Genomic DNA, 900878 nt, shown 5'->3' on the forward strand with positions numbered 1-900878 from the left:
TTCGCGAGAGCGTTGATGATCCGGTCTGACGCATCGCCTCGCCGGTCGGTGAGATTACCAAGGAGTTTGAGAGCGAAGCGCATCAGCCTGGGGTGGTGCAGCCCATGCCGTGTGCCGAAGCTCATCACGCCAGGCTTCCCAATTGCTTCGACAAACCACCTGCCAAGCGTGAAATATCCGCCGTAGGCGTCCTTGAGCACCTGCGGATAGCTTCGCAGGATTCGCTCCTGCTGGGCGGCGGTGGTGCCGCGCAGCGCCTTGGCGATCACCTCGGCGGCGACCTCGCCCGTCTCCATCGCGTAGGCGATGCCCTCACCGTTGAACGGGTTGATCGCGCCACCCGAGTCGCCCACGAGCACCAGGGCCCCGGGTGTAGTGCGGCTGCCTGTTGAACGCCATCGGCAGCGCGGCGCCCCTGATCGGGGTCGTCATGTTCTCCGCGGTGAAGCCCCACTCCCCCGGCATGTTCCTCGTCCACCGCTTCAGCAGGTCGCGGTAGTCGATGTTCTTGAACGCGTCGCTGGTGTTGAGCAGTCCGAGGCCCACGTTGGAGGTGCCGTCGCCCACGCCGAACACCCACCCGTACCCGGGCAGCAGCGTCTCCTCGTCCCAGAGCTCCAGCCAGATCTCCAGGTAGTCGTCGTCGTGACGAGGAGACTCGAAGTAGGTCCTCACGGCCACGCCCATCGGACGGTCTTCCCGCTTGTACAGCCCCATCGCCAGGGCGAGCCTGGTGGAGTTGCCGTCGGCGGCCACCACCACGCGGCTGCGGTAGGAGGCGCCGTCCTTGGTCGTGACGCCGACGATGTGCCCGCTGCGGTCGTCGAGGATCGCGCCGGTGACGTTGACGCCCTCCATCAGGCGGGCGCCGGCCTTGACCGCGGTGGCGGCGACGACCTGGTCGAAGTCCTGCCTGGTACGCACCAGCCCGAAGTCGGGGAAGCTGTCGAGCTGCGGCCAGTCGAGGTCGTAGCGACCACCGCCGCCCACGACGCGCAGGCCCTTGTTCCTGACCCATCCAGGCGCGTCGATGTCGACGCCCATGTTCATGAGCTGCTTGACCGCCCGCGGGGTCAGCCCGTCACCGCAGACCTTCTCGCGGGGGAAGCGGGTCTTCTCGAGAAGCAGCACGTCGAGCCCGGCCTGGGCGAGATAGAACGCCGTCGCCGATCCGGCGGGACCTGCGCCGACGACGATGACGTCGGCGTCAACCGCGTTCATGGTCGCGCCCGCCTCGCCGCTGGTTGGCTGGTTCCTCGCGCGCTCACGGCGAGCTCCTGCGCTTGCCTGCTGTCAGCTGGCACGGTCACGGACCTGTCCTGTCCTACACGCTTGTTGGCCGCGGAGTGTGGGCCTTCGTTCCTTTGTGAAGCTCTTCACAAACTTTGTCGGCTGGAAGTCTAGCGCTTTTCCGGCACCAGGTGGCAGGCGGGTACACGGTTGGCCCATACGGAAGGCCCCCCGTCAGCGACAGAGGGCCTTGACTCGAGCATCAAATGGGGGGTCAGAGGTCGAACTCGGCGTTGCGGACCCCTGCCAGGAAGGCCCGCCACTCGCCGGTGGTGAACGCCAGGACGGCACCACCGGGGTTCTTGGAGTCCCGCACCATCACCCCACCATCGGCGGCGGGAGCGACCTCCACGCACTCGCCAGTGGGGCCGCTGAAGGTGCTTTTCCGCCACGCAGCGATCGCTCGCGACTCGGCGCCCGCGTCGCCGGAGGAATCACTCGGGAGAAACTCCCCCACCACCACACTGTTCACGTCTCATCCAATGGCAAGTAGGCGCGGCGATGCGTCGGCGGATCGCCCGCGGCTGACAATGACGCCAATCCTGGTGGATTGAATCCCAGTGATCACAGAAGCTGCAGGCGAAGTTACCAGATCGGCACTCCGAGGTTAGACGAATGTTGCCATTGAGCTATGGTACTGGCGGGTTTTTGGCCCAACTGTCCCCATTGCGCGACTAGAGCATCGGCGTCCTGAAGGAGGGGGCATTGTGCTCCTTCGTGGCTGTTATGCCGCCGTTCGCCAACCTAAGGTGACAAGATCACCTTTGGGCCAACATATCGCCTTCAGGGGCATCGAACTCGCCGTGCCTGACCCTGGCGAGGAAGGCGGCCCATTCGGCGCGCGTGAAGCTCAGGACGTGGCCTTCTGGCTGCTTGGAGTCACGCACCAGCACGCCGCCGTCGGTCCATGCCACTTCCACGCACTCGCCGCTGATATTGCTGAAGCTGCTCTTGCGCCACACGATCTCGTCTGAGGTCGTTGACTCCATGGGCATATCCTCACTATCGGGGGCCAAAGTGGGCATACCCCGGCAGTGAGCCGGAAATTCACCGTGCGTGCTCGCCGATGAGCTTCAGCGAGTCCTCCTCGGACAGGGCCGCGCTGGACACCTGGAAGAAGACGCGCTCGTAGGCGAAGGTGTGCTCCTCGTTCTCGTCGAATATGGCTCCCGTGGCGTTCTCGATGTAGACCAGATCGTCGTGCATGTCGCCAAGCCCCTTGCGCTGCGGAAACTTCAGCAGCACGAAACTGTGGAAAGGCGAGGAACGCTCCAGCGGCACAACCCGCACCGAGACATTGGGGCGGGTGGCGACATCGAGGATGTGGCGGAGCTGGTCACGCATCACCTCCGGTGAACCGAACCTGCGCATCAGAACCGACTCCTCGAGAAGAACGGTGAGTTGCGGCGGATTCGCCTCCTCGAGCACACGCGCTCGCCGCGCCCTGACACGCACCAGCCGCTCGGTCTGCGCGGGAGAAAGAGCGCTCCACGCGTCGCCGAACCCGATCAGCGCACGGGCGTAGTCGGACGTCTGAAGCAGGCCGGGGAAGATCACGTTCTGCCAGGTGAAGATGGCCTCGGCGCCGGATTCCAGGCCGATGAAGTTCGCGTAGGACTCCGAGATGGAGTCCAGGGCGTCCCACCACCCCTTGCCCTCGGCCTCCTCGGCCAGGGCCAGGAGTTCCGCGCGGGCGGCTGGGGAGACGTGGTAGAAGTCGGCCAGCAGGGCCACGTCGTCCTTGTGGGCGATGACCTGGGCCTTTTCCATGCGGGACACCTTGGAGGACGACCCGTCGAGCACCTGGGCGACCTGGGTTCCCGTTACCTGGGCATCCTCGCGGAGTCGACGCAGCTCTGCGGCGAGTCGGCGTCGGCTGACGGTGGGGCTCGGCTCCCGCGCCACTCAGCTCTCCTCACAAGCGTGTCGAAGTACTACCCACCACTCGGAAGGGTTGAACCCTTCACAAGGCGGGCATCTCTCCAATAATCCCAGCGGGAATTGCACGACACTTCCCGGAGGGAAATCTCCATCCTAGCCTCTGCAGCGCGAAAAGCGGTGAATCGGATGAAGACGCGAGCGCCTCCTCACGGGTCCATCGAGCCGGATGTCCACGCAGACGACGCGGGCGGATGGTCGCGACCCATCCGCCCGTAAGGTCCCGCAGCACCCGCGCACCCACGACAGGACATCGGAGCCTTGAGACATGACCAGAGTCACCCCCAGGCGCGTGTCGCGCAAGGGGAGCTTCCTCCTCTGGAGCTCTTCGGACCACCACTTAACAGCAGGCGGGCCGCCCAGTGAGGGGCACCCGCGAAACCACCCGCACATACCGCAGGCACGGGACCTGCCGGCCTTCCTCGGAGCGCTGTTCAGGTGGCGATCGGAGGTGGCGGCCTTCGGGCTGACCGCGATGGCCACCGCGCAGGTGGCGATGTGGACGAACGCGGTCACCGCGGGGATGGCGCTGGTCGGCGTCGCCCTCGCGTGCGCGGGGACGCCGCAGGCCAGACGGGAGATCGTCGGCTACGCCGTCTCGGTGATCGTGCGCCACCGCTTCCAGGGACTGGCCAGAAGGACCTCGATGCGGACGACGAGAGGCCGCCTCCCACTCGTGCTCAGGATGAGCGTGGAGGGCGCCAGCGTGCTGCTGCTCCTCGGGCTGCGGTCGGGGCTGAGCCTCGAACTGCTCGAGGACTACGCGGCCGAGATCAGGACCGCCTGCCTGGCACAGGCGGTCGTCTTCTATCAGCACCCTGCCAACGGCGGCCTGGTGACGATGGAAGTGGTTCAACCCTGGGGCTTGTAGCCCCTGTGCAGGGCGACGATGCCCAGGTTGAGGTTGCGCCACGCCACCCGCTCCCAGCCGGCCCTCTGGATGATCCTGGCCAGGGCCGGCTGGTCGTGCCAGTCTCTGATGGACTCGGCGAGGTACTCGTAGGAGCCGTCGTTGGAGCCGAAGACCTTGGCCACCTTGGGCAGCATCTTCATCAGGTACTCGCGGTAGACCAGGTCGAACGACTTGACCGTCACGTGGGAGAACTCGAGGATCACCAGCTTGCCGCCCGGCTTGGTGACGCGCAGCATCTCGCGCAGGGCCTGCTCGGTGTCGTGCACGTTGCGCAGCGCCACCGAGATCGTCACGGCGTCGAAGGCGTTGTCGGCGAACGGCAGGTTCAGCGCGTCACCCGCGATGAACGGCAGACCGGGGCCGGTGAGCGCGTTGCGCCCCCTGCGCCTGACCCCGGTGCTCAGCATGCCGAAGGAGAAGTCGGAGGCGATCGCGCGAGCGCCCAGCCCGGTGAAGGCGTCGGTGGAGGTTCCCGTGCCCGCTCCGAGGTCGAGCACGATCTCACCGGGACCCGCGTCGACGGCCTCGGCCACGGCCTTGCGCCACAATCGCACCTGGCCGAGCGAGATGACGTCGTTCACGAGGTCGTATCGCCGGGCCGTGCGATCGAACATCGCGGCGACCTCATGCGGCTGCTTGTCCAACTGTGCGCGGGTCATGGGACAAGCCTAGGGCTTTAGCGGCAATAAACCGGAAGTAGTCGCTCGATTACTCACAGTATGCTAAGACTTGGCGAATGCTTGCCCGGACCACCCTCGCGGCGCTCGTCGCCGTCTCCCCCATCGCGCACGCGCGCGTGGTGTCGGCCAACCCCGTCGACACCACACCCCACGTGCTCGACGGCATCGTCAACGCCATCGCGCTGGTCGGCGACACGGTCGTCGTCGGCGGCTCCTTCAGCGAGGTGAGTGACGCGCACGGCTCCACGACGCTGGAGCGCGCCAATCTCTTCGCCTACGACCTGCGCACCGGCGAGATCCTCCCCCACTTCGCCCCCGACATGTCCTCGCCCGTCTACGCGCTGGCCGAGGGCGCGGGCGGCACCGTCTACGTCGGCGGCGCGGGGCTCGTACGGCTGCGCCTGTCCGACGGCTCGGCCGTACGGAGCTTCAATCCCAGGGTGAGCGGTGGCACGGTCTCCACGCTCGCCAGGAAGGGGTCGAAGCTCTACGTGGGCGGCGACTTCACCCAGCCGAGGCTCGCGCTGGCCAGGCTCAGCGCCACGACAGGTGTGGCCGACGCGAGCTTCGCGATCACGCCGGGCCACCCGCGCACCCCGAGGGTGAAGGTCCACGCGCTCGCGGTGAGCCGCGACCGCCTGGTCGTCGACGGCACCTTCACGACGCTGAACGGGCTGTCGAGGCCGCAGCTCGGCCTGATCGACGTCGGCGGGGTGAGCGCGAAGGTCGCCGACTGGCGCACCGACGCCTACGCCGCCGACTGCATGGCCGTCTTCCCCTCGTACGTGCGCGGGCTCGACTTCGCCCCCGACGGCAGCTACTTCGCCGTCGTCACGACGGGCGGGCCAGGCGGCAGGAGGAAGCTCTGCGACACCGCGGCCAGATTCGAGACCTACGCCCGTGGCGAGCGCGTCAGGCCCACCTGGGTCAACCACACGGGTGGCGATTCGCTCTACTCGGTGTCAGTGACGGGGTCAGCCGTCTACGTGGGCGGACACCAGCGCTGGATGGACAATCCGAGCGGGCGCGACTCCGCCGGCCCCGGAGCGGTGCCACGGGAGGGGATCGCCGCCATTCATCCCGTCACGGGAAAGGCGCTCAGCTGGAATCCGGGACGCGAGCGTGGCATCGGAGTCAAGGCATTTCTGGCGCACGCGGGCGGACTACTCGTTGGTAGTGACACAACGCGACTCGGACGGGAGTACCATGCCCGGATTGGCATGTTCCCCCTGCCCTAGTCGTCCTCCGGCTTCGGCCGGTCGACCTTGTCACTGATGCGTGCGCTCACGGCGTCACGCTGCTTGGACAGCAGGACATAGCTGGCAATCCCGCTGATCACGAACGCCACCGCGATCAGCAGCAGCGGGTCGCGAAGGTTCAGCAGGTAGAGCACACCCAGGGTCACGAGAAACAGCCCGATCCGCGACGCGGTGTAAACGAGTACAGGACGCACAACGTCGAGGTTACTCGGCCCCTCGGGCGGTCGCTCTACGCACTGGGCACGAGCGCTGCTACTGTTCCCAGTTAGGCGCTTTCGTAAAGAAACACCCACGAGAGCCCCAAAGAGGCTCTATCATATAACAATCGGGCAGTCAGCTGATAACAACCCGTGATCTTTGTAGAAAAGCACGGATAAATCAGGGTTCGCTCGACACACTGGGTACCTGTCCGCCCGCTGGCAGGAAGCGGGATGCGAGGGGGAGAGATTGGTGGAGAGTAGCAGCGAGCGTCTGCTGACGCCGGGAGAGGTAGCCGCCCTCTTCCGGGTAGACCCAAAGACGGTGACGCGCTGGGCCGCGGCAGGCCGCATCAGTAGCATCCGTACCCCCGGAGGGCACCGTCGCTTCCGCGAATCGGAAGTGCACGCCCTTCTGCGTGGCGAGGACGTTCTTACGGCCGACCGGCCTGGTGAGTCCCCGCGCGTCTGACGTTCCGTCAGCCGGTGATCCTGCTAGTCACAACCCGCAGGGTCACCGGTGCGGATGATCAGCGCTTACGGCACGCGCGCCCAGGCCCACCCGCCGTCCGTGGCCGAGGCCCGTCCCCCACGCCGCTCCAGCGGGCTCCGGCCGGCCGCCGCCACGTCGCATGGCCGGCACGACGAGCCGTCATGCCCCCGCCTCCCTCCATGAGGGTTCAGGTCTCTTCCTGCTGTGACTTGAACGCGAGGAACGCCCGCTCCAGCTCGTCGTTCTCCTCCTCCCAGCGCCGCCTCCGCTCGGCCAGCTCCTCCTCGGTCAGCGCCTCGGGCAGCCACCGCTCGTAGTCCGGATCGCCGGGCTCCACCTCGACGTACGCGTTGCCGATGAGCCGCCCGTCTTCGCTGGTCAGGCTCTGCGGCACGCGCAGAGTCCCGTCAGCGAGCCGGATCACGTACATGGCTGATCACCTAGATTCCGTAGCGCCGGTTGAAGAACAACATGACATCGAGCGCCATCCGCGTGTCACCGCCCAGCATGTCGACCAGGGCGGGACGCTGGCGCGAGGCGATCGCCGCGAAGGCGTCCGCGAAGAACTCCTTGCGGCCCAGTCCGTCGCCCTGGCGGTGGAAGGAGGAGGCCAGCAGGGGTTGGGCCTGCTCGTAGAGTGCCATGAACTCCGGCGAGTCCGACACCCAATCCCCGTGAGGGGAGTCGACGTCGTCGATCGCGTGACCGACCTCGTGCATCATCACGTCGGGCGTGGGCGAGGGACGGTCACCCACGACGATCTTGCGGTCGCCGTACGCGCCCGCGCAGATGTCCCAGGAGGCCCGCCCCGAGGGCAGGGGCGCGCCCCTCAGGTAGCCCATGTCGTCGAGGTCGGGCACGCCGCCCTCACCGACGTAGATGCCCTCGAGCCCCTCGGCGAGCAACTCCTTGAGCCGCTCAGGGAGCCTGGCCAGGCTCTCCACGGCGCGCACGGCGTCGGCGGAGGGCGGTCCCTGCCTCGCGTCCCACTGCCGGTGCAGGATGCCCTCGAGGCGCCCGCAGTGGGCCAGGCCGTCGCCCTGGGCGGGCGTGTCGGGCCTGTTGGGCTGCGCCCTGGGGCGCGCGTCGATCCGCTCGAAGTCCTGCCAGGTGTACTGCGGCCTGTCGACGACCGAGGCCGCGTAGCGCGAACCCTTCTCCTCCTTCGGGGGAGCGTCGCGGCTGCCGCTCGGGCCCCTGTCCCATGCGCCGCCCGCGGGCTGCCCCTGCGTGCCCGCCGTCCACGAACGCCTCGGCTCCTCCCACGGCCGCTCCTGGACGCTCTCCCGCTCGGCGTCCGGCCGGTCCTGCCCCCGCCGCCGCCCGCCCTTGTCGCGGTTCCTGTCCTGACGGCCGCCGAACAGCCCCCACAGGGAGCCTGGCTCGTCGTCGCGCTCGGGCCTGTCTCCGGCCCAGAACGACTCGCGCGGCGCGTCGGAACGGCGGGAGGAGAGATAGGAACCCCGCCGCCACCAACGACTCCCCCGCCGATGACGGCCCCTGTCGCCTGACCGCCTATCGTCAGAAAAGGCCATCGCACCTCTCCACGACCCTGGAGCCCGCCGCCCGAGACCCGCGGTCGCCGGCCGGCGACTCCTTGATCGGACTGCCGGGAACCAGACTCCACCGTACGACGTCGATCTTCCCGAGTCATCCGAAATGGGGCAGCTCGGCGACACGATCACGCGTTCCATGGCCTACAGTGCGGGCATGCCTAGCGTGCTTCTCGGCCTGGCGGTGCTGGCCTTCTGGCTCTACTCCTTGTTCGACGTCATCACGACCCCGGAGAAGGAGACCAGGAACCTGCCGAAGATTCTCTGGGTCCTCGTCATCGTCCTCGTGCCCCTGGTCGGCAGCGTCTTCTGGCTGCTGCTCGGCCGTCCTCTGCGCTCGCGTCCGCTGCGCATGCCCGGCCGTTCGATCATGGACGTGGGCGAGCCGCCACGCGGCCCCGACGACGACCCCGACTTCCTGCGCGACCTCGACCGGCGCATGCGCGACGACGACTAGCCTCCACGTGACGGCGGGGCGCGAAGTCCCGCTGGAGCACGCGTGGAGGACGGACGGCAAGCGGTGACCGGGGTGGCCCCTGCACCGCCTGCCGTACTCGATGGAGAGCGGGCGCTCAGCCGCCGACGTCGGCGTAGCTGTGCAGGCCGCCGAGGAAGATGTTGACGCCCACCAGGTTGAACAGCAGGCAGGCGAAGGCCACCAGCTGGACGATGGTCGCGGCGCGGCCCTTCCATCCCGCCGTGGCGCGGGCGTGGAGGTAGCCGGCGTAGACGATCCAGGTGATGAACGCCCAGATCTCCTTGGGGTCCCAGCCCCAGTAGCGGCCCCACGCCTTGTCGGCCCACAGGGCGCCGGCGATGACGGCGAAGGTCCACACCGGGAAGGCCAGCACGATCGCCCTGTGGGCGACCCTCTCCAGGTCGGTCCTGGTGGGCAGGCGCGAGAAGCCTTCACCGCGGACCAGGTAGAGGATGCCCGAGACGCCCCCCACCGTGAACAGGCCGCTGGCGATGACGGCGGCCGAGACGTGGATGGCGATCCAGTACGAGTTCAGCGCGGGCACGACGGGCCCGGCCTGCACGTGGAGCCAGATGACGGCGAAGCCGAGACCGAGCGCGGCCGTCACCATGACGAAAGCGCCGAGGAAGCGGACGTTGCTGCGCAGCTGCGTGATGAGGAAGGCCGCCACCGCCGCGAGGCAGATGGCCACCACGAACTCGTACATGTTGCCCCACGGCCAGCGGCCGACGGCCAGCCCGCGGGTGACGACGGAGCCGAGGTTGGCCGCCAGGCCCACCCAGCCGAACACGAGGCCGACCGTGCCGGCCTTCGGGGCCCACGACGGCGGCTCCGGCGGGCTGACGGCCACGGTGGCCCCCGCCTCGGCCCCTTCGCCGCTCTCTCCTGACGAGCGGGCGGCCACGGAGGATCCCGCGGCCATGGAGGAGCCCGCGGCGACGCTCTCCTTGACGCCCGGCTCGGTGACGGTGAGCGCGGTGGCGCCGGTGTTCGTGCGGGCGCGGCCGAAGGCCAGCTCCAGCGCGAACCCGATCATCGCGGCCAGGTACAGCAGGACGGCTCCGAGGACGAGGTCGTCGCTCAGTCCTGCGAGTTGCTCAGCGGACATCCTTCTCTCCTGCGGATAGGGCCTTGACGATGTCGGCGAACTCTTCGCCGAAGCCCGTGCCCGACCCCTCGGTGCGCGTCAGACCGCCCACGTCGACCGCGCCGTCCTTGATCCGGACGAACACGCGGCGGCGGCGGATCATGAGCGACATCACCAGGGCGACGGTCGCGAGCGCAGAGGCCAGCAGCGCCGGCATGCGTCCAGGGTCGTGAGCGATCTGGAGCGTCATCCACTCCTTCACACCGGTGAACTCGATCTTCCCCAGCTTGTCCGGCAGGTCGAAGGACTGCCCGACCGCCAGGGGCGGCGGTGCCTTCGACCCCATGGCCAGGGGCTTCAGCTTCTTCATGACGTCGTCGGGCGCCAGCTGGTAGACCGACTGCGGCTTGCCCGAGCGCACCCCGAGATCGCCGGAGAAGGCCCCGACGATCTTCGCCTGCGGGTTCAGCTGGCCGGGGAAGGCCGAGACGTGGCTGCCGTCGGTGAGCCGCACGCTGGTCGGCAGGAACTGCAGCAGGAAGCCCAGCTGCTCGGGCTGGGCGTCGGGCACCTTGACGACGCAGCCGGAGGTGAGCGTCGGCTTGCTCTCGATGAGGCACGGCACAGGGCCGTCGAAGGCGATCTGCCCCTTGCCGTCGGTCACCCTGAACACCGGCGCGTAGCCGTGGCCGATCAGGTAGGTCTGGGTGCCGTCGATCTCCAGCGGCTCGTTGACCTTGAGGTCGTAGTCGCGGGCGGGCGACTCTGGCGAGTCGTTGACCGAGAGCTTGGCGGTGTAGTCGAGCTCCTGGCCCCGCTTGTCCCCGCCGAGCTGGTAGCTGGCCTGGAAGTCCTTCAGCGTGAAGGAGAACGGCTCGAGCGACTCGGCCGAGACCCTGCTGCCGGGCATGTAGCGGTCGTAGGCGGCGACGGTGTTGGCGAACCCGTCGCCCTCGACGACCAGCACGTTGCCGCGGTAGCCGAACAGGGAGCCCATGCCGACCGCCACCAGCAGCCCGAGCAGCGCCACGTGGAAGAGCAGGTTGCCGGTCTCGCGCAGGTAGCCCTTCTCCGCCGACACCCAGCCAGGCCCCGTGGCCACCCTGAAGCGCAGCCTGCGCAGCCTGCGGGCCGCCTCCTCCACGTCGAGCTCACCTTCGGCCCTCGCGTGGTACGGCAGGCGCGAAAGGTTCTTCGGCGCCGTGGGCGGCTTGCGGCGCAGCTCCTTCAGGTAGGTGCTGGTGCGAGGCAGGACGCAGCCGATCAGCGAGACGAACAGCAGCAGGTAGATGGCCGCGAACCAGGGGGCGGTGAAGACGTCGAAGAGGTAGAAGCGGTCGTACCACTCGGCCAGCGCCGGGTCGTTCTGGTAGATCAGCGCGACCTTGTCGGGCTCGACCGAGCGCTGCGGCACCAGCGAGCCGGGGATGGAGGCCAGCGCGAACAGGAACAGCAGCACCAGCGCGGTCTTCATCGAGGTGAGCGTGCGCCAGAACCAGCGCAGCCAGCCCACGAGGCCGAGCTTCGCGGGCTGGGGCGTCTCCTTCTGGAGCTCGTCGACCGTCATCAGATCACCGGCTCGAATCCGCCGATCCACGTCTGCATGCCAGCGATGATCTGCCCCCAGACTCCGGTGACGAGCAGCACGCCGACGGCGACCAGCATGCCGCCCCCGATCCTGGTGATGAGCTGCGAATGCTTGCGGATGGCGCGGAAGGTGCGCAGCGCCTTGCTGTAGGCGAGGGCTGCGATCACGAACGGCAGGCCGAGCCCCGCGGCGTAGGCGACGGCCAGGAAGGCGCCCCTGGCGGCGCTGCCCTCGTTGTAGCCGAGCGAGAGCACGACGGCGAGGGTGGGGCCGATGCAGGGGGTCCAGCCGAGGCCGAACACCACGCCGAGCAGGGGCGCGCCCGCCAGGCCCGCGTTGGGGACCCTGTGGATGCGCACGTCGCGCATGAGCATGGGGATCACGCCCATGAAGGACAGGCCGAGGACGATCGTCAGGACGCCGACGATCCTGGTGATCAGGTCGGCGCTGCCGTACAGGGCCGAACCGAGGCCGCCGAACAGCGCGCCTCCAGCGACGAACACCACCGCGAAGCCGAGGACGAACAGGCCGGTGCCGAGCACGAGCCTGCCGCGCTTGGGGTCGGCGCTCATGCCTGTCACGTACGACAGGTAGCCGGGGACCAGCGGGAGCACGCAGGGGGACAGGAACGACACCAGCCCCGCCAACACCGCGATCGGGACGGCGAGCAGCAGCGACCCCGAGGCGACGACGTCACTCATCGCGCACCTGGGTCACGGCCTTGAGCAGGTCGTTGTACTTGACGGCGCCGAGCGCCCTGGCCGCCACCCTGCCCTGCTCGTCGATGATCAACGTGGAGGGGATCGCGGCGGGCGGCACCGTGCCCTGGAAGGAGAGCGCCACCTTGCCCGGCTGGTCGAAGATGCTGGGGTAGCCGGGCTGCTCGGTGCGCTCGAAGGCCAGCGCATCGGCCTGGCGGTCCTTGAAGTCGATGCCGATGAACTCCACGCCGCTGGCCTTGGTCTTGGCGTAGATGTCCTTGAGCACCGGCGCCTCCGCCCTGCAGGGACCACACCACGAGGCCCAGAAGTTGAGGACGACGACCTTGCCCTTGTGCGCGGCGACGGAGGCTCTGGCGCCGTCGAGCGTCGTGCCCTCGACCACCGGCGCGGCCTTGCGGTCGGCGGCGGGGAAGACGGTGACCTTGCCGTCGCCCGCGACGAACCTGGTGTCGCCCGCCTGCGGCTGGCCACCGACGTTACCCGCGCATCCGGAGACGGCGAGCAGGGCCACGAGGGCGAGGGCGTGTGGTTTCGCGCGCACGGGAGAAGGATCTCCTTGTACTACAGCCGGTAGAGCTTGTCACTCTACCCGCGGGGTCACGCGCCCGGGACGCTGGGGCCGCCCTTGAGTAGCGCCGAGGCGGGCTCGCTGTAGCCGATGCTGACCAGCCGGTCGCCCTCGAAGGTGAAGGTGGTCAGGCTGGCGAGCGCGCACTGACGGCGACGCGGATCGTGCCAGAGCCTGCGGCCCTCGGCCGCCACCCTGATCATCCAGATCGGCAGCTGGTGGCTGACCAGCACCGCCTCGTGCCCTCGGCTCGCCGCCCTGGCGGTGTCGACCATGGACCGCATGCGCGCCACCACCTCGGTGTACGGCTCACCCCACGACGGCCGCCCTGGATGCCAGAAGTGGCGGTAGTTGCGCGGGCTCCTGACCAGGCGCGCGATGGGCCTGCCCTCCAGGATGTTGCCCGCCTCGATCAGCCGCTCGTCGATCGCGACCTCGAGGCCGAGCTTGGCGGCCAGCGGCGCGGCGGTCTCCTTGGCGCGCTCGAGAGGTGAGCTGTAGAGGCCGACGATGTCACGGTCGGCCACGGCCTTGGCGACCGTCTCGGCCATCTGGAGGCCCGTCTCGGACAGGTGGTATCCGGGCAGCCTGCCGTAGAGGATGCCCTTCGGGTTGTGCACTTCTCCGTGCCGCAGGAGGTGAACGACGGTGGTCTCAGCCATGGTGGCCCCACCCTATCCGCTGGCGTCGGGCGGCCTGCGAAAGTGGACGTGTGAACCCCCTCGCACTCGCCCTGGTCCTGGTCGCGGCGTTCTCCCACGCAGGATGGAACCTGTTGAGCAAGCAGGCGGCCAAGGCCGACGGCGTGGTGTTCCTGTGGCTGGTCGCCGCCGCCTCGACCGTGTTGTGGACGCCCGCCGCTCTGGTCTCCGGCGCCATGCCGTCGTGGCGGGCGGTGCCGCTGATCTGCGTGAGCGCGTCGCTGCACCTGGCCTACTTCGTGCTGCTCCAGCGCGGCTACCGCCACGGCGACCTGTCAGTGGTCTACCCCGTGGCGAGGGGCACGGGCCCGATGCTGGCCAGCGCCGTGGCGGTGCTGTTCCTCGGCGAGCACCCCACGCATCTCGGCGTCGCGGGGATCCTGCTGGTGGGCGTCGGGGTGTTCCTGCTCAGCGGTGGCGGCGCGGGAGACGTCAAGGGGCTGCTGTTCGGGCTGGTGACGGGCCTGTTCATCGCCGGGTACACCGTCTGGGACGCCCAGATGGTGAAGGAGTTCGCGGTCGCGCCGATGGCGCTGATCTATCTCGGCGAGATGTTCAGGATGCTGGCGATCACGCCGTTCGTGGGCGGCGGCAGGCGGCGCCTGGTCGCCGAGGTGTGGCGTGAGCACTGGCCGAGGGTGCTCGGGGCGGCCGTGCTGGTGCCGCTGTCGTACCTGCTGGCGCTGTTCGCCTTCAGGCTGGCGCCGGTGAGCGTGGTCGCGCCCATGCGGGAGGTGAGCGTCCTGATCGCGGTGGTGATGGGAGGGCGGTTGCTGGCCGAGGGCGACCTGCGGCGCAGGCTGCTGGCCGCCGGTGTCATCCTCGGCGGGATGGTCGCGATCGCGATCAGCTGATCCAGCCCGTCTCCAACTCCTTGCTGCCGTGCACCAGGGCCTCGACCGCGGCGCGGATGGCCGGCCTGCGGGCGGCGTCGGTGCGCCACAGCGCGTAGATGCGCCGGGTCTGTCGAGGCATGATCGGCACCATCCGCACGCCCTCGGGGACGTGGGCCCTGCCGAGCCTCGGCACGATCGCGCAGCCCAGCCCCGCCGCGACCAGCGCGAGCTGGGTCGGGTACTCGTCGGCCATGCAGGTGATCTCGGGCTCCAGCTCGGCGCTGCGCAGGGTGAAGACCAGCCAGTCGTGGCAGATCGTGCCCGGCGAGGAGCTGACCCACCTGTCGCCGCTGAGCTCGGCCAGCGCGACCTCCTTGCGCCCGGCCAGATGGTGCGTCGAGGGCAGCGCGACATCGGCGATGTCGTCGAGCAGCGTCGCCCTGGACAGCCCCTCGGGCACCGCGATGGGCCTGTTGAGCCAGTCCTGGACGACGACCAGGTCGAGCTCGCCGCGTGAGACCTCCCTGATCTGGCGCTCCGGCTCCCGCTCGCTCAGATGCACCTCGAGGTCGGGGTGGCGCTGGTTGAGCAGCGTCAGCGCCTGCGGCATCAGCCCCCTGGCGGCGGTGGGGAACGCGCCGACGTTGAGCCTGCCGACGACGGCCCCTCGCAGCGCCTCGAAGTCGGCCTCGGCGGTCTCCACCAGCGCGAGGATCTTCTCCGCGTGCTCGGCGAGCAGACCCGCCGCGTCGGTGAGCTTCACGCCCCTGCCGTTACGTTCGAGCAGCGTGGCGCCGGTCTCGCGTTCGAGCTTGGCGAGCTGCTGGGAGACCGCCGAAGGCGTGACCATGAGCGCGTCGGCGGCGGCGCCCACCGACCCGTAGACGTGGACGGCGTGCAGCGCCTTCAGCCGGTTCAGGTCGAGCATGTAGCCATACTAAACCTTTGGCGTAAGAAAGTATTGCTTGTGCTCAAGTGTCTTGTCTGGTGAGCATGGTCGGATGCGTCTCAAGCACGTCCTGCTCGCCATCGGACTGGCCGCGGTCTGGGGGTTCAACTTCGTCGTCATGGAGATCGGGCTCCGGCACTTCCCTCCCCTGCTCTACGCGGCGCTCCGCTTCGCCCTCGCCGCCTTCCCCGCGCTGCTGTTCGTCGGGCGGCCCGGCGTGGCATGGCGATGGATCGTCGGCGTGGCCGCGGCCGTGGGGGTGGGACAGTTCGGCCTGCTCCTGGTCGGCATGCGCGCGGGCATGCCGCCGGGGCTCTCCTCGCTGGTGCTGCAGACCCAGGCGCTGTTCGTCGTGGTCTTCGCGGCGGTGGTGCTCGGCGAGCGGCCGGGGACGCGCAGGATCGTGGGGCTCGCCGTCGCCTTCGCGGGCCTGGCCATCGTGGCCCTCGACTTCGGCGCGGGCGGTCCCGTCGGCGCGTTCCTGCTGTGCGTCGGCGCGGCGGCCTCCTGGGGCCTCGGCACCGTCATCCAGCGCAAGGCCGCGCCGCCCGACTCGCTGCGCTTCATGGTGTGGGTGAGCGCGCTGTCGGCCCCACCCCTCCTGCTGCTGTCACTGGCAGTGGAGGGCGTGCCGCACCTGACCTTCGCGTGGGAGGGGGTGGCCTCGCTGGTCTACGTGGCGTTCATCTCGACGCTGGGCGGCTTCGGGGTGTGGGGATGGCTGCTGAAGCGGTACGACGCGTCGACGGTCGCGCCGTACACGCTGCTCATCCCCGTTTTCGGCCTGTCGTCGGCGGCGTTGGTGACGGGCGAGAGCATCTCCCCCGTGAAACTGCTGGCCGGAGTCCTCATCGTCGCCGGAGCCCTCTGGGCGGGCACCAGGCCCCGGGCCGCCCGAGCCTACGCGGCCGAGGCGGCTGCCTTGGCCGCGGCGGGCAGGGCCTCGACGATCAGCCCGACGGCCTCCTCGTCGTGCGAGGCCGACAGGAACCACGCCTCGTACGCCGAGGGCGGCAGGTAGACGCCCTGGTCCAGCATCGCGTGGAAGAAGGCGGTGTAGGCCTTGGTGTTCTGCGTCTGCGCGGCGGCGAAGTCGGTCACCTCCCGATCGGTGAAGAAGATCGAGAAGAGGCTGCCCGCACTCTGCAGCCGGTGCGGGACGCCCTCCGCGGCCAGCGCCTGCGAGGCCGCGACCGAGACGGCCGAGGCCGCCGCGTCGACCCTGGCGTAGGCGTCCTGGTCGAGACCGCGCAGCGTCGCCAGCCCCGCCGCCGTGGCCAGCGGGTTGCCCGACAGCGTTCCCGCCTGGTAGACGGGGCCCTCGGGGGCCAGGCTCGCCATCACGGCGGCCCGTCCACCGAAGGCCGCGGCGGGCAGCCCGCCGCCCATGACCTTGCCGAACGTCATGAGGTCGGCCTCCACGGGGTCGAGGCCGTACCAGCCCGCGCTCGACACCCTGAAGCCCGTGAGCACCTCGTCGACGATGAGCAGGGCGCCGTTGGCCGCGCACAGCTCCTTCAGCCGCTGGTTGAAGCCGGGCAGCGGCGGCACCACGCCCATGTTGGCGGGGCACGCCTCGGTGATCACGCAGGCGACCTCGGCGGTGCGGAAGGCCTCCTCCACCGCCGCCAGGTCGTTGTACGGCAGGACGATGGTGTCGGCGGCGGCCGCTCCCGTGACGCCCGGCGTGTCGGGCAGCCCGAAGGTCACCACGCCCGAGCCGGCCGAGGCCAACAGTGCGTCGACGTGGCCGTGGTAGCAGCCGGCGAACTTGATGATCTTGGAGCGGCCCGTGAAGCCGCGGGCCAGCCGTACGGCGCTCATCGTCGCCTCGGTGCCCGAGCTGACCAGGCGCACCTTCTCCACGGGGGCGATCCTGGCCACGATCTCCTCGGCCAGCTCGACCTCGCCGGGGGTGGCGGTGCCGTACGACAGGCCGTGGGACAGCGCCTCGGACACGGCCGCCACGACGGAGGGGTGGCGGTGGCCCAGGATCATCGGGCCCCAGGAGCAGACCAGGTCCACGTAGCGGTTGCCGTCGACGTCGGTGATGTAGGGGCCCAGGCCCTCGGCCATGAAGCGGGGCGTCCCCCCTACGGCGCCGAAGGCCCTGACGGGAGAGTTGACACCGCCGGGGACGATCGCGCGGGCGCGCTCGAAAAGTTCCTCTGAGTTCTGTGTACGGCTCACGCCTTCCAGCCTAAGGGCCGCACGGGGCGCCCCCTCGGGAGGCCGCGCGCTCCTCAGACCAGCCAGTCGAGCAGACGCAGCGGGTCAGGCAGCGGGCGGCCGTCAGGGGGCCGCAGCCATGAGACCGGCTGACCGGTCGGCAGCGTGGACGGCGGAGCCAGGACGAAGCTGTCGCGGCAGTGCCAGCGCAGCCCGGGCGTGTCGTCGATCGTGGTGGGGGCGACGTCGAGGCTGCAGGACCACCACTCGTCCTCGTCCTCGGGATTGCCCCTGGTGGCCACATAAAACAGCACCCGGTCACCGTTGGAGGCGACCGGGCCTGAGGGGAAGTCTGCGGCGTCCATGCGGGCCAGCGCGCTGAGGCCCGCCGTCAGCGGTACGTCGAAGACGTCGAAGACCCGCCCCGTGGGGAGAATCACGTTGGCCTCCGGCTCGCGCTGCCACCAGCGCGTGAGCTGGGCGGTGTCCGTCGTGGCCTGCAGGCTCCACGCGGGCGAGAGGGGATGCGCTCCGGGGTCGGGACAGCCGATGCGGTCACAGGAACAGGCGCGCGCCCCTCGGCGCAGCGGATGGGCGCCGGGCACGCTGGCCCACCCCAGGGCGGCGTACTGCAGGACGGTGTCGATGCGCGTCGGGCGCGTCCTCTTTTTGGTACGCCGAGCGAGTGGTACCCCCACCATTGGTGTCTCCCGTTCGAGTCCCGTGCCTAAGAAGGGTCCCCGGGCACAAGACAAGGCTTCACAAGGGACACACCAGCACTTGTCCTCGCACTCTAACGCATAGGTCCCATGACCCGACGGTAAACCCCCCACGCTCAGATGCGGCGGGCCACTTCCGTCGCCCAGTACGTGAGAATCAGGTCCGCCCCGGCGCGCCGGATCGCGACCAGCGACTCCATGATCGCCCTGTCGCGGTCGATCCAGCCGTTGGCGGCCGCCGCCTCGATCATCGCGTACTCGCCGCTGACCTGGTAGGCCGCCACCGGCACCTCGACCGTGTCGCGGACCTCGCGCAGGATGTCGAGGTAGGCCAGCGCGGGCTTGACCATGACGATGTCGGCGCCCTCGGCGAGGTCAAGCCGTACCTCGCGCAGGGCCTCACCGCGCGGACCCGCGGGGTCCTGCTGGTAGGCCTTGCGGTCGCCGAAGTCCTTGGGCGTCTCGACCGCCTCGCGGAAGGGGCCGAAGAAGGCGGAGGCGTACTTCGCCGCGTAGGCCATGATCGGCACCTGCGAGAAGCCGGCCGCGTCGAGACCGGCCCTGATCGCGCCGACCTGGCCGTCCATCATGCCGCTCGGCGAGATCATCTGGGAGCCCGCGCGGGCCTGAGCGACGGCCATGGAGACGTAGCGCTCGAGCGTGGCGTCGTTGTCGACCTCCCCTTCGGGGGTGAGGATGCCGCAGTGTCCGTGGTCGGTGACCTCGTCGAGGCAGGTGTCCGCCATGACCACCAGCGCGTCGCCCACCTCGGCCACCACGTCGCGCAGCGCCCGCTGGGTGATGCCCTCGGGGTCGTCGGCCGCGCTGCCGCGGGAGTCCTTGACCGCGGGGATGCCGAACAGCATGACGCCGCCCACCCCGGCCTCCGCGGCCTCGTGGACGGCCTTGCGCAGCGAGTCGCGGGTGTGCTGGACGACACCCGGCATCGAGCCGACCTGCTGCGGCTCGGCGATGCCCTCCTTGACGAACGCCGGCATGATCAGCTCAGCCGGGTGCAGCCGCGTGCTCGTCACCATCCGCCGCATGGCGGGCGTGCGGCGAAGCCGCCGCGGACGGGCGGCAGGAAACTCAGCGGTCATGGGGGTCCCCCTACTTGGTGCGCCTGCGCGCGCCCCTGCGGTTCTGTGACGGCCTGCGCGGGATGTCGCCCGCCTCCAGCGCCGCCTGCCTCTGCTTACGACCGTACTCGGCCAGCGCGGCGGCCAAGGCGGAAGCGGAAGGTTTGTCGGCCATGACGTCGACGCGCAGCCCGAACTCCTCGGCCGTCTTGGCGGTCTGCGGGCCGATGACCGCGATCACCGTGACGTTGTGCGGCTTGCCCGCGATGCCGACCAGGTTGCGGACCGTGGAGGACGAGGTGAACAGCACCGCGTCGAAGCCGCCGCCCTTGATCGCCTCACGGATCGGCGCGGGCGGAGGAGCGGCGCGCACGGTCCTGTAGGCCGTGACGTCGTCGCACTCCCAGCCCAGCTCGGTCAGGCCCGCGACCAGCGTGTCGGTGGAGATGTCGGCGCGCGGGAGCAGCACCCTGTTGATCGGGTCGAGCATCGAGTCGTAGGGCGGCCACTCGGCGACCAGCCCCTCGGACGACTGCTCGCCGGTGGGCAGCAGGTCGGGCTTCACGCCGAACTCGACGAGCGCCTGCGAGGTGGCGTCGCCCACCGCCGCGACCTTCAGCCCCGCGAAGGCGCGGGCGTCGAGACCGTACTCCTCGAACTTCTCCCGCACCGCCTTGACGGCGTTGGCGCTGGTGAAGGCGACCCACTCGTAGCGCCCTGTGACCAGGCCCTTGATGGCGCGGTCCATCTGCTGGGGAGTGCGCGGAGGCTCGACCGAGATGGTCGGGACCTCCTCGGGCACCGCTCCGTAGGAGCGCAGCTGCTCCGACAGGCCCGCGGCCTGCTCCTTGGTGCGCGGCACGAGCACCCGCCAGCCGAACAGCGGCTTGGTCTCGAACCACGACAGCTGGTCGCGCAGGCCGACCGCCTCGCCGACCACCATCAGCGCGGGCTCGGTGAACCCCGCGTGCTTGAGGTCGGGCTGCAGCCTGGCGAGGGTGGTGGCGACCGTGTACTGCTCGGTCGTGGTGCCCGCGCCGCTGACGGCGACGGGCGTGGCGTCGGGCTTGCCGTGCGAGATCAGCGCCTTGCCGATGGCGACGGCCTGCTCGATGCCGTTGTAGATGACCAGCGTGCCGGGGCAGGCGGCGTGGGAGGCCCAGTCCTGCTCCTGCGCGGCGTCGACGATCCTGAACTCGGGCACGTCGGAGGCGGGAGGGATGCCGGCGTACGTGAGCACGGCCGTGGCGGGCGGCACGCCCGGCACGATCTCGAAGTCCACCTCCGCGGCGGTGCAGGCCGCCACCTCCTCGGTGATCGAGGAGAACAGCATCGGGTCGCCCTCGCACAGGCGCACGACGAGCTGGCCGGCCTTGGCACGCCTGACGAAGTCGCCCTGGACGACCTCGACGCCCTCCTTGCAGTGCTTGAGCAGCGGCTCGAAGGCCTCCTGGTCGAGCACGACGGCGTCGGCCCTGCCCAGCAGCTCGGCGCCGCGCAGCGTGAGGAGGCCCGCGTCGCCTGGACCCGCGCCCACGAAGGCGACGAAAGCGGAGGTTGGACTATCGGAGCTCAATGGGAATGCTCCCCCATCAATCTGTCGGCCCCATCGGCGATCATGGCGGCCGCGAGATCGCGGCCCAGCTCCATGGCCTCCGAAGGAGAACCGGCGGCGGACTTGCGCACCGCTTCGCGGCCGTCGAGCGAGACGACCACTGCGGTCAGGTTCAGCGTGTGGCCGTCATCGAGGGCGAAGGCGCCGACCGGGGCCGAGCATCCCGCCTCGAGAGCGGACAGCACCGCGCGCTCGGCCGTCACCGCGGAACGGGTCCGCGGATCGTCGAGCACGCTGAGGAAGTCGACCAGGTCAGACCGGGTCGAAAGGCACTCTACGGCCAAAGCGCCCTGCCCAGGTGCGGGCAGCAGCTCTTCGACTTCGAAGATTTGGGAGATTTCTCCCTGCCTGCCGATGCGGGTGAGGCCGGCGGCGGCCAGGACGACGGCGTCGAGCTCGCCCGAGGTGACCTTGCCGATGCGGGTGTCGGCGTTGCCGCGGATCGGCACGTAGTCGAGGTCCTGGCGCAGCGCGCGCAGCATCGCGATGCGGCGCGGCGAGCCCGTGCCCACCTTCGCGCCGGGGGCGAGGTCGGCGAACTTCGTCCTGCCCACCAGCGCGTCGCGCACGTCGTGGCGCTCGGGAAGCGCGGCCAGCGTGAAGCGAGGATCCTGCTTGGTCGGCAGGTCCTTCAGCGAGTGGACGGCGAAGTCGATCTCGCCCTCGACCAGCTTGTCGCGCAGCGCGCTGACGAACACGCCCGTGCCGCCGAGCTGCGACAGCTGGGCCTTGGTCACGTCGCCGAACGTCGTGATGCCGACCAGCTCGATCTCCCTGCCGGTCCTCGCCGTGTAGAGATCGGCGATCATCTGCGACTGGGTCGTCGCCATGAGGCTTCGACGGGTTCCCAGCTTCACAGGTCCACCCTCCTCACGGCCTCAGGCTTCTTCGGATCCAGATCGAACAGCTCACGCAGCGCTTCCGCATAATGATCGCCCGCCGGCGAGGTGGCGAGCCGCTTGACACGCACAGTCGGCTCGTGGAGCAGTTTGTCCACCACGCGCCTCACTGTCTGCTCCACCTCGTCGCGGGCCCTGCCCTCGAGCTCGGGCAGGCGCATCGTCAGCCTGCCGAGCTCGGCCTCGACCACCTCGGCGGCCTTGCTTCGCAGCGCCACGACGGTCGGGGTGACACGCGCCGCGCGCTCGGCCGAAAGGAACGTCTCGAGCTCCTCGGCCACCAGCGCCCTCACGGCGTCCACGGGGCCGCTCTCGGCCGCCCCCACGCCCGACTCCCTGATGGTCTCCAGGTCGACGAGGGTGACGCCGGGCAGCTCCCTGACCGAGGGGTCGATGTCGTGAGGGAGGGCCAGGTCGAGCAGGTAGACGGGGCCGCCCAGCATCTCCGGCGTGATCGTGTGGTGGCCCGCGCCCGTGCAGGAGATGACCAGCTCGGCGTCCTGCAGCTCTCGCTGGACCTCGGACAGCTCGACCGCCCTGCCGCCGACGGTCTCGGCCAGCCGTACGGCCTTGTCGAAGGTGCGGTTGGCGACCACGACGTCGGTGACGCCCGCGCGCGCCAGCGTGGCGACGGCCAGGCCGCTCATCGCGCCCGCGCCCACCACCAGCGCCCGCCTGCCGGTCAGCTCGCCGGCGAACGAGAGGCCCGCGGTGACCAGCGACGCGCCCGCGCGGTCGATGCCGGTCTCGGCGTGTGCCCGCTTGCCGACCCTCAGCGCCTGCTGGGCCAGCTCGTTCAGGGTCGCGCCGAGGGTGCCGTGCTCCTGCGCCAGCCTGAGCGCCTGCCGGGTCTGCCCGAGAATCTGGCCCTCACCGACGACCATGGACTCCAGGCCCGCGGCGACGGAGAACAGGTGCTCGACCGCGCGGTCCTCGTAGTGCACGTACAGGTGCGGCGTCAGCTCCTCCACCGGCACGCCCGAGTGCACGGCGAGGAGGTTGGTGACCGAGGTCAGCGCCGGGTGGAAGCGGTCGACCGCGGTGTAGACCTCGACCCTGTTGCAGGTCGAGACCACCATGGCCTCGGCGACGTTCACCTCGGTGTGCACGTCTTGCAGCAGCTTGACCAGCGCGTCTCCGGAGACCGACACGCGCTCCAACAGGGCCACCGGAGCACTCCGGTGGCTGAGCCCGACAACAAGAACGCTCACTGGCTGTCCACGGCCATAAGTGGCCCCCCACTCATCCGATCCGTTTTGCGCTGCTCGTGGAACGCAAGGATCTGCAGCTCGATCGATAGGTCGACCTTACGGACATCGACAGTGTCAGGCACCGAAAGCACGACGGGGGCGAAGTTCAGGATGCTCGTCACTCCGGCCGCGATCACCCGGTCGCACAACTCCTGCGCCGCGGCCGCTGGGGTGGCCAGCACGACGATCGAGACCCCGCGCCTCTTGATGACGGCTTCCAGCTCGTCGATGTGCTCAACATTCAACCCCGCTATGTCGTCGCCCACGATTTCGGGGTCGGCGTCGAGCAGCGCGGCGACCCTGAACCCGCGGGAGACGAAGCCGCCGTAGTTGGCCAGGGCGCGGCCGAGGTTACCGACTCCGACGATGGCGACCGCCCAGTCCTGGGTCAGGCCGAGCTCGCGGGAGATCTGGTAGACGAGGTACTCCACGTCATACCCTACGCCGCGGGTGCCGTACGAGCCGAGGTGCGACAGGTCCTTGCGGAGCTTGGCGGAGTTGACGCCCGCCGCGGTCGCCAGGTCCTCCGAGCTCACCGTGGCGACGCCTCGCTCGGCCATCCCGTTGAGCGCCCGCAGGTACAACGGCAGCCTGGCCACCGTCGCCTCAGGGATGCCGCGGTCACGCGGTTGGGACTGACGCATCACGTGCCGGGGCTCCTTGGGACTTGCGCGATCGGTGTTGGGGCCGTCTTTCAGACTAATCCCTTTGTGAACCGACGCACAAAGTCGTGGCTATCGTGGGGGCATGCACCAGATCACATTGCTGGGCAAGCCCGGCTGCCATCTCTGCGACGACGCCCGCGCCATCATCTCCAGAGTGGCGGGCGAGCTGGGGGTGCCGTGGGAGGAGATCGACATCAACTCCTCGCCCGAACTGACCGAGAAGTACTGGGAGATGATTCCCGTCACACTGGTCGACGGCGTGCAGCACGACTTCTGGAAGGTCTCCGAGGCGCGCCTGCGCGCGGCCCTGACCGGCTGACCTCGCGTACGGCGAGCCCGCTCAGAGCTGGAAGGCCGTCGGGAGCGGCACCACCTTCGCGGCGTTGACGTTGAGCTCGATGACGTTGGTGGCGAGCACCATCGACTGGCGTTCGGTGAGGAAGCGCTCCACATGCGGCTGGCGCTGGTGGTCGACGTAGGCGACCTCGTCGCGGTAGAGCTCGTAGACGATGCGCTGCAGCGGGGCCGACTTCACCGCGTGGCAGGCGTAGATCAGCGTGTCGGGCTCGCCTCGCCGTACGGCGTCGACGGTCTCCTCCGCCAGCCTGTCGAAGGCGTCGCCGGAGCCGTCCATGATCGTGAAGACGGTCAGCAGGCCGTAGATGTTCGGCGAGGGGCGGGAGGAGCCGACGGGGGCGGGCACGGTCTGGGCCCCCGTGTTGCCGCCGAAGAGGGGGTGCTCCGCGCCGGGGCGGTTGTCGGCGCCCGGGTAGATCTCCGCGCCGGGGTAGAGGGAGCCGGTGCCCGGCATGCCGTACTCGGGCTCCCTCGCGGCATCTCTGGGGCCTCTGCCGTAGCCGTGGGAGGTCGCCAGGCCCTCGGGCACGCCGAACATGCCGGTCTCGGGCGCCACCTGGGGAGCCTGCGGCTGCGGGATGCCGTGGGGGCCGGTCTGCGGGCCCATGGCCTGGTGGGCACCCGTGTGGAAGCCGTTGCTCTGGGGCCCGCCGTGCTGGCTCTGGGCCGGGCTGTTGTGGGGCAGGGGCGCGTCTGCGCCGTTGGCGGACATGACGTAGCCGGTGGCGGGGCCGGCGGAGAAGGCGTCGGAGGGTGGCGACATGCGGGCGGCGTAGTCGATCTCCTGCTCGCCGGCTCGGTACTCGGCCACCAGATCACCCAGACCCGACCTGCGGGGCTGGACGGCGGGCGCCTGGGCAGGCGCCTGGGCGGGCTCCTGAACGGCCCTGCGCCCCGACGGGCGCGTGTCCCACTGCTCGTCCTCGATCTCGTCCTCGTCGTCGTAGGGCGCGAGCGGGCGCAGCACGGTGTACCAGACAGCGGCGGCGGCGACCAGGAGCAGCGCGACGGTGAAGACCGCCGGCACGCTGAAGCGCACGGCGCCCACGAGCGCGATGCCGCTGGGCGCGATCACCAGGGCGGCGTGCATGTTGTCGGTGTCGTACTCGTCGCCGCTGCGCCAGCGCAGGCCCGCCACGACCAGGCAGCCCAGCATGGCAAGCCCCACCAGGGCGTGCACGCCCGTCAGGACGGACCTCGCCACCAGGCCCCAGTGGCCGGCCGAGGGCAGCGTCTCCTGCGCGAACTTCGCCTCGTCGAGGATCGGGTCGAGGATGATGATGTAGGTGGCGACGATGGTGACGGCGCTGCCGAGCAGCCAGGTGGCGAAGCTCGTCCTGCCCTTCTCGGCGAGCAGCTGGATCAGGCCGATGGCCAGCCAGAGCGGGGCGAGCAGGGCGCCGAACAGCTGGTAGAGCCTGAAGGTGAGAGCGCCGAACGACGTGACGCCACCCAGGCCGATCACAGCCAGTGACACGCACAGCGCGACCGCCGCGACCGTCCAGGCGATCAACCAGCCTTCGCGCTCTTCCTGGAGGCGGCGCACCAGGGCGTACGCGGCGATCCCTGCGAGCAGAGCGCCGGCGAACGCGATCACTGCGACGAGGAGTTCCATGGTGCCCCCAATGCTGCCGGACATCACCTCCCAACCGGTAGCCGAAGAGGGAAGCTGGTTGGTCCACACGGTATCCGCCGGTTACAGGTAGTCATGCCGCGCCCAGTGTGGATTGTGGAATTTCCAGTTGATTTCTAGAGTGTTCGAGCACGCCGCACCCCTTACCCCTAGGGATACCGGATGCCTGAATCGTGGTCGTTCGCCGGGCTACTTCCTCCAGCGGCCGTTGGAGGAGCACGGACGAGCGAGCTTGCCGTGCGCGAAGACGCCCAGGAGGCGGAGTGCGGTGAGCTGCGCGCGCTGGTCCTGCGGGCGAAAGCCGGCGACAGCGACGCCTTCGGAACGCTCTACGACCGCTATCTGGACCTCGTCTACCGCTACATCTACTTCAGGGTCGGTTCTCATCCCCTCGCCGAGGATCTCACCAGCGAGACCTTCCTCCGCGCTCTTCGCCGGATCGGCGACTTCACCTGGCAGGGCCGTGACTTCGGCGCGTGGCTCGTGACCATCGCGCGGAACCTGGTCGCCGACCATTTCAAGTCAGGCCGGTACCGCCTGGAGGTCTCGACCGCCGAGGTGCTGGACGTGCCGCTCGAAGGGGCGCACATCCCGGAGAACGCCGTCGTCACGGCGATCATCAACGACCGCGTGCTGCGAGCCGTCAGGGATCTCAATCCCGAGCAGCAGGAGTGCGTGGTGCTGAGGTTCCTGCACGGCCTGTCACTCGCGGAGACCGCACTGATCATGGGGAAGAAGAGTGGAGCGATCAAAGCGCTGCAGTTCCGTGCGATTCGATCGCTGGCCAGGGCCCTCAAGCCCGATCTGGCGTAACCTCACCCGGCGGCAGGTCGTTAGGCAAGTATCACCAACAGATCATCATCCGGGGGCGGCAGGGAGCGTTCATGGGTAGGTCGCGGCAACGGCGCCATGATGACCTTCTGCGCCAACTCACCGACCTGGGGGACAACCTCCCGCTGGGCCCGGGTCCCGATCCGGCGTTCAGAGCGAGGCTGCGCGAGACCCTCATGGCCGAGTCCTTCGCCGCGCCCGTCCCGGAACGGCGTGGGCAACGGCGCAGGCAGGGGCGATGGCAGCGGCAATGGCAGGGGCGATGGCTGGCCCCCGCCCTGTCGGCGGGCATGGCGCTGGTGATGGTGCTGTCCGTCATGGTGACCTCCAGAGCGGTGCCTGGCGACATGCTCTACCCGCTCAAGCGGGCCGCCGAGGGCGCGATCAGCGAGCTCAACCCCGACAAGGCCGGGGGCGAGCTGGAGGCCGCCGCGCAGCGGGCGGAGGAGCTCAGGGCGCTGCTCGACGCGGGCGGGGGCGGCCCGCACGTCGGCGCCACCCTCCAGGAGATGGAGGCGAGCACGCGCTCGGCCATGGAGCGGCTGGACAGAGCGGCCCCTCGCGACCAGGAGAAGATCAACCAGTTCGTCGAGGAGCAGCACAAGGCGGTCGATCCCATGCTGGAGCGGCTCAACGACGTGGATCAGGAGCAGGCCAGCGGCTACCTCGACTACATCGACGGCCTCAGGCTGCCGCCTGGCTAGCCGCGCGTACGACGCGGAGCGCGGGCTTCGGTAACGTGTGCCGGTTAAGCTGTCAGGCTATGAGGCGGCTACTTCGACGGCAACGTGCGACCGAGGCGGAGATGGCCGGAGAGGTGGCGGCAGCCGCCGCCGTGGCCACGCTCCCCGCCGATCCCGACCTCCAGGCCGCCGCCTTCTTCGACGTGGACAACACGATGATGCGCGGCGCCTCCATCTACCACTTCGCGAGGGGCCTTGCCACCCGCGGCATGTTCACCTCGTCCGACCTGATGAAGTTCGCCGTCGGCCAGGCGGTCTTCCGCCTGCGCGGCAACGAGAACCCCGAGCACATCGCGGTGGCGAGGGAGACGGCTCTCGCGTTCGTCGCCGGCAGCAAGGTCGAGGACGTCGTACGGCTCGGCGAGGAGATCTACGACGAGGAGATGTCCGACCGCATCTGGTCCGGCACCCGCGCCCTCGCCCAGTCCCACCTCGACGCGGGGCAGCGCGTCTGGCTGGTCACCGCCACCCCCGTCGAGCTGGCGAGGGTCATCGCGCAGCGGCTCGGGCTGACCGGCGCGCTCGGCACCGTCGCCGAGTCACGCGACGGGGTCTACACCGGCAGCCTGGTCGGCGACCTGCTGCACGGCCCCGCCAAGGCGGAGGCGGTGCGCGCGCTGGCCCGGCGTGAGGGCCTCGACCTCACCCGTTGCACCGCCTACAGCGACTCGGCCAACGACTTGCCGATGCTCTCGCTCGTCGGGCACGCGGTGGCGATCAATCCCGATTCGGAGCTGCGCGAGCACGCGAAGAAGCACGGGTGGCCGATCCGCGACTACCGCACGGGGCGCAAGGCCACGCTGACCGCGCTGCCGATCGCGGCGGGGCTGGGCGCGGTGGCGGGCGGCATCGCCGCCGGCATCGCCCTCCGCCGCCACTACCGCTCCACCTGACGGCCGGGGTTCCGCCGTCGGGCCACGGCTCCAGGCTCTCAGCTTGCCTGCCCGCACCGCTCCAGCAGCGCGGACAGCTCGGCGCTGACCACCGAGGGGCGCTCCAGCGCCAGCATGTGCCCCGCCCCCCGCACCACGACAAGCCGGGCGGACGGCAGCGCCTCGGCGATCCTGTGGCTGTGGACGAGCGGGGTGAGACGGTCGTGCTCGCCGACCATGACCAGTGTGGGCACCTCGCCGAGCGCGGACAGCGCCGCGAGCTTGTCGTGGACGGCCATGCCGTGGAAGAAGCCCGCCATCACCGCGGCGGGCGTGGCCGCGACCATGCGGTTGACGAAGCGGAGGTGCTCGGCGCTGGGGCCGAAGGCCATGTAGCGGGTCAGGGGCAGCGTGGTGACCGGAGTGATCAGCGGGTCTCTGAGCGCGCCCATGACGCGCGGGGTCACCCTCGGCGCGAGCCTGCCGAACAGCCCCGGCAGGCCGTAGGTGCTCTCGGCCAGCCGCCCGGACGACGTGCTGACCAGCGCCGCGCCGGCGATGCGCGAGCCGAACAGCTCAGGACGGGCGGCGGCCAGCCCCATCACCGTCATCCCGCCCATCGAGTGCCCGACCACAACCACGGGCAACCCTGGCGGCACCACGGAGGAGATCACGGCGTGCAGGTCCTCGCCGAGCTGCTCGATCGTGCAGCAGTCGGGAGGACCGGCGGTCGAGTCGCCGTGGCCCCGCTGGTCGTATGAGACGAGCATGGCCCTGCCCGCCAGCGCCTCGCGCTGGAAGTGCCACGAGTGGCGGTTGAGCGCCCAGCCGTGGGCGAACACCACGGCGCAGGTGAGCGACTCGGGCTCGTCCACCTCGACGGCCAGCCGTAGGCCGTCGGGGGTGGTGACGGTCAGGGCGCGCCCGCGCAGCGGCTGGGGCACGGGGGCCCTCCGCACGCGGGCCGCGGCCCCGACGGCCACACCTGCCAGCACCCCCGCGGCGACCTTCCACGCTGTCATGTCGCCGACGATAACTCTTGCTGGACTTATCGTCCAATAGGCTGGTCGTCGGCGAGCTTCCCGAACAGCCGATCGGCGTCGGGCTGTTTCCACGCGAGCCGGTTGTGGTCGCGGGGGTACGGGATCGCCGGCACGGTGTGGAAGGAGACCTTGGCGTCCGCCATGCCCCTCGCGATGGCGGACATCTCCCTCACCCCCAGCCCTTCGTCGGTGATGACCGACTTGTTCGCGGCCTCGATGAAGGCGCCGATGCGCGTGGGATCGCTCCTGACCTTCCGCACGAGGGAGGTGAGCAGTTCCTGCTGTCGCTCGATGCGCTGCAGGTCGCTGCCGTGACCGTAGGCGCGCAGCCTGAAGTAGCCGAGCGCCTGCTCCCCGTCGAGCTCGTGGACGCCCGCGGGAAGCTTCAGCTTCGACTTGGGGTCGTCGATCGGTTTCGGCACCTCCACGCGGACTGTCCCGACCGCGTCGACGAGCTCCTTGAACCCGGCGAAGTCGACCTGGACGGCGTGGTCGATCCTGAGGCGGGTGAGGCTCTCCATGGCCTTCCACGTGCACTGGAGACCGCCCTTGTTGAGCGTGGCATTGATCATCATCACCCCGCCCTGCTGTCCGCCGCAGGCCGGGACCTTCACCATGGAGTCGCGCGGGACGTTCACGGCCGCCGCCGACTTCCCGTCGGCCGACAGGTGCAGCAGGATCAGCGTGTCCGCCCTGGCTCCCGCGTTGTACCTCGCTTCGGCCGGGCCGTACTTGGCGTTGCCCTCCCCGTGGCGGGTGTCGGAGCCGATGAGCAGCACGTTGAGCGCCTGGTTCGCCTTGGCGGGGCGTGCCCCCGCCGGTGCGGGCACCGTACGGCCCGACAGCGTCTGCTGGCCGCCGACCAGCACGATCGGCACGGCGACCGCGGCCGCCGTGGCGGCGGCGGCCAGGCCCAGCATCGGCCAGCCGCCCAGCCTGAGCCTGCGGCGCGGCGAGTCCTGGTAGCGGTGGCGCTGGCGGGCCAGCGACGCGGGCGGCTCGTGCTCCAGCTCGTGCCCGAGGTCGCGGAGCATCCTCAGATCGTCCATGGTCACTCCTCCTCGTTCATCGGGTTGGTGTCGCCGAGGGCCGCGCGCACCTTCTTGCGGGCCCTGTTCAGCCGGGAGCGCACGGTCCCGACGGGGATGGACAGCGCCCGCGCGACCTCCTCGTAGGACAGGTCGCCCCAGGCGACCAGCAGCAGCACGTCCCTGTCTCTCGCGGGCAGCGCGGCGAGGGCGGCTGCCAGCTGCGGCCTGGCGGCCCGCGCCGTCATGCCCGTCACGACGCGCTCCACGTGTGACTCCGACACCCCGTCGTGCGGGGCGCGCAGCAGCGCCCTGTACCGGGCCGCCTCACTGCGGTGATGGCGAGACAGGAGCTTGGTGACGATCCCGAACAGCCACGGCCTCGCGTCCGTGTAGGCGGGGTCGTAGCTCTTGCGCTTCGCGAACGCGATCAGGAACGTCTCACCGACCAGGTCCTCGGCCGGTTCGGGTCCCAGACGTTTGGAGACGTAGCGGTAGAGCATCGCCGAATAGCGGTCGAACAGCTCGGCGAACTGCTCGGGGTCGATCAGGGAACTTCGGATCAGCTCGTCGTCCCTGACTCGGACGTGGGTTGGCGCGGTCAACAGGCCGCCCCCTTCGAAGGCATCAACGTGGTCCCCCACATCTCTCCCTCAGCGGGGATCCGGGTTCACGCTGTGCCGTACGGCAGGTCAGAAGAAGGCGTGCCCGCGCCGCAGGCGAAGGGAGGTGAGCAGCTGCTGGACCGACTCGCGCACGTGGTCGGTGAGCTCGAAGACGAGCATCGGGTCGTCGGCCGCGGAGGCGTCGTAGCTGTCGGTGCGGATCGGCTCACCGAACTCGATCATCCACTTGGACGGCAGCGGCACCAGGCCGAGCGGCCCCAGCCACGGGAAGAACGGCGTGATCGGCAGGTACGGCAGGCCGAGCACGCGCGCCAGATGGCGCAGGTCGCCGATCTTCGGGTAGATCTCCTCGGCCCCGACGATGGCCGTCGGCACGATGGGCACGCCCGCGCGGATGGCCGAGGCGACGAAGCCGCCCCTGCCGAAGCGCTGCAGCCGGTACCGCTCGGAGAACGGCTTGCCGACCCCCTTGAACCCCTCGGGGAAGACGCCGACGAGCTCACCCTTGCGCAGCAGCCTGTCGGCGTCGTCGCGGCAGGCCAGCGTGTGCCCCGTCTTGCGCGAAAGGTGGCCGAGGACCGGCAGCTTGTAGACCAGGTCGGCGCCGAGCAGGCGCAGCGCGCGGCCCGCCTCGTCGTGCACGGCCACCTGCATCATCAGCGCGTCGACAGGCAGCGTGCCCGAGTGGTTGGCGACGATCAGGGCGCCGCTGTCGGAGGGGATGTTGCCTAGGGCGAGGGTCTCGACGCGGAACCAGTGCCTGTAGAGAGGCCTGATGAGCTCGAGCAGCACCTTGTCGGTGAGCTCGGCGTCGTAGCCGAACTCGTCGACCTCGTACTCGCCGGCGATGCGGCGACGGAGGAAGGCCAGCAGGGTCGCGAGGGAGTCTTCGGGCGCGGAGTAGGAGGGCGCCTCGGTGATGGGAATCACTCTGCGCTCTTCGGGAGAGGCGCTCATGTCCTGACACCTTTCCTCGAACGCAGGAAGTCGTCGAAGGCCGCCGCGGTGGTGAACTTCGGCTTCCAGCCCAGCTCGGCGAAGAGCTTGGAGCAGTCGACCGCCCTGCCGTGGCACAGCAGGCGCAGTTGCTCGGGCGAGAAGTCGACCAGGCCCGCGCTGCGGGCCGCCTCACCGAGCAGGCGGAAGGCAGGCGAGAACAGCGGAAGGGCCAGGGCTCCCGCTCTCCTGGCGCACTGCGACAGCAGCAGCACGCCGTCCCCGGCCACGTTGTACGTGCCGGGGTGGTCCTCCAACGCCATCCGCCGCAGCACCTCGACCGCGTCGTCCTCGTGGACGTACTGCAGGCGAGGGTCGAAACCGAACACCGTCGGCAGGACGGGCTGGCTGAAGTAGCGCGTCAGCGGTGAGTCGACGCCGGGGCCCATGAAGTTGGCGAAGCGCAGCATCGACACCGTCAAGTCGGGGCGGCGGCGCGCGAAGCCCCGGACATAGCCTTCGACCTCGGCCGCGTCCTTGGCATAGCCGTGGGACGGGCTGTCGTGAGGTTCGACGTCCTCGGTGAACACCGCGGGATCCATCGGCGACGAACCGTAGATCGCGGTGGTGGAACGAACCACCACGCGACGAACCGTCGCCGACCGCTGACAGGCACCGAGCAACTGCATGGTGCCGATCACGTTGTGCTCTTTCATGGAGGCCCTGCCCGCGCTCCGGGAGGGAGCGCTGACGAGACTCATGTGCACAACGATGTCGATGTCCGCAGCCGCGATCACCTGAGCGATGTCGGGGCTGCGTAGATCCACCCGGACGAACTCCGTCCGGCCGAGGGAGATGCCGCCTTCTCTGGTCAGAGAGGGGGGCGGCACGGTGTCCACTCCGATGACGCGGCTGATGCCCGGGTCTGCCGCGAGAACGCTCGCCACCCGGGCGCCGATGTGGCGCGAGACCCCGGTGACAAGCACGGTGTGGGTCATCGGCGCCTCACAGACTGCGTCTACTTCTTGTTACGCCGCTGGATGCGGGTCTTCTTCAGCAGCTTGCGGTGCTTCTTCTTGGCCATCCGCTTGCGGCGCTTTTTGATGACAGAGCCCACGGGACCCCCAGGTTACTGATAGCAAGGCTGAACCGATGTGCGAGCGCACACCGGGTCAACAGACTACCGGCGATCCACGGTAGATCGCCCCCTGGGGGTGACCCGCGCCAGCATTCGCGATGTGACCACCGATCACACCGCTACCTCGAATGGACCCTGCGGCCCGCCCGCCCGCCTGGACGGCAGGCGGGTGTCTCACCGCAGAGGGACCGGCATCAGGGCTTATCCAGCCTCGATGTAGGCCTCCCTCAGGTAGTCGTGCACCGCCTGCTCGGGCACTCGGAACGACCGGCCGACTCGGATGGCCGGCAACTCGCCCGAGTGCACCAGTCGGTACACCGTCATCTTGGACACCCGCATGACCGTGGCCACTTCCGCCACCGTCAGGAACTTCACCTCGCTGAGAGGTCTTTCGCCTGCACCCATCGGACGCCTCTTCCGCACGTGTTTCCGGGTTATCCCCACTGGTGCCATTGCTCACGCACGTGTACTGCCGTCAGCGTAAGTCGGGACTCCGAGTGCGCAAACCCCCTATTTTCTCAGTTATCGGAGCCACCTGTCAGCCGAACCAGCGAACTTGCTGGCCAGCAGCCGGGCAGCGCCCCTCGCCTGGACGTTGGAACCGTCCAACTTCGTACACATAAGAGTCGCCCAGCACCCCTCAAAAGTTGGCAAAGGGACGACGAGCCTCTTGGAATGCAGGCGCGAAAAGACGGTATAGGGAGGGCCGAATTCGACTCAAAGGGCACGTGAGACACGTGTGACGAGCCGCTCCGTCAACGGTGCGTAATAGCGTGGTAGCACGTTGTCATCGAGAGGAACCACCACATCGATCTTGCCCTCGGCCTCGCCGAGGAAGAGCGCGGGGTCGTTGCTGTCGGCGAATCCGACGGTCGGGATGCCCGCCTCTCCTGCCGCGCCGGCCCCAGCCGTGGTCGGCGACGACGAGGTCGGGGCGATCGTCACCGAGCTCGGCGAGCATCGCCTCCATGGGCGCGGAGTCGTGGGTGTGGACGAAGCCGCCCCTGTCGTCGAGCATCGCCACGTCGCCGAGATAGCGGATCTTGCGCTTCCTGCCGAATCCGGCGCCCCAGTAGGTCCAGTCCTCGGCGGGCGTCAGCAGCGTCGCGCCCCTCGCCACCACCGCCGCCGCGAGCGGCAGGTGGACGGCGAGCAGCCCGGTGGGGTGTCCGGTGGCGAAGAGGATGCGGGGCGAGGGCTTGGTCAGAGCGGAGGCGATCCTGTCGGCCATGAGGTCGAGCGCGTCGATCGTCCTGTCGGGGTCGATGGTGTCCTGGCCGTCACGGTGACCCGGATCGGCGACGACGCCGACCGACTTGGCCATCTGGGCCAGGACGTCGCGGTAGGACCAGTTCTGGAGGCTGGTCAGGCCGAAGAGGAAGTAGGGATCGCGGTTGGCGACCGACCGGTAGTGATCGAGGTTGTTCTCGCGACTGGTCGCGACATCTCCGGCGATGCGCGTGCGGATCAGGTGCTCGCGGAGTTCGTCGCGGCTCAGCACTTACCTCTCCTTTTCACTCACCGGAGCCTACGCGCTCCTTGAATGGTCCAAACCACCTCTCATACCGTGAAATTCCTGAACCGCCCTCCTGGGGCTCCTACACCGAGGCCCCTTCCGCGCCCCGTCACCCAGGGCCTGCGCGGGCCGGACGGAGCCGAACGGCCGGCCACATTTCCCTCGCCCGCTTTCTCCGGTCCGCCCCGGCCTTTCCTTCGGATGACGGTTTCCCTCTTTCTTCGCGGCCATGAAAAAAGGGCGGAGCGAGGATCGAAAGCTCTCGCGGCTACGGCAGCGGGTCCAGGCCGTGCGAGGGAAAGACCGCGTTCCTGGTCGCCATGATCGCGCGGTCGACGGCGTCGGCGGGGTCGTAGCCGCCCGACAGGTCGCTGACCTGGGGCGTGCGGCCATCGGTCATGGTGAGCGGCGGCGCCTCTCCCATGCGCTCGCGCACCAGCGCCTGCCAGGCGGGGCCCGTCGGCGTCGAAGGGGCGATCGGGTGGCCCGACGCCTCCGCGATGAGGTGCGTCCACGCCCTGGGAACCACCTGGACGAGCTCGTAGCCGCCGCCCCCTGTGGCGATCCATCGGCCGCCCGAAGTCTCGTGAGCGAGGCGGTGCAGAGCCTCGTAGGCGGTGCGCTGGCCGTCGAGGCTGAGCATGAGGTGGGCCAGCGGGTCGAGCGCGTGGCTGTCGCAGCCGTGCTGGGTGACCAGGATCTGCGGCTCGAACTCCCTCAGCAGCGGCGGCACGATCGCGCCGAAGGCGCGCAGCCAGCCCTCGTCGCCGCATCCGGCGGGCAGCGCCACGTTGACCGCGCTGCCGTCGGCGCCGGTCTCCTCTGGCCAGCCCGTGCCGGGGAACAGCGTGCGGGGGCTCTCGTGGAGGCTGATCGTCAGCACCCGCGGATCGTCGTAGAAGAGGGCCTGGACGCCGTCGCCGTGGTGGACGTCCACGTCGACGTAGGCGATCTTCGAGGCGCCCTGGGCCAGCAGCCAGGCGATCGCCACGGCGGGATCGTTGTAGACGCAGAAGCCGCTGGCCGTGTTGGCCATGGCGTGGTGCAGGCCGCCCGCGACGTTGACGGCGTGCTCGGCCGTACCCTCCCAGACCGAGCGGGCGGCGGCCAGCGACGCCCCCGCGATCAGCGCGGAGGCCTCGTGGACGCCCGCGAAGGCGGGGTTGTCGGAGGTGCCGAGCCCCGCGGCCAGGTCGGGCCTGCCGTCGGCGGAGACCCGCTTGACGGCCTCGATGTAGTCGCGCTTGTGGACCAGCGCCAGCTCGTCGTCCGTGGCGGGCGTGCAACCGACCACCTCGGTCCTGTCGAGAACGCCCAGCTCGCGCGCGAGCGCCATGGTCAGCTCGACCCTGACGGGAGCGAGGGGATGTCCTGGGCCGAAGTCATAGGCAGTGAGGGCGTCGTCCCAGACGACTCGCACCGACTCGCTCATGGGCCGACGTTACCGCAGCGCCGGTGACAGGGGCGAAACACCCGCGCATCATCCGGCCCCGACGACCACGCCACCCCCGCCCGCAGGACGGTCACCTCACCTACTCCGCGCGCAGGGCGACGACGGGGTCGAGACGGCCGGCCCTGCGGGCGGGGGCGACGCCGAAGAAGACGCCGACGGCCACCGAGACGCCGAAGGCCAGCGCGATCGACCACCAGGTGATGGCGGCGGGCACAGGGGTGGCCGCCTGGATGGCCAGCGCGCCCCCCACGCCCAGCAGGATGCCGAGGAGGCCGCCGATGGTGGTCAGCAGCACGGCCTCGATGAGGAACTGGGTCAGGACGTCGCGCTGTCGGGCGCCGAGCGCCTTGCGCAGGCCGATCTCCCGCGTGCGCTCGCGCACGCTGACGAGCATGATGTTGGAGACGCCGACGCCGCCGACCAGCAGGGAGATGCCCGCGATGGCGGCGAGCACGCCGGTGAGCATGCCGAGGACGCTGCCGATCGTGCCCAGCAGCTGGGTCTGGGTGACGGCGGAGAAGCGCTCGCCCGGATAGCGCTCGCCCAGCGCGGCGACCACCTTCTGCTGGAGCGGCTCGATCTCGTCGGGGCCCGAGGCGCCGACCGCGATGCCGTTGATCCTGTCGGCGCCGATCAGCCGCTGAGCGGTGGTGACGGGGACGTGGACCTCCTTGTCGCGGGCCACGCCGAAGGTCGCGCCGACCGTCGTGTAGACGCCGACCACGCGGAAGCGCGCCCCCGAGACGGTGATCTGCCTGCCGACGGGGTCGACGTCGCCGAAGAGCTGGTCGGCCACCTCCGCGCCGAGCACCGTCACCCTGCGGCGGGTGTCGACGTCGGTCTCGGTCAGGTAGCGGCCCCTGTCGAGGGGGCGCTGGAAGATGTTGGGCAGGTTCTCGTCGGTCCCGACGATCGTGACGAACGCCTCCTGCCTGCCCACTCGCACGGTCTCGCCCGACTGGACGGAGACGGTCACCTTGGAGGGGTCGCCCACCACGCGGCGGACGAACGCGGCGTCGGACAGGCTCAACCTGCTCTGGGTCGGGGCCGCGCCGACGCTGAGCTGGCCGGGGACGACGAGGATGATGTTGCTGCCCAGGCCGGAGATCTCGCGTTCGATGGCGTTCTTCGCGCCCGATCCGATCGCCACGAGGATCACCACGGCCAGGACGCCGATGATCACGCCCAGCATGGTGAGCACGCTGCGCAGGCGGTTGACCCGCAGGGCCTCCAGCGCCATGAAGAACGCCTCGCGCGCCCTCACCTGGCCCCTCCCTCGTCCCGCGCGCGCTCCGCGAGCGCGGTGTCGAGCTCGATCAGGCCGTCACGCACGTGGATCTGGCGGCGCGCGTGGGCGGCGACCTCCGGCTCGTGGGTGACCAGGACGATCGCCACCCCGCTGTCGGCGTTCAGCCTGTCGAGGATGGCCATCACCTCGTCGCCGTTACGGGTGTCGAGGTTCCCCGTCGGCTCGTCGGCCAGCAGCACCGAGGGCTCGCCCACCAGCGCCCTGGCGATCGCCACCCGCTGCTGCTCGCCGCCCGACATCTGCGAGGGCCTGTGGTCCAGCCTGTGGCCGAGCCCGACCGCCTCCAGCGCCCTGCGCGCCCTGTCGCGCCGCTCGGCCTTGCCCGTGCCCCTGTAGACCAGCGGCAGCGCCACGTTGTCCAGCGCCGACGTACGGCCCAGCAGGTGGAAGGACTGGAAGACGAAGCCGATCGTCCTGTTGCGCAGCTCGGCCAGCGAGGTGTCGGACAGCCCAGACATCTCCACCCCGTTGACGCGCAGCGCTCCCGACGTGGGACGGTCGAGGCAGCCGAGCAGGTGCATCAACGTCGACTTGCCCGAACCCGAAGGCCCGATGATCGCCACGAACTCACCGGGCTCGATCCGCAGGCTCACCCCGCGCAGCGCCTCGACCGACACGCCTTCGAGCTGGTAGGAGCGCTTGAGGTCGACCGCCTCGAGGGCCGCGCTCATGACAGCCGCTGGCCCTGCCGTACGGCGTCGGCGCCCTTGACCACGACGCGCTCGCCCACCGTCAGCCCGCTCACCACCTCGACCACGGCCTCGCCCTGGGCGCCGAGCTTGACCACGCGGCGCTGGGCCGTACCGTCGGCCGAGACCCAGACCACGCTCTCTCGCCCGCTGGAGACGACCGCGGAGGCGGGCACCGCGACGGCGTCCGGCGATTCGCGGACGGTGAGCCTGGTGACCGCGCTCATGCCCGGCTTGGGGGTGGGCGCCTTGGATCCGTCGTCGTAGGCGCCGGAGCCGAGCGCGAGCTGCACCGGATAGCTGACGCCTCCGGTGCTGGCCTGCATGGGCTGGACGCCGACGCCGGTCACCCTGGCTGTGTAGGTGGCGCCTGGCACGGCGTCGAGCTCGACCTCCGCGCGGGTCTCCGGCTTCACCAGCAGCACGTCGGTCTCGTCGACGTCGGCGGAGAGCGTCAGCCTGGAGACGTCGGTGACGGTGACGATCGCGTCGCCCGCCGACACCGGCACCCCGGTCGCCACGGGAGAGCCGCCGCCCGACGAGCCTCCCGACGGTGCGGCGGGCAGCTGCGCGGCGGAGGCGCCGGGGATCTGCCCGAGCAGCCCGCTCAGCCCGCTGGACCCGCCGCCGCCAGAGGGACGGCCGAGCGTGACCACGCCGCCGAAGGGCGCCTTGATCGTGAGCCCCTTCACTGTCGACTCCGCCGCCTTGACCGCGGCCCTGGCCTGCGTGCGCGAGGCCGCCTGCAGCGACGACATGGACGAGGTGAGCCCGCTGGTCAGCTGGCTGGTGAAGCCGCTGATCGTGCGGTTGAGCGAGGCCGTGATCTGGGAGAGCGCCTGCTTCTGCGCCCTGTGCTGGGTCTCGGCCAGCGAGATGGCCGACAGCAGCTGCCTGCGCGCGGCCTTGTCCTTGACCTTGCGCGCCTCGGACCTGGCCCTGGCGAAGTGTCCGAGCACCTTGCGGTCGAAGGCGCTGGTGTCGAAGGCCGCCACGCTGAGCCTCGGGGCGGCCGGCGTGGCGGGGGGCCTGGCCGCGCCGCGCGCCTGGCTCAGCTGGCTGACCGCCTGCGGGGAGCGGATCCTGGCCAGGATCTGCCCCTTGGCGACCTTCTCGCCGTCGCGCACGTAGAGCTTGCCCACCGTGCCCTGGGCGGAGGCGCGCAGGGTCGCGGTGGCTCGGGCGCCGATCGTGGCAGGCGCCTCGACGACCTCGGTGACCGGGGCGCGCTTCACCTCGGCGAGTTGGTAGGCGGGCGGCTCGTCGGCCGTGCAGCCGGTCACCGCCAACAGGACGAGCAGCGGGGGTAACCCGCGACGAACCGTCACCCGGCCTAGGGTAAAGGCAGGGTCAGGCGCCCGCCTGGCGGACCCCTCTCGCCGCCGGTGGGGCGCTGGGAACCGGGTCAGCCGGAGGCGAGCTCGCGTCCCCTGTCGCGGGCGGCCTCGATGGCGGCCAGGAAGGCCGCGCGCACGCTGTGACGCTCCAGCTCGGCGATCGCCGCGATCGTCGTGCCGCCCGGCGAGGTGACCGCCTCGCGGAGGATCACCGGGTGCTCCCCCGAGTCGCGCAGCATGATCGCCGCGCCCACGATGGACTGCGTCACCATGTCCAGCGCCGCCGCGCGCGGCATGCCGAGCAGGATGCCCGCGTCGACCATCGCCTCGACGAGGTAGAAGAAGTAGGCAGGCCCGCTGCCCGACAGCGCCGTCGCGGCGTCCTGCTGCGACTCGGGGATGCGCAGCACCTTGCCCACCGGCTTCAGCAGGTTCTCGGTGAGCTGGAGGTGCTCCTCGCCCGCGTGCGCGCCGGCCGAGATGACGCTCATCGCCTCGTCGAACCTGATCGGCGTGTTCGACATGACCCTGACCACCGGCACGTCCACACCGAGCCGCTGCTCGACGAAGGCGGTCGTGATGCCGGCCGCCGCCGAGATGACCAGGCGGTCGGCGGGCACGTAGGGGGCGATCTCGGCCAGCAGGGCGGCCATGTCCTGCGGCTTCACCGCCAGGATCAGCGTGTCGGCGGTTTTGGCCGCCTCCGAGTTGGACACCGTCCGCACCCCGTAGGTCTCGCGCAGCGCCTGGGCCCGCTCGCCCCTGCGCGCGGTGGCCAGGATGTCGCCCGGCTTGAACCCGGCTCGCAGCAGCCCCGACAGAAGGGCCTCGCCCATCTTGCCGGTTCCCAGAATCGCAATCATGCGGGAAGCCTACCCAGGCTGCCGAAACGACCGCGCGGGGATCCCGCAGGCCGGCTAGCCGCGTGACACGAGAGAGCGCAGGAAGAAGGCCAGATTGGCGGGGCGTTCGGCCAGGCGGCGCATGAGGTAGGCGTACCAGTCGTCGCCGTAGGGCACGTACACCCTCATCCTGGCGCCGAGCCCGGCCAGGCGCTCCTGCTCGGCGGGGCGCACGCCGTACAGCATCTGGTACTCGAAGGCCGTGGAGTCGCGTCCGTGCAGCACCGCCAGGGCCGAGGCGATCTCGATCAGGCGGGGATCGTGCGTGGCGACCATCGGGTAGCCGGCGCCCTCCATGAGCACCTTGAGGCAACGAACGTAACTGCGGTCGATCTCCCTGGCCGAGGAGTGGGCCAGCGCCTCCGGCGCGCTGTACGCGCCCTTGCACAGCCGCACCCTGGAGCCTTCGAGCTTCTTGCAGCGCTCGACGGCGTCGCGCAGATAGGCCTGCACGACCACGCCGACCTCCGCGTGCTCCTTGCGCAGCGTGGAGTGGATCGACATCTGGGCCTCGACGGTGTCGTACTCCTCGGCGTCGAGGGTGACCGTGAGGCCCCTGCCCGCCGCCGCCTCGCAGACCGACGCGGCGTTGTCGAGGGCCAGCTGCTCCGACAGGCGCAGGCCCAGCGCGGTCAGCTTGACCGAGAGGTCGGCCCCCTCGGGCAGACGTTCCAGCATCGCGAGGCAGGCGCGCACCTCGTGGTCGGCCTGGGTCCTGTCGGCGACCTCCTCGCCCAGGTGGTCGACCGTGACGAGCAGGCCCCTGTCGGTCAGGTCGCGCATCACGGCGTCGACGTCGTCGGCCACGTAGCGTCTGACCACCTGTCTGGTCAGAGGCGAGGAGGACACGAGGCGCTCGGCGCGCTTACTTCGCGAGGCGGCAAGAAGGACGTGACGCAGCACATATCCAGCCTAGACCTCCGAAGCTCCTCGATCACCGACCCCGCGCCGATGCGGCCACGGCATGGCGTGAACCCGGCCGTCCCCGGATCCGTCTTAGGGATATGCGCAGAACAGCCCTGCTGGCCGGATGCCTGATGCTGACCGCGAGCTGTGGCGCGGCCGCCACCGGCGCCGCCAGCCACACGGTCCCCCACAAGTCCGTCACCGCCCAGCCGGTGATCACCACTCCCTCACAGTCTCCGACACCGCCGCCCAAGGCGGTCAAGCCTGTGGGCGACACCGTCAACACACGCAAGGTGCCCTTCACCGGCGCCAAGGCCTTCGACCGTGGCCGCAAGGTCAAGCTCGTCTGGTGGTCGGGCGTCGAGCCGTGCACGGTGCTCGACAGGGTCAGGGTGAAGGAGACGTCCCGGCGGGTGACCATCACCCTCTACGAGGGCACGGCCGCCAAGGCCAAGGACGTCTCCTGCATCATGATGGCCGTTCAGAAGACGACGACGGTCAAGCTGAAGGCCCCGATCGGCAAGCGCAAGATCGTCGACGGGGCCAAGCCGCGCTAGGAGGTCTTCTTGCAGCCCCGGGGCTCCTCGGGGCGCAGGTCGGTCCACTGCGCGATTTCCATCGCCTCGTAGCCTGCGATCCGTCCCGTGGGGTCGACGTCGAGGTCGGCGAGCGGCATCCCGGTCGTGAGGTCGAGGACGGTGCGGTTCTGGACCGGCGTCTCCTCCTTCCCCGACACCAGCACCGTGCCCTTCTCGCCGAACGACACGGAGAGCCCCGGCCGCCCCAGCGGGTCCACCGTCTCGCCGTGCACCTTGGTCTCGGGCAGGGTCGCGAGCAGCCGCAGCAGGGCCGCCCTGGTTCCCGGCTCGATCGGCAGCTCGAGCAGGCCCGACGCGGTGGGCAGGAACTCCTCGAAGCTCTGCTCGAACCCCCTGTCGTACCAGATCTGGTGGTACGGCTTCAGCGCCTCGCGCAACCGCTCGGGGTCGTCGGGCAGCTTGCGCAGGTCTTCGACGGTGAACTCGCCGACGCCACGCTGGGGCAGGTAGCCGTCCTCGACCTTCCACTCGTAGGAGCAGTCAGACGGCACGTCGGTGATCCTGATCGGCTCGCAGTCATCTCCCTCCATGCAGACCGGCCGTACCTTCTCCGGCGCGCCCGCCGCCCGCCAAGCCTGCTCGTCCTGCGGTGAGGCGGGTCTCACGAAGCGGGTCCAGTTCTCGGTCAGGGCGTGGTCCGCCAGATCGCGGGGCTGCCACACCTCCCTCGTGGACTGAGCCTCGAAGGTGTACGGGGGCTCTCCCGTGCGGAAGGATCCTCCGTCCACGGCCTTGGTGTGCCAGTAGGCCCCCTCCGTCGCCGGCTGCCTCGCCGCGCTGTCCGCGATCTGCAGCAGGAGGTCGATGCCCGTCGGGCGTACCAGGACGGGAGCGGTGACCGTGGCCATGCTGGACACGAGCGCCACCACGGCCGTGACGACCGTCGCCGTGGCCATGGCGGCTCCCACCGTCCAGCCCCAGGTCCATCGGGCCCCACGGCGGACGCGCGCCGGCTTGGGCCGCGGCCCCGCCTCCCGCTCCGCCGCCAGGACGCTCGCCCTGGCCCTGGCGGTCGCCTCCGCCGACGGCGGCGGCGCGTCAGGCAACGACTGCGAGAGCAGCGTGATCTCATCCATCGTGGTCCTCCAGGTCGCCGAGCGTCTTCCGCAGTTGCTTGCGCGCCCTGTTCAGCCGGGACGCGACGGTTCCGTAGGGGATGCCGAGGGCTTCGGCCACCTCCGCGTGGGTGAGGCCGGCCAGGGCGATCAGCAGGACCACGTCGCGGTCGCCGCGCTTGAGCCCGGCCAGCGCCCCCGCCAGCCTGCCCGTCAGCGCCCCTGCCGCGACGCGCGCGAGCGTCGTCTCCTCATGGCTCTCCGCTCTCGGCTCGGCGGTACGGCCGAGCGCCTTCCATCTCCTGACCTCGGCACGGCGGTGCTTGGCCACCAGGTTGGTGGCGATGCCGTACAGCCAGGGCCTGATCTCGCCTCTGGACGGGTCGTAGCCGCCGCGGACGGCCACCAGGAACACCTCGGCCGCCAGGTCGTCGGCGACGTCGGAGGAGAGCCTGCGGGCGATGTACCGGTGCACCTCGGGCCAGTGTGCGTCGAAGGTCCGTTCCAGCCAGGTGGTCGCGTCCTGCGCGGTCGAAGGGGGAACTGTCATGGCACCACGCCTCGTTCGGGATGTGAGTCACCCGTTTTTTCCCGAAAGCCCGGAATGCTTTCACGAGGATCGGGGTTGAGTCGAGTAGGCTCAACTCGTTTGACAAACCATCCGGGCCGTTCATAGGTTGAGCCTCATCAGCTCAACTTTGACTACAAGGACGTACTCATGGCACGTGCGGTAGGTATCGACCTGGGGACGACCAACTCCGTCGTCTCGATCCTCGAGGGCGGTGAGCCCACTGTCATCGCGAACGCGCAGGGCTCCAGGACCACGCCGTCCGTGGTCGCCTTCGCGAAGAACGGCGAGGTCCTGGTGGGCGAAGTGGCCAAGCGCCAGGCCGTCACCAACGTGGACCGGACGATTCGCTCGGTCAAGCGCGAGATGGGCACCAACTGGTCCCAGGAGATCGACGGCAAGAAGTTCTCCCCGCAGCAGATCAGCGCCTTCGTCCTGCAGAAGCTCAAGCAGGACGCCGAGGCCTACCTGGGCGAGAAGATCACCGACGCGGTGATCACCGTCCCGGCCTACTTCAACGACTCCCAGCGCCAGGCCACCAAGGAGGCCGGCACGATCGCGGGCCTCAACGTGCTCCGCATCATCAACGAGCCGACCGCGGCGGCGCTGGCCTACGGTCTCGACAAGGACCAGGACCAGACGATCCTCGTCTTCGACCTCGGCGGCGGCACCTTCGACGTGTCCCTGCTCGACGTCGGCCAGGAGGACGGGCACGGCTTCGTCGAGGTGAAGGCGACCTCGGGCGACAACCACCTCGGTGGCGACGACTGGGACCAGCGCATCGTCGACGAGCTCGTCAAGCGCTTCCAGAACGCCCACGGCGTCGACCTGGCCAAGGACAAGATGGCTCTCCAGCGCCTGCGTGAGGCCGCGGAGAAGGCCAAGATCGAGCTGTCCAGCCAGTCCGAGACCAACATCAACCTGCCCTACATCACGGCCTCCTCCGAGGGCCCGCTGCACCTGGACGAGAAGCTCACCCGTTCGGAGTTCCAGCGCCTGACGGCCGACCTGCTCGAGCGGACCAAGGGCCCGTTCCACCAGGTCATCAAGGACGCCGGCATCAAGGTCTCCGACATCGCGCACGTCGTGCTCGTCGGCGGCTCGACCCGTATGCCCGCCGTCTCCGAGCTGGTCAAGGAGCTCACCGGCGGCAAGGAGCCCAACAAGGGCGTCAACCCCGACGAGGTCGTCGCCATCGGCGCCGCCCTGCAGGCGGGCGTGCTCAAGGGTGAGGTCAAGGACGTCCTGCTGCTCGACGTGACCCCGCTGTCGCTGGGCATCGAGACCAAGGGCGGCATCTTCACCAAGATCATCGAGCGCAACACCACGATCCCGACCAAGCGCTCGGAGGTCTTCACCACGGCCGAGGACAACCAGCCGTCGGTGCAGATCCAGGTCTACCAGGGCGAGCGCGAGATCGCTTCGTACAACAAGAAGCTGGCCACGTTCGAGCTGACCGGCATCGCCCCGGCTCCGCGCGGCATCCCGCAGATCGAGGTCACCTTCGACATCGACGCCAACGGCATCGTCAACGTCTCCGCCAAGGACCTCGGCACCGGCAAGGAGCAGACGATGACGATCACCGGCGGCTCCGCGCTGCCGAAGGACGACATCGAGCGCATGATGCGCGAGGCCGAGTCGTACGCCGAGGAGGACAAGAAGCGCCGTGAGGAGGCGGAGGTCCGCAACAACGCGGACGGTCTCGCCTACCAGACGGAGAAGTTCCTCCGCGAGAACGACGACAAGGTTCCCGGCGAGATCAAGACTGAGGTGAACGACGCGCTCGCGGAGCTGAAGAAGGCTCTGGAGGGCACCGACACCGACACGATCCGCAACTCGGCCGAGAAGCTCGCCACCGTCAGCCAGAAGATGGGCTCGGCGATCTACGCCCAGAACCAGCAGGCGGGCGCCGCCCCCGAGGGTGACGACACCACCGCGCAGGCCAAGGCCGACGGCGACGACGACGTCGTCGAAGCCGAGATCGTGGACGAAGACCAGCCCAAGAAGGACCAGTGACGATGTCTGACCCGCGCGATAACGGGCCCGAGACGGAGCCAGTGATCCGCGACAACCGCAAGATCGACCCCGAGACGGGTCAGGCGAGGTCCGCCGCGGACGAGCAGCAGCCCAAGGCCGCTGCTCCCGTGGCGGAGGGTGGTGACGCTCAGCTGCTGGCCGAGCGCACCGCCGACCTCCAGCGCCTGCAGGCGGAGTACACCAACTACCGCAGGCGGGTCGAGCGGGACAGGATCGCGGTACGCGAGCAGGCCGTCGCAGGCGCCCTCTCCGAGCTGCTACCGGTCCTCGACGACATCGGCAGGGCCCGCGACCACGGCGAGCTGAACGGCGGTTTCGCCAAGGTCGCCGAGTCGCTGGAGGCCGCGGTCACCAAGCTGGGGCTGACCTCGTTCGGGCAGAAGGGCGACCCCTTCGACCCGACGGTGCACGAGGCGCTGATGCACAGCTACTCCTCGGAGGTGACCGAGCCGACCGCCATCGAGGTGCTGCAGCCCGGCTACCGCATCGGCGATCGGGTGCTGCGTCCCGCACGGGTCGCGGTGGCCGAGCCCGAGGACGCCCCTGCCGCGTCTGACGAAGACTAAGAACATCCCCCGAAAGGACGCATAGATGAGCACCAAGGACTACTTGGAAAAGGACTACTACGCCGTCCTTGGTGTGCCCAAGACCGCCACCGCCGACGAGATCAAGAAGGCCTACCGGAAGCTGGCCAGGCAGTACCACCCCGACGCCAATCAGGGTGACGCCGCCAAGGAGGCCAGGTTCAAGGAGATCTCCGAGGCCAACGACGTGCTCTCCGACTCCAAGCGGCGCAAGGAGTACGACGAGGCGCGCACGCTGTTCGGCTCGGGCGTGGGCGCGCCGAGACCGGGTGGCGGCAGCGGCGGCTTTCCTTTCGACTTCGGCGACCTGTTCGGCGGCACGGGCCAGCAGGGCGGGAGCACGAGCGACCGCATCGGCGACCTGTTCGGGGGACTGTTCAACAGGGGCGGCGGCGCGGGCGCCCGCACCACGGGCGCGACGACCAGGCCGAGGCGCGGCCAGGACATCGAGTCCGAGGTCACGCTGTCCTTCACCGAGGCCGTCGAGGGTCACACCGTCTCGCTCAGGCTGACCACGTCGTCGGCGTGCAAGGCCTGTAGCGGCACGGGCGCCAAGGCGGGCACGACCCCGAGGGTCTGCCCCACCTGTGAGGGCACCGGCGCGGCCAGCCGCAACCTGGGCAACTTCGCCTTCTCCGAGCCGTGCCGCGACTGCAAGGGCCGCGGTCTCCTCGTCGACGACCCCTGCCCCGTCTGCGACGGAAGCGGCAGGGCCAAGAGCACCCGCACGATCCAGGCGCGCATCCCCGCGGGGGTGGCCGACGGCCAGCGGGTCAAGCTCAAGGGCAAGGGAGCGCCCGGCGAGAACGGCGGTCCCGCGGGAGACCTCTACATCCAGACCCATGTGAAGCCGCACGCGGTGTTCGGGCGGTCGGGCGACAACCTGACCATCACCGTGCCCGTCACCTTCACCGAGGCGGCGCTCGGCGCGGAGATCAAGGTTCCTGTCCTCAAGGGCCTTCCCGTCACTCTGCGCATCCCCGCGGGCACGCCCAACGGCCGCACCTTCAGGGTTCGCGGCAGGGGGGCCGCGCGCAAGGACGGCACCAAGGGCGACCTGCTCGCCACGGTGGAGGTGCTCGTCCCCAAGCAGCTCGACGACAAGTCACGCGAGTTGCTCACGGAGTTCCGCACCGCCACCGCGAGTGAGGACCCGAGGGCCGACCTCATCCAACGGGCCAGAAGCGAGTAGGCCGATGGACGCCAACTACTTCAACCTTTCCGATGAAACACCCGTCTACGTCATCTCCGTGGCCGCCCAGCTGTCCGGTCTGCACCCGCAGACCCTCAGGCAGTACGACCGCCTCGGGCTGGTGTGCCCAGGCCGTACGGCGGGGCGCGGCCGCCTCTACTCGATGCGAGACATCATCCAGCTGCGCGAGGTGCAGCGCCTCTCCCAGGAGGAGGGCATCAACCTCGCCGGCATCAAGCGGATCCTTGAGCTGGAGAACGAGGCGCTGAGGCTGCGTGAGGAGGTTCACCGCCTCAGGGCCGAGATGTCCATGGTCAAAGCTCTGATCCGATACGAGCTGCCACCGGGGGCCTGAACATATGGACTACAAGCTCACCCAGAAGAGCCAGGAAGCGCTGTCGGTCGCGATGCGGCGGGCCGCCGCTGAGGGAAATCCCGAGATCGCGACCGCGCACCTGCTCTCCGCCCTCCTCTCCCAGACCGGCGGCACCGCCGTACCCCTGCTCGAAGCGGTGGGAGCCGACTGGAAGGCGCTGCGCGCGAAGGTCGAGACCACGCTGGCCGGGCTGCCCAAGGCGCAGGGCGCCACGGTGAGCGCGCCGTCCAGTTCGCGCCAGCTCCTCACCGTGATCAACACCGCCGCGCAGCGAGCCAAGCGGCTCGAGGACGAGTACGTCTCGACCGAGCACCTGCTGGTCGGTCTCGCGACCGACGGCGGCGAGATGGCGAGCCTGCTGAAGGACGCCGGGGCCACGCCACAGGCGCTGCTCGACGCCTTCGAGCAGGTGCGCGGGCACGCCCGCGTCACCAGCGAGACACCCGAGGACACCTACCAGGCGCTGGAGAAGTACGGCGTCGACCTGACCGAGCACGCCCGCAGCGGCAAGCTCGACCCCGTCATCGGGCGCGACTCCGAGATCAGGCGCGTGGTGCAGGTGCTCTCGCGCCGTACCAAGAACAACCCGGTGCTGATCGGCGAGCCTGGCGTGGGCAAGACCGCCGTCGTCGAGGGCCTGGCCCAGCGCATCGTGGCCGGCGACGTGCCCGAGTCGCTGCGCAACAAGAAGCTGATCTCCCTCGACCTCAGCGCGATGGTGGCGGGCGCCAAGTACCGCGGCGAGTTCGAGGAGCGGCTCAAGGCCGTGCTCTCCGAGATCAAGGAGAGCAACGGGCAGATCGTCACCTTCATCGACGAGCTGCACACCATGGTCGGCGCGGGCGCCGCCGAGGGCGCGATGGACGCGGGCAACATGCTCAAGCCCATGCTGGCCCGCGGCGAGCTGCGCATGATCGGCGCGACGACGCTCGACGAGTACCGCGAGCGCATCGAGAAGGACCCCGCGCTGGAGCGGCGCTTCCAGCAGGTCTACGTGGGCGAGCCCTCGGTCGAGGACACGATCGCGATCCTGCGCGGGCTGAAGGGCCGCTACGAGGCCCACCACCAGGTGCAGATCGCCGACAGCGCGCTGGTCGCCGCCGCGGCTCTCTCAGACCGCTACATCACCAGCCGCTTCCTGCCCGACAAGGCCATCGACCTGGTCGACGAGGCCGCCTCCCGGCTGCGCATGGAGATCGACTCGCGCCCCGTCGAGATCGACCAGCTCCAGCGCAACGTCGACAGGATGAAGATGGAGGAGCTGGCGCTGGCCAAGGAGACCGACGAGGCCTCCGTCCAGCGTCTCGGGCGGCTGCGCGCCGAGCTGGCCGACCGCCAGGAGGAGCTCAACGCCCTCGTGGCCAGGTGGCAGAAGGAGAAGGCGGGCCTCAACAGGGTCGGCGACCTGAAGAAGCAGCTCGACGAGGTGCGCGGGTCGGCCGAGCGCTTCCAGCGCGACGGCAACTACGCCGAGGCCTCCAGGCTGCTCTACGACGAGGTGCCGCGGCTGGAGAAGGAGCTCGAGGCCGCCGCCCAGGAGACCCCCGAGCAGCAGATGGTCAAGGAGGAGGTCGGCTCCGACGACATCGCCGAGGTCATCTCCTCGTGGACGGGCATCCCCGCGGGGCGCCTGCTCGAGGCCGAGACCGCCAAGCTGCTGCGCATGGAGGAGGAGCTGGGCACGCGCCTCATCGGTCAGCGCGAGGCCGTCCAGGCGGTCTCCGACGCCGTACGGCGCAGCCGCGCCGGCATCTCCGACCCCGACAGGCCGACGGGCAGCTTCCTGTTCCTCGGGCCGACCGGCGTCGGCAAGACCGAGCTGGCCAAGGCGCTGGCGGAGTTCCTGTTCGACGACGAGCGGGCGATGACCCGCATCGACATGTCCGAGTACTCCGAGAAGCACAGCGTCGCCCGTCTGGTCGGCGCGCCTCCCGGTTACATCGGCTACGAGGAGGGCGGCCAGCTCACCGAGGCCGTGCGGCGCCGTCCCTACACCGTCGTGCTGCTCGACGAGGTCGAGAAGGCCCACCCCGAGGTCTTCGACATCCTGCTCCAGGTGCTCGACGACGGCAGGCTGACCGACGGCCAGGGCCGCACGGTCGACTTCCGCAACACGATCCTGATCCTCACCTCCAACATCGGCTCGCAGTATCTCGTCGACCCGAAGCTGGAGAACGGCGCCAAGCGCGACGCGGTGATGGCGGCGGTCCGCTCGTCGTTCAAGCCCGAGTTCCTCAACAGGCTCGACGACGTCATTCTCTTCGACGCCCTCGGCACCGAGGAGCTGACCAGGATCGTCGATCTGCAGGTGGACCGGCTGGCCCAGCGCCTGGCCGACCGGCGGCTGACGCTCGACGTCACCCCTGCCGCGCGCGACTGGCTGGCGATCACCGGCTACGACCCGATGTACGGCGCCCGCCCGCTGCGCCGTCTGGTGCAGTCGGCCATCGGCGACCAGCTCGCCAAGGCGGTCCTGTCGGGCGCGGTGGTCGACGGCGACACCGTCCTGGTCGACCTCGGCGACGACCAGCTGACGGTCGGCCGCGCCTGACCCCCGCGAAGCCCCGGGCTCCCGTCCGGGGCTTCAGCGTCTGCCGTTGGCGAGCGCCAGCACCTCTTCGGCGGTGGGGGCGGAGTCGGGGTGGTGGGTGAGGCACATCGGCACCCTGATCTGGTGCAGGCCCCGTCCCCTCGGCCGCCAGGTAGAACTGGCCGGCCCTCAGCCGTCCGATGTCCGACACGTGGCCGCCCTTCACCCTGGCCATGTCCGTGGCCGCGGCGATCTGGATCGGGGCGTTCAGCAGGCCGAAGAACTGCGTGGCCGCGTTGCCCGGGATGTGGTTGTGCAGGCCCTTCGGCGCCTGGGTGGCGAAGACCAGGCCCAGGCCGTACTTCCTGGCCTGGGAGGCGAGCATCAGCGTGCTCGCCGTGGCGGCGGTGTTCCTGCCGTTGGGGGCGAACGTCTGCGCCTCGTCCATGACCAGGAGCCCGCCGAGCGGCCTGTCCCCCGCGGGGTGGCGCCTGATCCAGGAGAACAGGCCGAGCTGGAGCTGGTTGACGAAGCTCTGGCGCTGCTCCTCGGAGGGCAGCCCCGCCAGGTTGATCACCGACACTCTGGCCCTTCGCCCAGGCTCGGGCGTGAGCAGCACGCCGGGGTCCACAGGCGTGCCGCTCCCGCCGAACAGCGGATCCATGATCGCGGCGGCTCGCAGGTTCTGCGCGACGTCGGCGGCCAGCTTGGCGGCGTTGGCCAGGTCGCTGACGCCGTCGGGCAGGTCCGACAGCAGCGCGATCAACCCGCCCAGCCCCGTGCCGCCGCGCCTGGCGTGGTGCCTGGCCGCCTCCCGGAGCACCGCCTGGGACTGCAGCGCCTTGGCGGTCGCGCCGTCGATCTTGGCCTTCGGCGCGAGCGCGGCCACGGCGGCGTCCAGGGCCTGGCCGAACTCGTCGGGATCGTCCACGAGAGCGCCGAGGTCGGGCAGCGGCTGGAAGGCGAGAGGACGGCCCGCCTGCTTGCCCGGCGTCCAGACCACGACGTCGGTGCCGGCCAGGTACTCCTCGGCCCGCTCCCTGTCGCCCTCCTCCCAGGTGGACGGAGCCTCGGGCCAGGGCGTGCCCAGCCTGGACAGGTCGTTGTTCGGGTCGAGGACGATCGAGGAGACGCCCTGCAGCGCGCACTCCTCGACCAGCCTGCGGATCAGCACCGTCTTGCCCGACCCCGAACCCGCGAAGATCGCCGTGTGCTTCCTCAGCGCCGCCACCGCGATCCGCACCTGCTCGCCTTCGTGCGCCGTCCTGCCCAGCACCAGGTACGGCCTGAGGTCACCGTCCACGGGCCGGGCCGGCGCCTCCTCCACGGGCCGGGCCGGCGCCTCCTCCACGGGCCGGGCCGGCGCCTCCTCCACGGGCCGGGCCGGCGCCTCCTCCACGCTCTGCTCGGGGACGGAGGTCGCGGCCGAGGGGAGGGCGATGGGTCCCGTGACGTCGGGATCGTCGGCGGCGCCGACCCCACCGGCGTCCTCGATGCTCCGGGCGGGCTCGGCGAGCCCTGCGCTCTCCGGGATCTCGTCGGCCTCCGGGCCTGGCGCCTGTCCCCCGGCGAGCCCGGGCGGCCGGCTCAGCGCCTCGACCAGCACCTTCACGTCCTCGGCCGGCCGGCGTGACGCCAGCCACTCCTGCAGGTGGGCGGGCTCCTCCTCGAGCAGCACCCGCAGTGCGGCCAGGACCTTCAGGTCCGACTCCTCCACGCGCAGCACCCTGCCGCCCGCCGCCTCGAACGCGGCCAGCGCCTCGGTGGTCCTGGGCCCGTTCGACCACGCCTGGTTCCTCAGCACGTACAGCCGCCGCTTCGGCACCTCGGCCCGCAGTCCCGCCGAGACGCACGCCGCCCTGAGCCTGTGGAGCGCCGCGACGGCGTTGGCGCTGGCGATGCCCCTGAAGCACCAGTGCACCTCGTCCTCGGTCGCCTCGTCCAGCGTCAGCCGGAGGCGGGCGTGCAGGGGCGGCTTGCTGCTCGGCGGAGGGTCCTGGGCGTAGCGGTGCGCCGCGTCCCCTCTGCCCGCCATCCACGCCGAGAGCCCCGCCGACAGCAGACCCGGCATGACGGCGTCCTCGGTCTCGGGCTCGGTGGCGGGTCCCACGTCGGCGCCGTCCCTCAGGAACGCGAAGCGGGCGTCGAGAGCGGCCAGCCCCGTGGGCCCTGACCCCGGCGGCGGGGGTTCGGCCTCACCCTCGCCGCCGCCGGGTTCGTCCAGCCGGTCGAGCTCCCTGATCTCGCCGTCCGCGAGGCAGGCGCGCACGTGATTGTCGATCTTGATGAGGATCTGCCGCGGTGTCAGGCCCACCGCGCTGTCGAAGGCGTCCTCCCTCACCGGCCACGTCGGGTACGGCGGCTCGAAGTCCACCCGCCCGAACCCCGCCGCGAAGCGCCGCTCCACGATGGCCCGCGCGGTCTGCGCGTCCTTCAGCACCCTGAGCGTGGCAGGCTCCCTGAACCTGTCACGGACGGTGGCGGTCGCCTGCTCGCGGATCATCATCCAGGTGTGCGGCAGGCACGACAGGACGGTCACCGTCCGCCTGGTGACGTCGCGCAGGGCCATCAGCCCTCCTGCGACCTGCTCGATCACCGCGCCCTGCCCGTCGTCGAGCCTCGACGTCGACTGCGCCACCAGCGCGTCGACCTGGTCGACGGCGATCACCGAGGGCCCGGTCAGCGCGAGCAGCCTCGACAGGTCGCGCACCACCTCCTGTGGCGACCTGTACCCCTTGGTCAGCCCCCACTCCCTGCCCTGTCCCTCGTCGGGGATCGACGACAGGTAGGCCTGCCCGACGTCCTGGGCCGCCAGGTCGTCGGAGGCCAGCAGCACGAGCGCCCTCGCCGTGTCGTGCGCGTCCCTGAGGACCACGCCGCCCTTGCGGCGCAGCGCGCCCACGAACAGGTCCAGCGCCTCGCCGTCCAGCGGGCGCCTGCCGTCGACGGCCCTGCGTACCATCCTCGGCACGTCCGCCAGCGCCGCCAGCCTGTTGAGCAGCAGCCGCAGCTGCGACTGGCCGTCCTCGGCCGGACGCCACAGGCTGTCGAGCATCGCGATCACGATGCTGTCCCAGAAGTTCCTGGCGTCCAGCAGGCCGACCAGGAAGAAGTAGCCGCCCTCACGCTGGGCGTGCTCGCGGGCCCAGCCCAGCAGGTGGGTCTTGCCCGTGCCCCGCTGCCCCTGGATCACCACGCCGATCGGGCTGGCGTCCACGCTCTCCTTGGCCTCCGCCAGCCCTCTGCGGATGTCCAGCGCGGCCGTCGAGTGCAGACTCTCCACGTGGTACGGCGAGGGCCGCCACACGTCGTCGGGAGCGTGGACGGCGTTGAGCCTGAGCGCGCCGAGCGCTTCCCACTCCTTCATCGCACGCCGATCGCGAGGTAGTGCTTGTGCTGGTCGCTGATGACCAGCGCGGCCTCGCGATCCTCCGCCCTCAGCGCCTTCTGGTTGTCCTCGGGCACCATGACGACGTCGGGCTGCCTGTTGAGGCTGCGCAGCGCGTCGTCCATCACGTCCCTGGGCAGCTCGCTCAGGCGCCTGCGCAGGTCGGTCAGGCTCACCCAGCCGCCCGGCTCGCGAGCCAGCTCGGCATAGGCCCCGCGCACCCGGCTCTCGACACCTCCCAGGGCTTCGGTGGCCTCCGGCCGCTCGGCGGTCTCGACGGGCGGCTCAGGCTCGAACAGGTCGCCCAGGCGGTGGTCGGTGCGCTCCATGAAGCGCGCGACACCCGAGGCCAGAGACCGCAGCGCGCCACCCGTCGCCCCTGGCGAGGCGGCCACCCCCTCGCGGAACTCGTCGGCCAGCCGCGCCCATCCCCTGTCGGTCAGCACGTGGATCATGGTCCTGCCATGCGGACGGGTCTCCACCAGCTTCAGCTCGTTCAGGTTCGCCCGGTGCTTGGGAGTCAGCTTGATCCCGTGCTGCTTGGCGAGGTCGGAGTTGAGCACCTCGTCACCCTCGACCATGAGCACGATCAGGGCCGCCGTCTCTACGGCTGACAGTTTCATCGCTTGCCTCTCTTGACGAAGTCCTCGATCTCGCGGGCCACGGACCAGGGGTCCGACAGGACGGCGTGGCTGGTGAAGCGCAGCACCACGAAACCGTCCCGCTGCAGCCGTACGTCGCGCTGCCGGTCGGCCGCGAACTTCTCCGGTCGCAGGTGGCTGTCGTCGTCGATCTCCACGATCACGCGGGCCTCGCGCCAGAGCAGGTCCGGCCTGATGGGGTTGGTGAGGGGATGGGCGTGGTAACCCTGGTTCCACTCCCTGTCGGCCGCCCACGCGCATCCCGCCAGCACGCTCTCCAGGCGCTGCTCCGCCCTGCTCGCGTGATGCGGCCTCCCCCGGGCCACCCGCGCCTCCGGCAGCCCGGGAGACGCCCCCGCCAGCGCCACGCGTGTCCCCCGGGACACGACCGACGGCTCCGGATGGCCGGCCGGCGGGTTCGGTGGCGCGGGGGGCGGCGGTTCCTGGAGGCGGCACTGGACGTGGAGGCCGCTCCACCGTTCCAGCCACCGGCACCCGGCCGCGAGCACCTCGGCCTCGCTCCCGCTCATCCCCCGTGGCGGGGTCACCGCGATCGTCGATCCCGTGCCGAGCACCCTGCCCAGCCCCGCCGCGCGTACCTCGGCGGGCAGGCGGGCCGTACAGGGGCGGCCGCTGAGCGCCGCCTCGGCGAGGTCGGCGAGGAACGGCCCGAAGTGCCTGTCACCCGCCGCCAGCCGTACGGCCAGCATCCGCACGGCGCGCACGCCTGCGCCCCCGGGCCCCGCGATCTGCTCGGCTCCCGGTAACCACTGGGGGAAGCGGCGCACGGCGAGATCCTCCATGTCGCGCAGCACCGCCGCCACCAGATCGCTCATCCGGCGCGGAGCGGCAGCGGCATGCGTGAGGACGACCGGCGACACTGCGGAATCCCCCCGATTACGGACCATCCACTCTTTGCTGAAGCTATACGTAATCGGCCTCGCCGCACGTGAGTGTTACGAGATGTTCTGGACGCGCGTCGCGATCCCTAAGGACTTCGCCACCGTTGCCCCAAGCCACGCCGACCGCCGCGCCCCCGTGACTAGCTTCGTCATTCGTCGGATCACCGAACACGATCAAGGGGGAACGTGCATGTACAACGCATCACGGGGCATTCGGAGCGTCCTTGCGGTGGCCGTGCTGGCGACGGGGGCGAGCTGGCTTGCAGCGGCGCCCGCGTCGGCCGAGATCTGTGACGAGAAGGTCGTTCTGCTCGACAGCACGACCGTGGCGGCGGTCTGCGAGGAGACGGCCGGGCTGCGCGCGAGGGCCACCAGGACGGCCATGACCGCGCCCAGGGGCTCGGAGCTGTCGATGTCGGCCGAGCGCCTGGCCAAGACGGCGGGACTGCCCGGACTGTCGCGCACCACCGCGGTGCTGAGCCTCGCCGACACGGGCGGCGTCGCCGCGGGAGCGGGACTGCCCTCCCTCCCCTCGGGCGTACCGGGGAAGAAGGGGATCGTGGAGGCTTCCAAGCTGTCGATGACGCCCGACCTGCCGGGGCTGCCGACGCTGCCGAGCACAGAGGCCGTGGACGACGGGTTCAGGCTGGGCGAGCTGGGCGGGCGGGCCGAGGTGGCCCAGGTCGCCGAGGTGGCCGAGGTGAACGAGGTCTCAGAGGTGTCAGGGGCCGTCGCGCCCGAGATGGCCATGCCCGACGCGGCAGGGGTGACGGGCATGACGGCCCCCATCAACCTGACCCCGCCGATCAACGAGGTGACGGCGAAGGTCGGGGAGCTGGTGGAGAAGCGCGGCGCGCAGGTGCTGCCGCCCCTGTCAGTGACGAACGGCGAAGGGGCCGACGGGCTGGCGGAGGAACTCGACCTGGGCTGAGGGCCCAGCACATCCGCGGGACGCGGCGCGCCTCCGTCCCGTGGATCCACATAGCTGAAGGGCCGTGCCCCCTGGGGGCCCGGCCCTTCAGGTGTCAGGAGATCAGCGAGTCGAGCTCGTCCTCCGGCAGGCCGAGGTCGAGCCTGATGCGGTAACGCGTGCGCAGCAGGGCGACGTGCTCCGGATCGTCCTCGGCGCAGGCGAGCACCGCCTGGGTGGCCCACTCGAGCCCGCCCTGCAGATCGCCGTAGGCCACGAGGGTCTCGGCGATGTTGTGGGCCGTCGCCGGGGTGGCGGTGCCCTCGACTCTGAGCGTCTCGATGATCTCTCTGGCCTCGCCTGGCCTGTCGAGCTCGAAGAGCGTGTCGGCGATGCCCGCTCTGGGGTCGATGCCGGACTCGCCTCCGTCGTCGACCGCGCGCTGGAAGCACTCCAACGCCCGGGCCGGTTGGCCGGCCTGCCTCCACTCGTCGGCGGCCAGCACGAGGATGGCCGCGCGGGAGACGTCGCCCGACGAATAGGCGACGGCGAGCTCGTCGAGCTGCCTGGCCAGCGATCCGTGGTCGTCCGCCAGTAGGGCCTGCTCAAGCAAGCGATCAAGGTGCTCACGGGTCACATGCGCCACACCGCGAGACTATCGAGCCGCACCGGCTTTTGCCTGGACAATGCGCATCACCGACCGGGCACGACTTCGGCAACGATTCGTGCAAACCCCATTACTCTCCGCGTATCCGCACAGGACCTTGGGCATATACGGCACACGTCATCAGGGGCGGAAGGGGCTCGGCATGTCCAAGCAATTGACCTTCACGATCGCCTGTGCCGCGGTGTTGTCCGCCGTGATCCCGGGCGCCGCCGGATATTTCTCCGCGAGACTCGATGCCGTGGAGGCGGCCGAACAACGGGTCTCGGCGCTCCATCAGCGGCTGGCGACCAAGGTGGCCAAGATCTCGCTACCCCGCCCGTGCGGGCCCGGTGGGGAGACCAGGACGAAGCCCGAGCGAGAACCCGTGCCGGCGGCCTTCGTGCCCGCGCCCGAGACACCCACCTCGCCCAGGAACCGCTGGCCCAGGCAGGACCAGCCGGTGGTGCCCGCGCCGGAGTGGAATCCGACGCCGATCACGCCTGCTGACGCTGCCGGCGAGGATTGAGCCTGCGCGACAGGAACGACCTGATCAGCTGCTTGGCCGCCGCCACGATCTCGGGCTCGCCCTTCGGGTCGCGGCGGAAGGCCAGCTTGAGCACGGCGTCGCCCGCCTCGACGGCGACCAGCACGGCCACGTCGAGCTCCTCGCTGTCGGCCAGGCCGTACTCCTCGAGCAGCAGGCCGCGCAGCCGGCCGGCGATCACCATGTTGTTCTCGGAGTCGGAGTCGAGCAGGTTGAGGTCGACGACGTCGCCGAAGTGGAGGCTCTTGAAGCCCGGCACGCTCCTGTGCATGTCGACGTACTCGTCGATGATCGCGTCGACCGCCTCCCACCACCCGCGATAGTCCTCGTCGAGGAAGCGGGCGCCCACCCTGGAGACGAACAGCTCCACGTTGCGCCTGGTCACCTCCTGGGTGATGGCGCGTTTGTCGGGGAAGAACTGGTAGACCGACCCGATGGCCACCCCTGCCCGCTCGGCGATGCGCGTGGTGGACAGCGCCTCGTAACCGACGTCGTCGAGCAGGTGGGCACACGCGTCGAGCATGCGCTCGACCCTGCGGGCGCTACGGCGCTGCGTGGGCTGACGGCGGAGCGGGGTGGGCTCGGTGCCGTCTTCGTCAACCGGCAAGGAGGACACGGTCTTCATCTTGCCTCCAATCGGCCGCCCCGTCCCTGGAAAAGGCTGATTGTAGAAAGACGTGCAATGCGGCTCACCCGCCGGTCGTCCACTCGGCGAACTCGGCGATCAGTGCGGCGACCGTCTCCGGCCGCGAGCGCTGCGCCCAGTGGTCGGCGACGATCCTCCTGTGCCTGAACTTCGGCGCCCACTGGCCGAGGGAGGCGAGCAGCCAGGGGGAGACGTAGTGGTCGCGCGTGCTCTCGATCAGCTGGACGGGCACGTTCACGTGCGGGTCACCAGGACGGCGCAGCCCGCCGGCCATGTTGGCCCGGTAGAGCTTGAGCCCGTTGCGGGCGTCGGCGGCGGTGGCGCCCAGCGCGCGGGCCAGGGGCGCCATGACCAGTTCGGGCAGCACCGGCAGCTGGAAGGCGGCGATGTACCACGAGCGCATCAGCTGCCCTGCCGCCCTGAGGGGACCCGCCTGGCGGAAGAAGGCGGCGGCCTGGTCGAGCCCAGGACCTCCGAGCGAGGTGAAGGAGGCGAGCCTGTCGCTCCTGCCGGCGAAGTACCACCCCTGGATGGAGCCCCAGTCGTGGGCGGCGAGGTGGACCTTGGGCTTGCCGACGGCGTCGAGCACGGCGTCCATGTCGGCCGCCAGCCTGTCGAGCCGGTAGGCGCCGACCGCGCGCGGCGCCGACGACCCGCCCGCCCCTCTCACGTCGTAGCGGACGACGTGGAAGCGGTCCTGGAGCAGGTCGGCGACCTGATCCCACACGCGGTGGTCGTCGGGGTAGCCGTGCAGCAGCACGATCGTCGGGCTGGCGGGGTCGCCCTGCTCGTAGACCGCCAGCCGTACCTCACCCGAGGCTATTAGACGCACAGTCCAAAGATTAGCTGTCCTCGGGGCTGGCGGCCAGGCCCGTGCAGGAACGCAGGCTCTTCCAGTTGGTGATGGCCTGGGTCCTGGCCGCGCCGGTGAGCGGGATCGGGACGCCGCCCTGGATCGTGGCGGGGGTCCACTTGTTCTTCAGCACCTTGCGGCCGTCGATGGTCAGCGTGAGCACGCCTGTCCTGCCTGTCTCGGGCCCCCAGTTGTAGAAGACGAAGTTGCCCATGCCGTAGTTGACGTAGGCGTTGCCCAGGTAGCCGCTGCCGAGCAGGATGTGCGCGTGGCCGCCGACGATGACGTCCGCGCCCGCCTTGACCAGCTTGGGGGCGAGGGAGCGCTGGGCGGGGTTGGGGCACTTCTGCATCTCCGTGCCCCAGTGCAGGTGCACGATCACCGTGTCGGAGGACTTGCGGGCCTGCCGTACCGCCCTGATGAGCCTGTCCTCGTTCTTGGCGGAGGCCAGCCCGCCCTTGGAACCGGCGGCGCTCCACGACTGGATGAACTCCGCGTCGAGCACCTGGGTGGCCCCGATGATCGACACGCGGTTGCCGTTGACCGTGACGCGGTAGGGCTTGTACGCCTCTGTCTCGTTCCTGCCGATGCCCACGACGGGGAACCTCGAGCGCTTGATCGCGGCCATGGAATCGGCCAGCCCGCTCTCCATGTAGTCCATGCCGTGGTTGTTGGCCATGGAGACCACGTCGACGCCCGCCGCCTTGAGCGCGGTGAAGGCCGTGGCGGGGGCGCGGAAGGTGTACTGCTTGCCGGGCGCCGGCGTGCCGCCCGTCGTGATCGCGGTCTCCAGGTTGATCATCGCGAGGTCCGACGCCTTCAGCACCTTGGCGATCGGGCCGAGCGCGGTGCGCGGGTTGGCGAGCCTGCTGCGCAGCACGCCCTCGAAGTGCACGTCACCGCCGAAGGAGATGGTGTACGGCCGGCGCTCCGGCTCCTCGGGGAGGCTCGGAGCGATCGTCGGCTTCTCGGCCACGTCTGCCGCCTGATCCGATTTCGCCGCCGAACAAGCGGTCAGCGCTATCGCGACCCCCACGGCGATGACGGCGTGGCTCGGTCTCATCTGCCCTCCTGATCTTCAGGCACCGAGCATGCCATGGGCACGCTCACTGTGCGCGGTGAGCCACACCACGGCCGAGCGTGTCGCCTCGTCGACGGGGGTGTAGACAGTCATGCGGGTCTCCGGCGCCGAGGCGCAGTTGAACATCGCGCTCGTGAAGCGCAGCTCCCCCACGACCTCGTTGTTGAAGGTCTTGGCGCGCGAGCGGGGATCGGCCACGTCGTGGGTGGCCCACAGCGCGGCGAACTCGGGGCTGGCCGCCGACAGCCGTTTCACGAAGTCGCGCCAGCAGGGGTCGTCGGCGTGACGGGTGTAGGCGCCGCGGAAGACGGCGACACTGCCGTGGAGCTCCTGCTCCCTGTTGACCAGCGCGGTACGCCACTCGCGGTGGACGAAGCACTGCCAGAGCGAGTTGCGCTCCTCGACCGGCGCGCTGACCAGTTCGGGGAAGAGCGCGGCGTAGGCGGGGTTCCATGCCAGGACGTCGTGGCGGCTGTTGCTGTAGGCGGCGGGCAACGGGCTGAGCTGATCGATGATCACCTGCATCGACGGGGTGACGAGACCGCCATCGGGCGTGGGGGCCGCCTCGGCGTGCCCGGCCAGCAGGTGGAGCTGGTGACGCTCGGCGGCGTCGAGCATGAGGGTGCGGGCGATGGAGTCGAGCACCTGGAGGCTGACGTTGATCGGCCGTCCCTGCTCCAGCCAGGTGTACCAGGTCACCCCGACCCCGGCGAGCTGGGCGACCTCCTCCCTGCGCAGCCCCGGCGTACGCCTGCGGGTGCCGGGCGGCAGCCCCACCATCTCGGGCGTGACCCGCTCACGCCTGGTGCGGAGGAATGCCGCCAGGTCGTCACGCCTTTTACTCATCCTGGTGCCGCCAATACCGGGATAAAGGGACTCTTTTTACTAGTATCTACTTTCTACCACTGTGGAAGCATGATCCAAGCTCCGCCCGTCGAGAAGTCCACGACCAGGAGCGGCGGCCTGCTCCTTGCGATCGTCCTTCTCGGCCAGTTCCTCGCCGTCCTGAACGTCAACATCGTGAACGTCGCCACTCCGACGATCGAGGCCGACCTGCACTCCTCGGGCGCGGGACTGCAGATGATCGTCGCCGGCTACACCATCACCTATGCCGTTCTGTTGATCACCGGTGCCCGTGTCGGCGACCTGTTCGGCTATCGCAACGCCTTCCTGACCGGCCTGGCCCTCTTCACGCTCACCACGCTCGGCTGCGGACTCGCCCCCTCCACGGGCTGGCTGGTCGCCTTCCGCTTCGCTCAGGGCGCGGGAGCCGCCCTGATGATGCCGCAGGTGCTGACCCTGATCCAGCACAACTACCAGGGTGAGGCCCGAGGCAGGGCGCTCGGCCTCTGGTCGGCCGTCGTGAGCGGCGGCATCGTGGTCGGGCAGGCGCTCGGCGGCATCCTGCTCGGCTTCGGGGCAGGCTGGCGGATCGTCTTCCTGGTGCTCGTGCCCGTTGGAGCGCTCCTTCTTCTCGCGGGGCTGAAGGTGCTGCCCGCCGACCAGGGCGGCGGCAGGGCCGGCCTCGACCCGCTGGGGCTGGTCACGCTGTCGGCGGCGGTCCTGCTGTTCATCGTGCCGCTGGTGCTCGGCCGCGATCTCGGCTGGCCGTTGTGGGGCTGGGCCTCGATGGCGCTCAGCCTGGTGATGTTCGCCGTCTTCGTCCAGGTGGAGCGATGGGTGACGGCGCGGGGCGGCAGGCCGCTGGTGGACGCGAGGGTGCTGCGGGCGCCCGGCATGCGGCCGGGTCTCGCGGTGCTGCTGTTCGGCCCGGCCACCTGGGGCGCCTTCCTGTTCACCTCGGCGCTGCACCTGCAGGGGGAGTTGCACCTGAGCCCGCTGATGTCCGGACTGATGCTGGTGCCGTGCGCGGTGGCCTTCGCGTTGGTCGGGCTGGCCTGGCCCAAGCTCCCCCAGCGCTTCCAGCGCTCGCTGGTGCCCGTCGGGTACGTCGTGGCCGCGCCGGCCTACCTCGGACTGGCGGCCGCTTCGGGGGGCGGCGTGCCGTACGCGGTCCTGAGCGCGCTGATCGGCGCGGGGCTCGGCGTGCAGATCGCCGTGACCAACCTGGCCACCCAGCAGGTCGAGAGCGCCTACGCCGCCGACGCGAGCGGCGCGCTGCTCACGGTGATGCAACTCGGCCAGGTGATCGGCGTGGCCACGGTCGGCACGCTGTTCATCTCCCTCATGCACGGCCAGACGGGCCAGGCCTCCTTCGGAACGGCTGTCGCGTTGGCGGCGCTCGCCGTACTGGCCGGCCTGAGCTCACTCTTCCTCGTCAAGGCAAAGGTCTCCCCCGCCCGGACGTGAATGATTCGAGTCTCAGGGTGCGGTGGCCCATGGGGAGAACGAAGTGTTCACGACGGAGGCGGGGCGTCGCTTCTGGGAGCGGACTCGCGAGCACCGAATGAGCGTGGCGAAGAACAAGCGCCATGCCAGGTTCGCCACGATCCTCGACAGTGTCGGGAAGGCCACGGCGCCACCCGCGCGGAGTGCGCCAAGACCGCGGGCGATCGCGCAGGTCGGCGTGTTGATGTGGGTCAGGAGGCGCCGCTCCAGGCGTGTGCCATGATGTGCGCAGCTTCCGCGGTGCTCTGACGGGGCCGGCTGAGGTGGAGCGGCCCTGTGGGTTGTGTCAGCAACCTGCCAGGGCCGTTCTTCACGCGCTCGCGGTGAGCGTGGCGAGGTCGAACTCGCCATCACGAACCCCGGCCGTGAAAGCGGCCCACTCGCCCGGGGTGAAGACCAGGACGGGACCGTCCTGCACCTTGCTGTCCCTGAGCGCGACGCTGCCGTCGGCGAGGTTGGCGACCTCGACGCAGGTGGAAGCGCCGTTGCAGAAGCTGCTCTTCTGCCAGGCCGCCCTGGTGGTGTCGATGTGCATTTTCTCCCCAAATGGGTAAAAGGGGCGCCTTTGCCCCTTTGAAGGCTGCGTCGTCACCTTCCCCACATCATTGCCTTTCGCTGGATGAGCACGCGGGACTCGTTCTCGTCAAGCGCTTCGGACCTGATGTGGTCGAAGGCTGTTTCGTATCCAGCCACCATCTCGGGGTCTTCGACGAAGCGTGGGTTGTACAACTGCTCCAGATATACGACATCGTCGAAAGCCGCGAACTTCAGGTGGATGAAGGCGCCGGTGTTGACCGGATGGAGTGATTCCAGCGGCAACACCTGCACAGAGACGTGCGGCAGCACGGAGAGCTGAATCAGATGCTCCATCTGCGCACGCATGACCGAGGGCTCGCCGAAACGCCGCATCAACGCCGACTCGTCCAGGATGATGTGCAGGATGCATGGATCCGCTCGATGCAGGACACGCTGCTGCCTGTCGAGCCGGGCTTCGACCCGGCTTCGGACACCGCTGTGCGTGATACGCACGATGCCACGGGAGGCCAGGATCACTTCCCGCGCATAGTCCTCGGTCTGCAAAAGGCCAGGCACAACCTGGGGTTCCCAGTTCTGTTGGGACGTGGCCTCCGCCTCCAGCCCGAGAAGTCTGGTGTATCCCCCGGGCAGGGTGCCTTCGTAATCCTCCCACCAGCCCCGCTGATATGCATCCACCACAAGGCCGAGCAGTTCGTCGAGTTTTTGGTCATCGCACTTGTAGAGCTTCGCGAAGGCCTGGACGTCGTCGTGGCTCGGTTTGGTCTTGGCGGCTTCTATGCGGCTCACCTTGCTGGGTGACCAGCCGAGCTCCTTGGCCGCTCTCGCGCCCGTCAGGCCTCTGCGCTCGCGCAGTTGGCGGAGCTCCTGACCGAGCTTGAGCCTGCGCACCGTGGGGCTGGCCTGCTCTGGTGGCACCGTCCACTCTCCTCACCGGAAATGAAGGTGTAACGGAGAAGAACCGTTTGAGCCCCGAATTTCTGGGCCGTTCGGCCAATCTTACACTGCAAGTTGCACGGACATTCGCACGAAGGCTTGCCTCAAGGCTGACATGGAGAGACGGTGGTGGCAAGCAAAAGCCCAGCGGTCAGGGGGTGGGCTCGCGATGGTTTACCGGGAGCCCCGGCAGCCTCTGACATTTCGCGTGCAAGTTGCAGGCACTCATGCGGCGCATGTCCCAGCGGGAATTGCGAAGAAATTTGATTTTTCTCCCGCCAGACTATTGCCGGGGCCAGGTCACGGAGGGACGATCAGGCTCAGGAAGGCGAGATGACGATGCGCACTCGGGCCTTTCGCAGACGCTCAAGCGCGGCCGTCTGGGCCGCTCCCTTCCGGCAACGGCGCCGTTCAGATATGCAGGTCCGCCGAAAGGAAGTCAGCACAAAGCCGGACCGACGCTGGTCTCCCACCGTCACGCGATCGGGCTGCCACCCGGTGACGGCCGAGCTCTTCAGCGCCCGGTCCGGCCCAGAAGTCCACCTCAGAAATGCCGCGAAAGGGGTCTTCTATGTTGTACTCACAAGGTACCAAGGGACTCGGCCGAATCAAGCCCCGGATCCGGGAACTCATCGCGTGGACGGATCGCGAGATCTGCATGGAGTACGACGAGTTCGCGCACCGGCGCGGCTGGACCGTCGCCCGCACGGGGTTCGGCTCCCGCTCCTACCGGGACCCACGGTTCGACCAGCTCAGGGTGTTGCGCGCCTCCCTCATCCCAGAGGAGGTGTCGTGAGATGTCCCGCAATCCTCGGCATCAGATCTACCCGGCGGTCGGCGACCTGCCGGCGGCCGAGCGCTCCGGCTCTCTCGTCAGGCTCTGGCGGATGCGCACCGAGCTCCTGCTGACCGCGGGACTGGCGCTGGTGCTGCTCGCCGCCGTCGGCGGCGGGCGATGGGTGCCCTTCCTCGCGCTCACCAGCGCGGTCTCGGTGCCCGCCGTCACCCGCGTCGGACGCAACTGGATCGTCGCGCACGCCTGGTGCGTAGCCTCCAGGCATCGGCTGCAGCGGCTCTGCCTGGAGACGACCATGCACACCAGGGCGGGCAGGATCCCGCTCATCCTGTGGATCACGCCGACGGCCCGTGGGGAGAAGGCGCTGGTTCTCACCAGAGCGGGCATCTGCGCGGAGGACTTCGAGGCCTTCGCCGGGGAGATCGAGGCGGCCTGCTTCGCGCGGGACGTCAGGATCCACAAGCACCGCAGATGGGCCCACCTGGTGATCGTCGAAATCATCCGCAGGGACCAGAGCGAGGGCGCGGTCGCGCCGGGCGTCGAACGGCTGTACGGCAGGAGCGGCTGGGTCTCGCTGAAGTCCACCCGCGCCGAGACCGAGGAGCCACCCGGCAGAGCGCCCGCGCTGCTCATCCCGGTCTGACCTCCTTCAGGCCACGCACCGGGGACGCTCCACGGCGGACGGGCGTCCCCTGACCCGTGGTGGAGAAAGCCAGACATTGGGGCCTTCCCACCCGCCGCCGTACGGGACAAGATGAGTTCGGATGACGAACTCAGGAGCAGCGATGACGACCGTGCACCGCACCTGCCCTCTCTGCGAGGCCGTCTGCGGCCTGACGCTCACGCTCGACGACGGCGGCCACGTCACCGGCGTCAGAGGCGACAAGGACGACCCTTTCAGCAAGGGCTTCATCTGTCCCAAGGGCGCCAGCCTCGGCCATCTCGACGAGGACCCCGACCGGCTGAGCAAGCCGCTGGTCAGGGAGGGTGACCAGTGGCGGGAGGTGTCGTGGGACGAGGCGTTCGCCACGGTCGCCCGCGCGCTCGAAGGGGTCAGGGACAGGCAGACGATCGCCGTCTACCTGGGCAACCCTGGGGCGCACACGATGGCGGGGGCGCTCTACACCGCGCCGCTGATCAGGGCGCTCGGCACCCGCAACGTCTTCTCGGCCAGCACCGCCGACCAGATGCCGAAGCACGTGGCCAGCGGGCTGATGTTCGGCCACCCGTTGCACATCCCCGTCCCCGATCTCGACAGGACCGACTACCTGCTGATGCTCGGCGCCAACCCGCTGGAGTCCAACGGCTCGCTGTGCACCGCCCCCGACTTCCCCGGCAGGCTGAAGGCGATCAGGAGACGCGGAGGGAAGGTCGTCGTGGTGGACCCGCGGCGCACCAGGACCGCCGCCCAGGCCGACGAACACGTGTTCGTCCGGCCGGGCAGCGACGCCTACCTGCTCTTCGGCCTGGTGCACACGCTCTTCGCCGAGCAGCTCACCAGCGTCTCTGTCGAGGTCAACGGCCTCGAGGAGGTCAGGGAGGCGGCCAAGCACTTCCCGCCTGAGGTGGTCGCCCGCCGTACGGGGGTGCCGGAGGAGACGATCGTCAGGCTGGCCCGCGAGCTGGCGGCGGCGCCCACGGCGGCGGTGTACGCCAGGATCGGCACCTGCACGCAGGAGTTCGGGACGCTGGCCCAGTGGCTGGTCGACGTGCTCAACACGCTCACCGGCAACCTCGACAGGCCGGGCGGCGCGATGTTCCCCATGCCGGCCACCGAACCGCCGAGGAGCCGCAGGCCGTACACGACCGGCAGGTGGAAGAGCCGCGTGCGCGGTCTGCCCGAGGCCAACGGCGAGCTGCCCGTGGCGACGCTGGCCGACGAGATCGAGACGCCGGGCGAGGGGCAGGTGCGCTTCCTGGTGACGGTGGCGGGCAACCCCGTGCTGTCGGCGCCGAACGGGTCCAGGCTGGACGAGGCGTTCGGGCAGCTCGACTTCATGGTCAGCGTCGATCCCTACCTCAACGAGACGACCAGGCACGCGAACGTGATCCTGCCGCCGCCGAGGGTGCTGCAGTCGGGCCACTACGACTTCGCGCTGCTGGGCTTCGCGGTGCGCAACTACACGCGCTACTCGCCTCCCGCCCTGCCTCTCGGCGAGCGGCCGTCGGAGTCAGAGATCATGGCGCGGCTCGCGATGATCGCCTCGGGGCTCGAAGGCGATCTGGACGAGTTCATCATCGACCAGACGCTCCAGAAGGCCGGAGTGGAGCTCCAGCTCACCGGAGAGACGGGGGCCGAGCGCAGGCTCGACATGATGTTGAAGCTCGGGCCGTACGGGCTGTCGCTGGAGAAGCTGCGTGAGAACCCGCACGGACTCGACCTCGGTGCGCTGGAACCACGGCTGCCGGGGATCCTGCGTACCGCCTCCGGGCTGGTCGAGCTGGCGCCCCCGCAGCTCATGGAGGACGTCGAACGGCTGAGAGAGCGGCTCGATCAGGCGCCGCCCGAGATGGTGCTGATCGGCAGGCGCCACCTGCGCTCGAACAACAGCTGGATGCACAACGTCGGCACGCTGGTCGGCGGAAGCAACAGGTGCACGCTGCAGATCAACCCCGCCGACGTCGCCAGGCTGGGCCTGGAGCAGCAGGCGGTGATCACGTCGGCGACCGGACGGCTCACGGTGACGCTGGAGCCGACGGACACGATCATGGCGGGCGTGGTGAGCCTGCCGCACGGATGGGGCCACGCGGGCAGCGCGCAGGCCGTCGCGGCCGAGCACGCGGGAGTCAGCGCGAACGTCCTGACCGATGACTCAGCGATCGACATACCTTCCGGCAACGCCGTGTTCAACGGCGTTCCGGTGACGATTGCCTCCCTGTGATCGTTGCGGTCGACCGGACACGTCGGACATTAATAGGGTGTCGCGCGTGACTACCACGCAAGAAGAGGACCGACTGAACGCCCAGATCGCCTTCGCAGTGGAGATCGACAAGCTGAAGCGGGTGATCCGCCGCAACAGCCTCATGGACGGATCACGCCGTGAGAACGACGCCGAGCACTCGTGGTACGTCGGCCTGCTGGCGATGATCCTCGCCGAGCACGCCCCGCAGGGGACCGACATCCAGCGGGTGGTCGCCATGCTGCTCGTCCACGACCTCGTCGAGATCGACGCGGGCGACACCTTCGTCTACGACCCTGTCGCGGTGGCCGCGCAGATCGACGCCGAGCGCGCCGCCGCCGACCGGATCTTCGCCCTGCTCCCCTCCGACCAGGCCGTGCTCTTCAGGGAGCTGTGGGAGGAGTTCGAGGCCCGCGAGACGGTCGAGGCGCGCTTCGCCAAGGCCCTCGACAGGTTCGCCCCGATCCTGGCCAACCACCACACCGAGGGCGGCACCTGGCCGCTGTTCAAGGTGACGGCCGGCCAGGTGCGCGAGAAGGTGAAGATCATCGAGGATGGCTCGGAGTCGCTCGGCGTCTACGCCAACGAGTTGATCGACCTCTCGGTCAGCCGGGGGCATCTGTCCGAGTGATCCCCTTACCGCCGGGGTAGGGGTTTGGTCGTGAAGGAGAAAGTCAGGCTGGCAGGGCCGGTCGACCTCGCCGACAAGCTCGAGAAGAGCAGGGCGATGGATCGGCCGATCAGAGTGCTGGCCAAAGCCGTACGGGAGAAGATCGGGCCGGGCAGGCTCCGCGACTGGTTGCACGGGGTGCCCACCGGCAAACCGCTGCATCCGCCACTGGCCACGGTCACACTCGGCTGCTGGGTGTCGGTCGCCGTGCTCGACCTCATGAACACCGACCCGAAGGCGTCGAAGGCGCTCCTGGCCGCAGGGGTGGCGGGCGCCGTGCCGACGGCGGCAGCGGGGCTCACCGACTGGTCGTCACTCCACCGCGAGCAACAGCGGGTGGGCTTCGTCCACATGGTCACCAACCTCACCGCCCTCAGCCTGTTCTCCGGCTCGTTGCTGCTCCGCATGGCCGGACGGCAGGGCGGCGGCAAGGCGCTGTCCATGCTGGGCCTCGGCGCCGCGGCGGTCGGCGGCTACCTCGGCGGCCACATGGCCTACCGGCAGGCGGCGGGTGCCAACCACGCCGAGCAGGTCGCCCACCTGGTGCCGCTCGGCTGGCACGATCTGTGCCCGATCAAGGACCTGCCCGAGGGACGTCCCGTGACCCGCAGGCTCGGTTACATCCAGCTCTTCGTGCTCAGGCACGGCGGCGGCGTGAGCGTGCTCGCCGACCGCTGCTCGCACCTGGCCGGCCCCCTGCACCAGGGACGACTGGTGATCGAGAACGGCGAGCCCTGCGTGGTCTGCCCGTGGCACGGCAGCACGTTCAGGATCGCCGACGGCAGCGTCAAGCACGGCCCCGCCACCGCGCCGGCCCCCACCTTCGAGACCCGCGTACGACGCGACGGCACCATCCAGGTGCGGCCTTTGACCTGACCTCGGCCCGACTTCCGCGATCGTTTAACGGACGATGTGGGCAGCCACGCCGTTCCCGGCTCGTCGCCGAGGGCGTCCAGGTCAGGGCGCTGGTCCGCGACCCCGGTCACCTGAGTCGGAAGCTCGGATTCTGGGGTGACCCGGAGATCGTGGAGGAGGAGCTCGACGGGCGGGCTTCGTTCCGGACCGGACACAAGGTGGTCACCGACACCGTCGAGCGGCTTCGTTCCGGACCGGACACAAGGTGGTCACCGACACCGTCGAGCGGCTTCGTTCCGGACCGGGCACAAGGTGGTCACCGACACCGTCGAGCGGCTTCGTTCCGGAGGGGGTCACCGACACCGTCGATTGGCTGACAGGACGGCCCGCGAGGTCACCGCGGGAGTGCGAGGCCGATCAGGCGGCGGACTTCCGCTGACCCGCGGGGCGGGGCTGATCGGCCGGGTGTTCGACCAGAGCGAGGATCCGGCTGGACATGAAGCGCGCGGTGCGCACGGCCGTGCCGCTTCGTGTCACCTCGCTGACTTCTACCAGGCCGCGCCGGTTGGCCACTTCGACCCGCCGTCCGGCTTTCGTGGCGATCACTTCGTAGGTTCGCGGAGTGCCTCCCGCGTCGATCACGATCTCGACCCGATCACCCTTCATAGCATGATTTATACCCATTGAGCTGTGGATTTATCCGTACACCAGTTTGATTATCGCGGCGATCCCGACGCAGACGATGAAGCCGCGCAGGATCGGAGCGGGCAGCCTGCGTCCCACCTTCGCGCCCAGGAAACCGCCCAGCGTGGCGCCGAGCGCCACCATCAGCACCGCCCACCAGTCGATGGGCGCGATGATCACGAACAGCACGGCGGCGGTGGCGTTGACGATGAGCGACAGCACGTTCTTGGCGGCGTTGACGCGCTGCAGGCCGTCGTCGAGGAAGCTGCCGAGCAGGCCGATGAGCAGCACACCCTGGGCGGCGCCGAAGTAGCCGCCGTAGATACCCGCGCCGAACACGCCGAGCCACAGCCAGGGGCCGCCGTCGGGGTGGGCGTCCTGCCTGCGCGCGGCCAGCCAGCCGTTCAGCTTCGGCTGGACCACGACCAGCACACAGGCGACCGCGATCAGGATCGGCACCACGATCTGGAACACGTCGGGGTCGAGCACCAGCAGGAGCAGTCCGCCCAGCAGGGAGCCGAGCGCCGACCCCATGCCCATCCTGACGAGGCGGTCACGCTGGCCCTTGAGCTCGGCGCGGTAGCCGTACGCGCCGGTGAAGGAGCCGGGGACCAGGCCGATGTTGTTGGAGACGTTGGCGGTCACGGGGTCGACGCCTACGGCCACCAGAGTGGGGAAGGTGATCAGCGAGCCCGACCCGACGACCGCGTTGATGGCCCCTGCTGCGACTCCGGCCGCGCAGACCGCGACCGCCTCCCACGGCGTCAAGACCCGCCCCTTTCGTATTCCGTATGCACTGTGGCCCGAGCCTAGAGCCAGCTCCTACCCTGCTCGTCCCCGGGGTGGCCGCGGAGCGCTCGGAAGGAAGCACAGACGGCGGAGCTCCCCAAGAGGGCGGGGGAGGCCTGGAGGGGAGGCGTGCCGGGCCTCCCGGAAGCGCACGAAGGGAGCGTGAGCCGGCGGGAGACGCTCCGGGGACTCTCCCCGGAAGCGCGCGAAGAAAGGCGAGTTGGCGGGAGACGCTCCGGGGACTCCCGGAAGCGCGTGGAGGGAGCGTGAGCCGGGTGGAGGACGCGGCCGGGGGAAGGCGGGCCGGGGAGTCAGGTGGGCGCGGGCGGGGGAAGGCGGGCCGGGGAGTCAGGTGGGCGCGGGCGGGGGAAGGCGGGCCGGGGAGTCAGGTGGGCGAGGACGCCGGGAGGGGGTCAGCTCTCCTTGCCGCCGCCGTCCTTGTCGCCTCCGAACAGCCCGCCGAGGGTCTCCAGCACCCGCCCCATCTCCGACGGCACGATCCACAGCTTGTTCGCGTCGCCCTTGGCCAGCTCGGGCAGCATCTGCAGGTACTGGTAGGCCAGCAGCCGCTGGTCGGGGTTGCCCTCGTGGATGGCCTTGAACACCATCCCGATCGCGTCGGCCTGCCCCTTGGCCCGCATGGCCGCCGCCTCCGCCTCGGCCTGGGCGCGCAGCACCGCCGCCTCGGCCTCTCCCCTCGCCCGCAGCACCGCCGCCGTCTTCTCCCCCTCGGCGGTCAGGATCGCCGCCTGCTTCTGCCCCTCGGCCGTGAGCACGGCGGCGCGCTTGTCGCGGTCGGCCCGCATCTGCTTCTCCATCGAGTCCTGGATGGAGGCGGGCGGGTCGATGGCCTTCAGCTCGACGCGGTTGACCCTGATCCCCCACTTGCCGGTGGCCTCGTCCAGCACGCCGCGCAGCTCGGTGTTGATCTCCTCGCGCGAGGTCAGCGTGCGCTCCAGGTCCATGCCGCCGACCACGTTGCGCAGGGTGGTCACCGTCAGCTGCTCGACGCCGACCAGGAAGTTGGCGATCTCGTAGGTGGCCGCCTTCGGATTGGTCACCTGGAAGTAGATGACGGTGTCGATGGAGACCACCAGGTTGTCGGAGGTGATGACCGGCTGAGGGGGGAACGACACGACCTGCTCACGCAGGTCGATCATCTCTTTGATGCGGTCGATGAACGGCACGACGAGGTTCAGCCCCGGCGTCAGCGTGCGGTGGTAGCGCCCGAGCCGCTCGATGATGGCCGCGGTGGCCTGAGGGATGATCCGGATGGTCCTCGCCAGGGCGAACCCCACCACAGCGACCACGACAAGAGCGACGATCAGCTGTTCGGTGCCCATGGCAACACTCCGCGAGTCGAAAGGTCCCGACCACGAAGATGATATTTGGTTTTACCTTTTGAGAGCCGTGAATCGCTATTGAGGCCTGGCGTACCAGCGTCCCTGACCGTTGCGTTCGAGGAGCAGCGGCATCCCGAACGTGCGCGAGAGGTTGTCAGCCGTCATCACGTCCTCGATCGGCCCCTGGGCGACGGCCGAGCCGTGGCGCAGCAGCAGGGCGTGGGTGAAGCCGTTGGGGACCTCCTCCACGTGGTGCGTGACCAGCACCATGGTGGGCGAGCGGTGGTCGTAGGCGAGCGTCGACAGCCGCCGCACCAGGTCTTCCCGCCCGCCGAGGTCGAGGCCCGCCGCGGGCTCGTCGAGCAGGAGCAGCTCCGGGTCGGGCATGAGCGCCCTGGCGATCTGCACCCGCTTGCGCTCGCCCTCGGACAGGGTGCCGAAGCGCCGCCTGATCAGGTGGGCGACGCCCATCATGTCGATCAGCTCGACCGCCCTGGTGACGTCGTGGGAGTCGTACTCCTCGGTCCAGCGGCCGAGGATCGCGTAGGACGCGGTCAGCACCAGGTCGATGACCTTCTCGTCCTGCGGCACCTTCTCGGCCAGCGCCGAGCTGGCCAGGCCGATGCGCGGACGCAGGTCGAACACGTCGGTCTGGCCTATCCGTTCGCCGAGCACCTCGACCACGCCCTCGCTGGGGAACAGCAACGTGGCGGCGACCTGCAGCAGCGTCGTCTTTCCCGCGCCGTTGGGCCCGATCACGACCCAGCGCTCGTCCTCGTTGACCTCCCAGTCGATGCCGCGTATCAGGGCCGCCCCATCACGCCGGACGCCGACGTCCTGGAGCCGCAGCACCTGACCACCCATCGCTGATCCCTCCCTATGGAACGCTCGGGACAAACCTATTGCAGGGCGAGCGCATATCGTGGACCGGTGCGCGCTGAATCGCCTATCTCACCGCCGCTCGTCGCGTGGGGCAACGCCTGGCTGTCAGGTCACGTCGGCCTGGACGAGGCAGTCGACCAGGTCGAGAAGCTGTCGGGCCCCGCTCTTGTGGGGTCGCTACCGCTGCGGAGGTACCTCGCCGAACTCAGGGTCGACGGGCTCAGCGAGTTGCGCCTCGCGCTGCCCGCTCCAGGAGATCCGCTCGGCCTGTCGGGTCCGCCCGCGTTCAACGCGGCCGCGCTGGAAGCGGGGGAGGCGGTGATCGCGGTGCTCGGCGATCGGGCTCTCGGGCTGCTGCCCTCCCCCGATGTGCGGGGCTCGTCCTACGCGGGGGTGCTGTTCGCGGTGCACGAGTCGGGGCCGCCGAGGGCCGACCTGCCGTCGCTGGCGGAGGCCGAGCGCGAGCTGACCACCTCGATGCTGGCGGCCACCGAGGCGCTGGCCGAGGTCGGAGGGCCGCTGCAGGGCCATCCAGGACGGCTCGAGCGCGTGAACGGCGCGCTGGCTCCCGGCTATCCGGCGCGCGCGCACCGCGTGTCGGCGCTGGCCTCCAGGCTGTCGGCGGCGCTGCTGGCGGCCGACGACCGCGGTCTCACCGCGAGCCAGATCGCGACCAGGTCGGTCGCGCTGCGCACCCTCGACTCCGCCGTCCGCCGCGCGCTGGTCTCCGCCCACCACGCGATCTTCGAGCCGCGCTGAGCCGTACGGCAGGCCCCCACGGCCCCACCCCCGTCACCGGCCGCCCTCCCTCCAGGGAGACGCTCCTCGAGCGCGCGCGGCCGGGCGCCGTGACGCGGCACGCGTCACGGCGAGGGCGAGTCGAAGCGCCAGATCCTGATGCGCCTGTCCTTGCCCGCCGACACCAGGGCGGGCGAGTCCCCCACCGTGGCGACGGCGACCGAGTACACCCCGCCCTTGTGCGCCTTGACCTTGCCGCCGAGGGCCTTCCTGGTCTCGGGGTCCCACAGGCGGATCGTGCCGTCGGTGCTGCCCGAGGCCAGCACCGCCTTCCCGCCGACCGACCCGAACGACAGCGAGTAGACGTTGCCGGTGTGCCCCGACATGGCCTTGCCGACCGACCGCCCGGTCTTCGGGTCCCAGAGACGGACCTTCTCGTCCTTGCCGCCCGACGCCACCACGGCCTTGCCGTCGACCTGCCCGACCGCGACCGAGAACACCGCCTTGCTGTGCCCCTTGTAGGGCTTGCCGTACGCCTTGCGCTTGGACAGGTCCCACACTCGAAGCGTCTCGTCCTCGCTGGCCGAGACCACCACGGGACGGTCGCCGACGCGGCCGACGCTCAGCCAGTTGATGTCCCTGCCGTGCGCCTTGACCGAGCCGAGCTGCCTGCGCTTCTTCAGGTCCCAGAAGCGCAGCATGCCGTCGCCGTCGCCGGTCACCGCGACGTATTTGCCGCCCACCTTGCCGACGGCGACGGCGAAGACCGCGATCGGGTGCCTGCCGAGGACCGTCCCCTTGCGGGTCTTCAGGTTCCACAGGCGCACGGTGTGGTCGTAGCCGCCGGTCACGGCCATCGGCGTGCTGCCGACGGTCACGCAGGCGACCGCGTAGACGTCGTTGTCGTGGCCGCGCAGCTTGGCGACCGTGGTGCGCTTGACCGGGTCCCAGATCCGCAGCACGCCGTCCTGACCACCGGACACGAACCGCTGAGCGCCGCCGATCCTGATCCCGGACAGCGACTGGATCGCCTTGCTGTGACCGGCCATCGACTTGCCTTCCTGCTCGCCCAGGACCGGTAGCACGGCCTCCTGTGGCGGGGCGGTCGGCGTGACCGTCGGGGAGGGAGACCCGCTCGGCTGTGGCGAGCCGGAGACCGAGGGGGAGACAGAGGCCGAGACTGACGGGGAGACGGGGGCCGAGGGCGTGGCCGTCGGCGAGAGCGAGGTGGCGTCGCCCGCGAGCGTGGTCGGCGTGGGGTCCTGCCCGCCCTCGAAGGCTCTCGGGGCGAAGATCAGCACACCCGCCGCGAGGGCCAGGGCCAGCAGCAGCGCGCTGCCGACCATGCCGGCTCTGCGCCGCCGCGCCTTGTCCTCCGCCCGCTTCTCCTCGGGCCTGGTCTCCCTGAAGAACGCGTCGTTGTCGTTGTCGCGCGGCGCCCTCGGGGGCGGGTAGGCGCCCAGCGGGTACTGGCCCTGCCCGCCGTACGGACGGCCCACACCCGCGTCGGACCGCCCCGCCCCGTCAGGGGAGGCGGACGGGAGAGGCGCCGCCCCCAGGGGCACGGCCCCCTGCGCGCCCGGGCCGTGCGGGGCCGAGGCGTGCGGGGCCGAGGCGTGCGGGAGTGGCGACTGGGAGGGCTGAGACTGCGGAGACGGCTGGTGAGGCGGCACGTGGCCCTGCGGCGACCGGTACGGCTGCGCGGGGGCCTGCGGCGGGATGTAGGCGTTCGCGGGCATCCCCGAGGGGCTGACCCACCCGCTCGGCTGCGACTCCGAAGGACTCGCCCATCCCCCCGGGTTCGACCTGCCGGGGTTCGGGTGGGGCGGCGAGGAGGGTCCTGCCCAGCGGTTCTGGCCGGAGTCGGCGGGGTCGGCCCAGCCGTCCGGCAGCGAGTCGAGCACGCCCGGCGGCCGCTCGTCGACCGACGCCACCTGCGAGCCCGTGCTCATCGCCACCTCGGCGTCGAGCTCGGCCACCGCGCCCTGGTTCTCCAGCAGCGAGAACAGCGCCTCGGCCGCCGAGGGCCGCTCCTCTGCCCGCTTGCTCAGGCAGGCCTGCACGAGCGGCCGCAGGCTGTCGGGGAAGGCCGACAGGTCGGGTTCGTCGTTGATGACCCTGTAGATGACCGCGGGGAGGCTGTCCTGGCCGAACGCGGGCGCCCCTGTGGCCGCGAACGTCATGGTCAGCGCCCAGCTGAACAGGTCGCTCGCGGGGCCGACGCGCTCGCCCGAGATCTGCTCGGGCGACATGTAGGCGGGTGTCCCCACGACTCCGCTGCTGAGCGTCATCGAGGAGTCGAGCGCCCTGGCGATGCCGAAGTCGATCACGCGGGGGCCGTCGGGGCCCAGCAGCACGTTGCTCGGCTTGAAGTCGCGGTGCACGATGCCGGCGCGGTGGATGGCGGCCAGTGCGGTGACCGTGCCCACGGCCAGCCGGTAGAGGGCCCCGCCCGAGCGGGGGCCGTCGGTCTGCACCACGCGCTGGAGCGAGACGCCCTCGACCAGCTCGCTGACGATGTACGGCAGCTCGCCGTCCATGTTGGCGCCGAGCACCTGCGCGGTGCAGAACTGCGCGACCCGCCGTGCGGCCGCCACCTCCCGCATGAAGCGTTCGGCGTCGATGCCCGGCCTGTCCAGCCTGGTGTTCAGCAGCTTGATCGCGACCAGTTCCCCGTCAGGGCCCTGGGCCTTGTAGACGATCCCCTGCGCGCCTTTGCCCAGCCGTCCGAGCAACCGGTACTGGCCCAGCTCAGCCGGGTCCCCGGGCTGTAACGGGTGCTTGTCCGGCACCTGCAGTCTCCCCCTCGTGCGATTCCCCCGCCGCAAGAGTGACCGGCCCAGCGCAAGGCACGCAAGCAACGCGATATCACGATAGATCATCACTCTTTGCGGAATCTTTACCCTAGGCATAATCGACTAGAGAATGGGGGATTTCCAGTTCCGTTAGGGGGAGCCGCACCATGCGCCGACAGTTCGGCATGTTCTTGGGCCTTGGCCTGATCACACCACTGGTCCCGCTGGCCGCCGCAGCGCCGGCCGTGGCGGCGGTCGCACCCGCGACGACCAGCCCCGTGGTGGCCGCCGCCACGAAGGACCCGTTCTCCAAGTTCAAGGTGAGCGTCAAGTACACGAAGGCCACCAAGCGCGGCGGCAAGATCACGTATTACATCAAGGCCAAGAATCTCGGGCCCTATGACGCCGATTACTTCGGGGTGGGCGGCTTCCTGCCCAAGGGCGTCGTGCCGACGCTGAAGTGGGGCGGACCCAAGGGCACCAAGTGCGTGTGGCAGGGCCAGATCTTCCTGTGCATGCCGAGGTACCAGGTGCCCGTCGGCGGCACCACCTGGCTGAACTTCCAGCTGACGCTGAAGAAGAACACCAAGGGCCTGGCCAAGGCCAAGGTCGGTGTGGTCGCCTACGACCTGCCCACCGGTGCGGAGAACCTCGACCAGGAGGAGCTCGGCCGCCTCGGGCTCAAGGGCCACCTGTTCATGAAGAACACCGCGACGAAGATCGTCTGGCCGCAGAAGCGCCGTACGGGCAGCACCTACACGCCCCCGCCGCCCCCTCCGCAGCCCAAGTGGAACCCGCCGTCGAACACCTACGTCGAGCGGAACGAGAAGAAGGACACCTGATCGGCACCGCCTGACCCTCAGCCCCGGCACCACCCGGTGCGGGGCTGAGGTGGGTACAGCCTCTCACCTGCGGGCTTCGCCGCGTGCGGCTTCGAGAAAGCGGGTGACCAGCGGGTTCCCCTCGCCCTCACGCCAGCACATCGCGACGGCGGTGCGCGCGGTGTCCGGGTCGATCCTGCGGTGGACCACGCCGCTGAGCCTGATCCTGCGAATGCTCGCGGGAGCGAGGGAGACGCCGAGCCCTGCCTCGACGAGCGCCGAGACCGTCTGCCACTCCACCGCGTGCTGGCCGACGCGCGGCTCGAACCCCGCCTCGCGGCACACCTCCATGATGCGATCGTGGACGGTCGGCCCCGCGGCGCGGGGCAGCAGCACGAACGGCTCCTCCGCCAGCGCGGCGACGGGCACGACGCGCTGAGCCGCGAGCCGATGACCGGCAGGCAGCACGGCGACGAACCGCTCGGCCAGGATCGGCTCCATCACCAGGCCCTGTTCGCCCGGCGGCTCCCGCAGGAGCCCCACGTCTATCGCGCGCTCGCGCAGCGCGACCACCTGCGGCGCCGTCGTCATCTCGCGGATCTCCATCTCCACCTCGGGATGGCGCTCGCGGTAGGCCCGCAGGATCCCAGGCAGGACGGTCAGCGCGAGCGAGGCCGCGAACCCGATCCTGATGCGACCTGCCAGCCCGTCGCCGATGCGCCGTGCCGCTCGCAGCCCGCCCGCGACCTCGTCCAGCGCGTGCAGGGCGGCGGGCAGGAGCTCCTGCCCCGCGGGCGTCAGGACGACGCCGCCCGATCCCCGGTCGAACAGGGCGTGCCCGACCTTCTGCTCCAGCCGCCTGATCTGCTGGCTGAGCGGAGGCTGGGCGATGCCCAGCCGTTCGGCGGCCCTTCCGAAGTGCAGCTCCTCTGCCAGGACGGCGAAGGCGTACAGCTGTTGGAGTGCGAGTTCGGGCCGATCCATACGCCTAGAGATATCACGCCATACGGAATTGTGTATTAGACGTATAACCACAGGCCGTCTAGCTTCGCCTCATGACAGAGCGACGTGCGATCCTGAGCGGCTCCACCTTCGAGGAGGAGATCGGCTACGCCAGGGCGGTCGTGGACGGTGACTGGGTCCACGTGTCGGGAACCACCGGCTTCGACTACGCGACGATGACGATCTCCGACGACGTGGTCGAGCAGGCCGAGCAGTGCCTGCGCACCATCGGCGCGGCCCTGGCGGAGGCGGGCAGCTCGTTCGCCGACGTCGTGAGGGTGCGGTACCTGCTGCCTGACAGGGCGGACTTCGAGCCGTGCTGGCCTGTCCTGCGCCGCCGCTTCGGCGAGATCCGTCCGGCCGCCACGATGCTCGTGTGCGGCCTGGCCGACCCCCGCATGAAGATCGAGATCGAGGTGTACGCCCGCCGCCCCGCGACCGGCTGACGGCTCCCTCCGGTCCGCGCGGCCGTGCCCGCGGGGCGGGGCGACCCCGGAGGACGGGCTCAGCCCAGGCCGTGGCGGACCGCGTAGAGGGCGGCCTGGGTGCGGTCCTGGACGCCCAGCTTCATCAGCACGTTCGACACGTGGGTCTTCACGGTCTTCTCCGCCACGGAGAGGTCCCTGGCGATCTCCTTGTTCGACCGCCCCGCCGCGATCAGCCTCAGCACCTCCCGCTCCCTGTCCGTCAGCGGCACCGGCGGGGCCTCGGCGGTCAGCATCGCCGAGGCCGCCTCCTGCGCCAGCAGTACCTGCCCGCCGTGCACCGCACGCACCGCCTGCACCAGCGCGTTGGGGTCGACGTCCTTGTAGAGGAAGCCCGCGGCGCCTGCCCGCATCGCCGGCCCCACGTCGGACCTGTCGCTCACCGAGGTCAGCACCAGCACCCTGGTCGGGCCGCCGTTCAGCCGCTCCAGCGCGCCGAGCCCGTCGAGCACCGGCATCTTGAGGTCGAGCAGCAACACGTCGGGTCGCAGCTTCTCCACCAGCGCGACCGCCTCCGCGCCGTCCCCGGCCTCGCCGACGACCGTGATGTCGTCCTGCAGGTCGAGGAAGGTCCGCAAACCCTGCCGTACGACCGGGTGATCGTCGGCGATCAGCACCTGGATCACACGCCCACCTCCATGCGCACCGTCGTCCCCTTGCCCGGCTCGGAGGAGACGGTCACCGCGCCGCCGACCGTCTCGGCGCGGTCGGCCATCGACACCAGCCCGAGCCCCCGCCCCTGCCCCGCGTCGTCGAAACCGACGCCTTCGTCGCGCACCACGAGCACCAGCTTGCCCGACGTGTGCGTGAGCCGCACCGAGACGCGCTCCGCGTCGGAGTGGCGCAGCGCGTTGTGCAGCGCCTCCTGCGCCACCCGCAGGACCGCGACCTCCACCTCGGAGGGTACGGCCGGCAGCTCGTCGCCCTCGAAGACCACCTCGCACGGCTGCAGCCTGTCGAGCAGCCGCACGTGCTTGCGGAGCGTCTCGGCCAGCCCGTGCCTGTCGAGCTCGGCGGGACGGAGCTCCACGATCACCGCGCGCAGCTCGGCCAGCGCCTCCCCGGCCAGGCGCTGCACGCGTTCGAGCTCGACGGCGGCCCTGGCGGGGTCCACCTGCAGCAGCGAGTTGGCGGCCTGCGCGGTCAGCCGCAGCGAGAACAGCTTCTGGGTGACGGCGTCGTGCAGCTCGCGCGCCATCCTGTTGCGCTCCTCGAGCATGGCCAGCTCGCGCCCCCTCTCGTAGAGGCGGGCGTTGGTCAGCGCGAGCGCGGCGTGCGCGGCGAACATCGTCAGCAGCTTCTCGTCCTCCTCGGTGAACCCGCCAGGCACCTTCTTGTTGGCCAGGAAGATGATGCCGAGCACCTGCTCGCCGTCGAGGATGGGCACGCCGAGGAAGTCGTGCATGACGGGGTGCGCCTTCGGCCAGTACTCGAAGCGGGGGTCCTTCGGCAGGTCGGGCAGGCGGACGGGGACGCCCTCGCGGAGCATCGCGCCGAGCATGCCATGCTGGCGGGGCAGCGGCCCGATGGCGTCCCACTGCTTGTCGGTGATGCCCTCGGCGACGAACTCGCCGAACGAGCCGTCCTCGTCGGGCACGCCGAGCGCCGCGTATCTGGCGTTGAGCAGCTGCTGGGCCGAGCGGACGATGACCTGCAGGACCTCGCGCACCGACAGGTGACGCGTGACGGCCAGGACGGCCGAACTCACCGCGCGCAGGATGTCGGATTCGGGGCTCACGAGCCTCAGCCTACGGTCCTAGGCCGAAGTGCCCACCACGGCCTCGGTCGCCGGCCCGATGGCACGAGGCGCCGCCCTTTCTACCGTCGAGGCATGACGAACACCGCACTCATCACCGGCGCATCCCGTGGACTGGGCCTGGCATTGGCCCGATCACTGTCAGGCGCGGGCTGGGAGCTCGTCCTGACGGCCAGGGGCGCCGACGAGCTGGAGAAGGCCGCGGCCGAACTCGGCGCCACGGCCATCGCGGGTGACGTGGCGGACCCCGCGCACCGGGCCAGGCTGGCCCGCGCGGCGCCCGAGCTGGACCTGCTGGTCAACAACGCCAGCGACCTGGGCGCCACCCCGCTGCCGCCGCTGGCCGACTACCCGCTCGACACCTTCGCCGCCCTGCTCGCGACCAACGTGACCGCGCCGCTCGGGCTGACGCAGGAGACCCTGCCCGCGCTCCGCCGCCGCCGAGGGGCGGTGGTCAACATCACCTCGGACGCCGCCACCGGCGCCTACGAGGGCTGGGGAGGGTACGGCGCGACGAAGGCCGCCCTGGACCAGCTGTCGAAGGTCCTGGCCGTCGAGGAGCCCGACGTGGCGGTCTGGTGGGTCGATCCGGGCGAGATGAACACCCGCATGCTCGCCGACGCGGTAGGCGCCGCCGAGGCCGCTGAGGCGACCGACCCCGCCGCCGTCGCCACCGCACTGCACGACCTCATCAGGAGCCGCCCCGCGAGCGGGCGGGTGAGCCTGCAATGAGCGTGAGCACGTTCGTGCTGCCGGACTCGCTCTCGGCGCACGAGCCACCCGAGGCGAGGGGCGTGGCCCGCGACGCCGTACGGCTGCTGGTGTCCGACGCCGAGAGCGACTCCCACCGCACCTTCGCCGACCTGCCCTCGCTGCTGTCCCCCGGCGACCTGATCGTGGTCAACAACTCCGCCACTCTGCCCGCCGCCGTCAGGCTCGACAGGCTGTCGGTCCACTTCTCCACCGCCCGCGAGGACGGCACCTGGCTGGTGGAGCTGCGCCGTCCGACGCTGGAGCCGTACGCGGGCGGCGCCGAGGGCGAGTGGCTGCCCCTGCCGGGAGGCGCGACGCTGCGGCTGCTGTCGAGGGAGACGCCGCGTCTGTGGCGAGCCTCTCTCGACCGCGACGTGGAGAGCTACCTGATGAGGTACGGCGTGCCGATCCGCTACCCCTACGTCGACCGTGACTGGCCGCTGGCCGACTACCAGACGGTGTTCGCCACGGTGCGCGGCAGCGCGGAGATGCCGAGCGCGGGACGGCCCTTCACCGCCTCGCTGGTGACCGAGCTGGTCTCCCGCGGCATCAGGATCGCGCCGATCACCCTGCACACAGGGGTCGCCTCCCCCGAGAAGGACGAGCCTCCCTACGCGGAGCGCTTCGCCGTCCCCGAGGCGACCGCCCGGCTGGTCAACCTCACCCGCTCGGAGGGCGGCAGGGTCGTCGCCTCGGGCACGACCGTCGTCCGCGCACTGGAGACGGCGGTGGACGCCGAGGGCCAGGTACGTGCGGCCTCGGGCTGGACCACGCACATCGTGACGCCCGCGCTCGGGGTGAAGACGGTCACCGGGATCATCACGGGACTGCACGAGCCGCGCTCCAGCCACCTGATGATGCTCACGGCCATCGCGGGCGAGCGAACGGTGGCCAGGTCCTATGACGCGGCGTTGCGAGAGGGCTACCTATGGCATGAATTCGGTGACTCGCATCTCCTCATTTCCAATAAAAGGTAGATCTTTGCTGGTCAAACGTGATAAAAAGCTCCGGTCTTAAAACGGGGGCTCATTACTTTGGGCATCCTCGCTCCCCTTCCTCATCGGAGACGTGAATGCGCCGCATCGCTTCTTTCATGCTCGCTGCCCCGGTGGCGGGCGCCCTGGTCTTCAGTGCCGCCCCGGTCTCCGCCGCACCGGCCGCGCCGGTCGCCGCGGCGGCCGTGAAGAGCGCCGAAGACCCCTTCTCCGTCTTCGACGTCAAGCTCACCGCCACCAAGAAGGCCAAGGCCGGCGGCAAGGTGCGCTACTCGATCACGGCGGTCAACACCGGCCCCCACGAGGCGACCGGAGGCACCTGGTTCGTCGGCGGGCTCTTCCCCAAGGGCGTCGACCTGAAGAAGATCAGCTACAGGACCAGCGTCGAAGGCACCCAGTGCGAGCTGATCAAGCGTGACCTGTTCTGCGTGCTGCCCGCCACGGTGAAGAAGGGCGAGTCCGTCGCCATGGTCTTCGACGCGCGGCTGACCAAGAGCGCCAAGGGAACGCAGAAGGCCATCCTCGGCGTCGTGTCCTACAACGTCCAGACCGGCATGGAGAACCTCAGCAAGGAGGAGCTCGACAGGCTCGGCGTCCCCGGCTTCGGCTTCGTCAAGCAGGCCTCCACGAAGGTCGTCCGCTGACGCGGACTTCTTGAGGCGCCCGCTCTCGCGGTGACGAGAGCGGGCGTTTCGCCGTCTCGCCCCCTGTTCACGCGGAGGCGGCGAGGGCCGGGCGGAGCGCGGGAAGACGGCCGGTGGCGGAGGCGACCGCCGCCTCGGCCAGGTCGGCGAGCTCCCTGCGGCTCGAGGCGGTGACCGGCGGCAGCACGGTGACCTCGACCACCAGCCGCCGCACCGCGATCACCCTGAGAAGGGACGCCACGAGCGTGTCGTCCCCGACGTACGCGGGGGCGGTGGTGCGGGGTCCCGAGGACTCCCTGTAGACCAGGGCGACCGGAGTGACGCGCGCGCCCGCGTCCAGCGCGGCCTGGAACACGGCGGGCTTGAAGGTCCCGCTGCCGCGGCCGCACCAGGTCGTGCCCTCGGGGAAGGCGGCGACGCTCTCACCCGACCGCAGGACGTCGGCGATGCTCGCCACCGCGCCTGGCAGCCCGTGCAGCGAGTCACGGGCGATGGGAAGCGCCCCGGCTCCGCAGGCCAGGCCGCGCACGACCGGCCAGGAACCGACCTCGCGCTTGGCCACCAGCCTGCACGGCATCGTGGCGGCGACCACCAGCGGGTCGAGCCAGGAGATGTGGTTGGCGACGACCAGCCGCGCCTCGGGCTCAGGCGCTTCGGGACCGGGGGCTCCCGAAGAGGCGGCGCCCGCGGCGCCCGCGAAGAACGCGAACCCCTGCCGCACCTCCACCCTGACCCCGAGCGCCCTGAGCAGCGCCCTGGACCACAGCGCCGTGACGCGCCGCCGCGCCGTACCCCAGGTCAGACGGGCCACGAGGACGCCCGCCAGCACCACCAGCACGGCGGCCAGCGCCCGCAGCGCCCTGCGGAGCGGGCCCGCCGCGCGCATGGGCACGTCCACGCACCTGGCGGTGGTGCAGGGCGAGGAGGGGAACCACGGGCTCATGCGGACGCCCCGAGGAAGTGACGCAGGTAGCGCCGGTCGACCTGGGCCATCGACAGCAGCACCAGGAAGTCGGCGCAGCCGAAAGCCGCGTCGTGGGCGGGCTCGCCGCAGATCCACGCGCCCAGCCTGAGGTAGCCGCGCAACAGCGGCGGCATCACGAAAGCGTGGGAGGGGTCCGGTTCCACGTCCACCCACGGGGCCAGCGGCTTGACGCGGTACTCCGCCGGCCCGAACGGCACCCGCTCCACGATGTGCGCGGCGTCGGCCAGGGGCACCGAGCAGCAGCCCGCCAGCCAGCCGTACCCGCCCTCGCTCATGTACCTGGCGATGCCCGCCCACATCAGCCCGATGACCGCGCCCCTGCGGTGGTCGGGATGCACGCACGACCTGCCCACCTCGACGAGATCGGAGCGGAGGGGATCCAGCGCCGAGGCGTCGAACTCGGTGTCGGAGTAGAGCCGGTCCTTGCGCCCTGGGGGCAGCAGCCGGTAGGTGCCGACCACCTCATCACCCGCGCGGACGAGCAGGTGGTCGCAGTAGGCGTCGAAGGAGTCGGCGTCGAGTCCTGTGACGGGCGAGTCGAGCCGCGCGCCGAGCTCCTCGGCGAACACGCGGTAGCGCAGGCGCTGCGCGGCCTGCAGATCGGCGGGCGTGCGGGCCAGTCCCACGGTGTAGCGGTGCATGGTCCTATGAAGGCAGCCCATGATGGCCACACGCCCAAGGTCAGTCGTCCGAATGGTGAACCTCGACGCCGACCACCGTGCCGGTGCCAGTAGCGTGACCGGTGTGGACCAGCGCACGCTCCTGATCACCTTCACCGGGCCTGACCGCCCTGGCGTCACCTCGCGGCTCTTCTCCGTGCTGGCGACCTTCCCCGTGACCGTGGCCGACATCGAGCAGGTCGTCATCCGCGGCCGCCTCACGCTCGGCGTCCTCGTCGCCTACACCGGAGGCCCCTCCACGGGCACCGGAGGCACGATCGGCGCCCTGTGGACCGCCGTCGAGCGGGTGGCCGAAGACCTCGGCATGGAGGTCGACCTCGCCACCGGCTCCATGACCAAGGAGAAGCGCCGCCGCGGCCGCCTGTCCGTGAGCGTGCTGGGCACCGCCCTGTCGCCCGCCGCGATCGGCGGGATCGCCGGGCGCATCGCCGCGGCCGGAGCGAACATCGACCGCATCGACCGCATCGCCCAGTGGCCCGTGACCTGCATCGAGCTGTCGGTCTCCGGCGCGGACCCCGACGCGCTGAGGGTGGAGCTGGCCGCCGAGGCCGCCGCCCAGCAGGTCGACGTGGCCGTGCAGCGCACCGGCCTGTCGCGCAGGGCCAAGCGCCTGATCGTCATGGACGTCGACTCCACGCTGATCCAGGGCGAGGTCATCGAGCTGCTCGCGGCCCACGCCGGCTGCCTCGACGAGGTGGCCAAGGTCACCGAGGAGGCCATGCGCGGCGAGCTCGACTTCGCCGAGTCGCTGCGTCGCAGGGTCAAGCTGCTGGAAGGCCTCCCGCAGGAGATCTTCGCGAAGGTCCGCGACGAGGTCGTGCTCACCCCCGGCGCCCGCACGCTGGTGCGCACGCTCAAGCGCCTCGACTACAAGTTCGCGATCGTCAGCGGCGGCTTCACCCAGATCACCGACGCCCTGGTGAGCGACCTCGGCATCGACTACTCGGCCGCCAACACCCTGGAGGTCGTCGACGGCAAGCTGACCGGCAGGGTCGTCGGCGAGATCGTCGACCGTCCGGGCAAGGCCCGCGCCCTCGAAAGATTCGCCCGCGAGGCGGGCATCCCCATCAGCCAGACCGTCGCCATCGGCGACGGCGCCAACGACCTCGACATGATCGCCACCGCGGGCCTGGGCGTGGCCTTCAACGCCAAACCCGTCGTACGGCAGGCCGCCGACACCGCCGTCAACACCCCTTACCTCGACTCGATCCTCTACCTGCTCGGCATCTCCCGAGACGAGATCGAGGCCGCGGACGCCGAGGACTCCTTCATCGCGTGACGTCATCGGTCAGGCGCAGCGCGTCGGCGGTCAGCGTGCGCAGCGCGGGATGCGCGGCGACCGCGTGCCGCAGCTCGCGCCTGACCGAGGCCGCCTGCCCGCCTTCGGCCTCCTCGACGAGCGTGTCGACGCGGCTGGCCATGTCGGCCAGGCCCGCGTCGAGCTCGTCGGCCTCCGGCGGCGCCTTGTCCTGCCTGACGGCCTCGGCCACCGCCTCCATCCTGTCGGCCACGGCGTCGAGGATGGCCACGGTCGCGTCCGTCCCCTCGGGAGCCCCCCGCATGACGGCCGCCAGCAGGATCGTGTCGTCACGCAGCCTGCGGGCGTCGGTGACGGCCTGCCTCAGCTCCTCGGGCGCCTGACCCCCGGGCTCCTTCTCCAGCGTGTCGAGCGACTCCGACAGCTTCTCCGCCGCCTGCCCGGCCGCCTCCGTGCGGTCGGGCAGCCTGTCGAGGTCACGGTCCACGAGCGTCCGCACCATACGCGCGTGCTCGCGCAGCAGGTCGACCACCAGGTCGCACACCTTGCCCGCCTCGCCCCTCGGCCACAGCAGCCGCGCGGCCAGCACCGCGAGCACACCGCCCGCCACGGTGAGCGCCACCCTGGCGCCCGCCGCGTTCCAGTTCAGCTGGATGGAGAAGTCCATCAGCATGAGCGCGAGCGGCGTGGCGAAGGTGGACCAGTAGGCGTAGCTGACCTCGCGCAGCGCGAAACCCAGCATCGCGAAGATCCACACGACCGCCACCAGCGTGCCCTGTCCCGGCACCGCGGCCAGCAGGAACGCGGCCGCCGTGGAGCCGACGATGGTGCCCGCCACCCTGAGCACTACTCTGTCGAACGTGTCGCCGTAGGTGGGACGCAGGCCGATGAGCACCGTGAAGACCATCCACCTGCCGAAATGGTCGTGCACGTTGACCAGCAGCGCCATCGAGACGGCCACGGCGACGCCGACCCGCGCCGCGTGCGCGATCCCGCCCTCGAACGAGGGCGTCCGCCAGGTCAGCTGCGGCAGCCTGGCAGGCACCCGCACCCCCTCGGACGAGCGCAGCGCCACCGACCGCACCGCGACCGCGATCCTGTCCATGCACCTGCGCACCTGTCCGAGCAGCGCCATCTGCACGGGTGAGGCCCGACCGCGCAAGGCCGTCACGCGCTCGGCGAAGTCGGCCACCGCAGCCAGCGCGCCGGGCACCGCGACGACACTCTCCTGCTCTGCCGACTCGCGCAGCGCCCTGGACAGCTTGCCGACCGCCTCGTCCAGCCCCTGCTGCTCGACCCCCGCCTCGATCGTCTGCGCGCGCAGGGAGCGCAGAGCGACGCTCTCGTGGAAGATCCTGGCCAGCGTGTCGGCGTACCTGTCGGGGGAGCGGTCGCTCTCCTCCGAGCTGTTGAAGGCCGCGATGGCGGTGGTCGCCGCTTCGAGCGCCCGTGACCCCTCCTCGCGCAGTTCCGTCCACTCCTCCTCCGGTACGGCGAGGCCGTCCAGCATGTCGGCCATGGCCGCCGCGGCCTGCGACAGCGCCCGCTTGAGCGGGTGGAGCCGGCGCAACGGCCACAGCGCGAGGGCCAGCGCGCAGAACAGCACCCCGCCGAGCCCCATCTGCAGCGCGGGCCCGAGCCCGGGCGGCAGCCCCGCGTAGAACCCCGAGATCGCGGCGAGCACCGGCGGGGTCCCGATCACCTTCCACTGCGCGCCCATGGCCGCGACGAGCCCGATGCCCGCCACCGCGACCCACGGGCTCAGCGCCAGCACCGCGCCCACCCAGAAGCCCAGCATCACCAGCGGGACGGCGCGGAACAGCGTCTTGGCCCGCTCTCCGTACGGCTGGCCGTACGTGTCGCCGAACGCCGTGTAGTAGGCGCCCAGGGCGACGATCGCGCCCACGTGCGGAGCTCCTGCCAGCGCGCCGAGCCCGAGCGGGAGCGCCACCGCCGTGCCGCACAGCACGCCGTAGGACCACGGCGGCCTGGCCGGCAGCGAGAAGCCGTCGCGCAGCGCGGCGAAAGCCCCCCGCATCTGAATCCCCCCGGTTCAGCTGCTCCATACCGTGCCGATGGCCGCGCCCGCCGGAGCTCCTACGCGCGGTTCCCACGCCCGCGTCCGCTCCGGCTACGTCGGCTTCGACCCTCGCTCTCTCCGCCCGAGCCCCCACGCGCGGCTCCCACGCCCGCGCCCGCTCCGGCTACGTCGGCTTCGACCCTCGCTCTCTCCGCCCGAGCTCCTACGCTCCTTTGGGATCCCAGTGCGTGACCAGGCGTCCTTCCCCTGGCCAGAGGTCTACCCAAGGAGCGTCGACCTCCACCACCGCGAACGCGCCAGGGCGAAAGGACAGCTCGCCGCCCACCAGGCTGAGCGCCAGCTCCTGCACACCCGGGTTGTGCCCGCACAGCACCAGCGTCTCCACGTCGGGGTCGAGCCTGCGGACCAGCTCGTAGAGCTCTTCGGGGTAGGCCTCGTAGATGTCGCGCTCGTAGCTGGTCTCCACGGTGGGGAAGGCCAGCTCGGCCGTCCTGGTGGTGCGTCGCGCCGGCGAGCACAGGACCAGCTCGGGGGCGAGCCCGAGCGCCTTGATCTCCTCGCCCACGCGGACGGCGTCACGCTCTCCCCTGTCGGTGAGGGGACGCTCCTTGTCGGCGAGGCCGGGGACGTGGGCGGCTTTGGCGTGCCGCAGCACGATCAGCGTGCGCATCGCTCAGCCTCCGCTCGACGCCCAGATGGCCAGTCCGGCGATCAGCCCGAGGATCGCCAGCATGGCCACCAAGATGATCACCAGCGTCTTGGCGCCGGAGTTTTGAGGCTGCTCTCCCATGCCGTCCAGTCTCCCATCAGGACCCACCGGGCTCCTTCACGGGCGACGTTTCCGACAGCCGACACCCAGCCGGCCCCTGAGAGACCCCTCCCGGCCTTCCCGACGAACACGCCCACCCTGAGCCCCATCCGGGACCACCACCGCGCGAGGTCCACCAGGCCCGGCTTCCCGGGGACCGACTTCCTGAGGGACCGTCCCTGCCGACGAAACCGGCTACCTCACCATCGGCGCCTTCGAGAAGCCGCCCTCTTCGAGAACCCCGCGTTTCGAACGATCCTGCGCACCGGAGGACCCTGCACACGAAGAACCCTCCGCGTCGAAGACCCTGCACACCCAAAATCCCTCCGGCATCGGAGGACCCCGCACATCGAAGAACCCCGCACACCGCAGGACCCCGCACGCCTAAAAACTTTTAACAGAATGAGGTCGGCAGCATCCGAGAACATGATCGATTGTCGAACCGGTGCGAGGAAGAGCGAGCAGCCACCATGAGTCGTCCCCGATTAAGCCTGGCGATGCATCGAGTCGCGACCTCTCCGTCGGGCGGCGACAAGGAGTGCGAAAACGCTGATCGCATAGGCGACGGGAGCCAGAGCCCAGAGCCCTCCGTACGGAAGCGTACCGAAGTAGTAGTCCGGTTGGCCGCCGGCGAGCATGTCCGCGGTGGCGTCCGCTGGCGGAAGGGTTATCGGCAGCGCTCCCAGCACGAGCCACAGATGGAGCAGGGCCAGGACACCGCAGATTACGCTGGTGATGCCGATCAACCTGCGAGATCTTTTCATGGCGGCGACGCCTAGCAGAAGCGGCAGGACGCCGATGACCAAGACGTCCAGAGCTATGAACTCCCGGTTCGAGACCCCGGGGAAGAAAGTGGCGAACCTTGCCAAAGGCAAGGGAGCGAAGGACCATTCGTCCTCCGTCGTAGCGAGCAACGCCCACGGCACCAGCGAAGCGCCCATCGCCACTACGAACCACGCCCACGAACCACGGGCCGTTGACGGGTTCTTCCACGTCAGCATTGGAAGATCGTATAGGGCACTTCCGGAGTCGCCCCAGTTTGGGTAGACAGCCCACTCCAAAACCAATCATGTTCCCAGACGTGGCCGACCTCATTCTGTTGGGAGTTCTAAGGACCTTCAGCGTCGAAGACCCTGCGCACCCAACAGCCCCGGAGGGCCCTGCACGTCGAAGAACCCCGCACGTCGAAGGATCCTTCGCTTTGAAGGGCCTCCGCTTCTACGGCCAGGGTCCCGCGCGTCGAGATGCTCTTCGATTTCGAAAAATCTCGTCCGGGCGCGCGAACGGCCCGCGCCGGGTGGCGCGGGCCGTCACGTGGTGCGGGTACCGGTCAGGGTGCGACCGGCGCGTGCTCCCTGTCCTCGGCGGGCGTGATGCTCACCGAGCGACGCTTGGAGATGACGATCGCGACGACCACGACGCCCACCGCGACGGCGGTGATGCCGATGCGGAGCGGGGCGTTGCTCGCGTAGACCACCACGGCGGGCGCGATGAGCAGCGCGACCAGGTTCATCACCTTGATCAGCGGGTTGATGGCAGGACCGGCGGTGTCCTTGAACGGGTCACCCACGGTGTCGCCGATGACCGTGGCGGCGTGGGCCTCGGAGCCCTTGCCGCCGTGGTGACCGTCCTCGACCAGCTTCTTGGCGTTGTCCCACGCGCCACCGGAGTTGGCGAGGAAGACGGCCATCAGGGTGCCGCAGGCGATCGCGCCAGCAAGGAAGGCGCCCAGCGGCGCGTATCCCAGGGCGAACCCGACCGCGATCGGCGTCATGACCGCGAGCAGACCTGGAGTGGCCAGCTCGCGCAGCGAGTCGCGGGTGCAGATGTCGACCACGCGGCCGTACTCGGGCTTGACGGTGCCGTCCATGATGCCCGGGTTCTTGCGGAACTGGTCGCGGACCTCGAACACCACGCGCATGGCCGCCCTGCCGACCGCCATGATCGCCAGGCCGGAGAACAGGAACACCACCGCGGCGCCGATGATCAGGCCGACGAGCACGTTCGGCTGGTCGACGCCCAGGTTGAAGGTGCTGAACGCGCCCAGCGCGTCCTTCACCGACTGGCTGGCCGCCGCCAGTTCGGCTTCGACCGAGGTGCGGAAGGCGCCGAACAGCGCGGTCGCCGCCAGCACGGCCGTGGCGATCGCGATGCCCTTGGTGATGGCCTTGGTGGTGTTGCCGACCGCGTCGAGGCTCGTCAGAACCCTGGCGCCCTCGCCGTCGACGTCGCCTGACATCTCCGCGATGCCCTGCGCGTTGTCGGAGACCGGGCCGAAGGTGTCCATGGAGACGATGACACCGACGGTGGTCAGCAGGCCGGTGCCCGCCAGCGCGACCGCGAACAGCGCGATCGTCACGTTGCCGAAGCCGAGCAGGAACGCGCCGTAGACCGCGCCACCGATGATCAGCGCCGAGTAGACCGCCGACTCGAGGCCGACGCTGATGCCGGCCAGGATGACGGTCGCCGGGCCGGTGAGAGAGCTCTCGCCGATCTCCTTCACCGGGCGCCTGGTGGTCTCGGTGAAGTAGCCGGTGAGGATCTGGATCGCGCTGGCCAGCACCAGCCCGATCAGCACCGCCCCGATCGCGATGACCCGCGGGTTGGCGTCGGACTGCACGACCGCGCCCGACAGCTCGCCGAAGGTGGCGGGCAGGTACCAGAACGCCGCGCCCGCCACCAGGACCGCGGAGATCGCGGCCGAGATGAAGAAGCTGCGGTTGATGGCCGCCATGCCGTTGCGGTCCTTGTCGCGCAGGCCGGTGATGAAGATGCCGATGATGGCGGTGAGGACACCGATCATGGGGACGATGAGCGGGAAGATGAGCCCCTGCTCGCCGAAGGCGACCTTGCCCAGGATGAGGCTGGCCACCAGCATGACCGCGTAGGACTCGAACAGGTCGGCCGCCATGCCGGCGCAGTCGCCGACGTTGTCGCCCACGTTGTCGGCGATGGTGGCGGGGTTGCGCGGGTCATCCTCCGGGATGCCCTGCTCGACCTTTCCGACCAGGTCGGCGCCGACGTCGGCGGCCTTGGTGAAGATGCCGCCGCCCACTCGCATGAACATCGCGAGCAGAGCCGCGCCGAAGCCGAAGCCCTCGAGCACGCCCGGCGCGTCGCCCTGGTAGAGCAGGACGACGACCGCCGCGCCCAGCAGGCCGAGGCCGACGGTGAACATGCCTGCCACACCACCGGTGCGGAAGGCGATGCGCATCGCCTTCTTCTCACCTGATGTGCGGGCCGCGGCGGCCACGCGGACATTTCCGCGTACGGCAAGCCACATGCCCATGAAACCGGTCAGCGCCGAGAATCCCGCGCCGACGACGAAGAAGAGAGAACGCCCGATCTTCACATCGGTCGTTCCCGGAAGGAACCACAGCACGATCGGGATCAGGATCACGAATATCGCGAGAGTCCTGAATTGACGGGTGAGATAAGCCGCCGCGCCTTCCTGTACAGCGCGCGCGATGTTCTGCATGCGTTCGGTGCCCTGGTCGGCGGCAAGGACCTCGCGCACGAGACCACCGGCCACGGCCAGCGCGATGAGGGCCACGGCCGCGACCACGACCACGATGGTGAGATTGCTTCCGCTCAGGGACAGCGCAGAGGCTGGCTCGGCGGCCAGATAGAGCCTAGACATCCGTTCTCCTCGGCAAGACGGGTACGTCCTGCCCGGACGGCGCTGCGATGTTCGGCGGGCGGTGCCAGCGGCGTCCGGGTTATGGGCTGCCGCTTCCGGTTGAGTCCCGCTGTTGTGCCGGATCACCTTGGCCGGTGCCGGGAGTCTACGCAGGGGTTCCGCGGATATGAAGGCTCTGAGGGTGGGCAATTATCGGCGTGTCCACTAAGTCCCTGACAGTGGGCCGATTTGGTATTGACAGGGAAGTATTTCCCCTAAGTTTCGGGCATCGCTTGCGCGATTTATTGATGGACCGAAACTCCGGATCGATCCAATCGTCTCGCGCGTGACGGCGCCCGGCCCCGCGCGCTGGAGGGGCGTCTCCCTGGAGGGACGCCGGCCCAGCGCATCGGGTGGGGCCGGGTGCGCTTGCCGTACGTGATGGTGGGTGGACCCGCGGGAGCGGCTAGATGACGTGGCCGTTGGGAGCGGCCGGCCAGCTCATGCGGATGCGCATGCCCTTGGGGCTGGGGAACACCTCGACGTCGTCGGCCAGGCCGGCGATCACCGCTATTCCGAAGCCCGACATGAAGGAGTCGGACAGCGCCCCCAGATCGAGGGGCTGTTCCTGTTTGATCTCGTCACTCGGAGCCAGGTCGCTGACCGTGACCTCGAACCGCCCCGAATCGTCCTTGAGCTCGATGCGGATCGGCTCTCCCGGGCAGTGGGCGCGATGCGCCTCGACCGCCCGGGAGCAAGCCTCACCGACTGCGAGCCTGACCTCGTCCAGGAGCGACTCCTCCACGCCGGTGCGCCGCGCGATCGCCGTGGCGACCAGCCGCGCCGTGCGCACGTGCGCAGGGAGAGCGCTGAACGTCAGCTCGACGGTAGCCATGACTACTTGTCTCGGCCGTGAGCTTCCTTGGCCTCGTCGACCGAAGCGTAGATCCCGAAGACCTTGGTCAGTCCGGTGATCCGGAAGATCTTCAGAATGCGCTCCTGCGTGCACACCAGCTCGAGAGAGCCGTCGTGCGCGCGGACTCTCTTGAGCCCGCCGACCAGTACGCCCAGACCGGTCGAGTCGAGGAAGTCGACCTTCTCCATGTTGACGAGAAGGTGGTAGCTACCCTTGTTGACCAGGTCGATCAGAAGCTCACGCAACCTAGGCGCGGTGTAGACATCAATCTCACCCTCGACCTCAACGATGGTGAGTCGATCGTCCTGGTGGTGATCCAACTTCAGATCCACAGATCCTCCAGCGCCTCGCCTGCGAAAGTACCCTTGCGAGCCTGGCAGTCTGGAACTGCCCGACCCCGACGCGCGGCATTCAACCACGGTCGCTGCTTGTGTCTATACGAAATCACGATTCCCGGCCACTTTGCCCATGGATGTCAGACTGGAAACCAGTGAGTTCCTCCGCTTCCTCCCCGCACCGAGTCGGTCCACTCCTCCAGCACCTGCTCGGCGTTCCCGCACGCCACGAGCGCGTGACCCACGTGGAGCATGTTCCCGCACGTCAGGCGGGTCAGGTGCGATGGCCGGACTGGGTCAGCGAGCTTCTGATTACGCGCTTGGCGAACCGAGGAATCTCCGGACTGTGGTCGCACCAATACGAAGCGGCAGACCTGGCCAGACGTGGCCGAAACGTGATCATTTCCACAGGCACGGCGTCGGGGAAGTCGCTCGCCTACCTCGTTCCCGCCGTCACCTCCGCCCTCGAGGGGGGCACCGTCCTCTATCTCACGCCGACCAAGGCGCTGGCCGCCGACCAGCTGCGCGGACTGCGTGAGCTGCGCATCACCCAGGTGCGGGCGGCCACCTTCGACGGCGACACGCCCTTCGAGGAGCGCGCCTGGGTGCGGCAGCAGGCCAACTACGTCCTGACCAACCCCGACATGCTGCATCGCGCCCTGCTCCCCCAGCACGCGCGCTGGTCGTCGTTCTTCAGGCGGCTGCGGATCGTGGTCGTGGACGAGTGCCACGGCTACCGCGGAGTCTTCGGCTCCCACGTCGCCCAGATCCTGCGGCGGCTGCGCAGGGTCTGCTCGCGGTACGGCGCGGCGCCGGTCTTCGTCCTCGCCTCGGCCACGGCCAGCGAGCCCGCGGCGTTCGGCACGCGGCTGACCGGGCTTGAGATGGACGAGGTGACCTCGGACGCCTCTCCCAAGGGTTCTACCACCTTCGCGCTTTGGGAGCCTCCCCTCACGGATCTGCGGGGCGAGGGCGGGGCTCCTGTGCGGCGCACGGCCACCGCTGAGACGGCGGATCTGCTGGCTGACCTGGTACTGGCGGAGGTGCGCACGCTGGCGTTCGTCCGGTCCAGGCGGGGCGCGGAGACGGTGGCGCTGACGGCGCGGGCCAAGCTGGAGGACGTCGCCTTCGGCCTGCCCCGCCACTTCCCTCACCTCGACCCCCGGTCGAACCCGATGTCGCCTTCGGAGACCCTCCCCTCGCCCCACCCGGAGGCGCCCGCCGCCCAGGAACCCCTCGGCGCCTCCGAGACGCTGACCACCCGCCCGCCCTCGCTGGAATCACCGGATGACCTCGAGGCTGTCGATCTTCCAAGAGGTCCGAGCGGGTCCGTCGCCCTGGCCGACCTCCCGAGCAGGGTGGCCGCCTACCGGGCCGGATACCTCTCCGAGGACCGCAGGGGCCTGGAGAGGTCGCTGCGCAGCGGCGAACTGCTCGGCCTGGCCACCACCAACGCCCTGGAACTCGGCGTCGACGTCTCCGGCCTCGACGCCGTCCTCATCGCCGGATGGCCGGGCACCAGGGCCTCCCTGTGGCAGCAGGCGGGCAGGGCGGGCCGTTCGGGCAAGGACGCCCTCGCCGTCCTCGTCGCCCGCGACGACCCCCTCGACACCTACCTCGTCCACCATCCGGAGGCGCTGTTCGGGCGTCCGGTGGAGGCGATCGTGCTCGACCCCGACAACCCCTACGTCCTGGGCCCGCACCTCTGCGCGGCCGCCGCCGAGATCCCGCTCGCCGACGACGACCTGCCCCTGTTCGGCCCCACCGCCCATGCGCTCGCCGACGACCTCGTCGAGCAGGGCATGCTGCGCCGCCGTCCGACCGGCTACTTCTGGACCCGCCGCGAGCGCGCCACCGACCTGGCCGACATCCGCGGCTCGGGAGGCGCGCCCGTCCAGGTCGTCGAGTCGGCCACGGGACGCCTGCTCGGCACGGTCGACGAGCCGTCCGCCCACACCACCGTCCACACCGGCGCCGTCTACCTGCACCAGGGCGAGACCTTCCTCGTCGAGCTGCTCGACCTGGAGGCGGGCGTCGCTCTCGTCTCCGCCTCCGAGCCCGACTACAGCACCTTCGCCAGGGATGTCACGGAGATCTCCGTGCTGTCCTCGATCCGTTCCCACCAACTCGGTACGGCCTGCCTCACCTTCGGCGAGGTCGAGGTCACGCGCCAGGTCGTCTCCTACCTCAAGCGCCGCGTCCAGACCGGGGAGATGCTCGGCGACGAGCCCCTCGACCTGCCCCCGCGCACACTGCGCACCCGCGCGGTCTGGTGGACGCTGCCGGCCTCGGAGGTGGCCGCCCTGGCCGAGGACGGCATCGACCTCGGCGGGGCCGCGCACGCCGCCGAGCACGCCTCCATCGGCCTGCTCCCCCTGTTCGCCACCTGCGACCGCTGGGACATCGGCGGCGTCTCCACCGAGCTCCACGCCGACACGGGTCTGCTGACGGTCTTCGTCTACGACGGGCACGAGGGCGGGGCGGGGTTCGCCGAGCGCGGCTACGCACGCGCCACGGACTGGCTCACCGCCACCAGGGAGGCCATCGCGTCGTGCGAGTGCGAGCGCGGCTGCCCTTCGTGCATCCAGTCACCCAAGTGCGGCAACGGCAACGAGCCCCTCGACAAGGCAGGCGCCATCCGCCTCCTCGACACCCTCCTCGCCCCGGTACGCGTCGCCTAGAACCGCGCCCCTCCGCCCCCGGCCCGCGAGACCCCGGCCCACCGGGGTTTCGTGGCTTCCCCGTTCCTCCCGAGCTCCACGCCCTCGATGCTTACGGCCTTCCGGGGCGCTTGAGTTCCGGAGTCCCGCTCCTCAGGGGTGCCGGCCCCAAGGCCCTGAGCCTGTGACAGGCCCCGATCCTCCGAGATCGCCTGGGACCCACGCTCCTCCGGAGCCAACGTCCTCGGGGGCCCGGCCCCTCTGATGGTCCCCTGCATCTCCGCTCCTCCGGAGCTCCACCTCACCGGGGCTCACCACCCTCCAGAACGCCCCAGTTTCAGCGTCCCGCTCCTCAACGGTTTCCAGCACCCCCAGAGCCCTCGGCAATCCCAGATCCCATGGCATCCCCGCTCCTCCGGAACTCCACCTCGCCGGGGCTCACCACCCTCCAGAGCGCCCCAGTTTCAGCGTCCCGCTCCTCAGCGGTTCCGGCACCCCCAGACCCCTCGGGAATCCCAGCCCCTCCGAGATCCCATGGCATCCCTGCTCCTCCGGAGCCAACGTTCTCGAGGTCCCGCTCTTCTGCAGAGGTTCCGACCCTTCGGGTTTCACGCTCTTGGAGGCCAAGCACTCCCACTTCCGCCTTCCCGGCGTTCCGGCCGGCGTTCAGGCCGGCGTTCAGGCGTTCCGGCCGGCGTTCAGGCGTTCCGGCCGGCGTTCCGGCGGGCTGACCGGCCTTCCTGCGGGCTGCCCGGCCTTCCTGCGGGCTGCCCGGCGGAGGCTGGCTCTCGCTGTGCCGGGCGGCGCCGTCCCATCTGGCCCGTCGGGCTCGCCGGAGGAGACCGCTCGCCGAGCCCCGAGAGGTGGGCGCGCCCTGCCCCTGGGCCGCTGGAGGGGAGAGCGTCAGCTCTCGCCGCCCAGGTGCCGCCGTCCCACGTAGGCGGCGTCGTCATCGTCGGAGGCCCAGAAGTCGCCCGCGCCCGGCTGCGGACGCTCCCAGAACCCGCTGTCCTCCATGGAGCGTGGCGCGGGTGGCAGGTAGTCGTCCCAGCGGTCCTCGATCCTGACCGCCGGGGGCCGTACGGGGGCGGGACCGGGATCGGGCGCCACCGTGGTCACGGCCGAGCTGGGCAGCGCGAGCCTGATCGGCTCCGGCCGTACGGGGGCCTCGGCGACCTCCTGCGCGCTCATGTACATCGGCAGGCGCACACCCGCTGCCTCAGGGGCGGCCTGCTCGGGGACGTGCGGCTGAGACGGGGGCTGGGGCTGGGGCTGGGGTTTGCGCGTCTTCGCGACGGCCAGCACGACGGCGGGACGGCGAGGCGCGGCGGCCGTGGGCGGGATGCTGTCGCGAGGCTGCGGCGCTTCCTGCGGAGAGGGCGTGGAGGGCCCTGCCGTACCGCCCGCTGTGGCGAGCGCGCGCCGACGGGCCCATGCCCCGCCGTGCGCCGCCAGCAGCAGCAGGAGGAGTCCGCCCGCGACGTAGATGCCGTACTGCCCGATGTCGCCGATCGGCGACTCCGACGACTGCGCCTTGACGCTGGTGTCGACGGCCTCGGCCGTGTCGTCCTTCGTGTCGTTGCCGGAATCGCCCGAGGGAACGAGCGCCTCGTCGTCGGACTTCTTCGTCTCCGACTCCGTCCCTGTGTCCGTGCCTGGCTTGGCCTTGGGCAGGCGGTACTCGCCGTTGTCGTCCGTCGCCGACTCGGGGAGCGCAGGGAGCTTGCCCACGCTCTTCGGCGCGGACTGCGGCGGCTTGACCGTCGGGGTGACCCTCTTCTTCGGCGGGATCGACGGCAGCGGCTCCACCTTCTTCTGGGTGGCGGCGGTCTGTCCCTGCGGCTGCTTGCTCTGCGCCGCCTTGGGCTGCGTGGCCGCAGGAGGCGGGGCGGGGACCTTCACGTAGGCGACGTCCGAGTTGCCCGAGCCGAGCATCCCGCCCTCGCCGTCGCTCCTGAACGCCTTGACCGTGAAGCCGACCTGCTGCCCCGCCGCCTTGGCCGGTACAGCGAGCGTCGCCTTGCAGGAGCCACCCGAGCAGGCGCTACCCGCCGACACCTGACCGACCGAACCCGACTGGCTGGTCGAGATCTCGTACGACTGGAGATCGGGCTCTGAGCCCTTGCTCCACGTCACCACGATCTTGTCGCCGCCCTGCAGCGCGGCCGACACGCCGGAAGGCGGCTCCGCGGGGATGGCCTGGCGCAGCGTCGAGGTGCTCTCGTCCCACTTCGAGCCGAGCAGCTTGCCCTTCTGGACCAGCCGTACCTGGTAGCTGCCGTTGGCGTGCTCGGCGGGGTTCCACGTGTAGGTGACGCGCTGGTTGCCCTTCGCGACCTCGGCGCCGTCGACGTAGAGAATGGCGTCGAACGCGAAGTCGACCGTGCCCTGGATCGTGACCGGCGCGTTGGTGGTCACCCGCGCTGGCATGTCGATATCCGCTCGCGCATGCGCCGGGGTCGCCACGCCGAACACCGCGACCCCGATCACGATCGGCATCACCACGCCTGCGGCCATCAGCCTGCGAACTGCCGTCACGACGCTTCCCCTTCATCGAGAGCCTCGCACCGCCCGACCCCTCGCCCCCGACGAGCGACCGCACGGCGACCGGAAGTGCCAGTTCCTCGAATCCGACCCGTCAACCTCGACGGTGTCGTGCAGCCTAGCGACAAAGGTCCGCAGTATCCCAGACCTCCACACCAGACGGCATGGACCGAAGTAAGCGCGACCTTATGTGAGATTTCCTACTCTTGGACACGCAGTCCAAGAAGTCGTGACTCGATTGCGACCTAGCCTCACAAGCCCCATGAGCGCCACACCATCCCTCGCGCTGGCGACCATCGAACAGCGCCGGAAGTTCATACCGATCGACCGCCGGCGCCCCTTCCCCCAGCCCCGAACGAGCCTCGTCGATCGTCAGCGCGACGCCGGCGGCGGGGCGCCGAACCCGTCGTACAGCTCCCTCCTGAGCCGCCCGTCTCGACACCCACCCCCTTGGCGCCTCAACGCCTCCAGCCGTCGGGTGGTGTGGCAACGGGCTCACAACCGGGCGATCAGGTCGGCCACCGCGGCGAACCGTTCCGCCTCCGCCGGGGGAATCTCCCGCCCCTCCCGCCGGCAGAGCTCGTCCAACGTGGCCGACCTGAAGATGAGCGCACGCACGAGCAGCTGGGCGAAGTCGTCTCCTCGGCCGGCCAGCTCGACGACCTCCCGCCCCGCCTCCCACCACAGCAGCCCGTCCACCACCGCGACCGCCTCGCCGTACGCCGGGGGCCGCCAGTAGGGCGAGAAATCGATCACCACAGGATCGACGCCATCCGCGAACAGCACGTTGCCCGCAAGATCCCCGTGGATCACCTGAGATCGTGCGTGCAGCGGACGTCTCAGCGCGATCAACCTGTCCAACAACCCACGCAGTCCGGGCATCGGCTCGACCACCGTCGCCGCACCCCACGCCACCCGGTCGGCCACCGCCCACGGATGCGTACGCCGCTTGAGGAACCCTGGTCTCTCGACCCCGCCGAGGGCCTCATGAAAGCCCTTGGAAGCCGCGAACAACTCCGGCCACCGCCCGCCAGGGCCAGGCTTTCCCTCAACGAACTCGGCGGCCGCCCAGCCGTCCACCACAAAGCCACCCAGCTCGGACCGCAGCGGGCGCGGCACCCGCACCCCGTCCCCTTGAAACCCGGCCATGACGCTCGCGCACCATTCGGCTTCCTCAGGGTCGTCCACAGGCTTGAACACAGCCCCGCCCACCCGAACGCTCCGTCCCTCCCCACCGGGAAGCGGGACGGGTGTACCTGCGACGCCGAAGGCGTCGAGCACGGACTGAGGCGGCAACTCCCCATTCACGCCGCCATCCTGCTCACCCGTCAGACCCACCGCACCTCATTTCCACCCACCTCACGACAACCGCGCGGCGGCGCCGTCCCGGCCGCTGAGATCCGCTGGGCTCGCCCAGGTGCGCACAAAGATGTACGCCGGGTTGGGCCCCCGGAAGGAGGCAGCGTCTGTTCCCCGCCAGCAGGCTTGAATCATGACTATCGGCTTGTTGCTCACCCTCGCCGCCCTCGCGGTGGTCGACAGCACGAGCTTCGGCACCCTCGGAATCCCCATCTACCTCCTGCTCTCCTCCGAGCGGTCGCAGGTGTCCCGGTTCCTCATCTATCTCGCGACCGTGGCGATCTTCTATTTCCTCGTCGGTGTCGCGCTCATGCTGGGGTTGTCCACGCTGATGGAGAACTTCGGTGAGCTCCTGCAGAGCCGTACCGCCTACTGGGTCCAACTCGCGCTCGGCGTGGGGTTGTTCGCCCTGAGCTTCCGCTTCGACCCCAAGCGGAGACAGAAGCTCGGCAAGCCCGAGCGACGTTTCGAGCCTCGCCTGGGCGGTCCGCGAGTGATGGTGCTGCTGGGGCTGACCGCCGGGCTGCTCGAGGTGGCGACGATGGTTCCCTATCTCGCCGCGATCGGCATCATGACCACGTCGAACCTGTCCACGGCGCAGTGGCTCCCTCTGCTCGCGGCCTATGTCGCCATCATGATCATGCCTCCCCTCGTACTGCTCGGCCTGCGAACCGTCGCCAGAGGCTGGCTGGAGCCGAAGCTGGAACGGCTGCGAGCGTGGATGAGCAAGCACTCGGCATCGGCTGTGAGCTGGGCGCTGGGGATCGTCGGCTTCCTCCTGGCGCGCGATGCCGCGGCCTACCTGTTCTTCCTGTAAACGACAGCCAGCCGAACTTCTCCACCCCACGCGAATGGGGAGCTCTCCCCGAAATGACGAGCCTCTCCCCGATGTGAGTGACCGAGCCTTTCCATCCGACATGAGCGGCCGAGCCATATCCGCGGCCGAGCTTCTCCATCCCATGCGAGAGCCAGAGCCAAGTCAGCGGCCAAGCACCTCCACCCCATACGAGTGCCTAAGCCATATCAGTGGCCAAGCACCCCCACCTGATGCGAGTGCCTGAGCCTCTCCACCCGATATGAGTGGCCGCGCCATGTCAGTGGCCCAGCTTCTCCTTCCGACATAAGTGACCGAGCTTCTACGTCGGATGGGTGAAGCTCAGCAAGACTTTCGCTCTCGGCAACCCGTCGAACGCCACGATTCCGAGAGGACTCACTACGGCGCTGGCTCTCGCGGAACATCTGGGTTGCCGTTGGCCGGTCCGGCTCGGGCGCGGGCGAGAACCACTCGATCCCCCAGGGCGGGGAGTGAGAGGCCGACAGAGACCGTGAGGTCAGCCACGGCATCGGTGAGGGTGCAGCGGACGAGTTGGGCACCGTTCTCAGCCGCCAGACGGGATGCCCGTGCGCACGCCTCCGTTGGAGCGGCGAGGGCCCATCGGGCGGCGACGAGGACACTGAGGTCCGCGGCACTCTGCGCACGGTGATGCGCGACCCGTGCCGCTCCGACGATCGCGAAGGTCGTCGCGATCGCGAGCAGCAAGCCCGAGAGTGCCACGCACCAGAGCGTGGCCGAACCTCTGTCCGCTGCCATGGGGCCCTGCTGAGGGTGGGCCTTCTGGTTCATCGATGTCCAACTTTCGCGTGGGATGCGTGGCGTCGCATCTTGTGGGTGCATGACGCCCTGTCTCGCGGCGTGCATGGCTTCGCGTCTCGCGGCGTGCACAGCACTCCGTCTCGCCGCGTGCGTGGCGTCGTGTCTCGCCGTGTGCATGGCGCCCTGTCTTGTGGGGTCGAAACGCCGGCATGGCAGTGGGGGACGGCGCTAGTGGCTGTGGGGCGCCGCGGGTTGGGCTGTATCGAGGTCGAGGGGCGAGGAGGCGCCAGGGGGCGCGAGGGCGCCGGGTTCGGTTGCGGAGCTGGCTGCGGCTTTGACTTCAATGGGCGGTAGGGCGGAGGCCCATGAGGGCTTGATGTGAGTGGTCACTTGGACGCGGGTCATGTCTGCTCCTCGCCTGATCTCCACTTGGGCGCCTGGTGGGGCAACCGTTCTCGTGAGCTCTTGGACCTTGGCGATGGGTTCGCCTCGGGCTGCGGCCCGCGCACCTGCGCGTGCGGCGTCCACACACCGCAGATGGGCGTTGACCACCGTGACCGCCCACAGAGCCGCAGCGAGTACGACCATGAGGGCGGGCAGCACGGCGGCGGTCTCTGCCGTGACCGAGCCTCTCGAAGCCCGCGTCCCCTTGGGGCGTGGGCGGCGCGCAGGCGAGCGTGGCTTTGAGGCTTGCCGCGGAAGTGACATGTGATCATGCCGTTTCGTCATAGGGGACGCGTCGTCTCAGGGCTGCGCACAAGCAGAGGTCTCCGAGCCGGGCTGTGGGCTCGGAGACCGAGCTGTGAACCCGGGGTTCAGCTATGGATCTGGGTGCGGTGGGGTCTCCGAGTCGGCTGTGGGTCTCGGGAATGGGACTTGGGGCTCGGAGGCCGGGCTGTGGATTGGCTGCAGCGGTGGATTTGAGGGCTGTTGTGGTGCAAGTCGTCTGTGCGCCGCGGAGTCGGGCTGTGAGATCGGGATTCCGCTGTGGATGCGGGCTGCAGCTGTGGATGGGGTCTCGGAGTAGCAGAGCTGTAAATGCGGTCGGCTGTGTTTTGGGGTCGGGTGTATCGCTGCCTGGGAGCAACTTGGGCTTGGGGTTGGGCACCACGGGTGCTGCGAGCGGGCTGCGAGGGCCTCGGGGGAGCACGGGATCTCGGGGTCCGAACGGCGATCCGGGGCTTCGTGCGCGGCGGTCTGAGGTCGAGCCCGTACAGCGATCTCCAGGGCTCGGCCGTACAGCGATTTCGGGGCTGGGCCGTACGGAGGCGCGGGCGGGCGACGGACTCGGGGCTGGAGGTACGAGGGCTCGAGCGCCGGGATGTACGGCTGCCAGCCCGCGAGACCGCGCGACGAGTGCAAGGAACCGGATGTGTCGAAGGAGGTTCAGCCTGCGGTGTTCAAAGCGCGGTTGACCAACGTGGTGAGCATTTCCTGAACTTCGGAACTCGTGACGACCTTGAAGAGCAGCGCGGCGAACCCGCACGCGGCGATGGTGCCCACGGCGTACTCGGCGGTGGACATGCCGCGGTCGAGGCCCAGGCGGGCAGCCGCTGCGGTGCGGCTGGTCCACCAGGCCGCCACGGCACGCCGGAGCCGGACGACGGGCGTGATGAGGAACGGCTTGCGCATCAGTGCCTCCGAGGGTGGGACCGGACGGTGTCCGGGGTGGGGGTTCAGGTTCTCGGAGGGGGTGGGGTGGGGGCGGGTCCGAGCGGGGTTCTGTGGACGAAGGAGACGGGGTCGGCTGGGCTGTGGATAACTGGCTGTGGATGACTACATCAGGGCGCGGCGAGCCTCCGTGGCACGCCGTACCGCCCTACACGAGGCACGGCGAGCCTCCGGGACACGCCATATCGCCGTGCATGGGGCGCGGCGAGCTTCCATGGCACGCCGCACCGCCCCACACGAGGCGCGGCGCGGCCAGCCTCCAATGCCCGTCGTACCCCCAGCACAGGACGCGGCCGGCCTCCGAGCACGTCATATCGCGCTGCATGGGACGCGGCGAACCCCCGAGGCACGCCGTACCGCCTCGTACGAGGCGCGGCCACCCCGCGAGGAACGCCGTACCGCCCTACACGAGGCGCGGCCAACCCCCGAGGCACGCCGCACCGCCCTACAGGAGGCGCGACCAACCCCCGAGGCACGCCGCACCGCCCTACAGGAGGCGCGACCAACCCCCGAGAAACGCCGCACCGCCCCGCACGGGACGCGCCGTACCACCTCTGAGGCGCCTGGGAGCCTCCGAGGAACGCTGTACGCATAGCCAGGCCCTGTGCGTGGGAGGGAGGAGATGGCGAAGCTCGGCAGGCCGGCCGCGCTCATACCCGAGGGGCCGGGTAACGGCCGATGTCCCTCTCCCGAGGATGCGTCGGCCTCTAAGGGAGCAGGACGCCGCTGGCCAGGCCTGCCACCACAGGGATGATTCCCAGCAGCACGAACGCCGGCAGGAAGCACAGGCCCAGCGGTGCCACGGCCTGGACGCCCACCCGGCGGGCCGCTGCCAGCGACGCCATCCTGGACGCCTGGCGGGCGTCGTCGGCGAGGCGGGTGAGCACGTCCGCGACAGGAGCACCGCTCTGCGCGGCACGCGACATGGCCCGCGCCAGCGCCCCCATGGACGGCTCTCGCGCCAGCACCATCCACACCGGCTCGGGGTCGGCCCCCAGGCGGAGCTGGCCGCTGACCCAGGTGAGGCGCTGTCCGAGGGGTCCGCCGATCGCGACGGCGGCGATCTCGGTCGCCGCGCTGACGGGTTGCCCCGCCTGGAGGCAGGCGACCATGAGGTCCGTGGCGAAGGGCAGGTCGGCGGCGATGCGCTCACGGTCGCGGCGCAGGTGGGGCCCGACGGCCTTCCTGTGGACGAGTACGGTGACCACCACCCCGAACACGGGCCCCGCCACCATGCCGGCGACGCCGCCCACCAGCACGAACATGACGAGCGCCGCGCACAGGCCAGGCAGAAGCGCCCGCCGGTCGAGACGAGCCCCGTGGACGGCACGCGGAGGAAACCACTCCTCCGCACCGGCGGAAGGCGCCCGCGGCGGTCCTCCAGGTGGACGCAGGGCGGCGAGTCGTTCAGCGGGCCCACCCGAGGGGAACCACAGCCAGGTCGCCATGAAGGCGCAGGCGACGGCGGCCAACGTCATGATCATGCGGCCTCCGCCCTGGACGACATCCGATGGGTCCACCACAGCCCACAGGCGTCGAGAGCCACGCCGACGACCAGGCAGGCCAGCCCCGGCACGCTGCCGAACAGGAATCCGACGGGATTCATCCCCAGCCCCGCTGCCATGAGAAGGCCGAGGGCAGGAAGCGCCGCGAGCATCCTGGCCGTGGCTCTGGGCCCCGCGAGCTGGGCCGACACCTCACCTCTGTGCGCCTGTGCGGCACGCAGCGCGACGCCGACCCTGTCGACCAGGCCGGACAGTCCCGCGCCGACCGACACGCTGACCTCCCAGCACGCCGCCAGCCGCAGTAACCCCTCGCCGCCCTCGGCGGGCGCCACCTCACGGAGGGCAGCGGCCACATCGCCACCGTCTCGGGCCGCGGCCGCCAGGGGCCGTACAGGGTCGGGCAGCTCGACCGCGGCGAGGGCGCGGGTGAGCGCCTCCCCCGCCGTACGGCCGGCCGCCAGCTCGGCGGAGAGCGCCTGGCACAGCTCGATCGAGGCCACGCGCCACGCCTCCGCCCTGCGTGCGGCGGAGGGGCGTCTGACGCTCTCCCACAGGGAAGGCCACCGGCGTGGCGTCGGAGCGCCGAACAGGCGATCGAGGCGGAGGTCCGCGTGAGTGGGCCCGGTCCACAGCCAGAGGGCGAGCGCGGCGCACAGTGCGGCGATAACGGTCAACGACTTGCTTCCAATCTTCGACAAGGGTCTTGGCGGGCGCGGGAGGGACTGAGAACTAGGACGGCCCGCCGCACCAGCCCGACAGCGCGCCTCAACCAGCCCAGGCAGCCCGCCAAACCAGCCGAGCAACGCGCCTCAACCAGCTCGGGCAGCCCTGCCGGACAGCCGCCCCAGCAAGCCCAGCCAGCCCGCCGGCCCCGGTGGCCGAGCGGCGAAATCAGCGAGGCGAAGCCCTGGACGAGATCGAGGAACGCCGCCCGATCTCGTCGGAAGCCGTGGCCGGACGCAGCGGGGGGGCATCCTCAGGCGGCCTGCACGTCACCGCTCCGGCGACAGGGAGGTGCGGGCGAGGAGGGCCGTGTAGCCGGGGCCTCGCCGCGCCCGGCCGTCCGGGTCGAATGTCAGCGCCGACTCCGCCTCCACGAACCCCGAAGCGCTCCGTGACAGCAGGCACACCTCCGAGACCAGCCGCCTGCCGTCGGAGCGCCGCCGCGACAGATGGACCACCACGTCGAGCGCCGCGGCCAGCTGGCTGTGGACGGCCTCACGGCTGAGGCCCGCCGCGCACGCCAGCGCCTCGAGCCGGGGAGGCACGTCGGCCGCGGTATTGGCGTGGAGGGTGCCGCAGCCGCCCTCGTGCCCCGTGTTCAGGGCGGCCAGGAGGTCGACGACCTCCGCGCCTCGGACCTCTCCCACCACCAGCCGGTCGGGCCGCATGCGCAGCGCCTGCCGTACGAGGTCGCGGAGGCCGACACCACCGGCTCCCTCCAGGTTGGCGGGGCGGGTCTCCAGCCGGACCACGTGGGGGTGGAGCGGGCGCAGCTCGGCGGAGTCTTCGACGAGGAGGAGGCGTTCCCCCTGGTCGGACAGGGAGAGCAGGGCGCTCAGCAGGGTGGTCTTGCCGGTGCCCGTGCCGCCGGTGACCAGGAAGGCCAGTCTCGCCTCGACCACGGCGGACAGGACGGCGACCGCCTCGGGAGGAACGGTGCCTGCGGCGACCAGGTCGGGGAGGGTGAACGTACGGCGGGGCGGCAGCCGCAGCGACACGCACGTGCCCTCCGAGGCGATGGGCGGCAGGACGGCGTGCAGGCGCACCCCACCGGCCAGCCGCGCGTCGACGTGCGGGGAGGCGTCGTCGAGCCGGCGGCCCGCTGAGGCGGCGAGGCGCTGGGCCAGGCGGCGGACCGCGCCGTCGTCGGGAAAGGTGACCGTGGTGCGGCGCAGCCCTCGCCCGTCGTCGATCCACACCTCGCGCGGCCCGTTGACCAGGACGTCGGTGACGTCGGGCGCTGCCAGCAGAGGTTCGAGCGGGCCCGCGCCGATGAGGTCGGCGCACAGGGCGCGGGCGACGGCCAGGATCTCGGCGTCGCCGTACACCGATTTCTCCGCCCTGAGCGCGACCGCGACCTGGGCGGCGCTCGGCTCCACGCCCGCCCGCGCCAGCCTCACCCTGACCGCCTCGACCAGGTCCTTGGAGACGCCGTTCATGCGGCCATGAGGTCGGTCAGGAGCGTGGCGCAGAAGTGGCCGAGCACCGAGCGGCGGTCGATGAGGGTCAGGTCGCCCTTGTTGAGCGCGGCGGCCAGGCGCGGCTGGTCGGCGAGGTGACCGGCGCAGGGCAGGTCGAGCGAGGCGGCCACGACCGACTCCTCCAGCACCCCCGGCCTCAGGACCATGCCGACCGCGCTCGTGTGGCGGCGGATCTCGCCGAGCACCTGCGCCGCGGCCAGGACGCCGCGGACGTCGGCGGTGACCAGCAGGAGCGTGGACGAGGCGCGGCTCAGCGCCTCGGCCGCGGCGGCGTCGAGGTGACGGGGCAGATCGACGACCACGAGGTCGAAGCCGCGTCTGCCCGCCTCGAGCACCGAGCGCATCGCTCCGGATGGGATCGCCTCCACCTCACCCCTGTGGAAGGCGAGGACGGTCAGCTCGCCGAAGGCGGGAAGCGCGGCCTGCAGCGCCGCCGAGCTCACCCGCCCTTCGCGCGAGACGAAGTCGGCCCATCTGGCGCCTTTGGCCTCCTCCTGCCCGAGCAGGACGTCGATGCCGCCGCCGAGGGGGTCGGCGTCGACCAGCAGCGTGCGGAGCTTGCGCCGCGAGGCCGACAGCGCGAGGCAGGCCGACAGCAGGCTGGCACCCGCGCCTCCGTTGCCGCCCACGACACCGACCACGACCCCTGCCCGCGGGGACGGCTCCAGCGCGTCGGCGAACTCCTCGACCAGCCGCAACTCACCCTCGGGCAGTTCGACCACGCCCTGGGCGCCCACGGCGACGCATCGCCGCCAGCTGTCGGGATCGCCGCCCTGCCTGGTGGCCAGGAAGACCTTCGGCCTGCCCGGCGGCCCTGAGGCGGCCACGGCGTCGGCCAGGTCGTCGCCGACCACCACGATCGGCGCGTGCGACCAGTAGGGGCGTGCGAGAGCGGGTGCGTGGGCGACGTCGAGCTGGGAGCCTGCGGCCGCGGCGACGCGTACCAGATCGTCGAGCAGGTCGCCGTCGTCGGTGATGGCCAGAGGTCGGGTCATTGCTGCCTCCTCGGGATGGGAGGCACAGCATGGGGGAGGAGCCGACGGGCGCGAGCTACCGAACGAGGTTCTGTGGATAAAAAGCGGCGACCCCCGCCGGGGGGGAGAGCGGGGGTCGCCTGACCGGTCCGGCTCCGGGGGGGTAGAGCCGGGCCCGTTTCAGAAGAAAGCTTTCATCACTTAACCAGAGCATGGCAAGGGAGTTGCAAAGCTATCCCGTGCACAGTCACTCCAGTATCGGGAGATACCCCGTATGCTGCCCGATCAACTCGAGTTTCGTCGAGGAGTAATCTCCAATTTTCGCTAGTTTTTTTTGGGGCGTAGTTGCACGACTACTGACCGCGAGATCACTCAGCGTGATCACATGAGCGGGGTAAAGGTCTTGAACAGAGGGGTTCCCATGAGGCGGAAACAGACGTAGAAAGGTCTCACGGACCTCGTGTCCGGGTACGTCAGCCGGGCACCCACGCGCGACCAGCCGCGGGAGGCGCGTCGAGACGGGCTTGACCCGGTCCGACGAATACAGTTGCACGCTTGGTAACCCGGTGTGACGTGCCGGCAGACGGCGTCTCATTTGTGGGACGCCGTCCGCTATGCCCGCTGCATGGCCTCGCAGATGGCGGTCGTCTCCCTGACCCCGAGTGTCACCGCCGAGGCACACTGCCGTACCCAGGCCGCGACCCCCTCGCCTGTGCCCTGCAGATATGCCCGCAGCCCCTCGGCGTACGGAAGCTCCAGGTGGCCCACCTCGCTCGGGACCAGCGACTTGGGGTCGAGGCCGTACTCCACGAGCGTGAGACGCTCGGCCGCCCTCGCGACGACGCCGTCAGCGATCCCGAAGGGACGCAGCACGGCGAGTTCGGCGTGCACGACGGCGGCGAGCACCAGCGCGGGCGCCTTCGTCTGGCCGGTGACCAGCGCGAACAGCGCGTCCATGCGAGCGGCGGTCTGCTCGGCGCTGGGAGCGGGGCCGAGCGCGAGAGGGTCGGCCGCGGCGGCGCCCGTGCGAGGCCGTCCGATGTCGGCCTCGTCTGCCAGGCCCACGGCGGCCAGCGTGTGCACCCTCGCCAGCACCTGTCTGGGGGTGCTCCGCCACGTGGAGCCGAGTCTTCCCAGCTCGGCGGAGGCACGAAGGGCGCCCTGGACCACGGGCGAGGAGACCTCTCCCCTGCGCAGGGCGTCGAGCGGCACGTCGTCCCCCGCCAGCGCGGCCGACGCGCGCGCCCCGCGCAGCGCGGCCTCGGCCGACACCTCGGGGCTGCGGCGGCGCAGCACGCGATGCCGGTACAGGCGGTCGACGGCCTCACGCGCCTCTTCGACCGCTTCTGGCACTCCAGGAAGTCCGGCAATGACAGCCAATGGGTCACTCACAGGTTCCGACCTTACCGGCCGGTAGCCCTCTTTTAGGACGGGGCCCAATTGGTCCGTTCCATATTTGTGGGATTTCAGGATTACAACGGTTTAATAGCAGTTGTCAGCACTTCGGGTCATCAGGAGACGGTTGGTACAGACCTGTCTAGACCTCTTGTGGTGAGCCCTGGTGGCCTGGTGAAGTGGGACAGCAAGACTCAATCTGGCCATATGAAGGAGCATGAAGTGGCCCCGGAGACCCCTGGCACCGAGCCTCAGGCGCTGTCGAACCTGTTGCAGGAGAACCGCCGGTTCGAACCACCGGCGGCCCTGGCCGCGGCTGCGAACGTGACCGCCGCCGCCTACACCGAGGCCGAGGCGGACCGCCTGGCGTTCTGGGAGCGCGCGGCGGACCGGCTGACCTGGGCCAAGCGCTGGGACACCACTCTTGAGTGGAACCCGCCGTTCGCCAAGTGGTTCGTCGGCGGCCGACTCAACATCGCCTACAACTGCGTCGACAGGCACGTCGAGGCGGGCAACGGCGACAAGGTCGCCTACTTCTGGGAGGGCGAGCCCGAGGGCGACAGCCGTACGCTCACCTATGCCGACCTCCAGCGCGAGGTCAACAAGGCCGCCAACGCGCTCACCGAGCTGGGTGTCGGCAAGGGCGACCGCGTGGCGATCTACATGCCGATGATCCCCGAGCTGCCGATCTCGATGCTGGCCTGCGCCCGCCTCGGCGCGATCCACTCGGTGGTGTTCGGCGGCTTCTCCGCCGCCGCGCTGCAGAGCCGCATCGAGGACGCCGACGCCAAGCTGGTCATCACCGCCGACGGCGGCTACCGTCGCGGCGCGCCTTCCGCGCTCAAGCCCACGGTGGACGAGGCAGTCGCGCAGACCCCAGGCGTCGAGCACGTGCTCGTCGTCCGCAGGACCGGGCAGGAGGTCGCGGCCCAGGAGCGCGACGTGTGGTGGCACGACGTGGTCGAGCGCCAGAGCGACCAGCACGAGGCGCAGCCGCACGACGCCGAGGACCCGCTCTACATCCTCTACACCAGCGGCACCACGGGGAAGCCGAAGGGCATCCTGCACACCGGCGGCGGCTACCTGACGCAGACGGCGTGGACCCACGACGCGGTCTTCGACCTCAAGCCCGACAGCGACATCTACTGGTGCACCGCCGACATCGGCTGGGTGACGGGGCACTCCTACATCGTCTACGGCCCGCTCGCCAACGGCGCGACCAGCGTCATCTACGAGGGCACGCCCGACACCCCGCACCGCGGCCGGTTCTGGGAGATCGTCCAGAAGTACAAGGTCACGATCCTCTACACCGCGCCCACCGCGATCCGCACGTTCATGAAGTGGGGCGACGACATCCCCGCGAAGTTCGACATGTCGTCCCTGCGCATCCTCGGCTCGGTCGGCGAGCCGATCAACCCCGAGGCGTACGTCTGGTACCGCGAGCACATCGGCGGCGAGCGCTGCCCGGTCGTGGACACCTGGTGGCAGACCGAGACCGGCGCCATCATGATCAGCCCGCTGCCCGGCGTCACCGCGGCCAAGCCCGGCGCGGCGATGCGCCCGCTGCCGGGCATCACCGCGGACGTCGTCGACGACCAGGGCAACAGCGTGCCGAACGGCGGCGGCGGCTTCCTCGTGGTCCGCGACCCGTGGCCGTCGATGCTGCGCACGATCTGGGGCGACGATCAGCGCTACATCGACACCTACTGGTCCCGTTTCGAGGGGATGTACTTCCCCGGCGACGGCGCCAAGAAGGACGAGGACGGCGACCTGTGGCTGCTCGGCCGCGTCGACGACGTCATGCTCGTCTCCGGCCACAACATCTCGACCACCGAGGTGGAGTCGGCGCTCGTCTCGCACCCGAAGGTCGCCGAGGCGGCCGTCGTGGGCGCCACCGACCCGGTGACGGGACAGGCGATCGTGTCTTTCGTGATCCTGCGCGGCAGCGCGGAGGAGGGCGCGGACATCGCCACCGAGCTGCGCAACCACGTGGCCAAGGCGCTCGGTCCCATCGCGAAGCCGCGCCAGATCCTGGTCGTTCCCGAGCTGCCGAAGACGCGGTCGGGGAAGATCATGCGGCGGTTGCTGCGTGACGTGGCGGAGAACCGGAGCGTGGGCGACGTCACCACGCTGGCCGACAGCACGGTGATGAACCTCATCTCCGAGAAGCTGCCCAGCGCGAAGTCCGACGACTGACGAGCTCCATCCGAAGGGCCGGGGGTTTCCTCCGGCCCTTCGGCACGCCAGGAGGTGCGCACGGGGCCGGGCCCGCAGGCGGACCCCACCGGCGCGAACGTGGCTGAGGTCCTTCAAAACGCGGGGTACGGCAAGCGGGGCTGAGGTTCTTCGGAGACGCGAGGACGGCGGGGCAAGAAGGCCAAGGGGCCAAGGGGCCAAGGGGCCAGAAGATGTCGGAAATGGGGCGGTACGGGTGCGGTCGGTGGTGTCAGGAGGCGTCTGGGTAGGATCTCGCGCAGGTGTGCCGGGAAGTCTGGTCGGCGGGGAACGATCGACGTATCCGTACACCAAGGGAGATCACCGTGCGCCGAGCCGCCGAAGTATGGCCGCTCCGACCGACCGTCCGTTACGCCCGAACCCTGGCCGAGGCGCTGCGCACGGAGACCATCGGCGGCATCGTCATGCTGCTCGCCACCATGGCCGCCCTCGTCTGGGCCAACGTCTCGATCGACTCCTACGAGGCCCTCCGCACCGCCGGGTTCGGCCCCGAGAGCCTCCATCTGAACCTGGAGCTCTACAAGTGGGCCCAGAACGGCCTGCTGACGATCTTCTTCTTCGTCGCGGGTCTGGAGGTGAAGGAGGAGTTCGTCCACGGCGAGCTCGCCAACCTGCGCAAGGCCGCGCTCCCGATCATCGCCGCCATCGCGGGCATGGTCGTTCCCGCCCTGGTCTACCTGGCCGTCAGCTGGGGAGCCGAGGACGCGAGCAGGGGCTGGGCCATCCCGACGGCCACCGACATCGCCTTCGCCCTGGCCGTGCTGGCCGTGACCGCCAGCGCGATGCCCGCGGCGCTGAGGGCCTTCCTGCTCACCTGCGCCGTCGTCGACGACCTGGGCGCGATCACGATCATCGCGCTCTTCTACACCGATCATCTCGACGTGGTCATGCTGCTGGTGGGCGCGGCCCTGATCGCGCTCTACGGCCTGCTCCAGCGCAGGGGGGTCAGGAGCCTGTGGGCCTACCTGCCGCTCGCCGTACTCGCCTGGTACTTCGTCGAGGTCAGCGGCGTGCACGCGACGGTGGCGGGCGTCGCGCTCGGCCTGCTGACCAGGGTCACCACCAAGGCGGACGAGGACAGCTCCCCCGCCGAACGCGCCGACCACTACGTGAGGCCGATCTCAGCGGGTTTCGCGGTACCGGTCTTCGCGTTCCTGTCGGCCGGTGTGCGGCTCGACGGTGACAGCCTGAGCGTGATCTTCAGTGATCGGGTAGTCCTGGGAGTGATGGCCGGACTGGTCATCGGTAAGTTCCTGGGAGTGTTCGGCGGCGCGTGGCTCGCGGTACGGCTCGGCCTGGCCAGGCTGTCGGAGGAGTTGCACTGGAGGGACATGGCGGCGGTCTCGGCGCTCGGCGGCATCGGATTCACGGTGTCGTTGCTCATCGGCGACCTCGCGTTCGGCGCTGATCAGGAGAGAGCCACCGCCGTGACGACGGGAGTCCTCGCGGCCAGCCTCGCGGCCTCGATGCTGGCGGCGGTTCTCCTGCACGTCCGGGTGCGTAAGCGTCGCAATGGACTGGATGATGTTTGACACGGGCACCTGGCCCCGATAGGAGACGTTCATGCCGCAGACTTCTGAGGAAGAATCCCTTGGTGCGCTCGTCGCCCAGGCGAGCAACCACATCTCCACGCTGGTCCGCTCGGAGATCGAGCTGGCCAAGGCCGAGCTCAGGTTCGACGCCAAGCGGGTCGGCACCGCCGCGGGGCTGTTCGCGGCGGCGGCCTTCATGGCCCACCTGTGCCTGATCCTGGCCTCCTTCGCGATCGCGTACGTGCTCGTGGAGGTCGGCCTGCCCCAGTGGCTGGCGTTCACGATCGTGACAGTGTTCTACCTGCTGGTCGCGGCCCTGCTGGTCTTCCTGGGGACTCGCAGGTTGAAGGGGCTGGCGGCGATGAAGCGCACGACCAGGTCGCTGAAGGGCCTGAAGGAGATCGCCACACCAGAGGGCGAGCTGGTGAAACCCGATGCCTGACGAGAGCTTCGTCCACCTGGACGGGCCGTGGACGCATCGCAGCGTCCACGCCGGCGGCACCCGCTTCCACATCGTGGAAGCGGGTGAAGGGCCGCTCGTCCTGCTGCTGCACGGCTTCCCCCAGTTCTGGTGGACGTGGCGGCACCAGCTGGCGAGCCTGCCCGAGGCCGGCTACCGCGCCGTCGCCGTCGACCTGCGCGGTTACGGCGGCAGCGACAAGCCACCGCGCGGCTACGACCTGCCCACGCTGGCGGGCGACGCCACGGGCCTGATCCGCGCCCTCGGCGAGACGGGCGCGATCGTCGTCGGCCACGACTGGGGCGGGCTGCTGGCCTGGACGATGGCCGTGACCGACCCCAAGACCGTGCACCGCCTGGTCGCGGTGTCGGCACCGCACCCGCGGCGCCTGCGCGGCGCGCTGCTGACCGACCCGTTCGGCCAGCTCAGGGCCAGCGGCTACACCCTCGGCTTCCAGCTGCCGTTCCTGCCCGAGCGGCGCCTGACGCGCGACGACGGCAAGCTGGTCGGGCAGTTGCTCGACGACTGGTCGCGGCCCGGCTGGCCCGAGCAGGACACCGCGCGCGTCTACCGTGAGGCCTTCGGCATCCCCACCGTCGCCCACTGCGCGCTGGAGTATCACCGCTGGTTCGCCCGCTCCCAGGTGCGTCCCGACGGCCTGCGCTACGCCCGCGCCATGCGCACCGAGGTCGAGGCGCCCACCCTGCAGCTGCACGGCGCGCTCGACCGGTGCATCCTGCCGCGCACCGCGCAGGGCTCCAGCCGCTACGTGGCCGCGCCCTACCGGTGGCGGCTGCTCGAGGGCACGGGGCACTTCCCGCACGAGGAGGCCCCCGAGGTGTTCGACGCCGAGCTGCTGTCGTGGCTGGCCGACCCCGAGCCCGACCGATGAGGGACAGGGACCCCCAGGGCCGCCCGCGCAACGCCAGACCGCGCGACGAGTACGGCAGGCCGCTCCCGCACGGCGCCGAGGGCGTCGAGCGCGTCCCCGACGACTACGCGCCCAGCGCCGAGCAGGCCATGACCGACGCCATGGCCTTCCTGCGCGACCACAGGCCCTTCCACGCGCACGAAATCTTCGAGGGCAGGTGGAAGTGCGCCCCCGAGCAGGAGCGGGAGCTGTGGCAGGGGCTCGCCCAGATCTGCGTGGGCCTCACCCACCTGCAACGGGGCAACGGGCGAGGCGCGCTCACGCTGCTCGCCCGGGGCGCCGCCAGGATCCAGAGGTACGGCACGCCGTACGAGGAGGTGGCGGGGGTGGCGCTGGCGCTGCGCGAGGACAGCGACCCCGGGGCGGCGATCGACGCCGTCGCCGCCGCGCTGTAGCTAGTCGCAGTCCATGGTGTCGGCCGGGGTCGTGTCGTTCTTGCCCTTGACGGCGTCGGGCCTGACCTCGGCCGCCGTCAGCACGTAGCCGGTCTCGGCCTGGTTGGTGGCCGCGGCGAAGATGACGCCGAACACGTTGCCGTCGACGGTCAGCAGCGGACCGCCCGAGTTGCCGGGGAGCACCTTGCCGCGGATCGCGTAGACCTCGCGCTCGACCTCGCTGCTGCGGTAGATGTCGGGGCCCTTGGCGTTCTGCTTGACCCTGATGCGCGCGCCCTCGGCGGTGAAGCCCTGACCCTTGGGGAAGCCCGCGATGATCGCGTTGTCGTTCTTCTCCGCGGTGCCGTCGAAGGCGAGCGGCCTGATGCCGAGGTTCGGCACGTAGAGGATGGCGATGTCGCGCTTGGGGTTGTAGACCACGACCTCGGCCTCGAGCGACCTGTTGTCCTGGGTGGTGACGCGCAGGTCTCTGGTGACGCCCGCGACGACGTGCGCGTTGGTCATGATGCGGTCGACCTCGTAGACGAAGCCGGTGCCCTCGATGCGCTTGCTGCAGCTCGGCGCGGTGCCCTGGACCTTGACGATGGCCCGCTGGGCCCGCTGCAGCTTCGGCCCCTGCAGCTGGCTGCGCGGGGCGGGCGGCGGCACGTCGACGAAGGGCCCGTTGGCGATGGCGTCGAAGACGGGAGGGAACTCCGACCTGTCGATGAACTCCTTGAACGGCCGCTGCCACTCGCGCGTGGCGTCGGGCACCATCTCGTCGACGGCGTTGAGCAGCAGGGAGTCCTTGACCTGGGTGCTGAGCACGGGGAAGGGGGCCGAGACGACGAGCGAGCCGATGAGCCAGGCGATGACCAGCACCGACAGCGCGCTGGCGAACGTGCCGCCGACCGCGTCGGCGACCCTGGCGGGCTCCCACGTGACGTGGGAGCGGACCACCGCGCCGATGGTGGAGGAGGCGAACTGGCCGATGGTGGCGGCGAGGAAGACGATGACGATGGCCAGCAGCGCCTGCTCGGTCTCCCCCTCGACCACGGCCTTGGCGATCGGCGGCGCGATGACGACCCCGAGCAGGGCCCCGCCGATGAACCCGACGAAACTGAGGGCGCCGATGATGAAACCCTGGCGGTAGCCCGAGATGCCGAAGGCGATCACGAGGCCGATCAGTATGAGGTCGAGCAGATCACCGCGCACAGATTCAAAGGTATCCACCGGGACGGTCAAGCGTGCGCGTCTTCCGCTACGACCGGCCCGGAAGCGGAAATACCCTGTAAATGATGCGTGATCTCATCGAGGCGGCACTCGGCGACACCGATCCGGGCGGCCCTGTCCGCTGGCAGGTGATCTCCACGCTACAGGAGCGAGGCGATCTGGAGACCTTCACCGAGGCCAGACGGCTGTGCGCGGGCCGGCAGGTCTCCGAGCGCCTGCTGGGCATCGACATCATGGGCCAGCTGGCCACCTTCAAGGACAGGGCGCTGCCGGTGCTGCGCTTCCTGGCCGCCAGCGAGGACGACGCCATGGTGCTCTTCTCCGTGCTGATCGCCTTCGGCCATCTCGGCGACCCTCGCTCGCTGCCCTCGGTGATCGAGCTGTCGGCCCACCAGGACGCCAGGGTGAGGTACGGCGCCGCCTACGCGCTGCCCAACGTCTGCGGCCGGCCGCCCGACGCCGCCGGGCTCGCGGCCCTTCGCGCGCTCATGCGCGACAGCGACGACGACGTGGCCGACTGGGCGACGCTCGGGCTCGCGCTAGCCACGGGCAGCCAGGTCGAGGACGTCGGGCGGTAGGTCCTCCACCCTGTCTGTGTCCCAGGGGCGCTCCAGGCCGCCCTCACGCAGCACCGCGTCGAGCACCATCGCGGTGAACCCCCACACGAGGAGCCCGCGCACCTTGAAGGCTGGGCCCCTGTGTCCTGTCGGGGTGCGCAGGACGATCCTGTTGGCGGGGTCGACCAGCTCGGCGATCGGCACCCGCTCCACCGAATCGACCTCGTCGGGAGCCGCGGCGTAGACCGCGACAGGGGTGTGCCACCAGCCGATGACGGGGGTGACCCTGTTGTCGCTGTGCCAGACGAACAGCTCGGGGAGCGTGCAGAGCACCTTGACCCCCGCGGGGTCGATCCCCGTCTCCTCCGCCGCCTCCCTCAGAGCCGCGCCCACCGGCCCGTCGTCCTCGGGGTCGACGCCGCCACCGGGGAAGGCGGGCTGCCCCGCGTGCCTGCGGCCCCGGGAGCTGCGCTGGATGAGGAGCAGGTCGGGGCCGTCGGGTCCCTCGCCGAACAGCAGCAGCACCGCGGCTCGCCTGCCGCCGCGCGCGGGCGGGCGCAGGCCATGGGGGACGGGGGTGTGGACGGCTCGGGCGGCCAGCCTGTCCAGCCATTCGGGGACGTCGGTCACGTCAGACTCCAACACCTCGCGCCTCTCCGGGCTTCCCGCGCCCGGCCATGACACCTACGAGTATCACTACGAGAAGGGGCCCGGCCTGACGAGCTTGGCCGCCTTGGCCGCCTCGGTGGGGCCGGTGCCGTACGAGGGGCACAGCGCCGCCAGCGGGCACACACCGCAGGCGGGGGTGCGGGCGTGGCAGATGCGCCTGCCGTGCCAGATCACCCTGTGCGAGAAGACGGTCCACTCGCGCTTGGGTATCAGCTCACCCACCACCCGCTCGATCTTCACGGGGTCGGTCTCGTCGGTCCAGCCGAAGCGACGGACCAGACGCTGGAAGTGCGTGTCGACGGTGAGCCCCGGCACGCCGAAGGCGTTGCCGAGCACCACGTTGGCGGTCTTGCGGCCCACGCCCGGCAGGGCGACCAGGTCGGCGAGGCGGCGCGGCACCACGCCGCCGTGCTTGGCGGAGACCGCCTGGGCCATGCCGATGATGCTGTTGGTCTTGGCCCTGAAGAAGCCCGTGGACTTGATGATCCCCTCCATCTCGGAGGGGTCGGCCGCCGCGTAGTCCTCGACGGTGGGGTATTTCGCGAACAGCGTGGGGGTGACCATGTTGACGCGCTTGTCGGTGCACTGGGCCGACAGGATCGTGGCGACCAGCAACTCGAGGGGGTTGGTGAAGTCGAGTTCACAGTGCGCGTCGGGGTAGGTCTCGGCGAGGATCCTGTTCATCCGTCGCGCCCGCCGTACCAGCGCCAGCCGGGTCTCCATCCCGCAAGCGTATGGCCAGCGGCTTCGTGCCGGGGAAACGATCCGTTGAGTAACGCTTCAGTGGGTTCAGTCCGTAAACTCCCTCGAGGGAACTTCGTGGCGACCAGCAGGTGGCGTCCCCTTGAGCCTTTTCGCATGGGTCACTCCCGACCTCTGCAGTGGGGTAGGTCACAATGGCTGCTGAGGAGGCAGAGTGAACACCGAAGACGTGCTGGGCAAGGCCCCCCTGTTCGCCGCGCTCGACCGCGAGAGCGCCGCCGCGCTGCGCACGAGCATCACCGAGGTTCAGCTGTCCAAGGGACAGACCCTGTTCAGTGAGAACGAGACCGGTGACCGGCTCTACGTCGTTCTGGAAGGCAAGATCAAGCTGTCGCGCACAGCCCCTGACGGCCGCGAGAACCTGTTGAGCGTGCTCGGGCCGAGCGAGATGTTCGGCGAGCTGTCGCTGTTCGACCCACGTCCGCGTACGGCGACCGCCTCCGCGCTGACCGACGTCAGGCTGGCCGGGCTCGGCCACGACGACCTGCGGCCATGGCTGACCGGCCGCCCCGAGGTGGCGCTCCACCTGCTGCGCGCGCTGGCGCAGCGGCTGCGCCGCACCAACGACGTGCTGGCCGACCTGGTCTTCACCGACGTGCCCGGACGGGTGGCCAAGGCGCTGCTCGACCTGGCCGAGCGGTTCGGCACCAAGGCCGACGACGGCCTGCGCGTCCACCACGACCTGACCCAGGAGGAGCTGGCCCAGCTGGTCGGCGCCTCGAGGGAGACGGTCAACAAGGCGCTGGCCGACTTCGCTCAGCGCGGCTGGCTGCGCATCGAGGCCAAGGCCGTGGTCATCCTCGACATGGAGCGGCTCTACAACCGGTCCAGGTAGTCGAGCTGGGCGCGCACGGACATCTCGGCGGCGAACCACAGGGCCCTGTCGACGTCCGCGTAGACGATCTCCACGATCTCGCGCGGCGTCTGGGCGCCCGACGCCCTCGCCGCCCTGATCTGGTCGAGGCGCTCGCGCCTGTGCGCGATGTAGCCGTCGAGCGCGTGCAGGGGATCGGCGAGCGCGGGCCCGTGCCCTGGCAGCAGCGTCTCGGCGCCCAGCTCCTCGGCCGTGGCCCGCAGCAGGTCGAGCGTGCGCAGGTAGTCGGCCAGGTTCCCGTCGGGCGCGATGACCGTGGTGCCCCTGCCGAGGACGGTGTCGCCGGTGAGCATGGCCAGGTCGGCGGGCAGCCAGAAGCACAGGGAGTCGAAGGAGTGGCCCGGCGTGGCGTACACCCTCAGCTCCAGGCCGCCGACCTCGATCACGTCGCCGCCCGTCAGCCCTTCGCCGCCCAGCCTGTGCTCGGGGTCGAGCGCCCGCACGGGCGCCCCGACCAGCTCGGCGAAGCGCTTGGCGCCGCCGCTGTGGTCGTGGTGGCCGTGCGTGAGCAGGATCTGGGTGACCCTGCGCTGCCCCAGATGCCGGACGACCCGCTGGAGGTGCGCCTCGTCGTCGGGGCCGGGGTCGACCACGACCACCTCGTGCGTGCCGATCACCCAGGTGTTGGTCCCTTCGAGCGTCATCTCCGAAGGGTTGGGCGCCAGCAGGTTCTCCGCGTGGTCGGTGCGGATGCCGTCAGGACCCGCCAGCGGGATGTGAAGGCCGCTCATGCCATCAACCGCATCTCTCCGTCGATCTCCACCGCTCTGGGCATGATGCGGACGATCTCCCGCTCCGCCGCCATGACCTCGCCGACGCTTCCGTAGGCCGCGAGCTCGGTGAGCGTGCGGTGGGTCGGCGGCATCAGGAAGAACTGCCCGCCCAGGGCCTCGGCGGGACGCTGCCACACCACCTTGTCCGCCTCGCCGCCCACGTCACGGGTGCGCTGCCCCTCGGGGAGCACCGCGACGAAGAAGCGGGTGTCGAACCTCTTGTGCTCGATCTCGGGCGTGATCCAGTGCGCCCACGGCTTGAGCAGGTCGGAGCGGAGCACCAGGCCCCGCTTGCCGAGGAAGTCGGCGAAGGCCAGGCTCCTGTCGATCAACGCGACCCGGTCAGCCTCCCAGTCGTCGCCCGTGGTGTCGGCGACGACCGCGTCCTCTCCCTGCCCCGCCAGGAGCACCCCCGACTCCTCGAAGGTCTCCCGTACGGCGGCGCACACCAGGCCCCTGGCGGTCTTCTCGTCGGCGTTGAACACCTCGCCCCACTCCTTGGGCGAGGGTCCCGCCCACGCGACCGCCTGGTCGGTGTCGCGCGGGTCGACCAAGCCGCCGGGGAAGACGTACGCGCCGGCGGCGAAGGCCATGCTCGCCTTGCGTCTGAGGAGGTAGACCTGCGGTCCGCGAGCGCCGTCGCGCAGGATCACCACCGTGGCGGCGTCCCTCGCGGGGACCGGCTGGAGCCGTCCCGCCAGGATGTCTCGTGCTCGCTGGCCGAACTCGCCCGGCAGCGGGATGCCGTTGTCCACATGACCTCCTCTAGAACATCACTCGGTTATACCTCCGCGATCAGCTCGACCTCCACCGGGGCGTCCAGCGGGAGCACGCTGACGCCCACCGCGCTGCGGGCGTGCACGCCGAGGTCGCCCAGCACGTCCCTGAGCAGCTCGCTGGCGCCGTTGCCGACCTGGGGCTGGGCGGTGAAGTCGGGCGTGCTGGCGACGAAGACGACGACCTTGACGATCCTCTTGATCTTCGACAGGTCGCCGATCTGCGACTTGACCGCCGCCAGCGCGTTGAGCGCGCAGATCCTGGCCAGGTCGCGGGCCTCCTCGAGGCTGACCTCCGCGCCGACCTTGCCGGTCTGGGCCAGCTTGCCGTCGACCATCGGGACCTGGCCCGAGGTGTAGATGTAGTCACCGCTGCGCACGGCGGGGACGTAGGCCGCGAGAGGGGCCACGACCTCGGGCAGCGTCAGGCCGAGCTCGGCCAGCTTCTCCTCGGGGGTCATGCCTTCTCCCTCTTGAAGTAGGCGACCAGGCCCTGGCCGTCGGGCCCCTGCACGATCTGGACCAGCTCCCAGCCGTCGGCGCCGAAGTTGTCGAGGATCATCTTGGTGTTGTGGATCAGCACCGGAGCGGTGAGGTACTCCCATTTCTTCATGAGGGCCAGCGTAGTGACCCCCGCGCCGAAGCCGCCTCCGCACGCCGGACGACGTCCCGGCAGAAACGTCCGCCTCCTCACGCCCCTCGGGCACCGGCGCAGGCGGGCCCGCTGTGAGCAATCTCAAAGAGGCACACAAGTAACCGTTCGGTAGCCTGGCAGATGTGACGGCAAGGGACACCGATTGGGACGGCGTGCGGCTCCACGTCGTGACCGGTAAGGGCGGCACGGGCAAGACGACGGTGGCCGCCTCGCTCGCCCTCGCGTTGGCCTCGGGCGGTCGCAAGGTCCTCCTCGTCGAGGTGGAGGGCAGGCAGGGCATCGCGCAGATCTTCGACCTGCCGCCGCTGCCGTACGAGGAGCGCAAGATCGCCGTCGCTCCCGGAGGGGGCGACGTCTACGCGCTGGCCATCGATCCTGAAGAGGCGATGCTCGAGTACCTCGAGATGTTCTACGGCATGCGCCGCGCCGGTCGCACGCTCGCCAAGATGGGCATCGTCGACTTCGCCACCACCGTGGCGCCCGGCTTCCGCGACGTGCTGGTCACTGGCAAGACCACCGAGGCGGTACGGCGGCGCGGCAAGAACGGCCGGCGCGTCTACGACGCCGTCGTGCTCGACGCCCCTCCGACCGGCCGCGTCAGCCGCTTCCTCAACGTGACGCAGGAGGTGGCAGGCCTGGCGAGGGTCGGCCCGATCAAGAACCACTCGGATCTCGTGAGCGGGGTGGTGAAGTCGCCCGAAACGGCCGTCCACTTCGTGACGGTTCTGGAGGAGATGCCGGTTCAGGAAACGCTCGACGGCATTGCCGAATTGCGTTCGGCCGGTCTTCCCGCGGGCGGAATCTTCATCAACATGGTCCGTGAATCACTGCTTCCACAGGCGACACTTGACTCCGCTGTCAAGGGCGGATTCGACGCGGGCGAGATCGCGCTCGGCCTCAAGGCGGCGGGCCTGGCCGACGGCGCGGGCGACGCCTCGGCCGTGGCCGACGCCCTGGCGGCGGAGGTCGTGGAGCACGCCCGCCGTACCGAGCTCGAGAAGACCGAGCGGGCCGCGCTGATGACGGCGGCGCTGCCCCGCTACGAGCTTCCGCTGCTGGCCGACGGGGTCGACCTCACAGGGCTGTACGAACTGGCCGAGACCATCGGCGCCAAGGGAGCGGCATGACCAGGGTTCCGCCCGTCCTCGACGTCGACGCGATCCTCGACGACAGGGGCACCCGCATCGTGGTCTGCTGCGGCTCCGGGGGCGTGGGCAAGACCACGACCGCCGCGGCGCTCGGGCTGCGCGCGGCCGAGCGGGGGCGCAGCGCGGTCGTGCTGACCGTCGACCCGGCCCGCAGGCTGGCCCAGTCGATGGGCCTGACCGAGCTGGACAACACCCCCCGCCTGGTGCACTCCTCGGGCGACGGCCAGCTGTTCGCGATGATGCTCGACATGAAGCGGACCTTCGACGAGATCATCGAGGCGCACGCCGATCCCGAACGGGCCCGCCAGATCCTGACCAACCCCTTCTACCAGTCGCTCAGCTCCAGCTTCGCCGGCACGCAGGAGTACATGGCGATGGAGAAGCTCGGCCAGCTGCGCCGCTCGGACGAGTGGGACCTGATCATCGTCGACACGCCGCCCTCGCGCTCGGCCCTCGACTTCCTCGACGCCCCCGAACGGCTCGGCCGCTTCCTCGACGGTCGCTTCATCAGGCTGCTGATGGCTCCTGCCAAGGCAGGAGGGCGCAGCGCGTTCAAACTGCTCAACGCGGGGTTCGGGCTCGTCGCCGGCGCGATGACCAAGCTGCTCGGCGCGCAGGTGATCAAGGACCTGCAGACGTTCGTCTCCGCGCTCGACGCGGTCTTCGGCGGCTTCAGGCAGCGCGCCGAGATGACCTACAAGCTGCTGCAGGCGCCCGGCACGGCCTTCGTGGTCGTCGCGGCGCCCGAGCGCGACGCGATGCGCGAGGCCTCGTACTTCGTTGAGAGGCTCGCTGAGGAGCGCATGCCGCTGGCGGGGCTCGTGGTCAACAGAGTGCACCTGTCGCCCGCAGCGGCGCTCTCAGCGGCGCGCAGCGCCGCCGCAGCCGAGGAGCTGGAGACGAAGGGCGAGCACGAGCTGACCGCCGCCGTGTTGCGGCTGCACGCCGGACGGATGCAGCTCGCCGCCCGTGAGCACCGCGAGCAGGAGCACTTCGTCTCGGCCCACCCCACGGTGCCTGTCGTCCAGGTTCCGGCCATGCCGCAGGATGTCCACGACCTCGCGGGTCTGCGCGAGATCGGGGAGCTGCTGGCCAGGACGTGAGCACGACGGCACGGCCGGCGAGGTTCCGCCGGCCGTGCCGTCGCGACGTTCAGCCGGCGATCAGCTCGTTAGTCCGCTCGTACTCTTCCTTCGCGGACTCCAACAGCTCTCGCCATGAGTCCACATCGGGCCGCCGCCGTAGCAGCGCTCGCCGTTCCCGCTCCGTCATACCGCCCCACACCCCGAACTCGATGCGGTTGTCGAGCGCATCGGCGAGGCACTCGGTACGGACCGGGCATCCTCGGCAGATCAGCTTCGCCCTGTTCTGAGCGGCTCCCTGGACGAACAGCGCGTCCGGATCCGCACCCCGACAGGCGGCACGGGAGGTCCAATCCGTGATCCACATGTTTCGACCCCACTCCCCTTAGGTGGTCAGTCGTCATTTGGGGCCGACGGGCGCGGGCGCCGAGCCTCCGTATTCAGTTGCCGCAGTGGAGAAGTTACGCAACCAGACCTTCGGGCCGACAGACCCCGGCAGGACCAATTTCTCGGGAGATGCTTGACCGGGAATGACTAGTCACCCCTCCCAGTCAAGGCGAAATGGGCTCCGGTTACCGATTACGCCTCTCTTTCGACGTAGTCTTGGTTCCGTGCAAGCTCAGGGCAAAGACCGCTCGAACCCGTTCGTGAACGTCGTACGGCTGCTGGCCGCCGGCACCGCAGGCGGCGTGCTGACCGCTGCCATCGCCCTGCCCGCCGTGGGCGGCGTGGGCCTGACGGCCAAGTCGACGACGGAGTCGCTCTCCCTGCGACCCGAGCAGCTCGACGAGCCGCCGCTTCCTGAACGCACCGAGATCTTCGACTCCGAGGGCAAGCAGATCGCGCAGTTCTACTACCAGAACCGCGAATCTGTGAAGATCGAACAGATCGCCCCCGTGATGCTCACGGCGATCATCTCGATCGAGGACTTCCGCTTCTACGAGCACGGCGCCATCGACATCGAGGGCACCGCCCGCGCCCTCGCCAAGAACGTCACAGGCGGCGGCGTGGTCCAGGGTGGCTCCTCGATCACCCAGCAGTACGTCAAGCTGGTGCAGTTCAACAAGGCCAAGACGAAGAAGGAGGCGATGGCGGCCATCGCGCCGACCGTCTCCCGAAAGCTCGACGAGCTGCGCTACGCCATGGCGATCGAGGCGAAGTACACCAAGAACCAGATCCTCGAGAAGTACCTCAACATCTCCTACTTCGGCGCGGGCGCCTACGGCATCCAGGCCGCGGCCAAGCGCTTCTTCGGCAAGCCGGCCGCCAAGCTCGACCTGTCCGAGGCCGCCACGCTGGCCGGAGCCGTGCAGAACCCGGTCCGCACCGACCCCACCCTGGGCAAGACCGCGAGAGACCAGCTGATCAACCGGCGCAACACCGTCCTCGACAGGATGGCCGAGCTCAAGAAGATCACCGTGGCCGAGGCGGCGGCGGCCAAGAAGGAGAAGCTGGGCTTCAAGGGCACCCAGATCCCCGGTGGCTGCGAGGAGAGCAAGTTCCCGTACTTCTGCCTCTACGTGAAGCACGAGATCCTCACCAACCCCGAGTTCGGCGCCACGCCGGACGACCGCGAGAAGCTGCTCCAGCGCGGCGGCCTGCGCGTCAAGACCACGCTCGACCCGAAGATGCAGAAGGCCGCCGAGCAGGCGATCGCCAAGCGCGTCAGCACCAAGGACAAGCCGGTCGCGGCCCAGGCCATGGTCGTGCCCGGCACGGGCGAGATCAAGGCGATGGCCGCCAGCCGCAAGTTCGGCGACAACAAGAAGAAGAACGAGACCCTGATCAACCTGGCCGCCGACGGCAAGCACGGCGGCGGCGTCGGCTTCCAGCAGGGCTCGACCGCCAAGGCGTTCACGCTGGCCGCGGCGCTGGAGAACGGCTGGAAGATCGACGACGGCAACTCCACCGGCGCCTCCTACGACATCCCCACCAACGCGCTGTCGCCCTTCCGCGACTGCAAGGGCAACCGGGTCGGCGAGACGCACCAGGTCCGTAACTCCAGCGAGGGCGGCGGCGGCTTCAAGACGCTGCGCACCGGCACCGAGGGCTCGGTCAACACCTTCTTCATGAAGCTCGAGGAGGCCGTCGGCCTCTGCAAGGTCGTCAAGGTGGCCGAGAAGCTCGGCATCAAGCGCGCCGACGGCGGCAAGCTGCAGGAGGTCCCGACCTTCACGCTCGGCGTCAACGAGATGGACCCCGTGACCGTCTCCAACGCCTTCGCCGTCTTCGCCGCCCGCGGCGAGTACTGCAGGCCGATGGCCATCACCGAGATCCGCGACCGCAACGGCAAGGTCACCTCCTCCAAGCCCAAGTGCAAGCAGGTCATGGACGAGAAGGTCGCCGACGCGGTGAACGAGGTCATGTCCGGGGTCTTCACCAGGGGCACCATGACCGAGGTCGGCGGCATCGGCCGCGATGCGGCGGGCAAGACCGGCACCACCGACGGCTACACCGCCGCCTGGTTCGCCGGCTACACGCCCAACCTGGCCTCGGCCGTCAGCGTCGGCGACCCGCGCGGCGCCTTCGAGCACGACCTGACCAACGTCACCATCGGCGGCCAGTACTACAACTACGTCTACGGCGCCACCATCTCGGGCCGGATCTGGAAGGACTCGATGATCCAGGCGCTCAAGGGCGTCGAGGCCCCGTCCTTCACGCCGTACGACCGCGACCGCTTCGGCGGCTGCTCCAAGAGCTGCGCGCCCAAGCCGCCGAAGAAGGACAAGGACAGGGACAGGGACAGGGGCGACGGCCCGTGGGGCAACCCCGACGACGACGGCCCCCTGGACATCTGGGACACCGGCGAGGACAACGGCGGCCCGATCACCCCGGGACGCTGACCCTTCACACGCCGGAGGCCTGCGCGGGCCTCCGGCGTTGGTGTGTCACAGGGCCTGCCCGTCCACGTCACGGCGGGTCACCGTCGCCGCTGGAGTGCCGTGATGGACGGGCGGTCAGCGGTGACCGCGGTGGGGCCGGGAGGGCTTGCCGTACGGTCAGGAAAGGCGCGCGCGGACGATCTGGGCCACGCGGCCGCCCTCGGCGCGGCCTGCCACCTTCGGGTTGACGACCTTCATGACCTGGCCCATCGCCTGCGGGCCCGACACGCCGAGCTCGGCGACGGCCTCGTCGACGATGCGGCCGAGCTCCTCGTCCGACAGCTGCGCCGGCAGGTACTCCTCCAGCACGGCCTGCTCGTCGAGCTCCGCCTTGGCCTGCTCCTCGCGGCCGGCGCCGCCGAACGCCTCGGCGGCCTCGCGGCGCTTCTTGGCCTCCTTGGTGAGGACCTTGAGGATCTCGTCGTCGGACAGCTCCCTGGCCTGCTTGCCCGCGACCTCCTCCACGTTGATCGCGGCCAGCGCCATGCGGATGGTCCGCAGACGTACCTCGTCCCTGCTCTTCATCGAGGCCGACAGGTCGGCCTTCAGCTTGTCCTTCAATGCGCTCATGTGCTCCATCCTTTCAGGCATCATGAAGAGATGAGGAAAGCTGTCGCAGTCCCCCTGTCCCTGCTCGGTCTGGGCGTGGCCGGTCTCGGCTACGCCTCGGTCATCGAGCGCAACAGCTTCCGTCTGCGACGCTTCGACGTCCCCGTCCTCGAGCGGGGCCAGCGGCCGGTGCGCATCCTGCACCTGTCCGACCTGCACCTGACGCCCGGCCGTCGCATGCTCGTCAACTGGGTGCGCTCCCTCGGCTCCCTCGAGCCCGACCTCGTCGTCAACACCGGCGACTCCATCGCCCACGTCGACGCGGTCCCCGCGCTGCTGCACGCCCTCGAGCCGCTGCTGTCCCGTCCTGGCCTGTTCGTGTACGGCTCGAACGACCTCTACGCCCCCAAGCCCAAGAACCCGGTCCGCTACCTCTGGCGCACCTCCAAGGGCGAGCGCCGCCAGCACGTCCCCTCCCTGCCCTGGCGCGAGCTCGGCGAGGGCATGGCCGCCGAGGGCTGGCTCGACATGAACAACACCACGGCCCGCGTCAAGGTGGGCGACCTTGACATCGCCGTGGCGGGCATCCACGACTCCCACATCGACCGCGACCGCTACGACCTCGTGGCCGGATCCGCCCCCCGCGACGCCGACCTGCGCCTCGGCGTCATGCACTCCCCCGAGCCGCGCAACATGAGCCGCTTCGCCGCCGACGGATACCAGCTCCTGCTCGCCGGCCACACCCACGGCGGCCAGCTCTGCATCCCCTTCTACGGCGCCCTGGTGACCAACTGCGGCATCGACAAGGCCCGCGTGAAGGGACTTCACCGCCACGAATCGGCCTGGCTGCACGTGTCGGCAGGGCTCGGGACCTCCCCTTATGCGCCTGCCCGGTTTGCCTGCTTCCCCGAGGCCTCGCTGCTGACGTTGGTCCCGCGCCGCTGAGGCGTCACACGCACCCCCGAAGTCCGCTAGACTCGTGCAGGCACGTGCAAGACGGACGTGCACCGGGGTGTAGCGCAGCTTGGCAGCGCGCTTCGTTCGGGACGAAGAGGCCGTGGGTTCAAATCCCGCCACCCCGACCCAGTAAGACCAGCTCAAAGGCCAGTTCCGATCATCGGGACTGGCCTTTTGCTTAATACAAAGTCGTCGCACCTACCGAGGGACCAAAACGGTGTTCGAGCGCACCGGCCCGAACAGCGTCCGAACGAATGCCCCACCGACATGCTGGGGATGCGTTCCCAAGCCCCTGGCGGAGTGCCATGCTCCACGCCGACTTCGCCGTCTACACCGTGGCGGCCGTGGAAACTGCCGGAGTGTTGGCCGACCTGTACCGGCCGGGCGTCTTCCGTGAATCCATCCCCACTGCACAACGTCTTCGTCCCATGGGATGTGCACCGCTTCCATCCTCGCGCGCTGGCAGTCGCAGAAGTGATGGAACTGCACGGCATGGAACCCGTCGCCCTCAACCGATCCCGCCGCGTCCCCGGCGCCCCTCGTGTCCCTTGATCGGACTTGACCTGCGCTTACGCACGCATCACGAGGGACGCTCCGCATTATCAGATGTCCCTCAAGTCCCAGCACGCACAACTAGAGGCCTTTCTTGGCATGGCTGTCGCTTTGAAGGGAGTTTCGATCACCATTCGTAGGCGATGAGATGCTTGGGCGGGGCCGTGATCTTGACGGGGCTTCCCCATCCTCGGTAGATGATGTTCATCGTCATGGTCTCGGCGTTAGCGCCCTCCGGCCGGGTGAACCTCATGATGGCGTGGAAACGTCGCGGCAAGTTGTCCGGGCCCGCCCAGAGTTTCCAGGTGATCGGCCCGCTCCACGCGAAATCCTCCTCCTCAGTCCCGAAGTACATCCCAGCCTGCCGCTCATCCATCTTTGGAACCGCCACCGTGCCGCTGTGGAGGGTCGTCTTCACCCCCTCGAACGTTCCGCCGTCGGCACTGGTCGCACCGTGAGAGTCGACCAGCTTGAGGAAGCCCGGGTTGATCCCGTTGATCAGGTCATCTCCCCACATGACCCCGGCAAGGTTCCGCCCTCCGTAGACCCATTTCCCCACCGTCGATGGCGATTTCCAAACGTACTTGCCGTCCTTGGAGCGCACGTAGGCCTGTGAATAGAAGTCCTTGCCGACGCTGATCTCCCGAGACCGGCCTGTCCCGTTTCGCTCCTGGGAGATCGTCGTGGTGTCGGCGGCGTACACGCCTGAAGCCCTAAAGCGGTACGCGCCGGACGCCTTGATGTTCCAGGTGGCCGGGGGCCCGCCGCGTCGCTTGACGGAGAAGCGCACGCTGCTCTTCTTCACGAACTGCTGCTTGATCGCTTTGACGACGGAGTCGAGAGACTCCGATTCGGGAGAGGCGTGCACAGCGCCGCCGGGAATCGTGACGCTCAGCAGGCTGGCCATCACCAGCACGACGCTCATGCGTTTCATGCGCCGATCATCACGGAACTCGATATCGATCTCATCACGGCAAGTCCCTGCTCAGCCTGCTCGGCCAGCTCAGGGAGAGGCCGGTGACCCCAACCAGACGGGCTGCTGAAACATTGGGGGGCGGCCCCCCGAGTGTTACAGCGCTTGTCCGTGCGCAGCATGGTTAAGAAAGGCGTGCGAAGCACCTTCTTAGCCGAGCCAGGTGAGTGACCAACTGCGTGACAACCGCGCCGGACACCCACGGACGCAGGCGGACTCCCACAGACGGCGCGCACTGGTTAGAACTGCACCTCACGCCATGGGAACATATATTCGATTTCATCGGGACGAAGAGGCCGTGGGTGCAAAATCCCGCCACCCCGACCCAGTTAGTGCAGGTGAAAAGAGGCTTCGGAGAGATCCGGGGCCTCTTTTTCGTTCTCTGAAGGTCGTTGGGGAGCCACCTCAGCCGGACTGTTCCTGGCTGACGCCGAAGATGGCGTTCATGGTCTCGGCACCTGTGGTGATCACCGACTTCAGCTGATGCCGGTAGACCTCCTCCGTGACGCTGGCGCCGGAGTGCCCGACGAGATCGGCGATGGTCTCGATGGACACACCGCCATGCAGACCGCGATCTCTTCAACGAGGCTGGACGACCGAGTCGGGATCGAGCTCGCTCGCGTTGTCGAGCTGCCGCATTCTCCAAGCCTCGCCGGCTCCTATGCCGGCCTCCTCCAACGTGGCCGTCACAACGTCAGCCCGCGTCCCTGAAGCGTTCGTAGCGCTCCTCGAGCAGTTCTCGTTTCGGCATGTCTACCCGCCGTCGAGGGACCACCAGGCGTAGACCGTTCATCTCCTGCAGTCCGTGCTTGAGCATCGGCCCGTCGACCTCTTCCAGGATGTCGGAGCGCACCTCGATCACCAGGTCGGGGCGTACACCGAGGATGTGCTGGTCGTATGCGGCATGGTGGATCTTGCAGAGCGCCATCCCGTTGGAGATCGCCGGAACGCCGCGTTCCTCACGGTCGGGGATGATGTGGGCGGCGTCCAGCAGCGACAGATGCTTGAGACGGCACATCGCACAGCTCGTCTGGTACGCCTGGATGACCCGCTGCCTGAACACCGGCTGGTGAAGGCGGCGCCTGGTCATGCCAACGGAGTAGCGCCGCTCAATCTCGCTCGCCGCCCCATCAAGGGTGATGTGCCGCTGCGCCTCCTCCAGCGCCACGGCCACCTGCAGTTGATCGGTCTCGACGGCCCGGATCCACACCGGGAAGAACGGCAGGTACAGGCCCTGCTTCACGCCAAAGAACCAGATGAGGGGCAGGCCACGCTCGTGAGCGCGGCGGAGACCGACATTCGTGTACAGGTTGGGGTTGTCGCCCTGGAACTTGTAGCGCAGCAGCCCGTCCGGGCCCACCTCGTCTTCGTACGGCGCACGCGTGCCGTCGGAGGTGTAGGTGGTGAGGATGGACAGTGCGGCCGTCAACTCCTTGGGCTTGCGGATGCCCAACTGGTTGTCGACCAGCGGAAAGGTGCGCCCCTCGAACTGGAAGCCCAGGAGTTCCGCACGGGAGACCACAGGATTATCCGGGGTGCAGCGCCGCTGAAGCCAGGCCATGGCTGCTGCGCGAATCCGGCTATCAAGGACATCACCCAGCGGCGTGATCACATTCGAGTTCTACACCCACCGTCGAACAGTTCACCAGTAGCGACTCAAGGTCAGGTCGGCTTTGCCTCAAGAGATCGGCTCACGAGAGTCCCCCTCGCTACTGCGGGAGCATGACGATCGCCTCTGCCTTGATGGTCCAGGTACTCGCCGGCAGCTCCACTTCCTTCGAGAGCTCCTGGAGCGGCGTCACGCTCTCCGTCAACGCAGACCGTCGGGCTGAGGCCGAGTATCCGTTGGCGCGAACGACGGCATCCGCTCTGGTGATCGGGAGGGCCCACATTCTGAAGAAAAATTCCGCGGGTGTGTAGAGAACGGGTGGACGCCTCCGACCTCCTCCTGACAGCGGCGCCGGACGGGCGCCGGGGAAACGCAGGAGGTAGCGAGATGAGCAAGGTCACCTGTGACATGGGGATGTCCGTCGACGGCTTCGTGGCAGGGCCGCACCAGAGCCTGGAGAAGCCGATGGGCGAGGGCGTGGGCGAGCGCCTGCACCGGTGGATGTTCGACGAGCCCGAGCGGCACGCCGCGGTGATCGAGAACATCACCGCGGCAGGAGCCTTCATCATGGGCCGCAACATGTTCGGCCCCAGCCGCGGCGCGTGGGACCTGGACTGGAACGGCTGGTGGGGTGACGAGCCGCCGTACCACGCGCCGGTCTTCGTCCTCACCCACCACCCTCGTGAGCAGATCACGATGAAGGGTGGCACGACGTTCACCTTCGTCACCGACGGGATCGAGGCGGCGATGGCCCGGGCGCGCGAGGCCGCCGGCGATCACGACGTCGCCATCGCCGGCGGTGCCGAGACGGTGAACCAGTACCTGGCGGCAGGGCTCATCGACGAACTGCGCCTGCACATCGCGCCCGTGATCCTCGGCAGAGGCGAGCGGCTGCTCGACAACGTCGGGGACATCACCCTCGAGCCCCTCGGCGACCCCTCGGGCACCAGCCTCGTCACCCATCTGACCTACCGGGTGATCCGATAGAAGGGACGTGCTTGGGGTCGCAACCGACGCTCGCTACCGTTGGGTCGAGGAGCGACCGATGGTGGTGAAGACGATCGGCAGGCGAAGAAGTCCGCAGGAGAAGAAGCTGCTGAGCTATACGAAGGATCGTCGGAACGACTACGGCGAGAACGACAAGAGCTCCCGCACGGCCATCCGCAGGAACAAGAGCGCCCCTCATCGGGCCAACAGGCGGCATGTGAGCCAGACGCTCGATGCGATCACCGGCACGGTCGATGAGGCGGCAGAAGAGTCGGCCGTGCAGCGTCTTGAGAGCAGGCGGCCGAAGACGTGGAAGAAGTGGCGCGACGCGACACTCGGGGCGACCGTCCAGGACCGTCTGCAGCGAAGGGCGCGCCTGGGCATCGACGACCACGAGAGGAACGACGAACGCGTTCAGCGGGTCCGGCGGCGGCTACGGCTGCCGGCCGGCGAGACGCGGCGAAGGTGATCCGTGCGGCGACCGCGCCGCACGCCACCCACCACACGTGATCGACGTGGCGACCGCGCCGCACGCCACCCACCACACGTGATCGACGTGGCGACCGCGCCGCACGCCACCCACCACACGTGATCGGCGTGGCGACCGCGCCGCACGCCACCGACTTCAGGTGATCGGCCCCTTGACGCCCAGCGATGGCAGGGGCGGATCCCGCCGCCCCTGCCCGGTGGGGAAGGCCGGTTCCAACTGGGCTTTCGCCTTGCCTGGATCATTGCGCGGAGGGCCCTGTACACCAAACCAAGCGCTTGCTACGCTCCGCCCATGATGTCCACGGTTGTCTGGGGTACCGGCAACGTCGGCCGCGCGGCCATCCGCGCCGTCGAGGCCCATCCGACGCTGAAGCTCGTGGCCGTGCTCGTCCACAACCCCGGCAAGGTCGGCCGTGACGCGGGCGAGCTCGGCGGGCTCGGCCACCACCTGGGGGTGGCGGCGACCGACGACATCGACGCCGTTCTGGCCGCCGGCCCACGCGCCGTCGTGTACGCCGCGTCCGGCGACATCCGTCCCGACGAGGCACTCGCCGACATCATCAGGGCGATCCGAGCCGGGGCCGTGGTCGTCACCCCGTCGCTGTACGCGCTCTACGACCAGCGCAACGCCCCGCCGGAGCTGCGGGAGCCCGTGCTGGAGGCCATCAAGGACGGCGGCGGCTCGCTGTTCGTCTCAGGCGTCGATCCCGGATGGGGCAACGACGTGCTGCCGCTACTGATCAGCGGGCTCGCTACGACCGTGGACGTGATCCGCTGCCAGGAGATCTTCGACTACTCCACCTACGACCAGCAGGACTCTGTCAGGTACCTGGTCGGCATGGGCCAGCCGATGGACTACGAGCCGCCGATGCTCGCCCCCGCCGTCCCGACCATGGTGTGGGGCGGGCAGGTACGGCTGATGGCCAGGGCGCTCGGCGTCGAGCTCGACGAGATCAGGGAGACCCTGGACCGGCGGCCGCTCGACTCCACGGTGAGCACCATGACGATGGGCGAGTTCGAGGCGGGCACCCAGGGCGCGGTGCGGTTCGAGGTGCAGGGCATCGTCGAGGGCGAACCCCGCATCGTCATCGAGCACGTCACGCGCATTCACGCGTCCTGCGCACCGGACTGGCCGACACCGCCCGACGGCGAGGGTGCGCACCGGGTGATCATCGAGGGCCGCCCGCGCATCGAGGTCACGGTCGAGGCCACCGACGAGGACGGCAACCGTTCCGCGGGAGGGAACGCCACCGCGGTGGGCCGGCTCGTCAGCGCCATCGACTGGCTCACGGACGCGGAGCCGGGGCTCTACGACGCGCTCGACGTCCCGCTGCGCCCCGCGGTCGGCAAGCTCGGGAGGAGACAGCCGTGAACATCGACATCCCCGAGGGCAGGGACGCGATCGAGTACGTGTGGGGCGAGATGGTCCCCGGCATCGGGATCGCCGCCTCGAAGTTCTCGATGGCTGTGTACGCCCACACGACCCTCGGGCTCCGCGAGTTCGAGGCCGCGCGGCTGCGGATCGCGCAGATCAACGGGTGCGTCTTCTGCCTCGACTGGCGCACCGAGCGCGACGGGCAGAAGGTCGAGGAGGGCTTCGCCGACGCGGTGACGGAGTGGCGCACCACCGACGCCTTCGACGAGCGCACCCGACTGGCCGCCGAGTACGCCGAGCGGTACGCCCTCGACCACCATGGCCTCGACGAGGAGTTCTGGGCGCGGATGACCGCGCACTACAGCCAGCTCGAGATCGTGGAGCTGAGCATGAGCATCGGTTCCTGGCTGGCGTTCGGCCGGCTCAACCATGTGCTGGGCCTCGACACCGTGTGCAGGCTGCCCAGCGGTTCGTCCCCCTCGGCCAGGCGGGCGGACGCGCTGTGACCCATATGGAGAACGTGTTCTCGTTTCGTCGAGAGTGAGGCCCATCACGTGAGCGACAAGACCTTAGGCATCTCGCGCCGTGGATTCATCGCAGGAACCGGCTCCATGCTGGGTGTCGCAGCCCTCGCGGGTCGCGCGCCCTCGGCCCAGGCTTCGGCCGTCCGCTCGGCTGCTCCGATCGCCTCGGGGGCCCGCGTCCCGGCCCTGGTGATCGGCACCGGCTACGGCGGCTCCGTCGCCGCTCTACGCCTCGCCCAGGCGGGCGTCGACGTGCACATGATCGAGATGGGCATGGCCTGGGACACCCCCGGCCCCGACGGCAAGATCTTCTGCAGCACGCTCGAGCCCGACCACCGGTCCTACTGGCTGCGCACCAGGACCAAGGCCCCGCTCAACTACTTCCTCGGCTTCCCGATCGACAGGAACATCTCCCGCTACACCGGGATCCTGGACGCGGAGGACTTCAGCGGCATCACCGTCTACCAGGGGCGCGGCGTCGGCGGCGGCTCGCTCGTCAACGGGGGAATGGCGGTCACTCCCAAGCGCGAGAACTTCGCCGCCGTCCTCCCGTCGGTGAACGCCGACGAGATGTACAACGTCTACTACCCGCGCGCCAACGCCGGGCTCGGGGTCGGCACCATCGACCCGGCCTGGTTCGACTCCACCCCCTGCTACCAGTACTCCAGGGTCGGGCGGAAGCACGCCCAGCGCTCCGGGTTCCCTTTCGTCTTCGTGCCCGACGTCTACGACTGGGACTACATGAAGCAGGAGGCTGCGGGGACCGTCACCAAGTCGGCGCTGGCCGGCGAGATCCTCTACGGCAACAACCACGGCAAGAAGTCGCTGCAGAAGACCTACATCGCCCAGGCCAGGGCCACCGGCAAGGTCACCATCTCGCCGCTGCACAGGGTCACCTCGGTCGCTCCCGCGGCAGGTGGCGGCTACACGGTCGTCATCGACCAGCTCAACACCAACGGCGACACCACGGCCACCAAGACCGTGATCGCGGACAGGGTGTTCTTCGCCGCGGGAAGCGTCGGCACCAGCAAACTGCTGGTCAAGCTGAAGGCCACCGGCGCGCTGCCCCACCTGAACGACGAGGTCGGCAAGGGCTGGGGCGACAACGGCAACGTCATGTGCGGCCGCGCCAACCACATGTGGGACCCGACAGGCAAGCTCCAGTCGACCATCCCCTGCTCAGGCATCGACAACTGGGCCGCAGGCGGCGCGTTCGCCGAGGTCGCGCCGCTGCCCACCGGGATCGAGACCTACGCCTCGTTCTACCTGTCGATCACCAAGAACCCCCACCGCGCGCAGTTCTCCTGGAACGCCGCGACGGGCCAGGTCGACCTGAACTGGCAGACGGCATGGAAACAGCCGTCCATCGACATGGCGAAGACGATCTTCGACAAGATCAACGCAAAGGAGGGGACGATCTACAGGACCGACCTCTTCGGCGTCTACAAGGTCTGGGGCGACCACCTCACGTACCACCCGCTCGGCGGCGCGGTGCTGAACAAGGCGACCGACAACTACGGCCGCCTCACCGCCTACCCCGGCCTGTACGTCATCGACGGCTCGCTCATCCCCGGCAACACGAGCGTGAACCCGTTCGTCACCATCACCGCGCTCGCCGAGCGAAACATCGAGAAGATCATCGCCACCGACCTGTAGGCACCCCCGCCGCCACCGGCAAGGAGTCCTCGACGAGCGCTCAGGCCTGTCGTCCGCCGCTCGCGCCGGTGACGGCCTGATCGCCTCGCGGGCGGCGCTTCGCTCTGATCTGCTGCAGGTCCACGACCTCGACGAGGCTGGCCAGGTCCACGTGGAGGGCGACCTGCTCAGGGCTCCAGCAGTCGGCGACGTGGTAGCGCCTGCCGTCGACGCGGTGGGACACGCGGAGGCAGGGGCGTTCGTCCCTGACGATGTGCTCGACCTCGATCCCATCAGGAGAGAGCCAGCGCGTCATGTCCGCGAGCATATGCGATTCGGACATATGCCCTTATTCTGGACAGAAGGGCGCCCTGGTCAGGGGAAGCGGCCAGGGCGTTCGCCATGGGGCAGACTGGCCGTATGGATCTGGTCGTATGGGTCGATGACTGGCAGATGCAGTGCTGCGGCGACCCGTTCAGCGTGGGATCGCGGGTCTCGTGGAAGCTGGGGCCGCCCGACCTCGACTGGCTGGCCACGGTCCTGGGCCCGGTCCAGGTCGACAGGGCCGAAGACCATCATGATCTGTTCACCGCGGACACCCCGGCCACCGAGGCCGTGGTGAGAGCGATCAGCGCCGTCCGCTGCGCCTACGCCCCGAAGCCGGGCGAAGACCTTCCAGGCCTGTATCCCGTCCGGGGTTCGGGCGTGCTCACGCCGGTGGAGCGCGCTGACGGCCGGGAGAAGGATCAGGGCGACAAGAGGTTCTCCGGCTATCTGGTGCGACTGTCCACGGTCGAACGATCCTGACCGCTAGATCCAGGTGGCGGCGGGGTCCCAGTAGAACGGGCGGCACTCCAGCATGCGCCCGTTCCTCACCCTGATCAGCTGCAGGATCAGGGAGTCGACCTCCTTGCCTGTGGCGCGGGAGCGGAAGCGCACCACGCTGCGCACCACGACGGTGTCGGCGTCGCCCCAGTGTTCCTGCTCGAGGAAGTCCATCGACTCCCACACCTCGCTGAACCTGGCCAGGAACCGCTCCATGCCGTCACGACCCCGCCAGACCCCCGTTCCCGTGAAAGGCAGCCCTGGAGCCTGGTACAGGACGGCCTCGGGATCGAGGTACCTGGCCACCTCGTCGTAGCTGGACTTGCCGAAGCCGCCCGCCGCGACGTACGCGGCCTCGGCCGCGTAGAACCTCTCCATGACCGCCCAGGCGTCGGCCTGCTGCTCTGTCGTGCTCATGGCCCCCAGTGTCACCGGTAGGCCGAAGGCAGCGCTGGCGGCGATCGGACCTCGGACTCGCCGAAGCTCAGCGCGTACGGATCACGGACGCTCCCGTTGCGCGATCAGCCCGGCGATGCCGTCGAAGATGCGGTCGAGGCCGAACCTGCGCCCGTTGTCGTCAAGGAGGTCGCCGGTCTCGGCCATGGCGCGGGTGAGGTCGGGGAAGCGCGCGCCATGGGTGGCCATGAGCTCGCCGATGGTCACGGCCACGCTGCCCTCGGTGGTCCACGGCTGGGTGCCCGCGGAGGCCGTGGACTGGGTGTTGCGGACATGCGCGAACAGCAGGAACGCCGTGGCCATCCGCTCGCCCCCTGTCAGGCACGTGCCCGAGAACGCGCTGACCGCCGCGTCGATCCAGCCGATCTCGTTGGGCCCCATCACCCGGTTGCCCACCGTCACCGACGGCAGCCATGGGTGGCGCTCCCACGTCTCGGCCAGCAGCCTGATGAACTTTTCCATCTTGGGCCGCCAGCCACCGGGCACGCGGTCCAGCCTGGGTGGCTCGCCGACAGCCGTGTCGATCATCACGGCCATGAGCTCGGCCTTGTTGGCCACATAGCGGTAGAGCGACATCTTGGTGAAGCCCAGGTCGCCGGCGACGCGCTGCATGGACACCCAGGGATGCCGCGGTGTCCGCAGGAGGGCAGGCCTCCGGCGAGCCGCAGGACGAGGGCTTCATGTATTCCCGGAGCTTCCGCGACCTGGACGGACACCTGTGGAGCGTCCTGCACATGCCGGCGACAGCTTGAGCCAAACCGTAGGGAAGCCTTAAACACGCCGTAAGCGGGCCCCGGCAAGCTGAAGGCACACAACGACAGCCGCGACACTCTGAGAAGGAAGCACCCCATGCGCACGTTCAAGCTCCAGGTCCAGACCACCGTCGACGGCTACATGGCCGGCCCGAACGGCGAGATGGACTGGATGACGTTCCCGTGGACCGACGACATCAACGCCTACATCGACGCGCTCACCAAGCCGGTCGACTGCATCGTGCTGGGCCGCCACCTCGCCGAGGGGTTCATCCCGACGTGGGCGGCCCAGCCCGAGGGCGAGACCCAGGAGTCCATCGACTGGATGAACAACACGCCCAAGGTCGTGATCTCCAACAGCCTGACCGAGTCGCCCTGGGACAACGCCGTCGTCGCCGGCGGCGACCTCACCGAGACCGTGAACAAGCTCAAGGCCCAGCCGGGCGGGGACATCATCACCTACGGCGGCGGCACGCTCGTCTCGGACCTGATCGCCAAGGGCCTGCTCGACGAACTCCACCTGTTCGTCAACCCGACCGCGATCGGCGCCGGCATGCCGGTGTTCCCCGCAGGCGCCTACCAGCGGCTTCGCCTCGTCACCGCGCGCCCGTTCGACTGCGGGATCACCGCGCTGCACTTCGAGCCGAAGCGCCCCTGAACGCGGCCCTCAGCTCGCGGCGGTATCCGTCAGGAGGTCGCGGGCGCCTCTCCCAGCCGCGTGCGGGACAGCATCAGGCGCACCGTCTCCTCCAGCGAACTGTCCTGGCCGATGACCGTCTCGCAGCCGCCGGGCAGCAGGTCGCGCTCGATGTACCACTCCCGCATCTGCTCCGCGGTGAACTGCGTGCGCTGGGGCCTGGTGGCATGGCGTCGAACGGTCTCCTCGAACGGCACGTCGAGGTAGAAGAACGCGCTCCTGCCCGCGTAGTCGTGCCGAAGTGCCCGCAGCATCGGCCCGTATCTGTTGGCGAAGAGAATCCCCTCGAGGACGACGTGGTGGCCGTGCTCAAGGGCGTAGCGCGTCATGGTGTCGATGAGCCCGATGTTCACGCCGTCCTGCACGTCGGGTTCGCGGAGGATGTCGCGGCGGACCGTGTCCTGCGCGATGACGGCCAGGCCGCGCCTGCCGTACGCCGCTCGCAGGGCCAGGGCGACGCTGGTCTTGCCCGAGCCGGAGTTCCCTCGCAGGACGATCAGCTGTGGTGACACCGCTTCAGATTAGGGCCGCAGGCGGGTACGGCAGGGCCGCCATGAACGGCCGAGCCGTCCCGCGAGTGCAGGTTCGTCCGCGGCGCATGAGGGCAGCGGCCAGGTATCGACAGAGGTGTCTGGTGTACGCCGGAGGTGCGTCGTGCCCGAGTTCCCCTTCTACTGGTCGCTCATGGTGGCCCCGACCGACGAGGTGGCCGAGCGGTTCGCGCAGATGGACCCGCAGGACCGGATGCGACTGCTCGAGCAGCAGCCGACGGTGTACTGGCGAGCCCTCGACCTGTATACCGACCGGCTGTCCCGCAACCTCCACGAGCTGGCGGAGCGCATCAGGGCCGACAGATCGGACGGCCGTCCGCGCGAGGGTGTCCTGCGCTGGTGAGGCGCGCCCGTTTGGGCGCCCCCGCCTGGGGGAGGTCGCCGTCATGAGCGAAGCGCCGATCTCCCGCTCGGGCTACGAGCGCAAGGCGATCATCACGGGGGCCGACTCGGGCATCGGGCAGGCGAGCGCGGTGGCGCTGGCCGAGCGCGGGTTCGACGTCGGGATCACCTTCCATGCCGACCTGGACGGCGCGCGGGAGACCGAGCGCCTGGTCCGCGACAGAGGAAGGCGCGCGGCCGTGCGCGGGCACGACCTCACCGACCCCGAGCGGGCCGCGGCCGTGGTCGAGGAGCTGGCAGACGAACTCGGCGGGCTCGGCGTGCTGGTCAACAACGCGGGCACGGGCACCTCCGAGCCGCTGCTGGAGACCGACTACGCCCGATGGCGCTCGGTCCTGGCCGTCGACCTGGACGGCGCCTTCCTGTGCGCGCAGCGGGCGGCCCGCCGCATGGTGGCCGCGGGTCGTGGCGGCAGGATCATCAACGTCACCAGCGTGCACGAGGAGTATCCGAGGGTCGGGGCCGGCCCCTACTGCGCGGCCAAGGGCGGGCTGCGGATGCTCAGCAGGGTGCTGGCACTGGAGCTGGCGCCGTACGGCATCACGGTGAACACCATCGCGCCTGGCGAGATCGCCACCCCGATGACGGGCCAGGAGGACGAGCCGCCACAGCCCGGCAGCCGGCCAGGCTATCCCGTCGACAGGCCGGGCGACGCCAGGGAGGTGGCCGCCGCCGTCGCGTTCCTGGCCGACCAGGCCTCCTCCTACATCACCGGGGCGTCGCTGTTCGTGGACGGCGGCCTGTCGCTCATGGGCCCGCAGGCGGCAGGGGCCCTGACCTCGGACGAGTGGCGTAAGGGCTGAGCCCTCACACGCCCGCGCTGAGCTCGAACGTGTGGGCGCCAGGGTGGTCCTGGGGCAGCCCGCATCTCCATGACTCGCGAGGGAACTGCGGGTCGGATGTCTCGGCGGGGCACGGCTTCGGTGTGACGAACTCGCGGATGTCACCGCGAAAGCGGATCCACCACTCGTGGTCGAAGCCTGAGGTCTGCCCCAGCGCGAGGTGCGGCCCTTCGTGACCGGCCTCCAGCTCGCATACCGCCGCTGGTTCGAGCTCGTGTGCGGGGTCGGGGAGCGTGTCCAACCGAGCCAGCTCGTCGTCGGTGAAGACGATCAGCTCCGCACACGCTGCGCGTCGTGTGTTCATAGCGTCACCATAAGGTCACGCTCCGACGAAACCGTGGAGACCTACGGCCCTGACCGCCATCAACCTTCCCAGCCAAGGCCGATAGACCCGTTATCGGGCTGATCCTCCACGAATGTCCGCGCCCTGGTGCGACGGCGGAGCGTGAGGTCAGGGTGCCGCGTGCCGGTCGAGGCCGAGCGTGGCGATGAGGTCCTCGTGGAGCTCGAACCAGACACGATGGCAGGAGTCGACGTCGGTGCGGTCGACCCAGGCGCCCTCCCCGGCCAGGGCGCGCCCCAGGGCTTCGGCGAATCGCGTGTCGTATCCACGGAAGCGGGTGAGGACGCTCCCGAGCCGGTCCGCGAGTGGCGTGAGTGCGCGGTCGATGCCGGCGAGCTCGTGGAGGACTCGGCCGTCCCAGGCGGGATCGGAGTGGTCGTTGACGGCGAGCCGATCGCCGGCGGTGGGCCGGAGTTGCCAGTCGGTGCAGGCGCGTAGCAGGAGGGCGTTCAGCGGGAGGAACTCGCGGTAGACGTCACGGACCTCGTCGGCACCGCCGACGAGCGCGAGCTCGGCCCCGAGCTGGCGCTCGTTCTCCACCCGGCCGGGGCCCGGTCAACGACCAGCCTCCGGTGCCGGCGAAGGCGGTGTGCTCGACCCAGCCGCGCGCCTCGGCGTCACCCAGCGCCTCTCGCGTCGTGGCCACATCGAGTCCGTACCGACGAGCGATCAGCGGGGTGTCCGCGAACCCGGTGACGCGCACGGCGTGCAGGACCAGGAGACCGAGCGGAGAGTCCTGAGTCACGAGTCGTCGTCCTGTCGTGCCGCCAGGCGCATGTAGCGCTGCTGGCACGCCTGCGGGGAGTTGAACCCCATCGCGTGTGCCATCTGCGCCCAGGTGAGCCCCGCGCTACGGGCCGTGAACAGCAGGGCGGCCTCGAGTCCTTCGACCTCGGCGCGTGCGGCGGGCAGGAGGGCGAGCGCGCTCAGGATGTCCTCCGGGCCCAGGTCGGCGGAGCGCCAGACGGCGAACTGCACGAGGTCGACCGCCGACAGCGGGACGGGCGGGGGTCGCCACGGGCGGGCGTCGAGCGCGGCCGCGCCCAGGCTCAGAAGACGCTCACGCGCGTCCTGCTCACGGAAGGCCTGGGCGTGATCAGTCTGCGCGGCGTGAGCGATGTCCTGCTTGCGTGACATGCACCTCATGATGCAGAATCAACGAATTGTTGTCAATTATCCGTTGAAGGGGAGGGTGGATGTTCGTACCCCTCACGGAGGCCGTCGTCGATACCTGCGGCGGCAAGGCCGGCGCCCTCGGCGCGTTGCTCCGCGCGGGTCTGCCGGTTCCCGACGGCTTCGTCGTCTCGTTCGCCGCTTACCTCGCCGCCGTCCGCGACCTGGACCTGGGCGCCGGCGATCCTGACGCGACGCGGCGGACGATCGAGGCCCGCCCGCTCCACGCCACCGTGCTCGATGCGCTGGGACGCGCGCTCGACGAGCTCGGCGATCCGCCCGTGGCGGTGCGATCATCGGCGGCGAACGAGGACACCTGCCTGGCATCGGCGGCCGGCCAGCACGAGAGCTTTCTCGCCGTACACGGTGTCAGCGACGTCGCCGCCGCCGTACGTGCCTGCTGGGCCTCGCTGTTCTCTCCCCGTGCCATCGGCTACCGGGGTGCCTTCCGCGACGACCAGCAGTCCGACGATCCCGCGATGGCCGTCATCGTCCAACGCCATCTGGATGCCGAGGTATCCGGGGTCATGTTCACACCCGCGGACCCGGACGACGCCACCGGGATCGAGGCGTCCTGGGGCCTCGGCCCCAGCGTCGTCGAGGGCAAGGTCACCCCTGACGCCTACCGCGTCGCCAAGGACGGGTCGGTCGCGCGCACCGTCGCAGACAAACGGACCCGCCTCGACCGTCGCGGCACGCGGCTCGTCATCAGCGACGTGCCCACCCGTACCCGGAATCGACCGGCGATCGACGACGCGACCGCCACGCAGCTGGCCAGGCTGGGCACGGAGATCGCTGCCGTACTCGGGGGGCCGCAGGATGTCGAGTGGGCGATCGTCGACGGCCGCGTCTGTGTCCTGCAGGCCCGGCCGGTCACCGCCGCACCCCCGCCACCGGCATCGCCTTCCGTCGCCCCGGACACCCCGGCCGCCACACTCACCGGCACCCCGGGCAGCCGCGGGAGCGTGACCGGCACCGCGAGGATCGTCCGCGGTCCTGGCGACTTCGCCCGCGTGCGGCCTGGCGACATCCTCGTCTGCCCCTTCACCGACCCCGCCTGGACGCCGCTGCTGCGCATCGCCGCCGGCGTCGTCACCGAAACGGGAGGCGTGCTCTCCCACGCGGCGATCGTCGCTCGCGAGCACGCCATCCCCGCCGTCCTCGGCGTTCCGCACGCGACGAGCAGGCTCCACGACGACACCATCATCACCGTCGACGGCACCACCGGCACCGTCACGGCGGCAGACGCGTGACCGATCACTGACGTCCTCGGCCGGGAACCCGCACCTACGGGATCGAAAGGAGAGGGGGACGGGCCCGCACGGACGCCACGACCCCTGACTGATCATGACCACACGACACCTCTACCTGGCACGTCACGGCGCGGCCGACGCGTTCGGGGAGCTCACCGGCATCGGGCACCGGCAGGCGAGCCTGCTGGGCGAACGGCTCGCCGACGTACCTGTCGACGCCGTGTGGCACTCTCCGCTGCCACGCGCGGTGGCGAGCGCGCGCGAACTCGCCCGGCATCTGCCGAACGCGCCCGTGACCGAGGCCGCCGAACTCGTCGACCACGTGCCCTACGTTCCCGGCCCGGCCGAAACACCCCCGTCCTGGGCCGGCTTCTTCGACGGCTACGACGACGCCGAGGCGGCCTCGGGCCGACGGCTCGCCGAGGCCCTGGTCGCCCGGTTCGCGAAGGCCCCCGGCACGACCGTGGAAGAGACCCGGCGCGACACACACGAGGTCCTGGTGACGCACGCCTACCAGATCGCGTGGCTGGTACGGCACGCACTGGACGCGCCGCCGGCGCGGTGGCTCGGACTGAACAGCGCCAACACCGCACTGACGGTCATCGAGTACCGCGACGGCCTGCCGCCCACGATCGTGATGTTCAACGACATGAGCCACCTCCCGCCCGACCTGCGGTGGACCGGATTCCCCGAAGGCATGAGGCCGTGAGGCGGCTTCTTCAGATCCATGGCCGCCCGCGCCGCACCTCGGCAGGCAGCGCGGCGGTGATCCACCGGCGGGTGTCGGCGGGGTCGATGACGTCGTCGAGCTCGAAGACCGAAGCCGCGTTGACGGCCTTGCCGTGCTCGTAGGCGGCCCCGACCATCTGCTCGAACAGCGCGTCAGGATCCTTGGCCGCCTCCAGCTCCTTGCGGTAGCCCAGCCGTACCGCGCCCTCCAGGCCCATGCCGCCGATCTCGCCCGTCGGCCAGGCCACCGTGGCCATCGACGCCTTGAAGCTGCCTCCCGCCATGGCCTGCGCGCCGAGGCCGTACCCCTTGCGCAGCACGACGGTCACCAGCGGCACGGAGAGGTTCGCGCCGACGACGAACAGGTGGCTGAAGTGCCTGACCGTCGCGGTCCGCTCGGCCTCGGGACCGACCATGAAGCCCGGTGTGTCGCAGAGCGAGACGACGGGCAGGCCGTGGGCGTCGCACAGGCGCAGGAAGCGGGCCATCTTCTCGGCGGCGTCGCGGTCGATGGCGCCGCCCAGGTGGGCGGGGTTGTTGGCGATCAGGCCCATCGGCCTGCCCTCGATCCTCACGAGCGCGGTGATGATCCCCGCGCCGTAGGCGCGGCGCAGCTCGAGAACGGAGCCGGTGTCGGCGAGGGTCTCGACGGCCTGGCGCACGTCGTAGGGCCGCACCCTGTTCTCGGGGACGACGTGCCGCAGCAGCCGCTGGTCGGCGCAGGCCCACTCCCCCGCGGGCCCGTGGAAGTACGACAGGTACCGCCTGGCGACGGCCACCGCCTCCGCCTCGTCCTCGACGGGCAGGTCCACCACGCCGTTGGCGGTCTGCACCTCGATGGGGCCGATCTCCTCGGGAGCGTGGACGCCGAGCCCGCCGCCCTCGATCATGGCGGGCCCTCCCATGCCGATGGTCGAGTCGCGGGTGGCGATGATGACGTCGCAGCAGCCGAGCAGGGCGGCGTTGCCCGCGAAGCAGCGCCCTGAGGCGATGCCCACCAGCGGGACCCGCCCGCTGAGCCGTCCCATGGCGTGGAAGCTCATCACGTCGAGACCGGAGACGACGCTGGTGTCGGTGTCGCCAGGACGCCCGCCGCCGCCCTCGGCGAACAGCACGACGGGCAGCCGCCGCCGGTGGGCGAGGTCGAGCATCCTGTCGGTCTTGCGATGGTTCTGGTAGCCCTGGGTCCCCGCGAGCACGGTGTAGTCGTAGGACATCACCACGCACCGCACACCGCCGATCTCGCCGAGGCCGCAGACCAGGCCGTCGGCGGGGGTGCGCTCGATCAGGTCCTCGAGGGTACGGCGCTGCCGCTGCGCGGCGATGGCGAGCGGGCCGTACTCCACGAAGCTGTCGCACAGGTCGCCGATGTTCTCCCTCGCCGTACGGTGCCCGCTCGCGTGACGTCTGCGGACCGCCTCGGGCCTGGCCTGGTCGAGCCCCTTCGCGTGCCGCTCCATCACCGAGGCGAGGTCGGGCCTGACGCTCTCCAGATCGATCTCGGCGGCCTCGGAGACGACCTCGGCGGCGGCGGGGACCGGGTCGAGGTGGACGAGCAGCGCGCCCTCGGCGACCGTGTCGCCGGGGCCGACGGCCACCCGTCCGACGATGCCGGCATGCGGCGCCTCGACGACGTGCTCCATCTTCATGGACTCGACGATCGCGATCGGGGCGCCCTGTCGTACCAGGTCACCCTGGGCGACCTCGACGCTGACCACCGTGCCCCTGAGGGGTGAGAGCACCGACATGTTGGTAGCATGTCACGTCATGATCGCGATTTTCTGGTGGCCCGCCTCCTAGGCGGCACGTCGCGACATCCGATGACCGCCTCGGCGAGGTGGTCGGCTGCTCGGTCTCCTTGTCGAAACGACTGGAGGCAGCACCATGACGACCTGGCCCGCTCTTCTCACCACCCTGCTCGACGGCGGTTCGCTGCGCGCGGAGGAGACCGCGTGGGCGATGCGGCAGATCATGTCGGGGGCGGCGACCGACGCGCAGATCGCCGGGTTCGCGGTGGCGCTGCGCGCCAAGGGCGAGAGCGTCGCCGAGGTGTCGGGGCTCGCCGGCGCGCTGCTCGACGGGGCGGCCCCCTTCGACCTGCCGGGTGAGTCCGTCGATCTCGTGGGGACCGGAGGAGACCAGGCGCACACCGTGAACATCTCCACGATGGCCGCCGTCGTCGCCGCGGCGGCGGGCGCGAGAGTCGTCAAGCACGGAGGCAGGGCGGCGACGTCGTCGTCGGGCGCGGCCGACGTGCTGGAGGCGCTCGGCGTGGTGGTCGACCTGCCGCCCGCCCGGGCCGCGCGGGTCGCGGACGAGGTGGGGATCACCTTCCTGTTCGCGCCGATCTACCACCCCGCGTTCAGGCACACGGGGAGGCCGAGGAGAGAGCTCGGCACACCGACCGTCTTCAACTTCCTCGGCCCGCTGGTGAATCCGGCCAGGCCGAGGGCGCAGGCGGTCGGGGTCTTCGACGAGAGGATGGCGCCGGTGATCGCGGGCGTGCTGGCCGCTCGCGGGTGCACGTCGCTGGTGTTCAGGGGCGACGACGGGCTCGACGAGCTCACGACGACGGGCCCCTCCACGATCTGGGAGGTGCGCGAAGGGCAGGTGACCTCGGTCCGCTTCGACCCCGCGGCGCTGGGCATCCCCAGGGCCGCCGTCGGCGACCTCAGGGGCGGCGACGCGGCGCACAACGCTGGCGTGGCCAAGGAGGTGCTCGGCGGGGCCAGGGGTCCGGTACGCGACATCGTCTGCCTGAATGCCGCCGCCGCGCTGGCCGCCGCGAGCGGAGAGGGGGTCGCGGGGCTCGGGGCGGCGTACGAACGAGCGCTCACGGCGATCGACTCGGGCGCGGCGACAACCCTCCTGGAACGCTGGGCCACGGTGACGCGCACCGTGTAGGTGAGGAGTCGCGGCCAGGTCGGCGAAGGAGTGATTCCAACCATTTTTTCACGCCGATGTCAAGGGCAGGCAAGAGGATCATTACCTACAGCCTGCCCAAAACCTGACACCGCAGGTCATGCAGGAGCTCCAGGGCTGACGACATATGCCCGCAATGCGTAGATCTTCATCGCTTGCAAGAGGATGTCAAGCGAGTTGCAGGCGCGCAAGCGAACCTTGGAGTCATGAACAAAGGCCCGTTCGCCGCCACTGTCAGTGTGGTGGTCCCCGCACTGAACGAAGCCGACAATCTGCCACACGTCTTCGCGACCCTGCCCTCCTGGATCGACGAGGTGATCCTGGTGGACGGCAACTCGACCGACGACACCGTGGCCGTCGCCCTCAGCCTCCGTCCCGACCTGCGCGTCGTCACGCAGACCAGGCGCGGCAAGGGCAACGCGCTCACCGAAGGGTTCGCCGCTGCCAAGAGCGACATCATCGTCATGATCGACGCGGACGGCTCCACCGACGGCCGCGAGATCACTCTCTTCGTCCAGGCACTGGTCGAAGGCGCCGACTTCGCCAAGGGCTCGCGCTACGTCGAAGGCGGCGGCTCCGACGACATCAGCCCGACCCGCTCCTTCGGCAACAGGGTCCTGACCTTCATCACCAATCGGCTCTACGGCACGCGCTACACCGACCTCTGCTACGGCTACAACGCCTTCTGGTCACGCCACCTGGAGGCCATGGCGCTCGACTGCGACGGTTTCGAGATCGAGACGCTGATGAACGTCAGGGCGGCCCAGGCAGGCCTGGACATCCGCGAGGTCCCGAGCCACGAGCGCTGCCGCATCCACGGGGTGAGCAACCTGCACGCGGTACGGGACGGCTGGCGGGTGCTGAAGACGATCCTGCGCGAACGGGCGAACGGAAGCGCGTCCCCAAAAAATGACATCCTTACGACATGCGTTACATCATTATCGGGGCAGGAGCGATCGGCGGGACGATCGGCGGTCGCCTCCACCAGAGCGGGCACGATGTCGTCCTGATCGCGCGGGGAGCGCACTACGAGGCGCTCAGGACCACGGGGTTGCGCCTGGTCACACCCGACGTCGACGAGACGGTGAAGGTGCCCGTCGCCGACGGGCCCGTCGACGGCGACGTGCTGATCCTGGCGACCAAGTCGCAGGACACGCTCGCCGCGCTCGACCCGTGGCCGCGCCATCTTCCGGTGGTGTGCGCGCAGAACGGCGTGGCCAACGAGCGGATGGCGTTGCGCCGCTTCGAGCACGTCTACGGCATGTGCGTCTACCTGCCCGCCCTCCACCTGGAGCCGGGCCTGGTGGCCGCGTACGGCACGCCGCTGTCCGGCGCGCTGTACGTCGGGCGTTATCCACAGGGTGTGGATGACTTGTCGGAAACGATCGCCGCCGACCTGTCCAAGAGCGCGTTCGCCGCCCAGGCCGTGGCCGAGGTGATGCCGTGGAAGTACGGCAAGCTGCTCAGCAACCTCGGCAACGCCGTCGAGGCGCTGTGCGGCCGCGCTCCAGGCATCAACGAGCTGTCCGGCCAGGCCAGAGCCGAGGGCGCCGCCGTGCTCGCGGCGGCGGGCCTCGCCCACCAGGGCGGCGAGCAGGTCGCGACCGGCGACATCGAGGGCATCGAGCGCGGCGGCGGCTCGTCGTGGCAGAGCCTGGCCAAGGGCAGCGGCTCCATCGAGGCCGACTACCTCAACGGCGAGATCACGCTGCTCGGCAGGTTGCACGGCGTGCCGACCCCGGTCAACGAGGTGCTGCAGCGTGAGGCCGTCAGAGCCGCTCGCGAGCGCAGGCAGCCGGGGTCGATGACCGTGCGGCAGCTCAGTTCGTTGATCGCCGAGCGTTCCTCAGCCGTATCCCGCTGAACTCCATCGTGCTGGCCGTCACCTGGTTCCAGAACGGCCAGAGATTGTCCAGCACGCGCAGTTGGATCCCGGCCTCCTCGTGCAGCTCGATGAGGTCGGAGACGGGCTCGGGCGGGCCGAGCGGCACGACGGGCTCCTCGGCGACCACGGCGTGCGGCGGCTGCCCGATCGGGACGAACGGATCGGCGGGCAGCCTGTAGGCGTACAGCCGCACCTCCATCATGGCCTTGAGCCAGCCGTACTCGATGGCGTGCACGCGCTCTCCGCAGCCGGCGCCCACGAAACGCTCGACGTCCCACGGCCTGGTGTCCGGGCCCTTCCAGGCCATCGCCCGAGGACAGTGGCGAGGAAACCAGTAGTCGGGGCAGCGGTCGAAGCCGACGGCCCAGACGTAGGGCCTCGCCTGCCGCGAGGTTTTCGCCACGTGCGGGACGAACTTCTTGATCGTGGGGTCTTCCGAGAAGTGCAGCACCTGGCCCGTGTCTGGTCGCATGACTCCATCATTACTGGGCAGATGGGACCAGGCTCTGAAGAGAGGTGAGGTCAAATGATCGTGTTGGGCCTGATCCTGGTCCTGCTCGCGGCTGCGGCGATCTACGTGATCGCCATGGAGCCCGATACCACCTACACAGTTTTCGGCTATGTCTTCCAACCGTCGCACCTGGAGATGTTCCTCACCGGTGCGGTGACGGCGGGCGTGCTGCTCCTCGGCATTTCCATGATCGCTTCAGGTTCACGCAGGTCGGCCGTACGCCGGCGCAAGCTGCGCGAGGCCAGAGCCCAGGCCAACGACCGTGTGGCCAAGCTCGAGGACGAGAAGCGGCAGTTGGAGCGCAAGCTGCACGAGGACGACAGCCCGGCGACGACGACGGACACCGTCCCGCGGCAGGCCAGGCACACCGACGATCACCTGGTCGCCGGGTCGCCTACCGACGAACGCTCGCGCCACAACGCGTAACCGGTGATCAGGGCGCCGAGCCCTTCCCACAGCCCCACCCCGAGGAACTCCGAGGGAGCGGCGCCCGTGATCACCAGCGTGCTGAACACCGCGCACGTGACCAGCCTGAACGGCACGGTCCACAGGAAGAACGGCCGCCAGTCGGACGCCGCGGCCAGCATGTAGTACACGCCCATGTTGACCGCCGCCATCGACGAGGCGGCCATGTAGACCTTCGTGTAGTCACCGGGGCCCCGTGCTTCCACCACCTCGAAGCCCAGCAGTCCGAGCAGGCTGTCGGGGCTGAGAAGACCGAGAAGGCCGAGCGCGAAGGCCAGGAAGCCGAAGACGGCGATCGTCCATCCAGACATTGACCGGGGCAACCGCACGGGAAACCTCCCAAAAGGGGTGTGATCTGCGAGACGATCTCACCATGAAAAGGCGCCTCACCCGGCCCGGCCGCCCCATCGCGCTCAAGCTTCTGGTTCTGCTGTCCGTCCCGCTGATCTCGCTGGTCGGCCTGTGGGCGTTCGCGGCGAGCCTGACCGCCGGCGACGGACTGCGCCTCCTGGAGATCGACAACCTGGTCACCAACCTGGCCGACCCCTCTGAGCAGGTCAACATCCAGCTCCAGCGTGAACGGCTGACCTCGACCGAATTCCTGTCGTCGGCGGCGCCGTACAGGGAGCTCATCAACCAGCGCAGCAGGACCGACACCGCCGTGGCCGCCTTCCGCCGGCGCGCGAGCCTTCAGGAGAATGTGTCACCGGAGATGGCCGTCCAGCTCAAGGCGCTCAACGAGGAGCTGGACCGTATTCCGGAGCTGCGCAGAGGCGTCGACGCGCGAACGATCGACACGATCGAGATGATCACCACCTACAGCGACGTCGTCGACGCCTCCTTCCGCATGTACGACCAGATGATCCTGGTCCCCGACATGGCGCTCTACCGACTGGCCAGGTCGGTCAGCATGCTCGGCGAGGCCAAGGAGCTGCTGTCGAGGGAGCGGGCGATGATCGTGCACGTGCTCGCGACCGGCAGGGTCGGCCCCAGCGAGCGCGCGCTCTTCACCGAGATGTCGGCCACCCGCAGACTCCTGCACGCCCAGGCGCTCACCCATCTCGGACCCGGCCTCGACGCCGCCTACCGCCAGCTGACCGCGGCGCCCGTCTACCGTGACTTCGTCGCGATCGAGGACGCCATTCGCGGCCAGGCCACCGCCAACGGACTGCCCGCCACCTCCAGCACCTGGCGCTCCAGCAGCGAGAACCTGGCGGCAGCCGTCGAGCGCAACCAGTCGGAGGTGGTGCAGGGTCTCGTCGATCGCGTCAGCCCCACCGCGACGAACATCCTGGTCAAGATCGGCGTGGCAGGGGGCCTGGGCCTGCTCGCCGTCATCGCCTCGCTCCTGCTCTCCCTGCGCTTCAGGCACGTCCTGGTGCGCGAGCTGGCCGGGCTGCGCGACGCGGCCACCGAGCTGGCCGACGTACGGCTGGCCGGCCTCATCGACCGCCTGCGCAAGGGCGCCTCCGACCACCAGGTCGAACCGCTCGTCCTCGACGCGCAGACCACCGAGGTGCGCGACATCGTCCACGCGTTCAACACCGTGCAGTCCACCGCCGTCGAGGCGGCGGTCGACCAGGCCAAGCTGCGCGACGGCGTGCGGCACGTCTTCGTCAGCCTGGCCAGGCGCAACCAGTCGCTGCTGCACCGCCAGCTGCTGCACCTGGACGGCATGGAGCGGCGCGCCGAGGACGCCGAGACGCTCGAGGACCTGTTCAAGCTCGACCACCTCACCACCCGCATGCGCAGGCACGCCGAGAGCCTCATCATCCTGTCGGACCAGGCGCCCGGCAGGGGCTGGCGCAACGCCGTGCCCGCGGTCGACGTGCTGAGGGCGGCGGTCTCCGAGGTCGAGGAGTACGCCAGGGTCGAGGTGCCGCAGCCGCCGAAGACGGCCGTGGTGGGAGCGGCCGCGACGGACGTCGTGCACCTGCTGGCCGAGCTGGTGGAGAACGCCACCCTGTTCTCACCGCCGCGGACCAGGGTGGACGTGCGGGCGCTCACCGTGCCCGAGGGGCTGCTGATCGAGGTGGAGGACCGCGGGCTCGGGCTGCCGCCCGCCGAGCTCGACCAGCTCAACGCGCGCCTGGCCGAGCCGCCCGAGTTCGACCTGGCCGAGAGCGACAGGCTGGGCCTGTTCGTGGTGTCCAGGCTGGCGGCCAGGCACGGGATCGGCGTGCGGCTGCGGCCTTCGCCGTACGGGGGGATCACGGCGGCGGTGACGCTGCCGCCCGCCCTGCTGTCGGATCAGCCCGCGCTGACGGGGGGCAGGTAGCGGATGGCGCCGGCCGCGCGGGCCGCGGCGGCGGCGCACAGCCTGTCGTGCGCCCACGGCGGCAGCAGCGCCGCGGCCTCCTGCTCGGTGAAGAAGCCGTAGTCGTCGAGCTCCTCGGCCTGGAGCTTGACCGGGGTGTCGGCGTCGATGACGCCGCAGTCGAAGAGGAAGTGGATCAGCGGGTACGGCCTGTCCTCACGTATGCCCGCCCAGTGGACGACCAGGAGCTCGCCCACGGGTAGCGTGAGGCCGAGCTCCTCCTCGACCTCGCGGGCGCAGGCCTGGGCGGGGTGCTCCCCCTCGTCCACGGACCCGCCCGCGAAGCCCCAGTGCGGACGGTAGTTGGGGTTGACCAGCAGCGCCCTGCCCTGCCGGTCGGTGATGTAGGCGCCGGCGCCCACGACCACCCGGTGCAGTGACTCCCAGTACTCCATGTCCACGCTCACGTCGATCAACCTACAACGCGGAGGCGTCCACCCCCCGGCTCCGGTGACTTCCGAGTAAAAAGATAGGATATATCCCCATGACACGACGCGCGTTGATCTTCTGGGTGACGGGCGTCCTGGCCTACTTCGTCGCGGTCTTCCACCGGCAGTCGCTCGGCGTCGCCAGCCTGGAGGCCGCCGCCCGCCTCGATCTCGGCGCGTCGGGCCTGGCCACGCTGGCCATGCTGCAGCTTCTCGTCTACGCGGTCATGCAGATCCCCGTCGGCGTGCTGGTCGACAGGCTCGGCTCCAAGCGCATGCTGGTCATCGGAGCTCTGGTCATGTCGTGCGGCCAGGTCGTCTTCGCCTTCGCCGACGACCTCCTGCTCGGACTCACGGCCAGGATGCTGGTCGGCGCGGGCGACGCGATGACGTTCATCAGCGTGATCAGGCTGGTCAACCTCTCCTTCCCGCCGCGCCGCAACCCGGTGATGGTGCAGCTCACCGGGCTCATCGGCCAGTTCGGCGCGATCGCGTCCACCGTGCCGATCATCGGCTCGCTCCACGCGTACGGCTGGACGCCCACCTTCCTCGCGGCCGCCGCCCTGGGCCTGGTGGCGACCGTCCTCGTCGCGGCCGTCCTGCGCGACGGACGCCCGTCCGCCGTGCACCGCGCACCCGGGCTCAAGGCCGCGTGGATGCAGCCTGGCACCAGGCTGGGGATGTGGACCCACGCGGCCACCCAGTGCTCGGCCGCGGCGTTCATGCTGCTGTGGGGCTACCCGTACCTCGTCCAGGGCCAGGGGCTGGCCCCCGCGACCGCGGGCGTGCTGCTGTCCACGCTGACCGTGGTGGGCATGATCTGCGGGCCGATCCTCGGCTACCTGGCGGGCCGCTTCCCGCTGCGCAGGTCGTGGCTGGTGCTCGGCATCACCGGCGCCACGGCGCTGGTCTGGACGGCGGTGCTGCTGTGGCCGGGACGCGCGCCGCTGTGGCTGCTGGTGGCGCTGATCGTCGTCCTCGCCTCGAACGGGCCAGGCTCGATGATCGGTTTCGACTACGCCAGGACGTTCAACCCCGCGGGCCGCATCGGCGCGGCCACGGGCATCGTCAACGGCGGCGGCTTCCTGGCCTCCATGTCGGTGATCGCGCTGGTCGGCGTCGCCATGGACCTCACGGGCGACTACCACTGGGCGATGGCCGTGCAGTACCCGGTGTGGCTGCTCGGCGCGGTGCAGGTGCTGCGCTACCGCGCCAAGGCCCGCAGGCTGCTAGCCCAGCTCGACGAAGGGCTCGGGGAAGTGGGAGGTGCCCAGCAGGGCGCCCTGCGCGCGCAGCCTGCCGACTAGCTCCATGCGCGTCTTCACGGCCAGGTCGGAGTCGTCGTCGTAGACGTAGCGGACCGACGGATCGGCCAGCTGTACCGGATGGTGCAGGACGTCGCCGACCATGGTGAACTCGCCGACCTCGACCGACTGGTGCCCAGGTGTGTGGCCGGGCGTCAGCCTGACCACCACGCCGGGGGCGACCTCCTCGTCGCCGTCGACCACGTGCAGCAGCTCCTTGACCGGGTCGAGGAAGCCGTTGCCCACCAGCTCGGCGCGCTGGACGACGTGGCGGGCGTTGGCGAACACCGGCGCGCCGTCCAGGAACGTTCCGCCGGCGTGGTCGCTGTGCAGGTGCGTGATGATCACCGTGCCGACGTCCGCGGGGGCCACCCCTGCGGCGGCCAGCTCGCTCTGGAGCCTGCCGGGGGCAGGGGCCCAGGTGGAGGTGGGCCCGATGCCCGTGTCGACGAGCGTGACATGGCCCTTGCCGTCCCGGATCAGGAAGCAGTGGAAGTGCAGGATCCATTCGCCCTCGTCCACCTCCGCGCCGAGGAAGGTCTCGAGGAACGGCAGTCGGAGCGAGGGGCCCATCGGGCCGACGGCGTCACACAGCGGGGTGATCTCGACGTCGGCTACTTTTCTTGGCTTATGCGGCATCCGTCAACGCTAGCCGCGGCACGTACTCGGTCTCCACATCGGCCGCGAAGACCGCGCGCCTGCAGCGAGCGCAGCGGAACATGATCGGCCCCTCGTCGAGGGTGGTGTGGCACCTGGGGCAGTGGGTCTTGTTCATGTCATCCCCCTTGGAGTTCGCAGTTCCATGGAAGCCTCCGCTGATTGCAGAAGCCCTGCAGGGCGCTTGACAGATTGTGCTCCGGGAGATGGCGAGGCCGTGGGGAAAGCGGAATAGAAACCTTGCGCGCCGCGTTTGCCGTGATATCTTGCGAAACAGCGTTGAGCGTCTGAAGCTCCGCTGACTTCACCTGAAGGGCCCCACCTCTCTGAGGGCCCGACCTCTTTTTTCTTACTCACCGCCTGTCACCCAGGCGTGCCCTCGAGGAGGGTCTCTCATGTCTGTCCAAACCATCCCCCGTCCCCGTACCACCACGCCCACCCGGCAGGTCAGCGGCCTGCTGGACGGCACGTTCCTCCGCTCGTCCGGCTACCGGCACAGCTCCGACGACGTACGGCTGCCGCCCGAGCGGATCAAGCAGTTCGGCCTGCGCCCCGGCGACCACGTGGTCGCCACCGTCGCCGGCTCGAAGCTCGTCTCGATCGAGTCGGTCAACGGTCACACCTCGTGGCGCGACCGCCCGCACTTCGCCGACCTGACCCCCGTCCACCCCCGCGACCGGCTGAACATCGAGACCGACTCGCTGACCACCAGGGTCGTCGACCTGATCGCGCCCATCGGCAAGGGTCAGCGCGGACTCATCGTCGCCCCGCCCAAGGCCGGCAAGACGATGGTCCTGCAGGCGCTGGCCCAGGCCGTCTCCCGCAACCACCCCGAGGTCCACCTCATGGTGGTCCTGGTCGGCGAGCGTCCCGAGGAGGTCACCGACATCCGCAGGAACATCGCGGGCGAGGTGGTCGCCTCCACCTTCGACCGTCCCGACAAGGAGCACACCGCGCTCGCCGAGCTCGCTCTCGAGCGCGCCAAGCGCCTGGTCGAGCAGGGACACGACGTCGTCATGCTGCTCGACTCGCTCACCAGGCTCGGCCGCGCCTACAACAACCTCGCGCCCAGCGGGGGACGCATCCTGTCAGGCGGCATCGACACCGGCGCCATCTACCCGCCCAAGCGCTTCTTCGGCGCCGCGCGCAACGTCGAGGGCGGCGGCTCCCTCACCATCCTCGCCACCGCGCTCGTCGAGACCGGCTCGCGCATGGACGACTCCTTCTTCGAGGAGTTCAAGGGCACAGGCAACATGGAGCTGCGGCTCAGCCGCGCGCTCGCCGAGCGCAGGCTCTTCCCCGCCGTCGACCTCGAGACCTCGAGCACCAGGCGCGAAGAGGACCTGATGCACCCCGCCGAGCAGCAGGTCGTGTGGAAGCTGCGACGCATGCTCGCGGGACTCGACCGGCAGCAGGGCATGGAGCTGCTCATCGCCAAGCTCCGCGAGACGTCCTCCAACGCGGCCTTCCTCACGCTCGCCGCGACGACGACGCCCTGAGCCTCACCGCCCCTTCACGTACGTTCTGGGCTCCTTCTCCCGCCCCGGGTACACCATGATCAGCCATTCCTCGCTCGCCTGCGGCTCTTCCCTGTCATGGTCGACGCCAAGCTCGCGCTGATGAACCCTGACGCGGTAGTGGCCGGGCCCGCCGACCGCGAGGTCGGGAAGGGCACGGGAACCGTCGGAGATCTCCAGGACGCCCGTCGGGCTCCGGTAGCCGATCTCGGCGACCACGTCCCAGCCCTCGGTCTCGACCGGCGGCCTCCTGCGATACGACTCGCCTGTCACGCACAGGAGACCCATCTCGGTGAGGGTGTGGAAGGCGAGATTCCCCGGCACGGCGACCATCACCTCGTCGCCGCTCCCCAACTCCTCGGACACACCGCCGTCGAAGCCCTCCTCCGAGGTGTCGAGCGCGTAGAACTCCACGGACATATGTGTGGTCGCCTGCCGTACCGGCTTGGTCCTGGGTTTGTGGCGGGGCAGCGCGGCGCACTCAGCCCTGCGGCGCGCGTAGTACTCCTCTTCCTCGCGCTTCAGCTCCGCCTGATTCCGCTCGTTGACACGGGCGAGCGCGGGACAGTTCGCGGGAAGCGCCCTGGCGACGTCGAACTCGTCACCGTTCCGCGCGTCGGGCAGCCTGCCGCCTTTTTCGACCAGCCTGCACAGGTGCCGTCCATAGGCGAACAACCGGCCGTCGGGCATCCGGGTGCCCGGCTCGTCCATCAAGGAGTCACGCGCCTCGCAGAGGAAGCGCCAGTCCTCCTCCGAGTACCCCTGCCTGACCGCGCCGTGGCACTCCTCCCAGTCCGGCACCGTCACCTTGCCGCCTCGCGTCGCGTCGGCGGCGGGGGTCAGCGCCAGCACCACGACCAGCGCCGCCACCACCGGTCCGCGCGGCAGCCGCGGCGCGCTCGTCCGTACGGCCAGCAGTGCGAGTGTCGAAGCGACCAGTTCGAGCACGTCATGCCCGACGGTCCACCACACCACGTGCCAGCCGCCCCACCATTCGAGGCAACTCGGCTCGAGGACCATGTCCATGGCGAACAGCGGGGGCTGGTAGGCGTTGAGAAACATCTGGGGCAGCAGGAGCGTCCAGACGATCCACCGGCCGAGCCCGGGTCTGCGCCGGCGCGCGCATGCCAGCCATGCCAGCAGGCCCAGGCCGACGAACGGAAGCGCACCGTATCCGAAAGGCGGGACGTAATAGAGGGGGAAGACGAGATGGTAGATGTCGCTCGACAAGTCGTTGCCGACGCAGTTCTTGAACCCGAAGGCGCCCCAGCCGAGCCCTTCGGGAAGGAAGAGCCAAGGAAGAGCGAAGGCCATTATGGCGCCGGTCAGGGCGCAGGCCCACAGAGCTGCTGATAATCGGCGTGGCATGCCGGGAGTCTAGTGATCTTGAGGCGGGCGTCATGATGGGGGGATGCTGGCTGACATCGTCGACTACCTCGCCTGTCCCGTCTGCCGAGACGGCCTCCGCCTCACCGACGGATCGCTGCGCTGCGGCCAGGGGCACGGGTTCGACGTCGCCAGGCAGGGATACGTCAGCCTGCTCACCGGATCCCAGGCTCCCGGCACCGCCGACAGCCCCGCGATGGTGGCGGCGCGGGCGGACTTCCTCGCGGCAGGACATTACGCGCCGCTGGCCGACGCGCTGGCGAAGGCCGTCCAGGACCACTGCCCGCCCGCGGCCACGGGAGCGGGCGGAGCGGACGGCGAGCACCGCGGGCCTGTCGTGGTGGACGCGGGCGCAGGGACCGGGTACTACGGCGCCGCCGTGCTCGACGCGCTCCCCGAGGCCACCGGGCTGGCGTTCGACATCTCCAAGCACGCCGTGAAGCGAGCGGCCAGGGCGCACCCCAGGATGGGGGCGTTCGTGGCGGACGTGTGGAGGCCGCTGCCGATCGGCGACGCGGTCGCCGACGTCGTGATGGACGTGTTCGCGCCGCGCAACGGCCCTGAGTTTGCGAGGATCCTGCGGCCTGGCGGCAGGCTCGTGGTGGTGACCCCCGCGAAGGAGCATTTGAGCCCGCTGGTCGAGGAGCTGGACCTGCTCTCGGTGGACGAGGCGAAAGAGCACAGGGTCGCCGAAAGTCTGAGAGGGTTCGGAGAGGTCGACACTCGGGCCGTACGGTTCGAGATGCCCCTGTCGAGGGCGGATGTGGCGAAGGTGGTGAAGATGGGACCGAGCGCGTGGCACAAGGACTCCGACACCCTTCACCACCAAATCCAGAAATTTCCGGAATGGACCCCAGCGGTGGCCAGTTTTCGACTGTTTATCTTTGAATCACCTGCCGAATCAAGACCATCTTCTTGACGGACATCCGAGGCGCATGTTACTGATGGGGTATTTAGTCCGAAATTCCCTCACATTCCTCAGGTATTTCTGTGACCCAGACGCGATACTGGACGGCAACTGAGGAGGGGAGGGGCGGATGAAGGCGGAGGAGCGCTGGCAGGCCAGGTTCCGGGCGCCCAGCATGACGCTGCCCGTCTGGGCACGTCAGGCCCCCCACCGCGCTCTCTACCGTTCGAACGCCTCCGGCACCTGGGAGATCTACGCCTGGGACCGCACCACGGGCGTCACCCGCCAGGTCACCACACAGGCCCACGGCACCAGGCACGCCGCCCTCGACCCGACGGGCCAGTGGATCTACTGGTTCGCCGACACCGAGAGCGACGACCTCGGCATCTGGCTGCGCCAGCGCTTCACCGGCGGTCCCGACGAGCCCGTCGCCCCCGACCTGGAGCCTGGCCAGCCGGGCGGCCTGGCCCTGTCCACCACGGGCGTCGCCGCCGTCAGCCTCGCCCGCCCTGGCGGCTTCACCACCCACCTCGTACGGCCAGGCGAACCCAGCCACCTGCTGTACGAGCACACCGAGGCCTCCTGGGTCAGCGACATGTCGCTCGACGGCGAGTTCATCGCCATCAACCACAGCGAGCACGGCGACTTCAGGCACCCGGCGCTCCGCGTCGTCAAGCAGTGCGGCGAGGTGGTCGGCGAGCTGTACGACGGCCCCGGCAAGGGCGTCGTCGGCCTGCGCTTCGCGCCCAACCCCGGCGACCGCCGTCTGCTCACCCTGCACGAGCGCCGCCTGCGGCACGAGCCCCTGGTCTGGGACCCGAAGACGGGCGAGCAGCGCGAGATCTGGCTGAAGGACCCGGGCGAGCTGACCGCCGAGTGGTACGACGACGGCCGCGCGCTGCTGATCATCAGGGACGACCGCGCCCGCACCTACCTGCACCGCTACGACCTGGCGGGCGGCGGCCTCACGCTGATCGACACCCCTCACGGCGTCATCGACGAGGCGCGCCCGAGGCCTGGCGGCCACGTGGAGTACGCCTGGTCGAGCGCTTCGAGGCCGCCGGTGATCCGTTCGAGCACCGGCCACGTGGTGATGAACGCGGTCGGTCCCGCGTCCCCGACCAGTGTCCCCGTGGAGGACCTCGACGTCAGCGGCCCGGGCGGGCGCATCCACGCGCTGGTCTCCAGGCCCGAGACGGGCTCGGCGCCCTTCCCCGCGGTCTTCCTGCTGCACGGCGGCCCGAACCTGCACGACGCCGACGACTTCTCCCCCGAGGTCGCGGCCTGGGTCGACGCAGGGTTCGCCGTCGTCAGGGTCAACTACAGGGGCTCGACCGGCTACGGCACGGCCTGGCGCGACGCGCTGCGCGGCGAGATCGGCCACCTCGAGCTGGCCGACGTGGCGGCCGTCAGGGAGCAGGTGGTGGCGCAGGGCATCGTCGACCCCGACAGGATCGTGCTGGCCGGCACCTCGTGGGGCGGCTACCTCACGCTGCTCGGCCTCGGCGTCCAGCCGAAGCTGTGGGCGGCGGGCATCGCCGCGGCGCCCATCGCCTGCCACGAGACCTCCTACGAGGACGAGGCCGAGGGCCTGCGCGCCTACAAGCGCGCCCTGCTCGGCGGCTCGCCCTCCGAGCAGCCCGAGCGCTACCGCGACAGCTCCCCGATCACCTACGTCGAGCGGATCGAACGGCCGCTGCTGATCCTGGCCGGCATCAACGACTCGCGCTCGCCGCTGCGGCAGCTGGAGAAGTACGTGGACCGCCTGACGGAGCTGGGTCACGAGCACGAGGTCCACTACTACGACGCGGCCCGCGGCGCCCTGGTCGTCTCCGAACGGATCGACCAGATGGCGATAAAGCTGAATTTCACCCGTAAACACGTAGTAACAACTGACATAGCGTAATAGGTTGGCCGGCTCGGCCGACTTGTCTGTCAGCCTCGGCTGCTGTCACCATCGCGCCACCTCCCAGCCGAAGGGCGCGAAACAGTGACCATCACCAACGAATCGCCAGGCGTCAGCCGTCTGAAAAGGGACGCCGTCGGACTCGTCGGCGTCATCTTCATGGCCGTCGCGACCGCGGCCCCCATCACCGCCATGACGGGCAACGTGCCCATCGTCGTCGCGTTCGGCAACGGCCTCGGCGTCCCCGCGGGCTACCTGTTCGCCACCGTCGTCCTGACGATCTTCTCCGTGGGCTACACCGCGATGTCGAAGCACATCACCGCGGCCGGAGCCTTCTACGGCTACATCTCCCACGGCCTCGGCCAGGTCGTCGGCATGGTCTCCGGCCTGCTGGCCACCATGGCGTACGTGGTCTTCGAGGCCTCGATCATCGGCTTCTTCGCCTACTCCGCCAACGACACCTTCAAGTCGCTGGCGGGGGTGGACATCCACTGGCTGTGGTTCGCCTTCCTCGGCCTGGCGCTGAACATGATCCTCTCCTACTTCGACATCAACCTGACCGCCAAGGTCCTGGGCGTCTTCCTCATCACCGAGATCCTCATGCTCGGCCTGATCGCCCTCGTCACGCTCTTCAACGGCGGAGGCCCCGACGGCCTCATGGCCTACACGCTCAACCCGCTCAACGCCTTCCAGACCACGGGCGTGCAGGCGGGCGCGGTCGGCCTCGGCCTGTTCATGTGCTTCTGGTCGTGGGTGGGCTTCGAGTCGACCGCGATGTACGGCGAGGAGTCGCGCGAGCCGAAGAAGATCATTCCGATCGCCACGCTCGTCTCGGTGGTCGGCATCGGCCTGTTCTACACGTTCGTGTCGTGGATGACGGTGGCCGCCAACGGCGTCAAGGCGCCGGAGCTCGCCGCCGAGCAGTTCGCGGGGATCTTCTTCAACCCCACCGAGCAGTTCATCGGGACGTGGGCGGTCGGCCTGTTCAAGATCCTCATCCTGACCGGCTCGTTCGCCTGCTCGATGGCCTTCCACAACTGCGCCGCCCGCTACCTCTACGCGCTCGGCAGGGAGAACCTCATCCCGGGCACGGCCCGCACCCTCGGCGCCACCCACCCCACGCACGGCTCGCCGCACATCGCCGGGTTCGTCCAGACCGCCATCTCGGTGGTGCTGATCCTGGCCTTCGCCGTCGCGGGCATGGACCCCTACGTGCACATCTACACGCTGCTCGCGGTCCTGGGCACGCTGGCCATCCTCATCGTGCAGACACTGTGCTCGTTCTCGGTGATCGGCTACTTCCACGTCAAGAAGAAGCACCCCGAGACCGCCAACGTGTGGCGCACGCTGATCGCCCCGCTGGTGGGCGGCCTCTCGATGGCCTACGTGGTGCTGCTGCTGTTCCAGAACCAGGAGGCGGCGGCAGGCGACGCCTCGAAGAGCTCGTTCTTCACCGCGATCCCGTGGATCGTGGTGGCCCTCGCCGTGCTGGGCGCGGGCACCGCGCTCTACCTCAAGGCCCGCAACCCCGCCAAGTACGAGGTCATCGGCAGGATCGTGCTGGAGGACACGGTCGAGCGCGACTAGTCAGCGAGCGCGGAGGACCAGGATCGCCAGGTCGTCCGCGCTCGGCTCCGGCGCGAAGTCGGCCGCTCCCCTGCGGATGCGCTCGGCCACCGCCCTCGCCGACAGCCCCGCGCACTCGGCGAGCAGCTTGGACAGGCCGCCCTCGTCGTCGAGCAGGCGGCCTCCGCTGCGGCGCTCGGTCACGCCGTCGGTCACGGCGAGCAGCACGTCGCCGTGGTCGAGGTGGATGGTGTCGGCCTCGAACACGACCTCGGGGAAGACACCGAGCAGCGACTGCGGGGTGGTCACGCCCTCGACGACGCCGCTGGGCTTGAGCCGCAGCGCCTCGGGGTGGCCCGCCGAGACCATGCGCACCTCGAGGCCGCTCTCCACGGGCGTGATGTCGCCGTGGAGGAGCGTGAGGAACCTGGCGCGCTCGCCCTCCTCGAGGATGGCCTGGTTGAGGCGGCCGAGAACCGCGGCCACGCCGTACCCCTCCCTGGCCAGCAGGCGCAGGGTGTGGCGGGCCAACCCCGTGACGGCTGCCGCCTCGGGGCCCGTGCCGCAGACGTCGCCGATCGCGAAACGCCAGGACTCGTCGCCCGCCTTGAACAGGTCGTAGAAGTCGCCGCCGACCTCGTTGGCCTCGCCCGCGGGCTCGTAGACGACGCCGTAGTCGAGGCCGGGGACCTCGGGCTCGTTGGGAGGCAGCAGGCTGCGCTGCAGCGCCCTGTTGGCCGCCGCCTGCTGGGCGTAGAGGCGGGCGTTGTCCATCGCCAGGGCCGCGCGCCGCGCGATGTCCTCGGCGAACTGGATGCTCTCGTCGGGGAAGCGGTCGTGGCGGCCGAGGCACATCGCGCCGAGCGAGCGCCCCCTCGCGATCAGCGGCACCGCGAGGACCTGTGAGTCGGCCAGTTGCAGGGTGGCGGCGGCGCTGTCGGGCACGCTCAGCTCGGACAGCTGCTCGCGCAACCCGTCGATGCGCGCCTCGTCGGCGTGCCACAGATAGGCCAGACGGCGAGGGCCTGCCCCCGTGTCGGAGGTGTAGACGGCACACCAGGTGGACAGTCTCGGAACGACGATCTGGGCGATGATCGCCGGGACCATGTCAGGGTCGAGAGTGCCTGCCAGCAGGTCGCTCGCGTCGGCGAGGAAGCCCAGCCAGTGAGGTCCACGCGACGATTCCTCGGCCCACTCGGATGCCACTCTGTCCGTCGAGCCCGGTAGCGTGAGTCTTGCCCAATGGACACGGGAGTCGCCCGCGAAGGTGATTCCCCACTCCTCGACGTCGACCGAGGGGCCCTTGGGGTCACCATGAGGGGAGGTCCGCTGCCTGAGCTCGACTTGCACGGCGTCGCCGTAATGTTTCCAGACGATCTCGAAGGGCGCGTCGGCCACCTGCATGGCCAGCTCGCCTGCCAGCTGTTCGGCGGCAGGCAGCACCGAGGCGGCCGCCCATGCGGTCATCACCTCGCGCGTGAACCTCTTCGCAGAGGGAACGGCGGTCTCGCCTGGCGCGAAGGTTGCCGCCAGGACCGCGCGGGAAGAAGCAGTCATCGATCCGTGCCTACCACACTTCCCACTGACTTGGGGTAAATCCAAGGACAGGACTACGAGCTACTCATCGTGACAGACTTGCATCACTCACGGCGGCACCCCGGGAGTGGAGGAGACCCCATGACGACGGCCAAGACCGCGCCGACTGCGGAGGAAAGGACGTATACAGAGTCAGATCTGCTTCCCGTCCTAGAGACACTCTTCGCGTGGCGCGACGGCGACTTCCGCCGCCGGGTTCCGCACGCGCCCCCGGGCATCATGAGTGAGATCCGGCTGCTGCTCAACGAGGTGGCCGACCGCAGGGAGCACCTCAGCAACGAGCTGACGCGGGTGCGCAAGGAAGTCGTGAAGGAAGGGCGCTTCGGTGAGCGCCTCACCCCGGGGCCCGGCGTGGGTTCGTGGGCCGAGAGCGTCGAGTCCGTCAACGCGCTCATCGACGCGCTGGTCAGCCCGGTGACGGGAGCGGCCGACGTGATCGACGCGGTCGCCAAGGGCGACCTGACCCGCAGGATCGACCTCGACCGCTCGGCCAGAGGCGAGGTCAGGAGACTCGGCAAGGCCATCAACGGCATGGTCGAGCAGCTGTCGCTGTTCAACACCGAGGTGACCAGGGTGGCCCGCGAAGCCGGCACCGAGGGCCGTCTGGGGGGCAGCGCGAGCGTCAGGGGCATGTCAGGCAGCTGGCGCGACCTGACCGAGGCCGTCAACACCATGTCGTCCCGTGTGTCCGCGCAGGTGCGCGACATCGCCGAGGTGACCACCGCCGTGGCGAAGGGCGACCTGAGCCGCAAGGTGACCGTCGACGCGGTCGGCGAGATGTTCGAGCTGAAGAACACCGTCAACACGATGGTCGACCAGCTCTCCGCCTTCGCCGAAGAGGTGACCCGAGTCGCCCGAGAGGTCGGCACAGAGGGCCAGTTGGGCGGCCAGGCGCAGGTCAGCGGCGTGTCGGGGGTCTGGAAGGACCTCACCGACAACGTCAACTTCATGGCCAACAACCTCACCAACCAGGTCCGCCAGATCGCCGCCGTCTCCACCGCCGTCGCCCAGGGCAACCTGACCAAGAAGATCACCGTCGACGCCCAGGGCGAGATCCTCCAGCTCAAGGACACCCTCAACACGATGGTCGACCAGCTGTCGTCCTTCGCCGACGAGGTCACCCGAGTCGCCCGCGAGGTCGGCACCGAGGGCAAGCTGGGCGGCCGCGCCGAGGTGCGGGGCGTGTCCGGTGTGTGGAAGGACCTCACCGACAACGTCAACTCGATGGCCAACAACCTGACCTACCAGGTGCGCAACATCGCCCAGGTCACCACGGCCGTCGCCAACGGCGACCTGACCCGCAAGATCGACGTCGACGCCCAAGGCGAGATCCTCGAACTCAAGTCGACCATGAACACGATGGTCGACCAGCTCTCCTCCTTCGCCTCCGAGGTGACCCGAGTCGCCCGCGAGGTCGGCACGGAGGGCCAGTTGGGCGGCCAGGCGCAGGTGCGCGGCGTGTCGGGGGTCTGGAAGGACCTCACCGACAACGTCAACTTCATGGCCAACAACCTCACCAACCAGGTCCGCCAGATCGCCGCCGTCTCCACCGCCGTCGCCCAGGGCAACCTGACCAAGAAGATCACCGTCGACGCACAGGGCGAGATCCTCCAGCTCAAGGACACCCTCAACACGATGGTCGACCAGCTGTCGTCCTTCGCCGACGAGGTCACCCGAGTCGCCCGCGAGGTCGGCACCGAGGGTCAGCTGGGCGGCCAGGCGCGGGTGCAAGGCGTGTCCGGTGTGTGGAAGGACCTCACCGACAACGTCAACTTCATGGCCAACAACCTGACCTACCAGGTGCGCAACATCGCCGAGGTCACCACGGCCGTCGCCAACGGCGACCTGACCCGCAAGATCGACGTCGACGCCCAGGGCGAGATCCTGGCCCTGAAGACCACCATCAACAAGATGGTCGACCAGCTCTCCTCCTTCGCCTCCGAGGTCACCCGAGTCGCCCGCGAGGTCGGCTCCGAGGGCCGTCTCGGCGGCCAGGCCAGGGTCGAGGGCGTCGAGGGCACCTGGAAGCGCCTGACGGAGTCCGTCAACGAGCTGGCCGGCAACCTGACCACCCAGGTGCGCGCCATCGCCACGGTGACCAGCGCGGTCGCCCAGGGCGACCTCACCCGCTCCATCGCCGTCGAGGCGCAGGGCGAGCTGGCCGAGCTCAAGGACAACGTCAACTTCATGGTGGCCAACCTGCGCGAGACCACGCAGGCCAACCAGGAGCAGGACTGGCTGAAGTCCAACCTGGCCCGCATCTCCCGCCTGATGCAGGGCCACCGCGACCTCATGGAGGTCGCCAAGCTGATCATGAGCGAGCTGACCCCGCTCGTCTCCGCCCGCTACGGCGCCTTCTACGGCGTCGACACCAGCGGGGAGGAGCACGACCTGGTCCTCATCGGCGGCTACGGCGTACGGCCCGACCGCGCGCCACGCCAGCGCTTCGCCACCGGCGAGGGCATCGTCGGCCAGGCGGCCATGGAGGGCAGGTCGATCGTCCTCGACGACGTGCCTGCCGCCTTCATCACCATCGACAGCGGGCTCAGCCAGTCCACGCCCGCGCAGATCGTGGTGCTGCCGATCCTGTTCGAGAGCAGGGTCCTCGGCGTGCTGGAGCTGGCCTCCTTCACCGCCTTCGGCGAGGTGCACCTCGACTTCCTCACGCAGCTGGTCGAGACCATCGGCGTCACGATGAACACCATCATCGCCAACTCCCGCACCGAGGACCTGCTGAAGGAGTCGCAGCGCCTGACCCGCGAGCTGCAGGAGCGCTCCGACGAGCTGCAGCGCCAGCAGGAGGAGCTGCGCCGTTCCAACTCCGAGCTGGAGGAGAAGGCCGGGCTGCTCGCCAAGCAGAACCGCGCCATCGAGATCCAGAACTTCCAGATCGAGCAGGCCCGCCGCACCCTGGAGGAGCGCGCCGAGCAGCTGGCCGTCTCCTCGCGCTACAAGTCCGAGTTCCTCGCGAACATGTCGCACGAGCTGCGCACCCCGCTCAACAGCCTCCTCGTGCTGGCCAAGCTGCTGACTGAGAACGCCGAGGGCAACCTGACCTCCCAGCAGGTCGAGTTCGCCCGCACCATCCACGGCGCGGGCTCGGCGCTGCTGCAGCTGATCAACGACATGCTCGACCTGTCGAAGGTCGAGGCGGGGCGCATGGACATCCACCCCGCCCAGCTGTCGCTGCCCAAGTTGGTCGACTACGTCGAGGCGGCCTTCGCCCCGCTCGCCCAGGACAAGGGCCTGGCCTTCATCGTCGAGGTCGACCCACGGGTGCCGCAGGAGCTGCGCACCGACGAGCAGCGCCTGCAGCAGGTGCTGCGCAACCTGCTGTCCAACGCGGTCAAGTTCACCCCCAAGGGCGAGGTACGGCTACGCGTCGTGCCCGCTCCTCACGAGGTCGACTACGACGACGACACCCTGCGCGACAGCACCGACCTGCTCGCCTTCCAGGTGGTCGACACCGGCATCGGCATCGCGCCCGACAAGCTGGAGATCATCTTCGAGGCGTTCCGTCAGGCCGACGGCACCACCAGCCGCAAGTACGGCGGCACGGGGCTCGGCCTGTCGATCTGCCGCGAGATCGCGAGACTGCTCGGCGGCGAGATCCACGTCGACAGCGAGCTCGGCGCGGGCAGCACGTTCACCCTCTACCTCCCGACCAACTACGCGGGTCCGCTGGTCGCCCGCGACGGCGGCGCGGCCCGCAGGCAGGTACTGACGATGCAGGTCGAGGAGCAGAACGCGGTGCTCGTGCCCGAGCCACCGCTCCCGCTCGACCTGCCCCTGCCCGAGATGGTCCAGCAGAGCAACGCGCAGCAGTGGCAGGGCGACGACCCTCTCGACGGCGCCAAGATCCTCATCGTCGACGACGACATCCGCAACGTGTTCGCCCTGACCAGCGTGCTGGAGCGGCACGGCGCCACCGTCGTCTACGCCGAGAACGGCCGTGAGGGCATCGAACAGCTCGAACGCAACGAGGACGTGGCCCTCGTGCTCATGGACATCATGATGCCCGAGATGGACGGTTGGGCCACGACGTCGGCCATCAGGCGCATGCCGCAGTTCGCCGACCTGCCGATCATCGCGCTGACCGCCAAGGTCATGCGCGGAGACAGGGAGAAGAGCATCGCCTCCGGCGCCTCCGACTATGTGCCCAAGCCGGTCGACGTCGACCAGCTGCTCGAACGCCTGCGTGGCTGGCTCAGCCGCGGGCGGGCGTCCGACACCGCGGAAGAGGCGTGACCATGGCAGACCGAGCCAAGATCCTCCTGGTCGACGACCGTGAGGAGAACCTCATCGCCCTTGAGGCCATCCTCAGCTCTCTCGACCTGACCCCCGTCAGGGCCAGATCGGGAGAGGAGGCGCTGAAGGCGCTCCTCGGCACCGAGTTCGCGCTGATCCTGCTCGACGTCCGGATGCCGGGCATGGACGGGTTCGAGACCGCCGCGCACATCAAGCGGCGCGAACGCACCCGCAACATCCCCATCATCTTCCTGACCGTCGTCGACAGCGCCCCCGACTACGCCTTCCGCGGCTACGCGGCGGGCGCCGTCGACTACCTCACCAAGCCCTTCGACCCGTGGGTGCTCAGGGCGAAGGTGTCGGTGTTCGTCGAGCTCTACAACATGAACAAGCGGCTCACCGAGCAGGCGTCGCTGCTGCGCGAACGGCTGGCGGGCGAGCTGCCGCCCGGTAACAGCGCGGCCCAGCCCGCGGTGCTGCCCGAGCTGTCGCGCAGGTTGACGGCGGTGGAGGACGAACTCGAGAGGGTGCGCGAACTCGCCCGCAAGTCCTCCGATCCGGGGCTGACCTCGCCGCTGGCCGACCTGGCCGACCGGCTCGACCACCTCCGCGCCGGCTTCGACGCCCTGAGCTGACACCTTCGATGCGCGGGTAGGCCGGCCCCCTCCTGGCCTGCCCGCCTTCGCTGTCACGATGCTGTCACGCCCGCATCACTGGGGCAGGACCACGATGGGGGGAGACCGTCGAAGGGGGTCTCCCCATGCTCAAGGAGACATTCGCTGCCGGAGTGCTGGTAGCCGCGACCCTGGTGCCCTCGGCCTCCACGCAGGTTCAGCCTGCCGAGATCCGTGCCTTCAGCGCACCCGTCGCCTCCACGCTCACCACTTGCGCCTCCGTCGAAGGCAAGCCATGTGAATGGGTGAAGGGCAAGAAGAAGAGGTGCCTGTGGTGCAAGACGAAGAAGGGCGAATACAAGAAGAGGTACTGCGAGCCGAAGAAGCGAGGCGACACAGGCGACAAGCCCAAGGAGGAGCCCAAGAAACCCGAGGAGCCGAAGAAGCCCGAAGCGCCCAAGGGGCAGGTTTTCTGTGGCCCCGCGGTCGAGAAAGACGGGACCCCCTGCACGAGATGCCTGGATGCGGGTGGAAAGATCACCGAGACCACCTGCAAGGGGGAAAAGGTGGGAGACCCTCCCTGAAGCGGATAGACGGGCTGATCACCACAACCAGCACCGTCACCACCAGGGTTTCGCCTGCTGTCTCCAGTGCCGCGGTTCGCGGTCAGCGCCGACCTACGTGTTCAGCGGCGGGCGCGTTCGAGGGCGTCCCAGAAGCCGCGGCGTAGCGCGTGCCGTACCTCGTCGTGCAGGAGGAAGTCGATGGGCAGCGACGAGCCCTGCAGCAGCCGCGCCTCCAGGTCGGACGGCATGCGGGGCTTGCGGGCCAGCACCGCCTCCAGCCACAGCGCGGGCGCGTCCCTGGCGACGGACTCGCCGAAGTCGTGCCCCTCCTTGTGCGCGGCCTTCACCGCGTCGGCCAGGGTCGTGGCGGCTCCCGCGGTGGCGGGGGCGACGACGGGGGCGGGCTGCGGACCGGTGTAGGCGCCGAGCGGGGCGGGCTGGTAGGTGCCGCCGCTGGAGGGGGAGGGGAACTGGCCGGTGGTCTGCATGAGCCCTGTCGGGCTGTGCGTGACCTGCGGAGGCTGCTGGGACTGCGGCTGGGGAGCGGGGGGCGCGGGCTGCTGTTGCTGCGGAGCGGACGGCGGGTCGGCCTGGTAGCTCGGATAGGCCGGCAGCGCGGGCGGCGGAGAGCTCTGCCCGCGACCCTGTGAGGGCGAAAGCGGCTGGCCCTGCGAGGGCGAGAGCTGCTGGCCGTGCGAGGGCGAGAGCGGCTGGCTCTGTGAGGGGGGAAGGGGCTGGCCCTGCGAGGGCGGGAGCGGCTGGCCCTGTGAAGGGGGAAGCGGCTGGCCCTGCGTGGGCGCGTTGGCCAGGTGGGCGGCGGAGTGGCTGCCCGGCTGGACGACGGGAGAAGAGGACTGCTGGAGCGAGGGCTGCGGGCTCGGCGGCAGCGCGTGGGTGGCCTGGCCGTTGCTGACCGGCTGTGCGCCGTTGGAGGCGTCGGTGGAGCCGGTGACCAGGTTGACGTAGGGCCGCAGGTGCCCGCCGCCGATCTCGATGAGGTCGTCGGACTCCTGTCGCAGCGATCGCGACACCGCCCAGCCGCCGTCGGCGGCGATGTGCACCACGGTGACGCGGATGCCGAGGTCCTGCGCGTCGCAGACGACCTGGGCGAGGTCCTCGTCGCCGCTGACCACGACCGCGTCGCAGATGGCGCTGTTGCGCGCGAGGGTCATCAGGTCGCGGTGCACCTGGGCGTCGACGCCCTCGCGGCGACCCGGCCTGATGCGCGACAGGCGCAGCTTGAGCCCGGGGATGTCGGCGAGCACGTCGTGCTCGGGCGTGCGCCTGCCCTCGACGGTGGCCTCGTACCAGTAGCAGCGCAGCAGCGGCAGGCCCGTGCGCTCGCGCGACAGGTTGGACATCAGTTGCAGCAGCCCCGGGTAGTCCCAGGAGACGGCTTCTCGATGGCGGGTCCCATGTACAGCCATCGCGCCATCGGACAGCAGATAGCCAGCGTCGACGAACAGCGCGCAGCGATCCACTGACACCGCCCCTTTCTCGTGGCCCGACCCCTACCGGCTCTGCACCGCCAGAGCCGGACTCGGCGGCCCTCTCTCAGGGTAATGAAGCATCTGATCGTTCGAGGGTGAATCCCGGCGAAACGGCGATACGCCGTCGGATTCCCGCAGACCGTACCAGTTTGTCCTGTTCGGGGTCACGACCTGGCGCGGACGCTCACGGCAGCCACACCGAACAGCACGACATCTGTCTTCGTGGAGATTCTCAGCGTTGGTTCCTCCCCCAGTGTGGCGGTGAACGAGTCGACGTCGACCCCGAATGTCAATCCTGTGGCCCCGTTGGACGAACTGTCGAAGACGTTGCCCGCGTCGCGGTCGCCCCCGAGAGGGGTGCCGGCCGAGACCCTGTCGCCTCGGAGGTCGGCGTCGCCCTCCCAGGTGACCAGCTCGATGTCGGCGGGGCTCGCGGCCGGGATCAGCCCGCCCAGCGGCAGCTCGATGCGCGGATCGTCGCCGCCGACGACCGTGGCCGTGTCGAGGATGACCGCCTGGCTGTAGGGCCTGCGGGGGTCGGTCGCGATCACCACCAGGCTCCAGCCCGCGTGCTCGGAGATCCCCTCCTTCATCGGCGCGTCGGCCGCCCACCACAGCCCCTTGCCCCTGCTGTCGCTGACGTACTGCGTGACGTCGGCGAAGGCCTGGTAGCCGGGGCCGGCGGGAAGCTCCCTTCGCATGACCCTGTCGGGCATGATCGTGCGGTAGCGCCTGACGCCGGGGGCCCTGAACTTGATCGGCCCCGTCATCTTGGCTGTCGCCGACCAGTAGAGCCCCGCCCACACGACCCGTCCGCCGCTCGGCAGCTCCAGGCGGGCGCCGCTGGAGGACTTCGTGGCCAGGACCTTGTCGGCGTCGAGCGGCCGCATGGGCCACAGGTCGTTGTCGCGCCTGCCGCCGTCCCTCAGCGCGCCCGCCTCCCCGCAGCCGTTGCGGTCGCCTGGGCAGGTCAGCAGCGTGTTGCCGACCGCCTTGACGACCACCTTCCCGTCGGTGGCGAAGCGGGCGGGCGCGCCTTCCGCCTTCACGCCCGCGCTCGCGCTGGCCCTGACGCTGACCCCGCCCGAGGAGATCCGTACGGCGGGACCGGCTCCTTCCGGCGCGTGCGCGGCCACGACCACACGCAGGAAGACGGCTGTCGCCCCGCCCGCGGCGAGCGGCCCTCTGACACACCTGGCGCCGTCGCCCTCCGGTCGGCAGGACCAGCCGTCGACCGTGCCCACGGGCTCGGTCAGGCCCACGGAGCCGCCCTTCGTCTGCGCGGGGATCAGCGAGACGCCCTGCGGCAGGTCGACCGTCGCGACGAGCTCCTCGCTGGCAGCCCTGCCGCTGTTGCGCAGCCGTACCGCCACCATGCCGGGCTGCGCCTTCACCAGCGCGCCGAGGGGATGGATGGTGGCGCTCAGCCGGGCCTTGCCCTGCTTGCCGGCCTGGCTGGGCGGGGGCCGCTCGGTCGGCGGCGTCGGTCGCGGCTCGGGTTTCGGTCTGGGCGGCTCGGGGCGCGTCTCGGGCTGGGCGGGAGGCGGCTGCGCCACGACCGTGGGCAGCGCCTGGGGAGGTGGCAGCGGCTTCTGGTCGGAGACCAGCATGACCACCACGGCCGCGGCGATCGCCGCGGCCGTGCCTCCCGCCGCCGCGGCCTGCTGGCTCCTCGGCGCCCGCCTGATCCAGCCGAGCGCGTAAAGGATGCCGCCGCCCGTCGCGCCGCCCGCCTTGGCCAGGCCCGCGACGTAGGCGGCGAAGGCGGGCCCGACGAACAGCGGGCCGATGATGACGCGCAGGCCCTGGTTGACGTCGGCCAGTTCGAGGAAGACCGAGCGGCACTCGGCGCAGGCGTCGATGTGATCGTCGACGCTCTTGCTCTCGCGCCTGGCGAGCCCGCCCCGCACGTACGCGCCCATCCTGCCGAGCACCGGCCTGCACTCCTGGAGGGGCGCTCCGGCCAGGTGCATCTGCAGGTAGGCCTGGCGCAACCCCTCGCGGGCCCGGTAGGCCAGCGCCGCCACCCCGTTGGGCGACAGGCCGAGCATGGGCGCGACGTCGGCGGGCTTGGCGTTCTCGACCTCGGTGTGCCACAGCACCAGGCGCCATCGCTCGGGCAGGGAGAGGAAAGCCTTGGCGATCAGCGACTTCTCCAGCCCGGTCAGCGCGGGGTCGACGAACGGCACACCGGGGTCGAACACCTCGATCTCCCCCGTGGTCACCTGGCGGCTCTCGACCCTGCCCCTGTCGTAGATCGTGCGGCGCACCACGGTCAGCAGGTACGGCCTGAAGGCCGCCTCGGGGCCGCCGCCCCGCCCGACCAGCTCAATGATCTTGGTGAAGGACTCGGCGACCACGTCCTCCACCACCTCCTCACCCCTGACCAGCTGGCGGGCGAGCGAGCGGGCGGCACCGACGTGACGCTCCCAGAGCTCTCCGAACGCAGCGGCATTGCCTCTTCGCGCTGATTCGAGGAGATGCGCATCACTTTGCGGCAGTTCGACACTCATAGTGACCTCACGATTACCTGGAGTTGCCGCTCGAATCATTCCTCATTCCGCGTCATGACTAACCCCAAAGCCAGTCTTTGTATCGAGAGGAGGAGTGGCGCTCCCTTGCCGGCGCCGCGCAGCACATGGACGACGACACCCAGGATCTGCGCGCGCAGTGGCGCGAAGGGAGTTTGGCCACCGGGTGGGCGATGCCCGACGACTGGTGGACACCCGCTGTCGAGCAGGCGATCAAGGCCGTGAACAGGGGCCACGGCCTGACCCGCGCCTGCATGGCCCTCGGCGACGCCCGCGCCCGAGCGGGCGTGGGCATCGCCGAGGGCATGACCGACCTGGCCGCGCTCTTCCGCCTCCTCGGGGGCGCGGACCCGCCGCTGGCGGCGCTGCGCTCGTTCGCCACGGGCTGGGCCGAGGCAGGCTTCGCGCCGATCGGCGAACTGCGCTGCGAGGACCCGCTCACCGGCCTGGTCAGCGTGGCCTACCTGCGCACCAGGCTGGCCGAGATCTACCGTGAGGGCACCGCTCGCCTGCACTGCCTCGTCGTGGTCACCGTGACCGTCGCCGACACGTGGGAGCGCGTCGCCGCGCTGCTGCACGTGGCGGCCCTGCTGCGGGAGGTCTTCCCGCTGGGCGACACCCTCGTACGGCTGGGCCACGACCGGGCGGCGGCGCTGACGACCAGGCCGAGGACCAGGCGGCTGCGCGACGCGGGCGTCGTCGAGATCGTCGCGCTCCCCGACCGCTACCGCGACGCACTGGCGACTTTAAGCTTGTGGACATGACTGACCGCGAGAACCTGCTGGCCGAGATCCAGAAGAAGGCCGTCGTGCACGGCAGAGTCGTGCTCTCCTCGGGCCTCGAGGCCGACTTCTACCTCGACCTGCGGCGCATCACCCTCGACGGAGTGGCGGCGCCGATCGTCGGCAGGGTCATGCTCGACCTGACCTCCGACCTCGACTACGTTGCGGTCGGCGGGCTCACGCTGGGCGCCGACCCGGTGGCGGTGGCCATGGTGCACGCGGCAGCGGCGCGGGGCCGTACCCTCGACGCCTTCGTGGTGCGCAAGGCGCAGAAGGCGCACGGCATGCAGCGCAGGATCGAGGGCCCCGACATCAAGGGCCGCAGGGTGCTCGTCGTCGAGGACACCTCCACCACCGGCGGCTCTCCGCTGACCGCCGTCGCCGCCGCCCGCGAGGCGGGCGCCGAGGTGGTCGCCGTCGCCACGATCGTCGAGCGGGGCGCGGCGCCGAGAATGGCCGAGGAGGGCCTCGAGTACCGCAGCGCCTTCACCCTGCCGGACCTGGGGTTGCCCGGCTGACGGTGAAAGCCTCCTGCTGGCCTGGCCTGCCCCTTGGCCTGGGCGTGCCGTTCACCGTGACCTCGACCGTGCTCGTGTCGCCGATGGCGACGTCGAGCTCGGGCTCGTAGTAGACGATCTCCTCGCCCCTGGTCAGGTCACGGTCGTTGAGCACGTCCCCGCCGGGCACCCGCACCAGCACCACGGGGCAGATCTCCGCCACACACGTGATCCTGAGCGTCGCCGTCCTCTCCGTGGGCGCCGCGCTCGGGGTCGCGGACGCCGTGGGGGCCGGGGTCTCCGTCGAGAGGGTGCCGACCAGCGCGCGACCTCCGACGAAGACGAGCGCCAGCAGGAGGGCGGCCCCCAGCCCGATCAGCACCAGGCGGGCCGCCCCCATCGGGTCGGACCGATGGCGCCCCATAGTCGGAGGGTAGCCAACGCCGGCGGAGGTCTACGGGACGCGGTGGTGCTTGCCCTGCGGCACGGGAATCTGGTGACCGCCGTTCCTGCGGCTCTTGACGACCTCGACGATGATCGGGATGACCGAGATCAGCACGATGAGGAAGACGCCGGGCAGGATGTACTTGTCGATCTTGTCGGGGTCGACCTGGCTGCCCAGGAAGTGCCCGATGAACAGCATGCTCTCGACCCAGAACACACCGCCGATCACGTTCCACAGGAAGAACGTGCGCGCGGGCATCTCCAGCACGCCCGCGACCGGGTTCATGAACGTGCGGACGATCGGCACGAAGCGTGCGATCACCACGGCCTTGGCGGGGCCGAACTTCTCGAAGTAGTACTCGGCCTTGTCGACGTGCTCACGCTTGAACAACCGCGAGTCGGGCTTGTCGAAGAGTTTGCGGCCCACCTTCGCGCCGATCAGATGTCCCAGCTGCGCACCGGCGACGGCGCACAGCGGGGTGCCGATGACCAGCACGGGAAACGACAGCGCCTCGATGCCGATGCCCTTGGCCGCCGCGGCGGAGCTGAAGATGCCCGCGGCCACGAGCAGCGAGTCACCCGGCAGGAAGAAACCGATCAGCAGACCCGTCTCCGCGAAGATGATGGCGAGCACGCCGATCGTGGCGAAGGCGCCGAGCATGGTGAGCCACCACTGCGGGTCCACGAGGTCCAAGAGCGATTCCACGCGGAGAGCCTACCGGGACGGCAGGGTGCCGGTACGTGCCGTCGCCTGCATCAAGGGCGCGTTGTCACTACCACGGCGGGTAGTGAGCCGGAATACTGGGCTCCGCGAAAGCCGTACATACCCCAGGGAGATGAGCCATGCCTATCGCGACTCCAGAGGTCTACGCCGAGATGCTCGACAGGGCGAAAGCGGGCGGCTTCGCCTACCCGGCGATCAACGTGACCTCCTCGCAGACGTTGAACGCCGCCCTGCGCGGATTCGCCGAGGCTGAGAGCGACGGGATCGTCCAGATCTCCACCGGCGGCGCCGACTTCCTCTCCGGCACCACGGTGAAGGACATGGTGGCCGGCTCCGTGGCCCTTGCCGAGTACGCGAGGGTGGTGGCCAGGAACTACCCGGTGAACGTGGCCCTGCACACCGACCACTGTCCGAAGGACAAGCTCGACGGCTTCATGCGGCCGCTGATCGAGCTCTCCCTCGAGCGCGGCGGCGACCCCATCTTCAACTCCCACATGTGGGACGGCTCGGCCGTACCGCTGGACGAGAACCTCTCGATCGCGCGAGAGCTGCTCGAGAAGTGCCACCGCGCCAACATCATCATGGAGATGGAGATCGGCGTCGTCGGCGGCGAGGAGGACGGCGTCGTCGGCGAGATCAACGAGAAGCTCTACACGACGCCCGAGGACGCGCTGGCCACCGCCGAGGCCGTGGGCGTCGGCGAGCAGGGGAGGTACATGCTGGCCGCCACGTTCGGCAACGTGCACGGCGTCTACAAGCCGGGTCACGTGAAGCTGCGTCCGCCGGTGCTCAAGGACATCCAGGACGCCGTGGGCGCGAAGTACGGCAAGGACAAGCCGTTCGACCTGGTCTTCCACGGCGGCTCGGGCTCCCTCCTCGAGGAGATCCACGAGGCGATCTCCTACGGCGTGGTGAAGATGAACATCGACACCGACACGCAGTACGCCTTCACCAGGCCGATCGCGGACCACATGTTCCGCAACTACGACGGGGTGCTGAAGGTCGACGGGGACGTCGGGAACAAGAAGGTCTACGACCCCCGCTCGTACGGCAAGTCGGCGGAGACGGCGATGGCGGCCCGCATCGTCCAGGCCTGCCAGGACCTGAAGTCGGCGGGCACCAGGCTCGGCTGACCTCCAGGACCTCAGAGGGCGGCACGGGGAGCAGGGCTCTCCCGTGCCGCCCTCTGACGTGTGGCCGGCCTAGCCGGCGGTGCCGCGTGTTGCCGGCCGGGTTCGGAGGTCACTCACGGTGCCTCGTCTCCGGGAGTGGGGGTGAAGCGAGTCAGGAGCGGCGAACCAGGATGTCTCCGTAGCGGGTGCGGGCGCGCACCTCGACCGTCTCTTCGGCCTGGCGCGGGCCGTCGTGGGCGGCGGTCAGCGGGACGTCGATGGAGCCGAAGTGGGAGTCGAGGTCCAGCCAGGCGGCGGTGCCCTGCCTGACGCCGACCTCGAGGTCGCCTCTGCCCGAGTCGAGGACGACCGCGCCGCGCACCACCTCGCCGATGCTGACGCTGCCGTACGCCGTCTTGGCCGCCGCGCTCTCCAGCACCCTGCCGACCGTGATGTCGCCGTAGGCCGTGCGCAACCGCAGGCCCCCGCTGATCTGGCCGAGCCTGATGTTGCCGTTGGAGGTCTTGAGCACGGCCGTGCCGTCGATCTCGCGGATGTCGATCTCACCGTTGGAAGTGGTCACGTCGACATGGCCGACCGCCCTGCGCACGGAGATGTCGCCGTCGGCGGTGGACAGCCGCAGCTTGCCGGTCTCGTCGAGCATGATGTCGCCCGAGGCGGTGGTGAGGGAGCAGGCGCCCAGCCGGCCCTGGCAACGGAAGTCCGCGGCGGCGTCGGCGTCGACCTTGGAGCCCGTCGGCAGATCGAGCGTCACCTCGATCGAGCCACCCCACCCGAGGGGCGGACGGGGCCTGCTCCTTGGCGACTTCACCAGCAGTCTGCCTCCGGCGTACTCGACCCTTGTCTGCTCGGCCGCGCTGATGTCGGCGTCGTCGGCGGCATCGCGCGGCCGCACCTCCACGACGGTGTCGGTGCGGTCACCGGCCCTGATCCTGACCGTGCCGGCCCAGATCTCGATGACAGCGGAGATCGGTTCAGGGGTGTCGAAGGCAGGCATGGCGTCCCCTCCTGGTGGGCTCGGCGGCGTTCGCGCCGCCGGGGCGAAGGTCGAGCGATGGGTACGGCCCGCGCCGGACGGGCGCGGCGCCCCGATGGCGGCGCATCAGCGCACCCAGCCGGTGTAGCGCTGCCCTGTCGGCGTGCGTTCGCGGCGGCCCGGACGGCCCCCGCCCGCGCCGTCGAGCACGGACGACACCGCGCGCACCAGCCAGGAGTTGACCGAGATCCCCTCTCGGCCGGCCGCCTCGTCGATACGCGGCTTGAGCTGCTCGGGCACCCGCAGTGCCACCCTGATCACGGCCCCCTCCTCGGCTTCGGCCGAGGAGGCCGGTGCCGCCGCCTCCGAGGCGACCTCCGCCTGGGGCGTGGGCAGCGTCACGACGAACTGGGGATCGCGCCCGCGCAGCCGCACATCGACCGAGCCGGGAGCGAGTTCGCGGGTGATCTCGTCCGCCGCGGCGGAGAGCGCCTCCAGCAGGGCCAGCCTGGCTGCGGACTCGATCGTGGCGGACAGCCGCTCGGCGAGGGCACGGGTCTCCTCGCCGCCGGCCTCAGCGGCGAGGGCGAGTTCGCGTCGGAGGCCGTCGATGTACGGCGAAAGATGCATGGCACCACTATGACTCCATAATGGTGCCACGACAAGAATTCATGACTCCATTCGGGTGCCATAGACGGTTCGAAAGGACTGCGACGAAGATCTCCTAGCCACTTCCGCCGCTGGACGGGTATGACTTGTCCTATGGATAACCTTCTCGCCGGGCCGCCCCCGACCCACCTGCCGGACCTGCCCGAGGCCCGAGAGGCGCTGGAGTCCGGCGCTAAGGCGTCCGATGTGGCAGCGCGCTTCCCCGCCTACCCGGCGGCCTGGGCCACCCTCGCGGAGGAATACTTCGCCAAGGGCCACGCGGTCACCTCCTACGCCTTCGCCCGCACCGGCTACCACCGTGGCCTCGACCAGCTGAGAAGGAGCGGATGGAAGGGGCACGGGCCGATCCCGTGGGAGCACGAACCCAACCGCGGCTTCCTGCGCTGCCTCTACTCGCTGCACAGGGCCGCGCAATCGATCGGCGAGAAGGACGAGGCCGAGCGGTGCCTGCAGTTCCTCAAGGACAGCAGCAGCGAGGCCTACGACGCGCTGGCCAAGGGCTAGCTCTTGGGACGAAAGGGCATACTCGGGTAGTCTCTCCACGCAAGAGCCCCTGTCGCGCTTGCGTCAGGGGTTTTCGTTTTGCTCGGGAGAGATAACCATGCCGGCTGTCGTTGTCTTGGGTGCCCAGTGGGGCGATGAGGGCAAGGGGAAGGCGACCGACCTGCTCGGCGGCGCCGTCGACTACGTCGTTCGCTACCAGGGCGGTAACAACGCGGGTCACACCATCGTGATCGGCGACCAGAAGTACGCCCTGCACCTCGTGCCCACCGGCATCCTGTCGCCTGACGTGGTCCCGGTGATCGGCAACGGCGTGGTCATCGACCCTGGTGTGCTGCTGTCGGAGCTCGACGCGCTGGCCGAGCGGGGCATCTCCGCCGAACGGCTGCTGATCTCGGCGAACGCGCACCTGATCATGCCCCACCACAAGGCGCTCGACAAGGTGACCGAGCGCTACCTCGGCAAGGCGAAGATCGGCACGACCGGGCGCGGCATCGGCCCCGCGTACGGCGACAAGATCTACCGCATGGGCATCAGGGTCCAGGACCTGCTCGACCCCGGCATCCTCGCGCAGAAGATCGAGGCCGTGCTCGGCGAGAAGAACCAGGTGCTGACCAAGGTCTACAACAGGCGCGGCATCGACGGGCAGAAGGTGCTGGAGGAGTACCTCGGCTACGCCGAGCGGCTGACGCCGCACATCGCCGACACCTCGCTGGTGCTGAAGAGGGCGCTGGACGACGACAAGTTCGTGCTGCTCGAGGGCGGTCAGGGCACGCTGCTCGACATCGACCACGGCACCTACCCGTTCGTCACCTCCTCCTCGCCGACCAGCGGAGGGGCGTGCGCGGGCGCGGGCATCCCGCCCAACCGCCTCACCGGCGTCATCGCCATCCTGAAGGCGTACACGACGCGCGTCGGCTCGGGCCCGTTCCCGACGGAGCTGACCGACGAGATGGGCGACTGGCTGCGCACGACCGGCGGCGAGTACGGCGTGACCACCGGCCGCAACCGCCGCTGCGGCTGGTTCGACGCGGTCATCGCGCGCTACGCCACCAGGATCAACGGCGTCACGGACTTCTTCCTGACCAAGCTGGACGTCCTGTCGGGCCTCGAGCGCATCCCCGTGTGCGTCGCCTACGACGTCGACGGCGTACGGCACGACGAGATCCCGATGACGCAGACCGACTTCCACCACGCGAAGCCGATCTACGAGGAGTTCCCCGGCTGGGAGGGCGACATCTCCAAGGCCAGGAGCTTCGAGGACCTGCCCGCCAACGCCCAGGCGTACGTGCGGGCGCTGGAGGAGATGAGCGAGTCGCGCATCTCCGCGATCGGCGTCGGCCCCGGCCGCGACCAAACCATCCAGCTGCACTCCTTGGTCTGACGAGCGCCTCCTGCGACGGCCGGTGCGCGGCATCGGCCGTCGTCGCGACTGCACGCCACCAAACGGAAAGAGCAGGACAAACGACTCCCGGCGTGGCACGCGCGTCACCACCGCGCCATAGCGGTAAGGTCCCCGATGTGCATGTCGAAATTCACGGTCATCGGGGTGCGAGAGGGCTCTGGCCCGAGAACACCCTTCCCGGGTTGAGCCACGCCATGGAGATGGGCGTCCATGCGCTGGAGTTCGACGTCGCGCTCACCGCCGACCGGCGTCTCGTGCTCACGCACGACCTCACGGTCTCGGCCGTGACGAGCGCCGACACGCGGCCCGCGGCGGCGCAGGACCCGATGTTCCCCTACGTGGGTAAGCCCATCAACGCCCTCACCCTCGCCCAGCTGCGCACGCTGGACGTCGGAGTGCGGCTGCCGCGGCACCCCAACGATCCCTTCGCGCTCACGCAGAAGCCCATGCCCGAGACCCGCATGCCGACGCTCGGCGCGGTGCTCGGCCTGGTCAACGCCTACGACGCGGACTCGGTCAGGCTGCACGTCGAGCTGAAGTCGGATCCGACCAGGCCGGAGCTGACGCCCGATCCCCTGGAGTTCACCGAGGCCGTGGTGGCCGAGCTCGACAGGCACGGCAGGCTCGGCAACGCGGCGATCCTCAGCTTCGACTGGCGGATCATCGCTCACGCCGCCTCGCTCGCCCCCGGCGCCCAGCGCTTCGCCCTGATCGAGCGCGACACGCTGCACTGGCACGACGACCTGGGCGACGACATCCCCGCCGCGGCGCGGGCCGCGGGCGGCACCACGCTCTCGCCCGAACACGTGATGGTGGACGAGGCGCTGATGGCACAGGCGGCCGCGGCGGGCATGCCCGTCGCGGTGTGGACGGTGAACGACGCCGCCACGGCCGAGCGGATGCTCGACCTCGGAGTGGCGGGCGTCGTCACCGACTATCCCGACCTGATGAGAGAGCTGTGGGAGGAGCGCGATTTGGCGCTCCCCCGTCCCGTGGGACCGCTCAAACCCGTCGGGGTCTGAGCCGGCCTTGCGGTCAGTCCGTCGAACGGTTCTTGGTGACCGTGCCGTCCTTGGCGTCGACCCTGACCTCCTGCTTGGTGCCGTCGCTGCCCATCACGTCGGCCTCCCAGACCACCTTGCCCTGGTGCCTGTCGAGGCTCAGCTCGGTGATCTTGCCTCCGGGCACCGCGGTGGCGACCTTCTCCGCCGCCTCCTCATAGCTGAGCTCGGCGCCCTTGACCAGAGCCATGAGCCTGGCCTTGTCCCCCGCGTCGTCGTCCTCGGCCGTGGGGCCCGAGACCACGTCGCCTGACTCCGCGTCCACGTCCAGCTGCTGCTCGACGCCGTCGCTGCCGACGACATGGACCTCCCAGAGGCGCCCGTCGTCCTCTGCCTCGATCGAGATGATCGTGCCGCCCTCGACGGCCTCCGTCGCCGCCGAGCCCGCCTTCTGCAGGTCCCCCGCGCCGGCGCCGGGGCTCGCCTCACCGGGGCTCGGGTCGCCGGGGCTCGGGTCACCGGGCGAGGGATCACCCGTCGGGTAACCCGTAGGGTCGCCCGGGGGCATCCCCGTCGGAGACAGGAGGCCGGCGATCTTGTCAGCCGCCGCCCTCGAGTCATCCCGTTGAGCGGTGAAGGTGCCGGACTGTGTGTCGCTGGCGCAGGCCGAGGCCGCGAACAGCGCCGAACCGGCAAGAATCGTGCCGATGATGGTCTTGGTCCCTCTTCCCCCATACATACCGTGGACGCTGCCCGGAACGTCGTAAAGGCACGCCCGGCGGTCCGGCAATACGGTCAAATGAGACCTAAAGCCATCCATTACGGCGGAAGCCGCGATAGAGGAACGTGCAGGCAGTGATCATGACGGCCAGCACGACGGGGTAGCCCCACACCTGCTTGGTCTCGGGCATGAAGTCGAAGTTCATCCCGTAGATTCCGGCGATCATCGTGGGCACGCTGATGATCGCCACCCACGAGGAGATCTTCCGCATGTCCTCGTTTGCGAGGGTGTTGGAGCGGGCGAGCGCGGCCTGCAGGATCGAGTTGGCCAGCTCGTTGGACGACTCGACCTGCTCGCACACCCTGGCCAGGTGGTCGCCGACGTCGCGGAAGTACTCGCGCATCTCGCTCGGGATGACGCGGCGCTGCGGGAGCGAGGCCATGGGCGGCTGCAGCGGCGTGACCGCGCGCTTCATCTCCAGCATCTCCCGCTTGAGCTGGTAGATGCGGTTGATGTCGCGGGAGCTGACGTCGGCGAAGACCGTGGCCTCGACCTCTTCGAGCTCGAGCTGCATGAGGTCGGCGACCTGCAGGTAGCGGTCGACGACGTGGTCGGAGATCGCGTGCAGCACGCCCGTGGGCCCGCGGTTCATCAGCTTGGGCTTGTCCTCGAGCTTCTCGCGGACCTCGGTGAGCGGGCAGTGCCTGCCGTGCCGCACGGTCACCACGAAGTCGGCGCCGAGGAAGACCATGATCTCGCCGGTGGCGATGATCTCACTGGTCGCGGTCAGCTCGTTGTGGTCGAGGTAGGCGACGGTCTTCAGGACCATGAACAGGGAGTCGCCGTAGCGCTCGATCTTGGGCCGCTGATGGGCCTTGACCGCGTCCTCCACCGACAGCGGGTGCAGGCCGAACACCTCGGCCAGCCACTCGACCTCGGGCGCCTCCGGCTCGTGCAGGCCGACCCAGACGAAGGCCTTGGCGCCGTCGTGGGCGACGTTGTGGGCGCGCACCAGCTCGAGTGACTCGACGATGCCTTCGGAGCAGATCTTCTTGCCATTGATGTAGGCGCCGTACTCGACGATGGAGTCGACGGGCGGCACGCAGCTCTCACGTACGGGTGAGGCCGGCTGGCGTGCGGCGTGCACGGAAACGGGGTGACGGTTGATGCGACGGAAGATCGTGGACGAGCGCATGGCAGTCCCTTTCCGCCCGACCTGGCACGGTCCACGCAGGACGAAAGATCACCTCAATCTAGAGATGCGTGGATGCACGATCAGGCTGCCGAATTGGAGTGGTCGGGGGTGCGCACAATGATCGTGCGCGAGCACGTACTGCTGGGATCACCAGGTTTCATCCCGGACCACCTCCAATCACACGAGACGCCGCAAAGCCGACCCAACCTATCACAGGCCGAGGAACCCCCCACAGGTTACTCGCCGACGGGTCTGGCGATCACGTAGAACTGCACAAACTTTCCACCCCCTTCCCGCACATCGGCTTCTCGGACTCCGCACGCGGGTGAAAACGCAAAGCAGTGAACTGGGAGAATGGGCGCGTGCGCGTTCTAGTGATTGGATCCGGCGGGCGGGAACACGCCCTGTGCCGCTCGCTCAAACTCGACCCCCAGGTTTCCGAGCTCCACTGTGCGCCCGGCAACGCCGGCATCGCGGAGATCGCGACCCTCCACGACATCTCACCCACCGACCCCGCGCGGGTCGCCGAGCTGGCCGAGAGCCTGCGGGCCGACCTGGTCGTCGTCGGCCCCGAGGCGCCGCTCGTGGCGGGGGTGGCCGACGCGGTGCGCGCCAAGGGCATCCCCTGCTTCGGCCCGAGCGGGCGCGCGGCGATGATCGAGGGCTCCAAGGCCTTCGCCAAGGACGTCATGAACGCCGCGGGCGTTCCCACGGCGAGGTCGCGCACCTGCTCCACGCGCGAGGAGGCGGAGGCGGCGCTCGGGGAGTTCGGCGCGCCCTACGTGGTCAAGGACGACGGGCTGGCCGCGGGCAAGGGCGTGGTCGTCACCGACGACCTCGGCCAGGCGCTCGACCACGCGCAGGCGTGCGAGCGGGTGGTGATCGAGGAGTTCCTCGACGGCCCCGAGGTGTCGCTGTTCGCGCTGTGCGACGGGTCGACCGCCGTGGCGCTGCAGCCCGCCCAGGACTTCAAGCGCGCCTACGACGGCGACGAGGGGCCCAACACCGGCGGCATGGGCGCCTACACGCCGCTGCCGTGGGCGCCGAAGGAGCTGTCGGAGCAGGTGATGCGCGAGGTCGTGCACCCGACGGTGGCCGAGCTGGCCGGGCGCGGCCTGCCGTACAACGGGGTGCTGTACGTCGGTCTCGCGCTGACGTCGAAGGGGCCGAAGGTCATCGAGTTCAACGCCAGGTTCGGCGACCCCGAGACGCAGGTCGTGCTCGACAGGCTCGAGACGCCGCTGGCGGGGCTGCTGCTGGCGTGCGCGACGGGCGAGCTGGCCGACCAGCCTCCGCTGTCCTACCGCGAGGGCTCCGCCGTGGCGGTGGTGATCGCGGCGGAGAACTACCCCGCCGACCCGGTCAAGGGCGACGTGATCTCCGGGCTTGAGCCGACGGAGCACGCCTACGTGCTCCACGCGGGCACCTCCCTCGACGACGGCAGGATCGTCTCCTCGGGCGGGCGCGTGCTCGCGGTCGTCGGCTCCGGCCCCGACCAGGAGAGCGCCAGGACCCACGCCTACGAGCTCGTGGACAGGATCGAGCTGCGCGGCTCGCACCACAGGACGGACATCGCCCGATGAAGCATGTACACTCCGGCAAGGTTCGCGATCTCTTCGAGACCGACGAGGGCCTCCTGCTGATGGTCGCCTCCGACCGCATCTCCGCCTTCGACCACGTGCTCGAACCGGAGATCCCCGACAAGGGCGCGATCCTCACGCAGCTCTCGCTGTGGTGGTTCGACCAGCTCAGCGACATCGTCCCCCACCACCTGGCGGGCGCCGCGCCCGACGCGCGCAGCATGGTGTGCAAGCCGCTGACGATGGTGCCGGTGGAGTGCGTGGCGCGCGGGTACCTCGCGGGCTCGGGCCTGGCCGACTACCGCCGCGACGGCGCCGTCTCCGGCGTACGGCTGCCGCAGGGCCTGCAGGACGGCTCGCGCCTGCCCGAGCCCATCTTCACCCCCTCCACGAAGGCCCCCATCGGCGAGCACGACGAGCCGATCTCCTTCGACCAGGTGGTCGCCGAGGTGGGCAAGGAGACGGCCGAGGAACTGCGCAGGATCACTCTCGCCGTCTACACGCGAGGCGCCGAGATCGCCCACGAGCGCGGCATCATCCTCGCCGACACCAAGATCGAACTCGGTTGGGATTCCAACGGAGTTCTGACCCTCGGAGACGAGGCCCTCACCCCCGACTCCTCCCGTTTCTGGCCACTCGATCAATGGGAGCCGGGGCACGCGCAGCCCTCATTCGACAAGCAATATGTCCGCGACTGGCTTACTTCGCCGGAATCCGGATGGGACAAATCATCCGGAGAGGCTCCTCCTCGCCTTCCCGACGAGGTGGTCGAGCGCACCAGGCAGCGCTATGTCGAGGCATACGAGCGCCTCACAGGACACTCCTTTACCGGGTAGTCACGGGGCGAATCGGCCGGCTCAGCCGTTCACAGCGGCTACTGTGGGCGCGTCCCGAACACATTCTTCCGAGGAGAGCAGAAGCGAATGGTCCGTTACCGCGTGCGCGGTGGCAACGCACTGCGTGGAACCGCGTTCATCCAGGGCGCGAAGAACGCCGTGCTGCCCATGATCGGGGCCGCCCTGCTCGCGGCCAAGGGCCGTACGGTCCTGCGCAACGTCCCCATCATCGAGGACGTCCGCCGCGCGGTCGAACTCGCGCAGGCCATCGGGGCGCATGTGGAGCTGCACGAGGCCGAACGCACGCTGGTGATCGACGCCTCCAGGCTGACCAACCCCGTGCTGCCCGCCGAGATCGCCAGGCGCTTCCGCGGCTCGGTGCTGTTCACGCCCGCCCTGCTCCACCGGCTGGGCGAGGCCGTGGTCGAGGGCGTCGGCGGCTGCAATCTCGGCAGCCGCAACCTCGACTTCCACTACCTCGGCTACAAGCGCCTCGGCGCGATCGTGGACGAGAGCGAGACCGTCATCCACGTCAAGTCGTCCGGCCTGACCGGCGCGACGCTGTACCTCGACACCCCGAGCCACACCGGCACCGAGAACCTCATCATGGCCGCGGCCCTGGCCAGCGGCACCACCGTGATCGAGAACGCGGCGCTGGAGCCCGAGGTCCTCGACGTGATCGACATGCTCACCAAGATGGGCGCGAAGATCCGCGGCGGCGGCACCGGCTTCATCACCGTCGAGGGCGTCACCGAGCTGCACGCCGTCGAGCACACCGTGATGCCCGACAGGCTCGACGCGGGCGTGTTCGCCATGGCGGCGGCCATCACCGGCGGCGAGCTCAGCCTCGTCGGCACCGGCCTCGACCTGGGTGTCGTGCGCTACAAGCTGGAGCAGATGGGCGTCGAGTTCCGCACTCAGGGCGCGGTGCTCAACGTCCGCTGCCACAACAGCCCGCTCAAGCCGATCAACGTCATCACCGACACCTATCCCGGGTTCGCGACCGACCTGCAGTCGCCGATGATGACCGTGGCCTGCTTCGCCGACGGCATCAGCTACATCCACGAGCGCATCTTCGACGGCCGTTTCGCACTCGCGGGCGAGCTCAACAAGATGGGCGCCGATGTGCGGGTGAAGGACAACGCGGCCACCGTCCACGGCCACACCCCGCTCGTCGGCACCAGGGTGACGGCGCACGACCTCCGCTCAGGAATCGCACTCGTTCTGGCGGGGCTCGCCGCCGAAGGCGAGACCGTCATCGAGTCCGGCTATCTCATCGACCGCGGCCATGCGCATCTGGCCGAACGAATGCGGGCGTTGGGCGCGGATATTATTCGCGAGGTTTCGTAGCGCTGACCTGGTTAAACTCTTTCCAGGGCGACTTTCTGGAAAATTTGGGCGTGACATTATGGCCCTCGCGAGCGATCGTTCCAAAAGAGAGCACTGCAATGGACGGCAGGATGGGACGAACATTGGTCGAGCGGACCGAAGAGCCTCCCCGAGTGTCACGCCCGGGCGCCATGACACCGGACCTCACGATCGGCGTGGTCGGACCTCACGATCTGGTCGAACGCGTCATGTTGATGGGCCACGCCGCGGCGCCCCTGCCCTGCCGCCTCGTCGCCGCCGCCTACCGCGACGAGCAGGAGGCGGCGGACAAGGTCACGAGGCTCGGGCCAGGGGTTGACGCATGCCTTTTCGCCAGCCCTGTCCCCTACGATCTGGCGAGGCGTTCCGGCGTTCTGACGATGCCGGCGACGTACGTCCAGCTCGGCGGGGCGGCGTTGATCGCGGCGCTGGCCAAGGCGGCCATCGACCCGAGGCTCGACCCCCAGCGGGTGAGCATCGACGTGGTCGCCCGCGCCGACGTCGAGGAGGCCTACACCGATCTGGGGATACCCGCCACCGACGTGCACAGCCGCGACGAGCCGGGCGCCACCGGCACGATCGCGGCCTACCACGAACGGCTGGCGAGACAGGGGGCGACCACGGGGGCACTCACGTGCCTGCCCGCGGTCGCCGACCGGCTGCAGACGGCGGGGGTCCCCGTCGTCAGGATCAGGCCGACCTCGGCCGCCGTGCGGACCGCGCTGCATACCGCGGCGCTGCTCGGCGCCCACCACAGGCTTGAGGAGTCGCAGCTGACCGTGGTGCTGGTGGAGGTGCCGACGCTGCGCGAACCCGTGCGCAGGGCCGCGCCCCGCTACTGGCGCGACGAGCTGCGCCTGTCACTGCACCGCCTGCTGGTCCAGGAGGCCAACAGGATCAACGCCACGGTCTGGCCCATCGACGACCACAGCTACCTGGTCACCGCCACCCGCGGCTCGATCGCCTCGGCGACGGACGGCTTCAGGGTGCTGCCCTTCGCCGCCAGGATCCGCGACGAGCTGGGGCTGGCGGTCGAGGTGGGCGTGGGCATGGGCCGTACCACTCATGACGCCGAATCCCACGCACGCGCCGCGCTGGCCCGCTCGCAGGCGGGCAAGCAGGCGCAGGGGTTCGCGGTCGACCGCGAGGGGCGGGCGCTGATCCCAGCGCCCAGGATGCCGCCTCAGGGGTCGACGCCGCTCAAGCCGAAGGGCATCGAGGTGCTCGCGAGGCTGGCGGCGAAGCTGGAGGGCGGCGACACGGTCGTCGACGCCGAGGGCGCCGGGAAGATGCTCGGGGTCACCCCGCGCACCGCTCGGCGGTTGCTGCGCACGCTGGTTGACGAGGGACTCGCGTGGCCGCTTCCGCCGAACCGCACGCCCCAGCCCGGCCGTCCACGACAGCTCTACCGGTTGATCGTGGAGAAGCTGGGGTCCAGGTGATCCGGTCCGTCGCCCCCCTTCCCCTTTTCAGGGGCGACGGACCCCTTCGGCACGGCATGCCGCGAGGATGGAGGCATGAGCATCCGCAGGGTAGTGCCCGACATCAGCAGTGAGGCGATCGACGACAGCCGCGAGTTCTACGGCCTGCTCGGCTTCGAGGAGGTCATGAACCTCGGCTGGGTGGTGACCATGGCCGCGCCGGACAACCCGACGGCGCAGGTGACACTCATCGGCCACGACGCCTCCGCGCCGCTCCAGCCCGACTTCAGCGTCGAGGTGTCCGACGTGGACGCGGTGCACGCGGCCGTGGTGGCGGCCGGGGCCGAGATCGTCCACCCGCTCACCGACGAGGCATGGGGCGTGCGCCGCTTCTTCGTCCGCGACCCCAACGGGCGGATCGTCAACGTGCTGACCCACCGCTGACCCCCGAGAACCGGGTGCGGCTAAGGTAAGCACCTATGGGACAAAACGCCACTGACAGACGGCTCCTCGTCTGGATCGCGCTGGGGATCGTCTACGTGGTGTGGGGGTCGACGTATCTCGGCATCGCCGTCGCGGTCGAGACGATTCCGCCCATGTACAGCGGCGCCATGCGCTTCGTGGCCGCGGGGGTGCTGCTGGGCGCCTTCCTGGTGGCCCGCAGGGGCACGGCGGTGTTCAGGATGACGCGCAGGGAGTTCGTCGGGGCGGCCGTCGCCGGCCTGCTGCTGCTGACCTTCGGCAACGGGCTCCTGGCGGTCGCCGAGCAGCACATCTCGACCGGCCTCGCCGCGCTGCTCGTCGCCTCCGTGCCGCTCTGGCTGGTGGTGTTCAGGTTCGCGGTCAGGGACAGGCCCAAGGTCCTCACGCTGGCCGGGGTGCTGGTGGGGCTCGGCGGCGTCGCGGCGCTGTCCCTGACCGGCGACGGCGGCGCGAGCTCGACCATCGGCATCATGGTGGTCCTGTTCGGGTCGCTGTCGTGGGCCGTGGGGTCGTTCCTTTCGAGCCGCGTCTCGATGCCGTCCAACCCGTTCGCCGCCAGCACCGTGGAGATGCTGGTCGGCGGCGTGGGACTCCTGCTGCTCGGCACGGCGACAGGCGAGCACCTGGACCTCGCGCAGATCTCGGGGCGCTCGTGGGTGGGCCTGGTCTACCTGATCCTGGTGGGCTCCCTGGTGGGGTTCACCTCGTTCGTGTGGCTGCTGGGCAACGCGCCCATCTCGCTGGTGTCCACCTACGCGTACGTGAACCCCGCGGTGGCCGTGGCGCTGGGCGCGCTCGTGCTGAGCGAGCCGGTGACCCCGCGGATCCTCATCGGCGGGCTGGTCATCCTGGTCGGCGTGGCGCTGGTGATCTCAACCGAACGGAAGGGTCCGCAACGCGTCAGCGAAGACCTCGACGGTGGCGGCGACGTCCGCCTCGGTGTGGGCCGTGGACAGGAACCATAGGCCGCGCGGCACCATGTTGACGCCGCGCTCGAGCAGCGCGGCGTGCAGGAGCGCCATCCTGGCCCTGTCGGTGCGGGCGAAGTCGCGGTAGTTCCTGACCGACTCCTCCTCGGTGAAGTACGTCTGGAAGACCGGCCCGGGGCCGTCCACCAGCAAGGGGACGCTCGCCTTCGCCGCCGCCTCCCTCAGTCCCTCCATGAGCGCCCTGCCACGGGCGTACAGGGTGCCGTAGACCTCCTCCCGCTGCTCGTCGAGGATGCGCAGGGTGGCCTCCGCCGCGGCGATGCCGACGGGCTGGGAGTTGAACGTGCCCGCGTGCGCGACCTTGCCCGTGGAGATGGTGTCCATCACGTCGGCGCGTCCCGCCAGGGCCGAGACCTGCATGCCGCCGGCCATGGCCTTGCCGAAGATCGACAGGTCGGGGTGGACGCCGAGGTACTCCTGCGCGCCTCCGGGGGCCAGGCGGAAGCCGGTGATGATCTCGTCGAAGATCAGCAGGCTGCCGTTCCTGTCGCACAGCTCCCTCACGGCCCGCAGGTAGCCGGGATCGGGCTCGATGGCGCCGGTGTTGCACAGCACGGGCTCCATGACCACGGCGGCGATCTGGTCGTCCATGAGACGGGCGAGCGCCTCCAGGTCGTTCCACGGCGCCACGACCAGGTCGGCGGCGGGTGGCTGGCCCGCGGTGCCGGGGACGGCGAGCGGTGCCTCGGCCGGGCCCGCCGCCTCCAGCGAGGGATGGACGCTGTAGAGGACGGGGTCGAGCCAGCCGTGGTAGTGGCCCTCGAACTTGAGGATCTTCGGCCGCCCCGTGTGCCCCCGGGCCAGCCGCCAGGCGGCGTGCGCGGCCTCCGAGCCCACGGTGTTGAAGCGGACCCGCTCGGCGGAGGGCACCATCGCGCACAGGCGTTCGGCCACCCGCGCCTCGGCGGCGTGCTGGGCGGAGTAGACGATGCCGCGCGAGACCTGCGCGGTGACGGCCTCGACGACGGCGGGCGGGCAGTGGCCGAGCAGCGCGGGCCCCTGGCCCAGGACGTAGTCGAGATAGACGTTGCCGTCCACGTCCCACAGGCGCGATCCCGCGGCCCTGTCGACGTAGAGAGGCACGCCTGCGCTACGGCGGGCGTCGCTGGAGACGCCGCCCGCGATGAAGCGCTGGGCGGTGGCGTAGAGGTCGCGGCTGACGTCCAGAGAGCGGGTCATGGCGACCATCAAAGGGCCGCCTGTCGCCCGGCGACAAGCAGGAGGGCAAGAAGTGGGTCGTCAGCGCAAATTTCGGTGCTTGTGGCTCCTCGCACCCGCTGGTGGGCTTGCTGGCATGTTCCTTGGACGCATCCGGCGCACCCCCTCCGCCCCCGTCGAACTGGTCGCCCTGCGCGACGGCGGGCTGGTCAGCCTGGCCGATCTCGGCACCGACGACCCCGTGGCCCTGCTGGACTCCCACGGCCTGTCCCGTCTGAGCGAGGAGGTCGCCTCGCGCAGGCCCGTGCTCGACGAGGCGGCCGTCGTCTTCGAGCCGCCCGTGGCCACCTGCACGAAGATCTGCTGCCTGGCGCTGAACTACGTCGCGCACGCCGAGGAGAGCGGCATGGAGGTGCCGCCCGAGCCCGTCCTGTTCTTCAAGCCGCCGTCCGCGCTGACCGGACACAACCGGCCGGTCGTCGCCCCCGCGCGGACCAGCCACCTGGAGCACGAGGTGGAGCTGGCCGTCGTCATCGGCAAGGTCACCAGAGACCTGCCCGCCGAGCGGTGGAGGGAGGCGGTCGCCGGATACACCGTCGTCAACGACATGACGGCGCGCGACCTGCAACTGGTCAACATCGGGCGCAACGTGCCGTGGGACCAGTCCAAGGGGTTCGACACCTTCGCCCCCGCGGGGCCTTACCTGGCCACCGTGGACGAGGTGCCCGATCCGCAGGCGCTGGAGCTGACGCTGGAGGTGGACGGCGAGGTCAGGCAGCGGGCCAACACCAAGCAGATGGTGTTCGGCATCCCACGGCTCATCGCCGACCTGTCCGACGGGATGACGCTGATGCCGGGCGATCTCATCGCCACGGGGACCATCGCGGGGATCGCTCCGCTCAAGGACGGCGACACCATGCGGGCGACGGTCGAGGGAGTCGGCACGCTCGTGAATACGGTCAAATTTCGGTCCGCCTAAAGTGGAGGCATGAGCTATGCCGTCGCCGCGCTGGTGGACATCGATGACTTCATCGCCTCCTCGCAGGCCCAGGGGCAGGTGTGGGCTCGCCGCCAGCTCCGGAGAGCCGACCGCGCGGTGCACGCCGCGGCCTTCGGCCGTCCCGGTGTGACCTGCAGGCCGCAGCCGCCCGAGGAGTGGCTGGTGATGCTGACGGGGGCCGATCCCGAGGCGCTGATGTCGGAGGCGACGGCGCTGGCCGAGGAGGTGCGGGCCAGGATCGTCAGGGAGACGGCCTGGACCGCCACGGTCAGCCTCGGCGTCCCCCGCCTCGGCCACGAGGAGGCGCAGAGGGAGGCGGAGAGGGAGGCGCGCCTGGCCAACGACTACAAGCTGGTGCTCGGCGGCGACAGGGTGATCTCTTCGGAGGCTTCCGCGGCTCGCGGCGCGCTGTCACCTCCTGTGCGGATCGAGGAGGAGCTGACCAGGCGGGTGCGGGCCGGTGACCGCAACGGCGCGGCGGGGCTGCTGGCCGGATGGGTGGACAGGTGCGCGAGCGAACGCGACGTCGATCCCGGGACGCTGCGCAACTGGCTCATCGGGGAGTTGCTGTTCGTCGTGGACGTGGTCAACCGCTCGCGGCTGCCGGACGGTTCGACCGACTGGGTGGAGGCCTGCGCCCGGCTGCCGATCGAGGACATCGTGACGGTGGGCGACATCCACGAGCGCTCCTACCTGCACATCTGGCTGAGGGAGACGCTGGGACGGCTGATGCCGCCCCCCGCGCGCACCGACATCCTGGCGCTGGCGGAGACGTATCTGGCCGAGCACTACACCGATCCGGGGCTTCGGCTGTCGACCGTGGCCGAGGCGGTGTGCGCGAGCCCGTTCTACATCTCGCACCTGTTCGCCGAGGAGCGGCGGACGACCTTCCTGCGGCACCTCACAGGGCTGCGGCTGCGCCACGCCCGCCGGCTGCTCACCACCACGGCGCTGCCCGTGGACGTGATCGCCGCGCGCACCGGATACCCCAGCGCGAAGGCGCTGCGCGGCGCGTTCAGGCGGCACGTCGGCTGCTCCCCCACCGAGTACCGCAGGGCGGGGCTGCGGCCCTGACCGCGACCACCTCACCTCACCTCATCAGGACCACCTCATCAGGACCAAGGGAGGCCAGATGGACCTGGCGATCGACGGCGGGCAGACCGGCCTGCGCCTGGCGCTCTGCTCGCGCGGCCGCGTCGAGGAGATCAGGCGGGCGCCCGGCCTGTCGTACGCCGAGGGCTCCCCGGCGAAGGCCGTGCTGGAGCGGATCGGCTCCGGATGGAGGGGGCTCGGCACGATCTGCATGGGCCTGACAACGCTCCTCGACGACCACGACGCGCTCGCCGACGGCCTGCTCGCCATGGCCGAGCGCGTGATGATCACCACCGACGTGGTCACCTCGCACGCGGGCGCCTTCGCGGGAGGCAGAGGCGTGGTGCTCGCAGCGGGCACGGGGGCCATCGCGCTGGGCGTGGCCGACACGGTCAGGCAGGTGGACGGCTGGGGCTACCTCTACGGCGACGCGGGCGGCGGGTTCTGGATCGGACGCCGGGGGCTGGACGCGGCGTACAGGGGCTTCGACGGCAGGGCCGAGGCAGGAGCGCTCACCGAGCGCGCCCAGGCGGTCTGGGGCGATCTGGCGGAGCTGCCCGGCCTGCTCTACCTGTCGCCCGACGCGGTGGCGCGGATCGCGCGCTTCGCCGTCCACGTGTTCGAGCTGGCCGAGCGCGATGCCACTGCGCGGGCCATCGTCTCGGAGGCGGGCCGCGAGCTGGCCTCCACGGTGGCCGCCGCCGCCCGCTGCTTCTCGGAGGACGGGCAGGTGGTGCCGGTCGCCTGGACCGGCAGGCTGCTGCGGGACTCCCGGCTGCGGGCCGCGTTCGGGGCCGAGCTGGCCGCGCACCTGCCCCTGGCGCGCCTCCAGCCGCCCGCAGGGGACAGCCTGGCCGGCGCCGCCCTGCTGGCCGCCGCCGACGACCCCGGCGTCTACGACTCGATGATCAGGACGGTGACCCGATGAGCCGGGCGATGAACGTGGGATACGGCAGCGCCGGGCTGGCCGTGCCCGAGGGCACGCCGATGGGCGGCTACCTCGACAGGCAGGGGCCGTCGGTGGGGACGCTCGATCCGCTCGAGGTCAGTGCCGTCACCTGGTCCGACGGGGAGCGCCGCTTCGCACTGGCCGTCGCGGATCTCGTCTGCGTCAACGACGACCTGGCCGAGCGGGCCAGGGAAGCGGCCGGGTGCGAGCTGTGGCTGGCGGCCACCCACACGCACGCGGGGCCGGAGACGGGATGCGTGCCGGGGGGCGGGCCCACCCCCGAACCGTGGCTCGACCTGGTCGCCGAGGCGGTTCGCACCGCCGTCCACAGGGCTGTGGACAGTGAACGGCCGAGCGAAGGGGTGGCCCTCCGCGGCGACCTGCGGGGGGTCGGGGCCGACCGCAGCAGGCCGCAGGCCGAGGCGGTGGTGCCGCTGGACGTCATCGCGGTCCGCGACGGAGGGCTGGCAGGGGTCGTGGTGGTGCTGCCCGTCCACCCGACCGTGCTGCCCGCCACCAACCTGCTGGTCAGCGCGGATCTGGCGGGCGCCGTGCGGAGAGCGCTGAAGGAGCGGCTGGGGCCAGGTGTGTGGGTGGTGGTCGCCACGGGCGCGGCGGGTGACATCAGCACCAGGCACACCAGGCGCGGGCAGGATGCCGCTGAGTTGGACCGGCTGGGAGCGGTCGTCGCCGACCGCTGCCTCGACCTCCTGACCGACACGGCCCGGGCCGACTCGGGCGGGCCCGACAGGGGTGGGGCCGACTCGGGCGGGCCCGACAGGGGTGGGGCCGACTCGGGTGGGGGCGACTCGGGTGGGGTTCACTCCGGTGGCCCTGGCCGGGGCGGTGAGGGAGCGCGGCGCGCGGTTGGAGGGCGGGTGTGGGCCGCGGGGTCGCGGGTCGGCACCGCCAGGCGGCGGATCGCGCTCGCACGCGCCGCCGTGGCGGCCGACGCGGAGTCGCTCGCCGCCGATCTGGAGAGGGCCGAGGCCGCGGGCGACCCGGTCTCCGCCAGGCTGGCGCGCAGCCGGGTGGAAGGACTCCGGGCGCGCCACACGCCCGCGGCCGAGGCGGGCGCGATCGACGCCGAGGTGGGGGTCGCAAGGGTCGGCGGGCTCGCCCTCGTGGGGTTGCCAGGCGAGCCGTTCCTGGCCGTCGCCGACCAGATCGCCGAAGCGGCGCCGTGCCCCACCGTGGTGCTCGGCTACGTCAACGGCTATCCCGGCTACCTGCCGACCGCCGACGCCTACCGCAGGACCGAGTACGAGGTGCTGGCCAGCCAGGTGGCGGAGGGAAGCGCCGAGCAGCTCGCCGCGACGGCGCTCGCCCTGCTGGCCGGGAGCGGCCCCCGGACCTGACGGCGATGCCCGCTACCCCTTCACCAGCCGGTACGGCTGGCGGGGCCGTCCTGCCTGGGTGCCCTTCACCGGGGGCATCGGCCAGGCCAGCCCCTCCTCAGCCAGGCTCTGCAGCACCCGGCGCGCGCTGCGAGGCGCGATCTCCAGCACCTCTGCCACCGTCTCGGCGTCCACGACGAGCGGCCCGTCACCCAACGCCTCGACCAGCCGTTCGAGCAGTTTGGCCGCCTTGGTGGCGACCACGGGCTCGCTCTCGACCCGCCTGCGCTGGCGCAGCGGCAGCGACAGCACCACCCCGTCGCCGCCCACCAGGTAGGCGGCGGCCGCGCCCACCCCCCGCGCCTTCTCCACCGCGACCATCGCGTTGGAGTCGGCGTCGCGCGCGGTGGTGCCGAGACCGATGCCGACCTCGACCGCCACGCCCGCGTCCGCCCTGATCCTGTCCATGAACGGCGCGACCCTGAAGCCGTCCGTGGCCTGCGCGAGCGCGCCGACGGTCGCGGTCACCACGTAGCTGTTCTCGTCGCGCGCCGTCACCGTGGCCCCCATGAGCCGCGCGTCGGCCAGCAGCGACTGGTGCAGCGACAGCTTGAGCTCCTGCTGCCAGTAGTTGCCAGGACCCGAGTAGGTGGGCCTGGCCGAGGCGGCCAGCTCGACCACGACGATCGCGATCTGCGACTCCTCCAGCCTGCTGCCCGTGCCGAGCAGCGCGGCGGTGTTGAGCGCCAGCCGCAGCGTGTGGGAGGTGGGCAGCATGCGCAGCACGGGGACGCCCTCGGCGGCCAGCTTCCCCGCCACGCTCCTGATCGTGGTCAGCGCCGCGGTGGTGGCGCCCTGGCGGTAGAGCTGCTCGTGGAAGGCGGCGAATCCGCGGGCGGACTCGGGCTGGTCGTACTCCGACAGGTGCACGCCCTCGGTGCTCACCCCGATCTCGCCGTAGGCCTCGTCGACGTCCGCCGCGGGCAGGGAGTCGATGCTCACCCTGGCCGGGTCGATGCCCTGGGTGAGCACGCCGCGCAGCAGGCTGGCGTAGAGGCTGGCGCCGCTCATCGGCACGTGGGTGGCGGGGACGGGCAACTCGCCCGCCTGCCTGGCCAGGTCGTGCTGGAGCGGTCCTGTGAACAGCACGACGTCGATGCTGTCGGCGATCCTGGAGAACTTCTCGTAGGTCTCGTGCTCTCCGGCGTGCGGGGCGCCGACCAGGCGCCAGTCGGCGGCGCCCGGCAGGTCGGCACCGATCATCATGATCTCCTCGACCAGATCGCTCGGCCCCACGACCCCGATCGCCACCCTGGACCGCGCCTCTGAACGCAACCGATCCATGATCGTGATCACCCCAGTCCGGATCGCCACTGAAGCAGGCGGGTCATCGTTCCCCCGAGCACCGCCGCCCGATCCTCCTCAGGGAGGCCACTGAAGATTACCCGTCCCAGCGACATCCGCAGGTCGATGAAGGGGAAGTCGGAGCCGTAGACCACCCGGTCGGCGCCCACCTCTCTCACCATTGTGGCGATGTCGGCGCCGGTGTTGAAGGACCCGCACACCTCCAGCACCACGCCGGGCCGCCGCTGCGCCACCTCGATGGCGGCGTCGAAGCCGAGCGGCGTGGCCCCCGCGTGCCCCGCCAGGATCACCACGCCGGGGTGGCGCGCGGCCACCTCGTCGACCATCGGCAGGTCGTTGTACGGCGAGCCGTCGTAGGTGTGCGTCAGCACCGGGCACCCCGTCCGCTGAGCGAACTCCCACACCGGGGCGTACCGCCGGCCCGTGAGCGGGTAGTCGTGCAGGTCGGGATGGAGCTTGATCCCGCCGAAGCGCGTATCGCGCCCCCACTTGTCGAGCTCGCCCGCGGGGTCCTGCCAGGGGTTGACGGTCAGGTACCCGGTGAACCTGTCCGCCGCCTGCGCGACGATCTCGGCCGTCTGCGCGTTGCCCTCGGCCGCGTCGAGCTGGATCGCCAGGTGGCTGGAGATGACGGCGTGCGACACCCCGCACCTGTCCATCACCCTCACCAGCCCGCCCCTGCCCGCGTCGGGGATGAAGAACAGGCTGTACGGCCCCGCGTGCGCGTGCGCGTCCACGATCCGCAGGGCCCTTTGCGGCTCGCGCTTCCACACCGCCGCCGCCAGGGCGTTCACGCCGCCCTCGCTTCCTCGCGCAGCAGGCCGCGCAGATTGCCGGCCCCGATGGCGGCCACGGACTGGTCGTCGAGCTCCGACCACAGCAGCCTGGTCACCGACTCGGCCGGGTCCCTGACCGGCGCGCCGGTGCCGAAGACCACGCGGTGCGCGCCGTAGCGCTCGACGAGCCACTCGAGGCCGCAGTGGGAGGAGAGGTTGGCCAGCCCCAGGTGGACGTTGGCGGTGCGGGCCAGCACGCCCGCCGCCTGCCTGAGCACGCGGTAACCGAGCCCTCCGACCACGACGGGCAGCTCGGGGTGGGTCCGCGCGATCGCCTCGATGGACGGCCAGCCGACCTGCGCCGCGTCGAGCAGCAGCGGCAGCCGCGCCTCGGCGAGGGCGTGGAGCATCGAGGCGGCGTCGCGGCCCGCCAGGTCGTAGCCGTGGTCGGCGGGGTAGGCGCGCACGGCGCCGACCCCCGCCTCCAGCGCCGCGGCCGTGAACGCGGCGGCCGAGCCCGTCTCGCCGCAGGTGTCGGGCAGCAGCACCCAGCAGGGACGCAGCCTCGGCTCCCCCACGACCAGGTCGAGCAGCCTGAGGTTGCCGGTGTGCGGGTCGTGCAGCCAGGACAGGGTGTGGCTCACCACGGCCTCCGCGATGCCGAAGCGGTCCATCCTGTCCAGCGTCTCGGCGACCGTGCCCTCGCCGACGTGCCTGCGCGGGTAGCGGCCGAGCATCGCGTCAGCGTCGATCAGCATGGACCGTCCATCCGTCGGGGATCGTGGGAGGTTCGTCGGTGAAGGGGAAGAGCCCGACGGTGAACCTGCCGTCGCGGCGGCGCAGGCCCAGCGAGTGGATCTCGCCGTACTCCGCCGTCCTGGTCACGGGGTCGGGGATCCTGGCGGGACCGTTCCCGAGCACGACCTGCTCCGGTGGCTCCAGGGGCACCACGAGGAGCCCGGGGCCGCGCTCGCTGACGTAGCCGTCGCCGTGCCGTACCCAGGGGGACAGGCCGTGCACCTGCCAGATCGCCTCCGCCTCGATCCGGTCGGTGATCACCCAGTAGCCCTGGTCGCGGACGAAGACGATCGTCCTGTCGTGGCGGGAGGGGTAGCCGTGGTGGTGCCCCTTGAAGACATCCAGCTCGCGGGTGGTGCTGAACAGGTCGCAGGCGGCCCTGCGGTCCTCGGTGTAGTCGTGGCCGGGCACGAGCAGCGTGTTGTGCGCCCTGGTCGCCTGGTACCAGTCGTAGTAGCCGGGGTCGTCGTAGGACGGCGGGCCGCCCGCCTCCCACGCCAGCGGCACACCCCATCCTGAGATCACGAAGTCGAGCGCGGCGTGGTGGCTGTGCGGCTCGAGCTCGTGGCCGACGTACGGGCCGTAGTTGATCACGGTGTGGAAGATGTCCGAACGGAAGACCGCGTAGCCGCTGGCCTCCAGGTTCAGCGAGCCCTCGGCCGGTTCGACGCCCTCGGGCCAGACGATGCCGCTGTCCTGCAGGTGCGGCACCCAGCCGCCCGAGGTCATGAGGGCCGCGAGCCAGTCCTGCATGGCCAGGTAGCGCGGGTGGGCGGCCAGCTCGGGTTCCACGGCGGCGGCCCGCTTGAGGGCGTCGAGGCACATGCCGTGGTAGCCGGGCGAGCGCTCGTGGTGCCCGCCGTCGGCGCGCACGTCGCGCTCCAGGTGCTCGTGGATGCGGGCCTTCGCGATCTGCGCCCAGCCCTCGGCCTCCGGCAGTTCCTCGAAGACCCTCGCGGTGTGGAGCAGCTCGCAGACGGTGGCGAACTGCCAGTTGCCGTGCCTGAACTCGTCGTGCTCCTCAGCGGCCCAGCGGGCTCCGCCAAGGACGGTCTTCATCATCTCCTTCCAGCACTCCTCGCCGACCGCCTCACCGAGGACGGCCAGCGCCTGCGTCACGTACATCGACCTGGCGCACACGCCGAGGGAGTACCAGACCACGTCGAGACCGGGCCAGTCGCCCTCGACGAGGTCGCGGCTGGCGTACCACTGACGGAACAGGCGCTCCCACTCGTCGGCGTAGCGCTGGTCCCCGCTCTCGGCGTAGGCGGCGACCAGCGGGGTCATCCAGCGCAGGTAGTGGAAGCCGTACAGGCGGGAGCGGCCGTGGCCCTTGTCGAGAAAGTCCACCTCGGCGCCGAGCAGCGCGTCGGCCCCCGCCGCCGGGAGCCCCGCGGGGAAGGGCAGGCGCCTGCGCCACGCCCTGCTGTCGCCGCCCAGCGCGGCGAAGAGGTCGTCGTCGGGGATGTGCCGCATGCGCGTGGGATGCACGTGCGGGGCCTTCTCCACCGATATCGAGGAGGACATCAGAGCTTCACCGGCGCTCCCGTGCGGGCCGACTCGTGCGCGGCGGCGAGGACGGCGGTGACGTGGCGCGAGCTCTCCACGCTGATCAACGGCTCGGCCCCGGTGCGCACGCAGTCGACGAAGTGGTGGATGGCGTCGCGGTAGGCGCCCGCCGGCACCCCGTGGACGACGCGCTGGAGCATGTTGCGCGGGTAGGTGTAGGACTTCGAGGTGGCCAGCTGGATGTTCTCCTTCTGGCGGTCGAGCTGGATCACCCCGTCCTCGCCGACGACCGTGACGTAGCTGTCGACCATGGTCGGGAAGGTGTTGGGATAGATCCACGCCGACTCGAAGGTGGCGACCGCTCCCCTGCTGAAACGGGCCTGGATCTGCATCGCGTCCGGCGTGTCGATGCCCATGCCGCGCAGCTTGCCGTACCTCGCGGTGGCGAAGACCTCGACCACGTGATCGTCGTAGAGCCAGGTGACCAGGTCGATGTCGTGGCTGGAGAGGAACCAGGCGCTGGTGGTCCTGTCGGCCCAGCCGATCATCTCGGTGGGCACGTGGATGGTGTCGTCCTTGCGGGCGTAGCCGACGACGGGCTCGCCGACCAGCGCCATCTGCTCCTTGGCCTGCGCGTAGGCGGGCACCCAGCGGTGGTTGAACAGGCACATGGCGACCACGCCCGCCTGCCTGATCGCGGCCACCGCGCGGTCGGCGTCCTCCACGGTCGTGGTGAACGGCTTCTCGACCAGGATGTGCACGCCGGCCCGCGCCGCTGCCACCATCACGTCGGCGTGCAGGTGGTCGGGGGTGGTGATCGAGACGGCGTCGACCGTACCCGAGGCGAGCAGGTCGCGGTAGTCGGCGTGGACGGTCGCGGACTCCGCGTGTTCCAGGGGTCGTCTGGAGACCGCGGTGATCTCGACGTCGGGGTGGGCGGAGAGGACCTCGGCGTGGCCGCGGCCCATGATCCCGGCGCCCACGATCCCGACCCTGAGCTTAGGAGGCAAGTGCGTCATTCCATCGCTTCTCTGCTGTGTCGAGCGCCTCCTTGGCGCTCTTGGTTCCCGTGAGGTAGGCCCTGACCTCCTCGGAGAGGAGCTCGCCCAGCTCGGAGTCCTTGGCGGTGCCGATCGGGGTGTACTCCAGTTCGGGCAGGCCCTTCACGATCACGCTTCGCGCGACGGACATCGGGTCGTCGCCGTCGCTGCCGGAGAAGAAGGGGTCCTTGGTGGAGGAGACGGTCGAGGGGTAGATCGGCACGATCTTGCAGAAGGCCAGTTGGTTGGCGCCGTTGGTGAAGAACTTGATGAACTCGGCGGCGGCCTTCTTGTGCTTGGAGGCCTTGGGGATGGAGAAGGCCTGCTGGGCCAGGAGCAGGAAGCCGCCCGTGCTCATCCTGACCGGCGGGGTCACGACCAGGTCCTCGTACACCTCGGGCGCGTTCTTCTGGATGTTGAGCAGCTCGGCGGCGTTGGCCGTGGCCTTGAAGGCGATCTGGCCGTTCTCGAGCGTCTGCGGCAGGTTGCGGATGTCCTTGGAGACGGCGCCCGGCGCGATGCCCTTGGCGTCGTAGCTCTTCTTGAACTTCTCCAGGATCGCGACGGCCTCGGGGGTGTTGAACGCCGCGCTCTTCTTGTCGTCGGACAGCAGCTTGATCCCGTAGTAACGCAGCGCGTTGTGGTCGGGGATCGCGTTCATGCCGTAGACCTCGGTCTTGTCGTGGACCGAGTCGGCCAGGGCGAGCGCCTCGTCGTAGCTGGTCGGCGGCTTGCCGAGATCGGCTCCCGCCTTCTCCAGCACCGACTTGCGGTACATGGCGACGGGGGCGCCGCCGTTGTACCAGGGCACGGCGTAGAGCTTGCCGTCGATGCGCAGCGGCTCGACCAGGTTGGGCTGGAAGTCGGCCAGGTCGGCGGGCTTGAAGTAGTCCTCGAGCGGGCTGAGCGAGGGAGCGAACCTGCCCAGGTCGAGGGAGGAGATGTTGACGGCGTCGGGGACGTCGCCGCTGGCCACGGCGGCCAGCAGCTTGGTGGCGCTCTCCTGGCCCGGCACGTCGACCCAGTTGACCGTGACCTTCGGGTGCTGCTTGCGGTAGTCGTCGATGAGGCCGGTGATGAAGTCGCTGTAGTTCTTCTTCAGATTGATCGTCCAGAACTCGACCTCGCCCTCGAAGGGCTGGTCGTCGGCGACCGCGGCGCCCTCGGACGACGTTCCCGCCACACAGCCGGTGACGAGCAGGGACAGCGCGAGCGCGCCCGCCATGAAGACCCCTCTGGCCATCACGGAGCACCTCCTGAAATTATGGCCGTCCTCAACGGCAACTTTCGGCAGAATGACATCGCGTAAGCCGGCCGTCAATCCCACCCGCCCTCCTCACCGATCGGATGAGCGCGCTGCTGGGCTGGGGCTCCGCCGAAGAAGGTGTTGACGGCCTTCCCGGCTCCGCTTACGCTGCACAAAATTCCGGCCGCCGTTATACGGACTTTAGGACTCATATGCCAGGACAGCGGTGGTACACCCCCTACCTGTTCGCGCTGCCCGCGCTGGCGCTGTTCGGGGTGTTCTTCGTCTGGCCTGCCCTGACCGCGATCCAGCTCTCCTTCATGGAGTACGACGTGGTGTCCCCGCCCGAGTTCGTGGGCCTGGACAACTTCGTCAAGATGGTCGGCGACTCCACGTTCTGGACCGCCACGCTCAACTCCGTGCTGTTCCTGATCGGGCTCTTCCCCCTTCTGGTGGTGGCGCCGCTGTTGCTGGCCGTCCTGGTGAACCAGAAGCTGCCGGGGATCAGGACGTTCAGGATGCTCTACTACCTGCCGGTGGTGACCTCGATGGTCGCGGTGGCGGTGGCCTGGGAGTACGTCTTCCACCAGCAGGGCGTGCTCAACTGGATCCTCACCGGGGCAGGACTGCTCGACCAGCCCATCCAGTACCTGCTCGACCCGTTCTGGGCGCTGCCCGCGCTCATCCTGGTCGAGGGCTGGAAGAGCATGGGCTTCTACATGATGATCTATCTGGCCGGCCTGCAGACGATCGACAGCTCGCTCTACGAGGCGGCCAGGGTCGACGGCGCGTCGGCGTGGCAGCGGCTGTGGCGCATCACCGTGCCGCTCATGATCCCCTACATCGCGGTCGCGATCACGATGGAGATGCTCGACGCCATGCAGGCCTTCACCTCGGTCTACGTGATGACCAGAGGCGGCCCGCAGGACGCGACGCTGACGCTCGGCTACTACATCTGGTCGGCGGGGTTCGAGCACTACGCCATGGGCTACGCCAGCGCGGTCGGACTCGTGCTGTGGGTCGTGATGATCGCGATGGCGATGCTCAACTACCGCATCACCAAGGGGAGATCATGAGACGCGCGGGCATGTACGTCCTGCTGACCGCGATCGCGCTGGTCTTCGTCGGTCCGTTCCTGATCCTGCTGTCGGCGGGGCTGAAGCCGTCCGGCCAGGCGGTCTTCTCCTTCCCTCCCGACATCATCCCCCGCCCGCCGGTGCTGGACTGGGTGAAGGAGGCGTGGACGGCGATCCCCTACCCGCGCTACCTGCTCAACTCGGTCATCTACGTCGGCGCGACGGTGCCGTTCTACGTCCTGGTCTCCGCGCTGTGCGCCTACCCGCTGGCGCGGCTGCGCTTCCGCGGCAGGAACCTCATCTTCCTGGCGATCCTGTCGACGATGTTCCTGCCTGGCGAGGTCATGCTGATCCCCCGCTTCCTCGTGGTCTCGCAGCTCGGGATGGCCGACACGTTCGCGGGAGTGATCCTTCCCGGACTGCTGTCGGCCTTCGGGATCTTCCTGCTCCGCCAGACGTTCGCAGGGGTGCCGCGCGAGATCGTGGACGCCGCCCGCACCGACGGCTGCCACGAGCTGCGCATCTTCTGGCACGTCATGCTGCCTGCCGCCAGGCCGACGCTGGCGATCCTCGGCATCTTCGGCTTCATCTCCGTCTGGAACAGCTTCATCTGGCCCCTGGTGGTGCTGAAGGACTCGGCGAAGTACCCGATCGCGCTCGGGATCGCCTACCTGGCGGGGATCACCGGCACCGACGTCCGCACGCTCGCCGCAGGAACGATCATCTCGATCATCCCGGTGGTCGTCGTTTTCATGATCATGCAACGCCACGTCCTCGAAGGCATGCGAGGCGCAGTGAAAGGTTGACCGATGTTGACTCGACGGCAGTTCGGCTTGGGCACGCTGGCCATGGGCGCGCTCGGCTTCACCGGCGCGGCAGGCTACGACTACACCTCACGCGAGACCTTCGACCTGTTCGACAGGGCCTTCCACGACAGTGGGGCCACCGGCCAGCCCAGCCACACCAACGAGCTGGGCGCGCTGGGCTGGGGCCAGTCGTACGTGCTGGCCGCCTTCGTCAGGATGTACGAGGCCTACAAGGACCCCCACTACCTCGACAGGCTCATCACCAACATCGACCTGGTGCTCGCCGGCCGCGACTCGGTGCGAGGGGTGAGCGACTACCGCGGCCTGTCCCTGCCGTCCTGGCGCAACACCAGCTACTCGGCGGGCGGCGTGACCCTGCTCGGCGCCGACGGGCGGCCGGTGCTGGAGGTGCGCAGCGCCCTCACCAACGTCAGTGACGCCGTGGCGACCGTCACGGCGGTCAGCGCGGAGGGCCGCTTCACCCTCGTGGTGAACAACCCAAGGAAGAAACGGGTCTCCACCTTCACCGACCTGACGATGGACCAGACCAGCCCCGACTACGCCGTGCGGCGCGTCCTCGCCGCCTACCCCTCGCCGAACATGGTGACGGTCAAGGACCTCTCGGGCGGCTCGGCCCCGGCACCCGGCACCTTCCAACTGGCCGCCGCGCCGGTGCTCTTCTCCGTGCACACCGGCATGATCACCTACCCGATGGCCTCCTTCGTCAGGCTCGTGCACCACAGCCCCCGCCTGCGCGCCGACCCCCGCTACCGGGCCAAGGCCGCCGAGTACCTCACCGCCGTCAGGCAGGCGGTCGCCGTTCACGAACGCGAATGGAGGGACGGCGGCTACTTCGTCTGGCCCAAGCACATGCCCGTCCCCTACGACGGCACCGAGCAGCCCCACAACCAGACGCTCGGCCTGGGCCTGACCTACGCCGAACTGGCCGCGGCGACGGGCGAGCAGGTCTATCGCGACCGCACCAGGCGCCTGGCCGCCGCCTTCGCGCGCGACCTGACCGCCGACGCCAGCGACGCCTACGTCTGGCCGTACTGGCCCACGTCCGGGAAGATGTACACCGGCTACACGCAGGCCGACGACGTCTCCGAATGGACCCCGTCGTACGGCAGGCCGCCCGTCGGCGCGCAGCAGCGCGAAGACCTCAGCCACGCGGGCATCGACGTGGAGTTCGCCGCCGTCGCGCACCGCTGGGGCCTGGCCTTCCGAGGACACGACATGGTCCGCCTCGCCCGTACCTACACCAGGAACCTGGCCACCACCGACAACGGCGTGGCCACGACCTTCCTCTACGTCGACGGCGGCGGCGGGCTCGCCCCCGCGGGGCAGTACCTCCAGGCGCCCAGGTTCATGCCGGTCGCCCCGTGGGAGCCCGCCCTCTTCACCCACGCGCGGCAGGTCTACGACGACCACGCCGTCGAGTCGCAGATGGGCTCCAGCCTGCTCTGTGTCGCCTACCTCAACTGGTTCGCCAGGCGCTCCTAGCCCCCCGGAGGCACATCCATGCAGTTGTCCCGCAGGCAGTTCACCCTCGGCGCCCTGGCCATGGGCGCCCTCGGGTCCTTCGCAGGCACGGCCCACGCCTCGGCGGGGTACGACTACACCTCGCGCGAGACCTTCGACCTGTTCGACAAGCTCTTCCACGAGAGCGGCAACGGCGGCCAGCCGACCGACACCAACGAGCACGGCGGCCTCGCGTGGGGCCAGTCGTACGTCCTGCTCGGCTTCATCAGGATGTACGAGGCCTACAAGGACCCCCACTACCTCGACAGGCTCATCGCCAACATCGACCTGGTGCTGGCCAACCGCGACTCGGTGCGCGCGGTCAAGGACCACAGGGGGCTGTCGCTGCCCGCCTGGCGGGCCATGGCGCCCTACACGGCGGGCATCGTCACGCTGAAGAGCGCGGACGGCACGCCGCTGCTGGAGGTGCGCACCGCGCTGACCTACGCCGACAACGCGGTGGCCACCGTACGGGCGGGCAGCTCCGAGGGCCGCTTCACCCTGGAGGTGAAGAACCACAGGACCAACCTGGTGGCCACCTTCCCCGACCTGTCGCTCGACCCCGCGGCTGCCGACTACGCGGTGCGCAGGATCTTCGACGCCTATCCGACGCCGACGCTGGTCACGGCGAAGGAGCTCAGGCCCTCGCCCGAGGCCGGAGCGATGCCCGTCCTGGGGGCGACGCCCTTCACCTCGCAGCCCGTGGTCTTCACCGTGCACACCGGGATGATCACCTACCCGATGGCGTCGTTCGCGAAGATCGTCTTCAGGTCCCCGAAACTGCTGGCCGTACCGAAGTACCGGCACAAGGCGGTGGAGTACCTGAAGGCGGCGCGGGACGCGGCGGCGGTCCACGACGACGAGTGGCGCCAGACCGAGGACGGCCACGGCTACTTCGTGTGGAACAAGGGCACCCCGCTCGGCAACGACGGCACCGAGCAGCCCACCAACCAGAGCCTGGCGCTTGGCCAGACCTACGCCGAGCTGGCCGCGGCCACGGGCGACCCCTTCTACAGGGACAGGACGCAGCGGATGGCGCGCACGTTCGCCAGGGAGCTGCAGGTGGACGCCGACGACGCCTACGTCTGGACGTACTGGCCGACGTTCGGCAAGGTCCACAACGGCTTCGCCAAGACCGACGGCGTCTCCGAGTACACCCCGTCGAGCAACCCGGGACGCGGCGTCGAGGACCTCAGCCACGGCGCGATCGACGTGGAGTTCGCCGCGGCCGCCTTCCGCAACCACCTGTTCTACAAGGGCGAGGACATGGCCCGCTTCGCCCGCACCTACAGCAGGAACCTGATCGCTCCCACGGGCGCCGACGGCCATCCCACCGCCTACCAGCGTGTCAACGGCACGGGCAGCACCACCAGCGCGGGGCAGTACCTGCAGGCGCCGCGGTGGATGGCGGTGGCCCAGTGGGACGAGGCGGTGTTCACGCACGCGCGCTCGATCTACGAGGCGCGCGCGGTGCAGCCGCAGCTCGGCTCCTACCTGGGCTGCGTCGCCTACCTCAACTGGCACGCGCGCAGGGGGGCCTGATGTTACTCAAGCTGATCACGGCGGCCGCGCTGGTGCTGACGGCGACCCCCGCCCCCTCTCCCGCCGCGGCAGAGAGCGTGTGGCTGACGAAGTACAAGGCGCTCGAGGCGCAGATCGGGCACGCCGTCTACACCGACCCCAACAGTGCGAACCTGGCGTGGGGCGAGAGCTACATCATGCGCAGCTACCTCGACGCCTACGCCGTCACGCAGGACACCTCCTGGCTCGACAAGGTCGTCACCCACGCCGACACGGTCATCGGCAACGCCGACGACCTCGACGGCGACGGCTTCCACGGCTGGAGCACCGCGCAGTACTCGCCGGTCGAGCTGGCCAACCCGAGCTTCGAGAGCGCGACGACCGGCGACGCCACGCTCCCCGCGTCCTGGACCAGGTTCCAGGACACCGGCAGCCACGTCCACAGGACCACGGACACGCCAGGCGGCGGCACGGGCACCCAGTCCGTGCGGGTCGTCTCCGACCTGACCAGGTGGAAGAAGCTCAGGCAGAACGTCAACAGCGCCTACGAGGGCGGGTCGCGATACCTGCTTCGCGGCTGGGGCAAGAAGAGCGGCTCGGTGACGGGACGCGTCGTGCTGCGCAACGGCTCGGCGACGATCTGCTCGCTCGACTACACGACCACCACCTGGACGTTCAAGCAGACCACCTGCACGCTACCCACAGGTGGGCCCACGCTGACGGTCTGGCTGGAGCACGCGTCGTACACGGTCAGCGGCTCAGCGTCCTTCGACGACGTGAAGCTGAGCGGGATCTTCCCCTACATGGTGCACGACGCCATGATCGGCATCCCGATCGCGGAGTTCGTCCGGCTGGTCGCGAAGACCCCCGCCCTGTCGGCGTACGCGGCCAAGGCGGGGACCTACCGCGCCTTCCTCGAAACCGAGGTCGTCCCCCGCTGGGAGCAGAGCGCCTACCTGGGCAACACCTGGAACGGCACCACGTGGAGGCAGCCGCCCAACATCGACACCTTCAGCCATACGGGAACGGCCAACGACCTGCCGTTCAACATGCCGCTGGGCTTCGCCAACCTGCTGCTGGTCCTGAACGTGGTCAACGGCGACGCGACCTACCTGTCGCGAGCCGTGAAGGTCGGGCAGTGGGCCAAGGCCAACCTGACCAACTCGGGCGGGGCGTACGTCTGGAACTACGGGACATACACCACCAAGAAGGAGGACCTGTCACACGCGAACGTGGACCTGTCGGCCTTCGTGGAGTTCTACCGGCGCGGGCAGGTGTTCACCGGGACCGACATGACGGCCTTCAAGAACACGCTCAAGAGCAAGATGTGGAACGGGTCGACGACCGCGCCCGCCTTCAGCCTGTACGTCGACGGGACGTGGGCGGCCAACGGGGTCGACTACTTCCTGCACTCGTGGCTGGAGCTGACCGAGTTCGACCGGCAGGTGTGGACGCTGGCGTCCACCAAGTACACGAACTTCACCGGGACCAACGCCTCCCACCTCATCACCCTGTCGCGCCTGCTGCGCTGGGAGTGAGGTTCTCTCCTGCCTCACGGGGAGCGTCAGCGACCCTCCCCGTGAGGCACGGGACGGCTAGGCGCGGAAGTCGGCGGCCGCCTTGAGGAAGGCGTCGTTGGCCTCGGGGGTGCCGATCGAGATCCGTGCGCCCTCACCGGCGAACGGCCGCACCGCCACCCCCTCCACCGCGCAGGCGGCGGCGAAGTCGAGCGTGCGCTCCCCCAGCCTGAGCCAGACGAAGTTCGCCTCGGTCGGCGGCACCGTCCAGCCCTGCGCGATGAGCGCCTCGCGGACCCTGGTGCGCTCCTTCACGACCGTGTCCACCCGCTCGAGCAGCTCGGCCTCCGCCTCCAGCGAGGCGACGGCGGCCAGCTGGGCCAGGTGGTTCACGGCGAACGGGATGATCGTCTTGCGGACCGCCGAGGCCACGGGCTCGTGCCCGACCAGGTAGCCCACACGCAGCCCCGCCAGGCCGTACGCCTTGGAGAAGGTGCGCAGGACGCAGACGTTCGGCCTGTCGCGGTAGAGCTCGAGCCCGTCGGGGACGTCGGCGTCGCGGACGTACTCCCTGTAGGCCTCGTCCAGCACCACGAGCACGTCGGAGGGCACCCTGTCGAGGAAGGCCTCGAGCGCGGCCCTGCGGATCGAGGTGCCCGTGGGGTTGTTCGGGTTGCAGACGAAGATCATGCGGGTGCGGTCGGTGACGGCCGCCGCCATCGCGTCCAGGTCGTGGTTCTCCTCGACCAGCGGCACCCGCACCGAGGTCACGCCCGCCAGGTCGGCCAGCAGCGGGTAGGCCTCGAAGGAGCGCCACGCGTAGATGACCTCGGCGCCCGGCTCGCCGATCGTCTCGAAGAGCTGCTGGGCGACAGTGACGGAGCCCGCGCCCAGCGCCACATGCTCGGGCGGCACCCCGAACCTGGCCGCGATCGACTCGGTCAGCCTGACGGCGGCGGGGTCTGGGTAGCGGTTGATCTGCCTCGCGCCCTCGGCGATCGCCTCGACGACCGACGGCAGCGGGTCGTAGGGCGTCTCGTTGGAGGAGAGCTTGTACGACCGGCCGTCGGCGCTCACCACGGCCTTACCCGCCTTGTAGGGGGGCATAGTGTCAAGAATCGCGCGGAAACGAGGCATGGCCCCATGCTAGTCGGCGGCACGAACAGCAGACTTCCGACCGCTCCCACCCGAGCACCTCGGCCGCCGGTGCCCGGTCAGGTCGGCGACCTCGCAGGCCCTGAACCCGTACAACCACATCAGGTTCTCGGGGTCGGGGTCGGAGATGATCGTGGCCTGCGCGAGCGTGGTGACGGGCAGCAGCATGGTATGGCCTACCCGTTACGCCCATCCCTGTCCTCGCGGGCAGCCGAAGACGGGCCTCCTACATGACCCCCAAGGCGAGCCACTCGGCCGGCGGCCGTGACGTGGTTGTCGAGCTGGGCCGGCGGCGGCGTCCTGTCGCTGGTTGACCTCGAGGTGAGCCGTACCAGTTATCTGATCGCGGGCACGTCATCCACCGGCTATCCTGGCGATCTTCAGGGAGGCATGGTGAAGACCAGACTGCGGGCCTTGCGGATCGACGGCCGCACCTACGTATGGACCGCTCGGATCGGCCACACCGTCCACTCCGATGACTGCCGTCGCTTCGTCCGGTTGCGGGTCTGGGGCAGCGGTAAGAACGGACAGGCGCTTCAGGCCGACCTGGTGTCCACCTATGAGGGCGGGCCATGGGGCTACTGCGCGACGGACACGTCTTATCCGACACCGCGTGACGTTCGCACGGTCATCGAACGCGCCATCCAGCGGGGGTGGGATCCACTGACACGAGGAGGGACGTTCCTCCTCCGCACGGGAGATCCCTCCTCGGCGCCCGAACTGGCCGACTTCGTGATCGCCGACCCTCAGCTGCCGTAGAACGTCATTTGAAGGGGATGTTGAGCCAGGGACTGTTCGGGTCGGTCATGAGGATTCTGTGCGCGTTGAGCATGTCGCCGTACCAGTCGCCGAACTCCTCCTCGTCGAAGTGGAGGCAGCGTCCCAGGATGTAGGCGGCCGAGAAGTCCTCCCATGAGCGGTAGTTGATCCGGCTGACCCGTCCGGCCCGCAGGACCGCCTGTTCGGCCTCCGCCACGTCGCAGAAGCGGGCCCCCAGTCCCCAGCGGGCCATCTTCGAGGCGCGCCCGTAGTCCCACGCCTCCACCGTGTGGACGAAGCGGCCGTCGGCGAGCAGCCCGTCCGCGCGGAAGCGCGCCTCGTATCGTGTGATCCGCCCGATGAGCCGTTGCGCCCCTGCGACCTGGGCCTCGGTCTCGGAGTCGCTGCGGTGGGCGACCTCGGGAGTGATCTCCTGCGCCACGGCGCGGCTGCGGATGACCCGCGAGGTCACCTGGCGCCAGTGGTCCACCTCGACCATGCCGCCGAAGTCACGGGCGAGGGCGCTGCGGATGCCCAGCACGAGCCCCCAGAAAGGGCTGCTCATCCGGCCGCCGAGCAGCGCCTCCTCCGCGCTCAGCCACTCTTCTCGGCTGGTGATGTCCCACCACTCCCTGAGGCGTTTCCGCTCGCGGACGTAGCCGGTGCCGTGCCAGCCCATCGCGTTCCAGAGAGAGGCGTTGCTCACGCAGAGAAGGGCCCCGCAGGCGAGGCCGTGGGCCACGGGGCCGTGCAGCGGGCCCCCTGCCCACAGCGTGCGCAGCTGGTTCCGGCGGGGGTGGGGCGTCCGATCGGCGTGCCGGCGCCACACCTGGCGGTGGGCGGCTGTGGCGGGGAAGAACGCCTCGCAGGGGCTACCGGGATTGATCGCCAGCCACGGGTCCTCCTGAGGCCAGTCCTTGACGAGCTGGTCCAGGTCGACCTCGAAGAAGACCGGGTCGGGCACGGGCGCGGGGAGCATCCCGTCGGTGAAGAACGCGAGACACCTGGCGCGAGGCCCAGGGCCCCAGTACGTGGTCGTGTAGCTGACCCAGCCGGGCCTGGCGTCGGCCCTGGCGCGCGACATCGGGTGATAGAGGTCGGCGGCGGCCAGGACGTCGAAATACGCGGCCCAGTCACCACGCGTCTTGGCCTCGTACAGGCCGCGTTCGGTGTCGCCGGGCGCCTGCCACGAAGGAACGGGTGGCGCCACGTGCCCCTCGTCGGGGCCGCCCCGCTCCGCCGTGAGATCAGGGCTCATGCCGCTCCACGTCCCATGCGCCCATACCTTACAACTGCCGCACATCCCTCTCCGGAGCGGCCGTGGACGGTCTCGTCGGCCCCGGCCCGCGTTCACTCGAGCCAGTGAGACACCTCCGCGAACGTGCCCTGGGCCACCACCCTGCCGTCGTCGAGGACCACGACGTGGTCCGCGCGCCTGATCGTGGCCGGTCTGTGCGCGATGACCAAGGTCGTACGGCCGGCCGCCGCGACCTCCAGCGCGGAGGCGAGGCGCTCCTCTGTCGAGGTGTCGAGGTTGGCCACGGCCTCGTCCAGGACGAGCACGGGCGCCTCGGTGGCCAGCGCGCGGGCGATGGCGACCCTGGCCCGCTGCCCGCCCGAGAGGGCGACGCCCCGCTCGCCGACGACGGTGCGGGGGTCGATGGGCAGCTGCGCGGTGGCCAGCGGTCCCTCGACGTCGGCCGAGGGCGCGCCGAGCCTGACGTTGTCGGCCACGGTGCCCGCGAACAGGTGCACGTCCTGCGGCACGACCGTCACCAGCGAGGACGCCTGGGCCAGCGGGACGCCGCCGATCGTGATGCGCCCCGCGTCGGGGTCCCAGTAGCGCAGGAGCAGGGAGACGCAGGTGGACTTGCCCGCGCCCGAGGGACCGACCAGCGCCACGGTCCTGCCCTGAGGAATGGTGAAGGAGACACCCTTCAGCACCTCGGGACCTTCGGGCGTGTAGCGGAAGTGGACGTCCTCGAAGACCACGTCGCCAGGCTCGGCCCTGACCTCCCGTGAGGGGGTGACGTTCGCGGGGGCGGTGACCAGGGTGTGGACCCTGTCGGCTGAGGCGCGCAGCGAGCCGTACTCCTTGAGCAGCAGCGCCACCTGCGCGGCGGGGGCGAGCGAGCCCGCCGCGAGGACCATGGCGAGGGGGGCGTCGGCGGGCGAGCTCACGGTGAGGGCGACGACGGCCAGGGAGGCTGCGGCCGCCGTGGAGAGCAGCACGTCGGTGAGAGCCGCTTCGAGCCCGCCGCGCGCGGCGTTGGCCGTCTGCGCTCGGGCCAGTCGCCTGGTCTTGTCCGCCAGCAGCGCGCGGCGGCGGTCCACGGCGCCGAAGGCGAGGATCTCGCGCAGCCCCTGGACGGTGTCCACCACGTCGGCGTGCAGGTCGGCGGTGGCGGCGCGCATGGCCGAGCCGTGCCGCGAGGAGAAGCGCCGCAGCCACAGCGGGACCGTCAGGACGAGGCAGGCCAGCGGCAGCGTGACGAGCGGCAGCCACGGGTTGATCAGGAAGGCCGCGACGGTGCCCGCCGTCAGCACCACGAAGGAGGTGATGAGCTGGGCGAGGGTGTGGGCGAAGAGCCATTCGAGTGTCTCGATGTCCGACAGCACGACCGCGGACAGGTCGCCGCTGCGGCGGCCGAGCAGCCTGGCGGGGGCGATGCGGGCGATCGCCTCGTACGCCTGCCCGCGCAGCCGCGCCAGCACGAGGTAGGCCAGGTCGTGTGCCACGTAGCTCTCCCACCAGGCGGCCGCGGTGGCGAGCAGGACCAGCGCCGCCGGCACGCCGGCCGTCAGTGAACCGTGGCCTACCAGCCACGCGCAGGTGAGGGCGATGCCCCAGAGGGCGAGCTGGCTGGTCAGATTGGCGGCGAGGGTGGACAGGAAGGCCGTGCGGTGGCCGCCCACGGCCCCCGCCAGCCAGCGGATCGAGGGGTTCACGCGGCCCTGCCTTCGGTGATGGTGCCTTCGTCGATCGTGATGGTCTGGTCGGCGTCGCGCACCGTGGCCAGGCGGTGGGCGATGACGAGGCAGGTGCGGCCCTGCCGTACGAGGTTCATGGCCTGCTCGGTGTGGAGGTCGACGTGGGAGGTGGCCTCGTCGAGGACGAGGATGGGCGCGTCGGTCAGCAGGGCGCGGGCGATGGCCAGACGCTGGCGCTGGCCGCCGGAGAGTGTGGCGCCGCGCTCGCCGAGCCGCGTGCCGTACCCGTCGGGCAGGGCGCTGACGAAGTCGTGCGCTCCCGCTCTGCGGGCGGCGTCGACCAGGTCGTCGTCCGTGGCCTGCGGCCTGGCGAGGCGGAGGTTGTCGGCGATGGTGCCGTGGAAGAGGTAGGTGTCCTGCGCGACGACGGCGATGCCGCTCCTGAGCGCGTCGAGGGACAGGTCGCGCAGGTCGACGCCGCCGATCGTGATCCGTCCCTCCGAGGGATCGTGGTGGCGCTGGAGGAGCGCGGCGAGCGTGGACTTGCCCGCCCCCGACGGGCCGACCAGCGCGAGTGTCTGCCCCTCCTTCACGGTGAACGACACCTCGCTCACCGCCGGCCTCGGCGCGTCCGGATAGGTGAACCCCACCCCCTCGAACCTGATCTCGGGTGAGGAGGGGAACGCCCTGTCACCTTCGTCGGGTACGGCGGGTCGCGCCCGCAGCAGGCGCTCGATGCCGTCCACGGCCGTGATGCCGAGATAGCCCGCGTGCCAGGCCTCCGACAGCTGCCTGACCGGCCTGAAGCACTCGACGGAGACGAGCAGGATCAGGAACAGGCTCTCCCCTCCGACGAGAATCGCCCCGACCGTGCCCGCCTGGACAAGAAAGGCGCTGATGCCCGTCTCGACCAGGGAGATCCGCAGCTGGCGCATGGTGGTCAGGTAGAGGGAGTGGGCGCGGTCCGCGAGCCTCGTCCCCAGCCTGTGGACGGCGCCGAACGCGCGCAGCGTCGCCATCCCCTGCATGGCCTCCAGGTAGTCGGCGGCCAGCTCGGAGAAGGCGGTCCATCGGGCGCGTCCCCTGCGCAGCAGCGTCGCGTCCCACAGCCTGGGGATGGTCAGCACGCCCGCCACCGCCGCTCCCAGCACGGCGGCGGCCCTCGGCTCGACCGTGAACAGCCAGCCGACCAGCGCGACCGGCACGCAGAAGGTCACCGCGACCTGGGGCAGGTAGCGGCTGAAGTAGGGGTCGAGCCCCTCGACGCCGTCGACCAGCGTCGTCTGCACCTGTCCCGTACGCGTGCCCGCCAGGTGCGCGGGGCCCAGCTCGGCCAGCCGTCCGACCAGCCGGTCCCTCAGCCTCGCCCTGACGAGCGCCCCCGCCCGTACGGTGACCAGCTCCCTGGCCCACAGCAACGCGCCGCGCGCCGCGATGACCGCGAAGGCCCACGCCAGCAGCGGGAGCACGGGTTCGCCCGCGACCAGCGCGGCAAGGGCGGCGGCCAGGAGCAACGCCTGCGCGACGTAGGCCCCCGACACCAGGAGCCCCAACGCCACGCATGCGGCGATCGGGCCCTTCACGCTGCCCGCCAGATGGAACAGACGGCGATGAATCATCTCAAACGACTCCTCCGGTAAAGTCATCGCAAATGGTAACCATTTTCAGTGGAGGTGCAATGCGCCGCTGTGCGCTCTTCCTCGTCGCGCTGGCTCTCGCGGCAGGCTGTGGACAGCAGCCGCCGCCCGCGCCACAGGCGGCCCCCGCCGCGTCGGCAGGCCCCGTCAGCCCCGCCCTGTCGATCACCGACCCGCACGGCAGGACGGTGAAGCTCGAGCGGAAGCCCGAGCGCGTCGTCTGCCTCACGGGCCTCTGCGACGACATGCTGGTGGAGCTGGGCCTCACCCCCACCGCCACGGCCACGCCCAAACTGCTGTCGCGGCCCGACTACCTGGGCGCGCAGGGCGCCAAGGTTCCCGTGATCCCCGGCGGCTTCGGCGGTGAGGACGTCGCTGAGATCGCCGAGGCGCGCCCCGATCTGGTGATCGGCCTGGCAGGAGTCCACGACCAGCTCAGGGCCGCGGTGGAGAAGTTCGCCCCGCTGTGGCTGGTGGAGGTCAAGAGCTACGAGGAGTCCATCGGCTACCTGCGCGCCATGGCCGCGCTCACCGGCAGGGGCGCCGAGCAGGCCTCCGCCGAACAGCGCTTCAGGGCCAAGGTCGAACAGGGCCGCGCCCGCGCCGAGGCCGCGGGGCTGAAGGACAAGCCCGCCCTGGCGATGTACGGCGGGACCTCCATCGGCGTCAACACCACCGACGACGTGCTCGGCGACTTCCTCTCCGGCTTCTTCTCCTACCCGTGGCCCAGCAAGGGCGGCGGGTTCGAGACCGCGCAGGCCTACAGCATCGAGGAGATCCTCGCCAAGGCGCCGCAGATCATCTTCATCCAGTCGTTCACCTTCGGCCCCGACGCCAGGACGGTGACCGACACCTACAGGAACAACCCGGTGTGGAAGCAGGTGCCCGCCGTTGCCTCGGGCAAGGTCTTCGAGGTCCAGCCCGAGCTGTGGGCCTCGGGCAGGGGTACGAGGGCGTTCGGCCTCATCCTCGAAGAGGCGCTGGCCAAGGCGGCGGGGTGACGCACGCCCGGTTGGCGGTCCCCTTCGCGCTCGTGGCGCTCGTGGCCGCCGGGCTCTGTCTCGGCACCCCGCTCGTCTCGCCCCTGCGGGGGCTCAGCGAGCTGGAACAGGTCGTGCTGTGGGAGCTGCGGGTGCCGAGGACGCTGGTCGCCCTGCTGGGCGGCGCCGCCATCGGGGTCGCGGGGCTGCTGCTGCAGGAGTCGCTGCGCAACCCGCTGGCCGTACCGGAGATGATCGGGGTCTCGACGGGCGCCTCTCTCGCGGTGGGTGTCTGCGTGGTGTGGGCGCTGCCCGTGCCGTTCACGCTGTACCCGGTGGTGGGTCTGGCCGGAGCGGCGCTCGGCGGGGTGGTCACACTCGCGGTGGCGAGAACCGGCAGGAGCGCGGGCGCGGTGCTGCTCATCGGCGCGGCGGTGTCGACCGCCATCCAGGCGCTGCTGCTCGCGGTGATGTCGACGGCCGACCGCCTGCAGTACGACATGCTCTTCCGCTACCTCGTCGGCAGCCTCACCGGTGTGATGTGGGAGCAGGCGGGACGGATCCTGCCGTGGTTCGCCGCGGCCGTCCCCCTCGTGCTGCTGTGCCTGCCCGCTCTCGGACTGCTGCGCCTCGGCGACGAGGCCGCCGCCGCGCTCGGCGCGAGGGCGAACCTGGCCAGGCTCGGCGTGCTGGCGGTGGCCGCGCTGCTGATCGGCAGCGTCACCGGCCCCTGCGGGCCGCTGGCCTGGGTCGGGTTCGTGGCGCCGCTGCTGGCCAGGCGGCTGCGTCCGCGCTCCGACGCGCGCGGCTGGCTGCTGTGGGCCGCGGCGCTCGGCGCGGTCGTCACGCTGGCCGCCGACCTGGCGGCCCGCCTGGCGTTCGCGCCGGTGGAGACGCCACTGGGCGCGTGGACGGCCGTGGCGGGCGTACTGCTGGTGGCGTGGAGGTGGCGCGCGTGAAGGCGACCCATCGGTGGGGCGCCGTGCGGGGCGCGGCCTGGATCGCACTGCTGCCCGTCGTCGCGGCGGCCCACGTGCTGGCTCCAGGACGCCCGCTCACCGGGGCGCTCAACCAGCGCATCCTGTGGGAGCTCGGAGTGCCGCGCCTGCTGACCGCCCTGCTGGCGGGGGCGGCGCTCGGCGTCGCCGGATACGTCCTGCAGGCCGTGCTCCGCAACCCCATGGCCGCGCCCGAGTTCACCGGCGTCAACCCCGGCGCGGTGCTCGGCGTCCTCGCCGCGCTGACCCTCGGGGTGGTGCCCGCCGACTCGGCCGTGGGCGCTCTCCTGGCCGCCGTGGTCGGCGGCGCGCTCGGCGGAGCCGCCTTCGCCTCGATGCGCGACACCGCCAACCTCGTCGTGTACGGTCTGCTCGGCTCGGCGCTGCTGGCCGGCTTCACCACCATGCTGCTGGCCTACCAGCCCGGCAGGTTCGGCAACGCGCTGCGCTGGCTGATCGGCTCGGTCGAGGGCCGCGTGTGGGAGCACCTCTCGGTCGCGTGGTGGTGGATCGCCGGCTGGATCGCGCTGGCGTGGCTCAGCTCGGCGGTGCTCGCCGTGCTGTCGCCCGGCGACGACCACGCCGCCTCGCTCGGCCTGCCACCCGTCGCGGGACGGGCCGTCGCCTTGACCGTGGCCATCGCGCTGACCGCCGGGGCGGCCTCGCTGGCGGGGGCGATCGCGTTCGTCGGGCTCGTGGTGCCGCATGCCGTACGGCGGCTGCGTGGCGGGGTCCTCACCGCCACCCTGCTCGGCGGCCTCACGCTGGCGGGCGCTGACGCGCTCGCCCAGTTCGCGGGGCGGGCGCTGGCCGGCACCCAGCGCCTCGGCCTGCCGACGGGCGTGGTCACCGCGCTGGCCGGCGCCGCCGTCCTCGTCTACATCGCGCGCAAGGAGCCCGCATGAGCATCGCCATCGACTCACTCCACTTCTCGTACGGCTCGCAGCCCGTCCTGAACGGCGTCTCACTGACCGTGGAACAGGGCGAGTTCGTCGCGCTCGTCGGCATGAACGGCTGCGGAAAGAGCACCCTGCTCAGGCTGGTGGCCGGGCTGCTCACCCCCTCGTCGGGCTCCATCATGCTCGACGGCGACCCGCTCAGGTCGCTGTCGCGCCGCCAGGTCGCCCGCAGGATGGCGGTCCTCCACCAGACCCTGCCGCCCGTGCCCGGTCTGACCGTCCGGCAGCTGGTCCGCCAGGGCGGCTACGCGCACCGTGGCCCGCTCGGCATGCTCTGGGAGGCCTCCACAAGCGAGACCGACGAGGCGCTCGCCCTGACCGGCGTCGCGCACCTGGCCGACCGCGTGCTCGACACGCTGTCGGGCGGGGAGCGCCAGCGGGTGAGGCTGGCGCTGGCCGTCGCCCAGAACACCCGCGTGCTGCTGCTCGACGAGCCCGCCGCGCACCTGGACGTGCGCCACCAGCTGGAGGTGCTCACGCTGGTGAGAGAGCTGAGGCAGGCCCGCGACCTCACCGTGGTGAGCGTGCTGCACGAGCTCGACCACGCCGCCCGCTTCGCCGAACGCGTCGTCGCGCTGCGCGAAGGCGTCGTGTGGGCCGACGGCGACCCGCGCGAGGTGATGACGCCCGCGCTGCTGGCCGAGGTCTTCGGCGTCGCGGGCAGGGTGGTCGTCGACGAACTGCACGGCACCCCACGCTGCCTGCCCGACCACGCCCTCAGCGATCACTCCTTGAGCGACCTCAGCATGGGGGGATGAAGGAGTTCGGCCGGGCCCCTGCGGTAGAGCTTGGCCGGGCGGCCGCCGTCGCGGGTGGTGGTCCCGCCGGTCTCGACGAGAAAACCCTCGGCCTTGGTGACCTTGCGGTGGAAGTTCCGCGGGTCGAGGGCGCGGCCCCAGACGATCTCGTAGACGCGGCGCAGGTCGGCGACCGTGAACTCGGGCGGGCAGAAGGCCGCCCCCAGCGGGGTGTACTCCAGCTTGGCCCGCGCCCGCTCCACCCCGTCCATCATGATGCGCCGATGGTCGAAGGCCATCACCGTCAGCTCGGCGACCGGCACCCACGCCATGTGCGCCTTCTCCGAGGCGGGCAGGTCGGGCGCGAGGCCGAGGTAGGCGACCGACAGGACCCTCTGGCGAGGGTCGCGGTCGGGGTAGCCGTAGGTCTGCAGCTGCTCCAGGTGGACGGGCGCGCCCGGCAGGCCCGCGCGTTCGGCGAGGATGCGGCGGGCGGCGTCAGGCAGGTCCTCGTCGAGCTGGATGAAGCCGCCCGACAGCGACCACCTGCGAAGGAACGGGGGGTTGTCGCGCCGCCACACCAGAGCCGAGAGCGCCTGGCAACGGACGGTGAGCACGACGAGGTCCACGCTGACCGGGACGCTGGGGACCATGTCAGGCACGTTACACGCTGACGCGAACGTGCAGCGGCTCCGTCGCCTCCTTGCCCGCCGGTGAGCGCACCCCCACCTTCACCCAGACCCCGTACGGCACCTGCGACCAGTCGAAGGGCACCCACGCCGTCACGATGCCCTCGGCCATCGCCTCGTTGGGGACGTCGGAGACCGTGATCGGCAGTTCCGACGAGCCGCCGGGCCAGTTCAGCGTGATCGTGCCGCTGTCGAGGTGGTAACCGCGAACCTCGATGCCGTCCTGGCCGGCCGAGCTGGTCCTGATCGCGTCCACCGCGATCGGCCTGTCGACGTCACCCGCGACCTCATCCTTCAACGCGGGCTCGCCGCAGGTGAAGAAGTCGCTCCACATGTAACTGACGACCTTCTGGACGTAGCGCCCGGTCATGGCGATCGCGGCGTCCAAGCGCGCTTTGTCCGTCTTGCCCCTGGAGCCCTGTGGCTGGCAGGGCTGGGTGGCCGAGGGCTCGAAGGACTCGACGTTGGCCCAGAGCTCGACCTCGTAGCCCTCGTCCACGAGCTGGTCGCGGACGACGCTCATCTCCCGGTAGTAGTCGCGGGTCGAGCCATGGTAGGCCGTGCCGTACGTGGTCACGCCGACGAGCGGCTGCAGCCGCTTGTCCACCTCGTCGTCGCGCTGGTCGGGCCAGAACAGGCCGACCTTGCCGGTGCCCCTGCTGTCCTGGGGCGCGATGATGCCGACCCCGGATTTCGCCAGCGCCCTGAAGCCCTCGGCGACCTGCTTGGGCGTCTGGCCGAAGGGCACCCGCTTACGGGCGTCCAGGTAGGGGCTGACCAGGATGGGCTTGCCCGGCAGCTCCTGCTCCACGATGTCGTGCTGCTCGGCGTAGACCTGCAGGGTCGGGTTGTTGACCAGCGTGGCGCCCATCTGCAGCTCGAACGGCTGGTAGAAGCCGCCGAGCGAGGCCCTGTCCTTGAAGCGCGCGCCGTAGTCCTGCATGAGCCTGCGGGTCAGCGTGGTCAGCGTGCCGAGGTGCTCGGGGTTGGCCCTCGTGCTCGCCTTCGGGTCACGAGGGGCCACCGGCAGCGAGGGGAAGACCTGCACACCGAACGTGTCGCCCAGCTCCAGCAGCTTCTCGAGGCTGTCCTCGGCGGCCGCGGCGATGAGGATCAGGTCGTAGGTGCCGGCCTTGCCGGAGAAGTCACAGGTGGAGTCGTCGGAACCGTCGGGCGCGGTGATCAGCCGGTAGTAGACGCGCTTGCCCGCCTCGATGGTGCGTTCCATCCCCGGACAGCGGAAGAGGCCGGGGCCGAAGTGCTCGTCGGTCCTGTAGACGTAGGTGCGGCCGATCCTGTTGCCGGGGTTGGCCGCCTTCAAGTCCTGCTCGGCCTGGTTCCAGCAGTCCTCGCAGTCGGTGTAGCGGGGATCGACCTCACCATCCTTGGTCAGGATCCGGCCGTCGGTGACCGTGCGGTACTGCAGGCCGTAGCCGATCCTGATGACGGTGTCGCCACCGGCCTGGTGGATCTCCTCCAGCTGGTGGCGCCACGTGCACGGGTTGCTCGACGGCGTGATCCAGTAGCCGGTGATCGCGTACTTCTTGACGCCCTGCAGCTCGAAGGTGCCGCAGTCGTCGGTGTACTCCTTGGTCGTCGGCTGGGGCAGGCTCTTGGCCTGCGAGGCCGACGGCGTGGACGGCGTGTCGACCGCGGTCGGCCTGTTGTCGGGCAGGACCACGACCACGGCCGCGATGGCGGCCAGGATCGCCGCCCCCAGGAGCACGGTGAGCCAGCGCACGTTCAGGAACCTACCGCCCTAGTGATCTGCCGCGGATAAACCACTACTTCTTGACGCCCGCCCAGGACTCCAACTGCGAGACGAACCTCCGGGCCGAGTTCGGCCAGTGGTGGTTGGCGCGGGCCGCCGCGTAGCCGCGGGCGCCCATCGCGTGCCGCTCCCTCTGCTCGTCGCGCAGCGACAGGACGGCCTGCGCCACGGCCTTGGGGTCCTCCCAGGCCACGACGATGCCGCTCTCGTACCGCTCGACCAGCTCGACCGCGCGAGGCGAGGGAGTGGTGATCACCGGAATGCCGTGCGCCATGTACTCCACGATCTTCGTGGGCATGGAGTGCCGGTAGTTGGGCTCGTCGTGCAGCAGCGACAGCCCCGCAAGAGCGCCGTCGAGCCGCTTCAGCGCCTCGTCGTTCGGCATGAAGTCGCGCCACTCGAGCACGCCCTCGGCCACCGCCTGGTTGAGCGCGGGCCGCGACTGCGGGTCGGCGTAGCCGATCAGCTCCACCGCCACCCTGTACGGCTGCAGCAGCCTGCCGACCTCGATCGCCTCCTGGACGCCGCGCGCCCGGGAGAGCCAGCCGAGGTAGACCACCCTGTCGTCGCCGGGCGGCGTGACCGAGTCGGGCACCCACGTCTCGTTCGGCACGATGAGGTGGGCGTGCTTGAACCTGCCCGCGTAGGCGGTCTCGGCCAGCAGCAGGTGCAGGTGGCGCTCGGCCGTGCCCTCCAGCATGCGGGCCAGGAAGCGCACGGGCGGACGCAGCAGCGAAGGCAGCCACGGCTTGAGCGAGAGCGTCGCAGGGGTGTCCTCGTGCACGTCCCAGACCACCGGCGGCCTGCGGCGTACGCCCCAGATCGCGAACAGCAGCTCGGGGTCGTGGATGAGCACCAGGTCGACCTTGTCGCGCATGCGCTTGAAGACCTTGCGGGCCGCCCACACGGCCCTCATCCTCTTGCGCTGCGCCGCCCTCGGCAGGTCGACGCCGTTGACCCACGGCCTTGCGACCACGCCGTGGGCGGAGAAGGACGCCGCGTACGTGACCTCATGACCGGCATCCACGAGGGCGCGGATCTGCCGGTGCAGGATCCGGGCGTCCTCGGGGTTATGCACCACCGTCATGACGAGCACGTGCACTGCGCGCAGCCCCCTGTCGCTACAGCCGCTCGACGCGTTCACCCTCGGCGAGCACGCCTCGGGTGTCCAGCACGAGCCTGGCCTTGTCCTCGACCAGGTCGAGGTCGAACGCCGCGTGCTGCTGCAGCAGCAGCGTCACGTCCGCGTTCGACACGGCCTCGGCGAGATCCTCCTCACGCGGCACCGAAGTGCCGTCCACCGACCACTGCTTGACGTGCGGGTCCACGAACGAGAGCTCCGCGCCCAGCTCCAGCAGCGCACGGGCCACGGGCAGGGCGGGGGTCTCGCGCTCGTCGGCGATGTCGGGCTTGTAGGTGACGCCGAGCAGCACCACCTTCGAGCCGTTCACGGCCTTCCTGTGCCGGTTGAGCAGGCGCTGCACGCGGTTGACCACGTACGACGGCATCCGCTCGTTGATCTCCTGCGCCAGCTCGACGAATCTGAACGGGTAGCCGAGCTTGCGAACGGTGTAGGACAGGTAGCCGGGGTCGACGGGGATGCAGTGCCCGCCGACGCCAGGGCCGGGAAGGAACTTCTGGAAGCCGAACGGCTTGGTCGCCGCGGCCTCGATGGCCTCCCAGAGGTCCACGCCGAGCTCGTCGCAGAAGATCGCCATCTCGTTGACGAGGGCGATGTTGACGTGCCGGTAGGTGTTCTCGAGCAGCTTGGCCATCTCGGCCTCGCGGGTGCCGCTGACGGGCACGACCTGCTCGATGAACTGGCCGTAGAAGGCGGTGGCCCTGTCGCGGCAGGCGGTGGTGAAGCCGCCGACGACCTTGGGGGTGTTGCGCAGGCCGTACTTGGGGTTACCTGGGTCGATGCGCTCGGGCGAGAAGGCGAGCTGGAAATCGACCCCGGCCGTGAGACCCGAGCCCTCCAGCAGCGGCCTGGCCACTTCGTCGGTGGTGCCCGGGTACGTGGTCGACTCCAGGACGACGAGCGTGCCCTTTGTCAGGTTGCGCGCGACGGCCTTGGTGGCGCCCTCGACCGCGGACAGGTCGGGACGGTGGTCCTCGTCCAGCGGGGTCGGCACGCAGATGACGATCGTGTCGCAGGTGGCCAGCACCGACTCCTCGAGCGTCGCGCTGAAGCCGTTGGCCAGCATGTGCTCGAGGTCGGCGTCGGTCAGGTCGTCGATGTAGGACTGACCGGCGTTGAGCGCGTCGACCTTGCGGGGGTCGACGTCGACGCCGACGACCCGCAGACCAGCCGCCACGGCCTCCTTGGCCAGCGGCATGCCGACGTAACCCAGGCCGATTACCGCCAGGTCGAAATCCGTCACGACATCGCCTTAGAACACTTCATGGTCGCAAAGGTTATCTCAAGTCCACCTAGCTCACGCCTAATGCGACTGAACCCGTCAGAACAGACAGCTATCTCGTAGGTCATCGGTCGGCAATGGACTGGTAAAGGCCACGGTAGGTCTCCGCCACGCGACTCCACGTGCGCTTGGCCGCCACTTCAGCCCGTCCTGCCTCACCCATCTCAACGCGCCTGGCGGGGTCGTCCCGCAGGTCGGCCAGCGCCTTGGCGAGCGCCTCGGGATCGCCGGGCGGGACGAGCAGACCCGCGCCGTCGGAGCCGACGAGCTCGGAGAGAGCGGGCAGATCGCTGAGCACGACGGGCTTTCCGAGAGCCATGGCCTCGACGGGTTTCAATGGCGTAACGAGTCGGCAAACGCGCAGATCCTCACGCGGGCAGGCGAAGATGTCGATAGCCGACTGTGCCTGCAGGGCCTCCTCGGGGCCGACCCTGCCCGGCAGGATCGCCGACTTCAGCCCGAGCTCCTCGACCAGCGCGAGGAGGTTCTCCCTCTCGGTGCCGTCGCCGACGATGAGGACCCTGACCCCACGGGTCAGCGCGGCGGCCCTGAGCAGGGTCGCGAAGCCCTCGTAGGCCACGATGCTGGACACCGAGCCCACGACGATCTCGCCGGGCTCGATGCCGTAGGCGCGCCTGAACGCCTCGCCGTCGTAGTCGGCCGTCAGCAGCGAGTCGTCCACCGCGTTGGGCGCCAGGGTGATCTTCTCGCGCGGCACCCCGCGCTCGACGATCTCCTGGGCCATGGTCTCGGCCAGCGTGACGACCGCGTCCGCCTCGCGCATGAGGAAGGCCTCGCGCTCGCGCTGGAGCACGTGGCGCTCGCTGCCGATGCGGATCGGGTCGCGCGAGGCCCAGGTCTCCTCCAGGAAGCCGCGCACCTCGTAGACGAACGGCGTGCCGGTGCGCTCGCGCACGGCGTGGGAGATGGAGCCGTTGCGGTGGTCGGTGGCCGCGTGCAGCACCTGCGGCTTCAGCGTGGCGACCAGCTCGGTGACGCGCTCGGCGCCCAGGATGATCCGTCCACGCGTCTCGAACGGCATCTCCTGCTGTCCGTCGGGCAGCAGCCGGTGGTAGGGAATGCCCTCGAGCTCCTCGAAGGGCCCGGCGTCCACGTGACCCTGCAGCATCGGCCAGCCCCAGCTGGTCACGACGTGTGGGTCGAGCCCCTTCGCCTTCTGCGCGGTCACGATCCTGTGCGTGCGCACCGTGTAACCCGCCTGCGTGTACGGCAGGGCGTTGGTCACCACGTGCAGCACGCGGCCGGCCACCCGCTCGCCGATCGCCACCTTGGGGCCCGGCGGGATCGGCTCAGGGCTGATCGCGGCCAGCTCGCCTCGGTAGTAGGCGGCCCTGCGCTTCACGAACGGGTATTTGGTGTGCGGCTCCAGTGCCTCGGCCGCCTCGCTCACCCTGCCCGCGTTCCAGTACGCCTTCGCATCGTTCCACGGGGCCTTGACCACCCGCATGCTGACCTTGCGCACGGCGCGGCGCACCTTGCGGGCGGCCGGCCAGGCGACCCTGCCCACGACGGGACGCAGCCTCGGCGGAAGAGCGTCCGCCGCTGCCTGCGCGACCCTGACGGGGTCGGATTTCACCTTCGCCGCGACGACGCGGGAAACGATGATGGGGTGCTGGATGAAGCCCTTGAGAAGTCCACCGACTCCGGCCCTTGCCGACTTGGCGGAAACCTTTGGTCTGGCGTCGGATACCACGCGGTGACCGTACCATAGGCAACGTTTTTCCCCTTCCGCTATGAAAGGCGAGGTAGATGAGGGAGAACCCCCTGGTCCTCCATGTCCTCGGCGCCCGTCCCAACTTCGTGAAGGCCGCCCCCGTGGTGCGCGGCCTCGACGAACTGGGCGTGCGGCAGGGCATCATCCACACCGGCCAGCACTACGACGCGCTGATGTCCGACGTCTTCTTCGCCGACCTCGGACTGCCCGAGCCGGTGGCCAACCTCGGAGTCGGATCGGGGACGCACGCCAAGCAGACCGCGGCCCTGCTCGTGGGGCTCGAGGAGGTCGTCGAGGCGCAGGAGCCCGACCTCGTGGTCGTCTACGGCGACGTCAACTCCACGCTGGCGGCCATCCTCGTCTGCGCCAAGCTCGGCATCCCGACCGCCCACGTCGAGGCCGGCCTGCGCTCCTTCGACCGCGGCATGCCGGAGGAGATCAACAGGATCGTCACCGACTCGCTGTCGGACCTGCTCTTCGCCACCTCGCCGGAGGCGCTGTCCTACCTGGCGACCGAGGGCGTGCCCGCCGCCAAGATGCACCTCGTCGGCAACCCGATGATCGACAGCCTCTTCGCCGCGCTGCCCTCGCTCGACTCCTCCAGGCTCGAGGGCATACCCGCTCGCTATGGCGTGGCCACGCTGCACCGCCCCGCGAACGTCGACACGCCCGAGGCCGCCGCCGAGCTGGTCTCCGCGGTCCTCGAGGTCTCCCGTCAGATCCCGCTGGTGGTACCGATCCACCCCCGTGGGCGCGCCCGCCTGGCCGCGGCCGGCCTCGTGGACGGGCCGGGCGTCAAGGTCGTCGACCCGCTCGGCTACGTCGACTTCCTCTCCCTGGTGAAGGGCGCCGCGCTGGTCGTCACCGACTCGGGCGGCGTGCAGGAGGAGACCACCATGCTCGGCGTGCCGTGCCTCACGGTCAGGCCGAACACCGAGCGGCCCATCACGGTCACCCACGGCACCAACCGGCTCGTGACACCGGCCGCGCTTCCCGCCGCCGCCTCCAAGGCGCTGGCCGACGGGGCCTCGACCCCGGCGGGAGAGCTGCCCGTCCTGTGGGACGGCGCCTCGGGCCCCAGGATCGCGCGGGTGATCGCCGCGTGGTTGAAGGGCGAGAATCTGTCGCCTGCCTCACGAAACGGACGGCTGTAGCCGTACCATGACAGACCTCCTTTGACACGTTAGGGCGAGCGGATGTCTTCAGAAGAGCCGACCTTTCAGCGACTCGGGCCGATCAACTGGCTACCTGAGGATCGCAAGCTCGTCGAACGGTACGAATCGGAGATCAAGGAGCTGCGGCGGCGCCTGGAGATAGCCGAGGCGAAGGCCGAGTACGCCGCATGGAAGCTCCAGGCCACCCAGGCGAAGCGCTCGTTCAAACTGGGCGAGGCGCTGACCTCGAAGAAACCTGGCCGTGTGGTCGCCGCCGTGCGCTCACACGAGAAGGCGCCCAAGCCGCCGCAGCCGGTCTCGGAGGTGACCGAGCTCGCGGGCAAGCGGCCGCCGCTGGTCGAGGTGCCCGCGGTGAAGTGGCCGACGGGCCCGATCAACAGGCCCGACCTGAAGGTCGCGGTCATCCTGGACGACTTCTCCAGGATGGCCTTCCGCTACGAGTGGGACCAGATCGAGTTCGGGCTGCGCGACTGGCCGCAGATCTTCGCCGACAAGCGCCCCGACCTGCTGTTCTGCGAGTCGGCCTGGCACGGCAACCAGGGGCGCTGGCGCTACCAGATGACAGGTAGCAACGCGCCGAAGCAGGAGCTGCGCGACCTCGTCGAGTGGTGCCGCGCCGAGGGCATCCCCACGGTCTTCTGGAACAAGGAGGACCCGCCCAACTTCGACTTCTTCATCGACACCGCCAAGCTGTTCGACTTCGTCTTCACGTGCGACGGCGACATGGTGCCGAAATATCGTGAAGTTCTGGGACATGACCGGGTCGACGTGCTGCAGTTCGCCGCCCAGCCGCGCGTCCACAACCCCATCCAGCAGAAGCAGGGCCGCCTGCACGACGTCGTCTTCGCGGGCATGTACTTCCGCGACAAGCACCCCGAGCGGCGCGAGCAGATGGAGACCGTGATCGACCCGATCAGGGAGCTCGGCCTGCACATCTTCGCCCGCAACGGCTCCGTCGACGACAAGTACGCCTGGCCCGAGAAGTACGAGCCGCACATCGTCGGCGAGCTGCCCTACGACCAGATGCTCGCCGCGTACCGGATGTACAAGGTCTTCCTGAACGTCAACTCGGTGCTCGACTCGCCCACCATGTGCGCCCGCCGCGTCTTCGAGCTGTCGGCCTGCGCCACGCCGGTCGTCTCCGGCTGGTCACGCGCCATCGAGGAGACCTTCGGGCCGCTGGTTCCCATCGCCCGCGAGCCCCTCGAGTCCTACAACCAGGTGCTCCACCTGCTCAACAGCCCCGAGCTGCGCGCCCGCATGGGCCACCTCGCCATGCGCGAAGTCTTCGACAAGCACCTGTTCTCCCACCGCGTGGACCAGATCCTCGGTCTGCTCGGCCGTCCCGTCTCGCAGCGGACCCGTTCGATCTCGGTGGTTTTGCCCACCAACCGCGCCGCGCAGCTGGAGCACGCGATCTCCTCGGTCGCCAAGCAGATCCACAAACCGCTCCAGCTCGTCATGGTCCTGCACGGCCTCGACATCGACCCCGTGGTCGTCGCCGACAAGGCGCGCATGGCGGGCATCTCCGACGTCGTGGTCCTGCCCGCCGCCGCCGAGCTCTCGCTCGGCGCCTGCATGAACCTGGGCATCGCGGCCGCCGACGGCGAGCTCATCGCCAAGATGGACGACGACAACCTGTACGGCGAGCACTACCTGTCGGACCTGGCTCGCGCCTTCGACTACTCCGACGCCGAGCTCGTCGGCAAGGGCGCCCACTACACCTACTTCGAGGGCACCAACACCACGATGCTCCGCCTGCCCGGCCTGGAGCACCGCTACACGTGGCTGGTCCAGGGCGGCACGTTCCTCGGCAAGGCCGAGATGTTCACGTCGTACGGCTTCGCCGACATCACGCGCGGCGAGGACACCCACCTCGTCCGCCGCCTGAAGGAGGACAAGGTCAAGATCTACTCGACGGACCGGTTCAACTTCGTCTACTGGCGCAGCGCCGACTCGGCGATGCACACCTGGCAGGCCGACGACATCAAGCTGAACCGCGTCGCCCAGTTCTCCTTCGTCGGCCACCCGGCCGCCCACGTCATGCTCTGACGGCACGAGAGCCCTTCACCCGCAGCGGGCGGTCAGGCGAAGGACTCGCCGATGAGGTCCAGGTCGAGGGGGACGGGGGTGAGGCGGTAACCCTCGGGAGGTTCGACACCCAGGAGGTGGCGGACCAGACCGTGACGTCGAGCCGGGTGGTGTGGCTCATGAGGGGTCACGCCTTTCTTCAGTGGTGGACGAGCGCGTCGGCGATCGAGCGACGGGCCTGGTCGGAGGCCGATTCGGGCATGCCGTCCGGGTAACCGGCGGCCAGGACGCTGCCGAGGACGGCCACCCCGAGCGCGGCTCCCGCCTGCTGGATGGTGTCGTTGAGCGCGGATCCGACACCCGCCTGCTCGGCCGGCACCTCGCCCATCAGCGCCCCGGTCGCCGCGGGCATCGCCAGGCCGCTGCCCGCGCCGATGAGGACGAGCGCGGTGGCCGGCACCACGAAGCCGTCGGCGGGCGAGACGATCGCCAGCACACCGAATCCCGCGGCCATCACGACCAGCCCTGCGGCCGTCATGGGGCGGTTGCCGATCTTCTGTCCCAGGGTGGCGCCGAGGGCGTTGAACGCGAGCACGGCCACCGCCATCGAGATGAAGGCCAGGCTCTCGGTGCGCACACTGTACGCATCGTGGAATGATGTACGCAAGCGGCGCACGACGTGCACTATCGTGGAGGGGACAGAAGAGGAGACCCTCATGCCAGCCAAGAAGCAGCCGATCCCCTCGGTGTGGACGCGACCGCGCCCGCAGAAGCAACAACCCGCCCTGAGCAGGGCGCAGATCGTGTCGGAGGCCGTCAAGCTGCTCGACGCCGAGGGCATCGAGGCTCTGAGCATGCGGCGTCTGGGCACCCAGCTGGGGGCCGCGGCCACCTCGCTCTACCGGCACGTGGCCAACAAGGACGAGCTGCTCGAACTCGTCGTGGACGAGATCTACGGCGAGGTGGCGGTGCCCGAGGCCGAGGACCCCGCGCGGTGGCGGGCTTCCATCAGCGCCTGTGCCCACAGCCTGCGGACGACAGGCCTGCGTCACCCGTGGCTGACGGCCCTGCTCGGCCACGCGGGCCTCGTCTATCTGGGGCCGAACATGATGCGGGTCTCGGATCGGGTGCTGGCCATCCTGAGGAGCGCGGGCTTCCCTCCCGGCGAGGCCGACCAGGCCATCAGCAGCGTCATCGCCTACGTCATCGGCATGACCGGCAGCGAGGCGGCCTTCCTGTCCCTGCTCGCCCGCACCGGCTACACCGAGCAGGAGTGGATCGAGCAGCTGTGGCCCGCGGCCGAGCAGGCGGCGCAGGAGCACGACCGGCTGCGAGAGGAGTTCGCCGTGCAGCGCGGCCAGGATCCGGTGCGGGCCCGCGAGGAGAACTTCGTCTACGGCCTCGACCGGATCCTCGACGGCCTGCAGCTCCGGCTCGACCAGCTGAGCGGGTCCCGCTAGGGAGGAGCCCGCCGCCGAGCGAGATCGCCGGGCTCAGCCGGGCTTGCGGACCAGCAGGTAGCCCTGGGGCGTCTTCTCGACGGTCCCCACTTCGGGTTCACGCACCAGCCTGGCCCGCACCTCCAGGCCGGCCTTGGCGAGCAGCTCGGCCACCCGGTCGGGCTGCCGCCTGTGGAAGACGAGCGACATCGGACGGCCGAACCCCTCCGTCCTGCGCCCTGACTCGTCGCCGACCTGGAAGACGAGCAGCAGGTGGCCGCCTGGCGCCAGCACCCTGTGGAACTCGGCGAACACCTCGGGCAGCCGCTCGTCGGGGATGTGGATGATGGAGTACATGGCCACGACGCCGCCGAGGGAGCCGTCGTCCAGGTCGAGGGCGAGCATCGAACCCTCCTCGAACCGCAGCCCCGGATGGGCGGCCCTGGCCACCGCGACCATCTCGGGCGACAGGTCGACACCGAACGCGGTCAGGCCCAGGCCGTCCAGGTGTGCCGTCACGCGGCCAGGGCCCGACCCGACATCGGCGACGGGCCCTCCTCCTGCCGCCTTCACGAGCTCGGCGAAGGCGGCGAGCATGGCCCTGTCGAGCGGCTTGCTCGCCAGCTCGTCGTGGAAGAGCGCGGCATAGTCAGCCGCCACGGCGTCGTAGGACGCGCGCGTGTCGCGCAGGAAGTCCGGTTCGGTCACGGCGGAACACCCTAGCCTCACCCGAAGGCGCTGAAAACGACCTCGGGGCGGTCTCTGTCGGCGTACAGCCGCCAGGCCGCGTCGGCGATCTCGTCGGGGTCGAGCGAGGAGACGCCCGCGTCGCCGAACCGCTCGGGGTTCGACTTCACGAACCGGTGGATGTCGCCGCGTTCGATGAGCCCGCCGATGGTGAGGGTGCCCGCGTAGACACCCTGGTCGGCCAGCCCGGCGTGCAGCGTCAGGGCGTAGTTGCGCAGCGCCGCCGACGAGAGCGCCAGGTTGCCGAGGGGCGGCATCGGCACGACGGCGCTGAGGCCGCCTGCGAACAGCAGCGCGCCCTCACCCCGCTCGATCATGCCGGGCAGCACCTTGGCGACCACGTCGACGGCCGGGTAGACCCAGCTCATCGCCGTCCGCACGTCATCGGAGTCGATGCGGGTGATCGGGGTCGGGTGGGCGTCGGGGTCGAGCGCGCCGGGTCCGTAGTAGAGGAGGTCGATGCCCCCGTGCCGCTCGGCGATGGCGTCGAGGGTGGCGGAGATCAGCTCGCGGTCGCGCACGTCGGCGACGTGCGCCTCGGCCTCGATCCCGGCCTCCGCCAGCGACTCGACGTATCCGGCGTGGCGGACGTCGCTGCGGGAGACCAGGGCCACGGTGTAGCCCTCACGGCCGACGCGATGCGCGACGGACATGCCGAGCCCCGGTCCTGCTCCGATGACGACGGCGGTCCTGCGGGGTGAAACGGACATGGCACTGCCCTCCGAGTCGATAAGTCGAGATGACCCTCAAGTTATCGAGACGGTATCATGAAGCTGAGGCTTCCCTCGACTTAGGTGGAGTGACGACAGGGTGACAGGAACCAGGCCGTTGCGGGCCGACGCGGCGCGCAATCGCGACAAGCTGCTGGTCGCGGCCACCCAGGTGTTCGGCGAGCGCGGCATCGACGCGCCGCTCGAGGAGATCGCCCGCAGGGCGGGCGTCAGCATCGGCACGCTCTACAACCACTTCCCGACCAGGCAGGCGTTCTTCGACGCGATCTTCCCCGAGCGGCTGGCCGCCCTCGACAGGATGGCCGCGCAGGCCTTGGCCGACCCCGACCCCTGGAACGGGTTCGTCGGCTTCCTCCATGCGCTGTTCGCGCTCCAGGCGCAGGATCACGGGCTCAACGACGCGCTCGCCCGGCGCTTCCCCGTGACCGGCGAGGCGAACGACGCCTGCCACAGCGGGCTCACGCAGCTCGACCGGATCATCGAGCGGGCCAAGGAGAGCGGGCAGCTGCGCGACGACTTCGAGCCGCAGGACCTGGCCACCCTGGTATGGGCGATGTCCCAGGTCATCAGGGAGGCGATGGAGGCCGCGCCGCAGGCCTGGCGCCGGTGCCTGGCCTTCTTCCTCGACGGCCTGCGCGCGGGCGCCGCTCATCCCATCGCGGTGCCCGCCCTGACGACGGTCCAGCTCGCCGAGGTCACGCGGGCCTCGGCGAACCGGACGTGAAGCGGGCCCCTTCACCGCTCCCTGGTGTCGCTCCAGCCCGCCTCGACGACGGCGCTCGAGCTCGAGACCGTGCCGGGCGCCAGGCCGGCCCAGAGCCCGCCGGGCCTGACCACGACGCTCTCCCTGCCGAGCGCCCTGCCGCTCTCCTCATCGATGATCAGCCGGTCCCGCACGACGCCACGGCTGGTGTCGGCGTTGTTCACCTTCACGTCGGTCTCGATGGAGACGGCCGTGCCCTTCCTGCCCTGTGAGTCGATGACCGTGCCGACCGAGGTCACGGACGGCAGCGCGGCCAGCATCCTGAAAGCGGCCCCGCGCACCTTGGCGCTGACCGGCATGTCGGTGATCAGGCCCGCGCTCACCCTGAACAGCCAGGCGTCCTCGCCCATGGGCCGGTCACCCTCGGTGTCCTTGCCCTCGTAGTGCTCCAGCAGCCAGGCCTTGAGCCCCGCCTCGTCCTCGGGCAGGGAGGCGAGGTCGGCGAGGGTGACGTTGCGGCCGAGCCAGTAGGCGTACCTGCTCTTGTGGTGGCCGGTGTACGGCTTGCCCGCCTCCGTCGTGACGAGCCTCATCCCGCCCTTCTTGCCCGGCACCGGGATCTCGACCTCCTTGGGCGAGCCCGCCGCCTCCCACCTGGCCCTGTCCTCGTCCGTGGCCGGCTCCGCGGCGAGGGTCCTCATCTCGGACCACTGCTCGCCGGCGGTGACCCAGGTGCGGATGCGCTGCTCCTGCGCCATCACGTAGCCGGCGCTCGCGACGAACAGCATCCTGTCGACCGACTCGGTGTGCCAGAACCTGCCCGTCGTGGCCGGCTCCCGCTCCGCGCGGGAGGCCGCGACGAGCAGCACCTCCTGCGCCGACAGCTTGACCGTCTCGCCGGCCTTCGGCTGGGTGAGCGCCTGCGAGGGCGCGCGCGGCGCGGTGCCGCCGCCCGTCCCCGCCGTGAGCACGGCGAAGGCCGTGACGGCGGCCGCCGCGCCCGCGAGGCTCAGCCCCCACACCGGACGCAGGTTCCTGCGCCGCCTGGCGGGCCTGCCCTGCGCCATGGCGTGGGCCAGCTCGGCGCGCCTGGTCTCCTCGTCCACGGGACCGTCGCCCAGGTGGGCGGGGCGGGCGGCGCGCAGTTCGTCGATCGGGTTCATGACCACTCCTCCTTGAGTCCGATCCTGGACATGGCTGGGGCGGTGGGCTCCATCTCCTGCTGGAGGCGCTTGCGCGCCCGGTGCAGCCGCACCTTGAACGCGGGCACCGAACAGCCGACGACCCTGGCCGCGTCACGCGAGGAGAGCCCCTGCCAGGCGACCAGGATGAGCAGCTCGCGCTCGTCCTGGGTCAGCCTGGCCATGGCCCTGAGGACTCCCAGGCGCTCGGCCACCTGGTCGGCGACGTCGCCCACGACCCATTCGCGCAGCTCCCTGGCCAGACCCTCACGCCGCGCCTCCTCCCTGACGGAGTCGCGCAGCACGTTCCTGGCGATCCCCAGCAGGTACGGCAGGGCGTTGCCGGGCACCTGGTCGAGCTTGCGCCAGGCGATGGCGAACGTCTCGCTCACCACCTCGTCGGCGACCTGCCGTCCAGCGCGGGCGACCACGTAGGCCCACACTCGCTGACGGCATTCGTCGTACATGGTGGTGAATCGTTCTCGCTCATCCGTCACCGCCCCAACTCCTCATGTCCCGATGTTCGTTGACATAGAGAAGTGGTCCGAGACCCCAGAAAGTTACAGAGCCGCCCGACATGCTTTCTCACACCCTCGCGGGGAAGCGGTAGTCCTTGAGCTTGATGGAGTTGGCGGCCTTGGTGCTCAGCTTGTCGAGGACTCCGATGAGGAAGCTCGACGCGAGGATCTTGTAGACGCGGTTGCGGCGGCGCACGTTCTTCGGCGCGAAGAACCCGCCCGCGCCCTCGGCGACCCGCTGGCAGGCCTTGGCGTAGCCGCGGATCCGCTCCTCGTAGCGGGCGAAGGCGACCTCGTGGTCGCCTCCCGCCTCGGCGAGCTCTCCCGCCAGGACGTAGGCGGCGATGAGCGACATGCCCGCGCCCATGCCTCCCATGGTCGCCCCGTAACCCGCGTCGCCGATGAGGGCGACGCGGCCCCTGGTGTAGCCGTCCATGTGGATCTGGCTGATCGAGTCGAAGTAGAAGCTGCCCGAGCTCTCCAGGTGGGCGAGGAGCTCGGGCAGCTCCCAGCCCGCCCCCTCGTACGCCTCGGCGAGCAGCCGCTTCTGCGTGTCGAGGTCGCGGTGGTGGTAGTCGAGGGAGCCCGAGGCGAAGACGCACCCCACGGTGACGGAGCCGCTGTCGTGCTCCGAGGGGGAGACGAGCGCGCCCCGGCCGGGCTCGCTGTACATCAGCGCCCTGCTGCCGAGACCGAGGTGGTTGGGCGCGTCGAAGAGCCCGACGTAGTAGCCCGACGGCTTCAGGAACCGTGACTCCTCGCCGAAGGCGAGGCCGCGCACGTTGGAGTGCAGACCGTCGGCGCCGATCACCAGGTCGAACCCGCGCCTGGCGCCGCTGTCGAAGACGACGTCCACGCCGTCGGAGCTCTCGGTCATGGCGGCGATGGAGTCGCCGAAGACGTACTCGGCGCTCTCCCTGGTCAGGTCGTAGAGCAGACGGGAGAGGTCACCACGGGTGATCTCCACGGCGCCGCCGGTGAAGGAGGCCGGCAGGCGGACCTGCTCGGCGCCGTCGGCGTCGATGAGGACCAGCGGCCCTGGCTCGGTCCTGCGCCTGCGGACCTCCTCGAGGATCCCCATCCGCTCCAGCATCGTCAGGTGCGCCTCGCCCCGGAAGTCGACCGCCTGGCCGCCCTCCCGCAGCGCCGGGGCCCGCTCGACGACGGTGACGGCGTGGCCGGACCTGATGAGCCAGTATGCCATGGCGGGCCCCGCGAGACCGGCGCCGGAGATCAACACGTGCTTGGTGGTGGTCGTCATGGGGGAAGGTTCGCCCTGTCCGCTGACGGGCCACGCACCGCGCACGCACCCGGCGGGGTGAGCGTCATGCGCCGCGCGTCAACGCGGCGTCCTCGTCGCCCGTTCGAGCCGTTCGTAGGCCTTGCGGCTCTGCTCGGCCAGCCCGGCCTCCTTCACCTCTCGCGCCACCACGAGCAGGCTCATCACCACCCTTCCTCGCATGACCGCCACCGATCCGACCTCCAGGCGCTGTCCGCCGCCCGAGACCGCCGTGACGTAGGCGCGCGACCGGTCACCGAGCGGCGGCAGCTCGATCTGCCTGGTGGTGTAGGTGACCCGCTGGCCGTCCACCACCGCCCTGTACGACGCGCACCTGCCCGGCAGCTCGGCGGGGAATGCGGTGGGCAGCTCGACGAGGGCCTGGGTGACGGAGCCCGCGTCCGAGCTGTAGGCCACGACCGCCGCGGGGGCCAAGCGCACCTCGGGGGCCGCGGCGTCGAGCGCCGGGGTGGTGGCGCAGGAGGAAGAGCGGCGCATCGCCGCCGGCCCCGCCCCGGTGGCGCGGAGCGTGCCGTACGGGCCCGACTCGGGACCGTAGGCGACGCGCATGCCGGCAGGCGCGGGAAGGAGGGCGGCGCCGAGACCGGGAGCGGGCACAGGAGGGGAGGAAGGCGCGGCCTTTTCTGTCACCGCGCATCCTGAAATGAGCGCCACCACCGTACATATTCCGGAAAACGCCTTGAACATGCTCTCTCCCTTTCCCTGACTCCCCTCCTTTCTAGGGCAACGGGCCTGGTCATCCACGATGGTCAGCGGAACGTTCCCGTTCACGAATAGCGCGGCAAATGTTTATCGAAGCACTGCGCGCCACAAGGCGGCATTTCCGGCCGCTGGTGATGATCACGTCATGGAGATTGATCCGCGCCGTTCGCGCGAACTCGGCATGGGGCGCCCCATCTCCCGCCGTGACTTCTTCGACGGCGTCGCCATGGCCGCGGGAGCCGCCGCGCTCAGCGGTCTCGCCGGCTGCGGTCTGGGCGCGAACCTGGGAAGAATCGGCACCGACGACCTCGAGGTCCCCTACGCCGTGCGCTTCCCTCCCACGCTGACCGGCCTGCAGGGCAACACGCCCGCCGCTCTGAGCGTGCCCCACGCCCTGCGCGACGACAGGTTCTGGCAGTACGCGGGGACGCCGCGGGCCACGGGTGAGACGTACGACCTGGTGGTGGTCGGCGGCGGTATCAGCGGCGTGAGCGCGGCCTTCGAGTGGCAGAGGCTCAACCCCGGCGCACGGATCCTCATCCTCGACAACCACGACGAGATCGGCGGACACGCCCGGCGCAACGAGTTCACCCACAGAAGCCGCAGGGGCCCGCTGATCGGCTGCGGCGGCTCCCAGTCGATCGAGGCTCCCTCCGTCTGGACAGAGGAGGGCAAGGCCCTGCTCGACCAGCTCGGCGTCGAAGTGCACAGGTTCGAGGAGTACTACGACCAGGAGCTCTACTCCGGGCTCGACATGTCCGACAGCGTGATGTGCGACAGGGAGAGCTTCGCCGCCGAGAAGCTGGTCCGCCTCACCGACGACCTCACGCCCGAGCAGCTGGCCGACCAGCTCCCGATCGCCGACCAGGCGAAGACAGACCTGATCACGCTCTACGAGGACCCGCCCGACTACCTCGAGGGCATGTCGAGGAAGCAGAAGCAGGAGCAGCTCGCCTCGCTGACCTACTCGCGCTACCTGCTTGACGTCGCCAAGGTCCACCCCGACGTGGAGCGCTTCTGCAGGACCATGTCCAACGACGAGTGGGCCTACGACACCACCACCTTCGGCGCCATCGACGCGTGGGGCAGCGCGCGCGGCTGGAACTACCCGGGCTTCAAGGGGCTCGGGCTCGACAACGACAAGCCGTCCAGGTACAACTCGCCGACCATGATCAAGGAGTGGGGCGCGGAGGATCCGTACATCTACCACTTCCCCGAGGGCAACCAGGCGCTCGTGCGGATGATGGTCGGCAGGATGATCCCCGGCTTCGCCAGCGCCACCGACATGGACGCGATCACCACCGCCTCCTACGACTACGGCAGGCTCGACCTGAGCACCAACAAGGTGCGCTTCAGGCTGGCCAGCCCCGTGGTCTCCGTCGCCAACGACGGCGCGCCGGAGAGCGCGACCAGCGCCACGGTCGGCTACTTCGACGGCCACACGATCAGGACCGTCAGGGCGGGCGCGGTGATCATGGCCTGCTGGAACATGATGATCCCCTACCTCATGCCCGAACTGCCCTCCGAGCAGCGCGCCGCGCTGCGCCAGGCGGTCAAGATGCCGATGCTGTACGCCATGGTCCAGCTGCGCGACTGGAAGGCGTGGCACACGGCGGGCGTCGACCGCGTGCGGTGGACCGGCGCCTACTGGTGCGTCTCCAAGCTCGACCACCCGGTCAGCATGCCGGGCTACGACTTCCCCAGGAGCCCGGACGAACCGGCGACCGTCCACATGATCGCCACCCCCGCGAAGGGCGGCATGGCACCGGCCCAGGGCGCCGTCGCGGGCAGGCACGCGCTGATCAGGACGCCCTTCGCCCACATGGAGTACACGATCCGCGACCAGCTCACCAGGCTGCTCGGCTCGGCGGGGTTCGATCCCGAGCGGGACATCGAGGCGATCACCGTCAACCGGTGGGGCCACGGCTACGCGCCTGAGTACTGCAGGCCGTGGAACGCCTTCTATCCCGACGGGCCCTTCCCTGCCGAGACCGCCCGCAGGCAGTTCGGCAGGATCGCGATCGCCAATTCCGACTCGGTCCCCGCCGCCTCCGCCGACGCGGCGATCGCCGCGGGACACCGGGCGGTCTCGGAGCTGATGGCGCTGTGAGGCCCTGGCTGCGGATCTTCCTGATCGGGCTCGGCCTCTGGGTGGCGACGGTCGTCGTCACCACGGTGACGGCCAACTCCACCCTCATCCCGACGCTGGTGCTGCTGGGCAGCTTCCTGGTGCCCGTGACGTTCGTGGTCTGGGCCCACGGGCGGGACCGCTCGCCCGACATCACCGTCGAACTGCTGTTCAACTGCTTCGTCATCGGCGGCGTGCTCGGCGTCCTCGGGGCCTCGGCCCTGGAGACGTGGCTGCTCAAGCCGTCCCTGGTGATCTTCTTGGGCGTCGGGCTCATCGAGGAGGGCGTGAAGCTGGCCGCGCTGCTCTTCGTGACCAGGCACCTGCTCCGCCGTACCGCGCGGGACGGTCTGGTGCTCGGCGGGACGGTCGGCTTCGGTTTCGCGGCGTTCGAGAGCGCGGGCTACGCCTTCAACGCGCTGTTCACCGAGGACGGACTGTCACTGCGCCAGCTGGTGGAGACAGAGGTGCTGCGGGGCATCCTGGCGCCCGTCGGCCACGGACTGTGGACGGCGATCATCGGCGGCGTGCTGTTCGCGGCGCACGGGCGCCTGACGGGCAAGGTGATCATGGCCTATCTCGGCGTCGCGCTGCTGCACGCCCTCTGGGACTCGATGAACGCCATCGCCATCGGGCTCACCCTGGTGTTCACCGGCCAGTCGTGGCAGTTCAGCCAGCTGCGCATCGGCAGGGTCCCGCGGGTCACCGAGCAACAGGTGCACCTCTACACCGCGCTCGACTGGGGCGGGCTGCTGCTCATCTCGGTGATCGGGCTGCTGTGGCTGCGCTCCATCGCCCGCGCGCCTACCGTACGGGTCGTCGAAGGGCCGTGAACGCCCACGACAGCCTGGGCTCCACCGCCCAGTGGAAGGCCGCGCGCACCGGCGGGGTGCACAGCAGGGTCGCCACGACGACGCCGAGCGCGATCGACACGGGCACGCCGAGCTCGAAGCGCTCGGCCGCCTTCACCACGAACCCGTGGAGCAGATAGGCGTACATCGTCGCGGCGCCGAGCCCCGAGAACCACGTCCGCCGCGAGGGCGTCACCGCCATGAACGCCGCCACCAGCACCACGCCCGCGGCCAGCATCCCCAGCCTGGCCATGCTGCCGGTCAGGTCGTCCACCCCGATCGCCGCGTTCGCGTGCCGCCACCTGATCCACTCCGTGGCGATGCCGTCGTGCAGCAGCAGCGCGGCCACCAGCCCCGCCGCGAGCGTGACCGCCCCCACGACCTTCATGTACGGCCTGCGCAGCGCCTCGACGTGCTCGGGCCTCAGCATGAGCCCCAGGACGTAGAACGGCAGCAGGCCGAGCGTGCGGTTCATCGACAGCTCGTCGGGCAGCGCGCTCGTGCCCGACAGCAGCGACAGCCCCACCGCCACCACCAGTGGCCATCGCAGCTGCTGCCAGACCGGCGTGGAGAGCCGCCACAGGAACAGCGACATGAGGAACCACGTGAGGTAGTAGGGGTCGAGCAGGCTGATCTCGAGCTTGCCGTACAGCAGCAGCCTGGGCAGCGAGTAGGCCAGCTCGAAGAGCACGTACGGCACCGCGAGTGTGGCGATCAGCTTGCGCGCCTTGCCGCTGGAGAAGGTGAAGTTCCTCGACAGGTAGCCGCTCAGCGTGATGAAGAGCGGCATGTGGAAGACGTAGACGTAGAAGTAGAGCGCGTGGGCGATCGGGTCGTCACGCAGATCCTCGATCATGTGCCCGCACACGACGAGCACGATGGCCAGGAACTTGGCGTTGTCGAAGTAGGGATCCCTGTCGCTCACAGCCCACGGACCCTAGCCAGGGCACGGCGAACGCCGGGTGTCGCGCGGTCGAACCCTTGCGGGCGGATCGGCGCACTAATCATCACCTTCCTCCACTGCGCCACCACCACCATCGGTGCTAGTCTCCTGTGCGATCTTCCGAGGCGTATTTACACAAAGCGTGGAAATCGCCTCGGTACTCCGAGGTTGGGACATGCGCTCGAGAAACCGGTCGATTCGGTTCAAGATCTTTCTATTGCTGCTCCTGCCGCTCCTGTCCCTGAGCGCGCTCTGGGGCTTCGTCCTCAACCTGACCGTGGGCGACGGCCAGGCCCTGCTCCGTGCCGGCAGGCTGTACCAAACCCTCGGCGTCACCTCCACCGACCTCGGGCTCGCGTTGCAGGCCGAGCGGGCCGACTCCGCGCTGTCGCCCGCCAAGCGGGCCAGGAGCCTGGGCGCGCAGCGCGAGCGCACCGACGCCGCGCTCAGGGCCTTCACGGCCGCCGCCGCCGAGACCGACGACGCGCAGGTGCGCCAGACCCTGCGCGACACCACGCAGGAGCTCGCCAGGCTCGACACCATCCGAGCCTCCGTCGACACCGGCCTGGAAACCCGCCTGACCAACCTCAACGCCTACAACGGCCTCATGGACTCCCTGTTCCGCCTGTACGAGCAGCTGACCTCCGTACCCGACCTGCCGATCTTCCAGCAGGCGAGCGCGATGCAGGCGATGAGCAACGCCCGCGAGGTCATCTCCAGGGAGAGCGCGCTGATCGGCGGCGCGCTCAGCGAGGGCGAGCTGACCGAGGCCGAGACCGCGGCCTTCACCGAGTACGTCGCCGCCCGCAAGTTCCTGCACGCCCGCGCGCTGTCCACGCTCGACGCCGAGCTGCGGGGGCCTTACGACAGGTTCTTCGCGGGCCCGGCCTTCGCCGCCTTCACTCTGGCGGAGGCGCGCGTCGCCGTCACGGGCGAGCCGCCGCGGAGGTCCGAGCACTGGACCAAGCCGGTGGCCGACGTCACGGCGCAGCTGGACAGGCTCGGCGCGAGCTCGGCGAAGATCCTCGCCGAGCGCTCCGACGCGGTGTCCACGACCGTCATGGTCCGCATCGCGGTGGCGGGCGGGGTCGGCCTGCTGGCCGTCATCGCCTCGATCGTCATCTCCGTCAGGTTCGGCCGCCGCCTGTCCTCGGAGCTGGCCGGGCTGCGCTCGGCCGCCCTCGACCTGGCGGAGGTACGGCTCCCGCACCTGGTCACCAGGTTGCGCGGCGGCGAGCAGGTCAACGTCAGGAAGGAAGCGCCCCCGCTCAAGGTCAGCGGCGCGGCGGAGATCCTCGACGTGGCCAAGGCGTTCGGCTCGGTCCAGCGCACCGCCATCGAGGCCGCCGTCGGGCAGGCGAACCTGCGGCGCGGCATCAGCCAGGTCTTCCTCAACCTGGCCAGGCGCAAGCAGGGCCTGCTGCACCGCCAGCTCACCCTTCTGGACGGCATGCAGCGCCGCACCCACGAGCCCGACGCCCTTGACGACCTCTTCCGCCTCGACCACCTGACCACCCGCATGCGGCGGCACGCCGAGGGCCTGATCATCCTGTCCGGCTCAGCGCCCGGCCGGGTGTGGCGGCAGCCGGTGCCCGCCCTCGACGTCGTCAGGGCCGCGACCGCCGAGGTGGAGGACTACACCAGGATCAGCGTCGAGCCGATGCCCACGGCCGCCGTCGACGGCTCCGCGGCGGCCGACCTGGTCCACCTGGTGGCCGAGCTGCTGGAGAACGCCACCATCTACTCCCCGCCCAACACCACGGTCCAGGTGCGCGGCGACGCGGTCAGCAACGGCTACGTCATCGAGATCGAGGACCGGGGGCTCGGCCTGGCCCCCGAGGAGTACGACCGGCTCAACGCGCTGCTCGTGGACCCGCCGGAGTTCGATCTCGCCGACAGCGACAGGCTCGGACTGTTTGTCGTGGCCAAGCTCGCGGCCAGGCACGGCGTGAGTGTGACCGTCAGGGCCTCGCCGTTCGGCGGAACCACCGCTATCGTGCTGATCCCGCGTGGACTGCTGGTGGAACAGCCCGCGCTGCCGCCCGCCGACGCTCCCAGGCGCGAAAGGAAGCCGCTCGCGTTGGTCGGCGGCACGACCACGACCACGACCCACAAGGGCCTGCCAAGACGGGTACGGCAGGCCAATCTGGCCCCGCAGCTGAAGGCCCCCGAGCAGGAGCCGCGCCCTGAGAGATCGCCCGATGAGGTGCGCGACCTGTTCTCCGCCTTCCAGCGGGGCACGCAGCGCGGCAGAGAAGAAGAAGCCCAGGAGGGGGACCTATGACGACACCCACCACGAACAGCGGCGAGCTGAGCTGGCTCCTCGACGACCTCACGACCAGGGTGGGCGCCGTCAGGCAGGCGGTGATCCTGTCCACCGACGGCCTGGCCGTCGGCTACTCACGCGGGCTCAGCCGCGAGGACGCCGAGCACCTGTCGGCGGTCGCCGCCGGATTCCAGAGCCTTGCCCGCGGCGCGGGGCGGCACTTCGGCGGAGGTGACGTGCGCCAGACCATCGTGGAGATGGAGTCGGCGTTCCTGTTCGTCACGGCCGCGGGGCAGGGCACGTGCCTGGCCGTCCTGGCCAACTCGGACGCCGACGTCGGCCACGTCGCCTACGAGATGGCGATGCTGGTCAAGCGGGTCGGGCAGCACATCTCGACTAACCCTCGCGTGTCATGAACCAGTGGATGGACGAGGAGGCAGGACCCTTCGTCCGCCCGTATGCTCTCATCCGCGGGCGGACCCGCTCCTCGGGGGAGAATCTCGACCTCATCGCCATGGTGACCGCGACGGGCGAGCCGCCCGTCGCGGGGCTCGGGCCCGAGCAGGAGGCGATCCTGCGCGCGGCCAGCACCCCCATCTCGGTGGCCGACGTGGCCGTCGAGCTCGACCTGCCGGTCGGCGTCGTCAGAGTCTTACTCGGCGACCTGCGTGACAACGGCCTCGTCTCGGTCTCGTCCCCCTCCTCAGCAGGGCCGCGCCCGAACGAGCGCATTCTCAAGGAAGTGATCAATGGACTCCGGGCTCTCTGAGGATCCCGTCGCGCTGAAGATCCTCATCGCCGGCGGCTTCGGCGTGGGGAAGACCACGCTGGTCGGCGCGATCAGCGAGATCAAGCCACTGCGCACGGAAGAGGTGCTGTCCGACGTCGGCGTCGGCGTCGACGACCTCGACGGCGTGGAGGGCAAGACCACCACCACGGTGGCGATGGACTTCGGCAGGATCACCATCCGCGAGGGCTTGGTGGTCTACCTGTTCGGCACTCCCGGGCAGGAACGCTTCTGGTTCATGTGGGACGAGCTGTCCTACGGCGCGCTGGGCGCCGTCGTGATCGCCGACACCAGGCGCCTCACCGACTGCTTCCCCTCGATCGACTACTTCGAGCAGCGCGGCACACCGTTCGTGGTGGCGGTCAACTGCTTCGACGGCGCGGCCACCCACAGCGTCGAGGACGTGCGGATCGCGCTCGACCTGGACGACGACATCCCCGTGCTCCTCTGCGACGTGCGCAGGCGGACCTCCGCGAAGGAGGTCATGATCTCGCTGGTCGAGCACTCGCTCAGGACTCTCACAGGGCCCGGAGCCCGCTGATCACCTCGCGCAGCAGGCTCTCCGTGGGAGAGGCGGCCGCCGTCACCGGCGGCCGCACCAGGATCAGCCCGTGGTCGAGCAGGTCGCCCAGCAGCACCCGCACCACGCCGACCGGCAGCCCGGTCTCCGAGGCGACCTCCACGAGCGGTCCCGTACGGCCCTGCGTCACGTGATCGAGCAGCCGCCTGTGCTGCGAGCCCAGATCGGCCTGGGCTGGGACGGGCACGCCCGTCGAGGTGATCACTGCCAGCAGGTCGAGTGCGGTGGAGGAGGGTCTGGTACGGCCCCTGGTCATCGCGTACGGCCGGACGACGGGCCCGGCTTCCTCGTCCACCCACTCCATGTCGCTCATGCTCCCCCATCCTGTTCGCTGTCCTGACGCCCGCGCTGCCAGCCCGACTGCAGGGACGACAGCAGCGCCCTGGTCTCCTCGGGAGAGCGCTCGTCGGCCGAGCGCTGGTCAGCGGGCTCCTGTCGGGGGGACGAGGAGGCCAGGCGAGAAGGCAGGTTGGTCTGCCTGATCCTGCGGGGCAGCACCGCGGGAGCCTCCTCGACGACAGGGGCGTTCAGCGGCATGCTCGTGACCGCCTCGAACGGGCCCCTTGGCTTGGCGTCCTCGAACGGCCCCCTGACGACCACCGGTTCCTGCGTGTCGATGCGCTCGACCTTGACGTCCACCCTGCGGGAGGTGCGTGTCCTGCGCGGCAGGTCCGCCGCGCCCTCCCTCTTGATCGGGCTGACCACCCGCTCGGGCGGTCCCCCGATCGCCGCCAGCGACTCGGTGAGCGCGTTCGGCAGGAGCACGATCGCCGTCGTTCCCCCGTACGGCGACTGCTTGAGCGTCACCGTGACACCGTGCCTGGCGGCCAGCATGCCGACCACCGCGAAGCCGAGCCGCTCGGTCTGCGAGGGGTCGAACTCCTGCGGCCCCGACAGCCGCTCGTTGAGGGCCTGCCGCTCCTGCGCGGGCAGGCCGAGCCCCCGGTCCTCGATCTCGACCGCGTATCCCCTGCCGACCAGCTCGCCCCTGACCGAGACCTCGTTCTCCGGCGAGGAGAACTGCGCGGCGTTCTCGATGAGCTCGGCGAACAGGTGCATCAGGTCGGCGACGGCGGCGCCCGACACGCCGCACTCGGGCATCGGGTAGACGCGGACCCTGGTGTAGTCCTCGACCTGGGCGGCGGCGCCGTTCAGCACGTCCTCGACGGGGATGGTGCCGCGCCACTTGCGCCCTGCCGTACCGCCGGACAGCAGCACCAGGCCCTCGGCGTGGCGGCGCATGCGGGTCGTGAGGTGGTCGAGCTTGAACAGGCTCTCCAGCGCGTCGGGGTCCTCGGCCTCGCGCTGCATGCCGTCCAGGAGCTTGAGCTGGCGCTGGAGCAGACTCTGGCTGCGCCTGGCCAGGTTGCGCAGGGCCAGCGCGACGCCCTCCCTCAGCCTGGCCTGTTCGACGGCGGCCTCGACCGCCGTGCTCTGCACGCTGTCGAAGGCGGTGGCCAGGTCCCTGATCTCGCTGGTGGCCGCGGGGGCGACGACGATCGGCGGCGACTCCGCCGCCACGTCCACGCGCTCACCCGCGCGCAGCCGCGCCACCACCCCCGGCAGCCGGATCTCCGCCAGCTCCAGAGCGGTACGGCGCAGCGTGCCCAGCTCGCTGGTGACGACCCTGCCGACCCTGATGGAGATGAAGATCGAGAAGGCGACCGCGATGAGCCCGAGCACGCCCGCCACGACCGCGCGCGTCAGGATCGCCATGCCCGCGGGCTCCATCCTGGCCAGCAGGAGGTCGCCGGTGTCCCAGGTGCCCCTGGTGTAGTCCTTGAGGACGGGGTCGGCGGAGGCGCGCCACTCCGCCACGGCGACGCTGCCACCGGAGAGGACAGAGGTGATCGCGCCCTGCGTGGCGAGGAACTGGGGCGAGCCCGCCAGCGTGTCGAACGGCCTGCGCAGCTCGCCGTCGAGCTCGATCCTCGCCCTGTCGAACTGGAGCGTGCGAGCGCCCTCCAGCTTGGCCATGAGCTCGCGGTCGGCGGGGGCCAGGTCGCCGTCTGAGGCGATGACGAGGGTGTGCTGGCGGTGCAGCAGTTCGCGGGCCTGATCGGCGGCGATGAGCCCGTTGGCCTGCTGGTAGAGGACGACGTCGGTGCTGAGGGCGAAGGTTCCGTAGAGGCGGTAGATCGCGTCGGAGATCGCCGCGTAGTCGGCCACCAGGCGCGAGGGCGTCTGCCTGCCCTCGTCCACCAGCCGCCTGATCTCCCCCAGCCGGTCGGCCTGCGCGAAGACGACTCTGAGCTGCGCCTTCATGTCATGGCTGAGCGCCGCCTGGGTGTCATCCGAGTTCGCGTTCTGGGTGAGGGACCTGCGGACCTTGTCGGTGTTCGCCCGCGCCGCGGCCAGGGCGCCGAGCCCCGTCGCACCGCCGGCCATCCGCTCGGCGGAGGCCAGCCGTTCCTGCTGAAGGTTGTACACCAGGATGTCGGCGTCGTTGATCACGCCGGTCCAGATGGTGTCGACCTTCAACAGGTTGAAGGCCTCACCGGCGGTGGTGCTGGCCGCGAACCCCCATAGCGCCACCAGCGACACCAGGGGGACGACGAGCAGAGTGGCGATCTTGAATCGTATGGATCTGCCCGATGCCATGACACCCGCTCCCGTTGAGAGATCGCGGGAGAGAATAGCATTGGGGTCGGGAGATATCTTCTCTCATTCGTGAGAAATTTGTGACATGTCATGAAATTGGGGCAAGTGTGGCGGTGGTCGCCCTGACCCACTGGAGCCGCACCAGGCGCGCCGCCAGCACCGCGAGCAGCGCCACCTCCGCCGCCAGCAGCCCTCGTTCGACCAGCCCGATCATGACCCTGTCCCCCGGCAGTGCCACGTAGGTGATCGCCAGCAGGCCCAGCCCTCCGGCCAGCGCGACCCACTCGACCGGCCTGGAGACGGCCTTCCACCGCTCGTCAGCCGCCAGCCTGGGCACCAGCAGCGCCCCCGCGGCGGGGAGGCTGACGAACGCGGCCACCGACACCCACCTGTGGATCTCGGCGGTCAGCGTCATGTCCATGCCGATCGGCGTGGTGGGGATGATCGCCGCGACGATCAGCGCCCCGCTCCACACCATCAGCAGCCGCTCGGGCAGCCCCCTGATCGGCGCCCCCGCCGCCCGCAGCGCCGCCAGCAACACGAACGACCCCAGGGCCCATCGCCACCATCGCCACCTCCGTGACGCCCCCGCGGTCGGCCACGGCGTACTCGCTGATGGTCACGTTCATCGGGTCGAGGTAGGGGTCGGGGTCCAACTGACCGACCACGATGGCGACGACCGAGAACATGATCAACGAGCAGGAGATGAGTGGGTAGAACCTTTTCAGCGGGGCCATGGTTCGAGCATGGCCTTCCGCGCCCTCTCCGCCATCCGGCACCGCCCCTGAGGCGTCCCCGAGTCCGGCCCCTGAGAAGTCAGGGCATATCGCCCCCTGAGGGCCTGTCACGGGCGACGTGACGGCGGGCGGCCGAAGTCGTGCCGGAGGAGCGTGGAGGACGGGCGGTCAGCGGTGACCCCGGGTGGGCTCAGGTGGGCCGGCCGTACTCGGAGTGGGCCGCGCAGGCGGCGCACATCACCGCGCCCGACTCCGCCGCGCCCGTGCAGATGTCGGGCCTGTCCGGATGCCTGAAGCACAGGCACTGACAGGAGGTGGTGGCCTCCTCGACCTCCCAGAGCCCCTCCGACGGCGGCTCGTTGAACAGCTGGTTGTCGAGGAAGTCGGTGAGGGGCCGCAGCACCGCCTCACCCAGCGGGCGCAGGGCCTGCACGAAGGAGGCCGCCAGAGGGCCGAAGGTCTCCGACACCTCCCGCAGGATGTCGGGCGGCGTGCCTGGCTTCTCCTCCGGAGGGGCCCAGCGCATGGCGTCCGCGCTCAGGGTCTCCCAGTCCTCCACCACGCCGTCGATGGCGTCGAGTACGTGATCAGGGTCGCTTCGCATGGTCGCGCTCCAAACGCAGCGGTTCGGATACCACCAGATTACGCGAAGGAGACGCCCACGCCCCCGCGAGTCGTGGCGCCATAACGCTCGATCTCGGCGGCCAGGTTCAGCGGTCTGATGGACTCACGTCCCCTGAGCACGTCCTCGGTGATCAGCGCGGCCGGCACCAACCACGAGACCTCGAACTCCAGCCCGTCGGGGTCCTTGGCGTACAGGGCCTTGGTCGTCGAGTGGTCGGAGGCGCCCGCCAGCGAGCCGAGCCCGCTCAGCCGCGCCGCGATGCGCTGCAGCTCCTCCAGCGTGTCGACCTCCCACGCGAGGTGGTACAGGCCCACCGTGGAACGGCCCGCGGCCGAGGGCCCCGCCTGCTCGCCGATCTGGAAGAGCCCGAGGTCGTGGTCGTTGGTCGACCCTCCCGCCTGCAGGAAGGCGGCCCCCGGCATGCTCATGACCACCTCGAAGCCGAGGGCCTCGCGATAGAAGGCGACGCTGCGCTCGACGTCGCGCACGTAGAGAACGGCATGGTTCAGACGTTGCACTGGCATGCCACCAATGTATATGAGAGTTCAACTAAGCTGCGGAGCATGACGCGATGGCTGGACGACGACGAGCAGCGCACCTGGCGCAACTACCTAGCGGTGACACAGCTCGTCCAGGAGGCGCTCGACCGGCAGCTCCAGCGCGAGGCGGGCATGCCGCACACCTATTACATGATCCTCGTGGCGCTCTCCGAGGCGCCCGGCCGCTCGATGCGGATGCACGAGCTGGCGCGCAGGGCCCAGTCCTCGCAGAGCCGCCTCTCCCACGCGATCGCCCGGCTGGAGGAGCGCGGGTGGGTGTGCCGCAACCCGTGCGCGGCCGACCGGCGCGGCAACATCGCCGAGCTGACCGACGCGGGGTTCGCCGCCCTCGCAGCAGCCGCGCCCGGCCACGTCGAGGAGGTACGGCGCAGCCTGTTCGACGCCCTCACTCCTGAGCAGGTGACCCAGCTCGACGAGATCTGCGCGGCGGTGCGGAAAACGCTGGAGTCGTAGCGCGAATCTGTCGGCGGCAGGCCGTACCGTACCCCCGGGAATCGAGACGAGGGACGGGCATGCACGACGACACACAGCTCTTCAGGACGGTCCACATCATCGCGAGCAGGTTCGCGGGGCAGCCGGTGCCGGTGGTGATGGAGGCTCTGACCAGGTATCTCCCCCAGGCTCCCGGCATCTCGTCGCCGGAGATCCGCAGGATCGCCGAGGAGATCAGCGTCGGCCGCGACCCCTCAGGGCTGTGAACGCTTGACCCCCGGGGTGGTCTCGTCACAGGATTAGGCTGTAATCCAAACTAATTGGGAGACGCCATGTACGAGCCCACCCCTGAAGACCGCTTCACCTTCGGCCTGTGGACGGTCGGATGGCAGGCGCGCGATCCGTTCGGCGACGCCTCCAGGGCGCCGCTCGACCCGGTGGAGAGCGTGCACAGGCTGGCCGAGCTCGGGGCCTACGGCGTCACCTTCCACGACGACGACCTGCTGGCCACCGAGCCCGACAGGGACACCGCGATCGCCGCGTTCAAGAAGGCGCTCGGCGAGACCGGCATGAAGGTGCCGATGGCGACCACGAACCTGTTCACCCACCCGGTGTTCAAGGACGGCGCCTTCACCAGCAACGACCGCGACGTGCGTCGCCACGCCATCCGCAAGGTCATCCGCAACCTCGACCTGGCCGCCGAGCTGGGCGCGACCACCTACGTCTGCTGGGGAGGGCGCGAGGGCGCCGAGTCCGACGCGGCCAAGGACATCAGGTCCGCGCTGGCCCGCTACAAGGAGGCCATGGACATCCTGGCCTCCTACGTCCTCGACAAGGGCTACGACATCAGGTTCGCCATCGAGCCCAAGCCCAACGAGCCGCGCGGCGACATCCTGCTGCCGACCATCGGACACGCGCTGGCGTTCATCAACTCCCTCGAGCACCCCGAGATGGTGGGGCTCAACCCCGAGGTGGGGCACGAGCAGATGGCGGGGCTCAACTTCGTCCACGGCATCGCCCAGGCGCTGTGGCACGGCAAGCTCTTCCACATCGACCTCAACGGCCAGCACGGCCCCAAGTACGACCAGGACCTCGTCTTCGGCCACGGCGACGTGAAGAGCGCGTTCTTCCTGGTCGACCTGCTGGAGCACGGCGGCTACGACGGCCCCAGGCACTTCGACTACAAGCCGCTGCGCACCGAGGACGCCGACGACGTCTGGCACTCCGCCGCCGCCAACATGCGCACCTACCTGATCCTGCGCGAGAAGGCGCGGGCCTTCAGGGCCGACCCCGAGGTCCAGGAGGCGCTGGCCGCCTCGCGCGTGGACGAGCTGGCCCAGCCCACCATGGCGCCCGGCGAGACCCTCGCCGACCTGGCCGCCGACGACTTCGACCCCGAGGCCGCCGCCCTGCGCGGCTTCCACTTCACCCGCCTCAACCAGCTCGCCCTCGAGCACCTGCTGGGCGTGCGGGGGTGACCCTCGTCGCGGGGGTCGACTCCTCCACCCAGAGCTGCAAGGTCGTCATCAGGTCCCTCGAGACGGGCGAGCTGGTCAGGCAGGGCCGTGCCGCCCACCCCGACGGCACCTCGGTCGATCCCGCCCACTGGTGGGAGGCGCTGCTGTCGGCGATCGCCTCGGCGGGCGGGCTCGACGACGTGGCGGCCATCAGCGTCGCGGGCCAGCAGCACGGCATGGTCTGCCTCGACGCCGGCGGGCAGGTCGTGCGCGACGCGCTGCTCTGGAACGACACCCGCTCCGCCCAGTCGGCCACCGAGCTGGTGGCGTCGCTGGGCGCGCAGGCGTGGGCCGAGGCGGTCGGCAGCGTCCCCGTGGCCTCGTTCACGATCACCAAGCTGCGCTGGCTGGCCACGCACGAGCCCGCCAGCGCCGCCCGCACCGCCGCGGTCTGCCTGCCCCACGACTGGCTCACATGGCGGCTGAAGGGCTCGCGAGGGCTCGACGAGCTGACCACGGACAGAGGCGACGCCTCCGGCACCGGCTACTGGTCGCCGATCACCGGCGCCTACCGCGACGACCTCCTCAAGCTGGCCTTCGGCGCGGTGCCGGCGGTCCCGCGGGTGCTCGGCCCCACCGAGGAGGCAGGCGCCACCCCCGAGGGCGTCCTGCTGGCTCCGGGCACCGGCGACAACATGGCCGCCGCGCTCGGCGTGGGCGCGCGCCCCGGCGACGTGGTGGTCTCCATCGGCACCTCGGGTACGGCCTTCGCCGTCGCCGACACACCCAGCCGCGACGCCAGCGGCGCGGTGGCGGGGTTCGCCGACGCCACGGGTCGCTTCCTGCCGCTGGCCTGCACGCTCAACGCGGCCAGGGTGCTCGACGCCGCGGCCGCCATGATCGGCGTGGGGCTGGAACGGCTCGGCGAGCTGGCCCTCTCGGCGCCCGCGGGGGCCGAGGGGCTGACGCTGGTGCCGTACCTGGAGGGTGAGCGGACTCCCAACCTGCCCCATGCCACGGGCGCGATCCACGGCCTGCGCCTGTCCACCTCCACCCCCGCGCACCTGGCCAGGGCGGCGGTCGAGGGCATGCTGTGCGGTCTCGCCGACGCTCTCGACGCGCTCGGACTGTCGCCCGAGCGGGTGCTGCTGATCGGCGGCGGCGCCCGATCCGAGGCCGTACGGCGCATCGCCCCCACCGTCTTCGGACGTCCTGTCGTGGTGCCCCCTCCCGGCGAGTACGTCGCCGACGGAGCGGCCCGCCAGGCCGCCTGGCTGCTGAGCGGGGGCGCCGAGCCGCCCGAGTGGTCGGTCGGCTCCCCCTCGATCCACGAGGCCGAACCGACGCCCGGCCTTCGCGAGCGCTACGCTGAGGCCCGCACACGCTTCCTCGGCGGCGCCTAGGGGTCAGTTGACGGCGTCGAGCCTGGCCCGCTGGTCCTGCGTCAGCTCCAGATCCACCGCGGCCAGGTTCTCCTCGAGCTGCGCCACCGACGAGGCGCCCGCCAGCGGGATGATCGGCAGCCGCCCGCCGAGCTGCCACGACAGCACCACCTGGTTCACGCTCGCCCCGGTCTCCTTGGCGACCTCGCGCAGCACCGCCAGCCTGGCGGGCGTCCCCGGGTGGTCGTAGTCGCGCGGCAGCGGCCTGTCCTCGCGGACGTAGGCGCCACCGAGCAGCGGCGAGTAGGCGACCAGGGTCAGCCCCGGCTCGGCCCGCAGATAGGTCATCAGCTCGGCGCCCGCGTGACCCAGGCTGCCGTCCTCGAAGATCGACTCGGGAACGTCGAAGCGCGGACGCAGGTGGCTGTGCTGGTACTGCAGGACCTCGTAGCCAGGCAGCCCCGCCGCGGCGGCCAGGGCGCGGGCCCGCTCCACCCGCCAGATCGCGTGGTTGCTCACCCCGAGCAGCCCGACCGTCCCCTCCGCCACCAGCTCGGCGAAGCCCTCCACGGTCTCGCCCAGCGGGACGGCCCTGTCCTCGATGTGCGCGTAGAGCAGGTCGATCCTGTCCACACCGAGCAGCTCCCTGCTGCGCTCGGCCGACTCCCTGATCACCTTCGCCGACAGTCCCTCCGCGTTGTCGACGTAGCTGGTGCCCGGTGCGAGCGGACGCGCGCCGAGCTTGGTGGCGATGACGATCTCGTCACCGACGCCGCGGCTGCGCCGCCACCGTCCGAGCAGCTTCTCGCTCTGCCCGCCCTGACTGCCGTCGATCCAGAAGGCGTAGTTGTCCGAGGTGTCGATGAACGTCCCACCGGCTTCGACGTAGCGGTCGAGGATGGCGAACGAGGTCTTCTCGTCCGTCACCGAACCGAAGAGCATCGCGCCGAGGGCGAGCACACTCACCTCGCGGCGGGTCTTCGGGTCGGTGCCGATCGTGCGGTACTTCATGCTTTCCCTCCCGTCGGCCCGTCCTGTCAGGGCCCCGCACGGGAGTCTGGGCCGTGGAGCGCACTCCAGGTCAAGCCCCACACGCACAATGGGGAAGTGACGAGATACATCGATGACATGCGCGCGATCAGCGAGGAGCACCTTCAGGGCGGATTCTTCGCCGGCTGGCCCGCGGCCCCCTCGCCCGAGCAGCATCTGGCGGTCCTTCGAGGAAGCTACCGAGCGATCGTCGCCATGGACGAGTCGAGCGGCCAGGCCGTCGGGTTCGTCACCATGGTCAGCGACGGCGTGCTGACCGCCTTCGTCCCGTGGCTTGAAGTCCTGCCCGCCTACCAGTCGAGAGGGATCGGATCCGAGCTGATGCGCAGAGTCCTGGAGGGCTGCGAACGGTTCTACTCCGTCGACCTCATGTGCGACGAGCCCCTCCAGCCGTACTACGCGCGCCTGGGCATGTCCCCCCTGACCGGCATGACCCTCCGCAACCGAGCCGCCCTCAGCTGAACGGCCGGCGTGACCGACTTGGTCGACCCACCACCATCCGTCGCCGAGGCCGCGGGCCGGACGGTCTGGGACACCGACCCACGCCCCCGCGCAACCGGGACGTAGGCGGCTTTCCGGGGCTTTGCGGCTATCTCGGGATCCGGGCGCGTAGGGCAGGGATGAACCAGGCGTACACCGGGGCCAGGCTCTCTGGGTCCGGCCAGCCGTTGATCACCGCGAGCAGCCGGAGGTACCGCTCCCAGCGCGGGTCGTTCGCGGACTCCAGCCGGGTCAGCAGCCTGCGTCGAAGCTCGGCGTCGTCGGGGCGGTCGAAGACCTGGGCGTACTGAGCCATGACCGCCGCGACCACCGCGTCGGCCTCGGGAGAGGCCGGGTCGATGCCTGCCGCCAGGGCCGGGCCTACCTCGTCACGGACCATCGCGGCCGAGTCGCGGCGCAGCGTCGTGGCGTCGCCATGGGCGCGCTCGGCCGCGTATTGCTCGGCCATGCGCCGTACGCTGCCGCGAAAGTCCGGGTCCTGGGAGAGCTCCGCCAGCTCCACCCACGCCTCGACCTGTTCGATCTCGGGACTGTCGGGGAGTTCGGGGGTCATCGAGCTCCTGATCCCCGCGAACCCGGCGTCGGCGTCCAGACCGCCGAAGGCGGTGTCGAGGAAGTCGTCGATCAGCCGTCGGCGTTCGTCCTCGGAAAGCTTGGCGAGCTTGTGCATGAGATCCATCTCCTCAGGGGTGGAGCCGCGCCTGGCCACCGCCGTCAGCACCGCTCGCCGCAGGCGCAGCGTCCGGATCTGGACGGCCAGCGCCTCGGCGTGCGCCGCGGCGACCTCGGGCAGCGAGACCTCCCTGTCCAGGACCTTCCTGATCGTGGAAAGGTCCAGGCCGAGGTCGCGCAGCGTGCGTACGAGGTCGAGGCGTGCGACGGCGTCGATGCCGTAGCGACGGTAGCCCGCGGGGCTGCGGTCGGTGGGCGGCACGATCCCGCGATCGGCGTAGAACCGAATGGCCTTGACCGTCAGGCCGGTCCGCCTGGCCAGATCGCCGATCGAGTACAGCGTGTCGCCGTCCATGCCCCCACTCTCGTGTCTCCCCTTACTGGAGACTCAAGCCCATCTCAGCTGCCCGCGCGCGCTCGCCGTACGGCGGGCCGGCGCCAGGCGACGCTTGAGCGGTTCGTCGCCGACGGGTTCGTCAAGCTGCCGGCGGCCGCGCCCCCGTCGTCGGCGGTCGCTCAAGCGGTCAACCCCAGCGCCAGGGAGGCGATCACCGGCGCCGCGTACACCATCGGGAACGGGATGTGGGAGTACCAGCGCGCCCTGGTTACGGTGACGACGGCGCCGGCGAAGTAGAACACCAGCCCGATCCCGGCGACGGCGCCGACGACCGGGACGAACAGACCCGCCACCAGCCCTGCGGCACCGGCGGCCTTGGCCGCGCCGAGCCAGGGCCACAGCGCACGCGGAACGCGGTAGTCGGCCAGGGGCTGCACGACCCACTGGGCGTGGAAGAAGACGGAGCCGGCCGAGAAGCCCGCCATGGCTGCGGCCAGAAGGGTGATGACGACGTAGGTGGTGGACATCTCGGATGCTCCTCATCGGGGGGTGTTCGGGGTCTTTCACTGACGTGACCCCGCCCGGCGCATGAGTGTGACAGGACGAGCCGTTCCGATCGGATTCTCACGAGCGCGGCGCGCTGGCCGCTGCCCGCCCACTCTTCGTGCGAGTCAGGCGCCGGGGCCGTAGGGCCCGGGGTGGCGCATTCTCCAGACGGTGCCGCGGGTGATGGCCTCCTTGAACGTCGCGGAGGCGCGACCGGTCAGCACGGCGCCGAGCGGGCTGTCGTCGGCACGGGTGAACTGGGTGACGCCGTCATGACGGCCGAGGCTGATGTTCTGCCAGACGTAGCGGATCCTGGCCCTTCGCGGCTCCCTCCCCGCCAGGAGGTCGGCCACCGCGTCGCCCGCCTGCAGGCCCATGGGCAGGCCGGTCTGGCAGGACATGCGTGACTGCCCGCCGGCGGTCCTGGCCGCGGCGGCGTCCCCGATGCCGAACACCTCTGGATGGGACACCGAGCGAAGCGCCCCGTCGACCCGCATGCGGCCGTGTTCGTCAGTGGCCAGCCCGGAGGCGGCGGCCAGGCCCGGAACCCGGAATCCGGCCGTCCACACCACCGTCTCGGCGGGCAACTCGTGGCCGTCGTCCAGGAGCAGCCCGTCAGGACCGATCTTGGCGACCGTCGCGCGTTCGCGCACGGCGACGCCCAACCGGCCGAAGGCCCTGTGGAGGTGGCGGCGGGCCCTCGGGGAGAGCCAGCCGCCGATCGTCCCCCCTGAGACCAGTTCGACGCCCAGCCTCGGGTGGGTCGCCGCGAACTCGGTCGCGGCCTCGATCCCGGTCAGCCCGCCGCCCACCACGACGACCGAGCCGGTTTCGGCCAGCCGTGAGCGCAGCCTGGCCGCCTCGCCGGCCGAGGCCAGCGTGAACGCGTGCTCCCCGATGCCCGGCACGCCATCCCTGTCCGCGTCGCTGCCGAGGGCGTAGATCAGCACGTCATAACTCAGGCTGTACGGCGCCGCGTCGAGCCGTACGGCCCGCGCGTCGAGATCGAGGCCGGTCACCCTGGCCACCACCAGCTCCACGCCGGTGCCGTCGAGCAGGTCGAGAAGCGGCAGATCGGGAAGCGGCTGCCCGGCCGCGAGCTGGTGGAGCCTGACCCGCTCCACGAACCGGTCGCTCGCGTTGACCAGTGTCACCTGGGCGCCGGCGCCCTGCAGCCTCCTGGCGGCACGCTTGGCGGCACCCAGCCCCGCGTAACCGGCACCCAGCACCACGATGCGGTCTGTCATGGTTTCCTCCGTATCGAGTCCCCACTTGAACCGGCGAGCCAGCCGATCCATGACACGTCGCGGTGTGATCGTTCTCACACGGGGGAGCCGACGGCGAACGCGGGCGGGGTCGCGGCCCGGTTGCTCAGAGGTCCGCGCCGAGGTAGCGGACGACCGCCGCGACGCGTCGGTGCACGTCGGGAGCGCTCTCCAGGCCGAGCTTGTGGAAGATCGTGTTCACGTTCTTCTCGACGGCCGACACCGACAGGTGGAGCGACTGCGCGATGCCCGCGTTCGATCTGCCGAGGGACATCTCCCCGAGGACCTCGCGCTCCCTGGCGGTCAGCTGGCCTGCGGCCGGACGGCTGCGCCTGACACGGCGCCGCACCAGCGCGTCGACCACCTGCGGCTCGATGACCGACCCGCCCGACGTGACCGCGCTGATCGCGCCGAGCAGGTCGTCGAGGTTGCCGATCCTGTCCTTGAGAAGGTAGGCGAGCCCTTCGCTGCCGTGCCTGAACAGCTCGAAGGCGAACAGCGCGTCCCGGTACTGCGACAGCACCACCACCCCCGTGCCCGGGTGCTCGGCCCGGACCTGGTGGGCCGCGTCGATGCCCTCGAAGCCGGCCCTGAAGGAGGTGCCCGGCATGCGGATGTCAGTGACGATCACGTCAGGCTCGAACCTGCGGACCGCGTCGAGGAGCTCGTCGGCGTTGCTGACCGCCGCGACGACGCCGACCTCGCCGGAGGTCTCCAGCAGCTGCCGGAGCCCCTCCCTGACGAGGTAGTGGTCGTCGGCGAGTACCGCCCGCAGAGGATCAGCCATCGACCGGTATCCAGGCGTTCACCCTGGTCCCCTTCCTTGGAGCGCTGACCACCTCGAGGTTGCCGCCGAGCGCGCTGAGCCGGTCGGCCAGCGGCCCGAGCCCGCGAGGGGTCACAGCCTCGGGGTCGAACCCCGCGCCGTCGTCTGACACCTCGACCAGCAGACGGTCGTCGTGTCGCGCCAGCCGTATCTCGACCCGTGAGGCGGCGGCGTGCTTCAGCGTGTTGGCGAGGGCCTCGCCGATCGTGAAGTAGGCCGCGCCCTCGATGTCGTCGGGATAGCGCTGCCCGCGCAGCTCGTCGTCGACGCTGAACTCGACGTCGATGGGCAGCCGGTCGCATCGCTCCTCCACCGCTTCGACCAGGGCCGCCCTGGGTGAGCACCGTCGGGTGGATGCCCGCCGCCAGCTCCCTCAGGTCCTCGAGCGTGGCCCGCGCCTGTTCACGGAGGTGCGTCAGGGCTTCGGCGCGCGGGGCGGCCCTGGCCAGCTCGAGTCCCGCGATGAGCGCCACGAGCTGTTGCTGCACGCCGTCGTGGATGTTCCGCTCGATCCTGCGGCGCTCGGTCTCCTGGGCGTGGACCAGGCGCGCGGCCAGGCGTGTGCCGCGCAGGGCGAGACCTGCCTGGGCCGCCAGGGCGGTGAGCAGGGTGTGGTCCCGCTCGGTCAGCTTCCCTTCGATCTTGGGACCGCACGACAACCGGCCCACCACCCGCCCCTCGTTCCTGATCGGGACGGTCCACTCCGGCTCGCCCGTGACGGCGCCCGCGTTCGCCTCCGTGCCGTCGTCGAGCCTGACGGCGATCCACTGCGTCCCGAGGGCGGAGCGGGCGACGTGCGCGAGATGCCGCAGCTGGCCGCTCGACTCGGTCATGGAGTCCAGCGCCGCGCTGATCTGGGTCAGCACCTGCGCCGCCGTGGGGCGGACGCCGTACACGAGCCGGTCGGCGAGCGCCTCCAGCCGCGCCCTCACGGGCTGGAAGACGAGTGTGACGAGGACGGTCAGGACGATCGCGACCGAGACGGGCAACCGCTCGCCCGCGACGACGCCCAGCGCGGTCGCCACACCGGCGTACACCAGCGCGATGGCCGACCAGAGCAGGCCGTAGGCCAGCGACCTGCGAATCACCACGCGGATGTCGAGCAGGTTGTACCGCACGATCGCCACGCCGATGGCCGCGGGCACCGCGCCGAGCACGGGCAGGAGGGCGAGCCAGCTCAGGTCCGGCGCGACGAGCCGGTGTTCGATGCCGAGGACGAGCAGGAAGCCGGCCCCGTTCAGCAGGATTCCGGCCGTCATCCACCGCAGCTGGCGCCGCTCCGCCGGCGTCGCCCCGCGCCACCGCACGATCAGCGCGCCTATCGCCCCGGCGGCGATGACGGGCGTCAGCAGCGTCCCTGCCGTGACCGCTCCCACGGCCACGGAGCCCGCGGCTCCGGGCAGCGCGAGCGGGTTCGGCACGGGCACGTCCTCGTCCAGGAGGCCCGGGGCGAACAGGACACCGATCGTGTGGACGGCGACGCACACCCCGCCCGCCCAGGCGAGCGGGCGCCACCGCGGTGACGGCAGCCGGCCGTCGGGGAAGAGCAACGGGATGAATATCCACACGAGCCCGTAGTGGACGCCGTACAGCGCCGCCGCCGCGACCGCGACGCCGAGGCCGGGGCCGTCCACACCGGTTCGGGCATGGTGCAGGAGCGTGCCCACCCCCAACCCGCCGACGCCGAGGCACAGGGCCGTCGCGAGCACCAGCCAGCCGTACGGATTGGCGGGCCGACGGCTGGCTATCAGCCAGCCGAGGGCAGGCAGGAGCATCCCGCCCGCCACGAACAGCCACTGGGACGGAGGAACAGGAAGGCCGGTCTCGAGCACGGCGCCGGCCGTCATGCCCGAGGCGGCGGCCACGGCGATCACGCCGGCGAGGAGCCGCTTGCCGTTCATGCGCGGCGCCGCCGCCGGGATGCCGGCGGAACGAACGGCGCGCTTCCAGCTGCGCTGCCGATGACTGCCAGCACCCCCTCCAGCCTGTGGACACGACTCGCGGGCCAGGCTATCCCTGCCCCCGATCCAGCCGTGCCGCCGGTCGACCGCCCGGCCACGGCCTCGAAGCATGCCAGCTCCCGCCCTGCGGTTTCCTGTGGTTAACCGCACACTTTGTCCGGCTGGCCGCCGTCATGACGGACGGGGGCCTGCACCCTTCGACGCCGACGTCCGCCTGACTAGCTTCGACGGCCGGAGGTGGACTTCTTTGACAACCACGACCGGCAGGAGCCGCGGCAGGCGGCGCGCCCTCATCGTCGTCGCCGCCGTCGCGGTGGTGCTGTCCCTCGCCGGCCTGGCCGCGCCACACGGTCTGCGACTCGGCGGCGAGAGCACAGGCGACGCCGCGCTGGCCCAAGCCGTGCGGCAGGCGGCCTGGCCGTCGGCGGGCCACCACGCGCTCGCCGTCGCCCTCATCGACCACGGCACCGTCCGGACGGCAGGCCTGGGAACGACCCAGGTCTCGGGCGGCCGTCCCGTCGACCATCGCACACCGTTCGAGTTCGGCTCGATCGCCAAGCCCATGACCGGCATGATCCTCGCCGACATGGCGAAGAAGGGGGAGCTCGCGCCGCGGACGACGGTCGGCGAGATCTTCCCCGGCCGGACCTTCCGCGATCCCGGCATAGCGGCGGCCTCGCTGGAGGAACTTGCCAGCCACCGCTCGGGCATACCCAGCATCCCGGCTTCCTTCTCGAGCACCACCGTCCTCGGCAGCCTGGTCGGCGGCAACCCCTACCGGGGACGAAACGCACGGGACGTCGTCGACGACGCGGCACGTTCAGTGGCGACCGGCCGCGGCGAGATCGCCTATTCCAACCTCGGGTTCGCGCTGCTCGGACAGGCGCTCGCCGCCAAGGCGGGCACCACCTACGACGACCTGCTCAGACGGCGCATCCTCGACCCACTGGACCTGCGCGACACCGCCCTCGTCAGCGACCCGCGCGACCTGCCGTCAGGCCGCGCCCACGGCTATCTCACCTCGGGCCACGAGGCCGCGCCCTGGTCCAGCGACGGGTACACCCCGACAGGGGCCGGCGGCTGGACCACGAGCGCCGACCTGGCCCGCTTCGTCGCGGCCGTGCTCGACGGCACCGCACCGGGCGCGGAGGCGACCCGGCCTCGCTGGGACATCGCCGAGGGCGACACGATCGGCTACGGCTGGCGGACGACGAACGGCGTGACCTGGCACGACGGCCACACCGGAGGTTTCTCCAGCTACGTGGCGTTCGACCGGACCTCCGGCCGTGGCGTCGTCGTCCTGGGCAACACCTCCGCGTCGGTCGACTACATCGGGCTCCGGCTGCTGGGCAAGGAGGGGCCGACCGAGCGGGACCTGCTGACCGGCGAGCTTCCCGTGCTCGCGCTGGCCGTCCTGTGCCTTGTCGCGGCGGCGCGGACGCTGCAGGTGGCCGCCCGCAGGAGGGCGCGCCGCCTTCTCCCCGCACCGGACCGGCTGAAGCTCGTCTCGATGACGTGGCGCGCTGTCGTGCTGCTGGCGGTCGCCTGGTCCTTCGGCGCCTGGCACATCCTCTGGCCGCCGCTGTGGCCGGCCACCGCGGCTCTTGTCGCTGCAGCCGTCGCCGTCGGCGCTCTCCGCATGCGGGGGCTGCCCGTCGCCCGAGGCCCGCGCCCCCGCCTGCGCCGGGCGACCACCGCCACCTCCGTGCTGCTGTGGACCGCCGTCGCCGCGGCCGTCGTCATCGCATGGATCGCTCGCTGAGAGACCGCGTCTTCGGCGTGCGGCCGTGCCGATCGTTCGCCGCCCCCGGCTGCTCCGCTACGCGGGAAGCATGCCGAGCTGTCGCATCTGCGAGGCGACGTCGACCACCCCCCAGATCTCGGCGAACCGGCCGTCCGCGAAGCGGACGATGAAGATCTCGCTGTACGTGATGGACTTGCCGGTCGGCGGGAGGCCCATGTATTCGCCCTGATGGGTCCCCGTCACCGTGTTCCTGCACACGACTTTGTCCCCCTCGGCGATGACGTCCTCGACCGTGACGTGAATGTCGGGGAACGCCCGCAGGAGCATCGCCCATATGTGCTTGAGGGCCTGGGCTCCCCCCACACCAGTCGGCACCGGCGCGTGGAAGAGCACGTCCGGATCGACGACCTCGTCGATCGTCTTCCAGATGAGCTCCACATCGCCGCTGTTCGTGGCGTCGTGCAGACGGTTCAACACCGCCTGGTCGCCGGCTGGCTGGGCTGTTGACATGGTGTCTCCTTCCGGTCGACCCGACACTCGTCTGGTCGTCGCTGTGGTGTGCGGGACCCGGTACTCACTCCGTGGGCATCTGACGGCGGGGCCGGTTCTCCCTGACGCGGCTCATGTCGGCAGCCGGCGGGCCTGGTTCTTCTCGCGGATGACCGCGTGGGCGTCCGCGACGGGGCCCAGGTGCCCGAGCTTTTCCGGGTTGATCAACGAGCGGATGGTCTGGACGCGTCCGTCGAGGATGTCGAGCGTCCAGATGCTGATGACCCTGCCGTCGCGGTCGCGGAGGATCGCGCCAGGCTGGCCGTTGACCTCGTGTGCCTCCATCACGGCGCCGATCTGGCGGAACGGCGGCCCCGCGGCGGCCAGCACCCTGGCGACCCTCTCGACGCCGTGGACGGGGCTCCTGCCCCCGACCTGGCCGCCGCCGTCACTGACCAGCTGAGCGTCGGCGGCGAGGAGTTCGCGCAGCCCGTCGACGTCGCCCTCCCTGAGCGCGTCAAAGAACCGCTCGGCGAGTTCCTCGCGCTTCCTCCTGTCGGTCTCGAACCGGGGCTGTCCCTCCTGCATGTGGCGACGTGCCCGTGATGCGAGCTGGCGGCATGCCGCCTCCGAGCGGCCCACTGCCGAGGCGACCTCCGCGAACCCGAACCTGAACACCTCCCTGAGCACGAAGACGGCGCGTTCGAGCGGGCTCAGTCGCTCCAGCAGCAGCAGTGCCGCCATCGACACCGAGTCGGCCAGCTCCGCGGAGCGCTCCGGGTCCTGGTAGGGGTCGGTGAGCAGCGGTTCGGGGAACCACGGCCCGACGTACTCCTCCCTGCGAACCCGGGCGGAGCGCAGCACGTCGATCGAGATCCTGGTGACCGTCGCCGAGAGGAAGGTCTTGGTGGATCGCGGTTGCGTCGAGGTCGTCGCGTAGCGCAGCCACGTCTCCTGGACGGCGTCCTCGGCCTCGGTCACGCTGCCCACGATCCGGTAGGAGATCGAGAACAACAGCGGGCGCAGTGCCTCGAATTCGTCCTCTCGCGTCATCCCCGTCCTCCCTCGAAGCCCTGACGCCACGAGGGGTGGCCCGGCCCGCCGCGGTCCACGGTCACCCTCACCACCGGCACGTCCCCAGCCGGCCCTGAACGATGGCGTTCGCCGCGTCGTCGAGCCCGTCGCCGACGAGCGAGCGCGGCCGGCTGCGCACCACCTCGACCAGGGTCTCGGACGAGCCCGGCTTGCCCGGATTCCTTGTTGTCGGCTTCACCTGGCCGTCACGTGCCACGAGCGGCGACACCAGCCGCCGCCCGCCGACTCCGGACCCACCGGCCACGAACACCCGCACCGCCGCGTCACCCTTCTGACTCCCGGATCCCTGCATCCCGTACACGGGACGAGACAGCCGTCCGATCTGTGACATCGCAGCCATGGAGAGTGGTGAGCCCCGGACATCGCCGGCCATGTCACAGATCGCCGACGGCACTCGTCCCCCTGCGGACCCCGCCACAAGGAGGAACCGCATGAACGGCGCACTGTGGATCGTCGCCGGACTGCCGGCCATCGTCCTGCCGGGCAGCAGCGCCAAGATGTTCGTGCCCGTTGGCGACCCGTCGAGAGGGGTCGAAGACTTCAGCCCCGGGCACCCTCAGGGCCGCTCACCCCATGTCACAACCGAGCGGGGCACCTCGTCTCAGAGGGCATGACAAACTCGGAACAGACCACGGTGTTGATCACAGGAGCCAACAAGGGACTCGGCCTCGAGGCGGCCAGGCGGCTCGGGGAACAGGGTTGGACGATCTTCCTCGGCTCGCGTGACGAAGGCCGAGGGCGGGCGGCTGCCGACAAGCTGACCGCCGATGGCGCGAACGTGGTCATGGTCCCGCTGGACGTGACCTCGGACGAGTCGGTGGCCGACGCCGTACGGCTCGTGCGGGAGCACACCGACCGGCTGGACGTGCTGATCAACAACGCCGGCGCGCCAGGAAGGGGCATCGCGCCCGCCGACGCGACGGCTGAGGAGATCCATTCCGTCTACGACACCAACGTGTACGGGCCGATCCGCGTCACGCACGCGTTCCTGCCCCTGCTGCGGGCGGCGGAGCATCCGCGGGTGGTGATGGTGTCCAGTGCCGTCGGTTCCTTCGCGGTCGTGACCGATCCGCAGCAACCCTCCGCGAAGATGCACGAGCTCGCCTACAGCTCGTCGAAGGCGGCGCTGAACATGATCACCCTCCGGTACGCCCACGCGATCCCGGAGATCAAGTTCAACATCGCCACTCCCGGAGAGGTCGCGAACCGTAAATTCGCCGCCACCGACATGAACCATCACACCGGCGAGCTGACGGTCACCGAGGGCACCGACTCGATCGTCAGACTCGCGACGATCGACGCCGACGGGCCGAGCGGCATCTTCATCGACCGCCTCGGCCCCATCGCGTGGTGACCACCGCCCAACCAACCCGCCGTCGACACCGGAGACCCTGCCGTCACATCTCGTAGCCACCCTCCCCACGAAGGCGGTGGTCGGCGCAGCGTTCGTGCCCCCGACGGTTTCGCGTCTCGGGGGCCACGAACGACGTCAGGGGTACCGGGCGTGCCCGCCCGTCGCTCCGAGCCAGCTCAGTCGAGCTGCGCTGGTTGGGCAAGAGGATCCCACTCGATGGCGACGAGCCTGCCATATCGGCTGGCCAGCCTGCGGCGTAGGTCTTGGTCGAAGGTATTCGTTTGGAGGACGACCCGGTTGAGCTCTGGGCTGATCCCCATGCCGAAAACTTCGGGTTCGTCGATCGGCCTGCCTTCCATCTCCATCAGCGCTTGCAGCGCGGCCTGGCTGTTCTCCGCTGGCCGTACCTGAGGCATGACCGCATAAGGGGTGCTCACGCCATCCGGCGAGTCCACTCCTGAGATCAGGGGTGAGGCCAGTTCGCGTCCCCGCATGGTGACGTAGGGGGCGACCAGCCGGTACGGCTCATGCAGGATGTACGGTGGGGCGAGATCGTGCGGGTAGGCCTTGGCCCGCCGCTCGGCAGCTTCCAGGGCGCGATGGAACGGCCGAATGCCCTCGTATGACCTGAGCATCACAGGGGACACGGGTTGGTAGTAGACCTCGACCGCGTCCTCCGTAGCGGGCTGCACGATCACTCGCCACTGGCCAGGCAGGAACGCGGGCGCTGCCGTGATGGCGTAGACAGCGAACAGCGCGAAGATCGCCTTCAGTCGCATGCGCGATGAGTGTAAGGCACCGCTCGCAACATGATCAGCCACACGAGTCTTGGAGGTGGCACGAGCAGTTCGAGTGTCTGACTTCCTGCCGGCAACTCTCACAATCATGCTGAGCGCGGGGCCTGACCTGGTCGGGAAGCGCTCTGCAGGAGCAACCCTTGGCCGTGGTTGACCCCGGCATCGGATGGCCAAGGCCGAGGCCGAGGTTACGCAGAAGGTCGTCGCGGGCGCTCCAGTCGCACATCAGGATGTAACCGGCGATGTGCTCCACGGCCCTGCTCATCGAGCGCACCCAGAGCTGGAAGGCCATCCTGCGACAGGCGGGCATGCGTGTCGTCCTCGTCCACGACGCGCGCCATACCCCGCGACGCTCCTGATCGAGCAGGGTGTGAACATCCGGGTGGTTCAGGAGGTCCTCGGCCACACGCGAGTCACCACGACCGAGCGATACACACATGTGTCCACACCGCTCATGCGAGACGCCGGCGAACGGCTCGCCTCCGCGTTGTGGGACCAGGTCGTTGCAACCATATCTGCAACCACAACAATGCAGAAAATCAGAAAGGCCCTCATCCCGGTTTCGGGTGAGGGCCTTTGATCTGCGGAGGATCGGGGATTTGAACCCCGGATGGTGTTGCCACCAAACCGCATTAGCAGCTAGGGGCTTGGTCGTTTCAGGGCGTTCAACGTGGACCGATGTGTCTGGACGGTCGCCCTGGAACGGGCTGGTACGGCGCGGAACTGCAACCCAAACTGCAACCCGTGATGATCTCCACCCATGCCAGCGAGTCCCCGCCGCCTGATCACCCCGTCTGCCGTCGACTGGCCCGTCCGGGTCGATAGCGGGCGGGATGATCAGGTTCCACGTCAACCACCGACCACTCCAGCATTCACATGCACGTCGTCCACCCCATCCCGGAGCCGGAGTGCCCTTCGTAGGATTCGGCTCCTGATGTTTACAGGTGCAGGCGGACACACTAGATCACTTGTCGGTTACAGATGAGTGTTGAGCCGCTCCCTTCCGTCCCCTCCTGTGGTTTCGTGAAATTGCGACGCCAGTGTCGATCGTCGCTCTTCTCTGGGGTTTGGAAACGAGCAGACAGGGGCCCGGTGTGGGGGAGTCGCAAGGCACTCGACGCGCGAGTCGAGTGCAGGACGCTGTGCGGCTGCTGTTCATCCTGGACCGATGCGGGGAACCGGTCGACGCAAATCAGGACTCCGTCCCAAGTGGTGCCGTCTGCGTGTTGCGTGGACAGAAGAGGCTGCAGGCCCTGGATTTCTGGCTCCGCAATCCCGACTACTTAGCGGACGAGCTGTTGGCTCAGATAGAGAACGGCTCAGCTGAGGACGTTGAAGACGCACTCATCCGGGCGACCACGCTCATGGCGGGCGACGAGCCGGACCTCAGTAGATATCCGATGATCCGCTGGCGCTTCGGTGCCTGGGAACCGTTGGACGATGCGCTTTCACTGCTGGTGGCTCACGGTCTCATCTCCGTCGTCCCGATAGGCGCCCCGCCATCGCAGATCGATCGCTGGGATTACTACCTGCTGGAAGCTGGCCGTGATCTTGCTGCGGAGCTTCGCGCAGAAGCGCCTGACTTGAGGTGGTACGACGAGCGAGTGACCACGGTTGTGATGGTCGCGGGAGACCGCAGCGGTAATCAGCTCAAGGAGATCCAGTACAAACAGGCTGAGTATGAGCGCACAGCGTGGCGTACCAGCATCGACAGCATTACGGAGCGTGTACGAGGCCGCTTGGAACGATTGAAGGACCAGAGAGCGGGGCTAGTCAGATGAGCGACTTCACACAGGCCGTGGCCAAGCGAGCCGGAGTCAATGCTGATCAGGCCGCTGATGTTCTGGCGAGACATGGTGTACGCGAGAGCGGCATTCTGCCCAAACCGCATCGGCTGCTCATCACGAGCATCGCATTCACCGGGAAGAAGAGCGGCACTTCAACTGGCTCGATCAACTTCGAGTGGCACCTGGCCTCGGGGCTGTGGTGCCTGGCTGCCGACAACCTGCGGGGCAAGAGCAGCGTACTCGAGGTGATCTGGTGGTGCCTGCGAGGCGAGAGCAACTTGCAGGCGGACGTGCGTCGTTGGATCCATCGAGTTCGTCTGACGGGCCAAGTCGACGACGAGCCCTTCACGGTGGCTGTCGATGCCGTAGATGATCAGCTGATCGGAAGCCTTGAAATCGGAGCACAGGGCCAGGCCACGAATTTCACAGGTGAGCAGGAATTCAGTGCCACCATGGGCGCCTTCATGATGGATCGCCTTGGCCTGGAGCCTCTGCGCGGATGGCGCAGGGACACTGCGGGTAGCCCAGCGGAACCCGAGGAGGCAGACGGGCAGCTCACCGTAACGGGCTGGCCTGCCTATAGCCACGCGCTGATGTGCCGCAACCGTGAAAATGATGCTCTACTCGGAGAGACTGCGGCTGGCGGAACCATGATCAGCCTGCTCCAAATGTTCGTTGGCCTTCCATGGACCACTACGCGTCGGGACGCAAGCGCGGCCCTAGAAGTCCTACGCCAGGGCCTCCGAGGAGAGCGCCGCAGAGCTCAGCAAGATCTTGATGCTCGTGGCATCGGGGTGGAGGAACTGGAGAAGCGGCTCGCAGAAGCGAAGCGCGTGGCTGCTCAAATGGACGTCCGCAGTCTGGAAACGGCTGTCGGTGACGTGGAGACCCTTGGTGCCAAGTTGACCGAGATGACCGCTCGACATGCGGAGCTCGTGCAGCAGTCCAGTATCGCCCAGCAACAAGCGGATGACCTGCGGGAGACGCTGACCGCTGATCGGAGCCGCCTTAGAGACCTGCGTGAGACGGCTGTCGCTCAACGCTTCTTCGGCGCGCTGAAGCCGACTTGCTGTCCTCGATGTTCAACAACGCTCGACAAACTCGCTCATGCTGATCTTGGCGAGCTGCATTGCGGGCTATGTGGCTCCGAGCCCACCGCCCCGTTGGGGGACAACGGCGCAGCCGAGGAACTCGCCGCGGCAATCGACATCCTTCAAGGCGCCTATAGAGAAGCACGTCAAGCGGCCCAGCAGACAGCTGCTGCCGTTCAAGCGTCCTCGGCCACGCTTGAGGCGATCCGGACGGCCTTCCGCGATGCGCAGGCCGGGCTACCGCAAGAGGCTTCCTTGCGGGCACACCTGGCCGTCGCGAGGTTGGAAGGCGCTCTAGCCGAGCGCCATGATGCCCTCTCGCGAGCTCAGCCAAAGATGTCCACGGTCGAGGAGACCATCCTTGAGGCTGCAAGGAAGGAAGCAGACGTACGGGCGAAAGCGGCCTCTCAGCAGCTCCTGGAGCGGGTTAGTTCGGAGATCTGCCGGCTCGCCGTCCGTTTGGGCATGAGCGAACTTCAAGAGATCAAGCTGCTGGGCAACGGCACGCTCAACGTGACAAAGGGCAACAGTAGGACTGTCTTCACGAAAGTAACTCCCGGTGAACAACTTCGCCTCCGTATAGCTACGCTGCTTGCGCTACTGCGCGTCGGGCACGAGTTTGGTGTCGGTCGCCATCCGGGTCTCTTGCTGTTGGACTCGGCTGGGGCGCAGGAGACCAAAGCCTCCGATCTGGCTGAGGTCCTAAGCCAACTCCAGACCATCTGCCAGGAGACTGACGGACTGCAGATGATCACTGCCACTGCAAACCGAGAAGTAGCGGCCAACGTGGTTAGCTCTGATCGACTTAGGGTGTCGGCTCCGGGGGAAGCAGTGTGGTGATGCGGAACCCCAATTGATCATTTCCTGTCGACTCGCCTCGTGGAAAGGCGTACAGTGACCCCGCTTGAGATGCGCTTCGCTCAGCCAGGCGACCTGCCTACGCTTCAAATTCTTGGCGGGGAAGACGTTGTCTGGGACCACATGGAAGTCCTGGAAGGTTCACCCGTTTGGTTCCGTGTCGCAGAGACGCTTCTCGCAGAATGGGACACGCTCCGCCACCCTGAGAAGGCGGCCAAGCTCATCACGGAAGCTCTCCGTCGCACCAATAGCGCGGCAGCGGTCGATGATGTTCTCGACCAAGTTTGTGATCACTTCGGATACCTGCAACGTGCAGATAGCAGCCTCGCTTCTCTGGCGCTAGACCGCAGTCGGCAGCACGACAGCCCTCTCGTCGCAGAACTGGCGGGCATGTTTCTGGAAGCAGCCATGCGGTTAACGTTGGCAGGTGTCGGATCGCGCTACGGAGTCTTGGCTCGCCTTGTGGATCGCGATGCCGTAAGTGCTCCAGCGGCATATAGCCGTCGTGTCGTCCGGCTTCTTGGTATTGCGTACGAGCATTGGCGTGACACAGATCTACTCGAAGCGCTGCGTGGCTTTCTGGGTACTGCCGTACACGGTGATGCTTCTTATGAGCTGGCAATGTGCCACATATCGGACGCCTTCAATGCTTCCGAACGGCCTGAACTGATGAGATCCTTTGCTTGTGCGCATGGTCATCTGCGCGCCGCGATCGAGGGCGATGAAGACCGCCCAGACGCTAGCGCATACCTTGCTGCAATCGAAGCGGTACTGGCATTTGAAGCTGGTCGTACCGACGTGCTTAGCAACGCAAGCAAGAAGCTGCGCCGCCACATCACTGAGCACACCATGTGGCTTACGCGGGCTCGCAATCGATGGGCTGACGGACGATACGACATGGAGGCCGCCTGGTACGACTTGAGCATCGATCTCGAAGAGGCTAGCTTTTTCCTAGATCAGCCTCTCACCGTTTGGCCGACGCGAACAGTTCAACACATACTCGCGGTCTACACCGCGCACCGGGCCGTGCGGATTGGACCCGAGAGGGAAAGTGCCCCCGGACTCCAATTTCTCATCGCTCCACGAATCGAAGGCGCTTTCGTTCGTCGGGATGGGCTGCTGCTGCACCTTCGCGCCATGTTGGCCGAGCCTTCGCCTAACTGGAACGCCGATGCTGCAGAGGAATTACGGGCTGCTGTAGAAGCCCACCTCCATCTAGGTGTTCCGCCCCCGGGGGTGGATGACTCGGGAAAAGCCCACGTGGCGGCCCGGTTTCCCCGTTTGGCCGCCGCGATAGGTGACCCGCTCCTAGCTCCTTTTTCAGAGGCAATGCTAGGCGAAATGGAGCGTCAGCTGGCGGATCGCGAGGTGGAAATTGCGGCCGACCTTCCTGTGGCGCAACAGGCTATCTATAACGAGATTATCTCCGCTCTGGAGGAGTGTCCAGATTTTCAAGGAGTTGTGCGGCAAGGGTTTGTTCGTTTGACGACTCAGCTCATTAGATTCCTAGCCAATCGCACAAATCGTGGTCGCGCTCATCATGCTCCGCGTTTCGCATATCTATTCGCGCCAGCGCCTGGAGGTAAGCTGCCGCTGGAGAGCGAGCTACAAGAAGATCTCCAGGATTATCTAGACGGCAATTTGGAGGATGTTGACATTGAGGTCTGGGATCGCAGTGGAGGTCGAGCTGATATTGTTGTTAGATTTCCTGGTTTTGAGATAGTTATCGAATGCAAGCGGACGAAGGGGAAGACCACCCGTGAGGGCCTGCGTCGCTACCTTGGACAGACGGTTGCCTATCAAGCTGGCGGAGTCACGCTTGGGGTGCTTGCCATACTCGACTTGAGGCCAAAGCCGGACTGGATTCCCAACATCCGTGACAGTATGTGGGCTGACCGCATCCAGGCCCCAGAACCCTCTCAGCGAGATCGGTGGGCCGTTGTAGTCCGCGTCCCAGGCAACCGCGTAACTCCTCATGACATGTAGCTCACAGTTCTAGGTCAATATGCCGCTGAGTGACGGCGAACGGGCATCCCAAATTCACGGAACGGCCACTTAAGGCAAAGCTAGTTTCCGCCTGGAGCCAGCTGCTCGCTGAAACTCCGACCGTTCAGACCCGTCCGGCTCAACTCATGATTGTCTGTTCGGGTGGCTCCCCAGGTGGCTCCCCGAAACCGGATCGACGCCTTTCCCCCAACCAGGGAGCCCACCCACGTACTTACGAGGGGACCGACCCCAAACCCGCAGTCCTGAAACGATCTTCACCTCAGTGATGAGTACTCTGTCCCTGTGTGCACATACGCGATGGTCACCTACAAGGTTCACTACGTGTGCGTTCCTTGCCGTCAGAGCCACAAACTCTCCTGGGACGGCGCAGAGCACCTCTGCACGCGCTGCCAGAGGCCGATGCTCTTCGCCGGCCATGACTTCGCCGCACCGCGCAAGACCCAAGACCGCCATTGGTCGGCAGTCGCGGCTGTTCTCGGAGCAGGACTTCGCTACGACGGATTCGAGACCTGCGGCTGCGCCAGGGAGCCGAAATACCGTCCGCGCACGAGCTCACAGGTCAGGGCACGGCGCAGGGCGGCAGCGCGCAAAGGATTGACCGAAGCCGAAGCACTCGCACTACGCGACCCGGCCTACGCGTAGAACGCTTTCGGGCATCCGAACCAGCAGCCACCGGATTAAAAGATCCAGTTCGGCCCGTTCCGGATCGTTCAATGCAGGTCAGAGGGTGTGGGCGGTCCATCTGAACGGTTTTGAACCGTCTCGTATTGCAATCCGAACTGCAAGCCTGGCGGCTCGCTGATTCCAGCGATCACAGGGGAACTTGAGGGCTGTTGCAGCCTGCGGCGGCCCTGACAGAGTGGGCTGCATGATCGAGATTGACGGGCCTTTCTATCGCGTCAGCGACCCGGGCTTCGAGATGATGATCCCTGCATGGGAGGGGTACGCCCCCGAGACCGCTGATCAGGCCGACGCGACCATCACATTGCCAGATGGCACCCGTCGGTACGCGACGTTCATGACACTTGGCGTCGTCAGCGGGATCATGGATCGCTGGCAGGAGACAGGCGAGCACCTCAACGGTCGGTACTTCTCCTGCTCGGATCTGATCATCATCCGCCAGCCTGGCTTCGCCTCGATGGTCGCTGCCATACAAGACATGATCGCAAGCGGAGACATCGAGCATGCATGCGGCCTTCTTCCGCCCGATGACGAGGAGGATGCGGGTTAAAAGTGGATCTAGCCGTTGGTGGCGAGATGCTTCGTGACCTGCGGCCCGCCACGCTGGTGATCGGTTAGCCGATCAGCCATTCCGCGCATATTTCCGGATCTTCATGGAGCGGCGCGGTTACACGTAGGGGTAGAGATGTTCTGTTGAGCCGACCAGGGCAGTTCGTCCGTAACCGGCACGTGGCAAGTGAACGCCTGTAGCTCGTTCCGCGAGGGCCAGGGCGGCTGAGGTGGGCTCATCGAAACCTGGCTCGTCGCCGTCGATGACCATCCCTAACTCCACGACGTCGGCCGCGAGTCGGTCTGGATCGGTGCCCTCGCGATAGCGGTAGCCGTACAGGCCGAAGGTGGTGATCAGGCGGCCGCCCTCGTAGAAGGCGAAGTCGGCTCTATTGATCGTTACTTGTACGGCTGCAGCGGATGAACCCTCGGACAGGAGGTCGGATTTGTCGTAGACGATGCCTGCCCAGCCGTCTTCGATCAGGACTGTTCCTCCACGAGTTCGACACGCTGCGACACCGAACCCGTCCCCGACCAAGGGACTGCCGGGGATGACGCCGATCCGTCGCAAGGCTTCTTCGGGGGACATGTCCTGTACGAAGCTGACGCAGAGCCAGGTCTCTCCCACGCCATCTGTGAACTCCTGATAGAGCCATTCGTAGGTCGCCGCCATAGCCTTGCTCATAGACGCGAGCCTCCCGTAGCCGGACAATCTCGATGATCCTTCCAGGCAAGCCCGACAAGTTCCTCGCCCGCGTTCTATACGCACGTCCAGCAATAGATCATCTGGTCTTCTGCTTGCGCCCGTTGAGCGAGATCTCTCAGCTCTACTATCAGTGTCGTCAGGTAGCCCTCGTCGGGGCGGCCGAAGAACTCTTCGATCTGCCCCCACCGTTCGGCAAGATCGGCCAACCGGGCGTCAGGCACGCTGGCCAGCGAGTCGCGTATGTCGGCGGGGAGTTCCTCGATACAGGGCCCCTCCTTGTACGGCGAGTCCTCCGGCAGCGCTTCCCACTCCTCCAGAGAGTTAGGGCCGCCCTCGGGCGGTGGGTAGAGGGTGATCGTCCGGATGAGATCCAAGTCGTAGGGCACGTCCCTGATGAGGGCGACGAGCTGCCCAAGGATGACCCCCGGATCAATCCCCTTGGCGTCCACAGCGTCGAAAGCGGGACTCGTGGACACGGCGCGGGCCCTGTCCGGCTCGGCCATGGCGGCCTGCCTGTCAGCCGCCCTGTAGTAGTCGTACAAGACCCCCACTGATCCCCCGGTCAAGGTTGTTCTGCCTGCTATGTCTGGCGACAGATTAGGGGCCGTATGTATGTGCGAAAGAGGGTTTGCTGGTGATCCCCAAACACTCCCTGCCCTGATCGTCCCGTCACCGTCGTCCCACCCGTCAGGGAAGCGGGCCGGGGGCCAGTGGTGAAGGTGGAGCTCCCCACTGGAAGAACGACCTTCGCCACTGGCCCCTGGTCTGCTGGGCTTGTCCTGGGGCGATGGTGACGGGACGGTCAGGCTTCCACCTCAGCCACTGATCGCCTGGTGCTTGTCGCGATCATCCTTGATCCCGAGGGCCCCCGCCGGAGGCATTCGGTTGAATGCAGTACCGGGCTGAGAGACGAGAGCGTGTAGCGGTCGGCGTCAATGCGCAGCACCCGAAGGGCCGCGTAGCGGTTGAGGCCGGCGGCGGAACGCTCGACCTGGCCGTGAGTGCCTTTGGGTTCTGGTCGACTTCATATCCGTTGGCGCGGTCCGAGCACGGGCGCGCGCGAGAACGGCCCCGAGGCCGCACGCGCAGCGTGCGGCCCGAGCGCAGGGCCGCGCCTGGCGGTGCGTAGCGCCGCCCTTGATACCTATGAGAACAATTCGGCAGTGATCTGGATCAGCGTCTGAATCGATCGTTGTGCGGGTGGTAGAACGCTGGATGTGGACGATCGTCGGGACCGCCTGCGGGCGCTGGGTGAGTTGCTCCGACGACTGCGTAAGGACGCCGGCCTCACTGGGAAGGATCTGGCGTCGCGGGCTGGTGTGACTCAGCCGACGATCTCGCAGATCGAGACGGGCCAGCTGCTTCCGCTGCCTGAGACTGTCGAGCGTCTCGTTGAAGCTCTCGAGCTTTCCCGTGAGGCGCGAGTCGAGTTGGACGGTCTCCTCAAGCGCCTGCGGGACGAGGTCTCGCGGCTGAAGGGTGGCTTGGCGGGTCGGGAGTCGGCGAACGCGGCGCGCGTCCGAGCGGCGCATCAGGTGGCCTCGTTCCAATCGGCAATGATTCCGGCCCTGCTCCAGACGGCCGAGTATGCGCGGTTGGCGCTCTCGATCGGAAGGGACGTCGATGAAGAGGCCGTGTCACGGGCCGCGGCTGTACGTGTCGAGATGCAGAGCATCCTCTTCCAGCCGGGGCGGGAGTTCTCGTTCGTCCTCACCGAGGGGGCTGTGAGGACGTGGCCAGGGCCGGCGTCCCTGATGCAGGCGCAGCTTGATCGACTGGGGCAGGCGTCCACGCTGCCGCACGTGCGGGTCGGTGTGGTGCCCTGGTCGGTGCAGGTGCCGCGCTTCCCCCTCCACGGGTTCACGATCTTCGATGGCTCGGCCAGCATGGTGGAGAGCCTGACCGCTGAGCAGACCTTGACCGACGTCGATGACGTACGGGTTCACGTGGAGACTTTCGACGCGTTCGCGAGGGTCGCCGTCTACGGGGAGGAACTGCGAGCGCTGCTCGGTCGCATCGCCACAGAGTTCCGGCAACTCGACTCTCAGTCGAAGTAGCTTATTTATAAGTGGAATAACTTGAGTCTCGCCATGGGCACTCATACCCTGACGGCATGGATGTATAGCCCCCTAGACATCGGAGTCGTCCATGTCCTCCTGGCGCGTGACCCGAGTGTTCCTCGGCTCGGCCATCTCGGTGCTCGAAGCTCGCCGCTTCGTCACCGCCTTCCTCCCGACCTGGCCCGATCTCGACGACGCCGTCCTCATCGTGAGCGAGCTGGCGACCAACGCCGTACGGCACACCAACAGCGGTCGCCCTGGTGGCCGCTTCATCGTCTCCCTCGAAGTCATCGGCTCGACCTTGGGTCTGGCCGTGCAGGATGAGGGCGGCCCGCGCTCCCCTCGGCTCCTCCCCCTGTCTCCGACAGAGATGGGCGGGCGGGGCCTGGCGCTGGTCTCGGGACTGTCCGTGAAGTGGGGCGTGGCTGGCGACGAGAACGGACGAACCGTGTGGGCCGTCCTGGAAGCGACACCCTTGGCCATGGCGCGGTCCTGATGTGCTTCTCTCCGCACCCGGCACCCCTGTGGCCTCAGTACCAAGAGATCGACTGGCAACCTCCGCGGCGAGACGGGCGGGTTCGCGTGGTCGAGTGGACCTGCGACTGTCGGCGACCCGTGTACGAACTGTGCGGCTCGGGCGGTCTGTACTATCTCCGCAGAACCGCTCAAGGAGAACGCGCCGCCGAGTCCGTGCGGGCCGTCTGGGCGGAAACCCACAGGCTGTGGATAGCGCTCCTGACTGGTCGAGCCCGTTGACGCGCGGCGTCCCCAGACGGCGGTCAGCGATTCGGGCAGTAAGTCGAATAACCGGCGAAACCCTAAAGCCTGTGCTGTCAAGGGGGATAGACGGTGATTCGTCTAGGGGCCTAGACTCGGTGGAGCACCATGGAAAGGGAACCACCGTGCCACCGAGTGACCTTGAGCGGATCGCCGCGATCGACGATCCCTACTTGCTGATCCGCCAGGCCACCGAGCGACTGAGCGCGGCCCAACAGGAAGTGACCGAGCTGGCACGGCTTCGCCGCCGAGTGATCCAGGAGCTTCACGCGCAGGGCATCTCCTATGCCCAAATCGCGCAGCGGGCTGGCCTGTCCCGCGGGCGTATCCACCAGATCAAGCACACGGGGCCGGCACCGGAGGGTGTCTTCCTCGGTACTGGCACGATCACGCTGGCAACGCCTCTCAAGCGGGAGGCCAACAACGCTCGTCCCGTCGTCGCCATGGAGGACGTCACCGCCGCCAAGCGTCTGGAGGACCTGGCGCGCGGCTTCGATCTGTCCATCAACCTCGAACATGTCCCCCTCGATGGCGACTTCGACCTGAACCGGCCGAACCTCATCGTGATCTGCGGGCCGAGGCTCTCCCCCGTCATGGGGGCGCTGTACGAGTCGGACCCGGTGCTGGAGTGGGTCAAGGAAGGTGCCTGGACGCTTCGGGACCGGCGTACCGGCGAGACCTACCGGTCGGGAGAGGATTCCGACCCTGTGCGCCCGATCGACTATGCGTACCTCGGTCGGATGTCCCGTCCGGACGGCAGGGGGAACCTCCTGGTGTTCACCGGCATCCATCCTCAGGGCACCCTCGGCGTGGTCGACCTCATCACGTCCGAGATCGCCACGCTGTGGGGACAGGTCGGCGAGGAGCGGTTCTCCACCGTGGTCGAGGTGGAGTACGACCCGGCGACCGGGGAACCCGTCAGGGCGGAACTGGCAAGTCCGCTCTACCGCCACGACGAGGAGAGTTAACCGTGCGCGTCGCCCTCGCCACCCAAGCGGCCCCCGGCCGCCCCAACGAGGATTTCGCCGGTGCCACGCCCGGCGCTGCCGTCCTCCTCGACGGCGTGGGCACGCCGACCGGCTCGGACTCGGGATGCACGCATGGTGTCCCCTGGTATGTGCAGGCGCTCGGCTCGACACTGCTCGCCGGGATGAACCAGAGTGAGGGCTCGCTGACGGAGGTCCTGGCCGACGGAATCAAGGCCGTCGCCTCGATGCACGACTTCGTATGCGATCTCAGCCATCCTGGCTCGCCGTCCGGGACCGTGGTCATGCTGCGCCGTACGGCAAATGCAATCGACTGGCTCGTCCTGGCTGACTCGGTCCTTGTCTTGGACGTCATCGGCGCCGCCGAACCCATGGTGATCTGCGACGACCGCGAGGCCCAGGTCGGCGAACGCTATCGGAAGGCCATGGACGCCCTGGCGGCTGACACTGTCGAGCACGTCGCGGCGCACCGAGCTTACGTGGAGACCCTGCGCGATCATCGCAACCGGGACGGAGGGTTCTGGGTCGCGGCGGTTGATCCGTTGGCCGCCGACCAGGCGTTGACCGGGACCGTGCCCGCCGAGAGTGTGAGAGCCGCCGCGCTGCTCAGCGACGGCGCCTCCCGGCTGGTCGACCGCTTCGAGCTGATCACCTGGAGACAGGCCCTCGATCTCCTCGACGAGTCAGGACCGGACGAGCTGATCCGGCGCGTCCGTGAAGCGGAGGCCAGCGACCTGGACGGTGCCCGGTGGCCTCGCGGCAAGACGTTCGATGACGCGACCGCTATCCACTGGACGTTCTCCTAAGCAAATTCGTCCACCCCCCTAGACAGTTCCCGACCGTCGATTTACCTTCATTGCATAGCCCCCTAGACACCGAACCTCGGAAGCGGACCCGCCGCACTGTCTAGGGGGGTACACAGGAGGTAGAGAACGATGGCCATCCAAGGCCCCATCCCCATCGGCTTCGACCAGGTCTTCCCCCACGGCTGCTATCTCGTCGGCGAAGTCGAGCAGGTCAAGGACTTCGACGCCTCGGCCAACGGCCGCACCGTCTTCGCCAAGGACAAGGCCACGGGAGAGCTGGTCTGGCAGGTCGCCGTCATGGACGCCGACCCCGCCGCAAAGATCTCCCAGAAGACCATAGCCGTGAAGATCCTGGCCCCGACCCAGCCCGTTGCCCCGCCCGCGGCACCCGGACTCCCGATCATCCCCGTCGAGTTCGACGGCATGACCGTCACGCCGTACGTCGCCCAGAACACCGGCCGCCTCGCCTACTCGATCCGCGCGACCGGGATGCGGGCTCCTCGCACGCACGCCAAGCCCAAGGACCAGGCATGAAGCGCCCTCGCCCGGTCTCGGTGATCACCCTCAAGTCGAGCGGCCCGTCCAGCGCCAAGTCCCACCCGTACCCGCGCAGGACCCCGGTCCTCGCTCTCGACTTCGACGCCATCTCGGTCCTGGTCACCACGTCCCACAGCAACCAGATCACCCCCGCCGACGTCGCGTTCGCCCGCGAGCTGGCCAAGGAAGCCGCGGCCTTCGCCGTCGCGGTGGAGCGGATGTTCCGCTCCCTGCCTACCCCCACGGAGACACCGAAATGAGCCGCACGGTCAGCAGCCACTCCTTCAAGAGCGGCGAGAGGGCATGGGCGACCTGCCACACCTACAGCAACCGATCTCCGATCTTGGCCCTCTATATGGGCCCGTTCAACGTGTCGTTCTGTCCGGCCATCCCGGACGAGGTGACGGATACCGACCTCTCGTTCGCCAGAGATCTGGCCAGGAGCGCGGCCGCCTACCTCGCCGCGTGCGAGCGCTTCCACGCCAAGCAGGCGTGATCTGCAAGTGGGCCGCCAGAAGCGCCAACTTCCGGCGGCCCTGGTTCTCCCCTGGGTTCTCACATCAAGGAAGGCCCCAGCCTAATGTTGAAGAAACTGCCCGGCGATCCGGTCTCCGGCCTGGTCTCCACCACCCCCGACACCGCAGTCGTCTTCCGCCCCGCCATCGTCCAGACTCCAGCGATCGTCACCATCGTGATCTTCGCGGCTCGCCTGGTCATCGGCCTCGTCCGGTCCTTCTGGCGGCATCCCATCGCCTCGGCCGTGGCCGTCACCCCCAGCACGATCTTCAGTCTGTACGGCTGGCGCCTGGCGCTGGTCGTCGTCGCGGTCCCGATCGCCCTGGTCGGCCCATGGGCCATCACCTATCCCAAGGTCGTCCTTCCCTGGATCGGTTACCGCCTTCTCGCCTGGTGGCGGCTCGTCTGGATCTACCGGCGCCACTGGCAACCCGTCATGGTCGTCTCCGGCCTCGGCCGTCACATCAAGGGTCGCGACTACCTGCCCCGCCTGCTCCGCGTCACCTGCACGTCGTGGGCCGACGTGGTCACGGTGAAGATGCTCGACGGGCAGGCGGCGAAGGACTGGGCCGACCGCATCGAGCACCTGGCGCACGGCTTCGGCGCCCCTTCATGCCGGGTCAGCGTCGAACGAGCGGGCCGACTCCTGCTGACCTTCCCGCGTCGCGATCCGCTAGCCGAACCCCTGCCCGCCGTACCGCTGCCTGAGGCAGCCACGGTCGGACCGGTCGAGATCGGACAGACCGAGGACGGCAAGCCGTGGCTTCTCAAACTGCACGGCACACACGTCCTGGTCGCCGGCGCCACGGGAGCAGGAAAGGGCTCGATCCTCTGGTCAGCGATCCGCGGCCTCATCCCGGCCATCTGGACAGGGCTGGCTGAGATCTGGGCCTTGGATCCCAAGCTCATGGAGCTGTCATTCGGCCGCGCCATCTTCGGCAACCGCTACGCCGCCGACCCGGCCGACTGCGCCGACCTGCTCGACGAGGCGGTCATGGTCATGCAGGAGCGGGCCGGCCGCTTCGCCGGAGTGCAGCGCGACCATGTCCCGAGCGTGCAAGACCCCTTCGTCCTGGTCGTGGTCGACGAGATCGCGTTCCTGACCGCCTACCAGTCCGATCGAGCGCTACGGCAGCGCATCTCCGCCGCGCTGGCCACCCTCACCACGCAGGGGCGCGCGGTCGGCGTGGGCGTCCTGGCCGCTCTCCAGGACCCGCGCAAGGACGTCATCACCATCCGCAACCTGTTCCCCGACAAGATCGCACTGCGGCTCGACGAGTCCGAGCAGGTCGACATGGTCCTCGGCGACGGCGCCCGCGACAGGGGAGCGCTGGCCGATCACATCTCTCCTGTCCCGCACCAGGGAGCGGGCGTGGCGTACATACGACTGGAGTCGTCGCCCGACCCGATCAGGGCCCGCGCCGCCTACGTCTCCGACGAGGACATCCGCGACATGGCGGCCCTCTTCGAGGAGGCCATGTGACCAACGGAGCCGACCGCACCCTCCCCCGCCTCGTCCGCGACACCATGCCCCTCGTCCTGGACGTCGCCATCGAGATCGCCAAGTCCAACGGCGTGTGCATCCGCCCCATCGAAGTCCGCCGCCAGGACGTCGTCACCGGCAAGATCGAGCCCTTCGACCTCCCGTGCGGCACCACCCAGGAAGCCAAGTGCCCGCCGTGCGCCAAGCGCAACCAGTTGCTCCGCAAGGCCCAATGCCGGGAGGGCTGGCACCTCGACCACGAACCGACCCCCGACCCTGCCGCGGCCACCGATGAGCAACGCTGGCTTGTCGAGTTCCGCGCCGACGTCCAAGCCAAGCGCGACCATGCGGCGGAGGAGGAGACCGAAGACTGGGAAGCCGCGATCGTCGCCATCGATACGGAGATCAACGAGGCAGGCATGCGCGGCAACGTCCTCGGCCGTCGCCAGGTCGCCAAGCGCACCCGATCAACCAGACGCCGCCAGGACGCCCCCGACTTACCCAAGCGAACACGCAGGCCAACTACCCTCGGCCGCACCTTCACCAGCCCACAGGGCCAGGTCTACCGGCCGTCGATGTTCGTCACGCTGACTCTTCCGTCCTACGGCAAGATTCGCGATGGCGTACCTGCCGACCCCAGCAGCTACGACTACCGACGAGCTGCCCGCGACGCCCTGCACTTCTCCAAACTCGTCGACCGCTTCGTCCAGAACCTCCGCCGCGTGGCCGGCTACAACGTCCAGTACTTCGCCAGCGTCGAACCACAAAAGCGCCTCGCCCCACATCTCCACATGGCCATCCGCGGCACCCTGCCGCGCGCCGAGATGAAGCAGATCGCCGCGGCCACCTATCACCAGGTCTGGTGGCCTCCAGCCGACGAAGTGAAGTACGACCGCGAGGACCTCCCCGTCTGGAGCGACGAGGACGGCTACCTCGACCCGGCGACGGGGGAGATCTTGCCCGCCTGGGATCAGGCGCTCGACGACCTGGAGGAGCCGCAGCATGTCGTGCGCTTCGGAGAGCAGGCCGACGTGCAAGGCGTCCTCGCCGGAAGCCCCGCCGCAAACAAGGCCCTCGGCTACCTGACCAAGTACCTCACCAAGTCACTCGGCGACCCGCTCGACCCTGACGACGAAGGCGACCAGGCCCGCCGCGATCACGTCACCCGCATGGTCGACGCCCTGCGCTACGAACCGTGCTCGCCCACCTGCCCCAACTGGCTCCGCTACGGCGTTCAGCCCAAGGACGCCAAGCGGGGGATGACTCCCGGCCACTGCCGCGGCAAGGCACACCGACCCGAACACCTCGGCTACGCGGGCCGCCGCGTCCTGGTCTCCCGCAAGTGGTCCAACAAGACCCTCCGCGAACACAAGCAGGACCGCCGCGCCTGGGCCCTCGAACTTCTCGGCCTCGACGAACCGGCCGCCAACGACCGCCACCGCTACATCTGGCGCCCCGTCTCCAGCAGCGACCCGACCCGCACAACTCGCGCCGAGCAGCTCCTCCGTGGCATTGCCCGACGCCAGCAGTTCCGCGCCAGCCTCCTGGCCCTTGAAGCCAGAGCGACCGGCGAACCACCCCCAGAACTTTCGGCAACCGGAAAGGCGGCCTGACATGGATCCCCTGTTCTACCGCCCGAAGGACGCGGCCGTAATGCTCGGTATGAGCCGAACCGCCGTTTTCCGGCTGATCAAGTCGGGTGAACTCCGCTCGATCAAACACGATGGCTACCGCCTCATCCCCGCGGCTGCTCTGGTGGAATTCGCGCACTCCCTGGAATGCGAGGAGGTCGCGTGATGGCCGGCAGGAAACCCAACGGGCGCTCATCGATCTACCTCGGCAAGGACGGCATCTGGCACGGCTGGGTGACCGTGGGCATCAAGCCGGACGGCTCTCCCGACCGCCGCCATCGGAAGGGCGTGAGCGAGGCGGAGGTCACCCGCAAGGTTCGCGAGTTGGAGCGACAGCGGGAGTCAGGCAACGTCAACAAGCCGGGCCGCGTCCCCACGGTCGAAGAGTGGATGACGGAGTTCCTCGACGTGATCTGCGAGCGCCTCGTGCTGTCCGAGAAGCTGGCACCCCGGACGCTCGCCGACTACCACTCGAAGAACCGCCACTGGATCGTGCCGCTCCTGGGCAAGCATCGCCTCGACAAGCTCGCCCCTGAGCACTTGGACGCCGCGTACACGACCATGCTCGAACGGGGACTTGCGACGAGTACCGTCCTCAAGGTCCACCGCATCCTCTCGCGCGCCCTGACCATCGCCCTCAGGCGAGGCCGAGTCGCCCGGAACGTCGCTACCTTGATCGATGCTCCCTCGGCCACGGCCATAGAGATAGACCCGCTCACCCGCGAAGAGGCGCGAAGCATCCTCGAAGCAGCAAAGACGAGAAGGAATGCCGCTCGTTGGTCGGTCGCTCTCGCGCTCGGCATCCGTCAAGGCGAGGCGCTGGGTCTCCGCTGGTCATACATCGACCTCGACACAGGCGAGATCAGGGCCTGGTTCCAGATCCAGCGCTCCGAGTGGCGCCATGGGTGCGATGATCCGCACTCCTGCGGGAGGAAATGGCATCGCCTCCCTTGCAAGAAGAACTGCAAAATCCACAGCCATGACCGGAGCTGTGGATCGACCTGCGCCAAGCCGGGTCACAACTGCTACAAGCGACCATGCCTCAAGGACTGCACCGGCCACGCGGACAAGTGCCCGCGGCGCTCGGGCGGCGGTCTCGTCTTCCGGCCACGCAAGGGCAAGAGCAAGCTCACCCTCCAGTGCCCTCCCGCGCTGCTCGATCAACTGAAGGCCCACAAGAAGATTCAGGCCGCCGAGCGTCTGAAGGCGGGAGAGAAGTGGACGGATCACGACCTGGTCTTCACGACCCGCCTCGGCGGCCCGATCGAGCGAACCGAGGACTGGAAGGTGTGGAAGTCGATCCTCCGGCAGGCCGGCGTGCGGGATGCCAGGGTTCATGACGCCAGGCACACGGCCGCGACTCTCCTGATCGAGCAAGGCGTCCACATCCGCGTGGTGCAAGAGATCCTCGGCCACACCAGGGTGACCACCACGGAGCGATACACACACGTCGCCACCATGCAGATGAAGGACGCGAGTGGCCGCATGGACTCGGCCCTCTGGGGATAACTGCAACCCAAACTGCAACCCCGACAGCAGAAAGGCCCTCACCCGGTTTCGGGAGAGGGCCTTTGATCTGCGGAGGATCGGGGATTTGAACCCCGGATGGTGTTGCCACCAAACCGCATTAGCAGTGCGGCGCCATAGACCTGACTAGGCGAATCCTCCTGGTAGCCGTCTGGCTCAGGACAGAGTACCGGCCTTCTGGCGGTGCGGCAAAGTGGTTCGCTCCAGCGTCATCACCAAGAGTTATCCACTGCCTGTGGGTAACCTCGTCCACACCTGTGGATGACAGCCCGCCCAGGTCGAAGCGGGCTGTGGACAGTGTGTCAGGCGGCGGGGTTGGCCTCGCCCTCGATCTCAATCTTGATCTTCTTGCCCACCAGGACGCCACCGGTCTCCAGCGCGGCGTTCCAGGTCAGCCCGAACTGCTCGCGGTCGAACTCGGTGGTGATGGAGAAGCCCCATACCTGCTGGCCCCACGGGTTGGTGCCCACGCCGCCGTACTCGACGGTGAGCTCGACCTCCTTGGTGACCCCACGAATGGTGAGGTCGCCCGCGACGGTGAACTCGTCGCCCTTGTGGCCGACCACGCGGGTGCTCTTGAAGGTGATCTCGGGGTAGGTCTCGGTGTCCAGGAAGTCGCCGCTGCGCAGGTGGTTGTCGCGGTCGCCCGCGTTGGTGCTGATGCTGGAGGCGTCGATCGTCAGCTCGGCGGACGACTCGAGCGGGTTCTCGGCGATCGTGATCGAGCCGTTGAACTTCTCGAAGTGGCCGCGGACCTTGCTGACCATCATGTGCTTGGCGACGAAGCCGATGACCGTGTGGTTGACGTCGATGGCGTACGTGCCGGCGGCGGGGATGGAGAGGCCTTCCCAGGTACGAGTGCTCATGTCTGTTGCTCCCTCGAGAATGATGCTTGCGCTGCGGACGTTTGCTTCAACAGATTTCTACATGAGGAATATTCCGCGCGTCAACTATCGTCCTCTACGATGTGAACGTGATCCCCTTTGACGACCCGCGGCTGACGGCCATCGGCCTGCTCACGGAGGTCTACGCCGGCCTGATGGCGAAGATGACTCCGGCCCTCACTGCCGCCGGGCTGTCCGAAGTCGACTTCGGCACGCTGATCAGGCTGGCCCGATCACCGCACCACAGCCTGCGCATGGGCGACCTGGCCGCGCAGACGGGCCTGTCCACGAGCGGGGTGACGCGCGTGGTCGACCGCTTGGAACGTGACGGCCTCGTGGTCCGGCAAGCCTGTGCCACCGATCGCAGGGCCTCCTATGCGGCGCTGACCGACAAGGGCGTGGACAAGGTGCAGGAGGTGCTGCCCCAGCACCTCCACGACATCGAGGAGTCCTTCACAGGACTGCTCTCACCCGAGCAGCTCGAGACCTTCCTCGCGACCCTCCGGATCATCAGGGACGTGGTGCACCCCTGCGCTACCGCCGGCGCGGTTGAGCCGGGACAGATAGTTCGCCCCTGAGCTTGGCCATCGCGCGCGAAACGGTGCTCTTCACGGTGCCGACGCTGATGCCGAGCGCCCTGGCGATCTCCGGTTCGGACATGTCCTCGTAGTAGCGCAGCACGATCGCGGCGCGCATGCGGGCCGGCAGGCCGTTCAGCGCCTGTTCGAGGGATTCCTCCCACTCGCTCGGCGCTTCGAAGCTCACCGGGATCTCCGGCAGCTCGTCGGCGGGGAACTCCTCCAGCTTCCGCTGGCGCCACTGCGAGATGTTGATGTTGACCATCGTCCGCCTGACGTAGCCGTCGAGGGCGGCGCGATCTTTGATCCGGTCCCAGGCCAGGTAGGTCTTGGCGAGGGCTGTCTGCAGCAGGTCCTCGGCGTCACATGGGTGTCCGGTGAGCTGGTGCGCCACACGCAGAAGCGCTGGTCCGCGAGACCTGACGTACTCGCGGAACTCCTCATCCGTCCTGGCAGTGTGCATCGTGGCCAGAATCGCAGCCCGAGCCCCTATTGCGGCTGAACCGGAATCCAGGATTCGTTCCACCAACTGCAAAGTGCAGTCAAGGTCTGCCTCACATCGGTTGTCAATGCGTTCCACCGAGGATGCGTATTTTGCTCCCCTTCGCCGGGAGGAGCCGGGAGCTATGTGACTCTAGGGGTGTGAACAGCACGGAACGCCGCCGAATCCTCGCGGCGGCGGCGCTCGGCCGCACACCGGGGCATGCGGGGCCCGACCGCGAGAGCGGCGATCCCCTGCACGCGGTGACCGGGCAGATCGTCGACGTCAGCCCCCATCTGCTCATCGTCGAGACCGAGGAGGGCAGCGAGGAACGGCTCGTCATCGCGCCGTGGGCGACCGCCTGGCACGGCGCCGACGTCGCTCCCGGCGACCTCCCCCTCGGCTCCAGGGTCATCATCAGGGCCCTGCGTGACGGCAAGGTCGTCGAGCGGGTCTGGGCCGACCTCACCCGCATGACCGGCACCATCCTCTCGATCGAAGGACGCCGCGACCTCCACCTGGAGCTCGACTGCGGCCCGCATCGCGGGCGCCGCAGCGTGGTGATCCCTTACCGGACCACCGGACGCGTCCGCGTCCGGCACCCCCAGCTCGAACCGGGCTACCTCTTCGACGCCATCGGTGTCAGAGAGGACGGCGTGGGCCACGCTCTGTTGCCCGCGACGTCGCAGCCCGCCTATCCGGCGCGCGCCGTACCAACCCCTCCCCCCGCGTACGGCGGGCCACAGCAACGCATCTCAGGAACCGCCACCTGGTCCGACGCGTTCGACTGCGACGAGCGCGGCGCGGCCTATCCCATGGTGGAGCGCTCCGACGCGGCCTGCCCCGACGCCGAGGTGTCGTGCGTCGGCCTGCCGTACCTGGCTATGGGTTCTTTATTGAAAGTCCGTAATGTCTGCGCCGAGCGGGCGGCGAACCTGCCTGTCGTGGCGTGCGGCTGTATGGCCGGGCGCTTCTGCGACAGGTGCGTCGAATGCGGCACCTCGCCGAGAGGCCGCATCGTGGAGCTGTCACCCTCATCGTTCGTAGAACTGGGCGGGGAACTGACCAAGGGGTGCTTCAATGCCCGGGTCGGATAGGGGTATCACGCATGCTCGAATCGCAGCTGCCGATCTTAATCGTGCTGCTGGTCCTGGGAACCATCGCCAAGCTCGCCACCGTGCGCTCCAATCTGGAGCCCGGCGCCCTGGCCAGGCTCGGCCCGGCCGTGCTCGTGCCGGGCTCGCTCCGCACACCCGCGCTGATCTGCTGCTCCGTCGGCGAGCTGGTGCTCGCCGCCGGACTGCTGCTCACCACACATCCGCTGTTCCGATGGGGAACGGTCGTCTTCTTCGCGCTCTCGACCTACGTGCTGCTGGAACTGCGCAGGCGGCGGCCTGACGCCGGCTGCGGCTGCTTCGGCGAGGTCAGCTCGGCCCCCGTCGGGCTGCGCTCGATCGGCCGCACGGTCGTGCTGACCGGCATGGCGGTGATGTCGGTGTGGGCCCCCGCGCCCGGTCTGTCGTGGTGGACGCTGGCCGGTGTGGTGGTGCTGGCCGCGCTCTCGCCCGAGCTGGAGGAGGCCGTCGACCGGCTGCGCTATCGCGCTCCGTGCGAACAGCGCCCCGCGAGCGAGAGCGTGGGTCTGGCCAAGCTCAGGGCGAGCGCGACCTGGCGGTCGCATGCCGACCAGCTCGCCTCGGCCGAGCCGTACGACAGCTGGCGGGAGATGTGCTGGCGCTTCTTCGTCTTCGAGAACGTGAACGAGGACGACACCGTCTTCGCGGTCTACCTCACAGGACGGCATCCGGCGGTGCGCATGGCGGTGGTCGGCAGGGACGACAGCGGGTCGATGCCGGAATATACGGCTGTATCGGCCTGACGCTAGATAGCGTTATACGGCGGCATATTGGTCTCTCTAGCCGTGCCTAGCTTCCCCTCTAGACACGGCTAGAGAGAGTCAGATGGGCTGAGCGCGAAGGAACCTCCCGAAGTGCGGCACCGTGAACGCGATCAGACCGCGCTCGGCGGAGTAGATGAGCCCCTTCTTGATGAGGCTGTCGCGAGCGGGTGACAGGCTCGACGGCTTGCGGCCGAGGGAGTCGGCCACGTCGGAGGTGGCCACCGGCTCGTCGCCGATCGCGGCCATGGCGTGCATGTAGTCGCGCTCAGCAGGGGTGGCGCGCTCGTAGCGGCTGCCGAAGAAGCCCACGGCGAGCTCCTCCTCCGCCTCGGGCGCGGACACCTTGACGTCGTCGAGGGTGATGGGGGTGCGCGGCGCGTAGTCCCACGCGACCTTGCCGTAGGCCTGCACGAAGTAGGGGTAGCCGTCGGCGGCCTCGTAGAGCGCGTCGAGCGCCTCCTGCGTGAACTCCACGCCCTCCTCCCTCGCGGGGACGAGGAGCGCCATGTCGGCGGCTTCACGGTCGAGCTTGTCGAGGCGCGCGTAGCGGAACAGCCGCTCGGAGTAGCTCTTGCTGGCCGACAGCACGCTCGGCAGGTGCGGCAGGCCGGCGCCGACCACGATCAGCGGCCCGCCCGTCTGCGACAGCTCGTGGCAGGCGGCGCAGAGCGCCGAGATGTCGGCGGCCTGCACGTCCTGCATCTCGTCGATGAAGAGCGCGACGCCCACCCCGAGGTCGGTGGCCACGCTCGCCGCGTCGACGAACAGCTCGGTCAGGTCGATCTCGAGATCGCCGGAGTCGGCGCGGCCGCGGCTGGCGGGCACGTCGATGCCAGGCGACCAGTGGGAGGTGCCCTTGGCGGCGGCCGGGTCGCGCATCGCGAAGGCCTTGAGCACGCCGAGGAACTCCTCGATGCGCTCGGGCCCGCGGTGCCGGGGGGCCAGCTCGCGGATCGCCATGTGCAGGGCGGCGGCGACGGGACGGCGGATCGACTGGTCGGGCCTGGCCTCGATCTTGCCGGTGCCCCACAGCCGCTGCATCGCCATGGACTTGAAGGTGTTGAGCAGGACGGTCTTGCCCACGCCGCGCAGGCCGGTCACGACCATGCTGCGCTCGGGACGGCCACGGGCCACGCGCTCCAGGACGACCTCGAACTGCTGGAGCTCACGGTCGCGGCCGGCCAGCTCGGGCGGGCGCTGCCCGGCACCGGGGGCATAGGGGTTGCGCACAGGGTCCACGCTCTCGGACTTTATAGCGGGGTATAGCGGCCGTCTTAGAGTTGGGAAGAAACACCTACGGCGTGTCTGGACGAGCATGGCACCCCCTCCCACCTGGCCGAACCTCTGTTCGAGTCGTTACCCAGAACTGTAGCGCGCGATCGAACACGTGCGCGAGAGATTCGAGTAAAGATCTTTGCAACAGTCCACGCCTCCCGTGCGTCCCCTGTTCGTGGACTTCGAAGAGTTCGTCCGAGCGAGAGGTTCGGCGCTGTTGCGCTACGGCTACGTGCTTACCGGCACCTCACACGACGCCGCCGACCTGGTGCAGGAGATCCTGCTCAAGCTCGCCGACCGCTGGGACAAGGTCGACAGTCCCGAGGCGTACGCGCGCACGGCCATGGCCCGCCAGCACGTCAGCTGGTGGCGCAGACGCCGCAGAGAGGACCTCACGGAGGATCTGCCCGAGGGCTCACACCATGACAGCCACTCCTTCGGCGAGCTGTGGAACGAACTGCGGGCGCTGCCGCCGAAGCAGCGAGCCGTGGTCGTGCTGCGCTACTACGAGGACCTGCCGGACAAGGAGATCGCCGAGATTCTCGGCATCTCACGGGGCACCGTGCGCAGCCAGGGCCGCACGCGCGCTGGAGAAGCTCCGCGTCAGCCCTGGCGTGCTCGAAAAGGGGAGAGCGTCATGAGGACTGAGGAAGATCTGGTCCACGCGTTGCGGCAGGCGGCCGAGCGGGCGCCACAGCCCGACCTGTCCGCGGCGCTGGCCGCACGGCGGCGCCGCCGTACCAGAGGAAGGACGGCGAGCGCCGCCCTGGCGGTGGCGGCCATGATCGGGGTGGCGGGGGTGGGCACGACGATCGCCAGAGGTGTCTTCACCAGCGGGGGCGGAGACGGCGTGGCGGTGGCCCCTGTCGACGGACCGAGCGAGGTGATGGCGAGCATGCAGACTTCGGCCGAGGCCGAGTCCCGATCACAGGAGGGGACGCCGATCGAGAAGATCTGGCCGAAGGCGATCTTCACGATGCCGGCGAAGAACGCCGACGGATGGCGGTACCGCCCGATCACCGGCGTCAGCGCCACCGAGGTGATGGTGAACGCGGAGTCCGCATTCGAAAAGGCGGGCGCGATCGAGATCTACGACTCCGAGTCGGGAACGTTCCGCAAGGTCACCGACGTGCCGACGACCCCTGGCCTGAAGCGGGCCTACCCCCAGGACGCGGCCTTCGACGCGCGGAGCGTCGTCTGGTGGGTGCACGCGACCGGCGTGCGCGAGATCTGGATCGCGCCGCTGGCAGGGGGCGAGGCACGGCTGGTCGCCACGTACAAGGGCGAGCACCAGGGCATCGAGGCGATCGCCGTGAAGGGCGAGCACATCTACTGGTCAGAGCAGGACGGCACGGTCTGGCGGCTCCCCGCCGAAGGCGGCACGCCCGAGAAGATCGCCGACGGCCTGCACCTGATCGACTGGCCGTGGGCGAGCGATGTCTCCGAGCGCGAGCACCGCAAGAACCAGACGAAGGTCGTCAACCTGGAGACGGGCGAGACCCGCCAGATCACGGCTGCGGCCGAGGCCGTGGGTCTGCGCTGCGGGCCCACCTGGTGCGTGGCGGAGGGCCTGGTGCAGCGGGTGGACGGCACGGGCCTGCGGAAGGCGGACGTCTCCTTCCACATGTCGGGCTACCCGGCCCTCGACCGGTATGTCAGCACTGGGACGAGCGTGCTCGATCTCGAGACCGATTCGTGGGTGACCTTCCCCAAGAACCCCGACAACTGGATGGGCAGCGGCACCTCCTCGGCGCCCAGCACGATCACGTACTGGGGAGCCACCAAGGGGACCAAGCCGGACGAGTTCCGAATGGTCAACCTCGCGGCGGCGCAATAGGGTTCCACCCATGCGGAGCTTTGCGAACGTGCAGGAGTTGAAGGCGGCGGTCGGCGAGACGGTCGGCCCGACCGAGTGGCGCACGGTCACTCAGGACCAGGTCAACCTCTTCGCCGACGCCACCGACGACCACCAGTGGATCCACGTCGACCCCGAGCGGGCGAAGGAGACCCCCTTCGGCGGGACGATCGCCCACGGCTTCCTGACGCTGTCGCTGCTCCCCTCGTTCCTGACCGAGCTGATGAGCGTCGGCCAGATCCAGATGGCGGTCAACTTCGGCCTCAACAAGGTCCGCTTCCCCAAGCCGGTGCCCGTCGGCTCGCGGGTGCGGGCCAGCGGCGAGCTGGTCGACGTCAAGAACAGCCCTGCGGGCCAGCTGGCCACGATCAAGGTTTCGGTCGAGGTGGAGGGCGAGCGCCGTCCGGTGTGCGTCGCCGAGGCGCTGCTGCTCTACGTCCCGATCAGCGAGTAGACGATCGCCGCCAGCGCGGCGATCGCGATCAGCCCCAGATAGGCCAGCACGAGCCGGGTGTCCCTGAGCACGCACGTGCTCCGGGTCAGCCCGGCTCTGCGCGCTTTCCAGTAGCCCACGAACCCGAGCACGGCGAACCCGAGCACCGCCCACGGCCCGAGCAGCCAGGCGAGCAGCGCGACCGTGGCGTAGACGCACAGCCTCAGCGGATCGGTCATCGCAGCTCGGGCCATGCCTGCACGGCGCAGAACGGCGCGCACTGGTCGCGTTCGTCGCGGCGGGTGCCCACGTGCACGCAACACTGGGTGAGCCGCTCCTCGATCATGGTCGAGATGTCCATGAACGGCTTGACGGTCAGCCGTACCACCCGCTCCCCCAGCATCCGGCGCAGCTTCTTCCGCCTGCCCAGCACCGTGACCAGCGTCGACAGCCCCAAGTCGCAGTTCTCGCAGATGTTCTTCCACAGCTCGCCGATCTGCGGGTGCGACAGCGACGACTGCTCCGACAGCAACCCCAGCAGCGACTCCTGTACGGCCAGCCGCAGCTCGCGTGGGATCTCGCTGTCGGCGATCCTGTTCGACACCAGCCCCAGGTTCTCCTTCAGCCGGTCGTGCCCGATCAGCGCCACCAGCGACCGCCAGTCGCCCGAGTCGTCGCGGATCAGATAGCCCACCGAGCAGCAGTGCGGGTGCGAGCACGGCAACGCGGTGAGATCGCGCCAGGTCACCAGCCCGCCGGTCTGCGGCTCGAGCCTCTTGAGCACGCCGGTGTGGGTGAGCCTGTCCATCGGGTCGATGACCCCGCTCCTGCCCGAGCCGAACACCGGCTGGATCGACACCCCTCCGACGAACGGCGTGGCGAGCGCGAGCCTGACGACGTCGCCGATCTCACCGTCGTTGACCCCGAGCGCCGCCGTCATGACCAGCGTGGTGAAGATCTGCCGCTCCGACAGCCGTCGTACGGCCAGCGCCTTGAACCGCCGCAGGTCGCCGCCTCGATGGTGGCGGGAGGCGTGCTCGGAGATCCCGTCGTACTGCAGGTAGACCTCCACCCTGTCGCGATGCTCGGTGAGCAGGTCGAGCAGGCCGTCGTCCTGGGCCACGAGCAGGCCGTTGGTGTTGACGAGGATGCGGGTGATCGGCCTGGCGGTCAGCTCGGCCAGGAGCTTGGCGAGGTCGGGGTGGAGGGTCGGCTCACCGCCGCTGAGCATCAGGACGTCCAGCCTGCCCTCCTCGCGTTCGAGGCGCTGGTCGACGTTGGCGAGCACCCGCTCGACCGGCACGACGCCCTGGAGGTCGGGCGAGGAGCCCGCGAAGCAGGTCGGGCAGCGCAGGTTGCAGCTCTCCGTGATGTCCTCCAGCAGAATGCAGGTGTGCTGGGTCTGCATCTCGGGCAGCCCGTCGAGATAGGCCCCGGGGATCGGCGCGAAGTTTCCCGCCAGGTCGGGGATGTGCGCCTTGGTGGGCGCCGTCCACTCCTCCAGGTAGGACAGGATCTCGGGGTCCTCGTCGTAGAGCGTGCGGACCAGCCCGTGCGTGCGGCAGCCGCGTTCGAGCCACACCCTGCCATCGCGCTCGGCCAGGTAGCCGCTCAGCCTCGGCACCCGCTCGACGGGAAGATCGCCGTGACAGTGCGGGCAGAAGGCGTTGACGTACCGCAGGATGCGATCACCTCGGAGCCTCACGGGCTGCCCTCCTTCCGAACCGGATGCCCAGCAATATCAGACAGGGGATGAGGAACCACTGCGGTCTGGTCAGATCCAGCCAGACCGTCTCGTTCGCCCTGGTGAACTCCACGAGGAAGCGGAACACCGCGTAGGCGGCGACGTAGCGGGGGAAGAGGTCTCCCTTGTCACGCAGCCTCGCCAGGACGATGAAGGCGACGAGGTGGAAGACGATCTCGTAGACGAACGACGGGTGCATGGCCTGCCCCGTCAGGCAGCCGGGGCACTCGGGCGTGGTCGCGGGCGCGTGGACGCCCCACGGCAGGTCGGTCGGCCTGCCGGGCGCCTCGGTCAGGTGGCAGCCGATGCGGCCGATCGCCATGCCGAGCGCCACCGCGGGGGCGAACAGGTCGCCGGTGCTCTCCTTGTAGCCGATGATCCGCTTGGCGACGAGCACGCCGACGTAGGCCCCTGTCAGGCCGCCGAGGATGCTGCGCGAGCCGTACAGCCAGAAGCCTTCGAGGTGCTCGGCGAAGCCGGCCAGTCGCATGCCGATCGCGCCGCCGACCAGGGCACCGGTGACCGCCACCAGCGACTGCTCGTTCAGCGCGCCGCGACGGCGGGCCTCTCGCACGAAGACCACGGCGGCGGCCAGCACGCCGAGCCCGACGAAGAGCTCGTGCACGTCAGCGGTAGAGCTCGGGGTTGAGCCCTGTGCAGTAGCCGGCCGAGATGATCGAGGTGAGCGCCCAGCCGATCATCAGCCCCATGCCCAGCCCCTTGTTCTGCGGCTTCTTCGTCAGGATGAGCGCGAGGCCGCCGCCGAGGCTGCCCAGCGCGAGCAGCCCCGCCACGATCGCGATGCCCACGGGACTGCCGGTCCTCAGCGCGACGAGCCCGGCGATCACGTTGACGACCAGGTAGATGCCGACCCCTGCGAACGCCATGCCGACGACCACGTCAGCTCCCCTCGGAGTAGTAGATGGCGGCCTGCACCCGGCTTCTCAGCCCGAGCTTGTTGAGCACCCTGCTGACATGAGTCTTCGTCGTGGCCTCGGCCATGTCGAGCTCTTTGGCGATCTCCGCATTCGACAGGCCCCTGGCCACACAGGCCAGCACCTCGCGCTCCCTGGGGGTGAGCAGGTCCTTGGGCGGCTCACGCCGTACGGGCTGCTCGGCGAAGGCGGAGATCAACCGGCGGGTCACCGCCGGAGAGATCAGCCCGTCGCCCCTCGCCACCAGGCGCACCGCCTCCACCAGGGAATCGGCGTCGGTGTTCTTGAGCAGGAACCCCGCCGCGCCCGCCCGCAGCGCGCCGAAGACGTACTCGTCGACGTCGAACGTCGTCAGGATCAGCACTTCGGTCACGCCGGCCAGCTCCCTGGTGGCCGAGATGCCGTCCATCTTCGGCATCCTGACGTCCATCAGCACCACGTCGGGGCGGATCTCGCGGGCCATCGCGACGGCCTCCTCACCGTCGCCCGCCTCCCCCACCACCTCGATGTCGGCGGCGCCGCCGAGGACCAGCACGATGCCCGCCCTGACCGCCGCGTGGTCGTCGGCGACCAGCACCCTGATCGTCACAGTTCCTCCTCGGTCCGCACTCTGATGATCACAGCGCATGCTCCGTGGGCAGCGTGGCGCGCACGCGCCACCCCTTCTCCTCGTACGGCCCCGCCTCGAACGCGCCACCCACCAGCGCCGCCCGTTCCCTCATCCCGACCAACCCCGCGCCCGCCCCAGGCAGCTGGGTCCTCGTCTCGTTCAGCGGGTTGTCGACCACCACGCTCACCAGCCCCGGCGCATAGGTGATCACGACCTCCGCCCTGTCGTCGCCGTGCTTCATCGCGTTCGTCAGCGCCTCCTGCACGATCCGGTATCCGGCCAGATCGACCGACACCGGCAGGTCGTAGGGCGTGCCCTCGACCGTCATGACCGTCTCCATCCCCGCCTGCCTGGCCCGCTTCACCAGATCGGCGGCGTCGGCCAGCCGCGGCCTGGTCGTGGCGTCGTTGTCCTCGCCCTCCTGCCGCAGCAACCCGATCATGGTGCGCATCTCGGCCATCCCCTGAACGCTGTTCTCCCTGATGGAAGCCATGATCTGCTGGACGGCCCCCGCGTCGAGATCCTTGCGCGACAGCACGGCCGTCGACTGGATCGCGATGGCGCTGAAGTGATTGGCGATCATGTCATGCAGCTCCCTGGCCATCCTGGTGCGCTCGGCGACGATGGCCGCGCCGCGGTCGAGCTCGGCCAGGTGCGCCACCTGCTCGGCACGCGCCCGCTCGGCGGCGGCCTGGTCGCGCTGCTGCCGCAACACCATGGCGGTCGTCACGGGCACGACCAGCACGAGGCTCACCTGCACCCCGTAGATCGCCAACGCCAGCCAGCTCCGCTCCAGCATCCCGATGACCGCACCGATGATCACTGCCGCCGTGGTGGTGACACCCAGCAGCCAGCGCGAGGCCCTGGCGGGGCCGTACAGCGCGGCCGCGTAGAGGTTGTCGGTGAACACCAGCGTGGTCGGCAGCGAGGGGCCGCTGTAGGCGACGTCGATGGTCACCGCCGCCACGCCCAGCGCGAGGCAGACCAGCGGCGCGCTCCGCCGTACGGCCACGCCGGCGCACGCGAGCGCCAGCGGAACGGCGAGGAACCACGGGGGGACACCGATGCGGTCGAAGTAGGCCCGACCGACGAGCATGACGGCACCCACGGCGAACGCGGCCACGGCTGCCAGGATGTCTCGCCTCATCCCTCCATCTCACCATCGAGAACCGCGGAGTTGTTCACACCTGGGACCTGCCTGTGGATACACAGAAGGTTGTACACAGGCGAGCGGGATCCGGGGTCTCGCGACTCCCGGGACGAGGAATCGAAAATCTGGTTCGAGGCACGGCTTGAGGTCCGCTATGATTGCTTACGCAGCGAGCGGCCGTAGCTCAATGGATAGAGCATCTGACTACGGATCAGAAGGTTGGGGTTTCGAGTACCTCCGGCCGCACAGCAGGAGAAAGGCCCTTCGGGATGATCCCGGAGGGCCTTTTTCGATCTCGTTCCACGAGCCCGGATCGATCCTCACCAGGACCTGCCCACGCGCCCCGCCCACGCGAGGGCGCAAAAAGGCGTGGATCGAGCGTGCATTTGGCCACTGACCCACCCGCGCTGCCTGCCGCACCCTGAGGTGCCTGCGTTTCGGCCTGAAACGCAGGTCAACAGAGGGAGAAACGGCATGCGACCTCACAAGCTCATCCTCACGCTCGCGCTGACGGCGGGCCTGACCGTCTCGACGGCTGTGTCCTCGGCCTCGCCCGCAGGCGCGACGAGCACGGCCACCACGTGCCGGGTCAAGCTGAACTACGTCGACGCCTACGACGTGGAGGAGAACAACGGCGACGAGATCCGGATCGACCTCGCGGGGTACATGTACCCCAGCGGCAACCAGTACGTCGCCGTGAACAACGGTGATCGCGCCTATTCCGGCAACTTCGCCAACCCGACCACCACCATCGGCACCACCGGGTCAGCGCTGTTCAGCCTGCGCGAGGTCACCCCGCCAGCCGTCGGCCAAGGCGACGAGCTCGGCTCGGTCACCGCGAGGGGCTCCACCTGCGCCACGCTCGCCACCGGACAGGTCGCCAACATCTCCAAGCACATCTTCGGCACCGGCTACTGGTACTACATGAGCCTGGTGATGACCGGCCTGTAGCGTCCAGGGTTCGAAGGCCCTGCCGGGTCACCAGACGGGCCTTCACCAGCCCCCGACGCCAGTGGGGACTTCTGCCAGGCAAACGCGCGCACGCGCAAGACGACTGCGCGGCCGGGACGAGATCTGTCATCGAGACGATGACAGATCTCGTGACGACCTCGCGGCCACCCCCGAAGGTCCGCCTCGTCGAACTCACGCATCGCGGCGAACGCGGTAGCGCAGGTGGGTCACGGCCCCCGCGACGGGCGTCCCCTCCAGGATCAGCCCGGCCCGCTCCCCGGCGAACAGCGGCGTGCCCTCGCCCATCAGCAGGGGGACCAGGTGGATGCGCATCTCGTCGAGCAGGCCCGCGCCGAGCAGCTGCCGGGCGACGTCCGCGCCCAGCACCCAGACGTCCTTGTCCCCCGCGGCCTCCTTGGCACGTCGGGCTGCGGCCTGCAGTCCATCGAAGGCGAACGTCCCGCCGTTGTCGCCGAGGAGGTCCTCCCTGGTCCGGTGGGTGACCACGAAGCTCGGGATGCCGGGGAACGGTGTGCCGCCCCAAGGCCCCAGGCCGAGGTCGAAGGTACGCCGTCCGATGAGGGTGGCCCCCACCGCCTCCTCGGACTGCCGGAGGACGCCGAGGTCGATCTCGCCGTCCGGTCCGTTCCCGGCATGCCATTCGTGGAGCCGCTCGCCGCCGTCCCCCATGGGCTCCTCTTCCCTGACGTTCGGACCGGTGGTGAACCCGTCCAGGGACACCGACACGTCCAGCACGATCCCGCTCATCACACGCCTCCTTCGCTCCGTCGGCGGCGCCGTCCGGCGCCGTCAGGGAATAGTCGGAGCCGGCCGGGCCGTCTCGACATCGCCACGGAGCCAGCTTCTGAGCATGGGTGGTCACTCGCGCAACGGATCGCGAGGTGTGCCCGGCTGCGACGTTTGCCGCCGGACAGCCCGGTCGGATAGGAAGCTCGCATGCTAAGAGGTAACAAGGTCGGACTCAGGGCCCGGTACGAGGACGACATTCCGATCCTGCTGACCGAGCTTTACGACGACGTGGTGAACGGCTCACGGGCCGAAGGCCGGCCGTGGCGGCCGATCACGCCAGGCTCGAGGGACCCGCGGCTCGTGGTGGACGACACCGACCAGGGGCGCGTCCCGTTCTCCGTGGTGGAGCTGGACGGCGGCACACTGGTCGGCACCGCGGCGCTGTGGGGCATCGACAACCATCACCGGTCCGCGCACATCGGGCTGGGGCTGCTGCCGTCGGCCCGCGGCAAGGGCTACGGCACCGACGTGGTCGCGGTGCTGTGTCACTACGGTTTCGTCGTGCGCGGCCTGCAGCGGCTGCAGATCGAGACGCTGGCGGACAACGCCGCGATGCTGCGCTCCGCCGAGCGCAACGGCTTCGTCCGCGAGGGCGTGCTGCGCTCCTCGGCCTGGGTGCTGGGCGAGTTCTTGGACGAGGTGCTGCTCGGGCTCCTCGTCCAGGACTGGAAGCCGGCCTTCGGGACTTCGTGAACATGTCGGGGCTGTGACTGCGCGTAGCTGGCCAGGTGGCGCGGCGGGGTTCGGCGCCATCGCGATGACCAGGGCTCTTGCTGTCTGGACTGAGGCGATCACGGCCAGGCATTCCGGTCTTCGGCAAGGTTGTCCAGCTGAGAGCCAGAAACAGCACACCGCCCGATTTGTCTGTTGACAGGGACCGCGGCGTTCATGATGATCGACAATGTGGCTGGAATGTCACTATCCGTGACGACATGCTGGCCCATTTCCTCATGAGGTGTCATGGAGGGTGGCCGTGGTCGAGCAGGGGCGTGTGCGGTGGAAGCGATTCGCGCTGGTCTTCACACCGGTGGTGGCGTTGACCTTACTGCTGGTGGGCGCCACGACCGAGGGCGCGATCGGCGCCACCTTCGTGGTCTCGAGCTCCACGTTCAAGCTCTTCACCGGCGAGTTGCGCGCACAGGGCTTCACGCTGGCCGGCGGCGTCGACCACGACATCAAGGGCAGGGCGATCCCCGTGCTGTTGACCGGCATCCGTCGGGCCGAGGTGTTCGATCTGTGCCAGAGCGTCGTCCTGAAGACGCCCCTGGGAGCGGTGACCGCGCGGATCACCGGCGGCCGTGGTGACGCGCCGGTGGTCGCGGAGGACCTGGTGATCGACGCCGCGGCGGCGCGGGCCGCGGCGGCCTTCAAGGACATCCAACTGGGGCGCGACGCCGGCACACTGGACGCGCCCGCGGGGGCAAGGGGTCCGGCGGGGACGTTCGGCGCGCAGAGCAGGACGGTCGTTCTCCGGAACGTGAGGCTGACCGCGTGGGCCGTCACGGCCGGCACCTTCATCCTCCCCGACCTCGCGCTCAGCCTGCAGACCGGCGACCGTCCCTGCTTCTGACGGGTTCTGATGGGGTTCTGACGGTTCGGCGGACGGACAGATCATGAAATCGTGGCGGCGTTCGAGGCCGTTCTGGAGCGGGCTGCTCATCGTGCTGGCGGGGGCGGAGCTGCTGTCCATCCCGTTCACGCTCGACGCGCTGTCCGTGGCGATCCTGTTCGGCACGGTGGGGGCGACCTACCTGATCGCGCTGGTGATGATGATCGCAGGCGTGCTGGTATGGCTGCAGCCGGGCCAGCGGGTCTTCCTCGGCCTGGTGGCCATACTGCTGTCCATGGCGTCGTTCGTCTACTCCAACCTGGGCGGCTTCCTGATCGGCATGGGCCTGGGCCTGCTGGGCGGAACGCTGGCCATCGCCTGGACACCCGTCAGCCGACCGGCCAGCCGGCTCGACTCCCTCAGCCTCCGCGACCTCCCCGGCGCGGCGCGGAAACTCGTGTCGAGCGAAACGCTCAGCCGCGTCGGTCACTGGTCCCGCCGCGGGCCCGCCTCGAGCCGGATATCCGCCAGCCGGGAACCCGCGGATCCCGCGGCGGAGCCGCAGAGGTCGCCACAGTGAGCCGTGAGGCCGCCTTCACCGGATTCAGCGTGGGTGGCGGCTGTGGTTTCCCGCACCCCTGAACGGCCACATGCCTCATGGTGGCCACAGCCTGATCATTTCTAGTCTCAGAGGCATGACGGAATGGCTGATTGACCTGATGGAAATGCTGGGCGCGCCGGGAGCCGGGATCGCGATCGCGCTGGAGAACCTCTTCCCGCCTCTCCCCAGCGAGGTGATCCTGCCGCTGGCCGGTTTCGCCGCCTCCCGGGGAGCGATGGACCTGGTCGCCGTGCTGCTGTGGACCACCGCAGGTTCGGTGATCGGGGCGCTGGCGCTGTACTGGGTGGGCGCCCTGCTCGGCCGCGAGCGCACGCTGGCGCTGGCCGCCCGGATCCCGCTGCTGAAGCTCTCCGACATCGCCAAGACCGAGGCGTGGTTCCTCAAGCACGGGCGCAAGACGGTGTTCTTCGGCCGGATGATCCCGATCTTCCGCAGCCTGATCTCCGTCCCCGCCGGGGTGGAGCGCATGCCGCTGGGTGTCTTCACGCTCCTGACCACGGCCGGGAGCCTGCTCTGGAACACCGTCTTCGTGCTGACCGGCTGGACACTCGGCGAGAACTGGTCGCTGGTGGAGACCTACGTCGGCATGGGCACCAACGCGGTCATCGCCACGGTGCTGCTGGCCGTGCTGGTCTTCGTGGGCGTACGGCTGGTCGAGCGGCGCAAGGGACGGCATGCGGTCGGCGGCTGAGTCCTCGACCAGCAGCCTGTGATCACCAGCATCGGCACCGCGCCGACGACAAACCACGCCTGGCGATCGATGCGCACCGGTTACGCCCGCGGGTGTAACCGGTGCGGCCGCTCCTACCTCACCGGTTGTCGCAGGCCGCGATCGAGTGCCCCCCGAGGGCTGACGCGGCGGCGCCCGCTCGCTCACCAGGCTGTCGGCCATGCGCACACCGATGATTGCCGCCCTTGCCCTGGCCCTTGCCTTCGTCGCGGCCCCCGCCCAGGCCGGCACCTCTGAGACCCCCGCCGTCGACGTCCTGGTCGAGGACAGTGGCCTGAACAGCCCAGCGACGGTGACCGCCGGTGCCACGACGTTCAGGATCCGCTCGGCCGACCCGGAGGGCGCCTACGTGGGCCTGGTCCGGATCCGGCCGGGTCATGCGTTGCGCGACGTGCTCGCCGACGTGGAGCGGGCCTTCGACCACGCCGACCGTGAGGGCGCGCTCGCCGCAGCCCGGCGGCTGTCCGCCGAGATGGTGTTGTACGGCGGCGCCGCCGTACAAGCCGGCATGGTCGTCGACTACACCACCGTCCTGGCGCCCGGCGCGTACGTCGTCATCGACTTCAAGGAGGTGGGCAGACCGGGCCTGGCCGACAAGGTGCGGAGGCTGCGCGTCCTGCCCGGGCTCCCGCATCGCTCGCCCTCGGCCGCGGCCGAGATCGTGCTGTCCAGCACCGCCGCGGGCGCCACCCGTTTCACGGCGCCCGCCACGCTGCCGTCCGGCCGGCCGGTCCGCGTCGTCAACCGGTCGCGTCAGTACAACGAGGCCATCCTGCTCCCTGTACGGCCCGGCACCACGCGCGAGCAGGTGGGGGCGTACATCACGGCGGTCAGCGAGGGCGGTCAGGCGCCGTCTCCGTTCACCGGCGGACCCGTCGGCCTGGTCCCCATGTCGCCTGGGCGCGCCGCCGTCATCAGGGCCGATCTCGCGCCGGGCTCGTACGCCCTGGTCACGTGGCTGCGCGACTATCGGACCGGACGGATGCACGCCGACCAGGGCACGTACGAGCTGATCACCGTGGAGTGACGTCCGCGAGGGGCGCGCTCGGGAGAACCGGTCGTGTCCCTCGTCACGGAAACGCCGGAGCCCCGCCCGACCCGCGTGATCGGACGGGGCTCCGTCACCTCCGTGCCACCGGTCGCTGCCGTCTCTCGGCATGTCTCGCTAGCAGGGAATCTTGAGACGAGAAGCGTCGGGTGACGGCTCGGGCATCGCGTCGGCCGCCTCGACCCCGAGCAGGGCGGAGCCGGTGACGGTGCCCTTGGGCACGACGTAGGTGTGGCCGCCGGGCGATTGTGTCTTGTCCTTCGTGGTGACGTAGCGGGTGCCGAGGTAGTGGTAGGTCTGCTTGTCGAAGACCAGCTCGGAGCGCATGGTCTCGTCCTCGGCCATGCCGACGGCCATGCCCTGCCTGCCCGCGGCGTCGGTCACGTCGGGGATGAGAGTGATGCCCTCCAGCCCGGCCGCCACCTCGAACAGCGGCGAGGCAAGGCTGGGCCTGGCGGCCGACTTCTGGATCAGGTCGCTGATCGTCAGCCACAGGCGCAAGCGGCGAGGTCCTGCCTGTTGCGCGGCGACCTTCTCGATCCTGGCGCGCAGCGCGGTCACGTCGGTGGGCCAGTCGCCGAGCCGCAGGTAGGAGAGCTCGTCGCCGGGCGTCTTGTCGCAGGAGGACTCGTAGACGCTCTCATCGACGCCGGAGCCCCCCGGCACGAAGGGGGCGGGACCGCTGCCCGGGTTGGGGGTGGCGCCCTTCCGCTCCTCCCTGACGAGCCACGGCTTGCCCGGCTCCGCAGGCTCCCACCTGTCCTCAGCGGTCTTGACAGTCACGTGGTCGGCGCCGGTGCCGTCCTTGCGCTCGATCGCCATGTGTCGCGTGGCCATTGACCTCACGTGGAGGTACTGACCCGGCTTCAGCTGCAGGTCGCCCTGCTCCGCGGCGGCGCCGGCCGCCCTCGAGAGCAGTTCCTGGGCGCTCGCCGGAAGGGCGGTGCCAGGGACGAGTTGGACCGCCACGACCATGGCGGCCGCGGCGGCGACGACGGCCACACCCTTGAACATGGGGCCCGGCCTCCTGACCGCCCTGCCAAGGATCCGGCGCGGCCCCCGCGCGTGCCGGTCCTCCGCGTAGGCGCGTTCCATGAGAGCGCGGGACCCGGCGAGGTCCTGTGCCGACCCCTCGGGCGTGGCCGCCCACACGCGGCTCATCGCGTCCATCTCATCCATCGAGGGTGTCCTTCCATACGGTGTTCTCCAGTGCTTGACGGGCCTTCTTCCTGGCCCTGTTGAGTCGCGAGCGGACCGTGCCCACGGGGATGTCCAGCGCCCGGGCGACCTCCTCGTAGCTCAGCCCCGCCCACGCGATCAGCAGCAGCACGTCGCGGTCGCCGGACTTCAGCCCTGCCAGCGCGGCGACCAGCGGCCGGTTCACCGTCAGCGTCGTCACGTTGTCCTCGACGAGGCCGCCGGTGATCTCCACGGGGTCCACGCCCCCGCGCACGTAGGCCCGGTAGCGGGTGACCTCGTCCCTGCGCCGCTTGCCGATCACGTTGGAGGCGATGCCGTACAGCCATGGCCTGGCGTCGGTGTGCTCCAGGCCGTACCGATGGCGGTTCTGGAACGCGGCGAGGAAGGTGTCGGAGACGATGTCCTCCGCCGCGTCGCGTCCGAGCCGCCGCACCGCGTACCTGTGCAGCTGCGGGGCGTGGCGGTCGAACACCGCGGCGAACGCCTCGGGCTCCTGCCACGACCTCCGGATCAACTCGGCGTCGGCGACCTCGACGGTCGCAGCGGGCTGGGGCATAGGGTGCCTTTCGGTCCGGGTGGGCGAACACCCGTACTTACCGGACCTCGCGCAAAAGGTTCATGACGGGCGACCGCCGTCCTGCCAGGCGCTGCCCTGAGTACGTTGTCCTCGTGACGGAGACACGGGCCACGGGCTACGACGGCCTTTCCTCCCGCCTCGTCCCTGAGGCCGAGCTGCGGGAATTCCTGCTGGACTGCTTCGGCGTCGCCGAGCACGAGGTGTTCGTCGGCCACGCCGACCGGGTCGCCGAGGACCTGCGCGAGGTCCCGCAGGACGTGGTCTTCGCCGCCTTCTGCACCTACCAGCAGGTCCACGGCCATTTCGCGATGCGCTTCGACGTCGGCATCGAGGGACGTCTCGCCGACCGGGTGGGCCGGGGTGAGTTCGCCGCGAGGTTCGCCGCGCACTTCGGCGCCTACGTGCTGCACGGCACCACCGAACCGCCAGGGCTGTGGACGGTGACCCTGGCGGACGGCAGCCGTCTTCGCGCCGCGATGGAAGAGGAAGACGACCGGTCCGTGCTCCACACGGCCACAGCGCCGATCCCTGGCCTGCCCGAGATCCGCGTGGACGAGGGCCTCTGGCGGATCCGATGAGCCCTCGTCAGCGGCCACCTGCCACGGCTTATCGCCAGGTGTGGCTGCAGACCTCCCAGCGCACCACGTAGGCGCGAGCGAACGGTTCGTCGAGGGCGGGGTGGATCATCGACGCCTCAGGCCGTACATCGCCCTCATCGTGTGGAGCCGGTCTCGTGTGGCCTGGTCTTCGGGGCAGGGCGGGATGCCGACCTCGATCCGGTCCAGTACGGAGACCCCGTCCTCGGCGACCCTGGCCTCCACCCACGGGCGCCAGATGGGCTCCAGCTTCCGCCTACGGCGCCCGCACTTAGCGAAGAAGTCGTCCACAGCCTGTTCCATGCGTCTACTCCTCGTGTGGCGTTCGACATCATCATCGCGGCGAGAACTGCGAGTGACTCGACTCGCCGGTCAGAACGGCCAGTCGGCGTTGCGGCCCGCCTCCAGCAGGGGAATCAGCTTGAAGGTGGCGTCGGAGAAGCCGCCGAGTTCGTGCCTGTTCCCCGACCCGGCAGGCATGGCCGCGTGCTGGTAGCCGGCCAGGTTGAAGCCGTACATCGGGATGTGCTTCGGTGCCGCGTCGGTGACGTCGCCGCCGTAGCCGTTCATGGTCTGCATGTCCGACAGGATGATGACCCGGTCGTGGCCGTCGTAGGTACGGCGGACCGACTCGGCGATCTGCGTGCCGTGTCCGACCTCGCCGCTGCGCCCCACGAACCGGTTGAGCTCCTTCAGCACCGAGGCGCCCTTGCCGAGGTCGTGCTTGAACACTCTGTCGGCGAAGCCGTACAGGTCGGCTCCCCCCTTGGAGGCCAGGACGACGCCGAACAGGGCGGCGGCCTGCGCAGGCGTGACCGACGACCGGCCGGAGACGCGGCTGCCCGTCATCGAGGCGGAGGTGTCCACCAGGATGAGGGTGCGGCCCTCGAACGCCGGGACGTTGCCCGTGGCCAGGCTCAGCGCCTTGTCGAGGGCGTGGCCCCACCGCAGGGAGGGCGCGCTGAGGTAGGCGGAGTAGAACCGGAACGGCAGCTGCCGCGACCGCGCCACCTCCTCAGGGTTGCTCAGCTTGGCGGCGATCTGGCTCGCGACCTCGTCGGAGACCCCCGCTTCGTCGAAGTTGCGGAGGTTTTTGAGCAGCGCCATGAAGCCCATGGACGGGATGATCGCCTCCCACGCGCCCTTGCCCATCGGCCCCTGCAGCCACCCGGCGAGCGCCTCCCACGTCATGCCGGCAGCCGCGAGACGCTCGGTCTCGGCGGCGAGGACGGCGTGACGCGCCTCCACCGGCATCGCCATGAGCCGCTCGCGTTCGATCAGCGTCGACAGCTGCGTCGGGACGGGCTTGTCGCGGTCGTGACGGCGGTCCAGGGCGTGCTCGAACAGGGCGCCCTGCCACGGCTTACCGGCGTCGGGGGACGGGTGGACGAAGTCGATGACGTCGCCGAACCGCCAGCCGCGCGAGCTGGTGTCGTACTTGAGCAGGTTGCGCTCGTTGTACAGCCGCTGGACGGCGTCGGCGATGCCGCGCTTGACCGGCTTGGGTACGGCGCGGCCGTACCGCGAGGTCCAGTAGGCGAGCGCCTCGCCCGGCTCGTCGGCCCGCTGGAGGACGCCGCCGACGAGCTGACGGTTCAGGCCCTGCTCCCCCGCGCCGAGGCGCGCCTTGACCGCCTCCAGAGCCGCGACGAGCGGCGCGGAACGCATGTTGGCCTCCGAGCGCAGCCACGGCAGGAAGCGCGCCAGCCACTCCACGTCCTCGACCGCGACCTGGTGGACGAGACGGCGGAAGCGGTCATCGCGGTCGCCGGCCTTCTCGTAGAAGGTGTTCTCGCCGACCATGTTGGAGACCGCGAGAAGGAACAGTTCGCTCTTGACGTCGCGCACGTAGCCGGGAGCGCCCTCGTGGGTGCGTCCCGAGGGTGTCGCCTCGGTCGTGACCGGGCTGAACACCGCAGGCTTGCTGGTCGTGCTGTTGAACTTCGCCATGACGCGGCGAGGCCCCTCTCGTGGTTCGGTCGAGAGGGGCCTCGTTCGAAAGTCGCGCCCGAGATCGAAGTCGACGAAGGTGACTGTTCGTGCGCTCTGCCGACTGAGCTACACAAGCCCGAAGCCTGTGACGGGACTTGAACCCGCGACCTCACCCTCCCAAAGGAAGTAACCCTCATCTGCGCACCGGGCGCGCCCTGAAGTTGTATCCCTCCCGAGATCAAGGTCGGCGGCAGTGTTGCGGGTATCGAGCCCGCCACCCGCAGGGTGTTCGCCAAAGAAGTAACTGCTGCCATCGCACCGGGAAGGTGCATGTCAAGTTGTGAGCTTCAGAGATCGAGTGGCGCCGGGTCGTTTCATGTGGCAGATGAAGGAACCGGTGCTTTCGCGCCTGAAGCGATTCCCACGGTACAGATCAGCATGACGCGTCACACCTGAATATCGGCGTATGAGGGGCGATGCGTCGCGAAATCCACGACGACCTCCAATCCGCCCCCCGGATTGGGGCTCGCCCGTACCTCGGCCTCGTGTGCCTTCGCGATCGACGAGACGATCGACAACCCCAGCCCGGCGCCCTGCTCCCGTGTCGTATGGAGGCGTCTGAAGGGCTCGAAGAGGTCGCCGAACCGCTCCCTCGGCACCTCCGGGCCGGTGTTCGCGACCGTCAGAACGCCGTGGGTGAGCGTCATCTCGACGGTTCCGCCTGGATGGTTGTAGCGGACCGCGTTGTCGACAAGGTTGGTGACGAGCCGGTTCAGCAGGACGGGGTCCCCCTCGACGACGAACGGTTCGATCCGCGTGGTCAGGGTGACGTCGTCCGAGCCTGCCTCGGCCAGGACCAGCCGTACGACCTGGTCCAGGGCGACCGGAACCCTGTTCTCCAGGCCGTGTTCCGCCTGGGCCAGGACCAGCAGGGCGTCGATGAGGCTCTCCGTGCGGCGGTTGTGGAGCAGGAGCTTGTCGCGGATCTCGCCGACGTCCTCGGGCAGGCCGATCTCGATCGCCGCTCGTTGGACGGCCAGCGGGGTCCGCAGCTCGTGGGACGCGTTCGCGATGAACCGCCGCTGCCCCTCGACGGAGCGTTCGAGGCGGTCGAGCATCGCGTCGAAGGTGTCGGCCAGCTCCTTCAGCTCGTCCTTCGGCCCGACGAGCGCGATGCGTTCGTGCAAGGTCGAGAGGGACAGTCGCTGCGCGGTGGCGGTGATCCGGTGGATGGGCCGCAGGATCCGGCCGGCGACCAGCCAGCCGACGACCACCGACACCAGCGCGAGGATCCCGACCGTCAGCGCGGTCACCCCCCACTGGTAGCTGATCACCTCGTCGACCAGCTCGGGCAGCCGAGGCGGCCGATCGTTCGCCACCCCTGGCAGCGGCGCCACCGGCGCCACGGGGAGCCCCGCGATGCGCCTGTCCAGCGCCTGGCTCAGCAGCAGGTTGACCGTGACCAGCAGGATGACGGAGGTCAGCAGGAACAGTCCGGAGTAGATCAGCGTGAGCCGTACCCGGACCGTCGTCACAGCAGGTATCCCGCGCCGGGAACCGTCCGGATGCACGGCGGGTCGCCCAGCTTCGCCCGTAAGCGGCTGACCACGACCCGTACCACCGTCGTGAAGGGGTCGGCGTTCTCGTCCCATGCCTCTTCGAGCAGCCGTTCCGCGCTCACGACCGCGCCGTCCGCCCTCATCAGCACGTCGAGGACGGCGAACTCCTTGAGTGACAGGTGCAGATGCCGCCCGTCCCGCGACGCCTGCAGCCGGTGCGTGTCGAGCACGATGCCGTGCCGCCGCAGCTTCAGGGGGTATCCGCGACCGGCTGCGCCGCCCCAGCGCCTGCACGCGGGCGACCAGCTCGGCGTAGTCGAACGGTTTGGGCAGGTAGTCGTCGGCCCCCATCCCGAGGCCGGCGACCCGCTCAGGCACCGACGTCGCCGCCGTCATCATGAGGATCCGCGTACGGCTCCCGCGCGCCACCAGCTCACGGCACACATGGTCGCCGTGCATCTCGGGCAGGTCCCGATCCAGCACGAGAACGTCGTAGTCGTGCACCGCCAGCCGCTCCACCGCGGCGGCCCCGTCGTAGACCACGTCGACGGCCATGGCGTGGCGGCGCAGCCCCAGCGCCACGAGATCGGCCAGGTCGTGTTCGTCCTCCGCCACCAGAACCCGCATGCCGACGTTCGTACCCGAATCGCGGTAACAGCGGCGTTAACGGATCCGTTAACGACGGCGCAATCGCCTTCCGGCCACGCTGCGGTCATGATCAGAGCTCTCTGCGCCGCCGTCCTGCTGACGGCCTGCTCCCTGTCCGCGGCCGCGCCCACGCCCGCGCCGGCCCCGACCTCCCCGCCGAAGGCCGCGACCCTCCCGGGCGGGAACTGCACCGCCATGACGGCGCCACCGCCGCAGTCGGCGCCGCCGACATCGGTGAACACGCTCCGGCAGGCGTACTTCTGCGTGCTGGACAACTACTACAGCGGCCCCGCCATGGACCCCAAGGCGCTGCTGAAGAGCGCCCTCGCCGCCTACACCCAGGACCTGATGCGACGCGGCGCCGACCGGGCCGACCTCCAGCTGCCCGCCCTGACAGGCAACCGCGACACCGACTGGGCCGCCTTCGCGAAGGTCCTCGGCACCGGCGACCCCGCCGCGCTACGAGCCGCGATCACCGGCATGGTCGCGGGGCTGCACGACAACCACGCCCGCTGGGTCAGGCCGGCCCCGCCGCCGCAGGGCGGGCCAACCGGAACGGGCATCGTGGGCGTGTCGGCCGAGCAGGGACCGCAGCTCGACCCCGCGGCCCGGCCGCCGCTGTTCATCACCCGCGTTCTGCCCGGTAGCCCCGCCGCCAAGGCCGGCATCAGAGCCGGTGACATCATCGTCAAGGTCAACGGCGTGCCGGCGTTCATCGGGGACACAGTGAATCAGGGCATCCTCGACGCCTTCGCCTCCGGCACGGTACGGCTCACGCTCAAGCGCCCCACGACGGGACGGACCCGCACCGTCGAGCTCAAGGAGGGCCCCGTCACGCGGCCGCCCCAGGTGGCGACCTCGAAGAGGCTCGGCGACGGCGTCGCCTACGTCCAACTGCCCGGATTCTTCGAAGGCGCCGCCGACCAGGTCATCGCCAAGCTGCAGGGTAAGCCGAAGGCGGTGGTCCTCGACCTGCGCGGCAATGGCGGCGGATCGCCTCGCGAGGTGACGCGGCTGCTCGGCGCGTTCGCGCACGGCAAGGTCACCAGCTACTTCTGCCCGCTCGAAGGCGACTGCGCGCCCAACAGGACCGACGACAGCGTCCCGCTGCTCGGCCTGCGCCTGGTCGTCCTCACCGACCGCGGGTGCGCCTCGGCCTGCGAGGACTTCAGCGCGGCCGTCAAGGGCCACGGCCTGGGCACCCTCGTCGGGACCCGCACCGCCGGAGCCGTCTCAGGTCCGTCGGACGGGTACCTCCTCGACGACGGCAGCGTTCTGCTGCTGCCCAAGGTCCGGCACCTCGGGCCCGCCCGCGAGATCATCGACACGATCGGCGTCCCGGTCGACCACCACGCCCCCATGACCGCCCTCGACCTGGCCACCGGGCGCGATCCCGGCGTGGCCAAGGCGCTCTCTCTGCTGTAGCCCCGCCGTGATCCTTGAAGGCGACGGCGCGTGATGACACGCTGACGCCATGGCAGCATTCGGTGGCGGCAAGATCGAGGCCTTCGTCGGACCGACCGAGCTCGGTGCGGCTGACGACCTCGAGCAGGTGATCATCGACTTCATCGGCGGGGCGAAGCACTCGCTGGACATCGCGGTGCAGGAGCTCGACTCCGAACCCATCGCCCAGGCCATCCTGGACGCGCGCTTCCGGGGCGTGAGCGTCCGCATGGTGCTGGAGCAGGACTACCTGCAGTCGGCCAAGCTGCCGGTGGTCACCGTACGGGCGGGTGAGGACGAGGGCCGCCGCCCGCCGGCGCGTCCAGTGGGGCGAGGAGCCCGGCGCGCGGAGCCTGGAGCCGAATCGCAGGATCGTGGGCGCGCTGCTGCGCTGCAACGTCGATGTGAAGGCCGACTACAACCCGGCGATCTTCCACCAGAAGTTCATCATCCGCGACTACCGCGAGCGCACTCTGCCGAGGTCGGCGATCCTGACGGGGTCGGCGAACTTCACCCAGACCGACTGCCACCGCAACCTCAACCATGTCGTCGTCTTCCACGACGCCCGCATCTGCCGCGAGTACACCACCGAGTTCAACCAGATGCGCGCCGGACACTTCGGCCGCGGCGCCCACGGCAAGGTCCCCGCGGCCTACAACCTCAACGGCATCCCGGTCAAGGTGCTGTTCGCGCCCGACCACGCGCCCGAGCTGGAGATCATGAAGCAGATGCTCAAGGCCACCCAGCGGGTGGATTTCGCGATCTTCACCTTCTCCGGCTCCTCAGGCATCGACGACGCCATGATCGCCCTGGCGGCGGCCAGGCGTACCGTCACCGGCGCCATGGACCCGGGCCAGGGCGCACAGACCTGGGCCGCCACCCACGATCTGGACCGCGCCCACATCGAGCTGTACTTTCCCAAACGCAGCCCCGCCTTCGGCAAGCTGCACCACAAGCTCATGACCATCGACGACGCCGTCGTCATCGCCGGCTCCTTCAACTACACCGCACCGGCCAACAACTACAACGACGAGAACATCTTCGTCATCGGCAGCCCCTACCCCGACCTGCCCAAACGTGAAGGCGGCCCCGTCGACCCCGCCGCCTGCGCCGAGCTGACCCGCTTCTTCCGTGACGAGATCCACCGCATCGAGGCCGCCGGCGAACGCTTCATCGGCGAGGGCTGACGTCGTTCGCCCGACAATGAACGCATGACCCCCGCCCCCGAAGGACCGATCAGCCTCGTAGGCGAGGAGCTGAACACGGTCGCCTTCGTGATGGACTACGTCGAGTTCCACTTCAACGGGCCGAGGCTCCGAGCCCTGACCGACCCGCGTGTGCAGACAGGCCTCCGGACCTGGGTGTTTCCAGGTCCCGGATCAAGAGACGCCCTCTGCGCCCTCATCGGGCGAACGGTCCAGTCCGTCAGCCTTCACCTCGACGAGCACCTCGTCCTCCGCTTCCCCGAGGCCACCCTCACCGTCCCGCTGGACGAAGGCAGTCGTCACGGCCCCGAGGCCGCGCACTTCCACGCGCCCCGCGATGACGGGGCCGACAGCATGTGGATCTGGTAGCCGGCGGGGGACGGGGTCCGCAGGCGTCGGCCGCCTCCTCGCGTCTGGGCGTGTGAACCGTCACTCGCGCCCGCGAAGGCACGCTTCGAAGAGCCCGGTCAGCCGGTCCACGTCCTCCGGGGTGGGGTCGGAGGGCCCGAGCAGTCTGCGGACGGAGCCGACGCCGAGGAAGACCGCCGTGGCCATGCGGGCGCGCGCCATCGCGTCGTCGCCTTCCAGCCGCGCCGCCAGCGGGTTGACCACGGCCGTCCTGAGGCGCTCGCTCAGCAGGGCCTGGATCTCGGGATCGCCCGCCGATCGTTCCAGAGTGCGCAGGATCGGGCTGTCGGGCTCGGCGCGCATCCGCTGCGCCGTGTACTCCCCGAGCCTGCGGGCAAGGCCTTCGAGGTCGCCCTCGAGCACCTGACGGACCGTCGGCTCGCCCGCCAGCACCTCGCCGAACAGCCCCGCCTTGGAGCCGAAGTAGCGCCCGACCAGCGCGATGTTCGCCTCGGCCGCCGCGGCGATCATGCGGACGGTCACCCGTTCGTAGCCGTGCTCGGCGAACAGCGCCCGCGCCGCCGCGAGCAGGCGCTCCCTGGTCGCCTCGCGATCGCGCAGCCGCACCTCCATGGCTGAAGCCTAGCTTCACTTGCCGAGCGGCTAGTAAACGCACGTATACTTCACGGCATGGTACAAAGCAGGCAGTACTCCCACAGAGAGATCCTCGAGATCATGTCGGGGCTGATGCTGGCGATGCTCACCTCGATGATCTCGACCTCCGTGGTGGGTACGGCGCTGCCGACGATCGTGGGCGAGCTCGGCGGCCAGGAGCAGTACTCCTGGGTCGCCTCGGCCACGATGCTCACCATGACCGTGTCGACACCGCTGTGGGGCAAGCTCTCCGACCTGTACGGCAGGAAGCTGCTCTTCCAGGTCTCGCTCGGCCTCTTCGTCGCCGCCTCGCTCGCGGCCGGGCTCTCCCAGGACATGGGCCAGCTCATCGCCGCGCGTGCCGTACAGGGGCTGGGGGTGGGCGGACTGTCGGCGCTGTCGCAGGTGATCCTCGGCGACATCGTGCCCCCGCGCGAGCGGGGGCGCTACTCGGGCTACATGGGCGCGGTCTTCGGCATCTCCACCGTGGCGGGGCCGCTGCTCGGCGGGTTCATCGTCGACGCCGACTGGCTCGGCTGGCGCTGGTGCTTCTACGTGTGCATCCCGTTCGCCGTGCTGGCGTTCGCGGTGATCCAGCGGGTGCTCAAGCTGCCGAAGGTCAAGCGCGACACCTCGATCGACATCTGGGGTGCGACGACCATCACGGCCGGCGCCAGCGCGCTGATGCTGCTGCTGACCCTGGGCGGCCACGAGTTCGCATGGAACTCCTTCTGGAGCTACTTCCTCGGCGCCGTCGCGGTGGTGTCGCTGCTGCTGTCCGTCTTCGCCGAGCGCAGCGCGCGCGACCCGATCCTGCCGCCGAGGCTCTTCCGCAACAAGACGTTCGTGCTGACCAGCCTGGCCTCGCTGTTCGTGGGCGTGGCGATGTTCGGCGCGATGATCTACCTGCCGCAGTACCTGCAGATCGTGAAGGGGATGAGCCCCACCGCGTCGGGTCTGATGACGCTGCCGATGGTGTTCGCGCTGTTCCTGTCCGGCGTGATCTCGGGAAAGATCGTCACCAACACCGGCAAGTGGAAGATCTTCCCCGTGCTCGGCCTGCTGCTGGTGGCCGTCGGCCTGTTCCTGCTGTCGCGCCTGCACGTCGACTCGGAGAAGTGGCTGATCGGCCTGGACGTGGCGGTGCTCGGCGTCGGCCTCGGCCTGTCGATGCAGATGCTCATCCTGGCCGCGCAGAACGGCTCCGAACTGCGCGACATGGCCTCCACCACCTCAGGCGTGTCGTTCTTCAGGTCACTGGGCGGCGCGGTGGGCGTGGCGGCGTTCGGCGCGATCCTGTCCAACCGGCTCAAGGACGAGATGGCCGAGCTCATGAGGGCCGCGCACATCAGCCCCGCGGGCGGCGGAGGCTCGGTCACGCTGGGCAGCCCCACGGCCATCCAACAGCTGCCCGAGCCGATCAGGGGCATCGTGCTGGAGTCCTTCACGCGGGGGCTGGAGACCGTCTTCATGGTCGGCGTGCCGATCGCGCTGCTCGGTTTCGTCGCCGTGCTGTTCCTGAAGGAGTTGCCCCTGCGCGGGAACGTCGAGCCGCCCAAGCAGCCGAGCAAGGACGACCTGGTCCTCGCGGGACTGCTGCTCGAGCTCATCGCCCAGCGCGTCGAACGGGCGAACGGCGAGCCCTCGGCGCTGGTGTCGGCCGTGGCGCGGATGGCGCCCCCCGACGACCTGCCCGAACGCGACAGGGCGAGGGCCGTGGCCACCAGCGTGCTGCGCCCCACCTCGCGCGCCCTGCTGGCGCAGGCCACGCCGGCCGTCAACAGAGTCACCGAAGGAGTCACCCCATGATTCGCACGTTCGTGGGCGCCGTCGCCGCGGTCCTGGCGTTGCTCGCCGGGCTGTGGCTGATGATCGCGCCCTTCGCCCTGGGCACCCAGCCCGAGTCCGCGGACTGGTCCACCTCCACGATCACGGAGTTCTCCACCGGTCTCGGCGTGGCCGTGATCGGTCTGGCAGGCGCGGCGGCCTTCGCCGCCGCCATCTACGAGAACCTCGTCACCAGGGGCCTGGTCACCGTACGGCGGCGCGCGCCCGAGCCCGAGCCCGCCCCCGCGCCCGGACCCACGGGCGCCTCCTCCGCCGAGCTGGCCACCATGCTCGCCCCGCTGGTCGAGGCGTTGCGCGAGGACCTCACCACGACGAACGGACACAGGCGATGAAGACCAAGCTGGGCGTATCCGCCCTCATCCTGCTGTTCGTCGGCGGCCTCTGGCTGGTCGCCGCCCCCTTCGTGGTCGGCTACCAGCCGCGCGGCGAGGAGTGGACCGACGCCACGATCAACGACCTGTGGATCGGCGGCCTGCTCGCCGGAGGCGCCTTCGTCACGCTGGTCGTCTACGCGGCCGACGCGCTGCGCGAGCTGGCCCACCGGGGCCGCCACGCGGTGGACCCCTCCCACTGAGAGCATGCCGTGGAACCGTTGGCCAACCGGCTGCCCGAGGGCCGGTTCGAGACAGGCAAGGACGGCGCGAGCACGCCTCCGTGGCACGAGCGCTCGTACGGCGCGCACGCCGTACGGTTCTGGTGGTCCCATGAGCGTCGCCTTGAGCGTCGCCTTTTGTGCTTCGTCTCACGAACGTCGTCCCATGGGTGTCGCCTCACGAGCGTCGTCCCATGAGAACGGAGTAGGCTTGACCAGGTGAAACGCGCCATCGTAGCCGTGTTGTCGCTGGTCGTCGCCTGCGGCACCAGTCCTGCTCCGACCGCGTCGTCCGACCTCGAGCCGAGCGGCACGGCCACCCCGACGTCCAGCCAGACGCCGACGCCCGCCCCGACGCCGCCGACGCCGACCCCGACGGGCCCGCCCGCCTTCGAGTCGAAGGTGAGCACGCTCAAGCGCGACCAGCTGCCCTACTCGTGGCGGCCGGGCTGCCCCGTCCACTACAGAGACCTGCGCCTGATCACGATGACCTACTGGGGCTTCGACGACAAGGCGCACACCGGCGAGCTCGTGGTGCGCGAGAACGTCACCGACGACATCGTCAGCGTCTTCCAGCGGCTGTACCGCTGGCGTTACCCGATCAAGAGCATGAAGCTCGTGGACGTCTTCAAGGGCAGCGACTTCGACTCGATCGACGCCGACAACACCTCGGCCTTCAACTGCCGCCAGGCGACGGGCTCGGGCAGCTGGTCCAAGCACGCCTACGGCGAGGCCGTCGACCTCAACCCGCGCGAGAACCCGTACGTCACCGCCTCGGGCGACACCGCCCACACCAACGCCCGCAGGTTCACCGAACGCCCTCTCGACAGGCCGGGCGTCATCAATCCCGGGGACCGCGTGGTGAAGGCCTTCGCCGCCGTCGGCTGGGAATGGGGCGGCTCCTGGTCAGGCACCAAGGACTACCAGCACTTCAGCAAGGGCGGCGGCTGACACCCCCTCTGGAGCTGAGGATCACGGACCCCACGGTGACCACGTGACCGCCGTGCTCATTCGCGAGCCGCGCTCAGAGTTTCTGGCCGAACCGTGGGCACAGCTGGACCCCTGCCGCCTGCGACTCGTCTGGGGACACCGGGCGAGATCACAGGAACTGTCAGCCCGTCTGACTGACTGTCGGCGTGGCCTATCTGATCGCTAAGGTGACGTCGTGATCAGCAAGCCGCCCGGGTGGCCGTTAATCACGGCGTTCTCTCTCGCGGCGCTCGTGTGCCTGTGGTGGGCCAGTGGGCCGTCCTTGTACGTCGAGCTGTTCCTCTGGGCGTTCATCGCGGGTGGCTTGCTCTACCTGCTGTGGATCATGCGGGCCATCCCCGCGCTGATAGCTGACGTCAACGCGGTATCCGCGCATTTGCTCCGCTGGTTGATGCCATGGATCATCGCCGGCTCCACCGTCGCGGCGATCACCGCCGACGTCCCATTCCTCGTACGGTTCACGCTGTCGCACTCCGCCCTGACCGACCACGCCCAGACCGTGGCTCGAAGCGGCACCTACTCCCACGAATGCCGACTGGTCGGCCTCTACCCCGTCTGCTGGTCAGAGGCAACGCCTGGTGGCGGAGCGCGATTCAGCGTCGATGACTGGCTGGTACGCACATCGGCAGGTTTCGTATGGAGCCCGGCCGGCCAGATGCCCGAGGACGACGTGGAGCGGCTCGATCCGATCGTCGGCCCCTGGCACGCATGGTCGGGCTGGGACGAGTGGTGATCAACCGGCCTCGTCTCCGGCCCAGCCGCGCCTTGTCCACCAGGCACGCATGCTCGGCTCCGCTGCCACTTCTCCACCAGATCCCGTCGCTCCTCCCCTGACCGCCGCTCGAGGCCTGGCGTTGGGGGCTCCATCGCGCCGAAGACGGCGTCGGGGTCCCGTGAAGGGTCGCGTCCTTGCGAAGGGGCGATACAGCGACGTGGCCTCGACGCGGAGCAGCTCTGTGCCTCGCACGCTGACCGCCGTGCCGCCACCCTCCAAGACGACGACACCCCCGCCGTCTCCATCACGCGCCGCCCGCTGAGCGGTGGGCGGGGCGCCGACGCTCCGGGCACAAACCTCGTACTTGTCGCAGAGCCGTTGCAGCCTTACGAGTGTAAGGGTATTGTCCTTACAGGTGTAAGAGAGATGTCGCCATCTACGGGCAAGGCGTGATGAACACACACAGGCGAGCCACCGCAATCGCGGGCGCACTGGTCATCGTGGGCATGATCGCCGGCGTGCTGAGTGTTGTTCCCGTTATCGAGGACCCCCGCTATCTCGAGCTCATCTCTGCGCATGAGAGCCAGGTCATCGTCGGCGCAGTTTCGCAGTTCATCATGATCCCCGCCTATGTCGGGTTCGCGCTGTACCTGTATCCGCTACTACGGATGGAGAACGAAGCGCTCAGTCTGGGCTTCCTTGGGTTCAGACTGATCGCGGCGACGTTCCACCTCATAGGCGTGATCTCCCTGCCCTTGTTTCTGGTGCTGGGTCAGGAATTCACCCAGGCCGACGCCTTGGGCGCATCCCACCTGGAGACCTTGGGTGAGCTGCTGCGGACGGCACGCGACCTGGTCAATCATGTCGCATTGATCATCTCGCTGAGCCTCGGCGATCTGCTGTTCTTCCGCATTCTGTATCGGTCGAGATTCGTGCCTCGCTGGTTGTCCGCGTGGGGATTCATCGGGGCCGGAACAGCCATGCTGGCGAGCTTCCTGGTGCTGTTTCGTCTGGCTGATGTCGTCGCGCTTCCCTACCTGGCCCTCAACGCACCACTGGCCCTCCAGAGTTTGGTGCTGGCCATATGGCTGATCACAAGAGGTTTCGACACAAAGCCATCGCCTACGTGATCGCCACTCCAAGCCGCGAGGCCGCCACCGAAGGCGGCGGCTGAGCGCTGTTCACTCGCTGCCCGAGGGGAGTGTCCTGAGCGCGACGACCGCGCCCGCCGCGACGAGGGCCGCCAGCGCGCCGCCTGCCAGCAGGGTGGGCCCGTCCGGGTGGAGCAGCGGCTGGCCGCGCAGGGCCTGCCACAACGTGAGCCCCGTGAGGCCGGCGTACCCGGCCGAGGCGACCAGCACCAGGCGGGCGCGCGCGGACTCGGCACGCAGCACCGGGATCCACGCCGCCAGCAGCGCCAGCGCCAGCGCGAGCAGCGGCAGCGCCTGCAGGGCGTGGATGCCGACGAAGTGCGGGATGCGCAGGTCGCCGCCTGTGGTGCTCCATCCGGTGACGGGCATGATCGGCCCGCCGTCGACGACGCCCACGCTGTGCCTGCCGGCGATCCCCGCGAAGGTGCCGTCGCTCATGGACGTCCGCTGCTCCGGCGTCGGCCTGGCCATGAGGAACGCGATGGCCATGCCGGCCAGCGAGATGACCGTCCCCGCGCGAAGCGCCCAGGTGACCGCGGCGTCGCCGATCCGGCGGCGCATCACGAAGAAGGCCAGGACCAGGTTCCCGATCCACAGCAGCGTGATCGACACTGCCATGGCGCCCCACAGCACGGCGTCGAGCGGGGTGGCGATGTTGAAGTGGCTCTGGCGTCCGCGCAGCACCTGACCGACGATGATGACGTACTCGATCGCGAGGAGGATGGCGATGGCGGTGGCGGTCCAGCGGGCGAGCCGGGTGCGCGGCAGGTAGGTCATCAGCCAGGCCAGGGTCACCGCGTAGATCACGATGGACACGGCGAACTTGAGAGGCTTCAGCCAGATGGGCGCGCCGACCAGGACGCGGTCGTCGAACACGAGTCCGGCGAGGGAGAGCACGACGAAGGGCGCGGTCACCGCGGCGACGAGCATGAGCGGGCGATGCCACCGCATCGCCCTGCGCAGGGTGGCGTTCACGCTCCGATCATCGAAGTCGCCGCCTCGCGCGGCGAGAGCCAATCCGCCAGAATTGGTTTGCCTATGGAGCCAATCGATCTGCCCGAACGTCTGGGCCAGTGGGCTGCGGGACGTGGCCCGCTGTACCTGCTGCTCGCCTCCGCCCTGCGTCGGCTCATCGACGACGGCGAACTGCCGGGAGGCACGCTGCTGCCGCCCGACCGCGCTCTCGCGGCGACACTGGCCGTCGGGCGCACCACCGTCGTCAACGCCTACGAGCAGCTGCAGGCCGAGGGCAAGATCGTCAGGCGCCAGGGCAGCGGCACTCGCGTGGCCGGACCCACCTCACGACAGGACACGTCCGGCGCGACGCTGCTGAGCCTGGGCTACTCCGCCGACGAGATCATCCAGCTCGTCCTCTCCGCTCCGCCCACCCCGCCGACCGAAGTGATCGACGCGTACGAGCAGGTCGTGCGCCACCTTCCCCAGATCACCGACGATGTCGGTTACCACCCCGCGGGGCATGCCACGTTGCGGCGCGCCATCGCCGACCGATACGACCGGCGCGGGGTGCCCACCGATCCCGGCCAGATCATCGTGACCAACGGCGCCCAGCAGGCGTTGTCACTGCTCGCGCGCGCACTGCTCAAACCCGGCGACCGGGTCGTCGTCGAAGCGTCCACACACCCGGGGGCGCTGGAGGCCTTCCGTGAGGCGGCCGCCCGGCTGCATACGCTGCCGGTCGGACTGCCCGGCCTCGACGCCGCGGCGCGCGACGTCCGCCCGATCGCCGCGTACGCGATTCCGACCGTCCACAACCCGACCGGTACCGTCATGCCGACCCCGGCCCGCAGGCGACTCGTCGACACCGCGGTGGCCGCGGGCATCACGTTGATCGAGGACGAGGCCTTCGCCGACCTCCTGTTCGCGGGTCAGGACCGGCCACCGCCCCTGTGCTCGTACGCGGACTCGGTGATCGCGATCGGCTCGCTGAGCAAGACCGTGTGGGCGGGGCTTCGCACGGGCTGGCTACGCGCGCCGGCACCCGTGATCGCCCAGCTCGTCAGACTCCGCAACCTTCACGACCACGGCAGCAACGTACCGGCGCAGATCGCCGCCTCGTACCTGCTGCCGCGGCTCGACGCGTTGGTGGAACGCCGCGTCGCCGACCTGGAACGCGGACACGACCACCTGCGTGCGCAGGTGGCGCGGCTGATCCCCGACTGGGAGGTGCCGCCGGTCGCGGGCGGCCACACCCTGTGGGCGCGGTTGCCGAAAGGGAACGCCGTCACCTTCGCTCAGGTCGCGCTGCGACACGGCGTCGCGATCTATCCAGGACCGATCTCGGCGGCGCGCGGTGGTGCCGACGATCGCATCCGCATGCACTTCCTCCTCCATCCGGATCAGCTCACCGAAGCCGCGCGACGTCTCGCCGCCGCGTGGTACGCCTACCGCTGACGCCTCAAGCTGAGCCCGCTCAGGCCGACTCGGGGAGCGCCGGAGCCGGGCCGAAGGAGTCGGAGAAGGCGCGGAAGGTCGGGCACGGCCAGCGCCACATGCAACTGCGGCATCGCAGGATCGGATGGGCGTGATCGCTGGTGATGCCGCCCGCGTCGCGCGGCTGGTGCAGGTCCAGCAGTCGCAACCCGAGCTCGGTGAACGTGAGCAGGTCGTCGCGCGCGTCGGCGAGGAAGTCGAGGTCCTCGGTCGAGAGCCGCGTGCGGATGGGGACGAATCCGTCATGGTTGACCAGTCCGCGAAGGCGGCCGGTCTCCTCGCGCCACGAGGCGGCCTTGTCCGCGCGGATCAGCATGGCCTCCAGGTGCTCACGTAGTCGCTGGCGGATGGGGTCCTCGTACAGGTCATCGTTCATCGACTGCTCCCGCGGCGGCCCGGGGCTCGCAGGCCGGAGACGAGTCGTGAGCGAGTGGGTTGCATAGTGTCCTCTCCCTGAGATCAGGCACCGGGCGGGGTGCGGAGGACCTCCAAGCCGGGTATCCCTGCCGGTCAGAGCGACTGACGCGACAGGCATGGAAGCCGTTACCACCTCACCCCTCTCCGGGCCTTGCCGGTTTCACACTGTCAAGCTTCGCGTACTCTGCGTTTTCATGAGGCCGAAACGGGAGACAAAAACCAGACCGGCCCCTATCGGCGTGAGAACGTGACCCAGAGCCCCGACGCCGCTAGCCTGCCCATGTGGAGCTCAAGGTCTCGACTCGATCACATGCCGGCCAGGCCCTCGTGGCGATCGCCGGTGAAATCGACCTCTATACGGCGCCCCGCCTGCAGTCGGAGTTCACTCGACTGCTGCAGGACGGGCCCAGCCGTGTGGTCATAGACATGTCCCAGGTGGATTTCTGCGATTCCACCGGGATGAACGTGCTGCTCTCGGCGCTCAAGCGCGTCAGGGAGCGTGGAGGGCAGCTCGAGGTGGCCGCGCCGCGGCCCGCCGTCAGGAAGATCCTGCAGGTAACAGGCCTCGACTCGGTCTTCACCGTGCACGAGGAAGTGCCTGAGGAGCTGCTGATCTCAGAGGGCTCGTGACGGACACCGCGGTCATCGTCCCCGCCAAGGACGAGGCCGAACGCATCGGCGCCACCGTGACGGCGGCGCTCCAGCTGCCAGGCGTCGATCTCGTCGTGGTCGTCGACGACGGCTCGACCGACCAGACGGGCAGGGTCGCGCGCGCCGCGGGCGCCAGAGTGGTCCGCCACAGCCGCAACCGCGGCAAGGCGAGCGCCATGGAGAGCGGCGCGGAGGCGGTGCGGCTGCTCGACGCCGCCGTGCCCAGACACCTGCTCTTCCTCGACGCCGACCTGGGAGAGACCGCCCGCGCGGCCGCCGGCCTCGTGGAGCCGGTACGCGCAGGCGAGGCCGACATGACCATCGCGGTCTTCGCCACCAGGGTGAAGCTGGGCGGCCACGGCGTCGTGGTCCGTCTCTCGCGCGACGGGATCAGGCGGGCCTCAGGCTTCTCCGCCACCCAGCCCCTGAACGGCCAGCGCTGCCTGACGAGGGAGGCCTTCGAGGCCGCCAGACCCCTCGCTCACGGCTTCGGCGTGGAGACCGGGTTGACCATCGACCTGGTGCGCAAGGGGTTCAGGGTGGTCGAGGTCGAGGTGGAGATGGCCCACCGTGCGACGGGCACCGACTGGCACGCGCAGCTGCACAGAGCACGGCAGCTTCGTGACGTGGCACGGGCCCTGGCCACCCGCGAGCCGGTGATCCGCGACAACCTCGCCAAGCTCAGGTCGTAGTCCATCCGGCCTGGCCGTCGTCCTCTCGGGTGCGGCCTGTCCCCGTGATGTGCTGGAATCTGCAGGTGACATCGCAGGCAAGGACCGAGGCGGGGCCGGGGCTCGGCGCGCGCGCCGCGCCGGTGCTCATCGCCGGATCCGTGCTGCTGACGATCACCATAGGACTGCTGGGGCCCTCGGCGATGGTGCCGGGGCTCGAAGGGCCTGGCTGGCAGCCGCCGTACTCCCTCGACGCGCGGCCCTCATCGCATCTCGTGATCGCGCTCGCGGCGCTCGCCGTCGTCCTGGGCGGCCTGGGCCTTCTCTGCGGCCTGTGGCGCACCCGTGCCCTCGGCGAAGGCGCGGCGCGGGCGCTGGTGCTGGGAGGCTGCCTGGCCGCCGCCGCGCTGGCCTTCCTGCCGCCCTCCGGATCGGCCGACCACCTCAACTACGCCGCCTACGGGCGCATGGTCACGCTCGGGATCGACCCCTATGTCAGCGGCGCGGCCGACCTTCCGGGCGATCGCGTCGCGGCGGCCGTGGAGGCGCCGTGGCGGGAGGAGCCCAGCGTCTACGGGCCCGTGGCCACGGCGGTGCAGGCGCTGGCCAGCTGGGTGGGCGGCGACTCCGTCAGGCTGACCATCTTCGTGATGGCGCTGGTCAACGCGGCCGCGTTCATCGCCGCGGGGCTGCTGCTCGATCGCCTGACCCGCGACGATCCCGCCCTGCGGCTGAGGGCCGCCCTGCTGTGGACGGCCAACCCGCTGCTGCTCTACCAGCTCGTCGCGGGGCTGCACGTCGACACGCTGGCCATCGCCTTCATGGTGGCCGCGCTGGTGGTGAGCGCCCGCGGCCAGGCTATCCCGGAGGGAGCGGTGTCCAGAGGACGGCTGGCGGCGTCGGGAGCGCTGCTCGGCCTCGGCGTCGCGGTGAAGCTCAACGTGGGCCTGGTGGCGCTCGGGCCCGCGTGGGAGCTCAGGCGGCGGCCACGACGGCTCGCGCTGGTGGCGGGCGTGGCGCTCGGGGTGGCCGCGCTCGGCTACCTCTGGGCGGGGACGCACGCCTTCGACCAGGTGAGCAGGGCGGGCAAGGCGATCTCGCACGCCTCCTTCTGGAAGCTCGTCCAGGGATGGCTGCAGGCGGTCGTCGGAGAGGGCAGCGCCTACAGGGGCGAGATCCAGGTGGGCGCGGTGGTCGTGATGGCCCTGCTGGCGTGGGCGCTGTTCAGGCTCCAGCCGCCGCCCGCCGACGCGGCGAGGGTGGCGGCGGTGCTCGTCGTCGCGTACGTGTTCGCGACGCCGTACATCCTGCCCTGGTACGACGGGCTGGCCTTCGCGTTGGTCGCCATGGTGGCGGCCTCGAGGGTCGACCTCTTCCTCACCGCGCACCTGACCCTGCTGTCGCTGGCCTACCTGCCTGCCAGGGTGGACGGCCAGCCCGCCGACCTCGAGTGGCTCAGGACCGTCGTCAGGCAGCAGGTGGTGCCGTGGTCGCTGCTGGCGCTGACGGCGGGTCTTGCGTGGTGGGCGTGGCGAGCTGCAGCGCGCGCACGCACGCGGCCAGAGTGAGCGGCACGGCCACGGTGAGCGCCATGGCGGGGATCGCGATGCCCGAGTCGTTGACGAGGAAGCCGACGAAAGCACAGGTCAAAGCGCCGAACAGGCCCGCGCGCAGGGTCGGGGCGAAGCCGTAGGCGCGGCCGAGCGCCGAGGCTCCCCACCGCGAGGGCCGGTCCAGGACGAAGAACAGGAAGGCCAGCGCCACCAGGGACAGCAGGGTGAGCTGCCAGTTCCCGACGGTGATGCCGACCATCGAGCTGAACTTCCTCCACACCACCGTCCAGGCCTGTCCGTCGATGATCTGCTGGACGAAGGTGCCCAGGTGGGTGCGCTGGTCGGCGGCGCGCAGCCAGTCGGCGAAGGCGATGACCCCGATGAGCGCCGCGCCTGCCGCCCCGACCAGCAGCAGCTTGAGCAGCGAGACCCTGCGGCCCGACAGCAGGATGAGGAAGACCGCCAGGCCGATCACGAACGCGGGGACGCCGCCGAAGTCGGCGCCCCACGCAGGCCAGCCGTCGGCGAAGACCGCGAACGCCCCGTAGACCGCGCACACCAGCACGACCACGCTCCTGCGCAAGTGGCCGAGCAGCCACTGGGCCAGGCCCGCCAGCGCCAGGACGGTGCCGGTGGCGTAGACGGCGAAGGCGATGTTGCTGAAGCCGTAGAAGCGCCCTCCCGTGACGGGCTCGTAGCCGGTGACGGCGTTGACCTGGAGTCTGGAGCCGGTCATGACGTCCACGAGGAGGGCCAGCGAGGTGACGCCCGCGACCACGGTCAGCGGGCCGAGCACGTGCGCCCGCCACGGGCCGGCGAACGCCAGCGCGGTGATGAGCCCGGCGAAGGCGAGGATCGTGACGATCAGCGCGGGCATCGCGGCGGACAGGCTCCACCACGGCACCAGCTGGGCGAGGAAGGTGGAGACCGCGACGGCGCCGCTGACCACGGCCACCACCTGGACCGCGACCAGCACCCGCGACCTCGCGGCGTCCTCGACGGGCGCCTCGGCGCTCCGGGACGAACGACGCCTGCGCAGCACGAGCGCGGCGACGGCGTAGAAGAGCACCTGCACCGCCACGAAGACGGCGAAGAAGGGCCCTCTGACCTCTCTGAGCACCTGGCTGGCGAGGTCCTCGTCGGCGAGGCGGGTGACGCTCTCCGCGACGGTCGGGGGCGCCTCGCCGCCGTTCTCCCACCCTCGCCCGACCACGCCCGCGGGCACGGCGAGCCCCAGGTTCTTGATCGTGGTCGCGGTGAGGTCCGTGATCGTGACGAGCGCGTCCTGGCGGGTGGAGGTGGCGGTCAGGAACCCGTGGCGGTACGGCCCGCCGTACGCGAGGGCGACGTGCAGGTGCGCGGCGGCCGAGGTGTCGGAGACCCCGGCCACCAGGACCGTCGTGCCCGGGGGCAGCCTGTCGAGGAACGCGCCGATCCTGCGGTCGGCCTCTGCCGCGGCGCTCCGCCTGGCGGCCGCCGTGAGGTCGGGCGGCACGCCGTCGCTGTCGGGGGGCAGCGCCGTCCACGCGCGGGCGAGCTGGTCGGCCTCCATCACGATCAGGTCGTAGGAGGCGGGGTCGGCCAGGCCCTCGGGGGCGTCGGCGTAGGCGGCGACCTTTCCCGACCTGTCGGCGGCGCCGAGGGCCGCGCCCGGCCCGATGGCCGCGACCCTGCCCCCCGCGTCCACGACGGTCTGTCCCAGCGTGCCGAGCACCGCGTCGTAGCCGGTGCCGTCCTGGAAGGCGGTCAGCTCCGCCCAGCCGGGCACGGCCCCGCCCGTGGGCGCCTGCGGCATGACGCAGCCTGGCGCGCCCGCGCGCTGACCGGCCGACACCGTCAGCCACCCGGCCATCGGGCAGGAGGTACCCCTGTTCGGCGGCGGCACCACGCGCGTCGAGAGCGAGGCGGAGGCGCCCTGGCCGACGAGCTTCCACAGGTGCGGCGTGCGCGCCTGGTCGAGGTCGCTCCACTGCAGCCCTGGCACGCCGACGACCGCGACCCTGCTCTCGGCGGCGGCGCCCGCCGTGCCCGAGGCCGCCCCCACGAGGACGGGAAGCAGGGCGAGCAGGCCCAGGCAGAGGCGCGCCAGGGTGCGGTACGGCATGCGGGGACCCCCAGAGTCAACGCCCAAGAACGGCTAGAGCCACGGTAACGTGCCACATCGTGACAGGTGGTGGAGCGCCCTCGATCTGGCGGCGGTGGTGGCTGTGGCCGCTGGCCGCGGTGCTCGTCGTGCTGGCCGTGTGGCCGCTCGTCGAGACGTGGCTGACCAACGCGGACGACCAGCGCCTCGTCGACCTCGACGTCTACCGCACCGGCGGGCAGATGCTGCTGGAGGGGCGTCCGGTCTACGACTTCCTCACCCCCGCGCCGCAGCTGCTGCCCTTCACCTATCCGCCGGTCGCGGCGCTGCTGGCCGTACCGCTGGCCTGGATGTCGTGGGAGACGGCGCAGTGGGTGTGGACGGCCGGCGTCTTCGCCGCGCTGGCCGTCACCGTCGGCTTCGCGTTCAGGCAGGTGAACAGGAACCCGCTGGTGTTCGCGTTCCTGATGGTGGCGTGCGCCTACCTGATGCCGATCCGCGACCAGGTGCGTTTCGGGCAGGTCGACATCCTGCTCGTGGCGCTGTGCCTGGCCGACTGCGTGGCGAAGCGGCCGTGGTGGCCGCGCGGGTTCCTGATCGGCCTGGCCACGGCGGTGAAGCTCACGCCCGGCGTCTTCCTCATCTACCTGCTGGTCACCAGGCAGTGGAAGACGTTCTGGATGGCGGCCTTCTCCACCGCGGCGTTCACGCTGATGCCGTTCGCGGTCATCCCCCGAGACGCGGTCGACTTCTGGTTCAGGGCCCTGCTCGACCCCGAACGCCTGGGCGCGAACGCGGCCACCACCAACCAGTCGATGCGCGGCATGCTGATCAGGCTCTACCTGCCCGAGTGGCTGACGTCGGTGCTCTGGCTCGCGCTCGTGGCCGTCGTCGCCTGGTACGGCTTCCGCTACGCCCGTCATGCCTTCGAGAGGCTCGACACCATGACCGCGGTCGCGCTGACCGGGCTCATGGCCGTGCTGCTGTCGCCCGTCGCCTGGATCCACCACCTGGCCTGGGTGGTCGTCGTCCTCGGCGCGCTGGTCGGCGACGGACGCGACGTGGTGCGCCTGCGGGTGGCCGTGGGCGTGTGGCTCTTCTACGTGGTGCCGATCCCCTGGTGGGGGGTGGCGATCAAGGCGGCCGAGATCCCGGTCGTCAGCCCGGTCATCGGCAAGATCGTGCAGAACGCCTTCGGGCTGGGCGCGATAGCCCTCGTCTGGCTGCTTGGGGTCTGGTTGCCCGAACGACGCCAGATCTTGTGACACTCTTGGTGATGTGCTGATTACTCTCTGGATGATCGTGGGCGTGCTCGCGGGGGTCAGCGGCGTCGTCATCGGATATGTGGCGCTCAGGCAGGCGCGAGCGGCCGTCGACGACTGCCAGCGGATGATCACCAGGCAGACCGGCGAGAGCAGGGGCGACCTCAAGGCCATCCGCGACGTCGCGGTCTACCGCTACGACGCGCTGGCGGAGATGACGGGTCGGCTCTCCTTCTCCGTCGCGATGATCAACGGCCTCGGCGACGGCATCGTGCTCACCTCCATCAACGGCCGCTCCGAGACACGCACCTACGTGCGTCCCGTCGTGGGCGGGAAGGGGCAGCAGCAGCTGTCCCCAGAAGAGGAGGAGGCGGTGCGCGCGGCCAGGCTCGGCCTCGGTCCCGAGTTCGAGCCCCAGATGGCAAGACGTTGACTACCCTGTAGGTATGTCTCGCCTCGCCTACCTGGGGCCAGAGGGCACCTTCACCGAAGAGGCCCTGCGGCTCATGGAGCCAAACGCCGAGCGCCTGCCCTGCGCCACAGTCAGCGCCGCGCTCAACGCGTGCCGCTCAGGCGAGGCCGACGGCGCCGTCGTCCCGCTGGAGAACTCACTCGAAGGCGCCATCACCACCACGCTCGACGAGTTCGCCTGGGGTGAGCCGCTGCTCATCTCCGCCGAGCTCCTGCTGCCCGTGCGATTCTCCCTGCTGGCCAGGCCCGACACCTCGCTCTGGCACATCAAGCGCGTCTACACCCACCCCGCCGCTATCACCCAGTGCAGGGCCTTCCTCGCGCGCGAGCTGCCCGACGCCGTGGTCGTCGCCGCGCCGTCCACGGCCGCCGCCGCCCAGGAGGTGTCGCTGCCAGGCTCGCCGTACGACGCCGCCATCGCCGCGCGCATCGCGGGCGAGCACTACGGGCTGGTCGAGGTGGTGGCCGACATCGGCGACCGCTCCGACACCGAGACCCGGTTCGTCAGGGTGTCGCGCCCAGGGCCGCTGCCCGAGCCGACCGGCTCCGACCGCACCACGCTCGTGGTCTTCCTGGCCGACGACCATCCTGGCGCGCTGCTGGAGATGCTGACGGAGTTCTCGATGCGCGGGGTCAACCTGAGCCGCATCGAGTCGCGCCCCACGGGCGAGGGCATCGGCCGCTATTTCTTCCACTTCGACTTCGAGGGCCACGTGGCCGACGCCCGTGTCGGCGAGGCGATCTCGGGGCTGCACCGGGTCTGCGGCGAGGTCCGCTTCCTCGGCAGCTACCCGCGGGCCGACGGCGTGGCGCCCCAGATCAAGCGCGGCACGGCCGACAACGAGTTCGCCGAGGCGAGCGACTGGCTGGCGCGCGTGCGCGCCGGTCAGGTGTGAGCGAGCGCCTCGACGCCGTGCCGTACGGGATATCGGGTGTGGGAGCACTGCGCACCTAGGTAGCCTTGGGGGGTGATTGACCTGCGTACCCTTCGTGAGGACCCCGACCGGCTACGGGCGTCGCAGCGTGCCCGCGGTGAGGACGACACCGTCGTCGACACGCTGCTCGACCTCGACGAGCGCCGCCGCGCCGCGCTGACCTCCTTCGAGTCCCTGCGCGCCGAGCAGAAGTCCATGGGCAAGTCGGTCTCCAAGGCCTCAGGCGAGGAGAAGCAGGCGCTGCTCCAGCGGGCCAAGGAGCTCGCGGGGCAGGTCAAGTCGGCGGAGGCCGAGGCCGAGAAGCTTGCCGTCGAGCTCGAGGAGCTCATCGGCACGATCCCCAACATCGTCCAGCCCGAGGCGCCCCACGGCGGCGAGGACGACTACGTCGTGCTCGAGACCGTGGGCGAGCCCCGCGCGTTCGACTTCGAGCCGCGCGACCACCTGGAGCTGGGCGAGCTGCTCGGCGCCATCGACATGGAGCGCGGCGCGAAGGTCTCGGGCTCGCGCTTCTTCTTCCTGCGCGGCGCCGGGGCGAGGCTCCAGCTCGGCCTGCTCAACATGGCCATGCAGCAGGCGATCGAGTCGGGCTTCGTCCCGATGATCACCCCGGTGCTGGTCAAGCCGGAGACCATGGCGGGCACCGGTTTCCACGTCGCGCACGACAAGGAGATCTACCGCCTGCCCGAGGACGACCTCTACCTCGTCGGCACCTCCGAGGTCTCGCTGGCCGGCTACCACGCCGACGAGATCCTCGACGGCTCGCAGCTGCCGTTGCGCTACGCGGGCTGGTCGTCCTGCTTCCGCCGTGAGGCGGGCTCCTACGGCAAGGACACCCGCGGCATCATCCGCGTCCACCAGTTCGACAAGGTGGAGATGTTCTCCTACGTGCGTCCCGAGGAGGCGGCGGAGGAGCACCAGCGGCTGCTGGCGTGGGAGAAGGACATGCTGGCCAAGATCGAGGTGCCCTACCGCATCATCGACACGGCCGCCGGTGACCTGGGCATGTCCGCGGCCCGCAAGTTCGACTGCGAGGCGTGGATCCCCACCCAGGGGCGCTACCGCGAGCTGACCTCGACGTCCAACTGCACCGAGTTCCAGGCCCGCAGGCTCGGCGCCCGCTTCCGCGACAAGGACGGCAAGCCCCAGCACCTGGCCACGCTCAACGGCACGCTGGCCACGACGCGCTGGATCGTCGCCATCCTCGAGAACCACCAGCAGGCCGACGGCTCCGTCGTGGTTCCCAAGGCCCTGCGCCCCTACGTCGGGCTCGACGTCCTGGAGCCGGTCAAGTAGCGGTCCGCCTGGCGGCGACCAGCCCGGTCGCCGCTGTGGCCAGCCCGAGGACGACGGAGAGGCCGAGCGCCGTACCGTGGTCCTCGGGCCAGCCCGCGCTCCACCCGTGGAACGGCAGCGCGACCGCGAGCGCGGTGAAGACCCCGGCCCCGAACGCCGCGGTCAGTTCCCTCGCCATCAACCCCGCCATGCCTGTCATCACCAGCAAGGTGATCACCGTGACGACGACGGCCAGCAGGCCGAGCGGCCCTGCCAGCCGCGCCGTCGGCGACACGTCGGGCGCGATCGGGAGCAGCGCCGCGCACAGGCAGCCGACAAGGTTGACGATCACCACGATCGTCACGCGCCTGCGGGGGCGGCTGAGGCCCAGCGCGAGGGCGAACACTCCCAACCCCGCCAGGAGTGCGACCGTCGTCTCCGTCCAGACGTATGCGCCGAACCGGTTCACCGGCGTGGCATCGGCCTCGGACAGACCCCCGCTCTTCCCGAATCCCAGACGTCGCCACGTGCCCGCCGTGTCTCTCACCGCGACCCCGTCGAGACCGTTGGCGACCACCACCACGTGCTGTCCGCCTGGCCTCTGCTGCACGGCCAGCGTGAACGAGGCGAGAGGCTTGCGGTCGTAGTAGCCGGTGTACGGTTCGAGCGCTCGTTTCAGGAGCCGCACGCGGGTGGGCGAGACCTCCCATGACAGGCGCCAGGTCGATCCGCCGTCGTCGGACTCCTCGACCCTCATGAGGCCTTGGACGATCCGGTAGCAGCGTTGCCCCTGTCGTGGAACGCAGGCGGCGGACTGGCCCCTGCCCTCGCTCCCGGGACGGGCGGGCCCAGAACTCCAGGTGTTTCCTCCGTCCAGGGAGCTCACCTCGATCTCGCCTCTCCGCACCGTGGCGACGATCGCCGCGCCCTCCACCCAGACCTCCTCCGCGTCGGAGAGTGGCGCAATCGAGGTGGCGGTCACCGCCAGGACGGCGAGGGGCGTCGCGAGGAGGATCCTCGTTCTTGGCGGAACTGCGGTGGCGTGGCGGCGGACCCACCAGGCGAGGGCGAGGGCGGGCAGGGCCAGCAGGTCCGTGGGATCGGCCAGGACGCGCGAATGGCCCGCCACCAAGGTCCAGGCCTGGGATGCCGCCTCCGCGCCCGTTTCCGTGGTCTTGACGGCCGCGAAGAGAGCTCCCGTCAGCAGGACGGCCGCGGCGTCGGCCCTGCGGCGCAGGAGGAGGGCCAGGAGGGGCGGGGCGACGAGGAGGCCGGCGACGTCGCTCAGCTTGCCGGTGACGAACCCGGGCCAGGCCTGCTTGAGCAGATGGTCGTTGACGAGTAAGACGATCACCGAGACGAGGGTCACGGGGTGGCACAGCCAGGCGTACCTCATGCCCGGTTGGAGGACGGCGGCCTGGCAGAGGTTCGCGAGAGGGGACATTCGTGCCGTACCCGTGATCCTTCTGTCATTCGGTGAGATAGCGCTGGAGGGTCGGACCGAGCCAGGCGACGACCTCCTCGCGCGTCATGGCCATGACGGGTGGCAGGCGCAGGACGTAGCGGGTGAGCGCCAGGCCGAGGATCTGCGAGGCGGCCAGGCCCGCGCGGGTGGGCGCCGTGGCCGGGTCGGGGCAGAGGCGGGCGGCGAGCGGGCCGAGCTGCGTGGCGAAGATCTCGCGCATCCGCTCGGCGGCGGCCTCGTTGGTGACGCCGGTGCGCAGCAGCACCTGAAGGGCCTCGCTGGTCTCCCACAGGTCGAGGAAGTGGCCGACCATCGCCGTGCCGACCTGTTCGCGCGGCGTCGAGGCCAGATCAGGGAAGCGCAGGTCGAAGTGGGCGGCGGCGGCGAACAGCTTCTCCTTGTTGCCGAAGTAGCGCATCACCATGGCCGGGTCGACGCCCACGTCGCCGGCGATGGCCCTGATCGTGGCCTTCTCGTACCCGTCGGCGCCGAAGCGCTCGCGGGCGGCGGCCAGGATCGCGGATTTGGTGTCCTCGGACGATCTCCTCATGTCAACAACTGTAGGCCAACGGGTGTTGACATAGCTAGGCGGGCGGAGCGATAGTGATGCCAACAAGCGTTGACCAAGTGGAGGGCATCATGAACGTCACCACCGACGTGCTCGTCATCGGAGCGGGGCCCACGGGGCTCGCCGTCGCCGTCTCCCTCGTCCAACAGGGGTTCGACGTCACGATCGCCGACGACCAGGCCGAGGGGGACAACACCTCGAGGGCGGCCGTCGTGCACGCCCGCACGCTGGAAGTGCTGGAGCCGCTCGGCGTCACCAAGAAGATGACGGGGCTCGGCATCCACTCGCCCCGCTTCACGATCAGGGACAGGGACAGGGTGCTCGTCCCTGTGGACTTCTCGCGGCTGCCGACCCCTTATCCCTACACGCTGATGATCTCCCAGGCCGACACCGAGCGGATCCTCCTGGACAGGTTCGAGGAGCTCGGCGGGCGGGTCGCCAGGCCGTACAGGGTGGTGGCCGTGGAGCAGGACGCCGAGGGTGCGACGGCGACCTTCGCCGACGGCAGCCGGGTGCGGGCCGGCTACCTGGTCGGCGCGGACGGCATGCACAGCACCGTGCGCGAGCAGGTGGGGATCGGCTTCACCGGCGGCACCTACGCCGAGTCCTTCTCCCTGGCCGACGTACGGCTCAGCGGCGGCGTACCCGCCGACGAGGTCGAGCTGTTCTTCTCGCCCGACGGGCTCGTGGTGGTCGCGCCGCTGCCCGGGGGCACGTTCAGGATCGTGGCCACCGTCGAGAAGGCGCCCGAGCGGCCCGACGCGGCCTTCGTGCAGCGCCTGCTCGACGCGCGAGGCCCCGTGAAGGAGCGCGTGGTGGTCGAGGAGGTCGTCTGGGGCTCGCGCTTCAGGGTGCACCACAGGGTCGCCGACGCCTACCGCTCGGGCCGGGTGGTGCTCGCGGGCGACGCGGCCCACGTGCACAGCCCTGCGGGCGGGCAGGGGATGAACGCGGGGCTTCAGGACGCGGCGGCCCTGGGCGAGGCGCTGGGACAGGCGCTCCGCAGCGGCTCGGCGGCCCCGCTCGACGCCTACGCGGCGGCGCGGCGGCCGGTGGCCGAGCAGGTGGTGGCGTTCGCCGGAAGGCTCACGGCGCTGGCGACGGTGAACCGCAGGCTGCGTCCGCTGCGCAACCTCGCGCTGAGGTGCCTGGCGGTGCTGCCGCCCTTCCGCAGGAAGCTCGCGTGGCGGCTGTCGGGGCTGGTGTATCGGTGACGGCCCCTGGAGACGAAAAGAGCCGGGGATCCGAAGATCCTCGGCTCTTATCTCGTAGCTATCAGGTCAGATGGCACGGACCTGGGAGGCCTGCGGCCCCTTCTGTCCCTGCGTGATCTCGAACTCGACCCGCGCCCCGTCTTCAAGGCTGCGGTAGCCGTTGCCGACGATCTCGGAGAAGTGCACGAACACGTCCGGCGCACCGCCGTCCGGGGCGATGAAGCCGAAGCCCTTCTCAGCGTTGAACCACTTGACGGTTCCCTGAGCCATAAAAGCTCTCCCTCAGGATGTGTATCTATGGGACCCGCACCTCGCGAATCCCGGTGTGTCGTATACAGCAGGCACCCGGGGTGGCTCAGACAATCACATGCCGGTTTTCACTACGGGATCAGCTAATACAACGCCATCACATCTAACACCATTCCGCCGCCTTGGTGTTCCCTCTGCCACGAAGATTTCTGGACCGCGGCATCACAGGGCAAACTGGAAGCTGTTATGCCGAGCCTCTCCGCCGCCCCGCGACTGGTGGCCACCGACCTCGACGGAACCGCCCTGCGCGCCGACGGATCCGTCTCCTCCCGCACCGCCGCCGCCTTCGCCGACGTGGAGCGAGCTGGGGCGATGCTGGTATTCGTCACCGGCCGTCCGCCCAGGTGGATGAGTGTGGTCGCCGACGCCGTACGCCACCGCGGACTTGCCATCTGCGCCAATGGCGCCCTTGTCTACGACCTGCACACCGAACGGATAGTCGAGTCGCACCTCATCGAGCCCGACGTGCTTGGAGAGGTGGTCGCTCAGCTTCGAGCGAACGTGCCCGAACTGGCATTTTCGGTCGAGTACGAAGGTGGTTTTGCGCACGAGTCGGATTTCCGGCTGGGCGGCATGGACAGCAAGGCGGTGGCGGGGCTCAGAGTGGGCGCCTCGACGCTCACCTCGCGGCCGTGCGCCAAACTCCTGGCACTTCATCCCGAGATGGACCCCGACAGCCTGCACGAGGCCGTACAGGATCTCGTGGGGCATCTGGTGACCGCGACGCACTCGAGCGGCAGGGCGCTGATCGAGATGAGCGCGCAGGGCGTGACGAAGGCCTCCGCCCTGGCCGCGCTGTCGTCCAAGAACGGAATCAAGCCGGACGAGGTGATCGCGTTCGGGGACATGCCGAACGACCTGCCCATGCTCGCCTGGGCAGGCACCTCGTACGCGGTCGCCAACGCCCATCCCGACGTGCTCGCCGCGGTCGACCATGTGACCGCGGCGAACGACGAAGACGGCGTGGCCCTCGTGCTGGAGAACCTCTACAGGTAAGGACCCGTGCCGCTGGGCCGGTGGCTCTCCTGGGCCATCCCGCCGGGCAGCGCCTTGCGCATCTGCTCCAGCTGGGCCCTGGCGGCCATCTGCTGCGCGAACAGCGTGGTCTGGATCCCGTGGAACAGACCTTCGAGCCAGCCGACCAGCTGAGCGTGCGCGATGCGCAGCTCGGCGTCGCTCGGCGGCGTGCCGTTGTCGTCGGTGAAGGGCAGCGACAACCGTTCGAGCTCATCGACCAGTTCGGGCGCCAGACCGTCCTCGAGCTCCTTGATGGAGCTCTCGTGGATCTCCTTCAGCCGCTTGCGACTGGCTTCGTCCAGAGGCGCGGCTCTGACCTCCTCCAGCAGAGTGCGGATCATGCTGCCGATGCGCATCACCTTGGCGGGTTGCTCGACCAGGTTGGCGATCGACCGCTCCTCGTGCTCACCGTTCTCAGCGCTATCGCCCTGGGCGCTGAAGCCCTCGGGTCCCACCACCACGATGTGGGGAGCGTTCTCCTCAGCGTTCATAGCTCTCAACCTACTAGCAGGATCTTTCCGACGTGCTCTCCTGAATCGAGCATCTCGTGCGCCTTGGCGGCCTCGGCCATGGGCACCTGCGCGTGCACGACCGGCCTGACGGCGCCCGCCGACACCAGCGGCCAGACGTTGTCGGCGACACCGCGCACGACCACGCCCTTCTCGGCCGCCGGCCTGGATCGGAGCGTGGTGCCGTGCACCGCGGCCCGCTTCCTGGTCAGCATGTGGAGATCGAGCTCGCCCTTCACCCCGCCCTGGAGACCGATCACGACCAGCCGTCCGCCCGTCTTGAGAGCTTTGACGTTCCCTGGGAGATATTTGGCTCCCATGATGTCGAGGATCACGTCCGCCTCGACCCGCTCGGCGAAGTCCTCGGTCCTGTAGTTGATCGCCTCGTCGGCCCCCAGCTCCAGGCAGCGTTCGGCCTTCTCCTGAGAGCCGACGGTCACCACCACGCGCGAGCCGAACGCCTTGGCGATCTGGATCGCGGTCGTGCCGATGCCGCTCGCGCCGCCGTGCACCAGCAGCGTCTCCCCGCGCCGCAGCCTGGCCGTCATGAAGACGTTGGACCAGACGGTGCACACCGTCTCGGGCAGACCCGCCGCCTCGGTCAGCGACAGCCCCTCGGGCGCGGGCAGCACCTGCTCCCACGGGACGGCGACGCGCTCGGCGTACCCGCCCCCCGACAGCAGGGCGCAGACCCTGTCGCCCACCGCGAACCCGACGGCGTCGGGACCGACCTCGGAGATCACCCCGGAGCACTCGAGCCCCGGATACGGGGAGGCACCGGGCGGTGGGTCATAGAAACCTAGCCGTTGGATGACATCCGCCCTGTTGACCGCGGAGGCCGTGACATCGATCACGACTTCTCCCCGCTCAGGACGCGGATCCGGCACCTCCTGCCACTCCAGAACCTCGGGTCCGCCGGGCTTGGTGATGACAATCGCTCGCATGTGACCCAAGGTAGCGGGGCAGGGAAGTTGCGGGTTGCCTGCGTTCAACGGAACACGGGGCGTTAATGTGCAATGTGTTTGCTGCCCCTTTACGCCCATCCCGAGGGGGAACACGGTGGCACGACACGATCGTGAAGAGTCTCTCGAGGAACAGCTCGCCTGGCTCGACGCCATCAAGGAGACCGACGAGGAACCCGTCAAGGTCAGCGCCAAGACCGGCGCCGTGGCCACGGACGAGACCATCGTTTCGCCATACCCGAAGGACCCCTGGCTGTCGGTGCCCACCGAGCAGGACACTCCGACCCCGCCCCTGTTCAGGGCCGCGGTCGACTCCGTGTACGGCCAGGCCGCGGCGGAGGAGCTGCCCGCCGAGGAGGTGGAGGCGGCCGAGTGGTTCGAGTCCTCGGTCGAGGCCGAGCGGCCTCCCACGTTCGGCAGGGACGACGATGACGCCTTCCTCGCGCCGTTGAAGCCGCTTCCCCGCCCCGACGACACCGACTCCTACCGGATGGGCGCCTTCGACCCGCAGGCAGAGGAGCGTCCCGAGCCCCAGAGCAGCATGTTCGACCCGCTGCCGCCCGAGGAGCGCACCGACCCTTCGTGGCCGCGCCCGCCGTGGCCGCAGCCGGCGGCCGAGAGCTTCGAGGGCATCGCCGACGTCGAGACCGTCCAGGGCGAGCTGGTCCCCGACGACGACACTCCCGAGCCCGGCCTGCCGCGGCACGAGGAGCCGGAGCCGAGATTCGACGCCTTCCGCTTCGACGACCCCCTGCCGCGTGAACCGCGCGTCAGGGAGGAGCCGCGCAGGGAGGAGCCCCGGCACAGGGAGGAGCCGCCCTCGTTCGAGCGGGCGAGCTTCGCCGAGCCGCCGTCGGTGGAGGTGGCCGTGCAGGAAGAGCCGTTCCCCGTACGCCGCCGCCCGCAGCCGCCGGTTCCCGCCTTCGCCGTGCCGGCCCGTCCCGCCGCCGGCGACAGGCCCACCGCCGAGAGCCTCGACCCCGACTCACTGCTGCGCGGTCGCCGCAACGCCCCCTCCAAGGGCTGGCGCCGGCTGATCTACAAGGCCTCCGCCGGGTGGATCAAGCCGGGCGAGCCCGCCGAGGTGCGCCGCCGTCGCGCCCTGGTCGCCAGGGCCCGCACCCCCGTCGCGACCGGGCACCACCGCGTCGCCGTGCTCAGCCTCAAGGGCGGCGTCGGCAAGACCACCACCACGGTCGGTCTCGGCGCCACGCTCGCGCAGGTCCGCGGCGACAGGGTGATCGCGGTCGACGCCAACCCCGACCGCGGCACGCTCTCCGACAAGCTGGAGCTGGAGACCTCGGCGACGGTTCGCGACCTGCTGAACGAGCGCGCCCAGGTCAAGCGCTACGTCGACATCAGGGCCTTCACCTCGCAGGCTCCCTCACGCCTGGAGGTGCTCGCCTCCGACCGCGACCCCTCGGTCTCCGAGGCGTTCAGCGCCGCCGACTACCAGCAGGTCGCCCAGGTGCTGGAGAACTTCTACTCCATCTGCATCACCGACTGCGGCACGGGGCTGCTCCACTCGGCGATGTCGGGCGTGCTCGGGCTGGCCGACCAGATCGTGCTGGTCAGCTCGCCCTCCGTGGACGGCGCGCGGGCCGCCTCGGCGACGCTCGACTGGCTGGAGGCCCATCACTACGGCGACCTGGTGAGAGACGCCACGGTGGTGCTGTGCAGCGTGCGGCCGAGGTCGAAGTCGGCCGTGGACATCGCCAAGCTCGAGGCGCACTTCGCGGCGCGCTGCCGTACGGTCATCCGCGTGCCGTACGACCCGCATCTGGAAGAGGGCGCCGAGATCGACCTCGACCGGCTGCAGGAGCCGACGAGGGAGGCGTATCTGCAGCTCGCCGCGGCGGTCGGAGACGGCTTCGCGGGGATGTGAGGCGAGAGAACCCCTCCGCTCGCCTCACCCTGATGAGACAATCCCCGCATGCAACGCTTCGAGCGCCTCACTCTCGAGGAAGCGCGCACCCTGAGCCGCAACCAGCTGCTCCCCCGGATCGAGGACGAGCAGAAGTACTGGTACGAGCGCATCAACGGCGGGCAGATGCGGGTCGGCGACGACCGCGCGTTCAAGACCTTCAACGAGATCATGCACGTCGTCATCAACCCGGACACGCGGGCGCCGCAGGACCAGGACTACTGGACGAAGCCGCTCGGCGAGCTGGGCGACCTCTAGGCCGCAGGCGCGCGGCCTGGAGGTCGATGGCGGAGGGTAAGGGATTCGAACCCTTGAGGCCATCGCTGACCTGGCCGCTTTCAAGGCGGCTGCACTCGTCCACTATGCGAACCCTCCAGTGCGCACACCACCTTAGCGTCTAACGCTCGATGCGGCAGGGGTGTACCTTCGGAGAAGGCTCCTGAGCGGGAGGCATCTCGTTGGCGGAACTCACTGTGGCGGTGGAGCGCTCCCCTGGAGCAGCGATCGTGAGCCTCCACGGAGATCTCGACAAGGTCTCCGTGCCCGTGCTGCGGGAACAGCTCGTCCTCCTGCACGGCGAGAGGGTCCACACGATCGTCATCGACGCGGCGGGCCTGGCCTTCTGCGACTCCAGCGGCCTGTGGGTGCTGATCGAGCACCAGCGCCTGGTGCGCGAGCACGGCGGCAGTCTGCGGCTCACCGGCGTGCACGGCGTGCTGCGCAGGGTGCTCGACGTGACAGGGCTCAACGCCGCTTTCATCTGAGGAGATCTCCCCGCATGCACCGCGAGTCCCACCTGCTCCGCGCCCTGCTCGGCACCCATTCCGAGGCGATGTGGCTCGGCCTCGGCGGCGGCATCGGGTTCATGTGCTTCGTTTTCAGGTACAAGGGCCATCCGCCGATGCTGACCGTCGTCGCCCAGGCGCACCCCGAGCCGATGATCGGCAAGGCGCTCGTCCGTACGGGGGTACCGCACGAGGTCAGGCAGACCGGCTCGGCCAGGGTGGCCGAGCGGAACCTGCGGGCCGCGCTGGAGACCGGCGACAAGGTGATCTGCAGGATCGGGCAGGACCCCTACGACGTGGCCGTGCTCGGCGTCGAGGGTGACACGGTCGTGCTCCTCGACGGGCAGATGCCGCTGGCCGCGTTCATGAGCGAGTGGTCGGCCTCGAAGAAGAACAGGCACCACCTGACGGAGATCACCGGCCCGCCCTCCGCCGAGCCTGACCTCAAGGCGGCGATCAAGGACACCGCGGCCAAGCTGACGGGTCCCGTGCTGGGCAACGCCTTCGACGTCAACTTCGGGCTGTCCGGCATGCGGAGGCTCGCCGAGCACCTGGCCGACCCCGAGGTGCTGGAGAGCGCGAGGCGCCGGCTGCCCGAGTGCCTGGAGACGGAGTACACCGCTCCCGGCGCCACCAGGCCGCTCTACGCCGACTTCCTCGACGAGGCGGGCGGCCATCCTGCCGCCCCTCTCTACCGGACGGCAGGCGAGCTGTGGTCGCAGGTGGCTCTCGATCCCTCGCCGGAGCTGGCGCTGCGGGCCGCGGAGGTCGAGGAGAAGGCCGCCGACCTACTCGTAAGGTTCTGACGGGGCCTCGACCCTCTCCACCGCTGTGGCGTCGAGTTCGGCGTAGACGATGCCGGTGGCGTTGTCGTCCACCTCGGTGGGCACCCAGGTGCCCGTGACCATGACCCAGGAGTCGGGCGTGGGCTGCGGCACGCCGCGCACGATCACCTTGAGCGCGTAAGCGTCGGCGGCGCAGCAGGCCAGCTGCATCCTGGTGACGAACCACTGCCCCTTCTTCCTGGACGGCGTGACGAAGCCGGTCAGCTTGACCGTCCTGTCCTTGAGCGTCTGGTTGGAGTCGCTGAAGACCCTGCCGATGAACTCGCTCATCTTCATCTCGGTCGCCCCCGCGGCCTGCAGCGGCGCGTAGGCGTCGAGGACCTGCGGCGGAGGCGGCGCCTCTGACCTGGCGGCGGCGAACGACCCGAGCGCGGGCGGCGCGATCAGGAAGACGGCGAAGACCGGCAGGCACAGCAGCCAGGCCACCCTCGGCCCGTGATGGTGCTCGGCGGATCGGCGGACCAGCCCCAGCAGCCCGATCGCGAAGATCACCAGCCCGGCCGCGATGAGGAGGGGCCGAAAGCCCGGCTTGACGTAGTTGACGTAGGTGGTGGAGAAGGCCGAGATCCGCAGCAGCGCGCCGCCGAGCAGCATCAGCACCAGGTTCTGCGACATGCGGTTCACAGCAGGATCCATCCGACGACGACGCTGGCCACCACGGCGAACACCAGGGTGACGGGGACGAACCTGACCGCGAACGCCTTGCCGAACGTCCCGGTCTGGAGCGCGATCAGCTTGAGGTCGACCATCGGCCCGACCACCATGAACGTCAGCTTCGCCGTGGGAGAGAAGGCCGACATCGAGGCCGCCACGAACGCGTCCGCCTCCGAGCAGATCGACAGCAGCACGGCGAGCGCCGCGAGCACCAGCACCGACAGCCACGGCACCTCCGCCACCGCCGTCAGCCACTCGCGCGGCACCACGACGTTGAGCGTGGCGGCGGCCAGCCCGCCCACGATCAGGAAGCCGCCGGCGTGCAGGAGGTCGTGCCGCATCGCCTCGAGGAACGAGCCGTGGTGATGGGCGCGGTTGCGGATCCACTCGGTCTTCCCGAACCGCAGCCACAGCCAGCCCACCCCCACGGCCGCCACCAGCGAGGCGGCGAAGCGCGCGAGCACCATCAGCGGCTCGTTGGGAAAGGCCACGGCGGTGGCGACCAGCACGACCGGGTTGATCGCGGGAGAGGACAGCAGGAACGCCAGCGCCGCCGCCGGTGTGACGCCTCGCTTGATCAGCCCGGAGGCCACGGGGACCGAGGCGCACTCACACCCCGGCAGCACGGCTCCGGCCAGGCCCGCCACGGGCACCGCCACCGCGGGCCGCTTCGGCAGCGCCCTGGTCCAGAAGCCGGGAGGCACGAACGCCGCGATGGCCGCCGACAGCGCCACGCCGAACACGAGGAACGGCAGGGCCTGCACGCAGATCGCCACGAAGATCGTGGCCCACGTCTGCAGCGCGGGCGCGGTCAGGTGCGGTGCGAGCAGGAACCTGCCCGCGAGCAGTGCCGCGATGATCGCGAGGAACAGCCAGGGAACCTGGGCGGGGGAGCGCGGCCTGCCCCATTCGTCGGGTGGGATCTCGAGTGTCCGGGGGACAGACATGGACACATGCTGCCAGCTCAGAGCCGGTCGAGCAGCCATTTCGGACCGGCGACGAGCGCGCCGAGCCCTTTCACCAGCTCTCTCAGCGCCCTGTCCGCGGTGATGACGAGCACGCGCTCCCACGGCTTCGCCTGCCGTACGACCTCGACGATCGTGTCGTCGCCGCTGCCCGGCGCGTGGACGACGGAGATGCCCTCCACCTCGTCCACGCCGCGCGCCGCGCCCTCCACGACCGCGACCACGCGAGGGAACCACCGGGTCAGCACCTCGTGCGGCAGGCTCCTGCCCGCCGTGTCGGTCAGCAACCTGGAGGCCGCCCCCCTGCGGTCCTTCCACCAGCCGTGCTCGGCCCTCGCTCCGACGATGTTGGCGACGTCGAGCACCACGAGACCCGGCTCGAGCGCGGCCTGGACCGTCGGCCACGTGTGGGCGAAGCCCGGGTGCAGCCGCTTCTTCTCGATCTCCTGCAGGGTGAGCCAGCGCAGGTCGGCGCTCTCACTGTTGCCGGGTACGGCGTGCAGCAACGTCTCGGCCTCGGCGATCACGGTGTCGAACGCCCAGCCGCCGTGGTCGTCGTGGTAGACGCCGCGCACCTGCAGCTCGTCGAGCTTGAGCACGGCCTCCTCGCCCGCCTCGCGCAGCGCGGCGTCGACGGGGTCCTCGTGGCTGTCGCACGCCCCTCCGAGCAGGCCCCAGGTGCCGCCGTGGTGACTCCAGAAGGACCGCTTCTGCATCAGGACGTGGGCGACGCCCTCCTCATCGCGGTGGACGGCCAGCAGCCCCGCCGCGCCGTACGTGCCCCAGTGCCTGTGACCCTGCCGACAGATCGTCCACCCGTCGCCGTCCTTGGTCGCCACCCTCGCCTCCCGTCGCCGACCTTCAGTCTTCCCGATGGCGGCCGTATGACCATCGTCCGACGCGAAGATCATCTGTTTTCCCGCTCATGAACCGCCATACTGGCGATCACCTTGCCGCCGTCGAAGGATCCGTGGTGCCCCCTCCCTCCCTGCGCCCCGTCCGTCCGTTAGCCGTCCTCGTGGTCGTGATGATCGCCCTGGTCGTCGCCGCGTCCACGGCGATGTCGATCGCCCACCTGCTCCACGGGGAGCACTGGCGGCTCAGGTACCAGCTGATCCTCATCCCCGCCGGGTTCGCCTACGTGTGCTGGCTGGCTCGCGCCCGCGCCAACGCGCACGCGCTCTCTCCAGGGGTCGTCCACACCTACGCCGCGCCGTTCATGGTCCTCGGCTGGATCCTGCCCGTCGTCAACCTGTTCGTCCCGAAGGGGATCGTCGACGACATCCGAGCCACCTCGCAACCAGGCGGCCAGGCACCGGGCACGGACCTGTTCAGAGTCCGCCGCTCCCGGCTGGTCTGGGCCTGGTGGCTGAGCTGGCTGGGGATGCTCGCCGTCCACGCGTACTCGGTGCGGGTGGTCCCTGGCCCGGTCGTGTCGGTGCTCACGATCGCGCTGTCGCTCGCCGCGGGCTCCCTCGCGATCCTGATCGTATGGACGATCACACGCCGGCAGGAGGAGGCACGCACCAGTCACGGGTTCGTGCCCGCCCAGCGGCTCGGCCTCGTCCCTCTCGTCGTGCGCGACCACGACGAGGCTCTCGCCTTCTACGTCGGGACACTCGGCTTCGACCTGTGGGAGGACAGGCAGGGCGGCGAGGGCGAGCGGTGGGTGACCGTCCGCCCGCGCCACGCGAGGGAGACCGCGCTGCTGCTGACCCGCGGCGACACTCCGGCGAGAGAGGGCCGGCTGGTCCTCCACACCGACGACTTCGACCTCGACCACGGACGGATGCTGGCGGCGGGCGTCACCTTCGACGCCGCTCCTCGCAGGGAGTTCTACGGCACGGTCGCGCCCTTCACCGACCCCGACGGCAACCGCTGGGACCTCCTGTCCTCTCCCGCCCGCTGAGCCGTGCTCGTCACGCGGCGGCGACCACCGCGGTGAAGGTGACCAGTTGGAGGAGGAGCTGGGTGACGGCGAGCGCGGGGCGTAGCCACGTCATCGCCTGCCACCTGGCAGGCAGCACGATCGCGAGCAGGCCGGCGGCGGCGCTGCCCCAGAAGGCCCACCAGGCCAGTGACATCAGCCCGCTCGAGTCGGGATCGCACTGCTCCCCGTAGGTGAGGCAGCGGGAGAACGCGTAGGTGCTCAGGACGTAGACCCAGGCCAGCACGCTGGTGGGGACCAGCGTGACGGTGCCGATCACCGCACACCTGCGCCAGCCGTCCCACCGGGCCTGGCGCGGAGGGTTCGCGTTCACTGTCATGCGGCCACCCAACCAGATCCCGCACGCGCGCCGGCTAGGGGGCGAGGGGCAGGCGGATCTCGAAGCGGCATCCCGGGCCCTGGTTCGCGACGGAGACGCTGCCGCCGTGAGCGGCGACCAGGCCGTGGGTGATCGCCAGGCCCAGGCCCGCTCCCCCGTCCCTCGTCGGTGTGCGGGCCCTCTCCCCGATGAAGGCGACGTCGAACACCCTCTGCAGGTCCTCTTCGGGGATTCCGCCACAGGCGTCGGTCACCGTCAGGCAGGCCAGGCCGTCCTCCACGGAGACGCGCACAGCGACCGTTCCCCCCGCGGGGGTGTGCCTGATCGCGTTCACCACCAGGTTGCGCAGCGCTCTTCCCAGCGCTCCCGCGTCGGCCGACACGGGGGCGACCGCGGGCGTGGCGCACAGCCGTACCCCCTTGGCCAGGGCCAGGGCCTCCACTCCCGCCACGACGTCGGCCACCAGATCGCCCAGTCCTGTCCTGGTCCTGTTCAGGCGCAGCGATCCGGCGTGGATGCGGGAGAGCTCGAACAGGTCGTCAACCATCGCCGAGAGCCGCTCGACCTCCAGCCTGATCTGGGTGGGGTACCTGCGGGCGTCGCCGACCCCGTCCTCCAGCGCCTCGGCCATGGCTCTCATCCCGGCCAGCGGGGTGCGCAGGTCGTGGCTCACCCAGGCGACCAGCTCCCTGCGCGCCCCCTCGAGGGCGCGTTCGCGCGCGTACGACTCCTCCAGGGTGCTGGCGATGGCCCGCAGTTCCGCGGGCAGCCCAGGCGGCGCGACGAACGAGGGCTCGCGCACCGCGGCCGCCAGCCGCCTGCTCGCCGCCACGATCTGCCTGGCCACCACGAAGGCCACGGCGAGACCCACGAGGCCGCCCACAGCCACCACGCTGAGCACCAGGTCCCTCGCGGCGGCGTCGATGGCCATCCGCATCGTGATCGCGGCGACGCCCGCCACCGTGGCCAGCACCGCGACGGCCACGACGACGGCGAGCATGACGCCGATGGAGCGGGTGCGCAGCCGCCACATCAGCGCGAGACCGGCCGCCGCCACGACCACGCCGAGCCCGGCGGTGACGGCCACGATCTCCAAGAGGGTCATGACAGCGGCTCGTACCTGTAACCGACGCCCCAGACGGTGACGATCCTGCGCGGCACCGTGGGGTCGGGCTCGACCTTCTCGCGCAGCCGCCGCACATGGACGGTCACCGTGGAGGAGTCGCCGAAGGACCACCCCCACACCTGGTCGAGCAGGGCCGCCCTGCTGAAGGCCTGGCGCGGGTTGCGCATCAGGTAGGCCAGGAGGTCGAACTCGCGCGCGGTCAGGAGGATCTCCTTCTCGCCGAGCCGTACCTCGTGGGCGCCCACGTCCACGACCAGGTCGGCGTCGCGCAGGACGCCGCTGCCGCCGGTGACAGAGGCGCCGCGCGCCCTGCGCAGCACCGACTGCACGCGCAGCGCCAGCTCGCGCGGGCTGAACGGCTTGGTCACGTAGTCGTCGGCGCCGGTCTCGAGGCCGACCACGCGGTCGATCTCCTCGCCGAGCGCGGTGAGCATGATCACCGGCACCGGCCAGCGCTCCCTGAGCTTCTTGCAGACCTGAAGGCCGTCGACCTTCGGGAGCATGAGGTCGAGCACCATCAGGTCGGGCGGATCGGCCAGCGCCCTGCGCAGCGCCTCGGCCCCGTCGCCCACGCACTCGACCTGGTGACCGTCGCGCTCGAGGTAACGCGCCACCACCTCGGCGACGGTCGGGTCGTCATCGACGACCAGGATGCGGGTGCTCACCCAGTCACGGTACGGCTAACTGCCTCGCGCACGCATGGTCCAGGACGTACGGTGGCCCTATGGGTCGAATGGTCATGCTCGTCGTGGGCGCGCTTCTGGCGCTTTGGGTGCTTTTCACGTTCATCCTGCCCATGCTCATGGGCTTGCTGCAGCTCGCGCTGATCGTCGGCGTCATCGGCGTGATCGTCTTCATCGCCGTCTCCCTGGTGGGCAGGTCCAGGTAGGTGTTCCATTTCGCGCTGGCGGATCCCGCCGGCCTGGTGCTGATCGCCGGGCTGGTGCTGGTCCTGCTCGCCGTCTGGGCGAGCAGCGTGCTCGTCGCCCAGACGGGCGGCACGCCGACCTTCCCCATGGCCTATGCCAGGAAGTCGGCCTTTCCTCGCCAGTGCGATCCTGACGCGGCGGGCAGACCGCGTCCACGAGCTCCGTCATCGCGCTCCTTCTAGAAACCGAGACCTTTCTATGAGGAGTTGTGATGATCGATTCTTTTGTCATGTTCATCACCGGCTTCGGCGGTAACACCGCGCTGGTGATCGTGCTGTTCACGCTGGCCGTACGGCTGCTGCTGCTGCCGCTCAGCATCAAGCAGGCGCGCGCCGCCAGGATCCGGATGCGGCTCGCGCCGCGCATGCAGGAGCTGCAGAAACGCCACAGCCGCGATCCCGAGCGGCTCAGCAAGGAGATGTCGGCCCTCTACGCCAAGGAAGGCACCTCGCCCTTCGCGGGATTCGGTCCCGCGCTGGCGCAGATGCCGTTCCTGTGGCTGATGTATCAGGTCGCCACCCACCCCCTGATCGGTACGGACCTGCTCGGTCAGCACCTGGCGGTGGTGGTGGCGAAGTACGGCCTCATCAGCTGGCCCGTGCTGGCTTTCGCCGGCGTCATCGTCGCGATCGCGCTGATCGCCTGGTACACCTCCCGCAGGATGGAGGCAGGACAGTTCAAGATCCTCAAACTGCTGCCCTACGGCACGGTGATCGCCGCTGCCGTGCTGCCGCTGGCCGCGGGGATCTACCTGCTGGTCTCGACCGCATGGACGGCCGGCGAGCGCCGGGTGCTCTACCCGGCTTCCTTGAGCGCGGCGACCTGACCGTTGGCGTGCGGGGCGGGGAGCACGGCCCATACCGTGGTCGTCTCCCCGTCGTGCCGGACGCCCCAGCTCTCCGCGACATATTCGACAATGCCGAGGCCGCGCCCGCCGAGTGAGGACATCGTGGGACGGCCCGCGCGCGGCTCGGTCGCCGCGCCTCCGTCACTCACAGCCACCTCGACGTGATCGTCAGTCCACAGCCACGCCACCCTGACCATGCCAGAGGTCAACGGTCGCGCATGCCGTAGCGCGTTGCTCAGCAGCTCGCTCACCACCAGGACCGCATCATCGATCGCGGTGGCGTAGACCCCCCACTCCTGCAGGTCAGTGCAGAGACGCTGGCGCGCGACGGCGACGCTGGACAGTGCGTACGGCAACATCACGACGCTCGACACACCCACCTCCCCGCTCCCATGTCCCCCCAGGGAACGCCCCCGGATACGACCGAAATGCCCCGTTACTCGGTCCCAGAAACCGTGTCTCGATCACAGCTTGTACACATTGGACGATAGATCAGCGCATCCGTGACCGGCTCGTTACCGGCTCGGCGTGTCGGCCACGATAGTGAGAGCAAAACGCATGCGAGTGCCTCCACCTGGGCGTGGATGGGCCGTGACCTCGCCGCCCTGCGCCTTGACCAGGCTCCGCACGATGTAGAGCCCGAGGCCCACACCGCCGAATCTGCGCCGGTCACCGCTGTCGACCTGAACGAACCGCTCGAATATTCGGTCACGGTCATCAGGGGCGATGCCGACGCCCTCGTCGTCCACCACCACGACCACGTGTCGCCCCTCCGCCCACACCTCGACGCTGATCAGACCGCCGTCGGGTGAGTACTTGAAGGCGTTCTCCAGCAGCTGTCCGAGCACGATGTCCGTGGCCAGCGCGTCACCTCTCACGTCGGGCAGATCCTCGGGGATGACCACCTCGACCCTGTGCCTGTCGGACAGGACGGGCAGGCCCAGCGTGGCCGCCCGCACCCGCTCCGCCAGGTCGAAGGTCTCGACGCGGACCGCGAGCTCCTCGGCTCCCGCCCTGGCGCCGAGCAGCAGGTGGTCCATGAGCTGCCCGAGCGACCTGGCCCGCTCGGCGATGGTGTGGACGGCCGAGCGGCGCTCGGGATCGGTCATCTTGTCCCATCGGGCGTCGAGCGTGCTGGCGAACCCGCGCACGATCGTGATCGGGGTGCGCAGTTCGTGGCTGGTGGTGGCCAGGAACAGATCCTTGGCCTCCTCCAGCTCCTTGGCGGTGGTGATGTCGCGGAAGTCGACGACGATCTCCCCTGTCTCCTCGATCTTGGCGCTGACCACGTCGAGCCAGCGGCCGTTGGCCAGCTGGAAGGTGAGCTTCTCTCCCGGCTCCGGCAGGGGGAAGGGCGGCGGCTCGCCGATGACCTTCTCGACGGGGATGCCGGTCAGCTCACCGGCCGCGGGGTTCCACTGGACCACCCTGCCCGGCTCGTCGAGCACCGCGATGCCGTCGGCGCTGGCGTCGAAGACGGCCCGCTCGTGGGCCCGCTGCCGCAGCGCCTCCTGGTAGGCCATGGCGTTGCCCACCGCGATGCCCGCGTGGCCCGCCAGCAGCTCGAGCAGCTCGAGCTCCACATGGCCCGGCTTGCGCTTGGCGAACAGCGCGTAGAGCGCGCCGTAGGGACGGCCGCCCACCGCGGCCAGGCCCAGCGCGATCGTGTGCAGGCCGGGCAGCTCGGCCCAGACCAGGTCGTCGAGGCCCTCCGACTCGAGCATCACGGTCTTGCCCGTGCGCATCAGCTTGCCGACCAGGCTGCTGCGCAGGTCGGCGGTGACGTTCCTGAGCGACTCGGGCAGCTGGTAGGCGCTGACCAGCCTGAGCCGCTCGTTCTCGATGAGGACGAACCCGCCCGCGTCGGCCCCCGTGAGCTCCGTGAGGCTGGCCGCGATGCGGTCGAGCACGGCGGGCAGCTCCAGCTCGGCGTTGATGTCGCCGACGACGTCGGTGAGCCTGCGCACCAGCCTGGCCCTGTGCGCCCCTCTGTCCCTGGCGACGACGTCGTCCTCCGGCAGGTGGTGGACGTGCACGTAGCCGACGACGGCCGTGCCGTGGAGCAGCGCGCTGGTGTCGACCCGCACGTCGAGGACGGTGCCGTCTCTGCGGAAACGCTTGGTGCGCAGCGAGACCTGGCCGCCGGTGCGCACCCTTTCGAGAACCGCGTGGTGCTCGGCGGTCAGCTCGCCAGGGACGATCGGCGCGCGCCTGCCGACCATCTCCTCGGTGCTCCATCCGAACAACCGCTCCGCCGCTGGGTTCCAGACCAGCACGGTCTGGTCCCTGTCGAGCACGACGACCGCGTTGGGGGCGCTGGAGAGGACGGCAGCGGCGATCTCCTCGTCACCCACGCCTTCCATACTGCCGGTGGCGCGCCCGCTCCGTAGGCCGATCCGTCCGATACGCTGCGGGTTATGTCGGCCGGCGACCTCGAAGCCCTGCTGAGGGTCACCTCAGCCACCTACCGTGCTGGACGGCCGCCTGACGTGGCCGTCGGCACCTACGAAGGCGCCCTCGGCAGGCTGGTGCTCGCGGTCACCGCCAAGGGCGTGGTCGCCTGCAGCTTCGAGGACGAGCACACGATCTTCGAGCGGCTGACGCGGGTCGTGGGCGGCCTCGTCGGCCCCGACGCGCGCCGTCTCGACCCGGTGCGCCGCGAGCTCGACGCCTACTTCTCCAGGCGCCTACGCGCCTTCACCACCCCCGTCGACCTGCAGCTGGCCACGCCGTTCGCGCGCACGTTGCTGCAGATGACCATGGCCGTGCCGTACGGCACCAGCACCACCACCGCCGACCTCGGGGCGCGCATCGGACGGCCACAGGCGCTGCGCGCGGTGGGCAACGCGCTGAACGCGAACCCGGTGTGCGTGATCGTGCCATGCCACCGGGTCCGCGACCGCGAGAGCTATCCGGGCGGGACGACCGCCCTTGAGCGCCTGCTGAGGATCGAGGGTTAGCGCCTGCTTCGCCGTACGAGGCCGATGGCCAGGGTGACCAGGCCCGCCACCAGGAACGCGCCCACGGCCGCGCTCATCCACGGCTGCCTGGTGAAGCCCAGCGCCGTGCGCGCGCCGTCCCAGATCGCCGCCCACCAGCTGATCGTCGAGGGCGCGGCCAGCAGCCACCAGGTGACGAAGCCCAGCGCCCACGGCGCGACCATCGGCCAGCGCGAGGGGGCGTGCTCACTGGTGTCCCACGTGCTGGCGCGGCCGAGCAGGAAGTAGTCGACCACGAGGACGCCCAGCATCGGGACGAAGACGGCGCCGATGATGCTGAGGAAGGCGCTGTAGGAGTTGACGTCCACGAGCAGCGCCACGCCGATGGTCAGCACGCCGATCGCGATGGAGAAGATGCGCCTGTCCACGCGGGGCATGAGGTTCTGCAGCGACATGGCGGTGGAGTAGACGTTGGCGAAGGACTGGTCGGTCTCACGCAGCACCAGGATGCCGAAGAACAGCGCGCCCAGCGGGGCGGCCACGAACGGGCCGAACACCGTGGTCGGGTCGTTCAGCACGGCGTCGTGCCCGGCGATCGCGACCGCGTAGACGCCGATGGCCAGGCAGGCGACCTGCGCGACCGTGTAGCCGCCCACGACGCCGGTGAAGGCTGCGCGGCTGCTGCGCGAGTGCCTGGCGTAGTCGGCGGCCACCGGCACCCACGACACCGACAGCGCGATCACGAAGTCGACGGCGGGGGCGAAGGCGTCCCAGCTGCCGCCGGCCGGCGCCGGGGCCGAGCGCAGGAAGACGACAGCGAACCAGATGGTCGAGATGATCACGCCGATCGTGACGACGCGCCTGATCAGCCTGATGGCGCCGAGCGGGTAGATCGTCAGCCCGGTGGTGATCGCCCCCGCGAGCAGCACCCAGACCGCGTACGGCACGGCGTCGCCGAAGATGGCCTGCGCGCCCATCGAGATGACCCACAGCTCGAAGGCGCCCCACCCGAGCATCTGGATGATGTTCAGCACGGTCGGGACGTAGGAGAGCTTGGCCCCGAACAGCCCTCTGAGCAGGACCATCGCGGGCTGGCCCGTCTGCGCGCCGGGGATGGCGGCCAGGCCCACCATGGCGGTGCCGATGAGGCTGCCGACGACGGTCGCGGTGACCGCGGCCGTCATGGACAGCGGGTTGTCGTCGAGGAGGGGGTTGATGAGGAAGAGCGCGAAGGAGAAGCCGAGGAGGCTGACGCCCAGGTTGGCCCAGAACGCGCCCTGGTCGAGGATGCCGAGAGTCTTGGGGGGAGCCTCGTCGAGGGTCAGAGGGACTTCTGCATGCTTGGGGTCGATGACATGCGTCATCACACGCTCCCTACGCCGGCATTACCCGGACAGGTTCATGCGGTCGGCAACGGCAGTTGCCCTCTCAGCCCGGTTGCCCCGAGCTCCCGCGGTTTGGACTTGTGAGTGCGGCCGGGATATGCCCAGTTCGCGCCCCAATAATGCACCATTCCTCCGCGTTCAACCACCCCCACGTCTCCGCGCTCCGTTGAAGCCGGAGCATGCGTGATCACGGCGTCCAGCAGAGTCATCCAGCGCGGTGACGATCGCCACGACGGCTGTGGCTGAGCGTCCGCCCGGGTGCCGGTGGCCGGCGCAGTCGTCCCCGTCGAGGGGTGCCGTCCCCGTTCTCGTGTTTCGGCGGCGCGGGAGCCGGGGCCGCCGATCCCGTTCGTGTCGGCCTGGCGCTGGTGCGGCGCCAGGCCCACGTGCGTTGGTCATGGATCGCGCGAGGGATTATTCGGCCAGTGAGGCGAAGAACTCTCGGATGTCGCCGACCAGGAGATCCGGCGCCTCCAGGGCGGGGAAGTGGCCGCCGCGGTAGAACTCCGACCAGTGCGTGACGCGGTGCGCCTTCTCTGCGAAGCGGCGGATGGCGTAGTCACCGGCGGCGAAGACGGCGACCCCGGTGGGCACGGTCGCCGGCGCCTTGGGAGCCCACATGCTCGCGTCGTTGAAGCGCTCGAAGTAGGAGTTGGCCACGCTGCGGGCGGTGTCGGTGAACCAGTAGATGCTGATGGTGGCGAGCATCCGGTCCAGGTCCACCGCGTCCTCGGGCAGTTCCTTCGACGCGTCGGTCCACTCCTTGTACTTCTCGACGATCCAGGCGAGCTGGCCCACAGGGGAATCGGCGAGGGCATGCGCCAGCGTCTGAGGCCGGGTGCCCTGGAGCTTCATGTAGGCGGACATGTTGTCCTGGAAGTCCTTCATCGCCTTGAGCCGCAGGTGCTCGCCCTCGGTCAACGCGGCCATGTCGGCCGGGTCGCCGGTGGGGAAGGTGACCAGCGCGTTGGCGTGAACACCGATGACGTGCTCGGCGTCGGCACGCCCCAGCGCCGGGCCGATGAAGGCTCCGATGTCGCCGCCCTGCACGCCGTAGCGGTCGTAGCCCAGGCGGGCCATGAGGGCGGCGAACGCGGAGGCGACGCGGGTGTCGGTCCAGCCTGCCTCGGTGGTCGGGCCGGAGAACCCGAACCCGGGGATCGACGGGATGACCAGGTGGAAGGCGGTCTCTCCAGTCGTCAGCGGTTCGATCATGTCGAGGAAGTCGACGATCGAGCCCGGCCAGCCGTGGATGAGCAGGAGCGGTGTCGCATCCGGGCGCTCCGAACGTACATGGAGGAAATGCACGTTCTGCCCGTCGATGACGGTGGTGTATTGCGGGTACCGGTTGATCTCGGCCTCGGCGGCCCGCCAGTCGAACTCGTCGGCCCAGTAGGTGGCGAGCTTCTTGAGGTAGCTCGTGGGGACGCCGCGCTCCCAGCCGGCGCCGGGCAACTCGTCGGTCCAGCGGGCGCGGGCGAGCCGTGCCTTCAGGTCGTCCAGGTCGGACTGGGGGATCTCAACGCGGAAGGGCTTGATCTCGTTCATGCCTCGATCCTGCTGGTAAAGAGGTTTGTCGCGAATCATGAGATCTCGTTATCTTGGCCCGTGAGCATCTTCCGGAGCAGTAGCGCCTTTGTCGGCCGTGGTGCCGAGCTGGCCGCGCTTCGAGCCGCGTACCAGGACGAGATCGGCCGCACGGTGCTGATCTCGGGTGACGCCGGCATCGGCAAGTCCCGGCTGGTGCACGAGTTCACCACACGGCTGGGCTCAGGGCCGCGTGTGCTGACCGGCCGATGCCTGGAGTTCGGCAACGACGGGCTGCCGTTCGCGCCGTTCCTGTCGCCGCTGCGGAGCCTGGCGATCTCGTCGCCGGGCGACTGGGGTGCGGTCCTGCTCGCTATCGAGCGGTCCGCCGACGATCGGCCGCTGGTGCTCGTCCTGGAGGATCTCCACTGGGCCGACGTCTCCAGCCTGCAGTTGCTCACCTTCCTCGTGGCCAATCTCGCTCATGACGGTGTGTTCCTGATCGGCACCTGTCGGGCCCCCTCCGGCCCACTTCGGCAACTCGTCGCCGAGCTGGTCCGGTCGCCTGCCGTCCAGCTGATCACGCCCGCGCCGCTGAGCAGGCATGAGACAGGCCGCCAGTTGGCCGCGCTGCTGGCGCGGGAGCCGGAGCCCACCCTGGTCACCCGGGTGTTCGAACGCAGCCGTGGCAACCCGCTGTTCGTCGAGGCGCTCAGCGCCTGTCCTGAGGACATCCCCGCCGAGCTGCGTGAGCTGCTCCTGGCAGGGCTGCCCCCGCTCGCCGACGACGAGATCCAGGTCCTGACGCTGGCCTCGATCGCCGGCACCACGGTCGGTCATGAGGTCCTGGCGGTCGTGAGCGACCTGCCCGAGCCGAAGCTGCACCAAGCGCTCCGCCGACTCGTGGACAAGCACGTTCTGCTGGCGACCGGCACCGGCTATGCGTTCCGGCACGCGTTGGTCCGCGAGGCCGTCTACCACCGCCTGCTGCCGGTCGAGCGCACCGGCTTGCACGCGCGCTTCGTGGCCGCTCTGTCGGGCATGCCGGAACATGTCGCACAGGTGGCCGCGCACGCGTATGCGGCAGGGGATCACACCCGGGCCCTCCAGGCCGCCTGGGAAGCGGCCACGCAGGCCGCCCTGACCGGCGCGGAGCCGGAGCGGCTGCACCTGCTGGAAAGGGTGCTGCACCTGTGGGAAGAGGTAGGCGACACCGCCGGCATCGACCGGCTTACCGTCCTCGACCATGCGGTGGAAGCCAGCATCGCGGTCAACGCGGTCTCCAGCGGCCTGCGCTGGTCAGCTGAGGCGTTGGCCATCGCACCGGACCCGCAACGGTACTACCGGCAGGCGCGGCTGAAGAACCTGGGCCGCAGCGGCGGCCGTGACGACCTGCTCAGGGCTCTGGAGCTGCTCGCAGAGCCGTCCCGGCTGCGCGGCGAGGTCCTGGCGGAGCTGGCCCTCATCAGCGTCTTCGCCGGCGAGGCCGAACAGGGCGAGCGTTACGCCCGCGCCGCCCTCGACCTGGCCGAGCAGCTGGACTGCCCGTCGTTGACGGCACGGGCCCACGCCTTCCTGGGCCTGGCCGCCGCCTCCGATCCGGTGACGGCCTTCCGGCACTTCGCCGGCGCCCACGCCACGGCCGACCCACAAGCCATGATCGACATCGCCACCTGGGAGTCGGCCCTGCACGTGGCCATGGGTGCGTACACCACGGCGATCGAGGTGATACAGCTCGGCATCAAGCAAGCGCAGGAAACCTTCCAATACGCCAAACACGCCCCCATCCTGGTCGTCAAGTGGGTCCAGGCCTTGACGGCCCTCGGCCGCTGGCCGGAGGCGCTCGACCTCATCGACGAGATGCTGGGCGAGCCCGAGCTGCCGCAGTTGAGTCACGCCGCTCTGCTGATCAGCCAGGGCGAGATCCGTCTGGCACAGGGTGAGCCTGCCGACGCCCGTGCCGCCGCCGACCGCGCGGAGCACCTGCTCGGCGACGAGCCCTGGGTCCGGCCCTACCGCATCAGGCTGGCGACACTCCGGATCAGGCTCGACCCCGGCAACGCACAGGACATCTACCTCGCGGCTGCCCCGGATCTCGCCGCCCACCCGCATGAGGCGTGGGCCCTGGTCGCCGCCGCCGTCCCTGCGGACCTGCCGGAGCTACCTGTCATCGGGCCGGTCGACGAGGCGTACCGCGCGATGGCCGGCGGTGACCGGGCGACGGCCGCGCACACCTGGCGCACGCTCGGCAATCGCTACGAGCTGTCGTTCATCGAGGCGGACAGGCCGCGACCGGCACCTCGCAGGCAACCCCTTCTGGGGCTGACCCCGCGGGAGTCGGAGGTGCTCAAGCTGGTCGCCGAGGGCAAGAGCAACCGTCAGATCGCCGCCGACCTGTTCATCAGCGCCAACACCGCGGGTGTCCACGTGTCCCGGATCCTCACCAAGCTGGGCGCGGCCACCCGCACCGAAGCCGCCCGCCGGCTCTTCGACGCCACGCGCGCCCCCGCCGAGGAGCGCACAGACAACGCCACCGGTATGCGTCACTAGGAGGACGACCTCGGCGCCCGGCTGCGGCGCCACCGAGCTTCCGCGGCTTGTGATCTTCGCCTGGCAAGAGGCCGCTCATCGAAGCCTCACGCGTCGCTCCCTTCGGGCGTGGTCAGGGGTTCGGCTCCCCGAGAATGGAGGTATGAGCGTTCCTGAGATCGAAGTGACCGACGTGCCCGCGGGCGCCTACCTGCTCGACGTCCGTGAGCAGGACGAATGGGTCGCGGGCCACGCCCCCGAGGCGGTGCACATCCCGCTCGCCGAGTTGCAGGCGCGGGTCGAGGAGGTGCCTGCCGACCAGCAGGTGTACGTCGTGTGCAGGGTCGGCGGCCGCTCGGCGCACGCCGCCGCATGGCTGAACCACATCGGGCGCGACGCCGTCAACGTCGGCGGCGGCATGCAGTCGTGGGAGATGGCCCGCAAGCCCATGGTGAGCGAGACGGGTCAGCCGCCCTTCGTCGCCTGAGCGGGGCCCTACTTCAGCAGCTTGGACATCCGCCGGTCGGCAAGGATCTTGCCCTCGGTCTGGCAGGTGGGGCAGTACTGCAGCGAGGAGTCGGCGAACGACACCTCGCGGATCGTGTCACCGCACACGTCGCACGTCTGCCCCGCCCTGTTGTGCACGCGCAGCCCCGACTTCTTCTCCGCCTTGAGGTCCTTGGCGGCCAGGCCGTGGGCCCTTTCGACCGCGTCGCGCAGCGTGGTCACGATCGCCTCGTGCAGGTCGGCGATCTGCGTGTCGGTCAGCGTGGCCGAGATCTTGAAGGGCGACATCCTGGCCGCGTGCAGCACCTCGTCGGAGTAGGCGTTGCCGATGCCAGCGATGATCTTCTGGTCTCTCAGCAGGCCCTTGATCTGGGTGCGGTTGCCGCCCACGATCTGCTTGAGCGCGCTGGGCGTGAACTCGGGCGCGAGAGGGTCGGGGCCGAGCGAGGCGACGCCGGGGACCTCCTCGGGGTCCTTGACGACGTAGACGGCCAGGCGTTTCTGCGTGCCCGCCTCGGTCAGCTCGAAGCCCGGCGCCACGCCGTCGTCGTCGGGCGCCAGCCGTACCCTCACCGCCAGCGGCCCCTTGCCCGGGCGGACGGGTTTCGCGCCCGACAGGTCGTCGCGCCAGCGCAGCCACCCCGCTCGCGACAGGTGGAAGACCAGGTGGAGGCCGTCGCAGTCGAGGTCGAGGAACTTGCCGTGCCTCGCCACGCCCGTGACCGTCAGCCCGCCGAGCGCGGTGACGGGCGGGTCGAAGGTCTTGAGCGCCTGGAAGGCGACGACGTCGACGGCCAGCATGGTGCGCCCCACCGCCCGCTCGCGCAGGAACTCGGCGAGCGACTCCACTTCGGGAAGTTCCGGCATGCGTCCAGAATATGGTCCACAGGCTGTGGAAAGCAGCTCCGCCCTACGGGACGTCCCAGAAGGCCAGCTCGTGTCGCATTCCCTCGGCGAACAGCTCCTTCGCCCTCGAGAGATCGGGCGCCGCCTCGTCGATCATCTCGGCGATGCGCCCGGTCAGGGCGGCGAAACCGGGATCGGCGTAGGTGTCGACCCATGCGCGGTAGCGAGGCTCGGCGGGCCTGTTCTCCGCGAGGATCCGGCCGAGCGTGGAGTATCCCCACATGCACGGATAGAGGGCGGCCAGGCCCTCGGCGTAGGTGGCCGCCGACTCCAGCAGGAAGGTGGTGTACGCCTGGCACGCCGGGCCCTTCACCGCGCCGTCGAGGTCGGCGCCGAACTCGGCCGACAGGGACCTGTGCAGCGACAGCTCGTCGTGGAAGGTCGTGTGCGCCAGGTCGACGAGGTCTCCGAGGTGCGCGGCCGGAGCCTGCCAGGCCAGCCTGGCGAACACCCTCACGTAGTCGTGCAGGAACAGCCAGTCCTGCTCCAGCCACGATCTGAAGACCTTCTCCTCGAGGTCGCCCCTGCCGATGCCCGCCACGGTCGGGTGCGCGAGCTGTGCCTCGAGCAGCGGGCGGCCGATGGCGTGCAGTTCCGATGAAATCGACATACGGAGCAAGTTAACGCGTTCCGGCGGTGAGAGCGGCGGCGCCGAAGGAGACGCTGAACCGCTTGCACCAGATGGACACGCTGGTGAGGCTGTCGAGGTCCGCGTCGGCCGGAATCGGGTAGTTGGCGTCGCCCTTGTTGCCCTTGAGGTCGCCGAGCTCCAGGTACCTGCCGTCGTCGAAGGTGTGCCAGGAGTCGGTGACGGGCTGGTCGCTCAGCCACACGCGCAGGTCGGGGCCGTCGGAGGTGGCCAGGTCCTCGATGCGCAGGACGCGCCTGCCGTCGGCGAGCCTGAGCACCTTGGCGACGCCCGAGGTCCTGTGCTCGTGGGTCACGAACCTGCCTGACCGCAGCACCTCCGGTGCGGGAGCAGGGCTGGCGGCCCGCGGAACGGCCGTGGGCGCGGGCGCGGTGCCCGTCGAGGAGGCGACGACCGCCTCGGGCAGGGGCTCGTTCACCTCCACGGTGGTGAACAGCCGCCAGGGCTGGAACAGGTACATCGCGACCCCGAAGACCACCGCCACAGCGATCCAGGTCGCGGGATGACGCAGTACTCTCATGCCTCCACACCACCATGCGAACCGCTCCCCAACGCTTACGGAGCGCTTACGACGTACTGTCTGGATATGAGCGTCACCATCGCCGAAGAAGTCCTCCTCCTCGCGCACAGCGAGCAGGACGGCAAGCAGCTGATCGGCTCCACCGAACTGAACGCGGCGCTCGGCGGCGCCGTACTCGCCGAGCTGGCGGTCGACGGCAGGATCGCGCTGTCGGAGAAGAAGGTGGTCGTCAAGGACGCCGCCGGAGGCGGCGCGGAGCTCGACGCGGAGCTCGAGGCGACCATGACCCGCATCGTCGAGGACGGCAAGGAGCGCAAGCCCGCCTGGTGGGTCGCCAAGATCGGCAACAGCAAGCTCAGGACCCGACTGCTGACCAGGCTCGCCGACACGGGCGTGCTCACGCAGGAGCGCGGCAAGATCCTCGGCATCTTCCCCACCACGCGCTGGCCCGAGGCCGACGGCAGGGTGGAGGCGGAGATCCGCGCCAGGGTGGCGAGCGTGCTCGGCGGCTCCGAACCCGACGAGCGCACGGCCGTGCTGATCGCCGTCCTGCACGCCGCCAAGCTCGACCGCAAGGCCTTCCCAGGGGCGAGCAAGGAGCGGATCAAGGAGATCACCGAGGGCGCGTGGGCCGGTGAGGCCGTGGCCAAGACGATCGCCGAGATCAACGCCGTCATCATGATCGCCGCGACCAGCGCCGCCATCGGCGCCGCGACGAGCGCTTCCACGGGCTGACCACCGCCGCGGGCCGTCCTCTCGGCAGGGAGGCGGCCCGCGCCACGCGGCTCAGCCCTTGTCCAGCACGTCCTTGGGCACCGGCTTGTCCTCCTTGAGCGCGTCGAAGAGCTGGATCGCGCGCGTGGTTTCCCACTTGACCGCCTGGCCGCCGGCGACGCTCTCGTTGCCGCCGAACGGCACCACCGTCGTCACAGGGCTGCCGCCCATCGCCAGCCCCAGCGAGAGCAGGTCGAAGGCGCCGGTCCCTGTGTCGACCCGCACCGCGTCCGTGGCGCCCATCGCCAGCGGGATCGAGGTGAACGGGTTGATCAGCACCAGAGGGCTCGCCGCCTTCTTCACGACCGCGCTGAGGAACTGCCGCTGCCGCTTGGTGCGCTCGAAGTCGGGCAGCGCGCCGCCCTTGCGGGTGCGGACATAGCCGAGGGCGGTGCCGCCGTCCATCTCCTGGCAGCCCTTCTTGAGCTTGAGCCCCGCCTTCGGGTCGTTGATCGGGCTCTTCACGCAGATCTCGACGCCGCCCACCGCGTCGACGATGTCGACGAACCCGGCGAAGCCGACCTCCATGTAGTTGTCGATCCTGATGCCCGTGACGTTCTCGATCGTGCGGGTCAGCAGCTGAGGGCCGCCGATGGCGAAGGCGGCGTTGAGCTTGTTGCGACCCTGTCCAGGGATGCTGACCGCGGAGTCGCGGGGCAGGCTGACCAGTGTGGGCCTGTCGCCGCCCTCGGGGATGTGCAGCAGCATCATCGAGTCGGTGCGCCGGCCGACGGCCCTGCCGGTGGCCAGCTTCTTGCGCTCGGCGGCCGTCAGGCCCTCGCGGCTGTCGGAGCCGACGAGCAGCCAGTTGGTGCCGGGGGTGTCGGCGGGGCGGCCCTCGTACTCGTCGAGCACGCCGTCGATGGCCTGGATGCGCGAGTTGATCCAGAAGAAGCCGACCACGGCCAGCACCAGCAGAACGGCGAGCGCCCCGGCGATGATCTTCAGAATCGTCGCGCCCTTGATCCGGCCCCGCAGCCGAGGCTCACGCGGCTCCCGAGGCGGCTTCTTGAGGGGGCGTACGGGGCTGTTGCCCGAGCGGGCCTTGCCGTACACCCGAGCGCTGGAGCGGGGCTCCTCAGGAGCCCTCGGCTGCTCGTGCGCCCTGGTAGGCGCGCTGCCGGGAATCGGATGAGCGGGCGCACCGCCTGAGCGCGGCGGTCCCTCGTCCCTGCGCGGCAGCGGGCGTCCGTCGCCCGGTGAGCGCATGGCTCGCGTGCGGTCGTCCTCGGACACGTCGTTTACTCCCCCTCGGTTGCTTTCGACCGTACTTCGTGGCCTTCACCAGTGCAGACGTCTCGTCAAGGAATTCCCATGAAAAAGTACGCAGACCAGAGCGTGAGTCACTCGGGAAACATTTGACGTCCGCACGGTCGTTACGGTTGTGGACGACCTCTATCGAAGGGAAGATCGTGTCCGCTCCGGACCCATGGAGTACTAGCCCGTGCATCTGCACGGGACCCCCTGCGAGCTCGAAATGAGCGCCTATCTCGGCATTCTTGCCCTCTTCCTCCTCACCGCGGCGACCGGTTACTTCGTCGCCCAGGAGTTCGCCTTCGTCGCCGTCGACAGGGGCAACCTGCGGGAGCAGGCCAACGCGGGCGACGCCGCGGCGGAACGAGCGCTGCGAGTCACCTCACGCCTGTCGTTCATGCTCTCCGGCGCGCAGCTCGGCATCACCGTCACCGCCCTGCTCGTCGGCTTCCTCGCCGAACCCGCCATCGCGACGCTGGTCAGGCCCCTGCTGGGAGATCTTCCTGCGGCCTTCTCCGTGGCGATCGGCGTCTTCGTGGCCACCGTCATCCAGATGGTGCTCGGTGAGCTCGCCCCCAAGAACCTCGGTATCGCCAAGCCCGAGCCCGTGGCCAAGTTCCTGGCCCGCTCGACGCTGGTGTACCTGACGATCGCAGGACCCCTCATCAAGCTGTTCGACTCGGCCGCCACCGGCCTGCTCCGCCGTGTCGGCGTCGAGCCCGTGGAGGAGGTGGAGCACGGCGCGACCCCCGAGGAGCTTTCGAGGATCATCGCCGAGTCCACCAGGGCGGGCGAGCTGCCGCCGCGGCTGTCGGAGCTGCTGGAGCGGGCGCTGGAGTTCGGCGACCGCATCGCGGAGGAGGCCATGGTCCCGAGGCCGCGCGTGGTCGTGCTGCGCGTCGACAGGCCGATCTCCGACCTCATCGCGACGATGCGCGAGTGCGGCCACTCCCGCTACCCGGTCCTCGGCCCCGAGGGCGACGTCATCGGCGTGACAGGCGTGCGCGAGCTGCTGGCCGCGGGCGTGGAGGAGGGCCTCATCGGCGACGTCACCCAGCCCGCCGTGCTGGTCCCCGACTCGCTGCCCCTGCCGCTCGTGCTGGCGCAGATGCGCGCCGCCAGGGCCGACCTCGTCTGCGTCATCGACGAGTACGGCGGGCTGGCCGGCGTGGTGACCGTCGAGGACCTGGCGGAGGAGCTGGTCGGCGAGCTCGTCGACGAGAACGACCCCGAGCCCGTCGGCGCCGTCGAGCGCCCTGGCGGCGTCTGGGACGTGCCGGGCACCCTCAGGCTCGACGAGGTCGAGCGGGCCACCGGCATCTCGCTCCCCGAGAGCGACGACTATGACACCGTGGCGGGTCTGGTCCTGGCCAGGCTCGGCAGGATGGCCGAGCCCGGCGACATCATCACGGTGGAGCTCATCCCCGAGTCCGACCCGTTCGCTGAGGACTCCCAGGAGTCGCAGGCGGTCCTCACGGTGCTGTCCCTGCAGCGTCGCGTCCCCGAGTGGGTACGGCTCGCGCCCGTCCAGCACCCCGCCGAGGTGGCCAAGTGAACCCGCTCGCCCTGATCGCGCTCAGCCTCGGGCTGCTGGCCTTCAACGCGCTGTTCGTGGCCGCCGAGTTCGCCTTCGTCTCCTCGCGCAGGCACCGCCTGGAGGAGATGGCCTCGGGCGGCACCAAGCTGACCAGGTTCGTCGCCAAGTCCGCGGTGGAGGGCGGCAAGCAGCTGTCCCTCATGCTGGCAGGCGCCCAGCTGGGCATCACGCTGTGCACGCTCGGCCTCGGCATGGTGACCGAGCCCGCGATCGAGCACTACCTGGAGCCGGTCTTCGCCCTCGTCGGCCTGCCCGAGGGCCTGCGGGTGCCGATCGCGCTGACGATCGCGCTCGCCCTGGTGACCTTCCTCCACATGGTCATCGGCGAGATGGCGCCCAAGTCGTGGGCGCTGACCCACCCCGAGTCGGCCGCGATGCTGCTGACCGTGCCCTTCAGGGCCTTCACGTGGGTGGTACGTCCGCTGCTGTCGACGCTGAACGGCTTCACCAACCTGATCCTGCGCCTGTTCGGTGTGCACGCCCGCGACGAGCTGGCCACCACCAGGACACCGCGCCAGCTCGCCATGCTGGTCGGCGAGTCGGGCCGGATGGGCCTGCTCGACCGCGAGGAGCACGACCTGCTCACCCGCGCCCTTCGCCTCGAGGCGCAGGGCATCGAACGGCTCATGGTCCCCATCGACCAGGTCGTGATGGTGCCCGCCGACGCGAACGCCGACCGGATCAAGCGGGCGGCGGGCGGCAGCGGCCACCTCAGGCTGCTGGTCGGCACGCCCGGCGACATCAGGGGCGTGCTGCACGCGCGCGACGCCCTGCTGATGCCCGAGGCCTCGGCGGGTGAGCTGGCCAGGCCGCTGCCCAGGCTCGCCTGCGTCACCCAGGTCCCCGAGGCCGTGGCCGCGCTCCAGGACGCTCGCGCGCACCTGGGCCTGGTCACCGCGGCCGACCTGTCGGTCATCGGCATGGTGAGCCTGAGCGACCTGCTGGGCGAGCTCCTCGACACCAGGGCCGCCTGACCTGTTCCCCGGCCCTCACGGGCCGGGGAACTCACTGGTGCACCGGCCCCATGAAGTGGATCCTGCGCCGGTCCAGCGTCGTGGTGTCCTCGAGGAGGGTGGTCATCGTCACATGCGCGCCGTCGGCGGAGTGGAGCCTGGCGCTCAGCCTTCCACGGCCGAGGGCGTCGAGCGGGTAGGGGGCCGAGTCGCCCGCGCCGCCGTCCGAGGCCAGCTCGGCGACGGGCTCGCCGCTCTCCTCGTCGAGGGAGACGGTGAACGCCCGGCGCTCCCCCCGCGCCGCGCTCACCGGGATGCGGAACGTTCCAGGAGCAAGCGTGGTGTCGGAAGGATCGAGTAGCCGAGATGGAGGGGGACCTCAGGCACGACGGGACTCCTCACCGGTGCGGAAGGGGTGTGCGCCGATCTCGCCGGCCTCCCCGTCACACCGGGATGCCAGGCCGACGCAGCCGTGACGCTATACGCACAGGTATGACCCGCCAACGGAGAGTGTTGACTGTGTGACGTTGGCCAGAAAAGTGCTGATTGGGGCCCGGCCGGGTGCCCCGGGCACCAATCGCTCAGCTCTCAGCGAAACCCCGCAATCCGCTGAAACGTTGTCAGCGACTGGAAAGCGGTCTGCAAGTGATCTCAGGTAACGTTCCCCACGCAGGTGCAGCCCGTATCAAATAAAGAAGCCCCGGCTCTTGCGAACCGGGGCTCTGTTTCGTCACTGTGGGTCTGCCGATTTCATCGGCGACCGGAGTGGGCGAGGAGGGATTTGAACCCTCACGTCCTTTCGGACACACGGACCTGAACCGTGCGCGTCTGCCGTTCCGCCACCCGCCCTTTTGGGTGCGGAGAAACAGTAGCACGGATCAGACGCTGGTACCGAACCCGGATACGATCGCATCAAGACGCGGAGAGAAGAGCTGGGTGCAAGAGAGCGACTCAGGAGCCACGGGCACCCCAGCGGCCGCGACGATATGCACGGAGGAAGGGAGGTACCCGGTGGGAGTCCTTCAGCGCTTCGAGCGAAGGCTCGAAGGCTTGGTTGAGGGGGCCTTTGCGCGGGCGTTCAAATCTGACCTTCAGCCGGTCGAGGTCGCCAGCGCGGTGCAGCGAGAGATGGACGAGCGGGCCGCCATCGTGGCTCAGGGCCGGACGCTCGTACCCAACGACTTCGTGGTGGAGCTGTCGACGACCGACGCCGAGCGGCTCGAGGTCTACGCCGACAGCATCAGCCACGAGCTGGCCAACCTCGCCAGGGAGTACGCCAAGGAGCAGGGCTACTCCTTCGTGGGACCGGTCCGGGTCCGCTTCGAGACGGCCACCGACCTGGCGGTGGGCCTGTTCCGCATCCGTTCGGGCGTCATCAGGGGTGCGACGGTCGAGCAGGACGAGATCCGCCAGCCCAAGAGCGACCTGCCTGCCTCCAGGCCTGGCGCGTTCGGCGGCAGGCCCAGGCTGCTCGTCTCCACACAGGACGACCCGCAGGGCGACCGCTCCTACGAGCTCACCACTCCGGTGACCTTGCTCGGGAGGGGCACCGACTGCGATCTTCGTCTTGTCGATCCAGGCGTTTCCCGACACCATGCGGAGCTGCGGGTCGAGGGCCCTCAGGTCGTGCTCGTCGACCTGGGCTCCACGAACGGCACCTTCGTCAACGGCCAGCCGGTACGCAGGATCGAGCTCCAGAACGGCACTCGTGTCACCCTGGGGCGCACGACTCTGGTGTTCCGGCGCGATTAGGGGTAGACAAACGGTCCATGTCCGAGCTCACGCTGCTGCTGATCCGGCTCGCCTTCCTGGCGGTGCTGTGGTTCTTTGTCATTGCCGCAGTCGGGGTGATCCGGACCGACCTGTTCGGTTCGCGCACTTCTCCGGCGACCAGAGGCAAGCCGGCAAAGCCCGCGAAACCAGCGGCAAAACCCAAGAGTAAGAAGGGGGAGCCGCGCCAGCTGGTCGTCACGGGCGGCCCCCTGCAGGGCACCATCATCAATCTCTCGGAGACGCCCATCACCATCGGCAGGGCGAACGACGCCACGCTGGTCGTGACCGACGACTACGCTTCCAGCCGGCATGCCCGACTCTTCCCCCAGGACGGTCAGTGGATCGTGGAAGATCTTGGCTCCACCAACGGCACGTACCTCGACCGCTCAAAAGTCACCCGCCCGACCCCGGTGCCGCTCGGTGTTCCGATCCGCGTCGGCAAGACAGTCATTGAATTGCGCAAATGACCATCGCACTCCGCTACGCCGCCCGCTCGGACGTCGGCCTCCTCCGCGAAGGAAACGAGGACTCGGCGTACGCTAGCGGGCGCCTGCTCGCCGTCGCCGACGGCATGGGCGGGCACGCACACGGCGAGGTGGCGAGCTCCGTCGCCATCGCCGCAATGGCCTCTCTCGAAGAGAGCCACCAGGGGGGTGACCTGCTCAACGCCATCGAGGCGGCAGTGCGCGACGCCAACCGCAAACTGCACGAGATGGTCGGGCGGGATCCCAGCCTCAAGGGCATGGGCACCACTCTCACCGCCATGCTCTGGAACGGCACCCAGGTCGCACTGGTGCACGTCGGCGACTCGCGCGCCTACCTGCTCAGACGCGGGGAGCTCTACCAGATCACCCACGACCACACGCTCGTCCAGCAGCTCGTGGACGACGGGCGGATCACCCCGGAGGAAGCGGCGACGCACCCCCAGCGGTCGATCCTCCTGCGAGCGCTCGACGGCAGCGGCGAGGTCGACCCCGACCTCACGCTGCGCGAGGCCCAGCTCGGCGACCGCTACCTCCTCTGCTCCGACGGGTTGTCGGGGGTGGTGAGCGCCGAGACACTGCACGCGACGCTCACCAACGTCGACGACCCCGAAGAGGTCGTCCGCCAGCTCATCGACCTGGCCAACAGGGGCGGTGGCCCCGACAACATCACGTGCGTGCTCGCCGACGTGGTCGACGTCACCGACGGTCTCCCGGTCCCCACCGAGGCCGCCGTGGTCGGCGCGGCGGGAATGAGCCGCTCGCGTTCCAGCTCCCCGGGTGAGCCGGCGGGGCGAGTAAGCGCGGTGACCGCTCCCCAGCCGGTGTTCGCCGACGACGATGACGACTACCAGGACGCCGAGGCGTCCGGCCGTCGCAACAAGCGTCGTCGCGTGTGGCCCGTGCTGGTCTCCGTGCTGGCAGTGGCCGGGGTGGCTGCCGGAATCGGCGGCTACTTCGGCTGGCAGTGGGTTCAGGACCAGTACTTCGTCGGAGCTAGGGACGGCGAAGTGGTCGTTTTCAGGGGCTTGCAGCAGGAGGTGGGGCCGCTCCAGTTCTTCGAGGTCGCCAAGCAGACCGGTCGCAAGGTCGCCGACCTGTCGGCGCCCGACCAGGCCATGGTCAAGGACGGCATCAAGGTGGCCGACGAGACCGAGGGCATCACGAAGATCAACAGCTTGAAGTTCGACGCCACCGAGACGGACGCCTCGGCCACCCCTTCCCCTTCCCCGTCCCCGAGCAAGACGAGGTCTCAGTAGGTGAGCGAAGTGGTCGCGACCCCCGTCCCCATGCCGGCCAAGCGTCGCGCGGCGCAGCTGTTCATGCTGGCCGGCGCCGTGGCGATCGTCATGGCGGCCTACGCCAACGTCGGTCTGGCCGTCGACGGCGCCATCCCTTCGGGCATGCTGACGTACGGCCTGAGCCTGGGCGGCCTCATGCTGATCGCCTACCTGGTGCTGGCCAAGTTCGCCCCTTGGGCGGACCCGCTCATCCTGCCGCTGGTGACGCTGGTCAACGGGCTCGGCCTGGTGATGATCTACCGCCTGGAGGTAGGGGGCCAGGAGGAGGCCTCGGCCACCAACCAGATCGTCATGACCGGTGTCGGCGTAGTGCTCTTCACGGTGACGCTGATCGTGCTGCGCGACCACCGTGCCCTGCAACGCCTCACCTACACCGCGGGCTTCATCGGCCTGATCCTGCTGCTGTCCCCGCTCATCCCCGGCCTCGGCCGCGAGTTCTTCGGCGCGCGGATCTGGATCAGCATCTTCGGCTTCTCGATCCAGCCGTCAGAGTTCGCCAAGATCGCTCTCGTCGTCTTCTTCGCCGGTTACCTGGTGGCCAAGCGCGACGTCCTGGCACTGGCCGGGCGGCGGCTGCTCTTCATCGACCTGCCACGCGCCAGGGACCTCGGTCCGGTGATCATCACCTGGGTGGTCGCCATCGGCGTTCTGGTGCTCCAGCGCGACCTGGGCTCCTCGCTGCTGCTGTTCGGCGGCTTCATCGTGATGCTCTACATCGCCACCCAGCGGACCTCATGGGTGCTGATCGGGATCCTGCTGTTCGTCGGTGGCGCATTCATCGCGGGGCAGCTCTTCGACCACGTCGGTGACCGCTTCGAGGTGTGGCTCAATCCGAGCGCCCCCGAGTTCTACGATCGCGAGGTGGGCGGCAGCTACCAGCTCATGCAGGGGATGTTCGGCATGGGCGCGGGTGGCATCCTGGGCACCGGGCTCGGTCAGGGTTACCCCCAGAAGATCCCGCTGGCCTACTCCGACTTCATCTTCGCCGCGGTCGGCGAGGAACTGGGCCTCACCGGCCTGATGGCGCTGCTGCTGATCTACGCGCTGATCGTGGAGCGCGGGCTGCGCACCTCGATCGCGGCCCGCGACCCGTTCTCCAAGCTCCTGGCGGGCGGCCTGTCGTTCGTGCTCGCCTGGCAGCTCTTCATCATCGTCGGCGGCGTGACGAATCTGATCCCGTTGACCGGCCTGGTCACGCCGTTCATGTCACAGGGTGGTTCGGCGCTGCTCGCTAACTGGATCCTTATCGCCCTGCTGGTACGCATGTCTGATGCCGCCCGACGCCCCCCGCCCCAGGCGATCCAGGACGAAGGACTGACGCAGGTGTTCCAGCGATGAACGGCACTCTCAAGCGCGCGGCGGTGGCCTGTCTCGTCATGTTCGGCCTTCTCATGCTGAATGTGAACTACCTGCAGGCCCTGAAGGCCGAGGAGCTGCGCTCCGACGCCAGAAACATCCGCAACTACTACGATCGCTACGACGTGCAGCGCGGACGCATCACGGCCGGTGGCACGATCCTGGCCCAGTCGGTGGAGAAGAAGAAGGGCGACTTCCGTTTCGTACGGAACTATCCCGACGGCAAGGTCTTCGCGCATGTCACAGGGTTCTTCTCGCCGGAGAGCCAGTCGGCGATCGAGAACAGCGAGAACCGCTACCTCGACTCGACCCACCCCGACCTGCTGCTGCGCAGGGGCATCGACCTGTTCACCGGCGAGCCGACCCGCGGCGCCAACGTCGAGGTGACGATCAACCCCAGGGCGCAGAAGGCCGCCCACGAGGCGCTGTCGGCCAGCGGCAAGAGGGGCGCGGTCGTCGCCCTCAACCCGAAGACCGGGGCGATCCTGACCATGGTCTCGCTGCCCACCTACGACCCGAACGTGCTGTCTGGCACCGACAAGCCGACGGTGTTCGGCGCCTACAACAAGCTCGACAAGGACAAGACCAACGGTCCGCTGGTCAACAGGGCGATCAACCGCACCTATCCGCCCGGCTCCACCTACAAGGTGCTGACCGCGGCGGCCTTCCTCGAGGACGACACCAGCCGCGACGGGCAGACGATCGTCCCCGCGCCCCAGGTGCTCGACCTGCCCAACACCACCGCCGACCTGCCCAACTCGGGCGGCGCGGCCTGCGGTGGCGGCCAGGTGCCGCTGGTCTACGCGCTCGAGCGCTCCTGCAACACGCCGTTCGGCAAGATCGGCATGGACCTCGGCTACGACCGGATGGCCGAGCAGGCGGCGAAGTTCGGCGTCGGCCAGCCGCTGGCCGTCCCCATGAGCGTGTCCCAGAGCGACGTCGGCCCCAAGGAGGACCAGGCGGCGCTCGCGCAGGCCTCCATCGGCCAGCGCAGCAATCAGATGACGCCGCTCCAGATGGCCATGATCGCCGCCGGCATCGCCAATGACGGCAAGGTCATGAAGCCCCATCTGGTGCAGAAGATCACCGACGCGAAGAACGACACCATCGAGGAGGCCGAGCCCGAGGAGCTCTCCGAGGCCGTCAGCTCCGAGACCGCTGCCAAGCTCAGGCAGATGATGGTCAGCGTCGTCAACAACGGCACCGCAAGCCGCGCCCAGATCTCCGGCGTCGAGGTCGGCGGCAAGACGGGCACCGCGCAGACCGTCCAGGGCAAGGCGCCGCACGCCTGGTTCATCTCCTTCGCCCCCGCCCAGGACCCGCAGGTCGCTGTCGCGGTCATCGTCGAGTCCGGCAGCGCCGGCACCGACGCCTCCGGCGGCCAGACCGCGGCCCCGATCGCGAAGGCCGTGATGGAGGCGGTGCTCAACAAGTGACCTCTCCCAGCCGCAGGCTCGGCGAGCGCTACCTCCTGGTGTCGCGCATCGCCGCCGGTGGCATGGGCGAGGTCTGGCGGGCGAGGGACGAACTGCTCGGCCGCGAGGTCGCCGTCAAGATCATGCGGGGCGGCGTGGCCGCCGATCCGAGCTTCCTCGCCCGCTTCCGCAACGAGGCGCGCATCACCGCGGGGCTGTCCGACCCCGGCATCGCCCAGGTCTTCGACTACGGCGAGCAGAGCGACCTCGCCTATCTGGTGATGGAGCTGGTACCCGGCGAGCCGCTGTCGGCGATTCTCGCCCGCAACGGGGCGCTGGGCCCCGAGGTGGCGCTCGACGTGATCCACCAGACCGCCAAGGCGCTGCAGGCCGCGCACTCGGCGGGCATCATCCACCGCGACATCAAGCCGGGCAACCTGCTTGTCACCCGCGAGGGCACGATCAAGGTGACGGACTTCGGCATCGCCCGCTCCATGGAGGCCGCGCCCGTCACCCAGACGGGCACCGTGCTCGGCACCGCCCAGTACGTCAGCCCCGAGCAGGCGCAGGGCCTGGCGCTGACGCCCTCCACCGACCTCTACTCCCTGGGCGTGGTGGCCTACGAGTGCCTGACGGGCACCACCCCGTTCCACGCCGACAGCCAGGTGGCGATCGCGCTCCAGCACCTCAGCGCGCCGCCGCCGCCGCTGCCCGAGTCGATCCCCGCGCCGGTGCGCGGCCTGGTCATGGCGCTGCTCGCCAAGGAGCCCTCCATGCGGCCCGCGAGCGCGCGCGAGCTGGCCGACAGGGCGTTCGTGCTGCGCCAGTCGGTGCTGGGCGCCGAGGACCTCGGCACCGAACTGTCGATGCTCACCGACCCCGCGGGATTCCGGGTCGACCCTCCGTACGGCGGCGCGGGCACCAACCCCCCGCACGACCCCGGCACCAACCCGCCGCACGGCCCCGGCAGCGACCCGCCTTACGGCGCGGGCGCCCTTCCGCCGTTCGGCGCGCCCACCGAGCCACCGTACGGCGGCGCTCCCACCGACCCCAGGCCTGCGCCGACCGACCCCGAGCCGTGGACCGCGGATACCGCGGCCGGGACCGCCGCAGGGTCCGCGACCGGAGGTGCGGCCGGGAACGCGGCCCCTTCGAGCAGGCGGCGGCGCACCATCGTGATGGTCGCGACCGCGGGAGCGGCGGCCGCCGTGGGGCTTGGGACGTTCACTATCGCCAATTTCAGCACCAACGAAACGCCCAACGTGATACAGCCCACAAAAACGGCGGAAACGCGTCCTACCGTGAAGCCGAGCAGGACCAAGACGCCACCCCGACGGCCCGCGACGGTTCCACCTAAGACGTCACGGCCGGTACCCTCACGGTCAGCTACGGTAAGCACGTCGGCCACTCCCACGCAGCGGCCGACCAAGACGCCGAAGCCGACCCCGACCCCGACCCCGACGCCCACACCAACGCCAACCCCCACCCCGACGCCAACAGTGACACCAAGTGGCTCCCCAGACCCGGGTGAAACCATCCCGCCGAACGAGGAGACGTGATGCGTCGCGGGGTCGATGATGGACACTGGCGGCCTGCGAGCCGGCCGGTACCCAAGATGAACGGTAAGGGACAGTGCAGGAAATGACTCAGCCTCGGCGACTCGGAGGTCGCTACGAGCTCGACGGCGTCGTCGGGCGTGGCGGCATGGCCGAGGTGTATCGCGCCCGAGACATCCGGCTGGACCGCATCGTGGCGATCAAGACGCTCCGGGCCGATCTCGCGCGCGACCACACCTTCCAGGCCCGTTTCCGCCGCGAGGCCCAGTCCGCGGCGTCGCTGAACCACCCTGCGGTCGTCGCGGTCTACGACACTGGCGAGGACACCTCCGAAGGCGCGCCCGTGCCGTACATCGTGATGGAGTACGTCGACGGACGCACGCTGCGCGACCTGCTCAGGGCCGACAGGCGGCTGCTGCCCGAGCGCGCGGTCGAGCTGGTCGACGGCATCCTGAGGGCGCTCGACTACAGCCACCGCGGCGGCATCGTGCACCGCGACATCAAGCCGGCCAACGTGATGATCACCCGTAACGGCGACGTCAAGGTCATGGACTTCGGCATCGCCCGCGCGATGGCCGACTCCGCCGCCACGATGACGCAGACCGCGCAGGTGATAGGGACAGCGCAGTACCTCTCCCCCGAGCAGGCTCGGGGCGAGCGGGTCGACGCCCGCAGCGACATCTACTCCACCGGCTGCGTGCTGTACGAGCTGCTGACGGGGCAGCCGCCGTTCACCGGCGACTCTCCCGTCGCGATCGCCTACCAGCACGTGCGCGAGGAGCCCATCCCGCCGTCGCAGATCGACCCCGAGATCCCCAAGTGGGCCGACGCCATCGTGCTGAAGGCGATGGCCAAGGACCCCGCGCACCGCTACCAGGGCGCGGGCGAGATGCGCGCCGACATACAGCGTGCGATGTCCGGCATGCCGGTCGAAGCGCAGACGATGACGCTGTCCAACAACTACGGCTCGGGCACCCGCACCATGGCCGCCACCCAGGGCGCGGGCCACGCCACGCAGCGCACCAGCGCGATCCCGCCCTACGAGTACGGCGAGGGCGAGCCGCCCACCCGTGCGGGCAGGCGGCGCGCGGCAGCCGGTGGCGGCGGCGGGAACACCGCGATGAAGACCGCGGCGTGGGTCCTGATCCCGCTGCTGATCATCGGCGCGTTCATCTTCGTGGGCTACCAGTTCCTCGCCTCCGAGGGCACGCCCACCGCGACGCAGATCACGGTGCCGCCGCTGGCGACGCAGACCCAGAAGGACGCCGAGGCCAAGCTCGTCAGCCTCAAGCTGAAGCCGGCGATCACCGAGGAGCACAGCTCCGAGGTGGAGAAGGGCGTGGTCATCAGCTCCGACCCGCAGGCCGGCACCAAGGTGGACGAGGGCGCCACGGTCACGCTCAAGATCTCTCTGGGCGTCGAGAAGGTGAAGGTGCCCGACGGCCTGATCGGCATGTCTCCTGAGGACGCGCGCGCGGCGCTGGAGGCGGCCGGGCTCGAGGGTGTGGTCACCCCTGCGGTCTCCTCCAGGGAGCAGGACAAGGTCTTCGACACCAAGCCCAAGTCGGGCGATTCGGTGTCGAAGGGCACGTCGGTCAAGCTCTACGTGCCCAAGGCGCAGGTGCCGGTGCCCAGCGTGGTCGGCCAGACGCAGGAGGACGCCGAGCGGACCCTCAAGGCCGAGAACTTCAAGGTGAAGGTCGTCCCGCAGGCCAACGATCAGCCGCCTGGCACGGTCATCGCCCAGAGCCCCGAGGCGGGGACGAACCAGAACCAGAGGACGACGGTCACGATCGTGGTCTCCACGGGTCCTGAGGTCCAGCCGACCGAGGAGCCGACGTTCACGCCGACCGAGGAGCCGACGGACATCCCGACCGACGACGCGACGGAGGATCCTGGGGACGACACGGGCGAGCCCCCAGACCTCGGCCCGTGACCCTGACCTGACAGCGGCCCTCTCCCACCCCGGGAGAGGGCCGCTGCCTTGTCACCGAAGACCCGCGGCAAGCGGCCGCCACTCGGCGGCGGACCGGACGCCGGAAACGTTCACCCGGGAAGCCGAACCGGTTTCCTCACTGCTCGGGGACAGATCTCGCGCCGGGACGTCGCATGGAAACGCCCCCGCCACTCGGGGGCGGATCGGACGCCGGGGACGTTCACCCGGGAAGCCGAACCGGCTACCCCACCACCCGAAGACAGATCTCACGCCCGAACGTTTCGCACGGAAACGCCCCCGCCACTCGGCGGCGGACCGGACGCCGGAAACGTTCACCCGGGAAGCCGGACCGGTTTCCTCACTGCTCGGGGACAGATCTCGCGCCGGGACGTCGCATGGAAACGTCCCCGCCACTCGGGGGCGGATCGGACGCCGGGGAGGTTCACCCGGGAAGCCGGACCGGTTTCCTCACTGCTCGGGGACAGATCTCGCGCCCGAACGTCGCATGGAAACGTCCCCGCCACTCGGGGGCAATGGCGGGGACGTTCATTGAGTAGTCGTTCCGGAGGCCCGCGGTGTTACAGGATCGACTTGAGCCAGTTGCCCAGCAGCCAGTGCCCGTGCTCCGACAGCACCGACTCCGGATGGAACTGGACCCCCTCGATCGGCGCCGAGCGGTGTCTGAGGCCCATGATGACCCCCTCCGCCGTCCGAGCGCTCACCTCGAGCTCCTCAGGCACCGTCTCAGGCCGTACGGCGAGCGAGTGGTAGCGCGTCATCGTCACAGGCGACGGCAGCCCCTCGAAGACCCCTCTGCCGTCGTGCGTGACCGCACTCGTCCGGCCGTGCATGAGCTCGGGCGCCCTGGAGACCGCCGCGCCGTACGCCACGGCGATCGCCTGGTGCCCGAGGCAGACGCCGAGCAGCGGTGTGCCGCGCTCGGCCGCGTACCGCACCAGGGGGACGCTGACTCCCGCGGCCTCGGGTGTGCCGGGGCCGGGGCTCACCAGCACGCCGTCGTAGCGGTCGACGTCCTCGACCGCCACCACGTCTCGCGGCAGGACGTCGCACAGCGCGCCCAGCTCGCGCAGGTACTGCACGATGTTGTGGACGAAGCTGTCGTGGTTGTCCACCACAAGGATCATTTGCGGACAGTCACCTCATCCAGCGTCACAGCGGGCTCTAGTAGTGGAAACACCGCATACCAGAGTACGGTTCCCGCCCCGGCCACCAGGACCAGGGCGGTGAGGAGCCGCACCCCGAGGGAGCCGGGCAGATGACGCCAGATCCAGCCGTACACGTCAGACCTTTCTCGGCTCGGTGTCCTTCAGCACGCCGTACACGATGAGCCGCTGGGCGGCCGAGTACTCGGGATGGCAGCTGATGAGCGTGATCATCGCCCTGACGGGGGTGATGTCGGGCTTGCCCGGCACCGCGGCGAGGACCTCGACGTCCTCGGGCTGCACGATGTCCTGCGAGGTGACGCGGTAGGTGTAGCGGGCCTCACGGGCGTCCACGACGATCTCGTCGCCGCGCCTCAGCTCGTCGATGCGGTTGAACGGCGCCGCGTAGGTGGTGCGGTGGCCCGACAGGACGAAGTTGCCGACCCTTCCCGCCGCGGCCGAGCCCGGATAGTGGCCAGGCCCCTTCTTCAGGTGCTCGGCGTCGACGCCCTCGACCACGGCGTACTGCCAGTCCCTGCCCAGCCTGGGGATCCGCAGCAGCGCGACGGCCTTGCCGAGCGCGATCTTGCCCAACTTCGCCTGCGTGTCGCCCCGCTCCTCGGCGAGTTGGCTCTGCAGCAGGAGCTGCTGGCGCTGGGTGTAGGCGCCGGTGCCCCAGAGCAGGTAGCCGCAGAACAGGAGCATGACCAGACCCGCGGTGATGGTCAGTTCACCGGCCGTCCTCAGCAGCGCCCTCACGCTGGTCAGCGTATTCAGCGGGCTCGCGGATGTCGGGGATCGCCATGTTCCGCGCGTGGCGACTATCCTGGGCACACGATAGAGCCTGGGGAATGTCCGGATGGCCCAGGCCGCCAGCAGGAGTTATCCAGTGCCCAAGCCGAAGACACGCAAGAAGGCGGTTTACACGCCGCCGCAGAAGTCGCAAGAGGTCAAGCTCAGCCCGAGGTGGCTGGCACCGACCATGGTCGTGTCGTGGATCATCGGGATCCTGTGGATCGCGATCTACTATGTGGCCCCACAAGCGCCCCTGTTCGGGACGCTCGCCAACTGGAACCTGCTCATCGGGTTCGTTTTCATCATCTTCGGTGTGGTGCTTTCCACCCGCTGGCGTTAGTTCTTTCCACAGGTTTTCCACAGCCTGGGGAAAGTCAGGAGAGCAGCACTCCTGTCCTGATCACGACCAGGGCGACGAGCGCCAGAAAGACCCCCAGGAGCGCCAGTGTCTGGAACAGGACGCGGTGGCTTCTGGGGGCGTAAGCCATCGCCGCGGCGAGCACCGCGCCGGTGATCAGGCCGCCGATGTGACCGGTCCAGCTGATCCCGGGGAAGACGAACGTGATCACCAGGTTGATGACGATGAGGACGGCCACGCCGCGCACGTCGAACCTGAGCCGCCTGCCCACGACGAAGATCGCGGCGAACAGGCCGAAGATGGCGCCGGACGCGCCCACCGTCAGCGTGCGCGGGTCGTCGAACCAGTAGCCGAGCACCGAGCCGCCCAGCGCGCTGAGCAGGTAGAGGGCGATGAACTTCACGTGCCCGAAGGCGCGTTCTAGCTGTGGCCCCACCAGGTAGAGCGCGTAGCTGTTGAACAGGATGTGGAAGACGCTGCCGTGCAGGAACGCCGCGGTGATCATCCGGTAGTACTGGTCGTTGATCGCCACGCCGGCGACCCACATGCCGAAGTCGGTGGTGATCTGCTGCCCGGTGAGCCACTGCAGGGCGAAGGCGAGCAGGTTGATGCCGAGAACCGCCCACGTCACGTACGGCGTGCTGACCACGGCGCCGCCGAAGACCGACTGGGCGTGCCGTACCGTCTTGTTGCCCTCGGCCACGCACTCGGGGCACTGGAAGCCCACCGCGGCGTCGCGCATGCAGTCGGGGCAGATGGGCCGGTCGCAGCGTTGGCAGCGGACCCACGTCTCACGGCCCGGATGGCGGTAGCACGTCGGGACCTGCTCCGCGGGCTGCGAAGGAGGGCTGGGCGGCTGGCTGGTCATGAGGAGCCTTTCTCGTCCACTGACCGCCAGCCTACTCATGAGAAACGTGCCCGCTGGACCCAAATCGTGCTGGTGGTCCGTCGGGCACGTTTCTCCTGCGGCGAGCGGGCCCGCCCGCGCGTCAGGCCTCGACGCGGTCGATCGTCAGCGACTCGATGACGACGTCCTTGGCGGGACGGTCGTTGCGACCGGTCTCCACCCTGGCGATGGTGTCGACGACGTCCTGGCCCTCGATGACCTCACCGAAGATCGAGTGCTTGCGGTTGAGGTGCGGCTGCGGGCCCACGGTGATGAAGAACTGCGAGCCGTTGGTGCCCTTGCCGAAGCGGATGCCCGCGTTGGCCATGGCGAGCAGGTAGGGCTTGTTGAAGACGAGCTCGGGGTGGATCTCGTCGTCGAACTCGTAGCCGGGGCCGCCGATGCCCTGGCCGAGCGGGTCGCCACCCTGGATCATGAATCCGGAGATGACGCGGTGGAAGATGGTGCCGTCGTAGTAGCGATCGGTGCTCTTCTCACCGGTGCCCGGGTGCGTCCACTCCTTGGTGCCCTCGGCGAGCTCCACGAAGTTACGGACCGTCTTCGGCGCCTTGTTCGGGAAGAGTTCGATCTTGATCAGACCATAGTTGGTCTGCATGTTCGCGATCAGCTTCTCAGCCACGAGACAGCTGCCCCCCTCTGTGCACAGGGTTGTTCTGTGATGGTTTGGATGTCACGGCCGATGGGGCCGTTCAAGCATCCTCCCACGGCTCGTCATGATTGAGCCGCCTTGTACCGGGAAGGTCACGCTGCGGGGCCCCAAACGACTGGGGAGGTTGACGTGTCCCTGACACTCAGAAAGCGCCGCATCGTGGTCGAAATGCCCGCGACGGTGATGGGCCGAATGAAGGCCCAGGCTATGCGAGCCGGAGATCGGCTCGTGCCGGTGGCGGACCAGGCCAAGGTGGCGGCCGCGCACCGGATCGAGGACGCCCGTTACTGGGCGGCTCCCAAACTGGAGGGCGCCGCACACAGGGTCGAGGATCAGATCGCCCCTGCGGTCAGCGCGTTGCTGACCCAGGCGGCGAGCAGGATCGACCCGACACCGGCGAAGTCCCGCCGGTGGCCGACGCTCGTCCTTGTCACCGGTCTCGCGCTGGGCGCGGCCGGATACATGTTCTATCGGCGCAATGCCCAGCAGTGGACCGACCACATGAAGGACTCCGCCTCTGACGCCTCTCGCTGGGTCAGTGAACGAGCCGACCAGACAACGGACAAGGTCTCGTCGAACGCGGAGCAGGCGGCCGAAAAGGTCGACCAGGCCGCCAAGAAGATGTCCTGACGGTTCAACGCGGCCGTGCCCGAGGCACGGCCGCGTTGACCTATAACCAAGCGCTTGCTACAACCAGCGCATGACCCTGTCACCGCTGGACGACCTACCGATCCACCAGGCCCCCGAGGTCATGCGGCATGTCGCTACGTCAGATCGCAACTTCTACGATCGCTACTACTTCAACTGCCACCCTGGCTCCGACGAGCTCATGCTCATCGTCGGCATGGGGCAGTACCCCAACCTGGGCGTCACCGACGCCTTCGCCGTCGTACGGCACGCCCACCTGCACCGGGTCGTCCGAGCTTCGCGCGAGCTCGGACTCGACCGCATGGACACCGGGGTCGGCCCGTTCAGGATCGAGGTCCTCGAAGGGCTCAAACGGCTCAGGGTCGTGCTCGAACCGAACGAGCATGGCCTCTCCTTCGACCTGACCTGGACGGGCGCGATCCCGGCGACGCTCGAGCCTCGGCACTTCGTCCGCTGGCAGGAGCGCGTGATCTTCGACTCCGTGCGGATGGCGCAGACGGGCCACTGGTCGGGCAGCATCGTCCTCGACTCCCGGACCATCCCCGTCGACACCTGGATGGGAACCAGGGACCGCTCATGGGGCATCCGGCCGGTCGGCGAGCCCGAACCTCCCGGCATCCAGGTGAAGAACCCCGGCACCTTCTACTGGCTCTACGCCCCCATGCAGTTCGAGGACCACGCCATCCTCTGCATCGTCCAGGAGGACGAGAAGGGGCGCAGGGTGCTGGAGGAAGCTGTCAGGGTGTGGTCGGACGGCAGGGAGGAGGAGTATCTCGGCCGTCCTGAGTACCACCCCGTCTACGCCCCCGGCACCCGCGACGTCGTCGAGGCCACCATCACCATCGGGAAGATCGAGGTGCGCTGCACGCCGATCCTGCCCGTCCACCTGATGGTCGGCACCGGGTACGGCCTGGAGCCCGGCTGGAAGCACGGGATGTACCAGGGGAGCGAGCCCGTGGTCGAGGGGGTGACCTACACCTTGCCCGAGGACGCCGACCGCATGTGGGGCATGGTGGACGCGGTCGGACGCTTCGAGTATGACGGGCAGGTCGGCCACGGGCTCTTCGAGTACTGGGCGCTCGGCCCGCACCCGTCCTTCACCTGAAGCCTGCCGTACTGGACCCCCGTGCCCTGTGCGGCTACTTGGCGGTGCAGGTGATGGTGACGGCCTGGGCCAGCTCCTTGCCGCCGGGGCCGTCGGCGGAGGGCTCGCCAGGGGCGGGAGCCACGCTGATGACGGTCGGGACGTCCTCGCCGCCGCCCTCGGCGTTCGGCTTGGCGGGCTGCGCCGGCACGGCGGCGACGGCGTCGGTGGTCTCGCTCCAGCGCTCCACGCTCTCGACGCCCTCGGGCTTGGTCACCTCGACCCCGGCGTCGTCCACCTTGACCGCGACCATGCTGCCCTTGATCCGGTGCGCGGGCACCGCCTGGGTGAAGTCGAAGGTCTTGCCGTCGCTGGTCACGCAGGTGCCCGCCTTGACGGGCGGCTCGTCGGAGGCGTTGGCCGAGCCCACGAGGCCACCGGCGAGCAGAAGGGCGGTCACGGCGCCCAGAGCGGCGATACGTCGCTTGAACAATGTCATCTCCTTTGTTCGGGAAGGAACGCTCGCAGCCTGGCCCTCCGAACCTGAAGGCACCCTGAAGGCGCCCGAAACGATCTTCAGGTTGGCTTTAGGTGGCGTGAGGCACCCTGATGGACGTGCGAGTGCTACTGGTCGAAGACGAGAAGAGGCTGGCCGACCTGGTCAAGGGCGGCCTGACCGGCGAGGGCTTCGCCGTCGACGTCGCCTACGACGGCCGTGACGGGCTGTGGATGGCCAAGGAGAACGACTACGACGTGATCGTCCTCGACGTCATGCTGCCCAGGCTGAACGGCTACGCGATCTGCTCGAAGCTCCGCGAGGCGGGCAACTGGACGCCCATCATGATGCTGACCGCCAAGGACGGCGTCTACGACGAGGCGGAGGCTCTCGACAACGGCGCCGACGACTACCTGGCCAAGCCGTTCTCCTACGTCGTGCTGCTGGCCAGGCTGCGCGCGCTGGTCAGGCGAGGGGGCAAGGAGCGCCCCGTGTCGCTCACCGTCGGCGACCTCACGATCGACCCGGCCGGACTGCGCTGCCGCAGGGGCGAGACGGAGATCGCGCTGACCCCCAAGGAGTTCGCGGTCCTGCACGGCCTGGCCCGCAGGCCCGGCGAGGTGGTCTCCAAGAGCGAGCTGCTCGCGCAGGCATGGGACTTCAGCTACGAGGGCGACCCCAACATCGTCGAGGTGTACATCAGCGCGCTGCGTCGCAAGATCGACCTGCCGTTCGGCAGGACGACGCTGGTGACCGTACGCGGCGCGGGCTACCGGCTGGAGGCGGCATGAACGTACGGCTTCGCGCCACGATCGCGGCCACGATCGTCGTGGCCGTCGCGCTCGGCATCGCGGCGGCGGTCCTGGTCTCGTCGCTCAAGGGCAGCCTGGAACGCAGCGCGAACGCCGAGGCGGCCAGGAAGGTGGTCTCGGCGGTGCCGATAGCCGTCGAGGCGGTGCCCGCGCAGCAGGCCACGCGCACCACGGTCGCCACGGACCCCGACGTGCAGCTCGTCAACGCGGCCACCACACGCGCCGCGATCCCCTGGCAGACGACCGACGACTTCGCGGTGGCCACCATGGACGTCGCCACGAAGGCGGGCACGGTCACCGTGTGGGGTCGCGCCTCGCTGGCGGGGGCCGAGGAGGCGCTCGCCACGTTGAACGGCCTCCTGCTGCCGGGCGTGCCCCTCCTGCTCGCGGTGGTGGCAGGGATGACGTGGTTCTCCGTCGGCAGGGCGCTGGCCCCCGTGGCGGCCATCAGGACCAAGGTGGCCGACATCACCGCCCGCGACCTGCACCAGCGCGTGCCCGTCCCCGACTCGGGCGACGAGATCGCCAAGCTGGCCACCACCGTGAACGGCACGCTCGACCGGCTGGAGACGGCGGTCGAGCGGCACAAGAGGTTCGTCGCCGACGCCGCGCACGAGCTGCGCAGCCCGATCGCGACGCTCAGGGCGAGGCTGGAGCTGGCCCCTCCCACGGAGGACACCACCGAGGCGCTCGCCGACCTCGCGCGCCTCCAGGCGCTCGCGGGCGACCTGCTCCTGCTGGCCAGGCTCGACGCGGGCGAGCCGCTCAGGACAGAGGAGCTCGACCTCGGCCAGGTCGCGGCCGAGGAGTCGGCGCGGCCGGGCAAGTCCGTGGTGATGGACATCAGCCCCGACGTGGTGATCAGCGGCTCGCGCGGTCACCTCTCCCGCCTGGTCGTCAACCTCGTGGACAACGCCGTACGGCACGCCGCCACCACCGTCGAGGTCCGCGTGTACGAGAAGGACGGCGAGGCCGTCCTCGAGGTGCTCGACGACGGGCCAGGGATCCCTCACGAGCACAGGGAGGCGGTCTTCGACCGCTTCACCAGGCTGGACGAGGCGAGGGCGAGGGACGGCGGCGGCGTCGGCCTCGGCCTGCCGATCGCCAGGGACATCGCGACCCTGCACGGCGGGACGCTGGCCGTACAGGACGGGGGGCTCGTCGCGAGGTTCCCGATGAACCGGACGGCTCCCGCATACGTGAAGCCACTGTGAGGAGGCCAGCATGATCACACGTCGGGCACTGATCATCAGAGGTGGCGTCACGGGGGCGGGAGCGTTGTTCCTGTGGGCCAGTCCCGCGGAGGCGGCGGCGGGACCGGTCCTGAGCAAGACCAGGACGATCCCCGTCGGAGGCGGGAAGATCCTGAGGGGCAAGTACGTGGTGACCCAGCCGACCAAGGGCACGTTCAGGGCGTTCAGCGCCGTCTGCACGCATCAGGGGTGCACGGTGGCGAGCGTCAGCGGCGGCACGATCAACTGTCCCTGCCACGGCAGCAAGTTCAGCATCACGACGGGCGCGGTGGTCAACGGACCCGCCAAGCGGGCGCTGGCCCGCAGGAGGATCAGGGTCTCGAAGGGCGTGATCAGGCTGGCGTAGACGGCGGCAGGCGAAGGGAGGCCAGCCCCCTGTGGAAGGCCTCCCTCGTCGCCTCCTCGTAGCTGATGAAGAACTGGTTCGCCAGCGGTACGGCCCAGCGCATCCACTCGGCCACGTTGTAGACGCGGTGGACGACCAGGGCGCCCCTGGGATGCGGCTCGACGGACCACTCGCCCCTGTACCACCAGCCGCCCTGGTGTGCCAGCTCTCCGCCGAGAGTCTTCCTGAGCTCTCGCTCGACGTCATCGGCCGACGCCTCGACCACGGCGGAGACCTCGGTGATCAGTTTTCTCACGGTGCACTCATCCCGTCCAGGAGCGCCCTTCTGGTCGCAAGCGGCCAGTCGAGCATCCCCCCGTCGATTCTGTCGATCAGGCCGCGCACCCAGGCCAGTTCCGCCTCCTGGAGCGTCTGCGGGCAGTCCAGTTCCAGGGTGAGCACCTCGGGCAGGCCGCTCTCGGCCAGGGCCCTGCGGTGGCTCGCCAGCCCCGCGACGGACCCTTCGAGGGTGGCCGCCCTGGTGCGCAGCGCCCTCTTCGCCTCGGCCGGTGGAAGGCAGCCGATCAGCGACAGAGCGGCCACGAAGGCTCTCCTGTCCGCGTCGGGCTGCTCCAAGCAGCCTGCGCAGCCGGCTGGAGAGCTCGACACGACCCTCCTCGGTGATCTCGTTGACCGTGCGCTCGGGGTCTGCGGCCCTCGCGGGTGGTCTCGACCGGCACGATGAGCTCCTCCTTCGCCAGCCGTTCGACCGCGTGGTAGAGGCTTCTCGGCAGCCCCGTCACGTAGTCCTTGTGCGTGTCGACGATGAAGCGGTGGAGCTCGTAGGGGTGGCCGGCCCGCACCGCGAGCATGGCCAACACGGTCAGGCCGGCCAGATCGTGGCCTCGCGCCATGATGCTTCCTCCTATATTGCAGAATGCACTAAGGCTATGCCGCAGGCAACCCCCGTGTGTCTTCCGGCCGGGTCGGCGCGGAGAAGGTCGAACGGCTGGTTGGGCCGTGGCAGGACCGTCCTGCACGAGCGGGTCTGTCGTGGCGGCGCTGCGCACGCCGAGCAGGTCACCGATTCCGGTGAGGTCCGGCAGGGGCCGCACACCTGGGGTGACGCTCACCGACCCTCAGGGCAACCGCGTCAGCCGACCTCGTCGAGCTGGAGGAAGGCTCGTTCGAGCGCCTGCGGGTAGGGGATCTGTGAGATCAGGTCGCGCAGGCCCTCGACGTGCGCGCGTCGCGCCAGGTCGGCGGTCGTGGCCAGCTCGCCCAGCTGCGCGGTCACGAAGGCGCGGTCCACCACCGCGCCGTGCCCCGGGACGATCACCGGCTCGGGCAGGTCGGCCAGCATGGCCGTCAGCGTGCCTGGCCAGTCAAGGGGGTAGCCGTCGTCGAAGGCGGGCGGCGCGCCCTCCTCCACCAGGTCGCCCGCGAAGATCACTCCAGCGTCGGGGACGTGCACGACGATGTCGTTGTCGGTGTGCCCCCTGCCGAAGTAGCGCAGGTGCACGGGCCTGCCGCCGATGTCGAGGGTCGCCCTGTCGGTGAAGGTGTGGTCGGGGGCCACGATCTCCACGTCGGCGGCCTCAGGCTCCCTGCCCGCCGCCACCCTGTCGCGCACCGCCTCGCCGTCCTTCTCGATCTCCTCGGCGGCCCTCGCGTGGGCCCAGATCTCGGCGGGGACGAACATCGCGTTGCCGAAGTAGTGGTCGAAGTGGGCGTGGCTGTTGACGACCGTCCAGGGGTCGGGTGTGATCCTCCTGATCGCCGCGACCAGGTCGCTCGCCCTTCGCGCCGTCTCCCTGGTGTCGAGGACCAGGCAGTGACCGTCGCCCACGACCAGGCCGACGTTCAGGTCATAGGACTCGTGCCGCCTGACGAAGACCCGATCCCCCACCTCGTGCCACTGTTCGCTCATGCCCCCATTTTGACGGACCCCGACGCCAGGTAATCCGCTTGAGGGCCTTGCTGTGCTTTGCGACACTTGTCAGCCAGTTGCTCCCCTCCCGAGGGAATTGGACCGTGACTCGATCACCGACCGAGATCGCCTGCGACGAGTCCGGCTCCGAGGGCGAGAAGCTCATCGGCGGCAACACGACCGTCTTCGCGCACGCCAGCCTCAGGCTGACGGAGGAGTCGGCGGCGGAGTGCATCCAGGAGATCCGGAACAGGGCGCCTTCTCCGACTTTGGAGTACAAGTCCAGCATCATCCGCCGCAGCAAGCATCGGCACGCCCTCAAGTGGCTGCTCGGTTCGTCGAGCCCGCTTCACGGCGAGGCGCACGTGTTCCTCATCGACAAGACCTTCCACGTCGTGGGGAGGATCGTCGACCTGTTCGCCGAGGACGGCACGTCCATGGCTGCCGCTCTCTATCGCGACGGCGAGCAGGCGTTCGGACCCGAGCGGTGGACGGCCTTTCTCCAGGCGTTCAACGAGCTGCTGCGCGCCAGGAACGGCCGCGGTTCGAGCGTGTCAGTCGACATGGCCTTCGGGCTGGTCGACGCCCTGCGCCTGCACGGCGCGGGCGGGCTAGCCGGACACATCATGGAGCTGCTCTCGCAGGCCAGGCCGAGGATGGAGTCCTACAGGACACGCCTCGTGGCCGACCCGGCGATGATTCCCGCGCTCGACCTGCTGGTCCCCGCCATCGTCCAGGCCGTCCTCCACTGGGGTGAGGGCGTGCGGCCCGTCTCCGTCGTCCACGACCGGCAGACCCTGCTGACCGACGCCCGCATCGCCCAGCTGAAGGAGATCCTCTCCGCCACGCCCGAGGCCCGGCTGAGCGGGATGAGGCTCGTCGACTCCCGTCTGGACGCCCGGGTCCAGGTCGCCGACCTGCTCGCGGGGGCGGCGCGGCAGATAGCGGAGGACGAGCTCGACGGACGGGGCGACGAGGAGCTCATCGCGCTGCTGCGTCCGTATGTGGACGCGTCCTCCATCTGGGGGGACGAGCGGAGCTGGTCTTCGCTGGGCCCTGTGCCCTCCGCCCGTCCGTGAGGCGGGCCACCCCACGGCGCGATGATGGACACCCCCATCAGACGAAGGCGGCACAGTGGACTTCACGGTCACATACGAACCCACTCCCGACGAGGTGGCGCGCGCACTCGCCCAGGTCCTCAAGCGGCAGCTCAGACTCACCTCCCTGGTGCTGCCGTCGGTGCTGGCCGTGTCGGGCCTCGTCTGCCTCGCGGTCGGCAGCACCGGCCCCGGTGTGGGCATGCTCGCAGGGGCGGTCGTCTTCCCCCTGCTGCTGACCTGGTCGATCGCCACGCCCGCAGCCTCCGGACCGTGATCCCCGGTGAAGTACCGATCGAAGATCACCGAGAATCACTCGGACGCGTCGCGGAACCTCTCGGTGATCGGACGCGTCGGTCGTCCCCTCGGGCGTACGTAGGGGAGGGATGTGGGTCAGCGCCCTCGAGATGTGGTCCCGCACCTTCTTCACGCTCAGGGGAAGGACGGCCCCGCCCGGTGGGGCGGGGCCGTCCTCGGGTTCTATCGGGACGGCTGCTCGTCCGGCGCAGGGGCGTAGCCGGCGGGGCGGGTGGTGAAGGTCCCGCGGCCCTGCGTCCTGCTGCGCAGCCTCGTCGCGTAACCGAACACCTCGGCCAGCGGCACGGTCGCGGTGATCACCACCGTGCCGGCCCTCGCCGTCGTGTCCGAGATCCGGCCGCGCCGTGCGGCCAGGTCGCCGAGCACTCCGCCCGCGGCGTCCTCCGGCACGGTGACCGCGACCTCGACCACCGGCTCCAGCAGCGCCATCCGGCAGGCGCGCAGGGCCTCACGCAGCGCGAGGCGGCCCGCCGTACGGAACGCCAGCTCCGAGGAGTCCTTGGAGTGGGTGGCTCCGTCGGTCAGCGTGACGCGCAGGCCGGTCACAGGGTGACCGCCGAGGGGGCCCTCGGCGAGGGCGTCCCTGCAGCCGGCCTCCACCGCCCTGACGTACTCGCGCGGGACCCTTCCGCCGACGACGGCCGAGCGGAACGCGAAGCCGGTGGCGACGTCCAACGGCTCCACGTCGAGGACGACATGGGCGAACTGGCCCGCGCCGCCGTCCTGCTTGACGTGCCGGTACAGCAGGCCCGACACGCCGCGGGCGACCGTCTCCCGCAGGGCGACCTGCGGTCGCCCCACGGCGACGTCGAGGCCGTGGTCGCGACGGATCTTCTCCACCACCACCTCCAGGTGCAGCTCGCCCATCCCCGACAGCAGCGTCTGCCCGGTCTCGGCATCGGTCCGTACGGCCAGCGAAGGATCCTCCTCCACCAGCCGCGCCAGCGCCGTCGCCAACCGGTCGGAACCGGCGCTCCTGCGAGCCTCGACCGCCACGGAGACCACAGGGTCGGCCGCGGCCGGCGGTTCGAGGAGCAGCGGAGCCTCAGGCGCGGACAGGGTGGCCCCGGTGCGGGCCGACTTCAGCCCGATCACCGCGACGATGTCCCCTGCCACCGCCCTGTCCACCTCGGCGTGCCGGTCGGCCTGTACGCGCAGGATCCGACCGACTCGCTCGGTGCGCCCCGCGCCGACGTCCAGCACCGTGTCCCCCTTCCGCATCGTTCCCGAGTAGATCCGCAGGTAGGCCAGCCGCCCGGTAGCGGTGGAGCTCACCTTGAACACCAGCGCGGCCAGTGGCGTCGCCGGATCGGCGGTCCGCTCCCGTACCGCGCCGTCCTGGGCGCCGGTGATCGTCGGCACGTCCAGCGGCGACGGCAGGTAGGACACGACGGCGTCCAGCAGCGGCTCGATCCCGCGGTTGCGGTAGGCCGATCCGCACAGGACCACCACCGCCTCGCCGGTACGGGTCAGGTCGCGCAGCGCGGTCGTGAGAGTCGTCGCGGAGATCGCCGACTGCGCGAAGAACTCCTCGAACGCGACCGGATGCAGCTCGGCGACGGCCTCCTCCAGCACGCGGCGGCGCCGCCGCGCCTCTTCGCGCAGGTCGTCGGGTACCGGAACCTCCTCGGCCCGGTCCTGGCCCTCGGCCCAGACCAGCGCCCGCATGCGCAGGAGATCCACCACTCCGACGAACCCGCCCTCTCGCCCGATCGGCAGCTGGACCACCAGCGGGGACCCGTGCAACCGCTCGCGGATCGACTCGACCGCCGCGTCGAGGTCGGCGCCCGCGCGGTCGAGCTTGTTGACGAAGGCGATGCGCGGCACGCCGTGCCGATCGGCCCGCCTCCATACCGACTCGCTCTGCGGTTCGACCCCGGCGACACCGTCGAAGACCGCGACCGCACCGTCGAGCACCCGCAGCGAGCGCTCCACCTCGTCGGAGAAGTCGACGTGGCCGGGGGTGTCGATGAGGTTGATCCGGTGACCGTCCCAGGCGCAGCTCACGGCCGCGGCGAAGATGGTGATCCCACGGTCGCGCTCCTGGGAGTCGAAGTCGGTGACGGTCGTCCCCTCGTGCACCTCGCCCCTCTTGTAGGTGGCGCCGGTGACGTAGAGGATCCGTTCGGTGATGGTGGTCTTGCCGGCGTCGACATGGGCGAGGATGCCCAGGTTGCGGACGTCGTTCAGCTGGTCGGTGTGGTGGGGGTGCGGGTTGGCGCGCACAGCCTTGGGCCCTTCGTGAGGATCCGAAAAGGACAGCGCGATTCCCGACGGCCATGACAGGAATCAGGTGGTCGTCAGGGGAACATCCGGTAACGGCCGCGCAGCCGAGACCGGGCCGACGAAGACACCATGATCACCTCGTGACGAGAAGCGGGAATGACCGAAACGGTGCTGTAGCGCACGGCCGGCTCCCCTCCATCGTCAGATCACGCGCCGCGGTGTGGTGGCGGCGCGCCGTTCGTGGCGAGTGTACGAGAGCGGATGCGAACGGAGAATCGATTTTTTCGCCGCTCACTCTTCCTGGGCGCCGGCCCCACACGCTCGGACCAGGACGATGACCATACCGACAACCACCGTGAACACCCCGGAGAGGAGAGCCAGCACCGCCATGACGAACTCCCCGTCCGGATCCCCGAGCCCTCCAGGTCGTCCCTCGACCCAGGTCACCGTGGCCCAGCCCTGCGTCGCGACCAGCGCGCCGAACGCGATCGTGACCACGCCGAGGACGTAGCCAGGAGGACGTGTCCGCAACCGCCGGCCGGCTAACACGACGCTGATCAGGAGCCCGACCGGCACGGTGACGAACTGACCCGCTTCAAGCCCGATGAGAGCCGAAAGACGGGCGTGCTCGAAGCCGCTGCCTCGCGGGCCCCACAGCAGGGGGATCGCCATCACCCCGCCGAGAAGACCGAGCGCCAGGAACCGGAGGACTGTCACACCCTGCATGATCGCGGAACCGGCCGAGGATGCGCTGGGGTCTGTACCCTGCACCGGTGATCTCGCGGTTCCCCGATCCCCATGGAGTGTCCCCATGCGTGACTCCTACTCCCCCGTGCCAGAGCTGAACCAGCTCGAAGAGCTGCAGGAACAGCGCTAAACCAGCACGTCGGCCTGCCCCCTGCGGAGGATCCCAACGATCTGGTCGAGGCGGCGCAGAGGGAGCTGGGAGCCAGGTTCAGGAGCTGGGCCGGGCGTTTCGTGGACGGCCTCTGACCGCGACGTGCCGGCTCGAGTCCCCCGGTCGGATCCACGGTTTCTCGCGGGGCTACTGTTACGACACCCGCGAGGAAGGAATGTGACACGGTGGACGACGGCGAGTTGCTGGCCAGGCGTTTCGAGGAGCATCGGGGCCGTCTGCGAGCGGTGGCCTACCGGATGCTCGGCTCGGTGAGCGAGGCCGATGACGCCGTCCAGGAGGCCTGGCTACGTCTCAGCCGCGCCGACACCAGCGACGTGGAGAACCTCGGCGCTTGGCTGACCACCGTGGTGGGACGGCTGTGCCTGAACGCGTTGCGCTCGCGCGACAATCGGCGCGAGGACCCCCTCGAAATCCACATGCCCGATCCGATCATCAGCTTGGACGGCAAGGCCGCCGACCCCGAGCACGAAGCGCTGCTGGCCGACTCGGTCGGGCTGGCGCTGCTCGTGGTGCTCGAGACCCTGGCGCCGGCCGAACGGCTCGCGTTCGTGCTGCACGACATGTTCGCCGTGCCGTTCGACGAGATCGCCCCGCTGATCGAGCGGACCCCGGCCGCCACCAGGCAGCTCGCGAGCCGCGCCCGCCGCAGGGTCCAGGGCCAGGCCCCGGTTCCCGACTCCGACCTCACCCGCCAGCGTGACGTCGTCAACGCCTTCTTCGCCGCCGCCCGCGACGGCGACTTCGACGCGCTCGTCGCCGTACTCGACCCCGACGTCGTCCTCCGGTCCGACGGAGGTACGGCGCGCGCCCGCCACACCGTCACCTTCCACGGCGCGCGGACGGTGGCCGCACAGGCGGTCACGTTCGGAAGGCTCTCGCCGTTCGCGCGTCCTGCGCTGATCAACGGAGCCGCCGGAGTGGTGGTCGCCGCGGGCGGACGGCCGCTGTCCGTCATGGGCTTCATCGTCACGGACGGCAAGGTCACGGCCATCGACGTGATCGCCGACCCGGACCGCCTCAACCAGTTCGACCTCGGCCCGCTCGACGACCTCGACGCCTGACCCGACGCGCCGCCCCGGGAAGCCTGGGGCGGCGCGCTCTCCGAAAATCCCGTTGAGAGAACCTGGGCCGTCAGGTTTCCATGAGATCGACGAGAGGAAGGGAAGACCATGGCCAGTCATGCCGGAGCGTAAACGCCCCAGGCCGTCGAACACCTGCCAGGTGGGAGACCGCCTCAAGCTTCATCGCCACCGCCTGCGAGCCGACGGACGCGACTACAACGTCATCACGCTGCGTCCCGGCACCCGGGCGCGCTTTTCCACGAACTTCTTCCACCAGACCTGGCACGTCCTCTCTGATCCGCATGGCGCGCGCGTACTCAGCCGACTGCTGTGGGGCCTGTCCTTTCAACGGCGGCCCAACACCGTGGTCATCATCGACCGGCGATTCATCGACCCCAACCCGTTCGACGCCGAGCAAGGCGACCCCATCGCCCTCGTTCCCGCCCATCTGACGCATCTGCCGGCGCGAACCACCGGACAGCTCAGCCGCCGCGTTCCGGCTCCCGAAGCCGCCTGTTCGGGGACCGTCCGATGGCATACCTGGGGCCTCGACGCGGCGATGGACGCCTGGCGTGCCGACCGAGCCGACAGCGATCGGCTCCTGTGGCGTTCAGCGAACTTCGGCAGGGCCGCCGAGGTGGCGCGGCTGAACGGGGTGCTCAGTGTGCGGGCCGAGCCCTCCCTGCTCCGTTCGTGGGCCGTCCACGTGGCCGCCATGAACGACCACGCGTACGAGGGCATGGCGTACACCGAGCTGGAAGGCCCGCGGTGGGAACTGTGCCGCAGTGACGGTGAGGTACAGACCTTCCATGACTATCGCCGGCGCGTGTCCGTCGCCACGGTCTCCCGCAGAGAGGTGCTGTCGAGCGAGAACGTGCCGGGGGAGGCGGCCGAGCTCCAGCCGCTGATCTGGAACCACAGTGCCACCGTCCGAGACCGCCGGTTCTCGGTGTGATCTAGACAGGGGTCGGGAACGTGAACCGCACGTCGGTCAGGCGTTCCGACACCTCCCACAACCGGCGTCCCGTCTCGGCGTCGGCCGCCGCGGGTGACAGCGGTACCCGCGTCGGCCCGCCGCGCAGCTCGGCCATCCCCTCAGGGCCGATGAACTGGCCGCCTTCCACGTGCGGATCGGTCGCCGCGTACAGCTGCGGCAGCGCTCCACGCTCCGGCGTCTGCGCCAGCAGCGGATTGCCGATGCGACCGAACACCACCCGCAACCACCCGATCGGCGCGCTCAACTGCAGATTGGTGGCCGTGTAACCCGGGTGGGCGAGCAGGCTGCGCACCGGGCTTCCGGCCGCGGTCAGCCGCCGGTGGAGCTCCCAGCCGAAGACGGCATTGGCGAACTTCGACTGGTCGTAGAAGGCCATGGGCGAGTAGGTGCGCTCGCCGGTCAGGTCATCGAAGTGGATGCGCCCCTTCCTGTGCTTGATCGAGCTCACGGTGACCACCCGGGGATCACGCCCGACGGCGAGCAGGTCGAGCAGCAGGCCAGTGAGCGCGAAGTGGCCGAGATGGTTGCACGCGAACTGCAACTCGTGACCCTGTGCGCTCAGCGATCGAGGCGGCGCCATCACGCCGGCGTTGTTGACGAGCACGTCCAGCCGCGGATGGTCGGCGCGCAGCCGATCGGCGAAGGCGCGGACCGAGTCGAGATCGGCCAGGTCGAGATGGCGCACCTCGAGGCGGGCGTCCGGCTGCTCGGCGGTGATCCGCGCGACCGCCCGGTGGCCCTTTTCCTCGTCGCGCACCGCGAGGATCACGCGGCCGCCCCGACGGGCGAGCGCGCGGGTGGTCGCCAGGCCGAGTCCGCTGTTGGCTCCGGTGACGAGGAACACCCGCTGGGTCTGGTCCTGGATCTGATCCACGGTCCAGCGCTGCTGCTGCATCATGCGGCACATGCTGCCTCTCTTGGCACTGAGTGTCAAGATGAGCCTGAGTGCCATAGAGGGCATGGCGTATCGTGGTCAGGGTGACCTCCCGCCCCGAAGTCAGCCTGGCCCAGCGCAAACGCGAGCTCGTCTCGAACGAGCTCACCGAAGCGGCCCTGCACCTGCTGGCGCTGAAGGGGTTCGACGCGGTCACCGTCGACGAGATCGTGGCGGCCGCCGGCGTGTCCAGGCGTACGTTCTTCCGGTACTTCGCATCCAAGGAGGACGTGGTCGTCCAGTTCCTGGCCGACATGGGTACCGGCATTCGCGCGGAGTTGGCGGCCCGTCCCATCGAGGAGCAGCCCTCCGTGGCGCTGCGGCACGCCGTCTGGGTCTCCGTCGCTTCCTGCACCGACCACTCCGACAAGGCGCTGCGGGTGGTTCAGCTGATTCTGCGTATCCCCGCCCTGCGCGCACGCTTTGTGGAGCGCCAGGCGCAGTGGCGCGACGACCTGGCGGCGGAGTTGGCTCGCCGCCTGGAGCTCGACCCCGGCACCGATCTGTACCCGCAGTTGGCCGCCGGGATCGCGCTGACCGCCTTCGACGCCGTGCTGCGACGGTGGAGCGACAGCGACGGCACCGAGGACCCCGCCGAACTGATCGACCAGGCGTTCACCATCATCGCCCCGGCGTTGGACGGCGGCCCTCCCGTGCAGCTGTAGATGAGCGCAGGAGCCCGTCCGCCTCACGCCGGCGAATCGGGCTCCTGCGCGCATCGCGTCTCCGGGGCGGGAATGTCACGTCGGCCTTGATGCCGTCGGCAGTCGATCTCAGGCGCCGAACCGGAAACCGGGGGTCGTCCACGCCACTTCGCCCCGATAGGCCGCGCTTTAGATGTGTCTTTGCTATTGCCTGCGACCGCCCCGGGTACGTGCCTCGAGTAGCCGTGCATGCTGTCGGACATTCGCATGCTCAGCGATCTCGGCGGAAAACAGGAGAGGAGTGACTATGGCCGGTCAGGAACCATCCATGGTCGTCCGGATGGACGATGTGAGCGTCGACGAAGAGGGTAAGGTCACGATTCAGAATCCAGCCGTGGCCCAGGCCATGGCGGCCATCGTGAGTGGGATGCGGCTGACACCTCACCCTGGCCACAGCCCCGGCCACAGCGCCAACAACTGTTTCGGCGGCAACTGCACCTCGGGTTGTGCCAAAAAGTGAGCGTGAATCAACAAACGGCCCTGTCCACGTTCGACAGGGAAATGGTCACCTCATTCCGCAACGACCGGCTGCATCTGATTCTGTTGCCGACCGAGCAGTGTAATTTCCGGTGTACCTACTGTTACGAGGATTTCGCCATCGGGCGGATGCGACCCGAGGTCGTTCAGGGCGTCAAGAACCTCATCGACCGCCGCGCCGGTGAGCTGACGCATCTGCAGATCTCATGGTTCGGCGGGGAGCCGATGCTGGCGCGCTCGGTCGTCGAGGAGGTGGCGTCCCACGCGAGTGCGGTACAGCGCGCGTCGACAGATCTGCGGTACGACAGCGACATGACCACCAACGGATATCTGCTCGATGGTTCGGCCGCCGAACACCTGGCCGAACTGGGCATCCGTCGGTATCAGGTGTCGCTGGACGGGCCCAGCCACCACCACGATCGCACGCGTGTACGCGCGGACGGCAGAGGTTCGTTCGAACAGATCTGGCGCAATCTGCTGGCCATCCGCGACAGTTCGGTGAACGCGCGCATCCTGCTGCGCGTTCACCTGACCCCCGACAACCTGTCGGCGATGCCGTCGTTTCTCACCCGGCTCAGGGACGTGTTCCTCGCCGATCCGAGGTTCCTGGTGTACCTGAAGCGGGTGGTACGCCTGGGCGGCCCCAACGATTCGTCCATGGACGTGTGCGACCCCGACGACGAGCGGCTCGCCGCCCTGGAGGAGATCGTGCTCGGCGGCGACAGAAGCGATGGCCTGTTCGAGCCGGAGGAGGTGTGTTACGCCTCCCGCGCCAACTCGCTGCTGGTGCGCGCGGACGGCCGGCTGGGCAAATGCACGGTCGGCCTCTCGCACCCGGCCAACACGGTCGGGCGGCTGCGTCCCGACGGCTCGCTCCAGGTGGACAACCCGCAGTTCCGCAAGTGGCTGCAGGGCTGGGAGTCGCGTGATCAGGAGTTGATCACCTGCCCCTACGAGGCGTTCACCGGTCAGGACCGACCGCTGCTGCAGGTGACCACGCGTCCCGGCTCGTAAGCACACGTTCAGAGGGACGCGGCGCCGACAAGTGCCGTGGAAATGCGCACGACCATTCTCCCCCCGACATGTTCTCCTCCATACCGGAGCTCCCGCGTAGGCCCGGTCCCTTCGACCTGCGGATCGAGGGCTTGGTGTTCGCCCGCCACGCGACCGCCTCGCTGCCGATGTCCGGAATCCGTGTCCCGGCCTTCCCCTGCGCATCAGGAGAGGCGCGGGGAAGCCGTCGGACCCGGCCCTCCGGCGATTGATCTTCTGCGACGCCTGGGAGATTCTCGCGGAATGACCAACGATGCGATGAGGAGCCTGCCGCACCGCCTGCGGGAGGCGGCCGCCCGCGGTGTCCTCGTCGACCTGCGGACGGGCGATCCTGGCGCCGACGATGTCATGGGCTCCGACCGTTGGGACACCGATCGCACGGTACCGGCGGAGACGCTGCGGGCCGTGCTCCTCGGTGGAGTCGAGCGAGTGCCGGGCGAGGTGGCCGCGGTCCGCCTCGCCGGTGCGCGTATCAGCGGCGTGCTGGACCTCTCCCACGCCGACGTCGAGATCCCGCTGTTCCTGACCGCTTGCTCATTCACCCATACGCCTGATCTGACCTGGTCCCGCCTCCGTACGGTGGAACTCGACGGCTGCGCCGTACCCGGTCTCACCGCCCGATTCGCCCAAGTCGAGGGGAGCGTCACGCTGACGTCGTCTGTGATCAGGAAGAGGGCGGATCTCTCCGGTGCCCGCGTCGGCGGACAGCTCGACCTCTCAGGCAGTCGGCTGTCGCCGCCCGACGACGTGGCCTTCGACGGCTCGGGGCTCCTCGTGGAGGCGGACCTGATCGGGAGACAAGGGTTGGTGAGCACCGGGGAGGTCCGCCTGCAAGGAGCGAGAGTCGCGGGAAGCGTGCATCTGGAGGAAGCGACCTTCACGGGCGAGGTCCGGCTCAGGAACGCGAACGTCTCCGGCGATCTCGTCCTTTCCGATGCGTCCATGGACAACGCCGGAGGTACGGTCCTCGACGCCGAACACCTGAACGTCGGTGGCAGCATGCTGTGCTCGCGGGTCACCACGCACGGAGAGATCAAGCTGTACTCCGCCCACGTGACGGGCCAGCTCGTCTTCATCGGCGCCCGCCTGGACAACCCCGGCGGCAGCGCTGTGATCTCCGAGGACGGCCTCATCACAGGCGGAAGCGTCCTCTTCAATGACGCCGTGGTACGGGGCGCGATCGTGATGTACCGGGCGACCGTGGGCGGAATGCTGAGCTTCATGAACGCGCGGCTGGAGCATCCCGGCGCCACTGCTCTCGCGCTCGACGGCCTGAGGGTGGAGTCGCTGCTGCACTGCGGAGGCACGTTCACGGCCGAGGGGGGCATCCGGTTGGGCGGGGCGCGCATCGGGGCGGCCTTCACCCTCGACGGCGCGCTGCTGAGCAATCCGGACGGTCACGCGCTCAGGTGTGCCGACGCCACCATGGCCGTGCTCAGGCTCCGCACCCGCAAGCCCATCGTGGGGACCGTGGACGTGAGACACGCCCACGTCGGCAACCTGGACGATGATCTGAGCTCCTGGCCCGAACACCTTCGCCTGGACGGCTTCACCTACGACGCCCTCGTCTCGCCTGCCACCGTCGAGGAGCGCCTCGCCTGGATCGGCCGCGACACGAACGGGCACCGGCTGCGCCAGCCCTACGAGCATCTGTCCGCCGTCTACCGCCGTCTCGGCGATGACGCGGCGGCCCGCCAGGTCCTGCTGATCAAACACCGCCGGGGCCGCGTCGAGCTGCCCTGGTACGGCAGGGCGTGGGGCCGCCTCCAGGACGTGACCGTCGGGTACGGATTCCGGCCCCTGCGTGCGGCGGCGTGGCTGGTCGGCCTGCTCGTCGCGGGCACGGCGGTCTATGCGCTGAACCCGCCGAAACCGCTCGAGGCCGGGAAGGCGCCCGCGTTCAACCCGCCGTTCTACACGCTGGATCTGTTACTTCCCGTGATCGATTTCGGCCAGGAACGCGCCTTCAACCCGACCGGTCCGTGGCAGTGGCTCGCCTACGCCCTCGTCCTGTCGGGCTGGATCCTGGCGACCACGATCGTCGCCGCCGTCACACGGTCGCTGAACAGGCAATGAGGTGCGGGTGAGTGACACCGGCATCCGGTCCGTCGTGTCGCTACCCGTACGGCCGGCCAGCCATCGCCTGGTCGCGTCGATGTCGGCGGCCGGGCGACCTGGCTTGCCGGTCGCGAGCTGGTGCATGGCGCGCACCAGGCACCCGGCCCTGGTGCCATGGCTGTACAGATCAGGCAGGACCGCCGCGTACCCCTGCTCGGCGAACAGGTCCACCACATCCGTGCGCGAGCCGGCCGGGTCAGGCCACGGGGTGCGGGGCGGAGCGGGACCGGGCGGCCATCAGGTGGTCGATGAGCGCCAGCAGCACGTCGCGGCCCGCCGTCCGGTCGCGGGCGTCACAGAGCACCAGCGGCACCTGGGGATCGAGATCGAGTGCCCTGCGGATCTCCTCCTGTGTCCTGTCCCTGACGCCGTGGAAGCAGTTGACGCCGACGACGAAGGGGATGCCGCGGCTCTCGAAGAAGTCGATCGACGCGAAGCTCACATCCAGCCGGCGCGTGTCCACCAGGACAACCGCGCCCATGGCTCCGTTGACGAGGTCGTTCCACATGAACCAGAAGCGTTCCTGCCCCGGGGTGCCGAACAGGTAGAGCACGAGCTCGCTGCTGATGGTGATGCGGCCGAAGTCCAGTGCCACGGTAGTGGTGGACTTGCCGCTCACCCCTTCCAGATCGTCCACGCCGACGCTGGCATGGGTCAGGTACTCCTCGGTGCGCAGAGGGGCGACCTCACTCACCGCGCCGACCAGGGTCGTCTTCCCGACGCCGAATCCACCGGCGATAAGGATCTTCACTGCCAGGGGAGCAGCGTCCCCTTGGTCAGAGATTGCGTAGCCCATCCCTCACCGCCTCAAGGATCGTCATGCTGGGGAAGCCGCCTGCCTGCGCGAAGGCGAGCGGTGGCCGGGACCGCATCTGACCGGCCTCGATCAGATCGCCTATGAGGATCTTGGTCACCGACACCGGGAGGTTCAGCGCGGAGGCGACCTCGGCCACCGCCAGCGGCCGCGCGCACAGAGTCAGGATGGTGCGGTGCTCCGGCTGCATCCTCCTCAGCCCGTGTCCGGTGTCCGACGAGACCTCGGACATCGTCGTCACCAGGGTGATCAGTGTCAGGTCGTCCCGCTCGGGCGCGGTCCGTCCGCCGGTGATCGTGTAGGGACGGACAAGCGACTCGTCGGCGTCATCGTCGTCGAACCCCTCCGTCCAGTGCTTCATCCGTGTCTCCCCGCGTCATCGGGCTGCGGCGTGCGCGCGTCCGTTCCCAGCCGCTGGCCGACCTGCTGGACCAGGGTGTGCATCGCGACGGTCATCAGTTCGGCGTCGACCTCCTGGGACGCGACCACGGCCAGATGAGTGCCGCGGCCCGCAGCCGTGACGAACAACCACAGGTCGGCCATCTCGATGATGACCTGCTGGACCGGTCCGCCACTGAAGAGCTGCCCCACACCGCGAGCCAGGCTCTGCTGGCCGGTGGCGATCGCGGCGAGGCGTTCGGCGTCCGAGCGTTCGATGGTCTGGGATCGGCTGATCACCAGGCCGTCGTCGGACAGCACGACGGCGTGCCGGGTGCCCGCGACCTGATTGACCAGGCCGTCAAGGAGCCAGTCCAGGCCTGCGTCGGTGGCGGTGGTTCGCTGCGTCATCTTCAATCTTCCGTCGTAGGGGAGCCGGGCTCGGGGGATCCGTCCGGCCGGGACTCGAAGGCGTCGTCGCCGGTCCGGCGCCTGCGGGACTGCCTCTGGAACGCGCCGATCGTGGCACTGGATCGGGCGGGCCGGTCCCGTACCGCCCAGATGTCCTGGTCCGTCTGTTCGTCCCTGTCCGCCGGAACTCTGAGCTCGGTGACCAGGTTGGCCTGGCGGACCCGCTGGGGCAGCGGCTGGAGGTCGGGCGACGGAGGTGCCTCGTCCCGATCCGGCGATCCGGCGGCGGGTGCTGTCACGTAGGCCATCGCGCGTCCTCTGGAGCGAGTCGGCAACTGCGCGTCCTCGTACGGCGGGCGAGGACCGGCCGTACCTTCCTGCGGGCGGGGCTGCGGACCACTGGGGCCACCCTGGGGGACCTCCTCGGAGAGCTCGGCCGGTGGCGCGGGTACCGCGCGAGGGCGCTCCACCACCAGCGGTTCAGGGAGCAGCACGATGACACGGGTGCCGCCGAAGGCGGACGGCCGCAGCTCCACCTGGAGGCCAAGGCCCGCGGAGAGCCGGGCGACCACGTAGAGACCGAACCGCACGTCGTCGGCGTGGGTCATCACGTCGAGCTGCGGCGGCGAGTGCATCAGGGCGTTGGCGGCGGCGTACTGCTCGGGCTCCATGCCCAGGCCGCGGTCCTCGATCTCCACGGCGATGCCCCTGCTGACCGGTGCGGCCCGCACCTCGACGGGGGTCAGCGGCTTGGAGAAGGCGGTGGCGTTCTCCATCAGCTCCGCCAGGACGTGGACCAGCGGACCCACCGCGCGCTCGGCCACCCAGGGCTCGCCCTCGACCTCGATCGCGATCCTTCGGTAGTCCTGGACCTCGCCCTGCGCGGCGCGCAGCACGTCGAGCAGGCGTACCGGCTTGCGCCAGCGGCGCTGCGGCTGCCCGCCGCCGAGGATCACCAGGTTCTCCTCGTAGCGGCGCAGTCGAGCGGTGAGGTGGTCCAGGTCGAACAGGCCCTCCAGCACCTCGGGGTCCTCGTGCCTGCGTTCCAGTTCGTCCAGCTTCTTCAGCTGCAGGCCGATGAGGATCTGGGTACGGCGGGCGATGCGCTGAAGCATGCGCTGGAAGCCACGGTGCTGTTCGGCCTGCCGTACGGCGGTGAGCACCGCGCTGCGGCTGGCCAGGTTGAGGGCCTGCCCGAGCTCGCCGAGCTCGTCAGGTGTGGGCTCGATGACGCGCACTTCCGCGTCGACGTCGACGTCCTCGCCGCGCTCCAGCCGGGAGACCACGTCGGGCAGCCGCTCCTGGAGCTCGTGGGCGTTCTGACGCAGGTGGAGGATGCGCCGGCGAAGAATGGAGGTGAGGCGCCAGCTCGTGAAGATCACCAGGCCCAGGGCGAGCAGGCCGATGGAGGTGATGCTGATGAAAATCACGAAGATCTGGTAGGCGTGGGTGTAACCGACCCTGGCGACGTTCTCGAGCCGGAGGCTGAGGAGTTCCACCAGTTGCTTGGTGACGGTGTCCACCGAGGTGCGCCATGCGGGGCCGACGTCGCGGAGTGCCACCTGCTCGCCCTCGACGCCGGTCCCTGAGGTGACCAGCCGCCCCTCCAGGGCGGTCATGGCCTCCCACGCCTTGCTGGTCGTCAGCGTGGCGTACTTGGTCTCGTTGCCGGTGAGACTGGGGATCACCCTGGACCGCAGGAGGTGCTTCCTGGTGCCGATGGCGTCGGCGACGAGGCCGTACTCCTCCCTCGTCAGGTGCCCCTTCTCCCAGCCGCGGGCCAGAACGGCGTCCTGGCGGCCGATCATGTCGACGACCCAGAAGAGGTCGACCAGTGTCTGCGCCTTGCTGGTCACCTCGGCGTGATCGGTCTGGCTGAGGGCGCTCAACACGCTGAGATCCGACTCGAGGACGCCGCTGTAGTAGTCGAACGCCTTCTGCTCACTGGACCAACCGGCGTCCACCGCCTGGCGCTGCTGGTCGAGGAGGCCGAGGCCGCGTTCGGTCCTGGCGATGGCGTCGGTGAGCCCCTCCTGCGCGTAGGCGGGCTTCAGGGCGGCCAGCGGCCGGAAGGCGTTCACGGCCTGGTCGGTCTCCGCGCGCTGCTTGGCGAGCTTGTCGCGGGTGGTGCTGTGCGGGGTGGCCTGCACCTCCGCGGTGAGCCGTCGCTCCCGGTCAAGGCTGAAGAACAGGTTGGCCGCGGGTCCGCCGACGGTGGTGGTGGCCAGGTCCAGCTGGGCCTCCTCCGCCCGCCACTGGGAGGACAGCTGGTACATGCCCGAGGCCAACAGCGGGGCGAAGGTGACGCTCGGCACGAACACGACGATGATCAGCACGGTACGCAAGGGCAGGCGGCGGGAGCCACCCAGCCGGCGCGACCGGCCGCTGGTCGCCCCTGTTGACCCGTTCTCCTCGCCCACGGCTCCCTTTCGTCGTCGCCCGACCCTGCCCAATCCAGCCACGTGCAGGACACTCTCCTCATTGGTCGGTGCGTCCATGACGAAAAATCGCCAAAGTAGGCGATTGGTGCCTGATAGTAGCGATACGGCAGTCAAGGCGGAAAGCCCTCGTTTCATTGGGCTGCGGGGCGCTTCCGCATGTCACGGTCCATCACGCGGGCCCCCTGCCGAGGGCTTCGCCCGGTCAGTGCGCTGGAGGGCGGACCGTACGGTTCTCGGCTCTTGGCGGTGGCAGACCAGGCAGGTCGCCGCGTCGGCCACCAGGCACTCAGGCGAGCGCGTCAGCCTCGTCGAGCGACGCCGAAGCGGCGCATGTCCTCGACATCGCCGAAGAGGGCCGGTCCGGGCATTTGCCCACGTAGAAGGGTGTCGATCCGCCGCTCACCCCGTTACCGTAGGTTCTAATGGCCCTACGCGCCGGCCCGCCCGAAGAGGCCCCGGCCAGGCTCGGCCCTGGGATACGCGTCCCTTTTCATACCGCCACGGCACCCGCGGGGAGACCCTGGCGACCGCCCGGTTCTTCATCCGGAAAGAGTCAGCATGAACGCCTTGGAGACCGCCACCAACGCCGATGCCGAGCGCACCGACCGACTCGTCGAGCGCCTGTTCGAGAACACCTTGGGCGCCCTCGAACTGTTCTCTGTCTACCTGGGCGGCGAGCTCGGCCTCTACCGCGCCCTCCAGGAGCACGGCCCGTTGACGGCGGCGCAGTTGAGCGAGAAGGCCGGCATAGCACCCCGGTACGCCACCGAGTGGCTGGAGCAGCAGGCCGTCGCGGGACTGGTGGAGACCGATCCGGACGTCCCGGGCGAGGAGCGCCGCTACCGGCTCGACCCCGCGCACGCCCGGGTGCTGACCGACGCCGACGATCCCGCGCACGCCGCGCCGTTCGCGCACATGCTCGCCGGGATCGGCGGCGTCATCTCCCAGGTCGCGCAGGCCTACCGCACCGGCGCAGGCGTGCCGTACGAGGAGTACGGGAGGGCCTTCCGCCACGGCCAGGGGCACATCAACCGGCCCGCCTTCACCCACGAGCTGGCGGGCACCTGGATCGCCGCCATGCCCGACGTCCTGACCCGGCTGGAGGCGGCGCCTCACCCGCGCGTCGCCGACGTCGGCTGCGGGCAGGGCTGGTCGGCCATCGCGGTCGCTCGCGCCTTCCCCAACGCGGTGGTGGACGGCCTGGACGCGGACGCCTCCTCGATCGCCGACGCGCGCGCCCACGCCGAGCAGGCCGGTCTCGGTGACCGCGTCCGTCTGATGCACGCCGACGCGACGTCCCTGCGCGACACAGGACCGTACGACCTCGTGCTCCTCATGGAGGTCCTGCACGATCTGTCCAGGCCGGTGGAGACGCTAGGGGCGATACGCGACGCCCTGGCCGAGGACGGCGTGGTCCTCGTCGCCGACGAGCGGGTGGCCGACCGCTTCACCGCGCCGGGGGACGAGGTGGAGCGGATGATGTACGGCTGGAGCGTCACGCACTGCCTGCCCACCCAACTCGTCGAGAAGCCCTCGGCGGCCGTCGGCACCGTGCTGCGGACCGATACCGTCAATGGGTACGCCTCGGAGGCGGGCTTCGGACGGTGCACCGTGCTGCCGGTCGAGAACGACTTCTTCCGCCTCTACCGGCTCGACCGCTGAGGCCGGCGACCTGCTTGGCGCTCGTCGTCGCTCCCGATCCACCAGCACGCGACCCGCGACGTCGACCGCTCAGCATGCGCCGGCGGCGACCTGGAACTTGTTCACCGCGGCGTGCCGGCAAGCGTGCTGTGATCGCGAGCCGTCCCGGCCTCGGCCAGGCCGAACCCTCGTGCTCGATCAGGTGCGGAAAGCCCCCGTGACGGTGCCGCCGACGCCGTCTGCGGTCAGGTGGTCGCCCGTACCTCAGCCTCCCTTGACCGGGAGCCGGTGCGGGCGATGGATCAGCCCGTCGTTGGTCCAGCGCAGCGTCGACAAGTCCTCCTGGGGCCGGAGGGAGGGCAGCCGCGTCACCAAGGCGCGGAAGGCTTCCTGCAGTTCCATCCTGGCCAGATTCGCGCCCAGGCAGTAGTGGGGGCCGTGGCCGAACGCCAGGTGCGGGTTGGGCGGCGCCTTCCCCGCGAATCTCCGGATGTCGAACCGCAGCGGGTCGTCGAACACCGACGGGTCGTGGTTGGCGCCCGTGGGGTTGGGCAGCACGACCGTGCCCTTGGGAATCACGCCGCCGGACAGCTCGATGTCCTCGGTGACCAGCCTGAGCAGGCCGTTCCCTCCGGGACCTTCACAGCGCAGGATCTCCTCCACCGCCGGTCCCAGGAGTTCGGGACGGGCCGCCAGCTGCGCGTACTGGTCAGGGTGGCACAGAAGGCGGAACGCGCCTCGGATGATGATCGACGCGGTGGTCTCGTGCCCCGCCATGATCAGCGTGAACACCATGTGGGTCAGCTCCGACTCGCTGAGCCTGTCCCCCTCGTCGCGCGCCCCGATGAGCAGGTCGATGAGGTCGTCGCCCGGCGTGACCCGGTGCTCGGCGATCAGCTCCCCGGCGTACGCCATGAACGCGGCGAATCCCTCTCCCCTGGCCTCGGCGCTCGCCTCGGACGTGGACAGGAACATCTCCGTCCAGCCGCGGAACTGACCGAACCGGTCCATCGGGACGCCGAGCATCTCGCAGATCACTCGCGCGGGCAGCGGCAGGGCGAAATCGGTGACCAGGTCGAACTCCTGGCCGGCGGCGTCGATCAGCTCGTGGGCGATCGCCGCCGCGCGCGGCCGCCAGCGTTCGATATGTCTGGGTGTGAAGGTGCCCTGCATGATGCGGCGGTAACGCGTGTGCTCCGGCGGGTCCTGGTTGATCAGCGCCGAGGGGTCGTCCTCGAGGGAGGTGCCGCTGACCATGCGGGGAAGCCCGGGTGCCCGCAGGTTGCGGCTGCTGGCCGGCGAGGTGAGAACGGCACGAACGTCCTCATAACGGACAATCATGGGCACCCGGTCTCCACTCGGCATCGTGACGGGCTCCGTCGAAGCCTCGGCGAGCCTGCGGGCCAGGTCAGGGGAGGCAGTGCCGAGCGGACCGGGCGGAAGGTCGGGCCATGGCCATGCGGTGCTGGACAGTTCCGTCATGAGCGCCTCCTGGCGATGCCGTCCGACGAGCCCCATGAACGTACGAAACAGCCCGTGTCCGGTCAATGACTCAGCGGCCGCATCCCCCTTGAGAGAGTCTGAGACCCGAGAACGCTCGGTCATGGGCGCCCAGGAGATTCGAACGCCGCCGCGCTCTTCACCCGCCCAACCTCGACTCAGCCGAAGGGTTCAGCCCCCGGCGCCCTAGCCAGCTCGCGACGAGGTCGGCTACTACTTGGCCTGCCCGGTCGCTGAGGTGAATGTGGTCGGTGAGCATCGTGAGGCCGTTGCTACGGGCGATGTCGTCCAGTGAGGTCCGGAACAGGTAGTGCCGGACGGCGATCCGCAGAGCCAAGCCGAAGCTGAAGGCGAACTGCGGCGCGGTGGCTCCTTGGCCGAGGTGCCCGACGATCGCCTCGTGTACCGGCAGATAGCTGACGCCCATGCGTTCCGCGGTCTCCTTGATGGCGGCGTTGTACTCGGCGAGCGCCTGGTTGGCCGGGCCGGCCGGGTCCTCGCCAAGGGGCGTGGCGGACAGCAGGGCGATCCTCGCGGTGGTGCGGGCCTGGAGCCGGCTGATGATCGTGTCCAGGTTGGCGTGGAACTGCGCCAGCGGTATGCCGTTGCGGACGTCGTTGGTGCCGACCATGATCGTCACCGCGTCGGGACGGCAGGCGACGACCTCATCGATCCTCCGGAGCAGATCGGCGCTGGTGTGACCGTTGAGCCCGGCGTTGACGAACTCGTACCCTCCGGGGCCCAGACGGTTCCGCAAGGCGCCCACCCAGTCGGCGCTGAGGGTGGCGTGGGTGATGCTGTCGCCGAAGGCGACCATGACGGTGTGGGTTCCGGGTGCGCGGCCCTGGCGGAACTTCTTCGGCGGATTGGCGGGCTGGCGCTTGAAAGCGACATAGACAAGAAAGCCCAGCCCGCCGGCGAGCAGTAGCAGCAGGGTCAGCGCGACGGTAACGGTCAAGGTGTTCTCCGGTGTGGTGAGTAAACGGTGGGCTGTCTGGCTGACGCGGGTCAGCAAGCCGTTCAGGGAATCTGTAGGTCCTCAGTGCTCAGTCCGTTGACCGGACGGCATCCAGGTCAGCCATGCGGCGTGCCCCCTGGCCGCCTTGGAGGGAGGAGAGCCACGTGGAGGCGAGGTCGGCGACGATGGTGCCGCCCCGGTCGCTCAGATGGATGTGGTCGACGAAGAGTTCCATGCCGCCGCTGTGAGCGACCTGATCCCAACTCCGTCCGAGCAGATAGTGCTGAGCCGCCGAGGCGAAGGCGTGGACGAAGCTGAAGGCATAGTCGGGCCGGTTGCCGCGGCCCCGGCGGAGTACCTCGACCATCTGTTCGTGCACGGGGAGGTAGGCGACACCTGCGCTGGTCGCGATCTCCTTGATAGCGGCGTTGTAGCCGCGGAGACTGCGGTTGATCTCCGCGTCCAGGTTCTCACCGAGTGGCGGTAGGGACATCAGCGCGATGTGGGCGGTGGTCCGGGTCTTGACGCGGTCGACGATCGCTCGAAGATTGTCCCGGTACTGCTCCAGCGGCACGCCGTTGCGGACGTCGTTGGTGCCGATCAGGAGCGTGACCGCGGCCGGACGACACGCCACGACGTCAGTGTCGATCCGCCGCCGCAAGTCGGCCGTGGTGTTGCCGTTGACGCCCGCGTTGACGAGGTCGTAGCCCTGGTGTTGGGGGCGGGTACGCAGTGTGCCTATCCAGTCGGCACCCAGCGCACCCTGGGTCATGCTCGCGCCGGCCGCGACCACGATGGGACGCGTGCCCGGCTTGGCCCCTTCGGAACAGGCATCGGCAGGCGGGTTGTCGGCCGGGCGGAGAAAGGTGAGATAGCCGACCGTGCCGACGGCTCCGAGCGCGGCGGCCAGCAGCAGGCCCAGCATGAGAGTGATTCGTCTCTTCACGATCAGTACCCCAGCGCGAGGCTGTGGCCGACGGTGGCCGGATCGGACAGTGCGGCGAGGGTGGCGTGGGCGAGATCGGCACGGGCGATGGTGATGCCATGGCGGACGTTGCGGTCGATGGCGATGCGGTACATGCGGCGTGTGCCGTTGGTGAGCCGCGGCGGCCGCATGATCGTCCAGTCGAGACCGCTGGCGCGGACTGCCTCGTCGGCGCGGGCGAAGTCGGCGAAGCCGTCCCTCAGGAATCGTCGTAGCAGGGGCTTGACCAGGGCACGGTTGATCAGATCGTCGCCCTCGTCGACGATGTGTCCGCTGGCGGTGACGACGACCAGGCGGCGGGTTCCGGTGGTGCGCATCGCGGCGATGATCGCTCGGGCGCCGTCGGCGCATACCGACCCGCCTCCTCCGGGACGGGGGCCCAGGGCGGACACGATGGCGTCCTGGCCGGTCAGGCTCGCGCCGATCGCATCGGCGTCCATCACGTCAGCGATCACCACGCCGAACCGGGGGTGATCCGCGTGGCGCAGGCGAGCCGGGTCGCGGACGATCGCGGTGACGCGATGACCGGCGGCGAGCGCCTGGTCGACAAGGTGCTGCCCGGTACCACCGGTTGCCCCGAAGATGGCCAGCTTCATCTACACTCCTGGTTGGTAAACGCTCGCTAACTGGGTGATGTCGAGGCTAGCGAGCGTTTACTAACCTCGTCAAGCGCCCTTCGATCAGAGGAGTAGAGATGGGTACCAGAGATGTCATCCTTGACGCGGCGGCCGAGGTGATCGGCGAGCAAGGCCTCGCCAACGTGACCACGCGGCAGATCGCCCGGGCCGCGGGTTTCACCGAGGCGACCCTGTACAAACACTTCGCCAACAAGGCCGACCTGCTCGTCGCGGTGATGCGGGAGCGTTCACCCGGCTTCGGCTGGCTGGGCGAGGTGCTGCGCGACAAGGTCGGAACCGGGGATGTCGTGGGAAACCTCACCGCCGTGGCCGAGGCGGCCATCACCTTCTACGGCGGCGGCTTTCCGATGTTCGCCTCGATGTTCGCCGATCCGGAGACCTTGACCGCCCACAAGGAGGAGTTGCGGCGCCATGGCGTCGGACCGCACAAGGTCAACGAGGCTGTCGCCGCGTACCTGCGCGCCGAACAGCAACAGGGCCGCCTGCGACCGGAGGCCGACGTCCAGGCCGCCGCAGGACTGCTGCTCGGCGCCTGCTTTCAGCACGCATTCCTCGGCCACATGTCCACACCCGAACACCGCGACGACGACGACGCCGCTGCGGGCTTCGCCCGTGCCCTCGTCGAATCGCTCGCCCCTTAGGGTGCCGTTCCTCGAGATGCCGTGCCTTGTCGACAGCCCCTCGCGGTCAGACAGTGACGTTTTCTCGTTGAGGACGAGGGCCACGGCCTTGTACAGGGGCGGGCAGGGCGTGGATCCGGGCGGCGGTGATGTAGGGGGGAAGCCGGGCTCGACCGCGGAGACCCACAGCGGGGCCTCCGTGCTCTCTCAGCTGGTGTGGCGGATCCGCAAGCGGTCGGGTTCCGCCGGATCTCGATCAACGACCTGGATCGGCGGCCAAGCCCATTGCCAAACGTTGATGCCTGGCGTGCGGGAGAACTGGATCTGCCCGCGGGTGCCTTCGACCGCGACGCGCGGCCAGGATTCGGCGATGCGCGCCCGGTCCGCGCCGTGAGACCGCAGCGCCTCGGCGAGGACGGCGACCGTGTCGTAGCCCTCGAAGGCGACGAAGGACGGCGCTTCGGTCAGCCGCTCACGGAGGGCCGTCTCGACTCGTGCACCGAGTGGGCTGAGGCGCTCGGGCAGGTAGCGCAGGAACGGGATCGCGGCGCCGTCGTCGCCCAGCAACGTCGCCCATTCGGCGAACTCCGGTTGCCCGGCCGGAGCACCGATCAAGATCTCGGCGAGGCGCTCGTCGTGGCGGACGCACTTGACGATCGACACTGCCGGCTCCGGGTGGCCGACCAGAAGAAGGAGGGCTGTCGCGCGATTGTCGACGAGTTCGTCGCACACGGCCGTGGGGGCGAGCGCGCCCATGTCGAGTTCGATGACGGTGCCGCCGCGTGGAGCGAGGTAGTCCCGCAGAATGCGAGCCCCAGACGCCCAGTAGACACTCGACTGGGCTGCTACGGCGATCCGGGTGTGGCCCGCGCTGAGGAGGAAGTCCGCGTAGATCCGCCAACCGTGGGACTGCGCAGGGGCGAGGCGCGCGACCCATTTCGTCGGCTGTTCGGTGAGCGCGTCGAGAACCGCTGACGAGCAGAGGAACGGCAGGCCGAGGGCGTCGGCCCTGGCGGCAGCGGCGCGAGCGACGACGCTGTGATACTCCCCCGCCAAGGCAGCCACGCCCAGGCGAGCCAACTCGTCCACGGCCGCCGCGGCCCTCTCGGGATCAGCTGCGGTGTCTCGGACCACCAGCTCGAGTGGCCTTCCGACGATCCCGCCGGCGTCGTTGACCTCGCGAACGGCCAGCTCGAGTCCGGCGAGCAAGTGCCGGCCGGCCTGGACCCAGCCGGGCCGAGAGAGCGGAACCAGAGCGCCGATCTGGACGGCTGATTCGTCAGTCCGCTCCGCTCCAGGTGGCGATGGTGGCGTGTTCATGCGTCGGCGTCTCCCAAGTGGCGATTCGGCTGTCCGGATCGAAGAGTGATCGTCAGTGGCGCCGAGAGTAGCCGAGCCGAGAATGGCCAGCTGCGGCACCCCGTCCCTTGGCCGCCAGCCGGCCCTCGCGCCGCCGATCGAGCCTGAGGGGCTTCGGACGGCTCTGCCGTAACAGGCCCTCCAGGGGTTGCCAAGGTTCAGCAAGAGGCCCACGCCGAGAGACCTACAGTTGGTGGCGAGCGACGCAGCCGAGATGACTTCCCGCCCCGTCAAAAGCCGGCCTTGCCCCCTTTCCGGTCGCGCCGGAAGGAGTCTCGAAAAACACAGCGAGAGGGACAGCTTGATGACTTATGGGGGACGGACGTCGAAGCCGCCGACAGTTCTTCGACCATGGGCGCCCCTGGCGACCGCCCCATAACCGAGAGGCCGGCGCCCGTTAGTCGTGCGTCGGCTTCCGATGTCGCCGACCGGCTGCCCGGGCTCTTCGAGGATCATGACCGCGTCGGTCCGGAAGACGAGGCGGTCACAGAGCGGCACGCGTGGCCGTCGGGCTCGTGCAGCCTCACATCCGGGATCTCAGCACGTCGACCTCGCAGCCTGGCGAGGACGGGTCGAAGCCGTGCTCGACCAGCCAGCGGACCGCCAGCAGGCTTCGCAGCGACCACCACGCGCGGATCACGTCGAGGTCGACGTCGGTGCCGTAGCCGGCGACGACGTCGCCAAGGTGTTCCTCGTGTCCGAGCGTCAAGGTGGCGAGGTCGTACAGGGCATCGCCCTGGCTCGCCTCGGACCAGTCGATCACGCCGGTGATCTCGTCACCGTCGATGAACACGTGGGTGATCTGCAGGTCGCCGTGCGTGAACACCGGTGTCCACGGCCGGAGCGCAGCCTCGGCAACCCGGCGGTTGCGCGTGACCAGGTCGGCAGGAAGGACGCCGCTCGTGACCAGCCACTCACATTCGCCGTCGAGGAGCGATGCGATCTCGTCGAGGCTCCGACCGGGCCATGGCGGCAGTGGCGCGTCGTGCAGCATCCGTGCGGCGGCACCCGTCGCGGCCCACGCCGCCGGCGACGCGGTCGACGGCTCGCCGAGGCGGCCGAGTGCCGTTCCTGGGAGGGCGGCGAGCGCGAGCACGGGCGGCTTCCGCCACAGGACCTCCGGAGTCGGGATCGGCGCCATGGCCATCGCCTCGACCTCGACGTCGGTGCGCGTCTGGTCAGCGTCGATCTTCAGGAACACGTCGCCGACGCGCAAGGTCGCGCGCTCGTGATGGGCGACGACGACCTCGACCTCTTCCACGTCGGCCATTATCACGGGGATGCCCACCGACGTCGCCGGGTTTATCGCGTGCGCCTGCACGGCTGACCGCGTCCCGCTGCCTGGTGGCCTCATGCCCGCCTGGCCGTACTACTCGGGAAAGCAGCACCGGCACGGAGTGAACGTGCAGGTCCTGGCTGATCCGGCCGGGCGCCTGGTTTGTGGGCCTCGCCCGCACTGCCGGGCAACATCCACGACCTGACCGCCGCCCGCGCGTCCGGACAGATCAATGCGCGACCACGGCGAAGGCGGTGGTCTTCGCCGACCCGTTCAAGCCGCTCCGGCATCGCCTCCGCCTGTCGCGACAGTCACGGAACCTCATGGGCGTCCTCGCCCCGGCGGTGGCGTGTCAGCAGCCGCGTCAGGACGGCAACGGCCCGGTATCAGCGCGACCGGCGATGGTTGATTCATGAACGGTTCAGCGATTGCGGCCTGAACCACAGCAGGCCCGCACTCCGCCATCCGTCCTTTCCAGTGATCTCGTAACAGATTCAAAGGAGCACGCCATCATGTCCGTCACCCTGACCGACCAGGACAAGACCACCCTCCGCCTCGCCGCTTGGGGCGCCGTCTCGCTGATGTCCGCCGCCGGCATCGCCGAGTCGGCCCACAAGGTCGCCACCCACGGCTCCATCGCCCTGACCTCCGCGACCGGCGTGGTCGGGCACGTGCTCACCAAGGCGCCCAAGGGCGTGAAGTACGGCAAGACCGTGGCCGAACTCGCCGACCAGGTGCTGCCGGCGCTGACGGCATCCATGAGCCTGCTCAGGCAGCAGGATCCGGCGGAGGCCGCCAACTTCCGCGGCACCGTCATCGTCGCCATCGAGACAGCCGCCCGCACCCACCTGGGCCAGCCCAGCCCCACCATGGCCGAGATGGCCCGCAAGATCACCGCCGCGCTCGACGCCGCCTGACGGCCTGCCGCACTCCATCATCCGCCCGTTCGACTGAAGCAACAGAGCCAAAGGAGCACACCATGTCCACCACTGACCAGGGCCGCCCGGAGCTGCAGAAGGTCATCCAGGAGTTCGTCGATTCCGGTTTCGCCGGGGTGCAGCTGCGTGTGCACGATGAGCGGGGCGAGTGGGTCGGCAGCGCCGGGGTGCGCGAGCTGGGCGAGAGCGCGAAGCCGCCGACGAACGGCCACTTCCGGATCGGCAGCACCACCAAGACCTTCACCGCGACCCTGGTCCTGCAGCTGGTGGCCGACGGCGTGATCGGCCTGGACACTCCGGTCGACGACTACCTGCCCGCGTACGGCTTGGACCGGCGGATCACCGTGCGAATGCTGTTGCAGCACACCAGCGGGGTGTTCAACTTCACCGGCGAGTACTACGAGGACGGGACGTTCGCGCCGGGGATCCCCGGACTGGGCAAGGAGTGGGTGGTGGACAACCAGTTCCACACCTACCAGCCGGAGGAGTTGGTACGGCTGGCGCTGTCCAAGCCTGCGCGGTTCGAGCCGGGGACCGGCTGGAGCTACTCCAACACCAACTACGTGCTGGCCAGGCTGCTGGTCGAGAAGGTCACCGGCCGCGCGTTCGCCGAAGAGATGCAGGCGCGGATCCTGCGTCCGCTCGGCCTGTCGGGCACGGTGGTGCCGGACGCCTCACCGGACATCCCCGAGCCGCACGCCCACGGCTACTACCGCTACCAGGACGCCGACCAGTGGAGGACGGCCGACACCACGCGCTTCAACCCCACCTGGATCTCCGCCGCCGGTGACATGATCTCGACCACCCAGGACCTCCACACCTTCTTCTCCGCGCTGAACTCCGGCAGGCTCCTGCCGGCCCCGCTGCTGGCCGAGATGCGGAAGCCCGACCCCACGATGGGCTACGGCCTGGGGCTGTTCGTGGAGGACACCGACTGCGGTGGAACCGTCCTTCATCACAACGGCGGCTTCTGGGGCTGGGCGGCGCTGATGTACAGCACACCCGACGGCAGCAAGACCCTGACCGCCTCGATCACCACCGGGGAAGCCGAGCTCGACCTCGTCGCCATGTCCGCGACGTTCGAGAAGGTGAAGCAGGAACTCGTCAAGGCCGTGTTCTGCGACGAGCAGACCGGATCGGCTGACGAGACCCAGCCGGCTCAGTAGACAGGGCTGAGCACCGTGGCCGACGCCGCCGGGATGGACGACCTGGTCAGGCTCAGTCGGCAAGCGCGCCACGGTTCGGGGAGCGCGAGGGGCAGCGCCCCTCGCGGGGGGTTCGGGGGCCTGTCGTCACCGTGCGTTGCGCAGCTTGAGAACGTATGTCGCGGTAAGCGCAACGCCACGGTCTTGGTCATGTGACAGATCTGCGAGGGCTCGTGACGCTGTGGTTCCCGGGATGTCCGCGAGCGCCTGTGTCAGCCGTCGGCGTGCAGACGATTCCATGGTGCCGGAGGCGAGGCAGCCAATGAGCGTGGTAGCGATCCGATCCGCCAGCGCGGGATCACTCGCCAGCGCGCTCAGGGCGTCGGCTGCATCGGCGTCGTTCGCCCCCTCGACGATCATGTCGATGAGCGTCGGGATCGCGTCGGCCACTCCACGCGTCCCGAGCGCCAGAGCCGCATACCTGCGGACCACGATATCGGGGTTCGTGAGGGCGTCCTGCAGCAGTGTGGTCGCCTCAGGGTTCGGAATCTCGGCGATGGACTGGACGGCACGTTTGCGCACCTCGGCTGCTGGTGAGCCGAGGCCCTCCGCCAGCAGTGCCAATCCGCCATCACCCGATTGCGCCAGAGCCCATCGAAGGGCTCCGGCGACGTTCGGGTCCGTCTCGCTCAGCGCTGCCTCGACCAGTGCTTCCACTGGCATCGGAGCCTCTTCGACTGAGGACAAGGCCGCGCGCTGGCGCTTCCCGGCGCTCTCCGCCCCCAGGGCCTGGAGAAGCGCGACGATCTGGAGGACGTCCTCCCAGTTGGCGGGTTCCGCGGCACCAATCCGACGAAGTCGCGTGAGCAGCTCCGTCTCAGCCGCAATGCGTTCTCGCGTCTGGCGGATGAGGTCGTCGACGAGCTCGGAGGGCGTGAAGCCGGGATCATCCAGCGCGCGCCCGACTTCACGCAGCGACAGCCCCAACGACCGCAGGATCTCGATATGGAAGATTCGCCGGATGTCCTCGCTGGAGTACTCGCGATAGCCGGCCTCGGTACGGCCCGTTGGCCGCACCAGGCCGAGCGAGTCGTAATGCCGGAGCATGCGGGCGCTGACCCCGGACCGTCGTGCCACATCACCGATCAACACTGCCTGTCACCCCTCCTGGCTGTTTGTGCCCAGGGCTACGATGCGCTTCGCCTCCTCGATCGCGAACTCGAATCCGGCCTCGGGGTTGCGCAACAGCTGTTCCGTGGCGATCGCGTGCTGGCGCACCCGAGGGTCGAGATCCGTCATCGCGGCGCGCAGCGTCGGCATGATCACTTCGCCGAGCGCGATCAGCGCCCGGCTGAGGCTCAACTGCGTCTCCCGCTCGCCGCGCCCGAGCTGTGTCACCAAGACTCCGGCCAACTCGGGTTCTTCCCCTTCGGGCACGAGTACGACCGCTGCTCGCCAGGCGCTCCGCGCCACCTCGTCGTCGGCATCGGTCAGAAGCGCCCGCGTGATCGCCGGCCACGCCTGCCGATCCCCGATCTTGGACAGCGTGTGCAAGGCCTGGCTTCGTGCCTGCGCACGCGCCGAGCGGAGTTCATCGATGAGCTTGGGGACCGTCATTGATGATGAGTGGCGGGTGAGTGCCCACGTAAGCATGTCGCGCACGTAGAAATCAGGTTCGATGGCGCATCGTTCGATGAGCTTGTCGATGAACCGCGGGTCTGGGGTCGTGCCGGCCACCAGCGCTGCCTGCAGCCGCACTGACGAGCTGCTCTCCAGCCCCTGGAGAGCTCGCATCGTGTCCGTGTCCTCTTCCGGCCTGGTCATCGGGACCACCTCCTTGGCTGCAGTGAAGACCTTGTCACTGTGTCAAGGTCAAGCGGGGCCACGCGACCTCTTCCCATCGAGTCCGCGGCGGTGACGGCCGGGACCGGCCGAAGAGCCGCAGCCCTGAAAAACTTCGCTTCGGAGATGGCGTCAGCGGCGGGTAGATGCCGTCCTTGATGCGCTCGGCTACGACGTTGGCTATTTGCTCCCACTTGTAGAGCCTGGGGTTCTGCCCCAGGCTGGTCGCCGCCGCAAGTTGGGATCTATGCGGCGTGTGGCTGCACGGGGACGCGGCCCTGCTCGTGGGCGCGGACCGACAACACGATCAAGGCGATGAGGGGAGCGCTGCACCTGGGGGACTACACGGTGGGTACGCGGAATCGGTCGTACCTCGGCGGGCCAGCAGGACGAGGCCAATCGCCTGCAGCGTCGCGGCAACGAACAGGATGAGCGCCCCGAGAGGGAGCCAGCCGGCGAACCGATGGGGGACGCCGGTGGCGCCACCATCACCGACCATGTACGACCCCCACGCGCCTAGCGTTTCCAGCACAGTGAGCGGATACATCACCCACAAGACGCCCGACAGAACCAGCACGCCGAACCTGATTCGTCCTCGTAACCAGGGCAGCAGCAGGGCGACAAAGCTGAGGCAGAGTGTGACAGCACCTACCGGGAACGTCAGTCGGCGCACTGTACTTCGGATCCCGGCCAGATCCTCTGCCAGGCCCCCGGGATCCATGGTCAGGTCCGCGCCGAAACTGATGTTCATCTCCATCTCGTGCTGGATGGTCGCATCGACGGCGTACGGAATCGCCGCATGGAGGCCGACCGTGTAAACCACTGAAAGCACAAGCCCCGACGCCATCAGAACCGGGCCACGCCGGACAGTCGCGATCACGTGATGTCGCCGCGAGCTGTCACCACATGCCTCGCAGACCGAGACTCGATCGAGAAGCCGCAAAACTCGCTGGACACACCCACGGAACAACTGCCTCCTTCAAGGGTTGAGTGATTTTAGCGAGTTGGGCCGAGAACATGGATGCCGAGCGGTGGCACAACCTTGGCCGGTGTGCCGGTGGTCGGCGGTTCGAGCTTTTATACATGGAGGAGGCGGCGGAAATCGGAGGGCCTACACGTCCACGATCTCCGGCGCACCGGCAACACGCTCGACCTCAATCAGGCGCGAGCCTGGCCGTCCTCAAGGGGCGGATGACACGACAGCGACCGGGCCGCGCGCATCTATCAGACGCCCCACGCGCGATCTTCGGCACACCGGTAACACCCTCGCCGCACAGTCAGGTGCGAGCCTGGCCGACCTCAAGGCACGAATGGGCCACGACAGCGACCGGGCGGTGTTGATCTACCAGCACGCGACCAGGGACGCAGACCAGAGGATCGCCGAAGCGCTCAACGCTCGGGTGCGAGCTGAGCAGAAGAAAGCCGGGAAGTCCCGCAAAAGGAAGATCAATGACGGCTAATGGCCCGAACGCCCTGCACCATGATCGGTGATGGGGCGTACGTCGAGGTGGAGCCTAGGAGATTCGAACTCCTGACTTCCTGCTTGAAAACGGCAGCCGGTTCGTCCGGGACAGTACATCGGTCCACCGAAGTACGGCATGGTCCAGGATGGCTGCCACATGCGCTGGCTCCAAACAGGACGCGTTGACCTCTTCGGTGTGAAATCTCGGCAGCGAGATCACTACAGGTCGTTTGCGCTGCTCGCAGGGTCATTAACGGCCGCTCAAGGTCGCCCGAATATGGCGCGGTTGCTGCTGCGGTTACTGCCCCGACCCACCGCCGCGCCAGGAGCCACATTCTCGGAATCACGGCATATCTGTGCAAATCGGAATTTTCGGGAGCTACACGTCAGGATAATATGTATTTTAATGGTGGATATGCGGACATCAAGGACATTCTCTCTTTTCGCTCCTTGCTGATTATTTGCCGGCTTGTAAACGTATGTGCGTCTTTCGCGCTTGATGCTGGGGTATCTCCCTTATCGCGCTATCGCAGCGGTGCGGGCGGATACGAAAAAGAACAGCTCAGGCATCCGCGCTACCGCGACACCATTCATGAGCTCGATCTGACACAGGTCAACGAGCCTCAGGAAATTACCTGACGTTCTTGCTGGGAACGCTCACCACGAAAAGGAATGCTTTATGCCATTCATCATGCGCAACACACTCCCTAAGCTGGCCGCAGGTACATTCGCCGCCGCCGCCGTCCTCACCGCAGCAGTCATGACGCCCGCGGTCGCGGCATCCTCTGCCCCCAACCCGGCCGAGGCATACATCTCGAGCGTCAGTGCGAACGGAGACGGGTGCCCGCCCGGGACATGGGAGGCGGCGATCAGCCCTGACGGGAAGGCGTTCACCGTTACATTCAGCGCATACGAGACGCTCATCGAACCTGGTGATGATGCCTCGAGTAGGGAATGCACGCTCTCGCTGAACGTGCATACGCCGCCGGGGACCTCGCTTTCCACCGTCGAGTTCTCCTACCAGGGCTACGCGCTCCTGGACCAAGCAGGGATGAGCGCGACGCAGAGCGCAAGCTACGACTTCCGCGGTGCTCCCGTCCCGGCTCAGTCGGTTCGCTCGCAGATCTCGGGGCCACACGACAACTCGTACCTCTTCACCGACCGGATCTTGCTTCACGACAACGTGGCGTCGGCGGAGGGCGCAACCCGCGCGCTAACCGTGGAAACGGGCCTACTCCTCACCAACAACCCCGCAGAGACCGGCAGCGGCTTCGTCAACACCACCAGTGTCGACGGGACGATCCAGAACGGACCAGGCTGCACCATCGACCGGCGCACCGCCACCTCGGGGCAGGCCATCATCGGCACCTCTGGCGCCGATGTCATCTGCGGGTCACCGTTCGCCGACCGTATCACCGCGCTGGGCGGCGACGACGTCATCCTCCCCTTCGCGGGCAACGACCAGGTCGCCGCCGGTGCCGGCAACGACACCGTCTTCGGCGGCAACGGCGCCGACGACATCAGCGGCGACGCCGGAAACGACACCCTCGACGGCGAAGCCGGCAACGACCGGATCCTGGGCGGGCCGGGCACCGACACCGCTAACGGCGGGCCCGGCACCGATTCCTGCCTAGCCGAGACGACCACCTCCTGCTGAGTCAGGTCGACGCTCCGGTGATATGGCTTCGGGACGAAGTAGTCGAGGTCGGAGCGGGGCGACCTGCCTTACCCACCTTGGCCGCGCCGGGACCCGCCCTGGTGCTGCTCGGCACGTTCGCAAGCCTGCGATGGGGCGAGCTGGCCGGCCTTCAACGACGTGACGGCGACCTCGACGCCGGAGCCATCCGCGTGGAACGCCAGCTGATCCAGATCACGGGCAAAGGACTCGTCTTCACCGACCCCCAGCCTGAGGCAGGCAAACGAACGGTCGTGATCCCTGGGCTGATCATCGATGAGCCCATCTGAAGGACTTCAGCCAGGAGGGCAAGGAAGAGCTGGTTTTCGTCGGTCCCGACGACGGGCCGATTCGCAACAGCAACTTCAACCGCCGCATCTGGCCCAAGGCTCTGGAGGACGCGGGCCTACCGAAGATCCACTTTCACGATCTCCGGCACGCTGGAACAACCTCGCCGCCAACGCCGGAGCCTCGATCCGCGAGCTGATGGCCCGCATGGGCCACTCCAGCACCCGCGCCGCGATGATCTACCAGCACTCCACCGACGAACGCCAACGCGAGGTGGCACGCAAGCTGGACGACCTCGCAAGGGGAGCACTGGACAACCCATCGGGCACGCCTCCCAAATTCCTCCCAGACACAAAGAAGCCCAGGGCAGACGATCATGTCTGACCTGGGCTTTTTCACTGGTGAGGAGAGGTGGAGCCTAGGAGATTCGAACTCCTGACATCCTGCTTGCAAAGCAGGCGCTCTGCCAACTGAGCTAAGGCCCCGAAACACCATCTGACCTGCAAAACATCAGCACGGTCGCGCGCGTTCCGACTGTACACCGTAGCAACAGCATACGGTGTACCGCCACCCGATCCCCGCCCCACCAAGGGAAGGCGCGTCCTGATCAGCGAAAAGCGACAGGACCCCACGGCCCCAAGCCGAGGTACAGCCCGAACGGCCTGAAGAATTCGGAGGAGGCAGGATCCGCGCCTGCCTCGTTCGGGAGCGAGGGTGAAGAAGAGGGTGAGGGCGACGGCGAGGGGGCGAGCGAGAACGTGACGGAGGGCGTCTGCCCGGCTCCTTCCTGCCTGCACGACAGGCCGAGGACCGAGCTGGGGTATCCACCGGCGTATCCGGACACCGTCCGGCCCGGCGGGATGCGGCAGAGGTAGCCGGGCGACTCGGAGTCATTCGGAACGATCCTGAACTCGGTCAGGAGCTCACCGGTGGTGGGCGCTCCCTCGTAGGACTCGCAGTGCACCCCCATGATGGCGAAGGACACGTCCTCCTGCATGATCTCGAGGCACCCGTAGGTGGGAGTCGCGGCGTGGGCGGGGGTGGCGAACAGGCTGGCCGTGCCGAGGACAAGCACAGCGGAAACGTACGGAAGACGCATGAGGCACCTCTCACAGGTGAGTCCGTGGTGATCAGTGAGAGATCACGCAATGCGGCCTACCCGACTACAGAGAGTGATTAACCGCGCGCTTTCGCAATCTGTGGGTCATAGTTGCGCTCTCCGCCGAGGACCACCTCGGGGAGCTCGGTCAGCGAGTGGAGCAGGTGCGTGGCGCCGCCGTTCACCAGGCGGTCCCGGCTGTGGACGCCGGTCATCAGGCCGGCCACCACCGAGGCCCCTGACCTTCGCCCCGCCAGCATGTCGTTCTCGGAGTCGCCCACCACCGCGACCTGCCTGACGTCCTCGATCCCCAGGCGGAGCACCGCGTGGAGGATCATGTCGGGCCATGGACGCCCGCGTCCGGCGTCTTCGGGGCAGATGGCGAGGTCGACCTTGTCGTGCCAGCCCAGCACGCTCAGCACCCTGCTCAGGGTCGTTCTGCTGAAGCCTGTGACTAACGCGACGTGGAGCCCCGCGCCCCTGAGTTTGTCGAAGACCTCGACGACTCCGGGCATGGGGACGAGACCCGCCCGCTCGATGGCGCCCTCGTAGGAGCGTTCGAACGTCAGGTTCGCGGCCTGTGCCTGGGCCTCGTTCCCCGGGAAGATCCCGCGGAAGACTTCGATCTTCGGGCACCCTCGGGACCGGTGCACGTGGACCATGGCCCGCGCGTACGCACCGGTCCCTGGGACGATGCCCTGGGTGGCGATCGCCTCGGCGAAAGCTCGTTCGACCGTGGCGATGTCGCCGATCGTGGTGCCGGCGAGGTCGAGACAGACCAGCTTGATGGGGCCGATGTCGGTCATACCCTCGTCGCCACGATCGTTAGTTCTCGCTGCCGGTTGCCTCGGTCCAGAGGTCGAGCTCGGCGCGGTCGGCCTGAACCTTGCGCCAGATGAGCAGCCCCCCGAGGGCGAGCAGCGCCAGAACGAGCACCTTCTTCACGGTGTGACCCCACTTCTTCGACGGTCTCACCTGCCGGGGTGAGACAACGCCCGGTTGCAACGGTTGCAAGGCAGCCTAGCAAGGCTTGGCCGTGCTCCCCCGGGTGCGGACCTATCCAGTTCTACCCAATCTTCCGATACGACGGTGCACAGGGCCACGCCGAAAGGTTTGCAAACCCCCAGGGGGTATGTTACGTTCACCGCGTCAAAGATACCCCCTAGGGGTACCAAGCAGAGGAGTGGATATGCCGCAACACAACAGGTGGTGGGCGCTGGTCGTGCTCGCCGCCGCACAGTTCATGGTGATCATGGATACCTCGATCATCGGCGTCGCCCTTCCCGAGATGCAGCGTGACCTCGGGTTCAGCCAGGGCGGGCTGCAGTGGGTCTTCAACGCCTACGTGGTCGCCTTCGGCGGCCTGCTCCTGCTGGGCGGCAGGCTGTCCGACCTGTTCGGCGCCCGCAAGATCTTCACCATCGGCTGGGTCGTCCTGACCGCGGGCTCGGTCGTGGCGGCCTTCGCCACGACCGCGTGGGTGGAGATTCTCGGGCGCGCCGTCCAGGGTGTCGGCGGGGCGCTGATCGCGCCCGCCGCGATGACGCTGCTCATGATGCTGTTCGGGCACAACCCGCGCGAGCTGGGCAAGGCCATGGCCCTGTACGGCGCGGCCGCCCCCGCGGGCGGTACGGCGGGCGTCTTCCTCGGCGGCGTCATCACCGAGTACCTCAGCTGGCCATGGGTGTTCATCGTGTACATCCCGATCGGCCTGATCACCCTCGCGGCCATCCCGGCACTGCTGCCCGCCACGCAGGGCAAGCGGGGCTCGGTGGACGTGTTCGGTGCGGTTACCGTCACGGCGGGCATCGCCCTGACCGTCTACACGATCGTGAAGGCCCCCGAGCAGTCGCTGACCACGACGCTGATCGAGGCCGCGGGCGCGATCGTCCTGCTCGTCGCGTTCCTGCTGACCCAGCGCAGCGTGCGCGAGCCGCTCATGCCGCTGAAGATCTGGAAGACCCCCGGCCTGGCCCCCGCGAACCTGGCCATGGCGCTGCTCGGAGCCGCCTGGATCCCGATGTGGTACTTCCTCAACCTGTTCCTGCAGCAGGACCTCGGCTACGGCGCCTTCGCCAGCGGCGCGGCGCTGCTCCCGATGACGGTCGCGGTCATGATCTTCATGATCGGCATCACCGCGAGGCTGCTCGGCCGGTTCGGCGCCAAGCCGCTCATCGTGCTCGGGCTGGCCGTCCTGGCGGTCGGCGTCGGCGGGCTGGCCTTCAGCGGCTCGGCCTTCCTTCCTGCCAGCCTGGTCGCCGCGGTCGGGATGTCCCTGGCGTACATCCCCGCGATGATGTCGGCGCTGTCGGGGGTGCGGCCCGAGGAGAGCGGGCTGGCCTCGGGGATCGTCAACACCACCTACAACGTGGGGTCGGCGCTGGGACTGGCCGTCATGACCGCGATCGCCACCTCGCAGGAGAACGGATTCGACGCCGCCTTCGTCGGCGCGGGCGTGGTGGCCGCGGCGGGCGCGCTGCTCACCCTGGTCCTCATGCGGCGGCCCGCGCAGGTCCCGCAGGAGCAGCCCGCGCACGTCTAGATCCCCCGGTACGGCAAGCCGCCGAGAGCGCCACCCAAGGCGCGTGGCCGGCCTCCGTCCAGGGGCACGGCAAGCGAGCGCACGGGGCTGAGCCCCGTCACGGAAGGCGAATCATCAGGTCCGTGGAATACCCTAGGGGGGTAGGGTGTTATGCTGAAGGAAGAGAGAGGCGGGGACCATGGCTGGATACACCGGCACCAGGCAAGACCACCTCCGGCGGCTGCGCCGGATCGAGGGCCAGGCGAGAGGCCTTCAGCGCATGGTGGAGGACGACAAGTACTGCATCGACATTCTCACCCAGGTGTCGGCCACCACGAGCGCCCTCCAGTCCTTCGCCCTCTCCCTGCTCGAGGAGCACCTGGCCCACTGCGTCGCCGAGGCCACCCTGAAGGGCGGCCCCGAGGCCGACGCGAAGGTCAAGGAAGCAGCCGAAGCGATCGCCCGACTCGTCCGTTCCTAGCAGTCCGCACACCAAGCACCGAGGAGATATGACATGAGCACCGCCACCTACACCGTCAAGGGCATGACCTGCGGCCACTGCGTCAGCTCGGTCAAGGAGGAGGTCGGCGAGGTCTCCGGCGTCACCGGCGTCGAGGTCGACCTGGCCAGCGGCCTGCTGACCGTCGAGAGCGACAGCCCCGTCGAGACCGACCGGATCGTCGCCGCGGTCGAGGCCGCCGGATACGAAGTGGCGGACCGGTCGTGAACACCCCCGCCAAGCTCGTCACCTACGTCGCGGGTCTCGCCGTCGTCTTCGGCGCGGCCCTCGGCGTGGGCAGCGCGGTCGGCGAGGTCGGCGCCCCTCCCAAGACCACCGCCCCCAGCGAGAGCGCCGGCCCCGCCGGCGCGGGCCACGGCGAGAGCACGAGCCACGGCGACCAGAACAGCGACCAGAGCGGCGGCCAGAACAGCGCCACCGCGAAACCCGCACAAGCAGCTGCACAGGATACCCCCGGGGGGCTCCAAGTGTCTCAGAACGGCTACACCCTCACCCCGCTCACCGCGACGATCAAGCCCGGTGAGCCCACCGACTTCGCCTTCACCGTGACGGCCCCCGACGGAAGGCCCGTCACCGACTTCCAGGTCCAGCACGACAAGAAGGTCCACTTCATCGTCGTCTCGCGCGACCTCACCATCTTCCAGCACCTGCACCCAGAAGAGGGCGCCAACGGCGTCTGGACGGTCAAGCTGACCCTCCCCGAGGCCGGCGTCTACCGCGCCTACGCCGACATCTTCCCCACCGGCGCGAGCGCACTGACCCTGGGCGCCGACCTGTTCGCCGCCGGCGACTACGCGCCTAAGGCGTTGCCGCAGGTCAGCCGTACCGCCGAGGTCGACGGCTACACTGTGACCCTCGACGGAGACCTGACCCCAGGAAAGTCGAGCAAGCTGACGCTGAAGGTGAGCAAGGACGGCAAGCCGGTCACCGACCTGCAGCCCTACCTCGGGGCCTACGGCCACCTGGTGGCGCTGCGCGCGGGCGACCTGGCCTACCTCCACGTCCACCCCGACGGCGAACCCGGTGACGGCAAGACCAAGCCCGGTCCTGAGATCACCTTCTACGCCGAGGTGCCCAGCACCGGCGACTACCGCCTGTTCCTCGACTTCCAGCACGACGGAACCGTACGGACCGCGGACTTCACCGCCCGCGCGGGACAGGCGGCGGCGCCGGCGGCGAGCCCCGCGGCGACCCCGTCGGCCGACCCGTCGGGGAGCCCGGCCTCCGACCACGACTCCACCCCGCACGGCCACTGACGCAGGATCGCGACGTAAGAAAGGAGAGGTGATGTCTCCCCTCACCGACGACAAGCCCCACGGCGCCGTCGAACTGTCCATCGGCGGCATGACCTGCGCGTCCTGCGCCAACAGGATCGAGCGCAAGCTGAACAAGCTCGAGGGCGTGACCGCGACGGTCAACTACGCGACGGAGAAGGCGAAGGTCACCTTTCCCGAGGGAGTCGACCCGCAGGAGCTGATCGCCACCGTGGAGTCGGCGGGCTACACCGCGGAACTGCCCAAGCCGCCGCAGGCGGAGGGCGAGCAGCAGGAGCCGGAGGACGAGCTCAGGCCGCTGCGCAACAGGCTGGTCACCTCGCTGGTGCTGGCCGTTCCCGTGATCGCGATGGCGATGATCCCGCCGCTGCAGTTTACCAACTGGCAGTGGCTGTCGCTGACGCTGGCCGCGCCTGTCGTGGTCTACGCGGGCTGGCCGTTCCACAAGGCCGCGTGGACGAACCTGCGCCACGGCGCGGCGACCATGGACACGCTGGTCTCGATCGGCACCCTGGCCGCCTTCGCCTGGTCGCTGTGGGCGCTGTTCTTCGGCACGGCGGGCACGCCGGGCATGACGCACCCGTTCGAGTTCACGATCGCCAGGACGGACGGCTCGGGCAACATCTACCTCGAGGCCGCCGCGGGCGTCACCGCGTTCATCCTGGCGGGCCGCTACTTCGAGGCCAGGTCCAAGCGCAAGGCGGGCTCCGCGCTGCGGGCCCTGCTCGAGCTGGGCGCCAAGGACGTCGAACTGGCGGACGGCCGGCGCATCCCCACCGACCAGCTGAAGGTCGGCGACAGGTTCGTGGTGCGTCCCGGCGAGAAGATCGCCACGGACGGCGTGGTCGACGAGGGCACCAGCGCGGTCGACGCCTCGATGCTGACCGGCGAGTCGGTCCCGGTGGAGGTCCGCCCCGGCGACGCGGTGACCGGCGCGACGGTCAATGCCGGCGGCAGGCTGATCGTCCGCGCCACCAGGGTCGGCTCCGACACCCAGCTGGCCCAGATGGCCAAGCTCGTGGAGGACGCGCAGACCGGCAAGGCAGAGGTCCAGCGGCTGGCCGACAGGATCTCCGGCATCTTCGTCCCGATCGTCATCGCCCTGGCCATCGGCACGCTCGGCTTCTGGCTGGGCACCGGCGGCGGCGCGGGCGCGGCCTTCACCGCCGCGGTCGCGGTGCTGATCATCGCCTGCCCCTGCGCTCTGGGGCTGGCCACGCCGACCGCGCTGCTGGTCGGCACCGGCAGGGGCGCCCAGCTGGGCATCCTGATCAAGGGCCCGGAAGTGCTCGAGTCGACCAGGAAGATCGACACGGTGGTGCTGGACAAGACCGGCACGGTCACCGAGGGCAAGATGACGCTGACCGGCGTCCACCTGGCCGAGGGCGAGGAGCGCGAGGAGGTGCTGCGCCTCGCGGGAGCGCTGGAGCACGCCTCCGAGCACCCGATCGCGCAGGCCATCGCCCGCGCCGCCGATTCCGAGGCGACGGTCGAGGACTTCGCCAACGTCGAGGGCCTCGGTGTCCAGGGCATCGTCGACGGGCACGCCGTGCTCGTGGGCCGGCCCAGGCTGCTGGCCGAGTGGTCTCAGCACCTGCCCGAGGAGCTGACCGAGGCGCTGGAGCGCGAGCAGGCGGCCGGCCGTACCGCCGTGGCGGTCGGATGGGACGGCAAGGCGCGCGCGGTCCTCGTGGTGGCCGACGTCGTCAAGTCGACCTCCAAGGAGGCGATCCAGCAGCTGAGGGCGCTGGGTCTGACCCCCGTGCTGCTCACCGGCGACAACGAGAAGGTGGCGAGGTCGGTCGCGGCCGAGGTCGGCATCGACGAGGTCATCGCCGAGGTCCTGCCCGCCGACAAGGTGGACGTGGTCAAGCGGCTGCAGGCCGAGGGCAAGTCGGTCGCCATGGTGGGCGACGGCGTCAACGACGCCGCCGCGCTCGCCCAGGCCGACCTGGGCCTGGCGATGGGCACGGGCACCGACGCGGCGATCGAGGCCTCCGACCTCACGCTGGTGCGCGGTGACCTGCGGGTGGCCGCCGACGCGATCAGGCTCTCCCGCAGGACGCTGGCCACGATCAAGGGCAACCTGTTCTGGGCCTTCGCCTACAACGTGGCGGCGCTGCCGCTAGCCGCGCTCGGGCTGCTCAACCCGATGATCGCCGGTGCCGCGATGGCCTTCTCCAGCGTCTTCGTGGTCACCAACAGCCTGCGTCTTCGCGGCTTCAAGTAGGCCCCAGCGGACGGCCGGCGTCATGGCGGCGCCGGCCGCCGCGAACAACGCCCCGAGCACCACCCAGCCCGGTGTGCCCCAGCCGATGACGAGGCTGGTGAGCAGCACCGGGCCCGCCATTCTCGCGATCGCCGTGCCGGTGCCGAAGAAGCCCTGGTACTGCCCCTGCTTGCCGGCGGGAGCCAGCCCGAAGCTGATCTCCCAGGCGCCCGAGGAGAGCATCATCTCCCCCAGCACCAGCAGCAGCGCCGCCGCCAGCAGGACGAACACGGTGTGCCCCTGCGAGAACACCAGGCACGAGGCGAACAGCACCAGGCCCGCCAGCCGTACGAAACGGGAGGCGGAGGCCAGGTCGCGGACCCTGCGCGCGACACGCACCTGGAACAGCACGACGCACACGGTGTTGAGCACCAGCACGGCGGAGACGGTCCAGGCGGGCGCGTCGGTCCGCTGGACGATCCACAGCGGCAGCACCAGGCTGATCAGCGGCCTGTAGAGCAGCATGACCGTGTTGAGCAGGGTGATCGCGGCGTAGGGCCGGTCCCTGAGCACGGCGAGGCGCGGCTCCCCCTTCACCGCCGGTACGCCGGCCACGGCGGGCACCAGCGCGAGCACCCCCGCCGCCACCAGGTAGCTCGCCATGTCCACCGCGAAGACCGTGAGGTAGGCCGCCGAGGTGTCGAAGTGCAGCGCCAGGGCGCCGAGCCCGGCGCCGACCGCGATCCCCGCGTTGAGGGTGGACTGCAGCACCGCCCGCACCCTGGTGCGTTCGGCGGGCGGCACCAGCCCTGCCAGCAGCGCCTGCTGGGCGGCCGACAGCCCGCTCTGCGCGCCGGCGTAGAGGCAGACGGCTAGCACGAACAGCGGGAAGGAGCGCACCACGAGGAACGTGCCGACCCCCGCGCCCGTGGCCACCGCCAGCAGCACCGCGACGCCGCGCGGCCCCCGCCGGTCGGCCAGGTTCCCCAGCGGGACGCCCGCGACGGTGCCGAGCGCCCAGCCGATGGTCAGGCCGAGGCCGATCTCGAAGGGGGACAGGCCGACGATTCTGGTGAAGTACAGCGTCGAGGTGACGATGTAGGCCCCGTCGCCGATCGAGCTGGTGAGCTGGGCGACGGTGAGGACGCGGCGGGGATTCATCTACTTGAACGATTCCGGGGTCATGTGGGTGATCACGCCGATGCGGTTCCACGCGTTGATGGTGGCGATCTGGACCACCAGGGCGGCCAGGTCGTCCTCGGCGAACACCTCGGCCGCCGCCGCCCACGCCTCGTCGGACACGCCACCCTCGCTCAACCTGGTGCCCGCCTCGGTCAGCGCGAGCGCGGCCCGCTCCTGCTCGGTGAAGCAGGGCGCCTCCCGCCAGACGGCCACCGCGTTGATCCTGGCGTCGCTCTCCCCGCCCTGCTTGGCGTCGGCGCTGTGCATGTCCACGCAGTAGGCGCAGCCGTTGATCTGGCTGGCGCGCAGCCGTACCAGCTCGAGAAGGGGCTTGGGCAGCCCGCTCTTCCCGATGACCTTCTCCAGCCCGGCCATCGCCTTGTAGGCATCCGGGAGGATTGTGCCGATTTCCATCCTTTGCGTCATGAGGAGAGGTTAGAGGCGAGGGTTGGCCGAGTGTAAGCTCCAATTCTTAGCGATCTGATTGGGCCAAGATGGACTTCCACATCAGCCTGGCGGGCAGGGGTGAGCTCGCCGCACAGATCTACCGGCAGCTGCGCGACGCGATCCTCGACGGACGGCTCAGGCAGGGCGAGCGGCTGCCGCCCACGCGGGAGCTGGCCCGCGGCCTCGACGTCGCCCGCAACACCGTGGCCGTCGCCTACGAACGCCTCACCGCCGACGGCTTCCTCGAGGGCAGGGCGGGCGCGGGCACGTTCGTCAGCGCGCCGGTCAGGCCCTCGACGCGGCGCAGGGCGCCGCACGGAAGCGGCGTAAGGCCGCGTGGGGTGTGGGGCGAGATCGCCGCAACGGAGATGAGAAGGAGCCCGCCGGCGTTCGACTTCAGGGTGGGCACGCCCGACCTGACCCTGTTCCCGCTGGAGAGCTGGCGGCGCCTGGTCACGCGCGAGCTGCGGGTGACGGCGGCCGGCTATCTCGCCCCTGAGGGGCACGAAGGGCTGCGCGTCGCCATCGCCCGTTATTTCGGCGTCTCACGCTCGGTCCGGGCGGCGCCCGACGACGTGATCGTCACGCAGGGCGCCCAGCAGGCGCTCGACCTGGTGGGCAGGGTGCTGATCGAGCCGGGTGACTGCGTGGCGGTGGAGGAGCCGGGATACCCGCCCGCGCGGCGGCTGTTCCACTCGCTCGGCGCCCGCGTGGCGGGGGTGCCCGTCGACGCCGAGGGCCTGGACGTCACGGCCATCCCGCGCGCGGCGCGGCTGGTCTACGTCACGCCCTCGCACCAGTTCCCCCTGGGCACGCCAATGTCGCTGGCCCGCCGTACGGCGCTGCTGTCCTGGGCGCGGCAGCGCGACGCCGTGGTGATCGAGGACGACTACGACAGCGAGTTCCGCTTCGAGGACCGCCCGCTGGAGCCGCTGCAGAGCCTGGACCGCAGCGGCAGGGTGATCTACGTCGGCTCCTTCTCCAAGACCCTCGCCCCGATGCTGCGTCTCGGCTTCCTCGTCGCCCCCGCCTCGCTGCAGCCCGCGCTGCGCGTCGCCAAGCAGCTGACCGACTGGCACAGCGAGACGACCGCGCAGGCGGCTCTAGCCAGGTTCATCGACGAGGGCCTGCTGGCCAGGCACGTGCGCAGGGCGACCAGGCAGTACGCGGCCAGGCACGCGCTGATCGCCGCGTTCCTTCGCGAGCACCTCGACCTGGTGCCGTCGGCCGCAGGGCTGCACCTGTGCGCCAAGGGAGAGGTGGATCCCGCGCGGGCCCCCGAGGTCGCGGTCGAGAGCCTGCCGAGCTACTACGCGGGGCCGTCCGAGCAGGGCGTGGTGCTCGGCTACGGCGGCATCCCGCTGGAGCGGATCGGAGCGGGACTGCGGCGGCTCATTCCCGCGCTGCGGGTGAGACCATTGTCCCTTTGATACCTGGGGGGACTATGGCGGGCGATCTCGGCCTGCTTCGCGATCGCCGTTTCGCGTTGCTGTTCTCGGCCAGGACCGTCTCGGTCCTCGGCAGCTCCTTCGCGCCCGTCGCGCTGGCCTTCGGCATCCTCGAACTGCCCGGCGCCACGGCCACGACCCTGTCGGTCGTCCTCGCCGCCGAGGCGGTGCCGATGGTGGTCTTCATGCTGGTGGGTGGGGTGATCGCGGACCGGCTGCCCAGGAACAGGGTGATGTTCGCGGCGGACGCGATGAGCGCCCTGGCCTTCGCTGCCCTCGGCGTGATGCTGCTGACCCGCTGGACACCCATGCCCGCGCTGGTGATCGTCGCGGCGATCAGCGGCATCGCGGTGGCGATGATGTGGCCCGCGCTGGCCGGAATCATCCCCGACGTCGTGCCGCCCGAGCGGCTGCAGACCGGCAACGCGCTGCTCGGATTGGGCGCCAACTCCGCCCGCGTGCTGGGGCTGGTGCTGAGCGGGGCGACCGTGGCGCTGATCGGCGGTGGCTGGTCGCTGGTGGTCAGCGGGGTGATGTTCGCGGCGGGCGCCGGGCTCATCGCGGTGCTGCGGCTCAAGCCCGTGGAGCGGCTGGCGGAGGAGAGGCACTCGGTGCTGGCCGACCTGCGCGACGGCTGGAAGGAGTTCATCTCGCGGCAGTGGCTGTGGGTGGTCGTCGCCCAGTTCTCCGTGCTGGTGATGGCCATGCAGGCGGCGCACGGCGTGCTCGGCCCGCTGTTGGCCAAGCAGAGCCTCGGAGGGGCGCCCGCGTGGTCGGCCGTGCTGGCGGGCGAGGCGGTCGGGATGATCGGCGGCGTGGTGGTCGCGATGCGGCTGCGGCCCAGGCGGCCGATCTTCCTCGGAACGCTGCTGACGCTGCCCACGGCGCTGCCGTACCTGCTGCTGGGGGTGGGGGCGCCGCTGTGGACGGTGGTGCTCGGCGCGGTGATCATGGGCGTCAGCATGGACGTCTTCGGGGTGCTGTGGCAGACCACGATGCAGCGGGAGATCCCCGCCGAGTCGCTGTCGCGCGTCAGCTCCTACGACGCGCTCGGATCGCTGATGTTCGGCCCCATCGGCCTGCTGGTGGCGGGCCCCGTCGCCGTCGCGATCGGCCCTGGCCCCGCGCTGGTCGGCTGCGCGGCGATCGTGGTGGTCTGCGGGCTGGCCGCGTTGACGTCGCCGGGAGTGCGCGGCCTCACCTCGCCGTGAGGCCGCGCAGCGGCGTGCTGCTCGGCGCCTTCCCCTAGATCAGGGCCGCGACGGCGCCGGCTGCTTCGGGATGCGCATTCAGCAGGGCGGCGACCTCGGCGTGCCCCGGGCCGCCGCTGCCGGTGTCACCGGTCTGCCACTCGCCCGAGCAGCCGAGCAGCGCCGCGACGGCGTCGGTCGGCGCGGGGTGGGCCGCGAGCAGGCCGGTGACGGGCCCCGCCACCACGGGAGCCCGGCCCCTGGTGCCCTTCGCGGACTGCGCCGACCACGGCGGCACCCACGCGTCGACGGCGGCCAGGCTCGCGGGATAGGTCAGGCCCGCCTCCCGCACCAGCACGGGCACCAGCTCGGGCGCCTCCCTGCGGAGCGTCGTGATCAGGTTCGGCAGCCACGGCAGCAGCACGTCGTCGGGCAGCCTGCCGAAGGCGCCCGACAGCACCTCCACGACGAAAGGCGTCAGCACGGGGGCGGGCTCGAGCGCCTGGACGAACCCGGTGATGTACAGCGGCACCGAGGGCACGACGAGCGGGTTGTTCAGCAGGTCGTCGCAGCGCGACCGCAGGTCCGCCATGGTCAGCAGCCCCAGCTGGAACTGCGCCGCCCACACCAGCGCCACCTTGGCGGGAGCCTCGGGGTGCGACTGCCGTACCGCGAGCTCGAGCTGGGCCCTGTCGCAGCCGAGCGAGATCGCCAGGCTCTCCATGGAGAACAGGAACCCGAGCATCGCGCCGACCTGGCGGACGCCGGTGTCCTCATCGACGAAGGCGCTCGGCAGCAGCGTGCAGTAGTGCGCGTAGCCCGCCGTGACGAACGCCTCGCACCAGCCGGGCAGCGCGCCGCCTGACGACCGGTAGTGCGCGAGCAGCCGTCTGATCCTGCGCAGCACCTCGGGCGCGTCGTCCACGGTCCGCTCGGCCGAGAGCAGCTCCACCGCCCGCGCCCCGAGCTCGTCGGTGAACCTGCGGCTGCCGAGGAACAGGATGGAGTCCTCCACCGCGCCCAGCACCACGGCGGCCGTGGCCTTCGGGTCCCACGCGGCGCGGCGCAGCCGCTGCTCCATGACCTGCTCGATGGTCACGCCCTCGTAGCCGAGCTCGATCAGCTCGCGCTGGTGCTTGCCGAGCCAGAGGTCCCAGCTCTCCTGGATCGACCGCTCGCCCAGCCTGCGCGAGCCCATGATGGGCTTCACCGCCCCTTCGGGCAGCAGGTAGCGCAGCATCCACAGCAGGTCGGAGCAGGGCGCCAGCTCCGGGTTGAGGTCGAGGTTCATCAGCGCCCTGGACAGGGTGCGCTTCTGCAGGTCGAGCCCGAGCGGCTCCAGGCGGTCGAGCACGTCGCGGGCCAGCGGCGGCAGCGAGTCGTAGCCGACCTGGCCGATCCTGTCGCCGCCCAGCATGATCTCGCACAGGCGGCGCACGTCGCGCCTGCCGGGCACGACGTCCTTCTCGATGCAGGTGACCGCGGCGTCCTGGAAGTCGTAGGGCGTGGGCCGCTTCCTGTTGCGCATGCCCGCCAGCAGGATGGAGGTCTCGTAGATCGCGATGGCGTCGGCCGTGCTGGCCAGGTAGCCGTTGCGCCTGGCCAGCCTGACGATGTCGACGCACCAGCCGAGCAGCTCGGCCTCGTCGAAGCCGTCGAGGGCGGGAGGCTGGGTCAGGAAGCCCGACAGCCTGTCGTCCCGCTCCAAGGGCGTGGGCGGCGGCAGGGCGCGGGCCTTGCTCTTGCTTCCCAGCTGGTACGGCGTGACGCCGCTGCGCTTGACCGCCTTGCTCCAGGTCGCCGAGGCGATCGAGACCGAGCCCGGCGCCAGGCCGAACTGCTCCTCGATCGCCGAGTGGCTGGAGGGGATGAGGCCGTAGAGCCAGCGGGTCGCCGTACGCGGGGTGATGTCGAGGTGCTCGCCCATCACGGGGCTGGCGGCGTGGAAGGCGCCGCAGACGTAGAGGCAGGTGTCGGGGTCCGCGCCGGTGGCGGCGAGGTGCTCGCGCATCCGCGTCCACATGTAGCGCTCGCGGTCCTCGTCCATCTCGTTGCCCTGGGGCCTCAGCCGCCTGAACAGGCTGCCGATCAGCACCATGACCTGTCGGTAGGTGTCATAGTCGGCGCCGACGAGGGGCTGCTCGACGTACTGGTCCCACCACTCCGACCAGTGCCGCACCTTGCCGTGGTGCAGCAGGTGCTCCTCCAGCTCGGCGAAGCGCGGGCGCAGGTCGCCGATCTCGACGCCCACGGCCTCGCCCCGCTCGCGCGGCTCCCACTGGAAGACGTGGTCGACCGAGCGGTCCACGAGCACGATCTCGACGCCGGGGGTGTCGAGGGCGTAGGCGATGGCCTGGTACTCCGCCGACGACTCGGTGATCGGCGCGATCACGCTCAGCGGCGCCCACTCGGGAGGGAAGCCCTCGATGTCGGTGGCGAAGGCCTGCAGCGCCACGGGAAGGCGGCAGTTGCGCAGCTCGTCGAGGACGGGCCGCAGGTCCTCGCACAGCTCCAGGTAGATGACCTTGGGCTGCTTCTCCCTCAGCCTGCGCGCCATCGCCAGCGCGGAGGCGGGCGAGTGGTGGCAGACGGGGAAGATCTCCAGCTCGGCCTTCAGCGCCTGCTCGACGTCGTCGACCAGGCCGGTGCCGAAGGCCGCGGCCGCGCCTGCGAGCTGCTCGCGCAGCGGGTCGAAAGGGCTCATGAGAGCGTGGCGATCGCCTGACGGCCGCCTTCGAGGAACTCCGGCCACTCGCCGCCGTCCTTCTTGCTGCGCGGCTCGACGACGCCGTGCCAGTACTTGTTGAGGATCGCCAGGTCCTCAGGGGTGCGCCTGGCCAGCGAGCCGACCAGCGAGCTCGCCAGCGTCGCCGCCCGCAGCGTGCTGTCGCCGAAGAACTGGCTGTGCAGGATCGCGTCCTCCAGCACGCCGATCTGCTCGGCCGTGGACAGCGCGGACTCCAGCTTCTGGTCGTCGCTGGTGGCCGAGGCGGCGCCGGCGCGCAGGTCGGCGAAGCTCTGCAGCAGGATGTCGAGCAGCGTGGGCGGCACGTCCAGGTCGATCTGGTGCCTGCGCAGCAGCTCGGTGGTGCGGAAGCGGACGATCTCCGCCTCGCTCTTCTTGTTGGTCACCACCGGGATGCGGACGAAGTTGAAGCGCCGCTTCAGCGCCGAGGACAGGTCGTTGACACCCCTGTCACGGCTGTTGGCGGTGGCGATGATGGAGAAGCCGGGCTGCGCGAAGACGATGTTGTCCTCGCCCTCTCCCAGCTCGGGGATGGAGACGTACTTCTCCGAGAGGATGGAGATGAGCGCGTCCTGCACGTCGCTGGTGGACCTGGTCAGCTCCTCGAAGCGGCCGATCACGCCCTTCTCCATCGCCGTCATGATCGGCGAGGGGATCATCGACTCGCGCGACTGGCCCTTGGCGATGACCATCGAGACGTTCCACGAGTACTTGATGTGGTCCTCGGTGGTGCCGGCCGTACCCTGCACGACCATGGTCGAGTTGCGGCAGATCGCGGCGGCGAGCAGCTCGGCCAGCCAGCTCTTGCCGGTGCCGGGGTCGCCGATGAGCAGCAGGCCGCGGTCGGAGGCGAGCGTGACGATGCTGCGCTCGACGAAGCTGCGGTCACCGAACCACTTCTGCGGGATCTCGCGGTCGAGTCCGTCCGAGCGCTCGGAGCCCAGCACGAAGATCCGCACCATGCGGGGGCTGAGCCGCCACGAGAACGGCTTGTGTCCTTGGTCGATCGACTCCAGGTAGTCGAGCTCTTCGGCGTACTTGGATTCAGCGGGGGCGCGCAGCACAGGGGTCTCCTAGGCGAGGAAGCTCTTGAGCTCGAGAACGAGTTTGCGGATGTGGCCCGAGATCACGGGCGTGCCCAGGTCCTTGAGCCGCTGCCTGAACCATGGGTCCACGCTCGCGTTACCCGAGCTGTTCACCGAGCCGACCGGGATGAACCTCACGCCCGAGCGATGCAGCGACTCGAAGTCGGTGATCAGCGAGCGGTTGTCGTAGAAGTCCGAGATCCACACCATGACGGTGTTCCGCGGATCGGTGATCTTGGGCCTGGCCAGGGCCATCGCGACGGTGCCGTCGGTGCCGCCGCCGAGTGTCGTGCGCAGCAGCACCTCGAACGGGTCGTGCACCCAGGGGGTGAGGTCGAGCGCCCTGGTGTCGTAGGCGACCAGGTGCACGTCGACCTTCGGCAGGCCGGCGAAGATCGAGGCGAGGATCGTGCAGTTGACCATCGCGTCGACCATCGAGCCCGACTGGTCGACGACCACGATCAGCTTGGCGGGCGTGGTCCTCTTCGCCGTCTGCCGGTAGAAGAGCTTGTCCACGTAGAGCCGCTCGTCCTCGGGGCTCCAGTTGGTGAGGTTCTTCCAGATCGTCCGCTCGAGGTCGAGGTTGCGGTAGACACGCTTAGGCGGCACCGACCTGTCGATCACGCCCGAGCTGGTCTTCTCGACCTGGGTGCGCAGCACCTGGGCGACCTCGTCGACGAACCTGCGGATCAGCGCCTTGGCGTTGGCCAGCGCGATGCCCGACAGGTTGGCCTTGTCGCGCAGCAGCTGCTCGATGAGCGACATGCTGGGGGTGAGCTGGCCCGCCAGCTGCGGATCGGCCAGGACCTCGCGCAGGTGCATGCGCTTGACCAGGTCGGCCTCGATCTCCTTGAGGCCGTGGCCCTCGCCCATCACCTGCTGGAAGCAGGCGGCGTCGCGTTTCCAGGTGGCCAGCTGGGTGGCGGTGACCGTGCCCGACCCTGTGTTGAAGACGTTGAGCAGAAGCTTGGAGACCACGGCGGCCCTGCGGACGGGGTCGGGGTCCTCCAGGTCGATCTCGGGGAAGCGTTGCAGCAGGTTGTCCATCGACACCGAGGGGTCGAGCAGCGCCGCGGGAAGGCCGATGTCCTCCACGATGGCCACGCTGGCCGCCTCGAGCGCGGGCTGCTCGTCGGGCTCGAACAGCCGCGCCATGAGGCGCCAGTAGAGGACCTGCCGCCGGTTCTCGTCGCTCATTTGCGCAGCAACCGCCCTGCTCGCTCCTTGAGCACCGTCACCGCTTCGCCCGCCTTGGCCGCCTTGGGGCTGAGCGCCAGCTCGGCGTTGTGCGGCTTCTTCTTGCCCTTCTGCACGGCGAGCGGCTGCAGTGTCCACTGCCCGCCGTCCCACCTCATCAGCCCGACGCACGCGGAGGCGCCCTTGAGCACGTCCTCGGTGATCGGGCCCGAGGGGGTCAGCCTGTCGAAGGCGTAGCCGCTCAGATCGCCTTCGACCAGCACGGGCTCGGCGATGCGCACGGGGTGGCGCTCCAGCGGGGGCACGGCGGGCGCCACGGCCCCCGCGAGCGCCACCCTCGCCGTCACGAACGGGTCGACGGGGTCCTTGAGCATGACGCGGTCCTCGTGCCAGACCAGGTCGCCTCCGCCCAGCAGCGGCAGGTCCCTGACCTCGACGGCCCGCTGCTCGGCCAGCGCCCTGACCAACTTCGGATATCCGCTCAGCAGCGGCCACACGGCCAGCCCGACGATGGTGTCGACCTTCGCGACGGTCACGCTGGTGCGCACCAGCCGCTCGTCCAGCACCCCGTGCACCTGCACCTGTACGGCGGTGCCGTGCTCCTGCACGTCCACGCCGAGGATCAGCAGCGTCCCCGACACCTCTTCGACGGCGGGCTCTGGCCAGCCGCCCTGCGACAGCAGCAGCGCCCTCGTCCACAGGTCCGCCCACCTGCGCCTGGGCAGCCGCTCCATCGTCGCGACGGGACACGACGCGCTCAGCTCGGCGGCCAGCCCGTCGAGCAGGACGGCCAGCCTGCGCATGCCGGGATCGGCGAGCAGCGCCTCGATCGGCTGCGCCGAGGCGGAGACCAGGTCGTGATCGACACCCTTCCACCCCGTGATGGCCAGTTCGGCCAGCCACGACCGGCAGCCCGCGCCCGCGGCCGAGCGGCCCTCTCCCGCGACGTACTCCGCTCTCCGCCTGCCCATGGCCGTGTCGAGCTGGGACAGCAGCGCGTCGTGCACCGCGCCGAGCAGCGCGGCCCGGCCACCGGCCAGCACCGTCAGGTGCTCCTCCGCGACCGATCCCGCGGCGATCTTCTCCGCGGCCTCGGCCGCCCGCTGCCCGAGCGGTGTGCTCGCCAGCGCGCCCGCCAGGTCTCTCAGCTGGTCTCCCGCGAGCCTCGCGAAGCCATGCGTCAGGGCCTCGTCGAACCCTGCCACGACCTCAAGGGCCTCTTCGACTCCCTCCGAGGGAGCGTCCATTCGCATCAACGGAACCAATGCATCTCGGGGATGGGCACGGTGGACTCAGGCAGCTCCAGGTAGGCCAGGTGCCGCAGGAAGCGGCTGAACACCATGGCCGCGGGCGCCGCTTCGGGCTGACCGCTGAGAAGGGCGCCCTCCTCGGCCCTGAGGTAGCGCGCGACCCTGTCGACGCCGTACTGCAGCACCGCCTCGTCACGCAGGGCGTGCAGGTGCTTGCACGCCGATCCCCTCAGTCCGCCGCACGGGCGGTTGTTGTTCGTGCTGCAGTTGATGGTGAGCGTCCCCGCGGTGATCGAGGAGACGTACACCCGCTCGATGTCGGAACCGCTCGACACGACACCCTGCAGCCGCCCGTCCGCCAGTTCGACGAAGGGCACTTTCGCCAGTTTGCGGGGCTGGACAGGCGCGACGACTCTCTCCGCGCTGGCCTGTTCCCACGCGGGTCTGTCCGCGTTCACGACCTCGACCTCCAGCCCTGACGGCTCATGGATGATCAGTGACCCGGTAATTTACCCCAAAGCCCAGCAGGGTCAATTCGCGGTGCTTTTCGGGTGTGCCGACCGTGGCGGTCACCGTCCCAAGGGTGAGCTCTTCGCCGCGCTCGGCCACGTCGCGGGCCTCGGGTCGCGGCGACTCCACGAGCGGGTCAAGGTATCCCATAGCCGCGTGATCACCGCATATCCGCTGGGCACAGGCACGATATGGCATACAACGCACGGGTCACCGGCTGGGTCGGATGGGTCTGGTTCGCCGGCATGATGATGATCATGGTCGGCATGTTCAACATCCTGACCGGGTCGCTGGCGATCGTCGGCGACGACCTCTACGTCACCGCCGCCGGTCGGCTGCTGGCCTTCGACATCACCGGCTGGGGATGGATCCATCTGATCCTCGGCATCCTGGCGGTGATCACGGGTGTCGCGCTGTCGGTGGGCCAGACCTGGGCGAGGGTGGTCGCCGCGGTCCTGGTGATGCTCAACGCGCTGACCCAGATGGCCTGGATCAACGTCAACCCGTGGTGGTCGCTCATCGTCATCGCCCTGGACATCTTCGTCCTCTACGCGATCATCGTGCACGGCCGGGAGGCGGCGGCGCTGAACGACTGACACGTCAGGGGGCAGCACAGCAGGCCCGTCACCAGCGGGGTCCGGAGGGCCGATGAGAGGCCAGGGAGCATCCTTCCGCCGCCTCCACGCGCGGCTCTTCCGCTCGGTGCGCGGCAGAGCCACGCTCGTCGCCCTGGGCGCCGCCGCCACCGTGCTCCTGGTGTGCGCGATCCTGGTCAGGACGCTCCTCCAGCTGTCCACGGAGGACGTCGCCTCCGCCAGGGCGGCCCACGCGGCGCTGCACGTCGCCTTCCAGATCACCGTGACGCCGGTGAACGACCCCATCCCTGTGCTGCCGGGCGAGAGCGACATGCTCCAGGTCGTCGCGGACGACGGCAGGGTGCTCGGCGCCACGCCCCCGCTGCGCGGCCTTCCGCCGATCTCCCGCGCCCGCCCCCTCGAAGCGGACAGCAGGGTCGACACCACCGAGTGCCCCTCCTCCCTGCCCACCTGCGTGCGCGTCGTCGGCATCGCGGTGGGCCAGAGCGCGTACGGCACGCCCGTCCTGGTCTACGGCGCCGTGCCCTTCCCCTCGGGCGTCAGCGGATGGCAGGGGAACGTCCTGCTCGCCGTCATAGCGATCGTCCTGCTGACGCTGATCGGCCTGGCCACGTGGACCACGATCGGCACCGCGCTGCGACCCGTGGAGGCCATCACGAGGGAGATGGCCGAGATCAGCGGCACGGCCGCGCTCCACAGGCGGGTGCCCGTCCCCGAGACCTCGGGCGAGATCCAGCGGCTCGCGGAGACCGTCAACCACACGCTCGGGCGTCTCCAGCGGGCCACCGAGCAGCAGCGGCGATTCGTCTCCGACGCCTCCCACGACCTGCGCAACCCCATCACGGGACTGCTGACGCGGCTGGAGGTCGCGCTCGACGATCCTCAGGACTCCGACTGGAAGTCCACGGTGCGGGCGGCACTGCGCGACACCCAGCGGCTGAGCGACATCGTGGCCGACCTGCTCGAGCTGGCCCGCCTCGACGCGGGCGCCCTCCAACCCGCCGAGCGCCTTGACCTGGCCGAACTGGTCGTCTCCGAGGTGGAGCTGCACCGTCGGCGCGTGCCCATCGTCACCCGCCTGGCGGCGGGGACGATCGTGGAGGCCAACAGGCTCCGCCTGGCGCGGGTGCTCGGCAACCTGCTGGCCAACGCCGAGCGGCACGCGCACTCCGTGATCGAGGTGAGCGTCTGGACGGACCACTCCCAGGGGCAGGCGGTACTGGAGGTCCACGACGATGGGGAGGGCATTCCCGTCGAGGCCAGGGAGCGGGTCTTCGACAGGTTCGCCAGGCTCGACAGCGCACGCCGTCTCGACACCGGCGGCACCGGGCTCGGCCTGCCGATCGCCCGTGAGATCGCCCGCTCGTACGGCGGATCGCTCGTCGTGGCCGACAGCGAACGCGGCGCCCGCCTGGTGTTGAGACTCCCGGCGCTTTCGTAGGACGGCTCAGCCGGCGAAGCGGTGACGCCGCACGAGCCCTGCGCGCCCTGCCCGCCGGAGGTCAGCGGGAGGGCGACGGCGCGGCCGATCCCCCGGCCAGACCGAGCTCCTCCGTCGGGATCCTGTAGGTCTCGCGCGCCGTGGCCACGGCGATCGCGCTGATGGCGCAGAGGATCGCGGTGAAGATCCCGACGCCGGTCCAGCCCTGCAGGCCGAGCCAGCCCTCAGGAGAGACGATCCCCGCCGCGGAGGCGACGGCGAAGCCCGCGATCGCGAAGCCGATCTGCGTGCCGATCGCCATGCCGGAGAGCCTGACCCTGGTGCTGAACATCTCGCCGTAGAGAGAGGGCCAGATGCCGTTGGAGGCGCTGTAGACGACGCCGAGCGTGAGGATCCCGACGAGGAAGATCAGCGGGTAGTTCTTGGAGTTGATCGCCGCGAGATAGGCGAAGATCATGATCGGACTGCCGACGGCGCCGACGAGGAAGACCGGCCTGCGGCCGATGCGGTCCGACAGCCTGGCCCACAGCGGGATGGCGACGAGGGCGACCGCGTTGGCGGCCACGCCCACCCAGAGCATGGTGGCCCTGTCGAGCCCGATCGCGTCGCTCGTGGCGTAGTTGAGCGCCCACACGGTGAAGATCGTGCTCACGGTGGCGATGAGGGCGGCGCCCACCACGCGCAGCACGCTGCTCCAGTGGTCGCGGAAGAGTACGGCCAGCGGCATCTTCGGGACCGTCCCCTTGGCGACCTCCTGCTCGAAGGCCGGCGTCTCCTCCAGCTTCCTGCGGATGATCCAGCCGGCGACGGCGACGGCGACGCTGAGCCAGAAGGGCACGCGCCATCCCCAGCTGAGCAGCTGCTCCTCGGGCAGGGCCGCCACGGGGATGAAGACGAAGGTCGCGAGGATCTGGCCGAACTGGGTGCCGTTCAGTGTGAAGCTGGTGAAGTAGCCGCGACGGTCGGCCGGTGCGTGTTCGAGCGTCATGGAGTTGGCGCTGGCCTGCTCACCGGCGGCGGACAGGCCCTGCAGGACGCGCAGGAGGACCAGCAGCACGGGCGCCAGGCCGCCGATCTGGTCCCGCGTGGGCAGGCAGCCGATGAGGAACGTCGAGACGCCCATGAGGACGAGCGTGAAGACCATGATTTTCTTGCGGCCGAACCTGTCGCCGACGTGGCCGAGGAAGAAGGCGCCCACGGGCCTGGCGGCGTAGGCGACGCCGAAGCTGGCCAGCGACTGCAGGGTGGCGGTGGTGGGGTCGGAGTCGTCGAAGAAGACCTTGGAGAAGATGAGGGCCGCCGCGCTGCCGTAGATGAAGAAGTCGTAGTACTCCAGAGCGCTGCCGATCCACGCGGCGACGGCCGCCTTGCGCGGCGTTCCCTGCTGGGCGCCCGGTGAACTGTCGGTCACGGTTGCTCCTTCGGTGAGGCGGTCCCCCCGCGACCAGTGTTTACGAACTAGATAGTTAATTAATGCTGCCGCAATGCTGCAGGTGACGCTCGTCACATGTCAAGACGCTCTAGATAAGTAACGTACTAGTCCGTACATTAACTGCATGACGTCGTACCTGACCGGGCTGATCGGCTCCGGCATCGGCCCCTCGCTCAGCCCGCCGCTGCACGAGCGAGAGGCCGCGCACCACGGCCTGAACTACGTCTACCGGCTGCTCGACACCGACGTCCTCGGGCAGGACATCGGTGAGCTGGTCCGCACCGCCAGGCGTTTCGGTTACGACGGGCTCAACATCACCCATCCGTGCAAGCAGGCCGTCATCCCCCATCTGGACGAGCTGTCGGAGGACGCCCGCATGCTGGGGGCCGTCAACACGGTGGTCTTCGACGGCGAGCGCGCCATCGGCCACAACACCGACTGGACGGGCTTCGCCGAGTCGTTCGCCAGGGGCCTGCCCGACGCGCCCACCAGGCGGGTCGTCCAACTCGGCGCGGGAGGCGCGGGGGCGGCCGTGGCGCACGCGCTGCTCACCATGGGAGCCGACACGCTCACCGTCGTCGACGCCGATCCGGCGAGGGCGACGGCCCTGGCAGCCGAGCTGGAGACCCGGTTCGGGACCGGGCGGGCGCGCCCCGCCGTCCAGGCCGACCTGGCCGAGCTGCTCGCCGGCGCGGACGGCCTGGCGCACGCCACCCCCACCGGCATGGCACGCCACCCTGGACTGCCGCTGCCCGCCTCCCTGCTGCGTCCGGGCCTGTGGGTCGCCGACATCGTCTACCGGCCGCTGGAGACCGAGCTGCTGCGGCAGGCCCGCGCCCTGGGCTGCAGAACGCTGGACGGCGGCGGCATGGTCGTCTTCCAGGCCGCGCACGCCTTCCGCCTGTTCACCGGCCGCGTTCCCGACACCGAGCGGATGCTCACCCACCTGACCGATCTGGTCGCCGACTGAGGAGGAGCCATGCGCAAGTCCATCGCCACCGTGTCGGTGAGCGGCACGCTGACGGAGAAGCTGGCCGCGATCGCCGCCGCCGGCTTCGACGGCGTGGAGCTCTTCGAGAACGACCTGCTGACCTGCCCGCTCCCGCCGGAGGAGGTACGGCTGCGCGCCGCCGACCTGGGCCTGTCGATCGAGCTCTATCAGCCCTTCCGCGACTTCGAGGCCATGCCGTCGCCCGACCTGCGCAGGGCCGAGCGCAAGTTCCGCGTGATGGAGCGGCTCGGCGCCGACACGCTGCTGGTCTGCTCCAACGTCTCGCCCCAGGCGGTCGACGACGACGAGCTGGCCGCCTCCCAGCTGCGGCTCCTGGCCGAAAGGGCCGCCGAGCACGGCATCAGGATCGCCTACGAGGCGCTGGCATGGGGGCGGCACGTCAACGAGTACCTGCACGCCTGGCGGATCGTACGGCTGGCCGACCACCCCAACCTGGGCACCTGCCTCGACAGCTTCCACATCCTGTCGCGCGGCTCCGACCCCATCGGCATCGAGGCCATCCCCGGGGAGAAGATCTTCTTCCTCCAACTCGCCGACGCCCCGCTGCTGGCGATGGACGTGCTCCAGTGGAGCCGCCACTACCGCTGCTTCCCCGGCCAGGGCACCTTCGACCTGGCGGGCCTGGTGGGCCACGCGCTGAAGGCCGGATACGAGGGGCCGCTGTCGCTCGAGGTGTTCAACGACCATTTCCGGCAGGCCGACGCCGGCCGTACCTCCCACGACGGCATGCGCTCGCTCATCGCCCTGGAGCAGGCCCTGCGCGGCGCCGACCACCCCGCCGAGCCCACCGGCTTCGCGTTCGCCGAGCTCGCGGGGCCCGTCGGCGGCGTGCTGACCGCGCTCGGCTTCACCAGGACCGGCGCGCACCCTGACGAACCGGTCGAGCTGTGGGAGCAGGGCGAGGCCCGCCTCCTGGTCGACACCACGGCGGCCGACCCCTCGCTGCTCGCCGTCGGCCTGGAGACACCCGACCAGGCCGCGGCGACCGAGCACGCCGCTTCGCTGCTGTCGCCGACGATGGAAGCTCCCGACGGCACGAGACACTCCTTCCCCGACGCGGCATGGCGCGACGGCTTCGCCCCTTCCCTCCCTGCCCCTGGCGACATCACCCACATCGACCACGTGGCGCTCACCCAGCCATGGCACCACTTCGACGGGGCCACCCTCTTCTACCGCACCGTGCTCGGCCTCCGCCCCCAGGAGAGCCTGGAACTGCCCGACCCCTACGGCCTGCTCCGCAGCAAGGCGATGTCGAGCGCCGACGGCAGGGTCCGGGTGGTGCTCAACCTCGCCCAGGTCGGGGCCGAGAGCATGCCGCTGCAACACGTCGCGCTGGCCACCGACGATCTCCTGGCCACCGCTTGCAGGCTCCGCGCCGAGCATCCGGAGCTGCTGCTGCCGATCCCCTGCAACTACTACGACGACCTCGACGCCGACCCCTCGCTGAGAGAGCTGGGAGTCCTCCACGACCGCGACGAGCACGGCGAGTTCCTGCACCTCTACACCGTCACCGTCGGACGCGTCTTCTTCGAGATCGTCCAGCGCATCGGTGGCTACAGGGGATACGGGGCGGTCAACGCCCCGGTCCGCCTCGCCGTACAACACCTAAGATGGGCCAATGACCTCGCAGCCCGCCACCAGGGAGCGTCAGCGTGACGCCGACAGAACCAGGGCGGAGATCCTCGAGGTCGCCCAGCACGAGTTCGCGCGCCACGGGTACGCGGGGGCGAGGGTCGACGAGATCGCCGCCCTCATGCGCACGACCAAGCGCATGATCTACTACTACTTCGGCAGCAAGGAACAGCTCTACATCGCGGTCCTGGAGAAGGCCTACGCCGAGGTGCGCGAGGTCGAGCGCACGCTCGACGTGGAGCACCTGGCGCCCGTCGAGGCGATCCGCACGCTGGCCGAGCTCACCTTCGACCACCACGACGCGCACCGCGAGTTCATCAAGCTCGTCGCCATCGAGAACATCCACCAGGCCGAGCACATCCGCAAGTCCGAGGCGCTGGGCAACCTCGGCACGCCGGTGCTCGACCTCATCGAGCGCATCCTCGACGCGGGCACCGCGAGCGGCGACTTCGTCACCGAGGCCGACGCCATCGACGTGCACATGATGATCAGCGCGTTCTGCTTCTTCCGCGTGGCCAACCAGCACACGTTCGGGGCGCTGTTCGGCCGCGACATGACCGCGCCCGAGCACCGCGACAGGCAGCGCGGCATGGTCGGCGAGATGATCGTCGGGTACCTGCGCGGTGGCGGCGCGAGATCCTGAGGCTTTGAGGCCCCGCTCGGTCCGCGGACGGACGCGAGCGTCACCGATAGGAGTCGATGAGCCTGGCGAGGTGCCTTCCCGCGATCTCCAGCGGCTCCTCGCTCTGTGAGACCTGCGCGGACATCTCCGCGCCCTCCAACGTGTTGATCACCGTGTGGGCCAGCTCGCGCGCGACGTCCTCGGTGAGGCCCGACCTGAGCAGCTTGTCGCGCACCAGAGCGCGCCAGTTCTCGTAGGCCTCCTCCGCGGCCCGCTGAATGTCCGGCTCGTGCCCCGCGCTCTCGAGTGCCGCCGTGGTGATGGGGCAGCCGTCGAGCCAGCCCGACTCGCGCAGGCCCGCCGCCAGTTCGCGGGTGCAGGCGATGACGGCCGCGCCCGGGTCGTCCACGCGGTCGAACCAGGCGGCAAGGGCCTCGGCGAACTCCTTGTCGCCGTGGCGGATCGCCTCGACCGCAAGCTCCCGCTTCCCGCCGGGGAAGAAGTGGTAGACCGAGCCGAGTGTCGCCTCGGCCTCGCGGGAGATCTCCTTGAGGCCCGTCGCCCCGTAGCCCTGCCGTTGCAGCAGCCGGGAGGTCGTGCGGACGATCCGCTCCCGCGTGCCGATCTCGTGCTTGGTCACCATGGCTCCAGCGTACTGGATAGAGCGTTCGTTCTAGCGGCGTGCTAGTGTCCTCGTTCTAGATAGAGCGTTCGTTCTAGCGCACTGAGGAGACAGCCATGAACTCCGTGACCGTGATCGGCCTCGGCCCCATGGGGCAGGCGATGGCGCACACCTACCTGGACAGCGGCTACGACGTGACCGTGTGGAACCGTACGGCCGCCAAGGCAGACGACCTGGTCGCCCGCGGCGCCAGGCTCGCGCCGAGCGTCGAGGCCGCGGTGACCGCCAACGACCTGGTGGTGCTGAGCCTGACCGACTACGACGCCGTGTACGCCATCCTGGAGCAGGCGCCCGCTGCCGCGTTCGCCGGCCGTACGGTGGCCAACCTCACCTCCGACACCCCCGACAAGGCCAGGAAGGCGGCGGCGTGGCTGGCCGAGCGGGGCGCCGTGCAGATCACCGGCGGGGTCCAGGTCCCCCCTCCCCTCATCGGCAAGGAGGGCGCCGAGACGTACTACAGCGGCCCCGAAGACGCGATCGAGACCCATCGCGCCGCCCTCGAGGTGCTGACGCGGATCGACCACCTGGGCGAGGACCCCGGCCTGGCGGCGCTGTTCTACCAGATCGGGATGGACATGTTCTGGACCGGCCTCGTGAGCTACCTGCACGCCCAGGCGGTGGCGGAGGCCAACGGCATCTCGGCCGAGCGCTTCCTGCCCAACGCCGTGAAGACCATGGACTTCAGGTACTTCCTGGAGTACTACGCCCCTCGCATCGCGGCGGGCAACCACGAGGGGGAGGTGGAGAGGGTGGCGATGGGCGTGGCCAGCATGGAGCACGTCCTGCACACCGTGGAGGCCTCGGGCGTGGACGGCTCCCTGCCCGCGACCGTCCTCGACCTCTTCCGCCGCGCCGCCGCCAAGGGACACGGCGAGGACAGCCTCACCCGCCTGATCGAGGTGCTCAAGCGATAGCGGCCGTCGGGCACGGCGACGGCGTGGCCGGCCCACGACTGTGACGACCGAGCTGACGTTGTCGCCGCGGGTGACCCGTCGCGGCCGCTCGCGCTGCTCGCGGGCTGCTCGCGCTGCCTGCGGGCGAGCCGCGGACCGGGTGCGGCGCCGCTCGGGCCGGACGAGCGGCCCTGGCACCCGGTCAGCAGACTCAGGCGAGGGCCTCCACGATCGCCGCACCGAGCTCCGCGGGCTTCGTGAACTGCGGCCAGTGCCCGGTCGGCAGATCAACGATCTTCGCGTCACGGACCTTGGCGAGCTCCGCCGTGTACGGGTGGCCGTTCGCCGTCAACTCGCGCACCGTCTCGGCCGGGTACTCACAGGTGATCACCGTGATCGGCACGTCGTAGCGGCGCGGGTCGCGCAGCACCTGCTTGTCGGTCGCGACCCCCACCGGCTGGGGGATCGACGTCGCCCTGAACCGCTCCCGCAGCTCGTCGTCGAGGTCGGTGAGGTCCTCGGCCCCGAACACCGACCAGTCGGGCAGCGGGATCTCGCCGTCCACCACGGGCAGCTCGTCGTTGATCACACTGCCGTCGCCGAGCGGCACAGAGTCGACGTAGACGACATGGGTGACCCGATCCGGCCGCGCGTCGACCGCGGCGTGCGCGATCGCCCCGCCGCCGCTGTGCCCGACCAGTACCACGGACCCATCGAGGTCGTCGATGGCCTTGACGACGGCGGCGACGTGATCGGCGAGGCCGACGCCCGTCCGATCGTCGTCGACCGAGGCGAGCCCCGGCAGCGTCAGCGCGTGCACCCGGTGCCCCGCGGCCTCGAGCGCGGGTACGACGCCGTCCCACGAGGAGGCGTTCAACCAGAATCCGGCAATCAGAATGACATCCATGCGCCGACCCTACTCATCCCCACCGACAACGGAGGCTGCCCCCTGTCAGCCTCGGCAGGTCCTGAGCATGTTGAGCAGCGCCACCTTCTCCCTGCGGGTCACGAAGAGCCGGTAGTGGTGCTTCACGGTGATCCATGAGGTGGCGTAGCGGCACCAGTAGGCGCGCCGCTGCGGACGCCAGCTCTGCGGTCCCTGGCCGCTCTTGGCGATGTTGGCGGAGTGGCTGACCACGATCAGCTCGGGGCGGGTGAGGTCGTTGGCGAAGGCGCGCCGCCGTGCCTGACTCCATCTGCTCGCGCCGGAGCGCCAGGCGTACGCCAGCGGCACGACATGATCGACGTCGACCTGCTTCTCGCTTTTCAGCCACTTACCGTCATACGGGCTGTACCAGCGGCCCTTGACCGGGTGGCAGGCCGCGTTCCTGCGCACGCCTCGCCCGTCGCGGGCCAGGACCACCTCCCGCGCGTCGCACCTGCCCTTGTGGTGCGCCCATCGCGGCTGGAACCGCCGGTGACTGTATCCACGGATCGACAGTGGCCTGGCGACTTTCACCTTGGCCAGCATGCGGCGGGCCAGCGCCCCCGCCTCGGCCTGTGACCGCTTGCGCGGCTCAGCCGCCGCCTCCTGGGTATCGGTGACCGCGGTGATCGGAACGACCAACAGAGTGAGTACAGCGACTGCGACCACCCGCCTCGAGAAGATCATGCCTCCACCCATATCAGTCACTCCCCGCCCGCGGCAGCGATATTCGCGCTCTGCTTACCCGGGGAAACCCTCCGTACGCCGCCACATCGCTGCCGACTACGCTGCGCCTTCACCAGATCTCGCAGGCTGGAGGAGACGACGATGAGCCACGAAGCCACCCCATCGACCGATTACCAGGCCCGGCCGTTCCCGTTGGAGCCCGAGCCGATCCACGTGCCCGACGACGTGCTCGCCGACCTCAGGCAGCGCCTGGAGTTGACCCGCCTGCCGGACGACGCGGGCAACGAGGACGGGTACTACGGCGTGAAGCGGGCCTATCTGCGCGAGCTCGTCGACTACTGGCGCACCGGCTACGACTGGCGCGGGGCCGAGGCCGCGATCAACGCCTACGAGCACTACCGCGTCGAGGTGGAGGGCGTGCCTGTGCACTTCATGCGCAGGCCGGGAGTCGGGCCCGACCCGACGCCGCTGATCCTCACGCACGGCTGGCCCTGGACGTTCTGGCACTGGTCCAAGGTCGTCGACCCGCTGGCCGACCCGGGCGCGTACGGCGGCGACCCTGCCGAGGCGTTCGACGTGATCGTCCCCTCGTTTCCCGGCTTCGGGTTCTCCACCCCGCTGCCGAACCACCCGGACATGAACTTCTGGAAGGTCGCCGACCTCTGGCACTCCCTCATGACCCGCACCCTCGGCCACGAGAAGTACGCCGCAGCGGGCTGCGACGTCGGAGCCCTGGTCACCGGCCAGCTCGGGCACAAGTACGCCGACGAACTCCACGGCATCCACATCGGCTCAGGCCAGAAACTCACCCTGTTCAACGGCGACAGGGCCTGGGACCTCAGCGGCGGTCGTCCCATCCCCGACGGCCTGCCCGCCGACGTCCACGCCAGGATCGTCGAGCTGGACAGGCGGTTCGCCGTCCATCTCGCCGCGCACGTGCTCGGCCCGAGCACGCTCGCCCACGGGCTGTCCGACTCACCCGCGGGGATGCTCGCCTGGATACTCGAGCGCTGGATGGCCTGGAGCGACAACGGCGGCGACGTCGAGACCGTCTTCACCAAGGACGACCTGCTCACCCACGCCATGATCTACTGGGTCACCAACACGATCGGCACCTCGATCCGCACCTACGCCAACAACAACCGCTACCCGTGGACCCCCTCCCACCACCGGCAGCCGGCCATCGAGGCGCCCACGGGCATCACCTTCGTAGGCTACGAGAACCCGCCCGGCGTCAGCACCGACCAGCGCGTCCAGAGCTTCCTCGCCAGTGACCGCGCCGCCTGGTACAACCACGTCAACCTCACGGCCCACGACCACGGCGGCCACTTCATCCCGTGGGAGATCCCCGGCGAATGGATCGACGACCTCCGCCGAACCTTCCGCGGCCGCCGCTAGTGCGGTGTCCGTCAACGTGCACCGGCTCGGGGTTCGGCGAGCGCCGAGGTTGACGACCCACACCGACCCGGCGAAGGTTCGTGGACACCGCACTGGCGAGACGGCGGGAATCAGCCCGTCCCGAAGCCACGGCGCAACGTCAGGGACTGGAAGCGGAGCGTGCCCGACCCCACGACATGGAAGTCCACGATCTCGAAGGACTCGCGCGCGAACTCCTGGATCTGCTCATCGCTTCTGAACGAGAAGAAGCGAGGAGGCCGGTGGTCGTCTCCCTCGAAAGGACCCTCCCCGCTCAGGACGCCGCCGCCGTACACACCGAGATAGAACAGCCCGCCGGGCTTCATCAGCGCGTGGACGGCGTCCAGCACCGCGGAGAGATCACGGTCGGGCACGTGCAGCAGACAGTTCATCGCGTACACCGCGTCGAACGACTCCTGCGCGAAGCCGAGGTGCAGGAAGTCCATGACATGGGCGTCGACGCCCTTCTTCCTGCACAGCACCACCATGGCGGGTGACAGGTCGACGGCGACGACGTCCAGGCCGGCGGCCTGGAAGTATGCGCTGTCCTGGCCGGCACCTGCGCCGATCTCCAGCAGCCGCCCATGGTCGCCGTCCCGCAGCCGGTTGAGGAAGGCCTCCCGCTCGGCGAGCTTCCACGGCGTCTTCGCCGTCCCGTCACGCCACTCGGCACGGCCGTCGTAGGCCGTACGGAGAGAGTCGATCACCTCGTCGTAGCGCACACCCATCCGGCCATGATGAGCCATGACGGCCCGTCGCCACGCCTTCTTCCGGGTCAGGTCATGAAGAGGAGGAGCGCGACGATCACCGCGTCGAGGACGAGGCCGACGACGGTGGACAGCCAGCGGCTGCGTTGCCGCGCCGTGGGCAGCTCTCGCCAGCGGGCCACGTGCAGGGCCGTGCCCGCCGCGGTGGCCGCCGCGACGAGGATGAACACGGCGAAAGGCACCGTGCCCCAAGCCCCGGCCATCCAGGCCACCCAGAGCACCAGGGCGGCGTTGGCCGTCATGCTGACGATCCCGAGCCGGTCGGCCTGGGGGCGGTTACGGGTAGGCGTGCGGCGGGTCGCCATCTCCCACGCGGTCACGACCGCGGCCAGGAGCAGGCCGACGGTGATCACGAGGAGGAGCGGATCGCCGGACGCGGGCCGCGGCCCCTCGTGGCCGAGCAGCCGCAGGCCCACGTGGTCGACATCCCTGTCGGTGTTGCCCAGCACGACCACGCCGCGCCCGCCCGCGCGGTCGAATCCGACGTATGCGCGAAAGCCACCGGTACCGCCGTTGTGCCAGGTGACCTCGCCCTTCGCGGTCCTCGTCGTGTACCAACCGTAGCCGATGCGGCGGGTGTCGTCGTCGGTGAAGCGCGGCGTCGCGGCGTCGCTCCCCGGGGCGCCGCCCTTCAGCATCGCGTCTACGAGGAGGGCGAGGTCGGCGCTTGTGGACCAGATGCTCATGCCCGCCGGGGCGTAACCGTCGCTCGTCCATGGGTCCGCCTCGTGCCCGGCCTCCACGTACCCGTGTGCCCGGCCCGCCGGCGGGGTGGAGGTGGTCGTGGCCTTCATCCCGAGAGGTTCGAGCACCCGCCGCTTCAGCATGTCGGCGTAGGGCAGCTTCGCTCGCTCGCCGAGCGCGTGCCCGAGCACGGACATGCCGAGGTTGGAGTAGGCGACCGTGCCGCGCCCTGAGAGCTCGGCGGAGTTGGCCGCCTCGCGCACGTCTGAGACGTCCTGTCCGGCGTAGGGGTTGCCGTGGGTGTAGTTCGCGGTGGCCCCCCGTACCAGCGGGCCGAGACCACCGGCCAGCCGGGGCAGGCCGGAGCGGTGGCTGGCCAGTTCCTCGTAGGTGATCGAGCCCTGGAGGCCGGGCACAGGAGAACGCGGGTCGAGGCCGTCTTTGGCGACCATGTCGGCGAGGATCATGCCGGTGAGCGCCTTGCCGACCGAGCCGATCTCGAACGGGGTGGAGGCGTCGACCGAACGCGGCGCGGGGCCGCCCGTGTCGCCGACCCCCGCCGTGCGGACGACGCCGTTCTCGATCAGCGCCACGGACAGCGCGCGGTGACCGTCGGATCCGGCCGCTCGCCGTACGGCCTCGGCCAGCGCGTGGTCGCCGGTCGTCGCGGACCCCAGGCGCGGCGGCGTGGGCGCGACCACGAAGGCCACGACCGCGGCCAGCCCCGCCGCAACCAGGGCGGACGCCAGCCGGCCCGGTGTCGGCCAAAGGCCACTCCGCTGGAACATGGAACGCATCCCCTCTCAAGATCGGACAAATCGCTTCGGCCGCTGCGATCGGCCCCACGGGGAGCTGCGGCAACCATGGGGAACGCGTGAACCGTAGGACTGCGGGACCGCACGGACTGCGGGACCGCACGGGAACCGCACGGACCGCGAGAACCGCACTGACCGCGAGAACCGCACTGACCGCGAGAACCGCACAGACCGCACAGACCGCATGGAGCGCACAGACCGCACGGAGCGCACAGACGCACGGAGCGCACAGACCGCACGGAGCGCGCGGGAACCGCACAGACCGCACTGATCGCCGGAACCGCGGGACCGCACGGACTGCACGACTGCGGGAGCGCGGGAGCCGCACGGACGCGGGCTGATCGCGGGACCCACGCGGGCGTTGATCGCTGGCAACCATGGAGACCCGCGTCACGGGCACGACCCGCCACCGTGGGTCGGTCCGCGAACGACGGCACCGGGCCCTTCGCACGGGGCGGCGGGGACGCAGCGGCTCCTTCCGGTGGGCAGCGCATGGGAAACACGGCTGGGGGAGGCCGGCCATGGAGCAACGCCGGAGGTCGAGCGGGAGGTGGCGGCCGGGATGCGACGGGTCAGCTCCGATGATCAGCCGCGACGGGAGAAGTAGACGAGCGCGACCACATAGGCCACCCCTCCAACGGCTCCTAAGAGGGCGAACGGCATGGGATCCTCCCCGCGCCAGATCTGTACGAAGAACCCGCCGACCACCACCATGCTGAGCACGTTGGCTGTGGCGCCGCGGGCACGCAGCTCGTTGAGCCTGCGCCGCTCGTCGCCCAGCTCCCCGCTCAGCATCGCGGTGGTCTCGCTGCGCTTGCGCGTCAGCAACAGGAAGGTGGCGTAACCAGCCATGATCCCGACGAGCGCGAGCCCGAGGACGATCTCGCCGCGGGCCATGACCGGCACGCCCATCAGCAGGCCGAGCAGGAGGCAGAACACCGGGAAGAACCAGCGCTTAGTCGTCACAGTGGAAGATCTCCTCGACGGATCGGCCGAAGAAGCGGGCCAAGCGGATGGCGAGCGGAAGCGAAGGGTCGTATCGGCCCTGCTCTATGGCGTTGATCGTCTGCCGGGAGACACCGAGACGCTCCCCGAGGGCCTGCTGGGAAAGCCCGGCGCCGTTGCGCAACTGCCTGACGTCGTTGTCCACAACGTAAAGCTCCTTTTACCTTGACCCTCGAATGGAAAGTACCCTTGACACCGAAAAGTGTCAAGGGCGCTTTACTTCTCAGCCCTCGCGACACTAGGCCACCTGGACGCGCGAGGACCGCAGACAGACGATCACCGCGGCTCGCGGAGATCGTCGAGCGGACCGACCTCCGCGCGGATGAGTGGACACCGCGAAAGCCGCGCCATCGCTCATGTCGGATGCCGAGGTGGTGGTGGAGGACATCGCCCGGCTCGTCGGCCACAAGTGGACCGGGGCGACGGACCACCAACAAGCACCTGGGCCTGATCCCCTTGAGGGGTGGTCTTCCCTCGTGAAAGTAGGGAAGCGTAGTCACCGGGAAAACAAAAGGCCATTTCCCTTAATGGGAAATGGCCTTCGAACGAGGTGGGGCTACCAGGACTTGAACCTGGGACCTCTTCCTTATCAGGGAAGCGCTCTAACCGTCTGAGCTATAGCCCCGCGCACGAAGAACCGTATCGCATCTGCGGAGCAGAGGCGAACCGGTTGTTCCGACGGGGAAAAGCTTACCGTGTCCCGGCCCCTGCTCGCGCCGCCAGACCACAGACGCGAGCAGAGACGGGACTTCGGACTACTCGGCCTCGCTGAACGTCACCTCGACGCCGCCGACCAGGTCGGCCGCGATGTTGTAGATGACGGCGCCCAGCGTGGACAGCGCGGTGATCAGCACGACGTTCACGGCGCCGATCAGCGCGGTGTATCCCAGGATCCGCACAGGCTCGAACCAGCTGGACACGTCGAAGCTGCCCGTCGTCTGGCCGTCGGCCTGGGTCAGCTGGTTGACCGTCTGGACGATCGATTCGAAGACTCCGAGGGCCGACAGCACGCCGTACAGCACGGCGACCGCCACGAACAGCACCACGAAGCACACCAGGGAGACGACGAAGCTGAACTTCATCGCCGACCACGGCTCCACCCGCCGCAGCACCAGGTGCGCCTTGCGCGGCAGGCGGGCGGCTGCTGCGGCCTTCTTCTTCGGCAGCTCGACGACGGGCGGAGGCGCCTCGGAGGTCAGCGACGGACGGATGCGGACCGTCTCGTTCTGCTCCTCCACCTGCTCCTGCTCCGTATCCGTCTTGTCCCCGATCATGTCGAGAACCTCGGTCTCGGGTTTCTGCCCGTTCTCACGAGTCGACGTCGCTTTGGCGGGACCGCCCTGGGCGCTCATGGACTATTCTCCTCCCCCGTCTTCCTCAGCCTCCACCGACGTCTCCATCGACTCGGCGTTCCGAGCGAGGGCCACGACGCTGTCGCCTTCGGCGAGATTCATCAGGCGCACTCCCATGGTCTGGCGGCCGGACTGCTTGATCTGCCCGGCGCTCGTCCGGATCACCCCGCCGTTGGACGTGATCGCGAAAACCTCGTCCTCCGGGTTGACCATGACGGCTCCGACCAGCTTGCCACGAGAGGTGACAATCTTCGCAGTCAGCACGCCCTTTCCGCCACGTCCCTGCAACGGATACTGGTCGACGGGTGTCCGCTTTGCGTACCCGCCTTCCGTGGCGATAAGCACGTCCTCACCATCTGCCAAGCGATTCATGGCGAGAAGTTCGTCGCCGTCAAGGAATCTCATGCCGATGACACCGCTCGTGGCGCGTCCCATCGGGCGCAGCGCGTCGTCGGTGGCGGTGAAGCGGATGGACTGGGCGCCCTTGGAGACGAGCAGCAGATCGTCTTCCTCGGAGACCAGGCGGGCGGCGATGACCTCGTCGTCCTCCCTCAGGTTGATGGCGATCAGGCCGCCGGTCCTGGGGGAGTCGTACTCCGACAGCCTGGTCTTCTTGACCAGGCCACTGCGGGTGGCCAGCACGAGGTACGGCGCGACGAGGTAGTCGCGCAGGTCGAGGACCTCCATGACCGTCTCGTCGGGCTGCATGGCCAGGAGGTTGGCCAGGTGGAGACCGCGCGCGTCACGTCCGGACTCGGGCAGCTCGTAGGCCTTGACCCGGTAGACCCGTCCCTTGTTGGTGAAGAACAGCAGCCAGTGGTGGGTCGTGGTGACGAAGAAGTGGTCGACGATGTCGTCCTGGCGCAGCTGCGCCCCGCGCACGCCCTTGCCGCCGCGCTTCTGCGCCCGGTAAAGGTCGGTCTTGGTGCGCTTGGTGTAGCCGCCGCGGGTGATGGTGACGACGATCTCGTCCTCGGCGATGAGGTCCTCGATCGACATGTCGCCGTCGTAGGCGATGATCTCGGTGCGCCTGTCGTCGCCGAACTTGCCGACGATCTCGGCGAGCTCCTCGTTGATGATCTCGCGCTGCCTGACGGGGCTGTCGAGGATCGAGTTGTACTCGGCGATCAGCGTCATCAGGTGGTCGAACTCGTCCTGGATCGCCTGGCGCTCCAGGGCAGCGAGCTTGCGCAGCTGCATGTCGAGGATGGCCTGGGCCTGGATCTCGTCGATGTCGAGCAGCGTCATCAGGCCGCCCTGCGCCTCGGCGGCCGAGGGGGAGCGCCTGATGAGGGCGATGACCTCGTCCATCCGGTCGAGCGCCTTGAGCAGCCCGCGCAGGATGTGGGCGCGCTCCTCGGCCTTGCGCAGGAGGTAGCGCGTCCTGCGGACGATGACCTCGACCTGGTGGGCCACGTAGTGCCGGATGAACTGGTCGAGACGCAGCGTGCGCGGCACGCCGTCGACCAGCGCGAGCATGTTGGCGCCGAAGGTGTCCTGCAGCTGGGTGTGCTTGTAGAGGTTGTTGAGCACGACCTTGGCGACGGCGTCGCGCTTGAGCACGATCACCAGGCGCTGGCCGACCCTGGAGGAGCTCTCGTCGCGGACGTCGGCGATGCCGGTGAGCTTGCCCTCGCGGACCAGCTCGGCGATCTTGAGCGCCAGGTTGTCGGGGTTGACCTGGTAGGGAAGCTCGGTGACGACCAGCGACTGCCGGCCCTTGCCGTCCTCCTCGACCTCGACGACGGCCCGCATGGTGATCGAGCCGCGGCCCGTGCGGTAGGCGTCCTCGATGCCGCGCCTGCCGACGATCAGCGCCCTGGTCGGGAAGTCAGGGCCCTTGACCAGCCCGATCGACGCCTCGAGCAGCTCCTCGTCGGTGGCCTCGGGGTTCTCCAGGCACCACTTGACCGCCGAGGCGACCTCGCGCAGGTTGTGCGGGGGGATGTTGGTGGCCATGCCGACCGCGATGCCGCCCGAGCCGTTGACGAGCAGCTGCGGGATGCGCGCGGGCAGGACGTCGGGCTCCTGCGACTTGCCGTCGTAGTTGGGCCTGAAGTCGACGGTGTCCTTGTCGATGTCGCGCAGCATCTCCATGGCGATGGGCGCGAGCTTGCACTCGGTGTACCGCATCGCCGCCGCGGGGTCGTTGCCCGGCGAGCCGAAGTTGCCCTGGCCGTCGACCAGCGGGTAACGCAGCGACCACGGCTGCGCCAGCCGTACGAGCGCGTCGTAGATGGAGGTGTCGCCGTGCGGGTGGTAGGTGCCCATGACGTCACCGACGACGCGGGCGCACTTGAAGTAGCCGCGGTCGGGACGGTAGCCACCGTCGTACATGGCGTAGAGCACCCGCCGGTGCACGGGCTTGAGACCGTCGCGGACGTCAGGCAGCGCACGGGACACGATGACCGACATCGCGTAGTCCATGTAGCTGCGCTGCATCTCGGACTGAATGTCCACAGGCTCGATGCGGTCAGCCGGTGGTGGAGTTGTCACATCCGTCACAGGTGAAAATCCTTCTTCGTGGTACGGCTACCGCTAGACGTCGAGGAAGCGGACGTCGCGCGCGTTACGGATGATGAAGTCGCGCCTGGCTTCCACGTCCTCGCCCATGAGCACGCTGAACAGGTCGTCGGCCTGGGCCGCGTCGTCGAGCGTGACCTGGCGAAGGAGCCTCGTCTCCGGGTTCATCGTGGTCTCCCACAGCTGACCGGCGTTCATCTCGCCCAGACCCTTGAAGCGCTGGACGTTGTCGCGCGGGCGGGGGTCGGGCTTGCCGGCCGCGATGCCCTGGGCGATGACCGCGTCACGCTCGGGGTCGGAGTAGGCGTAGGAGGCGTCGTCGCCCTTACGGTCCCACTTGATCTTGTAGAGCGGCGGGCAGGAGAGGTAGACGTGGCCCGCCTCGATCAGCGGCCGCATGAAGCGGAACAGCAGCGTCAGCAGCAGGGTGTTGATGTGCTGGCCGTCGACGTCGGCGTCGGCCATCAGGATCACCTTGTGGTAGCGCAGCTTGGCGATGTCGAACTCGTCGTGCACGCCGGTGCCGAGCGCGGTGATCAGCGCCTGCACCTCGTTGTTCTTCAGGACCTTGTCGATCCTGGCCTTCTCGACGTTGAGGATCTTGCCGCGGATGGGCAGGATCGCCTGGAAGCGGGAGTCGCGGCCGCCCTTGGCCGAGCCGCCCGCCGAGTCGCCCTCCACGATGAACAGCTCGCACTTGTCGGGCTCGTTCCACTGGCAGTCGGCCAGCTTGCCCGGCAGGCCGCTGCCCGACTCGAGCAGGGACTTGCGCCTGGTCAGGTCGCGGGCCTGGCGAGCCGCTATGCGGGCCCGAGCGGCCTGCAGCGACTTGTTGATGATGTCCTTGGCCTCGCCGGGGTTGCGCTCGAACCAGTCGCGCACGTGGTCGTTGCAGGCCTTCTGGACGAACGACTTGGCCTCGGTGTTGCCGAGCTTGGTCTTGGTCTGGCCCTCGAACTGCGGGTCGGCCAGCTTCACCGAGACGATCGCGGTCAGTCCCTCGCGGACGTCCTCACCGGAGAGGTTGTCGTCCTTGCCCTCCTTGAGGAACTTCTGCTCGCGCGCGTAGCGGTTGACGATGGAGGTCAGCGCCGCGCGGAAGCCCTCCTCGTGGGTGCCGCCCTCGGCGGTGTTGATGGTGTTGGCGAAGGTGTAGACCGACTCCGAGTAGGAGTTGTTCCACTGCATGGCGATCTCGACGGAGATGCCCTCGCCATGCGCCTCGAAGTCGATGACCGACGCGTGCGCGGGCTCCTTCTTGGAGTTGAGGTGCGCGACGAAGTCGGACAGGCCGCCCTCGTAGAAGTACTCGACCTTGTGGACCTCGCCGTCGATGTGGTCGGGCCGCTCGTCGGTCAGAGTGATCGTCAGGCCCTTGTTGAGGAAGGCCATCTCCTGGAAGCGGCGCGAGAGCGTCTCGAAGTTCCACGTCGTGGTCTCGAAGATGCCGGGGTCGGCCCAGAAGGTGATCGAGGTGCCCGACTCCTCGGTGGCCTCGTCCTGCGACAGGGGAGCGACGGGCTTGGACATCTCGAAGCGCTGGCGCCACACGTGGCCGTTCTGCTTGACCACGACGTCCATGGCTGTGGACAGCGCGTTGACGACCGCCGAGCCGACGCCGTGCAGACCGCCGGAGACCGCGTACGACTTGCCGTCGAACTTGCCTCCCGCGTGCAGCGTCGTCAGCACGAGCTCGACCGCGGAGACCTTTTCCACAGGGTGGATGCCCGTGGGGATACCGCGACCGTTGTCGACGACCCGCACGCCGTTGTCGGCGAGCAGGGTGACGTCGATGCGGTCGGCGTGGCCGGCGAGGGCCTCGTCGACGGAGTTGTCCACAATCTCGTAGACAAGGTGGTGGAGACCGCGCTCGCCGGTCGATCCGATATACATACCCGGGCGCTTGCGGACCGCTTCAAGCCCTTCGAGTACGGTGATTGAGCTAGCGTCGTAGGACAACTGCGAAATCCTCCTGCCGCGGACACGCGGCGGGGGAGGCGACACCTGCCAGTAGCCCCTGCCGTGCCCGTCACCGTCGTGAGTGCCCCGATGCGCGGTCACCCAGGGGAGTCGGCTCGCATGCCGCGGGTGACACGCAAGCGGACGTGTCCGGAATCCGCTTTCATTCTACCGGCTCTGAGGGCTGTTAGTGGCATTGAACGCGCCTGTGATGCCCTGTAGCTCGTTCTCCCCCCGGTCGAGCATCCCCCCTCTGGGAGAGGTGCTCAGCGGCTCTGGGGCAATCTGATCGCCCGGTGTGGGATTTACCCGTAGGTGTCGCCCGGTCCGCGGCTGCCCGTGACACGTAGGCCACCCATCGGTCGAGGGGCGTTTTGTGGTCCTCTGACCTTGACCTTTTTGACCGTGCCCTCGCCCAGCTCCTCGTTGAGCCTGCGGATGAGCGTGCGGGCCAGCAGCCGCACCTGGGTCGCCCACGCCGTGGAGTCGGCCGCGATGACCACCTCGCCGTCCTCGAAGGCCTCAGGTTTGGTGTGGGCGGCCAGGTCAGGGCCCACGATCTCGGGCCACCTGCCGAAGACACCGCCGACCGCGGCCGAGCGCTCCCAGCCGCGGGTGGCGAGCAGATCCATGATCGCCTTGCCGAACAGCTGCGGGTCGCCGGCGTCCCTCTGGGCCTTCCTGCGCGGCTCGCGGCGGGGGAGTTGCCCGCGCTTGGCGGCGTCGGCCTTGGCCTGGGCGAGCTTCTCCCTGGCCAGCGCCGCCCCCCGGGCGGTCGGGTTCTCCTCAGCGGACACGGGTCACACTCCCCCCTGCGACATCGAAACGGGAGCCGATCAGCTCCGTGGGCACGTCGTCGGCGACCGCGGCGGTGATCAGCACCTGCTCCGCGGGAGCGACGATCTCGGCCAGGCGACGCCTGCGCTGGCTGTCGAGTTCGGCGAAGACGTCGTCGAGGATGAGCACGGGATCGCCGCCGTCGGCGCGCAGCAGATCGTAGGCGGCCAGCTTCAGTGACAGCGCGAACGACCACGACTCGCCATGGCTGGCGTAGCCCCGCGCGGGCAGATCGCCGAGGCCCAGGATCAGGTCGTCGCGGTGTGGACCGACCAGCGTGACGCCCCGCTCCAGCTCCGCCTGGCGGACCTCGAGCAGCCGCTCCCTCAACCTCGACTCAAGGGTTATCCCCAGGTCTGTGGATAACGTCTGTGCATCAGAAGATCCGCTCCCACCGGCCTGTTCGTCCTCCGCGTCGTCCCCACCTGTGGACAACGTGCTGCGATAGGACAGCTCGGCGGGGGCGCTCGTGGGCGCCAGCGAAGCATAGGCCGAGGCGACCAGCGGGCGCAGCGACTCGATCAGATCGAGCCTGGCTCTGAGGAGCTCCGCGCCGTGCCTGGCGAGGTGGGCGTCCCACACCTCCAGCGTGCTCAGCACGTCTCCCGCGCCCGCCGCGGCGAAGGCGGACTCACTCTCGGCCCTGCGTGATCCGCCGCGCCCACGACGAGCCTGGGCGGCCGTACGCAGCAGCGCGCCCCGCTGCTTCAGCACGCGGTCGTAGTCGGCCCTGACGGCCGCGAAGCGCGGCGCACGGGCCACCAGGAGGTCGTCGAGGAAGCGGCGGCGCTCGGCGGGGTCGCCCTTCACCAGCGCGAGGTCCTCGGGCGCGAACAGGACCGTGCGCAGCAGGCCGATCACGTCGCGGGGGCGGGAGACGGGAGAGCGATTGAGCCGCGCCCTGTTGGCCCTGCCCGGGTTGATCTCCAGCTCGATCAGCGCGCGCCTGTCGTCCCTGTGGACGGCGCAGCGCACGATCGCGCGGGCGGCGCCCTGCCGTACGAGAGGGGCGTCGTTGGCGACCCTGTGGCTGGAGTGCGTCGCCACGTACCCCATGGCCTCGACCAGGTTGGTCTTGCCCTGCCCGTTGGGCCCGACGAACGCCGTGACGCCAGGCTCGAGGCCTAGCTCCACGGCGGCGTAGGACCTGAAGTCGGTCAGCGAGAGATGGGCGACATGCACCCCACGAAGGTTAGTGGGCCACACCGACCACTGGGGTCAACGCCGGGCACCCCTGTGGAAAACGAGTATGGCCCGCGGGATCACTGTGCCTCTCGCGGCGGGGTCACGTCGGCCCCTGGGGAGTCCGCGCCCTTCTCGGTGGAGCCCGCCGCGGAGGTGACCGCGTGGCCGCCGAACTGGTTGCGCAGCGCCGCGACCATCTTCATCGCGGGCGAGTCGTCCTGGCGCGAGGCGAACCTGGCGTAGAGCGCGGCGGTGATCACCGGCAACGGGACCGCGTGGTCCACAGCCGCCTGCACGGTCCACCTGCCCTCGCCCGAGTCCTGTGCATAACCCTTGAGCTCGTCGAGGTGCTCGTCGTCGTCGAGCGCCCTGACCAGCAGGTCGAGCAGCCATGACCTGATCACCGTGCCGGTGCGCCAGCTCGAGAACGAGCCGCGGACGTCCTTGACGATGTCGGAGGCCTCGAGCAGCTCCCAGCCCTCGGCGTAGGCCTGCATCATGCCGTACTCGATGCCGTTGTGGACCATCTTCGCGAAGTGGCCCGCGCCGACGTCGCCCGCGTGGACGAAGCCGTCCTCGCCCTCGGGCTTGAGCGTCTCGAACACCGGCATCAGCCGCTCGACGCTGGCCTTGTCGCCGCCGCACATGAGCGCGTAGCCGTTCTGCAGGCCCCAGACGCCGCCGCTGACGCCGCAGTCGACGAAGCCGATGCCGTGCGCCTTGAGCTCCTCGGCGTGGCGCTGGTCGTCCACATAGTGTGAGTTGCCGCCGTCGATCACGAGATCGCCCTCGTCGAGGAGCTCGCCGAGCTCGTTGACCGTCAGCTGGGTGGGCTCGCCGGCGGGAACCATGACCCACACCGCGCGCGGTGCCTGGAGCCGGTCGACGAGCTCTCTGAGGCTGGAGACGTCGCTGACCGCCGGGTCGCGGTCGTATCCGACCACCTCGTGACCGCCGCGGCGCAACCGCTCGGCCATGTTGCCGCCCATCTTGCCGAGCCCGACCATGCCGATCTGCATGTTGATAACCCCCTTGTCAGGCTTCCATCATCGCCGATGGCTGTGTCAGCTGGACAAGCGGATGGGCATGATCAGGTAACGGTAGTCGGGAGCCCCACCGTCGTCCACAGGCTTGCCGCCAGTGAGGATAGCGGGCTTCGTCGAGGTGGTCATCTGCAGCCTGGCGACATCGGAGTCGATCGCGCCCAGACCCTCGAGAAGGAACTGGTGGTTGAAGGCGATGTTCATCTCCTCGCCCTCGTAATCCACAGGCAGCACCTCGACGGCCTGCGCCTCGTCGCCGCTGCCCGCCTCGAGGACGACCTCGCCGCCGCGGAAGGCCAGCCGTACGGGGGTGTTGCGCTCGGCGACCAGCGCCACACGCTTCACGGCCTCGACGAACGGGCCTGTGGACAGGTCGGCCTTGGCCGAGAACTCCGTCGGCAGCAGCGAGCGGTACTTGGGGAACTCGGGGTCGAGCAGGCGCGTGGTGGTGCGGCGCCCCGCGCTGGAGAAGCCGATCATGCCCTCGCCCGTTCCGCCGGCCGAGCTGAGCGCGATCTCGACCTCGGCGCCTGTGGATCCGAGCGCCTTGGCGGTGTCGGCGAGCGTCTTGCCGGGGATCATCGCGATCGCCGAGAAGTCAGGCTGGCCGGGCTGCCACTTCAGCTCCCGTACGGCCAGGCGGTACCTGTCGGTGGCCGCGAGCGTGACGGTGTCGCCCTCGATCTCCATGCGCACACCGGTGAGCATCGGCAGCGTGTCGTCCCTGCCCGCGGCGACGGCGACCTGGCCGACGGCCGAGGCGAACACGTCGCTGCCCACCTTGCCCGCGGCGGGTGGCATCGCGGGGAGCGACGGGTAGTCCTCCACAGGCATGGTCAGCAGTGTGAACCGCGCACTGCCGCAGGTGACGACCGCCTTGGCGCCGTCCACCACGAAATCCACAGGCTGTGCGGGAAGCGCGCGCGTGATCTCGGCGAGCAGCTTGCCCGAGACCAGCACCACACCCGGCTCACCGGTCTGCGGTTCGAGGGTCACCTCGGCGGAGACCTCGTAGTCGAAGCCCGAGAGCTTCAACTGGCCCGCGTCGGTGACTTCCATGCGCATGCCGGCCAGGACGGGCACGGACGGGCGCGCAGGGAGGCTGCGAGCCGTCCATGCGACCGCCTCAGCGAGCACGTCGCGCTCGATCCGGAACATCACGGGGATCAGCCTCCTGCTTTGGTCGTCGCTGCTTGTTCAGTGTTCACTCTCCCGCACCTGAGCTCCGGGAGAACCCCTCTATGGGTCTTTGAGTTTCTTAGTTAGAGATAGAGGAAGTCATCTTCATAGGGGCTGTGGATGTTGTGGACAGCCGACGTTTCCGCAGCTCAGCCCGGACGAATTCATCCACTGCCGGTGTGGGCGAAGCCTGGGGAGAACTTCGCCGCCTGGGGATGACGCCGCGTCACCCACAGGCCGTCCCCAGATCGGGGGGTCTTCGTCCACCGGTTATCCACTGGGTTTCAACAGGTTATCCACGGGGAAAAGAGGGTCACCTGGGGCTCCCGTTTCAGCTGTTCACAGGGCATCCACAAGTTGTCCACGAGTTGTCCCCAGGTTGTCCTCAAGATGTCCCCACCCTTATCCCCAGGCTCTGTGGGCGTCGTCGGCGCTTTTTGATCTTCGTCGAGGCCGGAAGAGGCCGTCTGAGCTGGTCCACAGAGTTATCCACAGGCTGTGTACAGTCAGGCCTTCGATGTCTGCTTGATGCGCATCGTCAGCTCGTTGACCTGGTTGTACATGGAGCGGCGTTCGGCGATGAGCGAGCGAATCTTGCGCTCGGCGTGCATCACGGTGGTGTGGTCACGTCCGCCGAACTGCTGCCCGATCTTGGGAAGTGAGAGGTCGGTCAGCTCTCTGGCCAGGTACATCGCGATCTGGCGAGCGTTGACCAGCGCCCTGCTGCGCGAGCTGCCGCACAGGTCGTCGATGGAGATGCCGAAGTACTCGGCGGTCTTGGCCATGATCGTGGCGATCGTGATCTCGGAGCTGGCGTCGGTGGTGATGAGGTCCTTCAGCACCACCTCGGCCAACTGCAGATCCACACCCTGCCTGTTGAGGCTGGCGAAGGCGGTGACCCTGATCAGCGCGCCCTCGAGCTCGCGGATGTTCGTCGAGATCCGGCTGGCGATGTACTCCAGCACCTCGGGCGGCGCGGCCAGGCCCCTCCTGGATCGCCTTCTTCCTGAGGATCGCGATGCGGGTCTCGAGCTCGGGCGGCTGGACGTCGGTGATCAACCCCCACTCGAACCGGTTGCGCAGCCGGTCCTCCAGGGTGATCAGCTGCTTGGGCGCCCGGTCGCTGGAGATGACGATCTGCTTGTTGGCGTTGTGGAGGGTGTTGAAGGTGTGGAAGAACTCCTCCTGCGTCTGCTCCTTGCCCTCAAGGAACTGGATGTCGTCCACAAGCAGGATGTCGATCGCGCGATAGCGGCTGCGGAAACCGTCGGCCTTGTGGTCGCGGATGCTGTTGATGAAGTCGTTGGTGAACTCCTCCGAGCTCACGTACCTCACCCTCGCGCCGTCGTAGAGCGACTGGGCGTAATGCCCGATCGCGTGCAGCAAGTGCGTTTTCCCCAGGCCCGAGTCGCCGTAGATGAACAGCGGGTTGTACGCCTTGGCCGGCGCCTCGGCCACCGCGACGGCCGCCGCGTGGGCGAAGCGGTTGCTGGCTCCGATGACGAATGTCTCGAATGTGTATTTCTGGTTCAGCCTCGCCGGCTCGCTCGGCTTGGTGCTCTTGGCTTCCCAGCGGTTCTGTGGAGGCTCGGGCTGCGCCTGTGGATATTCGGTGGATACCTGAGGCGGCTCGGGCGGCGGAGCGTAGAAGGGGGCGGCCTCCGGGGCCTGGTAGCTGGGCTGTGCATAACTCTGCACAGGCTCAGGCGCCTGGGGAAAACCCTGATTCACAGGCTGGGGATGAGACTCCACCATCGGCTGGTCCGGCGTGGTGGTGTCGATCATCACGGCCAGCCGTACGGGCCTTCCGAGCTCCTGGGAGAGCGCGTGGCCCACATGGGAGCGCAGCTTGCCCTCGATGAGGTCCTTGAGGAACTCGTTGGGGACGCCCAGCACGATCGTGTCGCCCGCCATGGCGATCGGCCTGACCATCGCCAGCCAGGTGCGCTGCTGGATCGGCAGGTTGTCGTTGAGGAAGTTGGCCAGCGCGCGCGCCCATACCGTGCCGAGGTCGTCCCCGTTCATGGTGTGGCTTCCCCTCCATTGTTATCCACACAGAGCAGCAGCCATGATCGCTGACTGCTCGAATATCCACAGGCGGTCCGATGTGCGATCTCCCCAGGTGTTCCACAGGAGATCCACAAGTTGTGCACAGAGTGATCCCTCCGTTACGGCTGGGGTCGGGGAGTTGTGCACACCTGTGTTCAAGTCGTTGTCCACAGACTAGTGGCACCTGAGTGCACAGACTGTGGACGCGCGAACCCCGGTGGAAAAGTTGCCTGTGGAAACGTGGAAAACTCCGCTGGTTTGACCTGGAGCATGCCTGGCCCGTAACGTACGACGGTCGGCTTGTCGCGTGACGGCTCTTTTGCATGCCCTCTCGACTTCGGCAGGCCAGCCATGTGTGTCACGCGCTCCCGCTCGAAGGCGGGGGTGCACTTTCAAGCCTGGAGCCCACTCGTGAGCAAGCGTACTTTCCAGCCGAACAACCGTCGCCGCGCGAAGACCCACGGCTTCCGGCTGCGTATGCGCACCCGGGCCGGCCGCGCGATCCTCGCCGCTCGTCGCCGCAAGGGCCGCGAGAAGCTGTCGGCCTGACGGTCGCCCTGTCCCAGCTTGATCGCCCGCCGGCGCTTCTCGTCGGCGGGCGATAGGCGTCTGATCTGACGTGTTGTCACAAGAGTCCCGCATGCGGCGGGGTGAGGATTTCTCCGTCGCGGTCAAGCGCGGAGCGCGCGCCGGTCGCCCCACCCTCGTCCTGCATTTGAAAGTCGCGGGGGACGGACCGCCACTGGTCGGTTTCGTGGTGAGCAAGGCCGTGGGCGGCGCAGTCGTGCGCAACAAGGTCAAGCGCCGGCTTCGACACCTGATGCGGGACCGTCTAGCAAGGCTGCCGCGAGGTAGCCTGCTTGTGGTACGCGCTAATCCACCTGCCGCGTCCGCGCGACACGAGCGCCTTGCCGCTGAACTCGATGCCGCGCTGGATCGTTTGTCAAGGCGAGAACAACGATGACGGAGCAGACCGGCCTGACTGCTCGGGCGCTCATGGCCCCGATCAGGTTCTATCGGGCGTTCATCAGCCCGATGTTGGGTCCACGCTGCCGTTTTTACCCCTCATGCAGTGCTTATGGGCTTGAGGCGATTGCCGTACATGGTGCTTTGCGCGGCATATGGCTGACTGTCCGGCGTATCGGGCGTTGCCACCCATTCCATCCCGGAGGTTTTGACCCGGTGCCCCCACGCCCGGTTCGGTCCCACGAAACGCAAGGGAGCTAGCTCGGTGGAGCTGTCCTGGCTTAACTGGCTCTACACGGCCATCGCCCAAGTCCTCACCTGGATTCACCAGGGCTACAGCACCTTCCTCGATCCCGATAGCGGGCTCACGTGGGCGCTGACCCTTATCACGATCACCGTCGCCATGCGGCTGCTGATCTTCCCGCTCTTCCTCAAGCAGATGAGCTCGTCGAAGAAGATGCAGGAACTCGCGCCGAAGGTGCAGGAGATCCGCAAGCGCTACGCGAAAGACAAGCAGCGCATGAACGAAGAGGTCATGAACCTCTATCGTGGCCAGGGCGCCAACCCCCTGGGCGGCTGCCTGCCGGTCCTCGCGCAGTTCCCCATCTTCATCTCGATGTTCACCGTGCTGAACGCGATGGCGCACGGCGAACTCAAGTTCGGGATGACGCAGCAGTTCGTCGACAGCGCGCGAGCCGCCCACATCTTCGGCGCGCCGCTGCCCGCCAACTTCTTCATGGGCAGCGAGCAGCTTGCGACCTTCGGCGCCGACGCCGTCCAGACCAAGATCGTACTGGGAATCTTCGTGGCGATCAGCTCGCTGACGACGTTCCTCACCGTCAGGCAGAGCGTCACCCGCTCCATGCAGCAGATGCCCGACAACCCCATGGCGTCGCAGCAGAAGATCCTGATGTACATCTCCCCGCTGTTCGCCTTCTTCAGCCTCAACTTCCCGCTCGGTCTGATCTTCTACTGGGTCACCACCAACGTGTGGACGCTCGGCCAGCAGCACTGGTTCTACTCCCGCAACCCTGCGCCCGAGTTCGACGCCAAGGGCAACGTGATCCCCGTCGCGCCCAAGAGCGGCCTGCTGTCCAAGGTGAGGAAGAGCGCGCCGGCCGCCGAGGAGGCGCCGCCGGAGAAGCCGGAACCGAAGATCATCCGGCAGCAGCCCAGCAAGCAGCCCCGCAGCAAGCGCACGGGCAGCAAGAAGTCTTGACCCACATCACGACGTCGATCCACAGCACGAAAGAGAGGCCCGACGTGACCGAGGCCGAGCAGGAGAAGGCTCCGGATCTTGCGGCGCTTGAGCAAGAAGGTGAGATCGCGGCGGACTACGTGGAGGGTCTGCTCGACATCGCCGACATCGACGGCGACATCGACATGGATGTCGAAGGGGACCGCGCGCTGGTCTCCGTCGTCGGCGTCAAGGGCACCGACCTGGTCGGCCAGAGTGGCGAGATCCTCGAGGCGCTCCAGGAGCTGACCCGGCTCGCCGTCCACAGGCAGACGGGGGAGCGCTCCAGGCTCATGCTCGACGTCGCCGGCTACCGCGAGAAGCGCAGGGCCGAGCTGAGCAAGCTGGGCACCGAGGTCGCCGAGACCGTCAGGCGCAACGGCGAGCCCAAGTCGCTGCACCCGATGACTCCGTTCGAGCGCAAGATCGTGCACGACGCTGTCGCCGCCGCGGGGCTGCGCAGCGAGTCGGAGGGCGAGGAGCCCCACCGTTTCGTGGTCGTCCTGCCCGTCTGATCCCGTCCATCGGGTACGGCAGGCACGCGCCAGGCCGTCGGCCCCTTCGGGGCTGGCGGCCTTTCTGCTGGCATCCATCCGCTCCTCGGTCGGCGTGGATGCGCGGACGGCTAGTCTTCGTTCCTGTAGGCACCCACCCCCGACCGCACATTCAGGAAAGGCCACCGGATCAGTGAGCGACGAGCTGACGGCTCCACCGCAGATAGCGCGCGAGGTGTTCACCGGCGACGCGTGGGACAGGGCGCAGGAGTTCGCACGGTTGCTGGCCGGTCCCGGGGTGGTCCGCGGGTTGCTCGGTCCGCGTGAGGTGCCCAGGATCTGGGACCGCCACCTGCTCAACTGCGCCGTGGTCGCCGAGGCCATTCCCGAGAGCGTCCGCCTGGTCGACATCGGCTCCGGTGCGGGTCTGCCCGGGCTGGTCCTGGCGATCGTACGGCAGGACCTCACGGTCACGCTGCTGGAGCCGCTGCTTCGCCGTACCGTGTTTCTCGAAGAGTGCGTCGCCGCGCTCAAGCTCGACAACGTCGAGGTGCTGCGTGGCAGGGCCGAGGAGTTGGCGGGCAAACGCGAGTTCGACGTCGCCAGCGCCCGAGCCGTCGCTCCGCTCGACCGTCTCCTGAAGTGGTCCCTTCCGCTCCTGCGCGAAGGCGGCGAGCTCATCGCCATGAAGGGGGAGCGGGCCGCGGAGGAACTCGCCGACGCCGACGCGCAATTGCGGGCCAGCGGGGTGCGGACGGCCGAGCTGATCTCGGTCGGGCACGGTAAGGTCGAGCCGCCTGCAACTTTGGTCCGAGTAGTCGCGGGTCGCGCGCCGGCGTCAGGACGGCGCCGGCGAAAGAGGTGACAGTTGTGCCGGACACGTCAAGCGGACTCGGGTGGCCGGGTAAAGCCCGCCCCGAGAGCCCGTCAGGTCTCGGCTGGCCGGAAATGGACGTGTCGCGGCACAGCATTGCGGGCAGCACCCGGCCGCTGGTTGAAAGGATGGCCATCGTGACCCAGACCCCCCTTAACCCCGGCGATTCGCCGCTGGTACGAGAGGCACTCAGCTCCGTGGTTTCACGTGAAACATCTGCGACCCAGACGGCGGACGCCCCCACGCAGGACATCTCCCCGTCGGAAGCCCCCTCGTCAGGTACCGCCGCGCCGGCCGACGGCTCCTGGCCGCGTCCCTCCAAGTGCCGCGTCATCGCCGTCGCCAACCAGAAGGGCGGCGTCGGCAAGACGACGACCTCTGTGAACCTCGCGGCCGCCCTGTCGATGAACGGCGAGCGCGTGCTCGTCGTCGACCTGGACCCCCAGGGAAACGCCTCGACGGCCCTGGCCACGGAGCACCGTGGCGATGTCCCCGACGTGTACCAGGTGCTCGTCGACGACCTTCCCATGGCCGACATCGTCAAGGCGGTTCCGGACATGCCGGGCCTCTTCTGCGCCCCCGCGACCATCGACCTGGCCGGCGCGGAGATCGAGCTGGTCTCGCTGGTGGCCCGCGAGGCGCGGCTTCGTCGCGCGCTGTCGGCGTACGAGGCCGAGCTCGACTACATCATCATCGACTGCCCGCCGTCGCTGGGGCTGCTGACCGTCAACGCTCTGGTCGCGGCTGACGAGGTGCTGATCCCGATTCAGTGTGAGTACTACGCGCTGGAGGGGTTGGGGCAGCTGCTGCGCAACGTCGATCTGATCAAGGCACACCTGAACCCGACGTTGAACCTGTCGACGATCGTGCTGACGATGTACGACGGGCGGACGAGGTTGGCGTCGCAGGTGGCGGACGAGGTGCGGGCGCACTTCGGGGACACGGTGCTGAACACGGTCATCCCGAGGAGCGTGCGACTGTCGGAGGCGCCCAGCTATGGGCAGTCGGTCATGACGTATGACCCGGGGTCCAGTGGGGCGATGGCTTACATGGATGCGGCCAGGGAGATCGCCTACCGGGCGGTGACGGTCTGAGCGGCTTGAGAGCGGGGGAGTCTTCACGATCAAGACTCTCCCCTTCCCGCCCCCCTCGCCCGTCACCCACCCAAGCCTCGACACTCATCCTTAGCCCTCCGACCCGCCCGGCCTCGACACTCGTCCTTAGCCCTCCGACCCGCCCGGCCTCGGCGCTCATCCGCAGCCGCCACCACCTGCCCGAGCCGCCACCCCCACCTGAGCCACCCCGCACCTGACCCGTGCCCGCTTGAGCCCCTGTTCCTGAGCTACCTCCCGCCTGAAGCCGCCCCGCGCCTGTCCGTCCCGCCTAAGCCGCACCCTGACCGGCCCGCGCGCACTCGCCCGAGCCATCACCCGCTCGAGCCACCTCTCGCCTGAGTCACCTCTCGCCTGAGTCACCTCTCGCGTGAGCTGCCGCGACTGAGGGGCGCCCGCCTTACCCAAGCCGCTGCCTTGCCTGCCAACGCACGTTCGCCTGGGCTGCCCCGCGCCTGAGTCATCCCGCGCCTGAGCCACTCCCGCTTGAGCTACTCCGCGTCTGGCCACCTCTCCCGCTTGAGCTACCTCCCGCGTAAGCTGCCCCGCGCCCGGCCACCCTGCTTGAGCTGCCCCGCGCCCGGCCACCCTGCTTGAGCTGCCCCGCGCCCGGCCACCCTGCTTGAGCTGCCCCGCGCCTCAACGGCGTCCGCCTACGCCGCATCACGCCGGCCCGGGCGCACCCGCCTGAGCAGCCTCCTCATCTCGCTCGCCTGGGTCTCGCCCTCGCGTCGTCCGCGCGGCGCACTCGCCCTGGCGTCTCCTTGTCTCGCCCCTCCGCCCGCCTTGAGCTGCCTTCGCCCCTGTCTCTGTCAGCTCTAGGGGCCACCCCCTCGCGGGACGCCCGATCCCGGTCACCCGCCTGGCCCGCTGCCTTGCCTCGCGTCGCGCTCACCGGCGTCGCGCTCACCCTTGCGGTGCTACCCCTGCGGTGCTCATCCGCGCTGCGTTCATCCGCGCTGCGTTCATCCGCGCTGCGTTCATCCGCGCTGCGTTCATCCGCGCTGCGTTCACCCGAGGCTGGCCCGCTCCCTCGCGCGTCGTTGAAGTCGCAGGCTCCAGGTACGGCTTGGGCGGGATGTGGCAAACCCGACCGAACTGCGTGTGGCGAGCGGGCACTCGGATGCGCCTGCGACGGTAACCTCTCCTGATGTGACCGGAAGCGGCCGGGTGGATGAGGAGACGCAGTGAGTCAGCAGCGGCGGGGACTGGGAAAGGGACTCGGGGCGCTCATCCCGACCGGCCCGATCGTTGACGGCACTGGGGCGGTGTCACCGTCTGGCGGCTCGACACAGGACAACGGCCCGCAACCGATCGCCGGGGCGTACTTCAGGGAGATCGCCCTCAAGGCCATCACCCCGAACCCTCGCCAGCCACGTGACTTTTTCGACGAGGAACGTCTCGAGGAACTGGCTGCCTCCATCAAGGAGGTGGGTCTGCTCCAGCCGATCGTGGTGCGTTCGATCGGTGGCGGGAGCTACGAGCTCATCATGGGGGAGCGCCGCTGGCGCGCCTGCCAGCTGGTCGGTCTTGACCCCGTTCCTGCGATCGTCCGCAACACCCAGGATGACGATCTCCTCCGCGACGCCCTGATCGAGAACCTTCAGCGCGAGCAGCTCAACCCGCTCGAAGAGGCCGCCGCCTACCAGCAGCTGCTCGACGACTTCGGCGCCACCCACGAGCAGCTCGCCCAGCGGGTTGGACGTTCGCGTCCGCACATCTCCAACACGCTCCGCCTCCTGAACCTCCCGCCCAATGTCCAGCTGACGGTTGCCGCAGGCGTCATCAGCGCCGGGCACGCCCGTGCTCTGCTCGCCCTGGACGACTCCCGGGCGCAGGAGTACCTCGCCAAGCGCATCGTTGCGGAGGGCCTTTCGGTGCGGACGGTTGAGGAGATCGTGGCAACAGGCGGCGCCAAGGCAGCGGGAGCGGCGCCCAAGGAGCGCTCGGCGAAACGTCCGTCCATGCCGGGCCTCGTCCACCTGGCCGACCGCCTCTCGGACCACTTCGAGACCAAGGTGAAGGTGGATTTGGGGCACAGGAAGGGCCGCATCGTCGTCGAGTTCGCCACGATCGACGACCTGGAACGCATCATCAGCACCATGGCCCCGGAAGCGGCACACGCCATGCGGGAGGGCGACGAGGTCGCCTAACGCCCGCCCTCACGCTCCACCTGCTGAGCCTGCCTTCCCCTCAGGCAGCGGAGTCCTGAGGCAGGCGGCACAGCCTAGACCGCGGATGCTTGATGTTGGGGGCGTTGTTTCACGTGAAACCACGCCCCTAACCTTTCGCCCGATCGCCATGGGGAAGCTTGTGCGGGCATCGCGTTTCACGTGAAACCACTCGAGATCCGAAGGCGGATTCCTCACCGGGCAGCTTTCACGGGATCGACAGGTCCCCTTCGCCGGTCGGATCGAGTCGTATGGTTCCGCCCTGCTCTCCTCGCCCCCCTTCCCCTTCTCCTGGTCCCTGCTTCCCTCCCTCCTCCTGGCCCGCTGCTCCTCGCTTAGGCTTCCTTTCTCCTGTCCGCCGCCCGCGCCTGCTGGCTGGGGCCGCGTCGCCTCCGGCCGCCCGTTGCTGCCGCCTGCGGTCCGGTCCCCGTAGCCCAGCGCCTGCGGCTTCCGTTTCACGTGAAACCGCGCCGTAGATAGAGGCGCCTGGCTGGTAGGCATGCCGTTTCACGTGAAACAGAGAGCCATGAGTTCGGCATGGCGGCAGCTGACATCCCTGTGCGTCGCGCCTTTCCGTGTGGCACGGTGGATCACGCTCTCTGCGTGGCGCCTGCCGCGTTCGTCGCCGTTCCGTTTCTGTAAGAGGTGCTCGGCTACAGCGCTCTGGCCACTGGGCGCGGGATCGTCCCGATAGGTCTCGCGCCTTCCGTGTGGTGCCGCGCCTCCCGCTCTCCGCGTGGTGCCGCTCTCCGTGTGGTGCCGCGCCTCGCGCCCTCCGCGCCTCGCGCCCTCCGCGCCTCGCGCCCTCCGCGCCTGCGCGTCCTCCGCTTTCCGTGTCCTCCGCTTTCCGTGCCCCGCGCTTTCCGCGTCCTCTGCTCTCCGCGCTCTCCGCGCGATGTGGTGCGTTGTGCTTCCCTGAGCGGCGTCATGCGTTGTGCGCTCCGCGTGGCGTTGGGCGCGCGTCTCGTCCGCGAGCGGTGACGTCTTGTTGCGTCGCCCTCCCCGTTGCGCTGCGTGGCGCTTAGGAAATGCGCGAGGGGAGGGTTGGCAGCTTCCTGGATCTAGGCGTTCAGGTGTCTCTCGATGTCTTCGATGAAGTCGTCAACCTGAGCCGGGCTGGTGTCGAAGGCGGTCATCCAGCGGACGACGCCGGTCCGCTCGTCCCAGACGTGGAACAGGTACCGCTCCTGCAATGAAGCCGTCGCCTTCTCCGGCAGGGAGACGAAGACGGCGTTGGATTCGACTGGATAGGTGATCTCGACACCGGGAAGCGCGGCTACTCCTTCAGCGAGGCGTCGCGCCATGGCGTTCGCGTGGGCCGCGTTCGTTCGCCAGAGCTCGTCCGTGAGAAGCGCCGAAAGCTGCGTCGAGATGAAGCGCATCTTCGAGGCCAGCTGGAGTGACTGGCGACGGAGGAACGGCACCCCACGGGCGAGAGACGTCTCCAGCACCACCACCGCCTCCGCGGCCAGTGCGCCGTTCTTCGTCCCTCCGAAGCTGAACACGTCGACACCCACGTCTGTCGTGATTTCACGAAGGGAGCAGTCGAGGAAGGCGGCCGCGTTGGCCAGGCGGGCGCCGTCCACATGGAGGTAGAGGCCGGCTTCGTGTGCCGTCTCAGCGAGGGCGGCGATCTCGCTGGGGGAGTAGCAGGTGCCGAGCTCGGTCACCTGGGAGATGGACACCACACGCGGCTGCGATTCGTGCGGGTTGCCGAGGCCTCCCAGGCGAGAGGAGATGTCCTGCGGCGTGAGTTTGCCGTCCTTCGTCGGGACGGTGATGAGCTTCACGCCGAGCATGCGTTCCGCGGCACCGGCCTCGTGGGTGGCGATGTGCGCGGTGTCCGCGCAGATGATGGCGTCGTAGCGGCCGAGCATGAGGGCCAGGCCCACCATGTTGGCGCCCGCGCCGTTGAGCACCGCGAACCCTTCCGCGTGGTCGCCGAACTCGTCCTTGATGTGTCGCTCGAAGATGGCGGTACAGGAGTCGCCACCGTAGGCGGGGGCGTCGCCTTCGTTGGCGATGGAGATGGCGGAGAGGATCGCCGGATGGACGCCTGCGTGGTTGTCGCTGGCGAAGCTCTTGGGATACAGCGAGTCGATGAGCACATCGCCAGGCTAATGAGCCGACGACGCCCGCGTTCTTGGCGGGGTCTGCTCCATGTGCCTCGGGGAGGGTAGAAGCGGCTCGTTGGGCCGAGGCGTGGGAGGGGCCTGAAGAGGTCTCCTTGGGGGACCGAGACGATCTCCTGGGGAGGGGGCGGCCCCGAGGGAAGGGCTGGAACGCCGCCCTGGGAGAGGGCGAGCCGCTGTGCTCTCAAGTGAGGGGCCGCATGACACGGTGGGCCAGCGTCTGGCGATGATCCCTGCGAGTGGAAGGTGATTACCGGTGGCGTCGTCCAGTGAGCGGGTGCACCGCCTCCAGTTGAGATCCCGATGAGCGGGTCCACCGCCTCCGGTTGAGATCCCATGGGGGGTGCACAGCCTGCGGTAGAGATCCCATGGGCGGGTGCTCGGCCGTAGGGGGGAGCTGATGGACGAGGCGGTGCCTCTGAACCGCCGGCCGTCGAGCGTTTGTCTCCAGAGGCTTGGACCCCGCAGCGGAGGAGGGGGGTCAGCGGTGGGCGGCTCGTTCGAGGAGGCCTCGGCACAGCGCGCCCAGGTCCTTGCCTGCCGCCTCCACAGCCATCGGCAGCAGCGACGTCTCCGTCATGCCGGGAGCGACGTTCACCTCGAGGAAGTGCGGTTGGCCCGCCGCGTCCACGATGAGGTCGGTACGTGAGACGTCCCTCAGTCCCAGCGCCGTGTGCGCCGTCACCGCCATCTGCGCGCAAGCCTCAGCAGCCTCAGGTGACAGGCGCGCGGGGGCGAAGAACTCCGTGTGCCCCGCGGTGTAGCGGGCGGCGTAGTCGTACACCCCCTCGTCCGGGACGATCTCCACGGGTGGCAGCGCCACGGGACCGTCGCCCAGGTCGACCACGGACATGGCCACCTCGACGCCCTCGATGTACCGCTCGACGAGCGCCGTGTCACCGTAGGCGAAGCAGCCCACCATCGCCGCGGGCAGTTCCTCCGCGGTGCGCACAATGGAGGCCCCCAGCGCCGACCCGCCGCGAGCGGGCTTGACGAACAACGGAAGCCCGAGGTGCTCGACGATGCGTGACAGCACGGCCGAGGCACCGAGGTCGTGGAAGGTCTCCTTGGGCAGCGTCACCGATTCAGGCGTCCGCAGCCCCACGGACCTCACCACCGCCTTGGCCGTCGGCTTGTCGAACGCCACCCGGCAGGCGTCCGGATCCGCACCGACGTAGGGCACTCCCAGCAGTTCAAGAACCGAACGGATCGCGCCGTCCTCGCCGGCCCCGCCGTGCAGCGTCACGAACACCGCGTCCGGCGGATCGGCGAGAACGGCCGGCACCAGGGAGGCGTCGGTGTCCCTGGTCTCGACGTCGATGCCGGCCGCGCGCAGCACCTCGCTCACCCGCCGACCGGACCGCAGCGAGACCTCGCGCTCGTAGGACAGTCCGCCGGCAAGCACGAGCACATGTCCCAGGTCGCTCATCAAAAACCCTCCGTAGATCGCCGGCGCCGCACGATGTTCCACCGTACCCGTCCAGCCGGTTGACCAGAGCCCCGCGGCGGTCCGTCCCCTCCATCTTTCTCCTGTACGGCAAGCCACCCAAGCGCCTCCCTAGTCACCGCTGACCGACCGTCCAAGGGACGCTCCCCGTGCGCGGTGGCCAACCGCCCCAACGGCGCCCCAACCCGGGTGCCACCGACCCCGCCGCCGGGGGAGGGGTGACGAGCGCGGAGGAACAGGAGACAGACCACGGGAACAGAGAACGCGGCTGCGGAGAACGAGAAGGGGACATGGCCGGAGAACAGGGGGCGAGAGACAGGGGACGGAGAGACGGAAACCAGGAGACAGGAGCGGAGACGTGGGATGGGGAGGGTGGGGCGGCAAAGCTAGGTCGAAGAGACGGCTGCGGTCGAGGTGCGAGGAACCGCGGGATGGAGATGGGCGATGAGACGGTAATCCGGCGGCGGCGTGGCGGGGAAGCATGGGGCGTAGGAACGACGGTGAGGCAGTGGCGAAGAGTCGGGGCTGTGAGATGGCGGGTCGGCGGCTGATGGGGGTGCGGGCAAACCGAACGACGCAGGGACGACGGTGAGGCGGTGGCCGATCGCGGTGACGGGGATCTGGGAGCACGGGGCATAGAGACGGGGCGAAGAGACGGCGGCCCCGGCGGTGCGGGGTGCGAGGAAACCGTGGGGCGTAGACATGGGGCGGTGAGATGGCCTCCCGGCGGTGCCGGGTGCGGGGAAACCTGGGGCGCAGGGACGGTGAGACGGTGGCCGATCGCGGTGCAGGGGACCCTGGGAGCACGGGGCGAAGAGACGGGGCGAAGAGACGGCGGCCCGGCGGTGCGGGTGCGAGGAAACCGTGGGGGCGAGAGATGGCTGAGACGGTGGCGATGACCCAGGGATGCGGAGAACCTTGGGGCGGGGAGCCGGCGGCGGTCAGGGCGGTGGCGGCGAAGAAGGGCGGAAATCGGGTTTCAGGAGCGCTCTTCGCCGGCTCCCACCCGCCGCCCCCCGAAAACCCCCGCCCCGCAGAATCGCTCTCACACAAAAAAACGTGAGCACGCCCGCAGCGGACGTGCTCACGTTTTCGATGGCTCTCAGGCCAGATCGGGCCCAGGTGTGTCCAGCCCGTGGTGCCCCAGGATCGACCCCGTCCCGAACGTGTCGCGCAGTTGGACCTCCTGCTCGATCACCCCCGCCAGCCTCCGCACCCCTTCGCGGATCCGGTCAGGCTCGGGGAAGCAGAACGACAGCCGCATGTGCCTGGCGCCGCTGCCGTCCGAGAAGAACCCGGTGCCGGGAACGAACGCCACCCGCTCGGCCACCGCCCGCGGCAGGATCGCCTTGGAGTCGAGCCCCTCGGGCAGGGACGCCCACACGAAGAACCCGCCGCCAGGACGCGTCCATGTGACGCCCGGCGGCATCAGGGCCTCGAGGGAGCTGAGCATCGCGTCCCGGCGCTCCCTGTAGAGCTCGCGGAAGGCCTTGATCTGCTCCCGCCACGGCTGCGTGGCGAGGTACTGGCCGACGGCCAGCTGCGTGAAGGTCGAGTGCGACAGCACGGCCGACTCCATGGCGAGCACGAGCTTGTCGCGGATGGCGTGGGGAGCGAGCGCCCAGCCGACGCGGAACCCCGGGGCCAGCGTCTTGGAGAACGAGCCCAGGTAGACCACGCCGTCGGAGTTGTCGGCGCGCAGCGCCCGCATGGGATCGCCGTCGAAGCCGAGCAGGCCGTACGGGTTGTCCTCGACGATCAGGATCCCGGCGCGCTGGCAGATGTCGAGGACCTGCTGGCGGCGGGCGACGTTCAGGGTGACGCCGCCGGGGTTGTGGAACGTCGGGATCGTGTAGAGGAACTTGATGCGGCTGCCCGCGGCGCGCAGCGCGTAGATGGTCTGCGCGAGCGACTCGGGGATGAGGCCCTGATCGTCCATAGCGATATGGACCACTTTGGCCTGGTATGCGGCGAATGTTCCGAGGGCGCCGACGTACGAGGGGCCCTCGGCGAGCACCACGTCGCCCGGATCGATGAAGATCCGCGTGATCAGGTCGAGCGCCTGCTGGGAGCCGACGGTGGCGACGACGTCGTCAGGGCTGGCGTCGATGCCCTCCATGCGCATGACCTCGCAGATCTGCTCACGTAGGTGCGGGTCTCCCTGCGCCGAGCCGTACTGCAGGGCCACGGGACCGCGGCGGGCGACCAGATCGGACACCAGCTCGCCCACGACATCGAGGGGAAGGGCCGTGACGTACGGCATGCCGCCGGCGAGCGAGACCACCTCGGGCCTCGACGCGACGGCGAAGAGAGCTCGGATCTCGGAGGCGACCATCCCGGTAGCTCGCGCGGCGTACCGATCGACGTAGGCGTCGATACGCGACCCTTGGGTCGCGGGCGTCCGACCGTGATCCGTCTCTTCTGTCACGGTCCACCTCCTAGGTGTGGCATTGAACCGAGATACCAGAGTACGTCAGAGCGTTGACCCGGCCGCGACCGGGACAGTCCGCTGCCGACTTCGTCCCTGAGTTACGATGCCAGCTGGGGACGCGGTATTCGCGCGCTTTTCCGCACAGCAACGATTGGGGCAATAGTTGTCGCGTCGGCTGGCCAACGTCACTCTGGACAACCTCGACGATCTGCCGCGACGGTGCCGGCAGTGCGTCTTCTGGGAGCTCGACCCCGTGAGCGGCGAGAGAGCCGTCAAGACGGGTGATCCAGGGCTGGAGAAGGAGGCCTGGATCTCGTCCACCCTGCTCGAGTGGGGGAGCTGCGGGAAGATCGTTTATGTCGACGGTGTGCCCGCCGGGTTCGTGCTGTACAGCCCGCCGCTCTACACGCCCCGCTCGGTGGCCTTCCCCACCTCGCCGGTCAGCGCCGACGCGGTCCTGCTGATGACCGCGCACATCATCCCCGAGTTCTCCGGCGGCGGGCTGGGCCGGATGCTCATCCAGGGCGTGGCCAAGGACCTCACCAGGCGCGGTGTGCGGGCGATCGAGGCCTTCGGCGACCTGAAGTGGGAGGAGCCGAGCTGCGTGGTGCCCGCCGAATACCTGCTTTCCGTGGGATTCAAGACGGTTCGGCCGCATCTGCGCTTCCCCCGGCTCAGGCTGGAGCTCAAGAGCGCCGTGTCGTGGCGTGAAGACGTCGAGGTGGCGCTGGAGCGGCTCCTGGGATCCATGAGTCCCGAACGCGCCCTGCGCCCCGTCTGAGCGATCTGGGGGCTCCGCGAGCCCCGGCGCATCCTGTGCGGCATCGGCCGACGCCGTACAGCCGAAAGGCCCCGAGGGGCGAACCCCCGGGGCCCGGTGCAGCGGGTCGGGCTAGATGATGCCGTCGAGCTCGCGCAGCAGCATGGCCTTCGGCTTGGCGCCGATGATCTGCTTGACGACCTCGCCGCCCTTGTAGACGTTCATCGTCGGGATCTGGAGCACACCGTAGTCGCGAGGGACGTTGGGGTTCTCGTCGATGTTGAGCTTGACGATCTCCAGCTTGTCCCCGTACTCCTTCGAGATCTCCTCGAGGATCGGGGCGACCTGGCGGCACGGGCCGCACCACTCGGCCCAAAAGTCGACAAGGACAGGCTTGTCGTTCTTGAGGACGTCCGCCTCGAACGAGGCGTCGGTGACTGCCTTCACAGTGGGCTCCTTCGTTAGTTCTCGTTGCTTGCGAGCCAGCGCTCGGAGTCGAGTGACGCCGAGCATCCCGTGCCCGCGGCGGTGATGGCCTGCCGGTAGGTGTGGTCGACGACGTCGCCGGCGGCGAACACACCGGGGATGTTGGTCGCGGTGGTGGGCGCGGCGACCTTGATGTATCCGTCGTCGTCGAGTTCGATCTGGCCCTTGACCAGGTCGGTGCGCGGGTCGTGGCCGATGGCGATGAACAGCCCGTCGGCGGCCAGCTCGCACTCCTCGCCCGTCTTGAGGTTGCGCAGTTGGACGGCGGTCACCTTGTCGTCGCCGAGGACGTCGACGACCTCGGAGTCCCAGACGAAGCGGATCTTCTCGTTGGCGAAGGCCCGCTCCTGCATGATCTTGCTGGCGCGCAGCTCGTCACGGCGGTGGACGACCGTCACCATGCGCGCGAAGCGGGTGAGGAAGGTCGCCTCCTCCATGGCGGTGTCGCCGCCGCCGACCACGACGATGTCCTTGTTGCGGAAGAAGAACCCGTCACACGTCGCGCACCACGAGACGCCGTGTCCTGACAGGCGCTTCTCGTTGACCAGGCCCAGCTCGCGATAGCCGGAGCCCATCGCGAGGATGACCGACTTGGCGTAGTAGGTGTCGGTGTGGGTCTTGACCACCTTGGGATTGGCTTCGAGGTCGACCTCGACCACGTCGTCGGCCACCAGCTCGGCGCCGAACCTCTCGGCCTGCTTGCGCAGGTTGTCCATGAGGTCGGGGCCCATGATGCCGTCGGGGAACCCAGGGAAGTTCTCCACGTCGGTGGTGTTCATCAGGGCTCCACCCGCGGTGACCGAACCCTCGAACACCAGCGGCTTGAGTTCGGCGCGGGCGGAGTAGACGGCCGAGGTGTACCCCGCGGGGCCCGAACCGATGATGATCACATTTCGGACGTCGCTCAACGCTCCACGCCTTCCTTCGCTGTTTGCCAGTGGCGTCAACAGATCCTAGGCGTCCGTGATTCCCAGCCCTACCCACATCGCCAGGGGCAAACGAAAGGAGCCCGCACAGGGCGGGCTCCTCGCGTCGGAAAGGGGATCTACTTCCAGTTGCCCAGTGTGGGCTTGACGATGTTCTTGCACTTGAACGGGTCGACCACATCGACCCTGACCCGCAGCGCGGTCTTGTCCTTCCACGAGGCGATGATCAGTGCCTCCTGGCCGTTGAACTCGCTCTGGTCCACCGTGAACGGCCTGAGCTTGCTCCGGGCGGCCACCCGCTCGACACACGCCGACACCTTGGGATCGACACCGCCGGCGTCCTTGGAGCCTGGAGCCGCACCCAGGAAGGTGCTCAGCGGCTGCTTGAGGTCCTGGGAGCTCCAGTTGTAGTCGGTGTCGGTCACCATGTAGCTCAGCGCCGGCTGCGACGCCGAGGGCTGGGGCTGGGCCAGCAGGCTTCTGCCTGGCGACGGATCGGATCCGTCCGCCAGCAGGCCGGTCGAGAGGCCCGCGGCGCCGACCACGACCGCTGCCGCGGCCGCCGCCACCAGCGGCATCCCCCATCTGCGCCGTCCAGGAGAACGCTGCGCAGGAGGTCGCTGCCCTGCTGGTCGCCGCGCGCCTGGGCGTCGCCCTGAACCGCTGTGCCCCGAGGCGCCGTGTCCGGAGTAGCCGTGTCCCGAGGCGGCGCGTCCCGAAGAGTAGGCAGGGACGAGGTCGCCGTCGTCGGCGGCCGTGCCGAGCCGTACGGGCTCGGGGGTCTGTCTGGTCAGTTCCTCCCAGTCAGGACCGTCGAGGAGGTCGAGACCTCCACCTGCGGCCTCACGAGCAAGGGCCTGGTCGATCCGCATCGCGACACCCATCGGCATGGCCGGTGTGGGAGTCGCCGCGAGCACCTCGCGAACCGCGGCCAGGTCCGCCAGGAGCTCCCCACAGGGGTCGCAAACCGCGAGATGCTCGCGGACCTGTTCGGCCGTGGCAGCGTCCAGGAGACCCTCGGCCAGCTCGGCCAAGATCTCCAGATCGTAGTGCGTGTCACCCGTCACGAAGTTCTGCTCCCTTCGCGGATGAGACGCGGGTCAGGTCTGTTCGGTTCCGCAGATGCGAAAGAATCGGGGCAAGTTTCGCGCGACCCCGTGCACAGCGGCTCTTCACGGTGCCACTGGGCACGGACAGCACTTGAGCTGCGTCTTCGACGGAATAGCCCATCATGTCCACGAGGACGAGCGCCGCCCTCTGGTCGGCTGGAAGCATTTTGAGGGCGGCCGAAACCTCCATGGAGACCTCGCGCTCGCCGGTCTGGTCGGGCATGGGCGTGTCACGCTCGGCCGCCTCGATGAGCTCGTCGTCGGCGACGGGCCTGACCGACTTGCGGCGCATCCTGTCGAGGCAGGCGTTGACCACGATGCGGTGCAGCCAGGTCGTGACGGCCGCCTCGCCGCGAAAGCTGTGCGCCTTCCTGTAAGCGGAGACGAACGCGTCCTGTACGGCATCAGCCGCCTCGTCGGGGTCGCCCAGCGTGCGCAGGGCGACCGCCCACATGCGGTCGCGGTGCCTCTTGACTATTTCACTGAACGCATGCTGATCCCCGTCGAGGTGCCGGGTGAGCAGCTCGGCGTCAGAGAGTGGCTCAGGTGGGGAATTCACAAGGTTTATGCCGTTCCGGGGGAATACACCACTACGTCATAGATGGTGCCACGAAACTTCCCGGCATCCGCAGGAAGACGAGTAAACCAGATCAAAACGTACTGACCGGTTGCGGCCTCGTCCGGCGTCAGGGTGACCTTTCCCGACGCGTCCTTCTGCTTGGCCACCGTCTTGAGAGAGGACAGGTCGGGGGAGTCTCCCACCTTGAGCTCGACGCTGGCCCCTGAGGCGCTGGACAGCGTCGCGATCACGTCGGCGATCTTGGTCGGCTTCCCCATGTCGAGCAGCAGCCCCACACCGGGCTTGAGGTTGCCGAGGGTCGCGTTGTTGTAGTTGGTGGTGTGCCAGAAGGTGTCGGGCTTGCCGTCGACGGCGTCGTCGGCCAGCTCGGGATGTTCGGCTCCATCGTCGCCGAGAGGGTCGAAGCCCGTGGCGTTCGACGGCTTGACGATCTGCGGCTCGGCGGTCGCCGAAGGGGGCGGCTGGCTCTGCGCGGCCTCGGGAGGCGCGGGATTGCCGAGCTTTCGGCCGAGAGTCCAGGCGCCGACGCCGACCGCGGCGATCACCAAAAGGACCACGAACGTCATCAGCACCCTGTTGAGGGTGCTGGGCTGCTTGGGGGGAAGAGGTTGGGAGACGTACGTCCGCTGCTGGGTGTCGAGACCCTCGGAGCGGGAGACGACGGCGGGGGCGGGCGGTGGCGAAGGCGGCGGCGTGTACTGGATCGTCAGCGGCCTCGCCACGTCGGCGAGCGCCTCGGCCACCTGCCCTGGGGTGGACAGCGCGCTGTGGCTCTTACGCGACTCGGGCAGCACGGCCCTGCAGGTGATGGTGTCGAGGTAGCCGGGCACACCCGCGGTCACCTGGCGGGGCGTGCAGAAGTGGCCGTCGCTCATCGGGGCGGCGGGCAGGCCGCCCTCCTCCTCGTCGCCAGGCCAGTGTCCTGTCAGGCCCGCGTAGAGCAGGCGGCCCAGGCCCTCGGCGTCGTCGAGCGCGGGATCGTCGGTGGTGAGCCCCTCCAGCGCGGCGTCGACGGCGACCCCGAGCACCTTGACCGTGTTGCCGGTGGTCCAGACGAGCTTGCCGGGGCGCAGGCACAGGTGGTGGAGGTTGTGCTCGTGCGCGTGGGCCAGCGCCTCCGCGGCCTCGGCCACCAGGACGGCGGCGCGCTCGGGCTCGAGGGGCCCGCCGGCCAGCAGGTCGGAGAGGGACTCGCCGGTGACCCACTCACTCACCACGTAGGCGAGCCCGTCGTCCTCGGCCGCGTCGAAGACCTGGGTCAGGCGCGGGTCGGTGAGCCTGCTCGCCGCGCGCGCGGCGGTGACGACCTCGGTGACGCGCGGGAAGTCGGGATCGAAGGTGTGCACCGCGACAGGGCGCGCGAGGATCTCGTCGATCGCCTTCCACAGGGTGGCGCCCTCGGACTCGCTGACGCGGTCCTCGAGCCTGAAGCGCTGGGCGAGGCGGGTGCCTGGTTCCACGGTGGAGGCGCTCATGCTTCGATCACCCACGCGGCCGAAGGCCACGCAGGTTCGCTATGCCGGGTGGATCCGCCCACGCCCCTCCTGCTCCATTCGCCGCCTCTAGTGCACCATGCTAGTGCCGCGCCAGTTCCCACCGGGTTCCTTAACGGCCTACCCGCCCGGCCACCATTCCAACGATCGAGGTGACCTCCGGGATACGCATCCTGTGGGCGACGAGCAGATACAGGGCTCCGCCGAGCCCGCCGCCGACGGCCAGAATGATCAGTGAGTTGACCAGGCTCAGGGCCCCGAACAGCTCCTGGACCCCCCAGACGGCCCCCAGAGCCACGACCGCCGTGGGCAGCGCGGCGATGTACATCCTGGTCAGCGCCGAGCCCACGGCCCAACCACCGAGACCCTGCACCCGGCGGCTGGCCAGCGTCCAGGCCACGATTGCGCCCAGGGCGTAAGCCACCGCGTAGGCGAAGGCCAGCCCCATGACCACGTACGCGGCGGGCAGCGTGTAGTAGGCCACCAGCATGAGCACCGCGTTGACCGCGGTCGTGCCCGCGCCGACGAAGACGGGGGTGCGGGTGTCGCCGAAGCTGTAGAAGACGCGCAGCAGCAGCTGGAAGATCGAGAACGGCACCAGCGCCAGGCCGAAGACCTGCAGCACGTTGCCGATGTAGACGGCGTTCTCCGGAGACGAGGCGCCGTGCCCGAAGATCAGCACGGTGATCGCAGGGCCGAGCACCATGAGCAGCAACGAGATCGGCACCATGACGGAGGTGACCAGCCGTACCCCTGAGCCGAACTCGGAGCGGACGTCGTCGAGCCTGCCCTCGCCCACGGCCCTGCTCATCCTGGGCAGCATGGCGGTGATGACGGAGACGCCGATGATGCCGTAGGGCAGCTGGAACAGCTGGAACGCGAAGTTGTACGGCGTGAGGCCGTGATCCTTGACCGCCGCTCCCGCCGCGGTGGCCAGGTTCGTGGTGAGGACGAGGCCGAGCTGTGTGACCACCACGTAGCCGATCGTCCAGATGCCCGCCCTCCCCATCTCGCCGAGCCTGGCGTTGCGCACGTCGAAGCGGAGCCTGAAGGAGAAGCCCGCCCGCTTGAGCGCCACGATGAGCACGAGGGCCTGGGCGACGATTCCCGCCGTCGTGCCGAGGCCGAGCAGCGCGAGTTCGGAGGTGGTGACCTTGGAGATGTCGCCGCGGCCCGCGCTGACGACGATGTAGGCCAGCAGCACGCCGATGACGACCAGGTTGTTGAGAACCGGCGCCCACATCGGGGCGGCGAACCTGTCGCGCGTGTTGAGGATCGCGCCGGCGATCGCGCCGACCCCGAAGAAGGCCAGCTGCGGCAGGATGAACCTGGCCAGGGAGACCGCGACGTCGAACTCCCGCGAGCCTGGCCGCCAGTTGGTGTACAGATCGATCAGCAGTGGGGCGGCCAGCACCGCGAGCACCGCCACGACGGTGAGGGCGACCGTCGCGATGGTGAGCAGGCGCTGCTCGTAGGCCCTGCCGCCGTCGGGGTCCTGCTGCTGGGCCCGCACGATCATCGGCACCACCACGCTGCTGAGCACGCCGAGGATCAGCAGGTCGAGGATGCTGTAGGGGATGGTGTAGGCGGCCTGGTAGGCGTCGCCCATCAGACCGGTGCCGATCGCGGCGGCCAGGATGATCGTGCGCACGAAACCCGTGACCCTGGACACCATCGTGCCCGCGGCCATGATCGCGCTTGCCCGCAGCATTCGGCTCATACGCGCTCGTTCTCCCTAACCTTCGCCGTCCTCGCCAGCCGCCGCTGCGACCTGCGCCGCAGGATGCGCATCACCACCGCGGCCAGCATGACGGACAGCGCCGCCCCGATGATCACCAGGGCGATTCCCGTGTAGCCGGTCGTCCTGATCGTGAGCTTCCGCGGTGCGTCGTAGGCCTTGCCGTCCAGCGTGCGCAGCCGGACCGTCACCGTGGAGTCGCCGCTGGTCTTCGATCGCATCTTGACCTGGATCGTGCCGCTCTGCCCAGGGTCGATGTCGAGCCGCTTGGGCTTGCCGTCGCTGACGATCGTCAGCACGTCGGGGTCGTTGGGGGAGACGTCCACCGTCAGGGAGATCGTCTCCTTCCGCTGGTTCTTCACGCTGATCGGGATCTGACCCTCTTCACCGGCCAGTTCCCGTGTCCAGTCGGCCGCCGCGCCGGTGATGGTGACAAGGCCGAGATCGTCCTCGACGGCCTGGTCGACCTGCTTGACCTCCCTGCTGCCCGTGCCGGTCTTGGTGCGCCACGCGGAGGAGGTCAGGCGCAGCACCGCCCTGTCGAAGTCGGAGGGCCGGAGATCGGCGGTGATCGAGGAGGTCAGCTGCGCCTTGCCCGCCACCCGCCTGACCGAGTCGAGGTATTTCTTGCTCAGCTCGGCCTTGCGGTCATCGTCGGTGTAGATCAGGCCCGAACGCGGGGTGGCGGCCTTGCCCGGCTTGATCGAGTCGAGCGGGACGCTGGTGAGCCAGGGCAGCCCTTCCGCGGTCTTCAGCAGGTTCATGACGTGCGTGGGGTTGGGGTTCCAGCGCCGCGCGGGCGCCACCACCAGCGAGCGGGGCGTCGTGACGCCGGGCTCGGCGGCGATGAGGGCGCTCTCCGCCACGAACCGCTGCTTCTGCAGCGTGGAGGAGCCGGCCACCCCTGGTTCGAGCTCGAGCGTACGGCTGAGCCCTGGCTCGGCCAGCAGGGCGGTGACGGGACCCGAGACGCTGTTGATCGTCGCCGCGGCGTCGGGGGTGGTGGTCACGGGAGGGTCGGGCGGCAGGTTGTCGGCGTTGAGCAGGACGGTCGACACCTTGCTGACCGTGAGCAGGTCGAGCCCGTCGTCGTCGATCTTGCCCGCGACAGGCCAGGCGATCGAGGTGGGCACGTCCTGCTTGAGCAGCTCCCTGGCGGTGGAGCTCGCGATCGTGACGGCCTTGTCGGTCATCCCGTCGAGCCCCTGGTGGGCCAGGGCCGCCACGTCGGGGTCGGCGTACGGCGTGGCCACCACCTTCTGACCGGCCAGCGCCGTGCGCAGCTGGTCGAGCCACTGGCGCGCGCTGGCGTCGGCGGGGCGGTGGGTCTTGTCGCCCGACTTGGGACGCACCTCGTGCGCCCTGGTCATCGCCAGCACGTCGTCGAGCAGCGCGGGATCGACGAACCAGGTGGCGTTCTTGGGCTTGGACTGGGCGATGCGCAGCAGGTCGGCGAGGCGGCCGTTGCCGAGCAGCGAGGTGCGCAGGGTCTCGTCGATGAAGATGGAGTCGTCGCTGCGGTGCGGCTGATCGATGATCGGCAGCGCGAACGCCACCTTGGTCTTCGGGATCGGGGGAGTGGTCGGCGGCGCGTAGGTCAGGAAGGTGCGCACCTTGGTGACCGGCTGCCAGTTGTTCAGCACCTCCACGCCCAGCGGGTAGACGCCGAACCGCCTCACCGTGAGCGCCGCGGGCGTCGTGACCAGTTCGAAAGGCGCCGACCCTCCCGCCGCGAGCGAGGGAATGGTGATCGTGGAGGTGAGCGAGGCGTACTCGGCGACGGGACCGCCCGCGAGGTAGGCCTCCATGGCCGCCCTGTCGGCGAACGGCTGCCTGGGGAGCCACAGCCTGATGACCACCGGGCCCATGGGCGTCGTGCCGGCGTTGGTGACCTTGCCGGAGACCTTGATCTCGTCGGTGAGCCGGCTCGGCACGTCCGGCGTGATCGACTCGAGGGTCAGCTTCGCCTGCTGCGCGTTGACAGGCGCGGCGGCAGCCGTGCTCGCCGTCGTCACGACCGAGGGGGTGAGCAACGCGGCGATGAGGACGGAGAGGAGCGTGGCCTTACGGATCACGCGTCTGCCCGAGGAGGAGTTCGACGCACGCCCGCCATGGTACGGGCTCAGTGCCGGACCGCGACCGCCTCCCGGGCTTCTGCGGGGAGTTCGATGGTCCTGCTGGGCAGGGATCGCAGCAGGTCGAGCGAGTGCAGACGCAGCGCGGTACGGCGCTCGCCCGTGGGGGTGAAAAGGAAGCCTTCGTCGCCTGTGAGCCGGTCGTCGACGAGGAGGGGAAGGTCGCGGGGGAGCAGCAGCGGGGAGACGAGCCCCGCCGCGTAGTCGGTGGTGGCGTTGACCACGAAGGCGGGGGCCGGCCGTACGCTCCTGACCCTGAGCAGCCTGCCGACCTGGCCAGGAGAGGGCGGGTGGGCGACGGTGGAGACGAAGGCGACCACCTCGCGGCCCAGTCTGGCGCGTGCCTCGAACACCGTCACCGCCACGCACCGCTCGGGCTCGGCGCCGATCGTCGCGGGCAGTTCCTCCGCGCACTTCATGGGGCGCGGAAGGCGTACGATCTCATGATGGACCTGGTGTGCGAGGAGCCAGCGGTGGATCGCGAGGGCGTCCTTCATAGATGAGCTCCTAGCCTCGTTCCATGGGCCCCCGACGGTCTCTGACCGACGGTAACCCGGACCCTGTGTGGCTCGGGGGATATGTTCCGCAATCAGAAGGACCTATGCAGCTTGTCCGACTCAATTGAGATCTCCCGCAAGATCGCGCCAGTGGCGAACGAGCTCGGCGAGCTGTTCGCCGCTCGAGGGCACGAGCTAGCCCTGGTGGGCGGGTCGGTGCGCGACATCCTGCTGGGCCGTATCGGCAACGACCTCGACCTGACCACCGAAGCCAGGCCCGAAAGGGTGCTGGAGCTGGTCAGAGACTGGGCCGACTCGGTCTGGACGATCGGCATCGACTTTGGCACCGTCGGCGTGCGCAAGGGCGGCTGGCTGCTGGAGATCACCACCTACCGCAGCGAGTCCTACGACCCCAAGTCGCGCAAGCCCGAGGTCATGTACGGCGAGACCCTCGAGGCCGACCTGGAGCGCCGAGACTTCGCGGTCAACGCGATGGCGGTGCGGCTGCCCACCCACGAGTTCGTCGATCCCTACGGCGGCATGCGCGACCTGGCGGCGGGGTTGCTGCGCACGCCGGGCACGCCCGAGCAGTCCTTCGACGACGATCCGCTGCGCATGCTGCGCGCCGCGCGCTTCGCCTCGCAGCTGGGCTTCACGGTCGCTCCTGAGGCGATCGCCGCGATGACCGCGATGGCCGAGCGCATCGAGATCGTCTCGGCCGAGCGGATCCGCGACGAGCTCGACAAGCTGATCTGCGGCGCGCACCCGCGTGAGGGCCTGCGCCTGCTCGTCGACACGGGCCTGGCCGCCCACGTCCTGCCCGAGCTGCCCAAGCTCAGGCTGGAGATCGACGAGCACCACCGGCACAAGGACGTCTACGAGCACACGCTGATCGTGCTGGAGCAGGCCATCGCCCAGGAGGAGGACGGCAAGCCCGACCGCATCCTGCGCTGGGCCTCGCTCATGCACGACGTGGGCAAGCCGAAGACGCGCCGCCACGAGGAGGGCGGCAGGGTCTCCTTCCACCACCACGAGGTGGTCGGCGCGCAGATGACAAAGAAGCGCATGTCTGAGCTGAAGTTCCCCAAGGACGTCGTCTCCGACGTCGCCCGCCTGGTCGAGCTGCACCTGCGCTTCCACGGCTACGGCACCGGCGAGTGGACCGACAGCGCGGTGCGCCGCTACGTGCGCGACGCGGGGCCGCTGCTCGACCGGCTGCACAAGCTGACCAGGGCCGACTGCACCACCCGCAACAAGCGCAAGGCGCAGGCGCTCTCCCGCACCTACGACCAGCTCGAGGAGCGCATCTCCAGGCTGGCCGACGAGGAGGAGCTGGCCAAGATCAGGCCCGAGCTCGACGGCAACGAGATCCAGCGGATCCTCGGCGTCGGCCCGGGGCCCGTGATCGGCAAGGCCTACAAGTTCCTGCTGGAGCTGCGCCTCGACAAGGGCCTCATCGGCAAGGACGCCGCTACTGAGGCTCTGCTGGCGTGGTCACGCGAGTCGGCGTGACCATCCGGTAGACCACCGCGCCGAGCAGGTAGCCGATCGTGATGATCGCGACGGCTACCAGCGACTTGCCGTTGGCGGGCAGGATCGCCGCGGCCAGCGCCGCCGCCAGCACGTACATGCCGTTGAACAGCATGTCGTAGATGGAGAAGGCCCTGCCGAGGTAGGCGTCCTCGACATCGCGCTGGACGCTGGTGTCAGCGCAGATCTTGACGCTCTGGCCGGTCACGCCGAGCACGAAGCCGGCGATCCACAGCCCCCACGGCTGGAAGGGGATGACCAGGATCGCGGTCAGCACGCCGGCCGTGACCAGCATGATCGGCACCCAGCGCTCGATGGTGAAGCGGTCGGTGGCCCACGGGGTGATGATCACCGCGAGGCCGTAGCCGACGGCGGAGGTCGCCACCACGACGCTGACGCCCGACAGCGCGGCCTCGGCGTCGCCGTTGGTGAAGTAGTAGCGGTAGAGGATGATCCCCATCGCCGTCGCCAAGCCGTACATGAAGCGGTGGGTCGCCATCGCGCCCATCGCGGCCGCGGCGGCGCGGTGGTGGATCAGGTGCCTGGCGCCGTCGGCGAGCCCGGTGACCACGTTGCGCATGGCCTCGCGGGCCTGTGGGCGGTCGGGGTCGTAGGAGGGGCCGAGCAGGTCGCGGTGCATCGTGCGGGCGATCAGCGCGCTCAGCCCGAACACCACGCCCGACGTGGCCAGCAGCAGCGCGGTGCCGGCCGCCTCGCTGCCGAACACCGAGCGCAGCAGCATGCCGAACCCGACGCCGACGAAGGTGACGACCGTGCCGGAGGTGGGAGTGACGGCGTTGGCCATCATGAGCTGGTCGCGCGGCACGACATGGGGGAGCGAGGCGCCGAGGGAGGCGAGGAAGAACCTGTTGACGCCGAGGACGGCGAGCGCGACCGCGTAGAAGAACTCGTCGGGCAGGCCCGTGGCCACGAAGGTCGCCGCGACCAGCAGCAGGGCGCCGCGCACGATCGGCGCGACGACGAGGATCTGCCGGCGCGACCATCTGTCGATGAAGACGCCGACGAAGGGGCCGAGGACGCTGTACGGCAGCAGCAGCACCGCCAGGCCGATCGCCACCTGGAGCGCGGTCGTCTGCTTCTCGGGGCTGAAGAAGGCGAAACCCACGACGCCGAACTGGAAGATCCCGTCGGAGAACTGCGAGACCAGCCGGGTGGAGAACAACCGTCTGAAGTCGCGCCCCTTCAGGACCGTGCGGAGATCGGCGGCATAAGACACGACGTCAGCCTAGCCGCCGTCCACGGTCCGAACATCGGGGTCAACCCTGAGATAGCTGGTGTGACAGGTAGGCAAAAGTGTTCCAGGGATACGTCATGATCACGTACGCTACGTTCTGTGACCTCTGACGAACACGTGGTGCTGGTCGACAGCGAGGGAAACGCGATCGGCACGGCGCCCAAGACGTCGGTGCACGGCCCGGACACCCCTCTCCACCTGGCGTTCTCGAGCTATGTCTTCGACCAGAACGGGCGGGTGCTGCTGTCCAGGCGGGCCTCCCACAAGATCACCTGGCCGGACGTGTGGACCAACAGCTGCTGCGGCCACCCGCTGCCGGGCGAGCCGCTCGGCGACGCCGTGCTGCGCAGGCTGTCCTACGAGCTCGGCCTGGTCGTGGAGAGCGTCGACCTGGTGCTGCCGCGCTTCTCCTACCGGGCGGTGATGGGCAACGGCATCGTGGAGCACGAGCTCTGCCCGGTCTACCGGGTGCTGACCACGGCCGCCGCCAGGCCGAACCCCGACGAGGTGGGGGAGGTGCTGTGGATGCCGTGGAAGGAGTTCACCTCGGGCGTGATGTCGGGCCTGCTCGCCATCTCGCCGTGGTGCCGCGACCAGGTGCCGCTCCTCGACGACCTCGGCGCCGACCCGCTCACGTGGCCGTCGGCCCCCGTCGCCGACCTGCCGCCTGCCGCCCGCGGCTGACCGCTCCCGGCTTCTTGCCGCGCCTGTGGGTCCGTCGGCGACGCGCGCGTTCTTCCGAGCCCCCTGTACGGCACGCCGACCAGAGCGCCACCCCAGGCGCGGGGCGGGCGTCCCTCCAGGGAAACGCTCCTCGAGCCGGCGTGGCGGGGCCCGTCACGGCGAGACGTCGGCCCCTGGGTGGTTCACACCATGGACGAACGCCGACGTCTCGCCGTTGGAGAGAGCACCCCGTGCCGCTGGAGTAGCGCACGGAGAGGGACCTCGACCACCGGGAGACGTCGGCGCTTACGCCGGCGTGCCGTACGGGATGTCTATCGAGAGACCTCGCCGCGGATGAACTTCTCGACGTAGTCGCGCGCCTCGTCGTCGGAGTACTGCTCCGGCGGCGACTTCATGAAGTAGGACGAAGCCGACAGGATCGGTCCTGCGATCCCACGGTCCATCGCGATCTTCGCGGCGCGCACGGCGTCGATGATGATGCCGGCCGAGTTCGGCGAGTCCCAGACCTCGAGCTTGTACTCCAGGTTCAGCGGGGTGTCGCCGAAGGAGCGGCCCTCGAGGCGGACGTAGGCCCACTTGCGGTCGTCCAGCCACGGCACGTGGTCGGAAGGGCCGATGTGCACGTCGGCCTTGGCCATCTCGTGCGGGATCTGCGAGGTGACCGACTGGGTCTTGGACACCTTCTTGGACTGGAGGCGCTTGCGCTCCAGCATGTTCATGAAGTCCATGTTGCCGCCGAAGTTGAGCTGGTACGTGCGCAGCAGCTCGACCCCGCGGTCCTCGAACAGCTTGGCCATGACGCGGTGCGTGATCGTGGCGCCGACCTGCGACTTGATGTCGTCACCGACGATCGGGACGCCGGCCTCCTCGAACTTCGCCGCCCACTCGGGGTCGGAGGCGATGAACACGGGAAGCGCGTTGACGAAGCCGACCTTCGCGTCGATCGCGCACTGCGCGTAGAAGCGGTCCGCCTCCTCCGAGCCCACAGGCAGGTAGGAGACCAGGACGTCCACCTTCGCGTCCTTCAGAACCTGGACGACGTCCACCGGCTGCTCGTCGGACTCCTCGATGATCTCGCGGTAGTACTCGCCGAGACCGTCGAAGGTGTGCCCGCGCTGGACGATGACACCGGTCGGCGGCACATCCGTGATCTTGATCGTGTTGTTCTCGCTCGCCACGATCGCCTCGGACAGGTCGCGCCCGACCTTCTTGGCGTCCACGTCGAAGGCGGCGACGAACTCGATGTCGCCGACGTGGTACTCACCGAACTTGACGTGCATCAGACCCGGCACTCGTGTGTCCGGGTCGGCGTCCTTGTAGTAGTGAACGCCCTGAATCAGCGACGTCGCGCAGTTGCCGACACCGACAACGGCTACGCGTACCGAACCCATCGCACTCGCTCCTTACTCATCTGATGACATATCTTTCGCGGGCTCTTGCGACGCCCTGCGTTCTGTGGCGATCAGCTCGTTCAGCCAACGCACCTCGCGTTCCACCGACTCCAGACCATGACGCTGCAGCTCGAGCGTGTAGCTGTCGAGCCGCTCCCTCGTTCGGGCGAGCGCGGTGCGGACGCCGTCGAGTCGTTCTTCCAGCCGGCTGCGACGTCCTTCGAGGATGCGCAGCCGTACCTCGGCCTCTGTGTGGCGGAAGAAGGCGAAGTGGACGCCGAAGCTCTCGTCCTCCCACGCGGAAGGGCCCGCCTGGGTCAGCAACTCCTGCAGCCGCTCCTTGCCCTCCGCGGTGAGCTTGTAGACGATCTTCGATCGCCCCGTGACCGCGGTGGGGTGCTCCTCCGCGATGAGCCCCTGCTCGAGCAGCGACTTCAGGCACGGGTAGAGCGAGCCGTAGGAGAAGGCCCTGAACATACCCAGCAGGGCGTTGAGCCGTTTGCGCAGCTCATAGCCGTGGAGCGGGGTTTCGTGCAGCGACCCGAGCACGGCCAGTTCCAGGACTCTGCCCTGCCCGCTGGCCAATGGAACCGCCCCCTCTCGCGTCGATGTATCGAGTCGATACATCCCGATGATACGTCGCCGCGCTATATCGCTGCAATTAATGGTTTTGCCAAGAGGTTGGGAGCAATCGGTAAAAAGCCGTAGTCTGGCGCGCATGTGGTCACAGAGGAGGGTGGTGGACTACGGGCTGGCGAAGCGCGCGGCACTGCGCCCACGCCCTTCAGGCCGTGCTTCCGCCCGGGGGATCTGTGACGCACAGCCCTGTCTCCTTCGCGCCGCCCGGCACTTCGGTGGATCGACCGAACGCCCCTGCCCGGTGTGCGAGAGGAAGAACGTCACCAACGTGACCTATGTCTACGGGGATTCCCCGGGGCGACATGCCGGTCGGGCAAAGCCCACGTCAGAGCCCCGCGAGATGGCCCATGATTACGTGGAGTTCCGGGTCTACGCGGTCGAGGTCTGTCAAGGTTGTTCCTGGAACCACCTGACCGTCTCCAACGTCCTCGGCAACGGACCGCCCGACACCGTCGGCACCACCTGAACCGAGGACGGCGCCCGCCGTGCACGACGACGACGATGCGAGGACGTGTTGAGTAACAGCAGCTATGGCTCCGAACCGAACGGACGCACACCGCGCCCCGAGGGGACGGCTCGCCAGGGAAGGCGCCGTCGCTCGAGTTCTGTGCCCGCCTCGCAGCCGCCGCAAACCGGCTGGGGCACCGCCCGCCGTCCCGAGGCCGCCTACGAGCAGACCGGGGCCATGGACGCGCAGCCGCCGGCCCCCTCAGGTCCTCAGCGATCGCCCGGCAGGCAGGGCCCCTCGGGTCCGCAGGGCCCGTCAGGGCCGCAGCCCGGGCGGCAGCCGTCGGGCCCGCAGCAGATGCCGCCTCAGCAGACCGCGCAGTACCCTACCGGTGGCCCGGCCACCCGCAGCCGCGCCATGGAGGAGACCATGGCGGGCGGCCCCGCCCCTCGCCGCTCCCGTGGGGGACGCGGACCGCGCGGCCCCGAGGGCCCGGGCCGCGGCGGTGGTGGCGGCGGCGGTGGTGAAGGCAAGGGCAGCCGCGGCTGGAAACGGTTCATCCCGAACTGGAAGATCGTCATGGCGGGCATGGTCGTGGTCGCGGCCGGCGTCTTCGCCATGATCTGGGTCGGCTACGCCAACACCCCCCTGCCCACGGCGGCGCAGGTGGAGGCGACGGCTCAGGAAAGCATCATCTACTACAACGACGGCAAGACCGAGATCGCCCGCTGGGGAACGCCCCGCAGGAACGTCGACATCAGCGACATCAACGACGCTGTGAAGGACGCCACGGTCGCGATCGAGAACAAGACCTTCTACGAGGACGCCGGCATCTCGCTCTCCGGCATGGCGCGCTCGGTGTGGAGCACCGCGACGGGCCAGCAGCTCCAGGGCGCCTCCACCATCACCCAGCAGATGGCCCGGAACTACTACCAAGGCCTCAGCCAGGAGCAGACCATCGAGCGGAAGATCAAGGAGATCTTCGTCGCGGTCAAGCTGAACAAGGAGCTCTCGAAGGAGCAGATCCTTCAGAACTACCTCAACACCGTCAACTTCGGACGTGCCTACGGCATCGAGGCGGCAGCCGAGGCATACTTCGGCAAGGGCAAGAAGGCCAGCAACGTCACACCCGCGGAGGCGGCCTATCTGGCGGCCCGCATCCAGCAGCCCAACTGGGAGATCAACGACCCGAGGCTCAAACACCGCTGGAAGACGGTCATCGACTACATGGCCCAGCAGTTCCCGCAGAAGTACGCCAGCCTGCCCACGACGGCCAAGTACCCCCAGGTCGATGCCGCCAGCAAGAAGAACGAGCTCGCCGGGGTCAAGGGATACATGGTCGAGGCGGCCCTGGCGGAGCTGAAGGAGAAGTACCAGATCTCCAGCGACGAGGTCGAGCGCAGTGGTTACAGGATCACCACGACGTTCGACAGAAAGCTCATGAAGGACGCCAAGGTCGCGGCCGAGGGCGTCCTGAAGAGAATGTCCAAGGAGTACCACGCGGGTCTGGCCGCCGTTGACAACAAGACGGGCCGGGTCCTCGCCTTCTACGGCGGCAGCAACTACCTGACCGACCCCTGGAACGACGCCTTCAAGTCCTACAAGCAGGCGGCCTCCGCCTTCAAGCCGTACGTGCTCGCCGCCTGGCTCGACGCCGGCTACAGCCTCAACAGCTACGTCCCCGGCAACGAGACCGTGCCCAAGGTGATCCCCGGCCAGCAGCCCGGCGGCTACCGCAACAGCCACAACGTGGGCCCCGCCGTCGACGTCGTGAAGGCCACCGCCGACTCCGTCAACACCGCCTACGTCTCCATGGCCTACAAGCTCCCCGGCCAGCTCGAGGACGTCAAGCGGATCGCCGTGGAGGCCGGTCTCGGCGAGAAGCGGATGGAACAGGACATCAAGGACCACACCTACGGCTTCTCGATCGGCTCCGCCCTGGTGTCGCCCGTCGAGCAGGCGGCGGGATACTCGATCTTCGCCAACGGCGGCAAGCACATCGACTACCACGTGATCCAGAAGGTCGACACCGCCGACAAGACTCCGGTCGTGCGCGAGAGGCAGACGCCCCGCAAGGTGATCTCGGCCGAGGCCGCAGCCGACGCCACCGTCGCGATGCAGGCGGTGCTGAAGAACGGCACCGCCGCCGGAAAGGGCCTGGGCTCCAGGCCCGCCGCGGGCAAGACGGGCACCAACAACGACGAGAAGGAAGCCTGGTTCGTCGGCTACACCCCGCAGATCTCCACCGCGGTCGGCTTCTACCGCGAGGAGTGCAGGACGAAGTCGGGCAAGGTCGTCCCGCCCCAGCACTCCAACTGCCCGTGGTCCGACGGCAAGAAGAACTCCAAGTACTCCATGCAGAAGCCCTACACCACGGCCTACGAGGTGAGCCTGGGCTTCGAGGGCGCGGGTCCGCCCACCGAGGTGTGGCGCGCGTTCATGCTCGCCGCGCACGAGGGCAAGGAGATCGAGCAGTTCCCGACCAAGGCGAGCATCGGCCAGCCCGAGAACATCGTCACCAAGCCCACGCCCACCCCGAAGCCGACGCCGAGCAACCCGTTCGGCACGCCCGAGGATCCGTGGGGCAACGACGACACCGACTGCGGCGTGCTCGGCTGCGGCGAGGGCGACAGCGACAGCGACGGGCTGCCCGAGGACGGCACCACCGACGCCGACAGGCTCGGTGACGTCGGCCAGGAGGAGGACCCGATGGGCGGCGGCTCCGTCGTTCCCGACCCCATGGCCGACCCCGCCAGGCGCGACCAGGAATGACGCGGCCCTTGCTGACGGCACGGCTGGTGCCGTACCTGCCCCTGGGGTTGTTCGCGGCCCTGGGGGCGGTTCTCGCCTACGTGTGGAAGCTGCCCTGCAGGACGGGTGGCTGGAACAACTCCATCCAGACGTACGCGAACTTCTGCTACACCGACATCTATCCGCTCTACTTCGACCGGAAGCTGGTCACGGAGAACCCCTACTTCGCCGACGTGCCGTTCGACAAGCAGGTGGAGTACCCGGTCGTGCTCGGCGAGGTCATGCAGGTCATCGCCTGGATAGCGCGCGGGCTGGCGCCGCCCCTCGAGGCGGGTCCGGCCGCCCTGGACAGGGCCGCGGCGGCGCAGGCCGTCTACTTCTACGACATCACCGTGGTCCTGCTCGGGCTCTGCCTGGTGGTGGGGGTGCTGCTGATGGCCGCGGTCGCGGGGCCCTCACGCCGGTGGGACGCGCTGTGGTACGCGCTGGCCCCGGCCGTGATCCTCGCCGCCTACGTCAACTGGGACCTCGTCGCGGGCGCGCTGTCCATGGGCTTCCTGCTGGCGTGGTCGCGGGGGCGTCAGGTGGCCGCGGGCGTGCTGCTCGGCCTGGCCATCGCCACGAAGTTCTACCCGCTGATGTTCGTGGGCGCGCTGTTCCTGCTCGCCCTGCGCACCTGGAAGTGGCGCTCGTTCCTGGTCTCGATGGCCGCGGCCGCGGCCGCGTGGCTCGTCGTCAACGTGCCGTTCATGCTGCTGGCATGGGACGGCTGGCGCCGCTTCTACGTCTTCTCCCAGGAGCGCGGCATCGACTGGGGCTCGCCGTGGCTGTTCTTCGAGCGCAAGGGCTGGCCGATCCTCGGCACCATGGACCCGAGTCTGCTCGGCATGCTCTCGCTTGGGCTGCTCTGCCTGGGCATCGCGGTGCTGACGATGCTCGCACCGCGGCGGCCACGCCTGGCGCAGATCTGCTTCCTGGCGCTGGCGGCGTTCATGATGACGAACAAGGTGTGGTCGCCGCAGTTCGTGCTGTGGCTGGTGCCGTTCGCCGTGCTGGCCAGGCCCAACTGGAAGCCGCTGGCGCTCTGGCAGGTCGCCGAGGTCTGGTACTTCTTCGCGATCTGGCTCTACCTGCTCTACCAGGACGAGTCGAGCAGGCATCTGGGCATCGGTGACGACGTCTACTTCACCGCCGTCTGGGGCCGCGTCATCACGATCCTGATCATGATGGCCTTCGTGGTGCGCGACATCCTCCGTCCCGACAAGGACGTCGTACGGCAGGCGGGCATCGACGACCAGGGTGGCGGCGTCTTCGACCGGGCACCCGACAGGTTCTCCCTCGCCTGATGCGGGCTCTGGGCGTCTGGACCGGCTCTCGCCTGGGGCTCCTGCTCGTCAGCCTGATGGCCGTGCCGTGGCTGGTCGGCGGGCGCGACTACCTGTCCAGGTGGAAGCAGTGGGACGCCAGCCTGTTCGTCACCATCGCCCAGTACGGCTACAGGGGCGATCCCGCGCAGGCGCGCGATCCAGGGCTCCCCGCGTTCTTCCCGGGGATGCCCGCCGTGCTCAGGCTCGTCCATCTGGTGGTGGACGACTGGGCGCTGTGCGGGCTGCTCATCTCGCTGGTGGCGGGCGGGGCGGCGGCGGTGGCGCTGGCCAGGCTGGCCGAGTTCGAGGGCGGCTCGGGCGAGCTGGCGGTCGTGGCGATGGTGCTGTTCCCCACCGCGGTCTTCCTCGCCGCGGGCTACAGCGAGTCCCTCTTCCTGGCGTTCGCCATCCCCGCGTGGCTGGCCGCCCGAAGGAGGCAGTGGCCGCTGGCCGTCCTGCTGGCGGCCGGGGCGTCGAGCATCCGCATCACCGGCCTGTTCCTGGCGGTCGCGCTGATCGTGGAGTTCGCGTTCAGCAGGCCCCACAAACGGGACCTACCGTGGCTGGTCATCCCGTTCGTGCCGCTGATCGCCTACTCCTGGTACCTGCGCGGTCTCACCGGCGACTGGCTGGCGTGGAAGCACGCCCAGGAGGCGGGCTGGGGCAGGGAGCTGGTCTGGCCGTGGCGGGCCCTGGCAGACGACGTGGGACTCGGCGATGACCGCGGGGGAGTCCGCCGTCGCCTTCAGGATGGAGATCGCGGGGGCGGTGGTGGCCGTCGCCGTCCTGGTCTGGCTGCTGGCCACGCGCAGGTGGAGCGAGTTCGTCTACTGCGGGCTGCAGGCGGGCGCGCTGCTGACCTCGGCCTACTACCTGTCCGTGCCGCGCTCGCTGCTGCTGTGGTTCCCGCTGTGGGTGCTGATCGCCAGGCTGCCCGCTCGATGGATCATCGGGTACGGCCTGCTTCTCGGCCCGCTGATGGTGCTGAACGCCCTGCGCTTCCTCACCGGCGCCTGGGCCGGCTGAGATCTTTACCCACTTTCGCCGCGAAGTAATCCATGGAAGTTATCCACAGGCTGTGTATTTCCCTTAGAGATTCTTCCTGAGGAAGGCGATGTCATCGGCTTGACCTGCGAATGGCGTCTCCACGATGATCGGCGCGCCCGCCCTGCGGCACACCTCGAGGATCAGCTCGGAGTCGATCTGGCCCTGGCCCAGGTTGGCGTGCCGGTCGGCGCCCGAGTCGAAGGCGTCGCGCGAGTCGTTGCAGTGGACCAGGTCGATGCGGCCGGTGATGGCCTTGACCCTGTCGACGACGTCCACGAGCTCCTCGCCGCCCGCGTGGGCGTGGCAGGTGTCGAGGCAGAACCCCACGTCGAACCCGTCGAGCGCGTCCCACAGCCTGGCGATCCTGTCGAGCCTGCGGGCCACGGCGTTGTCGCCGCCTGCGGTGTTCTCGATCAGGACGGGGATGGGGCAGTCCATCCGCTCGAACACCTTGCGCCAGTTGTCGAAGCCGATCTGCGGGTCCTCGTCCTTGTTGAGGTGGCCGCCGTGGACGATCAGGCCCTTGGCGCCGAGGCTCGCGGCCGCCTTGAGGTGCTGCTCCAGCAGCTTGCGGCTGGGAATCCTGATGCGGTTGTTGGTGGTGGCCACGTTGATGAGGTAGGGCGCGTGGATGTAGACGTCGACGCCCTCGACGGGCTTGTCCGGCAGGACGGGGGCCTTGTAGCCCTGCGGGTCGCCGAGGAAGAACTGCACGATCTCCGCGTCGCGGTCGGCCGCGTGGGCGGCGGGATCGTCCTGATCGACATGAGCTCCGATGCGCACCATGCGATCCACAGTATCCGTTTGCCGGGCACGCAAAAGGGCAGTCGAGGCGCAGCCCCCCGACGATAGGAGCGCGAGAGATGTCTCGCTATCGCATAGGTAGCTTCCTGTTCCTGATCTACATCCTGGTCGGCCTCTACGTGGCCTGGATCTACGACTACATCACCCCCGCCCTGCTCAAGGACGTGGCCGAAGCGCTGCTCGCCACCTTCCTGTGGTTCGTCATCCTCCTCGGCGGAGACCTCCACGTAGGCTAGAACGCTCATAAACGCTCATAATCCTCACTTACACACAAAAAGCTTCAGAAGACGTTCGTTTCCTCTCTAGCTAGCGGACATCGGGCTCCCGTATCCATGTCGTGGTCCAGAACGACAGAGGAGCCCGATGACCCCGCCCCCCATCTCCAGACGCGCCCTTCTCGGCGGTACGGCAGGCGCCGCGGCGCTGCTGGCCCTGCCACCGGGCATGCGCGCGGCGCTGGCCGCCCCGGTCCGGCCAGGCTCGCTGCAGGACGTCGAGCACGTGGTGATCTTCATGCAGGAGAACCGCGCCTTCGACCACTACTTCGGAACGCTCCAGGGCGTGCGCGGCTTCGGCGACAGGGCAGCCGTCAGAGGCGTCAACGGCCGCTCGATCTTCCACCAGCCCGACCCCACCAGGGCCGAGGGCTACACGCTGCCGTTCGCGATGAACGCCGCCCACACCAGGGCCTACCGGTCGGGCGCACCAGCCTTCGGCTACGTCGACACCCTGCCCCTGTGGAACGAGGGGCTCGGCGACGGCTACGTGACCAGACGTGGCAGCGGCTGGCTCGGCCAGGGCTTCTACGAGCCCGCCGACATGCCGTTCTACAACGCGCTCGCCTCGCTGTTCACGATCTGCGACCAGTACCACGCCTCGGTGCAGTGCAACACCAACACCAACCGCGACCACTTCATGACGGGCACCAGCGGCGGCACGGTCCGCGACCTGCCCGTCACCAACAACAGCTACATCCCGGGCGGGTACGAGTGGACCACCTACCCCGAACGGCTGCAGGCCGCGGGCGTCAGCTGGAAGACCTACCAGGCCAAGGACAACTACGACGACAACGCCCTCGCCTGGTTCGCCCCCTTCCAGAAGGCCAGGCCGGGCGAGCCGCTCCATGACAGGGGCATGGCCAGGGTCGGAACCACGGGCGACGGTCACGCGATGGGCGACGCGCTGGTGCGGGCCTTCGCCGCGGACGTCGCCTCGGGCGCGCTGCCGCAGGTGTCGTGGATCGTCGCCCCCGAGGCGCTGTCCGAGCACGCCAGCTGGGCGCCGCCGGACGGCGAGCACCTGACCGCCAGGCTCATGAACGCGGTCGCCGAACACCCCGAGGTGTGGGCCAGGACCGTCTTCATCCTCAACTACGACGAGCACGGCGGCTTCTTCGACCATTGCCTGCCGCCGGTGCCGCCGCCTGGCGCGGGGAGGGGAGCCAGCACGGTCTCCACGGACGGCGAGCTGGTCATGCGCGTGGCCAAGGGGTCGAGCGGCTACTTCAGGGTCGTCAACCACGAGGGCCGTTACAAGGTCGACGGCGCGTGGTCCGACACGCTGCCCGACGGCGAGAGCGTGATCTCAGGCCCCCACACCATGGGCCTGGGCGTAAGGGTGCCGATGATCGTGGTCTCGCCGTGGACCAGGGGCGGGGTGGTCGACTCGACCGTCTACGACCACACCTCGACGCTGCGCTTCCTCGAGCGGCGCTTCGGCGTCGCCGAACCCAACATCAGCCCGTGGCGCAGGGCCGTCACAGGCGACCTGATGTCGGTGTTCGACTTCTCGGGCCAGGATCCCGTGTGGCCGAGGGTCCCCGACACCTCGGGCAACAGGCAGAAGGTCGTCGACTCGGAGAAGCGGCCCTCACCTTCCGTGCCCAGCCCCCAGGTCTTCCCCCGGCAGCAGCGGGGGACGAGGACGCAGCGGCCGCTGCCGTACCGGCTGGCCGTGACGCCCGCCGTCGAGGCGGGGAAGGTCACGCTGACCTTCGCCAACTCGGGGACGCTCGCGGCGGTCTTCCACGTCTATCCCGAACCGGGCGTGCTGCCGCGCTTCTACACCGTCGAGCCCGGCAGGTCGCTGTCCGACGGCTGGGAGTTCGGCGAGAGCGGCTACGACCTGCGCGTCCACGGGCCCAACGGGTACCTGTGGCACTTCAGGGGCGGACGCTCGGAGGGCGTCGACGTCACCTTCGAAGGGCCACGGCGCATCGAGGTGCGCAACAGGGACAAGACGCGGCGCACCGTCCTCGTCGGAGACCTGGCGTACGGCGCGGGCGTGCACGAGGAGCGCGTCCAGGGGCACGCCAAGCGCACATTCCGGCTGGAGGAGCCCGCCGAAGGCTGGTACGACCTCGCGGTCGGCGTCTCCGACGACCCCTTCTTCCTGCGTCGCCACGCAGGCAAGGTGCCCGGCGACGGCCAGGGCGTCACCGACCCCGCGATGGGGCTGCCCGACGCGCTGACCGCCGCGCTCAGGCTCGCGCCGGCGTCCACGACGATCGACGAGCCAGGCGTACGGCCGGGCAGGCCCACCACCGTGACGCTCACCCTGACGGCCGTCGAGGCCGTCTCGCAGGTCGAGGCGCGGTTGCGGGTGCCGGAGGGATGGACGGCGACGCCCTCGCAGGCCGTACCAGAGACGCTGGAAGCGGGCGCGAGCGCGCAGGCGACCTGGGAGGTCACCGCCCCCGCGACCCTGACGGACACCACACCCCTGCGCCTGCTGGCGGTGATACGGGGACGCACGCCTTCCAGGTACGTCCTGGCCGAGGGCGAGGTGGCGGCCCGCGTGTTCACCTCGCCGACAGGCCACCTCCTCGGCGAGGACTTCGAGTCGCTGGAGCCCAGGCTCGGACCCTCGCTCGACAGGCCGGCCGCCGCCGGCCTGGTCGGCTGGACGGCCGCCGCACCCGAGGGCTGGAGCGTGGTGAACGCGCCGACCATGCCGCAGGGCACGCGCGACCTGCAGGGCTGGACGTTCATGACCAAGCGCATGTGGGCGACGGGCGGCCAGGAGCGCGCCGACTTCTCTCGCGGCCTCGGCGTCCTGGCCGTGGCCGACCCCGACGACTGGGACGACAAGGGATCCCCCTCGTCCAAGGGCAGGTTCGACTCCACGCTGGTCTCACCCCCTGTGCCGATCCCCTCGGGCGCGACGACCCTCTACCTGGGCTTCGAGTCGCACTACCGGCAGGAGAGCCCCCAGCAGGCCAGCGTCACGGCGCTCTTCAGCACGGGGGAGGAGGTGCGGCTGCTGCTGTACGGCAGCGCCGCCTCAGGCACCGACAACGCGGGCGCGGACGCCAAGAACCGCCTGGTGACGAAGGAGATCGCCGTTCCCTCGGGCGCCACCTCTGTCACCCTCAGGTTCCGCGTGTTCGACGCGGGCAACAACTGGTACTGGGCGATCGACAACGTCCGCCTGGACGTGAAGCCCATCCGCTGACCCCGGCGGGGGAGGCCATGGGCGGCCTCCCCACTCCGGCCCTGGCTACGGGATGAAACCGCCGCGCGCGATTCCCAGCGCGACCCCGACGAACGAGGCCACGATCCCGACGATGTTGAGTGTCCGCTCGGCCGTCGTCGCCGAGACGTACTGCGAATAGAGGCCGCCGCCGAATCCCAGCGCCCCCACCCACGAGGCGACCACATGGCCCCCGGGGAAGAAGGTGGCCGCGAAGGCGACCAGACCGCACAGCAGCGTTCCGATGGACAGCAGGTTCTCGACCGGATGCGAGCGGCCGTCGCTGTTGAGCGTCAGCCTGAACCTCTCGCGCTCGGCGGGACGAAGCACATGTGGCATGGCTTACCACCCCCTCATCACGTAGAGGAGTTCCCATCCATGAGCGGCTGGTAACCTGTACAGGCTGCGTTGTGCTGGGTCAACCCCGCCGCCGGGTCGCCGAAAGGGGCGCTTCGGCGAAAACGTCAGCGTCCTCCTGTCACGGCAGAGTGTCGTGACCGCAAAAGTCCAGAGGAGGTTGGAGTCCATCATGCGTCGTTACGAAGTAATGGTGATCCTGGACCCTTCGCTCGATGAGCGCACTGTGGCGCCGTCCCTCGACCAGTTCCTCGCCGTCGTCCGCAATGACGGTGGCACCGTGGAGAAGGTCGACGTGTGGGGCCGCCGCCGGCTCGCCTACGACATCGAGAAGAAGTCGGAAGGCATCTACGCCGTCATCGACCTGTCCGCCGAGCCGGCCACGGTCAAGGAACTCGACCGCCAGATGAACCTCAACGAGGGCATCATGCGGACCAAGGTTCTCCGCCCGGACGTGCACTAGGCGGCTCGTTCCCCCGGCTTTCTGTCGGGGGCGCGCCGTAGTCTGAGCCGTAACCAAGAGTCGAGGAAGGGCCCCAGCCATGGCAGCAGGCGACACCGTCATCACCATCGTCGGCAATCTTGTCAACGATCCTGAGCTGCGCTTCACCCCCACGGGGCAAGCTGTGGCCCAGTTCCGCGTCGCGTCCACTCCGCGGTTCATGGACCGCCAGACCAACGAGTGGAAAGACGGCGAAAGCCTCTTCCTGACCTGCAACGTGTGGCGGCAGGCGGCCGAGAACGTCGCCGAGTCGCTGACGCGCGGCATGCGCGTCATCGTGCAGGGACGGCTCAAGCAGCGGTCTTACGAGACCAAGGAAGGCGAGAAGCGCACGGTCTATGAGGTCGAGGTCGATGAGATCGGCCCGTCCCTGCGCAACGCCACGGCCAAGGTCAACCGCACCACCCGTCAGGGCGGCGGCGGTGGCGGCGGCTTCGGCGGCGGCCCCGCCGACGACCCGTGGGCCTCTGCCTCGCCCGCCCCGCCCCAGGGCGGCGGCTTCGGTGGCGGCGGCGGCGGTTACGGCGGCGGCAACCAGGGTGGCGGCTTCGGCGGCCAGCCCCAGGGCGGCGGCGGTTTCGGCGGCGGCGGCGGAGACTTCAGCGACGAGCCTCCCTTCTAGTCTGAAGGGCCCGTTCGCGGGCCCCTCACCGGTCAGGTCGCGAGGCCTGACCACCTGTCAACAAGCCCGAGTCCATTCCCGCTTCACGGCGGGGCTCTGAAAGGAGCACCACGATGGCTAAGCCGGCACTGCGCAAGCCCAAGAAGAAGGTTTGCCTGTTCTGCCACGACAAGATCTCCTACGTCGACTACAAGGACACGGCGCTGCTTCGGAAGTTCATCTCCGACCGCGGCAAGATCCGTGCGCGCCGGGTGACGGGCAACTGCACCCAGCACCAGCGCGACGTGGCGACCGCGATCAAGAACGCCCGTGAGGTGGCTCTGCTGCCCTACACGAGCACCGCGCGCTAAGGAGGACTTGCGACATGAAGCTCATCCTCACCACCGAGGTCTCCGGCCTCGGCGCCCCCGGCGACATCGTCGAGGTCAAGGACGGCTACGGCCGCAACTACCTCGTGCCCCGTGGCTACGCGATCCTCTGGACCCGTGGCGGCGAGAAGCAGATCGCTTCGATCAAGAAGGCGCGCGACGCCCGCGAGATCCGCGACCTGGGCACTGCCAAGGAAGTCGCCGGCCAGCTCGGCGCTCTGAAGGTGAAGCTGACCACGCGCGCCGGCGAGTCCGGCCGTCTGTTCGGCTCCATCACCACCGCTGACATCGCCGACGCGGTCAAGAAGGCCGGTGGCCCGGTCCTCGACCGTCGTCGCATCGAGATCGTCAACGCGATCAAGAGCGTCGGCTCCCACAAGGTCAGCGTCAAGCTGCACCCCGAGGTCTCCGCCAACGTCGACGTCGAAGTCGTCGCCGGCTGACGGTCCCCTTCGGGTCAGGCCCCCACGTCCCCAGGACGCGGGGGCCTTTCCCTTTACCTGGCCTTCGCGCCTTCGCGCCTTCGCGCCTTCGCGCCTTCGCGCCTTCGCGCCTTCGCGCCTTCGCGCCTTCGCGCCTTCGCGCCTTCGCGCCTTCGCGCCTTATCGATCTCTGGCCCTCTTCGGCGAACCCCGGCGCACGCAGGTCCCCGGCCTCCGCCGACCCCGTCGGCCCTCTCGACCCCGACTTCTCGACTCCCCGCCCTCTGGAGTCCGCGTCTCCATCGGCCTTTCCTCATTTCGGACCCGTCGCCCCCGGACCCGTCGCCCCCGGACCCGTCGCCCCCGGACCCGTCGCCCCCGGACCCGTCGCCCCCGGGCCTCGGCTCACTCGGCTTCCGGGGTCCACTGGCCTCTTGTCTCCTTCGTCCGGGGGTTTCGTCGCGCCTGCGTTCCCCTCGGTCCGGGCCTTCTCGCCCCGTCGATCTGGCCCCGTCGACCCGGTACGCCGTCGAGTCCGCGTTCTTCGATCGGCGTCTTCGGGGGCTTGGCTTGCTCGGTTTCTTGGTCTGCTCGGCGCTTGTCTCTTTGGTCCGGGGGTTTCCTGGCGCCTGCGTTCCTCTCGGTCCGGGGCTTCTTGGCCTGCCGATCTGGCCTCTGTCGATTCGGGACGTTGTCGAGTCCGCGTTCTTCGATCGGCGTCTTCGGGGGCTTGGCTTGCTCGGTTTCTGGGTCCGCTCGGCGCTTGTCTCTTTCGTTCGCGGGTTCCGTCGTGCCTGCGTCCCCCTTGGGTCGCTGCCTCGGTCCTGGCTCCATGGCTTCCGGGCCCGCTCGGCACCCAGCTTTCGCACCTCCCGCCTGTCCGTGGGGTCCTGTCTGACGTGACGGTGTGGGTGGGCGGCGGGAAGGGGTGTTCCGGGTATATGGGTCGGGGCTGTACCTCTATTTGAGGCGCGTACAATTTGCACGTTCATCTAGGTAAAACGTGGAGGCTCGCCCATGGTCCGCCCTTCGATGCTGCTCGCGCTTGGAGCGCTGGCTATGGCCGCCGTGGCGTGTGCGCCCGCCGACAACACCGCGAGCACCGCCGCGCCCAGCGCGGCCCCCTCCACCGCCTGCACCAAGGACCAGCTCAAGCTCGTCACCCAGGGCAAGCTGACCATCGGCACCGACAAGCCCGCCTACGCGCCGTGGTTCAAGGACGAGGACCCCTCCAACGGCCAGGGCTTCGAGAGCGCGGTCGCCTTCGCCGTGGCGGGGGAGATGGGCTTCGACCGCGACGAGGTGCAGTGGTCGACGGTGAAGTTCGACTCCGCCTACGCGCCGGGTCCCAAGCAGTTCGACTTCGACATCAACCAGGTCTCCATCACCCCGGCCCGCGCCAAGGCGGTGGACTTCAGCAAGGGCTACTACACGGTCAAGCAGGCCGTGGTGGCGGTCGAGGGGTCGAAGTTCGCCGGAGCCACCGACCTGGCCTCGCTGAAGGAGGCGAAGATCGGTGTCCAGGTGGGCACGACCTCGCTGACCGCCGTGAAGGAGGTCGTCAAGCCGTCGGTCGAGCCGAACGTCTACAACGAGCAGATCGACGCGGTCAACGCGCTGAAGAACAAGCAGGTCGACGCCGTCGTGGTGGACCTGCCGACGGCGTTCTACGTGACGGCCGCCCAGGTGGAGAACTCCAAGATCGTCGGTCAGTTCGCCGCCACGTCCGGAACCCCCGAGGAGTTCGGGCTGGTCATGGGCAAGGGCAGCGCGCTCAAGCCGTGTGTCGACAAGGCCGTCGAGACGCTGAAGTCCAAGGGTGAGCTGGCGAAGATCGAGCAGCAGTGGCTCGGTTCCGCCGCGGGCGCTCCCGAGCTCAAGTAACGGCCGCCGCTCCCGATCGTGCCGCGGCGAGTCGCAGCACGGTCGGGAGGCCGGGACCCGTCGGTGGAACCGACGGGTTCGGCCATGCACGGCATGGACACCGAAGGTGAAGTAGGCCGATGACGAGCCAAACCGCGACCGAGTGGGTCAAGAGTGATCGCCAGGTCGAGCGGGAGCGGGTCCGCAGGACGCGGGCCCCGCCGTTCGGCGTCCGTCGCGACGGTCTCGACGATCGTCTTCCTCGTCCTTCTCGTCTGGGGCGTGACGAACTCTCCCGGCTGGGCCAGCGTCAAGGAGACGTTCTTCAACTGGGACGAGTTCGTCGGCGCGCTGCCCGACGTGCTCAGCGGCTTCCTGCTCAACGTGAAGATCTTCCTGATCGCCGAGCCGCTGATCCTGATCGTCGGCCTGCTCGTGGCGCTGGCGCGCGGGCTCAAGGCGCCGATCTTCTTTCCGCTGCGGGCGCTGGCCACGGCGTACACCGACATCTTCCGTGGCGTGCCGACGATCCTGGTGATCTACCTGATCGGGTTCGGGCTGCCCGCGCTGCAGCTGCAGGGTGTGCCGAGCGACCTGGCGACGCTGGGGATCATCGCGCTGACCCTGTCGTACGGCGCGTACGTCGCCGAGGTGATCAGGTCGGGCATCGACTCGGTCCACCCGAGCCAGGTGGCGGCGGCCAGGTCGTTGGGGTTGAGCCACGGGAAGACCATGAGGTTCGTGGTGCTTCCTCAGGCGCTGCGCAGGGTGGTGCCGCCGCTGCTGAACGACTTCGTCTCGCTGCAGAAGGACACCGCGCTGGTGGCCACGATCGGGCCGCTCGAGGCGCTGAGGCAGGCGCAGATCCACGCGGCCTCCAGCTTCAACTACACGCCCTACCTGGTGGCGGCGTTGCTGTTCATCCTGCTGACGATCCCGCTGGCGCGTTTCACCGACTATCTGGCGGCCAGGTCGCAGAGACGGCGCGGGCAGTGATGGCGGCCGCGACGGGCGAGGGCGTCGACCTGGCCGTACGGCGCCGCCCGCGGCTGCGCCGTAGCGGCCGTCAGCCGGGGGCGCACGAGGAGCGTCCCCTGGACGGGCGGTCGGCGGTGACCGCGCAGGCGCGTGGGACGGCTTGCCGTACGGCACTGAAGAGAGCAGGTGTGGCGTGAGCGTGCTGACCGTCGACGGGGTCTGGAAGAACTACCACGGCCACCACGTGCTGCGGGGCATCGACCTCGAGGTCGACACCCACGAAGTCGTCTGTCTCATCGGCGCCTCGGGGTCGGGCAAGTCCACCCTGCTGCGGTGCGTGAACCTGCTGGAGACCGTGGACGACGGCGCGATCCTCCTGGACGGCAAGGAGATCACCGATCCCGGCGTGGACGTGGACGACGTGCGCAAGCGGATGGGCATCGTCTTCCAGGCGTTCAACCTCTTCCCGCACATGAGCGTGCTGGACAACATCACCCTCGCTCCTCGACAGGTGCACAAGGTGGCAAGGGGTGAGGCGGAGGAGCAGGCCAGGGAGCTGCTGGGGCGGTTCGGGCTGGCGGAGAAGGCGGGGGCCTACCCCGACCAGCTGTCGGGCGGGCAGCAGCAGCGGGTGGCCATCATCAGGGCGCTGGCGATGCAGCCCAGGCTGATGCTGCTGGACGAGGTCACCTCGGCGCTGGACCCCGCGCTGGTCACCGAGGTGCTCGGGATCATCAGGGAGCTCAAGCAGTCGGGGATGACGATGATCCTCACCACGCACGAGATGGGCTTCTGCCGCGACATCGCGGACACGGTGTGCTTCCTCGACGGGGGCGTGCTGCTGGAGCGCGGCACCCCCGAGCAGATCTTCTCCGACCCTCAGCACCCGAGGACGCGCGACTTCCTGCGCAGTGTGATCGAGGCGGGAAGGCTCTGACCACGCCTCAGCGGCGGTGCCGGCCGCCACGGGCCAGCTCCGCGGCGAACGCGCTGCGCCGCCTGCCGTACGCGAGGTAGACCAGCAGCCCCACCGCCATCCACGCGGTGAACCACCCCCAGGTCTGCACCCGCAGGTTGATCATGAGCCACAGCGTGGCCAGCACCGACAGCGCGGGGATCAGCGGTGACAGCGGCACCGTGAACTCCCTGGGCGCGGACGGCATCGTGCGGCGCGCCACGACCACGCCGACCGACACCATGAGGAACGCGAACAGCGTGCCGATCACGACCAGCTGCTCCAGCATGAGCACGGGCGCCAGCTGGGCCAGCAGGATCGCGACCGTCCCGATCACCAGCGTCACCCTGGAGGGGGTGTGGTAGCGGCGGCTGAGCCTGCCGAGTCCGCGGGGGAGCAGGCCGTCGCGGGCCATGGCGTACACGATTCGCGTCTGTCCTGCGATCAGCACCAGGATCACGGTCGTCAGGCCGAGGACCGCGCCGACGTTGATGACGTGCACCATCACGTGCTCGCCGAGCGTCTCGAAGGCCGCCGTCAGCGGCGCCTGCTGGGCGATCCGCGTGTACGGCACCATGCCCACCATCACCACGGCCGTGGCGATGTAGAGCACCGTGGCGATCGCCAGACTCCTGATCATTCCCTGCGGTACGGCCCGCGGCGCCTCGACCGTCTCCTCCGAAGCCGTGGCGACGAGGTCGAACCCGACGTACGCGAAGGCGATGGCCGGAGCCGCCGCGAACACGCCGAACCACCCGAAGCTCCCCGTGGGCCCCAGGAACAGCCCGAGCACGGTGTCGGCCGGCCCCGAGGACGGCTGGGCGGGCGCGATGAACCCGCCGAGGTTGGCGGCGTCGAAGTGTGTCGCGCCGACCACGATCACCGCCCCGATGGCCAGCAGCTTGGCCACGACGATCACCCAGAGAGCCCGCAGTCCGATGCGCGCGCTGAGCGCCACCGTGGCCGTCAGCGTGGCCAGCACGAAGGCCGCCAGCGCCCCCTGCGGGATCGCCTGACCGAAGCCGAGGTCGGCGAGGGTCTGGGTGGCGTAGAGGGCCCATACCCGTGCCACGACCGCCGCCGCCAGCTGCGTCTCCAGGATCAGCGCCCAGCCGACGACCCACGCCCATACCTCGCCGAAGATGACGTAGGCGAAGGTGTAGGCGCTGCCGGAGGCGGGGATCGCGGAGGCCAGCTCGGCGTAGCACAGGGCCGCCAGCATGCATGCGATTCCCGCGATCATGAAGGAGAGGATCACGCCGGGCCCCGCGGTGGTGGCGGCCTGCCGTCCCGCCATGCTGAAGATGCCCGCGCCGATCATCACGCCGAGGCCGAGCACGACCAGATCGGCAGGCCGGTAGAGCCGGTGGAGGCTGTGCCTGGCACCGGTACGGAGGCCGATCGCGTCGGCGAGGGGAAGGCGGCGCACGTCGATGGCCCAATCCCTAGGGAGGCTCCACCGTGCACGTCGTGGACCGTGCCAGGCAAGCACGGACCGGTTGACGACTGGTCACCCTCCGGTAACTAGCCACCGGGTGCCGTACGCCCTGAGCCCGAGCGTGAGCAGCCTGGCGATCATCCACACGCCCAGCGCCAGCCACAGGACCACGAGACCGTCGGCCACGAGAGCGACCGGCAGGTAGGCGACGGTGGTCCACACCCCCGCCCACGCGAGGTAGCGCTGGTCGCCCGCGCCGATCAGCACGCCGTCGAGCACGAAGACGACGCCGGAGATCGGCTGGAAGAGCGCCACCACCCACAGCACGTCGAGCAGTTCCCCCGTCACGTGGGGATCGGCGTCGAAGACGCCGGGGAAGAAGGGGCGTCCCGCCACGACCAGCACCCCGAGCACGACACCCGACCACACGCCCCACCAGACCATGCGCCTGGTGGCCTCCCTGGTGCCGTCGGCGTCGCCCGCTCCGAGCGAGCGTCCCGTGATGGCCTGGCCCGCGATCGCGATGGCGTCGAGGCCGAGGGCGAGCAGGGTCCACAGCTGGGTGGCGATGGCATGGGCGGCCAGTTCGGCGGTGCCCATCCTGGTCGCCACGGCGGTCGCGACGAGCAGCACGATGCGCAGGCAGACGGTCCTGATCAGGAGGGCGACGCTGGCCGTGCCCGCCTGCCCGATGCCGGCGAGGTCGGGCGTGAGCGGCACCCCCGCCTGCCGCGCGCCCCCGACGACCACCCACAGGTAGACGGCCGCGCCGAGGGTCTGCGCCAGGACGGTGCCCCAGGCCGAGCCCGCGATGCCCCAGTGCAGGCCCAGCACGAACCAGGCGTTGAGCAGCGCGTTCAGCGCGAAGGAGCCGACCGCCACGACGAGCGGGGTCCTGGTGTCCTGCATGCCGCGCAGCACGCCGGTGCCGGCCAGCACGACGAGCATGCCCGGCGTGCCCAGCAGGCTGATGCGCAGGTAGGTGACGGCGTCGGCGGACTGCGCCGCGGTCGCGCCGAACAGGTCCACGATCGCCGGGGACAGCGGCCAGCCCACCACGATCAGCGCGACGCCGATCCCGAACGCCAGCCAGAGGCCGTCGACGCCGCTGCGCATCGCCCGTTCGGGGTGTCCGGCGCCGATCTGCCTGGCCACCGAGGCGGTGGTGCCGTAGGCGAGGAACACGCAGAGGTAGACCAACGTGGACAGGACGGTCCCCGCCACGCCGAGCGCGCCCACCGCCGAGGTGCCGAGCCCGTGGCCCACGATCGCGTAGTCGGCGATCAGGAAGAGCGGCTCGGCGACCAGCGCGCCGAGCGCCGGGAGCGCCAGTCGGAGAATCTCCCTGTCCCGGCTAGTAATGAGCATTTAGCCATTATGCCCCTTACCTCCCGATCCTTCGGCCTGTCGCGCCAACTTTCTTTCCTCCACAGCTGGTGGACAATATCTCCGCAGGTCAGAGCGTGTTTCCACAGCAAGCTGCCGAGTTATCCCCAGGCTCGTCCACAGCACTCGCGCACCATCCACCGGTTCCTGCACAGCTTGCCCCCAGGGTTGTCCACAGGCTGCGTTGCCGTACCGTCTAACGACGGGCGAAACTGTCAGCCCGGTCGACTACAAGTGGGGGTGGTGCGACCGCCTGCTAGGTGTGTTCGAGGGGGCGCGGTAACCGATGGAAGACGAAGAGCCGGGCGGCGGCGGCCCAGGATTCGAGCGCACCCCACCCAGCAACATCGAGGCGGAGCAGTCCGTTCTCGGCGGCATGCTGCTGTCGAAGGACGCCATCGCCGACGTCGTCGAACTCATCCGATCCGACGACTTCTACCGCCCAGCCCACCAGATGATCTACGAGGTCATCACCGACCTGTACGGCAGGGGCGAGCCCGCCGACGCCGTCACCGTCTTCGACGAGCTGCAGAAGCGCGGCGAGATGGCCAGGGTCGGTGGCGCGGCCTACCTCCACACCCTCACGGCCGTCGTCCCCACCGCGGCCAACGCCGGCTACTACGCCAAGATCGTCCGTGAGCAGGCCATCCTCCGCCGCCTCATCGAGGCCGGCACCCGCATCGTCTCCTTCGGCTACGGCGGGCAGAACGAAGAGGTCGACGACCTGGTCGACCGCGCCCAGGCCGAGATCTACAAGGTCACCGAGCGCCGCACCTCCGAGGACTACGCGCCGCTGTCCGACATCATGCCCGGCGCCCTCGACGAGCTCGAGGCGATCGGCTCCCGCGGCGGCCAGATGGTCGGCGTCCCCACCGGCTTCCAGGACCTCGACTCCCTCACCAACGGCCTCCACCCCGGCCAGATGATCGTGGTGGCCGCGCGCCCGGCGATTGGCAAGTCAACCCTCGGACTCGATTTTGCGAGGTCGGCGGCCATCAAGCATGGGATGACCACGGTCATCTTCTCGCTGGAGATGTCGCGTAACGAGATCACCATGCGTCTGCTGTCGGCCGAGGCGCGCGTGGCGCTGCATTCGATGCGTTCGGGCCTGATGAACGACGACGACTGGACCCGCCTCGCGCGCAGGATGAGCGAGGTGGCCGAGGCGCCGCTGTTCATCGACGACTCGCCCAACATGTCGATGATGGAGATCCGCGCCAAGTGCCGTCGCCTGAAGCAGCGCAACGACCTGCGCTTCGTGGTCATCGACTACCTCCAGCTGATGAGCTCGCCGAAGAAGACCGAGTCCAGGCAGAACGAGGTCTCGGAGATCTCGCGTTCGATCAAGCTGCTCGCCAAGGAGCTCGAGGTCCCTGTCATCGCGATCTCCCAGCTCAACCGAGGTCCCGAACAGCGCACCGACAAGCGGCCTGCGGTCAGCGACCTGCGCGAGTCGGGCTCGATCGAGCAGGACGCCGACATGGTCATCCTGCTCCACCGCGAGGACGCCTACGAGCGCGAGTCGCCCAGGGCGGGTGAGGCCGACCTGATCGTGGCCAAGCACCGTAACGGTCCCACCGCGACCGTGACCGTGGCCTTCCAGGGCCACTACAGCCGCTTCGTGGACATGGCCCAGCACTAGGAAGGCCGAGCGCGCCGGCAGGAAGGGCGCGGCGCGTCGGCCGACACGACCCTGCCGGGCTCCATCGCCGGCCTGCCGGCAGCGCCCGGACCCTGGTGCCGGTCACCTCGATCGGACGGTCGTCGTCACCCCGCACCGCGAGAGAACCAAGCAGCGGCGCGCGCACCCGGCCGGCCTGCCGGGCCCGGCCGTCCAGGGTCATCGCGAGCGGTTCCGGCTAGATTGTGGACGTTGGCTGGCTTCTTCCTGGGTGGTGCCTTGGCAGACGAGATCCGTGGTGTGCTGTTCGACATCGACGACACCCTCTTCGACTACACCAGCTCGGAGCGGACCGGTCTGCTCGGGCATCTGGCGGCCGAGGGCCTGCTGGAGAGCTTCTCCTCGCCCGAGGAGGCGGTGGCGCTCTGGCGGGGGATCATGGAGGAGGAGTACACCAGGTTCCTGCGGGGCGAGCTGTCCTTCGAGGAGCAGCGGATGGTCAGGGTCAGGCGCTTCCTCGGGAGGGCGATCCCCGACCAGGAGGCGTGGTTCGGGCGCTACTCGGCCCTGGTGACCCAGGCGTGGGCGGCCTTCCCCGACGCCGCTCCCGTGCTGGAGGCGCTCGCGCCGCACTTCAAACTGGGCGTGGTGTCCAACTCCTCGCTCCAGCACCAGCGCACCAAGCTGACCACGCTCGGCCTGCTCGACCACTTCGGCGAGGCGATCGTGTGCTCCCACGAGTACGGCAGGGCCAAGCCGCACCCCGAGATCTTCCTGGCCGGCTGCGAGCTGCTGGGCCTGCCGCCCGGTCAGGTCGCCTACGTGGGGGACAAGTACGACGTCGACGCGCTCGGCGCCCGTGCCGCGGGGTTGCGCGCGTTCTGGCTCGACAGGACCGGTGGCTCCGCCGTCCAGGAGGAGGGGGTGACGGTGATCGGCTCTCTCGAGGAGCTGGTGGCGGCGCTCAGCCCTGGTAGATCCACTGGCGATAGGGCGGGATGAGCTCCTCGAAGACGGCGATGACCTCGGCGGCGGCCTGGGCCAGTTCCTCGGGACCCGGGGGGGTAGAGGGCTCGAGCGCGTGCCTGACGACGAAGGCCAGCGCGTCGGCCTTGGCCCGCACGTCCAGCTCGGCGGCCTGCGGATCGAGGGCGTCGACGAGGTAGAAGCCGCTGTTGAGCGCGCTCATCGCGTAGGTGAGGTGGGGCACGTCGTCGCGGAGCAGGCCGTGGCCGACCAGCAGCTCGAACATCCGCTTGGTGGCCAGCAGCTCCTGGCTGCGCAGCGGCCTGTCGGCCAGCAGGCCCTGCAGCGCCCTGGTGTCGCCGGTGACCAACGTCTGCAGCACCGGCCTGGCGTGGACGTCCACGAAGGAGAACGACAGCAGGCGGTGGGGCAGCACGGTCGCGGGGTCGCGGCGCAGTTCGGCCAGGAGGCTCTCGAGGTAGGCGATGGCCTCCCGCAGCAGCAGCGCGTCGAAGAGCTGCTGCTTGGTCCGCCAGTGCAGGTAGACGGTGCCCTTGCCGATGCCGGCGCGCTGGGCGATGTCCTCGATCGTCACCTTGCGGTAGCCGAGCCGCACCAGGAGCGCGGCGGCGGCGTCAAGGATGCGGTCGGCGCGCTCCACAGGCCCTCCTCGTGACCGATCTGGTCGATCAGTCACATTACCCGGAAGGCGAAGTAGGTGGCCTGGGCCCGCCTCGTGCGAGCGCGTCGTGTGACGCAGCAGACAGCGAGGTCAGGAATCCCCGCTGATCATCCCAGCGCTACACGCGATAGGTAAAGCGAAGGGAATCGGGACCATGACGTACCTCATCGCCTACGACGGCTCAGCCGACTCGCGCCACGCGATCGAGTTCGCCGCCAAGCATCTCGCCGCGGAGCCCACCGTGATCGTCACGGTATGGGAGCCGCTGCTCGTGCAGCTCGCCAGGCACGGCGCCGCGGCCGCCGCGGCGATCGTGAACGAGGAGCCCGAGGAGTACAGGGCCCAGGCGGAGGCGAACGCCAAGGAGGGCGCGGAGCTGGCGCTCGCCTCGGGTCTCACCGACGTCGGCTACCGCGCGGTCGCCGACAGGAGCTCGATCTGGCAGGCGATCGTCGACCTCGCGGACGAGCTCGACGCCTCGCTGGTCATCACCGGCTCACGCGGTCTCGCGGGCGTGCGCTCGGTGCTGCTCGGCAGCGTCAGCAACCACGTGCTGCACCACGCGCGCCGTCCGACACTGATCGTTCCTCCTGGCGAGTGACGCACGAGGGGGGCCGCAGGTGGGTGTCGATGCGCCTGGCCCCCGGCCCCTCCTCGCCGAGCTGGTCACGCGGGTTGGCCAGCACGCACCTGTCGAGCGACAGGCAGCCGCAGCCGATGCAGTCGGTCAGGTCGTCGCGCAGCCGTAGCAACTGCTCGATGCGGTCGTCCAGCTCCGTGCGCCACGTGGCGGAAAGGCGCGCCCAGTCGGCGCGGGTCGGGGTGCGGCCCTCCGGCAGCTCGGCCAGGGCGTCCTTGATGGTCTTCAACGGGATGCCGATGCGCTGGGCCAGCCGGACGAAGGCCACCCTGCGGAGAGTGTCGCGGCTGTAGCGGCGCTGGTTACCGGTGGTGCGGCGGCTGGTGATCAGGCCCTTGGCCTCGTAGAAGTGCAGCGCCGAGACCGCGACGCCGCTGCGCTCGGACAGCTGCCCCACGGTCAGCTCCTTCGCGTTCCACGGTGCCGTCATGGCGTCACCGGGCGGAAGTGCGTCACCAGTGTGCCCGCGTCGGCGTCGAAGAGGTGCAGGGCGAAGGCGGGCGGCAGGTCGTAGTCGACGATCACGGTCGCGCCGCTCTCCGTCGGGGTCACCAGCGTGGAGACGACGCCCGGCGCCACGATCAGCGGTCGGCCCGCGAAGGTGGTGGCGACGGCGGTGTGGGCGTGGCCCACGAAGACGGCGACGACCTGCGGATGCCGGTCGAGCAGCGCGGCCAGCCGTTCGGGCTCCTGGAGGCGGATCTCGTCGACGTACGGCACGCCCAGCGGCACGGCGGGGTGGTGCATGCCGACGAAGGCGGGCACCTCGGGCCGCTCCGACAGCACCTCGTCCAGCCAGGCGATGGTCTCGTCGGACAGGTGGCCGTCGTCCCTGCCGGGGATGCTGGAGTCGGCCAGCGCGATCGTCGCGCCATCGAGCCGCAGCACCTGGTTGGCCGGGCCGATGATCTTCTCGAACTCGGGGACCCTGTCGTGGTTGCCCGGGCAGATGATCAGAGGGATGGGCGAGCGCAGCAGGTCGCGCGCCGTTTCGTACTCCTCGACGAGCGCGTGGTCGGCGATGTCGCCGGTGACCAGGATCGCGTCCAGCTGCCCTGGAAAGGAGAGGAGGTGGCGCATGACCAGGCGGGTGCGTTCGACGCTCTGGTCGGAGCCACCGATGTGGGTGTCACTGATGTGCGCGTATACCTGCATCTTTCCAAGCTTAAAGGTACGGCTAGCATCGGCACGTGGACACGATTAGAGCCGAGTTCGAACTCCTCGACGAGCGCTTCTCCGGTATCGGCGGCGACGAGCGGATAGAGATCCTCTACACGGGAACGCGCTGGGCGGAGGGTCCGTGCTACTTCCCCGCCGGCCGCTATCTCGTCTGGAGCGACATCCCCAATGACAGGATGCTGCGCTGGGACGAGCTGACGGGGAACGTCGGCCCCTTCCGCCGGCCGTCCGGCTACGTCAACGGCAACACCCGCGACGCGCAGGGCCGCCTGATCTCCTGCGAGCAGGGCAACCGCAGGGTCACCCGCACCGAGCACGACGGCTCGATCACCGTGATCGCCGACCGCTGGGAGGGCAGGCGGCTCAACAGCCCCAACGACGCGGTCGTGAAGTCGGACGGGTCGATCTGGTTCACCGACCCGCCGTACGGCATCACCACCGACTACGAGGGGCAGCGGGCCGAGCAGGAGATCGACGGCTGCCATGTCTACCGCGCCGATCCCGTCACGGGCGAGGTCCGCAAGGTGACCGACGACTTCGAGCGCCCCAACGGCCTGGCCTTCTCCGCCGACGAGAGCCTGCTGTACGTCGTCGACACCCGCCGCAAGCACCTGCGCGCCTTCGACGTGCACGCCGACGGCACGCTGTCGGGAGGCAAGGTGCTGGCGGAGGGAACCTCCGACGGCATCAGGCTCGACGACGCGGGCCGCATCTGGGCCGCGGGCGATGGCGGCGTGCTCTGCTTCGACCCCGACGGCACGCTCATCGGCAGGCTGCCGATCCCCGAGAAGGTCGCGAACCTGACCTTCGGAGGGCTCAAGGGCAACTGGCTGTTCATCGCCGCCTCCACCTCGCTCTACGCGCTGATGACCAACGTGCGGGGCCTTACTCCCAGCGGAACACCCTGACGGCGAGCCCGCCGAAGACCACCAGCCCGGCCGCGAGCACCAGCAGGTGCGGCAGCTGCGGCGCCTGGCCCGCCCAGGTGGCGCTCAGCGCCTGGGCGAAGGGTCCGGCCACCGAGTAGTCGCCGATCACGCGCACGACCTCCGGCAGGTACTCCCTCGGCACCCACATCCCCGCCACGAACATCAGCGGGAACATCGCCGCGGACCCGATGATCGGCGCGCTCTTGCCGTTGGGCGCCACGGCGGCGATCACCAGCCCCATCGCCATGAGCGCCGCCGAGCCGAGCAGGAACACCAGCACGAAGCCCGCCACGTTGCGCGGGACGCCGGGCCCGAAGGCGACCAGCAACGTCGTGGCCACGATCCCGACCACCAGGTTGATCACGAGCTGGACGGTCAGCATGCGCAGCGGCGAGACCGGCGTGGTGGACATCCTGCGCAGCACGCCCTGCTCCCTGTAGGCGGCCAGCACGCCGGGCAGGACGCTGAACGACAGCGTCAGCGCCGACAGCATGACCATCAGGGCGGGGAAGGCGGGCCCTGCCACCTTGCCGAGGAACTGCAGCAGCAACAGCGGCAGCCCGATCGCGAACAGCAAGTACCACCCGTCGCGCAGGTGGAGCTTGGCCTCGACGAGCAGAAGCTTGCTCATGACAGCTTCCTTCCTGTCAGTGCGAGGAAGACGTCCTCGAGCGTCGCCTGCTCGATGCGCAGGTCAGTGGGGACGATCTGGTGCTCGGCCAGCGCCAGCGTGACCGCGGGCGCCAGGTTGCCCCTGCCGGTGACCGTGAGCTGCTCGCCGTTCCGACGCACCCCTGTCACCTCGGGTACGGCGAGCAGCATCGCGTCCTCGACCGGAGCCGAGGGCCTGAACCTGACCCGCTGCGACTCCTCCACCTGGCCGATCAGCGCGCTGGGCGCGTCCATGGCGACGACCCGGCCCGAGGAGATCAGCGCGACCCTGTCGCACAGCCGCTCTGCCTCCTCCATGAAGTGGGTGACCAGCACGATCGTGACCCCGTCCGCGCGGATCTGCTCGATCAGGTCCCAGGTGTCCCTTCGGGCCTGCGGGTCGAGGCCGGTCGTCAGCTCGTCGAGGATGGCCACGCGCGGCTTGCCGACGAGGGCGAGCGCGACCGACAGCCGCTGCTTCTGGCCGCCCGAGAGGTTGGTGAAGCGGGTGTCGCGTTTGTCGGCCAGGCCCACCCGCTCCATCAGCGCACGCCAGTCGGCGGGGTCGCGGTAGAAGGAGGCGAACAGGTCCAGCGCCTCCCACACCTTGATCTTCTCGGGCAACTGGGCGCTCTGCAGCTGGACACCGAGCAGGTGCTTGGCCTCCAGCGGCGTCCTGCCGCCGACGGTGATCGTGCCGCTCGTGGGGGTGCGCAGCCCCGCGACGCACTCCACCGTGGTCGTCTTGCCGGCTCCGTTGGGGCCGAGGACGCCGAAGATCTCGCCCTCGTCGACGGCGAACGAGACATCGTCCACCGCCACCTGGTCGCGATAGCGCTTGTGGAGGTTCGTGACCTCTATGACCTTCATGGCCATCACGGTAGGAAGTCGCTAATCAGCGGATAAGACGGCTAGATGCCCGGCAATGGTGTACCTAGGTGCAGTACCCGAGGGCGGCGACATCGCTCAGACTGGAGGACATGCTGCGCAGAAGCCTCTGGTTGCTCGCGCTCGTGGTCGTCGAGGTGCCGCTGGTGCTGCTGTCGGCCCTCGTGCTGCTGGGCTCCTTCACCGTGGGACTGGTCCCGTTCTTCCCGCCCTGCGTGGCGCTGGTCAGGCGCGTGACGCGGCGGACGAGAAAGCTGATGGGCATCGCCGCGCCCTACCATCCTCAGCCGCCGCCTCCCGTGCCGCAGGCCGACGGCTGGTACCGCTCGGATCGCACGCTCTACAAGACGCCCAGGATCCCCGCGTGGAACGACAGGTGGAAGTGGCTGTTCGGCGACCCCGCGACCTGGCGCGACTTTCTGTGGCTGCTGCTCGACCCGGTGGTGAAGCTGGTGCTGGCCGTACCGCTGCTGGTACTGCCCGGGCACGCGCAGCGGGTCTACGGATACTGGGCGGCGTTGCTGCTCGGGCCGACGGCCAAGAGCGAGCTCGCGGGGCAGGTGCGCAAACTGTCGGAGTCGCGCACGCTGACCGTGGACTCCCAGGCGGCCGAGATGCGCAGGATCGAGCGCGACCTGCACGACGGCGTGCAGGCCAGGCTGGTCGCGCTCGGCATGACGCTCGGCGCGGTCGAGGAGCTGGTCGGAACCGACCCTGCGGCGGCTGTGGCGCTGCTGGCCAAGGCGCGTGAGGCCTCCGCGGAGACGCTGGTCGAGCTGCGCGGTGTCGTGCGCGGCATCCACCCGCCCGTGCTGGCCGAGCGCGGGCTCGGTGACGCGGTGAAGGCGCTGGCACTGGACAGCCCGCTGCGCACCAACGTCGAGGTGGATCTGCCCGTCAGGCTGCAGACGCCCGTCGAGACCGCGTTGTACTTCGCCATCAGCGAGTTGCTGTCCAACGCCGCGAAGCACTCGGGCGCCGACAACGTCATCGTCGACATCAGCCACACCGAGCGCGACGTGGCCGTGATGGTCTGGGACGACGGCGGGGGCGGCGCCGACCCCTCGCGCGGCAGCGGGCTGGACGGCATCGAGCGCAGGCTCGCCGCCTTCGACGGCGTGCTCGCCCTGTCGAGCCCGCAGGGCGGTCCCACGACCGTGGCGATGTCGGTGCCGAAGGTGCTGCCCGAGGAGTACGGCAAGAAGAAGAACCCGATGCCCAGATGGCAGGCGGCCGTCGTGGTGTTCTGCTGGTCGCTCTCCTGGCTTCCGCTCTTCCCCCAGGGTCTGGTCGCGGGGGTGTTCAAGACGATCGGGTTCGAGCACAGGAGCTGGTTCCTCGCCCTGTACCTTCCTGACTTCTGGCAGTGGCCGGCCATCGTCGGAATGGTGTCGCTCGGCATGCTGATGTACGGCGTGGCCCTGTACCTGCCGATGCGGCATTCGCGTGAACGCTGGATCGCCGAGGCCTCCCCCCGCCGCCCCTGGTTCAGCCGATGCTGAACCGCGTGTTGATCGCCGAAGATCTCTACCTGCTCAGGGAAGGACTGGTCCATCTGCTCCAGGCCCACGGCTTCACGGTCGTGGCCGCCGTCGACGACGGACCCTCGCTGGAGCGGGCCCTGATCGAGCTGCGCCCCGACGTCTCGGTGGTGGACGTACGGCTGCCGCCCACCTTCACCGACGAGGGGCTGCAGGCCGCACTGTCGGCGAGGAAGCAGATTCCCGGGCTGCCGATCCTGGTGCTGTCGCAGCACGTGGAGCAGCTCTACGCCAGGGAGCTGCTGGCCGACGGCTCGGGCGCGGTCGGCTACCTGCTCAAGGACAGGGTCTTCAACGCCTCGCAGTTCGTCGACGCGGTGCGCAGGGTCGCCGAGGGCGGCACCGCCATGGATCCCGAGGTCATCGCCAAGCTGCTGGCCAGCAACGCCAGGCACGAGCCGCTCGGCAGGCTGACGCCGCGCGAGCGCGAGGTGCTGGGCGCGATGGCCGAGGGCAGGTCGAACGCGGCCATCGCCCAGCGCCTCCACCTGAGCGAGAGCGCCGTGGCCAAGCACACGGCCGCCATCTTCACCAAGCTGGATCTGGCGCCCTCCGACGACGACAACCGCAGGGTGCTGGCCGTCCTGGCCTATCTCAACGCCGCGCGCCGCTGAGCCGCCGCGCGCCGCTGAGCCGCCGCGCGCCGCTGAGCCGCCGTGCCTGCGACAGGCCGGTGGCGTCCTTCCGCACGAATTCGGACACGCACCGTCAGCTTTGTCGGTCGCGCAGGCTACCGTTTGGTGAGAAACCGGCGACGAAGGGATGGCTCAGGTGAAGTTCCGGGTTAACCGCGATGTGCTGGCCGACGCGGTGGCGTGGGCTGCCCGAGTTCTCCCCACCCGCCCTGCCGCTCCCGTGCTCTCCGGCCTGCTCCTCGAGGCGGGGGAGGAGCTCACCCTGTCCGCGTTCGACTACGACGTCTCCGCCCAGGCGCGCGTCGAGGCCGAGGTCGACGAGCCAGGCAAGGTGCTGATCCCCGGCAGGCTGCTCGCCGAGATCAGCCGCAGCCTGCCCCAGGAGCCGGTGCAGATCGTCACCGACGGCGCCGAGGCCGTGCTGACCTGCGGGAGCGCCGAGTTCGGCCTGGTGACGATGCCGGTCGAAGACTTCCCCACGATGCCCCAGATGCCGCCCGCCGTCGGCGCCGTGGGCGGCGGCGTGTTCGCGTCCGCGGTGGGCCAGGTGGCGCCGGCCGCCAGCCGCGACGACACCCTGCCGATGCTGACCGGCATCAGGGTCGACATCGCCGGTGACGCGGTGACCATGGCCGCCACCGACCGCTACCGCATCGGCGCCCGCGACTTCACCTGGCGTCCCTCGCAGCCCGACCTCAACGTCTCGGCGATGGTGCCCGCCAAGGTGCTGGTCGAGGTGGCCAAGTCGCTGCGCGGCGGCGAGGTGTCCATCGCCATGGGCGACGGCGTGGCGGGCTTCGAGAGCGTCGGCAGGAGCACCACGGTCAGGCTGCTCGACGAGCAGTTCATCGACTACCGCGCCAGGCTGGCCGGCGACTGGCCGCTGCGCGCCGACGTGCGGGTCGGCCCGTTCGTCGATGCCATCAAGCGCGTGGCGCTGGTCGCCGAGCGCAACACCCGCGTCAAGCTCTCCTTCGCCCAGGGCCAGGTCCTCATCCAGGCGGGCGGGGGAGACGTGGGCAGGGGCGCCGAGGTCGTCGAGTGCGACCTGCGGGGCGACGACATCCAGATCGCCTTCCAGTCGCAGTTCCTGCTCGACGGGCTGACGGGCGTCGACACGGAGTTCGCCCGCGTCAACATGGAGTCCCCGACCCGTCCGGCGCTGATCACCGACGTTCCCGGCGACGCCGCTCCGGCCTTCCACTACCTCGTCATGTCCCTGCGCATCGTCTGATCCCCGACCCTGTACGGCAGGCCACCCCAGCCCCACCCATGGCACGGGGCCGGCGTCCCTCCAGGGATACGCTCACCGAGCCGACGTGGCCGGAGGCCGAAACGGCCCGTAACGCCCGAGCCGCTGAGCCATTCTGCGGGCGACGTAACGGTGGGAGGCCGAAGTCCCGCTGGAGTACGCGTGAAAGACAGACGGCCACCGCTGACTGCGGTGGCCGTAAGGGGGCTCTGCCGTACAGGCTGTGGACGGGCTCGCCGTAAAGGAGAGAAAGCGGCTCACACGTCGGTGAGAGCGATGAGGATGTGCTCCATGCAGGCGTGGCCCGCGCGCTCGGCGGCGGCCGCGTCGCCCGCCGCGATGGCCCTGGCGATCGCGTCGTGCGGGATGTAGCTGCTGTTGAGCGCGTCCATCGAGGTGCCAGCGGCCGTGATGGAGGCGCGCAGGGCGGCGGAGAAGTCCTCGTAGAGGTCGATCAGCACCAGGTTGTGCGTGGCGTGCACCACCGCCATGTGGAAGGCCAGGTCCGACTCGACGAACGCCTCGGGGTCGCCCGCCTCCCACGCCCTGTCGCGCTCGGCCAGCCTGGCCTCGATCAGCTTGATGTCGTCGTCGGTCCGCCTGGTGGCCGCCAGCCTCGCCGACTCGACTTCGAGCGCCCGCCGCACCTCGAGGATCTCGAGCTGCTCGGCCTGCCGCAGCCGGCGCAGCATCGCGCCGGACAGCTCGCTGGTCGCCCTGACATAGGTGCCGTCGCCCTGCCTGCACTCCAGCAGCCCTGCGTGCGTGAGCGCGCGCACAGCCTCACGGACCGTGTTGCGGCCCACGCCCAGTTGCTCGGCGAGCACGGTCTCGGTGGGGATCTTGCCGTGCATCTGCCACGACCCTGAGGTGATCTGCTCCTTGAGCTGATCGATCACCTGGTCGACGAGCGAAGCTCGCTGCGCCGTACGCAGACTCACAGTCCGCCTCCTCCGGGAAACCAATCATCCTATGAGTCAATGACTGGTAGACCCTAATTATTCCAGACCTGAAAACACAAATCTGGAGCTCCCGGAGGTGCTATTCAACGGGAAATCGGTACGTCGACCTTCACTCCTGCCATGGCGGAACGCACTCCGGCAGCCTCGAGTGCTCTACGATACGCCGCCGTCTGCTCTTCCCTGTGCCCGGCCCTGCCGTACAGGTCGCCGAGCTCCCGCCAGCAGCGAGCGGACTTCCTGTCCGTGCCGTAGACGGGCCCGTGCAGGCTGTCGAGCAGCACCCGTGCCGCACGCAGATGCTCGCCGGCCTCGCGCCCCGCGGCCAGGGCCGCGTCGGCCAGCAGCAGGTGCGCCGTGGCCGGGACCGTTCCTGGAACGTGACGAAGCAGCGCGAGGCCATTGGCTCCGAGCTCGGCCGCACCGGTGGCGTCACCTGCGCGAAGTCGCACCCGGCCGTGCACGATCAGACTCTCGGCGTGGTCGGCGACCGTGTCGGCGAAGGCCGACAGGATCCGCGTGGCGGCCACGGCGAACTCCTCGGCCTCCTCGGCGGAGGAGAGGCCGAGCCTGGCCCACTCCATCGCCACGTGCCCGAGGCGCACCGCAAGACGAGCCGGCCGACCTGCGGCGATGGCGTCGTCGGCCAGCCGTACGGCCAGCGCGGAGTCCTCACCCGAGGCGGCCACGATGCTGGCCTTCCACAGCGCGTGGATCTCAGCGGAACGGTCCACAACCTCAGGGAAGCCGGTGGCGGCGAGCACCTGTCGGACGTAGGCCAGCTCGGCGGAGTCGTCGGAGCGGGTCTCGACCAGCGCGGCGGCCAGGTCGACGGCGAGCTCGCCCTGCGTGACGGCAAGCCTGGAGGCCTGCTCGAAGGCGGTGGTGCCGAGGTCGCGAGCGCGCAGGCGGTCGCCGGCCAGGTGGTAGCAGCGCGAGAGCGCGACGGTCAGCGGCAGGTCGGCAAGGCGTTCGGGATGAGCGGCTGCCTCCCTACGCAGCCGCTCATAAGCCTCGACCGCAGGACCGAGCCTGCCCTGTGCCTCGAGCGCGCGCGCTCTGCCGAGCCTGGCATGCGCGGCGAGCAGAGCGTTCTCCTCACCGGCGGCCTTGATGATCTCTGTGAAGCGCTCAGCGGCGACGTTGGGGTCGCCGTGACGCAGTTCGAGCTCGGCATGACGAAGGCCGAGCTCGGTGTCGATGCGCTGCCGAGGTTCTATCCCGTGAAGGAGGAACTCGGTGGTGCATCCAAGCCGTTCGGCCAAGAGTCGTGCCACAACCGGAGTCGGCGTGCGCTTGCCCGACTCGATGAGTGAGACGTAACTGTCCGACAGGTCGGGGCCCGGCCAGTTGGGCCTGGGACATCCGCCTGTTAAGCCGCAGTCCGCGGACGCGGTCACCGATTGTTCCCTGACTCGGCATCTCATCTCTCAGGGCGGGGAAGGGTCAATGTGTCGCAATGATTGCATGAAGCGACCGAATCGGGTATCCCCACCCGAGAAATCTCTTCACAGAGGGTTAATCGTCCCCTTCGTCCTTGCTCGGGAAAAGCATCTGGCAGACCTCGAGATAAAGGGTCTCGGGATACGGGATGTACTCCACGGTCGACAGCGCCTGGTCCTGACCTGCTGACTCGAGGATGAACTCCCCATAACCGAGCATGCGCCCCAGCAGTGAGCGCTGGAAGCTCATGTCCGTGACTTTCTGTAGTGGCATCATCGCGACTTTGCGCGTGATGAGCCCCGTGGTGAGCAACATCCGCTTCGAGGTCACCACGAAGTAGTCGACCGACCACTCCGCGACTTTCCATACGAAACGGATCAGCAACAGGAGCCAGAGCCACCACACGACGACCAAGGCGGTGCCGCCGCCCTGGTCGCCGAAGAACTTGCTGAGCAGCCCTGCGACGATCAGGGCCGCCGAAGACCTCGGCGACCGGACGCAGAAGTACGGCGGGATGCCGCCGTACCATGATGACCTGGTGTTCGTGGGGGAGTAGGTACCGGTTGACCGACGACGGAGCAGAGTCCCCGTGGGTCACAAGTCTCATGCGAGGCTGTTGAAGAATTGAGCTAGCGAGTCGGCCGCGTTGAACACTGTGTCGAACGCGCCTCGTACCGCGTCCGCTGCGTCGGCTGGTCGCGCGAAGAGGTAGTACGCAACGAATGCGATACCACCATACGTGAGGACCTTTTTGACCTGCACTGTCGCCTCCACTACCACGTACCCACTACACCCGCCGTATACATTACCCAGCCAGGTGGCCCGGTAAAGCGCAACAGACCACGACAAGTCTTAAGCGTCACGGGATTTCGATCTTGACTAACCTCGTTCGCTGGCCACCAGCGCGAGGACATGAAGGTGCTTGCGAGCGATCCTCTCGACCAGGCCCGGGTGGGCATAGCCGGTGACCTCGAGCGCGCCGTAGTGCGCGGCCTCGACGCAGCGGGTGACGGTGCTCGCGGAGTGGATCCCCGCGAACTCGTCACGGAGGGCGGACTCGACCTCCGCGTACGGACTCGTGGCTGGCTCGCTCATGGTGCTCCCCGGTATGCGCCGCTCGGAACGCGGTGCCTAAGAGATGCGTTCATCACTCTACGTACCCATGCAACCACAGAATGTAACGAACGCGAGCGCCTAGAGGAGGAAAAGAGCTGATCAGACCACGCCGTAGAGACGGTCTCCCGCGTCCCCCAGACCCGGGACGATGTAGCCGTGCTCGTTCAGGCGCTCGTCGAGCGCCGCGGTGACGACCCTGATCGGCTTGCCTGAGTTGGCGAAGACCTTGTCCATGTAGGCCAGGCCCTCCGGCGCCGCCAGCAGGCACAGCGCGGTCACGTCGACGGCGCCCCTGTCGAACAGGAACTGGATCGCCGCCGCCAGCGTGCCGCCCGTGGCCAGCATCGGGTCCACCACGTAGCACTGCCGCCCCGACAGGTCGTCGGGCAGGCGGGTGGCGTAGGTCTCGGCCTGGAGCGTCGACTCGTTGCGGATCATGCCGAGGAAGCCGACCTCCGCCGTGGGCAGCAGCCGCGTCATGCCGTCGAGCATGCCGAGCCCGGCCCGCAGGATGGGCACCACCAGCGGGTACGGCTTGGCCAGCCGTACGCCGTCGGCCGGGGCCACGGGGGTCTGGACGGTCACGTCCGTGACCCGGACGTCGCGGGTGGCCTCGTAGGCCAGGAGAGTCACCAGTTCGTCGGCCAGCCGCCTGAAAGTGGGCGAGTCGGTGCGGACGTCGCGCAGCGTGGTCAGCTTGTGTGCGACAAGGGGGTGATCGACGACGAGGGTCTCCATAACGGACAACGCTATCTTGTGTGGAAGGTACCGGCACGTCGCGTACTTGGATTTGATCACAATTTGGTCGGAGGGCCCTACGCTCAGTGGACGGTTCTGGAAGCATTGAAGGTCGTAGAGGCCACGTCGGGTGGGGTGGACGATGACAGACGAAGATGCGCTCGACTTCGCCATCGTGGTCTATCGAGAGGACGAGTGCTGGGACGCCGAGCTGCTTCCCGTCGCACTCACCTCCGATCTCCACGGGTTGATCCACGCGTTGAAGCAGCAGCCGAGCGAGAGCGGGACCATCGGCCTGGTGGCCGTCGGCGACGAGTTCTTCGTGGCGCTGCGCGTGCTGGGCGATCGGGTGGACGTGTTCCTCTCCGACATCGCCGCCTCGTGGGACTACCCGCTGGCGCAGCAGGTCCTCGAATATCTCGACGTCCCGGTCCCCGACGAGGACGAGCTCGACGAGATTCTCCAGGACGAGGACACCGTCCTGCCCGCGGGCGATTTGTCGATCTTCGTGGACCTCGGATTGGACGAGATGGAGCTGGGCATCCTCTCCGGTGACATCGACCTTCACCCCGAGGACGTGCTGTCCAGCATCGCCGCGCGGCTCGGCTTCTCCGAGCCGTTCGAGCGCGCGATCGACTCGGTCTTCGGCTGATCTCGGGAGCACCGGCATGCCCTCCAGCGCCATCTTCTCGGCCGCGTTCGTCAGGACACCCGAAGGGTGGAGCGGCGCGGAGGTCGACCTGAGCGCCGCGGAGATCGTCGACGACCTCGGCGACGCCGTCCAGGAGAGTCTGGGTCTGGTCGGCGACGAGCTCGCGCTGCTGTGCGTCGAGGTCGAGGACGAATGGTTCGCCATCGCCCGCTACAGGGGCGACGAGGAGCCGAGGGTCTTCCTGTCCGACGCGCAGGCGGGCGTGAACGGTCAGCTGGGCGAGCTGTTCGCGGAGTTCGCCGGCGTCGCGCCCGACAAGGAGAGCACCGACCTCGGCGTACGGCCCGCCGGCGACTTCGAGCTGCTGCAGGACTTCGGCGTCAGCAAGGAGGAACTGCTCGAGCTGAGCATGGAGGAGGGCGTACTGCCCGCCGACATCCTCTCGATCATCGCCGAGAGGCTCGCCTTCGCCGACGAGCTCGACCGCCTGCGATAAGCCCGCGATGAGCCGCGATGACCTGCGATGACCTGCGAGGAGGCCGCGTGAGCCCGCCATGCGGCGAGCCTGTCGGGCCTGCCGTACGACCGCGTGGCCGCGGGTGAGCCCGTGGTGAGCCCGAGCCCGTGGGAGGGCGCCATGCGCCTCGCGCTGGAGCAGGCCGAGCTGGCGGGTCAGCGAGGAGAGGTCCCCGTGGGCGCGGTGGTGGTGGGGCCTCAGCCCGCGGACGTGCTCGCGCGAGCCGGCAACGACAGGGAGTCCAGCCACGACCCCACCGCGCACGCCGAGGTGCTGGCGCTGCGGGACGCCGCCGCCTCGCTGGGCACATGGCGGCTGAGCGGCTGCACGCTCGTGGTCACCCTGGAGCCCTGCACGATGTGCGCGGGGGCCGCCGTGCTGTCGCGAGTGGACCGCATCGTCTTCGGGGCCGTCGACGCCAAGGGCGGCGCGGTCGGGTCGCTGTGGGACGTCGTACGCGACCGCCGGCTCAACCACCGGCCCGAGGTGATTCTCGGCGTTCTGGAGGAGGAGTGTTCCTCCGCGCTTAAGAAGTTCTTCGCTACTCGGAGAATCCGGTAAGCTCGTCCGCGGTGGTGTCGCCTAGTGGCCGAGGGCGCACGCCTCGAAAGCGTGTGATGGGGCAACTCATCCGTGGGTTCAAATCCCACCACCACCGCCAGACAACTGATCCCGTCCGATCATCTCGATCGGGCGGGATCGTGTCGTTTCCGGGCATGCCGCATCCTGAGGTCAGGAGGGCAGCTCCAGCACCCTGGCGTGCAGGATGGAGCGCTGGTGGAGCGCCGCGCGCAGGGCGCGGTGCAGGCCGTCCTCCAGGTAGAGCTCGCCCCGCCACTGCACGACGTGCGGGAACAGGTCGCCGTAGAAGGTGGAGTCGGCGGCGAGCAGGGAGTGCAGGTCGAGCATGGCCTTGGTGGTGACCAGCGAGTCGAGCCGGACCTGCCTCGGGGGGATCTGAGCCCACTCGCGATTGCTCAGACCGTGTTCGGGATAGGGGCGTCCGTCGCCGACCAACTTGAAGATCACCCCATCGATTTTAGAAGAGAATTCGCATCCCTGTGTTACTCAGCGCTCCCATCGCAGCTCAGATGCCCTTCTTGAAGGTGTCACATGCGGCCGGATCGCCGCTCTGGTAGCCGTTTCCGAACCACGTGACGCGTTGTTCGGAAGTTCCGTGCGTGAACGCCTCCGGGTCGACCCTGCCCTGACTGCGCTCCTGGATCCGGTCGTCCCCGACGGCGGCCGCGGCGTCCAGCGCCTGCTGGATCTCAGCCTGGGTGAACGCCCTCTCGTAGAACCCGGTGTCCACGGCGTGCTTGGCCCAGACCCCGGCGTAACAGTCGGCCTGCAGCTCCAGCTTCACCGCGCCGCTGTCGGGACCCTGGCGGTCCTGGCCCACGCGCTCCATCTGGCCTGTCAGGTTCTGGACGTGGTGACCGTACTCGTGGGCGATGACGTAGGCCTGCGCGAAGGGGCCGCCCTTGGCGCCGAAGTCGCGCTGCAGGGTGTCGAAGAAGGTCAGGTCGAGGTAGACCTGCCGGTCGCTCGGGCAGTAGAAGGGCCCGACGGAGGAGTCGGCGGCGCCGCAGCCGGTGTTGACGGCCTGGGTGAACAGGATCGTCTTGGCCTGCTGGTAGCCGTCGGTGTTCCCCCAGTACTCCTGGATGCTGTTGACCACGCCGACGACCCTGCACTCTTCGGACTGGTCGGCGTCCGCCCCTGTCCTGCACTGCTCGGACAGGTTGGAGGTGGGCTGTAATCCGGCTGGATCACCGCCAGTGATGTTGCCGGGGTTCACCCCGAATATCACGGCCGCGATGAGCGCGATGATGCCGGTGATGCCGCCGCCGATGGCCAGTCCGCCACCGGGGAGGCCGCGGCCGCCGCGCTGCTCGACCTGTGAGGAGTCGAGCTGGGCCTCGTCTCGGAAATCCATGGCCTGGCATCTGCCCTCCAGACCGCGAATCAGTCAGATCCCTCCGGTGAAGGTGTCGCAGCGGGCCGGGTCACCGCTCTTGTAGCCGACGCTGAACCACTTCTCCCGCTGCGCCGAGGTGCCGTGGGTGAAGGCGTCGGGCACGACCCTGCCCTGGGAGCGGCGCTGGATGCTGTCGTCCCCGACGGCCGAGGCCGCGCTGAGCGCCTCGTCGATGTCGGCCTGGGTGAAGGGCTGGGTGTAGAACCCGGTGCGCACGGCGTTGCCGGCCCAGACCCCCGCGTAGCAGTCGGCCTGCAGCTCCAGGCGTACGGCTCCGCTGGTGGCACCCTGCCGGTCGTTGCCGACCCTGTCCATGGTGCCGAGCAGGTTCTGGACGTGGTGACCGTACTCGTGGGCGATGACGTAGGCCTGCGCGAAGGGGCCGCCCTTGGCGCCGAAGTCGCGCTGCAGGGTGTCGAAGAAGGTCAGGTCGAGATACACCTTCTGGTCTCTCGGGCAGTAGAACGGGCCGACGGAGGAGTCGGCCGCCCCGCAGGCGGTGTTGACGGCCCTGGAGAACAGCACGGTCTTGGCGGGGGTGTACGACGTGCGGCCCCTGCCGGTGAAGGCCTGCTTCCAGTAGGCCTGGATGCTGTTGACGGTGCCGACGATGCGGCAGTCCTCCGACTGGTCGGCGTCCGCGCCCGTCCGGCAGCGAGAGGCAAGGTTGCCGCTCGGCGAGCCCTGTGGTTCGGGCCTCGACGCCGATGGAGCGGGGCTCTGCGGTTCGTCGCCGCTGAAGTTCGTCGGCACGATCTGGAAGAGGAACAGCGCGGCCACAGCCACCAGAAGGAGCAGGCAGCCGCCGCCCTTCCCGCCGACGGGCAGCACGCAGCCGCCCGGCATCAAGCCGCGGCCGCCCCCGCCGCCGCCCGCCCTGGGGCCCGAAGCTCTGACGTCCTCCACCTGCGAGGGGTCGAGCTTGGCGTCGTCGTCGAACTGCATGCCAGTGCCCTTCCCTCGTAATAGATCAGATACTCTCCGTAATCGGACTATGGTGGGCATATGACGGGTGGGCTTATCGGGATCACACTGGTATCTCTCGGCATGGTGCTCACACCAGGCCCGAACATGATTTATCTGATTTCGCGGTCGATCGCGCAGGGGCGACGCGCGGGGCTCGTCTCGCTCACGGGTGTCGTCCTCGGGTTCACCATCTACCTGACCGCCACCTGTCTCGGGCTGACGGCGATCTTCGCTCTCGTGCCCGCGGCCTACACCGCGCTGAAGCTGGCGGGCGCGGTCTACCTCGGGTGGCTGGCGTGGAAGGCGCTCAGGCCCGGCGGCGGATCGGTGTTCGAGGCGCGCGAGCTCGAGCACGCCTCGAACCGCAGGCTCTTCTCCATGGGGCTGCTCACGTGCCTGCTCAACCCCAAGATCGCGATTCTCTACCTCTCGCTGCTGCCGCAGTTCATCGACCCCGCGGCGGGAAGCGTCCTGCTGCAGAGCCTCGCGCTCGGATCGGTGCAGATCGTCGTCGCCACCACGATCAACGGCCTGATCGCCATCACCGCGGGCAGCCTGGCGGCCTTCCTCGCCGCCCGCCCGCTGTGGCTGCGGATGCAGCGCTACTTCATGGGCACCGTGCTCGGCGGCATGGCGATCCACCTGGCCACCGACCGCTCCCGCGCCGTCGCGGCGTGAGCGGCTACCAGCGGTGGTGCACCTGCGCGCGGATCCTGCCGTCGTAGATCTCCCGTACGGCCCGCAGCGTCGCCTCGGGTAGCGGGGCCAGCGCCGCGGCCGCCGCGTTGGCCCTGGCCTGCTCGGGAGAGCGGGCCCCTGGGATGACCGTGGTCACGCCTGGCTGCTGGATGATCCAGCGCAGCGCCGCCTGCGCGGGTGTGGCGCCCTCGGGAGCCAGCGCGGCGAACTCCACGGCCGCCTCGACACCGGTCGCGAAGTCCACGCCCGAGAACGTCTCGCCCTGGTCGAACGACTCGCCGTGGCGGTTGTACGTGCGGTGGTCGTCGGCGGGGAAGACGGTGTCCTTGGTGTACTTGCCCGACAGCAGCCCCGAGGCCAGGGGCACGCGGGCGATGATGCCCACCCCCGCCTCGGCGGCGGCGGGCAGCACCCGCTCGAGCGGCTTGAGCCTGAAGGCGTTGAAGATGATCTGCACGCTGGCCGTCCCCTGCCGGGCGATCGCGGTCAGCGCCTCGTCGCAGGTCTCCACGCTCACCCCGTAGGCGGCGATCCTGCCCTCCTCGACGAGCGTGTCCAGCGCGTCGAAGACCGCGTCGGAGGAGTGGACCGGCGTGGGCGGGCAGTGCAGCTGCACCAGGTCGAGACGGTCCACGCCCAGGTTCGCGCGGGACCTGTCGGTCCAGGCGCGGAAGTTGTCGAGGGTGTAGAGGGCGGGGTCGAGCGCCACCCTGCGGCCCATCTTGGTGGCGACCGTGACGCCCGCGTCGGGGCGCTCGCGCAGGTAGGCGCCGATCAGCTGCTCGCTGCGGCCGTCGCCGTACACGTCGGCGGTGTCGAAGAAGGTCACGCCCTCCTCGACGGCCGCGTCGAGGACGGCCAGCGCGTCCTTCTCCTCCACCTCGCCCCAGTCGGCGCCGAGCTGCCACGTGCCCAGCCCGACGACTGACACCCTCTGGCCGGTCCTGCCGATGATCCGCTGTTCCATGTCCTCAGCATCGGAGGCGGGGCCGTCGGCTGTCCAATCGGCCTACCTCGGTAGTGCCGACGTCACCGCCGACAGGCAGCGTTCCACCACGGGCCTGGGGTCGAAGGCGTAGGTGCCGTCGCCGAACAGCTCGAAGGTCATCCGCCCGCCGTACCCCCTGCGCTCCAGCGCGGTCAGGTACTCGGCGAGCGGCAGCCGGCCGTCGCCCCACGCCAGGTGGCCCGCGGGACTCCCGTCGACCAGGTGCACGTGCCGCACCCTGTCGCCGAGGGAGTCGAAGTAGTCGTCGACGCTCTCACCCGCCACCGCCATGCCCACGGTGTCGAGGACGGCGCCGACGTTCGACGAGCCGATCTCGTCGAGCATCCTGGCGAGCGTCCGCGAGTCGTTGACGAGATTCGACTCCACGCGCTGCAGCGGTTCGAGCACGCAGGCCACCCCGAGGGTCTCGGCGTAGGCGGCGATCTCGCCGACCGCGTCGACCGAGCGGCGCCATGCCGCCTCCAGCGGCTCGTCCTCGAAGCCGCGGCCGGGAGTCAGCAGCAGCAGCTCCGCGCCGAGCTCGGCGGCCAGTTCGGCGGCGCGCCGGAACATGGCGATGCTCGCCGCGCGCAGCCAGGTGACGGGCGAGGCCACGTTGACCGGGTACATCACCTGCTCGGGCGTGAGGCAGTGCACGCTCAGGCCGCGCGCCTGCGCGCTCCGGCGTACGGCCCGCGCCTCGGCGTCGCTCACCTGCGGGATGTGGAACTGCGGCGCGATGCCCCACAGCTCCAGCCTCTCGCGCCCCAGAGCGGCGGCGTCGTCGAGGAAGCGCTCGAACGGCAGCTGCTGGTAGGCGAAGTTCGAGCCGGTGAGCTGCTGGAGTGTGAGGGTCATGGGGAGCTCCGTTACTTGCCGATGCCGTCAGAGAGGCCTTTGACGATGTAACGCTGGCCGAAGAAGAAGAGCAGCACCACGGGGACGGCCGCGATAACCATGCCGGCGAAGACGACGGGGTAGTCGGTGCCGTGCTTGCTCATCAGACTGGTCAGGCCCACGGGAAGAGTCTGCACGCCGCTGCCGCTGGTGAACACCATCGCGAAGAGATACTCGTTCCAGGCGAACAGCACGTGCAGCAGGACCGTCGAGGTGATGATCGGCTTGCTCATGGGCAGGATGATCCGCCAGAAGGCCGTCCACCGGCCCGCGCCGTCCATCTCCGCGGCCTCGTCGACCTCGCGCGGAAGGTCGATCATGTAGGCGCGGATGAGGAACGTGGTGAACGGCACGCGGAAGGCGGTGTACAGGATGAGCAGCGCCCAGAAGCTGTTGTACAGCCCCATCGCCTGGAACATCTTCACCAGGGGGACGAGCGCCACGGTCGGTGCGAGCATGAGCCCGCCGAGGATCAGCGCGGTGATCGCCTTGTTGAAGGGGATGGTGACCCTGGTCAGGCCGTAGGCGGCCCACGCGCTGACGAAGACCGTGACGATCGTCGAGGTCACCGTGACGAGCACGCTGGTGGTGAGGTAGTCGCTCACCCCTCTGTTCCACGCCTTCTGGTAGTTCGTGAAGCTCCAGTCGACGGGCAGGGCGAACGGGTTGCCGAACAGTTCGGCGTTGGTCTTGAACCCGTTGAGCACCATCCACAGCAGCGGATAGAGCACGATCACCGCGAGACCCAGCAGGAAGGCCCACATGAACACGCGTGCGATCACGCCGAGAAAGCTCAGGCGCTTCACCATTCCACCCTTCGTCTGCGGGTGACCCACAGCTGCGCCATGGCGATGCCGAGCGTGATCACGAAGATCAGCGTCGCGATCGCCGCGGCGTAGCCGAAGTTGTTGCGGACGAACCCGCTGCGGTAGAGCCACGTGCCCATGACCTGCGTCGAGTTGTTCGGCCCTCCGCTGGTCATGACCATGACCTCGTTGAACACCTGGAACGCACCCGAGATGGTGACCATCGTCATGAGCCCGGTCATCTCACGCACCAGCGGGACGGTGACGTGGATGAAACGGCGGATCGGCCCGGTGCCGTCGATGGCGGCGGCGCCGTACAGCTCGGAGGGGATGCGCTGGATCGCGACGGCGAACAGCAGGGTGGAGTACCCGAAGCCCTGCCACTGGCTCATCCCGATGATCGCGTACATCGCGGTGCTCTCCTGGCCCAGCCACGACTGGTCGAACAGCCCGAGCCCCACCGCCTGGAAGGCGTGGTTGAGCGGGCCGAGGTTCGGCTCGTACATGAAGTAGAAGAGCAGGCCCGCGACCGTCAGCGAGATCGCCGACGGGATGAAGTAGATGGCCCTGAGGCTGCGCCGCCACCGGTCGCTGCGGATGCTCTCGATGAGCGCGGCCAGCAGCAGCGCGCCGAACACCTGGAAGACGATCGAGATCACCGCGTAGAGCAGGTTGTTCCCGAACGAGGACCAGAAGATCGGGTCGTCGAGGAGCTTGGTGTAGTTGTCGAGCCCGACGTACTCCTGGTCCCCGCTGTAGATGTCCCACTTGAGCGTGCTGAACCCGATGTTCTGCACGAGCGGCAGGTAGACGAACACCCCGACGAGCACGAGGGCGGGGACGACCCACGCGAGCCCGAGCGTCCGCTGGACGATGGCGCGCACCGGACTACTTGGCAGACTCTGAGGCCTGGCGGACGCTCTCGAGCACCTGCTCAGGCTTCTTGCCGCCGCTGATGAGAGCCTCACCGCCGGCCAGCCACGCGTCGGCCACCTCGGGCACCGTCACCATGTCCAGCCAGCTGGCCAGCTCGGGCGCCTTGTTGACCAGTTCGATGCCCTCGAAGACGGCCTTGCTCGAGGTCTCGGGGGTGACGGCGCCGACGACCGTGCTGGGCTGGCCGTACGGGGGAGAGGAGAGGGTCTTCGCGTTCTCCTGCTCGGTGACGAACTTCATGAAGTCGACGGCGAGCGCGGCGCGCGGCGACTTGGCGTTGACCAGGTAGCCCTCCGGCGCCCCCTCGATCACCTTGGGGTTGCCCGCGGCGCCCGCGGGGACCGGCAGCGGGAAGATGCCGAAGTCCTCGGGGGTGATCCCGCGGCCGGCCGTCGCGCTGTCGAACTCCAGGATCTCCTGGTAGTACATGGCGGCCTTGCCGTTGGAGAAGGCCTCCTGGGCCGAGGTGTAGAGCACGCCGTTGGTGCCGCTGCCCGTGTCGGTGCACGTGTCGACCAGGGTCTTGAACTGCTTGAGCGCGGTGACGTAGCCGGGGTCGGCGAGCTTGGCCGTCGAGGGGTGGAAGTCGGCGCGCAGGGTGGCGCTCGGCACGTTGTAGGCGAACAGCTGCTGGAGGTAGTGCAGCGCGGGCCAGCCGTCCTTGTTGCCGAAGGCGATGGGCTCGTAGCCGGCCTTGCGCAGGGTGGCGCAGCTGCTGATGAGCTCCTCGAAGGTGGTGGGCGGCTTGACGCCCGCCTTGGTGAAGGCGGCCTTGTTGTAGCCCATGAACTTGCCGTTGTTGTAGAGCGGGATCCCGTAGTAGCGGCCGTCGTAGGCGAAGGCCGACAGGGAGGCCTTGCTGAAGGTCTTGCCCCACTCGGTGTCAGGGCCGATCACCTTGGTGAGGTCGGCCGCGCGACCGCCGCGGACGTAGTTCTCCGCCCAGTTGCCCGTCCAGGTGAAGTAGATGTCAGGCAGCGCGTCGGAGGCGGTCAGCGTCTTCGACTTGTCCTTGATGCTCTGGTCCGTCTCCTGGATGAGCTCGATCTTCACCCCCGGATGCTTCTTCTCGTAGGCCGCCGCCAGCTTCTCGAAGTACGGGCTCAACGGGTCGCCCGCGAACTTCGTGAGGATGCTGAGCGTGCCGGAGAACTCCGGCTTCGCCGTGACGTCGGCTGCGGGAGCCTCGCCCGAGCCACCGGCACAGCCGGTGAGGGCGAGCGTTCCGAGCAGTGCCGCGAACGTCGTCAGTGGGCGCATGGGCTTCCTTTCTCTCGGGGGGAGAGGGGACCGCCGGTGCAGTGGCACCTCAGATCCGCTTGGTGAGGGCTGACTGTACAGAGGAACTGATACCGGTACCAGACTCAGATCCAAGATCTTTACTATTGAGGCTTTGAACTGCTGTATTGACGTCATCGGTTTCTCTGTGTCAGCGTGAGCCCCGCGTGATACCGGTCTCAGGTTGGCCGCACACTCTCGAAAGGACGCGATGATGCTCGGATTCAACGAGCCCGAATTCCTCTCACAGACGGCGAGCGCGGTGGCCCTGCGCCCCCAGATCGAGGAGCTCGTCGACCGCCTCGTGGACCAGGGGTTCGACAACCTCTTCCTCGTCGGCGCGGGCGGCACCTACGCCCAGATGTGGCCGTACGAGCACCTCGCCAGGCGCGCCTCGAGCCTTCCCGTGCGGTCCGCCATCGCGGCGGAGCTGATTGTCTCCGGTGACGTCACCCTGGGTGAGCGCTCCGTGGTGATCTTCACCTCGGTCTCGGGCACGACCGACGACAGCATCCGCGCCATCGAGTACTGCAAGGCCAGGGGCGCCTACACCGTCGGCTTCACCGGCTACGCCGACTCGCCCATCGCCAAGAGCGTCGACGTGGCTCTCATCTCCGAGCCCAAGACGTGGCCCTTCGACATGCAGATGCTGCTGTTCATGGGACGGCTGCTCGCCCGCAGGGGCGAGTTCGACGGCTACGACAAGCTCGCCGACGAGCTCGCGGGCATCCCCGGCGTCCTGGTCGAGGTGGCCAAGCAGGCCGAGCCCGTGGCCGCCGCCTTCGCCGAGGCCCACAAGGACTCCGACTACCACTTCCTCGTCGGCGGCGGAAACCTCTGGGGCTTCACCTACCTCTACTCGATGTGCATCCTCGAGGAGATGCAGTGGCTGCGCACCACCAGGGTGCACAGCGCGGAGTTCTTCCACGGCTCGCTCGAGCTGATCGAGAAGGACACCAGCGTGATCATCTTCCAGGGTGAGGACGAGACGCGTCCCCTCACCGACAGGGTGGAGGCCTTCGCCAAGCGCGTCTCGGAGGACGTCACCGTCTTCGACACGCGCGACTACCCGCTCGAAGGCATCAGCCCCGAGTTCCGCGGCCTGCTCGCGCCGCTGGTGCTCGACACCGTGCTGAGCAGGGTCAGCAAGCACCTGGAGCGCGTCCGCGACCACTCGCTCGACCTGCGCCGCTACTACCGGGTCATGGAGTACTGAGCCCCTTCTTCATGGGCCGTGGCGGGCGGGATGCACCCGTCCGCGCGTCCCGGTGTCAACGTCCGCACTCCCGCCCGCGCACAGGAGAACCATGAGAGTCCTCGGCTTCGGTGACAACATCGTCGACCGGTTCGTCGACCGCGGCATCGACTATCCGGGCGGCAACAGCGTCAACGTCGCCGTCTACGCGCGCAGGCTCGGCCTCGAGGCCGCCTACCTCGGGGTCTTCGGCGACGACGACCTCGGCGCCTTCCTGAGCGAGGCCATCGCGGCCCAGGGGGTCGCCGTCGACCGATGCGTGGTGAAGGAGGGGGAGAGCGGCGTCTCCACCCTGCGCGTCGACGACGGCGACCGGATCTTCCTCGGGTGGAACGGCGGCGGCGTCACGGTCAGCGAGCCGCTGGTGCTCGAAGGCGACCTGCTCGACTACGTGTCGTCCTTCGACCTGGTCCACTCGAGCGTCTACTCCCGCAGCGAGAGCGAGCTGCCCAAGCTGGCGGGGCGCGGTCCGCTCGTGAGCTTCGACCTCTCCAGCGAGGAGGAGTTCCGCACCCCCTCCTACCTCGACCGCGTCTGCCCGCACGCCGACCTGGTGCTGCTGTCGTGCTCCCACCTCGACGAGTCCGCCACGCGCGCCCTGCTGGCCGAGGCCGTACGGCGGGGCGCGCGCATGGCGCTCGCCACCCGAGGTGTGGACGGGGCGATCGCCCACGACGGCCGCGTCACGGTGGCGGCGCCCGCGCGCGCCGTGGAGCAGGAGCAGGTCGTCGACACCATGGGCTGCGGCGACGCCTTCCTGGCCGGCTTCGCCGTCTCGCTGCTGCGCGGCGGCTGGTCGGCTGTCGCGACCTCTGCGGTGTCGCCGGCCGCCGCGGGCTCGCCGGGGGAGGCCGCGATCGAACGTGCTCTGCACGACGGCGCCGCGGCCGCGTACGAGCAGTGTTTCGTCGAAGGGGCCTTCGGCCACGGCAGAGCCGCGGAAAGACCTCCCGTGGCTAGCATGTGGCCAGCCGCCGAACACGAGAGATGAGGGACGCCATCCATGCCAGCTGACCGGGGCCGTGCGGCGGGGCCGCCGACGATCTCCGAAGTGGCCGCCGAGGCGGGTGTCGGGCGTGCCACGGCGGCCAGGACACTCGGCGGGTATGGGTACGTCAGCCCCGAGCTGCGCGAGCGCGTGCTCGCGGCGGCCGAGAAGCTCGGCTACCGCGCGAACGCGCTCGCCCGCAGCATGTCGACGGGGGTGAGTCACACCCTCGGGGTGATCGTCGCCGACATCGGCAACCCGTTCTTCGCCGGTGTCGTGCGCGGCATCTCCGACACCTCGCGCGCCAGGGGCTTCGACACGATCGTGCTGAGCACGTACGAGGAGCTCGGCGAGGAGGTGGCGGCCACCAACGTGCTCATCGACAAGCGCGTCGACGGCGTCATCATCGCCTCGGCCGCGGTCGACCGTACGGAGGTGGCCCACATCAAGGCGGCGATGGACCGCGGCATCCCCGTCGTCCTCGTCGACCGCGCGGTTTCCTCGCTCGACCTCGACGCGGTCGTCATCGACAACCGCGACGCGGCGAGGGAGGGGGTGGAGATGCTCATCGCGGCGGGTCACCGCCGTATCGGGTTCGTGTGGGGCCCGCCGCTCGCGCAGGCCCCCGCCACCCGGCGCGGGCTGCTCACCGCCGCCTCCCGCAACCTGTGGACGGACGGCGAGCGCCTGCGCGGCTACCTCGACGCTCTCGACGACGCGCGCATCCCCTTCGACCCTGACCTGGTGATGGTCGGACGCAAGACGGAGGAGCGGGTGCCGGGGGAGGTCGCCAGGATGCTGGCCCTTCCCGACCGCATCACCGCGGTGTTCTGCACCGAGACCGACGCGGTGACAGGCGCGCTGCGCGCCTTCAGGACGGCGGGGCTGTCCTGCCCGCGTGACGTCGCGCTGATCGGCTTCGACGACAGCTCGTGGGCGGCGGTCATGGAGCCGCCCCTCACGATGATCGAGCAGCCTGTGCACGAACTGGGCGCGAAGGCGGCCGAGGTGCTGCTCGACACCATCGCGGGAGCCGAGCCCCGCAGGGAGATGCACACGCTGCGCTCCCGCCTCATCGTCCGCTCCTCCGTGGCCCCGCCGGCCGGCGTCTGAGCCGGGTTGGCGGGGCGTCCCCCTCACGTCCTAGTCTCGCTAGTCTCGCCCCATGCCGAAGGTCTTGGTCACCGGGATGTCGGGCACGGGCAAGTCGACCGCTCTGGAGGTCCTGGCCTCGCGAGGGCACAGGACCGTCGACACGGACGACGACCGATGGAGCCACTGGCTCACGCTGCCCGACGGGTCGTCCGACTGGGTGTGGCGCGAGGAGGCCATCGCCGAGCTGCTCGACGGCCACACCACGGGCAGCCTGTTCGTGGCCGGGTGCAAGTCCAACCAGGGGACGTTCTACTCCCGCTTCGACCATGTCGTCCTGCTGAGCGCGCCCGCCGAGGTGATGCTCGCCAGGATCGCCACCAGGACCAACAATCCGTACGGCAGGCGGCCGGAGGAACGCGAGGCCGTCCTGCGCGACCTGGCCGAGGTCGAGCCGCTGCTGCGCGCCACCTCGAGCGTCGAGATCGACACCAGGGTGCCGCTCGACACCGTCGTCCGCCTGCTGGAGGAGCTCGCCTGACCCCTTGCCGGGCGGCTATCTGCAGCTCGCCTTCCACGTCGGCGACCGGCGCAACCACAAGACCCAGGGCCACGGGCACGACGGCATCTCGCTGGACGTCTACTGGCTCCGGTCGAACGGATCAACTCGCTGCTGACAGAGGCCGGTTTTTCCTGAAACGCCACGTGCTGCGAGAGCCGGAGGCGCGCGTGCCCCAGCCCGCTTGCCGGCAGGAAAGCCCCCCGCCCCCTCACGGGGCCCGTCACCGACGCCGAAACCGCTCGTAGGCCTCGTTCACCTGATCGAGGAGGTCGACGAGTTCGAGACGATCCGTCGGGCCAAGGCAGGCGTAGGGCGCTGCGGCCAGTTCATCGGTGAGCCGGGCGGCCTTGTCTCTGGCGCTTCTGGCGGTCGACGGAAGGGCGGGCCAGGGTGGACGCCAGCCGTTGGCCACTGCCTTGTCGGTTCCTGGCCCGGCCAGGATGGCCGTGAGCGGGGTGAGACCGACGGCCAGCACAGCGATCAGGTGGGAGCCGCCCCTGTGCTCGCGAAGCCGCAGCAGCGCCAGAGCCACGCGGTCCACCGCGTCGCAGGCAGGGGAGGGATGGGAGCGCCATGCGGCGAAGAGCGGCCGTCCAGCGGGATCGGCCGCCTCCACCACCTGTTCGGCCAGGTGGGCGAGGCGTTCGAGCCCTGCCAGGTGGCCGTAGACCCTCCGCGCCCAGCGGAGGCACTCCTCGACGTCGGCGTTCACGACGGTGGCGAGTGAGGTCGCGGCGCGGGCCGCGCTCCAGGCCTCACGCACCAGGTTCGGGGCGAAGAATCCACAGGCCGCGGCGACGACGTCGGCGTCGACCTCGCCCAGGACGCCCGCACGACCGCCGAAGTAGAACGGCCAGCGGGAAAGGCCCAGGCTCTCACCGCGGGCCCGATAGAGCGGGTCGGAGCCGAACGCGGCCCCGACGCCGGTCACCACATGCTCGGTGTGCCGCACTACGTCGTCAGGTGTCACCCACGCTCCACTCCTCCGCTCACGCCGTCGCCCCGACCACACCAAACAATCCGCTGCCGGTTGCGGGCGCAAGAGACCGAGCAGCGACACGTGGACGCCGAGAAGGGGTGTGCCACGATCGCGGCCCACCCCTTGTCCGCGCTCCACCCGCAGCTCCCGGTCCCGGCCGAGAGAGCTACTTCGGCAGGAGCTTCACCCTCGTGACTTCCTCTGACGCCGCGGCGATGAACTCTTCGACCGCCTGACGCACCTCGTCGCCTCGTCGGGTCAGGGCGGCCCTGTCCACGTCGTGCATGTCGGCGACGAGGGCCATGGCGTTCTCCGCGAGGCGGGTGATCCCTGGGTCATCGGCAAGGAGGCGAACCCGATAGAGAGAGTGCCAAGCTGCCGCGCGAAGCCGGTACGACGCCGCCTTGGCCTCGTCGTAGGCTGCGCCCTCCTTGCCCTCGAACCCCTGCAAGGCGCGGTGGTACTGGGCGGAGCGGAATTCGAGGAGGGTCCCGGCGAACCCGCTGTAGACCGCCATTCGTTCCTCGCGGAGGCGGGCGGAGATCGTGAACTGTTCGGCTCGCTGGGTGGCTCTTTGCTGGAAGAGGTAGGTGACGAGTGAACCTAAGAGGGTCCCCCCGATCGCGAAGAGCCCGGCTAGAACGGCTTCCATGAGACTCAGTTGATCACAGCGGAGAGGTCAACCGAGACCCAAAGCAGAAGGGGTCATACCGATGATCTCGGTATGACCCCTTCGTGCTGGCGGAGGATAGGAGATTTGAACTCCTGAAGGGTTGCCCCTTACACGCTTTCCAAGCGTGCGCCCTCGGCCACTAGGCGAATCCTCCGTCGAGAAGCTTACCGGACTCTTCGCGATGAAGAGACCACGATTTAGCGTGAGCGAGCACTGCCGTACGGGGCTAGACTGTCGTAGGACCCCTCGCGCGGCGTCATCCTGTGAACCTCCCCAGGGCCGGAAGGCAGCAAGGATAAGCGGGCTCTGGCGGGTGTGCGAGGGGTCTCTTCATTGAAAGCCCCCTCGCAGGCGGGATGGTCGCATGAGTCTTGCGCTTTACCGCAAGTACCGGCCCGGAACCTTCGCCGAGGTCAAGGGTCAGGAGCACGTCACCGACCCCTTGCGGCAGGCGCTGCGCACCGGCCGGATCAACCACGCCTACCTCTTCAGCGGCCCACGCGGGTGCGGCAAGACTTCCAGCGCGCGCATCCTGGCGCGCTCCCTCAACTGCGAGAAGGGCCCGACGCCCGACCCCTGTGGCGAGTGCGAGTCGTGTGTGGCGCTCGCCCCCACGGGCCCAGGCCACCTCGACGTCATCGAGATCGACGCGGCCTCCCACGGTGGCGTCGACGACGCGCGCGACCTGCGTGAGCGGGCGTTCTTCGCCCCCGTCTCCGCGCGCTTCAAGATCTACATCATCGACGAGGCGCACATGGTGACCCGCGAGGGTTTCAACGCGCTGCTCAAGCTCGTCGAGGAGCCCCCGCCGCACCTGAAGTTCATCTTCGCGACCACCGAGCCCGAGAAGGTCATCGGCACGATCAAGTCGCGCACCCACCACTACCCGTTCAGGCTGATGCCGCCCGCGACGCTCAAGACCCTCATGGAGGAGATCCTCTCCTCCGAGAGCGTCCCCTACGAGCCCACCGCGCTGCCGTTGGTCGTCAGGGCAGGCGCGGGCTCCGCGCGCGACTCGCTGTCCATCCTCGACCAGCTCCTCGCGGGCGCCGACGACGACGGCATCACCTACGCCAAGGCCGTCTCCCTGCTCGGCTACACCGACGGCGACCTGCTCGACGAGGTGGTCGACGCGTTCGCCAGGCGCGACGGCGCCGCCGTCTTCCAGACCGTCAACCGCGTCATCGAAGGCGGGCACGACCCTCGCAGGTTCGCGGCCGACCTGCTCGAACGCTTCCGCGACCTGGTGATCCTCGCCAATGTTCCCGAGGCGGCGACCAGCGGGCTGCTCGACCGTCCGGCCGACGAGCTCGAACGCCTCGTCGCCCAGGCCTCCTCCATGGGGCCCGCCGAGCTGACCCGCGCGGCCGAGCTGTTCAACGCGGGCCTGACCGAGATGCGCGGCGCCACCTCACCCCGGCTGCTGCTCGAGCTGATGTGCGCGCGGGTGCTGCTGCCCGGTGCGGCGCAGGGGGAGGGCGCGCTGCTGGCCCGCCTCGAACGCCTCGAGCGCGGCGGCGTGGTCGCCCAGATGGCCTCCCGTCCAGGCGCTGGCGGTACGGCAGGCGCGCACGGCGCCTCGCCGCAGGTCACGGCGGCCGCGAGCCACGGCGAGACGGCCGCTCCTTACGCGGGTGCGGCCGGCCCTTCGAGCGTTGCCGCAGCGGTGCCCGGTTCCCAGGACGCCTCCGGCTCTGCGGGTACGGCGAGCGGCGCTCCTGGCGCGTCGTCCGGCTCCTCGGGCGCGGCGTCCGGACCTTCCGGGCCGTCCGCGGGTTCGGCCGGGATCTCTGACGGGACGGCGTCGTCCGGCACGGCGGCGGGCGCGGTCGCCGGTTCCCCTGCTTCTTCCGGCGGGGATGACTGGCCCGAGACTGTTCGGCCGGGTGCCCCTGCGGCGCAGCCCGAGCAGCCGGTCCAGCAGCAGCCGGTGCAGCAGGCGCCCGCCTACGCGGCACCCACTCAGGGCGGGGCAGGGCAGCTCCAGCAGCAGTGGCCCGCCGTACTGGCCGCGCTGAAGAAGCGCAGCATCGTCGTGTGGGCGAACGTCAACACCAACGCGCAGGTGGTCGGCGTCGAGGGCAACGTGGTCACGCTGGGGTTCACCCAGGTGGGCGCGATGAAGAACTTCACAGGCGGCGGCAAGGACGCCGTCGTGGCCTCCGCGCTGGGTGATGTCCTGGGCGGCACGTGGCGAGTGGAGGCCGTCGTCGGCGGCTCACCCGCCCCGCAGGGCCGCTCGGCCCAGCCCGGCCCCAGCGCTCCCTCCGCCCCGCACAGCGGCTCGCACGGGGCGCCCGTCGCCTCGCAAGGCGCTCCTCATGGTGGCCAAGGGGTCTCGCAGGCCGGTCCTCACGGCGTGGCCGGGGTTCCCCAGGGCGGCCCTCAGGGGGTGGCCGGTGCTTCATTCGGTGACCCCGCAGGAAGCGGCTCCCACAGCGGCGGTGCTCCTGGGACTGGTGTCCATCCAGCCGGCGCCGCTGAAGGTGGTGCGCCCGCGGACGGCGCTCCTGGACACGGCGCTCCTGGAGGCGGCGTCACGGGGGCCGGGGGGCCAGGGGCTGTCGTGGGCGGCGGGTTCCAGGGCGGCGGTGCTCCTGAGGGCGGTGTCCCGGGTGGCGGCTTTCGCGGAGGTGCTCCCGGCGCGGTCGGCGCTCAGCAAGGCGGGCCCGGCGGCGTAGGCGGTGCCGGTGGTGGCGCTCCCGACGGTGTCTCCGGTGGTGCAGGAGGCGGTGAGCCCGGCGCCGGAGCTGACGTTTCCGGTGGCTCCGCGGACGGCTGGGGCTCCGGCGGCTCGGGTGGCTCCATGACCGGCGTGGGCGCCGAGGGTGGCGCGGTCTCCGGTGGTGCCGTGGTCGAAGGGGCTCATGGCGGTGCGGCCGGGGAGGCTAACGGCGTCGAGAACGCCCAGGGGCGGGAGCGGCTGACCACCGACGAGTCCTGGCCTCAGGCGCCTGACGACCCGGATCCCGGCATGCCTCCCATGCCCAGTCCGAGCCAGGGCACGAGCCGTTCCTCAGGTGCCGCGCAGGGAGCGAGCCGCACGCCCAGCCCGGGGCTGGCCGCGGCGAGGTCGGCGGCGAAGGCGGCGGCTCAGGCGGCCGCGCAGGCCGGTCCTCGGGTGCCCGCGTCCAGGCAGGGCGGCGGATCAGGATCGGGTGGCTGGCCCGACGCGATCCCCGGACGCCGGCGCGGTCCCGAGTCGGATGAAGTGGACCCGCTCAACGACGCCAACGCCGACATCGACGAGCTCAGCGGCATGGCCCTGCTCCAGCGCGAACTCGGCGCCCAGATGATCGGCGAGATCGACCACACCTGATCGCCCTCCCGAGACCGGCCCCACACCCGAGCGCCACGGGACCGCTCACCACGAGCAGTCTCGGGACGCGGTCTCGTGCGTCGCGGTCTTCGGGAACGCGGTCTTCGGGAACGCGGTGTCTTGGAGGGGCGTGGCTGGGAGGAGCCTTCCGTTGGGGTGGGAGGTTGTGCGCTCGGTGAGCGTATTCCTGGACAGACGCCAGCCCGGGACCACGGGGGCGCTTGGCACGGCTTGCCGTACGGGCGGGAACGTGAGGGCGGCAACGTAAGGCAACGTACGGGCGGCAACGTAAGGCAACGTACGGGCGGCAACGTAAGGCAACGTACGGGCGGCAACGTAAGGCAACGTACGGGCGGCAACGTAAGGCAACGTACGGGCGGCAACGTAAGGCAACGTACGGGCGGCAACGTAAGGCAACGTACGGGCGGCAACGTAAGGCAACGTACGGGCGGCAACGTAAGGCAACGGGGTGGGGACGGGGCTGAAGGGTTAGGGGGAGAGGCGGGCGCGGGCGGCGGCGGCGCGGTGGTCGGAGGAGGGCAGGGCGGCGGCGACCCGTTCGAGGATCTGGAAGTCGTCGCGACCGTTCACCGTCTGCGCGTACGTCCACAGGGCGTCGGCCGAGCCGTGCGTGAGCAGGCTGGCGCGCACCTGGACCTCCAGCTCGTCACGAGCGCTGCGGATCTCCGGCGACTCCGAGCGCGGCAGCAGCGGCCCCGCGTAGGCGCGGGCGACGGCCTCGGGGTCGTTGGCCGTCAGCAGCTGCCGCAGTTCGAGGAAGTCGGCGGTCAGGGGAGCGACCAGCCGGTACGGCTTGGCCGCCACCGCCTCGCCGAGCTGGGCGCGCAGCCGGTAGATCTCTGGCCTGATCGTGGCGGGATTGCCCTCGTCGCCATACAGGTAATAGGAGAGTTGCTCGGCGGTAAGGCCGGAGGGATAGAGCGCGAGCAGCGTGAGGATCTCCGCGTGGCGCAGCGAGAGCGTCAGGAAGCGGTCGCCGTAGCGGGCGATGGGTGGCCCCTCGCCGAGGAAGGCGAGGCGTAGCGGCAGCGCCTCCGTGCGGGAGGCGGGCCGCAGCAGGTAGCCGTCGAAGAACGGTTCGAGGATGCCTGCGGGGCAGTCCGTGCCGCCTGGTTCGGGGAGGGTGATGCGGGCGCCGAGCCTGCCCGAGTGGTCGCCGGCGAGGACCCGTCCCGTCTTGGTGATCAGGACGCCGGTGCGCTGGACGAGCGAGTCGTATTTCCTGCGCAGCCGCTCGTCGCGCTCGTGCATCATCAGGGCGAGGCGCGCCTCGGCCAGCTTGGCGGTGGTGGCCACGAGCGCGACCGTGGCGGGGTGGAGGCTGCGGGTGATGCCGCTGACGTCGACGCAGCCGAGCACGGTGTCGGTGTCGGGGTCGATGATCGGCGCGGAGCTGCACGACCAGCAGTGGAGGACCCGCAGCAGGTGTTCCTCGGAGTAGACGTGGACGGGCTTGCGGGTGGCGAGCGCGGTGCCGATGCCGTTGGTGCCGACGGAGATCTCGGACCAGTGGTGGCCGTCGGCCAGGCCGACGACGTCGGCGCGGCGCATGGTGCCGAGGTCACCGTCGCGCCAGAGGATTCTGCCCTCGGCGTCCGTCACGATCATGATGTGCTCGGACTCGTCGGCCATGCGCCGCAGCGTCTCGGCGAGCATGGGCAGAACCGGCTGGAGAGGATGCGACTCGCGGACGTCCCTGATGAGCGAGCCGTCGTACACCAGCGGCGCCGCACGGCTCTCCGGATCGACCCCCGCCGCCTTCGACCTCCGCCACGACGCGCTGATCAGCTGTCGGGGCTCTCCGACCGTCGTCTCGTGGATCCGACGAAGCCGGCGAGAGTACGCATCGAGGTTCGCGTCACCCATCGGCCACTCCAAGTAGTCGGGCTGTACGGCGAAGCATCCGTGTTATCACCTCCGTCCGCAACCCGTTCGGGGGATTGCGCAGGGTGATTGAATGCTCGCAACCTGTGTGCAACGTTGGTCTCGCTAGTGTCACGGACCACGCTGACATGGTGCGGCCGCTCCGGTCGGCGTGATGGCCGGGTCCCGGACGCTGGAGGGGGGCCGGGATCCGGCCATAAGGCCCAGGTCGGTGGCACAGAGATGAAACGCATGTGCTCCCCAGTACATGACGGCGCTCAGAACCCGTAGGCTCGTGACAGTTAAGGACGCGGAGCAGGCGAGGAGCGCACGAAGGTGAACCCAGGGGATGTCAACCTGCAGCAGCTGCTGGAGCAGGCACAGCTCATGCAGCAGCAGCTCGTGAGCGCCCAGCAGGAGCTCAACGACGCGCAGATCGAGGGCTCGGCCGGGGGCGGCATGGTCACGGCCGTCGTCAACGGCTCAGGTGAGCTGCTCGAACTCAAGATCAACCCGTCCGTCATCGACGCCGACGACCCGCAGGACACCGCCGACACGATCGCCGACCTGGTCATCGCGGCCGTCCGCGACGCCGTGCGAGCGGCCGCCGACCTGCAGCAGGAGAAGCTGGGCCCGCTGGCCCAGGGCCTCGGCGGCGGTGGCCTCGGCCAGCTTCCCGGGCTCTAGGCCATGTACGAAGGGGTCGTCCAGAACCTGATCGACGAGCTGGGCCTGCTGCCCGGCGTCGGTCCCAAGAGCGCGCAGCGGATCGCCTTCCACCTGCTGGCGGCCGATCCCACCGACGTGAAGCGACTGGCCCACGCGCTGCTCGAGGTCAAGGAGAAGGTCCGGTTCTGCCGCGTCTGCGGCAACGTCGCCTCCGAGGAGGAGTGCCGGATCTGCCGCGACGCGCGGCGCGACCCTCATGTGATCTGCGTGGTGGAGGAGTCCAAGGACGTCGTCGCGATCGAGAAGACGCGCGAGTACCGGGGCACCTACCACGTGCTCGGCGGGGCGATCAGCCCGATCGACGGCGTCGGCCCCGACGACCTGCGCATCCGTGAGCTCATGACCAGGCTGGCCGACGGCCGCGTGACCGAGCTCATTCTCGCCACCGACCCCAATCTGGAGGGGGAGGCGACGGCGACCTACCTCGCCCGGCTGGTCAAGCCGATGGGCGTGAAAGTGACACGACTGGCCAGCGGCCTGCCTGTGGGCGGTGACCTCGAGTACGCCGACGAGGTCACCTTGGGCCGCGCTTTCGAAGGACGGAGGCTGCTGGATGTCTGATCAGTGGCGCGCTCTCGCCGACGAGATCGCAGGACACGCGCAGAACTATCTGGATGGCCTGACCAGGGTCGCGGGCGGCGAGGGCGGTGACGCCATCTGGTCGCTGCTGCTCGTGGAGGTCGCCCAGGTGAGCCTGGCGGGCGCCCAGCTCGGCGCGAGCCAGGACGTCATCCTGTCGGGCAACTGGGAGCCGCCGCTGAGCGAGGACCCAGACGTCGACGGCGTCCGTACGGCGCTGGCCGAACGCCTCGAGGCGGTGGACGACTACGCCGAGGTGTTCGACCCGTACAAGGACACCGCCGTCACGCCGTACCGGCTGTCCGACGACCTGACCGCGGTGGCGGCCGACCTCATCCACGGTCTGCGCCACTATCACGCGGGCAGGCCGCTGGAGGCGCTGTGGTGGTGGCAGTACTCCTACTTCAACACCTGGGGCAACCACGCGGGCGCGGCGATGCGGGCGCTCCAGGCGTTGGCGGCGCACACCCGTCTGGATGTGGCAGAAGAGGCGTTGTCCACATAGTGGTCCGAACCATCGGGTCCATGAGAAGCCCCCAGTAGACTGGCAGCTCACAGTCCAGACTGGGAGACTCTCGTGGCGCTCGTTGTGCAAAAGTACGGTGGTTCGTCCGTCGCCGACGCGTCCTGCATCAAGCGGGTCGCGCAGCGGATCGTCGCGACGAAAAAAGCCGGCAACGAGGTCGTCGTCATCGTCTCCGCGATGGGCGACACGACGGACGAGCTGCTCGACCTGGCCGAGCAGGTGTCGCCGCTGCCCCCTGGGCGCGAGCTCGACATGCTGCTGACCGCGGGTGAGCGCATCTCGATGGCCCTGTTGGCGATGGCGATCGCCAACCTGGGCCACGAGGCGCGCTCGTTCACAGGGTCGCAGGCCGGCGTGATCACCGACTCCACTCACGGCAAGGCGCGCATCATCGACGTGACGCCGAGCCGTATCCGTGAGGCGCTCGACGAAGGCCAGATCGCCATCGTGGCCGGGTTCCAGGGCGTCTCGCAGGACACCAAGGACATCACCACGCTGGGCCGTGGTGGCTCCGACACCACGGCGGTGGCGCTGGCGGCGGCTCTGGAAGCCGACGTCTGCGAGATCTACACCGATGTCGACGGCATCTTCACCGCCGACCCCCGCATCGTCACCCAGGCGCAGAAGATCCCCAGGATCTCCTATGAGGAGATGATGGAGATGGCCGCCTGTGGGGCGAAAATCCTGCACCTGCGCTGCGTCGAGTACGCTCGCAGGTTCAACCTGCCGATCCACGTGCGCAGCTCTTTCAGCACCAAGGAAGGCACGTGGGTCGTGGCCGACCCTTACACCGAAGGAACCGAGATGGAGCAGCCGATCATCTCCGGCGTCGCGCACGACCGGAGCGAGGCCAAGATCACCGTTGTCGGTGTTCCCGACAAGGTCGGAGAGGCTGCCGCGATCTTCAAAACGCTGTCCGAAGCCGAGATCAACATCGACATGATCGTGCAGAACGTCTCGGCGGCGGCGACGGGTCGTACCGACATCTCCTTCACGCTTCCCTCGACGGACAGCTCCACGGCGCTGGCCGCGCTGAAGCGCATCCAGGAGCAGGTCGGATTCGAGTCGCTGCAGTACGACGACCAGATCGGCAAGGTGTCGCTGGTGGGCGCGGGCATGCGCTCGCACCCCGGCGTCACCGCGACGTTCTTCGCCGCGCTCGCCGACGCGGGCGTCAACATCGAGATGATCTCCACCTCGGAGATCCGCATCTCGGTGATCGTGGGTCAGGACGGCGTCGACGCGGCTGTGGCCGCGGCGCACCGCGCGTTCGACCTCGACTCGGACCAGGTTGAAGCTGTGGTGTACGGAGGTAGCGGACGATGAGCAAGCCCACTCTCGCCCTGATCGGCGCGACCGGAGCGGTCGGCACCGTGATGCGCGAGCTGGTCTCGACCCGTGAGGACGTCTGGGGCGAGATCCGTCTCGTCGCCTCGGCCCGCAGCGCGGGCAAGCTCCTGCGGGTCCGCGGCGAGGACGTCGTGGTCCAGGCGCTGGCGCCCGAGGTGTTCGACGGCGTCGACGTCGCCATCTTCGACGTCCCCGACGAGGTGTCGGCCGAGTGGGTGCCGGTGGCCGCCGCCCGCGGCGCGATCGCCATCGACAAGTCGGGCACGTTCCGCATGGAGCCCGACGTCCCGCTGGTCGTCCCCGAGGTGAACCCGCTCGACGCGCGTAACAGGCCGCGCAACATCATCTCGACCCCCAACTGCACCACGCTGTCGATGATGGCCGCGATCGGCGCGCTGCACGCGGAGTACACGCTCAAGGAGCTCGTCGTCGCCTCCTACCAGGCGGTCTCGGGCGCGGGCGTGGCGGGTCCCGCGCGGCTCTACGACGAGATCGAGGCGCTGGCGGGCGACCGCACGGTCGGCCAGAGCGCCGGCGACGTGCGCAAGGCGCTGGCCAACAAGCTCGAGGACGACTCGCCGTTCCCCGCTCCCATCGCGTTCAACGTGGTGCCGTGGGCGGGCTCCTACAAGGACGGCGGCTGGGCCTCGGAGGAGTTGAAGCTGCGCAACGAGTCGCGCAAGATCCTCGGCATCCCCGACCTGAAGGTCTCGGCCACCTGCGTGCGGGTGCCCGTCGTCACCACGCACTCGCTGGCTGTCCACGCCAGGTTCGAGCGCGAGATCACGGTGGCCGACGCGCACCGCATCCTCGAGGGCCGCGCCGACCGTGGTCCTCATGGACGACCCCGCCAACGGCGTGTGGCCGACGCCGATCGACGTGGTGGGCACCGACCCGACCTACATCGGGCGCATCCGCCAGGCGGTCGACTTCCCGAACACGCTCGACATGTTCGTCTGCGGCGACAACCTCCGTAAGGGCGCGGCCCTCAACGCGGCTGAGATCGCCGAGTTGGTGGCCACCGAGTTCTGATCCCGCCCGCCGTCCGAGATCCCCTGGAGTCGCTTCCTGGGGCTCTCTCGGGCCCTGCCTCTCCACGCGCCCTCCGGTCACCGCGACCGGAGGGCGCCGTGCTTGCCGACGCCGTCCGTCTCTCTCCCGTACGGCAAGCCGCCCCCCGCGCCCCCGTGGTCACCGGCTGAGGCCCGTCCAGGGGACGCTCCTCGGGCGCGCGCGCCAGGCGCCGTCACGGACGGCAGGACCGTGCCGCACGGGAGCGGCGCTCTCACCGGAACTGGATGTCCCTGTGGCCGGTGGCACGGAGAGCGGCGATGTCATCGGAACAGCATGCCCCCGTGGCCGGCCGCACGGAGAGCGGCAGGCTCACCGGAACAGGATGTCCCCGTCGTCGGCGGCACGGAGAGCGGCGATCTCACCGGAACAGGATGTCCCAGTGGTCGGACTCGCTGGCGAACAGGGCGCCGTCGGCGGAGCGGTAGAGGGCGGCGCCGTCACTCCTGACGCCGACCTTCGGGTACGTGCGGGTGATGTGGCGGTCCACGCACTCGCTGTGGCGGATGTCGATCTTGTAGCCCGCCGCGTGGCTGAAGGCGCCAGGCGCGTGGCCCGCCTCCGTGCCACCGGTGACGACGACCTTGCAGCCGCTCTCGCGCTTCAGGTCGATCACCCCTGCGAGCGTCTCCGACCTCATGGCCTGCATCGAGGTGCAGACCCTGTTGTGCCTGTCCGCGCAGTGCCCGCTGGACTTCCAGCTCAGCCCCTCCTGGGCCAGCCTGTCGATGGCGAAGGCGTGCGAGACGCGTACCGCGTGGCGAGGCAGGGCCCTGGACAGCAGCGCCGCGGACTCGCGAGTCCGCCAGGTGCGGGTCTGGGCGTGACGGGCCTCGACATGACGCGCCTTGAAGCGGGGCGCCTCGACGCGACGTGCCTCATGGCGTGCCGCCTCGACGTGACGCGCCTCTGAGCGGGGCGCCTCGACATGACGCGCCTCATAGCGGGGCGTCTCGACATGACGCGCCTCATAGCGGGGCGCCTCGACGCGGCGTCCGGCGGGCCGGTTCGCCGCGGAGCGGCTCAGCGGGGACTGCTGTGCCCTGTGCGGGCGGGCCTTCGGCTGGTGAGCCTCGGCCACGTACCAGCGGGCGGTCTCGATGACGCCCCCTGGTCGATAGGTTCCAATGATCGGAGGCGGAGCCTCGGCGGAAGCATCGTCAGCGGCCGGGGTGAATCGCGCGGGCGCGGCCGAAGCCGATCCCGACAGCATGATGATGCAGGTCTGTATGGCGATGAGCGCGGCCACGAAGAACCGCACCAACCAACGTATCCACATGTGATGCCCTTTTCGCGGAGTTGCCCTTCCGCCAAAATCATCAATGCCACGGTTCAGGGTGGATGATCCCTCCTCCGAAGCGATCTTTACCCTGTGGCGGTGATCACCGTGCGGCTCCATGACCTCACGGCCCCGTCTAACGTAAAGTGACGAGCGTGTCCGAACCGCGCAGCCGAGGATCGGAGAGCACCCGCGAGCTCATCGTCGAGACGGCCTTGCGTCTGTTCAGGGAACGCGGCTTCGATGCGACCACGATGCGGGCGATCGCGGCGGAGGCCGGGGTCTCCGTGGGAAACGCCTACTACTACTTCGCCTCCAAGGACGAACTGGTGCAGGCGTACTACGACCGTGCCCAGATCGCGCACGAGGAGGCCTGCCGCGACCTGCTGGCCACCGAGCGCTCCTTCGCCGCGCGGCTGACGGGCGTGCTCAGGGAGTGGGTGCGGGTGTCGGAGCCGTACCACGAGTTCGCGGTGAAGTTCTTCAAGCACGCGGCCGAGCCGACCAACCCGCTCAGCCCCTTCAGCTCCCAGTCCACGCCCGCCCGTGAGGCCTCCATCGCCATCTACCGGCAGGTGGTGGAGGGCTCGCGCGACCGCATGGACGCCGAGCTGCGCGAGGAGCTGCCCGAGCTGCTGTGGCTGATGTCCATGGGCATCGTCCTGTACTGGGTCCACGACACCTCGCCAGGGTGCGCGCGCACCTACAGGCTCATCGAGGTGACCGTGCCGCTCGTGGACCGGCTCGTCGGCCTTTCGCACCTGCCGGGCCTGCGGGGCATCACCAAGGACTTCATCGCGGCGGTGCACGAGCTGCGCGCCTGACCCCGACCACGAACGGTCGGCCGCCGCCATGCCCATGGCGGCATACCGTCTGGTTGGTATGGTCCTGGGTAAATGACGGACACCTCCCTGGAGGCTCGCGATGACCCAGAACTGGGGCATGACCATCCCCTTCTTCGACCGCTCGCTCGCTGAGTCGAAGGAGCTCATCGCCGAACTGCCCGGCCTCGGGTACACCGACGTCTGGTCGGCGGAGGTCAACGGCGCCGACGCCTTCGTGCCGCTGGCGATGGCCGCGGAGTGGGCCCAGGGCGTGAGGCTGGGCACCGCCATCGTGCCGGTGTTCACCCGCGGCCCAGGACTGCTGGCGATGTCGGCGGCGACGCTGGCCGACCTGGCGCCGGGGCGGTTCGTGCTCGGCATCGGCTCCTCCTCCCCTGCGATCGTGCAGCGGTGGAACGCGGCCGAGTTCGGCAGGCCGTACGCCAGGACCAGGGACACCCTGCGCTTCCTCAGGAAGGCGCTGGCGGGGGAGAAGGTGTCCGAGCAGTACGAGACCTTCGGGGTGAAGGGGTTCAAGCTGGAGCGGGCGCCCAAGGTCGCTCCCAAGATCGTGCTGGCGGCGCTGCGCCCCAGGATGCTCCACCTGGCGGCCTCCGAGGCCGACGGCGCGATCACGAATTGGCTGTCACCCGAGGACGTGCGGCAGGTGCGGGCCGAGGTCGGCCCCTCGACCGAGCTCATCGCGCGCATCTTCGTCTGCGTGAGCGAGGACTCCGACAGGGCGCGTGAGATGGGCAGGTGGATGCTGGCCAGCTACCTGACCGTGCCCGCCTACGCGGCCTTCCACGACTGGCTGGGGCGGGCCGAGGTGCTGCGCCCGATGCACGAGGCGTGGGCGGCGGGCGATCGGCAGGCGGCGCTGAAGGCGATCCCCGACGAGGTGGTGGACGCGCTGATCGTCCATGGCGACGCGGCCACCTGCAGGGCCAGGGTGCAGGAGTACGTCGACAACGGGCTCGACACCCCGATCCTCGCGCCCGTCCCCGCCGACCTCCCCGTCCCCGAGGCCGTCCGCGCCCTGGCTCGCTGACGCGGGCCGCGCGGGGTCGCCGGTCGCGAGGCGGACCCCGCACGTGGGCTTGCTCACACGGCCCCGATCGGGGTTTTCAGGCGAGCGATCCCGAGGGAGTGTGGAGGGAGATCACCTGAAAAGGGAGACGGCGTGGACGAGGTTCTGAGGCTGGACGCGGTCGGGCAGGCGCAGGCCGTGCGCGAGGGGCTGATCAGCCCGCGAGAGCTGGTCGAAGCGGCCATCGCGAAGATCGAAGCTCATGACGCCGAGATCAACGCCGTCGTCCATCCGAGGTTCGAGCGGGCGCTCGCCGAGCTGGACGGCCTCCCCGAGGGGGCGCCGTTCAGGGGGGTGCCGATCCTGGTGAAGGACCTCGGCTGGGGTCAGGCGGGCGAGCCGTACAGAGCGGGGTCGAGGACGTTCGACGGCGTGGAGGTCGGCGAGGACGCGCACGCGGTGACCAGCCTGCGTGAAGCCGGATTCGTCATCCTGGGCAGGACGAACACCCCTGAGTTCGGCACCACGATCACGACCGAGCCCGTGGCCTACGGGCCGACCCGCAATCCCTACGATCTCGCCTACTCGCCGGGCGGATCCAGCGGAGGGTCGGCGGCGGCGGTCGCGGCGGGCATGGTCGCGGTGGCGACGGCCAGCGACGGAGGCGGCTCGATCAGGATCCCCGCCGGCATGTGCGGGCTCGTCGGACTGAAGCCGACCAGGGGCCGCTCCAGCTACGGCCCCGCGTCGGGGGAGGCGTGGAGCGGGATGTCCACGCTCGGCCTGCTCAGCCGTACGGTCAGGGACACCGCCGCGGTGCTGGACCTGTTCACGGGCTACGTGCACGGCGACCCGTACGACGCGCCCGGACTGCCGGGCCCGCTCGAGGCGGAGGTGGGCGCCGATCCAGGACGGCTGAGGATCGGGTTCGTCGCCGAGCACCCGCGCGAGGACGTCCCCGGTGACCCCGTGCCGGCGGCCGCCGTCACGGCGGCGGCCACGCTGCTCGAAGAGCTGGGCCACGAGGTCACGCCGAGCCGGCCCGAGGCCCTGGCCGAACCGGACTTCGCCCTGCACTTCGGCGCGATCGTCGCCACCAACGTGGCCGCCGAGGTGGAGAACATCGGCAGGTGGCGCGGCAAGCCCGTCGACCTGGCCGAGCTCGAGCCGCGCAACCAGGCGATGGCCAGGGCGGGGCGCGACCGCAGCGCCGTCGACCACATCCTCGCGCTGCAGTGGATCGACGGCTTCCGCCGCAGGATGGCCGCCTGGTGGGCCGACCACGACGTGCTGCTCGCCCCCACGCTGGGCATCCAGCCCTTCCCTCTAGGCTGGCTGCCGCCCGACGACCTGAGCACCGCGTTCGGCCGTACGGGGCCCGCCGTCGCGTTCACCTCCCCGTTCAACGCCACGGGACAGCCCGCGATCTCCCTGCCGCTGCACAGGACCCCCGCGGGGCTCCCCGTCGGCGTGCAGCTGATCGCCGCGGCCGGCAGGGAGGATCTGCTCGTACGGCTGGCCGCCCAGATCGAGCACGCCCGGCCCTTCGATCACGCCGCCATGCGTTAGGGAACCTCCCTCACGGGTAATGCGTTATATCGCGAAGAGGAGGTACTCGCGATGGTGAAGGCATCCAGGGCCGCTGCGGTCTGGAAGACGTACAGAGAGGTCAGCACGCCGGGCTCGCCCGGCATCCTGACCAGGATCAGGGCGATCCCCCGCCTGATCGGTGGCGTGATGCGGGGCGACTACCAGGGCATGGGCAAGAGCAAGCTGGCCATGATGGCGCTCGGCGTGGCCTACATCGTCTCGCCGGTCGACCTGATCCCGGAATTCCTGGTGCTCATCGGTGTCGCGGACGACTTCGGTGTGTTCCTGTGGCTGGCGGCCTCGATGCTCGGCGAGAGCGGCCGATACGTCGAGTGGGAGCGCAAGCGCATCATGGGACAGGTCCAGCGCTGACCTGAGCCGCGTTCTCCAGCAACAGCCGCAGCGCGGCAGGCGGCTGGACCGCCGACACGGGGGCCCCGCCGTCGATCACCATGGAGGGGACCCCTGCGACGCCGAGCTCGGCCGCGCGTCGCTCGTCGGCCCTGACCCGCTCGGCGTAGGCGTCGCCGGCCAGCAGGGCGCGCGCCTCGTCCGCCTCCAGCCCGGCCTCGACGGCCAGGCGTTCCAGCACCACGGGGTCGGCCACGTCGAGCCCCTCGGTGTGGTAACCGCGCAGCAGCCGCTCCATCACCTCGTCGGCCAGCCCGCGGTCGGCGGCCAGATGGCACAGCCTGTGGGCGTCGAAGGTGTTCACCGGCCGGGCCAGATGCAGGTTGAGCTCCAGGCCCTCGGCCGCTCCCAGCGCCTGGATGTGAGCGACCCTGGCCTCGGCCTGGTCGCCCCACCACTCCCTCATCGCCTCGGCGGCGCTCTGTCCCGGTTCGCGTCCTGACTCGGGGGCGAGCTCGAGGCTCCGCCAGATGATCTGCACCTGGTCACGCCCGTCGACCTGGCTCAACGCGGCGGCGACGCGCCGCTTGCCGATGTAGCACCAGGGGCACAGGACATCGACGTAGATCTCCACCTGCATGGGGGTTCCTCTGCTGGAAAACGGATCAGACGATCCGCATTCTGCGACCTCAACCACGCTTGAGATCAAGCCGTGCTCAGAGCTGCTCCATCCGCAGCCAGGCGCGTGAGGGAAGCGGGTGGCCGAACAGGCGGGCGGCGTTGCCGTAGGCGACTCTGGCGATGTCGGCGGGCGGAAGGGTGCCCAGGTTGCGGGCCACCGCCTGCTGCGTGTCGGGCCAGGTCGAGTCGGAGTGCGGGTATCCGCTCTCCAGCAGGACGTGGTCGAGGCCGACGGCCAGCCGTACGCCCGAGAGCGCGTGGTCGTCGAGGGTGCCGAAGAAGAAGTTGCGGCGCAGGACCTCGCTGGGCTTCAGGCCGCCCTCCCACAGCGCCTCGGTGCCCACGGGGTGGTCGAGGGCGTAGTCGGCCCGCTCGGCCAGCATGGGCAGCCAGCCCACGGCTCCCTCGACGACGAGGATGCGCAGGTTGGGGAAGCGCAGCGGCACCCCCGACCAGAGCCAGTCGGCACAGGCGAACATCGCGCTAGCCGGCATGAGCGTGGTGATGGCCTCGATGGGCGTGTCGGGGGAGGGGACCGGCGACCACGACGAGGCGCCGGTGTGGAGGCAGACGACGGTGCCCGTCTCCTCGCAGGCGGCGAAGAACGGGTCCCAGTGCTGCGTGTGGATCGACGGCAGCCGCAGCCTGGTGGGGAACTCGGGGAAGACGACGGCCTTGAAGCCGCGCGCGGCGTTGGCGCGGATCTCCTTGGCGGCGACCTCGGGGTCGGGCAGCCAGGGCAGCTGCAGGCCGATGATGCGCTCGGGATAGGTGCCGGCCCACACGTCGATGTGCCAGTCGTTCCAGGCCTTGGTCAGCGCGAGGCCGAGCTCCTGGTCGCGGGTCCTGGCGAACGGCATGCCCGACTGACCGGCGAGCATGCCGGGGAAGCAGAGCGCCGCCCAGATGCCGGCGAGGTCCATGTCCTCGATGCGGGCCTCGATGTCGTAGCAGCCAGGGCGCATGTCCTCGAACCTGACGGGGTCGAGGGTCCACTGCTCGCGTGGCAGCCCTGCGCCGACGTCGAGCCCCGCGCAGGGGTAGGTGGCTCCGCCGTACCGCCAGACCTGGTGACCAGCCTCGGTCTCGACCACCTTGGGGGCCGCGTCGGCGTGTTTCGCCGCCACTCGGTCCTCGAAAAGGTCTGGGGGCTCGATCAGGTGATCATCGGCGGAGATGATCACATAGTCGCGCCGCCTCGGCTCGGGGTCGGGAAGGAGCGGCGTAGTCACGCAGGCAACGGTACGACGTGCGCATCACGTCGAACAAGCCGACTGGTCACCTGTTGGTATCGGGCGCTCACCGGGGATCATCCAGGAGTGCGGCCCGCAGCCGCCCGATCGTCGCCTGGTCGACATCGAGCACGTCGGCGCAGTAGCGCTCGACGGAGCCGTGCCGCGCGGCCAGGTCGGTGAGGAAATGGCGCATCGCCTCGGCCGGCGCCATGCCGAACCCCGGCCACAGCGTGGCCTCGGGGTGTCTGGCCTTCCAGTCGGCGATGAAGCGCTCGGTGGCCAAGCCGGTGAGAGCGTAGTCGGCGACGATGTCGTCCTCGGCGACGCCGACCAGCGACAGCACCAGCGCCGTGAGGACGCCGGTGCGGTCCTTGCCCGCCGCGCAGTGGACGACGACGGGCGCGCCGGCCCTCGTCGGCGATGGTCCGGACGGCGAAGCCGAGCCGGTCGGCGCCGTCCTCTGTGACCTCCAGGTACCGGTCGGCCAGGAACCTGCCGACGCCCAGCTCGGGGTCGTAGGTCTCGACGTTCCACCTGCGGACCTCGACGGGGAGGTTGTGGTAGGTCAGGCCGTCGGCGTCGGGGACGCGGCCCGTGCGCTCGATCTCGAAGGGGTGGCGCAGATCGAGCACCGTGCGGATCCCGAGGGCCAGGAACCTGTCGAGGTCGTCGCCCGACAGCCAGCCGAGGGAGTCGGCGCGGTAGAACCTCCGCCACTGCACGGTCCGCCCGTCGCGGGTGACATACCCGCCGATATCGCGGAAGTTGTGGAGCCGCAGGAATTCGAGATGGCGCGTCACGGGAAATACCCTACTTTGGGAGCATGGAAGGGCGGCCAGCGGTCAGGACGCCATGGCGGGTCGTGGGACTGGTCGTCCGCGTGGTGCTCCTGTCGATCCTGCTGTGGGGCGGGTTAGTGAGCGCGCTGAGCACCTTCACCCGCGAGGGGACCATGGAGGAACTACGCGCGGCGCTCGGCGACGGGGACACGGTCGTCTATCTGCCCCATCCGCGTGAGGTGCGCTGGTCGGACGGACCCTTCGGCTGGCGCAGGCTGCCGTTGGACGATTCCAGGAGCGTTCGCGAGATCGACCGCCTGCTCGACGCCGCCGGGCCGCCGGGCGCCACTGTGGTGCGCGCCGACCATGACAGCTGGCCGCCCGACTGGTTCGAGGACGTGCCCGCCCGTCACGCCTGGCTGGTGCCGCTCGCCTGGTTCGGCACCCTGCTCGCCATGCTGGCCAGGTCGAGGCCGCGCTACGCCAACAGGTGGGGCTGGTTCTGGATGTTCTCCGTCGGAGGCATCGGCGCGCCCCTCTACCTGCTACTGGAGCCGCAGCCGATCTGGGCGGCCATGGACGGGCCGATGCCGCCCGCCCGCTCACGCCTCGACGGAGGGAGCGGCTGTCTTGTGGCGATCCTGCTCGCCTTCGTCAGCGGGCTGGGTATCGCCGGGCTCTCCGGCCTGTTCGGCTGACCTGTCCTTCACCTCGCGCCTGATCATCAGCAGCCACCCGCCGACGGCCACCCCGATGAACAGCCACCACTGGATGCCGTAGGCGAAGTTGAGGCCGCCACCGGCGCCCACGTCGGGCGGGGGCACGGGCTCGGGCGCAGGCGAGATCGCGGGCCGCTGCTCGGTCAGCGAGACGTACCCGTCCACCAGCTCGTACGGCAGGCCCTTGCCGATGGCCTCGGCGTTGATCAGCAGCACCTGGCCAGGGGGCAGCCCGCCGCGATCCCTGATGCCCGAGGAGGCCTCGGTCTCGCTCGGCCGCAGCCGTCCTGTGACGGTCACCTGGCCCGAAGGAGCGGGGGGCACCTCGGGCAGGGCGTCGGCCGTCGCGCCCGCCTTGACCCAGCCTCTGTTCACGAGCACCGCCTGGCCCTGGCCTGTCACCAGAGGGGTCAGCACGTAGAAGCCGAGCTGGCTGTTCTGCGTGCGCCTGCGGACCAGCAGCGCGTGGGCGGGGTCGTAGGTGCCCTGGACGGTGACAGTTCTGTAGCGGTTGCCGTTGTCGACCGCCCCGCCGGGAGCGACGAGCTCGGTGAGAGGAACGGGCTCGGCCTCGAGGTTCCTCGTGACGACGTCGCTGTTGGCCGAGCGTTCCTCGTAGCGCCCGAACTGCCACTGGCCCAGAAAGACGAAGGCGGGGATGACCAGCAGCACCACCACGTGGAGCGCCAGCCACCTGGGCGTGAGCAGGAACCGGTACACGTCTTCAGGGTAGGCACTCCCCACACCGGTCCCGCACCGAACCCGGGACAGAGAGCGCGGTCATCGTCTACGGTCGGGATTTGTCTCCCCATTCCCCTCAGGAGCTGCACCTCTTCATGGCCGTGCTCACCGCGCCTCACGCGGTCGTCATGCCGCGCATGTCGGCGATCCTCCGGCATGCCGCGCCCAGGGTCCTCGAAAGCATGATCATGCCGGTCGCCTCGTTCTATCTGGGGCTGATCGTGGCCGGCATCCCCGGCGGCATCGCGGCGATGGTCCTGTGGGTCTACGGCGGCGCGGGCTGGCGGCTGGTGAAGCGCTCCGACGTGCCGGGCTCGGTGCTCCTGGCCGCCCTGATGGTCACCGTACGGCTGGTGCTCGCGGTGGTCTTCCACGACCCGAAGTGGTTCTTCCTCATCCCCACGCTGGGCATCTTCTGCGCCAGCGCCACCTTCCTGTGCACGACGAGGGCGCGCAGGCCGATGCTCCAGCGGGTGGCGGCCGACCTGGTGCCCATGCCCGACGAGGTCCAGCGGCATCCGCTGATGCGCCGCTTCTTCGCCCGCCAGTCGCTCCTGTGGGGAGGCGCGCAGCTGCTCAACGGCACCTTCACCCTGTGGATGCTGTTCCACGAGGCCATGGGCGTCTTCCTGGTCGTCCGCACGGCCGGCGTGGCCCTGCTCCTGGGCGGCGTGGCCCTCGGGTCGGTGCTCGACTTCCGCAGGACCCTAGGCGCTCTTCAGCTTCGCCCCTGAGCCCGGCAGCGCCGTCACCTCACGCGGGCCCTCCACCTCGTGCCCGTCCGCGCACCTGAAGTGCTGCTCGAGCGCGGCGCCGCAGTCGCGGTGCGTGAGCAGGACGGGCGGCCCGTCGTCGTCGGCCACGTACTTGTCGCCCCAGTGCATCAGCGCGACCAGGATCGGATAGAGGTCGCGACCCTTCTGCGTGAGGCGGTACTCGTCACGCTGGCGCTGCCCAGGGTCGCGGTAGGGCACCTTGCGCAGGAGCCCCTCGTCCACCAGGCGGTTCAGCCGCGCGCTCAGCACCTGGCGCGGGGCGCCCGTGACGGCCTGCATGTCGGCGAAGCGCCGTATGCCGCTGAACGCCTCGCGGAGCACCAGGAAGGTCCACTTCTCCCCGACGATGTCCAGGGTCCGCTCGATCGAGCAGTTGTCCACCCGGATGCGCACGCTCATAGGTGAAGAGTACTTCGCGCGAACGCTGAGTCCAATTGACAGACTCAGCGTGCGACGGAATGCTGAGTCTGTGATTGGAACTCAGATCCGTCCTGCCGGGCCGTACGACGAGGCGCGGATCAGGCGCTTCCTGGTGGGTTTGTCGCTCCACACCCAGACCCTGAGGTTCTTCACCGGGATTCCGTCGCCCAAGGACGCCCTGGTGCGCGCGCTGCTGGCGGTGGACGGCCAGCGCGACGCGATCGTCGCCGAGCGGGACGGTGAGATCATCGGCCACGCGATGAGCTACAGGGGCGGTCTCGCGGACGTGGAGATCGCGATCGTGGTCACCGACGAGTGGCAGGGTCGCGGCCTCGGGCGCAAGCTGATCGCCACGCTCCTCGGCAGGGCCGCCGGCGCCGGCGCGACGACAGTCGGCATGGACGTCCTCGGCGAGAACAGAAAGGTGCTCAAGCTCATCAGGCGGATGTGGCCGGACGCGAAGATGACAGTCTCTTCCGGGGCCGTCGAAGTGACCGCTATGATCCAACCGGCCGTGATATTTGCGGAACAACGTTCTGTTGGCCCACCATTGACCTCATGAAGACGCACGTGAGTGGTGCCAAGAACGGACGCGACGGGCGCACCCGCATCATCGAGGGCGCCCTCAGGCGTTTCAGCCAGGACGGGGTCTCCGCCACCACGCTGGCCAGCCTCCGCGAAGAGAGCGGCGTCAGCGTCGGCAGCTTCTACCACCACTTCGCCAGCAAAGAGCACGTCTTCGGCGTGCTCTACTCGGAGATCCTCAACGCCTACCAGCAGGCGTTCGTCGCCGAGTTGGTCGGACACCAGGACGCCCGCGCCGGTATCGAGGCGGTCGTGGCCTTCCACATGCGCTGGGCGGGCGAGCACCCCGAGCGGGCCAGGATCTTGATCAGCGAGCGCCCGCCGCGCAAGAACGAGCCGGGCGGCCCCGAGGTCGCCGAGGCCCGCCGCGCCTTCTTCCGCCAGGTCGCCGACTGGTGGCGCCCGCACATGAAGAACGGCCTGCTCCAGCCGGTCGCGCCGACGATGTGCTACGTGCTCTGGCTCGGTCCCGCCCAGGAGATGTGCCGCCTGTGGTTCGCGGGCGCGCACGCCCCGAGCGAGGAGGAGATCAAGGGCCTGGGTCAGGCGGCATGGCAGAGCCTGCGCCAGAGCGACAGGGAGCAATGATCCAGGCACCCTCTGTGGTGTTATTGTCGCGATTGTGAGACGACCGCGTGCGCTTCTCCTGACCGGCTTGCCGGAGCGCGCCCTCGCGCGGTTGCGCGAGGTGGCCGACGTGGCCGAGGTCGCCGAAAAACCTCGCCTCGGCTTCTCCGACGAGCAGCTGGCCGACCTGGTGATCGAGACGGGCGCCGGCGTCCTGATCGTCGACCACGACGAGGTCCGCCGATGCGTTCTCGACCTTCCCCTCGACATCGTGGCCTGCATGGGCGCCCTCACCACCATCGACCTGGCGCTGGCGGCCGAGCGCGGCGTGACCGTGCTCCACGACACCGACCAGGACGCCGACGCCGTCGCCGAGCTCACGCTCGCGCTGCTGTTCGCGGTCAGCAGGAACATCGTCACCGCCGACAGAGAGGTACGGCGGGGCACGGCAGGCCGCAAGAGGGTGCCGGCCGCCGAGCGCTACCGGGGTTCGCGGCTGTCGGGCCGTACGTTCGGCGTGGTCGGGCTCGGCAGGGTGGGCAGGGCCGTGCAGTGGCGCGCCCAGGGGCTCGGGATGCGGGTGATCGCCTGCGACCCCCACGTGCCCGAGGCCACCCACACCCTGCCCCAGCTGCTGTCGGAGGCCGACGTCGTGTCGCTGCACGTGCCGGTGACCGTCGAGACCAGAGGGTTCATCGGCGACACCGAGCTGGCGTCGATGCGGCCTGGAGCGATCTACCTGAACACCTCTCGCGGCGCGCTGCACGACATGTCCGCCCTCGTGGACGCGTTGCGATGGGGCCATCTCGGCGGGGCGGGGCTCGACCACTTCGAAGGCGAGTGGCTGGACCCCGCGCACCCGCTGGCCAGGCTGCCCAACGTCGTGCTGACCCCGCACCTGGGCCAGGCCACGGGCGAGACGGCCGAGGACAGGGCGGAGTCGATCGTGGAGGACATCGCCAGGCTCCTGCGCGGCGAGGCGCCCAGGCACGCCTGCACGCCCGTGGGCGCGCGCGTCACCGCCTAGGAACGTGCCAGTGGCGGCGGTCGAGGGTGATGTCGAGGGCGATCTCGTGCCGGTGGCGCCGCAGACCGGGAACCCGCACCCTGTCGTGGACGTCGAAGCGGCCGTGCCCGGCGGTGCCGAAGCCGAGCTCACCGGTGAAGACCCGCAGGTCGTCGCGGTTGCCGCAGCTCGGACACGTCCACGCGACCCTGTCGAGTCCGCGGTCGTAGTCGGAGCAGGCGCTGAAGTACTCCTCGGGCCTGAACCTGGTCTCGCAGGCGAGGCAGGGAAGCAGCATCGGTTCCGTTTCCTCCGGCGCAGTTGTGGTGCACAAGGAGTATGACAGACGTAACGGTGCGATTACCCTCAGTCTCGGATCTAGGATGAGCGGGTGGAACGACTGCGCGACCATCTCCTGAAGACCGGCTACACGATCGACGGCGTTCGTGAACGGCTCGGCGACATGGCGGCCTCGGCGCTGGCCAGGGAGGAGCTGGTCCCGGCGCTGAGGGCGACCAGGAGCGGCGATCCGCTCGACACGTTGATCCGCCTGTGGTGGCTCGGCGTGCCCGTCAGCGCGACCGGCCTGCCGTTCGAGGTGATGGAGTCGGGCCTGGTCGAGTTCGACGGCGACAAGGTGCGTTCCACGGTGCACCTGCAGCCGTGGGAGGAGCACTCCTTCGTCGTCTCCGACAGGAAGGTCAGGCCCGGCGACCCCGCGCTGCGCTCCGACCACGTCGTCGGCGCGGGCGGCGCCTCGGCCAACCTCGCCCAGCTCGTCTCCCGCAGGCCGGTCGAGCGCGCGCTCGACCTCGGCACCGGCTGCGGCGTGCAGGTGCTGCACCTGGCCGAGCGGGCCGACAGGATCGTCGCCACCGACCTGAACCCGCGAGCGGTGGACCTGGCCCGCCTGAGCTGGCGGCTGTCCGGCGTCACGGACGTGGACGCCCGCGTCGGCTCGCTGTTCGAGCCCGTCGAGGGCGAGCTGTTCGACCTCGTCGTCTCCAACCCGCCCTTCGTGATCTCCCCGGGGGGCCACCTGACCTACCGCGAGACCGGCGCCGAGGGCGACGCCTTCTGCCGCGACCTCGTACGGCAGGCGCCCACCTACCTCAACCCCCACGGCCACGCCCAGTTCCTGGCCAACTGGCTGCACGTCGAGGGCGAGGACTGGCGCGACAGGGTGGGCGGCTGGGTGGGGGAGACGGGCTGCGACGGGTGGGTGGTCGAGCGCGACGTGCAGGACCCCGCCGAGTACGTCGAGCTGTGGCTGCGCGACGCGGCCGAGCAGGGCACCCCCGCCTACGCCGCCCGCTACGACGAGTGGCTGTCCTGGTTCGAGGCGAACAGGGTGGAGGGCATCGGCTTCGGCTGGATCACGCTGCGCAACTCGGGCACGCTCGCCGCCCACCGCACCCGCGACCTCGAGACGGCCAGGCTGCGCGTCGCCGAGGGCCTGCTCGACGAGCGCATCGGCGCGCCTGGAGCCGAGGACCCCTCACGCATCGTGCTGCGCCAGACCCGCGGCCTGCTCCGCAGCACCGACGTCGGCACGGTGGAGGCAGCGCTTGCCGGGGTCTGCGACGGCGAGCTGGCTCTCGGCCCGCTGCTCAACGTGATCGCCGAGCTGGTGGGCGACGGCGAGCACCTGCGCGCCGACGCCCTCCGCCCGTTGATCGCCGAGGGCTACTTCCAGCTCTGACCGGCGAGCTCCTCCACGAGCTCCGGCCCCACGAAGGCGTACATCTCGACGATCCTGTCGTCCACGATCGTGAAGGCCAGCAGGGAGAACGGCCTGCCGTCCGGCGTCGCCGCCACCACGCCCGCGGTGCCGTTGATCAGCACGGGGTGCGCGCCGGAGGCCACGCGCGCGAAGGTCATCGCCTGCTCGGCCACGGCCGCGGCGCCACGCAGCACCGCCAGGTGACCGAGAGTGGCCGCGCGCTGCACGACGCTCGGGTCGAGCACCGCGACGAGCGCCTGGAAGTCGCCGCCGCGGGCGGCCGCCAGGAAGGCGTCGACCACCTTGCGCTGACGGGAGAGATCGCTGTCGGGCACCGGGGCCACCCCCTGCACCCTGCGGCGCGCCCTGCTGGCCAGCTGCCTGGTGGCGGAGGGGGCGCGTTCGACGATCGGCGCGATCTCCTCGAACGGCACCGCGAACATGTCGTGCAGCACGAAGGCGAGCCGCTCGGCGGGTGCGAGCGTGTCGAGCACCACGAGCATCGCCAGACCGACCGAGTCGGCCAGCATCGCCTCACGTTCGGGATCCCCCGGCTGATCGCCGGCCACGATCGGATCGGGCAGCCGCTCGCCCACGGGCTCCTCGCGCCGCTCGCGTGAGCGCAGCATGTCCAGGCACACCCGTCCGACCACCGTGGTCAGCCACCCGCCCAGATTCTCCACGTCACTGGTGTCGGTACGGCTCAGCCGCAGCCAGCCCTCCTGGACGGCGTCGTCCGCCTCGCTCAACGAGCCGAGCATCCGGTAGGCGACCGCCTTCAGATGGGTGCGGTGCTCCTCGAATCGCAGGGCCAGCTGATCGTTCGCGTCCATCGGTCACATTCTCTCGTCGCGGGTCGTCATGGAGGTGACAGGCCAAGAACACTGGAGGAACCACTCATGAAAGCACGAATGGGCAACCCCGCCGTCCTCGTCCCCGACGCGATGCAGACCCTGTTGAAGCTCGGCAAGGTCGTGAAGAAGTGCGGTGTGCCCGAGATCACGCTCCATCTCGTCTACCTGCGCGCGAGCCAGATCAACGGCTGCGGCGTCTGCGTCGACATGCACGCCCGCGACCTCAAGAAGGCGGGGGAGAGCGACGAGCGGCTCTGGTCGGTGGCGGGCTGGCGGGACACGCCGTACTTCACCGACGAGGAGCGGGCCGCGCTGGCGTTGGCCGAGGCCGTCACCCGGCTGGCCGACCGGCCGGAGTCGGTCTCGGACGAGATCTGGGACGCGGCCGCCGATCACTACGACGAGCAGGCGCTCGGGGCGCTGGTCCTGGCGATCGCCACGGTCAATCTGTGGAACCGGCTCAACGCCAGCACCAAGCAGGTCGCAGGCGACTGGTCCTAGAGGAGCGAGAGATGACGAACATCAAGGGCACGATGCTCCTTCCCGGTGACGAGGGGTTCGAACAGGCGGCGAAGCCTTGGAACCTGTCGGTCGCCCAGCCGGTCGCGGCCGTGGTGGAGGCCCAGGACGCCGACGACGTGGCGGCAGTGGTCCGCCACGCCAGGCAGGCGGGGCTGTCGGTGACGGCGCAGCCGAGCGGTCACGGCGCGTCGGGCGACACCGAGCGCGCGATCCTGCTGCGTACGGGCAGGCTCGACGAGGTGCGGATCAACGTGGACGAGCGGTGGGCCCGCGTGGGCGCGGGCGCCAGGTGGGGCCAGGTGCAGGCCGCCGCGGGCGCGCACGGCCTGACGGCTCTCGCGGGCAGCTCGCCCGTGGTGTCCGTGGCCGGCTACACCCTCGGTGGCGGCCTGAGCTGGTTCAGCCGCGCGTACGGCTGGGCCGCCGACAGCGTCAGGGCCTTCGAGACCGTCGACGCCGACGGCACCATGGCCAGGGTCAGCGCCGACTCCGACGCCGACCTGTTCTGGGCGCTCAGGGGCGGCGGCGGCGACTACGCGCTGGTCACCGCGATCGAGTTCGACCTCTACCCGGCCCCCGACTTCTACGGCGGGCGGATGATCTGGCACGCCGACCGCACGGCCGAGGTGCTGGCCGCCTTCAGGGAGATCACCGCCGAGGCCCCGCCCGAGCTGTCGGTCTGGCTGAACCGGCTGCGCTTCCCCTCTGCCCCGCCCATGGTCGCCGTGGACATGACCTACCTGGGCGAGAGCGCCGAGGCGCAGTCCCTGCTGAGCCGCCTCGACAAGATCGACGGGGTGATGAGCGACACGCGCGCCGACATGGCCGTGGCCGACCTGGGTGACATCGCCGCGGAGCCCAAGGATCCCGGCCCCGCGCTGTCCCGCGCCGAGCTGCTGACCGGGCTCGACGACGCGGCCGTGGAGATTTTGCTGGCCGAGCCGACCGAGCCGCTGATCAACGTCCAGCTCAGGCACCTGGGCGGGGCGCTGGCCGAGCAGGGGCAGGGAGCGGCCGCCGCCGTGACCGAGCCCTACCTGCTCTACATGCTGGGCCTGTCGCTCAACCCGCAGCTGGCCCAGGCCGTCACCTCGGCCCAGGACAGGCTCGTCCGTGCGCTCGACGGCTACGTCAGCGGGCGCAAGGCGTACACCTTCCTGGCCCCCGGCGAGCGGGCGGTGGACGCCTTCCCCGAGGAGACGGCCGCCAGGCTGAGGGAGATCAAGCGGGCACGCGACCCGCAGCGGGTGATCCGCGCCAACTTCCCCGTTTGATCGGGCGTTGATTGGTTTGCATGCGCGCCGGAGCACGCTCGAAGTCGTGGACACGCCCCGGGGGGTTCGAAAGAAACGGGGCGTGTCGCCCGGCCGGCCGTCGATGTAAGGCGGCTAGCCGTCACGTGGAGCATCCGGAAAACCGGGCCCCCTGGCGAAGCGTGACGGGCAGACGGTCGGTCGGGCCAACACGCACCGCACCCGAAAAGAGACCCCGCCTTGATCAACCATGTGTGGATGACACGTCTGGATGAGGAGTTGTACTTAGGACTCGACGACGACGGGAGCCCCGGCGAGGAGGATCTTGAGGTCCCCGGCCTCGGGAGCTCCGAGCCTGGTGAGGATGTCGAAGGCCTCGCGTAGGCAGTCGGCGCTCCTGGAGGAGTTCCCCGTGCCTCGCAGGGCCCTGCCGAGCACCGCGAGCGAGAGTCCCTCGCCGTAGGGGTGACCTATGTCGCGGCTGACGGCCAGGGCCTGCTCCGCGTGGCGCACCGCGTCGGCGAAGCGCTCGGCCGTGATGAACGTCTCGGCCAGCCTGACGCACACCCGCTGCTCCCACACCCGCTGGTTGCTCGCCCTGAAGAAGGCCAGGCACTCGGCGTGGTGGTGGACGGCCTCGTTGAGGCGTCCGACGCGCGACAGCACGATGCCGAGGTGGTAGCGGGCTCGGGCGGTGCCCGCCCCGCTGCCGATCTCGGTGAAGATGGCCAGGCCCTTCTCCGCGGCGACGATGGCGTCGTCCGGACGGCCGAGGCCGAGATGGTCGCGGGCCGAGTAGCTGAGCACCAGCGCCTCGCCCGCCGGCACGCCGTTCTCCCTGTAGAACGTGGTGGCCGCGTCGAACCAGCCGAGCGCCTCGTTGTGGCGGCGCAGCCGTCCAGACACCACGGCCAGCGCGTTGAGCACCTCGCCCATGAGGACGCGCTCGTTACGGGTGGTGGACAGGTCGAGCACGAGCCTGAACTGCTGCTCGGCCTCGGGAAGCTTGTTGGCGCCGAACAGGGTGCGGCCGAGGACGTAACGGGCGCGCAGCTCGCTGCCCTCGTCGCCGATCTTGATGGCGGTGGCCAGGGTGGCCCTGGCGGCCAGGTCGAACTCCCGGGCGTGGGTGCCGGACTCCAGCAGCGGTTCCATGGCCACGATGAGATCGGCGGCCGGCAGCAGCTGCTCGGCGGCGCGCGAGAACTCGGCGGCCTGCCCGATCACCGCGAACAGGTTGTCGCCTTCGGAGATGAGCCAGGCCACGGCGTCGTCGGCCGAGGCGAACGTGCGCCCGCTGCCGACCACGACCAGATTGTCGGCGATCATGCTGCCCTCATAGGCGAGCCGGTGCGCCGACTGGGCCGAGGCCAGGTAGAAGCCGAGCAGCCGCCTCAGCGCCATGGTTCTGGCCTGGGGCTGCTCGGTCTTGTCCATGGTCCGCCTGGCGAAGAGCTTGAGCAGGTCGTGGAAGCGGTAGCGGCCTGGCGCGTGCGCTTCCAGGAGGCTGGCGTCCACCAGCGACTCCAGCAGATCCTCGGTCTCGAGCGCGGGAAGCGCCAGGACCGCGGCCGCCGCCCCTGTCGAGATGTCGGGCCCGTTCGGCAGGCTGAGCAACCTGAAGGCGCGGGCCTGGGCGGCGTCGAGCTGGCCGTACCCGAGGGCGAAGGTGGCCTCCACGGCCAGGTCGCCCACGCGCAGCTCGTCGAGGCGGCGCTGCTCGTCGGCCAGGCGCGGCGCCAGCGAGGCGACCGTCCACGAGGGCCTCGCGGCCAGCCTGGCGGCGACGATCCGCACGGCCAGCGGCAGGAAGCCGCAGGCCGCGACGACGTCCATCGCCGCGGCCCGCTCGGCGGCCACCCGCTCGGGGCCCGCCACGGTGGCGAACAGCGACAGCGCCTCGTCGGGCTCCATCACGTCGAGGTCGATCAGCCTGGCCGAGGGCAGGTCGGCCAGCTTCACCCTGCTGGTGACCATCGCCGCGCACCCGGGCGAGCCAGGCAGCAGCTGGCTGACCTGCCGGGTGTCGCGCGCGTTGTCGAGCAGCACCAGGATGCGCCGGTCGGCCAGCAGCGAGCGGTAGAGGGCGGCCCGCTCGGACAGCCCCTCGGGGATGACGTCAGGCGGGATGCCGAGCGCGCGTAGGAACGCTCCCAGCGTCGACTCGGGCGCCGTCGCCTCGTCGGTGAAGCCGCGCAGGTCGGCGTAGAGCTGGCCGTCGGGGAACAGGTCGTCGCACGCGTGCGCCACGTGGACGGCGAGCGCGGTCTTGCCGACCCCGCCGATGCCGCAGATCGTCGCCACGGGGACGCTGTCGGTCTGGGTGGACAGCATCGTCCTCAGCCTGGCGACGAGCTCCCTACGCCCGGTGAAGTCGTTGACGGCGGCGGGCAGCTGCGCGGGGCGAGGCAGGTCGTGGACGCTCTCCTGCTCCTCGGCGACGGGCTCGTCCACCGCGAGGCCGGGGTCGGCGGAGAGGATCTTGTGGTGCAGGGCGGCCAGCTCGGGCCCTGGCTCGATGCCCAGCTCCTCGATGAGGGCGTCGCGGGTGTCGGTGAACACCGCGAGCGCGTCGCCCTGCCGTCCGCACCGGTAGTAGGCCAGCATGAGCTGGGCGCGCAGCCGCTCACGCAGCGGGTGGTCGGCGGTGAGCGCGATGAGCTCGGAGACCACCGAGGCGTGCCTGCCGAGCTCCAGGTCGAGATCCATGAGCTGCTCGATCGCGCTGATGCGGCACTCGATCAGCCGGTCGCGCTGGTGCTCGGCGTAGGGGCCGACGGCTCCGGCCAGCGGCTCGCCCTCCCACAGCGCCAGAGCGGCTCGCAGGCTGTCGGCGGCCTCGCCCGGCCTGCCGGCCTTGCGCATCGACTCGGCCTCCTGGACCCCTCGCTCGAAGAGCGTCAGGTCGAGGGCGGAGGTGCGCAGCGCGTAACCCTTGCCGACGGAGGTGAGCAGCTCAGGGCGTGAGCGCGGTGAGCGATCGGGCTCGAGGACCGTGCGTAACCGCGAGACGTACGTGCGCAGCGCGCCCAGAGCCCTCGGTGGCGCGTCCTCGCCCCACACCGCGTCGATCATCTCGGTCGGGGTGACCGCGCGCCCCTCCCTGAGGAGCAGCATCGCGAGGATCGAACGCTGAAGCGGAGTGCCGAGATCGAGTTCGTCGCCCCCACGCCACGCGCGGATGGGACCGAGCACGGCGAAACGTAGTCCCTCACCAGCCATGCCTTGAGTCTCCAACGCAATGGAACAATTTGCTACCAATGATAGGTCCATGACCTCGCTCCCCATAGAGGCAGGTCACTTCGTTAACCAAAGCGTTGATTCCGCGTTGATCGGGCGTTGAGCCCTCCGGCGGATGCTTGTGCTCACAAGGGCATGACCCAGTTCAACGGGGGCGGTCGTGCCTTTCAGGCCCAGAAAGAACACCAGGCCCTGCCCGACGCAAGCGGGCAGGGCCTTCGTGTCCGAGTTCTGTTCGTAGGAACGTATTTATGCGGCTTCGACGAGACCGAGTCTCTGAGCCATCCGTTCTCGAACCATGGGCCACTCCGAGCTCAGGATCGAGTAGTAGGCGGTATCTCGGACCGTATCGTCGGCGCCTCGGCTGTCTGCCCGTCGCACACCGTCAAGGTGCGCGCCGAGAGCCTCGATCGCGGCCCGGGATCGCGTGTTGCGAACGTCTGCTTTGAGAGTGATGCGGTGGACGCCCCAGGTGTCGAAGGCCAGCGAGAGCATCAGGAACTTGCTCTCCCTGTTCACGCCTGTGCCCTGCGCCGCAGCGGAGAGCCAGGTGTAGCCGATGTCGGCGACGGAAGGGACTTCGCCCACCGCGCCACGCGTGCCCGGAGGCCAGGGCATGGGGCCCTGCCAGTACTCCAGGTGCATGAGGCGGGTGGCACCGACGACGCGGTCGGTGTGGAGCCACCGGATGGCGAAAGGCATCGTCCGGCCTTCCGCCTGCTCAGCCATAGCGGCCTCCACGTAGGAGACCATCTCTTCCCGCCCATCGGGAACACGAGTGAAGGCATACGTGGAGCGGTCTTCACTCGCCGCGGCGACGAGGTCATCGACCGCCGCGAGGCTGAGAGGTTCCAGGCGCACGAGGCGCCCGGACAGGGTGACAAAAGCGGGCATGAGCACATGATGGGGCTTGCGCGCCCCACGAGATACCAGGACTCACGGGCTATCTTTTGCAGCTTTCTGCAGTGATGCCGTTTCCCCAGGTCAAGGGGCTGATCGTAGGGCTCTGCGATCAGCCTGAGGAGCAAAGTTTGCCAAACCGATGCCTAGCCGTGCACCGGGGTTGGAAGCAGCGTCGCGCGCCGGGATCGCCGGGGCGCCGTCCGCTGCGCCGAGAGGGTGCGCAGACCCGTCGACAGGTGCTCGAGATTGGCCGCGATCCATGGCAGCGAGAGCGGGTCGGAGGAGGTCAGCGCGGTCAGGCGCTCCTCGGGGCTCTCGCCGTACATGAGGCTGGTCGCCACCCTCACCCTGGCCGCCGAGGGGTCGTCCCCGAAGGCCTGTCCCGGCAGGACGGCGATGCCGTGATCGTTGAGCAGCAGCTTGGTCACCTCGACGGAGCCGCCCGCCTGGAGGTAGCCCAGATCCGGGTACAGGTAGAAGCCGCCCTGCGGGAGCGGCACACTGGCCCCGGCCGCCACGAAGGCCGCGTGGACGGCGTGCGCGACCACGCCGTGCAGCCTCCTGCTCCGCACGACGCGCTCGACCAACTCGGGCGGCTCGGTGAAGGCGTAGGTGGCCGCCTCCTGGACGGGAGCGGCGGGGGCCGACCAGATCTCGCTGGCGATCGCGAGCATCCTGCCGAGCAGGTCCTGGTTCGGCAGCCTGGCCACGCCGATGCGCCAGCCGCCGAGGGCCAGGCTCTTGCTCAGGCCCGTGGTGATCACGGTCCGCTCGGGGGCCAGGTCGGCGGGCGACAGGAACGGCGTCTGCGTGTCGTGGACGAGGTCGCGGTAGATCTCGTCGGAGATGATCGTGAGGTCGAGCTCGCGGGCGACCTCGACCAGGCGGCCGATGGTCTGCGGCGTCGCGAGCCGTCCCGTGGGGTTGTCGGGCAGTGTCACGAGCACGGAGCGGACGGTCCTGCCCTGGGAACGGGCGTGCAGCACGGCGGAGGCGACGCGATCGGGGTCGGGCGCCCCTCCCTCACCGGGGGGCGCAGGAACCATGATCGGCCTGGACCCGACCAGGTCGGCCTGTGCGGCGTAGCTGACCCAGCTCGGCTGGGTGAGCACGACATCCCCGCCGATGGCCAGCAGGAGGCCGTACAGCAGCGACTTGCTGCCAGGCCCGCACACGACCAGGTCGGGTTCGGTGACGAGTCCCCTTCGAGTCCAGTAACCCGCCGCCGCCTTGCGCAACTCCGCGGCCCCCGCCACCGGCCCGTAGCCGTTCAGGTCGGAGGCGGCGACGAGCTTGTGGCGCAGCGCCGGGTGGACGGGCAGACCGGCCTCACCGAAGGCCAGGTGCAGCACGCGTTCCCCGGCGCGTCGTCTTCGCTCGATGTCTTCGTTGGCCGCCAAGGTGGCCGACAGTGTCACGGTCATGTTTGTCACGTTCCCAGCCTGGTTGTATGAAGGCATCAGCACAAGCGAGGCTTTTCATGGGTAGGCATAAGGAAGTCCGATGCTCGATCTTCGCCGTCTCATCTTGATCTGCGAGTTCTCCCGCAGAGGGAGCATCGCGGGGGTCGCCGAGTCGCTCGGCTACAGCCCTTCGGCGGTCTCGCAGCAACTGGCCGCGCTCGAACGAGAGACCGGCACCGCGCTGCTCGACCGCACCGCGCGCAGCGCCGAGCTGACCGACGCGGGGCGCAGGCTCGTCGCCCACGCCGAGCGGATCCTCACGATGGTGGAGGAGGCGGAGTCCGACCTGTCGGCGCAGGCCGGCACCCCCACCGGCCGGGTCGTGCTGACCGCCTTCCCGACGGCCGCCGTGGCCTTCGCGCCCGCGCTCGCCCGCTCGCTGCGCCGCCACACCGGGCTGACGCTGAGGCTCGGGCAGTCCCGCTCGGGCCGGGGCATGCGCGAGGTGCAGTCGGGTGAGGTGGACATCGCTCTCGTCGACGACTGGTACGGCAGGGCGCGCGACAGCGACTCCCTCAGGGTCTTCCCGCTCCTGCACGACCCCCTCGTCCTCGTCGTGCCGCGCAAGCACCGGCTCGCCTCCGTCGACGTGCCCATCGACCTGCGCGAACTGCGCGACGAGCCATGGATGGCCACGCCCGACGGCGAGCCGTCCCGCCTGGCCGTCGACAGGCTCTTCGCCGATGTCGGCGGCGCCAGGCCCACCCCGTGGGAGTTCGAGGGCCTCGGGACGATCCTCTCCCTGGTGGCCAAGGGCATCGGCATCGCCGCCGTGCCCGCGCTGGCGCTGGCGGCGGGCGTGCGCGGCATCGCCGTCAGGGAGTTCCCAGGCTCTCCCGTCGGACGCGACGTGAACGCCGTCGCCAGGGGCTCCAGCGTCCACCGTCCGTCGGTGTCGGTGACGCTGCGCGCCATCCACGTGGCCGCCCGCCTCCTCGCCGCCGATCTGGAGCCCGTACGGCTGGCGCACCGGTAGCCTTCGGTGCCGTGGCTCCCACGTACTCCATCGAGACGCTCCTGTCAGGACCGCGAGGGAAGATCGTCGCGGGCATCGACGAGGTCGGTCGCGGCGCATGGGCGGGCCCTGTCACCGTCTGCGCCGTCGTGACCGACCTGTCGCCGCCACCGGCCGGCCTGACCGACTCCAAGCAGCTGTCCGCCGCCCGCAGGGCCGCCCTGGTGCCGCTGCTGGAGTCGTGGGCGCGCGGCATCGGCTACGGCGAGGCGTCCCACACCGAGATCGACACGGTGGGGATGACCGAGGCGCTGCGCCGAGCCGCTCATCGGGCCCTGGAGGCGCTGCCCGTGCGGCCTGACGTGGTGATCCTGGACGGCTCGCACGACTACATCGGCTCGCCGTGGCCGGTCCGCCTGGAGGTGAAGGGGGACCAGGCGTCGATCTCGGTGGCGGCGGCCTCGGTGCTGGCCAAGGAGCGACGCGACGCGTACATGGCGACGATCGGGTGCGAGGAGTACGGCTTCGGCGAGAACGCGGGGTATCCGTCGCCCGTGCACCAGGGCGCCTTGGCGACGCATGGACCCACGGCACACCATCGGCTGTCGTGGTCGTACCTGGACGACCTCCCACAGTGGCGCCACCTCAAGATCCACCGAGACGCGGCGGTCGGCGAGGGCCAGATCTCCCTCTTCGGCTGACCCCACCCCCGTCCGCCCCCTTCCTGCGCTCGGGCCTTTCCCCTGTGGCCCCAATCTCCCGGGGGTTCCAGTTGGAACCTCGCGGCCCGGGCCCGGTCTTCATCCCCACCCGCACCTCGCGCCCTCGCGCCCTCTGGTTCTTGTATCCCCGCGTTCTCCGCGTCCCGCGTTCTCCGCGTCCCGCGTTCTCCGCGTCCCGCGTTCTCCGCGCGTCCCGCGTTCTCGCGTTCTCCGCGCGTCCCGACGCCCTCGCGCCCCCGCGTCTCCTCTCGCCCTCGCGTCTCCTCGCGCCTTGGCGTCTCTCGGTATCGCGTGCTCCTTGGAGCCTCTCGCGCCTCGCTCTTCCGGGAGGCTGTCTTTGGCCTCGCCCCCTACCCGGCCCGTCACCGTCCCCCGGATCGCCCGTCGGCCCACGATCCCCGGCGATCGTCGGGCTTTCCGGTTGGTTCCGAGGGTGGGCGGTGGGGTGGGAATCGGTCAGTATCGGGGGGTGCGGATGGGGATCTTTCTGATCGCGGCGCAGTTCCCCGGCCGCGATCCAGGTCAGGTGCTGCGGGACACGGTCGAGGCGGTCGTGGCGGCAGAGGAGGCGGGGTTCGACGACGCGTGGATCGCCGAGCACCACTTCATGTCCTACGGGGTGTGCCCCTCGGCGATCACGATGGCCGCGATGGCGCTCGGGCGGACCTCGCGCATCCACCTCGGGACGGCCGTGAGCGTGCTGTCCACCCAGCACCCGGTGGCGCTGGCCGAGCAGGCGGCGATGCTGCACCACCTGTCGGGCGGACGGTTCGCCTTGGGTGTCGGCAGGGGCGGCCCCTGGGTGGATCTTGAGGTGTTCGGCACCGGGCTGCCGCGGTTCGAGCGGGGGTTCGCCGAGTCCCTGGACGTCCTGTGCGCGGCGCTGGGCCGCGACCGGGTCTCGGCGGAGGGGGAGTTCTTCGCCTTCCGCGAGGTGGCGATGGTCCCGTCGGCGCGGATGACTCCCGTGGTGGCGTGCACGTCGCAGGAGACGACCCGGCTGGCGGCCGAACGCGGCCTGCCGATGCTGCTCGGCATGCACATCGACGACGAGGAGAAGGCGGCCGCCATCGCCTCCTACGAGGCGACCCGCCGCTCGACGCTCTCGGGTGGCGGCCTGGGGGAGGGCGACGGCGTCGCGCACGTGGCCGCGGCCGTGGGGTTCGTGGGGGACAGCACCGCGCGGGCCGTACGGGAGCTGCGCGAGGCGATGCCGCGGTGGCTCGAGCCCGGGCTGGCCGGATACGTGCCGGTGGACGGCAGGGCGCGGCCGGTGCGGGAGGTCGGGAAGTACGTGGAGTTCCTGACGGAGGTGCATCCGGTCGGCGACGCCGATCACTGCGTCGCGGCGATCGAGCGGACCAGGGAGGCCACCGGGATCGAGCATCTCGTCCTGATGGTCGAGGGCGCGGGAGACACGGCCCGCACCCTCGAGAACATCAGGCGCCTGGGCGCCGAGGTGCTACCGAGGCTCAGCAGTCGACGAGCTCGGGACTCTGGTTGAGGATCTGCGCCCTCGGGGTGACGAACTCGCGCAGGGCTTCGGTGGCGGCCGGGTCGAACACCGCGACCCTGTGGCAGTTCTGGAAGGCGAGCCGTACCCCGAAGTGACGTTCGAGGGCGCCGCGCATCGAGTCGCTCGCCAGGCAGCGAAGGAGCTGGCCGCGGGCCTCCTCGTCGGGTGGCGGGGTGTGGTTGTCGGTGAACTCGGCTCCTGAGTGCTCACGCTGCTTGACCAGCTCGCTGATCATCGACCAGGCGTAGGGCAGGGAGTCGCGGACGCAGGCGACGAAGGCCGCGTCGTCCACGTGTCCGGCCTTGGCCTGTTCGAGTAGATCGTTCGGAACGGTCAGCGACATGCTGTCTCCTCTCAAAGGGAACTACTTGACGCTAGGTGGGGAGTCGGGAGTGCTCCAGATGGCTTAAGGGCGACAGTCGAGTGACGCGGGGCCGTACACGAAGCCGGGATCGATCTGCGCGGACAGGTCGAGCCCCGTGCGCTCGTTGGCCCAGGCGCGGGCGTTGCGCAGGTGGAACTCCGCCGCCTGGTGGCCGAAGCGAACCCAGTCCTTCTCGCGCGCGTCGACCGCCTTGACCAGCACCGACAGCGCCTCGGCGTTGGCGGGCTCCAGGTCGTCGAGGGTGAAGGGGCGGCCCTGCTCCATGGCGCGGACCGCCGTGGAGTGCTCCATCCAGGTCAGCAGGTCGTCGCCGACGTGCTCGCGCAGGAACTCCACGTCGTCGGGTCCGTGCACCTTGTTGCCGACCACCGCGATGGGGACGTCGTAGTCGGCGGCGTACTCGCGGTACTGCCGGTAGACGCTCACGCCCTGCCTGGTCGGCTCCGCGACGAGGAACGTCAGGTCGAACCTGGTGAACAGGCCGGAGGCGAAGGAGTCGGCACCGGCGGTCATGTCCACGACCACGTACTCGCCGTGCCCGTCGACCAGGTGGTTGAGCAGCAGCTCCACCGCGCCGACCTTGGAGTGGTAGCAGGCCACGCCGAGGTCGTCCTCGCTGAAGGGCCCGGTGGCCATGAGGCGCGGCCCCTCGGGGGTCCGCACGGTGTACGGCAGGTCGTCGAAGCGAAGGATGCGGGAGCCGCGCCCCGGCGGGGTCGTCTTGACCATCGCCTCGGCGCTCGCGATCAGGGGGTTGGAGCCACGCAGCAGCTCCTTGATCTCCGTGAGGTGGACGCCCAGCGGCTCGGGCGCCTCCTCAAGGCCGAGCACCAGCGCCAGGTGCTGGTTGATGTCGGCGTCGACGGCGACCACGGGATCGCCCAGACTCGCCACGTATCTCGCGAACAGTGCGGACACCGTGGTCTTGCCGCTGCCGCCCTTGCCAACGAACGCCACTCTCACGTCGACGATCCCATCTGAGTATGAAAACCGTTTCCGATTGAGCATGACACAGCGGAGCGCGGGAGGCGGCCCGGATGCCGAAGGATTTTGCCGAACCGGCGAACAACCCACGGCGAACCCTGGCGCTGCTCTGTCCGTCCCGAGTGACGAGGGAGGTGGAACTCGTGAGCCGTTCACCCCGCCGCCCGACGGCCCGGCCTCCTCTCAGGGCCGTCGCCCCTCAGGGCCGTCGGCTGATCCCCGAGGCACTGCGGGTGATCGCCAGGACTCGCACCGGCTGCCCGTGGGCGGGCACTACCGTCTCCCGTTCCTGGCGCATGCCCAGCTTGGTCATGACGCGGGCGGACGCGTGGTGATCGACGTGGCAGATGCTGATGATCCGATCCAGGCCCGCCTCGGTGAACCCGTAGCGCAGTGCCTCTCTGGCTGCCTCAGTGGCAATACCCCGGCCCCAGAATCGCCGTCCCAGCCGCCAACCGATCTCCACAGCCGGCAGCACCTCGGGCAGGAAGCCGGGGACCGTCAGCCCGACCCAACCGGCCAGCTCTCCGCTCTCGCGCAGCTCCACGGCGAATATCCCGAAGCCACGCTCGTCCCACCCCCGCTCCATGAGCGCGAGCGCGGCCGCGGTCTGCTCCCTGGTGCGGACGGAGCCGTCACCGATGAAGCGCATGACCTCCGGATCTCCGTCGATCGCGGCCAGCGGTTCCAGGTCCTCCTCCCGCCAGCGACGCAGCACCAGCCGCTCGGTTTCCAACCCCATCGCCGCTCGGTCTCCCTCGGTCGGCCTGCCTTCAGGCGCCCGGTCCCCAGACACAGCGAAGGCGCCCAAGATCCGTTTGTGGCGACAGACCTGGACACCTTCTTGATCGCACTATATGTGGAGATCGACGTCCAGATCGCAAGAAGCCGGCGGATGGGCAGGTCGCCGCTACTCGGCGCCGCCGAGCTGGTCTGCCCGGCGGTGGCCGATGCGCTGCTCGCACCAGTCCGAGGCCCACTGACTACGCTTCGCCCGCAAGCCTGTCCCGGCGACCGGACTACGACAAACGGCTGCGCACGGCGTTTCCCCCGCCCTGACGGCTAGGGGGTGGCGCGGGAGGTGACGATCTGGGCGAAGGTGATTTCGGTGAGCAGGCGCTCCTCGTGTTCGCGTAGCGCGGTCCACAGCTCGGCGAGCGGCTGCGCCACCCCCGGGTAGTCGCCGTGCTCGTGCCGTCCCTCGATCAGCAGGATCACCTCCGCCAGCGTGATCTCGTCGGCGGGCCTGGCGAGCCAGTACCCGCCTTCGGGTCCGCGCTGGCTGCGGATGAGTCCCGCTCTGCGGAGTTGGAGCAGGATGTTGTCGAGGAACTTGCGGGGGATGCCCTGCACGGTGGCGATCCGTTCGGCGGGGACAGGCCCTGGTGGCGCCGCGGCCAGCTCGGTCAGCGCCCGCAACGCGTACTGGGTCCGTGCGGACAGGTGCATCAGCCTGCCCGCAGGCCCCAGCGGCGGCGCAGGGCGTTGTCGCCGGTCTCGAAGAGCAGGTCGATGACGATGCCGAGCACCAGGACGACGATCATCGTGGCCAGGAGGCCCGCCGAGTCGGCCAGCTCCCTGGCGTAGTGGAGCTGTTCGCCGAGCGAGGGCTGGTTGGCGATGATGACCACGATCTCGCCCGCCATCAGCGACCGCCAGGCGAAGGCCCAGCCCTGCTTGAGGCCGGCGAGGAACGACGGCAGGGACGCGGGCAGGATCACGTGCAGGTAGAGCTGGAGCCTGCGGAAGCCGAGCACGTGTCCCGCGCGCAGGAGCAGCGGCGGGGTGTAGTCGACGCCGGTGATGAGGCCGTTGGCGATGGAGGGCGCGGCTCCGAGGATCACCACGAAGATGATGGCGCTCTCACTCAGCTTGAACAGCAGGATCGCCAGGGGGAACCAGGCGATCGACGGCATGGTCTGCAGGCCGGTGATGAGCGAGCCGAAGGCGGCCCGCAGCACCTTGACCCTGGAGACGAGCGCACCGACGACCAGCCCGATCAGGACGGCGGCGGCGAAGCCGGTGACCGCGCGGCGCATGGTGACCCCGACGGCCTGCCAGAACTCGGCGGTGCCGAGGCGCTCGTACAGGACGGGGAAGACCTCCGTGGGGCCGGCGAAGACCCAGGGCTCCCAGAATCCGGCCCAGACCACGCCCTGCCAGATGGCCAGCACGATGCCGACGGCGAGGGTGATCGGCCACAACCTGGCCCAGAGGCGGGAGACGAGGTGGCGGCGTCGCTTCTCCTGGATCTCGAGGGCGTCGAGACCGGCCAGCTGGGCCGCGTGCGTGTCGGTGCTCACGAGCGCGCTCCTCCGTTCCGCGCCGAGGCGGTCTCCGCCGGATGGTTCCGCGCCGAAACGGTCCCTTCCGTGTGGTTCTGTGCTGAAACGGTCTCTGCCGTGTGGTTCTGTGCCGAAGCCGTCTCTGCCGAGGCCGTCTCCGCCGGAGGCGTGGCTGTCTGTTCGGCGGAAGGCCGTGGGGAGGGTTCGGCGGGGCGGGCGGCGGAGGTCCTGCCTGAGGTCTCCGCGTGGCGGGCGACCTCCTGCTTGAGCTGGTCGGTGATGCGGGCGGCCAGCGTCGCCACCTCCGCCGAGTCCGTACGGCGAGGCCGCGCCAACCGCACGGGGAACTCCTCGACGACCTTGCCGGGCCTGCTGCTCAGCAGCACGACCCGGTCGCCCAGCCGTACGGCCTCGCGGACGTTGTGGGTGACGAACAGGACCGACAGCTCCCGCTCGCGCCAGATCCGCTCCAGCTCGTCGTGCAGCAGGTCGCGGGTCATGGCGTCGAGCGCGCCGAACGGCTCGTCCATGAGCAGCACGTCGGCGTCCTGGGCCAGCGAGCGGGCCAGGGCGACGCGCTGGCGCATGCCGCCGGACAGTTCGTGGGGCCGCTTCCTGCCGAAGCCGCCCAGGTGGACCATCTCCAGGAACTCCTCCGCCCTGGCGCGCCGCTCGCGCCTGGGCAGCTCCCTCATCGCCATCTCGACGTTGGCGGCGACGGTGAGCCAGGGGAACAGCGCGGGCTCCTGGAACATCATCGCGACCCTGCGGCCCGTCGTGGTGATCTGGCCCGCCGTGGGCTCGTCGAGCCCGGCGACGAGCGAGAGCAGCGTGCTCTTGCCGCAGCCGGAGGCGCCCAGGAGGCAGACGAACTCACCGGGGGCGACGCTCAGCCCGACCCTGTCGAGCGCGAGCAGGTCGCCGTAGCGCTTGGACACTGCATCGAGTCGTACCGCGACCTGGCGGTCCACCTGGACGGTCATGTCACTTGTCCTTGATCGACTGCTGGCCCTTGGCGGCCAGGACCTCGTTGAGGATCTTCAGGTCGTAGATGCCGTTGAGGTCGACGGGCTTGAGCAGACCGACCTTCACGGCGTGGTCCGCGCTGCCGGTGAGCGAGGAGGCGATCGGGTCGTTGGTGAAGGTGATGTTCTTGAACGCGCTGGCCAGCACCTCGGGCTTGAGCGGCTTGCCGGTCAGCTTCTGGACGGAGGCGTTGACGACCTCGGCCGCGGCGTCGGGGTCGGCGTTGATCTCCTGGGTGGACTGCACGTGCGCCTCGACGAGCTTCTTGAGCAGGTCGGGGTTGGCCTTGGCCCACTCCTGGCGGACGATCAGGTGGGTGATCACGAACTGCTTGCCGGGCCAGAGCTCGCGCTCGTCCTGAAGGATCTTGCCCTTGCTCTCGATGACCAGGCGGCTGGCGAACGGCTCGGGCACCCACGCGCCGTCGATGTCGCCGGTGGCGAAGGTCTGGAGCGTCTGGGAGTTCTCCTGCGGGACGATGCTGACCTCGCCGCCGCCCTTGGTGTCGGTCTTGATGCCCTTCTCCAGCAGCCAGTGCCGCAGGGCCACGTCCTGGGTGTTGCCGAGCTGTGGCGTGGCGATCTTCTTGCCCTTGAGGTCCTCGACGGAGTTGATCTCCGGCTTGACGACGAGGAAGACGCCGCCCGAGGCGGCGCCCGCGACGATGTTGATCGCCTTGCCCTTGGACTTCTCCCAGGCGTTGATGGCCGGGTTCGGGCCGATGTAGGTGGCGTCGACCGCGCCGGAGAAGACCGCCTCGATGGCGGCGGGTCCCGCGTTGAACGTGCTGGTCGTCACGGGGACGCCGAGCGACTTGGCGTACAGGTCCTTCTCGATGCCGTAGAGCGCCGTGGCGTGCGTGATGTTGGGGAAGTAGCCCAGGCGCACCTGCCTGTTCTCGGCCGAGGACGCGCTGGGGGAGGACCCGCAGGCAGCCGCGAGCGTGGTCACAGCCAGTACGGCGACAGCGGCGGCAAGCCTCTTCATCACTACTCCCAATTCCCTACTTAATAAGTCGGCTATGTGTACATCAAAACCCCTTGGATGCATCTCGTCAAGTGCGCATAGGGTGACGGGCCATGGACCGTCAACTGATCAGTCACTTCGCTCACGCCGACCACCAGATCGCCGCGCCGGTCTCTGAGGCCCACCTCGACCGGCTGCTGCGCCGGGCCAGGCTGCCCGAGGGCGCGCGCGTCCTCGACCTCGGCTGCGGTGAGGGTTTCTGGCTCGTCAGGCTGCTGGAGATGTACGGCGACGCCACCGGCGACGGCGTCGACATCTCCCAGACCGCCCTCGACGCCGCGCGGGCCGCCGCCACCGCGAAGGGCGTGGCCGACAGGCTCGGGCTGCACCTGGTGTCCGCGACGGGCTTCAGCCCGGCCGAGCCGTACGACCTGGTGCTCTGCGTGGGCTCCACGCACGCCTTCGACGGGCTGACGCCGACGCTGGAGCAGATCAGGAAGTTCCTCAAGCCTGGCGGGCTCGCGCTGGTCGGTGAGGGGTTCTACGAGAAGGAGCCGAGCGAGGAGCTGCGCGCCGAGATCGGCGACTACGAGGACCTGGCCCGCACCGTCGCCAGGGCCGAGGCCTCCGGCTTCCGCACCGTGTACGCCCACACCAGCGAGCTGGGCGAGTGGGACGAGTACGAGTGGTCGTGGACGGGCTCGCTGCTGCGCTGGGCGCTGGCGAACCCGGGTCCCGACGGGGAGCAGGCCAGGGCCGCGGCGCTGGAGCACCGCGAGATGTGGCTGAACGGCTACAGGGGCGTGCTCGGCTTCGTCACGCTGTTGCTAGCCGCAGACCTGGTCGAGTGAGATCGGCCCCTGCGGGCTGGGGGTCGCGCTGGGGGTCGAGCCGGGGGTCGAGCTGGGCTTGGCCGTGGCCGGCTTGGGGGCGGTAGGCCTGTCCTCCAGCGCGTCGGCCACCTTGTCCCTGATCAGGTTCCAGTCGGGGTCGGCGGTGCTGATCAGGGGCGGCACGAACTGCAGGCTCCTGATGTGGGTGCCCTTGACCTTCTGACCGAGGTCGACCAGGGCGGGCAGCAGGTCCTGAGGGATGTCGGTGGAGATCGCCCGCTTGGTGGCGGCGGCGAGACGCTCGAAGCTGTTGAGCAACGTCACCGGATCGGCCTGCTGGGCCACCGCGTTGAGCAGGCACTTCTGACGGCCCATGCGGACGTAGTCGTCGCTGTTGGTGCGCGAGCGGCCGTACCAGAGCGCCTCCGCGCCCGACAGCTTGCGGGTGCCCGCGGGCAGGAGGCCCTCGTTGTACTTGCCGTAGACGATGGGCTCGTTGATGGTGATCTTCACCCCGCCCATGGCGTCGATCATCTCGGCGAAGCCGGCCATGTCGACCATGGCGTAGTAGCGCACGGGGATGCCGAGGATGTCGCTCACGGTCTCCTTGAGCAGGGTGGAGCCGCGATGGCCGGCCCGTACCCCCGGCACCATCTCGGGGTGGTCCTCGGCGTACTGGTAGACCTCGTTGAGCAGGCCGGGGGTCTGGGGACCCTCGCCGGTGAACCCGTAGGGGAAGCGCTCGCGGGCGGGGCCCTTGGGCAGCTGGACCTGCTCCAGGTTGCGCGGCAGGCTGAACAGCGTGGTCGCGCCCGTGGCGGTGTCGACGCTGGCCACCGTCATGCTGTCGGTCCTGACGCCGACCCTGTTCGCGGCCGCGTCGGCGCCGACCAGCAGGATGTTGACGCGAGGGGCGCCGTTCCACGGGTCCATGGCGACCACGGGCGTCGTGCTGGTGGCCGAGAAGACGCTGCTCACCACGTCATGGGAGACGTAGGCCAGGCGGGTGGCCCAGGCGCTCGGCGCGATGATCAGCAGGCAGAGCAGCCCTGCGGTGGCGGCGGCTGCGCTGCGGCCCGCGGTGGCCGGCCTGACCAGCCAGAAGGACCAGAGGATCACCACCGACCAGATGACGGCGATCGAGGCGATGGCGATGGTGAGCCCCATGAGCCACGAGGGCCTGACGGCCAGCGAGAGCAGCTCCCCCCTGAACGCCGTGGCCAGCGTGATGATGAACGCGACCACCACGAGGTAGAGGGTCATGAGCGCGAAACCGGTGCGCTGCCGTCCTGTGGCGATGTGCGCCACCCCCCACAAAACGGCAGAGCCGATCGTCAGACCGATGCTCTCGCCTGTACGGAAGTCACGCTCTTCGCCAACCATCCACATCCATCACAGGTTAGTAACGGTTTTGGGATGATTGTGCCAAGCTAAGCCTCGCGGCTCGGCAAAATCCCGCATACCTCACCAGGACGCGGCGCCCTCGAACGCCGTAGGCGTGGGGTCGTAGCCGAGATCTTTCCTCGCTCGGGTGATGTCGAGAGTGCGCTCGACGGCCAGATGCCCGACGGCGTACCTGCTCAGACGGGGTGGGCGTCCAGTGATCAGGGCGGCGGTCTCGGCGAGCGCGGCCAGGCGCATGGCCAGGCCCTGAGCCAGGTAGACGGGTTCGGCGTCGATGTCCCGCTCCCGCAGGACGGCGCGCAGGGCGGAGCCCAGGGTGACGGGCTCGCTGTCGGTCACGTTGTAGACGCCGGGAGGGCCGGTCGTGGCCAGCAGGCAGGCCCGCACGAGGTTGTCCACCGAGGTGAGGCTGAGCCTGGTCGCGCCGCTGCCCACCGCGAGGAGCCGGCCCGCCCTGACCGAGCGCAGCAGGCGGGGGAGCAGGGTGGTGTCGCCGCTGCCGTAGATCGCGTGCGGGCGCAGGATCACCGCATCGCCTCTGACGGCGTGCTCGGCGCTGGCCTTGGCGGCGCCGTAGGCGTTGGCGTAGCGCCTGACGGGGGCCTCGGACTCGGTGGCCATCACCGTGGGACGGAAGGGGTCGTAGACGCTGGCCGTACTCACGTGGACGAAACGCGCGCCGGGGAAGGCGGCCACGGCGTTGCGGGTGCCGGTGACGTTGGCCTCCCAGATCTCCGCGGGCGGGCCCCAGTCGGTCACGCTGCCCGCGCAGTGGATCACCGCGTCGACCCGCTCACCCGGCGGTTCGCCGTGGACCAGGTCCCACGAGGTGTACGGCACGCCGCCCAGATCGGCGTGCGGCCGCCTGCCGAAGGCGAGCACCTCCCAGCCCCTCGCCGCCGCGGCCCTGCACACGTGGCCGCCCACGAAGCCGGAGGCGCCGGTGACCGCGACCCTCATCGGGCCACCCGCGTCCTGATCGCCGCCCTGTCGAGCTTGTCGCTGCGGCCCTTGCGGGGCAGCTCGGGCAGGGTCACGATCCGGTCGGGCAGCGCGGCGGCGTCCACGAGGCCGGGCAGGGCCCCGCGCAGCGCCCTCTCGTCGTAGCCCGCCGTCGTGGTCAGCGCGAGGACGACCTCCTCGTCACCCGTCTCCTGATCGGCGAGCCCGACGATGGCCGCCTCGCTCACGCCGGGAAGGGCGGCGATGGCGGGCTCGTACAGGCCCGGGTAGATGTTCACGCCGTCCCTCAGGATCATGTCCTTCTTCCTGCCGAGCAGGACGAGGCGGCCCTGGTCGTCGAGCCTGACGAGGTCGCCGGTGGGCAGCTCGGTGAGGGGGTCGTGACCGAGGTAGCCGTGGGCGAGGTGCGGGCCGCTGACGAAGAGCTCGCCGTCACCCGCGACCCGGACGCCCACCCCCGGCAGGGGCGCGCCGAGCAGGTCCCCCTCGGTGACGGCGAGCTTGTCCTCCGCCGTGGCGATCGCGATGGGCAGCGCCTCGGTCATCGCGTAGACCGACAGCACCTGGGCCGAGGGCGCCGCCGCCATGGCCTTCCTCAGGACGGCGGGCGGCGCGGGGGCGGCGCCGAGAAGCAGGCAGCGCAGGGTGTCAGGAAGAGAGGGTGTGCGTGAGAGGAGTTCGTGCAGTTTCACGGGGACCGAGAACGCGTGCGTGGCCTCCCGTGCGGCCAGCTCCTGTGCGTAGTCGCCGCGCCCCCGCATCGACCACGTGGCGCCCGCAATCAGCGCGGGAAGGCCGAGGATGAACTGGTCGGTGTGCACGATGTCCTCGGGACCGAGCGAGACGGCCTCGGTGAACAGCCGCAGCCCCTCCGACAGCGACCGCCTGGTGTGCACGACGCCCTTGGGCTGCTCGGTGGTACCCGAGGTGAAGGCCACCACGGCCGGGTGGTCGTGGACCAGCGGAACGGCCTGGACGGCGGGCAGCCCCTCGAGTCGTAGCGCGCCCGCCGGCACACCCGGCAGCCACCTGCCCGTGTAGAGGTGGCGGGCGTGCGGGAACGGGTCGCGCAGGTTCGGCAGCACGAGCCCCCTTCGCCTGGCGGGGCCCTTCAGCGGGCCGCTGAGCAGGTAGAGGAGCGACTCGCTGAGCACCCAGCGCGGCCTGGTCAGCGCCATGCGCCCGGCGAAGACCTCGGGGGCGAGCCCTGGATCGGCCAGCACGAGGGTCCCTCCAGCCGCGACCGCGCCGAGCGCCATGGCGACGGCGTCGGGGCCTGGGCGGACGGCGAAGAGCGCTCCGAACCCCTCCTCGCCCTGGGCCCCGGACGCGAGGGCATGGGCGATGGTGAGGACGCGCTCGCGCAGCGTCCCGTACGAGACGGGTGCCCCGCCGGGGGCGATGAGGGCGGTTCTGGAGGGGGTGGCCGAGGCCACGTCCAGAACGCCGCTGACGATGTCGATCATGCGGCTCGGATCCAGAGGTGCTCGTAGGTGGGGATGAGGACGCCTCGGGCGGCGCGCCGTCCGACGATGCGCAGATCGTGCCGGAGCAGGACGGAGGCGACGGCGCGGATCTCGGCGAGCGCGAGAGGGTAGCCCAGGCAGAAGTGCGCCCCCGCGCCGAACCACAGCCTGCGCAGTTCGGGCGGGTGCCGGCGGGACAGGTCGAAGGGGCCGTAGGCGCGGGCGCAGTTGTGGGTGGCGATGAGCACGCGGTCGCCTGGCCGTACGGGTGCGCCTCCGACGTGGGCGGGCTCGGCGACCGAGCGGAGCATCACCGGGGTGGGGGTGGTCACCCGCATGGCCTCCTCGATGGCGAGATCGAGGTCGATCCCTCTCCCCGCTCCGTGGTCGTGGAGGAGGGCGATGAGGCGGGGGACGAAGGTGGCGACTGTCTCGGTGCCGGTGAGGAAGAAGGCGCCCGCGGCGCCCCTGGCCTCGGCCTCGGACAGGCCGAGCGCGCGCATGCGGCCCATGACCGTCGACGGGTCCTCGGCGCGGTAGGCGGCGGAGGCGATGTCGCCGATGCCGTCCAGGACCTCACGGGCGATCGCGACCTGGCGGGGGTTGAGCCGCCTCGTGCGGAGCGAGACCATCGAGGCCACGCGCTCCCCTTCGGCGAACAGGGCGAGGGCGCGCCCTGCCGAGATCTCGCCCAGCCCGATCACCCTGCAGATCACCGCCCCCGCCATCAGCCGCATGTGGTGGACGAGGTCGACGCTCTCGCCGCGCTCCAGCCGTGCGGACAGCTCCTTCAGCGGCTGGGCGAGCACGTCGGTCACCAGGGCGGAGACCGACGAAGGTGTGAACAGCGGGGCGAGCTTGGCGCGCAGCGTGGCGTGCGCGGCGCCCTCCATGTTGAGCAGCACGGAGGGGCCGAGCACGGGTGTCCAGAGGTCGCCTGGCGAGCCGGGGCCGTCCTTGCGGAAACGGGGGTCCATGAGCACGCGGCGGGCGACGGCGGCGTCGTTGACCACCACGCCGACGCCCGGCACGCGCACGACGGGACCGAGGCGCGCGATGAGGCGGATCAGCGGGTAGGCGAAGGGATGGGCCGCCAGGTAGAGCCTGGTCTCCTCGGTCATCGGATGTCGATCACCTCGGGGCTGTAGTGGTGATCGATGTACCAGGCGAGGGTGCGGACCAGGCCGTAGGCGCGCAGGCGGCGCACCGAGCCGAACACCACCACGTCGCGGCGGGAGCCGTACGCGCCGGTGAGCCTGCGCACCCTGTTGACCAGCACGCGGTCCTCGTGAGCCTCCTCGATCGCGGTGCGGGGGAAGCCTCCCGCTCGCTCGTAGAGGTCCGCGGTGATGGCGAGGGTGGCCCCCGGCATCATGACGTACGGCCCACGGTACTCGGGCGAGCGGTTGCCGGGCCTCGCCTTGCCGAAGAACGCGGCGATCTCCACCACGGCGGGGATGAGGCGGCGCTCCCACAGCTTCAGCGGGAACTCGTCGGTCCTCGCGCGCAGCTTGCCGCCGACGAGTTCGAGCCCGTCGGCGAAGGCGCGGCGGATGTTGGCGGTCCAGTCGGCGCGCGGCAGGCAGTCGGCGTCGGTCCTGGCCAGGTGGGTGGCGCCGTTGGCGATCGCGTGGCGCATGCCGGTGTCGGCCGCGGCGCCCGTGCCCTTGCGCGGTTCGTGGATCACCTCGACGCCGAAGCCCCTGGCGATCTCGGCGGTGCCGTCGGTGCTGGCGTTGTCCACGACGACCACGGTGAAGTCACGGTCGCGCTGCTCCTCCAGGGCGCGCAGCGTCGCCCCGATGCCCGCCGCCTCGTTGTAGGCGGGGACGACGACCCAGAGCTTCATCTACATCTCCGCCAGCATGACGCCCATGCTGATGCCGCCGCCGAGGCCGAGCATCGCCACCCTGTCACCCGGCGCCCAGCCGCCGAGCTGGAGCTGCAGCGGGAGCGTCGCCGACGCGCAGTTGCCGTGCCGGGGCAGGGTGACGACCAGCCGGTCCTCGGGGATGCCCAGCGTGTCGGCGAGGAAGCGCAGGTACGGCAGCGCCACCTGGTGCACCGCCACGACCGCGAAGTCGTCCCACGTCAGGCCGGTGCGCTTGAGGGCGTTGAGGAAGAGGTCGGGCCCCACCTTCTCGAACGCCTCCTTCAGGCGCCGGCCGTCGCCGCGGAAGTAGGAGTACTCGGGGTCGCGCGGGTGCGCCGAGCCGCCGCCGGGGAGGGTGCCGATCGCCCATGCCGTGCTCTGAGCCGAGAAGTCGCGGTAGAAGATGCCGCGCCTGCGGTCGGCCGCGACCAGCACCGCCGCGCCCGCGTCGGACAGCGTGTAACCGGCGAAGGAGTCCACGAACTGTTCGCGGTCGCTGACCTGCCACCTGATCGCCCTGGACGGCACCTCGCCCGTGCACACCAGCACCCTGCGATGAGTGCCCGTCCGGATCAGCGCCTCGGCCACCTGGACCCCGTTGAGCAGGCTGTTGCAGGCGTTCTTCACGTCGAACACCGGGCACGACAGGCCCAGCTTGGCGGCCACGATGTGGGCGGTGGCGGGCTCGACCATGTCCTGCGAGGCCGAGGCGAAGACGAGCAGGTCGACGTCGTGGTCGAGCCGCCTCGCCGCCTCGGCGGCCAGGTCGGAGGCCTGCTGGTCGTCGGCGGCCACGTGACGGGCGGCGATGCCCGTCAGGCGCTCGATGAGCCCTCTGGGCGCCCTGAAGCCCTCGATCAGCTCCTCGACCTCCGCGCTGGTCCGCGTATGGCCGGGGAGATATGTCGCTATGTCCACAATGCGCGCCTTCACACGGAGCACGCTAGCCATCCGGGCTTGCAGAACGGTTACCGGGCCGCCTCACGACCGCGCGATGCGCTCGACCTGGGTGAGGTCGGCCAGGTACAGGTGCGGCACGTCCACGAACACCCGCATGGGGCCGCAGTCCAGGCCGAGATCCCGCGCGATCCCGGCCTGGACCTCTCTGAGCGGCACGTAGTTCAGGTAGCAGGTGTAGGCGTTCTGCGAGCGGAAGGTCGCCGTCATCGCCAGCGCGCCGTCCCTGATCCTGACCGCCACCGCCGCCAGGCAGGGCACCGCGTCGTACGGCTCGCCTGGCCGCGTCAGCGACACCCATGCGCTCTTGCTGTAGGGCCGCGCCCGCAGCAGCCTGATCGCCCATTCCATCTGAGGAGTCAGGCGCTGCCCGTAGCTGTACTTGAACGGCGGGATGACCTCGGCCTCGGTGAACTTACGGGCGTAGAGCATGCGCTTGGCGGGGTCGCCGTACTCCCTGAGTATCGGGTCGTCCCAGCGCACGTCGCTGATCTCGAACAGCACGGCGGGGCCCTCGATCACCGGGCCGCGGTCGTCGTCGGCGGGCTCGCCCGACGCCCGCACGTGCCGCATCAGCCATATCCACGCCTCCCCACAAGACGCCCACCTGGTGGGCTCGTCCATCACGTCTCCACGTTGGGAAAGTTGTAGGGGTTGTGGGGAAGGCGGCGCCGCCTGGTGACATTGCACCGCACGTAGTAGACCGAGTAGTGCACGAGCGCCACGAGCATGATGCTGATCAGCAGCAGCGGCACGTTGAGCTCGCCCTTGCTCAGCCCTGTGACGCCGACCGTCAGATAGGCGGAGTTGACGATCGACAGCATCATGACGTTGATCCCCGGCCACGCCAGCGGGGCGTAGGTCTCGGGGAAGCGTGGATCGACGGGCAGGTTCGGCGACCAGTCGAACTCGTCTTTCAGGCGGGTGACGTAGAGCAGCCTGAAGTTGTTGAGCGCGCGAGCCGTCCTGGCGTGCGCGTTCACCGCCTCGATCAGGCGCAGGAACGGCAGCACGGCCAGCAGGCCGAAGGCGGCGACCAGGGCGTAGAGATACCAGGGAACGGTGTCCCACCTGGTCAGGTCGGCCGGGTTGACCACCTTCGTACTGGCCAGCGCGATGGTGGCGGCGAAGGGGGCCGAGAGCAGGCTCATCGCCAGCCTCGTCATCTTCAGCCGCTCGTCCTTGGCGGCGAGGTGGACCGCGTAGATTCCGCTGAAATCAACGGCGGCCAGTTGGAGGAACTGCGTCGCTTCGAGCGGCGTCGGGGGTTTCCGCATGAGCGTGCTCCTGGAATGCCAGCTGATTCCAGTATGAGTCGCCGTCTTGAGTTTTGTACCAACAAATCTCAACTTGCTCTGGTCAATGTCTGGAGCTCCACGTGATCGATGTACGCCGTGGGCAGGCCGTACATGATCGTGGCGATCTCCCTGTCGTGGATCACGGGGAGGGCGGCGAGCGCGTCGGAGGCCAGGCCGCGGCAGTACTCCAGGGTGTCGGGCACGATCGAGGTCTGCCTGAGCGCCGCGAGGGTGGTCTCCACGTCGTCGTGCAGGATCGACGGATCCTTGGCCATGGCGGTCAGGAGAGGCAGGGTGTAGAGGCCCTGGCGCAGGTCGTTGCCCGCCGGTTTGCCCAGTGCCTGCGCGGGCGCCGTCAGGTCGAGCAGGTCGTCGAGGATCTGGAAGATCAGGCCGAACCGCTCGCCGTACGCGGCCATCCTGGCCCTCTCCTCGGCCGAGGCCCTGGCGCAGATGGCGGCGACCAGGCAGGAGGCGCGGAAGAGGGCGGCGGTCTTGCCGGTGATCGAGCGCAGCGCGCTCTCCGTGGTGCGGTGCGGGTTGTGCAGGTCGGTGGTCTCCAGGTACTGCCCCTCCGCCAGCTCCACCACCGTCGCGGCCAGCACCTCGGCGACCGGCCTGGAGACCGAGGTGATCGCGGCCAGGCCCGCCCTCGCGAGCATGAAGTCGCCGATGACCAGCGCCTTGCCCTCGCCCAGCTCGGCGTTGAGCGTGCGCGCGCCCCTGCGCTGGGTGGCGTGGTCCATGAGGTCGTCGTGGACGAGCGAGCCGGCGTGGATCAGCTCGACGCACGCCGCGGCGGTGATCACCCTGCGGTCGGGCGACCTGCCGAACGCCAGCGAGGTGGCCAGGGTCAGGGCGGGCCGCAGGCGCTTGCCTCCGGCGGTGATGATCCGGTCGGCGCCGGTGTTGATGCCGGGAAGGGCGGAGGAGCCCGCGAGGCGCCTGATCCTGGTCTCGACCCTGCGCAGGCCATGGGCGATCGCGGGGGTGTTCAGCAGCTCATCCATGTCCTCCAGCCTGCGTCGCGCGTGCTGTGGATTTCCTGAGAGCGGCTGTGAACGGGCTCAGCGCGGGGTGCTCGCCGTACCCTCGCCTGAAGGCGATGAGGGTGCGGCGCTCGATCTTCACCTGTGTCAGCCGCACGCCGGAGGGCGGGCGGGCGGCGGCGAGCCTCGGCACCAGCGCCACGCCCTGGCCGGCGGCGGCCAGCAGCAGGACGGTGTCGAAGTCGTCGATGTGGTGACGGACGCGCGGCTCGAACCCCGCGGCCTGGCAGGCCCGCAGGGTCATGGTGTGGCAGAGCGTGCCGGGGGTGCTGACGATCCACGGGTCTCGCGCGGCCTCCTCCAGGGCGCTCCTGGTGGTCAGGTACATCGGCTCGGTCAGCAGGGGCCTGGTCTCGACGCTGTCGTCGACGACGGGCGGGACGAAGTCGTACTCGTGGACCAGCGCGACGTCCAGCGTGCCCGCGCGCAGGGCGGCGGAGACGTCGGCCGGATCGATCTCGGCGACCATCGGCTCCAGGCCGGGATGCTCCTCCCCGAGGATGGTCAGGGCCTCGGGCAACAGGGCGCGGGCCGCGGTCGGGAACGCGCCGATCCGCAGCGGCCCCGAGGGCCCCGTGCGCGTGGCGGCCAGCGCGGCCTCGGCTCGTTCCAGGCTCGCCAGGACGGCTTCGGCGTGCTCGACCAGGAGGCGGCCCGCGGGGGTGAGGACGACCGTGCGGCCGGTCCTTTCGAGCAGCGGCAGGCCCGCCTCGCGTTCGAGGGCGCTGAGCTGCTGGGAGACGGCGGAGGCGGTGAAGGTGAGCGCCTCGGCGACGGCGGCGATCGTGCCCCTTCTGGAGAGTTCGCGCAGCAGCTTGAGCTTTCGCGGGTCGAGCATAAGGCCAGCTTACGGGTGACGCCACAAACGCGAACTGGTGCTGACGGTGGCGCGTCCTCCAGGCTGGGAGCCATGCTTTCGGGAATCTACGTGCCGCTGATCACCCCCTTCGACGAGTCGGGTGCCGTGGCCTACGCCGCGCTGGAGAAGCTCGCCGCCTCGGTGCTCGACCAGGGAGCGGCGGGGCTGGTGGCACTGGGGACGACGGGGGAGCCGTCGGCGCTGTCGGCGGCCGAGCGCCGCACCGTGGTCGCGATCTGCGGGGAGGCGGCGCGGTCCTACGGCGCGCAGCTGATCGTGGGCGACCTGCAGCTGGTGGAGGGGGCCACCGCCGCGCTGGTGACCGTGCCCGCCTTCGTCAGGCCGGGCGAGCGGGGCGTGATCGCCCACTTCGAGCACCTCGCCGAGCGGAGCCAGGTGCCGCTGGTGATCTACCACATCCCGTACAGGACGGGCCAGCCGCTGACCGCCGCCGTCCTGCGCAGGCTCGGCGAGCACCCCATGATCGCCGGCGTGAAGTACGCCACGGGCTCCGTCGACCAGGACGCGGTCGCGCTGCTCGGGGAGGCGCCCTCCGGGTTCTCCGTGCTGACGGGCGACGACGTCTACCTCTCGCCGATGCTCGCGCTCGGCGCCTCAGGCGGCATCCTGGCCTCGGCGCACCTGCACACCTCGTCCTTCGTGTCGATGGCGGCGTCGTGGGACCGCGCGCTCGGGCACCGGCTCGCGGCCATGTCGGCGACGCTGTTCGCCGAGCCGAACCCGACCGTGCTCAAGGGGGTCCTGCACGCGAAGGGCCTGATCCCCACCCCCGACGTACGGCTTCCGCTGGTGCCCGCCACCGCGGAGTCGGTCGCCCGCGCCCTAGATTGGGGCGCGTGAACCGGCTGAACGAGACGGAGCACGCCGCCTGGATCGGCTATCGGCGGATGAGGCTGCTCCTCGACTTACAGATTCAGCGTGACCTGATGCGCGACTCCGGGCTGTCCGAGCCCGACTTCGACGTGCTGTCGAACCTGTCCGAGGCCACGGGGCAGAGAATGCGCCTGACCGAGCTCGCCGCGCACCTGCGGTGGTCGAAGAGCAGGCTCTCCCACCACATCGGCCGCATGGAGGGCCGGGGGCTGGTGAGCAGGCAGGAGGTGGCCCACGACGGAAGGGGCGCGGCCATCGTGCTCACCTCCCGGGGAGTGAGCACGATCAAGGAGGCCACGCCAGGACACGTGGCCTCCTTACGCAGGCACTTCATTGACCTGCTCACCGAGGACGAGCTGCGGACCCTCGCCCAGGTGTCCCGCACGGTGCTGTCCAGGCTCGAATAATCTCTGGACATCTTTAGGTTCGTCCCATAATCTCTCCGGCATGGGTTCCCTGTGATTCTCGCGACGCGTTGAGCGCTGTCATGTCCGTTTCGCGATAGTGGAATCCAGGAGGACGCTTCCATGCGTACCGCCCAAACTGCCCTTTCTCATGTCTCCCACCGTTACGCCGACCAGGTCGTGCTCGACCAGGTCTCGTTCACCGTCAAGCCCGGCGAGAAGGTCGGGGTGATCGGCGACAACGGGTCGGGCAAGTCGACACTGCTGCGCCTGCTGGCGGGGCGGGCGCTGCCGTCCAACGGCTCGCTCACCGTGTCGGTCCCCGGCGGGATCGGATACCTGCCGCAGACCCTTGAGCTGCCGGGCTCCGCGACCGTTCAGGACGCCATCGACCTGGCGCTGGCCGAGCTGCGCGAGCTCGCCGCCGAGATGAGCGCGATGGAGTCCTCGCTGACTCCCTCGCGGTTCGACGCCTACGCCGAGCTGATCGCCCGCTTCGAGGCGAGGGGTGGCTACACCGCCGACACGCGGGTCGACGCCGCGCTGCACGGGCTCGGCCTGCCGGGTCTGTCCAGGTCGCGGCGGCTCGGCACCCTGTCGGGAGGCGAGCGGTCGAGGCTCGCGCTGGCGGCGACGCTCGCCTCGTCGCCCGAGCTGCTGCTGCTCGACGAGCCGACCAACGACCTCGACGACTCCGCCGTGTCCTGGCTGGAGGACCACCTGCGCGGGCACAGGGGGACCGTCATCACGATCACCCACGACAGGGTGTTCCTCGAGCGGATCACCTCGACCATCCTCGAGGTCGACCTCGGCAAGGTGCGCCGCTACGGCAACGGCTACGCCGGCTACCTCGCAGCCAAGGCGGCCGAGAGGGCGGCGTGGGCCGAGGAGTACGAGGAGTGGAAGGAGGAGCTGGCTCGCCACGCGGGACTGGTCGAGGCGAACGCGGGACGCATGGCCGCCATCCCTCGCAAAATGGACAAGGCCGGCATGGGTACCGGCACGTGGCGGGCGCGCTCGCGCACGCATGGGGCGGCCAGCCGCATCAGGCAGTCGCAGCAGCGAGTCGAGTGGCTGCACGCCAACCCGGTGCCGCCGCCGCCCGAGCCGCTCCGCTTCGCGGCCACGCCGAGCGTCGTCTCCGGCGCCCAGGGGCCGAGGCCGGTGGTGGAGCTGGCGGAGGTCCGGGTCGGATCACGGCTGGCCGTGCCGTCGCTCAGCATCGCGCCGGGTGAGCGGCTGCTGGTCACCGGGCCGAACGGCGCGGGCAAGACCACGTTCCTGCGCGTGCTGGCCGGCCAGGTCGTTCCCGACTCGGGCACGATCAGGCGTCCGGCCAGGATCGGCTACCTCCGGCAGGAGGAGCCGGTGTTCGACCCGGCGCACACCGTGCTCAGGGCCTACGCCACCGGCCGTCCCGGCACGATGGACGAGCACGCCGACGCTCTCGTCGCGCTCGGGCTCTTCCACCCCGCCGACCTGGGCGCCAGGGTGGGCGAGCTGTCGGTGGGCCAGCGCAGGCGGATCGAGCTGGCCCGCCTGGTCAGCGACCCGGCCGACCTCATGCTGCTGGACGAGCCCACCAACCACCTGTCTCCCGTGCTCGTCGAGCAGTTGGAGGAGGCGCTGGCGGGCTACACGGGCGCGCTGGTCATGGTCACCCACGACCGCGGCATCCGCGCCTCGTTCACCGGCACCCACCTGGAGCTGGCCGACGGCGCCTTCGCCGCCGCCTGACCCCTGGGCGGTCACCTCCGCGGAGGTGACCGCCCGAATCAGCGGGCGGGATGGCGGATGGCCTGGCCGATGTCGCCCACCCGGTCGGCCAGCAGCCCGATGGCGCCGACCGCGCGCGTCATCGGGTCGTCCTCCGCTCCTCCCAGCGCCTTGGTCCTGAGGTAGGCCGTCTTGACCGCGGCCCACCGCGCCTCCTGCTCGGGCGTGAGCCTGCCGCGCAGCTCGGCCAGCTTGAGCAGGTTGGACTCGGCGCCGGTGGTGAGGGTCTGCGCCTCACCGAGATAGTGGTCGTCGATGAGCTGCTCGAGCTCGGCGTCGTTCATCACGGGGACGATGCGCTCGGCCAGCTTGTTCATGTTGCGGTAGGAGCCCTGCAGCCGGAACGGCGGCTCGGTGCGCGAGTCGTCGGACTGGGCGGCGGAGGCGATGTAGGCCTGGTTGTTGGCCAGCACCACCTCCTGCACCCTGACCAGCTTGCGCAGGACGCTGAGGATCTGCTCGAGCTCCACCTTCGAGTAGGGGTGGCTGAGCTGGTCGGTGCGCACGTCGGTGTCGCCCCTGGCGATGCGTACCAGCAGCTCGACGTCGCCCCTGTCGCGCGTGGACAGCGGGGCGAGGACGGGGTTGGAGGTGAGCGCGTTGTCGATGTAGCTGAGCGCGAACAGGTCGTCCTTGCCGGAGAGCACGTCACCGAGGTTCCACACGTCCGCGCGGTTGGCGAGCATGTCGGGGATGCGGAAGCGCTGGCCCGACTCGGTGTACGGGTTGCCCGCCATGCACACCGCGAAGCGCTTGCCGCGCAGGTCGTAGGTGCGGGTGCGGCCGTTCCACACGCCCTCGATGCGGCGCTGGGCGTCGCAGAGCGAGATGAACTTCTGCAGCAGCTCGGGCGAGGTGTGCTGGATGTCGTCGAGATAGAGCAGGGTGTTGTTGCCCGACTCCAGCGCGAAGGAGATCTTCTCGACCTCCTGCCTGGCGGTGGCGTCGGGCGCGTCGCCGGGGTCGAGCGAGGTGACCTCGTGGCCGAGCGCCGGGCCGTTGACCTTGACGAAGAGCAGGCCGAGACGGCTGGCCACGTACTCCATGAGCGTCGTCTTGCCGTAGCCGGGCGGCGAGATGAGCAGCAGCAGGCCCATCTGGTCGGTCCGCTTGCTCTCGCCCGCCGCGCCGAGCTGCTTGGCGAGGTTGTCGCCGATGAGCGGCAGGTAGACCTCGTCGAGCAGGCGGTTGCGCACGAAGGCGCTCATGACCTTGGGCTTGTACTCCTCCAGCCGCAGCCTCTCGCGCTCCCGCGCGACCAGCTCGCCGCGGTGCTTCTGGTAGGCGCGGTAGGCGGGGACCCGCTCGGCCCTGAAGGCTCTGGTCCTGGCGAGAGTCTCGTCCAGGCGCAGCGTGAGGGCCCTGTCGGTGATCCTCGGGTGGGTGCCGAGCAGACCCTCGACGGTGGCCGTGAGCGCGGCGCTGGAGTCGTGCCTCGGCAGGTCACACAGCTGGACGGCCAGCGCCTCCGGCAGCTCGTCCGATTGGTCGAAGGCGCCGAGCCACGCGTGGGCCAGCTGGATGCGGTCAGGCAGGTCCAGCGCCGCCAGGTCCTCCTCGAACTCGCGGGTGCGGGAGGGGCCGAGCGTCTGCCGGAACCTGTCGAGGATGCCCCTGGCCGCCTGGCTGGTGACGAAACCGTCAGGCTTGCCCGCCAGCTCCTCGACGAGGTACTCGGCGGCGAGCTCGGAGGGCGTGCCGAAGACGCCGGCGGGAAGGAAGCGGGAGATCTCCTCCGAGAGCTCGGCCCCGAAGGCGTCGAGCGCCTCGACCCTGCCGAAGGCGTCGCGGGCCCTGACCAGGGAGCCCGCCCGAGTCGCCAATGTTTTACGTGAAACATCCTCCACGCCGAACGCCCAGAAGAACTGGGCAGCGGCGCGGGCGGACGGCGGATAGCGCAGCAGCCCCGCGCCCTCCTGGAGGCGTTGCAGGGTCTCCAGGATCGCCGTCGCGTCGTGGTCGTGGACGCCGCGCTCGTAGCCCTCGTCGTAGCGCTCCTCGGCCGCCAGCCGTACCAGCGAGGGCAGGTCGGCTCCCGACGGCACCGTGGGCAGCAGCGAGGCGGCCAGGTGCTCGGCGCGGTAGACGTCAGCGGTCTCGGAGACGAGCAGCTGCGACCAGAACGGCCTGGTCTGCTCGAAGGAGGCAGGAGCGGGGGAGCGGTAGTCGGTGCCGGTGATGGAGAAGTGCATGGCGCCGTCGTGCGGCACGAGGGTCAGGTCGATGGGCTGGGTGTTGACCGCGAAGCGGTGCCTGCCGAGCCTGAGCGTCTCGCCGTCGGCGGAGAACAGGTCGAGGCGGTCGCGCAGGGAGCGGCCCGCCTCCTGCTGGGCCGCCTTGATGCGGCCCTCCAGCTCCTCGGCGCGCACGCCGTCGCCGAGCGCTCGCAGCTCGTCCGCCGAGGAGCGCAGCTTGGCGATCATGGGGTCGGTGGCGAAGTAGGTGTTGACCTCGTCCAGCGACGCCAGAGCGGTCACCCTGCGGGTCACGCTGGTCAGGATGCGGTCGGCCGAGGCGGAGATGCGGTCGGCGCGCCTGGCCCTGTCGTCGAGCTGGGTCTGCTTGCGGGCGGAGAAGGCCTCGTAGACGTCCTCCCGCTTGGTGGTGAGCTGGAGCGCGAAGTCGTCGAACTCGCCGAAGCGGGACTCCAGCGTCTCCAGCTGGAGCATGAGACGGCCGAGCTGCTCGTCGCAGCGCCCAGGGGTGTCGGCCATGGCGAGCGCGCCGGTCACGGCCTGGCCGAGCAGCGCGAACTCGGCGGCGAAGGCGGCTCTGCCCTCGGTGGCGAGCAGCTCCTTGCGTCGGCCTTCGAGGACGGCCCGGGCGCGGTTGACCCCGCCGAGGACCTCGCCGATGCGCTCGAGGATGGCGGTGCGGACCGTGGCGTCGGCGATGTCGAGCGAGCCCACCACCTCGGTGACGACCTCGAGCCCCTCGGCCTGGGCGAGCAGCCGCTCGGAGACGGGCGCCGCCTCCGCGACCGTGGCGATGGCAGAGGCGTCGGCCTCGAGCTGGGCGACGGCGGCGTGGTAGCCGGTGAAGGCGTCGGCGCCCTGGAGGAAGTCGACCGCCCTTCTGCCGACGGAGCGCAGCTCCTCGCTCACCCTCGCGCCGAGCGCGTCGAGGCCCGCCAGATCGATGTAACGGACCTCCCTCAGCGTCACGAGGTGGCCCTGCGCCCTGCGCAGCGACGCCAGCCTGGACACCCAGGCGTCGGCGCTGGTGAGGGTCTCCGACTGCCGTACGAGGGCGAGGGTCTGCGAGGTGGCGCTCTCCAGCGTGCCGGCGGCCTGCGCGGTGAGCTGGGCGACGTTCTCGTACTCGTCGAGGACCTGCTCGGCCGTGGCCCTGACGTCGCCGAGGGGAGTGCTCAGGCCGTGCTCGCCGAGCCAGTGGTAGTGGTCGAACGCCCGCGTGCACGCCGCGATCAGCGCCTCGAAGGTGGCCTCGGAAGGCGCCATCTCCTCGACCATGCGCGCGACCGACAAGCAGTCGGAGATCCCCCTGACCAGCTCGGCGTTGCCGATCCGCTCCAGCGGCCCCGTCCCCGTGGGCTGGGCGGCGGCGTAGGTGTCGGAGACGTACGGCGTCTGCCACACCTGCATCGGATGGACCCTGGTCGGCTCGTCGGAGGTCGCCCTGAACACCACCAGCGTCCCGTCGTCGAACAGGGAGTACCCGTGACAGGGCAGCGGGTTGGCGACCTCCTTCCTGATCACGTTGTACGGCAGCAGCAGCGACCTGCCGTCCTCACGCGCGTGGAAGACGTAGAGCACGTCCTCGCCGTTGGGGGAGCGGATCACCCGCTCGAACTCCAGGTCGGCCACCTGCGTGTCGAAGGTCTTGGACACCCCCGTGGACAGGTAGTAGCCGCCGGGGAAGATGATCCCCTGGTCCTCGGGGAGCCGCTGGCAGGCCAGCGCGATGCCGTCGAGCCTGGTGACGGTCTTGGTGCGGGTGTTGAAGACCAGGTGCCGCCACTCGCTCTCCTTGTACGGCCTGACCCGCAGCAGGATGAGGGGGCCGATCCTCGCGTGGTCGACCTCGGCGTCGGCCAGCGACTGCAGCGGCTCGGTGACGGGCTCGGTGTAGATGCCCTCGCCCGACTCCGTGTTGTTCTCGATCTTGATGGTGAGGTCGCCGCCGACCGTCTCGACGAACACCTCGTCCTGGATCGAGATGTGCGGATGCCTGCCGAGCACGTGGTCGTCGCGGGTGGTCGGCGTCCACTCGAAGTCGTGCGAGGGCGGGAAGACATGATCCCGCTCGCCCCTGTTGTCCAGGTACTTCAGTTCATGGCCGAGGGCCCACCTGAGCACGCGCAGGTCGGAGGGGCCGGTCTGGAAGACCGCGAGCAGCTTGCCCTCCATGCGCCTGAGCTGGAGGAGCCTGGTCTCCTTGTAGTAGCGGTAGAGCTCGGAGAAGTCCTTGCGGAAGGCCGGATCGGCCAGCGCGTCCAGCTGCCCCGCGTCGAAGCTGAACGCGTCGCCTTCGCGGGCGAACCTGTGGACGGAGAAGACGTCGTCCACGGAGGTCTCGGGCTTGAGCCCGATGAAGACGTTGTAGCCGAAGAGCATCAGGTCGCCGACCGAGACGATGTCGCGGGGGACGCAGTTGTTCTCCGTACGGATCCGCTCGGTGCCGATCAGGCGGAGCTCGGCCCCGCCGAAGACCTTCAGCCGTTCGGCGTTGACCGCCTCGGCCGCCCTGGCCAGCTGCTTGGCCTGGGCGCCGAGACGGCTGCGCAGGACCTCGTAGGTCCCGGCCTCGAGAGACGTGGTCACCGCAGCGCCGCCACCGACGACTCGGCGACCCCGAGCCTGCGCGCGCTTTCCAGCAGCTCGTTCAGCTTGGCCGTGTCGGGCCCGCCGTGCGAGATGAGCTGCATCAGCAGCGCCGACACCGTCAGGTTCTTCACGTCCTCGCTGCTGACGCCGCCGATGAGCTTGGCCAGGTCGTCGGTCAGGCTCGCCGTCCCGTTCAGGTACGGCTCGGCCAGCGTCTGCGTGACAGTCGAGTGCTCGACGAACCCGTCCACGACCTTGCCCGCCGTGATTGAGCCGACCACCCTGTCGAAGAACATCGTGTCGCCGCCGACGATGTCGATGTTGGCCTTGGACAGGCCCGCCGCCACGACGCTCGCCTGCGACTCGGCGACCTGCCTGTGCACGTCGATGTGCTTGAGCCTGATCTCCTTCTCCGCCTCGAGCCTCAGGCGGAACTCCTCGTGCGTCCTGGTCGCCTCGTCCATGGCGGCCATCGCCTTGGCCTTCTCGATCAGACCCTCGGCCTCGGCCTTCAGCCTGTCGCCTGTGACCAGGGCCATGGCCTGCTCGCCCTCGGCCTGCGCCTTGAGCCTGTCGCCCTCGACCAGCGCCATCGCCTTGGCGCCCTCGGCCTCGGCCTTGAGCTTCTCGGCTGTCGCCATCGCCTCGGCGCGGCCGACCCGCTCGATGGCGTCCGCGCCGCGCTCCCTGACCTGCACGTCGGCCAGCCCCTTGGCGGCGGCCTCCGCCTGCAGGCCCTCGGCCAGCCGGATCTTGGCCCTGGCGTCGAGCTCGGCCGCCTGCTGCCTGGCCTCGGCCAGCACGACGTCCTCGCGCGCCTTGTGCTTGGCTGCGGCCTCCGCGGCCTCGGCGGCCTTGATGTCCTTGACCAGGCCCTCCTGGGCTTCGGCCTCGGCGTGGATGATCGTGGTCTGCCTGAACCGCTCGGCCTCTTCGAGGGCGCGCAGCTTCTTGATGTTCTCTTCCTGCTCGGCGACCGTCTTCTCCACCGCGATCCGCTCGCGCACGACCTCGGCGATCGAGCGCTTCTCCGTCTCGACCTCCTTGTCCTTCGCGATGCGCGAGAGCTCGGTCTCCCGCTCGCGGGCGATGACCTCCAGCATGCGGTCCTTCTCGATCCGCTCGCTCTCGATGGCGATGACCCGCTCGCGGTTCTTCTCGGCCACGGCGATCTCGCGGTTGCGGTTCTCGGTCTGCACGCCGAGCTGCTCGTCGGTCTTGATGTGCGCGCCCTGGGCCCGCAGCCGCTCCTCGGCCTGCACGCGGGCGATCTCGGCCTCCTCGCGCGCCTTCATCGTCTCGATCTCGCGCTTCTGCTTGATCTCGGCGTCGGCCTGGCGGCGCTTCAGCTCGAGGATGGCCTCGGTGGCGTCGACGTTCTGGCGCGTGATCTCCTTCTCCTCGCTGCGCCTGAACTCGTTGGTCCGCACGTTCTCCGTCGCGGTCAGCTCGGTGATCTTGCGGATGCCCTGGGCGTCGAGGATGTTGGCCGGGTCGAGCTTGGCCATCGGGGTCTGCTCCAGGTAGTCGATCGCCGCGTCCTCCAGGCTGTAGCCGTTGAGGTCGGTGCCGATGACCTGGATGATCTGGTCGCGGAACTCGTCGCGCTTGGTGTAGAGGTCGACGAAGTCGAGCTGCTTGCCGACCGTCTTGAGCGCCTCGGAGAACTTCGCGTTGAACAGCGCCTGGAGCGTCGTCTCGTCGCTGGCCCGCTCGGTGCCGATGGCCTGCGCCACCTTGATGACGTCCTCGATGGTCTTGTTGACCCGCACGAAGAAGGTGATGCGGATGTCGGCCCTGATGTTGTCGCGGCAGATCAGGCCCTCGCCGCCGGTACGGGCGATCTCGATCGTCTTCACCGAGATGTCCATGACCTCGGCCTTGTGCAGCACGGGCAGCACCACGGCCCCGGTGAAGGTCACATCGACCCTGCGCACCTTGGAGACGATGAGCGCCTTGCCCTGTTCGACCTTTCTGAAAAGCCGGCTGATGACGAAGATCAGACCAATGACGACGATCAGGATGACGGCGAGCAGAATGCCGAACCCGGTCGAGATGACACTCATGAGTGGTCCTCCATGACCCAGAAGAACTCGCCCTCTGCGTCGTAGTCGAAGATCAGCGCGGCCTGGCCGCGAGAGAGCACGTCGCCGCCCGTCGTCCTGACCTGGACGACGGCGGAGGAGCCGTCAGGGGCGGTGACCTCGGCCTGGCCGAAGGCGGCGTCCGCCCTGCCCGTCCGCACCACGCACCGCTGACCGACGAAGTCGTGGCGGGAGGGCTCACGCCGGTCGGGGAAGAGCCTGCGCATGGGGATGATCAGGAGCTTCGTGCCCGCCCACCCGGCCGCGAGCGCCGCGCCGAGCACGAGCGGTCCGCCGAAGGAGAGCTCCGTCCCCGCGAGGCTGACGAACCACGCCAGCGCGACGTACAGCGAGAAGGCCACCGTGGCGGGGACACCGCCGAGCCCGAGCGGCAGCTCCACGCCGTCGAGGTCGACGTCACCGCCCATGAACATGACCACGATCCAGTAACCGACGACCACGATGAGCAGGAAACTGAAGAGCACGGTCGGAAAGGTCAGAGCGGCGTCGACAAAAGCGGGCATCAGTTCCCTCGGATAAAGGCCCCCGTAGTGGGGCGAATATATCCAATCAGGGGTTGCAAACCGCTTTAAAAGCGCTTAACTCCCGGGTACGGCCAGCCCCGTCTCGTAGGCGACGATGACCGCCTGGACCCTGTCACGCAGTCCCAGCTTGGTCAGCACGTTGCTGACGTGTGTCTTCACCGTGTGCTCGCTGACGACCAGCTCCGCGGCGATCTCCGCGTTGGACAGGCCGCGCGCGATCAGCGCGAGCGTCTCCTTCTCCCTGACGGTGAGGGCGGCCAGCCGCTCGGCCGAGACGGAGGCGGCCGCGGGGCGCGAGGTGAACTCCGCGATCAGGCGGCTCGTGACGGTGGGGGCGAGCAGCGACTCCCCTGCCGCCACGACGCGGACGGCGTTGACGAGGTCGTCCCTGCGCACGTCCTTCAGCAGGAACCCGCTCGCCCCCGCCCGCAGCGCGTCGTAGACGTAGTCGTCGAGGTCGAAGGTGGTGAGCATGAGGACCTTGGTCTCCTTGCCCACCAGGCGGGCGGCCTCGATGCCGTCCATCCTGGGCATGCGGATGTCGAGGAGCAGGACGTCGGGCCGGTGCTCGCGCACCAGGGCGACCGCCTCGATCCCGTCGGCGGCCTCGGCGACCACGTCGATGTCGGGCTGGGCGTCGAGGATCATGCTGAATCCGCCGCGGACCAGCTCCTGGTCATCGGCGACCACCACGGTGATGCTCATCGGCTCTCCTTGAGAGGGTCGGGAGACGTCGACCCGACGGACGATCCGAGGGGCGCTGGTCCTGCGGGGGCAACGGGTTCTTCGACGGGGGTGAGAGGGAGTCGCACCGACACGTGGAAGCCAGGGCCGTCGGCGCGGGGGCCCGCGCTCGCGGTGCCACCGCAGGCGGCGGCGCGCTCGCGGATGCCGATGAGGCCGTGGCCGCCCGAGGGCAGCCGGAGCCCGGAGCCCTCGCCGTCGTCGGTGATGTCGAGCAGCAGCGCGTCCGGCTGCCACCGCAGGAGGAGTTCGGCCCTCGACGCTCCCGAGTGCTTGACGATGTTGGTGAACGACTCCTGCGCGATGCGGTAGACCGCCACCTCGACGTCGGACGGCAGCGCCCGCTCGATGCCGTGCGTCTCGATCGAGACGGGCAGCGGCAGCTGGGAGGCCAGTGTGGAAAGGTCGGCGACCGTCGGCTGGGGAGCGCGCGGGCCCTCCTCCTCCTTCAACGCTCCGAGCATCCGGCGCAGCTGGACCATCGCGTCGCGGCCCGCGGCGGCGATGGCGTCGAAGGCGGCCTCGGCGCGGCCGGGATCGCTCCTCACCACCACGGGCCCCGCCTCCGCCTGCACGACCATCAGGCTGACCGCGTGGGCCAGGATGTCGTGCATGTCGCGGGCGATCCTGGCGCGTTCGAGCTCGGCGGCCCGTTCGGCCTCCAGCACGCGCTCTCGCTCCAGCCGTACGGCCCGCTCCTCCAGCGCCGCGGCATAGGCGCGGGAGGTCGCGGTGGCCCGTCCGATCGCGTAGGCGGCGACGGCGCCGACGGTGCCGCGGACGGCGGTCTCCGACGAGCCGACCAGCAGCAGCCCGCCGCCGATGGTGATCGCCAGGACCGCCAGCCTGGGCCAGCGGGGCGTGTAGGCGGCGACGGTGTACATGCTGATGAGGCTGCCGTACCAGATCGGCTGCGCCGGGACGGTCTCGGCCAGGTCGTAGAGCGAGAGGGCGAGCATGGAGACCGCCATGCTCGTCACGGGCGCCCTGCGCCGCCAGACGAGCGGGAGGACGGCCGTGATCACGACCACGTATCCCCACCAGTGCCACGGCTTGCCGTCATGGTTGTCGCCGACGAACGGCCACAGCTGGATGAGCAGGACGAACGCGGTCAGAGCAAGATCCACCTGCAGAGGCGGCAGCGCGCGGAAGCGCTCCTTGAGTCGGGCAATCTGCGGCAGATCGGACACAGCGTCCAATCTTCCTCCTCTTTGGGGATGCTCCGAGCCTGGTCCGGAGTTATGCGGATCGACCTGAGACATCGTCGGCGATCGGAGAGGAGCCACGGATCGCCGGTGGGAGCGGTTTTCGCTCACTCTCAGGAGGGATTTTGAAAATGATTATCGATAGCATGATGCCCCTGAGGGAAGGGAGCTCTGATGTCGGTCCCCGTGGTGATAGTCGCAGGGATTCACGCGCAGGCCCGTGCCGAGGTCGTCGCCGAGCTGGCCCGCCGCCATCCGGGGTCCGTGACGATCAGACCAGGTGATCCACCGGTGGCGGCCCCGCTGCTGATCGTCGAGCTGGGGGACGACGACGAGCCGCGCCCCGTGGCCGAGGCGCTGGCCGTGCGGCCCGAGCTGCGGCTGACCGGCGTGCTGACCGCGCTTGAGGCCGACCACATGCCGCTCGACATCTGCAGGGGCGACCGCCTGCCCTGCGGCAGGCACGTGGCGGCGGTGCTGGCCAGGCAGATCGAGTACGCCACGGGGCTGGTCGTGGTCGGTGACGATCCCGAGCTCGCCCTGCCCGCGCTCGCCCATCTCGCTCCGCTCACCCCGATCGGGCTGCCCGACGTGCTGGGCCCCCCGATCGACGTGGAGGCGCTGGCCGCGCGGGTCGACCCTGCGACGGCCCAGTTGCCGTGCGCGCTGGAGACGCAGGACTTCGAGACCGTCGTGTGGCGCAGGGTGCGCCCGATCCACCCGCAGCGGCTCTTCGACGCCGTGGAGGAGCTGGTCGCGACGACCGTGCGCAGCAGGGGCAGGTTCTGGCTGGCCAGCAGGCACTCGTCGCTGCTGGCGTGGGACGCCGTGGCGGGGATGGTCGAGGTGGCCGAGGCCGGCACGTGGCTGGCCGCGCTGCCCGACAGCGCGTGGGGCCAGGTCGGTACGGCCCGCAGAGCCGCCGCGGCGCTCGACTGGACCCCGACCATGGGCGACAGGGTCCAGCACCTCGTCTTCACCGGCTGCGGCGGCCTCGACCCCGACAGGCTCATCGCCCTGCTCGACTCCTGTCTGCTCACTCCTGAGGAGTCGGTCGCGGGAGCCGCGGTGTGGGAGACCTATCCCGATCCTTTCGCCGAGTTGACCTCAAGCAAGGTCGAGGTTGCAGAGTGGGGTGACTGACACGAGGAGATGATCCAGATGAAGGCAGCGGCGTTCGCGACCCCCGGTGGTCCCGAGGTGCTTCAGGTGATGGAGATCGAGACCCCGCACGCGGGTCCCGGCGAGGTGCGGGTGCGGGTGAAGGCGGCGGGCGTCCAGCCGTACGACGCGGCGGTGCGCGCGGGATGGGTCCCGCAGGGTGTGACGGGCGAGCTGCCCCGCGTTCCCGGCAACGAGTTCGCCGGCGTCGTCGACCAGGTGGGCCAGGGCGTCACCGGGTTCGCCGAGGGCGACGAGGTGCTCGGCTTCTCCCTTCTCAACAGCTACGCCGAGTACATCGTGGTCGGCGCCGACCAGGTGGCGCGCAAGCCCGCGGGGGTGCCGTGGGAGGTGGCGGGCGGCCTGACGGCAGGGGTGCAGACCGCCGAACTGGCGCTGGACGCCATCGGCCTCCGCGGAGGCGAGACGCTGCTGGTGCACGGGGCCTCGGGCTCGGTGGGCACGGCCGCGGTACAGATCGCCAGGCGGCGCGGCGCGAGAGTGATCGGCACGGGCAGGGAGGAGAACCACGACTATCTCCGCTCCCTCGGCGCGATCCCCGTCGCCTACGGCGAGGGGCTGGCCGACAGGGTGAGGGCGCTCGGCCAGGTGGACGCGGCGCTCGACGGCGCGGGAGGGCACGCGCTCGAGGTGTCGCTCGAGCTGGTGAAGGATCCCGCGCGGATCGTCACGCTGGTCGAGCACGGCAGGGCGGCCGAGCTGGGCGTCAAGCTGGTCCAGGCGGGGCGCACCGCGGAGCGGCTCGCCAGATATGCGGCGCTGATCGCGGAGGGCGCCTTCACCTTTCCCGTCCGTCGCGCCTACCCCCTCGACCAGGCCGCCGAAGCGCACAGGGAGATCGAGACCGGGCACGGCAGGGGCAAGCTGGTGATCCTGGTGTCATGATCGAACTGGCGGAATCTTATCGATAGGGGGCTTTCCTGCCACTGTCTCGGGCGGGCCTCGACCGGTCACGATGGGGGCGTCACCTTCCCGCCGTGAAAGGAAGCCCCCGATGTCCGCAGTCACCGCCGTCCCCGCCGCCGACAAAGCCGCCGCGCTCGCCCACTTCACGGCGCGCCTGGCCTTCGAGACGGACGTCTCCGACGTCGCCGCCGATCTCGCCGACAAGGCGGAGGGCGTCGTGGTGATCGACTCGCGCAGCCTGGAGAGCTGGAACCAGGGGCATGTCGAGGGCGCGATCCACCTGCCCACCCGTGAGATCGCGGCCACGGCCGAGGGCCTGGTGCCGCGCGAGGCCACGGTGGTGGTCTACTGCTGGGGCCCCGGATGCAACGGCGGCACGAAGGCGGCGCTGGAGTTCGCCAGGCTCGGCTACCGCGTCAAGGAGATGATCGGCGGCTTCGAGTACTGGGCGCGTGAGGGCTTCCCCGTCGAGACCGCGAGCGGCGTGGCCAGGCGCTCCATCGACCCGCTGACCGCTCCGGTGTCGGGCGTGGCCTGCGCCTGCTGACCGATGTGGCGCCCCCGGCTGTAACACGGCGGCCGGGGGCGATCATGTTTTACCCCGTCTGGCGTGAGTCAACCCCTACCGGCTCAGCAGGGCCTCGACGATCGCGACCTCGTTCTGGTCGATCCTGCTCTCGCCGTCCTCCAGGTCCCACAGGGCGTCCTGCAGGACGCGGCCGAGTGTCCAGCCCACCGCCCTGTCCCTGTCGAGCCCGAGCCCCTCGACCATCTGGTCGAACCTGCGCAGCAGGGTGCCGCGCACGTCGGTGGACGGCCAACGGTTGCGCAGCGCGGGCAGCAGTTCGAAGCCGGGGTCGCCCACCAGCGGTTTGGGATCGATGGCCAGCCACGGCTCGCGCTCGCCGGCCAGGACGTTGCTGTAGTGCAGGTCCCAGTGCAGCAGCCGGTCTCCCGCCTCGCCCGCCAGTTCGCGGACCGCCGCCGCGCACCGCTCGATCCACGGCAGGTCGTCGGGGTGCGCCCTGCGCGCCTGCTCAGGTGTCTCCTCCAGCATGTCCGCGGCGATGTCGGCCAGCGTGCGCATCCTCTCGGGACCGGGACGGGCGACCAGGCGGGCGAGGAGCCCGGTGAGGATCTCCAGCGCCTCGGTGACGTCGGGCATCCCCTCGAGGGAGCGCCTGCCTTCGAGCCGTTCGAGCAGGAGGGCGTTGGCCTGGTGCGGAGAGGACGGCGAGGGCACGGTCGCCTCGTCGAGCAGGCGGACCACGCCGTCGCCCGCCCACACGCGCAGCCCCGGGCCCTCGCCGACGTTCTCCTCGGTGGCGGGCTGGAGCTTGAGCGCGGCGCGGGTGCCGTCGGGGCGCACGACGGGCAGCACCAGCGAGACCACCCCGTGCATGGCGGGGCCGTCGGGCCGCAGCTCCCACCTGCCGAGGAAGTGCTCGGCCAGCGCGGGCACGGCGGCGGTCCACTCGGGGCCCGCGTCGTCGGCGTACCTCAGATGGGAGGCGGCCAGCTCGGCGGGCACCTCGATCATCAGAAGTGCCAGGGGAAGGGGGACCAGTCGGGCTCGCGCTTCTCGAGGAAGGAGTCGCGGCCCTCGGCCGCCTCGTCGGTCATGTAGGCCAGACGGGTGGCCTCGCCCGCGAACACCTGTTGGCCGACCAGACCGTCGTCGATGAGGTTGAAGGAGTACTTCAGCATCCGCTGCGCGGTGGGCGACTTGCCGTTGATCTTGCGAGCCCACTCCAGAGCCGTCGCCTCGAGCTCGGCGTGCGGCACCACCGCGTTGACCATGCCCATCCTGTGGGCGTCGGCCGCGGTGTAGGTGTCGCCGAGGAAGAAGATCTCGCGGGCGAACTTCTGGCCTACCTGGCGGGCCAGGTAGGCCGAGCCGAAGCCGCCGTCGAAGCTGGCGACGTCGGCGTCGGTCTGCTTGAAGCGCGCGTGCTCCTCGCTGGCCAGCGTGAGGTCGGCGACGACGTGCAGGCTGTGCCCGCCGCCCGCGGCCCAGCCGGGCACCACGCAGATGACGATCTTCGGCATGAAGCGGATGAGCCGCTGGACCTCGAGGATGTGCAGCCGGCCCGTCGCCGGGGTGCCGTCGGCGTACTGGTAACCGTCCTTGCCGCGGATGCGCTGGTCGCCGCCGGAGCAGAAGGCCCAGCCGCCGTCCTTGGGGGAGGGGCCGTTGCCGGTCAGCAGCACGCAGCCCACGTCGGTGGTCTGCCTGGCATGATCGAAGGCCCGGTAGAGCTCGTCGACGGTCTGCGGCCTGAAGGCGTTGCGCACCTCGGGCCTGTTGAAGGCGATGCGCACGGTGCCCTGGTCGACGGCCCTGTGGTAGGTGATGTCGGTGAAGTCGAAACCCTCGACGACCTGCCAGGCCTTGGGGTCGAACAGCTCGGAGACCATGGGTCAAGAGCCTAACGGATCTGCCGCTCGCCTCTTCGGCCCGCTCCAGCGACGGTGCAGCGCGGGCCCCACGCCGGCGCGGCCGTGCGGGAGGCCACCGGCCTGCACGAGGTGGCCTCCGTACGGCTACCGCGCCGCGTTCCCGCAGGGTTCCACGGCGCCGGATCGCCGGCTAACCCACCTTGCGGCCCTCGGCGCGCAGCTCGGCCAGCAGTTCGCCCTGGCCCGCGAGCATGTCGGTGAGGATGCGCCTGGCGTCGACGAGCAGGTGAGCCAGGTCGGGGCTCGACAGCTCGTAGACGACGGTCGCTCCGTCTCGGGTGGCGTTCACGATCCCGGCTCTGCGTAGCACCGCTAGTTGCTGGGAAAGACTGGAGGCCTCGATCTCGATCTCAGTGAGCAGGTCCCTGACGGGTCGTGGACCCTCTCGAAGGAGCTCTAGAACCTGGATGCGCACGGGATGCCCGAGCGTGCGGAAGAAATCTGCCTTGGCCTGGTACAGCGGAACGGGCATGCGACTATCGTAATATACCGAGTTGCACAATTCTTCAACTTGATAGGATGATGGCGGGCATCGAGGGAGTGGAGCCATGGGGCGAGGCAGAGCCAAGGCGAAGCAGACGAAGGTCGCTCGCGAGCTGAAGTACACCAACCACCACATCGACTATGAGCGGTTGCGCGAGGAGCTCGGCGCCGACTCGACGAGGAGTGACGCGGGGTCCGCGGAGCCGTCGCGCGATTCGGCGACGACGTCCTCCGGGTGACGCTTTTCACTGCATGACGGGCGGTCAGCCGGGGAGGAACCTGGTGTGATCGCCCGAGCCGGGCAGATGGTCGCCGCGCTGGCCGTCACCCAGACCGCTGGATATGGCGTGCTCTACTACGCCTACTCGGTCTTCCTCCCCCCCATGCGGGTGGAGCTGCGAGCGAGCATCACTCAGGTGGCGGGCGCTTTGACGCTCGCCGTCCTGGTGTCAGGCCTGGTCGCGCCGCTGGTCGGGCGAGTGCTCGACGCAAGGGGCGGCCGGGGCCTGATGACGGTGGGCTCGCTGCTGGGGGCGGCCGCGCTGCTGGCCTGGTCACAGGTCACGACGCTGGTCCAGCTGTACCTGGTCCTCGCGGTCGTCGGCCTGTCCTCGGCGATGGTCCTCTACGAGGCCGCCTTCGCCGTGGTCGTGGCCTGGCACCCGGTCGAGAGCAGGGCGCGGGCGCTGCTGGCGGTCACGATCGTGGCGGGATTCGCCTCCAGCATCTTCCTACCGCTGACCGGCCTGCTCGTCGACAGGTACGGCTGGCGCACCGCCCTGGTCGTGCTCGGCGTGGGCTACGGCCTGCTGGCGGTGCCGCTGCACTGGCTGACGCTGCGCAACAGGACGGCCACGCGCCCGTCGTCCGGCTACGTCAGGGGTGCGATCCGCGAGCGGCCGTTCTGGCTGCTGGCCGCCGCCTTCCTGACGCACACCGGCGCGGTCGCCGTCGTCGGCGTGCTCCTGGTGACCTACCTGATCGCCATGGGCCACTCGCCGCTGTTCGCCGCCGCCGTGGCGGGGCTGCTCGGAGTGCTGTCGGTCACGGGACGCCTGGTCACCACCGGTCTGCAGACCCGCTGGCCGACCGCGCTGGTCGCCGCCGCGGTCTTCGGCCTGCAGGGGCTGGCCGCCGCGCTGCTTCCCCTGGTCGGCCGTACGGTGCCGGGGGCGGTCGGCGCCGTGGTGCTGTTCGGCCTGGGGTTCGGCGTCGGCACCCTCGCGCGCCCCGCGCTCCTGGCCGACCGCTACGACACGGCCGTCTACGCCACTCTCAGCGGCGCGCTCGCGCTGCCCATCACGGTGGCCAAGGCCTTCGCCCCGCTGGCGGCGGCCGCGCTGGCCCAGGTCGCCGGGTACCCGCTGGTCATGGGGGGTGTGTGCGCCGCCTGCCTGGCGAGCGCGTGCTGCCTGGTCGGCTACGAGCGCACGGTCTGAGCGCCCGCGATGCGGGTCGCCGTACGCTCGGCGGTCCTCGTGGCCCACGCGCCTGTGGTGAGCCGGCCGACGATCAGCACCGCCGCGCCGCAGCCCGCGATGATCCACCACGCGGGGTCGCCCGCGGCCTCGGGATGGCCGGTGGTGGCGATCATCGAGCCGATCACCGCGACGCCCAGCGAGGTGCCGACCTGACGGCTGGTCGAGGTGATGCCCGCGGCGACTCCGGCCTGCTCGCGGGGCATGCCGGAGACGGCGGTGTTGGTGACGGGAGCGTTGACCATCCCGAAGCCGATGCCGAACAGGACGTAGGAGGTGAACAGCAGCGGGTCGGAGCGCTCGGCCCCGAATCCGGCGGCCAGCACCCCGCTTGCCAGCATGGCGATCCCCGCCAGCAGCAGGGGCAGCCTGGGCCCTCGGCTGCCGACGACGCGTCCCGACAGCGGCGCGACGACCAGCGTCACTCCCGCCATGGGCAGCATGTACAGGCCCGCGTGCAGCGCCGACAGGCCGCGCACGTCCTGCAGGTAGAGCGTGTTGATGAACAGGAACCCGCCCAGCGCCGCGAACGCGCACACCGCGATCACCGTGGCGCCGCTGAACGGCGCGCTACGGAAGAAGCGCAGGTCGATGAGCGGCTCGGCGCGCCTGGGCTCGTACAGCAGCAGGGCGGCGAGCGAGCCGCCCGCCAGCCCGAGGCAGCAGAGGATGAGGGTGGAGGTCCAGCCCGCGGATGGCGCCTCGATGATCCCGTACGTGAGCGAGCCCAGCAGCACGATCACCAGCAACTGCCCGACGGGATCGAACCTGCGGGCCGTGGGCGCCTTCGACTCCGGCACGAACAGCATGGTCAGCACCAGGGCTGCGATGCCGAGCGGCAGGTTGAGCCAGAAGATGGCGCGCCATCCGAGCGTGTCCACCAGCAGGCCGCCGGCCAGCGGGCCGGCCGCCATGCTGATGCCGACCACGCCGCCCCAGACGCCGATGGCCCTGGCGCGCTCGCGCGGATCGGTGAAGACGTTGGTGATGATCGACATCGCCACCGGGTTCAGCATGGAGCCGCCCACGGCCTGGATCATCCTGAAGACCACCAGCCAGCCGAGGCTGGGGGCGAGGCTGCACAGGAGCGAGCCGAGCGTGAACAGCACCAGGCCGAGCTGGAAGACCATGCGGCGGCCGAACCTGTCGGCCGTGGAGCCCGAGAGCATCAGCAGCGAGGCCAGGACGAGGGTGTAGGCGTCGATCGTCCACTGCAGACCCGAGACCGAGGCGTCGAACTCGCGGCGCATGGCCGGCAGCGCGACATTGAGCACCGTGTTGTCGAGGCTGACGATCAGCAGGCTCATGCAGCAGATCGCCAGCACCAGCATCCGGCGGCGATGGCTCACCCTCGCACAGTAGCCGTGTGCCTCAGCACGGCATCGGCCAGGGTTTGGTGCACCTGAGGGGTCAGCATGTGCCCCATGCCCTCGACGATCAGCAGCTCCGCCCCGGGGATGGCCTCGGCGATGAGCGCGCCGTGGCCCGGCTTGGCGGGCTCGTGGGTGCCCTCCACGACCAGCGTGGGGGCCTTGACGGTGTGCAGCACGCCCACCGGCTCGAAGGTCATGTCCGCCGCCGCGGCGAGCCGGTGGTTGGCCAGGGCCGACAGGTCACGCGCCCTGTCGTGGAGCCGTTCGGCCTGGCGGCGTTCCTCCTCCTCGTCGATCGGCAACCCGCCCGCCAGCACCCTGGCTTCGGCGAGCTGGAAGTCGATCTGCTCCTTCCTGGTCGAGGGCGGGGGAGAGGTGATCAGCTTCCGGTAGAACTCCACGAACTCCTTGGTGGGCGGAGGCAGACTGCCCTCGGGCTGCTCCTCGCCCATCAGGGCTCGCATGACGGTGAGCCCCTCCTGCCTGCCGAGCGGCGAGGAGCCGATCGTGGTCAGCGTCATGACCCGCTCGGGGTGCTCGACGGCGATCCACTGGGCCAGCACTCCGCCCGCCGAGTGGCCGACCACGTGCGCGGCGTCGATCCCGTGCGCGTCGAGGACGGCCAGCGCGTCGTTCTTGATGTCGTGCCAGGTGTAGGGGTCGGTCGCGAAGTCGATCGTCGCGGACCGGCCGGTGTCGCGGTGGTCGTAGCGGATCACCCTGCGTCCACCCGCCGCCAGGCGGCCGACGAACGCGTCGGGCCAGCTGGCGGGTCCCTGGGACATGGAGCCGGCGATGAGCAGGATGGGCTGGTGGGCGCTGTCGCCGAACTCTTCGGTGAAGATGTCGTTTTGCATGAGTCAGAGCATGCCGTGGGCGGACTCGCCCGCCATCCGTAGGACTACTAGTGCCAGTTCAGTACGTGAGGTGACGCCCAGCTTCGGATAGATCTTGTAGAGGTGGTACTCGACCGTGCGCGGGCTGAGGAAGAGCTGGGCGGCCACCTCCTTGCTGGACGCGCCGCCTGCCACGAGCTTGGCGATGCGCAGCTCCTGCGGGGTCAGAGCGGCGAACACGTCCCTGTCCGGACTGGTTCTGGCCTCGCCCGCCGCTCGCAGCTCGTCGTGCGCCCTGCGCGCCCACGGCTCGGCCCCCGCCCGCTCGAACGTCTCCGCGGCGTAGCGCAGGTGCGACCTGGCCTCTCCAGGACGGTGCAGCCTGCGCAGGCGCTCGCCGTACAGCAGGGCGGTCCTGGCGCGTTCGAAGCCCTCGGGATGCAGCGCCATGGCCTCCTCGAAGGCGGTGTCGTCGCCGGTCAGCGCCCTGCACCTGGCGAGCAGCGCCCTCGCCTGCGGCGTGCCCGCGGGGGCCGACCAGCGTTCGTAGGCGGCCAAGGCCGCGCGGGCCGTGTCGAGGTCGCCGCAGCCCACGGCCGCCTCCACCCTGTCAGGCGTCGAGCGCCACACCGTCGGCGGAGGCCCCGCCGCGACCATGGAGGCGAACCGGTCGTGGGCCGCCGCGTAACGGCCCATGCCCAGGTCGAGCAGGCCCAGCGCGTAGCGGGCGATGCTGGCCCTCAGGCCGAGGCGGTGGGGGATGGCGATCGCCAGCGCGTCGTGGGCGTGGCGCGCGCAGTCGTCCTCCCTGCCCTGGATCGCCGCGACCGCCGCGAGGTTGGCCAGGTGGGCGGCGACGGAGTTGGTGTATCCGGCCTCGCGGGCCAGCTCCAGGCCCTCCTCGGCGATCGCGGCGCTGTCGGCGAACCTGCCCTCGATGCGCTCGGCCGTCGCCACGAACTCCAGCACGACGGGCAGCTGTCCCACCATGCCTGAGACCCTGGCCGCGCGGCCCGCCATGGCGACCAGCTCGGCGGCGGAGTCGGACTCACCCAGGTAGGAGGCCGCCGCACAGGCCCACAGGAACTGGGCCGCCTCGCGCAGCTCTCCCTTGCGCTCCAGCGCCCTGCGCAGCATCACCGCGGCTCTGTCCCTGTCGCCGCCCAGCATCGCGCCGATGCCCGCGACCACGTCGCGGAGGAAGCTCTCGGGAAAGGCCTCGGCGCGGCGGCCGAGCTCCACGAGCGCCTCGACGTCGCCCACGTAGGAGGCCGCCTCGCAGGCGTCGGCCAGCATCTCGAGGCTCTCTCCGGTGCGCAGGATCCTGAGCGCCTCGGCCGCGTCTCCCGAGTTGAGCTCGAACCTGCCCCTGAGCTGCGCGAACTCGGGGCGTTCGGCGAGCGACCTCGCCTCGGCCAGGCAGCTCTCCGCCTGGCCAGGACGGCCGCCGAGCCAGGCCGACGTGGCCGCCGCCGCCAGCCGTACGGCGCGGGCCTCGGGGTCGGGCGTCAGCTCAGCCGCCCGCACCAGCGCGGCGGACGCGTCGGCGTAACCCCCGCGCTCCCTGGCGCGCTCCGCCGAGGCGGTCAGCTCGGCGGCGACCTCCTCGTCCTGCCCGACGGTGGCCGCCGCCCTGTGCCAGGCGCGCCTGTCGGGGTCGCGCACGCGCGCGGCGAGCGCCAGGTGCGCCTCGCGCCGGTCCGCGGCGCTCGCCGCCGCGTGGACGGCCGAGCGCACCAGCGGATGCCTGAACCTGATCGCCGAGCCGACCGTGACCAGCTCCGCGTTCTCGGCGGGACGCAGCGCGTGCACCTCGGCGCCCGCGATGTCGAGCACCAGCCCGAGGTCGCCCCCGTTCTCGAGCGCGGCCACCAGGAGCGCCCGCCTGGTGTCGCCGGGCAGCTTCCGCACCTGCTCGCCGAAGATGCCCGCGCCCACCGGCAGCGGCTCGGGCAGCGCGGCCCTGCCCGCCAGCTGGTCGGGGGTGAGCAGCTCCACTGTCTCCCTCAGCGCCAGCGGGTTGCCTCCGGTCAGCTCCACCAGCCGCGCGCCGACCTCCTGCGCCGGCGCCGCGCGCTCGGCGAGCAGCGCGGTGGCGCTGTCCTGGTCGAGTCCCTTCAGCGACAGCTCGGGCAGGCCGGGGGTAGGCGCCTCACCCCGTACGGCAAGCAGCATCGCGATGCGCTCGCTGCCCAGCCGCCTGGCGGCGAAGAGCAGGGCGTCGGCCGAGGCCCTGTCGATCCACTGGAAGTCGTCGGCGACGACCAGCAGGCCGTGGTCGGCCGCCGCCTCGATCAGCAGGGAGAGCACGCCCGCCGAGACGAGGAACCTGTCGTCACTCCTGGTCGCGGCCAGCCCCAGCGCGCCCGCCACCGCGTCGCGCTGCGGCTCGGGGAGGGCGTCGAGGCGGCCGGTGACCGGCCACAGCAGCTGGTGGAGCGCGGCGAAGGCCAGGCCCGACTCGCTCTCGGTTCCCGTGGCGCGCAGCACCCGCATCGGCTTGGCCGCTGAGGCCGCGCGCTCCAGGAGGGCAGACTTGCCGATGCCCGCCTCGCCCCTGACGACCAGCGCCCGGCCTTCGCCCCTGGCCGCGTCGGCCAGGGTGTCGGAGATGGTCGTCTGTTCGTCGGCTCTGCCGTACAGGTTGTCTTTCTGACGCACGCGACCGAGCCTAGAGGCAAATACTGGAATGGAGTGTTCCGTTCTGCTATAATGGAGACATGATCCTGAACGAGGCACACGAGGCTCTTCGTACCGTCGTCCGCAACGTCCCCGCCGACGGCTGGGAGCTGCGCACCCCCTGCGCCGAGTGGAACGTCACCCAGGTGCTCCAGCACGCGGCGGGAGACCAGATCGGCTACGCCGCCTTCATCACCGGCGGCCCGATGCCGTCGGAGAACCCCTTCGCCCCGTCCGGCACGCTGTCCGAGGCCGCCGAGGTCGTGGCCGAGCAGGCGATGAAGGCCTCCGCCGACGCGTGGGCCACGGTCTCTCCCGACGCGCAGGAGGTGCCCGTTCCCGTGCCGCCGAACACGATGACCTACACGCTGGGCATCGGCGCCTGCGCGCTCGACGCCGCCGTCCACGCGTGGGACATCGCGATGGCCACGGGGCAGCCGTCGCCCCTGACCCCCGCCATGGCCCGTGAGCTGCTGGACATCGCCAAGCAGCACATCGAGCCGCTGCGGGCCTACGGCGTCTACGCCGCTGAGCTCGCGAGGGAGGACGGCGACGACGACGTGGCGGACCTGCTGCGCTACCTCGGCCGCGACCCCCGCTGGACCGCCTGAGCCGTCCGCCCTCCGGCTGCCCTTCCTCCCGACAGCACCTGCCTTTCCTCCCGACACGCGGCGAACGGGATCTTCTCCGCACGCGCGTAATCCCGTGCGAGGCCCCGCTAGACAGGTAGCTCAGGGACGACGACGTCGTTTCCGGGGGAAGCAGGATGTTCTCTCCTGCGCCCCCGCGGAACCTGACAGGAGGAGAGGGCTCTCATGCGACTGCGACATCCGGGCAGGACCGGTCCCGCCCGCACCACCGAGCGGCGAGCGCGGGCGGGCAGGCGGATCTCGGTCCCGCCGATGGACCTGCCGGGCCAGGAACCCGTCGACGACCCGGCGCAGACCCAGCCCAGGGAGCCCGCCGCCGAGCCGTCCCCCGAGTTCGTCGACGAGCTGCGGCTCCGGTGTGCCGGAGGGGGCTGACCCCCTCCGACACGCCTATCCGCCGACCCCCAGCCTGCGCCTGACCGCGGCGAGCTCACTCTTCAGCCGGTCGACCTCCGCGCGCAGCTCCTCCAGCTCCGACCTGCGGGCCTGCTCGTCATCGTCCGCAGGCTCGGGGGCTCCGCCCTGTGCCGGCACGGAGTGCCCGCCCAGCGACGGCTCCGGCGCGCCTTCGGGTGCGACGTCCTCGGGCCCGTTGTTGGGCAGGGCGTCGAGCGGCTGGGGCTCGGAGATCCGTTCGTCCTCGGCCATGCCGGGTTCATCCCCTTCCGTGTCGGCCGATCGGAGGTCCTCGCCCTCCAGGCGGCCGCTCGTGGCGTTCCCTGTCTCGTTCTCGCTGTCGTTCGCGGCGTAGGCGTCGCTTCCGATGGCGGGGTCGGGACCTCCTGGCTCGTCCAGCCAGCTCGGGCGCCCTTCGTCGGGCGCCATGCGAGGCGGCGAGCCCATCAGCGAGTCGTAGATCGGGCTGCTCGTGTCGTGTGCGGGGTCCTTCTCACCCGAGGCGCTCTGCTCGGAGAGCGTGCTCCGCGAGGTGTCGTCCTCGGTGTGAGGGATCTCGCCGATGGTGTCGTGGGCCGGGTCGCCCGCGTCGTGGAAGCGGTCGTCGGGCTCGCGGCGGGCGTTCGCGTCGCCCGACCCGGTGTTCGCGTCGCCGGGCTCGGTGTTCGCGCCGCCGGAACCCGGGTTCGCGTCACTGGAGAGCGCCGACATGCTCATGACGCCCGCGGCCATGCCCGCCATCCCCGCCACGCCCATGACGGAGGGACTGTGGCCCGACCCTGACCCCGACCCCTTCTCACCCGGCTTCTCGCCGGCTCTTTCGCCTGGCTTCTCGTCGGGGTCGGAGCCCGGTTCTGGGTGTGAGGCGAGGGGTGGCCGCTCGGCGTCCGCGTCGGCGTTCGAGGGGTCGGAGCCGGGGGCGAAGGGCGAGCGTTCGGTGTCGGAGTCGTTGTCCGCGGGTTCGGTGCCCGATCCCGAGGAGGAACCGGAGGGCGCGCCCCTGTCGCCGGTGTGAAAGTCGGTGTCCTCTCGTTCGGCGTCCCAGGTGTCGCGTGCGGGGCCGTGGTGTTCGGCGGTGGTGTCGGTGAGCGTCTTCTCGGCGCCCGGCTGTCCGGTCGCGCCCGGCGGTGCGGTTGCGCCGGGCTGTGCGGCGGTCGCGCCGGGCTGAGTGGTGGCCGGGTGTGTAGGGGGCGCTCCCGGCTCGTCCGAGGCGTGCGAGACGATCACGGAGCCGCGCGGCTCCGCCGTCGCCGCCGCGGCCGCGGTCGCCGCTGCCTCGGTCTCCCTGCGGTCCCTGCGCCTGAGGCGAGAGCGGTGCAGCAGTCCGTCCAGGCCGAGCCTGCCGCCACCCAGCGCCATCAGCAACAGGCAGGCGGCGGCGAGAGCGACGACGAGCTCCCACCTCGGCGTGCTGTTGAAGAACCCGCCGCGGCTCTCGACGAAATACCCGGCGCCGACCATGTCGGCGAACAGGAGCACCGCCGCCAGCCGTACGCCGAGGCCGACGATGAGCATCGCCCCGCCGATGATCTCGACAGCGGTGGCGAACACGGCGGCCAGCTGTGGGCTGGGCACGCCGAGCTGCGAGAACATGGCAGTGGTGTTCTCCAGGCCGCCCTGCCACTTCTGCAGCCCATGCGCCATGAAGATGACGCCGACCACGATGCGGGCCACGAGCAGTGCAAGATCGCTGGTTATCCTCTTCAACATGCCAATCCCTCCCCCATCGCGTTCATGCCCCTGTGCACGGCGAAAGCGCTGAATGTCGGGATTTGCGAGGAGAGGTTTGACTTGCGCTATGCCTGATCGGGCGAAAAGTGGCGTGGCACAGGTGAGCTTCAGGGGGTGGGGGCTAACGTCGGTTGCCCTTGGCATGAACTCCGACAAAAACCCCTAAATGCGACGTTCCCCTTGAATGGCGGCTGGGCAGCATGTGCGCATGGAGCTCTTTCCCGCCATGCCCTACGAGGACTGGCTCGAGACCAAGGACACCGTCCACAGATTCGCGCAGATCGTGGGGAAGGTACGGCTGGCCGCGAGCACGCGGCGCAACCACTGGTGGAACGTGCCCTTCCACCTCACGGGGCGTGGTCTGACCACCAGGCCGATGGGGCTGCCTGAGCCGTTCAGCATCGACTTCGACCTGGTCAGGCATCGGCTGGTGGTCGACAAGGCCGACGGGCGCAGCGCGGAGTTCTCGCTGATCGGGCAGTCGGTGGCCGACTTCTACGCCAACCTCTTCCAGGTCCTCGACGACTTCGGGGTGGCGGTGGAGATCCTGGCGGTGCCGTACGACATGACCGACAGCACCCCGTTCGCGCAGGACGCCAAGCACGCGGCCTACGACCCCGTGCTCGTCACCCGCTACTGGACGGTCCTGTCGCAGGTCGGGCAGGTGCTGGAGCGCTACGCCGCCGACTTCACCGGCAAGACCAGCCCTGTCCACCATTTCTGGCACACCTTCGACCTCGCCGTCACGCGCTTCACCGGCAGGGTGGTCAGCGTGCCGCGCGAGAGCGACGCGGTCACCAGGGAGGCCTACAGCTGGGAGGTGATCAGCGCGGGGTTCTGGTTCGGCGACGAGGAGCGGCCGTGGCCCGCGTTCTACTCCTACACCGCGCCCGAGCCGAAGGGTCTGGACGAGCAGCCGCTCTGGCCCGACTGGGCGGTCTGGGTCCCGTCCAGGGGGAGCCACCTGGCGATACTCAAGTACGACGACGCCAGGCAGAGCGACGACCCCGTGGCCACCGTGCTCGGCTTCCTGGAGAGCGCCTACCGGGCCGGCGCCGCGCTGACCGGCTGCGACGAGGCGCTGGTGCCCAGGATCGAGGGCGTCACCGACCCCTACCTCGAGGAGTCATGACCCCTGCGGGTGCCGCTGCCATCCAAGAAATAGTCATTGTCTTTGACAGTAAAGAATTGTGACTATATCGTCGGTGTTCTCGCTTGGTCCTCATCTCAGGAGTCATCGTGAACACGCCCGTGAACCTGTCCGTCGTCTACTACTCCGCCACGGGGACGATCGCCGCGATCGCCCAGGAGATGGCCGAGACCGCGGAGAAGGCGGGTGCCGAGGTGCGGCTGCGCAGGGTGGCCGAGCTCGCCCCGCAGTCCGCCATCGACTCCAACCCCGCCTGGGCCGCCCATGCCGCGGCGACCGCCGACGTCCCCCTCGTCACGGCCGACGACCTGGTGTGGGCCGATGCGGTGCTCATGGGCTCGCCCACGAGGTTCGGCAACATCTCCTCGCAGCTCAAGCAGTTCCTCGACACGCTGAGCGGACCGTGGAGCCAGGGTCTGCTCGCCGACAAGGTCTACAGCGGCTTCACCTCCACCGGCACCGCGCACGGCGGGCACGAGTCCACCCTGCTCGCCCTGTACAACACCTTCATCCACCTCGGCGGCGTCATCGTCCCGCCGGGCTACACCCACCCCGACAAGTGGGCCGACGGCAACCCGTACGGCACCTCCCACTGCGACAAGGGCGGCACGCACGCCGTGGACGAGGTCACCCGCGCCGCGGCCCGCGTGCAGACCGAGCGGGTGCTGAGGTTCGCCCGCGCCACGAAGACTCTCTCCTCCGCCGCGTGACCTCCCCTTGGTCACACGCGCCGGCCCCACCCCGCCGCGGCCCCCGGCGACCCGGGCTCCGCGGCGGGGTCCCGGGCTTTCGCCTACCTCCCGGCCGGCGCCTCCGCCACGGGAGGCGACCTGACCGCTTCCGGTGATGCTCGATAATCCCAGGCGTGGGCGGATACTCCAGGCGATCGGTTCTCCAGCTGGGCGGCATCGCCGCGGTGGGAACGGCGCTTCCCGCGAGCGGCGCCCGCGCGTCCGCCGAGCACACCTGGCCCGAGTCGTTCGCGCTGCTGCGCCGCCAGTGGCGGGACGTGACGGCCGCGCCTTTCAGGAGCAGGCCCGACAGGCTGGGGGCGAAGGCGGCCGGATACCTGGACACCATGGCGCCCGCCCGCACGTCGCTCTGGCCAGGCCTGGCCTTCCCCTCCTTCGACGACACACCCGAGCGGCTCCAGACGATGGCCCGCGCCTACGCGATGGAGGGCACGGGCCTGACCGGCGACGAGAGCCTCGCCGAGGCCGTCGCCACCGGCATCGACCACTACCGGCGCAGGGTGTACACGGCGGGCGCCGACCCTGTGGGCAACTGGTGGAACTGGCAGATCGGCGTCCCGAAACGACTGCTCGACGCGGCGGTGCTGATCGCGCCGCACCTGACGGAGGCCAGAAGCAGGGCGCTGCGCGACGCGGTGGACCACTTCGTGCCCGAGCGCCTCCTCGCCGACTACAGCGGGAACAGCACAGGCGCCAACCGGGTGGACCTGTGCACGGTGAGGCTGCTGCTCGCCATCCTCAGGGGCGATCCGGTGAAGGCCACGCAGGCCGTCTCGGCGCTGTCGCCCGTCTTCTCCTACGTCAGCGAGGGCGACGGGTTCTACAGGGACGGCTCGTTCATCCAGCACACCTCCATCCCCTACCAGGGCGGGTACGGCATGGTGCTGCTGTCGGGCGTCGCGTGCCTGTTCGCGGTGCTGCGCGGCTCGCCGTGGGAGGTCACCAGCAGGGTCGTCCTCGACAGCGTCGAAAGGTCGTTCGCCCCCTTCGTCCACGACGGCTTCTGCATGGACCTGGTCAACGGCAGAGGCATCGGCAGAAGCGCGTACGGCGACCACAGGAGGGGAGACGCCATCGGCTCGGCCGTCCTGCTGCTGAGCGAGTCGGCCTCCGCCACCGAAGGGGCCCGCTGGCGGGGCATGGTCAAGGGATGGGCGCTGCGCAGTGCCCGCACCGACGGTCGTTTCGCCGAACTTCTCGACGACGACACGGTTCCCGCCCTTCCCGAGCCCGAAGGGCACCGACTGCTGCCGATGAGCGCCCGCGCCGTCCATCGCAGGCGGGCCTGGTGCGCGGGGCTCAGCATGGCCTCCCACAGGATCGGTCACTACGAGCACGGCAACGGGGAGAACGAGCGCGGCTGGCACACCGGCTCCGGGATGCTCTACTGGTGGGCCGAGGGCCACGGCGAGCAGTACTCCGACTCCTTCTGGCAGACCGTCGACCCCTACCGGCTGCCCGGCACCACCGTCTCCACGCGGCGGCTGCCCGACGGCGCGGGCAGGGGATGGGGCGACACCTGCCCACCCGCCCGCTGGGTGGGCGGCGCCACCGACGGCTGGTATGCGACCGTCGGTCAGCACCTCTACGGCCTCGAGAGCACGATGGAGGCCTTCAAGTCGTGGTTCTTCCTCGATGACGCGGTGGTCTGCATGGGGGCGGGCATCACCGCCCGCGACGGCGTGCCCGTCGAGACCGTCGTCGACAACCGCAGGAGCGACGCCCACCTCACCCTCGAAGCGGGCCTGGCCCACCTCGAGGGACACGGCGGCTACGTCCTGCCCACCGGCGCCGACCTGCGCACCCTGCGCGAACACCGCTCGGGCGGCTCGGCGAGCAGGGGCTATGTGACCCTCTGGCTGGACCACGGCGTCGATCCCCGCTCGGCCGACTACGTCTACCTGCTCATGCCGGGCGCCACCCTGGCGCGGACCAGGGCCCGCGCCGCCGACCCCCTCTGGGCGCGCGTGCTGGCCAACACCGCGGGCAGGCAGGGCGTCCACGTCCCTTCGCTGGGGCTCACCGCCGTCAACTTCTGGAACGGCGGAGCCGTCGGCGGCCTGACCGCCTCCGGCCCCTGCGCGGTCCTGGTCAGGGAGGGTGGCGACGGCACGGCCACGCTGACGGTGTCGGACCCGCGCTGCGACCTGAGCGAGCTGACCGTGACCTGGGACCGGCCCGTGGCCGAGGTGCTCGGCGCCCACCCCTCCCTGACAGGCTCCGCGACGGGCAGAGGGTTCACGCTGAGCTTCGCCCGCCCCGCCGACCTGAGCGGCGGCTCGGCGACGGTGACCGTACGGCTCGGCTAGACCACCTCGAAGTCGGCCATCATCGCCATGTCCTCGTGCTCGAGGTTGTGGCAGTGCAGCATGTAGTTCACACTGCCAGCGGTCAGCCGCGCAGGGCCACAGGGAGAGTGGTGAGCCTGGTGCCGAGGATGTTGCCAGGGCAGGTCTGCCGGAGGTCGGCGAAGGGGACCGTGAGCCGGGCGTCGGGAAAGTCGGTCCGCAGCACTGTGGCCACCGCCTGCAGTTCGAGCTGGGCGAGCTGCGCCCCGACGCAGAAGTGCGGGCCCGCCCCGAAGGTCAGGTCGGGGCCCGGCGAGCGGGCGGGGTCGGTGTTGATGCCCTGGATGTCGACGAGGACGGGCGCGCGGGCGGGAAGGCGCGCACCCGCCAGCTCGATCTCGGTGGTGGTGAATCGCCAGAGGGTGAAGGGAGCGGGCGGGTTCAGCCGCAGCGTCTCGCGGACGAGGTCGTCCGACGGGAGGTCGGAGTCGTCCGCGAGCACGCGCGCGATCAGGAAGCCCAGGGAGGCGTCGGTGGTGAGCTGACCCGCGAAGATCAGGGCGAAAAGGTGGTACTGCAGCTGCTGCCTGGTGGTCTCCGGAGGAACCCGGTCGCGCAGCTCGGCGGCCAGGCCCTGGACGCCGTCGGCGAGCCCCGCGGCGGCGAGGTCGGCGAGGTCGGCGATCGCCCTGCCCTGGTCGGCGGGGTCGTCGGCCGACATCCGGCGGCAGGCGTCCATGGCTTCGCCGACGAGGTCGAGTGGCAGGCCGAGCAGGTCGAACAGGACGGTGAGCGGGTAGCGGACGGTGAAGCCGTCCATCACGTCGACGACGGGGCCCTCGGCGGCCAGCTCGGTGAGCAGCTCCCTGGCGATGGCGTGGACACGGTCGGACTGCGCGCGGATGCGCCTGGCGTTGAGCAGGGGGGCGTGGGCGCGGCGTAGCGCGGTGTGGTCGGGGCCGTCGAGGGTGGTGAGGGACGGCTGCTCGGCTGCGGTCCTTTCGAGCCCCGCGGTGTGGTCCCATGCGGAGGGCGCGAACGCGGGGTCCTTCACGATGCGGGGATCGGCGAAGACCTGCCGCGCCAGCGCCTCCTCCGTCACGATCCACACCGGTCCTCCCGCGGGCGCCTCCATCCGCACGATGGGGCCGGCTGCGCGCAGGGCGGTGCGGGCGGGGTCGGGCTCGGTGATGCCTCGGGTGGTCGCGGCGAACGGGTCGATGTCGTCGAGGCGGGGTGCGTCGTGCATGTGGGCTCCAGATCTCAGGCGTGGGTCAGGGTGGGGCCGGTCGTCGCCGTGGAGGGGCGGATGGCGGCGGTGGCGGCAAGCGCGAGGACGAGCAGGCCGACGGCGAGCCAGGCCGCCATGGACAGGCCCTGGCTCATCGCCGCCTGTGCCGCCTCGGCGACCGCGGCGGTGCGTGGATCGGCGGCGAGCGGGGCGATGGCCGCCCCCGCGCTGTCGGTGACGGCGGCGGTGTGCTGGTCCGACAGCGACTCCCGCATGCCGGAGGCGACGAGGCGCTGGTGCAGCGCCGTGCCGAGCACGCTGAAGAACGCCGTGGTGAGCACCGCGATGCCGAGAGCGAAGCCGAGTTCGCGGGCGGCGCTCTGGATGCCGGCGCCCTGGCCCGCGCTGTCGGCGGGTACGTCGGCGAGGACGACGTTGGTGACCTGGGCGGAGGCGAACCCCACGCCGACGCCGTACACGAGCAGCGCCAGGGAGATGGGCCACCACGCGCTGTCGGAGGTGGCGATCAGCCCCAGGCCGGCCAGGCCGACGACCTCCAGGGCGAGCCCGAGGCGGACCAGGGCGAGAGGGGAGAGGGCGGAGGCCATCCCGAAGCTGGCGCCGCTGGCGACGAAGCTGCCCAGGGCGAGCGGAACCAGGGCGAGGCCGGCCTGCAGCGCGCTGTATCCGAGGGTGAACTGCAGCCACAGCGGAAGCACCGCCATGATGCCGAACTCGCCCAGCCCGATGAGCACCGTGGCGACGTTGCCGTTGCGGAAGGAACCGATGGAGAACAGGCGCACGTCCATCAGAGGCTGCGTGCCGCCGCCTCGCCCCAGCGCGGCCTGGCGCCGTACGAACACGAGGAGAGCCACGGCCGACACCAGCAGGGAGACCAGCACAGGGGAGGGCCCGCGGTCCCAGGACAGGCCGGCGACGTCGAACGGGTGGACGGTCGTGACCCATCCGTAGGTGCGGCCTTCGACCAGGGCGAAGGCGAGCAGGCCGAGCCCCACGACGGACAGCACGGCGCCGGGGAGGTCGATCCGCCCGCTGGTGCGGGGCGACGGCGCGAGCAGCGTCCGCACGCCGAGGAAGATCAGTACGACCAGGGGGATGTTGATGCCGAAGGCCCAGCGCCACGAGATCTCCGCGAGCGCACCGCCCAGCAGCGGGCCGACGGCCGCGGCGGCGCCGATCGTCGAGCCCCAGACGGCGAAGGCCCTGCCGCGTTCCCTGCCGGTGAAGGTGGCGTTCACCAGCGCCAGCGAGGTCGGCAGGATCATCGCGGCGGCCACCCCCTGCAGGAAGCGCGCCAGGATGAGCAGCCCTCCGGTGGGCGCGAGCGCGGCGAACACGCTGGTCACGCCGAACATGACGACACCGGCGAGGAAGACGCGCCTGGCGCCGAGGAGGTCGGCCAGGCGGCCGACCAGCAACAGCAGCGCCGCCAGCACGATGGCGTAGGACTCCTGCACCCACTGGACCTCGCCGGAGCTGACGCCGAGGTCGCCGACGATCGAGGGAACGATGACGTTGACGATCGTGGTGTCCACCACGATCAGTGCCACTCCGAGGGTGACCGCGATCAAGCCGAGCCACCGGCGAGGCGAAGACTGAGCAGTCATATATCTCCTTCATGAGAAAGCTTCTTCATCATGAAGGTATCTTAAGAGCAGAGTAGATTGTCAACGCGCACGACCACGATGACAAGGAGATGATCAGCCGATGGAGGAGGCACGGCAGTCCAGCGACGTCGCCGAGCACACCGCCCGGCTCCTCGACGGACTACGAGCCTTCGGCGCGAACTACACCGAGTTCACCGGCCGCTTCGCCGCCTGGCTCGGACTGCACTCGACCGACGCCACCGCCCTCGTGGAGATCCTGTACGCCGAGGACCAGGGCGCGCCCCTGTCGCCGACCCGCCTCAGCGAGCGCCTCTCACTGACGTCGGGCGCCACCACGAACCTGCTGAACCGCCTCGAGCGTCTCGGACATATCGTGCGCACCCGTGAACACGCCGACCGGCGCGTGGTGACCCTGCGCAGCAGCTCGCTCATCGAGGAGCCCGCGCGCGAGTTCTTCGGCCCCTTCGGGGAGCGCCTGGAGGCTCTGGTGGCCCAGTACCCGCCCGAGCAGCTCGAGCAGTTCGAGAACTTCCTCGGCGACCTGCGCGCGGCCATGACCGGCCTGCTCGCCGAGCAGGCGCCACCTCCTCGCTAGGTGCCCGATCCGGTCGCGGCCTGGGGGGTGGTGCGTGACTGGGTGAGCCTGTAGTGCGAGGGCGGGACGCCGTAACAGTCGAGGAAGGCCTGACGCAGGGTCTCGGCGGTGCCGAACCCGCAGCGGGCGGCCACGGCGGCCATGGGCAGGGAGGTGGAGGTCAGCAGGTGGGCGGCGGCCTCCGTACGCGCCAGCCGGACGAACTTGCCGGGGGTCTGCCCGAGATGCTTGAGGAACAGCCTGGTCAGGTGGCGCTCGCTCACGCCCGCGTCGGCGGCCAGCGTCGCCGCGGTCAGGTCGGCGTCCGGATGCCCGGTGATGTGGTCGACCACCCGCTTGATCAGGCTGTTGGACGGCGGCGGCGCGGCGGTGAACATGCTCATCTGCGCCTGGTTGCCCGGCCGCTGCAGGTAGGTCACCTGCTGCCTGGCCACGAGCCTGGCCAGGTCGGCGCCGTTGTCCTCCTCGATGAGGGCGAGGGTCAGGTCCAGGGCGCTGGTGACGCCTGCCGAGGTGTAGACGTTGCCGTCCTGGACGAAGATGGGGTCGGGATCGACGTGCACCTCGGGGTGGCGCGCGGCGAGCTCGTCCGCCCACCGCCAGTGGGTGGTGGCCCGCCGGCCGTCGAGGAGACCGGCGGCGGCCAGGATCCACGTCCCCGTGCACACCGACCCCACGCGGCGGCTCTCCCGCGCCAACCGGCGGACGTGCGCCAGGACCAGCCGGTTGGCCGCCGCGTCCTGGCTTCCGATCCCTCCCGACACGAGCAGGGTGTCGATCGGTCCTGTGACCCGTTCGAGGGTCTCGCCGGCATGGAGGGTCACGGTGGGATTGCACTCGATGGGACGGCCTCCCGGCGTGGCCAGGCGGACCTTGTAGTACGGGGCCGCGCCGTACCAGTTGGCGCACTCCAGCGTCGACACCACGCAGGCGATGTCGAGCAGCTCTGCGGCGTCGTACCCGACGATCACGAAATGCCGCTCGCTCATGGCCCGACTCTAGGCCGGACTGACCGGGTACCCAAGATTCCGGACCACCCCGATCGCCTTACCTTGGGCGCGCCCGGCCCCGATCGCATAGTCGAACCATGACGCAGACAGCGACGACAGCGCGCGGATGGCGCCGGTTCACCCTCCACTACGTCGAGATGATCATCGCGATGTTCGTCGGGATGTTCGCCCTGGGCTTCCTCCAGTCCGCCGTCGGCCTCGGCTTCTCCCACGCGCAGCACCCCGAGCTCGGCTACCTGGTGATGGCCTTCAACATGTCCGTCGGGATGGCCGCCTGGATGAGGTTCCGCGGCCACGCCTGGCAGCCCACCCTCGAGATGTGCGCCGCGATGTTCGCCCCCGCCGTCCCGCTCTTCCCCCTGCTCTGGCTGGGCGTCATCGACGCCGGCGGGCTGATGCTCCTCGCGCACGTGGCCATGTTCCCCCTCATGCTCGGCGCGATGCTGCTGCGCCGCACGGAGTACACCCACTGCACGGGCTGAGACCCGTCCGGCGAACAACGTCTAGCGGGTCGCCCTGGCGCGAAGTCCGAGCAGGACGTCGATGACCAGGAAGGCGGCCAGTGAGATGCCCATCAGGGGCAGGAACCAGCCGACGGCCACGGCGATCACGCTCAGGGGAGCAAGGACGGCCCCGTGCGCCTTCCGCCACCCGCCGCGCGGGTACGGCCTGCCGAAACCGCGGGTCGGGCGGCGCTGCCACCACATCCGGTAGCCGAGCACGATGAGCGTGATCACGACACTTGCCAGGAGGGCCAGCAGGACCTGGTTGGCCAGGCCGAACAGCAGCCCCATGTGACCGTCGATGCCCCACCTGGTGAGTTTGGCGGCCAGCGGATAGTCCGCGAAGCGCAGCTCGGCGGTGACCTTGCCGGTGGCGTCCACAGCCACCTGGTCCAGGCGTTGGGGGAGGCTCTTGTCGATCTCCTTGACCAGATAGGGGGCGCCTGCCTCACCAGGCCAGACAATCTCCAGCGGACCCGACAGCCCCTTGCCTGCCGCGGCCTGGACGACGCGGTCCACATCTGCGCTCGCCCCGCCGTGCTGGTGGCCGCTGTCACCTGAGTGGGCGGCGTGCTCGCCGGACGAGGTGGAGATCGCCGGAGTGGTCCAACCGAGCGCGGCGCGAAGCTCGTCGACGTTCTCACCTGCGTACTTCGACCACGTCAACCCGGTGGCGGACAGGAAGAGCAGGCCCACCACGGCCCACAGCCCCACCGATCCGTGCCAGGAGAGGGCGCGGCGCGCTCCCGAAAGCGAGCGGTCAGGAGCGATGAGGCCGCGCAGGCCGCGCTTCCTGCGACGCCTGGAGATCCACAGAACCAGCCCGCACAGGGCGACGATCCACAGCCAGCTGGCTGCCAGCTCGCTGTAGATCCTCCCCGGTTCGCCCAGATGCAGGTGCCGGTGCAGGTGGGAGATCCAGGCCCGGACCGGGAGCGCGCCTGAACTGCCGTAGCTGTCCAGGACGCCGCGCACCTGAGCGGTGTACGGGTCGACGAAGACCGCCAGCTGGGTGCTCTCCGGCAGGCCGGGCACGTCCATCAGTACCCGCGTGGTGGCGTCGGGCTCGTCCGCCGGCCGTACTGCGGTGACCTTGCCGTCCGGGCGTGCCGTCTGCGCGGCGGCGACCTGCCGGGTGAGCGGCAGCCGGGACTCGCCCACCGGCGCGGTCAGTTCGTGCCGGTAGACGATCTGCTCGATCTGGTAGGACGCCGCGTACAGGAGCCCGGTGGAGGCGGCGACGAGGAGGAAGGGGGCGATGAGTATGCCGGCGTAGAAGTGCAGCCGCAGGACCAGAGGCCTGAGGGCGGTCCACGCGGTTCCTCGTCCGGGGGACTGCTCAGGGTCGGCGGCGGAGCGCACGTCGGTAGAAGTCATGGGGGATCTCCGTTCACGGGGACGCGCACATCGACAGGTACGCCTCACCTCGGGTGGGGGTTCAGCCACGCACCGGCGTGGCGGGACACGGGCGCGGCGGCAGCGGCCTGCCGTGACCCGCGGACCGGGCTACAGCCCGGTCAGAGAACGGAGAGGAGCGTGGGAGGTCCGCGCCGGCGGACACCGGTGGCGAGCAGGATGCGCCGCAGCCGGTCCGCCTCGTGATCTGTCCGAGGACGGCGCGGCACGCGTGGCACGACCAGCGCACCCGCGAGGACGAGCAGTCCTGTCCACAGCGCACCCAGCGACGTGACTGCCAGGTGGAGGATGGTGGCCAGGCTCGACTCGCCCCGCTCCAGCCACCAGGACGACATGACGGCGATCGCGACGTGGACGAGCAGCATGCCCAGGCCGCTGGTGCCGTGAGCGTGGACCGGCGCGGCGAGCGGTGGGGTCGCCGCGCCGGCGGTGAACAGGTGGTGCATGCCGTACTGCGCGGCGAAACACGCGGCGAGCAGCACACCCACGCCTCGTTGGCGACGGCCGAGGAGGAAAGCTCCGGCCCAGGTCAGCGCCACGGCACCGGCCAGGGTGCTCGGGCGTACGGCGGCGCCGCCCGCCAGCACGTGCAGGGCCGCCGACACCAGCACGCAGGCCACGGCGAACACCGTGGCGCGTATGGCGCGCAGAAGAGGCCGACCGACATGCACCCGCACATGGTGCCACCTCCCACGCCCCTGTCACCACGTGTGATTCACACGAGGTCGTGAGGGGGACGGGCCGTGCTCCCTCCGCTGCCAGCCGAAGCCGGATGACGTTGTGCGGGGTGACGTGCACGGTACGGAGTGACGTTGTGTGGGGTGACGTTGTGTGGGGTGACGTTGTGTGGGTGACGGACAAGCGCTGCCGTCACCCGGACGTCATCGACCGGGCGTGACGGACAAGGGCTGCCGTCACACCGACTTCAGCGATCGGCTCCCTTGAGCTCGCCGGCGTTGTTCGCCCGGGCCGGCAGGAGCAGGGCGGTGATGACCACAGCCACGGACAGAACCGCGCCGATGATGAAGGCCAGTCGCATGCCCTCGAGGTTGGCCAGCACGTCGGTGACTCCCGAGGACTTCAGGGCATCGGCGCGCGCGCTCATCACGGTGATCACGAGCGCGGTGCCGAAGGCCGCGGCGACCTGCTGCAGGGTGCTCAGGATCGAGCTGCCGTGGGAGTAGAGGTGCGGGGGAACCGCTCCGAGCCCGAGGGTGAAGACCGGGGTGAAGGTCGCGGCCAGGCTAACCATCAGCAGCGCGTGCAGACCGAGGAGCTGCCAGAACGGCATGGTCATCGTGACCTGGGTGAAGCCGGTGAGCGCGAGCGTGATCCCGATCGCGCCCGGGATGACCAGGACCCGGCCGCCGAACCGGTCGAACAGGCGGCCGACGGTCGGACCGAGCAGCCCCATCGCGAGGGCGCCCGGCATCACGAGGAGCCCGGTCTGCAGGGCGCTGAGCCCGCGGACGTTCTGCAGGTAGAGCGGTAGCAGGATCATCGAACCGAGCATCGCCATGAAGGAGACCGACATCAGGATCAGCGCGACCGTGTAGGTGCGGTGGCGCAGGGTGCGCAGGTCCATCAGCGGTGCGCCGCGCTTCTGCAACCTCAGTTGGCGGAAGACGAAGACGGCGATGGTGATCAGGCCGGCCGCCACGATCGCGGCGGCGACGCGGACGTCGCCGCTCTCGAAGTGGCTGAGCCCGTAGACCAGGCCGCCGAAGCCGGCCGCGGCGGTCGCCGCGCTGAACCAGTCGATGGTGCTGAGCCGGGGCTCGCCGACGTTCTTGAGCTGCCGCAGGCCACTCCAAGTGATCACGGCGGCGATGGGGAGCACCAGGGCGAAGAGCAGACGCCAGGTCCCGAACTGGAGGATCACCCCGGAGATCGCCGGACCCATCGCGGGCGCCACCGAGATGGCCAGGGAGACGTTACCCATCACCCGGCCCCTGTCCGACTCGGGCACCACCTGCATCAGCGTGGTCATCAGCAGCGGCATCATCACAGCGGTGCCCGACGCCTGGATGATGCGGGCGCCCAGCAGCACCTCGAACGTCGGCGCGGCGGCGGCCAACGCCGTGCCGATCAGGAACAGACTCATCGCGGTGGCGTACGCGCGGCGGGTGGACACCCGCTGCAGGAACCACCCGGTGATCGGGATGACCGCGGCCATGGTCAGCATGAAGGCGGTCGAGAGCCACTGCGCGGTCTGCTCCGTGATCTGCAACGCGACCATCAGCTGGGGGATCGCGTTGATCATGATCGTCTCGTTGAGGATGACCACGAACGTGGCGAGCACCAGCAGCCAGATCACGGGCGGGGTGCGCCCTGGAACGGTCGCCGTGGGGGTGGCAGGTGAGTCGAGCAGGGGGCTGGACACGGAACCTCGATCCGGGTTGTCTGGCACAAGGTGGTCGTGGCTGGTGTCCCAGCCTTCAATCGCACGATCGGTCATGGCCATGCACATACTGACTGGCGCCACCGACAAAAACGCGTCGACCGCGTCCACCTTGCGGCAAGTGAGGTGAGATGTCACCCGGTTTTCACCGGCAGCAGAGACGATCTCCAGATCGCACAGAAGAGCCCATTTCGCTCCACGGCCTGGGCGAACACCTCGCACGGCACCCGCCCGACCGATCCGCTCACCGTGACGACTGGTCCCTGGTGCCGCCGTCGAAGGCCGGGCGGGGTTCGTTCCCCGTCGCCGTCCGCCGGCATCCATCCGGTGCGGGTAGCCAGGCGGAACAGCGCCTGGCGTAGATCATCGACGCCGGAGCGAACCCGTTGAAAGGCTGGATGACCAGCCATCCCTTGACCCACCAGCGGCACGGCGCACGAAGCACCACTCCCGCAGATGTCGTGCGAGGTCGCTCGCTTCGAGGCCGGTGACGTCTCGCCGAAGCACTCGAAGGACGTCTCAGCGTCCAATCCAACCGCTCCGCGAGGCAAGCTGACTCGGCCGTAGATCGCCCCGAATGCCTCGGTGCTCGGGAAGGCCAACTACACCTGGTACGGCATGTACGAGGTCAGAGGCCCGTGCGCGCACGTGGCGTGGTCGAGCTTCTGGAGAAAACTGATCCCGAGCCGAAAGGCCAAGATCTACGCGGAGCTGGGGCTCGACCAGCCCTCACAACGGAAAGTGCTGATCACCGCGAGCAGTGATCAGCACCATATCGGTGAGGATTTTGTGTCCGAGGGGCGTGTTGAACCGTTCGCCTACCTTCTTGAGCGGGGAGAACGGTGGCTCGACCTGGATAGGGTCAACTGAGGTACGGGACGGCGCGCCGGGGAACACGCGCTCACCCGCATCCGCGTCGACCGATCATCAGCAAGAGCAGGACCTGCTTCCGCGGCATCCATCGGACGTCGCGAGATTCGTCTGCGCTTGCCTGGGTCAATGGCGTACACGGTGATCAGGATTCCACTCGGCCACCCCACCAGGCCGCCCCAAGCGAGATGACCGTCTCGGGGCCGGACGTCCCCGCCGAAGGCATGATCTGACGGTCACTGACTGCGGCCCGTACGTCGGTTGGCTTGCCGTTCTCCGTGGTGACTTCGACCGGCTCAGGTGATCCGTCGCGGCGATCGGCGCGTGGGCGGTGCTGGCCGCGACCGGCCGGAGAGCCGCAGCGCGGCCAGCAGACCGCCCAAACGCGCTGGACGTGATGGATCGTGGGTTCCGCCCTCGCCGAGTTTCGTGCAGCTGTCGTTCCGCTGGTTCTACTGGGGAGACCGCGACAATGAACGTGTCGGCCTGGCCCTCCCTCAGTTCCGGGCGCCGCCCGCACGAGGACCGGCGGATCTGAAGGAGGCGCGGTAGGACTGCGGCGTGACCCCGACGACACGCTTGAAGCGCTCGCGGAAGGCGGTGGCCGAGCTGAACCCGGACTGCGCCGCGACCCGTTCCACGCCGTGGTCGGTGCTCTCCAGCAGGAACTGCGCCCGGCGCACCCGGGCCCGCAGCAGCCACTGCAGCGGCGTGGTGCCGGTCTGCTCGCGGAAGCGGCGGCTGAACGTACGCTCGCTCAGACCACTGCGCGCGGCCAGATCCGCCAGCGTGATCTCCTGGGCGAGGTGCTCCTCGATCCACGCCAGCACCGGCTCCAGCAGCGAGCCCCGGGGCACCGGCGGCAGGGCGTGCGTGACGAACTGCGCCTGCCCGCCCTCCCGTTCCAGCGGCACCACCGACAGCCGGGCGGAGTCGGCGGCCACGGCCGAGCCGAAGTCGCGGCGGATGAGGTGCAGGCACAGGTCCAGCCCCGCCGCCGCCCCGGCCGAGGTGAGGATCTGGCCGTTGTCGACGTACAGCACGTCCGGCCGCACGTCGATCAGCGGGTACGCCTCGGCCAGCCGCCGCGCCGCCGTCCAGTGGGTGGTGGCGCTCAGCCCGTCCAGCAGGCCGGCCGCGGCGAGGGTGAAGGCGCCCACGCAGATGGAGGCGATCCTGGTGCCGCCGGCCGCCGCCGCGCGCAGGGCCGCGAGCACCTCCGGGTCGGGCGGCGCGGCCGGTTCGGAGCGGCCTGGCACGATGACGGTGTCGGCCTCGCGCAGAGCCTCCAGCCCGTACGGGGCGACGATCGTGAACGCCTCGCTGGTCACCTGCGGCGTCCGCGCGCACACCCGGACCCGGTACGGGCGGCGCCCGTCGGCGAGGGCGGCCCGCCCGAACACCTCGACCGGCGTGGCCAGGTCGGCCGGCACCACGTGGTCCTGGGCCAAGACGGCGATCGTGTGCATGACGGACACCGTAGCGGCCACGGCCCCGCCCGAAGCAGTACGTCGGGAACCGCCCAGACGCCCCGCCGGAAGCAGCGCGTCGGGACCGCCAGCCCCCAGCCGAAGCCGCGTTGTCGAGGGGGACGGCCCGGACGCCCCGCCCGGGCCTTCGTGGCCGGCCGGGCGGTGCCGAAGGTGAGAGCCGACGCATACGAGAGGGTCGGTGGCGGGAACCCGTGGGAAATTGTCGATTCAGCCCATGGGGCAGCGGGGGCGGGCGTCCTAGTCTGGCGCCGCCCCCCTCTCCTTCCCTTCACGTTTCGCAGAACGGTACGCCGCATCTCATGTCCATCCTCATGCCGATCCTGATCGGTCTGATCGCCGTCACCCTCATCTCCCTGATCCCCGAGCCGCACCGGCGCACGGTCAACGCCGTGATCGTGGCCGGCGCGGGCGCCGCCTACCTCAGCGGCGGCGGGCTCGGTTACGCGGAGTTCGTGCTGCCGATCGTCATGACGTACGTCGCCTACCGGGGGCTGACCAGCTATGCCTGGATCGGCGTCGGCTGGCTGCTGCACACCGTGTGGGACGTCATCCACCACCTCAAGGGCGCCCCGATCCTTCCCTTCGCCGAGCACTCCTCGTTCGGCTGCGCCATCTGCGACCCGGTGATCGCGCTGTGGTGCTTCGCGGGCGGGCCCTCCGTCATCGGCTGGATCCGCGCCCGCTTCTCCCGCGAACCCGCGACCTCAGCCCCCTCCGGTACTCAGGCCCCCTCCGGTACGAATGCCACGTCCGGTACGAATGCCACGTCCGCCGGGCCGTCCGCTGCCGGGTAGGCCCTCCTGACCCGCGGCTACCATCGACAGGTAGGAGATCGACGGGACACCGGCCTCGGCCCCTTGCGGTTGCTGGCGGGCGCGCCGGCAAGACGACCCGTCCGGTGCTGTTCACGTGCAGCGGGTGACGGGAGTCGAACCCGTGCTGGCAGCTTGGGAACAGCAATGATCAGGGCTTGTCGGGGCGCTGAGCTGGGTGGGAAGCCGGTCCTGAGTGACCGTGGTTGACCCTCGTTACGCGCTCGCCAACCGTGTGACCCACCCGCGCAACGTCAACCTGCGCGAGGTCGACATAGCCCCCAAGCTTGACCGCTGGCTGGGGTGCCTGTTCACTCCGTCGAACATCGACCGCACCTTGGACCTCCTGGTCACGGCGCATGAAGCGCCGCCCCGGAGATGTACGAGAGTGAGGCCATCAAACGGCAGATGGCCGAATGCGATCGGAAGCTGGCCCGCCACCGCGCGGCCCTGGAAGTCGGCGCCGACCCCGTGCTCATTGCGAGTTGGATGACCGAGGAACAAGGTCGAAAGAATGAGCCAGAACACAGACTCAGGCGTCTACCCATTGCTCAGTCTCGATCCTTAGATCGAGACGGCCTGGTCGCGTCCTTGCGCGAACCGGGCAGTCTGGTTGAGGTCCTGGAGAGGGCCGATCCAACCCGCAAGGCAAGGATCTACACGCACCTCGACCTGGAGCTGGTCTACCACCCCTCACAACACAAAGTCCTGGTCGCTGTTTCCAGCAACCAGGACCATATGGGGTACGGGTCTGTGTCCGAGGGGGGACTTGAACCCCCATGCCCCGCAAAGGGCACTAGCACCTCAAGCTAGCGCGTCTGCCTATTCCGCCACCCGGACTTGGTGCCTGCACGCGAGACCGTCATCCCGCGTCGGCTCAGTAAGGTTAGCAAACTCTGCGGGGTGCGTCATACCGTGATTCCTCAAGACCCGATCGAAGGAGTCCGCATGACCCCGCGCACCGGCGAGGACGAGGTCGTCGACCTCTGCCGAGACCTCATCCGCATCGACTCGACGAACGCGGGAGACAACGCAGGCCCCGGCGAGCGGCAGGCCGCGGAGTACGTGGCCGAGAAGCTCGAAGAGGTGGGCCTGGAGGCCCGCATCCTCGAGAGCGACGACCGCAGGTCCAACGTGATCGCCCGCATCGAGGGCGAGGATTCGAGCAGGGGAGCGCTGCTCCTGCACGGTCATCTGGACGTCGTGCCGTTCGACGCCGGCGACTGGCGGCACCATCCGCTGTCCGGGGAGATCGCCGACGGGTGCGTCTGGGGCAGGGGCGCCGTGGACATGAAGGACATGGACGCGATGATCCTGGCCGTCGCCAGGCAGTGGGCGAGCGCGGGCAGGCGCCCTCCGCGCGACGTGGTGCTGATGTTCACCGCCGACGAGGAGGCGGGCGGCGCCTACGGGGCCAACTTCCTGGTCGACAACCACAAGGAGCTGTTCGAGGGGGTCACCGAGGCCATCGGCGAGGTCGGCGGCTTCAGCGTCTCCCTCGGCGACAGGAGGCTCTACCTCATCGAGGCGGCGGAGAAGGGCATGGCGTGGATGCGGCTGAGGGCGAAGGGCCGCGCGGGCCACGGCTCGATGCTGAACGCCGACAACGCCGTCACCGAGCTCGCCGACGCGGTCGCCCGCATCGGCCGTCACGAATGGCCCGTACGGCTGACGCCCACGGTCAAGCGCCTGCTGGACGAGCTGGAGATAGGCCCTGACGAGATCGACAGGCTCGGCCCGCTGGCCCGCATGATCGGCGCGGTGCTCCGCAACACCGCCAACCCCACGATGCTCCAGGGCGGCTACAAGGCCAACGTGATCCCGCAGAGCGCCGAGGCCGTGGTGGACGGGCGGTTCCTGCCGGGCTACGAGGAGGAGTTCTTCGCCACGATCGACGAGCTGCTCGGTCCGAACGTCACCAGGGAGTTCGTCCAGCACCAGGTGGCGCTGGAGTTCGCCTTCGAGGGGCCGCTGGTGCGGGCGATGGCGCAGGCGCTCACCGAGGAGGACCCCGACGGGCTCGCCGTGCCGTACACCCTCTCAGGGGGGACGGACCTCAAGGCGTTCAGCAGGCTGGGCATCACCGGGTACGGCTTCGCGCCGCTCAAGCTCCCTGCCGACCTGGACTTCTCAGGGATGTTTCATGGGGTGGACGAGCGGGTGCCGGTCGATTCGCTCCGGTTCGGGGTCAGGGTGCTTGACCGATTCCTAGCTCTCTCCTGAAAAGCCCTTGCGGCCACCTTGAGTACTGCTACGGTTACCGAGCGTTGAGGGGTGAGTCCACGGACTGGCCTCACATGTGAGGTCGGTTCTGGAGCTCGGGAGGTCACGTGGCACGCATGCCGGTGCAGCGGTGGAGGGCGAAGTCCCTCCCTGCTCGGCGCGTGCCCGTGGCTGTCTTCGAAGAGCGTGCGACCACCGATCGGGCCGCCCGGATGGCGCGGTTCGCGGCCGGCGCCCGCCCGGTCATCGCACGAGCACTCACGGTAGGCGGCCTGCTGGTCGCCGGTTGGCTGCTCGCCATGCTCTTCGGGCTGCTCGCAGCAGCTCCGGCAGCCGCGGAGACCACCGCGGCCACAGGAGCCGACACCTCTCAATCCGTCGCCGGTTTCCCCACGGCAGACGGCGCCGCCCTGGTGCTGGACAACACCGAGGCAATGGCCGGGGCTGAAGTGGACGGGCTCACCAGCCAGTCGAAGCCCGGCTTCCCCGCACCTTCCTCCGCCGGCAAGAGCATGGGCGCCAAGGGCTTGGCGCCGAACGGCGGAGGCAACGGCCCGTTCGGGCCTGGCATGGGGGACATCGCGAGGTCCGTCATCGACCCGCGTGAGACGGCTCAGCGCGCCCCCCTGGCGTGCGTGCTGCCCCCGGTCTTCCGCACAGCAGCGGACGACCCTTCTTTCTCACCTGACTGATTCCGCTCAAGAGCAGGAGCGTGGGCTGAGTCCCCTCCGCAGAGCGTGTGACACATCAGTCATCGCTGGTTCGCGTATCCGAGTTCCCCGCTGTGCGTGGTCGTCAGAGGACCTCGCTCGGCCTCGGCTGTCCGCGGCCAGGTCAGGTATTCCCCCCAAGAACCACTAGGAGCATTCATCATGCGTACGTGGGCTAAGGCATCGACCCCTGCGGCTCTGCTCGCGGTAGCGGTCATGTCCTTCGGCAGCGGCACCGCTGTCGCCGACACCTCTGGAGACTCCTCCATCGGCGGCGGCAACCAGGTCAACCTGCCGATCTCACTTCCCGTCGACATCAGCGGCAACTCCGTCGCCGCGGCCGGCGAGTCCACCGCCAACTCGGAGGGCGGCGCCTCGGTCGAGAACGTCGGCCAGAGCGGCGGCATCCCGAACAAGACCTCGGGCAACAGCAGCGTCCTGGGCGGCAACCAGGTCAACGCGCCGATCAGCGCCCCGATCAACGCCTGTGGCAACGCGCTGTCGCTGTTCGGCAGCTCCGAGGCGGGCTGCAAGGGCGGCGCCACCGTCAAGAACACCGGCAAGGGCGGCGCGGGAGGCAACAGGACCTCCGGCGACAGCAGCGTCCTGGGCGGCAACCAGGTGACCGCGCCGATCAGCGCGCCGATCAACGCCTGCGGCAACGCGCTGGCGATCTTCGGGGACGCCACGGCAGGGTGCAAGGGCGGCTCCGCCGTCAAGAACACCGGCGTGGGCGCCGGCGGCAACACCACCTCGGGCAGGAACTCCGTCCTGGGCGGCAACCAGGTGATCGCGCCGATCAGCGGCCCGATCAACATCTGCGGCAACGCGATCGCGGTCTTCGGCCAGGCCTTCGCCGGGTGCAAGGGCGGCTCCAGCGTCACCAACGGCGGCGACAGGCCGGGTCACGGCTATCACCGCGGCCCGGGGCGCCTCGCCTCCTCGGGCAACGACACCGACGGCCGCTTCGGCGCCGGCAGCGGCAACCAGGTGATCGCGCCGATCAGCCTGCCGATCACCGCCTGCGGCAACGCCGTGGGCAACGCCCCCGCCGGGTGCAAGGGCGGCAGCACGGTCGAGAACACCGCCGCGGGCAGCGGCGCCGGTGGCAACACCACCTCGGGCCGCTCGGGAGTCCTGTCGGGCAACCAGGTGATCGCGCCGATCACCGCCCCCGTCAACGTCTGCGGCAACGCGGTCGCGCTCGCCGGCCAGGCCTTCGCCGGGTGCAAGGGCGGCGTCTCGGTCAAGAACGGCGGCAAGGGCGCGGGCGGCAACAGGACCTCCGGCCAGTCGGGCGTGGGCTCGGGCAACCAGGTGATCGCTCCGATCACCGCTCCGATCAACGCCTGCGGCAACGCCGTGGCGGCGCTGGGTCTGGCCGAGGCCCACTGCAAGGGCGGGGCGAGCGTCTCACCGAAGCACGGCGTGGGCGGTGGCGGCAACACCACCTCAGGCAGGTCCGGTGTCCTCGCGGGCAACCAGGTGGTCGCGCCGATCACCGCTCCCGTCAACGTCTGCGGCAACGCGGTGGCCGTCCTGGGTGACGCCGCCGCCGGGTGCCTCGGTGGCGCCCGGGTCGGCAAGCCGGTCGACGAGCACGACCACGGGTACGACCACTGGACGCGTTCCAGCGGCAAGGTCGCCAACTCCAAGGCCAGCGGTCTGCTGCCCGCTCTTCCTGTCGTCCCCGCCATGGCAGGGCTGAAGGATGTGGGCAACGTCACCCAGCAGATGCGCGGCTCGGGGCTGCCCGCGCTGCCCGTCGTCGGTGACCTCACCAGCACGCTCGGCCTGCCCGCACTGCCTGGCCTGCCCGGTCTGCCCGGCCAGCCCGCCACGCCGACCGAGCGTCAGGGCAAGGCGACTCCCGCCTCGAACAGCCCCGTCTCGGCCCTCGGCCCCGCCACCGACCTCGTTTCCTCGACCCCGGTCGGCGGGGCGGTCGGCTCCGCCACCGGCGCCCTGCCCGTCGGTGACCTCGGCCTGATGAGCGCCGCTCAGCCGGCCGGCGTCACGGGGATGAACTCCAACTCACTGTTCGCGCTGGTCATGGGCGCCATGTTCGCCGCTTCGGCGACGCTGTTCGCGACGACCCGCCGGCTGCGCTTCGGCAAGAAGTAGGCGGCGCGGCACCGGTTGACCACGGTACGGCACCGCCCGCAGCCGGCGGGTGAGTAGCCGAGGACCCTCTGCCCGCTCCCATCCAGGGGGCGGGCAAAGCCCGTTTCCCGCAAAGGGAGCACAGACGTTCCGCCCGCACCCAGCGACTCGTCGCGGCCCTGACCCTGACTCCGCCGTGCGGGTGGAGGTGGATGCTTTGCCCGTGCTGGTGTGGTGGTCGCGGCCTTGGCCGTGATCTTCTCAGTGCGGGCGAAGGTGGATGCTTTGCCCGTGCTGGTGTGGTGGTCGCGGCCCTGGCCGTGATCTCCTCAGAACGGGCAAAGGTTAGACGCTTTGCCCGTTCTGGGGGGCGCGGCCCCAGAACGGGCAAAGCCATGTCAGAGAGTTCGTCGGACGCGGATGATCTTGCGGCGTAGCCGTACATGTCTGCTGCCGTCGGGGTACAGTCGCACCCTGGCCAGTTCCCACTGCCCGTATTCAGCATGTTCGGTCAGCATCTGACGTGCGGCTTCACGCGACGTGTCGCGAGGGATATAGACATCCATGTAGGAGTAGGCCAGCACAGCGATTAGTCTCCAGGGTGAGTTAGGGAGCTACGGCACTCACTCGGCCTTATTCTGCGTCCTTGAGTGAGACAGTGACCCCGGGGGAAGGAAAATCCCCCGACACGGGTTACCTTTCAGATCTGTGCCCGCTCCCGGCAGGGGGATACGCAAGCGAACAGCGAGGTAGGAAGCAGCGTGCCAGCCAACAACGGCAGCGCCGGCGGAAACCGCCTGGTGATCGTCGAGTCGCCGGCCAAGGCGAAGACGATCGCGGGCTACCTTGGGCGCGGCTACATCGTCGAGTCCAGCATCGGCCACATCCGCGACCTGCCAGAGAAGGCAGATGACATCCCCGAGAAGTACAAGGGGGAGGCATGGGCACGCCTCGGCGTCAACGTCGACCATGAATTCGAGCCGCTCTATGTCGTCAATCCCGACAAGAAGGCTCAGGTCAACAAGCTCAAGCAACTGCTGAAGGACGCCGACGAGCTCTACCTCGCCACTGACGAGGACCGCGAGGGCGAGGCCATCGCGTGGCACCTGCGCGAGGTGCTCAAGCCCAAGGTGCCCGTGCACCGCATGGTCTTCCACGAGATCACCCCGCAGGCGATCCGCGACGCCGTGGCCAACCCGCGCGACCTCAACCTCCGGTTGGTCGACGCGCAGGAGACCAGGCGCATCCTCGACCGTCTCTACGGCTACGAGGTCAGCCCCGTGCTGTGGAAGAAGGTCAAGCCTCGTCTGTCCGCCGGCCGCGTGCAGTCGGTGGCCACTCGCCTGGTGGTGGAGCGTGAGCGTGAGCGCATGGCGTTCACCGCCGCCCACTACTGGGACCTGTCGGCGCTGTTCGACTCGGGCAAGCCCGAGGAGACGCCGCGCGACTTCACCGCCACACTGACCGGCGTCGACGGCAAGCGCGTCGCGCAGGGCCGCGACTTCGGCTCCGACGGGCGCCTCAAGAACGCCAACGTGCTCCACCTGTCCGAGCAGGCCGCCGGTGAGCTGGCGGGGCGGCTCAGGGGCGCGTCGTTCGCCGTCAGGTCGGTGGAGCGCAAGCCGTACACCCGCAAGCCGTACGCGCCGTTCAGGACGACCACGCTGCAGCAGGAGGCCAGCAGGAAGCTGGGCTTCTCGGCGAAGTACACGATGCAGGTGGCCCAGCGGCTCTACGAGAACGGTTTCATCACCTACATGCGAACCGACAGCATCACGCTGTCGGAGACCGCTGTCGCCGCCGCCAGGTCACAGGCCATCAAGCTGTACGGCTCGGCGTACGTGCCCGACAAGCCGCGCTCCTACGCCAGCAAGGTGAAGAACGCGCAGGAGGCCCACGAGGCGATCCGTCCTTCGGGCGAGGAGTTCCGCACGCCTGGCGAGACCGGGCTGAGCGGCGACATGTTCCGCCTGTACGAGCTGATCTGGCAGCGCACCGTCGCCTCGCAGATGAAGGACGCGGTCGGCGAGTCGGTCACCGTGAAGGTCGACGGCGGCGGCGCCGAGTTCACCGCCTCCGGTCGCACGATCACCTTCTACGGCTTCCTGAAGGCGTACGTGGAGAGCTCGGACGATCCCTCCACCGACCGCGACGACTCGGAGAAGCGGCTGCCGAACCTGGCCGAGGGCGACCCGCTCGACCTCAGCAGGCTCGACGTCTCCTCGCACTCGACCAAGCCGCCCGCCCGCTACACCGAGGCGTCGCTGGTCAAGGAGCTGGAGGACCGCGAGATCGGTCGTCCCTCGACCTACGCGTCGATCATCGGCACGATCCTCGACAGGGGCTACGTGTTCAAGAAGGGCACCGCGCTGGTGCCCTCCTTCCTGGCCTTCGCGGTGGTCAACCTGCTGGAGCAGCACTTCGGCAACCTCGTCGACTACGACTTCACCGCCGAGATGGAGAAGGTCCTCGACGACATCGCCAACGACAGGGCCGAGCGCGTTCCCGAGCTGCAGCGCTTCTACTTCGGCCAGGAGGGCGACGAGGGCCTGAAGGAGATGGTCACCGACCTCGGCGAGATCGACGCCAAGGAGATCAGCTCCTTCCCCATCAGGGACAGCGACATCGTGATCAGGGTGGGCCGCTACGGTCCCTACCTCGACCGCGAGGGCGTCCGGGTCAACATCCCCGAGGACATGACGCCCGACGAGCTGACCTCGGACAAGGCCGAGGAGCTGTTCTCCCGTCCGACGGGCGACCGCGAGCTGGGCAAGGACCCGGTGAGCGGGAACATGATCGTCGCCAAGGACGGCCGCTTCGGGCCCTACGTGACCGAGGTCCTGCCCTCCGAGCAGGAGGACGTGGCTCCGAAGAAGCGCACGAAGAAGGCCGACGCTCCGAAGCCGCGCACCAGCTCGCTGTTCAAGTCGATGTCGCTCGACACCATCACGCTGGACGACGCGCTCAAGCTGCTGTCGATCCCGCGCGTGGTCGGCCAGCTCGACGGCGAGGAGGTCACCGCGCAGAACGGCAAGTTCGGGCCCTACATCAAGAAGGGCACCGACTCGCGGTCGATCGGCTCGGAGGAAGAGCTGTTCACGATCACGATCGAGCAGGCCAAGGAGCTGTTCGCGCAGCCCAAGCAGCGCGGTCGCCGTACGGCCGCCGCCGCGCCGCTGCGCGAGCTGGGTGATGACCCCAACTCCAAGAAGCCGGTCGTGGTCAAGGAGGGCCGTTTCGGGCCCTACGTCACCGACGGGGAGACCAACGCCTCGCTCCGCAAGGGCGACACGGTCGAGGACATCACCATCGAGCGGGCCGCCGAACTGCTGGCCGAGCGGCGCGAGCGCGCTCCCGCGCCGAAGAAGAAGGCTCCGGCCAAGAAGGCCGCGACCACGACCAGGAAGAAGCCTGCCGCCAAGTCCTGAGAAGGCTCTCAGGGCCGCCAACACGAGTGTCGGTGCCGGCTCGTAGCATGGCGCCGTGGTCTTCGGATTGGTGCTGACGCTGGCCGTCGCAGGGGTGCACTACTACCTGTGGCGGCGGCTGGTGCGCGGCACCACCCGCCCTGGCCGGGCTCGCAGGGTGCTCACCTGGTCGTTGGTCGGGCTCGGCGCGCTGGTGCCGGTCACGCTGGCGGCCACGAGGTCGGAGTTCGGCCACTGGCTGGCCTGGCCGGGGTTTTTCTGGCTGGCGGTGATGTTCTACCTCGTCGTCTTCCTCGTGCTGCTGGAGATCCCGAGGGGCGTGGCGGCGGTGCTGCTGCGCCGCAGGGCGCCGATGGTCCAGGCGCTCACAGTGCCGCCTGCCGTACCGGAGGGGCCGCCTGCCGTACCTCAGGTGCCCGCGGCCGAGCCCGACCTGGTCAGCAGGCGGCTGTTCCTGGGGCGCGCCACGGCCGCGGTAGCGGGCGTCGGCGCGCTGGCCACGGTCGGGTACGGCATCAGCACCGCGCTCGGCGCGCCGGTGGTGGAGCCGGTCAGGATCGCCCTGCCCAGGCTCGACCCGCGCCTGAGCGGCCTGCGGTTCGCGGTCGTGAGCGACATCCATCTGGGGCCGCTGACGGGGCTGCGGCACACCGAGCGGATCGTCCGCATGATCAACGAGCTCGACGCCGACGTGGTGGCGATCGTCGGTGACCTGGTCGACGGCACGGTCGCCGAGCTGGGGCCGCTGGCCGAGCCGCTCAAGGAGCTCCAGTCGCGCTACGGGTCCTACTTCGTGACGGGCAACCACGAGTTCTACACGGCCAACGGTCCCGGCGAGTGGATGGCCGAGCTCGAGCGGCTGGACGTGCGGCCGCTGCGCAACGAGCGGGTGGAGATCATCCATCGGGGAGCGGTGCTCGACCTGGCGGGCGTCGACGACGTCACAGGAGAGCCCGACTTCGAGCGGGCGCTGGGCGGGCGCGACCGGTCCAGGTCCTCGGTCCTGCTGGCGCACCAGCCGGTCCAGGTGGCCAAGGCGGCCGGCTACGGGGTCGATCTGCAGCTGTCGGGCCACACCCACGGCGGCCAGATGGTGCCCTTCAACCTGATCGTCCCGATGCAGCAGCCGGTGGTCTCCGGGCTGGCGACCGTCGACGGCGTTCAGGTGTACGTCACGAGAGGGGCGGGATTCTGGGGGCCACCGGTACGCGTGGGTGCGCCTCCTGAGATCACGCTGGCCGAACTCACCCACGTGGGGGGTTCCTAGGTATTACCCTCAGGCCACGAGCAGCCGGGCATTTCCGGCTCGCCCCCCGAACCCCCCTGGATACGCTACGACCATGACCATCCGCAGACCGGCCCATGTGCTGGCCATCGCTCCCTTTCGCCGGCTGTGGATGGCCATGTCCGTCTGCAGCCTCGGCGACTGGCTCAACATCCTCGCCCTGACCGCTCTGGCCGGAAACCTGACGGCAGGGCAGGGCTTCCAGACCCAGTCCCTCGCGGTCGGCGGCGTCTTCCTCGCCAAGATGCTCCCCGCGATCCTGCTCGGGCCGCTGGCGGGGGCGTTCGCCGACCGCTTCGACCGGCGGCTGACCATGGTCGTGGCCGACCTGTCGCGCTTCGCCCTGGTGCTGACGATCCCGCTGATCGGCGTCTACCAGTGGGTGATCGTCGCGACCCTGCTGGTCGAGTGCGTGAACCTGTTCTGGGTGCCTGCCAAGGACGCCACGGTGCCCAACCTGGTGCCCAAGGAGCGGCTCGAGCAGGCCAACCAGCTCAACCTGCTCGTGACGTACGGCACGGCGCCCGTCGCGGCGCTGCTGTTCGCCGTGCTCTCGCTGACCGGGGACATGGCGCGCTCGACCGTGCCCGCGCTGTCGTGGCTGCAGCCGACGGATCTGGCGCTGGGCATCAACGCGGTCGCCTACCTGGTGTCGGCGGCGCTGATCTTCACGCTGCGCGACCTGCCCAGGCGCGGCGGCGGCATCTCGACGCCCTCGGTGCTGAAGCAGATCGTCGAGGGCTGGCGCTTCGTGGGCCGCGACCAGCTGGTGCGCGGGCTGATCGTGGGCATGCTGGGCGCGTTCGCCGCGGGCGGCGCGGTCATCGGCGTGGCGAAGGTCTATGTCGTCTCGCTGGGTGGCGGCGACGCGGCCTACGGCGTCGTGTTCGGCGCGGTCTTCGTCGGCATGGCCGCGGGCATGTTCTTCGGGCCGAGGCTGCTGGCCGGGCTGTCGCGGCGGCGGCTGTTCGGGCTGGCGATCACCGTGGCCGGTCTGACGCTGGCGGCCATCGCGCTCATCCACAACCTGGTGATCGTGGTCATGCTGACCGTGGCGCTCGGCGCCTGCGCGGGCATCGCGTGGATCATCGGCTACACCCTCATCGGCCTGGAGGTCGAAGACTCCCTGCGCGGGCGGACGTTCTCCTTTCTGCAGTCCACCGCCCGCGTCACGCTCCTGCTCGTGGTCGCGGTGGCCAGCCCGGTCGCCGGCCTGTTCGGCACCCACCTGGTGGGCGCCTACGTCTTCGACGGCGCTAATCTGGTGCTGCTGGTCGGCGGAGTGCTCGCGATGGTCGTCGGCATGCTGGCGTTGCGCCACATGGACGACAGGCGAGGTGTGCCACTCTCGGAGGACCTGCTCGCCGCGCTGCGCGGCGAGCGTTACGCGCCGGGGGTCGTGGAAGAAGTGCCGGGGGTGTTCATCGCCTTCGAGGGCGGCGAGGGTTCGGGGAAGACGACGCAGTCGAGGCTGCTGGCGATCTGGCTGCGCGACCAGGGCTTCGATGTCGTGCAGACGAGGGAGCCAGGCTCGACCAAGGTCGGCATGCGCCTGCGCGCGATCCTGCTCGACGCGGCGGAGAAGGGGCTGTCGGCCAGGGCCGAGGCGCTGCTCTACGCCGCCGACAGGGCCGAGCACGTCGAGAAGGTGATCAGACCCGCGCTGCACAGGGGGGCGCTGGTGATCACCGACCGCTATGTCGACTCCTCACTCGCCTACCAGGGTGCGGGCAGGGCGCTCGATCCCTCCGACGTGTCCAAGGTCAACGCCTGGGCCACGGGCGGCCTCGTGCCGCACCTGACCGTGCTGATCGACACCCCGCCCTCGGTCGGGCTGACCAGGCTGGGTGGGGCTGCCGACCGGATCGAGTCCGAGCCGCTCGACTTCCACGAGCGGGTGCGCAAGGAGTTCCGCTCGCTGGCGGCGGCCGCGCCCGAGCGCTACCTCATGGTCGACGGCACGCTGTCGCAGAATGAGATCAGCAGGATCGTCCAGGACAGAGTGCGCGAGATCCTGCCCGACCCGGTGCCGAGCGAGTCCGAGGACATCACCGGCACCATGCCCGCCATCCGCGACTAACCTTGGGCCGGTGAGCGTCTTCGACGACCTGGTGGGCCAGGAGCAGGCTTCAGCCGTACTCTCGCGGGCTGCCCACGCCGCCGCGGAGGCGGTCGCGGGCGGGCGGGGCGCGGGCATGACGCACGCCTGGCTCTTCACGGGGCCGCCAGGATCGGGCCGCGAGGACGCGGCGCGGGCGTTCGCCGCGGCGCTGATGTGCCCTTCGGGCGGCTGCGGCCACTGCGACCAGTGCCATCAGGTGTTGATCGGCTCGCACCCCGACCTCGAGGCCGTCAAGCCGGAGGGGCTGTCCTACAGCGTCAAGCAGACCCGCGAGCTCATCCTGCGCGCCGCGGGCGCCCCCACCCAGGGCCGGTGGCGGGTCATCCTGTTCGAGAACGCCGACAGGGTCACGGAGTCGGCGGCCAACGCGCTGCTCAAGGCCATCGAGGAGCCGCCTCCCCGCACGGTCTGGCTGCTGTGCTCGCCCGCTCCCGACGACATGATCATCACGATCAGGTCCAGGTGCAGGGTCGTCAGCCTCGTCACGCCCTCGGGGGAGGCCGTCGCGCACGTGCTGGCCACCCGCGACGGTGTGCCGTGGGAGATGGCCACCTTCGCCGCGCGGGCCTCCCAGGGCGACCTCGCCCGTGCCCGCCTGCTCGCTTCCGACGAGGGCGTACGGCGGCGCCGCGACGCCGTGCTGGCGATCCCTCGTTCGCTGAGCGGGGTGGGGGAGTGCATCGCGGCGGCCGAGCGGCTGGTGAAGACCGCAGAGGAGGAGGCCGCCGCGGCCACCACGCTCCTCAACGAGAGTGAGACGACGGACCTGCGCAGGCTCTACGGGGAGGGCTCCACGGGCAAGGGCCTGAACAGGGGGCTGGTCAGGGGCGGCGCCGGGGCGTTGAGGGAGTTGGAGGACCGGCAGAAGTCGCGCGCCACCCGCGTGAAGCGCGACTCCCTGGACGGCGCGTTGCTCGAGCTGGTGTCGTACTACCGCGACGTGCTGGCGATGCAGCTCGGAGCGACGGTGGAGCTGGCCAACGACGACCATCGGTTCGAGCTCGACTCGATCGCCAAGGGGTCGACGGCCGAGGAGACGCTGCGGCGGATCGATGTGATCATGCAGTGCAGGGAGCGGCTGGCGGCGAACGTGAACCCGCAGATCGCGGTGGAGGCGATGATGCTGGGCCTGCGCCGTCCGTGACCGGGGTGAGAGGGCACGGGTTTCGCAGTCGGTGATCTCGGCTCTTTGACGGCGCGGTCCCGCCCGCCGTCTTCACTCGCCGTCTTCTCGCCGGGCACTCGATCGAAGGTTTCCGTCCCAGGGCTCGGCTGAGGCGTTTCCACCCTCACCGAATGCCTGCGGCGCCAAACTCGCCGCATGACCCGAGCAGCAGATGCCGTCCCCAAGCGTCTCTGTGATGTGGAAGTCGAACTGCTCCCTCGCCGGGAGCTCGTGGATGTGGCGACACTCTTCGCCGAGCATCACCTGGGCCTCGTACGGCTGGCGCTGATCATGGTCGGCGACCGGGCGACGGCCGAGGACGTCGTCCAGGAGGCGTTCGCCCGCACTCACGCGGGGCGGGCCAGGCTGCGAGATCCCAGCAGCGCGCTGGCCTACGTCCGCTCGGCCGTGCTGAACGGCTGCAGGTCCGTGCTGCGGCGGCGGGCCACGGTGTTCAGGCGGGCGGTGCCGTACGAGCCGCCGGTGTGGTCGGCCGAGAGCGCCGCACTGCTCGGTGAGGAGCGCAGGGAGGTGCTCGTGGCGCTGCGGGGTTTGCCCCAGCGTCAGCGCGAGGCGCTGACGCTGCGCTACTACTTCGACCTCACCGACCAGGAGGTGGCCGACGCCATGGGTGTCAGCGGAAGCACCGCCAGATCCACGATCGCCAGGGGCCTGTCCGCCCTGGCCCGCGCACTTGGGGAGGACGCATGAACAGCCCGATGGAGGACCGCCTTCGCGATGCCCTCGTCTCGGCCGGCGCCACGGTCGAGCCCGAGACCCTGACGCCGCTGCGGACACCCGACCGGCACCGGCGTTTCCGGGTCGATCTGCGCCTGGTAGCGGTGGCCGCCGCGGTGGCCGGTGTGGCCATGTTCCTCATGCTCAGGCCGACGCACCATGACGCTCCCGTGCTGGCGGCGGGCATGGTGCCGGTGAACTGGAGCGAGGGAGAGCCGGAGATCTCGGTGTTCCTGTGCAAGCCCGACTCCCCGTTTCCCGCCTGCGCGGACGATGTGCGTCCTGACCGCGGAGCCATCGAACAGGCGCTGCGAGCGAGGCCGGAGGTGAAGTCCGTGGTGTACGAAGATCAGCAGGTCAACTACGAGAGGTTCCGGCAGTCTCAGGTGGGCAGGGACGGCAAGCTTCTCCAGGCCGTCACAGTCGACGACATGCCCGATGCGTTCCGCCTGAGAATGCGCCAGGGGACCGACTGGTCGGCGGCGATGGCGGCGGCGAGCGAGCTCGACGGTGTCTCCAGGGTGATCAACCAGGTGTGCGCGGCCAAGCGGGCGGAGCTGTTCGAGATCATCAAGGAGAAGATCTTCGGACCGGATGACGAGGTCTGCATGACTCCCTAACGGGGCAGAGCCTCTCGTAGGGTGGGGGCGAAGGCCGTCCGAACCCCCGAGGCCGTCAGGAGGCGAGCGCGAGCCCATGGGAATGATCATGGCCGTGAGCTTCACCCGTTACGGAAGGCTCTACTACCTCGATCCCGGCGGGCACACCCCCAAGGTGGGCGACAAGGTGCTGGTGCCCACCGATTCGGGCCCGGAGGTCGCCGAATGTGTGTGGGCGCCGCAGTACACCAGCGAGGAGATCGACGGCCTGCCCGTCTGCGCGGGGCTCGCCGCCGACGACCACCTCACGCGCGACGAGACCAACAAACGCAGGCGCGCCGAGGCCCGGAGCGTCTCCAAGCGGCTCATCAAGCGCCACACGCTGCCGATGAAGGTGGTGGGCGTCGACTACCTCGACAACGACAACGTCTACACGGTCTACTTCTCCGCCCCGCACCGTGTCGACTTCCGCGCGCTCGTCCGAGACCTGGCCCGCAACCTGCGGGCCAGGGTCGAGCTGCGGCAGATCGGGCCCCGCGACGAGGCCAGGCTGCAGGGCGGCATCGGGCCGTGCGGGCGTGACCTGTGCTGCGCCACGTTCCTCAAGGACTTCGAGCCCGTCTCCGTACGCATGGCCAAGGACCAGGACCTCCCGGTCAACCCGCTGCGCATCGCGGGGGCCTGCGGCAGACTGATGTGCTGCCTGAAGTACGAGCACCCTCTCTACCAGGAGTTCAGGGCCACCGCGCCGCGCGTCGGCCTGGCGGTCGACACGCCTGAAGGCGCGGGGACCGTGGTGGGGCACAACGTCCCCAGCGACTCGGTGGTGGTCAGGCTCAACGACGGCGGGCGGAGATGCTCGTGCTCGAAGGCCAGCGTGTGTGCCCCCCGCAAGGCGTACGACTCGACCTACGGCCCCGACGACCAGCCCCCAGCCGGTGAGCCCTGAGGACTGACGGACGGACGGCATGCGGTGAACGCCGGGTCAGGCCGAGGAGGCGCGAGGGAGTGACGTGAGGATGCGGCGGCGACGGTCATGGCGTCGCGCGGTCGTCATGGCCGTCTGTGTGACCCTGACGCCCATCGGGTGCGGTGCCGACCCACCGTCCCCGGACGTCTACGATCAGCGGCTGGCCTGGGACGACTGCGGCGACGGGTTCGAGTGCGCCAGGCTCAGGGTGCCCCTCGACTACCGCGACCCACAGCGCGAGGAGCTGTCCATCAGCGTGATCCGCCTGCCCGCCACCGGCGACAGGGTCGGCTCGATCGTGATCAATCCCGGTGGTCCCGGCGGATCCGGCATCGACTACGGCAGGGCGGCGCGCTCCGTGCTCAGCCCCCAGGTGCGCGACCGGTTCGACGTGGTCGGCTTCGATCCGCGCGGCGTCGGCGAGTCCGCGCCGGTGGAGTGCCTCAGCGACAAGGCGCTCGACGCCTTCCTGGCGCTCGACGCAACCCCCGACTCCCCGGCCGAGCTGACCGCCCTGGAGAAGGCCTCCCGCCGGTTCGCCAACGGCTGCCGGGCCATGTCCCCTCGCCTGCTCCCGCACATCGGGACGGCGAACGCGGCACGCGACATGGACGTCCTCCGCGCCGCCCTCGGCGACGAGCGCCTGACCTACCTCGGCAAGTCGTACGGCACCCATCTGGGCGCCGTGTACGCCGACCTGTTCCCCGACAGGGTGCGCGCGCTCGTCCTCGACGGGGCGGTCGACCCCGCCCTGAGCCGCGTGGAGATGAACGAGGGACAGGCGGAGGGCTTCGCCGTCGCCTTCAGGGCCTATGCGAGGGACTGTTTCACGATCCCCGACTGCCCGTTGACCAGCCGTACCGTGGACGGAGCCGTGGCCGAGCTGTCGGGGCTGCTGCGCCGTACGGACGGCAGCCCCCTGCGCGGCGAGGGACGCGAGGTGACCGAGGCCCTCGCCACGCTGGGCGCGCTGACGCCCCTCTACGATCGGCGCTCGTGGCCCGTGCTGACCGAGGCGCTGCGCCAGGCCTCGACCGGTGACGGCACCCTGCTCCTGCACAGCGCCGACCAGCTCGTCGGCCGCTCCCAGGACGGCACCTACTCCAACCAGACCGAGGCCAACATGGCCATCAACTGCGTCGACAGCCCCTATCCCCGCCAGCTGTCCGCCTTCGTGAAGGCGGCGAATCAGGCCGAACAGCGGACGCCAGGGTTCGGGGCGTACGTGATGTGGAGCACGCTGCCGTGCGCGTTCTGGCCCGTCCCCGCGAGCGAGCACAACCGGCCACTGGTTGCTCGCGGCGCACCCCCGATCCTGGTCGTGGGCACCACGCGCGATCCGGCCACGCCGTACGGCTGGGCCCGCGCGATGGCCTCGCAACTGGAGTCCGGAGTGCTCGTCACCTTCGAGGGCGACGGACACACCGCCTACCTGAACGGCTCGTCCTGCGTGGACGCCACGGTGGACGCGTACCTGGTGTGGGGGCGCGTTCCGGAGGATGGCATGCGGTGTCCTGAGATCGAGTGATCAGAGGGCGCGAGGACCCCTCAGGCTCCTGTAGACTTCAACACGCCGTATGGCGCGCCGCCTTAGCTCAGTCGGCCAGAGCACTTCACTCGTAATGAAGGGGTCTCGGGTTCGAATCCCGAAGGCGGCTCCAGATCAGAAGGCCCTCACGTGATCGTGGGGGCCTTCTGCGTGCCCGGGTGCGTGACCACCGCTCCGGCTCGTGACTCGAGGTCGCCGGCCGTCGGCCGCGTCGCGCGGCGTGCCGACCGTTGAGGTGAGGACTGCCGCTGATCGCCTGCCGTCGCTCGGTAGTCCTCGCGAGCGACCTCGGGCGCCGGGGGTGGGACGAGCCGTGCGGCACCAGGGGGACCAACGCCTGATCCCGGTCCTCGGGGTGCCGGGCGATGAGGGCACTCCGCGGATCAGGGGCGACCGCAAGAGCGGTCCGGTTAGTCCGGATATGCCAAACTTCCTCCATACATGACACAGATGGGCGGCATGGGGCTTGTGGAGCTGCGGGACATCGAGATCTTCCTGACCTTGGCCGAGGAGCTGCACTTCGGCCGCACCTCCGAGCGGCTGCACGTCTCTGTGGCCCGGGTCAGCCAGGCGATCAAGAAGCAGGAACGAGCCATCGGTGCCGAGCTTTTCGCGAGGAACAGCCACAGCGTCCGGCTCACGCGGCTGGGTGAGCAGTTGCGGGACGATCTGCGTCACCTGCATCAGGGCCTGACGCACAGCCTGGAGCGGGCACGGCTGGCCGCACGCGGCAAGACCGGCACGCTCCGAGTGAGCCTGTTCCCGGCCAACATCCAGGAGCTGCGCCGCTACTTCGAGACCTTCCGCGCCCGGCACCCCCAGTGGGAGCTGCGCCTGCGGGTGTCGGCCCTACCAGGATCCGTTCGCCCAGCTACGCAACGGGGAGGTCGACATCCTGGTCACCTGGCTGCCGGTCGAGGAGCCCGACCTAACTGTGGGTCCGCTGCTCTTCGCCGAGCCGAGGATGCTGGCCGTGGCCGGTGACCATGCGCTCACCAGATGGTCCACGGTCTCCCTGGAGTCGGTCGGCGATTTCCAGCACATCACCGTCGAGCCTGCGCCCGGCTACTGGTTCGACCACTTCGTCCCGAAGCTCACCCCCAAGGGCCGGTTGATCGACCGCACCGTCAACGTGAACAACCTCGAGGAAGTCTTCATGCACACGGCCCTGGGCGAGGCCGTCACCCTCTTCCCGGCCCACGTGAGCTGGTACTTTCCCCGCCCCGACATTGTTTATCTGCCTGTCACGGACATGGAGGCGCTGCCGTACGGGCTGGTGTGGCTCAGCGCCGCGGAGAACGACATGATCCGCGCCTTCGCCCGCGTCGTCCGCGACCTGGGACCACTGCCCGACTGAGATCGTCCGTACGGCCGGCATGCGGCCCCTCGGTCCGGCGTCAGGCGGATCTCGACGTCGTGGATCTCCAGCGTGTCCTCCCCGGCGTGAAGTCTGCGGTTAACGCAGCGTTGCAAGATCCGGCATTGCCCGGGCCAGGCCGTACCGGCACCCTTGATCCAGTGCGAATCACCACATAGGAGGGAAACCGTGGCAAACAACCGCATACGAGCAGAAACGTGAACATTGTCGCCTCAACGGTCGTCTTCACCGTCGACGATCCGGCAGGCTCCCGGCACTTCTTCACCACCTATCTGGGCTTCCGCGAGGTGCTCGCCACCCCGGATTTCACCTGGCTGAGCCGCGATGATGCGGCCGCCGACATCCTGCTGCGCCAGCGCGACCTCGAGCAGCCGCGAGAGCGGATCGCGCAGCCGGTGGTGGCCTTCGCGGTCACCGATCTGGCCAAGGAATACGAGCGCCTGAGCGTCGAGGGCGCACCCATCACCAGGCAGTTGCGGCGCAACCCGTGGGGCGAGGCGCTGATGCGTCTCACCGACCCCAACGGCATCGTCGTCGAGCTGACCGAATGGATCGCCCCCGGCGGCCATCCCGACGTCGGCTGATCCTGGCCTGCCATGCCGTACAGGCTGGGGCTGATGATCGACAGCTGCGTGCTGACGGTGGTGGTCCCGCTCCTCTGAGATGGATGGACAGCGTGCTGGCCAGTGGTGATCCCGCTCCTCTGAGATGGATCGACGGCGTGCTGACGGTGGCGATCCTGCTCCTCTGAGATGGATCGACGGCGTGCTGACGGTGGTCATCCCGCTCCTCTGAGGTGGATGGGCAGCGGGGTGCTGACGGTGGCGACCCTGCTCCATCTGGGATGGACCGAAAGATCATCGGAGCCTTCGACCTGGTTGACCGGCCCTCGCGCCGACCATGCGGGGTCGTGTCAGCCGCGGCGTCAGGACGGCGACGGCCCGGTATCAGGCCGGTCGGCGATGGTTCATGCCATGAGCGGTTCAGCGATCGCGGCTTCGAGGCCGCGAAAGGCAGGCAAGGACAAGATCGTGCCCGACGGCGTCGACCTGGATGTCCGGCGGGGAAGTCGAGCCGGAGCATGAGCGCCACGGGCCATCAGGCCCAGCTCGCCGAGGCCATGGGCGTCACGCCCGGACGGGTCTCACAGATCGAGAACACTGTGCGAAGGAGATTCATGATGGAAAAGGGCAACAGCGGCTTCTCCGAGACGGGGCTGCGCAGGATGCGCGAGGTGCTGGGACGGCATGTCGAGTCGGGGAAGATTCCCGGGCTTGTCGCCCTGGTCAGCCGTGGCGGTGAGACGCATGTCGAAGCGATCGGGACGATGCGCCATGAGGGTGGCGCGCCGATGCGCCGGGACACGATCTTCCGGATGGCGTCGACGTCCAAGCCGGTTGCGATGGCGGCGGCGATGGTGCTGCTCGACGAGTGCCGGCTACGGCTGGATGACCTGGTGGATCCGTGGCTGCCCGAACTCGCCGACCGGCAGGTGCTGAAGCGGATCGACGGCCCGCTGGACGACACCGTGCCGGCGCGTCGGCCGATCACCGTGCGGGACCTGCTGACCTCCACGTTCGGGCTCGGCATGGATATGACGGCGCTCGGCGCTCCGATCATGGGCGCGATCTTCGAGCAGGGGCTCACGCCCGATCTGCCGGAGCCGATGCCCGGGCCGGATGAGTGGATGCGCCGCCTTGGCACGCTTCCGCTGATGTACCAGCCCGGAGAGCGCTGGCAGTACCAGATCAGCCACGACGTCCTCAGCGTGCTCGTCGCCAGGGTCACGGGCCAGTCGTTCGAGACGTTCCTGCGCGAACGCATTTTCGATCCGCTGGGGATGAAGGACACCGCCTTCCACGTGCCCGCCGACAAGATCGACCGACTGCCGGCCCTCTACGCCCCCGACGCGCAGACCGGAGAGTTCCACGTGTGGGACGAGGCCGAGGGTGGACGGTGGAGCAAGCCACCGGCGTTTCAGGGCAGCGGCGGCGGGCTGGTCTCCACCGTCGACGACTACCACGCCTACTTCCAGATGCTGCTGAACGGCGGGACGCACGGGAGCGAGCGGATCCTGTCCAGGCCAGCCGTCGAGCTGATGACCACCAACCGCCTCACGCCCGAGCAGAACGCCGCCCGCAACGCCATGGCGACCAACAGCGTCCACCTGTCGTTCGGTCAAGGACAGCACGGCGGCTGGGGCATGGGGATGGCGGTGCGCACCTACCGTGGCGACTACGCGTCCATCGGCCAGTTCGGCTGGGATGGCGGAAGCGGCACCTCGACCTACGCCGACCCGGACAAGCAGCTCACCGGAATCCTGCTCACCCAGGTCGGGATGTCAGCCCCGTACTCGGCGCGGCTGATCCACGACTTCTGGACCACGCTCTACCAGGCGATCGAAGACTGAGACCACGCCTGCGCCCGGTACGCCTGCGCCTGGTATGCCCGCCCTCAACCCATGACACCCGACGGCGGCCCTGGTGGCCGGAACCGTCGACATATTGGCCCTGTGGCCTGAGGCCCCGGTCGCCCGAGGGTGAGATCCCCTCGGGCGATCACGACCTCAGCCATCCAGATACCCCGGACAGCGACAGGGCCGCCCTCCCCATCTCGTAACAGCCTCGAAGGAGCACACCCCCATGTCCATCACCCTTACCGACCAGGACAAGACCACCCTCCGCGTCGCCGCTTGGGGCGCCGTCTCGCTGATGTCCGCCGCAGGCGCCGCCGGCTCGGCCCACAAGGCCGCCACTGAGGGCTCCATCGCCCTGACCTCCGCGACCGGCGTGGTCGGGCACGTGCTCGCCAAGGCGCCCAAGGGCGTGAAGTACGGCAAGACCGTGGCCGAACTCGCCGACCAGGTGCTGCCGGCTCTGACGGAGGGCATGACCCTGCTCACGAAGCAGGATGCGGCAGAGGCCGACAACTTCCGCCGCACCGTCATCGTCGCCGTCGAAGCAGCCGCCCAGACCCACAAGGGCGAGCCCAGCCCCACCATGGCCGAGATGGCCCGCAAGATCACCGAGGCCCTCGACGCCGCTTGATCAGATGTCGGCCTGCGCAGCCACCGCTGGTCACGGGCCCCTGTGACGCGGCGGCGTGGCAGGTCAGAAAGGGTCGAGCCCGGGGGGGCCGGTCGACCCGGCTCGTCACCGCCGACGAGATGTCGAGCTGCTCAACGTGCACAGGGGCCGGGGCTGTCCGCATGACGTCCGTAGACGCGGCCACGGATGTCCGGCTGACCGCCGCGTGTCAGCTGTGGCGTCAGGACGGCGACGACCCGGTATCAGGGCGGTCGGCGATGGTGGATGCCATGAACGGTTCAGCGATTGCGAGCCCCAAGGCAGCGCCCCCTTCGGGCGACCTGATCTGAGCAATCCAGCTACCGGCCCCCACCAGGACCGCGCTCCACCAGCGGTCCGTTCCATTGAATTCTCATTGAAGGAGCACACCACCATGTCCACCACCTTCACCGGCCAGGATCGCCCGGAGCTGCAGAAGGCCATCGAGGAGATCGTCGATTCCGGTTTCGTCGGGATGACGCTGCGCGTGCACGATGAGCGGGGCGAGTGGGTCGGCAGCGCCGGGGTGCGCGAGCTGGGCGAGAGCGCCAAGCCGCCGATCGACGGACACGTCAGGATCGGCAGCGTCACCAAGACCTTCACCGCGACCCTGGTGCTGCAACTGGTGGCCGAGGGCAAGGTCGAGCTGGACACCCCGGCGGATGACTACCTGCCCGAGTTCGGGTTGGACCGGCGGATCACGGTGCGGATGCTGCTGCAGCACACCAGCGGGGTGTTCAACTTCACCGGCGAGGTCTACGAGGACGGGACGGTAGCACCGGGGATCACCTGGTCGGGCCAGGAGTGGGTGGACAACCGGTTCAAGGCCTACCGGCCGGAGGAGCTGGTAGGGCTGGCGTTGTCCAAGCCGGCGCGGTTCGAGCCGGGGACGGACTGGAGCTACTCCAACACCAACTACGTGCTGGCCAGGCTGCTGATCGAGAAGGTCACCGGCCGCACCTACGCCGAGGAGCTGCAGCGGCTGATCCTGGGCCCGCTCGGGCTGTCGGGCACCGTGGCGCCGACCACCCAGACGGAGATCCCCGAGCCGCACGCCCACGCCTACTACCGCTACGAGGAGGCCGGCCAGGAGAAGACGGTCGATGTCACCCGCCAGAACCCCTCCTGGATCTCCAGCGGCGGCGACATGATCTCGACCACGCAGGACCTGCAGACGTTCATCTCGGCGCTGGTGGGCGGCAAGCTGCTGCCGGCGCCGCTGCTGGCCGAGATGTGCACGCCTGAGCCCAAGGTCGGCTACGGCCTGGGGGTGTTCGTGCAGGACACCGGCTGCGGCGGCACCCTCATCACCCACAACGGCGGCCACGGGGGCCACGCGGGGCTGATGTACAGCACGCCCGACGGCAGCAAGACCCTGACCGCCTCGCTGAACTATGTGGACGACGCCGCACTGTCCATGGGTGAGGCGTTCCAGAAGGCGACGCAGAGGCTCGTCAACGAGGTGTTCTGCGGCGGGCAGGCCGGATCGCCTGACGAGGCGGCCGAGCCGACGAGCTGAGCACCTCGCACCCGTACGCCGGGCCAGGCCGGCCCACTGAAGAACGCCTGCTCAGTCGAGGATGGCGGTGGCTTCGACCTCGACCAGGTGGTCGGGTACGTCCAGTGCCGCGACGCCCAGCAGCGTGGCCGGCGGTACCGGGGTGACCCCCAGCTTCGCGGCCGCCCGAGTGACCCCCTCCAGGAGCAGGGGCATCTTGTCGGGGGTCCAACCGACGACGTAGACGGTCAGTTTCGCCACGTCGTCGAAGGAAGCGCCGACCCCGGCAAGAGCGGCGCCGATGTTGAGGTAGCACTGCTCGACCTGGGCGGCCAGATCGCCTGCGCCGACCGTGACCCCCTCGGCATCCCAGGCGACCTGCCCGGCGATGAAGACCAGCTTCGACCCGGTCGCGATCGACACCTGCCGGTAGACGTCGATCTCCGGCAATCCGCTGGGGTTCACCAGGGTGATGGCCATGCTGCCTGCCTTCTTCTCACGAGAGCCCGCGGACGAGCTACCAAGACCCCTTTGGTCTCTTGTGGTTACTGGATAACCGTAGGAGAGTGTTCGCTGACATGGAAGAACGCACTTTTCAGTGACTGGGGAACCCCATGGTGACCAAGCAGTTCAAGGGCTCGCCCGACGAAGCAGACCTCACGCGTGCGGACTCCCTGGCGCGGGAGATCTTCTCGGACGTCGCCAACAAGTGGGCGCTCCTGATCATCGAGGCTCTGGGTGAAGGCACCCTGCGCTTCGGCCAGTTGCGGGATGAGATCGCGGGCATCAGCCACAAGATGCTCACCCAGAACCTGCGCATGCTGGAGCGCAACGGCCTGGTCGAGCGGAATGTGCACCCCACCGTGCCGCCGCGCGTGGAGTACACCCTCACCGAGCCGGGCCAGGCCCTGCGAGAGACGGTCCATGGGATGTGCGACTGGACCCACCGGTACCTCAGCCACATCGACGCCTCCCGCCGTCGCTTCGACGCCTGACGGGTGGACGCCGCGCGGCTGGGCGCCGCCGCGGCCGTGTCCGGCGATCTCCAGCGTCTCGCCTCACATGGACAGGTACGCCGCCGCCCTGTCCCGGCGGGACGCGGCCGACCGCGTGGCGAACCGGCGCGGCGGCGTTGACAGGGTGGGTCCGGCTGGTGAGGCTGGACGGGAGAGCCTGACCGGGCAGCCTTCTCGTACGGAGCTCTGATGGATGGCACTGTCGCTGTCGTGACCGGGGCCGCGCGCGGCATCGGGCGGGGCATCGCCCTCGTGCTCGGCGAGGCAGGGGCGATCGTCTACGCCGCCGACCGTGAGAGCCGCGACCATCGTCACTCCGCGCTGCCCGGCACCATCGAGGACACCGCCGAGCAGGTGACCGCGCGCGGCGGCATCGGCATTCCTGTGCGCGTCGACCACGATGACGACAAGACCGTCGAGTCCCTGTTCGAGCGGGTGCGCGTCGAGCAGGGCGGGGTCGATCTGCTGGTGGCCAACGCCTGCGACGGCAACGCGCTGCCCTTCGCCGGTGGTCCGTTCTGGACGCTGCCGCTCGAGCACTGGCACAACATGATCGACATCGGGGTCCGCAGTCACCTCGTGACGGCCTGGTACGCGGCGCCCCTGCTGATCGAGCGGCGAGGGCTGGTCGTCCTGACCGGGTACACCGATCCTGACGCCGAGGTGATCGCCGGTCACCTCTTCTACGACCTGGCCATGACGAGCGTCAGTCGCCTGGCCCGCTCGCTGGCTCATGACCTGCGCCCGCACGGGGTCACGGCGCTCGCCGTCTCTCCAGGGTTCACCCGCACCGAGGCGATCATCGCGACGCTCGGTGACGACGTGCCTGGCGGCGACTCGGTCGAGTTCCCCGGCCGCGCCGTCCGCGCCCTGCTGGAGGATCCCGACGTGGGGCGGCACGCGGGCCTGACCCTTCCCGTCGCCGACCTTGCCAGGGAGTACGGCTTCAGCGACATCTGACCGCTGGGCCGGGCGCGGACCGGGGGAGCGGCTCCGGCCGAGCAGTGGTGCCGAGCGAGGCGAGATCAGGAATGTGGCGGTAAGGCGGGGGTTCGGTCAGGTGAGGAGGCCACGTTGGTATGCCACGGCCACTGCCGCCGCCCGATCGTTGACGCCGAGCTTGGTGTAGATGTGCAGCACGTGTGTCTTGACCGTGGCCTCGCTGATGAACAGCTGCGCGGCCGCCTCACGGTTGGTGGCGCCCTGGGCGATCAGCTCCAGGATCTCCCGTTCCCGCGCGCTCAACGGGTCCGCGGGTGTGCGTACCTGGCTGAGCAGACGGGTGGCGACCGAGGGGGACAGCACGGCCTTACCGCGGGCCGCCGCTTCGACCGCGCGCACCAGCTCCTCGCGCTGGGCGTCCTTGAGCAGGTAGCCGGTGGCGCCGGCCTCGATGGCGGGCAGGACGTCGCTGTCGGTGTCGTAGGTGGTGAGCACCAGGACGCGGGCCGCGATGCCCAGCCTGACCAGCTCCTTGATGGCTGAGACGCCGTCCATCCTGGGCATGCGCAGATCCATGAGGATCACGTCGGGTTCGAGCGCGCGCGCCAGTTCGACGGCCTGAGCGCCGTCACCCGCCTCGCCGAGCACCTCGAAGCGCGGATCGCCGGTGAACATGCCGCGGATGCCGTCCCGCACGATGGGGTGGTCGTCGGCGATCAGCAGGCGGACGGGGGAATCAGGCACTGGGGCTCTCCCTGAGGATGGCCGGGAGACTCGCGGAGATCGCGGTGCCCGCGCCGGGCTCGGACTCGATCTCCAGGGTGCCCGCCAGGCGGCTCACGCGCCGGCGCATCGACGTCAGGCCGAAGCCGCCGCCGTCCTTGGCGCGCTCGGGGTCGAAACCGGCGCCGTCGTCGCGGACGTCCAGGGTGACCAGATCGTCCATGTACGACAGGGTCAGCCCGACACGCGTGGCCTCCGCGTGCTTGGCCACGTTGGCGAGCGCCTCCTGGGCGGTACGGAGCACCGTCACCTCGACCTCGGGATGCATGGGGCGGACCGTACCAGTCGTGGTGAGATCGGCGCGCACCCCGTGGAGGTTCGACCACGCGGAGGCGACCTCCGCCAGCGCGTCGGGCAGGCGCGCCGACTCCAGCGGGCCCGGCGCGACGGCGTGCACGGACCTGCGTGCCTCGGCGAGGCTCTCGCGCGCCAGACGCGTGGCGTTGTCGATGTGGCGCTGCCACTCGCCGCCCTCCCTGGCGTGGGTGGCCGCCTGGAGCTGGGTGATGATGCCGGTCAGTCCCTGGGCGAGGGTGTCGTGGATCTCGCCCGCCATGCGCTGGCGCTCGTCGAGCACGCCGGCCTCCCGCGCCTGGATCAGCAGCTGGGCGTGCAGTCCTGCGTTCTCCCTCATCGTCGCCTCGAGCTGGGACACCATGCGCTTCCGCTCGGCGCTGCGCTCGGCCGTGACGTCGCCGACGAAGCTGAACAGCCCGACCAGGGCCACAATGGCGGCGACGAAGAACAGGTAGCTGAGGATCGCGGTGGGAGTGGGCTCGGGCGGGCCGCCCCCGTAGGCGACGATGCTGATCGCCGCCGTGGCGGCCACGCCGACGAACCTCCACATCCCGCGCAGGAGCTGCCACGAGTGCAGGTATCCGGTGAAGGCGAAGAAGCTGGCGAACCAGATCCCGCGGCTGCTGAGCGCCGCGATCAGGATGACCAGGCCGGCGATGTAGAGCGCGGGCCACCTGGTCATCAGCGCGACCCACCCGGCGGTCAGGACGGCCAGGCCGAGCGTGACCAGGCGGTAGTCCGCCGAGTGGGAGCCGGTGAGCAGGAACAGCGCCGTGGAGACAGCGAGCAGCACGTACGGCACCGCCGCCATGAGGCGGTCGAGGCGCCCTTCCCATGCGTCGAGGCGCGTCGGCACGATCACTCCCAGCGGAAGAACTTGGCGGCCGCGACGCTGATGATCACGGCGTACGCGGCCATCACGCCCAGCAGGAGAGGGTTCGGCGAAGCGCCCGCCCAGACATCCTGAAGGGTCTGCCGGAAAGCGCCCAGAGGGGTGTATTCGCCGATGCGGGCCAGGATAACCGGCATCTTGTCGGCGGGCTGCATCAGCCCGGCGAGGAAGGCCATCGGGAAGTACAGCAGCACGCCGACGCCGTTGGCGGTGCGTCCGTTCGGGGCGACGGCCGCGATGAGCAGGCCGATGGCGAACATGGCGGCCGTGCCGAGCGCGAAGGCCACGACGACGGGCACCACCCTGGTGGGCAGATGGGCGCCGAGGATGGTGCCGGCGACGGCGAGGAGCAGCGCGCAGGCGGTGACGGCGAGGACGAGCTGGAGGAGCAGCTGCACGATCAGCAGGTTTCGCGGGCGCACCGGGGTGGTGGACAGCCGTCGCAGGATGCCCCTCTCCCTGTACGTGGCCAGGGTGGTGGGCACGAGGTACAGGCCCACGAGTCCCACGGCGATCGCCAGCGTCATCGGCAGGAGCACCGTGTCTCCTGGCGGGATCGAGCTTCCGAAGATCACCAGGATGAAGAGGGGAAGGAGGATGGTGAACATCGAGCCGGGCTCGCGCACCAGCAGCTTCAACTCGACGACGGTGAGCTTGGTCATGGAGGTTCTCCTCAGAGGCGCGGCGAAGGGCGAGTCAAGGGCGACTCGGAGGCGGGGCGAGGGGCGAGTCGGGCGACTCGGAGGTAGGGCGAGGGGCGAGTCGGGCGACTCGGGGGTGGGGCGAGGGGCGAGTCGGGCGACTCGGGGGTGGAGGGAGCGGCCGGTCGGAGGGGCTCAGAGGTGGAGGGAGCGGCCGGTGAGGGCGACGAACGCGTCGTCGAGGGTGCGCTTGTCGATGCGGAGGTCGGCGACCATGACGTGGTTGCGGGCCAGGGCGGCGGTGACGGCGGTGGCGAAGTCGCCCCTGCCCGTGACGACCACCTGGTCTCCCTTCGTGGTCACGCCGGTCACGCCGGGGACCTCGCTCAGGAGCGAGGCGTCTCCTGTCATCAGCCTGAACCGCATCTGGTGTTCGGCGTCGACCCCGTCGATCAGGCCCGCGGGAGTGTCGAGGGCGACGATGTCGCCGCCGTCGAAGACGGCGACCCTGTCGCAGAGCTCCTCCACCTCGTCCATGAAGTGGCTGACCAGGACCACGGTCACGCCGGACGCGCGGACCTGCTTGATCACCTCCCAGGTGGCGCGGCGGGCCTGCGGGTCGAGCCCCGTGGTGAGCTCGTCGAGGAAGGCCACCTTGGGGTTGCCGACCAGCGCCAGCGCGATGAACAGCCGCTGCTTCTGGCCGCCGGAGAGCTTCCCGAACCGGGCGTTGCGCTTGTCGGCCAGCCCCCACTGCTCCAGCAGCTCGCGCCAGTCGCGCGGGTTGGCGTAGAAGGAGGCGTAGAGGTCGAGCGCCTCCCAGACCTTGATGTTCTCCGGCAGCTGCGTGTGCTGCAGCTGGACGCCGATCAGCTCGCGCAGCTCGCGGCCGTCCTTGATCGGGTCGAGCCCGAGTACCCTGATCGTCCCCCCGTCGGGGCGACGCAGGCCCTCCACGCACTCCACGGTGGTGGTCTTTCCCGTGCCGTTGGGGCCGAGGATGCCGAAGATCTCGCCCTCCTCCACGGAGAAGGAGATCCCGTTCAGAACCGTCTGGCCCGCGTACCTCTTGGTGAGGTCGGTGACTTCGATGACTGCCATGGCTCAAGCCTCGTGCGTGGGCTCTTCCGGCGAATCGCCCCTCCGGCCATGAACGGCCGTGGATGCGGCTGACCCTGAGATCCACCGTTCGGTTGATGGCGGGCCCCGGGGTGGGCGCGATAAGTGAACCGTTGACTGGGGGCCCTTGCGCCGGGCGTCATCAGGAGTTAATTCTTAGGAAGGTTTCCTTTTAGTTATCCTCCCGGGAGCTCCCGTGACCAAGAGAACCGCCGCCTTAGCCGCAGGCACAGCCGCCCTCGTCCTCCTCCCCGCCGGTGCCGCCAACGCCCACGGCACGATGTCCAACCCGCCGAGCCGCGTCTACGTCTGTAAGAACGAAGGCCCCGAGGCACCCAAGTCCGCCGCCTGCAAGGCCGCCGTGGCCGCGGGCGGGACCCAGGCCTTCTACGACTGGAACGAGGTCTCCCTGCTCGAAGCGGGCGGACGGCACCGCGAGATCATCCCCGACGGCAAGCTCTGCAGCGCGGGCCGCGACAAGTACCGCGGGCTCGACCTGCAGCGCGCCGACTGGCCCGCCACCTCGGTACGGCCAGGCAGCTTCACGCTCACCTACCACGCCACCGCGCCGCACTCCAACAGCAACTTCGAGTTCTACATCACCCGCGACGGCTGGAACCCGACCATGCCCCTCAGGTGGTCGGACCTGGTCCACCTCAGGACGTTCAACGGCCAGAACCCCACCACGTTCACCAACTGGACGCTCAACCTGCCGCAGCGCTCGGGGCGGCACATCCTCTACTCGATCTGGCAGCGCGTCGTCGGCAGCAACGAGGCCTTCTACACCTGCTCGGACGTGGACTTCGGCGGCGGAGGCGGCAACCCGACCCCGACGCCGACCCCCACGCCGACCCCGACCCCGACTCCCACGCCGACCTCGACAGTCCCCTCGGGCACGTGGCAGGCTGGCAAGGCCTACAAGGGAGGTGACCGCGTGACCTACGCCGGTCTGTCCTACGAGTGCCTGCAGCCGCACACGGCCATCGCCGGGTGGGAGCCGCCCAACGTCCCCGCGCTGTGGAAGCGCGTCTGATCGCAGCCCTCGCCGCGGCCCTGTTCCTCGGAGCGGGCTGCGGCGAGCCGCCACCTGAGCAGGTCAACGCCGACGACGTGATGTTCCTGCAGATGATGATCCCGCACCACAAACAGGGCATCGAGATCGTACGGCTCGCCGGCCCCAAGGCCACCAGCCCCGCGGTGCGGAACCTGGCCGCGGCGATCGAACAGACCCAGACCACCGAGGTCCAGACGATGACCAGGTGGCTGACCGAGTGGGACCAGCCGCTCACCGCCCCGACCGACGCCCACGCCGGGCACGGCGGCTTACCCGAGACCGACAGGGAGCGCATCGCCGCCGTGAAGAACGAGCGCGACCTGATCAACCTGCTGATCGCGCACCAGGACGACGCCGTCCAGATGGCCAGGGTCGAGGTCTACAACGGCGAGAGCCCCAAGGTGAAGGAGTGGGCCAAGCAGGTCGAGGCGTCGCGCGAGGCCCAGATCGACCTGATGCTCGGCGTGCTGGAACAGTGACGAACGCGGTCACGGCCCGCGCGTAGGTCGTCGAAGGACGGCCCGGTCCGCCGCTCGACCACGAACGCTCCCCTGAGGCCGGCCGCGCCGGCACCCCCTGCTGCCTGGCGTCTCTTCTCATGGGGTGAAAAGTCGGCGGATAAGTGATCTAATCATTAGATGATGGTTGTCCGGCCCTCCCTTTCCGGCGTGCTGACCGAGCAGGTGCTCGGCCTGATCAGCGACAGCGGGCTGCAGCCTGGCGACCGGCTGCCCACCACCCGCGAGCTCGCTCAGAGGTTCTCGGTGACCACGCCCACCCTCAGGGAGGCCCTGCGCCGCCTCGAGGCCACGGGCGCGATCGAGATGCGGCACGGGTCGGGGCTGTACGTCGGCGCGGACATCGAGCGCATCGTGCTGCCCAACCCCAACATGCGCTCGATGCCGGGAGGGCAGCTGCTCGACCTGCTCGACGCGCGCATCCTCATCGAACCGCCGCTGGCGGGGCTCGCCGCGGGGCGTCCGGGAGCGGAGGAGCTGAGGGCGGTGCTGGGCGAGGCCGCCAGGCACCTGAGCGGCCAGGACGCCGAGTTGCACGAGGCGAACATGACCTTCCACCGGGTCAGCGCCAGGCTGGCGGGCAACAGCGTGCTCGAGGAGGTCGTCGACTCACTGCTGAGCGTGCACGCCCCCGAGCAGCGGGAGATCCTGCGCATCTACGACGACAGGCGCCGCGACTACGACGAGCACCTGACGATCCTCGAGGCCATCGAGGCCGGCGACGCACGGGCTGCGGAGGAGCTCATGCGCGCGCATCTGATTGACGTGAAAACGGTGGTCCAGCAACGGCTCATGTAGAACAGGAGGCCGGTCATGATCCGGCGTACCCCCATCCTGATTGCCGCATCAGTCCTTCTGGCCGCGTGTGGAAGCACTCCCACGGGCCAGCCCAAGACAGAGCTCACCCTCTACAACGACAAGGGCGCATGGAGTAAGTACTTCACCGAGATGGGCGCGCTGTCCAAGCAGCAGATCGACCTCGGCATGAAGCCGGTCGGCTACACCGACGAGCCCACCTACCAGGCCTTCATCAAGGCCTCCTTCCGCACCGACGTGAAACCCGACCTGTTCACCTGGCAGACAGGGGGGCTGCTCAAGGAGATCGTCGGGCAGAAGCAGGTCGCCGAGACCACGGCCATCTGGCAGGAGGCCATCAAGAACGGCGACCTGTCCGAGGACGTCGCCACCTACTACACCGTGGACGGCAAGCAGTACTGCGTCCCGCTGAACGTCGCCTACTGGGGCATGTTCTACAACAAGAAGATCTTCGACAAGCACGGCCTGAAGCCGCCCACGACCTGGGACGAGCTGATCACCGTGGCGGAGACGCTCAAGAAGGCCGACATCAAGGCCTTCTACCACACCTCCGTGCTGTTCTCCTTCGTCTGGTTCGAGCAGCTCCTCGCGGGGACCGACCCCGACCTGTACGACCGGCTCTCGACGGGCAAGGCGAAGTACACCGACCCCGGCGTCGTCCAGGTGATGGAGAAGTGGAAGTCGCTCATCGACGCCGGATACTTCAGCAACCCCGGCGACAAGACCGACCCCGCAGACGCGTTGAAGAACGACAAGGTGGCGATGGTCTCCTTCGGCACCTGGTTCAACACCAGCATGACCCAGCGCAACCTCGACGCCGGGTTCTTCGTCATCCCGAACGTCAACGCCTCGCTCCCCAAGACCTCGATGATCTTCGAGAGCGGCCCGCTGTGCTCGCTGGCCAAGGCGCCCGACCCGGCGGCGAGCATGAAGTACCTCAAGTGGTGGACGACCACCCAGGCCCAGGAGAAGTGGTCCTCCGCGCGCGGTGACGTGAGCGCCAACCCCAAGGTCACCATCAAGAGCGAGGTGCTCGGCCAGGTCACCAAGGACGCGGGCAGCGGGAAGTACCGGCTGGTCAACCGCTACTTCGAGGCGACCCCTCCGCCGATCCTGACGGCCGCGCTCGACGGCTTCGGGCTCTTCGTCACCAAGCCGGACAGCTACCGGCAGGTGCTCGAGGACATCCAGAAGAAGGCCGACGAGTACTGGAGCACGCACCAGTGACAGGCAGAGCGGCCCCGCTGCTGGGCAGGTTCCGCGCCGGGTACGTGGCCCCTTCGGTGCTGCTGGTGGCGGGGCTGCTCTACGCGCCCTTCGTGTGGACGGCCTACCTCAGCCTCACCCGCTACGACGGCCTGATCCCGCCCGAGTGGGTCGGGTTCGAGAACTTCGTCAAGCTGCTCGACGACCCCGCGCTGCTCACCGCGATCCGCAACACGCTCATGTGGGTGGCGGGCACGATGCTGCTGCCCGTCGGGCTCGGGCTGCTGGTGGCGGTGCTGTCCTACGACATCAGGGGCGGCGCGTGGTTCCGCGTGCCGTTCATGCTGCCCTACGCGCTCAGCGGGGCGGGGCTCGGCCTGGTCTGGAGCCCGATCCTGTCCCACGACGGCATCGCCAACAAGCTGCTCGGCGTCGACACCGCCTTCCTGCAGGAGGCGCCGCACAACACGATCGCGATGCTGCTGGTCTGGACGTGGCAGCAGCTCGGCGTCAACACGCTGCTGTTCGCGGTCGGCCTCCAGTCGATCCCCAAGGAGCCGATCGAGGCGGCGCGGCTCGACGGGGCGTCGGGATGGCGGCTCTTCCGCCACGTCATCTGGCCGCTGATGGCGCCGCTCACCGCGGTCGTGGTGGGTCTCGCGCTGGTGGCGAGCCTGAAGAGCTTCGACATCGTGTGGGTGATGACGCAGGGAGGCCCAGGCCGCAACTCCGAGACGCTGGCCGTGACCATGTACCGCGACACCTTCGTGGCCAGTGAGTACGGCTACGGCTCGGCCGTCGCGGTGATGCTCACCGTCGTCACGGGGCTCGCCTCCTACCTCTACCTGAGGGGGCGCAAGTGATCAGAAGGGCCTTCCTCGTGGTGCTCGGGCTGATCTGGCTCGGCCCCACCTACCTGCTGCTCGTCAACGCCTCGCGGCCGCCCGACAGCTACGACTCCTCCAGAGCCTGGATCCCCTCGCCCGACATGGCGCTGTTCACCAACTTCGCCCAGGCGTGGGAGTCGGCCAACCTCCAGGAGAGCCTGGCCAGCACGGCGCTCTACAGCGTCGTCTCGCCCGCGCTCGGCGTGCTGATCGGCGCGATGGCCGGGTACACGATCGTGGTGCTGCGCCTGCGGTACGGCTTCTGGTGGTTCATGCTGCTGTTCGGCGGCACGATCTTCCCCTCGCAGATGCTCCTGGTGCCACTGTTCGTCGGTTTCAGCGACGCGGGCCTGTACGACTCCAGGGTCGGCATGATCCTCGTCTACACCGCGATCAGCGTGCCGCTGTCGGCCTTCGTGCTGCGCAACTTCTTCACCGGAGTCGCCTTCTCGATCTTCGAGGCGGCCAGGATGGACGGCGCCTCCACCTTCCGCATCTTCTGGCGCGTCTACCTGCCGCTGGCCACCAGCGCGCTGGCGGCGGTCTTCATCCTCAATTTCACCTTCATCTGGAACGACCTGCTCTTCGGCCTGACGTTGACCCAGACCGCCGAGGTACGGCCGGTGATGACCGCGCTGGCCGGTCTGGTGACCGACGTCTACGCGGGCACGCCGGTGCCCGTCGGACTGGCCGCGGGGCTGGTCGTGTCACTGCCCACGGTGGTGCTGTTCGTGGCCACCCAGCGGATGTTCGCCCGTGGACTCGCCCTAGGAGGACTTTCATGACGAGTCGGCTGCTGCAGCCGAGCCTTGGTTCCCCCGACTACGACGGCATACGGCAGGCGCTGCGCGAGGACACCTCCACCCCGGTGATCTCCGTCAGGGGCCTGGAGGCGAGGGCCTCCGTGCTGCCGTTGATCACGCACGACGGGCGCCAGGCGGTCAGGGTCTCGGTGACAGGCCTGGTGCCGGCCCGCATGGAACACGAGCTGGCAGGCGTCGACAGGGCCGAGGGCGCGGACGTGACCCTGCTCGTGCCCGAGGTGTCGCAGCCGACCGACTTCACCCTGCGGCTGAGCGACGGCGAGGGGCTGATCGGCGAGGCGACGATCACGGTCACGCCCCAGCGCCACTGGGACGTCTTCGTCGTGCACCACTCCCATCTGGACATCGGCTACACCGACCCTCAGGGCACCGTGCTGCGTCACCATCTCGACTATCTGGACGCGGCACTGCGGTTGACGGGGGAGAGCGAGGACTGGCCCGACGACGCCAAGTTCCGCTGGACTGTCGAGTCGTCGATGCCGGCGCTGCGCTGGCTGGCCGCACGCCCCCGCGACCTGGTGGAGGCGTTCAAGGAGCGGGTGCGCGAAGGGCTGATCGAGGTCACCGCGCTGCCGTTCCAGTTGCACACCGAGGCGTGCTCGACGGAGGAGCTCTACCGCCAGCTGCGCTTCACCGAGGAGCTGCCGACCCGCTCGGCGATGCACACCGACGTGCCAGGCGCGGTCGTCGGGCTGGTCGACGCGCTGAACGCGGCCGGCGTGCGCTACCTCGCGGCGGCGCACAACTGGGCGGGGCGGTCGGTGCCGTACCTGCACGGCGGCGACAAGCTGACGCGGCCCTTCAGGTGGCGCGCCCCCAGCGGCAACGAGCTGCTGGTGTGGTTCACCGACACGCCGCACGGCATGGCCTACATGGAGGGCAACACGGTCGGCCTCGCCGACTCCTTCGAGCTGGCCGACGACCTGCTGCCGCGCTACCTGTCCGCCCTCGCGGGCAGGGGCTACCCGTACGGTCCCGGCACCTTCGGCTGGCAGGGGCCCGACGCCGACAGGGCGCCCTACGAGCTCGACGCCCTGCACCTGCGGGTCCAGGGAGCGCACGCCGACAACGCCGGGCCCTCGATCGTCCCCGCCTCGATCGTGCGCGAGTGGAACACCAGATGGGCCTTCCCCCGGCTGCGCTCGGCGATCAACAGCGACTTCTTCGCGCACGTCGAGGAGCGTTACCACGACCGCCTCGCCGTACACGAGGGTGACTGGACCGACTGGTGGGCCGACGGGCTCGGGTCGGGAGCGCGCCCGCTCGGCTACGTACGGCGGGCGCAGAGCGCGCTGCGCGCCGCCGAGACCCTCCACACGCTGGCGGGCGCCGACGCCACCGAGCAGATCGACCTGGCCTACGACAAGGTGGCGCTGTTCAACGAGCACACCTGGGGCGCGGCCAACCCGTGGGAGGACGCCGAGGAGGCGGGCGACTCCGGCGGGCTGCAGTGGACGCGCAAGTCGGCGGGCGCCTACGACGCGCAGGACGACTCGGCCGACCTGCTGCAGGCGGGCATGCGCAGGTTCGGGCGGCGGTTCGGCGGCACCGGGTTCGTGGTCGTCAACCCCGGCACCCAGCGCAGGACCGACGTGGTGCGGGCCTTCCTGCCGCGGGACATCGTGCCGCTGGAGCAGCCGATCGCGCTGGTGGACGAGCGGACGGGCGAGCGGATCGCGCACCACGAGGAGGTCGTGCACCCCGTCGACTGGCCGACGCGCCCGATCGGCCGGCACGTCAGCGCGGTCGTCAGGGATCTTCCCGGGTACGGCTACGCGTTCGTGTCGATCCAGCAGGGCGACGCCGTCGAGACGCAGGAGATCGACGAGACGATCGAGAACGAGTTCTACCGGGTGAGCTACGACGTCCGCGAGGGCTACATCCGCTCGATCTTCGACAAGGTGGCGGGCAGGGAGCTGGTCAACGCCGACGCCGCGGCCGGCTTCGGGCAGTACGTCTACGACCGCTACGCCACGGCCCCCCACTTCAACCACATGTCGGGCCATGTCGGCGCGCACGACAGGACACTGCTCGGGGACAGGGCGATCGGCCGCCACGCGGCGGTCGTCAAGGCCGAGCGCACCGCGATCGGCGAGAAGCTGGTCGTGGAGCTGCAGGCCAAGGGCGCCGACTGGGTGCGCACGACCATCGAGCTGCACGCGGGCGTGCCCAGGCTCGACCTGACCTACCAGCTGGCCAAGCAGGGCACGCCCGCCAAGGAGGCGGTCTTCGTGGCCTTCCCCTTCGCCAGTGAGGGCCCGCCCTCGGCGTGGGAGCTGACCGGCGGCGTCGGAGGAGGCCCGAGCGTGCCGGGCTCGGCCGCCTACATGCTGCCGATCAGGCACTGGATCACCTTCGACGACCCCGGCCTGTCCATCGCGTGGGCCACGCTGGAGGCGCCGCTGGTGCAGCTCGGCACCATCCACATGCCCTACGCGCCCTTCCCCGCCACGCTGGACGAGGAGCAGGCGACGATCTACTCCTGGGCGCTCAACAACATCTGGGACACCAACTTCCCCACACAGCAGCAGGGCGAGACGACCTTCCGCTACGCGGTGACCTCCTCCGCGGACGTGAAGGGCACGGCGCTGGGCGCGCTGGCCGCCTCGGGCCTCACCGACCCCTTCCTCGGCATCCTCGCCACAGGCGACGCCGCCCCCTCCAAGGAGGGCGTCTTCGTGACCGTGGACCATCCCGAGGTGCAGGTCACCTCGCTGGGCCGCTTCGACGAGGGCGTCGTGGTCAGGCTGCAGTCGTTCGCCGACGTGCCCGTGGAGGTCGAGGTGGGCCTGCGGGGGCTGCGGTCCGCGCAGGTGAGTCCGGGCCTGGCGCGGGGAAGGAGGCCGCTGGAGGTCAGTGCGGAGAAGGTCAGGGTACGGCTGCCCGCCTGCGGAGTGGCCGCCGTTTGGGGGACCTGTGAAGATCGTTGACATCCGGGCCACGACGGTCGCCGTTCCCCTGGAAGCGCCGCTGAGACACAGCAACGGCGCCCACTGGGGCCGCTTCGTCAGGACGATCGTCGAGGTCGAGGCCGACAACGGCCTGGTCGGGCTCGGCGAGATGGGCGGCGGGGGCGAGAGCGCGGAGGCGGCATTCCGGGCGCTCCTGCCGTACCTGGCGGGGCACGACCCGTTCCAGCTGGAGGCGCTCCGCTTCAAGATCGCCAATCCGACGGCGTCGCTCTACAACAACCGCACCCAGCTGCTCGCGGCCCTCGAGTTCGCCTGCCTCGACCTCATGGGCCAGCACCTCGACGTGCCCGTCCACGACCTGCTGGGCGGGAAGCTGCGCGAGCAGGTGCCGTTCGCCTCCTACCTGTTCTTCCGCTACGAGGGCGAGGGCTTCGCCGAGGTGCGCACGCCCGACCAGCTCGTCGAACACGCCAGACGGCTGAAACGGGAGCACGGGTTCACCGTCCACAAGCTCAAGGGCGGGGTGTTCCCTCCCGACTACGAGCTGGAGTGCTACCGGGCGCTGGCGGCCGCCTTCCCCGGCGATCGGCTGCGCTACGACCCCAACGCGGTGCTGTCCATGGCCGAGGGCCTGCGCTTCGGCCGCGCGATCGAGGGCCTGGACAACGACTACCTCGAGGACCCCGTCTTCGGGCTGGAGGGGCTGCGTCTGGTCCGCGAGCAGGTCAGGGTTCCGCTGGCGACCAACACCGTCGTGGTGAACTTCGAGCAGCTCGCCTCCAACGTGCTGCGCCGCTCGGCGGACGTCGTGCTGCTCGACACCACCTTCTGGGGCGGCATCAGGCCCTGCATCAAGGCGGCGGGGGTGTGCGAGACCTTCCAGCTGGGCGTGGCGGTGCACTCCTCGGGCGAGCTGGGGATCCAGCTGGCGACGATGCTGCACCTGGGCGCGGTGCTGCCCAACCTCACCTACGCCGCCGACGCCCACTACCACCAGCTGCGCGACGACGTCATCGTGGGAGGGAAGCTGGCCTACCACGAAGGACGCATCGCCGTACCCGAAGGGCCGGGGCTCGGGGTGCGGCTGGACAGGGAGCGGCTGGCCCGCTACGCCGAGCTCTACAAGGAGCTCGGCGGCTACCCCTACGACCGCGACCCTGGCAGGCCGGGCTGGTACGCCCAGGTGCCGAACGAGCGCTTCGCCGACCCCTACGCGGCGCCGTGACCTAGTCGGGCAGGGCGGCGGGGTTGCGAGCGAGCAGGCCGCCGTCCACCCGGTGCTCGGCGCCCGTGATGAACGACGAGCGCGGCCCGGCGAGGAAGGCGACCAGCTCGGCGACCTCCTCGGGCCTCGCCACCCGCCCGAGCGGATGCGTGCGGCCCCACTGCGCGACCTGCTCCTCCTGCGACAGCGACCCTCGCCACAGGTCGGCCGCCCACCGCAGCATCGGGGTGTCCACCGAGCCGGGGCAGACCACGTTCACCCTGATGCCCTCATGGGCGTGGTCGAGCGCCATCGCCCTGGTCAGGCCGTTCAGCGCGGCCTTGCTCGCGGTGTAGGCGGCCACCCTGGTCTGCGAGGCGAACGCCTGCACCGACGACATCAGCACGATCGACCCGCCGCCCCTCCTGCGCAGCGCGGGCACGGCCGCCTTGCAGGTCAGGAAGACGCCCTTGAGGTTGATGTCGAGCACCTCGTCCCACACCTCGACGGGGGTGTCCTCCACGGTGCCGTAGCGCTGGACGCCCGCGCAGGTCACCACGATGTCGAGCCCGCCGTGCCGGGTCTCGGCCAGGTCGACCAGCTCGCGCATCCGCCCCTCGTCGCGCACGTCGGCCGCCACCTCGGTGACGCCCGGCGCGCCGTCCCCCGCCTCCAGGCCGCAGGCGATCACCGAGGCGCCGCCCGCGGCCAGCCGCTGGGCCACCGCCTTGCCGATGCCCAGCGTTCCGCCGGTCACCAGGGCCACCTTGCCCTCGAACTCGCTCACGCGATCACCTCCACACGCAGTCGCGAGGTCCTCGACTGTGCGGGGCCGAGGAGCATCGCCGTCCCGTTGTCCACCGCGGCGGACAGCCCGTCCGTCGGCATGCTGGAGAACGGCTCCAGCCCCACCACGTAGGCCGCGCCCCACCACGGCCAGTCCGTCGAGGCGCCGAGCTCCTGCCACAGCCACAGGTAGGGCATGACCTCAGCGTCCCACTCCACGCGCAGCCCGACCTGCGACGCCACCTCGTACCAGCCGGTGTCGAAGCCGGTCAGGTAGACGATCTCGCTCGGCGAGCCTGGCGGCGGCACCGTGAACAGCTCCTCGGCCCGCCGCCCCCGCGGATCTATGGACGTGGCGTGCGGGATCACGCGCACCCCCTCGGGCACCCTGATCCGCGCGCCCGGCCGCAGGAACGGCCTGCCGAAGGCGAGATGGTGGCCCCACATCGCGTGCAGCGCCACCGGCGCCTCGTTCGTGACCCGCCCCTCGACCTCCAGAGCGGCCGTTCCCGAGGCGAGCCTGAACGTCTTCTCCACCCGGTACGGCAGGCGCCGCGTGCGCACCGCCAGCCGTACCGCGACCTCGCGGGCCGTGTCGGTCAGCACCTCGACCGACCACGGCAACCCCGCGACCTCACCGTGCTGGGCCAGCCTGGCGCCCCTGTAGACACTGGGGGCGCCGCCGTTGGGGAAGACCTCCTGCCAGCCGCCCTCGTAGTGGTCGACGAAGGCGCCCACGTCGTCGGCCGCCTGCGGGGGCAGCGGCCTGCGCAGCCCCTGGGGCGACAGCCACACCAGGTCGGTGTCGGACGGCTTGTGCAGGAACTCCACGACGTCGCCGCCCTTGTCGGCCAGCACGGTCACGCGCAGGCGCTCGTTCTCCAGCACGAGCGCGCGCATGCCCTCGATCGTGATCTCCCGCAGCCTGGCGGCCCAGTTGCGCCTCACTCGAAGGCCAGGTCCAGGAAGCGTGGCCGGTAGATCGTCACATCGCGGTAGTGGTCGGTGTTGACGAAGCTGTTGACGTTGTAGGAGACGACCAGCCCCGGCCCGGCGATCTCCGGGTGCGCGTGGGCGTTGTAGGTGAAGATGTTCCCGCCGGTCTCCGGGGTCGTGTAGACCGTGGTCTTGTTGCTGAAGGGCCCGTACGGCGTGCAGCTCGTGTAGGCGACGATCTTGGAGCTCAGGATCTCGGTCGTGTCATGGGTGATCAGGACGTATCCGCCCTTGACGCGGCTGACCGAGTACTCGTTGGCCACGCCGTCCATCAGCCGCGCGGAGTCGGCCTGGTCGGCCGACCAGGTGCCGTCGGCCTTCAGATACTCCCAGCGGCCGAGCAGGCTGGCGCCGCGCACCCTGGCCAGGTGCATGTACTTGGTCCCGCCGAGGTCCTCCACGCCATAGACGTAGGTGTGGCGGCCGTCCCTGTGGATGCCGGAGGCCCACGCCACCTTGTGGCCCGAGGGCAGGTCGTGCACGCTGATCGGCCGGTCGAGCCGTCCTGGGGCGAAGCGGGCGACCACGTTGCGGTGCCAGCGCCAGTCCCACGCCCCGGTGCCGTAGCGCTCGTACTCCTGGTAGGTCACCTCGACGATGCCGCCCGCGACGGTCGCGTCACCGGCCCAGTACCAGTGGTCCTTGTCGCGTGGCGGCATCACGGCCTTGGGGTTCTCGGACGTGCCGCCGTAGATGGTGGACAGCCTGCCGTCCTTCTCGACGGCGAAGGTGTTGTTGAGGAAGACGGTCGTGCCGCCCTCCTCCCTGACCGGCGGGCGTGAGCCGTCCGGGTTGACATGGCCGAGGAAGGTGTCGGAGAAGATCCACAGCTCTTTGCCGCCGGGGAGCCTCACGGAGTAGGTGCCGTCCGCGCCGGTCCAGTCGTCGGTGCGGCTGTTGTCGTTGCCCTGGTCGGTGAACAGGGCGCTCAGCCTGGCATCGGTGGTGGTGGCGCGGAAGGTGGGAAGGTCGCAGGTGGTGGTGGTCGCGCCGGCCGCTTGGGGAGCGACCAGGGAGACGAGGACGAGGAGGAAGGAGAGCAGGAGACGCCGCATCGCAGCCCCTTATCGGCTGGGGGATCTGCTAATAGTTCTAGTCATCAGATCACTTGCTGTCCAGAAGTTCGGGCAAAGACCTACTTCGCGCTGTGCGGACTTTCCGGTTATCCAGGGGTTTCTGGTGAAATACCGCAATGCCTCTGCTCGCGCTCGTGCTGTCTGCGCTGCCGGGACTCGCCGAGGTCCTCTCGTTTCCCTCGCAGGAGAGCTTCGGCTGGTTCGCCTACGCGCCCAGGCCCGCGCTCGCGTCCCTGGCTGCCACACCGTGGCTGCCGTTCGTCCTCTGCGGGCTGACGCTGTGGGCGCCCCGGGTGCTGGGCCCCGTCGGGGTGGCGGCCACCTGCGCGACGCTCGCGGTGGGGACGCTGGTGACCGGCGAAGGAACGTGGTTCTCCATCACCTGCCACGTGGCCGTCCTGGCGATCCTGGCGCTGGTGTGGCGGCGTGGCTACCGTGGGGAGCGGCCCGCGCTGTTCACCGGCCTCGCCTGGGCGGTCGCGGTCATCGCCACGGCGTGGGATCCGCTGGAACGCCTGGTCCACACCCTCTCCTGGGAGTGGGAGCGCGAGGCGGGCCGCTCTCTGGAGGTCGTCTACCGGGACCCGGCCTTCGTGTTCGACCCCGGGCTTCTCTGGGCGATGCTCGTCGCCGTGTTCGTGACCGCGGCCCACCTCACCGGTCGTCGCCTCGTGGCCCTCATGGCCGTCCCCCTGCCGGCGATCATGGCCGCTTCCTGCTGGCCCTCGTGGCAGGCCGTGCCGTACGGGGTCGCGGGGGTGGCCCTGCTGCTCGCCTATTGGCGTCCGGCCATCCCGCGAGAGGCGCCGCCGCCGATGGTGGCGCTGGCGCTCGTCGGCGCGGTGGCGACGCTCGTGATGGTCTACTTCGCCCCCTGAGGGCTGCCGCGTCAGCCGTCCACCGCGGGTACGGGGTTGATCAGGTCGCCCGATGCGCTGAGGTCGTCGCCCGGTTGGACGGGCCACGCCTCCAGATCCGGCGCGGCCAGCACGGCGGCGATGAGCCCGGCCGAGCCGCCGACGAGGGTGGAGTCGAAGTCGATCTCCGCTCCGACGCACCACGAACGGTCGGCCGGCCACAGCAGGCTGGGGGACTGCGGCTCGAAGCCGAGGGGCGACTCGTGCCATCCCATGTCGAGCGCCGCCCGCAACGGCCCGCGGAAGAGCAGATGGTCACGGTCGGGCAGGCGCAGCCGAGGCAGCGCCCGCACCTCGGCGGACACGCCCGGCTCCGGCACGCGGGCGGGCTCGACCCGGCCGTCGTCGCTGACGGAGAAGATCCGCACGCCGCGGCCGTCGACCCAGCCCCAGCCCTCCCAGAGCGCGTGGAAGCAGTCCTGCTCGCCGGTGAAGGGCGCGAGGACGTCGATCAACGCGGCGAGCGCGGCGGGGGCGAGGTTGCCCACCCGCACGTCGCCTTCGTCCCATGTCGCCGCCCCGCTCGCGGGGCTCGCGACGGCGGCCCACTGCATCAGGGCGTGCGGCACGCGTCCCGTGAGCTCGGCGACCCGCGACCACGTCAGCGGTGGACGGTCGTCGTCGAACTCCACCGGGTGCAGGACGCGGGCATAGGCCGCGAAGCCGTCCGGGACCACCGAACCGACCGATCCGAGCGGTCCGCCCAGCCTGTCGGCGATCCAGTCGCCCACTGACACGTCCGCGACGGGCTCAAGACCGTCCATGTTCACCCCGCCGTCGTCGGTGCTCCCCGCTCCTACTTCGGAGCGTAGGTGAGCACGATCACGCCCGACGCGAACGGCGTGGACTTCACGAGCTTCAGGTGCGTCGTGTCGATGCCGTCGAGGAGGCGCTCGCCGCCACCGGCGATGACGGGGAACATCCAGAAGTGGTACTCGTCGACGAGCCGGTGCTCCAGCAGCGTGCGGTCGAGCTCGCCGGTGCCGAACTTCAGGATGTTCCGCCCCGGCTGCTCCTTCAGCCTGGCGACCTCCTCGGCCACGTCTCCCTCGATGACGGTGGCGTTCCACTCGGCGCTCTTGAGGGTCCTGGAGGCGACGTGCTTCGGTAGGCTGTTCATCCTGACGCCGTACTCGCCCGCGGCCTCCTCCATCTTCGGCCAGACCGCGGCGAAGCCCTCGTAGGTCTGCCGCCCCAGCAGCAGCGCGTCCGCGGCGAAGAGCAGCTCGCTGGCGTGGCCGTTGTACTCCTCGTCCCAGTACGGCACGCCCCACCTCTCCGGCGACCCGATGGATCCGTCCAGCGTCACGAACGTCGACTCGATGAGCTTCCTCATGGTCTGTCCTTTCAGTTCCGGTTGATCGCGTGGGTTCACTGTGACGCAGGACGCTTACCGTTCTCTTACCGTCAGCCCGCCCCCCTTCGTAAGAACCCCCATGGACGGCGGACGGCCAATATTCGCGTGCTCGCCGCGGAAACCGGGCTGTACCCCCGCGCGAGGGCCACACGGAGGGAAAACGTCATGGGACACGTCGAGGTCGCGCACATGACATGCGACCTATGACCCCCCTGGGGGCTAGGAGGATCAGTAGGGGCTCATCTGATCCAGCACCTTGGCGGCGAGAGCAACGAACTCCTTCGCTTTCTCCATGTCTTGAGTGACGTCATCAGATGTGATCTCTGGAGTGTCGAGCCGAGGATATTCCGCGTTGTTGCGTCGGCGGCGCATGCGGTCGAAGGAGCGGAGCGACTGGCCGAGTGGCGGATCCAGTTGGGCCGTGACGGCATCCAGGACGGCGAGATGACCACCCCTGCTGGTGGCGCGCAAACCCTGATTCTCCAGGATCGAGGCGAGTGCCTTTCTGGAGGCGTCGTAGAGAAGCTGGTACGCGCCTGTCGGGTCTGTTTCAGCGCCCTTGTGGGCGAGTCCGAGGTGCCGCTCGGCTTGGGCGATCAAGGTGTCGGCGTGTTGCCGACTTGGTGGCACCCGTTCGAGTTGTCCCGAGGACAGCATGGCGTCGATCTGGTCGCGTCCTTGCATCCATCTCATGAGGGGGTCCGCTTCTGGATCAGGGGGTACAGGGGCTTGCTCCGCAAGGAAGTCACGAAGGGGTCGTCAGAATCGCTGGTCCAGGATCTCGACGGGATCTGGCTGATGTTCACCTCGCGGCCGAGGGTCCGTTCGGCGGTCCGAGCCGCGTCATAGACGGCGTCGGCGTCCGGGGATCCCACGATGAGAACGTCGACGTCCCTGGGCGGCGGTCCGGCGTGATTGGCGTATCTCGCCGCCCATGAACCGTAGACGTACGCCTCGTCGATTCCGGGGATCGGTTCGAGAAGAGGCGGGAGGACGGCTGCCGGGCCGTACGTCACCGCCAGGAGGTCCGTGAGTGGTTTCGCGACGATGGTGTCCATGTCGGCGCGGATGAGACGCAGGTTGCCATGCCGTCTCTCAACGGTCAGCCCGGCGCCGGAGAGCCGATCCGCCTCGCGGCTCACTGTCGACTGCGACGCGCCCACGTGCGTGGCGAGGTCGGTCGTGGAGTATTCGCTCTCCGGATGGAGGTACAGCCAGGCGAGCATCTCGCCAACGGTGTTGGACCGTAGCAGGGGCAGCAGCACCGGCGGGGTTGCCCTCATAGATGCATAGTATCATGCAAGATTAGCAAACTTCGCTACGCTGGGTGACAGAGTCGCCACGTAGGCTCCGGCTTGCCGTCGCGTCGATCTTGTCGTAAGCGCCTCACCGGCTGTGCCGTACTCGGCGGAAATCGGGATGCCCGGACGCGAAACCGCCATGTAGCCTGCGCGAGGACCTAGGAAGGGAATCGCTGTGGGACACGTCGAGGTCGCGCATCTCACCTACGTCCTGCCTGACGGCAGGCCGTTGCTCAACGACGTGTCCTTCCGCATCGGCGAGGGCGTCAAGGCGGCGCTCGTCGGGCCGAACGGCGCGGGCAAGACCACGCTGATGCGCCTGGTCGCGGGCGACATCCAGCCGGTCGAGGGCGGCGTGGCCAGCTCGGGAGGGCTCGGCGTGATGCGCCAGTTCGTCGGCAGCGTCCGCGACAGCAGCACCGTGCACGACCTGCTGCTCAGCGTCGCCCCTCCCGCGGTACGGCAGGCCGCCGACAAGCTCGACAAGGCCGAGCTGGCCATGATGGAGCGCGACGACGAGAAGACCCAGATGCGCTACGCCCAGGCGATCACGGACTACACCGACGCGGGCGGCTACGACATCGAGGTGCTCTGGGACACCTGCACGATCGCGGCGCTCGGCGTGCCGTACGACAGGGTGAAGTACCGGGAGACGGCCACGCTGTCGGGCGGCGAGCAGAAGCGCCTGGTCCTGGAGGCGCTGCTGCGCGGCCCCGACCAGACCCTGCTGCTCGACGAGCCCGACAACTACCTCGACGTGCCGGGCAAGATCTGGCTGGAGCAGCAGCTGAGGGAGACGCCCAAGACGGTCCTGCTGGTCAGCCACGACAGGCAGTTGCTGGCCAACGCCGCCGACCGCATCGTCACCGTCGAGTCGGGCGGCATCTGGATCCACGGCGGCGGGTTCGGCACGTACGCCGAGGCGCGCAGGGCCCGCAACGCCCGCCTCGACGAGCTGCGCAGGCGATGGGACGAAGAGCACGCCAAGCTCAGAGCCCTGGTCAACATGCTCAAGAACAAGGCCAGGTACAACGACGGCATGGCCGCCCCCTACCACGCCGCGCAGACGCGTCTGCGCAAGTTCGAGGAGGCGGGCCCGCCGGAGGAGGCGCCGAGCGACCAGCGGATCAGCATGCGGCTGAGAGGCGGCCGTACGGGCAAGCGCGCCGTCATCTGCGAGCAGCTGGAGCTCACCGGGCTGATGAAACCCTTCGACCTGGAGATCTGGTACGGCGAGCGCGTCGCCGTCCTCGGCTCGAACGGCTCGGGCAAGTCACACTTCCTGCGCCTGCTCGCCGAGGAGCCCGTGAGGCACACCGGTGTCGCCAGGCTCGGCGCCCGCGTCGTGCCGGGGCACTTCGCGCAGACGCACGCCCGTCCCGAGCTGCACGGGCGCACGCCCTGCGAGATCGTCATGACCGAGCACGCCAGGCTCAAGAACGAGGCCATGAAGATCCTCGCTCGCTACGAGCTGGCCGGGCTGATCGCCGACCAGCGCTTCGAGACGCTGTCGGGCGGGCAGCAGGCGCGCCTGCAGATCCTCCTGCTCGAGCTGTCGGGCGCGACTCTGCTGCTGCTCGACGAGCCGACCGACAACCTCGACCTGGCCAGCGCCGAGGCGCTCCAGGACGGCCTGAACGCCTTCGACGGCACCGTCGTCGCCGTCACCCACGACAGGTGGTTCGCCGACGACTTCGACCGCTTCCTGGCGTTCGGCTCCGACGGGAAGGTGTACGAATCGCCCGAACCCGTGTGGGACGAGGCTCGAGTGGTGCGCCAGCGTTAAAGACTTGGTACGGCAGGCGCGTGTCCATGCCTGCCGTACCTGTCTGACGGGCTATCACGGCAAAGTGATCCCGCGTAGCCGTATTCTCGCCGCCCTCGCCCTGATCCTCGTGGCGGGTTGCTCCTCCACGCCCGACGAGCCGTCCCCGCAGCAGATGCGCCCGCTGGCGCTCAAGGAGCAGGCGTCGTCGGTCGCCAAGGGCGACCACGGGTACGTCGTGAGCTGGGCGGGCGTGCTCGGCAACAGCAATCCGTGGCACTTCGGAGAGAACGTCGTGGCCACGATCGTCGGCGTCGACGCCAAGGGCGCCGAGGTGTTCCGCATGGACCAGCCGCTCGACGCGATCCCGCCCTCGGGGACGCTGGCTTTCACGGGCCAGGCCGTGACGGGCGCCAAGCCGGAGAAGGTGACGATCAGCCACAGGTCGGCGCAGTGGCGTCAGACCGCGCGCGTTCCCTCGTCCCTGCGCAAGTTCCCTGTCTCCAGGGTGCAGACCATCAAGCAGAAGGACGGGACCTACCTGGTCACAGGAGACGTGGGCAACCCCTACGTGCTTCCCGCGAGCAGCCTGGCGGTCAGCGCGCTGCTGCGCGACAAGTCGGGCAAGCTGCTGGGCGGCGCCAGCACGTTCGTGGACGACGTGCGGGCGGGCAAGACGCCGCGCTTCATCCTCACCGTCGAAGGGCTGCCGTCCTCGACGCAGGTGGGCGCGACCGAGGTGGTGGCTCGGACCTGGGGCTCGACGGGCCGGCCGTACGAGGAGCTGGCGATGGGGGGAGCGGTGCCCGTCCACACGGTCAAGCCCCGCACCGCGCCGTTCGCGAAGGACAAGGGACGGCACGCGGTTCCTGGCGAAGGCAAGCCCTGATCCCATTCGTCGAACGAAATATCGGACTCCGCTGAGTGCATTCACGATAAGGCGAGCGTCGCCCCGCGTTCTGGCGCTCGCCCCCTTCGCCGGTGCCCCCCGCTCGCCCGTCCACCACGCTTCCCCGCAGGCCACCGGGCTCTTCGCCGGACACCGGAGGTCCTTTCTCGCGCGCCCCGCCATTTCCTCCGCCCACCAATAAGGCGATAAATCGGTCATTGGCGGTAATCGAGTGAGGGCTTTTCCTGCGAGCGCGAATGAATCGGTAGAACTACTAGTTACCAATCCATTACCTTCAGTCACATGAATGACCGCGTCCTGGTCGAAGCTCTCCGTTCCCGCGACCCCGGTGCCCTCACCGCGCTCTACGACTCGCATGCCGAGGGCATCTACCGATACTGCTGGTCCGTCCTCAAAAGCCCCGACAGCGCCCAGGTCGCCCTGCGCGACACGCTGATCGCGGCGGAGGCGCACGTCGGCGCGCTGGCCGACCCGGACCGATTGCGAGGATGGCTCTACGCGCTGGCCAGGCAGGAATGCCTGCGGCGCCGGTCGGGCCGCCGTGGCCGACGACGCCACGGAGACACTCGTCGCGGTGCCCGCCGTGGCCGCCGCCGACGCGGACTTGCGGATCATGGCGTGGAACGCCGTGCGCGCCCTCACCGACGCCGAGAGCGAGCTCCTGGAGCTGACCGCCAGGCACGAACTGTCCACCTTCGACGTCGCGGCGGTTCTCGGGGTCACGCCGCGCCAGGTCGAGACGGCGCACGAGAGCGCCCGCGACCGGCTCGGCGACGCGATCACCGCGGAGGTCCTGGCGAGAAAGGGCCCCTACGACTGCGCCCAGCGAGCGGCGATCCTCTCCGGATTCGCGGGCGAGCTCACGGCGGAGATGCGCGAGGAGGTCGTGACCCACCTACCCAGGTGCGAGACCTGCGCCTCGCACAGGGCGGGGCAGGTCTCGACGGCGAAGGTGTTCGAGCTGCTGCCGACCGTGGTGCTGCCGGAGACGCTCAGGGTCAGGGTGATGAGCTGCTTCGTCGACCCCGAGCTGCTGCCGTACAGGAGGTATGTGGCGCGCAGGTCGGCGGCGCTCGACGCGGAGGGGTTTCCCCAGTCAGGCGACGGCAGGGGGCGGCGCTGGTCGCAGGCGCTGGCGGGCGCGCTGGCGGCGGTGGCCACCGTCGCGGCCATCGGGATGATCTTCAGCTATTTCGGCCACGACGGTGACGGACTCACGGGCATCGCCTCGGGGGCGTTTCCCGCGACCGGAGAGCCGCCGGGCATCAGGCTGCCGTGGCTGCCCGACCCGCACGAGACACCCATCACGGTGGAGCCCATCCTCGACAGCTCGGCGACGTACCCGATCGGGGCCTACCGTTCGACCGCGCCGGTGACCGTGACGACGCCCGACGTGGTGCCGACGCGCAGAGACCTGCCCGTCCCCGTCCCTACGCGCACGGGGCCAGGGCCTGCGCCCACAGGGCCGGGCGAGCCGTCCCAGACGCTGTCGCCTGGCGAGACGCAGGGCCCCAAGCCGCCGCGTGACCACCACGGCAGCCCCACGAAGTCGCCGTGCCCGACCAAGAAGCCGACCCCGAGGCCGACCGTGACGGGCACGCCCACCGCCACGCCGACGCCCCACCCCGAGCCGACGCCGTCCCCCACGCCCACCGCCACGCCGACCGATCCGCCCAAGCCTGAGCCCACCCCCACGCCCCCACCCACCGAGACCGCCCCGACGAAGGACCCCCAGCAGGGCTCCGACGGCGGGTCCACCGCGCCGGGCGGCGGCTCGGGAGGCGACTCGGCGCAGGGCGGCTCCGGAGGCGGGTCAGGCGACGGCACGGGAGGCGGAGGCGCGGGCACGCCCTCGGACGTGGGCGCGCAGGAGCCGCCGGTCCTGGCGGAGTCGAGCACCCAGGAGAACGCGTAGGTCGGGTGGAGCGCTTCACCGTCAAGGGGCACAGGGTCTGCCCGCTCCCTCTCAGGGGAGAGCTGGCCGACCTGGTGCCCCGCATTCATGAGGTCGGCTGGCCGACCTGGCTCGACCCGGGCCCTCGCATGCTGCGCGACGTCCTCGACCAGTGCCGCCTGTTGACCGCCCGCGCCCTGGCCACGCTCTCGTGGCTGGCCGCCGGCGACCTCCCCTCCGACCTCGAGTGGCTCTGGACCCAGCGCAGGCTGACGGGCCCTCGCCAGGAGCGCATGTACGGCGCGGCGGCGACCGTGCCCGACCCCGTCCTGGCGCTGGTCGTCGCCGACTGGACCTGGGCGCTCGGCACGCCCTACGGCGGCAGGGTCACCGCCCCCTATCTCGCGGGCAGCGCCTACCCGCGCGACGGTCATCAGGCGGCCCACGCCACCATGACGCTCTACCAGACCTACGACCGCTATCCCGAGTCGCGTCCCGCGATCGCCGCCGCGTGGGCCGCCGCCCGCGTCACCGCCGACTGGTGCAAGGCCGCCGAACTTCACGCTGCGTATGGGAGCGAGACCCCGGTCTTCACCTATCCCCGCGGGACGATTCCTGCCGCCGTGTCCGTCCGGCCCTGGATAGAACGCCTGTTTCGCCTGCGATGATGACGGTACGTGAGGTTCATGTGTGCGGAGCGTGACGAACGGGAAGTGTGTGCATAGAGTGACGACTCATGCGCGGAGGGGAGTCCATGCACACCGTCAAGAAGCGGCTGCTTGTCGCCTGCTGCCTGCTTGTGGCGACCTGCCCGCCGGCGGCCGCCGAACCCGCCCCTTCCGCGGGCGAGGTCGCCGAGGCGCGCGCCGCCGTACGGCACAGGGCCGAGGCCCTGGGAGCGGCGAGCGTACGGCTGGCCAACGCCCACACCCGCCTGGAGGCGCTGGTCGCGGAGGCCGGGCGGAAGGTGGAGGCCTACAACGGCCAGCTCGTACGGCTGGAGCAGGCCAAGGCCCGCCACGCCGCGGCCACGGTGCGACTGAAGGCCGCCGAGGCCAAGGTGGCGGAGGCCAGCGCCGCCGTCTCCATGCTGGCGGCACAGTCCTACGGCGGCATGGACCTGAGCAACCCCATGGTCGGCATGCTCAGCGACGAAGGCGGCGTCCCCGGGTACCTGCACAGGGCGGGCATGCTCGCCTCCATGGGCGATGAGCAGGGCGAGACGCTCAAGCTGGTGCGCGACACCCAGGAGGTCGCCGCGGTTCTTCGCGCGCAGACCCAGGAGGCCTACGCCGAGCAGCAGGACGCCTTCAGGCAGGCCCAGGAGGCCAAGGCGGCGGCGCGGGCGGCGGTCGACAGGCAGGCCAGGGAGGCCAAGCTGATCGAGGCCGAGAAGAGGCGGCTGCAGAGCAGGGTCGACGCCGCGCGCAGTGCGGCCGAACGGCTGGCCAGGCAGCGCGAAGAGGCCCTGGAGCGTGCCAGGCTCGAACGCGAGGCGCGCCTGGCCACCCGGCTGGCGCACAGGGGAGGCGCCGCCGCCGGAGGCTGGGACGCGGGCGGCTCCAGCGCCACCATGGGCGACGTCGCGGCCGACTGGGCGCTGTCGCAGCTCGGCAAGCCGTACGTGTGGGCGGCCGCGGGGCCGTCCAGCTACGACTGCTCGGGGCTGACCATGCGGGCGTGGGAACAGGTCGGTGTCCGGCTCGACCACTGGACGGGCACCCAGTGGACCTCGGGCCCGCACATCCCGCTCGACCAGCTGCGCAGGGGAGACCTGCTGTTCTTCGGCAAGCTCACCAGCAACCCCGGCGACATCCACCACGTGGGCATGTACATCGGCAGGGGACTGATGGTGCACGCCCCGCAGACGGGCGACGTCGTCCGCGTCGCCTCGATGTGGCGCAGAGACCTGGTCGGCGCGACCAGGGCCCCGTTGACCCCGAGAGCCGCGCACCCCCGCAGGGGAGCGCGGCTCTCGGAAGAGGCGTCAGTGGGCGCCGTAGCCCTCGTCCTTGGCGCGCTGGAAGGAGCGCACGATCTCGGCCTCGGCCTCGACCCTGCCCACCCAGTTGGCGCCCTCGACCGACTTGCCGGGCTCCAGGTCCTTGTAGACCTCGAAGAAGTGCTGGATCTCCAGCCTGTCGAACTCGGGCACGTGGTGGATGTCGCGGATGTGCTCCATCCGCGGGTCGGTGGCCGGGACGCACAGGACCTTGTCGTCGCCGCCCTTCTCATCCGTCATGCGGAACATGCCGACGGCGCGGCAGGTGATGTAGCAGCCGGGGAAGGTCGGCTCCTGCAGCAGCACCAGCGCGTCGAGGGGGTCGCCGTCCTCACCGAGGGTGTTCTCGATGAACCCGTAGTCGGCGGGGTACTGCGTGGAGGTGAACAGGAGCCGGTCAAGCCTGATCTTGCCGGTCTCGTGGTCCACTTCGTACTTGTTCCGTTGCCCCTTCGGAATTTCAACGACAACGTCGAACTCCACCGCGGTTCCTCCGCTCGAGCCCCCGGGCACCCCCGGATGGGCGTTAGTGTCTCGTAGGCGAACTGAGAGAGAGGGTCGGCGACGTGGTAAGGCGCGAGCGGTGGGTGACGTTGACCACACTCGCCGTGCTCCAGGCCGTCACGATCGTGACCGGCGCGTACGCCGTCACGAACGACTTCAGCCTGGGTGCGCTGACGAGGCCAGAGTCACAACCGACCGTGCCGGCGGAGCCTTCTCCCGTTCCGGTGATCACCGCGGGGCCAGTGCTGGCCACGGGTGGGAACGGACCTCTCCCGACTAAGGGTACTTTGACCTCGCAGCTCACCGACGCCCTGGGGGACGAAGCGCTCGGCGGCAGGGTGGGCGCCGTGGTCCTCGACGCCGCCACGGGCCAGCAGATCTTCGCCGCCAACCCCGCGACGGGCATCACCCCCGCCTCCACCACGAAGGTGGTCACCTGCGTCGCGGCCCTGGCCTCCCTCGGCCCCGACGCCCGCCTGAAGACCTCGGTGGTCCAGGGCGCGAACAGAAGCTCGATCATCCTGGTCGGCGGCGGCGACCCCACTCTCGCGGGTCCCTTCGCCAAGGCGGGCGCCTACCCGAAACAGGCCTCGCTGGCACAGCTGGCCTCCCGTACGGCCGCCGCGCTCAAGTCGTCGGGCGTCACCAAGGTCACGCTCTCCTATGACGCCTCTCTCTTCACCGGCCCCACCAGCGCCCCCGGCTGGAAGTCCAACTACATCCCCGACGGGGAGGTGGCTCCCGTCCACGCCCTGACGATCGACGTGGGCCGCCAGCACCCCTCCTCCAGAGCGCCGCGCGTCTCCAACCCCTCCGCCTTCGCCGCCGCCGCCTTCGCAGGGCTCCTCGACAGGTACGGCATCAGCGTCGGCAAGAAGGTGCGGCCCGCCAGGGCGCCGCAGGGGGCGGCCGCGCTGGCGACGGTCGAGTCGGCGCCCGTCTACGCGCTGGTCGAGCGCACGCTGACGATGAGCGACAACGACCTCGCCGAGGCGCTGGCGCGGCACGTGGCGATCAAGGAGGGCGAGCCCGCCTCCTTCGAGGGCGCCTCCCGCGCCATGATCACCGCGCTGAAGAGGATCGGCGGAGCCAAGGGCGTCATGCTCTCCGACGCCTCAGGCCTCTCCATCAGGAACCGCATCAGCGCGGACGCCATGGCCCGCGTGCTGGCCATCGCCAGCAAGGATCCTGCGCTGAGGCCGATCCTTTCCGGCATGCCCATCGCGGGGTTCACCGGCACGCTGGGCCACAGGTTCACCCGTGACGACAGCAAGGGCGAGGTCGGCCTCGTGCGCGGAAAGACGGGCACGCTCAACAACGTCAACACCCTCGCCGGGTTCGCCACCACGCTCGAGGGCCGGCTGGTCACCTTCGCCTTCATGGCCGACAAGGTGCCGGTCAACGCCGAGCCCGTCCTCGACCGCCTCGCCGCCATCGTCGCCCGCTCCTGACGACCGCCTGCCCCGCCTCCTGGCCCGTCCGGGAACCCCGCCTCCGGTTCTTCGCAGGCCACCCGTCCTCGCGCGCTCCCCTGCCCTGTCCCGAACGCCCGTGGCCAGTTCTTCGCAGGCGGGGAGGGAAGCACGTACGGTGGACGTTATGCAGGTGATCGACTGGGATCTGGCCGTCTCGACCGGCACGCGCCTGGTGCGCCCCGGACCACAGGTGAGTCGTGAGGAGGCCCGCCACGCCGTCACCGAACTGCGCACCCTCTCCCGAGAGGCGGAGGGCCACGTCCGCGAGTTCACCAGAATAGATGCGGCCACTCCGCCGCAGCCCGCGACAATCGTCGACAGACCAGGCTGGATCAGGGCGAACGTCGAGGGTTTCCGCGTCGTGCTCGAACCGCTCACCCAGCGGATGGCCAGCCGCGACAACCCTCCACCCGCGATCGTCAGCGCCGTGGGCTCGCGCATCACCGGCGTGGAGGTGGGCGCCGTGCTCGCCTTCCTCGCCTCGCGCGTGCTCGGCCAGTACGAGCTGTTCCTCCCGCCCGACCCCACGGGACGTGAGCCGATCGGCCGCCTCACCCTCGTGGCTCCCAACATCGTCAACGCCGAGCGGGAGATGGGGGTGCACCCTCGCGACTTCCGCCTGTGGGTGTGCCTGCACGAGGAGACGCACCGGGTGCAGTTCACCGGGGTCCCGTGGCTGCGCGAGTACGTCAGGTCGCAGATGACCGAGTTCCTGCTCGCCTCCGACCTCGACCTGCCCACCCTGCTCGAACGGCTGCGCAACGCCGCCGACACCGTGGCGGACGTCGTGCGCGGCACCGGCGAGGGCAACCTCATCGACGCGATCCAGACGCCCGAGCAGAAGGAGATCCTCGACAGGGTCACCGCGGTGATGACGCTGCTGGAGGGGCACGGCGACTTCGTGATGGACGCCGTCGGGCCCACCGTGGTGCCGTCCGTGGCCGACATCAGGTCCAAGTTCAGCCAGCGCCGCGAGGGCGGCTCGCGCCTCGACCGCACGGTGCGCAAGCTTCTCGGCCTCGAGATGAAGATGAAGCAGTACGCCGAAGGGTCCGCCTTCGTCCGCGAGGTGGTCGGGAAGGTGGGGATGGACGGGTTCAACCGCGTCTGGACCTCACCCGAGACCCTGCCCACCTCCGACGAGATCGCCGCGCCCGACCGTTGGATCGCCCGCGTGGTCCCGCAGGACCAGCCCGCCATCCCCCCGCAGGCCACCGACCCGGAGGCCTGACCGCTCCCCGGCGGCGCGGCAGGGCGGGGCCGGCGGAGGCCGCCACGCGACTCGGCGCGCGCTTTGTCACCCCGGAGCGCGCCACGTGACTGGGCGTGCGCCACGTGACTGGGCGTGCGCCACGTGACTCGGCGTGCGCCGGCGAGTCGGCGGGCACCTTGTGACTGGGCGGGCGCCGGGAGAGGTGCCGCCGCCTTCTCCGCGGGCGGGACAATGGCGGGTATGGGTCCACACCCCGCCGTCGCCGACGTACGGCGTGCCGTACGCGAGGCGCTGGCCGACCTGAGCCCTGGCGACCTCGTGCTGGCCGCCTGCAGCGGCGGGGCCGACTCCCTCGCGCTGGCCGCCGCACTGGCCTTCGTCGCGCCCAGGGCGAACCTCAGGGCGGGCCTGCTGACCGTCGACCACCAGCTTCAGGACGGCTCCGCCGGGCGGGCCGCCGACGTGCTCGGGCACGCCGCCGCGCTGGGTCTGGCCCCCGCGGAGACGCTGAAGGTCCGCGTCGGCACGGTGGGCGGTCCCGAGGCCGCCGCGCGCGACGCCCGCTACGAGGCGCTCGCCACGGCCGCCGACCGCCTCGGCGCCCGCACGGTCCTGCTCGGCCACACGCGCGACGACCAGGCGGAGACCGTCCTGCTCGGCCTGGCGAGGGGCAGCGGCCCGAGGTCGCTGTCGGGGATGGCGTCGAGGGCGGGGCGCTACCGCAGGCCCTTCCTCCACCTGGGCAGGGACACCACCGAGAGCGCCTGCCGCGCGCTCGGGCTGCTCTTCTGGGACGACCCGCACAACGCCGACCCCCGCTACACCAGGGTGAAGGTGCGAACCAGGGTCATGCCGATGCTGGAGGCCGAACTCGGCCCAGGCGTCGCCCAGGCGCTCGCGAGGACCGCCGATCTGGCGCGGGAGGACTCCGACGCCCTCGACGAATGGGCCGCGAGAGCCTTCGCCGATTGCGCTCTAAGCGATATCGAGGGGGGCGTGGCGCTGGCCGTACCGGGGCTCGAGGGCCTCCCTGACGCCGTCAGGCGGCGGGTGTTGCGGCGGGCGGCGATCGCGGCGGGGGCACCCGCCGGCGCGCTGTCGGCGGGCCACGTGCTGGCGGCGGATCGGCTGATCACGGCATGGCGGGGGCAGGGAAGGGCCGACCTACCCGGGGGAGTTGGCGTGGTTCGGCGGTATGGCACCCTTGTGTTCGCCCCCGCGCAAGAGAACCAAGCGTAAGGACACCCAGGTGGACGCAGCCGACATGGGCAAGGACCTCGAGAAGGTCCTGATCTCCGAAGACGAGCTCCAGGCGAAGATCAAGGAGCTGGCCGCTCAGATCGACGCAGACTACTCAGGCAAGGACCTGCTGCTCGTCGGCGTGCTCAAGGGCGCGGTGATGGTGGTGGCCGACCTGGCCAGGGCCCTTCACCTGGCCGTCGAGACCGACTGGATGGCGGTCTCCTCCTACGGCGCGGGCACCAAGTCCTCGGGCGTCGTGCGGATTCTGAAGGACCTCGACACCGACATCACCAACCGCCACGTGCTGATCGTCGAGGACATCATCGACTCGGGCCTCACGCTGAGCTGGCTGCTCGACAACCTGAAGTCGCGCAACCCCGCCTCGCTGGAGATCTGCGCCGCGCTGCGCAAACCCGACGCCATCAAGGTGCCGATCGAGGTGAAGTACGTCGGTTTCGACATCCCCAACGAGTTCGTGATCGGCTACGGGCTCGACTACGCGGAGCGTTACCGCAACCTTCCCTTCATCGGCACCCTGGCCCCCCACGTCTACGGCGGCTCATAGACCTGGAATGGCCGGGAACATCGAGTGACCTGACGTACGTTGGTAGGGCAAAGGCCGGAGGAGCGGGCAGTGACCCTGCGCCTCCCCCGGTGTACCTTCTGACACGCAGGGGGTGACCCAGTGTCGCCCTCGGGTAGTCAGAAGGAGCGGTGACGGATGCCGCAGCCCCGGGTCATACCGGGGTTCCAGGCCTTGGTCAGGAAGGGACGGGCCCGCAGGGGTTCCGCATCGGATGGATCTCAAGCGATTTACACGTGGGCCACTGCTGTGGATCCTGGGCATCGTCGTGCTGCTCCTGCTTGTCACCACAATGTGGAGCGGCGAGGGCAACTTCAAGACCGCCGACACGTCCATGGTGCTCAAGCAGATCCGCGACGGCAACGTATCCAACGCCAAGCTCGTGGACAAGGACCAGCAGCGCATCGAGCTCACGCTCAACAGCCCGGTCAGGATTGGCGAGACCTCCACCGACCGCATCCAGTCGAACTGGGTGACCGGTCAGGGTGTGCAGCTCGTCGACGAGCTGCAGAAGCAGGACGCCGCAGGAAAGCTCAAGGGTGGCTTCACCGTCGAGGTGCCGCAGGAGAACTTCCTGCTCGGCCTGCTCGTCAGCTTCCTGCCGATCGTCATCATCGTGCTGATCTTCCTGTTCATCATGAACCAGATGCAGGGCGGCGGCAGCCGGGTGATGCAGTTCGGCAAGTCCAAGGCCAAGCTGATCAGCAAGGACACCCCCAAGACCACCTTCGCCGACGTCGCAGGCGCGGACGAGGCCATCGAGGAGCTCCAGGAGATCAAGGAGTTCCTGCAGGCCCCGGCCAAGTTCCAGGCGATCGGCGCCAAGATCCCCAAGGGCGTGCTGCTCTACGGCCCGCCCGGCACCGGCAAGACCCTGCTCGCCCGCGCGGTCGCGGGTGAGGCGGGCGTGCCGTTCTACTCCATCTCGGGCTCCGACTTCGTCGAGATGTTCGTGGGTGTCGGCGCCAGCCGCGTGCGCGACCTGTTCGAGCAGGCCAAGGCGAACGCCCCGGCGATCATCTTCATCGACGAGATCGACGCCGTCGGGCGCCACCGTGGCGCGGGCCTCGGCGGCGGTCACGACGAGCGCGAGCAGACGCTGAACCAGCTGCTCGTCGAGATGGACGGCTTCGACGTCAAGGGCGGCGTGATCCTCATCGCCGCGACGAACAGGCCCGACATCCTCGACCCCGCGCTGCTGCGTCCCGGCCGGTTCGACCGTCAGGTCACCGTCGACAGGCCCGACCTCGAGGGCCGCAAGGGCATCCTCAAGGTCCACGGCCGCGGCAAGCCGTTCTCGCCGGACGTCGAGCTCGACGTCATCGCGCGCCGTACGCCGGGCTTCACCGGCGCCGACCTGGCCAACGTGATCAACGAGGCCGCGCTGCTCACCGCACGCGCCGACCAGAAGCTGATCACGATGGAGATCCTCGAGGAGTCGATCGACCGCGTCATGGCGGGCCCGGAGCGCAAGACCCGGGTCATGTCCGACAAGGAGAAGAAGATGATCGCCTACCACGAGGGCGGTCACGCGCTCGTGGCGCACGCGTTGCCGAACAGCGACCCCGTGCACAAGATCACGATCCTCTCCCGTGGGCGCGCGCTCGGCTACACCATGACCCTGCCGATGGAGGACAAGTTCCTCGCCACGCGGTCGGAGATGATGGACCAGCTCGCGATGTTGCTCGGCGGCCGCGCGGCGGAGGAGCTCGTCTTCCACGAGCCCACCACCGGCGCCTCCAACGACATCGAGAAGGCCACCGCCGTCGCCCGCCGCATGGTCACCGAGTACGGCATGAGCGAGCAGCTCGGCGCCCGCAAGTTCGGCACCGGCAACGCCGAGGTCTTCCTCGGCCGCGAGATGGGCCACGAGCGCGACTACTCCGAGAAGATCGCCTCCACGATCGACGAGGAAGTCCGCCGGATGATCGAGACGGCGCACGACCAGGCATGGGACATCCTGGTCGAGTACCGCGACGTCCTCGACAACCTGGTGCTCGAGCTCATGGAGAAGGAGACCCTCTCCCGCCAGCAGGTGGTGGAGATCTTCTCCTCTGTGGTCGTCAGGGAGCACCGTCCCTCCTACGCGGGCTACGGCAAGCGGCTCCCCTCGGACCGCCCGCCGGTTCTCACCCCGAAGGAGCAGTCCGGCAACGGTGCTCTGATCCCGGGGCACGCCGACAACGCACTTCCCTCCGGCGAGGGTGCGTGAAACCGCGCGACGTCGACCACGCTCGGATCGAGAAGGCCGTCAGGGAGATCCTCTACGCGATCGGCGAGGATCCTGACCGTGACGGCCTGATCGACACTCCTGGCCGGGTGGCCAGGGCGTACGCCGAGCAGTTCTCGGGGCTCAACCAGAGCCCCGAGGACGTGCTGAACAAGGTGTTCGACGTCGACCACGACGAGATGATCCTCGTGCGGGACATCGAGGTCTACTCGACGTGCGAGCACCACCTGGTCCCCTTCTTCGGGATGGCGCACGTCGGCTACATCCCGAACGACAAGGGCCAGGTCACGGGCCTGTCCAAGCTGGCGCGCCTGGTGGACGTCTTCGCCAGGCGCCCGCAGGTGCAGGAGCGGATGACCTCGCAGATCGCCGACGCGCTGATGCGCATCCTGGAGCCGCGCGGGGCCATCGTGGTCCTGGAGTGCGAGCACCTGTGCATGACCATGCGCGGGGTGCGCAAGCCGGGGGCGAAGACGCTCACCTCCGCGGTCCGCGGTGACTTCCGCAGCAGCGACAAGACCAGGGCCGAGGCGATGGCCCTCATCATCGGCCGCTGATCGGTCCGTTCCTCTGTACGGAACACAGGCCCCACGCCACTCACGGCGTGGGGCCTGTGTTCGTCCGGGGGCCGCTGTGCCGTACAGGATCGTTATCCACTACCCGACACCCCCTGGGGAGGCGACGCGAGTGATGCACCTAGGCTTGGGGATATGAAGATGGGGCTGCCACGTGAGGAGCGCTGCCTCGTCATGGGCGTGGTCAACGTGACCCCCGACTCCTTCTCCGACGGCGGCCTGTGGTTCGACGAGAGCGCCGCCGTCCGTCACGGCCTCGAGCTGGTCCAGGAGGGCGCCGACCTGGTCGACGTCGGCGGCGAGTCCACCAGGCCTGGCGCCGCGAGGGTGCCGCTGGAGGAGGAGCTGGCCAGGGTCGTGCCGGTGATCCGCGCCCTGAGCGGCGAGGGTGTACGGGTGAGCGTCGACACGATGCGGGCCGAGGTCGCGAAGGCCGCGGTCGAGGCGGGCGCCGAGCTGGTCAACGACGTGAGCGGCGGTCTGGCCGACCCCGAGATGCCGAGGGTGGTCGCCGACACGGGCGTGCCGTACGTCGTCATGCACTGGCGCGGTCACAGCCACGACATGGACAGCAGGGCGGTCTACTCCGACGTCGTCACCGAGGTGCGTGAGGAGCTGGCCAAGCGGGTCGACCTGGTGCTGGCGGAGGGCGTCTCCGAGAGCCAGATCGTCCTCGACCCCGGCCTGGGTTTCGCCAAGAACGCCGAGCACAACTGGGCGCTGCTCAACGGCATCGAGGAGTTGAACGAGCTGGGTTATCCGCTGCTGATCGGGGCTTCGCGCAAGAGGTTCCTCGGTCGCCTGCTGGCCGATTCCGACGGGACTCCCCGCCCGTTCAGCCGCAGCGACCACGCCACCACCGCGGTCACCGCGCTGGCCGCCCACGCGGGCGCGTGGTGCGTGCGGGTGCACAAGGTGGGCCCCAACGCCGATGCCGTCCGCGTGGCGGCCGCCTGGAAGCGAGGAGGCGGCCGATGAGCGTCGACACCGCTGCGATCGAGACGATCAACCAGTCCTTCTACACCGCCATAGAGGACGCCGATCTCGACAAGATGACCGAGATCTGGGCCGAGGACACCACCGACGGCCAGGTGAGCTGCGTGCACCCCGGCTGGACGATGCTGGCGGGCAGGGGCGAGGTGCTGCGCTCATGGGCGCTCATCATGGCCAACACGACTTACATCCAGTTCGTGCTCACCGACGTGCGCACCACCGTGCTCGGCGATCTCGCCGTGCTCACCTGCGTGGAGAACATCCTCACCGCGGGTGAGGAGGGCGAGGCCAGCTTCGCCGCGGGCAAGGTGGTGGCCAGCAATGTCTACGTCAGGTCGGCTCAGGGCTGGCGGCTGTGGATGCACCACGGCTCACCCGTGCTCCAGAGCGACGATGACGAGGAGGAGGAAGGCGATCTTGACGGCTGATCGGATCACCCTCAAGGGGTTGCGCTTCAGGGGCCGTCACGGCGTCCTGCCCGCCGAACGTGAGCTGGGCCAGGAGTTCGTGATCGACGTCACCCTGTTCCTCGACACCAGGCCCGCCGCCGGCAGCGACGAGGTCACCCAGACGGTGCACTACGGCGAGCTGGCTCTCGACCTGGCCAAGGTCGTCGAGGGCGAGCCCGTCAACCTGATCGAGACGCTCGCCGAGCGCCTGGCGGAGGTCTGCCTGGCCAGTGAGCTGGTCCAGACGGCGGAGGTCACCGTGCACAAACCGGCGGCGCCGATCCCGCTCGCCTTCGACGACGTGGCCGTCACCATCCTGCGGAGCCGGTCATGAGAGTCGTCCTCGCTCTCGGCAGCAACCTCGAGCCGCGCTTCGAGACGCTCCAGGGCGCCCTCGACTCCCTCTTCGACGCGCCGGGGCTGCGGTTCGTCGCCGTGTCTCCGGTCTACGAGACCGACCCGGTGGGCGGCCCCGACGGGCAGAAGCCGTATCTCAACGCCGTGGTCGTCGCCGAGTCCAAGCTCAGCCCCGAGACCCTGCTCGACCGCGCGCAGAGCGTCGAGAACGCCTTCGGCAGGGTCAGGGCCGAACGCTGGGGGCCGCGCACCCTCGACGTCGATGTGATCGTCGCCGGAGACATCATCTCCGACGACCCCGCGCTGACGCTGCCGCATCCTCGCGCCCATGAGCGGGCCTTCGTGCTGGTCCCGTGGTCCAAGGCCGACCCTGACGCGGTGCTGCCCGGCCGCGGTCCCGTCGCCGACCTGCTGGCCGGGCTCGACAGAAGCGGCGTACGGCTGCGCGAAGACCTCAAGCTGCAGGGGCCGGATTGAAGCCCACCCGCCCGGCCGTCCTGGCCGGCATTCTCGTTGTCGTCGCCCTGCTGGCCTGGCTGATCGTCAGGCAGATCTACTCCGAGCTCCCCCGGTTGCCGTGGACGGCGATCCCCACGGTGCTGCTGCTGGCGATCGGTGAGGGCTACAGCGGCTGGATGACGCGTGCGCGCATCGCCCGCAAGCCCGACACCAAGCCCGTCGAGCCGCTCGCCGTCGCCCGCCTGGCGGCGCTGGCGAAGGCCTCGGCCTACGTGGGCGCGGTCTTCGCCGGCCTGTTCGCGGGGTTCACGCTGACCACGGTGCAACTGCTGACCAGCGAGTCGCCCGGCCAGGAGTTCTTCGTGGCGACGGGCTCGTTCCTGGCGTTCGTGGTGCTGATCTGCGCGGCCCTCTACCTCGAGAACTCCTGCAGGGTGCCCAAGAAGCCCGACGACGAACGTCAGGACTTCAGATAGCGCCTAGGTGGGCGCCGGTGTGCGGTCCACCCGTTTTCTGCGGGAGAAGAGGTAGATGACCGGAAGGGTGCACAGCAGCGGACCCAGGATGGCGAAGGGGCGTTCCAGCCACCACATCAGGTTGGGTCGGGGATCGGCTGAGGGGAAGCCGAACAGACCCCACCACAGGCCCAGGGCGATCGCCATCCCCGTGGTGTGGAAGAGGAACAGCGGCAGCGCGAAACGGTTGATGGTCTCGTTGACGCGCTTCCAGCGGGGCCCTTCGAGCACCCGCTCCATGGTCGGCCGCAGCACCTCGACCAGGCCGATCTGGAAGATGAGCAGGCAGACGATGACGAAGGTGGGCGGCGCCATGTTCGACAGCTTGTCGCCCGGCACGCCGACCATCGAGCCCGGGTACAGGCCCGAGTAGACCAGCCCGAACAGGCCGAACAGCCCCGTCCAGAGGATGGCCACGTCGTAGCGGCGGGGCAGGACGACCACGCGCTCGTAGAAGAAGCCCGCCTGGTGGGCCAGGCCCCAGACGAGGATCATGTTGAGCCAGCCGACCCAGTCGACGCCGTAGCGCAGCCTGATCACGTCGACGACCAGCGCGGCGCCGCCCAGCCAGATGAGCGCGAGCACGTCGTAGCGGCGGTGCAGCCACAGCGCCACAGGCAGGAGCGCGATCAGCACCAGGTAGACGATGAGGAACCACAGGGGACTGAGCACGAGCAGCACCACGCGCCACACCCAGGGGATGTCGAACAGCATGGTCACGACGGCGCCGATGCCGATCCAGATGCCTGTCAGCGTCAGGCCGGGGATGGCCAGCGCCTTGATGCGCCGCCACACGAAGGCCCCGATGCCGGTGCCGCGTTCGCACGCCCTGTTCCACGACAGCAGGTGGACGTAGCCGCCGACATAGAAGAACAGAGGCAGCACCTGGAAGAGCCAGGTGAGGATCCACAGCCCTGAGGTGAAGCCCAGCGGGCTGGTGGGGGAGGGCCCTTCGGGCGACCACCGGAGGATGGTGAACGCCCAGTGCCACACCACGACGGTGATCAGGCTGAGCGCGCGCAGCCAGTCGACGTATTTGTCTCTCACTTGTCGATGTCACCCACCACGAAGAACATCGAGCCGAGGATCGCGACCATGTCGGCGACCAGATGGCCAGGCAGCATCTCGCGCAGCACCTGCACGTTGCTGTAGGAGGCCGAGCGCAGCTTCATCCGCCACGGCGTCTTGTCGCCCCTGGAGACAAGGTAGTAGCCGTTGATGCCCAGCGGGTTCTCCGTCCAGGCGTAGGTGTGGCCCTCCGGAACCTTGAGCACCTTGGGCAGGCGCTGGTTGATCGGGCCAGGGGGCAGCGAGCGCAGCCGCTCGACGCAGGCGTCGGCCAGGTCGAGGGAGACCTTGAGCTGTTCGAGCAGCACCTCGAAGCGGGCGTGGCAGTCGCCGGCGGTCCTGGTGACGACCTTGACGGGCAGTTCCTCGTAGGCCAGGTACGGCTGGTCGCGCCGCAGGTCGAGGTCGACCCCCGACGCCCTGGCGATCGGGCCGCTCACACCGTACTGCATGATCGTTTCGCGGTCGAGGACGCCGACGCCGCGGGTGCGGGCCAGGAAGATCTCGTTGCCGAGAATGAGGTTCTCGATGTCGGGCACCTTGGCCCTGGTGGCGGAGACGGTGGCGCTGACGCGGTCGAGCCAGCCCGCGGGCAGCTCCTCCTTGAGCCCGCCGACGCGGTTGAACATGTAGTGCATCCGTCCGCCGGAGATTTCCTCCATGACGGCCTGGATGCGCTCGCGCTCGTTGAAGGCGTAGAAGATCGGGGTGATCGCGCCCAGCTCGAGCGGGTAGGAGCCGAGGAACATCAGGTGCGACAGGGCCCTGTTGAGCTCGGCGAGCAGCGTACGCGTCCACACCGCCCTGGCGGGCACCTCCATGCCGAGCATCCGCTCGGCGGCGATCACCACGCCGAGCTCGTTGGCGAAGCCCGACAGCCAGTCGTGCCTGTTGGCCAGCATGATGATCTGCCGGTAGTCGCGGACCTCGAACAGCTTCTCCGCGCCCCTGTGCATGTAGCCGATGATCGGCTCGGCGGTGGCGATGCGCTCGCCGTCGAGCGTCAGGCGAAGTCGCAGGACGCCGTGCGTCGAGGGGTGCTGCGGCCCGATGTTGAGGATCATGTCCTCCGTGGCCAGCTCCTTGGCGCCTGCCCCGATTCCGACCACGCGTTCTTCCATAACCGCCATGCTGCCACTGGCGGTGAGGGTGATCCAGTCAAGGAATGGTCTGTTTGCGCATTTCCGCTGGTGAGCCAGGGGAGATAGAAGGGCATGAAAAGAGTCTTGTTCGATCTGGCGGCGTTGGTGACTCGGGTGGCGATCGGTCTCGTCTTCGTCTCGCACGGCTGGCAGAAGTGGCAGACCGGCATCGACTCCGTCACGCAGATGTTCACCAAGATGGGGGTGCCGCAACCGGGGCTGGCCGCGGGTTTCACGATGACGGCCGAGCTGGTGGGCGGCGCCCTGCTGATCATCGGCCTGTTCGTGCCGGTCGCGGCGCTGGCGCTGGTGGCGGCGATGGCGGGGGCGTTCCTGTTCGTTCACGCGCCCAAGGGGGTCTTCGTCGGCGACGGAGGCTGGGAGCTGGTCGGCGCCCTCGGCGCCGCGTGCCTGGTGCTCGCCGCGGTGGGCGGAGGGCGCTTCGGCATCGACGGCATCCGCAAGGCCGTCCTCGCCAGACGGGCCCAGCGCAGGGCCGAGGCCAACGCCGCGGCCCGTGCGCCCATCGACGTGGACGGCGTGTCGCACCACCGCGAGCTGTCGAGCCCCTAGCGCCGCGCGGCCAGGTCGCGTAGCGCGCCGATGAGGCGGTCGATGTGCTCCTCGTTGCTGCCGATGCCGATGGAGGCCCTGACGGCCGAGGTCGTGCCGTCCTCGCAGCCACCGTCGTGCTCGGTGGCCCCGAGCAGGTGGCGGACGAACGGGTGCGCGCAGAACTTGCCGTCGCGCACGCCGATGCCGTACTCGCCGGAGAGCGCCTCGGCGACCTCGCGCGCGGTGTAGCCGTCGACGACGAACGACACGATGCCGACCCTGGGGTGGTCGGGGCCCCACAGCGACAGCTCGTGTACGCCCTCGATCGCGGCCAGGCCCTCGCGCAGCCTGGAGACGAGCCGCTCCTCCTCGCGGACCAGAGCGGTCCAGCCGGTGGCGGTGAGCGCGTCGCACGCGGCGGCCAGCGCGATGGCGCCGAGCACGTTCGGGGTTCCCGCCTCATGCCTGGGCTCGGCGTCCTCGTGCCACTCGACGGCGTCGGCGACCGCCTTCACCGCGCCCCCGCCCTTGAGGTACGGCTCGCCCTCGGACAGCCAGTCCCGCCGTCCGACCAGCACGCCCGCGCCGAAGGGAGCGTAGAGCTTGTGACCGGAGAAGGCCACGTAGTCGAGGTCCAGCGCGGTCAGGTTGAGTCTGCGGTGCGGGACCAGCTGGGCCGCGTCGACCAGGATGCGGGCGCCGTGCCTGTGCGCGATGTGCGCGAGCGCGGCGATCGGCCACAGCTCGCCCGTCACGTTGGAGGCGGCGGTGACCACGAGCAGCTTGGGACCCTCGATCGCGGCGAGGGCCTCGTCGGCCTGCCGTACGGCCTCGCCGGGGAAGGCGGGCGGCGCCAGCCGTACGGCCTTCGGCCAGGGAAGGAGGGAGGCGTGGTGCTCGGTGTCGAAGACCACGGTGGTCGTGCCCTCGGGCAGGCACCTGGCCAGCAGGTTCGTGGCGTCGGTCGTGTTGCGGGTGAAGATGACCGCGTCGTCGGTGCGGGCGCCGACGAAGGCGCGCACGGTGTGGCGCGCCTGCTCGTAGCGGGCGGTGGTGAGCTGGGAGGCGTAGCCGGCGCCGCGGTGCACGCTGGAGTAGGCCGGGAGCGCGGCGGCGACCGCCGCGCTGACCGGCTCGAGACACGGGGCGCTGGCGGCGTAGTCGAGATTGGCGTAGGAGACCAGACGGCCGCCCTTGACGGGAACCTCGAGGTCCTCGCCGAGCACCTTGACCTGAACGGGGTGGGAGATCGTCGCTACGGACACGGCACAGCCCTCCTGGGGTCATCGGACCCCCGGCTGTGGCACCTCGGAGCCCGCGCTTGCCCGCCACACCTCGTGACGGACCAGGTCTTCACCCGGGGCACCCCGCCGCGGACGCGAGGGTTGCCGGCCAGCAAGCCGGGGCTAAGCGCTGGCACTCATGACCTACGCCGGAACTATAACCCAAGACGCGAACTTCTTGCACAGGTGACTCGTTGGGGTTGGGGACGACTAACCAAGGAGGTATGTGATGTGGGACTGGGTGGCAGACCCTCAGATCTGGATCGGGTTCTTCACCCTGGTCGCCCTCGAGATCGTGCTGGGCATTGACAACATCATCTTCATCTCGATCCTGGCGGGCAAGCTCCCGCCCGAACAGCGTGACAGGGCCAGGGTGCTCGGTCTGGGCGCCGCCCTCGTCACCAGGCTCCTGCTCCTGCTCGCCCTGGCATGGGTGGTCCGGCTGACCGAACCGCTCTTCGAGGTCCTCGGTCAGGAGATCTCAGGCCGAGATCTGATCCTCATCCTCGGCGGCCTGTTCCTGCTGGCCAAGAGCGTGCTGGAGATCGGCGAGAGCATGGAGCTGAAGGGCCAGGACGGCAAGGAGCGCAAGGTCACCTCCTTCACCTCGGTGATCCTGCAGATCATGGTGCTCGACATCGTGTTCTCGCTCGACTCGGTCATCACCGCGGTCGGCATGGTCGACGAGCTCGGCGTCATGGTCGCCGCGGTCATCGTCGCCGTGCTGGTCATGCTGTTCGCGTCGGGGCCGATCAGCAGGTTCGTCGACAAGCACCCGAGCATCAAGATGCTCGCGCTGTCGTTCCTGGTGCTGATCGGGGTGGTGCTCCTGGCCGAGGGCTTCGACCAGCACATCCCGAAGGGCTACATCTACTTCGCGATGGCCTTCTCGGTGGTCGTGGAGCTGCTCAACATCAGGATGCGGAGCAGGCACGCGAAGGCGGAATCTAGTATGAACTAGTGCGCTTTGATCCTTGGAATCCGGATTTCGTGGCCTCGCCGTACGCGGTTTATGACGAGCTGCGGCGCGAGGCGCCGGTCAGCTTCTTCGAGCCCACGGGTCAGTGGCTGATCGCCAGGCACGCCGACGTCAACGCGCTGCTGCGCGACCGCAGGCTCGGCAGGTCCTACCTGCACCTGGCCACGCACGAGGAGTCCGGGCGCGAGCCCGAGCCGGACTTCCAGGAGCCCCTCTGGCGGGTGATCAGGGCGGGCATGCTCGACGTCGAGCCGCCCGTCCACACCCGCCTGCGCCGCCTGGTCTCCAAGGCGTTCACCCCCCGCATGGTCGAGTCGATGCGCCCGAGGGTCCGCGCGATCGTCGAGGGACTGGTCGACGACTTCGTCGAGAAGGGCGGCGGCGACCTCATCGCGGAGGTGGCCGAGCCGCTGCCCGTCACCGTCATCGCCGAGATGCTCGGCGTGCCCGACGCCGACAGGCACCTGCTGCGCCCGTGGTCGGCCGACATCTGCGGCATGTACGAGCTGAACCCCTCGCAGGAGGCCCAGCACACCGCCGTCAGGGCCGCGTCGGAGTTCTCCGACTACCTCAAGGGCCTGGCCCGCGCCCGCAGGGCCGCTCCGGGCGAGGACCTCATCAGCGCGCTCGCCCAGATCGAGGAGCTGACCGAGGACGAGCTCGTCGGCACCTGCGTGCTGCTGCTCAACGCCGGTCACGAGGCGACCGTGAACGTCACGGGCAACGGCTGGTGGTCGCTGTTCCGCAACCCCTCCGAGCTCGTACGGCTGCGCGAGGACCTCTCGCTGCTGCCCACGGCCGTCGAGGAGCTGATGCGATACGACACCCCGCTGCAGATGTTCGAGCGCTGGGTGCTCGAGGACATCGAGGTCGGCGGGGTGTCCATCCCGAAGGGCGTGGAGATCGCCCTGCTGTTCGGCTCGGCCAACCGCGACCCCGAGGTCTTCGACCGCCCCGACGCGCTCGACGTCGGCAGGGCGGACAACCCGCACATCTCCTTCGGCGCGGGCATCCACTTCTGCCTGGGCGCGCCGCTGGCCAGGATCGAGCTGGTGGAGTCGTTCGGCGCCCTCCTGAAGAGGGCGCCGGACATCGCCCTCGTCGAGGAGCCCGAGTGGAACCCCGGCTACATCATTCGAGGGCTTCGTTCGCTCGACGTCTCCTGCGGGTGAGTGGGCGCCGCCCCATCCTGAGTCGCCTCGGCTTCACGGCGCTGACCACGATCACGCCGCAAGGGTCGTCTCACGCGGGTGGCGAAGGAGGCCGCGTGAGTCGCGTGAGTATCGGCTCGACCAGCTTGGCGGCGAGAGGGCCGAAGGCCGCGAGGATCAGCACGTAGGTGGCGGCGAGAGGGCCGAGATCGGGGTGCGCCCCCGCCGCCACGGCCAGGCCGGCGATGACGATGTTGAACTCGCCGCGTGGAACCAGCGCGATGCCGGCGCGCATGCGGCCAGCCCTGGCGATGCCGGCCCTGCGTGCCGCGTAGGAGCCCGTCAGGAGCTTGGTGACGATGCTGACCAGCGCGAGCAGGAGCGCGAGCAGCGCCACGGGCGGGATCTTCCCTGGATCGGTCTGCAGGCCGAAGAAGACGAAGAAGACCGCGGCGAACAGGTCGCGCAGCGGCATCAGCAGCGCCCGCGCCTCGTGTGCCAGCTCCCCCGACAGCGCGATGCCGACCAGGAAGGCGCCCACCGCCGCCGAGACCTGCAGCTCCTGGGCGATGCCCGCCACCAGCAGCGCCAGGCCGAGCACCTTCAGCAGCAGCACCTCGTTGTTCGGGCTGGAGACGAACGCCTCGATGAACCTGCCGAAGCGCAGCGCGATCACCAGGACGATGGTCACCGTGCCGAGGGCGATGCCCAGCGAGATCGCGCCCGTCACCAGCGAGACGCCCGCCAGCATGGCGGTCAGCAGCGGCAGGTAGACGGCCATCGCGAGGTCCTCGAAGACGAGGAGCGACAGCACCACGGGTGTCTCGCGGTTACCGATCCACCCGAGATCGGACAGCACCTTCGCGGTGATGCCCGAGGAGGTGGCGTAGGTGACGCCCGCCATGGCGACGGCCGCGACCGGGCCCCAGCCGAGCAGCAGCGCGGCTATGGCGCCCGGCGCCGCGTTGAGGACGATGTCGACCAGGCCGGCCCTGGCGTTGCTGCGCAGGCTGGAGACCAGCTCGCCGGCGTTGTACTCGAGCCCGAGCGTGAGAAGCAGGAGCACGACGCCGATCTCGGCGCCGACGGCGATGAAGTCCTCGCTGGTGGCGAGGGGAAGGATGCCGCCCTGCCCGAAGGCGAGGCCGGCCAGGAGGTAGAGGGGGATGGCGGAGATTCCCGCTCGCAGCGCCAGCGCGCCGAGCACGCCGAGAGCGAGGATGATGCCGCCGAGTTCGAGGAAGACAATCGCGGTGTCGTGCACTTACCCGTCCGTGAGAATGTCGGCGACCGCTCGGGTCGTCTCGTCGTCGCCGACGACGACCACGACGTCTCCCGCGCTGAACCTGAAGTCGGGGGTCGGGCTCGCGTTGACCTGCGGACCACGCACGACGGCCACCACGGAGGCGCCGGTGCGGGTGCGGATGCGCGCGTCACCCAGTGTCCTGCCGTCGTACGGCGAGCCGGGCAGGACGGGGAGCTGGATGCTCACCAGCCCCTCGATCTCGCTGTGGAGGGCGTTGAGCCGCTGGACGATGCGCGGCGCGCCGAGCAGTTCGACCAGCGCGTCGGCCTCTTCGTCGTTGAGCTGTATGGCTTCACACGCCCTGTCGGGATCCGACCGGTCGTAGATGATCAGGTCCCGCCGTCCCGAGCGGTGCGAGACGACGGCGACGCGGCGACCCGAGTGGGTCGTGAACTCGTGTTTGAGTCCGATGCCTGGAAGCGAGGTCTGTTCGATCTCCACACGGTTAACGTATCTGGCTAAGCCATCCGAATGCGCCCAGGCCCTCGCCGTCGATGAGCTCGGCCTCCTGCGAGGCGCGCGCCAGAGCTCTCAGGTAGGCGGGCGGATCGGTGCGCGCCAGGTCGAGCGAGGGCCTGGTTCCCGTGATGCCGAGAGAGCGCAGCACGTCGCGCTGTGTGGACAACGTTGTGGATATCGCACCGGCTTGCTCGCCTGCCTCCGCACACGCGTCAAGTGCGACATGCGCGGTGATGTCGCAGGTCCCGTCGGGTATAGGCGCAACGACCGAACCGTCCCTGTATCCGGTGAGCGTCCCTTGGGCGGGCCGGTTATCCACAGGGTGTGCATAATCAATGGCTATCGCCTGGCCTCTGGCGAGCCGCTCGACCACGCTCGCCCACGCCATGCAGCGCGACCTGCCCAGCTCGGCCCGCTGGCCCACTCTGCGCAGCGGCCACCACCGCTCCATCCAGAGCAGATCCTCCTGCTCCGGGGCGGGGCCCAGCCGCTCGTCGCCGGTCTCGGTGTCGACCAGCACCAGGCGCGGCCCTTCAGAGGTCTGCTCGGCCACGTCGAACGGTATGTTGTCCAGCCACTCGTTGGCGATCACCAGGCCGGTGATCGCCTCGGGTGCGGCAGGGCTCCAGGCGACGCGCTCGGGCAGCCCGGCGGGGCGTGAGGACAGGTCGACGGCGGTGACCCGCAGCCGGTCGCGCAGGCCGGGTCCGGCGAGATCGAGCACGAGGGCCGAGAGCGCTCCGTCGCCCGCGCCGATGTCGACGAAGTCGAGCGGTTCGGGCCTGCCGAGCTTCTCGTCGAGGGCGAGCAGGACCTTCGTGACCGCCTCGGCGAAGACCGGGGAGGCCACCACCGAGGTGCGGAAGTGCCCTGAAGGGCGTTCGCGCAGGTAGAACCCGTTGTCCCCGTAAAGCGCCCGCTCCATCGCCGCCCGCCAGGTGAGCCACATGACACGGACTATCTCATGAGGCTCCGTTGGCACGCCAAGTGACGGGATGACTACGTACTGTCTACGTTTTGCGCTACCGTTACGGACCGTCACCGGGTGATCGCCCCGGCCCTACCCCCAGTGGGCGCGGTCCGGTCCCCGGCGCAAGCACCCCGGACAGCGGCCTTCGGCCGCGCAACGAGAGGAGACCCTCATGCTCAAGAAGTCTGTCGTCGTCGCCGGCGTCATGGCCATGATGGCGCTCGGCGCCCCCGCCGCCCACGCGGACAACGTCACCAGTGGCAGGAACGGTGTGCTCTCCGGCAACCAGATCTTCGCGCCGATCTCGATTCCCGTGAACGTGTGCGGCAACGCCATCGCGGTGATCGGCGCGGCCGTGGCCGGCTGCAAGGGCGGCGCCTCGGTGGACGTCCACCAGCACTGACGCGCTTGATGCGCGCCCGCTGGCGACGGAGCCTGCGGGCGCGCACCGGACACACCGTGGCCGGCCCGTCGGCGGTGGGTCGGCCTCCTCATTACAGGGCGGGCGTCGGGTCACAAAGGCTCGGCGCCCGCTTCTGGCAGGGGTGCACCTTTTATGTCCCCTTGTCCGCCTTTGTGGCATCTCAACATGCGGCAAAAGAGCCATGACCCAGGCCGTGAACCAGCGGCAGTTACCCTGTTCAACAGTGTCGTTGACAGGGGGGCAGTACGTCATGGACGCAGGAGATCGCCCGGGTCGGCTGGCCGTCGGCGTGCTGGGCGCGGGCAAGGTCGGCTCGGTCCTCGGCGCCGCGCTCGCTCAGGCCGGCCACAGGGTCGTGGCCGCGAGCGGCGTCTCCGACACCTCCCAGCGCTGGGCCGCGGAGCGCCTCGGCGTGCGGACGCGCAACCCCGAGGAGGTCGTCGGCGTCGCCGAGCTGATCCTGCTCACCGTCTCCGACGACGCGCTGCCCGGACTGGTCGCCGGTCTCGCCTCCACGGGGGCCGACCTGCGCGGCAAGCTGCTCGTCCACACCAGCGGCGCGTACGGCCTGGGCGTCCTCGACCCCGCCGCCCAGAAGGGCGCCCTCCCGCTCGCCCTCCACCCGGTCATGACGTTCACCGGCAGGGACGACGACCTCAACAGGATCACCGGCATCTCCTTCGGCGTCACCTCGCCCGAGCCGCTGCGGCCCATCGCCGAGGCGCTCGTCATCGAGATGGGCGGCGAGCCCGTCTGGATCGCCGACGCCGACCGCGCCCTCTACCACGCGGCCCTGGCGGGGGCGGCCAACCACATGGTGACCCTGATCGCCGAGTCCTCGGAGCTGCTGGAGCGCATCGGCGTCGAGCATCCGGGCAGGATGCTGGGCCCGCTCCTGGGGGCCGCGCTCGACAACGTGCTCAGGCTGGGCATCTCGGGGCTCACCGGCCCTGTCGTCCGCGGCGACGCGACCACCGTGCGCAGGCACGTCGACGCGCTGATCCTGGCGGCGCCCGAGGCGGCCGACGCATACGTGGCACTCGCTAGGCTCACGGCGGACCGGGCGCTCGCCGCCGGGTTGCTCAAGCCTGAGGCGGCCGAGCGACTGCTCGACGCGCTCGGGGGGAACATTTGGACCTGATCGGGCCGGGACGTTCCGCCTGGACCTGATCAGTCTAGGAGGTCACCGATGGAACTGATCGTCGCGCACGACCGCGCAGGACTGGACAAGGCGCGCTCCTCGGGAAGCGTCGCTCTCGTCCCGACCATGGGCGCCCTGCACGAGGGACACCGCTCGCTCATCCGCATGGCGCGCGCCATGGGCGAACAGGTGGTCGTCAGCATCTTCGTCAACCCGCTGCAGTTCGGCCCCGACGAGGACTACGCCCGCTACCCCCGCACGCTCGCCGCCGACCTCGAGATCTGCGCGGAGGAGGGGGTGGACGTCGTCTTCGCCCCTTCGCCCGACGACATGTATCGGCCAGACCGCCAGGTGAGCGTCTCCGCGGGCGAGATGGGCACGATCGTCGAGGGCGCCGTCCGCCCCGGGCACTTCGACGGCATGCTGACCGTCGTGCTCAAGCTGTTCAACCTCGTCAGGCCGGACATCGCGGTGTTCGGCCAGAAGGACGCCCAGCAGCTGGCGCTGATCAGGCGGATGGTCGTCGACCTCGACCTGCCCATCGAGATCGTGGGCGCCCCCACCGTGCGCGAAGGCGACGGCCTGGCGCTGTCCAGCCGCAACAGGTACCTCACGTCCGACGACCGCCATGCCGCGCTCGCCCTGTCGCGGGCCCTGCGCGCGGGAGCGGCCGAGAGGGAGCCCGCCGCGGTCAGGGCGGCCGCGCGCGAGGTGCTGGCCGCGTCCGCTCTCGAGGTGGACTACCTCGTGCTGGTCGATCCGGCCACGTTCGCCGAGGTCCCCGACTCCTACAGGGGTGAGGCGGTCCTCGCGGTGGCGGCCAAGGTCGGGTCCACCCGGCTGATCGACAATCTCCCGCTGACGTTCTAGGGCGGGGGCGGGAAGAGGGCACTGCGTCGGGGGCGTTATCGTCATGTTGACGAAAGCCTGTGAGGAGGCCCCCATGACTGCACCGGCGATCCCCATGAAACTCGCCCCCGCCCCCGGATGGACGGTCGAGGCCGATGTGGTCGTCGTCGGCTCAGGAGTGGCGGGCCTGACCGTCGCCCTGCGCTACGCCGAGCTCGAACCCGAGGCCAAGGTCCTGGTCGTGACCAAGGACGTGCTGTCGTCGGGCTCGACCAGGTGGGCGCAGGGCGGCATCGCGGCCGTCCTCGACCCCGCCGACTCACCCGCCGACCACCTCGAGGACACGCTGGTCGCGGGGGTGGGGCTGTGCGACGTGCGGGCCGTACGGACTCTGGTGACCGAGGGACCTGGCGCGCTCAGGAACCTGATCGCGAGGGGCGCGAGGTTCGACACCGACGAGCGGGGCGAGCTCCAGCTCACCCGCGAGGGCGGCCACCACCGCGACCGCATCGTGCACGCGGGCGGCGACGCGACCGGCGCGGAGGTGCAGCGGGCGCTCATCGAGGCCGTGCTCGCGCACCGCACGATCGAGGTGGTCGAGCACGCGCTCGTGCTCGACCTGCTGAAGGACGCCCAGGGCAGGGCCCGAGGGGTGACGCTCCACGTGATGGGCGAGGGCGCGCGCGACGGCGTGGGCGCTGTGCGAGCCAGGGCGGTGGTGCTGGCCACGGGCGGCATGGGCCAGGTCTACGCCTCCACCACCAACCCCGTCGTCTCCACCGGCGACGGCGTGGCCCTGGCGCTGCGGGCGGGCGCGGTGGTGCGCGACCTGGAGTTCGTGCAGTTCCACCCGACCGTGCTCTGGCTGGGGGAGGAGTCGAAGGGGCAGCAGCCGCTGATCTCCGAGGCCGTGCGCGGCGAGGGCGCCTACCTCGTCGACGCCGAGGGCAACAGGTTCACCGACGAGCTGGCCCCTCGCGACGTGGTCGCCAAGGCGATCATGCGCCAGCCGGGCCAGGTCTACCTCGACGGCCGCCACTTCGGGCTCGACAAGTGGAAGTCACGCTTCCCGACCATCTACGCGATCTGCCAGGAGCACGGCATCGACCCCGCCTTCGACCTGGTGCCCGTCATGCCCGCCGCCCACTACGCCAGCGGCGGCGTCCGTACCGACCTGCGCGGACGCACCTCCATCGAGGGCCTGTACGCCTGCGGAGAGGTCGCCTGCACCGGCGTTCACGGCGCGAACAGGCTGGCCTCCAACTCGCTGCTCGAAGGGCTGGTCTTCGCCGAGCGCATCGCCGCCGACCTGCACGAGGCGCGGCACGCGCCGGGCGAGCCCGTCACGGACGACCTGGCTCCCAGCCTGATCGACCCGAGGGCGAGGAGCAGGATCCAGGCGCACATGAGCAGGGGCGCGGGCGTCCTGCGCAGCCGGAAGACGGTGGCGGAGACCGGTGCGGCGCTCAGGGACGCGAGGTGGACACCTGTCGCGGTCCAGCCCTGCGTGGAGTCGTGGGAGACCACGAACCTGCTCACCGTGGCCACCGTGCTGGTCGCCGCCGCCCACGCGCGGCTGGAGACCAGAGGGTCGCACTGGCGGGAGGACTTCCCCGATCGCGACGACGAGAACTGGCTCGGTCACCTCGACATCACGCTCACCAGGGAGGGGCTGCACATGACCTACACGCCGCACGACGAGATCGAGGGCCTCGACCCCGACGTGGTCGAGGAGGTCGTCACGCGCGCGCTCGCCGAGGACCTGCAGGAGGCGGGCGACGTCACCTCGCTCGCCACCATCCCCGAGGGCCAGCAGGCGGTCGCCGACGTGGTCGCCAGGACCGACGGCGTGGTCGCGGGACTGGCCGCCGCCGAGGCCGTCTTCCGCAGGCTCGGCGTGACCAAGATCGACAAGCGGGCCAAGGACGGCGAGCGGGTCAAGGCCGGCGACGTGCTCATGACGGTCTCAGGATCCACCAGGAGCCTGCTCACCGCCGAACGCACCGCCCTGAACCTGCTCACCCACCTGTCGGGCATCGCGACGCTGACCGCCAGGTGGGTCGAGGCGGTCGAGGGGACGGGGACCAGGGTGCGCGACAGCCGTAAGACGCTCCCTGGGCTGCGGGCGCTGGAGAAGTACGCGGTCAGGGCGGGGGGCGGGGTCAACCACCGCATGTCGCTGTCGGACGCCGCGCTCATCAAGGACAACCACGTCGTAGCCGCTGGAGGGGTCGCCGAGGCTTTCCGTAAAGTAAGAGACATGTATCCGGGGCTGCCCATCGAGGTGGAGGTGGACAGGATCGACCAGATCGAGCCCGTCCTGGCCGAGGGGGCGGAGGAGATCCTGCTCGACAACTTCACCGTCGAGGAGCTGGCTGAGGCCGTCCGGCTGGTGGGCGGAAGGGCGCGACTCGAATCCAGCGGGGGACTGACCTTGGAATCGGCCCGTGATGTAGCCGACACTGGCGTGGACTACGTTGCTGTGGGAGCGCTGACGCACTCTGCTCCCGCGCTGGACATCGCATTGGACCTCCGGGGGATTTGATGCTGCTCGCGATCGACGTCGGCAACACGCACACGGTGCTCGGCCTGTTCGAGGGCGAGGAGGTCATCGAACACTGGCGCATCGCCACCGATGCCCGCCGTACCGCTGACGAGATCGCGGTCGTCCTGCAGGGGCTGCTGGCCCAGTCGCCCCTGCTGAAGGGCGCGGACGTGAGCGGCATCGCGCTCTGCTCGACCGTGCCCTCGGTGCTCAACGAGATGCGCGAGATGTGCCGCCGCTACTACGGCGACGTCACCGCGGTCATCGTCGAGCCGGGCATCCGCACCGGCGTGCCGGTCAGGATGGACAACCCCAAGGAGGTCGGCAGCGACCGCATCGTCAACTCGCTGGCCGCCATCGACCAGTACGGCGGGCCCTGCATCATCGTCGACTTCGGCACCGCCACCTCCTTCGACGCCGTGTCGGCCAAGGGCGAGTACGTCGGAGCGGTCACCGCGCCCGGCATCGAGATCTCCGTCGACGCCCTCGCCGCGGCGGGCGCGCAACTGCACAAGGTCGAGCTGATCAGGCCCCGCTCGGTCATCGCCAAGAACACCGTCGAGGCGCTGCAGTCCGGCATCATCTACGGCTTCGCCGGCCAGGTCGACGGCATCGTCGAGCGGATGGCGGCCGAGCTGGCGGAAGACCCCGACGACGTCACCGTGGTGGCGACCGGCGGCCACGCCGCGCTCGTGGTGGGCGAGTCGCGCTCGATCGACGTGCACGAGCCGTGGCTGACCCTGATCGGGCTCAGGCTGATCTACAACCGCAACGCGACATGACGAAGGGCCCCTCTTCCGAGGGGCCCTTCCTTTCGGCCGATCACACCTCTTCGGCGTCGTAGACGTCCCACCACTGCCCGCACTTGCTGACCTTGTGCGTGTGGGGGTTGTACTGGCAGACCTTGGCACGCACGGCGTAGACGTCGTCCTCGTGGAACTGGAACGTCTTGTAGCCGGGGTAGCCGCAGTAGTAGCGGGCGTAGACGTGGTGCCAGTTGTACTCGTCGTCGGCGGCCTGGAACTTCACGTACGCGCACTTGCCACCCTGCTTGTAGGTGCGGTTGTCGAGGTCGTAGAGACGGCCCTTGACGTGGACGGAGTTGCCGTCCTCGTAGTCGCCCTCGACGCCGATCCAGCCGACGGCCTTGGCCAGGCCATGCTTGGCGTAGTAGGGGCCCCAGTAGTCGTCCCAGTCGGAGGCGGTGGTGCTGGACGAGGAGCTCGTCGAGGCGGCGGCGCTGGTGGCGGGGAGCGACAGGGCCAGTGTGCCGGTGGCGGCCACTGCGAGGAAGCCTGTCGCGAGCTTCTTCATCATGATCTCTCCTTGAGCCCCCACGGTTCCGGCTCCTTGCCGGATCCCCCCTGGGCTCTGGAGCCATTGGAACGGTCCGTCCTTGCACGGCCCCTGCAGAGGGCCGACGAGCTCTTGCAGTTCGCCAAATCGGTACCCTTGGGGGTTGTGACCGACGAACTTCCCGAGCAGATGCGCATCCGGAGGGAGAAGCTCGACCGCCTTCGCGACGAGGGCGTCGATCCTTACCCGGTGTCCTTTCCCCGTACGGCGACCAATGCCGAGATCAGGGAGAAATACCAGGGCCTCGAACCGGACACCGCGACGGGCGACAGGGTCGGCGTCGCGGGGCGCGTCATGCTCAACCGCATCGGCGGGAAGCTCTGCTTCGCCACTCTGCGTGACGGCAGCGGCGACCTGCAGGTGATGATCTCCCTCGACCGGGTGGGCGAGGAGTCGCTCGCCGCCTGGAAGCGCGACGTCGACCTCGGCGACCACGTCGGCATCGAGGGCGAGGTCATCACCTCCCGCCGCGGCGAGCTGTCGATCCTCGCCGACAGCTGGCAGATCACCTCCAAGTGCCTGCGCCCGCTGCCGGAGAAGCACGTCGGCCTCACCGACCCCGAGGCCCGGGTACGGCAGCGCTACGTCGACCTCATCGTCAACGACGAGGCGCGCAGGATGGCCCACGTCCGCAGCGCCACGGTCCGCGCGGTGCGCGACTTCTGGCACGAGGAGGGCTATCTCGAGGTCGAGACGCCGATGCTGCAGCCGATCCACGGCGGCGCCGCCGCGCGTCCCTTCAAGACGCACATCAACGCCTACGACATGGAGCTCTACCTTCGCATCGCGATCGAGCTCTACCTGAAGCGGCTCGTGGTCGGCGGCATCGAGAAGGTCTTCGAGATCAACCGCAACTTCCGCAACGAGGGCGCCGACTCCACGCACAACCCCGAGTTCACGATGCTCGAGGCGTACGGCACCTACCTCGACTACAACGACATGGCCGACCTCACGCAGCGGATGTACCAGAAGGCGGTCGTCGCCGCTCTGGGCACCACCGTCGTCGTGCACGACGGGGTCGAGGTCGACCTGGGGCTCGAGCGGTGGCCCAGGATCACGCTGTACGGCTCGGTCTCCTCGGCCCTCGGCGAGGAGATCACCACCGACACCCCGCTCGACCAGGTGCGCAAACACGCCGACAAGCGGCAGATCCACTGGGACCCGAAGTGGGGCCAGGGCAAGCTCGTCCAGGAGCTGTTCGAGGAGCTCGTCGAGCACACGCTCGTTCAGCCGACGTTCGTCATGGACTATCCGCTGGAGACCTCCCCGCTCACCCGCCAGCACCGCGACAACCCGCTGCTCACGGAGAAGTGGGACCTGATCGGGTTCGGCACCGAGCTGGGCACGGCCTACTCCGAGCTGGTCGACCCGATCGAACAGCGCCGCCGTCTCACCGAGCAGTCGATCCTCGCCGCGGGGGGCGACCCCGAGGCGATGCAGCTCGACGAGGACTTCCTGCAGGCGCTCGAGTACGCGATGCCGCCGACGGGCGGGATGGGCGCGGGCATCGACCGGATGATCATGGCCTTCACCGGCAAGAACATCAGGGAAACCATCCTCTTCCCCCTGGTGAAGCCCTCCTCCCACTAGAGCGTGGCCGGGTGGGCGCGAGCTCACCCAGGAGGTCCGGGGCTCGGGCCGTGGATGATCTCATCGTCGGGCAGGCCGTCGGGCAGGCCGTCCGGGGGTCAGGGCAGGAGGACCAGGCGGCCGCGGACGCCGCCGGCGGACAGGCGGGCGTGGGCGCCGGCGGCCTGCTCCAGCGGGTAGGTGCCGGCGACCCTCGTGGTGAGGCGGCCGAGCTCCGCCAGCCGTACGATCTCGGCCAGCTGCCGCGGCTCCTCCCTGAAGAACACCGTCGCCACGTCCGTCCCGCGCAGCGGGACGGGGGCGACGCCCGCCGACAGCGCGATGAAGGCGCCGCCGTCGCGCAGGGCGTCCAGCCCTGCCAGCCCGGTGATCGCGGCGTCGATCACCGCGTCCACGCCGCCCGGCACCTGCCTTCTGACCGCCTCGGCGAGGTTCTCCTCGCGCGAGACGAACCATTCGGCTCCGAAGCCGCGCACCAGCGCCTCGTCCTGCCGCCCGGCGGCGGCGACGACGCGCAGGCCCCTGGCCGCGGCGAGCTCCACCGCGTACCCTCCGACCGCCCCCGCGGCACCGGTGACCAGCACGGTGTCGCCCTGGCGGAGGTTCGCCCTGTCGAGGGACTGCCAGGCCGTCAGCGCGTTGAGCGGCAGCGTGGCGGCCTCGGCCGCCGAGACGCCACGTGGCGCGAGCGCCGCCGCCCGGGCGTCGACCACCACGTACTCCGCCTGTGCCTTGGTAGGAGCCTCCAGTCTGCTCGCCAGCGCGATGACCTCCTGCCCAAGGGCGAAGGCGGCGCCCTCGCCCACCTGATCGATCACTCCTGCCGCGTCGAAGCCGAGCCCGTAGGCGTCGAGCTTCCTGGCGACGCCGTAGCCGGCGAGCGCTCCCGCCGCCACCGCCAGGTCGAAGGGGTTCACCCCCGCGGCGGCGACCTTGATCCGTATCTGGCCGCGGCCCGCCTGGGGGAGCGGGGCCTCGATGAGCCGAGGCGAGCCGGAGCCGCCGATGAGTGCACGCATGGTCGTCATGTCACCGAATCTAGGGAGAGTTACTCTCTTCGGGTAAGAAGGCACCTGGAAGTGCGTAACCAACCGGAGGGAGCCCACATGGCGACCGTCACGGCGGCCGAGCGCAGGGCCGAGGCCAAGCGGGCCTATGACGCCTACGTCGCGGCCTGCCCTTCGAGGAAGCTGCTCGACACGCTCAGCGACAAGTGGGTGAGCCTGGTGCTCAACGCGCTGGCCGACGGGTCGAAGCGCTACAGCGACCTGGCGAGGACGATCGCCGGCGTGAGCCAGAAGATGCTCACCCAGACCCTTCGCGGGCTCGAGCGCGATGGTCTGGTCACCAGGACGGTGACGGCGGCGGTGCCGGTGAGGGTCGACTATCGGCTCACATCGCTCGGAGAGAGCCTGCTTCCGCTCATGGCCGCCATCAAACAGTGGGCGGAGAGTCACATCGAGGACGTGGAGGCGGCACGCCTCCGTTATGACGCCGATTCTGAGAATTCGCCGTGAAATTCATGAGACGGGCGGATTGCAGTAAGGGTCCTGTGGACGGTTCTCGGCACTCCAGGCGAGGAATGTTCGTCGTATAGAAACGATCAAGTCAATGGCGGTCGTCAAGTATGGAACGAAACGACCTTGACGACCTTTCCAGTATGCGTTTACCTTCTGCGAGACGAGCAGCCTGCTTGAGCCGAGGACGTCTCCGAGTTTGTGCTGTTGGGGGGAGGGCTCCCGATGGATGTGCTCACTGAAGGCGTCGAGCTGAGCCAGGACGACCTGGATCTCCTCGCGCAGTTGGCCAAGGGTGTCACGGTCGACCGCGTGGGGCGGACCCTGGAGATCAGCGGCCGGACGGTGCGCCGCCGCCTGCGCGGCATCTGCGACAGGATCGGCGTGGCCACGGCGATCGAGGCGGTGGCCTGGGCCGCGCGCCGAAGACTGATCTAGGCGCGTCAGTCGGCGATGCGCACGGCTCCTGCGAACGGGCGGTTGCCGATGGCGGCGATGCGGACGACGTCGCCGGTGCGGGGCGCGTGGACCATCATCCCGCCGCCGATGTAGATGCCCACGTGGTGCAGGTCGTTGTAGAAGAAGACCAGGTCACCGGGGCGCATCTGCTCGCGCGTGATGTGGGTGCCCGCCGTCCACTGGTCGCCCGTGTAGTGCGGCAGGCTGATGCCGACGCGCTGGTAGGCGGCCATCACCAGGCCCGAGCAGTCGTAGGAGTTGGGGCCTTCCGCGCCCCACACGTACGGCTTGAGCTGCTGCGTGAGAGCCCAACGAGCGGCCTCGGCCGCTTTGCCGCTGCCGATGATCGGCAGGTTGACCTTGGTCGCCCTGGTGCCAGGCCGACCGGCCTCGCCGATCGCCCGCTTGAACAGGTTGCTCTCGACCTTGGTCACCAGCGTGGTGATCTTGCTGCGCTTGTCGCCGAGGTCGTCGACGAGCTTCTGCACCTCGGCCAGTCGCGTCTTGGCCGTCGCCTTGGCCCGCTCGGCGGCGGCGATGGAGTCGGCCAGCTCCTTGACCTCCTGGCCCTGCTGCTGCCCGAGGGCGTAGAAGGTGGCGGCTCCGTCAAGGAAGGAGTCAGGGTCGGTGGAGGTGGCGAAGGCCAGGCCGTCGGCGAAGCCGCCGCTCATGTAGGTGCTCTCGGCCAGGAGCGTGGCGCGCGCCCGCTTGGCGGCCAGGTCGGCCTCGCTGGTGGCCAGGATCTTCTTGGCCACCTCGGCGGACTTCTTGACGCTCTTGAGCTTCTCGCGCTGGCCGTTGTACTGCTCGGTCAGCGTCTCGATGTCGTTGTGGAGCTTCTCGACCTGCTGGGAGAGCTCCTTCAGCGTCGGCTTGGGGTCGGCGGCGGCCGAGCCGAGCGGGACGGTGAGAGCCAGGACGGCCATCGCCGCGCCCACGATGGCGAACCGTTTGCGCAGGGCGCCGGGTTCGTGGGGGCGGGCGTGCTTGCCCGCGCTCTTCCCCTCGTGGGTACGCGTGCGCTTCACCAACAGGCTCCTCTCGTTGCCGCCTACCGGGTTAGCTGACGGGTTCGGGCCGGAGCAGCCCTACCGAGCGCGTGCTCGGACTCACCCCATTGGCGGTGCTGGCCGCCGGCGGGTCCCCGGCTCCCCGAGTTGCGGGGATTAGGCGCGTCTCCACGCGTGTGTCGCGTGGGGGACATCGTCGCTGGACACTAGTGCAAGCCAGGTTCCTGCTCAACCAGAACTGCCAATCCCGTAGAGGTTGTGCAACCGAAGCGTCACGGCGTGATCACGTGAAAGCCCGATCTACCAGGGCATTGCAAGGGCTTTGCCCAGCTTTATGCGGATTTGTCGGACTGTTACCCCAGCGCTGCGCACTGTGTGCGGCCTGCTACAGCGCGTCATGTGACGGTAGTTAAGGATGGGCCGAAACGGGCTGGGTACGCTGAAGGGCCATGGAGCAGGTCGCCGAGCGCACCCCGAAGGACACCGAGATCGTCGTGAGGCGCGCCCGCACGCCCGACGTCAGAGCCATCAGGCGCCTGGTCGACACGTACGCGGGGGCGGGCCCCAGATTGCTGGAGAAGGCCACCGTCACGCTGTACGAGGACGTCCAGGAGTTCTGGGTCGCCGATCGCGGCGGCGAGGTCGTGGGCTGCGGCGCGCTCCACGTGCTCTGGGAGGACCTGGCGGAAATCCGGACGGTCGCCGTCGACCCCGAATACAGGGGTGCGGGAATCGGTCACCGTATTGTTACCGCACTGGTCGCGACGGCCCGTGACCTGGGTCTGCGCAGGGTCTTCTGCCTGACTTTCGAGGTCGACTTCTTCGCGCGCCATGGCTTCGTCCCGATCGAGGGCGCACCTGTATCACCCGAGGTCTATGCCGAGTTGCTGGCTTCCTACGACGAAGGGATCGCGGAGTTTCTCGATCTTGAACATGTGAAGCCCAACACCCTTGGCAACACCCGCATGTTGCTCCACCTGCCCACGGTTGACTCAGAGGATGACCAAGAGGAAAGGTGATTGTTGATACTCATGTCGATACGTTGGGCAACAGCAAGCATGTGTCCTGACATGTGCCACATGCGCCATCGAAGCGAGGTGACACGGTGAGCACCGGACAGCCGCCGTATCCACAGGACCAGCCTGAAGACAATTCCGCTGGGACTCATGGATACGGTCAGCAGAACGCGGGACGCCAGGGCGACCCCGATCCAGACGCGACGATCGTGGGCTATCGCCAAGACGGCGGCGGCTACGGTCACCAGGGCCAGCAGCAGCCCGACTACGGCCAGCAGGGCTACGGCCAGCAGCCTTACGGCCAGCAACAGCAGCAGGGCTACGGCCAGCAGGGGTACGGCCAGCAGGCCGCCTCCTCCGGTCAGCAGCCAGGCTACGGACAGCCTTCCTACGGCCAGCAGGGCCAGAGCCAGCAGCCCGAGTACGGGCAGCCCGGCTACGGCCAGCAGCAGCCGTCCTACGGGCAGCAGGGCTACGGCCAGCAGGCCGCCTCGGGTCAGCAGCCCGAGTACGGCCAGCCAGGCTACGGCCAGCAGCCCGGTTATGGTCAGCAGAGCCAGCCCGGCTACGGCCAGCAGCAGCCTTCCTCGGGTCAGCAGCCCGGCTACGGCCAGCAGCAGCCGGGCTACGGCCAGAGCCAGCCGAGCCAGCCCGGCTACGGTCAGCAGCAACCGTCCTATGGTCAGCAGCCCGACTACGGCCAGCAGCCCGGTTACGGTCAGCAGCCCCAGCAGGGCTATGGCCAGCAGGGCCAGTCGCAGCCCGGCTACGGGCAGCAGTCGCCCTACGGCCAGCCGCAGGCGTACGGCCAGCAGGGCTACGGTCAGCAGCAGCAGCCGGCCTACGGGCAGCAGCCCGGCTACGGCCAGCCGTACGGCGCGCCCGCGGGGGTGCAGCCTCCCGGCGCTCCCGCTCCGCTCGCCGAGTGGTGGCAGCGGCTGGTCGCACGCATCATCGACGGTCTGATCATCGGTATCGCCGGCGTGGTCATCGGGCTCGTCCTGGGACTCATCCTGGGTGCGATCCTGGTCACCCAGGCCAGCTACGACCTCAACACGGGGACGATCACGCAGCCCTCCGGCCTCTGGATCCTCAACGTGATCACCGTGGTGATCGTCACCCTGCTCTACATCGCCTACGAGTTCTTCCTCACGAAGTCCAAGGGGCAGACCGTCGGCAAGATGGTCATGGGCATCAAGATCACCGAAGTGGGCGCGCCGCTGACCGCGGGCGGGCTCAGGAGCGACGCCGCGCTGAAGCGCGCCGGCGTCACCTGGGGTGGCAACATCCTGGGCGCGCTTCCGTTCGGTCTCGCCTCATCGCTCGGCGGCCTGCTGATCATCCTGAACGGCGTCTCGCAGTTCTGGGACAAGCCGCTTCAGCAGACCTTCGCCGACAAGGTGGCCAAGACCGTCGTCGTGAAGATCAAGTAAGCGGAATCCTAAAGAATCAGGGGCCGGCTTGACGCCGGCCCCTGTTTTCGCGCGTGGGACCTGTAATCGTGGTCGCCCGCCGTACACAATGGGCGTTATGGTCGCGTCCGGAGCGCCCGCCGTACCCGCCGATTGGTGGGAACGGCTCGCGGCACGAAGTATTGAGGCGCTGGTCATCGGCGTCTTCTATTACATTCTGTTCATCGCGGCCTGGGGTTTGTTGCGGACTGTAGGGCTTCTCGACAGCTTCGAGGGGCGGCTACCCGGGTTGTTCGCCTGGCTCGCGGTCGGCTCGGGTTATGCGGCCTATGACTGCCTCGCGCATTACCGGCGCGGTCGCACCTTCGGTAAGGTGATCATGAAGATTAGGTTGGCGCCCGCTCCCGGCAGGGCGCTGACGAGGGCGGATCTGGCTAAACGGGCGGCCCTCTATCCCGGAGCGATGGTGCTTGCGGGGATTCCGGGCGTCAATCTCCTGGCGGGAATCCTGGCCTTCGCCGTGGGGCCTGTCCATCTTGATCGACAGGCCACTCCAGCAGGGCATCCATGACAAGGCGGCGGGCTCGCGGGTGATCAAAGAGGCACGCTGAAGTGTGCATCCGCCCCAGATCCGGTTTTTTTGGGATTTTCCGGGCGATCGGGTAAGGAGTCTGGAGAGACTGGCATTAGGCTGGGTGTGACACCCCCGCCAGGTAGCGGCCGTCTATGGGGCGCTATGGTCGGGGCGGACTGTGGTCATCAGCCGTCCGTGGGTGTCGACGGCAGCTTGTGCATAAAGGGCTCGTCCCTACAAACCCGAAGAGGCGCCGTGGGGACGGAATGCAGCCGCTGGACATCGTCCAAACCGGGCGGATCCACCGGAGAACCAGACCTGGCTCACTAGTCAGCGGAATCCGCGAAGCGCTGAATTGTCTCGCTGCCTTTTCGGGTATATGTTTGGCAGGCGAATGAAACAATGCTCCGGGAAAGGATTCCGTAGATGGCCAAGCAGATCCAGGAGATTCTCATCGATGACCTCGATGGGGGCGAGGCCAATGAGACGGTCAGCTTCGCCATTGACGGGGCGTCCTATGAGATTGACCTCAGCGTCGATAACGCCAAGAAGCTGCGGGACGCGCTGTCGCCTTTCCAGCAGGCCGCACGCAAGTCGGGTGCGGCCGCCACGCGTCGCAGGGCGCGGGGTGGCACGCGTTCGATGAGCCGTGAGCAGAGCTCGGAGATTCGGCAGTGGGCCAAGGCTCACGGACTTCCCGTCAGCGAGCGCGGCCGGATCGCCTCCACCGTCGTGGAGAAGTACCAAGCGGCTCACTGACATCATGCGCTTATGACGATCGCCTAGAACCCCGGAGATCGCCATAAGCGCATGATCGTGTTTGCCTGATGAAAACCGGGCGTGTCGCGCAGCCGCGCGTCAGCGCTCTAAACGTCGTTCGCTTGCGGCGTATCGGGAACACAGCACCCCCAGACAGTAGTTGGATGGAGGGTGAACGCCCTGCTCTCGGGGAACGTCTCTGCTATAGAGCGTGTCAGCGGCAAGAGGCATGGTTCGCCGAGCCAGGGCTAGCATGCGGGAGGACGGGACCGGATTTACCGGCCTGACTGACCGCTCTGTGAGGAGCGACGAGATGTTCGAGAGGTTCACCGACCGAGCAAGGCGGGTTGTCGTCCTGGCCCAAGAAGAGGCCAGGATGCTCAACCACAACTACATCGGCACTGAGCACATTCTTCTTGGTTTGATCCATGAAGGTGAGGGCGTAGCCGCCAAGGCTCTGGAGAGCCTCGGCATCAGCCTTGAGGGTGTGCGCCAGCAGGTCGAGGAGATCATCGGCCAGGGCCAGTCGGCTCCGTCGGGGCACATTCCGTTCACCCCGCGGGCCAAGAAGGTTCTTGAGCTGTCGCTCCGTGAGGCTTTGCAGCTGGGTCACAACTACATCGGAACCGAGCACATCCTGCTCGGGCTCATCCGTGAGGGTGAGGGTGTGGCAGCCCAGGTGCTGGTCAAGCTTGGAGCCGATCTCAACCGTGTGCGGCAGCAGGTCATCCAGCTGCTCCACGGCTACCAGGGCAAGGAGCCGGCCGCCGCGGGTGGTCCGCAGGAGTCCGCGCCTTCCACCTCCCTGGTGCTCGACCAGTTCGGCCGCAACCTGACCCAGGCCGCCCGCGAGGGCAAGCTGGATCCGGTCATCGGCCGTGAGAAGGAGATCGAGCGGGTCATGCAGGTCCTCTCCAGGAGGACCAAGAACAACCCCGTTCTCATCGGCGAGCCCGGCGTCGGCAAGACCGCCGTCGTCGAGGGCCTGTCGCAGAAGATCGTCAGGGGCGAGGTTCCCGAGACGCTGAAGGACAAGCAGCTCTACACGCTTGACCTCGGCGCTCTGGTCGCGGGCTCCCGCTACCGCGGTGACTTCGAGGAGCGCCTGAAGAAGGTGCTCAAGGAGATCCGCACGCGCGGCGACATCATCCTGTTCATCGACGAGCTCCACACGCTCGTCGGCGCGGGCGCCGCGGAGGGCGCGATCGACGCCGCCAGCATCCTGAAGCCGATGCTGGCCCGTGGCGAGCTGCAGACCATCGGCGCCACCACCCTCGACGAGTACCGCAAGTACCTCGAGAAGGACGCCGCCCTGGAGCGACGCTTCCAGCCGATCCAGGTGGCCGAGCCCTCGCTCAGCCACACGATCGAGATCCTCAAGGGTCTGCGCGACCGCTACGAGGCGCACCACCGCGTCTCGATCACCGACGGCGCGCTGGTCGCCGCCGCGCAGCTGGCCGACCGCTACATCAGCGACCGCTACCTGCCCGACAAGGCGATCGACCTCATCGACGAGGCCGGTTCCCGGATGCGCATCCGCAGGATGACCGCCCCGCCGGACCTGCGCGAGTACGACGAGAAGATCGCCAACGTCCGTCGCGACAAGGAGTCCGCGATCGACGCGCAGGACTTCGAGAAGGCGGCTGCCCTCCGCGACCAGGAGAAGCAGCTCCAGCTCAAGCGCGAGCGTCGCGAGAAGGAGTGGAAGGCCGGCGACATGGACGTCGTGGCCGAGGTCACCGAGGAGCTCATCGCCGAGGTCCTGGCCACCGCCACCGGCATCCCGGTCTTCAAGCTGACCGAGGAGGAGTCGCAGCGCCTGCTCCGCATGGAGGACGAGCTCCACAAGCGGATCATCGGCCAGGACGACGCCATCAAGGGCCTGTCGCGGTCCATCCGGCGCACCCGGGCCGGTCTGAAGGACCCGCGCCGTCCCGGCGGCTCGTTCATCTTCGCCGGCCCGTCAGGTGTCGGTAAGACCGAGCTGTCCAAGGCTCTGGCGGAGTTCCTCTTCGGCGACGAAGACGCTCTGATCATGCTGGACATGTCGGAGTTCATGGAGAAGCACACCGTCTCCAGGCTGTTCGGCTCGCCTCCCGGCTACGTCGGGTACGAGGAGGGCGGCCAGCTGACGGAGAAGGTGCGGCGCAAGCCGTTCTCCGTGGTCCTGTTCGACGAGATCGAGAAGGCCCACCCCGACATCTTCAACTCGCTGCTGCAGATCCTGGAAGACGGTCGCCTGACCGACGCCCAGGGCCGGGTGGTCGACTTCAAGAACACGGTCATCATCATGACCACCAACCTCGGTACCCGCGACATCTCCAAGGGCATCGGGGTCGGGTTCGCGAAGAACAACGACGCCGAGTCGAACTACGACCGGATGAAGTCCAAGGTGCAGGAGGAGCTCAAGCAGCACTTCCGGCCCGAGTTCCTCAACCGTGTCGACGACATCGTGGTCTTCCACCAGCTCACCATGAACGAGATCATCAAGATCGTCGATCTGATGCTCGCGCAGGTGGATGAGCGACTGAAGGACCGCGACATGAGCCTCGACGTCAGCCCTGCCGCCAAGCAGCTGCTGGCCGACCGTGGTTACGACCCGGTCATGGGCGCTCGTCCGCTCCGCCGTACGATCCAGCGCGAGCTGGAGGACTCTCTCTCCGAGAAGATCCTGTACGGCGAGCTGCGTCCCGGCCAGGTGGTCAAGATCGACGTGGAGGGTGAGGGCGACAACGCCAAGTTCACCTTCGTCGGCGAGGCCGCACCTTCGCCGGTGCCCGACTCGGCCGCGTCCATCGCGGAGCCGATTCAGAAGTAGCACTGCACCAAAGGGCCCGCGGGGATCTCCCCGCGGGCCCTTTGCGCTGTCCGCCGACCGTTTGATCCTGTACGGCAAGCTCCCTTGCGTTGTCCGCCGTCCGCTTGATCCTGTACGGCAAGCCCCCTCTGTGCTGTCCTCCGATCGTTTGATCCTGTACGGCAAGCCAACGTAAGCGCCACCCGGGTCACCGGCTGACCTCCCTCCAGGGAGACGCTCCTCGAGCGCCCGTGGCGTCGGCGCAACGTCCAACCCGGCACCCCACTGAGTGGTCGGCCCCTTGCCACCACCCCACAAACCCGATGCCGGTGCCTCGCTCCCGACACCCCGCGTCCCTCTCCGCCCCCCTCGTTCTCCCGAGCGCCCGCCCTTGCATGGCGTGCCGCTCGCACGCGCCGTTCCCCTCCCACGTTCGGCTCGGGTGGCGCGTCGTTCCCCTCCCACGCCCGGGCTTGCGTGGCGCGCCGTTCCCCTCCCACGCCCGGGCTTGCGTGGCGCGCCGTTCCCCTCCCACGCCCGGCTCGGGTGGCGCCATTCGCCCCCCACGCTCGGTTCGCGGGGTCATCCCGGCCTCGTGTCTTTGGCTGTCCGAGCTCCGTGTCTTCGGGATTCGGGTCCCCTGTCGTTCGCTGTCCCGGCGCGGCCCGGGTTCGTCTCTGGTGCTGGGTCTCGGCTGGTTCGCCGCCGTTGCGATCGTTTCCTGGGCCACCATCGGAAGCCAGGCTGAGCCCGCCGGACGGTCGTCCCGGTTTCCCTGCCAGCTTCTCTGACGGTCCAAGCGGGGAGTTGCATCGGTTTGGTGTCGGATTGGGGGCTCCAGGCGGAGATCGGCTATACCGCCACCTGAAGTAGTACTACAATCTGTAGAGCAAAGAGTCGCCAGTCCCGCGCAAGTGACGCACAAGAAGGCGTCCCTACGTTGGACTCATCCCTGGGGCGTACGAAGGAATCAACCCAGGGCGGACGCGCAGGCCCCCATCGGGCGGGCAAGCTCGGCAATGTCCGAGGCGATGGACACACACACTCAGTGCAAGCCGTGGAGGAAGCCGATGCGCCTGCGTCACGATGACGGAACGCTCGTTCACTTGGCCTACAACGCCGGCGTGCACCCCGCTGAAGACCTTGAGAACCTGATCGCGCACCTCACCCGCTATGCGGTCCCGGTGCGCAAGCGACTCGGGGTGGAGCGGATGGGAGTGGGGCTGTGGCTGTCGCCCGCGGTCGCCGACCACCTGACCGCCGACCGCATCGAGCTGGTACGGCTGCGCCGTTCGCTGGATGAGCGCGGGCTTGAGGTCGTCAGCCTGAACGGCACCGGCGGACGTAACCAGGAGGTGCCGGGCCCCGACTGGGCCAAGCCCGAGCGCTACCGCTACACGATGGCCCTGGCCAAGATTCTCGCCTTTCTCCTTCCCGAGGACGTGAGGTTCGGCAGCATCTCCACCATCCCGATCGGGTGGCGTCGCGACTGGCCCGCCGACCTCCACTCCATCGCCACGCGCAGGCTCGAGCGGCTGGCCAGGGAGCTGCGTGGCATCTACAGCGTGACCGGCAAGACGATCAGGGTGGGGTTCGAGCCCTGGCCCGGATGCGTGCTGGAGACGACCGAGCAGGCCGTCGAGCGGGTGGGCGGTCTCGACTCCGAACACCTCGGGGTCTGCCTCGACGCCTGCCACCTGGCCTGCGGGAACGGCGAGGAGTCCGGGGCGGCGCTGCGCGGGCTGGCAGCTGTGGGGGCGCCGGTGGTCAAGCTGGGCCACGTCCACAACCACACCGACACGGGTATGGTGCTGCACGACACGCTCAACGCGATCCTGTCGGGAGCGGTCAACGGGACCGCCCACATCGAGGTCGAGACCCACAACCTGATGGTCCCGGGGCGGGCGAAGGGGCCTGGAGCGCTGGTGTCGCTGCTGGCCGAGGAGCTCGACTGGGCCCGCACCAACCTCACCGCCCTGGGCCTCCAGCTGGCCGCCTGAACCACTCCGAACACCCGACGATCTCGGGGAGGCCAAGGCGCCGCCCTCACTCGACCGCCTCGCCGACGATTCCAGCCATGAGCATGGCCCGGAGATCCTGGCGGAGGGTCGCGGGCTGAAGTTCCGAGCTGCGTGTTCATTGGGTTGAGGCCTTGAGGAACAGGGCTCCAGGCTCGTGGGGCCGGGGCGTGAAGCCTGTCACGCCGAGGGCGTGGAGCCTGTCACGTGAGCGGGGGCGGGGCCTGGGGCGTGGAGTCTCACGGGGAGCTGGGGCCCGGGGCGTGGAGCTTACGGGGAGCGGGGGTCAGAGGGGGAGGCGGTAGGTGCCGTCGTCCAGGACCTCCGCCAGGCCGTCGGTGACCAGGCCGTCCAGGGCGCGCTCCCTCTGGACCGGCTCGTCCCAGACCACGTCCAGCGCCGTCTTCGGCACCGGCCCGTGCGCGGCGCGCAGGACCGCCAGCAGGCGCCCCCTGCACTGGCGGTCCGTGCCGTCGTAGGTCTGCCCCCTGCGAGCCGCCCCCGGTGGTTTGCCCGCCAGCCGCCACGCGCACAGCTCCTGGACGGGGCACTGCCCGCACTGCGGGCTGCGGGCCGTGCAGACGAGGGCGCCGAGCTCCATGACGGCCACGCCCCAGACCGGCGCGCCGACCGCGGGCAGCAACTCCAACGCCAGGCGGCGTTCGGCGGCCGTGGTGGCGTTCGGAGGGTACTCCTCCCCGCGCACCGCCCTGCCGAGCACCCGCCTGACGTTCGTGTCGAGCACCGGGTGCGTGCCGCCGAAGGCGAAGCTGGCGACGGCCGCCGCGGTGTACTCGCCGATGCCGGGCAGCGCCAGCAGCGTCGCGTGGTCGGCGGGCACCTCGCCGTCGTGCTCGGCCGTGATGGCCCTGGCGCAGGCGTGCAGGCGCAGGGCGCGGCGCGGGTATCCGAGGCGTCCCCAGTGGCGTACGGCCTCGCCTGGTGGCTCGGCGGCCAGGTGGGCGGGGGTGGGCCAGCGCTCCATCCACTGCTGCCAGACCGGCAGGACCCGCACGACGGGGGTCTGCTGGAGCATGATCTCGCTGACGAGAATGCCCCAGGGGGTGGCGTCGGGGCGACGCCAGGGGAGATCGCGGGCATTGTCCGCGTACCAATCGAGAATGGGCTCTCGCAGGAGGTTCGGGTCGGCCACCCGCCCAGCGTAGTGCCTTACGGCGTGTCGTCACCCTCCGTGCGCAAGGGATAAGCATGCTGTGCGTATGGATCCGGATACTCTGCGTGGCGGCCCTGGCGATGTCTACTGGCGGCGGCGGATGACCGTCCTGGTCGCAGTGCTGGTCGTCGTGGCCGTGGTGGCCTGGGCGTGCTCCAGCGGCCCCGACGGACCGCAGAGCACGTCGAGCGCCAAGTCGGCGCCGAGCTCGTCCTCGGCGGCGGAGTCGATGCTGGCGGGGTTGCCCACAGTGATGTCCACGCCCACGACCACACCGACGCCGAAGCCGCCCAAGCCGCGCGCCGCGCTGCCACCGTCACCCAAGCCGACGGCGAAGCCGCGCAGGCCCGGCATGCCGTGCGAGGAGAAGGACCTGGTGCTCAACCTCCAGGGGCGTCAGGAGGTCTACGGCGCGGGCGCCCGTCCGAACTTCCTGGTCACGCTGGTGAACACGGGCCCCGTCATGTGCGTGGCCGACGTGGGGCCCCGAGCGATGGAGATCAGGATCACCTCGGGAGACGACAGGGTGTGGTCCACCTCCGACTGCGTCAGCGGCGACGGCGTCGACATGCGCAAGCTGGAACGAGGGATCCCCTACGTTCGCAGCCTCGACTGGGACCGTCGTCGTTCGGGAGGCGCGTGCGGGGGCACGAAGGCCGCGGCGCTGCCCGGCACGTACGTGGCCGTGGTGCTCACCGGAGGGCTGCGCAGCCCGAAGGCCGTCTTCCACCTGCGCTGAAGGGTTTACACGTAGCGTTCGAGGATGCTGGACTCGGCCAGCCTGGACAGCCCTTCGCGGACGCTGCGAGCGCGGGACTCGCCGACGCCGCCCACCGCCTGGAGGTCGTCGATGCTCGCGGCGAGGAGCTTCTGCAGCCCGCCGAAATGGTCGACCAGCCGGTCGACGACCGTGGCGGGCAGCCTGGGCACCTTGGCCAGCAGGCGGAAGCCTCGCGGGCTCGCGGGGCTGTCGAGGGTCTCGCTGGCGCCGCGTCCGAGCACCTTCGCCACCGACGACAGGTCGAGCAGCTCGCTGCCCGACAGGGCGTCGAAGCCCTGCAGCACGTCGGTGACCTTGCGCTTGCCGCGCGCCGCCGAGGAGGGCAGGTAGTCGCGCACGATCAGCTCGCGGTCGGAGTCGACCCCCGCCACCAGCTCGTCGAGCTGGAGGGAGAGCAGCCGCCCGTCGGTGCCGAGCTCGACGACGTAGCCCTGGATCTCCTCGGAGATCCTGCGCACCATCTCGAGGCGCTGCGCGACGGCGGCGACGTCGCGGACGGTGACGAGGTCCTCGATCTCGAGGGCGGACAGGGTGCCCGAGACCTCGTCGAGCCTGTGCTTGTAGCGCTCGAGCGTGGCCAGGGCCTGGTTGGCCTTGGACAGGATCGCCGCCGACTCCTCCAGCACATAGCGGATGCCGTCGAGATACAGGGCGATGATGCGCATCGACTTGCTGATCGCGATGATCGGGAAGCCGGTCTGCCTGGCGACGCGCTGCGCCGTGCGGTGCCTGGTGCCTGACTCGTCGGTCGAGATGGAGGGATCGGGCACGAGGTGAACGGCCGCGCGCACGATCTTGTGGTCGCCTGAGTGCAGCACGATGGCGCCGTCCATCTTGGCCAGCTCGCGCAGCCGCGTGGCGGAGAACTCCACGTCGAGCTCGAACCCGCCGCTGCACAGCTCCTCGACCACGCTGTCGTAGCCCAGCACGATGAGACCGCCGGTCTGGCCGCGCAGGATGCGCTCCAGGCCGTCTCTCAGTGCCGTGCCCGGAGCGACCGAGGCAAGGGCCGTGCGACGACGGTCGTCGAGACTCCTGTCGTTTGCCACCTGACCCCCGTGTCCTAGTCAAATCCCAGCTTACCGGCCGACCCCCGGCGCCCGCCGCTGAAGCTTTCCTTCTCCATCGTCTACGGCAAGCCAACGATAGGCCAAGGAAGGCCCAAGGCCGGCCCCCGTCCATCACGCTACTGCGGGCCCACGTGGCGGGGCGCCGTTACGGCGGCTTTTCCTGAGGAAGCCCAGCTCAGGTGACGTGAGTAAGCGCGTCCCACACGTTCTCGGCCTCCATGACCTCGAACCCGGGCGCGAAGGCGACGGGCCCGACGGGAACAAGGGCGCGCTCCTCGTCGGGACGGCGACGGCCGCCTTCCTCGAGGGATCCGCGCGGCACCAGGGCCCTCTTGAACCCCAGCCGTGCCGCCTCGGACAGGCGGCGCCGCACGTCGCGCACCGGCCTGAGCTCGCCCGCCAGCCCCACCTCGCCCAGCGCGATGAGGCCGGAGGGAAGCGGCTTGTCGCCCGCGGCGCTGGCCACCGCGAGCATGACGGAGAGGTCGACCGCGGGATCGGCCAGCTTGATGCCGCCCACGGTGGCGGTGAAGACGTCGCAGCCGCCGAGGCGCGCGTTGAGCCTGCGTTCGAGCACGGCGAGGATCATCTGCACCCGGAAGGGATCGAGCCCCGAGGAGCTGCGGCGCGGCTGCTGGGCCTCGGTGCGGGCGACGAGCGCCTGCACCTCGGCGGGCAGCGGGCGGGTGCCCTCGACGGTGACGGTGACGCAGGTGCCGGGGACGGGCTCGCTGCGCCGCGAGACGAACAGGCCGCTGGGGTCGGTGATGCCCTCGATGCCGCGTTCGTGCAGGTCGAAGCAGCCCACTTCGTCGGTGGGGCCGAACCTGTTCTTGATCGCGCGGACCATGCGCAGGCGGGAGTGACGGTCGCCCTCGAAGCTGAGCACGACGTCGACCAGGTGCTCGAGGGTGCGAGGGCCCGCGATCGAGCCCTCCTTGGTGACGTGGCCGACCAGCACGGTGGCCATGTTGCGCTCCTTGGCCAGCCGTACGAGGTTGGCGGCGACCTCGCGCACCTGGGTCACGCCGCCGGGGACGCCGGTGGTCTGGGCCGAACCGACGGTCTGCACGGAGTCGACGACGAGCAGCTGCGGCTGCACCTTCTCCACGTGGGTCATCAGCGCCGACAGCTCGGTCTCGGCGGCGAGGTAGAGGTTGTCGCGGATCGCACCGATGCGGTCGGCGCGCAGGCGGACCTGGGCGGAGGACTCCTCGCCCGTGACGTAGAGGACCGTGGTGCGCTCGGCGATGCGGGCGGCGGCCTCGAGCAGCAGGGTGGACTTGCCGATGCCGGGCTCGCCCGCCAGCAGCACGACCGCGCCGGGGACCAGGCCGCCGCCCAGCACGCGGTCGAGCTCGCTCACCCCCGTGGTGCGGGCGGTCGCGATCTCCGCCTTGACGTCGCCGATCGGGACGGCCGGGCCGCTGGTGGCCCCGGCCTGCACCACGTGGACGCCGGCCCTCGCGCCCTCTTCGTCGACCGTGCCCCACGCCTGGCACTCGCCGCACCTGCCGACCCACTTGGTGGTGCGCCAGCCGCACTCGGCGCAGCGGTAACCGGGCTTCTGTGCGGTCTTGGGTGCCATGCCGAGCAGGCTAGCCTGCGCCGCCGACAATCCGCCGCAGCCCGAGCGCGTCAGGGCAGACGGGCGGGCACGTCAGGAGAGGCCGAGCTCGGCCTCCAGCAGGCGCTTGGGCTTGGCGCCGACGACCTGCTTGACCGGCTCGCCGTTCTCGAACAGCAGCAGCGTGGGGATGCCCATGATGCCGTAGCGGGTCATGATCTCCGGGTTCTCGTCGGTGTTCAGCTTGCCGATCTTGAGCCCCCGCTCCGCCTCGATCTGCTCGAGGACGGGCGCGACCATCCTGCAGGGGCCGCACCACTCCGCCCAGAAGTCCACCAGGACGGGCTCGGAGCTCTTGAGCACGAGCTCCTCGAAGTTGTCGGTGGTCAGCTTGATCATGATTCTCCCTTGGCGAAGCATCCAGAACAGGTCTGGCCGAGTTGGCCTGCCACCTCGGCGCGCCGGGCCAGCAGGACGCGGATCTCCTCGTCGATCTCGGCGAGCTTGCGCCGCGAGACGGCCATCGACTCGGCGCAGGAGGCGCCCGTGGCGTGCCCCGCGCGCAGGCAGTCGACGAACGGTCTTGCGTCCTCCAGCGTGAAGCCGACGGTCAGCAGCGCGCGGATCTCGCTGACGAGCTCGACGTCCGAAGGGTCGTAGTGGCGGTAGCCGTTGGACTCCCTGCGCGCCTTGATCAGTCCGTGCTGTTCGTAGTAGCGCAGGGAGCGGGCGCTCACGCCGGTCAGTTCGGCAAGCTCTCCGATCCGCATGTCTCCACGCTAAACCCTGACACCGGTGACAAGGTCAAGCTCAGAAGTAGCGCCAGCGCAGGACGTTCGGGTAGGGGAGTTCTAATCCGGGGGTCTCGGCGATGGCCTCCTCCGCGACGTCGTGGGCGAACTCGATGCGCAGCACGTCCTCGAGGTCGGCCCTGCGCTGGAAGACCATGCGAAGGTCGAGCTTGTCGCGCTGCCAGCCCTGTCGCGACCAGAAGTTCTCCACGGCCCTGGCCGAGTAGGAGGGCACCGTGCGCTGGAACCAGCGGCCGAAGGCGCCGCGGGTGGCGTCGAGGTCGATGACGAAGGCGGCGCCGCCACGCCGTACGACTCGGGTGAGCTCGCGCAGGCCGGGTTCGCAGCCGGGGCCGAAGAAGTAGGCCCAGCGCGCGACGGCGACGTCGACGCTCGCGTCGGGCAGCGGCAGGTTCTGGGCGGTGGCCGCGTGGACCTTCACGTTGGGCAGGCCCGCGCAGCGGCGTCTGGCCAGCTCGACCAGGTCGCCGTGCGGCTCGACGCCCGTCACGCTGGCCGCTGAGGCGGCGAAGATCGGCAGGTGGTATCCGGCGCCGCAGCCGATGTCGAGGACGGTCGCGCCGTCCCACGGGCGGATGGCTCGCATGGCCACGTTCGCCCTGCCCTCGGGATCGACCGCGCGGTTCTCCAACTCGTAGACCTTCGGGGCGTTCCAGATGTTGGGGCTGGGGATCGCCCCGTTCGCTATGCGCGGCATGGTTCAACGGTACGAGGTCCGGCGGCATACGCTGGCAGCGTGGCAGATGTCATCCGCGTGCCCAATGCGAAGATCGCATTGTCCACGGCTTCGGTATATCCGGAACGCACTCCGGACGCCTTCGAGCTGGCCGCGCGCCTCGGCTACGACGGCGTCGAGATCATGGTGGGGGCAGATCCAGTCAGCCAGGACATCGACGTGATCGAACGGCTGTCCGGCCACTACGGCGTGCCCGTCCTCGCGATCCACGCCCCCTGCCTGCTGGTCACCCAGCGCGTGTGGGGCCGCGACCCGTGGGCCAAGCTGCTCAAGGCCCAGAAGGCGGCCGAGCGGCTCGGCGCGCGCACCGTCGTGGTGCACCCGCCCTTCCGCTGGCAGCGCGACTACGCGCGTGACTTCGAGGACGGCCTGGCGAGGATGCGCGAGGAGACCGACGTGATCTTCGCGGTGGAGAACATGTTCCCGTTGAAGGCGCGCGGCAACGACGTCGTGCCGTACTCACCTGACTGGAACCCGATGGACTACGCCTTCCCGCAGGTCACGCTCGACCTGTCGCACACGGCCGTCTCGGGCTCCGACGCGATGGAGATGGCGGTCAAGCTCGGCGACAGGCTCTCGCACCTGCACCTGGCCGACGGCCTCGGGGTGAGCAACAAGGACGAGCACCTGGTGCCGGGCAGGGGCAACCAGCCGTGCGCGGCTGTCCTCGAACGGCTGGCCAACACCGGGTTCGACGGCCTGGTCGTGCTGGAGGTCAACACGCGCAAGGCGACCAGCCGTACCGAGAGGATCGACGATCTGGCCGAGGGTCTGGCCTTCGCCAGACTGCATCTGGCGGCGACCCGGTGAGCGGCGTCTAGATGGTCAATGTGTGGGGCAAAGTGTTCTCATGAGTGTCACTGGCCCCTCTCGCGCGCTTGGCAGGGTGTTCGACCGGGTCGCCGATGCCTACGACGCCGGCAGGCCCGGCTACCCCGACGAACTGTTCCGCGCGCTGTCGGAGGTCTCGGGCGTACCGCTGGCCGGCGCGACCGTGGTGGACGTGGGCGCGGGCACCGGCATCTCCAGTCGCGCGCTGCGCGCCCGCGGCGCCAGGGTGGTGGCGGTCGACCCGGGGCGCGAGATGCTCGCCAGGCTCGTGGCGCGCGCCCGTCCCGCCAGGACGGCGCAGCCCCCTGAGGAAGCACGCGCGGGAAGCGACGGCCTGGCCGCGGTCCAGGGTGACGGGAACGCCCTGCCGATCAGGGACGGCGGCGCCGACCTGGTGACCTACGCCCAGTCGTGGCACTGGCTCGATCCCGTGGCCTCCGTCGCCGAGGCGAGGAGGGCCCTGCGGGAGGGAGGCGCGATCGCCGCCTGGTGGAACACGACCGACGCGGGCCAGGCCGACTGGCTGGCCGCCTACGAGGTGCGCCTGGCCGAGTCGTGCCCCACCTACTGGGGCCCCGCGCTGCCCGAGTGGCGGGTGCCGCAGATCGCCGCCGCCCTGCGGGTCGAGGAGCGCTGGCTGCACTGGACCCGCCTGGTGGCCGTCGAGGAGTTCCTGCTCGACCTGCGCTCCCACTCCTACATGGCCGCCCTGACCCAGGAGGCCGCCGACGAACTGGTGGCCAGGCAGCGGGCCGAGCTGATGAGGGTCTTCCCCGACGGCCTGCTCTCCGTGCCGATGCGCGTCTACCTGGCGGTCGGCAGGTGACCGTGAAGCGGCGCACGGGACGCAGGCCAGGAGCGGGCGACACGCGCGGCGAGATCCTCACCGCGGCCAGGCAGGTGTTCGCGGAGAAGGGCTTCGACAAGGCGACGATCCGCGGCATCGCCCGTGCGGCCGCGGTCGATCCCGCGCTGGTCCACCACTACTTCGAGACCAAGGAAGGCCTGTTCGTCGCGGCCATGCGGCTGCCGATCGATCCGGCCCAGGTGGTGCCGCTGGTCCTGGAAGGCCCGCGTGAGGAGGTCGGCGAGCGGCTCGTCAGGTTCATCCTGACGGTCACGTCCGACGCCCAGGCCAGGGAGCCGGTGCTCGCGCTGCTCCGGTCGGCGATGACCAACGAGCAGGTCCTCGGCATGATCAGGGAGTTCATCACCAACGCGCTGCTGTATAAGGTGGCCGACGGGCTCGGCGTGTCGCACCTGCGGATGGAGGCGGCCTTCGGCCAGCTCATCGGTGTGGTGCTGGCGCGTTACGTGCTCGCGCTGGAGCCGCTGGCCTCCGCCGATCTCGAGGAATTGGTGGAGCTGCTCGCGCCGACGGTGCAGCGCTATCTGACTCCGTAGAGCAATGTTCTAATATGGCCGTATCGGTGGAAAGTTACTCGCCGGTAGGATGGACGTACGCCGTCTGTGGGAGGAATCGTGCTCTGGGTAGCCATCATCGGGCTCGCGATGACCGTCGCTGCGGTCGCCATGGCGGGCCGTCGAGCGCTGTTCCTGTTCAAGCTGGCCACGGTCGGCCCTCCGGCGCCCGAGCGGATCGCGTACGCCAAGACGCACGCGGGCGCCGAGGCCAAGGCGCAGCTGGTCGAGGTGTTCGGCCAGAAGAAGCTGCTGAAGTGGACGCCCTCCGGCGTGGCGCACTTCTTCGTCATGTGGGCCTTCTTCATCCTGCTGACCGTCTACATCGAGGCCTACGGCTCGATCATCCAGGGCGCGATCACCGGGCGGCCCAACTTCCACATCCCGCTGATCGGCCAGTGGTCGGTGCTGGGCTTCCTCCAGGACTTCATCGCGGTCGCCTGTCTGCTCGGCCTCGTGGCGTTCGCGGTGATCAGGATCAGGAACTCGCCCAAGACGCTGGGCCGTAAGTCGCGCTTCTCCGGCTCCCACCTCGGTGGCGCGTGGCTCGTCCTGTTCATGATCTTCAACATCATCTGGACGCTGTTCCTGGCGCGCGGCGCCGCGGCCGCCAACGGCAACCTTCCCTACGACGGCGGCGCCTTCGTCTCGCTGGCTCTGGGGAACGTCCTGCCCGCCAGCCCGCTGCTCGAAGAGATCGCCCTGCTCCTGCACATCGGCTTCATGCTGGTGTTCCTGGTCATCGTGGTGAACTCCAAGCACCTGCACATCTTCACCGCGCCGCTGAACGTGCTGTTCTCCCGGCGCCCCGACGGGCTGGGCGCCGCGCCCGAGATGACGGTCGACGGCAAGCCCGTCGACTTCGAGGACGAGGACCTCGACCCCGAGAAGCTCGGCAGGGGCAAGATCGGCGACACGACGTGGAAGGGCTTCCTCGACTTCTACTCCTGCACCGAGTGCGGCCGCTGCCAGTCGCAGTGTCCCGCGTGGAACACCGACAAGCCGCTGTCGCCGAAGATGCTCATCCTCGACCAGCGCGACCACGCCTTCAAGGTCGCGCCGTACCTGCTGCAGGGTGATACCAGCCACGCCGACACCGACGTGCTGGCCCTGCTGGAGAAGCCGCTGGTCGGCGAGGACGGCGTCATCCACCCCGACGTGCTGTGGTCGTGCACCAACTGCGGCGCCTGCGTCGAGCAGTGCCCCGTGGACATCGAGCACATCGACCACATCCTCGACATGCGCCGCTACCAGGTGATGGTCGAGTCGTCGTTCCCGTCCGAGGCGGGGGTGATGGTGAAGAACCTGGAGAACAAGGGCAACCCGTGGGGCATGTCCGAGATGAAGCGGGCCGACTGGATCGAGGAGCTCGACTTCGAGGTCACGCTCATCGACGAGAAGATGCCCGAGGACACCGAGTACCTGTTCTGGGTCGGCTGCGCGGGCGCCCTGGAGGACCGGGCGAAGAAGACCACGAAGGCGGTCGCGGAGCTGCTGCACATCGCCGGCGTGAAGTTCGCGGTGCTCGGCCCCGCCGAGGCCTGCACCGGTGACCCGGCCCGCCGCCTGGGCATGGAGTTCCTGTTCAACATGCTCGCCCAGCAGAACATCGAGACGCTGAACGAGGCCGGCGTCAAGAAGATCGTCGCGACCTGCCCGCACTGCTTCAACACCCTCGCCAACGAGTACCCGCAGCTCGGCGGCGCCTACGAGGTCGTGCACCACACGCAGCTGCTGTCCAAGCTCGTGGACGAGGGCCTGCTCACCCCGATCACCCCGATCGAGGAGAAGATCACCTACCACGACCCGTGCTTCCTCGGCCGCCACAACAAGGTCTACAGCCAGCCCCGCGACATCATGTCGAAGGTGCCCGGCGTGCAGACGCAGGAGATGCACAGGCACAAGGACAGGGGCTTCTGCTGCGGAGCCGGTGGCGCGCGCATGTGGATGGAGGAGCGCATCGGCAAGCGCATCAACACCGAGCGCGTGGACGAGGCGCTGACCACGAATCCGGACACCGTCTCCACCGCCTGCCCGTTCTGCATGGTGATGCTGGGTGACGCGATCAACGAGAAGAAGAACAGCGGCGAGGCCAAGGAGACGCTGGAAGTCGTCGACGTGGCGCAGCTGCTGATCAAGTCTGTCAAGGGCTGAGTCGGAAGTCCGCAACACCTGGTGTTGCGGACTTTCCCATGTCAGACGCGCGACGAAGCCGAAAAGCTTTCTCCACATAACGGGAAAATCACGGTAACCTCAACGTCGCATGGCTTCATTCGACGGGGAGGGGCTGCGGATGCGCGTCGTCGTGACCGACGCCGAAGTCACCCTGGCTGACGTGCTCTCCCTCAGACTGGCCGTCGACAGACCGCTGAAACCCGGCATGGAGCTGGTCCTGCGCCACCGCGCGACGGGGGTGGAGCGCCGGATCGCGCTGGGCGCGGCGGGGGCGGAGGTGCGCGACGCCGCCCTCGCGGTCTCGCTGTCCCCGCTGACGCTGACCTCGGGCAGATGGGACGCCTACCTGGGGGACGAGGAGGGCCGCACCCGCATCAGGAGCGTCGACCCCGGCTTCTCCCTCGACCACCTCGACACCTACGCGCTGTCCAGGCGCACGCTCGCCTACAGGGCCTACCGCACCAGGAACGGCTTTCTCGCGCTGAAGATCTGCACGGCCGAGCCGGCCGCCGAGGTGCGCGCGGTCTGGTTCAGGGAGGGCCGGTTCGAGGTCACGGGCCTGCTGGCCTACACGGGGCTCGACGACGACGACTCCAGGCACGAGGCCACGCTCTCGCTGCACCGCAGCGGCCCCGCGCAGTCTCAGGACAGGGCGGGCGGCGACACAGGGGAAGGGGCGGCGGAGACCACGGTGGCCGCCGTCGCGACCGTCCAGGGCGTGCGCTTCCACGCCGCCGTCTCGCTGGTCGACGTGGTCGCGGCCGATCCCCAGGGCGCGGGCACATGGAAGCCCTCGCTGGAGGTGGAGGGCGTGCCGGCGCCTCTGCGACTCGCCTCGCGGCTCGACGACGTCGACGGCAAGCGCCGCCGCCTGCACTATCCGGCGATGCGCGTGGACGGCGTGCCCGTCAGGCCCTGTTACACCGCCGACGACGAACTGCGGATCGAGGTGGGGGTGTGAAGGTCAGCCTCGTCCTCCCCTCCGCCTACGTGATGCGCGGGGACGTGCGCTCGATCCTCAACCTCGCCTCCGACCTGGCCGAGCGGCACGAGGTCGAGGTCATCAGTGTCAGGCGGCAGAAGGAGAAGCCGTTCTTCCCCGTCAGCGGACAGGTGGCGATGCGCTCGCTGATCGAGGCGAGGCCGGGGTCGAGGCAGTTGCTTCCGCGCGGGCAGATGCGCACCGAGGTGGCGCTGTGGCGGCTGTTGCGCACACTGAAGAGTGATGTTCTCATCACCACCCGGCCTGGGATCAGTGTCCAGGCGGCCAGATCGGCGCCCAGGGAGTGCGTGAAGATCGCCTGGGAGTGGGGGCGGCCTGCCGTACCGTCTCCTGTGAAGCGGTTCTACCCCCGGCTGGACGCGGTGGTGACCTCCACCGAGGCCGCGAGGGACGACTGGCGGCGGCTGCTGGAGACGGCGGGGCCGCCCGTCCACGTGGTGCCCGACGCCCTGCCTGGCGGGTTGTGGCCGCGCTCGCGCATGGACAACAGGATCGTGGCGACCGGCGGGCGCCTGGTGGCCGCCCGTGCCTACGACCGGCTGATCAGGGCCTTCGCGATCGTGGCCGACAAGCGCCCCGACTGGAGGCTGCGGCTGTACGGCTCGGGCCCGGAGGAGCGCAGGCTCCGCGACCTGGTCCGCGACCTGAACCTGCACAACCACGTCTACTTCATGGGGACCACGCCCGACCTGGCGGGGGAGTTCGCCAAGGCGTCGATCGTGGCGACCACGTCACGCGCGGAGACGCTCGGCATGACCGTCCTGGAGGCGATGGGCTGCGGCGTGCCCGTGGTCGGCTTCGACGGGGCCAACGGGCCCGCGGAGTACATCGTGACCGGCTACAACGGCGTGCTCGTGCCCGAGGGCGAGATCGAGATGTACGCCGCGGCCCTGCTCGCGCTGGTCGACGACGACCGTCGGCGCAGGTCCCTCGCCGCCGGGGCGCTCGAGACCGCGACGGGGCACGCGGCGGCCGAGGTCTCGGCGCAGTGGGAACAACTGATCGGCGACCTCCGCTGACTGGGTACCTTTGATGCATGCATGGGTACAGCGGAGACAAGCAGGCTTATCTGACCCGTCTGCGGCGAATCGAGGGTCAGATCAGGGGCCTGCAGCGCATGGTGGAGGACGACGCCTACTGCATCGACATCCTCACCCAGGTCTCGGCGGCCACGCGGGCGCTTCAGGCGGTGGCGCTCGGGCTGCTGGAGGAGCACATCTCCCACTGCGTGACCGACGCGATCAACACCGGGGGACCGGAGGCCGAGGCGAAGGTCAAGGAGGCGTCGGCGGCGATCGCTCGGCTCGTCCGTTCGTGACTAGTCATCCCGGTCTTCGGTGAGCTATCAGAAAAACCGTGTCCCGGACCCCGCGGGAGTCCGGGACTAGGTCAATGTGATGGTCTTCAGCGGCTCGCCGAAGTCCGCAATCCGAGCGCGTCGTCGAGCTCGTCCAAGGTCAACCGCCGCTCGCTGATCGCGACAGCGGTGAGCACCTCGGCGTAGAGCGCAATCTCGTCCAACGCGACACGGTCGTGGACCCGAGAGTCCAGGTCGTCGTGCCCCACCGCGTCGTCCTTCCTTCCGCAGCCCACACCCTCTTCGAGGTTACGGCGGGGGCCCTTCAGGCGACATGGCCCATCGGGGTCATTCCTTGCGTCGCCGCCCTGCCCCCCCACGGATCATTTCCCGTTTCCGAGATCACAATTCGGAGAATTCGCGCACTGGAGCGATATTTACCGAGTAAGGGTGAAATAACGGCATTAGTGGTTTAGATGAGGATCGTCGCGCTCATGGATGAGCCTGTGAACGATCGCGGCCGCTCCGGGAAAGCCGTCGCCCGGCACGGACGCGCCGGCGAGCCGGCACCACGCCAGCCCTGAGGCGTAGGCGGCGCCCAGCACCGCGGCAGCTCCCTCTCTGGTGGGCGGCACGGCGTCGAGCCAGCGCGGCCCCACCTCGAACCCGGCGGGCTCGGTGATGTCGCCTCGCGGGGTGGCGAGCCGCGTGTGGACGGCGTGGCGCAGGCGGTGGTCCAGCCAGGCCGCCACGGTGGGCAGGCCCTCGGGCGTGTCGGCGTGGTCGGCCGCGAGCAGGGCGCCTGCCGTCCTGTGCGGGTCGGGGGAGAAGGCCACTGCCTCCAGGAGGTCGCCGACCGTGTGGCGAAGGTGCTCGCCGGGGTCGGTCTCCGCCAGGACGGCCCGCGCCAGGCGGTCGGGCACCCTGGCCAGCCAGGTCCAGCGCAGCGCGTCGTCGGCGGCGGCCGCGCGGGCGACCTCACGCGGGTCGGTGGAGGGCGTCCACTCAGGGACGGCACGCGATCGGGCCGCACCGGCCCGCCCCGTGGCCTCGCCCGAGTGACCCGGCGACCAGCCTGAGGTCTCGCCCGAGTGGCCGGTGGGCGCCCACCCCGTGGTCTCACCCGGGTGATGCGGTGACTGGCCTGAGGTCTCGCCCGGGTGATGCGGTGATCGGCCTGAGGTTTCGCCCGAGTAGCCGGCGGGCGCCCATCCCGAGGTCTCGTGGCCGTGGCCGGTGGTGCTTTCGGCCACGGTGGGCGGGGGGAAGGTGGTGTCCCAGTGGACCGGAGGTGGGGTGAGAGGGCCCGTGCCGCGCGGTTGCGGGGCCAGGGGTGGCCGGTACGCGGGGAGGGGGCCTGTGGCCGTCTGGTGGTCGAGGCCGGGATTGCGCAGGATGGGCTCCAGCATCGCGATGAGCGCCTGGGCCCTCGGCGCGAACCGGGCGTCGGCGGCGAGGATCCCCGCCGTGTCGGCCATCAGGGCGGCCAGGCGCAGCGCGGCTCGAGGGGCGCCGGCCCTGACCCGCTCGCCGTACAGGGTGACGAGGGCGGTCAGCGGGGGAGAGGGCAGCCAGCGCACCCACTCGTCGCCGGGCAGCGGGCGGCCGAGGTACTCGCCGAACACCGACAGCAACTGCTCGTTGCCGTCGAAGGCGGGCGCGTAGGCGCACCACATGATCGTGGCCCAGATCGCCGCCACCGTGCCCGGCACGTCGCCCGCGAAGACCTCGCGGAAGGAGCTGAGGGGGAACTCGTCGGCCGAGCGCCTGCCGTTCGCCCTGACCAGGGCGCGGATCTCGGAGGTGAGCGCCGAGGGCACGTCGGGCCCGACGAAGGCCTGGCTGGACCAGCCGCTGAAGGCGAAGTCGGGCCCGCGCGGCACCAGGTGCGGCAGCAGGACGCCGGTGTGCGGCTCGATGCGCGCGGGACAGTGGCGGGGAGGGGCGGTCAGGTGCCAGCGGCCGTCACCGGGATCCTGGAGGTACCAGCGGGCGTGCGCGCCGAAGATCCACCTGCCGCCGTCAGGCGTGGCCAGGGCCCTGGACGCGATCGCGTGGGCGCGCGACTGGAGGGGGAGCGCCGTCCAGCGCGGGTCGGTGACCATCGCGCGGACATCCGCCTCGATGGCCGTGAACCGCATGGCGGCATCGTAGCCCGAGGTAAAGACGAGGCAGAATGTCCGTTATGAGAGCGAAGATTGCCGCGTCCGTGGCCGCCGCCGGGCTGCTGGCGGGTTGTGGGACGGCGTCAGGGCAGGCTCCACAGGCCTCCGCCAAGGCGCTCACCGTCGCAGGGGTGCGGCCGCCCGACCCCGGTGGCGAGATCGGCACGGCGTCGAGCGAGTTCGCCGACACGGCGGAGCTGAGCGCGTGGAGCAAGCTGAGCGACACCGAGGGCGACCTGAACAGGATCACGAAGCTCGACGTCAACGGCACCGCCAAGAACGCTCTCTACCTCGAGCCCAAGACCTCCACCTGGTTCGACGCCTTCCGCGGGCCCTTCGTCTACCAGGAACTGGCCGGCGACATCGTGATGCACGTACGGGTCAAGGTCGAGGGCAAGAAGAAGAGCCAGCCCGAGCGGAAGTTCTCGCTCGGCGGCGTGATGCTGCGCGTGCCGCAGTCGAACGCCAAGCCGAACTGGGTCTCCGTCACCACGGGCACCGGCGACGCCGCCAAGAGGGTGGAGGCCAAGAGCACGCTGAACGGCAGCTCCAAGCCCAAGGAGGTGGCCGTCAAGGAGGGCTGGATGGAGCTGGTGCTGGCCAGGGCGGGCGGGGTGGTGGCCGCCCTGTACAAGGAGGAGGGCGGCACCTGGAAGGTCGGCCAGCGCTGGGTGAGGGACGACCTGCCGACGGTGCTGCAGTGGGGTATCACCGGCTACACCGACTGGGACAGCTACGGCGCGCTCAAGAAGGACGCGGCCAAGGCCAACGCCAAGGCCGTCAAGGGACTGCCCGACCTCAGGATGACCGTGGACTACGCGCGCTTCCTGCGTCCCGCCACGCCGGACGGCGCCGACCTGATGACGGTCCCGGACGACGTGCTGGTCAAACTGCTGACGCCTGCCGGTGCCTGAGCGCCTTGGCCATGTACCTGTCGGCGGTCTGCGCGAAGCTCGCCCTGTCGTCGTCGGTGAGCTCGCGCACGACCCTGCCGGGCACGCCGGCCACCAGGACGCCCTGCGGGATCTTCTTGCCGGGCCCGACCAGCGCGCCCGCGGCGACCAGGGTGCCCGCCCCGATCCTGGCGCCGCCGAGCACGATCGCGCCGATGCCGATCAGCGCGCCGGTCTCGACGTGCGCGCCGTGGACCATCGCCTTGTGTCCGAGGCTCACCCTCGGCTCGAGGACGGCGGGCTCGCCCGGATCGGCGTGCAGGCAGCACAGGTCCTGGACGTTGCACTCCTCGCCGACCTCGACGCGCTCGTCGTCACCGCGCAGGACGGAGCCGTACCAGATGCTGGCTCCCCTGCCCACCCTGACGCTGCCGACCACCACCGCACCAGGGGCGATGTAGGCATCGGGGTGAATGTCGGGAACTGCGCCTTCGTCCAGCGCTGCGATGTACATCTTGGACATCGTAGTAGTCCGAGATTTCCCGGGCAGGTATGGCGTTCGGGTTGCGGACTCGGGCAGATGGCAGGAAAGTCATTCCCTGACACGTCGTTGTCGGACCCTCACAAACCGCAAGCCCTCCGCCCAGGCACTCCGCATCACCCGCTACCGGCTGGAGCCGGCGGTTTGCCCCCACGGTCCCGTCTGGTTGAAGGGAGGCCGGTAGCGTGCCCCCACCGCTCGGCCCCGTCCCCCGGTGGAGTGAGGCGTGTCCGCACCGACGGAGGCGGCTCCGTACCCTTGCCGGCCGATGTGCCCAGCGTCATCGCGCTCCGCCTGCCCCGTTCACCTCGTGCGTCGAACATGACTGAAAGTGATCGGTTTTTTCCGTAGAGTTTTCGAAAGGAGGGGTGGCCTTCCTCGACCCTTGGACTGAGGGGAAGCGCCACATACCAGATGACAAACCAGCACGAGAGCTTCCCCGACCTGATGCAGGAAGACTCCTTCGAAGTCGTCATGCGCGGCTACAGCCGTCGTCAGGTACACGACTACATGATCCGCTCACGCAATCAGATCAGGGATCTGGAGGAGCGGCTGGCGCGCGCGATCGACCAGGCCGAGCAGGGCCGCATCGAGCTGGCCGAGGCCAGGCGCCGCATGGTCGAAGCCCCCCAGAGCTACGACGACCTCAGCCCGAGGCTGGCGCAGATTCTCAGGCTGGGCGAGGAGGAGGCGGCCGCCAAGCGCGAGGACGCGGAGTCCGAGGCCGCCAGGCTCCGCGAGACGGCCTCCGCGGAGGCCGAGCGCATGGTCACCTCCGCGCGTGAGACCGCCGACAACATCCTCACCAGCGCGCAGGCCGAGGCGGAGCGCCGCGTGGGCGAGGCGACGGGCGCGGCCGAGCGCATGCTGGCCCAGGCCGGTGCGGACGCCGAGGAGACGCTCACCACCGCCAGGGCGGAGGCCGACGAGACCCTGCGCGCGGCGAGGGCCGAGTCCGACAGGTTGCTCACCACCGCCAGGGCGGAGGCGGAGCAGACCGTCGACAACGCCCGCGCGGAGGCGGAGGCCACGCTCTCCAACGCGCGGGCCGAGGCGCAGTCGGCGCTCGAGGCGGCGCAGCAGCGGGTCACCTCGCTGGACGAGCACGCGGGAAGGCGGGTCACCTACCTGACCGACACGCACGGCGAGGTCGTGCGCAGGCTCAACGAGATCAGCTCGGTGCTGGGCGACCTCATGCGCAGGGAGAACTCCTCGGGCCCGCTGGTCGTCGCCGAGCCCGCGGTGGAGGAGGTCGAGGAGGTGCGGATGATCATCGAGGAGGAGCCCGCCGAGCCCGCCGAGCCCGCCGAGCCCACCGAGCCCACCGAGCCGGCTCCGCCCGCCGCCGACCACGTCTCCGAGGACACCGACGTCAACCTGGGCACGCTGGCCCACAAGTAACCTTCAGCGTCCGTACGGCAGGCCCGCCGGTTCACCGTGATCCGGCGGGCTGCCCGGCTCCTGCCTCGACGAGCGCGTCCCCCGCGGTCGTCCGGTAGTAGAGCACCGAACGGCCCGCGCGGCGGCGCCGTACGAGGTGGGCGTCGCGCAGGATCCTGAGGTGGCGGCCCACCGAGCCCAGCCCCTGGCCGGTCAGCGCCACCAACTGCGTCGTGCTCTTCGGGGTGTCGAGCAGGACGAGCACCCTGGCGCGGCCCGCTCCGATCAAGGACCCCAGCGCCTGGGGAACAGGGCTGGTGTTCGCCTCGGCCAGGACACCCGAGCAGGCGTACACCACGGCGTACCGGCTCGGCAGGCTCCACGCGATCCAGCCCTGCCTCGGTGTGAGCGGGGTGATGGGGACGAACAGCAGGCGAGCGCCCGAGATCTCCCTTGGCGGGTAGTCCAGGGCGTTGATCCGCAGCCTGCCGTCCCCGAGCCAGCGCATCCCCGGCCGCAGGCCGTCCAGCGCCGTGGCCCAGCCGCCCTGCGTGAGAAGGCTGGTCCTGGCGACGATGTCGGCGTGCAGGACGCGCCTGCGCTGCGGCCACGACGGCAGCACGGTCTCGCTCCACACCCACTCCAGCAGGTCCGCCGCGCGCTCGGGCAGGTCGGAGCGGTGCAACTCGGCCGGTACCGGGCCGCTCGCCGACAGCGCCAGGTCCGAGACGGCGGTCCGCGGCGGGGTGGCGCGGATCCTCGCCAGCTCGTCGGCGAAGGAGGGCTCGTCCTCGCCTGTCGGGGCGGGGGTCAGGAAGTCGGCGGTCCATGTGCGGCCGAGCGCGGCCCTGAGGAGCAGGGCGGTGATCGGGTCGGCCGCCAGCCGCTTCCTGTAGGCAGGCCGATGGGCGTCGAGCCATGCGCGCTGGCCCGGGTGCCCCGCGAGCCCCGCCTGCAGGGCGAACAGGGCCGCGGTCGTCTCAGCCAGGGGGGAGAGCGCGAACCTGCCTTCGGCCATGGTGTCGGCGTTGACCTGCCACCAGCCCACGACAGCCCTCCTTTCGCGCCGGCGCGAAACTCTAACGTTCCCTCGCGGCGGCTCATGAGACTTCCCGCCATGCGGACCTATCGGGAACTGTTCGGAACGCCGGAGTTCACGCCGTTCTTCCTCACCGCCTCGACGCAGGTGGCGGCCTCGACGGCCAGCGGGCTCGCGCTCGGCACGCTCGTGTACGCGGCCACGGGATCGCCGCTGCTGTCCGCGCTCAGCATGTTCGGCGCCTCTCTGGCCCAGGTGGCGGGGGCGGCGGTGCTCCTGTCGGCCGCCGACAGGCTGCCTCCGCGTCTCGCGCTGACAGGTATCGCGCTGGTGTCGGGTCTCGGCACGGCGGCGCAGGCGCTGCCGGGGCTGCCACTGTGGGCGATCTTCGTCATCCTGCTGGCCCTGGGCATGGTCGGCTCGCTCGGCGGCGGGGTACGGCTCGGCCTCCTGGACGAGATCCTCCCCGAGAACGGCTACGTGCTGGGCCGCTCGGTGCTCAACATGTCCACGGGCGCGATGCAGATCTGCGGGTTCGCGCTCGGCGGGGTGCTGCTGACCGTGCTGTCGCCTCGCGGCACGCTCGTGGCGGCGGCGGGCCTCTACCTGGTCGCGGCGTGCCTGGCCAGGTTCGGGCTCAGCGGGCGGCCCGCCAGGGCGGCAGGGCGGCCTTCGGTGGCCGAGACCTTGCGGGCCAACGGGCGGCTGTGGTCGTCGCCGCCGCGCAGGCACGTCTACCTGGCGATGTGGGTGCCCAACGGGCTGATCGTCGGGTGCGAGTCGCTGTTCGTCGCCTACGACCCGCGGCACGCGGGGCTGCTGTTCGCCTTCGCCGCCTTCGGGATGCTGGTGGGCGACGCGGCGATCGGCAGGCTGGTGCCGCACCGGTGGAGGGGACGGCTCGGCGCGCCGCTCAGGCTGCTGCTCGCCGTCCCCTATCTGGTTCTGGTGCTGGAACCGGGGCTGCCCGTCGCGCTTGCCGTGGTCACGCTGGCGTCGGTCGGCTACTCGGCGAGCCTGCTGCTGCAGGAGCGGCTGGTGGCGCTCACTCCGGCGCAGGCCCGCGGACAGGCGCTCGGGCTGGGGTCGTCGGGGGTGCTCACCCTGCAGGGCGTGAGCGCGGCGCTCGCCGGCGCCGTCGCCCAGTACACCTCGGCGGGGACGGCGATGGCGGTGATGGCGACGGCCTCCGTCGCGGTGACGCTCGTCCTGGCGCCTCGGCTGCGCCACTCCCCCGAGGAGGGCGCACCTGGCGCTGTTGCCGCCGAGCGCCGCAACGTTCAGGGCGGAAGCCCCCGCCCCCGATAGGGTCGGAGACTTCCGCGCCTGGGGGCCCGGTGCCGGAGCCGCCGAGACGCTGAACCCGGCACCGGGCTGCTCTTGGCCTCACCAGAGGCCGGACGCGTGCCGTGGATCCCCCGCCTAGAACGATCCACAGCACGCGCGTCAAGGGGCGGGCCCCAGGCCGCCGCTCCTCGTCATTCACTTCTTCGTGGAGGTGGCCGGGACCGGCGAACCCGGTTCGCCGCTCCTGGTCTCTCAGCTGTTCGCGAAGCCCCTCCGGGTCGTCGGCGTCTATGGTCATCGCGCACCCGGCGTCACGCTGCTCGGCGCTGAGCGGGTGGTGCCGCGTGGCCCACCAGCGGCCCGCGTCGCTCCGCCAGATGGTCCAGTGGGGGTACTCCCGGGCGATCTCGGCTAGATGCCGGTCAAAGGACATCTGGTCACCCTTCCCGGGGTCCCCACTCGTGCTTGCCTCTCTCTAGACGGTGCGTCACATCTCTAGAGAAATCAATGATCGCAAGGGACAGGTCAACCTATCGCTTGACATTTCGGCTTGACCTAGGCGTCGAAGTCGTATTGGAGTACGTAGGACGCGGAGTCGAGCACCATCTCGTTGTATTCGACGGGCAGGCCGCCGGTCGTGTAGGCGGTCCTGGAGATCGCGATCACCGGGGTGCCCGCGGGCAGTTCGAGCAGCCGGGCCTCGGCGGGGTGCGGCATGCGGGCGCGCACTTCCTCGGTGAAGTGCGCCGGCGGCAGGCCGAGGTCCCGCAACCGCGCGTAGACCCCGCCGGGACCCGTGTCCTGCAGCGTGATCGCGCTGCCTTCCACCAGGTCGGCGGGAAAGTAGGAGGTGGCCAACTGGACAGGTCTCGCGTCCACCGAGTAGCGGCGGCGCCTGATCCACACGTCGGTGCTGTCGAGGACGCTCGCGGTCGCCTCGCTCGCCTGCTCGCGAACGACCGCCACCTCGTCCACGGTGAAGGGACGGCCGCGCGTGTCGGCGTCCCAGATAGCTCGTCCCTGGCCCCATTGCTCCCGGGACAGGCGTCGTGATCCGTGCCTGCGGATCGGCTTGAACTGTCGCACATAGACCCCCGAACCTCTTTTCGGCACCGCCAGCCCTTCGTTGATCAGAACGGCCAGCGCCTGGCGGGCGGTGGCTCGAGCGATTGCGTGTTCTGCCATGAGCGCGTTCTCGCCCGGTAGTCGGTCCCCGTCGCGCAGCTCGCCGGACAGGATCCTGGCGCGCAGGCCGTCGGCGATGCGGCGATAGATAGGGGGCTCGTGGGGTACCGGGGAGGATTCAGACACGTTTGATCACCCTCTGTCACCAACCGGGTTTGGCGTCTCCAGAGAACTTGCCCCGCCTTGTCCACGATCGCACAGATACGCAGGTTGGTCCCGTGCTTCTTTTGAGTGGATCGTGCCCGTGTGGTGATCCTCGCGAGTTTTCGCAGGCCGTTACTGTGGAACGGTCCTGGCCGCTATAGGGACCTCCACCAGCGGCGAGTAACCAAAGCGGCCAAGACCGCTCCCGTGGTGTTGATCAGCACGTCGTCGATCGAGGAGTGGCGGCCGAGGCGCAGGCCGTACTGCAGCAGCTCGACGGTCAGCGAGGCGGACGCGGCCACGGCCGCCACCCGCGCGAGTCCGGCGAACAGGACAGAGCGGACGGGAAGCAGCGCGCCCAGGCAGGCGAACACCAGGAGGTTGCCTCCGACCTGCACGAACACCGTCGCCGGCGCGGCGGAGGCGAGCGCGGCCAGGTCGCTGAACGGGAAGAGACTGACACCGCTCTGACCGTCGAAGGGCGTGAGGATCATCCAGATCCAGGGGGCCGTGCCTGCGACGACGCCCACGTCGGCCACCGCCGTGCGCGTGGGCGCGGGATGTCCGCGGCGCCGGCGGGTCCGGGCGAGTGTCAGGGCGGCCAGGACGGCCAGCGGCACCCCCAAAAGCCCAGCCATGACGATATTTCCCCACAATTCCCAGGTTTGGCCCACCGGACCATCATGCGGGTTGAGGGAAACGCAATTCTGTCCGAAAGGACAGCCAAATCTCGGGGCCCATGGGACAAGTCAGATGGACCGGGTCAGCGCCCGCGACACCCCCAGGGCCGCGGTCTTCACCGCGGGTGCCAGCCGGGTCGGGTGGAAGCGGGCCAGCGGCACCGACACCGAGAGCGCGGCGACCACGGCCCCTCCGCTGAAGACCGGAGCGGCGATGCACGCCCCTCCGCGCTGCGCCTCCTCCCGCTCGTAGGCCAGCCCTGCCGCCTGCACCTGGCCGATGACCTCCTCCAGGCGCTTGGGATCCACGATCGAGTGCGGGGTCAGCCTGCGCAGCGGCCGCGAGAGCACCTCCTCGATGAACTCGGGCCCCGAGTAGGCCAGCAGCGCCTTGCCCACCCCCGTGCAGGTGAGCGGCAGCCGCCCGCCCACCCGCGAGGGCAGCGAGAACGACTCGTGGCCGCGGATCTTCTCGACGTAGACCACGTCGAGCCCGTCGCGCACGCCCAGGTGGATCGTCTCCCTGGTGGCCTCGTAGAGATCGTGCATGAACGGCAGCGCGGCATGGCGCAGGTCGCGTTCGAGAGGGACGATGCTACCTAGCTCGAACAGCCGGCGGCCGAGGTAGTAGCCGTTCTCCTTGCGCGCGACCGCGCCGATCTCGGTCAGCTCGTTGAGCAGCCGGAAGGCGGTGGTCTTGGGGAGATGGCAGTGCTGGGCGACGTCCATGAGCCTGAGCGGGCCGCCGGTGGGACGGAACGCGTCCAGCACCAGCCACGACTTCTCCAACATCGACAGACGATCGGGGTTCCGTGTCACGGAACGCATTCTTGTCCCCGACCGCCGGGAAGTTCTATACCCCTTGGTGGAGGAATGATGTCATTTGAGCAGGTAGCCCACTTCATCGGTGGCTCATGGGTGGCCGAGGGGGAGCCCTTCCCGTCCCATGACCCGGTGACCGGTCAGGTGAACAGGCGGGTCCACGAGGCGGACTCGGCCGTCGTGGACAAGGCCGTGCGCGCCGCGAGGCAGGCGGCACCAGGGTGGGCCGCCCTGCCCGTCGCCGAGCGGGCCACGTGGATGCGCCGCCTGTCCGAAGGGATCGAGGCCCGCTTCGACGATCTGGTCGCCGCCGAGATCGCTGACACCGGCAAGCCCCTTGAGCAGACCCGCACCCTCGACATCCCGCGCGGCGCGGCCAACTTCCGCGCCTTCGCCGAGATCGCCGCCCAGCGTCCCTCCGAGGCCTTCCACCTGACGGACGTGCTCAGCTACACCGTGCGCAGGCCGCTCGGTGTGGTCGCGGTCGTCGTCCCGTGGAACCTGCCGTTCCTGCTGATGACGTGGAAGCTCGGGCCCGCGCTGGTCGCGGGCAACACCGTCGTGGTCAAGCCTTCGGAGAACACCCCCGGCTCGGCCGCCCTGTTCGCCCAGATCTGCGCCGACGTCGGCCTGCCGCCCGGGGTGGTCAACGTGATCCACGGGTACGGCACGACGGGGCAGCTCCTGGTCTCGCACGAGGGGGTCGACGGCGTGACCTTCACAGGCTCCACCCGCACCGGATCGTCGATCATGAAGTCGGTGGCCGACAGGGTCAAGCCGATCTCCTTCGAGCTGGGCGGCAAGAACGCCGGCCTGGTCTTCGCCGACGCCGACCTGGACAGGGCGGTCGAGGGCAGCGTGAGATCGGTGTTCACCAACGGCGGCCAGGTGTGCCTGTGCACCGAGCGGCTCTACGTCGAGCGCCCGATCTTCGAGGAGTTCTGCGCCAGGCTGGCCGAGAAAGCGGCGTCGGTGACCCCGCAGCCGATGATCTCCGCCGAGCACAGGGAGAAGGTCCTGTCCTTCTACGCGCTCGCCCGCGACGAGGGCGCGAAGTTCCTGACCGGCGGGGGCGCGCCCGAGGGGCCCGGATACTTCGTGGAACCCACCGTGGTGACCGGGCTGCCGGAGAGCTCGCGCTTCAACAGGGAGGAGATCTTCGGGCCTGTCTGCCACGTGAGCCCCTTCGACACCGAGGGGGAGGCGGTCGCGCTGGCCAACGACTCCGACTACGGCCTGGCCGCCACCCTGTGGACCACCAGCCTCGACAGGGCCCACCGCGTCGCCCAGCGCCTCGAGGCGGGGCTCGTCTGGGTCAACACCTGGTACCTGCGTGACCTCCGGACCCCGTTCGGCGGCGTCAAGCTGTCCGGCATCGGACGCGAGGGCGGCACGCAGTCGCTCGACTTCTACTCTGAGCCCACCACGATCACGATCAAGCTGGAGTCTGCCGATGAATGACGAGTGGTCCGAGGCCGTCGACGTGCGCACCCAGGCGGCCGACCGGCTGCTCGAGGCGGTGCGCACGGGCAAGCCGTGCGCGCCCGTCAGGGACCTGGTCGCGACAGCCGGAGAGGGCTACGCCGTACAGGAGATCAACACCCGCAGGGCGCTGGAGGAGGGGCGCAGGCTGGTCGGGCGCAAGATCGGCCTGACGAACCTCGCCGTGCAGAAGCAACTGGGCGTGGACTCTCCCGACTTCGGCATGCTCTTCGCCGACATGGCCTACCTGGACGGGCTGCCGGTGCCGTACGAGAGGTTCCTGCAGCCGAGGGCGGAGGCGGAGGTCGCGCTGGTGCTCGGCCGGGACCTGGTCGGCGGGCCCTTCACGGTCGCCGAGGTGATCAGGGCCGTGGACTTCGCGCTGCCCGCGATCGAGATCGTCGACTCGCGCGTCGCCGACTGGGACATCACGCTGGCCGACACCATCGCCGACAACGCCTCCAGCGGGGCCTTCGTGCTCGGCAACACGCCCGTGGGGCTGCGCGGGCTCGACCTGCGGCTGGCGGGCATGACGATGACCAGGCGCGGACAGGAGGTCTCCACGGGCGCGGGCGCGGCCTGCATGGGGCACCCGCTCAACGCCGCCGTCTGGCTGGCCGACACCCTGGGCGCGGGTGACCACCCCCTGCGCGCCGGTGACGTCGTGCTGACGGGGGCGCTGGGCCCCGTCGTGCCGGTGGAGGCGGGCGACGCCTTCGAGGCGGTCATCGACGGGCTCGGCTCGGTGCGGGCGGTGTTCGCGTGAAGATCGCGATCATCGGATCGGGCAACATCGGGACCGACCTGATGTTCAAGGCCCTGCTGTCGAAGAAGGTCGAGGTCGTGGCGATGGCGGGGATCGACCCCGACTCGGACGGCCTGGCGAGGGCGCGGCGCAGAGGGCTGGAGACCACCTCCTCGGGGGTGGAAGGACTGGTGTCGCTGCCCTCGTTCGCCTCGGTCGACGTGGTGCTCGACGCCACCTCGGCGGGGGCGCACGCGCGCAACGCCGAGGCCGTCCAGGCGCACGGCAAGCGGGTCATCGACCTCACTCCCGCCGCGCTCGGCCCCTACGTGGTGCCGTCGGTCAACCTCGAGGAGCACCTGGACGCGCCCAACCTCAACATGGTGACGTGCGGAGGGCAGGCGACGATCCCCATCGTGGCGGCGGTGTCGTCGGTGGCTCCCGTGCTGTACGCCGAGATCGTGGCCTCCATCGCGTCCAGGTCGGCGGGTCCGGGGACCCGCGCCAACATCGACGAGTTCACCACGACCACGGCCAGGGCGCTGGAGCGGGTGGGCGGCGCGGGACGAGGGAAGGCGATCATCGTGCTGAACCCGGCGGAGCCGCCGCTGATCATGCGGGACACCGTCTACTGCCTGGTGGAGTCGTGCTCGGAGGCCGAGGTGGTCGCCTCGGTCGAGGCGATGGTGGCCTCGGTCCAGGAGTACGTGCCCGGCTACCGGCTCAAGCAGGAGGTGCAGTTCACCAAGGTGGGCGACGACGAGCCGGTGCGGACGCTCGCGCCAGGAGCGAGAGGCGGGGTGAAGGTGAGCGTGTTCCTGGAGGTGGAGGGGGCCGCGCACTACCTGCCCGCCTACGCGGGCAACCTGGACATCATGACGGCCGCCGCGCTGCGGACCGCCGAGCGGCTCGCGGAGGTCGGGGCATGAGGGTCTACGTCCAGGACGTGACGCTGCGGGACGGCATGCACGCCATCCGGCACCGCTACAGCACCGCCCAGGCCGTCTCCATCGCCAAGGCGCTGGACGAGGCGGGCGTGGCCGCGATCGAGGTGGCGCACGGTGACGGCCTGGCCGGAGGGAGCTTCAATTACGGCCCCGGCGCCCACACCGACGAGGAGTGGATCGAGGCCGTCGCTGGAGCCGTACGGCGGGCCAGGCTCACCACTCTGCTGCTGCCCGGCATCGGCACCATCGAGGACCTCAGGAGGGCCCACGCGCTGGGCGTCACCTCGGTGCGGATCGCCACGCACTGCACCGAGGCCGACATCTCCGCCCAGCACATCTCCACCGCCCGCGAGCTGGGCATGGACGTCGCCGGGTTCCTGATGATGGCGCACATGGCCCCGCCCGAGGTCCTCGCCGAGCAGGCGAGACTCATGGAGTCGTACGGCGCGCACTGCGTCTACGTGACCGACTCGGGCGGCGGTCTCACCATGGACGGCGTCCGCGACCGGATCAGGGCCTACCGCGACGCGCTCAGGCCGGAGACCGAGATCGGCATCCACGCCCACCACAACCTGAGCCTGGGCGTGGCCAATTCGGTGGTGGCGGTGGAGAACGGCTGCACCAGGGTGGACGCCTCGCTGGCCGGCATGGGGGCGGGCGCGGGCAACGCGCCGCTCGAGGTGTTCGCGGCCGTGGCCGACCTCATGGGCTGGGAGCACGGCTGCGACCTCTACGCGCTCATGGACGCGGCCGACGATCTGGTCAGGCCGCTGCAGGACCGTCCCGTGCGGGTGGACAGGGAGACGCTGACGCTCGGCTACGCGGGCGTCTACTCCAGCTTCCTGCGCCACGCCGAGGCCGCGTCGGAGAGGTACGGCGTGGACACGCGCGCCATCCTCGCCGAGGCGGGCCGCCGCCGTATGGTCGGCGGGCAGGAGGACATGATCGTCGATATCGCATTGGACCTGACCAAATGAAGCTCGCCCAGGCGCTGCACGAGGCCGCGCTCAGCAGGACGCCGATTCCACAGCCTGTGGACGACTTCGACGTCGCCACCGCCTACGAGATCCAGGAGGAGCTCCTCACCCTGCGCGGCGAGCCGCTCTCGGGGGTCAAGCTGGGCTTCACCAGCGAGGGCAAACGCCGCCAGATGGGGGTCAACGACCTCATCCTGGGGCGGCTGACGCCGTCGATGGCCGAGGTCGACGTGGCGAAGTACATCCATCCGAGGGTCGAGCCCGAGGTGGCCTACCTGGTCGGGCGCAGGATCGAGACGGTCGAGGACGCTCTGAGGCCGGGCGCCGTCGTGGCCGTCGCGGCGGGGCTCGAGGTGATCGACTCGCGCTACGAGAACTTCAGGTTCTCGCTGGAGAGCGTGATCGCCGACAACACCTCGGCCGCGGGCTACGCGATCGGGCCGTGGAAGGCCTACGACCCCGACGACTGGAACCTCGGCGTGCTCTTCGAGATCGACGGGCGTCCCGTGCACGTCGGGTCCACCGGCGCCATCCTGGGCGATCCGCGCAGGGCGGTCGTGGAGGCGGCGCGGCTGGCCGTACAGGTGGGGCTGGCGATCGAGGAGGGCGCCCTCCTGCTGGCGGGCGCGGCCACGCCCGCCGAGCCGCTGCGCGAGGGCGCGCGCGTCCAGGTGGAGATCCAGCGCCTCGGGAAGGTGGTGCTGTGATGCTGGTCGAGGGCATGGCCACACCGAGAGGCAGGTTCCCGCACGTCAAGCGGGCAGGGGACTTCCTCTACGTCTCCGGCACGAGTTCTCGGCGGCCCGACAACACGTTCGCGGGCGTGGAGGCGGACGAGATGGGGACCACCGATCTCGACATCCGCGCGCAGACCAGGGCCGTGATCGAGAACATCGGCGACATCCTGCGAGCCGCGGGAGGGGCGCTCGGCGATCTGGTCCAGATCACCACCTACCTGGTGAACATGAACGACTTCAAGGGCTACAACGAGGTCTACGGCGAGTTCTTCGACGAGACAGGGCCCACCCGCACGACGGTGGCGGTGCACCAGCTGCCGCACCCTCACCTGCTGATCGAGATGCAGGCCGTGGCCTACCTACCAAAGGAGCGATCATGATTCCGCCCATCGACTTCACCAAGTGGATCGACGAGCACTCCCACCTGCTCAAGCCGCCGGTGGGCAACAAGGTGGTCTTCGAGCAGGCCGACGACTTCATCGTGATGGTCGTCGGCGGCCCCAACCAGCGCACCGACTTCCACGTCGACCCCTATGAGGAGCTGTTCTTCCAGATCAAGGGGAACATGCGGCTCAACGTCATGACGCCGGAGGGCCCTGACACCGTCCACATCCGCGAAGGTCAGATGTGGCTGCTGCCGGGCAACATGCCGCACTCCCCGCAGCGCGAGGCCGACTCCGTCGGCCTGGTGATCGAGAGGATCCGCGAGGAGGGCACGCTGGAGAAATTCCGCTGGTACTGCCAGGAGTGCGACGCCGTGGTGCACGAGGTCGAGCTGCAGGTGCGCGACATCGTCAAGGACCTGCCGCCGGTCTTCGCCGCCTTCTACGCCGACGAGAAGGCGCGCACCTGCGACAGCTGCGGGGCGCTGCACCCCGGCAAGGGATAGTCGTTGATCACCGACATCCACACGCACCACGTCCCCAAGGGCTGGCCCGACCTGGGCTGGCCGGGGGCGCCGCGGCTGCGGATCGACTCCGAGCGCGAGGCGATGATCCTCGTGGGCGACAAGGAGTTCAGGAGAGTCCAGGACGACTGCTGGGATCCCGAGGCGCGGGCCAGGACGATGGGCGTGGACAGGCAGGTCGTCTCGCCCACGCCGGTGTTCTTCGCCTACGACCGCCCCGCGGGGGAGGCGGTCCGCGCCGCCCGCGTCTTCAACGACCTCAGTCTTGAGATCTGCGCCGACGAGCGGTTCATCCCGTTCTGCCAGGTGCCGTTGCAGGACCCCGACCTGGCCTGCGAGGAGCTCGACCGCTGCCTCGCCAACGGGCACAGGGGCGTCGAGATCGGCAACCACGTCGGTGACAGGGACCTCGACGACGAGGGCGTGGTGCAGTTCCTCCAGCACTGCGCCGACAGGAACGCGCCCGTCTTCGTCCACCCGTGGGACCTGCCCTCGGGGCCCCGCGTGGACAGGTGGATGGCGCAGTGGCTGGTCGGCATGCCCGCCGAGACCCACCTGTCGATCCTCGCGATGATCCTCGGCGGCGTCTTCGACAGGGTCCCCGAGTCGTTGAGGATCTGCTTCGCCCACGGCGGCGGCTCCTTCGCCTTCTGGCTCGGCCGTTTCGAGAACGCCTGGCATCGCAGGAACGACGTCATCGGCACCTCCGAGCACCCGCCTTCGCACTACCTCGACCGCTTCAGCGTCGACTCCGTCGTCTTCGACGAGCGGGCGTTGCGGCTGCTGGTGGACACCATGGGCGAGGACCGCGTGATGCTCGGCTCCGACTTCCCCTATCCGCTGGGCGAGACCCCCGTGGGCGCCGTGGTCAGGGAGGCGGCCTTCCTTTCCGACGAGGCCCGCGCCAGGATCCTGGGAGGGAATGCGGCGATATTTCTGGGAGAACACCGTGAATCGTGATGACTGTCTGGCTCTCGACGCGGCGGATCCGCTGAAGGCGTTCAGGGACGAGTTCGTGCTGCCCGAGGGGGTCGTCTACCTCGTCGGCAACTCCTTGGGCGCGCTGCCCCGCCGTACGTCCGAGAGGGTCCGGCGCGCGGTCGAGCAGGAGTGGGGCCGTGAGCTGGTGGGCGGGTGGAACAGCGCGGGCTGGTACGCCCAGCCGCTCACCACGGGCGACAGGCTCGCCCCGCTGATCGGCGTGGGCCCCGGCTCGGTGGTGGTCGGCAACACCACGTCGATCGCGGTCTACCAGGCGGTGGCGGCGGCGTTGCGGCTGAACCCCTCGAGGAACGTCGTGGTCGCCGACGTGACGAACTTCCCGACCGACAACTACGTCCTCGAGGGCCTCGGCTGCGAGATCCGCGACATCTCCGAGGGCCTTCACGACGACGTGGCGGTGGTGCTGCTGTCGGAGGTGAACTACCGCACGGGCGAGCGCTACGACGTGGCAGAGATGACGGCGAGGGTGCAGGCGGCGGGCGCGCTGATGGTCTGGGACCTCTGCCACAGCGTCGGCGCCCTCGAGATCGACGTCTCGGCGGCCGACTTCGCGCTCGGCTGCACCTACAAGTACCTCAACGGAGGGCCGGGCGCCCCCGCGTTCCTCTATGTGAACCCGCGTCACCACGAGGCCGCGGAGAACGTGCTGTCCGGCTGGTACGCCCACGCCGAGCCGTTCGCCTTCGAGCCGCGCTTCAGGCCCGCCGACGGCATCAGGCGCTTCACGGTCAGCACCCCGCACGTGCTGTCGTTCGCCGCGCTGGAGGCCTCGCTCGACGTATGGGAGCGGGTGGACCTGGCACAGGTGCGCGCCAAGAGCGTCCAGCTGACCTCGCTCTTCGTCGACCTGGTCGGCGACGCGCTGGAGCTGGCCTCGCCCCGCGAGCCCGAGCGCAGGGGCAGCCAGGTCAGCTTCTTCCACCGCGACGGCTACCCGGTGATGAGGGCGCTGATCGACAGGGGGGTGCACGGCGACTTCAGGGCGCCCGACATCCTCCGCTTCGGCTTCGCGCCGCTCTACATCAGGCACGTCGACGTCTACGACGCCGCCCAGACGCTGCTGGAGGTGCTGGACAAGGAGCTGTGGCGCGACGAGAAGTACGCCCAGCGGCTCGCCGTCACCTGAGCGACCCATCGGCCTCCCTCTCAGGAGGGAGGCCGGAGTTCACCGGCACAGGCGATCCGGAGATCCGGTGTTCTCGACAGGATCGAGGACATGAACAAGAGCCTCCCCGCGGCCCTCGCGCTCGCCTCCCTCGCCACCTTCGTCACCGCCTCCGTCGTCGGGGCCCCCGCGCACGCCTCCGTCAAGGACTGCCCGGTCCCTCCGCCCGCCGTCGACCCCGTCGTCAAGGTGCCGCCGATCAACGAGGCGGCGCTCGCCAGGAGCATCGAGAAGCTGCCCGCGCCCGACGCCACCGCGGCGATCGTCCGCGTGGGCGGCACGAAGGGCACGTGGAAGGGCGTCACGGGGGTCGGTGACCTGCGCGCCGAGCGGCCCGCCAAGGACGACGTCCGCTTCCGCGCAGGCAGCGTCACCAAGATGTTCACCACCGCCGTCGTGCTCCAGCTCGTCGCCGAGGGCAGGGTGTCGCTCGACGGCGCCGTCCAGGAGTACCTGCCCGGCCTGCTTCCCGCCGCCTACCCGGAGATCACCGTGGGCCAGCTGCTCAACCACACCAGTGGCCTGCCCGCGCCCGAGATCGACGGCGGCTTCGAGGAGGTCTACAGGACCAGGTTCAAAACCTGGACGCCAGAGGAGTACGTCGCGCTGGCCGTCAAGAACCCGGTCGAGTTCACGCCCGGAACCAGGCAGCACTACCTCAACACCAACACCTTCGTCGCCGGCCTGCTCATCGAGAAGGTCACGGGCCGCTCCTACGAGCACGAGGTCACCACCCGCATCCTGCGCCCGCTCGGCATGCGCGACAGCTACCTGCCCGGACGGTCGGTGCACATCCGCGGCAGGCACAACCACGGCTACCAGGTCGTGCCCGCCGGCTTCCCCGGCTCGATCCGGTACGGCGAGGCGTCCGTCGTGGACATGACCGCGACCAGCGTCACCTCCACCTGGGCCTCGGGCGACCTGATCTCGACCGCCCGCGACCTGGAGAGGTTCGTGAACGCGCTCTTCTCCGGCGAGGTCGTGCCGCCCGCCCAGCTGGAGCCGATGTTCACCGTCCCGAGGGTGCCGGCGTTCGGCGGGTGCGACCCCGCCGTGTACACCTCAGGCATGTCCAGGATGGTGCTGCCCGGCGGGCAGGTCGCCTACGGCAAGACGGGCGCCAGGTACGGCTTCTCGGCAGGCGTGGGCGCCACCCGCGACCTGAGCAGGACCGTCGTCTACTCCATCAACTCCACCGACGCCAAGTCCTCGGGCCAGAACCAGCGCGGCCTGGGCGTGGCGCTGGCCGCGCTGGTTCCGTAACGCGGAACCAGGCATTGGGGAACGGGACGCGCACCCATCACTCTGGGGCGCATCCCCCGAAAGGTCACAAGATGTTCAGAGCGACTCTGGCCACCACCGCCTGCCTGGCAAGCCTGCTGGTGGCCGCCCCCGCGCAGGCCGAACCCGACGACGCCTTCCCCACCGTCTGCGGTGACCGCCGCCCGAGCGACCCCGCCCCCGGTGAGTACGGCATGCAGCTCGACGGCACGTTCCGCCACCCAGCACTCACCCCTGCGGGCGAGGATCGCTTCTCCTTCCCCGGCGGCGCCCAGGACCTCTTCCTCAAGACCAAGGGCTACGACCCGAAGAGCCACGTCGAGGGCCCGATCAAGGTGGAGGCCTCCTACAGGGGCGCGGACTTCACTCCCGACTACTTCCACACCTGGCAGAACGTCGTCGACTTCGACGGACGCCGTTACCTGTTCCAGTACGACCGCACGGAGGCCCGTGTCTACGACGTCACCGACGTGCGCAAGGTGAAGATCGTCGAGAGCCTGACCGGCAAGGACTGGAAGGCCGCCGACTACTGGGGCGCGGCCACCATCCAGTGGCGCGACGGCCACTACGTGATGATCCAGTCCTTCGAGCAGAAGCGCCAGGTCGACCAGCTCGGCGACAGCGTCGAGAAGAGCAAGTTCCACAACCCCTCGGGCGTGGAGCAGCTGCGCGGCGAGACCACCTTCAAGGGCTTCAAGGTCTACCGCCTGGACGGCCCGCGGAGGAAGGACTGGAAGCTGCTGTCCACGGTGACGACCGACCCCACGCTGAGCGACCCGAAGCCGGGCGTGCAGCAGGGCTCGGGCTCGCTGGACGTGCCGTACTGGACCGGCGGGACGTACATGTTCATCGCCGTCGCCCCGCTCGACACCTGGCGCAACACCGAGGTGCCCACCTACCTCTACTCGCCCGGCTACCAGGCATGGGACATGTCCGACCTGAAGCGGCCGAAGAAGGTCGGCGAGTGGCACCGCAAGGGCCAGGTCGCGGGGGAGGAGGCCGCCTACGCCAAGAACCCGCGCTGCGGCAACCAGACCTCCTGGATGGGCGCGCGCATGCCGTTCTTCGTCTCGGGCACGTACGGCTTCGCCGCGCTCGGCGGCTACGGCCTGTCGATCCTCGACATCTCCGACCCGGCGAAGATGAAGGAGATCGGCCACCTCGACCTGCCGATGTCGGTCGGCGGCACGGAGGCCGACAACGTGGACGTCTCCCAGTACGAGAAGACCGGCATGGTCTACGTCTCGGGCTACCCACTCGGCGAGGACTGCCACGAGCCCTACAAGGACGTCTTCCAGGTCGACGCCCGCGACCCGCGCCACCCGCGGATCGTCGGCACGCTGCCCAGGCCCCGCGCCGGCGGCGGGCGCCCCGTTCGCCGACTACTGCCAGCGCGGCGGCAGCTTCGGCCCCAAGCGGTCGGGCTCCTACACCTCGCCGGGAGAGCCGAAGCAGGGCCTGCTGACCTACGCCTTCTACAACGCGGGCGTGCAGTTCTTCGACACCACCGACATCAGGCGGCCGAAGCGGGTCGCGCAGTTCGTGCCCAGCGGGTTCAGCAAGAACGTGCCGGACTACGCGCTCGGCAACCAGACCCACGCCATCTACGTCGAGTGGGACCGCAAGATCGTCTGGGTGTTCACCAACGACGGCATCTACGCCGTCTCCTCGGCCGAGCTGCTGGGCGCGCCCACGTTGGGCAGGCCCCTGGCGCCGTACCGGAATTCGGACAAGTAACATCAGGGTGCCCACAAGGCACCCATGTACGTCCGCGGTTCCGTGCGGCCTGCACACCCGCGGGTCTCCCGGAGCGCGCCCAGCTTCCGGGAGACCCCCGCCATGCTGCTGACCTTCGCGGTCACCGCACTTGTCATGATCATGATCCCCGGGCCCGACGCGGCCCTGATCATGCGCAGCTCCCTCACGCACGGCCGCGTGGCCGGGCTGCTCACGATGGCCGGCGGGCTGCTCGGCCTCGCCGTCCACGCCACCACCGCCTCGCTCGGCCTGTCGGCGCTGCTGGCCGCCTCGCCGACCGCCTTCACCGTGCTCAGGTGGATCGGCATCGCCTATCTGGTGTGGCTGGGCGTGCAGTCCTTCCGCGCCAAGCCGAAGGAGGCGGCGCGCGACGCGGGCCGGCGGCACATCCGCAACGGCTTCTTCTCCAACCTGCTCAATCCGAAGGTGCTGCTCTTCCAGGTCACCTTCCTGCCGCAGTTCATGACGGGAACGAACGACGCGCTGCTGCTGTCGGCCGTCTTCGCGGGGCTCTACGCCGCCTGGTTCGCGCTCTACGTGCTCGTGGTCGACCGCGTGGGCGCGCTGCTGCGCACGCCCCGGGTGCGGCGGCGCGTCGAGCGGATCACCGGCGTGCTACTGGTCGGCTTCGCTCTGCGCCTGGCTGTTCAGTAGCTTGATCGCCCGTTTCGGGGCGATCGCCCTGTAGCTCTCCTCGACCCAGTCGAGCAGCAGCTCGACGTCGGGCAGGGCGCTCTGGAACGGGACCGTCACCCAGCCCGCCTTGCCCAGGCCGTAGCCGCTGGGCTCGGCGCCCTCGACGGTCAGCGCGTGGCCGTGCGCCTCGGACCGGAGCTTGACCCCGAAGGAGGGGTTCCACTTCTCGGTCGGCTCGTCGATGCCGAGAAACAGGAAGACCTTCTTGTTGACCTTGATGACCCGATCGCCCCAAGGGAAGTCCTCGTGGGTCTCAGGCAGGCTGAGCGCGAAGTCGCGCATGGTCTGCCTGACGGCGTGCCAGTCGCTCATGGTTCTCTTCTACCCCTGAGCTCCGACAGTTTGGCCTCGATGGCCGGTCTGATGCGGTCGCGGGCCTCCATGCGGGGCACGCCGTCCATCAGCATCCTGTCGTAGCCGGTGTCGAGGTGGCGGATCGAGGCCACGACGGCGAGCGTGATCGCGTTCTCGTCGAGGGCCTTGGCGGCGGCCGTGCGCCCCACCCTGCCACTGCCGCGCAGGGCGGCGTGGGCGGCGATCGAGTCGGCGCGCACTGGAGGGCAGGCGGGGAAGAGCCGCAGGATCTCGGCGGCCATCCTGGTCTGGTAGTCGAGGTCCTGCTCGGTTCTGCGCTCCCTGTCGCGGTCGCGGCGGCGCAGGCGTACCTCCTCGTCGCCCAGGCACTGCTCCTCGGCGCGCGCCAGCGCGGCCTCCTCGACCAGCACCCCCTGGCGCTGGTAGACCTTGCGCCGCCTGTTGTACTGGACCACCACCGCCGACAGCCCGCTCTCCTTCTTGGCTCTGCGGCTCAGCGCCGCGTTCCCCGAGGGGAGGAGGACCAGGTGGTCGAGGTCGGCGCAGGTGAGGCAGTGCGGGCGGTCGTCCTCCATGATCAGGTAAGGCCCCGTGTCGCCGCACGTGGCGCAGGTCCACGTCTCGAGCGGCGCGACCACGACCAGGTCGGGCGCCTTGCTCTGCCGTTCGGCCAGCTGCTTCACCCGCGCGTCGCTGAGGTCGGGCGAGATCCAGTGGACGCGGAAGGAGCCCTGCTCGCCTGCGGCGGTGAAGCGCAGCTCCCTGCGCTCCCTGCTGCCTGACAGGTAGGGCGTCTCCATCGGCCGCAGCCCCCTGGACAGCGCCCATTCGCGCAGCGCGGCGGCCGCGTCGAGCAGGCGCGCGTCGTCGACGGCCGCCAGCTCGCCGAGCGTGGCCGACCTGCCCTGTCTCCAGGTGTCGACATGGCGGCTGTGCAGCCAGCGCAGGCCGGTGACGACGTCGATGAAGGTGACGTACTTGCGGGTGGTGAGCGCGATCTCGGCCGCGTCCGCGACCCTGCGCGCCAGGTTCGGTCGGCTCACAGCATCCCAGTTTGCCGGGAGATGGCGGGTGGTCAGGAGTCGCTTGGGACGATCGGGGCTAGGTCATCACCGTGCGCGTGACCGTGCTGGTGCTCCTCATGCTCGTCACCTCCTGCGCCTCCGCCTCCACGCCGGTCGTGAGCGGGGCGTTCGGCAGCAGGCCGGTCATCGAGCTGCCCTCACAGCGCCCTGGCGGTACGCCCGAGATCAGCGTGCTGGCCGAGGGCAGGGGGCCGCGCACGAGTCCGGGGGACGTGGTGGTGACCGAGGTCGTGATCCGCGGATGGAGCGGCGACGCGACCCCTCTCAACACCTACGACGCGGGCAGGCCCCTCACGGTCGTCTTCGGACGCGGCGACGTTCCCGGGATCTGGGAGCGGGTGCTGATCGGCCGCAGGGCGGGCAGCAGGGTGATGCTGGTCGGCCCCGGCCGCCTCGCGTACGGCGGGGCGGGAGCGGGACAGGACGACCCGCTCGTGCTCGTCTTCGACATCCTCGGCGGCTACCCGCCCGACGCCAGGCTGGTCGGCGAGGAGCTCCCGAGGCTCGCAGGCCCCGCACGCTCGGGCACGCTGATCGACGGCTCGGGGCGCCAGGTCGGCCCCGGCTCCACGGTGGTCGTGCAGTACGTCGCCACCCGCGGGCCGGGGCGCGAGGTCGTGGCCTCCTCCCGTGCGGACGGCGGGCCGAGGGCGTTCGTGCTGAAGGAGGGCGCCGTGCCGTCCGAGTGGGTCGAGGGGCTGGTCGGCAAGCGGGTGGGGAGCAGGGTCGCCGTCACGCGGGGCTCGGTGGTGACGGTGATCGACATCATCGACCTCGTGTGAAAGGGCCCCCGGACGCGCCCGGGGGCCCTTTGCGGACGAGATCAGCCGCAGTGCTCGAACGGGCTGTCGTAGACGTAGGAGCCCGCCTTGCCTCCCCACTTCACGCACTTGCCGGCCGCCGAGGCTCTGACGGGTCCCGCGTAGTAGGAGAAGTTGCCCGAGTCGGTTATCCGGCTACTGCCTTGCACCTCCAGATAGGCGGCGGTGGCGGTGGCCGAGCCGAGCGAGGTCTTCTTGATCGTGGTGACGCAGTTGTAGCCGTTGCCGCTGTTGTAGAGCAGGTAGACGGTTCCCGAGGTGCCGAGGGCCGCGGAGTCGATCACGCTGTAGCCCGAGCCGCACACCTCCTGCGGGGTGTAGGGGTTGGTGGTGCTGGCGCAGTTCCTCGAGGTGAGGGTCTGGATCGGGTAGCCGAAGGTCGTGCCGTTGAAGACGGCCTTCTGGATGTTGGAGGGGTAGCTGGTGCCCAGCCGTACCTCGTAGTGGAGGTGCGGGGAGATGTAGTTGCCCGGCTTGCTGGTGTTGCCGACGGTGCCGATCCGCTGGCCCTGGGAGACGGCCTGACCGGCGCTGACCGAGCGGACGTTCAGGTGCGCGTAGTAGGTGGACCAGCCGCCACCGTGGTCGATCTTGACCAGGTTGCCGTAGCCGTTGGCCGAGCCCTGGTGGGCGGAGATGACCACGGTGCCCGAGGCGGCCGCCACGACGGGGTCGCCGAGGTCGGCGTCAGCCGTGCTGCCCCTGTTGAAGTCGATCTCCCAGGACTGGTGCGCGCTGCTCGCGCTGGAGTTGCCCGTCCATGCCTGACCGCAGGGGAAGGGCAGCTGGAAGTTGGTGGCCATGACGCTCACATCGGCGGTCACCTCGTTGGGAGGGTCGCCCCCCTCCTCTGGGTCGGCGGCGGCGATGCTCATGACCAGGGCTAAGCCTGCGATGAGGACTGCTCGGAGTTTCACTGGGACCCCTTCCGCACCGGTAAGTCTTCGCAGGCCCCAGGGTGGGAATAATCCGTACAAAAAACGTACAGAGGGCTGCCATGGTGTCCTTCCATGTGCTCGGCCCGCTGGAGGCACGGGCCGCAGGACGGCCCGTGCGCATCTCCGGCAGGAAGCCGCGCATGCTGCTGGCCACACTGCTTCTCGACGCCAACCATCTCGTGGGGGCCGATCATCTGGTCGACGTGCTGTGGGAGCGCCCACCCCGCTCCGCGCACGCCAACCTGCGCACCTACGCGAGTTCACTGCGCTCCGAACTCGGTGCCCGCATCCGCGCCGAGGGGTCCTGCTACCTGATCGAGGTGGCTCATGACGAGCTCGACCTGCTGACGTTCGAGCGTCTGGTGGCCCGCCGCGATCCCGAGTCGCTGGCCGAGGCGCTGGCGCTGTGGCGCGGCGTCCCGCTGTCCGACCTGCCCGACCATCCCCTGTGGACGCGCCGCCTCGCCCCCCTTCCCGAGGTACGGCTCGCCGCCGCACGCGAGCTGATCGCCGCCCGCATGGAGCGAGGGGAGTACGGCGAGGCCGTCACCCTGCTGCGCGCCCTGTGCGCCGAGCACCCCTTCCGCGAGGACCTGTGGGGACAGCTCATGCTCGCCCTCCACGGGAGCGGACGGCAGGCGGAGGCGCTGGCGTGCTACACCGAGATCAGGAGACAGCTGGTCGCCGAGCTGGGCGTCGAGCCCGGCGCCGAGCTGCGGGAGGTGCAGGCGACGGTGCTGGCGGGAACACCGCCCTCCCAGCGGGTGTGGACCCCCAGGCAGCTTCCTCCCGACCTTCCCGACTTCGTGGGCAGAAGGCAGGCGCTCGCCCTCCTCACGCGCCAGGGCGACGGCCGTGGGCCCTTCCCTGTCGCGGTGATCTCGGGACCACCGGGATCGGGGAAGAGCGCGCTGGCCGTCCGCGGCGCGCACGCCCTCGCGGACGCCTTCCCCGCGGGGCAGCTCTACCTGTGCATGGCCGCCGCCGACCCCGCCGACCTGCTCGCCCAGGCGCTGCGGGCGCTGGGCGTGAGCGCGATCCCCGCCACGCTCGCCGAGCGCTCGGCCCTCTATCGCAGCGTCCTGGCCGAGCGCCCGATGCTCGTGGTGCTCGACGACGCGGCCGACGCCGCACAGGTCAGGCCGCTGCTGCCGGGCGCGGGCAGCTCGGTGATCGTGACCAGCAGGTCGAAGCTCACGTCGGTTCCCGGGGCGCTCCAGATCCATCTGGAGCCCCTGTCGCCGCCCGAGGCCGAGGAGCTCCTCGAAAGGATCATCGGGGCGGACAGGGCGAGGAGGGAGCGGGAGGCGGCCACGGCGATCGTGCGGGCCTGCGGGTTCGTGCCGCTGGCCGTACGGATCGCGGGGGCGCGGCTGGCGGCGCGTCCCGGCTGGTCGCTCGCGCTGTTCCAGAACAGGCTCAAGGACGAGTCGCGCAGGATAGGCGAGCTGCGCATCGGCGACCTGGACGTGCGCCTCGGGCTCGACCACAGCTACAGGGGTCTGCCGGCAGAGGCCGCCAGGACGCTCCACACGCTGGGCAGGCTCGGCGGTGCCTCGCTGCCCGGCTGGGTGGTCGACGCCGTGCTCGGCAGGCACAGGGCCGACGACGTCACCGACGCGCTCGTGGACGCCGACCTGCTGAGGCTGGTCGGCACCGACCCGCTCGGCCAGCCCCGCTACCGGCTGCCCGACCTGGTCAGGTGCCACGCGCTGGAGCAGGGACCCGACCTGGCCGCCCTGGCCAGGGTCGTCGCCACCTGGACCGCCACCACCGAGCTGGCCACGGCCAGGCTGCCCACCACCGTCTTCACGCTCAGCTCGGCCGCCGCCGCGCGCTGGTGGCTGCCGCGCGAGACGCTCGAGCGGCTCACCGCCGACCCTCTGGCCTGGTTCGAGGCCGAACACGAGGGGCTGGAGGAGGCTGTGCGCGTGGCCGCCTCCTCCGGTCTGGGCGGGCAGGCGTGGGGGCTCGCCGCCGCGATGGTGCCCTACCTCGACCTGCGCTGCCACTTCGGCACCTGGCAGCGCACCCACGGGACGGCGCTGGCGGCGGCCAGGGTAGCGGGCGACAGCTACGGCGAGGCCGCCATGCTCAGGGGCCTGGCCCAGGTCTGCCTCTACCAGGACCGCTACGCCGAGTCGGAGGAGATGTTCGCCAGGGCCCGCAGGGCCTTCCACGAGCTGGGCGACACCAGGGCAGAGGCCACCTCGGTCTGCGGTCTCGGCGCCGTGGCGCAGTTCCGCGGTGAGCACAGGGCGGCGCTGGCGCACTTCCACCGCGCGCTGGTCATGTTCGGCTCCGTGGGCGATCTCAGCGGCGAGGCCTACACCCGCCAGGCCATCGGCAGGGTCTGCCTGAAGTCGGGCGACCTCGTCCAGGCCGCCCAGTGGCTCGGGCAGGCGCTGCGCCTGGCGCAGCAGCTGGGTGACGTCCACCGCGAAGGCTGCGTGTCGATCCACCTCGGCAAGCTGGGCGAGCCCGAGCGCTTCCACGGGCGGGCGCTCGACATCTTCGAGAGCCTCGGTGACCGGCACTGCGGTGCCTACGCCATGCAGAGCCTGGCGGGTTTCCAGGCCGCCAGCGGCGAGCTCGGCCCCGCCTCCGCGGCTCTCGAACGCTCCCTGCTGATCTTCAGGCAGCTCGGCGACCGCAGCGGCGAGGCCTCCTCCGCCCAGCTGCTCGGCGAGCTGCACCGCTCGGCGGGACGGGCGGAGCTGGCCCGCGACTACCTCGACCAGGCGGTGGTGCTCAGAGGATCACTCGCCGCAGAAGCCGTCTGAGCCTGCCCTCCCGTACGGCCGGCACCCCGTCGAGCGCCGCCAGCGCCTCGGCCGCGCTCGGCCGCTTGGCGGGGCTGTGGTCCAGCATGGCCCGCACCACGTCGTGTGCGAGCGCGTCGGGCCCCTCGGGCAGCTCGCCGGTCAGCACCTGGTGGGCGATCACGCCCGCCGCGTAGACGTCGGCGGCCGAGGTCATCAGGTCGGGCCTGTCGTGGCACTCGGGGGCGACGTAGTGGGCGTCGAGCACGTTGGTCAGCTCGTTGGCGACGGTGTAGGGCCTGGGCGCGCCCTTGGCGTAGTCGAAGCCGGTCAGCATCGCCTGGCCGTCCTCGGACACCAGCACGGAGGCGGGGGTCAACGCCCTGTGCACCACACCGTGGGCGTGCACGTGCGCGAGCCCCGCCAGCAGACCCCTCAGCACCTCGCTGCGCCGCTCGTGCAGCTGGAGGTGCAGCGCCCTGCCGTGCGCGTCGTCGAGCACCAGCACGAACCTGCTCTCGTCGTCGATGGCGAAGAAGTCGCGCGACCTGACGACGTTGGGATGCGAGGGGATCCTGGTCAGCGACTGGTAGGCGTTGGCGATGCGCTGCCGCTCGGCCGCCCGCTGCTCCTGGTCGGCCAGGGGGTCGGCCTGGTAGACGCGCAGCAGCACGGTCTCGCTACCCGGCAGCGTGGCGTTGAACGCGCGGTACTCGGTGACCTTGCTGTCGCCGCCGAGGCGCTCCTCGACCTCCCAGTTGCCGAACCTGGGCGGGGCGGTGCTGCGGCGCACCGTGGCGTTGAGCGCGTCGAGGATCTTCGGCAGGTACGGCTTGGCGTCGCGGGTGCCGCCTCGCCGTACGCGGGAGGGGTCGGCCAGGGTGTCGATGAGGGAGGGCAGGTCGGTGACGTTGGCGGCGTCGCGCCCGCCCGCGTCGACCAGCTCGGCGTCGGGGGAGGACAGCACCACGAGGCTGTCGACGTAGACCCGCTCCAGCTCCCTGTGCTTGTCGACCAGGAGCCCCTTCAGCGCCCTGGCGGTGCCGCGCAGCTTGGCCACGGGAGAGCCGAACGCCTCCCTGCGCGGGGGGAACCAGCGCTGGCCGGAGACCTCGATGCGGCCCCTGGTGCCCTTGACGTCGATGACCACGACCGAGTGGCCGGTCAGCACGATCAAATCGACCTCGAACAGGTCGGCGCCGCGCGGGATCTCGATGTTGTGCAACAGCAGCCAGTCGGCGGGCGCGCGGTCGCGCAGATGCGCGATCACGCGCCGCTCGGCGTCGTTGACCGGACGTCCCCCGCCGACGATCTCTGCCATGGGGACCATCCTTGCAGACTTTCAGTTGACAACATGCTGTCGTAGTGACAAGATGTTGTCATGAAGCGAATCGTTCACCTCGCCGTTTACAACACCCTCGCCGACTGGGAGACCGGGTACGCGACCGCGCACCTGCGTGGAGAGCAGTACGACGTCGTCACCGTCGCCGAGACGCTCGACCCGATCACGACCATGGGCGGGATGCGCATCCTCCCCGACATCACGCTCGACTCGCTCTCTCCCGCCGACAGCGCGATGCTGATCCTGCCGGGCGCGGAGCTGTGGGACGCCGGAGACGACCTGCGCGCGTTCGCCGCGAAGGCGGGCGAGTTCCTGGCCGAGGGTGTGCCGGTCGCGGCCATCTGCGGCGCGGTCGCGGGCCTGGCGCGGGCCGGGCTGCTCGACGAGCGCGACCACACCAGCGCCGTCGACGGCTACCTGCTGGCCCAGGAGGGCTACGGCGGCGCCGCGCGCTACGTGGAGGCCGACGCGGTGACCGGCGGCGACCTCATCACGGCAGGGCCGACCGAGCCCGTCGCCTTCGCCCGCGAGATCCTCGGCAGGCTCGACGTCTACAAGCCCGACATGCTCGACGCGTGGTTCAGGCTCTTCAAGTACAGCGACCCGGCGGCCGCCGAGGTCATGATGGGCTCATGAGCGACAGGGGAGAGCTGTTGTCCGCGACCGCGCTGACGACCTTCCGGCTCAACGGCCAGTTCCTCGAGGTCTCGGAGGAGCTGGCCAGGCCGGCGGGCCTGACCGCCTCATGGTGGCAGGTGCTCGGCGCGGTGCTCCACGAGCCGCTGCCGGTCGCGGGCATCGCCAGGGTGATGGGGATGACCCGCCAGGGGGTGCAGCGCATCGCCGACCTGCTGGTGGAGAGAGGGCTGGCGGAGTACCAGCCCAACCCCGCCCATCGCAGGGCCAAGCTGCTGCGGCCGACCCCCGAGGGCAGGGCGGCCGTCGAGAAGATCACGCCAGGCCACGCCGCCCTCGCGGCGCGGCTGGCGGAGGAACTGGGCGAGGAGGAGTGGGCCGCCATCCTGGAGGCGCTGCGGCGGCTGTCGGCGGCCATCGACCGCCTGCAGTAGGTCAGCTGTCGGCGGTCACCAGGGGCCTGGCCTGCCTGCGCACGACGGCGCCGCCCGGCAGGGCGAGCAGCGCGATCAGGGCGATCACCGCGCCCGAGACGCCCAGCCAGGGGATGACGGTGGCGGACGCGGCGGCGTGCGCGGCCGGCAGGCCGTGCACGGGCGCGTCGCCGGCGACCACCGAGCCGTAGGCGGTGCCGCCGATCGCCAGCGCGACCGAGCCGCCGATCTGGCGGAAGAAGGTCAGGTTGGCCGAGGCGGTGCCGATGTGCTGCGGCGCGACCGAGGACTGGATGGCGACGGTCAGGCCCGAGAGCATCGGGCCCATGCCCAGGCCGATGAGCGCCATCCAGGCGGCCAGCGCCACGCCCGAGGTGCCGAGGGCGAGGTTCGCGGTCAGCAGGCTGCCTGCGACCAGCAGGAACGGCGCGACGACGAGTGACGGCTTGTAGCGCCCCGTTCTGGAGATCACCGCGCCGACGAGGCCGCTGCCGAACACCATCGCGAGCATCAGCGGATAGACGCGCAGGCCCGACTCCGTGGCGCTGAGCCCCAGCGCCTCCTGGAAGTAGCGCGGCAGGAAGACCACCCCCGCGTACATGCAGAAGGCGGTGAAGAACGAGGCCACGTTGACGATGGCGTAGGTGCGGTCGGCGAACAGCTCCATCGGCATGATGGGGTGCTCGGCCCGTAGCTCCACCAGCACGAACGCCACCAGCGCGGCGAGCGAGACCAGCAGCGGTCCCGCGACCGCGGGAGAGGTCCAGTCGTTGCCGTCGAGGCCCTTCTCGGTCAGGCCGAGCAGCAGCGCGGTGATCGCGACGGTGAACACCGCGATGCCGAGGTAGTCGGGCCTGACCCGGCCCGTGCCCTTCAGGTACGGCAGCCGCCAGGCGATGATCGCGATCAGCACCACGCCGATCGGCACGTTGACGTAGAAGGCCCACCGCCAGCTGGCGTAGTCGGTGAACAGGCCGCCGAGGAACGGTCCCGCGAGGTAGCTCAACGCCATCACGCCGCCGATCGCGCCCTGGACCTTCGCGCCGCGCTCGGCAGGGAACAGGTCGATGACCAGCGCGAGCGAGAGCGGGAGCAGCGCGCCCGCGCCCAGGCCCTGCAGCGCCCTGAAGGCGATGAGCTGGGGCATGTCCTGGGCCAGGCCGCACAGCGCGGACCCGGCGAGGAAGACCACCACGCCGATGAGCAGCAGCGGCTTGCGGCCGTACTGGTCGGAGAGCCTGCCGTACAGGGGGACGGTCACGGTGGAGGTCAGGAGGTAGGCGGTGACCACCCAGGTGTAGAGGCCGGTGCCGCCCAGGTCCGCGGTGATCTGAGGGAGCGCGGTGCCCACGATCGTCTGATCGAGCATGGCGAGGAACATGCCGCCGAGTACGGCGAGGAGGAGCAGCATATGTCGAGCGTGACATGTAAGAATTTACATGTCAAAACTTAGATATCCTGTGCCCATGTCCCTACGGATCGCACTGCTCGGCCTGCTGCGGGCCTCGGGCCCCTCCAGCGGCTACGACCTGGCCAAATCGTTCGAGTCCACGCTCAACTACGTCTGGCAGGCCGGGCACAGCCAGATCTATCCGGAACTGGTGAAGATGGCCGCCGACGGGCTGGTCACCGTCGAGGCCGAGGGTGCCAGGGGACGCAAGGTCTACGCGATCACGCAGGAGGGCTCGGCGCAGCTGCGCGGATGGCTCCTCGAGCAGACGCCGAGTCTCACGGTCAGGAGCGAGAGCGCGCTGCAGGCGTTCCTGCTTCCCGTGCTCGACCCCGCGGACGCGGTGGCGGCGCTGGAACGCCTGCGTGAGCGCTATGTCGAGAAGGTCGCGATGCTGGAGACGCTCTGCGACCAGCACGGGAGCAAGGCGTTCGGCCGGTACGCGCTCGACCACGGGCTCAGGCACGCGCGCACCACGATCGAGTGGGTCGACGACACCATCGCCACCATCAGCCGCGACATCGGGCATGGTGGGTCATGTGATGAGAACGTGGCTGACTGATCGTTTCGACCGCACGGTTCCTCTCATAGGGGCGCCGATGGCGGGCGTCGGCGGAGGCCGCCTCGCGGCGGCGATCTCGCGGGCGGGGGCGCTCGGCATGATCGGCGTGGCGGCCTCCGCCCCGGCACAGTGGATCACCGAGCAGGCGGCCGTCGCGGCGGGGAGCGGCCTGCCGTACGGGATCGGGCTCATGGCCTGGGCGCTGCCCGGCAACCCCGAGCAGTTCGACGCCGTGCTGGCGGCCAGGCCCGCGCTGGTGTCCGTGAGCTTCGGGCCCTACGACCGCTACGTCGGGCCGCTCAGGGAGGCGGGCATCACCGTGGTGACCCAGGCGGGCACCACGGACGAGGCGCGGGCGGCCGAGCAGGCGGGCGTCGACGCCGTCGTGGCGAGGGGCGGCGAGGGCGGAGGTCACGGGCGCAACGACGTCGCCACCCTGCCGCTGCTGGAAGGCGTGCTCGACGCGGTGCGGATCCCGGTGCTGGCCGCCGGCGGCCTGGCCACGGGGCGCGGGCTGGCCGCCGTGCTGGCGGCCGGAGCCGAGGGAGCGTGGGCCGGCACCGCCTTCATGGCCTGCCAGGAGGCGACCGTGTCGGCGGCCGCGCTGGAGCGCATCCTGGCCGCGGACGAGACCTCCACCGCCTACGGGCGCGTCTTCGACGTGGCCCAGCGGCTCGGCTGGCCACCCGAGTACGGCGGCCGCGCCCTCCGCAACGCCTTCTTCGACCAGTGGGAGGGCAGGGAGGAGGAACTCGACGACGAGGCGGTCGCCGTGCTCGCGCAGGCACGCGCGGACGAGGATTTCGACCTCGCCTACATCTACGCGAGCCAGGCGGTGGGGATGGTCAGGGAGCGGCGGCCCGCCGCGGACGTCGTCGCGGGCTTCGCAACCGCCGAGGCGTTCCTGCGCAGGCGCCTCTAGCCCGGCGGCCGCTGCCTTGTCGTCGCCCTGACGGCCAGGCGGGAGGGGTCGGGCCAGTGCACGCCGTAGGCCCATCCTGCCTGCTCGAACCAGCGGATCAGCCGCGCGCTCGGGTCGAGCTGGCCCCTGAGCACCCCGTGCCTGGCGCAGGTCGGCTCGACGTGGTGCCAGTTGTGCCAGCCCTCGCCGAGCGTCAGCATCGCCACCCATCGCACGTTCGAGGAGCGGTCCCTGGTGGTGAACGGCCGCTCGCCGAAGGTGTGGGCGACGGAGTTGACCGACCAGGTGACGTGGTGCACGACGGCGTAGCGGACCAGGCCGCCCCAGAAGAACCCGGTCCACGCGCCCGCCCACGACATCGACAGCAGCCCGCCGGCCAGGGCGGGCAGCGCGAACGACAGCGCCACGACCCCTGGATACCAGGCGTCGAACCGCCGCACGTCGGGGTCGGCCAGCAGGTCGGGCACCCAGTGCCTGCGGTTGGAGCGCAGGCGGGCGCTGTAGAACCAGCCGACGTGCGCGTGGGCCATGCCGCGCAGCAGGGCCAGGCCGCTGTCGCCGTAACACCAGGGGGAGTGGGGATCGCCCTGCCTGTCGGCGTACTTGTGGTGGCGGCGGTGCTCGGCGGCCCACAGCGTGACCGGACCCTCCACCGCCATCCCGCCCGCGAGCAGGAGCGCGATCCGCAACGGCCTGGCGCACCTGAACGACCTGTGGGTGAAGAGCCTGTGGTAGCCGATGGCGATGCCGAAGATGCTGACCAGGTACATCACCGCCGCGATGAGCAGATCGCGCACGCCGATGCCCCACCCCCACACCGCCGGCACCGCGAGCGCCAGCAGCAGTGGGGGCGCCAGGACGAGGACGACCAGGTAGGCGGTGCGTCGGCCAGTGCTGACCGAGACGGTCTCCGGGTTCACGTCCCCGATTCAACGGGCGTCCCCCTCGTCACGTCAGTTGCCTGGAAGCCACGAATCAATCACTCACAGGAGTCATAACACTCCATTGGGTAGTCACCCCAGTATGTGGCTCCATAGCCACATGGGCCATCTGGAGAAGTACGACGAGACGCTGGCACGCGACCCGATGGCCGCGTTCGGCCTGGTCAGGGAGTGGATGCGGACCGAGTGGCGGGAGCTGTTCGCCGAGCTGCGCGAGCGGCGGCCGGTCTTCGCCACCCCCGTCCTCACGGTCGTGACCCGCTTCGCCGACGTCACCGAGGTGCTCTCGCGCGAGGAGGTCTTCACCGTCAGGGCCTTCGGCCCTCGCCTCGACGCGGCGCTGGGCGGGCCCTTCATGCTCGGCAGGGACGCCACCGCCATGAACTGGCGGGACAAGGGCATCATGCAGTTCGTGCTCGACCCCGGCGACGTGGCGGGGGTGCGCGAGCTGGCGGGCCGCCTGGCCGACGAGGCGCTCGACGCGGCCGCGGCGCGGGGCGAGATCGAGGTGGTCCATGAGCTGTTCAGGCCCGTGGCGCTGGGCGTGTGCGCGCAGTACTTCGGCCTGCCAGGCCCTGATCCGCAGACGCTGTCCCGATGGACCAGGACCATCATCACCGACTGCTTCGCCAACTACCTCGGCGATCCCGCCGTCCAGGGCCGCCTCGGTCGAGGCGGGCGCGGAGATGACCGCCTATCTGCGCGATGAGCTCGAGGCGCGGAGAGCGGGGCGGGGCCCTTCTGGCGATGTGTTCGCCAGGCTGGTGGCGAGCGGCCTCGACGAGGAGCGGGTCGTCGTCAACATGGCGGGGCTGCCGCTCGGATTCGTCGAGAGCGGCCCCGGCGCGATGGTTGAGGCGACCGAGCAGCTGCTGCTGCGCCCCGAGGTTCTCGCTCGGGCCGTGACCGACGACGACTTCGACCGCTACGTGTGGGAGGCGCTGCGGTTCAACCCGTTCTTCAAACTGCTTCCCCGCATCTGCGAGCGCGACTACGAGCTGGCGGGCACCGTGATCCCCGCGGGAACGTTCGTGCTGGCCGCGCCCGCCTCGGCGATGTTCGACGAGGCCGTGCTCGACGAGCCCGACGAGTTCCGTCTCGACCGTCCCCGCCACCACCAGCTGTTCTTCGGCTACGGCCATCACGCGTGCCTCGGCGTGCATCCGGCCAGGGCGGTCATCTGCGAAGCCGTACGGCGGTTGCTGCTGCGGCCGGGCGTGCGGGTGATCGAAGGCGTCACCCGCGCCAACGGGATCTTCCCCGACCGGTTCGTCCTCGGGTTGGAGGCGTGATGACGGCACGCGGCATCGCCACCGACGGAGTCGTCAACAGGCTCAGGTTCCTGGCACTGACGCGCGGGCGGCCGTTCTGGGAGCTCGTCCAGAGCGTCGAACCCCTCAGGCGCCGCGTCAACGCCGCGCTGATCGACCTGGCCGTCCGCGAGATGCCGCCCAGGCCCGAGCCGCTGAGCACCATGGCCGACTACACCTCGTGGGCCTCCCTCACCGACCGCACCTACAGCGGCAGGCACGTGGCGCCGCACCACGGCGACGAGGGCAGGCCCACCCCCGAGCAGGCGGCGAGCCTGTTCGCCAGGGGCGAGGAGATGATCCACTGCCCGCGCTCCACCGTGCTGTTCGCCTACTTCGCCCAGTGGTTCACCGACGGCTTCCTGCGCGGCGACACCAACGTGCCGCGCGACCCGCGCAAGAACACCTCCAACCATCACATCGACCTCAACCAGGTCTACGGCCTGTACCCCGCGGCCACCGCCGCGCTGCGCACCTTCGAGGGCGGGCGGCTCAAGAGCCAGATCATCAACGGCGGCGAGTTCCCTCCCCACCTGTGCGAACACGGCAAGATCAAGCCGGAGTTCGCCGCGCTCAGCGTGATCCGCTTCGGCGAGCTCACCGAGGCCCAGCGCGACACCCTGTTCGCCACCGGCAGCGACAGGGGCAACATCCAGATCGGCTTCACCATGCTCACGGTGCTGTTCCTGCGCGAGCACAACAGGGTGGCCCGCGTGCTGGCGGAGAACCATCCGCGCTGGGACGACGAAAGGCTCTTCCAGACGGCGCGCAACATCCTCATCGTGCTGCTCATCAAGCTGGTGGTCGAGGAGTACATCAACCACATCACTCCCTACCACTTCCGCTTCACCCTGGACCCCCGGCTGTCGGCCGCGCTGGCCCGCGCGCCGTGGCACCGCGAGAACTGGGCCTCGGTGGAGTTCAACCTCGTCTACCGCTGGCACGGCCTGATCCCCTCCACGCTCACGGTCGGCGGCAGGGAGCTGCCGATGGCGCAGACGCTGCTCGGCGGCCCGCTCCTGCCCGAGGCGGGGCTCGCCAGGCTCTTCGAGGAGGCCTCGAGGCAGCGGGCCGGGCGCATCGGGCTGTTCAACACCGACCCGCTGCTGCGTGAGGTGGACGTCGCCAGCATCGCCGACTCGCGGGCGCTGGCCCTCGCGCCCTACAACAGCTACAGGGAGCACTGCCGCTTCCCCAGAGTCCGCAGGTTCGAGCACGTGTCGGGGGATCCTCGGGTGGTCGAGGGGCTGAGATCGCTCTACAGAAGCGTGGACGACCTCGACCTCTACGTGGGGCTGTTCGCCGAGGAGCCCGGCTCGCCCGACGCGATGCTGCCGCCGCTGCTGACCAAGATCATCGCCATCGACGCCTTCTCCCAGGCGCTGACCAACCCGCTGCTGGCGCCCCGGATCTTCAACTCCGCCACCTTCTCGCCCCAGGGCATGAGGATCATCGCGGCCACCAGGAGGCTGGCCGACGTCGTGCGCCGCAACACCCCCGAGGACCCCACACCGCGCCGCGTCGCCATGACCCGGCTGGGGCACCCGTGACCTCCGCCCCTCCACCGGGTCCCGCGCCAGGGGCAGGGCGCGACCAGGGGGAGGAGGCCGCAGGCGAGGCGTTGCGGGCGGCGGCGCGCGACCTCGTCGAGGTGGGCATCCGCGTGCGGGAGGCGTCGGCCCACGCCACCGCCGCCCTCACCGGCCGCGCGACCCTGGCGGCGATGCCACGCGCCCTCACCGTCGCCTGTCTCACCCACAGCGCCCTGTTGCGAGCGCTGACCAACCCCGACGGCCTGGGCTGCGCGTTCTCGGGAGGCAGGATCGCCGGCGTCGCCGCCAAGTTCGGCGCGATGGCGGGGGCGGAGAGCCTGGCCGTGCGCATCCTGGCGACCTCGCTGCGCCTGAGGATCGCCGCCGTCGCCCTGGACCACCCCGAGCTGGTCGCCGACCCCATGCTGGGCAGGCTGATCGAGGGCCGCGGCGGCCGACCGCGATCTCGAGGCGGTCCGCGCCCTGCGCGCGTTGCTCAAGGACCGCGGCGCGGTGCGCGCGCTCAGCCAGCTGGCGCCGGTCTTCGGCGAGGTGCTCGCCCTGCGGGCGCTGCTCGACGAGAACCCGCTCAACGACGACGCCGCCTGGCTGATCGCGACGGGGAAGGGCTTCGCCAACGCCGACCCGATCACCGGCATGAGCAACAGGGCCGTGGCGGTCCTCGACAAGGGGGAGGGCGCGGCGCGCCGCGTCAGGGTGGAAGGGAGCCTCGGCAGGGAGGGCTCGCTGCTCGCCTTCCTCGGCAACATCGCCGAGCTCGGCACCACGGGCAGGGTCCTGATCCAGAGCGTCGAAGGCCCCGACGGGGTGGTGCGCCACGTGGTCCAGGCCCCCGGCATGCGGGCGGGACGGCCCGACAACGACTCGCCGCAGGACCTGCTCGGCGCCTTCAGCAGCGCCGTCCTCGACAGCAGCCCCTACAGCCGGGCCCTGAGCAGGGCGGTCGAGGACTACGGGCTGCCCGAGGGCGCAGAGGTCGCTCTCATCGGCCACAGCGCCGGCGGCGCGGCGATCATGAACCTCGCGCAGGACGCCGGGTTCTGCGCCCGTCACACCGTCACCCACGTCGTCGCCGTCGGCGCGCCCGTCGACTTCAAGCGGCCCGCCGACCCCCGCACCTGGGTGGCGAGCGTCACCAACCAGCACGACATCATCCCCACCCTCGACGGCCAGGGCGCGGGCGGCTGCTTCGAGCTGCACCCCGACTGGTACGTGGTCGACTACTTCGACTCGACCCACCTGTTCCCGCTCTGCCACAGCATCGAGCACTACCTCGCCAACCTGGTGGCCGACCTGCCAGAGGAGCGCGGGCGGATCGACACGGCCCTGTCCGCCTACCGGGGGCCCGTCGTGCGTGAGCAGGCCTACCTGCTGTTCGACCGGGCTCCCCACCCCGAGGGCTTCCCCTTCCTGACCGTGCCCACCCGCATGGAGGAGGGCGTCGAGTTGCCGGTCAGGTGTCAGGACGGCAGCGCGCTGACCGCGTGGTTCGGCGCCGACCCCGCGGCGGCGGACCTGCTGCTGGAAGGGACGGGGTTCGGCCAGGCGGTCAGGGCCGGCGGCAGGGCGCTCGTCGTCGTGCACGCGGCGTGGAACAGGCGCAGTAGCCTCGGCGCCTACCGCGAGCTCCATCTCGGGGTCGTCGTCGCCGATCCCTGGCGCTCGCGGTCGCTCCTGGTCTGGCCCGACCTGCTGCGCGGGGCCGACCGGCGGCGCTCCGGCCTCCACCTGGCGGGTTCGGTGGTCGACGCCGAGCGCGTCGCGGGCGCGGCCTCCCTGGTGTGGGGCGGCGAGCCGTACGTGCTGCCGGTGGGCTTCGGGCTCGCGGGCGGAAGCGTGGACGTCGAGGTCGGCGGCCTGCTGCGACTGCGCGGACGGCTCGGCCCGTGGGCGCCGGTCGGCGAAAGCGACCTGGTCGGCTACGTGAGCGGGCAGGCGGCCACGCTGCGCGCCTGCGTGCGGACCCGTGGCTGGGCGCGCCTGCATCCCGCGCCGAGCGCGCGGCTGGCCGTCGCCCGGTCGGCGCACCCGCTGGCCGTCCGGCTGAGCGAGCTGGGCCTCGACGGCGCCCGCCCGCTGCTGTGCGTGACGGCCCCGCGCCGCCAGAGCCTGACGGACACCGCAGTCCCCCTGTCGACCGGCTGAACGGAGCACCGGCATGAGCGCCGTACCAGAGGACATCGCCGGACACGCCGCCGTCCTACGGGAGGACGCGCTCGCGCTGTCCGAGTGCGCCGAGCGGCTGCGCGCGATCGAGGCCAGGCTGGAGGAGGCGGGGGCGGCGCCGCCGTGGCTGCGCGACTCGGTGCGGGCCCATCTGGCCGCCTGCGCCATGGCCTCCGCCGACGTGGCGGAGGCCGCGGCATGGCTACGCCGTTACGCCGCCGTCACGCTGCCAGGTGGACGGTCCGCGCGGCGCTGAGCCCCGACTCCACCGCCGCCTCGATCCACGCGTGCCATCTTTCTGATCGCTTTGAGTGACGGATGCGCCAAGAGCGCGGTCCGGTCATGCTCCTTGCACGGCCATGGGATCGCTGTCGCCAAACTATGGAATGGATGATTCCGTTCTGCTATAGTTGGAACAGAACAAACCGTTCCGGAAGTTGGAGAGGAACCATCATGGCTGAGATTCGCCCCTTCCGCGTCGAGATCCCCCAGGCCGACCTGGACGACCTGCAGGCGCGGCTGGCGCTGACCCGCTTCACCGACGAGGTCGAGGGCGCGGGTTCCGACTACGGCGTGAGCGTCGAGTGGGTCAGGTCGATGGTCGACTACTGGCGCACCGGCTACGACTGGCGCGCGTGGGAGGCCAAGCTCAACGCCCACCCGCAGTTCACGACGGAGATCGACGGGCAGAACGTCCACTTCATCCACGTGCGCTCCGCCAAGCAGGACGCGCTGCCCCTGATCCTCACGCACGGCTGGCCCGGCACGGTCGTCGAGTACCTCGACGTGATCGAGGACCTCTCCCAGGACTTCCACCTGGTCATCCCCTCAATGCCCGGCTTCGGGTTCTCGGGGCCGACCAAGGAGAAGGGCTGGAACCGCTTCAGGATCGCCAGGGCGTGGGCCGAGCTGATGGCCCGCCTGGGCTACGAGCGCTACGGCGCGGTCGGCAACGACGCGGGCTCGTTCGTCTCACCCGAGGTCGGCAGGGTCGACTCCAAGCACGTCGTCGGGGTGCACGTCACCCAGATCTTCTCCTTCCCCTCCGGCGACCCGGCCGAGCTGCAGGACCTGACCGAGCAGGAGCAGGCGGCGATGGCGCACCTGCAGTGGTTCTGGGAGAACATGGGCGCCTTCAACCAGTTGCAGTCGCAGTCGCCGCAGACCCTGGCCCACGCCATCGCCGACTCGCCCGCCGGGCTGCTCGGCTGGATGGGCCAGCTCATCGGCGGCCACCTCGACCGCGACTTCACCCTGACCAACATCGCGATCCACTGGTTCTACGGCACCGCGGGCTCCTCCATCCGCCTGTACTTCGAGGACGCCAAGGCCGAGCACCCCGCGGAGCCGACCACCGTGCCGATCGGGCTGGCCGGATTCGCCAACGACTTCCAGTCGATCCGCCGCTTCGCCGAGCGCGACCACAAGAACATCGCGCAGTGGAACACCTACGACACCGGCGGCCACTACGCCGCCCACGAGGTGCCCGCGGTCCTCGCGGGCGACGTGCGGGCCTTCTTCACCAGCCTTCGCTGAGGAGATGGCCGAGCATGGAGGTGTGGGCGGGGCGCCAGCCGAGGATCCGTCTGGTCTTCTCCGAGGAGACCTGCTGGTCCCTGGTGAAGAGGTCGGCGAGGCGGCCCAGCTCGGCGGCGGCCTCCTCGACGGGCCACGAGGCGGTCCTGCCGTCGCCGAGCACCCCGGCGAGCGCGTCCAGGCGCACGGTCTCGCTCATCCCGTGCCAGACGGTGCCGGGGGCGGCGCGCTCGGCGACGGCGACGTAGAGCGCGGCGAGGTCCTCGACGTGCACGACGGGCCAGCGCACCCCTGGCTCGCCGATGTAGACGCCGGCGCCGCGCTCGGCCGACTTCGGGGCCAGCAGGTCGTGCACGAGGCCGCCGGCGTTGCCGTACACCAGACCGGGTCTGATGACCCTGCCGCCCGCGGCGAGGACGCGCCGCTCGGCCTCGGCCCTCCAGGACACGAGCGGGTGCGGGTCGGGCTCGCTGTCCTCGTCGGTAAGGCCGCCGCCCAGCACGGCGGCGCCGGTCGTGTGGAGCAGCGGGGCGCCCGAGGCCAGCAGGGCGTCCACCCCCGCGAGGTCCGCCTCCTCACCGAGGGGAGGGCCCGCGTGGACGACGAGGTCGAAGCCCTTCGCCGCCGACTCCAGGGACGAGGGGTCGCGCAGGTCGCCCGGCACGTCCGCGCGCAGGGCGGACATCCTGTGCCCCGCCTTGGCGAGGGCGGCGGCCACGGCCGAGCCGATGTATCCGGACGCGCCGATGATCAGAACATTCATGAGATCTCCTGAGAAAGGCCGGTCGAGGCGGACCGCTCGATGGTCGCCAGCAGCCGGTGAAGGCGGAGTGCGGTGTCGAAGCCGGGGTGCGGCGGACGTCCTTCGGAGACGGCCCTCGCGATCTCCAGGTACACGGCCGCGACGCTCGCGGCGGGGCCGGAGGAGATGCCCGAGGGAGTCGATCGGTAGCGCTCGGGGACGGCGAGCGGCGCGCCGTCCAGGGTGATCTCCCAGTCGGCCCAGTGCATGAACATGCCTGGCTGGACGGGCGTGACGGTCAGCGTGCCCTTCGCTCCCACGAACTTCAGCAGGAAGCCGTCGGGCACGGCCCTGTCGCCGCCGTGGACGGTGACCGACGCGTGGGCGCCGCTCTCCAGCAGCCCGTGCAGCAGCACGTGGCTGGGCACGCCGCTGGGAACGCTCCGCCCGGTGCCCGCGACGAGCACCTGGTCGTGCAGGCGGGGAAGGCGCGCGGAGACCTCTGTCAGCCGGCCGGCGACCCTGTCGAGCGTCGCCAGGAAGTGACCCGCCATGATCGTCAGGACCGACTGGCCCAAGGCGGGGTCGGTGCTCCAGGCCAGTTCGGGCCTGATCGTCGCGCCGCCCAGGGGATCGCCCGCCGCGACCATGACGGCCGATTCCAGCGCGCCGATCCTGCCCTCGGCCAGCAGGTCGCCGACGAAGCGGGCACCGGGCGAGTGGTAGCCCTGCAGGCACACCGCGTGGACCACTCCAGCGGCCGTGGCGGCCTCGGTCAGCTCCCTCGCCTCGTCGGCGTTCACGCCCAGCGGCCACTCGGAGAGAACGTGCTTGCCCGCGTCGAGCGCGGCCCTGATCACCTTGGCGTGCTCGGGCACCTTCACCGAGACGACGACCAGGTCGACGTCGGGGTGGGCGGCGAGTTTCCCCGCGTCGGCGAAGGCGTGCCGCACGCCGTGGTCGGCGGCCGCCCTGTCCGCGCTGGCCTGGTTGGTGGTCGCCACCGCCGTCACCTCGAACTCGGCCAGCCCGGCGAGCGCGGGCAGATGTGACGCCCCCGCCCAGCCGCTCGCCCCCACGACCCCGACTCTGATCATGCGCGTTCCTCTCACCAGTTGTGTACCTGTCGGTATGAAACTAGGGCAGCGAAGACCGGGGTTCAAGGGGTAATGTACCGATAGGTAAAAAATTTCTGAGGGGGTACGGCATGCCAGGCGGTCGCCCGCGCTCATTCGACGCAGACGCTGCCCTCGACAGAGCGCTCGAGGTGTTCTGGCGGCAGGGCTATGAAGGCACGTCGCTGTCGGACCTGACCGAGGCGATGGGCATCAACAGGCCCAGCCTCTACGCCGCCTTCGGCAACAAGGAGGAGCTGTTCGGCAGGGTGCTCGACCGCTACCTCGAAGGGCCGGGCGCCTTCGCCGCCGACGCGCTGGAGGCGCCCACCAGCCGCGAGGTCGTCGAGCGCCTGGTCCTCGGGGCCGTCGAGCTGACGACGGGAGACCACACGCCGCGCGGCTGCCTCAGCGTGAAGAGCGTGCACGCCTGCGGGCCCGACTCCGCGCCCGTACGGCAGGACGCGGTCGGGCGCAGGAAGGCCGGGGAGGCGGCGCTGCGCAGGCGGCTCGAGCGCGCCACCGACCTGCCCCCTGGAGCCGACCCAGGCGTCATGGCGGGACTGGTCCACACCATCACCGACGGGATCGCCGTCCAGGCGGCGGGCGGGCGCGGGCGCGAGGAGCTGCGGCAGGTGGCCGACCTGGCGCTGCGCGCCCTGCTCGGGTCAGATCAGCGCTGAGAAATCAGTAGAGCCTGCCCACGTGCGCGAGCGCCTGCTTCAGCAGCACACCCTGCCCGCCGGTCATCTCCTGCTGCACCATGGGCGAGGCCGCCTCCTCCGGCGTGAACCAGACGAGGTCCAGCGCGTCCTGGCGCGGGCGGCAGTCGCCGGCGACGGGAACGATGTAGGCCAGGGAGACGGCGTGCTGGCGCGCGTCGTGGTACGGCGTGACACCCGGCGTCGGGAAGTACTCGGCGACGGTGAACGGCTGCGGTGAGGCGGGGATGTGCGGCAGCGCCACAGGGCCGAGGTCCTTCTCCAGGTGGCGCAGCAGCGCGTCGCGGACCCGCTCGTTGTGGAGCACCCGTCCCGAGACCAGTGCCCTGCTGACCGTGCCGTCCGAGCCGATACGCAGGAGGAGGCCGACGTGGGTCACGATGCCGGTGTCGTCGAGGCGCACCGGCACGGCGTCGACATACAGGATCGGCAACCGCTCCCGCATGGACTCCAGTTCTTCGGGAGCAAGCCAACCTGGCGCCGTTTCGGTCTTTTCGGTCATTGGCTGATCGTACGTCCCCGCGCCCGTCCTGTAGGGGACGGACTCGGGGTCAGCCGGGGAAGTCCCCGATGGGCCAGGGGATACGGGCCCGCGAAACTTCAACCATGACGAACAGAACCGCGGTGGCCACGCTCGTCGCCGCCCCGCTCCTCCTCCTGGCCGGCTGGGCCGTCATGAAACTGGCCTGGGTCCCCTACAGCCACTCGCTCCCGTGGAGCGAGGCGCTGGCCGTGTGGACCGCGGGGCACGTGTTCTATTTGGCCGCCTACGTCGCGTTCGTACCGGTCATCCTGACGCTCGGCCGCCTGGTGAGCGAAGGGTCGGGCACCGGCGTCAAGCTCGCCTCGGGCGCTCTCACGGCGCTCTCGCTGGTGGGCGTCGGCGGCTTCGTCGGCCAGATGGTCATCGACCTGGCCGTCGGCTTCCAGGCAGGTCACCGGGAGGCGATGAGCGCCGTGAGCGCGGGTTTCAAGGCCTACCCCGGCGTCTCCGTCCTGTTCTACGGTCTGGTGCCCTCGCTCTACCTGGCGGGCATCGTCCTGCTCGTCGTGCTGGCCGCGGTCCTGCGCAGGGTCGGCGTGGCCGTCGCCCTCGCCGTCCTGCTGTCGGGCGTCCTCATCGGCAGCCAGGACGTGGCGCTGATGACCGCGGGCACGGTCGGCCTCTGCCTCGGGCTCGGCGCGCTGGCCCTGGCCCTGCGCGGACCCGCCCTCTCGCCGTCGCCGAGCTAGCGGTCCTGGTGGCCGCGTCGGCGACCGGTCAGCGTGGTGTGAGTCTCGGGATGCGCCACTCGCCGCTCAGCACCTCGGGGGCGGGGCCGTACATGCGGATGACGATGACGAAGGGGCCGTCGGGGGCGGGCAGCCAGTTGCTCGGGCCCTCGGCCGGGCGGTCGCGCTGGACGTACAGGGTCAGCCCGCCGTCGTCGTCGTAGACCAGGCCGGGGGTGTGGTCGCCGATCGAGTAGCGGTCGATGGGGTTCTCCACCAGCAGCCGCTCGGGCAGGTGGTACATCGTGGCCGACCAGAAGAACCGCACGGGCGGCAGCCGTCCAGCGGGGAAGTGGATGACGTAGTCCTTGCGCGAGCCGTCGGGTCTGTCGCCCTCGCTGTCCTTCAGCCATCCGGCGTAGAAGGCCTCCTCGGGCGGCAGGCCGTACAGGCCCTTGTCCACGCCGACCGCCCGGGTCAGGTAGTCGTCGCCGTGCTGGGCGCGGGTGCCGAACCAGCTCGCGGAGTGGTCGGGGGAGGAGTCGGCCTGTTCCAGCGCGTCCCTGCCGTCGGCGATGCCCTGCTCCAGCGCCTCGCGCAGCTCGGGCGAGGGGGAGAAGGAGCCCCCGCCGTCCACGCCGATCGAGGCCAGCCTGTCGCGGATGCCCTTCTCGCTGGGAAGGACGGGGAAGAAGTGCAGCAGGAAGTCCAGGTAGGTGAAGAACTCGACGCTGTCGAGCACGTCCTCGCGCCAGGTGGGCCAGTGGGGGTGGCTCACGGCAGGCGGTGGCACGGTGCCGAGGTAGGTGTGCAGGGGGCGCAGGTCGTAGCTCCGCTGGACGGCGCGCAGCGCCTTGACGTCGCCGGGGCCGGCCAGGTAGGTACGGCCGAGCACGCCGACCAGATAGCTGTCGGCGTGGAACACCTGGTCGACGCCCTTGGGTGTGGAGCGGTCCCAGTCGGGCCCCGCGATCAGGTAGGTCCCCGGGCCCTTGCCTGTCGCCCTGGATCCGACGAAGCCGATGTAGGAGGTGTCAAGGTCGTGGAAGGGCAGCACGTAGTAGCGGTCGATGGCCGGCACCGTCAGGACGTACGGCTCGGTCCGCACGGCCAGCCACGCCCACGAGAACGGCGTGTCGCTGTTCGGCAGTGTCACGTCGATGTCGTGCGGGGTGAAGGGCTCGGCGTAGTGGCGGAAGCGGCCGAACCCGCCCACGTAGCGGGGATCGTCGACGTCGATCGCCTGCTTGTACATGGTCCGGTAGTTCATCAGCATCGGGAAGCCGTAGATCCAGCCCTCCGCGGCGATCCGCCGCGCCTCTGCCCTGTCCACCATGACCGCACCTCCATCGGGCTTTCATAGGGAAATGCCCGGATGTTCGCCTTCCCCGCTCCCGCGGAAGGTCAAGTCATCGCCACGGCGGCGGTGTCCGGGTAGTCGGTGACGAACGCGTCCACCCCGAGACGGAGGTGGGCGCGGTACTCGGCCGGCGCGTCGCCGTGGTCCCAGGGCAGCGGCCCTCGCCGCAGCTCGGCCGGCAGGAAGCGGTTCTCGTCGCGGAAGGTGTAGACACCGATCTTGAGCCCGGCCGCGTGCGCGTCCCGCACCAGCGTGGTGGGTGCCGCCGAGGCGCCGTCGGGGCCGAGCGGGATCACCGAGGACTTGTCGGGGCCGATCCACTGGGCGTACTCCGCGATTCTCGCGAGCCCTTCGGGACGCATCATGTCGGCGTAGGTCGCCGGATCCCCCGCGACCTCCAGGTCGTACGGCCGGCCCGCCGTGCCGAGCGCCTGCCAGAGCGGCACCCGCAGCTCCTTGGCCACCCGGCGCAGGCTGGAGGGCTCGAACGACTGGATGACGATCCGCTCCTGCCGGCTGTCGGCGACCGTCTCGATGAGCGGCTCCTCCAGCGGCAGTCCGATCGACCTGAAGTAGGTGGGGTGCTTGGTCTCGGGGAACACGCCGACCTCGCGCCCGTGCCGTAGCGACAGCCTCTCGGCCAGGTCGAGCACCTCCTGGAAGGTCATCACCTCGTGGACGCCGTCGTACACGGTGGCCCGCCGGCGCAGCTCGGGCAGCCGCTCGACCGCCCGCAGGGTCTTGAGCTCCGCCAGTGTGAAGTCCTCGGTGAACCAGCCCGTCACCTCGAGGCCGTCGATCATCTTGGTGGTGCGGCGTCCCGCGAACTCGGGACGCCGGGACACGTCGGTGGTGGAGGAGATGTCGTTCTCGTGCCTGACGACCAGCACGTGGTCCTTGGTGGGCACCAGGTCGGGCTCGATCCAGTCGGCGCCCATGGCCACCGCCAGCTCGTAGCTTCCCGCGGTGTGCTCGGGGCGGTGACCTGCCGCACCCCTGTGTCCGATGATGATCGCTCGCATGCCAATTATGGTAAGGACCGAAATATCCGATACCGAATCCTATGAACATCCTGTGTGGACCTCACAGACGGAGCGAGGGCGAGTACCATCCCTGATGGTCATGCCCGTGGGATCTTCTCCGTGCGCCCGTGCGCTCCCCCCACCGGAGGTCCAGTTGGAGGCGTTGAGCCTGTCGTGTCAGCAACTGCCGGGCGTCACCCTGATCCAGGTCGGCGGCCAGCTCGACGTGACCAACGACACGCAACTCGAGGCGTTCGTCCTGCAGGCCCGCCGACGGCTCTCCGACCATCTCGTGTTCGACCTCGGTGAGCTGACGTTCATGGGCAGCAGCGGCCTCAGGGTGGTGCTCGACGCCTACCGCGCGGGCGCCGGCCACGGAGGCGCGGTCTATCTGGCCGCGCTGCAGCCCGAACCGGCCAGGCTCGTCGAGATCACCGGCGCCGGGCGTCATCTGCGGGTCTGCGCCACCGCTCTCGAAGCGCTCACCCACGCCCTCGCCGCGCGCATCACTGAGTGATCCGCCTGATCAGAGGTGTGGAGCCGGAGAGTTGGGGCATCGGAGACCGATGGGAATGGTCGAGGTGTCGTCGTGGAGAGAGCTCGACGACGCGATCGCCGGGGTGGACCGCAGGCACGGTTCGGGCCACGCGCACTCGACGCTGGTCTTCCGTGGCCTGGCCAAGAGCAGCTACTCGCACGTGTCGGGGCTGGCCAGGCTCCAGGGTGACTACGCCGTCCTCGAGCCGCACCTCATTCGCAACTTCCGCAAGTACGCCCATCGCCAGACGCCTGGCCCGACCGTGTGGGACTGGCTGGCGCTGGGCCAGCACCACGGCCTGCCCACGCGGCTGCTGGACTGGACCTTCTCGCCGCTGGTGGCTCTGCACTTCGCGACCGCCTCCTGGCCCGCCGACGACGGCGTGCTGCTGGCGGTGGACTGCGCGGCGGCGCACCGGCTGCTTCCCGAACCGTTGCGCGTGATGCTCGATCGTGAGGGAGCGCTGCTCTTCACCACCGAGATGCTGGCGAGGGAGGCCAAAGACCTCGCGAGCTTCGACGCGCTGGGCGACGAGCCCTTCCTGGCCTTCTTCGAGCCGCCGTCACTGGACGAGCGGGTGGTCAACCAGTCGTCGGTGCTGTCGGTGATCTCCTGTCCCGAGTTCCAGGTCGAGCAGTGGCTCGGCAAGCACCAGGACCTGTGGTGGGCGTGGTCGATCCCTCCCGAAGTCAAGGCCGAGATCAGGGAGCGGCTCGACCAGGCCAACGTCACCGAGAGAGTGCTCCTGCCAGGGCTCGACGGATTGGCGGCCTGGCTGCGCCGCTACTACACGCCCGGCCTCGCAGGCCGTGCCGAGGACGGCGGCGCGTCGATGAGCGGCATGGAGACCGACCGCCAGCAGGAGGGCCGGATGGGCGGCTGATCCTCAGTGCTTGCGAGCGGTGGGCACCCGGCCCCTCGTCAGCAGGAAGCCCAGGGCGATCATGCCCACGCCCAGGACGAAGTGCAGCCAGTTGTCGGCGACGTTGACGGGCACGAAGTTCGCGGCGCTGTCACGGTCGATGACCATGCCGTACAGCCACAGCAGCAGATAGATGACCCCTCCGCCGATGAGGAAGTTGCGGGCGCCGGCCCAGGTGCGGGCCAGCAGGATGCCGGCGACGCCGAACAGCAGGTGGACGATGTTGTGCAGGATCGAGACCTGGAACACGCCGAGCAGCAGCGCGTCGGAGTGGTGGCCGGCGAACCGCAGGTCACCGTAGTCGCTGGTGACGCCGGGAATGAAGCCGAGCACGCCGACGAGCAGGAACACCGCGCCGACGACGAGCGAGGCGAGCTGCACCGGCGAGGTGCGGCCGCGGTTACGAGGGGTGTCCATGGCAGACCTCCCTGGGAGCCATTGGTGCCCTGACCAGCTACCCGAGAGAGGCCGAACCAGTCGTCGCGGCAGACGCGGGACAAGCCGACGCGCCTCCCGACCCCGCGCGGCTCAGGAGCGCTTGCTCACCGCGGCCTCCAGCTCGGTCTTGGTCATCCGCGACCGGCCGGGAAGGTCCATGGCCTTGGCCTTCTCGTAGAGCTCCTCCTTGGTGAGCTCCCCTTCGGCGCTCGACTTCTGCGCAGGCACACGGGCCGCCTTCCGCGCGGGCGCGGGGCGGCCGGCCTTCCGCGCGGGCGCGGCCTTCTGCGCGGGCACGCTCAGGGCGAGCATCTCCTGGTCCCTGCGCTCCTTGAAGGCCCTGCCCAGCTCCTGGAGCCGCTTCGTGCCCACCGCCTCGGCGAGGGCGGGCAGGATCTCGTTCTCCTCCTCCTCGACGTGGTGGGTGACCGACTCGACGAGCTGCATGAGCACCCTGTCGAAGTCGGGGCTGTCCGGCTTGGCCGTCTTGAGCTTGTGGAGGAGGATCTCGGCCTCCTTGTGCTCCTCGAAGCCGTGGTGGACCTCGCCCTTCTCGGCGGGGGCGGCCTCGCGGATCACGGGATAGACCCTGTCCTCCTCCGCGCGCGCGTGCGAGGTGAGCAGCGCGGCCAGCTCGGCCACGTCGGCCTCCCTGCTGTCGCGCTTGCTCTGCAGCCGCTCGAAGAGGGCCTCTATCTTGCGGTGATCGCTGGTGATCAGCGTGATGACATCTGTCGGCATACGGGATCAGCTACCCTGCGAACACGTTCCGTAGTCAGCCGAGCTGCAAATCCAGCCAAACGCTGACAGGCGTAGAGTGGCAGTACCGAGAAGTTCCGTGCGCCGGCATTCGCATCGACGCAGGCCCCGGTCAGCAGTCGACTCCTCACGAGTCGAAGACAGGCGGCACGTCATGATGCCGAACCACACCACTGACTCGGCCGGCGTGCGGCTGGTGCTGGAGCCGACAGAGACCCGTGACGGCGTCCTGCACGGCGCCTGGTGGCCTCGCTCCCACGACCTGCGCGGCGAGCTCGCCGCCCTCGTCACCGACCTGGGCCGTCGACTGGGCACGATCCTCCGCGTAAGGGTCGACCACGACGCATGGGACGATGTGCCGTCCAGCCTCATGATCGCCGGGCGGTTCCTCAGGATCGGTGACCTCCCCTCGCCGATGGGGACGATCACGGTGATCCGCGGCGGCCACGACGGCTTCCTCCTGCTGGTGGTCCCGCCCGAGACCACCGCCACGAGGGCCGCCTCCATGATGGCGGCCGCCGCGCGCCCCTCCAACGGCGCCTGCGCCGCGGAGCTCCTCGCGTCGAGGGGCCCCGCAGAGGAGCCGCCCTCGGAGACCAGACTCGCCATGACGCGCGCCTACACGCAGGCCGACGAGACGGCGGTTCTCGCGCTGGTCAACGCCGACCGCCTGCCGGGGCAGCCCATGTGCTCGGGGCAGATGCTCGCCGACGCCGTCGAGGGGACGTGCGTGGACAATCCGTCGCCTTGGGCCGAGCTCGACCCACCCCGTACGGAGGTGCTGATCGACGACTCTGGTGACGTGGTCGGCGTGATCTCCTACACGACCAGGGCACGCGACGCCGCGGGACTCATCCTGTGGCTGCACGGGAACGAGAACACGACCGTGATCGAAGCCCTCGTCCAGCGGGCCCTCGACTGTCTGGAGGGGTGCTCCTTCGTCCATGCGTTCACCGTCGCCTCGGCGCTGACCTCGGGGCTCGGCGCGCTTCCCTGCGTCCGCCGCGCGACCACGCGCAAGGTGCTCGAACACGCGGGTTTCGCCGGCAGCGACTCATGGCGCTACCTGCACCGCGGGGTAGGAGGACTCGGGCTGGCGCAGACCGGTCCGCCGGTGAGGGTGGCTGCCTGCGTGCGGCCGTCGGGCTGGTGGCTGAGCGTCGCCGAGCACGAGATCGGGGTCGAGGCGGTCGCGGGAACGCCCTCCCACGGGGTGGGGGTGCTGTGGTGGCTCGGCACGGACACCGCCCACGACGACGCCGCGCTCGACAAGGCCGTGCTCGACCGGGCCCTCGCGCTGCTCTACGCGAACGGGGCCAGGGAGATCGTGCTCTACGCCGAGGGCGAGCCACTACCCGCCCGGTCGCTGTTCGACACGGCGGGCTTCGTCGACGTCGACCATCTGGCGTCGTACGCCAGAGGATGAGGTCTATATGCTGGCGCGGCGCGGCGGCGGCACGAGGGTCGTGGCCTTGCCGTAGAGGGGCAGGCTGCGGTCGAGCCCCGTGAGGTGCAGCAGCGTCGCCATGTAGGGGCGGGGCGAGGCCACGCCGAAGTCGACGCCCCGCGCGCGGGCGCGGCGGTGCATGCCGACCAGGACGGCCAGCCCTGAGCTGTCGCAGAACACGACATCGGTGAGGTCGCACACGAGTGCGCCCGTGCTCTGGTCGAGCGCGTGGATCAACAGGTCGCGCAGGGCGGGGCTGGTGAAGATGTCGATGTCGCCGTGCAGACGGACGACGGTGGCGTCGGCGGGAAGAGGCCGAGCGCCCGCTCTGAGGCCGGGTTGTCGAGTACTAACGATGATCATGGCAGGTCCGATCGACGATGGGACGGGAAGGGCTCCATGGCGGCGCGGCCGCCACGCGGCCAGGACTCACACAGGTCGTACGGCCTGGGCCTGAGGGCCTCTGTCACCCTGGTTCACCTCGAACTCGACGCGATGGTTCTCGGCGAGGCTGCGGAAGCCGCCCGCGTCGATCGCGGAGAAGTGGACAAAGACATCGGGACCACCGCCGTCGACGGCGATGAAGCCGAACCCCTTGTCATCGTTGAACCATTTCACAGTTCCCTGTGCCATGTGGTCTCTCCCTTGTCCGAGATGAGGGCGGATCGCAGGCTCGCGCTCCGCCGACCGGTTGTCACAGCGGCGGTACCGCGCCATCTCTCGACGAAACAGGGCACACCCATGCCATCCACGAGTGTGCGAGAGCAAACCACGTGCACGGATAATCCGGCTGCACCATATAACGGACGAGCCGGTTCGCGCATTCCCGCGGGCCGCCGCGGAACCGCTCCCAAGGTAGACTCCGGGGACCGAGGACATTTCGTGCGTTGGCATTCAGGCTCGCGTCGCCCGCGGCGACAGACGATTATCCGGCCCTTTTTCCGGTCCTTTTCCGGCCTCTGAGCAGGCGATCACGACGCCCGTGCCGCTTCACCGCCTCCCGCCGCCGACGGCGGCCCGTCGATCTCGTGCACGAGGTCCGCGCAGGCGTCTCATCTCTCCGATCGGAGCACCCATGAACGTCTTCGACACCTCGGCCCCGGCCACGACCGTCCGGCTGTCCGGCGAGATCGACATCTTCAGCAGCGCCGCCCTGAGGGAGCGGCTGCTCGGGGAGTTGCGCCGCAGCTCCAGCCTGCTCGTCCTCGACCTGTCGAGAGTGACGTTCTGCGACACCTCGGGTCTCGGCGTCCTGGTGGGCATCCAGCGTCGCGCCAGGTTGATGGGCATCACGCTCGCGCTGACGGGGGCGCTGCCGTACATGGCCCGGCTTCTGCACACCACCGGGCTGGACCGCAGGCTGCCGACGGTGGCCTGAATCGAAGTCGCCGTGTCGGCGACCTTTGTTTCACCTTCTCTTTGCACCGTCTTCGGCCAGCGGCGGAAAAGCCCTTTGTCAGCGCTTTCGCACCTTACTGTGAAAGCGCTTACAGTTATAAAAGGATATGGATATGACCATCCACGAGGTGGCTCGGCGCGCCCGGGTGTCCATCGCGACGGTCGTCAGCCGGAGACGCCCAGGAGGAAGGCGGCGGGGACCAGGGCGATCGTCAGCGCGACGGCCCACCACCTGGGAGCGGGCGCCTGCCGCAGGACGGTGACGCCGAGGGGGACCAGGGCGAAGGCGAGGCCGAGGAGGGCGGCGACGGAGATCGGGTCGCTGCTGCCCTTGAGCACGCCCAGCGGCAGCCCTGCGGCGAGCGCCAGCGCGACGCACCGCGCCACGCCGACGGCCCCCACGCCCATGGCCCTGGCGCGGAAGGCGCCGACCGCGAGCACGATCCAGCCGCCCATGATGAAGACGTTGACCGCCTTGAAGACGTGGAAGGCGCCGTAGGTGGAGGCGACGGCCTTCTGCGCGGCCTCGAGGCCGAGGACGTCGACCAGCTGGAAGGCCAGGTGGCTCACTCCCGCGTGGAAGACCCGGCCGAACAGCCCGAGAACCACCAGCGTGACGCCCCACCCGGCCCAGCCGGGGCAGGTGACGCCGATCCCGCGGGCCAGCGAGGTCACGGCGGGCCACAGCAGGACGGTCCCCGCCGCGAAGAGGCTGTAGGAGAGGACCATCCGGCCAGGCTCGGCGGCGTAGGCGGCCAGCTGGCCGGGGAAGAAGTCGGCTTGTCCGCTCCGCGCCAGCACCCCCGCGAGGAGCAGCAGCGGGCCGAGGATCAGGCTGACGCCCTCCACCCACGGTCCCGGAAGGGTGGCGCGGCGGTCCACGGCGGTCTGCGGTGTCTCGGTGATCGTCATGCGCCTCATTCAACCGAGCGTCCCCCTCGGGCACACGGGCGCAGAAGCGAGAGGCGGAGGTATACCTGGCACTACCGCTTACGTCGCGGTAACCCGCCTCCCTGTGTCATCTCCTCCCGCTCATCGCCGTGGAGCGGAAGGCCGTCACCGGTGCGTGAGGCCTCGCCGTCGCCCAGAGGACCTCAGCGCCGACACGCCGGCCGCCAGCACCCCCGCGACCACGGCGGCCACCGCCGTCCCGAGGAGCCGCCGCTGCCCGCGCACCCTGCGCCTGACCTGCGCGTAGGGCACGGTGGAGAACGACACCAGCGCGTAGCGCGACACGTAGCGGCCCGGCAGCGCCGCCTCCAGCCAGTGCTCGACGTTCTTGACCAGCCGGTACATCGGCGAGGCCACCTTGTCGCGCATCTCGACGAAGTTGGCGAGCGCCATCTCGGCGATGGCGTCGGTGTTCTCCCTGCGCCGCTCCTCGAACAGCGGCAGCGCCCGCTCCCACCTGCCGCCGCTCTCCTCCAGGCACCGGTCGAGCTCCACCACGTCCTCGAAGCCGCAGTTGGCTCCCTGGCCGTAGAAGGGCACGATCGCGTGCGCCGCGTCGCCGATCAGTCCGACCCTGCCGTCGGCGTGCCACGGAGCGCAGCGGACGGTGCCGAGCAGGCCGACGGGGTTGTGGCGGTAGTCGTCGGCCAGGTCAGGGGCGAGCGGCACCACGTCGGGGTAGTGGGCGCGGAAGTGACGTTCCACGGCCGCCGGGCTGCTCAGCGAGGCGAAGCTCGCGGTGCCGCCCGTCGGCCAGAACATCGTGCAGGTGAAGGAGCGGTCGGGATTCGGCAGTGCGATCATCATGGAGGTGCCGCGCGGCCAGATGTGCAGGGCGCCGGGGTCGAGCGCGAACTCGCCGTCCACCGCGGGGATGGTCAGCTCCTTGTAGCCGTGGTCGAGGAAGTCCAGGCTCTCCTCGACGCGCCCGTGGGCGAGCAGCTGCCCGCGTACGGCCGAGCCCGAGCCGTCCGCGCCGAGCACCACGCCTGCCTCCGCCAGGACGTCGCCCTGCTCGGTCTCGAACGTCATCGTCCCCGTCGCGGGGTCGAGGCCGGTCAGCCGGTGCCCGAAGAGGACCTTCACGCCGGGAGCCGACTCGGCGGCGTCGAGCAGCGTGTTGTTGAGCGCGCCCCTGCTGATCGAGTTGATGGCCAGATCGCCGTCGCGGCTGTACCTCTGGAAGTCCAGCGGGCCGGAGACCGGGTGGATCATCCGGCCGCGCATCGGCAGCGCGTCGGCCATGACCCGCTCCTCCAGGCCGATCCTGCGCAGCGCGTCGAGGCCGCGTTCGGAGATGGCCAGGTTGATCGACCTGCCCCGCTCCACGACGCCGCCCCGCGGGTCGGGGCCGCCGCTCGTAGACGGTCACGTCGAGACCGCGCCTGCCCAGATAGCAGGCGAGCAGGCAGCCGGTGAGCCCCGCGCCGACGATGGCCACGTTCATGGTGTCCTTCGCTTTCTTCACATGTGGGTACGGGCCGACCACAGCTCGGGGAAGACCACCCGGGCCATGCTGCGCTCCAGCCACGCGAGGCCGTTCGAACCGCCGCTGCCGGGCTTGGCGCCCATCGAGCGGCGGACGGCGGCGACGTGCTGGTAGCGCCAGTCGCCGAACTGCTCGGCGACCTCGGTGAGCGCCTCGCCGAGCATCCGCAGCTCGTTGGTCGTGCTGTCGTCGCGGTAGACCTCGACCCAGGCCTTCTCGACCGCCGGGTGGGGTTCGTGCTCCAAGGAGAAGTCACGTTCGAGCAGCTCAAGGGGAACGTCGTGGCCGCGGCGGGCCAGCAGCGCGATGGTCTCGTCCCAGACGCTCGACGACTCGAAGGAGCGCATCAGCTCGCGGTGGACCTTCGGCTGCCGCCTGAACGGCCGGAGCAGCGCGACGCTCTTCAGCCCCAGCAGGAACTCCAGGTGCCGGTACATCGAGGACTGGAGCCCCGACGCCTCGCCGAGCTGGTCGCGGAAGCGGTTGAAGTCCGAGGGGGTCATCCACCGCAGTCCGCGCCAGCTTCCGTTGAGCCCTTCGAGGTGCAGGGCCGTACGGCGCAGCGGTGCCAGAGCCGCCCCCACCTCGTCGTCGCGCAGCGCCGCCCTGGCGTTGCGCAGCTCGAAGGTGACGAGCTTGAAGTACAGCTCCATCACCTGGGTGATCATCAGGAACGACATCTCGCCGGGGTCGTCGCTGAGCGGTTGCTGCAGGTTGTGCAGCACCTCGGTGTGCACGTAGGCGTCGTAGGGGACCTCGGCCTGGAACTCCAGCGTCGGGGATCCACCCGTGGCCATGGCCCGTTCGGCCCGCTCCACGGCCGTCGTCGGCCGCACTGTCTGACGTGTACCGTCCACTGGTCACCCTCCCCTGACTGACCACCTCATGATGGCCGGGTGAAGGGTCCGGAAGGAATGCCGGTTCAACGGCGATGCCCCACTATGGGCGTACGATTCCGGCTATATCCTGGCGGCTGCTTTCCGATCGAAAGGTGCCCCCCGATGGACGACATGGACTGGGAGCTCCTGCGCGAACTGCAGGCCAACGCCAGGCTCTCCTTCAACGAGCTGTCGCGCAGGGTCCATCTGTCGCCGCCCGCGGTGGCCGAGCGGGTGCGCAGGCTGGAGGAGTCGGGGGTGATCACCGGCTATCACGCGCAGGTGGATCCTGCGATGGCCGGTTGGTCGGTGTCGGCGTTCATCCGCATGTCGTGTTACGGACCCCGCTGCGTGCTGCGCGACCCCGAGGTGGCCGGCTGGCCCGAGGTGCGCGAGATCCACCGGGTCACCGGCGACGTGTGCAGCATCCTCAAGGTGGCGGCGGCCTCGATGGCCGCCTTCGAGGACCTGATCGACAGGCTGGCCGTCTACGGGCAGCCGTCGAGCACCATGGTCCTGTCCAGCCCGCTCACCGCGCACCCGCTCACGGCCGCGACCCCGTGAGCGCCCCCGTCTCCTTGAGCAGCGGAACGACCTGGTCGCGGATGGCCGAGGCCAGCAGCGGGACGTACTCGTCGGCCCCGTCGGTCCACCCGAGCCTGGCCAGCTCGGCGGCGGCCAGCGGCGCCTGGTCGAGCGCCGCGTGGAAGACGGCCAGCCGCATCGGCACCCCTTCGAGCGCGGCCACGCCCTCGAAGCGCGCCAGGAGCGAGACCCCGGTCGGCGCCGCCCCGAGCTCCTCCTTCAGCTCGCGGGCGAGGGTCTGCTCCTCGCTCTCGCCAGGCTCGGGCTTGCCGCCGGGCAGGTAGAACAGGTCGGGGGCGCTCTTTTTGCTGACCACGAGCAGCCGTCCCCTGTCGATGACCGCCGCGGCCACGACGTCGATGCCCTCGCGTTCTTGTCCGTCCACAACCGGCCACCCTGCCAGACGCGCCGGAGCCGGCGACGCCCGGGTCGCCGCGGATCAGCGCCAGTACGTGGGATAGCGGTGTCCCGGCAGTGCGCGGCCGAGCACGACGCCGCCGAGGACGACGACCACGCTGGCGGCCAGCACCGGGTTGAGCACGAAGAGCGGGCCTGGGTCCGTGAGCCCTGCCAGGGCCGCGGTGGCCGTCGCGGGCGGATGCGGGGCGCGCAGCAGGAGCATGGGAGCGGTGGCCAGGCCCGCCGCGACGACGGCGGCCCAGATCGAAGGGCCGGTCAGCGCGGTGATCGCGAGGGCGAGCACGGCGGCGCTGAGGTGGCCGAGCAGGATGCTGCGGGGCTGCGCGAACGGCGCGGCGGGAGCGACCGCCACGATGGCGGCGCTCGCCGCGAACGGCAGCGCGAACAGCGGGAGGCTGGTCGCGGAGGTGACCGCGGCGAGCAGCAGCAGGCCCGCCAGGGTGGCCGTGGTGGTGACGAGGATCGCCGTGGCCGGCGGCCGAGCGGGGGCGGCGGGGGGAGGAGAGGTCATGGACGCCATCGGCGGTCTCCTTCGGGTCGATGGAGGAGCGGGCCCGGCTCGCCGGAGAGCGGGCCCGCTCCTCCTGGTCGGTGGGACAGGCCGCGCTCCTCAGTCGGACAGGCCGCGGAGGAAGTCGCGGATGAGGGCGGCGCTCTGCTTCAGGCGGGTCGTGAGCGGGAAGTGGCCGGCGTCCAGGAGGTGGATGCGGGCCTGCTTCACGTCCCTTGCGTAGGCGCGGGCTCCGTCGGGACCGAAGATCTCGTCGTTCCTTCCCCAGACCGCGAGCAGCGGCGGCTGCTGGGTGCGCAGGTAGTCCTGCCACGCGGGGTAGCGGCCGGGGTTGACGCCGTAGTCGAGGAACAGGGCCAGCTGGATCTCCTGGTTGCCGGGACGGTCGAGCAGCGCCTGGTCGAAGGCCTCGTTGTCGGGGTTGACCAGCGAGGTGTCGGGGACTCCGTGGGTGTACTGCCAGTGGGTGGCCTCGCGGGTGAGCAGGCCGCGCAGGGCGTCGCCGTTGGCCTGGCTCGGGTCGGCCCAGTAGGCGCGGATCGGCTCCCAGAAGGGGGTCAGGCCCTCGTCGTAGGCGTTGCCGTTCTGGGTGACGATGCCGGTGATCCGCTCGGGGTGGCGCAGGGCCAGCCGGAAGCCGACCGGCGCGCCGTAGTCGTGGATGTGGAGCGCGTAGCTGGTCAGGCCGAGGGTCTCCAGCAGCCGGTCCACGACGTCGGCCAGGTGGTCGAAGGTGTAGTCCCACTCGTCGGCCGCGGGGGCGGAGCTGTGGCCGAAGCCGGGGTAGTCCGGTGCGAGGAGATGGAACTCGTCGGAGAGTTCCTCCATGAGCTCCCGGTAGGCGATCGACGAGGTCGGGAAGCCGTGCAGCAGCACGAGCGTCGGCGCTGAAGGGTCGCCCGCCTCGCGATAGAAGACGTTCAGCCCGTCGATCTCGACTGTGTGGTGGCGAACGGTCATGACGATCCTCACTAACTATCTAAATCAGTTTTGCCGGTTGGTGTGGACAACGTAGCGTGGGCACGTTCAACCGGTCAAATCGCGTTAGCAGGTTAGGATGGAGGCATGACGCGAACACGGCCGCTGCTGGGGGAACCTCTGGCGCTGGACCTGGTCAACACCGCCTGGGTGGAGCAGGACGCCTGGGTGGACTTCTTCGATGATCCCGGCGGAACGGAGGCGTGGCTCACCGAGCACGGACTGCAGGGCGAAGCCGATCAGGCGAGGAAGCCGCTGGTCGCGGCGCGTGACGCGCTGCGGGCGGCCCTCGTCGGAAGGGAAGGGCCGCTCGACGCCGTCCTCGACCACGGTTCACGGCGACCGCGGCTGCGGGGGGCGCGGCCGTACGAGGAGATCGTCGTCGACGACCCGGCCTGGCACGCGGCATGGGTGGCGGCGGCCGACCTCGTCCGCCTGATGGGCGAGCGCCCCGAGCGGATCCGCAAGTGCGCCAACCCGGCGTGCGTGCTCTGGTTCTACGACATCAGCAAGAACGGCAGCCGCCGCTGGTGCTCGATGGAGACCTGTGGCAACCGCGCCAAGAGCAGCCGCTTCCAGGAGCGCCAGCGCTCGGCCTAGGCGCGGGAGCGAACGGGAAGCGTCAGGCCCACCTTGATCGGGCGCATCACGATGCTGGTGGTGAACCTGCGCACGTTGCCGTTGTCGAAGAACGTCCGCTGGGTGAACCCCTCGAAGTCCTCCATGTCCCGAGCGGTCACGATCAGCACGAAGTCGTAGGCGCCGGTGACGTAGTAGCACTGCTGGACGTTCTCGTCGGCGTCCATCTGGTAGCGGAAGGCGTCGAGCACCTCCGACTTCTCGCGCTCCATCTCCACCTCCACGATGAACGTCATCGCCTGGCCGAGCGCCTTCGGGTTGAGCACCGCCACCTCGCGGGCGATCACGCCCGTCTCGCGGAGCCGCTTGATGCGGCGCTGGACCGCGGCGGTCGACATGCCCACCTCGACCGCGATGGACTCGGCGATGGTGCGGGCGTCCCGCTGCAGGCGGTCGAGAATGGCGCGATCGAGGTCGTCCAGGTCCGGGGTGCGCATGAACCGCAGATTAGTGCCGTACGGCGCGGCCGAACGACAGCATCGCTCTCGAAGTCGCGAGTCGGCCGCAGATGGTCTCCCTAGCATTTTCCTCATGGAGAACAGCTGGCTGAACAGCGCACGAGAGACCTACACCGCGAACGAGCGCGAGTTGCTCGGCGTCGCCCGCGCTGAGCAGGCCCGTGCCTTCTTCGGCCGCCACCCCGCCAACCGCGCCACCCCGTTGCTCTCCCTTCCCTCGATGGCGAGTACGGCAGGCGTCGCCTCGATCCTGGTCAAGGACGAGAGCGGGCGCATGGGGCTCGGCAGCTTCAAGGCGCTGGGCGGTATGTACGCCGTCGCCCGGCTGGTGCGGACCGAGGCCGAGGAGCGCCACGGTCCACGGCCCACCGAGGAGCAGGTGCGCGAGGTCGCCGCGCGCACCCCGTTCGTCTGTGCCAGCGCGGGCAACCACGGCATCTCCATGACGGCCGGAGTGCGCGAGCTCGGCGGCGACCCGATCGTCTTCCTCAGCGAGGACGTCCCCGAGGACTTCGCCCGCCGCCTGCGCAGGCTCGGCGCGGAGGTACGGCGCAGCCCCGGCGACTACGAGCAGAGCATGGCCGCGGCGCAGGAGGCCGCCGAACGCCACGGCTGGCGGCTGATCTCCGACAGCTCATGGGACGGCTACACCGCCGTCCCCCTCGACATCATGCGCGGGTACACCGTTCTGTTCGACGAGGCCGCCGAGGCCCTGCGCGGCGGGGCCGCCGAGAGCACCGGGGCCGTGGGAGACACCGGAGGCGCGGGCGGCCCTGGCGGCGTCGAGGGTGGCGAGGCGCCGAGTCACGTGTTCGTCCAGGCGGGTGTGGGCGGTCTCGCCGCGGCGGCCGCCGGGTACGTGCGCGACCGCTGGGGCGAGCAGCCGAAGATCGTCGTGGTCGAACCGCAGGCGGCCCCCTGCCTGCTGGTGAGCGCCCGTGAGGGCAGGCCGACGCGGGTCGAGGGCGGGCGGACCCTGCTCGGACGTCTCGACTGCCGCGAGCCGTCCCTGGTGGCATGGCGGCTGCTGTCCCGCCTGGCCGACGCCTTCGTGACCATCACCGACGAGGAGGCCGAGAGCGCAGCCAGGCTCCTGGCCGCCGAGGGCGTGCGGGCCTCGGCCTGCGGCGCCGCCGGCGCGGCGGGCCTGCTCTCCCTCGACCAGGCCACCCGCACCGCGCTGGAGCTGGGCCCGGCCTCCCGCGTGCTCCTCGTGGGCTCCGAAGGGGCGCTCTGACCTCGGCTCGCGGCTGCGCCTACACTCGGTGCGTGTCCCGCAGAGAAGAGATCGCCGACGTGGCGATCGCCGTCCTCGCCGCGGAGGGCATGCGCGGCCTGACCCATCGCACCGTCGACAGGGCGGCCGGTCTGCCCGAGGGCTCGACGTCGTACTACTTCAGGACGCGCCAGGCGCTGCTGCAGGCCGCGGTGCACCGGCTCGCGGAGGGCACCGCCGCCGACCTGGCGGCGCTGAGGGAGGCCTCGGGCTCCGATCTCGAAGGCCTGGTCGAGGCGGTGGCGACCGTGGTCGGGCAGTGGCTCACCACCGGCCGCGACCGCCAGCTCGCTCGATACGAACTGTCGCTCGAGGCGGTCAGGCGGCCTGAGCTGCATCGCGTGCTCATGGCGAGCGGCGACCACCTGCGCGAGATGATCACCGAGCTGCTGGCCTCCGCCGGCGTTCCCGAGGCCCACCGGCACGCCGTCGACCTCATCGCCTTCCTCGACGGGGTGCTCTTCGACCGTCTCGTCGGCATGGGGGCGCGCGCCGACGCTCCCGACCTGCGCGCCACGATCCGCGTGCTGCTGGCCGTCGCCACCCGACCCTGAGGCCCGGACGGCCCCGCGAGGGGTCGGTCGCCTCAGCGGACCTCTACTGACGTAGAGTCTCTACATCTGTAGAGGATGCATGAAGGAGCTGCCCATGTCCGAGGCTTCGTTCACCCCTGTCACCTTTCCCACCGAGCGCCCTTCCCCCTTCGACCCTCCTGAGGTGCTCGGTCGCTGGCGGGAGCAGGCGCCCATCCGCCCGCTGCGCTATCCCGACGGTCACCAGGGCTGGTTGGTGACCGGCTTCTCGGCGGCCAAGGCGGTGCTGACGGATTCGCGTTTCAGCAGCCTGCTGGAGAACCTGCACTGGCCGATCCGCTGGGAGGGGCTCGAGCCGGAGAACTTCGTCCAGCCGCCCGGCTTCTTCATGCAGATGGACCCGCCCGACCACTCCCGCTTCAGGAAGCAGCTGGCGGCGCAGTTCACCGTTCGCAGGATGCGGCAGCTGGAGCCACGGATCGAGCAGATCACCGAAGAGGTCCTGGACGCCATGGAGCGAGGCGGGGCGCCCGCGGACCTGATCCAGGAGTTCGCCCTTCCCGTCCCCTCGCTGGTGATCTGCGAGCTGCTCGGCGTGCCGTACGCCGACAGGGAGCGCTTCCAGCGCGACTCCGCGACCGCCCTGAGGGTCGGCTCGACCAGGGAGGAGGTCGGCGCGGCGACGGGGTCGATGATGGGCTACCTGTACGAACTGGTCGCAAGGAAGCGGGCGGAACCGGCTGACGACCTGCTCAGCGGCCTCGTCGCCGGCGGCGATCTCTTTCATGAGGAGATCGCGGGGGCAGGGCTGCTGCTCCTGGTCGCAGGGCATGAGACCACGGCCAACATGCTGGGGCTCGGTACCTTCGCCCTGCTGAGCGATCCCGGACAGCTCGCCGCCCTGCGGTCGGAGCCGCCGCTGATCGAGGGGGCCGTCGAGGAGCTGCTCCGCTATCTGGCCGTCACGCATCTCGGGCCGCTCAGGGCCGCTCTCGAGGACGTCGAGATCGCCGGTCAGACGATCAGGAAGGGTCAGGTGGTCACGATCTCGGTGCCGGCGGCCAACCGTGACCCCGAACGGTTCGACGATCCTGAGACCTTCGACGTCACCCGCCCCGCGACGGTCGGCCACCTGACCTTCGGGCACGGCATCCACCAGTGCCTCGGTCAGCAGCTCGCCAGGATCGAGATGCGCGTGGCCTTCCCCGCGCTGTTCCGGCGCTTTCCCGGGCTGCGGCTGGCGGTGCCGTCCGAGGAGGTTCCGATGCGCACGGACATGAGCATCTACGGCGCGCACCAGCTGCCGGTCATCTGGTAGCTCTGCTCGCCCCGCCCGCGCGAAGGGGAAACGATCGTCTCGGCCCGCGGGCCCTCCTGCCCCGGGTGACGTCGAAGGAGACCCTCGGCCAGGCGTTCGAGGTGTACCACCGAAGACACGCCGAACGCGTGCATCGGCCCCGACACCTCGAAGGTGCTGACTTCCGAGGTCGCCGGCACGCCGAAGAGGATCAACGTGGTGCTGGAGTCCGGGCGGCCGGTGACACAAAAAGCCGGGGCCCGCACCCAAAGGTGCGAGCCCCGGCTCGTGGCGCTAAGCCCGAATTAGGCGGGAACGATGTTCTCGGCCTGCGGGCCCTTCTGGCCCTGGGTGACGTCGAAGGAGACCTTCTGACCCTCGGTCAGCTCCCTGTAGCCGCCCTGGGAGACGATGTTGGAGTAGTGGGCGAAGACGTCAGCGCCGCCGCCGTCCTGCTCGATGAAGCCGAAGCCCTTTTCCGAGTTGAACCACTTCACGGTTCCAGTAGCCATGTCAATCTCCCTAACTAGATGCGGGGCGAGTTCCGCCCCTGCACGGGTCGCTTGTCGCTGAGATGACCCCACCCGGAGATGACCGGCAAACAAAAATGCACCTGAAGGTCACATGATGACATCAGGCGCACACAAAGTCTTTGTATGGGTACCACAACTGCAACTTCCATCAAGGTAGCACACTTTTGAGCTCAGCGGTAGTCGGTCACCATGTCGTGCGCCGCGTGGCTGAAAGCGAGGACCCTGGCGGTGGCTCCGCCGGCCCGCCACAGGAGCCGCCACTCCAGGGGCGGGGCGTCGCTGAACGGGACGTAGGCGACGTCAGGACGCGCGTAGTAGCGCCTGGCCTGCGCGCCCACGGGGAAGACCCCGAGACCCGCGCCGACCAGCGTGAGCATCTCCTGGAAGGTCGCGGCCGAAGGTCCTGGCGCGATCGGCAGGCCCGAGGGTGTGCGCGCGGGCGTGTGGTCCTCGCGCAGCGATACGGGCAGCGTGTCGGGCAGCTGGAGCATCGGGACGCGGGCCAGGTCCTCGACGGACATGGACGTTCGCCTGGCGAAAGGATGCCCGGCGGGTACGGCCAGCATGCGCGCCTCGCTCACCAGCACGGGCCCGGTGGCGAAGCCGGGTTCGCGCTCGGGGAACCCGGGAGGCAGACTCGCCAGAACGATCTCCACCTCGTCGTCGCGCAGCCACGTCACGATCTCCCCGATCTGCGCCTCCCTGATGCGCACCTGGCAGTCGGGCTGCCGCTTCCTGAACAGCTCGCTCGCCCCGACCAGCAGCTGACCGGCCGCGGCGCCGGTGAAGGCGACCCGCAGCGTGCCCGCGATGCCCTTTCCCGACTCGATCGCCCGCTCGAGCGCGGTGCCGATCTGGGTCCAGGCAGGCCTGATCTCCTCGAAGAGCTGCCGTCCGACAGGGGAGAGCTGCACGCGGCGGCTGGTCCTGTCGAACAGGGGGACGCCGACGCGCCGCTCCAGCTTCTTGATCGTCTGGCTGACCCTGGCGGTGGACACGTGCAGGCGCTCGGCCGTACGGCCGAAGTGCAGCTCCTCGGCGAGCGTCAGGAACGCCTCCACCTCGTGGCGCTCCAGCATGACCGCTCCCCATCGTTAAGTCTGGATTCACGATCCTTGCACAGGCTCTCGTTGATCGCGAGCCTCGCCCCGCCGAGGGTGGAGGCACACAGACACCTGCACGGGAGCACCCATGTACGTCACCACCCAGCACGCCGTATCAGCGGTCGCGGCCGACGCCGTCACCAAGGAGTTGAGGGATCGCGTCGAGATCACCGACGCGCTCTACCGCTTCGGGCTCGGCCAGGACCTCAAGGACGGCGAGCTGTTCGCCTCGGGCTTCGCCGAAGACGCCGAACTCGACTTCCGCCCCGCGGCCGCCGCATGGGGCGCCGAGCCCCCGCTGATGTCCGGCAGGGACACGATCGTCACGACCATCCTCGCGATGTTCGAGGGCCGGGTGGACACCACCCACCAGGTCACCAACTCGCGCGTCGCCGTCGACGGAGACACCGCCCGCCTGACCGCGCTGGTGGAGGCCCAGCACCTGCTCATCGCGGACCGCGGCACGCACGCCCTGCTGAAGAACCTCTACGACGTCGACCTCGTCCGCGAGGGCGAGCGCTGGCTCATGCGGAGGGTCCGCATCGACAACCTCTGGTACACCGGCGACCCGACGGCCGTCTTCGGCGGCTGAGCACGCGCGGGGCACTCAGCCGAGAGACGGCCGAGCCACGCGTGAGGCGTCCGACGTCACCAAGGCTCGGCCGGGGTGGTGGTGGTGTTCCGGTGGCGGAGGGCCAGGACGGCGGCGGCGCCGCCGAGGCCCAGGGCGAGGGCGGCCAGGCCCCAGGCCAGGCCCTTGCGCTCGCAGCCCAGCATCGCGTCGACCGAGAGCTTTCCTGGACCGTGCACCGCCAGCGACGCCGCGCCGGTGGCGAGAACGAGCGGGTACTCGAACCCGCCGTGCTGCGCCCACAGCCCCTTGGACAGGTGCGCCGAGACGGTGGCGTTGGTCATCGTCGCGATGAGACCGGCGGAGGACAGCGGCGTGGCCGCGCCGAGCGCGATCCCCGCGCCCGAGCCGAACTCGCCCAGACCGGCCGCCAGGCCCATGAGCCTGCCCTGCGGGTAGCCGAGCGCCGTCATCATCTCGCCGGTCGCCTCGGGGCCGCCCCCGCCGAACCAGCCGAACAGCTTCTGCGCGCCGTGCCCCATGAGCAGCAGCCCGGCGGGCACGCGCAGCAGCAGCACACCCATGTCCTCTGCGGTTACCTTCATGCGGGGTTCCTACCCGTACAAGCCGGGCATTATGGCTGCGCCGAAATGAGGCGGCAGGGCGTCAGGAGTCGCGTTCGGCGAGCGACGACGGTTGCGGGGTGCCCCGCAGCCGATCGAGGCGCGACATGATCGGGGTGGAGGTGACCCCGTGCAGCACGATGGAGGCCACCACGGTGAAGGCGGCCACCGCCCACAGCTCCTCCTGGGGCACGCCGAAATCGGCCTGCCCGAGCGCGTACGCGAGGTAGTAGAGCGAGCCGATGCCGCGGATCCCGAAGAAGGACGTGACGGCCCGCTCGCGCGGGCCCGCAGGGCCGCCCAGTTGGACCAGCCACCCGGTCAGCGGGCGGATCACCACCAGCAGCAGGAGGGCGACGGCGGCGCCGCGCCAGGTCAGCGAGGCCAGGCCGCCCGCCGCGACGAAGCCGCCGAGCAGAAGCAGGAGCCAGGCGGTGAGCAGCCGTTCGATCTGCTCGATGAAGCCGTGCAGGATGCCGTTGTAGCCGTGGCTGCGCTCGGCGTTCCTGATCGCGCAGGCGGTGACGAAGACGGCGATGAAGCCGTAGCCGTGGACGAGCTCGGTCAGGCCGTACGCCAGGAAGGTGCTGGCCAGGGCGACGAACCCGTCGCGGTGCTCGGCCAGGCGCAGGTTCTCGGTCTTGGCGTGGAAGAACAGGCGGCCGAGCAGCCAGCCGATCAACAGCCCGCCGAGGACTCCGGCGGAGATCCGGTAGAGCACGTCCACCAGCGCCCATTCGCCCACCCACGCGGTGCCGCCCGTGGCGGCCATGGCGATGGCGGCGTAGACGATGGGGAAGGCCAGCCCGTCGTTGAGCCCGGCTTCGGAGGTGAGGGAGAAGCGGACCTCGTCGTCGGCGTTCTCGGCGTCGACGGGCTCTCCCACCTGCACGTCGGAGGCCAGCACGGGGTCGGTGGGCGCGAGCACCGCGCCGAGCAGCACCGCCGCCGCCAGCGGCCAGCCCAGCAGCCACGCGGTGACTGCCGCGACGGCCACCACGGTGAGCGGCATGGTCCCGCCGAGCAGCCGCCAGGTCGTCGACCAACTGCGCAGGCCGAGCCTGCGGTTGATCGCCAGGCCCGCGCCCATGAGCGAGATGACCACACAGATCTCGGTGACGTGCTCCAGCGCCACCCTGTGGGCGACGGGATCGACCTCGGGCAGCGGAAGGGGGAGCAGGAACAGCAGCAGCCCGCCGAGCAGGCAGGCCAGCGGCAGGGAGAAGGGCAGCCGATTCAGCACGCCGGGCAGCACCGCGGCCAGCAGCGCGCCCGCGCCACCGATGGCGAAGATGAGATCAGGGTTGTTCACCGGCTTTCACCTGCCCCGCTGGTCTCATGAAAACTGAAATATCACGTCTCCGTGGGCGACCGGCGGCACCGCCGCGCCAGGCCGGCCTCCGTCCTCTCGTGGCGCTTGACCCTGACACCGTGTCAGCCGTCATGCTCCCCGCATGTCCATCCCCTATGTCGGCTCGGGTCCGTACTGCTACGCGAACGCGCTCGCCATGATGCTGGGCGCCGAGGCGCCCCCGCCCTCCGTCATCGAGGTCCTGACCGGCTCGCCGTACGGCATGCAGCTGATCGGTGGCCGGATGCCCCTCTTCGATCCCTTCGGCTGGGACCCCGAGCAGGGGCTCGACGCCGCGATCGAGCTGCTCGGCTGGTCGTGCGAGCGCGGCGACGGCGGCTCGGCGGCCGAGGCCCTCGACCGGCTGCGCAGGGCCTGCCAGGAGGGCCCGGTCCTGGCGGGCCCGCTGGAGATGGGGCTGCTGGCGCACCAGCCCGGCTCCGGCCGGGCGGTCGGGGCCGACCACTACGTGGTGGTGCTGGCAGTGGACGACGACACCGTGCTCCTGCACGACCCGGAGGGCCACCCGTACGCCACGGTGCCGACCGGGGTCTTCGCCGAGTCCTGGCGCGGCGAGTTGGTCGCCTACCTGGAACGCCCTTACGCGATGCGGTCGGGCTTCGTGAGGCGGGAGCGGGTGAGCCAGGCCGAGGCGCTGCGGCGTTCGCTGCCGGCAGGTGTGGCCTGGCTGGGGGGCAGGAAGGACAAGCCCGTCCCTCCGGGGACGCTGGGGCAGGCGGAGGCGGCCGAGCGCACGGCCGAGCTCGTGGCGGAAGGGCTGGATCCCGAGGTCAGGCAGCTGTGGCAGGCGTTCGCCGTCAGGGTGGGCGCGCGCAGGCTGAACGATCTGGCCGTCTGCCTCGCCTCGATGGGACGGGAGGAGGGCGCCGCCGTCGCCGCCGGACAGGCCCGCATCGTGGGAGGGCTCCAGCGGCCTGTCGTGGCGGGCGACGACGCGGCGCTCATGGCGGGGCTGCGCGAGCTGGCCCCGACCTATGAGCGGCTGCGCGCCGTCCTCGGCTCATGAGGGCACAGGGGCCGCGGGTGCCGGCTCCAGGTGGGGTGGCTGGTCGGCCGTCGGCGGGACCTGCCTGAGGAAGACGAAGGCCACGCCGGCCGCGAGGACCACGATCCCCGCGCTGATCATCGCCGCTGTCTGCAGGGCGCTGGTGAAGGCCGATCCCGCCGCGTCGAGGAGCGCGTCGGCGGCCGGTCCCTGGAGCCGTCCCGCCGCGGCGGCGGCGCCGCCCAGTGTGTCGCCTGCGATGGCCGCCTCCTCGGCGGGAAGCCCTTCGGGCAGGGTCAGCCGCGCCCGGTAGACGGCGGTGGCGATGCTGCCGAACAGCGCCAGGCCGAAGGCGCCGCCGAACTCCTGGACGGTCTCCGACAGGGAGGAGGCGGAGCCCGAACGCTCGGGCGGTGCCGACCCCACGATCAGGTCGGTCCCGAGCACCATGAGCGGGGAGGCGCCGAGGAAGAAGACGACCTGTCCGACGACGACGGCCGCCAGGCCGGACGTGGGGCTCGCCTGGGCGATCAGGGCGACCCCCGCGGCGCCTGCCAGCAGTCCCACGCCGATGACGACGGCCGGCCGCAGCCTGCGGGCCAGCAGCGGCGAGACGACCAGGCCCACCGTGACCGCCACCGCTGGAGGCAGTGACCACAGCCCCGCCTCCAGCGGTGACAGACCCAGCACCAGCTGCAGGTACTGCGCGGAGAGCAGGCCGATGCCGGGGCCCACCAGGATGGTGAGCATCAGGGTGCCCAGCGAGGCGCTGAACTTCCGCTCCGCGAAGAGCGACAGGTCCAGGAGAGGGTCGGCCAGCCCGCGCTGCCTGCGCACGAACGCGACACCGAGCGCGAGCCCAGCGAGGACGGTCAGGACGGGCGGCAGGGCGAGGCCGTAGGCGGCGATCTCCTTGAGACCGTAGATCATCGCCAGGATGGCGGTCAGGGACAGCAGCACGCTGGTCACGTCCAGGCGGCCGGCACCGGGGTTGCGGTACTCGGGCAGCAACATCGGACCCGCCACCAGCAGCACCGCCATGACCGGCACGCCCAGCAGGAAGACCGAGCCCCACCAGAAGTTCTCCAGCAGCACCCCGCCCACGACGGGACCGAGCACCATGCCGCCGGTGAATCCGGTCATCCACAGGCTGATGGCCACCGTGCGCTGGCCGGGATCGTGGAACATGTTGCTGATCAGCGACAGCGTGGACGGCATGAGCGTCGCCCCCGCGATGCCGAGCAACGCCCGCGCGGCGATCAGCGACTCGGCACTGGGCGCGTAGGCGGCGAGCAACGAGGCCAGGCCGAACGCGGCGCCCCCGATCAGCAGCAGCCGCCTGCGGCCGATGCGGTCGCCCAGCGTGCCCATCGTGATCAGGAAGCCCGCCACGAGGAATCCGTAGATGTCGTTGATCCACAACAGCTGGGTCGCGCTGGGCCGCAGATCCGCGCTGAGCATGGGCACGGCCAGGTGGAGCACGCTCATGTCGATGGACAGCAAAAGGGTCGGCAGGACCAGGACGGCGAGCCCGGTCCACTCCCGCCGCCCCGCCTTGATGATCACGTTGGCGTTCATGGGCCCCACGCTAGGAGCTCAAGCATGGTTGAGGTCAACCGCACTGGACAGTGACTACACACGTGTGTAGCGTCTTGTATGAGCGAGTAGCCAGCTATACGGATGGATAGGACAGATGAACGCGTCCGGACCCGACCCCGAGGACCTCACCGCGCGCGCCCGCATCAGGGACGCCGCGATGCGGCACTTCGCCGAGCAGGGGTTCGAGCGGGCCACGATCAGGGGCATCGCCGAGACCGCCGGCGTGTCGTCAGGGCTGGTGCGCCACCACTTCGGCTCCAAGCAGGGGCTGAGGGAGGCGTGTGACGCGCACCTGGCCAAGATGATCCGCAGGCTCAACGACGAGGTCAGGTCGGGCCACGCGCTCGACAAAGCCAACCCCGTCGCCACCGCCAACGCCGCGATGGGCCCCTACCAGCGCTACCTGGCCCGCGCGCTGGTCGAGGGGTCGGCCGAGACCGTCTTCGACCAGATGGTCGAGCTCAGCGAGGAATGGCTGGCGGAGGCCGACGAGAAGCGGTCCGACACGCCCGACGTCGACAGGAAGGCCAGGGCGACCGTGGGCACCGCGATGGCGCTCGCGGTCGCCGTCCTGCACAAGCACGTGTCGAGGGGCCTGGGCGTGGACCTGAACACCCCGGAGGGCGACCTGCTGTTGGCCAGGACCCTCATCGACATCTACTCGCATCCCATGCTCAGCGTCGAGGAGGCCGCCGAGGTGAGAGCCGCCCTCGACAACCTGTCACCAGGCTGACCCTTCGAAAGGGGCATGATGTCCGAGTTCGAGGCGCCCGTGCCACTCCCCACGGCCCGGAAGGCGGGCTGTCCCTTCGACCCTCCTGAGGAGCTCGCGCGGCTGCGCGGGGAGCGTCCGATCAGCCCCATGGCCTACCCCGACGGTCACGTCGGCTGGCTCGTCACCAGCCACGCCCTGGTGCGCGCCGTCCTCGCTGATCCCCGCTTCAGCCACAGGGCCGACCTCACGCACGCCCCCATCGGCGGCACGCGCGTGGGCCCGGCCCGGCCCGCGCCGCCCGGGATCTTCACCTCGATGGACCCGCCCGAGCACACCCGCTACCGGCACCTGCTCACCGGCCAGTTCACCGTCCGCAGGATGCGCCGGCTGACCGGCAGGATCCAGGAGATCACCGCCGAACACCTGGACGCGATGGAGCGGCAGGGGCCCACCGCCGACCTCATGGAGGCGTTCGCGCTGCCGATTCCCGGCCTGGTCATCTGCGAGCTGCTCGGGGTGCCCACGACGGAGCGCGCCAGGTTCCAGAGCGACATGTCCAAGCTGATGAGCCTGGAGGTCTCCACGGAGGAGAAGATCGCCGCCTTCGGCGCGCTGCAGGCGTTCATGCTCGACCTGGTGCTCGCCAAGCGCGCCGAGCCCACCGACGACCTGCTGGGCGGGCTGGCCACCGCCGCCGACCTGACCGACGAGGAGCTGGCCAACATCGGCGGCGTCCTGATGGGCGCGGGGTTCGAGACCACCGCGAACATGCTCGCCCTCGGCGCCTACGCCCTCATGAGCCATCCCGGTCAGCTCGCCGCCCTCCGCGCGGACGCGGACCTCGCCGACCAGGCCGTCGAGGAGCTCCTGCGCTACCTGAGCGTCATCCCCGGCACCGTCAGAGCCGCGCTCGAGGATGTCGAGCTCGGTGGACGGATCGTCAAGGCGGGCCAGTCGGTCACGGTCTCCATCCCGGCGGCCAACCACGACCCCGAACACTTCGCCGACCCCGGCACGCTCGATCTTCACCGGCCCACCGCGGGACACGTCGCCTTCGGCCACGGCATCCACCAATGTCTGGGGCAGCAGCTGGCACGGGTCGAGATGCGGGTCGCGCTCCCCGCGCTGTTCGACAGGTTCCCCGCGCTGCGTCTCGCCGTCCCGCCCGAGGAGGTGCCCCTGCGCACCGACATGATGATCTACGGCGTGCACCGCCTGCCGGTCACCTGGGACAAGGAGTAGTCGATGCGGATCGACGTGGACAGGGGGCGCTGCTGCGGCGCGGGCATGTGCGCGCTGACGGCGCCGGAGGTGTTCGACCAGAGCGAGGACGACGGGCTGGTGGTCGTGCTCGACGCCGCCCCCGCGCCCGAGCACGAGGCGGCCGTGCGGAGAGCCGCGACCCTCTGCCCGTCGGGAGCGATCACCCTCTGACGCTCAGAAGTGGACGGCGCGGATCTCCGTCACGGTGAACTCGTCGACGATGTGACGGTTCTGCAGCAGGAACCCGACCACGCCCGCCACCGCCTCCGCGCCCAGGGCGGCTCTCACCTGGCCGCTCAGCAGGTAGACGAGCGGGGTCGACGGCTGGGTGAGCGCCAGGCCCCTGTCGTGGCGGTGCACGTCCTGCAGCGCCCTGATCGGGATCGGCCGCGCCGTGGTGAACCACGCGGCCACATCCCACAGCGGCAGCGAGGGGTCGGCCTCGGCCGAGGCGTGGTAGCAGGTGACGCAGCCGCGTCCGGCGTGCTGACCGTGCGGACAGGTCCACTGGACGACGTCGGCGCGGCTCTGGTCGCGGGTGCTCAGGATCGCGGCCTCGGTCACGCGGCGGCGCGCCGGCCGTTCCTCGTGCGGGGGATAGGAGTCGCTGCTGATGATCCGATCCCTTCACGCTTACGTTCCGACACATCCGAGCCTAGCCTCGCGTGCGGCGCGGTTGAAGCCGCGCGGGATGCCCCCGTTGCGACGGTTTTCGCGATCGCCTATTGTTTGAGTAAACGTTTATTCAATGGATGGGCTGATGACGAAGACGCGAAGGGAACAGGCCGAGTGGCGGCGCGAGCAACTGCTCGACGCGGCGCTGAAGGTGTTCGCGGCCAAGGGCGTGGACGGCGCGTCGGTCAAGGACATCGCCGAAGCGGCGGGGGTGACGCCGGGGCTGCTGTACCGCTACTTCGAGAGCAAGGAGGCCCTGGTCACGACCCTGCTGTCCGAGCGGGGGTTCCTGCCGCAGCTGCGCGAGCTCCTGACGGCCGACCACCGCGGACGGCCGGCCGTCGAGATGCTGACCGAGCTGCTGGGCGCCTTCGACGCGCTGCTCGCCGACAACGCCGACCTCATGGCGGTGTTCTTCGGCGCCACCCAGGCGCGCGCGGCGCTGGCGGAGCTGGTGGGCGAGGGGCAGCGGCTGATCGGCGACTTCCTGGCCGCGCGTGTCGCGGAGGGCGAGCTTCGTCCCCACGACACGGCCACGGCGGCCAGGACGCTCTTCGCCACCGTGGCCGTCAGCCGGAGGACCGGATCCCCCCTCGACGTCGCACGCCTCGTCGAGCTGCTCTTCCCCCACGAAAGGTGAGACACGTGCGAACCGAGACCACCAGATGCTGCGTCGTCGGCGGCGGCCCCGCCGGGATGATGGCCGGCCTGCTGCTGGCCCGCCAAGGAGTCGAGGTGATCGTGCTGGAGAAGCACGCCGACTTCCTCAGGGACTTCAGGGGCGACACCGTCCACCCCTCCACGCTGGAGCTGATCGCCGAGCTGGGCTGGATCGAGGAGTTCCTTCGCCTGCCGCACACCAGGATGTCCGACGTCACCGTGAACCTGGGCGGCAAGGCCGTCACCTTCGCCGACTTCAGCAGGCTGAAGGTGCGCTGCCCCTACATCGCCTTCATGCCGCAGTGGGACGTGCTCGACTTCCTGGCGGGCAAGGCGGAGGCGTACCCGTCCTTCCGCCTGCTGCGCAGCACCGAGGCGACAGAGCTGATCACGGAGGAGGGGCGGGCCGTCGGCGTGCTGGCGACCACCGCGGAGGGGCCGGTCGAGGTGCGGGCCGACCTGGTGATCGCCGCGGACGGCCGGCACTCCACGATCCGTGCGAGCGCCGGCCTGGAGCCCGTGGCCGGCTCACCTCCCATGGACGTGCTGTGGTTCCACCTGCCCCGGCGGCAGGACGACCAGGTGCCCTTCTTCCAGGGCGGCAAGGGGGCGCTGATCTCCATCGACAGGGGCGAGTACTGGCAGCTGGCCTACGCGATCCCGGCGGCGGCGTTCGCGGGGATCGAGGAGGCGGGCCTGACCGCCTTCAGGGAGCAGATCGCGGGCCTGGCCCCCGTCCTGCGTGACCGCGTCGAGCTGATCGACAGCTGGGACCGGGTGCACCAGCTGACGGTGAGGGTCGACCGGCTGCCGCGGTGGCACAGGCCCGGCCTGCTGTGCATCGGTGACGCCGCCCACGCCATGTCGCCGGCGGGCGGCGTGGGCATCAACCTGGCGGTGCAGGACGCGGTCGCCACCGCCAACCTGCTCGGCCCTGTCCTCCTGCGACCCGGTGTGCCGGGCGAGGCCGACCTGGCGGCGGTCCAGTCGCGCAGGCAGCGCGCCGCGAAGGTGACCCAGGCCTTCCAGCTCGGCATCCTGCGTGACCTGTACCCCAAGGACCTGACCGACGACACGACCGAGCACGTGCCGCCGATCTTCACCGCGTTCAGGGCGCTGCCGCCGCTGCGCCACCTCATGGGCCGCTTCATCGGCATGGGCGTACGCCCCGAGCACGTCTCCCTCTGACGTCGTCAGGCGGCGACGAAGAACTCCAGCAGCTCAGGGGCGAGGGCCTGAGCGGACACGTTGTGCGTCTGGCCCTCCAGCACGCGGTGGAGAGCCCCTGGAACGCTCTTCGCGACGGCCCTTCCCGCGCTGGTCATCCACGCGGGACTGCGTTCGCCGTTCAGCACGAGGGTGGGCCGGTTGATCGCTCCCAGCAGCCCCGCGGGCAGGGCGTTGCCCGGCCCCATGACGGCGGCCTCGTACGCCAGGGTGTGGGCGACCGCTTCCAGCTCAGGCCAGGACGGGTCGGCCCGCATCGCGGTCACCGCCTCCACAGGGACCTCGGCGGCCTCGACCATGAACCGTTCGACGACCTCCGCGCGCCGCCCCTGCCCGACCAGCGCCTCCAGCTGTGCGGCGAAGTCGTCCGGCAGGCAGGGCGCGCTCTCGTCGACGTGGTACGGAGGCTCCCAGACGGCGAGCTTGGAGATGGCCGGGTCGCGGGCCGTCGCCTCCAGCGCCAGGGCGGCGCCGGAGGATCCGCCGAAGACCATGGCCGACCCGCCTGCCGCCTCGATGACGGCGGCCAGGTCCTCGATCTCCCTGTGCACGGCGTAGGGCGGGGTGTCGCCGCTGGCTCCCCGGCCACGACGGTCGTAGTTGAACACGGTGAACCACGGGGCCAGGGCCGCCGCCACGCCGTACAGCGTGGGGTGCCTCCTGTCGGTGAAAGCGCCGTGCACCAGGACGACCGCCGGGCCCGAGCCTGATCGGTCGAACGCGATGCGGGTGCCGTCGGCCGACGTCGCCGTGCGGGACACGGGTTCGGTCATCACGCGCGCGCCCTCAGCCCGCGGGGGTCGCCAGGCACAGGGCCGCCCAGTGGTGGCCGTCGAGATCGGCGAAGCCGCGCTGGTAGCGGTAGCCGTCGTTCACCGGCTCGCCGACGGGCTCGGCGCCCGCCGCTATCGCCTTGTCGACCAGCTCGTCGACCTGCTGGGGGTTCTCCAGGCCCAGGACGAGGATCGTCTGGGTGGTCTTGGTGGGGTCGGCGACCTCGGTCCTGGAGTAGCCGGCGAACGTGGGCTCGGTCAGGAGCATGACCTGGGTCTGCTCGCTGATCACGACGGAGGCCATGTCCTCGCTCGCGCCGAAGTGGGTGAGGCCGAGCGCGGTGAAGAAGTCCTTCGAGCGGCTCAGGTCCTTGACCGGCAGGTTCACGAAGAGGGTGTAGGACATCGCTGGATCCTTTCCGAGGGGGTTCGCCGGTGCCGGCGAACACCTCAAGTCTGTCGATCCGGCGCCCGCGAGGCTTGTCTTCCCGTGCCCGCCGATTGACTGTGCGCGCCACGCCTCTCAGGCCTGTGGCATGAGGCAGGAGCGGCGGTACTCGGCCGGCGGCATGCCGTAGGTGTGCCGGAACAGCCGGCTGAAGTGGGCCGAGTCGGCGAGCCCCCACCTGGAGGCGATCGAGCTCACCGAGACGCGGTGGAAGGCGGGGTCGGCCAGGTCCTTGCGGCAGCGTTCGAGCCGCCGGTGACGGATCCACGCGGCCACGGTCGTGTTCTGCGTCTCGAACAGCCGGTGCAGCTGGCGTAAGGAGACATGGTGGGCGGCGGCGACGGTTCCAGGGTCGAGATCGGGCAGACCCAGGTGCTCCTCGATGAAGGAGTGGATGTTCAGCAGCAGCATGCGCGACTGCGACTCGGCGGACAGGCTCTCGGCCCTTTCGGCCCGCTCGGCGACGGCCGTGGTGATCAGGTCCATGACGACGGTGGAGAGCCGGGCCGCGCTGGCGGGCTGGTAGGTCTCCAGGTCGAGAGCGACCCTGCGGAGCAGTGGCGCGGCCAGGGCGCCGCTGCCGCCGTCCGTCGCGATCGGGACCGCGGTCAGCTTCGCGACGGAGTCGAAGGGCATGGCAAGCATCTCGTGCGGAAGGCTGAAGACGGCCAGGTGCACGGCCGAGCGGTAGGCCAGCTCGTACGGCCTGCCGAAGTCGTAGATGGCGAACTGCCCGCGCTCGAGCTGCGCGGACCTGCCGTCCTGCGCCAGGGCCAGCTCTCCTGACATGGCCAGCACCACCCGGTAGAGCGCGGGGCTGTCGCGGCGGATCAGCCCCGGCGTCCGGTGGACGCTGTGAGGGGTGGAGGTGCGCACCCTGCCCACGCCCACGGGGCCGAGCTGCCCCGCGTCGATCTCGCCCCGCAGCGGCGCGTCGGGGTCGATCCGCAGGTCGAGGGGGCCGAGCGTGTCGCAGACGATGCTTCGCCACGCGTCATGCCTGCGTGCGGCGGGCACGTCACGCGTGCGGATCAGGACGGCCATCGTCGTCGCCCTCCGTTGAGGCTGCTCCAGCCGATGGTATCGACGCCCTCGCCGCGCGTCAGCCTTGCTTGAAGGCCCTGCGGTAGTCGCGGGGCGGCACGCCTCGGCGCAGCGCGAACTGCTCCCTGAAGACGGCGGCGCTGCCGTACCCGACGTGGTGGGCGATGTTCTCGACCGGCAGGTCGGTGGTCTCCAGCAGCTCCTCGGCCAGGTTCAGGCGCTGGGCCAGCAGCCAGGCGTGCGGGGTCGCGCCGGTGGCGGCCTTGAAACGGCGGGCGAAGGAGCGCCGGCTCATCAGGGCGCGGGCGGCGAGGTCGTCGACGGAGATCCGCCGGTCCAGGTTCGCCCTGGCCCAGGCGATCACCTCGGAGAGCCGCTCGTCGTCACCGTCGTCCGCGACGGGGGCGGGCAGGTACTGCAGCTGACCGCCGCTGCGGTAGGGCGTGGTCACCAGGTCGCGGGCGATCTGGTTGGCGGTCGCGGCGCCGTGCTCACGGCGGATCAGGTACAGACACAGGTCGATGCCCGCCACGGCGCCCGCACCGGTGATGAGCCTGCCCTGGTCGATGTAGAGGGACTCCGGACGGACCCGCACGGCCGGATGGCGGGCGGCCAGGTCGGTGGCGAAGCGCCAGTGGGTGGTGGCCTCCAGGTCGTCGAGCAGCCCGGCGGCCGCGGGCAGGAACGTGCCGACACAGTGGGCGGCGATCAACGCCCCCCTCGCGTGCGCGTCGCGGAAGGCGGCGAGGACGGCCTGCGGCGGATCGGCGCGGAAGTCCATGCCCGGCAGAGCGAGGACCAGGTCGGCGCGGTCGAGCACGTCGAGGCCATGCTCGACGGACAGGGGCAGGCCGAGGTCGGTACGCAGAGTGCCGGGCCGCTCGGCGCAGACGGCGAAGTCGAAGCCGGAGCGGTTGAAGATCTCGTTCACGATGCCCAGTCCGAGGGCGGTCACTCCCTGCGGGGCATAGGCGGCGACCGATCGGAACTTTGGCACGGAAGCCACGATAGGGGCTTCGCCCGCAGCACCGCTGCCACCGGCCTCTGGGCCCGGCAGTAGCCTGTACGGCCCGCGCCACACCATGAACCGGAGACTCGCTTGAAACTTCGCGCCATCGCCCTCATCCTGTCGACGCTCAGCGCCGGGCTCATGGCAGGGCTGTTCGCCGCCTTCGCCTACGCGGTGATGCCCGGCCTGAAGAGGAGCAGCGACCGCACCCTCGTCGAGGCGATGCAGCACATCAACGTGGCCATCATCAACCCGCTCTTCATGGTCTTGTTCATGGGCGGGGTCGTGGTCATGGTGGCCGCCGTGATCCTGCACTGGAGGGGAGGGGGGAGCCCCGTCCTGCCCTGGGTCATCGCCGGCTCCGTGCTCTATCTGGTGATGTTCGCCGTCACCAGCGGCGTCAACGTGCCGCTGAACGACCAGCTCGCCAAGGCGGGCGACCCCGCGGGGATCGCCGACCTGGCCGCCGTCAGGGAGGCGTTCGAGGCCCGCTGGACCACCTGGAACATCGTCCGCGCCGTCGCCGCCACCGGCTCGTTCGGCTGCTTCGTCTGGGCGTTGATTCCGCACGGCCAATCGCGCTAACGCGGAACGTATCTTTCCGCATTGCTTCCTAATGTGGTTCTCACAGCCCGCAAGGTGTGAAGGAGATCCACATGACCATCCTCGTGACCGGTGCCACAGGGACCGTCGGCCGCCACGTCGTCGAGCAGCTCGTCGAGCGAGGCGAGCGCGTGCGCGCCCTCACCAGGAACCCGGGGAGGGCGAGCTTCCCCGAGGGTGTCGAGGTCGTGGCCGGCGATCTGACCGTGACCGCGAGCCTGACGGCCGCCTTCGAAGGCGTCACCGCGGCGCACCTGATCAACTGCGGGGGCGACGACCTGGCGGTGCTCCAGAACGGCAAGGAGATCGTCGACCTCGCGGTCGCCTCGGGGGTGCGCAGGGTGACGGTGCTGAGCGCGTGGGACGACGGCCCGCTGGAGCCGGCCGTGCAGGCCAGCTCGCTGGAGTGGACCCTCGTGCAGCCCACGGAGTTCATGGCGAACGCGCTCGACTGGGCGCAGCCGATCCGCGAGAGCGGCGAGGTGCGCGAGCCGTTCGCCGCCACCAAGACCGCGATGATCCACGAGGCCGACATCGCCGCGGTCATCGTCACGGCGCTGACCGAGGACGGGCACGCGGGGGAGAGCTACTGGCTGACCGGCCCCGAGCTGCTGGACATCCCCGAGAAGCTGCGCCTCATCTCCGAGGCCACAGGCCGTGAGATCCGCCTCGTCGAGCTGACCCGTGAGCAGGCCAGGGCGGAGATGCTGGCGGCGGGCGCGTCGGAGGAGATGATCGCGTTCAAGTTCATGGTCTTCGGCGACCTGCCGTGGGGGCCCTACACCGTGATGCCCACCTTCGAGAAGGTCACCGGCCGGCCTGGACGCACCTTCGCCCAGTGGGCGACCGAGAACGCCGACAAGTTCCGCGCCTGACCGCCGACCATGTGAATCCCCTCTGTGAAGCGGCGCGGGCTCCTGAGAAGGCCCGCGCCGCCCTTCACAAGACCTTCGACTCGGCGGCCTTCCAGGTGTTGCAGGCGCTCCGGGCCCGGCTGGTCCCCGTATGTCTGGTTCATGAGCGATTCATGCCTCATGCGTGATCACCTCTCTGGTTCACGTCGTCGCAGGCCAGCACGCTGGAGGGTGTCAGGACGACAGCGAAAGGACCTCCACCGTGCTCACCACCGCGCAGCCGAGCGACCGCCCACAGGTGGCGACGACGAGCCCCCACCGTCCCCTAGTGCTGTGCGCGGCGGCCATGGCCGTGTTGGGCGTGATCAGCGGGCTCGGGTTGGTGATCGACGAGCGACTCGTGATGGGTGAGCCCGTCTGGCTCAAGCCGTTCAAGTTCGCCGCCTCCTTCTCCCTCTACGCGACCACGCTCACCTGGATGATCGGCCAGGTCCAGCGGTGGCGCCGCACCCTGTGGTGGCTGGGCACGGTGACCGTCTTCGGCTTCGTCCTGCCGGAGATCGCGGCCATCACCTTCCAGGCGGTGCGCGGCGTGCGCAGCCACTTCAACTTCTCGACCCAGCTGGACGAGATCGTCTTCGCCGTCATGGGCGGGGCCGCCTATCTGGGATGGCTGCTGACGTTCGCGCTCGGGGTGTTCCTGCTCTTCCAGCCCAGGACCGACAGGTCGATGGCCTGGGCGATCCCGCTCGGGGTCGCCATCTCGCTGGCAGGCATGTCCATCGGCTACCTGATGACCGCTCCCACGGCCGAGCAGGCGCAGGCGCTGGACGCCGGGATCGCGATCACCACGATCGGCGCCCACAGCGTCGGCGGGCTCGACGGAGGCGCGGGAGCGCCGGTGACCGGCTGGTCCGCCGAGACCGGAGATCTCCGGGTCGCGCACTTCGTCGGTCTGCACGCCCTGCAGGTGCTGCCGCTGCTCGCCATCGCGTTGCGACTTCTCGCGCGCCGCTTCGCCGTCCTGCGCGAGGCCGCTACCCGCACCGGACTGGTGATCGTGGCCGCGCTCGGCTACGCGGGCCTGACCGGGCTGCTGGTGTGGCAGGCGCAGCGCGGGCAGCCGCTGACGCGTCCCGACCAGCTGACCCTGTCCGTGGCCGGTGCGCTCGTGGCGGCCGTGGCCATCTGCTCCGCCGGTGTGACGGCCCTGACGGCCAGGCGAGCAAGGAACGGCCAGACACCCGTCGTCGGGGCGATCCGCGACCCGCTCACGAGCGTGGCCGGGTAGCGAGCGGAAATCGGGGTGCTCCGCCGCTACGCGGTGGTTACGGTCGGGTGGATGAACGACGTTCTGGCTACCGAGCGGCTGGTGCTGCGTCCTGTGCGTCCGGGTGACCTGGCCGAGCTGCGGGCTCACTGGACCGCGCCCGACGTACGGCGGTTCCTGTTCGACGGGGCGGTCCTGTCGGCCGAGGAGATCGCGGAGATCATCAGGTCGAGCGAGCAGGACTTCGCCACCTCGGGATACGGCCTCTGGACCGTCAGGCGGCGCGAGGGGACCGAGCTGGTCGGGACGGCCGGGCTGCGCCCGCTGGAGGAGCTCGGGCTCGAGGTGGTCTACAGCCTGGCGCCGACCGCATGGGGGCAGGGGTACGCGACCGAGGCGGCGCGAGCGGTGGTCGACCACGCGTTGACCACCCTGGGCCTGCCCGAGGTGCTGGCCGAGGTGGACGAAGGCAACACCGCGTCCGTCGCTGTCGTCGAACGCCTGGGCATGACCCCCTTCGAGACGGTCGAGGGGCTGCTCGGGCCGATGGTCCGCTACCGCAGGACCCGCTGACCTCGCATCGTGCCCCCACTCACGCGCTACTATGAACAAAAAACCAATCTGTTCATATGGAGATATGATGCCACCGGCGTTCTCCGAAGCGGAGCGGGCGCGGATCACCGAGCAGCTGCTCGCCACCGCGACCCACCTGTTCTCCACGCAGGGCCTGCGCAAGACCTCCCTCGACGAGCTGACCACCCCCGCCGGCATCGCCAAGACCTCCTTCTACGCCTTCTTCACCTGCAAGGAGGACCTCTACTTCGAGGCGGCGCTGCGGCAGAACGAGGAGGTGCGCCGCCGCGTCATCGGCGAAGGGCTGCACCAGGGCGCCGACACCCGTGACGCGCTGCGCCGCTTCCTGCGGGCCACCGTCCGCGAGCTCGACACCAACCCGCTCTACCGGCGGCTGATGTCCCACCCCGACGAGATGGAGGCGGTCGCCGCCAGGCTCACCCCCGAGCGGATGGCCGCGGCGGAGGGCGGCCCGATGGCCGACCTGGTGGCCTTCCTCGGCGAACGGCTGGACGGAGACCCTCACGTGCTGCTCGGCGTGCTCAGGGCGGTTCTGCTGACTCCGCTGCACGCCGGCCATCTGGGCGCCGACCTCTACCCCACGGTGATGGAGCGCCTGATCGACGCCGTGACCGAAGGGCTGACCTCATGATGAACGGTCTGCCGCACCTGTCCATCGGGCAGGGGCCGCCGCTGGTCGTCCTGCTCTACACTCCACGGGCGGCCGACCCGGAAGGGCCGGCGCGCTGGTCCATGACGCGCATGCTGAGGCCGTTCGCCGAGCACTTCACCGTGCACGTCGTCATCCGTTCGCCAGGGCTGCCGCCGGCCACGACGATGGCCGAGCTCGCCGCCGTCTACGCCGGAGCGATCGAGGCGAGGTTCGAGGACCCGGTGAAGGTGCTGGCCGTCTCCACCGGCGGGTCCGTCGCCCTGCAACTGGCCGCCGACCATCCCCACCTCGTCGACCGCCTGGCGCTCGGAGGGACGGCCGCCACCCTGGGCCCCGTCGGCAGAAGGGCCCAACGCGCCTACATCGAACGCGCGCGACAGGGGAGGCGGCCGAGCCCCGCGCTGGCCGAGGTGGTCACCGAGTCGGCGATCGGCAGACGGCTGCTGGCGGCCCTGCTGTGGCTGTCCGACGGCGGAGGCGCCGACCACACCGACGCCGTCACCATGCTCAACGCGGAGGACGGCTTCGACCTGCGCGGACGGCTGAGCGACATCAGGGCACCCACGCTGCTGGTCCAGGGCGGCGAGGACGTCGTCTACCCGGTGGAGCTCGCCAGGCAGACGGTCGATGGCATCCCCGACGCGCGGCTCATCGTCTACCAGGGCCGCAGCCACAGCCGCACGTTCACCGACAAGCGCTTCGCCCGAGACACGCTGGCCTTCCTGAAACGCGGCTGACCAGGCCTCGCGCCGCCGCTGTGGTCTGAACGGTGTGTCGGCCCGCTCCCCCTGGGAGGGGAGGCTCTTCCCCTCCGAGGGGGAGTGCTGCCCGGCGTGCGGCTTCTACCGTCGCAGTCATGGTTGATTCTGATCGCCCACGGCGGTGGCCTGCCTACGCTGTGGCGGTGCTGTTCCTCGGCTACGCCGCGGGGAAGGCGGCCTTCGCCCTGCAGGCCAGGCTCGGGTTCCCCGGCGGTCCGCCCGTGTCGGCCGCCGAGACCGGAAGCTACTTCATGGACGCGGCCACCGCGCAGTGGTTCGCGACCGCGTCCGGCCTGGTGGGCGCGTGCGTCGCCATCGCCACGGTCACGGCCATGGGGCGCAGGGTGCCGAGGACGTTGATGCTGCTCGTGCTGGCCGGGATGCTGCTGGCCGTCGGCGGCGGCGCGGGGATCATGATCCTGGACGCGTTCGTCGGCATCGGTGTGGGCTGGCAGTGGTACCACGGAGTCCTCGGAATCCTGGTGATCGCACTGTTCCTGGAGATGATCCGGTCCTACGCGACGGCGACGAGACGTGTCGCGCACTGATCGGGCGCGGGCGGGCGCGTACGGGGCGGCGGCGTGCGCCGTGGCCTACGGCTCGATGAAGCTCGCCCAGGCGCTGGGAGCCAACGCGCTGGCCGACAAGGACCCGCTGCCCCCGCATCTGCGCGAACAGCTGCTCACCCGTGACCCCTTGTTCGTGGCGAGCCACTGGGTGCTGGCCGGAGCCGCGGTGGTCGGTGTCCTCGTCGCGCTGGCCACCGTACGGCCCTGGGGCGCGAGAGTCCCGCGCCGGTTGCTGCTCGCGATCACCTGGACGCTGGGGATCTTCATGATCACCCGGTCGATCGGGGTGGTGGGGTTCGGCTTCGTCGGCGACGCGCTGGTGCTGACCGGGGTCCGCCCGCCGCCGGTGGAGCACGCCGCGCTGGCCCGCACCCTGGCACGCTGGGACCTGCTGCTGTGGTCGCCGTTCTTCCTGCTCTGGGGGGTGTGCTGGGCCACGGCCGGATGGCGGCTGTACCGGCGCGGCCCGCACACCTCAGCGCAAGAACGTCAGGACGCGCTCGGCCACCACCGCGGCTGACCTCCCCTCCGGCCCGCCGTTGCCGAGGCCGGCCTCGAGGAGGACGGGTGGAGGCCAGTGGACCACCTGGGGATCATTCGGGTTCGGCGTGCAGGCGCACGAAGTCGTCGAGGCCCTTGCGGTAGAAGGCCAGGTCGTCTTCCATCCTGGCCTGCGTGAAGCGTTCGGGCTCGCCCTCGAACGCCGCCCTGCCCAGGTCGGTCCAGAAGAAGCCGGCCGGCAGTCGGTCGGCGCCGTCCGGCAGGAACTTCAGCGCCTCGGCGACCGCGTCGGCGGCGAAGCGCCAGTCCGTCACGATGGCCGTGTACTCGTCGTCGGAGGTGGGGTCGGCGGCGAAGAAGAGCGCCGCGTCGATCGCCCTGCGCGCGTACGTGGCACCCAGCAGCACCCACTGGCCTGGGTCGATCAGTTGGGAGAGGCCCGAGCCGAACGTCAGCTCCTCCCTCCGAGCCTCGAGTTCCGACTCGTAGGGGACGAACACCTCGGCGTCGTCGAGCCTGACCCGCCAGCCGTTCTCCTCCTCGGTCCTGACGGCACGCTCGGCCGCGCCGGGCTGCTCGCCGAGCACGGCCAGGTCGAGGTGGACATAGGCCTCGACGAGCGAGCGGGCAGGGCCCTCGCCGTAGGGCGCCTCCGGCCAGGACGAGCCGTCGAGGAAGTCAGGCATGACGCGCCGCGAGGTCACGATAGGTGTCGCGGACGATCAGGAGCCGGTCCAGCTGGAAGCGTCCGGGTTCGGCCGTGCGCATCTGCCGTCCGCGCTCGGACCAGAACCCGTCGTCGGGCACCTCCTCCTCACCTGGCGGGATGAACTTGACGACCTCCTCGACCGCCGCGGCGGCCACCGACAGCGTGCGGTGCGCCTCCTTGCTGTCGCCGGTCGGCACGTTGCCCGCGCTCAGGTCCGCCACCCACAGCCATTCGCCCGCGTCGATGAGCTCGGAAGGCTCCTGGCCGCCGAACGTGGGGTACCCCACGGGCATGACCGGCTTCTGGGGCAGGCCGAACAGGAACTCCCTGGCGTCCCCGCAGTCCTCACAGGCGCCCGCGTAGCGCTCGGCGAGCTCTCCGTTCACGCTGACCAGCGCCCTGTCCCAGGTCGTCTCCACCGAACCGCATCGCTTGCACGGATGCAGGTCGAGGTAGAGATGCGCCTCGTCCCTTGTCCGTGCGACCGCGAACGCCATAGCCGTCCTCTCCTCGGGAGTGCCCATCATGCCTGATCAGACCGCCTTCTGGGCGTCGGCGGGTGTCGTCCCGCCCTCGTTCTCGTCCTTCTTCTTGTCCTTGTGCTTCTCGTCCTCCTCCTCGGGAGGGAACCAGCCTCCTGTGGCGTTGCTGAGCTGGCGACCGCGCTCCAGGAAGTCGTGCAGCCGGCTGGTGTGGCGCTGGCCGTGTGCCAGCTCGACCAGCAGTTCGTGGAAGGTGTCGTTCACCGCGTACCCGGGGCCCCCGGTCCTGGTGCCGGTCAGCCCCAGCCGCTGGGCGATCTCCTCGGCGACGCGCACCCTGCTGGTTCGCTGCTGCCGCGTGGCCGTGGCCACCTGCCGTACGGCCTCGCTGAACTCGGCGAGTGCGCGGTAGTCGCTCACGGCCAGCTCTGCGGCGTTCGGGTCGCCGGACAGGACCGTGGGCGTACGAGGCTTGCCGAGCGCCTCGGCCAGGGCTCCGGCCACTGCCGAGGCCACAGCCCGCTCGTTGGCGCCGATCGAGAGGCGGCTGTCGATCTCGTAGACGAGCACGCCGTCCCTGACCGACGCGCCGCCCTGGCCGCCGGAGACGATGTGGACCGGCAGAGGCGGCCTGCCGTACAGCTGGAGGTCGAACAGGCCTCTGCCGTGCTGGCGGATGCCCGCCTCCATGGTGGTGGCCACCCTGTCGATCGCCTGGGCGGTCGCGAGTTCCGGAAGCGTTGCGGACGGCCCCTGGATCGCCTCGACGTGGCCGGGGGACAGCTGGCCCGCCCTGGCGGCGGCCAGCAGCCTGGCCGTCGCCCCCTGGGTCCCCGGGGTCAGCCCCGCGGCCTTGATCTCGGCTCTGAAGTAGGAGTCGATCTCGGGGCGCATGAGGAGCGAGGCCTCGCTGAGCGTGTCGGCGAGACTGCGGAGCCTGGCGAACTTCACGGCGTCGTCGACGCCGAAGACGGGCGTCTCTGCCAGGAGGTTCGCGGGTGCGGGGCCCGGCCGCATCAGGCTGCCAGGTGGACGGCCCGCCGTCTGGGCGACGTGCCCCGCGATCATGCCTGCGGTGTCTGCTTCCGCGCTCATCGGGTTGGCGCCGTACGAGACACCGATCGCCAGGTCCCTCCCGCTCGGGAAGGAGCTGGGGGCGGCCGTCTCGGTCAGCACGACCGTGAAGGAGGAGTCGCCCGTGCTGACCGTGAACACGTGCGGCTGATCGGTCGGCGCGATCTCCGTCACCCCTGCGACCCTTGCGAGCCGCCGGAGCGCCTTCGGCTTGGTCGACAGCGCGCCGACCGCTCGCTTGCCGCCGGTCGACGGCTCCCCAGGGCCGAGCAGCTGAGCGATGGAGATCCTTTCCGGCGCCGCCTGCGCCGCTCTCGGTCCTGAGCCCCAGGGAGGTACGGGCGGAGTGTGCCCGCGCTCGGTGATGTCCGCAGCGATCGCGTCGATGGCGTCGGCGAGGCCGAGCTGTGTGGCCTGGTCACTCGCCTCCTGCCACTTGCGCGACAGATGATTGTGCTCGTTGAGGCGCGGGACGAGGCAGAGGTCGGTGCCCTCCGCCTGCTCGGACTCGGACAGCGCGGCTCTCACGACGCCCTGGGGCGCTCCCGCGGAAGCCGCCGCGCCCGACTGGGCGACGTGTGAGATCTCGTGCACCAGGACCGACGAGAGCACGAGCGGGCCGGTTCCCGGGGCGATCCAGGTGAGGTGCGGGTCGTCGGGTGTGCCCGAGCGAAGATCGGTGAGGCCGAGCAGCCCGTCGCCAGGCTCGGCCACCGCCACGCGCATGTACTGGTCGCCGTCCGCCTGGGACACGATCAGTATCGCGTGGTCGCCCACAGCGCCCGCGGTCTCCGGCGTGATCGGTACGCCTTCCGCGTTTGTCCAGGTAAGCCTGGGAGTCGCGCCGCCGAAGTCCTCGGGCGCGATGTCCTGGCCGACCACCTCCGACATGGTCAGGGGCTGGTCCGCCGGCCTGGCGTGCGCGTCGAAGGGGGTGCCGGGCAGCGCGGGCGACGTCACGCCGGCGCCCCCCGCAGGGGCGCCCCCCACGGCCGCAGGCGAGGTGGCCGCCTGGCCCCCGTTGCCTGCATCCTCGGTCGAGGCGACCGGGACCTCCCACACGGGAGGGCCCGGAGGGATGTCGATGCCCAGGTCCGCCAGCGCGGCCTTCACCCGGTCGGTGAAGGTGCCGAGCACCAGCGAGTCCATGAAGATCGTGTTCAGGTCGACGCGGGGATCCATGGCCGCGTCGAGAACGGCCGGCGGCAGCGTGGCGAGTTCCTGCGCGAAGCCGCCGTCGGGCTGAAGGCTGTGCAGAGAGCCGTCGGGCGCCGCGAGGAAGCTGTACTTCTTGCCGTGCTCCGTGACGTTCACGAACGCGAGCTCGCCCTTGTCCCTGGCCTCAGCCCTGGCGGTGGCGAGCTGCTGCGCCAGGCCCACCTCGCCGACCTTCGGAACGAAGCGGAACCTCGGCGTGCCGTCGTTGTCGAAGTCCCAGCGGACGCCCTGCCCCAGCTCCTGCCTGGCCTGGATCATCTTGAGGTCGGCTTCGAACATGGCCACGTCAATCGTCCCGGTGGCGGCGGCCTGCTGTCTGACCGCGTCGCCGACCGGCTTCGTGGTGCCGTCGGGAAGGCGCGCCACGCGTTGATGGGTCAGGTCGTAGTCCACGCGGAAGCGGACGAGCACCACCTTGCCCCTCATGAACTCGCTGGCCTCGATCCTGCGTCCGCCGGCGTCGGTGATGCCTTCGGAGGCCTGCTCGCCGAGTGAGGTTCCACCTGAGAGTCCACTGCTCGCGTCGGAGTGCCCCACAGAGCCGCCGAGGGGGAGGATGTGGCCACGGCCGACACCCTGACTCGTGGTGGTCATGTCCCTGTGGACCTCGCCGAGCTCCGCGTCGAACGGGGTGGTGAGCACCTGCATGTCCGAGAGATGAGCCTCGACACGGACGTCTTCGCCCTGGTTCCTGAGGCCCTTGTAGGCGCGGCGGACCAGGTCGAAGCCACCCTTTCCGGCAAGATGGGGAAAGCGGCTGGCGATCGAGTTGGGCGAGAGCCTGGACTCCAGCTCGAGCCTCTCCTCCGGGCTGAGCGGCTGCGGAGAGCGCTTCTCGATGAGGTCGAGGACCGCCTGGAACAGGCCTGGCTGATGATTCGGGTGATCTCCGACCGAGCTCACCATGATCTTTTCAGGCAGTTCGACGCGCCGGGGGTCTGTCACTGCAGGAACGGGGCCGCTCTCTCCCGCGGTTCTTGGACTGGTCATGCCCTTCGGCAGCAGCCTGACCATCGTGGCGTCGAGGGTGACGGGAGCAGAGCGCCGGGGCCTGCCCTTGATCAGATCCACCTTTCGCCGGGCGGCCGACCTGATCGTGCCCGACCGGAGGGGGACGGCCCTCCACCGTGATGTTCAGGGTGAACTCCTGCTGCACTCGATCGAGGCCGCCGAACATGGCGAAGCGCTGCATCCGGGTGAGCTGCTTGGTCACGCTCGCGAAGAAGGAGCGTGACCTGTCGGTGCTGAGGCCGAGCCTGCCGCCGTCCGTCGCGTCGCTGCTCGAGCCTTCCACGTTGAAGCCGTGGGAGGAGCCGAAGGAGCGGGACATGGCCGTTTCCAGGTAGCCGTAGAGCTGCCGGATGAGGCCCGCCTCCGAGTTGTGGCCGACGAGCTTGGCCCTTTCGGGTGCGCCCTTCGGCTCCAGTCGTGCGCGGACGACGATCAGCTCGGCGCGCCCCGTCTCCGGGTCCGCCAGCGTCGGGTAGCCCTTGGAGAACCCCTGCTCGCTGAGCATGGCGTCGAGTTGCCCCTCGAGGCGGTCGATCGCGAAGTCGCCGCTGATGCTGCGGCTGAGCACAGGGTCGGCGAGGGCTCCAGGCGCGACCGTGTCGATGGCGCCGCGGACCGCGTCCAGCATCGCGACGGCCGGCTTCTCGTCGCCCTGCCGCGTGGTGCCTGGCTCCGTCAAGGTGAGGGACTCCACCCCGCTGAGCCCCATCTTGCCCACGTGGTGCGGGGCCACCTCGACGTCGCTCAGCTCGTCCGTCACCTGTTGCGCACGGCTCAGCGCGCGGTCGAGCGCCTCCTCCGGGGTCCTGCCCTTGTGGTCGGTCTCCTTCGCGACGTTCTCCAGGCCTTCGACCTTGCTCAACGCCTCCTTCAGCGCTTGCGGCGTGTGCTCCTCGGCGAACGTGACGTCCTCACCCGCGTCGCGTGCCTTCTTCAGATCGCTCAGGTACCGCTGGAGCAGCGAGGTCGCGAGAGACCGGTCGAGAGTGAGACTCCCGTTGACGAACCTCTCCACCGCGTCACCCACGTCCGGCAACGACAGGGTCTGCTCGCCGTCGGCGTACATCCTCAACATGTGGTACTCGGGGACGAACATGAGGCTGTACGCCTTCACGCGCTGCTGCTGGGGCGCGCCGGAGGAAACGGTGCCCAGCGCCAGGGGGTTGGGTGTGCCCTCGGTCCCTGAGACCGTGAACTCGGTCTCCGTGACGATCCCGTAGTGTCCGCCCAGCAGGATGGTGAGCAGCTCGACGCCGTAGATGTCGAGGACACTCGCCCCTACGGACCTGTTGGCCGAACGTGAGTAGCCACCGGAGCCGCCGTCGCTCGACTTCCCGTCGTCGTCGAGGTCAGCCATGCCGGGGGACACGCCGAACCCGTGGCTCCAGTTGCCGCTGACCGAGATTCCCGCGCTGGCCAGCGCGAGCCCGATGTCACCGAACACCAGCTTCGCGATGTCCAGAACCTTGCCCGAGAGGAACTCGCCGGAGATCGCCAGCCCGCCCACCGTCGGCTGCGGCCCCTGGGGCAGGACGGCCAGACCTGTCGCGTACTGGTTCAGGAGCCATTCCATGTGCGCGAGGAGGCCGCGCACATTGGCGGCGGCGGTGAGGTGGTGGGAGGAGAGAGCGCCGGCTTCCATGAGGGTGGGCGCGACCTGCGAACCCGCCTTGAGCACGCCGGACGCGTCCGTGTGAACCGTCGTCGCGAACGGGAGCAGCTTCGCGATCGTCTCCTTGCTGAGCTTGTGCTCCTTCCTGGCCTGCTCGTCCTCCCGAGGGAGCAGGTCGGCCGAGAACACCAGCTGGGCGCTGCCCAGCGCCGTCACCGGTGAACCCACGACCACTCCGTCGCGGATGATCTCCACGGTCACCTCGTGCGGAACCATGAACAGCGCGACCTCGCCGTCGCTCTCCACCAGAGCCACGCGGTTGAACGTCGTGGCGCTGCTCGAACCGGCGGTTTGCGACCGGGCACCTCTGGCCGAGAGACCGGCCTCGGCCTTGAACCCGTCCTCGCCCTCCTCCGGGGCATACTTGAGGTCACCGTTCGACGCTTCACCGTTGACGTTCCATGTCCGGCTGCCGGCGCGCCCCCCGGTGTCGGAGCCGATGTCGAGGTTGACCACGGCCAGTCCTCGTTTGCGCCGAAGGTACTTCTTGCCCTCGAAGTCCTGCTTGACCTTGATCAGCACCGTGTAGTGCTCGGGCTTCCCATTGGCCTTGTAGCGGACCAGGTCGATCGGGATGCCGCCCTGCGCCGCCTGGTCGTAGCCGGCCTCCAAACGCTCTGGTGTGAGTTGCTCGAGCACCTGGCGCAGGTTCGACACCTGGGTGGCCCGCTCCTGCTCGTTGCTCGAGAACTGCGGGCCGTCCGGGGAGAACGTGGGGACCACGCCGAGCGCACCGAGCTTGGCCACCACCTGCTGCGCGACGTCGCCCATGCCCTTGATGTGTTGCACCAGGGCAGGCCCCGCGCCCTTCATCTGCCAGTCCATGTCGCCCACCCACACCGGGAGCTCCGCCTTTCTGCCGGCAGGCGGGTCCGTGAGCGAGTCGACCTTGAACAGCGGGACACCCTCGGCGTCCAGCACGAGGTTGCCGTCCTTGTCCGTGACCAGCGCCTCCCGCGCCACCGGCAGGCCGATGTCGAAGGCGTCCTGCTCGGGCAGCCTGATCAGCGCCTCGTGCTTGCCCTTGACCGCTCGCCGCGGCTGCTTGTCGCCGACGGGCTGGATCGAGATCTCGGTCTCCACCTCGACCTGGTAGCCCTGGGTGGGATCGGTGACGCGATGGACGCTCGGGTGGATCGCCTGGTCGTTCACGAATCCGGAGGCGGACCTGGAGACTCCACGCCCGCCTTTCAGCTTCAGCCCGAAGCCGAGGAGGGCGGCGAGCGACGCGCTGATCGACCCACCGAGAGATCCGTTGAACCCGCCACCACCGGCGGCAGCGGAGAAGGCGATGCGCAGCCGCTCCATCCAGTGGTCGGCGCTGCGTCCTCCGATCATGACGGCGGAGGTCACCTTGATCCTGGACCTCGCCGTCACCGTGGCGACCGGCCTGCCGGTCTCGTCGGTGATGACCCGGGTGATCTCCTCGTTGAGCCGGCTCGGCATCTCCTCCGTGATCATGGTCCGTAGCTGGTCCCTCGCGACGGTCCCGAGCTCGGTGCGACTCTCGCCCAGCCTGGCCATGGCCCTGTCCGCCAGGTCGTGCAGCCCTGTCATGGTGCTGACGACGCCCTCGGGCATGGCCTTGCCGGACCGCTTCGAAGGGTCGAGGGTCTCCGTGACCTTGGAGGGCTGGTCGGCGTAGCTGTGGGCGACCCAGATGCGCTGGGAGGCCGCGTCCTCCGGGTTGCCCGAGCTGATCGTGACGCCGTCCTGCCAGCCGTCGGTCCTCGCGGTCCTGATCCGCACCTTCCAGGTGGCGGCGGCGTCGAACAGCATCGACTCGCCCCTGTTGTCCTCCACCGCGCCGCCCAGGGCGAACTCGGCCGCGCTGCCGTCACGGGACCAGCCCCGTCCCATGGAGGCGGCGAACTCGACGTCGGCCGCGGTCAGGAAGGAGTGCCAGGCGGGGGCCCACTGACTGCCGACCCCCTCGAGCAGGGCGGTGCCGAGTCCCTCGGGCGCGAAGAGGGTGGCGGGTTTGTGTGACCCGTTGAAGCCGATGCTGCCCGCGTGCGTGCCCCTGCCCGTCCTGCCGCCCTGCGGCATGGTGCCCAGCATGATCTCGGAGGCTTTGACGTCGGGGTCAAGGATCTCGACCAGGTCCGAGAGCTCCAGCTTGATCTTGAGCTCGGCGGACCTGTCTCCGTGGCCGACGCGCATCACCATGCCGTCCTGGGAAACGATCATGCGGAAGTCGGCGCGGAGGATGTGGTTCAGCTCGCTGGGGGTGAACCGCTGGTTCACGCCGTGTTGCGCCAGAAGCTCGTTGAGGGAGTCGGTCAGCTTGGACAGGTGCGGCAGTGTGGCGGTCGGGAGGGCCGAGGACAGAGTGATCGCCTGCGGAAGCGCCTGCTTCACCGCCTGCTGGTACTCGGCGTGCAGCTCACCCGCCAGACGCAGCGAGTTGCGCGCGGCCGCGGCCGCCGTGCCGGACGGCACGCCCGACTCCGCGCTCGCGATGTCCATGGTGGCGAGGACCGCCTCGTAGGCCGCCCGCGTCTGCTTCGCCTTCGCCAGAGCGGCCTGGTACGCCTCCGCGATCCGCAGGTCCCTCGCCTGCTTGGCGAGGTGCTGCTCGATGTTCTTGTCCTCCTGGGCGGCGCGTGCCTTGCGGCCCCTGTCCTTCGTGCCGAGTTGCTTCTCCCTCTCCTTCTTGGCCTCGGTCGCGTCCTTGCCGGCCTTCTCCGCGCTGTCCTGCTTGCTCTTGATCTGCTTGGAGAGCTCGGCTTCGGCCTTGGTGAGAGCGGTGATCACCTCCCTCACCGCGTTGTCGGTCGCGTCGACGGTCAACGCGTCTGGCGTGTGAACGTCCCGGGTGGGCGTGACAGGAGCCCACGGCGACGGGGGAGGGACGTGTCCCAGCGCCCGCAGCTCACGGGCCACGCCGTCGAGATCGACGCGGATCTGCTGACGCTTGCGCGACTGGGGCGTCTCGCTCCACTTGCGCGCGAGGTGGGCGTGCTCGTTCAGCAGGCTGGTCACGTTCTCGTTGGCCGTCTGCTTCCTGCCTCCGCGAAGCGCCGTGCGGATGATGCCCTGCTTCTCGGGGGCGCTCAGCTCCTGCAGGACGTCGGTGATCTGGCGTAGCCAGATCCGCGCGACCTGGTCCGTGGCGACAGCCGAGTTGAACGTGACCAGGTGTTCGCCGTTGGGGCCACCCGCGATCTTCGTCTTGGCCATCACATGACGGCTGAGGGGGCCGTGACCGGGTCTGAAGCGCTGGACGCCGTGGGCCGTGGTGTCCACCAGCAGCGTCGTGCCGTCGCTGGACCAGCTCCAGCCGCGCACGCCCCCGTCGAGGATGTCGGTGGCCAGGAGTTCGTCGACGGCGGTGCGCACCTCCGCATCGGAGAGGGTCGAACCGTCAGAACGTCCGGTGACGAACGCCGTTCCCACGACCGGGGCGGTGGTGACCGTACCGGGACGGCTGGTGACGGGCGGTGGGAGCGGCGCGGCCTGCGCGCTGAACGCCATGATCTCCGCCAGCGCGGCCAGCGCCTGGACCCGCATCATCGTGGGGTCGCTGCCGGCGCGGGCCGAGGCCTCGAGCGCCAGACGGAGGCGATGGAGGAGGTCCGCGGTGATCAGGTAGTCACCCCGGGGGTCGGACATGCGCAGGCTGCCGTCGCTCTGCTCGAGGGCGGCGGGCGCCAGCCTGCTCAGCGCATACCGCAGCGCGCCGTGGCCGCGAAGACCCGCCGGCTGGGTGGCGGCCAGGAAGGCGGCGAACTCGTCCTGCCCTGACTCGGTGGCCAGCTCCACTTCGAGCATGACGTTCGCTTCGGCGCGCAGGGTCACGTCGTCGGTGTTCTTGGCCCGTTCCTGGAGCTTGTGCCGCACCCGCTCGACGGTGGAGGCGGGCAGGACGGCGTCCCCGCCGGGGAGGGGAACGATCAGGCTGCCGTCGGGCATGAGGACCGCGTTCGGGTGCCCTTCGACGAGCGCGGCGGAGACGGCTTCCCTGGCTCTCGCGGCGTAGACGGGCGCGGCGCCCTGGGAGAGCTCGGTGTCGGACGCTGGACCTGTGTTCACCGCGGCGGGGCCGCTCTCGGAGACCGAAGACTGTGACGGATCTCCGGTGCCGGGGTCGGCCTCGTTACTGGTGCGGCTGCCGGCGTCGGCCGACGGGTCACCGGTGGATGCCTCGCCTGGCGAGGGATGCGGGGTGCCCGTGTCCTGACCGGTGGCCGCTTCGCCGGTATTGGTCACCTCGTTCGTCGCGCCGGTGTCGGCTGAGGGGGTGGTCTCACCCGAGGCGCTCGTGCCGCCCGGCGTCGCGGGGTCGACTGCGATGCCCGGCGTCGCGGGGTCGCCTGCTGGGGCGGAGGAGGGCTGCTGACCGGAGGTGGCGGAGGGCGCGGTCCCCGGCCTGGGCGTGGCCTCGCCAGGAGGCGCCGGGGAGACCGAGGTGGGCGCCGACTCGCCTGACTCCTGCTCCTCCATCTCGTCGGGCGTGGGGGCGATCGTGGGGTCGCCGTTGGCCGCCGAGCCGCGCCGGGATCCCGTGGTGTCGGTGTCCGGACCGCCCTGGCCCGTGGACCTGCCGGGCTGGCCGGGTTCCTGGGTGGTCGGTCCCGGGGCCGGCCTGGTCGTCGTCGAGGTGGGGTTGCTCGCGCCGGGAGTCCCGGGGGCGGGAGGCGTCCCTGGGGCCGAATCGGGAGAGTTCGGGCCACTCTGGGGGCCGCCCGCGTCGGGCGAGCCGGGGGAGGGCGGCCCGCCGGCCGGACCGCCACCCGCGCGGGCCAGATCCGCCGCGCTGGCCAGGTCATGGGCCGTGGCGAGCGCCGTGATGGGGTGGGCGAGCGTCGTGTAGACGTCCACGTTGGTGGGGCTGATCGACTTCATCCGGCCCAGTGCACCTGCCGCGGCGCCGGTCAGGGAGTCGACCGAGAACGGGTTGCTGATCTGGCCGTACACCACCGCGTTGGCGACGAAGCTTCCGAACGGGGAGGCGACCATGTTGCTGAGCATCGTGTTCAGCGCCCTGCCGGTGAAGCCGGGCACCGTTCTGGTCATGCGGGAGATGGGTCCCGCCACCGCCATGCCCATCGCGCCGCCGGCCGCGCCACCGAGCAGCGCGGCGCTGGTCATCTTCCAGTCCCGCTCTTTCCTGGTGCCCATCTCGATCTGCTGGCCCTGGGCGATCCAGTCCATGACGCCCTCTTCGCCGGCCTCCTCGACGACCTCCTTGAAGAACGGGATCAGGCGGGGGAGGAAGTGACTCGTGCCGCTCAGGGTGGTGGCCCTGGCCAGGCTGGCGGGCCCGGCCGACCTTCCCGCCAGCGCGGCCAGCCTGACCAGGATGCGATGGATGGCCGCGCGCGCCGCCGCCGCGTAGGGGCCGATGAAGGTGGTGGTCGAGCCCGCGGTGAAGAAGGCGGTCAGCATCCAGATGGCGATGGCGATGACCGTGATCCAGAACGCCACGTTGATGGAGAGCTTGGAATACTGCGTCTGGACGGCGAAGTTGCTGGCCTTCGCCGCGTATGACTTCGCGCCCTGCTGCACTGTCACCACGCCGCCAGGACCGCTGTACAGGTTTCTGACCCTGCCCAAGAAGTCGGCGGTGGAGGGGGCCTGTATGCCCGTGACGATGGAGCGGACCGCCTCAGCCGCGGGCTCGGTGTGCGGCGTCATGCCGTTGCAGAGGGACTCCCACGCGCAGCCGAGGGCCGACAGCTTGTGCTCACTGGCCTTGGGCCACTTCTCACCCGCCGCCAGCAGTGGAATCACCACGTGGATCACCCAGTCGGGCAGGCCGCCTATGTCCCATGCGGGCACGACGTCCCTGTCGATGACGACGGCGACGGACTCCGGCGGGGCCTGTACCGCCGTTTCCGCATTCGTGTTCGTGGCCACGCAGCCCCGTTCTGACCCGACCGTGTGCCTGCAGATGGATGATGCGGAGGCCTCACACCTCGCGCACGGAGTTCCTCACGTTCTCCGCGATGGCGGTGTCCGTGCCGACCAGGTTCTCCACGCCCTTGCGCACTCTCGGCCCCAGGTCAGCGAGCTGACGGATGGTGTGCTTGCCGTTGTCCAGCAACGTGGTGGGAGCGCCGTCACCCAGGTAGCTCCTGTGGAAGGCGAGGCCCTCCGTTCCGTCACCCCAGGGCGCGGCGGCGTGGAGCTCCTCGATCTCCGCCATGCGCTCGTGGTAGGTGACCTCCATGTCGGTCACGGTGGTGTTCCACACGCTCACCCCGCGGTAGAACTCGAGCTTCGAGACCAGCACGCCCCTGTTCAGTCCGTTCACCGCTTGCCACCCATCTGCTCGGCCAGCTGTTTCATCACCGTCTCGAGATCACCCTCCAGATGCGCCTGCATCTGCTCGGCGGGGACCAGCGGCGCGAAGAGCTCGGTGATCCGCTCCTGGACCTGTGCGGCCGCCCGCCGGACCGTCTCGGTGATCGAGTCGGCGAGGCCTCGCGCGTCCGGGTGCCGGTAGACGCGCGGGTCGATGTCGAGCCGTACGAGCTCGCCGCGCGAGCCGACCGTGACCGACACCAGCCCGTCGCGCGACTTCTCCGTCACCTGTACGGTCTTGGCCTTGGCGTGGAGTTCCGCGCCCTCGTCCTGGATCCGCATGAAGGTCGCCCGCAGCTCGTCCGCGTAGGCCTGAAGGCCTGCGGCGTCCCCCTCGTCCAACGACTCCATCTGACCTCCCAAGCCCCGGCACACGCTCCTGCATCGTGCGTGTTACTGGCTAGTTTCCGGCACATGAACATCATTCGACAAGAACGTCCGGATAATTCGCTTTAAACGCGGCAAACTCACAATGCCAGCGGTACGGCGTGCTCCTGCAGATCTTCGACCTCGGCCACGGGTACCCAGCGGCGGTAGACGCCCCGCTCGATCCGCTCCATGCCCAGCGCCGCGGCCTCGGGCGCCGAGCCGCCCAGATACTCCAGAAGCAGCTCCCCCTCACGCTCGTCGTGCACGTGGCACTCCACGCCTCGCCACCGGCACACCGTGGTCACGTACCACACCGCTTCGCACGCGGTGGCGGGGACGGGCATGACGTGGCATCCCTCCTCGACCTCGGTGAAACCCTCGGCGGGCTCGTCGCTGCGCAGCCGCAGCCAGACCTCGAGCGCGGACGCCTCGGGACTGGCCGGGTAGTCGGCGCCGTGCCAGCGGGCGCGGTAGGAGTGCCCCTTCATGCGGGTTTCACCAGCAGCCAGCGCCGCAGGTCGCCGTGGTAGAAGGCGCGCCTGTACTCCAGGCCGTCGTCGGCCAGCTCCCAGATCTCCGCGCCGTGGGTGAGACCGACGCCGTACACCTTGTACTCGCGGATCACCTGGTCGACGTTGGGCACCAGGCCGAGACCGATGAACGGCGGCTCCTCCACCACCCAGCCGGCCACCGCGTCGCGCTGTTCCTCGTCCAACCCGCCGTACGGCGTGCGGTACAGCTCGAGCCCCACCGGACGCCAGCGCAGCAGGTTGACGCTCCCCGTGGGGGTGAGCATGGCGGGTTGGCCGAGCGCGTCCACCAGGACGGCGGGCGTGGCGATGTGCGCGACGTCCAGGGCGTGGTGGACGTAGCCGGAGACCCTGTCCTCGCCGCCGAGCACCATGTCCTTGATGGCGGAGGGGCTCAGCAGCTTCTGCAGCAGAGGCACCCCCGCCTCCGGGTCGAGCAGGAGGTCCTGGGCGAGTGTGGGGACGGCCAGCCTCGCGACCGTCCCCGACTCGAGCAGGAAGCTCACCGGCAGCCCCAGGTTGATCGCCAGCCCCCAGCGTGGGTCCGGCCAGCCGGCGGCCAGGTCCACCATCGAGGCGATCCTGTGGTGCTCGGTCCAGCCGCCGTTGCCCTCCACCATGGCGGCGGCCGAGGTGTAGGCCAGCATCCAGGTACGCCCGTCCGCGACGACCGTCGGCCACGCGACCGGTTCCAGCCCTTCGGCGGCCGCCTTGGTCATCGGCAGCGCGAAGTCGGCGTCCCTCAGCATGCCCAGGCACAGGGCTGTCGCGCCCGCCTCGAACGCGGCCCAGAGGCGTTCCTCGAACTCAGTTGACGGCTGCTGCACGGTGATCACCCTAATCAGCGGTCTCCTGATTCCAAGCCGCGGGCCGTAGGCCACGTACCGAGCAGGGACTGGAGGCGGGGGTCGGCAGGGTGTCCGGACCCGGCCCGCTTATTGCACACGGTCATGTTGACCAGGTGGACCTGTGATGAACAAGATGTAGCCGTTTATGAAGCTGTGTATGGTTTTATCTGTGACGCACGCTTTTCATGCGACGATCGCAGAGCTCGCCGGAGATGTGAACCGGCAGATCACGCAGGTCCGTGAGGCCTACGCGAAGCTCGGCGCGCTCGAGTCCACCGTTCACTCGGACGACGGGATGGTCGGTGTGACCGTGGGCGCGCGCGGCCAGGTTCGCTCCATCGAGCTGAACCCGCGCGTGTACCGGCGGTTGTCCCCCGCCGAACTGGCGGACGCGATCATGGAGCAGATCAGCCGGGCAACGGGGGCCGTCTCCGAGCAGAGCAGGCAGCTCATGGAGCCACTCATGCCGGAAGGCCTGCCGTACGAAGAGGTCTTCGGCGAGAACGCCACACTGGACGCGTTCCTGCCGCCGCCCGTGGAGCCCGAGTAATGGCCGGCTTCGACGTCCGGCCGGGTTTCCTGCGCCATGAAGCCGCTGTCTACGTCGAGCGCCAGCTGCACGTACATGATGTGTCGGACGCCCTGAAAGCGGCCTTCCACCGCGACCGGGGCACTCTCGGCAAGGACATGTACGGTGCCGAGCTGGCGAAGAAGATGCCCGAGATCGAGGAGCGCATCTTCAGCGCGCTGAGCGACTACATCGACCAGCTGGAGGGCGTCGCCACCAACCTCCACGCCAATGCCGGCACCTACGAGCTGGTGGACCGGCCCATCACGGACGGCTCCTGATCCTCCGTGGGATTCGACGGATTCCTGGTCCCCGACTGGGCCAAGCCGTACGTCGGCTGGGTCGTCGGCATGGACTGGCCGGAGGGGGACGAGACCGGATGCTTCCGGCTCGCCGACGCCTGCGTGGTCGCAGCGCACCAACTCGTCGAGGGCACCCTCGCCGATCTGCCGTCGAGCACGAACAAGATCGGCTCTGAATGGGACGGCGACGCCCACCTGGCCTTCGCCCAGCATGTCTCGGAAGTCGCGGGCGGCAAGGTGGCCGACCTGGTCACACGGCTCATCAACACCGCCATCGCGCTGAACGGCGTAGGCGTGCAGATCCAGTACGCCAAGTACATGATCGAGGCCACGGTATGGCTGCTGATCGTGCAGATCGCCTACCTGCTGGCGGCCGCCATGGCCAGCGGCGGGGCGAGCCTGGCGCTCATACCCCCTCGTGTGGCTCTCGCCCGGCTCACGGTCGCGCAGATCGCCAAGCGAACGCTGCTCAACATCGCGCTGTTCGCCGGGATTGTGGCCGGCATGGACGGCGGTATCCAGGCCCTCCAGATGGCGCAGGGACGTAGGGACGAACTCGACGCAAGGCAGCTGGTGGTCTCCGCGCTGAGCGGCGGGGCCATGGGCGGGCTCATGGGTCTGCTGTCCGGTGGTCTGAGCCGGCTGGCCACGCCCGCCCTGCGCGCAGGGCTGAGCCGGGCGGAGATGACGACGGCGGAGAAGCTGCTGTCCGCCGCCAGCTCGTCCCTCTACGGCCAGGCGGCGCAGTACGCTCTGACCGGCGGGATCACCACTGCGGGGACCCTGCTGGCCGAGGGCAACTTCAGCTGGGAGATGCTCGCCAAGGGCATCACCTCCAGCGCTCTGGGCGCCGACGGCCAGCACCTGACCACGACGCTCCCGCGCGGCGGCGGCGACCCGCCCCCGCCGCACCGAACCTCCGGTGAAGGGAACCCTTCGTCCGGTCCCCCACCGCCTTCGCCTTCTCAGGCGGACCCGCCGCCGGGCTCCCACACGCCTTCGACTCCCAAGGGGGACCCGCCAAGCCCCCACCCCGGCCCCGCGTCCACCTCTGACACGAGCGGCCCGGCCGGGGCCGCTCCCGGCCACCCTCTCAACCAGATCAACACGAACGTCACCGAACTGGCCGCCCATGCGCCGGCTCCACCCGGCGAGTCCGTCCACCACGCGCAGAACGCCGACTCGCCGGTGGGCACGAAGGCACACACGAGCGCGGACCAAGGCGGCACGCCCAAGAGCGGCACGGATTCCCCCGGGGTCCTCCGATCCACAGACCCCGTCCCTGCCCCCCGGACCGCGGGGGAGAGGAGCGATGCCGGAACACCCCGCCAGGCCGCCGATCGCGGGGACGGAAGCACGCCCAGACAGGCCGCCGAGCAGAGCGCCGGTGGCACGCCGCGCCACGGGTCCAACCGGGAAGAACCAGGTACGGCCCGCCCGGAGGCTGACGGGAAGGGGCCCGGCACCACCCGCCAGGCGGCCGACGGTGACGACGGCGCTTCAACTCGCCGGGCAGCCGATCGCGATGGCGCCGACACGACGACGCACGCGGCCGGCCGCGGCGCAGGCGACCCCTCGACGCAGGCGACAGGGCGCGGCGACAGCGACCCGTCGGCAGGGACGAGCCGGATCGAGCGGCTGCTCAACCACGACGGAGACCCCGTCCCCCCGTCCCGGCTGGCGGAGGCGTCCACTCAGACCGCCCATGCCGGCGACGTCACGCCACTCCGCGGGGAGGGCGATCCGTTGCCGCCGCTCCGTCCCGCGGGGGAATCGGCTTCGCATGCTCGAGTGCCGGACGGCGCGTGGAACACCACGCGCGCTCCGTTCGACTTCGAGCGCTTCTACAACGATCCCCGCTGGTCGGCCGACGCCACCAGGTTCGAGCAGCGCCTGGGCGCGTACTACTTCAACAACCCCGAAACCCTGGACGCCGCCCGTACCGCTCTGCGCAAGATGCGAGACGTACTCCTCGAGCTCACCCCCAGGCGATCGGACGAGAGCGTCGAGGACTTCACCCGGCGCGTGGAGAGCGTGTTCTTCAAGGACGACCTCGCCAGCGCGGGCCAGGTGGGCAAGCGTGATGTGACCCTTGACGACCTGCTCGCTCACGGTAACCTCCGCGAGCTGGTGACGGCCTTCTACAACGGCGCCTACTACAACCGCGAGAATCCGCACATCCTGGGCAACGCCCTGCTCGACATCATGGACAACAACCGCTGGAACGCCGCCCGCGACGCCGGTCTGGACGTCGGCGAGATACGGCGATCCCAGCACCAGCTCGATGAGCGGATGCACCGTCCGATTATCGGACGCGCGGAGGCCATGTTCATGTCGGACAGCAACACGTTCACCCGCGACCCGTTCGGCACGGGCAACGTCGGCATGATGTCGCAGCGCGGCGTCAGGGACGTCTCCGAGATGGTCAGCAGTCAGCACAGTCGGCGCACTCGCACCGACGAGGAGATCCAGGAGCTCGGCCTCCACACGACTCCCGAGCACTACGAGGGACTGGGCACGCCGCTGGGCAAGTTCGAAAGGGCCTACATCGAGGAGGCCACCCAGAGGAAACTCGATCCTGACACACCGCTGCCCTGGCGAGAGGGCGCGACCATGCACGACCTCCCGTCGAGCAGGTGGGCGCAGAAGACGTCGAGCGCGGGATTCCTCGTGGTCGACGGCGTTTCGGGAACGACCGCCAAGATGCTGACGGCCGTCAAGTTCCTCGATCTCGGCCCCAAGACGACCGAGCACTTTCTCGGCGCCCTGATGGGCTGGATGCTGCCGGGTCGGGACCACTCACTGTTCGAGGTCGCCAAGGGTGCGCAGATCGCCGGCGTGGGCTGGATGCCGTTGGAGCCCGGCACTCGACCCACCGCCGTGGACTTCTACCGGAATCTGCCGAACATAGATCTGGGGACCCTGAGGCGCGAAGTCCTCCCCGACGGCATGTTCCCGCACGAGGCCCGGTATTACATGAACGCCACGGACAAAGCTGGATTCACAGAGACGCAGCCGTCCCATATACGCGGCATCGCCGACCGCCTGTGGCCGCAGTTGGAAAGCGGGCGGGTGACGGACCAGAGCCTCTGGCGCTGGTTGGAGCGTAACGGCGTCGACCCGACGAACGTCGACCAGGTTCGAGCGCTGGGTGAGCGGCTGTCGCCCGCTCATCTGATGGCGATGACCGTCTACACCGAATCGAGCCACTCCCTGATCAATCACGTCGCGCGCACACAACTGTGGACCGCCGGCCTGTCGGAGTCGGTGGTCCATCGCCGCTTGGCGGACAAGATACACCAGGCGGTCACGGCGTACCTGGACAACATGGCCGGCGGACAGCGGAGCAGCGGATACATCCCGGCAGTCGTCCATTCCGCGCTGTACCCCAGCGGTAGGAGCTCGCTGCACGAGCGCGCTCAGGCGTACGTCGACGCGGCACGCCGGGCGGACGAGGCGACGAAAGCGCTTGCCGAGCACCGGGCGGAGGGCCGGAAAGAGGAGGCCAGGCAGGCGGGCAAGGACCTCAGAGAAGCGCGCAGGGAACGGCAGGAGGCCTTGAACGATGTCAAAATGCAGCTGGGCAAGGGGCTCACGCGTCTGTTCGACGAGATGCGCTGGCACGTCGACATGGTGCACGACGCCATGATGCAACTGCCCGCCGTCGGTACACCCGACCGTCCCGTCCTGGCCTACCGCGGAGACTGGTTGACGCCTGTGCACTCGCCCATCTACGGATCGAAATGGCATCCGCACGGGACCGCTCGCGAGTTCCTCAGCACCAGCCTGAGCCTGGAAGTGGCCGTCCGGTTCATGCTGGACAACCCGGCCGGCGACCGCAAGGTCCTGGTCGTCTATCAGCTCACCGGCCAGCAGGCCAGGGACATCTCCGTCTTCTCGGCCTACGCCTCCGAGAAGGAGGCCGTCCTCCCGCCCCGCTCCCGTACCGAGTGGGTCAGGGACCAGGAGCAGGTGGAAGGCGTGCGCGCAGACGTGGAACGGGTCATCACGGACATGGTGAACCGTCGTTCCCTCTCGGAGCCCCCGGACTATGAGATCATCGTCATGAGGGAGGCCCCCGGTGACGGTTGAGTGGGCGGAGCTGGACGAGAGAGAGTGGCGGCTCTACGGCGGCATGCACCGGATGTTGCTACGCCTGGCGGGCCAGGTGCCCGACGGCCTGCTCACGCAGGCGCGCGCCATGCTGGCCGAAGGCGACCTGGCCTATCTGCCCGACGCCCTCACCATGGCAGCGGTTGAGCTCGGCGTGCCGCTGACGGCGCAGGAGGTGGAGATCCTGCGCGACCTCTTCGTGGCGCTCGGCATCGAGGGCGAGCCGACGGGTGTGGACCAGGTGGCGATCACAGACACCACCCGCGGCACCGGTCACCGCTTCAGTCCGGTATCGCCCGAGGTGGCGCAGCACGTACGCGTCCCCGCCGCCCTCGACCTCACTGCCGAAATCCCGGCGGAGCTGGCAGATCTGCAGGAAGAGCTGGTCGATCTCACTGATCACCTCGTGGTCGACGCGCTCAGCGAACATGCGGGAACGAGGGCGATCTGGCGTACCTGGCGTTCGGGTCCCGAGAGGCTCGCGAACGAGGACGTGAAGGGCTGGCGCCGGGTCTACCTCGCAGAGGTCGAGCCCGGCGTCCTGGCCTGGGAACTGACGTTGGAGGCCCAGACCGAGCTCACTCAGATGAGTGAGAGCGATCCGCAGGTGGAGGTGTACTGGAGCAGTGAGGAACTGCCGCCCTATCACCGTGCCGCCCGCGAGGCCGCCACTCTCCTGTGGAAACGCCGCTGACCGGGTGCTAGCCGGGGCGAGCAGGACCGCGGCACCTTAGAGCGCGACGCCCAGCACACGCTTCAGCCATGGGAGCTCCCTTCCAGATCGCCGAGGCGGGGTGCCACCGCGCGGCGTGACAGTGACCGGTGCCACTCAGGGCCGGGCCTGTGACGGGGTGGGTGAGGCGATGTGCGACTTTCTGTCACATCGGGAACGGCTGTCTCGTCCAGTCGTCAGTTCAACCGAGACAGGAGGTCGTCATGGCACGGTCTGTCACGAATGTGGTCGTGGCCCTGAGCGCGCTGTACACGCTGGTCTTCGGCGTCTGGATGTGGGGATGGCCGCAGTCGTTCGCCGAATACGTCAACTTTCCCCCTCATGAGCACTTCCTGCACGACCTGGGCGCCTTCCACGTCGGCATCGGGATCGCCCTGGTGGCGGCGCTGGTGTGGCGGGACGCGATCCTGGTCGTCCTTGTCGGCCTCGCCACGGCCGGCCTGATCCACACGGTGAACCACGCGATGGACTCCCATCTCGGCGGCGCCGTGAGTGATCCCTACGTGATCGGCGCTCAGGCCCTCGTCGCGGTGGTGGGCATCGTGTTCCGCGCCCGCCACCTGCGTGTGAGCGGGGCGAAGGAGCAGGCGCGATGAGGGTGGTGCTCGCCGGTGCCACCGGTGCGATCGGGCGGCCGCTGCTGTCGGCGCTGGCCGCCTCGGGGCACGAGGTGATCGCGGTCATCCGCGATCCCGCCAAGCGGCGGCTCGTGGCGGATCGCGGCGCGCTCCCTGTGATCGCGGATGTGATGGATCGCGACGGCCTGCTGCGCGCGGTCGACGGCCACGCCGCCGACGTGGTCATGCACCAGGCCACGGCGCTGCGGGAGGCCGGGCGCAGGCTGCGCCCCGACGACCCCACCATCCTCCTGCGCGGCAGGGGGACCGAGCATCTCCTCGAGGCCGCGCGGGCGGTGGGCGCGCGTCGCTTCGTCACCCAGTCGCTGATCACCGGGTACGGCTACCGCGATCACGGCACCAGGGTCCTGACCGAGAACGACGTCTTCGGCCTGCACGCCGGCAACGTGGGCGACCTGGTGACGGACTCCAGCGTGGCCACCGAGCGGCAGGTGTTCGCCGCGGACGGCATCGAGGGCATCGCGCTGCGGTACGGGATGTTCTACGGCAGGCACGCGTTCAGCGACATGTTCGCCGACCTGATGCGTAAGCGGGCTCCGGTGCTGCCGCGGGGGGAGACGGGGACCACGTCCTTCATCCACGTGGAGGACGCGGCGACGGCCGCGGTCGCGGCCATGGAGCGCGGCCGTGACGGAGAGGCGTACAACATCGTGGACGACCAGCCCACGAGCTGGCGAACCTTCCTCACCGCGGTCGCCCGAGCACACGGCACCCCTCGTCCTGTCGTGACGCCACGGTGGCTGATCCGGCTGGCCGTACCGTATCTGGGCTGTCTGATGATCGACACGACGATGCGGGTCTCCCACGCCAAGGCCACCAGGGAGCTGGGCTGGACCCCGGTGTACCGGAACCTGCGCGAAGGTCTGGGGCTCGGCTGAGACGGCGGGCCCGCGATCGCGACCTCTGGACGGTTCCATGCAGGCCGGGTGGGGACCCGTCACCTGCATGGAACGGCCCTAGCCGGCCGGCGTGGACGCCGGAGACTCAGCCTCTGACAGAGGGGCGCCGGTCGGGGCGGGCTCGCCCTTCCCTGGGCGGTCGTAGATTCCGACGGCCCACCTGCCTGGTACCTCGCCGACCTTGGCCAACAGGCGTTCGCGCACCCTGGGGTTCATCAGCTCCAGGGACTGGGCCCTCTCGTCACATCCTTTCGACTTCCCGGGCGGCCGGCAGCCCGTGACGGCTTCCGCGACCTCCCGGACCGGGGCGTCCGCGGGAAAGATCCAGACCTGCAAGGACTGCGGACGCTTCAGCCAGCCGGAGGGCGCCGAAAGCCGGTCGTGATGCCCGCCCACCGACTCGCCGCAGCGCCCGGACGAACCGCCCATCTCGCCGCCCTTGAGCTTGCTCCTGATGACCACCCACGCCTGGGGATCGTCGCAGACCAGCTTGTACCCGGTGGAGAAGCTGGTCGGAGTGAAGGTCACCGTCCGGGCCACGCCCATCGTCTGGAACCGCTGGGAGTCGATGAGGGAGAGGTCAAATCTGACGGCCCCCAGCACCACGGGCATCGTCTCGGGCAGCTTCGGTCCTGGCTCGACCCGGGCCGAGTCCACAGGACGCTGGGCGACCGACGTCTCACCAGGGCCGGGCGGTCCGGCCGGCAGGCCGCTCACCAGTCCGACGGCGATGACCGCGAAAGCCGCCGCCGCACCGCCCGTCACCACCCGCCGGGTACGGCGGATGCGGTGGCCCCGCCGTACGATCGCGTCGAGATCGGCGGACGGTTCGCGGCCGGCTCGTTCCTGGACCCGCACGGTCAGGAGCCTGCGCAGATCGCTCTCGGTGTGCTTCATCGCTTGACCCTCTCCATGTTCATGGTCTGCATGTCCGGATCGACCCGTAGACGGGTGAGCGCCCGGCTGAGCTGGCTCTTCACCGCTCCCAGCGAGCAACCGACGATGTCGGCGACCTGGGTGAGCGTTCGTCCCTCGAAGTAGTGCAGAACGACCACCGCGCGCTGGCGCGGGGAGAGTGTGCCGATCGCGCTCCACATCGCGGCCTGATCGGCCACTTCGGCAGCCGCGTCGCGCGGATCGGCCGCCTCGGGGACCCGTTCGGCAGGCACCTCCCCGCGCCAGCGCCTGCGCCACCACGACGCGTGGGTGTTCACGATGATCCGGTAGACGTACGGGTCGGGGTTGCCCTCGATCCGCCGCCAGGCGACCCAGGCCTTCGCCAGCGCGGTCTGCACCAGATCCTCTGCCGTGCCCCAGTCCCGGGCGAGGAGGTACGCCATCCGGCACAGCCCCAGATGCCGGTGCGCCACATACTCGGTGAACCCGTCGTCCATCCATCAACTCCGTCTCGTTGTCTCCGGCGATGACTACCGTTCGGGAGGCGCGTTCGGATGACAGGCGACCACAACTCGACAATATTATGTAGATCGGTCTACATTCTCCTCATGGTAGTCAAAGGGGATCAGACGCGGACCAGGTTGATCGACGCCGCCCGCACTCTGGTCGAGGCGCGGGGGTACTTCGGCACCGGGCTCAACGAGGTGATCGAGGCGGGCAGGGCCCCGAGGGGGTCGCTGTACCACCACTTCCCCGGCGGCAAGGACCAGTTGACCGCGGAGGCCCTCGTCGTCTCCGCCCGGGAGATCGACGCGTTGATCAGGAGCCTCGCGGAGGGTGTCACCGACACCAGGGAGCTGATCGAGGCGGTGCTGGACGCGCTGGCCGACCGCATGGAGGAGGCCGGGTACGCCAAGGGATGCCCGATCGCCACGGTCGCCCTGGAGGTGGCGGCGACCAACGCCTCGTTGCAGCAGGTCTGCGCGGAGGCCTACGACGGCTGGGAAAGGGCGCTCGCCGACCGCCTGGTCGCCGACGGCCACGGCCGCGACCATGCCGAGGACCTCGCGTGCTCCTTGCTCGCCCTCGTCGAGGGGGCGCTCGTCCTGGCCCGCGCCCGGCGCAGTCGCGTGCCGATCGAGCGGGCACGACGTTCCGCGGCGGTCCTGCTCGGAGCCTGAGAAGACGACCGCGGCGGGCGGAGAGAGGCCCGCCATAGGTCCGCGGGAACACCCCTGCTTTCTTCTGTCCATAAAATATGTAGATCGGTCTAGAGAGGCGCTCATGGAAACGAAGCCCGAGACCCTGGTCGTCGGTGCCACCGGCCTCATCGGCCGCCGGCTCACAGCGGAGCTGCTCAGGCAGGGACGGGCGGTCGCCGTGACCGTCCGCGGCGGGTCAGCCCGCGGTGCGCAGTTGCGCACCTGGCTCAGGGAGCACGACATCGACGAAGAGGCGCTCACCGTCGTCACGGCCGACATCACCCGGCCGGGGCTCGGGCTCGACCCCGGTGACGGAGAGCGGCTGAGTTCCGTACGGGACGTCTTCAACGCCGCCGGCGTGTACCGCTTCGGTCTGGGGCGCGAGGAGGCCAGGCGAGCCAACGTCGACGGTGTCGTGAACGTCCTGCGCTGGGCTGCTACACGCCCGGAGTTGCGGCGCGTGGTCCACATCTCGGGGTACCGCGTCGGGGCGGCGGACCCGCTCCCTTACCCCGTTCCCGAGGACCGGCTGGCCCGGCTGTACCGGCGGTACGGCTCGTACGAGGCGTCGAAGCGCGAGGGCGATGCCGCGGCACGGGCCATCGCCGCACGCGAGGGCATCGCGTTGACCGTGGTCAATCCCGCGACCGTGATCGGGGACTCGATGACGGGCGAAGCCGGTCAGTACCTCGGCCTGGCCGGCCTGGTCGAGCAGCTGTGGACGGGGCGGCTCCCAGCGCTGGCCGGTACGCGACGCACGTTCGTCCCCGTGGTCACCGTGGATCACCTCGCCCGCTTCCTGGCCGCCGTCCCCGAGCACGACGAGGGGCCCTACCGCGCTCACTGGCTCCTGGACGACGCCACCCCACCGCTGCCCGACCTGGTCGCGCTGCTGGCCCGCCACCTCGGGGTGCGCGCGCCCCGCGCGGTGCTCCCGGTCGGCCTCGTACGGCGGCTGCCTCGCGCGATCACCGGAGTCGACCCCGAGACGCTGACCTTCCTGTCCGAAGATCGCTACGACACCTCTTCCGCCGATGCGCTGGCCAGGGCCGCCGGGCTGAGCCATCCGCCCGTGCGGGACGCCGCGCGCCGCTGGGCGGACCGGCTCGTCGCGGAGCGGTTCGGCCGCGCCCAGCCGCCGCTGCCCGGTGGATTCCACCTCGTCGCCGGAGCGCGGACCTACCTCGCGGGTGATCGTGTGTCTCCCGGCTACGTCCTGCTCCACGGCCTGCCGCTCGACGCCGAGACCTGGCAAGGCGTGCTGCCCGAGCTGGACGGCACCGCCCTGGTGGCCGACCTCCCGGGGCTGGGCCGCTCCAGCCGTACCGCCGCCGACCCCGCCGACTGGCTCACCGAGCTCTTCGCTCCCCTCACCAGCAGGCCGGTCCTCGTCGCGCACTCGGCGGGCGCCGCGCCCGCCCTTCGCCACGCCCACGCCCACCCTGAACGGGTCGCGGGTCTGGTCCTCGTCTCGCCCTACTTCCTCCAGCGGCGCCCCCGGTGGCACCTGCGCGCACCCGCGCTCGTCGGGCCCCTCATCCGGACGGCTTCAGCCCGGCGGCTCGGCGAGGCGCTGCTCGGCCCTGCCGTCACCGACGCCGCCACGCCGCGCGCGTTGGACGACGCGGTCGCCCAGCTGCGACGGCCGGGGGTCGCCCGGCGCACTGCGGGATGGCTGCACCGGGCGCAACGTCACACCGAGCGCGCCGAGCTGCGGGCGCTGACGGCCACCTGCCCGGTCCCGGTCCACCTCGTCATCGGCGAGTTCGACCCGCTCGTCGGCGACGCCCCCGATGCCGCCGTGACCGTCGTTGCAGGAGCCGGCCACCACCCGCAGCTCAGCCATCCCGCCCAGGTGGCCGCGGTCGCCAGAGCAGCCGTCGGGATCGGTCAGCCCCGAGCGGTGCGACACCCACGGTGATCGGCGCCGCGGTAGGCCGCCCCACGGCCGGCCTCGCATCCTGGGGGTCTACGGCGTACAGCCCTCGAACTCCGGCACGAAGGCCGACAGCTGGAGACCGCTCGCGCCGAACCACTTGTCCAGGAGCCTGGCCGCGGTGCCGTCCTGGTACATGTCCGTGATGGCCCGGTTGACCTGCTCGCACCCCTTCACGTCGCCCAGGGGCAGGGCGATGCCGTACCTCTCGGCGGTGAACGGAGCGTTCACGATGGCGAACGCGCCGCGCTCGCGGACGGCGAACCCGGCCAGGATCAGGTCTCCGGTGGAGACGGCTTCCACGGCCCCCGATCTGAGCAGGTCGACGCACTCGCCGTAGGTCCTGGCGGGGACCAGCACCGCGGCGATCCGGTGCCCGTCGACGATGCGTGAGGTGGAGATGGAGCCCTGTGCCTCGCAGAGCCTGCGCCCCTTGAGATCACGCACGTTCCGGATCCTGCCGTATCCCGCGCGGACCAGAATGTCCTGGCGAGAGACGTAGTACGGCCCGGCGAACGTCACCTGCCTCTTGCGTTCCGCGCTGATGGAATAGGTCGCGACCACCATGTCGGCCGCCCCTTCGCGCAGCTTCGCCTCCCTGCCCTCCGAGGTCGTCGCGACGAAGGAGACCTTCTTGCCCAGCCGAGCGGCCACGTAGGCGGCCACGTCGACATCGAAGCCCTGGAAGACCCCTCCGCTGGTTCTCACGGCCAGGCCGGGCTGATCCGACTTCACGGCCACGACCAGCTCGTCCTTGTCCAGGATCGACCGGGCGCCGGCGAGGTCGCCGCCGCAGCCGGACAGCAGCGACGCCGCGGCGACGGACGAGACAAGCTTTCGCATGAGCCCCTCCAGGAGGCTCAGCGTAGGCAGGGCCGGTGACGTGCCGGTGAACGGCGCATGGCCGGAAATCAAGAGGTCCGCGGCCCGAACAGACCGATGGTCAGCTCTCGGCTCGCTCCAGCGCCTGCCGTACCAGCAGATCCTCCCGCCCGTGCGGGGCGGTGGTCCAGCGGGTGAGAGCGTCGGCGTCGCCGTGGGACAGGACCCTGCCGCGCAGCCGCTGGTGCAGCCGGTCGCGCAGCGCCTCGACCCCTTCGGCCCGAGACGACGGCAGCAGCGGCCCCCGGTAGCGGTCGAGCAGCGCGCCGACGCTGTCGGTGGCCAGTTCGTCGTCCAGGGTGAGGAAGTCGGCCACCGTCCGCCCGAGCAGCCGGTAAGGATCGGAGGCCAGGCGGTAGCCCAGGACGCGGCGCAGCCGGGTCATCTCCGCGCGGACGGTGACCGTCTTGCCGCCCTGCCCGTACGTCAGGCGGGCCAGCGCGTCGGCGGTCAGCCCTGCGGGATGGGCGGCCAGGAGCACGACGAGCTCGCTGTGCCTGGCGCTGAGCTCGTGGGCGACGCCGTCCAGGCGGATCCACGCGCGGTCGCGGCCGAGAGCGTGCAGCAGCAGGGCCTCGCTGGTGCTGTCGACGCCGTCGGTGCAGTGGACGGCGAAGGGCCCGGTCGCCGACAGCCGCTCGAAGACCACCCTGCGGCCGTCGGGCAGCGTCGCGGGGCCTTCTCGGGGTGGCGACGGCCAGCGCTGCGGCAGCCAGCCGCCCGGCGAGGCGTGCAGCACGCGGCCGTCGGCGCCGACCAGCGCGCTGTGAATGCCCTTGTGGCGCATGACGTGCTCGAGATAGCGCATGCGCAACCGCTCGTCCTGCTGCCTGGTCTGCTCGCCCAGCTGCGCCTCGGCCAGCCGCGCGGCCGCCGCGACCAGGGACAGCGACAGCGAGTTCGCGGCAGAGGTGGGACAGGTCACGTCGATGGCGCCGAGCAGCTCGCCGGTGACCGGGTTCCTGATGGGCGCGGCGCAACAGGTGAAGTCCACCGCGACCGAGAGGAAGTGCTCGGGGCCGCGGACGCGGAACGGCCGGCCCAGCGCGAGCGCCGTCCCCACCCCGCTGGTGCCCGCCTTGCCCTCGCTCCACAGCGCGCCGGGCACCAGGTGCACGCCCTCGGCCAGCCTGCGCGCCGATCGGTCGCCCATGACCCAGAGCAGGTGCCCCGCCGAGTCGCTGGCGAAGATCAGATGGCCAGGCTGGGTGGCCGCGTCGCGCAGCGTGCCGAGCAACGTGGGCCACACCGAGGCCATCGGATGATCGCGTTGCAGCCTGCGCACCCGGTCGTCCCGCAGCTCGATGGGTGGCAGCGAGCGGTCGGGGTGGACGCCCTGCAGGCGGGCGCGATCCCACGACGCACGTACCTCCGGGCGTACCTGCGCAGGTCGTTGGCCACTCAGCGCGCTCTCGCGAGCGCGGGCCAGCCGTCGCGTCGAGTCGTCCATGATCTCCTGACGAGCAAGTTAGTACCGATTGCAACCCCTATGCAACGCTGCCGAAACCCTTGGGAGGCCAAGGCGCATAGCGGATAGTCGTTACGGCCCGGACATTTCAACTTGTTGGAGAGACAAGATGTCATACCTGGAGCTGGCGGACGGCGTGCCGCTTTACTACGAAGACCATGGGTCTGGGCCCGCTGTGCTGCTCATTCACGGGTGGACGATGAACAGCTCGTTCTGGGGGCAGAACGTCGGCGCGCTCAGCGAGTCCAATCGGGTCATCACTGTAGACCTGCGCGGGCATGGTTTGTCCGGGAAAACAGATGATGGCCACACTTTGTCGCAATACGCACGCGACATTCGCGCCCTGCTGCAGCATCTGCAGCTGCGCGAGGTGTCCATGGTGGGCTGGTCGATGGGCACCGCGGTCATCCTGTCGTACGTCCAGCAGTTCGGCTGCGACCTGCTGCGGTCGGCGGCCTTCGTCGACCAGTCGCCGAGATTCCTCGACGGGGAGGGCTGGGACTTCCCGCTGCTCGGCGGCTACTCCACGACCGACCTCGCCGTCTTCGCGCAGGGTGTCCGGTACGCCAGGCCGAGCGTGATCAAGCCGTTCATCGCCGCGTGCTTCGCCGAGACTCCGCCGGACGAGGTGATCGACGCGGTCTACGCCGAGACCACCAAGATGGCCACGTCGGCGGCCCTGTCCGTCTGGTACGACATGGCCTACGCGGATCTGCGCCCCGTCCTGCGGGAGCTCACCGTCCCGACCCTCCTGATGTACGGCGCCCGCAGCAAGATCTTCCCCGGCGACCTCGACGAGTGGCTGGCCCGCCGGCTGCCGAAGGCGCAGGTGGCCAGGTTCGACCACAGCGGCCACGCCCCGTTCAGCGAGGAGCCCGACAAGTTCAACCAGACCCTGGGCGCCTTCCTGCGTTCCTGACGCAGGGCCCTGGACCGTACGCACAAGGGGGAGAGGACGTGTCTCGACCGATCCGCGGGTGGCGGAGCACAAGGAGCGCGAGGTGACCAGGATCGCTCCCGCCGACACCGTCGACCTGGCCAGGCTCGGCCAGGAGCATCAGCTCGTCCGGCTGCGCGACGCGCTCATCCTGCTGGGCGTCAACGCCGAGCTCAGGGACAACAACACCGCGCTCATGGTGCACAGGCCCGCGCCCGGCCTGCCGGTATGGGTCTTCGTCGGCTACGGCGGGGGCAGTTACTCCTGGCAGAACGCCAACAAGCGGCACCCGGTCGACGACCCCCATGGAGCGGCCGCCGTCCTGGCCGACCACGTCGCCCGCTAGGCGCGACCCCACGACGTGACGGCCACTTCGCGCACCGCAGCGCGCGGGGTGGCCGTCACCGATTCCGGGTCGTCTCGACGCCGACCTCACCGCCGTCGGCGTCGGCGCAGGATCGGAACAGCCGTCCGTGCAAGGAGGGTGCGGACATGCCGGCCATTATGGCGACAGCGGTCGACGCTCTCCGATGGGCGTCCCCCGCGCGGAACCTGCCCTGCGCGACGTTCCCGGAGCCTTCGCAGGGGTAGAGCTGCGGTATTGCGCACGGTGGGTCCACGGTGGGGCCACAGTGGGACAGGACCCGTGCTGAGCGGGACGAGCCCGCAGCCTGATGCCCCCGCACCGGCCTGTCGCCGGACCTTTCCCGGAAGATGGCCGGAGGCAGGCGGTGTCGAATGACGTGAGGAGTCGGCGATGACCATGAACGCGACCGGAGGCGAGGGCACCTTCGCCGAGCTGGGGCTGCGATCCGAGCTCCTGGACGTGCTGTCCGCTCTGGGTTACGAGGAGCCCACTCCCATCCAGAGAGAGGCGATCCCCCCGTTGGTGGAGGGGCGCGATCTGCTGGGGCAGGCGGCGACGGGCACGGGGAAGACCGCGGCGTTCGCCTTGCCCGTGCTCCAGCGGATGCTCCACTCCGGTGGTGACGCCGGGCCGGCGACGCTGGTGCTCGTGCCCACGCGGGAGCTGGCCGTTCAGGTCTCGGAGGCGTTCCATCGGTACGGCCGCATCCTGGGCACCCGCGTGCTGCCGATCTACGGCGGCGCGCCCATCGGCAGGCAGCTGCAGGCGCTCAGGCGCGGGGTGGACGTCGTGGTCGCGACGCCGGGACGGGCCCTCGATCACATCGGCAGGGGAACGCTCGACCTGGAGGGTCTGCGCACCGTCGTGCTGGACGAGGCGGACGAGATGCTCGACATGGGGTTCGCCGACGACATCGAGGCGATTCTCGCGGCGACCCCCGAGGATCGCCAGACCGTGCTGTTCTCCGCGACGATCCCGCTGCGCATCGATGGGATCGCCCGCCGTCACCTGCGGGACCCGGTGCGGATAGAGATGGGGCACACGGCGGCAGAGGGGCGCCAGACGACGCCGCTGGTGGAGCAGAGCGCGTACCTGGTCGCCAGGGCGCACAAACCCGCGGCGCTCGGCCGCCTCCTTGACATCGAGGCGCCGACAGCCGCGATCATCTTCTGCCGTACCCGTGACGAGGTCGACCAGCTCACGGAGGCGATGAACGGACGCGGCCACCGCGCCGAGGCCCTGCACGGCGGCATGGAGCAGGAGCAACGCGATCGAGTGATGTCACGGCTGCGGGCGGGGACCGCCGACCTGCTCATCGCGACCGACGTGGCGGCGCGCGGCCTCGACATCGAACAGCTCACCCACGTCGTCAACTACAACGTCCCGTCCGCGCCGGAGGCGTACGTCCACCGCATCGGCAGGGTGGGCCGCGCCGGCCGCGAAGGGGTGGCGCTGACCCTGGTGGAGCCGCGCGAGCACCGGATGCTCAAGGCGATAGAGCGGGTGACCAGGCAGCGGATCCCGGTGGGGAGGCTGCCGACCCTCGCCGACCTGCACACGCGCCGGATGGAGCTGACCCGGGTCGCGCTGGAGGAGTGCCTGCTCCAGGACGACCTGGAGCACTTCCGCGTCCTGGTCGAGTCGCTCACCGACGAGTTCGACCTCATGGAGGTGGCGCTCGCCGCCGTCAAGCTGGCGCACGAGTCCAGCGGCGCCGCGCTCGACGAGGAGGAGATTCCCGAGGTGGCCCCGCGGACCGTGGAGAAGCGGCGTGGGCAGCGGGAGACCGCCAGGGACGGCGAGCGACGCGCCCGCACCCCTGCGGGTGGAATGGCACGTCTCTTCTTCAGCCTGGGGCGCAGCGCGGGAATCCGGCCGCAGGACCTGGTCGGCGCGATCGCCGGCGAGTCGAGCCTGAGCGGGCACGACATCGGCGCGATCGAGATCGCCGACCGGTTCTCGCTGGTGGAGGTGCCGCAGGCCGCGGCCAATGAGGTGATCGCCGCCCTCCGGCGTACCACGATCAAGGGAAGGCGGCCGACCGTCCGCCGCGAGCGTGACACGCGCAGCGGACGAACACGATGACGAGGCCGCTCACGGTGGCCTGATGGCCGACGGACTGGGTGCTTCGATGAAACAGAGCGGAGGAATCCGATGATCGCCCGAATCTGGCACGGTTCCACCCCGATCGAGAAGTCAGCGGACTACCTGAGGCTGATGCGCGACGTCGCGCTCCCCGACTACCGGTCGACTCCCGGTAACCGGGGCGCGTACGTGTTGCATCGCGAGGACGGAGGCGTCGCCCACTTCATCACGCTGACCTTCTGGGACTCCGAGCAGGCGATCGCCGACTTCGCGGGCGACGACGTCACCCTCGCCAAGTACTACGACTTCGACGGCGACTACCTGCTGGAGAAGGAGCTCCGCGTCACCCACCACGACCTGTACGACCGGTGAGCGTCCCGCGGGACTTACCCTCCTTCCGCCGCGGCCATCTGGCGGCGCTCCTCGCGGGTGGCGATGAGCCCGGCCGGAGCGAGGATCCTGGACTCCTCGAACGGCGCCTCGGTGTCCGGCAGCGGCTCCTTGGCCCTGATCGCCTTCACCCACACCCGGATGGCGTCCAGGATGACGATGATGATCAGGACGGCGAACAGCGCGGCGAGGATCCCGTCGACGGTGGAGTTGACCACGATCTGCCGCATCGCGCCGACGCTCTTGGCCGGAGCCAGTACCTGCCCCTGGTCCAGCGCCGCCTGGAAACGGTTGCGCTGGGCGAAGAAGCCGAGGGTCGGATCGCTGGAGAAGACCTTCTGGTAGCTCGCCGTCAGCGTGACCGCGACGTCCCAGACGAGTGGGATCGCGGTCACCCACGCCCACTTGAGCCGCCCGCTCTTGATCAGCAGTGTGGTGGCGACAGTCAGCGCCACGGCGGCGAGCAGCTGGTTGGCGATGCCGAAGAGCGGGAAGAGCTGGTTGATGCCGCCGAGCGGGTCGTTGACGCCTTGGTAGAGGAAGTATCCCCAGGCACCCACGACGATGGCGCTGACCGCCATCAGCCCTGGCCACCAGCTCACCCGACCGATGGGCTTCCACAGGTTGCCCAGGGTGTCCTGGAGCATGAATCGGCCCACCCTGGTCCCCGCGTCGACCGTGGTGAGGATGAACAGCGCCTCGAACATGATCGCGAAGTGGTACCAGAACGCCTGCAGCGCGGCTCCTCCGAGGAAGCCGGAGAAGATCTGTGAGATGCCGACGGCGAGCGTCGGCGCGCCCCCGGTCCGCGCGATCAGCGTCTCCTCCTGTACGGCTCGCGCCGCCGCCTGCAACTGCTCGGGCGTGATGACGAAGCCCATGTTGCTGACGGCCTGGGCGGCGGACTCGACCGTGGTGCCGACGACCCCCGCCGGAGAGTTCATCGCGAAGTACAGCCCGGGGCTCAGCAGGCAGGCCGCGGTGATGGCCATGACGGCGACGAACGACTCCATGAGCATGGCGCCGTAGCCGATCATCCTGACCTGGGTCTCCTTCTGGATCATCTTGGGCGTGGTGCCCGAGGCGATCAGCGAGTGAAACCCTGACAGCGCTCCGCAGGCGATGATGATGAAGACGAACGGGAACAGCGATCCGGCGAAGACCGGCCCCTTGCCGGTGAAGGCGAACTCGGTGAACGCGGTGTTCTGCAGAGAGGGCAGGGTGATGGCCACGCCGACGGCGAGCAGCACGATGGTGCCGATCTTCATGAACGTCGACAGGTAGTCGCGGGGCGCGAGCAGCATCCACACCGGCAGCACCGCGGCGACGAAGCCGTAGGCGATCAGCCAGAGCGCCAGCGCCGAGGGGCTCAGCGTGAAGGTGGCCGCCCAGCTCGACTCCTGCACCCAGCCGCCGGCGATGATCGCCAGGATCAGCAGTCCGACGCCGATCACGGTGGTCTCCACCACCCGGCCAGGCCGGATCGTGCGCAGGTAGAACCCCATGAACAGGGCGATGGGGATGGTCATCGCGATGGAGAAGACGCCCCAGGGCGACTGCGCCAGGGCTCCCACCACGACCAGTGCCAGCACCGCGAGCAGAATGATCATGATCGCGAAGACGGCGACGAGCGCGGCGGCGCCGCCCACCGGGCCGATCTCCTCGCGCGCCATCTGCCCCAGGCTCCTGCCGTTCCTCCGCATGGAGAAGAACAGGATCACCATGTCCTGGACGGCCCCTGCGAAGATCACGCCGGCGACGATCCAGATGGTGCCCGGCAGGTAGCCCATCTGGGCCGCCAGCACCGGCCCCACCAGCGGCCCGGCCCCGGCGATGGCGGCGAAGTGGTGGCCGAACAGGATCCGGCGGTCGGTCGGGTGGTAGTCGATGGCGTTGTTGAGCCGTTCGGCGGGCGTGGCCCTGCGGCTGTCCGCCCCTAGGACCCTGTGCAGGATGAACCGGGCGTAGAAGCGGTAGGCGATGGCGTAGGAGCCGAGCGCCGCGGCCAGCAGCCAGACCGCGTTGACGTTCTCGCCCCTGGACAGGGCGAGCACTCCCCACCCTGTGGCGCCGACGGCGGCGACCACCGTCCAGATGATGATGGAACGGGCTTTCACCGGTTACCTCCCCCTACGGGCCTGCCCAGGCAGCAGCGCAGCCCGGCGTCCGGCGGCAGGTCGGTGGTGAAGCGCCGCCAGCGCCACAGCGGGCGGCAGTCGACCATGACCGGCAGTTCGGCCAGATGCACCCAGGCGATGGGATGGGCGTACACCAGGTCGGTCTCCAGCAGGCGCGCCCGCCGGGGCAGGTTGGACCGTCGCAGTGGCCGGACCGAGAACTCGCCCGCGTCGGCACAGCACAGGCCGGTGGCATGCCAGTCGAAGAAGACCACTTCATCGGCGCGCAGCGCTTCACGGGCGGCGGTTGTGAGCGTGATCCTGGACATCCGCGGCTCCTGCATCCCAGGTGCCCCGGACGCTACCCGGGCACCGGGGGGCTGAAACACCGCCTGACGTGCCAGAACCTGCCACGGAACAGCCGCCCGCCGACGCTTCGGCCCGCGCCGCCGCTGTGCCGGCAGCGCCGGGCGGCCCGCCTCCGGCCCGGCTGCGTGGAAGCCCCCGGCCCGGCTTCGGAGCCGGGGGCGCCGACGGTTGTCAGCCATTGCGAAAACAAGCCCGAAAAGTGGGCTGACCTGGTCGTTTCGAGTGTGGCTCTCGGGGCAGCCGTGGTCCTAGCAAGCAGATTCGGAGGCGTCACATGACCACCGAGACTCTGATCTGGGTGGCCGTCGTCGTGGTAGTGGTGGTGGCCCTCGCCGCAGTCGCGTTTCTCGTGCTGCGGCATCAGCGCCGTGGCCGTCTCCGCGAACGGTTCGGCCCGGAGTACGACCGCACGCTGGCCGAGCAGGAGAACAGGGGCGCGGCCGAGCAGGAGCTGCTCGCCCGTGAGGAGCGCGTCGCCGAGCTCGACATCCGTCCGCTGGACCCGGAGCAGCGGCGGTCTTACGCCGCCCGCTGGACAGAGGTGCAGGAGCGGTTCGTCAATGCCCCTGGTTTCGCGGTGACGGAGGCCGACCAGCTGGTGACGGAGGTCATGGCCGAGCGCGGCTACCCGATCGGGGACTTCGAGCAGCAGGTGTCCGACCTTTCGGTAGGGCACGGCGCCACTCTCGACCACTACCGGCAGGCCCATGAGATCAGCGGCCGTGCGGTCACGAAGAGGGCCTCGACGGAGGAGTTGCGCCAGGCGATGGTGCACTACCGCGCCCTGTTCGAAGAGCTCCTCGGGGAGTCGCCGTCGGACGGCCGCGCGTCCCGCCGCGATCCTGCGGCGAACCGCGATGACCATGGCGAAGGCACCTCCCGTCGCGATTCTGGAGGATGGTGACGACATGGACCCGCGCAAGCACGAAGACGAAGGACTGCAATCACCGAGGCAGTACGACGACGTGAACGAGACCGGCGGACCAGTGGCAGGCCCCGGCCCTGTGTACATGGAGGAGGAACGCCCGGCGGAGGAGCCGGGGGATCTCGGGGCCCAGGGCTCAGCCGACCACGACGTAGGGGTTCAGGACAGGGGGTTCACGGACACCGACGCCGCCGCCACCGGCACCGCCGCCACAGACACCACCGCCACCGCCACCGGCACCGCCACTGACACCGGCACCGCCACCGATACCGGCACCGCTACTGATACCGGCACCGCCGCCGGCGACGTGCCGGTCGAGTCCGCGCCCGCCGGGGGGCCGGCCGTACCAGCGCAGAGCGCTGCCCTGTTCGACCAGGACGTCGACCAGGCGCACACGCGCTGGCACGACGTGCAGGCCACATTCGTGGAAGACCCGCGCCAGGCGGTGGAGCAGGCGGACCAGTTGGTCGACGAGGTCGTCAACGCGCTCACCAGTTCGCTGACCACGCGCACGAGCGAGCTGGGCGATCGGTGGAAGAACACCGACCAGGGCGACACCGAGCAGCTCAGGCTGGCTCTTCGCGACTACGGGGCCATGCTCGAACAACTGCTCGCGCTGTCCGGCCCTCAGAAATGAGGTGAGATGACATGCTCGCCATCGTGGCAGCGATCATCTTCGGGCTGGGTTTCCTGCTCGAACTGCTGGCCTTCGAGATCCCCGGCGGGATCAGCGGTGTGACATTCATGCTGCTCGGTTTGTGCCTGCTGGCCCTGCACCAGGCTGGAGTCGGCGCGCGCAGCGACGGAGGCCTCCTCGGTGGCTGGCGCGGGACACGACGCTGACAGCGAACGGCGTCCGGGTCGGTCCGCCCATCACCCGCCCTGCTTGAGCTCCTCGAGCAGGGACGGGTGGTGCGGCCGCCAGCCCAGCTCGCTGCGGGCCCTGGCGGCGGTGGCGACCTGGTCGAGCAGGAACGGCTGGACCATCACTCCCCAGTACCGCTCGGCGTCCTCGGGATCCCACGCCTCCACCCGCGCGCCGTGGCGGTCGGCGACGACCTGGGCGGCATCGGCGACCCGCACGGGATCCTCCGTCACCCCGAGGTAGACCGACCCCGCGGGGGCGGCCTCCAGTGCCAGCGCGTACAGCTCGCCGAGATCGTCGGCGTGGACGACGGCCCAGCGGTTGTCCCCTGCGCCGAAATGGCGTACCACCAGGCCGCCGCCGGGTGCCTCCTGCGGCGCCAGCACCGCGGGGACGTAACCGCGGCCATGCCCGTACACCAGCCCTGGCCGGATCCGCACCGTGCGCACCCCGTCGGCGGCCTCGGCCACCATCCGTTCCAGTTCCGGTCGCCACGCCACCACCGAGGGAGGGTCGAACGGCGCGTCCTCGGCAGCCGGCACGCCACCGGTATCGCCGTGCAGCCACAGACCGCTGGTGTAGACCAGCGGTCTCCCGGTTCCCGCGAAGCGGTCGAGCAACGCACGGACCACGACACGGTCGAACTCGCCCGCCCGCTCGTCATTGGTGGAGGCGGCGTGCACCGCCCCGTCCACCCCCTCGGCGGCGGCCGCCGCGGCGCCTGCCTCGAACAGGTCCGCGACCAGTGGCTCCACCCCTTCGGGAACGGCTTGGCCCACCGCCCGCACGACCCCGACGACCTGATGCCCACGTCGCAGCAGAGCCCGGGCGGCAGCTCCACCGATCGTGCCGGAGGCCCCGGTGACCAGAACGCGCATCTCGCAACCCCATTTCCTAACGCTGTTAGATACAGAAGGTAGACGGCGCTGGGAGCGGTTGTCTACCCTTGTTAGAAAACGTTCCTGGAGGCAGGCCGGATGCCACATGACGGCAAGCGGGTCAAGGGCAGCGCCGACGAACGGGCGCAGGCCCGTGACCGGCTACGCGCCGAACTGCTCGCCGCCGCGCGCGCCCTTGCCGAGGAGAAGGGCGGATACGAGGGCGTGACGATACGCGCGCTCGCCGACCGGGTGGGATACCGCGCGCCCGTCGTCTACGAGTACTTCGCCAACAAGCGCGATCTGCTGCTCGCCCTCATCGAGGCCGGCTTCGCCGAGTGCGCCGACGCTCTGGCGAAGGCGCTGTGCGCTCACGAGCAGCGGCGGGCGGGCGGTGTGCTGCCCGCCGTGGCCGAGGCGTACTGGAGCTTCTCCCTCTCCCAGCCGCACCTGTACCGGCTCATGCACAGTCTGAGCGATGTCCCCTTCGGCGCTCCTGCCACTCCCGCGCCTGCCCAGGAGTGCTTCGTCCTGCTGCGCAACGCCGTCACGGAGGCGGCCCCGCGTCATCCCGCGACCGCCTACGACGCCGACGCCGCGACCGACCTGTTCTGGGCGCACCTTCACGGCCTGGTCATGCTCACCCTCGACGGCCGCATCAAGGGCGGCCCCACCCGCGCCCACGGCCTGCTCGGGCACCTCACGGACACCTTCACCGGCAACGGCGCCCGTTCCGGCCCCCGCTGAGCGGCCGCTCCGACTGACCAGGCGCAGGCCCCGGTCACCCGCTCGCGGGCAGTACGGCGCTGACGGTGACGCCGCAACCGAGGATCGCGTTCACCGACAGCCCGCCGCCCACCTCGGCGAACCGGGCACGCCTGACGCGCAGGCGATCGGCGAGCCGCTCCGACGGCAGGCCGAGGCCGTCGCCGCTGAGCGTCAGGCGCAGGCCGCCGGCGCCAATGGTGAGCGCGATGCCCACGCACCGCACCGATCCGTCCGGTTCCAAGCCGTCCAGCACGTCGAGGATCGTGGCATGGACGAGCTCCGCGATGTGGACGGGGAGAGGCTCACAGGGAAACGCCCACACCTCCACGGCGATCCCGGTCGAGCGGGACCACCGTTCCAGATGGTCGGGCAGATCCCACGCGGGCTCGACCCGTTCGTCAGGGCGGAGTGCGTCCAGTGCCATCGGTCTTCCTTAACTGTCGGTGCGGTGACGCGAACTTACGAGGGACTGCTCAGCAGGCCGTACAGTTTGCCGATCTTGCCGGTGTCGGCGATGAGGGGCAGCGTGTCGAACGTCAGGCTCCAGTCGGTGACCTTGCCGTTCCGGTGGCCGAAGCGTTCGATGACGCCGTAGGTGATCTCCCGGCCCTGGCTGCGTACGGTGCCGTACCACTCCTGGTAGGTGGCGTTGCGGGTGTGGACCGCCTGTCCGGGTCGCAGGGCGGTGGGGTTGTGGCCGTTCTCGTCGTTCTCGAAACTGCCGAGCAGCTTGTCGAGGTAGGCCAGCTTGGCGGCCTTCGTGTGCAGCTTGCGGCCGTCCAGGCCTGGACCGGTCAGCGGTGCCCGGCCGGAGGCCGCGACAAGGGCGCGGGCGTTCCTGCTGTTCCAGGCGGCGGCCCTGCCGAGCAGGCCATGGCGCAGCGTCGACTCCTTCGCCTCGGCGGCGGGCTCTGCCGCGGCGGTGGCGCCGTCGGCGATGCCGTCGAACAGGTTGTCCAGCTTCAGGTCCCCTGTGGCGATAGGGGCGAACCAGGCGTACCTGTCGTAGTAGCGGCGGCCCTGCACCACGTCACCGGACTGGTTGATGACCACGCGGTAGATGGCGGGGTACTCGACCGTCCTGCCGCGGAGGACGGCCGTGTTGTGCGCGCCGTACATCACGGTGTCGCCACCGGCCGCGAGACGTTGCGGCGTGAAACCGAACTGCGGCACCAGCGTGAGCGTGTCGGAGATGGACTTCTTGATGGCCGTCTTGCCGTTGATGATGTTGCCGGCGGCCTCCCAGAGGGTCGCGTCGTCGGCGAAGATCGTGCCGTAGGCCTCCACCCGCTCGGTGCCGTCGCCGGTGGGCATGGAGCCGAACCGGGTCTGCCGATCGATGAAGGTCTGCGCCTGAGGGCTGATCGTGCCCTCGATCACCGGGTCGTCCGTCCGCTGTGCCTTGGCCGGTCCGGCGAGCGCGACGAGCGGCAGAGCTGCCAGCAGGGCGGCGGCCAGGAAGCGCTTGTTGTTCGGCATGTTCGTCCTATGCACCGGTAGGGATCTTGTCGAGGAAGCCGTGGACGCTGTCGATGCGGCCGTCGGCGGTGATCACTGCCACGTCGAACCCCACCACCAGCGCCTCGGCGCCGTCCTGCGCCAGCTCCCAGGTGAAGCGGGCGATGTTGTGGTGGGCGTCCACGGGCCCCGCGAGGGTGAAGGTGAAGCCGGGGAACTGCTCCTGCACGGCGGCGATGGTGGCGTCGATCGCGGCGGTGCCCGTGGCGACCGCCATCGGGTCGGTGTAGACGCCGTCCGGGGACCACAGCTCGTCGATGGCCGCGCGGCGGGCGGCGGGGTCGGTCTCGTTCCAGGTGGCGATGTAGCGAGCGATGAGCTCGTCGATGTTCTTCATGAACAAGAAAGCTAGAGAAACCGCACATAATAGGCATCTGTCGCGATTAGGTAATTGTGTCGGTGAGGGGGCGCATGCTGTACGGGCGAGAGGCCGAGACATCCGTCATCGACGAGCTTCTCGACACTGTGCGGTCGGGTCGCAGCGGCGCTCTGGTGATCAAGGGCGAGCCGGGCATCGGTAAGACCGCACTGCTCGACTACGCCGCAGGACGAGCCGACGGTATCCAGGTCATCCGGCGCAGCGGCGTGCCGTCCGAGAGCGAGCTGGCGTACGCGGGACTGCACCTGCTGCTGCGTCCGGCGCTGGACCGTACGGACAAGCTGCCGCCGCCGCAGCGGCGCGCGCTGGAGACGGCGCTCGGCCTGACGGACGGACAGGGCGCCGACGCCCTGCTCGTCGGCCTGGCCGTGCTGTCGCTGCTGGCCGAGGTGGCCGAGGACGGCCCCGTCCTGTGCCTCATCGACGACGCGCAATGGCTGGATCCCGGCTCCCGCGCCGCGCTGGCCTTCGCCGCCAGGCGGCTGGACGCCGAGGGCATCGCCCTGATCATGGCCACCCGTGAGGGCGAGGTGCACGGGCTGCCCGAGATCACGCTGGCCGGGCTGGCCTCGCCGTCCGCGGCGGCCCTGCTGAAGGGCGGCAGCCTGACCCCTGGCCAGCGCTACCGGGTGCTCGCCGAGGCTCAGGGCAATCCGCTGGCCCTCATCGAGCTGCCCGCCGCCCTGCACCGGGACAGCCACGGGTTCGGCGCGCTTCCCCTGAGCAGCCGGCTGCAGGCGGCCTTCCACAGCCAGGTGGACCACCTCCCGGAAGCGACCCAGACGCTGCTGCTGGTGGCCGCGGCCGGGGAAGGCCTGGACGAGGTGCTCACCGCCGCCAGACTGCTCGGCGTGACGGCCGCGGACCTGCGCCCCGCCGAGACCGGGGGGCTCGTGACCACCGACGGGCAGCACGTACGCTTCCGCCATCCGCTGATCCGTGAGGCCGTCTACCAGCGGGCCCCGATCAGCTCGCGGCTGGCCGTGCACGCCGCGCTCGCCCAGACGCTGACCGGAGACCACCACGCGGACCGGCGGGCCTGGCACCTGGCCGCGGCGACCGTCGGCCCCGACGAGCACGTGGCGACGGAGCTCGAACGCACGGCCCAGCGGGCCGCCCGTCGGCACGGGTACGCGGCGGCGGCCACCGCGTACCAGCGCGCCGCCACGCTCACCCGCCGCGACGACGAGACCCGCGCCCGGCGCCTCACCATGGCGGCCGAGTCCGCCATCGAGGCCGGGGAGCTCGACTGGGCCCAGACGCTGGCGAGCGAGGCCGACGCGCTGACCACCGACCCGACGCTGCGCGCGCGCACCACCCACGCGCAGGCCACCGCCCACTTCTCGCGGGGACGGTACGGCGAGGCGCACCGCCTGATGACCGAGGCCGCCCACCTGGATCCGTCCCTGCTGGTCAGGGCCTTCCAGACCGCCTGGTACGCGGGCGAGGCCCAGCTGGCCGAGGTGGCGGCCCGCCTGGCGTGGGCCCTGAAGGAGACACTGCTCGACGAGCCCGTCACCGCTCTGGCCCGCCTGGAGGCCGCCGCCTTCGCCCGGCTGTCCGGTGGCGACCCGACCGGCCTGGTCCCGCTGGAGCAGGCCGTGGCCGAGGCCGAGCACGCCCTGGCCGACCACCCGCCCGGACTGGCGGCCATGGTCTGCGGCGCGCCGCTCATCGCCGGGCAGGACGCCGCCACCCTGCGCATGTCCTCCCGCCTGATCGCCCGCTGCCACGCCGAGGGCAGCATCGGTGTCCTGCCGATGGTGCTGTACTTCCAGGCGCAGGCCGAGCTCTTCCACAGCGGCCGCCACCATGAGGCAGGCGCCGCCGCGACCACCGCCCTGCGCCTGGCCGAGAACACCGGCCAGCACCAGTGGGCCGCCCTGAACAGGGGCCTGCTCGCCTACCTGGCCGCCGTCGAAGGCGACGAGGAACGCCACCGCCGGCTCACCGCCGAGGTGGCGAGGGGCCCGGTGGCGCCTATGCAGGGCGCCATGTGGGCCGACTGGTCCCGAGCGGTGCTGGACCTGGGCCAGGGCCGGGCGGAGACAGCGCTCGTCCAGCTCGAAACCCTCGCCGAAGGGCCCGGCTGGTACCACGTCTCGGCCATACGGTGCGTGCCGGACCTGGTGGAGGCCGCCGTGCGCAGCGGCGAGCCCGACCGGGCCAGGTCGGCCCTGGCCCGCTACGTCCGTCTCGATCAGCGCCACCTCATCGAGCGCTGCCTGGCCCTGCTCGCAGGGGACGACGCCGAGGCGCACTACCTGGCGGCGCTGGAGGCCGGCGGACCGGCCTTCGAGCGCGCGCGTACCCGGCTGCTGTACGGGGAGTGGCTGCGCAGGGCCCGCCGTCGCGGCGTCGCGGTCGGCCACCTGCGCGAGGCCATGGAGAGCTTCGAACGCCTGGGCGCCGCTCCCTGGGCCGGCCGCGCCCGGGCCGAGCTCCAGGCCGCCGGCGCGCTGTCCGCCGCCGCGCCCGCACCGGGCAGGCCGACGGGCCTGACACCGCAGGAACGGCAGATCGTCCAGCTGGCCGCACGAGGGCTGTCCAACAAGGACATCGCCGCCCAGCTCTTCCTCAGCCCCCGCACCGTCGGCTACCACCTCTACAAGGCCTACCCCAAGCTGGGCGTCGCCTCCCGCGGCGAGCTCGCCGCGCTCGCCGGCCTCGGCTGACGGGCAGGTCTCGCCCGTGGTCTGCGGGAGCGGCCAGACACGTCAGGCCCCTGGTTCGAGCTCCTCATGGATGGCCCGCGCCGCCGCGCGGTGCTCGGCGGCGGCAGCCGGGTCCGTCTCGTCGAGCACGGCGGCGATCCCCTCGTGGGCCAGTGCCTCCTTGTGCCGGTTGCCCACCTTCGGGGCCAGCTCGAGTGCCTGACGGTGCAAGCGCAAGGCCTCCTCGGGCAGGCCCGCCAGCCGGCAGGTCTCGGCGTACCCGTTGAGGAAGTGAATCTTCCAGTGTTCCTCGAACAGCTCATCCAGGAGCGCGAACGCCTGCCGGTGGCTGGCCAGCGCCTCCTCGTGGCGGCCCATCTGGCGCAGGGCGACGCCCAGGCAGTTGAGACACCACGCCTCGTTGTGCTTGTGGCCGTCCTCGCGGGCGATCTCCAGGGCGCGGTGCAGGTGCTCCGCGGCCTCGTCGGGTCGCTCGTGGGTGATGGCCATGCCAAGGGTGATCCGGGCGGTCAGTACGGCAGGCCAGTCGGGGTCGGCGTGCGCGGTGTCCAGCACCTCGCGGGCCAGCCGCGCCGCCTCCTCGTGGCGTCCCAGCTGCAGCATCGCCCACGCCTCGTCGGCGGTCGCATGGGCCGCGCCCATCGGGCAGCCTGCGTCCGCGTACAGCCTCCCGGCCAGCCTGAAGAGGCCGAGTGGCTCCTCGACATAGCCCTCGTCCCACCTCAGGTGGCCGCGCCGCATGATCAGATCCGCTTCGGAGCGGGTGTCCCCTGCCTGGGACACCAGCGGCGCCGCCGCCTCGTACGCGGCGCCGGCCTCCGCCATCCGGCCCGCGTTGTAGCGGGCGAAGCCCAGGTCGCTGTGCGCCTCGGCCAGCTGCCACGGATCGCCCAGACGCTGTGCGGCCGCCAGCGACCGCTCGAAGAGGACGTTGAGGTGCGTCGTGCCGCAGCGCCGGGCGAAGAACGCCCGCATGAAACGCGGCAGCTCGCACACGTGCGCGTCGGCTCCGGTGGCGACCGCCACCTCGAAAGCCCCCATCAGGTTGGTGTACTCCGTGACGTACCAGTAGAGGGCCGCGTGCTTGTCGGTGAACCGCGGCAACTCGGCGGGGGGCCGGCCTGCGGAGGCCGCGCGGCTGCCGGACACGTACGGCATCGCGGCGTCGGCGGCGGCCGCCGCGTACACGTAGTAGTCGAGCACCCGGTTCAGCGCCTGCTCCCGCTCCGCCGGAGAGTCCTGCTCGGCGGCGGCTCGGCGCGCGTGCTGGTGCACCAGGTCGTGCAGCGTGTAGCGGCCGGCCGACGGCTGCTGGACGAGGTGGGCGTCGAGCAGGTCCTCCAGCATCGCCCGGGCGTTGCGCAGCGGCACGTCCGCCAGTGCCGCCGCCACGTACTCGTCGAAGGAGGAGCCCGACAGCAAGCCCAGCAGCCGGAACAGCCGGCGCTCGGCCCGATCCAGCTGCCGTACGGACATGGCGAACGCGGTGTCGAACTCGCTCGCGCCCTCTGCCATGCGCTCGACGAGGATGCCCACGGTCCAGCCGGGACGGTGCCGCAACCTGGCCCCGGCCAGCCGCAGGGCCAGCGGCAGATGGCCGCACCGGCGCAGCACCTCGGCTGCGGACTCCGGGTCGCGGGCCAGCCTGCCGTCGGGGCCGGCGGGATCGCCGCTGGCGCGGGCCAGCAGCTCCGCGCTCTCCTGCGGGGTCAGCACGTCCAGTGACACCGGAGGCACGTCCTCCAGGCCCACCAGCCGGTTGCGGCTGGTGATCAGGGCGACGGAGGCGCCCGCGCCGGGCAGCAGCGGGCGGACCTGGTCGGCGCCGGCGACATTGTCGAGGACCACGACGGCACGCCGGGCGGCCAGCTCCGACCGCCAGCAGGCGGCCAGCGGCTCGAGGCCACCCTCCTGCGGGATCTTCTCCGACGGGACGTCGAGCGCGGCGAGCAGTGCCCGCAGCGCTGGATCGGGGTCGAGCGGTTCCCGCCCGTCGGTGAACCCGTGCAGGTCCAGATAGAGCTGGGCGTCCGGGTATTCGTCGGCGAGCCGGTGCGCGGCGTGCACCGCCAGACACGTCTTGCCGACGCCCGCCATGCCGTCGACGGCGACCACACGGCTGCCGCGCACCGCGGCGAGGACGGCGGCGAGCTGCGCCTCACGCCCGGTGAAGTCGGGCACGTCGCGCGGCAGGTCGTTGCGCGGCGGGCGTGGGGCGCCGGCGGGCGGCGACGGAGGCTGGACCTGGCGGCTCGCCTTCGGGGGCGCCGGCAGGGGGTTCGTCGCCCTGTCCCACAGAGGGCGCAGCGGCCGGGGGTCGCGCTTGACCAGGCGGCAGAGTTCGATCACCACGGGCCACGGTGGCACCGACTGACCGCTGAGGTAACGCGACAGCGACGACGAGCTGAGGCCCGTGTCCCGCGCGAGAGCCCGCACGCCGCGCCCGGACAGCTCCTGGAGCAGGCGCAGCCGGGTGGCCAGTTCGTCCTGGGGATCAGCCTTCGTCCTCTGCTGCACAACCACCGCATCCTGCCTCTCTGTCCCGTCCCGGAAGAAACTTATCGGGACGGATCGCCGCAGGCCAGAGCCCTTTCCCCTGTCCCACGGTGTCCCACCGTCGTCGTCGTGGCGAGCCCGTTCGGCTGTCATGGAGTCACGCCCCCGAGGGACGGGGCGCCGATCCGAAGAGGAGAACCACCATGCAGTCTCGCATGCAGAACCCGGCCTTCATCCTGCCCGACGCGATGCAGCCCATCCAGCAGCTCTTCAAGGCCGTGAACGCCGGTGGGGTGGACAGTCAGACGCTGGAGCTGGTGCATCTGCGGGTCAGCCAGATCAACGGCTGCAGCTCCTGTGTCGACGCGGGCACCAAGACCGCTCGTAAGGCCGGAGTGAGCGAGGAGCGGCTGGCCACGGTCGTCGCCTGGCGGGAGACCCCGTACTTCACCGAGGAGGAGCGGGCGGCGCTCGAGCTGGCCGAGGCCGCGACACGGCTGGCCGACCGTGCCGACGCGGTGAGCGACGAGGTCTGGGACAGGGCCGCCACCTACTACGACGAGAAGCAGCTGGCCGCGATCGTTCTGATGATCGGCGTCACCAACCTGTTCAACCGGCTCAACGCCACCACCCGGCAGATCGCCGGCGCATGGGGATGAGTGGCGCACGGCCCCGGGCAGCGCGCTCGAACTCGTGGCCCGGGACCACTCGCCTGATCCCCGCGCACCTTCTCGGCTGAGCCGGAGAAGCCGGCAAGCCTCGCACCATGGTCGTCCCCACCAGCATTCGCACACAAGGAGATCTCCACCATGAACGCAACGCAGAACACCGCCAAGAGCACCACCGCAGCCGACAAGAAGTTCGACGGGTTCACCGACGAAGAGCGAGCCGCGATGAAGGAGCACGCCAAGGAGCTGAAGAAGGCCGCGCGCCTCGGCGCGGCCAAGGCCGACGGCGAGCGTGACGTCCTCGAGAAGATCGCCGAGATGAAGGAGTCGGATCGCGTCCTGGCCGAGCGCTTCCACGCCATCGTCACAGCCAGCGCGCCGGCCCTCACGCCGAAGCTCTGGTACGGGATGCCCGCCTACGCCAAGGATGGCAAGGTCGTCTGCTTCTTCCAGAGCGCGGAGAAGTTCAAGGCGAGGTACGCGACCATCGGCTTCAACGACATCGCGACCCTCGACGAGGGCACCATGTGGCCGACCGCCTTCGCGGTCACGGCCCTGACCGCCGACGACGAGGCGAGGCTCGCCGAGCTCGTGAAGCGAGCGGTCAGCTGATCACCGAGCGGGCCGCTGAACCCCCGCCCCCGGTATGTTCCTGGGCTGGGTGATGACTGCGGGAGCAGCGCGCAGGCGGTCTCCGGGGCGCTCACCCAGACGAGCTCATTTGAGCGGATCGTGGCCCCAGTTCATCAACGAGTAGCGCCATCTGGTCTCCCTCACGTCGCCGGAGGGGCGCTGTGCCAGATGGCGGTGGATGTAGCCGACCACCTTGCGCATGTGCGCGTAGTCCTGCTCGGTCAGGGCCGATTTCTTCGCGCCGAGCAATTCGATGATCTTGCGGCCGGATTCGTGTCCGGTGGATTCGCCGCCGTCGCTCTTCTGGCCCACCGTCTTGGACTCCTCCGTGGCCAGCCAGCGCTCCAGTTCTTTGGCGGTCATGTTCACCGCCTGGGCGAACTCGGCCGCGACCTGCCGCTCATCCGCCGTCATCCGGAGCCCTTGTCCTTGCGCAGGGCCGAAGGCTTGTGGACGGCCTTCTTGCCGCTCTTCTCGCTGCGCACCACGTATTGGGGTTCGTCGGGAGAGGCCGCCACGGTCCTGCCGGCCTCCTCCCGCCGGCTGGTGATCTTCTTCTCCACCTTGCCGCGGGCGGTGGAGCCGTGGCTTCGCCAGGTGACCTCGTCGCCTACCGAGGGGTCTTCCTTGCGCTTCTTCGTCATGAGCGTGCGGCTACCCCGACTCAGGCTCACACGCGCAAGCACAACCATGGATTCGCCCATCGACGGGTCAAGGCGCGAAGGGCCCGCTCGCGGGCAGAGGGCCCGCGACGGCGGCCGACGGGGATCGCCTCGACCTGCACGAACAGCGCGAGTCTCCGGGTCAGCGCGGGTCGCGGCGCAGGGGATGGTCGGGCGGGACCTGCACCAGGACGATGCGATGGCCGTCGGGATCGGCGATCCACAGCTCGGTGAGACCCCACGGCTCCAGCCGGGCCTCGCGCAGCATGGTGACGCCCGCCCCGCGAAGGCGTTCCTCCTCGCGCGCCACGTCGCGCACCTGCAGCCAGAGGGACATCGCCGACCCGGCCTCGCCGTCGGCGTGCCCGGAGAGTTCCAGGAATCCCTGACCCAGGAAGAAGACCGTTCCTGGGTGGTCGGCAGGGCCGAACTCGCGATAGACCGCCAAGCCGAGCGTCTCGGCGTAGAAGTGCCGACTGCGCGCGAGCTCGCGGGGACGCAGCAGCACACGGCTGCTCAATACCTCCATGCGGCACCTGTTCCCCCGCACGGCGGTGAGGGCACACGATTCCGCCAACCGGGCCATGGCGGCGGCCGACCCTGAAGCCTGCTCACGCCTGCCCCGGTCCACCCAGGGTTGGCTGCTTCATCCGGAAAGCCAGCTGGTGGAGGGTGTGGCCCGCGGCCTTCTTGAAGAGGTACTCGGCGCGTTCGTACGAAAGCCGCCCCCGTCCCGTGTCCGGGCACAGGTCGGCGGGCTTGGGCATGCGGGCGGGGGCGGGTCGCCGGTCGGCCAGGAACAGGGGGCCACGAGTCCGGCTCGCCACCAGCTCGGACAGCAGGGCCGCCGTGCCGTCTCCCCAGGAGATCCAGACCGGCCCGGTCCTGGTGGTGACCCTGCCGCGGCGGGCGACCAGGTCAAGGTTCTCGACATTGAGCGACAGGGCCGCCCTCGCGGACGCTCCCGACTCGTGCAGCAGCCGCCACAGCGCCCGCTCGCGCAGGGACGGATGCCGCCACAGGGCCTCCAGGTCCGGCCCGTGGACGGCTGGGCGTCGTTCGCGGCTCTCCGGCTTCCTGCCCAGCTCGGCCGACAGGTCCGCGATGGCGGCCCATGACGAGAACGAGCGTACGGCGGCACGATGCCGGTTCCAGGTTCTGGGGGCCGCCGTCCCCCAGGCGACGGCGAAGACCCCGGCCACCTGCCTGGCGGTCACGTCGGCCAGCGGGGTGCCGGGTCCGAGGTCCAGGCGCAGGCGGCGCAGGGTCTGGCCGTAGGAACGGATCGTCTCGGCGTCCAGGTCGCCACGGGCCAGGAAGCCCTCCGCGGCCTCACCCAGCGTGAGACCCGTCTGCTGGGGAGGCGCCTGGGCGGCGCCGGTGGCGGCGCGTCCGAGGAGGAACGCGCGTTCCGCGGCGTTGCGGGTGAGCGCGGCGGCGCGGGTGAAGTCCTTGCCGGCCTCGTCATGCCGGCCGAGCCTGGCCAGCAGGTCGCCGCGCACCACCGAGAGCAGGTGGTAGTCCTTGAGAGCCGGATCGGCGGCCACCGTCTCGACGAGGTCCAGACCTGCCTGGGGGCCGTGGGCCATGCCGAGGGCCACGGCCCGGTTGAGCTGGATCACCGGGGACGGCCTCAGCCGTACCAGCGCCTCGTAGAGCGTCGCGATCTGCGCCCAGTTCGTGTCCTGCGCGGTTCCCGCCTGCGCGTGGGAGACGGCGATCGCCGCCTGCAGCACGTAGGGGCCGAGCGGGCCACCTGCCTCCTTCGCCCGCAACATCGCCGCGAAGCCGCGGGTGATCAGGAGCCGGTCCCAGAGCCCGCGGTCCTGCTCGTGCAGCTGGATGGGCTCACCGGAAGGCCCGGTACGCGCGGCCGCGCGTGACGCCTGGATCTCCATCAAGGCGACCAGGCCGTGCACCTCGGCTTCGCGGGGTGCCAGCTCGGCCAGCAGCCTGCCCAGGCGGAGCGCCTCCAGGGCGAGCGAAGGGCGCATCAGATCGTCGCCGGAGGTCGCCGAGTAGCCCTCGTTGAAGATCAGGTAGATGACGTCGAGTACGGACGTCAGCCGGCCGGCCAGCTCCGGCCCCGGCGGCAGCTCGAACGGGACCTGCTCCTCGGCGAGGGTGCGCTTGGCCTTGGCGACACGCTGGGAGACGGTCAGCTCCGGCACCAGGAACGCCCGCGCGATCTCCGGGGTGCCCAGGCCGCCGAGCAGCCGGAGTGTCAGCGCGACCCGCTCCTCGGCGGGCAGCACGGGATGGCAGGAGACGAACATCAGGCGCAGCACGTCGTCGTCGGGTTCGGGATCCTGGCGCTCCAGCGTGCGGGCGATCTCCTCGTGCCTGCGCCCCATCCGCTCGTCGCGGCGGATGTGGTCGATCGCGCGACGCTTGGCCGCCGTCATGAGCCATGCGCCGGGGTTGTCAGGGACGCCCTGCTCGGGCCACTGCTCCAGCGCGGCCACCAGCGCGTCCTGGGCGAGCTCCTCGGCCAGGCCGACGTCGCGGACCATCCTGGTCAGGCCCGCGATGATCCGCGCGGACTCGAGCTTCCAGACCGCGTTGACCGCTCCGTGGGCGTCCCGTGCGGCACTCATCAGTAGATCTGCTGGATCCTGCCCTCACCATCGCCGATGATCTCGAAGAATCGGCGGGACAACTCCAGCGCCTCCTCCTTGGACCCCACCTCGATCAGCGCGAACCCGCCCGCCATCTCCTTGGCCTCGGCGAAGGGTCCGTCCGTCACCGTGAGCTCGCCGCCGACGGACTTGAGCAGGCTGCCGCCCAGCTCCATCCCGCCGGTGGCCAGCAGCACCCCGGCCTGGGTCAGCTCCTGGATGAACTTGCCCATCTCGATCTGGAGCGTCTCGTCCGCCCTCTGCTCGCCCACGCTCGTCAAGAGAAATCGCATGCCGCACTCCTTTTCGCCACACCTTAGCCCCTGCGTTCCCTGTCACATCGCTCGGACGACGCGTAGGCACAACCACGAAGGGAACAGGGAACATGACCACCACCACCATCACCCGCGGCAAGGCCTCCACCCGCACGCTCCTCACCGCCGCGGCGGCCGCCATGCCCGTCTGGACCGTGGTCGCCCTGACGCAGGCGTTCACCCGCGAGGGCTTCGACCTGGTCCGCCACCCCTTCAGCCAGCTCGCCACAGGCTCGCTCGGGTGGATCCAGATCACCAACTTCCTGATCGTCGGCTCGTTGCTCATCGCCGGCTCCTTCGGCTTCCGCAGAGCCCTGTACGGCAAGCCCGGCGGCACCTGGGTGCCGCGCCTGACCCGGATCGCCGGCATCGGGATGATCGGAGCGGGCGTCTTCGTCATGGATCCCGGAGACGGCTTCCCCGTGGGCACTCCGGCCGGGCCGCCGGCGACGATGAGCTGGCACGCCGTCATGCACATGGTCGCAGGGTCGATCACGTTCATCGCCTTCGCCGCGGCCCTGCTTCGTCCTCGGCCGGTACTTCACCCGCACCGGCGCCGGCGGCATGGCCGTCCTCTCCCGCCTGGCCGGTGTGGCCCTGATCCTGGGTGACGGCTGGGCGATCACCGGCGGGCACGCCGCCTCGGTGACGCTCGCCACCGGGGTCATGATCGCGATGGGCTGGATCTCCCTGGTCGCCGCCCGCTTCCGCACGTCCGCCTGAACCACCCACCACTTCGTCCCCGAGGAGAGACCATGAGAAAGATCGTCGCTGGGCTGTTCGTCTCGCTGGACGGCGTCGTCGAGTCGCCCGAGACGTGGCACTTCCCCTACATGAACGACGAGATGGGCGCGGCGGTCATGGCGATCCAGGCCGAGGCGGACACCCTCCTGCTGGGCCGGGCCACCTACGAGTCCTTCGCCGCGGTTTGGCCCCACCAAACCGGCGAGATGGCCGACCAACTGAACGACATCCGCAAGCTGGTCGTCTCCACCACCCTCCAGACGGCCGAGTGGAACAACTCCACCCTGATCAGCGCGGACGTGATCGGCGAGCTGGAGAAGATCAGAAAGCTGCCCGGCAGGAACATCAGCGTCACCGGCAGCATCACGCTGACCAGGGCGCTGCTGCGGGCAGGCCTCATCGACGACCTCCACCTGATGGTCCACCCGATCGTGCTCGGCACCGGAACCCGGCTGTTCGACGAGAGCACCGGTCGCCTGCCGCTCAAGCTTGTCGGTTCGACCACCTTCAGGACCGGCGTCCTGAACCTCCACTACCAGCCCGCCCAGGGAGCCTGAGATGACCAAGCCCACCACTGTCACCGAGTACGCCGCCGCCCTCGACCAGCCCCTGCGCGAGATCGCCGAAGAACTGCAGGCCATCGTCGACGCCGCGCTTCCTCAGCCGGGTGCGGTCTGGCACGGGCACCCGGTCTGGAGCCTTGGCCCGGCCCCTGGCAAGACCCCGGTGGCCTACTTCAAGGCCTACCCCTCCTACGTGACGTTCGGTCTGTGGCGAGGCCAGGAGATCTCCGATCCCTCCGGCCGCCTGGAGCCGGCCGCCCGGCAGATGGCCGCCGTCAAGCTCCGCACTCCGGCCGACATCGACCCCGACCTGTTCGCCACGTGGCTGCGCCTGGCCCATGACCTGGAAAGCTGACCGAGGCCACGAGCCCCGTCCCGGAGCGTCCGGGGCGGGGCTCCGCCTTCGCCGCCCGGCCACACGGCCCCGCTGCGCTCGGCTGGCGGCGTCCGCCAGCGGGAACTCCGGCGCAGGGGTCACACCCAGCCCCGCTCGCGCGCCATCAACGCCGCCTGTGCCCGGTTGCCGGCGTCGAGCATGCGCAGCAGGTCCGCTATGTGCCGCCGGTAGGTGCGCAGCGACATACCGGCCCGCTGGGCGCCCACCTCGTCCTTGCTCACGGTGCACATGAAGGTGAGCACACGCTGCTGCGCCTCGGAGAGCAGGGCGAGTTGCCCGGCGCCGGGGGCCGTCAGCTCGGCGAAGTCCGTCGCCGCCGCCCACATTCTCTCGAAGAGGCTGATGACGCTGCCCACCAGAGTGCTCTCCTCGATGCGAAGGGCGCCTCTGGCGGTGTCGTGGAGGTCGATCGGGAGCAGTGCCGTGTGGCGGTCGTAGACCAGCACCAGTTCCGACAGCTCGTCCGCCACCCTGATCCGCGCACCGTCGGCGTGCAGACCCCGCAGGTGGCTCAGGCTCGCCGGATCCTCCAGGGCGGAGGCGCGCACGAGATTGCGGATGCGTACGCCGCGCCGCAGACAGCGGACGTCGATGGGCCGCCCGTGCGCCATGCTCTCCGGAGACAGCGCGTCGTAGGGTTCGGCCACCAGTACCTCTTCCTGGACGCCGAAGGCCAGCTCGTCGATGTGGGCGCGCACCTCCCGGAGGTCTTCCAGCCGGCGGAGCGCCGCGCCAGGGCCGTCGGCCGTCCCGGAGAGCTGCGGCACCGGGTCCTGCCGGTCGCGCTGCAGCGAGCGCAGTACGGGCCATGGGTCGGTGAGCTGACGCATCGTCCGGTGCATCGCCTCCAGCTGCTCCTCCACCAGACGCGGCACGGCCACGCATGGCTCCGTCGCCCATGTGCTCTCGTCGTCCCCGTGCAGGAGCCGCAGGTCTCGCAGGCGCGAGATCACCCGCGTCGCTCTCTGCTCGCCGAAGGAGAACACCCCGTGGATGGCGCGCGCAGGCGTGCGTGGATGGCGCAGGAAGTAGCGGTAGACGTCCTCCTCGGCGCCGGTCAGGCCGAGTACGGACATGGCGTGGCCCTGCATGTCCGCTCCCCGCGTGCTCCGTCCCGCGTGCCTGGTGACCACGGAGCACAAACTAGCCGGGAAGCAGACAGACGGAGCCTCACCGCTCTCAGCGGAGGGCGGCAGCCCATTTCCTCGCCGCGTCACCAGGTCCATGGCCCATAGGGATCTGATGAGAAACACATGATGCCGGGGCTTCCCATTGCATGATGCTGCCTTTTCCCGCGCAGCATCCTGCCACTCGTCGATCTACAAATCATTCGTCGCCCACGCCATCCTTGAAATGAAACAACCAGTGCAATAGCACGCTCTGAGAGGACGCGGACATGAAGAAGATGATCGGCTGGATCGTGGTCGGAATTGCTGTGTGTGGCGCCTCGCTGACGGGTGCGAGCAGCGCACTCGCCGCGGCGGATTTCTCCGATGTCATCGTGTGCGTTCGAACGACGGCGGAGTTCTCGGACGGCACGCTGGGGACCCGCTGCAGCAACGGCTGAGGTTCGGAATCAGGCCATCGGGGGTGGGGACGCGATTCGCCTCACCCCATTCCGAAGCTCTTTCCCACCCTCGCAGGAGGCGTTGACGCCGCACCCTGGCTGAAAGAGGCGTAAGCGCCGAGAACATGCCATGTGCGTGCCGCCAGGGAGCGCCGTCCCGCCGGGGACGGCGCTTCTGAACGGCCGTCTCGCCGGAGACGGCGCTCCCGAGCGGCCGGATCAGGCCGAGACGGCCTGGTGGGCCGCGACCTGCTCGAGATCGGCGCCGCGTCGGTACGCCCGGGTGACGATGGCCACGCGTCGTCCGAGTTCGTTCGCCGTCCGCAGGTCGGTGGCAGGCGGCGCGATGTCCGGGCCGACGTCGCTGTCGGACTGGGCCATCGCACCCAGCCAACTGCCCAGCCGGTTGAGGTCCTCCACCGAGCCGCCGCTGCTCGACCATCCACCGGGCTGGGCCAGCCCGACCCAGATCATGCCGTGCTGGGCGGCGAGCATCACCAGGTCGACCAGGGTGTTGAGCTTGTCACCACTCATGCAGCCGCTGTTGGTGAACCCCGCCGCGACCTTGTCCTTCCACCGCAGGTTGTCCTTCAGGACGGCGCTGGTCCCCTCCGCGAAGATCTTGAAACCCGCCGACGGGCTGCCCATGTAGGTCGGGGCGCCGAACACGATCGCGTCCGCGTCGTCGAGGCTCGACCACAGCGCGTCGTCGAGCTCGTCGACCGCCAGCAGTTCCACCGTCGTCCCTTCCACCGCCCTGGCGCCGTCGGCCACGGCCTCGGCCTGACGGGCGGTGTGCCCGTAGGCGCTGTGAAAGGCCACCGCGACCCGCACCTGAGTCTCGTCGAACATGCCGTCCTCCTGATAGTCACGCATTGCCGGCCGCGCCTACTCGAACAGCCCGAACGATCCGACGACCTCGAGCGGCTCGGGGGCCGGGGCCTGGGGCTGATCGATCCAGTGGTTCCTGAGGTTCTCCTGGAATTCCCTGCAGGCCGCGATACCGGGCAGCGGATTCTCTGTCCCTTCCGCGAGCTCCAGTAGCGCCATGAAGGTCACACCGTCGGGAAGCTTGCAGTACGCGTACCGAACGCCCTCAGGGGCCTCGTGCGTAAGAGCCGAGATCATCCTGTCGATGCCGGCCTCGACCGCGGGCACGCTCTCTTCCCTGACTCGGGAACGCACGACGAACAGACTCACTTGAGATCTTCTCCTTTTTCGTCATCGACGGCTCTGACGTTCGGCGGCACCGAGGCGGCCAGGAACGCTCAGTCGTCGGCTGGGATTGCTGCGCCTCTCGCCCCGCCTCAGCTGGGCCGAAGGGCTGTACGGCGTCCGCCACCACGAGCGACGCCCATCATCCGGTGCCTGGCGAACCCAGGCCCTGCGAGTGAACCTTGACCGGTTACACTCGTGGCCCTGCAGGTCAAAGGCACGGCACATGCCTTGGCCGGCAGGCGACCACACGCTCGATCATCGAGCCCTACCTCACTCCATCGCCTATGACGAAATGCGACGAGGAAAGGTGACCGATGGACGAGCACGATTTTCTGGCGGAACAGTTCGAGGCCCATCGCGGCCACTTGCAGGCGGTTGCCTACCGGATGCTCGGCTCACTGAGCGACGCCGAGGACGCTGTCCAGGAATCCTGGCTACGGCTCAACCGCTCCGACGTCAGCGGTGTCGAGAACCTGGCGGGATGGCTGACGGCCGTCGTCGCGCACGTGTGTCTCGACATGCTTCGCTCCCGGAAGGCGCGACGCGACGAGCCCGTGGGGTGGAATGTTCCCGAACCGAGCACGAGCGGACGCCAGACGGATCCCGAACACGAAGCGGTGCTGGCCGACTCGGTCGGCCGAGCGCTGCTGGTGGTGCTGGAAAGGCTGTCGCCCGCGGAGAGGATCGCCTTCGTGCTGCACGACATGTTCGCCGTACCCTTCGACGAGCTCGCGCCCATCGTGGGACGGTCATCGGTCACGACCAAGAAGCTCGCCAGTCGCGCCCGCCAAAGGGTGAAAGGCGCCGCCACAGTGGCCGGCGCCGATCTCGCCTGGCACCGCCGGGTCGTCGAGGCCTTCCTGGCCGCCTCACGTGGCCGGGACATCAACGGACTTCTCGCGGTCCTCGACCCGGGCGTCGTGCGCAGGGCCGACGCCGCCGCGCTGCCACCGGGCGTACCGACAGAGATTCGCGGTGTGGAAGCCGTGGTGGAGGAGACGCTTCTCCTCGCGCAGCGTGCCCGGTTCGCGGAGCCGGCCCTCGTGAACGGAGCCGTGGGAATCGTCGTGGCTCCGCACGGACGACTTGTCCTCGCCCTCACCCTCACGTTCAGGGACGGGAAGATCGCCGAGTACGAAGTGATCGCCGACCCTGCGCGCCTCCAGGAGCTCGACCTGGCCGTCCTCGACTCATGACGGCGACCTCGACCGGCCCACGTCGGCTTCCGCACCGGCGCCGCCGGGACGCCGAAGCCGCCGGGGCGCAGGGGCGGGCGGACGGGCATAGAGTCGGGGGCCGTGGAGGGGTTCGAGGCCCATCGCGGCCATCTGTGGGGTGTCGCGTACCGGATCCTCGGTACGACCGTCGACGCCGACGACGCCGTCCAGGAAACGTGGCTGCGATGGCGGCAGGTCGACGTGCGGGAGGTCGCCGACGAGCGCGCCTACCTGACCATGGTGGTGAGCAGGATCTGCTACGACTCCCTGACCTCGGCCCGCTCCCGAAGGGAGACGTACGTCGGCGAATGGCTTCCCGAACCGGTGGTCAAGGAGCTCGGGCCTGACGAGCGGGTGGCCATGGACGATTCGGTCAGCCTGGCGCTCCTCGCCGTCATGGAGCGGCTCTCTCCCGCCGAACGCACCTCGCTCGTCCTCCACGACGTCTTCGCGGTGCCGTACGAGGAGATCTCGCGGATTCTCGGCAGGAGCGTCGATGCTGTCAGGCAGCTGGCGTCCCGGGCGCGCGGGCGGGTGCAGGACTACGCGCCGCGACGGACGTCCGACCGTTCGGCGCATCTGAAGGTCGTCGAGGCGTTCGCCGCGGCCGCCACCACCGGCGACCTGCCCGCCCTGGTGGCCGTCCTCGACCCCGAGGTCGTCTGGCGGGCGGACGGCGGTGGCGTCGTCACCGTGGCGCTCGTGCCCGTCGTCGGCGCCATGAAGGTCGCCAGGCTGCTCCTGGGGATGGTCGAGCGCTGGTACGTCGGCATGTCCGCCGAATTCCTCGAGGTCAACGGCGCTCCTGGCGTGGTGGTCCGCGGCGCGGACGGAGGGGTGGACAGCGTGATGGCCTTCACCGTGGCCGACGGGCGCGTCACCGAGATCGACGTCGTCAGGAACCCGCACAAGCTCCGCCACGTGTGACACGGATCACTCTCACGTTTCGCCTCGCCACGTCGTCCCCCCTGCAGGCACCCATGAGGAGACGGACATGGACATCGTGGTCATCGGAGCGGGATACGCGGGGACGACGGCGGCGCTGCGGCTGGACCGGAGTCATCGCGTCACCCTGATCAGCGCTGACGGGCACTTCAGCCAGCGCATCAGGCTGCACGAACTCGCCGCCGGCAGGCCGAGCATCACGGTGCCGCTGGCGGAGCTGACGCGCGGGACCGGCATCGACACGGTCACCGCCACGGTGAGCGGCCTCGACCTGGAGGCGAAGCTCGTCCACACGGCCGACGGGCGCGCGTTCGGCTACGACACGCTGGTCTACGCCCTCGGCAGCCGCACCGACGTGAGCCTGCCCGGCGTGGCCGAGCACGCCTTCACCCCCGAGAAGGCAGGCGAGCTACGAGCCCGCCTGCACGGCGGGAGCGGCGACCTGACCGTCGTCGGCGGCGGGCTGACCGGCATCGAACTGGCCGCCGAACTGGCTGAGACCTACCCCTCCTGGCGGGTCGGCCTCGTGACCGGCAGGGAGCCGGGGCCAGGGCTCTCGGCCAGGGGCAGAGCCCACGTCGCCAGAGCGCTGGCCGGGCTCGGCGTCACCACGCACCTCGACACCCGGGTCGCCGCCGTCGAACCGGGACGGCTGCTCACGAACCGGGGAGACATCCGGGCCGACGTCGTGGTCTGGGCAGGATCGTTCACCGTGCCGCCGCTGGCCGCCGCGTCGGGTCTCGCGGTCGACGAACACGGCCGAGCCGTCGTCGACGACACGCTGAGATCGGTGTCGCACCCCGACGTCTACGTGATCGGCGACGCCGCGGCCGTCGAGATCCCGGGCGCGGGAGCCTCCCGCATGTCGTGCGCCGTCGGCATGCCGATCGCGGCCCACGCCGCCGACGTCATCAACGCCAGAGCCGCAGGCCGTACGGCCACGGCGTTCCGGTTCAGGTACCTCATCCAGTGCGTCAGCCTCGGCCGCCGCGACGGCGTGATCCAGACGGTCCGCCACGACGACTCTCCGCTCGACCTGGTCCTCACCGGGCGGGTCGCCGCTTGGGTCAAGGAGCAGGTCTGCCGCTTCACCCTCGGCTCGCTCCGGCTGGAACGGCGCCGCCCCGGCACCTACCTGTGGCCGAAGGGCTCCGCCCGATCGAGCGCGGCCCAGGTCCCGTCACGCGCCGGCCGATGACCTTCACATTCGCGAACCGGGGCCGCCACGGCCGCACTTCATGGCCCACCCATGCTGTGCCCCACTATGGCGGTCCTGGTCGAGTGACCGGACCAGGGCCGCTCTGCCTGCGCGGGCGCGCGGACACGATGGCCAGCGCCCACGAGAGCGCCGTCGCCGCCACCAGCCCCGCCAGGACCCACGGCATCACCGGCAGCTTCTGGGTGTGGTGGTAGTAGTCCCAGCCGGTCATCACCGCGGAGGTACGGCCCGCCGGGTCATAGCGGACCTCCTTGGTCGTGCCGGGCGCGGTCAAGGCGTCGTCGATGAGCTCGATCTCGCCTCCCGGGCAGGCCAGCGTGTAGTCATAGGTCGTGGCGCCCGTGGCGTCCGCTTCGTCCCCGATGGCCTTCGCGCCCACGACTGGGCAGACGGCGGTCGTGCCGTACCTGGTCAGGTCGCCGAAGGCGAGCTCGTCCTTGAGCATCCCGCAGGAGAGGAGCAGCAACGGCATGCCCAGCGCCAGCAGCGCGACCCCGGCCTTCGCCCTCGCCTCACGGTTCGCCGCGTGCAGGACAGGGCCCGCGATCAGGAAGACGCCGCCGAGTACGCACATGGTCACCCCGAGCCCCCACATGCCGGTGTGGTGGCCGAGCCACATCCCTCCCGCGGGGAGCGCGAACCCCGCGAGGGTCAGCGCCACACCTCGCAGCACACGGAGGGCCGGGTGCCCGCGCTCGCTCATGGACGTCCGCCTCCAAGATCCGGTATCCGGGGACAGCATCCCGCACCGGGATCGGCGCCGGCGCGCGGCCCCCGCGATCGCGGAAGACTGGCGCGAGGCGTCGAAAGGCAGGGGAGTGGGGGCGCGGCGCCACGGCCTTGTCGCGTTGGCGCCGAGACCCGTAGCGCACGGGGCGAGATCGCTGGACGGGACTGTCCCGGACGACCGCCGCGACCGCCCGGGACGCTGCGGATCCGTGCATACTGCGGCCGCCCCGGAGATTTGGCGCAATCAGACAGGCAGGAATTGGATCTCCCGGCGGGACCTCTTCAACACGTAGGGTCATGCCGCTCAGAACGATCCACCGCTGGGAGCGAGTAACGATGTCCTACCCCCCGCCGCGATACCTGAAGGACCACGGGATCGCCGACGCAACCTTCCGGCCCGTCACCGCGCCGCCGGACCTCACGATCGGAGACAAGTCCCGGGTCGGCTATCTGGCGACCGGGGCGAGCACCGATGGCCAGTTCGGTCTCTACCGCTGGGACATGGCCGCGATCCCGAACGGCCCCGGCGCCCACTTTCACCGGACCATCTCCGAGTCGTTCTTCGTCCTGGAGGGCACCGTGTCGCTGTACAACGGCGAGCGATGGCTGGACGCGACCCCGGGCGACTTCCTGTACGTGCCGCCAGGCGGGGTCCACGCCTTCAGCAACAACTCCGATGCACCTGCTTCCATGCTGGTGCTGTTCACGCCGGGCGCGCCCAGGGAGGCGTACTTCCAGGAGCTCGCCGACATCGTCGCCTCCGGCCGCCGGCTCACCGACGAGGAATGGACCGAGCTGTACGCCAAGCACGACCAGTACGTCGCACCGTGAACAGGGAGTGATAGGGCTGCGACGAACATCCCAGGGCCCACCGGAGCGCCCCGCTGGGGGCTTGTCCTCGGCGCGAAACGCCGATGGCCGGCTATTCCGCTCGATGAGCCTTCCAGGGCGAGCCGACACGTTCCTATACGCACGTCCAGCAATAGATCATCTGGTCTTCTGCTTGCGCCCGTTGAGCGAGCTCTCGCAGCTCTCCCATCAGTGTCGTCAGGTAGCCCTCGTCAGGGCGGCCGAAGAACTCTTCGATCCGCCCCCACCGTTCGGCAAGATCGGCCAACCGGGCGTCAGGCACGCCGGCCAGCGAGTCCCGTACGTCGGCAGGAAGCTCCTCGATACCGGGCCCCTCCTTGTACGGCGAGTCCTCCGGCAGGGCTTCCCACTCGTCAAGAGATTTTGGGCCGCCCTCGGGCGGTGGGTAGAGGGTGATCGTCCGGACCAGATCCAAGTCGTAGGGCACGTCCCTGATGAGGGCGACGAGCTGGCCAAGGATGACCACCGGATCGATCCCCTTGGCGTCCACAGCGTCGAAAGCGGTACTCCCGGACTCGGCACGGCCCCTGTCCGGCTCGGCCATGGCAGCCTGCCTGTCAGCCGCCCTGTAGTAGTCGTACAAGACCCCCAACTGATCCTCCGGTCAAGGTCGTTCTGCCTGTTATGTCTGACGACAGAGTAGGGGATCGAATGTATGTGCGAAAAGGCCCACAAGAGCTTGCCCTCCTTCGGCACGAGCCGTCTCCCTCTGGCGCAACGAGCCCGAAGCGGCTGGGGCGTCGCTGTTCGGCTGCGCCTCCACGACGGTCGAAACCAGCGCATCCTCGATGCCTCGCCGCATGACGCAAGGTGCTCACCCGGCCGCGCCCTCCCCTTCGACGGCCGCGACCACCAGGCCCCCAGAACACTCGGGGGGTCCTTCGTCGTTCGCGGCCGCGAACGCGCGATGCCTGGCCGTGTCAGGCCCCCATGAGCGTCCACCGAGCAACCATGGCATCGTCGCGGGACGTGGCATCCGGGCCTGAGAGGGTCCGAAGGAAATCCGAAGTCGCCTCGGCGATGCTGCGGCCATGAGTAACGACCTCGTGATCACGACGGTGGGTCGCAAGACCGGGCGACCGAGGACGACGACCCACTTCTACGGAGAGGACCGGGGCCACCTGGTTCTGGTCGGGCCGGGCTCGGAGGCGGGTCCGCACCTGCCGGGCTGGTACCGGGACCTGATGGTCAACCCGGACGCCGAGGTCCGGGTGGACGGCAGGACGTTGCGCGTGCGGGCGCACACGGCCCGGGGCGCGGAGCGGCGACAGTTGTGGAAGAAGTTGGTGGCACGCGAGCCGGTCTACCAGCGTTACGCGGACGCGGCACGGGGCGAGATCCCGGTAGTGGTGCTGGAGGAGACGGCATGACGAAGTTCAGCGAGATCCAGGACGCTTTCGAGGCCTACATCGGCGACATCGTCTACGCGACCATGACGACGGTGGACAAGAAGGGCCGTCCTCGCGCGCGGGTGCTCATCCCGGTCTGGGAGGTGGTGGACGGTGAGCCGCTGGGCTGGCTGGCGACCTACAAGACGCCGGTCAAGGCGGGCCACCTGGCCGGGAACCCGCACACCACGTTCTCGTACTGGACGCCGCGCCAGAACGCGGTGAGCGTCGACACGGTAGCGGAATGGGTGGAGGACATCGAGGTCAAGCGTCGCGTATGGGATCTGTATCGCAGGACCAGCCCCCGTGGGGCGGGCTACGACCTGGGCAACTTCTGGACCAGTCCAGGCGACCCGAAGCTGCACGTGCTGCGGCTGGAACCATGGCGGGTCCAGGTGATCCGGGGCACGGACCTGCGCAGTCAGATCTGGAAGAAGGACACGTAGGTCACCGCAGGCGGGCGACGTCCCTGCTCAGTGCCGCGCCTGACGACCGGTCTTCCCTCAGAAGTTGGGCCACCCTTCCGTCGCCGACTGGCATGAACCGCTGAGATTCACGTATGGGATGACGTCGCGTGGCGCCCGGCCCGACACCGTGCCCCCGGCCGAGATGGCACAGCGGGCGGCCGAGATGCTGGCCGCGGCGGGTTGGGCGGTGGAGGAGGAAGTCGCCGACGCCTACTGCGTCACCGGTCGGAGCGAGGACGTCATGATCAGGGTTCGGGTGTCCACGATCTCCGATGTGGTGCTGTACATCGCTGAAACCCCGAAGATGGCGCTCGCCACGCCGGAACCTTTCACCCGCCCCGAACCCCTGCGGACCGCCGACACGCTGAGCCCCGGCTATGTGTTGTGCTACGAGTGCGACGGCTTGGGCTGGTGCCGGTGCTGCTACGGGCGCGGCTGGATACCGCACAGCGAGCGGGGCCGACGGCGCTGCCCGGAGTGCCACCAGGATCGGGCGTGCCCGATCTGCCGCGGTGCCGGTGAGAAGAATGCGGCCGACCTGCAGGATGACGAACGCGGCCACTACCCCGAGCTCGTGCCACCGCCTACTCCTCTAATCAGGCAGGAATAGTCACGGCTGGCGTCTCTGTGCGCGGCTCAATCTATTCGACCTGCCAGAGTCGGATCTTGTGGCATCGAAATTGGCTTCGACCAGAAGAAGCCGCGCGCCCACCGCGATGCCGCCCACCACGGCGTTCGTCAACCCCCGCGTCGAGGCGGAGGGGATCAGGATCCGCGGGGGTCGGGGAAACCGATCCAGCGCAGCAGGATCATCCGGGCGTCGGCGGGTGCGTTGTCGCGGTCGGTGCCGAAGCGGTGCACCAGTTTGAGGTACTCCTCGTGGAAATCCTGGAGCTGCGCCTTGGTCATAAAGGTGCTGGCGCGGGAGCTCTGCTGCCAGTCGCCAGCCTCGTCCCGGTTGTGGGCGAAGGCTGACAGCAGCCGGAGGTCCTCGGCGAGTTTGGAGTCACCCAGTTGCTCGGCGAGGTCTTGTTCGGCACTGGTCAGTTCTTCGCGGGGGGGCGTCCGCCGGTCGGCTTTAACGACGTCCCACCAGCGTTCCCGCCCTTTGGCGCGGTCGCGCAACTCGGTCACGAAACCGGTGTCGGACAGCATCCGCAGGTGGTAGCTGGTGGTCCCGGTGTTCTGGCCCATGGCTTTGGCCAGCGTGGTGGAGGTGGCTGGGCCGTGATTGGCGAGGCGGCGGAGGATCTCTCGCCGCAGTGGGCTGGCGAGCGCCTTCATCGCCGCCGGGGTGTGCATGACCGGTTCGCTTGACATTCGACCAGCCTAGCCCTGCCGAGGCAATTCTGCAGAAAACTACATGCAGAGAAAAACTTGCAGAAAAAATTCTGCAACTCTAGGGTCGGGCCCATGATCTGGAATCGAATCGCCGGGTGGTCACTCATCCTGGCGCCGGTGGGGCAGCTCGGCGGTTGGACCTTCATGAGGTTCGGCGGCAACGAAGGAGTCGAGCCATGGTCGACGATCGCGCATGCGGTGTGGCTCATCGGTTTCGTGCTGCTGGCCATCGCCTGCGTCGAACTGTTTCGCCGGGTCCGAAGCCGCGGTGCCGGGCAGATCCTCGCCAGGGTGAGTCTGGCGGTGGCACTGATCAGCGTCACCGCCTCGATCGCCGAGATGCTCGTCGACCTGTATGTCGGATTCGCCACCGACACTCGCGCGCAGTGGGAGGTCATGGACCAGCAGATTCGAAGCATCCCCGCAGCCGAGTCGATCCTGTATGGATTCGGCACCCAGCTTGTCTACCTGGGGTTCCTGGCTCTGATCATTCAGTTGGCCATCCTGAGGCGAATCAGCACGACGACCCTGACACTCGTCCTGGCCACCCTGGTCCTGTTCATCGGCTACGAAGTGCTGGACGGACCCGGTCGCCAGGCCCTCATGCCGTTCGCGGTCCTGTGCATGTGGCTGGCCCTGGCACCCTTGGGATGGAGGCTACTGAAGCCGTCGCCCCAGGCCGCCGACGCGATCACGCCGTAGCGGTTCGCGGCAAGCGGTCTCCGGTGAACATCTTCGTGTCGACCAGCACGGAATTCACACGTCCCACCGCGAGGTCCACGAGGCGCAGCGCGGTGGGCAGGTCCTGGTAGGCGTGGCCGAGGTGTGTCGGGCGCGGCCCCATGGCTCTGCGCCTGCCGAAAACGTCATCCGGCCAGGTCATAGACCTGCTGGGACCACCTGATGCCCGCGATCCCCAGTCGTGCAGAGGCGCCTCCGGCGGTACGGGTGACTCCGGCGGCATCCCTCGTGCATGCACGCGCCGCTCGCGCGTCTGGGGGCCCGGGTAGCAATCCCGGAAATCCAACGGATATGGATCTGACCTGCGTGAATGGAGCTTGGCTCGCCGTCCCGCGCTCGTGTCTCCCAAGGAGTCTCCGCAGGTCAGCACTCGCCACCGTCGAGGTCTACCCACCGGACACGAACGCCAGGACGTCGCTTACCGCGTCGCGCAGGCTTTCGAAGTGACGGTGCGCTTCGTCGACGGCAACAGGCGTGTTGACGTTCCATACGGTCATCCCCGCCCGCAGCCCGGCCTGCACGCCGGAAGGAGCGTCCTCAACGACAAGGCAGTGTTCCGGTGTGACACCGAACCGCTCGGCGGCCAGCAGGTAGGGGGCGGGTGATGGTTTGCCCTGTTCTACTGCGGCCGCGTCTACGATCACCTCCGGTATCGGCAACCGGGTGCGGAGGAAGCGCCCGCGGACTCGATGAGCGTAGTTCGAGGTCACCAACGCCCACGAGCCCGGCGGCAGGCCGTGCAGCAGCTCCGATGCGCCGTCAAAGGCGGTGTAGACGCCGGATCGCACGTCCTCGTCCTCCAGTTCGTGAAGCACCGCCAGGCTGGTGTAAGGGTCCCGGTCCGGTGCGACAGCGGCAAAGGTCTCCATTGGCCGGGTCCGAAGCGCCACACGGTAGACCTACGCGAGTTGGAAGCCCAAGCTGCCGGTCAAGATCTTTCGGCAATAGGGGAGGCCGCGTGATGGAACGCCTCTTCTACCGCCCCAACGATGCGGCGACGGTCCTCGGCATCAGCCGCCCAGCGATCTTCCGGCTCATCAAGTCAGGTGAACTTCGCTCGATCAAGCGCGACGGCTATCGCCTCATTCCCGCCACCGCGCTCCTCGACTACGCCCGCTCTCTGGAGGAGGAGGCCGCATGATGGCCATAAAACCACATGGACGCTCGTCGATCTTCCTGGGCTCGGACGGTCTCTGGCACGGCTACGTGACCATGGGCGTCAAGGAAGACGGCACGCTCGACCGTCGCCACCGCAAGGCCAAGACGGAAACGGAGGTCACGGCCAAGGTGCGCAAGCTGGAGACCCAGCGCGACGCGGGCCTGATCGACAAGCCGGGGCGCGTCCCGACGGTCGCCGAGTAGATGCGGACCTACCTACCTCGACGAGATCGCGCCCATGCGGGTCAGTCAGTTGACCCTCGACAGCACAAACCGGCCCAAGGCAGAGCACTGGATCATTCCGCGCCTTGGTGCTCACCGCCTCGACCGGTTGCGCCCAGAACACCTGGACGCCTTCTACGCGGGGTTGACCAAGGAGGGGCTCGCGCCCAACACGATCTTGCAGATTCACCGCATCCTCTCTCGGGCGCTCAAGCTCGCCGTACGTCGCGAACTGATCACCCGAAACGTCTGCCAGATGATCGATGCCCCAACCGGTGAGGACAACGAGATCGAACCGCTCCTGCGTGAAGAGGCTCAAGCAATCCTGGACGTGGTCAAGGGCCACCGGAACGGGAACACGGTGGTCCGTGGCGCTCGCCCTCGGCCTTCGGCAATCGGAGTCGCTCGGCACTCGGTGGAAGTACGTGGACCTGAACAAAAGGCGTGATTCGGATCTTCTGGCAGATCAAGCGCCTCCGCTACCGGCATGGCTGCACTGATCCGCACGCGTGCGGCGAGAGGCTCCACCGCTATCCCTGCCCGAAGGACTGTGCCAAGGCCAAGCGCACCTCCGGTCGCCGGCACATCTGCCTCACCACCTGCCGTACCAACTGCGCCAAGCACAACGGCGAGTGCCCGAAGTTCTGCGCGCCCGACTGCGCCAAGCACGCCGTCGCCTGCCCCGATCGCGTAGGCGGCTGGATGTTCGTGAAGCCGAAGGGCAAGGGCAAGCGCTCCACCGCCCTGCCACTGCCGCTCGTCGAGCTGCTCAAGCTCCACCGCGCGGCCCAGGAGGCGGAGAAGATAGTCGCGGGGGAGCGGTGGCAGGACTGGGATCTCGTCTGGTGCATGCCGGACGGAAGCCCCATCGACGCTGGCGACGACTGGGACGAGTGGAAAGCGATCCTGAAGGAAGCCGAGATCGACAAGGACGCCAGGGTCCACGATGCCCGACACACCGCCGCGACGCTCCTCTTGGAGCTGGGTGTCGATCTCCGAGTGGTCCAGGCGATCCTCGGCCACTCTCAACTGACCACGACGAAGCGCTATACGCACATCACGGAAAGTCTGGCGACGGAGGCGGCGGCGCGGATGGGTCGCGCCCTCTGGGAGACGTGATTGCAACCCGTATTGCAACCCTGGGCGGATTCCCCGATCAAGAAAAGGGGAGTCAGCCCAGGTCATGTGAGGTAGGGCGCCCGGGACTCGAACCCGGAACCTACGGATTAGAAGTGGATGTTGTCCTTGATGCTGTGGTTGCCTGTAACCTGCGGTGGAGGGTCGCTGTGATCATGTGGTGCCATCCTCATTCCGCATATGCTCCAGATCTTGGGATAACAGCACAGCCCGATTGGTTTTCACGTCGACGGCGATGGTCAATGGCGACTTCCTACGCCACCGGGCGGTCCAGGAGCGAGCGGCGAAGGTGAAGATGACGTGGGGGCGCCGCCCGTCCGGGCCAGCGACCTCTTCCAGTGTGTGCCACTCATCCTCTTGCCAAGCCTGTTTGTCGTACCCCTGAGAGGTCAGTTCGGCCTCTGCTGCTCGCCGGGCCGTTCGGATGCCCTTACCCAGCACGGTTGCTTGGTCGTACTTGTCATGATCGCCCTGGTCCGGGAACAGGTGGCGATGGTCGTAGCCGACCTGAGCGAAGGCGTCGCGCAGCCACTGACGCTTGGTGGGTCCCGCAGTTCTCCAGGTGTAGGTCAGGATCCAGTGGGTCTTCTGTCGCGATCTGGGGCGGCGCACCATGGCGGCAAGGCATCCAGGTAGTTGATCTCCGAGATCAGAGAGCATGTGGATTCGTTCGAGATGTTCTTTCGCCTTCGGTGAGACGCCTGCGTCGTCCAGCCAGAGCGGGTCACGGTACCGAACCATGTGTCGGATTTCGATGAAAGCGCGATGCATCACAAAAGCGAGGGCTTCCTCTGCTCCTGGGGGATATGGCGGGCGTCTCCGCCACAAGCGATCCACGATGCGCCTCCGCATAGCTCCTTGCCTGATCGTCCCGTCACCGTCGTCCCACCCGTCTGGGATTGTCCTGGGGCGATGGTGACGGGACGATCAGGCTTCCACCCCAGCCGCTGACCGCCTGCTGCTTGTCGCGATCATCCTTGATCCCGAGGCCCCCGCCGGAGGCTCTGTTTTGAGCGGCGTGCCATCACGCTGGCGACCCAGATAAGAAAGATGGCGGTCGGTAGGAGAAGGACGGTCCAGACGACGATCTGGCCGAAGAGAAGCTCGGCACCGCTGGGAAGGTCGATGTAGGCATCGTTCTCGTCCATGACGGTGACCCTAATGGGCTGATGGAAGCCGACGCTAAGGGCAGGCGCGGCCCGAGTGGCGGGCGCGCGCGAGAACGGCCCCCAGGCCGCACGCGCAGCGTGGCGGCGCGGAGCGTCGCCCTTGATGCCCTCGCCGCATGACACAGGGTGCTCGTCACCAGGACCCCGGGAACACTCGGGGTCCTTCGTCGTTCGCGGCTGCGGAATGCGCCGTGGAAGCTTCCGAAACGCACGGCCGACCTGGGCAAACGCCCCAAGATCCATTCCGCGTATATTCCGGAAGGAGTGGCATACGGCTGCTTTCGGCGGCATTCAGCTGCCTACGCGGCTCACGCCGTACGGGAGAGAAACCCCAGCTCTAGAGTGGGATTCGAGGTGGAGAGTGGTAGGGCGCCCGGGGCTCGAACCCGGAACCTACGGATTAAAAGTCCGCAGCTCTGCCAATTGAGCTAACGCCCCTCGCAAGATGCAGGGTACAGAGAGTACAGCCCCGCGCGCGACGTCCGTAGCCTCACCGGTACGCCGACAGTCCCGTCAGAGCCTCTCCCAGCACCAGCGTATGGATCTCCTCCGTCCCCTCGTACGTCAGCACGCTCTCCAGGTTCGTCATGTGCCGGATCACCGGGTACTCCAGGGTGATCCCGTTCCCGCCGAGGATCGACCTGGCCTGCCTGGCGATGTCCAGCGCCGCCCGCACGTTGAAGAGCTTCCCGAAGCTGACCTGACGGGGGGAGAGCTCCCCTGCGTCCTTCAGCGACCCGAGGTGGAACGCGGTCAGCGAAGACTGTGCCAGCCCCACGTACATCCACGCAAGCTTCTCCTGCGTCAGCTGGAAGCCGCCGATCGGCTTGCCGAACTGGACGCGCGTCTGGGAGTAGGAGATCGCCGACTCGAGGCAGGCTCTCGCGGCGCCGACCACGCCCCACAGGATGCCGAAGCGCGCCTCCGACAGGCAGGAGAGCGGCCCGCGCAGGCCGACCACCTCAGGCAGGACGGCGGAGCCGGGCAGGCGGACGTCGTCGAAGTACAGGGAGGAGGTCACGGAGGCCCTGAGCGACATCTTCTTGTGAATCGGGGGAGCGGAGAACCCGGGCGTGTCGGTCGGGACGACGAAGCCGCGCACCCCCTCGTCGGTCTGCGCCCAGACGACGGCCACGTCGGCGACCGAGCCGTTGGTGATCCACATCTTGGAGCCGTTGAGTATCCAGTCGGATCCGTCGCGCTTGGCGTAGGTGCGCATGGAGGAGGGGTCGGAGCCGTGGTCGGGCTCGGTCAGGCCGAAACAGCCGATGGCCGACCCTGAGGCCATGCGGGGGAGCCACTCCTCCTTCTGCGAGGGTGACCCGTACTTCCAGATCGGGAACATGGCCAGGGAACCCTGAACCGAGACGAACGAGCGCAGCCCCGAGTCGCCCGCCTCCAGCTCCCTGCACGCCACGCCGTACGAGGTGGCGTCGGTTCCGGCGCAGCCGTACCCCTCGAGATGCATCCCGAGCAACCCCAGCTCGCCCAGCGCGGGCGCCAGCTCGCGCGCGGGGAAGACGGCCTCTTCGAACCAGTCGCCCACGTACGGCAGGACGCGGTCGGAGACGAAGGATTTGACGGTGTCCCTGATCAACCGCTGGTCGCCGGTGAGTCGGTCGTCGACGCGCAGGATGTCATCCATACCCCAGGGTTCTACCAGGGGGAATCCCGATGTGGAAACGCCTGGCTGAAGGGCAGTCTTGAGGCATGAGCGAATCGAACATCAAGCAGCTGCGCAGGACCCGCAACGGCAGGATCGTCGCGGGCGTCTGCTCGGGCATCGGCGACTACGTCGGCATCGACGCCAACCTGGTCAGGATCGGCCTGGCCATCGCCTCGCTGTTCGGCGGGGTCGGTGTCGGCGTCTACGCGATCGGCTGGCTGCTCATGCCCGACGAGGGCAAGAACACCTCGATCGTCCAGGACCTGATCAACAACAGGCAGGTCAAGACCAACACCTGGCAGCAGGAGACGCCTGACTACAGCCCCACCGCCGGCTGGGAGCGCCAGGAGCCCACGGCTCCCGGTGAGCAGAAGCCGCAGGCGTGATCAGGCGGCAGCCTGGGCGCGCACCCTGGCGACGATGTCGCCGCGAGACTCGGTCCACATCATGGCCAGCACGGCCGCGACCGTGACCCCGCTGATGCCCGCGAGCGCGACGACGGGCTCGGGGCCGAGTCTCTCGGCGGCGAAGCCGCCGATCAGGATGCCGATGCCCTGGGCCGCCATGAGCCCGGACTGCACCAGGCCGAACGCCTGGCCACGCCGTTCAGCCGGAACGCACTGCACGAAGGCGGCATTGGCCGCCAGCTGGTAGGCGCCGCCGATCCCCGACAGGATCCACAGCGCGAGCACCACGATCAACGGTGGCCGCATCGCGCAGACGATCAGCGGTGCGCAGGTCAGCATCGACAGCCACCCCATCGCGCGCAACCGCCCCGACGGCGAGACGAACCTGCTGAACAGCAGCGCGCCGATCACCGTCCCGGTCGGCATCGCCGCCATCAACAGACCAGTGATCACCGGCACGGGCAGCGTCGTCCCGGACGCCAGCTGCGCCGCATAGGGCACCGCGATGCCCTCAGGCAGCACGTAGAACCCGCACAGCCAGGCGAAGAGAACCAGCGTGCGCAGCTTCCTGTCGCCGAAGACGAGCGAGGCGCCGGCTCGTGTCATCGTCCACATCGACGGCTTCGATCCATCGGTACGGCCGGCGGCGGGCCTTCGCCGTACGCCTGAGACGATGATCAGCGCTGAGGCGAGGAAGGTGGCCGCGTCCAGCGCCAGCGCGCGGTAGGGCCCCATGAAGGCGATCATCGCCCCGCCCGCGGCGAAGCCGAGCATCTGGATGGCCTGGTTGGTCATGTTCTGCAGCGCAGAGCCTGCCACGTAGCGGTCGCCCAGCAGGATCTCGGGCAGCAGCGCCGCCCGCGCCGCCGAGAACGGCGCGCTGAGCAGGACCACGAAGAACACCAGCACGCACAGGGCGGCGAACGGCATGCCCGGCACGGCCATGACGGCCACCAGCAGCGCGCGCAGTAGATCGCACACGATCATGACGCGGCGGCGCGCGAACCGGTCGGCCAGGCCCGAGAGCAGCGGGCCCCCGACGATGGACGGCAGATAGGTCAGCGCGTAGACCGCGGCCGTGGCCAGCGGCGAACCCGTTCTGTTGAACACGAGGACGGCCAGCGCCACCTGCGCCAGCTGGTCGCCGAGCAGGGAGAGCCCCTGGCCGTACCAGAGCGCGCGGAACTCTCGTATGGCGACGACCTCGCCGTACGTGGCTTGTCGTTCGGAGGCACGTCTGTGCCGCCCCGGAAGCCTGGCCCCCATAGGTCCCCGCTGAACCTGACTCAGAGTGCTCGCTATGTCACCTAAGGTGCCTGCCGGGAACCTTGAGCGCAACCTAAAGCAGTCAGGCCTTTGCAAAGTGTAATCAGGAGCGGGGTTTACCAGCCGAGTTGGTGGAGTCGGTCGTCGTCTATCCCAAAATGGTGGGCTATCTCGTGGATGACCGTGATCCGCACTTCCTCCACCACGCGAGCTTCCGTATCGCACATCTGGCATATCGGATTGCGGTAGATCTCGATCCGGTCGGGCAGAACCGCGGAGTACCAGTCGCCGCGCTCGGTGAGGGGAACACCGGTGTACAGCCCGAGCAGATCCGGCTCCGGCGGATCGTCGACGACCACCACCACGACGTTGCTCATGACGCGCGTCAGTTCCGGAGGGATCGTGTCCAATGCTTCGGCCACGAGTTCCTCGAACTTCTGCCGGGACACCTCGATCACGGTTGCCATTCTGCCCCGTCCGTCGGGTAAGCAAGAAAGCGTATGAACTTCATAAGGACAGTCATACGGTCTCGCGCCGCGCGCATCGCCGCGGTGCTCCTCGTGTCCGCGGTCGGCGCCTGGCTCGGCATCATCCTCAGCGGGACGGTCCGCGCGCAGGTGGGGCCCGTCGAGACGGGGATGTCGCTGAGGCCCGCGTGGACCGGCGAGACCGTCGTCGACGCCCACCCGCTGGGGACCCTGCGATTCCGCAGCCACGACGCCCCGCTCCAGCTGCGCATCACGCTCGAGAACATCGACCAGGAGAAGGCCAAGGCGCTCATCGACGATCCGCGCATCGCCAACAGGCTGCCCGAGATCATTGAGAACGACCTGCGCTCAGGCGTCGAGGCCCTGGTGGTCCGCTCCCTGCTGTGCGCCGCGGCGGGCGCGCTCCTGGCCGGCTTCGTCGTCTTCCGAAGTCCCAGGATCGCGCTGTACGGCCTGCTGGCCGCCGCCGTCGCCCTCGCGGGGACCGGCGTGGCCGCGGCCGTCACCTTCCGCCCCAGCTCCCTCGTCGAACCGCGCTACTCGGGGGTGATCGCCGTCGCGCCGTCCCTGGTCGGCAGCGCGCAGTCGATCGTGACCAAGTTCGAGTCGTACCGCCAGCAGCTCACCAAGCTCGTCACGAACGTCTCCAAGCTCTACGACGCGGTCAACGCCCTGCCCACCTACGACGCAGACCCGGCCTCGATCAAGGTGCTGCACGTGTCGGACATCCACATCAACCCCATCGCGTGGAACGTCATCCGCTCGCTCAAGGAGCAGTTCAAGGTCGACCTCATCGTCGACACGGGCGACATCTCCGACCACGGCACCAAGGCGGAGAACGCCTTCATGGAGGAGATCGGCAAGCTCGGCGTGCCGTACGTCTTCGTCAGGGGCAACCACGACTCGCGGACCACCGAGCGGGCCGTCGCCAAGCAGAAGAACGCCGTGGTGCTCGACAACGCGTCCGCCACCGTCGCGGGACTGCGCATCTACGGCCTGGGCGACCCCCGCTTCACGCCCGACAAGTCGGTGCCGGTCAACAACGACCCTGCCCACATGCGCGACTTCGGCCGCCGGCATGCCGTACGGCTGCCGCGTCCCTCGCCCATCGACCTCGTGGCCGTCCACGACCCCGACGCGGCCAAGGGCTTCTCCGGCGCCGCTCCCATGGTCCTGGCCGGCCACTCGCATCGCCGATCGACCACGGTCCTGCCCACAGGAACCCGCGTGCTCGTCCAGGGCTCCACGGGCGGCGCGGGGCTTCGCGCGCTGGAACACGCCGAGCCGACCCCCGTCCAGGCCTCGGTTCTCTACTTCGACAGAGCCAGCCACAGGCTCCAGGCCTGGGACGACATCACACTCGGGGGGCTGGGGGAGCAGTCTGTTCACATCCAACGTCACGTCGAGCCGGACCCTCGACGTATGATTTCCCCAGAGCCAACGACAGCCCCGTCGCCAACGGGAACCGTCAGCGGAACTTCCGATGGATAGCCACTTTGGCACTGGGGCCAATCGTCCCCTATGCTTCAGAGGTCTCCAACGGAAGACGTCAGGAACAGGACGCAAGTCCTGAGCCCCCATCGTCTAGCGGCCTAGGACACCGCCCTTTCAAGGCGGCGGCACGGGTTCGAATCCCGTTGGGGGCACGGCTTCACCGGAAGATCGGCAGGACGAAGACCTCCGAAACACTGGTAAGCTAAGCGAGGCGCTTCGGCCGAAAGGCCGGAACGAAAGCAAGGTCCTGTAGAGCAGTTTGGAGTGCTCGCCACCCTGTCAAGGTGGAGGTCGCGGGTTCAAGTCCCGTCAGGACCGCTCTGGGTCAGGTAGCTCAGTTGGTACGAGCGTCCGCCTGAAAAGCGGAAGGTCGGCAGTTCGACCCTGCCCCTGACCACCCTTCTTGAACAGCAAAAACGCCCCATCCATGACCGCATGGACGGGGCGTTCGTGTGTCTGCGTGTCTAACCGAGTGACTAAGCCTCCGAAGTCAGTGGAAAAATCTCATCCATCACGGTCGCTCCCTCCTGCATGACGGGTCTGATCTGCTTGCGGTAGACGGTCTCTGTGACGACCGTGTTGGTGTGCCCGACCAACCGTGAGATGTGCTCGATTGGGACATCGTGAGCGGAGAGCAAGGACACGAAGCTGTGCCGCAATTCGCGGGGCGTCCACTCTGCGGGGTTGATGCCGTCAGCGCCCTTGAGGGCGATCCGGAAGTCTCGCCGTACGTTCTCCGCCGTCATGGCGGTTCCGTTCCTGGTGCCGAACACCAGGCGCTCGCTGAGCTTCTCTGCGTTCTCACCTTCTGCTTGCTCGGCCAGCAATGCCTTGAGGGCGGTCACACAGCGGGTCGGAATCCGCAGGGAGCGGCGGGATTTTGTCGTCTTGGTGTCTCCAGACTTCCGCACGGAGCGCCAGACGTAGATGGCGAACTGTTCGTGTTCCCACCCTGCGTCCGTGACAGCCCGCCAGGTCTTCCGGCCGGCGTCGTGGGCCACGACGTGATCCCAACGGAGATCTCGCAGTTCCTCGGTTCGCGCGCCGGTGAGCAGCGAGACCACGATGTAGGCGCGCATGCGGCACGTCGCGGTCTCAGCGGCCCTGAGCACCGCTTCCGCCTGATCGATCGTGAGCGCCTTGGAGGGGCGGCCTACCCGTCCTTCGGGCACCTCGCACAGCTCTACGACGTTGCGCTTGACCAGGTCGCGATGCATAGCGCTACGTACCGAGCGGTCCAGGATGTTGTGGATCAGCTTGAGCGAGCGGGTGCCGAGAACGCCGGTCTTGCTCGACAGCCAGCGGTCCACGTCTTCCACCGATAGCTTGCTCAGCTTGCGCTTGCCGAGCGCCGGGATCACATGGGTGTCGGCGTACCAGGTGTAGGTCCTGACCGTCTTCTCCGAGCGGCCCTTGAGTCCGTTGGCCAGCCAGTACGTCACCGCGTCCTTGACGGTGCTGTCCGATGTGGCCACGGCCAAGCCGTCTTCGTAGTCCCGCAGCACCTGCTTGAGCTTGGTCAGGGCTTCGGTCTTGGTCTTGCCACTCCCGCGCTTGACGATGCGCTTGCCGTCGGGGCCGTAGCCGAGACTTGCGGTGGCGATGAACCGCTGGCGCTTGGCGTCCCAGTGGATGCCGCCGTCTCCTCTGCTGCGTCGCTTGGTCATCAGGCTGCTTCCTCTGCTTCCTTCTCCAACAGGGCGATGTACACGCGGATGCCGTTCGCGGTGATGAGACGGGCTCGACCCTGCTTGACGGAGGGCAAGCGGCCTGTGCGGATCTGGTCATAGATCAAGCTTCGGCTCATGCGCAGCAGGCGCATGGCGTCGGTCACGCGGTAGAGCTGGGTGTCGTCGATCGTTGGGGTGCTCACGGGCGTGGGTTCTCCTTGTCAGGGACACGAGGGACACCGGGCAGGGTGGGGTGTCCCTCATGATCGGTTGCGTTTGCGCTGGTCAGATGGGGTTCGGGGACACGAGGGACACCGGGGACACTTCCTGTGGGGTCTGTCCCTGGAAGCCGGTAGCGTCCGTTGCCGTCCACGCAGAGCTGGCCGTCGCCAGCCATCCGGGCACAGGTCTTGCGAGTGTTGTCGGGGGTCAGACCGGTGGCTTCCGCGATGGCCTTGGGCGGGCTGTTGGGGTTGTCCCGGAGGTGGCGCACGATGGCCGCGCGGGTCGCTGCCAGCGAGTGATCCTCGGGAGGGCCATCCATCAGGCGCCAGAGTCCGGCGGCGGGCTGGAAGGCCATGGCGTACTCGTCTTCCTCCACATCGCGGCCGGTGACGTGGAGCACGCCGTCAGCGGTGCCGCGCGCCCGCTTGAGCACCAGCGTGGCGTCGGCGGCACCGGCGAGGCCGTTGGTGCCGGAGACCTGTTCGAGGAAGTCGTCCGAGCCCATCTTGCGGACGTGATGGACCAGTACGACCGCGACGCCGAAGGTGTCGGCCAGGCGCTTGGCGCGTCCCATCGCGGTGTAGTCGGCGTCATAGGCCGACAACCCCGGCGGCGTGATGCCGCGCACCTTGGCGAACACGTCGACAACGACCATGCGCGCGCCGACGTTGCGTTCCAGCCAGCGGGCGATGGCCTCCTCCCCGCCCTGCGGCAGGGTCGGGCACGAGGTGGCCAGGGTGAGATCCTTCGGGGCGGGCTTGCCTTGCAGGATCTTGCCCATGCGGGACTGGAGACGGCGCGGCGTGTCCTCCAACGCGAGGTAGAGCACGGGTCCCGGCTCCACCTCGATGACCTCCAGCGCCTTGCCACCACCGGCGACCGCGATAGCCGTACCGAGCGACAGCCAGCTCTTGCCGACCTTGGGCGGTCCGGCCAGCAGGTTCAGCCCTTCGGCGATGACGCCGGGCACGGCCCACTTGGTCTCGGGGAAGGTCATGGCCATGAGTTCGTCTGCAGTCCACGACGTGCGGAACGGCGCCCCCGTCGCGCCCGGCTGGTTGCCGGGGGCGTGGACGGCATCACCGGAGACCAGGCGCAGGTGGGAAGGGCGCTCGCCGTTCATGCGGCCACCGTTCGCGGGCGGCGGGCACCGGCTCGAAGCCCTGAGGCGATGGTGCGGGTGGCTTCGCCATACGGCTGGCCGACGCTGGCGGCGGCGTCGGCCAGCCATCCGGTCACGTGGGCTTCGGGCAGCTCGCCACCGGCAACGAGCTGCCCGAGCGCCACGGATGCGCAGTACAGGGCGTTGTTGTGGCCGTTCGGCGGGGAGCTGGTCACCCGTTCCACCTCGCGTTCCACGGCGGTGCGCAGGTAGTTGCCGCGCCGGTCGGCGGCCAGCGCGATAGCGACGGGTTTCTGTGGTGGGAGCGGGGTGGGCCGTAGGAGGTCGGCCAGCCAGCCGGGCAGCGGCGCGGCCGGTGCAGCGTGCACCACCTGGTAGGTGCCGGTGCCGTCGTCGAGGTCGACGAAGCTGCCGGGGCCGACCACGTACCCGCCCGTCGCGCGGGTGTCGATCAGCCAGCCGAGCCCGCCGCGGGCGCCCTGGGTGTTGCCGAGCGTGAGCCCGTCGGGGGCGGTGTAGTACAGGTGGGTGCCGTCGCGCCGGGTGCGGACGGTGAAGGTTTCCAGCGGCAGCGGTTGTCCGGCGCGTTCGCAGAGGGCGGCGAGTACGTCGGCGCCGTCGTTGATGCCGGGCAGGTCCCACTCGGGCGGGCGGGTCTCGCCTTCCTTCGGGGTGTCGAGGTCGATCACCACCAGGTTGGAGGGGCCGGTGGCGATGCCGATGTTGTACGGCTTGCGCGCCCAGAACCGGGTGATGACCTTGGGGTCGGTGGTGTTGTGCTCCTTCCACGCCCAGTCCTTGAGCGGCACCTTGTCGCCGGGCGCGAGCGGGAAGACATGCCAGCCGCGGCGGGCGGCGGCAAGGGCGTAATCGGTCAATTCGCGTGGGTTGGCTGGCTTGTTCATGCTGCCACCTGGGATGCGCAGGTTGGGGTTGTGTTGGCGGGCGTGAGCAGACCTTGTGTGGCCCAGAGGTCCATCAGGTCGGTCTGACCCGCCAGTGGGGCGGGACATGACGAGCACAGGCGGCCTGCGATGCTGCCTGGCTTGGGCGTCTTTTGGTTGGCGGGCTTTTGGCCCCACTTACAGGCGGGGATGTCGGCCGCCTTGACCCGTTGTTCGAGGGAGCGGATGCGGTAGGCGGTGCGGGGATAGAAGAACTCGATCTCGTCAAGCTCGCCGGGCTTGGCGAAGGCGCCACACAGGCATTCGCCACTCATGTGCAGGTGCGCGGACACCTCGCTTTGCGGCAGAAGGTAGGTGCGCCGGTATTCGGCCATCTGGGCGTTGGTCCAGTGCACCAAGGGGGAGCACCAGACGATGCCGCCGTCGGGATCGATTTCGGCGGCGTTGCGCATGCGTCGTTCGGACTCGCCCCAGCGCATACCGGCCAGGTAGAGCACCTTTTGGGTACGGCCTCGGCTTCCGATGATCTGAGCGCGGTTGCGCTGCAAGGGTTCGTCTTTGAGCCGCCTATACATCACCGTGTGTCCGGCCGGGCCGGGGAACCCCTTCCAGACGGGACGTATCCCAGCGTTCTTACCTGTGCGGGCGATGACGCGTCCCAGTACGAGATCGTCGTAGCGGTCGCGGGGGTGCAGTTCGCGCAGCGGCAGGTTCCAGGAACGGGCGACATCGCGGACGTGCTCACGGGTCTCCTCGATACCAATGCCGGTGTTGACGTGAACGACCGCATCATGAGCGGAAGAGTCCAGGTAGTGGCTGGTCAGGTGCAGCAGCACGGTGGAGTCGTTGCCGCCGGAAAACAGCGCCTGGCGGGCCACGATCGGGAAGCGGTCCAGTGCTTCGGCGATGATGTCGTGGCTGCGGCGGATGGCCTCATCCAGGGTGCGCGCGGGTGGCGCATGTTCGGCTTTGACGGGCTTGCGGCCGATGGTGTCGGGCATCCCGGGGAGCGGTTCGAGAGTGGCGGTGCGCCTGCCCATCAGCGGTCCCCTCCTTCCCGAACGAGCAGAGAGGGGAAGTCGTCCCATGCGTGGCCATCAAGCTCGCGTCCGGCGGCTTTCTTGCCGACGCGGCGCATCCGCACCGCGTCGGCCGGGGCGAGCTTCTCCATGCCGTTCCAGCTCTGGCCGCGCCGGTCGATGAAGGTGACGGCGCCGCGCTGATGGCCGTGGTCCTCGGGGGCGAACGCGCCCCACTGCTTGAACAGGAACGCGATACCGGCGCTCTGGCACTGATCGCGCAGCGAGCGCGCCCATTCGGGGTGCATCGGGCGGGCGCCAGGCCCGGACTCGCCCCCGGCGATGACCCAGTCGATCCCGTGGAAGCGGCGGCAGCAGTCGCCAGCGTGAACGTAGGAGGCGCTCAGCCCGTGCCCGCGCTCGCTGCCCATGGTCCAGACGGCCTGGTGCAGGTTGATCGGTCCGAGCAGCGGTTCGCAGGACAGGAACCGGGCCGCGGCAGGGGTCCGCAGCAGGGCCGGGACGCGCAGGTCGGCACGCTTTTGGTCTTCGACCGACACGCCAAGCCACACGTTCGGCAGCGGCCACGGAGTGCCCGGCGCGGCGCCGTACCAGCCAGTGCCCTCCTCCCGCACCCGGTCGGCGAACTCGGGTGAGCTGAGCAGGGCGCGCATGCGGCCATGCCGCTTGGTGAGCACCTGATAGGTGTGCTCGGGGGTGGCGGCCATGACGGCGAAGACCTGCGAGATGAAGCCGTCAGGGATGCCGGTGTGGAACAGATCGGACATCGAGTTGACGAACACCTTGCGCGGCTTGGCCCAGCGGAACGGCTGGTCGAGCCGCTCCGGACGCAGGGTGAGGTCGAACCCGTTCTCGAACGGGTGGCCGGGGATGCCGCGCCACCGCTCGGCGAAGGTCTCGGCGTAGCAGTGGTCGCATCCCGGGGAGAGCTTGGTGCAGCCGGTCACCGGGTTCCACGTGGTGTCGGTCCATTCGATGGAGCTGTGCTCAGACATCAGGGGTCTCCTGGTGGTGGTCTTGGGTCGGCGCAGCCCTCGGAAGGGGCGCACCACGAGGTCGCCGTTGGCGCGGCGGATGAGCACGTTGCCGGGTCCGCCGCCGGGGCCCCAGCGGACCAGGACGGTGACGGGCTGGCCGCGTTCGAGGTAGGTGCGTCCGATCACGCCGCCTCCTCTCTCTCCTGGTCGGCCTGGAGGGCGACGGTGATGGCCACCTCCAGGCACACCTTGTGTGTGGGGCGGCCCTGGTCGTCGCGGTGGTGAGCGGTCTTGCCGCACGACCAGCACGGGTCCGGGCGCGGGCCGGTGTAGGCCAGGCAGTTGGTGCAGTTCCTCGGGTGGCGCAGCGGCGCGCCGGGGTGGCTGCGGACGCGCACGGTGCAGCACAGGACGCAACCCTCGTGGTGGCGGTAGAAGCGGCGAGGCGGGTCGCCCCAGTTCAGGAGCACACGGCCCTGGAAGAGGCGGTAACGCTCGCCCTGGTAGGTGACGAGCGGTTCCTGTCCGAACGGGTGCTGTGGCAGGTCGCTGGCGGTGGCGGGCGGGGTGGTCACGCGGCTTCCTCCTTGAGCGGGGCTGGGAGGTCGGCGGTGGTGCGGTTGACCAGGCGGCGGGCGACGATGTGTTCCACGCCCATGCGTCGGGCGACATCGCCGACGCCCCCACCGGCGGCGACGATGCGGGTGGCGGCCAGGCGGCGTCGGTCTGGGTGAGCTGGACCTGGCGTTGGCCGGTGACCACCAGATCGACGGCCATCAGGTCGACTACGCCGTCTTCGGCCAGCAGACCGATGTTCTTGTGCTGCTTGACCTTCTTCGCGGCGTGGTCGAAGTGAGCCATGGTGACGCCCCGTCGGCGTAGCCAGTGGAGGGCGCGGGTGGCATCTGCGCCTGTCGCGGTCAGGGCTGAGCGGATGGCGTCGGCCTGGTTCATCCGCCGCAGCTCATCGCGGGTGACGCGGCGGGAGAGGTGGCCGACGGTGATGGGAACGAGCCGGTTGCGGGTGGTGCTGGTCATGATCGGTGTCCTCTCCAGGGGTTGAGTCACTTGCCGAACGGGCGGGGTGGGGTGGTGCGGACGCGGGTGGGGCGGGTGCCCTGGCGGCGTAGACGGCGCAGGTAGTTGTAGGCGCGGCGGCCCGTCCGCAGCCGCAGGCCGGTGCCCTTGCAGTGGCGGCACCAGCGCTTGACGCGGCCGTTCGGCTTGATGGTCTTGCCGACGCCCTCACAGCGGCGGCAGCGGGCGAACGGGGAGGCGGCACAGGCGGCGGCGTAGCCGAGCGCCCACAGCAGGAGCACGCCGACGGCGGCGGCCAGCAGGGTCGCGAGCGAGGGCAGAAGATCACCCAGACCGGTAGCGGCGGGCGGGGTAGCGGTAGCGGCGTGGAAGGCCACGGCAGGTCTCCGATGCGGGGTTTTCGAGCACGGTAAGGGGGCCCGCTACCCGCTACCTGCGGGTATTCGGGCTGATCAGAAGGGGTGTGAGGGGTAGCGGCAGCGGTAGCGCAGCCGCTACCCGGTAGCGAGCCAGCCGCTACCTTTCACGGCCCCGGCGGGCTCTCGCGGCGGGGTGCGGGCGGGGTACGGCAGAGCCGTCGAACGGGGTCCGGCGGCTCTGCCGTACGGCTCACGCCGCGCCGTCGCGGCGGCGGATCGCTTGGGCGATGTCGGCCTGCTTGGCTCCCTTGAGCACCTTGCCGTCGCGCTTGATGTTCACGCTCGGCACAGACAGGTCCCGAAGCTGAGCCGACACCGCGTCGGCGGACAGGTCGGCGTAGTGCTCGGGGATGCGCTCGGAGAGCCGGGCGGCGATCTCGGCCCAGGACAGGCCGGACTCGCCGGGGTGGAAGACCGACAGGGCGTCGGCCAGCACGTCGCGCACCTCGCGCTTGATCTCCTCCCCGGCGGCGTAGCCGGTCAGGGTCCCGGCGCGCTCGCGCAGGGCGCGGGCGGTGGTCAGGATCTTCTCGGCGTCGGCGGCGTCGGCCAGGTAGGTGCGCACGGTCGGAGTGTCATCCGATGCGCCGTACAGGTAGCCGACGCCCCGGTACTCCTTGCCGTTGGGCAGGGAGGAGGCGTCGAACCCCTCGCTGTAGGCGTCGCCGCCCAAGATGGCTTCGGAGACGTTGCGGTTGCCGCACTTGAGCGCGAAGCGCACCGCGTGGTTGTCGCGGTAGCGGCCGAACAGCCGCTGCACGTCACCGGCGCCCACCCCGGACGGCTTCTGCGAGCTGGACAGGATGATGACCCCAGCGGACGGGCCGACAGCCATGATGAAGCTCAGGAGAGCGGCGATCTCCTTGTTCTTGTCCTGATCGTCCAGCTCGTAATAGACCTGGAACTCCTCCATGACCAGCACCCACACCCGCAGGTTGGGGTACCTGCGCGACAGCTCCTCAGTGAGCTTGCCGTCGGGGCACTCGGAGACGGGCAGGGTGGACAGGAACTGGTTGACCTGCTGGATGTGCGCCTTGATCTCCCGCAGCGCGTCCAGCAGCTCTTCTACCGGGTCGCCGTCGCGGTTGATGACGGTGCCGAAGATGATGCGGTGGGCAACCAGCTTGAACTTGCGCCAGTCCGGGCTGTCCTTGCCGTCCACCACGGTCAACCTGACGTAGGGGTCCATCGCGGCGTACAGGGCCAGCAGCCGGGCGGCGAACGTCTTGCCCTTGCGGGGCTGAGCGCCCACCAGGACGGAGATCCACAGCAGCAGCAGCGTGACCTGACGTCCGCGTTCGTCCAGCCCGAACGGGGCGGGCTTCCAGATGTTGCGCGGCTTGCCGTCCAGCAGCGGCGTCCGCCCGGCGGGGATGGCCAGCGGGTCGCGGTCGGCCACGAAAAGCTTGTGCCGTCGGGTGGAGGACGGGTCGCGGGTGATGTAGACCTGCTGTTCGGTGACGTCCAGGCCGGAGGCGATCTCGGGGCGTGCCTTGATCGCGTGGTCGAACGTCTTGCCGTATGGCAGGTCCACCACGACCTCGGAGCCGGTTCCGGCAGCATCGCGCGCCATGCGGGAGCCGAACTGGATCTGCTGGTGGGGCTTGTCGGGGTGGCCGAGTCCGGCGGCGTAGTAGGCGCGCAGCACCACGTCGGCGTTGAGCAGGCGGTAGCGGCGGGAGACGGCGGCGGTGGGGATGAGCGGGCGGCCCTGGGGTTTGCCGCACCGGGCCAGCACAGGCACCAGCGCGAGAGTGACGGCGGCCTGGTAGAGCGGTTGCAGGTTGGCCACCGCGATGGCGGCCACGATGGCCGCGATGAGCTGAAAGAACAGGACCACGCCACGCCAGCGGCGGGTGGCCTTGCCCTCCTTGTGCAGCTTGAGCCACATCTCCGGGTCGTTGTCGCTGGCGGCGGTCTGGAGGAGGGCGTACTGTTCGTTGACCCACCACCAGCGCAACTGCCGGTTGACCAGGGCAAAGACGCCCACGATGGCGAACCAGACGACCTTGAGCAGGTACCACGGGGCGCGCACCACGTGGAAGGCGGCCACGTGCGCCCACCTGCCGAGCGCAGCCTTGATGGTGGCGGGCAGGTTGGCCCGGTGCAGCGGGGGCGGAATGATCGGGCGGCGGCTCTCGCTCACCAACTCCGGGAACTGGCCGTCGGGCAGGTCCACCAGCGTCGGCGCCTGGTCAGCGGGCGGCGGCCCGTCCAGCTCAATCTCATAGGAAGTGTCGTAGACGGCGGTCCGCTCGCCCGGTCGGCTGTCCGGCTCACCGGCCGGGTCGGTCGCCGGGCCGTCCCCCTGGTCGGGGGCGTCCAGCGGGCGGGGACGGCGGCGGGAGTCGAGCGGCACGACCTGCCCGCCCTCGGCGTGCTCGGCTTCGGTGGTGGGGCGGTCGGACCGCTGGAAGTCGGACAGGTCGCCGGGGCGGTCCGGGTCGGGGTTGGTGTTGGGCTCGTGCGGCAGGTCGGTCATGATGTGAGCACCTCGTTTCCGCTGGAGGGGGCGGGGCAGCAGGGCGCGACCGTTGTCTTGGCGGATGGGGTCGCGCCCTGCGTGTTGTCGGTGTCGTCGTCGGGCAGCTCGTTGGGGCCGTAGTCGGCGACCACGCCGACGCCGACCATGTAGCCCTCCAGGTGGATCCAGCGGGCCAGGCGGCGGGCCTCCTGACCGGCCGGGCCGGGGTCGCAGCCCAGCGCCTCGCACTGGTCGAGGTCGGTGAGCTCGACCCACAGCGGGCGATGGCTGTTTTTGCGGCGCAGGATCTCGGCGTAGACGGCGCGCAGGGTCACCAGCAGGTCGCCGGGGTTGCCTGCGTCGAAGTCATCGCCCATCACCAGGAGGTCGGGAACGCTCTGAAGGTCGGTCATGAGGTCACCTCGCGGTCGGTGTTGGACCACCGGCAGCGCGCGTCCGGTCCGTTGCCCGTGCATTCGACCGGCGGGGGTTCCTCGGCGGGCGGGGGCGGGTCGGTGTCGGCCCAGCGGCAGCGGTCGTCCTGGCAGAGGACGGGGGGCGGCGTCGGGTCGTTGCCCGTGCCCTTGTCGGCCACGTGACAGGCCGTGGGGGTCAGCCCGATCAGGGCGGTCAGCACAGCGGATGTGAAGTGCCGTATGAGGGCGGGGGTGCGCGGGTCGGTCATGAGGTCACCTCGCGGTTGGTGTTGACCAGGTGGGTGCAGCAGGTGCGTCGGTGGGCCGCCATGGTGGAGCGGATCTCGGCCACGGTCCGGCGGCGGGTGACGAGCATCCGGACCCAGATGGAGACCGGGACTGCCAGGCATGCCAGGGAGATCACGATCGCGAGGGCGAGCACGGTGAGCATGGCGGGTCAGTCCTTTCCGGTGGTGGGGTCGTTGCGGAGGGCGTCACGGACGGCGCGGGCGTCATCCATGGCGCAGCCAAGGGTGCGTTGGAGGCGGTAGGCGCTGGGTTCGGCAGGCAGCTCACCGGAAGCGATGAGAGTCCGGGCGCGCTCGATCAGAGCGGTGCTCACGCCCGCGTTTCCCCCGTACGTAAGGCCAGTAAGGGGGGCGCGGGTGCCGTGATCCAGGTTGGCGAACGCGGCCAGGATGATCGGCAGGGCGGTGACGATCGCCACAGCGACGGTCGGGCCGATGATGTGCAGCACCACCCCGCCGACCGTGAACGTCTCACCCTCGGGCAGGGACCAGGGCAGGTGCGGCCAGGCGTTCATGCCGAACGTCAGGGCCAGGAACAGCCCTTCGATCCGGGTCAAGATGCGGTTGGTGATGGGCTGGCCGCGGGTGCCCATGTAGGCGCGAGCGCCGACCACGACGAGCAGGGCCAGGGACATGAACGGCTCGACCAGCCAGGCGAACAACCAGGCGGGCGACCAGGCCGGGGCTCCCTCGGCGGCGAACTGTTGCACGCCCGCCGTGGACCAGGCCAGCGACAGCGCCAGCACGACCATCGCGACCGACACCAGCAGTCGCCGCATGCGGGCGGCCTGCCAGGCGCGCATCTGCGGGTCTTGGGCCAGCGCGTGCAGCCGGGCGGCTTCCTGCGCCTGCTTGCGACGCTTGCGGACCTTGGGGGTGTCGAGCATGAGCGGGGTGTCGTCGGCCTGGAGGTCGGCCAACTGGTGCGCCTCGGCCACCTCGGCGCGCAACCGCAGCACGCGCCGGGTCGCGCCGGGCAGCTCGGCCGGCGAAGGTGCGGCGGGCGCCTGGCTGGCTACGTGCCGCTCCAGTTCGGCCAGCCCGCGGGCTACCTCTTCGGGTGTCGGTTCGGGGATCGGGTCAGGGTTGATGGCGCTCACGGGCGTTCCCCTCCTTTGGGGCGGCGGTCGCGGTCGGATCGCTGGTTGCGGTTCATGCCGTGCTTGCGGTCGGTCTCGATGAAGCCGTCTCGTCCGGCTTCGGGCTGGTAGAAGGTCGGCAGCTTCTCGCCGTGGACGGTGACGCCGGGGCGCCTGCTGGTGTCGAGGGTGCGGCGGCTCATGCGGCCACCCCTGGGGCGCAGTCGAGGCAGGTTCCGAGATGGCGGGGCAGGACGTAGCCGACATCGGTACGGCAGTCGGGGCAGGTGCGGCGGGCGGCGGTGGCCTTGGCCAGTGCGGCGAGCTGAGCCGGGGTTGGGGTGCGCTTGGGCAGTGCGAACCGCACGTCGTAGAGGTAGGAGGCCCGTACGCCGGGCGCGCCGTAGCGGCGGGAGCGCCAAAGGATCTGTGCCTGAACGCCCTGCCCGGCGGGGCGAAGCCCGCGGGCGGCGAGCTGGCGCAGGGTGAGCAGGTGGGCGGGGGCCATCTGCCAGGGGTAGGTGGGGATGCTGTAGCGGGCGCCGGTGGGGTCCCAGAAGCGGGCGCGGATGCGGCTCATGAGGCGGCCGTGGCGGGGTTGGTAGCGGTGACGGCGGTCATGAGCGGCCCCACCCTCCCCAGCAGCGCGGGCAGCCGGGTCGGTCGCACATGTTGTGAGGGTCGGCGGACCATTGGCGGAGGGCGGCTTCGGCAGGGTCGGCCAGGCCGATGATGGCGCGGGCCATGTGCCGGATGCCGCGGCGCTCCTGAGCGATGCGGATCAGGTCGCAGGTGATGAGCCCGGCGATGAACACCAGCAGGTAGCCGAGTACGGAGATCACGAGAACCCTCCTTTCAGGCGTGGGACTGGGCGCGGAAGCGGATGCGGCAGGTACGGCAGCCGGGGCGGCAGGCCGCGCCGTGCATCGGGCACAGCTCGGTGCGGCGGCCCTTGGTGCTGCCGCAGCGGCGGCAGCCGATGACGTTCGCGGAGCGCTGGCCGCAGTCGAAGCAGCGAAAGCGGGCCATCAGGCCACCTCCGCCTTGAGGGCGTGGAGTTCGTCGGCGGTCAGCGCGGCCCACACCCCGTAGCGGGGGGCGGTGGCCACGGCGTAGGCCAGGCACTCCGTCAGCGCCGGACAGCGGCGGCACAGCGCCTTGGCGCTGGCCTCACGCTCCTGACGCTCGGAGTCGGTTTCGTCGACGTCGGGACCGATAAACAGGTCGGCATCTGCCAACTGGCAGGCCGGTCCGGCATCCGCTACGTCGGCCAGGAGTCCGACCTGTCTTTCGCCGCCCAGCAGGGCCGTCACGAGGGCGGCGGTCACAGCGCCACCCCCAACACGCGAAGGGCGTCGTTCAGGCAGAGCCGGGCGCAGGTGTGGCAGACGGGCGGCGAGGGCGGCTCGGAGCCGGGCGCGGAGCTCTCCGCGCCGTCGCACACCTGGCAGATCCACTGCACATCGGTCAGGGACCCGTAAGACATGATGAGAACACCTCTCTGAGAAGGGGAGGGCCGGGGGCGGCTCGTGTCTTGGCGGATGGAGGCCGCACCCGGCGGGGCAAGGTCACTTGCTGATGGCCTTGATGAACTCGGCGAACTGCTGAGCGCCGGTCACAGTCGCTTCAAAGGCCCACTTGACCGCCACGGCAGCGCTCTGCGGGTCAGTGAAGAGGTAAATGACAAAGCCGATCAGGAACAGCGTCGGCAGGAACCGGCCGACGCTCTTGGCGGGCTGCATGGGAAGCTCCCTTGGCTTGATGAACCCGGCAGAGCAGCCGGAGTGCCCCGGCTGGGAGTCGAACCCTGCCTGCGACCATCGGGGCGGTTGGAATGGCTATGCGGCCAGCCGGTCGGGCTCCAGCGCGAAGAACAGGACGTTGAGCGAGGTCGCGCGGGTCTCGCGCTTGGCCAGCTCGAAGATCTGCATGTAGACGCCCATGCGGGAGGCGCCGGGCGGGATGTCCACCGTGTTGGAGAAGGTGGCGTTGCCGAAGCCGCCGCCGGTGGGCCACTGCACGGTGATCACCCACATGTAGCGGTGGGTCTGGCCGGTGTCACTGGCGTTCTGAGGTGCGCCGTTGGTGGCGGTGTCCATGGTGAAGATCTCCCTTGAATGGAAGTTGGGAACGGGTAGTGACCGGGGTCGCTGCCCTGGTCGGGCCGCCTTTTGTCGGGAGACGGTGGCCCTTCGGCGTCGCTGTTGAGTTGATCGAGCGGCAGCAATCGCGTCTGGCCCGTCGGCCAGAGCGGTCCGTTGGCGTCGGCGCGCGGTCCCGTCGGACCGCCTTCCGAGTGCCTTCGGTTGTGCAGTGAGGGAGGCCTCACCTCGGTTGCTCGACTTGGTCTGACGGTGCAGGTATGCTGCCTGCGAAACGTCAAACGTTTGTCGACTGGTTTGATAATGAGCCCGCCAGGGGTCGCTGTCAACAAACATCAAACGTTTGGCGTTTCGGTCGAGCGACAAAAGAGGGAGAAATGGGCACCCCAAACAAGCTGGGCTTCCGACAGATCGCCGTGCAGATCCGGCAGGAGATCGTCGAAGGCGTCTACCCGACGGCTTCGGTGCTCCCACCTGAGCCGGTCCTTGCGGAGAAGTACGGTGCGTCTCGAAGCCTCGTCAACCGAGCCATGCAGGTACTCGCAGCAGAGGGCATGATTCGCCCCAAGCAAGGGAGAGGAACGATCGTGACCTACATCCCGCCGATGCTCCACTCCGCAGCCCGTTACTCGCGGGCGGCGCGCGAAAGCGGTCAGGCGCGCGGCGCGTTCGATGCGGAGGTGCGCGAACTCGGCCTCGAACCGCAGCACGAGATCACGGTGGAGCGCGCCACGCCTCCGGATGACGTGGCCGATGCCCTCGGCCTACCGCGCGGAGAGGAGAACGCCCTCGTACGGCGTCGCCGACTCTTGGCGTCCGGCATTCCGGTACGGCTCAACGCCTCATGGTTCCCGCACTCGATCGCGGACGGCACCGACCTTGAAGCCGATGGGCCGAACATCCAGGGCGGCGTCAAGACAGCCCTGGCCGAACTCGGCTACGCCCAGACCGAAGCGAGCGAGCGCATCATCGTGCGCCCGCCCACCGACGAAGAAGCCGACGCCCTGGAGATCAGCCCCGAGCGCACGGTTCTCGACATCTTCCATGTCGGCAGGACCCAGAGCGGGCAGGCTGTCGAGGTGACCACCACGGTCACGCCCGCGCACTACCTCGTGATTGAGCACACCTTCCCGCTCACCTGACGCACGGCCAGCCAGCTATCACCTGAAGGGGATGACGCGATGACAGCTACAACCCTGCCGATCCGCGCCAAGGCGCTGGAGCTTGCCGACGCCGGCCAACTGCCCGCGTACGTGTACGACCTTGCCGACCTTGACGCCCACATGGCGGCCGTCCGGGCCGCCATGGGCGACGTCGAGGTGTATTACGCCGTCAAGGCCAACCCTGACCCCAACCTCATGCGGGTCATCGCGCCCTACGTAGACGGCTTCGAGATCGCGTCCGGGGGAGAGCTGGCGCACGTGCGCGAGCACTTCCCCGACTCGCGCATCGCACTCGGCGGCCCCGGCAAGACCGATGCCGAACTGTTCGCGGACGTCTACCGGCTCCACATCGAGAGCCCCAGCGAAATCCGGCGCCTGTTCGCGGCGGGCCGGTCTGCTGACGTGCTGCTTCGCGTCAATCTCGACATCCCCATCAAGGGCGCGTCGCTGGCAATGGGGGGTGGCGCGACGCCCTTCGGGATGGACCCCGACGGCGTGGTCGAGTGCCTGGAGATGCTGGCAGGTCAGGACGCTGTACGGCTTCGCGGCATCCATGCACACCTGGCCAGCGGCTTGGACGCTCCTACGATGTTGGAGCTGGCCGACGCCATTCTCGACTACGCCCGTGGTCTTGGCGTCACGGAGATCAACATCGGCGGCGGCATGGCCGTCTCCTACTCCGACCCCGAATCCCGCTTCGACTGGCAGACGTACGGCGCGGGCCTGGCAGCGCTTCGACGTTCCGGCGAGACCTTTCGTATCGAGCCGGGCCGATCGATCTCGGTCTATTGCGGGCGGTATGTCACCCGAGTGCTGGACGTCAAGCGCGTCCACGGTGAGCTGTTCGCGGTGGTCGCAGGAGGGACTCACCACATCAGGACGCCCGCAACCAAGGGGCACAGCCAGCCCATGGTCATCGACGAGCCAGGAGAGCCGACCACCATCGTTGGCCAACTCTGCACACCGAAGGACACCATGGCGCGGCACGTCCCAGTGAGCCTGAAGGCGGGAGGTGTGGTGGAGTTCCTCATGGCAGGTGCGTACGCCTGGAATATCTCTCATCATGACTTCCTGATGCACCCGAAGCCTACGTTCCACTACATCGGCTGACGGGCATCGTGAGGCGGCTCGGAGGATTATTTCCGAGCCGCCTCACATTGTGCGGAACGGTGTCCCTCTGTGCGACTCCCTCAGAAGGGAAGGTCATCAGGGAAGGAGCTTTCGGAGGGGCGCGCCGCACTAGGAAGTGGAAGGTTC

General features: G+C 69.7%; 907 protein-coding genes, 15 tRNA genes, 1 other RNA gene, 18 pseudogenes and 3 riboswitches (1 of these 944 cut by a window edge). Of the genes and pseudogenes, 469 read left to right on the plus strand and 472 right to left on the minus strand.

All coding sequences use genetic code 11. The features are described 5' to 3' along the window. The 4 genes and pseudogenes from FHR33_RS24515 to FHR33_RS24530 form a co-directional block, all read right to left on the minus strand. Positions 1–1221, minus strand: a pseudogene (locus tag FHR33_RS24515) (geranylgeranyl reductase family protein); it reaches 19 nt to the left of the window's first position. Between the two features lie 283 nt (positions 1222–1504). Beyond that, positions 1505–1762, minus strand: coding sequence for a DUF397 domain-containing protein (locus FHR33_RS24520; protein WP_312895702.1), 258 nt, complete (start codon positions 1760–1762; stop codon positions 1505–1507). A 286-nt stretch (positions 1763–2048) separates the two neighbouring features. Next, positions 2049–2279: a DUF397 domain-containing protein gene (locus FHR33_RS24525; protein ID WP_183652061.1), complete on the minus strand. Its 231-nt coding sequence runs from the start codon at positions 2277–2279 to the stop codon at positions 2049–2051. Between the two features lie 58 nt (positions 2280–2337). Then, positions 2338–3195: a DUF5753 domain-containing protein gene (locus FHR33_RS24530; protein WP_183652064.1), complete on the minus strand. Its 858-nt coding sequence runs from the start codon at positions 3193–3195 to the stop codon at positions 2338–2340. 301 nt (positions 3196–3496) lie between these two features. Between FHR33_RS24530 and FHR33_RS24535 the strand changes: the two genes are divergently transcribed. After that, positions 3497–4099, plus strand: coding sequence for a hypothetical protein (locus FHR33_RS24535; RefSeq protein ID WP_183652067.1), 603 nt, complete (start codon positions 3497–3499; stop codon positions 4097–4099). On the opposite strand, the gene FHR33_RS24540 is transcribed toward FHR33_RS24535, so the two are convergent. Next, positions 4081–4800, minus strand: a complete 720-nt coding sequence (locus tag FHR33_RS24540; RefSeq protein WP_183652070.1) for a demethylmenaquinone methyltransferase — start codon at positions 4798–4800, stop codon at positions 4081–4083. The genes FHR33_RS24535 and FHR33_RS24540 overlap by 19 nt on opposite strands. 77 nt (positions 4801–4877) lie before the next feature. On the opposite strand from FHR33_RS24540, the gene FHR33_RS24545 reads away from it, so the two are divergent. Next, complete coding sequence (locus tag FHR33_RS24545; protein ID WP_221241224.1) at positions 4878–6059, plus strand: hypothetical protein; 1182 nt, start codon at positions 4878–4880, stop codon at positions 6057–6059. Here the strand turns inward: FHR33_RS24545 and FHR33_RS24550 are convergent. Further along, positions 6056–6274, minus strand: a complete 219-nt coding sequence (locus FHR33_RS24550) for a DUF4229 domain-containing protein (RefSeq protein ID WP_183652073.1) — start codon at positions 6272–6274, stop codon at positions 6056–6058. The genes FHR33_RS24545 and FHR33_RS24550 overlap by 4 nt on opposite strands. Before the next feature lie 256 nt (positions 6275–6530). Between FHR33_RS24550 and FHR33_RS24555 the strand changes: the two genes are divergently transcribed. Then, a complete protein-coding gene (locus FHR33_RS24555; protein ID WP_183652076.1) occupies positions 6531–6749 on the plus strand; it encodes a BldC family transcriptional regulator in 219 nt (72 codons plus the stop codon). A 208-nt stretch (positions 6750–6957) separates the two neighbouring features. Here the strand turns inward: FHR33_RS24555 and FHR33_RS24560 are convergent, their stop codons facing one another. Next, positions 6958–7200 carry a hypothetical protein gene (locus tag FHR33_RS24560; protein WP_183652078.1) on the minus strand — a complete coding sequence of 81 codons (243 nt, stop codon included), beginning with the start codon at positions 7198–7200 and terminating at the stop codon, positions 6958–6960. A 10-nt stretch (positions 7201–7210) separates the two neighbouring features. Continuing rightward, a complete protein-coding gene (locus FHR33_RS24565) occupies positions 7211–8305 on the minus strand; it encodes a hypothetical protein (protein WP_183652081.1) in 1095 nt (364 codons plus the stop codon). A 175-nt stretch (positions 8306–8480) separates the two neighbouring features. Here FHR33_RS24565 and FHR33_RS24570 point away from each other — a divergent pair, with 175 nt between their 5' ends. Next, complete coding sequence (locus FHR33_RS24570) at positions 8481–8780, plus strand: PLDc N-terminal domain-containing protein (RefSeq protein WP_246452066.1); 300 nt, start codon at positions 8481–8483, stop codon at positions 8778–8780. Positions 8781–8895: 115 nt separating this feature from the next. On the opposite strand, the gene ccsB is transcribed toward FHR33_RS24570, so the two are convergent. The 5 genes from ccsB to FHR33_RS24595 are packed head-to-tail and all read right to left on the minus strand — an operon-like array spanning position 8896 to position 13428. Then, entirely contained in the window at positions 8896–9909 is a 1014-nt protein-coding gene (gene ccsB, locus FHR33_RS24575; RefSeq protein WP_183652087.1) for a c-type cytochrome biogenesis protein CcsB, read from the minus strand. Further along, positions 9899–11455: a cytochrome c biogenesis protein ResB gene (gene resB, locus FHR33_RS24580; protein ID WP_183652090.1), complete on the minus strand. Its 1557-nt coding sequence runs from the start codon at positions 11453–11455 to the stop codon at positions 9899–9901. Before resB ends, ccsB begins: the two co-directional genes overlap by 11 nt. Continuing rightward, positions 11455–12177, minus strand: a complete 723-nt coding sequence (locus FHR33_RS24585) for a cytochrome c biogenesis CcdA family protein (protein WP_183652093.1) — start codon at positions 12175–12177, stop codon at positions 11455–11457. Before FHR33_RS24585 ends, resB begins: the two co-directional genes overlap by 1 nt. Beyond that, positions 12170–12739, minus strand: a complete 570-nt coding sequence (locus FHR33_RS24590; RefSeq protein WP_183652096.1) for a redoxin domain-containing protein — start codon at positions 12737–12739, stop codon at positions 12170–12172. The genes FHR33_RS24585 and FHR33_RS24590 overlap by 8 nt, the downstream gene beginning before the upstream one ends. A 56-nt stretch (positions 12740–12795) precedes the next feature. After that, complete coding sequence (locus FHR33_RS24595) at positions 12796–13428, minus strand: histidine phosphatase family protein (RefSeq protein ID WP_183652099.1); 633 nt, start codon at positions 13426–13428, stop codon at positions 12796–12798. Positions 13429–13478: 50 nt separating this feature from the next. Here FHR33_RS24595 and FHR33_RS24600 point away from each other — a divergent pair, with 50 nt between their 5' ends. Further along, the gene (locus tag FHR33_RS24600) at positions 13479–14321 is read left to right on the plus strand and encodes an EamA family transporter (RefSeq protein ID WP_183652102.1); all 843 of its coding nucleotides are present in this window, start codon (positions 13479–13481) and stop codon (positions 14319–14321) included. Here the strand turns inward: FHR33_RS24600 and FHR33_RS24605 are convergent. Next, entirely contained in the window at positions 14314–15231 is a 918-nt protein-coding gene (locus FHR33_RS24605; protein WP_183652105.1) for a LysR family transcriptional regulator, read from the minus strand. The genes FHR33_RS24600 and FHR33_RS24605 overlap by 8 nt on opposite strands. A 73-nt stretch (positions 15232–15304) precedes the next feature. On the opposite strand from FHR33_RS24605, the pseudogene FHR33_RS50540 reads away from it, so the two are divergent. Next, positions 15305–16111: pseudogene (locus tag FHR33_RS50540) on the plus strand (EamA family transporter); the annotation flags it as partial. A 41-nt stretch (positions 16112–16152) separates the two neighbouring features. Here FHR33_RS50540 and hemL read toward each other — a convergent pair. The 7 genes from hemL to FHR33_RS24640 form a co-directional block, all read right to left on the minus strand. Continuing rightward, positions 16153–17442 carry a glutamate-1-semialdehyde 2,1-aminomutase gene (hemL, locus tag FHR33_RS24610; RefSeq protein WP_183652108.1) on the minus strand — a complete coding sequence of 430 codons (1290 nt, stop codon included), beginning with the start codon at positions 17440–17442 and terminating at the stop codon, positions 16153–16155. A 53-nt stretch (positions 17443–17495) separates the two neighbouring features. Further along, complete coding sequence (locus FHR33_RS24615; protein ID WP_183652111.1) at positions 17496–18122, minus strand: bifunctional DNA primase/polymerase; 627 nt, start codon at positions 18120–18122, stop codon at positions 17496–17498. 134 nt (positions 18123–18256) lie between these two features. Beyond that, positions 18257–19240 carry a porphobilinogen synthase gene (gene hemB / locus FHR33_RS24620; RefSeq protein ID WP_183652114.1) on the minus strand — a complete coding sequence of 328 codons (984 nt, stop codon included), beginning with the start codon at positions 19238–19240 and terminating at the stop codon, positions 18257–18259. A 10-nt stretch (positions 19241–19250) separates the two neighbouring features. Then, entirely contained in the window at positions 19251–20795 is a 1545-nt protein-coding gene (locus FHR33_RS24625; protein ID WP_221241226.1) for a bifunctional uroporphyrinogen-III C-methyltransferase/uroporphyrinogen-III synthase, read from the minus strand. Next, complete coding sequence (gene hemC / locus FHR33_RS24630) at positions 20792–21691, minus strand: hydroxymethylbilane synthase (RefSeq protein ID WP_312895703.1); 900 nt, start codon at positions 21689–21691, stop codon at positions 20792–20794. The genes FHR33_RS24625 and hemC overlap by 4 nt, the downstream gene beginning before the upstream one ends. Then, positions 21688–22944, minus strand: a complete 1257-nt coding sequence (locus FHR33_RS24635; protein WP_183652117.1) for a glutamyl-tRNA reductase — start codon at positions 22942–22944, stop codon at positions 21688–21690. The genes hemC and FHR33_RS24635 overlap by 4 nt, the downstream gene beginning before the upstream one ends. Continuing rightward, the gene (locus FHR33_RS24640; RefSeq protein WP_183660269.1) at positions 22941–23627 is read right to left on the minus strand and encodes a redox-sensing transcriptional repressor Rex; all 687 of its coding nucleotides are present in this window, start codon (positions 23625–23627) and stop codon (positions 22941–22943) included. Before FHR33_RS24640 ends, FHR33_RS24635 begins: the two co-directional genes overlap by 4 nt. 103 nt (positions 23628–23730) lie before the next feature. Between FHR33_RS24640 and FHR33_RS24645 the strand changes: the two genes are divergently transcribed. Next, positions 23731–23967 carry a glutaredoxin family protein gene (locus FHR33_RS24645; RefSeq protein WP_183652120.1) on the plus strand — a complete coding sequence of 79 codons (237 nt, stop codon included), beginning with the start codon at positions 23731–23733 and terminating at the stop codon, positions 23965–23967. Between the two features lie 21 nt (positions 23968–23988). Here the strand turns inward: FHR33_RS24645 and FHR33_RS24650 are convergent, their stop codons facing one another. Continuing rightward, complete coding sequence (locus FHR33_RS24650) at positions 23989–25620, minus strand: antibiotic biosynthesis monooxygenase (RefSeq protein WP_183652123.1); 1632 nt, start codon at positions 25618–25620, stop codon at positions 23989–23991. Positions 25621–25800: 180 nt separating this feature from the next. Between FHR33_RS24650 and FHR33_RS24655 the strand changes: the two genes are divergently transcribed. The 3 genes from FHR33_RS24655 to FHR33_RS24665 all read left to right on the plus strand — a co-directional run bounded on the left by FHR33_RS24655 (position 25801) and on the right by FHR33_RS24665 (position 28105). Then, positions 25801–26451, plus strand: a complete 651-nt coding sequence (locus FHR33_RS24655; RefSeq protein ID WP_183652126.1) for a sigma-70 family RNA polymerase sigma factor — start codon at positions 25801–25803, stop codon at positions 26449–26451. Between the two features lie 71 nt (positions 26452–26522). Continuing rightward, complete coding sequence (locus FHR33_RS24660) at positions 26523–27173, plus strand: DUF5667 domain-containing protein (RefSeq protein ID WP_183652129.1); 651 nt, start codon at positions 26523–26525, stop codon at positions 27171–27173. A gap of 59 nt (positions 27174–27232) precedes the next feature. After that, complete coding sequence (locus tag FHR33_RS24665) at positions 27233–28105, plus strand: HAD family hydrolase (RefSeq protein ID WP_183652132.1); 873 nt, start codon at positions 27233–27235, stop codon at positions 28103–28105. 38 nt (positions 28106–28143) lie between these two features. Here the strand turns inward: FHR33_RS24665 and FHR33_RS24670 are convergent, their stop codons facing one another. The 15 genes and pseudogenes from FHR33_RS24670 to FHR33_RS24735 form a co-directional block, all read right to left on the minus strand. After that, positions 28144–29106: an alpha/beta fold hydrolase gene (locus FHR33_RS24670; protein ID WP_183652135.1), complete on the minus strand. Its 963-nt coding sequence runs from the start codon at positions 29104–29106 to the stop codon at positions 28144–28146. 26 nt (positions 29107–29132) lie between these two features. Then, positions 29133–30176, minus strand: a complete 1044-nt coding sequence (locus tag FHR33_RS24675) for an LCP family protein (RefSeq protein ID WP_183652137.1) — start codon at positions 30174–30176, stop codon at positions 29133–29135. A 2-nt stretch (positions 30177–30178) separates the two neighbouring features. After that, positions 30179–30760 carry an RNA polymerase sigma factor gene (locus FHR33_RS24680; protein WP_246452067.1) on the minus strand — a complete coding sequence of 194 codons (582 nt, stop codon included), beginning with the start codon at positions 30758–30760 and terminating at the stop codon, positions 30179–30181. 87 nt (positions 30761–30847) lie between these two features. Next, on the minus strand, positions 30848–31738 hold the full coding sequence (locus FHR33_RS24685) for a lysophospholipid acyltransferase family protein (RefSeq protein WP_183652140.1): 891 nt from the start codon (positions 31736–31738) through the stop codon (positions 30848–30850). Continuing rightward, complete coding sequence (locus tag FHR33_RS24690) at positions 31735–32715, minus strand: NAD-dependent epimerase/dehydratase family protein (protein ID WP_183652143.1); 981 nt, start codon at positions 32713–32715, stop codon at positions 31735–31737. Before FHR33_RS24690 ends, FHR33_RS24685 begins: the two co-directional genes overlap by 4 nt. A 20-nt stretch (positions 32716–32735) precedes the next feature. Beyond that, the gene (locus tag FHR33_RS24695) at positions 32736–32834 is read right to left on the minus strand and encodes a 30S ribosomal protein bS22 (protein ID WP_018654693.1); all 99 of its coding nucleotides are present in this window, start codon (positions 32832–32834) and stop codon (positions 32736–32738) included. Between the two features lie 222 nt (positions 32835–33056). After that, positions 33057–33260, minus strand: coding sequence for a helix-turn-helix domain-containing protein (locus tag FHR33_RS24700; RefSeq protein WP_026214222.1), 204 nt, complete (start codon positions 33258–33260; stop codon positions 33057–33059). 312 nt (positions 33261–33572) lie between these two features. Next, on the minus strand, positions 33573–33800 hold the full coding sequence (locus tag FHR33_RS52785; protein WP_312895707.1) for a phosphatase: 228 nt from the start codon (positions 33798–33800) through the stop codon (positions 33573–33575). Positions 33801–33816: 16 nt separating this feature from the next. Next, positions 33817–34356: pseudogene (locus FHR33_RS24705) on the minus strand (phosphatase); the annotation flags it as partial. Positions 34357–34639: 283 nt separating this feature from the next. Next, on the minus strand, positions 34640–35803 hold the full coding sequence (locus FHR33_RS24710; protein ID WP_183652146.1) for an acetoin utilization protein AcuC: 1164 nt from the start codon (positions 35801–35803) through the stop codon (positions 34640–34642). A 100-nt stretch (positions 35804–35903) separates the two neighbouring features. Beyond that, on the minus strand, positions 35904–37088 hold the full coding sequence (locus FHR33_RS24715; protein ID WP_183652149.1) for an ABC transporter permease: 1185 nt from the start codon (positions 37086–37088) through the stop codon (positions 35904–35906). Further along, positions 37085–37804 (minus strand): ABC transporter ATP-binding protein, encoded by a 720-nt coding sequence (locus FHR33_RS24720; RefSeq protein ID WP_183652151.1) that lies wholly within the window; start codon positions 37802–37804, stop codon positions 37085–37087. The genes FHR33_RS24715 and FHR33_RS24720 overlap by 4 nt, the downstream gene beginning before the upstream one ends. Continuing rightward, a complete protein-coding gene (locus tag FHR33_RS24725; RefSeq protein ID WP_183652153.1) occupies positions 37801–39150 on the minus strand; it encodes an efflux RND transporter periplasmic adaptor subunit in 1350 nt (449 codons plus the stop codon). The genes FHR33_RS24720 and FHR33_RS24725 overlap by 4 nt, the downstream gene beginning before the upstream one ends. Positions 39151–39227: 77 nt before the next feature. Further along, positions 39228–40022, minus strand: a complete 795-nt coding sequence (proC, locus tag FHR33_RS24730; protein ID WP_183652156.1) for a pyrroline-5-carboxylate reductase — start codon at positions 40020–40022, stop codon at positions 39228–39230. 54 nt (positions 40023–40076) lie between these two features. Beyond that, the gene (locus FHR33_RS24735; protein ID WP_183652159.1) at positions 40077–40964 is read right to left on the minus strand and encodes a proline dehydrogenase family protein; all 888 of its coding nucleotides are present in this window, start codon (positions 40962–40964) and stop codon (positions 40077–40079) included. A gap of 101 nt (positions 40965–41065) precedes the next feature. Between FHR33_RS24735 and FHR33_RS24740 the strand changes: the two genes are divergently transcribed. Next, the gene (locus FHR33_RS24740; RefSeq protein WP_183652162.1) at positions 41066–41524 is read left to right on the plus strand and encodes a hypothetical protein; all 459 of its coding nucleotides are present in this window, start codon (positions 41066–41068) and stop codon (positions 41522–41524) included. On the opposite strand, the gene FHR33_RS24745 is transcribed toward FHR33_RS24740, so the two are convergent. Then, positions 41521–42642: a CU044_5270 family protein gene (locus FHR33_RS24745; RefSeq protein ID WP_183652165.1), complete on the minus strand. Its 1122-nt coding sequence runs from the start codon at positions 42640–42642 to the stop codon at positions 41521–41523. The two genes, FHR33_RS24740 and FHR33_RS24745, sit on opposite strands and share 4 nt — an antisense overlap. Next, the gene (locus FHR33_RS24750) at positions 42635–43171 is read right to left on the minus strand and encodes an RNA polymerase sigma factor (RefSeq protein ID WP_183652168.1); all 537 of its coding nucleotides are present in this window, start codon (positions 43169–43171) and stop codon (positions 42635–42637) included. Before FHR33_RS24750 ends, FHR33_RS24745 begins: the two co-directional genes overlap by 8 nt. A 168-nt stretch (positions 43172–43339) precedes the next feature. Here FHR33_RS24750 and dnaK point away from each other — a divergent pair, with 168 nt between their 5' ends. Genes dnaK through clpB form a run of 5 tightly spaced genes read left to right on the plus strand, consistent with a single transcriptional unit; the run spans position 43340 to position 49929 of the window. Further along, positions 43340–45205 carry a molecular chaperone DnaK gene (gene dnaK, locus FHR33_RS24755; RefSeq protein ID WP_183652171.1) on the plus strand — a complete coding sequence of 622 codons (1866 nt, stop codon included), beginning with the start codon at positions 43340–43342 and terminating at the stop codon, positions 45203–45205. A gap of 2 nt (positions 45206–45207) precedes the next feature. Then, on the plus strand, positions 45208–45792 hold the full coding sequence (gene grpE, locus FHR33_RS24760) for a nucleotide exchange factor GrpE (protein ID WP_183652174.1): 585 nt from the start codon (positions 45208–45210) through the stop codon (positions 45790–45792). Between the two features lie 25 nt (positions 45793–45817). After that, positions 45818–47002: a molecular chaperone DnaJ gene (dnaJ, locus tag FHR33_RS24765; protein WP_183652177.1), complete on the plus strand. Its 1185-nt coding sequence runs from the start codon at positions 45818–45820 to the stop codon at positions 47000–47002. Between the two features lie 4 nt (positions 47003–47006). Continuing rightward, positions 47007–47357 carry a heat shock protein transcriptional repressor HspR gene (locus FHR33_RS24770; RefSeq protein ID WP_183652180.1) on the plus strand — a complete coding sequence of 117 codons (351 nt, stop codon included), beginning with the start codon at positions 47007–47009 and terminating at the stop codon, positions 47355–47357. 4 nt (positions 47358–47361) lie between these two features. Continuing rightward, positions 47362–49929, plus strand: a complete 2568-nt coding sequence (clpB, locus tag FHR33_RS24775) for an ATP-dependent chaperone ClpB (RefSeq protein WP_183652183.1) — start codon at positions 47362–47364, stop codon at positions 49927–49929. Positions 49930–50491: 562 nt separating this feature from the next. Here clpB and FHR33_RS52790 read toward each other — a convergent pair. The 3 genes and pseudogenes from FHR33_RS52790 to FHR33_RS52795 all read right to left on the minus strand — a co-directional run. Next, positions 50492–53275 (minus strand): annotated as a pseudogene (locus FHR33_RS52790) (helicase HerA domain-containing protein); the annotation flags it as partial. After that, entirely contained in the window at positions 53272–53919 is a 648-nt protein-coding gene (locus tag FHR33_RS24785; protein WP_183652185.1) for a hypothetical protein, read from the minus strand. The pseudogene FHR33_RS52790 and the gene FHR33_RS24785, both read right to left, overlap by 4 nt. Further along, the gene (locus FHR33_RS52795) at positions 53916–54818 is read right to left on the minus strand and encodes an endonuclease domain-containing protein (RefSeq protein ID WP_183652188.1); all 903 of its coding nucleotides are present in this window, start codon (positions 54816–54818) and stop codon (positions 53916–53918) included. Before FHR33_RS52795 ends, FHR33_RS24785 begins: the two co-directional genes overlap by 4 nt. A gap of 250 nt (positions 54819–55068) precedes the next feature. Here FHR33_RS52795 and FHR33_RS24795 point away from each other — a divergent pair, with 250 nt between their 5' ends. After that, positions 55069–55770 carry a hypothetical protein gene (locus FHR33_RS24795; protein ID WP_183652191.1) on the plus strand — a complete coding sequence of 234 codons (702 nt, stop codon included), beginning with the start codon at positions 55069–55071 and terminating at the stop codon, positions 55768–55770. Positions 55771–55864: 94 nt separating this feature from the next. Here FHR33_RS24795 and FHR33_RS24800 read toward each other — a convergent pair whose 3' ends face one another. Then, a complete protein-coding gene (locus FHR33_RS24800) occupies positions 55865–56362 on the minus strand; it encodes a tetratricopeptide repeat protein (protein ID WP_221241227.1) in 498 nt (165 codons plus the stop codon). Between the two features lie 196 nt (positions 56363–56558). Here FHR33_RS24800 and FHR33_RS24805 point away from each other — a divergent pair, with 196 nt between their 5' ends. Continuing rightward, a complete protein-coding gene (locus tag FHR33_RS24805; RefSeq protein WP_183652194.1) occupies positions 56559–56921 on the plus strand; it encodes a hypothetical protein in 363 nt (120 codons plus the stop codon). On the opposite strand, the gene FHR33_RS24810 is transcribed toward FHR33_RS24805, so the two are convergent. The 4 genes from FHR33_RS24810 to FHR33_RS24825 form a co-directional block, all read right to left on the minus strand. Continuing rightward, a complete protein-coding gene (locus FHR33_RS24810; RefSeq protein ID WP_376773294.1) occupies positions 56890–57555 on the minus strand; it encodes a TetR/AcrR family transcriptional regulator in 666 nt (221 codons plus the stop codon). The genes FHR33_RS24805 and FHR33_RS24810 overlap by 32 nt on opposite strands. A 73-nt stretch (positions 57556–57628) precedes the next feature. Then, positions 57629–58417 carry an alpha/beta fold hydrolase gene (locus FHR33_RS24815; protein WP_183652200.1) on the minus strand — a complete coding sequence of 263 codons (789 nt, stop codon included), beginning with the start codon at positions 58415–58417 and terminating at the stop codon, positions 57629–57631. Between the two features lie 10 nt (positions 58418–58427). Continuing rightward, positions 58428–59501: a CapA family protein gene (locus tag FHR33_RS24820; RefSeq protein ID WP_183652203.1), complete on the minus strand. Its 1074-nt coding sequence runs from the start codon at positions 59499–59501 to the stop codon at positions 58428–58430. 15 nt (positions 59502–59516) lie between these two features. Continuing rightward, a complete protein-coding gene (locus tag FHR33_RS24825) occupies positions 59517–60365 on the minus strand; it encodes a helix-turn-helix transcriptional regulator (RefSeq protein WP_183652206.1) in 849 nt (282 codons plus the stop codon). A gap of 69 nt (positions 60366–60434) precedes the next feature. On the opposite strand from FHR33_RS24825, the gene FHR33_RS24830 reads away from it, so the two are divergent. Together FHR33_RS24830 and FHR33_RS53365 are read left to right on the plus strand one after the other, a co-directional pair. Further along, positions 60435–61829 (plus strand): MFS transporter, encoded by a 1395-nt coding sequence (locus tag FHR33_RS24830; protein ID WP_183652209.1) that lies wholly within the window; start codon positions 60435–60437, stop codon positions 61827–61829. Between the two features lie 43 nt (positions 61830–61872). Continuing rightward, the gene (locus FHR33_RS53365; RefSeq protein ID WP_376773215.1) at positions 61873–62091 is read left to right on the plus strand and encodes a DUF6082 family protein; all 219 of its coding nucleotides are present in this window, start codon (positions 61873–61875) and stop codon (positions 62089–62091) included. Positions 62092–62178: 87 nt separating this feature from the next. Here the strand turns inward: FHR33_RS53365 and FHR33_RS24835 are convergent, their stop codons facing one another. Both FHR33_RS24835 and FHR33_RS24840 read right to left on the minus strand, forming a co-directional pair. Next, positions 62179–62403 carry a DUF397 domain-containing protein gene (locus FHR33_RS24835; protein WP_183652212.1) on the minus strand — a complete coding sequence of 75 codons (225 nt, stop codon included), beginning with the start codon at positions 62401–62403 and terminating at the stop codon, positions 62179–62181. A gap of 53 nt (positions 62404–62456) precedes the next feature. Continuing rightward, positions 62457–63320: a helix-turn-helix domain-containing protein gene (locus tag FHR33_RS24840; RefSeq protein WP_183652215.1), complete on the minus strand. Its 864-nt coding sequence runs from the start codon at positions 63318–63320 to the stop codon at positions 62457–62459. A gap of 676 nt (positions 63321–63996) precedes the next feature. Between FHR33_RS24840 and FHR33_RS24845 the strand changes: the two genes are divergently transcribed. The 5 genes from FHR33_RS24845 (at position 63997) to FHR33_RS24865 (ending at position 68580) form a co-directional block, all read left to right on the plus strand. Next, positions 63997–64134: a hypothetical protein gene (locus FHR33_RS24845; protein ID WP_183652219.1), complete on the plus strand. Its 138-nt coding sequence runs from the start codon at positions 63997–63999 to the stop codon at positions 64132–64134. Position 64135: 1 nt separating this feature from the next. After that, positions 64136–64777 carry a hypothetical protein gene (locus FHR33_RS24850; protein ID WP_183652222.1) on the plus strand — a complete coding sequence of 214 codons (642 nt, stop codon included), beginning with the start codon at positions 64136–64138 and terminating at the stop codon, positions 64775–64777. Positions 64778–64919: 142 nt separating this feature from the next. After that, a complete protein-coding gene (locus FHR33_RS24855; RefSeq protein ID WP_183652225.1) occupies positions 64920–67016 on the plus strand; it encodes a molybdopterin-dependent oxidoreductase in 2097 nt (698 codons plus the stop codon). A gap of 46 nt (positions 67017–67062) precedes the next feature. After that, positions 67063–67665: an HD domain-containing protein gene (locus FHR33_RS24860; protein ID WP_312895708.1), complete on the plus strand. Its 603-nt coding sequence runs from the start codon at positions 67063–67065 to the stop codon at positions 67663–67665. Between the two features lie 30 nt (positions 67666–67695). Further along, positions 67696–68580 (plus strand): Rieske (2Fe-2S) protein, encoded by an 885-nt coding sequence (locus FHR33_RS24865; RefSeq protein WP_312895709.1) that lies wholly within the window; start codon positions 67696–67698, stop codon positions 68578–68580. A gap of 396 nt (positions 68581–68976) precedes the next feature. Here the strand turns inward: FHR33_RS24865 and FHR33_RS24870 are convergent, their stop codons facing one another. The 4 genes from FHR33_RS24870 to FHR33_RS24885 all read right to left on the minus strand — a co-directional run bounded on the left by FHR33_RS24870 (position 68977) and on the right by FHR33_RS24885 (position 72239). Further along, positions 68977–69225 carry a DUF8836 family protein gene (locus FHR33_RS24870; RefSeq protein WP_183652231.1) on the minus strand — a complete coding sequence of 83 codons (249 nt, stop codon included), beginning with the start codon at positions 69223–69225 and terminating at the stop codon, positions 68977–68979. A gap of 30 nt (positions 69226–69255) precedes the next feature. Beyond that, positions 69256–70011 (minus strand): sulfite exporter TauE/SafE family protein, encoded by a 756-nt coding sequence (locus tag FHR33_RS24875; RefSeq protein WP_183652234.1) that lies wholly within the window; start codon positions 70009–70011, stop codon positions 69256–69258. 434 nt (positions 70012–70445) lie between these two features. Then, the gene (locus FHR33_RS24880) at positions 70446–71375 is read right to left on the minus strand and encodes an SPFH domain-containing protein (RefSeq protein ID WP_183652236.1); all 930 of its coding nucleotides are present in this window, start codon (positions 71373–71375) and stop codon (positions 70446–70448) included. 75 nt (positions 71376–71450) lie between these two features. Further along, positions 71451–72239, minus strand: a complete 789-nt coding sequence (locus FHR33_RS24885) for an ABC transporter ATP-binding protein (protein WP_183652240.1) — start codon at positions 72237–72239, stop codon at positions 71451–71453. A gap of 66 nt (positions 72240–72305) precedes the next feature. On the opposite strand from FHR33_RS24885, the gene FHR33_RS24890 reads away from it, so the two are divergent. Continuing rightward, positions 72306–73016, plus strand: a complete 711-nt coding sequence (locus tag FHR33_RS24890; RefSeq protein WP_183652243.1) for an Rv1486c family protein — start codon at positions 72306–72308, stop codon at positions 73014–73016. Positions 73017–73120: 104 nt separating this feature from the next. Here FHR33_RS24890 and FHR33_RS24895 read toward each other — a convergent pair whose 3' ends face one another. Then, positions 73121–75787, minus strand: coding sequence for a protein kinase domain-containing protein (locus tag FHR33_RS24895; protein WP_183652246.1), 2667 nt, complete (start codon positions 75785–75787; stop codon positions 73121–73123). Between the two features lie 170 nt (positions 75788–75957). Between FHR33_RS24895 and FHR33_RS24900 the strand changes: the two genes are divergently transcribed. Then, positions 75958–76632, plus strand: a complete 675-nt coding sequence (locus FHR33_RS24900; protein WP_183652249.1) for a hypothetical protein — start codon at positions 75958–75960, stop codon at positions 76630–76632. Positions 76633–76695: 63 nt separating this feature from the next. Here FHR33_RS24900 and FHR33_RS24905 read toward each other — a convergent pair whose 3' ends face one another. Then, positions 76696–77595 carry a LysR family transcriptional regulator gene (locus tag FHR33_RS24905; RefSeq protein ID WP_183652252.1) on the minus strand — a complete coding sequence of 300 codons (900 nt, stop codon included), beginning with the start codon at positions 77593–77595 and terminating at the stop codon, positions 76696–76698. A gap of 71 nt (positions 77596–77666) precedes the next feature. On the opposite strand from FHR33_RS24905, the gene FHR33_RS24910 reads away from it, so the two are divergent. After that, on the plus strand, positions 77667–78059 hold the full coding sequence (locus tag FHR33_RS24910) for a RidA family protein (RefSeq protein WP_183652254.1): 393 nt from the start codon (positions 77667–77669) through the stop codon (positions 78057–78059). A gap of 59 nt (positions 78060–78118) precedes the next feature. On the opposite strand, the gene FHR33_RS24915 is transcribed toward FHR33_RS24910, so the two are convergent. Beyond that, entirely contained in the window at positions 78119–78724 is a 606-nt protein-coding gene (locus FHR33_RS24915; protein ID WP_312895710.1) for a response regulator, read from the minus strand. Beyond that, positions 78721–79836 (minus strand): GAF domain-containing sensor histidine kinase, encoded by a 1116-nt coding sequence (locus tag FHR33_RS24920; protein WP_312895711.1) that lies wholly within the window; start codon positions 79834–79836, stop codon positions 78721–78723. Before FHR33_RS24920 ends, FHR33_RS24915 begins: the two co-directional genes overlap by 4 nt. Before the next feature lie 93 nt (positions 79837–79929). Here FHR33_RS24920 and FHR33_RS24925 point away from each other — a divergent pair, with 93 nt between their 5' ends. From FHR33_RS24925 to FHR33_RS24935, 3 genes are all read left to right on the plus strand, one after another. Next, entirely contained in the window at positions 79930–80586 is a 657-nt protein-coding gene (locus FHR33_RS24925; RefSeq protein ID WP_183652256.1) for an SDR family NAD(P)-dependent oxidoreductase, read from the plus strand. Next, a complete protein-coding gene (locus tag FHR33_RS24930; protein ID WP_183652258.1) occupies positions 80583–81584 on the plus strand; it encodes an S-adenosylmethionine:tRNA ribosyltransferase-isomerase in 1002 nt (333 codons plus the stop codon). The genes FHR33_RS24925 and FHR33_RS24930 overlap by 4 nt, the downstream gene beginning before the upstream one ends. Positions 81585–81700: 116 nt before the next feature. Beyond that, complete coding sequence (locus FHR33_RS24935; RefSeq protein ID WP_183652260.1) at positions 81701–82246, plus strand: DUF11 domain-containing protein; 546 nt, start codon at positions 81701–81703, stop codon at positions 82244–82246. 67 nt (positions 82247–82313) lie between these two features. On the opposite strand, the gene FHR33_RS24940 is transcribed toward FHR33_RS24935, so the two are convergent. Together FHR33_RS24940 and FHR33_RS24945 are read right to left on the minus strand one after the other, a co-directional pair. Beyond that, on the minus strand, positions 82314–83189 hold the full coding sequence (locus FHR33_RS24940; RefSeq protein ID WP_183652262.1) for a lysophospholipid acyltransferase family protein: 876 nt from the start codon (positions 83187–83189) through the stop codon (positions 82314–82316). Next, positions 83186–83872: a GNAT family N-acetyltransferase gene (locus FHR33_RS24945; protein WP_221241230.1), complete on the minus strand. Its 687-nt coding sequence runs from the start codon at positions 83870–83872 to the stop codon at positions 83186–83188. The genes FHR33_RS24940 and FHR33_RS24945 overlap by 4 nt, the downstream gene beginning before the upstream one ends. A gap of 103 nt (positions 83873–83975) precedes the next feature. Between FHR33_RS24945 and serB the strand changes: the two genes are divergently transcribed. Continuing rightward, positions 83976–85190 carry a phosphoserine phosphatase SerB gene (gene serB / locus FHR33_RS24950; RefSeq protein ID WP_312895712.1) on the plus strand — a complete coding sequence of 405 codons (1215 nt, stop codon included), beginning with the start codon at positions 83976–83978 and terminating at the stop codon, positions 85188–85190. Here serB and FHR33_RS24955 read toward each other — a convergent pair. The 6 genes from FHR33_RS24955 to FHR33_RS24980 all read right to left on the minus strand — a co-directional run bounded on the left by FHR33_RS24955 (position 85180) and on the right by FHR33_RS24980 (position 92885). Next, positions 85180–87207, minus strand: a complete 2028-nt coding sequence (locus FHR33_RS24955; RefSeq protein WP_183652271.1) for an FUSC family protein — start codon at positions 87205–87207, stop codon at positions 85180–85182. The two genes, serB and FHR33_RS24955, sit on opposite strands and share 11 nt — an antisense overlap. A 205-nt stretch (positions 87208–87412) precedes the next feature. After that, on the minus strand, positions 87413–87880 hold the full coding sequence (locus FHR33_RS24960; protein WP_221241231.1) for a SixA phosphatase family protein: 468 nt from the start codon (positions 87878–87880) through the stop codon (positions 87413–87415). Positions 87881–88503: 623 nt separating this feature from the next. Then, complete coding sequence (locus FHR33_RS24965) at positions 88504–89019, minus strand: hypothetical protein (protein ID WP_183652274.1); 516 nt, start codon at positions 89017–89019, stop codon at positions 88504–88506. Positions 89020–89348: 329 nt separating this feature from the next. Beyond that, positions 89349–91658: a sodium-translocating pyrophosphatase gene (locus FHR33_RS24970; RefSeq protein WP_183652277.1), complete on the minus strand. Its 2310-nt coding sequence runs from the start codon at positions 91656–91658 to the stop codon at positions 89349–89351. Positions 91659–92103: 445 nt separating this feature from the next. Continuing rightward, the gene (locus tag FHR33_RS24975) at positions 92104–92532 is read right to left on the minus strand and encodes an ATP-binding protein (protein WP_183652280.1); all 429 of its coding nucleotides are present in this window, start codon (positions 92530–92532) and stop codon (positions 92104–92106) included. A 2-nt stretch (positions 92533–92534) separates the two neighbouring features. Then, positions 92535–92885 carry an STAS domain-containing protein gene (locus tag FHR33_RS24980; protein WP_183652283.1) on the minus strand — a complete coding sequence of 117 codons (351 nt, stop codon included), beginning with the start codon at positions 92883–92885 and terminating at the stop codon, positions 92535–92537. Positions 92886–93025: 140 nt separating this feature from the next. On the opposite strand from FHR33_RS24980, the gene FHR33_RS24985 reads away from it, so the two are divergent. Continuing rightward, the gene (locus FHR33_RS24985; protein WP_246452069.1) at positions 93026–95569 is read left to right on the plus strand and encodes a DEAD/DEAH box helicase; all 2544 of its coding nucleotides are present in this window, start codon (positions 93026–93028) and stop codon (positions 95567–95569) included. An 882-nt stretch (positions 95570–96451) separates the two neighbouring features. Here FHR33_RS24985 and FHR33_RS24990 read toward each other — a convergent pair. Together FHR33_RS24990 and FHR33_RS24995 are read right to left on the minus strand one after the other, a co-directional pair. Further along, positions 96452–98086: a hypothetical protein gene (locus FHR33_RS24990; protein WP_183652286.1), complete on the minus strand. Its 1635-nt coding sequence runs from the start codon at positions 98084–98086 to the stop codon at positions 96452–96454. A 501-nt stretch (positions 98087–98587) separates the two neighbouring features. Continuing rightward, the gene (locus FHR33_RS24995; RefSeq protein WP_221241232.1) at positions 98588–99373 is read right to left on the minus strand and encodes a TIGR02569 family protein; all 786 of its coding nucleotides are present in this window, start codon (positions 99371–99373) and stop codon (positions 98588–98590) included. Between the two features lie 211 nt (positions 99374–99584). On the opposite strand from FHR33_RS24995, the gene FHR33_RS25000 reads away from it, so the two are divergent. Beyond that, a complete protein-coding gene (locus tag FHR33_RS25000) occupies positions 99585–100268 on the plus strand; it encodes a GAP family protein (RefSeq protein ID WP_183652290.1) in 684 nt (227 codons plus the stop codon). 396 nt (positions 100269–100664) lie between these two features. Here the strand turns inward: FHR33_RS25000 and FHR33_RS53370 are convergent, their stop codons facing one another. The 8 genes from FHR33_RS53370 to FHR33_RS25040 form a co-directional block, all read right to left on the minus strand. Then, a complete protein-coding gene (locus tag FHR33_RS53370) occupies positions 100665–101222 on the minus strand; it encodes an Rv3654c family TadE-like protein (RefSeq protein ID WP_376773218.1) in 558 nt (185 codons plus the stop codon). A 51-nt stretch (positions 101223–101273) separates the two neighbouring features. Next, entirely contained in the window at positions 101274–101774 is a 501-nt protein-coding gene (locus tag FHR33_RS25010; RefSeq protein WP_312895713.1) for a TadE family type IV pilus minor pilin, read from the minus strand. 657 nt (positions 101775–102431) lie between these two features. After that, on the minus strand, positions 102432–102677 hold the full coding sequence (locus FHR33_RS51890) for a DUF4244 domain-containing protein (RefSeq protein WP_183652299.1): 246 nt from the start codon (positions 102675–102677) through the stop codon (positions 102432–102434). A 746-nt stretch (positions 102678–103423) separates the two neighbouring features. Next, complete coding sequence (locus FHR33_RS25020) at positions 103424–104200, minus strand: type II secretion system F family protein (protein WP_246452070.1); 777 nt, start codon at positions 104198–104200, stop codon at positions 103424–103426. Then, a complete protein-coding gene (locus FHR33_RS25025; RefSeq protein ID WP_183652302.1) occupies positions 104197–104895 on the minus strand; it encodes a type II secretion system F family protein in 699 nt (232 codons plus the stop codon). Before FHR33_RS25025 ends, FHR33_RS25020 begins: the two co-directional genes overlap by 4 nt. Positions 104896–105213: 318 nt before the next feature. Then, positions 105214–106383, minus strand: a complete 1170-nt coding sequence (locus FHR33_RS25030) for a TadA family conjugal transfer-associated ATPase (protein ID WP_183652305.1) — start codon at positions 106381–106383, stop codon at positions 105214–105216. Then, positions 106380–107420, minus strand: coding sequence for a septum site-determining protein Ssd (gene ssd / locus FHR33_RS25035; protein ID WP_183652308.1), 1041 nt, complete (start codon positions 107418–107420; stop codon positions 106380–106382). The genes FHR33_RS25030 and ssd overlap by 4 nt, the downstream gene beginning before the upstream one ends. A 591-nt stretch (positions 107421–108011) precedes the next feature. After that, complete coding sequence (locus tag FHR33_RS25040; RefSeq protein ID WP_183652311.1) at positions 108012–108791, minus strand: Fic family protein; 780 nt, start codon at positions 108789–108791, stop codon at positions 108012–108014. 210 nt (positions 108792–109001) lie between these two features. Here FHR33_RS25040 and acs point away from each other — a divergent pair, with 210 nt between their 5' ends. The 5 genes from acs (at position 109002) to FHR33_RS25065 (ending at position 114347) form a co-directional block, all read left to right on the plus strand. Then, positions 109002–110990: an acetate--CoA ligase gene (gene acs / locus FHR33_RS25045; protein WP_183652314.1), complete on the plus strand. Its 1989-nt coding sequence runs from the start codon at positions 109002–109004 to the stop codon at positions 110988–110990. Positions 110991–111334: 344 nt separating this feature from the next. Further along, positions 111335–112561, plus strand: coding sequence for a Na+/H+ antiporter NhaA (nhaA, locus tag FHR33_RS25050; RefSeq protein ID WP_183652316.1), 1227 nt, complete (start codon positions 111335–111337; stop codon positions 112559–112561). A gap of 31 nt (positions 112562–112592) precedes the next feature. Then, the gene (locus tag FHR33_RS25055; protein ID WP_183652319.1) at positions 112593–113003 is read left to right on the plus strand and encodes a phage holin family protein; all 411 of its coding nucleotides are present in this window, start codon (positions 112593–112595) and stop codon (positions 113001–113003) included. Next, positions 112996–113913, plus strand: a complete 918-nt coding sequence (locus FHR33_RS25060; RefSeq protein WP_183652322.1) for an alpha/beta fold hydrolase — start codon at positions 112996–112998, stop codon at positions 113911–113913. The genes FHR33_RS25055 and FHR33_RS25060 overlap by 8 nt, the downstream gene beginning before the upstream one ends. Next, entirely contained in the window at positions 113910–114347 is a 438-nt protein-coding gene (locus FHR33_RS25065) for a DUF309 domain-containing protein (RefSeq protein WP_183652325.1), read from the plus strand. The genes FHR33_RS25060 and FHR33_RS25065 overlap by 4 nt, the downstream gene beginning before the upstream one ends. On the opposite strand, the gene FHR33_RS25070 is transcribed toward FHR33_RS25065, so the two are convergent. Next, positions 114348–115541 carry a MarP family serine protease gene (locus FHR33_RS25070; protein ID WP_183652328.1) on the minus strand — a complete coding sequence of 398 codons (1194 nt, stop codon included), beginning with the start codon at positions 115539–115541 and terminating at the stop codon, positions 114348–114350. Positions 115542–115624: 83 nt separating this feature from the next. Between FHR33_RS25070 and FHR33_RS25075 the strand changes: the two genes are divergently transcribed. After that, positions 115625–116137: a HEAT repeat domain-containing protein gene (locus tag FHR33_RS25075; protein WP_246452071.1), complete on the plus strand. Its 513-nt coding sequence runs from the start codon at positions 115625–115627 to the stop codon at positions 116135–116137. Here FHR33_RS25075 and FHR33_RS25080 read toward each other — a convergent pair. Both FHR33_RS25080 and nth read right to left on the minus strand, forming a co-directional pair. Continuing rightward, a complete protein-coding gene (locus FHR33_RS25080) occupies positions 116099–116746 on the minus strand; it encodes an NUDIX hydrolase (RefSeq protein WP_183652333.1) in 648 nt (215 codons plus the stop codon). The genes FHR33_RS25075 and FHR33_RS25080 overlap by 39 nt on opposite strands. 66 nt (positions 116747–116812) lie before the next feature. Further along, positions 116813–117508, minus strand: coding sequence for an endonuclease III (gene nth / locus FHR33_RS25085; RefSeq protein WP_183652335.1), 696 nt, complete (start codon positions 117506–117508; stop codon positions 116813–116815). Positions 117509–117701: 193 nt separating this feature from the next. Here nth and FHR33_RS25090 point away from each other — a divergent pair, with 193 nt between their 5' ends. Beyond that, positions 117702–118382 (plus strand): Crp/Fnr family transcriptional regulator, encoded by a 681-nt coding sequence (locus FHR33_RS25090; protein WP_183652337.1) that lies wholly within the window; start codon positions 117702–117704, stop codon positions 118380–118382. Here the strand turns inward: FHR33_RS25090 and FHR33_RS25095 are convergent. From FHR33_RS25095 to sp36, 4 genes are read right to left on the minus strand one after another with little or no spacing between them, the layout of a single operon-like run. Then, on the minus strand, positions 118364–119152 hold the full coding sequence (locus FHR33_RS25095) for an MBL fold metallo-hydrolase (protein ID WP_183652339.1): 789 nt from the start codon (positions 119150–119152) through the stop codon (positions 118364–118366). The two genes, FHR33_RS25090 and FHR33_RS25095, sit on opposite strands and share 19 nt — an antisense overlap. Next, positions 119149–119949: an NUDIX hydrolase gene (locus tag FHR33_RS25100; protein WP_312895714.1), complete on the minus strand. Its 801-nt coding sequence runs from the start codon at positions 119947–119949 to the stop codon at positions 119149–119151. Before FHR33_RS25100 ends, FHR33_RS25095 begins: the two co-directional genes overlap by 4 nt. A gap of 26 nt (positions 119950–119975) precedes the next feature. Beyond that, entirely contained in the window at positions 119976–120431 is a 456-nt protein-coding gene (locus FHR33_RS25105; RefSeq protein WP_183652341.1) for a RidA family protein, read from the minus strand. Then, positions 120428–120583, minus strand: a complete 156-nt coding sequence (sp36, locus tag FHR33_RS25110) for a Sp36 family protein (RefSeq protein WP_183652343.1) — start codon at positions 120581–120583, stop codon at positions 120428–120430. Before sp36 ends, FHR33_RS25105 begins: the two co-directional genes overlap by 4 nt. A 164-nt stretch (positions 120584–120747) precedes the next feature. On the opposite strand from sp36, the gene bagA reads away from it, so the two are divergent. Both bagA and bagB read left to right on the plus strand, forming a co-directional pair. Then, positions 120748–121752 carry an ATPase BagA gene (gene bagA / locus FHR33_RS25115; RefSeq protein ID WP_183652346.1) on the plus strand — a complete coding sequence of 335 codons (1005 nt, stop codon included), beginning with the start codon at positions 120748–120750 and terminating at the stop codon, positions 121750–121752. Continuing rightward, positions 121749–122876, plus strand: coding sequence for an ATPase BagB (gene bagB / locus FHR33_RS25120; RefSeq protein ID WP_183652348.1), 1128 nt, complete (start codon positions 121749–121751; stop codon positions 122874–122876). The genes bagA and bagB overlap by 4 nt, the downstream gene beginning before the upstream one ends. Positions 122877–122925: 49 nt before the next feature. Here bagB and FHR33_RS25125 read toward each other — a convergent pair whose 3' ends face one another. Continuing rightward, complete coding sequence (locus FHR33_RS25125; RefSeq protein ID WP_148036282.1) at positions 122926–123222, minus strand: WhiB family transcriptional regulator; 297 nt, start codon at positions 123220–123222, stop codon at positions 122926–122928. A gap of 244 nt (positions 123223–123466) precedes the next feature. Here FHR33_RS25125 and FHR33_RS25130 point away from each other — a divergent pair, with 244 nt between their 5' ends. Next, positions 123467–125698 (plus strand): transglycosylase domain-containing protein, encoded by a 2232-nt coding sequence (locus FHR33_RS25130; protein ID WP_312895715.1) that lies wholly within the window; start codon positions 123467–123469, stop codon positions 125696–125698. 156 nt (positions 125699–125854) lie between these two features. On the opposite strand, the gene FHR33_RS25135 is transcribed toward FHR33_RS25130, so the two are convergent. Beyond that, entirely contained in the window at positions 125855–126307 is a 453-nt protein-coding gene (locus FHR33_RS25135) for a GatB/YqeY domain-containing protein (protein ID WP_183652354.1), read from the minus strand. A 30-nt stretch (positions 126308–126337) separates the two neighbouring features. Here FHR33_RS25135 and FHR33_RS25140 point away from each other — a divergent pair, with 30 nt between their 5' ends. Next, positions 126338–127231 (plus strand): metallophosphoesterase, encoded by an 894-nt coding sequence (locus tag FHR33_RS25140; RefSeq protein ID WP_183652357.1) that lies wholly within the window; start codon positions 126338–126340, stop codon positions 127229–127231. Positions 127232–127294: 63 nt separating this feature from the next. Further along, positions 127295–127368: transfer RNA gene (locus FHR33_RS25145), tRNA-Pro, on the plus strand. 554 nt (positions 127369–127922) lie between these two features. Here the strand turns inward: FHR33_RS25145 and FHR33_RS25150 are convergent. The 3 genes from FHR33_RS25150 to FHR33_RS52800 all read right to left on the minus strand — a co-directional run bounded on the left by FHR33_RS25150 (position 127923) and on the right by FHR33_RS52800 (position 130380). Further along, a complete protein-coding gene (locus tag FHR33_RS25150) occupies positions 127923–128729 on the minus strand; it encodes a hypothetical protein (RefSeq protein ID WP_183652360.1) in 807 nt (268 codons plus the stop codon). Positions 128730–129173: 444 nt separating this feature from the next. Then, a complete protein-coding gene (locus FHR33_RS25155; protein WP_183652362.1) occupies positions 129174–129323 on the minus strand; it encodes a hypothetical protein in 150 nt (49 codons plus the stop codon). Positions 129324–129462: 139 nt separating this feature from the next. Further along, the gene (locus tag FHR33_RS52800; protein ID WP_221241234.1) at positions 129463–130380 is read right to left on the minus strand and encodes an HNH endonuclease; all 918 of its coding nucleotides are present in this window, start codon (positions 130378–130380) and stop codon (positions 129463–129465) included. Between the two features lie 384 nt (positions 130381–130764). Between FHR33_RS52800 and FHR33_RS25165 the strand changes: the two genes are divergently transcribed. From FHR33_RS25165 to FHR33_RS25185, 5 genes are all read left to right on the plus strand, one after another. Continuing rightward, positions 130765–131364 (plus strand): dihydrofolate reductase family protein, encoded by a 600-nt coding sequence (locus FHR33_RS25165; RefSeq protein ID WP_183652365.1) that lies wholly within the window; start codon positions 130765–130767, stop codon positions 131362–131364. 58 nt (positions 131365–131422) lie between these two features. After that, positions 131423–131833, plus strand: coding sequence for a hypothetical protein (locus FHR33_RS25170; RefSeq protein WP_183652368.1), 411 nt, complete (start codon positions 131423–131425; stop codon positions 131831–131833). Positions 131834–132145: 312 nt separating this feature from the next. Beyond that, a complete protein-coding gene (locus FHR33_RS25175; RefSeq protein ID WP_183652371.1) occupies positions 132146–133225 on the plus strand; it encodes an NAD(P)H-dependent amine dehydrogenase family protein in 1080 nt (359 codons plus the stop codon). Then, complete coding sequence (locus FHR33_RS25180; protein WP_183652374.1) at positions 133222–133734, plus strand: carboxymuconolactone decarboxylase family protein; 513 nt, start codon at positions 133222–133224, stop codon at positions 133732–133734. Before FHR33_RS25175 ends, FHR33_RS25180 begins: the two co-directional genes overlap by 4 nt. A 105-nt stretch (positions 133735–133839) precedes the next feature. Then, positions 133840–135408: a GMC oxidoreductase gene (locus FHR33_RS25185; protein ID WP_246452072.1), complete on the plus strand. Its 1569-nt coding sequence runs from the start codon at positions 133840–133842 to the stop codon at positions 135406–135408. A 40-nt stretch (positions 135409–135448) separates the two neighbouring features. On the opposite strand, the gene FHR33_RS25190 is transcribed toward FHR33_RS25185, so the two are convergent. Beyond that, positions 135449–135703, minus strand: coding sequence for a transposase (locus FHR33_RS25190; protein WP_183652379.1), 255 nt, complete (start codon positions 135701–135703; stop codon positions 135449–135451). A 104-nt stretch (positions 135704–135807) separates the two neighbouring features. Here FHR33_RS25190 and FHR33_RS25195 point away from each other — a divergent pair, with 104 nt between their 5' ends. Further along, positions 135808–136194, plus strand: a complete 387-nt coding sequence (locus FHR33_RS25195; protein WP_183652382.1) for a DUF6578 domain-containing protein — start codon at positions 135808–135810, stop codon at positions 136192–136194. A gap of 3 nt (positions 136195–136197) precedes the next feature. Here the strand turns inward: FHR33_RS25195 and FHR33_RS25200 are convergent, their stop codons facing one another. Beyond that, a complete protein-coding gene (locus FHR33_RS25200) occupies positions 136198–136629 on the minus strand; it encodes a nuclear transport factor 2 family protein (RefSeq protein WP_183652385.1) in 432 nt (143 codons plus the stop codon). An 81-nt stretch (positions 136630–136710) separates the two neighbouring features. Further along, a complete protein-coding gene (locus tag FHR33_RS25205; RefSeq protein WP_183652388.1) occupies positions 136711–137280 on the minus strand; it encodes a TetR/AcrR family transcriptional regulator in 570 nt (189 codons plus the stop codon). 237 nt (positions 137281–137517) lie between these two features. On the opposite strand from FHR33_RS25205, the gene FHR33_RS25210 reads away from it, so the two are divergent. Beyond that, on the plus strand, positions 137518–138078 hold the full coding sequence (locus FHR33_RS25210) for a dihydrofolate reductase family protein (RefSeq protein WP_183652391.1): 561 nt from the start codon (positions 137518–137520) through the stop codon (positions 138076–138078). Between the two features lie 29 nt (positions 138079–138107). Here FHR33_RS25210 and FHR33_RS25215 read toward each other — a convergent pair whose 3' ends face one another. Next, positions 138108–138629 carry an AAA family ATPase gene (locus tag FHR33_RS25215; protein ID WP_312895716.1) on the minus strand — a complete coding sequence of 174 codons (522 nt, stop codon included), beginning with the start codon at positions 138627–138629 and terminating at the stop codon, positions 138108–138110. Between the two features lie 142 nt (positions 138630–138771). Here FHR33_RS25215 and FHR33_RS25220 point away from each other — a divergent pair, with 142 nt between their 5' ends. Together FHR33_RS25220 and FHR33_RS25225 are read left to right on the plus strand one after the other, a co-directional pair. After that, a complete protein-coding gene (locus tag FHR33_RS25220) occupies positions 138772–139011 on the plus strand; it encodes a hypothetical protein (RefSeq protein ID WP_183652393.1) in 240 nt (79 codons plus the stop codon). Between the two features lie 43 nt (positions 139012–139054). Beyond that, positions 139055–139873: an SDR family oxidoreductase gene (locus FHR33_RS25225; protein ID WP_183652395.1), complete on the plus strand. Its 819-nt coding sequence runs from the start codon at positions 139055–139057 to the stop codon at positions 139871–139873. A 4-nt stretch (positions 139874–139877) separates the two neighbouring features. Here the strand turns inward: FHR33_RS25225 and FHR33_RS25230 are convergent, their stop codons facing one another. From FHR33_RS25230 to FHR33_RS25240, 3 genes are all read right to left on the minus strand, one after another. Continuing rightward, complete coding sequence (locus FHR33_RS25230; protein ID WP_183652397.1) at positions 139878–140216, minus strand: hypothetical protein; 339 nt, start codon at positions 140214–140216, stop codon at positions 139878–139880. Positions 140217–140363: 147 nt separating this feature from the next. Continuing rightward, on the minus strand, positions 140364–140795 hold the full coding sequence (locus FHR33_RS25235) for a hypothetical protein (protein ID WP_246452073.1): 432 nt from the start codon (positions 140793–140795) through the stop codon (positions 140364–140366). A gap of 201 nt (positions 140796–140996) precedes the next feature. Further along, positions 140997–141392 (minus strand): DNA-binding protein, encoded by a 396-nt coding sequence (locus tag FHR33_RS25240; protein ID WP_183652399.1) that lies wholly within the window; start codon positions 141390–141392, stop codon positions 140997–140999. 59 nt (positions 141393–141451) lie between these two features. Here FHR33_RS25240 and FHR33_RS25245 point away from each other — a divergent pair, with 59 nt between their 5' ends. Beyond that, on the plus strand, positions 141452–142681 hold the full coding sequence (locus FHR33_RS25245) for a PEP/pyruvate-binding domain-containing protein (protein WP_183652400.1): 1230 nt from the start codon (positions 141452–141454) through the stop codon (positions 142679–142681). A gap of 94 nt (positions 142682–142775) precedes the next feature. Beyond that, positions 142776–143390, plus strand: a complete 615-nt coding sequence (locus FHR33_RS25250; protein ID WP_183652403.1) for a histidine phosphatase family protein — start codon at positions 142776–142778, stop codon at positions 143388–143390. A gap of 10 nt (positions 143391–143400) precedes the next feature. On the opposite strand, the gene FHR33_RS25255 is transcribed toward FHR33_RS25250, so the two are convergent. Then, positions 143401–145158 (minus strand): carboxyl transferase domain-containing protein, encoded by a 1758-nt coding sequence (locus FHR33_RS25255; protein ID WP_183652405.1) that lies wholly within the window; start codon positions 145156–145158, stop codon positions 143401–143403. 136 nt (positions 145159–145294) lie between these two features. Here FHR33_RS25255 and trpD point away from each other — a divergent pair, with 136 nt between their 5' ends. From trpD to FHR33_RS25270, 3 genes are all read left to right on the plus strand, one after another. Continuing rightward, a complete protein-coding gene (gene trpD / locus FHR33_RS25260) occupies positions 145295–146314 on the plus strand; it encodes an anthranilate phosphoribosyltransferase (RefSeq protein ID WP_183652407.1) in 1020 nt (339 codons plus the stop codon). 224 nt (positions 146315–146538) lie between these two features. Further along, on the plus strand, positions 146539–147342 hold the full coding sequence (locus FHR33_RS25265; protein WP_183652409.1) for a glycosyltransferase family 2 protein: 804 nt from the start codon (positions 146539–146541) through the stop codon (positions 147340–147342). Then, positions 147258–148196: a ketopantoate reductase family protein gene (locus FHR33_RS25270; protein WP_183652410.1), complete on the plus strand. Its 939-nt coding sequence runs from the start codon at positions 147258–147260 to the stop codon at positions 148194–148196. The genes FHR33_RS25265 and FHR33_RS25270 overlap by 85 nt, the downstream gene beginning before the upstream one ends. On the opposite strand, the gene FHR33_RS25275 is transcribed toward FHR33_RS25270, so the two are convergent. Beyond that, positions 148153–148689, minus strand: coding sequence for a DUF6886 family protein (locus FHR33_RS25275; protein ID WP_183652419.1), 537 nt, complete (start codon positions 148687–148689; stop codon positions 148153–148155). The two genes, FHR33_RS25270 and FHR33_RS25275, sit on opposite strands and share 44 nt — an antisense overlap. A 54-nt stretch (positions 148690–148743) precedes the next feature. Between FHR33_RS25275 and FHR33_RS25280 the strand changes: the two genes are divergently transcribed. Then, positions 148744–149154 carry a hypothetical protein gene (locus FHR33_RS25280; RefSeq protein WP_183652420.1) on the plus strand — a complete coding sequence of 137 codons (411 nt, stop codon included), beginning with the start codon at positions 148744–148746 and terminating at the stop codon, positions 149152–149154. Here FHR33_RS25280 and FHR33_RS25285 read toward each other — a convergent pair. Beyond that, positions 149103–149504 (minus strand): hypothetical protein, encoded by a 402-nt coding sequence (locus tag FHR33_RS25285; RefSeq protein ID WP_221241235.1) that lies wholly within the window; start codon positions 149502–149504, stop codon positions 149103–149105. The genes FHR33_RS25280 and FHR33_RS25285 overlap by 52 nt on opposite strands. A gap of 62 nt (positions 149505–149566) precedes the next feature. Here FHR33_RS25285 and FHR33_RS25290 point away from each other — a divergent pair, with 62 nt between their 5' ends. Continuing rightward, on the plus strand, positions 149567–151471 hold the full coding sequence (locus FHR33_RS25290; protein ID WP_183652424.1) for a sensor histidine kinase: 1905 nt from the start codon (positions 149567–149569) through the stop codon (positions 151469–151471). Here the strand turns inward: FHR33_RS25290 and FHR33_RS25295 are convergent. Further along, entirely contained in the window at positions 151444–151917 is a 474-nt protein-coding gene (locus FHR33_RS25295; RefSeq protein ID WP_183652426.1) for an NUDIX domain-containing protein, read from the minus strand. The genes FHR33_RS25290 and FHR33_RS25295 overlap by 28 nt on opposite strands. A 77-nt stretch (positions 151918–151994) precedes the next feature. Here FHR33_RS25295 and FHR33_RS25300 point away from each other — a divergent pair, with 77 nt between their 5' ends. Further along, positions 151995–153245, plus strand: coding sequence for an MFS transporter (locus tag FHR33_RS25300; RefSeq protein WP_183652428.1), 1251 nt, complete (start codon positions 151995–151997; stop codon positions 153243–153245). Here the strand turns inward: FHR33_RS25300 and FHR33_RS25305 are convergent. Together FHR33_RS25305 and FHR33_RS25310 are read right to left on the minus strand one after the other, a co-directional pair. Then, positions 153168–153881, minus strand: coding sequence for an MBL fold metallo-hydrolase (locus FHR33_RS25305; RefSeq protein WP_246452074.1), 714 nt, complete (start codon positions 153879–153881; stop codon positions 153168–153170). The genes FHR33_RS25300 and FHR33_RS25305 overlap by 78 nt on opposite strands. Then, complete coding sequence (locus FHR33_RS25310) at positions 153871–154017, minus strand: hypothetical protein (RefSeq protein ID WP_183652430.1); 147 nt, start codon at positions 154015–154017, stop codon at positions 153871–153873. The genes FHR33_RS25305 and FHR33_RS25310 overlap by 11 nt, the downstream gene beginning before the upstream one ends. 352 nt (positions 154018–154369) lie before the next feature. Here FHR33_RS25310 and rho point away from each other — a divergent pair. Continuing rightward, positions 154370–155398 (plus strand): annotated as a pseudogene (rho, locus tag FHR33_RS25315) (transcription termination factor Rho); the annotation flags it as partial. A 3-nt stretch (positions 155399–155401) separates the two neighbouring features. Here rho and FHR33_RS25320 read toward each other — a convergent pair. Beyond that, positions 155402–156784, minus strand: a complete 1383-nt coding sequence (locus FHR33_RS25320) for a hypothetical protein (protein WP_183652434.1) — start codon at positions 156782–156784, stop codon at positions 155402–155404. A 43-nt stretch (positions 156785–156827) separates the two neighbouring features. Between FHR33_RS25320 and FHR33_RS25325 the strand changes: the two genes are divergently transcribed. The 3 genes from FHR33_RS25325 to FHR33_RS25335 all read left to right on the plus strand — a co-directional run bounded on the left by FHR33_RS25325 (position 156828) and on the right by FHR33_RS25335 (position 161202). Continuing rightward, positions 156828–157721: a putative RNA methyltransferase gene (locus FHR33_RS25325; protein ID WP_183652438.1), complete on the plus strand. Its 894-nt coding sequence runs from the start codon at positions 156828–156830 to the stop codon at positions 157719–157721. A 118-nt stretch (positions 157722–157839) separates the two neighbouring features. Beyond that, a complete protein-coding gene (locus FHR33_RS25330; protein ID WP_183652441.1) occupies positions 157840–159615 on the plus strand; it encodes a S9 family peptidase in 1776 nt (591 codons plus the stop codon). An 84-nt stretch (positions 159616–159699) separates the two neighbouring features. Continuing rightward, positions 159700–161202, plus strand: a complete 1503-nt coding sequence (locus FHR33_RS25335) for an APC family permease (RefSeq protein WP_221241236.1) — start codon at positions 159700–159702, stop codon at positions 161200–161202. Here the strand turns inward: FHR33_RS25335 and FHR33_RS25340 are convergent, their stop codons facing one another. Next, the gene (locus tag FHR33_RS25340; protein WP_246452075.1) at positions 161203–162738 is read right to left on the minus strand and encodes a PP2C family protein-serine/threonine phosphatase; all 1536 of its coding nucleotides are present in this window, start codon (positions 162736–162738) and stop codon (positions 161203–161205) included. A 120-nt stretch (positions 162739–162858) separates the two neighbouring features. Between FHR33_RS25340 and FHR33_RS25345 the strand changes: the two genes are divergently transcribed. From FHR33_RS25345 to FHR33_RS25355, 3 genes are all read left to right on the plus strand, one after another. Then, complete coding sequence (locus FHR33_RS25345) at positions 162859–167025, plus strand: HAMP domain-containing protein (protein WP_183652444.1); 4167 nt, start codon at positions 162859–162861, stop codon at positions 167023–167025. Positions 167026–167027: 2 nt separating this feature from the next. After that, complete coding sequence (locus FHR33_RS25350; RefSeq protein WP_183652447.1) at positions 167028–167660, plus strand: response regulator; 633 nt, start codon at positions 167028–167030, stop codon at positions 167658–167660. A 125-nt stretch (positions 167661–167785) separates the two neighbouring features. Beyond that, on the plus strand, positions 167786–168223 hold the full coding sequence (locus FHR33_RS25355; RefSeq protein WP_183652450.1) for a hypothetical protein: 438 nt from the start codon (positions 167786–167788) through the stop codon (positions 168221–168223). A 101-nt stretch (positions 168224–168324) separates the two neighbouring features. On the opposite strand, the gene FHR33_RS25360 is transcribed toward FHR33_RS25355, so the two are convergent. Together FHR33_RS25360 and FHR33_RS25365 are read right to left on the minus strand one after the other, a co-directional pair. Beyond that, complete coding sequence (locus tag FHR33_RS25360; protein WP_221241237.1) at positions 168325–169632, minus strand: NYN domain-containing protein; 1308 nt, start codon at positions 169630–169632, stop codon at positions 168325–168327. A 227-nt stretch (positions 169633–169859) separates the two neighbouring features. Then, on the minus strand, positions 169860–172208 hold the full coding sequence (locus FHR33_RS25365; RefSeq protein WP_183652453.1) for a sigma-70 family RNA polymerase sigma factor: 2349 nt from the start codon (positions 172206–172208) through the stop codon (positions 169860–169862). Positions 172209–172285: 77 nt separating this feature from the next. Between FHR33_RS25365 and FHR33_RS25370 the strand changes: the two genes are divergently transcribed. Continuing rightward, positions 172286–172990 (plus strand): hypothetical protein, encoded by a 705-nt coding sequence (locus FHR33_RS25370; RefSeq protein WP_183652455.1) that lies wholly within the window; start codon positions 172286–172288, stop codon positions 172988–172990. Beyond that, the gene (locus FHR33_RS25375; protein WP_183652458.1) at positions 172987–173526 is read left to right on the plus strand and encodes a phosphoribosyltransferase family protein; all 540 of its coding nucleotides are present in this window, start codon (positions 172987–172989) and stop codon (positions 173524–173526) included. The genes FHR33_RS25370 and FHR33_RS25375 overlap by 4 nt, the downstream gene beginning before the upstream one ends. Here the strand turns inward: FHR33_RS25375 and FHR33_RS25380 are convergent. Continuing rightward, positions 173495–173929 (minus strand): DUF4115 domain-containing protein, encoded by a 435-nt coding sequence (locus tag FHR33_RS25380; protein WP_183652461.1) that lies wholly within the window; start codon positions 173927–173929, stop codon positions 173495–173497. The genes FHR33_RS25375 and FHR33_RS25380 overlap by 32 nt on opposite strands. Before the next feature lie 30 nt (positions 173930–173959). After that, positions 173960–174655: a DedA family protein gene (locus FHR33_RS25385; RefSeq protein WP_312895717.1), complete on the minus strand. Its 696-nt coding sequence runs from the start codon at positions 174653–174655 to the stop codon at positions 173960–173962. Positions 174656–174792: 137 nt separating this feature from the next. On the opposite strand from FHR33_RS25385, the gene fbaA reads away from it, so the two are divergent. Next, positions 174793–175806 (plus strand): class II fructose-bisphosphate aldolase, encoded by a 1014-nt coding sequence (fbaA, locus tag FHR33_RS25390; protein ID WP_183652464.1) that lies wholly within the window; start codon positions 174793–174795, stop codon positions 175804–175806. A gap of 151 nt (positions 175807–175957) precedes the next feature. On the opposite strand, the gene FHR33_RS25395 is transcribed toward fbaA, so the two are convergent. Continuing rightward, the gene (locus FHR33_RS25395; RefSeq protein ID WP_183652468.1) at positions 175958–176803 is read right to left on the minus strand and encodes a DUF4097 family beta strand repeat-containing protein; all 846 of its coding nucleotides are present in this window, start codon (positions 176801–176803) and stop codon (positions 175958–175960) included. 105 nt (positions 176804–176908) lie between these two features. Further along, entirely contained in the window at positions 176909–177412 is a 504-nt protein-coding gene (locus tag FHR33_RS25400) for a hypothetical protein (protein ID WP_183652471.1), read from the minus strand. 132 nt (positions 177413–177544) lie between these two features. Here FHR33_RS25400 and FHR33_RS25405 point away from each other — a divergent pair, with 132 nt between their 5' ends. From FHR33_RS25405 to FHR33_RS25415, 3 genes are all read left to right on the plus strand, one after another. Continuing rightward, on the plus strand, positions 177545–177955 hold the full coding sequence (locus FHR33_RS25405; RefSeq protein ID WP_221241238.1) for a DUF3151 domain-containing protein: 411 nt from the start codon (positions 177545–177547) through the stop codon (positions 177953–177955). A 97-nt stretch (positions 177956–178052) separates the two neighbouring features. After that, positions 178053–179336 (plus strand): adenylosuccinate synthase, encoded by a 1284-nt coding sequence (locus FHR33_RS25410; RefSeq protein ID WP_183652477.1) that lies wholly within the window; start codon positions 178053–178055, stop codon positions 179334–179336. 137 nt (positions 179337–179473) lie between these two features. Continuing rightward, positions 179474–180379: a glycerophosphodiester phosphodiesterase family protein gene (locus FHR33_RS25415; protein ID WP_183652480.1), complete on the plus strand. Its 906-nt coding sequence runs from the start codon at positions 179474–179476 to the stop codon at positions 180377–180379. A 13-nt stretch (positions 180380–180392) separates the two neighbouring features. On the opposite strand, the gene FHR33_RS25420 is transcribed toward FHR33_RS25415, so the two are convergent. Both FHR33_RS25420 and corA read right to left on the minus strand, forming a co-directional pair. Then, a complete protein-coding gene (locus tag FHR33_RS25420; protein ID WP_183652483.1) occupies positions 180393–181097 on the minus strand; it encodes a PepSY domain-containing protein in 705 nt (234 codons plus the stop codon). Positions 181098–181164: 67 nt separating this feature from the next. After that, positions 181165–182274, minus strand: a complete 1110-nt coding sequence (gene corA, locus FHR33_RS25425; protein ID WP_183652486.1) for a magnesium/cobalt transporter CorA — start codon at positions 182272–182274, stop codon at positions 181165–181167. A gap of 362 nt (positions 182275–182636) precedes the next feature. On the opposite strand from corA, the gene purD reads away from it, so the two are divergent. The 6 genes from purD to FHR33_RS25455 all read left to right on the plus strand — a co-directional run bounded on the left by purD (position 182637) and on the right by FHR33_RS25455 (position 188927). Then, positions 182637–183857, plus strand: coding sequence for a phosphoribosylamine--glycine ligase (purD, locus tag FHR33_RS25430; protein WP_183652489.1), 1221 nt, complete (start codon positions 182637–182639; stop codon positions 183855–183857). Then, positions 183854–184690, plus strand: coding sequence for a phosphoribosylaminoimidazolesuccinocarboxamide synthase (locus tag FHR33_RS25435; RefSeq protein ID WP_183652492.1), 837 nt, complete (start codon positions 183854–183856; stop codon positions 184688–184690). The genes purD and FHR33_RS25435 overlap by 4 nt, the downstream gene beginning before the upstream one ends. Positions 184691–184777: 87 nt before the next feature. Then, positions 184778–186040, plus strand: coding sequence for a UDP-N-acetylglucosamine 1-carboxyvinyltransferase (murA, locus tag FHR33_RS25440; protein ID WP_183652495.1), 1263 nt, complete (start codon positions 184778–184780; stop codon positions 186038–186040). A gap of 170 nt (positions 186041–186210) precedes the next feature. Continuing rightward, on the plus strand, positions 186211–187500 hold the full coding sequence (locus tag FHR33_RS25445; RefSeq protein WP_183652498.1) for a transcriptional regulator: 1290 nt from the start codon (positions 186211–186213) through the stop codon (positions 187498–187500). A gap of 75 nt (positions 187501–187575) precedes the next feature. Continuing rightward, positions 187576–187923 (plus strand): VOC family protein, encoded by a 348-nt coding sequence (locus FHR33_RS25450; protein WP_183652501.1) that lies wholly within the window; start codon positions 187576–187578, stop codon positions 187921–187923. A gap of 35 nt (positions 187924–187958) precedes the next feature. Continuing rightward, entirely contained in the window at positions 187959–188927 is a 969-nt protein-coding gene (locus FHR33_RS25455; protein ID WP_183652504.1) for an EamA family transporter, read from the plus strand. On the opposite strand, the gene FHR33_RS25460 is transcribed toward FHR33_RS25455, so the two are convergent. After that, positions 188835–190130 (minus strand): aspartate aminotransferase family protein, encoded by a 1296-nt coding sequence (locus FHR33_RS25460; RefSeq protein WP_221241239.1) that lies wholly within the window; start codon positions 190128–190130, stop codon positions 188835–188837. The two genes, FHR33_RS25455 and FHR33_RS25460, sit on opposite strands and share 93 nt — an antisense overlap. Before the next feature lie 115 nt (positions 190131–190245). Here FHR33_RS25460 and FHR33_RS25465 point away from each other — a divergent pair, with 115 nt between their 5' ends. The 4 genes from FHR33_RS25465 to FHR33_RS25480 are packed head-to-tail and all read left to right on the plus strand — an operon-like array spanning position 190246 to position 194508. After that, on the plus strand, positions 190246–191088 hold the full coding sequence (locus FHR33_RS25465; protein WP_221241240.1) for a fumarylacetoacetate hydrolase family protein: 843 nt from the start codon (positions 190246–190248) through the stop codon (positions 191086–191088). Between the two features lie 9 nt (positions 191089–191097). Further along, positions 191098–192183: a helix-turn-helix domain-containing protein gene (locus tag FHR33_RS25470; RefSeq protein ID WP_183652507.1), complete on the plus strand. Its 1086-nt coding sequence runs from the start codon at positions 191098–191100 to the stop codon at positions 192181–192183. A 58-nt stretch (positions 192184–192241) separates the two neighbouring features. Beyond that, positions 192242–193129 carry an N-acetylglucosamine kinase gene (locus tag FHR33_RS25475; protein ID WP_183652510.1) on the plus strand — a complete coding sequence of 296 codons (888 nt, stop codon included), beginning with the start codon at positions 192242–192244 and terminating at the stop codon, positions 193127–193129. An 8-nt stretch (positions 193130–193137) separates the two neighbouring features. Beyond that, on the plus strand, positions 193138–194508 hold the full coding sequence (locus FHR33_RS25480) for a hypothetical protein (protein ID WP_183652514.1): 1371 nt from the start codon (positions 193138–193140) through the stop codon (positions 194506–194508). Between the two features lie 12 nt (positions 194509–194520). Here FHR33_RS25480 and FHR33_RS25485 read toward each other — a convergent pair whose 3' ends face one another. The 6 genes from FHR33_RS25485 to FHR33_RS25510 are packed head-to-tail and all read right to left on the minus strand — an operon-like array spanning position 194521 to position 201218. Further along, on the minus strand, positions 194521–195831 hold the full coding sequence (locus FHR33_RS25485) for a GTP cyclohydrolase IIa (protein ID WP_183652517.1): 1311 nt from the start codon (positions 195829–195831) through the stop codon (positions 194521–194523). Positions 195832–195839: 8 nt separating this feature from the next. After that, the gene (locus tag FHR33_RS25490) at positions 195840–196646 is read right to left on the minus strand and encodes an amidohydrolase family protein (protein WP_183652520.1); all 807 of its coding nucleotides are present in this window, start codon (positions 196644–196646) and stop codon (positions 195840–195842) included. Then, complete coding sequence (locus FHR33_RS25495; RefSeq protein ID WP_183652523.1) at positions 196643–197386, minus strand: amidohydrolase family protein; 744 nt, start codon at positions 197384–197386, stop codon at positions 196643–196645. Before FHR33_RS25495 ends, FHR33_RS25490 begins: the two co-directional genes overlap by 4 nt. Continuing rightward, positions 197370–198953, minus strand: coding sequence for a heparinase II/III family protein (locus tag FHR33_RS25500; protein WP_183652526.1), 1584 nt, complete (start codon positions 198951–198953; stop codon positions 197370–197372). The genes FHR33_RS25495 and FHR33_RS25500 overlap by 17 nt, the downstream gene beginning before the upstream one ends. Next, positions 198953–199945 carry a Gfo/Idh/MocA family protein gene (locus tag FHR33_RS25505; protein WP_376773221.1) on the minus strand — a complete coding sequence of 331 codons (993 nt, stop codon included), beginning with the start codon at positions 199943–199945 and terminating at the stop codon, positions 198953–198955. Before FHR33_RS25505 ends, FHR33_RS25500 begins: the two co-directional genes overlap by 1 nt. After that, on the minus strand, positions 199935–201218 hold the full coding sequence (locus FHR33_RS25510) for an ABC transporter substrate-binding protein (RefSeq protein WP_183652532.1): 1284 nt from the start codon (positions 201216–201218) through the stop codon (positions 199935–199937). Before FHR33_RS25510 ends, FHR33_RS25505 begins: the two co-directional genes overlap by 11 nt. A 215-nt stretch (positions 201219–201433) precedes the next feature. Here FHR33_RS25510 and FHR33_RS25515 point away from each other — a divergent pair, with 215 nt between their 5' ends. Genes FHR33_RS25515 through FHR33_RS25535 form a run of 5 tightly spaced genes read left to right on the plus strand, consistent with a single transcriptional unit; the run spans position 201434 to position 207683 of the window. Further along, a complete protein-coding gene (locus tag FHR33_RS25515) occupies positions 201434–202297 on the plus strand; it encodes a carbohydrate ABC transporter permease (RefSeq protein ID WP_183652536.1) in 864 nt (287 codons plus the stop codon). Next, positions 202294–203103, plus strand: coding sequence for a carbohydrate ABC transporter permease (locus tag FHR33_RS25520; RefSeq protein ID WP_183652539.1), 810 nt, complete (start codon positions 202294–202296; stop codon positions 203101–203103). Before FHR33_RS25515 ends, FHR33_RS25520 begins: the two co-directional genes overlap by 4 nt. Positions 203104–203106: 3 nt before the next feature. Continuing rightward, positions 203107–204606, plus strand: a complete 1500-nt coding sequence (locus FHR33_RS25525) for a hypothetical protein (RefSeq protein ID WP_183652542.1) — start codon at positions 203107–203109, stop codon at positions 204604–204606. Between the two features lie 18 nt (positions 204607–204624). Beyond that, on the plus strand, positions 204625–206166 hold the full coding sequence (locus FHR33_RS25530) for a hypothetical protein (RefSeq protein WP_183652545.1): 1542 nt from the start codon (positions 204625–204627) through the stop codon (positions 206164–206166). Next, a complete protein-coding gene (locus FHR33_RS25535; RefSeq protein ID WP_183652548.1) occupies positions 206166–207683 on the plus strand; it encodes a hypothetical protein in 1518 nt (505 codons plus the stop codon). The genes FHR33_RS25530 and FHR33_RS25535 overlap by 1 nt, the downstream gene beginning before the upstream one ends. Positions 207684–207740: 57 nt before the next feature. Here the strand turns inward: FHR33_RS25535 and hisC are convergent, their stop codons facing one another. Both hisC and FHR33_RS25545 read right to left on the minus strand, forming a co-directional pair. Further along, complete coding sequence (gene hisC, locus FHR33_RS25540; protein WP_183652551.1) at positions 207741–208799, minus strand: histidinol-phosphate transaminase; 1059 nt, start codon at positions 208797–208799, stop codon at positions 207741–207743. Positions 208800–208808: 9 nt separating this feature from the next. Then, positions 208809–208985 carry a hypothetical protein gene (locus tag FHR33_RS25545; protein ID WP_183652554.1) on the minus strand — a complete coding sequence of 59 codons (177 nt, stop codon included), beginning with the start codon at positions 208983–208985 and terminating at the stop codon, positions 208809–208811. A 222-nt stretch (positions 208986–209207) separates the two neighbouring features. Here FHR33_RS25545 and FHR33_RS25550 point away from each other — a divergent pair, with 222 nt between their 5' ends. Beyond that, positions 209208–209576 (plus strand): integrase, encoded by a 369-nt coding sequence (locus FHR33_RS25550; RefSeq protein WP_183652557.1) that lies wholly within the window; start codon positions 209208–209210, stop codon positions 209574–209576. 4 nt (positions 209577–209580) lie between these two features. Here the strand turns inward: FHR33_RS25550 and FHR33_RS25555 are convergent, their stop codons facing one another. From FHR33_RS25555 to FHR33_RS25565, 3 genes are all read right to left on the minus strand, one after another. Further along, positions 209581–210834, minus strand: coding sequence for a DUF1266 domain-containing protein (locus FHR33_RS25555; protein WP_183652560.1), 1254 nt, complete (start codon positions 210832–210834; stop codon positions 209581–209583). Positions 210835–210926: 92 nt separating this feature from the next. Continuing rightward, positions 210927–212525 (minus strand): ABC transporter ATP-binding protein, encoded by a 1599-nt coding sequence (locus FHR33_RS25560; RefSeq protein ID WP_183652563.1) that lies wholly within the window; start codon positions 212523–212525, stop codon positions 210927–210929. Further along, a complete protein-coding gene (locus tag FHR33_RS25565) occupies positions 212522–214126 on the minus strand; it encodes an ABC transporter ATP-binding protein/permease (protein WP_183652565.1) in 1605 nt (534 codons plus the stop codon). The genes FHR33_RS25560 and FHR33_RS25565 overlap by 4 nt, the downstream gene beginning before the upstream one ends. A gap of 59 nt (positions 214127–214185) precedes the next feature. Between FHR33_RS25565 and FHR33_RS49210 the strand changes: the two genes are divergently transcribed. From FHR33_RS49210 to FHR33_RS25580, 4 genes are read left to right on the plus strand one after another with little or no spacing between them, the layout of a single operon-like run. Beyond that, entirely contained in the window at positions 214186–215145 is a 960-nt protein-coding gene (locus FHR33_RS49210) for an ABC transporter substrate-binding protein (RefSeq protein ID WP_221241241.1), read from the plus strand. Beyond that, entirely contained in the window at positions 215142–216083 is a 942-nt protein-coding gene (locus tag FHR33_RS25570) for a FecCD family ABC transporter permease (protein ID WP_221241242.1), read from the plus strand. Before FHR33_RS49210 ends, FHR33_RS25570 begins: the two co-directional genes overlap by 4 nt. Beyond that, positions 216080–217027 (plus strand): FecCD family ABC transporter permease, encoded by a 948-nt coding sequence (locus tag FHR33_RS25575; RefSeq protein ID WP_183652571.1) that lies wholly within the window; start codon positions 216080–216082, stop codon positions 217025–217027. Before FHR33_RS25570 ends, FHR33_RS25575 begins: the two co-directional genes overlap by 4 nt. Continuing rightward, on the plus strand, positions 217024–217839 hold the full coding sequence (locus FHR33_RS25580; RefSeq protein ID WP_183652573.1) for an ABC transporter ATP-binding protein: 816 nt from the start codon (positions 217024–217026) through the stop codon (positions 217837–217839). The genes FHR33_RS25575 and FHR33_RS25580 overlap by 4 nt, the downstream gene beginning before the upstream one ends. Here the strand turns inward: FHR33_RS25580 and FHR33_RS25585 are convergent. The 5 genes from FHR33_RS25585 to FHR33_RS25605 all read right to left on the minus strand — a co-directional run bounded on the left by FHR33_RS25585 (position 217806) and on the right by FHR33_RS25605 (position 224415). Next, positions 217806–218471, minus strand: coding sequence for an NUDIX hydrolase (locus tag FHR33_RS25585; RefSeq protein WP_183652576.1), 666 nt, complete (start codon positions 218469–218471; stop codon positions 217806–217808). The two genes, FHR33_RS25580 and FHR33_RS25585, sit on opposite strands and share 34 nt — an antisense overlap. A gap of 10 nt (positions 218472–218481) precedes the next feature. Next, a complete protein-coding gene (locus tag FHR33_RS25590) occupies positions 218482–220248 on the minus strand; it encodes a DUF4434 domain-containing protein (protein WP_183652580.1) in 1767 nt (588 codons plus the stop codon). Between the two features lie 43 nt (positions 220249–220291). Next, entirely contained in the window at positions 220292–221380 is a 1089-nt protein-coding gene (locus tag FHR33_RS25595) for a glycosyltransferase (protein WP_183652582.1), read from the minus strand. 19 nt (positions 221381–221399) lie between these two features. Continuing rightward, a complete protein-coding gene (locus FHR33_RS25600) occupies positions 221400–222662 on the minus strand; it encodes a nucleotide sugar dehydrogenase (protein WP_183652592.1) in 1263 nt (420 codons plus the stop codon). A 103-nt stretch (positions 222663–222765) separates the two neighbouring features. Continuing rightward, positions 222766–224415: a glycosyltransferase family 4 protein gene (locus tag FHR33_RS25605; protein ID WP_312895718.1), complete on the minus strand. Its 1650-nt coding sequence runs from the start codon at positions 224413–224415 to the stop codon at positions 222766–222768. A 56-nt stretch (positions 224416–224471) separates the two neighbouring features. On the opposite strand from FHR33_RS25605, the gene wecB reads away from it, so the two are divergent. Both wecB and FHR33_RS25615 read left to right on the plus strand, forming a co-directional pair. After that, positions 224472–225590, plus strand: coding sequence for a non-hydrolyzing UDP-N-acetylglucosamine 2-epimerase (gene wecB, locus FHR33_RS25610; protein ID WP_183652595.1), 1119 nt, complete (start codon positions 224472–224474; stop codon positions 225588–225590). 42 nt (positions 225591–225632) lie between these two features. Then, positions 225633–227663, plus strand: coding sequence for a glycosyltransferase family protein (locus tag FHR33_RS25615; RefSeq protein ID WP_183652598.1), 2031 nt, complete (start codon positions 225633–225635; stop codon positions 227661–227663). A 32-nt stretch (positions 227664–227695) separates the two neighbouring features. Here the strand turns inward: FHR33_RS25615 and FHR33_RS25620 are convergent, their stop codons facing one another. Next, complete coding sequence (locus FHR33_RS25620) at positions 227696–227833, minus strand: hypothetical protein (RefSeq protein WP_183652601.1); 138 nt, start codon at positions 227831–227833, stop codon at positions 227696–227698. An 8-nt stretch (positions 227834–227841) separates the two neighbouring features. Continuing rightward, complete coding sequence (locus tag FHR33_RS25625; RefSeq protein WP_183652604.1) at positions 227842–228360, minus strand: MFS transporter; 519 nt, start codon at positions 228358–228360, stop codon at positions 227842–227844. Between FHR33_RS25625 and FHR33_RS25630 the strand changes: the two genes are divergently transcribed. Beyond that, entirely contained in the window at positions 228359–229102 is a 744-nt protein-coding gene (locus FHR33_RS25630; protein WP_183652607.1) for a TetR/AcrR family transcriptional regulator, read from the plus strand. The genes FHR33_RS25625 and FHR33_RS25630 overlap by 2 nt on opposite strands. Positions 229103–229135: 33 nt before the next feature. On the opposite strand, the gene FHR33_RS25635 is transcribed toward FHR33_RS25630, so the two are convergent. Together FHR33_RS25635 and FHR33_RS25640 are read right to left on the minus strand one after the other, a co-directional pair. Then, positions 229136–229789: a class I SAM-dependent DNA methyltransferase gene (locus FHR33_RS25635; protein WP_183652610.1), complete on the minus strand. Its 654-nt coding sequence runs from the start codon at positions 229787–229789 to the stop codon at positions 229136–229138. A 17-nt stretch (positions 229790–229806) separates the two neighbouring features. Next, positions 229807–230538 carry an SDR family NAD(P)-dependent oxidoreductase gene (locus FHR33_RS25640; RefSeq protein ID WP_183652613.1) on the minus strand — a complete coding sequence of 244 codons (732 nt, stop codon included), beginning with the start codon at positions 230536–230538 and terminating at the stop codon, positions 229807–229809. Between the two features lie 100 nt (positions 230539–230638). Between FHR33_RS25640 and FHR33_RS25645 the strand changes: the two genes are divergently transcribed. Then, complete coding sequence (locus FHR33_RS25645; protein WP_183652617.1) at positions 230639–231283, plus strand: TetR/AcrR family transcriptional regulator; 645 nt, start codon at positions 230639–230641, stop codon at positions 231281–231283. Positions 231284–231294: 11 nt separating this feature from the next. On the opposite strand, the gene FHR33_RS25650 is transcribed toward FHR33_RS25645, so the two are convergent. The 4 genes from FHR33_RS25650 to FHR33_RS25665 all read right to left on the minus strand — a co-directional run bounded on the left by FHR33_RS25650 (position 231295) and on the right by FHR33_RS25665 (position 234891). Beyond that, positions 231295–232425: a CU044_5270 family protein gene (locus tag FHR33_RS25650; protein ID WP_183652620.1), complete on the minus strand. Its 1131-nt coding sequence runs from the start codon at positions 232423–232425 to the stop codon at positions 231295–231297. Then, entirely contained in the window at positions 232422–232940 is a 519-nt protein-coding gene (locus tag FHR33_RS25655) for an RNA polymerase sigma factor (protein WP_312895720.1), read from the minus strand. The genes FHR33_RS25650 and FHR33_RS25655 overlap by 4 nt, the downstream gene beginning before the upstream one ends. Before the next feature lie 88 nt (positions 232941–233028). Beyond that, a complete protein-coding gene (locus tag FHR33_RS25660; RefSeq protein WP_183652623.1) occupies positions 233029–234222 on the minus strand; it encodes an FAD-dependent monooxygenase in 1194 nt (397 codons plus the stop codon). A gap of 78 nt (positions 234223–234300) precedes the next feature. Then, positions 234301–234891, minus strand: coding sequence for a hypothetical protein (locus FHR33_RS25665; RefSeq protein ID WP_183652626.1), 591 nt, complete (start codon positions 234889–234891; stop codon positions 234301–234303). Between the two features lie 217 nt (positions 234892–235108). On the opposite strand from FHR33_RS25665, the gene FHR33_RS25670 reads away from it, so the two are divergent. After that, positions 235109–237073 carry an NAD(P)-binding protein gene (locus tag FHR33_RS25670; protein WP_246452077.1) on the plus strand — a complete coding sequence of 655 codons (1965 nt, stop codon included), beginning with the start codon at positions 235109–235111 and terminating at the stop codon, positions 237071–237073. Further along, positions 237070–237924 (plus strand): PrsW family intramembrane metalloprotease, encoded by an 855-nt coding sequence (locus tag FHR33_RS25675; protein ID WP_183652629.1) that lies wholly within the window; start codon positions 237070–237072, stop codon positions 237922–237924. The genes FHR33_RS25670 and FHR33_RS25675 overlap by 4 nt, the downstream gene beginning before the upstream one ends. On the opposite strand, the gene FHR33_RS25680 is transcribed toward FHR33_RS25675, so the two are convergent. Next, a complete protein-coding gene (locus FHR33_RS25680) occupies positions 237896–238867 on the minus strand; it encodes an acyltransferase family protein (protein WP_183652632.1) in 972 nt (323 codons plus the stop codon). The two genes, FHR33_RS25675 and FHR33_RS25680, sit on opposite strands and share 29 nt — an antisense overlap. A 235-nt stretch (positions 238868–239102) precedes the next feature. On the opposite strand from FHR33_RS25680, the gene FHR33_RS25685 reads away from it, so the two are divergent. Genes FHR33_RS25685 through FHR33_RS25700 form a run of 4 tightly spaced genes read left to right on the plus strand, consistent with a single transcriptional unit; the run spans position 239103 to position 242479 of the window. After that, positions 239103–241169, plus strand: coding sequence for a sensor histidine kinase (locus tag FHR33_RS25685; RefSeq protein ID WP_183652635.1), 2067 nt, complete (start codon positions 239103–239105; stop codon positions 241167–241169). Further along, a complete protein-coding gene (locus tag FHR33_RS25690) occupies positions 241166–241567 on the plus strand; it encodes a roadblock/LC7 domain-containing protein (RefSeq protein WP_183652638.1) in 402 nt (133 codons plus the stop codon). Before FHR33_RS25685 ends, FHR33_RS25690 begins: the two co-directional genes overlap by 4 nt. Then, a complete protein-coding gene (locus FHR33_RS25695; RefSeq protein WP_183652641.1) occupies positions 241564–241920 on the plus strand; it encodes a DUF742 domain-containing protein in 357 nt (118 codons plus the stop codon). The genes FHR33_RS25690 and FHR33_RS25695 overlap by 4 nt, the downstream gene beginning before the upstream one ends. Next, the gene (locus tag FHR33_RS25700) at positions 241901–242479 is read left to right on the plus strand and encodes a GTP-binding protein (RefSeq protein WP_183652644.1); all 579 of its coding nucleotides are present in this window, start codon (positions 241901–241903) and stop codon (positions 242477–242479) included. The genes FHR33_RS25695 and FHR33_RS25700 overlap by 20 nt, the downstream gene beginning before the upstream one ends. On the opposite strand, the gene FHR33_RS25705 is transcribed toward FHR33_RS25700, so the two are convergent. The 5 genes from FHR33_RS25705 to FHR33_RS25725 form a co-directional block, all read right to left on the minus strand. Beyond that, positions 242457–242831 carry a DUF742 domain-containing protein gene (locus tag FHR33_RS25705; RefSeq protein ID WP_183652646.1) on the minus strand — a complete coding sequence of 125 codons (375 nt, stop codon included), beginning with the start codon at positions 242829–242831 and terminating at the stop codon, positions 242457–242459. The two genes, FHR33_RS25700 and FHR33_RS25705, sit on opposite strands and share 23 nt — an antisense overlap. Next, entirely contained in the window at positions 242828–245119 is a 2292-nt protein-coding gene (locus FHR33_RS25710; RefSeq protein ID WP_183652649.1) for a sensor histidine kinase, read from the minus strand. The genes FHR33_RS25705 and FHR33_RS25710 overlap by 4 nt, the downstream gene beginning before the upstream one ends. A gap of 88 nt (positions 245120–245207) precedes the next feature. After that, complete coding sequence (locus FHR33_RS25715) at positions 245208–245660, minus strand: DUF998 domain-containing protein (RefSeq protein ID WP_312895721.1); 453 nt, start codon at positions 245658–245660, stop codon at positions 245208–245210. A gap of 386 nt (positions 245661–246046) precedes the next feature. Then, positions 246047–246460 carry a hypothetical protein gene (locus FHR33_RS25720; RefSeq protein WP_183652652.1) on the minus strand — a complete coding sequence of 138 codons (414 nt, stop codon included), beginning with the start codon at positions 246458–246460 and terminating at the stop codon, positions 246047–246049. A 38-nt stretch (positions 246461–246498) separates the two neighbouring features. After that, a complete protein-coding gene (locus FHR33_RS25725) occupies positions 246499–247005 on the minus strand; it encodes a VOC family protein (RefSeq protein WP_183652655.1) in 507 nt (168 codons plus the stop codon). A 39-nt stretch (positions 247006–247044) separates the two neighbouring features. On the opposite strand from FHR33_RS25725, the gene FHR33_RS25730 reads away from it, so the two are divergent. From FHR33_RS25730 to xylB, 4 genes are all read left to right on the plus strand, one after another. Continuing rightward, positions 247045–247494 (plus strand): MarR family winged helix-turn-helix transcriptional regulator, encoded by a 450-nt coding sequence (locus FHR33_RS25730; protein ID WP_183652658.1) that lies wholly within the window; start codon positions 247045–247047, stop codon positions 247492–247494. 59 nt (positions 247495–247553) lie between these two features. Further along, positions 247554–247739, plus strand: coding sequence for a hypothetical protein (locus FHR33_RS25735; protein ID WP_183652661.1), 186 nt, complete (start codon positions 247554–247556; stop codon positions 247737–247739). 66 nt (positions 247740–247805) lie between these two features. Continuing rightward, a complete protein-coding gene (gene xylA / locus FHR33_RS25740; protein ID WP_183652663.1) occupies positions 247806–248951 on the plus strand; it encodes a xylose isomerase in 1146 nt (381 codons plus the stop codon). Next, positions 248948–250333, plus strand: coding sequence for a xylulokinase (gene xylB, locus FHR33_RS25745; protein WP_183652666.1), 1386 nt, complete (start codon positions 248948–248950; stop codon positions 250331–250333). The genes xylA and xylB overlap by 4 nt, the downstream gene beginning before the upstream one ends. A 3-nt stretch (positions 250334–250336) precedes the next feature. Here the strand turns inward: xylB and FHR33_RS25750 are convergent, their stop codons facing one another. Beyond that, complete coding sequence (locus FHR33_RS25750) at positions 250337–251323, minus strand: aldo/keto reductase (protein WP_183652669.1); 987 nt, start codon at positions 251321–251323, stop codon at positions 250337–250339. Between the two features lie 96 nt (positions 251324–251419). Between FHR33_RS25750 and FHR33_RS25755 the strand changes: the two genes are divergently transcribed. Beyond that, a complete protein-coding gene (locus FHR33_RS25755; protein ID WP_312895722.1) occupies positions 251420–251824 on the plus strand; it encodes a GNAT family N-acetyltransferase in 405 nt (134 codons plus the stop codon). Between the two features lie 127 nt (positions 251825–251951). Here FHR33_RS25755 and FHR33_RS25760 read toward each other — a convergent pair whose 3' ends face one another. The 6 genes and pseudogenes from FHR33_RS25760 to FHR33_RS50570 all read right to left on the minus strand — a co-directional run. Next, positions 251952–252890, minus strand: coding sequence for a MerR family transcriptional regulator (locus FHR33_RS25760; protein ID WP_183652671.1), 939 nt, complete (start codon positions 252888–252890; stop codon positions 251952–251954). Between the two features lie 161 nt (positions 252891–253051). Continuing rightward, entirely contained in the window at positions 253052–253399 is a 348-nt protein-coding gene (locus tag FHR33_RS25765; RefSeq protein ID WP_183652674.1) for a DoxX family protein, read from the minus strand. A 144-nt stretch (positions 253400–253543) separates the two neighbouring features. Next, positions 253544–254665 (minus strand): NAD(P)/FAD-dependent oxidoreductase, encoded by a 1122-nt coding sequence (locus FHR33_RS25770; RefSeq protein ID WP_183652677.1) that lies wholly within the window; start codon positions 254663–254665, stop codon positions 253544–253546. Between the two features lie 124 nt (positions 254666–254789). Beyond that, complete coding sequence (locus FHR33_RS25775) at positions 254790–255470, minus strand: response regulator (RefSeq protein WP_183652680.1); 681 nt, start codon at positions 255468–255470, stop codon at positions 254790–254792. Then, positions 255463–255822, minus strand: coding sequence for a sensor histidine kinase (locus tag FHR33_RS53375; protein ID WP_376773295.1), 360 nt, complete (start codon positions 255820–255822; stop codon positions 255463–255465). The genes FHR33_RS25775 and FHR33_RS53375 overlap by 8 nt, the downstream gene beginning before the upstream one ends. Positions 255823–255859: 37 nt before the next feature. Next, positions 255860–257581 (minus strand): annotated as a pseudogene (locus FHR33_RS50570) (histidine kinase); the annotation flags it as partial. A gap of 136 nt (positions 257582–257717) precedes the next feature. Between FHR33_RS50570 and FHR33_RS25785 the strand changes: the two are divergent. Continuing rightward, the gene (locus FHR33_RS25785; protein ID WP_183652683.1) at positions 257718–259232 is read left to right on the plus strand and encodes a serine hydrolase domain-containing protein; all 1515 of its coding nucleotides are present in this window, start codon (positions 257718–257720) and stop codon (positions 259230–259232) included. Between the two features lie 57 nt (positions 259233–259289). Here the strand turns inward: FHR33_RS25785 and FHR33_RS25790 are convergent, their stop codons facing one another. The 3 genes from FHR33_RS25790 to FHR33_RS49215 all read right to left on the minus strand — a co-directional run bounded on the left by FHR33_RS25790 (position 259290) and on the right by FHR33_RS49215 (position 261054). Next, complete coding sequence (locus FHR33_RS25790; RefSeq protein ID WP_183652686.1) at positions 259290–259724, minus strand: ester cyclase; 435 nt, start codon at positions 259722–259724, stop codon at positions 259290–259292. A gap of 111 nt (positions 259725–259835) precedes the next feature. Further along, positions 259836–260756 carry an RNA polymerase sigma-70 factor gene (locus FHR33_RS25795; protein WP_183652688.1) on the minus strand — a complete coding sequence of 307 codons (921 nt, stop codon included), beginning with the start codon at positions 260754–260756 and terminating at the stop codon, positions 259836–259838. 67 nt (positions 260757–260823) lie between these two features. Further along, positions 260824–261054 carry a Rossmann-fold NAD(P)-binding domain-containing protein gene (locus FHR33_RS49215; RefSeq protein ID WP_221241244.1) on the minus strand — a complete coding sequence of 77 codons (231 nt, stop codon included), beginning with the start codon at positions 261052–261054 and terminating at the stop codon, positions 260824–260826. A 175-nt stretch (positions 261055–261229) separates the two neighbouring features. Here FHR33_RS49215 and FHR33_RS25805 point away from each other — a divergent pair, with 175 nt between their 5' ends. Continuing rightward, positions 261230–261412 carry a hypothetical protein gene (locus tag FHR33_RS25805; protein WP_183652691.1) on the plus strand — a complete coding sequence of 61 codons (183 nt, stop codon included), beginning with the start codon at positions 261230–261232 and terminating at the stop codon, positions 261410–261412. Continuing rightward, the gene (locus FHR33_RS25810; RefSeq protein ID WP_183652694.1) at positions 261409–262152 is read left to right on the plus strand and encodes an SDR family oxidoreductase; all 744 of its coding nucleotides are present in this window, start codon (positions 261409–261411) and stop codon (positions 262150–262152) included. The genes FHR33_RS25805 and FHR33_RS25810 overlap by 4 nt, the downstream gene beginning before the upstream one ends. Before the next feature lie 176 nt (positions 262153–262328). Here the strand turns inward: FHR33_RS25810 and FHR33_RS25815 are convergent, their stop codons facing one another. Beyond that, entirely contained in the window at positions 262329–262931 is a 603-nt protein-coding gene (locus FHR33_RS25815) for a hypothetical protein (RefSeq protein WP_183652697.1), read from the minus strand. A gap of 388 nt (positions 262932–263319) precedes the next feature. Between FHR33_RS25815 and FHR33_RS49220 the strand changes: the two genes are divergently transcribed. From FHR33_RS49220 to FHR33_RS25840, 5 genes are all read left to right on the plus strand, one after another. Further along, complete coding sequence (locus FHR33_RS49220) at positions 263320–263529, plus strand: hypothetical protein (RefSeq protein ID WP_221241245.1); 210 nt, start codon at positions 263320–263322, stop codon at positions 263527–263529. Positions 263530–264091: 562 nt separating this feature from the next. Next, positions 264092–264730: a hypothetical protein gene (locus tag FHR33_RS25825; RefSeq protein ID WP_221241246.1), complete on the plus strand. Its 639-nt coding sequence runs from the start codon at positions 264092–264094 to the stop codon at positions 264728–264730. Further along, a complete protein-coding gene (locus FHR33_RS25830; RefSeq protein ID WP_183652700.1) occupies positions 264727–266667 on the plus strand; it encodes a coiled-coil domain-containing protein in 1941 nt (646 codons plus the stop codon). The genes FHR33_RS25825 and FHR33_RS25830 overlap by 4 nt, the downstream gene beginning before the upstream one ends. Before the next feature lie 54 nt (positions 266668–266721). Beyond that, complete coding sequence (locus FHR33_RS25835; RefSeq protein ID WP_183652703.1) at positions 266722–268671, plus strand: hypothetical protein; 1950 nt, start codon at positions 266722–266724, stop codon at positions 268669–268671. Between the two features lie 889 nt (positions 268672–269560). Then, positions 269561–269923 carry a hypothetical protein gene (locus tag FHR33_RS25840; RefSeq protein WP_183652706.1) on the plus strand — a complete coding sequence of 121 codons (363 nt, stop codon included), beginning with the start codon at positions 269561–269563 and terminating at the stop codon, positions 269921–269923. 117 nt (positions 269924–270040) lie between these two features. On the opposite strand, the gene FHR33_RS25845 is transcribed toward FHR33_RS25840, so the two are convergent. Together FHR33_RS25845 and FHR33_RS25850 are read right to left on the minus strand one after the other, a co-directional pair. Then, positions 270041–270607: a DUF6461 domain-containing protein gene (locus tag FHR33_RS25845; protein WP_183652709.1), complete on the minus strand. Its 567-nt coding sequence runs from the start codon at positions 270605–270607 to the stop codon at positions 270041–270043. Positions 270608–270681: 74 nt separating this feature from the next. Continuing rightward, positions 270682–271170 (minus strand): hypothetical protein, encoded by a 489-nt coding sequence (locus tag FHR33_RS25850; RefSeq protein ID WP_183652712.1) that lies wholly within the window; start codon positions 271168–271170, stop codon positions 270682–270684. Between the two features lie 675 nt (positions 271171–271845). Between FHR33_RS25850 and relB (FHR33_RS25855) the strand changes: the two genes are divergently transcribed. From relB (FHR33_RS25855) to FHR33_RS25905, 11 genes are all read left to right on the plus strand, one after another. After that, positions 271846–272685 carry a type II toxin-antitoxin system RelB family anti-toxin gene (gene relB, locus FHR33_RS25855; protein WP_183652714.1) on the plus strand — a complete coding sequence of 280 codons (840 nt, stop codon included), beginning with the start codon at positions 271846–271848 and terminating at the stop codon, positions 272683–272685. A 91-nt stretch (positions 272686–272776) separates the two neighbouring features. After that, the gene (locus tag FHR33_RS25860) at positions 272777–273184 is read left to right on the plus strand and encodes an ATP-binding protein (RefSeq protein WP_183652717.1); all 408 of its coding nucleotides are present in this window, start codon (positions 272777–272779) and stop codon (positions 273182–273184) included. Positions 273185–273638: 454 nt separating this feature from the next. Beyond that, entirely contained in the window at positions 273639–274433 is a 795-nt protein-coding gene (locus tag FHR33_RS25865; protein ID WP_221241247.1) for a sigma factor-like helix-turn-helix DNA-binding protein, read from the plus strand. 2 nt (positions 274434–274435) lie between these two features. Beyond that, complete coding sequence (locus FHR33_RS25870) at positions 274436–275257, plus strand: protein phosphatase 2C domain-containing protein (protein ID WP_183652720.1); 822 nt, start codon at positions 274436–274438, stop codon at positions 275255–275257. A gap of 129 nt (positions 275258–275386) precedes the next feature. Then, positions 275387–275791 (plus strand): plasmid replication, integration and excision activator, encoded by a 405-nt coding sequence (locus tag FHR33_RS25875; RefSeq protein ID WP_183652723.1) that lies wholly within the window; start codon positions 275387–275389, stop codon positions 275789–275791. Next, positions 275788–276054, plus strand: a complete 267-nt coding sequence (locus tag FHR33_RS25880; RefSeq protein ID WP_183652725.1) for a hypothetical protein — start codon at positions 275788–275790, stop codon at positions 276052–276054. Before FHR33_RS25875 ends, FHR33_RS25880 begins: the two co-directional genes overlap by 4 nt. Further along, a complete protein-coding gene (locus FHR33_RS25885; protein WP_183652727.1) occupies positions 276051–276290 on the plus strand; it encodes a hypothetical protein in 240 nt (79 codons plus the stop codon). Before FHR33_RS25880 ends, FHR33_RS25885 begins: the two co-directional genes overlap by 4 nt. An 84-nt stretch (positions 276291–276374) precedes the next feature. Further along, positions 276375–277793: an FtsK/SpoIIIE domain-containing protein gene (locus tag FHR33_RS25890; RefSeq protein WP_183652729.1), complete on the plus strand. Its 1419-nt coding sequence runs from the start codon at positions 276375–276377 to the stop codon at positions 277791–277793. Between the two features lie 44 nt (positions 277794–277837). Further along, positions 277838–279406, plus strand: a complete 1569-nt coding sequence (locus FHR33_RS25895) for a replication initiator (protein WP_221242056.1) — start codon at positions 277838–277840, stop codon at positions 279404–279406. 1 nt (position 279407) lies between these two features. Continuing rightward, positions 279408–279590 (plus strand): helix-turn-helix domain-containing protein, encoded by a 183-nt coding sequence (locus FHR33_RS25900; protein WP_183652733.1) that lies wholly within the window; start codon positions 279408–279410, stop codon positions 279588–279590. Further along, complete coding sequence (locus FHR33_RS25905; RefSeq protein ID WP_183660296.1) at positions 279590–280933, plus strand: tyrosine-type recombinase/integrase; 1344 nt, start codon at positions 279590–279592, stop codon at positions 280931–280933. Before FHR33_RS25900 ends, FHR33_RS25905 begins: the two co-directional genes overlap by 1 nt. A 70-nt stretch (positions 280934–281003) precedes the next feature. Here the strand turns inward: FHR33_RS25905 and FHR33_RS25910 are convergent. Together FHR33_RS25910 and FHR33_RS25915 are read right to left on the minus strand one after the other, a co-directional pair. Next, positions 281004–281092: transfer RNA gene (locus FHR33_RS25910), tRNA-Ser, on the minus strand. Between the two features lie 161 nt (positions 281093–281253). Further along, a complete protein-coding gene (locus FHR33_RS25915) occupies positions 281254–281817 on the minus strand; it encodes a YceI family protein (protein WP_183652736.1) in 564 nt (187 codons plus the stop codon). Between the two features lie 107 nt (positions 281818–281924). On the opposite strand from FHR33_RS25915, the gene FHR33_RS25920 reads away from it, so the two are divergent. After that, on the plus strand, positions 281925–282413 hold the full coding sequence (locus FHR33_RS25920; RefSeq protein WP_312895723.1) for a MarR family winged helix-turn-helix transcriptional regulator: 489 nt from the start codon (positions 281925–281927) through the stop codon (positions 282411–282413). Here the strand turns inward: FHR33_RS25920 and FHR33_RS25925 are convergent. Continuing rightward, a complete protein-coding gene (locus tag FHR33_RS25925) occupies positions 282370–282876 on the minus strand; it encodes a SigE family RNA polymerase sigma factor (RefSeq protein WP_183652739.1) in 507 nt (168 codons plus the stop codon). The two genes, FHR33_RS25920 and FHR33_RS25925, sit on opposite strands and share 44 nt — an antisense overlap. A gap of 179 nt (positions 282877–283055) precedes the next feature. On the opposite strand from FHR33_RS25925, the gene FHR33_RS25930 reads away from it, so the two are divergent. Continuing rightward, on the plus strand, positions 283056–283991 hold the full coding sequence (locus tag FHR33_RS25930) for a hypothetical protein (RefSeq protein ID WP_183652742.1): 936 nt from the start codon (positions 283056–283058) through the stop codon (positions 283989–283991). Between the two features lie 11 nt (positions 283992–284002). Then, the gene (locus FHR33_RS25935; protein ID WP_183652743.1) at positions 284003–284773 is read left to right on the plus strand and encodes a MauE/DoxX family redox-associated membrane protein; all 771 of its coding nucleotides are present in this window, start codon (positions 284003–284005) and stop codon (positions 284771–284773) included. A 78-nt stretch (positions 284774–284851) separates the two neighbouring features. On the opposite strand, the gene FHR33_RS25940 is transcribed toward FHR33_RS25935, so the two are convergent. Next, positions 284852–286033, minus strand: a complete 1182-nt coding sequence (locus FHR33_RS25940) for an ATP-binding protein (protein WP_183652746.1) — start codon at positions 286031–286033, stop codon at positions 284852–284854. Positions 286034–286229: 196 nt separating this feature from the next. On the opposite strand from FHR33_RS25940, the gene FHR33_RS25950 reads away from it, so the two are divergent. Further along, complete coding sequence (locus FHR33_RS25950) at positions 286230–287906, plus strand: SigE family RNA polymerase sigma factor (protein ID WP_312895724.1); 1677 nt, start codon at positions 286230–286232, stop codon at positions 287904–287906. A gap of 10 nt (positions 287907–287916) precedes the next feature. Further along, positions 287917–288378, plus strand: a complete 462-nt coding sequence (locus FHR33_RS25955) for a MaoC family dehydratase (protein ID WP_183652752.1) — start codon at positions 287917–287919, stop codon at positions 288376–288378. Here FHR33_RS25955 and FHR33_RS25960 read toward each other — a convergent pair. The 6 genes from FHR33_RS25960 to FHR33_RS25985 are packed head-to-tail and all read right to left on the minus strand — an operon-like array spanning position 288357 to position 292793. Next, a complete protein-coding gene (locus FHR33_RS25960) occupies positions 288357–288596 on the minus strand; it encodes a hypothetical protein (protein WP_246452079.1) in 240 nt (79 codons plus the stop codon). The genes FHR33_RS25955 and FHR33_RS25960 overlap by 22 nt on opposite strands. Further along, positions 288593–290062 carry a radical SAM protein gene (locus tag FHR33_RS25965; protein ID WP_183652756.1) on the minus strand — a complete coding sequence of 490 codons (1470 nt, stop codon included), beginning with the start codon at positions 290060–290062 and terminating at the stop codon, positions 288593–288595. The genes FHR33_RS25960 and FHR33_RS25965 overlap by 4 nt, the downstream gene beginning before the upstream one ends. Beyond that, a complete protein-coding gene (locus tag FHR33_RS25970) occupies positions 290046–290726 on the minus strand; it encodes a prolipoprotein diacylglyceryl transferase (protein ID WP_183652758.1) in 681 nt (226 codons plus the stop codon). Before FHR33_RS25970 ends, FHR33_RS25965 begins: the two co-directional genes overlap by 17 nt. Position 290727: 1 nt before the next feature. Continuing rightward, a complete protein-coding gene (locus FHR33_RS25975) occupies positions 290728–291000 on the minus strand; it encodes a hypothetical protein (protein WP_221241250.1) in 273 nt (90 codons plus the stop codon). A 1-nt stretch (position 291001) separates the two neighbouring features. Further along, the gene (locus FHR33_RS25980) at positions 291002–291664 is read right to left on the minus strand and encodes a response regulator (RefSeq protein WP_183652760.1); all 663 of its coding nucleotides are present in this window, start codon (positions 291662–291664) and stop codon (positions 291002–291004) included. Beyond that, positions 291654–292793 carry a sensor histidine kinase gene (locus FHR33_RS25985; protein ID WP_183652762.1) on the minus strand — a complete coding sequence of 380 codons (1140 nt, stop codon included), beginning with the start codon at positions 292791–292793 and terminating at the stop codon, positions 291654–291656. Before FHR33_RS25985 ends, FHR33_RS25980 begins: the two co-directional genes overlap by 11 nt. Positions 292794–292969: 176 nt before the next feature. On the opposite strand from FHR33_RS25985, the gene FHR33_RS25990 reads away from it, so the two are divergent. Both FHR33_RS25990 and FHR33_RS25995 read left to right on the plus strand, forming a co-directional pair. After that, positions 292970–293042 (plus strand) — tRNA-Arg (locus FHR33_RS25990). Between the two features lie 228 nt (positions 293043–293270). Beyond that, positions 293271–293747: a hypothetical protein gene (locus FHR33_RS25995; RefSeq protein WP_183652766.1), complete on the plus strand. Its 477-nt coding sequence runs from the start codon at positions 293271–293273 to the stop codon at positions 293745–293747. A gap of 192 nt (positions 293748–293939) precedes the next feature. Here FHR33_RS25995 and FHR33_RS26000 read toward each other — a convergent pair whose 3' ends face one another. Continuing rightward, positions 293940–294515, minus strand: coding sequence for a dihydrofolate reductase family protein (locus FHR33_RS26000; RefSeq protein ID WP_183652769.1), 576 nt, complete (start codon positions 294513–294515; stop codon positions 293940–293942). A gap of 189 nt (positions 294516–294704) precedes the next feature. Between FHR33_RS26000 and FHR33_RS26005 the strand changes: the two genes are divergently transcribed. From FHR33_RS26005 to FHR33_RS26025, 5 genes are all read left to right on the plus strand, one after another. After that, positions 294705–295250 (plus strand): GNAT family N-acetyltransferase, encoded by a 546-nt coding sequence (locus FHR33_RS26005; protein WP_183652772.1) that lies wholly within the window; start codon positions 294705–294707, stop codon positions 295248–295250. 262 nt (positions 295251–295512) lie between these two features. Then, positions 295513–296127, plus strand: coding sequence for a DUF6230 family protein (locus tag FHR33_RS26010; RefSeq protein WP_183652775.1), 615 nt, complete (start codon positions 295513–295515; stop codon positions 296125–296127). Positions 296128–296170: 43 nt separating this feature from the next. After that, positions 296171–296686: a DUF6114 domain-containing protein gene (locus FHR33_RS26015; protein WP_183652778.1), complete on the plus strand. Its 516-nt coding sequence runs from the start codon at positions 296171–296173 to the stop codon at positions 296684–296686. Between the two features lie 115 nt (positions 296687–296801). Continuing rightward, positions 296802–297419: a DedA family protein gene (locus tag FHR33_RS26020; protein WP_183652781.1), complete on the plus strand. Its 618-nt coding sequence runs from the start codon at positions 296802–296804 to the stop codon at positions 297417–297419. 199 nt (positions 297420–297618) lie between these two features. After that, positions 297619–298485: a hypothetical protein gene (locus FHR33_RS26025; protein WP_183652783.1), complete on the plus strand. Its 867-nt coding sequence runs from the start codon at positions 297619–297621 to the stop codon at positions 298483–298485. A 138-nt stretch (positions 298486–298623) separates the two neighbouring features. On the opposite strand, the gene FHR33_RS26030 is transcribed toward FHR33_RS26025, so the two are convergent. Both FHR33_RS26030 and FHR33_RS26035 read right to left on the minus strand, forming a co-directional pair. Next, positions 298624–299685, minus strand: coding sequence for a CU044_5270 family protein (locus FHR33_RS26030; RefSeq protein WP_183652786.1), 1062 nt, complete (start codon positions 299683–299685; stop codon positions 298624–298626). Beyond that, entirely contained in the window at positions 299678–300262 is a 585-nt protein-coding gene (locus FHR33_RS26035; protein WP_183652789.1) for an RNA polymerase sigma factor, read from the minus strand. Before FHR33_RS26035 ends, FHR33_RS26030 begins: the two co-directional genes overlap by 8 nt. A 113-nt stretch (positions 300263–300375) precedes the next feature. Between FHR33_RS26035 and FHR33_RS26040 the strand changes: the two genes are divergently transcribed. Then, complete coding sequence (locus FHR33_RS26040; RefSeq protein WP_183652792.1) at positions 300376–300861, plus strand: hypothetical protein; 486 nt, start codon at positions 300376–300378, stop codon at positions 300859–300861. A gap of 105 nt (positions 300862–300966) precedes the next feature. Here the strand turns inward: FHR33_RS26040 and FHR33_RS26045 are convergent, their stop codons facing one another. The 4 genes and pseudogenes from FHR33_RS26045 to FHR33_RS26060 all read right to left on the minus strand — a co-directional run bounded on the left by FHR33_RS26045 (position 300967) and on the right by FHR33_RS26060 (position 304997). Further along, positions 300967–301182, minus strand: a complete 216-nt coding sequence (locus FHR33_RS26045) for a hypothetical protein (RefSeq protein WP_183652795.1) — start codon at positions 301180–301182, stop codon at positions 300967–300969. A 69-nt stretch (positions 301183–301251) separates the two neighbouring features. Next, positions 301252–302829 (minus strand): TROVE domain-containing protein, encoded by a 1578-nt coding sequence (locus tag FHR33_RS26050; protein ID WP_183652798.1) that lies wholly within the window; start codon positions 302827–302829, stop codon positions 301252–301254. Positions 302830–303257: 428 nt separating this feature from the next. Then, positions 303258–304346 carry a HAMP domain-containing sensor histidine kinase gene (locus FHR33_RS26055; RefSeq protein ID WP_183652800.1) on the minus strand — a complete coding sequence of 363 codons (1089 nt, stop codon included), beginning with the start codon at positions 304344–304346 and terminating at the stop codon, positions 303258–303260. Then, positions 304343–304997: pseudogene (locus tag FHR33_RS26060) on the minus strand (response regulator transcription factor). The gene FHR33_RS26055 and the pseudogene FHR33_RS26060 overlap by 4 nt, the downstream one beginning before the upstream one ends. 87 nt (positions 304998–305084) lie before the next feature. On the opposite strand from FHR33_RS26060, the gene FHR33_RS26065 reads away from it, so the two are divergent. From FHR33_RS26065 to FHR33_RS26075, 3 genes are all read left to right on the plus strand, one after another. After that, complete coding sequence (locus FHR33_RS26065) at positions 305085–306443, plus strand: S41 family peptidase (protein WP_183652802.1); 1359 nt, start codon at positions 305085–305087, stop codon at positions 306441–306443. Positions 306444–306751: 308 nt separating this feature from the next. Further along, complete coding sequence (locus tag FHR33_RS26070) at positions 306752–307648, plus strand: phospholipase D-like domain-containing protein (RefSeq protein WP_183652804.1); 897 nt, start codon at positions 306752–306754, stop codon at positions 307646–307648. 24 nt (positions 307649–307672) lie between these two features. Next, positions 307673–308035 carry a hypothetical protein gene (locus tag FHR33_RS26075; protein ID WP_183652806.1) on the plus strand — a complete coding sequence of 121 codons (363 nt, stop codon included), beginning with the start codon at positions 307673–307675 and terminating at the stop codon, positions 308033–308035. A 60-nt stretch (positions 308036–308095) separates the two neighbouring features. On the opposite strand, the gene FHR33_RS26080 is transcribed toward FHR33_RS26075, so the two are convergent. After that, complete coding sequence (locus FHR33_RS26080) at positions 308096–308647, minus strand: TetR family transcriptional regulator (protein ID WP_183652808.1); 552 nt, start codon at positions 308645–308647, stop codon at positions 308096–308098. 57 nt (positions 308648–308704) lie between these two features. Between FHR33_RS26080 and FHR33_RS26085 the strand changes: the two genes are divergently transcribed. The 6 genes from FHR33_RS26085 (at position 308705) to FHR33_RS26110 (ending at position 313943) form a co-directional block, all read left to right on the plus strand. Continuing rightward, the gene (locus FHR33_RS26085; RefSeq protein WP_183652811.1) at positions 308705–310477 is read left to right on the plus strand and encodes an MDR family MFS transporter; all 1773 of its coding nucleotides are present in this window, start codon (positions 308705–308707) and stop codon (positions 310475–310477) included. After that, positions 310474–310848, plus strand: a complete 375-nt coding sequence (locus FHR33_RS26090) for a hypothetical protein (RefSeq protein ID WP_183652814.1) — start codon at positions 310474–310476, stop codon at positions 310846–310848. Before FHR33_RS26085 ends, FHR33_RS26090 begins: the two co-directional genes overlap by 4 nt. Beyond that, on the plus strand, positions 310845–311090 hold the full coding sequence (locus FHR33_RS26095) for a hypothetical protein (RefSeq protein WP_183652817.1): 246 nt from the start codon (positions 310845–310847) through the stop codon (positions 311088–311090). The genes FHR33_RS26090 and FHR33_RS26095 overlap by 4 nt, the downstream gene beginning before the upstream one ends. Positions 311091–311327: 237 nt before the next feature. Beyond that, positions 311328–312059, plus strand: a complete 732-nt coding sequence (locus tag FHR33_RS26100) for a M15 family metallopeptidase (protein ID WP_312895725.1) — start codon at positions 311328–311330, stop codon at positions 312057–312059. A 214-nt stretch (positions 312060–312273) separates the two neighbouring features. Then, positions 312274–312831, plus strand: coding sequence for a hypothetical protein (locus FHR33_RS26105; protein WP_183652818.1), 558 nt, complete (start codon positions 312274–312276; stop codon positions 312829–312831). A 434-nt stretch (positions 312832–313265) separates the two neighbouring features. After that, the gene (locus FHR33_RS26110; RefSeq protein ID WP_183652821.1) at positions 313266–313943 is read left to right on the plus strand and encodes a DUF4386 domain-containing protein; all 678 of its coding nucleotides are present in this window, start codon (positions 313266–313268) and stop codon (positions 313941–313943) included. A 51-nt stretch (positions 313944–313994) separates the two neighbouring features. Here the strand turns inward: FHR33_RS26110 and FHR33_RS26115 are convergent, their stop codons facing one another. Then, complete coding sequence (locus FHR33_RS26115; protein ID WP_312895726.1) at positions 313995–314939, minus strand: hypothetical protein; 945 nt, start codon at positions 314937–314939, stop codon at positions 313995–313997. Positions 314940–315002: 63 nt separating this feature from the next. Here FHR33_RS26115 and FHR33_RS26120 point away from each other — a divergent pair, with 63 nt between their 5' ends. Then, positions 315003–316376: an aminotransferase-like domain-containing protein gene (locus FHR33_RS26120; protein WP_183652824.1), complete on the plus strand. Its 1374-nt coding sequence runs from the start codon at positions 315003–315005 to the stop codon at positions 316374–316376. 19 nt (positions 316377–316395) lie between these two features. Here FHR33_RS26120 and FHR33_RS26125 read toward each other — a convergent pair whose 3' ends face one another. Further along, on the minus strand, positions 316396–316791 hold the full coding sequence (locus tag FHR33_RS26125; RefSeq protein ID WP_183652826.1) for a hypothetical protein: 396 nt from the start codon (positions 316789–316791) through the stop codon (positions 316396–316398). 323 nt (positions 316792–317114) lie between these two features. Between FHR33_RS26125 and FHR33_RS26130 the strand changes: the two genes are divergently transcribed. From FHR33_RS26130 to mptB, 3 genes are all read left to right on the plus strand, one after another. After that, positions 317115–317462: an STAS domain-containing protein gene (locus FHR33_RS26130; protein WP_183652828.1), complete on the plus strand. Its 348-nt coding sequence runs from the start codon at positions 317115–317117 to the stop codon at positions 317460–317462. Beyond that, positions 317459–318175 carry a glycosyltransferase family 2 protein gene (locus FHR33_RS26135; RefSeq protein ID WP_183652830.1) on the plus strand — a complete coding sequence of 239 codons (717 nt, stop codon included), beginning with the start codon at positions 317459–317461 and terminating at the stop codon, positions 318173–318175. Before FHR33_RS26130 ends, FHR33_RS26135 begins: the two co-directional genes overlap by 4 nt. A gap of 65 nt (positions 318176–318240) precedes the next feature. Beyond that, on the plus strand, positions 318241–319722 hold the full coding sequence (mptB, locus tag FHR33_RS26140; protein WP_312895727.1) for a polyprenol phosphomannose-dependent alpha 1,6 mannosyltransferase MptB: 1482 nt from the start codon (positions 318241–318243) through the stop codon (positions 319720–319722). Here the strand turns inward: mptB and FHR33_RS26145 are convergent. Further along, complete coding sequence (locus FHR33_RS26145) at positions 319622–321811, minus strand: hypothetical protein (RefSeq protein WP_183652834.1); 2190 nt, start codon at positions 321809–321811, stop codon at positions 319622–319624. The genes mptB and FHR33_RS26145 overlap by 101 nt on opposite strands. 59 nt (positions 321812–321870) lie before the next feature. Here FHR33_RS26145 and FHR33_RS26150 point away from each other — a divergent pair, with 59 nt between their 5' ends. The 4 genes from FHR33_RS26150 to serS all read left to right on the plus strand — a co-directional run bounded on the left by FHR33_RS26150 (position 321871) and on the right by serS (position 325754). Beyond that, positions 321871–323055 (plus strand): glycosyltransferase 87 family protein, encoded by a 1185-nt coding sequence (locus FHR33_RS26150; RefSeq protein WP_183652836.1) that lies wholly within the window; start codon positions 321871–321873, stop codon positions 323053–323055. Positions 323056–323068: 13 nt separating this feature from the next. Continuing rightward, positions 323069–323485, plus strand: a complete 417-nt coding sequence (locus tag FHR33_RS26155; protein ID WP_312895728.1) for a DUF4446 family protein — start codon at positions 323069–323071, stop codon at positions 323483–323485. A 13-nt stretch (positions 323486–323498) separates the two neighbouring features. Next, positions 323499–324419 carry a prephenate dehydratase gene (pheA, locus tag FHR33_RS26160; RefSeq protein ID WP_183652838.1) on the plus strand — a complete coding sequence of 307 codons (921 nt, stop codon included), beginning with the start codon at positions 323499–323501 and terminating at the stop codon, positions 324417–324419. Positions 324420–324491: 72 nt separating this feature from the next. Next, positions 324492–325754, plus strand: a complete 1263-nt coding sequence (gene serS / locus FHR33_RS26165) for a serine--tRNA ligase (RefSeq protein WP_183652841.1) — start codon at positions 324492–324494, stop codon at positions 325752–325754. Here serS and FHR33_RS26170 read toward each other — a convergent pair. Both FHR33_RS26170 and FHR33_RS26175 read right to left on the minus strand, forming a co-directional pair. Then, on the minus strand, positions 325747–327087 hold the full coding sequence (locus tag FHR33_RS26170) for a hypothetical protein (protein ID WP_183652844.1): 1341 nt from the start codon (positions 327085–327087) through the stop codon (positions 325747–325749). The two genes, serS and FHR33_RS26170, sit on opposite strands and share 8 nt — an antisense overlap. A 115-nt stretch (positions 327088–327202) precedes the next feature. Beyond that, a complete protein-coding gene (locus FHR33_RS26175; RefSeq protein ID WP_183652847.1) occupies positions 327203–327748 on the minus strand; it encodes a TetR/AcrR family transcriptional regulator in 546 nt (181 codons plus the stop codon). A gap of 89 nt (positions 327749–327837) precedes the next feature. On the opposite strand from FHR33_RS26175, the gene FHR33_RS26180 reads away from it, so the two are divergent. Further along, positions 327838–328980: an FAD-dependent oxidoreductase gene (locus FHR33_RS26180; protein WP_183652848.1), complete on the plus strand. Its 1143-nt coding sequence runs from the start codon at positions 327838–327840 to the stop codon at positions 328978–328980. Positions 328981–329046: 66 nt separating this feature from the next. On the opposite strand, the gene FHR33_RS26185 is transcribed toward FHR33_RS26180, so the two are convergent. After that, positions 329047–329250, minus strand: a complete 204-nt coding sequence (locus FHR33_RS26185; protein WP_183652851.1) for a cold-shock protein — start codon at positions 329248–329250, stop codon at positions 329047–329049. 225 nt (positions 329251–329475) lie between these two features. Here FHR33_RS26185 and FHR33_RS26190 point away from each other — a divergent pair, with 225 nt between their 5' ends. Further along, positions 329476–330285, plus strand: coding sequence for an HAD family hydrolase (locus FHR33_RS26190; RefSeq protein WP_183652854.1), 810 nt, complete (start codon positions 329476–329478; stop codon positions 330283–330285). On the opposite strand, the gene FHR33_RS26195 is transcribed toward FHR33_RS26190, so the two are convergent. Continuing rightward, entirely contained in the window at positions 330276–330797 is a 522-nt protein-coding gene (locus tag FHR33_RS26195; RefSeq protein ID WP_183652857.1) for a bacterial proteasome activator family protein, read from the minus strand. The genes FHR33_RS26190 and FHR33_RS26195 overlap by 10 nt on opposite strands. Positions 330798–330802: 5 nt before the next feature. Continuing rightward, positions 330803–331759, minus strand: coding sequence for an NAD(P)H-quinone oxidoreductase (locus FHR33_RS26200; RefSeq protein WP_183652859.1), 957 nt, complete (start codon positions 331757–331759; stop codon positions 330803–330805). A 115-nt stretch (positions 331760–331874) separates the two neighbouring features. Between FHR33_RS26200 and FHR33_RS26205 the strand changes: the two genes are divergently transcribed. Together FHR33_RS26205 and FHR33_RS26210 are read left to right on the plus strand one after the other, a co-directional pair. Further along, entirely contained in the window at positions 331875–333662 is a 1788-nt protein-coding gene (locus FHR33_RS26205) for a MinD/ParA family ATP-binding protein (protein WP_312895729.1), read from the plus strand. A 48-nt stretch (positions 333663–333710) separates the two neighbouring features. After that, positions 333711–333959: a hypothetical protein gene (locus tag FHR33_RS26210; RefSeq protein ID WP_183652863.1), complete on the plus strand. Its 249-nt coding sequence runs from the start codon at positions 333711–333713 to the stop codon at positions 333957–333959. Between the two features lie 27 nt (positions 333960–333986). On the opposite strand, the gene FHR33_RS26215 is transcribed toward FHR33_RS26210, so the two are convergent. Next, positions 333987–334076: transfer RNA gene (locus FHR33_RS26215), tRNA-Ser, on the minus strand. A 104-nt stretch (positions 334077–334180) separates the two neighbouring features. Here FHR33_RS26215 and FHR33_RS26220 point away from each other — a divergent pair. Together FHR33_RS26220 and FHR33_RS26225 are read left to right on the plus strand one after the other, a co-directional pair. Further along, a complete protein-coding gene (locus tag FHR33_RS26220) occupies positions 334181–334465 on the plus strand; it encodes an STAS domain-containing protein (protein ID WP_312896015.1) in 285 nt (94 codons plus the stop codon). Between the two features lie 14 nt (positions 334466–334479). Further along, positions 334480–335292, plus strand: a complete 813-nt coding sequence (locus FHR33_RS26225) for a BtrH N-terminal domain-containing protein (RefSeq protein ID WP_183652869.1) — start codon at positions 334480–334482, stop codon at positions 335290–335292. Here FHR33_RS26225 and FHR33_RS26230 read toward each other — a convergent pair. From FHR33_RS26230 to FHR33_RS26240, 3 genes are read right to left on the minus strand one after another with little or no spacing between them, the layout of a single operon-like run. Beyond that, positions 335275–335946: a TIGR03943 family putative permease subunit gene (locus FHR33_RS26230; protein ID WP_246453113.1), complete on the minus strand. Its 672-nt coding sequence runs from the start codon at positions 335944–335946 to the stop codon at positions 335275–335277. The genes FHR33_RS26225 and FHR33_RS26230 overlap by 18 nt on opposite strands. A gap of 5 nt (positions 335947–335951) precedes the next feature. After that, positions 335952–336932: a permease gene (locus tag FHR33_RS26235; RefSeq protein WP_183652875.1), complete on the minus strand. Its 981-nt coding sequence runs from the start codon at positions 336930–336932 to the stop codon at positions 335952–335954. 17 nt (positions 336933–336949) lie between these two features. Continuing rightward, positions 336950–337789: an NUDIX hydrolase gene (locus tag FHR33_RS26240; protein WP_183652877.1), complete on the minus strand. Its 840-nt coding sequence runs from the start codon at positions 337787–337789 to the stop codon at positions 336950–336952. A gap of 134 nt (positions 337790–337923) precedes the next feature. Here FHR33_RS26240 and FHR33_RS50575 point away from each other — a divergent pair, with 134 nt between their 5' ends. Continuing rightward, positions 337924–338859 carry a DUF4328 domain-containing protein gene (locus FHR33_RS50575; protein ID WP_183652880.1) on the plus strand — a complete coding sequence of 312 codons (936 nt, stop codon included), beginning with the start codon at positions 337924–337926 and terminating at the stop codon, positions 338857–338859. Positions 338860–338869: 10 nt separating this feature from the next. Here FHR33_RS50575 and FHR33_RS26250 read toward each other — a convergent pair whose 3' ends face one another. Genes FHR33_RS26250 through FHR33_RS26260 form a run of 3 tightly spaced genes read right to left on the minus strand, consistent with a single transcriptional unit; the run spans position 338870 to position 341008 of the window. Continuing rightward, entirely contained in the window at positions 338870–339217 is a 348-nt protein-coding gene (locus FHR33_RS26250; RefSeq protein WP_183652883.1) for a hypothetical protein, read from the minus strand. A gap of 34 nt (positions 339218–339251) precedes the next feature. After that, positions 339252–340322: a sensor histidine kinase gene (locus FHR33_RS26255; protein WP_183652886.1), complete on the minus strand. Its 1071-nt coding sequence runs from the start codon at positions 340320–340322 to the stop codon at positions 339252–339254. Continuing rightward, complete coding sequence (locus FHR33_RS26260) at positions 340319–341008, minus strand: response regulator transcription factor (RefSeq protein WP_183652889.1); 690 nt, start codon at positions 341006–341008, stop codon at positions 340319–340321. The genes FHR33_RS26255 and FHR33_RS26260 overlap by 4 nt, the downstream gene beginning before the upstream one ends. A gap of 59 nt (positions 341009–341067) precedes the next feature. On the opposite strand from FHR33_RS26260, the gene FHR33_RS26265 reads away from it, so the two are divergent. From FHR33_RS26265 to FHR33_RS26275, 3 genes are read left to right on the plus strand one after another with little or no spacing between them, the layout of a single operon-like run. Continuing rightward, positions 341068–341232: a hypothetical protein gene (locus FHR33_RS26265; RefSeq protein ID WP_183660648.1), complete on the plus strand. Its 165-nt coding sequence runs from the start codon at positions 341068–341070 to the stop codon at positions 341230–341232. Then, positions 341233–341454: a DUF6412 domain-containing protein gene (locus FHR33_RS52805; protein ID WP_183652892.1), complete on the plus strand. Its 222-nt coding sequence runs from the start codon at positions 341233–341235 to the stop codon at positions 341452–341454. It begins immediately after the preceding gene. Positions 341455–341483: 29 nt separating this feature from the next. After that, complete coding sequence (locus tag FHR33_RS26275; RefSeq protein ID WP_183652895.1) at positions 341484–342098, plus strand: YidC/Oxa1 family membrane protein insertase; 615 nt, start codon at positions 341484–341486, stop codon at positions 342096–342098. On the opposite strand, the gene FHR33_RS26280 is transcribed toward FHR33_RS26275, so the two are convergent. Continuing rightward, on the minus strand, positions 342068–342493 hold the full coding sequence (locus FHR33_RS26280) for an ATP-binding protein (protein ID WP_312895730.1): 426 nt from the start codon (positions 342491–342493) through the stop codon (positions 342068–342070). The genes FHR33_RS26275 and FHR33_RS26280 overlap by 31 nt on opposite strands. Positions 342494–342634: 141 nt before the next feature. Beyond that, positions 342635–344482 (minus strand): PAS domain S-box protein, encoded by a 1848-nt coding sequence (locus FHR33_RS26285; protein WP_183652898.1) that lies wholly within the window; start codon positions 344480–344482, stop codon positions 342635–342637. A 54-nt stretch (positions 344483–344536) separates the two neighbouring features. Here FHR33_RS26285 and FHR33_RS26290 point away from each other — a divergent pair, with 54 nt between their 5' ends. Continuing rightward, positions 344537–345079, plus strand: a complete 543-nt coding sequence (locus FHR33_RS26290) for a methylated-DNA--[protein]-cysteine S-methyltransferase (RefSeq protein WP_183652900.1) — start codon at positions 344537–344539, stop codon at positions 345077–345079. On the opposite strand, the gene FHR33_RS26295 is transcribed toward FHR33_RS26290, so the two are convergent. Together FHR33_RS26295 and FHR33_RS26300 are read right to left on the minus strand one after the other, a co-directional pair. Further along, a complete protein-coding gene (locus FHR33_RS26295) occupies positions 345076–346422 on the minus strand; it encodes a purine-cytosine permease family protein (RefSeq protein WP_183652902.1) in 1347 nt (448 codons plus the stop codon). The two genes, FHR33_RS26290 and FHR33_RS26295, sit on opposite strands and share 4 nt — an antisense overlap. Further along, positions 346412–346522: riboswitch (TPP riboswitch) on the minus strand. (Overlaps the previous gene by 11 nt.) Positions 346523–346857: 335 nt before the next feature. Then, the gene (locus tag FHR33_RS26300; RefSeq protein ID WP_183652904.1) at positions 346858–347991 is read right to left on the minus strand and encodes an epoxide hydrolase family protein; all 1134 of its coding nucleotides are present in this window, start codon (positions 347989–347991) and stop codon (positions 346858–346860) included. Between the two features lie 60 nt (positions 347992–348051). Between FHR33_RS26300 and FHR33_RS26305 the strand changes: the two genes are divergently transcribed. Both FHR33_RS26305 and FHR33_RS26310 read left to right on the plus strand, forming a co-directional pair. Then, positions 348052–350520: an ATP-binding protein gene (locus FHR33_RS26305; protein WP_183652906.1), complete on the plus strand. Its 2469-nt coding sequence runs from the start codon at positions 348052–348054 to the stop codon at positions 350518–350520. Positions 350521–350662: 142 nt separating this feature from the next. Then, positions 350663–350986, plus strand: coding sequence for a rhodanese-like domain-containing protein (locus tag FHR33_RS26310; RefSeq protein WP_183652908.1), 324 nt, complete (start codon positions 350663–350665; stop codon positions 350984–350986). Positions 350987–350994: 8 nt separating this feature from the next. On the opposite strand, the gene FHR33_RS26315 is transcribed toward FHR33_RS26310, so the two are convergent. Genes FHR33_RS26315 through FHR33_RS26325 form a run of 3 tightly spaced genes read right to left on the minus strand, consistent with a single transcriptional unit; the run spans position 350995 to position 353081 of the window. Beyond that, positions 350995–351873 (minus strand): Fpg/Nei family DNA glycosylase, encoded by an 879-nt coding sequence (locus FHR33_RS26315; RefSeq protein WP_183652910.1) that lies wholly within the window; start codon positions 351871–351873, stop codon positions 350995–350997. Between the two features lie 43 nt (positions 351874–351916). Further along, positions 351917–352522 (minus strand): TenA family protein, encoded by a 606-nt coding sequence (locus FHR33_RS26320; RefSeq protein WP_183652913.1) that lies wholly within the window; start codon positions 352520–352522, stop codon positions 351917–351919. 10 nt (positions 352523–352532) lie between these two features. Then, a complete protein-coding gene (locus FHR33_RS26325; protein ID WP_183652916.1) occupies positions 352533–353081 on the minus strand; it encodes a DM13 domain-containing protein in 549 nt (182 codons plus the stop codon). A gap of 66 nt (positions 353082–353147) precedes the next feature. Here FHR33_RS26325 and FHR33_RS26330 point away from each other — a divergent pair, with 66 nt between their 5' ends. Next, positions 353148–353816 (plus strand): GOLPH3/VPS74 family protein, encoded by a 669-nt coding sequence (locus tag FHR33_RS26330; protein WP_183652919.1) that lies wholly within the window; start codon positions 353148–353150, stop codon positions 353814–353816. Between the two features lie 51 nt (positions 353817–353867). On the opposite strand, the gene FHR33_RS26335 is transcribed toward FHR33_RS26330, so the two are convergent. After that, positions 353868–355091 (minus strand): LCP family protein, encoded by a 1224-nt coding sequence (locus FHR33_RS26335; RefSeq protein ID WP_312895731.1) that lies wholly within the window; start codon positions 355089–355091, stop codon positions 353868–353870. A gap of 241 nt (positions 355092–355332) precedes the next feature. Here FHR33_RS26335 and FHR33_RS26340 point away from each other — a divergent pair, with 241 nt between their 5' ends. Both FHR33_RS26340 and FHR33_RS26345 read left to right on the plus strand, forming a co-directional pair. Beyond that, positions 355333–356664: a hemolysin family protein gene (locus FHR33_RS26340; RefSeq protein ID WP_183660305.1), complete on the plus strand. Its 1332-nt coding sequence runs from the start codon at positions 355333–355335 to the stop codon at positions 356662–356664. Then, entirely contained in the window at positions 356661–357680 is a 1020-nt protein-coding gene (locus FHR33_RS26345) for a hemolysin family protein (RefSeq protein ID WP_183652922.1), read from the plus strand. The genes FHR33_RS26340 and FHR33_RS26345 overlap by 4 nt, the downstream gene beginning before the upstream one ends. A gap of 31 nt (positions 357681–357711) precedes the next feature. On the opposite strand, the gene FHR33_RS26350 is transcribed toward FHR33_RS26345, so the two are convergent. Further along, a complete protein-coding gene (locus FHR33_RS26350) occupies positions 357712–357969 on the minus strand; it encodes a hypothetical protein (RefSeq protein ID WP_183652924.1) in 258 nt (85 codons plus the stop codon). A gap of 456 nt (positions 357970–358425) precedes the next feature. Beyond that, positions 358426–358508: transfer RNA gene (locus tag FHR33_RS26355), tRNA-Leu, on the minus strand. 162 nt (positions 358509–358670) lie between these two features. On the opposite strand from FHR33_RS26355, the gene FHR33_RS26360 reads away from it, so the two are divergent. The 7 genes from FHR33_RS26360 (at position 358671) to pknB (ending at position 367478) form a co-directional block, all read left to right on the plus strand. Further along, entirely contained in the window at positions 358671–359411 is a 741-nt protein-coding gene (locus FHR33_RS26360; protein ID WP_183652927.1) for an FHA domain-containing protein, read from the plus strand. Positions 359412–359428: 17 nt separating this feature from the next. Then, complete coding sequence (locus FHR33_RS26365; RefSeq protein ID WP_183652930.1) at positions 359429–359899, plus strand: FHA domain-containing protein FhaB/FipA; 471 nt, start codon at positions 359429–359431, stop codon at positions 359897–359899. Then, positions 359896–361173: a Stp1/IreP family PP2C-type Ser/Thr phosphatase gene (locus FHR33_RS26370; protein WP_183652933.1), complete on the plus strand. Its 1278-nt coding sequence runs from the start codon at positions 359896–359898 to the stop codon at positions 361171–361173. Before FHR33_RS26365 ends, FHR33_RS26370 begins: the two co-directional genes overlap by 4 nt. A 30-nt stretch (positions 361174–361203) precedes the next feature. After that, complete coding sequence (locus tag FHR33_RS26375; protein WP_183660306.1) at positions 361204–362553, plus strand: FtsW/RodA/SpoVE family cell cycle protein; 1350 nt, start codon at positions 361204–361206, stop codon at positions 362551–362553. Further along, positions 362550–364007 (plus strand): peptidoglycan D,D-transpeptidase FtsI family protein, encoded by a 1458-nt coding sequence (locus FHR33_RS26380; RefSeq protein WP_183652934.1) that lies wholly within the window; start codon positions 362550–362552, stop codon positions 364005–364007. Before FHR33_RS26375 ends, FHR33_RS26380 begins: the two co-directional genes overlap by 4 nt. Continuing rightward, positions 364004–365545: a serine/threonine-protein kinase gene (locus FHR33_RS26385; protein WP_312895733.1), complete on the plus strand. Its 1542-nt coding sequence runs from the start codon at positions 364004–364006 to the stop codon at positions 365543–365545. Before FHR33_RS26380 ends, FHR33_RS26385 begins: the two co-directional genes overlap by 4 nt. Before the next feature lie 82 nt (positions 365546–365627). After that, complete coding sequence (gene pknB, locus FHR33_RS26390; protein WP_183652937.1) at positions 365628–367478, plus strand: Stk1 family PASTA domain-containing Ser/Thr kinase; 1851 nt, start codon at positions 365628–365630, stop codon at positions 367476–367478. Between the two features lie 578 nt (positions 367479–368056). Here pknB and FHR33_RS26395 read toward each other — a convergent pair. Beyond that, positions 368057–368623: an anthranilate synthase component II gene (locus FHR33_RS26395; RefSeq protein WP_183652940.1), complete on the minus strand. Its 567-nt coding sequence runs from the start codon at positions 368621–368623 to the stop codon at positions 368057–368059. Positions 368624–368779: 156 nt separating this feature from the next. Beyond that, on the minus strand, positions 368780–369400 hold the full coding sequence (locus FHR33_RS26400; protein ID WP_183652943.1) for a class E sortase: 621 nt from the start codon (positions 369398–369400) through the stop codon (positions 368780–368782). Positions 369401–369530: 130 nt separating this feature from the next. Between FHR33_RS26400 and FHR33_RS26405 the strand changes: the two genes are divergently transcribed. Continuing rightward, positions 369531–369776 (plus strand): cell division protein CrgA, encoded by a 246-nt coding sequence (locus FHR33_RS26405; RefSeq protein ID WP_183652946.1) that lies wholly within the window; start codon positions 369531–369533, stop codon positions 369774–369776. Positions 369777–369810: 34 nt separating this feature from the next. Here the strand turns inward: FHR33_RS26405 and FHR33_RS26410 are convergent, their stop codons facing one another. Beyond that, entirely contained in the window at positions 369811–370536 is a 726-nt protein-coding gene (locus tag FHR33_RS26410; protein ID WP_246452081.1) for a rhomboid family intramembrane serine protease, read from the minus strand. A 247-nt stretch (positions 370537–370783) separates the two neighbouring features. Continuing rightward, a complete protein-coding gene (locus tag FHR33_RS26415) occupies positions 370784–371320 on the minus strand; it encodes a peptidylprolyl isomerase (protein WP_425567468.1) in 537 nt (178 codons plus the stop codon). Between the two features lie 159 nt (positions 371321–371479). On the opposite strand from FHR33_RS26415, the gene FHR33_RS26420 reads away from it, so the two are divergent. Together FHR33_RS26420 and FHR33_RS26425 are read left to right on the plus strand one after the other, a co-directional pair. Further along, complete coding sequence (locus FHR33_RS26420; RefSeq protein ID WP_183652952.1) at positions 371480–371980, plus strand: YtxH domain-containing protein; 501 nt, start codon at positions 371480–371482, stop codon at positions 371978–371980. A gap of 70 nt (positions 371981–372050) precedes the next feature. After that, entirely contained in the window at positions 372051–373103 is a 1053-nt protein-coding gene (locus tag FHR33_RS26425) for an Rv3169 family protein (protein ID WP_183652955.1), read from the plus strand. Between the two features lie 34 nt (positions 373104–373137). On the opposite strand, the gene FHR33_RS26430 is transcribed toward FHR33_RS26425, so the two are convergent. Next, the gene (locus FHR33_RS26430) at positions 373138–373575 is read right to left on the minus strand and encodes a hypothetical protein (RefSeq protein WP_183652958.1); all 438 of its coding nucleotides are present in this window, start codon (positions 373573–373575) and stop codon (positions 373138–373140) included. A gap of 122 nt (positions 373576–373697) precedes the next feature. Here FHR33_RS26430 and FHR33_RS26435 point away from each other — a divergent pair, with 122 nt between their 5' ends. The 3 genes from FHR33_RS26435 to FHR33_RS26445 are packed head-to-tail and all read left to right on the plus strand — an operon-like array spanning position 373698 to position 375989. Continuing rightward, the gene (locus FHR33_RS26435) at positions 373698–374369 is read left to right on the plus strand and encodes a response regulator transcription factor (RefSeq protein ID WP_183652961.1); all 672 of its coding nucleotides are present in this window, start codon (positions 373698–373700) and stop codon (positions 374367–374369) included. Further along, positions 374366–375604, plus strand: coding sequence for a sensor histidine kinase (locus FHR33_RS26440; protein WP_183652964.1), 1239 nt, complete (start codon positions 374366–374368; stop codon positions 375602–375604). Before FHR33_RS26435 ends, FHR33_RS26440 begins: the two co-directional genes overlap by 4 nt. A 10-nt stretch (positions 375605–375614) precedes the next feature. Beyond that, entirely contained in the window at positions 375615–375989 is a 375-nt protein-coding gene (locus FHR33_RS26445) for a QcrA and Rieske domain-containing protein (RefSeq protein WP_183652967.1), read from the plus strand. On the opposite strand, the gene FHR33_RS26450 is transcribed toward FHR33_RS26445, so the two are convergent. From FHR33_RS26450 to FHR33_RS26460, 4 genes are all read right to left on the minus strand, one after another. Beyond that, on the minus strand, positions 375976–376284 hold the full coding sequence (locus FHR33_RS26450) for a hypothetical protein (RefSeq protein WP_183652970.1): 309 nt from the start codon (positions 376282–376284) through the stop codon (positions 375976–375978). The genes FHR33_RS26445 and FHR33_RS26450 overlap by 14 nt on opposite strands. Further along, positions 376281–376571 carry a hypothetical protein gene (locus FHR33_RS50585; RefSeq protein ID WP_246452082.1) on the minus strand — a complete coding sequence of 97 codons (291 nt, stop codon included), beginning with the start codon at positions 376569–376571 and terminating at the stop codon, positions 376281–376283. The genes FHR33_RS26450 and FHR33_RS50585 overlap by 4 nt, the downstream gene beginning before the upstream one ends. Beyond that, a complete protein-coding gene (locus FHR33_RS50590; protein WP_246452083.1) occupies positions 376553–376882 on the minus strand; it encodes a PadR family transcriptional regulator in 330 nt (109 codons plus the stop codon). The genes FHR33_RS50585 and FHR33_RS50590 overlap by 19 nt, the downstream gene beginning before the upstream one ends. A gap of 239 nt (positions 376883–377121) precedes the next feature. Further along, entirely contained in the window at positions 377122–377898 is a 777-nt protein-coding gene (locus FHR33_RS26460) for an MBL fold metallo-hydrolase (protein ID WP_183652973.1), read from the minus strand. Between the two features lie 104 nt (positions 377899–378002). On the opposite strand from FHR33_RS26460, the gene FHR33_RS26465 reads away from it, so the two are divergent. Next, positions 378003–378977, plus strand: coding sequence for a DUF3800 domain-containing protein (locus tag FHR33_RS26465; protein ID WP_183652976.1), 975 nt, complete (start codon positions 378003–378005; stop codon positions 378975–378977). A gap of 55 nt (positions 378978–379032) precedes the next feature. Next, entirely contained in the window at positions 379033–379272 is a 240-nt protein-coding gene (locus FHR33_RS26470) for a hypothetical protein (RefSeq protein ID WP_183652979.1), read from the plus strand. Between the two features lie 203 nt (positions 379273–379475). Here FHR33_RS26470 and fusA read toward each other — a convergent pair whose 3' ends face one another. Continuing rightward, the gene (gene fusA / locus FHR33_RS26475) at positions 379476–381539 is read right to left on the minus strand and encodes an elongation factor G (RefSeq protein ID WP_183652982.1); all 2064 of its coding nucleotides are present in this window, start codon (positions 381537–381539) and stop codon (positions 379476–379478) included. A gap of 291 nt (positions 381540–381830) precedes the next feature. After that, positions 381831–382256 carry a hypothetical protein gene (locus FHR33_RS26480; protein WP_183652985.1) on the minus strand — a complete coding sequence of 142 codons (426 nt, stop codon included), beginning with the start codon at positions 382254–382256 and terminating at the stop codon, positions 381831–381833. A 366-nt stretch (positions 382257–382622) separates the two neighbouring features. Here FHR33_RS26480 and sigJ (FHR33_RS26485) point away from each other — a divergent pair, with 366 nt between their 5' ends. Both sigJ (FHR33_RS26485) and FHR33_RS26490 read left to right on the plus strand, forming a co-directional pair. Further along, entirely contained in the window at positions 382623–383519 is an 897-nt protein-coding gene (sigJ, locus tag FHR33_RS26485; RefSeq protein WP_183652987.1) for an RNA polymerase sigma factor SigJ, read from the plus strand. Between the two features lie 118 nt (positions 383520–383637). After that, positions 383638–384474 (plus strand): hypothetical protein, encoded by an 837-nt coding sequence (locus FHR33_RS26490; RefSeq protein WP_183652990.1) that lies wholly within the window; start codon positions 383638–383640, stop codon positions 384472–384474. A gap of 1 nt (position 384475) precedes the next feature. Here the strand turns inward: FHR33_RS26490 and FHR33_RS26495 are convergent, their stop codons facing one another. Continuing rightward, entirely contained in the window at positions 384476–385414 is a 939-nt protein-coding gene (locus FHR33_RS26495) for an oxidoreductase (protein WP_183652993.1), read from the minus strand. An 80-nt stretch (positions 385415–385494) separates the two neighbouring features. Here FHR33_RS26495 and FHR33_RS26500 point away from each other — a divergent pair, with 80 nt between their 5' ends. From FHR33_RS26500 to FHR33_RS26515, 4 genes are all read left to right on the plus strand, one after another. Continuing rightward, positions 385495–386115 carry an acyl-CoA-like ligand-binding transcription factor gene (locus tag FHR33_RS26500; protein ID WP_221241256.1) on the plus strand — a complete coding sequence of 207 codons (621 nt, stop codon included), beginning with the start codon at positions 385495–385497 and terminating at the stop codon, positions 386113–386115. 286 nt (positions 386116–386401) lie between these two features. Next, positions 386402–386614, plus strand: coding sequence for a hypothetical protein (locus FHR33_RS26505; RefSeq protein ID WP_183652999.1), 213 nt, complete (start codon positions 386402–386404; stop codon positions 386612–386614). 2 nt (positions 386615–386616) lie between these two features. Continuing rightward, positions 386617–387645 carry a radical SAM protein gene (locus FHR33_RS26510; RefSeq protein ID WP_221241257.1) on the plus strand — a complete coding sequence of 343 codons (1029 nt, stop codon included), beginning with the start codon at positions 386617–386619 and terminating at the stop codon, positions 387643–387645. Positions 387646–387927: 282 nt separating this feature from the next. Next, a complete protein-coding gene (locus FHR33_RS26515; protein ID WP_183653002.1) occupies positions 387928–389760 on the plus strand; it encodes a translocation/assembly module TamB domain-containing protein in 1833 nt (610 codons plus the stop codon). A 238-nt stretch (positions 389761–389998) separates the two neighbouring features. On the opposite strand, the gene FHR33_RS26520 is transcribed toward FHR33_RS26515, so the two are convergent. The 4 genes from FHR33_RS26520 to FHR33_RS26535 are packed head-to-tail and all read right to left on the minus strand — an operon-like array spanning position 389999 to position 393741. Beyond that, positions 389999–390598 (minus strand): GTP-binding protein, encoded by a 600-nt coding sequence (locus FHR33_RS26520; protein ID WP_183653004.1) that lies wholly within the window; start codon positions 390596–390598, stop codon positions 389999–390001. After that, positions 390579–390977, minus strand: coding sequence for a DUF742 domain-containing protein (locus tag FHR33_RS26525; protein WP_183653006.1), 399 nt, complete (start codon positions 390975–390977; stop codon positions 390579–390581). The genes FHR33_RS26520 and FHR33_RS26525 overlap by 20 nt, the downstream gene beginning before the upstream one ends. Next, positions 390974–391405, minus strand: coding sequence for a roadblock/LC7 domain-containing protein (locus tag FHR33_RS26530; protein WP_183653008.1), 432 nt, complete (start codon positions 391403–391405; stop codon positions 390974–390976). Before FHR33_RS26530 ends, FHR33_RS26525 begins: the two co-directional genes overlap by 4 nt. Before the next feature lie 2 nt (positions 391406–391407). Beyond that, the gene (locus tag FHR33_RS26535) at positions 391408–393741 is read right to left on the minus strand and encodes a sensor histidine kinase (RefSeq protein WP_312895734.1); all 2334 of its coding nucleotides are present in this window, start codon (positions 393739–393741) and stop codon (positions 391408–391410) included. Between the two features lie 663 nt (positions 393742–394404). Here FHR33_RS26535 and FHR33_RS26540 point away from each other — a divergent pair. Then, positions 394405–395508, plus strand: coding sequence for a methyltransferase domain-containing protein (locus tag FHR33_RS26540; protein WP_183653012.1), 1104 nt, complete (start codon positions 394405–394407; stop codon positions 395506–395508). A gap of 243 nt (positions 395509–395751) precedes the next feature. Here the strand turns inward: FHR33_RS26540 and FHR33_RS26545 are convergent, their stop codons facing one another. The 4 genes from FHR33_RS26545 to FHR33_RS26560 all read right to left on the minus strand — a co-directional run bounded on the left by FHR33_RS26545 (position 395752) and on the right by FHR33_RS26560 (position 399526). Beyond that, complete coding sequence (locus tag FHR33_RS26545; RefSeq protein WP_183653014.1) at positions 395752–396969, minus strand: cytochrome P450; 1218 nt, start codon at positions 396967–396969, stop codon at positions 395752–395754. A gap of 157 nt (positions 396970–397126) precedes the next feature. Further along, on the minus strand, positions 397127–398002 hold the full coding sequence (locus FHR33_RS26550) for an SGNH/GDSL hydrolase family protein (RefSeq protein WP_183653017.1): 876 nt from the start codon (positions 398000–398002) through the stop codon (positions 397127–397129). Positions 398003–398033: 31 nt separating this feature from the next. Then, the gene (locus FHR33_RS26555) at positions 398034–398870 is read right to left on the minus strand and encodes an SGNH/GDSL hydrolase family protein (protein ID WP_183653020.1); all 837 of its coding nucleotides are present in this window, start codon (positions 398868–398870) and stop codon (positions 398034–398036) included. 23 nt (positions 398871–398893) lie between these two features. Then, a complete protein-coding gene (locus tag FHR33_RS26560; protein WP_183653023.1) occupies positions 398894–399526 on the minus strand; it encodes an NAD(P)-dependent oxidoreductase in 633 nt (210 codons plus the stop codon). Positions 399527–399624: 98 nt separating this feature from the next. Between FHR33_RS26560 and FHR33_RS26565 the strand changes: the two genes are divergently transcribed. Next, positions 399625–400209, plus strand: a complete 585-nt coding sequence (locus FHR33_RS26565) for a TetR/AcrR family transcriptional regulator (RefSeq protein ID WP_183653026.1) — start codon at positions 399625–399627, stop codon at positions 400207–400209. Between the two features lie 186 nt (positions 400210–400395). Here the strand turns inward: FHR33_RS26565 and FHR33_RS26570 are convergent, their stop codons facing one another. Next, a complete protein-coding gene (locus tag FHR33_RS26570; RefSeq protein WP_183653029.1) occupies positions 400396–401508 on the minus strand; it encodes an ABC transporter substrate-binding protein in 1113 nt (370 codons plus the stop codon). 562 nt (positions 401509–402070) lie between these two features. Further along, entirely contained in the window at positions 402071–402808 is a 738-nt protein-coding gene (locus tag FHR33_RS26575; protein ID WP_183653032.1) for a phosphotransferase family protein, read from the minus strand. Positions 402809–402911: 103 nt separating this feature from the next. Between FHR33_RS26575 and FHR33_RS53380 the strand changes: the two are divergent. The 3 genes and pseudogenes from FHR33_RS53380 to FHR33_RS26590 all read left to right on the plus strand — a co-directional run. Beyond that, positions 402912–403131, plus strand: a pseudogene (locus FHR33_RS53380) (transposase family protein); the annotation flags it as partial. 204 nt (positions 403132–403335) lie between these two features. Continuing rightward, the gene (locus FHR33_RS26585) at positions 403336–403740 is read left to right on the plus strand and encodes a hypothetical protein (RefSeq protein ID WP_183653035.1); all 405 of its coding nucleotides are present in this window, start codon (positions 403336–403338) and stop codon (positions 403738–403740) included. A gap of 62 nt (positions 403741–403802) precedes the next feature. Continuing rightward, the gene (locus tag FHR33_RS26590; RefSeq protein WP_183653038.1) at positions 403803–404927 is read left to right on the plus strand and encodes a serine hydrolase domain-containing protein; all 1125 of its coding nucleotides are present in this window, start codon (positions 403803–403805) and stop codon (positions 404925–404927) included. A 126-nt stretch (positions 404928–405053) separates the two neighbouring features. On the opposite strand, the gene FHR33_RS26595 is transcribed toward FHR33_RS26590, so the two are convergent. From FHR33_RS26595 to FHR33_RS26605, 3 genes are all read right to left on the minus strand, one after another. Beyond that, on the minus strand, positions 405054–406058 hold the full coding sequence (locus FHR33_RS26595) for a HEAT repeat domain-containing protein (protein ID WP_183653041.1): 1005 nt from the start codon (positions 406056–406058) through the stop codon (positions 405054–405056). A 6-nt stretch (positions 406059–406064) separates the two neighbouring features. Further along, positions 406065–406730 (minus strand): HEAT repeat domain-containing protein, encoded by a 666-nt coding sequence (locus FHR33_RS26600; protein ID WP_183653044.1) that lies wholly within the window; start codon positions 406728–406730, stop codon positions 406065–406067. A gap of 325 nt (positions 406731–407055) precedes the next feature. After that, positions 407056–407628, minus strand: a complete 573-nt coding sequence (locus tag FHR33_RS26605) for a hypothetical protein (RefSeq protein WP_183653047.1) — start codon at positions 407626–407628, stop codon at positions 407056–407058. A 978-nt stretch (positions 407629–408606) separates the two neighbouring features. Between FHR33_RS26605 and FHR33_RS26610 the strand changes: the two genes are divergently transcribed. From FHR33_RS26610 to FHR33_RS26620, 3 genes are all read left to right on the plus strand, one after another. Next, on the plus strand, positions 408607–408849 hold the full coding sequence (locus FHR33_RS26610; protein WP_183653050.1) for a hypothetical protein: 243 nt from the start codon (positions 408607–408609) through the stop codon (positions 408847–408849). Between the two features lie 40 nt (positions 408850–408889). Continuing rightward, positions 408890–409867, plus strand: coding sequence for a DUF4360 domain-containing protein (locus tag FHR33_RS26615; RefSeq protein WP_183653053.1), 978 nt, complete (start codon positions 408890–408892; stop codon positions 409865–409867). Between the two features lie 101 nt (positions 409868–409968). Next, the gene (locus tag FHR33_RS26620; RefSeq protein ID WP_183653055.1) at positions 409969–410175 is read left to right on the plus strand and encodes a hypothetical protein; all 207 of its coding nucleotides are present in this window, start codon (positions 409969–409971) and stop codon (positions 410173–410175) included. Positions 410176–410585: 410 nt separating this feature from the next. Here FHR33_RS26620 and FHR33_RS26625 read toward each other — a convergent pair. The 4 genes from FHR33_RS26625 to FHR33_RS51895 form a co-directional block, all read right to left on the minus strand. Then, positions 410586–410658, minus strand: a tRNA-Ala gene (locus FHR33_RS26625). A 122-nt stretch (positions 410659–410780) separates the two neighbouring features. Next, positions 410781–411248 (minus strand): hypothetical protein, encoded by a 468-nt coding sequence (locus FHR33_RS26630; protein WP_183653058.1) that lies wholly within the window; start codon positions 411246–411248, stop codon positions 410781–410783. Between the two features lie 101 nt (positions 411249–411349). After that, complete coding sequence (locus FHR33_RS26635; protein ID WP_183653062.1) at positions 411350–412078, minus strand: HAD-IA family hydrolase; 729 nt, start codon at positions 412076–412078, stop codon at positions 411350–411352. Between the two features lie 19 nt (positions 412079–412097). Continuing rightward, complete coding sequence (locus tag FHR33_RS51895) at positions 412098–412217, minus strand: DLW-39 family protein (protein WP_312895735.1); 120 nt, start codon at positions 412215–412217, stop codon at positions 412098–412100. Positions 412218–412461: 244 nt separating this feature from the next. On the opposite strand from FHR33_RS51895, the gene FHR33_RS26640 reads away from it, so the two are divergent. From FHR33_RS26640 to FHR33_RS26660, 5 genes are all read left to right on the plus strand, one after another. Further along, entirely contained in the window at positions 412462–413814 is a 1353-nt protein-coding gene (locus FHR33_RS26640; RefSeq protein ID WP_183653064.1) for an MFS transporter, read from the plus strand. A 178-nt stretch (positions 413815–413992) separates the two neighbouring features. Then, on the plus strand, positions 413993–414274 hold the full coding sequence (locus FHR33_RS26645; protein WP_183653066.1) for a metal-sensitive transcriptional regulator: 282 nt from the start codon (positions 413993–413995) through the stop codon (positions 414272–414274). A 33-nt stretch (positions 414275–414307) separates the two neighbouring features. Continuing rightward, positions 414308–414520 (plus strand): heavy-metal-associated domain-containing protein, encoded by a 213-nt coding sequence (locus tag FHR33_RS26650; protein ID WP_183653068.1) that lies wholly within the window; start codon positions 414308–414310, stop codon positions 414518–414520. Continuing rightward, positions 414517–415569, plus strand: coding sequence for a DUF8832 domain-containing protein (locus FHR33_RS26655; protein WP_183653070.1), 1053 nt, complete (start codon positions 414517–414519; stop codon positions 415567–415569). Before FHR33_RS26650 ends, FHR33_RS26655 begins: the two co-directional genes overlap by 4 nt. A gap of 31 nt (positions 415570–415600) precedes the next feature. After that, positions 415601–417817: a heavy metal translocating P-type ATPase gene (locus FHR33_RS26660; RefSeq protein ID WP_183653071.1), complete on the plus strand. Its 2217-nt coding sequence runs from the start codon at positions 415601–415603 to the stop codon at positions 417815–417817. Here the strand turns inward: FHR33_RS26660 and FHR33_RS26665 are convergent. Beyond that, positions 417713–418957, minus strand: a complete 1245-nt coding sequence (locus FHR33_RS26665) for an MFS transporter (RefSeq protein WP_183653073.1) — start codon at positions 418955–418957, stop codon at positions 417713–417715. The genes FHR33_RS26660 and FHR33_RS26665 overlap by 105 nt on opposite strands. Further along, positions 418958–419392 (minus strand): carboxymuconolactone decarboxylase family protein, encoded by a 435-nt coding sequence (locus FHR33_RS26670; RefSeq protein ID WP_246452088.1) that lies wholly within the window; start codon positions 419390–419392, stop codon positions 418958–418960. Positions 419393–419472: 80 nt separating this feature from the next. Between FHR33_RS26670 and pdxR the strand changes: the two genes are divergently transcribed. Continuing rightward, positions 419473–420855, plus strand: a complete 1383-nt coding sequence (gene pdxR, locus FHR33_RS26675) for a MocR-like pyridoxine biosynthesis transcription factor PdxR (protein ID WP_183653080.1) — start codon at positions 419473–419475, stop codon at positions 420853–420855. Positions 420856–420869: 14 nt separating this feature from the next. Continuing rightward, positions 420870–422084, plus strand: coding sequence for an MFS transporter (locus FHR33_RS26680; protein WP_183653083.1), 1215 nt, complete (start codon positions 420870–420872; stop codon positions 422082–422084). 34 nt (positions 422085–422118) lie between these two features. Here the strand turns inward: FHR33_RS26680 and FHR33_RS26685 are convergent, their stop codons facing one another. Genes FHR33_RS26685 through FHR33_RS26710 form a run of 6 tightly spaced genes read right to left on the minus strand, consistent with a single transcriptional unit; the run spans position 422119 to position 429001 of the window. Next, positions 422119–424767: a DUF5682 family protein gene (locus FHR33_RS26685; protein WP_183653086.1), complete on the minus strand. Its 2649-nt coding sequence runs from the start codon at positions 424765–424767 to the stop codon at positions 422119–422121. Beyond that, positions 424764–425873, minus strand: coding sequence for an ATP-binding protein (locus FHR33_RS26690; RefSeq protein ID WP_183653089.1), 1110 nt, complete (start codon positions 425871–425873; stop codon positions 424764–424766). The genes FHR33_RS26685 and FHR33_RS26690 overlap by 4 nt, the downstream gene beginning before the upstream one ends. A gap of 9 nt (positions 425874–425882) precedes the next feature. Then, positions 425883–427091: a VWA domain-containing protein gene (locus FHR33_RS26695; protein WP_183653092.1), complete on the minus strand. Its 1209-nt coding sequence runs from the start codon at positions 427089–427091 to the stop codon at positions 425883–425885. Beyond that, positions 427088–428338: a hypothetical protein gene (locus FHR33_RS26700; RefSeq protein ID WP_246452090.1), complete on the minus strand. Its 1251-nt coding sequence runs from the start codon at positions 428336–428338 to the stop codon at positions 427088–427090. The genes FHR33_RS26695 and FHR33_RS26700 overlap by 4 nt, the downstream gene beginning before the upstream one ends. A gap of 5 nt (positions 428339–428343) precedes the next feature. Continuing rightward, positions 428344–428799, minus strand: coding sequence for a hypothetical protein (locus FHR33_RS26705; RefSeq protein WP_183653099.1), 456 nt, complete (start codon positions 428797–428799; stop codon positions 428344–428346). 25 nt (positions 428800–428824) lie between these two features. Further along, on the minus strand, positions 428825–429001 hold the full coding sequence (locus FHR33_RS26710; RefSeq protein WP_183653102.1) for a hypothetical protein: 177 nt from the start codon (positions 428999–429001) through the stop codon (positions 428825–428827). Between the two features lie 41 nt (positions 429002–429042). Between FHR33_RS26710 and FHR33_RS26715 the strand changes: the two genes are divergently transcribed. Together FHR33_RS26715 and FHR33_RS26720 are read left to right on the plus strand one after the other, a co-directional pair. After that, complete coding sequence (locus FHR33_RS26715; RefSeq protein ID WP_183653105.1) at positions 429043–429447, plus strand: DUF7144 family membrane protein; 405 nt, start codon at positions 429043–429045, stop codon at positions 429445–429447. A gap of 52 nt (positions 429448–429499) precedes the next feature. Then, a complete protein-coding gene (locus FHR33_RS26720; protein WP_183653108.1) occupies positions 429500–430888 on the plus strand; it encodes a sensor histidine kinase in 1389 nt (462 codons plus the stop codon). A 61-nt stretch (positions 430889–430949) separates the two neighbouring features. Here the strand turns inward: FHR33_RS26720 and FHR33_RS26725 are convergent, their stop codons facing one another. Further along, complete coding sequence (locus FHR33_RS26725; RefSeq protein ID WP_183653111.1) at positions 430950–432299, minus strand: MFS transporter; 1350 nt, start codon at positions 432297–432299, stop codon at positions 430950–430952. A gap of 145 nt (positions 432300–432444) precedes the next feature. Here FHR33_RS26725 and FHR33_RS26730 point away from each other — a divergent pair, with 145 nt between their 5' ends. Genes FHR33_RS26730 through FHR33_RS26740 form a run of 3 tightly spaced genes read left to right on the plus strand, consistent with a single transcriptional unit; the run spans position 432445 to position 435607 of the window. Next, complete coding sequence (locus FHR33_RS26730; RefSeq protein ID WP_183653114.1) at positions 432445–433290, plus strand: shikimate dehydrogenase; 846 nt, start codon at positions 432445–432447, stop codon at positions 433288–433290. 9 nt (positions 433291–433299) lie between these two features. Further along, positions 433300–434988, plus strand: coding sequence for a sugar phosphate isomerase/epimerase and 4-hydroxyphenylpyruvate domain-containing protein (locus tag FHR33_RS26735; protein WP_183653117.1), 1689 nt, complete (start codon positions 433300–433302; stop codon positions 434986–434988). Continuing rightward, positions 434951–435607 carry a TetR/AcrR family transcriptional regulator gene (locus FHR33_RS26740; protein ID WP_183653119.1) on the plus strand — a complete coding sequence of 219 codons (657 nt, stop codon included), beginning with the start codon at positions 434951–434953 and terminating at the stop codon, positions 435605–435607. Before FHR33_RS26735 ends, FHR33_RS26740 begins: the two co-directional genes overlap by 38 nt. A 40-nt stretch (positions 435608–435647) precedes the next feature. Here the strand turns inward: FHR33_RS26740 and FHR33_RS26745 are convergent, their stop codons facing one another. Continuing rightward, positions 435648–436229, minus strand: a complete 582-nt coding sequence (locus FHR33_RS26745; protein ID WP_183653121.1) for a TetR/AcrR family transcriptional regulator — start codon at positions 436227–436229, stop codon at positions 435648–435650. A gap of 95 nt (positions 436230–436324) precedes the next feature. Here FHR33_RS26745 and FHR33_RS26750 point away from each other — a divergent pair, with 95 nt between their 5' ends. After that, positions 436325–437182, plus strand: a complete 858-nt coding sequence (locus FHR33_RS26750; RefSeq protein ID WP_183653123.1) for an NAD(P)-dependent oxidoreductase — start codon at positions 436325–436327, stop codon at positions 437180–437182. Positions 437183–437372: 190 nt separating this feature from the next. Here FHR33_RS26750 and FHR33_RS26755 read toward each other — a convergent pair whose 3' ends face one another. Further along, on the minus strand, positions 437373–438068 hold the full coding sequence (locus FHR33_RS26755; RefSeq protein WP_183653125.1) for an alpha/beta fold hydrolase: 696 nt from the start codon (positions 438066–438068) through the stop codon (positions 437373–437375). A gap of 45 nt (positions 438069–438113) precedes the next feature. Continuing rightward, complete coding sequence (locus tag FHR33_RS26760) at positions 438114–438728, minus strand: HNH endonuclease family protein (RefSeq protein ID WP_246452092.1); 615 nt, start codon at positions 438726–438728, stop codon at positions 438114–438116. A 186-nt stretch (positions 438729–438914) separates the two neighbouring features. Here FHR33_RS26760 and FHR33_RS26765 point away from each other — a divergent pair, with 186 nt between their 5' ends. Next, positions 438915–440171, plus strand: a complete 1257-nt coding sequence (locus tag FHR33_RS26765; RefSeq protein WP_183653129.1) for an epoxide hydrolase family protein — start codon at positions 438915–438917, stop codon at positions 440169–440171. A gap of 110 nt (positions 440172–440281) precedes the next feature. Here FHR33_RS26765 and FHR33_RS26770 read toward each other — a convergent pair whose 3' ends face one another. From FHR33_RS26770 to dnaA, 13 genes and pseudogenes are all read right to left on the minus strand, one after another. Further along, the gene (locus FHR33_RS26770) at positions 440282–440917 is read right to left on the minus strand and encodes a class I SAM-dependent methyltransferase (protein WP_183653132.1); all 636 of its coding nucleotides are present in this window, start codon (positions 440915–440917) and stop codon (positions 440282–440284) included. A gap of 47 nt (positions 440918–440964) precedes the next feature. Continuing rightward, positions 440965–442428: a serine hydrolase domain-containing protein gene (locus FHR33_RS26775; protein WP_183653134.1), complete on the minus strand. Its 1464-nt coding sequence runs from the start codon at positions 442426–442428 to the stop codon at positions 440965–440967. Positions 442429–443040: 612 nt separating this feature from the next. Further along, positions 443041–443421: a hypothetical protein gene (locus tag FHR33_RS26780; RefSeq protein WP_183653135.1), complete on the minus strand. Its 381-nt coding sequence runs from the start codon at positions 443419–443421 to the stop codon at positions 443041–443043. Beyond that, on the minus strand, positions 443411–443605 hold the full coding sequence (relB, locus tag FHR33_RS26785) for a type II toxin-antitoxin system RelB family anti-toxin (RefSeq protein WP_183653137.1): 195 nt from the start codon (positions 443603–443605) through the stop codon (positions 443411–443413). The genes FHR33_RS26780 and relB (FHR33_RS26785) overlap by 11 nt, the downstream gene beginning before the upstream one ends. Positions 443606–444011: 406 nt before the next feature. Continuing rightward, positions 444012–444085, minus strand: a tRNA-Ile gene (locus tag FHR33_RS26790). Between the two features lie 130 nt (positions 444086–444215). Next, positions 444216–444812 carry a DUF3566 domain-containing protein gene (locus tag FHR33_RS26795; RefSeq protein ID WP_183653139.1) on the minus strand — a complete coding sequence of 199 codons (597 nt, stop codon included), beginning with the start codon at positions 444810–444812 and terminating at the stop codon, positions 444216–444218. 3 nt (positions 444813–444815) lie between these two features. Then, positions 444816–447317 (minus strand): DNA gyrase subunit A, encoded by a 2502-nt coding sequence (gyrA, locus tag FHR33_RS26800; RefSeq protein WP_183653141.1) that lies wholly within the window; start codon positions 447315–447317, stop codon positions 444816–444818. A 33-nt stretch (positions 447318–447350) separates the two neighbouring features. Then, positions 447351–449294 (minus strand): DNA topoisomerase (ATP-hydrolyzing) subunit B, encoded by a 1944-nt coding sequence (gene gyrB / locus FHR33_RS26805; protein WP_183653143.1) that lies wholly within the window; start codon positions 449292–449294, stop codon positions 447351–447353. 305 nt (positions 449295–449599) lie between these two features. Further along, entirely contained in the window at positions 449600–450091 is a 492-nt protein-coding gene (locus tag FHR33_RS26810; protein WP_312895736.1) for a DciA family protein, read from the minus strand. Next, on the minus strand, positions 450081–451313 hold the full coding sequence (recF, locus tag FHR33_RS26815) for a DNA replication/repair protein RecF (protein ID WP_183653145.1): 1233 nt from the start codon (positions 451311–451313) through the stop codon (positions 450081–450083). Before recF ends, FHR33_RS26810 begins: the two co-directional genes overlap by 11 nt. Positions 451314–451393: 80 nt before the next feature. After that, positions 451394–452335 (minus strand): phosphogluconate dehydrogenase (NAD(+)-dependent, decarboxylating), encoded by a 942-nt coding sequence (gene gnd, locus FHR33_RS26820; RefSeq protein ID WP_183653148.1) that lies wholly within the window; start codon positions 452333–452335, stop codon positions 451394–451396. A 45-nt stretch (positions 452336–452380) separates the two neighbouring features. Next, positions 452381–453520, minus strand: a complete 1140-nt coding sequence (dnaN, locus tag FHR33_RS26825; RefSeq protein ID WP_183653151.1) for a DNA polymerase III subunit beta — start codon at positions 453518–453520, stop codon at positions 452381–452383. 524 nt (positions 453521–454044) lie between these two features. Further along, positions 454045–455563, minus strand: a pseudogene (gene dnaA, locus FHR33_RS26830) (chromosomal replication initiator protein DnaA). Positions 455564–455998: 435 nt separating this feature from the next. Between dnaA and rpmH the strand changes: the two are divergent. The 8 genes from rpmH to FHR33_RS26870 all read left to right on the plus strand — a co-directional run bounded on the left by rpmH (position 455999) and on the right by FHR33_RS26870 (position 462423). Further along, complete coding sequence (gene rpmH / locus FHR33_RS26835) at positions 455999–456136, plus strand: 50S ribosomal protein L34 (RefSeq protein WP_043614899.1); 138 nt, start codon at positions 455999–456001, stop codon at positions 456134–456136. Between the two features lie 70 nt (positions 456137–456206). Next, positions 456207–456551 (plus strand): ribonuclease P protein component, encoded by a 345-nt coding sequence (gene rnpA, locus FHR33_RS26840; RefSeq protein WP_183653154.1) that lies wholly within the window; start codon positions 456207–456209, stop codon positions 456549–456551. Beyond that, the gene (gene yidD / locus FHR33_RS26845) at positions 456548–456814 is read left to right on the plus strand and encodes a membrane protein insertion efficiency factor YidD (RefSeq protein WP_183653157.1); all 267 of its coding nucleotides are present in this window, start codon (positions 456548–456550) and stop codon (positions 456812–456814) included. Before rnpA ends, yidD begins: the two co-directional genes overlap by 4 nt. Before the next feature lie 4 nt (positions 456815–456818). Beyond that, positions 456819–457772: a membrane protein insertase YidC gene (gene yidC / locus FHR33_RS26850; protein ID WP_183653160.1), complete on the plus strand. Its 954-nt coding sequence runs from the start codon at positions 456819–456821 to the stop codon at positions 457770–457772. Between the two features lie 44 nt (positions 457773–457816). Beyond that, complete coding sequence (locus FHR33_RS26855; protein ID WP_183660311.1) at positions 457817–458305, plus strand: R3H domain-containing nucleic acid-binding protein; 489 nt, start codon at positions 457817–457819, stop codon at positions 458303–458305. Between the two features lie 172 nt (positions 458306–458477). Continuing rightward, complete coding sequence (gene rsmG / locus FHR33_RS26860; protein WP_183653163.1) at positions 458478–459149, plus strand: 16S rRNA (guanine(527)-N(7))-methyltransferase RsmG; 672 nt, start codon at positions 458478–458480, stop codon at positions 459147–459149. 146 nt (positions 459150–459295) lie between these two features. After that, on the plus strand, positions 459296–460252 hold the full coding sequence (locus FHR33_RS26865; RefSeq protein WP_376773298.1) for a ParA family protein: 957 nt from the start codon (positions 459296–459298) through the stop codon (positions 460250–460252). Positions 460253–461457: 1205 nt separating this feature from the next. Further along, entirely contained in the window at positions 461458–462423 is a 966-nt protein-coding gene (locus FHR33_RS26870; protein WP_183653166.1) for a ParB/RepB/Spo0J family partition protein, read from the plus strand. Between the two features lie 1079 nt (positions 462424–463502). Here FHR33_RS26870 and FHR33_RS26875 read toward each other — a convergent pair. From FHR33_RS26875 to FHR33_RS26885, 3 genes are all read right to left on the minus strand, one after another. Continuing rightward, positions 463503–464549 (minus strand): threonine aldolase family protein, encoded by a 1047-nt coding sequence (locus FHR33_RS26875; RefSeq protein WP_183653169.1) that lies wholly within the window; start codon positions 464547–464549, stop codon positions 463503–463505. A 505-nt stretch (positions 464550–465054) separates the two neighbouring features. Then, positions 465055–466002, minus strand: coding sequence for a D-alanine--D-alanine ligase family protein (locus FHR33_RS26880; RefSeq protein WP_183653172.1), 948 nt, complete (start codon positions 466000–466002; stop codon positions 465055–465057). A 1120-nt stretch (positions 466003–467122) separates the two neighbouring features. Next, the gene (locus FHR33_RS26885; protein WP_221242084.1) at positions 467123–468355 is read right to left on the minus strand and encodes an aminotransferase-like domain-containing protein; all 1233 of its coding nucleotides are present in this window, start codon (positions 468353–468355) and stop codon (positions 467123–467125) included. A 259-nt stretch (positions 468356–468614) separates the two neighbouring features. On the opposite strand from FHR33_RS26885, the gene FHR33_RS26890 reads away from it, so the two are divergent. Continuing rightward, entirely contained in the window at positions 468615–469232 is a 618-nt protein-coding gene (locus tag FHR33_RS26890) for a GNAT family N-acetyltransferase (RefSeq protein ID WP_183653177.1), read from the plus strand. Positions 469233–469343: 111 nt separating this feature from the next. On the opposite strand, the gene trxA (FHR33_RS26895) is transcribed toward FHR33_RS26890, so the two are convergent. The 8 genes from trxA (FHR33_RS26895) to FHR33_RS26930 all read right to left on the minus strand — a co-directional run bounded on the left by trxA (FHR33_RS26895) (position 469344) and on the right by FHR33_RS26930 (position 478175). Then, positions 469344–469658, minus strand: coding sequence for a thioredoxin (trxA, locus tag FHR33_RS26895; protein ID WP_312895737.1), 315 nt, complete (start codon positions 469656–469658; stop codon positions 469344–469346). Between the two features lie 14 nt (positions 469659–469672). Continuing rightward, positions 469673–470605 carry a thioredoxin-disulfide reductase gene (gene trxB, locus FHR33_RS26900; protein WP_183653180.1) on the minus strand — a complete coding sequence of 311 codons (933 nt, stop codon included), beginning with the start codon at positions 470603–470605 and terminating at the stop codon, positions 469673–469675. 137 nt (positions 470606–470742) lie between these two features. Next, positions 470743–471690, minus strand: coding sequence for a zf-HC2 domain-containing protein (locus tag FHR33_RS26905; protein WP_183653183.1), 948 nt, complete (start codon positions 471688–471690; stop codon positions 470743–470745). Beyond that, positions 471680–472291, minus strand: coding sequence for an RNA polymerase sigma factor SigM (sigM, locus tag FHR33_RS26910; RefSeq protein WP_376773230.1), 612 nt, complete (start codon positions 472289–472291; stop codon positions 471680–471682). Before sigM ends, FHR33_RS26905 begins: the two co-directional genes overlap by 11 nt. 5 nt (positions 472292–472296) lie before the next feature. Further along, entirely contained in the window at positions 472297–473787 is a 1491-nt protein-coding gene (locus tag FHR33_RS26915) for a protein kinase family protein (RefSeq protein WP_183653186.1), read from the minus strand. A 130-nt stretch (positions 473788–473917) separates the two neighbouring features. Next, entirely contained in the window at positions 473918–475525 is a 1608-nt protein-coding gene (gene murJ / locus FHR33_RS26920; RefSeq protein ID WP_246452100.1) for a murein biosynthesis integral membrane protein MurJ, read from the minus strand. Beyond that, positions 475522–477618, minus strand: coding sequence for a DUF6049 family protein (locus tag FHR33_RS26925; protein ID WP_183653188.1), 2097 nt, complete (start codon positions 477616–477618; stop codon positions 475522–475524). Before FHR33_RS26925 ends, murJ begins: the two co-directional genes overlap by 4 nt. Before the next feature lie 47 nt (positions 477619–477665). After that, the gene (locus FHR33_RS26930) at positions 477666–478175 is read right to left on the minus strand and encodes a YbaK/EbsC family protein (RefSeq protein ID WP_183653191.1); all 510 of its coding nucleotides are present in this window, start codon (positions 478173–478175) and stop codon (positions 477666–477668) included. 81 nt (positions 478176–478256) lie between these two features. Between FHR33_RS26930 and FHR33_RS26935 the strand changes: the two genes are divergently transcribed. Beyond that, a complete protein-coding gene (locus tag FHR33_RS26935) occupies positions 478257–479687 on the plus strand; it encodes a CCA tRNA nucleotidyltransferase (protein ID WP_183653193.1) in 1431 nt (476 codons plus the stop codon). Here FHR33_RS26935 and FHR33_RS26940 read toward each other — a convergent pair. Further along, positions 479647–480942 (minus strand): MFS transporter, encoded by a 1296-nt coding sequence (locus FHR33_RS26940; protein ID WP_183653196.1) that lies wholly within the window; start codon positions 480940–480942, stop codon positions 479647–479649. The genes FHR33_RS26935 and FHR33_RS26940 overlap by 41 nt on opposite strands. A 117-nt stretch (positions 480943–481059) precedes the next feature. Between FHR33_RS26940 and idi the strand changes: the two genes are divergently transcribed. Beyond that, positions 481060–481644: an isopentenyl-diphosphate Delta-isomerase gene (idi, locus tag FHR33_RS26945; RefSeq protein ID WP_183653200.1), complete on the plus strand. Its 585-nt coding sequence runs from the start codon at positions 481060–481062 to the stop codon at positions 481642–481644. A gap of 311 nt (positions 481645–481955) precedes the next feature. Here idi and FHR33_RS26950 read toward each other — a convergent pair whose 3' ends face one another. After that, complete coding sequence (locus tag FHR33_RS26950) at positions 481956–483035, minus strand: inositol-3-phosphate synthase (RefSeq protein WP_183653202.1); 1080 nt, start codon at positions 483033–483035, stop codon at positions 481956–481958. A 12-nt stretch (positions 483036–483047) separates the two neighbouring features. Next, the gene (locus tag FHR33_RS26955; RefSeq protein ID WP_183653205.1) at positions 483048–483620 is read right to left on the minus strand and encodes a PadR family transcriptional regulator; all 573 of its coding nucleotides are present in this window, start codon (positions 483618–483620) and stop codon (positions 483048–483050) included. Between the two features lie 133 nt (positions 483621–483753). Here FHR33_RS26955 and FHR33_RS26960 point away from each other — a divergent pair, with 133 nt between their 5' ends. The 4 genes from FHR33_RS26960 (at position 483754) to FHR33_RS26975 (ending at position 489295) form a co-directional block, all read left to right on the plus strand. Then, a complete protein-coding gene (locus FHR33_RS26960; protein ID WP_183653208.1) occupies positions 483754–484140 on the plus strand; it encodes a DUF5318 family protein in 387 nt (128 codons plus the stop codon). A gap of 141 nt (positions 484141–484281) precedes the next feature. Then, positions 484282–486894: a transglycosylase domain-containing protein gene (locus tag FHR33_RS26965; protein ID WP_183653211.1), complete on the plus strand. Its 2613-nt coding sequence runs from the start codon at positions 484282–484284 to the stop codon at positions 486892–486894. Further along, the gene (locus FHR33_RS26970) at positions 486891–488219 is read left to right on the plus strand and encodes a glycosyltransferase family 87 protein (RefSeq protein WP_183653214.1); all 1329 of its coding nucleotides are present in this window, start codon (positions 486891–486893) and stop codon (positions 488217–488219) included. Before FHR33_RS26965 ends, FHR33_RS26970 begins: the two co-directional genes overlap by 4 nt. Further along, positions 488219–489295, plus strand: a complete 1077-nt coding sequence (locus FHR33_RS26975) for a mannosyltransferase family protein (protein ID WP_246452102.1) — start codon at positions 488219–488221, stop codon at positions 489293–489295. The genes FHR33_RS26970 and FHR33_RS26975 overlap by 1 nt, the downstream gene beginning before the upstream one ends. A gap of 34 nt (positions 489296–489329) precedes the next feature. Here the strand turns inward: FHR33_RS26975 and FHR33_RS26980 are convergent, their stop codons facing one another. Then, the gene (locus FHR33_RS26980) at positions 489330–490073 is read right to left on the minus strand and encodes a deoxyribonuclease IV (RefSeq protein WP_183653217.1); all 744 of its coding nucleotides are present in this window, start codon (positions 490071–490073) and stop codon (positions 489330–489332) included. A 77-nt stretch (positions 490074–490150) separates the two neighbouring features. Here FHR33_RS26980 and FHR33_RS26985 point away from each other — a divergent pair, with 77 nt between their 5' ends. Both FHR33_RS26985 and FHR33_RS26990 read left to right on the plus strand, forming a co-directional pair. Beyond that, positions 490151–490327, plus strand: a complete 177-nt coding sequence (locus FHR33_RS26985; protein ID WP_183653220.1) for a hypothetical protein — start codon at positions 490151–490153, stop codon at positions 490325–490327. A 127-nt stretch (positions 490328–490454) separates the two neighbouring features. Then, positions 490455–493544, plus strand: coding sequence for a phosphocholine-specific phospholipase C (locus tag FHR33_RS26990; RefSeq protein WP_183653223.1), 3090 nt, complete (start codon positions 490455–490457; stop codon positions 493542–493544). Positions 493545–493589: 45 nt separating this feature from the next. Here FHR33_RS26990 and FHR33_RS26995 read toward each other — a convergent pair whose 3' ends face one another. Beyond that, positions 493590–493901, minus strand: a complete 312-nt coding sequence (locus FHR33_RS26995) for a hypothetical protein (RefSeq protein WP_183653226.1) — start codon at positions 493899–493901, stop codon at positions 493590–493592. A 190-nt stretch (positions 493902–494091) separates the two neighbouring features. On the opposite strand from FHR33_RS26995, the gene rpsF reads away from it, so the two are divergent. The 8 genes from rpsF to FHR33_RS27040 all read left to right on the plus strand — a co-directional run bounded on the left by rpsF (position 494092) and on the right by FHR33_RS27040 (position 499611). Further along, positions 494092–494382 (plus strand): 30S ribosomal protein S6, encoded by a 291-nt coding sequence (rpsF, locus tag FHR33_RS27000; protein WP_183653229.1) that lies wholly within the window; start codon positions 494092–494094, stop codon positions 494380–494382. Positions 494383–494461: 79 nt separating this feature from the next. Next, positions 494462–495043, plus strand: a complete 582-nt coding sequence (locus FHR33_RS27005; protein WP_183653232.1) for a single-stranded DNA-binding protein — start codon at positions 494462–494464, stop codon at positions 495041–495043. Positions 495044–495156: 113 nt separating this feature from the next. Then, positions 495157–495393: a 30S ribosomal protein S18 gene (rpsR, locus tag FHR33_RS27010; RefSeq protein WP_020543048.1), complete on the plus strand. Its 237-nt coding sequence runs from the start codon at positions 495157–495159 to the stop codon at positions 495391–495393. Positions 495394–495407: 14 nt separating this feature from the next. Beyond that, a complete protein-coding gene (gene rplI, locus FHR33_RS27015) occupies positions 495408–495854 on the plus strand; it encodes a 50S ribosomal protein L9 (protein WP_183653235.1) in 447 nt (148 codons plus the stop codon). Between the two features lie 996 nt (positions 495855–496850). Continuing rightward, complete coding sequence (locus FHR33_RS27025; RefSeq protein ID WP_183653238.1) at positions 496851–497717, plus strand: ABC transporter substrate-binding protein; 867 nt, start codon at positions 496851–496853, stop codon at positions 497715–497717. A gap of 261 nt (positions 497718–497978) precedes the next feature. Then, on the plus strand, positions 497979–498692 hold the full coding sequence (locus FHR33_RS27030; protein WP_312895738.1) for an amino acid ABC transporter permease: 714 nt from the start codon (positions 497979–497981) through the stop codon (positions 498690–498692). Further along, entirely contained in the window at positions 498692–498871 is a 180-nt protein-coding gene (locus tag FHR33_RS27035) for a hypothetical protein (RefSeq protein ID WP_183653241.1), read from the plus strand. Before FHR33_RS27030 ends, FHR33_RS27035 begins: the two co-directional genes overlap by 1 nt. Beyond that, complete coding sequence (locus FHR33_RS27040) at positions 498868–499611, plus strand: amino acid ABC transporter ATP-binding protein (protein WP_183653244.1); 744 nt, start codon at positions 498868–498870, stop codon at positions 499609–499611. Before FHR33_RS27035 ends, FHR33_RS27040 begins: the two co-directional genes overlap by 4 nt. Before the next feature lie 7 nt (positions 499612–499618). On the opposite strand, the gene FHR33_RS27045 is transcribed toward FHR33_RS27040, so the two are convergent. Continuing rightward, on the minus strand, positions 499619–501058 hold the full coding sequence (locus tag FHR33_RS27045) for an APC family permease (protein ID WP_183653247.1): 1440 nt from the start codon (positions 501056–501058) through the stop codon (positions 499619–499621). 81 nt (positions 501059–501139) lie between these two features. Further along, a complete protein-coding gene (locus tag FHR33_RS27050) occupies positions 501140–502435 on the minus strand; it encodes an MATE family efflux transporter (protein WP_183653250.1) in 1296 nt (431 codons plus the stop codon). 304 nt (positions 502436–502739) lie between these two features. Here FHR33_RS27050 and dnaB point away from each other — a divergent pair, with 304 nt between their 5' ends. After that, a complete protein-coding gene (dnaB, locus tag FHR33_RS27055) occupies positions 502740–504095 on the plus strand; it encodes a replicative DNA helicase (protein WP_183653253.1) in 1356 nt (451 codons plus the stop codon). Positions 504096–504353: 258 nt separating this feature from the next. Further along, on the plus strand, positions 504354–505076 hold the full coding sequence (locus FHR33_RS27060; protein WP_183653256.1) for an HAD family hydrolase: 723 nt from the start codon (positions 504354–504356) through the stop codon (positions 505074–505076). Here the strand turns inward: FHR33_RS27060 and FHR33_RS27065 are convergent. Then, positions 505039–505701, minus strand: a complete 663-nt coding sequence (locus tag FHR33_RS27065) for a TetR/AcrR family transcriptional regulator (RefSeq protein ID WP_221241264.1) — start codon at positions 505699–505701, stop codon at positions 505039–505041. The two genes, FHR33_RS27060 and FHR33_RS27065, sit on opposite strands and share 38 nt — an antisense overlap. A 175-nt stretch (positions 505702–505876) precedes the next feature. Here FHR33_RS27065 and FHR33_RS27070 point away from each other — a divergent pair, with 175 nt between their 5' ends. Then, on the plus strand, positions 505877–506323 hold the full coding sequence (locus FHR33_RS27070) for a universal stress protein (RefSeq protein WP_183653261.1): 447 nt from the start codon (positions 505877–505879) through the stop codon (positions 506321–506323). Here the strand turns inward: FHR33_RS27070 and soxR are convergent. Together soxR and FHR33_RS27080 are read right to left on the minus strand one after the other, a co-directional pair. Then, a complete protein-coding gene (gene soxR, locus FHR33_RS27075; RefSeq protein WP_183653264.1) occupies positions 506262–506792 on the minus strand; it encodes a redox-sensitive transcriptional activator SoxR in 531 nt (176 codons plus the stop codon). The two genes, FHR33_RS27070 and soxR, sit on opposite strands and share 62 nt — an antisense overlap. Beyond that, the gene (locus tag FHR33_RS27080) at positions 506789–507517 is read right to left on the minus strand and encodes a metallophosphoesterase (protein ID WP_183653268.1); all 729 of its coding nucleotides are present in this window, start codon (positions 507515–507517) and stop codon (positions 506789–506791) included. Before FHR33_RS27080 ends, soxR begins: the two co-directional genes overlap by 4 nt. Before the next feature lie 35 nt (positions 507518–507552). On the opposite strand from FHR33_RS27080, the gene FHR33_RS27085 reads away from it, so the two are divergent. Next, positions 507553–508449 (plus strand): SMP-30/gluconolactonase/LRE family protein, encoded by an 897-nt coding sequence (locus FHR33_RS27085; RefSeq protein WP_183653271.1) that lies wholly within the window; start codon positions 507553–507555, stop codon positions 508447–508449. On the opposite strand, the gene FHR33_RS27090 is transcribed toward FHR33_RS27085, so the two are convergent. Then, positions 508427–509101 carry an ABC transporter permease gene (locus FHR33_RS27090; protein ID WP_183653274.1) on the minus strand — a complete coding sequence of 225 codons (675 nt, stop codon included), beginning with the start codon at positions 509099–509101 and terminating at the stop codon, positions 508427–508429. The genes FHR33_RS27085 and FHR33_RS27090 overlap by 23 nt on opposite strands. Then, the gene (locus FHR33_RS27095; protein ID WP_183653277.1) at positions 509098–509991 is read right to left on the minus strand and encodes an ABC transporter ATP-binding protein; all 894 of its coding nucleotides are present in this window, start codon (positions 509989–509991) and stop codon (positions 509098–509100) included. The genes FHR33_RS27090 and FHR33_RS27095 overlap by 4 nt, the downstream gene beginning before the upstream one ends. A gap of 110 nt (positions 509992–510101) precedes the next feature. On the opposite strand from FHR33_RS27095, the gene FHR33_RS27100 reads away from it, so the two are divergent. From FHR33_RS27100 to dnaN (FHR33_RS27110), 3 genes are all read left to right on the plus strand, one after another. Continuing rightward, positions 510102–511511 (plus strand): sensor histidine kinase, encoded by a 1410-nt coding sequence (locus FHR33_RS27100; RefSeq protein WP_183653280.1) that lies wholly within the window; start codon positions 510102–510104, stop codon positions 511509–511511. Beyond that, complete coding sequence (locus FHR33_RS27105; protein ID WP_183653283.1) at positions 511505–512164, plus strand: response regulator; 660 nt, start codon at positions 511505–511507, stop codon at positions 512162–512164. The genes FHR33_RS27100 and FHR33_RS27105 overlap by 7 nt, the downstream gene beginning before the upstream one ends. 157 nt (positions 512165–512321) lie before the next feature. Next, positions 512322–513419: a DNA polymerase III subunit beta gene (gene dnaN / locus FHR33_RS27110; protein WP_183653288.1), complete on the plus strand. Its 1098-nt coding sequence runs from the start codon at positions 512322–512324 to the stop codon at positions 513417–513419. Positions 513420–513694: 275 nt separating this feature from the next. Here dnaN (FHR33_RS27110) and FHR33_RS27115 read toward each other — a convergent pair whose 3' ends face one another. From FHR33_RS27115 to upp, 6 genes and pseudogenes are all read right to left on the minus strand, one after another. Further along, the gene (locus FHR33_RS27115; protein WP_183653291.1) at positions 513695–514378 is read right to left on the minus strand and encodes a FadR/GntR family transcriptional regulator; all 684 of its coding nucleotides are present in this window, start codon (positions 514376–514378) and stop codon (positions 513695–513697) included. Positions 514379–514482: 104 nt separating this feature from the next. After that, positions 514483–515673: a transcriptional regulator gene (locus FHR33_RS27120; RefSeq protein WP_246452104.1), complete on the minus strand. Its 1191-nt coding sequence runs from the start codon at positions 515671–515673 to the stop codon at positions 514483–514485. After that, a pseudogene (locus FHR33_RS53385) lies at positions 515674–515823 on the minus strand (hypothetical protein); the annotation flags it as partial. 91 nt (positions 515824–515914) lie between these two features. Then, positions 515915–516446: pseudogene (locus FHR33_RS27125) on the minus strand (PH domain-containing protein). A gap of 272 nt (positions 516447–516718) precedes the next feature. Continuing rightward, positions 516719–516934, minus strand: coding sequence for a hypothetical protein (locus tag FHR33_RS27130; RefSeq protein ID WP_183653294.1), 216 nt, complete (start codon positions 516932–516934; stop codon positions 516719–516721). Positions 516935–517054: 120 nt separating this feature from the next. Then, positions 517055–517693 (minus strand): uracil phosphoribosyltransferase, encoded by a 639-nt coding sequence (gene upp, locus FHR33_RS27135; protein WP_183653297.1) that lies wholly within the window; start codon positions 517691–517693, stop codon positions 517055–517057. A 142-nt stretch (positions 517694–517835) separates the two neighbouring features. On the opposite strand from upp, the gene FHR33_RS27140 reads away from it, so the two are divergent. From FHR33_RS27140 to FHR33_RS27155, 4 genes are all read left to right on the plus strand, one after another. Beyond that, a complete protein-coding gene (locus FHR33_RS27140; protein WP_183653300.1) occupies positions 517836–518345 on the plus strand; it encodes a tRNA adenosine deaminase-associated protein in 510 nt (169 codons plus the stop codon). A gap of 16 nt (positions 518346–518361) precedes the next feature. Beyond that, the gene (locus FHR33_RS27145; RefSeq protein WP_183653303.1) at positions 518362–518841 is read left to right on the plus strand and encodes a tRNA adenosine deaminase-associated protein; all 480 of its coding nucleotides are present in this window, start codon (positions 518362–518364) and stop codon (positions 518839–518841) included. 141 nt (positions 518842–518982) lie between these two features. Further along, on the plus strand, positions 518983–519423 hold the full coding sequence (gene tadA, locus FHR33_RS27150; RefSeq protein WP_183653306.1) for a tRNA adenosine(34) deaminase TadA: 441 nt from the start codon (positions 518983–518985) through the stop codon (positions 519421–519423). Between the two features lie 10 nt (positions 519424–519433). Next, a tRNA-Ser gene (locus FHR33_RS27155) sits at positions 519434–519523 on the plus strand. A gap of 71 nt (positions 519524–519594) precedes the next feature. Here FHR33_RS27155 and FHR33_RS27160 read toward each other — a convergent pair. The 3 genes from FHR33_RS27160 to ypfJ (FHR33_RS27170) are packed head-to-tail and all read right to left on the minus strand — an operon-like array spanning position 519595 to position 521788. Next, positions 519595–519891: a type II toxin-antitoxin system VapB family antitoxin gene (locus FHR33_RS27160; RefSeq protein ID WP_183653309.1), complete on the minus strand. Its 297-nt coding sequence runs from the start codon at positions 519889–519891 to the stop codon at positions 519595–519597. Positions 519892–519949: 58 nt separating this feature from the next. After that, entirely contained in the window at positions 519950–520801 is an 852-nt protein-coding gene (ypfJ, locus tag FHR33_RS27165; protein WP_183653312.1) for a KPN_02809 family neutral zinc metallopeptidase, read from the minus strand. Positions 520802–520834: 33 nt separating this feature from the next. Then, positions 520835–521788 (minus strand): KPN_02809 family neutral zinc metallopeptidase, encoded by a 954-nt coding sequence (gene ypfJ / locus FHR33_RS27170; RefSeq protein ID WP_183653316.1) that lies wholly within the window; start codon positions 521786–521788, stop codon positions 520835–520837. Between the two features lie 102 nt (positions 521789–521890). Between ypfJ (FHR33_RS27170) and FHR33_RS27175 the strand changes: the two genes are divergently transcribed. After that, positions 521891–522487, plus strand: coding sequence for a LysE family translocator (locus FHR33_RS27175; protein WP_281388443.1), 597 nt, complete (start codon positions 521891–521893; stop codon positions 522485–522487). 4 nt (positions 522488–522491) lie between these two features. On the opposite strand, the gene FHR33_RS27180 is transcribed toward FHR33_RS27175, so the two are convergent. Genes FHR33_RS27180 through FHR33_RS27200 form a run of 5 tightly spaced genes read right to left on the minus strand, consistent with a single transcriptional unit; the run spans position 522492 to position 527395 of the window. Beyond that, positions 522492–523475 (minus strand): aldo/keto reductase, encoded by a 984-nt coding sequence (locus FHR33_RS27180; RefSeq protein WP_183653322.1) that lies wholly within the window; start codon positions 523473–523475, stop codon positions 522492–522494. 42 nt (positions 523476–523517) lie between these two features. Beyond that, the gene (locus FHR33_RS27185) at positions 523518–524354 is read right to left on the minus strand and encodes a sugar phosphate isomerase/epimerase family protein (protein WP_183653325.1); all 837 of its coding nucleotides are present in this window, start codon (positions 524352–524354) and stop codon (positions 523518–523520) included. A gap of 11 nt (positions 524355–524365) precedes the next feature. Next, positions 524366–525175: a carbohydrate ABC transporter permease gene (locus tag FHR33_RS27190; RefSeq protein ID WP_312895739.1), complete on the minus strand. Its 810-nt coding sequence runs from the start codon at positions 525173–525175 to the stop codon at positions 524366–524368. A gap of 20 nt (positions 525176–525195) precedes the next feature. Next, positions 525196–526083: a carbohydrate ABC transporter permease gene (locus tag FHR33_RS27195; RefSeq protein ID WP_312895740.1), complete on the minus strand. Its 888-nt coding sequence runs from the start codon at positions 526081–526083 to the stop codon at positions 525196–525198. A gap of 4 nt (positions 526084–526087) precedes the next feature. Further along, positions 526088–527395: an ABC transporter substrate-binding protein gene (locus tag FHR33_RS27200; protein ID WP_183653331.1), complete on the minus strand. Its 1308-nt coding sequence runs from the start codon at positions 527393–527395 to the stop codon at positions 526088–526090. 232 nt (positions 527396–527627) lie between these two features. Here FHR33_RS27200 and FHR33_RS27205 point away from each other — a divergent pair, with 232 nt between their 5' ends. The 5 genes from FHR33_RS27205 (at position 527628) to FHR33_RS51900 (ending at position 531425) form a co-directional block, all read left to right on the plus strand. Continuing rightward, positions 527628–528629: an SIS domain-containing protein gene (locus FHR33_RS27205; RefSeq protein WP_183653335.1), complete on the plus strand. Its 1002-nt coding sequence runs from the start codon at positions 527628–527630 to the stop codon at positions 528627–528629. A 91-nt stretch (positions 528630–528720) separates the two neighbouring features. Continuing rightward, positions 528721–529659 carry a PfkB family carbohydrate kinase gene (locus tag FHR33_RS27210; RefSeq protein ID WP_183653338.1) on the plus strand — a complete coding sequence of 313 codons (939 nt, stop codon included), beginning with the start codon at positions 528721–528723 and terminating at the stop codon, positions 529657–529659. 12 nt (positions 529660–529671) lie between these two features. Beyond that, positions 529672–530769, plus strand: a complete 1098-nt coding sequence (locus tag FHR33_RS27215) for a LacI family DNA-binding transcriptional regulator (protein WP_183653341.1) — start codon at positions 529672–529674, stop codon at positions 530767–530769. 52 nt (positions 530770–530821) lie between these two features. Beyond that, on the plus strand, positions 530822–531289 hold the full coding sequence (locus tag FHR33_RS27220; RefSeq protein ID WP_183653343.1) for an ATP-binding protein: 468 nt from the start codon (positions 530822–530824) through the stop codon (positions 531287–531289). 4 nt (positions 531290–531293) lie between these two features. Further along, positions 531294–531425: a hypothetical protein gene (locus FHR33_RS51900; RefSeq protein WP_281388181.1), complete on the plus strand. Its 132-nt coding sequence runs from the start codon at positions 531294–531296 to the stop codon at positions 531423–531425. 105 nt (positions 531426–531530) lie between these two features. On the opposite strand, the gene FHR33_RS27225 is transcribed toward FHR33_RS51900, so the two are convergent. The 3 genes from FHR33_RS27225 to FHR33_RS27235 form a co-directional block, all read right to left on the minus strand. Further along, complete coding sequence (locus FHR33_RS27225) at positions 531531–532280, minus strand: SCO6745 family protein (RefSeq protein WP_183653346.1); 750 nt, start codon at positions 532278–532280, stop codon at positions 531531–531533. Positions 532281–532455: 175 nt separating this feature from the next. Next, positions 532456–532941, minus strand: coding sequence for a plasmid transfer protein KilB (gene kilB, locus FHR33_RS27230; protein WP_183653349.1), 486 nt, complete (start codon positions 532939–532941; stop codon positions 532456–532458). A gap of 87 nt (positions 532942–533028) precedes the next feature. Continuing rightward, positions 533029–533116: transfer RNA gene (locus tag FHR33_RS27235), tRNA-Ser, on the minus strand. Between the two features lie 83 nt (positions 533117–533199). Between FHR33_RS27235 and ffs the strand changes: the two genes are divergently transcribed. Both ffs and FHR33_RS53390 read left to right on the plus strand, forming a co-directional pair. Next, positions 533200–533295, plus strand: an RNA gene (ffs, locus tag FHR33_RS27240) — signal recognition particle sRNA small type. A gap of 31 nt (positions 533296–533326) precedes the next feature. Then, positions 533327–536281, plus strand: a complete 2955-nt coding sequence (locus FHR33_RS53390) for a DNA polymerase III subunit gamma and tau (RefSeq protein ID WP_376773232.1) — start codon at positions 533327–533329, stop codon at positions 536279–536281. 489 nt (positions 536282–536770) lie between these two features. Here the strand turns inward: FHR33_RS53390 and FHR33_RS27250 are convergent, their stop codons facing one another. Then, positions 536771–538168 (minus strand): helix-turn-helix domain-containing protein, encoded by a 1398-nt coding sequence (locus tag FHR33_RS27250; RefSeq protein WP_183653352.1) that lies wholly within the window; start codon positions 538166–538168, stop codon positions 536771–536773. A gap of 333 nt (positions 538169–538501) precedes the next feature. Here FHR33_RS27250 and FHR33_RS27255 point away from each other — a divergent pair, with 333 nt between their 5' ends. The 5 genes and pseudogenes from FHR33_RS27255 (at position 538502) to FHR33_RS27275 (ending at position 542381) form a co-directional block, all read left to right on the plus strand. Further along, positions 538502–538852 carry a YbaB/EbfC family nucleoid-associated protein gene (locus FHR33_RS27255; RefSeq protein WP_183653355.1) on the plus strand — a complete coding sequence of 117 codons (351 nt, stop codon included), beginning with the start codon at positions 538502–538504 and terminating at the stop codon, positions 538850–538852. A 3-nt stretch (positions 538853–538855) separates the two neighbouring features. Beyond that, the gene (gene recR / locus FHR33_RS27260) at positions 538856–539455 is read left to right on the plus strand and encodes a recombination mediator RecR (RefSeq protein ID WP_183653358.1); all 600 of its coding nucleotides are present in this window, start codon (positions 538856–538858) and stop codon (positions 539453–539455) included. Then, positions 539448–539978, plus strand: coding sequence for a DUF5063 domain-containing protein (locus FHR33_RS27265; protein WP_183653360.1), 531 nt, complete (start codon positions 539448–539450; stop codon positions 539976–539978). The genes recR and FHR33_RS27265 overlap by 8 nt, the downstream gene beginning before the upstream one ends. Before the next feature lie 72 nt (positions 539979–540050). Then, the gene (locus FHR33_RS27270; RefSeq protein WP_183653363.1) at positions 540051–541325 is read left to right on the plus strand and encodes an aspartate kinase; all 1275 of its coding nucleotides are present in this window, start codon (positions 540051–540053) and stop codon (positions 541323–541325) included. Further along, positions 541322–542381 (plus strand): annotated as a pseudogene (locus FHR33_RS27275) (aspartate-semialdehyde dehydrogenase). The gene FHR33_RS27270 and the pseudogene FHR33_RS27275 overlap by 4 nt, the downstream one beginning before the upstream one ends. A gap of 400 nt (positions 542382–542781) precedes the next feature. Here FHR33_RS27275 and FHR33_RS27280 read toward each other — a convergent pair. Further along, positions 542782–543684, minus strand: a complete 903-nt coding sequence (locus FHR33_RS27280; protein ID WP_183653366.1) for a flagellar biosynthesis protein FlhF — start codon at positions 543682–543684, stop codon at positions 542782–542784. 170 nt (positions 543685–543854) lie between these two features. Between FHR33_RS27280 and FHR33_RS52810 the strand changes: the two genes are divergently transcribed. From FHR33_RS52810 to FHR33_RS27300, 4 genes are all read left to right on the plus strand, one after another. Then, complete coding sequence (locus tag FHR33_RS52810; RefSeq protein WP_183653369.1) at positions 543855–544523, plus strand: TetR family transcriptional regulator; 669 nt, start codon at positions 543855–543857, stop codon at positions 544521–544523. Between the two features lie 100 nt (positions 544524–544623). Next, positions 544624–545574 carry an LLM class F420-dependent oxidoreductase gene (locus FHR33_RS27290; protein ID WP_183653371.1) on the plus strand — a complete coding sequence of 317 codons (951 nt, stop codon included), beginning with the start codon at positions 544624–544626 and terminating at the stop codon, positions 545572–545574. A 132-nt stretch (positions 545575–545706) separates the two neighbouring features. Beyond that, positions 545707–547122, plus strand: coding sequence for an amidase (locus FHR33_RS27295; RefSeq protein ID WP_221241267.1), 1416 nt, complete (start codon positions 545707–545709; stop codon positions 547120–547122). A 51-nt stretch (positions 547123–547173) separates the two neighbouring features. Continuing rightward, positions 547174–547515 (plus strand): YkvA family protein, encoded by a 342-nt coding sequence (locus FHR33_RS27300; RefSeq protein ID WP_183653374.1) that lies wholly within the window; start codon positions 547174–547176, stop codon positions 547513–547515. Here the strand turns inward: FHR33_RS27300 and FHR33_RS27305 are convergent. The 4 genes and pseudogenes from FHR33_RS27305 to FHR33_RS51915 form a co-directional block, all read right to left on the minus strand. Continuing rightward, positions 547493–548134, minus strand: a complete 642-nt coding sequence (locus tag FHR33_RS27305; RefSeq protein ID WP_183653377.1) for a DsbA family oxidoreductase — start codon at positions 548132–548134, stop codon at positions 547493–547495. The two genes, FHR33_RS27300 and FHR33_RS27305, sit on opposite strands and share 23 nt — an antisense overlap. Positions 548135–548210: 76 nt before the next feature. Continuing rightward, positions 548211–549407: an amidohydrolase family protein gene (locus FHR33_RS27310; protein WP_183653381.1), complete on the minus strand. Its 1197-nt coding sequence runs from the start codon at positions 549405–549407 to the stop codon at positions 548211–548213. 67 nt (positions 549408–549474) lie between these two features. Continuing rightward, positions 549475–549756, minus strand: a complete 282-nt coding sequence (locus FHR33_RS51910; protein ID WP_281388445.1) for a tyrosine-protein phosphatase — start codon at positions 549754–549756, stop codon at positions 549475–549477. A 127-nt stretch (positions 549757–549883) separates the two neighbouring features. Further along, positions 549884–550210 (minus strand): annotated as a pseudogene (locus FHR33_RS51915) (tyrosine-protein phosphatase); the annotation flags it as partial. 23 nt (positions 550211–550233) lie between these two features. On the opposite strand from FHR33_RS51915, the gene FHR33_RS27320 reads away from it, so the two are divergent. Continuing rightward, positions 550234–550887 (plus strand): hypothetical protein, encoded by a 654-nt coding sequence (locus FHR33_RS27320; protein WP_183653384.1) that lies wholly within the window; start codon positions 550234–550236, stop codon positions 550885–550887. Here the strand turns inward: FHR33_RS27320 and FHR33_RS27325 are convergent. Beyond that, positions 550792–551628 (minus strand): SURF1 family cytochrome oxidase biogenesis protein, encoded by an 837-nt coding sequence (locus FHR33_RS27325; RefSeq protein WP_183653387.1) that lies wholly within the window; start codon positions 551626–551628, stop codon positions 550792–550794. The two genes, FHR33_RS27320 and FHR33_RS27325, sit on opposite strands and share 96 nt — an antisense overlap. An 80-nt stretch (positions 551629–551708) precedes the next feature. Between FHR33_RS27325 and FHR33_RS27330 the strand changes: the two genes are divergently transcribed. After that, positions 551709–552383: a VC0807 family protein gene (locus tag FHR33_RS27330; RefSeq protein WP_246452108.1), complete on the plus strand. Its 675-nt coding sequence runs from the start codon at positions 551709–551711 to the stop codon at positions 552381–552383. On the opposite strand, the gene FHR33_RS27335 is transcribed toward FHR33_RS27330, so the two are convergent. Continuing rightward, positions 552357–552824 carry a winged helix-turn-helix transcriptional regulator gene (locus FHR33_RS27335; protein WP_183653390.1) on the minus strand — a complete coding sequence of 156 codons (468 nt, stop codon included), beginning with the start codon at positions 552822–552824 and terminating at the stop codon, positions 552357–552359. The two genes, FHR33_RS27330 and FHR33_RS27335, sit on opposite strands and share 27 nt — an antisense overlap. On the opposite strand from FHR33_RS27335, the gene FHR33_RS27340 reads away from it, so the two are divergent. The 3 genes from FHR33_RS27340 to FHR33_RS27350 are packed head-to-tail and all read left to right on the plus strand — an operon-like array spanning position 552811 to position 555024. Beyond that, positions 552811–553407 carry a GNAT family N-acetyltransferase gene (locus FHR33_RS27340; RefSeq protein WP_221241268.1) on the plus strand — a complete coding sequence of 199 codons (597 nt, stop codon included), beginning with the start codon at positions 552811–552813 and terminating at the stop codon, positions 553405–553407. The two genes, FHR33_RS27335 and FHR33_RS27340, sit on opposite strands and share 14 nt — an antisense overlap. Then, a complete protein-coding gene (locus FHR33_RS27345; protein ID WP_221241269.1) occupies positions 553404–554018 on the plus strand; it encodes a TetR/AcrR family transcriptional regulator in 615 nt (204 codons plus the stop codon). The genes FHR33_RS27340 and FHR33_RS27345 overlap by 4 nt, the downstream gene beginning before the upstream one ends. A gap of 34 nt (positions 554019–554052) precedes the next feature. Continuing rightward, the gene (locus tag FHR33_RS27350) at positions 554053–555024 is read left to right on the plus strand and encodes an NAD(P)-dependent oxidoreductase (RefSeq protein ID WP_183653392.1); all 972 of its coding nucleotides are present in this window, start codon (positions 554053–554055) and stop codon (positions 555022–555024) included. Here the strand turns inward: FHR33_RS27350 and FHR33_RS27355 are convergent. Further along, on the minus strand, positions 555014–555301 hold the full coding sequence (locus FHR33_RS27355) for a hypothetical protein (protein WP_183653396.1): 288 nt from the start codon (positions 555299–555301) through the stop codon (positions 555014–555016). The two genes, FHR33_RS27350 and FHR33_RS27355, sit on opposite strands and share 11 nt — an antisense overlap. Positions 555302–555394: 93 nt before the next feature. Here FHR33_RS27355 and FHR33_RS27360 point away from each other — a divergent pair, with 93 nt between their 5' ends. After that, positions 555395–556705: a DUF7059 domain-containing protein gene (locus FHR33_RS27360; RefSeq protein WP_312895741.1), complete on the plus strand. Its 1311-nt coding sequence runs from the start codon at positions 555395–555397 to the stop codon at positions 556703–556705. Here the strand turns inward: FHR33_RS27360 and FHR33_RS27365 are convergent. Further along, on the minus strand, positions 556690–557559 hold the full coding sequence (locus tag FHR33_RS27365; RefSeq protein ID WP_183653399.1) for a sigma-70 family RNA polymerase sigma factor: 870 nt from the start codon (positions 557557–557559) through the stop codon (positions 556690–556692). The two genes, FHR33_RS27360 and FHR33_RS27365, sit on opposite strands and share 16 nt — an antisense overlap. Before the next feature lie 66 nt (positions 557560–557625). Between FHR33_RS27365 and FHR33_RS27370 the strand changes: the two genes are divergently transcribed. Then, positions 557626–558081 (plus strand): carboxymuconolactone decarboxylase family protein, encoded by a 456-nt coding sequence (locus FHR33_RS27370; protein WP_183653401.1) that lies wholly within the window; start codon positions 557626–557628, stop codon positions 558079–558081. An 11-nt stretch (positions 558082–558092) separates the two neighbouring features. Beyond that, entirely contained in the window at positions 558093–559376 is a 1284-nt protein-coding gene (locus tag FHR33_RS27375; RefSeq protein ID WP_183653404.1) for an FAD-binding oxidoreductase, read from the plus strand. Between the two features lie 264 nt (positions 559377–559640). Here FHR33_RS27375 and FHR33_RS27380 read toward each other — a convergent pair whose 3' ends face one another. The 3 genes from FHR33_RS27380 to FHR33_RS27390 all read right to left on the minus strand — a co-directional run bounded on the left by FHR33_RS27380 (position 559641) and on the right by FHR33_RS27390 (position 564922). Beyond that, on the minus strand, positions 559641–562577 hold the full coding sequence (locus tag FHR33_RS27380) for an AfsR/SARP family transcriptional regulator (RefSeq protein ID WP_183653408.1): 2937 nt from the start codon (positions 562575–562577) through the stop codon (positions 559641–559643). Between the two features lie 267 nt (positions 562578–562844). Then, entirely contained in the window at positions 562845–563489 is a 645-nt protein-coding gene (locus tag FHR33_RS27385; RefSeq protein WP_183653411.1) for a GNAT family N-acetyltransferase, read from the minus strand. Positions 563490–563641: 152 nt separating this feature from the next. Next, the gene (locus FHR33_RS27390; protein ID WP_183653413.1) at positions 563642–564922 is read right to left on the minus strand and encodes a pyridoxal phosphate-dependent aminotransferase; all 1281 of its coding nucleotides are present in this window, start codon (positions 564920–564922) and stop codon (positions 563642–563644) included. Positions 564923–565001: 79 nt separating this feature from the next. Here FHR33_RS27390 and FHR33_RS27395 point away from each other — a divergent pair, with 79 nt between their 5' ends. The 3 genes from FHR33_RS27395 (at position 565002) to FHR33_RS27405 (ending at position 568142) form a co-directional block, all read left to right on the plus strand. Next, positions 565002–565937 (plus strand): LysR family transcriptional regulator, encoded by a 936-nt coding sequence (locus FHR33_RS27395; RefSeq protein WP_183653417.1) that lies wholly within the window; start codon positions 565002–565004, stop codon positions 565935–565937. Positions 565938–565948: 11 nt separating this feature from the next. Then, the gene (gene rnhB / locus FHR33_RS27400) at positions 565949–566617 is read left to right on the plus strand and encodes a ribonuclease HII (RefSeq protein ID WP_183653420.1); all 669 of its coding nucleotides are present in this window, start codon (positions 565949–565951) and stop codon (positions 566615–566617) included. A gap of 496 nt (positions 566618–567113) precedes the next feature. Then, positions 567114–568142 (plus strand): LLM class flavin-dependent oxidoreductase, encoded by a 1029-nt coding sequence (locus tag FHR33_RS27405; RefSeq protein ID WP_221241270.1) that lies wholly within the window; start codon positions 567114–567116, stop codon positions 568140–568142. On the opposite strand, the gene FHR33_RS27410 is transcribed toward FHR33_RS27405, so the two are convergent. From FHR33_RS27410 to FHR33_RS27440, 7 genes and pseudogenes are all read right to left on the minus strand, one after another. Beyond that, positions 568111–568497 carry an SCO5389 family protein gene (locus tag FHR33_RS27410; protein WP_183653426.1) on the minus strand — a complete coding sequence of 129 codons (387 nt, stop codon included), beginning with the start codon at positions 568495–568497 and terminating at the stop codon, positions 568111–568113. The genes FHR33_RS27405 and FHR33_RS27410 overlap by 32 nt on opposite strands. A gap of 63 nt (positions 568498–568560) precedes the next feature. Then, positions 568561–569502: an ATP-binding protein gene (locus FHR33_RS27415; protein ID WP_183653429.1), complete on the minus strand. Its 942-nt coding sequence runs from the start codon at positions 569500–569502 to the stop codon at positions 568561–568563. 220 nt (positions 569503–569722) lie between these two features. Continuing rightward, complete coding sequence (locus FHR33_RS27420; protein ID WP_183653432.1) at positions 569723–570265, minus strand: GNAT family N-acetyltransferase; 543 nt, start codon at positions 570263–570265, stop codon at positions 569723–569725. Between the two features lie 320 nt (positions 570266–570585). Continuing rightward, positions 570586–570972 (minus strand): RrF2 family transcriptional regulator, encoded by a 387-nt coding sequence (locus FHR33_RS27425; protein ID WP_183653435.1) that lies wholly within the window; start codon positions 570970–570972, stop codon positions 570586–570588. Next, entirely contained in the window at positions 570972–571826 is an 855-nt protein-coding gene (locus FHR33_RS27430; protein ID WP_183653438.1) for an ABC transporter permease, read from the minus strand. Before FHR33_RS27430 ends, FHR33_RS27425 begins: the two co-directional genes overlap by 1 nt. A 224-nt stretch (positions 571827–572050) precedes the next feature. Then, positions 572051–572791, minus strand: a pseudogene (locus FHR33_RS27435) (ABC transporter ATP-binding protein); the annotation flags it as partial. 1 nt (position 572792) lies between these two features. Continuing rightward, a complete protein-coding gene (locus FHR33_RS27440; protein WP_183653441.1) occupies positions 572793–573821 on the minus strand; it encodes an ABC transporter substrate-binding protein in 1029 nt (342 codons plus the stop codon). Positions 573822–573913: 92 nt separating this feature from the next. Here FHR33_RS27440 and FHR33_RS27445 point away from each other — a divergent pair, with 92 nt between their 5' ends. Next, positions 573914–574651, plus strand: coding sequence for an SAM-dependent methyltransferase (locus FHR33_RS27445; RefSeq protein ID WP_183653444.1), 738 nt, complete (start codon positions 573914–573916; stop codon positions 574649–574651). Here FHR33_RS27445 and FHR33_RS27450 read toward each other — a convergent pair. The 10 genes from FHR33_RS27450 to FHR33_RS27495 all read right to left on the minus strand — a co-directional run bounded on the left by FHR33_RS27450 (position 574628) and on the right by FHR33_RS27495 (position 584481). Next, a complete protein-coding gene (locus FHR33_RS27450; RefSeq protein ID WP_246452110.1) occupies positions 574628–576022 on the minus strand; it encodes an LCP family protein in 1395 nt (464 codons plus the stop codon). The two genes, FHR33_RS27445 and FHR33_RS27450, sit on opposite strands and share 24 nt — an antisense overlap. 75 nt (positions 576023–576097) lie before the next feature. Beyond that, the gene (locus FHR33_RS27455; protein ID WP_183653446.1) at positions 576098–576997 is read right to left on the minus strand and encodes an NAD-dependent epimerase/dehydratase family protein; all 900 of its coding nucleotides are present in this window, start codon (positions 576995–576997) and stop codon (positions 576098–576100) included. Continuing rightward, positions 576994–578466: a class I adenylate-forming enzyme family protein gene (locus FHR33_RS27460; protein ID WP_183653450.1), complete on the minus strand. Its 1473-nt coding sequence runs from the start codon at positions 578464–578466 to the stop codon at positions 576994–576996. The genes FHR33_RS27455 and FHR33_RS27460 overlap by 4 nt, the downstream gene beginning before the upstream one ends. Beyond that, on the minus strand, positions 578463–579587 hold the full coding sequence (locus FHR33_RS27465) for a cytochrome P450 (protein WP_183653453.1): 1125 nt from the start codon (positions 579585–579587) through the stop codon (positions 578463–578465). The genes FHR33_RS27460 and FHR33_RS27465 overlap by 4 nt, the downstream gene beginning before the upstream one ends. Then, positions 579584–580315, minus strand: coding sequence for a glycosyltransferase (locus tag FHR33_RS27470; protein ID WP_183653456.1), 732 nt, complete (start codon positions 580313–580315; stop codon positions 579584–579586). The genes FHR33_RS27465 and FHR33_RS27470 overlap by 4 nt, the downstream gene beginning before the upstream one ends. Further along, on the minus strand, positions 580316–581272 hold the full coding sequence (locus FHR33_RS27475) for a 3-oxoacyl-ACP synthase III family protein (RefSeq protein WP_312895742.1): 957 nt from the start codon (positions 581270–581272) through the stop codon (positions 580316–580318). It abuts the gene before it with no gap. A gap of 48 nt (positions 581273–581320) precedes the next feature. After that, a complete protein-coding gene (locus FHR33_RS27480; RefSeq protein WP_183653462.1) occupies positions 581321–581920 on the minus strand; it encodes a thymidylate synthase family protein in 600 nt (199 codons plus the stop codon). Then, positions 581920–582573: a hypothetical protein gene (locus FHR33_RS27485; RefSeq protein WP_183653465.1), complete on the minus strand. Its 654-nt coding sequence runs from the start codon at positions 582571–582573 to the stop codon at positions 581920–581922. The genes FHR33_RS27480 and FHR33_RS27485 overlap by 1 nt, the downstream gene beginning before the upstream one ends. Before the next feature lie 68 nt (positions 582574–582641). Then, a complete protein-coding gene (locus FHR33_RS27490; protein ID WP_183653468.1) occupies positions 582642–583604 on the minus strand; it encodes a polyprenyl synthetase family protein in 963 nt (320 codons plus the stop codon). Further along, positions 583597–584481 carry a LysR family transcriptional regulator gene (locus tag FHR33_RS27495; protein WP_183653471.1) on the minus strand — a complete coding sequence of 295 codons (885 nt, stop codon included), beginning with the start codon at positions 584479–584481 and terminating at the stop codon, positions 583597–583599. Before FHR33_RS27495 ends, FHR33_RS27490 begins: the two co-directional genes overlap by 8 nt. Before the next feature lie 72 nt (positions 584482–584553). Between FHR33_RS27495 and FHR33_RS27500 the strand changes: the two genes are divergently transcribed. The 3 genes from FHR33_RS27500 to FHR33_RS27510 all read left to right on the plus strand — a co-directional run bounded on the left by FHR33_RS27500 (position 584554) and on the right by FHR33_RS27510 (position 587537). Then, a complete protein-coding gene (locus FHR33_RS27500) occupies positions 584554–585363 on the plus strand; it encodes a dihydrodipicolinate synthase family protein (RefSeq protein ID WP_183653474.1) in 810 nt (269 codons plus the stop codon). Beyond that, positions 585360–585803: a MarR family winged helix-turn-helix transcriptional regulator gene (locus tag FHR33_RS27505; RefSeq protein WP_312895743.1), complete on the plus strand. Its 444-nt coding sequence runs from the start codon at positions 585360–585362 to the stop codon at positions 585801–585803. The genes FHR33_RS27500 and FHR33_RS27505 overlap by 4 nt, the downstream gene beginning before the upstream one ends. Before the next feature lie 120 nt (positions 585804–585923). Beyond that, positions 585924–587537: a TlrC/CarA/OleB/SrmB family ABC-F type ribosomal protection protein gene (locus FHR33_RS27510; protein ID WP_183653477.1), complete on the plus strand. Its 1614-nt coding sequence runs from the start codon at positions 585924–585926 to the stop codon at positions 587535–587537. Positions 587538–587575: 38 nt separating this feature from the next. On the opposite strand, the gene FHR33_RS27515 is transcribed toward FHR33_RS27510, so the two are convergent. From FHR33_RS27515 to FHR33_RS27535, 5 genes are all read right to left on the minus strand, one after another. Further along, complete coding sequence (locus tag FHR33_RS27515; protein WP_183653480.1) at positions 587576–592360, minus strand: DNA repair ATPase; 4785 nt, start codon at positions 592358–592360, stop codon at positions 587576–587578. Beyond that, the gene (locus FHR33_RS27520; protein ID WP_183653484.1) at positions 592357–594429 is read right to left on the minus strand and encodes an SPFH domain-containing protein; all 2073 of its coding nucleotides are present in this window, start codon (positions 594427–594429) and stop codon (positions 592357–592359) included. The genes FHR33_RS27515 and FHR33_RS27520 overlap by 4 nt, the downstream gene beginning before the upstream one ends. After that, a complete protein-coding gene (locus FHR33_RS27525) occupies positions 594426–594932 on the minus strand; it encodes a hypothetical protein (RefSeq protein ID WP_312895744.1) in 507 nt (168 codons plus the stop codon). Before FHR33_RS27525 ends, FHR33_RS27520 begins: the two co-directional genes overlap by 4 nt. A 114-nt stretch (positions 594933–595046) precedes the next feature. Further along, a complete protein-coding gene (locus FHR33_RS27530) occupies positions 595047–595697 on the minus strand; it encodes a response regulator (protein WP_183653489.1) in 651 nt (216 codons plus the stop codon). After that, positions 595694–596926: a sensor histidine kinase gene (locus tag FHR33_RS27535; protein WP_312896017.1), complete on the minus strand. Its 1233-nt coding sequence runs from the start codon at positions 596924–596926 to the stop codon at positions 595694–595696. The genes FHR33_RS27530 and FHR33_RS27535 overlap by 4 nt, the downstream gene beginning before the upstream one ends. 189 nt (positions 596927–597115) lie before the next feature. Here FHR33_RS27535 and FHR33_RS27540 point away from each other — a divergent pair, with 189 nt between their 5' ends. The 3 genes from FHR33_RS27540 to FHR33_RS27550 all read left to right on the plus strand — a co-directional run bounded on the left by FHR33_RS27540 (position 597116) and on the right by FHR33_RS27550 (position 599576). Next, complete coding sequence (locus FHR33_RS27540) at positions 597116–598084, plus strand: GTP-binding protein (RefSeq protein WP_183653495.1); 969 nt, start codon at positions 597116–597118, stop codon at positions 598082–598084. A gap of 18 nt (positions 598085–598102) precedes the next feature. Further along, positions 598103–599008 carry an NADP-dependent oxidoreductase gene (locus FHR33_RS27545; RefSeq protein ID WP_183653498.1) on the plus strand — a complete coding sequence of 302 codons (906 nt, stop codon included), beginning with the start codon at positions 598103–598105 and terminating at the stop codon, positions 599006–599008. 109 nt (positions 599009–599117) lie between these two features. Further along, the gene (locus tag FHR33_RS27550) at positions 599118–599576 is read left to right on the plus strand and encodes a rhodanese-like domain-containing protein (protein WP_183653501.1); all 459 of its coding nucleotides are present in this window, start codon (positions 599118–599120) and stop codon (positions 599574–599576) included. A gap of 75 nt (positions 599577–599651) precedes the next feature. Here the strand turns inward: FHR33_RS27550 and FHR33_RS27555 are convergent, their stop codons facing one another. The 3 genes from FHR33_RS27555 to FHR33_RS27565 all read right to left on the minus strand — a co-directional run bounded on the left by FHR33_RS27555 (position 599652) and on the right by FHR33_RS27565 (position 601961). After that, positions 599652–600569, minus strand: a complete 918-nt coding sequence (locus FHR33_RS27555; protein ID WP_183653503.1) for an aminoglycoside phosphotransferase family protein — start codon at positions 600567–600569, stop codon at positions 599652–599654. Continuing rightward, a complete protein-coding gene (locus FHR33_RS27560) occupies positions 600569–601447 on the minus strand; it encodes a 1,4-dihydroxy-2-naphthoyl-CoA synthase (RefSeq protein ID WP_183653506.1) in 879 nt (292 codons plus the stop codon). Before FHR33_RS27560 ends, FHR33_RS27555 begins: the two co-directional genes overlap by 1 nt. A gap of 172 nt (positions 601448–601619) precedes the next feature. Next, positions 601620–601961, minus strand: coding sequence for an ArsR/SmtB family transcription factor (locus FHR33_RS27565; protein WP_183653509.1), 342 nt, complete (start codon positions 601959–601961; stop codon positions 601620–601622). 76 nt (positions 601962–602037) lie between these two features. Here FHR33_RS27565 and FHR33_RS27570 point away from each other — a divergent pair, with 76 nt between their 5' ends. Next, positions 602038–602211 carry a DUF3073 domain-containing protein gene (locus FHR33_RS27570; protein ID WP_183653512.1) on the plus strand — a complete coding sequence of 58 codons (174 nt, stop codon included), beginning with the start codon at positions 602038–602040 and terminating at the stop codon, positions 602209–602211. 45 nt (positions 602212–602256) lie between these two features. After that, on the plus strand, positions 602257–603411 hold the full coding sequence (locus FHR33_RS27575; RefSeq protein WP_312895745.1) for an MFS transporter: 1155 nt from the start codon (positions 602257–602259) through the stop codon (positions 603409–603411). On the opposite strand, the gene FHR33_RS27580 is transcribed toward FHR33_RS27575, so the two are convergent. Genes FHR33_RS27580 through FHR33_RS27590 form a run of 3 tightly spaced genes read right to left on the minus strand, consistent with a single transcriptional unit; the run spans position 603393 to position 608320 of the window. Then, positions 603393–604799 (minus strand): MFS transporter, encoded by a 1407-nt coding sequence (locus FHR33_RS27580; RefSeq protein ID WP_312895746.1) that lies wholly within the window; start codon positions 604797–604799, stop codon positions 603393–603395. The two genes, FHR33_RS27575 and FHR33_RS27580, sit on opposite strands and share 19 nt — an antisense overlap. Then, on the minus strand, positions 604796–605680 hold the full coding sequence (locus FHR33_RS27585; protein ID WP_183653514.1) for an alpha/beta fold hydrolase: 885 nt from the start codon (positions 605678–605680) through the stop codon (positions 604796–604798). Before FHR33_RS27585 ends, FHR33_RS27580 begins: the two co-directional genes overlap by 4 nt. A 3-nt stretch (positions 605681–605683) precedes the next feature. Continuing rightward, positions 605684–608320 (minus strand): helix-turn-helix transcriptional regulator, encoded by a 2637-nt coding sequence (locus FHR33_RS27590; RefSeq protein ID WP_312895747.1) that lies wholly within the window; start codon positions 608318–608320, stop codon positions 605684–605686. Positions 608321–608379: 59 nt separating this feature from the next. On the opposite strand from FHR33_RS27590, the gene FHR33_RS27595 reads away from it, so the two are divergent. Then, positions 608380–608949 (plus strand): TIGR03086 family metal-binding protein, encoded by a 570-nt coding sequence (locus FHR33_RS27595; protein ID WP_183653517.1) that lies wholly within the window; start codon positions 608380–608382, stop codon positions 608947–608949. Positions 608950–609153: 204 nt separating this feature from the next. Next, positions 609154–609363, plus strand: coding sequence for a hypothetical protein (locus FHR33_RS27600; protein ID WP_183653520.1), 210 nt, complete (start codon positions 609154–609156; stop codon positions 609361–609363). A gap of 15 nt (positions 609364–609378) precedes the next feature. On the opposite strand, the gene FHR33_RS27605 is transcribed toward FHR33_RS27600, so the two are convergent. Next, a complete protein-coding gene (locus tag FHR33_RS27605) occupies positions 609379–611094 on the minus strand; it encodes a DoxX family membrane protein (protein ID WP_183653523.1) in 1716 nt (571 codons plus the stop codon). Between the two features lie 229 nt (positions 611095–611323). On the opposite strand from FHR33_RS27605, the gene FHR33_RS27610 reads away from it, so the two are divergent. From FHR33_RS27610 to FHR33_RS27620, 3 genes are all read left to right on the plus strand, one after another. Further along, on the plus strand, positions 611324–612247 hold the full coding sequence (locus FHR33_RS27610) for a DUF5996 family protein (protein WP_183653526.1): 924 nt from the start codon (positions 611324–611326) through the stop codon (positions 612245–612247). Positions 612248–612354: 107 nt separating this feature from the next. Continuing rightward, a complete protein-coding gene (gene wrbA / locus FHR33_RS27615; RefSeq protein WP_183653529.1) occupies positions 612355–612975 on the plus strand; it encodes an NAD(P)H:quinone oxidoreductase in 621 nt (206 codons plus the stop codon). Between the two features lie 155 nt (positions 612976–613130). Then, complete coding sequence (locus FHR33_RS27620; protein WP_183653532.1) at positions 613131–615326, plus strand: polysaccharide lyase 8 family protein; 2196 nt, start codon at positions 613131–613133, stop codon at positions 615324–615326. On the opposite strand, the gene FHR33_RS53395 is transcribed toward FHR33_RS27620, so the two are convergent. From FHR33_RS53395 to FHR33_RS27635, 3 genes are read right to left on the minus strand one after another with little or no spacing between them, the layout of a single operon-like run. Further along, on the minus strand, positions 615323–615388 hold the full coding sequence (locus FHR33_RS53395; protein WP_183660327.1) for a multicopper oxidase domain-containing protein: 66 nt from the start codon (positions 615386–615388) through the stop codon (positions 615323–615325). The two genes, FHR33_RS27620 and FHR33_RS53395, sit on opposite strands and share 4 nt — an antisense overlap. 20 nt (positions 615389–615408) lie before the next feature. Beyond that, positions 615409–616554, minus strand: coding sequence for a cytochrome P450 family protein (locus FHR33_RS27630; RefSeq protein ID WP_183653535.1), 1146 nt, complete (start codon positions 616552–616554; stop codon positions 615409–615411). A gap of 14 nt (positions 616555–616568) precedes the next feature. After that, complete coding sequence (locus FHR33_RS27635) at positions 616569–618164, minus strand: DHA2 family efflux MFS transporter permease subunit (protein ID WP_183653538.1); 1596 nt, start codon at positions 618162–618164, stop codon at positions 616569–616571. A 100-nt stretch (positions 618165–618264) separates the two neighbouring features. Between FHR33_RS27635 and FHR33_RS27640 the strand changes: the two genes are divergently transcribed. Continuing rightward, the gene (locus FHR33_RS27640; RefSeq protein ID WP_183653541.1) at positions 618265–618759 is read left to right on the plus strand and encodes a MarR family winged helix-turn-helix transcriptional regulator; all 495 of its coding nucleotides are present in this window, start codon (positions 618265–618267) and stop codon (positions 618757–618759) included. On the opposite strand, the gene FHR33_RS27645 is transcribed toward FHR33_RS27640, so the two are convergent. Then, complete coding sequence (locus FHR33_RS27645; protein WP_183653558.1) at positions 618756–619748, minus strand: GlxA family transcriptional regulator; 993 nt, start codon at positions 619746–619748, stop codon at positions 618756–618758. The two genes, FHR33_RS27640 and FHR33_RS27645, sit on opposite strands and share 4 nt — an antisense overlap. 98 nt (positions 619749–619846) lie before the next feature. Between FHR33_RS27645 and FHR33_RS27650 the strand changes: the two genes are divergently transcribed. Then, positions 619847–620251 (plus strand): hypothetical protein, encoded by a 405-nt coding sequence (locus FHR33_RS27650; protein WP_183653561.1) that lies wholly within the window; start codon positions 619847–619849, stop codon positions 620249–620251. Positions 620252–620272: 21 nt separating this feature from the next. Here the strand turns inward: FHR33_RS27650 and FHR33_RS27655 are convergent, their stop codons facing one another. From FHR33_RS27655 to FHR33_RS27665, 3 genes are all read right to left on the minus strand, one after another. Next, the gene (locus FHR33_RS27655; RefSeq protein WP_183653563.1) at positions 620273–621649 is read right to left on the minus strand and encodes a PepSY-associated TM helix domain-containing protein; all 1377 of its coding nucleotides are present in this window, start codon (positions 621647–621649) and stop codon (positions 620273–620275) included. Positions 621650–621789: 140 nt separating this feature from the next. Next, positions 621790–622359 carry a hypothetical protein gene (locus FHR33_RS27660; RefSeq protein ID WP_183653566.1) on the minus strand — a complete coding sequence of 190 codons (570 nt, stop codon included), beginning with the start codon at positions 622357–622359 and terminating at the stop codon, positions 621790–621792. Positions 622360–622613: 254 nt separating this feature from the next. Continuing rightward, a complete protein-coding gene (locus FHR33_RS27665) occupies positions 622614–624071 on the minus strand; it encodes an MDR family MFS transporter (protein WP_312895748.1) in 1458 nt (485 codons plus the stop codon). Positions 624072–624674: 603 nt separating this feature from the next. Here FHR33_RS27665 and FHR33_RS27670 point away from each other — a divergent pair. Beyond that, complete coding sequence (locus tag FHR33_RS27670; protein WP_183653571.1) at positions 624675–624959, plus strand: hypothetical protein; 285 nt, start codon at positions 624675–624677, stop codon at positions 624957–624959. Between the two features lie 497 nt (positions 624960–625456). Here the strand turns inward: FHR33_RS27670 and FHR33_RS27675 are convergent, their stop codons facing one another. Further along, entirely contained in the window at positions 625457–626428 is a 972-nt protein-coding gene (locus FHR33_RS27675) for a GlxA family transcriptional regulator (RefSeq protein ID WP_183653574.1), read from the minus strand. Between the two features lie 323 nt (positions 626429–626751). On the opposite strand from FHR33_RS27675, the gene FHR33_RS27680 reads away from it, so the two are divergent. After that, positions 626752–627246, plus strand: coding sequence for a DUF6010 family protein (locus FHR33_RS27680; RefSeq protein ID WP_221241273.1), 495 nt, complete (start codon positions 626752–626754; stop codon positions 627244–627246). Positions 627247–628018: 772 nt separating this feature from the next. On the opposite strand, the gene FHR33_RS27685 is transcribed toward FHR33_RS27680, so the two are convergent. Next, positions 628019–628104: transfer RNA gene (locus tag FHR33_RS27685), tRNA-Leu, on the minus strand. Positions 628105–628212: 108 nt separating this feature from the next. Here FHR33_RS27685 and FHR33_RS27690 point away from each other — a divergent pair. The 3 genes from FHR33_RS27690 to FHR33_RS27700 all read left to right on the plus strand — a co-directional run bounded on the left by FHR33_RS27690 (position 628213) and on the right by FHR33_RS27700 (position 632321). Further along, entirely contained in the window at positions 628213–629487 is a 1275-nt protein-coding gene (locus FHR33_RS27690) for a M20/M25/M40 family metallo-hydrolase (protein WP_183653577.1), read from the plus strand. A gap of 167 nt (positions 629488–629654) precedes the next feature. Beyond that, positions 629655–630179 (plus strand): hypothetical protein, encoded by a 525-nt coding sequence (locus tag FHR33_RS27695; protein ID WP_312895749.1) that lies wholly within the window; start codon positions 629655–629657, stop codon positions 630177–630179. Positions 630180–630359: 180 nt separating this feature from the next. Then, positions 630360–632321, plus strand: a complete 1962-nt coding sequence (locus FHR33_RS27700; protein ID WP_183653583.1) for a chaplin family protein — start codon at positions 630360–630362, stop codon at positions 632319–632321. 377 nt (positions 632322–632698) lie between these two features. Here the strand turns inward: FHR33_RS27700 and FHR33_RS27705 are convergent, their stop codons facing one another. Next, positions 632699–632884 (minus strand): DUF5703 family protein, encoded by a 186-nt coding sequence (locus tag FHR33_RS27705; protein WP_183653586.1) that lies wholly within the window; start codon positions 632882–632884, stop codon positions 632699–632701. A 177-nt stretch (positions 632885–633061) separates the two neighbouring features. Here FHR33_RS27705 and topA point away from each other — a divergent pair, with 177 nt between their 5' ends. The 15 genes from topA (at position 633062) to FHR33_RS27775 (ending at position 650118) form a co-directional block, all read left to right on the plus strand. After that, positions 633062–635728: a type I DNA topoisomerase gene (gene topA, locus FHR33_RS27710; RefSeq protein WP_183653589.1), complete on the plus strand. Its 2667-nt coding sequence runs from the start codon at positions 633062–633064 to the stop codon at positions 635726–635728. Positions 635729–635783: 55 nt separating this feature from the next. Next, the gene (locus tag FHR33_RS27715; protein ID WP_183653592.1) at positions 635784–636995 is read left to right on the plus strand and encodes a metallophosphoesterase; all 1212 of its coding nucleotides are present in this window, start codon (positions 635784–635786) and stop codon (positions 636993–636995) included. Between the two features lie 73 nt (positions 636996–637068). Continuing rightward, positions 637069–639093: a dTMP kinase gene (tmk, locus tag FHR33_RS27720; RefSeq protein WP_183653595.1), complete on the plus strand. Its 2025-nt coding sequence runs from the start codon at positions 637069–637071 to the stop codon at positions 639091–639093. Between the two features lie 10 nt (positions 639094–639103). Continuing rightward, positions 639104–640279: a DNA polymerase III subunit delta' gene (locus tag FHR33_RS27725; protein ID WP_183653598.1), complete on the plus strand. Its 1176-nt coding sequence runs from the start codon at positions 639104–639106 to the stop codon at positions 640277–640279. Positions 640280–640456: 177 nt separating this feature from the next. Further along, positions 640457–641011, plus strand: coding sequence for a SigE family RNA polymerase sigma factor (locus tag FHR33_RS27730; RefSeq protein ID WP_183653601.1), 555 nt, complete (start codon positions 640457–640459; stop codon positions 641009–641011). After that, positions 641008–641658, plus strand: coding sequence for a permease-like cell division protein FtsX (locus FHR33_RS27735; protein ID WP_183653604.1), 651 nt, complete (start codon positions 641008–641010; stop codon positions 641656–641658). The genes FHR33_RS27730 and FHR33_RS27735 overlap by 4 nt, the downstream gene beginning before the upstream one ends. Before the next feature lie 82 nt (positions 641659–641740). Next, positions 641741–642586, plus strand: a complete 846-nt coding sequence (locus tag FHR33_RS27740; RefSeq protein ID WP_183660328.1) for a PSP1 domain-containing protein — start codon at positions 641741–641743, stop codon at positions 642584–642586. A gap of 118 nt (positions 642587–642704) precedes the next feature. Then, on the plus strand, positions 642705–644135 hold the full coding sequence (locus FHR33_RS27745) for an alpha/beta hydrolase (RefSeq protein WP_312895750.1): 1431 nt from the start codon (positions 642705–642707) through the stop codon (positions 644133–644135). Positions 644136–644191: 56 nt separating this feature from the next. Beyond that, positions 644192–644268: transfer RNA gene (locus FHR33_RS27750), tRNA-Thr, on the plus strand. 329 nt (positions 644269–644597) lie between these two features. Next, positions 644598–645140, plus strand: a complete 543-nt coding sequence (locus FHR33_RS50600) for a LysR family transcriptional regulator (protein ID WP_246452121.1) — start codon at positions 644598–644600, stop codon at positions 645138–645140. Beyond that, a complete protein-coding gene (locus tag FHR33_RS50605) occupies positions 645064–645513 on the plus strand; it encodes a LysR substrate-binding domain-containing protein (protein ID WP_246453150.1) in 450 nt (149 codons plus the stop codon). Before FHR33_RS50600 ends, FHR33_RS50605 begins: the two co-directional genes overlap by 77 nt. A 218-nt stretch (positions 645514–645731) precedes the next feature. Beyond that, complete coding sequence (locus tag FHR33_RS27760) at positions 645732–646118, plus strand: VOC family protein (protein ID WP_183653609.1); 387 nt, start codon at positions 645732–645734, stop codon at positions 646116–646118. A 596-nt stretch (positions 646119–646714) separates the two neighbouring features. Then, the gene (locus FHR33_RS27765) at positions 646715–647944 is read left to right on the plus strand and encodes a serine hydrolase domain-containing protein (RefSeq protein WP_183660329.1); all 1230 of its coding nucleotides are present in this window, start codon (positions 646715–646717) and stop codon (positions 647942–647944) included. 232 nt (positions 647945–648176) lie between these two features. Beyond that, positions 648177–648581: a hypothetical protein gene (locus FHR33_RS27770; RefSeq protein WP_183653612.1), complete on the plus strand. Its 405-nt coding sequence runs from the start codon at positions 648177–648179 to the stop codon at positions 648579–648581. A 412-nt stretch (positions 648582–648993) separates the two neighbouring features. After that, on the plus strand, positions 648994–650118 hold the full coding sequence (locus tag FHR33_RS27775) for a serine hydrolase domain-containing protein (RefSeq protein WP_183653615.1): 1125 nt from the start codon (positions 648994–648996) through the stop codon (positions 650116–650118). A 51-nt stretch (positions 650119–650169) separates the two neighbouring features. On the opposite strand, the gene FHR33_RS27780 is transcribed toward FHR33_RS27775, so the two are convergent. Beyond that, positions 650170–650577, minus strand: coding sequence for a RidA family protein (locus FHR33_RS27780; RefSeq protein WP_183653618.1), 408 nt, complete (start codon positions 650575–650577; stop codon positions 650170–650172). Positions 650578–650711: 134 nt separating this feature from the next. On the opposite strand from FHR33_RS27780, the gene FHR33_RS27785 reads away from it, so the two are divergent. Together FHR33_RS27785 and FHR33_RS27790 are read left to right on the plus strand one after the other, a co-directional pair. Further along, entirely contained in the window at positions 650712–651092 is a 381-nt protein-coding gene (locus tag FHR33_RS27785) for a winged helix-turn-helix transcriptional regulator (protein ID WP_183653621.1), read from the plus strand. A 210-nt stretch (positions 651093–651302) separates the two neighbouring features. Next, positions 651303–652073 (plus strand): SDR family oxidoreductase, encoded by a 771-nt coding sequence (locus FHR33_RS27790; protein WP_183653624.1) that lies wholly within the window; start codon positions 651303–651305, stop codon positions 652071–652073. Positions 652074–652169: 96 nt separating this feature from the next. Here the strand turns inward: FHR33_RS27790 and FHR33_RS27795 are convergent, their stop codons facing one another. From FHR33_RS27795 to FHR33_RS27810, 4 genes are all read right to left on the minus strand, one after another. After that, positions 652170–652799, minus strand: coding sequence for a response regulator (locus FHR33_RS27795; RefSeq protein WP_183653627.1), 630 nt, complete (start codon positions 652797–652799; stop codon positions 652170–652172). After that, positions 652792–653991, minus strand: a complete 1200-nt coding sequence (locus tag FHR33_RS27800; protein WP_312895751.1) for a sensor histidine kinase — start codon at positions 653989–653991, stop codon at positions 652792–652794. The genes FHR33_RS27795 and FHR33_RS27800 overlap by 8 nt, the downstream gene beginning before the upstream one ends. Before the next feature lie 2 nt (positions 653992–653993). After that, positions 653994–654689 carry an ABC transporter permease gene (locus tag FHR33_RS27805; protein ID WP_183653630.1) on the minus strand — a complete coding sequence of 232 codons (696 nt, stop codon included), beginning with the start codon at positions 654687–654689 and terminating at the stop codon, positions 653994–653996. A 174-nt stretch (positions 654690–654863) separates the two neighbouring features. Beyond that, entirely contained in the window at positions 654864–655769 is a 906-nt protein-coding gene (locus FHR33_RS27810) for an ABC transporter ATP-binding protein (protein ID WP_183653633.1), read from the minus strand. A 214-nt stretch (positions 655770–655983) separates the two neighbouring features. On the opposite strand from FHR33_RS27810, the gene FHR33_RS27815 reads away from it, so the two are divergent. The 8 genes from FHR33_RS27815 (at position 655984) to FHR33_RS27850 (ending at position 665229) form a co-directional block, all read left to right on the plus strand. Then, positions 655984–656820, plus strand: a complete 837-nt coding sequence (locus tag FHR33_RS27815; protein WP_221241276.1) for a lytic polysaccharide monooxygenase — start codon at positions 655984–655986, stop codon at positions 656818–656820. Beyond that, a complete protein-coding gene (locus FHR33_RS27820; RefSeq protein WP_221241277.1) occupies positions 656805–657320 on the plus strand; it encodes a DUF305 domain-containing protein in 516 nt (171 codons plus the stop codon). The genes FHR33_RS27815 and FHR33_RS27820 overlap by 16 nt, the downstream gene beginning before the upstream one ends. A gap of 159 nt (positions 657321–657479) precedes the next feature. Continuing rightward, positions 657480–658157 (plus strand): FadR/GntR family transcriptional regulator, encoded by a 678-nt coding sequence (locus FHR33_RS27825; RefSeq protein ID WP_183653636.1) that lies wholly within the window; start codon positions 657480–657482, stop codon positions 658155–658157. 15 nt (positions 658158–658172) lie between these two features. After that, the gene (locus FHR33_RS27830) at positions 658173–659402 is read left to right on the plus strand and encodes an ABC transporter substrate-binding protein (protein WP_183653640.1); all 1230 of its coding nucleotides are present in this window, start codon (positions 658173–658175) and stop codon (positions 659400–659402) included. Beyond that, complete coding sequence (locus FHR33_RS27835; protein WP_312895752.1) at positions 659399–660244, plus strand: carbohydrate ABC transporter permease; 846 nt, start codon at positions 659399–659401, stop codon at positions 660242–660244. Before FHR33_RS27830 ends, FHR33_RS27835 begins: the two co-directional genes overlap by 4 nt. Continuing rightward, positions 660241–661053: a carbohydrate ABC transporter permease gene (locus FHR33_RS27840; RefSeq protein ID WP_183653643.1), complete on the plus strand. Its 813-nt coding sequence runs from the start codon at positions 660241–660243 to the stop codon at positions 661051–661053. The genes FHR33_RS27835 and FHR33_RS27840 overlap by 4 nt, the downstream gene beginning before the upstream one ends. Then, complete coding sequence (locus FHR33_RS27845) at positions 661050–664022, plus strand: glycoside hydrolase family 38 N-terminal domain-containing protein (protein WP_183653646.1); 2973 nt, start codon at positions 661050–661052, stop codon at positions 664020–664022. Before FHR33_RS27840 ends, FHR33_RS27845 begins: the two co-directional genes overlap by 4 nt. After that, on the plus strand, positions 664009–665229 hold the full coding sequence (locus FHR33_RS27850; RefSeq protein WP_183653649.1) for an enolase C-terminal domain-like protein: 1221 nt from the start codon (positions 664009–664011) through the stop codon (positions 665227–665229). Before FHR33_RS27845 ends, FHR33_RS27850 begins: the two co-directional genes overlap by 14 nt. Position 665230: 1 nt before the next feature. Here FHR33_RS27850 and FHR33_RS27855 read toward each other — a convergent pair whose 3' ends face one another. Genes FHR33_RS27855 through FHR33_RS27865 form a run of 3 tightly spaced genes read right to left on the minus strand, consistent with a single transcriptional unit; the run spans position 665231 to position 668045 of the window. Continuing rightward, positions 665231–665995 carry an SDR family NAD(P)-dependent oxidoreductase gene (locus FHR33_RS27855; protein WP_183653652.1) on the minus strand — a complete coding sequence of 255 codons (765 nt, stop codon included), beginning with the start codon at positions 665993–665995 and terminating at the stop codon, positions 665231–665233. Beyond that, positions 665992–666942: a DUF4432 family protein gene (locus FHR33_RS27860; protein ID WP_183653655.1), complete on the minus strand. Its 951-nt coding sequence runs from the start codon at positions 666940–666942 to the stop codon at positions 665992–665994. Before FHR33_RS27860 ends, FHR33_RS27855 begins: the two co-directional genes overlap by 4 nt. Next, entirely contained in the window at positions 666939–668045 is a 1107-nt protein-coding gene (locus tag FHR33_RS27865) for a DUF5005 domain-containing protein (protein WP_183653658.1), read from the minus strand. Before FHR33_RS27865 ends, FHR33_RS27860 begins: the two co-directional genes overlap by 4 nt. A 137-nt stretch (positions 668046–668182) precedes the next feature. Between FHR33_RS27865 and FHR33_RS27870 the strand changes: the two genes are divergently transcribed. Next, entirely contained in the window at positions 668183–668944 is a 762-nt protein-coding gene (locus tag FHR33_RS27870; RefSeq protein ID WP_183653661.1) for a hypothetical protein, read from the plus strand. Positions 668945–668955: 11 nt separating this feature from the next. Here FHR33_RS27870 and FHR33_RS27875 read toward each other — a convergent pair whose 3' ends face one another. The 4 genes from FHR33_RS27875 to FHR33_RS27890 form a co-directional block, all read right to left on the minus strand. Beyond that, on the minus strand, positions 668956–669747 hold the full coding sequence (locus FHR33_RS27875) for a hypothetical protein (protein ID WP_183653664.1): 792 nt from the start codon (positions 669745–669747) through the stop codon (positions 668956–668958). Between the two features lie 32 nt (positions 669748–669779). Continuing rightward, positions 669780–670319 (minus strand): dihydrofolate reductase family protein, encoded by a 540-nt coding sequence (locus tag FHR33_RS27880; RefSeq protein WP_183653667.1) that lies wholly within the window; start codon positions 670317–670319, stop codon positions 669780–669782. Between the two features lie 249 nt (positions 670320–670568). Next, the gene (locus tag FHR33_RS27885) at positions 670569–671024 is read right to left on the minus strand and encodes a hypothetical protein (RefSeq protein WP_221241278.1); all 456 of its coding nucleotides are present in this window, start codon (positions 671022–671024) and stop codon (positions 670569–670571) included. 5 nt (positions 671025–671029) lie between these two features. After that, positions 671030–671566, minus strand: coding sequence for a hypothetical protein (locus FHR33_RS27890; protein ID WP_221241279.1), 537 nt, complete (start codon positions 671564–671566; stop codon positions 671030–671032). Positions 671567–671816: 250 nt separating this feature from the next. On the opposite strand from FHR33_RS27890, the gene FHR33_RS27895 reads away from it, so the two are divergent. The 5 genes and pseudogenes from FHR33_RS27895 to FHR33_RS51925 form a co-directional block, all read left to right on the plus strand. Beyond that, positions 671817–673427, plus strand: coding sequence for an ABC-F family ATP-binding cassette domain-containing protein (locus FHR33_RS27895; protein WP_183653675.1), 1611 nt, complete (start codon positions 671817–671819; stop codon positions 673425–673427). A 64-nt stretch (positions 673428–673491) separates the two neighbouring features. Beyond that, positions 673492–674295, plus strand: a complete 804-nt coding sequence (locus FHR33_RS27900) for a hypothetical protein (protein ID WP_183653678.1) — start codon at positions 673492–673494, stop codon at positions 674293–674295. Positions 674296–674857: 562 nt separating this feature from the next. Continuing rightward, positions 674858–676231 (plus strand): sigma-70 RNA polymerase sigma factor region 4 domain-containing protein, encoded by a 1374-nt coding sequence (locus FHR33_RS50610; RefSeq protein WP_246452127.1) that lies wholly within the window; start codon positions 674858–674860, stop codon positions 676229–676231. 5 nt (positions 676232–676236) lie between these two features. After that, positions 676237–676878 carry a hypothetical protein gene (locus FHR33_RS27910; protein ID WP_183653681.1) on the plus strand — a complete coding sequence of 214 codons (642 nt, stop codon included), beginning with the start codon at positions 676237–676239 and terminating at the stop codon, positions 676876–676878. Positions 676879–677783: 905 nt separating this feature from the next. Continuing rightward, positions 677784–678095, plus strand: a pseudogene (locus FHR33_RS51925) (C40 family peptidase); the annotation flags it as partial. Between the two features lie 102 nt (positions 678096–678197). Here the strand turns inward: FHR33_RS51925 and FHR33_RS27920 are convergent. Continuing rightward, a complete protein-coding gene (locus FHR33_RS27920; RefSeq protein ID WP_183660335.1) occupies positions 678198–678695 on the minus strand; it encodes an inorganic diphosphatase in 498 nt (165 codons plus the stop codon). A 308-nt stretch (positions 678696–679003) separates the two neighbouring features. Between FHR33_RS27920 and dacB the strand changes: the two genes are divergently transcribed. The 11 genes from dacB (at position 679004) to FHR33_RS27975 (ending at position 688768) form a co-directional block, all read left to right on the plus strand. Further along, positions 679004–680167, plus strand: coding sequence for a D-alanyl-D-alanine carboxypeptidase/D-alanyl-D-alanine endopeptidase (dacB, locus tag FHR33_RS27925; RefSeq protein ID WP_246452129.1), 1164 nt, complete (start codon positions 679004–679006; stop codon positions 680165–680167). A gap of 148 nt (positions 680168–680315) precedes the next feature. Then, positions 680316–681422, plus strand: coding sequence for an Rv3626c family coenzyme F420 biosynthesis-associated protein (locus FHR33_RS27930; RefSeq protein ID WP_183653688.1), 1107 nt, complete (start codon positions 680316–680318; stop codon positions 681420–681422). Between the two features lie 222 nt (positions 681423–681644). After that, positions 681645–682643 (plus strand): tRNA lysidine(34) synthetase TilS, encoded by a 999-nt coding sequence (tilS, locus tag FHR33_RS27935; protein ID WP_183653691.1) that lies wholly within the window; start codon positions 681645–681647, stop codon positions 682641–682643. A gap of 10 nt (positions 682644–682653) precedes the next feature. After that, positions 682654–683211 carry a hypoxanthine phosphoribosyltransferase gene (hpt, locus tag FHR33_RS27940; RefSeq protein WP_312895753.1) on the plus strand — a complete coding sequence of 186 codons (558 nt, stop codon included), beginning with the start codon at positions 682654–682656 and terminating at the stop codon, positions 683209–683211. A 232-nt stretch (positions 683212–683443) separates the two neighbouring features. Continuing rightward, positions 683444–685441: an ATP-dependent zinc metalloprotease FtsH gene (gene ftsH / locus FHR33_RS27945; protein WP_183653695.1), complete on the plus strand. Its 1998-nt coding sequence runs from the start codon at positions 683444–683446 to the stop codon at positions 685439–685441. After that, a complete protein-coding gene (gene folE, locus FHR33_RS27950; RefSeq protein WP_183653697.1) occupies positions 685438–686016 on the plus strand; it encodes a GTP cyclohydrolase I FolE in 579 nt (192 codons plus the stop codon). Before ftsH ends, folE begins: the two co-directional genes overlap by 4 nt. Before the next feature lie 153 nt (positions 686017–686169). Continuing rightward, positions 686170–687012, plus strand: coding sequence for a dihydropteroate synthase (folP, locus tag FHR33_RS27955; RefSeq protein ID WP_246452130.1), 843 nt, complete (start codon positions 686170–686172; stop codon positions 687010–687012). After that, a complete protein-coding gene (locus FHR33_RS27960; RefSeq protein WP_183653700.1) occupies positions 687009–687455 on the plus strand; it encodes a nuclear transport factor 2 family protein in 447 nt (148 codons plus the stop codon). The genes folP and FHR33_RS27960 overlap by 4 nt, the downstream gene beginning before the upstream one ends. Further along, positions 687445–687810: a dihydroneopterin aldolase gene (folB, locus tag FHR33_RS27965; protein WP_246452132.1), complete on the plus strand. Its 366-nt coding sequence runs from the start codon at positions 687445–687447 to the stop codon at positions 687808–687810. The genes FHR33_RS27960 and folB overlap by 11 nt, the downstream gene beginning before the upstream one ends. Beyond that, a complete protein-coding gene (gene folK / locus FHR33_RS27970) occupies positions 687807–688310 on the plus strand; it encodes a 2-amino-4-hydroxy-6-hydroxymethyldihydropteridine diphosphokinase (RefSeq protein ID WP_183653705.1) in 504 nt (167 codons plus the stop codon). The genes folB and folK overlap by 4 nt, the downstream gene beginning before the upstream one ends. Beyond that, positions 688307–688768 (plus strand): DUF3180 domain-containing protein, encoded by a 462-nt coding sequence (locus tag FHR33_RS27975; RefSeq protein WP_183653707.1) that lies wholly within the window; start codon positions 688307–688309, stop codon positions 688766–688768. The genes folK and FHR33_RS27975 overlap by 4 nt, the downstream gene beginning before the upstream one ends. Positions 688769–688771: 3 nt before the next feature. Here the strand turns inward: FHR33_RS27975 and FHR33_RS27980 are convergent, their stop codons facing one another. Then, positions 688772–689854 carry an acyltransferase family protein gene (locus FHR33_RS27980; RefSeq protein WP_221241280.1) on the minus strand — a complete coding sequence of 361 codons (1083 nt, stop codon included), beginning with the start codon at positions 689852–689854 and terminating at the stop codon, positions 688772–688774. Then, on the minus strand, positions 689851–690996 hold the full coding sequence (locus tag FHR33_RS27985; protein WP_183653709.1) for an NADH-quinone oxidoreductase subunit D: 1146 nt from the start codon (positions 690994–690996) through the stop codon (positions 689851–689853). The genes FHR33_RS27980 and FHR33_RS27985 overlap by 4 nt, the downstream gene beginning before the upstream one ends. Positions 690997–691089: 93 nt before the next feature. Between FHR33_RS27985 and FHR33_RS27990 the strand changes: the two genes are divergently transcribed. Next, positions 691090–691590 (plus strand): DoxX family protein, encoded by a 501-nt coding sequence (locus FHR33_RS27990; RefSeq protein WP_183653712.1) that lies wholly within the window; start codon positions 691090–691092, stop codon positions 691588–691590. Here the strand turns inward: FHR33_RS27990 and FHR33_RS27995 are convergent. Next, positions 691587–692837 (minus strand): aminotransferase class V-fold PLP-dependent enzyme, encoded by a 1251-nt coding sequence (locus FHR33_RS27995; RefSeq protein WP_376773241.1) that lies wholly within the window; start codon positions 692835–692837, stop codon positions 691587–691589. The two genes, FHR33_RS27990 and FHR33_RS27995, sit on opposite strands and share 4 nt — an antisense overlap. 47 nt (positions 692838–692884) lie before the next feature. Continuing rightward, positions 692885–693000, minus strand: a riboswitch (SAM riboswitch). An 84-nt stretch (positions 693001–693084) separates the two neighbouring features. Between FHR33_RS27995 and FHR33_RS28000 the strand changes: the two genes are divergently transcribed. Next, positions 693085–693816, plus strand: coding sequence for a TerC family protein (locus tag FHR33_RS28000; RefSeq protein WP_183653714.1), 732 nt, complete (start codon positions 693085–693087; stop codon positions 693814–693816). Continuing rightward, a complete protein-coding gene (locus tag FHR33_RS28005; protein ID WP_183653719.1) occupies positions 693816–695006 on the plus strand; it encodes a cytochrome P450 in 1191 nt (396 codons plus the stop codon). The genes FHR33_RS28000 and FHR33_RS28005 overlap by 1 nt, the downstream gene beginning before the upstream one ends. Before the next feature lie 70 nt (positions 695007–695076). Here the strand turns inward: FHR33_RS28005 and FHR33_RS28010 are convergent, their stop codons facing one another. Genes FHR33_RS28010 through FHR33_RS28020 form a run of 3 tightly spaced genes read right to left on the minus strand, consistent with a single transcriptional unit; the run spans position 695077 to position 697699 of the window. Next, positions 695077–696249 carry a cation:proton antiporter gene (locus FHR33_RS28010; RefSeq protein WP_183653722.1) on the minus strand — a complete coding sequence of 391 codons (1173 nt, stop codon included), beginning with the start codon at positions 696247–696249 and terminating at the stop codon, positions 695077–695079. Then, a complete protein-coding gene (locus FHR33_RS52815; protein ID WP_183653725.1) occupies positions 696250–696732 on the minus strand; it encodes a cation:proton antiporter regulatory subunit in 483 nt (160 codons plus the stop codon). A 4-nt stretch (positions 696733–696736) separates the two neighbouring features. Next, positions 696737–697699 carry an SAM-dependent methyltransferase gene (locus tag FHR33_RS28020; RefSeq protein ID WP_183653729.1) on the minus strand — a complete coding sequence of 321 codons (963 nt, stop codon included), beginning with the start codon at positions 697697–697699 and terminating at the stop codon, positions 696737–696739. 193 nt (positions 697700–697892) lie between these two features. Here FHR33_RS28020 and FHR33_RS28025 point away from each other — a divergent pair, with 193 nt between their 5' ends. The 5 genes from FHR33_RS28025 to FHR33_RS28045 all read left to right on the plus strand — a co-directional run bounded on the left by FHR33_RS28025 (position 697893) and on the right by FHR33_RS28045 (position 703461). Continuing rightward, positions 697893–698123, plus strand: coding sequence for a chaplin (locus FHR33_RS28025; RefSeq protein WP_183653732.1), 231 nt, complete (start codon positions 697893–697895; stop codon positions 698121–698123). A gap of 271 nt (positions 698124–698394) precedes the next feature. Continuing rightward, positions 698395–699285 (plus strand): Rossmann-like and DUF2520 domain-containing protein, encoded by an 891-nt coding sequence (locus FHR33_RS28030; protein ID WP_183660340.1) that lies wholly within the window; start codon positions 698395–698397, stop codon positions 699283–699285. Between the two features lie 48 nt (positions 699286–699333). After that, a complete protein-coding gene (gene panC, locus FHR33_RS28035; RefSeq protein ID WP_183653735.1) occupies positions 699334–700155 on the plus strand; it encodes a pantoate--beta-alanine ligase in 822 nt (273 codons plus the stop codon). Between the two features lie 73 nt (positions 700156–700228). Then, positions 700229–702679: an L-aspartate oxidase gene (locus tag FHR33_RS28040; protein WP_183653738.1), complete on the plus strand. Its 2451-nt coding sequence runs from the start codon at positions 700229–700231 to the stop codon at positions 702677–702679. Next, complete coding sequence (locus FHR33_RS28045) at positions 702679–703461, plus strand: type III pantothenate kinase (RefSeq protein WP_183653741.1); 783 nt, start codon at positions 702679–702681, stop codon at positions 703459–703461. The genes FHR33_RS28040 and FHR33_RS28045 overlap by 1 nt, the downstream gene beginning before the upstream one ends. A 40-nt stretch (positions 703462–703501) precedes the next feature. On the opposite strand, the gene FHR33_RS28050 is transcribed toward FHR33_RS28045, so the two are convergent. Continuing rightward, positions 703502–703996, minus strand: a complete 495-nt coding sequence (locus FHR33_RS28050) for a hypothetical protein (RefSeq protein ID WP_183653744.1) — start codon at positions 703994–703996, stop codon at positions 703502–703504. Positions 703997–704140: 144 nt separating this feature from the next. On the opposite strand from FHR33_RS28050, the gene lysX reads away from it, so the two are divergent. Then, positions 704141–705625: a bifunctional lysylphosphatidylglycerol synthetase/lysine--tRNA ligase LysX gene (gene lysX / locus FHR33_RS28055; protein WP_376773242.1), complete on the plus strand. Its 1485-nt coding sequence runs from the start codon at positions 704141–704143 to the stop codon at positions 705623–705625. A gap of 98 nt (positions 705626–705723) precedes the next feature. On the opposite strand, the gene FHR33_RS28060 is transcribed toward lysX, so the two are convergent. Continuing rightward, entirely contained in the window at positions 705724–706653 is a 930-nt protein-coding gene (locus tag FHR33_RS28060; RefSeq protein WP_246452134.1) for an NADP-dependent oxidoreductase, read from the minus strand. Between the two features lie 78 nt (positions 706654–706731). On the opposite strand from FHR33_RS28060, the gene FHR33_RS28065 reads away from it, so the two are divergent. Then, the gene (locus FHR33_RS28065) at positions 706732–707142 is read left to right on the plus strand and encodes a winged helix-turn-helix transcriptional regulator (protein ID WP_183653750.1); all 411 of its coding nucleotides are present in this window, start codon (positions 706732–706734) and stop codon (positions 707140–707142) included. A 225-nt stretch (positions 707143–707367) separates the two neighbouring features. After that, entirely contained in the window at positions 707368–707580 is a 213-nt protein-coding gene (locus FHR33_RS28070) for a LuxR C-terminal-related transcriptional regulator (protein WP_183653753.1), read from the plus strand. Between the two features lie 5 nt (positions 707581–707585). On the opposite strand, the gene FHR33_RS28075 is transcribed toward FHR33_RS28070, so the two are convergent. Continuing rightward, complete coding sequence (locus FHR33_RS28075; RefSeq protein WP_312895754.1) at positions 707586–708629, minus strand: C40 family peptidase; 1044 nt, start codon at positions 708627–708629, stop codon at positions 707586–707588. A 5-nt stretch (positions 708630–708634) separates the two neighbouring features. Next, positions 708635–708784: riboswitch (cyclic di-AMP (ydaO/yuaA leader) on the minus strand. A 276-nt stretch (positions 708785–709060) separates the two neighbouring features. Between FHR33_RS28075 and FHR33_RS28080 the strand changes: the two genes are divergently transcribed. The 6 genes from FHR33_RS28080 to FHR33_RS28105 all read left to right on the plus strand — a co-directional run bounded on the left by FHR33_RS28080 (position 709061) and on the right by FHR33_RS28105 (position 717169). After that, entirely contained in the window at positions 709061–709630 is a 570-nt protein-coding gene (locus FHR33_RS28080; RefSeq protein ID WP_183653756.1) for an amino-acid N-acetyltransferase, read from the plus strand. Positions 709631–709836: 206 nt separating this feature from the next. After that, the gene (locus FHR33_RS52820; protein ID WP_183653758.1) at positions 709837–711060 is read left to right on the plus strand and encodes an RDD family protein; all 1224 of its coding nucleotides are present in this window, start codon (positions 709837–709839) and stop codon (positions 711058–711060) included. A gap of 97 nt (positions 711061–711157) precedes the next feature. Next, positions 711158–711610 (plus strand): RDD family protein, encoded by a 453-nt coding sequence (locus FHR33_RS28090; RefSeq protein ID WP_183653760.1) that lies wholly within the window; start codon positions 711158–711160, stop codon positions 711608–711610. Between the two features lie 429 nt (positions 711611–712039). Next, entirely contained in the window at positions 712040–712372 is a 333-nt protein-coding gene (locus FHR33_RS28095; protein WP_183653762.1) for a histone-like nucleoid-structuring protein Lsr2, read from the plus strand. 313 nt (positions 712373–712685) lie between these two features. Continuing rightward, a complete protein-coding gene (locus FHR33_RS28100) occupies positions 712686–715190 on the plus strand; it encodes an ATP-dependent Clp protease ATP-binding subunit (RefSeq protein WP_183653764.1) in 2505 nt (834 codons plus the stop codon). 1103 nt (positions 715191–716293) lie between these two features. Beyond that, the gene (locus FHR33_RS28105) at positions 716294–717169 is read left to right on the plus strand and encodes a TIM barrel protein (RefSeq protein ID WP_312895755.1); all 876 of its coding nucleotides are present in this window, start codon (positions 716294–716296) and stop codon (positions 717167–717169) included. Between the two features lie 304 nt (positions 717170–717473). Here the strand turns inward: FHR33_RS28105 and FHR33_RS28110 are convergent, their stop codons facing one another. After that, positions 717474–718340, minus strand: a complete 867-nt coding sequence (locus FHR33_RS28110; RefSeq protein WP_312895756.1) for an iron-sulfur binding domain-containing protein — start codon at positions 718338–718340, stop codon at positions 717474–717476. Positions 718341–718407: 67 nt separating this feature from the next. On the opposite strand from FHR33_RS28110, the gene FHR33_RS28115 reads away from it, so the two are divergent. Beyond that, a complete protein-coding gene (locus FHR33_RS28115) occupies positions 718408–719100 on the plus strand; it encodes a hypothetical protein (protein ID WP_183653766.1) in 693 nt (230 codons plus the stop codon). A gap of 5 nt (positions 719101–719105) precedes the next feature. On the opposite strand, the gene disA is transcribed toward FHR33_RS28115, so the two are convergent. From disA to FHR33_RS28140, 5 genes are all read right to left on the minus strand, one after another. Next, complete coding sequence (gene disA, locus FHR33_RS28120) at positions 719106–720191, minus strand: DNA integrity scanning diadenylate cyclase DisA (protein WP_183653768.1); 1086 nt, start codon at positions 720189–720191, stop codon at positions 719106–719108. Between the two features lie 196 nt (positions 720192–720387). Continuing rightward, the gene (radA, locus tag FHR33_RS28125; RefSeq protein ID WP_183653771.1) at positions 720388–721800 is read right to left on the minus strand and encodes a DNA repair protein RadA; all 1413 of its coding nucleotides are present in this window, start codon (positions 721798–721800) and stop codon (positions 720388–720390) included. Positions 721801–721872: 72 nt separating this feature from the next. After that, positions 721873–722178, minus strand: a complete 306-nt coding sequence (trxA, locus tag FHR33_RS28130; protein WP_183653773.1) for a thioredoxin — start codon at positions 722176–722178, stop codon at positions 721873–721875. Further along, positions 722175–722549 carry a MerR family transcriptional regulator gene (locus FHR33_RS28135; RefSeq protein WP_183653776.1) on the minus strand — a complete coding sequence of 125 codons (375 nt, stop codon included), beginning with the start codon at positions 722547–722549 and terminating at the stop codon, positions 722175–722177. The genes trxA (FHR33_RS28130) and FHR33_RS28135 overlap by 4 nt, the downstream gene beginning before the upstream one ends. 40 nt (positions 722550–722589) lie before the next feature. Further along, entirely contained in the window at positions 722590–723288 is a 699-nt protein-coding gene (locus FHR33_RS28140; protein WP_183653778.1) for a class I SAM-dependent methyltransferase, read from the minus strand. A gap of 39 nt (positions 723289–723327) precedes the next feature. On the opposite strand from FHR33_RS28140, the gene FHR33_RS28145 reads away from it, so the two are divergent. From FHR33_RS28145 to FHR33_RS28175, 7 genes are all read left to right on the plus strand, one after another. Beyond that, the gene (locus FHR33_RS28145; RefSeq protein ID WP_183653780.1) at positions 723328–724137 is read left to right on the plus strand and encodes a sugar phosphate isomerase/epimerase family protein; all 810 of its coding nucleotides are present in this window, start codon (positions 723328–723330) and stop codon (positions 724135–724137) included. A gap of 40 nt (positions 724138–724177) precedes the next feature. Further along, entirely contained in the window at positions 724178–724984 is an 807-nt protein-coding gene (locus FHR33_RS28150; RefSeq protein ID WP_183653782.1) for a class I SAM-dependent methyltransferase, read from the plus strand. Between the two features lie 2 nt (positions 724985–724986). Beyond that, positions 724987–725562 (plus strand): TetR/AcrR family transcriptional regulator, encoded by a 576-nt coding sequence (locus FHR33_RS28155; protein ID WP_183653784.1) that lies wholly within the window; start codon positions 724987–724989, stop codon positions 725560–725562. A 78-nt stretch (positions 725563–725640) separates the two neighbouring features. Beyond that, complete coding sequence (locus FHR33_RS28160) at positions 725641–727734, plus strand: (Fe-S)-binding protein (RefSeq protein WP_183653786.1); 2094 nt, start codon at positions 725641–725643, stop codon at positions 727732–727734. 109 nt (positions 727735–727843) lie between these two features. Beyond that, a complete protein-coding gene (locus FHR33_RS28165) occupies positions 727844–728716 on the plus strand; it encodes a hypothetical protein (protein ID WP_246452136.1) in 873 nt (290 codons plus the stop codon). Beyond that, a complete protein-coding gene (locus FHR33_RS28170) occupies positions 728713–729777 on the plus strand; it encodes a glycosyltransferase (protein ID WP_183653788.1) in 1065 nt (354 codons plus the stop codon). The genes FHR33_RS28165 and FHR33_RS28170 overlap by 4 nt, the downstream gene beginning before the upstream one ends. Positions 729778–729794: 17 nt before the next feature. Beyond that, the gene (locus FHR33_RS28175; RefSeq protein ID WP_183653791.1) at positions 729795–730076 is read left to right on the plus strand and encodes a metal-sensitive transcriptional regulator; all 282 of its coding nucleotides are present in this window, start codon (positions 729795–729797) and stop codon (positions 730074–730076) included. An 86-nt stretch (positions 730077–730162) separates the two neighbouring features. On the opposite strand, the gene FHR33_RS28180 is transcribed toward FHR33_RS28175, so the two are convergent. Then, positions 730163–730324, minus strand: a complete 162-nt coding sequence (locus FHR33_RS28180) for a hypothetical protein (protein WP_175589978.1) — start codon at positions 730322–730324, stop codon at positions 730163–730165. A gap of 195 nt (positions 730325–730519) precedes the next feature. Then, a complete protein-coding gene (locus FHR33_RS28185; RefSeq protein ID WP_183653794.1) occupies positions 730520–732196 on the minus strand; it encodes a hypothetical protein in 1677 nt (558 codons plus the stop codon). 44 nt (positions 732197–732240) lie between these two features. Between FHR33_RS28185 and FHR33_RS28190 the strand changes: the two genes are divergently transcribed. Next, positions 732241–733134 carry a DUF1349 domain-containing protein gene (locus FHR33_RS28190; protein ID WP_183653797.1) on the plus strand — a complete coding sequence of 298 codons (894 nt, stop codon included), beginning with the start codon at positions 732241–732243 and terminating at the stop codon, positions 733132–733134. On the opposite strand, the gene FHR33_RS28195 is transcribed toward FHR33_RS28190, so the two are convergent. Then, positions 733106–733627 (minus strand): gamma carbonic anhydrase family protein, encoded by a 522-nt coding sequence (locus tag FHR33_RS28195; protein ID WP_246452144.1) that lies wholly within the window; start codon positions 733625–733627, stop codon positions 733106–733108. The genes FHR33_RS28190 and FHR33_RS28195 overlap by 29 nt on opposite strands. 441 nt (positions 733628–734068) lie before the next feature. Here FHR33_RS28195 and FHR33_RS28200 point away from each other — a divergent pair, with 441 nt between their 5' ends. Further along, on the plus strand, positions 734069–735055 hold the full coding sequence (locus tag FHR33_RS28200) for a DivIVA domain-containing protein (RefSeq protein ID WP_183653803.1): 987 nt from the start codon (positions 734069–734071) through the stop codon (positions 735053–735055). Between the two features lie 31 nt (positions 735056–735086). Here the strand turns inward: FHR33_RS28200 and FHR33_RS28205 are convergent, their stop codons facing one another. After that, positions 735087–736082, minus strand: coding sequence for an ArsR/SmtB family transcription factor (locus FHR33_RS28205; protein ID WP_183653806.1), 996 nt, complete (start codon positions 736080–736082; stop codon positions 735087–735089). Positions 736083–736151: 69 nt separating this feature from the next. Here FHR33_RS28205 and FHR33_RS28210 point away from each other — a divergent pair, with 69 nt between their 5' ends. Then, entirely contained in the window at positions 736152–737381 is a 1230-nt protein-coding gene (locus FHR33_RS28210) for an MFS transporter (RefSeq protein ID WP_221241281.1), read from the plus strand. A 534-nt stretch (positions 737382–737915) separates the two neighbouring features. On the opposite strand, the gene FHR33_RS28215 is transcribed toward FHR33_RS28210, so the two are convergent. The 3 genes from FHR33_RS28215 to FHR33_RS28225 all read right to left on the minus strand — a co-directional run bounded on the left by FHR33_RS28215 (position 737916) and on the right by FHR33_RS28225 (position 740161). Continuing rightward, positions 737916–738671: a GntR family transcriptional regulator gene (locus FHR33_RS28215; RefSeq protein WP_183653809.1), complete on the minus strand. Its 756-nt coding sequence runs from the start codon at positions 738669–738671 to the stop codon at positions 737916–737918. 173 nt (positions 738672–738844) lie between these two features. Next, complete coding sequence (locus FHR33_RS28220; protein WP_183653812.1) at positions 738845–739327, minus strand: VanZ family protein; 483 nt, start codon at positions 739325–739327, stop codon at positions 738845–738847. A gap of 111 nt (positions 739328–739438) precedes the next feature. Beyond that, complete coding sequence (locus FHR33_RS28225) at positions 739439–740161, minus strand: IclR family transcriptional regulator (protein WP_183653815.1); 723 nt, start codon at positions 740159–740161, stop codon at positions 739439–739441. A gap of 84 nt (positions 740162–740245) precedes the next feature. On the opposite strand from FHR33_RS28225, the gene FHR33_RS28230 reads away from it, so the two are divergent. From FHR33_RS28230 to FHR33_RS28275, 10 genes are all read left to right on the plus strand, one after another. Then, positions 740246–741652 (plus strand): aldehyde dehydrogenase family protein, encoded by a 1407-nt coding sequence (locus FHR33_RS28230; protein ID WP_183653818.1) that lies wholly within the window; start codon positions 740246–740248, stop codon positions 741650–741652. Then, positions 741645–742439: a 2-keto-4-pentenoate hydratase gene (locus tag FHR33_RS28235; protein ID WP_183653830.1), complete on the plus strand. Its 795-nt coding sequence runs from the start codon at positions 741645–741647 to the stop codon at positions 742437–742439. Before FHR33_RS28230 ends, FHR33_RS28235 begins: the two co-directional genes overlap by 8 nt. Continuing rightward, positions 742436–743347, plus strand: a complete 912-nt coding sequence (locus tag FHR33_RS28240) for an acetaldehyde dehydrogenase (acetylating) (protein WP_183653833.1) — start codon at positions 742436–742438, stop codon at positions 743345–743347. Before FHR33_RS28235 ends, FHR33_RS28240 begins: the two co-directional genes overlap by 4 nt. Then, the gene (gene dmpG, locus FHR33_RS28245) at positions 743344–744342 is read left to right on the plus strand and encodes a 4-hydroxy-2-oxovalerate aldolase (RefSeq protein WP_183653835.1); all 999 of its coding nucleotides are present in this window, start codon (positions 743344–743346) and stop codon (positions 744340–744342) included. Before FHR33_RS28240 ends, dmpG begins: the two co-directional genes overlap by 4 nt. After that, positions 744339–745049 (plus strand): 2-keto-4-pentenoate hydratase, encoded by a 711-nt coding sequence (locus FHR33_RS28250; protein WP_183653837.1) that lies wholly within the window; start codon positions 744339–744341, stop codon positions 745047–745049. Before dmpG ends, FHR33_RS28250 begins: the two co-directional genes overlap by 4 nt. After that, positions 745049–745459: a RidA family protein gene (locus FHR33_RS28255; protein WP_183660346.1), complete on the plus strand. Its 411-nt coding sequence runs from the start codon at positions 745049–745051 to the stop codon at positions 745457–745459. The genes FHR33_RS28250 and FHR33_RS28255 overlap by 1 nt, the downstream gene beginning before the upstream one ends. Then, positions 745456–745968 carry a 3-hydroxyanthranilate 3,4-dioxygenase gene (locus FHR33_RS28260; protein WP_183653839.1) on the plus strand — a complete coding sequence of 171 codons (513 nt, stop codon included), beginning with the start codon at positions 745456–745458 and terminating at the stop codon, positions 745966–745968. Before FHR33_RS28255 ends, FHR33_RS28260 begins: the two co-directional genes overlap by 4 nt. Before the next feature lie 3 nt (positions 745969–745971). Next, positions 745972–746946 carry an amidohydrolase family protein gene (locus tag FHR33_RS28265; RefSeq protein ID WP_221241283.1) on the plus strand — a complete coding sequence of 325 codons (975 nt, stop codon included), beginning with the start codon at positions 745972–745974 and terminating at the stop codon, positions 746944–746946. Continuing rightward, on the plus strand, positions 746909–748114 hold the full coding sequence (locus FHR33_RS28270; protein WP_183653841.1) for a kynureninase: 1206 nt from the start codon (positions 746909–746911) through the stop codon (positions 748112–748114). Before FHR33_RS28265 ends, FHR33_RS28270 begins: the two co-directional genes overlap by 38 nt. 90 nt (positions 748115–748204) lie before the next feature. Further along, a complete protein-coding gene (locus FHR33_RS28275) occupies positions 748205–749416 on the plus strand; it encodes a serine hydrolase domain-containing protein (RefSeq protein ID WP_183653844.1) in 1212 nt (403 codons plus the stop codon). 583 nt (positions 749417–749999) lie between these two features. Here FHR33_RS28275 and FHR33_RS51935 read toward each other — a convergent pair. Further along, positions 750000–750131, minus strand: coding sequence for a hypothetical protein (locus tag FHR33_RS51935; protein ID WP_281388183.1), 132 nt, complete (start codon positions 750129–750131; stop codon positions 750000–750002). A gap of 3 nt (positions 750132–750134) precedes the next feature. Further along, positions 750135–750329, minus strand: a complete 195-nt coding sequence (locus FHR33_RS50635; protein WP_246452145.1) for a hypothetical protein — start codon at positions 750327–750329, stop codon at positions 750135–750137. 160 nt (positions 750330–750489) lie between these two features. Between FHR33_RS50635 and FHR33_RS50640 the strand changes: the two are divergent. Beyond that, positions 750490–750552: pseudogene (locus FHR33_RS50640) on the plus strand (hypothetical protein); the annotation flags it as partial. On the opposite strand, the gene FHR33_RS51940 reads toward FHR33_RS50640, so the two are convergent. Beyond that, complete coding sequence (locus tag FHR33_RS51940; protein ID WP_281388184.1) at positions 750537–750668, minus strand: hypothetical protein; 132 nt, start codon at positions 750666–750668, stop codon at positions 750537–750539. The pseudogene FHR33_RS50640 and the gene FHR33_RS51940 overlap by 16 nt on opposite strands. Positions 750669–750922: 254 nt before the next feature. Here FHR33_RS51940 and FHR33_RS50645 point away from each other — a divergent pair, with 254 nt between their 5' ends. After that, a complete protein-coding gene (locus tag FHR33_RS50645) occupies positions 750923–751171 on the plus strand; it encodes a hypothetical protein (RefSeq protein ID WP_246452147.1) in 249 nt (82 codons plus the stop codon). A gap of 102 nt (positions 751172–751273) precedes the next feature. Next, on the plus strand, positions 751274–751846 hold the full coding sequence (locus FHR33_RS28285; RefSeq protein WP_183653847.1) for a LysE family translocator: 573 nt from the start codon (positions 751274–751276) through the stop codon (positions 751844–751846). Here FHR33_RS28285 and FHR33_RS28290 read toward each other — a convergent pair. Both FHR33_RS28290 and FHR33_RS28295 read right to left on the minus strand, forming a co-directional pair. After that, a complete protein-coding gene (locus FHR33_RS28290) occupies positions 751808–752200 on the minus strand; it encodes an MmcQ/YjbR family DNA-binding protein (protein WP_221241284.1) in 393 nt (130 codons plus the stop codon). The two genes, FHR33_RS28285 and FHR33_RS28290, sit on opposite strands and share 39 nt — an antisense overlap. Next, a complete protein-coding gene (locus FHR33_RS28295) occupies positions 752197–753246 on the minus strand; it encodes a DUF2293 domain-containing protein (protein WP_183653850.1) in 1050 nt (349 codons plus the stop codon). Before FHR33_RS28295 ends, FHR33_RS28290 begins: the two co-directional genes overlap by 4 nt. Positions 753247–753317: 71 nt before the next feature. On the opposite strand from FHR33_RS28295, the gene FHR33_RS52825 reads away from it, so the two are divergent. Next, entirely contained in the window at positions 753318–754070 is a 753-nt protein-coding gene (locus tag FHR33_RS52825; RefSeq protein WP_183653853.1) for an FKBP-type peptidyl-prolyl cis-trans isomerase, read from the plus strand. A 41-nt stretch (positions 754071–754111) separates the two neighbouring features. On the opposite strand, the gene FHR33_RS28305 is transcribed toward FHR33_RS52825, so the two are convergent. Continuing rightward, positions 754112–755026, minus strand: coding sequence for a M23 family metallopeptidase (locus tag FHR33_RS28305; protein ID WP_312895757.1), 915 nt, complete (start codon positions 755024–755026; stop codon positions 754112–754114). A gap of 80 nt (positions 755027–755106) precedes the next feature. On the opposite strand from FHR33_RS28305, the gene FHR33_RS28310 reads away from it, so the two are divergent. Then, the gene (locus FHR33_RS28310; RefSeq protein ID WP_183653856.1) at positions 755107–757830 is read left to right on the plus strand and encodes an AfsR/SARP family transcriptional regulator; all 2724 of its coding nucleotides are present in this window, start codon (positions 755107–755109) and stop codon (positions 757828–757830) included. On the opposite strand, the gene mads6 is transcribed toward FHR33_RS28310, so the two are convergent. Further along, complete coding sequence (gene mads6 / locus FHR33_RS28315; RefSeq protein WP_183653859.1) at positions 757799–759130, minus strand: methylation-associated defense system protein kinase MAD6; 1332 nt, start codon at positions 759128–759130, stop codon at positions 757799–757801. The two genes, FHR33_RS28310 and mads6, sit on opposite strands and share 32 nt — an antisense overlap. A gap of 60 nt (positions 759131–759190) precedes the next feature. Here mads6 and FHR33_RS28320 point away from each other — a divergent pair, with 60 nt between their 5' ends. Then, positions 759191–759787: a DJ-1/PfpI family protein gene (locus FHR33_RS28320; protein WP_183653862.1), complete on the plus strand. Its 597-nt coding sequence runs from the start codon at positions 759191–759193 to the stop codon at positions 759785–759787. Further along, positions 759784–760221 (plus strand): MarR family winged helix-turn-helix transcriptional regulator, encoded by a 438-nt coding sequence (locus tag FHR33_RS28325; RefSeq protein ID WP_183653865.1) that lies wholly within the window; start codon positions 759784–759786, stop codon positions 760219–760221. The genes FHR33_RS28320 and FHR33_RS28325 overlap by 4 nt, the downstream gene beginning before the upstream one ends. Before the next feature lies 1 nt (position 760222). Here FHR33_RS28325 and FHR33_RS28330 read toward each other — a convergent pair whose 3' ends face one another. After that, positions 760223–761632 (minus strand): MDR family MFS transporter, encoded by a 1410-nt coding sequence (locus tag FHR33_RS28330; protein WP_183653867.1) that lies wholly within the window; start codon positions 761630–761632, stop codon positions 760223–760225. A 55-nt stretch (positions 761633–761687) separates the two neighbouring features. Between FHR33_RS28330 and FHR33_RS28335 the strand changes: the two genes are divergently transcribed. Both FHR33_RS28335 and FHR33_RS28340 read left to right on the plus strand, forming a co-directional pair. After that, positions 761688–762233 (plus strand): PadR family transcriptional regulator, encoded by a 546-nt coding sequence (locus FHR33_RS28335; RefSeq protein ID WP_183653870.1) that lies wholly within the window; start codon positions 761688–761690, stop codon positions 762231–762233. Further along, positions 762214–763155: an NAD(P)H-dependent flavin oxidoreductase gene (locus FHR33_RS28340; RefSeq protein ID WP_183653873.1), complete on the plus strand. Its 942-nt coding sequence runs from the start codon at positions 762214–762216 to the stop codon at positions 763153–763155. Before FHR33_RS28335 ends, FHR33_RS28340 begins: the two co-directional genes overlap by 20 nt. Here FHR33_RS28340 and FHR33_RS28345 read toward each other — a convergent pair. Beyond that, positions 763152–764075 (minus strand): acyl-CoA desaturase, encoded by a 924-nt coding sequence (locus FHR33_RS28345; protein ID WP_312895758.1) that lies wholly within the window; start codon positions 764073–764075, stop codon positions 763152–763154. The two genes, FHR33_RS28340 and FHR33_RS28345, sit on opposite strands and share 4 nt — an antisense overlap. Before the next feature lie 121 nt (positions 764076–764196). On the opposite strand from FHR33_RS28345, the gene FHR33_RS50655 reads away from it, so the two are divergent. The 6 genes from FHR33_RS50655 to FHR33_RS28370 all read left to right on the plus strand — a co-directional run bounded on the left by FHR33_RS50655 (position 764197) and on the right by FHR33_RS28370 (position 770661). After that, the gene (locus FHR33_RS50655; protein WP_246452149.1) at positions 764197–764805 is read left to right on the plus strand and encodes a cytochrome P450 family protein; all 609 of its coding nucleotides are present in this window, start codon (positions 764197–764199) and stop codon (positions 764803–764805) included. Then, positions 764783–765388, plus strand: a complete 606-nt coding sequence (locus FHR33_RS50660; RefSeq protein WP_246452151.1) for a cytochrome P450 — start codon at positions 764783–764785, stop codon at positions 765386–765388. Before FHR33_RS50655 ends, FHR33_RS50660 begins: the two co-directional genes overlap by 23 nt. After that, the gene (locus FHR33_RS28355; RefSeq protein ID WP_183653877.1) at positions 765388–766956 is read left to right on the plus strand and encodes a peroxidase family protein; all 1569 of its coding nucleotides are present in this window, start codon (positions 765388–765390) and stop codon (positions 766954–766956) included. The genes FHR33_RS50660 and FHR33_RS28355 overlap by 1 nt, the downstream gene beginning before the upstream one ends. 474 nt (positions 766957–767430) lie before the next feature. Continuing rightward, positions 767431–769104: a lipase family protein gene (locus tag FHR33_RS28360; protein WP_246452152.1), complete on the plus strand. Its 1674-nt coding sequence runs from the start codon at positions 767431–767433 to the stop codon at positions 769102–769104. A 13-nt stretch (positions 769105–769117) separates the two neighbouring features. Further along, positions 769118–769381 carry a hypothetical protein gene (locus tag FHR33_RS28365; protein WP_183653880.1) on the plus strand — a complete coding sequence of 88 codons (264 nt, stop codon included), beginning with the start codon at positions 769118–769120 and terminating at the stop codon, positions 769379–769381. 197 nt (positions 769382–769578) lie between these two features. Then, the gene (locus tag FHR33_RS28370) at positions 769579–770661 is read left to right on the plus strand and encodes an epoxide hydrolase family protein (protein WP_183653883.1); all 1083 of its coding nucleotides are present in this window, start codon (positions 769579–769581) and stop codon (positions 770659–770661) included. On the opposite strand, the gene FHR33_RS28375 is transcribed toward FHR33_RS28370, so the two are convergent. Both FHR33_RS28375 and FHR33_RS28380 read right to left on the minus strand, forming a co-directional pair. Continuing rightward, a complete protein-coding gene (locus tag FHR33_RS28375) occupies positions 770645–771424 on the minus strand; it encodes an NAD-dependent epimerase/dehydratase family protein (protein WP_183653886.1) in 780 nt (259 codons plus the stop codon). The two genes, FHR33_RS28370 and FHR33_RS28375, sit on opposite strands and share 17 nt — an antisense overlap. Then, on the minus strand, positions 771421–772500 hold the full coding sequence (locus FHR33_RS28380) for a Gfo/Idh/MocA family protein (protein WP_183653889.1): 1080 nt from the start codon (positions 772498–772500) through the stop codon (positions 771421–771423). The genes FHR33_RS28375 and FHR33_RS28380 overlap by 4 nt, the downstream gene beginning before the upstream one ends. Before the next feature lie 110 nt (positions 772501–772610). Between FHR33_RS28380 and FHR33_RS28385 the strand changes: the two genes are divergently transcribed. Further along, positions 772611–773201, plus strand: a complete 591-nt coding sequence (locus FHR33_RS28385) for a TetR/AcrR family transcriptional regulator (RefSeq protein WP_183653892.1) — start codon at positions 772611–772613, stop codon at positions 773199–773201. A 4-nt stretch (positions 773202–773205) separates the two neighbouring features. On the opposite strand, the gene FHR33_RS28390 is transcribed toward FHR33_RS28385, so the two are convergent. Continuing rightward, complete coding sequence (locus FHR33_RS28390; protein WP_183653895.1) at positions 773206–773742, minus strand: NUDIX hydrolase family protein; 537 nt, start codon at positions 773740–773742, stop codon at positions 773206–773208. Between the two features lie 104 nt (positions 773743–773846). Here FHR33_RS28390 and FHR33_RS28395 point away from each other — a divergent pair, with 104 nt between their 5' ends. Beyond that, positions 773847–774473 (plus strand): hypothetical protein, encoded by a 627-nt coding sequence (locus FHR33_RS28395; protein WP_183653898.1) that lies wholly within the window; start codon positions 773847–773849, stop codon positions 774471–774473. A 28-nt stretch (positions 774474–774501) separates the two neighbouring features. On the opposite strand, the gene FHR33_RS28400 is transcribed toward FHR33_RS28395, so the two are convergent. Together FHR33_RS28400 and FHR33_RS28405 are read right to left on the minus strand one after the other, a co-directional pair. Next, positions 774502–775788 (minus strand): DUF1254 domain-containing protein, encoded by a 1287-nt coding sequence (locus FHR33_RS28400; RefSeq protein ID WP_183653901.1) that lies wholly within the window; start codon positions 775786–775788, stop codon positions 774502–774504. Between the two features lie 68 nt (positions 775789–775856). After that, positions 775857–776834, minus strand: coding sequence for a glycerophosphodiester phosphodiesterase family protein (locus tag FHR33_RS28405; RefSeq protein WP_183653904.1), 978 nt, complete (start codon positions 776832–776834; stop codon positions 775857–775859). Between the two features lie 154 nt (positions 776835–776988). Here FHR33_RS28405 and FHR33_RS28410 point away from each other — a divergent pair, with 154 nt between their 5' ends. Together FHR33_RS28410 and FHR33_RS28415 are read left to right on the plus strand one after the other, a co-directional pair. Next, positions 776989–777351 carry an STAS domain-containing protein gene (locus FHR33_RS28410; protein ID WP_183653907.1) on the plus strand — a complete coding sequence of 121 codons (363 nt, stop codon included), beginning with the start codon at positions 776989–776991 and terminating at the stop codon, positions 777349–777351. Positions 777352–777400: 49 nt separating this feature from the next. Next, positions 777401–778255, plus strand: coding sequence for an FRG domain-containing protein (locus tag FHR33_RS28415; RefSeq protein WP_183653910.1), 855 nt, complete (start codon positions 777401–777403; stop codon positions 778253–778255). 3 nt (positions 778256–778258) lie between these two features. Here the strand turns inward: FHR33_RS28415 and FHR33_RS28420 are convergent, their stop codons facing one another. Then, positions 778259–778711 (minus strand): DUF4383 domain-containing protein, encoded by a 453-nt coding sequence (locus FHR33_RS28420; protein WP_183653913.1) that lies wholly within the window; start codon positions 778709–778711, stop codon positions 778259–778261. Positions 778712–778822: 111 nt separating this feature from the next. Further along, positions 778823–779473 carry a hemerythrin domain-containing protein gene (locus FHR33_RS28425; RefSeq protein ID WP_183653916.1) on the minus strand — a complete coding sequence of 217 codons (651 nt, stop codon included), beginning with the start codon at positions 779471–779473 and terminating at the stop codon, positions 778823–778825. Between the two features lie 172 nt (positions 779474–779645). Between FHR33_RS28425 and FHR33_RS28430 the strand changes: the two genes are divergently transcribed. Continuing rightward, positions 779646–780917 (plus strand): DUF5994 family protein, encoded by a 1272-nt coding sequence (locus tag FHR33_RS28430; RefSeq protein ID WP_183653919.1) that lies wholly within the window; start codon positions 779646–779648, stop codon positions 780915–780917. A gap of 3 nt (positions 780918–780920) precedes the next feature. On the opposite strand, the gene FHR33_RS28435 is transcribed toward FHR33_RS28430, so the two are convergent. Both FHR33_RS28435 and FHR33_RS28440 read right to left on the minus strand, forming a co-directional pair. After that, positions 780921–781301, minus strand: coding sequence for an STAS domain-containing protein (locus tag FHR33_RS28435; RefSeq protein ID WP_183653922.1), 381 nt, complete (start codon positions 781299–781301; stop codon positions 780921–780923). A gap of 66 nt (positions 781302–781367) precedes the next feature. Beyond that, positions 781368–781571 (minus strand): cold-shock protein, encoded by a 204-nt coding sequence (locus FHR33_RS28440; protein ID WP_183653925.1) that lies wholly within the window; start codon positions 781569–781571, stop codon positions 781368–781370. Between the two features lie 442 nt (positions 781572–782013). Between FHR33_RS28440 and FHR33_RS28445 the strand changes: the two genes are divergently transcribed. Then, positions 782014–782316: an STAS domain-containing protein gene (locus tag FHR33_RS28445; RefSeq protein WP_183653928.1), complete on the plus strand. Its 303-nt coding sequence runs from the start codon at positions 782014–782016 to the stop codon at positions 782314–782316. Positions 782317–782501: 185 nt separating this feature from the next. On the opposite strand, the gene FHR33_RS28450 is transcribed toward FHR33_RS28445, so the two are convergent. From FHR33_RS28450 to FHR33_RS28460, 4 genes and pseudogenes are all read right to left on the minus strand, one after another. Beyond that, positions 782502–783248: a hypothetical protein gene (locus FHR33_RS28450; RefSeq protein WP_183653931.1), complete on the minus strand. Its 747-nt coding sequence runs from the start codon at positions 783246–783248 to the stop codon at positions 782502–782504. A gap of 144 nt (positions 783249–783392) precedes the next feature. Next, positions 783393–784616 carry an FAD-dependent oxidoreductase gene (locus tag FHR33_RS50665; protein ID WP_246452154.1) on the minus strand — a complete coding sequence of 408 codons (1224 nt, stop codon included), beginning with the start codon at positions 784614–784616 and terminating at the stop codon, positions 783393–783395. Positions 784617–784623: 7 nt separating this feature from the next. Further along, positions 784624–784734: pseudogene (locus tag FHR33_RS53400) on the minus strand (NAD(P)-binding protein); the annotation flags it as partial. A gap of 17 nt (positions 784735–784751) precedes the next feature. Next, entirely contained in the window at positions 784752–785612 is an 861-nt protein-coding gene (locus FHR33_RS28460) for a tryptophan 2,3-dioxygenase (RefSeq protein ID WP_312895759.1), read from the minus strand. Positions 785613–785777: 165 nt separating this feature from the next. Between FHR33_RS28460 and FHR33_RS28465 the strand changes: the two genes are divergently transcribed. Further along, positions 785778–786218 carry an Lrp/AsnC family transcriptional regulator gene (locus tag FHR33_RS28465; RefSeq protein WP_183653934.1) on the plus strand — a complete coding sequence of 147 codons (441 nt, stop codon included), beginning with the start codon at positions 785778–785780 and terminating at the stop codon, positions 786216–786218. On the opposite strand, the gene FHR33_RS28470 is transcribed toward FHR33_RS28465, so the two are convergent. From FHR33_RS28470 to FHR33_RS28480, 3 genes are all read right to left on the minus strand, one after another. Next, a complete protein-coding gene (locus FHR33_RS28470) occupies positions 786199–786624 on the minus strand; it encodes an NUDIX hydrolase (protein WP_312895760.1) in 426 nt (141 codons plus the stop codon). The two genes, FHR33_RS28465 and FHR33_RS28470, sit on opposite strands and share 20 nt — an antisense overlap. 54 nt (positions 786625–786678) lie before the next feature. Further along, positions 786679–787179, minus strand: a complete 501-nt coding sequence (locus FHR33_RS28475; RefSeq protein ID WP_183653936.1) for an HPP family protein — start codon at positions 787177–787179, stop codon at positions 786679–786681. Between the two features lie 90 nt (positions 787180–787269). After that, a complete protein-coding gene (locus FHR33_RS28480; RefSeq protein ID WP_183653939.1) occupies positions 787270–788130 on the minus strand; it encodes an alpha/beta fold hydrolase in 861 nt (286 codons plus the stop codon). Between the two features lie 105 nt (positions 788131–788235). Here FHR33_RS28480 and FHR33_RS28485 point away from each other — a divergent pair, with 105 nt between their 5' ends. Further along, a complete protein-coding gene (locus tag FHR33_RS28485) occupies positions 788236–788748 on the plus strand; it encodes a CGNR zinc finger domain-containing protein (protein WP_183653943.1) in 513 nt (170 codons plus the stop codon). Here FHR33_RS28485 and FHR33_RS28490 read toward each other — a convergent pair. Continuing rightward, the gene (locus tag FHR33_RS28490) at positions 788745–789224 is read right to left on the minus strand and encodes an Lrp/AsnC family transcriptional regulator (RefSeq protein ID WP_183653946.1); all 480 of its coding nucleotides are present in this window, start codon (positions 789222–789224) and stop codon (positions 788745–788747) included. The genes FHR33_RS28485 and FHR33_RS28490 overlap by 4 nt on opposite strands. A gap of 94 nt (positions 789225–789318) precedes the next feature. Here FHR33_RS28490 and FHR33_RS28495 point away from each other — a divergent pair, with 94 nt between their 5' ends. The 3 genes from FHR33_RS28495 (at position 789319) to FHR33_RS28505 (ending at position 792372) form a co-directional block, all read left to right on the plus strand. Next, a complete protein-coding gene (locus tag FHR33_RS28495) occupies positions 789319–790482 on the plus strand; it encodes a pyridoxal-phosphate dependent enzyme (protein ID WP_183653949.1) in 1164 nt (387 codons plus the stop codon). A gap of 32 nt (positions 790483–790514) precedes the next feature. Further along, complete coding sequence (locus tag FHR33_RS28500; RefSeq protein ID WP_183653952.1) at positions 790515–791075, plus strand: TetR/AcrR family transcriptional regulator; 561 nt, start codon at positions 790515–790517, stop codon at positions 791073–791075. 94 nt (positions 791076–791169) lie between these two features. Next, on the plus strand, positions 791170–792372 hold the full coding sequence (locus FHR33_RS28505; RefSeq protein ID WP_183653954.1) for a cytochrome P450: 1203 nt from the start codon (positions 791170–791172) through the stop codon (positions 792370–792372). 284 nt (positions 792373–792656) lie between these two features. On the opposite strand, the gene FHR33_RS28510 is transcribed toward FHR33_RS28505, so the two are convergent. Together FHR33_RS28510 and FHR33_RS28515 are read right to left on the minus strand one after the other, a co-directional pair. Further along, positions 792657–792863, minus strand: coding sequence for a cold-shock protein (locus tag FHR33_RS28510; protein WP_183653956.1), 207 nt, complete (start codon positions 792861–792863; stop codon positions 792657–792659). Positions 792864–793054: 191 nt separating this feature from the next. Further along, a complete protein-coding gene (locus FHR33_RS28515) occupies positions 793055–793963 on the minus strand; it encodes a LysR family transcriptional regulator (RefSeq protein ID WP_183653959.1) in 909 nt (302 codons plus the stop codon). Between the two features lie 112 nt (positions 793964–794075). Between FHR33_RS28515 and FHR33_RS28520 the strand changes: the two genes are divergently transcribed. Then, on the plus strand, positions 794076–794579 hold the full coding sequence (locus FHR33_RS28520; protein WP_183653962.1) for a nuclear transport factor 2 family protein: 504 nt from the start codon (positions 794076–794078) through the stop codon (positions 794577–794579). 56 nt (positions 794580–794635) lie between these two features. On the opposite strand, the gene FHR33_RS28525 is transcribed toward FHR33_RS28520, so the two are convergent. Together FHR33_RS28525 and FHR33_RS28530 are read right to left on the minus strand one after the other, a co-directional pair. Then, positions 794636–795163, minus strand: coding sequence for a DoxX family protein (locus tag FHR33_RS28525; RefSeq protein ID WP_183653965.1), 528 nt, complete (start codon positions 795161–795163; stop codon positions 794636–794638). A gap of 61 nt (positions 795164–795224) precedes the next feature. Beyond that, positions 795225–796493 carry a cation:proton antiporter gene (locus tag FHR33_RS28530; protein ID WP_183653968.1) on the minus strand — a complete coding sequence of 423 codons (1269 nt, stop codon included), beginning with the start codon at positions 796491–796493 and terminating at the stop codon, positions 795225–795227. 142 nt (positions 796494–796635) lie between these two features. Between FHR33_RS28530 and FHR33_RS28535 the strand changes: the two genes are divergently transcribed. Continuing rightward, a complete protein-coding gene (locus FHR33_RS28535; RefSeq protein WP_183653970.1) occupies positions 796636–797559 on the plus strand; it encodes a YobF C-terminal domain-containing protein in 924 nt (307 codons plus the stop codon). Here the strand turns inward: FHR33_RS28535 and FHR33_RS28540 are convergent. Continuing rightward, positions 797554–799116, minus strand: a complete 1563-nt coding sequence (locus FHR33_RS28540) for an MFS transporter (protein WP_183653972.1) — start codon at positions 799114–799116, stop codon at positions 797554–797556. The two genes, FHR33_RS28535 and FHR33_RS28540, sit on opposite strands and share 6 nt — an antisense overlap. A 115-nt stretch (positions 799117–799231) precedes the next feature. On the opposite strand from FHR33_RS28540, the gene FHR33_RS28545 reads away from it, so the two are divergent. Genes FHR33_RS28545 through FHR33_RS28555 form a run of 3 tightly spaced genes read left to right on the plus strand, consistent with a single transcriptional unit; the run spans position 799232 to position 801286 of the window. Further along, a complete protein-coding gene (locus tag FHR33_RS28545) occupies positions 799232–799870 on the plus strand; it encodes a TetR/AcrR family transcriptional regulator (protein ID WP_183653975.1) in 639 nt (212 codons plus the stop codon). Between the two features lie 18 nt (positions 799871–799888). Then, a complete protein-coding gene (locus FHR33_RS28550; RefSeq protein WP_183653978.1) occupies positions 799889–801094 on the plus strand; it encodes a cytochrome P450 in 1206 nt (401 codons plus the stop codon). 3 nt (positions 801095–801097) lie between these two features. Continuing rightward, positions 801098–801286, plus strand: coding sequence for a ferredoxin (locus tag FHR33_RS28555; protein WP_183653981.1), 189 nt, complete (start codon positions 801098–801100; stop codon positions 801284–801286). A gap of 3 nt (positions 801287–801289) precedes the next feature. Here FHR33_RS28555 and FHR33_RS28560 read toward each other — a convergent pair whose 3' ends face one another. Beyond that, complete coding sequence (locus FHR33_RS28560; RefSeq protein WP_183653983.1) at positions 801290–801679, minus strand: hypothetical protein; 390 nt, start codon at positions 801677–801679, stop codon at positions 801290–801292. 196 nt (positions 801680–801875) lie between these two features. Between FHR33_RS28560 and FHR33_RS28565 the strand changes: the two genes are divergently transcribed. Continuing rightward, positions 801876–802430, plus strand: a complete 555-nt coding sequence (locus FHR33_RS28565; protein ID WP_183653986.1) for a TetR/AcrR family transcriptional regulator — start codon at positions 801876–801878, stop codon at positions 802428–802430. A gap of 5 nt (positions 802431–802435) precedes the next feature. Beyond that, complete coding sequence (locus FHR33_RS28570) at positions 802436–803638, plus strand: FAD-dependent oxidoreductase (protein WP_183653989.1); 1203 nt, start codon at positions 802436–802438, stop codon at positions 803636–803638. A 5-nt stretch (positions 803639–803643) separates the two neighbouring features. Here the strand turns inward: FHR33_RS28570 and FHR33_RS28575 are convergent, their stop codons facing one another. From FHR33_RS28575 to FHR33_RS28590, 4 genes are all read right to left on the minus strand, one after another. After that, positions 803644–804450: an alpha/beta fold hydrolase gene (locus FHR33_RS28575; RefSeq protein ID WP_183653992.1), complete on the minus strand. Its 807-nt coding sequence runs from the start codon at positions 804448–804450 to the stop codon at positions 803644–803646. A 13-nt stretch (positions 804451–804463) separates the two neighbouring features. After that, on the minus strand, positions 804464–804856 hold the full coding sequence (locus FHR33_RS28580) for a VOC family protein (protein WP_183653995.1): 393 nt from the start codon (positions 804854–804856) through the stop codon (positions 804464–804466). Positions 804857–804973: 117 nt separating this feature from the next. Beyond that, positions 804974–805942 (minus strand): AraC-like ligand-binding domain-containing protein, encoded by a 969-nt coding sequence (locus FHR33_RS28585; protein WP_183653998.1) that lies wholly within the window; start codon positions 805940–805942, stop codon positions 804974–804976. A 58-nt stretch (positions 805943–806000) separates the two neighbouring features. Further along, a complete protein-coding gene (locus FHR33_RS28590; RefSeq protein ID WP_221241287.1) occupies positions 806001–806939 on the minus strand; it encodes a GlxA family transcriptional regulator in 939 nt (312 codons plus the stop codon). A gap of 102 nt (positions 806940–807041) precedes the next feature. Here FHR33_RS28590 and FHR33_RS28595 point away from each other — a divergent pair, with 102 nt between their 5' ends. The 8 genes from FHR33_RS28595 to FHR33_RS28630 all read left to right on the plus strand — a co-directional run bounded on the left by FHR33_RS28595 (position 807042) and on the right by FHR33_RS28630 (position 812774). Continuing rightward, a complete protein-coding gene (locus FHR33_RS28595; protein ID WP_246452156.1) occupies positions 807042–807536 on the plus strand; it encodes an anthrone oxygenase family protein in 495 nt (164 codons plus the stop codon). Between the two features lie 71 nt (positions 807537–807607). Beyond that, positions 807608–808429: an NmrA family NAD(P)-binding protein gene (locus tag FHR33_RS28600; protein WP_183654003.1), complete on the plus strand. Its 822-nt coding sequence runs from the start codon at positions 807608–807610 to the stop codon at positions 808427–808429. A gap of 241 nt (positions 808430–808670) precedes the next feature. Continuing rightward, a complete protein-coding gene (locus tag FHR33_RS28605; protein WP_183654006.1) occupies positions 808671–809699 on the plus strand; it encodes a hypothetical protein in 1029 nt (342 codons plus the stop codon). A gap of 51 nt (positions 809700–809750) precedes the next feature. Continuing rightward, positions 809751–810251 carry a GNAT family N-acetyltransferase gene (locus FHR33_RS28610; protein ID WP_183654009.1) on the plus strand — a complete coding sequence of 167 codons (501 nt, stop codon included), beginning with the start codon at positions 809751–809753 and terminating at the stop codon, positions 810249–810251. A gap of 64 nt (positions 810252–810315) precedes the next feature. Further along, entirely contained in the window at positions 810316–810903 is a 588-nt protein-coding gene (locus FHR33_RS28615) for a TetR/AcrR family transcriptional regulator (RefSeq protein ID WP_246452157.1), read from the plus strand. Further along, entirely contained in the window at positions 810900–811661 is a 762-nt protein-coding gene (locus FHR33_RS28620; RefSeq protein ID WP_183654013.1) for an alpha/beta fold hydrolase, read from the plus strand. Before FHR33_RS28615 ends, FHR33_RS28620 begins: the two co-directional genes overlap by 4 nt. A gap of 119 nt (positions 811662–811780) precedes the next feature. Next, on the plus strand, positions 811781–812233 hold the full coding sequence (locus FHR33_RS28625) for a hypothetical protein (RefSeq protein ID WP_183654016.1): 453 nt from the start codon (positions 811781–811783) through the stop codon (positions 812231–812233). After that, positions 812220–812774, plus strand: coding sequence for a DUF3995 domain-containing protein (locus tag FHR33_RS28630; protein WP_183654019.1), 555 nt, complete (start codon positions 812220–812222; stop codon positions 812772–812774). Before FHR33_RS28625 ends, FHR33_RS28630 begins: the two co-directional genes overlap by 14 nt. Before the next feature lie 73 nt (positions 812775–812847). Here FHR33_RS28630 and FHR33_RS28635 read toward each other — a convergent pair whose 3' ends face one another. The 8 genes from FHR33_RS28635 to FHR33_RS28670 all read right to left on the minus strand — a co-directional run bounded on the left by FHR33_RS28635 (position 812848) and on the right by FHR33_RS28670 (position 826956). Then, positions 812848–813441: a hypothetical protein gene (locus FHR33_RS28635; protein WP_183654022.1), complete on the minus strand. Its 594-nt coding sequence runs from the start codon at positions 813439–813441 to the stop codon at positions 812848–812850. Beyond that, the gene (locus FHR33_RS28640; RefSeq protein WP_183654024.1) at positions 813434–813961 is read right to left on the minus strand and encodes a hypothetical protein; all 528 of its coding nucleotides are present in this window, start codon (positions 813959–813961) and stop codon (positions 813434–813436) included. The genes FHR33_RS28635 and FHR33_RS28640 overlap by 8 nt, the downstream gene beginning before the upstream one ends. A gap of 36 nt (positions 813962–813997) precedes the next feature. Then, the gene (locus FHR33_RS28645; protein ID WP_183654026.1) at positions 813998–817183 is read right to left on the minus strand and encodes a hypothetical protein; all 3186 of its coding nucleotides are present in this window, start codon (positions 817181–817183) and stop codon (positions 813998–814000) included. Then, a complete protein-coding gene (locus tag FHR33_RS28650; protein WP_183654029.1) occupies positions 817152–824783 on the minus strand; it encodes a cell envelope integrity TolA family protein in 7632 nt (2543 codons plus the stop codon). Before FHR33_RS28650 ends, FHR33_RS28645 begins: the two co-directional genes overlap by 32 nt. A gap of 52 nt (positions 824784–824835) precedes the next feature. Then, a complete protein-coding gene (locus FHR33_RS28655; protein WP_183654033.1) occupies positions 824836–825180 on the minus strand; it encodes a hypothetical protein in 345 nt (114 codons plus the stop codon). After that, a complete protein-coding gene (locus FHR33_RS28660; RefSeq protein WP_183654037.1) occupies positions 825177–825581 on the minus strand; it encodes a YbaB/EbfC family nucleoid-associated protein in 405 nt (134 codons plus the stop codon). The genes FHR33_RS28655 and FHR33_RS28660 overlap by 4 nt, the downstream gene beginning before the upstream one ends. A 116-nt stretch (positions 825582–825697) precedes the next feature. Continuing rightward, positions 825698–826087, minus strand: a complete 390-nt coding sequence (locus tag FHR33_RS28665) for a UCP033725 family protein (RefSeq protein WP_183654040.1) — start codon at positions 826085–826087, stop codon at positions 825698–825700. Next, positions 826084–826956 (minus strand): SseB family protein, encoded by an 873-nt coding sequence (locus FHR33_RS28670; RefSeq protein WP_312895761.1) that lies wholly within the window; start codon positions 826954–826956, stop codon positions 826084–826086. The genes FHR33_RS28665 and FHR33_RS28670 overlap by 4 nt, the downstream gene beginning before the upstream one ends. A 190-nt stretch (positions 826957–827146) precedes the next feature. On the opposite strand from FHR33_RS28670, the gene FHR33_RS28675 reads away from it, so the two are divergent. From FHR33_RS28675 to FHR33_RS28700, 6 genes are all read left to right on the plus strand, one after another. Then, the gene (locus FHR33_RS28675; protein WP_312895762.1) at positions 827147–827527 is read left to right on the plus strand and encodes a YbaB/EbfC family nucleoid-associated protein; all 381 of its coding nucleotides are present in this window, start codon (positions 827147–827149) and stop codon (positions 827525–827527) included. After that, a complete protein-coding gene (locus FHR33_RS28680) occupies positions 827527–827826 on the plus strand; it encodes a hypothetical protein (RefSeq protein WP_183654045.1) in 300 nt (99 codons plus the stop codon). The genes FHR33_RS28675 and FHR33_RS28680 overlap by 1 nt, the downstream gene beginning before the upstream one ends. Positions 827827–827832: 6 nt before the next feature. Next, positions 827833–831939, plus strand: a complete 4107-nt coding sequence (locus FHR33_RS28685; protein ID WP_183654047.1) for a WXG100-like domain-containing protein — start codon at positions 827833–827835, stop codon at positions 831937–831939. Beyond that, positions 831929–832654 (plus strand): hypothetical protein, encoded by a 726-nt coding sequence (locus FHR33_RS28690; protein ID WP_183654051.1) that lies wholly within the window; start codon positions 831929–831931, stop codon positions 832652–832654. The genes FHR33_RS28685 and FHR33_RS28690 overlap by 11 nt, the downstream gene beginning before the upstream one ends. Positions 832655–832896: 242 nt before the next feature. Next, a complete protein-coding gene (locus tag FHR33_RS28695) occupies positions 832897–833289 on the plus strand; it encodes a hypothetical protein (protein WP_183654053.1) in 393 nt (130 codons plus the stop codon). After that, on the plus strand, positions 833286–834209 hold the full coding sequence (locus FHR33_RS28700) for an NAD-dependent epimerase/dehydratase family protein (RefSeq protein WP_183654057.1): 924 nt from the start codon (positions 833286–833288) through the stop codon (positions 834207–834209). Before FHR33_RS28695 ends, FHR33_RS28700 begins: the two co-directional genes overlap by 4 nt. Positions 834210–834287: 78 nt before the next feature. Here the strand turns inward: FHR33_RS28700 and FHR33_RS28705 are convergent, their stop codons facing one another. Both FHR33_RS28705 and FHR33_RS28710 read right to left on the minus strand, forming a co-directional pair. Next, positions 834288–835127, minus strand: a complete 840-nt coding sequence (locus FHR33_RS28705; RefSeq protein ID WP_183654060.1) for a hypothetical protein — start codon at positions 835125–835127, stop codon at positions 834288–834290. Continuing rightward, positions 835124–835624: a SigE family RNA polymerase sigma factor gene (locus FHR33_RS28710; RefSeq protein ID WP_183654063.1), complete on the minus strand. Its 501-nt coding sequence runs from the start codon at positions 835622–835624 to the stop codon at positions 835124–835126. The genes FHR33_RS28705 and FHR33_RS28710 overlap by 4 nt, the downstream gene beginning before the upstream one ends. 111 nt (positions 835625–835735) lie before the next feature. On the opposite strand from FHR33_RS28710, the gene FHR33_RS28715 reads away from it, so the two are divergent. Together FHR33_RS28715 and FHR33_RS28720 are read left to right on the plus strand one after the other, a co-directional pair. Then, positions 835736–836308 carry a TetR/AcrR family transcriptional regulator gene (locus tag FHR33_RS28715; RefSeq protein ID WP_183654067.1) on the plus strand — a complete coding sequence of 191 codons (573 nt, stop codon included), beginning with the start codon at positions 835736–835738 and terminating at the stop codon, positions 836306–836308. A 103-nt stretch (positions 836309–836411) separates the two neighbouring features. After that, entirely contained in the window at positions 836412–838250 is a 1839-nt protein-coding gene (locus FHR33_RS28720) for an alpha/beta fold hydrolase (RefSeq protein ID WP_183654070.1), read from the plus strand. 48 nt (positions 838251–838298) lie between these two features. Here FHR33_RS28720 and FHR33_RS28725 read toward each other — a convergent pair whose 3' ends face one another. Continuing rightward, complete coding sequence (locus FHR33_RS28725) at positions 838299–839108, minus strand: glutamate ABC transporter substrate-binding protein (protein WP_183654072.1); 810 nt, start codon at positions 839106–839108, stop codon at positions 838299–838301. 100 nt (positions 839109–839208) lie between these two features. After that, the gene (locus FHR33_RS28730; RefSeq protein ID WP_183654075.1) at positions 839209–840597 is read right to left on the minus strand and encodes a GAF domain-containing protein; all 1389 of its coding nucleotides are present in this window, start codon (positions 840595–840597) and stop codon (positions 839209–839211) included. Between the two features lie 127 nt (positions 840598–840724). Between FHR33_RS28730 and FHR33_RS28735 the strand changes: the two genes are divergently transcribed. The 4 genes from FHR33_RS28735 to FHR33_RS28750 all read left to right on the plus strand — a co-directional run bounded on the left by FHR33_RS28735 (position 840725) and on the right by FHR33_RS28750 (position 844376). Next, the gene (locus FHR33_RS28735; RefSeq protein ID WP_183654079.1) at positions 840725–841534 is read left to right on the plus strand and encodes an alpha/beta fold hydrolase; all 810 of its coding nucleotides are present in this window, start codon (positions 840725–840727) and stop codon (positions 841532–841534) included. Between the two features lie 82 nt (positions 841535–841616). Continuing rightward, positions 841617–841898 (plus strand): hypothetical protein, encoded by a 282-nt coding sequence (locus FHR33_RS28740; RefSeq protein ID WP_183654082.1) that lies wholly within the window; start codon positions 841617–841619, stop codon positions 841896–841898. Between the two features lie 411 nt (positions 841899–842309). After that, complete coding sequence (locus FHR33_RS28745) at positions 842310–844004, plus strand: DEAD/DEAH box helicase (protein ID WP_183654085.1); 1695 nt, start codon at positions 842310–842312, stop codon at positions 844002–844004. A 69-nt stretch (positions 844005–844073) separates the two neighbouring features. Then, the gene (locus FHR33_RS28750) at positions 844074–844376 is read left to right on the plus strand and encodes an antibiotic biosynthesis monooxygenase family protein (RefSeq protein WP_183654088.1); all 303 of its coding nucleotides are present in this window, start codon (positions 844074–844076) and stop codon (positions 844374–844376) included. A gap of 14 nt (positions 844377–844390) precedes the next feature. On the opposite strand, the gene FHR33_RS28755 is transcribed toward FHR33_RS28750, so the two are convergent. Together FHR33_RS28755 and FHR33_RS28760 are read right to left on the minus strand one after the other, a co-directional pair. Beyond that, positions 844391–846511, minus strand: a complete 2121-nt coding sequence (locus tag FHR33_RS28755; protein WP_183654091.1) for a carbon starvation CstA family protein — start codon at positions 846509–846511, stop codon at positions 844391–844393. Further along, complete coding sequence (locus FHR33_RS28760; RefSeq protein ID WP_183654094.1) at positions 846508–846840, minus strand: hypothetical protein; 333 nt, start codon at positions 846838–846840, stop codon at positions 846508–846510. Before FHR33_RS28760 ends, FHR33_RS28755 begins: the two co-directional genes overlap by 4 nt. A 314-nt stretch (positions 846841–847154) precedes the next feature. Between FHR33_RS28760 and FHR33_RS28765 the strand changes: the two genes are divergently transcribed. From FHR33_RS28765 to FHR33_RS28775, 3 genes are read left to right on the plus strand one after another with little or no spacing between them, the layout of a single operon-like run. Beyond that, positions 847155–847784, plus strand: coding sequence for a hypothetical protein (locus FHR33_RS28765; RefSeq protein ID WP_246452159.1), 630 nt, complete (start codon positions 847155–847157; stop codon positions 847782–847784). Then, positions 847738–848442: a hypothetical protein gene (locus FHR33_RS28770; protein WP_183654096.1), complete on the plus strand. Its 705-nt coding sequence runs from the start codon at positions 847738–847740 to the stop codon at positions 848440–848442. The genes FHR33_RS28765 and FHR33_RS28770 overlap by 47 nt, the downstream gene beginning before the upstream one ends. 11 nt (positions 848443–848453) lie before the next feature. After that, positions 848454–848648 carry a hypothetical protein gene (locus FHR33_RS28775; RefSeq protein WP_183654099.1) on the plus strand — a complete coding sequence of 65 codons (195 nt, stop codon included), beginning with the start codon at positions 848454–848456 and terminating at the stop codon, positions 848646–848648. A 30-nt stretch (positions 848649–848678) separates the two neighbouring features. Here the strand turns inward: FHR33_RS28775 and FHR33_RS28780 are convergent, their stop codons facing one another. Beyond that, the gene (locus FHR33_RS28780; RefSeq protein ID WP_183654102.1) at positions 848679–849548 is read right to left on the minus strand and encodes an NAD-dependent epimerase/dehydratase family protein; all 870 of its coding nucleotides are present in this window, start codon (positions 849546–849548) and stop codon (positions 848679–848681) included. Between the two features lie 99 nt (positions 849549–849647). Here FHR33_RS28780 and FHR33_RS28785 point away from each other — a divergent pair, with 99 nt between their 5' ends. Further along, on the plus strand, positions 849648–850295 hold the full coding sequence (locus FHR33_RS28785; protein WP_183654105.1) for a TetR/AcrR family transcriptional regulator: 648 nt from the start codon (positions 849648–849650) through the stop codon (positions 850293–850295). 34 nt (positions 850296–850329) lie between these two features. On the opposite strand, the gene FHR33_RS28790 is transcribed toward FHR33_RS28785, so the two are convergent. Genes FHR33_RS28790 through FHR33_RS28800 form a run of 3 tightly spaced genes read right to left on the minus strand, consistent with a single transcriptional unit; the run spans position 850330 to position 852171 of the window. Continuing rightward, a complete protein-coding gene (locus FHR33_RS28790) occupies positions 850330–850740 on the minus strand; it encodes a hypothetical protein (RefSeq protein ID WP_183654108.1) in 411 nt (136 codons plus the stop codon). Positions 850741–850775: 35 nt separating this feature from the next. Next, complete coding sequence (locus FHR33_RS28795; protein ID WP_183654111.1) at positions 850776–851795, minus strand: nuclear transport factor 2 family protein; 1020 nt, start codon at positions 851793–851795, stop codon at positions 850776–850778. 7 nt (positions 851796–851802) lie between these two features. Next, positions 851803–852171: a nuclear transport factor 2 family protein gene (locus FHR33_RS28800; protein ID WP_183654114.1), complete on the minus strand. Its 369-nt coding sequence runs from the start codon at positions 852169–852171 to the stop codon at positions 851803–851805. A 74-nt stretch (positions 852172–852245) separates the two neighbouring features. On the opposite strand from FHR33_RS28800, the gene FHR33_RS28805 reads away from it, so the two are divergent. Further along, positions 852246–854888, plus strand: a complete 2643-nt coding sequence (locus tag FHR33_RS28805; RefSeq protein ID WP_183654117.1) for a helix-turn-helix transcriptional regulator — start codon at positions 852246–852248, stop codon at positions 854886–854888. 42 nt (positions 854889–854930) lie between these two features. On the opposite strand, the gene FHR33_RS28810 is transcribed toward FHR33_RS28805, so the two are convergent. Continuing rightward, positions 854931–857405, minus strand: a complete 2475-nt coding sequence (locus tag FHR33_RS28810; RefSeq protein ID WP_312895763.1) for a tetratricopeptide repeat protein — start codon at positions 857403–857405, stop codon at positions 854931–854933. Between the two features lie 182 nt (positions 857406–857587). On the opposite strand from FHR33_RS28810, the gene FHR33_RS28815 reads away from it, so the two are divergent. Next, positions 857588–858043 (plus strand): carboxymuconolactone decarboxylase family protein, encoded by a 456-nt coding sequence (locus FHR33_RS28815; RefSeq protein WP_183654123.1) that lies wholly within the window; start codon positions 857588–857590, stop codon positions 858041–858043. A gap of 150 nt (positions 858044–858193) precedes the next feature. Continuing rightward, complete coding sequence (locus tag FHR33_RS28820) at positions 858194–858664, plus strand: iron chaperone (RefSeq protein WP_183654126.1); 471 nt, start codon at positions 858194–858196, stop codon at positions 858662–858664. A gap of 105 nt (positions 858665–858769) precedes the next feature. Here FHR33_RS28820 and FHR33_RS28825 read toward each other — a convergent pair whose 3' ends face one another. The 5 genes and pseudogenes from FHR33_RS28825 to FHR33_RS28845 form a co-directional block, all read right to left on the minus strand. Next, a complete protein-coding gene (locus tag FHR33_RS28825; protein WP_183654128.1) occupies positions 858770–859099 on the minus strand; it encodes a DUF3140 domain-containing protein in 330 nt (109 codons plus the stop codon). Then, complete coding sequence (locus FHR33_RS28830; RefSeq protein WP_183654131.1) at positions 859096–859329, minus strand: hypervirulence associated TUDOR domain-containing protein; 234 nt, start codon at positions 859327–859329, stop codon at positions 859096–859098. The genes FHR33_RS28825 and FHR33_RS28830 overlap by 4 nt, the downstream gene beginning before the upstream one ends. Positions 859330–859489: 160 nt before the next feature. Then, positions 859490–859876 carry a VOC family protein gene (locus FHR33_RS28835; protein WP_183654134.1) on the minus strand — a complete coding sequence of 129 codons (387 nt, stop codon included), beginning with the start codon at positions 859874–859876 and terminating at the stop codon, positions 859490–859492. An 856-nt stretch (positions 859877–860732) separates the two neighbouring features. After that, positions 860733–861944: pseudogene (locus FHR33_RS53405) on the minus strand (RNA polymerase sigma factor); the annotation flags it as partial. Next, the gene (locus tag FHR33_RS28845) at positions 861944–862258 is read right to left on the minus strand and encodes a YciI family protein (protein WP_183654140.1); all 315 of its coding nucleotides are present in this window, start codon (positions 862256–862258) and stop codon (positions 861944–861946) included. The gene FHR33_RS28845 and the pseudogene FHR33_RS53405, both read right to left, overlap by 1 nt. A 92-nt stretch (positions 862259–862350) precedes the next feature. On the opposite strand from FHR33_RS28845, the gene FHR33_RS28850 reads away from it, so the two are divergent. From FHR33_RS28850 to FHR33_RS28860, 4 genes are read left to right on the plus strand one after another with little or no spacing between them, the layout of a single operon-like run. Then, positions 862351–862890 (plus strand): DUF998 domain-containing protein, encoded by a 540-nt coding sequence (locus FHR33_RS28850; protein ID WP_246452161.1) that lies wholly within the window; start codon positions 862351–862353, stop codon positions 862888–862890. Beyond that, on the plus strand, positions 862871–863002 hold the full coding sequence (locus FHR33_RS51945) for a hypothetical protein (protein ID WP_281388185.1): 132 nt from the start codon (positions 862871–862873) through the stop codon (positions 863000–863002). The genes FHR33_RS28850 and FHR33_RS51945 overlap by 20 nt, the downstream gene beginning before the upstream one ends. Before the next feature lie 32 nt (positions 863003–863034). After that, the gene (locus tag FHR33_RS28855) at positions 863035–863580 is read left to right on the plus strand and encodes a dihydrofolate reductase family protein (RefSeq protein WP_183654144.1); all 546 of its coding nucleotides are present in this window, start codon (positions 863035–863037) and stop codon (positions 863578–863580) included. 1 nt (position 863581) lies between these two features. Next, on the plus strand, positions 863582–863941 hold the full coding sequence (locus FHR33_RS28860) for a DUF1801 domain-containing protein (protein WP_183654147.1): 360 nt from the start codon (positions 863582–863584) through the stop codon (positions 863939–863941). A gap of 119 nt (positions 863942–864060) precedes the next feature. Here the strand turns inward: FHR33_RS28860 and FHR33_RS28865 are convergent, their stop codons facing one another. Further along, a complete protein-coding gene (locus tag FHR33_RS28865) occupies positions 864061–865074 on the minus strand; it encodes a helix-turn-helix domain-containing protein (protein ID WP_183654149.1) in 1014 nt (337 codons plus the stop codon). Positions 865075–865379: 305 nt separating this feature from the next. Between FHR33_RS28865 and FHR33_RS28870 the strand changes: the two genes are divergently transcribed. Beyond that, complete coding sequence (locus tag FHR33_RS28870) at positions 865380–865550, plus strand: hypothetical protein (protein WP_183654152.1); 171 nt, start codon at positions 865380–865382, stop codon at positions 865548–865550. Between the two features lie 219 nt (positions 865551–865769). On the opposite strand, the gene FHR33_RS28875 is transcribed toward FHR33_RS28870, so the two are convergent. Then, positions 865770–866402, minus strand: coding sequence for a flavodoxin family protein (locus tag FHR33_RS28875; RefSeq protein WP_183654155.1), 633 nt, complete (start codon positions 866400–866402; stop codon positions 865770–865772). Positions 866403–866438: 36 nt separating this feature from the next. Then, a complete protein-coding gene (locus FHR33_RS28880; protein ID WP_183654158.1) occupies positions 866439–866750 on the minus strand; it encodes a hypothetical protein in 312 nt (103 codons plus the stop codon). A 332-nt stretch (positions 866751–867082) separates the two neighbouring features. Between FHR33_RS28880 and FHR33_RS28885 the strand changes: the two genes are divergently transcribed. The 3 genes from FHR33_RS28885 to FHR33_RS28895 all read left to right on the plus strand — a co-directional run bounded on the left by FHR33_RS28885 (position 867083) and on the right by FHR33_RS28895 (position 870128). Next, positions 867083–867964, plus strand: coding sequence for a sigma-70 family RNA polymerase sigma factor (locus tag FHR33_RS28885; protein WP_183654161.1), 882 nt, complete (start codon positions 867083–867085; stop codon positions 867962–867964). A gap of 102 nt (positions 867965–868066) precedes the next feature. Then, positions 868067–868912: an RNA polymerase sigma factor SigJ gene (gene sigJ / locus FHR33_RS28890; protein ID WP_312895764.1), complete on the plus strand. Its 846-nt coding sequence runs from the start codon at positions 868067–868069 to the stop codon at positions 868910–868912. Between the two features lie 67 nt (positions 868913–868979). After that, positions 868980–870128, plus strand: a complete 1149-nt coding sequence (locus tag FHR33_RS28895; protein WP_183654164.1) for an NAD(P)/FAD-dependent oxidoreductase — start codon at positions 868980–868982, stop codon at positions 870126–870128. A gap of 64 nt (positions 870129–870192) precedes the next feature. Here the strand turns inward: FHR33_RS28895 and FHR33_RS28900 are convergent, their stop codons facing one another. Further along, a complete protein-coding gene (locus FHR33_RS28900) occupies positions 870193–870852 on the minus strand; it encodes a hypothetical protein (protein WP_183654167.1) in 660 nt (219 codons plus the stop codon). 362 nt (positions 870853–871214) lie between these two features. Between FHR33_RS28900 and FHR33_RS28905 the strand changes: the two genes are divergently transcribed. Next, a complete protein-coding gene (locus FHR33_RS28905) occupies positions 871215–871709 on the plus strand; it encodes a cupin domain-containing protein (RefSeq protein WP_183654170.1) in 495 nt (164 codons plus the stop codon). A 133-nt stretch (positions 871710–871842) separates the two neighbouring features. On the opposite strand, the gene FHR33_RS28910 is transcribed toward FHR33_RS28905, so the two are convergent. After that, entirely contained in the window at positions 871843–872331 is a 489-nt protein-coding gene (locus FHR33_RS28910) for a hypothetical protein (RefSeq protein ID WP_183654174.1), read from the minus strand. A gap of 418 nt (positions 872332–872749) precedes the next feature. Here FHR33_RS28910 and FHR33_RS28915 point away from each other — a divergent pair, with 418 nt between their 5' ends. The 3 genes from FHR33_RS28915 (at position 872750) to FHR33_RS28925 (ending at position 874213) form a co-directional block, all read left to right on the plus strand. Then, the gene (locus tag FHR33_RS28915; protein ID WP_312896018.1) at positions 872750–873118 is read left to right on the plus strand and encodes a nitroreductase/quinone reductase family protein; all 369 of its coding nucleotides are present in this window, start codon (positions 872750–872752) and stop codon (positions 873116–873118) included. Then, on the plus strand, positions 873115–873582 hold the full coding sequence (locus tag FHR33_RS28920) for a pyridoxamine 5'-phosphate oxidase family protein (protein WP_183654180.1): 468 nt from the start codon (positions 873115–873117) through the stop codon (positions 873580–873582). Before FHR33_RS28915 ends, FHR33_RS28920 begins: the two co-directional genes overlap by 4 nt. Positions 873583–873700: 118 nt before the next feature. Beyond that, positions 873701–874213 carry a hypothetical protein gene (locus tag FHR33_RS28925; protein WP_183654182.1) on the plus strand — a complete coding sequence of 171 codons (513 nt, stop codon included), beginning with the start codon at positions 873701–873703 and terminating at the stop codon, positions 874211–874213. Between the two features lie 155 nt (positions 874214–874368). Here FHR33_RS28925 and FHR33_RS28930 read toward each other — a convergent pair whose 3' ends face one another. Beyond that, a complete protein-coding gene (locus tag FHR33_RS28930) occupies positions 874369–874923 on the minus strand; it encodes an ArsR/SmtB family transcription factor (protein WP_221241288.1) in 555 nt (184 codons plus the stop codon). Positions 874924–875016: 93 nt separating this feature from the next. Here FHR33_RS28930 and FHR33_RS28935 point away from each other — a divergent pair, with 93 nt between their 5' ends. Beyond that, complete coding sequence (locus FHR33_RS28935) at positions 875017–875646, plus strand: hypothetical protein (RefSeq protein WP_183654185.1); 630 nt, start codon at positions 875017–875019, stop codon at positions 875644–875646. 425 nt (positions 875647–876071) lie between these two features. Here FHR33_RS28935 and FHR33_RS28940 read toward each other — a convergent pair whose 3' ends face one another. Beyond that, positions 876072–876554 carry an HAD family hydrolase gene (locus FHR33_RS28940; protein ID WP_183654188.1) on the minus strand — a complete coding sequence of 161 codons (483 nt, stop codon included), beginning with the start codon at positions 876552–876554 and terminating at the stop codon, positions 876072–876074. 92 nt (positions 876555–876646) lie between these two features. Between FHR33_RS28940 and FHR33_RS28945 the strand changes: the two genes are divergently transcribed. The 4 genes from FHR33_RS28945 to FHR33_RS52830 are packed head-to-tail and all read left to right on the plus strand — an operon-like array spanning position 876647 to position 878184. After that, positions 876647–876826, plus strand: a complete 180-nt coding sequence (locus FHR33_RS28945) for a helix-turn-helix domain-containing protein (protein WP_183654191.1) — start codon at positions 876647–876649, stop codon at positions 876824–876826. After that, positions 876823–877047, plus strand: a complete 225-nt coding sequence (locus tag FHR33_RS49240; RefSeq protein ID WP_221241289.1) for a hypothetical protein — start codon at positions 876823–876825, stop codon at positions 877045–877047. The genes FHR33_RS28945 and FHR33_RS49240 overlap by 4 nt, the downstream gene beginning before the upstream one ends. 34 nt (positions 877048–877081) lie before the next feature. Then, positions 877082–877513 carry a site-specific integrase gene (locus tag FHR33_RS49245; RefSeq protein ID WP_221241290.1) on the plus strand — a complete coding sequence of 144 codons (432 nt, stop codon included), beginning with the start codon at positions 877082–877084 and terminating at the stop codon, positions 877511–877513. Continuing rightward, on the plus strand, positions 877510–878184 hold the full coding sequence (locus FHR33_RS52830) for a tyrosine-type recombinase/integrase (protein WP_312895765.1): 675 nt from the start codon (positions 877510–877512) through the stop codon (positions 878182–878184). The genes FHR33_RS49245 and FHR33_RS52830 overlap by 4 nt, the downstream gene beginning before the upstream one ends. A gap of 171 nt (positions 878185–878355) precedes the next feature. On the opposite strand, the gene FHR33_RS28955 is transcribed toward FHR33_RS52830, so the two are convergent. From FHR33_RS28955 to FHR33_RS28970, 4 genes are all read right to left on the minus strand, one after another. Continuing rightward, positions 878356–878973, minus strand: coding sequence for a hypothetical protein (locus FHR33_RS28955; protein WP_183654194.1), 618 nt, complete (start codon positions 878971–878973; stop codon positions 878356–878358). 200 nt (positions 878974–879173) lie between these two features. Further along, complete coding sequence (locus FHR33_RS28960) at positions 879174–879350, minus strand: hypothetical protein (RefSeq protein WP_183654196.1); 177 nt, start codon at positions 879348–879350, stop codon at positions 879174–879176. 383 nt (positions 879351–879733) lie between these two features. Beyond that, a tRNA-Lys gene (locus FHR33_RS28965) sits at positions 879734–879809 on the minus strand. A gap of 52 nt (positions 879810–879861) precedes the next feature. Then, complete coding sequence (locus FHR33_RS28970; protein WP_183654200.1) at positions 879862–881016, minus strand: acyl-CoA dehydrogenase family protein; 1155 nt, start codon at positions 881014–881016, stop codon at positions 879862–879864. Positions 881017–881081: 65 nt separating this feature from the next. On the opposite strand from FHR33_RS28970, the gene FHR33_RS28975 reads away from it, so the two are divergent. Next, positions 881082–881423 (plus strand): PspC domain-containing protein, encoded by a 342-nt coding sequence (locus FHR33_RS28975; RefSeq protein WP_183654203.1) that lies wholly within the window; start codon positions 881082–881084, stop codon positions 881421–881423. Here FHR33_RS28975 and FHR33_RS28980 read toward each other — a convergent pair whose 3' ends face one another. Next, positions 881424–882710, minus strand: a complete 1287-nt coding sequence (locus tag FHR33_RS28980; RefSeq protein ID WP_183654205.1) for an MFS transporter — start codon at positions 882708–882710, stop codon at positions 881424–881426. 116 nt (positions 882711–882826) lie between these two features. Further along, positions 882827–883177, minus strand: coding sequence for a metallopeptidase family protein (locus tag FHR33_RS28985; RefSeq protein WP_183654207.1), 351 nt, complete (start codon positions 883175–883177; stop codon positions 882827–882829). An 84-nt stretch (positions 883178–883261) separates the two neighbouring features. Between FHR33_RS28985 and FHR33_RS28990 the strand changes: the two genes are divergently transcribed. The 4 genes from FHR33_RS28990 (at position 883262) to FHR33_RS29005 (ending at position 885089) form a co-directional block, all read left to right on the plus strand. Next, complete coding sequence (locus FHR33_RS28990; RefSeq protein WP_312895767.1) at positions 883262–884689, plus strand: metallophosphoesterase family protein; 1428 nt, start codon at positions 883262–883264, stop codon at positions 884687–884689. 82 nt (positions 884690–884771) lie between these two features. Beyond that, positions 884772–884844 (plus strand) — tRNA-Glu (locus tag FHR33_RS28995). A 91-nt stretch (positions 884845–884935) separates the two neighbouring features. Next, positions 884936–885010 (plus strand) — tRNA-Asp (locus FHR33_RS29000). Positions 885011–885015: 5 nt separating this feature from the next. Next, positions 885016–885089 (plus strand) — tRNA-Phe (locus FHR33_RS29005). Between the two features lie 79 nt (positions 885090–885168). Here FHR33_RS29005 and FHR33_RS29010 read toward each other — a convergent pair. The 7 genes from FHR33_RS29010 to FHR33_RS29040 are packed head-to-tail and all read right to left on the minus strand — an operon-like array spanning position 885169 to position 891207. Continuing rightward, positions 885169–886359, minus strand: coding sequence for a site-specific integrase (locus FHR33_RS29010; RefSeq protein ID WP_183654211.1), 1191 nt, complete (start codon positions 886357–886359; stop codon positions 885169–885171). Then, positions 886359–886565: a helix-turn-helix domain-containing protein gene (locus FHR33_RS29015; RefSeq protein ID WP_183654213.1), complete on the minus strand. Its 207-nt coding sequence runs from the start codon at positions 886563–886565 to the stop codon at positions 886359–886361. Before FHR33_RS29015 ends, FHR33_RS29010 begins: the two co-directional genes overlap by 1 nt. After that, complete coding sequence (locus FHR33_RS29020) at positions 886562–887710, minus strand: AAA family ATPase (RefSeq protein ID WP_183654215.1); 1149 nt, start codon at positions 887708–887710, stop codon at positions 886562–886564. Before FHR33_RS29020 ends, FHR33_RS29015 begins: the two co-directional genes overlap by 4 nt. Next, entirely contained in the window at positions 887707–888615 is a 909-nt protein-coding gene (locus FHR33_RS29025) for a bifunctional DNA primase/polymerase (protein WP_183654219.1), read from the minus strand. Before FHR33_RS29025 ends, FHR33_RS29020 begins: the two co-directional genes overlap by 4 nt. Beyond that, positions 888612–889655 (minus strand): phosphoadenosine phosphosulfate reductase family protein, encoded by a 1044-nt coding sequence (locus tag FHR33_RS29030; RefSeq protein WP_183654222.1) that lies wholly within the window; start codon positions 889653–889655, stop codon positions 888612–888614. The genes FHR33_RS29025 and FHR33_RS29030 overlap by 4 nt, the downstream gene beginning before the upstream one ends. Continuing rightward, a complete protein-coding gene (locus FHR33_RS29035) occupies positions 889655–890818 on the minus strand; it encodes a DUF5131 family protein (protein WP_221241291.1) in 1164 nt (387 codons plus the stop codon). The genes FHR33_RS29030 and FHR33_RS29035 overlap by 1 nt, the downstream gene beginning before the upstream one ends. Then, a complete protein-coding gene (locus FHR33_RS29040; protein WP_183654225.1) occupies positions 890815–891207 on the minus strand; it encodes a hypothetical protein in 393 nt (130 codons plus the stop codon). Before FHR33_RS29040 ends, FHR33_RS29035 begins: the two co-directional genes overlap by 4 nt. 172 nt (positions 891208–891379) lie before the next feature. Between FHR33_RS29040 and FHR33_RS51950 the strand changes: the two genes are divergently transcribed. After that, the gene (locus FHR33_RS51950; protein WP_281388187.1) at positions 891380–891514 is read left to right on the plus strand and encodes a hypothetical protein; all 135 of its coding nucleotides are present in this window, start codon (positions 891380–891382) and stop codon (positions 891512–891514) included. 182 nt (positions 891515–891696) lie between these two features. Here the strand turns inward: FHR33_RS51950 and FHR33_RS29045 are convergent, their stop codons facing one another. From FHR33_RS29045 to FHR33_RS29110, 14 genes are all read right to left on the minus strand, one after another. Beyond that, entirely contained in the window at positions 891697–892047 is a 351-nt protein-coding gene (locus tag FHR33_RS29045; RefSeq protein WP_221241292.1) for a hypothetical protein, read from the minus strand. Between the two features lie 232 nt (positions 892048–892279). Next, positions 892280–894571 (minus strand): hypothetical protein, encoded by a 2292-nt coding sequence (locus FHR33_RS29050; protein ID WP_221241293.1) that lies wholly within the window; start codon positions 894569–894571, stop codon positions 892280–892282. Beyond that, on the minus strand, positions 894568–894966 hold the full coding sequence (locus FHR33_RS29055; RefSeq protein WP_183654227.1) for a hypothetical protein: 399 nt from the start codon (positions 894964–894966) through the stop codon (positions 894568–894570). The genes FHR33_RS29050 and FHR33_RS29055 overlap by 4 nt, the downstream gene beginning before the upstream one ends. After that, complete coding sequence (locus FHR33_RS29060; protein ID WP_183654229.1) at positions 894963–895238, minus strand: hypothetical protein; 276 nt, start codon at positions 895236–895238, stop codon at positions 894963–894965. The genes FHR33_RS29055 and FHR33_RS29060 overlap by 4 nt, the downstream gene beginning before the upstream one ends. Beyond that, positions 895235–895420: a hypothetical protein gene (locus FHR33_RS29065; protein ID WP_183654231.1), complete on the minus strand. Its 186-nt coding sequence runs from the start codon at positions 895418–895420 to the stop codon at positions 895235–895237. Before FHR33_RS29065 ends, FHR33_RS29060 begins: the two co-directional genes overlap by 4 nt. Before the next feature lie 6 nt (positions 895421–895426). Next, the gene (locus FHR33_RS29070) at positions 895427–896377 is read right to left on the minus strand and encodes a conjugal transfer protein TraI (protein ID WP_183654233.1); all 951 of its coding nucleotides are present in this window, start codon (positions 896375–896377) and stop codon (positions 895427–895429) included. Beyond that, on the minus strand, positions 896374–896559 hold the full coding sequence (locus FHR33_RS29075; RefSeq protein WP_183654235.1) for a hypothetical protein: 186 nt from the start codon (positions 896557–896559) through the stop codon (positions 896374–896376). The genes FHR33_RS29070 and FHR33_RS29075 overlap by 4 nt, the downstream gene beginning before the upstream one ends. Beyond that, positions 896556–896936 (minus strand): RRQRL motif-containing zinc-binding protein, encoded by a 381-nt coding sequence (locus FHR33_RS29080; RefSeq protein ID WP_183654237.1) that lies wholly within the window; start codon positions 896934–896936, stop codon positions 896556–896558. Before FHR33_RS29080 ends, FHR33_RS29075 begins: the two co-directional genes overlap by 4 nt. Before the next feature lie 37 nt (positions 896937–896973). Then, positions 896974–897198, minus strand: a complete 225-nt coding sequence (locus tag FHR33_RS29085; protein ID WP_183654238.1) for a hypothetical protein — start codon at positions 897196–897198, stop codon at positions 896974–896976. A gap of 13 nt (positions 897199–897211) precedes the next feature. Then, positions 897212–897385: a hypothetical protein gene (locus FHR33_RS29090; RefSeq protein WP_183654241.1), complete on the minus strand. Its 174-nt coding sequence runs from the start codon at positions 897383–897385 to the stop codon at positions 897212–897214. Then, entirely contained in the window at positions 897385–897684 is a 300-nt protein-coding gene (locus FHR33_RS29095; protein WP_183654245.1) for a WhiB family transcriptional regulator, read from the minus strand. Before FHR33_RS29095 ends, FHR33_RS29090 begins: the two co-directional genes overlap by 1 nt. After that, positions 897681–897842: a hypothetical protein gene (locus tag FHR33_RS29100; protein WP_183654248.1), complete on the minus strand. Its 162-nt coding sequence runs from the start codon at positions 897840–897842 to the stop codon at positions 897681–897683. The genes FHR33_RS29095 and FHR33_RS29100 overlap by 4 nt, the downstream gene beginning before the upstream one ends. 82 nt (positions 897843–897924) lie before the next feature. Beyond that, on the minus strand, positions 897925–898098 hold the full coding sequence (locus tag FHR33_RS29105; RefSeq protein WP_183654249.1) for a hypothetical protein: 174 nt from the start codon (positions 898096–898098) through the stop codon (positions 897925–897927). Between the two features lie 96 nt (positions 898099–898194). Further along, on the minus strand, positions 898195–898455 hold the full coding sequence (locus FHR33_RS29110) for a hypothetical protein (RefSeq protein ID WP_183654252.1): 261 nt from the start codon (positions 898453–898455) through the stop codon (positions 898195–898197). A gap of 380 nt (positions 898456–898835) precedes the next feature. Here FHR33_RS29110 and FHR33_RS29115 point away from each other — a divergent pair, with 380 nt between their 5' ends. Continuing rightward, a complete protein-coding gene (locus tag FHR33_RS29115) occupies positions 898836–899600 on the plus strand; it encodes a GntR family transcriptional regulator (RefSeq protein WP_183654254.1) in 765 nt (254 codons plus the stop codon). A gap of 39 nt (positions 899601–899639) precedes the next feature. Then, positions 899640–900731: an alanine racemase gene (locus FHR33_RS29120; protein ID WP_183654257.1), complete on the plus strand. Its 1092-nt coding sequence runs from the start codon at positions 899640–899642 to the stop codon at positions 900729–900731. Positions 900732–900878 lie beyond the last annotated feature (147 nt).

The sequence above is a fragment of the Nonomuraea dietziae genome (assembly GCF_014195505.1).
In the GTDB taxonomy this organism is placed as follows: Bacteria; Actinomycetota; Actinomycetes; order Streptosporangiales; family Streptosporangiaceae; genus Nonomuraea; species Nonomuraea roseola.

Excerpts from the sequence above, each read along its gene's own strand:
- FHR33_RS25420 (WP_183652483.1), bottom strand. The coding sequence starts at position 181,097 with ATGTATGGGGGAAGAGGGACCAAGACCATCATCGGCACGATTCTTGCC.
- FHR33_RS26095 (WP_183652817.1), top strand. The coding sequence starts at position 310,845 with ATGAAGACCAAGCTGGGCGTATCCGCCCTCATCCTGCTGTTCGTCGGC.
- FHR33_RS26200 (WP_183652859.1), bottom strand. The coding sequence starts at position 331,759 with ATGCGAGCGATTGTCATCACCAAGCCCGGCGGACCCGAGGTTCTGGAG.
- FHR33_RS28985 (WP_183654207.1), bottom strand. The coding sequence starts at position 883,177 with ATGGCAACCGTGATCGAGGTGTCCCGGCAGAAGTTCGAGGAACTCGTG.
- FHR33_RS27545 (WP_183653498.1), top strand. The coding sequence starts at position 598,103 with ATGAAGGCAGCGGCGTTCGCGACCCCCGGTGGTCCCGAGGTGCTTCAG.
- FHR33_RS26190 (WP_183652854.1), top strand. The coding sequence starts at position 329,476 with ATGCCGAGCCTCTCCGCCGCCCCGCGACTGGTGGCCACCGACCTCGAC.
- FHR33_RS28415 (WP_183653910.1), top strand. The coding sequence starts at position 777,401 with ATGGGAATGGTCGAGGTGTCGTCGTGGAGAGAGCTCGACGACGCGATC.
- FHR33_RS24910 (WP_183652254.1), top strand. The coding sequence starts at position 77,667 with ATGACAGAGCGACGTGCGATCCTGAGCGGCTCCACCTTCGAGGAGGAG.
- FHR33_RS27395 (WP_183653417.1), top strand. The coding sequence starts at position 565,002 with ATGCTCGATCTTCGCCGTCTCATCTTGATCTGCGAGTTCTCCCGCAGA.
- FHR33_RS26005 (WP_183652772.1), top strand. The coding sequence starts at position 294,705 with ATGCTAAGAGGTAACAAGGTCGGACTCAGGGCCCGGTACGAGGACGAC.
- FHR33_RS25190 (WP_183652379.1), bottom strand. The coding sequence starts at position 135,703 with ATGACGCGCTGGCTCTCTCCTGATGGGATCGAGGTCGAGCACATCGTC.
- FHR33_RS25955 (WP_183652752.1), top strand. The coding sequence starts at position 287,917 with ATGCGGAGCTTTGCGAACGTGCAGGAGTTGAAGGCGGCGGTCGGCGAG.
- FHR33_RS28375 (WP_183653886.1), bottom strand. The coding sequence starts at position 771,424 with ATGAATGTTCTGATCATCGGCGCGTCCGGATACATCGGCTCGGCCGTG.
- FHR33_RS25985 (WP_183652762.1), bottom strand. The coding sequence starts at position 292,793 with ATGAGGCGAGACATCCTGGCAGCCGTGGCCGCGTTCGCCGTGGGTGCC.
- FHR33_RS26370 (WP_183652933.1), top strand. The coding sequence starts at position 359,896 with ATGACCATCGCACTCCGCTACGCCGCCCGCTCGGACGTCGGCCTCCTC.
- ccsB (WP_183652087.1), bottom strand. The coding sequence starts at position 9,909 with ATGTCCGCTGAGCAACTCGCAGGACTGAGCGACGACCTCGTCCTCGGA.
- FHR33_RS27540 (WP_183653495.1), top strand. The coding sequence starts at position 597,116 with ATGTCGGTCCCCGTGGTGATAGTCGCAGGGATTCACGCGCAGGCCCGT.
- FHR33_RS25360 (WP_221241237.1), bottom strand. The coding sequence starts at position 169,632 with ATGGCTGTACATGGGACCCGCCATCGAGAAGCCGTCTCCTGGGACTAC.
- FHR33_RS27210 (WP_183653338.1), top strand. The coding sequence starts at position 528,721 with ATGAGAGTCCTCGGCTTCGGTGACAACATCGTCGACCGGTTCGTCGAC.
- mads6 (WP_183653859.1), bottom strand. The coding sequence starts at position 759,130 with ATGGCAGAGATCGTCGGCGGGGGACGTCCGGTCAACGACGCCGAGCGG.
- FHR33_RS27990 (WP_183653712.1), top strand. The coding sequence starts at position 691,090 with ATGAAAAGAGTCTTGTTCGATCTGGCGGCGTTGGTGACTCGGGTGGCG.
- dnaK (WP_183652171.1), top strand. The coding sequence starts at position 43,340 with ATGGCACGTGCGGTAGGTATCGACCTGGGGACGACCAACTCCGTCGTC.
- FHR33_RS25795 (WP_183652688.1), bottom strand. The coding sequence starts at position 260,756 with ATGACGCGAGAGGACGAATTCGAGGCACTGCGCCCGCTGTTGTTCTCG.
- FHR33_RS25625 (WP_183652604.1), bottom strand. The coding sequence starts at position 228,360 with ATGAGGGTCTCCTCTTCTGTCCCCTCCACGATAGTGCACGTCGTGCGC.
- FHR33_RS24585 (WP_183652093.1), bottom strand. The coding sequence starts at position 12,177 with ATGAGTGACGTCGTCGCCTCGGGGTCGCTGCTGCTCGCCGTCCCGATC.
- FHR33_RS25720 (WP_183652652.1), bottom strand. The coding sequence starts at position 246,460 with ATGCGAAGCGACCCTGATCACGTACTCGACGCCATCGACGGCGTGGTG.
- FHR33_RS26970 (WP_183653214.1), top strand. The coding sequence starts at position 486,891 with ATGACGCGGCCCTTGCTGACGGCACGGCTGGTGCCGTACCTGCCCCTG.
- FHR33_RS25095 (WP_183652339.1), bottom strand. The coding sequence starts at position 119,152 with ATGAGCGGCCTTCACATCCCGCTGGCGGGTCCTGACGGCATCCGCACC.
- FHR33_RS25875 (WP_183652723.1), top strand. The coding sequence starts at position 275,387 with ATGGCCATCCAAGGCCCCATCCCCATCGGCTTCGACCAGGTCTTCCCC.
- radA (WP_183653771.1), bottom strand. The coding sequence starts at position 721,800 with ATGGCACCCAAGACCGCACAGAAGCCCGGTTACCGCTGCGCCGAGTGC.
- FHR33_RS27215 (WP_183653341.1), top strand. The coding sequence starts at position 529,672 with ATGCCAGCTGACCGGGGCCGTGCGGCGGGGCCGCCGACGATCTCCGAA.
- FHR33_RS25060 (WP_183652322.1), top strand. The coding sequence starts at position 112,996 with ATGCCTGACGAGAGCTTCGTCCACCTGGACGGGCCGTGGACGCATCGC.
- FHR33_RS24905 (WP_183652252.1), bottom strand. The coding sequence starts at position 77,595 with ATGGATCGGCCCGAACTCGCACTCCAACAGCTGTACGCCTTCGCCGTC.
- FHR33_RS28935 (WP_183654185.1), top strand. The coding sequence starts at position 875,017 with ATGATCTGGAATCGAATCGCCGGGTGGTCACTCATCCTGGCGCCGGTG.
- FHR33_RS28770 (WP_183654096.1), top strand. The coding sequence starts at position 847,738 with ATGACCATGGCGAAGGCACCTCCCGTCGCGATTCTGGAGGATGGTGAC.
- FHR33_RS25905 (WP_183660296.1), top strand. The coding sequence starts at position 279,590 with ATGGCCGGCAGGAAACCCAACGGGCGCTCATCGATCTACCTCGGCAAG.
- FHR33_RS26175 (WP_183652847.1), bottom strand. The coding sequence starts at position 327,748 with ATGAGGAGATCGTCCGAGGACACCAAATCCGCGATCCTGGCCGCCGCC.
- FHR33_RS26320 (WP_183652913.1), bottom strand. The coding sequence starts at position 352,522 with ATGTCGATTTCATCGGAACTGCACGCCATCGGCCGCCCGCTGCTCGAG.
- FHR33_RS27465 (WP_183653453.1), bottom strand. The coding sequence starts at position 579,587 with ATGACCGAGGAGACCAGGCTCTACCTGGCGGCCCATCCCTTCGCCTAC.
- FHR33_RS28795 (WP_183654111.1), bottom strand. The coding sequence starts at position 851,795 with ATGCCGAACAACAAGCGCTTCCTGGCCGCCGCCCTGCTGGCAGCTCTG.
- FHR33_RS28955 (WP_183654194.1), bottom strand. The coding sequence starts at position 878,973 with ATGCATCGCGCTTTCATCGAAATCCGACACATGGTTCGGTACCGTGAC.
- FHR33_RS25055 (WP_183652319.1), top strand. The coding sequence starts at position 112,593 with ATGCCGCAGACTTCTGAGGAAGAATCCCTTGGTGCGCTCGTCGCCCAG.
- FHR33_RS27765 (WP_183660329.1), top strand. The coding sequence starts at position 646,715 with ATGGAAAAGGGCAACAGCGGCTTCTCCGAGACGGGGCTGCGCAGGATG.
- folP (WP_246452130.1), top strand. The coding sequence starts at position 686,170 with ATGAAGATGGGGCTGCCACGTGAGGAGCGCTGCCTCGTCATGGGCGTG.
- FHR33_RS25435 (WP_183652492.1), top strand. The coding sequence starts at position 183,854 with ATGAAGCATGTACACTCCGGCAAGGTTCGCGATCTCTTCGAGACCGAC.
- FHR33_RS27265 (WP_183653360.1), top strand. The coding sequence starts at position 539,448 with ATGTCTGATCAGTGGCGCGCTCTCGCCGACGAGATCGCAGGACACGCG.
- FHR33_RS25815 (WP_183652697.1), bottom strand. The coding sequence starts at position 262,931 with ATGCGACTGAAGGCGATCTTCGCGCTGTTCGCTGTCTACGCCATCACG.
- FHR33_RS28290 (WP_221241284.1), bottom strand. The coding sequence starts at position 752,200 with ATGAGCGACTGGCACGCCGTCAGGCAGACCATGCGCGACTTCGCGCTC.
- FHR33_RS28680 (WP_183654045.1), top strand. The coding sequence starts at position 827,527 with ATGGCCGGCTTCGACGTCCGGCCGGGTTTCCTGCGCCATGAAGCCGCT.
- FHR33_RS25225 (WP_183652395.1), top strand. The coding sequence starts at position 139,055 with ATGAGCGAAGCGCCGATCTCCCGCTCGGGCTACGAGCGCAAGGCGATC.
- FHR33_RS26640 (WP_183653064.1), top strand. The coding sequence starts at position 412,462 with ATGCCGCAACACAACAGGTGGTGGGCGCTGGTCGTGCTCGCCGCCGCA.
- FHR33_RS27830 (WP_183653640.1), top strand. The coding sequence starts at position 658,173 with ATGATCCGGCGTACCCCCATCCTGATTGCCGCATCAGTCCTTCTGGCC.
- FHR33_RS28710 (WP_183654063.1), bottom strand. The coding sequence starts at position 835,624 with ATGGACGACGGGTTCACCGAGTATGTGGCGCACCGGCATCTGGGGCTG.
- FHR33_RS27130 (WP_183653294.1), bottom strand. The coding sequence starts at position 516,934 with ATGAGCGAGCCAGCCACGAGTCCGTACGCGGAGGTCGAGTCCGCCCTC.
- pknB (WP_183652937.1), top strand. The coding sequence starts at position 365,628 with ATGACTCAGCCTCGGCGACTCGGAGGTCGCTACGAGCTCGACGGCGTC.
- FHR33_RS28920 (WP_183654180.1), top strand. The coding sequence starts at position 873,115 with ATGACGAAGTTCAGCGAGATCCAGGACGCTTTCGAGGCCTACATCGGC.
- FHR33_RS28615 (WP_246452157.1), top strand. The coding sequence starts at position 810,316 with ATGATGCCACCGGCGTTCTCCGAAGCGGAGCGGGCGCGGATCACCGAG.
- FHR33_RS27675 (WP_183653574.1), bottom strand. The coding sequence starts at position 626,428 with ATGCACACGATCGCCGTCTTGGCCCAGGACCACGTGGTGCCGGCCGAC.
- FHR33_RS24955 (WP_183652271.1), bottom strand. The coding sequence starts at position 87,207 with ATGCGGGGGGCTTTCGCCGCGCTGCGCGACGGCTTCTCGCTGCCGGCC.
- FHR33_RS25325 (WP_183652438.1), top strand. The coding sequence starts at position 156,828 with ATGCTGGCTGACATCGTCGACTACCTCGCCTGTCCCGTCTGCCGAGAC.
- FHR33_RS27630 (WP_183653535.1), bottom strand. The coding sequence starts at position 616,554 with ATGCACGACGCACCCCGCCTCGACGACATCGACCCGTTCGCCGCGACC.
- FHR33_RS28320 (WP_183653862.1), top strand. The coding sequence starts at position 759,191 with ATGAAGCGAATCGTTCACCTCGCCGTTTACAACACCCTCGCCGACTGG.
- FHR33_RS25450 (WP_183652501.1), top strand. The coding sequence starts at position 187,576 with ATGAGCATCCGCAGGGTAGTGCCCGACATCAGCAGTGAGGCGATCGAC.
- FHR33_RS28745 (WP_183654085.1), top strand. The coding sequence starts at position 842,310 with ATGACCATGAACGCGACCGGAGGCGAGGGCACCTTCGCCGAGCTGGGG.
- FHR33_RS27560 (WP_183653506.1), bottom strand. The coding sequence starts at position 601,447 with ATGGTCTCCGAGCTGTTCGACCCCAAGGCCTGGCAGGTCGTCGAGGGT.
- FHR33_RS28535 (WP_183653970.1), top strand. The coding sequence starts at position 796,636 with ATGTCCATCCCCTATGTCGGCTCGGGTCCGTACTGCTACGCGAACGCG.
- FHR33_RS28150 (WP_183653782.1), top strand. The coding sequence starts at position 724,178 with ATGAGTGTCACTGGCCCCTCTCGCGCGCTTGGCAGGGTGTTCGACCGG.
- FHR33_RS25150 (WP_183652360.1), bottom strand. The coding sequence starts at position 128,729 with ATGAAACGCATGAGCGTCGTGCTGGTGATGGCCAGCCTGCTGAGCGTC.
- FHR33_RS26885 (WP_221242084.1), bottom strand. The coding sequence starts at position 468,355 with ATGGTCGCCTCCGAGATCCGAGCTCTCTTCGCCGTCGCGTCGAGGCCC.
- FHR33_RS28520 (WP_183653962.1), top strand. The coding sequence starts at position 794,076 with ATGTACGTCACCACCCAGCACGCCGTATCAGCGGTCGCGGCCGACGCC.
- FHR33_RS28070 (WP_183653753.1), top strand. The coding sequence starts at position 707,368 with ATGGATGTGCTCACTGAAGGCGTCGAGCTGAGCCAGGACGACCTGGAT.
- FHR33_RS27885 (WP_221241278.1), bottom strand. The coding sequence starts at position 671,024 with ATGCAAGGACGCGACCAGATCGACGCCATGCTGTCCTCGGGACAACTC.
- FHR33_RS25310 (WP_183652430.1), bottom strand. The coding sequence starts at position 154,017 with ATGAACAAGACCCACTGCCCCAGGTGCCACACCACCCTCGACGAGGGG.
- FHR33_RS25525 (WP_183652542.1), top strand. The coding sequence starts at position 203,107 with ATGTTGACTCGACGGCAGTTCGGCTTGGGCACGCTGGCCATGGGCGCG.
- xylA (WP_183652663.1), top strand. The coding sequence starts at position 247,806 with ATGTACGAGCCCACCCCTGAAGACCGCTTCACCTTCGGCCTGTGGACG.
- FHR33_RS26255 (WP_183652886.1), bottom strand. The coding sequence starts at position 340,322 with ATGACCCTCTTGGAGATCGTGGCCGTCACCGCCGGGCTCGGCGTGGTC.
- FHR33_RS27960 (WP_183653700.1), top strand. The coding sequence starts at position 687,009 with ATGAGCGTCGACACCGCTGCGATCGAGACGATCAACCAGTCCTTCTAC.
- FHR33_RS25230 (WP_183652397.1), bottom strand. The coding sequence starts at position 140,216 with ATGAACACACGACGCGCAGCGTGTGCGGAGCTGATCGTCTTCACCGAC.
- FHR33_RS27025 (WP_183653238.1), top strand. The coding sequence starts at position 496,851 with ATGGTCCGCCCTTCGATGCTGCTCGCGCTTGGAGCGCTGGCTATGGCC.
- FHR33_RS28620 (WP_183654013.1), top strand. The coding sequence starts at position 810,900 with ATGATGAACGGTCTGCCGCACCTGTCCATCGGGCAGGGGCCGCCGCTG.
- FHR33_RS28030 (WP_183660340.1), top strand. The coding sequence starts at position 698,395 with ATGGACGCAGGAGATCGCCCGGGTCGGCTGGCCGTCGGCGTGCTGGGC.
- FHR33_RS25445 (WP_183652498.1), top strand. The coding sequence starts at position 186,211 with ATGACACCGGACCTCACGATCGGCGTGGTCGGACCTCACGATCTGGTC.
- FHR33_RS28050 (WP_183653744.1), bottom strand. The coding sequence starts at position 703,996 with ATGATGAAGAAGCTCGCGACAGGCTTCCTCGCAGTGGCCGCCACCGGC.
- FHR33_RS28515 (WP_183653959.1), bottom strand. The coding sequence starts at position 793,963 with ATGCTGGAGCGCCACGAGGTGGAGGCGTTCCTGACGCTCGCCGAGGAG.
- FHR33_RS28695 (WP_183654053.1), top strand. The coding sequence starts at position 832,897 with ATGGCACGGTCTGTCACGAATGTGGTCGTGGCCCTGAGCGCGCTGTAC.
- FHR33_RS26990 (WP_183653223.1), top strand. The coding sequence starts at position 490,455 with ATGACCCCGCCCCCCATCTCCAGACGCGCCCTTCTCGGCGGTACGGCA.
- FHR33_RS27440 (WP_183653441.1), bottom strand. The coding sequence starts at position 573,821 with ATGAAGAGGCTTGCCGCCGCTGTCGCCGTACTGGCTGTGACCACGCTC.
- FHR33_RS28870 (WP_183654152.1), top strand. The coding sequence starts at position 865,380 with ATGAAGAAGATGATCGGCTGGATCGTGGTCGGAATTGCTGTGTGTGGC.
- FHR33_RS25690 (WP_183652638.1), top strand. The coding sequence starts at position 241,166 with ATGACGACACCCACCACGAACAGCGGCGAGCTGAGCTGGCTCCTCGAC.
- FHR33_RS26765 (WP_183653129.1), top strand. The coding sequence starts at position 438,915 with ATGAGCCACGAAGCCACCCCATCGACCGATTACCAGGCCCGGCCGTTC.
- FHR33_RS24690 (WP_183652143.1), bottom strand. The coding sequence starts at position 32,715 with ATGACCCACACCGTGCTTGTCACCGGGGTCTCGCGCCACATCGGCGCC.
- FHR33_RS28365 (WP_183653880.1), top strand. The coding sequence starts at position 769,118 with ATGAGCGCCGTACCAGAGGACATCGCCGGACACGCCGCCGTCCTACGG.
- FHR33_RS26275 (WP_183652895.1), top strand. The coding sequence starts at position 341,484 with ATGATCGATTCTTTTGTCATGTTCATCACCGGCTTCGGCGGTAACACC.
- FHR33_RS28635 (WP_183654022.1), bottom strand. The coding sequence starts at position 813,441 with ATGCCTGACTTCCTCGACGGCTCGTCCTGGCCGGAGGCGCCCTACGGC.
- FHR33_RS25640 (WP_183652613.1), bottom strand. The coding sequence starts at position 230,538 with ATGTCCGTTTCACCCCGCAGGACCGCCGTCGTCATCGGAGCAGGACCG.
- FHR33_RS26555 (WP_183653020.1), bottom strand. The coding sequence starts at position 398,870 with ATGCTGGGCCTGCTGCTGGCCGCCGCGCTCGGAGCCGTCGGCACGGTC.
- murA (WP_183652495.1), top strand. The coding sequence starts at position 184,778 with ATGGTCCGTTACCGCGTGCGCGGTGGCAACGCACTGCGTGGAACCGCG.
- tadA (WP_183653306.1), top strand. The coding sequence starts at position 518,983 with ATGCGCCTCGCGCTGGAGCAGGCCGAGCTGGCGGGTCAGCGAGGAGAG.
- FHR33_RS25550 (WP_183652557.1), top strand. The coding sequence starts at position 209,208 with ATGGTGAAGACCAGACTGCGGGCCTTGCGGATCGACGGCCGCACCTAC.
- FHR33_RS25495 (WP_183652523.1), bottom strand. The coding sequence starts at position 197,386 with ATGCTGATCGACGCTGACGCGATGCTCGGCCGCTACCCGCGCAGGCAC.
- FHR33_RS50660 (WP_246452151.1), top strand. The coding sequence starts at position 764,783 with ATGACCGCCTATCTGCGCGATGAGCTCGAGGCGCGGAGAGCGGGGCGG.
- FHR33_RS28445 (WP_183653928.1), top strand. The coding sequence starts at position 782,014 with ATGAACGTCTTCGACACCTCGGCCCCGGCCACGACCGTCCGGCTGTCC.
- FHR33_RS27530 (WP_183653489.1), bottom strand. The coding sequence starts at position 595,697 with ATGAGCATCACCGTGGTGGTCGCCGATGACCAGGAGCTGGTCCGCGGC.
- FHR33_RS29080 (WP_183654237.1), bottom strand. The coding sequence starts at position 896,936 with ATGAGCCGCATCCGCGCCCGCTTCTGGGACCCCACCGGCGCCCGCTAC.
- FHR33_RS26770 (WP_183653132.1), bottom strand. The coding sequence starts at position 440,917 with ATGGGTGTGCGCTACGACGAGGTGATCGACTCTCTCCGTACGGCCTAC.
- FHR33_RS24825 (WP_183652206.1), bottom strand. The coding sequence starts at position 60,365 with ATGAGTAAAAGGCGTGACGACCTGGCGGCATTCCTCCGCACCAGGCGT.
- FHR33_RS26445 (WP_183652967.1), top strand. The coding sequence starts at position 375,615 with ATGATCACACGTCGGGCACTGATCATCAGAGGTGGCGTCACGGGGGCG.
- FHR33_RS26000 (WP_183652769.1), bottom strand. The coding sequence starts at position 294,515 with ATGAGCGGGATCGTGCTGGACGTGTCGGTGTCCCTGGACGGGTTCACC.
- pdxR (WP_183653080.1), top strand. The coding sequence starts at position 419,473 with ATGGACTTCCACATCAGCCTGGCGGGCAGGGGTGAGCTCGCCGCACAG.
- FHR33_RS28855 (WP_183654144.1), top strand. The coding sequence starts at position 863,035 with ATGAGAAAGATCGTCGCTGGGCTGTTCGTCTCGCTGGACGGCGTCGTC.
- FHR33_RS24700 (WP_026214222.1), bottom strand. The coding sequence starts at position 33,260 with ATGGGTGCAGGCGAAAGACCTCTCAGCGAGGTGAAGTTCCTGACGGTG.
- FHR33_RS27205 (WP_183653335.1), top strand. The coding sequence starts at position 527,628 with ATGCTCGGATTCAACGAGCCCGAATTCCTCTCACAGACGGCGAGCGCG.
- FHR33_RS27595 (WP_183653517.1), top strand. The coding sequence starts at position 608,380 with ATGATCCTGAACGAGGCACACGAGGCTCTTCGTACCGTCGTCCGCAAC.
- FHR33_RS24660 (WP_183652129.1), top strand. The coding sequence starts at position 26,523 with ATGGGTAGGTCGCGGCAACGGCGCCATGATGACCTTCTGCGCCAACTC.
- FHR33_RS24565 (WP_183652081.1), bottom strand. The coding sequence starts at position 8,305 with ATGGCCTTTTCTGACGATAGGCGGTCAGGCGACAGGGGCCGTCATCGG.
- FHR33_RS26540 (WP_183653012.1), top strand. The coding sequence starts at position 394,405 with ATGAACGCCTTGGAGACCGCCACCAACGCCGATGCCGAGCGCACCGAC.
- FHR33_RS28335 (WP_183653870.1), top strand. The coding sequence starts at position 761,688 with ATGTCCCTACGGATCGCACTGCTCGGCCTGCTGCGGGCCTCGGGCCCC.
- FHR33_RS27090 (WP_183653274.1), bottom strand. The coding sequence starts at position 509,101 with ATGAGCAAGCTTCTGCTCGTCGAGGCCAAGCTCCACCTGCGCGACGGG.
- FHR33_RS26525 (WP_183653006.1), bottom strand. The coding sequence starts at position 390,977 with ATGAAGCACTGGACGGAGGGGTTCGACGACGATGACGCCGACGAGTCG.
- FHR33_RS24720 (WP_183652151.1), bottom strand. The coding sequence starts at position 37,804 with ATGAGCGCGGCCCTCGAGGCGGTCGACCTCAAGCGCTCCTACCAGCTC.
- FHR33_RS28765 (WP_246452159.1), top strand. The coding sequence starts at position 847,155 with ATGACCACCGAGACTCTGATCTGGGTGGCCGTCGTCGTGGTAGTGGTG.
- FHR33_RS25730 (WP_183652658.1), top strand. The coding sequence starts at position 247,045 with ATGACGCGATGGCTGGACGACGACGAGCAGCGCACCTGGCGCAACTAC.
- FHR33_RS53370 (WP_376773218.1), bottom strand. The coding sequence starts at position 101,222 with ATGCACACGGCGAGACACGACGCCACGCACGCGGCGAGACGGAGTGCT.
- FHR33_RS27600 (WP_183653520.1), top strand. The coding sequence starts at position 609,154 with ATGCGACTGCGACATCCGGGCAGGACCGGTCCCGCCCGCACCACCGAG.
- FHR33_RS27345 (WP_221241269.1), top strand. The coding sequence starts at position 553,404 with ATGAAGACGCACGTGAGTGGTGCCAAGAACGGACGCGACGGGCGCACC.
- FHR33_RS27005 (WP_183653232.1), top strand. The coding sequence starts at position 494,462 with ATGGCAGCAGGCGACACCGTCATCACCATCGTCGGCAATCTTGTCAAC.
- FHR33_RS28390 (WP_183653895.1), bottom strand. The coding sequence starts at position 773,742 with ATGACCGAAAAGACCGAAACGGCGCCAGGTTGGCTTGCTCCCGAAGAA.
- FHR33_RS27510 (WP_183653477.1), top strand. The coding sequence starts at position 585,924 with ATGCGTACCGCCCAAACTGCCCTTTCTCATGTCTCCCACCGTTACGCC.
- FHR33_RS28255 (WP_183660346.1), top strand. The coding sequence starts at position 745,049 with ATGCTGGTCGAGGGCATGGCCACACCGAGAGGCAGGTTCCCGCACGTC.
- FHR33_RS27050 (WP_183653250.1), bottom strand. The coding sequence starts at position 502,435 with ATGCTCATTACTAGCCGGGACAGGGAGATTCTCCGACTGGCGCTCCCG.
- FHR33_RS26915 (WP_183653186.1), bottom strand. The coding sequence starts at position 473,787 with ATGAGCGCCTCCACCGTGGAACCAGGCACCCGCCTCGCCCAGCGCTTC.
- FHR33_RS25030 (WP_183652305.1), bottom strand. The coding sequence starts at position 106,383 with ATGAACGGCGTCTCCAAGGACCTGGTCGAGGCGGTCAGGGTGAGGCTG.
- FHR33_RS25405 (WP_221241238.1), top strand. The coding sequence starts at position 177,545 with ATGGATAACCTTCTCGCCGGGCCGCCCCCGACCCACCTGCCGGACCTG.
- FHR33_RS26295 (WP_183652902.1), bottom strand. The coding sequence starts at position 346,422 with ATGACGCATGTCATCGACCCCAAGCATGCAGAAGTCCCTCTGACCCTC.
- FHR33_RS25205 (WP_183652388.1), bottom strand. The coding sequence starts at position 137,280 with ATGCAGCGCGTCGCCGGCGACCTGGGCTTCACCAAGATGTCGCTCTAC.
- yidD (WP_183653157.1), top strand. The coding sequence starts at position 456,548 with ATGACGGAGCAGACCGGCCTGACTGCTCGGGCGCTCATGGCCCCGATC.
- FHR33_RS25410 (WP_183652477.1), top strand. The coding sequence starts at position 178,053 with ATGCCGGCTGTCGTTGTCTTGGGTGCCCAGTGGGGCGATGAGGGCAAG.
- FHR33_RS27700 (WP_183653583.1), top strand. The coding sequence starts at position 630,360 with ATGCGTACGTGGGCTAAGGCATCGACCCCTGCGGCTCTGCTCGCGGTA.
- FHR33_RS25475 (WP_183652510.1), top strand. The coding sequence starts at position 192,242 with ATGGACCTGGCGATCGACGGCGGGCAGACCGGCCTGCGCCTGGCGCTC.
- FHR33_RS28440 (WP_183653925.1), bottom strand. The coding sequence starts at position 781,571 with ATGGCACAGGGAACTGTGAAATGGTTCAACGATGACAAGGGGTTCGGC.
- FHR33_RS24850 (WP_183652222.1), top strand. The coding sequence starts at position 64,136 with ATGTCCCGCAATCCTCGGCATCAGATCTACCCGGCGGTCGGCGACCTG.
- FHR33_RS28385 (WP_183653892.1), top strand. The coding sequence starts at position 772,611 with ATGCCAGGCGGTCGCCCGCGCTCATTCGACGCAGACGCTGCCCTCGAC.
- FHR33_RS29100 (WP_183654248.1), bottom strand. The coding sequence starts at position 897,842 with ATGTCTTACGGGTCCCTGACCGATGTGCAGTGGATCTGCCAGGTGTGC.
- FHR33_RS25545 (WP_183652554.1), bottom strand. The coding sequence starts at position 208,985 with ATGCTGCTGCCCGTCACCACGCTCGCGCAGGCCACGATCATCTCCGAC.
- FHR33_RS27735 (WP_183653604.1), top strand. The coding sequence starts at position 641,008 with ATGAACAGCCCGATGGAGGACCGCCTTCGCGATGCCCTCGTCTCGGCC.
- FHR33_RS26340 (WP_183660305.1), top strand. The coding sequence starts at position 355,333 with ATGAGCGCCTATCTCGGCATTCTTGCCCTCTTCCTCCTCACCGCGGCG.
- FHR33_RS25275 (WP_183652419.1), bottom strand. The coding sequence starts at position 148,689 with ATGCGACCAGACACGGGCCAGGTGCTGCACTTCTCGGAAGACCCCACG.
- FHR33_RS28450 (WP_183653931.1), bottom strand. The coding sequence starts at position 783,248 with ATGACGATCACCGAGACACCGCAGACCGCCGTGGACCGCCGCGCCACC.
- FHR33_RS24985 (WP_246452069.1), top strand. The coding sequence starts at position 93,026 with ATGTCAGACTGGAAACCAGTGAGTTCCTCCGCTTCCTCCCCGCACCGA.
- FHR33_RS27805 (WP_183653630.1), bottom strand. The coding sequence starts at position 654,689 with ATGACCAAGCTCACCGTCGTCGAGTTGAAGCTGCTGGTGCGCGAGCCC.
- FHR33_RS25710 (WP_183652649.1), bottom strand. The coding sequence starts at position 245,119 with ATGGCATCGGGCAGATCCATACGATTCAAGATCGCCACTCTGCTCGTC.
- FHR33_RS27340 (WP_221241268.1), top strand. The coding sequence starts at position 552,811 with ATGCGCACGCTCATAGGTGAAGAGTACTTCGCGCGAACGCTGAGTCCA.
- FHR33_RS28405 (WP_183653904.1), bottom strand. The coding sequence starts at position 776,834 with ATGCGAGCGATCATCATCGGACACAGGGGTGCGGCAGGTCACCGCCCC.
- FHR33_RS28930 (WP_221241288.1), bottom strand. The coding sequence starts at position 874,923 with ATGTCAAGCGAACCGGTCATGCACACCCCGGCGGCGATGAAGGCGCTC.
- FHR33_RS27585 (WP_183653514.1), bottom strand. The coding sequence starts at position 605,680 with ATGCAAAACGACATCTTCACCGAAGAGTTCGGCGACAGCGCCCACCAG.
- FHR33_RS25890 (WP_183652729.1), top strand. The coding sequence starts at position 276,375 with ATGTTGAAGAAACTGCCCGGCGATCCGGTCTCCGGCCTGGTCTCCACC.
- FHR33_RS28940 (WP_183654188.1), bottom strand. The coding sequence starts at position 876,554 with ATGGAGACCTTTGCCGCTGTCGCACCGGACCGGGACCCTTACACCAGC.
- FHR33_RS28960 (WP_183654196.1), bottom strand. The coding sequence starts at position 879,350 with ATGGACGAGAACGATGCCTACATCGACCTTCCCAGCGGTGCCGAGCTT.
- FHR33_RS25750 (WP_183652669.1), bottom strand. The coding sequence starts at position 251,323 with ATGAAGTACCGCACGATCGGCACCGACCCGAAGACCCGCCGCGAGGTG.
- FHR33_RS26600 (WP_183653044.1), bottom strand. The coding sequence starts at position 406,730 with ATGACCAGGCCGGAAGAGGACACGGACACGATGCGAGCTCTCCAGGGG.
- FHR33_RS28195 (WP_246452144.1), bottom strand. The coding sequence starts at position 733,627 with ATGTACATCGCAGCGCTGGACGAAGGCGCAGTTCCCGACATTCACCCC.
- FHR33_RS28465 (WP_183653934.1), top strand. The coding sequence starts at position 785,778 with ATGGACGACATGGACTGGGAGCTCCTGCGCGAACTGCAGGCCAACGCC.
- FHR33_RS28790 (WP_183654108.1), bottom strand. The coding sequence starts at position 850,740 with ATGGCACTGGACGCACTCCGCCCTGACGAACGGGTCGAGCCCGCGTGG.
- FHR33_RS25185 (WP_246452072.1), top strand. The coding sequence starts at position 133,840 with ATGCTGGGTGTCGCAGCCCTCGCGGGTCGCGCGCCCTCGGCCCAGGCT.
- FHR33_RS25395 (WP_183652468.1), bottom strand. The coding sequence starts at position 176,803 with ATGCCTGCCTTCGACACCCCTGAACCGATCTCCGCTGTCATCGAGATC.
- FHR33_RS24930 (WP_183652258.1), top strand. The coding sequence starts at position 80,583 with ATGAGCGTGAGCACGTTCGTGCTGCCGGACTCGCTCTCGGCGCACGAG.
- FHR33_RS26030 (WP_183652786.1), bottom strand. The coding sequence starts at position 299,685 with ATGGATGAGATGGACGCGATGAGCCGCGTGTGGGCGGCCACGCCCGAG.
- FHR33_RS29010 (WP_183654211.1), bottom strand. The coding sequence starts at position 886,359 with ATGACCAAGCGACGCAGCAGAGGAGACGGCGGCATCCACTGGGACGCC.
- FHR33_RS25880 (WP_183652725.1), top strand. The coding sequence starts at position 275,788 with ATGAAGCGCCCTCGCCCGGTCTCGGTGATCACCCTCAAGTCGAGCGGC.
- FHR33_RS24675 (WP_183652137.1), bottom strand. The coding sequence starts at position 30,176 with ATGGACGATCTGAGGATGCTCCGCGACCTCGGGCACGAGCTGGAGCAC.
- FHR33_RS28370 (WP_183653883.1), top strand. The coding sequence starts at position 769,579 with ATGGCTGAGATTCGCCCCTTCCGCGTCGAGATCCCCCAGGCCGACCTG.
- FHR33_RS25210 (WP_183652391.1), top strand. The coding sequence starts at position 137,518 with ATGCGCACGTTCAAGCTCCAGGTCCAGACCACCGTCGACGGCTACATG.
- FHR33_RS28220 (WP_183653812.1), bottom strand. The coding sequence starts at position 739,327 with ATGGCTGGGCTTTTGGGGGTGCCGCTGGCCGTCCTGGCCGCCCTGACA.
- FHR33_RS27790 (WP_183653624.1), top strand. The coding sequence starts at position 651,303 with ATGGATGGCACTGTCGCTGTCGTGACCGGGGCCGCGCGCGGCATCGGG.
- FHR33_RS27335 (WP_183653390.1), bottom strand. The coding sequence starts at position 552,824 with ATGAGCGTGCGCATCCGGGTGGACAACTGCTCGATCGAGCGGACCCTG.
- FHR33_RS24845 (WP_183652219.1), top strand. The coding sequence starts at position 63,997 with ATGGAGTACGACGAGTTCGCGCACCGGCGCGGCTGGACCGTCGCCCGC.
- FHR33_RS27035 (WP_183653241.1), top strand. The coding sequence starts at position 498,692 with ATGGCGGCCGCGACGGGCGAGGGCGTCGACCTGGCCGTACGGCGCCGC.
- FHR33_RS25805 (WP_183652691.1), top strand. The coding sequence starts at position 261,230 with ATGAACGGCGCACTGTGGATCGTCGCCGGACTGCCGGCCATCGTCCTG.
- fbaA (WP_183652464.1), top strand. The coding sequence starts at position 174,793 with ATGCCTATCGCGACTCCAGAGGTCTACGCCGAGATGCTCGACAGGGCG.
- FHR33_RS28545 (WP_183653975.1), top strand. The coding sequence starts at position 799,232 with ATGAACGCGTCCGGACCCGACCCCGAGGACCTCACCGCGCGCGCCCGC.
- FHR33_RS28090 (WP_183653760.1), top strand. The coding sequence starts at position 711,158 with ATGGTCGCGTCCGGAGCGCCCGCCGTACCCGCCGATTGGTGGGAACGG.
- FHR33_RS27450 (WP_246452110.1), bottom strand. The coding sequence starts at position 576,022 with ATGTGGATGGTTGGCGAAGAGCGTGACTTCCGTACAGGCGAGAGCATC.
- FHR33_RS27550 (WP_183653501.1), top strand. The coding sequence starts at position 599,118 with ATGTCCGCAGTCACCGCCGTCCCCGCCGCCGACAAAGCCGCCGCGCTC.
- FHR33_RS27095 (WP_183653277.1), bottom strand. The coding sequence starts at position 509,991 with ATGAAGGTCATAGAGGTCACGAACCTCCACAAGCGCTATCGCGACCAG.
- FHR33_RS24835 (WP_183652212.1), bottom strand. The coding sequence starts at position 62,403 with ATGCACATCGACACCACCAGGGCGGCCTGGCAGAAGAGCAGCTTCTGC.
- FHR33_RS27410 (WP_183653426.1), bottom strand. The coding sequence starts at position 568,497 with ATGTCGCTGACCGTTCCGAACGATCTACTCGAACAGGCCAAGGCCGGA.
- FHR33_RS26045 (WP_183652795.1), bottom strand. The coding sequence starts at position 301,182 with ATGGAACAGGCTGTGGACGACTTCTTCGCTAAGTGCGGGCGCCGTAGG.
- FHR33_RS25125 (WP_148036282.1), bottom strand. The coding sequence starts at position 123,222 with ATGTGGATCACGGATTGGACCTCCCGTGCCGCCTGTCGGGGTGCGGAT.
- FHR33_RS25980 (WP_183652760.1), bottom strand. The coding sequence starts at position 291,664 with ATGCGCTGTGATCATCAGAGTGCGGACCGAGGAGGAACTGTGACGATC.
- FHR33_RS26670 (WP_246452088.1), bottom strand. The coding sequence starts at position 419,392 with ATGGAAATCGGCACAATCCTCCCGGATGCCTACAAGGCGATGGCCGGG.
- ypfJ (WP_183653312.1), bottom strand. The coding sequence starts at position 520,801 with ATGGATTTCCGAGACGAGGCCCAGCTCGACTCCTCACAGGTCGAGCAG.
- FHR33_RS24615 (WP_183652111.1), bottom strand. The coding sequence starts at position 18,122 with ATGGTGGGGGTACCACTCGCTCGGCGTACCAAAAAGAGGACGCGCCCG.
- FHR33_RS27320 (WP_183653384.1), top strand. The coding sequence starts at position 550,234 with ATGGAAGGGCGGCCAGCGGTCAGGACGCCATGGCGGGTCGTGGGACTG.
- FHR33_RS26665 (WP_183653073.1), bottom strand. The coding sequence starts at position 418,957 with ATGAATCCCCGCCGCGTCCTCACCGTCGCCCAGCTCACCAGCTCGATC.
- FHR33_RS25305 (WP_246452074.1), bottom strand. The coding sequence starts at position 153,881 with ATGCCGCATAAGCCAAGAAAAGTAGCCGACGTCGAGATCACCCCGCTG.
- FHR33_RS27640 (WP_183653541.1), top strand. The coding sequence starts at position 618,265 with ATGGAGGAGGCACGGCAGTCCAGCGACGTCGCCGAGCACACCGCCCGG.
- FHR33_RS25885 (WP_183652727.1), top strand. The coding sequence starts at position 276,051 with ATGAGCCGCACGGTCAGCAGCCACTCCTTCAAGAGCGGCGAGAGGGCA.
- FHR33_RS26185 (WP_183652851.1), bottom strand. The coding sequence starts at position 329,250 with ATGGCTCAGGGAACCGTCAAGTGGTTCAACGCTGAGAAGGGCTTCGGC.
- FHR33_RS27425 (WP_183653435.1), bottom strand. The coding sequence starts at position 570,972 with ATGCACCTGTCCGCACGGACCCAGTACGCGTTGCGGGCGCTGACCGAG.
- FHR33_RS26560 (WP_183653023.1), bottom strand. The coding sequence starts at position 399,526 with ATGAAGCTGGCCATCTTCGGGGCAACCGGTGGTACCGGGCAGCACCTT.
- FHR33_RS26710 (WP_183653102.1), bottom strand. The coding sequence starts at position 429,001 with ATGGGATACCTTGACCCGCTCGTGGAGTCGCCGCGACCCGAGGCCCGC.
- FHR33_RS26230 (WP_246453113.1), bottom strand. The coding sequence starts at position 335,946 with ATGTCGCAGAACCTGGTGCTGATGCTGCTCGGCGGCGCGCTGCTGCGG.
- FHR33_RS25860 (WP_183652717.1), top strand. The coding sequence starts at position 272,777 with ATGTCCTCCTGGCGCGTGACCCGAGTGTTCCTCGGCTCGGCCATCTCG.
- FHR33_RS27390 (WP_183653413.1), bottom strand. The coding sequence starts at position 564,922 with ATGACCGTGACACTGTCGGCCACCTTGGCGGCCAACGAAGACATCGAG.
- rpsF (WP_183653229.1), top strand. The coding sequence starts at position 494,092 with ATGCGTCGTTACGAAGTAATGGTGATCCTGGACCCTTCGCTCGATGAG.
- nth (WP_183652335.1), bottom strand. The coding sequence starts at position 117,508 with ATGGAGACCCGGCTGGCGCTGGTACGGCGGGCGCGACGGATGAACAGG.
- FHR33_RS28235 (WP_183653830.1), top strand. The coding sequence starts at position 741,645 with ATGAATGACGAGTGGTCCGAGGCCGTCGACGTGCGCACCCAGGCGGCC.
- FHR33_RS25265 (WP_183652409.1), top strand. The coding sequence starts at position 146,539 with ATGAACAAAGGCCCGTTCGCCGCCACTGTCAGTGTGGTGGTCCCCGCA.
- FHR33_RS28475 (WP_183653936.1), bottom strand. The coding sequence starts at position 787,179 with ATGGCGTCCATGACCTCTCCTCCCCCCGCCGCCCCCGCTCGGCCGCCG.
- FHR33_RS27200 (WP_183653331.1), bottom strand. The coding sequence starts at position 527,395 with ATGCGCCCACTGACGACGTTCGCGGCACTGCTCGGAACGCTCGCCCTC.
- FHR33_RS25650 (WP_183652620.1), bottom strand. The coding sequence starts at position 232,425 with ATGAACCCGATCGACGAACTGCGCGCCGCCCGCCCCGCCCACCTGGGC.
- FHR33_RS25845 (WP_183652709.1), bottom strand. The coding sequence starts at position 270,607 with ATGAGCAAGGCTATGGCGGCGACCTACGAATGGCTCTATCAGGAGTTC.
- FHR33_RS29115 (WP_183654254.1), top strand. The coding sequence starts at position 898,836 with ATGGGCACCCCAAACAAGCTGGGCTTCCGACAGATCGCCGTGCAGATC.
- FHR33_RS28200 (WP_183653803.1), top strand. The coding sequence starts at position 734,069 with ATGACAAACCAGCACGAGAGCTTCCCCGACCTGATGCAGGAAGACTCC.
- FHR33_RS24925 (WP_183652256.1), top strand. The coding sequence starts at position 79,930 with ATGACGAACACCGCACTCATCACCGGCGCATCCCGTGGACTGGGCCTG.
- wecB (WP_183652595.1), top strand. The coding sequence starts at position 224,472 with ATGAGGGAGAACCCCCTGGTCCTCCATGTCCTCGGCGCCCGTCCCAAC.
- FHR33_RS25790 (WP_183652686.1), bottom strand. The coding sequence starts at position 259,724 with ATGTCAACAGCCCAGCCAGCCGGCGACCAGGCGGTGTTGAACCGTCTG.
- FHR33_RS26300 (WP_183652904.1), bottom strand. The coding sequence starts at position 347,991 with ATGAACGAGATCAAGCCCTTCCGCGTTGAGATCCCCCAGTCCGACCTG.
- FHR33_RS25760 (WP_183652671.1), bottom strand. The coding sequence starts at position 252,890 with ATGGACGGCGACACGCTGTACTCGATCGGCGATCTGGCCAGGCGGACC.
- FHR33_RS25670 (WP_246452077.1), top strand. The coding sequence starts at position 235,109 with ATGGAGATTGATCCGCGCCGTTCGCGCGAACTCGGCATGGGGCGCCCC.
- FHR33_RS28330 (WP_183653867.1), bottom strand. The coding sequence starts at position 761,632 with ATGCTGCTCCTCCTCGCCGTACTCGGCGGCATGTTCCTCGCCATGCTC.
- FHR33_RS25520 (WP_183652539.1), top strand. The coding sequence starts at position 202,294 with ATGAGACGCGCGGGCATGTACGTCCTGCTGACCGCGATCGCGCTGGTC.
- FHR33_RS28845 (WP_183654140.1), bottom strand. The coding sequence starts at position 862,258 with ATGCGATTTCTCTTGACGAGCGTGGGCGAGCAGAGGGCGGACGAGACG.
- FHR33_RS28020 (WP_183653729.1), bottom strand. The coding sequence starts at position 697,699 with ATGTGGCTCACCTGGCGGGCGGCGATGGAGCGGGCGCTTTACGGGGAC.
- FHR33_RS24740 (WP_183652162.1), top strand. The coding sequence starts at position 41,066 with ATGCGCAGAACAGCCCTGCTGGCCGGATGCCTGATGCTGACCGCGAGC.
- FHR33_RS26545 (WP_183653014.1), bottom strand. The coding sequence starts at position 396,969 with ATGACGGAACTGTCCAGCACCGCATGGCCATGGCCCGACCTTCCGCCC.
- FHR33_RS25770 (WP_183652677.1), bottom strand. The coding sequence starts at position 254,665 with ATGACAGACCGCATCGTGGTGCTGGGTGCCGGTTACGCGGGGCTGGGT.
- FHR33_RS28725 (WP_183654072.1), bottom strand. The coding sequence starts at position 839,108 with ATGCGAAAGCTTGTCTCGTCCGTCGCCGCGGCGTCGCTGCTGTCCGGC.
- ftsH (WP_183653695.1), top strand. The coding sequence starts at position 683,444 with ATGGATCTCAAGCGATTTACACGTGGGCCACTGCTGTGGATCCTGGGC.
- FHR33_RS24710 (WP_183652146.1), bottom strand. The coding sequence starts at position 35,803 with ATGAGCGAGTCGGTGCGAGTCGTCTGGGACGACGCCCTCACTGCCTAT.
- FHR33_RS25375 (WP_183652458.1), top strand. The coding sequence starts at position 172,987 with ATGACTGACCGCGAGAACCTGCTGGCCGAGATCCAGAAGAAGGCCGTC.
- FHR33_RS24970 (WP_183652277.1), bottom strand. The coding sequence starts at position 91,658 with ATGTCTAGGCTCTATCTGGCCGCCGAGCCAGCCTCTGCGCTGTCCCTG.
- FHR33_RS25915 (WP_183652736.1), bottom strand. The coding sequence starts at position 281,817 with ATGAGCACTCGTACCTGGGAAGGCCTCTCCATCCCCGCCGCCGGCACG.
- FHR33_RS26080 (WP_183652808.1), bottom strand. The coding sequence starts at position 308,647 with ATGGAGGTGCGGCTGCGCGATCGCGAGGCGACCAGGGAGCGCCTGCTC.
- FHR33_RS27610 (WP_183653526.1), top strand. The coding sequence starts at position 611,324 with ATGGAGCTCTTTCCCGCCATGCCCTACGAGGACTGGCTCGAGACCAAG.
- FHR33_RS28115 (WP_183653766.1), top strand. The coding sequence starts at position 718,408 with ATGGATCCGGATACTCTGCGTGGCGGCCCTGGCGATGTCTACTGGCGG.
- dnaJ (WP_183652177.1), top strand. The coding sequence starts at position 45,818 with ATGAGCACCAAGGACTACTTGGAAAAGGACTACTACGCCGTCCTTGGT.
- FHR33_RS26365 (WP_183652930.1), top strand. The coding sequence starts at position 359,429 with ATGTCCGAGCTCACGCTGCTGCTGATCCGGCTCGCCTTCCTGGCGGTG.
- FHR33_RS26425 (WP_183652955.1), top strand. The coding sequence starts at position 372,051 with ATGACCCTGTCACCGCTGGACGACCTACCGATCCACCAGGCCCCCGAG.
- FHR33_RS27645 (WP_183653558.1), bottom strand. The coding sequence starts at position 619,748 with ATGAGCGAGCGGCATTTCGTGATCGTCGGGTACGACGCCGCAGAGCTG.
- FHR33_RS26290 (WP_183652900.1), top strand. The coding sequence starts at position 344,537 with ATGTCGGCCGGCGACCTCGAAGCCCTGCTGAGGGTCACCTCAGCCACC.
- FHR33_RS24525 (WP_183652061.1), bottom strand. The coding sequence starts at position 2,279 with ATGGAGTCAACGACCTCAGACGAGATCGTGTGGCGCAAGAGCAGCTTC.
- FHR33_RS25580 (WP_183652573.1), top strand. The coding sequence starts at position 217,024 with ATGAGCATCGCCATCGACTCACTCCACTTCTCGTACGGCTCGCAGCCC.
- FHR33_RS27680 (WP_221241273.1), top strand. The coding sequence starts at position 626,752 with ATGTCCATCCTCATGCCGATCCTGATCGGTCTGATCGCCGTCACCCTC.
- FHR33_RS26935 (WP_183653193.1), top strand. The coding sequence starts at position 478,257 with ATGTTCCGCAATCAGAAGGACCTATGCAGCTTGTCCGACTCAATTGAG.
- FHR33_RS26460 (WP_183652973.1), bottom strand. The coding sequence starts at position 377,898 with ATGAGCGAACAGTGGCACGAGGTGGGGGATCGGGTCTTCGTCAGGCGG.
- FHR33_RS27145 (WP_183653303.1), top strand. The coding sequence starts at position 518,362 with ATGCCCTCCAGCGCCATCTTCTCGGCCGCGTTCGTCAGGACACCCGAA.
- FHR33_RS26680 (WP_183653083.1), top strand. The coding sequence starts at position 420,870 with ATGGCGGGCGATCTCGGCCTGCTTCGCGATCGCCGTTTCGCGTTGCTG.
- FHR33_RS25330 (WP_183652441.1), top strand. The coding sequence starts at position 157,840 with ATGAAGGCGGAGGAGCGCTGGCAGGCCAGGTTCCGGGCGCCCAGCATG.
- FHR33_RS25500 (WP_183652526.1), bottom strand. The coding sequence starts at position 198,953 with ATGTCCTCCTCGATATCGGTGGAGAAGGCCCCGCACGTGCATCCCACG.
- FHR33_RS26995 (WP_183653226.1), bottom strand. The coding sequence starts at position 493,901 with ATGCCACATGTGCTTCGTCCCGCCGAGCGCGAGAGGTTCAGGCTGACG.
- FHR33_RS24805 (WP_183652194.1), top strand. The coding sequence starts at position 56,559 with ATGTCCAAGCAATTGACCTTCACGATCGCCTGTGCCGCGGTGTTGTCC.
- FHR33_RS26755 (WP_183653125.1), bottom strand. The coding sequence starts at position 438,068 with ATGGATGTCATTCTGATTGCCGGATTCTGGTTGAACGCCTCCTCGTGG.
- FHR33_RS26645 (WP_183653066.1), top strand. The coding sequence starts at position 413,993 with ATGGCTGGATACACCGGCACCAGGCAAGACCACCTCCGGCGGCTGCGC.
- FHR33_RS24900 (WP_183652249.1), top strand. The coding sequence starts at position 75,958 with ATGCGCCGACAGTTCGGCATGTTCTTGGGCCTTGGCCTGATCACACCA.
- FHR33_RS27650 (WP_183653561.1), top strand. The coding sequence starts at position 619,847 with ATGACGCAGACAGCGACGACAGCGCGCGGATGGCGCCGGTTCACCCTC.
- FHR33_RS26225 (WP_183652869.1), top strand. The coding sequence starts at position 334,480 with ATGCACCGCGAGTCCCACCTGCTCCGCGCCCTGCTCGGCACCCATTCC.
- FHR33_RS25140 (WP_183652357.1), top strand. The coding sequence starts at position 126,338 with ATGAGGAAAGCTGTCGCAGTCCCCCTGTCCCTGCTCGGTCTGGGCGTG.
- FHR33_RS26310 (WP_183652908.1), top strand. The coding sequence starts at position 350,663 with ATGAGCGTTCCTGAGATCGAAGTGACCGACGTGCCCGCGGGCGCCTAC.
- FHR33_RS25165 (WP_183652365.1), top strand. The coding sequence starts at position 130,765 with ATGAGCAAGGTCACCTGTGACATGGGGATGTCCGTCGACGGCTTCGTG.
- FHR33_RS28820 (WP_183654126.1), top strand. The coding sequence starts at position 858,194 with ATGAACGCAACGCAGAACACCGCCAAGAGCACCACCGCAGCCGACAAG.
- FHR33_RS28625 (WP_183654016.1), top strand. The coding sequence starts at position 811,781 with ATGGTTGATTCTGATCGCCCACGGCGGTGGCCTGCCTACGCTGTGGCG.
- FHR33_RS24940 (WP_183652262.1), bottom strand. The coding sequence starts at position 83,189 with ATGAGCCCGTGGTTCCCCTCCTCGCCCTGCACCACCGCCAGGTGCGTG.
- FHR33_RS26980 (WP_183653217.1), bottom strand. The coding sequence starts at position 490,073 with ATGGTGCGCATCGGAGCTCATGTCGATCAGGACGATCCCGCCGCCCAC.
- FHR33_RS27290 (WP_183653371.1), top strand. The coding sequence starts at position 544,624 with ATGACCCAGAACTGGGGCATGACCATCCCCTTCTTCGACCGCTCGCTC.
- FHR33_RS27380 (WP_183653408.1), bottom strand. The coding sequence starts at position 562,577 with ATGGCTGGTGAGGGACTACGTTTCGCCGTGCTCGGTCCCATCCGCGCG.
- proC (WP_183652156.1), bottom strand. The coding sequence starts at position 40,022 with ATGATTGCGATTCTGGGAACCGGCAAGATGGGCGAGGCCCTTCTGTCG.
- FHR33_RS24595 (WP_183652099.1), bottom strand. The coding sequence starts at position 13,428 with ATGGCTGAGACCACCGTCGTTCACCTCCTGCGGCACGGAGAAGTGCAC.
- FHR33_RS28100 (WP_183653764.1), top strand. The coding sequence starts at position 712,686 with ATGTTCGAGAGGTTCACCGACCGAGCAAGGCGGGTTGTCGTCCTGGCC.
- FHR33_RS28660 (WP_183654037.1), bottom strand. The coding sequence starts at position 825,581 with ATGGAGTCGTTGGACGAGGGGGACGCCGCAGGCCTTCAGGCCTACGCG.
- FHR33_RS28025 (WP_183653732.1), top strand. The coding sequence starts at position 697,893 with ATGCTCAAGAAGTCTGTCGTCGTCGCCGGCGTCATGGCCATGATGGCG.
- FHR33_RS29060 (WP_183654229.1), bottom strand. The coding sequence starts at position 895,238 with ATGACCGACCCGCGCACCCCCGCCCTCATACGGCACTTCACATCCGCT.
- FHR33_RS26950 (WP_183653202.1), bottom strand. The coding sequence starts at position 483,035 with ATGGGTTCGGTACGCGTAGCCGTTGTCGGTGTCGGCAACTGCGCGACG.
- FHR33_RS26740 (WP_183653119.1), top strand. The coding sequence starts at position 434,951 with ATGACCTCGCAGCCCGCCACCAGGGAGCGTCAGCGTGACGCCGACAGA.
- FHR33_RS26380 (WP_183652934.1), top strand. The coding sequence starts at position 362,550 with ATGAACGGCACTCTCAAGCGCGCGGCGGTGGCCTGTCTCGTCATGTTC.
- FHR33_RS25925 (WP_183652739.1), bottom strand. The coding sequence starts at position 282,876 with ATGCACACTGCCAGGACGGATGAGGAGTTCCGCGAGTACGTCAGGTCT.
- FHR33_RS28340 (WP_183653873.1), top strand. The coding sequence starts at position 762,214 with ATGAGAACGTGGCTGACTGATCGTTTCGACCGCACGGTTCCTCTCATA.
- rplI (WP_183653235.1), top strand. The coding sequence starts at position 495,408 with ATGAAGCTCATCCTCACCACCGAGGTCTCCGGCCTCGGCGCCCCCGGC.
- FHR33_RS26375 (WP_183660306.1), top strand. The coding sequence starts at position 361,204 with ATGCCGGCCAAGCGTCGCGCGGCGCAGCTGTTCATGCTGGCCGGCGCC.
- FHR33_RS28900 (WP_183654167.1), bottom strand. The coding sequence starts at position 870,852 with ATGAGCGAGCGCGGGCACCCGGCCCTCCGTGTGCTGCGAGGTGTGGCG.
- FHR33_RS25935 (WP_183652743.1), top strand. The coding sequence starts at position 284,003 with ATGCTCGAATCGCAGCTGCCGATCTTAATCGTGCTGCTGGTCCTGGGA.
- FHR33_RS27185 (WP_183653325.1), bottom strand. The coding sequence starts at position 524,354 with ATGACCCTCACACTCCAGCAGCTCACCGGCTCGAACTTCGCCTACCAG.
- FHR33_RS26700 (WP_246452090.1), bottom strand. The coding sequence starts at position 428,338 with ATGGACGCTCCCTCGGAGGGAGTCGAAGAGGCCCTTGAGGTCGTGGCA.
- FHR33_RS26235 (WP_183652875.1), bottom strand. The coding sequence starts at position 336,932 with ATGTCTGTCCCCCGGACACTCGAGATCCCACCCGACGAATGGGGCAGG.
- FHR33_RS26250 (WP_183652883.1), bottom strand. The coding sequence starts at position 339,217 with ATGACAGTGAACGCGAACCCTCCGCGCCAGGCCCGGTGGGACGGCTGG.
- FHR33_RS27355 (WP_183653396.1), bottom strand. The coding sequence starts at position 555,301 with ATGCTGCTTCCCTGCCTCGCCTGCGAGACCAGGTTCAGGCCCGAGGAG.
- FHR33_RS24885 (WP_183652240.1), bottom strand. The coding sequence starts at position 72,239 with ATGGGTGGTCAGGTGCTGCGGCTCCAGGACGTCGGCGTCCGGCGTGAT.
- FHR33_RS27870 (WP_183653661.1), top strand. The coding sequence starts at position 668,183 with ATGCCTCTGCTCGCGCTCGTGCTGTCTGCGCTGCCGGGACTCGCCGAG.
- FHR33_RS27220 (WP_183653343.1), top strand. The coding sequence starts at position 530,822 with ATGCCGAAGGTCTTGGTCACCGGGATGTCGGGCACGGGCAAGTCGACC.
- FHR33_RS25280 (WP_183652420.1), top strand. The coding sequence starts at position 148,744 with ATGATCGTGTTGGGCCTGATCCTGGTCCTGCTCGCGGCTGCGGCGATC.
- FHR33_RS25270 (WP_183652410.1), top strand. The coding sequence starts at position 147,258 with ATGCGTTACATCATTATCGGGGCAGGAGCGATCGGCGGGACGATCGGC.
- FHR33_RS26075 (WP_183652806.1), top strand. The coding sequence starts at position 307,673 with ATGACCCCCGCCCCCGAAGGACCGATCAGCCTCGTAGGCGAGGAGCTG.
- FHR33_RS26930 (WP_183653191.1), bottom strand. The coding sequence starts at position 478,175 with ATGAAGGACGCCCTCGCGATCCACCGCTGGCTCCTCGCACACCAGGTC.
- FHR33_RS28325 (WP_183653865.1), top strand. The coding sequence starts at position 759,784 with ATGAGCGACAGGGGAGAGCTGTTGTCCGCGACCGCGCTGACGACCTTC.
- FHR33_RS25900 (WP_183652733.1), top strand. The coding sequence starts at position 279,408 with ATGGATCCCCTGTTCTACCGCCCGAAGGACGCGGCCGTAATGCTCGGT.
- FHR33_RS27570 (WP_183653512.1), top strand. The coding sequence starts at position 602,038 with ATGGGGCGAGGCAGAGCCAAGGCGAAGCAGACGAAGGTCGCTCGCGAG.
- FHR33_RS27730 (WP_183653601.1), top strand. The coding sequence starts at position 640,457 with ATGACCCGAGCAGCAGATGCCGTCCCCAAGCGTCTCTGTGATGTGGAA.
- FHR33_RS49240 (WP_221241289.1), top strand. The coding sequence starts at position 876,823 with ATGATGGCCATAAAACCACATGGACGCTCGTCGATCTTCCTGGGCTCG.
- dmpG (WP_183653835.1), top strand. The coding sequence starts at position 743,344 with ATGAGGGTCTACGTCCAGGACGTGACGCTGCGGGACGGCATGCACGCC.
- FHR33_RS24935 (WP_183652260.1), top strand. The coding sequence starts at position 81,701 with ATGCTCGCTGCCCCGGTGGCGGGCGCCCTGGTCTTCAGTGCCGCCCCG.
- FHR33_RS25285 (WP_221241235.1), bottom strand. The coding sequence starts at position 149,504 with ATGTCTGGATGGACGATCGCCGTCTTCGGCTTCCTGGCCTTCGCGCTC.
- FHR33_RS50600 (WP_246452121.1), top strand. The coding sequence starts at position 644,598 with ATGACACAGATGGGCGGCATGGGGCTTGTGGAGCTGCGGGACATCGAG.
- FHR33_RS29030 (WP_183654222.1), bottom strand. The coding sequence starts at position 889,655 with ATGGGCAGGCGCACCGCCACTCTCGAACCGCTCCCCGGGATGCCCGAC.
- clpB (WP_183652183.1), top strand. The coding sequence starts at position 47,362 with ATGGACTACAAGCTCACCCAGAAGAGCCAGGAAGCGCTGTCGGTCGCG.
- FHR33_RS28835 (WP_183654134.1), bottom strand. The coding sequence starts at position 859,876 with ATGGAGGTATTGAGCAGCCGTGTGCTGCTGCGTCCCCGCGAGCTCGCG.
- FHR33_RS26570 (WP_183653029.1), bottom strand. The coding sequence starts at position 401,508 with ATGAACACGCCACCATCGCCACCTGGAGCGGAGCGGACTGACGAATCA.
- FHR33_RS28830 (WP_183654131.1), bottom strand. The coding sequence starts at position 859,329 with ATGACGAAGAAGCGCAAGGAAGACCCCTCGGTAGGCGACGAGGTCACC.
- FHR33_RS29120 (WP_183654257.1), top strand. The coding sequence starts at position 899,640 with ATGACAGCTACAACCCTGCCGATCCGCGCCAAGGCGCTGGAGCTTGCC.
- FHR33_RS25615 (WP_183652598.1), top strand. The coding sequence starts at position 225,633 with ATGTCTTCAGAAGAGCCGACCTTTCAGCGACTCGGGCCGATCAACTGG.
- FHR33_RS29050 (WP_221241293.1), bottom strand. The coding sequence starts at position 894,571 with ATGACCGACCTGCCGCACGAGCCCAACACCAACCCCGACCCGGACCGC.
- FHR33_RS28775 (WP_183654099.1), top strand. The coding sequence starts at position 848,454 with ATGCTCGCCATCGTGGCAGCGATCATCTTCGGGCTGGGTTTCCTGCTC.
- FHR33_RS27520 (WP_183653484.1), bottom strand. The coding sequence starts at position 594,429 with ATGAGTGTCATCTCGACCGGGTTCGGCATTCTGCTCGCCGTCATCCTG.
- FHR33_RS25195 (WP_183652382.1), top strand. The coding sequence starts at position 135,808 with ATGGATCTGGTCGTATGGGTCGATGACTGGCAGATGCAGTGCTGCGGC.
- FHR33_RS25960 (WP_246452079.1), bottom strand. The coding sequence starts at position 288,596 with ATGACCGATCCGCTGAGGCTGTGCGTCTACGCCACGGTCGCGCTGCTC.
- FHR33_RS25020 (WP_246452070.1), bottom strand. The coding sequence starts at position 104,200 with ATGATCATGACGTTGGCCGCCGTCGCCTGCGCCTTCATGGCGACCTGG.
- FHR33_RS29065 (WP_183654231.1), bottom strand. The coding sequence starts at position 895,420 with ATGCTCACCGTGCTCGCCCTCGCGATCGTGATCTCCCTGGCATGCCTG.
- FHR33_RS28575 (WP_183653992.1), bottom strand. The coding sequence starts at position 804,450 with ATGACCGAACCCGTGTCCCGCACGGCGACGTCGGCCGACGGCACCCGC.
- FHR33_RS28495 (WP_183653949.1), top strand. The coding sequence starts at position 789,319 with ATGGAGAACAGCTGGCTGAACAGCGCACGAGAGACCTACACCGCGAAC.
- FHR33_RS24880 (WP_183652236.1), bottom strand. The coding sequence starts at position 71,375 with ATGGGCACCGAACAGCTGATCGTCGCTCTTGTCGTGGTCGCTGTGGTG.
- FHR33_RS25735 (WP_183652661.1), top strand. The coding sequence starts at position 247,554 with ATGCACGACGACACACAGCTCTTCAGGACGGTCCACATCATCGCGAGC.
- FHR33_RS25830 (WP_183652700.1), top strand. The coding sequence starts at position 264,727 with ATGAGCGACTTCACACAGGCCGTGGCCAAGCGAGCCGGAGTCAATGCT.
- FHR33_RS28230 (WP_183653818.1), top strand. The coding sequence starts at position 740,246 with ATGTCATTTGAGCAGGTAGCCCACTTCATCGGTGGCTCATGGGTGGCC.
- FHR33_RS24975 (WP_183652280.1), bottom strand. The coding sequence starts at position 92,532 with ATGGCTACCGTCGAGCTGACGTTCAGCGCTCTCCCTGCGCACGTGCGC.
- FHR33_RS26065 (WP_183652802.1), top strand. The coding sequence starts at position 305,085 with ATGATCAGAGCTCTCTGCGCCGCCGTCCTGCTGACGGCCTGCTCCCTG.
- FHR33_RS25695 (WP_183652641.1), top strand. The coding sequence starts at position 241,564 with ATGAACCAGTGGATGGACGAGGAGGCAGGACCCTTCGTCCGCCCGTAT.
- FHR33_RS28720 (WP_183654070.1), top strand. The coding sequence starts at position 836,412 with ATGGAAACGAAGCCCGAGACCCTGGTCGTCGGTGCCACCGGCCTCATC.
- FHR33_RS27105 (WP_183653283.1), top strand. The coding sequence starts at position 511,505 with ATGCTGAACCGCGTGTTGATCGCCGAAGATCTCTACCTGCTCAGGGAA.
- FHR33_RS28585 (WP_183653998.1), bottom strand. The coding sequence starts at position 805,942 with ATGGCCGTCCTGATCCGCACGCGTGACGTGCCCGCCGCACGCAGGCAT.
- FHR33_RS27420 (WP_183653432.1), bottom strand. The coding sequence starts at position 570,265 with ATGGGGTTGGAAACCGAGCGGCTGGTGCTGCGTCGCTGGCGGGAGGAG.
- FHR33_RS26615 (WP_183653053.1), top strand. The coding sequence starts at position 408,890 with ATGCCATTCATCATGCGCAACACACTCCCTAAGCTGGCCGCAGGTACA.
- FHR33_RS28165 (WP_246452136.1), top strand. The coding sequence starts at position 727,844 with ATGGCTTCATTCGACGGGGAGGGGCTGCGGATGCGCGTCGTCGTGACC.
- FHR33_RS24820 (WP_183652203.1), bottom strand. The coding sequence starts at position 59,501 with ATGAGACCGAGCCACGCCGTCATCGCCGTGGGGGTCGCGATAGCGCTG.
- FHR33_RS28885 (WP_183654161.1), top strand. The coding sequence starts at position 867,083 with ATGGACGAGCACGATTTTCTGGCGGAACAGTTCGAGGCCCATCGCGGC.
- trxA (WP_183653773.1), bottom strand. The coding sequence starts at position 722,178 with ATGATCAAGCTGACCACCGACAACTTCGAGGAGCTCGTGCTCAAGAGC.
- FHR33_RS25320 (WP_183652434.1), bottom strand. The coding sequence starts at position 156,784 with ATGCCACGCCGATTATCAGCAGCTCTGTGGGCCTGCGCCCTGACCGGC.
- FHR33_RS27370 (WP_183653401.1), top strand. The coding sequence starts at position 557,626 with ATGAAAGCACGAATGGGCAACCCCGCCGTCCTCGTCCCCGACGCGATG.
- FHR33_RS27810 (WP_183653633.1), bottom strand. The coding sequence starts at position 655,769 with ATGGCAGTCATCGAAGTCACCGACCTCACCAAGAGGTACGCGGGCCAG.
- grpE (WP_183652174.1), top strand. The coding sequence starts at position 45,208 with ATGTCTGACCCGCGCGATAACGGGCCCGAGACGGAGCCAGTGATCCGC.
- FHR33_RS25705 (WP_183652646.1), bottom strand. The coding sequence starts at position 242,831 with ATGAGCGACATGGAGTGGGTGGACGAGGAAGCCGGGCCCGTCGTCCGG.
- FHR33_RS26440 (WP_183652964.1), top strand. The coding sequence starts at position 374,366 with ATGAACGTACGGCTTCGCGCCACGATCGCGGCCACGATCGTCGTGGCC.
- FHR33_RS26120 (WP_183652824.1), top strand. The coding sequence starts at position 315,003 with ATGGAGCCAATCGATCTGCCCGAACGTCTGGGCCAGTGGGCTGCGGGA.
- FHR33_RS29110 (WP_183654252.1), bottom strand. The coding sequence starts at position 898,455 with ATGGACACCGCCACCAACGGCGCACCTCAGAACGCCAGTGACACCGGC.
- FHR33_RS26395 (WP_183652940.1), bottom strand. The coding sequence starts at position 368,623 with ATGATCCTTGTGGTGGACAACCACGACAGCTTCGTCCACAACATCGTG.
- FHR33_RS24605 (WP_183652105.1), bottom strand. The coding sequence starts at position 15,231 with ATGCTCGACCTGAACCGGCTGAAGGCGCTGCACGCCGTCCACGTCTAC.
- FHR33_RS28045 (WP_183653741.1), top strand. The coding sequence starts at position 702,679 with ATGCTGCTCGCGATCGACGTCGGCAACACGCACACGGTGCTCGGCCTG.
- FHR33_RS25480 (WP_183652514.1), top strand. The coding sequence starts at position 193,138 with ATGAACGTGGGATACGGCAGCGCCGGGCTGGCCGTGCCCGAGGGCACG.
- FHR33_RS26590 (WP_183653038.1), top strand. The coding sequence starts at position 403,803 with ATGTCCACCACTGACCAGGGCCGCCCGGAGCTGCAGAAGGTCATCCAG.
- FHR33_RS25700 (WP_183652644.1), top strand. The coding sequence starts at position 241,901 with ATGGACTCCGGGCTCTCTGAGGATCCCGTCGCGCTGAAGATCCTCATC.
- FHR33_RS28260 (WP_183653839.1), top strand. The coding sequence starts at position 745,456 with ATGATTCCGCCCATCGACTTCACCAAGTGGATCGACGAGCACTCCCAC.
- FHR33_RS25460 (WP_221241239.1), bottom strand. The coding sequence starts at position 190,130 with ATGACCCGCTCTCTGGACGTCAGCCGCGACCTCTACGCCACCGCCCAG.
- FHR33_RS25585 (WP_183652576.1), bottom strand. The coding sequence starts at position 218,471 with ATGGTCCCCAGCGTCCCGGTCAGCGTGGACCTCGTCGTGCTCACCGTC.
- FHR33_RS27555 (WP_183653503.1), bottom strand. The coding sequence starts at position 600,569 with ATGATCGAGGTGCCCGCCGAGCTGGCCGCCTCCCATCTGAGGTACGCC.
- FHR33_RS28550 (WP_183653978.1), top strand. The coding sequence starts at position 799,889 with ATGTCCGAGTTCGAGGCGCCCGTGCCACTCCCCACGGCCCGGAAGGCG.
- FHR33_RS25365 (WP_183652453.1), bottom strand. The coding sequence starts at position 172,208 with ATGAGTGTCGAACTGCCGCAAAGTGATGCGCATCTCCTCGAATCAGCG.
- FHR33_RS25565 (WP_183652565.1), bottom strand. The coding sequence starts at position 214,126 with ATGATTCATCGCCGTCTGTTCCATCTGGCGGGCAGCGTGAAGGGCCCG.
- FHR33_RS25345 (WP_183652444.1), top strand. The coding sequence starts at position 162,859 with ATGACGACGGCCAAGACCGCGCCGACTGCGGAGGAAAGGACGTATACA.
- FHR33_RS26975 (WP_246452102.1), top strand. The coding sequence starts at position 488,219 with ATGCGGGCTCTGGGCGTCTGGACCGGCTCTCGCCTGGGGCTCCTGCTC.
- FHR33_RS26880 (WP_183653172.1), bottom strand. The coding sequence starts at position 466,002 with ATGAGCGACCTGGGACATGTGCTCGTGCTTGCCGGCGGACTGTCCTAC.
- FHR33_RS26960 (WP_183653208.1), top strand. The coding sequence starts at position 483,754 with ATGTGGTCACAGAGGAGGGTGGTGGACTACGGGCTGGCGAAGCGCGCG.
- FHR33_RS28735 (WP_183654079.1), top strand. The coding sequence starts at position 840,725 with ATGTCATACCTGGAGCTGGCGGACGGCGTGCCGCTTTACTACGAAGAC.
- FHR33_RS27365 (WP_183653399.1), bottom strand. The coding sequence starts at position 557,559 with ATGGACGCGAACGATCAGCTGGCCCTGCGATTCGAGGAGCACCGCACC.
- FHR33_RS28850 (WP_246452161.1), top strand. The coding sequence starts at position 862,351 with ATGACCACCACCACCATCACCCGCGGCAAGGCCTCCACCCGCACGCTC.
- FHR33_RS28780 (WP_183654102.1), bottom strand. The coding sequence starts at position 849,548 with ATGCGCGTTCTGGTCACCGGGGCCTCCGGCACGATCGGTGGAGCTGCC.
- FHR33_RS26085 (WP_183652811.1), top strand. The coding sequence starts at position 308,705 with ATGGTACAAAGCAGGCAGTACTCCCACAGAGAGATCCTCGAGATCATG.
- FHR33_RS27770 (WP_183653612.1), top strand. The coding sequence starts at position 648,177 with ATGTCCATCACCCTTACCGACCAGGACAAGACCACCCTCCGCGTCGCC.
- FHR33_RS28800 (WP_183654114.1), bottom strand. The coding sequence starts at position 852,171 with ATGAAGAACATCGACGAGCTCATCGCTCGCTACATCGCCACCTGGAAC.
- FHR33_RS25895 (WP_221242056.1), top strand. The coding sequence starts at position 277,838 with ATGCCCCTCGTCCTGGACGTCGCCATCGAGATCGCCAAGTCCAACGGC.
- FHR33_RS29090 (WP_183654241.1), bottom strand. The coding sequence starts at position 897,385 with ATGGCCCGCTTTCGCTGCTTCGACTGCGGCCAGCGCTCCGCGAACGTC.
- FHR33_RS28945 (WP_183654191.1), top strand. The coding sequence starts at position 876,647 with ATGGAACGCCTCTTCTACCGCCCCAACGATGCGGCGACGGTCCTCGGC.
- FHR33_RS24650 (WP_183652123.1), bottom strand. The coding sequence starts at position 25,620 with ATGGAACTCCTCGTCGCAGTGATCGCGTTCGCCGGCGCTCTGCTCGCA.
- FHR33_RS27495 (WP_183653471.1), bottom strand. The coding sequence starts at position 584,481 with ATGCTCGACCCGCGAAAGCTCAAGCTGCTGCGCGAACTCTCCAGAAGG.
- FHR33_RS27070 (WP_183653261.1), top strand. The coding sequence starts at position 505,877 with ATGACGTACCTCATCGCCTACGACGGCTCAGCCGACTCGCGCCACGCG.
- FHR33_RS25255 (WP_183652405.1), bottom strand. The coding sequence starts at position 145,158 with ATGTCGGTGCTCTCACCCCTCAGGGGCACGGTGGTCAGCGTCGAGGTC.
- FHR33_RS24665 (WP_183652132.1), top strand. The coding sequence starts at position 27,233 with ATGAGGCGGCTACTTCGACGGCAACGTGCGACCGAGGCGGAGATGGCC.
- FHR33_RS25535 (WP_183652548.1), top strand. The coding sequence starts at position 206,166 with ATGTTACTCAAGCTGATCACGGCGGCCGCGCTGGTGCTGACGGCGACC.
- FHR33_RS28135 (WP_183653776.1), bottom strand. The coding sequence starts at position 722,549 with ATGCGGATCGGAGAGCTTGCCGAACTGACCGGCGTGAGCGCCCGCTCC.
- FHR33_RS27175 (WP_281388443.1), top strand. The coding sequence starts at position 521,891 with ATGGTGCTCACACCAGGCCCGAACATGATTTATCTGATTTCGCGGTCG.
- FHR33_RS24870 (WP_183652231.1), bottom strand. The coding sequence starts at position 69,225 with ATGAAGGGTGATCGGGTCGAGATCGTGATCGACGCGGGAGGCACTCCG.
- FHR33_RS28600 (WP_183654003.1), top strand. The coding sequence starts at position 807,608 with ATGACCATCCTCGTGACCGGTGCCACAGGGACCGTCGGCCGCCACGTC.
- FHR33_RS26145 (WP_183652834.1), bottom strand. The coding sequence starts at position 321,811 with ATGCCGTACCGCACCCTGGCGCGCCTCTGCCTGGGCCTGCTCGCCCTG.
- FHR33_RS24645 (WP_183652120.1), top strand. The coding sequence starts at position 23,731 with ATGCACCAGATCACATTGCTGGGCAAGCCCGGCTGCCATCTCTGCGAC.
- FHR33_RS28285 (WP_183653847.1), top strand. The coding sequence starts at position 751,274 with ATGCTGCTGACCTTCGCGGTCACCGCACTTGTCATGATCATGATCCCC.
- FHR33_RS27740 (WP_183660328.1), top strand. The coding sequence starts at position 641,741 with ATGATCATGGCCGTGAGCTTCACCCGTTACGGAAGGCTCTACTACCTC.
- FHR33_RS27455 (WP_183653446.1), bottom strand. The coding sequence starts at position 576,997 with ATGAGGGTCGCGGTCACCGGCGCCTCCGGCTTCGTGGGCGGCCACGTG.
- FHR33_RS26585 (WP_183653035.1), top strand. The coding sequence starts at position 403,336 with ATGTCCGTCACCCTGACCGACCAGGACAAGACCACCCTCCGCCTCGCC.
- FHR33_RS27775 (WP_183653615.1), top strand. The coding sequence starts at position 648,994 with ATGTCCACCACCTTCACCGGCCAGGATCGCCCGGAGCTGCAGAAGGCC.
- FHR33_RS25400 (WP_183652471.1), bottom strand. The coding sequence starts at position 177,412 with ATGCATCTTTCGCCGTACATCGACGGCCTCCGACGCGAACTCGCCCTC.
- FHR33_RS28250 (WP_183653837.1), top strand. The coding sequence starts at position 744,339 with ATGAAGCTCGCCCAGGCGCTGCACGAGGCCGCGCTCAGCAGGACGCCG.
- gnd (WP_183653148.1), bottom strand. The coding sequence starts at position 452,335 with ATGCAGATCGGCATGGTCGGGCTCGGCAAGATGGGCGGCAACATGGCC.
- FHR33_RS28785 (WP_183654105.1), top strand. The coding sequence starts at position 849,648 with ATGCCACATGACGGCAAGCGGGTCAAGGGCAGCGCCGACGAACGGGCG.
- FHR33_RS51890 (WP_183652299.1), bottom strand. The coding sequence starts at position 102,677 with ATGCGCAAGCCGTTCCTCATCACGCCCGTCGTCCGGCTCCGGCGTGCC.
- FHR33_RS28270 (WP_183653841.1), top strand. The coding sequence starts at position 746,909 with ATGCGGCGATATTTCTGGGAGAACACCGTGAATCGTGATGACTGTCTG.
- FHR33_RS28310 (WP_183653856.1), top strand. The coding sequence starts at position 755,107 with ATGGTGTCCTTCCATGTGCTCGGCCCGCTGGAGGCACGGGCCGCAGGA.
- FHR33_RS25200 (WP_183652385.1), bottom strand. The coding sequence starts at position 136,629 with ATGAGCACGACAGAGCAGCAGGCCGACGCCTGGGCGGTCATGGAGAGG.
- FHR33_RS29020 (WP_183654215.1), bottom strand. The coding sequence starts at position 887,710 with ATGAACGGCGAGCGCCCTTCCCACCTGCGCCTGGTCTCCGGTGATGCC.
- FHR33_RS27470 (WP_183653456.1), bottom strand. The coding sequence starts at position 580,315 with ATGAAGCTCTGGGTCGTCGTCCCCGCCTACAACGAGGCGGCGGGCATC.
- soxR (WP_183653264.1), bottom strand. The coding sequence starts at position 506,792 with ATGACGGCACCGTGGAACGCGAAGGAGCTGACCGTGGGGCAGCTGTCC.
- ypfJ (WP_183653316.1), bottom strand. The coding sequence starts at position 521,788 with ATGCAGTTCGACGACGACGCCAAGCTCGACCCCTCGCAGGTGGAGGAC.
- FHR33_RS25775 (WP_183652680.1), bottom strand. The coding sequence starts at position 255,470 with ATGGCTGATCCTCTGCGGGCGGTACTCGCCGACGACCACTACCTCGTC.
- FHR33_RS26745 (WP_183653121.1), bottom strand. The coding sequence starts at position 436,229 with ATGGTGACCAAGCACGAGATCGGCACGCGGGAGCGGATCGTCCGCACG.
- FHR33_RS26565 (WP_183653026.1), top strand. The coding sequence starts at position 399,625 with ATGGGTACCAGAGATGTCATCCTTGACGCGGCGGCCGAGGTGATCGGC.
- trpD (WP_183652407.1), top strand. The coding sequence starts at position 145,295 with ATGACGACCTGGCCCGCTCTTCTCACCACCCTGCTCGACGGCGGTTCG.
- FHR33_RS28185 (WP_183653794.1), bottom strand. The coding sequence starts at position 732,196 with ATGCGGTTCACGGCCATCGAGGCGGATGTCCGCGCGATGGTCACCGAC.
- FHR33_RS27785 (WP_183653621.1), top strand. The coding sequence starts at position 650,712 with ATGGTGACCAAGCAGTTCAAGGGCTCGCCCGACGAAGCAGACCTCACG.
- FHR33_RS28730 (WP_183654075.1), bottom strand. The coding sequence starts at position 840,597 with ATGGACGACTCGACGCGACGGCTGGCCCGCGCTCGCGAGAGCGCGCTG.
- FHR33_RS26985 (WP_183653220.1), top strand. The coding sequence starts at position 490,151 with ATGTCTCGCTATCGCATAGGTAGCTTCCTGTTCCTGATCTACATCCTG.
- FHR33_RS26330 (WP_183652919.1), top strand. The coding sequence starts at position 353,148 with ATGAGCGTCACCATCGCCGAAGAAGTCCTCCTCCTCGCGCACAGCGAG.
- FHR33_RS28000 (WP_183653714.1), top strand. The coding sequence starts at position 693,085 with ATGTGGGACTGGGTGGCAGACCCTCAGATCTGGATCGGGTTCTTCACC.
- FHR33_RS28980 (WP_183654205.1), bottom strand. The coding sequence starts at position 882,710 with ATGGGGGCCAGGCTTCCGGGGCGGCACAGACGTGCCTCCGAACGACAA.
- FHR33_RS27405 (WP_221241270.1), top strand. The coding sequence starts at position 567,114 with ATGGGGATCTTTCTGATCGCGGCGCAGTTCCCCGGCCGCGATCCAGGT.
- FHR33_RS27930 (WP_183653688.1), top strand. The coding sequence starts at position 680,316 with ATGCAGGTGATCGACTGGGATCTGGCCGTCTCGACCGGCACGCGCCTG.
- FHR33_RS25465 (WP_221241240.1), top strand. The coding sequence starts at position 190,246 with ATGTTCCTTGGACGCATCCGGCGCACCCCCTCCGCCCCCGTCGAACTG.
- FHR33_RS27480 (WP_183653462.1), bottom strand. The coding sequence starts at position 581,920 with ATGGACGAGCCCACCAGGTGGGCGTCTTGTGGGGAGGCGTGGATATGG.
- FHR33_RS25135 (WP_183652354.1), bottom strand. The coding sequence starts at position 126,307 with ATGAGCGCATTGAAGGACAAGCTGAAGGCCGACCTGTCGGCCTCGATG.
- FHR33_RS28480 (WP_183653939.1), bottom strand. The coding sequence starts at position 788,130 with ATGACCGTTCGCCACCACACAGTCGAGATCGACGGGCTGAACGTCTTC.
- FHR33_RS27825 (WP_183653636.1), top strand. The coding sequence starts at position 657,480 with ATGATGGTTGTCCGGCCCTCCCTTTCCGGCGTGCTGACCGAGCAGGTG.
- FHR33_RS27485 (WP_183653465.1), bottom strand. The coding sequence starts at position 582,573 with ATGCGGAAACCCCCGACGCCGCTCGAAGCGACGCAGTTCCTCCAACTG.
- FHR33_RS27385 (WP_183653411.1), bottom strand. The coding sequence starts at position 563,489 with ATGCCCGCTTTTGTCACCCTGTCCGGGCGCCTCGTGCGCCTGGAACCT.
- FHR33_RS51940 (WP_281388184.1), bottom strand. The coding sequence starts at position 750,668 with ATGCCGGTCTTCTCGTACTGGGAGACGTCCACGTTGTCGGCCTCCGTG.
- ssd (WP_183652308.1), bottom strand. The coding sequence starts at position 107,420 with ATGACCCGACCTCTGGCCATCACCGACGACGGCGACCTGCTCGACGAT.
- FHR33_RS24830 (WP_183652209.1), top strand. The coding sequence starts at position 60,435 with ATGATCCAAGCTCCGCCCGTCGAGAAGTCCACGACCAGGAGCGGCGGC.
- FHR33_RS24540 (WP_183652070.1), bottom strand. The coding sequence starts at position 4,800 with ATGACCCGCGCACAGTTGGACAAGCAGCCGCATGAGGTCGCCGCGATG.
- FHR33_RS28430 (WP_183653919.1), top strand. The coding sequence starts at position 779,646 with ATGATGCCGAACCACACCACTGACTCGGCCGGCGTGCGGCTGGTGCTG.
- FHR33_RS27080 (WP_183653268.1), bottom strand. The coding sequence starts at position 507,517 with ATGCAGGTATACGCGCACATCAGTGACACCCACATCGGTGGCTCCGAC.
- FHR33_RS24670 (WP_183652135.1), bottom strand. The coding sequence starts at position 29,106 with ATGACAGCGTGGAAGGTCGCCGCGGGGGTGCTGGCAGGTGTGGCCGTC.
- FHR33_RS28860 (WP_183654147.1), top strand. The coding sequence starts at position 863,582 with ATGACCAAGCCCACCACTGTCACCGAGTACGCCGCCGCCCTCGACCAG.
- FHR33_RS25300 (WP_183652428.1), top strand. The coding sequence starts at position 151,995 with ATGACACGACGCGCGTTGATCTTCTGGGTGACGGGCGTCCTGGCCTAC.
- FHR33_RS25065 (WP_183652325.1), top strand. The coding sequence starts at position 113,910 with ATGAGGGACAGGGACCCCCAGGGCCGCCCGCGCAACGCCAGACCGCGC.
- FHR33_RS25075 (WP_246452071.1), top strand. The coding sequence starts at position 115,625 with ATGCGTGATCTCATCGAGGCGGCACTCGGCGACACCGATCCGGGCGGC.
- FHR33_RS28095 (WP_183653762.1), top strand. The coding sequence starts at position 712,040 with ATGGCCAAGCAGATCCAGGAGATTCTCATCGATGACCTCGATGGGGGC.
- FHR33_RS28905 (WP_183654170.1), top strand. The coding sequence starts at position 871,215 with ATGTCCTACCCCCCGCCGCGATACCTGAAGGACCACGGGATCGCCGAC.
- FHR33_RS26495 (WP_183652993.1), bottom strand. The coding sequence starts at position 385,414 with ATGATGCAGCAGCAGCGCTGGACCGTGGATCAGATCCAGGACCAGACC.
- recR (WP_183653358.1), top strand. The coding sequence starts at position 538,856 with ATGTACGAAGGGGTCGTCCAGAACCTGATCGACGAGCTGGGCCTGCTG.
- FHR33_RS28355 (WP_183653877.1), top strand. The coding sequence starts at position 765,388 with ATGACGGCACGCGGCATCGCCACCGACGGAGTCGTCAACAGGCTCAGG.
- FHR33_RS27780 (WP_183653618.1), bottom strand. The coding sequence starts at position 650,577 with ATGGCCATCACCCTGGTGAACCCCAGCGGATTGCCGGAGATCGACGTC.
- FHR33_RS28555 (WP_183653981.1), top strand. The coding sequence starts at position 801,098 with ATGCGGATCGACGTGGACAGGGGGCGCTGCTGCGGCGCGGGCATGTGC.
- FHR33_RS28970 (WP_183654200.1), bottom strand. The coding sequence starts at position 881,016 with ATGGATGACATCCTGCGCGTCGACGACCGACTCACCGGCGACCAGCGG.
- FHR33_RS27180 (WP_183653322.1), bottom strand. The coding sequence starts at position 523,475 with ATGGAACAGCGGATCATCGGCAGGACCGGCCAGAGGGTGTCAGTCGTC.
- FHR33_RS27500 (WP_183653474.1), top strand. The coding sequence starts at position 584,554 with ATGCTTTCGGGAATCTACGTGCCGCTGATCACCCCCTTCGACGAGTCG.
- FHR33_RS25380 (WP_183652461.1), bottom strand. The coding sequence starts at position 173,929 with ATGGGGCGCCATCGGTCCGACCCGATGGGGGCGGCCCGCCTGGTGCTG.
- FHR33_RS27845 (WP_183653646.1), top strand. The coding sequence starts at position 661,050 with ATGACGAGTCGGCTGCTGCAGCCGAGCCTTGGTTCCCCCGACTACGAC.
- FHR33_RS24560 (WP_183652078.1), bottom strand. The coding sequence starts at position 7,200 with ATGTACGTGATCCGGCTCGCTGACGGGACTCTGCGCGTGCCGCAGAGC.
- FHR33_RS29075 (WP_183654235.1), bottom strand. The coding sequence starts at position 896,559 with ATGAGCCGCCGCACCCTCGACACCAGCAGGCGCCCCGGCGTCACCGTC.
- FHR33_RS24655 (WP_183652126.1), top strand. The coding sequence starts at position 25,801 with ATGCCTGAATCGTGGTCGTTCGCCGGGCTACTTCCTCCAGCGGCCGTT.
- FHR33_RS25455 (WP_183652504.1), top strand. The coding sequence starts at position 187,959 with ATGGGACAAAACGCCACTGACAGACGGCTCCTCGTCTGGATCGCGCTG.
- FHR33_RS50590 (WP_246452083.1), bottom strand. The coding sequence starts at position 376,882 with ATGGCGCGAGGCCACGATCTGGCCGGCCTGACCGTGTTGGCCATGCTC.
- FHR33_RS28865 (WP_183654149.1), bottom strand. The coding sequence starts at position 865,074 with ATGCAGGGCCACGCCATGTCCGTACTCGGCCTGACCGGCGCCGAGGAG.
- FHR33_RS26505 (WP_183652999.1), top strand. The coding sequence starts at position 386,402 with ATGGCCGGTCAGGAACCATCCATGGTCGTCCGGATGGACGATGTGAGC.
- FHR33_RS26795 (WP_183653139.1), bottom strand. The coding sequence starts at position 444,812 with ATGAGCGCCCAGGGCGGTCCCGCCAAAGCGACGTCGACTCGTGAGAAC.
- FHR33_RS28825 (WP_183654128.1), bottom strand. The coding sequence starts at position 859,099 with ATGACGGCGGATGAGCGGCAGGTCGCGGCCGAGTTCGCCCAGGCGGTG.
- FHR33_RS26660 (WP_183653071.1), top strand. The coding sequence starts at position 415,601 with ATGTCTCCCCTCACCGACGACAAGCCCCACGGCGCCGTCGAACTGTCC.
- FHR33_RS27100 (WP_183653280.1), top strand. The coding sequence starts at position 510,102 with ATGCTGCGCAGAAGCCTCTGGTTGCTCGCGCTCGTGGTCGTCGAGGTG.
- FHR33_RS28505 (WP_183653954.1), top strand. The coding sequence starts at position 791,170 with ATGTCCGAGGCTTCGTTCACCCCTGTCACCTTTCCCACCGAGCGCCCT.
- FHR33_RS26635 (WP_183653062.1), bottom strand. The coding sequence starts at position 412,078 with ATGACCGACATCGGCCCCATCAAGCTGGTCTGTCTCGACCTCGCCGGC.
- FHR33_RS28540 (WP_183653972.1), bottom strand. The coding sequence starts at position 799,116 with ATGAACGCCAACGTGATCATCAAGGCGGGGCGGCGGGAGTGGACCGGG.
- dnaB (WP_183653253.1), top strand. The coding sequence starts at position 502,740 with ATGGAAGACGAAGAGCCGGGCGGCGGCGGCCCAGGATTCGAGCGCACC.
- FHR33_RS27375 (WP_183653404.1), top strand. The coding sequence starts at position 558,093 with ATGACGAACATCAAGGGCACGATGCTCCTTCCCGGTGACGAGGGGTTC.
- FHR33_RS27655 (WP_183653563.1), bottom strand. The coding sequence starts at position 621,649 with ATGACTTCTACCGACGTGCGCTCCGCCGCCGACCCTGAGCAGTCCCCC.
- FHR33_RS28435 (WP_183653922.1), bottom strand. The coding sequence starts at position 781,301 with ATGATCATCGTTAGTACTCGACAACCCGGCCTCAGAGCGGGCGCTCGG.
- FHR33_RS27460 (WP_183653450.1), bottom strand. The coding sequence starts at position 578,466 with ATGATCGACATCGTCAGCGGCGTTCTGGACGTGGCCTCGGCCACCCCC.
- pheA (WP_183652838.1), top strand. The coding sequence starts at position 323,499 with ATGTCTCGCCTCGCCTACCTGGGGCCAGAGGGCACCTTCACCGAAGAG.
- tmk (WP_183653595.1), top strand. The coding sequence starts at position 637,069 with ATGACCATCCGCAGACCGGCCCATGTGCTGGCCATCGCTCCCTTTCGC.
- FHR33_RS26515 (WP_183653002.1), top strand. The coding sequence starts at position 387,928 with ATGACCAACGATGCGATGAGGAGCCTGCCGCACCGCCTGCGGGAGGCG.
- FHR33_RS26265 (WP_183660648.1), top strand. The coding sequence starts at position 341,068 with ATGGGTCGAATGGTCATGCTCGTCGTGGGCGCGCTTCTGGCGCTTTGG.
- FHR33_RS25175 (WP_183652371.1), top strand. The coding sequence starts at position 132,146 with ATGATGTCCACGGTTGTCTGGGGTACCGGCAACGTCGGCCGCGCGGCC.
- FHR33_RS28640 (WP_183654024.1), bottom strand. The coding sequence starts at position 813,961 with ATGGCGTTCGCGGTCGCACGGACAAGGGACGAGGCGCATCTCTACCTC.
- FHR33_RS25660 (WP_183652623.1), bottom strand. The coding sequence starts at position 234,222 with ATGACGACCACCACCAAGCACGTGTTGATCTCCGGCGCCGGTCTCGCG.
- FHR33_RS25765 (WP_183652674.1), bottom strand. The coding sequence starts at position 253,399 with ATGTCCACCACCTACGTCGTCATCACCCTTCTGGCCGCAGCCATGGCG.
- FHR33_RS28485 (WP_183653943.1), top strand. The coding sequence starts at position 788,236 with ATGACGCGAACACGGCCGCTGCTGGGGGAACCTCTGGCGCTGGACCTG.
- FHR33_RS28665 (WP_183654040.1), bottom strand. The coding sequence starts at position 826,087 with ATGAAGGGGCACTCCTACCGCGCCCGCTGGCACGGCGCCGACTACCCG.
- folK (WP_183653705.1), top strand. The coding sequence starts at position 687,807 with ATGAGAGTCGTCCTCGCTCTCGGCAGCAACCTCGAGCCGCGCTTCGAG.
- FHR33_RS29105 (WP_183654249.1), bottom strand. The coding sequence starts at position 898,098 with ATGCAGCCCGCCAAGAGCGTCGGCCGGTTCCTGCCGACGCTGTTCCTG.
- resB (WP_183652090.1), bottom strand. The coding sequence starts at position 11,455 with ATGACGGTCGACGAGCTCCAGAAGGAGACGCCCCAGCCCGCGAAGCTC.
- FHR33_RS26735 (WP_183653117.1), top strand. The coding sequence starts at position 433,300 with ATGCGCAAGTCCATCGCCACCGTGTCGGTGAGCGGCACGCTGACGGAG.
- FHR33_RS29055 (WP_183654227.1), bottom strand. The coding sequence starts at position 894,966 with ATGACCGACCTTCAGAGCGTTCCCGACCTCCTGGTGATGGGCGATGAC.
- FHR33_RS28565 (WP_183653986.1), top strand. The coding sequence starts at position 801,876 with ATGACGAAGACGCGAAGGGAACAGGCCGAGTGGCGGCGCGAGCAACTG.
- FHR33_RS26025 (WP_183652783.1), top strand. The coding sequence starts at position 297,619 with ATGCGCACACCGATGATTGCCGCCCTTGCCCTGGCCCTTGCCTTCGTC.
- FHR33_RS26210 (WP_183652863.1), top strand. The coding sequence starts at position 333,711 with ATGCAACGCTTCGAGCGCCTCACTCTCGAGGAAGCGCGCACCCTGAGC.
- FHR33_RS26695 (WP_183653092.1), bottom strand. The coding sequence starts at position 427,091 with ATGAGCGACGAGAACCGGCGGCAGGTCCTCTACTGGCGCCTCATGGCG.
- FHR33_RS25995 (WP_183652766.1), top strand. The coding sequence starts at position 293,271 with ATGCGACCTCACAAGCTCATCCTCACGCTCGCGCTGACGGCGGGCCTG.
- FHR33_RS25840 (WP_183652706.1), top strand. The coding sequence starts at position 269,561 with ATGATCGAGATTGACGGGCCTTTCTATCGCGTCAGCGACCCGGGCTTC.
- FHR33_RS25555 (WP_183652560.1), bottom strand. The coding sequence starts at position 210,834 with ATGAGCCCTGATCTCACGGCGGAGCGGGGCGGCCCCGACGAGGGGCAC.
- FHR33_RS49245 (WP_221241290.1), top strand. The coding sequence starts at position 877,082 with ATGCGGGTCAGTCAGTTGACCCTCGACAGCACAAACCGGCCCAAGGCA.
- acs (WP_183652314.1), top strand. The coding sequence starts at position 109,002 with ATGAAGGAGCATGAAGTGGCCCCGGAGACCCCTGGCACCGAGCCTCAG.
- FHR33_RS28805 (WP_183654117.1), top strand. The coding sequence starts at position 852,246 with ATGCTGTACGGGCGAGAGGCCGAGACATCCGTCATCGACGAGCTTCTC.
- FHR33_RS26035 (WP_183652789.1), bottom strand. The coding sequence starts at position 300,262 with ATGCCCCAGCCCGCTGCGACCGTCGAGGTCGCCGACGCCGAGTTGATC.
- FHR33_RS27300 (WP_183653374.1), top strand. The coding sequence starts at position 547,174 with ATGGTGAAGGCATCCAGGGCCGCTGCGGTCTGGAAGACGTACAGAGAG.
- FHR33_RS24960 (WP_221241231.1), bottom strand. The coding sequence starts at position 87,880 with ATGCGCACGCTGATCGTGCTGCGGCACGCCAAAGCCGCCCACGTCCCC.
- FHR33_RS28065 (WP_183653750.1), top strand. The coding sequence starts at position 706,732 with ATGGCGACCGTCACGGCGGCCGAGCGCAGGGCCGAGGCCAAGCGGGCC.
- FHR33_RS27140 (WP_183653300.1), top strand. The coding sequence starts at position 517,836 with ATGACAGACGAAGATGCGCTCGACTTCGCCATCGTGGTCTATCGAGAG.
- FHR33_RS26685 (WP_183653086.1), bottom strand. The coding sequence starts at position 424,767 with ATGAGCCCTTTCGACCCGCTGCGCGAGCAGCTCGCAGGCGCGGCCGCG.
- panC (WP_183653735.1), top strand. The coding sequence starts at position 699,334 with ATGGAACTGATCGTCGCGCACGACCGCGCAGGACTGGACAAGGCGCGC.
- FHR33_RS24750 (WP_183652168.1), bottom strand. The coding sequence starts at position 43,171 with ATGACAGTTCCCCCTTCGACCGCGCAGGACGCGACCACCTGGCTGGAA.
- FHR33_RS25105 (WP_183652341.1), bottom strand. The coding sequence starts at position 120,431 with ATGACCCCCGAGGAGAAGCTGGCCGAGCTCGGCCTGACGCTGCCCGAG.
- FHR33_RS25250 (WP_183652403.1), top strand. The coding sequence starts at position 142,776 with ATGACCACACGACACCTCTACCTGGCACGTCACGGCGCGGCCGACGCG.
- FHR33_RS28395 (WP_183653898.1), top strand. The coding sequence starts at position 773,847 with ATGACGAACAGAACCGCGGTGGCCACGCTCGTCGCCGCCCCGCTCCTC.
- FHR33_RS26520 (WP_183653004.1), bottom strand. The coding sequence starts at position 390,598 with ATGGGCTACGCAATCTCTGACCAAGGGGACGCTGCTCCCCTGGCAGTG.
- FHR33_RS25245 (WP_183652400.1), top strand. The coding sequence starts at position 141,452 with ATGTTCGTACCCCTCACGGAGGCCGTCGTCGATACCTGCGGCGGCAAG.
- FHR33_RS25170 (WP_183652368.1), top strand. The coding sequence starts at position 131,423 with ATGGTGGTGAAGACGATCGGCAGGCGAAGAAGTCCGCAGGAGAAGAAG.
- FHR33_RS25355 (WP_183652450.1), top strand. The coding sequence starts at position 167,786 with ATGCTCAAGGAGACATTCGCTGCCGGAGTGCTGGTAGCCGCGACCCTG.
- FHR33_RS26125 (WP_183652826.1), bottom strand. The coding sequence starts at position 316,791 with ATGAACGATGACCTGTACGAGGACCCCATCCGCCAGCGACTACGTGAG.
- rpsR (WP_020543048.1), top strand. The coding sequence starts at position 495,157 with ATGGCTAAGCCGGCACTGCGCAAGCCCAAGAAGAAGGTTTGCCTGTTC.
- FHR33_RS24855 (WP_183652225.1), top strand. The coding sequence starts at position 64,920 with ATGACGACCGTGCACCGCACCTGCCCTCTCTGCGAGGCCGTCTGCGGC.
- FHR33_RS24945 (WP_221241230.1), bottom strand. The coding sequence starts at position 83,872 with ATGCACCGCTACACCGTGGGACTGGCCCGCACGCCCGCCGATCTGCAG.
- FHR33_RS26050 (WP_183652798.1), bottom strand. The coding sequence starts at position 302,829 with ATGGCGAAGTTCAACAGCACGACCAGCAAGCCTGCGGTGTTCAGCCCG.
- FHR33_RS25630 (WP_183652607.1), top strand. The coding sequence starts at position 228,359 with ATGCCAGCCAAGAAGCAGCCGATCCCCTCGGTGTGGACGCGACCGCGC.
- FHR33_RS28580 (WP_183653995.1), bottom strand. The coding sequence starts at position 804,856 with ATGTCCTACACCCTCTTCGTGAACCTGCCGGTCAAGGACCTGAGCCGC.
- FHR33_RS27635 (WP_183653538.1), bottom strand. The coding sequence starts at position 618,164 with ATGACTGCTCAGTCTTCGCCTCGCCGGTGGCTCGGCTTGATCGCGGTC.
- FHR33_RS26530 (WP_183653008.1), bottom strand. The coding sequence starts at position 391,405 with ATGACGCAGCGAACCACCGCCACCGACGCAGGCCTGGACTGGCTCCTT.
- FHR33_RS25810 (WP_183652694.1), top strand. The coding sequence starts at position 261,409 with ATGACAAACTCGGAACAGACCACGGTGTTGATCACAGGAGCCAACAAG.
- FHR33_RS26315 (WP_183652910.1), bottom strand. The coding sequence starts at position 351,873 with ATGCCGGAACTTCCCGAAGTGGAGTCGCTCGCCGAGTTCCTGCGCGAG.
- FHR33_RS28715 (WP_183654067.1), top strand. The coding sequence starts at position 835,736 with ATGGTAGTCAAAGGGGATCAGACGCGGACCAGGTTGATCGACGCCGCC.
- FHR33_RS49210 (WP_221241241.1), top strand. The coding sequence starts at position 214,186 with ATGCGCCGCTGTGCGCTCTTCCTCGTCGCGCTGGCTCTCGCGGCAGGC.
- FHR33_RS28225 (WP_183653815.1), bottom strand. The coding sequence starts at position 740,161 with ATGTTGGAGAAGTCGTGGCTGGTGCTGGACGCGTTCCGTCCCACCGGC.
- hemB (WP_183652114.1), bottom strand. The coding sequence starts at position 19,240 with ATGACCGCTGAGTTTCCTGCCGCCCGTCCGCGGCGGCTTCGCCGCACG.
- FHR33_RS26715 (WP_183653105.1), top strand. The coding sequence starts at position 429,043 with ATGGCATACAACGCACGGGTCACCGGCTGGGTCGGATGGGTCTGGTTC.
- FHR33_RS24640 (WP_183660269.1), bottom strand. The coding sequence starts at position 23,627 with ATGCGTCAGTCCCAACCGCGTGACCGCGGCATCCCTGAGGCGACGGTG.
- FHR33_RS24965 (WP_183652274.1), bottom strand. The coding sequence starts at position 89,019 with ATGCTGACGTGGAAGAACCCGTCAACGGCCCGTGGTTCGTGGGCGTGG.
- sp36 (WP_183652343.1), bottom strand. The coding sequence starts at position 120,583 with ATGAAGAAATGGGAGTACCTCACCGCTCCGGTGCTGATCCACAACACC.
- FHR33_RS25485 (WP_183652517.1), bottom strand. The coding sequence starts at position 195,831 with ATGGATCGGTTGCGTTCAGAGGCGCGGTCCAGGGTGGCGATCGGGGTC.
- FHR33_RS27305 (WP_183653377.1), bottom strand. The coding sequence starts at position 548,134 with ATGCAGGTGGAGATCTACGTCGATGTCCTGTGCCCCTGGTGCTACATC.
- FHR33_RS28175 (WP_183653791.1), top strand. The coding sequence starts at position 729,795 with ATGCATGGGTACAGCGGAGACAAGCAGGCTTATCTGACCCGTCTGCGG.
- FHR33_RS28525 (WP_183653965.1), bottom strand. The coding sequence starts at position 795,163 with ATGAAGGTAACCGCAGAGGACATGGGTGTGCTGCTGCTGCGCGTGCCC.
- FHR33_RS25290 (WP_183652424.1), top strand. The coding sequence starts at position 149,567 with ATGAAAAGGCGCCTCACCCGGCCCGGCCGCCCCATCGCGCTCAAGCTT.
- FHR33_RS28875 (WP_183654155.1), bottom strand. The coding sequence starts at position 866,402 with ATGTTCGACGAGACTCAGGTGCGGGTCGCGGTGGCCTTTCACAGCGCC.
- FHR33_RS26015 (WP_183652778.1), top strand. The coding sequence starts at position 296,171 with ATGAAATCGTGGCGGCGTTCGAGGCCGTTCTGGAGCGGGCTGCTCATC.
- FHR33_RS25725 (WP_183652655.1), bottom strand. The coding sequence starts at position 247,005 with ATGCCAGTGCAACGTCTGAACCATGCCGTTCTCTACGTGCGCGACGTC.
- FHR33_RS25515 (WP_183652536.1), top strand. The coding sequence starts at position 201,434 with ATGCCAGGACAGCGGTGGTACACCCCCTACCTGTTCGCGCTGCCCGCG.
- FHR33_RS24570 (WP_246452066.1), top strand. The coding sequence starts at position 8,481 with ATGCCTAGCGTGCTTCTCGGCCTGGCGGTGCTGGCCTTCTGGCTCTAC.
- FHR33_RS24685 (WP_183652140.1), bottom strand. The coding sequence starts at position 31,738 with ATGAGCGCCTCTCCCGAAGAGCGCAGAGTGATTCCCATCACCGAGGCG.
- FHR33_RS26610 (WP_183653050.1), top strand. The coding sequence starts at position 408,607 with ATGTATTTTAATGGTGGATATGCGGACATCAAGGACATTCTCTCTTTT.
- FHR33_RS25240 (WP_183652399.1), bottom strand. The coding sequence starts at position 141,392 with ATGTCACGCAAGCAGGACATCGCTCACGCCGCGCAGACTGATCACGCC.
- FHR33_RS27250 (WP_183653352.1), bottom strand. The coding sequence starts at position 538,168 with ATGGGTGACGCGAACCTCGATGCGTACTCTCGCCGGCTTCGTCGGATC.
- FHR33_RS24770 (WP_183652180.1), top strand. The coding sequence starts at position 47,007 with ATGGACGCCAACTACTTCAACCTTTCCGATGAAACACCCGTCTACGTC.
- FHR33_RS25340 (WP_246452075.1), bottom strand. The coding sequence starts at position 162,738 with ATGACTGCTTCTTCCCGCGCGGTCCTGGCGGCAACCTTCGCGCCAGGC.
- FHR33_RS28400 (WP_183653901.1), bottom strand. The coding sequence starts at position 775,788 with ATGGTGGACAGGGCAGAGGCGCGGCGGATCGCCGCGGAGGGCTGGATC.
- FHR33_RS28275 (WP_183653844.1), top strand. The coding sequence starts at position 748,205 with ATGAACAAGAGCCTCCCCGCGGCCCTCGCGCTCGCCTCCCTCGCCACC.
- FHR33_RS28510 (WP_183653956.1), bottom strand. The coding sequence starts at position 792,863 with ATGGCTACTGGAACCGTGAAGTGGTTCAACTCGGAAAAGGGCTTCGGC.
- FHR33_RS28380 (WP_183653889.1), bottom strand. The coding sequence starts at position 772,500 with ATGATCAGAGTCGGGGTCGTGGGGGCGAGCGGCTGGGCGGGGGCGTCA.
- FHR33_RS24545 (WP_221241224.1), top strand. The coding sequence starts at position 4,878 with ATGCTTGCCCGGACCACCCTCGCGGCGCTCGTCGCCGTCTCCCCCATC.
- FHR33_RS27890 (WP_221241279.1), bottom strand. The coding sequence starts at position 671,566 with ATGCTCGCCTGGCTGTACCTCCATCCGGAGAGCGAATACTCCACGACC.
- FHR33_RS28080 (WP_183653756.1), top strand. The coding sequence starts at position 709,061 with ATGGAGCAGGTCGCCGAGCGCACCCCGAAGGACACCGAGATCGTCGTG.
- FHR33_RS27445 (WP_183653444.1), top strand. The coding sequence starts at position 573,914 with ATGGACCGTCAACTGATCAGTCACTTCGCTCACGCCGACCACCAGATC.
- FHR33_RS25470 (WP_183652507.1), top strand. The coding sequence starts at position 191,098 with ATGAGCTATGCCGTCGCCGCGCTGGTGGACATCGATGACTTCATCGCC.
- tilS (WP_183653691.1), top strand. The coding sequence starts at position 681,645 with ATGGGTCCACACCCCGCCGTCGCCGACGTACGGCGTGCCGTACGCGAG.
- kilB (WP_183653349.1), bottom strand. The coding sequence starts at position 532,941 with ATGGAAGCCGTTCTAGCCGGGCTCTTCGCGATCGGGGGGACCCTCTTA.
- FHR33_RS29025 (WP_183654219.1), bottom strand. The coding sequence starts at position 888,615 with ATGAACAAGCCAGCCAACCCACGCGAATTGACCGATTACGCCCTTGCC.
- murJ (WP_246452100.1), bottom strand. The coding sequence starts at position 475,525 with ATGAGCCGAATGCTGCGGGCAAGCGCGATCATGGCCGCGGGCACGATG.
- FHR33_RS28610 (WP_183654009.1), top strand. The coding sequence starts at position 809,751 with ATGAACGACGTTCTGGCTACCGAGCGGCTGGTGCTGCGTCCTGTGCGT.
- FHR33_RS24535 (WP_183652067.1), top strand. The coding sequence starts at position 3,497 with ATGACCAGAGTCACCCCCAGGCGCGTGTCGCGCAAGGGGAGCTTCCTC.
- FHR33_RS26490 (WP_183652990.1), top strand. The coding sequence starts at position 383,638 with ATGCCGGAGCGTAAACGCCCCAGGCCGTCGAACACCTGCCAGGTGGGA.
- FHR33_RS25000 (WP_183652290.1), top strand. The coding sequence starts at position 99,585 with ATGACTATCGGCTTGTTGCTCACCCTCGCCGCCCTCGCGGTGGTCGAC.
- FHR33_RS27865 (WP_183653658.1), bottom strand. The coding sequence starts at position 668,045 with ATGCGGCGTCTCCTGCTCTCCTTCCTCCTCGTCCTCGTCTCCCTGGTC.
- FHR33_RS28040 (WP_183653738.1), top strand. The coding sequence starts at position 700,229 with ATGACTGCACCGGCGATCCCCATGAAACTCGCCCCCGCCCCCGGATGG.
- FHR33_RS25530 (WP_183652545.1), top strand. The coding sequence starts at position 204,625 with ATGCAGTTGTCCCGCAGGCAGTTCACCCTCGGCGCCCTGGCCATGGGC.
- FHR33_RS28420 (WP_183653913.1), bottom strand. The coding sequence starts at position 778,711 with ATGGACACCCCTCGTAACCGCGGCCGCACCTCGCCGGTGCAGCTCGCC.
- FHR33_RS26720 (WP_183653108.1), top strand. The coding sequence starts at position 429,500 with ATGAGAGGCCAGGGAGCATCCTTCCGCCGCCTCCACGCGCGGCTCTTC.
- FHR33_RS53390 (WP_376773232.1), top strand. The coding sequence starts at position 533,327 with ATGAGTCTTGCGCTTTACCGCAAGTACCGGCCCGGAACCTTCGCCGAG.
- FHR33_RS50655 (WP_246452149.1), top strand. The coding sequence starts at position 764,197 with ATGGGCCATCTGGAGAAGTACGACGAGACGCTGGCACGCGACCCGATG.
- FHR33_RS27690 (WP_183653577.1), top strand. The coding sequence starts at position 628,213 with ATGACCCCGCGCACCGGCGAGGACGAGGTCGTCGACCTCTGCCGAGAC.
- FHR33_RS27985 (WP_183653709.1), bottom strand. The coding sequence starts at position 690,996 with ATGGAAGAACGCGTGGTCGGAATCGGGGCAGGCGCCAAGGAGCTGGCC.
- FHR33_RS26750 (WP_183653123.1), top strand. The coding sequence starts at position 436,325 with ATGAACTCCGTGACCGTGATCGGCCTCGGCCCCATGGGGCAGGCGATG.
- FHR33_RS27490 (WP_183653468.1), bottom strand. The coding sequence starts at position 583,604 with ATGGATGAGCTGCTGAACACCCCCGCGATCGCCCATGGCCTGCGCAGG.
- FHR33_RS26110 (WP_183652821.1), top strand. The coding sequence starts at position 313,266 with ATGAACACACACAGGCGAGCCACCGCAATCGCGGGCGCACTGGTCATC.
- FHR33_RS28425 (WP_183653916.1), bottom strand. The coding sequence starts at position 779,473 with ATGCCGACAGATGTCATCACGCTGATCACCAGCGATCACCGCAAGATA.
- FHR33_RS28140 (WP_183653778.1), bottom strand. The coding sequence starts at position 723,288 with ATGCCGCGCATAGCGAACGGGGCGATCCCCAGCCCCAACATCTGGAAC.
- FHR33_RS26090 (WP_183652814.1), top strand. The coding sequence starts at position 310,474 with ATGATTCGCACGTTCGTGGGCGCCGTCGCCGCGGTCCTGGCGTTGCTC.
- FHR33_RS27565 (WP_183653509.1), bottom strand. The coding sequence starts at position 601,961 with ATGCCCGTTCCGCTGTACCAGGCCAAGGCAGATTTCTTCCGCACGCTC.
- FHR33_RS28060 (WP_246452134.1), bottom strand. The coding sequence starts at position 706,653 with ATGACGACCATGCGTGCACTCATCGGCGGCTCCGGCTCGCCTCGGCTC.
- FHR33_RS26410 (WP_246452081.1), bottom strand. The coding sequence starts at position 370,536 with ATGCGCGACGCCGCGGTGGGCTTCCAGTGCCCCGAGTGCGTGGCCGAG.
- FHR33_RS27605 (WP_183653523.1), bottom strand. The coding sequence starts at position 611,094 with ATGTTGAAGAGGATAACCAGCGATCTTGCACTGCTCGTGGCCCGCATC.
- FHR33_RS24745 (WP_183652165.1), bottom strand. The coding sequence starts at position 42,642 with ATGGATGAGATCACGCTGCTCTCGCAGTCGTTGCCTGACGCGCCGCCG.
- FHR33_RS28490 (WP_183653946.1), bottom strand. The coding sequence starts at position 789,224 with ATGCGCACCCCGGACCTGGACGACCTCGATCGCGCCATTCTCGACCGC.
- FHR33_RS26180 (WP_183652848.1), top strand. The coding sequence starts at position 327,838 with ATGAACGTCACCACCGACGTGCTCGTCATCGGAGCGGGGCCCACGGGG.
- FHR33_RS27875 (WP_183653664.1), bottom strand. The coding sequence starts at position 669,747 with ATGGACGGTCTTGAGCCCGTCGCGGACGTGTCAGTGGGCGACTGGATC.
- FHR33_RS26775 (WP_183653134.1), bottom strand. The coding sequence starts at position 442,428 with ATGTTCCAGCGGAGTGGCCTTTGGCCGACACCGGGCCGGCTGGCGTCC.
- FHR33_RS28700 (WP_183654057.1), top strand. The coding sequence starts at position 833,286 with ATGAGGGTGGTGCTCGCCGGTGCCACCGGTGCGATCGGGCGGCCGCTG.
- FHR33_RS25510 (WP_183652532.1), bottom strand. The coding sequence starts at position 201,218 with ATGGCCAGAGGGGTCTTCATGGCGGGCGCGCTCGCGCTGTCCCTGCTC.
- FHR33_RS28925 (WP_183654182.1), top strand. The coding sequence starts at position 873,701 with ATGACGTCGCGTGGCGCCCGGCCCGACACCGTGCCCCCGGCCGAGATG.
- FHR33_RS28705 (WP_183654060.1), bottom strand. The coding sequence starts at position 835,127 with ATGAAGCACACCGAGAGCGATCTGCGCAGGCTCCTGACCGTGCGGGTC.
- hisC (WP_183652551.1), bottom strand. The coding sequence starts at position 208,799 with ATGCCTCGTTTCCGCGCGATTCTTGACACTATGCCCCCCTACAAGGCG.
- FHR33_RS28895 (WP_183654164.1), top strand. The coding sequence starts at position 868,980 with ATGGACATCGTGGTCATCGGAGCGGGATACGCGGGGACGACGGCGGCG.
- FHR33_RS28815 (WP_183654123.1), top strand. The coding sequence starts at position 857,588 with ATGCAGTCTCGCATGCAGAACCCGGCCTTCATCCTGCCCGACGCGATG.
- FHR33_RS24785 (WP_183652185.1), bottom strand. The coding sequence starts at position 53,919 with ATGAAACTGTCAGCCGTAGAGACGGCGGCCCTGATCGTGCTCATGGTC.
- FHR33_RS27880 (WP_183653667.1), bottom strand. The coding sequence starts at position 670,319 with ATGAGGAAGCTCATCGAGTCGACGTTCGTGACGCTGGACGGATCCATC.
- FHR33_RS26285 (WP_183652898.1), bottom strand. The coding sequence starts at position 344,482 with ATGGAAGGCGTGGGTGACGAGGAGATCGCCGCTGCCGTCCTCTCCAGC.
- FHR33_RS25010 (WP_312895713.1), bottom strand. The coding sequence starts at position 101,774 with ATGACGAAACGGCATGATCACATGTCACTTCCGCGGCAAGCCTCAAAG.
- FHR33_RS28190 (WP_183653797.1), top strand. The coding sequence starts at position 732,241 with ATGAGAGCGAAGATTGCCGCGTCCGTGGCCGCCGCCGGGCTGCTGGCG.
- FHR33_RS28760 (WP_183654094.1), bottom strand. The coding sequence starts at position 846,840 with ATGTCCAGGATCACGCTCACAACCGCCGCCCGTGAAGCGCTGCGCGCC.
- FHR33_RS26325 (WP_183652916.1), bottom strand. The coding sequence starts at position 353,081 with ATGAGAGTACTGCGTCATCCCGCGACCTGGATCGCTGTGGCGGTGGTC.
- FHR33_RS26020 (WP_183652781.1), top strand. The coding sequence starts at position 296,802 with ATGACGGAATGGCTGATTGACCTGATGGAAATGCTGGGCGCGCCGGGA.
- FHR33_RS28975 (WP_183654203.1), top strand. The coding sequence starts at position 881,082 with ATGAGCGAATCGAACATCAAGCAGCTGCGCAGGACCCGCAACGGCAGG.
- FHR33_RS28750 (WP_183654088.1), top strand. The coding sequence starts at position 844,074 with ATGATCGCCCGAATCTGGCACGGTTCCACCCCGATCGAGAAGTCAGCG.
- FHR33_RS26195 (WP_183652857.1), bottom strand. The coding sequence starts at position 330,797 with ATGAACGCTGAGGAGAACGCTCCCCACATCGTGGTGGTGGGACCCGAG.
- FHR33_RS25350 (WP_183652447.1), top strand. The coding sequence starts at position 167,028 with ATGGCAGACCGAGCCAAGATCCTCCTGGTCGACGACCGTGAGGAGAAC.
- FHR33_RS26730 (WP_183653114.1), top strand. The coding sequence starts at position 432,445 with ATGACGTCGTACCTGACCGGGCTGATCGGCTCCGGCATCGGCCCCTCG.
- upp (WP_183653297.1), bottom strand. The coding sequence starts at position 517,693 with ATGGAGACCCTCGTCGTCGATCACCCCCTTGTCGCACACAAGCTGACC.
- corA (WP_183652486.1), bottom strand. The coding sequence starts at position 182,274 with ATGCGCTCGTCCACGATCTTCCGTCGCATCAACCGTCACCCCGTTTCC.
- FHR33_RS26650 (WP_183653068.1), top strand. The coding sequence starts at position 414,308 with ATGAGCACCGCCACCTACACCGTCAAGGGCATGACCTGCGGCCACTGC.
- FHR33_RS28210 (WP_221241281.1), top strand. The coding sequence starts at position 736,152 with ATGCGGACCTATCGGGAACTGTTCGGAACGCCGGAGTTCACGCCGTTC.
- bagB (WP_183652348.1), top strand. The coding sequence starts at position 121,749 with ATGACCAGGGTTCCGCCCGTCCTCGACGTCGACGCGATCCTCGACGAC.